The sequence below is a fragment of the Pantoea sp. MHSD4 genome (genome assembly GCF_021043305.1).
GTDB classification, from domain to species: Bacteria; Pseudomonadota; Gammaproteobacteria; order Enterobacterales; family Enterobacteriaceae; genus Pantoea; species Pantoea eucalypti.
On sequence record NZ_JAJNDH010000001.1, the window covers coordinates 744961 to 1441770 of the forward strand.

The 696810-nt window shown below is 54.5% G+C and carries 643 protein-coding genes, 6 tRNA genes, 4 other RNA genes, 20 pseudogenes and 2 other annotated features; of the genes and pseudogenes, 321 read left to right on the top strand and 352 right to left on the bottom strand.

All coding sequences use genetic code 11. The features are described from left to right. Nucleotides 1-529: 529 nt before the first annotated feature. Nucleotides 530-4477 (bottom strand): trifunctional transcriptional regulator/proline dehydrogenase/L-glutamate gamma-semialdehyde dehydrogenase, encoded by a 3948-nt coding sequence (gene putA, locus LQK91_RS03375; protein WP_105099085.1) that lies wholly within the window; start codon nucleotides 4475-4477, stop codon nucleotides 530-532. Nucleotides 4478-4593: 116 nt separating this feature from the next. Between putA and LQK91_RS03380 the strand changes: the two genes are divergently transcribed. The 8 genes from LQK91_RS03380 to LQK91_RS03415 all read left to right on the top strand — a co-directional run bounded on the left by LQK91_RS03380 (nucleotide 4594) and on the right by LQK91_RS03415 (nucleotide 14494). Continuing rightward, complete coding sequence (locus LQK91_RS03380; protein ID WP_128755129.1) at nucleotides 4594-4911, top strand: hypothetical protein; 318 nt, start codon at nucleotides 4594-4596, stop codon at nucleotides 4909-4911. Nucleotides 4912-4926: 15 nt separating this feature from the next. After that, complete coding sequence (gene putP / locus LQK91_RS03385) at nucleotides 4927-6411, top strand: sodium/proline symporter PutP (protein WP_033762713.1); 1485 nt, start codon at nucleotides 4927-4929, stop codon at nucleotides 6409-6411. A 190-nt stretch (nucleotides 6412-6601) separates the two neighbouring features. Beyond that, the gene (gene efeU, locus LQK91_RS03390) at nucleotides 6602-7426 is read left to right on the top strand and encodes an iron uptake transporter permease EfeU (RefSeq protein ID WP_039660010.1); all 825 of its coding nucleotides are present in this window, start codon (nucleotides 6602-6604) and stop codon (nucleotides 7424-7426) included. A gap of 55 nt (nucleotides 7427-7481) precedes the next feature. Beyond that, a complete protein-coding gene (gene efeO, locus LQK91_RS03395) occupies nucleotides 7482-8597 on the top strand; it encodes an iron uptake system protein EfeO (RefSeq protein ID WP_003852286.1) in 1116 nt (371 codons plus the stop codon). A 2-nt stretch (nucleotides 8598-8599) separates the two neighbouring features. After that, nucleotides 8600-9877, top strand: a complete 1278-nt coding sequence (efeB, locus tag LQK91_RS03400; RefSeq protein ID WP_105099086.1) for an iron uptake transporter deferrochelatase/peroxidase subunit — start codon at nucleotides 8600-8602, stop codon at nucleotides 9875-9877. Between the two features lie 571 nt (nucleotides 9878-10448). Next, on the top strand, nucleotides 10449-11237 hold the full coding sequence (phoH, locus tag LQK91_RS03405; protein ID WP_003852284.1) for a phosphate starvation-inducible protein PhoH: 789 nt from the start codon (nucleotides 10449-10451) through the stop codon (nucleotides 11235-11237). 245 nt (nucleotides 11238-11482) lie between these two features. Continuing rightward, complete coding sequence (locus LQK91_RS03410) at nucleotides 11483-13396, top strand: beta-glucoside-specific PTS transporter subunit IIABC (RefSeq protein WP_105099087.1); 1914 nt, start codon at nucleotides 11483-11485, stop codon at nucleotides 13394-13396. A 93-nt stretch (nucleotides 13397-13489) separates the two neighbouring features. Next, nucleotides 13490-14494 (top strand): LacI family DNA-binding transcriptional regulator, encoded by a 1005-nt coding sequence (locus LQK91_RS03415; protein WP_039660015.1) that lies wholly within the window; start codon nucleotides 13490-13492, stop codon nucleotides 14492-14494. A 116-nt stretch (nucleotides 14495-14610) separates the two neighbouring features. On the opposite strand, the gene LQK91_RS03420 is transcribed toward LQK91_RS03415, so the two are convergent. The 7 genes from LQK91_RS03420 to eptA all read right to left on the bottom strand — a co-directional run bounded on the left by LQK91_RS03420 (nucleotide 14611) and on the right by eptA (nucleotide 19879). Beyond that, nucleotides 14611-14739, bottom strand: a non-coding RNA gene (locus LQK91_RS03420) — RtT sRNA. 45 nt (nucleotides 14740-14784) lie between these two features. Beyond that, a tRNA-Ser gene (locus LQK91_RS03425) sits at nucleotides 14785-14872 on the bottom strand. Between the two features lie 176 nt (nucleotides 14873-15048). Next, entirely contained in the window at nucleotides 15049-15582 is a 534-nt protein-coding gene (gene msrA, locus LQK91_RS03430; protein WP_003849120.1) for a peptide-methionine (S)-S-oxide reductase MsrA, read from the bottom strand. Nucleotides 15583-15641: 59 nt separating this feature from the next. Further along, nucleotides 15642-16208 carry a flavin reductase family protein gene (locus tag LQK91_RS03435; protein WP_181162200.1) on the bottom strand — a complete coding sequence of 189 codons (567 nt, stop codon included), beginning with the start codon at nucleotides 16206-16208 and terminating at the stop codon, nucleotides 15642-15644. Between the two features lie 307 nt (nucleotides 16209-16515). Beyond that, entirely contained in the window at nucleotides 16516-17574 is a 1059-nt protein-coding gene (gene pmrB / locus LQK91_RS03440) for a two-component system sensor histidine kinase PmrB (RefSeq protein WP_008925381.1), read from the bottom strand. Further along, nucleotides 17571-18251: a two-component system response regulator PmrA gene (gene pmrA / locus LQK91_RS03445; protein ID WP_003849128.1), complete on the bottom strand. Its 681-nt coding sequence runs from the start codon at nucleotides 18249-18251 to the stop codon at nucleotides 17571-17573. The genes pmrB and pmrA overlap by 4 nt, the downstream gene beginning before the upstream one ends. Next, complete coding sequence (gene eptA, locus LQK91_RS03450) at nucleotides 18251-19879, bottom strand: phosphoethanolamine transferase EptA (RefSeq protein WP_105099088.1); 1629 nt, start codon at nucleotides 19877-19879, stop codon at nucleotides 18251-18253. The genes pmrA and eptA overlap by 1 nt, the downstream gene beginning before the upstream one ends. Nucleotides 19880-20333: 454 nt before the next feature. On the opposite strand from eptA, the gene otsB reads away from it, so the two are divergent. The 18 genes from otsB to flhE all read left to right on the top strand — a co-directional run bounded on the left by otsB (nucleotide 20334) and on the right by flhE (nucleotide 41256). Next, nucleotides 20334-21122, top strand: coding sequence for a trehalose-phosphatase (gene otsB, locus LQK91_RS03455; protein ID WP_003849131.1), 789 nt, complete (start codon nucleotides 20334-20336; stop codon nucleotides 21120-21122). Further along, the gene (gene otsA / locus LQK91_RS03460; RefSeq protein WP_003849133.1) at nucleotides 21119-22555 is read left to right on the top strand and encodes an alpha,alpha-trehalose-phosphate synthase; all 1437 of its coding nucleotides are present in this window, start codon (nucleotides 21119-21121) and stop codon (nucleotides 22553-22555) included. Before otsB ends, otsA begins: the two co-directional genes overlap by 4 nt. 1028 nt (nucleotides 22556-23583) lie before the next feature. After that, nucleotides 23584-23937 (top strand): flagellar transcriptional regulator FlhD, encoded by a 354-nt coding sequence (flhD, locus tag LQK91_RS03465; RefSeq protein ID WP_003849135.1) that lies wholly within the window; start codon nucleotides 23584-23586, stop codon nucleotides 23935-23937. Further along, nucleotides 23934-24512 carry a flagellar transcriptional regulator FlhC gene (gene flhC, locus LQK91_RS03470; protein WP_003849136.1) on the top strand — a complete coding sequence of 193 codons (579 nt, stop codon included), beginning with the start codon at nucleotides 23934-23936 and terminating at the stop codon, nucleotides 24510-24512. Before flhD ends, flhC begins: the two co-directional genes overlap by 4 nt. Nucleotides 24513-24644: 132 nt before the next feature. Continuing rightward, a complete protein-coding gene (gene motA, locus LQK91_RS03475) occupies nucleotides 24645-25532 on the top strand; it encodes a flagellar motor stator protein MotA (protein WP_003849139.1) in 888 nt (295 codons plus the stop codon). Continuing rightward, on the top strand, nucleotides 25529-26470 hold the full coding sequence (gene motB, locus LQK91_RS03480; RefSeq protein ID WP_003849141.1) for a flagellar motor protein MotB: 942 nt from the start codon (nucleotides 25529-25531) through the stop codon (nucleotides 26468-26470). Before motA ends, motB begins: the two co-directional genes overlap by 4 nt. 11 nt (nucleotides 26471-26481) lie before the next feature. Next, nucleotides 26482-28464: a chemotaxis protein CheA gene (gene cheA / locus LQK91_RS03485; protein WP_003849143.1), complete on the top strand. Its 1983-nt coding sequence runs from the start codon at nucleotides 26482-26484 to the stop codon at nucleotides 28462-28464. Between the two features lie 23 nt (nucleotides 28465-28487). Then, complete coding sequence (cheW, locus tag LQK91_RS03490) at nucleotides 28488-28985, top strand: chemotaxis protein CheW (RefSeq protein ID WP_003849145.1); 498 nt, start codon at nucleotides 28488-28490, stop codon at nucleotides 28983-28985. Between the two features lie 162 nt (nucleotides 28986-29147). Continuing rightward, a complete protein-coding gene (locus LQK91_RS03495; RefSeq protein WP_105099089.1) occupies nucleotides 29148-30821 on the top strand; it encodes a methyl-accepting chemotaxis protein in 1674 nt (557 codons plus the stop codon). Between the two features lie 193 nt (nucleotides 30822-31014). After that, entirely contained in the window at nucleotides 31015-32577 is a 1563-nt protein-coding gene (locus LQK91_RS03500; protein WP_105099090.1) for a methyl-accepting chemotaxis protein, read from the top strand. 105 nt (nucleotides 32578-32682) lie between these two features. Continuing rightward, on the top strand, nucleotides 32683-34359 hold the full coding sequence (locus tag LQK91_RS03505) for a methyl-accepting chemotaxis protein (protein WP_003849150.1): 1677 nt from the start codon (nucleotides 32683-32685) through the stop codon (nucleotides 34357-34359). An 80-nt stretch (nucleotides 34360-34439) separates the two neighbouring features. Then, a complete protein-coding gene (cheR, locus tag LQK91_RS03510) occupies nucleotides 34440-35312 on the top strand; it encodes a protein-glutamate O-methyltransferase CheR (RefSeq protein WP_003849153.1) in 873 nt (290 codons plus the stop codon). Beyond that, nucleotides 35312-36361: a protein-glutamate methylesterase/protein-glutamine glutaminase gene (locus LQK91_RS03515; RefSeq protein ID WP_003849155.1), complete on the top strand. Its 1050-nt coding sequence runs from the start codon at nucleotides 35312-35314 to the stop codon at nucleotides 36359-36361. Before cheR ends, LQK91_RS03515 begins: the two co-directional genes overlap by 1 nt. A gap of 39 nt (nucleotides 36362-36400) precedes the next feature. Beyond that, nucleotides 36401-36790: a chemotaxis response regulator CheY gene (gene cheY / locus LQK91_RS03520; protein ID WP_003849158.1), complete on the top strand. Its 390-nt coding sequence runs from the start codon at nucleotides 36401-36403 to the stop codon at nucleotides 36788-36790. 9 nt (nucleotides 36791-36799) lie between these two features. Next, complete coding sequence (gene cheZ, locus LQK91_RS03525) at nucleotides 36800-37441, top strand: protein phosphatase CheZ (RefSeq protein WP_003849160.1); 642 nt, start codon at nucleotides 36800-36802, stop codon at nucleotides 37439-37441. Nucleotides 37442-37629: 188 nt separating this feature from the next. Next, complete coding sequence (gene flhB / locus LQK91_RS03530; protein WP_003849164.1) at nucleotides 37630-38778, top strand: flagellar biosynthesis protein FlhB; 1149 nt, start codon at nucleotides 37630-37632, stop codon at nucleotides 38776-38778. Beyond that, nucleotides 38771-40864, top strand: coding sequence for a flagellar biosynthesis protein FlhA (gene flhA, locus LQK91_RS03535; RefSeq protein ID WP_003849166.1), 2094 nt, complete (start codon nucleotides 38771-38773; stop codon nucleotides 40862-40864). The genes flhB and flhA overlap by 8 nt, the downstream gene beginning before the upstream one ends. After that, nucleotides 40864-41256: a flagellar protein FlhE gene (gene flhE, locus LQK91_RS03540; RefSeq protein WP_105099091.1), complete on the top strand. Its 393-nt coding sequence runs from the start codon at nucleotides 40864-40866 to the stop codon at nucleotides 41254-41256. The genes flhA and flhE overlap by 1 nt, the downstream gene beginning before the upstream one ends. Before the next feature lie 140 nt (nucleotides 41257-41396). Here flhE and LQK91_RS03545 read toward each other — a convergent pair whose 3' ends face one another. The 4 genes from LQK91_RS03545 to LQK91_RS21995 form a co-directional block, all read right to left on the bottom strand. Continuing rightward, nucleotides 41397-42395, bottom strand: coding sequence for an aldo/keto reductase (locus LQK91_RS03545; RefSeq protein WP_105099092.1), 999 nt, complete (start codon nucleotides 42393-42395; stop codon nucleotides 41397-41399). A 170-nt stretch (nucleotides 42396-42565) separates the two neighbouring features. Further along, on the bottom strand, nucleotides 42566-43507 hold the full coding sequence (locus LQK91_RS03550) for a LysR family transcriptional regulator (protein ID WP_105099093.1): 942 nt from the start codon (nucleotides 43505-43507) through the stop codon (nucleotides 42566-42568). Between the two features lie 90 nt (nucleotides 43508-43597). After that, nucleotides 43598-45328: an arginine--tRNA ligase gene (argS, locus tag LQK91_RS03555; protein ID WP_105099279.1), complete on the bottom strand. Its 1731-nt coding sequence runs from the start codon at nucleotides 45326-45328 to the stop codon at nucleotides 43598-43600. Nucleotides 45329-45539: 211 nt separating this feature from the next. Further along, nucleotides 45540-45662 (bottom strand): hypothetical protein, encoded by a 123-nt coding sequence (locus tag LQK91_RS21995; protein ID WP_003849175.1) that lies wholly within the window; start codon nucleotides 45660-45662, stop codon nucleotides 45540-45542. Nucleotides 45663-45946: 284 nt separating this feature from the next. Between LQK91_RS21995 and LQK91_RS03560 the strand changes: the two genes are divergently transcribed. Then, the gene (locus LQK91_RS03560; protein ID WP_050540834.1) at nucleotides 45947-46537 is read left to right on the top strand and encodes a VOC family protein; all 591 of its coding nucleotides are present in this window, start codon (nucleotides 45947-45949) and stop codon (nucleotides 46535-46537) included. Here LQK91_RS03560 and LQK91_RS03565 read toward each other — a convergent pair. Then, a complete protein-coding gene (locus LQK91_RS03565; RefSeq protein ID WP_105099094.1) occupies nucleotides 46534-47679 on the bottom strand; it encodes a MalY/PatB family protein in 1146 nt (381 codons plus the stop codon). The genes LQK91_RS03560 and LQK91_RS03565 overlap by 4 nt on opposite strands. A gap of 85 nt (nucleotides 47680-47764) precedes the next feature. On the opposite strand from LQK91_RS03565, the gene cutC reads away from it, so the two are divergent. Both cutC and LQK91_RS03575 read left to right on the top strand, forming a co-directional pair. Next, on the top strand, nucleotides 47765-48517 hold the full coding sequence (cutC, locus tag LQK91_RS03570; RefSeq protein ID WP_003849180.1) for a copper homeostasis protein CutC: 753 nt from the start codon (nucleotides 47765-47767) through the stop codon (nucleotides 48515-48517). 290 nt (nucleotides 48518-48807) lie between these two features. Then, on the top strand, nucleotides 48808-49653 hold the full coding sequence (locus LQK91_RS03575) for a hypothetical protein (RefSeq protein ID WP_105099095.1): 846 nt from the start codon (nucleotides 48808-48810) through the stop codon (nucleotides 49651-49653). Between the two features lie 30 nt (nucleotides 49654-49683). Here LQK91_RS03575 and LQK91_RS03580 read toward each other — a convergent pair whose 3' ends face one another. Beyond that, on the bottom strand, nucleotides 49684-50781 hold the full coding sequence (locus LQK91_RS03580; protein WP_105099096.1) for a glycerol dehydrogenase: 1098 nt from the start codon (nucleotides 50779-50781) through the stop codon (nucleotides 49684-49686). Nucleotides 50782-50919: 138 nt separating this feature from the next. Between LQK91_RS03580 and LQK91_RS03585 the strand changes: the two are divergent. Next, a pseudogene (locus LQK91_RS03585) lies at nucleotides 50920-51543 on the top strand (LysE family translocator). Nucleotides 51544-51546: 3 nt separating this feature from the next. On the opposite strand, the gene cmoB reads toward LQK91_RS03585, so the two are convergent. The 4 genes from cmoB to LQK91_RS03605 form a co-directional block, all read right to left on the bottom strand. Beyond that, nucleotides 51547-52515, bottom strand: coding sequence for a tRNA 5-methoxyuridine(34)/uridine 5-oxyacetic acid(34) synthase CmoB (gene cmoB / locus LQK91_RS03590; protein WP_105099097.1), 969 nt, complete (start codon nucleotides 52513-52515; stop codon nucleotides 51547-51549). Next, a complete protein-coding gene (gene cmoA, locus LQK91_RS03595; protein WP_003849187.1) occupies nucleotides 52512-53240 on the bottom strand; it encodes a carboxy-S-adenosyl-L-methionine synthase CmoA in 729 nt (242 codons plus the stop codon). The genes cmoB and cmoA overlap by 4 nt, the downstream gene beginning before the upstream one ends. Nucleotides 53241-53321: 81 nt before the next feature. Beyond that, a complete protein-coding gene (locus tag LQK91_RS03600) occupies nucleotides 53322-53717 on the bottom strand; it encodes an MAPEG family protein (protein WP_003849188.1) in 396 nt (131 codons plus the stop codon). A gap of 69 nt (nucleotides 53718-53786) precedes the next feature. Next, nucleotides 53787-54608 carry a DUF72 domain-containing protein gene (locus LQK91_RS03605; protein ID WP_003849190.1) on the bottom strand — a complete coding sequence of 274 codons (822 nt, stop codon included), beginning with the start codon at nucleotides 54606-54608 and terminating at the stop codon, nucleotides 53787-53789. Between the two features lie 211 nt (nucleotides 54609-54819). On the opposite strand from LQK91_RS03605, the gene aspS reads away from it, so the two are divergent. The 6 genes from aspS to ruvB all read left to right on the top strand — a co-directional run bounded on the left by aspS (nucleotide 54820) and on the right by ruvB (nucleotide 60344). Next, nucleotides 54820-56598 (top strand): aspartate--tRNA ligase, encoded by a 1779-nt coding sequence (aspS, locus tag LQK91_RS03610; RefSeq protein ID WP_105099098.1) that lies wholly within the window; start codon nucleotides 54820-54822, stop codon nucleotides 56596-56598. After that, complete coding sequence (gene nudB / locus LQK91_RS03615) at nucleotides 56598-57029, top strand: dihydroneopterin triphosphate diphosphatase (protein ID WP_003849197.1); 432 nt, start codon at nucleotides 56598-56600, stop codon at nucleotides 57027-57029. Before aspS ends, nudB begins: the two co-directional genes overlap by 1 nt. Nucleotides 57030-57314: 285 nt before the next feature. Further along, entirely contained in the window at nucleotides 57315-58058 is a 744-nt protein-coding gene (locus tag LQK91_RS03620) for a YebC/PmpR family DNA-binding transcriptional regulator (RefSeq protein WP_003849201.1), read from the top strand. A gap of 34 nt (nucleotides 58059-58092) precedes the next feature. Then, the gene (gene ruvC / locus LQK91_RS03625; RefSeq protein ID WP_003849205.1) at nucleotides 58093-58620 is read left to right on the top strand and encodes a crossover junction endodeoxyribonuclease RuvC; all 528 of its coding nucleotides are present in this window, start codon (nucleotides 58093-58095) and stop codon (nucleotides 58618-58620) included. Between the two features lie 96 nt (nucleotides 58621-58716). Then, the gene (gene ruvA, locus LQK91_RS03630; protein WP_003849207.1) at nucleotides 58717-59331 is read left to right on the top strand and encodes a Holliday junction branch migration protein RuvA; all 615 of its coding nucleotides are present in this window, start codon (nucleotides 58717-58719) and stop codon (nucleotides 59329-59331) included. 8 nt (nucleotides 59332-59339) lie between these two features. Continuing rightward, the gene (gene ruvB, locus LQK91_RS03635; RefSeq protein WP_003849208.1) at nucleotides 59340-60344 is read left to right on the top strand and encodes a Holliday junction branch migration DNA helicase RuvB; all 1005 of its coding nucleotides are present in this window, start codon (nucleotides 59340-59342) and stop codon (nucleotides 60342-60344) included. On the opposite strand, the gene znuB is transcribed toward ruvB, so the two are convergent. Together znuB and znuC are read right to left on the bottom strand one after the other, a co-directional pair. Further along, on the bottom strand, nucleotides 60345-61130 hold the full coding sequence (gene znuB / locus LQK91_RS03640) for a zinc ABC transporter permease subunit ZnuB (RefSeq protein ID WP_003849211.1): 786 nt from the start codon (nucleotides 61128-61130) through the stop codon (nucleotides 60345-60347). Then, on the bottom strand, nucleotides 61127-61882 hold the full coding sequence (gene znuC, locus LQK91_RS03645; protein ID WP_003849212.1) for a zinc ABC transporter ATP-binding protein ZnuC: 756 nt from the start codon (nucleotides 61880-61882) through the stop codon (nucleotides 61127-61129). The genes znuB and znuC overlap by 4 nt, the downstream gene beginning before the upstream one ends. 77 nt (nucleotides 61883-61959) lie before the next feature. On the opposite strand from znuC, the gene znuA reads away from it, so the two are divergent. The 3 genes from znuA to lpxM all read left to right on the top strand — a co-directional run bounded on the left by znuA (nucleotide 61960) and on the right by lpxM (nucleotide 65352). Beyond that, nucleotides 61960-62907, top strand: coding sequence for a zinc ABC transporter substrate-binding protein ZnuA (gene znuA / locus LQK91_RS03650; RefSeq protein ID WP_003849214.1), 948 nt, complete (start codon nucleotides 61960-61962; stop codon nucleotides 62905-62907). 13 nt (nucleotides 62908-62920) lie between these two features. Next, complete coding sequence (gene mepM / locus LQK91_RS03655) at nucleotides 62921-64252, top strand: murein DD-endopeptidase MepM (protein ID WP_003849215.1); 1332 nt, start codon at nucleotides 62921-62923, stop codon at nucleotides 64250-64252. A gap of 125 nt (nucleotides 64253-64377) precedes the next feature. Beyond that, on the top strand, nucleotides 64378-65352 hold the full coding sequence (gene lpxM / locus LQK91_RS03660) for a lauroyl-Kdo(2)-lipid IV(A) myristoyltransferase (protein ID WP_008925360.1): 975 nt from the start codon (nucleotides 64378-64380) through the stop codon (nucleotides 65350-65352). Nucleotides 65353-65477: 125 nt separating this feature from the next. On the opposite strand, the gene LQK91_RS03665 is transcribed toward lpxM, so the two are convergent. The 3 genes from LQK91_RS03665 to LQK91_RS03675 form a co-directional block, all read right to left on the bottom strand. Beyond that, nucleotides 65478-66710, bottom strand: coding sequence for an MFS transporter (locus LQK91_RS03665; protein WP_003849218.1), 1233 nt, complete (start codon nucleotides 66708-66710; stop codon nucleotides 65478-65480). An 84-nt stretch (nucleotides 66711-66794) separates the two neighbouring features. Continuing rightward, nucleotides 66795-68237, bottom strand: a complete 1443-nt coding sequence (gene pyk, locus LQK91_RS03670) for a pyruvate kinase (protein WP_003849220.1) — start codon at nucleotides 68235-68237, stop codon at nucleotides 66795-66797. Nucleotides 68238-68344: 107 nt separating this feature from the next. Beyond that, entirely contained in the window at nucleotides 68345-69223 is an 879-nt protein-coding gene (locus LQK91_RS03675; protein ID WP_003849221.1) for a MurR/RpiR family transcriptional regulator, read from the bottom strand. Nucleotides 69224-69586: 363 nt separating this feature from the next. Between LQK91_RS03675 and zwf the strand changes: the two genes are divergently transcribed. Together zwf and LQK91_RS03685 are read left to right on the top strand one after the other, a co-directional pair. Beyond that, entirely contained in the window at nucleotides 69587-71062 is a 1476-nt protein-coding gene (gene zwf, locus LQK91_RS03680) for a glucose-6-phosphate dehydrogenase (RefSeq protein ID WP_003849222.1), read from the top strand. 214 nt (nucleotides 71063-71276) lie between these two features. Then, nucleotides 71277-71915 (top strand): bifunctional 4-hydroxy-2-oxoglutarate aldolase/2-dehydro-3-deoxy-phosphogluconate aldolase, encoded by a 639-nt coding sequence (locus tag LQK91_RS03685; RefSeq protein WP_008925358.1) that lies wholly within the window; start codon nucleotides 71277-71279, stop codon nucleotides 71913-71915. A gap of 34 nt (nucleotides 71916-71949) precedes the next feature. Here LQK91_RS03685 and purT read toward each other — a convergent pair whose 3' ends face one another. Further along, entirely contained in the window at nucleotides 71950-73128 is a 1179-nt protein-coding gene (purT, locus tag LQK91_RS03690) for a formate-dependent phosphoribosylglycinamide formyltransferase (RefSeq protein ID WP_033761624.1), read from the bottom strand. 164 nt (nucleotides 73129-73292) lie between these two features. Between purT and LQK91_RS03695 the strand changes: the two genes are divergently transcribed. Further along, nucleotides 73293-73949 carry a tellurite resistance TerB family protein gene (locus LQK91_RS03695; protein ID WP_105099099.1) on the top strand — a complete coding sequence of 219 codons (657 nt, stop codon included), beginning with the start codon at nucleotides 73293-73295 and terminating at the stop codon, nucleotides 73947-73949. Nucleotides 73950-74074: 125 nt separating this feature from the next. Further along, nucleotides 74075-76138, top strand: a complete 2064-nt coding sequence (locus LQK91_RS03700; RefSeq protein ID WP_078804483.1) for a prolyl oligopeptidase family serine peptidase — start codon at nucleotides 74075-74077, stop codon at nucleotides 76136-76138. Here the strand turns inward: LQK91_RS03700 and exoX are convergent. After that, complete coding sequence (exoX, locus tag LQK91_RS03705) at nucleotides 76132-76803, bottom strand: exodeoxyribonuclease X (protein WP_008925354.1); 672 nt, start codon at nucleotides 76801-76803, stop codon at nucleotides 76132-76134. The genes LQK91_RS03700 and exoX overlap by 7 nt on opposite strands. Then, nucleotides 76800-77033, bottom strand: a complete 234-nt coding sequence (locus LQK91_RS03710) for a DNA polymerase III subunit theta (protein ID WP_008925353.1) — start codon at nucleotides 77031-77033, stop codon at nucleotides 76800-76802. The genes exoX and LQK91_RS03710 overlap by 4 nt, the downstream gene beginning before the upstream one ends. Nucleotides 77034-77184: 151 nt before the next feature. Here LQK91_RS03710 and copC point away from each other — a divergent pair, with 151 nt between their 5' ends. The 5 genes from copC to LQK91_RS03735 all read left to right on the top strand — a co-directional run bounded on the left by copC (nucleotide 77185) and on the right by LQK91_RS03735 (nucleotide 80673). Further along, nucleotides 77185-77562, top strand: coding sequence for a copper homeostasis periplasmic binding protein CopC (gene copC / locus LQK91_RS03715; protein WP_003849236.1), 378 nt, complete (start codon nucleotides 77185-77187; stop codon nucleotides 77560-77562). A 4-nt stretch (nucleotides 77563-77566) separates the two neighbouring features. Next, the gene (gene copD / locus LQK91_RS03720; RefSeq protein ID WP_105099100.1) at nucleotides 77567-78442 is read left to right on the top strand and encodes a copper homeostasis membrane protein CopD; all 876 of its coding nucleotides are present in this window, start codon (nucleotides 77567-77569) and stop codon (nucleotides 78440-78442) included. A gap of 28 nt (nucleotides 78443-78470) precedes the next feature. After that, on the top strand, nucleotides 78471-78818 hold the full coding sequence (locus LQK91_RS03725) for a YebY family protein (protein WP_003849240.1): 348 nt from the start codon (nucleotides 78471-78473) through the stop codon (nucleotides 78816-78818). Nucleotides 78819-79687: 869 nt separating this feature from the next. Beyond that, nucleotides 79688-80221 carry a hypothetical protein gene (locus tag LQK91_RS03730; RefSeq protein ID WP_105099101.1) on the top strand — a complete coding sequence of 178 codons (534 nt, stop codon included), beginning with the start codon at nucleotides 79688-79690 and terminating at the stop codon, nucleotides 80219-80221. Nucleotides 80222-80238: 17 nt separating this feature from the next. Further along, the gene (locus tag LQK91_RS03735) at nucleotides 80239-80673 is read left to right on the top strand and encodes a WapI family immunity protein (RefSeq protein ID WP_105099102.1); all 435 of its coding nucleotides are present in this window, start codon (nucleotides 80239-80241) and stop codon (nucleotides 80671-80673) included. Between the two features lie 60 nt (nucleotides 80674-80733). On the opposite strand, the gene LQK91_RS03740 is transcribed toward LQK91_RS03735, so the two are convergent. The 11 genes and pseudogenes from LQK91_RS03740 to lysB form a co-directional block, all read right to left on the bottom strand. Next, nucleotides 80734-81126, bottom strand: coding sequence for a tail fiber assembly protein (locus LQK91_RS03740; RefSeq protein ID WP_105099103.1), 393 nt, complete (start codon nucleotides 81124-81126; stop codon nucleotides 80734-80736). Continuing rightward, the gene (locus tag LQK91_RS03745) at nucleotides 81126-82358 is read right to left on the bottom strand and encodes a phage tail protein (protein WP_105099104.1); all 1233 of its coding nucleotides are present in this window, start codon (nucleotides 82356-82358) and stop codon (nucleotides 81126-81128) included. Before LQK91_RS03745 ends, LQK91_RS03740 begins: the two co-directional genes overlap by 1 nt. Beyond that, entirely contained in the window at nucleotides 82355-82963 is a 609-nt protein-coding gene (locus tag LQK91_RS03750; RefSeq protein ID WP_008925347.1) for a phage tail protein I, read from the bottom strand. The genes LQK91_RS03745 and LQK91_RS03750 overlap by 4 nt, the downstream gene beginning before the upstream one ends. Further along, nucleotides 82956-83864 carry a baseplate assembly protein gene (locus LQK91_RS03755; protein WP_105099105.1) on the bottom strand — a complete coding sequence of 303 codons (909 nt, stop codon included), beginning with the start codon at nucleotides 83862-83864 and terminating at the stop codon, nucleotides 82956-82958. The genes LQK91_RS03750 and LQK91_RS03755 overlap by 8 nt, the downstream gene beginning before the upstream one ends. Before the next feature lie 4 nt (nucleotides 83865-83868). Then, complete coding sequence (locus LQK91_RS03760; RefSeq protein WP_105099106.1) at nucleotides 83869-84219, bottom strand: GPW/gp25 family protein; 351 nt, start codon at nucleotides 84217-84219, stop codon at nucleotides 83869-83871. Then, on the bottom strand, nucleotides 84216-84800 hold the full coding sequence (locus LQK91_RS03765) for a phage baseplate assembly protein V (protein WP_105099107.1): 585 nt from the start codon (nucleotides 84798-84800) through the stop codon (nucleotides 84216-84218). The genes LQK91_RS03760 and LQK91_RS03765 overlap by 4 nt, the downstream gene beginning before the upstream one ends. A gap of 79 nt (nucleotides 84801-84879) precedes the next feature. Further along, complete coding sequence (locus LQK91_RS03770; RefSeq protein WP_231001593.1) at nucleotides 84880-85842, bottom strand: hypothetical protein; 963 nt, start codon at nucleotides 85840-85842, stop codon at nucleotides 84880-84882. Between the two features lie 28 nt (nucleotides 85843-85870). Then, entirely contained in the window at nucleotides 85871-86323 is a 453-nt protein-coding gene (locus tag LQK91_RS03775; protein ID WP_105099108.1) for a phage virion morphogenesis protein, read from the bottom strand. Further along, nucleotides 86320-86787, bottom strand: coding sequence for a phage tail protein (locus tag LQK91_RS03780; RefSeq protein WP_105099109.1), 468 nt, complete (start codon nucleotides 86785-86787; stop codon nucleotides 86320-86322). The genes LQK91_RS03775 and LQK91_RS03780 overlap by 4 nt, the downstream gene beginning before the upstream one ends. Continuing rightward, nucleotides 86720-86985: pseudogene (gene lysC, locus LQK91_RS03785) on the bottom strand (Rz1-like lysis system protein LysC). Before lysC ends, LQK91_RS03780 begins: the two are co-directional and overlap by 68 nt. Beyond that, nucleotides 86882-87304 carry an Rz-like lysis system protein LysB gene (gene lysB, locus LQK91_RS03790; RefSeq protein ID WP_105099110.1) on the bottom strand — a complete coding sequence of 141 codons (423 nt, stop codon included), beginning with the start codon at nucleotides 87302-87304 and terminating at the stop codon, nucleotides 86882-86884. Before lysB ends, lysC begins: the two are co-directional and overlap by 104 nt. 82 nt (nucleotides 87305-87386) lie before the next feature. On the opposite strand from lysB, the pseudogene LQK91_RS03795 reads away from it, so the two are divergent. Both LQK91_RS03795 and LQK91_RS03800 read left to right on the top strand, forming a co-directional pair. Next, a pseudogene (locus LQK91_RS03795) lies at nucleotides 87387-87488 on the top strand (terminase); the annotation flags it as partial. Next, a pseudogene (locus tag LQK91_RS03800) lies at nucleotides 87488-88531 on the top strand (phage portal protein). The pseudogenes LQK91_RS03795 and LQK91_RS03800, both read left to right, overlap by 1 nt. A 30-nt stretch (nucleotides 88532-88561) precedes the next feature. Here the strand turns inward: LQK91_RS03800 and LQK91_RS03805 are convergent. From LQK91_RS03805 to LQK91_RS03825, 5 genes are all read right to left on the bottom strand, one after another. Next, the gene (locus tag LQK91_RS03805) at nucleotides 88562-88861 is read right to left on the bottom strand and encodes a DUF1493 family protein (RefSeq protein WP_003854584.1); all 300 of its coding nucleotides are present in this window, start codon (nucleotides 88859-88861) and stop codon (nucleotides 88562-88564) included. After that, nucleotides 88855-89313 carry an STM2901 family protein gene (locus LQK91_RS03810; RefSeq protein WP_039660063.1) on the bottom strand — a complete coding sequence of 153 codons (459 nt, stop codon included), beginning with the start codon at nucleotides 89311-89313 and terminating at the stop codon, nucleotides 88855-88857. The genes LQK91_RS03805 and LQK91_RS03810 overlap by 7 nt, the downstream gene beginning before the upstream one ends. 405 nt (nucleotides 89314-89718) lie before the next feature. Continuing rightward, nucleotides 89719-89898: a hypothetical protein gene (locus LQK91_RS03815; RefSeq protein ID WP_146257615.1), complete on the bottom strand. Its 180-nt coding sequence runs from the start codon at nucleotides 89896-89898 to the stop codon at nucleotides 89719-89721. A gap of 106 nt (nucleotides 89899-90004) precedes the next feature. Beyond that, a complete protein-coding gene (locus LQK91_RS03820) occupies nucleotides 90005-92233 on the bottom strand; it encodes a replication endonuclease (protein ID WP_105099111.1) in 2229 nt (742 codons plus the stop codon). Continuing rightward, the gene (locus LQK91_RS03825) at nucleotides 92233-92406 is read right to left on the bottom strand and encodes a TraR/DksA C4-type zinc finger protein (protein WP_105099281.1); all 174 of its coding nucleotides are present in this window, start codon (nucleotides 92404-92406) and stop codon (nucleotides 92233-92235) included. The genes LQK91_RS03820 and LQK91_RS03825 overlap by 1 nt, the downstream gene beginning before the upstream one ends. Before the next feature lie 336 nt (nucleotides 92407-92742). On the opposite strand from LQK91_RS03825, the gene LQK91_RS03830 reads away from it, so the two are divergent. Further along, nucleotides 92743-93183: a WapI family immunity protein gene (locus tag LQK91_RS03830; protein WP_105099112.1), complete on the top strand. Its 441-nt coding sequence runs from the start codon at nucleotides 92743-92745 to the stop codon at nucleotides 93181-93183. 53 nt (nucleotides 93184-93236) lie between these two features. Here the strand turns inward: LQK91_RS03830 and LQK91_RS03835 are convergent, their stop codons facing one another. Then, on the bottom strand, nucleotides 93237-93563 hold the full coding sequence (locus tag LQK91_RS03835) for a tail fiber assembly protein (protein WP_105099113.1): 327 nt from the start codon (nucleotides 93561-93563) through the stop codon (nucleotides 93237-93239). A gap of 32 nt (nucleotides 93564-93595) precedes the next feature. Beyond that, a pseudogene (locus tag LQK91_RS03840) lies at nucleotides 93596-93956 on the bottom strand (phage baseplate assembly protein V); the annotation flags it as partial. Between the two features lie 1485 nt (nucleotides 93957-95441). Between LQK91_RS03840 and adhP the strand changes: the two are divergent. Both adhP and LQK91_RS03850 read left to right on the top strand, forming a co-directional pair. Further along, a complete protein-coding gene (adhP, locus tag LQK91_RS03845; RefSeq protein ID WP_003852659.1) occupies nucleotides 95442-96464 on the top strand; it encodes an alcohol dehydrogenase AdhP in 1023 nt (340 codons plus the stop codon). 205 nt (nucleotides 96465-96669) lie between these two features. Then, nucleotides 96670-96807 (top strand): hypothetical protein, encoded by a 138-nt coding sequence (locus tag LQK91_RS03850; protein WP_003852660.1) that lies wholly within the window; start codon nucleotides 96670-96672, stop codon nucleotides 96805-96807. An 83-nt stretch (nucleotides 96808-96890) separates the two neighbouring features. Here LQK91_RS03850 and LQK91_RS03855 read toward each other — a convergent pair whose 3' ends face one another. From LQK91_RS03855 to betI, 7 genes and pseudogenes are all read right to left on the bottom strand, one after another. After that, nucleotides 96891-97076, bottom strand: coding sequence for a hypothetical protein (locus LQK91_RS03855; RefSeq protein ID WP_008925337.1), 186 nt, complete (start codon nucleotides 97074-97076; stop codon nucleotides 96891-96893). Nucleotides 97077-97306: 230 nt separating this feature from the next. After that, nucleotides 97307-98449, bottom strand: coding sequence for an acyltransferase family protein (locus LQK91_RS03860; protein ID WP_008925336.1), 1143 nt, complete (start codon nucleotides 98447-98449; stop codon nucleotides 97307-97309). 199 nt (nucleotides 98450-98648) lie between these two features. Next, nucleotides 98649-98978 carry a multidrug/spermidine efflux SMR transporter subunit MdtI gene (gene mdtI / locus LQK91_RS03865; protein WP_105099115.1) on the bottom strand — a complete coding sequence of 110 codons (330 nt, stop codon included), beginning with the start codon at nucleotides 98976-98978 and terminating at the stop codon, nucleotides 98649-98651. Further along, nucleotides 98965-99315 (bottom strand): annotated as a pseudogene (gene mdtJ / locus LQK91_RS03870) (multidrug/spermidine efflux SMR transporter subunit MdtJ). Before mdtJ ends, mdtI begins: the two are co-directional and overlap by 14 nt. Before the next feature lie 433 nt (nucleotides 99316-99748). Continuing rightward, nucleotides 99749-101431: a choline dehydrogenase gene (betA, locus tag LQK91_RS03875; RefSeq protein ID WP_003852665.1), complete on the bottom strand. Its 1683-nt coding sequence runs from the start codon at nucleotides 101429-101431 to the stop codon at nucleotides 99749-99751. A gap of 23 nt (nucleotides 101432-101454) precedes the next feature. Continuing rightward, the gene (betB, locus tag LQK91_RS03880; RefSeq protein ID WP_003852666.1) at nucleotides 101455-102927 is read right to left on the bottom strand and encodes a betaine-aldehyde dehydrogenase; all 1473 of its coding nucleotides are present in this window, start codon (nucleotides 102925-102927) and stop codon (nucleotides 101455-101457) included. 14 nt (nucleotides 102928-102941) lie between these two features. After that, complete coding sequence (gene betI / locus LQK91_RS03885; protein WP_008925333.1) at nucleotides 102942-103535, bottom strand: transcriptional regulator BetI; 594 nt, start codon at nucleotides 103533-103535, stop codon at nucleotides 102942-102944. Nucleotides 103536-103789: 254 nt separating this feature from the next. Here betI and LQK91_RS03890 point away from each other — a divergent pair, with 254 nt between their 5' ends. The 4 genes from LQK91_RS03890 to LQK91_RS03905 all read left to right on the top strand — a co-directional run bounded on the left by LQK91_RS03890 (nucleotide 103790) and on the right by LQK91_RS03905 (nucleotide 108594). Next, a complete protein-coding gene (locus LQK91_RS03890; RefSeq protein ID WP_078804474.1) occupies nucleotides 103790-105820 on the top strand; it encodes a choline transporter in 2031 nt (676 codons plus the stop codon). Between the two features lie 141 nt (nucleotides 105821-105961). Beyond that, nucleotides 105962-107311, top strand: coding sequence for an MFS transporter (locus tag LQK91_RS03895; RefSeq protein ID WP_078804473.1), 1350 nt, complete (start codon nucleotides 105962-105964; stop codon nucleotides 107309-107311). A 145-nt stretch (nucleotides 107312-107456) separates the two neighbouring features. After that, on the top strand, nucleotides 107457-107669 hold the full coding sequence (locus LQK91_RS03900; RefSeq protein WP_003852670.1) for a DUF1272 domain-containing protein: 213 nt from the start codon (nucleotides 107457-107459) through the stop codon (nucleotides 107667-107669). 277 nt (nucleotides 107670-107946) lie between these two features. Further along, entirely contained in the window at nucleotides 107947-108594 is a 648-nt protein-coding gene (locus LQK91_RS03905) for a metallophosphoesterase (RefSeq protein ID WP_105099116.1), read from the top strand. Nucleotide 108595: 1 nt separating this feature from the next. Here LQK91_RS03905 and rsmF read toward each other — a convergent pair whose 3' ends face one another. The 3 genes from rsmF to yebS all read right to left on the bottom strand — a co-directional run bounded on the left by rsmF (nucleotide 108596) and on the right by yebS (nucleotide 114174). Beyond that, nucleotides 108596-110023, bottom strand: a complete 1428-nt coding sequence (rsmF, locus tag LQK91_RS03910; protein WP_003852672.1) for a 16S rRNA (cytosine(1407)-C(5))-methyltransferase RsmF — start codon at nucleotides 110021-110023, stop codon at nucleotides 108596-108598. Between the two features lie 304 nt (nucleotides 110024-110327). Then, nucleotides 110328-112961, bottom strand: a complete 2634-nt coding sequence (locus LQK91_RS03915; protein WP_003852673.1) for a PqiB family protein — start codon at nucleotides 112959-112961, stop codon at nucleotides 110328-110330. Continuing rightward, complete coding sequence (gene yebS, locus LQK91_RS03920; protein WP_003852674.1) at nucleotides 112930-114174, bottom strand: membrane integrity lipid transport subunit YebS; 1245 nt, start codon at nucleotides 114172-114174, stop codon at nucleotides 112930-112932. Before yebS ends, LQK91_RS03915 begins: the two co-directional genes overlap by 32 nt. A 213-nt stretch (nucleotides 114175-114387) precedes the next feature. Between yebS and LQK91_RS03925 the strand changes: the two genes are divergently transcribed. The 4 genes from LQK91_RS03925 (at nucleotide 114388) to htpX (ending at nucleotide 118874) form a co-directional block, all read left to right on the top strand. Beyond that, on the top strand, nucleotides 114388-114888 hold the full coding sequence (locus tag LQK91_RS03925) for a GAF domain-containing protein (protein ID WP_003852675.1): 501 nt from the start codon (nucleotides 114388-114390) through the stop codon (nucleotides 114886-114888). A 96-nt stretch (nucleotides 114889-114984) separates the two neighbouring features. Then, a complete protein-coding gene (gene proQ / locus LQK91_RS03930) occupies nucleotides 114985-115689 on the top strand; it encodes an RNA chaperone ProQ (protein ID WP_003852676.1) in 705 nt (234 codons plus the stop codon). 19 nt (nucleotides 115690-115708) lie between these two features. Continuing rightward, nucleotides 115709-117748 (top strand): carboxy terminal-processing peptidase, encoded by a 2040-nt coding sequence (gene prc, locus LQK91_RS03935; RefSeq protein WP_003852677.1) that lies wholly within the window; start codon nucleotides 115709-115711, stop codon nucleotides 117746-117748. A 244-nt stretch (nucleotides 117749-117992) separates the two neighbouring features. Further along, nucleotides 117993-118874 (top strand): protease HtpX, encoded by an 882-nt coding sequence (gene htpX / locus LQK91_RS03940; RefSeq protein WP_003852678.1) that lies wholly within the window; start codon nucleotides 117993-117995, stop codon nucleotides 118872-118874. A gap of 352 nt (nucleotides 118875-119226) precedes the next feature. Here the strand turns inward: htpX and LQK91_RS03945 are convergent, their stop codons facing one another. Then, nucleotides 119227-120597, bottom strand: coding sequence for an MFS transporter (locus LQK91_RS03945; RefSeq protein WP_008925327.1), 1371 nt, complete (start codon nucleotides 120595-120597; stop codon nucleotides 119227-119229). Between the two features lie 187 nt (nucleotides 120598-120784). Between LQK91_RS03945 and kdgR the strand changes: the two genes are divergently transcribed. After that, nucleotides 120785-121576 (top strand): DNA-binding transcriptional regulator KdgR, encoded by a 792-nt coding sequence (kdgR, locus tag LQK91_RS03950; RefSeq protein WP_003852680.1) that lies wholly within the window; start codon nucleotides 120785-120787, stop codon nucleotides 121574-121576. A 30-nt stretch (nucleotides 121577-121606) separates the two neighbouring features. Here the strand turns inward: kdgR and LQK91_RS03955 are convergent, their stop codons facing one another. Further along, nucleotides 121607-121843 (bottom strand): YobH family protein, encoded by a 237-nt coding sequence (locus LQK91_RS03955; RefSeq protein WP_003852681.1) that lies wholly within the window; start codon nucleotides 121841-121843, stop codon nucleotides 121607-121609. Between the two features lie 202 nt (nucleotides 121844-122045). Here LQK91_RS03955 and LQK91_RS03960 point away from each other — a divergent pair, with 202 nt between their 5' ends. The 4 genes from LQK91_RS03960 to rlmA all read left to right on the top strand — a co-directional run bounded on the left by LQK91_RS03960 (nucleotide 122046) and on the right by rlmA (nucleotide 125145). Then, complete coding sequence (locus tag LQK91_RS03960; RefSeq protein ID WP_008925326.1) at nucleotides 122046-122318, top strand: YebO family protein; 273 nt, start codon at nucleotides 122046-122048, stop codon at nucleotides 122316-122318. 18 nt (nucleotides 122319-122336) lie between these two features. Next, nucleotides 122337-123347: an MBL fold metallo-hydrolase gene (locus LQK91_RS03965; RefSeq protein WP_105099117.1), complete on the top strand. Its 1011-nt coding sequence runs from the start codon at nucleotides 122337-122339 to the stop codon at nucleotides 123345-123347. A gap of 641 nt (nucleotides 123348-123988) precedes the next feature. Next, on the top strand, nucleotides 123989-124198 hold the full coding sequence (gene cspE, locus LQK91_RS03975) for a transcription antiterminator/RNA stability regulator CspE (RefSeq protein ID WP_003852684.1): 210 nt from the start codon (nucleotides 123989-123991) through the stop codon (nucleotides 124196-124198). Nucleotides 124199-124335: 137 nt separating this feature from the next. Further along, nucleotides 124336-125145, top strand: a complete 810-nt coding sequence (gene rlmA / locus LQK91_RS03980; protein WP_003852685.1) for a 23S rRNA (guanine(745)-N(1))-methyltransferase — start codon at nucleotides 124336-124338, stop codon at nucleotides 125143-125145. Here the strand turns inward: rlmA and LQK91_RS03985 are convergent. The 4 genes from LQK91_RS03985 to manX all read right to left on the bottom strand — a co-directional run bounded on the left by LQK91_RS03985 (nucleotide 125142) and on the right by manX (nucleotide 128379). After that, nucleotides 125142-125600 (bottom strand): DUF986 family protein, encoded by a 459-nt coding sequence (locus LQK91_RS03985; protein WP_003852686.1) that lies wholly within the window; start codon nucleotides 125598-125600, stop codon nucleotides 125142-125144. The two genes, rlmA and LQK91_RS03985, sit on opposite strands and share 4 nt — an antisense overlap. Before the next feature lie 91 nt (nucleotides 125601-125691). After that, complete coding sequence (locus LQK91_RS03990) at nucleotides 125692-126537, bottom strand: PTS mannose transporter subunit IID (protein WP_003852687.1); 846 nt, start codon at nucleotides 126535-126537, stop codon at nucleotides 125692-125694. Between the two features lie 15 nt (nucleotides 126538-126552). Then, nucleotides 126553-127353, bottom strand: a complete 801-nt coding sequence (locus LQK91_RS03995) for a PTS mannose/fructose/sorbose transporter subunit IIC (protein ID WP_033743088.1) — start codon at nucleotides 127351-127353, stop codon at nucleotides 126553-126555. A gap of 63 nt (nucleotides 127354-127416) precedes the next feature. Continuing rightward, complete coding sequence (gene manX / locus LQK91_RS04000) at nucleotides 127417-128379, bottom strand: PTS mannose transporter subunit IIAB (protein ID WP_105099118.1); 963 nt, start codon at nucleotides 128377-128379, stop codon at nucleotides 127417-127419. Nucleotides 128380-128888: 509 nt separating this feature from the next. Between manX and LQK91_RS04005 the strand changes: the two genes are divergently transcribed. Then, nucleotides 128889-130469, top strand: a complete 1581-nt coding sequence (locus LQK91_RS04005) for a TerC family protein (RefSeq protein WP_105099119.1) — start codon at nucleotides 128889-128891, stop codon at nucleotides 130467-130469. A gap of 89 nt (nucleotides 130470-130558) precedes the next feature. On the opposite strand, the gene LQK91_RS04010 is transcribed toward LQK91_RS04005, so the two are convergent. The 4 genes from LQK91_RS04010 to pabB form a co-directional block, all read right to left on the bottom strand. After that, nucleotides 130559-132121, bottom strand: a complete 1563-nt coding sequence (locus LQK91_RS04010; RefSeq protein WP_003852692.1) for an EAL domain-containing protein — start codon at nucleotides 132119-132121, stop codon at nucleotides 130559-130561. Nucleotides 132122-132347: 226 nt separating this feature from the next. Beyond that, nucleotides 132348-133712 (bottom strand): L-serine ammonia-lyase, encoded by a 1365-nt coding sequence (locus LQK91_RS04015; protein WP_003852693.1) that lies wholly within the window; start codon nucleotides 133710-133712, stop codon nucleotides 132348-132350. Between the two features lie 185 nt (nucleotides 133713-133897). Then, nucleotides 133898-134461 (bottom strand): CoA pyrophosphatase, encoded by a 564-nt coding sequence (locus LQK91_RS04020; RefSeq protein WP_105099120.1) that lies wholly within the window; start codon nucleotides 134459-134461, stop codon nucleotides 133898-133900. Beyond that, nucleotides 134445-135824 (bottom strand): aminodeoxychorismate synthase component 1, encoded by a 1380-nt coding sequence (gene pabB / locus LQK91_RS04025; RefSeq protein ID WP_003852696.1) that lies wholly within the window; start codon nucleotides 135822-135824, stop codon nucleotides 134445-134447. The genes LQK91_RS04020 and pabB overlap by 17 nt, the downstream gene beginning before the upstream one ends. 110 nt (nucleotides 135825-135934) lie before the next feature. Here pabB and LQK91_RS04030 point away from each other — a divergent pair, with 110 nt between their 5' ends. Continuing rightward, entirely contained in the window at nucleotides 135935-136129 is a 195-nt protein-coding gene (locus LQK91_RS04030; RefSeq protein WP_003852697.1) for a YoaH family protein, read from the top strand. Nucleotides 136130-136141: 12 nt separating this feature from the next. On the opposite strand, the gene LQK91_RS04035 is transcribed toward LQK91_RS04030, so the two are convergent. Then, complete coding sequence (locus LQK91_RS04035) at nucleotides 136142-136486, bottom strand: RidA family protein (RefSeq protein ID WP_003852699.1); 345 nt, start codon at nucleotides 136484-136486, stop codon at nucleotides 136142-136144. Between the two features lie 67 nt (nucleotides 136487-136553). Then, a complete protein-coding gene (locus LQK91_RS04040) occupies nucleotides 136554-136913 on the bottom strand; it encodes a hypothetical protein (RefSeq protein WP_105099121.1) in 360 nt (119 codons plus the stop codon). 341 nt (nucleotides 136914-137254) lie between these two features. Here LQK91_RS04040 and LQK91_RS04045 point away from each other — a divergent pair, with 341 nt between their 5' ends. From LQK91_RS04045 to rnd, 6 genes are all read left to right on the top strand, one after another. Continuing rightward, entirely contained in the window at nucleotides 137255-137422 is a 168-nt protein-coding gene (locus tag LQK91_RS04045; RefSeq protein WP_003852701.1) for a hypothetical protein, read from the top strand. 765 nt (nucleotides 137423-138187) lie between these two features. Further along, the gene (locus LQK91_RS04050) at nucleotides 138188-140104 is read left to right on the top strand and encodes an ATP-dependent DNA helicase (protein ID WP_105099122.1); all 1917 of its coding nucleotides are present in this window, start codon (nucleotides 138188-138190) and stop codon (nucleotides 140102-140104) included. Nucleotides 140105-140148: 44 nt separating this feature from the next. Further along, the gene (gene tsaB / locus LQK91_RS04055) at nucleotides 140149-140847 is read left to right on the top strand and encodes a tRNA (adenosine(37)-N6)-threonylcarbamoyltransferase complex dimerization subunit type 1 TsaB (protein WP_003852707.1); all 699 of its coding nucleotides are present in this window, start codon (nucleotides 140149-140151) and stop codon (nucleotides 140845-140847) included. Nucleotides 140848-140907: 60 nt separating this feature from the next. Then, the gene (locus LQK91_RS04060; RefSeq protein WP_003852709.1) at nucleotides 140908-141504 is read left to right on the top strand and encodes a Slp family lipoprotein; all 597 of its coding nucleotides are present in this window, start codon (nucleotides 140908-140910) and stop codon (nucleotides 141502-141504) included. Nucleotides 141505-141711: 207 nt separating this feature from the next. Further along, the gene (gene fadD / locus LQK91_RS04065; RefSeq protein WP_139364708.1) at nucleotides 141712-143388 is read left to right on the top strand and encodes a long-chain-fatty-acid--CoA ligase FadD; all 1677 of its coding nucleotides are present in this window, start codon (nucleotides 141712-141714) and stop codon (nucleotides 143386-143388) included. A gap of 97 nt (nucleotides 143389-143485) precedes the next feature. Then, the gene (gene rnd, locus LQK91_RS04070) at nucleotides 143486-144607 is read left to right on the top strand and encodes a ribonuclease D (RefSeq protein ID WP_003852713.1); all 1122 of its coding nucleotides are present in this window, start codon (nucleotides 143486-143488) and stop codon (nucleotides 144605-144607) included. A 53-nt stretch (nucleotides 144608-144660) separates the two neighbouring features. Here rnd and minE read toward each other — a convergent pair whose 3' ends face one another. The 3 genes from minE to minC are packed head-to-tail and all read right to left on the bottom strand — an operon-like array spanning nucleotide 144661 to nucleotide 146493. Then, the gene (minE, locus tag LQK91_RS04075; protein ID WP_008925314.1) at nucleotides 144661-144930 is read right to left on the bottom strand and encodes a cell division topological specificity factor MinE; all 270 of its coding nucleotides are present in this window, start codon (nucleotides 144928-144930) and stop codon (nucleotides 144661-144663) included. A gap of 3 nt (nucleotides 144931-144933) precedes the next feature. Beyond that, the gene (minD, locus tag LQK91_RS04080; RefSeq protein WP_003852716.1) at nucleotides 144934-145746 is read right to left on the bottom strand and encodes a septum site-determining protein MinD; all 813 of its coding nucleotides are present in this window, start codon (nucleotides 145744-145746) and stop codon (nucleotides 144934-144936) included. 33 nt (nucleotides 145747-145779) lie between these two features. Next, nucleotides 145780-146493, bottom strand: a complete 714-nt coding sequence (gene minC / locus LQK91_RS04085; protein WP_008925313.1) for a septum site-determining protein MinC — start codon at nucleotides 146491-146493, stop codon at nucleotides 145780-145782. A 155-nt stretch (nucleotides 146494-146648) separates the two neighbouring features. Here minC and LQK91_RS04090 point away from each other — a divergent pair, with 155 nt between their 5' ends. From LQK91_RS04090 to LQK91_RS04100, 3 genes are all read left to right on the top strand, one after another. Beyond that, a complete protein-coding gene (locus LQK91_RS04090; RefSeq protein WP_003852719.1) occupies nucleotides 146649-146924 on the top strand; it encodes a YcgL domain-containing protein in 276 nt (91 codons plus the stop codon). A 315-nt stretch (nucleotides 146925-147239) separates the two neighbouring features. Continuing rightward, the gene (locus tag LQK91_RS04095) at nucleotides 147240-147899 is read left to right on the top strand and encodes a fumarylacetoacetate hydrolase family protein (protein WP_003852721.1); all 660 of its coding nucleotides are present in this window, start codon (nucleotides 147240-147242) and stop codon (nucleotides 147897-147899) included. A gap of 65 nt (nucleotides 147900-147964) precedes the next feature. Further along, the gene (locus tag LQK91_RS04100) at nucleotides 147965-148411 is read left to right on the top strand and encodes a YcgN family cysteine cluster protein (RefSeq protein ID WP_003852723.1); all 447 of its coding nucleotides are present in this window, start codon (nucleotides 147965-147967) and stop codon (nucleotides 148409-148411) included. 58 nt (nucleotides 148412-148469) lie between these two features. Here LQK91_RS04100 and dsbB read toward each other — a convergent pair whose 3' ends face one another. Next, a complete protein-coding gene (gene dsbB, locus LQK91_RS04105; RefSeq protein ID WP_078804466.1) occupies nucleotides 148470-149000 on the bottom strand; it encodes a disulfide bond formation protein DsbB in 531 nt (176 codons plus the stop codon). Between the two features lie 470 nt (nucleotides 149001-149470). Between dsbB and fadR the strand changes: the two genes are divergently transcribed. Continuing rightward, nucleotides 149471-150190: a fatty acid metabolism transcriptional regulator FadR gene (fadR, locus tag LQK91_RS04110; protein ID WP_003852726.1), complete on the top strand. Its 720-nt coding sequence runs from the start codon at nucleotides 149471-149473 to the stop codon at nucleotides 150188-150190. Nucleotides 150191-150249: 59 nt separating this feature from the next. Here the strand turns inward: fadR and LQK91_RS04115 are convergent, their stop codons facing one another. Further along, complete coding sequence (locus LQK91_RS04115; RefSeq protein WP_003852729.1) at nucleotides 150250-151785, bottom strand: SpoVR family protein; 1536 nt, start codon at nucleotides 151783-151785, stop codon at nucleotides 150250-150252. Nucleotides 151786-152289: 504 nt separating this feature from the next. Here LQK91_RS04115 and LQK91_RS04120 point away from each other — a divergent pair. Together LQK91_RS04120 and dadX are read left to right on the top strand one after the other, a co-directional pair. Continuing rightward, entirely contained in the window at nucleotides 152290-153591 is a 1302-nt protein-coding gene (locus LQK91_RS04120) for a D-amino acid dehydrogenase (RefSeq protein ID WP_033762787.1), read from the top strand. Between the two features lie 19 nt (nucleotides 153592-153610). Beyond that, nucleotides 153611-154681, top strand: coding sequence for a catabolic alanine racemase DadX (gene dadX, locus LQK91_RS04125; RefSeq protein ID WP_039660087.1), 1071 nt, complete (start codon nucleotides 153611-153613; stop codon nucleotides 154679-154681). Here dadX and LQK91_RS04130 read toward each other — a convergent pair. The 6 genes from LQK91_RS04130 to yeaG form a co-directional block, all read right to left on the bottom strand. Next, entirely contained in the window at nucleotides 154674-155867 is a 1194-nt protein-coding gene (locus LQK91_RS04130; protein WP_003852734.1) for a multidrug effflux MFS transporter, read from the bottom strand. The genes dadX and LQK91_RS04130 overlap by 8 nt on opposite strands. A gap of 125 nt (nucleotides 155868-155992) precedes the next feature. Then, nucleotides 155993-157459, bottom strand: coding sequence for an undecaprenyl-phosphate galactose phosphotransferase WbaP (gene wbaP / locus LQK91_RS04135; RefSeq protein ID WP_008925307.1), 1467 nt, complete (start codon nucleotides 157457-157459; stop codon nucleotides 155993-155995). 376 nt (nucleotides 157460-157835) lie between these two features. Then, nucleotides 157836-158069, bottom strand: coding sequence for a DUF1480 family protein (locus LQK91_RS04140; RefSeq protein ID WP_003852736.1), 234 nt, complete (start codon nucleotides 158067-158069; stop codon nucleotides 157836-157838). 78 nt (nucleotides 158070-158147) lie between these two features. Then, nucleotides 158148-159875 carry a potassium/proton antiporter gene (locus LQK91_RS04145; RefSeq protein ID WP_003852737.1) on the bottom strand — a complete coding sequence of 576 codons (1728 nt, stop codon included), beginning with the start codon at nucleotides 159873-159875 and terminating at the stop codon, nucleotides 158148-158150. Between the two features lie 248 nt (nucleotides 159876-160123). Further along, nucleotides 160124-161398, bottom strand: a complete 1275-nt coding sequence (locus tag LQK91_RS04150) for a YeaH/YhbH family protein (RefSeq protein ID WP_003852738.1) — start codon at nucleotides 161396-161398, stop codon at nucleotides 160124-160126. 85 nt (nucleotides 161399-161483) lie between these two features. Next, complete coding sequence (gene yeaG / locus LQK91_RS04155; protein ID WP_003852739.1) at nucleotides 161484-163418, bottom strand: protein kinase YeaG; 1935 nt, start codon at nucleotides 163416-163418, stop codon at nucleotides 161484-161486. A 420-nt stretch (nucleotides 163419-163838) separates the two neighbouring features. Here yeaG and LQK91_RS04160 point away from each other — a divergent pair, with 420 nt between their 5' ends. After that, entirely contained in the window at nucleotides 163839-164588 is a 750-nt protein-coding gene (locus LQK91_RS04160) for a MipA/OmpV family protein (protein WP_003852740.1), read from the top strand. An 81-nt stretch (nucleotides 164589-164669) separates the two neighbouring features. Continuing rightward, nucleotides 164670-165521: an aldo/keto reductase gene (locus LQK91_RS04165; RefSeq protein WP_105099123.1), complete on the top strand. Its 852-nt coding sequence runs from the start codon at nucleotides 164670-164672 to the stop codon at nucleotides 165519-165521. Here the strand turns inward: LQK91_RS04165 and LQK91_RS04170 are convergent. Both LQK91_RS04170 and gapA read right to left on the bottom strand, forming a co-directional pair. Continuing rightward, on the bottom strand, nucleotides 165518-166417 hold the full coding sequence (locus tag LQK91_RS04170; RefSeq protein ID WP_003852745.1) for a D-hexose-6-phosphate mutarotase: 900 nt from the start codon (nucleotides 166415-166417) through the stop codon (nucleotides 165518-165520). The two genes, LQK91_RS04165 and LQK91_RS04170, sit on opposite strands and share 4 nt — an antisense overlap. Before the next feature lie 73 nt (nucleotides 166418-166490). Beyond that, entirely contained in the window at nucleotides 166491-167489 is a 999-nt protein-coding gene (gapA, locus tag LQK91_RS04175) for a glyceraldehyde-3-phosphate dehydrogenase (protein ID WP_003852747.1), read from the bottom strand. A gap of 341 nt (nucleotides 167490-167830) precedes the next feature. On the opposite strand from gapA, the gene msrB reads away from it, so the two are divergent. Further along, nucleotides 167831-168241 (top strand): peptide-methionine (R)-S-oxide reductase MsrB, encoded by a 411-nt coding sequence (gene msrB / locus LQK91_RS04180; RefSeq protein ID WP_003852748.1) that lies wholly within the window; start codon nucleotides 167831-167833, stop codon nucleotides 168239-168241. A gap of 5 nt (nucleotides 168242-168246) precedes the next feature. Next, nucleotides 168247-168528: a YeaC family protein gene (locus LQK91_RS04185; protein WP_003852750.1), complete on the top strand. Its 282-nt coding sequence runs from the start codon at nucleotides 168247-168249 to the stop codon at nucleotides 168526-168528. A gap of 39 nt (nucleotides 168529-168567) precedes the next feature. Here the strand turns inward: LQK91_RS04185 and pncA are convergent, their stop codons facing one another. The 3 genes from pncA to sppA form a co-directional block, all read right to left on the bottom strand. Further along, a complete protein-coding gene (gene pncA, locus LQK91_RS04190; protein WP_003852752.1) occupies nucleotides 168568-169176 on the bottom strand; it encodes a bifunctional nicotinamidase/pyrazinamidase in 609 nt (202 codons plus the stop codon). A 16-nt stretch (nucleotides 169177-169192) separates the two neighbouring features. Beyond that, nucleotides 169193-170206 carry an asparaginase gene (ansA, locus tag LQK91_RS04195; RefSeq protein ID WP_008925303.1) on the bottom strand — a complete coding sequence of 338 codons (1014 nt, stop codon included), beginning with the start codon at nucleotides 170204-170206 and terminating at the stop codon, nucleotides 169193-169195. A gap of 85 nt (nucleotides 170207-170291) precedes the next feature. After that, complete coding sequence (sppA, locus tag LQK91_RS04200; RefSeq protein ID WP_105099124.1) at nucleotides 170292-172154, bottom strand: signal peptide peptidase SppA; 1863 nt, start codon at nucleotides 172152-172154, stop codon at nucleotides 170292-170294. 173 nt (nucleotides 172155-172327) lie between these two features. Here sppA and LQK91_RS04205 point away from each other — a divergent pair, with 173 nt between their 5' ends. The 3 genes from LQK91_RS04205 to LQK91_RS04215 all read left to right on the top strand — a co-directional run bounded on the left by LQK91_RS04205 (nucleotide 172328) and on the right by LQK91_RS04215 (nucleotide 175295). Continuing rightward, on the top strand, nucleotides 172328-172879 hold the full coding sequence (locus LQK91_RS04205; protein ID WP_008925301.1) for an NAD(P)H nitroreductase: 552 nt from the start codon (nucleotides 172328-172330) through the stop codon (nucleotides 172877-172879). Nucleotides 172880-173070: 191 nt separating this feature from the next. Next, nucleotides 173071-174987 carry a DNA topoisomerase III gene (locus LQK91_RS04210; RefSeq protein ID WP_105099125.1) on the top strand — a complete coding sequence of 639 codons (1917 nt, stop codon included), beginning with the start codon at nucleotides 173071-173073 and terminating at the stop codon, nucleotides 174985-174987. After that, complete coding sequence (locus LQK91_RS04215; RefSeq protein WP_008925299.1) at nucleotides 174984-175295, top strand: DUF1496 domain-containing protein; 312 nt, start codon at nucleotides 174984-174986, stop codon at nucleotides 175293-175295. Before LQK91_RS04210 ends, LQK91_RS04215 begins: the two co-directional genes overlap by 4 nt. A gap of 33 nt (nucleotides 175296-175328) precedes the next feature. Here the strand turns inward: LQK91_RS04215 and xthA are convergent, their stop codons facing one another. The 7 genes from xthA to LQK91_RS04250 form a co-directional block, all read right to left on the bottom strand. Then, on the bottom strand, nucleotides 175329-176135 hold the full coding sequence (xthA, locus tag LQK91_RS04220) for an exodeoxyribonuclease III (protein ID WP_105099282.1): 807 nt from the start codon (nucleotides 176133-176135) through the stop codon (nucleotides 175329-175331). 222 nt (nucleotides 176136-176357) lie between these two features. Then, a non-coding RNA gene (locus LQK91_RS04225) (RtT sRNA) lies at nucleotides 176358-176485 on the bottom strand. A gap of 41 nt (nucleotides 176486-176526) precedes the next feature. Then, nucleotides 176527-176654: non-coding RNA, RtT sRNA (locus tag LQK91_RS04230), on the bottom strand. Between the two features lie 41 nt (nucleotides 176655-176695). Continuing rightward, nucleotides 176696-176780 (bottom strand) — tRNA-Tyr (locus LQK91_RS04235). Between the two features lie 40 nt (nucleotides 176781-176820). Then, nucleotides 176821-176905 (bottom strand) — tRNA-Tyr (locus LQK91_RS04240). A gap of 144 nt (nucleotides 176906-177049) precedes the next feature. Further along, on the bottom strand, nucleotides 177050-177898 hold the full coding sequence (gene purU, locus LQK91_RS04245) for a formyltetrahydrofolate deformylase (protein ID WP_003852258.1): 849 nt from the start codon (nucleotides 177896-177898) through the stop codon (nucleotides 177050-177052). 55 nt (nucleotides 177899-177953) lie between these two features. Next, entirely contained in the window at nucleotides 177954-178409 is a 456-nt protein-coding gene (locus LQK91_RS04250; RefSeq protein WP_071591703.1) for a YchJ family protein, read from the bottom strand. Nucleotides 178410-178505: 96 nt separating this feature from the next. On the opposite strand from LQK91_RS04250, the gene rssA reads away from it, so the two are divergent. The 5 genes from rssA to LQK91_RS04275 all read left to right on the top strand — a co-directional run bounded on the left by rssA (nucleotide 178506) and on the right by LQK91_RS04275 (nucleotide 184014). Then, on the top strand, nucleotides 178506-179411 hold the full coding sequence (rssA, locus tag LQK91_RS04255) for a patatin-like phospholipase RssA (RefSeq protein WP_003852252.1): 906 nt from the start codon (nucleotides 178506-178508) through the stop codon (nucleotides 179409-179411). Between the two features lie 99 nt (nucleotides 179412-179510). Beyond that, the gene (gene rssB / locus LQK91_RS04260; protein WP_003852251.1) at nucleotides 179511-180527 is read left to right on the top strand and encodes a two-component system response regulator RssB; all 1017 of its coding nucleotides are present in this window, start codon (nucleotides 179511-179513) and stop codon (nucleotides 180525-180527) included. A 193-nt stretch (nucleotides 180528-180720) separates the two neighbouring features. After that, nucleotides 180721-181629, top strand: coding sequence for a UTP--glucose-1-phosphate uridylyltransferase GalU (gene galU, locus LQK91_RS04265; RefSeq protein WP_008925296.1), 909 nt, complete (start codon nucleotides 180721-180723; stop codon nucleotides 181627-181629). 22 nt (nucleotides 181630-181651) lie between these two features. Next, nucleotides 181652-182992 (top strand): UDP-glucose dehydrogenase family protein, encoded by a 1341-nt coding sequence (locus LQK91_RS04270; protein ID WP_003852248.1) that lies wholly within the window; start codon nucleotides 181652-181654, stop codon nucleotides 182990-182992. Nucleotides 182993-183006: 14 nt separating this feature from the next. Beyond that, on the top strand, nucleotides 183007-184014 hold the full coding sequence (locus LQK91_RS04275) for an NAD-dependent epimerase (protein WP_105099126.1): 1008 nt from the start codon (nucleotides 183007-183009) through the stop codon (nucleotides 184012-184014). A 71-nt stretch (nucleotides 184015-184085) separates the two neighbouring features. On the opposite strand, the gene hns is transcribed toward LQK91_RS04275, so the two are convergent. Beyond that, a complete protein-coding gene (hns, locus tag LQK91_RS04280; protein WP_105099127.1) occupies nucleotides 184086-184502 on the bottom strand; it encodes a histone-like nucleoid-structuring protein H-NS in 417 nt (138 codons plus the stop codon). Nucleotides 184503-184910: 408 nt separating this feature from the next. Here hns and tdk point away from each other — a divergent pair, with 408 nt between their 5' ends. Then, nucleotides 184911-185531, top strand: coding sequence for a thymidine kinase (gene tdk / locus LQK91_RS04285; protein ID WP_003852240.1), 621 nt, complete (start codon nucleotides 184911-184913; stop codon nucleotides 185529-185531). A gap of 67 nt (nucleotides 185532-185598) precedes the next feature. Here the strand turns inward: tdk and adhE are convergent, their stop codons facing one another. Continuing rightward, the gene (gene adhE, locus LQK91_RS04290) at nucleotides 185599-188286 is read right to left on the bottom strand and encodes a bifunctional acetaldehyde-CoA/alcohol dehydrogenase (RefSeq protein ID WP_008925293.1); all 2688 of its coding nucleotides are present in this window, start codon (nucleotides 188284-188286) and stop codon (nucleotides 185599-185601) included. A 460-nt stretch (nucleotides 188287-188746) separates the two neighbouring features. On the opposite strand from adhE, the gene LQK91_RS04295 reads away from it, so the two are divergent. The 7 genes from LQK91_RS04295 to oppF all read left to right on the top strand — a co-directional run bounded on the left by LQK91_RS04295 (nucleotide 188747) and on the right by oppF (nucleotide 197356). Further along, nucleotides 188747-189394: a YchE family NAAT transporter gene (locus tag LQK91_RS04295; RefSeq protein WP_003853931.1), complete on the top strand. Its 648-nt coding sequence runs from the start codon at nucleotides 188747-188749 to the stop codon at nucleotides 189392-189394. 571 nt (nucleotides 189395-189965) lie between these two features. Further along, nucleotides 189966-191600 (top strand): ABC transporter substrate-binding protein, encoded by a 1635-nt coding sequence (locus LQK91_RS04300; RefSeq protein ID WP_105099128.1) that lies wholly within the window; start codon nucleotides 189966-189968, stop codon nucleotides 191598-191600. Nucleotides 191601-191753: 153 nt separating this feature from the next. Then, nucleotides 191754-193394, top strand: coding sequence for an oligopeptide ABC transporter substrate-binding protein OppA (gene oppA, locus LQK91_RS04305; protein ID WP_008925291.1), 1641 nt, complete (start codon nucleotides 191754-191756; stop codon nucleotides 193392-193394). A 92-nt stretch (nucleotides 193395-193486) separates the two neighbouring features. Continuing rightward, nucleotides 193487-194407 (top strand): oligopeptide ABC transporter permease OppB, encoded by a 921-nt coding sequence (oppB, locus tag LQK91_RS04310; RefSeq protein ID WP_105099129.1) that lies wholly within the window; start codon nucleotides 193487-193489, stop codon nucleotides 194405-194407. 14 nt (nucleotides 194408-194421) lie between these two features. Further along, on the top strand, nucleotides 194422-195330 hold the full coding sequence (gene oppC, locus LQK91_RS04315) for an oligopeptide ABC transporter permease OppC (protein WP_003853926.1): 909 nt from the start codon (nucleotides 194422-194424) through the stop codon (nucleotides 195328-195330). Nucleotides 195331-195341: 11 nt separating this feature from the next. Further along, nucleotides 195342-196358: an ABC transporter ATP-binding protein gene (locus LQK91_RS04320; protein WP_003853924.1), complete on the top strand. Its 1017-nt coding sequence runs from the start codon at nucleotides 195342-195344 to the stop codon at nucleotides 196356-196358. Beyond that, nucleotides 196355-197356, top strand: coding sequence for a murein tripeptide/oligopeptide ABC transporter ATP binding protein OppF (gene oppF, locus LQK91_RS04325; protein WP_003853922.1), 1002 nt, complete (start codon nucleotides 196355-196357; stop codon nucleotides 197354-197356). Before LQK91_RS04320 ends, oppF begins: the two co-directional genes overlap by 4 nt. A 48-nt stretch (nucleotides 197357-197404) precedes the next feature. Here oppF and LQK91_RS04330 read toward each other — a convergent pair whose 3' ends face one another. Both LQK91_RS04330 and cls read right to left on the bottom strand, forming a co-directional pair. Next, nucleotides 197405-197728 carry an HI1450 family dsDNA-mimic protein gene (locus LQK91_RS04330; protein WP_003853921.1) on the bottom strand — a complete coding sequence of 108 codons (324 nt, stop codon included), beginning with the start codon at nucleotides 197726-197728 and terminating at the stop codon, nucleotides 197405-197407. Nucleotides 197729-197773: 45 nt separating this feature from the next. Beyond that, the gene (gene cls / locus LQK91_RS04335; protein WP_003853919.1) at nucleotides 197774-199234 is read right to left on the bottom strand and encodes a cardiolipin synthase; all 1461 of its coding nucleotides are present in this window, start codon (nucleotides 199232-199234) and stop codon (nucleotides 197774-197776) included. 159 nt (nucleotides 199235-199393) lie between these two features. On the opposite strand from cls, the gene LQK91_RS04340 reads away from it, so the two are divergent. Next, a complete protein-coding gene (locus LQK91_RS04340) occupies nucleotides 199394-199567 on the top strand; it encodes a YciY family protein (RefSeq protein WP_003853917.1) in 174 nt (57 codons plus the stop codon). Here LQK91_RS04340 and LQK91_RS04345 read toward each other — a convergent pair whose 3' ends face one another. Then, complete coding sequence (locus tag LQK91_RS04345; RefSeq protein ID WP_003853915.1) at nucleotides 199568-199885, bottom strand: hypothetical protein; 318 nt, start codon at nucleotides 199883-199885, stop codon at nucleotides 199568-199570. A 352-nt stretch (nucleotides 199886-200237) separates the two neighbouring features. On the opposite strand from LQK91_RS04345, the gene ycgZ (LQK91_RS04350) reads away from it, so the two are divergent. After that, complete coding sequence (ycgZ, locus tag LQK91_RS04350) at nucleotides 200238-200480, top strand: regulatory protein YcgZ (protein ID WP_105099130.1); 243 nt, start codon at nucleotides 200238-200240, stop codon at nucleotides 200478-200480. Between the two features lie 223 nt (nucleotides 200481-200703). Here ycgZ (LQK91_RS04350) and LQK91_RS04355 read toward each other — a convergent pair whose 3' ends face one another. Further along, nucleotides 200704-200889, bottom strand: a complete 186-nt coding sequence (locus tag LQK91_RS04355) for a hypothetical protein (RefSeq protein WP_003853911.1) — start codon at nucleotides 200887-200889, stop codon at nucleotides 200704-200706. A gap of 76 nt (nucleotides 200890-200965) precedes the next feature. After that, on the bottom strand, nucleotides 200966-201262 hold the full coding sequence (locus tag LQK91_RS04360; protein ID WP_003853909.1) for a YciI family protein: 297 nt from the start codon (nucleotides 201260-201262) through the stop codon (nucleotides 200966-200968). A 197-nt stretch (nucleotides 201263-201459) separates the two neighbouring features. Between LQK91_RS04360 and tonB the strand changes: the two genes are divergently transcribed. Next, entirely contained in the window at nucleotides 201460-202203 is a 744-nt protein-coding gene (gene tonB / locus LQK91_RS04365; RefSeq protein ID WP_008925290.1) for a TonB system transport protein TonB, read from the top strand. Between the two features lie 36 nt (nucleotides 202204-202239). Here tonB and yciA read toward each other — a convergent pair whose 3' ends face one another. The 4 genes from yciA to LQK91_RS04385 are packed head-to-tail and all read right to left on the bottom strand — an operon-like array spanning nucleotide 202240 to nucleotide 204491. Then, nucleotides 202240-202662 (bottom strand): acyl-CoA thioester hydrolase YciA, encoded by a 423-nt coding sequence (gene yciA / locus LQK91_RS04370; protein ID WP_003853906.1) that lies wholly within the window; start codon nucleotides 202660-202662, stop codon nucleotides 202240-202242. A 59-nt stretch (nucleotides 202663-202721) separates the two neighbouring features. After that, nucleotides 202722-203261, bottom strand: a complete 540-nt coding sequence (locus LQK91_RS04375) for a septation protein A (RefSeq protein WP_003853904.1) — start codon at nucleotides 203259-203261, stop codon at nucleotides 202722-202724. 51 nt (nucleotides 203262-203312) lie between these two features. Further along, on the bottom strand, nucleotides 203313-204047 hold the full coding sequence (locus LQK91_RS04380; RefSeq protein ID WP_003853901.1) for a YciC family protein: 735 nt from the start codon (nucleotides 204045-204047) through the stop codon (nucleotides 203313-203315). A 27-nt stretch (nucleotides 204048-204074) separates the two neighbouring features. Next, nucleotides 204075-204491 carry a YkgJ family cysteine cluster protein gene (locus LQK91_RS04385; protein WP_003853899.1) on the bottom strand — a complete coding sequence of 139 codons (417 nt, stop codon included), beginning with the start codon at nucleotides 204489-204491 and terminating at the stop codon, nucleotides 204075-204077. A gap of 250 nt (nucleotides 204492-204741) precedes the next feature. Here LQK91_RS04385 and ompW point away from each other — a divergent pair, with 250 nt between their 5' ends. After that, the gene (ompW, locus tag LQK91_RS04390) at nucleotides 204742-205377 is read left to right on the top strand and encodes an outer membrane protein OmpW (protein ID WP_181162201.1); all 636 of its coding nucleotides are present in this window, start codon (nucleotides 204742-204744) and stop codon (nucleotides 205375-205377) included. Between the two features lie 48 nt (nucleotides 205378-205425). Here the strand turns inward: ompW and LQK91_RS04395 are convergent, their stop codons facing one another. The 6 genes and pseudogenes from LQK91_RS04395 to LQK91_RS04420 all read right to left on the bottom strand — a co-directional run bounded on the left by LQK91_RS04395 (nucleotide 205426) and on the right by LQK91_RS04420 (nucleotide 212452). After that, nucleotides 205426-205740, bottom strand: a complete 315-nt coding sequence (locus LQK91_RS04395) for a BON domain-containing protein (RefSeq protein ID WP_003853895.1) — start codon at nucleotides 205738-205740, stop codon at nucleotides 205426-205428. A 149-nt stretch (nucleotides 205741-205889) separates the two neighbouring features. Continuing rightward, the gene (trpA, locus tag LQK91_RS04400; RefSeq protein ID WP_078804458.1) at nucleotides 205890-206693 is read right to left on the bottom strand and encodes a tryptophan synthase subunit alpha; all 804 of its coding nucleotides are present in this window, start codon (nucleotides 206691-206693) and stop codon (nucleotides 205890-205892) included. Continuing rightward, nucleotides 206693-207883: a tryptophan synthase subunit beta gene (trpB, locus tag LQK91_RS04405; protein ID WP_105099131.1), complete on the bottom strand. Its 1191-nt coding sequence runs from the start codon at nucleotides 207881-207883 to the stop codon at nucleotides 206693-206695. Before trpB ends, trpA begins: the two co-directional genes overlap by 1 nt. Before the next feature lie 45 nt (nucleotides 207884-207928). Further along, nucleotides 207929-209290, bottom strand: a complete 1362-nt coding sequence (trpCF, locus tag LQK91_RS04410) for a bifunctional indole-3-glycerol-phosphate synthase TrpC/phosphoribosylanthranilate isomerase TrpF (RefSeq protein WP_008925286.1) — start codon at nucleotides 209288-209290, stop codon at nucleotides 207929-207931. Nucleotides 209291-209292: 2 nt separating this feature from the next. Beyond that, nucleotides 209293-210887: pseudogene (trpD, locus tag LQK91_RS04415) on the bottom strand (bifunctional anthranilate synthase glutamate amidotransferase component TrpG/anthranilate phosphoribosyltransferase TrpD). Next, nucleotides 210887-212452 carry an anthranilate synthase component 1 gene (locus tag LQK91_RS04420; protein WP_105099132.1) on the bottom strand — a complete coding sequence of 522 codons (1566 nt, stop codon included), beginning with the start codon at nucleotides 212450-212452 and terminating at the stop codon, nucleotides 210887-210889. Before LQK91_RS04420 ends, trpD begins: the two are co-directional and overlap by 1 nt. Before the next feature lie 23 nt (nucleotides 212453-212475). Next, nucleotides 212476-212577: a sequence feature (Trp leader region), on the bottom strand. Between the two features lie 153 nt (nucleotides 212578-212730). On the opposite strand from LQK91_RS04420, the gene rnm reads away from it, so the two are divergent. Together rnm and LQK91_RS04430 are read left to right on the top strand one after the other, a co-directional pair. After that, nucleotides 212731-213609 carry an RNase RNM gene (gene rnm, locus LQK91_RS04425; RefSeq protein ID WP_105099133.1) on the top strand — a complete coding sequence of 293 codons (879 nt, stop codon included), beginning with the start codon at nucleotides 212731-212733 and terminating at the stop codon, nucleotides 213607-213609. A gap of 18 nt (nucleotides 213610-213627) precedes the next feature. Next, the gene (locus LQK91_RS04430) at nucleotides 213628-214248 is read left to right on the top strand and encodes an L-threonylcarbamoyladenylate synthase (RefSeq protein WP_003853883.1); all 621 of its coding nucleotides are present in this window, start codon (nucleotides 213628-213630) and stop codon (nucleotides 214246-214248) included. Between the two features lie 12 nt (nucleotides 214249-214260). Here the strand turns inward: LQK91_RS04430 and LQK91_RS04435 are convergent, their stop codons facing one another. Beyond that, nucleotides 214261-214908: a hypothetical protein gene (locus LQK91_RS04435; protein WP_008925283.1), complete on the bottom strand. Its 648-nt coding sequence runs from the start codon at nucleotides 214906-214908 to the stop codon at nucleotides 214261-214263. Between the two features lie 780 nt (nucleotides 214909-215688). Between LQK91_RS04435 and rluB the strand changes: the two genes are divergently transcribed. Next, entirely contained in the window at nucleotides 215689-216579 is an 891-nt protein-coding gene (gene rluB, locus LQK91_RS04440; protein ID WP_003853880.1) for a 23S rRNA pseudouridine(2605) synthase RluB, read from the top strand. A gap of 54 nt (nucleotides 216580-216633) precedes the next feature. Here the strand turns inward: rluB and cobO are convergent, their stop codons facing one another. Beyond that, on the bottom strand, nucleotides 216634-217224 hold the full coding sequence (gene cobO, locus LQK91_RS04445) for a cob(I)yrinic acid a,c-diamide adenosyltransferase (protein ID WP_003853878.1): 591 nt from the start codon (nucleotides 217222-217224) through the stop codon (nucleotides 216634-216636). Next, nucleotides 217224-217985, bottom strand: coding sequence for a YciK family oxidoreductase (locus LQK91_RS04450; protein ID WP_003853876.1), 762 nt, complete (start codon nucleotides 217983-217985; stop codon nucleotides 217224-217226). Before LQK91_RS04450 ends, cobO begins: the two co-directional genes overlap by 1 nt. A gap of 173 nt (nucleotides 217986-218158) precedes the next feature. Here LQK91_RS04450 and sohB point away from each other — a divergent pair, with 173 nt between their 5' ends. After that, a complete protein-coding gene (gene sohB, locus LQK91_RS04455) occupies nucleotides 218159-219205 on the top strand; it encodes a protease SohB (RefSeq protein WP_003853872.1) in 1047 nt (348 codons plus the stop codon). Between the two features lie 47 nt (nucleotides 219206-219252). On the opposite strand, the gene LQK91_RS04460 is transcribed toward sohB, so the two are convergent. After that, nucleotides 219253-219501, bottom strand: coding sequence for a YciN family protein (locus tag LQK91_RS04460; RefSeq protein WP_003853871.1), 249 nt, complete (start codon nucleotides 219499-219501; stop codon nucleotides 219253-219255). Between the two features lie 370 nt (nucleotides 219502-219871). Here LQK91_RS04460 and topA point away from each other — a divergent pair, with 370 nt between their 5' ends. From topA to acnA, 4 genes are all read left to right on the top strand, one after another. Then, nucleotides 219872-222496 carry a type I DNA topoisomerase gene (gene topA, locus LQK91_RS04465; RefSeq protein WP_105099134.1) on the top strand — a complete coding sequence of 875 codons (2625 nt, stop codon included), beginning with the start codon at nucleotides 219872-219874 and terminating at the stop codon, nucleotides 222494-222496. A gap of 182 nt (nucleotides 222497-222678) precedes the next feature. Further along, nucleotides 222679-223653 (top strand): HTH-type transcriptional regulator CysB, encoded by a 975-nt coding sequence (gene cysB / locus LQK91_RS04470; RefSeq protein WP_003853865.1) that lies wholly within the window; start codon nucleotides 222679-222681, stop codon nucleotides 223651-223653. A gap of 495 nt (nucleotides 223654-224148) precedes the next feature. Continuing rightward, complete coding sequence (locus tag LQK91_RS04475) at nucleotides 224149-224307, top strand: YmiA family putative membrane protein (RefSeq protein WP_003853864.1); 159 nt, start codon at nucleotides 224149-224151, stop codon at nucleotides 224305-224307. Between the two features lie 597 nt (nucleotides 224308-224904). Then, nucleotides 224905-227586: an aconitate hydratase AcnA gene (gene acnA, locus LQK91_RS04480; protein ID WP_105099135.1), complete on the top strand. Its 2682-nt coding sequence runs from the start codon at nucleotides 224905-224907 to the stop codon at nucleotides 227584-227586. A gap of 32 nt (nucleotides 227587-227618) precedes the next feature. On the opposite strand, the gene ribA is transcribed toward acnA, so the two are convergent. Beyond that, nucleotides 227619-228212: a GTP cyclohydrolase II gene (gene ribA / locus LQK91_RS04485; protein ID WP_003853859.1), complete on the bottom strand. Its 594-nt coding sequence runs from the start codon at nucleotides 228210-228212 to the stop codon at nucleotides 227619-227621. Nucleotides 228213-228439: 227 nt separating this feature from the next. On the opposite strand from ribA, the gene pgpB reads away from it, so the two are divergent. From pgpB to yciH, 5 genes are all read left to right on the top strand, one after another. Then, the gene (gene pgpB / locus LQK91_RS04490; protein WP_078804456.1) at nucleotides 228440-229198 is read left to right on the top strand and encodes a phosphatidylglycerophosphatase B; all 759 of its coding nucleotides are present in this window, start codon (nucleotides 228440-228442) and stop codon (nucleotides 229196-229198) included. Nucleotides 229199-229332: 134 nt separating this feature from the next. Beyond that, complete coding sequence (locus LQK91_RS04495; protein WP_003853856.1) at nucleotides 229333-229641, top strand: LapA family protein; 309 nt, start codon at nucleotides 229333-229335, stop codon at nucleotides 229639-229641. Between the two features lie 6 nt (nucleotides 229642-229647). Next, complete coding sequence (gene lapB, locus LQK91_RS04500; RefSeq protein ID WP_008925277.1) at nucleotides 229648-230817, top strand: lipopolysaccharide assembly protein LapB; 1170 nt, start codon at nucleotides 229648-229650, stop codon at nucleotides 230815-230817. 194 nt (nucleotides 230818-231011) lie between these two features. Continuing rightward, nucleotides 231012-231731 (top strand): orotidine-5'-phosphate decarboxylase, encoded by a 720-nt coding sequence (pyrF, locus tag LQK91_RS04505; protein ID WP_105099136.1) that lies wholly within the window; start codon nucleotides 231012-231014, stop codon nucleotides 231729-231731. Further along, a complete protein-coding gene (gene yciH / locus LQK91_RS04510; RefSeq protein WP_039660138.1) occupies nucleotides 231731-232054 on the top strand; it encodes a stress response translation initiation inhibitor YciH in 324 nt (107 codons plus the stop codon). Before pyrF ends, yciH begins: the two co-directional genes overlap by 1 nt. Before the next feature lie 80 nt (nucleotides 232055-232134). Here the strand turns inward: yciH and osmB are convergent, their stop codons facing one another. Continuing rightward, nucleotides 232135-232350 carry an osmotically-inducible lipoprotein OsmB gene (gene osmB, locus LQK91_RS04515; RefSeq protein WP_003853848.1) on the bottom strand — a complete coding sequence of 72 codons (216 nt, stop codon included), beginning with the start codon at nucleotides 232348-232350 and terminating at the stop codon, nucleotides 232135-232137. Between the two features lie 349 nt (nucleotides 232351-232699). Here osmB and araD point away from each other — a divergent pair, with 349 nt between their 5' ends. The 3 genes from araD to LQK91_RS04530 all read left to right on the top strand — a co-directional run bounded on the left by araD (nucleotide 232700) and on the right by LQK91_RS04530 (nucleotide 235609). Further along, nucleotides 232700-233398, top strand: a complete 699-nt coding sequence (araD, locus tag LQK91_RS04520; protein ID WP_105099137.1) for an L-ribulose-5-phosphate 4-epimerase — start codon at nucleotides 232700-232702, stop codon at nucleotides 233396-233398. A 215-nt stretch (nucleotides 233399-233613) separates the two neighbouring features. Then, complete coding sequence (kdgT, locus tag LQK91_RS04525; protein ID WP_105099138.1) at nucleotides 233614-234597, top strand: 2-keto-3-deoxygluconate transporter; 984 nt, start codon at nucleotides 233614-233616, stop codon at nucleotides 234595-234597. 145 nt (nucleotides 234598-234742) lie between these two features. Further along, complete coding sequence (locus LQK91_RS04530) at nucleotides 234743-235609, top strand: crotonase/enoyl-CoA hydratase family protein (protein ID WP_003853843.1); 867 nt, start codon at nucleotides 234743-234745, stop codon at nucleotides 235607-235609. A gap of 12 nt (nucleotides 235610-235621) precedes the next feature. Here the strand turns inward: LQK91_RS04530 and pdeR are convergent, their stop codons facing one another. The 5 genes from pdeR to LQK91_RS04555 all read right to left on the bottom strand — a co-directional run bounded on the left by pdeR (nucleotide 235622) and on the right by LQK91_RS04555 (nucleotide 244671). Next, on the bottom strand, nucleotides 235622-237607 hold the full coding sequence (pdeR, locus tag LQK91_RS04535; protein ID WP_105099139.1) for a cyclic di-GMP phosphodiesterase: 1986 nt from the start codon (nucleotides 237605-237607) through the stop codon (nucleotides 235622-235624). Nucleotides 237608-237766: 159 nt separating this feature from the next. Then, entirely contained in the window at nucleotides 237767-238057 is a 291-nt protein-coding gene (locus tag LQK91_RS04540) for a YbdD/YjiX family protein (protein ID WP_003853839.1), read from the bottom strand. Continuing rightward, complete coding sequence (locus tag LQK91_RS04545) at nucleotides 238050-240119, bottom strand: carbon starvation CstA family protein (protein WP_105099140.1); 2070 nt, start codon at nucleotides 240117-240119, stop codon at nucleotides 238050-238052. The genes LQK91_RS04540 and LQK91_RS04545 overlap by 8 nt, the downstream gene beginning before the upstream one ends. Before the next feature lie 201 nt (nucleotides 240120-240320). Then, on the bottom strand, nucleotides 240321-242255 hold the full coding sequence (locus LQK91_RS04550) for an exoribonuclease II (RefSeq protein ID WP_105099141.1): 1935 nt from the start codon (nucleotides 242253-242255) through the stop codon (nucleotides 240321-240323). 112 nt (nucleotides 242256-242367) lie between these two features. Further along, nucleotides 242368-244671: an FdhF/YdeP family oxidoreductase gene (locus LQK91_RS04555; protein WP_039660145.1), complete on the bottom strand. Its 2304-nt coding sequence runs from the start codon at nucleotides 244669-244671 to the stop codon at nucleotides 242368-242370. 260 nt (nucleotides 244672-244931) lie between these two features. Between LQK91_RS04555 and LQK91_RS04560 the strand changes: the two genes are divergently transcribed. The 4 genes from LQK91_RS04560 to LQK91_RS04575 all read left to right on the top strand — a co-directional run bounded on the left by LQK91_RS04560 (nucleotide 244932) and on the right by LQK91_RS04575 (nucleotide 250213). After that, nucleotides 244932-246518, top strand: a complete 1587-nt coding sequence (locus LQK91_RS04560) for a PTS transporter subunit EIIC (RefSeq protein WP_078804455.1) — start codon at nucleotides 244932-244934, stop codon at nucleotides 246516-246518. Between the two features lie 184 nt (nucleotides 246519-246702). Next, nucleotides 246703-248247: a methyl-accepting chemotaxis protein gene (locus LQK91_RS04565; protein WP_003853826.1), complete on the top strand. Its 1545-nt coding sequence runs from the start codon at nucleotides 246703-246705 to the stop codon at nucleotides 248245-248247. A gap of 153 nt (nucleotides 248248-248400) precedes the next feature. Next, nucleotides 248401-249129, top strand: a complete 729-nt coding sequence (locus LQK91_RS04570; protein ID WP_008925266.1) for a YoaK family protein — start codon at nucleotides 248401-248403, stop codon at nucleotides 249127-249129. A 187-nt stretch (nucleotides 249130-249316) separates the two neighbouring features. Then, nucleotides 249317-250213 carry a LysR family transcriptional regulator gene (locus tag LQK91_RS04575; RefSeq protein WP_033743061.1) on the top strand — a complete coding sequence of 299 codons (897 nt, stop codon included), beginning with the start codon at nucleotides 249317-249319 and terminating at the stop codon, nucleotides 250211-250213. A 5-nt stretch (nucleotides 250214-250218) separates the two neighbouring features. Here LQK91_RS04575 and LQK91_RS04580 read toward each other — a convergent pair whose 3' ends face one another. From LQK91_RS04580 to sapA, 7 genes are all read right to left on the bottom strand, one after another. Beyond that, entirely contained in the window at nucleotides 250219-251331 is a 1113-nt protein-coding gene (locus tag LQK91_RS04580) for a CMD domain-containing protein (protein ID WP_008925264.1), read from the bottom strand. 217 nt (nucleotides 251332-251548) lie between these two features. Beyond that, entirely contained in the window at nucleotides 251549-252337 is a 789-nt protein-coding gene (gene fabI / locus LQK91_RS04585; protein WP_003853816.1) for an enoyl-ACP reductase FabI, read from the bottom strand. A 141-nt stretch (nucleotides 252338-252478) separates the two neighbouring features. Then, nucleotides 252479-253282, bottom strand: coding sequence for a putrescine export ABC transporter ATP-binding protein SapF (gene sapF / locus LQK91_RS04590; RefSeq protein ID WP_003853814.1), 804 nt, complete (start codon nucleotides 253280-253282; stop codon nucleotides 252479-252481). Between the two features lies 1 nt (nucleotide 253283). Further along, on the bottom strand, nucleotides 253284-254279 hold the full coding sequence (gene sapD / locus LQK91_RS04595) for a putrescine export ABC transporter ATP-binding protein SapD (protein ID WP_003853811.1): 996 nt from the start codon (nucleotides 254277-254279) through the stop codon (nucleotides 253284-253286). Further along, on the bottom strand, nucleotides 254280-255170 hold the full coding sequence (gene sapC, locus LQK91_RS04600; RefSeq protein WP_078804454.1) for a putrescine export ABC transporter permease SapC: 891 nt from the start codon (nucleotides 255168-255170) through the stop codon (nucleotides 254280-254282). Beyond that, nucleotides 255157-256122 carry a putrescine export ABC transporter permease SapB gene (sapB, locus tag LQK91_RS04605; protein ID WP_003853807.1) on the bottom strand — a complete coding sequence of 322 codons (966 nt, stop codon included), beginning with the start codon at nucleotides 256120-256122 and terminating at the stop codon, nucleotides 255157-255159. Before sapB ends, sapC begins: the two co-directional genes overlap by 14 nt. Beyond that, nucleotides 256119-257744, bottom strand: a complete 1626-nt coding sequence (gene sapA / locus LQK91_RS04610) for an ABC transporter substrate-binding protein SapA (RefSeq protein WP_003853805.1) — start codon at nucleotides 257742-257744, stop codon at nucleotides 256119-256121. Before sapA ends, sapB begins: the two co-directional genes overlap by 4 nt. Before the next feature lie 494 nt (nucleotides 257745-258238). On the opposite strand from sapA, the gene LQK91_RS04615 reads away from it, so the two are divergent. Then, the gene (locus LQK91_RS04615; RefSeq protein WP_105099142.1) at nucleotides 258239-259474 is read left to right on the top strand and encodes an MFS transporter; all 1236 of its coding nucleotides are present in this window, start codon (nucleotides 258239-258241) and stop codon (nucleotides 259472-259474) included. Nucleotides 259475-259579: 105 nt separating this feature from the next. Here LQK91_RS04615 and pspF read toward each other — a convergent pair whose 3' ends face one another. Next, nucleotides 259580-260581 (bottom strand): phage shock protein operon transcriptional activator, encoded by a 1002-nt coding sequence (gene pspF / locus LQK91_RS04620; RefSeq protein ID WP_078804515.1) that lies wholly within the window; start codon nucleotides 260579-260581, stop codon nucleotides 259580-259582. Between the two features lie 163 nt (nucleotides 260582-260744). On the opposite strand from pspF, the gene pspA reads away from it, so the two are divergent. From pspA to LQK91_RS04650, 6 genes are read left to right on the top strand one after another with little or no spacing between them, the layout of a single operon-like run. Next, nucleotides 260745-261410, top strand: a complete 666-nt coding sequence (pspA, locus tag LQK91_RS04625; RefSeq protein WP_008925259.1) for a phage shock protein PspA — start codon at nucleotides 260745-260747, stop codon at nucleotides 261408-261410. Between the two features lie 35 nt (nucleotides 261411-261445). Further along, nucleotides 261446-261673: an envelope stress response membrane protein PspB gene (pspB, locus tag LQK91_RS04630; protein ID WP_003853799.1), complete on the top strand. Its 228-nt coding sequence runs from the start codon at nucleotides 261446-261448 to the stop codon at nucleotides 261671-261673. Further along, the gene (gene pspC / locus LQK91_RS04635) at nucleotides 261670-262020 is read left to right on the top strand and encodes an envelope stress response membrane protein PspC (protein WP_039660164.1); all 351 of its coding nucleotides are present in this window, start codon (nucleotides 261670-261672) and stop codon (nucleotides 262018-262020) included. Before pspB ends, pspC begins: the two co-directional genes overlap by 4 nt. Before the next feature lie 54 nt (nucleotides 262021-262074). Continuing rightward, on the top strand, nucleotides 262075-262323 hold the full coding sequence (gene pspD, locus LQK91_RS04640) for a phage shock protein PspD (protein ID WP_039660166.1): 249 nt from the start codon (nucleotides 262075-262077) through the stop codon (nucleotides 262321-262323). Then, on the top strand, nucleotides 262304-263701 hold the full coding sequence (locus tag LQK91_RS04645) for a YcjX family protein (protein WP_039660168.1): 1398 nt from the start codon (nucleotides 262304-262306) through the stop codon (nucleotides 263699-263701). The genes pspD and LQK91_RS04645 overlap by 20 nt, the downstream gene beginning before the upstream one ends. Then, the gene (locus LQK91_RS04650; RefSeq protein WP_003853794.1) at nucleotides 263698-264759 is read left to right on the top strand and encodes a YcjF family protein; all 1062 of its coding nucleotides are present in this window, start codon (nucleotides 263698-263700) and stop codon (nucleotides 264757-264759) included. The genes LQK91_RS04645 and LQK91_RS04650 overlap by 4 nt, the downstream gene beginning before the upstream one ends. A gap of 43 nt (nucleotides 264760-264802) precedes the next feature. Here the strand turns inward: LQK91_RS04650 and LQK91_RS04655 are convergent, their stop codons facing one another. The 3 genes from LQK91_RS04655 to LQK91_RS04665 are packed head-to-tail and all read right to left on the bottom strand — an operon-like array spanning nucleotide 264803 to nucleotide 267576. After that, nucleotides 264803-266221 carry a hypothetical protein gene (locus tag LQK91_RS04655; RefSeq protein WP_105099143.1) on the bottom strand — a complete coding sequence of 473 codons (1419 nt, stop codon included), beginning with the start codon at nucleotides 266219-266221 and terminating at the stop codon, nucleotides 264803-264805. Nucleotides 266222-266269: 48 nt separating this feature from the next. Continuing rightward, nucleotides 266270-267220: a glycosyltransferase family 2 protein gene (locus tag LQK91_RS04660; RefSeq protein WP_003853790.1), complete on the bottom strand. Its 951-nt coding sequence runs from the start codon at nucleotides 267218-267220 to the stop codon at nucleotides 266270-266272. Next, the gene (locus LQK91_RS04665; protein ID WP_003853788.1) at nucleotides 267220-267576 is read right to left on the bottom strand and encodes a GtrA family protein; all 357 of its coding nucleotides are present in this window, start codon (nucleotides 267574-267576) and stop codon (nucleotides 267220-267222) included. Before LQK91_RS04665 ends, LQK91_RS04660 begins: the two co-directional genes overlap by 1 nt. 229 nt (nucleotides 267577-267805) lie before the next feature. Here LQK91_RS04665 and tyrR point away from each other — a divergent pair, with 229 nt between their 5' ends. Beyond that, complete coding sequence (tyrR, locus tag LQK91_RS04670; RefSeq protein ID WP_003853785.1) at nucleotides 267806-269371, top strand: transcriptional regulator TyrR; 1566 nt, start codon at nucleotides 267806-267808, stop codon at nucleotides 269369-269371. 50 nt (nucleotides 269372-269421) lie between these two features. Here tyrR and tpx read toward each other — a convergent pair whose 3' ends face one another. Continuing rightward, nucleotides 269422-269925: a thiol peroxidase gene (gene tpx / locus LQK91_RS04675; protein ID WP_003853783.1), complete on the bottom strand. Its 504-nt coding sequence runs from the start codon at nucleotides 269923-269925 to the stop codon at nucleotides 269422-269424. 146 nt (nucleotides 269926-270071) lie between these two features. Between tpx and ycjG the strand changes: the two genes are divergently transcribed. Next, on the top strand, nucleotides 270072-271055 hold the full coding sequence (gene ycjG, locus LQK91_RS04680; protein WP_003853781.1) for an L-Ala-D/L-Glu epimerase: 984 nt from the start codon (nucleotides 270072-270074) through the stop codon (nucleotides 271053-271055). Here the strand turns inward: ycjG and mpaA are convergent. Then, nucleotides 271030-271737: a murein tripeptide amidase MpaA gene (gene mpaA / locus LQK91_RS04685; RefSeq protein WP_033763000.1), complete on the bottom strand. Its 708-nt coding sequence runs from the start codon at nucleotides 271735-271737 to the stop codon at nucleotides 271030-271032. The genes ycjG and mpaA overlap by 26 nt on opposite strands. A 152-nt stretch (nucleotides 271738-271889) precedes the next feature. Between mpaA and LQK91_RS04690 the strand changes: the two genes are divergently transcribed. The 3 genes from LQK91_RS04690 (at nucleotide 271890) to LQK91_RS04700 (ending at nucleotide 275083) form a co-directional block, all read left to right on the top strand. Further along, a complete protein-coding gene (locus LQK91_RS04690; RefSeq protein ID WP_003853778.1) occupies nucleotides 271890-273509 on the top strand; it encodes a peptide ABC transporter substrate-binding protein in 1620 nt (539 codons plus the stop codon). Nucleotides 273510-273627: 118 nt separating this feature from the next. After that, entirely contained in the window at nucleotides 273628-274611 is a 984-nt protein-coding gene (zntB, locus tag LQK91_RS04695; RefSeq protein WP_003853777.1) for a zinc transporter ZntB, read from the top strand. Between the two features lie 325 nt (nucleotides 274612-274936). Beyond that, nucleotides 274937-275083, top strand: coding sequence for a hypothetical protein (locus LQK91_RS04700; protein WP_003853775.1), 147 nt, complete (start codon nucleotides 274937-274939; stop codon nucleotides 275081-275083). Between the two features lie 45 nt (nucleotides 275084-275128). Here the strand turns inward: LQK91_RS04700 and ttcA are convergent, their stop codons facing one another. From ttcA to LQK91_RS04715, 3 genes are all read right to left on the bottom strand, one after another. Next, nucleotides 275129-276064, bottom strand: a complete 936-nt coding sequence (gene ttcA, locus LQK91_RS04705) for a tRNA 2-thiocytidine(32) synthetase TtcA (protein ID WP_003853774.1) — start codon at nucleotides 276062-276064, stop codon at nucleotides 275129-275131. Nucleotides 276065-277201: 1137 nt separating this feature from the next. Then, the gene (locus tag LQK91_RS04710) at nucleotides 277202-277459 is read right to left on the bottom strand and encodes a hypothetical protein (RefSeq protein ID WP_008925248.1); all 258 of its coding nucleotides are present in this window, start codon (nucleotides 277457-277459) and stop codon (nucleotides 277202-277204) included. A gap of 209 nt (nucleotides 277460-277668) precedes the next feature. Further along, nucleotides 277669-278325, bottom strand: a complete 657-nt coding sequence (locus tag LQK91_RS04715) for an MgtC/SapB family protein (protein WP_003853765.1) — start codon at nucleotides 278323-278325, stop codon at nucleotides 277669-277671. A 184-nt stretch (nucleotides 278326-278509) separates the two neighbouring features. On the opposite strand from LQK91_RS04715, the gene LQK91_RS04720 reads away from it, so the two are divergent. After that, nucleotides 278510-278785 carry a putative hemolysin gene (locus tag LQK91_RS04720; protein WP_003853763.1) on the top strand — a complete coding sequence of 92 codons (276 nt, stop codon included), beginning with the start codon at nucleotides 278510-278512 and terminating at the stop codon, nucleotides 278783-278785. A 45-nt stretch (nucleotides 278786-278830) separates the two neighbouring features. Here the strand turns inward: LQK91_RS04720 and LQK91_RS04725 are convergent, their stop codons facing one another. Continuing rightward, the gene (locus LQK91_RS04725; RefSeq protein WP_003853762.1) at nucleotides 278831-279823 is read right to left on the bottom strand and encodes a 2-hydroxyacid dehydrogenase; all 993 of its coding nucleotides are present in this window, start codon (nucleotides 279821-279823) and stop codon (nucleotides 278831-278833) included. 146 nt (nucleotides 279824-279969) lie between these two features. On the opposite strand from LQK91_RS04725, the gene LQK91_RS04730 reads away from it, so the two are divergent. The 3 genes from LQK91_RS04730 to LQK91_RS04740 are packed head-to-tail and all read left to right on the top strand — an operon-like array spanning nucleotide 279970 to nucleotide 283135. Further along, nucleotides 279970-282600, top strand: a complete 2631-nt coding sequence (locus LQK91_RS04730; protein ID WP_105099144.1) for a YdbH family protein — start codon at nucleotides 279970-279972, stop codon at nucleotides 282598-282600. After that, nucleotides 282597-282785 carry a YnbE family lipoprotein gene (locus LQK91_RS04735; RefSeq protein WP_003853757.1) on the top strand — a complete coding sequence of 63 codons (189 nt, stop codon included), beginning with the start codon at nucleotides 282597-282599 and terminating at the stop codon, nucleotides 282783-282785. Before LQK91_RS04730 ends, LQK91_RS04735 begins: the two co-directional genes overlap by 4 nt. Before the next feature lie 11 nt (nucleotides 282786-282796). Then, nucleotides 282797-283135: a YdbL family protein gene (locus LQK91_RS04740; RefSeq protein WP_039660490.1), complete on the top strand. Its 339-nt coding sequence runs from the start codon at nucleotides 282797-282799 to the stop codon at nucleotides 283133-283135. A gap of 63 nt (nucleotides 283136-283198) precedes the next feature. Here the strand turns inward: LQK91_RS04740 and azoR are convergent, their stop codons facing one another. Beyond that, nucleotides 283199-283798, bottom strand: a complete 600-nt coding sequence (gene azoR / locus LQK91_RS04745) for an FMN-dependent NADH-azoreductase (RefSeq protein ID WP_003853752.1) — start codon at nucleotides 283796-283798, stop codon at nucleotides 283199-283201. Nucleotides 283799-284053: 255 nt separating this feature from the next. Between azoR and hrpA the strand changes: the two genes are divergently transcribed. Then, nucleotides 284054-287956: an ATP-dependent RNA helicase HrpA gene (gene hrpA, locus LQK91_RS04750; protein ID WP_105099145.1), complete on the top strand. Its 3903-nt coding sequence runs from the start codon at nucleotides 284054-284056 to the stop codon at nucleotides 287954-287956. A 56-nt stretch (nucleotides 287957-288012) separates the two neighbouring features. Here hrpA and LQK91_RS04755 read toward each other — a convergent pair whose 3' ends face one another. The 5 genes from LQK91_RS04755 to rstA form a co-directional block, all read right to left on the bottom strand. Beyond that, a complete protein-coding gene (locus LQK91_RS04755) occupies nucleotides 288013-288822 on the bottom strand; it encodes a trypsin-like serine peptidase (RefSeq protein WP_003853749.1) in 810 nt (269 codons plus the stop codon). A 295-nt stretch (nucleotides 288823-289117) separates the two neighbouring features. Further along, nucleotides 289118-289648 (bottom strand): acid resistance repetitive basic protein Asr, encoded by a 531-nt coding sequence (asr, locus tag LQK91_RS04760; protein WP_003853747.1) that lies wholly within the window; start codon nucleotides 289646-289648, stop codon nucleotides 289118-289120. A 159-nt stretch (nucleotides 289649-289807) separates the two neighbouring features. Then, entirely contained in the window at nucleotides 289808-291295 is a 1488-nt protein-coding gene (locus tag LQK91_RS04765) for a carboxypeptidase M32 (RefSeq protein ID WP_078804437.1), read from the bottom strand. Between the two features lie 18 nt (nucleotides 291296-291313). Further along, nucleotides 291314-292615 carry a two-component system sensor histidine kinase RstB gene (rstB, locus tag LQK91_RS04770; protein ID WP_003853743.1) on the bottom strand — a complete coding sequence of 434 codons (1302 nt, stop codon included), beginning with the start codon at nucleotides 292613-292615 and terminating at the stop codon, nucleotides 291314-291316. After that, complete coding sequence (rstA, locus tag LQK91_RS04775; RefSeq protein WP_003853741.1) at nucleotides 292612-293337, bottom strand: two-component system response regulator RstA; 726 nt, start codon at nucleotides 293335-293337, stop codon at nucleotides 292612-292614. Before rstA ends, rstB begins: the two co-directional genes overlap by 4 nt. 178 nt (nucleotides 293338-293515) lie before the next feature. Between rstA and LQK91_RS04780 the strand changes: the two genes are divergently transcribed. Next, nucleotides 293516-293929 carry a hypothetical protein gene (locus LQK91_RS04780; RefSeq protein ID WP_105099146.1) on the top strand — a complete coding sequence of 138 codons (414 nt, stop codon included), beginning with the start codon at nucleotides 293516-293518 and terminating at the stop codon, nucleotides 293927-293929. Between the two features lie 133 nt (nucleotides 293930-294062). On the opposite strand, the gene LQK91_RS04785 is transcribed toward LQK91_RS04780, so the two are convergent. Both LQK91_RS04785 and ydgH read right to left on the bottom strand, forming a co-directional pair. Next, nucleotides 294063-295454: a basic amino acid/polyamine antiporter gene (locus LQK91_RS04785; RefSeq protein ID WP_003853738.1), complete on the bottom strand. Its 1392-nt coding sequence runs from the start codon at nucleotides 295452-295454 to the stop codon at nucleotides 294063-294065. 203 nt (nucleotides 295455-295657) lie between these two features. Further along, entirely contained in the window at nucleotides 295658-296611 is a 954-nt protein-coding gene (gene ydgH, locus LQK91_RS04790) for a DUF1471 family protein YdgH (protein WP_105099147.1), read from the bottom strand. 539 nt (nucleotides 296612-297150) lie between these two features. On the opposite strand from ydgH, the gene pntA reads away from it, so the two are divergent. Together pntA and pntB are read left to right on the top strand one after the other, a co-directional pair. Next, entirely contained in the window at nucleotides 297151-298683 is a 1533-nt protein-coding gene (gene pntA / locus LQK91_RS04795; RefSeq protein WP_033762993.1) for a Re/Si-specific NAD(P)(+) transhydrogenase subunit alpha, read from the top strand. A 3-nt stretch (nucleotides 298684-298686) separates the two neighbouring features. Beyond that, nucleotides 298687-300075 (top strand): Re/Si-specific NAD(P)(+) transhydrogenase subunit beta, encoded by a 1389-nt coding sequence (gene pntB / locus LQK91_RS04800; RefSeq protein WP_105099148.1) that lies wholly within the window; start codon nucleotides 298687-298689, stop codon nucleotides 300073-300075. Between the two features lie 48 nt (nucleotides 300076-300123). Here pntB and uspE read toward each other — a convergent pair whose 3' ends face one another. Both uspE and LQK91_RS04810 read right to left on the bottom strand, forming a co-directional pair. Next, nucleotides 300124-301080 carry a universal stress protein UspE gene (gene uspE / locus LQK91_RS04805; RefSeq protein ID WP_003853729.1) on the bottom strand — a complete coding sequence of 319 codons (957 nt, stop codon included), beginning with the start codon at nucleotides 301078-301080 and terminating at the stop codon, nucleotides 300124-300126. A 117-nt stretch (nucleotides 301081-301197) separates the two neighbouring features. Then, nucleotides 301198-301950: an FNR family transcription factor gene (locus LQK91_RS04810; protein WP_003853727.1), complete on the bottom strand. Its 753-nt coding sequence runs from the start codon at nucleotides 301948-301950 to the stop codon at nucleotides 301198-301200. Between the two features lie 316 nt (nucleotides 301951-302266). Here LQK91_RS04810 and smrA point away from each other — a divergent pair, with 316 nt between their 5' ends. Continuing rightward, entirely contained in the window at nucleotides 302267-302833 is a 567-nt protein-coding gene (smrA, locus tag LQK91_RS04815) for a DNA endonuclease SmrA (protein WP_003853725.1), read from the top strand. Here the strand turns inward: smrA and LQK91_RS04820 are convergent. After that, nucleotides 302830-303750: a LysR substrate-binding domain-containing protein gene (locus LQK91_RS04820; protein ID WP_003853723.1), complete on the bottom strand. Its 921-nt coding sequence runs from the start codon at nucleotides 303748-303750 to the stop codon at nucleotides 302830-302832. The two genes, smrA and LQK91_RS04820, sit on opposite strands and share 4 nt — an antisense overlap. Before the next feature lie 320 nt (nucleotides 303751-304070). On the opposite strand from LQK91_RS04820, the gene LQK91_RS04825 reads away from it, so the two are divergent. From LQK91_RS04825 to LQK91_RS04840, 4 genes are all read left to right on the top strand, one after another. Next, entirely contained in the window at nucleotides 304071-305405 is a 1335-nt protein-coding gene (locus tag LQK91_RS04825; protein WP_105099149.1) for an MFS transporter, read from the top strand. A gap of 67 nt (nucleotides 305406-305472) precedes the next feature. After that, nucleotides 305473-306816, top strand: coding sequence for a 2-oxoadipate dioxygenase/decarboxylase HglS (gene hglS / locus LQK91_RS04830; protein WP_039660191.1), 1344 nt, complete (start codon nucleotides 305473-305475; stop codon nucleotides 306814-306816). A gap of 429 nt (nucleotides 306817-307245) precedes the next feature. Beyond that, the gene (locus tag LQK91_RS04835; protein ID WP_078804432.1) at nucleotides 307246-308766 is read left to right on the top strand and encodes a carboxylesterase/lipase family protein; all 1521 of its coding nucleotides are present in this window, start codon (nucleotides 307246-307248) and stop codon (nucleotides 308764-308766) included. A 217-nt stretch (nucleotides 308767-308983) separates the two neighbouring features. Continuing rightward, the gene (locus LQK91_RS04840; protein ID WP_105099150.1) at nucleotides 308984-310648 is read left to right on the top strand and encodes a methyl-accepting chemotaxis protein; all 1665 of its coding nucleotides are present in this window, start codon (nucleotides 308984-308986) and stop codon (nucleotides 310646-310648) included. On the opposite strand, the gene LQK91_RS04845 is transcribed toward LQK91_RS04840, so the two are convergent. Further along, complete coding sequence (locus LQK91_RS04845; protein WP_105099151.1) at nucleotides 310606-311487, bottom strand: LysR family transcriptional regulator; 882 nt, start codon at nucleotides 311485-311487, stop codon at nucleotides 310606-310608. The genes LQK91_RS04840 and LQK91_RS04845 overlap by 43 nt on opposite strands. A gap of 125 nt (nucleotides 311488-311612) precedes the next feature. Here LQK91_RS04845 and LQK91_RS04850 point away from each other — a divergent pair, with 125 nt between their 5' ends. Next, nucleotides 311613-312779, top strand: coding sequence for a methionine aminotransferase (locus tag LQK91_RS04850; RefSeq protein WP_105099283.1), 1167 nt, complete (start codon nucleotides 311613-311615; stop codon nucleotides 312777-312779). Between the two features lie 60 nt (nucleotides 312780-312839). Next, entirely contained in the window at nucleotides 312840-313616 is a 777-nt protein-coding gene (locus LQK91_RS04855) for a transporter substrate-binding domain-containing protein (protein WP_003853710.1), read from the top strand. A 79-nt stretch (nucleotides 313617-313695) separates the two neighbouring features. Here the strand turns inward: LQK91_RS04855 and LQK91_RS04860 are convergent, their stop codons facing one another. The 3 genes from LQK91_RS04860 to pepT form a co-directional block, all read right to left on the bottom strand. Then, nucleotides 313696-314175, bottom strand: coding sequence for an Hcp family type VI secretion system effector (locus tag LQK91_RS04860; RefSeq protein WP_105099152.1), 480 nt, complete (start codon nucleotides 314173-314175; stop codon nucleotides 313696-313698). Nucleotides 314176-314705: 530 nt separating this feature from the next. After that, the gene (locus tag LQK91_RS22055) at nucleotides 314706-315110 is read right to left on the bottom strand and encodes a hypothetical protein (RefSeq protein WP_105099154.1); all 405 of its coding nucleotides are present in this window, start codon (nucleotides 315108-315110) and stop codon (nucleotides 314706-314708) included. A gap of 293 nt (nucleotides 315111-315403) precedes the next feature. Further along, complete coding sequence (pepT, locus tag LQK91_RS04870) at nucleotides 315404-316630, bottom strand: peptidase T (protein ID WP_105099155.1); 1227 nt, start codon at nucleotides 316628-316630, stop codon at nucleotides 315404-315406. Nucleotides 316631-316757: 127 nt separating this feature from the next. Here pepT and LQK91_RS04875 point away from each other — a divergent pair, with 127 nt between their 5' ends. Then, nucleotides 316758-318353 (top strand): ABC transporter substrate-binding protein, encoded by a 1596-nt coding sequence (locus LQK91_RS04875; protein WP_105099156.1) that lies wholly within the window; start codon nucleotides 316758-316760, stop codon nucleotides 318351-318353. Between the two features lie 43 nt (nucleotides 318354-318396). On the opposite strand, the gene LQK91_RS04880 is transcribed toward LQK91_RS04875, so the two are convergent. Then, nucleotides 318397-319311 carry a LysR family transcriptional regulator gene (locus tag LQK91_RS04880; protein WP_105099157.1) on the bottom strand — a complete coding sequence of 305 codons (915 nt, stop codon included), beginning with the start codon at nucleotides 319309-319311 and terminating at the stop codon, nucleotides 318397-318399. A gap of 139 nt (nucleotides 319312-319450) precedes the next feature. Between LQK91_RS04880 and LQK91_RS04885 the strand changes: the two genes are divergently transcribed. Next, the gene (locus LQK91_RS04885; RefSeq protein ID WP_105099158.1) at nucleotides 319451-320872 is read left to right on the top strand and encodes a M20 family metallopeptidase; all 1422 of its coding nucleotides are present in this window, start codon (nucleotides 319451-319453) and stop codon (nucleotides 320870-320872) included. Continuing rightward, nucleotides 320869-322137, top strand: a complete 1269-nt coding sequence (locus tag LQK91_RS04890) for an MFS transporter (protein WP_003853701.1) — start codon at nucleotides 320869-320871, stop codon at nucleotides 322135-322137. Before LQK91_RS04885 ends, LQK91_RS04890 begins: the two co-directional genes overlap by 4 nt. A 76-nt stretch (nucleotides 322138-322213) precedes the next feature. Here the strand turns inward: LQK91_RS04890 and aldA are convergent, their stop codons facing one another. Further along, nucleotides 322214-323650: an aldehyde dehydrogenase gene (gene aldA, locus LQK91_RS04895; RefSeq protein ID WP_105099159.1), complete on the bottom strand. Its 1437-nt coding sequence runs from the start codon at nucleotides 323648-323650 to the stop codon at nucleotides 322214-322216. A gap of 194 nt (nucleotides 323651-323844) precedes the next feature. On the opposite strand from aldA, the gene LQK91_RS04900 reads away from it, so the two are divergent. Then, nucleotides 323845-324111 (top strand): DksA/TraR family C4-type zinc finger protein, encoded by a 267-nt coding sequence (locus LQK91_RS04900; RefSeq protein ID WP_003853696.1) that lies wholly within the window; start codon nucleotides 323845-323847, stop codon nucleotides 324109-324111. Nucleotides 324112-324114: 3 nt separating this feature from the next. On the opposite strand, the gene LQK91_RS04905 is transcribed toward LQK91_RS04900, so the two are convergent. Together LQK91_RS04905 and LQK91_RS04910 are read right to left on the bottom strand one after the other, a co-directional pair. After that, a complete protein-coding gene (locus tag LQK91_RS04905; RefSeq protein ID WP_008925225.1) occupies nucleotides 324115-324213 on the bottom strand; it encodes a YoaK family small membrane protein in 99 nt (32 codons plus the stop codon). 43 nt (nucleotides 324214-324256) lie between these two features. Further along, on the bottom strand, nucleotides 324257-324580 hold the full coding sequence (locus LQK91_RS04910; protein WP_003853693.1) for a hypothetical protein: 324 nt from the start codon (nucleotides 324578-324580) through the stop codon (nucleotides 324257-324259). A 359-nt stretch (nucleotides 324581-324939) separates the two neighbouring features. Here LQK91_RS04910 and rhaT point away from each other — a divergent pair, with 359 nt between their 5' ends. Beyond that, nucleotides 324940-325974: an L-rhamnose/proton symporter RhaT gene (rhaT, locus tag LQK91_RS04915; protein ID WP_105099161.1), complete on the top strand. Its 1035-nt coding sequence runs from the start codon at nucleotides 324940-324942 to the stop codon at nucleotides 325972-325974. Nucleotides 325975-326283: 309 nt separating this feature from the next. Here rhaT and rhaR read toward each other — a convergent pair whose 3' ends face one another. Beyond that, the gene (gene rhaR / locus LQK91_RS04920; RefSeq protein ID WP_008925224.1) at nucleotides 326284-327150 is read right to left on the bottom strand and encodes an HTH-type transcriptional activator RhaR; all 867 of its coding nucleotides are present in this window, start codon (nucleotides 327148-327150) and stop codon (nucleotides 326284-326286) included. An 11-nt stretch (nucleotides 327151-327161) separates the two neighbouring features. Then, nucleotides 327162-327983 (bottom strand): HTH-type transcriptional activator RhaS, encoded by an 822-nt coding sequence (rhaS, locus tag LQK91_RS04925; protein WP_003853688.1) that lies wholly within the window; start codon nucleotides 327981-327983, stop codon nucleotides 327162-327164. Between the two features lie 291 nt (nucleotides 327984-328274). On the opposite strand from rhaS, the gene rhaB reads away from it, so the two are divergent. Genes rhaB through rhaM form a run of 4 tightly spaced genes read left to right on the top strand, consistent with a single transcriptional unit; the run spans nucleotide 328275 to nucleotide 332153 of the window. Then, a complete protein-coding gene (rhaB, locus tag LQK91_RS04930) occupies nucleotides 328275-329747 on the top strand; it encodes a rhamnulokinase (protein ID WP_039660204.1) in 1473 nt (490 codons plus the stop codon). After that, a complete protein-coding gene (locus LQK91_RS04935; RefSeq protein WP_003853686.1) occupies nucleotides 329740-330996 on the top strand; it encodes an L-rhamnose isomerase in 1257 nt (418 codons plus the stop codon). Before rhaB ends, LQK91_RS04935 begins: the two co-directional genes overlap by 8 nt. Nucleotides 330997-331006: 10 nt before the next feature. Next, a complete protein-coding gene (gene rhaD / locus LQK91_RS04940; RefSeq protein ID WP_008925223.1) occupies nucleotides 331007-331849 on the top strand; it encodes a rhamnulose-1-phosphate aldolase in 843 nt (280 codons plus the stop codon). Continuing rightward, nucleotides 331839-332153, top strand: coding sequence for an L-rhamnose mutarotase (gene rhaM / locus LQK91_RS04945; RefSeq protein WP_003853684.1), 315 nt, complete (start codon nucleotides 331839-331841; stop codon nucleotides 332151-332153). The genes rhaD and rhaM overlap by 11 nt, the downstream gene beginning before the upstream one ends. Nucleotides 332154-332187: 34 nt before the next feature. Here the strand turns inward: rhaM and LQK91_RS04950 are convergent, their stop codons facing one another. Beyond that, entirely contained in the window at nucleotides 332188-332838 is a 651-nt protein-coding gene (locus tag LQK91_RS04950; RefSeq protein ID WP_105099163.1) for a TetR/AcrR family transcriptional regulator, read from the bottom strand. 308 nt (nucleotides 332839-333146) lie between these two features. Here LQK91_RS04950 and bhsA (LQK91_RS04955) point away from each other — a divergent pair, with 308 nt between their 5' ends. Together bhsA (LQK91_RS04955) and bhsA (LQK91_RS04960) are read left to right on the top strand one after the other, a co-directional pair. Beyond that, nucleotides 333147-333404, top strand: a complete 258-nt coding sequence (gene bhsA, locus LQK91_RS04955; RefSeq protein ID WP_003853680.1) for a multiple stress resistance protein BhsA — start codon at nucleotides 333147-333149, stop codon at nucleotides 333402-333404. 37 nt (nucleotides 333405-333441) lie between these two features. After that, nucleotides 333442-333699 carry a multiple stress resistance protein BhsA gene (gene bhsA / locus LQK91_RS04960; protein WP_105099164.1) on the top strand — a complete coding sequence of 86 codons (258 nt, stop codon included), beginning with the start codon at nucleotides 333442-333444 and terminating at the stop codon, nucleotides 333697-333699. A gap of 77 nt (nucleotides 333700-333776) precedes the next feature. Here bhsA (LQK91_RS04960) and LQK91_RS04965 read toward each other — a convergent pair whose 3' ends face one another. The 3 genes from LQK91_RS04965 to LQK91_RS04975 form a co-directional block, all read right to left on the bottom strand. Continuing rightward, on the bottom strand, nucleotides 333777-334961 hold the full coding sequence (locus LQK91_RS04965; protein ID WP_003853676.1) for a sugar transporter: 1185 nt from the start codon (nucleotides 334959-334961) through the stop codon (nucleotides 333777-333779). Between the two features lie 286 nt (nucleotides 334962-335247). Beyond that, entirely contained in the window at nucleotides 335248-335508 is a 261-nt protein-coding gene (locus tag LQK91_RS04970; protein ID WP_105099165.1) for a hypothetical protein, read from the bottom strand. Between the two features lie 157 nt (nucleotides 335509-335665). Beyond that, entirely contained in the window at nucleotides 335666-336916 is a 1251-nt protein-coding gene (locus LQK91_RS04975) for an MFS transporter (protein WP_105099166.1), read from the bottom strand. A gap of 95 nt (nucleotides 336917-337011) precedes the next feature. Between LQK91_RS04975 and LQK91_RS04980 the strand changes: the two genes are divergently transcribed. From LQK91_RS04980 to LQK91_RS04995, 4 genes are all read left to right on the top strand, one after another. After that, nucleotides 337012-337905: a LysR family transcriptional regulator gene (locus LQK91_RS04980; RefSeq protein WP_003853669.1), complete on the top strand. Its 894-nt coding sequence runs from the start codon at nucleotides 337012-337014 to the stop codon at nucleotides 337903-337905. 130 nt (nucleotides 337906-338035) lie between these two features. Continuing rightward, nucleotides 338036-339253, top strand: coding sequence for a sugar metabolism global transcriptional regulator Mlc (gene mlc, locus LQK91_RS04985; protein ID WP_003853668.1), 1218 nt, complete (start codon nucleotides 338036-338038; stop codon nucleotides 339251-339253). A 113-nt stretch (nucleotides 339254-339366) separates the two neighbouring features. Then, complete coding sequence (gene bioD, locus LQK91_RS04990; protein WP_008925219.1) at nucleotides 339367-340065, top strand: dethiobiotin synthase; 699 nt, start codon at nucleotides 339367-339369, stop codon at nucleotides 340063-340065. 180 nt (nucleotides 340066-340245) lie between these two features. Next, on the top strand, nucleotides 340246-341622 hold the full coding sequence (locus LQK91_RS04995) for a nucleobase:cation symporter-2 family protein (protein ID WP_105099167.1): 1377 nt from the start codon (nucleotides 340246-340248) through the stop codon (nucleotides 341620-341622). A gap of 283 nt (nucleotides 341623-341905) precedes the next feature. On the opposite strand, the gene osmV is transcribed toward LQK91_RS04995, so the two are convergent. From osmV to LQK91_RS05015, 4 genes are read right to left on the bottom strand one after another with little or no spacing between them, the layout of a single operon-like run. Further along, a complete protein-coding gene (osmV, locus tag LQK91_RS05000) occupies nucleotides 341906-343042 on the bottom strand; it encodes an osmoprotectant ABC transporter ATP-binding protein OsmV (RefSeq protein ID WP_003853663.1) in 1137 nt (378 codons plus the stop codon). Continuing rightward, on the bottom strand, nucleotides 343042-343689 hold the full coding sequence (gene osmW, locus LQK91_RS05005) for an osmoprotectant ABC transporter permease OsmW (RefSeq protein ID WP_003853661.1): 648 nt from the start codon (nucleotides 343687-343689) through the stop codon (nucleotides 343042-343044). Before osmW ends, osmV begins: the two co-directional genes overlap by 1 nt. Nucleotides 343690-343698: 9 nt before the next feature. After that, on the bottom strand, nucleotides 343699-344610 hold the full coding sequence (locus LQK91_RS05010; RefSeq protein WP_008925216.1) for a glycine betaine ABC transporter substrate-binding protein: 912 nt from the start codon (nucleotides 344608-344610) through the stop codon (nucleotides 343699-343701). A 17-nt stretch (nucleotides 344611-344627) separates the two neighbouring features. Next, nucleotides 344628-345344: an ABC transporter permease gene (locus tag LQK91_RS05015; protein WP_003853657.1), complete on the bottom strand. Its 717-nt coding sequence runs from the start codon at nucleotides 345342-345344 to the stop codon at nucleotides 344628-344630. A 392-nt stretch (nucleotides 345345-345736) separates the two neighbouring features. Between LQK91_RS05015 and LQK91_RS05020 the strand changes: the two genes are divergently transcribed. Then, on the top strand, nucleotides 345737-347203 hold the full coding sequence (locus LQK91_RS05020) for an MDR family MFS transporter (RefSeq protein ID WP_105099168.1): 1467 nt from the start codon (nucleotides 345737-345739) through the stop codon (nucleotides 347201-347203). Between the two features lie 39 nt (nucleotides 347204-347242). On the opposite strand, the gene LQK91_RS05025 is transcribed toward LQK91_RS05020, so the two are convergent. Then, entirely contained in the window at nucleotides 347243-347539 is a 297-nt protein-coding gene (locus LQK91_RS05025; protein ID WP_105099169.1) for a DUF1161 domain-containing protein, read from the bottom strand. 45 nt (nucleotides 347540-347584) lie between these two features. Next, entirely contained in the window at nucleotides 347585-347908 is a 324-nt protein-coding gene (locus tag LQK91_RS05030) for a DUF1283 family protein (RefSeq protein WP_003853649.1), read from the bottom strand. Nucleotides 347909-348181: 273 nt separating this feature from the next. Here LQK91_RS05030 and LQK91_RS05035 point away from each other — a divergent pair, with 273 nt between their 5' ends. Further along, on the top strand, nucleotides 348182-348508 hold the full coding sequence (locus LQK91_RS05035) for a YnfA family protein (protein WP_033743086.1): 327 nt from the start codon (nucleotides 348182-348184) through the stop codon (nucleotides 348506-348508). 31 nt (nucleotides 348509-348539) lie between these two features. Here LQK91_RS05035 and ydfG read toward each other — a convergent pair whose 3' ends face one another. Beyond that, nucleotides 348540-349286, bottom strand: a complete 747-nt coding sequence (gene ydfG, locus LQK91_RS05040; RefSeq protein WP_039660213.1) for a bifunctional NADP-dependent 3-hydroxy acid dehydrogenase/3-hydroxypropionate dehydrogenase YdfG — start codon at nucleotides 349284-349286, stop codon at nucleotides 348540-348542. 401 nt (nucleotides 349287-349687) lie between these two features. Between ydfG and guaD the strand changes: the two genes are divergently transcribed. From guaD to dcp, 5 genes are all read left to right on the top strand, one after another. After that, nucleotides 349688-351016 (top strand): guanine deaminase, encoded by a 1329-nt coding sequence (gene guaD, locus LQK91_RS05045; RefSeq protein ID WP_105099170.1) that lies wholly within the window; start codon nucleotides 349688-349690, stop codon nucleotides 351014-351016. Further along, nucleotides 351013-352455 (top strand): xanthine dehydrogenase small subunit, encoded by a 1443-nt coding sequence (gene xdhA / locus LQK91_RS05050; RefSeq protein ID WP_105099171.1) that lies wholly within the window; start codon nucleotides 351013-351015, stop codon nucleotides 352453-352455. Before guaD ends, xdhA begins: the two co-directional genes overlap by 4 nt. Then, nucleotides 352445-354811: a xanthine dehydrogenase molybdopterin binding subunit gene (gene xdhB, locus LQK91_RS05055; protein ID WP_105099172.1), complete on the top strand. Its 2367-nt coding sequence runs from the start codon at nucleotides 352445-352447 to the stop codon at nucleotides 354809-354811. The genes xdhA and xdhB overlap by 11 nt, the downstream gene beginning before the upstream one ends. Continuing rightward, on the top strand, nucleotides 354798-355574 hold the full coding sequence (gene xdhC / locus LQK91_RS05060; protein WP_105099173.1) for a xanthine dehydrogenase accessory protein XdhC: 777 nt from the start codon (nucleotides 354798-354800) through the stop codon (nucleotides 355572-355574). Before xdhB ends, xdhC begins: the two co-directional genes overlap by 14 nt. Before the next feature lie 62 nt (nucleotides 355575-355636). Beyond that, nucleotides 355637-357682: a peptidyl-dipeptidase Dcp gene (gene dcp, locus LQK91_RS05065; protein ID WP_039660219.1), complete on the top strand. Its 2046-nt coding sequence runs from the start codon at nucleotides 355637-355639 to the stop codon at nucleotides 357680-357682. Nucleotides 357683-357723: 41 nt separating this feature from the next. Here the strand turns inward: dcp and hpxO are convergent, their stop codons facing one another. After that, entirely contained in the window at nucleotides 357724-358881 is a 1158-nt protein-coding gene (gene hpxO / locus LQK91_RS05070; RefSeq protein WP_008925208.1) for an FAD-dependent urate hydroxylase HpxO, read from the bottom strand. A gap of 619 nt (nucleotides 358882-359500) precedes the next feature. On the opposite strand from hpxO, the gene LQK91_RS05075 reads away from it, so the two are divergent. From LQK91_RS05075 to LQK91_RS05095, 5 genes are all read left to right on the top strand, one after another. Then, a complete protein-coding gene (locus LQK91_RS05075) occupies nucleotides 359501-360658 on the top strand; it encodes a glycosyltransferase family 4 protein (protein ID WP_105099174.1) in 1158 nt (385 codons plus the stop codon). A 91-nt stretch (nucleotides 360659-360749) separates the two neighbouring features. Continuing rightward, nucleotides 360750-360995, top strand: a complete 246-nt coding sequence (locus tag LQK91_RS05080; RefSeq protein WP_003853633.1) for a hypothetical protein — start codon at nucleotides 360750-360752, stop codon at nucleotides 360993-360995. Nucleotides 360996-361026: 31 nt separating this feature from the next. Next, nucleotides 361027-362178, top strand: coding sequence for a class C beta-lactamase (ampC, locus tag LQK91_RS05085; protein ID WP_008925207.1), 1152 nt, complete (start codon nucleotides 361027-361029; stop codon nucleotides 362176-362178). Between the two features lie 89 nt (nucleotides 362179-362267). Continuing rightward, entirely contained in the window at nucleotides 362268-362720 is a 453-nt protein-coding gene (gene parS, locus LQK91_RS05090) for a type II RES/Xre toxin-antitoxin system antitoxin (RefSeq protein WP_003853631.1), read from the top strand. Further along, a complete protein-coding gene (locus tag LQK91_RS05095; RefSeq protein WP_003853630.1) occupies nucleotides 362720-363190 on the top strand; it encodes an RES family NAD+ phosphorylase in 471 nt (156 codons plus the stop codon). The genes parS and LQK91_RS05095 overlap by 1 nt, the downstream gene beginning before the upstream one ends. 143 nt (nucleotides 363191-363333) lie before the next feature. Here LQK91_RS05095 and LQK91_RS05100 read toward each other — a convergent pair whose 3' ends face one another. Both LQK91_RS05100 and LQK91_RS05105 read right to left on the bottom strand, forming a co-directional pair. Next, nucleotides 363334-364227, bottom strand: a complete 894-nt coding sequence (locus tag LQK91_RS05100; RefSeq protein WP_003853629.1) for an SDR family oxidoreductase — start codon at nucleotides 364225-364227, stop codon at nucleotides 363334-363336. Nucleotides 364228-364490: 263 nt separating this feature from the next. After that, nucleotides 364491-365525 (bottom strand): LacI family DNA-binding transcriptional regulator, encoded by a 1035-nt coding sequence (locus tag LQK91_RS05105; protein WP_003853628.1) that lies wholly within the window; start codon nucleotides 365523-365525, stop codon nucleotides 364491-364493. Between the two features lie 223 nt (nucleotides 365526-365748). On the opposite strand from LQK91_RS05105, the gene LQK91_RS05110 reads away from it, so the two are divergent. The 4 genes from LQK91_RS05110 to LQK91_RS05125 all read left to right on the top strand — a co-directional run bounded on the left by LQK91_RS05110 (nucleotide 365749) and on the right by LQK91_RS05125 (nucleotide 370961). Next, the gene (locus LQK91_RS05110; protein WP_008925204.1) at nucleotides 365749-366771 is read left to right on the top strand and encodes an ABC transporter substrate-binding protein; all 1023 of its coding nucleotides are present in this window, start codon (nucleotides 365749-365751) and stop codon (nucleotides 366769-366771) included. 88 nt (nucleotides 366772-366859) lie between these two features. After that, nucleotides 366860-369085, top strand: coding sequence for an ABC transporter permease (locus LQK91_RS05115; RefSeq protein ID WP_105099175.1), 2226 nt, complete (start codon nucleotides 366860-366862; stop codon nucleotides 369083-369085). Beyond that, complete coding sequence (locus LQK91_RS05120) at nucleotides 369082-370143, top strand: ABC transporter ATP-binding protein (RefSeq protein WP_003853623.1); 1062 nt, start codon at nucleotides 369082-369084, stop codon at nucleotides 370141-370143. Before LQK91_RS05115 ends, LQK91_RS05120 begins: the two co-directional genes overlap by 4 nt. Nucleotides 370144-370166: 23 nt before the next feature. Then, nucleotides 370167-370961, top strand: coding sequence for an inositol monophosphatase family protein (locus tag LQK91_RS05125; RefSeq protein ID WP_105099176.1), 795 nt, complete (start codon nucleotides 370167-370169; stop codon nucleotides 370959-370961). A gap of 29 nt (nucleotides 370962-370990) precedes the next feature. Here LQK91_RS05125 and LQK91_RS05130 read toward each other — a convergent pair whose 3' ends face one another. Beyond that, a complete protein-coding gene (locus LQK91_RS05130; RefSeq protein ID WP_105099177.1) occupies nucleotides 370991-371428 on the bottom strand; it encodes a GNAT family N-acetyltransferase in 438 nt (145 codons plus the stop codon). A gap of 176 nt (nucleotides 371429-371604) precedes the next feature. On the opposite strand from LQK91_RS05130, the gene hipB reads away from it, so the two are divergent. The 5 genes from hipB (at nucleotide 371605) to LQK91_RS05155 (ending at nucleotide 377315) form a co-directional block, all read left to right on the top strand. Then, complete coding sequence (gene hipB, locus LQK91_RS05135) at nucleotides 371605-371853, top strand: type II toxin-antitoxin system antitoxin HipB (protein ID WP_003853619.1); 249 nt, start codon at nucleotides 371605-371607, stop codon at nucleotides 371851-371853. Further along, nucleotides 371853-373163, top strand: a complete 1311-nt coding sequence (locus tag LQK91_RS05140) for a type II toxin-antitoxin system HipA family toxin (protein WP_105099178.1) — start codon at nucleotides 371853-371855, stop codon at nucleotides 373161-373163. The genes hipB and LQK91_RS05140 overlap by 1 nt, the downstream gene beginning before the upstream one ends. A 101-nt stretch (nucleotides 373164-373264) precedes the next feature. Next, nucleotides 373265-373471, top strand: a complete 207-nt coding sequence (locus LQK91_RS05145; protein WP_003853616.1) for a type II toxin-antitoxin system MqsA family antitoxin — start codon at nucleotides 373265-373267, stop codon at nucleotides 373469-373471. Between the two features lie 301 nt (nucleotides 373472-373772). After that, entirely contained in the window at nucleotides 373773-375155 is a 1383-nt protein-coding gene (locus tag LQK91_RS05150) for a M24 family metallopeptidase (RefSeq protein ID WP_105099179.1), read from the top strand. A 114-nt stretch (nucleotides 375156-375269) separates the two neighbouring features. Continuing rightward, on the top strand, nucleotides 375270-377315 hold the full coding sequence (locus LQK91_RS05155; protein WP_105099180.1) for an FUSC family protein: 2046 nt from the start codon (nucleotides 375270-375272) through the stop codon (nucleotides 377313-377315). Nucleotides 377316-377654: 339 nt separating this feature from the next. Here the strand turns inward: LQK91_RS05155 and LQK91_RS05160 are convergent, their stop codons facing one another. Beyond that, on the bottom strand, nucleotides 377655-377990 hold the full coding sequence (locus LQK91_RS05160; protein ID WP_105099181.1) for a gamma-glutamylcyclotransferase family protein: 336 nt from the start codon (nucleotides 377988-377990) through the stop codon (nucleotides 377655-377657). A gap of 307 nt (nucleotides 377991-378297) precedes the next feature. Here LQK91_RS05160 and LQK91_RS05165 point away from each other — a divergent pair, with 307 nt between their 5' ends. Next, the gene (locus tag LQK91_RS05165; RefSeq protein WP_008925195.1) at nucleotides 378298-378594 is read left to right on the top strand and encodes a helix-turn-helix transcriptional regulator; all 297 of its coding nucleotides are present in this window, start codon (nucleotides 378298-378300) and stop codon (nucleotides 378592-378594) included. Nucleotides 378595-378598: 4 nt separating this feature from the next. Further along, entirely contained in the window at nucleotides 378599-379924 is a 1326-nt protein-coding gene (locus tag LQK91_RS05170; RefSeq protein WP_105099182.1) for a type II toxin-antitoxin system HipA family toxin, read from the top strand. A gap of 389 nt (nucleotides 379925-380313) precedes the next feature. Here LQK91_RS05170 and LQK91_RS05175 read toward each other — a convergent pair whose 3' ends face one another. After that, the gene (locus LQK91_RS05175; RefSeq protein WP_105099183.1) at nucleotides 380314-381333 is read right to left on the bottom strand and encodes an alpha/beta hydrolase; all 1020 of its coding nucleotides are present in this window, start codon (nucleotides 381331-381333) and stop codon (nucleotides 380314-380316) included. Nucleotides 381334-381823: 490 nt separating this feature from the next. Here LQK91_RS05175 and uraH point away from each other — a divergent pair, with 490 nt between their 5' ends. Then, entirely contained in the window at nucleotides 381824-382246 is a 423-nt protein-coding gene (gene uraH, locus LQK91_RS05180) for a hydroxyisourate hydrolase (RefSeq protein ID WP_003853600.1), read from the top strand. A gap of 16 nt (nucleotides 382247-382262) precedes the next feature. Here uraH and LQK91_RS05185 read toward each other — a convergent pair. Further along, nucleotides 382263-383054: pseudogene (locus LQK91_RS05185) on the bottom strand (LysR substrate-binding domain-containing protein); the annotation flags it as partial. Between LQK91_RS05185 and LQK91_RS05190 the strand changes: the two are divergent. After that, nucleotides 383039-383323, top strand: a pseudogene (locus LQK91_RS05190) (SDR family oxidoreductase); the annotation flags it as partial. The pseudogenes LQK91_RS05185 and LQK91_RS05190 overlap by 16 nt on opposite strands. Before the next feature lie 244 nt (nucleotides 383324-383567). Beyond that, a complete protein-coding gene (locus tag LQK91_RS05195; protein ID WP_003853594.1) occupies nucleotides 383568-384668 on the top strand; it encodes an NADH:flavin oxidoreductase/NADH oxidase in 1101 nt (366 codons plus the stop codon). Between the two features lie 42 nt (nucleotides 384669-384710). Here the strand turns inward: LQK91_RS05195 and LQK91_RS05200 are convergent, their stop codons facing one another. Continuing rightward, nucleotides 384711-385295, bottom strand: a complete 585-nt coding sequence (locus tag LQK91_RS05200) for an NUDIX domain-containing protein (protein ID WP_003853592.1) — start codon at nucleotides 385293-385295, stop codon at nucleotides 384711-384713. Nucleotides 385296-385378: 83 nt separating this feature from the next. On the opposite strand from LQK91_RS05200, the gene LQK91_RS05205 reads away from it, so the two are divergent. After that, entirely contained in the window at nucleotides 385379-386128 is a 750-nt protein-coding gene (locus tag LQK91_RS05205; RefSeq protein WP_039660491.1) for a DeoR/GlpR family DNA-binding transcription regulator, read from the top strand. On the opposite strand, the gene LQK91_RS05210 is transcribed toward LQK91_RS05205, so the two are convergent. Then, a complete protein-coding gene (locus tag LQK91_RS05210) occupies nucleotides 386121-386600 on the bottom strand; it encodes a glutamate racemase (RefSeq protein WP_231001595.1) in 480 nt (159 codons plus the stop codon). The two genes, LQK91_RS05205 and LQK91_RS05210, sit on opposite strands and share 8 nt — an antisense overlap. A gap of 165 nt (nucleotides 386601-386765) precedes the next feature. Next, nucleotides 386766-387164 carry a VOC family protein gene (locus LQK91_RS05215; RefSeq protein WP_105099185.1) on the bottom strand — a complete coding sequence of 133 codons (399 nt, stop codon included), beginning with the start codon at nucleotides 387162-387164 and terminating at the stop codon, nucleotides 386766-386768. A gap of 319 nt (nucleotides 387165-387483) precedes the next feature. Between LQK91_RS05215 and LQK91_RS05220 the strand changes: the two genes are divergently transcribed. After that, on the top strand, nucleotides 387484-388515 hold the full coding sequence (locus tag LQK91_RS05220) for an NADP-dependent oxidoreductase (RefSeq protein ID WP_003853584.1): 1032 nt from the start codon (nucleotides 387484-387486) through the stop codon (nucleotides 388513-388515). Between the two features lie 40 nt (nucleotides 388516-388555). On the opposite strand, the gene LQK91_RS05225 is transcribed toward LQK91_RS05220, so the two are convergent. From LQK91_RS05225 to LQK91_RS05255, 7 genes are all read right to left on the bottom strand, one after another. Further along, entirely contained in the window at nucleotides 388556-389416 is an 861-nt protein-coding gene (locus LQK91_RS05225) for a PfkB family carbohydrate kinase (RefSeq protein ID WP_003853583.1), read from the bottom strand. 2 nt (nucleotides 389417-389418) lie between these two features. Next, nucleotides 389419-390276, bottom strand: a complete 858-nt coding sequence (locus tag LQK91_RS05230) for a MurR/RpiR family transcriptional regulator (RefSeq protein ID WP_008925181.1) — start codon at nucleotides 390274-390276, stop codon at nucleotides 389419-389421. After that, a complete protein-coding gene (locus tag LQK91_RS05235) occupies nucleotides 390276-391247 on the bottom strand; it encodes an ABC transporter permease (RefSeq protein ID WP_003853579.1) in 972 nt (323 codons plus the stop codon). The genes LQK91_RS05230 and LQK91_RS05235 overlap by 1 nt, the downstream gene beginning before the upstream one ends. 32 nt (nucleotides 391248-391279) lie before the next feature. Continuing rightward, on the bottom strand, nucleotides 391280-392782 hold the full coding sequence (locus tag LQK91_RS05240) for a sugar ABC transporter ATP-binding protein (RefSeq protein ID WP_105099186.1): 1503 nt from the start codon (nucleotides 392780-392782) through the stop codon (nucleotides 391280-391282). A 15-nt stretch (nucleotides 392783-392797) separates the two neighbouring features. After that, the gene (locus tag LQK91_RS05245; RefSeq protein WP_003853575.1) at nucleotides 392798-393838 is read right to left on the bottom strand and encodes a sugar ABC transporter substrate-binding protein; all 1041 of its coding nucleotides are present in this window, start codon (nucleotides 393836-393838) and stop codon (nucleotides 392798-392800) included. A 55-nt stretch (nucleotides 393839-393893) separates the two neighbouring features. Then, on the bottom strand, nucleotides 393894-394874 hold the full coding sequence (locus LQK91_RS05250) for a TIM barrel protein (protein ID WP_003853574.1): 981 nt from the start codon (nucleotides 394872-394874) through the stop codon (nucleotides 393894-393896). 301 nt (nucleotides 394875-395175) lie between these two features. Further along, entirely contained in the window at nucleotides 395176-397533 is a 2358-nt protein-coding gene (locus LQK91_RS05255) for a membrane-bound PQQ-dependent dehydrogenase, glucose/quinate/shikimate family (protein WP_003853572.1), read from the bottom strand. A gap of 669 nt (nucleotides 397534-398202) precedes the next feature. Here LQK91_RS05255 and LQK91_RS05260 point away from each other — a divergent pair. Together LQK91_RS05260 and LQK91_RS05265 are read left to right on the top strand one after the other, a co-directional pair. Continuing rightward, nucleotides 398203-399225, top strand: a complete 1023-nt coding sequence (locus LQK91_RS05260) for a GT-D fold domain-containing glycosyltransferase (RefSeq protein ID WP_105099187.1) — start codon at nucleotides 398203-398205, stop codon at nucleotides 399223-399225. A gap of 190 nt (nucleotides 399226-399415) precedes the next feature. After that, nucleotides 399416-400738, top strand: a complete 1323-nt coding sequence (locus tag LQK91_RS05265) for an MFS transporter (protein WP_105099188.1) — start codon at nucleotides 399416-399418, stop codon at nucleotides 400736-400738. Nucleotides 400739-400826: 88 nt separating this feature from the next. Here the strand turns inward: LQK91_RS05265 and LQK91_RS05270 are convergent, their stop codons facing one another. Next, nucleotides 400827-402257, bottom strand: a complete 1431-nt coding sequence (locus tag LQK91_RS05270; protein ID WP_003853564.1) for a purine-cytosine permease family protein — start codon at nucleotides 402255-402257, stop codon at nucleotides 400827-400829. Between the two features lie 236 nt (nucleotides 402258-402493). Further along, on the bottom strand, nucleotides 402494-402949 hold the full coding sequence (locus LQK91_RS05275) for a winged helix-turn-helix transcriptional regulator (protein ID WP_008925175.1): 456 nt from the start codon (nucleotides 402947-402949) through the stop codon (nucleotides 402494-402496). A gap of 128 nt (nucleotides 402950-403077) precedes the next feature. Here LQK91_RS05275 and LQK91_RS05280 point away from each other — a divergent pair, with 128 nt between their 5' ends. Next, nucleotides 403078-404280, top strand: coding sequence for an MFS transporter (locus tag LQK91_RS05280; RefSeq protein WP_105099189.1), 1203 nt, complete (start codon nucleotides 403078-403080; stop codon nucleotides 404278-404280). Between the two features lie 249 nt (nucleotides 404281-404529). Beyond that, nucleotides 404530-404796, top strand: coding sequence for a hypothetical protein (locus tag LQK91_RS05285; RefSeq protein WP_039660253.1), 267 nt, complete (start codon nucleotides 404530-404532; stop codon nucleotides 404794-404796). A 36-nt stretch (nucleotides 404797-404832) separates the two neighbouring features. Here LQK91_RS05285 and LQK91_RS05290 read toward each other — a convergent pair whose 3' ends face one another. The 4 genes from LQK91_RS05290 to LQK91_RS05305 all read right to left on the bottom strand — a co-directional run bounded on the left by LQK91_RS05290 (nucleotide 404833) and on the right by LQK91_RS05305 (nucleotide 409098). Then, the gene (locus tag LQK91_RS05290) at nucleotides 404833-405465 is read right to left on the bottom strand and encodes a DapH/DapD/GlmU-related protein (RefSeq protein WP_039660257.1); all 633 of its coding nucleotides are present in this window, start codon (nucleotides 405463-405465) and stop codon (nucleotides 404833-404835) included. A 630-nt stretch (nucleotides 405466-406095) separates the two neighbouring features. Then, the gene (locus tag LQK91_RS05295; RefSeq protein WP_003853556.1) at nucleotides 406096-407397 is read right to left on the bottom strand and encodes a PQQ-dependent sugar dehydrogenase; all 1302 of its coding nucleotides are present in this window, start codon (nucleotides 407395-407397) and stop codon (nucleotides 406096-406098) included. Between the two features lie 12 nt (nucleotides 407398-407409). Continuing rightward, a complete protein-coding gene (locus LQK91_RS05300; protein ID WP_105099190.1) occupies nucleotides 407410-407817 on the bottom strand; it encodes a DUF2231 domain-containing protein in 408 nt (135 codons plus the stop codon). A 165-nt stretch (nucleotides 407818-407982) separates the two neighbouring features. Next, the gene (locus LQK91_RS05305) at nucleotides 407983-409098 is read right to left on the bottom strand and encodes an ABC transporter substrate-binding protein (protein WP_003853552.1); all 1116 of its coding nucleotides are present in this window, start codon (nucleotides 409096-409098) and stop codon (nucleotides 407983-407985) included. Nucleotides 409099-409449: 351 nt separating this feature from the next. Here LQK91_RS05305 and LQK91_RS05310 point away from each other — a divergent pair, with 351 nt between their 5' ends. The 6 genes from LQK91_RS05310 to LQK91_RS05335 all read left to right on the top strand — a co-directional run bounded on the left by LQK91_RS05310 (nucleotide 409450) and on the right by LQK91_RS05335 (nucleotide 415881). Further along, nucleotides 409450-410604, top strand: a complete 1155-nt coding sequence (locus LQK91_RS05310) for a mandelate racemase family protein (protein WP_105099191.1) — start codon at nucleotides 409450-409452, stop codon at nucleotides 410602-410604. Nucleotides 410605-410707: 103 nt separating this feature from the next. Further along, entirely contained in the window at nucleotides 410708-412339 is a 1632-nt protein-coding gene (locus LQK91_RS05315) for an ABC transporter substrate-binding protein (RefSeq protein WP_105099192.1), read from the top strand. Further along, nucleotides 412336-413367: an ABC transporter permease gene (locus LQK91_RS05320; protein WP_003853543.1), complete on the top strand. Its 1032-nt coding sequence runs from the start codon at nucleotides 412336-412338 to the stop codon at nucleotides 413365-413367. The genes LQK91_RS05315 and LQK91_RS05320 overlap by 4 nt, the downstream gene beginning before the upstream one ends. Further along, the gene (locus tag LQK91_RS05325; protein WP_003853540.1) at nucleotides 413364-414269 is read left to right on the top strand and encodes an ABC transporter permease; all 906 of its coding nucleotides are present in this window, start codon (nucleotides 413364-413366) and stop codon (nucleotides 414267-414269) included. Before LQK91_RS05320 ends, LQK91_RS05325 begins: the two co-directional genes overlap by 4 nt. After that, nucleotides 414241-415107, top strand: a complete 867-nt coding sequence (locus LQK91_RS05330) for an ABC transporter ATP-binding protein (RefSeq protein WP_105099284.1) — start codon at nucleotides 414241-414243, stop codon at nucleotides 415105-415107. The genes LQK91_RS05325 and LQK91_RS05330 overlap by 29 nt, the downstream gene beginning before the upstream one ends. Nucleotides 415108-415116: 9 nt before the next feature. Next, nucleotides 415117-415881 carry an ABC transporter ATP-binding protein gene (locus tag LQK91_RS05335; protein ID WP_033762966.1) on the top strand — a complete coding sequence of 255 codons (765 nt, stop codon included), beginning with the start codon at nucleotides 415117-415119 and terminating at the stop codon, nucleotides 415879-415881. A 66-nt stretch (nucleotides 415882-415947) separates the two neighbouring features. On the opposite strand, the gene LQK91_RS05340 is transcribed toward LQK91_RS05335, so the two are convergent. Beyond that, entirely contained in the window at nucleotides 415948-416586 is a 639-nt protein-coding gene (locus LQK91_RS05340; protein WP_003853539.1) for an RpiB/LacA/LacB family sugar-phosphate isomerase, read from the bottom strand. A 139-nt stretch (nucleotides 416587-416725) separates the two neighbouring features. Here LQK91_RS05340 and LQK91_RS05345 point away from each other — a divergent pair, with 139 nt between their 5' ends. From LQK91_RS05345 to LQK91_RS05355, 3 genes are all read left to right on the top strand, one after another. After that, nucleotides 416726-417055, top strand: a complete 330-nt coding sequence (locus LQK91_RS05345) for a cupin domain-containing protein (protein WP_003853538.1) — start codon at nucleotides 416726-416728, stop codon at nucleotides 417053-417055. Between the two features lie 265 nt (nucleotides 417056-417320). Beyond that, nucleotides 417321-417560: a hypothetical protein gene (locus LQK91_RS05350; RefSeq protein ID WP_008925164.1), complete on the top strand. Its 240-nt coding sequence runs from the start codon at nucleotides 417321-417323 to the stop codon at nucleotides 417558-417560. Nucleotides 417561-417831: 271 nt separating this feature from the next. Further along, nucleotides 417832-418326 (top strand): AAA family ATPase, encoded by a 495-nt coding sequence (locus LQK91_RS05355; RefSeq protein WP_105099193.1) that lies wholly within the window; start codon nucleotides 417832-417834, stop codon nucleotides 418324-418326. A gap of 14 nt (nucleotides 418327-418340) precedes the next feature. On the opposite strand, the gene LQK91_RS05360 is transcribed toward LQK91_RS05355, so the two are convergent. Then, nucleotides 418341-419234, bottom strand: a complete 894-nt coding sequence (locus LQK91_RS05360; protein WP_078804391.1) for a dihydrodipicolinate synthase family protein — start codon at nucleotides 419232-419234, stop codon at nucleotides 418341-418343. Between the two features lie 554 nt (nucleotides 419235-419788). On the opposite strand from LQK91_RS05360, the gene LQK91_RS05365 reads away from it, so the two are divergent. Then, nucleotides 419789-421096 (top strand): MFS transporter, encoded by a 1308-nt coding sequence (locus tag LQK91_RS05365; protein ID WP_105099194.1) that lies wholly within the window; start codon nucleotides 419789-419791, stop codon nucleotides 421094-421096. 10 nt (nucleotides 421097-421106) lie between these two features. Then, nucleotides 421107-421916 carry a molybdate ABC transporter substrate-binding protein gene (locus tag LQK91_RS05370; protein ID WP_003853528.1) on the top strand — a complete coding sequence of 270 codons (810 nt, stop codon included), beginning with the start codon at nucleotides 421107-421109 and terminating at the stop codon, nucleotides 421914-421916. Here LQK91_RS05370 and LQK91_RS05375 read toward each other — a convergent pair. Together LQK91_RS05375 and LQK91_RS05380 are read right to left on the bottom strand one after the other, a co-directional pair. Further along, on the bottom strand, nucleotides 421891-422790 hold the full coding sequence (locus LQK91_RS05375; protein WP_039660268.1) for a LysR family transcriptional regulator: 900 nt from the start codon (nucleotides 422788-422790) through the stop codon (nucleotides 421891-421893). The two genes, LQK91_RS05370 and LQK91_RS05375, sit on opposite strands and share 26 nt — an antisense overlap. A gap of 14 nt (nucleotides 422791-422804) precedes the next feature. Next, nucleotides 422805-423299: a MarR family winged helix-turn-helix transcriptional regulator gene (locus LQK91_RS05380; protein WP_105099195.1), complete on the bottom strand. Its 495-nt coding sequence runs from the start codon at nucleotides 423297-423299 to the stop codon at nucleotides 422805-422807. A 73-nt stretch (nucleotides 423300-423372) separates the two neighbouring features. Between LQK91_RS05380 and LQK91_RS05385 the strand changes: the two genes are divergently transcribed. Further along, complete coding sequence (locus LQK91_RS05385; protein ID WP_039660271.1) at nucleotides 423373-424308, top strand: quinone oxidoreductase family protein; 936 nt, start codon at nucleotides 423373-423375, stop codon at nucleotides 424306-424308. Nucleotides 424309-424356: 48 nt separating this feature from the next. Here LQK91_RS05385 and LQK91_RS05390 read toward each other — a convergent pair whose 3' ends face one another. From LQK91_RS05390 to LQK91_RS05465, 16 genes are all read right to left on the bottom strand, one after another. Then, nucleotides 424357-424797: a thiol-disulfide oxidoreductase DCC family protein gene (locus tag LQK91_RS05390; RefSeq protein ID WP_039660273.1), complete on the bottom strand. Its 441-nt coding sequence runs from the start codon at nucleotides 424795-424797 to the stop codon at nucleotides 424357-424359. Continuing rightward, a complete protein-coding gene (locus tag LQK91_RS05395; protein WP_003853517.1) occupies nucleotides 424766-425389 on the bottom strand; it encodes an AAA family ATPase in 624 nt (207 codons plus the stop codon). Before LQK91_RS05395 ends, LQK91_RS05390 begins: the two co-directional genes overlap by 32 nt. Then, nucleotides 425386-425823 (bottom strand): PTS sugar transporter subunit IIA, encoded by a 438-nt coding sequence (locus LQK91_RS05400; RefSeq protein ID WP_003853514.1) that lies wholly within the window; start codon nucleotides 425821-425823, stop codon nucleotides 425386-425388. Before LQK91_RS05400 ends, LQK91_RS05395 begins: the two co-directional genes overlap by 4 nt. 9 nt (nucleotides 425824-425832) lie before the next feature. Then, nucleotides 425833-426102 (bottom strand): hypothetical protein, encoded by a 270-nt coding sequence (locus tag LQK91_RS05405; RefSeq protein WP_003853512.1) that lies wholly within the window; start codon nucleotides 426100-426102, stop codon nucleotides 425833-425835. A gap of 94 nt (nucleotides 426103-426196) precedes the next feature. Further along, nucleotides 426197-427039: a class II fructose-bisphosphate aldolase gene (locus LQK91_RS05410; protein ID WP_003853511.1), complete on the bottom strand. Its 843-nt coding sequence runs from the start codon at nucleotides 427037-427039 to the stop codon at nucleotides 426197-426199. Next, on the bottom strand, nucleotides 427026-428393 hold the full coding sequence (locus tag LQK91_RS05415) for a PTS sugar transporter subunit IIC (RefSeq protein ID WP_008925155.1): 1368 nt from the start codon (nucleotides 428391-428393) through the stop codon (nucleotides 427026-427028). Before LQK91_RS05415 ends, LQK91_RS05410 begins: the two co-directional genes overlap by 14 nt. Continuing rightward, nucleotides 428386-428700 (bottom strand): PTS sugar transporter subunit IIB, encoded by a 315-nt coding sequence (locus LQK91_RS05420; RefSeq protein ID WP_003853506.1) that lies wholly within the window; start codon nucleotides 428698-428700, stop codon nucleotides 428386-428388. The genes LQK91_RS05415 and LQK91_RS05420 overlap by 8 nt, the downstream gene beginning before the upstream one ends. A gap of 9 nt (nucleotides 428701-428709) precedes the next feature. Continuing rightward, nucleotides 428710-429690 carry a 6-phosphofructokinase gene (locus tag LQK91_RS05425; protein WP_039660274.1) on the bottom strand — a complete coding sequence of 327 codons (981 nt, stop codon included), beginning with the start codon at nucleotides 429688-429690 and terminating at the stop codon, nucleotides 428710-428712. A 444-nt stretch (nucleotides 429691-430134) separates the two neighbouring features. Further along, nucleotides 430135-430719, bottom strand: a complete 585-nt coding sequence (locus LQK91_RS05430) for a YceI family protein (RefSeq protein WP_105099196.1) — start codon at nucleotides 430717-430719, stop codon at nucleotides 430135-430137. A gap of 115 nt (nucleotides 430720-430834) precedes the next feature. Then, nucleotides 430835-433111 carry a pyrroloquinoline quinone biosynthesis protein PqqF gene (gene pqqF, locus LQK91_RS05435; RefSeq protein WP_105099197.1) on the bottom strand — a complete coding sequence of 759 codons (2277 nt, stop codon included), beginning with the start codon at nucleotides 433109-433111 and terminating at the stop codon, nucleotides 430835-430837. Beyond that, on the bottom strand, nucleotides 433111-434277 hold the full coding sequence (gene pqqE / locus LQK91_RS05440) for a pyrroloquinoline quinone biosynthesis protein PqqE (RefSeq protein WP_003853499.1): 1167 nt from the start codon (nucleotides 434275-434277) through the stop codon (nucleotides 433111-433113). The genes pqqF and pqqE overlap by 1 nt, the downstream gene beginning before the upstream one ends. Next, nucleotides 434240-434518, bottom strand: coding sequence for a pyrroloquinoline quinone biosynthesis peptide chaperone PqqD (gene pqqD / locus LQK91_RS05445; RefSeq protein WP_003853497.1), 279 nt, complete (start codon nucleotides 434516-434518; stop codon nucleotides 434240-434242). The genes pqqE and pqqD overlap by 38 nt, the downstream gene beginning before the upstream one ends. Nucleotides 434519-434521: 3 nt before the next feature. Beyond that, the gene (gene pqqC, locus LQK91_RS05450) at nucleotides 434522-435277 is read right to left on the bottom strand and encodes a pyrroloquinoline-quinone synthase PqqC (RefSeq protein WP_003853494.1); all 756 of its coding nucleotides are present in this window, start codon (nucleotides 435275-435277) and stop codon (nucleotides 434522-434524) included. 3 nt (nucleotides 435278-435280) lie between these two features. Further along, nucleotides 435281-436198, bottom strand: a complete 918-nt coding sequence (gene pqqB / locus LQK91_RS05455) for a pyrroloquinoline quinone biosynthesis protein PqqB (protein WP_003853493.1) — start codon at nucleotides 436196-436198, stop codon at nucleotides 435281-435283. Nucleotides 436199-436252: 54 nt separating this feature from the next. Then, nucleotides 436253-436324: a pyrroloquinoline quinone precursor peptide PqqA gene (gene pqqA, locus LQK91_RS05460; protein WP_010245082.1), complete on the bottom strand. Its 72-nt coding sequence runs from the start codon at nucleotides 436322-436324 to the stop codon at nucleotides 436253-436255. A 143-nt stretch (nucleotides 436325-436467) separates the two neighbouring features. After that, nucleotides 436468-437484, bottom strand: a complete 1017-nt coding sequence (locus LQK91_RS05465; RefSeq protein WP_105099285.1) for a dipeptidase — start codon at nucleotides 437482-437484, stop codon at nucleotides 436468-436470. Between the two features lie 166 nt (nucleotides 437485-437650). On the opposite strand from LQK91_RS05465, the gene leuA reads away from it, so the two are divergent. Next, nucleotides 437651-439366, top strand: coding sequence for a 2-isopropylmalate synthase (leuA, locus tag LQK91_RS05470; RefSeq protein WP_105099198.1), 1716 nt, complete (start codon nucleotides 437651-437653; stop codon nucleotides 439364-439366). On the opposite strand, the gene LQK91_RS05475 is transcribed toward leuA, so the two are convergent. Both LQK91_RS05475 and LQK91_RS05480 read right to left on the bottom strand, forming a co-directional pair. After that, nucleotides 439287-440066: an AraC family transcriptional regulator gene (locus tag LQK91_RS05475; protein ID WP_008925148.1), complete on the bottom strand. Its 780-nt coding sequence runs from the start codon at nucleotides 440064-440066 to the stop codon at nucleotides 439287-439289. The two genes, leuA and LQK91_RS05475, sit on opposite strands and share 80 nt — an antisense overlap. Further along, nucleotides 440063-440923 carry an NAD(P)-dependent oxidoreductase gene (locus tag LQK91_RS05480; protein ID WP_105099199.1) on the bottom strand — a complete coding sequence of 287 codons (861 nt, stop codon included), beginning with the start codon at nucleotides 440921-440923 and terminating at the stop codon, nucleotides 440063-440065. Before LQK91_RS05480 ends, LQK91_RS05475 begins: the two co-directional genes overlap by 4 nt. 193 nt (nucleotides 440924-441116) lie before the next feature. On the opposite strand from LQK91_RS05480, the gene pqqU reads away from it, so the two are divergent. Beyond that, the gene (gene pqqU, locus LQK91_RS05485) at nucleotides 441117-443243 is read left to right on the top strand and encodes a TonB-dependent receptor PqqU (protein ID WP_231001596.1); all 2127 of its coding nucleotides are present in this window, start codon (nucleotides 441117-441119) and stop codon (nucleotides 443241-443243) included. Between the two features lie 44 nt (nucleotides 443244-443287). Here the strand turns inward: pqqU and LQK91_RS05490 are convergent, their stop codons facing one another. The 3 genes from LQK91_RS05490 to LQK91_RS05500 form a co-directional block, all read right to left on the bottom strand. Then, nucleotides 443288-443848, bottom strand: coding sequence for an isochorismatase family protein (locus LQK91_RS05490; protein WP_105099200.1), 561 nt, complete (start codon nucleotides 443846-443848; stop codon nucleotides 443288-443290). Between the two features lie 15 nt (nucleotides 443849-443863). Continuing rightward, complete coding sequence (locus LQK91_RS05495; RefSeq protein ID WP_003853479.1) at nucleotides 443864-444289, bottom strand: MarR family winged helix-turn-helix transcriptional regulator; 426 nt, start codon at nucleotides 444287-444289, stop codon at nucleotides 443864-443866. Between the two features lie 66 nt (nucleotides 444290-444355). Next, entirely contained in the window at nucleotides 444356-444913 is a 558-nt protein-coding gene (locus tag LQK91_RS05500; RefSeq protein ID WP_008926247.1) for a helix-turn-helix domain-containing protein, read from the bottom strand. Between the two features lie 121 nt (nucleotides 444914-445034). Between LQK91_RS05500 and LQK91_RS05505 the strand changes: the two genes are divergently transcribed. The 4 genes from LQK91_RS05505 to LQK91_RS05520 all read left to right on the top strand — a co-directional run bounded on the left by LQK91_RS05505 (nucleotide 445035) and on the right by LQK91_RS05520 (nucleotide 453093). After that, complete coding sequence (locus LQK91_RS05505; RefSeq protein ID WP_008926246.1) at nucleotides 445035-446207, top strand: benzoate/H(+) symporter BenE family transporter; 1173 nt, start codon at nucleotides 445035-445037, stop codon at nucleotides 446205-446207. Between the two features lie 171 nt (nucleotides 446208-446378). Then, nucleotides 446379-447764 (top strand): SrfA family protein, encoded by a 1386-nt coding sequence (locus tag LQK91_RS05510; protein ID WP_105099201.1) that lies wholly within the window; start codon nucleotides 446379-446381, stop codon nucleotides 447762-447764. A gap of 2 nt (nucleotides 447765-447766) precedes the next feature. Continuing rightward, the gene (locus LQK91_RS05515) at nucleotides 447767-450730 is read left to right on the top strand and encodes a virulence factor SrfB (RefSeq protein WP_105099202.1); all 2964 of its coding nucleotides are present in this window, start codon (nucleotides 447767-447769) and stop codon (nucleotides 450728-450730) included. After that, complete coding sequence (locus tag LQK91_RS05520) at nucleotides 450727-453093, top strand: virulence factor SrfC family protein (RefSeq protein ID WP_008926243.1); 2367 nt, start codon at nucleotides 450727-450729, stop codon at nucleotides 453091-453093. Before LQK91_RS05515 ends, LQK91_RS05520 begins: the two co-directional genes overlap by 4 nt. Here the strand turns inward: LQK91_RS05520 and LQK91_RS05525 are convergent. From LQK91_RS05525 to LQK91_RS05535, 3 genes and pseudogenes are all read right to left on the bottom strand, one after another. Next, nucleotides 453090-453353 carry a barstar family protein gene (locus tag LQK91_RS05525; protein WP_008926242.1) on the bottom strand — a complete coding sequence of 88 codons (264 nt, stop codon included), beginning with the start codon at nucleotides 453351-453353 and terminating at the stop codon, nucleotides 453090-453092. The genes LQK91_RS05520 and LQK91_RS05525 overlap by 4 nt on opposite strands. A 2-nt stretch (nucleotides 453354-453355) precedes the next feature. Beyond that, nucleotides 453356-453789: pseudogene (locus LQK91_RS05530) on the bottom strand (ribonuclease domain-containing protein). A gap of 86 nt (nucleotides 453790-453875) precedes the next feature. Further along, nucleotides 453876-454217, bottom strand: coding sequence for a helix-turn-helix domain-containing protein (locus LQK91_RS05535; protein ID WP_003853463.1), 342 nt, complete (start codon nucleotides 454215-454217; stop codon nucleotides 453876-453878). A 302-nt stretch (nucleotides 454218-454519) separates the two neighbouring features. Here LQK91_RS05535 and LQK91_RS05540 point away from each other — a divergent pair, with 302 nt between their 5' ends. Further along, nucleotides 454520-455674 carry an efflux RND transporter periplasmic adaptor subunit gene (locus LQK91_RS05540; RefSeq protein ID WP_003853461.1) on the top strand — a complete coding sequence of 385 codons (1155 nt, stop codon included), beginning with the start codon at nucleotides 454520-454522 and terminating at the stop codon, nucleotides 455672-455674. Nucleotides 455675-455686: 12 nt separating this feature from the next. Continuing rightward, nucleotides 455687-458839, top strand: a complete 3153-nt coding sequence (oqxB, locus tag LQK91_RS05545; protein WP_003853459.1) for a multidrug efflux RND transporter permease subunit OqxB — start codon at nucleotides 455687-455689, stop codon at nucleotides 458837-458839. A gap of 84 nt (nucleotides 458840-458923) precedes the next feature. Here the strand turns inward: oqxB and LQK91_RS05550 are convergent, their stop codons facing one another. The 4 genes from LQK91_RS05550 to LQK91_RS05565 form a co-directional block, all read right to left on the bottom strand. Next, nucleotides 458924-459277 carry a type II toxin-antitoxin system HicB family antitoxin gene (locus tag LQK91_RS05550; protein ID WP_105099203.1) on the bottom strand — a complete coding sequence of 118 codons (354 nt, stop codon included), beginning with the start codon at nucleotides 459275-459277 and terminating at the stop codon, nucleotides 458924-458926. A gap of 217 nt (nucleotides 459278-459494) precedes the next feature. Beyond that, on the bottom strand, nucleotides 459495-459788 hold the full coding sequence (locus tag LQK91_RS05555) for a contact-dependent growth inhibition system immunity protein (protein ID WP_105099204.1): 294 nt from the start codon (nucleotides 459786-459788) through the stop codon (nucleotides 459495-459497). A 286-nt stretch (nucleotides 459789-460074) separates the two neighbouring features. Further along, the gene (locus LQK91_RS05560) at nucleotides 460075-460569 is read right to left on the bottom strand and encodes an RrF2 family transcriptional regulator (protein ID WP_003853455.1); all 495 of its coding nucleotides are present in this window, start codon (nucleotides 460567-460569) and stop codon (nucleotides 460075-460077) included. Nucleotides 460570-460773: 204 nt separating this feature from the next. Beyond that, the gene (locus LQK91_RS05565) at nucleotides 460774-461976 is read right to left on the bottom strand and encodes an MFS transporter (RefSeq protein WP_225613735.1); all 1203 of its coding nucleotides are present in this window, start codon (nucleotides 461974-461976) and stop codon (nucleotides 460774-460776) included. Between the two features lie 187 nt (nucleotides 461977-462163). Here LQK91_RS05565 and tus point away from each other — a divergent pair, with 187 nt between their 5' ends. Next, the gene (gene tus / locus LQK91_RS05570; protein ID WP_105099205.1) at nucleotides 462164-463093 is read left to right on the top strand and encodes a DNA replication terminus site-binding protein; all 930 of its coding nucleotides are present in this window, start codon (nucleotides 462164-462166) and stop codon (nucleotides 463091-463093) included. Between the two features lie 44 nt (nucleotides 463094-463137). Here tus and fumC read toward each other — a convergent pair whose 3' ends face one another. Further along, a complete protein-coding gene (gene fumC, locus LQK91_RS05575) occupies nucleotides 463138-464535 on the bottom strand; it encodes a class II fumarate hydratase (RefSeq protein ID WP_003853448.1) in 1398 nt (465 codons plus the stop codon). Between the two features lie 197 nt (nucleotides 464536-464732). On the opposite strand from fumC, the gene manA reads away from it, so the two are divergent. Continuing rightward, on the top strand, nucleotides 464733-465908 hold the full coding sequence (gene manA / locus LQK91_RS05580) for a mannose-6-phosphate isomerase (RefSeq protein ID WP_003853447.1): 1176 nt from the start codon (nucleotides 464733-464735) through the stop codon (nucleotides 465906-465908). Between the two features lie 132 nt (nucleotides 465909-466040). Further along, entirely contained in the window at nucleotides 466041-467540 is a 1500-nt protein-coding gene (locus LQK91_RS05585; RefSeq protein ID WP_039660294.1) for a YdgA family protein, read from the top strand. A gap of 42 nt (nucleotides 467541-467582) precedes the next feature. Here LQK91_RS05585 and malI read toward each other — a convergent pair whose 3' ends face one another. Continuing rightward, nucleotides 467583-468608: a Mal regulon transcriptional regulator MalI gene (gene malI / locus LQK91_RS05590; protein ID WP_039660295.1), complete on the bottom strand. Its 1026-nt coding sequence runs from the start codon at nucleotides 468606-468608 to the stop codon at nucleotides 467583-467585. 174 nt (nucleotides 468609-468782) lie between these two features. On the opposite strand from malI, the gene malX reads away from it, so the two are divergent. From malX to add, 3 genes are all read left to right on the top strand, one after another. Then, the gene (malX, locus tag LQK91_RS05595) at nucleotides 468783-470372 is read left to right on the top strand and encodes a maltose/glucose-specific PTS transporter subunit IIBC (RefSeq protein WP_003853444.1); all 1590 of its coding nucleotides are present in this window, start codon (nucleotides 468783-468785) and stop codon (nucleotides 470370-470372) included. Between the two features lie 16 nt (nucleotides 470373-470388). Further along, the gene (locus LQK91_RS05600) at nucleotides 470389-471561 is read left to right on the top strand and encodes a MalY/PatB family protein (protein WP_008926236.1); all 1173 of its coding nucleotides are present in this window, start codon (nucleotides 470389-470391) and stop codon (nucleotides 471559-471561) included. Between the two features lie 143 nt (nucleotides 471562-471704). Next, a complete protein-coding gene (gene add / locus LQK91_RS05605) occupies nucleotides 471705-472700 on the top strand; it encodes an adenosine deaminase (RefSeq protein WP_105099206.1) in 996 nt (331 codons plus the stop codon). Nucleotides 472701-472995: 295 nt separating this feature from the next. Here the strand turns inward: add and LQK91_RS05610 are convergent, their stop codons facing one another. The 5 genes from LQK91_RS05610 to LQK91_RS05630 all read right to left on the bottom strand — a co-directional run bounded on the left by LQK91_RS05610 (nucleotide 472996) and on the right by LQK91_RS05630 (nucleotide 478715). After that, complete coding sequence (locus LQK91_RS05610) at nucleotides 472996-474042, bottom strand: oxidoreductase (RefSeq protein WP_003853441.1); 1047 nt, start codon at nucleotides 474040-474042, stop codon at nucleotides 472996-472998. Nucleotides 474043-474121: 79 nt separating this feature from the next. Next, nucleotides 474122-475039 (bottom strand): arabinose operon transcriptional regulator AraC, encoded by a 918-nt coding sequence (gene araC / locus LQK91_RS05615; RefSeq protein WP_003853440.1) that lies wholly within the window; start codon nucleotides 475037-475039, stop codon nucleotides 474122-474124. Nucleotides 475040-475115: 76 nt separating this feature from the next. Continuing rightward, nucleotides 475116-476099, bottom strand: coding sequence for an L-arabinose ABC transporter permease AraH (araH, locus tag LQK91_RS05620; RefSeq protein WP_003853439.1), 984 nt, complete (start codon nucleotides 476097-476099; stop codon nucleotides 475116-475118). A 12-nt stretch (nucleotides 476100-476111) separates the two neighbouring features. Then, the gene (gene araG / locus LQK91_RS05625) at nucleotides 476112-477632 is read right to left on the bottom strand and encodes an L-arabinose ABC transporter ATP-binding protein AraG (RefSeq protein WP_003853438.1); all 1521 of its coding nucleotides are present in this window, start codon (nucleotides 477630-477632) and stop codon (nucleotides 476112-476114) included. 99 nt (nucleotides 477633-477731) lie between these two features. Continuing rightward, nucleotides 477732-478715 (bottom strand): arabinose ABC transporter substrate-binding protein, encoded by a 984-nt coding sequence (locus tag LQK91_RS05630; protein ID WP_003853437.1) that lies wholly within the window; start codon nucleotides 478713-478715, stop codon nucleotides 477732-477734. A 365-nt stretch (nucleotides 478716-479080) separates the two neighbouring features. Between LQK91_RS05630 and LQK91_RS05635 the strand changes: the two genes are divergently transcribed. From LQK91_RS05635 to LQK91_RS05645, 3 genes are all read left to right on the top strand, one after another. Then, a complete protein-coding gene (locus LQK91_RS05635) occupies nucleotides 479081-480784 on the top strand; it encodes a ribulokinase (protein ID WP_105099207.1) in 1704 nt (567 codons plus the stop codon). A gap of 203 nt (nucleotides 480785-480987) precedes the next feature. Beyond that, nucleotides 480988-482487 carry an L-arabinose isomerase gene (gene araA / locus LQK91_RS05640; RefSeq protein WP_039660298.1) on the top strand — a complete coding sequence of 500 codons (1500 nt, stop codon included), beginning with the start codon at nucleotides 480988-480990 and terminating at the stop codon, nucleotides 482485-482487. 586 nt (nucleotides 482488-483073) lie between these two features. Beyond that, nucleotides 483074-483541 (top strand): GNAT family N-acetyltransferase, encoded by a 468-nt coding sequence (locus LQK91_RS05645; protein ID WP_105099208.1) that lies wholly within the window; start codon nucleotides 483074-483076, stop codon nucleotides 483539-483541. 43 nt (nucleotides 483542-483584) lie between these two features. Here LQK91_RS05645 and yjfF read toward each other — a convergent pair whose 3' ends face one another. From yjfF to ytfQ, 4 genes are all read right to left on the bottom strand, one after another. Then, on the bottom strand, nucleotides 483585-484571 hold the full coding sequence (gene yjfF, locus LQK91_RS05650; RefSeq protein WP_003853433.1) for a galactofuranose ABC transporter, permease protein YjfF: 987 nt from the start codon (nucleotides 484569-484571) through the stop codon (nucleotides 483585-483587). Next, nucleotides 484568-485584, bottom strand: a complete 1017-nt coding sequence (gene ytfT / locus LQK91_RS05655) for a galactofuranose ABC transporter, ATP-binding protein YtfT (RefSeq protein ID WP_105099209.1) — start codon at nucleotides 485582-485584, stop codon at nucleotides 484568-484570. The genes yjfF and ytfT overlap by 4 nt, the downstream gene beginning before the upstream one ends. After that, on the bottom strand, nucleotides 485577-487097 hold the full coding sequence (locus LQK91_RS05660; protein ID WP_078804369.1) for a sugar ABC transporter ATP-binding protein: 1521 nt from the start codon (nucleotides 487095-487097) through the stop codon (nucleotides 485577-485579). The genes ytfT and LQK91_RS05660 overlap by 8 nt, the downstream gene beginning before the upstream one ends. A gap of 76 nt (nucleotides 487098-487173) precedes the next feature. Next, nucleotides 487174-488130 (bottom strand): galactofuranose ABC transporter, galactofuranose-binding protein YtfQ, encoded by a 957-nt coding sequence (gene ytfQ / locus LQK91_RS05665; RefSeq protein WP_008926228.1) that lies wholly within the window; start codon nucleotides 488128-488130, stop codon nucleotides 487174-487176. Between the two features lie 216 nt (nucleotides 488131-488346). Here ytfQ and LQK91_RS05670 point away from each other — a divergent pair, with 216 nt between their 5' ends. From LQK91_RS05670 to LQK91_RS05730, 13 genes are all read left to right on the top strand, one after another. Next, complete coding sequence (locus tag LQK91_RS05670) at nucleotides 488347-488526, top strand: hypothetical protein (RefSeq protein WP_003853428.1); 180 nt, start codon at nucleotides 488347-488349, stop codon at nucleotides 488524-488526. Nucleotides 488527-488817: 291 nt separating this feature from the next. Further along, a complete protein-coding gene (gene ydgT, locus LQK91_RS05675; protein ID WP_003853427.1) occupies nucleotides 488818-489033 on the top strand; it encodes a transcription modulator YdgT in 216 nt (71 codons plus the stop codon). Nucleotides 489034-489143: 110 nt separating this feature from the next. Beyond that, entirely contained in the window at nucleotides 489144-489587 is a 444-nt protein-coding gene (locus LQK91_RS05680) for a DUF2569 domain-containing protein (protein ID WP_105099210.1), read from the top strand. A gap of 123 nt (nucleotides 489588-489710) precedes the next feature. After that, nucleotides 489711-490292: an electron transport complex subunit RsxA gene (gene rsxA / locus LQK91_RS05685; RefSeq protein ID WP_003853423.1), complete on the top strand. Its 582-nt coding sequence runs from the start codon at nucleotides 489711-489713 to the stop codon at nucleotides 490290-490292. Further along, complete coding sequence (rsxB, locus tag LQK91_RS05690) at nucleotides 490292-490870, top strand: electron transport complex subunit RsxB (RefSeq protein ID WP_008926226.1); 579 nt, start codon at nucleotides 490292-490294, stop codon at nucleotides 490868-490870. Before rsxA ends, rsxB begins: the two co-directional genes overlap by 1 nt. Beyond that, nucleotides 490863-493556, top strand: coding sequence for an electron transport complex subunit RsxC (rsxC, locus tag LQK91_RS05695; RefSeq protein WP_105099211.1), 2694 nt, complete (start codon nucleotides 490863-490865; stop codon nucleotides 493554-493556). Before rsxB ends, rsxC begins: the two co-directional genes overlap by 8 nt. Beyond that, entirely contained in the window at nucleotides 493557-494615 is a 1059-nt protein-coding gene (gene rsxD / locus LQK91_RS05700) for an electron transport complex subunit RsxD (protein ID WP_039660307.1), read from the top strand. Nucleotides 494616-494618: 3 nt separating this feature from the next. Next, nucleotides 494619-495251, top strand: coding sequence for an electron transport complex subunit RsxG (gene rsxG / locus LQK91_RS05705; RefSeq protein ID WP_003849005.1), 633 nt, complete (start codon nucleotides 494619-494621; stop codon nucleotides 495249-495251). Further along, nucleotides 495244-495948, top strand: a complete 705-nt coding sequence (locus tag LQK91_RS05710; protein ID WP_003849003.1) for an electron transport complex subunit E — start codon at nucleotides 495244-495246, stop codon at nucleotides 495946-495948. Before rsxG ends, LQK91_RS05710 begins: the two co-directional genes overlap by 8 nt. Further along, nucleotides 495945-496577, top strand: a complete 633-nt coding sequence (nth, locus tag LQK91_RS05715; protein ID WP_003849001.1) for an endonuclease III — start codon at nucleotides 495945-495947, stop codon at nucleotides 496575-496577. Before LQK91_RS05710 ends, nth begins: the two co-directional genes overlap by 4 nt. A 205-nt stretch (nucleotides 496578-496782) precedes the next feature. After that, nucleotides 496783-497502, top strand: coding sequence for an HPP family protein (locus LQK91_RS05720; protein WP_008926223.1), 720 nt, complete (start codon nucleotides 496783-496785; stop codon nucleotides 497500-497502). A gap of 234 nt (nucleotides 497503-497736) precedes the next feature. Further along, nucleotides 497737-499080: an MFS transporter gene (locus LQK91_RS05725; RefSeq protein WP_003848999.1), complete on the top strand. Its 1344-nt coding sequence runs from the start codon at nucleotides 497737-497739 to the stop codon at nucleotides 499078-499080. Next, entirely contained in the window at nucleotides 499058-500401 is a 1344-nt protein-coding gene (locus LQK91_RS05730; RefSeq protein WP_105099212.1) for an enolase C-terminal domain-like protein, read from the top strand. The genes LQK91_RS05725 and LQK91_RS05730 overlap by 23 nt, the downstream gene beginning before the upstream one ends. A 39-nt stretch (nucleotides 500402-500440) precedes the next feature. Here LQK91_RS05730 and LQK91_RS05735 read toward each other — a convergent pair whose 3' ends face one another. Next, nucleotides 500441-501136 carry a CTP synthase C-terminal region-related (seleno)protein gene (locus LQK91_RS05735; RefSeq protein WP_105099213.1) on the bottom strand — a complete coding sequence of 232 codons (696 nt, stop codon included), beginning with the start codon at nucleotides 501134-501136 and terminating at the stop codon, nucleotides 500441-500443. Between the two features lie 668 nt (nucleotides 501137-501804). Here LQK91_RS05735 and dtpA point away from each other — a divergent pair. Beyond that, a complete protein-coding gene (dtpA, locus tag LQK91_RS05740; RefSeq protein WP_105099214.1) occupies nucleotides 501805-503307 on the top strand; it encodes a dipeptide/tripeptide permease DtpA in 1503 nt (500 codons plus the stop codon). A gap of 148 nt (nucleotides 503308-503455) precedes the next feature. Further along, nucleotides 503456-504061: a glutathione transferase GstA gene (gene gstA / locus LQK91_RS05745; RefSeq protein ID WP_003848994.1), complete on the top strand. Its 606-nt coding sequence runs from the start codon at nucleotides 503456-503458 to the stop codon at nucleotides 504059-504061. 32 nt (nucleotides 504062-504093) lie between these two features. Here the strand turns inward: gstA and pdxY are convergent, their stop codons facing one another. From pdxY to LQK91_RS05765, 4 genes are all read right to left on the bottom strand, one after another. Next, nucleotides 504094-504954 (bottom strand): pyridoxal kinase PdxY, encoded by an 861-nt coding sequence (gene pdxY, locus LQK91_RS05750; RefSeq protein ID WP_105099215.1) that lies wholly within the window; start codon nucleotides 504952-504954, stop codon nucleotides 504094-504096. 55 nt (nucleotides 504955-505009) lie between these two features. Further along, nucleotides 505010-506284 (bottom strand): tyrosine--tRNA ligase, encoded by a 1275-nt coding sequence (gene tyrS, locus LQK91_RS05755; protein WP_033761546.1) that lies wholly within the window; start codon nucleotides 506282-506284, stop codon nucleotides 505010-505012. Between the two features lie 140 nt (nucleotides 506285-506424). Further along, on the bottom strand, nucleotides 506425-507081 hold the full coding sequence (gene pdxH / locus LQK91_RS05760) for a pyridoxamine 5'-phosphate oxidase (RefSeq protein ID WP_003848991.1): 657 nt from the start codon (nucleotides 507079-507081) through the stop codon (nucleotides 506425-506427). Between the two features lie 26 nt (nucleotides 507082-507107). After that, entirely contained in the window at nucleotides 507108-507422 is a 315-nt protein-coding gene (locus LQK91_RS05765; protein ID WP_003848990.1) for an MliC family protein, read from the bottom strand. A gap of 189 nt (nucleotides 507423-507611) precedes the next feature. Here LQK91_RS05765 and LQK91_RS05770 point away from each other — a divergent pair, with 189 nt between their 5' ends. The 5 genes from LQK91_RS05770 (at nucleotide 507612) to ycgZ (LQK91_RS05790) (ending at nucleotide 509854) form a co-directional block, all read left to right on the top strand. After that, a complete protein-coding gene (locus LQK91_RS05770) occupies nucleotides 507612-507815 on the top strand; it encodes a hypothetical protein (protein WP_003848989.1) in 204 nt (67 codons plus the stop codon). Nucleotides 507816-508168: 353 nt separating this feature from the next. Next, nucleotides 508169-508402, top strand: coding sequence for a YgdI/YgdR family lipoprotein (locus LQK91_RS05775; RefSeq protein ID WP_003848987.1), 234 nt, complete (start codon nucleotides 508169-508171; stop codon nucleotides 508400-508402). Nucleotides 508403-508417: 15 nt separating this feature from the next. Beyond that, entirely contained in the window at nucleotides 508418-508648 is a 231-nt protein-coding gene (locus LQK91_RS05780) for a YgdI/YgdR family lipoprotein (protein WP_003848985.1), read from the top strand. Between the two features lie 464 nt (nucleotides 508649-509112). Beyond that, nucleotides 509113-509385 carry a hypothetical protein gene (locus tag LQK91_RS05785; RefSeq protein ID WP_008926219.1) on the top strand — a complete coding sequence of 91 codons (273 nt, stop codon included), beginning with the start codon at nucleotides 509113-509115 and terminating at the stop codon, nucleotides 509383-509385. A 229-nt stretch (nucleotides 509386-509614) separates the two neighbouring features. Then, nucleotides 509615-509854, top strand: a complete 240-nt coding sequence (gene ycgZ, locus LQK91_RS05790; RefSeq protein ID WP_003848978.1) for a regulatory protein YcgZ — start codon at nucleotides 509615-509617, stop codon at nucleotides 509852-509854. Between the two features lie 22 nt (nucleotides 509855-509876). Here ycgZ (LQK91_RS05790) and LQK91_RS05795 read toward each other — a convergent pair whose 3' ends face one another. From LQK91_RS05795 to LQK91_RS05815, 5 genes and pseudogenes are all read right to left on the bottom strand, one after another. Continuing rightward, complete coding sequence (locus LQK91_RS05795; RefSeq protein WP_223296456.1) at nucleotides 509877-510017, bottom strand: hypothetical protein; 141 nt, start codon at nucleotides 510015-510017, stop codon at nucleotides 509877-509879. 154 nt (nucleotides 510018-510171) lie between these two features. Further along, on the bottom strand, nucleotides 510172-510786 hold the full coding sequence (locus LQK91_RS05800) for a TetR/AcrR family transcriptional regulator (protein WP_008926218.1): 615 nt from the start codon (nucleotides 510784-510786) through the stop codon (nucleotides 510172-510174). 402 nt (nucleotides 510787-511188) lie between these two features. Then, nucleotides 511189-511344, bottom strand: a pseudogene (locus LQK91_RS05805) (DUF4113 domain-containing protein); the annotation flags it as partial. A 147-nt stretch (nucleotides 511345-511491) separates the two neighbouring features. Next, nucleotides 511492-512742 (bottom strand): MFS transporter, encoded by a 1251-nt coding sequence (locus tag LQK91_RS05810; RefSeq protein ID WP_003848969.1) that lies wholly within the window; start codon nucleotides 512740-512742, stop codon nucleotides 511492-511494. Nucleotides 512743-512999: 257 nt separating this feature from the next. Next, nucleotides 513000-513212 carry a hypothetical protein gene (locus LQK91_RS05815; RefSeq protein ID WP_008926216.1) on the bottom strand — a complete coding sequence of 71 codons (213 nt, stop codon included), beginning with the start codon at nucleotides 513210-513212 and terminating at the stop codon, nucleotides 513000-513002. Between the two features lie 281 nt (nucleotides 513213-513493). Here LQK91_RS05815 and LQK91_RS05820 point away from each other — a divergent pair, with 281 nt between their 5' ends. Continuing rightward, complete coding sequence (locus tag LQK91_RS05820) at nucleotides 513494-514378, top strand: LysR family transcriptional regulator (RefSeq protein ID WP_008926215.1); 885 nt, start codon at nucleotides 513494-513496, stop codon at nucleotides 514376-514378. Between the two features lie 40 nt (nucleotides 514379-514418). Here the strand turns inward: LQK91_RS05820 and umuC are convergent, their stop codons facing one another. After that, complete coding sequence (gene umuC / locus LQK91_RS05825) at nucleotides 514419-515687, bottom strand: translesion error-prone DNA polymerase V subunit UmuC (protein ID WP_003848965.1); 1269 nt, start codon at nucleotides 515685-515687, stop codon at nucleotides 514419-514421. Between the two features lie 2 nt (nucleotides 515688-515689). Next, nucleotides 515690-516109: a translesion error-prone DNA polymerase V autoproteolytic subunit gene (gene umuD, locus LQK91_RS05830; RefSeq protein ID WP_003848963.1), complete on the bottom strand. Its 420-nt coding sequence runs from the start codon at nucleotides 516107-516109 to the stop codon at nucleotides 515690-515692. Nucleotides 516110-516446: 337 nt separating this feature from the next. On the opposite strand from umuD, the gene LQK91_RS05835 reads away from it, so the two are divergent. After that, entirely contained in the window at nucleotides 516447-516698 is a 252-nt protein-coding gene (locus tag LQK91_RS05835; RefSeq protein ID WP_003848961.1) for a hypothetical protein, read from the top strand. Between the two features lie 107 nt (nucleotides 516699-516805). Here the strand turns inward: LQK91_RS05835 and LQK91_RS05840 are convergent, their stop codons facing one another. Further along, nucleotides 516806-517030 (bottom strand): hypothetical protein, encoded by a 225-nt coding sequence (locus tag LQK91_RS05840; RefSeq protein ID WP_003848959.1) that lies wholly within the window; start codon nucleotides 517028-517030, stop codon nucleotides 516806-516808. Nucleotides 517031-517637: 607 nt separating this feature from the next. Between LQK91_RS05840 and LQK91_RS05845 the strand changes: the two genes are divergently transcribed. The 3 genes from LQK91_RS05845 to LQK91_RS05855 all read left to right on the top strand — a co-directional run bounded on the left by LQK91_RS05845 (nucleotide 517638) and on the right by LQK91_RS05855 (nucleotide 519886). After that, the gene (locus LQK91_RS05845; RefSeq protein ID WP_223296455.1) at nucleotides 517638-517832 is read left to right on the top strand and encodes a biofilm development regulator YmgB/AriR family protein; all 195 of its coding nucleotides are present in this window, start codon (nucleotides 517638-517640) and stop codon (nucleotides 517830-517832) included. Between the two features lie 279 nt (nucleotides 517833-518111). Next, nucleotides 518112-518960: a manganese catalase family protein gene (locus tag LQK91_RS05850; protein ID WP_003848955.1), complete on the top strand. Its 849-nt coding sequence runs from the start codon at nucleotides 518112-518114 to the stop codon at nucleotides 518958-518960. A gap of 62 nt (nucleotides 518961-519022) precedes the next feature. Then, nucleotides 519023-519886 (top strand): glucose 1-dehydrogenase, encoded by an 864-nt coding sequence (locus LQK91_RS05855; RefSeq protein ID WP_003848953.1) that lies wholly within the window; start codon nucleotides 519023-519025, stop codon nucleotides 519884-519886. Here LQK91_RS05855 and LQK91_RS05860 read toward each other — a convergent pair. Further along, entirely contained in the window at nucleotides 519879-520889 is a 1011-nt protein-coding gene (locus LQK91_RS05860; protein ID WP_105099216.1) for a UV damage endonuclease UvsE, read from the bottom strand. The two genes, LQK91_RS05855 and LQK91_RS05860, sit on opposite strands and share 8 nt — an antisense overlap. A gap of 102 nt (nucleotides 520890-520991) precedes the next feature. Between LQK91_RS05860 and LQK91_RS05865 the strand changes: the two genes are divergently transcribed. Next, nucleotides 520992-521357 carry an MmcQ/YjbR family DNA-binding protein gene (locus LQK91_RS05865; RefSeq protein WP_008926210.1) on the top strand — a complete coding sequence of 122 codons (366 nt, stop codon included), beginning with the start codon at nucleotides 520992-520994 and terminating at the stop codon, nucleotides 521355-521357. 66 nt (nucleotides 521358-521423) lie between these two features. Here the strand turns inward: LQK91_RS05865 and zinT are convergent, their stop codons facing one another. After that, the gene (gene zinT / locus LQK91_RS05870; RefSeq protein ID WP_143756070.1) at nucleotides 521424-522074 is read right to left on the bottom strand and encodes a metal-binding protein ZinT; all 651 of its coding nucleotides are present in this window, start codon (nucleotides 522072-522074) and stop codon (nucleotides 521424-521426) included. 387 nt (nucleotides 522075-522461) lie between these two features. Here zinT and katE point away from each other — a divergent pair, with 387 nt between their 5' ends. Then, a complete protein-coding gene (gene katE, locus LQK91_RS05875; RefSeq protein WP_003848945.1) occupies nucleotides 522462-524726 on the top strand; it encodes a catalase HPII in 2265 nt (754 codons plus the stop codon). 151 nt (nucleotides 524727-524877) lie between these two features. On the opposite strand, the gene LQK91_RS05880 is transcribed toward katE, so the two are convergent. Continuing rightward, a complete protein-coding gene (locus tag LQK91_RS05880) occupies nucleotides 524878-526536 on the bottom strand; it encodes a methyl-accepting chemotaxis protein (protein WP_105099217.1) in 1659 nt (552 codons plus the stop codon). Between the two features lie 222 nt (nucleotides 526537-526758). Between LQK91_RS05880 and LQK91_RS05885 the strand changes: the two genes are divergently transcribed. Next, on the top strand, nucleotides 526759-528015 hold the full coding sequence (locus tag LQK91_RS05885) for a mechanosensitive ion channel family protein (protein ID WP_003850244.1): 1257 nt from the start codon (nucleotides 526759-526761) through the stop codon (nucleotides 528013-528015). 55 nt (nucleotides 528016-528070) lie between these two features. On the opposite strand, the gene LQK91_RS05890 is transcribed toward LQK91_RS05885, so the two are convergent. Beyond that, nucleotides 528071-528364, bottom strand: coding sequence for a hypothetical protein (locus LQK91_RS05890; RefSeq protein ID WP_003850246.1), 294 nt, complete (start codon nucleotides 528362-528364; stop codon nucleotides 528071-528073). A 426-nt stretch (nucleotides 528365-528790) separates the two neighbouring features. Between LQK91_RS05890 and treZ the strand changes: the two genes are divergently transcribed. The 4 genes from treZ to LQK91_RS05910 all read left to right on the top strand — a co-directional run bounded on the left by treZ (nucleotide 528791) and on the right by LQK91_RS05910 (nucleotide 536124). Continuing rightward, nucleotides 528791-530575: a malto-oligosyltrehalose trehalohydrolase gene (treZ, locus tag LQK91_RS05895; protein WP_105099218.1), complete on the top strand. Its 1785-nt coding sequence runs from the start codon at nucleotides 528791-528793 to the stop codon at nucleotides 530573-530575. Further along, entirely contained in the window at nucleotides 530572-533100 is a 2529-nt protein-coding gene (gene treY, locus LQK91_RS05900; RefSeq protein ID WP_105099219.1) for a malto-oligosyltrehalose synthase, read from the top strand. Before treZ ends, treY begins: the two co-directional genes overlap by 4 nt. Nucleotides 533101-533156: 56 nt before the next feature. Then, on the top strand, nucleotides 533157-535232 hold the full coding sequence (gene glgX, locus LQK91_RS05905; RefSeq protein ID WP_003850253.1) for a glycogen debranching protein GlgX: 2076 nt from the start codon (nucleotides 533157-533159) through the stop codon (nucleotides 535230-535232). Between the two features lie 127 nt (nucleotides 535233-535359). Further along, nucleotides 535360-536124 (top strand): SDR family NAD(P)-dependent oxidoreductase, encoded by a 765-nt coding sequence (locus LQK91_RS05910; RefSeq protein WP_105099220.1) that lies wholly within the window; start codon nucleotides 535360-535362, stop codon nucleotides 536122-536124. Nucleotides 536125-536224: 100 nt separating this feature from the next. On the opposite strand, the gene LQK91_RS05915 is transcribed toward LQK91_RS05910, so the two are convergent. Next, the gene (locus LQK91_RS05915; RefSeq protein WP_003850257.1) at nucleotides 536225-536500 is read right to left on the bottom strand and encodes a hypothetical protein; all 276 of its coding nucleotides are present in this window, start codon (nucleotides 536498-536500) and stop codon (nucleotides 536225-536227) included. A 541-nt stretch (nucleotides 536501-537041) separates the two neighbouring features. Here LQK91_RS05915 and LQK91_RS05920 point away from each other — a divergent pair. Together LQK91_RS05920 and LQK91_RS05925 are read left to right on the top strand one after the other, a co-directional pair. Next, nucleotides 537042-537584, top strand: coding sequence for a TetR/AcrR family transcriptional regulator (locus LQK91_RS05920; RefSeq protein WP_003850258.1), 543 nt, complete (start codon nucleotides 537042-537044; stop codon nucleotides 537582-537584). Then, entirely contained in the window at nucleotides 537581-538729 is a 1149-nt protein-coding gene (locus tag LQK91_RS05925) for an MFS transporter (RefSeq protein ID WP_003850260.1), read from the top strand. Before LQK91_RS05920 ends, LQK91_RS05925 begins: the two co-directional genes overlap by 4 nt. 154 nt (nucleotides 538730-538883) lie before the next feature. Here LQK91_RS05925 and LQK91_RS05930 read toward each other — a convergent pair whose 3' ends face one another. Then, the gene (locus LQK91_RS05930; protein WP_003850261.1) at nucleotides 538884-539117 is read right to left on the bottom strand and encodes a hypothetical protein; all 234 of its coding nucleotides are present in this window, start codon (nucleotides 539115-539117) and stop codon (nucleotides 538884-538886) included. Between the two features lie 288 nt (nucleotides 539118-539405). On the opposite strand from LQK91_RS05930, the gene LQK91_RS05935 reads away from it, so the two are divergent. The 3 genes from LQK91_RS05935 to LQK91_RS05945 all read left to right on the top strand — a co-directional run bounded on the left by LQK91_RS05935 (nucleotide 539406) and on the right by LQK91_RS05945 (nucleotide 541702). Continuing rightward, complete coding sequence (locus LQK91_RS05935) at nucleotides 539406-539930, top strand: GNAT family N-acetyltransferase (protein WP_003850262.1); 525 nt, start codon at nucleotides 539406-539408, stop codon at nucleotides 539928-539930. Nucleotides 539931-540028: 98 nt separating this feature from the next. Beyond that, complete coding sequence (locus LQK91_RS05940) at nucleotides 540029-541240, top strand: diguanylate phosphodiesterase (RefSeq protein WP_003850263.1); 1212 nt, start codon at nucleotides 540029-540031, stop codon at nucleotides 541238-541240. Between the two features lie 228 nt (nucleotides 541241-541468). Then, entirely contained in the window at nucleotides 541469-541702 is a 234-nt protein-coding gene (locus LQK91_RS05945; RefSeq protein WP_003850264.1) for a DUF4060 family protein, read from the top strand. Between the two features lie 47 nt (nucleotides 541703-541749). On the opposite strand, the gene anmK is transcribed toward LQK91_RS05945, so the two are convergent. Continuing rightward, complete coding sequence (gene anmK / locus LQK91_RS05950) at nucleotides 541750-542871, bottom strand: anhydro-N-acetylmuramic acid kinase (RefSeq protein WP_003850265.1); 1122 nt, start codon at nucleotides 542869-542871, stop codon at nucleotides 541750-541752. A gap of 282 nt (nucleotides 542872-543153) precedes the next feature. Between anmK and slyB the strand changes: the two genes are divergently transcribed. Continuing rightward, nucleotides 543154-543621 (top strand): outer membrane lipoprotein SlyB, encoded by a 468-nt coding sequence (gene slyB, locus LQK91_RS05955; protein ID WP_003850267.1) that lies wholly within the window; start codon nucleotides 543154-543156, stop codon nucleotides 543619-543621. A 40-nt stretch (nucleotides 543622-543661) separates the two neighbouring features. Here the strand turns inward: slyB and slyA are convergent, their stop codons facing one another. Then, on the bottom strand, nucleotides 543662-544099 hold the full coding sequence (slyA, locus tag LQK91_RS05960; protein ID WP_003850268.1) for a transcriptional regulator SlyA: 438 nt from the start codon (nucleotides 544097-544099) through the stop codon (nucleotides 543662-543664). Nucleotides 544100-544249: 150 nt separating this feature from the next. Between slyA and LQK91_RS05965 the strand changes: the two genes are divergently transcribed. Genes LQK91_RS05965 through LQK91_RS05975 form a run of 3 tightly spaced genes read left to right on the top strand, consistent with a single transcriptional unit; the run spans nucleotide 544250 to nucleotide 547346 of the window. Then, nucleotides 544250-544486: a DUF1656 domain-containing protein gene (locus LQK91_RS05965; RefSeq protein WP_003850269.1), complete on the top strand. Its 237-nt coding sequence runs from the start codon at nucleotides 544250-544252 to the stop codon at nucleotides 544484-544486. A gap of 5 nt (nucleotides 544487-544491) precedes the next feature. Further along, a complete protein-coding gene (locus LQK91_RS05970; protein ID WP_003850270.1) occupies nucleotides 544492-545349 on the top strand; it encodes an efflux RND transporter periplasmic adaptor subunit in 858 nt (285 codons plus the stop codon). Next, complete coding sequence (locus LQK91_RS05975) at nucleotides 545346-547346, top strand: FUSC family protein (protein WP_105099221.1); 2001 nt, start codon at nucleotides 545346-545348, stop codon at nucleotides 547344-547346. Before LQK91_RS05970 ends, LQK91_RS05975 begins: the two co-directional genes overlap by 4 nt. Here LQK91_RS05975 and LQK91_RS05980 read toward each other — a convergent pair whose 3' ends face one another. From LQK91_RS05980 to LQK91_RS05995, 4 genes are all read right to left on the bottom strand, one after another. Continuing rightward, nucleotides 547347-547814, bottom strand: a complete 468-nt coding sequence (locus LQK91_RS05980) for a hypothetical protein (protein WP_003850272.1) — start codon at nucleotides 547812-547814, stop codon at nucleotides 547347-547349. It abuts the gene before it with no gap. Between the two features lie 130 nt (nucleotides 547815-547944). Next, nucleotides 547945-548463 carry a superoxide dismutase family protein gene (gene sodC / locus LQK91_RS05985; protein WP_105099222.1) on the bottom strand — a complete coding sequence of 173 codons (519 nt, stop codon included), beginning with the start codon at nucleotides 548461-548463 and terminating at the stop codon, nucleotides 547945-547947. Between the two features lie 84 nt (nucleotides 548464-548547). Then, on the bottom strand, nucleotides 548548-549444 hold the full coding sequence (locus tag LQK91_RS05990; RefSeq protein ID WP_003850274.1) for an aldo/keto reductase: 897 nt from the start codon (nucleotides 549442-549444) through the stop codon (nucleotides 548548-548550). A gap of 68 nt (nucleotides 549445-549512) precedes the next feature. Further along, complete coding sequence (locus LQK91_RS05995) at nucleotides 549513-549752, bottom strand: DUF1289 domain-containing protein (RefSeq protein ID WP_003850275.1); 240 nt, start codon at nucleotides 549750-549752, stop codon at nucleotides 549513-549515. A 183-nt stretch (nucleotides 549753-549935) separates the two neighbouring features. On the opposite strand from LQK91_RS05995, the gene LQK91_RS06000 reads away from it, so the two are divergent. The 4 genes from LQK91_RS06000 to rnt all read left to right on the top strand — a co-directional run bounded on the left by LQK91_RS06000 (nucleotide 549936) and on the right by rnt (nucleotide 552993). After that, entirely contained in the window at nucleotides 549936-550532 is a 597-nt protein-coding gene (locus LQK91_RS06000; RefSeq protein ID WP_003850276.1) for a TetR/AcrR family transcriptional regulator, read from the top strand. Between the two features lie 50 nt (nucleotides 550533-550582). Next, nucleotides 550583-551680, top strand: a complete 1098-nt coding sequence (locus LQK91_RS06005) for an alkene reductase (protein ID WP_003850277.1) — start codon at nucleotides 550583-550585, stop codon at nucleotides 551678-551680. Nucleotides 551681-551796: 116 nt separating this feature from the next. After that, nucleotides 551797-552204, top strand: a complete 408-nt coding sequence (gene gloA / locus LQK91_RS06010; protein WP_008926200.1) for a lactoylglutathione lyase — start codon at nucleotides 551797-551799, stop codon at nucleotides 552202-552204. Between the two features lie 120 nt (nucleotides 552205-552324). Continuing rightward, the gene (gene rnt, locus LQK91_RS06015; protein WP_003850282.1) at nucleotides 552325-552993 is read left to right on the top strand and encodes a ribonuclease T; all 669 of its coding nucleotides are present in this window, start codon (nucleotides 552325-552327) and stop codon (nucleotides 552991-552993) included. A gap of 43 nt (nucleotides 552994-553036) precedes the next feature. Here the strand turns inward: rnt and LQK91_RS06020 are convergent, their stop codons facing one another. Further along, entirely contained in the window at nucleotides 553037-553372 is a 336-nt protein-coding gene (locus LQK91_RS06020) for a Grx4 family monothiol glutaredoxin (RefSeq protein WP_170933470.1), read from the bottom strand. Nucleotides 553373-553736: 364 nt separating this feature from the next. Between LQK91_RS06020 and LQK91_RS06025 the strand changes: the two genes are divergently transcribed. After that, nucleotides 553737-554546: a C40 family peptidase gene (locus LQK91_RS06025; RefSeq protein ID WP_033743298.1), complete on the top strand. Its 810-nt coding sequence runs from the start codon at nucleotides 553737-553739 to the stop codon at nucleotides 554544-554546. Nucleotides 554547-554589: 43 nt separating this feature from the next. Here LQK91_RS06025 and LQK91_RS06030 read toward each other — a convergent pair whose 3' ends face one another. Further along, on the bottom strand, nucleotides 554590-554679 hold the full coding sequence (locus tag LQK91_RS06030) for a YnhF family membrane protein (protein WP_010245592.1): 90 nt from the start codon (nucleotides 554677-554679) through the stop codon (nucleotides 554590-554592). 281 nt (nucleotides 554680-554960) lie between these two features. Between LQK91_RS06030 and purR the strand changes: the two genes are divergently transcribed. Beyond that, a complete protein-coding gene (purR, locus tag LQK91_RS06035; protein WP_003850290.1) occupies nucleotides 554961-555986 on the top strand; it encodes an HTH-type transcriptional repressor PurR in 1026 nt (341 codons plus the stop codon). Here purR and punR read toward each other — a convergent pair. After that, entirely contained in the window at nucleotides 555983-556888 is a 906-nt protein-coding gene (punR, locus tag LQK91_RS06040; RefSeq protein ID WP_003850292.1) for a DNA-binding transcriptional activator PunR, read from the bottom strand. The two genes, purR and punR, sit on opposite strands and share 4 nt — an antisense overlap. Before the next feature lie 107 nt (nucleotides 556889-556995). On the opposite strand from punR, the gene punC reads away from it, so the two are divergent. Then, nucleotides 556996-558198: a purine nucleoside transporter PunC gene (punC, locus tag LQK91_RS06045; protein WP_105099223.1), complete on the top strand. Its 1203-nt coding sequence runs from the start codon at nucleotides 556996-556998 to the stop codon at nucleotides 558196-558198. A 309-nt stretch (nucleotides 558199-558507) separates the two neighbouring features. Next, entirely contained in the window at nucleotides 558508-559656 is a 1149-nt protein-coding gene (gene cfa, locus LQK91_RS06050) for a cyclopropane fatty acyl phospholipid synthase (protein WP_105099224.1), read from the top strand. Between the two features lie 220 nt (nucleotides 559657-559876). Here the strand turns inward: cfa and LQK91_RS06055 are convergent, their stop codons facing one another. Beyond that, nucleotides 559877-560536: a riboflavin synthase subunit alpha gene (locus LQK91_RS06055; RefSeq protein ID WP_105099225.1), complete on the bottom strand. Its 660-nt coding sequence runs from the start codon at nucleotides 560534-560536 to the stop codon at nucleotides 559877-559879. A 203-nt stretch (nucleotides 560537-560739) separates the two neighbouring features. On the opposite strand from LQK91_RS06055, the gene LQK91_RS06060 reads away from it, so the two are divergent. From LQK91_RS06060 to LQK91_RS06085, 6 genes are all read left to right on the top strand, one after another. Then, entirely contained in the window at nucleotides 560740-562113 is a 1374-nt protein-coding gene (locus tag LQK91_RS06060) for an MATE family efflux transporter (protein ID WP_105099226.1), read from the top strand. A 152-nt stretch (nucleotides 562114-562265) separates the two neighbouring features. Beyond that, nucleotides 562266-562342 (top strand) — tRNA-Val (locus LQK91_RS06065). A gap of 3 nt (nucleotides 562343-562345) precedes the next feature. Beyond that, nucleotides 562346-562422 (top strand) — tRNA-Val (locus LQK91_RS06070). A gap of 11 nt (nucleotides 562423-562433) precedes the next feature. Then, nucleotides 562434-562510, top strand: a tRNA-Val gene (locus LQK91_RS06075). 345 nt (nucleotides 562511-562855) lie between these two features. Continuing rightward, nucleotides 562856-564268, top strand: a complete 1413-nt coding sequence (gene pykF, locus LQK91_RS06080) for a pyruvate kinase PykF (protein ID WP_003853214.1) — start codon at nucleotides 562856-562858, stop codon at nucleotides 564266-564268. A 303-nt stretch (nucleotides 564269-564571) separates the two neighbouring features. Next, nucleotides 564572-564808, top strand: coding sequence for a major outer membrane lipoprotein (locus LQK91_RS06085; protein WP_003853216.1), 237 nt, complete (start codon nucleotides 564572-564574; stop codon nucleotides 564806-564808). 79 nt (nucleotides 564809-564887) lie between these two features. Here LQK91_RS06085 and LQK91_RS06090 read toward each other — a convergent pair whose 3' ends face one another. From LQK91_RS06090 to sufA, 7 genes are read right to left on the bottom strand one after another with little or no spacing between them, the layout of a single operon-like run. After that, complete coding sequence (locus LQK91_RS06090) at nucleotides 564888-565913, bottom strand: L,D-transpeptidase family protein (protein WP_039660350.1); 1026 nt, start codon at nucleotides 565911-565913, stop codon at nucleotides 564888-564890. 55 nt (nucleotides 565914-565968) lie between these two features. Then, on the bottom strand, nucleotides 565969-566385 hold the full coding sequence (gene sufE / locus LQK91_RS06095; protein WP_003853221.1) for a cysteine desulfuration protein SufE: 417 nt from the start codon (nucleotides 566383-566385) through the stop codon (nucleotides 565969-565971). Between the two features lie 21 nt (nucleotides 566386-566406). Further along, a complete protein-coding gene (gene sufS, locus LQK91_RS06100) occupies nucleotides 566407-567630 on the bottom strand; it encodes a cysteine desulfurase SufS (protein WP_039660498.1) in 1224 nt (407 codons plus the stop codon). Continuing rightward, the gene (gene sufD / locus LQK91_RS06105; protein WP_105099227.1) at nucleotides 567630-568910 is read right to left on the bottom strand and encodes a Fe-S cluster assembly protein SufD; all 1281 of its coding nucleotides are present in this window, start codon (nucleotides 568908-568910) and stop codon (nucleotides 567630-567632) included. The genes sufS and sufD overlap by 1 nt, the downstream gene beginning before the upstream one ends. After that, complete coding sequence (gene sufC, locus LQK91_RS06110) at nucleotides 568885-569631, bottom strand: Fe-S cluster assembly ATPase SufC (protein ID WP_003853225.1); 747 nt, start codon at nucleotides 569629-569631, stop codon at nucleotides 568885-568887. The genes sufD and sufC overlap by 26 nt, the downstream gene beginning before the upstream one ends. Before the next feature lie 42 nt (nucleotides 569632-569673). Beyond that, nucleotides 569674-571167, bottom strand: a complete 1494-nt coding sequence (gene sufB / locus LQK91_RS06115) for a Fe-S cluster assembly protein SufB (protein ID WP_003853227.1) — start codon at nucleotides 571165-571167, stop codon at nucleotides 569674-569676. A gap of 7 nt (nucleotides 571168-571174) precedes the next feature. Next, on the bottom strand, nucleotides 571175-571549 hold the full coding sequence (gene sufA, locus LQK91_RS06120; RefSeq protein ID WP_003853229.1) for a Fe-S cluster assembly scaffold SufA: 375 nt from the start codon (nucleotides 571547-571549) through the stop codon (nucleotides 571175-571177). A gap of 388 nt (nucleotides 571550-571937) precedes the next feature. On the opposite strand from sufA, the gene LQK91_RS06125 reads away from it, so the two are divergent. Further along, the gene (locus tag LQK91_RS06125; RefSeq protein WP_033743294.1) at nucleotides 571938-572342 is read left to right on the top strand and encodes a hypothetical protein; all 405 of its coding nucleotides are present in this window, start codon (nucleotides 571938-571940) and stop codon (nucleotides 572340-572342) included. A 33-nt stretch (nucleotides 572343-572375) separates the two neighbouring features. Here the strand turns inward: LQK91_RS06125 and ydiJ are convergent, their stop codons facing one another. Next, complete coding sequence (ydiJ, locus tag LQK91_RS06130; RefSeq protein ID WP_105099228.1) at nucleotides 572376-575429, bottom strand: D-2-hydroxyglutarate dehydrogenase YdiJ; 3054 nt, start codon at nucleotides 575427-575429, stop codon at nucleotides 572376-572378. A 205-nt stretch (nucleotides 575430-575634) separates the two neighbouring features. On the opposite strand from ydiJ, the gene ydiK reads away from it, so the two are divergent. Both ydiK and rprA read left to right on the top strand, forming a co-directional pair. After that, nucleotides 575635-576753 (top strand): AI-2E family transporter YdiK, encoded by a 1119-nt coding sequence (gene ydiK / locus LQK91_RS06135; protein WP_105099229.1) that lies wholly within the window; start codon nucleotides 575635-575637, stop codon nucleotides 576751-576753. A 292-nt stretch (nucleotides 576754-577045) separates the two neighbouring features. After that, nucleotides 577046-577153: antisense sRNA RprA (gene rprA, locus LQK91_RS06140), an RNA gene on the top strand. A gap of 68 nt (nucleotides 577154-577221) precedes the next feature. Here rprA and ppsA read toward each other — a convergent pair. Beyond that, nucleotides 577222-579606: a phosphoenolpyruvate synthase gene (gene ppsA, locus LQK91_RS06145; RefSeq protein ID WP_008926189.1), complete on the bottom strand. Its 2385-nt coding sequence runs from the start codon at nucleotides 579604-579606 to the stop codon at nucleotides 577222-577224. Between the two features lie 436 nt (nucleotides 579607-580042). Between ppsA and ppsR the strand changes: the two genes are divergently transcribed. Both ppsR and LQK91_RS06155 read left to right on the top strand, forming a co-directional pair. Continuing rightward, a complete protein-coding gene (ppsR, locus tag LQK91_RS06150) occupies nucleotides 580043-580870 on the top strand; it encodes a posphoenolpyruvate synthetase regulatory kinase/phosphorylase PpsR (protein ID WP_003853242.1) in 828 nt (275 codons plus the stop codon). A gap of 152 nt (nucleotides 580871-581022) precedes the next feature. Next, a complete protein-coding gene (locus LQK91_RS06155) occupies nucleotides 581023-582069 on the top strand; it encodes a 3-deoxy-7-phosphoheptulonate synthase (protein WP_039660358.1) in 1047 nt (348 codons plus the stop codon). A gap of 7 nt (nucleotides 582070-582076) precedes the next feature. Here the strand turns inward: LQK91_RS06155 and LQK91_RS06160 are convergent, their stop codons facing one another. The 15 genes from LQK91_RS06160 to LQK91_RS06230 form a co-directional block, all read right to left on the bottom strand. Further along, on the bottom strand, nucleotides 582077-583528 hold the full coding sequence (locus LQK91_RS06160) for a protein adenylyltransferase SelO (protein ID WP_105099230.1): 1452 nt from the start codon (nucleotides 583526-583528) through the stop codon (nucleotides 582077-582079). Nucleotides 583529-583607: 79 nt separating this feature from the next. Then, nucleotides 583608-584354, bottom strand: coding sequence for an EAL domain-containing protein (locus LQK91_RS06165; RefSeq protein ID WP_105099231.1), 747 nt, complete (start codon nucleotides 584352-584354; stop codon nucleotides 583608-583610). A gap of 294 nt (nucleotides 584355-584648) precedes the next feature. Further along, nucleotides 584649-585107 carry a C40 family peptidase gene (locus tag LQK91_RS06170; protein ID WP_105099232.1) on the bottom strand — a complete coding sequence of 153 codons (459 nt, stop codon included), beginning with the start codon at nucleotides 585105-585107 and terminating at the stop codon, nucleotides 584649-584651. Between the two features lie 68 nt (nucleotides 585108-585175). Continuing rightward, nucleotides 585176-585925 carry a vitamin B12 ABC transporter ATP-binding protein BtuD gene (gene btuD / locus LQK91_RS06175; protein ID WP_105099233.1) on the bottom strand — a complete coding sequence of 250 codons (750 nt, stop codon included), beginning with the start codon at nucleotides 585923-585925 and terminating at the stop codon, nucleotides 585176-585178. Then, the gene (locus tag LQK91_RS06180) at nucleotides 585926-586471 is read right to left on the bottom strand and encodes a glutathione peroxidase (protein WP_008926185.1); all 546 of its coding nucleotides are present in this window, start codon (nucleotides 586469-586471) and stop codon (nucleotides 585926-585928) included. It lies immediately after the preceding gene. 49 nt (nucleotides 586472-586520) lie between these two features. After that, nucleotides 586521-587504, bottom strand: coding sequence for a vitamin B12 ABC transporter permease BtuC (gene btuC / locus LQK91_RS06185; RefSeq protein WP_105099234.1), 984 nt, complete (start codon nucleotides 587502-587504; stop codon nucleotides 586521-586523). 178 nt (nucleotides 587505-587682) lie between these two features. After that, nucleotides 587683-587985 (bottom strand): integration host factor subunit alpha, encoded by a 303-nt coding sequence (gene ihfA, locus LQK91_RS06190; protein WP_003853259.1) that lies wholly within the window; start codon nucleotides 587983-587985, stop codon nucleotides 587683-587685. A 4-nt stretch (nucleotides 587986-587989) separates the two neighbouring features. Next, entirely contained in the window at nucleotides 587990-590377 is a 2388-nt protein-coding gene (gene pheT, locus LQK91_RS06195; RefSeq protein ID WP_105099235.1) for a phenylalanine--tRNA ligase subunit beta, read from the bottom strand. Nucleotides 590378-590391: 14 nt separating this feature from the next. Then, nucleotides 590392-591375: a phenylalanine--tRNA ligase subunit alpha gene (gene pheS, locus LQK91_RS06200; protein ID WP_003853264.1), complete on the bottom strand. Its 984-nt coding sequence runs from the start codon at nucleotides 591373-591375 to the stop codon at nucleotides 590392-590394. Nucleotides 591376-591446: 71 nt separating this feature from the next. Then, nucleotides 591447-591572 (bottom strand) — a sequence feature (Phe leader region). Continuing rightward, nucleotides 591523-591567 carry a pheST operon leader peptide PheM gene (pheM, locus tag LQK91_RS06205; protein WP_106120997.1) on the bottom strand — a complete coding sequence of 15 codons (45 nt, stop codon included), beginning with the start codon at nucleotides 591565-591567 and terminating at the stop codon, nucleotides 591523-591525. Its footprint overlaps the feature before it by 45 nt. Before the next feature lie 117 nt (nucleotides 591573-591689). Continuing rightward, on the bottom strand, nucleotides 591690-592046 hold the full coding sequence (rplT, locus tag LQK91_RS06210) for a 50S ribosomal protein L20 (RefSeq protein ID WP_003853267.1): 357 nt from the start codon (nucleotides 592044-592046) through the stop codon (nucleotides 591690-591692). 44 nt (nucleotides 592047-592090) lie between these two features. Then, nucleotides 592091-592288, bottom strand: coding sequence for a 50S ribosomal protein L35 (rpmI, locus tag LQK91_RS06215; protein WP_004157374.1), 198 nt, complete (start codon nucleotides 592286-592288; stop codon nucleotides 592091-592093). 99 nt (nucleotides 592289-592387) lie between these two features. Then, nucleotides 592388-592939 (bottom strand): translation initiation factor IF-3, encoded by a 552-nt coding sequence (infC, locus tag LQK91_RS06220; RefSeq protein ID WP_033732471.1) that lies wholly within the window; start codon nucleotides 592937-592939, stop codon nucleotides 592388-592390. A gap of 3 nt (nucleotides 592940-592942) precedes the next feature. Further along, on the bottom strand, nucleotides 592943-594871 hold the full coding sequence (thrS, locus tag LQK91_RS06225; protein WP_078804353.1) for a threonine--tRNA ligase: 1929 nt from the start codon (nucleotides 594869-594871) through the stop codon (nucleotides 592943-592945). Between the two features lie 246 nt (nucleotides 594872-595117). Beyond that, complete coding sequence (locus tag LQK91_RS06230; RefSeq protein ID WP_003848331.1) at nucleotides 595118-595879, bottom strand: DUF481 domain-containing protein; 762 nt, start codon at nucleotides 595877-595879, stop codon at nucleotides 595118-595120. A gap of 351 nt (nucleotides 595880-596230) precedes the next feature. On the opposite strand from LQK91_RS06230, the gene ghoS reads away from it, so the two are divergent. Both ghoS and LQK91_RS06240 read left to right on the top strand, forming a co-directional pair. Then, nucleotides 596231-596551: a type V toxin-antitoxin system endoribonuclease antitoxin GhoS gene (gene ghoS, locus LQK91_RS06235; protein WP_105099236.1), complete on the top strand. Its 321-nt coding sequence runs from the start codon at nucleotides 596231-596233 to the stop codon at nucleotides 596549-596551. 78 nt (nucleotides 596552-596629) lie between these two features. Beyond that, nucleotides 596630-597523, top strand: a complete 894-nt coding sequence (locus tag LQK91_RS06240; RefSeq protein ID WP_008926180.1) for a fructosamine kinase family protein — start codon at nucleotides 596630-596632, stop codon at nucleotides 597521-597523. Nucleotides 597524-597535: 12 nt separating this feature from the next. Here the strand turns inward: LQK91_RS06240 and LQK91_RS06245 are convergent, their stop codons facing one another. Beyond that, complete coding sequence (locus tag LQK91_RS06245; RefSeq protein ID WP_003848337.1) at nucleotides 597536-598072, bottom strand: YniB family protein; 537 nt, start codon at nucleotides 598070-598072, stop codon at nucleotides 597536-597538. A gap of 145 nt (nucleotides 598073-598217) precedes the next feature. Here LQK91_RS06245 and hxpB point away from each other — a divergent pair, with 145 nt between their 5' ends. The 6 genes from hxpB (at nucleotide 598218) to LQK91_RS06275 (ending at nucleotide 603545) form a co-directional block, all read left to right on the top strand. Further along, nucleotides 598218-598886: a hexitol phosphatase HxpB gene (gene hxpB / locus LQK91_RS06250; RefSeq protein ID WP_003848339.1), complete on the top strand. Its 669-nt coding sequence runs from the start codon at nucleotides 598218-598220 to the stop codon at nucleotides 598884-598886. A 174-nt stretch (nucleotides 598887-599060) separates the two neighbouring features. Next, nucleotides 599061-599897 carry a 5-dehydro-4-deoxy-D-glucuronate isomerase gene (gene kduI, locus LQK91_RS06255; RefSeq protein ID WP_105099237.1) on the top strand — a complete coding sequence of 279 codons (837 nt, stop codon included), beginning with the start codon at nucleotides 599061-599063 and terminating at the stop codon, nucleotides 599895-599897. A gap of 16 nt (nucleotides 599898-599913) precedes the next feature. Beyond that, nucleotides 599914-600675: a 2-dehydro-3-deoxy-D-gluconate 5-dehydrogenase KduD gene (gene kduD, locus LQK91_RS06260; protein WP_003848343.1), complete on the top strand. Its 762-nt coding sequence runs from the start codon at nucleotides 599914-599916 to the stop codon at nucleotides 600673-600675. Nucleotides 600676-600815: 140 nt separating this feature from the next. Next, nucleotides 600816-601406 carry a metal-dependent hydrolase gene (locus LQK91_RS06265; protein ID WP_003848345.1) on the top strand — a complete coding sequence of 197 codons (591 nt, stop codon included), beginning with the start codon at nucleotides 600816-600818 and terminating at the stop codon, nucleotides 601404-601406. 151 nt (nucleotides 601407-601557) lie between these two features. Further along, a complete protein-coding gene (locus LQK91_RS06270) occupies nucleotides 601558-602949 on the top strand; it encodes an L-cystine transporter (RefSeq protein WP_003848346.1) in 1392 nt (463 codons plus the stop codon). 188 nt (nucleotides 602950-603137) lie between these two features. Next, nucleotides 603138-603545: a DUF6515 family protein gene (locus LQK91_RS06275; protein ID WP_003848349.1), complete on the top strand. Its 408-nt coding sequence runs from the start codon at nucleotides 603138-603140 to the stop codon at nucleotides 603543-603545. 65 nt (nucleotides 603546-603610) lie between these two features. Here LQK91_RS06275 and osmE read toward each other — a convergent pair whose 3' ends face one another. Continuing rightward, on the bottom strand, nucleotides 603611-603946 hold the full coding sequence (gene osmE, locus LQK91_RS06280; protein WP_003848350.1) for an osmotically-inducible lipoprotein OsmE: 336 nt from the start codon (nucleotides 603944-603946) through the stop codon (nucleotides 603611-603613). Nucleotides 603947-603995: 49 nt separating this feature from the next. Between osmE and LQK91_RS06285 the strand changes: the two genes are divergently transcribed. The 5 genes from LQK91_RS06285 to cho all read left to right on the top strand — a co-directional run bounded on the left by LQK91_RS06285 (nucleotide 603996) and on the right by cho (nucleotide 608268). Further along, nucleotides 603996-604169: a hypothetical protein gene (locus LQK91_RS06285; protein ID WP_008926177.1), complete on the top strand. Its 174-nt coding sequence runs from the start codon at nucleotides 603996-603998 to the stop codon at nucleotides 604167-604169. A gap of 75 nt (nucleotides 604170-604244) precedes the next feature. Continuing rightward, complete coding sequence (locus LQK91_RS06290) at nucleotides 604245-605432, top strand: multidrug effflux MFS transporter (RefSeq protein ID WP_003848351.1); 1188 nt, start codon at nucleotides 604245-604247, stop codon at nucleotides 605430-605432. Nucleotides 605433-605565: 133 nt separating this feature from the next. After that, a complete protein-coding gene (nadE, locus tag LQK91_RS06295; RefSeq protein ID WP_008926176.1) occupies nucleotides 605566-606390 on the top strand; it encodes an ammonia-dependent NAD(+) synthetase in 825 nt (274 codons plus the stop codon). 60 nt (nucleotides 606391-606450) lie between these two features. Then, nucleotides 606451-607341: an aromatic amino acid DMT transporter YddG gene (yddG, locus tag LQK91_RS06300; protein ID WP_008926175.1), complete on the top strand. Its 891-nt coding sequence runs from the start codon at nucleotides 606451-606453 to the stop codon at nucleotides 607339-607341. Nucleotides 607342-607407: 66 nt separating this feature from the next. Beyond that, nucleotides 607408-608268 (top strand): excinuclease Cho, encoded by an 861-nt coding sequence (gene cho, locus LQK91_RS06305; protein ID WP_105099287.1) that lies wholly within the window; start codon nucleotides 607408-607410, stop codon nucleotides 608266-608268. Between the two features lie 73 nt (nucleotides 608269-608341). Here the strand turns inward: cho and spy are convergent, their stop codons facing one another. From spy to LQK91_RS06335, 6 genes are all read right to left on the bottom strand, one after another. After that, nucleotides 608342-608836 carry an ATP-independent periplasmic protein-refolding chaperone Spy gene (gene spy, locus LQK91_RS06310; protein ID WP_003848356.1) on the bottom strand — a complete coding sequence of 165 codons (495 nt, stop codon included), beginning with the start codon at nucleotides 608834-608836 and terminating at the stop codon, nucleotides 608342-608344. 308 nt (nucleotides 608837-609144) lie between these two features. Next, complete coding sequence (gene astE, locus LQK91_RS06315) at nucleotides 609145-610140, bottom strand: succinylglutamate desuccinylase (protein WP_105099238.1); 996 nt, start codon at nucleotides 610138-610140, stop codon at nucleotides 609145-609147. 50 nt (nucleotides 610141-610190) lie between these two features. Continuing rightward, on the bottom strand, nucleotides 610191-611519 hold the full coding sequence (astB, locus tag LQK91_RS06320) for an N-succinylarginine dihydrolase (RefSeq protein ID WP_105099239.1): 1329 nt from the start codon (nucleotides 611517-611519) through the stop codon (nucleotides 610191-610193). After that, nucleotides 611516-612985: a succinylglutamate-semialdehyde dehydrogenase gene (astD, locus tag LQK91_RS06325; RefSeq protein ID WP_008926172.1), complete on the bottom strand. Its 1470-nt coding sequence runs from the start codon at nucleotides 612983-612985 to the stop codon at nucleotides 611516-611518. Before astD ends, astB begins: the two co-directional genes overlap by 4 nt. Continuing rightward, nucleotides 612982-614013 (bottom strand): arginine N-succinyltransferase, encoded by a 1032-nt coding sequence (gene astA, locus LQK91_RS06330; RefSeq protein ID WP_008926171.1) that lies wholly within the window; start codon nucleotides 614011-614013, stop codon nucleotides 612982-612984. The genes astD and astA overlap by 4 nt, the downstream gene beginning before the upstream one ends. Continuing rightward, on the bottom strand, nucleotides 614010-615230 hold the full coding sequence (locus tag LQK91_RS06335; protein WP_105099240.1) for an aspartate aminotransferase family protein: 1221 nt from the start codon (nucleotides 615228-615230) through the stop codon (nucleotides 614010-614012). The genes astA and LQK91_RS06335 overlap by 4 nt, the downstream gene beginning before the upstream one ends. A gap of 927 nt (nucleotides 615231-616157) precedes the next feature. On the opposite strand from LQK91_RS06335, the gene LQK91_RS06340 reads away from it, so the two are divergent. Continuing rightward, on the top strand, nucleotides 616158-617231 hold the full coding sequence (locus tag LQK91_RS06340; RefSeq protein WP_078804348.1) for a porin: 1074 nt from the start codon (nucleotides 616158-616160) through the stop codon (nucleotides 617229-617231). Between the two features lie 76 nt (nucleotides 617232-617307). Here LQK91_RS06340 and LQK91_RS06345 read toward each other — a convergent pair whose 3' ends face one another. Further along, nucleotides 617308-618864: a putative bifunctional diguanylate cyclase/phosphodiesterase gene (locus LQK91_RS06345; RefSeq protein ID WP_039660381.1), complete on the bottom strand. Its 1557-nt coding sequence runs from the start codon at nucleotides 618862-618864 to the stop codon at nucleotides 617308-617310. A 902-nt stretch (nucleotides 618865-619766) separates the two neighbouring features. Between LQK91_RS06345 and LQK91_RS06350 the strand changes: the two genes are divergently transcribed. Beyond that, nucleotides 619767-620249: a MarR family winged helix-turn-helix transcriptional regulator gene (locus tag LQK91_RS06350; protein ID WP_231001597.1), complete on the top strand. Its 483-nt coding sequence runs from the start codon at nucleotides 619767-619769 to the stop codon at nucleotides 620247-620249. Between the two features lie 91 nt (nucleotides 620250-620340). Beyond that, on the top strand, nucleotides 620341-620541 hold the full coding sequence (locus tag LQK91_RS06355; RefSeq protein ID WP_223296454.1) for a hypothetical protein: 201 nt from the start codon (nucleotides 620341-620343) through the stop codon (nucleotides 620539-620541). 69 nt (nucleotides 620542-620610) lie between these two features. On the opposite strand, the gene LQK91_RS06360 is transcribed toward LQK91_RS06355, so the two are convergent. The 7 genes from LQK91_RS06360 to LQK91_RS06390 all read right to left on the bottom strand — a co-directional run bounded on the left by LQK91_RS06360 (nucleotide 620611) and on the right by LQK91_RS06390 (nucleotide 628236). Continuing rightward, complete coding sequence (locus tag LQK91_RS06360) at nucleotides 620611-622044, bottom strand: YchO/YchP family invasin (RefSeq protein ID WP_181405298.1); 1434 nt, start codon at nucleotides 622042-622044, stop codon at nucleotides 620611-620613. A gap of 174 nt (nucleotides 622045-622218) precedes the next feature. Then, the gene (locus LQK91_RS06365) at nucleotides 622219-623016 is read right to left on the bottom strand and encodes an SDR family oxidoreductase (protein WP_003848368.1); all 798 of its coding nucleotides are present in this window, start codon (nucleotides 623014-623016) and stop codon (nucleotides 622219-622221) included. 11 nt (nucleotides 623017-623027) lie between these two features. After that, a complete protein-coding gene (locus LQK91_RS06370; RefSeq protein WP_105099241.1) occupies nucleotides 623028-624095 on the bottom strand; it encodes an ABC transporter permease in 1068 nt (355 codons plus the stop codon). A gap of 152 nt (nucleotides 624096-624247) precedes the next feature. Then, entirely contained in the window at nucleotides 624248-625780 is a 1533-nt protein-coding gene (locus LQK91_RS06375; protein WP_003848372.1) for a sugar ABC transporter ATP-binding protein, read from the bottom strand. 10 nt (nucleotides 625781-625790) lie between these two features. Then, the gene (locus LQK91_RS06380) at nucleotides 625791-626402 is read right to left on the bottom strand and encodes a DUF2291 family protein (protein WP_003848375.1); all 612 of its coding nucleotides are present in this window, start codon (nucleotides 626400-626402) and stop codon (nucleotides 625791-625793) included. Between the two features lie 45 nt (nucleotides 626403-626447). Then, nucleotides 626448-627383 (bottom strand): D-ribose ABC transporter substrate-binding protein, encoded by a 936-nt coding sequence (locus tag LQK91_RS06385; protein WP_003848377.1) that lies wholly within the window; start codon nucleotides 627381-627383, stop codon nucleotides 626448-626450. 55 nt (nucleotides 627384-627438) lie between these two features. Continuing rightward, on the bottom strand, nucleotides 627439-628236 hold the full coding sequence (locus tag LQK91_RS06390) for a GolD/DthD family dehydrogenase (protein ID WP_003848378.1): 798 nt from the start codon (nucleotides 628234-628236) through the stop codon (nucleotides 627439-627441). 352 nt (nucleotides 628237-628588) lie between these two features. Between LQK91_RS06390 and LQK91_RS06395 the strand changes: the two genes are divergently transcribed. Continuing rightward, nucleotides 628589-629401, top strand: a complete 813-nt coding sequence (locus tag LQK91_RS06395; protein WP_039660387.1) for a DeoR/GlpR family DNA-binding transcription regulator — start codon at nucleotides 628589-628591, stop codon at nucleotides 629399-629401. Nucleotides 629402-630110: 709 nt separating this feature from the next. On the opposite strand, the gene cobA is transcribed toward LQK91_RS06395, so the two are convergent. The 7 genes from cobA to LQK91_RS06430 form a co-directional block, all read right to left on the bottom strand. Further along, nucleotides 630111-630950 (bottom strand): uroporphyrinogen-III C-methyltransferase, encoded by an 840-nt coding sequence (gene cobA / locus LQK91_RS06400; protein WP_105099243.1) that lies wholly within the window; start codon nucleotides 630948-630950, stop codon nucleotides 630111-630113. Then, nucleotides 630950-633568, bottom strand: coding sequence for a nitrate reductase (locus LQK91_RS06405; protein ID WP_105099244.1), 2619 nt, complete (start codon nucleotides 633566-633568; stop codon nucleotides 630950-630952). Before LQK91_RS06405 ends, cobA begins: the two co-directional genes overlap by 1 nt. Further along, a complete protein-coding gene (gene nirB, locus LQK91_RS06410; RefSeq protein WP_105099245.1) occupies nucleotides 633565-637629 on the bottom strand; it encodes a nitrite reductase large subunit NirB in 4065 nt (1354 codons plus the stop codon). Before nirB ends, LQK91_RS06405 begins: the two co-directional genes overlap by 4 nt. A gap of 10 nt (nucleotides 637630-637639) precedes the next feature. Further along, nucleotides 637640-638431, bottom strand: a complete 792-nt coding sequence (locus LQK91_RS06415) for an ABC transporter ATP-binding protein (protein WP_105099246.1) — start codon at nucleotides 638429-638431, stop codon at nucleotides 637640-637642. 10 nt (nucleotides 638432-638441) lie between these two features. Next, nucleotides 638442-639314, bottom strand: a complete 873-nt coding sequence (ntrB, locus tag LQK91_RS06420; RefSeq protein WP_003853116.1) for a nitrate ABC transporter permease — start codon at nucleotides 639312-639314, stop codon at nucleotides 638442-638444. 11 nt (nucleotides 639315-639325) lie between these two features. Beyond that, complete coding sequence (locus LQK91_RS06425) at nucleotides 639326-640576, bottom strand: CmpA/NrtA family ABC transporter substrate-binding protein (protein WP_105099247.1); 1251 nt, start codon at nucleotides 640574-640576, stop codon at nucleotides 639326-639328. A 262-nt stretch (nucleotides 640577-640838) separates the two neighbouring features. Next, nucleotides 640839-642053, bottom strand: a complete 1215-nt coding sequence (locus LQK91_RS06430) for a nitrate regulatory protein (RefSeq protein ID WP_105099248.1) — start codon at nucleotides 642051-642053, stop codon at nucleotides 640839-640841. 487 nt (nucleotides 642054-642540) lie between these two features. Between LQK91_RS06430 and LQK91_RS06435 the strand changes: the two genes are divergently transcribed. The 8 genes from LQK91_RS06435 (at nucleotide 642541) to LQK91_RS06470 (ending at nucleotide 651550) form a co-directional block, all read left to right on the top strand. Then, nucleotides 642541-643032, top strand: coding sequence for an SH3 domain-containing protein (locus LQK91_RS06435; protein ID WP_181162208.1), 492 nt, complete (start codon nucleotides 642541-642543; stop codon nucleotides 643030-643032). An 85-nt stretch (nucleotides 643033-643117) separates the two neighbouring features. Then, nucleotides 643118-644335, top strand: a complete 1218-nt coding sequence (gene icmH / locus LQK91_RS06440) for a type IVB secretion system protein IcmH/DotU (RefSeq protein WP_105099249.1) — start codon at nucleotides 643118-643120, stop codon at nucleotides 644333-644335. After that, nucleotides 644335-646449, top strand: coding sequence for a type VI secretion system membrane subunit TssM (gene tssM, locus LQK91_RS06445; protein WP_105099250.1), 2115 nt, complete (start codon nucleotides 644335-644337; stop codon nucleotides 646447-646449). Before icmH ends, tssM begins: the two co-directional genes overlap by 1 nt. Nucleotides 646450-646462: 13 nt before the next feature. Next, complete coding sequence (tagF, locus tag LQK91_RS06450) at nucleotides 646463-647161, top strand: type VI secretion system-associated protein TagF (protein WP_003853123.1); 699 nt, start codon at nucleotides 646463-646465, stop codon at nucleotides 647159-647161. A gap of 36 nt (nucleotides 647162-647197) precedes the next feature. Then, nucleotides 647198-648334: a type VI secretion system-associated FHA domain protein TagH gene (gene tagH, locus LQK91_RS06455; protein ID WP_003853124.1), complete on the top strand. Its 1137-nt coding sequence runs from the start codon at nucleotides 647198-647200 to the stop codon at nucleotides 648332-648334. Beyond that, complete coding sequence (locus tag LQK91_RS06460; RefSeq protein WP_003853125.1) at nucleotides 648331-649107, top strand: PP2C family protein-serine/threonine phosphatase; 777 nt, start codon at nucleotides 648331-648333, stop codon at nucleotides 649105-649107. The genes tagH and LQK91_RS06460 overlap by 4 nt, the downstream gene beginning before the upstream one ends. A 14-nt stretch (nucleotides 649108-649121) precedes the next feature. Continuing rightward, nucleotides 649122-650075, top strand: coding sequence for a hypothetical protein (locus tag LQK91_RS06465; RefSeq protein WP_003853126.1), 954 nt, complete (start codon nucleotides 649122-649124; stop codon nucleotides 650073-650075). 44 nt (nucleotides 650076-650119) lie between these two features. After that, complete coding sequence (locus LQK91_RS06470; RefSeq protein ID WP_003853128.1) at nucleotides 650120-651550, top strand: serine/threonine protein kinase; 1431 nt, start codon at nucleotides 650120-650122, stop codon at nucleotides 651548-651550. A gap of 85 nt (nucleotides 651551-651635) precedes the next feature. On the opposite strand, the gene LQK91_RS06475 is transcribed toward LQK91_RS06470, so the two are convergent. Together LQK91_RS06475 and chaB are read right to left on the bottom strand one after the other, a co-directional pair. Next, on the bottom strand, nucleotides 651636-652310 hold the full coding sequence (locus LQK91_RS06475) for a gamma-glutamylcyclotransferase (RefSeq protein WP_003850848.1): 675 nt from the start codon (nucleotides 652308-652310) through the stop codon (nucleotides 651636-651638). A gap of 226 nt (nucleotides 652311-652536) precedes the next feature. Next, nucleotides 652537-652767 carry a putative cation transport regulator ChaB gene (gene chaB / locus LQK91_RS06480; RefSeq protein WP_003850845.1) on the bottom strand — a complete coding sequence of 77 codons (231 nt, stop codon included), beginning with the start codon at nucleotides 652765-652767 and terminating at the stop codon, nucleotides 652537-652539. A 386-nt stretch (nucleotides 652768-653153) separates the two neighbouring features. On the opposite strand from chaB, the gene chaA reads away from it, so the two are divergent. Further along, nucleotides 653154-654245: a sodium-potassium/proton antiporter ChaA gene (gene chaA / locus LQK91_RS06485; RefSeq protein ID WP_003850842.1), complete on the top strand. Its 1092-nt coding sequence runs from the start codon at nucleotides 653154-653156 to the stop codon at nucleotides 654243-654245. 60 nt (nucleotides 654246-654305) lie between these two features. Here chaA and kdsA read toward each other — a convergent pair whose 3' ends face one another. Genes kdsA through hemA form a run of 6 tightly spaced genes read right to left on the bottom strand, consistent with a single transcriptional unit; the run spans nucleotide 654306 to nucleotide 659627 of the window. After that, nucleotides 654306-655160, bottom strand: coding sequence for a 3-deoxy-8-phosphooctulonate synthase (gene kdsA / locus LQK91_RS06490; RefSeq protein ID WP_008926157.1), 855 nt, complete (start codon nucleotides 655158-655160; stop codon nucleotides 654306-654308). Nucleotides 655161-655185: 25 nt separating this feature from the next. Continuing rightward, nucleotides 655186-655995 carry an invasion regulator SirB1 gene (gene sirB1, locus LQK91_RS06495; protein WP_105099251.1) on the bottom strand — a complete coding sequence of 270 codons (810 nt, stop codon included), beginning with the start codon at nucleotides 655993-655995 and terminating at the stop codon, nucleotides 655186-655188. 1 nt (nucleotide 655996) lies between these two features. Next, on the bottom strand, nucleotides 655997-656389 hold the full coding sequence (locus LQK91_RS06500; RefSeq protein ID WP_105099252.1) for a SirB2 family protein: 393 nt from the start codon (nucleotides 656387-656389) through the stop codon (nucleotides 655997-655999). A 26-nt stretch (nucleotides 656390-656415) separates the two neighbouring features. Further along, nucleotides 656416-657246, bottom strand: coding sequence for a peptide chain release factor N(5)-glutamine methyltransferase (prmC, locus tag LQK91_RS06505; protein WP_039660399.1), 831 nt, complete (start codon nucleotides 657244-657246; stop codon nucleotides 656416-656418). Beyond that, the gene (gene prfA / locus LQK91_RS06510) at nucleotides 657246-658328 is read right to left on the bottom strand and encodes a peptide chain release factor 1 (RefSeq protein ID WP_003850832.1); all 1083 of its coding nucleotides are present in this window, start codon (nucleotides 658326-658328) and stop codon (nucleotides 657246-657248) included. The genes prmC and prfA overlap by 1 nt, the downstream gene beginning before the upstream one ends. A 42-nt stretch (nucleotides 658329-658370) precedes the next feature. Continuing rightward, entirely contained in the window at nucleotides 658371-659627 is a 1257-nt protein-coding gene (gene hemA, locus LQK91_RS06515; protein WP_105099253.1) for a glutamyl-tRNA reductase, read from the bottom strand. Nucleotides 659628-659843: 216 nt separating this feature from the next. Here hemA and lolB point away from each other — a divergent pair, with 216 nt between their 5' ends. The 4 genes from lolB to LQK91_RS06535 all read left to right on the top strand — a co-directional run bounded on the left by lolB (nucleotide 659844) and on the right by LQK91_RS06535 (nucleotide 663771). Continuing rightward, nucleotides 659844-660467 (top strand): lipoprotein insertase outer membrane protein LolB, encoded by a 624-nt coding sequence (gene lolB / locus LQK91_RS06520; protein ID WP_078804336.1) that lies wholly within the window; start codon nucleotides 659844-659846, stop codon nucleotides 660465-660467. Beyond that, on the top strand, nucleotides 660464-661321 hold the full coding sequence (gene ispE, locus LQK91_RS06525; RefSeq protein ID WP_105099254.1) for a 4-(cytidine 5'-diphospho)-2-C-methyl-D-erythritol kinase: 858 nt from the start codon (nucleotides 660464-660466) through the stop codon (nucleotides 661319-661321). The genes lolB and ispE overlap by 4 nt, the downstream gene beginning before the upstream one ends. A 136-nt stretch (nucleotides 661322-661457) precedes the next feature. Further along, on the top strand, nucleotides 661458-662405 hold the full coding sequence (gene prs / locus LQK91_RS06530; RefSeq protein WP_003850825.1) for a ribose-phosphate diphosphokinase: 948 nt from the start codon (nucleotides 661458-661460) through the stop codon (nucleotides 662403-662405). Nucleotides 662406-662619: 214 nt separating this feature from the next. Continuing rightward, nucleotides 662620-663771, top strand: coding sequence for a GGDEF domain-containing protein (locus LQK91_RS06535; protein ID WP_105099255.1), 1152 nt, complete (start codon nucleotides 662620-662622; stop codon nucleotides 663769-663771). Here LQK91_RS06535 and ychH read toward each other — a convergent pair. Then, nucleotides 663768-664043, bottom strand: a complete 276-nt coding sequence (gene ychH, locus LQK91_RS06540) for a stress-induced protein YchH (protein ID WP_008926152.1) — start codon at nucleotides 664041-664043, stop codon at nucleotides 663768-663770. The genes LQK91_RS06535 and ychH overlap by 4 nt on opposite strands. A gap of 255 nt (nucleotides 664044-664298) precedes the next feature. Here ychH and pth point away from each other — a divergent pair, with 255 nt between their 5' ends. Both pth and ychF read left to right on the top strand, forming a co-directional pair. Beyond that, the gene (gene pth, locus LQK91_RS06545; protein WP_105099256.1) at nucleotides 664299-664886 is read left to right on the top strand and encodes an aminoacyl-tRNA hydrolase; all 588 of its coding nucleotides are present in this window, start codon (nucleotides 664299-664301) and stop codon (nucleotides 664884-664886) included. A 108-nt stretch (nucleotides 664887-664994) separates the two neighbouring features. Then, complete coding sequence (gene ychF, locus LQK91_RS06550) at nucleotides 664995-666086, top strand: redox-regulated ATPase YchF (protein WP_003850816.1); 1092 nt, start codon at nucleotides 664995-664997, stop codon at nucleotides 666084-666086. 245 nt (nucleotides 666087-666331) lie between these two features. On the opposite strand, the gene LQK91_RS06555 is transcribed toward ychF, so the two are convergent. The 19 genes and pseudogenes from LQK91_RS06555 to LQK91_RS06640 form a co-directional block, all read right to left on the bottom strand. Beyond that, nucleotides 666332-667240: a LysR family transcriptional regulator gene (locus LQK91_RS06555; RefSeq protein WP_105099257.1), complete on the bottom strand. Its 909-nt coding sequence runs from the start codon at nucleotides 667238-667240 to the stop codon at nucleotides 666332-666334. Between the two features lie 132 nt (nucleotides 667241-667372). Next, nucleotides 667373-668194, bottom strand: a complete 822-nt coding sequence (locus LQK91_RS06560) for a M55 family metallopeptidase (RefSeq protein WP_105099258.1) — start codon at nucleotides 668192-668194, stop codon at nucleotides 667373-667375. Continuing rightward, on the bottom strand, nucleotides 668191-669234 hold the full coding sequence (locus LQK91_RS06565) for a P1 family peptidase (protein WP_105099259.1): 1044 nt from the start codon (nucleotides 669232-669234) through the stop codon (nucleotides 668191-668193). Before LQK91_RS06565 ends, LQK91_RS06560 begins: the two co-directional genes overlap by 4 nt. Before the next feature lie 2 nt (nucleotides 669235-669236). Beyond that, entirely contained in the window at nucleotides 669237-670121 is an 885-nt protein-coding gene (locus LQK91_RS06570; protein WP_078804333.1) for an ABC transporter permease subunit, read from the bottom strand. Continuing rightward, a complete protein-coding gene (locus LQK91_RS06575; RefSeq protein WP_003850806.1) occupies nucleotides 670118-671050 on the bottom strand; it encodes an ABC transporter permease in 933 nt (310 codons plus the stop codon). Before LQK91_RS06575 ends, LQK91_RS06570 begins: the two co-directional genes overlap by 4 nt. Nucleotides 671051-671129: 79 nt before the next feature. Further along, nucleotides 671130-672671: a glutathione ABC transporter substrate-binding protein gene (locus tag LQK91_RS06580; RefSeq protein ID WP_105099260.1), complete on the bottom strand. Its 1542-nt coding sequence runs from the start codon at nucleotides 672669-672671 to the stop codon at nucleotides 671130-671132. Nucleotides 672672-672696: 25 nt separating this feature from the next. Continuing rightward, nucleotides 672697-674559, bottom strand: coding sequence for an ABC transporter ATP-binding protein (locus LQK91_RS06585; protein ID WP_033762228.1), 1863 nt, complete (start codon nucleotides 674557-674559; stop codon nucleotides 672697-672699). 15 nt (nucleotides 674560-674574) lie between these two features. Continuing rightward, nucleotides 674575-675540, bottom strand: coding sequence for an N-acetyl-D-Glu racemase DgcA (gene dgcA, locus LQK91_RS06590; RefSeq protein ID WP_105099261.1), 966 nt, complete (start codon nucleotides 675538-675540; stop codon nucleotides 674575-674577). A 1-nt stretch (nucleotide 675541) separates the two neighbouring features. Beyond that, nucleotides 675542-676549 carry an N-acetyltransferase DgcN gene (gene dgcN / locus LQK91_RS06595; RefSeq protein WP_105099262.1) on the bottom strand — a complete coding sequence of 336 codons (1008 nt, stop codon included), beginning with the start codon at nucleotides 676547-676549 and terminating at the stop codon, nucleotides 675542-675544. A gap of 340 nt (nucleotides 676550-676889) precedes the next feature. Then, nucleotides 676890-677102: a hypothetical protein gene (locus tag LQK91_RS06600; RefSeq protein ID WP_105099263.1), complete on the bottom strand. Its 213-nt coding sequence runs from the start codon at nucleotides 677100-677102 to the stop codon at nucleotides 676890-676892. Between the two features lie 478 nt (nucleotides 677103-677580). Then, nucleotides 677581-678162, bottom strand: a complete 582-nt coding sequence (locus LQK91_RS06605; RefSeq protein WP_105099264.1) for a hypothetical protein — start codon at nucleotides 678160-678162, stop codon at nucleotides 677581-677583. Next, nucleotides 678162-678744, bottom strand: a pseudogene (locus LQK91_RS06610) (hypothetical protein). Before LQK91_RS06610 ends, LQK91_RS06605 begins: the two are co-directional and overlap by 1 nt. Nucleotides 678745-679192: 448 nt before the next feature. Further along, nucleotides 679193-679483 (bottom strand): hypothetical protein, encoded by a 291-nt coding sequence (locus LQK91_RS06615; protein ID WP_231001599.1) that lies wholly within the window; start codon nucleotides 679481-679483, stop codon nucleotides 679193-679195. A 232-nt stretch (nucleotides 679484-679715) separates the two neighbouring features. Beyond that, nucleotides 679716-680444: pseudogene (locus LQK91_RS06620) on the bottom strand (RHS repeat-associated core domain-containing protein); the annotation flags it as partial. Between the two features lie 398 nt (nucleotides 680445-680842). Then, a pseudogene (locus LQK91_RS06625) lies at nucleotides 680843-682098 on the bottom strand (RHS repeat domain-containing protein); the annotation flags it as partial. Nucleotides 682099-682202: 104 nt separating this feature from the next. Further along, complete coding sequence (locus tag LQK91_RS06630; protein ID WP_146257616.1) at nucleotides 682203-682430, bottom strand: hypothetical protein; 228 nt, start codon at nucleotides 682428-682430, stop codon at nucleotides 682203-682205. Next, nucleotides 682423-682566, bottom strand: a complete 144-nt coding sequence (locus tag LQK91_RS22060; protein WP_146257617.1) for a glycohydrolase toxin TNT-related protein — start codon at nucleotides 682564-682566, stop codon at nucleotides 682423-682425. Before LQK91_RS22060 ends, LQK91_RS06630 begins: the two co-directional genes overlap by 8 nt. Beyond that, a pseudogene (locus LQK91_RS06635) lies at nucleotides 682553-682800 on the bottom strand (DcrB-related protein); the annotation flags it as partial. The pseudogene LQK91_RS06635 and the gene LQK91_RS22060, both read right to left, overlap by 14 nt. Nucleotides 682801-682886: 86 nt before the next feature. Further along, nucleotides 682887-683180 (bottom strand): hypothetical protein, encoded by a 294-nt coding sequence (locus LQK91_RS06640; RefSeq protein ID WP_231001600.1) that lies wholly within the window; start codon nucleotides 683178-683180, stop codon nucleotides 682887-682889. Nucleotides 683181-683213: 33 nt separating this feature from the next. Here LQK91_RS06640 and LQK91_RS06645 point away from each other — a divergent pair, with 33 nt between their 5' ends. Further along, the gene (locus LQK91_RS06645) at nucleotides 683214-683456 is read left to right on the top strand and encodes a hypothetical protein (RefSeq protein ID WP_231001601.1); all 243 of its coding nucleotides are present in this window, start codon (nucleotides 683214-683216) and stop codon (nucleotides 683454-683456) included. Nucleotides 683457-683878: 422 nt separating this feature from the next. Here the strand turns inward: LQK91_RS06645 and LQK91_RS06650 are convergent, their stop codons facing one another. The 7 genes and pseudogenes from LQK91_RS06650 to LQK91_RS06680 form a co-directional block, all read right to left on the bottom strand. Beyond that, nucleotides 683879-684595: a hypothetical protein gene (locus LQK91_RS06650; protein WP_231001602.1), complete on the bottom strand. Its 717-nt coding sequence runs from the start codon at nucleotides 684593-684595 to the stop codon at nucleotides 683879-683881. Between the two features lie 197 nt (nucleotides 684596-684792). Next, nucleotides 684793-685581, bottom strand: a complete 789-nt coding sequence (locus LQK91_RS06655) for a hypothetical protein (RefSeq protein ID WP_105099265.1) — start codon at nucleotides 685579-685581, stop codon at nucleotides 684793-684795. Between the two features lie 172 nt (nucleotides 685582-685753). Continuing rightward, the gene (locus LQK91_RS06660; RefSeq protein ID WP_105099266.1) at nucleotides 685754-686092 is read right to left on the bottom strand and encodes a hypothetical protein; all 339 of its coding nucleotides are present in this window, start codon (nucleotides 686090-686092) and stop codon (nucleotides 685754-685756) included. 19 nt (nucleotides 686093-686111) lie between these two features. Continuing rightward, a pseudogene (locus tag LQK91_RS06665) lies at nucleotides 686112-686501 on the bottom strand (glycoside hydrolase family 73 protein). Between the two features lie 418 nt (nucleotides 686502-686919). Further along, nucleotides 686920-687297 carry a hypothetical protein gene (locus tag LQK91_RS06670; protein ID WP_105099268.1) on the bottom strand — a complete coding sequence of 126 codons (378 nt, stop codon included), beginning with the start codon at nucleotides 687295-687297 and terminating at the stop codon, nucleotides 686920-686922. Nucleotides 687298-687757: 460 nt separating this feature from the next. Then, nucleotides 687758-688243: a hypothetical protein gene (locus LQK91_RS06675; RefSeq protein ID WP_105099269.1), complete on the bottom strand. Its 486-nt coding sequence runs from the start codon at nucleotides 688241-688243 to the stop codon at nucleotides 687758-687760. 326 nt (nucleotides 688244-688569) lie between these two features. Next, a pseudogene (locus LQK91_RS06680) lies at nucleotides 688570-689341 on the bottom strand (RHS repeat domain-containing protein); the annotation flags it as partial. A gap of 17 nt (nucleotides 689342-689358) precedes the next feature. Here LQK91_RS06680 and LQK91_RS06685 point away from each other — a divergent pair. Continuing rightward, nucleotides 689359-689463 carry a SymE family type I addiction module toxin gene (locus tag LQK91_RS06685; protein ID WP_105099270.1) on the top strand — a complete coding sequence of 35 codons (105 nt, stop codon included), beginning with the start codon at nucleotides 689359-689361 and terminating at the stop codon, nucleotides 689461-689463. Between the two features lie 40 nt (nucleotides 689464-689503). Here LQK91_RS06685 and LQK91_RS06690 read toward each other — a convergent pair whose 3' ends face one another. The 9 genes and pseudogenes from LQK91_RS06690 to LQK91_RS22025 form a co-directional block, all read right to left on the bottom strand. Beyond that, nucleotides 689504-689773 carry a hypothetical protein gene (locus tag LQK91_RS06690; protein WP_105099271.1) on the bottom strand — a complete coding sequence of 90 codons (270 nt, stop codon included), beginning with the start codon at nucleotides 689771-689773 and terminating at the stop codon, nucleotides 689504-689506. 147 nt (nucleotides 689774-689920) lie between these two features. Then, nucleotides 689921-690880, bottom strand: a pseudogene (locus LQK91_RS06695) (type IV secretion protein Rhs); the annotation flags it as partial. Nucleotides 690881-690986: 106 nt separating this feature from the next. Further along, nucleotides 690987-691280 carry a DUF6966 domain-containing protein gene (locus tag LQK91_RS06700; RefSeq protein ID WP_105099272.1) on the bottom strand — a complete coding sequence of 98 codons (294 nt, stop codon included), beginning with the start codon at nucleotides 691278-691280 and terminating at the stop codon, nucleotides 690987-690989. A 281-nt stretch (nucleotides 691281-691561) separates the two neighbouring features. Beyond that, the gene (locus tag LQK91_RS06705; RefSeq protein ID WP_146257618.1) at nucleotides 691562-691969 is read right to left on the bottom strand and encodes a hypothetical protein; all 408 of its coding nucleotides are present in this window, start codon (nucleotides 691967-691969) and stop codon (nucleotides 691562-691564) included. Nucleotides 691970-692328: 359 nt separating this feature from the next. Then, nucleotides 692329-692574, bottom strand: a complete 246-nt coding sequence (locus tag LQK91_RS06710) for a hypothetical protein (protein WP_231001603.1) — start codon at nucleotides 692572-692574, stop codon at nucleotides 692329-692331. Between the two features lie 210 nt (nucleotides 692575-692784). Then, nucleotides 692785-693033 carry a hypothetical protein gene (locus LQK91_RS06715; protein WP_033762812.1) on the bottom strand — a complete coding sequence of 83 codons (249 nt, stop codon included), beginning with the start codon at nucleotides 693031-693033 and terminating at the stop codon, nucleotides 692785-692787. Between the two features lie 488 nt (nucleotides 693034-693521). Next, nucleotides 693522-694338: pseudogene (locus LQK91_RS22150) on the bottom strand (RHS repeat domain-containing protein); the annotation flags it as partial. A gap of 1267 nt (nucleotides 694339-695605) precedes the next feature. Beyond that, a complete protein-coding gene (locus LQK91_RS06730; protein ID WP_033762819.1) occupies nucleotides 695606-695893 on the bottom strand; it encodes a hypothetical protein in 288 nt (95 codons plus the stop codon). 316 nt (nucleotides 695894-696209) lie between these two features. Next, a pseudogene (locus LQK91_RS22025) lies at nucleotides 696210-696810 on the bottom strand (RHS repeat domain-containing protein); the annotation flags it as partial.

Sequence of the window (696810 nt, forward strand, 5' to 3'; positions counted from 1 at the left end):
AAATAAGAGATACCAGCGAATAGGGTAGAAGGCCATCCTTCCTTCCATGCAGAGAGCCATAGATAATTTTTCCGACTTAAAGCGATGACGTACCCAACACAAAAAGAAGAGTTAAAGGCGGGGAGGGAGGCCGTCAGAGCCGCTGAGCGGATGAGGGATTTCAGGACGAGCGGCAGGGATGCCGCGAAGAGGCGGGTTCGCGCCAGGGAGGGCGCGTCCCGCCGGTCCGTGAGAAATCCGGAAGAAGCGAAGGGACCGTGAAGCGGCGGTGAAGCAGGCCGGAGCCCGGGGTCAAGGGGGCGCGGCGACTGGCGCCCCTTGTTGGTCGCCTGCAGAGGCGTAACTGAAACTCCCCAACCCGCCAGGCGAACGAAACCTTCTCAGCGCCCGTTCGCGCAGCGAACACCAGGTACATGCCAGCCCACCAGGCGAACGAAACTCTCTGATAGCCCGTTCGCGCAGCGAACATTAACAGCCTCAGCTCCGCTGCAAGCCCCTTCGCGCAGCGAACCCCCCTTAAGCTTCAGCGCTACCCAATCGTCATCAGACTCGCATTACCGCCCGCCGCGGCAGTATTCACACTCAGTGAACGCTCAATTAACAGACGTTCCAGCAGCAGATTGGTCTCGCCGCGGGCGAAGCCCTGCACCGACACAATCGCGCCGTCACGCGCCGCAATTTGTTCGCACAGGGTGCGCAGCTGATCGGCATCGCCGTGATAGATCACCGCATCAAACTCCGGGGCTAATGGGTCACGCGCCAGCGTGATACGCGCTTTCACGGCGTCAGGCAGTGCCGCCCGCAGGGTGCGATGCAGCTCATCATCTGCCCACAGCGCTTTACTGCCCACGCTGGTGACCGCAGCCAGCTGGACTAACGCATCCTGCTCGTTGTCAGCCAGACAGAGCACCTGGTCACGCGGCAACAGCGAGAAAGTGTTACGTTCGCCGGTCGGGCCAGGCAACAGGCGGACCACGCCCGCCTGGGCCAGCTCGCCATAGTGCTGGCAGAGTTCAGCCAGCTCAGGCTTATCTTTAGCCCAGTTGCTGAGTGCCTGATGCGGTGCCAGCAAAGAGTGACGGAGCGTGCTGTCCGCCGGGCGCTCGGCATCCTGACGATCAAAGGTCAGACGCAGTGCGCTATCCGGGCGATGGGCCAGCAAGCGATAAAGATAGAGTGGGCCACCCGCTTTCGGACCGGTTCCGGATAAGCCTTCACCGCCAAACGGCTGAACGCCGACCACGGCGCCGACCATGTTGCGGTTAACGTAAAGGTTGCCGACCCGGGCGTTCGCCGTCACCTGCGCGATGGTTTCGTCGATGCGCGTATGCACGCCCAGCGTCAGGCCATAGCCGGAGGCGTTGATCTGATTAACCAGCTGCGGCAGGTTGTTGCGGGTAAAGCGCACGACGTGCAGCACCGGCCCAAAAATCTCTTTATCCAGATCGCTAACCTGATTCAGCTCAATCAGCGTCGGTTTCACAAAGGTGCCGCTATTCCACTCTTTGCTGTCCTGCGGGTTATCCTGCACCGCCTGATACACCGTGAAGCCCTTGTTACGCATCGCCTGAATATGACGGTCGATATTGGCTTTGGCTTCGGCATCAATCACCGGGCCGATATCGGTTGAGAAGCGTTCCGGATTGCCCATGCGGCACTCCGCCATCGCGCCACGCAGCATCTTCAGCGTATGGTCGGCGACATCTTCCTGAATACAGAGCAGACGCAGGGCAGAGCAGCGCTGTCCGGCACTGTCGAAGGCCGAGGCGACGATATCGATCACCACCTGCTCAGTCAGCGCGGAAGAGTCGACGATCATCGCGTTCATCCCGCCGGTTTCCGCAATGAGCGGCACCGGACGACCATGTTGATCAAGGCGACCGGCAAGATTGCGCTGCAGCAGGGTTGCCACGGCAGTCGAGCCGGTAAACATCACGCCGCGAATCCGATCATCTCCGGTCAGCTGTGCACCGACCGTTTCGCCCTGGCCTGGCAGCAGTTGCAGCACGCCTGGCGGCACACCCGCATCCAGAAGGATCTGAACCGCCTGCGCGGCAATCAGTGGGGTTTGCTCAGCCGGTTTTGCCAGCACGCTATTGCCAGCTGCCAGTGCAGCCGCAACCTGACCCGTGAAAATCGCCAGCGGGAAGTTCCACGGACTGATACAGACCACCGGGCCAAGTGGACGGTGCGTTTCGTTGTCGAAATCGTCCCGCACCATACCGGCGTAGTAATAGAGGAAATCAACGGCTTCACGGACTTCCGCGATAGCGTTGTTATAAGTCTTGCCCGCTTCACGCACCAGGATACCAATCAGCTGTTGCATCTGGCCTTCCATCTGCTGTGCAGCGCGTTCCAGAATCGCAGCACGCTCCTGCGGCGGCGTGGCAAACCAGATCGGTCCGCTGTTCACGGCGGCATCCAGTGCCACAGAGACCTCCTGCTCAGTAGCTTCGCGAACCTGACCGACACGGTCGCCCGGTGCGGCCGGGTTAAGGATATCGCGCAACTCGCCAGCACCCGCTTCACCCTCAATAATCGGCTCGGCCAGACAGGGCTGTGCGGCGCTGCTCAGCAGGGCGCTGGACAGTGAGGCAAGACGATGTTCGTTGGCCATATCCAGACCCGCAGAGTTAACGCGGTTATCGCCATACAGTTCGCGCGGCAGAGGGATCTTCGGATGCGGCAGGCCAATGGCGCCTTCGCTGGCACCCAGTTTCTCGACGGCAGTCACCGGATCGGCTACCAGCTCATCGATCGGCAGCGAGGTATCAGCAATACGGTTAACAAAGGAGGTGTTGGCCCCGTTTTCTAACAAACGACGAACCAGATAGGCCAGCAGGGTTTCATGGGTGCCCACCGGCGCATAGATACGGCAGGGACGATTAAGCTTGCCGTCCGCCACTTTGCCGACCACCTGCTCATACAGCGGTTCGCCCATGCCGTGCAGGCACTGGAACTCATACTGGCCCGGATAGTAGTTATTGCCCGCCAGTTGATAAATTGCCGCCAGAGTGTGCGCGTTGTGCGTCGCGAACTGCGGATAGATCAGGCTTGGCACCGCCAGCAGTTTGCGGGCACAGGCCAGGTAAGAGATATCGGTGTAAACCTTGCGGGTATAAACCGGGTAGCCCTCCAGGCCTTCCATCTGGGCGCGCTTGATTTCGCTGTCCCAGTACGCGCCTTTCACCAGACGGATCATCAGGCGACGGCGGCTGCGCTGTGCCAGATCAATCAGCTCATCAATGACAAACGGACAGCGTTTCATGTAGGCCTGAATCACAAACCCGATGCCGTTCCAGCCTTCCAGCTCTGGCTCGAAACAGAGTTTTTCCAGCATATCGAGTGACAGTTCCAGCCGATCGGCTTCTTCTGCGTCGATATTGATGCCGATGTCATAAGAGCGGGCCAGCAGCGTCAGTGATTTCAGAATAGGGTAGAGCTCTTCCATCACACGCTCATACTGCGCGCGGCTGTAGCGGGGATGCAGTGCGGAGAGCTTGATGGAGATGCCGGGTCCTTCATAAATGCCACGTCCATTCGACGCTTTACCAATGGCATGGATCGCCTGCTGATAAGAGAGCAGATAGGCTTTGGCATCGCCTGCAGTAAGTGCCGCTTCGCCCAGCATATCGTAAGAGTAGCGGAAACCTTTCTCTTCCAGCTTGCGGGCGTTAGCCAGCGCTTCGGCAATGGTTTCACCGGTAACGAACTGCTCACCCATCAGACGCATCGCCATATCCACGCCTTTGCGGATCAGTGGCTCGCCACCCTTACCAATAATGCGGTTAAGCGAGCTGGAGAGGTTCGACTCATTGTGGGTCGAAACCAGGCGGCCGGTAAACAGCAGGCCCCAGGTCGCTGCATTGACAAACATTGAGGAGCTGCGTCCCAGATGTGACTGCCAGTTGCCATTGCTGATTTTGTCGCGAATCAGCGCATCGCGCGTGGGCTTGTCAGGAATACGCAGCAGCGCTTCAGCCAGGCACATCAGCGCTACGCCTTCATGTGAGGAGAGAGAGAACTCCTGCAGCAGACTTTGCACCATGCCAGCGCGTCCGGTTGCCCCTTTCTGGTGCCGCAGCTTGTCGGCGAGCTGATAAGCCAGCTGATGGGTTTTCTCTGCCAGCGCTGCCGGCAAGCGGGCCTGCTCCAGCATCATGGGTACTGCATCAGTCTCCGGACGACGCCAGGCGGCGGTCACCGCTGAACGGGTCACTGACTGAGGTAAAATCTGCTCTGCGAAGTCAAGGAACGGCTGGTGCGACTCCTCTGGCTGGGTGTCATCGGACTCCGCGACCGCCAGGGCAGAAAGCGGGATCTCCGGCACGGCGTCGCCGCTTTCAAGCTGGCCCAGGTAGTTAAAGATCGCCTGTTTAATCAGCCAGTGTGGCGTGCGATCAATCCGCTGTGCAGCCAGTTTGATGCGCTCACGTGTTGCGTCATCCAGTTTTACACCCATGGTGGTTGTAGCCATGACTCCAGAGCTCCTTGTAGTGGTTCGGTACGGCGTTGGCTGCACTATCACTTAAGTTGCAACTTTGTGCAACCGTGTTAAATGTGAGCCAGTTAACACCCTTTAAATGAGGCCGATTGTTAAATTTCTCAAAGCGGCATGGATATTGCTGCAAGATCCTCGCCAGGTTGGCAAGCCTGATAAAAAGCGGTTTTATGGCAGGTAATTCCGTGGTGCAACCGGATAACTGTGAGCGAGTGCAACCTATCAGCACGTTTTCACAAACGGTTAGTGAAATCACTGTAACGCCTGTGTTAAATCCATTGTGCGCGCCACGCCTTTCCGGCAGGATACCGCGCCGCTGGGAAATGACTGACGCCCTGACGAAAAAATCGGCCCGCTTTGCCCCGTTCCGGCTGGCGGGTAGCTGGCGATTTCTCTGGGATATCAAATAATAAGTGGAGAGACAGATGAGTGTAAGTACACCAATGCTGGTGACCTTTGTGATTTATATTCTTGGGATGGTGTTGATTGGTTTTATAGCCTGGCGCTCAACCAAAAACTTCGATGATTACATCCTCGGTGGCCGCAGCCTGGGTAGCGTGGTCACGGCACTCTCTGCCGGTGCCTCCGATATGAGCGGCTGGCTGCTGATGGGATTACCCGGTGCCATTTTCATCTCCGGTATCTCTGAAAGCTGGATTGCGATTGGCCTGACCATCGGTGCCTGGCTGAACTGGAAGATTGTGGCGGGTCGCCTGCGGGTCCAGACCGAGCATCATGACAACGCGCTGACGTTGCCGGACTTCTTCACAAGCCGCTTTGAAGACCACAGTAAAATCCTGCGTGTCATCTCTGCACTGGTGATCCTGGTGTTCTTTACTATCTATTGCGCCTCGGGCGTGGTGGCCGGTGCGCGTCTGTTTGAAAGCACCTTTGGTATGAGTTATGAGACTGCTCTGTGGGCGGGTGCAGCGGCGACTATCCTCTATACGCTGGTGGGTGGGTTCCTGGCGGTAAGCTGGACCGATACCGTCCAGGCAAGCCTGATGATTTTTGCGCTCATCCTGACGCCGGTGTTTGTGATTATCGCGGTCGGCGGCTGGTCTGATTCCATGGCAGTGATTGAAGCGAAAAGCCTGGAAAATCTCGACATGCTCAAGGGGCTGAACTTCGTGGCGGTCATCTCGCTGCTTGGCTGGGGTCTGGGTTACTTCGGGCAGCCGCATATCCTGGCGCGTTTTATGGCGGCAGATTCACATCGCTCAATCCGTACCGCACGTCGCATCGGTATGACGTGGATGGTGCTCTGTCTGGCGGGCGCTGTGGCGGTGGGCTTCTTTGGTATCGCCTACTTCCAGAACAACCCGACGCTGGCAACGGGCGTTAATGATAATGCTGAGCGCGTCTTTATTGAGCTGGCGCGTATTCTGTTCAACCCATGGATTGCGGGAATTCTGCTGTCAGCGATTCTGGCCGCCGTGATGTCAACGCTGAGCTGTCAGCTGCTGGTCTGCTCCAGTGCCCTGACTGAAGATCTCTACAAAGGTTTTCTGCGTAAAAATGCCAGCCAGAAAGAGCTGGTGTGGGTAGGGCGTCTGATGGTGCTGCTGGTGGCACTGATTGCCATTGCCCTGGCGTCTAATCCGGAAAACCGCGTGCTGGGCCTGGTGAGCTACGCCTGGGCGGGCTTCGGTGCTGCGTTTGGTCCGGTCGTGCTGTTTGGCGTCTGCTGGAAGCGCATGAACCGCAACGGTGCGCTGGCGGGCATGATTATCGGTGCGCTGACCGTGCTGGTGTGGAAACAGTATGGCTGGCTGGGACTGTATGAAATCATCCCAGGCTTCATCTTTGCCAGCATCGCGATCGTGGTCTTCAGCCTGATGGGACGTGAACCTTCAGCAGAAGCGCAACAGCGCTTTGTCGCTGCAGAAGCAGAATTCCAGACCAAATAAGCGAAGCGTTAATCCTTAAGGCCTGTCCCGAAAGGGGCGGGCCTTTTTGTTACAAAGATAAATCACCCAAAGATGAAATTATCTCCGCCAGTAACTTGTTTTTTTCGCAGCGATAATGATAATCGGTATCGTTTACACTTTACCTGATTTTACTATTTATTGACGCTGCTTAACATTCAAGAGGTTGGCGATGTTTGTTCCTTTTCTCATCATGCTGCGTGAAGGGCTTGAAGCCGCGCTGATAGTCAGCCTGATAGCCAGCTATCTCAAACGCACCCAGCGCACCCAATGGTTCCCGGCGATGTGGGCGGGCGTGTTTATCGCCGCTGCACTCTGTCTGGGCCTGGGTCTGTTCATCAATGCCACCACCGGTGAATTCCCGCAAAAAGAGCAGGAGCTGTTTGAAGGTATTGTGGCGCTGATTGCGGTCGTCATCCTCACCTCAATGGTGTTCTGGATGCGCAAAGTGGCACGCAATATCCGGGTTGAGCTTGAGCAGGCGGTCGATCAGGCGCTGCACCGCTCCGGCCGTGGCGGTCTGGCGCTGGTGCTGATGGTATTTCTGGCCGTGGCACGTGAAGGGCTGGAGTCTGTCTTCTTCCTGCTGGCCGCCTTTACTCAGGATGTCGGTTATGCGCCGCCGATTGGCGCGGTGCTGGGGCTGGCAACGGCGGTGGTGCTGGGCATGCTGCTCTACTGGGGCGGTATCCGCCTGAATATGGCGCACTTTTTCCGCTGGACCAGCGTGTTCATTTTATTTGTTGCGGCGGGCCTGGCGGCGGGGGCAATTCGTGCGTTCCACGAAGCGGGCCTCTGGAATCGCTTTCAGGATGTGGCGTTCGACCTCAGTAATACTTTATCGACCCATTCGCTGTTCGGCACTTTGCTGGAAGGGATTCTGGGATATCAGGAGGCCCCAAGCGTGAGTGAAGTGACCGTTTACTTCGTCTACCTGATCCCGGCGCTAATTTTGTTCTTTATGCCTGCGCGTCCTGCTGCGTCGGCCACGGTGTAATCAGACATTTAACAGGCGCGCCCGCCGCGCCGGCAACTTAACAGGGAATATCGAGATGACAATGCGTTTCCGCCGCAAGGCACTGCTGCTTCCTCTGCTGGCGATCTCCGCTTCGGCTGCGGCAGCGGTTCCTCAGGTCACCGTTAGTGTCAACGACAAGCAGTGTGAGCCGATGAGCTTAACGGTCAAGGCCGGCAAGACTCAGTTCCTGATCAAAAACAACAGCCAGAAAGCGCTGGAGTGGGAAATCCTCAAAGGCGTGCTGGTGGTTGAAGAGCGTGAGAACATCGCGCCAGGCTTCAGTCAGAAGCTGACCGCCAATCTGGAAGCAGGCGAATATGAGATGACCTGTGGTCTGCTGAGCAATCCTAAAGGCAAGCTGATTGTTGAGGCGGGCGAGGGCACGGCGAAAAGCACCACGTCCGCGCGTATGCAGTTAGAAGGCCCGATCACCGCCTATAAAGCGTATGTGACGGATCAGGTGAATCAGCTGGTCAGTAACACCCAGGCGTTTACTGACGCTGTTAAAGCGGGTGATGTGGAAAAAGCCAAAACGCTGTTTGCGCCGACCCGTCAGTATTATGAGCGCATTGAGCCGATTGCTGAGCTTTTCTCCGATCTCGACGGCAGCATTGATGCCCGTGAAGATGACTACGAGAAGAAGGCAGCCGATCCTAAGTTCACCGGTTTCCACCGTCTGGAAAAAGCCCTGTTTGCGGATAACAGCACCAAAGGCATGGCGGACTACGCGGATAAGCTGAATAAAGATGTGAAAGATTTGCAGGTGCGCATCAGCGAACTGGCCTTCCCGCCAGCTAAAGTGGTTGGCGGCGCGGCCGGTCTGATTGAAGAAGTGGCCTCCAGCAAAATCTCCGGTGAGGAAGATCGCTACAGTCGTACCGACCTGTGGGACTTCCAGGCCAACATTGATGGCGCGCAGAAAATTGTTGAGCTGCTACGCCCGATGGTGAGCAAAGCGAACCCGCAGTTGCAGGCTAAGGTTGACGCTAACTTCAAAAAAGTCGATGCAATCCTGAGCAAGTACCGCACCAAAACCGGTTTCGAATCCTATGAGAAACTGACCAGCGCCGACCGTAACGCGCTGAAAGGACCGATCACCGCGCTGGCGGAAGATCTTTCGTTACTTCGTGGCACTTTGGGTCTGGATTAATCATGAGTCGTAAGGAAGATGACGCGCAGCCTGCGCGTCGTCGTTTACTGAAAGGTTTGGGTCTGCTGGGCGGCGCGGCGGCGATCGGCGGCGGTTGTCCGTTCCACGCCGCTGCTGCGGACAGCTTTTCGCCGGGTACGGTAACGCCGCAGGCGCGACAGCAGACGCAGCCGTTTTACGGTCCACATCAGGCGGGCATCACGACGCCCCAGCAGGCATCGATGATGCTGGTGGCATTTGATTTGCTCAGTAGTGATAAAGCGGAGCTGAAGCGTCTGTTCCAGCTACTGACCCAGCGTATCGCCTTTCTCACCACGGGAGGGCCGGCACCTGCGGTGACTAATCCGCAACTGCCGCCAATGGATTCCGGCATTCTTGGGGCGACTATCGCGCCTGATAATCTGACAATTACTGTGTCGGTCGGCCATTCGCTGTTTGATGAACGCTTCGGTTTAGCGCCTCACAAGCCGAAAAAATTGCAGCCGATGACGCGCTTCCCCAATGATTCGCTTGATGCCAGTCAGTGTCATGGCGATCTGCTGCTGCAGATTTGTGCTAACACGCAGGATACGGTGATTCATGCTCTGCGTGACATCATCAAGCATACGCCTGACCTGCTGGGTGTACGCTGGCGACGCGAAGGTTTTATCTCGGACCACGCGGCACGCAGTCAGGGGCAGGAGACGCCGATCAATCTGCTGGGTTTTAAAGATGGCACCGCCAACCCGGATACGCACAATCCTGCTCTTATGAACCAGTTGCTGTGGGTGACCGCCGATCAGGATGAGCCTGTCTGGGCGCGCAATGGCAGCTATCAGGCAGTACGACTTATTCGCTTTCATGTTGAAATGTGGGACCGCACCCCATTGGGTGAGCAGCAGACTATCTTTGGTCGCGAGAAGCTGAGCGGCGCGCCACTGGGCATGCAGCATGAACATGACGTGCCGGATTACGCGCGTGATCCGGATGGTGAGGTCATTGCACTGGATGCGCACATTCGTCTTGCGAACCCCCGCACACCTGAGACCGCCAGTAGCCTGATGCTGCGACGTGGCTACAGCTACTCTGCGGGTATCTCTGCATCCGGGCAGCTTGAGATGGGATTATTGTTCGTCTGCTACCAGCACGATCTGGAGCGTGGTTTTCTCACGGTGCAGCAGCGTCTCAACGGTGAAGCGCTGGAAGAATATATCCGTCCTTTTGGCGGTGGTTACTTTTTCGCTTTACCCGGAGTTGCCGACGCCAGCCATTATTTAGGACAGTCGCTACTGGAGGCTTGATTAATTTTTGAACAATGCGGGCGGGCCTGTCTCATGCCGCCCGCGGTTTACCACTTTCAGGTATTATTGGCTAAGTTTTTACTGAGATTTACCGGGTGCCGGGTGTATATAAAATATGGTAATTAACTGAAATATAATGATTTTACATTTTGCCTTAAAAGAAATACTTACCCGCGATTAGCAATTCCTTTGCCAGCAGGTAAAATTACTGTTGCAAAGGCCCAACAAAATGGTGCAATTTATTAATCAGGCGTAATCGTATGTGTTGATGTATCACACTGGAGTTCGCGAATGGGTCGAGTCTTTAATGGAAAGTCACTGTCACTAAATAAATTGCGCCTGACCGCGAGGGCAATTCTGCCTCGTTATTTCTCCCTTCCTTCAACCATTTCTTTTGTCTTATCGCATCCTGTTTTATCCGGTGTTCAGCCACGTCATTGTGTTGCTGCATACCCATTATCCTGTCCTGTCATGGCTCTAAAGGAAGCCAACTGAAACCTCTAAAGCGTTCACGTAATCGCACGGGTCAACGACCTCGCGCGGGAAATGAAACCAACTGAAAGGTGCCACTATGGGAAGACAGAAAGCAGTGATCAAAGCGCGTCGTGAAGCAAGAAGAGTGCTTCGCAGTGACTCTCGCAGTCATCGTCAGCGCGAAGAAGAGTCGGTCACTTCGCTGGTGCATATGAGCGGACTGGATGCAATTGGCATGGCGCGTGATACGCGTGACCGGTTACCGATTGAGGCCCGTAATGAAGCTCAGGCGCACTATCTTAATGCCATAGGAACGAAACAGCTGATCTTCGCAACCGGTGAAGCCGGATGCGGTAAAACCTGGATCAGTGCTGCGAAAGCAGCTGAGGCCCTGATTAATAAGGATATCGACAGGATTATCGTTACGCGCCCGGTACTACAGGCAGATGAGGATCTGGGTTTCCTGCCCGGTGATATTTCTGAGAAATTCGCCCCTTATTTCCGCCCGGTTTATGACATTCTGGTTAAACGTCTTGGCGCATCATTTATGCAATATTGTCTGCGTCCGGAAATTGCCAAGGTAGAGATTGCGCCTTTCGCCTACATGCGAGGCCGCACCTTTGAAAATGCTGTGGTGATTCTGGATGAGGCGCAGAACGTTACCGCCGCGCAGATGAAAATGTTCCTGACCCGACTGGGCGAAAACGTCACAGTCATTGTTAACGGCGATATTACCCAGTGCGACTTGCCCGCTGGGGTGCCTTCCGGTCTCGCGGACGCGCTGGCGCGTTTTGAAGAGGACGAGATGGTTGGCATTGTGCGCTTTGGCAAAGAGGATTGTGTGCGTTCTGCGCTGTGTCAGCGCACCCTGCACGCGTATAGCTAGCGTTTGATTGAGTAGAAGTGTAGCGCCCAAACCCGGCTTCGGCCGGGTTTTCTTTTCAGGCAATCCCTCAAAAGAATTCATTCTCATCTAATAAGTGATTTCACTCTCATTTTCCCATGAAACCGGTTGCATGAAATATCTCGCAGGATACCGTGAAACCGGTTGCATGGCAGGTTTCCAGATTGCCATGCAAATATTTTCACTTTTTCAGACGGTGTAGTCAGTGACAATGAAAGGGAAAAAATATGACAGGCATCAGGGATTACAATAAGTTAGCAAGCGATATTCTTCATGAAGTTGGTGGGCAAGAGAATATCCAAAGTTTTACCCGCTGCGCCACGCGTTTAAGGCTGGTGCTTGTTAAAACGCCCGCTGAGGCGAAGCGTAACGTGCAACGTCTGTCAGGTGTCATTGCCGTAGTTGAGAGTGGCGGGCAGTTTCAGGTTGTGATCGGTACCCATGTCGCCGATGTGTTTAATGCAATGTCCGGCCTGGTTAAAGAGACAGGAACACCGAAACAGCTGGGAAAAACACGCAAACTGGATGCGGTCATTGCCACGATGTCGGCGGTATTTGCGCCTATTGTTTATATTCTTGCAGCGGCAGGTATCCTTCAGGGACTGCTGATTGTTCTGGGTTTGATTAATGTTGATATTAAAACAACCGGTACATTTGCTTTACTCAACTTCATGTCCTGGACGCCGTTTGCTTTTTTGCCCGTATTTATCGCGATTACGGCCGCACGGCATTTTAAATGTAACCCGTTTATTGCTGTCCTGTGTTGTTGTGCGTTAATTAGTCCGGACTGGACTTCGCTGGCAGCGCGCATTGCCGGGGGAGAAAGCATCAATTTCCTTTTCTTCCCGCTTTCTGAAACAGTTTATACCTCTTCAGTTTTACCTCCCTTGTTTCTGGTTTGGGCACTCTCCTGGCTTGAACATCGTGTAGTCAGGTGGTTACCAGAAGTCATCAGTCCGCTTTTTACCCCATTAATCTGCTTTGTGGTGATTGTGCCGCTGACTCTGATCGTTATTGGTCCGATTACCACATGGGCGGCTTTGGCGGTAGCAAATGGCTATAACGCATTGTTCCATGCTGCGCCCATGCTGGCCGCCGCGGTAATTGGAGGCATCTGGCAGATAATCGTTATTTTTGGCGTTCATTGGGGTATTACGCCCGTCATTATGGCGAACTTCGATACGCAGGGTCATGACTCCTTCCAGGCTTATCAGACTATCGCGGTTATCGGTCAGATGGCGGCAGTGTTAGGTGTCTTTCTGAAAACCCGCAACGCGCAGTTAAAAGCAACTTCGCTCTCTGCCGGCGTCACCGCTATTTTTGGCATCACTGAGCCGGCGATTTATGGCGTGACATTGCGCTTTAAAAAACCCTTTATCTGTGGCTGTATTGGCGGGGCAATTGGTGCCGTTGTTGCCAGCCTGTTCGGTAGCCTTTACTACGCGTATGCTGCACTGCCGGGTCTGTTTACGCTGGTTAATGCCATCAGTCCTGATGCGCCGATGTCGTTTATTGGTGAGCTTGCAGGTGCGGGTACGACAATAGTGCTGACTATTTTGATGGTGCAGTTTGTAGGCTTCGACGATCCCATCGATGAAGAAGAGTCTGCGCCTCTGGCATCCACCCCGCAGGCAACATCCACAGCGGCGAGTGGTCAGGCGATTGATATTCTTAGCCCGTTAAAAGGAGAGGTCCTCGCGCTGGAAAGTGTTACTGATGAGGTCTTTGCCGGTAAGGTGATGGGTGACGGTATCGCCATTAAGCCGGCCGCGGGAAAAGTGGTGGCACCCTGTAATGCGAGGGTGGAATCCCTGATCGCTTCCCATCATGCCATCGGGTTATTGTGTGATAATGGCGCCGAATTGCTGATCCATGTTGGATTAAATACGGTCGAGTTGCAGGGGCAATATTTCCGACCGTTGGTAAAAGAGGGGGATGTGGTTAAAGCAGGTACGCCACTTCTTGAATTCGACAAAGACTGCATTGAACGTGAAGGCTATGACCTGACAACACCCGTCCTGGTGGTGAATAGCGAAGACTTTATTTTAACAGAATATCAGTCTCAGGGTCCCATCGGGCCAGGGATGCCGCTGATGTCTATGACACAAAGAGAGGGGGCTGGGCGCGCACAGGTTAAATGACCCAGGTTTTAGTCGATACGATTAATGTGTATCTCACTTTACAGCCTGGTTCAGCCTGGGTGGTTTAAGCCATCCAATGATTGAGGTTCCTTAATGGTCACAATACAGGACATCGCCAGGGTGGCTGGTGTATCAAAAGCCACCGTATCGCGTGCGTTAAGTGGCAAGGTTTTTGTGCGGGAAGAGGTGAAAGCCAGAATTATGCAGGCTGTAGCTGATACGGGATATCGACCCAATCTGCTGGCACGAAATCTTTCTACTAACAAAACGCATTCGATTGGGCTGGTTATCACTAACGGATTGTACAACGGGCCGTTTTTTTCAAGCCTGGTTTATCAGGCGGCAACGCTCAGCGAGAAACAAAACCGTCAGCTGGTGCTCGCGGACGGTAAACACAGTGCTCAGGACGAGCGCAATGCGATTGACTTACTTATTGAGCTCCGTTGCGAAGCGATTATGCTCTACCCCAAGTATCTTTCAGTCACTGAGCTGGATGATATTGTCGATAAAATTCAGACGCCGATAGTGGTCATTAATCGTGAACTCATCAGAAATCGACGCCACTGTGTGTTCACCGACCATCAGCGCAGTAGTGAAGAGATGATGGCGCATCTGTTGGCGCATGGGCATACCCGGATTGCGTTTATATCGGGATGCAATGATTCACCGACAGGTGAGCGTCGTTTACAGGGCTATCGTAATGCACTACTGAACGCGGGGATCGACCCGGATCCGCAATTAGTGGTGCAGGGTAGCTGGAGCACAGAGAGTGGATACGACGCCGGACTCCAGCTATTAGCGCGCAATATTCCGTTCACCTGCGTGCTGGCGGCCAATGACGACATGGCCATTGGTGTGGCAAAAGCGTTTCAGGACGCGGGCAAAACTATACCTGGCGATATTTCACTTGCCGGGTTTGATGACTCAGTGATTGGAAAGTATTACACACCCTCTCTAACGACTGTTCGTGTGCCTATTGATGAAATGATACAGGATGCGATTAAGATTTTATTGCATCCCGATGAGAGCGTCCCGTCTTCTCATCAGGGAACGCTGGTAAGCCGGGATTCAGTGACGCCGCAGGCTGTGGCGGTGTGATGCTGGTGGCAGGCGCCAGGACTTGTGTCTGCCATGCGTTAATTTAAGGCTGTGACTTTGCATTTAAAGGTGTGCGGCTCTCACAATAACCGTCATTCAGGCTCTTCTTCAGAATGTGGCGGTGAGAGGGGGATTGATTCGCTGCGCTCACCCTTCGGGCAGCGTCGCAGGCTCCGCTGTCCAGCGGGCATGGCCCGTTGTCGAACCCCGGCGGGGGTTCTCATACCCCTCTCTCAGTGCAATATGCAAAAAAAAAGCCTGAACAAACGTTCAGGCTCTTCTTCAGAATGTGGCGGTGAGAGGGGGATTCGAACCCCCGATACGTTGCCGTATACACACTTTCCAGGCGTGCTCCTTCAGCCACTCGGACACCTCACCACATTTACTTCGCCGACCGCGCTGGGTCAACGGGGCGGTACTATAGGGAGTCGGCTGAAAAGGGTCAAGCACTATTTTTCTCTTTTGATCTATTCGCTTAAGCTCTGAACGAATCGATTTACTGCGACATAAAACCGGGGATTTATGTCGCATATTTTGCTTCGTTAAAGGCTAAATCAGCTCTTCACCCGATTCGCGAAACTTTTGCGCAGTTTCTGCAGCTTCGGTGGGATTACCGCCATGCAGTAGCCGTTGCGCTGGCCCGCGCCTTCCCAGTAATCCTGATGATAGGCTTCGGCAGGGTACCACTCTTTCAGCGGCTCAATGGTGGTTACCACCGGCACATCATGGTCAGCCTGAGCACGGGCAATGGCGGCGCGCGCTTCTGCTTCCTGTTCTGCGTTGGCCGGGAAGATCGCCGAGCGATACTGGGTGCCGATATCATTGCCCTGACGGTTAAGCTGGGTCGGATCATGCGTCACAAAGCTGATATCCAGAAGATCGCCGTAGGTCACTTTCTCCGGGTCAAAGCCAATGCGGATGGCTTCTGCATGACCGGTTGCACCACTGCAGACCTGCTCATAAGTCGGATTAGGACGGGCACCACCGGTATAGCCACTTTCAACCGACTCTACGCCGATCACATCTTTAAACACCGCTTCGGTACACCAGAAACAGCCGCCGGCGATAACTGCATATTCGATAGCCATAATAATTTACTCCTGTCAGGTCGAAAGAGGTGAATGGGGGCGCGACAGACCGCTTTCAACTAGATCAGCATCTCCGGTTTAAAATCTCTGCTCCTGTCCACTATTTTCTCGCTCATCACGCTGAACCGGCCTTCGCCGGTGTAGTGCAGAGTCGTGGGATATTCCGGCTGCTCAGCAACATGGGCTTTCACGATCTCAAAAATAAACAGGTTGTAGTTAGCGACCATCGAATCGTCATAGAGCTGACACTCAAAGCTGGCAAAACATTCGGCAATCATCGGTGCGCCCACGACCTGAGCCGGTTCTGGCGTGAGGCCAAAAGCCTCGAACTTATCCAGCTGGTCGCCGTGACTGTTGCCAATCCCTACAACTTCATCAATCAGTGAGGCCGAAGGGATATTCAGCACGCATTGACCGCTATTGCGAATCAGCTCATGGCTGTGATTCATGCCGGCAATCACGCAGCCGACCAGGGAGGGCGAGAACTCCATCACGGTGTGCCAGCCGAGCGTCATGATGTCATGGTGATCTTTGTACTGTGAACTGAGCAGCAGCACCGGCCCGGGTTCAAGATATTTACGGGCTTTACTGACCGGGAAAGCATATTTGTGCATGCGTTGGCTCATGACATAACTCCTTTAGCGTAAGGGTGCCATTAAGTGTAGAGCACCCGGCGCGGAGAGCAGGAGCCTCAATGGTCAGAAATGCGAGGTTGATAGCGGAGGGAAGAGCGCTGACATTTTACTGCAGTATCGCGACCTTAAGGTTTCCTTAATATGCAGTCGCGATACTGCCCGCTCTAAGTGAGGATAATATTATGAAAACTGTACCTGTCTCTCTTCCTGTTACTGCTTCACGTCCGATGAGTGAATATGCTGCATTCCTGATTGCCGCAGCCACCGTTGTTCTTTTCCTGTCAGCCTGGTTTACTGCTTAAAATTTAACGACGGCCCGACACCCGCTTCGGTCGCGACGATTCCCCAGGAAAAACTGAAACCGGTGTAGCTGGACGATACGGCTGACAATGCTCAGCCCAAGTCCGATACCGCCGTAACGACTGTCCATGCGGATAAATGCCTTACTCAGCTCGCCACTTTTACTCTCATCGATACCGGGTCCCTCATCTTCCACCACCAACATCAGGTCGGGAGCAGAGAGCAGCTGCACACTGATCGTGCTGTTATCCGGGCTGTAGCGATGAGCATTCTCTACCAGATTACGCAACAACATCTTCAGCAGCGTGGCATCACCGCGCACAAACTGCTCCTGCGGCAAATCAAGCAACAGCGTCTGCTGATGCGCCTCCAGCATGATACTCAGCTCCGCCTCCATCGGCAGGATCACATCTTCGATCAGCCCGACGTTCTGATAGGTACCAGAGGTAAACGACTGCCCGGCACGCGCCAGATTCAGCAACTGCGACACGCTGTGTGTCATTTGATCCAGGCGCTGCACCAGCGGCTGAACTTTGACATCGCTATTACGCTCAATTAATTCCAGATGCAGGCGTAATCCCGCCAGCGGCGTTCTCAACTCATGCGCCACATCAGCAGTGAACAGCCGCTCGCGCTCGAGGCTGCTGTTCAGACGCGCGACCAGCTGATTGATCGCCTGGGTCACGGCATCGATCTCATGGACCTGACTGTAACAGGCGACAGGCTCGAGATTTTCTTCGCTGCGACTCTCCAGTTCACGCTGCAATTGATAAAGCGGCCGGGTAATCCATTTTACCGCCTGATAGCAAAGCAATAGCGTCAGAGTAATCATGACCAGACTAGGCACCGCCAGGCTGGCTACCGCTTCATGAATTTCACGTTTAACGTGACTGTCCATGTTACGTTTCTGCAACTGCGCTTCCACCAGAAACTGAATCTGCTCTTTACTCTCATGCCATAACCAGATCACGCTGATGATCTGAAAGACCAGCAGAATCAGGCCGATAGCCAGAATGAGGCGAAAGCGCATACTACGGTGATCGAAACCTCTTATCATGTTGCCTCACGAACGCCATCCTGCGTTACCAGCGCATAACCGAAGCCACGCACGGTGCGAATCGCGCTTTTACCAATTTTGTCACGCAGATTATGGATATGTACTTCCAGCGTATTAGTAGAAGGCTCGGTCTCCCAGTTGTAAATATCCTGGTAGAGAATTTCACGGTGCACCGGATTTCCAGCCTTGAGCATCAGCCGTGACAGAATCGCAAACTCTTTAGGTGTCAGATCCAGCAGCACGTCATTAAGCATAATCTGGCGATGGGTCATATCCAGTGCCAGCGCACCCACTCTGACATGACTGTCGCCCTGATTAACATGGCGGCGGATCAATGCGCGGATACGCGCCAGCAGCTCATCCAGCGAAAACGGTTTAATCAGATAGTCGTCAGCACCCGCGTCGAGTCCGGCAATCCGCTCGTTGATGGTGTCGCGCGCGGTCAGAATCAGCACGGGTGTCATCTGCTTCTGGCGACGCAGTCGTATCAGAAAATGCAGGCCATCTTCGTCCGGCAGGCCAAGGTCCAGCACCACCAGACTATAGAGGCCGCTGGCGAAGTGCGCTTCAGCGTCCCGCACGCGCGTCACGCCATCACAGACATAGCCTTCACCTTCCAGCGCCAGTATCAGACCCTGCAACAGCAGAGCATCATCTTCAACAATCAGTATCTTCATTAAGGTTGGCTCCGACACGACGTCAAAATATCATCCGCTGGCACATATTCGTGAGTCGCGGTGCCGGTTAATCCCAGCATGGTTGAAAACAGATTATCCTGTGAAAATTCGTCTGTCGCCGCCAGTTTATTCAGGCAACTGCGATTAACGGCATAGCGTTTCTGATAATCATCGGAAAGCCAGATCAGAAGCGGCACATGTTTCTGGGTATCCGGTGCAATAGCATAGGGCAGGCCATGCAGGTAAGCCCCGTTTTCACCCAGCGATTCGCCATGGTCTGACAGATAGACCAGGCTGGTGGTGAAGCGATCCTGATGCGCACGCAGTACGTTAATGGCTTTATCGACAATATGATCCACATTGACCAGCGTATTGTCATAAGTATTGATCAGCTGTTGCTGCGAACAGTCCTGTATCTGATTGGTATCACAGGTCGGTTCAAACTGACGGAACTGCGGCGGATAGCGATGGCTGTAAGTCGGACCATGACTGCCAATGGTGTGCAGCACGATCACCGCATTGCCATTTAACTGACTGATGTATTCATCCAGACCGTGGAACAGCACGTCGTCATAACACTCACCCTCAATGCACATACCAGGCAGGTTCAGGCTGGTCATATCCTGATGTGGAACACGATCGCAGGCACCTTTACAGCCGCCATCGTTCTCATTCCACAACACGCTGATCCCGGCACGCTGAATGACATCGAGCAATCCTTCCTGGTGCGCGGCCAGCACATCATCATAATGTGCGCGCGGCATATTAGAGAACATGCAGGGCACGGAAACCGCCGTAGCGGTGCCGCACGAGGTGGTGTGCGGGAAATAGATCACATCATCTTTCGCCAGTAAGGGATTGGTAAGACGGCCATAACCGCCCAGCGAGAAGTTTTGCGCGCGTGAGGTTTCACCCAGCACCAGAATCGTCAGATTCGGCTTGCCGCTGCTGCGGCTGGGTTGCAGGTGGGCATCTTCACCGATACGAATCAGCGGCGCGTTCTGCAGCTGCTCGTGTTTATACCAGGAGAGCGTCGCCGCAATGCTGTTAGAAGGACTAAGCGCTTTAACCAGCTCGCGGTTGTTGCGAAATAGCGAGGCGTAATCTTTATAGAAGAGCAGGGCGACCAGCACGATCAGTGCGGCTGAGAGCAGCACGCTGAGCAGTCGCGCCAGCACGCCGCGCCACCGCTGCTTTTTGATTCGCGGCCAGAACACCAGCAACGCCATCAGCACCCCTGAGCTAAGCAGGGTCACGAGCAGCTTTGGCGTGATCAGCGCAAAAGATTCCGAAGCCGTGGTGTCCATCATGTTGGTGATCATCGAGCGATCGACCACGATGTTATAGGTCTGAATAAAATATTGTGCCGACGCGGAGAGCAGAATAAACAGCGCAGCCAGCAGGCGATCCAGCCAGATGAACGAGGCCAGTGTAATTACGATATTAATGACGCTAAAGGCGACCAGCGGCATCGATAAAAACACCAGCGTGGTATGCAGGTCGTTCAGCGGCATTATCGTCAGAACCTGACGGTAATAAGCAATATTAAGGAAAATCGCGATGTAAACCGCAGCCAGAATCAACAACGTAAGGCGGCTGATTAGCGGCCTTTTAAGGGTTAACGCCATGTGAGCAGGAACCAAAGTAATAAAAGTGTCACGAGAATGCACTTTCAATATTAGGAATACCTTAAGAAACTTAAGGTTTGAATGTGGCTGGCTGGTCAGGCAGCGATACAACAACGGCCGCAGCGAACAGTGGATCGGCGACGGCCCGTAAAGCTAAAAAAAAGCAGATGCGCAGTGCGCTGTTATGCTGTCTTAACCGCAGCGGCTGGCATGAAAACTGCATCTTTCTGGCATAACCCCTGTTAATGACTACACTTAATGTGAAGATGTTCTCAGTTAGCCAGTATTGTCAGCAATGCGCTTGCAAGTTTGAGGAGAGTGACCTATTCAATCACCGCGTTTTATCCCTCAATCACCGTTTTATCAGAATTTCCCGCTTGCTGACCTGACTGCGTCAGGACATTCTTGTTTTAACTCAATGTTTTATTAAAATTCGATTTTCAGGAGAAGTAACGTGACTCAAGCGGCAGATACCCATGCCAGGTACCCGACATTAAGCAGCGGGCAATACGCCTTCTTTTTTGATGTCGACGGCACGCTGGCAGCGATACAGTCCCGTCCCGAAGCGGTATTTATTCCTGAGCAGGTCATTGCGCAACTGCAGCGACTGTCTGCACTCTCACAGGGTGCACTTGCGCTGGTTTCTGGCAGACCCATAGAACAACTTGATGCGCTGGCCGCGCCTCTGCACGGCCCGGCTGCGGGTGTGCATGGTGCTGAACGCCGTGATGCCGAGGGTAATCTGCATCGCATCAGCCTGCCAGCTGAGGTTGAGCAACCGCTCAGAACCGAACTGCAGGCGGCCATGGCCGCGTGGCCAGGCACTCAACTGGAGATCAAAGGCATGGCCTTTGCGCTTCATTATCGTCAGGCGATGCAGCATGAGCAGGATGTCATGCGACTGGCCGAACAGTCAGTAAAGCGTTTCCCGGGACTGGCGCTTCAGCCGGGAAAATGTGTGGTAGAAATCAAACCAGCAGGTATCGATAAAGGCGCCGCAATAGGCGACTTTATGCAGCAGTCCCCTTTTGCCGGACGTACGCCGGTCTTTATTGGCGACGATCTCACTGATGAGAAGGGCTTTCTGGCCGTCAACGAACGACAGGGCGTTTCTGTCAAAGTCGGCGAAGGGTTCAGCCAGGCCGATTATCGGCTAAGTGATGTCGATGCGGTTTACGGCTGGCTGGAAAAAACATTATTACTATTAGAGCAAGACAACGTCGGTAAGGAGTTTAGGTTATGAGTCGTTTAGTGGTTGTTTCTAACCGTGTCGCCATGCCAGATGGGTCTAAAACCAGTGCTGGCGGCCTGGCCGTAGGCATTCTCGATGCTCTGAAAAGCACCGGTGGAATGTGGTTTGGCTGGAACGGTGAAATCAGCGAGTTCACTGGCGAGGAGGTAGAGGATGTCAAGGTTCAGGAACATGAAGGTATCGAATATGCCTCGTTCCCGCTGAGCCAAAACGATTACGATCTCTATTATTGTCAGTTCTCCAATACAGTGATCTGGCCTGCCTTCCATTATCGCCTCGACCTGGTGCAGTTCCAGCGTGAAGCGTGGGAAGGGTATTGCGACGTCAATGATTCGGTGGCGCAGCGTTTAAAACCGCTGATCAAGCCTGATGATATTGTCTGGATCCACGATTATCACTTTTTACCGTTTGCCGCCGCACTGCGTCGCGCAGGCATCAATAACCGCATCGGTTTCTTCCTGCATATTCCGTTCCCGACGCCTGAAATCTTTAACGCGCTGCCACCACACAAAGAGCTGCTGGAAATGCTGTGTGAGTATGACCTGCTGGGCTTCCAGACCGAATCCGATCGGGTGGCATTCCTTGACAGCGTCAGCCAGCTCACGCAGTTACAGAATAAGGGCGACAAAAAGCATCGTGCCTTTGGCAACACCTTTATGACGGAGGTGTATCCGATCGGGATTGAGCCAGACAGCATTAAAGAGATGGCCGAAGGACCGCTGCCGCCGAAAATGGCTGCCATGAAGAAAGAGCTTGGCGATGCGCGCAACATCATTGCCTGCGAACGTCTCGACTATTCCAAAGGTCTTCCGGAGCGTTTCCTGGCTTATGAAGCGCTGCTGGAAAACTTCCCGGAGCATCGCGGCAAGATCCGCTATTCGCAGATCGCCCCAACTTCGCGTGGCGATGTGCAGGCGTACCAGGATATCCGTCATCAGCTGGAGACCGAAGCAGGGCGCATCAACGGTAAGTACGGAACGCTGGGCTGGACCCCGCTCTACTATCTTAACCAGCATTTCGACCGTCGCCTGCTGATGAAGATCTTCCGCCTCACCGATGTCGGTCTGGTGACGCCGCTGCGTGATGGGATGAACCTGGTGGCCAAAGAGTATGTTGCTGCGCAGGACCCGGACGATCCAGGCGTACTGGTGCTGTCGCGCTTTGCCGGGGCAGCAAATGAGCTGACCTCAGCGCTGATAGTCAATCCTTATGACCGTGATGAAGTGGCCGCCGCACTGGACAAGGCGATTACCATGCCGCGTACCGAAAGGATTTCACGCTACAACGACATGATGGCGGTATTGCGTAAGAATGATATTACCGCATGGCGTGAAAGCTTCCTGAAAGACCTGGAACGCATCGACCCACGTAGCGTTGACCACAACACGGCCAACAAGGTTGCAACCTTCCCAAAACTGGCTTGATCTGAGTCCAGGTTAAGATGATAAAAGCAGCGATACCCGAGTCAGGGTTTCGCTGCTTTTTTTGGTACCGCTCACAGAAAAGCCGCCCCGCATCTGTTAAGGACCGAATGTGGTAAGCACGCGTGAGTGCGCAGAGTGGCGCGATTCCTGCAATCTCCGCGATCCCTGCAACACCCACCATGTCCCGAACCCCGTCAGCACGGCCCCTGCCGCTTTATTTACCTTCTTTACTCAAGTTTTCCGACAGGCTGCCGATAGTGTTAGTGCCAACCTATAACTCCTCGTTAATTCATTCGACATTCTTATGTAACCCCTTGTTACATCGGATATCTCAGCCCGGACACATCCCTGCAACTGTTAACACCCGTTGTCAGAAAATTCGCGTACTGCCGTATAAACCTTAACGGTTTCATTACTTACCTTCTGCGATACTCCCGTTAAGTAACTAATTTAACAGCAATTACGCGCACCGCCTGCCAGCACAATCTTCTGATAACGCGTGTTTGGCTGGTTCTAAATAGGGTGTTAAAACGATTAACACCCAATATTCATTCCGGACTGCTCAAAGCGTCGAATAGCGATGATTTTACCCCCTATTAAACCTTTCTCAGGACCAATTGGACTTAAAATTGCTCTTTTTTGATCAAAAAATGACCGGTCGGTAAGAAATCGTAAAGGGTTGCTGAAGAAATTTGCCTTAAAAGTGTGATCTGCGTCACACTTTATCTAAAATTACGCGTCACTGTCGTTGTATGTCGAAATCAGACGATATAGATTTGCCTTGTTTTCGGATTAGTCCTAAAAAACGTAAGAAGATGTCACGGAAGATGTCCAGAACTCGAAAATAGAATGGCATGGATTTTCGACCTTCGGTGGGTCTGAAACCCACAAAAAACAGAAGGCGAAAACGGTGACATTAATTATATGTGAAGTTTTTTTTGCCATCTTTTGATTTAACAAACAGCAGCTCGAACCGCAGAGTTTTATCTGCGATACAGTTACGTCGCATCTCTCAGGATGGAAAAATAATGGGCACCTCTGAAGTACTGAAACATATTTACGATCTCAACTTGTCTTATTTACTGCTGGCACAGCGCTTAATTAACCAGGATAAAGCCTCAGCGATGTTTCGCCTCGGCATTGACGAGAAAATGGCGAACGCATTATCTGAATTAACATTGCCTGAAATGGTAAAAATGGCAGAAACCAATCAACTGGTTTGTCAGTTTCGTTTTACCGACAGCAGCAGCATTAGTCGGCTGACGCAGGAATCTCGCGTGGATGATTTACAGCAAATCCATACAGGAATTTTATTATCCAGCCGTTTACTGCGTAATGCGTCTAAAGATGATGCGCCTGCTAAAAAGAGAGCAATGTCATGAGTGAGAAAAGTATTGTTCAGGAAGCACGTGATATTCAGCTCGCAATGGAGTTGATCACACTGGGTGCACGCTTACAGATGTTAGAGAGTGAAACCCAGCTCAGTCGTGGTCGTCTGATCAAGCTCTATAAAGAATTACGTGGCAGTCCGCCACCGAAAGGCATGCTGCCGTTCTCCACGGACTGGTTTATGACGTGGGAGCAGAACATCCATGCTTCGATGTTCTGTAACGCCTGGAAGTTTTTACTGAAAACTGGCCTGTGCAGCGGCGTAGATGCCGTGATTAAAGCTTACCGCCTGTATCTTGAACAGTGTCCTCAATCGGACGAGGGCCCACTGTTGGCGCTGACTCGAGCCTGGACCCTGGTCCGATTTGTTGATAGCGGTATGCTGGAACTGGCGGATTGTAAGAGCTGCAGCGGCAGCTTTATTAACCATGCGCATCAGCCGGTTGGCAGCTTTACCTGCAGCCTGTGCCAGCCGCCATCACGTGCCGTAAAAAGACGTAAACTTTCTGCAGAACCTGCCGATATATTTCCACAACTGCTGGATGAACAGGTTAAACACGCCGTTTAAATTTGTTCGCATTGTGGAAGCCATCCAGCAGCGGTTAATACCGCTGCTTTTTTTTTGCTTGCGGTTCAGGAATAGCACCTGCAGCTCTCTGGCTTAACTTCCACCAACACGTTACGGACGTAAGGATTTTTTGTGCTGATAATTATAGGTTACCTGATTGTTTTAGGCTCCGTGTTGGGCGGATATGCGCTGGTAGGTGGCCATCTTGGCGCGCTTTATCAGCCTGCTGAATTATTAATGATCGGCGGTGCCGGTGCGGGTGCTTTTTTAGTCGGCAACAATGGCAAGTCGATTAAAAAAACGCTGAAAGCGCTGCCTAAATTATTTCGCGGCTCCAAATATAATAAAGCCGTTTACATGGATTTAATGGCGCTGCTTTATCGCCTGATGGCGAAGTCGCGCCAGCAGGGGATGTTGTCGCTGGAACGGGATATTGAAGATCCGAGCCAGAGTGAAATTTTTGCTAATTATCCTCGTATTCTTGCCGATAAACAATTAGTCGATTTTATCACTGACTATTTACGTCTGATGGTGAGCGGCAACATGAACGCCTTTGAAATCGAAGCGTTGATGGATGAAGAGATAGAGACCTACGAACATGAGTGTGACGTACCAGCGCAAAGTATTGCTGCAGTCGGTGATGGTCTTCCTGCATTCGGTATCGTCGCAGCAGTAATGGGCGTGGTTCACGCACTGGCTTCTGCTGACCGTCCGGCCGCTGAGCTGGGTGCGCTGGTCGCGCATGCGATGGTGGGGACGTTCCTGGGCATTTTGCTGGCGTACGGGTTTGTCTCCCCGCTGTCGTCAGTATTGCGTCAGAAGTGTGCGGAAACCACCAAGATGATGCAGTGCATCAAGGTGACATTGCTGTCGAGCCTGAATGGTTACGCGCCGCAAATCGCGGTGGAGTTTGGTCGCAAGACGCTTTATTCCGCCGAGCGCCCATCGTTCAGCGAACTGGAAGAGCACGTGCGTAACGCCAAGAACCCGGCTAAACAGACGTCAGACGAGGCTTCATGAAACACGGCAATCGCCCAATTGTGCTGATCAAAAAGCGCAAACATAAAGGCCATGAAGGCAGCCACGGATCGTGGAAGATTGCCTACGCCGACTTTATGACGGCGATGATGGCCTTTTTTATGGTGATGTGGCTGCTCTCTATCGCCAACCCGCAGGAGCTGGTGCAGATTGCAGACTACTTTAAAACACCCCTTAAAGTTGCGATTACCGGTGGTCAACGCAGCAGCGACAGTACCAGTCCAATCCCTGGCGGTGGAGATGATCCGACCAAAAAGATTGGCGAGGTTAATAAAGTCGTCGATATGGATGCCCAGAAACGCAAGCTGGATGAGATTCGCCTTAACCGTTTGCGTGAAAAGCTCGACCAGTTGATCGAAGCGGATCCGCGCCTTAAAACGCTGCGCCCGCATCTGATCATCAACATGGTGGAAGAGGGGCTGCGTATTCAGATTATCGACAGTCAGAATCGCCCGATGTTTAAAACCGGTCGGGCCGAGGTGGAGCCTTATATGCGCGATATCCTGCGTGCAATAGCGCCCATCCTTAATGACATCCCGAACCGCATCAGCCTGGCCGGACATACCGACGATTTTCAGTATGCCAGCGGTGATAAAGGCTACAGCAACTGGGAACTGTCGGCTGACCGTGCGAACGCCTCACGCCGTGAACTGGTTATTGGCGGCCTGGACAGTGGCAAGATTTTACGGGTGTTAGGCATGGCCGACACCATGAGCCTGAAAAATCGTGGCGGGAATGATGCAGTAAACCGCCGCATTAGCCTGCTGGTGTTGAACCACGACACCGAAGCGGCAATTGAAAAAGAGAACGCAGAAAGTGATGCCGTCCAGATCAGCGATCCGGCGGCGATTGAACAGATTACCGCACCTGCAACACCAGGCAGCGCGGTGAATACAGCAGCCCCCTCACAGCCGAGGTGATTCCCGTGAGTATGGACATCAGCGATTTTTACCAGACGTTTTTTGATGAAGCCGATGAGCTATTAGCGGATATGGAACAACACCTGTTGGGTCTGGACCCACAGGAGCCAGATTCGGAACAGCTTAACGCCATCTTCCGTGCCGCTCACTCCATAAAGGGTGGGGCCGGAACCTTTGGTTTTACGGTATTGCAGGAAACGACTCATATCCTGGAAAACATTCTGGATGGTGCTCGTCGCGGCGAGATGCAGCTCAGCACCGACATCATCAACCTGTTTTTGGAAACCAAAGATATTATGCAGGAACAGCTCGATGCTTATAAAACCGCGCAGGAGCCTAACGCGGAGAGCTTCAAATATATCTGTGAAGCGCTGCGCCAGCTGGCGTTAGAGGCCAAAGGTCTGCCGGTTGAAGCACCGGCCAGTGTTGCCACTGCCAGCGCAGAGCCCGCCAGCACCAGCGGCCTGCGTGTACAGCTGATCGATCTCAAAGAGAAAGAGGTCGATTTGATGCTGGAAGAGATGAGTAATCTGGGCACGCTGACCAATGTGCAGAAGGGCAGCAACATGCTGGACGTCTGCATTGATGGCGTCGGTAAAGATGACATCGTGGCGGTGCTCTGTTTCGTCATTGACGAAGCGCAAATTCGCTTCCCGGCCGCTGATGACGCGGTTGCTGAGCCAGTTGCCGTCGCCGCTCCCGCCGCACCTGTGGTGGAAGAGGTTCACACCGCGACCGTCACCGAACTGCCTGTGGCAGCGGCGAAGCGTGAAACTAAGCGCGCTGCAGCGCCGGCTAAATCAAGCGAATCCACCAGCATCCGCGTAGCCGTGGAGAAAGTCGATCAGCTGATCAACCTGGTGGGCGAACTGGTGATTACCCAGTCAATGCTCGCCCAGCGTTCCGGCGAACTCGATCCGGTGGCGCACGGCGACCTGCTGAACAGCATGGGTCAGCTGGAGCGTAACGCCCGCGATCTGCAGGAATCGGTGATGTCGATTCGTATGATGCCAATGGAATATGTCTTCAGCCGCTTCCCGCGTCTGGTGCGTGACCTGGCAAGCAAACTTGGCAAAGAGGTCGAACTGACATTGCTGGGCAGTTCAACCGAACTCGATAAGAGCCTGATTGAACGCATCATTGATCCATTAACACACCTGGTGCGTAATAGTCTTGACCACGGTATCGAAACGCCAGAGAAACGCCTTGTCGCCGGTAAAGTGGCAACCGGTAACCTGACGCTTTCAGCGGAACATCAGGGTGGCAACATCTGCATCGAAGTTTCTGATGATGGTGCCGGTCTGAACCGTGAACGTATTCTTGCAAAAGCACTGTCATCGGGCCTGCCAGTCCATGAGAACATGAGCGACGAAGAGGTCGGCATGTTGATTTTCGCACCAGGCTTCTCTACAGCGGAGCAGGTGACGGATGTTTCAGGACGCGGCGTCGGTATGGACGTGGTGAAACGAAATATCCAGGAGATGGGCGGTCACGTTGAAATCGCCTCGAAGCAGGGCAAAGGCACGACCATTCGTATTCTGCTGCCGCTGACGCTGGCCATCCTTGATGGCATGTCCGTTCGCGTCGCCAATGAAGTCTTCATTCTGCCGCTGAATGCGGTGATGGAGTCGCTGCAACCGCGTGCCGAAGATCTCAAACCGATGGCCGGTGGCGAGTGCGTACTGGAAGTCCGTGGTGAATATCTGCCACTGGTTGAGTTGTGGAACGTCTTTGATGTGCAGGATGCTAAAACCGAAGCCACTCAGGGCATCGTGGTGATCCTGCAAAGCGCGGGCAAACGCTATGCGCTGCTGGTCGATCAGCTGATTGGTCAACATCAGGTGGTGGTGAAGAACCTGGAAAGTAACTATCGCAAAGTGCCGGGCATCTCCGCTGCCACCATTCTTGGCGATGGTAGCGTAGCGCTGATTGTCGATGTTTCAGCACTGCAATCACTTAACCGTGAAAAACGTGTGGCTGGCGCTGCCGCCTGATTGATAACGAAAGGGTAAATAACATGAATGGAATGGCAACCGTGACAAAAATTGCTGGCGAAACTGTGGGTCAGGAGTTTCTGGTCTTCACGCTGGGCGACGAAGAATACGGCATCGATATCCTCAAAGTTCAGGAAATTCGCGGTTACGATCAGGTAACACGTATTGCGAATACCCCTGATTTTATCCGCGGAGTGACTAACCTGCGCGGTGTCATCGTGCCCATTATCGATCTGCGCGTGAAGTTTGCGCAGCCCGATGTTGAGTACAATGAAAACACAGTGGTTATCGTGCTGAATCTGGAAAATCGTGTGGTTGGTATTGTGGTTGACGGCGTTTCTGACGTGCTGTCGCTGACTCAGGATCAGATCCGACCTTCACCGGAGTTTGCGGTGACCATGTCGACCGAGTACATGACCGGTCTGGGTGCACTGGGCGATCGCATGCTGATTCTGGTCGACATCGAAAAGCTGCTGAGCAGCGACGAGATGGCGCTGGTTGATAATCTGCGTAGCGCGTAATCGAATCTTCACGGGCCAGTTATGGCTGGCCCGTGATAATTACTTCATGTGATAATCCCTTTAAATTCATAGAATAAAGTTACGTCCTCCCTAATTTCCTGCGATCACCTGCCGATAATCCCTGAGTCACTTTTTAATTACCTACTTTGTTCAGGGTTACTCATGTTAACGAAAATCCGTGTTGTCACCAGCCTGTTACTGGTGTTGCTGGTGTTCGGGCTGTTACAGGCCTTCTCCGGTTCTGTCTTTTACTCCGCATTAAGTCACGATAAGCAAAACTTCGCCGTGTCACAGCTTGCCATGCAAAATACGCAGGGGCTTAATGATGCCTATATGAGTCTTAACCAGAGCCGTGTATTGCTGACCCGCATTCAGCTGCGTTTTGCCACCAGTAAACTTGAAGGCAAACCGGCGGATGTTGCTACGCTGTTTGAAGAGAGTCAGCGTTTCCAGCAGGCGGCCGCGGGCTTCTACAAGGCGTTCAGAGAGACGCCAGAAACCCCAGGAATGGATGAGCAACTCGGCAGCCAGCTTGACCAGCGTTTCAGAGACTATGCGGGCGCGCTGAGCAGCCTGCAGAGCGCGCTGCAGGTAAACGACATGGTCGCGGCCGCTAAAGCCCCGGTCGCACCGAGCCAGAGTGAATTTCTGACGCTCTACCGTGAGTGGCGCGCTGACCAGAGTCGTCTGACCAGCCTGGGTGTGGCAGAAAACAGCAGTGCCTATACCCGTATGATGTGGATCCTCTCCATCATTATGGCCGCGGTGGTGGCGGTGATCGTGCTCTGCTGGTTTGGCCTGCGCAAAATCGTCATAACGCCGCTGAACAGCAGCATTAACCACATCCAGCATATCGCCCAGGGCGATTTAACCCAGCCGATCGTGGTGGAAGGGCGCAACGAGATGACCCAGCTCGCGGCCAGCCTGCATGATATGCAGCAGTCGCTGGTGCGCACCGTAACCAATGTACGTGAAGGATCGGATGCGATTTTCACCGGTGCCAGCGAGATCTCTGCCGGGAATAATGATCTCTCCGCTCGCACAGAACAACAGGCGGCCTCACTTGAGCAGACGGCAGCCAGCATGGAGCAGCTCACCGCCACGGTAAAACAGAATGCTGAAAACGCCCGCCAGGCCTCACAGCTGGCACTCAGCGCCTCCGAAACCGCAGAGAAAGGCGGGAACGTTGTGGCTGGCGTGGTGAAAACCATGAGCGAAATCGCCGGCAGCTCGAAGAAAATTGCCGATATCACCAGCGTGATTGACGGGATTGCGTTCCAGACCAATATTCTGGCGCTTAATGCGGCCGTTGAAGCGGCGCGTGCCGGAGAACAGGGTCGCGGTTTTGCTGTGGTGGCGGGTGAAGTGCGCAGTCTGGCGCAGCGCAGCGCCCAGGCGGCCAAAGAGATCAAAGGATTGATCGATGACTCCGTGAGCCGGGTCAACGCCGGTTCGCAGCTGGTTGGCACCGCGGGCGAAACCATGAGCGATATCGTCAGTGCCGTCACACGCGTCACCGACATCATGGGTGAAATTGCCTCGGCGTCGGACGAGCAGAGTCGCGGCATCGATCAGGTCGGTCAGGCGGTTACTGAGATGGATCGCGTGACCCAGCAGAACGCCTCGCTGGTGGAGGAATCCGCTGCGGCGGCCGCCTCGCTGGAAGACCAGGCCAGCCGGTTAAGCCAGGCCGTGTCTGTGTTCAACATTACACGCGGCACCGTGCAGCAGACACTGACAAAGCATCTGCCGATTGCCGCGCCAGCCACGGTTGCGCAGATCCCCCGCAAAGCCCTGACGGCCCCCGTCAGTGATACCCACTGGGAAACCTTCTGATGTCCCGTTGCGCATCCTGAGGGATGCGCAACACTCCCCGTTATTCCTCTGCTTAAAGCCAAACTCAGCAGCTCATGCTGATAAAAATAATTACAAAAGCCACTTCTCTCCTGAAAGCGCCAAAAAGCGTTAATTAATCCTGAAGGGTCGCCGATATAGCCGCTGCACCTTAATCAACCTGCAGGGGAACAAGATGTTAAAAAAAATAAAAGTGGTAACCAGTTTAATCGCAATACTGGTTATCTTTGGCGCGCTCCAGTTAGTCTCTGGCAGCCTTTTTTGGTCAGCACTGAATAAAGACAAAGCTTCCTTCGCGCTGTCTCAGGTCTCTAATCGTAATGTTACTGAGATGACAGATGCTTATATTTCCTTAAACAACAGCCGTACCACGCTGAACCGCGGCATGCTTCGGTTACAGACCAGCATGGCTTCGCAGATGAACGGCGGTCAGCTTGATGAACTTATCACCAAAGCCAATAACCAGTTAGCAGAGGCCGATCGTCACTTCAAAATCTATTACCATCTGCCTACCACAGCCGGTCTTGACGAGACGCTGGGGGACAAGCTTGAAGCTGATTACGGCAATTATGAAAACGGCCTGAAAGCGATGGTAAAAAGTCTGCAGGCGCGTGACCTGGAAGGGATGTTCAAACAGAACATCGAACAGAAGCAGGTGGCGATGCAGGAGAGTTACAATAAATGGCGTGCGCTGCAGACTGCACTTTCTGACAAGGGCATGGAACAGAACCACAACGCGTACACCCAGATGATGTGGCTGCTGGCCACCATTGGCGTTGCGGTACTGGCGGTGATTATTACCTGCTGGTTTGGCCTGCGTCAGGTGCTGATTCAGCCCCTGCAACAGCTGCTGGCACAGATTCGTGCTATCGCTTCCGGTGATCTGACACAGACTATTGTGGTTGAGGGACGCAATGAGATGAGCCAGCTGGCCGCAGGCATCCATGAGATGCAACAGTCTCTGGTGATGACCGTGGGTAATGTCCGTGATGGCTCAGATGCCATCTTTACCGGTGCCAGCGAAATCGCCGCCGGTAACAACGACCTGTCGTCACGCACCGAAGAGCAGGCCGCCTCACTGGAACAGACTGCCGCCAGCATGGAGCAGTTGACCGCCACGGTGAAGCAGAATGCGGACAACGCCCGTCAGGCGTCGCAACTGGCGCTGACCGCCTCCGAAACCGCACAGCAGGGCGGGAAAGTGGTTAATGGCGTTGTCACCACGATGAAAGAGATTGCGGACAGCTCGAAGAAAATTGCTGACATCATCAGTGTGATCGACGGTATCGCCTTCCAGACTAATATCCTGGCGCTGAATGCCGCCGTTGAAGCCGCGCGGGCCGGTGAGCAGGGGCGTGGTTTTGCAGTAGTGGCGGGTGAAGTGCGCAGCCTGGCACAGCGTAGCGCCCAGGCCGCAAAAGAGATCAAAGGCCTGATTGAAGACTCCGTCTCTCGCGTTAACGATGGGTCACTGCAGGTTGAAAGCGCCGGCAGTACCATGAATGAGATTGTGGGTGCCGTGACCCGCGTTACCGACATCATGGGCGAAATCGCCTCAGCGTCTGATGAGCAGAGCCGCGGTATTGAACAGGTCGGCGTGGCCGTTACTGAAATGGATCGCGTGACGCAGCAGAATGCTTCTCTGGTTGAGGAGTCTGCCGCCGCCGCCGCCGCTCTGGAGCAGCAAGCCAGCGTTCTGACCCAGGCAGTCTCCGTATTCAAAATTTCCCGCGCCTGATTTTCTGCTTTTCACCATGGCAGCGGCTTTAAGCTGCTGCCATGCATAAAGTTCCCCCTGACTCCGCCGATAAATAAACACGAATCGCCAACCAATGAGGTGTGTATGTTTAGTCGTGTACGAGTCGTTTCCGGCCTGCTGTGTGTGCTGGCGCTGTTTGCGCTGCTGCAGCTTTTTTCCGGCGGAATGTTTTTCAAAACTGTCAGCTCAGATAAAGAGAATTTTGCTTATAACCAGCGTCTGAATACGTTGCAACAGGCGATGGGCACCTCATGGGTTTCGCTTGTTCAGGCGCGCAACACCCTTAACCGCGCCGGTATCCGTTTTTTGCAGGATGCACAGATGTCGGGGTCGGGAGCCAGCGTGAAAGAGCTGGTCGCCCTGGCGGGCGAGGAGCTGAAACAGGCCGAAACCAGCTATCAGATTTTCAACGATAACCTGTCAGAAAAGGGCAAAACAGCTGAAAACGTCCTGACGTTACAGGCGAACTATAAGGCCTATCACGATGCCCTGGCAGAACTGATGGTCTTCTTCACGACCGGTAACTTCAAAGGTTTTGTCGATCAGCCTACGCAAAGTTTCCAGGACAAGTTCCAGAAAGATTACAGCGCCTGGCTTGAGCACAACAAAGAGCTTGCAGAGGAGGGTGTAAAAACAAACCAGCAGGCTTACAGCCGCTCTATCACCATTGTCATTGCCACGCTGGCTGTGACATTGCTGATGATTGTTCTGGTGTGGAACGTGATGCGTTCAGTGCTGATCCGTCCATTGCGTCAGAGCATTGAGCACATCCAGCACATTGCACGTGGTGATCTGACCCAGCCGGTTGAGATTAACGTACGAAATGAAATCGGCGAATTGCTGACTTCACTGCAGCACATGCAGCAGGAGCTGGTGCGTACCGTTCGCACTGTCCGTGATGGCTCCGACGCCATCTATACCGGCGCCAGCGAAATTTCCATCGGCAATAACGATCTCTCTTCGCGAACGGAACAGCAGGCCGCCTCGCTGGAGCAGACTGCCGCCAGCATGGAGCAGCTCACCGCAACCGTGAAACAGAATGCTGAAAACGCCCGTCAGGCGTCGAAGCTGGCGCTGACTGCCTCAGAAACCGCGCAGCAGGGCGGCAAAGTGGTGGATGGCGTGGTCACCACCATGAAAGAGATTGCGGGCAGCTCTAAGAAGATTGCCGATATCACCAGCGTGATTGATGGCATTGCTTTCCAGACCAACATCCTGGCGCTGAATGCCGCGGTTGAAGCCGCGCGTGCCGGAGAACAGGGTCGTGGTTTTGCGGTAGTGGCGGGTGAAGTCCGCAGCCTGGCACAGCGCAGCGCCCAGGCCGCCAAAGAGATTAAAGGGCTGATTGAAGATTCCGTTAGCCGCGTTAATACCGGCTCAGTGCTGGTAGAGAGTGCCGGTGACACCATGAGCAACATCGTCAGCGCGGTTACCCGCGTCACCGACATCATGGGTGAGATCGCCTCCGCGTCAGACGAGCAGAGCCGTGGCATTGACCAGGTGGGCCTTGCGGTGACCGAGATGGATCGCGTTACACAGCAGAACGCCTCACTGGTTGAAGAGTCAGCCGCCGCCGCTGCAGCGCTCGAAGATCAGGCAAGTCACTTAAAACAAGCGGTTTCAGTGTTCAATATTGGTAAAGAATTTGTCGCTCAGGCCGTTAACAAGACAACGGCGATGAAAACTCTCCAGTTAGATGCACCGTTAGCCGTTGGTCGTTCGTCTGCGTCACGCAGCGACGACAACTGGGAAACCTTTTAAACGCCCGTGGTCCGTTCGCTGTTATAGCGCCGGGCATCGCAGCAGACAGTTAATGTATAAAGTTCGGGCCAGGTGCAGAGATGAAAAAATCGACGATTTTAGATCAAAATGAGACGACAACACTGCTGTCGCAAATGGTGCAGCGTTTGCCGCTCTCCGATACGCATTTTCGCCGTATCAGCCAGCTGATCTATCAGCGTGCCGGCATCGTATTGGCCGACCACAAGCGTGAGATGGTTTACAACCGTCTGGTTCGTCGTCTGCGTACGCTGAATATCGACGATTTTGGTCGCTACCTGGCGCTGCTGGAGTCCGATCCAAACAGTGCCGAGTGGCAGGCTTTTATCAATGCGCTGACGACCAACCTGACCGCGTTCTTCCGCGAAGCGCATCACTTCCCGATTCTGGCGGAGCATGCACGTAAGCGACAGGGCAACTTCAGCGTCTGGAGTACCGCAGCGTCAACGGGTGAAGAGCCTTATTCGATCGCCATGACGCTGGCTGAAACGCTGGGCACAGGACCTGGCAAGTTCCAGGTTCATGCCAGCGATATCGATACTCAGGTACTGGAAAAGGCGGTGGCAGGGGTTTACCGCCAGGAAGAGCTGCGCACGCTGTCACCGGCGCAAATGCAGCGTTTCTTCCTGCGCGGAACCGGTCCGCATGCCGGTATGGTGCGGGCGCGTCCCGAGCTGACCAATATGGTCACTTACGCGCAGCTTAACCTGCTGGCGAATGACTGGGCGCTGCCGGGTCAGTTCGACGCTATTTTCTGTCGCAATGTGATGATCTATTTCGATAAAGAGACGCAGGAGAAGATTCTGCGTCGGTTTGTCCCACTGCTAAAACCGGGCGGCATCCTGTTCGCCGGACACTCAGAAAACTTCAGTCAGATCAGTAAAGAGTTCTGGCTGCGTGGGCAAACCGTCTATGGACTGACGAAGGAAAGATGATGAGCAAAATCACCGTGATGTGCGTAGATGACTCTGCGCTGATGCGGCAGTTGATGACAGAGATCATCAACAGCCATCCGGATATGGAGATGGTCGCTACGGCGCCCGATCCGCTGGTCGCCCGCGATTTGATCAAGCAGTTCAATCCGCAGGTGCTGACACTGGATGTGGAAATGCCGCGCATGGATGGCCTCGATTTCCTGGAAAAACTGATGCGGTTACGGCCAATGCCGGTGGTGATGGTTTCATCGCTGACCGGAAAAGGCTCCGAAATTACGCTGAGGGCGCTGGAGCTGGGCGCGGTGGATTTCGTGACCAAGCCGCAGCTCGGCATCCGCGAAGGGATGCTGGCGTACAGCCAGATGATTGGCGACAAAATTCGTGCGGCTTCCCGTGCGCGCCTGCACAACCGCACAGCGATGCCGGTGCCGGCGACACTGAAAGCGGGTCCGCTGCTGAGTAGTGAGAAGCTGATTGCGATTGGCTCCTCAACCGGCGGAACTGAGGCGATTCGCCATGTGCTGCAGCCGTTACCGGCAACCAGCCCGGCACTGCTGATTACCCAGCATATGCCGCCAGGCTTTACCCGCTCCTTTGCCGAGCGTCTGAACAAGCTGTGTCAGATCACGGTAAAAGAAGCCGAAGATGGTGAACGTATTTTGCCAGGCCACGCCTATATCGCCCCAGGCGCAATGCACATGGAGCTGGGCCGAAGTGGTGCCAACTATGTGGTGAAACTGAATGAAGGGCCCCCGGTAAACCGGCACAAACCCTCTGTGGATGTGCTGTTCAAATCGGTGGCGATTAACGCCGGACGAAATGCGGTGGGGGTCATTCTCACCGGAATGGGCAACGATGGTGCGGCCGGGATGCTGGAAATGCACCGGGCAGGCGCCTGGACCATCGCCCAGAACGAAGCCAGCTGTGTGGTATTTGGCATGCCGCGTGAGGCTATTGCCACGGGCGGCGTGAGCGAAGTCGTAGATTTAAGCAACATCAGCCAGCACATGCTGGCGAAAATTAGCGCCGGACAGGCATTGCGTATTTAACAGGCCCGTCCCGCCGGGCGAGACAACTCAGGAGTAGATATGGCAGATAAAAACATGCGCTTTTTGGTAGTAGACGACTTCAATACGATGCGTCGTATTGTGCGTAACCTGCTGAAAGAGCTTGGCTTCAATAACGTAGAAGAAGCGGAAGATGGTGTGGATGCCCTCGGCAAACTGAAAGCGGGTGGTTTCGACTTCGTGATTTCCGACTGGAACATGCCAAACATGGATGGCCTGCAGCTGCTGCAGACCATTCGTGCTGACGCGGCAATGAGTACGCTGCCGGTGTTGATGGTCACTGCGGAAGCCAAGAAAGAGAACATTATCGCCGCCGCCCAGGCGGGTGCCAGTGGATATGTAGTGAAACCTTTCACTGCGGCAACCCTGGAAGAAAAGCTGGGTAAAATTTTCGAAAAACTGGGCATGTAAGGGGATGTGATGAGCGACTTTCCGAAACCAACTGAGGATGCCGCGGCACACGACATCATTTCACGTATTGGCTCTCTGACGCGCATGCTGCGCGACAGTCTGCGCGAGCTGGGGCTGGATAAAGCCATTGCCGATGCGGCTGAAGCCATTCCTGATGCCCGCGATCGTCTGGATTATGTTGTGCAGATGACGGCGCAGGCCGCTGACCGTGCGTTGAACTGTGTTGAAGCAGCACAACCTCATCAGGATAAAATGGAAGCCGGGGCAACCCAGCTGAAAGGACGTTGGGATGAGTGGTTTGAGAACCCAATTGAACTGGGTGATGCGCGGGAGTTGGTGACGGATACGCGCGCATTCCTCACCGCCGTGCCAGAGCACACCGCCTTTACCAACAAGCAGTTGCTTGAAATCATGATGGCGCAGGATTTCCAGGACCTTACCGGTCAGGTGATCAAGCGTATGATGGATGTGATTCAGGAAATTGAGCGCCAGCTGTTAATGGTGCTGCTGGAAAACATGCCAGAAGTCAGTGCTGAAAAGCGTCAGGAAGGCACCAGCCTGCTGAACGGACCGCAGATTCACGCAGATGCACCAGGCGTGGTGGCGAACCAGGATCAGGTTGATGACCTGCTGGACAGCTTAGGGTTTTAAGCGTTGTTCGCCCGCGTGCGGGCGAAACAGCGGCATATTATATTAAACAGGGTCACCTTCCGGTGGCCCCGTTCTGCATTGTCAGATCCATCCCCGAAAGAACGCCTGTTTTTCCCATCTTATCTCTGCTTTGACTTAAGCCAGATTTGGCATCCTATGCTCAGAATTCCTGCCAACCGAGGTTTGTCGTGTCTGATAGCGACGAGGACAAAACAGAATCGCCCACGGCCCACCGACTTGAGAAAGCGCGTGAAGAGGGCCAGATTCCGCGTTCGCGCGAACTGACATCCGTACTGATGCTGCTGGCCGGCATCATGATCCTGTGGATGGGCGGCAACATGATGGCGCACCGGCTGGCGGCGATGGTCGCCACCGGACTTCGTTTTGACCACGGCATGGTCAGAGATGACAAAATTATCGTCAGCCACATTGGCAGCCTGATCACGCAGGCACTGATGGCGCTGCTGCCGCTGATGGGCGGTCTGGTGCTGGTGGCGATTGCCGCCCCTATGCTGCTGGGCGGTATCGTTTTCAGCGGTAAATCGATCAAGTTTGATCCGAAAAAGATGAACCCGATTGCCGGCTTTAAGCGAATGTTCGCCGCTCAGGCCTGGACCGAACTGTTTAAAGGGATCCTCAAGACTATCCTGGTTGGCGCAGTGGGCTGGTGGTACATCTGGAGTCACTGGCCTGAGATGCTGCGGCTGATCAGCGAAGCACCGGTGACCGCGCTCATCCACGGCATGGAGATGATTGCGGTCTGCTGCTCGCTGGTGATGCTGGGGCTGATACCGATGGTGGGCTATGACGTTTTCTGGCAGCTCTACAGCCACTTTAAAAAGCTGAAGATGTCGATGCAGGAGATTCGCGACGAGCATAAGCAGCAGGAAGGCGACCCGCATGTTAAAGGACGCATCCGTCAGCAGATGCGCGCCGCTGCACGACGCAGAATGATGGCAGATGTGCCAAAAGCCGATGTCATCGTTACCAACCCGACGCACTACTCCGTCGCCCTGCAGTACAACGAGAAAAAGATGAGTGCGCCAAAAGTTGTGGCGAAAGGGGCCGGCGAGATCGCCCTGAGAATTCGTGAACTGGCTGCTGAACACCGCATCCCGGTTCTGGAAGCACCGCCGCTGGCGCGTGCGTTATATCGTCATACCGAAATTGGTCAGCACATCCCTGGCGCGCTGTATGCTGCCGTGGCCGAGGTGCTGGCGTGGGTCTGGCAGTCGCGTCGCTGGAAGCGCGAAGGCGGCCTGATTCCAACCAAACCAAAAGACCTGCCGGTTCCGGCAGAGATGGACTTTGCAGGAGAGAGCAAAAACGATGGCTAATAACCTGGCCGTAAAGCTACGTCTACCGGGCTTTAAAGATATGCAGTGGCAGGTACTGGCCGGGCCGGTACTGATCCTGATGATCCTGTCGATGATGGTTCTGCCATTGCCGCCGTTTATCCTCGATCTGCTGTTCACCTTTAACATTGCGCTGTCGATCATGGTCCTGCTGGTGGCGATGTTCACCCAGCGGACCCTGGAATTTGCGGCGTTCCCGACCATTCTGCTCTTCTCAACATTGTTGCGTCTGGCGCTGAACGTTGCGTCAACCCGTATCATCCTGATGGAAGGGCACACTGGTGCCGCTGCGGCCGGACAGGTGGTTGAAGCGTTCGGTCACTTCCTGGTGGGCGGTAACTTCGCCATCGGTATCGTGGTGTTTATCATCCTCGTGATCATCAACTTTATGGTTATCACCAAGGGTGCCGGTCGTATCGCGGAAGTGGGCGCGCGCTTTGTGCTGGACGGCATGCCCGGTAAGCAGATGGCAATCGATGCCGACCTCAACGCCGGTCTGATCGGTGAAGATGATGCCAAACGCCGCCGTGCAGAAGTGACCCAGGAAGCCGACTTCTACGGTTCGATGGACGGTGCGAGTAAGTTCGTTCGTGGTGATGCCATCGCCGGTATCATGATCATGGTCATCAACGTCATCGGCGGCCTGCTGGTGGGCGTGGTGCAGCACGGTATGGATGCGGGGCATGCCGCAGAGACCTATACGCTGCTGACCATCGGTGATGGACTGGTCGCGCAGATCCCGGCGCTGGTTATCTCCACTGCTGCCGGTGTTATCGTGACGCGCGTTGCCACCGATCAGGATGTCGGTGAGCAGATGGTCACTCAGCTGTTCAAAGATCCCCGCGTACTGATGCTCAGCGCCGGGGTGATTGGCTTACTGGGTCTGGTGCCTGGCATGCCTAACTTTGTTTTCCTGCTGTTCACCGCCGCCTTACTGGGTCTGGCCTGGTGGTTGCGTGGTCGCGAAGCACAGCCGAAGAAGAAAGTGGACGTTGCAGGCAGCATCAGCAACAAACCAGCCGACACGCCAGCCGCCACCGAAGCGTCCTGGACCGATGTGCAGCTGGAAGATACCCTGGGCATGGAAGTGGGCTACCGCCTGATTCCGATGGTCGATCATCAGCAAAACGGTGAGCTGCTGGGACGTATCCGCAGTATTCGTAAGAAGGTTGCTCAGGATGTTGGTTTCCTGCCGCCGGTGGTGCATATCCGTGACAACATGGAGCTTCCGCCTGCGCGCTATCGCATCCTGATGAAAGGGGTAGAGATTGGTAGCGGTGATGCCTATCCTGGCCGCTGGATGGCGATTAACCCGGGCACGGCTGCCGGAAGTCTGCCTGGTGAAGCGACCGTCGATCCCGCCTTTGGTCTGGCAGCGGTCTGGATTGATAGCGCACTCAAAGAGCAGGCGCAGATTCAGGGCTTTACAGTCGTCGAGGCCAGTACCGTCGTAGCAACCCATCTCAACCATCTGATCGGCCAGTTCGCCAGCGAACTGTTTGGCCGTCAGGAAGCGCAGCAACTGCTGGATCGCGTAACCCAGGAGATGCCGAAACTGACCGAAGATCTGGTGCCAGGCGTGATTTCACTCACCACGCTGCACAAGGTGCTGCAGAACCTGCTGGTGGAGCGGGTGTCGATTCGCGATATGCGCACCATCATCGAAACGCTGGCGGAACACGCGCCGGTGCAGAGCGATCCCCAGGAGCTGACCAGCGTGGTCCGTGTGGCGCTGGGTCGTGCGATTACGCAACAGTGGTTCCCGGGTAATGACGAAGTGCAGGTTATCGGGCTGGATTCAACGCTGGAGCGTCTGCTGTTGCAGGCGTTGCAGGGTGGTGGCGGACTGGAGCCGGGTCTGGCCGATCGGCTGTTGAGTCAGGCACAGGCGGCATTGCAGCGCCAGGAGATGCTGGGGGCACCGCCGGTACTGCTGGTCAATCATCCGCTGCGTGCACTGCTGGCGCGATTCCTGCGCCGCAATCTGCCACAGCTGGTGGTGCTCTCAAACCTGGAGCTGAGCGATAACCGTCAGATCCGTATGACTGCCACCATTGGAGGCAAATAATGCGCAGACTGATCATGGCATTGTTAATGATGCCACTGATGGCTCAGGCGGCTGGAGGGGCCTGGAGTGCCTCGGCTAACGGGCCGCTACTGGCGAACCGTGGCAGCTGGCAACGGGCGCAGCCGCTGACGCCACCCGCCGGCGTCGGTGGGGAAGTCAGCATCATTAACTGGCGTTATGAGCTGAGCAGGCCGGCGCCCTCTGGCCTGGAAGTGCGGCTGTGCGGTGAACAACGTTGCACGTCGCTTGAAGGTGCCAGCGGCACCACGCGCGGGCTGGCGCATCTGAATGCCGGTGAGACATTGCACATGGTGTTTGGTTTTGCGGGCAGTGGGGCGCTTCCACCCGGATTACGGGTGGTCAGCAGTGAAGTGATGGTCAATTACGAATAATGAATCAGCAACGTTGATGCCTGCGCGGGACACGCCGATGCACACCAGATATGTGCATCGGCTGTTACGTCGTTTACAGAGCAACAATTAACGCACTGACTCTCAGCCGATACATCAGCCACCGACGCAAAGGTCAGAATTCAGGCATTAACGCCTTTCATTCCCTCTTCCGAGTAACGCCCCCCTTTAACTTCTATTTGCCGGTGAAGTGCATTCAGCAACAGGAGATCGTTCTCTTCCAACTGAATATCCGCGGCCTGCGCGTTTTCATTAAGATAAGCGATCTGCCTGGTGCCCGGTATCGGCACAATTCTTTCATACTGGGCCAGGAGCCAGGCCAGCGCAATCTGCCCGGTGGTGGCGTGATATTTCTCCGCCAGCGGCGTAATCGCATTTACCAGCTGCAGGTTGTGATCGATATTCTCCTGCTGGAAACGCGCGTTATTTTTGCGGAAATCATCCCCGGCAAAATCACTGTTCTGGCGGTATTTCCCGGTCAGAAAACCTCTGCCCAGCGGGGAATAGGGCACCAGACCGATACCGAGCTGTTTCACCGCTGGCAGGATGTCTTCTTCAATGTCACGCGTCCACAGAGAATATTCCGTCTGCAGCGCGGCCAGCGGATGGATGGCGTGCGCCCGATTCAGCGTGGCAGCCGACGCTTCACACAATCCAATCCGGGCAATTTTCCCCTCTTTTATCAGGCGGCTCAGACACTGCATGCTCTCCTCAATCGGTGTTGCCGCGCTGATACGATGCAGATAAAAGAGATCGATACGCTCGACGCCCAATCGTTTCAGGGAGGCATGGCAGCTGCGGGTAATGTAGTCCGGCTTATTGTTAATGGTACGGGCATAAGCCTCATCTGCCGGACGCTCGATACCACATTTGGTGGCGACGGTGAACGTCAGGCGTTCAGCCTTGCTCATCCCGGCAAGAAACTCACCGATCAGCTGCTCATTGTGGCCACGTCCGTAAAGATCGGCGGTATCAATGAAGGTGATATCCAGGTCGCGCAGCTGGCTAAGCAGCTGGAGAGACTGGCGGTCGTCGGAGTGACCGTAAAATTCGCTCAGCCCCATTGCGCCATAGCCTATGGCGCTGACATCCAGACCCTGACTTAAGGTTCGCTTTTTCATTGTTTCTCCTCGTGAGTGAAAGGCGATTGTTTCACCCCGCGTGAAGGCAATGAATTGCTCTTTTCGTCATGCAAAAAAGGTATCAGGAAAGGTAAGACCGGGGACAACACAGGAGCGGGCGGAACCGCGCATCATCAGCCACAGGCAGCGCGACGTAAGAGGGCGGCGACTCAGTCCGATGAATGCGGGTGAGCGTCGTGATCAGCCGACTGTGAAAGCACGCTCAGCGCATTCAGCACTGCCGCATTTTTTTCATTGGCGCGAATGGCCGCATAAACATCAATCGTCAATTGCCGCGCCGCGCTTTCAGTCAGCGGGCGATAACAGAGTCCTGTCTGGTTAAAGGTACATTTTGACTGCGGCATCAGGGCGAATCCTTTGCCTCTGGCAATGTGCGACAGCATCAGCAGAGAATCATCCGGCTCTCTTATTCGTTTTAACGTGACGCTGAGCGTCGCAAAGTAGCGTTCGCATTTATCGTAAAACTGCGGATTGGCACTGCGCGCAAACCAGAACAGCGGCAGGTCGGCCAGCGCCTCCAGTGCGACCTTTTCTCCTGCCAGACTGGCAGGGTGCGTTGACGGCATAGCGAGCAGCAACGGTTCACGGTAAACCCAGGTGTACTGAACCAGGGTTTCCGCTTCAGGACCTTTTTCGCCAGTGAGAATTAAATCCAGGCTGTTTTTGGCCAGGCTTTGCAGCAGTTGAGCGGAGGTCAGGCTGGGCATCTCCATTTCATCGCTGGCATGGAAACTGGCGAGTTGCCGGTTAAGCGGTGCCATTAATTCAAAGTTGAGCGTGCGGGTCAGTCCGATACGTGGTCGCACAGCAGCAGGCTGCTTTAGGCTATTCAGCGCGGTAAGAATCGCTTCTGCTTTTGCAACCAGCGTACGGCCAGCATCGGTGAGCATCACCTCATGAGTCGTTCGGCTGAACAGCGGCTGACCGAGCAGATCTTCCAGGCTTTGAACCTGACGGGTGAGCGGCGGCTGCGTCATGCTGAGGCGTTCTGCGGCCCGGCGAAAATTAAGCTCGTGCGCAACAGCCAGAAAGCACTGCAATTGCTTTATGGTGGGAAGATGACTGCTGATAAGGTGCGCGGCGACAGACATAACACCATCCTGCTGCGGAAATTTGGGGGGCGTTCAGAGCGGATAACTGAGAACAGCAACGGAGAGGGAAATCCCTCTCCGTTTTACAGGTTACATGCGCTCGACGGTGTCGATACCCAGAGTATCCAGACCCTGCTTCAGCGTCTTCGCCGTCAGCGCGGCCAGCTGCAGACGGCTCAGGCGCGTTGCGTCTGATTCTGCGCTTAGAATCGGGCAGTGCTCGTAGAAGCCGGAGAACAGACCGGCCAGATCGTAGAGATAGGCACACATCATATGTGGCGTGCCGTCGCGAGCGACCTGAGTAATGACCTCTTCGAACTGTAGCAAACGCGTGGCCAGCTGTGCTTCGCGCTCTTCACTGATCACAATCTCTGCATCCAGCGAATCGGCATTAATGCCCGCTTTACGGAACACGGAAAGCACACGGGTATAGGCATACTGCATGTAAGGCGCGGTATTGCCTTCAAACGCCAGCATGTTATCCCAGTCGAAGATGTAGTCGGTGGTGCGGCTTTTTGACAGATCAGCATATTTGACAGCACTGATCCCCACCACTTCCGCCAGGGTTTTCACTTCCGCTTCGCTCATCTCCGGGTTCTTCTCGCGCACCAGCGTGTAGGCACGCTGATAGGCTTCATCCAGCAGATCAGAGAGTTTAATAGTACCGCCGCTACGTGTTTTAAATGGTCGTCCATCTTTGCCCAGCATCATGCCGAATGCATGGTGCTCCAGCGGCACAGATTCCGGCACATAACCCGCTTTACGGACAATCGTCCATGCCTGCACCAGATGCTGATGCTGACGTGAATCGATGTAATAGAGCACGCGATCGGCTTTCAGCGTTTCATAACGATATTTCGCACAGGCGATGTCCGTGGTGGTGTAGAGGTAGCCACCATCCTTTTTCTGGATGATGACGCCCATCGGCTCACCCTCTTTGTTCTGGAATTCATCCAGGAACACCACGGTTGCGCCTTCGCTCTCGACCGCTAAGCCTTTCTGTTTCAGGTCGGAAACAATGCCGGGCAGCATGTCGTTATAAAGACTTTCACCCATGACATCGTTGCGCGTCAGCGTCACGTTCATGCGGTCGTAGATTTTCTGGTTCTGACTCATGGTGATGTCGACCAGCTTCTTCCACATCTGGCGGCAATATTCATCGCCACCCTGAAGTTTCACGACATAGCTGCGTGCACGCTCGGCAAACTCAGGATCTTCATCATAAGTGCGTTTTGCTTCACGGTAGAAGCCTTCGAGGTCGGCCAGCGCCATCTCTGCGTGATCTTCATTCTGCTGCTTTTCAAGGAACGCGATCAACATGCCGAACTGCGTACCCCAGTCGCCAACGTGGTTAGCGCGGATAACGTTATGGCCGAGAAACTCCAGCGTACGCACCGCCGCATCACCAATGATGGTGGAGCGGACGTGACCGACGTGCATCTCTTTTGCAACATTAGGGGCGGAATAGTCGACCACGATGGTCTGCGGCTCAGCCAGCTGCACGCCAAGACGCGGCAGGCTAAGTGCCTGACGGGCGTGTGTTGCCAGCCAGTTGTGGTCAAGGAAAATATTAATGAAACCCGGCCCGGCAATTTCAACCTTGCTGGCGATGCCGGTCAGGTCGAGGTGCTGAATCACCGCTTCCGCTAATTGTCGCGGTGCCTGTCCCAGCTTTTTCGCCACGGCCATAATGCCGTTGGCCTGATAGTCTCCAAACTGAACCCGTGCAGACTGACGAACCTGTGGTTCGCAATCGGCGGGTGCGCCGGCTAAAACCATTGCCTGACTGACTTTTGCGGAAAGAAGTGCCTGAATATTCACCGAGTTACCTTCATAAGCTGAACAACGCCCTGGACTGCTAAACCGGGCTGTCATCATCTTGCCTGAGCACATCGCGTTACGGCGGGGCAGAAACGGATGGGGCAGACAAAATGGAAAAAAATGAGGGGAAAAGTATACGTGAAATGTGGATGGGCGTCAGCAGTTGGATGAAGCGGGGAAACAGAGCTGAAGAAGATGTTTCCCGGAGGCGTTAACGACGTCGCAGATGACGACGTGGGTTCTTTACGCTTTTATCTTCAAGCACCTTCCAGTGGCGCGCAATTGCGAATCCCATCAGTGCGATCAGGACAGCGACAACGATGAGCATAGACATATAGCCATTCCTTTTGTTTGTGTTAGGTCAAATTTATAGGAAGGCAGAGAATGCTGCAATTGTTTATCAGTCAATTGAGACTTATCTTATTGTATTAAAGAAGTTTATTATAATCATACAGTTAACTCACTTTCATCAAGGAACTTATGGCCCTAAACAGGAGATAAATCCGAAATGAAAGATGTTATTATGAGGTTTTGCGTTAAATTTCAGTCCAAATAAGATGAATCTTATCATTATGTGACGTCAGGCACGCGGCGCTCCATAAACGAGACTGTTTATAAATGCTAAACAAATTGAGAGGATTTACGGTGTCAGAACGATCTTTTCCGGCAGAATTGGACGATTTAAAGACAGATTTAAGGCGTTTTGAAAAATCGTTGCAAAGTTTTGCGCAGCAACTTGGTTTGCGCCTTAACGATCTTGAAGTGGACCATATTTCGGTGCGTTGTCATCAGGACACGACGGCGATCCGCTGGCAGCAAGGCCTGCAGCAGATGGGTACGCAGTTTTCCGCGACGATGATTAACGGACGGCAGATTTGCCTGTTTAAACTACATGATCCACTGGTTGTGGCGGGCAGAGAGATCGATGTGGTTGAGCTGCCGTGGCCGGGTGAGAAGCGTTATCGCCATGAAGGCTGGGAGCACATTGAAGTGGTGTTACGTGGCGATCATCGAACGCTGGGCATGCGCGCGATGGCATTATTGTCTGATGAGGCACTGACGCAGCCCGGCATTTCCTTTAAAACCAGCTCACCGCAGGGCGAGAATGAGCGTCTGCCTAATCCGACCCTGGCGGTGACGGACGGGCAGACAACCATCAAGTTTCATCCGTGGCGACTGGAGGAAATTGTCGCCAGTGAGCAGCACTAAATGCGGGCAGCCACGGCGCGTTTCAGTCGGGCAACCGCCTCGTCCAGTAGCGCTCGGGTACAGCCGAAATTGAGCCGGACAAACTGGTCGTTGCCGAACTCACGTCCGGCGGTTAAGCCCAGTCCGTGCTTCTCAAAATAGAGGGCAGGACTGGCCACACCCAGCGCGCTGGCATCAATCCAGGCCAGGTAGGTTGCTTCCGGCGTGGCAACTGACAGACCGGGCATTTTATTGACCTGAGATACCAGCCAGTCCCGGTTACTGCGCAGGTAAGCATTCTGTGCCTTCAGCCAGGGCTCACCTTCGCGCCAGGCTGCTGCTGCTGCGGTGATGGCCAGAATATCTACATCCGGCACAATGCCGCGTCGCACCCGGTTAAAGCGCGCGCGCAGTTCAGCATTCGGTATGATGGCGATGGACGCACCCAGACCGGCGATATTGAAACTCTTGGAGGGCGACATCAGCGTGACACTTCGCTGGGCCGCATCCTCATTTAGCGAAGCAAACGGAATGTGCTGCACGCCCGGTTCCAGTAGCAAATCGCTGTGGATCTCGTCGGAACAGACAATCAGATTGTGTTTCCGGGCGAATTCCAGCTGCGCCTGCAGTTCGTCCTGGCGATAGACCGTGCCGCCCGGATTCTGCGGGTTACACAGCATTAACAGCCGTTCTTTACCCCCAGTCTGTTCTTCGGCTGCATCCAGATCCAGCAGCCAGCGCCCCTGTTGCAACGTGACAGGCACATTGATCTGACCTCGCTCTGCCAGTTTTGCCGCCCCGCGAAACGGTGGATAGATCGGCGTGGGAGAAATCGTCAGCTCGTCCGACGCAGTGAAGGCACGCACGGCGAGATTCAGTCCACTCACCACGCCGGGTAAAACCACAATCCATTCCGGATTGACGTGCCACTGATAGCGTGAGGCGAGCCACGCAACTGCGCTGTCGAGAAACGCTACCGGCGTATCGCCATAGCCGAAAATGCCATGCCCGGCGCGGGTTTTGATCGCATCGATAACGCAGTCAGGCGATCGGAAATCGGTATCTGCCACCCACAACGGCAGAATGTCTTGGTCCGCATATTTGTTCCATTTAAGGCTATCGCTGTGACGACGGTCTATCCGTTGGTCGAAATTGAATGCCATAGTTAACTTTCCCGGTAAACTCATATCAGCAGCCAGACTAACTGATGAATCTGCCTTGAACCAGAGTCATGTAAAGGAGAAGAGAATGACCACACTGGAAATTTGCTGCTATGGCGTGGATTGCGCCGTGACCGCACAACAGGCGGGCGCCGATCGGGTTGAACTTTGTGCCGCACCGCGTGAGGGTGGTCTGACCCCATCGGCAGGAATGCTGAATGCCGCCCGGCGCGAGGTTTCAATCCCGGTTCATCCTATTGTCCGGCCACGGGGTGGTGACTTTTGTTATACCGCGCGCGAGTTTGAAGCGATGAAATCGGATGTGGCGTTGATACGCGAACTGGGTTTTCCGGGGCTGGTCATTGGGATGCTTGATGAGGACGCGCATATCCATCATGGTCAGATGCGGCAGATTATGGCGCTGTGTGACGGCCTGTCAGTGACGTTCCATCGCGCCTTCGATCTGTGCCACAGCCCTAAGCGAGCGCTGGAAGAATTAACAGATTTGGGGGTGGCGCGCATTCTGACATCCGGTCAGCAACACAGTGCTGAAAACGGAATTGCACTCCTCAGGGAACTAAATGAGGCCAGCACCGGTCCTATTATTATGGCGGGTGCCGGGGTTCGTCTCAGCAACCTGCAAAAGTTTCTCGACATGGGGATTGATGAAGTTCACAGCTCGGCAAGTCGCCTGATGGTGTCGCCGATGCGCTACCGCAAAGCGGGGGTCTCCATGTGTTCTGAAGCCGAAAGCGATGAGTTCAGCCGCTACTGTGTAGACGGCGATGTCGTTGAGGCGATGAAAAGTGTGATGCAGATGAGCACCGTTCGGGTCGCCTGAATCACAACAGATTTTGCCGCGCAGCACGCCGATTCTTGACGTGGTGTTTGCAAGTACCAAACCCCAGTATTCTTGCTGGGGTTCTTTTTGTCTGAAGCCCTCTCAAGTGCAGTGACCTTATTCCGGGGTTCTCTGGCATTGTCATGATGTGAGGGGGAGATGATATCTGACGTTTGTGCCTTTTCACCTCTCTAATCATTTAAAGCACTGCAGGCCGGAATCGTCAAAGATTGGCGCTGTTTATCACCACAGCGTTTACACTGAAAGCAACGTCGCCTGGAAATTACCCTATGAAACGCAATCAGATTCTTGTTTTAAGCCTGATGCTGACTGCCTGGACTGAAAGCGCAGCGGCCAGCGCCTGCAGCCCGAATAATGCGGCCGTTGCAAACAGCAATAACCTTATTCTGCTGGGGGGAAACGCGAAAGGCGCTGTGAAGCAGGTGATTGCGGGCGAGTTTGGCAAAGATGTGAACTCGCAAAAGCGGGTGCTGGGGCAGTTTGACGCCTGCGGCGATCTGACCGTCGCCGACGTCAGCTACGATAAAAGCGAACGTAATGTGATTCTCAGCATGGAGCAACATATCGCCAGAGTGCAGGGCGGCTGGGTGGCGGAATACGCCTATCTGGTCAAAGTGCTGAAAGAAGGTAAGGAAGTCGTCGTGGATAATCGACAGGGAACGATTAACTGGCAGAAAGGCCGGCATGGCACGATTACCAGCGCCTCTGATAGATTTACCAGCATGGGGAAAAGCGGCTTTACCGACATCACCTATCGCTATGATCCCCAGCTACGGCTGGAGAAGAGCGTGGCGCGCGGCAGCGATCCGCTGACCAACGGTGAATTTCACTATCACTGGAACCCAAAAGGTCTGGTCACGCGCACCACATCTGCAAGAGGCACCGACGAATACACCTATGATCCTCAATGGCGTGAAGTACGACTTAACGGCACCGAGACCACACCACTCAGCACCATCCGGTCGGTTGATGAGTGCCAGTCATGGGATGAGGTCGGCAACTGTACACTCAGCTATCTGCATGAGACCGAGATCTTTACGCGTGGCACTATCGAGCGCCACCTCAGTTCGGCCTACAAATATGAGTACTGGAACCAGCCTGCGGCAGAAGAGTAACAGGCGATCGGGTGATCGCCCGCTCCTGACCTATTTTACGGTCTGACTAAAGGCATCCAGTGCCAGCAGAGCATTTGCGATATCTTCGGGTGACAGGTGTGGGTTGAGGTTTTTCAGCGTATCTCCCTCACTGTTTGCCAGCGCCCCCACTTTCACCAGATTCTCCCAGCTTTCATTTTCCAGATGCAGCTCCCGGAGTGTGGTTGGCATATTGATTGAGCGATAAAAGCGTATATAGCGCGCAATATCCTCATCCGTACGCTTCTCAAGCACCATCTGCGTCAGCGTGCCATAGGCAACTTTCTCGCCATGAGTCAGATGGTGGATATCGCCATCGATGGCGGTAAAACCATTATGAATCGCGTGAGCGGCTGCCAGACCACCGTTCTCAAACCCCAGTCCCGAGAGCAGCGTATTGGCCTCAACGACCGCTTCCACCGCTGGCGTTACCCGTTTTTCGGAAACGGCAACATAGGCGCTGTAACCCCATGTAAGAAGCGTTTCTTCACAGGCTCGGGCAATGGCCAGTCCGGCAAGTGTCGGATCACCCTTAACCATTGATTTCGCATGCGAACGTGCCACGGCCTGCGCTTCAACCCAGGTCGCCAGTCCATCTGCAATGCCTGATGCAAACAGCCGTGCTGGCGCACTGGCGCAGACTGCCGTGTCCACGAGCACCAAATCTGGATTTTTGCTGTAAAAGCGATAGCTCTCGAATACACCGCTGTCAGAATAGATGACCGACAGGGCGCTACAGGGCGCATCGGTGGACGCAATGGTTGGCACGATAGCCACCGGCAGTTTAAGTTCATCCGCCACCGCTTTAACCGTATCCAGCGTTTTTCCCCCGCCCAGGCCGACAATCACATTACAGCCCTGACTTTTTGCGAGCGCACTGAGTCGGGAAATCTCATTACTGGAGGCTTCGCCATTGAATTGCTGCCAGCTGAATGTCACGCCAGCGGAATCCAGGGCGTGTTGCGTCCGTTCGCCAATCAACGTCCAGACCGTGTTGTCAGCCACCAGAAAAGCCTGATCGCCCAGTTCAGTCAGATACGTTCCCAGCTCGTCCAGCACTCCTGCGCCCTGTACATATTTACGGGGTGAGGAAAAAATAAATTTACTCATAATCAAAACTCCCTGATATGAATGAATCAACCTGATCCAGTCTGGCACAATCCGGGAAGAGTGACAGTTGATGAAGGATTGCGGTCACCGGAGCTGTTAAGCTGCGTGAACACTCATGGAGATAACGGAGAAATCATGATGAGCGCAATGCTCTTTTCATTTCTGCTTGCGATAACCATTCTGACGCTCACACCCGGATTTGACACCGCACTGGTGCTGCGAACCGCTATCGCGCAGGGCTGGCAGCGCGCCTGCGCCACCGCGCTCGGCGTGACGCTGGGCTGACTGATCTGGGGAGTGGCGGTAGGCCTGGGGCTGGGTGCGCTATTGCTGGCCTCTGAAATTGCATACAACCTGCTGAAGTGGATGGGGGCGGCCTGGCTGCTCTGGCTCGGTATCAGGCTACTGCTTAAACCGCGTCAGCAACCGCTCATCGTGGACGAACAGCCTGCCAGGTCGCAGGGTTATCTGGCCTGCTTCAGTCGGGGGTTGATGGGGAATCTGCTGAATCCAAAAGTGGGCGTGTTTTACGTCACTTTCCTGCCACAGTTTATTCCGGCCGGGGCGTCCGTGGCGCTCTGGTGTACGCTGATGGCGCTGGCACACATGCTGCTGGGGCTGATATGGAATGCTGTGTTAATCGGCGGCAGTCACTATTTTGCGGGTCATCTGCAAAAACTGCGGGTATTAAGGGTAATGGATCGCCTGACCGGCTGCGTGTTTATTGGATTTGCGGCGAAACTGGCGTTGTCTCGCCGCTGAGATTTAAGGTTTGGTGGCGACCAGCACGGCGCGCAGCGGAGCCGGATAGCCCTCAACCGTTTTGCTCGGATCATCGGGATCGAGGAATTCCGCCAGCGACTCGCTGGTCATCCAGTCTGTCCGACGTTGTTCTTCGGTGGTGGTCAGGGCGAAATCGACAATCCGTATATCGACAAAGCCGCTTTTCTCCAGCCAGCTTTTCAGCGCCTCGGCGGAGGGGATAAAGAAGACGTTGCGCATCTGCGCATAGCGCTCACCGGGCACCAGCACCTGATTCACATCGCCCTCAATGACCAGCGTCTCCAGCACCAATTCACCGCCGCTCACCAGCTGATTTTTCAGCTGTAACAGGTGATCCAGCGGGGAACGGCGATGGTAGAGCACACCCATCGAAAATACGGTATCAAATGCCTGTAACGCCGGTAACTGTTCAATACCCAGCGGCAGCATGTGCGCCCGGCGATCATCGTTGAGCAGCTTACGCACGGCTTCAAACTGCACCAGGAAGAGCTGCATCGGATCAATGCCGACCACCAGATGCGCACCCGCACCAATCATCCGCCACATGTGATAACCGCTGCCACAGCCAACATCCAGCACCGTCCGGCCCGCCAGCGGGGATATATGCGGCAGGACACGCTCCCATTTCCAGTCAGAACGCCACTCGGTGTTGATATGGGTGCCATAGAGGAAATAGGGCCCTTTGCGCCATGGCATCAGGTTACGCAGTAATTTCTCAATGCCCTGACGATGACGATCGCTGATGTCATCGCGGTCGGCGGTGACGCTATGCAGCAGGTCGAGCTTTTGCGGCTCCAGCAGCGGCAGATACTCCAGCGATTTGTACCAGTCACGGAAGTGGCCATGCAGGTTTTCACGCTGCCACTCGCTGATTTGCGCCGGTAAAACTTCCAGCCACTTCGCCAGTGGACCTACGGCAATTTGCTGATAAAAACGGCCAAAGTCGATCATTTCAACGCCACCAGAGATCCAAAATTAAAGCACTGGAACCAGAGTTCGGCGTGCGAGAAACCGGCCTGTTTCAGGCGGGCTTTATGGGCTTCGACGCTGTCAGTCAGCATCACATTTTCCAGCATGCTACGTTTCTGGCTGATTTCCAGTTCGCTGTAGCCGTTGGCGCGCTTGAAGTCATGGTGCATGTTGAACAACAGTTCACCGACTTCGGCATCTTCAAAACTGAATTTCTCCGACAGCACCAGCGCGCCACCGGGTTTAAGTCCCTGCCAGATTTTTTCCAGCAGAGCCAGACGTGCGGGTGGCTCCAGAAACTGCAGCGTAAAGTTAAGCACCACCAGCGAGGCGTTTTCTATGTCAATATCACGGATATCCGCTTCCAGCACCGTCACCGGCGTATCAGCGCGAAACGCATCCAGATGACGACGGCAACGCTCCACCATCGCCGGGGAGTTATCCACTGCGATGATCTGGCAACCCGGGACATGAATATTGCGGCGCACCGAGAGGGTGGCGGCGCCCAGCGAGCAGCCCAGGTCATAAACCGTGCTGTCGGGCGTAACAAAACGTTCTGCCAGCATGCCAATCATCGAAATGATGTTGGAGTAGCCCGGCACCGAGCGCTGAATCATGTCTGGAAAGACTTCAGCTACGCGCTCGTCAAAAGTCCAGTCGCCCAGTTTTGCAATGGGCGCTGAGAAGAGTTGATCGCGGTCAGACATATCGAAAATCCGAAGAGACGACGGAAAGGGCGCTATTCTCGCAGAAAGTGGGGCGGCCTGCACCCCTTAACCCAGGGCGACTTAATGAAGTGTCAGCACCAGTTCCCACGGCAGATAAATAAGATTAAAAATGACCATGCCGCACAGGGAAAACAGCGTCAGCAGCATGCCATATTTACGGCCAGCCATGGCGCTGCTGCGTAAACCCCAGGCATGGAGTAACCGGCTGATGAAAAAGAGCAGGCCAGTGAGATGCACCATCCAGATATCGGCGCCATTCATCTCCATCATCACCAGCAGCAACAGCGCCAGCGGGATAGTTTCGATGGCATTGCCGTGAATGCGAATCGCCATTTTCAGGTCGTGATAGCCGCCATCGCCATACGCCACGCGATAGAAACGGCGGTAACGCACCACGTCCATTGTAAATTTCATTACCAGCAATGCACCCAGTACGACGTATAACGCGCTAATCATTGTCACTCCGGTATCCATCCGTAAAGTAGCTATTCTATCCAGCGTACAGCACGCTGTCCTGTGCAGTGATCAAAACAGTGACGTCTGTTGCGGCCAGTCGGGTCCATTGCCGATAGCCGGATCGATCTGCTGCAGCTGCGGCCATAGCGCCTGCACCAGCGGAAACACCTGACCCATGTCGGGCGTATGCAGAAACAACATGGCGTCGCCCTGTTGCTGCCATTGCGAGAGCTTGTCACGCCAGATCTGAAACAGCGGCACGGTCTCTTCCACACTGTCGCTGCCGATAAAACGGACCATTGGCTGCGAGCCGGTTCGTAAGGCATGAGGCGGCACTTTAGGCTTCTGAGCACGGGCCACCAGGGCTGCCGGGCTTTGCGAGGTGGAGGCGTGAACCGGGCGGCTGTCCAGCATGACGCGATTGATGCCGCGCTCAAGCAATCCGCGATTCAGCGCCCGCTCTGCGTCACCTTTGGCAAAGAAAGCGGGATGGCGGACTTCGACGCCGTAGTGAAAACGACGCGGCAAACTATCCAGAAAGCGCCACAGATCGGCGATCTGCGCCGGAGAGAAGCTGGCAGGCAGCTGCAGCCAGTACTGACCGATGCGATCGGCCAGCGGCTCCATCAGGCGCAGGAAATCGGTCAGCAGGTCGTCACTGTGCTGTAGCGCCGCCTGATGGCTGATGGTGTTGGGAAACTTAAAGCAGAAGCGAAACGCATCATGCGTCATATCGCGCCAGCGCATCACCGTTTCGGTATCAGGCAGCGCATAAAGCGTGGTGTTTCCCTCTACACAATGGAAGTATCGGGCATAGTCCGCCAGGCTCGTGATACCCCAGCGTTTCCAGTGTGAATGCCCCCACTGGGGCAGGCCAATACGAAGTGTCACGCGCGCTCCTGGCGATGGGTTAAGATGCCTCATTATCTTCTATGTTCGGTCAGGTGGGCAAATGCACACAGGAAATCGGTGCTTTGGCGTGGATCTGCTTATCCTGCCTGGCTTTTTCCATTATAATGACCGCCATTTTTGCGACAGCATCGCAACAGGTAACGCGGCCGGATGCTGTCAGCTGCAGCGGCGAAGTTAAAAGGATAGTGTTATGCGTACAGAATATTGCGGACAGCTCAATCTGTCTCATGTAGGTCAGCAAGTCACGCTTTGCGGCTGGGTAAATCGCCGTCGCGATCTGGGCAGTTTGATTTTTATCGACATGCGCGACCGTGAAGGCATCGTGCAGGTGTTTTTCGATCCCGATCGTCAGGACGCATTTAAGCTGGCTTCTGAACTGCGTAACGAATTCTGCATCCAGATCACCGGCACCGTGCGTGCGCGTGATGAGAAGAATAAAAACAGCGACATGGCGACCGGCGAAGTCGAAGTGTTTGCCCAGGCGCTGACCATCATCAACCGCTCTGAGCCACTGCCGCTGGACTCTAATCAGACCAACAGCGAAGAAGCGCGCCTGAAATACCGCTATCTGGATCTGCGTCGTCCTGAGATGGTGACGCGTCTGAAGACCCGCGCGAAAATCACCAGCTTTGTTCGCCGCTTTATGGATGACGAAGGGTTCCTGGATATCGAAACCCCGATGCTGACCAAAGCGACGCCAGAAGGCGCGCGTGACTATCTGGTGCCAAGCCGGGTTCATAAAGGCAAGTTCTACGCGCTGCCGCAGTCACCGCAGCTGTTCAAACAGCTGCTGATGATGTCAGGTTTTGACCGCTACTATCAGATCGTTAAATGCTTCCGCGATGAAGATTTACGCGCCGATCGTCAGCCCGAATTTACCCAGATCGACGTTGAAACCTCCTTTATGACCGCGCCGCAGGTGCGTGAAATTATGGAGCGTTTAATCCGCAATCTGTGGCAGGACGTGCAGGGCGTTGATCTCGGCGAGTTCCCGCAGATGACCTTTGCGGAAGCGATGCATCGTTACGGTTCTGATAAGCCGGATCTGCGAAACCCGATGGAGCTGGTGGACGTGGGTGACCTGCTGAAAAATGTGGAGTTCCAGGTCTTCTCTGGCCCGGCTAACGACGAAAAAGGCCGTGTTGCGGCACTGCGTGTGCCAACCGGTGCGCAGCTGAGCCGTAAGCAGATTGATGAATATGGCAAGTTCGTAGAAATTTACGGCGCGAAAGGCCTGGCGTGGATGAAAGTCAACGTCCGCGCGGACGGCCTGGAGGGCGTGCAGAGTCCGGTTGCCAAGTTCCTGAATGCAGAAATCGTTGAAGGCATTCTGAGCCGCACCGGCGCACAGGATGGCGACATCATCTTCTTTGGCGCCGATCGCGCCAAAGTGGTTGCAGATGCACTGGGTGCGCTGCGCCTGAAAGTGGGTCGCGAGCTGAACATCACCGATGAAAAAGCCTGGGCACCGCTGTGGGTGATCGACTTCCCGATGTTCGAAGAGGACGAGGAAGGCGGTCTGGCTGCGATGCACCATCCGTTCACTGCACCGAAAGAGATGAGCGCAGAAGCGCTGGCTGAGGATCCAACCCGTGCCGTGGCGAATGCCTACGACATGGTGATCAACGGTTATGAAGTGGGCGGCGGTTCAGTGCGTATCCACAACGGCAAAATGCAGCAGACGGTGTTCAGCATTCTGGGTATTGAAGAGCACGAGCAGCGCGAGAAGTTTGGCTTCCTGCTGGATGCGCTTAAATTCGGTACACCACCGCATGCGGGCCTGGCGTTTGGTCTGGATCGCCTGACCATGCTGCTGACCGGCACCGACAACATTCGTGACGTTATTGCGTTCCCGAAAACCACGGCGGCAGCCTGCATGATGACCGAAGCGCCAAGCGAAGCGAACCCGGCTTCTCTGCTGGAACTGGGCATTCAGGTCATTAAAAAAGAAAAGCCTGAGATTAAATAATGGGCTATAAACACCCGGTTTCAGTGCTGGTGGTTATTTCGGCGCGCGATACTGGCCGGGTGTTGATGCTGCAGCGGCGTGACGATCCCTCATTCTGGCAGTCGGTTACCGGCAGCCTGGAAACGGGGGAGTCACCGCTGGCGACCGCGTGTCGTGAAGTGAATGAGGAGGTCGGCATTGACGTGCTGACTGAGCAGCTGGAGGTGGAGGATTGTCATCGTCAAATCGACTTTGAAATCTTTCCCCATTTCCGCCATCGCTATGCGCCTGATGTCACCCATAATCACGAGCACTGGTTTCGCCTGCAACTGCCGGAAGAGCGCGATGTGACGCTCACGGAGCATCTGGCGTTTCGCTGGCTGGCACCTGCTGACGCTGCAGCATTAACCCGATCATGGAGTAACCGCCAGGCAATTGAAGAATTTATCTGAATGCTCGCCATCGCCCGGTATTCCGGCGGCGGATAGATTAAATTTTATGAATCTGGTGAGTTTTAACAGGACTTCACCAATATATTGAACAGCCAGGCATCATCTACGCTGCGACGTTGTTTACCACCCGCGTGAAGTCATCAGCATACTGTTGTACGTGATGATCATGCGCGATGCTCGCCCAAAGCGGGTACACGGGTTTTTAAAAACGGTGTAAGCACCGACGGTAAACAGGCTCGCAGCCAGGATAGCCTGCACCCTGTAAAAGATCGGAGAAACGTTAAAATGGCAGGACACAGTAAGTGGGCAAACACCAAACACCGTAAGGCGGCGCAGGATGCTAAGCGCGGCAAAATCTTCACCAAAATCATTCGTGAACTGGTGACAGCGGCCAAGCTGGGCGGTGGTGATCCGGGCTCAAACCCGCGTCTGCGTGCCGCGATGGATAAAGCGCTGGCGAACAACATGACCCGCGACACCATGGATCGCGCTATCGCGCGCGGTGTGGGCGGCGATGACAACGCCAACATGGAAACCATCATTTATGAAGGTTATGGTCCAGGCGGTTCAGCCATCATGATTGAATGCCTCAGTGACAACCGTAACCGTACCGTGGGTGAAGTGCGTCACGCCTTTACCAAAACCGGTGGCAACCTGGGTACTGACGGATCCGTGGCTTACCTGTTCAACAAGAAAGGCGTGATCTCTTTTGCGCCAGGTCAGGATGAAGATGCGGTAATGGAAGCGGCCCTGGAAGCGGGCGGCGAAGACGTTGTCACCTATGACGACGGCGCGATTGATGTTTTTACCGCATGGGAAGAGATGGGCACGGTGCGTGATGCACTGGAAGCACTTGGTCTGAAAGCGGATACCGCAGAAGTGGCGATGATCCCGACGACCAAAGCCGAAATGGATGCGGAAACCGCACCAAAACTGCTGCGTCTGATCGACATGCTGGAAGATTGCGACGATGTGCAGGAGGTTTATCACAACGGTGAGATCTCCGACGAGGTGGCGGAAACGCTGTAATGGCGTCTGCCGCCCTGTTAACCGGAGAGGCGTAATGTCGATTATCCTGGGAATTGATCCCGGCTCACGCATCACCGGTTATGGTGTTATTCGTCAGACTGGTCGCCAGCTCACCTATCTGGGCAGCGGCTGTATCCGCACCAATACCACCGAGTTGCCCGCCCGTCTGAAGCTGATTTATGCGGGCGTCTGCGAAATCATCACGCAGTTTTCACCCGATTTCTTCGCCATTGAACAGGTGTTTATGGCGAAGAATGCCGACTCGGCGCTGAAGCTCGGCCAGGCGCGCGGTGCCGCCATTGTTGCCGCTGTTAACCACGATCTGCCGGTGTTTGAGTATGCCGCCCGTCAGGTGAAACAGACCGTGGTTGGCATCGGCAGCGCCGAGAAAAGTCAGGTGCAGCACATGGTGCGAACCCTGCTGAAGCTGCCCGCAAACCCGCAGGCGGATGCCGCCGATGCCCTGGCGATAGCCATCACTCATTGTCACGTGGCCCAAAACGCGGCGCGCATGAGTGACAGCAAGCTGGTGCTGACGCGCGGACGATTGCGCTCAGGTTAGCGCTTATCGCTCAGGTCTCACTCTCAGGCTGGATATTCATCCAGCCTTTTTTATGTTATAAAATCCGCCACATTCTTTAGTTAAGGAAGCATTCAGGTGATAGGTCGTTTACGGGGCAATATTCTGGAAAAGCAGCCGCCACTGGTGCTGCTTGAGGCACACGGCGTCGGCTATGAAATTTACATGCCCATGACCTGTTTTTATGAGTTACCTGAACTTCAGCACGAAGCGGTGATTTTTACCCATTTTGTGGTGCGTGAAGATGCGCAGTTGCTGTTTGGTTTTAACAGCAAGCAGGAGCGCGCGCTGTTTCGCGAACTGATTAAAGTGAATGGCGTCGGGCCCAAGCTGGCGCTGGCGATCCTCTCCGGCATGTCGGCGCAGCAGTTTGTGACTGCCGTCGAGAAAGAAGAGATCGCATCACTCGTTAAACTGCCCGGTGTGGGCAAGAAGACGGCTGAGCGACTGGTGGTCGAGATGAAGGACCGCTTCAAAGGGATGCACGGCGACCTGTTTGGCGGCGATTCTGCGTTTACGCTCACCACGCCGAGCGCCGAGCCGGAAACCAATGATGCGGAATCCGAAGCGGTTGCAGCGCTGGTTTCACTGGGTTATAAACCGCAGGAAGCGAGCCGTATGATCAGTAAAGTCGGTCGACCGGATGCGGATTGCGAAACCCTGATCCGCGAAGCGCTACGCGCCGCCATTTGAGGTAAGTCATGATAGAAGCCGACCGCCTGATCTCCGCTGCCAGTATCAGCGAAGAAGAGGTTATTGACCGCGCGATTCGCCCGAAGATGCTGACCGAATATGTCGGTCAGCCGCAGGTGCGTGAGCAGATGGAAATATTCATCAAGGCAGCGCAACTGCGCGGCGATGCGCTCGATCATCTGTTGATCTTCGGTCCACCAGGGCTGGGTAAAACCACTCTGGCCAACATCGTGGCCAATGAGATGGGCGTCAATCTGCGCACCACATCCGGTCCGGTGCTGGAGAAGGCGGGCGATCTGGCGGCGATGCTGACCAACCTTGAGCCCCATGACGTCCTGTTTATCGATGAAATCCATCGCCTCTCACCAGTAGTGGAAGAGATACTCTACCCGGCGATGGAAGATTATCAGCTGGATATCATGATTGGTGAAGGCCCGGCTGCGCGTTCAATCAAACTCGATCTGCCGCCGTTTACGCTGATTGGTGCCACCACGCGTGCTGGCTCGCTGACCTCGCCGCTGCGCGACCGTTTTGGCATTGTGCAGCGTCTGGAGTTCTATCAGGTTAAAGATCTGCAGCATATCGTGGGTCGCAGTGCCGCCTGTCTGGGCCTGGCGCTGAGTGATGAAGGGGCATTAGAGATCGCCCGTCGCGCACGCGGCACACCGCGTATCGCCAACCGCCTGCTGCGTCGCGTTCGTGACTTCGCAGAAGTGCGGGCAAACGGTGATCTCAGCGGTGAAGTCTCCTGCAGCGCGCTGGATATGCTTAACGTTGACAGCGAAGGGTTCGATTATATGGACCGTAAACTGCTGCTGGCGATCATCGACAAATTTATGGGTGGGCCGGTGGGGCTGGACAACCTGGCTGCTGCCATTGGTGAAGAGCGGGAAACCATTGAAGATGTGATTGAACCCTTCCTGATTCAGCAGGGCTTCATTCAGCGCACACCACGTGGCCGGATGGCCACGCAGCATGCTTATCGTCACTTCGGTATGACGCGCGAAGAGTAACTACATGGCCGGTTTGCGTACCATGCTGAAGATAAACAGGATGGCAGCGCAGAGCACAACCGACGGCCCGGCAGGCGTGTCGTAGAACGCGGAGAAGGTCAGACCGCCGGTGACGGCAATCACACCGATGACCACCGCGACGCCCGCCATGCCTTCCGGTGAGCGCACGAAACGGCGTGCGGTCGCCGCCGGGATAATCAGCAGTGAGGTGATGATCAGCGCACCGACAAACTTCATCGCTACCCCAATTGTCAGCGCCGTGACCAGCATCAGAACCAACCGGGTACGCTGGATATTGACGCCATCGACCTGCGCCAGCTCCGGGCTGATGGTCATCGACAGCAACGACCGCCACTGCCACGCCATCACCAGCAGCACGATCACCACGCCGCCACCCATCATCCAGAGATCGTCGGGTGTGACCGCCAGCAGGTCGCCAAACAGATACGCCATCAGATCGACGCGCACGTTCTTCATCAGGCTGACCACCACCAGACCCAGCGACAGCGCACTGTGCGCCATAATGCCCAGCAGGGTATCAATAGCCAGATGCGGACGACGCTCCAGCCAGACCAGGCCTAGCGCCAGGCATACCGTGACCAGAATCACCGCATAGTAAGGATTCACATTTAACAGCAGGCCAAATGCCACCCCGAGCAGAGAGGCGTGCGCCAGGGTATCGCCGAAATAGGACATCTTGCGCCAGACCACAAACGAACCCAGCGGACCGGCAGCCAGCGCTAACATCACACCGCCTATCCAGCCCGGTAATAGCAACTCAATCATGATGAACCCTGTCCTTTGCGTAAAACGATACGTCCCTGAAGGTCGTGACGGTGATTATGATGATGACGGTAAATCGCCAGCTCTTCTGCGCCACGCGGGCCAAACATCGCGATGAATTCCGGATGTTGCGAGACCGCTTCCGGGGTACCGGAACAGCAGATGTGGTGGTTAAGGCACAGCACTTCGTCAGTTTTTGCCATGACCAGATGCAGATCGTGGGAGACCATCATCACGGCGCAGTTCAGTTCCACGCGTAACTGATTAATAAGGTCATACAGCGCAACCTGACCGTTCACATCCACACCCTGCGTTGGCTCATCAAGCACCAGCAGCTGAGGCTGATTCAGCAGCGCGCGGGCCAGCAGCACACGCTGAGTTTCCCCACCCGACAGTTTTTGCAGCGGCGAATGAAGCAGGTGGCCCGCCTGCACCCGTTTCAGGGCCGGCAGAATCTCCGCGTTTTTACTGCCACGCGTCAGGCGCATAAAACGCTCTACTGTTACCGGCAGAGTAGGATCGATGTGCAGCTTCTGAGGGACATAACCAATACGCAGGCCGGGATCACGCTGAACGGAACCGGACGTCGGGGCAAGCAGGCCAAGCACCACACGCACCAGTGTTGATTTACCGGCACCGTTGGGACCCAGCAGAGTGAGGATGCGACCAGGCTGCAGGGTCAGGCTGACGCCAGACAGCACATTGCGCTGGTTAAACTTTATCGAAACGTTATCGAGTGTGACAAGTGGGGTCATAGTATTTACAGGTTGCACAGAATTTCGAATGTTATAATATCACATTCCACCTCATGGTCACGATGGAATGACGCAATATGTTACACAATAAAAAGGGCGCAATTTTCGCCTTAGGGGCTTTAACTGTTTCAGCTTTATTAACCCTTCCTGCCCAGGCAAATGTCGTGGCTTCACTCAAACCGGTAGGTTTTATCGCTGCGGCCATCGCCGATGGCGTCACGCCGGTAGAAGTGCTGCTGCCAGACGGGGCATCTGAACACGATTACTCCCTGCGACCTTCTGATGCAAAACGCTTAAAAAACGCGGACTTAGTTGTCTGGGTCGGGCCTGAAATGGAAGCCTTTATGGCGAAATCTGCAGCCGAACTTCCAGCCCAAAAAAACCTCGCCATGGTGAACATCGACGGGGTAAAACCGTTATTGATTAGCGGTGGTGAAGATGAAGAGGAACATGCAGCGGAAAAATCCGAAGATCAGGACGCAGATGCTCATCACCATCATCACGGCGAGTTTAATATGCACCTGTGGTTGTCGCCAGAGATTGCGCGCAAAACCGCGGTTGCAATCCATGGAAAATTATTGGAACTTATGCCGCAAGATAAAGCCAAACTTGACGCCAACCTCCAGCAGTTTGAGGTAGCTTTGGCGGACACGGACAAACGCGTTAGCGCACAACTTGCTCCGGTTAAAAATAAAGGATATTTCGTTTTTCACGACGCTTACACGTACTTTGAAAAGCACTACGGTCTTTCGCCCACCGGGCACTTTACCGTCAATCCTGAAATTCAACCGGGCGCTCAGCGTTTACACCAGATACGAACACAGTTGGTTGAGCAAAAGGCGGTCTGCGTCTTTGCTGAGCCACAATTCAGGCCAGCAGTCATCGATGCTGTCTCCCGTGGAACGCAGGTGCGTAAAGGCACACTCGATCCTCTGGGCACAGACATCAGCTTAGCCAAAGACAGCTATGTGAAATTCCTCTCACAACTGTCGAGCCAGTATGAAAGCTGCCTGAATGGAGCATGAGGAATAGGTAAAAGTGCAGCAGATAGCCCGCTCTGTCGCCCTCGCATTTAATAATTTGCCGCGCCCCCACCGCGTAATGCTGGGATCGTTAACTGTCGTCACTCTGGCCGTCGCTGTCTGGCGGCCTTACGTTTATCATCCCACGGATGATGTGACGCCCATCGTTAAAAACATTGAGCTGGATAAGAACACCCTCCGCACGCTGTTGCCGGAAGCCAGTGAGCCGATCGATCAAAGCACACCGGAACCGGACGAAGAGCTGCCAGCGGACGATGTGGACACCGACGCGCCGGAAACGGCTGGGGTTCACGACTACACCGTCTCATCCGGCGATACCCTGAGCAGCGCACTGAATCAGTATGGCATCGACATCAGCGACATTAACGCGCTGGTGGTAAGCGACCGGGATCTGCGTAATCTGCAGGTGGGTCAGCAACTGAGCTGGACGCTGGATGATGATGGCGGCCTGAAAACCCTGAGCTGGGAAATTTCCCGCCGCGAAACCCGCACCTATGAGCGCACCCCATCGGGTGGCTTTAAGATGGAAGCGGAGATGCAGAAGGGTGAATGGCGCAACAGCGTAATGCAGGGTGAAGTGCGCGGCAGTTTTGCCGCCAGCGCCATGCGGGCGGGATTGAGCAGTGCCGAAGCCAGCGCCGTCATTAAAGCGATGCAGTGGCAGATGGACTTCCGCAAACTGCGTGCGGGAGACCAGTTCAGCGTTCTGATGTCACGCGAAATGCTGGAGGGTAAGAGTGCACAGAGCCAGTTGCTGGGTGTGCGCCTGCGTAGCGGCGGGAAAGACTATTACGCCTTCCGCGCTGAAGATGGCAAGTTCTACGATCGCAACGGCTCCGGTCTGGCGCGCGGCTTTATGCGTTTCCCGACGGTTAAGCAGTATCGTGTCTCATCGAACTTTAATCCGCGTCGTCTTAATCCGGTGACCGGTCGCATTGCGCCGCATAAAGGCGTCGACTTTGCGCTGCCAATCGGTACGCCCGTGCTGGCAGTCGGGGATGGTGAGGTTGTCGTGGCGAAGAACGGCGGCGCTGCGGGTAACTATGTGGCTATCCGTCATGGCCGTCAGTATATGACCCGCTATATGCACATGAAGAAAGTGCTGGTGAAACCCGGTGAGAAAGTGAAGCGTGGCGACCGTATCGGGCTGTCAGGTAATACCGGACGCTCTACCGGCCCGCATCTGCATTTCGAAATCTGGATCAACAATCAGGCGGTTAACCCATTAACGGCGAAACTGCCGCGCATGGAAGGTCTGACCGGCAAAGATCGCAGTGATTATATGGCGCAGGTGAAAGCCTGGTTGCCTCAGCTGGGTCTGAAGTAAGCGAATTTCGTCAAATCGCACAAAAACCGACGGCATCTCCGTCGGTTTTTTGCTATCTGGCGCAGGATGATTGCAAATTTTCAGGTCGTCACTATCATAAGCCGGTCATTGCTTGAGGCGAGTGCATGGAAACCCGTAAAAAAAATAACACTGAATTTATTCCCGTTTTTGAACGTTCTTTTCTCAAACCTAAGTACTGGGGCAGCTGGCTGGCAATTGGTGCGCTGGCGGGTCTGGCTTATTTACCGCCGAAAGTGCGCGATCCGCTGCTGGGCCGTTTAGGCCGTTTTGCCGGTAAGCTGGCAAAGGGTGCACGTCGCCGTGCACTGATTAACCTCTATTATTGTCTGCCGGAACTGAGTGAAGCGCAGCGGGCAACGCTGGTCGATGAGATGTTTGCGACCGCACCGCAGGCAATGGCAATGATGACCGAGCTGGTGCTGCGCGATCCGGCGAGTATCCGTGAGCGTGTTGAGTGGCACGGCCGTGACATTATCGATCAGATGATGGCTGACCAGCAGAATGTGATTTTCCTGGTGCCACACGGCTGGGCGGTGGATATCCCCGCGATGTTGCTGGCGTCAGAAGGGCAGAAGATGGCGGCGATGTTCCATAATCAGAGCGACCCGCTGATGGATTATGCCTGGAATACGGCACGTCGCCGTTATGGAGGCCGGTTGCATGCCCGCAATGACGGGATTAAGCCGTTTATCAGTTCGATTCGGCAGGGGTACTGGGGCTACTATCTGCCCGATCAGGATCATGGCCCGGAGCACAGCGAGTTCGTCGATTTCTTTGCCACGTACAAAGCAACATTGCCTGCAGTCGGTCGACTGATGAAGGTGTGTCGTGCCCGCGTGGTGCCACTGTTCCCGGTTTATAACAGCGACACGCACAAGCTTGAGATTTATGTGCGTCCACCGATGGATGACCTGCTGGAAGCAGATGATCGTCAGCTGGCGCGCCGGATGAATGAAGAGGTGGAAGTGTTTGTCCGTCCGCATCCCGAGCAGTACACCTGGATCCTCAAGCTGCTGAAAACCCGCAAAGAGGGTGACATCGAACCTTATTCGCGCAAAGAGCTTTATCCGCGCAAATAGAAAAAGGCCGCTCTCGCGGCCTTTTTTGATCATGAAGTTTGCGCTACGGAGCATGCTTTGCACTAGGCCTATGCTCCATCGCTTTGGCCAGGGTCGCCGTCTGAGAAAAACGACAGCGCAGCTTGTTATAACGCCTCGAGCCGGCTGCGGCGTTTACGCTCACGCATAAACAGAATAACCAGCCCAAACCACAGCACGCCGCTGATAAAGTTAATCAGACAGAACCACAGCGTGCCGCCACTGAAATAGCCACTTTTCGCCAGTTCAATTCCCACCGCCAGCGTCAGAATACTGATCATACCCAGCATCGCGGCTACGCTACCTTTACCTTCATTACTGGCGTAAAGCGTCAGGCGATACAGCCCGGCATTTACCATTCCGGCACCAAAAGCGTAGAGACTCAGGCCGGCGGTAATCAGCAGATAACTATGACTGTTGAGCAGGCTTGCGGCCAGCGCAAGACTCAGGCCAATCAGAATGGGCCAGGCGGCGAACTTCACCGGCTGTTCAATCGGCACCCGTCCCGCCAGCTTACTCAGCGTCAGGTTACCGGCGATCATCGCCAGAAACACCGGCAGCTGCAGCAGGGCGTACTGCATGCGTGACAGACCTTCATCATGCATCAGGATCACCGGCGAAAGGGCAACCCAGGTGAGGATTGGAATAAACACCAGCCCGATCGCAAAAGAGCCAGACACCACCAGACGGTCTTTCATTAACCGGCCATAGTTGCGCGCCAGATTGGGCAGGGCGATAGAATGACTGCGGTCGCCTGCAGTTTCGGGCATCACACGCCACAGCACCACAAAAGCGACCAGGCTGCAGGCGGCAAACAGCCAGAACATGCTGCGCCAGCTGCCAACAGTGAGCCAGGCGGCACCAGCCAGTGGGCCTGCCAGCGGAGCCAGTAACGCTACGTTAGCCATCAGCGCCATCATGCGCACCGCCAGCGCCTCATCAAAGGCTTCCTGGATCGCGGCATAGCCAACTGCACCGATAAAGCAGAGGCTGATGCCCTGAATGAAGCGCAGGCTGACAAATTCCTCAATCGAGCTGACCCAGTGCGTCAGCATGCAGGCGACAGCAAAAAACAGGATGCCAGACAGCATCACCGGTCGCCGGCCAAACTTATCAGAGAGCGGACCCAGCAGCCATTGCAGCACTACACCACCAATCAGGTAGGCGGTTAGCGAAGTAGAGACCCACTCAGGGCCAACAGAGAACTCACTGGTGACGATCAGCATACCAGGCTGGATCATGTCGTGAGCAATATAGGTAGCAAACTCGAATAGCACTAACGCCAGAGGAAAAAGTAAAATTCGGCCGGTAAGCTGGCTGATAGGCTGGAAACGGGGCATCTTGCCTCCTTGTCAGAAAAGAAAACGCGACTGCCTGGCAGTCGCGTCATTGATTCTACACCGACAATGTCAACCCAGACTCAATTAATCCACGCGAAGCACACGGGTGGTGTTGGTGGTGCCGGTGGCGCCCATCACATCACCCTGCGTCACGATGACCAGATCGCCGGAGACCAGGAAGCCTTTATCACGCAGCAGGTTAACCGCGTCGTGTGCAGCAGCGACGCCGTCGTTGTTGCTGTCGAAGAACACCGGCGTGACACCGCGATAGAGTGCGGTAAGGTTCAGGGTGCGTTCATGGCGCGACATCGCAAAAATCGGCAGGCCTGAAGTGATACGCGAGGTCATCAGCGGCGTACGGCCAGACTCGGTCATGGTGATGATGGCGGTCACGCCCTGCAGATGGTTCGCAGCATACATAGAAGACATAGCGATCGCTTCTTCGACGTTGTCGAACTGCACATCCAGACGGTGTTTGGAGACGTTAACGCTTGGAATCTTCTCTGCACCCAGGCAGACCTTCGCCATCGCTGAAACGGTTTCAGCCGGATACTGACCTGCGGCGGTTTCCGCAGACAGCATCACGGCATCGGTACCATCCAGCACGGCGTTTGCCACGTCCATAACTTCTGCACGGGTCGGCATCGGGTTAGTGATCATCGACTCCATCATCTGGGTCGCGGTAATGATAGTGCGGTTAAGCTGGCGGGCACGGCGAATTAACGCTTTCTGAATGCCGACCAGTTCCGGATCGCCAATCTCAACGCCCAGGTCGCCACGCGCAACCATCACCACGTCAGAGGCCAGAATGATGTCATCCATCGCTTCCTGGCTGGCAACCGCTTCGGCACGTTCCACTTTAGCCACCAGTTTGGCGTCGCAACCGGCTTCACGCGCCAGGCGACGTGCCAGGTTCATATCTTCACCACAGCGGGGGAAGGAGACAGCCAGATAATCGACACGGATTTTAGCGGCGGTGATGATATCCGCTTTATCTTTTTCGGTAAGCGCTTCAGCCGACAGGCCGCCGCCCAGCTTGTTAATGCCTTTGTTGTTCGACAGTGGGCCACCGACAGTAACTTCGGTGAACACTTTCATCTCCTGAACTTCCAGCACTTTCAGCTGCACGCGACCATCATCCAGCAGCAGAATATCGCCTGGCACCACATCTGCAGGCAGGCCTTTGTAGTCGATTCCGACACGCTCTTTATCGCCTTCGCCTTTACCCAGATTGGCATCCAGCAGGAAACGGTCGCCGATATTCAGGAAAACTTTGCCTTCTTTGAAGGTTGAAACGCGAATTTTTGGGCCCTGAAGGTCACCGAGGATAGCCACATGGCGACCCAGTTTTGCCGCGATTTCGCGCACTTTATCAGCACGCAGCTGGTGGTCTTCTGGCGTGCCGTGAGAGAAGTTGAGTCGTACAACGTTCGCGCCGGCAGCGATGATTTTTTCCAGGTTATTATCACGATCGGTAGCCGGGCCGAGGGTTGTAACGATTTTGGTTCTTCTGAGACGTCTTGACATCGAGGACTCCGTAAACATTTAAGCGTGTCATGGACAGTGGACACAGCAAGGTTATCTATTCTATATGATCGATGGGTTGTGATACGACTCACATTGTAAATGTGATGTTAATTTTTTTGCTGATCATCCTTTTCCCGAAGGGTGTTCTTTTCGTAACGCGACGCTTTCAACGCCTCTTTCACGCGTTTCAGGTTTTCCCGGAAGGGCGCACCCCGTTCCAGAGTAAAACCAGTCGCCAGCACATCAATCACGGTCAACTGCGCCAGGCGCGACACCATCGGCAAATAGACATCAGTATCTTCCGGTACATCAAGCACTAAAGCTATCGCTGCTTCATGAGCAAGGGGTGAATCGGGAGAGGTGATGGCAATAACGGTGGAACCGTTTACACGGGCCAGGCGAGCCAGTTCTACCATATTTTTTGTGCGTCCAGTATGCGAAATAAGAACAAATACGTCACCGGCTCGACTATTTATGCAACTCATGCGCTGGATCACAATATCGTCCGACCAGATGACCGGCAGATTAAAACGCAGAAATTTGGTGAAAGCGTCATGCGCCACTACAGCGGACGCACCGAGCCCGAAAAAGGCGAGTTTATCGGCCTGCGCGAGCAGGGTTACCGCCTGTTGCAGATGCGCGCTGTTCAGCTGATCGCGCACCCGCTGCAGTCCTGCAAGCGCTGAGTCGAAGATTTTGTGGCTGTAGTTCTCTGCTGTGTCGTCGTCTTCAACGCCCCGGCTGACCCAGTTGCTGCCCTTCACCAGGCTCTGCGCCAAATGCAGTTTAAAGTCGGGAAAGCCCCGTGCACCCAGTCGGTGGCAAAAGCGGTTCACGGTGGGTTCACTGACGCCGGCAATGCCGGCGAGTGTTGCGATGCTGGAGTGCATCGCCGCCTGCGGTTCAGCCAGAATCTGCCGGGCGACTTTCATTTCCGCTTTGCTCAGCGCTGCATACTGCGCCTCAATTTTTTCCAGCATATTCATAAGCTGATGACCATAATCACTTTTATCATTTCAATTATCACTGTCGCAGGAGCCGATTAACAGAGACTATATCGCGCCAGCACCTGGCAAGCGCAACGGCTGACAAGTTGATTGCTCTTTTTTTTGGGATACTTTGACCGGTGCCAGATTTTCCTGACACCAACAGAAACAGAAAAAAACGGCAATCCGCACGTGTCATCACACGTGCTTAGCACATCCGGTACAGAGTTAATGCGGTTGACCCGGCGAGTCGGTTTACCTGGCGCAGGGAAAAAAGTACATTGTGCTGAAAGAAAATAATAACCTGGACCCGGTGGCAGAAGATGCATCACCACCGGATTATCCTGCAACGAGGAGAGGAAAATGGCGGTAACACAAATAGCCCAGGCATGCGATCTGGTGATTTTCGGTGCCAAAGGCGATCTTGCACGCCGTAAACTGTTGCCTTCACTGTACCAGTTAGAGAAAGCGGGTCAGATCCATGAAGAAACCCGCATTATTGGTGTCGGCCGTGCTGAGTGGGATAAAGCGGAATACACCAAAGTGGTACGTGAAGCGCTGGAAACCTTCATGAAGGAGAAGATTGACGAAGCGCTGTGGGATAAACTCAGCAACCGTCTCGACTTCTGCAACCTCGATGTTAATGACACCACGCACTTCCCGAAACTGGGCAAGATGCTGGATCAGAAAAACCGCACCACCATCAACTATTTTGCGATGCCACCCAGCACCTTTGGCGCGATCTGTCAGGGCCTGGGCACGGCGAAGCTGAATGCCAAACCGGCGCGCGTGGTAATGGAGAAGCCACTGGGCACCTCACTGGAAACCTCTCAGGAGATCAACGACAGCGTTGGCGAATACTTTGAAGAGAGCCAGGTGTTCCGTATTGACCACTATCTCGGCAAAGAGACCGTGCTTAACCTGCTGGCGTTGCGCTTTGCTAACTCCATCTTCGTGAACAACTGGGATAACCGCACCATCGACCATGTGCAGATCACCGTGGCCGAAGAAGTGGGCATTGAAGGCCGCTGGGGTTACTTCGATAAAGCGGGCCAGATGCGCGACATGATCCAGAACCATTTGTTGCAGATTCTGACCATGATTGCGATGTCGCCGCCGTCCGATCTCAGCGCCGACAGCATCCGTGACGAAAAAGTGAAAGTGCTGCGCTCGCTGCGCCGCATCGATCAGACCAACGTACGTGAGAAAACCGTGCGCGGTCAGTACACCGCTGGCTTTGTGCAGGGCAAAAAAGTGCCGGGCTACCTGGAAGAAGAGGGCGCCAATAAAACGAGCGCAACAGAGACGTTCGTGGCGATTCGTGTCGATATCGATAACTGGCGCTGGGCAGGCGTGCCGTTCTACCTGCGTACCGGTAAGCGCTTACCGACCAAGTGCTCTGAAGTTGTGGTTTACTTCAAAAACCCTGAGATGAACCTGTTTAAGGATTCCTACTCAGAACTGCCACAGAACAAGCTGACGATTCGTCTGCAGCCGGACGAAGGTGTGGATATCGAGATCCTGAATAAAGTGCCAGGCCTCGATCACAAGCACAAACTGCAGACCACCAAGCTCGATCTGAGTTACTCCGAGACATTTAACCAGTCGCACCTCGCTGATGCTTATGAGCGTCTTCTGCTGGAGAGCATGCGCGGTATCCAGGCGCTGTTTGTGCGCCGTGATGAAGTGGAAGCCGCATGGACCTATGTCGATTCTATTATCGAAGCATGGGCTGCGGATGGCGATTCCTCCAAACCGTATCAGGCGGGCACCTGGGGTCCGGTGGCTTCGGTCGCGATGATCACCCGCGATGGCCGGTCGTGGAACGAATTTGAATAACTAAAGTGATGATAAAGCCCGCAACGCGGGCTTTTTTTTCGCCGTTAAACCGGGCCAGAGCATGCAGATAAAATTGAACTGCTGTTTCAAAATGGTCGCAGGGTGATAGACGCTCAGGAAGCGGATCATGTATGGTAGTGACGCAATTTACAGGGCAGGAGCCGATGCTCCATGACCGGGTCATAATCCCGGTGTTATCAAGCAAGGGGAACTGATGAAAAACTGGAAAACGAGTGCTGAACAGATTCTGACCACCGGACCTGTGGTGCCGGTCATCGTGGTGAACAAACTCGAACACGCGGTGCCGATGGCGAAAGCACTGGTGGCGGGCGGTGTCAGAGTGCTGGAAGTGACGCTGCGCACACCGGTGGCGATGGATGCCTTACGGGCGATGATCAAAGAAGTGCCGGATGCGATCGTTGGTGCGGGAACCGTAATTAACCCGCAGCAGTTACAGGAAGTGACCGATGCCGGTGCGCAGTTTGTTATCAGCCCCGGCGTCACCGAATCGCTGTTGAAAGCGGCGGTTGACGGGCCGGTTCCGTTGATTCCGGGTATCAGCACCGTTTCTGAGTTAATGACGGGTATGGACTACGGTCTGCGCGAGTTTAAGTTCTTCCCGGCAGAAGCGAATGGTGGCGTTAAAGCGCTGCAGGCGATTGGCGGACCTTTCCCGCAGGTGCGTTTCTGTCCGACCGGCGGTATCTCCCCGGCCAACTATCGTGACTATCTGGCGCTGAAAAGCGTGCTCTGCATCGGGGGTTCATGGCTTGTGCCTAACGATGCGCTGGAAGCGGGCGACTGGGATCGCATTACCCGCCTGGCACGCGAAGCTGTGGAAGGCGCGAAGTAAGTAATGGCGGTGAGCATTTGCTCACCGCATAACGTCAACCCTGAACCGTGACCGCGGCTGCGCTGGCAACCGCACGCGCAATCGCCTGTTCGGTGCTATCACCGCTGGCGAGCGCCACACCAAGACGACGCTGACCGCTGATCTCCGGCTTGCCGAACAGTCGCAGTTGCAGCCCTGCACCCAGTGCTGCTTCGACATTCACAAACTGTACGTTCTGGCTGGTCAGTTGCGGCAGGATAACGGCGGAAGCAGATGGACCATACTGACGAATCCCGCCAACAGGCAGACCCAGAAACGCCCGCACGTGCAGCGCAAACTCAGACAGATCCTGCGAGATCAGCGTCACCATGCCGGTGTCGTGTGGGCGCGGTGATACTTCACTGAACACCACCTCATCTCCGCAGACAAACAGCTCAACGCCAAACAGACCATAGCCGCCAAGCGCCTTAACGACCTCTGCGGCAACATCCTGTGCCCGCTGCAGCGCCAGCTCACTCATCTGCTGCGGCTGCCATGATTCACGGTAATCGCCATCTTCCTGACGATGACCAATCGGTGCGCAGAAGTGAATGCCATCGACGGCGCTGATAGTGAGCAGGGTGATCTCAAAATCGAAGTTGACGACGCCTTCCACAATGACGCGACCGGCTCCGGCGCGACCGCCCTGTTGTGCGTAGTCCCAGGCTTTATCAAGCTGGCTGGCGTCGCGGATAAAGCTCTGGCCTTTGCCCGATGAACTCATCACCGGCTTCACAATGCAGGGAAAGCCAATCTCTGCGGCGGCTTCGTCGAAGCGCGCCTTGCTGTCGGCAAAGCGATAACAGGAAGTTGGCAGTGACAACTCTTCAGCCGCCAGGCGACGAATGCCTTCGCGGTTCATCGTCAGGCGTGCGGCACGGGCAGTCGGAACCACGCGCTGGCCTTGCTGCTCCAGTTCAACCAGGGTATCCGTGGCGATGGCTTCAATTTCCGGTACCACAAAATCCGGCTGCTCTTCCGCTATCAGCGCAGCCAGGGCCGCGCCATCCAGCATGTTAATCACATGGCTGCGATGGGCGACATGCATCGCCGGGGCATCGGCGTAACGATCAACCGCGATCACTTCCACACCCAGACGCTGACACTCCAGCGCCACCTCTTTACCCAGTTCACCTGAACCCAATAGCATTACACGCGTCGCCGCCGGACGCAGCGCTGTTCCGAGAGTCGTCATACATTCACCTAAGCAGTCAAATTCGCGCGCAAGTATAAACGAAAACGTTTGCGTTCTCATCTTCCGTGCCGCCGTCATCGCTTTTTGCCGTACTTTTCCCGCTCTGACGTTTCCTGACATCCTTTTGGTCAGGATAACGGCTGACATCCTGAAAGGAGTGAACGATGAATAACTGGTTGCAACAGATTCAGTCGGTGCTGACAAAGAAGAGCGGTGAGAGCAAACAGGGCGGTGGCTTAAGTGACATGCTGGCACCCGGCGCGCTGGGCGGTCTGGCTGCGATGCTGATCTCCAGTAAGTCGTCGCGCAAACTGCTGACCAAATATGGCGGCAAAGCCCTGATTGTGGGAGGGGGTGCGGCAGCAGGCGCGGTACTGTGGAACAAATACAAGCAGCGGGTTAGCGAAGCGCATCAGAATGAGCCTGACTTTGGTGTGGCACAGACGCCCGTGGACCTGCGCGCTGAGCGTCTGGTCACTGCGCTGGTGTTTGCTGCTAAAAGTGACGGGCATATCGACGATCAGGAGCGAGCCGCGATTGAGCAGAACATTCATCAATCCGGTTATGGTCAGGATGCAGAGCAACTGATTCAGAAAGCGATGAATCGCCCACTGGATCCGCAGTGGCTGTCGGCTGATGTGAAAAATGAAGAGGAGGCGCTGGAGCTTTATTTCCTGAGTTGTGCCGCTATCGACGTCGACCACTTTATGGAGCGCAGCTATCTCTCCGCCCTGGGCGACGCCCTGAAGATTCCTCAGGATGTTCGTGATGGCATTCAACAGGACCTCGAGGCCGAAAAAGCCCGTCTGCCTGCCAGTTAAACCTTCGATTCTCCGCCAGCGGGTCACTGAAGATGTTCCGCTGGCGGCAGCTTCTCACCCTATGTCTGGCTTCCCGCTGCTGAAGTGTTACGCTTACAGATCATTACGTTGATGGAGACGGATGGATGAAAGCACCCATCGCAAAAAAAATACCCCACGAGATGACGCTGCATGGCGAGACCCGCGTTGATAATTATTACTGGCTGCGCGACGACAAACGCGAAAACAGCGAGGTTCTTGATTACCTCCGAGCCGAAAATAATTACGGCAAAAAAATCATGTCGTCGCAGCAACCGCTGCAGGACCGGGTGTTAAAAGAGATTATTGATCGGCTGCCGCCGGAAGATCACTCCGTGCCTTATGTCAAAAACGGTTACCGCTATCAGAGCCGTTATCAGAGCGGTAACGAATACCCGGCCTATTACCGTCAGCCTGCAGCAAGCGATGAATCGGGCGAGTGGAGCCTGCTGCTGGATGCCAATCAGCGCGCCTCGCACAGCGATTTCTACACCATGGGCGCGCTGCATATCAGCCCGGATAACCGGGTCATGGCGCTGGCGGAAGATTTCCTGTCGCGGCGGCAATATGGCATCCGGTTCCGTAACCTGGAAAGTGGCAGCTGGTATCCCGAAGTACTGAGCAACGCCTCATCCAGCTTCGCCTGGGGCAATGACTCACGCACCCTTTACTATGTGCGCAAGCACCCGCAGACGCTGCTCTCTTATCAGGTCTGGCGACACGAACTCGGTTCGCCGCAGTCCGATGATAAGCTGGTCTATGAAGAACGCGATGACACCTATCATCTCAGCGTGCACAAGAGCACCTCCAAGCAGTTCATCATGATTGCGCTCTACAGCACTAACACCAGCGAAATCCAGTTAATCGATGCGAACTTCCCTGATGCGCAGCCGCATGTGTTTTTGCCCCGCCGTCGCGATCACGAATACAGCATCGATCATTACGATCATCAGTTTTTCATTCGATCAAACCGTGACGGGAAAAACTTCGGGCTCTACCGCAGTCGCTATCTGGATGAGTCACGCTGGGAAACGCTGATTCCTGCGCGGGAACAGGTGGTGATGGAAGATTTTCAGCTGTTCCGCGACTGGCTGGTAGTGGAAGAGCGTCAGCGCGGCTTAACCAGTCTGCGTCAGATCAACTGGACCAGCGGCGAGACCAGCGGCATCGCCTTTGACGATCCGACCTATGTGACGTGGCTTGCTTATAATCCCACGCCCCGCACTAGCAAACTGCGTTATGGCTACTCGTCCATGACCACGCCGACCACGCTGTTTGAACTGGATATGGATACGGGTGAACGTCGCATTCTGAAACAGAGCGCGGTGAAAGGCTTTAACGCGGAAGATTACAAAAGCGAGCACCACTGGATCAAAGTCAGCGATGGCACCGAAGTGCCGGTCTCGCTGGTTTATCACCGCAAGCATTATCAGCCCGGTCAGAACCCGATGCTGGTCTATGGCTACGGCGCTTATGGCAGCAGCATGGATGCCGATTTCAGCGTCAGCCGTCTGAGCCTGCTGGATCGCGGCTTTGTCTATGCCCTGATTCAGGTACGCGGTGGCGGTGAGCTGGGACAGCAATGGTATGACGGTGGTCGTCTGCTGAACAAAATGAACAGTTTTACTGATTTTATTGAGGTGACGGATGCGCTGGTGGCACGCGGCATCGGCCACCCGGAGCGGCTTTATGCCATGGGCGGTAGCGCAGGCGGGCTGTTGATGGGCGGGGTCATTAACCTGGCACCAGAACGGTTCCACGGCGTGGTGGCTCAGGTGCCATTTGTGGATGTGGTTACCACGATGCTGGATGAGTCGATCCCGCTGACCACCGGTGAGTATGACGAGTGGGGCAACCCCAATGATCCTGAATATTACCGTTATATCCGCCAGTACAGCCCCTATGACAATATCGAGGCGAAGGATTATCCCCATCTACTGGTCACGACTGGCCTGCACGACTCACAGGTGCAGTACTGGGAACCGGCCAAGTGGGTGGCGAAGCTAAGGTCGATGAAAACCGACAATAATCTTCTGCTGCTCTGCACCGACATGGATGCCGGTCACGGCGGCAAGTCCGGACGCTACAAAGCCTACGAAGGGATCGCGATGGAGTACACTTTCCTGCTCGGACTGGCGCAGGGTACCTTGCCGCCAGCCCAGGATTACTGAGATTCAGAGAGGTATTTATTCAGCGCCTGCCGCAATGGCGGGCGCAAATCACTGACATTATTGAGTACCCACTTCAGGTAGCCAGGATCTTTTCTGGCAATTACGGCAATCGCCTGGCCGCGATATTTGCCGAATGGCAGAATGTCGTCGCGCTGGGCCGCCGGTTGCGAACGCACAATCATTTCGGAGGCACTCCAGCCGGAGGTCTCCATGATACGGATCAGCAGCGCCGCCGTGACATAGCAGTCATACAGTGCGCGGTGCGCATGAAGTTCAGCGGGTGGCGTGACATCCAGCTTCAGCGAATGACGTAACGCCTGGTTGCCATATTTAATGCCCGGCCAGAGCTGGCGCGCCAGCTGCATGGTGCAGATCCATTCGCCGTACATTTCAGGCAGCATCCGCCGATCAAAACTGGCGTTGTGCGCGACATAAAAAGCGCTGCCGTAATAGCGTGGAATTGCCTCTTCAATCGTGGGTTTACCGGCGACCATTGCTTCGGTGATGCGATGTACAGCCATCGCCTGACGGCTGATCGGGCGGTCCGGTAGGGTCAAATCGCTCATTGGATTCACAATTCTACCGTCGACCACATCCACGGACGCAACTTCAACTACGCCGCCCTGCAGGCCGCAGGTTTCGGTATCAATAACGCGGAACATCATTGCTTCATCTTCGGTTCATAAGGAAGGCGCGACAGGCTGAGTGATGCCTGACGGTATTGCATCAGACGCTGACGAAACCAGTCACGCAGCGCTTCAGGCTGCTCCTGCGCCACCATCTCGGCGACGACCGGCATGTTATAGCGCTCTTTAAACGCCACGCCTGCGGCCGCCAAATCGACATTTATCTTGTCTTTCTCTTCCTGGGACAGCAATGCAAGGTTACGGCTCATAATTATCTCCTGACGATAGCCGGCAAAAGTAATGTTTTCGTCGGTCTGAATCAAGGATAAAGGATCGCATCGCTGGCCTCGACAGTGTAAAACCAGCAGCGTATCCTTTTGCCACGTTTATCGCCCTGGCGGCGGTTAAAAGGATGATCTTATGCAGAAAAAAACTATTTCCCGCATGATTATAGCAGTGACGGCAGCGGGCATGATGGCCTTCAGCTCGCTGGCGGGGGCGCATGCACACCTCCAGTCTTCGCTTCCAGCGGCCAAAGCGCAGGTCACGACATCCCCCGATGCGCTGACGCTGAACTTCAGTGAAGATATTGAAGCGGCGTTCAGTGGCGTGACGCTGCTGGATAGTGCACAGAAGCCCGTCGTGACCGCCAAAGCCCGTGTTGAGTCTGACCAGAAAAAACGCCTGATTGTCGGCCTGCCGCAGCCGCTAAAAGCGGGAAGCTATCAGGTTAACTGGCATGTGCTGTCGGTGGATGGACATAAAACCGCTGGAAGCTATCGCTTTAGTGTGAAGTAACCCGGTGACAACCCTCTGGATCCTGCTGCGCGCGCTGCATTTTACTGCCGTGATGTTGCTGACCGGCAGCGCCTGTTACAGTGCGCTGCTGGCGCCCAAACGCTACCGATCCCTGTTGGCGATTCAGTTAAATCCGCTGGTGAAGGGGAGTGCCTGGCTGGCGCTGCTCAGTGCGGTGGCGATGCTGGCCTGCCAGAATGTGTTAATGAGCGGCACCAGCACTAACCTGACCGACATCGATATCTGGCTGGCAGTGTTGGGCACGCACTTTGGTGAAGTGTGGCAGTGGGAAATCATTTTCGGCGTGCTGGCTGTTGGCGCGCTATTACTGACCGGAAGCCTGCGTCAGCAGCTGTTACTGCTGGCTGGCGTTCTGCAACTGGCCTGCATGGCGCTGATAGGCCATGCTGCGATGCGCGATAGCTGGCCCGGCGATCTTCAGCAGATTAACCATGCACTGCATCTGATTGCGGCGACGTTCTGGGCAGGTGGATTACTGCCACTGTTGCTGTTGATGCGCGAGGCACGGCAGATTGATCGCCGCACCGATGCGATTCGCACTATGATGCGTTTCTCACGCTATGGTCATCTGGCGGTGGCGTTAACGCTGCTCAGCGGGGTGATAAACAGCGTAATGATCGCGGGCTGGCCGCTGATGTGGCACGATTCACGCTACGTTATATTGCTGCTGTGCAAAGTGCTGCTGGTTGCTCTGATGGTTCTGGTGGCGCTGATTAATCGATACTGGCTGGTGCCGCGATTCCGCCTGGCGGGCAGCGGGGCGCAGCAAAAATTTATTCGCATGACGCAGCTTGAACTACTGCTGGCATGCGGCGTGGTTGGGCTGGTCAGCGTATTTGCCACGCTGTCGCCAGCCTGAATGTAGTTTAAGAGAGAAAAGGGTAGTTATGTTGCTGAAGAAAGTGATTCCCGCAATCCTGTTGTTATCCGTATGCGGCCAGGCGCTGGCGGCGCAAATCATTACCGTCAGCCGCTTTGAGATCGGTAAAGATAAGTGGCCCTTTAATCGTGAAGAGGTGATGCTGACCTGCGAGAAAGATGGTGCGATGTTTGCCATCAATCCGAGTACGCTGATGACATACCCGCTGAACGACATCGCTGACACACTGTTTAAAAACAAGCAGGTGAAAGCCCAGCCGATCAGCGTGATTCAGGCCGAAGACAAAGCCCATCCGGGCCAGATGATGAGCCTGCAGCCGATTATCGAACGCACTCAGGCGCTGTGCGGAAAATAGGCCTTTCGGGTGCAGCCTCGCGCTGCGCCCACTCTCCGAAATTTTGCCGTTGCGATCACAATCTGATCCAGTTTATGGCCCTGATTCCCGCGTTTGCTGGCATTTCCACCGCGCTGTTCTAATCTTAAATGGCAAGGCGACACCGCCTTCATAAATGCCAACTTTTAGCGCACGGCTCCTTGAGAGCCATTTCCCTGGACCGAATATAGGAATCGTATTCGGTCTTTTTTTGGTTGGCACTTCGTATCAATGACTTAACGTGAAATCAATCAGTTAAGCCCGCTCCTGTTACTTCCTGTTCTACTCTGCTTGACTCTGTGCCGCCACTTTGTCGCTATTTTTCTTCGCCATCAACGCCAGTGGATTGAGTTTACTAAACCTGCCGTTTCTATCCTTTAGTAAATAACTACGCAGCCTGCTTATACCCTGTCGCAATAAGTACGCTTATGTTGCATTTTCAGCATCAATATCCTGAACGATTTAGAACATTTTACGATTGTGGTAGAAATTGTGCGCCTGGCATCGTTTATTCAGACGATGCGGACACCATAAAGATAATCAGACATTTGATGCATGCTGTTTTGAGGGAGTGCTCATGGTCTGACATCAGGGAAAGGGGCACACGCAGTTGCCGTCTGTTAACAGGATCATGGGCATCTATCAGAAAATGATTGTTTTATCTTCCTGTGGCACTATAAAACAGCCATTGTCATGAACGAGGGATTGAGAATGATTTCAGGAACAGCAGCAAAACAGGAATTCGGACGTTACTACACATTTGAGTCGAGACTGCCTCAGGGCGTTTTTTTGAGATTCGGCCCAGCCATTTGCCCCGAAATGCAAAGCCCGTAACAGATGAAGCCAGCGGAATGTGTATCGGTTACACGGTGGTACAGGCTCCGGGCTTATGGCAGATTTATGATGTGCAGGGACATTTTGTCAGGCTGGAAGAAGCGCCGCTTGAAACACCCCTGATCGATCCCACTGATATTGCCCTGTTTGGCTTGGGTATTTTTCGTATCCTTGGTACAGGGCGGGTGCTGTTTGAATCAGGGGCACGTGCCGCTGTTTATGCGAAGCTCAGTCACTCCACTATATCCTTTCTGCGCAGCAGACTTAAACTCGGGCTGCATGCACGTAACCTTAAAATGACCGAGACTGCTGCAAAACATATGTATGAACCGAGTCGCTATGTCCCTCTGCAAATTCAGGAAAGAGCGATTCGCTATGGCAGGCGGATGGCAGATCCCCGCAAAGGTGAAGGTATGTTCAGATATGAGACCAGATTGTTTAAACTACGCTTTAATAAGCAAACAATGGAATATGAGTATAAAGAATACACACTTGAAGTCGTCGTGCGTGAGTCAGACTGGACGATAACGCATTTTAAATACATGGATTGACAGACTGGACAACTTGTATGTTTGATTTGCGCAATGAAGATTTCACATTTGTAATTTCTCCCTTTGAAAGAATCTCAGACGATGAGGCCGACCCGGTTGATCATCTATGGGACTGGATCCAGTCCTGGATTGAGTTCTCTGTTAGCGGCCTTAAAATGCAGTTTCAAACTGAATTTACCATCGGCGAGCTAAAGATTTTAAAGGATGAGTTTTTCGCACATTACCAGGCACTTATCACGCAGCGTGAATTAAAACCTTTTAATTTTCGCAGCGAACGTGGCCAGCTCAATATGGTTATCAGAAAAGTTACGGGTAAAGAAGGTGTTATAGTGGAGTTTGATATCCGCCCTGAACCACACGCCGACAGCGTTCAGGTTAAAGGTGACTTCAGCCTTAATGAAAGCTATTTTCCTGACATTCTGAAGCGGCTTGATGAAATGATTCAATGGTAGAATTAAACATTTTGCCATTGAGAATTTTTAACTGAAAACTTCGGGCGTAAAATGAATTTTTTATTCAGGCTTATCTGGCCATCTGAAATCTGGCGCGGTCGTGATATCCGTCCGACTCAGCATAACGCGGTATCTTTTCCATGCAGCCAGTCGCGTTAGTTCCTCGTCAGTTGCAATGCTGATATCAACCGCATCCTGCAAAGGGGTTATAGTACGATTAGCTTCGTCCATTTCTGCCGACAAACGGCTGCTGGCCAGAAAGCCAGCATCTTTGGCATCCACAAATGGCGCTGTAAATACGCCGTCACTGTAGAGATAATTACAGCCGGGCTGTTCAGACAATGCGGTAATATCTACCCACTCCAGTGACGGATGATAGAGTTTCTCTGGCTTGACACTCATAGAGACAATTTCCGCAACTCGCTTATCTTCAATCCGGGCGTAGGTTTTCATCAGCTGAACTCCTCAATATAAATAATACCGTCAGATCCATAACTTCCGATAAAGGGATCGGTACGCGTTGTACCTCCGCCGCCTGCACCATAGGTATTTTTTTTGCCTGATGATGAGCTTTCCCCGCTACGGCTACCGCCGCCCCAGTAACTGACGCCGCCGTCACCAGAGCCGCCCCGGTAAGGGTTGCTTGAGGCCGTAATCAGTCCGGGCGCGTCGCTGCCATCACCCCCCTGTATATTTAACAATCCGCCTATGGCCGAGCCGCCAACGCCACCGGCATCACCGGAAGTCGTATTATAGCCATTGCCCGCTGTCAGCTGACCGTTAAAGGTACTGCTAGTCGCGCCGTCGGTTTCGTTACTGCCTCTACCGACTACGCCAGGATAATTTTTTGTCTCATCCACGTTCAGCCAAGCGATTACCGTTCCGCCTGCTCCCCCGCCCGCACCACGGGAAACATAACTCGATCCCCAGGCAAGATAACCATAACCCCGGCCACCACCTCCGGTCAGGATAATCTTGATTTGTTTCGTTCCCGGCGTGGGTTTGTAGTTAACTGCTCCGGGCGTGGTGAAAATCTGGTACCCGATAAAACGGCCGGAAAACTTATCGCTGATGCCAAGATTTTTCAGAACGTCAGGCAACAGCCCGGCATCGGCCATTTCCTTTAATGCGTTTTCAATTAACGGGTACTGACCATGCGGATTAGCGCTTTTGAGATGCTTTGCCATCATCTCGTCAGCGTAGGCTTTCACCTCGATCACAGCGTCATCAACATACTTACGCGTTGCCAGCACCACTGACGGATCAATTTTCAGCGTGACGGCGGTTGTGCTGTTCACGATTAAAATCATGCGCACGGTCTGCGTCCGGCCGCTTCCTTCGGCCAGCTGAGGCTTGTAAGTCTCCGGGCAGTTAGCAACGGCAATCAGCACGCCGTCAGCGTCATACAGGCCGATTTCACGGATCCAGAAACCGCCCTCGCTTTCCGGGATAATCTGCTCTGCGATAATCTGGCTGCTGTTTGCCGCGTCAACGGTCAGCGAATTAAGCTGCGCGCGTCGCTTCTCGCCAATGAGCTTTGTCTGTGCCGCATCAGGGGTCGGCAGTGTGCCGCCACCGTCGCCGACGCCCATCGAGGCGATGTTTACTTTCGTGCCGAGTGCGGCGGCGTTCGCCAGCTTAGCCGCGCCCTGATTGGTCAGCAGGGCAAAATATTTTGTCGTCATGCGCTCACTTCCGTCAGGTCAATAAGATGCACCGCCACGCCGGAATAACCCGGCCCGCCGACGCTGATAAGTTCAGGGGTATAGGGATAAACGGTCAGCTCGTCGCCGCTGTAGCTGGCAACGGCAACCGGCAGCGCGCCGTTCACGTCAAGATTGATAGACAGGCCGATAAGGTGACGGCTGCAGGGCTTCGCATCGGCTATCAGGCGCTCAAGCTCGTTATACATTTCCTCAGTAATGCCGGTATCGAGTACGCCCACATCCAGCCGGAACGTGCCAGGCGCTTCGCCGGTTTTCCACCACTCAATGATTCTGATGAGATAGCCCAGAGGCTCAACGACGCGGCGTATAGCGCCAATCGTTCCCTTGTGCCGATGCACGTACTGCGAGGCGGCAACCACGGCGCGCTTTGTTGATTCCGGCCAGGCTGAATCCCAGCGATCAACTGACCACGCCCACGCCAGATAGGGCAGAAGCTCAACCGGGCAGGCTTGCGGATTCCATAACTGGCGCAGCGGCACGCTCATCGTACCGGGGCTTGCAAGAGCCTCGGCGGCAGCAACCTCAAGCGCTGACGAGCCGGTCGGCAGCAGGCGATCACTCATCCGAGCCTCCCACGGTCAGCGCGTATCCTGTGCAGTAAGCGGCCTGGGTTTTGTCTAGCACCACGTCAGCGGAAGGCTTGATAAGGTTGACGCGCTGCACGCCCTCAACGTGCATGGCGGCATACAGCGCAGACAGGCGAATGTCACGGCCGAGACGCTTTTGTGCGCTGACAAAGGCGGCGAGTTTTGCCTCTGAAGCGGCACGGATTGGCTCCGCTTCCGGCCCCGGATAGAGGTAAAGCTCGGCCTCGATTTCGTAACTAACAATCTTCGCTGACTGCACGCTCACCCGGTCAGCAACCGGGCGCACGTCTTCGTCATTGAGCGCAGCGTTAACCACGGCCAGCAAATCATCACCGGCCACGCCGTTGCCCTCACGCGCGAGCACAGTCACGGTAACAACGGCGGGCGACGGGCTGATGGCTGATGCATCGGCTACGCGGCCGTCGGCGCTTCTGGCATGGTATTCATACGCGCCTGTCGGCCCCGCAACGCTAAGCCCCTCAAACGCCGAGGCGATACGCAGCCGGAAATCGTCGTCACTTTCCATCACGGCGGCGGTCGGTGGAATGGTCGTATCATCGGCGGGGGTAATGGTCAGACGGGGTACACCATTGTTAGCGCCAAGCTGGTCAAGGTCGCCGTCCAGTGAATACGCCACCATGACGGCCTTTGCCGCCTCGTTGATGCGCTGGCGCAGGATCAGCTCGCGATAGGCGTTTTCCTGCAGCAGCTTGACGATGGGTTCTGATTCAAACGTCAGCGTGCGGGCGACAGCCTCCTGCTGCTCGGCCGGGTAAAGGGAAATCAGCGTCGCCTTTCGCTCGACCAGCAGGCTTTCATAGTCCAGCGGCTCCACCACATCAGGCGCGGGCAGCTGGCTCAGGTCGATAGTTGCCATAGTCTCAGCTCACAGGAACGGTTAAGGAAAAAGGCTGCGCGCTGTCGGTGCGGTTGCCGGACAGCTCAACCACCATTGCGCCATTGATATCCGACTCAAAGCTGATGGCGGTCAGCTTTACGCGCGGCTCCCATTTCAGGATCGCCATATAGCAGGCAGACATAATCTGCAGGCGCAGCGCCTCGTTTTGGGGCTGGTCAATCAGCGCGGATAAAAGCGAACCATACTGGCGACGCATCACCCTCGTGCCGACAGGGGTCAGCAGAATGTCACGCACTGACTGCCGGATATGATCGAGGTCGGTCAGCGCGCCACCGGTTTCCCGGTTCATGCCGATATATTTCGCGGTTGTCATATCGGTTCCCCCGTCTGGCCGCCGCTGTCGCCAGGATGTTTATGCTTGTGCAGAACCTTGCCATTTGAGGAAAGGTTGCCGCCGGTATGCGTCACGTCGCCCTTCATCGTGCCGCCTTTAGTGACTTCCAGCTGCGCAGTTTTGAGCAGCGCTGTGCATTCCACTTCGGGCGAGTCAAAGAGGATTTTCACCGCCGCTTTAATGGTTGCCGTCTGTATGCCGGTTGCGGTCAGCGCGCCGTTTTCCGGCTCGTACTCGATCACCGCGCCGTCAGGAAATGACCAGTGCAGCGCATCGGCCGAGGCTGACGGAGCCGGGTTGTCATCCGAGAAAATGCCCGGCAGTACAAAGCCGGTATCAAGTTCGCCGCCGAGGCACAGAACCAGAACCTGCTCGCCCACTGATGGCGCATTCCAGGAGCGGGTTTTGCCCGCGCGGGCGCTCAGCCAGTGCAGCCAGCCGGTTGTGTTTTTTCCCGTATCGACACGGCACAGCCCGCCGTCAAGGTTGACGGCCGATACCGTTCCAATACGTATGATGTTGCGCAGCAGGCGCTGAATTTCTGTGATTTGTTCGTTCATGCACTGAGAATGCCTCTGTTAGCCAGCACTCTCAATTTGAGTTGGTTTGCCTATGAATGAGCAAACTCAAAGGAAGTTTTTAATTTGCGGGGTTATCAGGCTTAGCAGCAGGAATTTTTGCAATATGTAAAATCTCCCCTAATAAAAGATATGCATTAAGAAAGAGTGATTTGGCTTCTTCAATTGATACGTCTGCGTGAACACCTGTTGAAACCCGCGCATACAGGTTTGAGAGATTTTGCCGTATTTTATCTTTTCTTGATTTACTATCAATTCGCTGATGAACAAAAACATTAAGTCTATTTAAATGACGTGATGCATCTAATGAAAGGTGATTGCCGCCAATTTCATACTTTTCTTCGCTAGGGGGATAAAGAGAATCTGCAAAATTATCAATGATACGACGAACTGTTGTAAGAGCCTGACTAATGGCCTCCTCATCTCCATCCGATAGTCTATTAATTACAGAAGGTATTTGCCTAATCACCTCGCCGCTATGTTCAATTAAAAGGCTATCTACTTCACTTTTATACTTCTCGAAGATAGATTCAGCGAGACTATCGAGTTCTTTTTCATAGTAAATTTGAGTAACAAAGTCATGAAGAATACCCAAAATCTTACTACGAATAGTTGTGAAGGTTGTAAGGTAATTACCAATTTGAGCCTTAAGCGTGTTATGCTCTCTGGTAACCAATATTGCATTATCCAGTCCGCTTATATTAGGCGTAACCATGCTTTCAAGTTTGCTTTTTTGAACATTTATATTCGCCTCGATCCCTGCCAGAGGAGTCCAATATCCTAACTTTGCTTCTTTATCCGTCCACCTTCCAGTTCGGGTCATATATTTGAGGCTTAGCTCAACGTCACCATAATACCCTTTAATTTCATAGCCAACCCAACTCCTAAATTCGTCAGTACCGCATAATCTAGCTAGCCGCGCAGCCTTGAGCATTAGGGACTCACCACTAATTCGGCTTAATTCAATATCAGCCAAAAGTTCAGTTGCAAGCTCAAGTTCATGCTGAGAGCGATTTAATGGCACGATATCAACCTTCCATAAAATGTTTTTTTTAATGTACACTCAACGTCTGAATAATGAAAGTCTCTATAGTTTCTTTGTCAGCCTCGCTAATGCCTAATAAAGGGCGGGCCTCATACTGCACTTCTTTCCCTTTAAGTGACGGCCGGTCGCGCAGCCCGTAATGATGCACGCGGGCCAAGCGCTGCACGTTTCCGGCAAACTCGATCACGGCCTCATTCGGACTGGCCTGCGTCTTCAAGTATTTAGCGGTGCGCAGCTTGGCGAACATCTCGCGCTTTATCCGACCTTTTTTGCTGCGCACTGGCTGCGTTTTACGGGGCTGAAAGGGCGTGCCGTCAGGTGCCTGCTGGCGCTTGATGTTCTGCTGCTGACTCGCTCGCAGCTTGCGGCCAATGCTGCGCGCCATCTCTTTACGCGCCGGGGCTGACAGGCTGCTGATAAGCGCCTCCAGCCTGTCGTTTACCCGCTGCAGCTCGCTCATGTCTGCCACTCGCTGACCAGCTCGCCCTTAACGTAAAGCTGCACCGGCCGCGCGTCATTCTCCGGCAGCGGGTTTTCGCCGACGTGTGTTACGTGCAGCCCGTCGTCGGCCTGCTTTACGATCACGCGCTCGCTCAGCTGCAGCTCAATGCTGATATCGCTGGCCGTGTCGCTGATAACGTCAGCCTGAAAGGTAAAGCCCGTCCGGCGCTTTTCCTCGGTTGCCATAATGTCGGGTTCATTCGTTCGCAGCCAGGCAAGCAGCGGCACGATCAGCAGGTCGATATTCCCTGTGTAGTCGGTAATGACCATGTTAAGCCGGTACTGGTATTCAAACGACAGCGAGCTGGCAAGCGTTGAGACGATGCGCCCGCTGTCGATAAACACGTTCAGCGCGTCAGGGTTTCGCTGCAGCTCCGGCACGCTGTCGGTCAGTGCCTGGCGCAGTTGTTGAGGTTTCAGCATCGTGTTGTTCCTGGCAGTCTTTGATGATTTCGACCTGCAGCCCGCGAGCGCGGCCTCAAGCTGGCGATTGTCAACCGCCAGATCGCCCGCCGTTTTAAGGCTGTTTCCCGGCACCGGGCAGCTTGTCACGCGAGGACACCCAATCCAGATAATCTCTGGCGCTGCTGAAGGCTGGGCGGGTGTGCAGCCGGATAACATCGTCAGGCAGAGCAGCAGCAGACCAGTCACGCAGTATCGGATTCGAATCGGTTTCTCTCTGTATGATCATTTCACGGTTAAGCGCGGCCGTGCTGGCGCGCCCCTGCATCAGCCGCAGCTCGGCCTCACGCTTCTGGCTGGCCCTCGCATCGGCATCCAGCCGGGCTATCGCTTTATCCCGGCTCTCGATACCGGCCGACAGCGTACCGATAATGCGCTGCGCGCTGGTCAGATCGTCTTTTGCGACTTTCCACTGCCAGCCGGTTATGCCCAGCGCCAGCAGAGCCACGGCCAGAAGCAGAGCTATCAGGCGCGTCATGACACACCCCGCAGGCAGTAAGCTGTCTCATTCGCGCGGCGGTTTTCCAGCCCGCGATTTCTCACGCCCTTAACGAACACCCAGCCACGCCGACGTTGCCTGGGCCATCATGCACGCACTGTTAAACGAACCGCTTACCGCAGCCAGCGGCGGCGCTAACCCCTCAATTCTGGAATTTTACTGATTAGCAAACGCAGAGGCCGCAAGGCTCACACCACCACCGCGCAGCCGGTACAGGCAACCGCACCGCAGCAGCACGCCGAGGCGTTTACCTTTGGCGATCCGACGCCGGTAATGGATAAGCGCGACATTCTGGATTACGCCGAGTGCATCGGTAACGGGCGCTGGTTTGAGCCGCCGGTCAGCTTTAACGGCCTGGCGAAAAGCCTGCGTGCGGCCGTGCATCACAGCTCGCCGATTTATGTAAAGCGCAACATTCTGGCATCAACATTCATCCCGCACCCAATGATGAGTTAGCAGGAGTTCAGCAAGTTTGCGCTGGATTATCTGGTCTTCGGTAACGCCTTTGCCGAGCTGCGCCGTAATGGCTTGGGTAAGCCGCTGCGCCTTGAAACCACTCCGGCCAAATTCACCCGCAGAGGCGTTAAGGATGGCGTTTACTGGTTTGTGAATGACTGGAAAGAGCCGCATGAATTTTCGGCCGGCAGCGTGTTTCATCTGCTGGAGCCGGATATCAATCAGGAGCTGTACGGCCTGCCGGAATACCTCAGCGCGCTTAACTCCGCCTGGCTGAATGAGGCGGCAACGCTGTTCCGCCGCAAGTATTATCAGAACGGCGCGCACGCCGGTTACATCCTGTATATGACCGACGCGGCGCAGAGCAGCAGCGACGTTGACCGGATGCGCCAGGCTATGCGCGACACGAAAGGGATCGGCAACTTCCGCAACCTGTTTATGTACGCGCCGAACGGTAAGCCGGACGGGATCAAGATTCTGCCGCTCAGCGAGGTAGCGACGAAGGACGATTTCTTTAACATCAAGAAGGCCAGCCGCGACGACCTGCTAAGCGCACACCGCGTGCCGCCGCAGATGATGGGGATTATCCCGGACAACTCCGGCGGATTCGGTGATGCGGTGAAAGCGGCATAGGTGTTTGTGCGTAACGAACTGACACCGCTGCAGGAACGTCTGAAGGAAATCAATAACTGGCTGGGCGAAGAGGTGATCGCCTTCCGCCCTTATTCGCTGGAAGCGGCAACAAACTGAAGATGTAACGCCTGCCTGTGCAGGCGTTAGTTATTTACCCAACCAGCGCCCGGCCTGTGCAGACTCAACCAACAAACGGAGAGTAAGCGGATCATGCGGTGCGGTGAAATCTTCCGGGAAATAGTCGTTAAAAGAGATGGTGCCGGGGTCAATGCCAAAACTGTCAGCATACCGCTCAAGTAATTCATAAGCGTCGATGGGATCCATGCGAAAGTCGTTGTTCAGATCAGTGTCCAGCTCAAGCTTGTAACGTTTTAATGTAAACAAGCTTCTGCCGTTATAATCTTCAACCAGCGCAAATACTGCCTTCTCTATATCCTCACTTACCATATTCTGTCGTCCTTATGGGCAATAAGGTTGTATTTTACCGTAGTTTTCCAGCCTATCTCCGCCACATCAGCGGCCATAATTACCCATCCTAAAACCGGTATTGTGCGACCGACGAAAGTACCCAATTTATGGGTCATCAACATTTTAATTTGGAATGGTTTTTTAGGGTTTTGTATCCACGTAGGCAACCTGAACGGGAGACGGTAATCGCGCAACAGCTTGCGAGAATACACCGAGGCATAAGAGGTACCTTTCCAGGCACCCTTTAACTTTCCTGACACGTCAATCGTATTCTGTCCCGAGTAAATTGCAGCTATGGCTATGATATCCTTTGCACCGCTAAAATGCTCAGCGGTCACATCAATCATAATCCAGAAATAAAGCTCTGCCGGGGAAAGGTTGGTAAGCCCGCCATAGAAGTAAGTCCCGTTTAACTGCTCAGTTGTATCCATATTATTCCCTTACATGGTTAACCGTATTGGTCAAAAATTTATCATATTAATTCCGATCAGTGCCATACCTCATCTGCCGCTCTCAGGCCCGATTTGCAAGGCTCAAATCCTCTTCACCAGTTCAATCTCATCAAACCATTGCGTGCGCCTCCGTGCCCCTGGCGCAGCCTCCGCATGCATGTTTGTACCCCTCGCGCGCAATGCTATCCCCGCCACGCCTGCCCGCTTTATGTATCGCTTTTCATGCATTTGCATGTACAACCTCTGAGCGCGCCAGCTCTGGTCTTACAGACGCTCAGCGATCCACTTTGGATCATGCGGATTAATGCAAGCATATGCACTTTGATGCAGAAGCAAAAAGCCACCTTAAAGGTGGCTAGTGAACGGTAGGGAAGGGGCAATTAATCATTCTGCCTGGCAGTAAATAGCGGCTTCGAAAATAGCTGTGTCGATTGTCCCTGCCATGTCGCTAATCATCGACAGTGCCATTTTTAATTCATCTTCTTTGCAATGTGCGATCAGCGATACGTCAGCAATGAACTGAATGCGTGCAACCGTTTCACTTAGATTATCTATTCTCATCAAATGATTAACTCCTTTTAGTCAAAGTGTACTGTATGTATAAACAGTATCATGATGAACTAAAATCATAAACAATCGTGCGGCTCAGATTAGTCCGACTGCCGTTTTATTAATCAGGCAACTGTATGCCTCTTTTTCTCGCTAGTGCATTGAAGCGCTTTAATGGGGCGGCATTTATGCGACGTCTATGGAACAGATAGCCGCTTGTTCCGCTCCAGTAAGAAAGCTCTACAATCTTGATTGTGTGGCCTTTCATCATGCGCACAGCTTCACCGTCGGACAGTGTTAACCTGGAGATCTCAAAGAAACTCTTTTTCAACGCCTCACGTTCTGCGCAATGACTCCGTTCAGAGTGATATTTGTCCGGCTCAGGTTGCTCCTGCGCTGGCTTTTCTCTTAATCGCTTAAGAATCCTTCTACGCTCGGCGCGAGTAGTAGGTTTTGTGAAATCGATAGCGGCTTCAGAGCCTGTCGGCTCCGTACAGTTATTGACAGAACTCCGAGAGGACGCAGGCGCGTCCTTAAATTCAAAATCCAAATCAACGGCACGTTTCGGGACAATCCTCCATTGCATCAGACGGGTTAAAATTGGCGTATCGTTGCCAACTTCAGTTGCGTAAACACCCTTGATACGCACAGTTTCCTCTCCGTACTCATTCATGTCTTCGCTTGCCTGATACCAGGTGCGCACAGCTAGCTCGTCGCGGCGCACAAATGGGCCACCCTGCGCGTTAACGTATCCGGCCCAGTCTCCTGCGTCGGCGGCGTCATGCGCGGCCGCAAACTCAACGCTCAGGCCGTGCACGGTTTCGCTGTCTGCCATGCGGCGCAGTTCGCGGTAAACCGTGACCGGCGCACCGCCCACAAACTGAAATTGCCGGATGTGCCAGCGTGCCGCCCAGGCAGAAACGGCCGAGGCAGTTTCCTTAAGGTCTTTGCCGCTTTCGGCGTCCGTCTCGCCGTCTAGCGCGTAGCCGTCGATATTCTTGGAAATGTATTTAGCAACGTAACCCGTCGCGCTGCCTTTCTCCGGGTCGATAGCCTCGGCGTGAAAGCGGGCCTTACGGGCTTTGTCGGTTGTCAGCTCGCTGCCGTCTTGCTGCCAGGCGTAGTCGCGCATAATCTCGCGCACGCGTTCAGCCTGCTCCGGACGCATAAACATGAGCATGTGCCAGTGCGGAGTCGCATCATGATGAGGCTCAGCAACGCGGATCCCGAAGATGCGGATTTCTTCGCGGTGCAGCTTGGCGCGAATTTTCTGCCAGACACTGCAGAGATAACGCTGGGTGTCGGCCGGGCTGGAACCGTTCCATTTACGGTTACGATGCCCGGTTTTGATTGTGGCGTGATAGCGCGCGGGGGCGGTCAGCGTGTAGAATTCGCCGATAAAGCCCATTTCATTGCAGATATTTTCGAAGCCACGAATGCGGGTCATCAGCTCGCAGCGGCGAATAGCCGGATTGGCCACACTGCCGTCATATTTCTCAATCAGGCTGATGCGATTGCCTTCTTCGTCTTCCAGCTCCATTCCCTTCAGAAACTCACGGGTGCGGCGCTTCTGCTCGCGCCACTCTGAAACGGTCATGCTGCTGGCGTAGGGGGTGTGCTTTTTGCTGACGTTAGCCAGGGCGATCTGAAGGTGTTCACGCCATGATGCAGCCACTCGCCGCAGTCGGCCTTTCCACCACTTTTCCGTCTGCATACGCATGATCGCCGGGATAACTTCCTCCGGGTCAAACAGCCGTGACGTGACTTTATCCCATAATGGCGGGGTCTGGCTCAGCTCACGGGTAATGGTGGCGGCGGTCATGTAAACGCGGTGCGTGTATTTGTAATCTGACTCGTCGCTGGCCTGCGCGTGCGCCTGTACCAGCTCAGCGAGAATGAAATTAGCCACATCCCCGGCCAGCAGATCGACATCGGCGCGAGCCATATCCGGCAGGCGGTTAAAACGGCGCATTAGAATGAAAAGCTGAGCACCTGCTATAGCCGCATTGTCGCGCTCAGTTGCGTTACCGCTGAGTAAACTTAATGTGCTCCCCTTCATCACGCTGAGACGATATTGAGCATTAACGGTTTCAACGCGTGGCAATGTGCGCTCAACAAATGTCTTTGTTAAGTACGCATTGGCGCGGGCTGTTCCCTGTGTCTTTTCAAGATCACTAACGCGGCGTTTAACGTCGAGCTGTATCACAGTCGGCTGCTTTTCAAGTAGCTCCTGCTCACGCACTAAAGCCGCAATCATCTGAGTGCGGCTGTGCATTTCCTCATAGGTGGGATAGGGGCTGGCGATGGCTTCCCGTGGAGCATTCCACGGGTAAGCAAATTCCTCATGCATCAGACATTGCCCTGCCGGTGTTTATTGCGATGTTCCTCAATTTCCTGGCAGGAAACGCAGCGAATTACACTCAGATATGCGCGGCGGCGCGTTTCAGGAATTGGGGTATCACAGTCTTCACAAAATGAGGCGCTTATAGCAGGCGCGCGCGCGGCTGTTACAGGCAGAATCAGTCAAGGGACCATATCTCTTTTGCGAGGGCGGCTTAAAATCGGGCTGCATGCGCGCAATTTGAAAATGACCGAAACAGCAGCAAAACATATGCTTGAACCCAGTCGGTATGTACCTTTGCAGATTCAGGAAAGAGCTATTCGTTTTGGTAAGCGAATGCCAGACCCTCGTGAAGGAAAAGGAATGTTCCGGTACGAAACGGATATTTATAAACTGCGCTACGATAAGCAGCGAAGGGAATATGTTCATCAGAAATACAAATTTGAAGTAATAGTCAGGGAATCAGACTGGACAATATCTCATTTTAAATATTTTTATTAGCTGACAAGGAAATTTCAATGTTTGATATCAGGAATGAAGAGTTTACATTCGCAATCGCTCCCTTTGAACGCGTAGTGGATAACGAAGCCGATCCTGTTAACCATCACTGGGACTGGATACAGTCCTGGGTGGAGTTTTCGGTAAGCGGCCTAAAAGTGGCATTTAAAACGGAGTTCACCGTTGGAGAATTGAAAATGCTGAAAAAAGAATTCTCAGCTTTTCATCAGGCGATTATTAATCAGCAAAAGATCAGGTCGTTTAACTATCAGAGCGATATTCATCAACTGGACATGATACTGACCAATGAAAAAAGTATTGATGGCGTAACTGTTGATTTCATTCTTCGCCCGGAACCACATGCCGACAGCGTCCAGGTTAAAGGCAGCTTTGGCCTTGATGAAAGCTATTTCCCCGACATTCTGAATCGACTTGATGAAATGATTCAATGGCAGAATTAAACATTCTGCCATTGAAAATTTTAATAGAAAGCTACGGGCGTAAAACGAATTTTCTATTCAGGCGTTTTCGGCCAGCTGATAGCTGGCGCATTTGTGATATCTGCAGCCTGTACCGCCTGCACGTACTTCATCCAGGTGGTCAGCGTGGCTTTATCCGCATCAGTAATGATGCCGGGCAGCAGCTGCGTCTGCCATGCCTGAGTAATTCCGTTGACCTCACTCACGCCCGCTGACTTTTCGCTGGCCGCTGCGTCAAGCAGTGACTGCTGCTGCGCATCGCCGTCGGTTACCCACTTTTCGCCGTCCCACTTGTCAAACGCGGTTGCTGGAGCCTGCGTTGTGGTGTCTGCCAGATAGTCGCTAGGCCCCGTAATATTCACTGACGCGCCCCGGAAACCGGGTAAACCGTTTCGCCACGATGGTCCGGCACGCTAATGTTGGCTTTCATCGTGCCGCCCTTTTTGACTTCCAGCTGCGCAGTTATGAGCAGCGTTGCGCATTCCACTTCTGGCGAGTCAAAGAGGATTTTTACCGCCGCTTTAATAGTTGCCGTCTGTATGCCGGTTGCGGTCTGTGCGCCGGTTTCCGGCTCGTATTCGATCACCGCATCGTCAGGAAATGACCAGCGCATCGGCCCAGGCAGACGGAGCCGGATTGTCATAAGAGAAAATTCCCGGCAGCACAAAGCCGGTATCAAGTTCACCACCGAGGCACAGTACAAGCACCTGCTCACCCACTGACGGCGCATTCCAGGAGCGGGTTTTACCCGCGCGGGCGCTGAATGTCTTCGGGTTGTTCATTCATGATTTAGATTTTATTTTCCCCACAAGCTAAAGCTAACATCAGTTACGCATAGCCAGCCCGTTGCTGCAGGAAAATGGATACGCCATGCGCGTTATAACATCTCGTCCAGTCTGATTGGATGTTTCTTCTGACATTCTATATGCTTATTGGGTATTGAAATGATCATGACACTATTTCACGTAGATGCAGTGTTTACAACGAATAAAAATCAGATGCTATAAATGAGAGGTTGAATAAGTGAAGCGTGTATTTTTATGGCTCATGCAATCATTTATCTATTTAATCCCTGCTGCTTTAATTGTTGCAGGAGTTTATATTTTCATTCTATTTATTCCTGAATATGCGGCGATTATTAGCATAATATGGGTGATGGTTGTTTCTTATGTGTATATTAAATACAATCGATGGTATTAGGTTTGTTAAGAGATCTTCGTGATCCTGATTTAATCGATAGCGTTAAAGTGTGAAGTGTGACGAAAAAAATGATCTCCTTAGTGAGGTTGGCTGCCATTTAGCGATTATATAATCTGGTTTCTCTGGTTAAGTCCTGTCTGAGATATCATTGAGTCAGGCTCGCGCTCTGTCTTATTTTCTGACATATAAATCATCTTAATAACTGCTCTGTTATTCTTACTTTAGGTCCCCTTAATACTCATGATACCCCCCATTTTACTGCCAGCAGAACAGAGGCTTTCCGGACGCTTCTCCTCAAAATTGATCTCAATCAATATATCTAAACATCTTCCCCGAACGGTCCTCCACGTTTATTTAACGTATAAAAACCAAGTCGTAACCAGCCCCGGTGATTTTTAACCAGGGTTTATTATGTTCTTAAAAAAAGTTATTCCTTGTGCGATCGTGGCGTTAGCGAGTGCCTCCATGTCTGGTTGTGTAATGGCAGAGGGAGGATACCATCGCGGCCCATCATCTGAATGGCATCATCACCATGCGTCTTATCAGGACCAGCAAAATGATAATGGCTGGAGCCACCATGCCGGACCAGCCGCATCAGAAAATAACGCTTCTCAGCATCTGGGGCCACCGCCAGCGACGTATAGTGCAGCCCAGCATCTGGGGCCACCGCCAGCCTCGGATGATTCTACTGAACACAGGGGACCGGCAACTGACAGTGGCATTCACCGCTGGCAACCGAGCGACTCCGCTGAGTAATTGATACGAAGCATTTAGATGAACAGGGGCGCTATCGCCCCTTTTAACCGGTAATCGCCGTCTGAAAAGGTTCTTCACGATAAACGTGCTTCACGCATCCAGTAAGTCACTCATGATTTCCAAAGCTTTAACACGCAAAATCCCTTTAGTAACGCACCTCAAAACTGACTTCACTCACAAAGGCAGCAACAACTCTTTCTGTCCCGCACCCAAAGCTAATCTGTAATCTTGCCATCATTCCCGTATGGCATATTCTTGAGATTCAATCAAAAGGAGTAACGTTTATGAAAGCGGCAATTGCTAATAGTGAACACAAGGTTGAAGTTGTTGAGAAGACGCTGCGTCCTCTCAAAACCGGTGAAGCCCGGCTCAGGATGGAATGCTGTGGTGTATGCCATACCGATTTGCATGTTAAGAACGGTGATTTCGGCGATAAAACGGGTGTGACCCTGGGTCATGAAGGGATCGGTATCGTTGAGGAAGTCGCACCGGATGTGACGTCACTCAAGCCTGGCGATCGGGCCAGCGTCGCCTGGTTTTTCAAGGGCTGCGGTCACTGCGAATACTGTAACTCCGGTAACGAAACCCTCTGCAGATCGGTAATCAATGCCGGTTTCACAGCCGATGGCGGCATGGCTGAAGAGTGCATTGTCGTTGCAGATTACTCGGTCAAAGTCCCTGATGGACTTGATCCTTACGCTGCCAGTAGCGTCACCTGTGCCGGTGTCACCACCTATAAAGCGGTTAAGGTGTCAGAAGTTAAACCGGGACAATGGCTGGCCATTTATGGTCTTGGCGGGCTGGGAAATCTCGCGCTGCAATATGCAAAAAATGTCTTCAACGCCAAAGTGATCGCGGTTGATGTCAGTGATGGTCAGCTGGCACTGGCGAAGGAGATGGGAGCCGATCTGGTGGTCAATTCGGCCAGCGAAGATGCAGCGCGCATTATTCAGGAGAAAACCGGTGGAGCACATGCTGCTGTGGTGACGGCGGTGGCTAAAGCGGCCTTTAACTCGGCGGTGGATGCGGTGAGAGCAGGAGGGCGCGTCGTGGCTGTCGGACTGCCGCCGGAAGCGATGAGTCTTAATATTCCCCGTCTGGTACTTGATGGCATTCAGGTGGTGGGATCACTGGTCGGAACGCGAAACGATTTGGCAGAAGCCTTCCAGTTTGCGGCAGAAGGGAAAGTCGTGCCTAAAGTGACCAAAAGGAAGATTGGTGAGGTCAATGACATCTTTGATGAGATGGTGCAGGGCAAAATCCGTGGCAGGATGGTAATCGACTTCACCGGTCACTCTGCTGATTAAAGTTCATCTGACTCCTGCAAAGGCCCGCATCCTGCGGGCTTTTTAATATCGTTAAGATCTCTCTGAGCCCTTCAGAGCACAATCCTTCTAACCATTAATAAGCCAGTCTTTATGTTTCATGATGTGATTTTGACTTGAACTTTACCGGTAACATTATAGTTTATGGGGTGAAAGGTTATTACACACACGTGAAGGAGGGTTATTTATGGCGAAGCATCACTTACTTAAATCGATTGAAATAACAGCGATTGTGCTCTTTGTTCTGATACTGGCATATCTGATTTTGACAGGGTTACTGTCATCAACAGGCGTGGATCATGCCTGGCCTTATCCCAATCAGTAACTGAGTGCCACACCAGGGAAAGCATTAATAAAATGACCCTCTCACAGGGCAAACAACCCCGCGATGGCGAGGTTGAATGGACGTTATACCAGACTCACTGACAGCAGTATCAGCTCTTCGGTTTCCAGCGACAGACTTTTTTTGGTTTCGAACATAAAGGTTTCCAGCGCCTCCTCGACATCGTCACCCTCAATAAAGGCGTGAGTCGTGACATGATTTTCACCTTCTGGTTTGATCACGTAAGAAACAAACCACTTCTTCTTTTCCATAATGCTTATCCTCGTTTTAAATCCTGATACCGCGTTTTGGCAATGGTATGTTTTTCTGCCAGACATTTAGCGGGTGGTGTGGAGTTCGACCAGCAAAGTCTAGTTCACCTCAGCAGGCGTGCTGGCGACGGCATGTGATAAACACCTGTTCAGAGCAGATAGATTGTGTAAGCGGCAATAAAAAAGCCCCATCCGGGGCTTTTAAAAAAAGAACGGCCGGTGTTAAAAACTCAACTGGTCTGATCGGCCAGCTTCGGCTTCAGCACGCGTTTACCCATCTGAATGCCGGGCTTCTCAACATACTTATAGAGTAAAGAGGCCAGGGCATAGGTTAGCGGGATGGTTGAGACACAGACGATCAGGAAGCGCATCATGTCGCTCTTAAACTCAATGTCGGTGTGCGTGAGCAGCAGCGCAATCATCGGGATCACAATCAGCAGGTGCAGCAGGTAGACCGAGAACGAGACGTCACCCAGCCAGGTGCTGAGACGGTTGTTCAGCAGCTTACGTGGCAGAGCAATCAGCGTTGCCATCAGGCTGCCCTGAGGGTATTGCCACAGAATTGCTGCCATCCCGACAATCATCAGCGCTTCCATTATCACCTGCAGCTTGATCGCGCCCATTCCCATTGCCACGCTGACGACCGGGCCGAGCAGCGCGAAGGCGACATAGAGCAGGGATTTACGGCGAATTGCTTCCGCCAGCAGCATGCCCGCCAGGAACATATTTAGCTTTATCAGAATCATGGAAGGCATTTCAAACGCCTCATAATAATCTGCCAGCACATACCGTCCGGCGCAGCAGAGCGCCATAATGCCTATCAGTGAGGCCGCATAACCAAAGCGCAGCGTCACCAGCATAATGAACGGAAACAGCACATAGAACTGCATCTCCAGCCCGATGCTCCAGTCAGGCAGCACGGTATTGAAACCATATTCGGGCAGCAGGCCGAACAGGAAGCTGAAGTGAGTGAGGATGTTTGCCAGCGACTGATCGGTGTAACGCGACGATTCAGTGGCGGTGCCGGAATAAAAATGGGCGATAGTGTCACGCATCTCGCCAAACCACGGGCCATAAATCAGCGCGATGATTAAAAGCAGATAGTAGAGCGGGGCGATACGGAAGAAGCGACGGATCCAGAACTTTTTAATGGTCTCCATGCTCTGCCACGGCTCTTTCTGCTGACGTTCAACATAGTTTTTCGCCATCAGATAACCCGATAACAGAATAAACAGATCGACCCCGATGCCAGGCGATGAAATCAGTGTGATGTGGCAATGTATCAGTAAGCTGATATGGCCAACCAGTACCCAGAGAGAGGCGATGCCGCGTAACCCCTCCAGCTCCGTGGACCAACCTCGTGTTGCAGACATAACTCTTCCTCGTTTTTATCCGACTTTTGGCGCTCACTAAGCCTTAAGACAACAGATATGTAAACGGGTCTTTACAAAAGTGAGAAGATTCCGACGCGGTCGGGAAGGGGAAATCAACTGAAACTGGAGAAGAGAGCACGGAAAGTTAAGGGTGTACGAAGGCACACCCATAACAAAAATAACTGAATCAAAATGCCTGTTATGCCAGCTTTAACAGGATCATGCCGGCCAGCAGCAGGGTCAGGCCAGCCCAGCCTTTACGATTCAGCCGTTGATCGAACAATACCCAGCCGGTCGTGACAGTCGCGATAATTCCAAAACCACCCCAGACCGCATAGGCCATCGACAGATCGATACCTTTTACCGCCTGAGTCAGTGCGCTGAACGCAAGCAGGACACAGCAGAGTGAAAGCAGACCGTGCAGCGGTCTTTTAAACCCATCAGAATATTTAAGGAATATATTGGCGGCAATCTCCAGCACGATAGCCAGCGCCAGCCAGGCTGCGTGGGCGAAATCAGCGATGACCATGATTAACCTCCGCTGATGAGTGCATGCCGGTTTTGATCAACACAATTCCAGCGACCAGCGTCATCAGTCCGCAGACTTTCATCGCAGACAACACTTCATCAAACAGCTGTACGCTGAATTATGTAATCAGCAGGATGCCAGCGCCTTCCCACAGGGCGTAAGCCACGCCCAGAGCTATACGTTTAATGGTGAAGCTCAGCAGGATATAAGAACAGGCAATCATGCCCAGCATCATCAGGTAGCCTGAGTGGCTGCCGTTGAGGCTGGACCATTTCATAAAAAGGGTGCCAATAATTTCAGTGATAATCGCGAGTGACAATAAAACCCAGGCGCGCATGGGAACTCTCCAGCAACGAAAAATGACGACCTGCCATAACGCACAGTGTGCAGGCAGACTCAAAACAGTATCGATGTGGTGAGGAAACTACAGGGCGTTACGCCAGAGCTGATCGGCGGCATTCCAGCAAGAGGGGAAAGCGGGGAAGAGGCAGGACATGAACATTCTGCTCATAAAATTTACAACGCATCCACATTGTTGCTTCTCATCAGTGGACGAATAGTGTCTCCGGTAAAACAGATGCTGGGTTTACAGCATTCTGCAAATCATTAAATCAACAGCAGATACTGCCTGGTTTGATTGCGGTTAAGGTTCAGGGTTTACCGGGGCGAGTTTAGAAAATGATGGCGTGTAATAATAAGTGCGATAAATCGGGCAAAAAAAGTGCCGGACAACAGTCTGCCCGGCACCTTATAAGTGACACTGTAACTAACTATTCAGCACGCTGGGGGACTGTACGAACCGGGGCGTCACCAGCAACATAGTATGAAGCGGTGCTGCGTGGCAGTGGGTCGCGTCCACGGATCTTATCGGCAATCTTCTCGCCAATCATGATGGTGGTCGCATTCAGGTTACCGGTGATGATCAACGGCATAATCGACGCATCCACCACGCGTAATCCTTCCAGCCCATGCACGCGACCTTCGCCATCAACGACAGACATTGGATCGTTACCCATCTTACAGGTACCGCACGGGTGATAAGCGGTTTCGCCGTGATTACGGACGAATTCGTCCAGCTGTTCATCCGTCTGGCAATCCAGGCCCGGACTGATTTCACGTCCACGATACTTATCCAGCGCTGGCTGATTGATGATCTGGCGCGTGATGCGGATAGCATCGCGGAACTCATGCCAGTCCTGCTCATGCGACATGTAGTTAAACAGAATGGCCGGATGACGACGCGGATCGCGTGACTTCAGGCGCACATGACCGCGGCTTGGCGAACGCATCGAGCCGACGTGACACTGGAAGCCATGCGCATCAACGGCGTTAGAACCGTTGTAATTAATCGCTACCGGCAGGAAGTGATACTGAATGTTCGGCCAGCTGAACTCTTCGCGGCTGCGGATAAAACCACCCGCTTCAAACTGGTTACTGGCGCCGATACCGGTGCCATTAAACATCCACTCTGCACCGATTTTCGGCTGGTTCCACCACTTAAGGGCCGGATAGATTGAAACCGGCTCTTTACACTCATACTGAAGATACATCTCCAGATGGTCCTGCAGGTTTTCACCCACGCCCGGCAGATCGTGAACCAGTGGAATATCGAACTGCTTCAGCAGCTCCGGTGAGCCCACGCCAGAACGCTGCAGGATCTGCGGCGAGGCAATAGCACCGGCACATAGCAGCACTTCACGGCGAGCGGTCACTTTATTAATGGTGTTGCTGTCGCCCTGCAGATATTCCACGCCGACTGCGCGTTTGCCATCGAACACAATGCGATCGGTGGTGGCATGAGTAATGATCTTCAGGTTTGCACGGCCTTTGGCCATGTCGAGATAGCCACGTGCGGTGCTGGAACGGCGACCGTTTGGTGTTACGGTACGATCCATCGGACCAAAACCTTCCTGCTGATAGCCGTTGAGGTCATCAGTGCGCGGATAACCCGCCTGCACGCCTGCCTCAATCATGGCTTCAAACAGCACGTTATTGCCGGCTTTAGGCGTGGCGACGCATACCGGGCCATCTCCACCGTGGAAATCGTTCGGGCCGATATCACGGGTTTCCGCTTTACGGTAATAAGGCAGGCAGTCCAGATAGCTCCAGTTCTCCAGCCCTGGTTCACTGGCCCAGTTATCGAGGTCCATTGCGTTACCACGGATGTAACACATACCGTTAATCAGTGATGAACCGCCCAGGCCTTTTCCGCGACCACATTCCATGCGGCGATTGTTCATGTACGGCTCTGGCTCAGTCTCATACGCCCAGTTATAGCGTTTTCCCTGCAGCGGGAAGGCGAGGGCAGCAGGCATCTGAGTGCGAAAATCAAAACGGTAATCCGGGCCGCCCGCTTCGAGCAACAGAACGCTGACGTTGCTCTCTTCGGTCAGGCGGGTAGCCAGAACGTTTCCTGCGGATCCGGCGCCAATAACAATGTAATCATATTCCATTCGTCGTTCCTCAGGTTAAGTGATTAAAAGACTGACTGAAAACGCGTCAGCTCAACCTGCACGGACTTCACCTGGGTGTAGCTCTGCAGTGTCATCAGGCCATTCTCACGGCCAATGCCGGAGTGCTTATAGCCACCCACTGGCATCTCTGCGGCTGATTCGCCCCAGGTATTAATCCAGCAGATTCCTGCTTCGATCTGATGAATCACGCGGTGCGCTTTATTAAGATCCTGCGTCACCAGTCCGGCGGCCAGACCAAATTCGGTGTCGTTGGCACGGCGAATCACTTCTTCTTCGGTTTCATAGCTCAGGATCGACATGACCGGTCCGAAGATCTCTTCACGGACGATCTTCATCTCATCACGGCAGTCGGTAAACACAGTAGGTGCAACCCAGGCACCCTGGTCGAAATCACCACCGGTCAGACGTTTACCGCCGCACAGCAGGCGTGCGCCTTCAGCAATGCCCGATTCGATGTAGCGCATCACGTTATCGCGATGGCTGAAGCTGACCAGCGGGCCAAAGTTGGTGGCGGGATCACGCAGATCGCCGGCCTGAATACGGGCAACGCGTTCGCTGATTTTGGCTTCGAATGCCGCTTTCAGTTTTGCAGGAATAAAGACGCGGGTGCCGTTGGTGCAGACCTGTCCGGAGCTGTAGAAGTTCGCCATCATGGCGATGTCGGCGGCCAGATCGAGATCGGCATCATCAAAGATAATCAGCGGGGATTTACCGCCCAGTTCCATGGTGACTTCTTTCAGCGTTGAACCCGCTGCATTCGCCATTACTTTTTTGCCGCTGACAACGCCGCCGGTGAAGGAGACTTTGTCGATGCCAGGATGCTCAGTGAGCAACTGGCCGGTGACCGAACCGATGCCCGGCAGTACGTTAAACACGCCATCCGGCACACCTGCTTCGGTGTAGATTTCAGCCAGCTTCAGGGCAGTAAGCGGCGTCACTTCGCTGGGTTTGAAAATCATTGCGTTACCCGCAGCCAGCGCTGGGGCTGATTTCCACAGGGCGATCTGAATCGGGTAGTTCCAGGCACCGATACCGGCGACTACGCCCAGCGGTTCACGGCGTGTATAGACGAAAGAGGTTTCACGCAGGGGGATCTGCTGACCTTCCAGCGCCGGAACCAGGCCCGCGTAATACTCCAGCACGTCTGCACCGGTGACGATATCGACCGCTGAGGTTTCGCTGTAAGGCTTACCGGTGTCGAGCATTTCCAGCTCAGCCAGCGCATCATTCCGCTCACGCAGAATATCAACAGCGCGACGCAGGATGCGCGAACGCTCCATGGCGGTCATCGCGGCCCAGACTTTCTGGCCTTTTCTGGCGGCAGCAACGGCGCGATTGACATCTTCCTGGCCGGCGGCATGAACCTCTGCCAGCACTTCGCCGTTGACCGGGTTAATCGTCTGGAACGTTTCGCCAGACGCTGCGGCAACATAAGCGCCATCAATGTAGAGTTTCTGCTCGGTAAATCGGGACATGTTTTCTCCTTCCGTTATTCGTGCTCGCCAGCCAGTTGCTGACGGATGAATTGGGTGGTCAGTGTACGGGCGATGACCGGGCTGAAAGGCTTTCCACTCAGCGCGGCGCGGAGCCAGAGACCATCTATCAGGGCGGCCAGACCATGTGCGGCCAGTCGTGCCTTTTCCAGTGGCAGTTCACGCCGGAACTCGACCACCAGCGTAGAGTAGAGTCGCCTGCTGCTGACCCGCTCCAGGCGGTTGAGCTGGGGTTGATGCATGCTGCTCGACCAGAAGTCGAGCCAGGCTTTCATCACTGCCGTATGCACCTGAGTTTCATCAAAATTCCCGTCAACGATGGCACGCAGGCGCTCTTCTGCCGGTGCATCGCGAAGCGGTTGTAACCGCGACAGTACTGCCTCACGGAGCTGGCGCGTGACATCACGCATTGTTGCTTCCAGCAAACCGTTCTTATCTTTGAAATAGTGACTGATGATGCCGGTGGACACACCCGCCCGACGGGCGATCTGGGCGATAGTGGCATCATTAATCCCTACTTCATTAATCGTGCTCAGGGTCGCATCAATCAGTTGCCGACGTCGTATCGGCTGCATCCCTACCTTTGGCATTGCTCCAGCTCCACCCTCAAATCGAGCCCCTATTTAAACTTTTTTTGATTGCACGTTCAATATAAAAAGAAACTTTGTTAGGATGCTGTTCTCAAAATGTAGCAAAAGCGAAACGGCAATGAGTGCTAAAATAGGCTGGCTTGCCTGAGCGATTAACAGGAAATGACAGAAAGAAACAGGGCCGCACGGCCGAAAACCGTGGACGGCAAGACTTATCCATTGCGTATTTTCAGGACATTAACCAGAGGTAATCGATGAATAATCCACCTGCCGGTGAAAAAGACAGACTCAATCCCGTTGTATTTTATACCTCTGCCGGATTGATTCTGACGTTTTCACTTGTGACGATTCTCTACAGTGAACTGGCCGCGAGCTGGATCCTCAAGGCGGTAAACTGGGTCTCCGCCACCTTTGGCTGGTACTACATGCTGGCTGCCACGCTCTATATCGTGTTTGTGCTCTACATGGCCTGCTCACGCTTTGGCTCGATCAAGCTCGGGCCTGAGCACTCCAAACCCGAGTTCAGCGTGCTCAGCTGGTCTGCCATGCTGTTTGCCGCCGGGATCGGCATCGACCTGATGTTCTTCTCGGTCGCTGAACCGGTGACTCAGTACATGCAGCCACCGGAGGGCGCAGGGCAGACCCTTGAAGCGGCCCGTCAGGCGATGGTCTGGACGCTGTTCCACTACGGACTGACCGGCTGGTCGATGTATGCACTGATGGGCATCGCACTGGGCTACTTCAGCTATCGTTATAATCTGCCACTGACTATCCGTTCGGCGCTCTATCCTATTTTTGGTAAACGCATCTATGGCCCGATTGGTCACACGGTGGATATCGCAGCCGTGGTCGGCACCATTTTTGGTATCGCCACCACATTAGGGATAGGGGTCGTACAGCTGAACTACGGCCTGAAAGTGCTGTTTGATATTCCGGAAGGCCTGACCGCACAGGCTGCGCTGATAGTCCTTTCCGTCGTGATCGCTACAATCTCTGTCACATCAGGCGTCGATAAAGGAATTCGTTTTCTCTCTGAGCTCAACGTGATCATGGCTCTGGGGCTGATTCTGTTTGTGTTGTTCTTTGGCAACACCGAGTTCCTGCTGAATGCGCTGGTACTGAACGTCGGCGATTACATCAACCGCTTTATGGGCATGACGCTTAATACCTTTGCCTTTGATCGTCCGACCCAATGGATGAACAGCTGGACGCTCTTCTTCTGGGCGTGGTGGGTGGCCTGGTCGCCATTTGTCGGCCTGTTCCTGGCACGTATCTCACGCGGTCGTACCATCCGTGAATTCGTACTGGGCACGCTGATTATTCCTTTCACCTTTACGCTGCTGTGGCTCTCTGTGTTCGGTAATGCCGCGCTGTATCAGATCATTCATGGCAATACCGAGTTTGCGCAGGAAGTGATGAATCATGCAGAACGCGGCTTCTATAGCCTGCTGGCGCAATACCCGGCGTTTAAACTCAGCGCATCGATCGCCACCATCACCGGTATGCTGTTCTATGTGACCTCGGCGGATTCCGGTTCGCTGGTACTGGGTAACTTCACCTCACGCCTGAAAGACATCAATAGCGATGCACCGAACTGGCTGCGCATCTTCTGGTCTGTGGCGATTGGGGTACTGACCCTGAGCATGCTGATGACCAACGGTATCACTGCCTTGCAGAACACCACGGTGATCATGGGGCTGCCGTTCAGCTTTGTTATCTTCTTTGTGATGGCCGGGCTGTTTAAATCTCTGAAGATTGAAGACCACCGTCGGGCCAGCGCCACGCGCGACACTGCGCCTTATCTGGCGCATGCCACCGATCGTCTGACCTGGAAGAAACGCCTGTCGCGTCTGATGAACTATCCTGGCTCGCGCTACACCCAGCAGATGATGGAAAAGACCATTTATCCGGCGATGCAGGAGGTGGCGAAGGAGCTGGAGTTGCGTGATGGCCGCGTGACGCTGGAAAGCGTTGAGGCAGATGAGGCTAACCCGATTGGCTATCTGGATCTGCGCGTTCATCTGGGCGAAGAGCAGGACTTTATCTATCAGGTCTGGCCGCAGCAATATTCGATTCCGGGCTTTACCTATCGCGCCCGCAGCGGTAAGTCGACCTACTACCGACTGGAAACTTTCCTGATGGAGGGCAGCCAGGGCAACGACTTGATGGATTACAGCAAAGAGCAGGTAATTATCGACATACTGGATCAGTATGAGCGACACCTGAACTTCATCCATCTCAACCGTGAAGCACCGGGCAGCAACATCAGCTTCCCGAGCGTCTGAATCAGGGCCCGTCAGTGAGCAATTGCTGGCGGGCTTTTTTTTCGCTACCGTCGTCCTGAACTAACCGTCTTCACCTGACGAAATCGACTATCTTTAGGGCTTTCTGGCCTGATGCCAGAAAAGCACAGACAGGGAGTCATGATGGGAAAAATATTCAGTACGTTTCTGCCGCTTTACACGACCACGTTGCTGATGCTGCTCGGTTCCGGTTTGCTGACCACCTATGTCTCATTACGGCTGGCCAGCGAGCATGTCAACGGCGCGCTGATTGGCTCAATCATTGCGGCCAACTACATCGGACTGGTGATCGGCGGCAAAGTGGGGCACAACCTGATAGCCCGCGTTGGCCATATACGCGCCTACGTGGCCTGTGCCGGGATCATTACCGCGTCTGTGGTTGGTCACGGGCTCACCGACTTTATTCCGCTGTGGGTCTTTCTGCGTCTGATTATCGGGCTCTGCATGATGTGTCAGTACATGGTGCTGGAGAGCTGGCTTAACGATCAGGCGGAATCATCCCAGCGCGGCATGATTTTCGGCTTATACATGGTCGCCACCTATCTTGGACTCAGTGGCGGACAGGTGATATTGAGCCTGCAAACGGGCTTTGGCGTCAGCACCCTGCTGATTGTGGCACTCTGTTTCGCACTCTGTCTGGTACCAATTGCCCTGACGACCCGCACTCACGTCAGGCCGATGACACCTGCGCCGATGGAGCTGGGCTATTTTATCCGCACTATCCCCAAACTTCTCGGCACCACACTGGTGACCGGTATGGCCATTGGCGCGTTCTACGGCCTGGCACCGGTCTACGGCAGCAGTAAGGGATTTACTACCAGCCAGACCGGCTATTTTATGAGTCTGACGATTTTTGCCGGTCTGGTATCGCAATTTCCGCTGAGCTGGCTTTCTGACCGCTTCGATCGTCAGCGACTGCTGTTTATCATTGCCATCCTGTTTGCCGTAGCCTGTGTGCCGCTGGTGGTGTTGCCGCACCTGACCTTCCACTGGATGATCGGCATCGCCTTTGCTGCCAGCATGATGCAGTTTGCGCTCTATCCGTTGCAGGTGGCGCTGGCCAACGATCAGGTTGCCCCCGAGCGTCGTGTCTCGTTAACCGCCTGTCTGCTGATGGCATTTGGTATTGGCGCCAGTATCGGGCCGCTGGTGGTGGGCGCGCTGATGGAGCCGCTCGGCAGCAATATGCTCTATCTCTTCTTTATGCTCTGCGCGCTGGTGATCGGCGGACTGAGCTTTGTCCGAGCGCCTGGCCCGCTTCCGACGACCGAAGTGCCGCTGCCGCACGTGGTGATGCCTGACAGTCTGGCGACCTCGCCACTGGGTGCTGCGCTGATCCCAACGCTGGAAGAGGAGGTGATTCATGCGTCAATGGGCGGTCAGGAGCCGGAAGATGAACGCGAAAGTGACGAAGACACGAGGGTCGAAGAAAATTTGACGGATGATATCCCTGAGAATCAGCAACATAAATAGCGCCCGCATGGCATTGCGACGCTCGCCGCTGTCTGTACGGTTTAAGCAGGATGTCCGGATCTGGCGCACACCTGTCCGTTTACTGGCTCGACATCCGGGCCAGTAAACGCGATGCTGACGGATACACTTCTTCAGGAGTCACTCTATGCTGGAACTTCGCCCCAACTGTGAACGCTGCGATGTTGATCTTCCGCCATCCTCTCTGGCGGCTCGCATCTGCTCGTTTGAATGCACATTCTGCGCTGACTGCGATGAGCATCTCGCGCATATTTGTCCCAACTGCAGCGGCGAACTGGTGCGCCGTCCGGTGCGTCCGGCAGAGAAGTTGCAAAAATACCCGGCTAAACTGCGCAGTTGATCTCAAATGACAACGAAAATGTTTCGGACAGAATAGCCTGTCGTCTCTGATGTCGTTATCATAAATTACGTCCCTTACAGAGCTACCACCTTAACTGAGTGCCGGAGATAAGCGCCGGAAGGGACGCACTTCTTGACCACCATTATTTCTCTTTCCCCAATAGCCTTACACTCTCTGCCTGCTTCCTTTGCACTCTGCTTTCTTTTTCCCCATGCCGGTTCAGGTTGAGCTCTGACTATACTTTGGGGATATTTTCAGCAGAGAGGCGGGGGCAGCGATGTGTTACCACGTCCTGAATGGCGCGAAGTGGCGGCGGATCTGGGTCGTTGGCGATCTGCATGGTTGCCGTCGCGAACTGGATCTATTGCTGGAGCAGCATAAGTTTGATCCGCAGCAGGACTTACTGATTTCGGTTGGCGACATTATCGATCGCGGGCCGGACAGTCTGGGTTGTCTGGCGCTGCTGCAGGAACCCTGGTTTCGCTGCGTGCGGGGAAATCATGAGGAGATGGCACTTTCGGCGTTGCAGGGGCGGGAGATGGCGCTCTGGCAGATGAACGGGGGGGACTGGTTTTTTCGTCTGCGTGGTGCGGCGCTGATCGCGGCACGTCACGCGCTGCGCCGCTGCCGCGAGCTGCCGCTGATCCTTCATCTGCAACTCGGCGAGCGCATTATTGTCATTGCTCATGCGGATTATCCTGCTCAGGAATACGCGCTCAATAAGCCACTCGACTGGCAACAGGTGGTCTGGAGCCGTCAGCGGCTGGAGGGTATTGAGTCAGGTGAACAGGCAGGCATCCGTGGCGCGGACGCCTTTTACTTTGGGCACACGCCACTAAAACAATCGCTGACGATTGCCAATCTGCACTATATCGATACCGGTGCAGTGTTTGGCAATCATCTGACCCTGCTGCGACTAAAATGAGTTACCGGAACAGGCGTCCGTCGCGAACCAGTTCACGTGGGTAGCTGTTCTTGATGCGGGTACCGACTTTCTTTGCCAGCCCCAGCGGCTGGTGCTGATACGTCACAATCATCTCGTTGTTTGCGGGTGCGGTTTCCGGATAGATATCCCGGCCGCGATACCACTCTTCCGCCTCTGCCGCCGTTAGCTCAAAGGTCTGCGTCGTATCGGGCTGCGCCAGTGCAATCACCGCTTCATGTTGCCAGCGATAGCCTTTGGCAAACGTTTCTGCCAGCTTCAGGCCAATGCGTGAAAACCGCACTTTGCCAAGCAGCGGGGTGACGGCTTTAGGGAATAGCCAGATCTCTTTATCACGCTGCCACAGCTCCAGTGAGTCATCCCATCTTATAGAGACGGCCGCGGCGGCCTGCGCGATCTCACTTTCCAGTTTGCGGCTAAGGTGAGAGAAGGGCAGCTTACCGACTTTATAACCTGGCACTGGAAGGGGCTCGACCGATGCGGTTTTACGCAGACGGGCCACGAAGAAACCTTCGCTGTCGAACATCTGCGGGAAGACATGCAGATAACCTTCTGGCGTCGCGGCCTTTTCGGCACCGCTAAACAGCCCCTCCAGCGGCACGACCTCAACTGCATCCGGGTAGCGCTGCAACAGCCAGTCAATCACCTGCTGATTCTCAATCTGGTTCAGGGTACAGGTCGAGTAAACCAGCGTGCCGCCCGCTTTGAGTGCGTGAAAGGCGCTGTCGAGCAGATCGCGCTGAGTATCGGCGATCGCTTCTGTGCTGGCCAGCGACCAGTTTTTCAGCGCGTCAGCATCTTTGCGAATCACCCCTTCGCCGGAGCAGGGCGCGTCGAGCAGGATGGCGTCGAACTGTTCCGGCAATGCTGGGCCAAATACCCGCGCGTCAAAGTGCGTTAAGGCACTGTTGCTGACGCCGCAGCGGCTGATGTTGGCGTGCAGCACTTTTACCCGGCTGGATGAGAATTCGTTTGCCAGGATAACGCCCTGATTGCCCATCCGCGCAGCGATCTGGGTGGTTTTAGAACCCGGCGCCGCCGCCATATCCATCACCGCGCTGACCTCTGGCTGAGCGTCAAACAGGGCGGTTACCGGCAGCATGGAGCTGGCTTCCTGAATGTAGAACAGGCCGCTGAGGTGCTCAGCGACGCTGCCCAGCGGCAGGCTCTCATCTTCCCGGCTGATCCAGAATCCCTCTTCGCACCACGGCACGGGCGTCAGCTGCCAGCCATAACCTGCAGTCTGGCTCAGGAAATCGGCCACGCTTATCTTCAGGGTATTGACGCGAATACTGCGGCGCAGGGGTTGCTGACTGTACGCAATAAATTGCGCGAAGCTCGCCTCATCGGGCAGGCTCTGACGCATTAACGAGAGAAAATCGGCGGGGAAAAACGAAGAAGCTTCGGACACGGGCACATTCCAGTTAAGGCAAAGGCGGCAGTGTATCATGCGGAAAGGAAACGGGCAGCCTGACTGCCCGTTTGAGGCTGCTGACAAATCCAAATCAGGGTGAATCTGACCGCAACGGATAAACTCAACGCGCAGGGAACACGGGCAGAAGAGGAAAGCGTCCCGCGCCAGGGACGGCGAGGGCAGGGCATCCCTGGCATGCTCAGCGCGGCCCATCCCTGGGCCGCGATGCTTTGCTACAGGCGTATACTCCCATCGCTTTACGTTTTGAGCCGTCTGAAAGAAGCGGCCCGTTCAGACTCAATTAACGCGGAGACGGAATCGCCGTTCCCCAGTTACGCCACTCTTTCGGCGCTTCATCCTGCAGCAGGAAGTGTTTATCCGGATTCGCCTGCGGTGCCAGCGGCACCGTCGGCGGCGTCGCAAACTGAATGCCACCGCGAATAAACTGCTGGAAGGTACCGGTTTTCACCACGCCGCCCACCAGGCCGAAGTCGAGGTTGTAACCGGACGCCTGCCAGAACACCGAGTTATTACGCACCAGATGCTGGTACTTCTTACTGATGCGCAGGGCGATCTGCACGCGATCTGCCATCGTACCCAGCGAGGTGCCGGTCACCGTACCCACTTCGACACCGCGGAACAGCACCGGCGTGCCCAGCGACAGCGAGCCTGCCTCCGTGGCATCAACATAAATGTTCAGGCCATTCAGGTAACGTGAATCGGTGATCGTGCTCTCCTGCAGCTCGAAGGTGCGCACCGCACCGCCTTTGCCTGGATCCACGTTAACGTAAGGCTGCAACAGGGTTTCCAGATGATTCACTCCGGTGGCGGAAATCTCCGGTGAAACCACGGAGAAACGGCTGCCGAGACGGGCGAAATCATTCACATACTCCGGATAGAGCACCGCTTTCGCTACGACCTGGTTGTTATCTTTGCTCAGCGACAGTGACTCTACCTGGCCGACATTAATTCCCAGATAACGAATCGGCATACCGGCCGAGAGCTTACTGGCGTCGTAGGTGTGCAGCGTAATCTGACTGCCCACCGCGCGTGCCGCCGTCTCAGACGGATAGAGCACGCGTTTTGCCCCTTTGGCCGACTGCGCACCACTCATATTGTCGAAGCTGATTGCGCCTTTCAGCGCACGGTTAAGCGGCGATGCCTGCACCGTCAGGCCGCTGCCGTTAAGGCTCACACGTGCGCCGCCCTCAGCCCAGAACACGCTCTCGCTGGTCAGTAGCTTGCGATATTCCGGCTGGATGTGGACCGCAATATCAAAGGCATCCGCGCGCGGTGTGACTTTGACAATTTCCCCCACCTGATACTTGCGATAAAGCACGACAGAACCGGCCTGCACGTCAGGCAGGCTGTTGGCGGTCAGCGTCAGCGTTGTAGAAGGGCCATCACCTGTGATGCCTTCTTCCGCTTTTTCAGCATCAGCGAACAGCGGATAGGCACTTTTCGGCTCACCTTTTTTGCCCGGATCCAGCCGGATACCGCCATCCACCCACTCACGGGCGCTGGCGCCTAACACCTGCATGCCATCAAGGCCAAACTTCACATCAAGGCGGCTGTTAACGATAAATTTGCTGTCGCCATGCACCAGATCGCGATTTTCAGGATTAACCGCCACCACGAAGTTAACGCCATTTTCATCCAGCGAACGTGATATCACCTGGCCAATCTGCATACCGTGCAGCATCAGCGGCTGGCCCTGGTCGATACCATAACTCTCCGGTGCACTGAGTTTGACCGTCAGCACGTTAGGTTTCTGCAGCAGGGTCTCGCTGGATGGCAGCACGGTGAAGTGCTGTTGCGGCTCGCCTTCGCCAGGCACCAGTTCCAGCGTGTTGCCGGTCAGCAGGGAGCTGAGGCTGGTATCCGTCAGGCTGATTTTCGGGCTGTGCATCTCAATGCGGGTGCCGCTGCGCATCAGACCCACCACGGAAGGATCGATGGTCAGCTCGCCGGTGACTTTGCCGCCATCCAGCAGGTTCAGTTTGGTCAGTGTGCCGACCTCCAGGCCCTGATACATCAGCGGAGTGCTGTCTGCCTTAAGATTTTTTCCGTCAGGCAGGTCCAGTGTGATCTGAACGCCACGCTGACTGTGTGCCAGATCGGGATAGAGCCGGTAATTCTGCTCCGCTTTGGCGGTTTCCGAACCCTGAGGGGAGTCAAACGCAATTGCACCATTCACCAGCGCTGCCAGGCTCTCCAGCTGGACTTTAGCGCCGCTCAGGCTGACGTCAGCATTGACGCCCGACACGTTCCAGAAGCGGCTGTTGGTCTTCACCAGATTGATAAAGCGACGGTCAATCAGTACATCAATTGCCACACCATCAGCCTTATTATCAATGCTGTAGTCATAAACACGGCCAACCGGAATTTTGCGGTAATAGACCAGCGAGCCGGTATTGAGCGAGCCAAGATCCGGCGCATGCAGATGAATCATCAGTTCGCCGGTATTCACGCGATATTTAGGCTGAGTATCCAGCGCGGTAAACGCCTCGCTGGGTTTACCTTTGCCTGGCATCATCCCGATATAGTTACCGCCGACCAGCGCATCCAGCCCCGACACACCTGCCAGTGAGGCTTTAGGCGTCACCAGCCAGAACTGCGTGTCTTCACGCAGCGCGTCGCGCATATCGCTTTTGATGCTGGCTTTAATCTGAATGCGGCGATAATCGTCGCTGAGATTAATGCCCTGCACGGTGCCCACTTCCACACCCTGATACCGGATCGGTGTGCGGCCCGGCACGATACCATCCGCCGTCTGGAAATTGATGGTGATGGTGGTGCCGCGCTCCTGATAGTTAGCCCAGAGCAGCCAGCCTGCGATGAGCATCGCAATGATCGGCAGCAGCCAGAAAGGCGAAATTTTACGCTTATTGCGCAGCGTGGCGTTAGTCGGTGTAGTCGGCGTTTCCTGTTGCATGTGCATCCCAGAGCAGGCGGCTGTCCAGCCACTCAACAGACATAATGGTCAGGATGACGGCCGCGCCAAAAAACAGCGCCGCCGGTCCCATGGTAAAAGCCAGCAGCTGATCACGGTTGACCAGCGACATGGTTAACGAAATGACAAACAGATCGAGCATTGACCAGCGGCCAACCCAGGTGACAAAGCGCAGTAACCTTATGCGGGTTCTCAGCCCCTGTTCACAGCGAAAATGAATACTGAGCAACAGCGTCAGCATCACCAGCACCTTGATAAAGGGCACTAAAATACTGGCGATAAAAACAATTGCTGCCACCGGAATGTTGCCTTCAGCCAGCCCCAGGATGCCGGAAAAGATCGTGTCTTCACGCCGTGAACCATTCAGATAAACCACGGAAATCGGCATCAGGTTCGCAGGTATCAGCAGCACAATCGAGGCGATCAGTGCGGCCCAGGATTTCTGAAGGCTGTGACGGCGCCGGAAGTCGAGCGGCGTATGGCAGCGCGGGCAGCGGCCCCGTTCATCGGCTACGCCCGTGTTGTGACAGTTCAGACAGACCTGCATCTCGTTGCGGGCCATATTGCCGGGACGTTGCGGGTAGAAATGCTCCCACAGCTGCTCAATATTCAGGTGGATCATCGTGAGCACGCTCAGTACCGTCAGGGCAATGTAAGCTGCCAGCCCGTAACCGATCTCCAGCGACGCATAGTCCTGCACTTTAATCGACGCCACGGCGATGCCGATCAGATAGATATCGAGCATGACCCACTCTTTCAGCTTCTCCAGCATCAGCAGCACCGGTCGCAGGTTCATACCAAGCTGATGACCAATGCCGAGATAACAGATGCCAGCCACCAGCGTCACCGGTGCGCCGATGGTGCAGAACGCCACCATTGAGGCGGTCAGTACATCACCCTGCTGGGTCATCTGGATCACGCCTTCCAGCACGCTGGCATTGATGCGCATGCCAAGCAGCCGGATATCCACCAGCGGCAATGAGAATGCAAAGGGCATCAATACCATCATGGTGGCGGCCATCGCCATAAGGCGAGTCATTGACCAGTCCCGACCACTGAGAATCTCGGCGTTACAGCGCGGGCAATAAGCCGACTGATGCGATTTCACATCCGGTAAGGAAAAAAGGGTATCGCATTGCGGGCAACGCTGATAACGTGCGTGAGGCAATGTCTGGCTGATAGCGTGAATTTTCATAGGGTGATGCAATCTTCGCTCTTCAGAAGTAACAGATATCGGTCATTAAGACATTGTCTGTGTGCCTGTCTCGGGCATCACGCTTCGATCCACAGAATGCTAAGGGTATAGCAACTAACGCTATGATTCACCTTGTGGCTCTGGATATTTAAAACTTATTTTTAACGAACGGTCTGTATCTCCTGTACAGATGTCATTGGTAACGGTTGGATAATGAACAAAACTGCCTTTTACGCCGATTTGAATCGCGATATGCGCGCCTTACTGGCGGGAGAAACGGCGTTCCTCGCCGCGATGGGAAACTTCAGCGCGCTGCTGTATGAACGTCTCGATGGCGTGAACTGGGCGGGTTTCTACCTGCTGACGGAAGCCGATACGCTGGTTCTGGGTCCTTTCCAGGGCAAAATTGCCTGTGTGCGCATTCCGGTCGGTAAAGGTGTGTGTGGCACGGCGCTGGCAGAAGAAAAAGTGCAACGCGTTGACGATGTGCATGCCTTCCCGGGCCACATTGCCTGTGACGCTGCCAGCAATGCTGAGATTGTGATTCCTCTGAAAGTGAATGGCACGGTGGTTGGCGTGCTGGACATCGACAGCGTGACATACAATCGCTTTGACAGCGAAGACGAATCGGGGCTGGTCACACTGACTGATGGGCTTTGTGAAGTGCTTGCGAACAGCGACTTAGAAAAATATCTGCAGCTGACGCGCAGCTAATCGACTGGATCACATGGCATTTAGCGATGTTGTCATTATAATGTCGCCTGTTCATGCCTGCGCTGGTCGGCAAACCCGTTGTAATCAGGAAATTTCATGGAAAATCAACCTAAGTTGAATAGCAGTAAAGAAGTCATCACTTTTCTGGCGGAGCGCTTTCCGCACTGCTTTAGCGCTGAAGGTGAAGCGCGTCCGCTCAAAATCGGTATCTTTCAGGATCTGGTCGAGCGTGTTCAGGGCGAAATGGGTCTGAGCAAAACACAGCTGCGTTCCGCGCTGCGTCTTTATACGTCAAGCTGGCGTTATCTGTACGGCATTAAAGCCGGTGCTATCCGTGTCGATCTCGACGGCAACGCCTGTGGCGTGCTGGATGAGCAACACGTAGAGCATGCACGCAAGCAGCTGGAAGAAGCGAAAGCCCGCGTCCAGGCGCAGCGTGACCAGCAGCGCGCTGCACGTCGTGAAGCCGGTGAAAGCGAAGAGGGCGCAGCACCGCGTCGTCCACGCAAGCCCGCGGCTCGTAAGCCTGCAGAAGGTGACGCTGCGCGTAAACCGCGTCCGCAGACCACTGCAGCACCGCGTGCGACCGCTTCACAGCATCGCAAGCCAGCCCCACGTCCGGAGCAGGAAGCCCGACCCATCACTGATACCTCAACTTTGCAACCCGGCCAGAGTATTAAAGTTAAAGCAGGCAAAAGTGCGATGGACGCTACCGTTCTTGAAGTATCAAAAGACGGCGTTCGGGTCCAGCTCGCTTCCGGCATGGCAATGATTGTGCGCGCAGAACACTTGCAGTTCTGAAACGGAGGCTAACCCCGGCATGAACACCCTTTTTAAAGTTGGACTTATTGCGGGCCTGCTATTAGCAGGCCCATCCTTCGGCGCAGAGAACATTACGCGCGCCGACCAGATTCCCCAGCTTCACGAAGACCCGCAGGATCCCACTGTCAGTGAGCGCGTCACGTCGCGCTTTACCCGTTCCCACTATCGCCAGTTCGATCTGGATCAGAACTTTTCAGCGAAAATTTTTGATCGCTATCTGAACATGCTCGACTACAGCCACAATGTGCTGCTGGCATCGGATGTGGCGCAGTTTGCCAGCAAAAAAACCACCGTGGGCGATGAGCTCCGCAGTGGCAAGCTGGATCTTTTTTACGATATTTATAATCTGGCGCAGAAGCGCCGTTTTGAGCGCTATCAATATGCGCTGACGGTGCTGGCGCGTCCGATGAATTTCAGCGGCAATGACACTATCGACATTGACCGCGCCAAAGCGCCATGGCCGAAAAATGAGGCTGAACTAAACGCGCTCTGGGATGCCAAGGTTAAATATGACCAGCTGAGCCTGAAGCTGGCCGGTAAAGACGACAATGAGATTCGCGACGTTCTGACTAAGCGTTACAACTTCGCGATCCGCCGTCTGGCCCAGAGCAACGGTGAAGATGTTTTCCAGCTGGTGATGAACGCTTTCGCCCGCGAAATCGATCCCCACACCAGCTATCTGTCGCCGCGTAACACCGAGCAGTTCAACACGGAGATGAGCCTCTCTCTGGAAGGCATCGGTGCGGTTCTGCAGATGGATGACGACTACACCGTGATCAACTCAATGGTGGCAGGCGGTCCGGCAGCGAAAAGCAAAGCCATTACCGTTGGCGATCGCATTGTGGGTGTCGGGCAGCCAGGCAAGCCAATGGAAGATGTTATCGGCTGGCGTCTTGATGATGTTGTTGCAAAAATCAAAGGGCCTAAAGGCAGCAAAGTGCGCCTGGAAGTTCTGCCAGCCGGTAAGGGCACGAAAACCCGTACTGTCACGCTGACGCGTGAGAAAATCCGTCTGGAAGACCGTGCGGTGAAGTTGACCATTAAAAATGTCGGCAAGCAGAAAGTCGGCGTGCTCGATATTCCTGGCTTCTATGTCGGTCTGACCGACGACGTGAAGGTCCAGCTGCAGAAATTGCAGAAACAGAACGTCGACAGCGTGGTCATCGACCTGCGTACCAACGGCGGCGGCGCGCTGACCGAAGCGGTATCCCTTTCCGGCCTGTTTATTCCGAGTGGTCCGGTGGTGCAGGTTCGCGACAACAATGGTCGGGTGCGCGAAGACAGCGATAACGACGGCGTTGTTTACTATAAAGGTCCGCTGGTGGTGCTGGTCGATCGCTTCAGCGCCTCAGCCTCTGAGATCTTCGCTGCCGCGATGCAGGATTATGGTCGTGCAGTGATTGTTGGCGAGCCAACCTTTGGTAAAGGCACCGTTCAGCAGTATCGCTCTCTGAACCGCATCTATGATCAGATGCTGCGTCCGGAGTGGCCAGCGTTAGGCTCCGTTTCTTATACCATCCAGAAGTTCTATCGCATTAACGGCGGCAGTACACAGCGCAAAGGCGTCACGCCGGATCTGCTGATGCCAACCGGCGTAGAAGCGGCTGAAACCGGTGAGAAATTTGAGGATAACGCACTGCCGTGGGACAGCATCAAAGCGGCAACCTACACCAAAACCGGTGATGTTAAACCGCTGGTTGCGCAGCTGACGAAGCAGCATGCTGATCGCATCGCACAGGATCGCGAGTTCCAGTACATCATGAAGGACATTGCCCGTTACAATGCCCTGAAAGATAAGCGCAATATCGTGTCACTTAATCTTGCTCAGCGCGAGAAAGAGAACCACGAAGATGATGCATCACGACTGGAGCGCATCAACGCGCGCTATCAGGCAGAAGGCAAAAAACCGCTGAAAAACCTGGATGAGCTGCCGAAAGATTATAAAGAGCCGGATCCGTATCTCGACGAGACCGTGAAGATCGCAAATGATCTTGCCCAGCTGGAGAAATCCCAGCCAGACGCACCCGCGGCGAAATAAGCCGCTGTTGCCAGAAAAAGCACCGCTAAGCGGTGCTTTTTTTTGCGTCCGTAAAAGTTTCCATTAACCAATGATTAGCGCGCGAGAAGCCGCCTGCAGGCTGGGTTGCTCATCAGGCGTGTCAGAATGTAAAGTTATGTCTTTTTAGGCACTTAAACGTTAAGGTTGCTTGAAAAGCAGCCCAATGCCCATAGGATATGGATCCGCGTATAGGCGCGTGAACTACTGAGGAAGATTAACAAAAATGATGCGTATTGCTCTTTTCCTGATGACCAACCTGGCTGTGATGTTGGTATTCGGGCTGATTCTCAGCCTGACAGGGATCCAGTCAAGCAGTGTTCAGGGCCTGATGATCATGGCAGGCCTGTTTGGCTTCGGCGGTGCGTTTGTTTCACTGCTGATGTCGAAGTGGATGGCGCTGCGATCGGTTGGCGGTGAAGTGATTGAACAGCCACGCAACGAAACCGAGCGCTGGCTGGTGGATACTATTGGCCGTCAGGCCCAGCAGGCGGGCATTGCGATGCCACAGGTCGCAATCTATCACGCACCTGACATCAACGCCTTTGCGACCGGCGCACGACGTAACGCCTCACTGGTTGCTGTCTCAACCGGTCTGCTGCAAAACATGAGCCGTGATGAAGCGGAAGCGGTACTGGCACACGAAGTGTCGCACATCGCTAATGGCGACATGATCACCATGACGCTAATCCAGGGCGTGGTGAACACCTTTGTGATTTTCGTTTCACGCATTCTGGCGCAGATCGCGGCAGGCTTTATGTCCGGCAACCGTGATGGTGAGGAGAGCAGCAACGGCAATCCGCTGGTCTACTTTGCGGTGTCGATGGTGCTGGAACTGGTGTTTGGTATTCTCGCCAGCATCATTACCATGTGGTTCTCCCGTCACCGTGAGTTCCATGCCGATGCCGGTTCAGCGAAGCTGGTGGGTCGTGAGAAGATGATTGCGGCGTTACAGCGTCTGAAAACCAGCTATGAACCGCAGGAGCCGAGCAGCATGATGGCGTTCTGCATCAACGGCAAAGGCAAATCATTCAGTGAGCTGTTTATGTCGCATCCGCCGTTAGATAAGCGTATTGAAGCACTGCGCAGCGGTCAGTATCTGAAGTAGCACTAAGCAGAGCAAATAAGGCGACCCGCGGGTCGCCTTTTCTGTTTTAGAAATCAGCATCAGATTGAATCTGACAGCAATATCTTAGCTCCAGTATCTTAGCTCAAAGAGCAGGGAACCCAGAGAGAGGAGGATAACGTCCCGACGCCTGTACAAAAACGCCGGGAGCGTTTTTAAACAACGCAAAGCGTTGGCCCGTTTATGGGCGCACATCAGGGATGAGGTGCGTAATCGTGCGGGACGACCGTCATGGATGACAGTAGTTTTTCCGATCTGTCTGGGCTCCCTGTGCAGACCCGGCCTTACAGCGAATCGGTTCACATGCTGTAAGGCGTTCGCTTTTTCGCTGCCATCAGGCGCGGGTCTGGGTCATGCGCGACACGCTCACCAGCGCCGCCACGGCGGCAAAGCTGCCCGCCAGCAGCAGCGAAACGTGCGTGCCACGCTCATCAAACAGATTAAACATCAGCGCAACCAGCGCAGCACCCATACTCTGACCCAGCAGGCGCGCGGTACCCAGCATGCCGCTGGCAGCGCCGCTGCGGTTACGTGGAGCAGAGGTGACAATTGTGTGGTTGTTAGGTGACTGGAACAGCCCAAAACCGGCACCGCACAGCATCATGCGCCAGATAATATCACCATCGCCAGGGTTTGCTGGCAGCCAGGCGAGCAGGAACAGCCCCAGGGCGAACATCGCCAGCCCGATTCCTCCCAGCAGCCCGGCATGCACCCGCTCAATCAGCCGGCCGGCTATTGGCGCAAACACCATGGTCGCCAGCGGCCAGGGCGTCAGCAGTAAACCGGTTGCCACCTCATCACGCTGCAGGACGTTTTGCAGGAAGAAGGGCAGTGAGACCATCGCCAGCATCTGCGCGCAGAAGGAGCAGACCGACGTGCCCATCGACAGGCTGAAAATGGGGATACGCAACAGATCAACCGGCAGCAGCGGCACCGCCATGTTTAACTGACGACGAATAAAGAACCAGCCTGTCACCAACAGAACAACGACCTCCGACAGCACCAGCAGATGACTCTGACCCTGCGCAAAACCGCTCAATGCGGAGATGATCAGACCAAAGAACAGGGCATTCATGATCGCGCTGGGCACATCAAATTTCTGTGCGGTGGCTTTTTGCGGATTATCGGGCAGTGTGCGCAGCGCCAGCCACAATGCAATAGCACCCAGCGGGACGTTAATCAGAAACAGCCATTTCCAGCTCGCCACTGACAGAATCGCAGCCGCTACTGTCGGGCCTGCCGCGGTCGACACCGCCACCACCAGCGAGTTAATTGCCATGCCGCGTCCCAGATAGCGCTGGGGATAAATAATGCGTATCAACGCAGTGTTCACACTCATCAGCGCGGCGCCACCTAACCCCTGCAGCACGCGGGCAAAGGTCAGCATGGTTAGCGTGGTCGAGAAGGCGCAGAACAGCGAGGTGGCAATAAACAGCGCCAGGCCGGCCTGGTAGACGCGCCGATAGCCCAGCATATCGCCCAGAAACGAGAGCGACAGCAGCGAGACGATAATCGCAATCTGATAGGCATTCACTATCCAGATTGACTGCGCCGGGCTTGCATTGAGTTCACGCGAAATGGTCGGCAGGGCGACGTTGGCAATCGCGCCATCCAGCACCGCCATGGTCAGCCCGATAGCGATTGTGGCAATAGCCATATAGCGCTGACGGCCTGGTAATCCATCCTGCGGAGGAGAAAGAGTCATAAGTTAATTACTAAAGAGGGTGAATATCATCATGCTAATGAAATTAACGCTGAAATGCAGCGATCGAACGGATAAAAAACTGTCTTAAAATATGACGCATGGGTTAAAGCATTGCTGCCATGCTGCGCCTCACTCTATACTGACTATCCGTTCCATTTTTTTTGAAACAGGTTTAATAAGGTGCGCGATGTCCATTGGTGAAAATGATAAACAGCCTGATTCGGTCTCTTCTGTTCTTAAAGTGTTTGGCATTTTGCAGGCGCTGGGCGAAGAGCGCGATCATGGTATTACTGAGCTCGCGCAGCGCGTCATGATGTCAAAAAGCACCGTCTACCGTTTTCTGCAGACCATGAAGTCGCTGGGCTATGTCACGCAGGAAGGCGAGAGCGAGAAGTACTCACTGACGCTGAAGCTGTTTGAGCTGGGTGCAAAAGCATTACAGAACGTTGATTTAATCCGCAGCGCGGATGTGCAGATGCGTGAGTTGTCGCGTCTGACCAAAGAGACGATTCATCTGGGCGCGCTGGAAGAGGACAGTATTGTCTACATCCACAAAATCGACTCGCTCTATAACCTGCGTATGTATTCACGCATTGGTCGTCGTAATCCGCTGCATACCACTGCGATCGGTAAAGTGCTGCTGGCCTGGCGCGACCGAAGCGAAGTGGAGGAGATTCTACGGGATGTGGAGTTTAAACGTAGCACGGCCAATACGCTGTTAAGCGCGGAGGCGTTGATTACGACGCTGGATCAGGTCAGAGCGCAGGGTTATGGTGAGGATAATGAAGAACAGGAAGAGGGATTGCGCTGCCTCGCCGTGCCGGTATTCGACCGATTTGGCGTGGTGATTGCGGGACTCAGTATCTCTTTTCCCACCATTCGTTTTTCAGAAGATGCCCGTCAGGATTACGTGGCCATGCTGCATCGTGCGGCGCGCACGCTTTCATCAGAGATGGGCTATCACGACTACCCGTTCTGAAAACAGCGGGCCATCCGGCCCGCCATTCTACTAGTTATCGATCACTTCTCCGCTTTTCTTCAGCAACGGGCAATCCGTTACGCCCACTACACCACTGTCAGTGTGCAGATACTGCGCGCTGATCACGCCGCGAGCGGTCAGATAACTGCATTGCAGGCCAAGTCCGGCTGCATTTTTAGTGCTGCCGGTTAATACGCCATAGCCGGTAAACAGCATCGCCAGCCAGATCACCGCTAGCAAGCCTATCGTGCGAATCAACAGTTTCATTATGTCTCCTTGTGAAAGATAACTCAGCGCACAACCTGGTGCTGCCGGTTATGATGATATCAGCATGCCTCGGTTTTCAGGCAGGATCGATCAGAGATAACTGAAACGGCAAAATCTGCATTGACGTGATCCCCATTATCTTTTGTGATGGCTAAAGGTAGAATAGGGGGTTGGCGTTTTCACTTTGTTTTATGAGGCAGTTATGAATGAGTTAGCCGCAAATCCGGGACCGCTGGTCAGTTATGGCCTGATGGTCATTATTTTAATTGTGGCGTTTATTGCCTGGTTCTTTGTTAACCGGGCCAGCGTTCGCGCCGGAGAGCAAATTCACTTACTGGCGTCGTTGCTGGAAGAGCAGAAGAAACAGAACCAGTTGCTGCGCCGTCTGATTGAGATGCAGCCCGTCTCCGAGGTCAAAAAAACCGATGAAGATGCGGAGAAACGGGACTTTATCCGGTTAATTCCGGAACGTTAATCACAGCAGAGAGGCAGGATGGCCTGGAAAAATCCGTGGTATGACAGCAGTAAAGCGCACCATACGCCCGAGGGGTTCTGTAGTCCAGAACCGGAGCAGCGCCAGCCAGGCGATCTGCAGCGCTGGCGCAGAGAGCGTAAGGCTCAGGGGCTGCCGCATCCTCCACAGCAGGGCTATGCGGCGTTCACCGATCAATGGTGGCAGCCAGCCGACATCCGCGGCAGTGACGATCGCATCTGGTGGCTGGGGCATGCTGCCGTGCTGTTGCGGCTGAACGAGCAATATATCCTGATCGATCCTGCACTCGGCTCACGCGCTTCGCCGTTCTCATTTGCCGGACCACAGCGAAAAACACCTGCGCCGCTCAGTATCGCTGATCTGCCGCGTCTGGATGTGGTGCTGATTTCTCATAACCATTACGATCATCTTGATCGGACGACCGTTAAAGCTATTGTCCGGCGTTTCCCTCAGGCAACCTTTATTGTGCCGCTGGGTCTGGCTAAGTGGTGCAGGGCGCGGGGCGTGAAACAGGTGCATCAGCTCGACTGGTGGCAGCAGACTGCGGTCAATGGCCTCTGTTTTGATGCCGTTCCGGCACGTCACTGGAGCATGAGAACGCTACGCGATCAAAACCGTTCGCTCTGGTGCGGCTGGGTTGTGCGGTCTGCCTCCGTACGTTTCTGGTTTTCGGGCGACAGCGGTTATAGCGACAGCCTGCTGGACATTCCAGGCAGACTGGGGCCGTTCAACCTGGCCGCTTTGCCGATTGGCGCCTATGCACCTGAATGGTTCATGGCAAGCCAGCATATGAATCCCGATCAGGCGGTGGCGCTGTGGCAGGCAGCCGGCAGGCCGTTAACGCTGCCGATCCACTGGGGTGTGTACGAACTGGCCGATGAGTCACTGGATGCGCCACCAAAAGAACTGGCAGATGCGCTGCTGCGGGCAAACGAGCGAAACGACGGCTTCACGCCCTGGCGAATAGGTGAAAGCCGAAGGCTGAATAATGACGCCCAGGAATTATCCTAAACCCTGATGGATAAATAAAAGCCAGTACTTTTTTATCTGATATCAATTTTTCAAATCGAAAGTTAAATTATTAATAAGAAAAATTGTCTTCGATGCTTTTATTTGGCGCAAGGCTAATGTGTTACTCATGGTTTTGGTGCAAAAAAATGTTGTTTGTACAAAAATAAACAGCGGTGTACAGGATTGACGTCAGATTTCTGATATCTTCAACCGTTACCGCTTCGCTTAATCATTCTGCAATTGCCATATTTGTGAAATATTAATTTCTTATGGTATCCATCGAATTCATACTGGCAGCCGCAACGTGGCACCGCGCTGGCCGGGCAGGGGCCTTATTCGTGCAGACATGCGTAAACCCACCTGACAGGCAATGTGAGCCTTTTGGCAATTATGTGCACAGGCTCTCTGAGCCCCTAAAAATGGCTTGCCATTATTTTTAGGATATGTGATAACAATTCCTGAGTTAAACGAGGTACAGTTCTGTTTATGCATGGCATCTTCAGTAAAGAAGTACGAGTAAAGACGTTGACGTTGAATACCGCTTCCTTGCCGAACCTTAATTAGTGCCTCATGCAGTAATGTCTCTGGTTTTTCTGTATGACAGCCTTCGGGCTAAATAAACATCTAAAGGAATTTGCAAAATGGCAAAGATTAAAGGTCAGGTTAAGTGGTTCAACGAGTCTAAAGGTTTTGGTTTTATCACCCCTGCTGACGGCAGCAAAGATGTGTTCGTACACTTCTCTGCTATCCAGGGCAATGGTTTCAAAACCCTGGCTGAAGGCCAGAGCGTTGAGTTCGAAATTCAGGACGGCCAGAAAGGCCCGGCAGCAGTTAACGTAACTGCTATCTGATTCGACTCCGCCTCGGTGCGTCGCACCCTGACACGGAATCTCAAAGCCCTGGCTTCTCAGCCGGGGCTTTCTTTATGCTTCCGATGCGTAAACGATAAGGTTACACTGCGCCGCGTTATCTGATGCCGGAGCACCTTATGTCCCTGATTTGCCCTCTTTGCCACTCACCTCTGACCTTCACAAACCGCAGCTGGTGCTGTGAAAATCGCCATCAGTTTGATCAGGCGAAAGAAGGCTACGTCAATTTGCTGCCCGTTCAGCACAAACGCTCACGGGAGCCAGGTGACAGTGCAGAGATGATGCAGGCACGGCGGACGTTTCTTGAGGCAGGCTACTACCAACCGCTTCGTGATCAGGTGGTCAGCCTGCTCAGCCCGGCACTGACCCAGCCGGCGTGCAAAATTCTTGATATAGGCTGTGGCGAAGGCTACTACACCGCCGCACTGGCTGAGGCGGCAGGCGGAGAGGCACAGATTTATGGGCTGGATGTTGCCCGAATGGCTATCCGTCTGGCGGCAAAGCGCTATCCTGCGGTGCGCTTCTGCGTCGCCTCCAGCCAGCGCTTACCCTTTGCCGATCAGGCCCTGGATGCGGTGGTACGCATCTACGCCCCCTGCAATGAAGCAGAACTGGCACGCGTGCTGAAGCCGGGTGGCCTGGTATTGACGGTCACACCTGGCCCGCATCATCTGCAACAGTTTAAAGCGCTGATTTACCGCGAAGTGCAGTTGCATGTGCCGGAGCAGAAAGCGTACCCCGGATTCACGCAGGTGACACAGCAGGCGCTGCGTTACCCGATGGCATTAACCGGCGCAGCGGCGACAACCCTGTTGCAGATGACGCCATTCGCCTGGCGGGCGCGGGAGGAGGTCTGGCAAACGCTGCAGCAGAGCGAGCAGTTCAGCTGCGATGCCGACTTTAGCCTGACGATGTGGCAGCGCGACTAACGCGCTTCTACCAGGGTGTTATAGATGCGCTCCAGATCGTCGAGTTGCTGCACCGCGATCAGCAGTCGACGCTGTTCAAGCTGAATCACCAGAATGCCATCCTCAGAGAGATTCATCCCCTGAATCCGCCGGTAATCGATCCAGACACCGGCGTAAAACAATCCATCATTCTTCATCAGTAGCGTAGGTTTTCGCAGCCAGAAGAGCCAGAACGCCAGAAAACTCAGCATCATCAGCAGAGAGGTGGTGAGCTGCGGGCCGTGATGACTGACGTTGTTCCACAGCAAAATCAGCAGCAGACCGATAAAAATCAGGCTGTCGAGTTTATGCTGCCTGCGCAGCGTGACCCTTAAGCGGGTGGGGCCATGCCGACGCGGCAGAATCGCCTCATGGTAAACGGCAAACCCCATCAGGGCGGCGATACAACACGCAATCAACGCGTCAGTTAAAGACATCACATCTACCTCAAACAGGGTGAGCTCAGCCGGTTGTGGCTCAGCTCACCACGCTTAAAAGCCGGGAGCGCAGGCTCCCGGCCGGGTGAAATTACAGACCGAGCAGGCCGATCCAGTAACCAAAGATACCGATGGCGAAGAAGCCGACGATAATCCACAGCGCGTTCACTTTACGACGCAACAGCCACATACAGCCAAAGGTCAGCAGCAGCGGCACCACGCCCGGCATCAGTTGATCAAGGATCGACTGAACCGTGGTGACGGTGGTTTTACCAGTGGAGTCGGTGATGCGCGAGACGACCAGCGGGATGTTAACGTGCGTCCACTTGTTGACCAGCGCCCCCATGACAAACAGGCCCAGAATCGAGGCGCCCTCCGTGAGCTTCTGCAGAAAACCGCCGCCCATGTCGCTGACAATGTCGATTCCTTTACGATAGCCATACGCCACGCCGTAGTAGCGGGTTAGCAGACGCGCCAGGTTAAACAGCACAAAGAACAGCAACGGCCCCAGCAGACTGCCGCTCATTGCGATACCGGCACCCAGCGCGGCAAACACCGGACGTACCGTGCCCCAGAAGATTGGGTCGCCGACACCGGCCAGCGGTCCCATCAGGCCGACTTTCAGGCCGTTAATCGCCGCATCGTCGATGGGTGCGCCGTTGGCACGCTGCTCTTCCATCGCCATGGTGACGCCCAGTACCGGCGCGGCCACATAAGGATGGGTGTTAAAGAACTCCAGATGACGCTTTATTGCCTGCTTACGCTCATCGTTGTTCTCCGGATAGAGACGGCGGATCACCGGCACCATAGAGAAGCAGAAGCCCAGCGCCTGCATACGTTCAAAGTTCCATGAGCCCTGGAACAGGTTCGAGCGCATAAAGACGGCGCGAACATCTCCGGCTGTCAGTTTCTTTTCGACTTTCGTAATATCAACCATGTGCTCACCTGTTCCTTAATCGAGTTCGTTATCAAGATCGTTTGCGGTTGCTGCACCATTGGGTGCGCCTGCTACACGGTTGTATTTCGGGCTGAGCTGGATGTAGAGCACGGCCATGACCACGCCAATCACGCCCAGCGCCACCAGGTTAAAGTTGGTAAACGCCGCGGTGACGAAGCCGAGATAGAAGAACGGCATCAGGTAGCCTGCGCGCATCATGTTGATGACCATCGCGTAACCGACGACCACAATCATGCCACCCGCGATATTCAGACCGTTGGTGACGACTTCAGGGATAGAACTGAGCAGGGCGTGAACCGCACTGGTGCCGACCGAAATCGCCACAATCAGCGCCGGAATAGCGATACGCATCGCCTGCAACAACAGGGCAGAGACATGGATCCAGGAGATGGCCGTGAGGTTACCTTTTTCGGCGGCTTTATCAGCTGCGTGCTGGAAGGCCACAGTCAGGGTACGCACGATAATGGTCAGCACCTGTCCGGCCGCCGCCAGCGGAATGGCCAGCGCGATACCGGCACCCACACTCTGACCGCCGGCGATCACCAGGATGGTCGAGATAATGGAGGCGAGGGCGGCATCAGGGGCCACGGCGGCACCGATGTTCATCCAGCCCAGTGCAATCATCTCCAGCGTACCCCCGATGATAATGCCGGTTTTCATATCACCCAGCACGATACCAATCAGAGTACAGGCCACCAGCGGTCGGTGAAACTGAAACTCATCCAGAATCGACCCCATACCGGCAATGCAGGCGACAATAAAAATTAAAATAATTTGTAGCGAGGTTATTTCCATCATACTTCTTGTCCTCAGCAGGATAACGACGAGCCCGGAAACGCAGGCGCAGAAGTGCTTCTGTTACGCGTTAACTTTCGCAATCAGATCCATCATTTTCAGTTTCTGGTCACTGGAAACTTTACGCACTTCCAGTTCAATATTGCGTTCGTTGAGTTTTCGGAAGGCGGCAATATCTTTTTCATCAACCGAGATTGCATTATTCACCTGGGTTTTTCCCTGGCGAAATGCCATCCCGCCGATGTTCACCGTTTTAATATCCACACCCTGTTCCACGACGCGCAGAACATCGGTGGGATTGGTAAACAGCAGCATCACGCGATCCTGACCATACTTCGGGTTATTCCACACCCGCACCATTTTATCGACATCCACCACATGGGCTGTCACGCCGGGCGGGGCGACCTGCGTCAGCAGGGTTTTACGCACGTGGTCGTTGGCCACTTCATCACTGACCACGATAATGCGTTGAACGTTGGTCTCTTTCGTCCAGCGTGTCGCGACCTGTCCATGAATCAGACGGTCATCTATGCGCGTCAGTCCGATTTTCATGTGATCGCCAGGTGCCATCTGTTTAGCCGGTTGCGCTGCAGCGGCCGGTTTTACCGCAGCCGGTGCCGGTGCTTCTTCTTTGGCTTTCAGGGCTTTAACCCCTTCACGGCCAGTTTCGACCGCGACGGCGACCAGTTCGTCAAATCCGGGATCGTCATCGCGCGCCATCAGGGTTTCGACCAGCATCGGGATATTGACCCCGGCGATGACCTCATACTGGGGCTTATCGACGACGATACGGCTGGCCGCATTAAACGGGCTGCCACCCCAGGTATCGACTAAAAACAGGACCCCTTTGCTGGTATCCAGTTCTGCCAGTCGTGCATTATATTTTTCAATCAGCGTTTCTGCATTTTCACCAGGGACAAAATCTATCCAGCCGACATTGTCCTGCTCGCCCAACAGCATTTCTGCTGTTTTCAGCAGTTGTTCCGCTGCCCAGCCGTGTGTACCAATTACAATCGCAATGGTCACGTGCTACCTCCGTTCGCTAGAGATGCTCATCTGAGTCAATGAACTGTATTGAGTCATGCTTTGGTTATTGTTTTAACCGGGTGATTCGATTAATCGGTTTAGCGTCGAAAAAACATGGGTTAATGACGTTAAGGCGATAAAGTCGCGATTTATTTTAGTGATCGAAAAAATAAATTATGTGATGTCTGTCAGCTATTCACCCTGTGAAGAGGCGAGTCACCCTTTTTATGCGCCCGATCATCCGCTCTGCAGATTGTAAAAATAAGAAAATTTTTTGACGCAAATCACCGACCTGATACATTAACGTTCTGTTTAATACTCAGGAGTAACGGGCTTCAGCCCACCTTTATGGATCGTCACCGACGTCGCTTAACCTGTTCTTTGCGCCTGCTGGCGCGTCACCCTTCGCCTCGCGGCGTTTTCAACGCTTTACCGACCATCCGGATGTCACGTTTCACTGCGCTGATACGCACCGGCTCAATCTGTTCCCTGTTCTGGAGTCATAAATAATGGAATTTTTATTCGACCCCTCAATCTGGGCGGGTTTACTGACGCTCATCGTGCTGGAAATCGTACTCGGCATCGATAACCTGGTGTTTATTGCCATTCTGGCCGACAAACTGCCGCCAAAGCAGCGTGACAATGCCCGTTTGATTGGCCTGTCGCTGGCACTGATTATGCGTCTGGGCCTGCTGTCACTGATTTCCTGGATGGTGACGCTGACAACACCTCTTTTCAGCGTAGGCGGTTTCAGCTTTGCGGGTCGTGATTTAATTCTGCTGGCGGGTGGTCTGTTCCTGTTATTTAAGGCGACGATGGAGTTGCACGAGAGGCTGGAGAATCGGCAGCTCGACGGATCAGGTAATCGGGGATATGCCAGTTTCTGGGCAGTCGTGACGCAGATTGTGGTGCTGGATGCGGTCTTCTCGCTGGATGCTGTGATTACGGCTGTAGGTATGGTCAACCACCTGCCGGTGATGATGACGGCTGTGGTGATTGCGATGGGTGTGATGCTGCTGGCGTCTAAGCCGTTAACTAACTTCGTTAACGCGCATCCGACCGTGGTGGTGCTCTGTCTGAGCTTCCTGTTAATGATCGGTCTGTCACTGGTAGCAGAAGGCTTTGGCTTCCATATTCCTAAAGGTTATCTCTATGCGGCAATCGGCTTCTCAATTCTGATTGAGATGTTTAACCAGATTGCGCGTCGAAACTTTATCCGCCATCAGTCCAACCGTCCGATGCGTGAACGTACCGCAGAGGCGATTCTGCGCCTGATGGGAGGCCGCAATCGTGCCCAGATGGCCAGTAACAGTAACACCAGCAGCAGCGAAGAGGCTGCGCTGGCGGAAGCGATGCCGCAGGAAGCGTTTAAAGATGAAGAACGTTACATGATTAATGGCGTACTGACCCTGGCGTCACGTTCAATTCGCAGCATCATGACGCCGCGCGGTGAAATCTCCTGGGTTGATGCGAATCGTCCGGTGGATGAGATTCGCGGTCAGCTGCTTGATACCCCCCACAGTCTGTTTCCGGTCTGCCGGGGTGAGCTGGACGAAATTGTCGGCGTAGTGCGCGCTAAAGAGCTGCTGGTGGCGCTGGAGCATGGCGTGGATGTGGCAACCTTTGCGGCCAATAGCCCGACCATTGTGGTGCCGGAGACGCTGGATCCGATTAACCTGCTTGGCGTGCTGCGCCGTGCCAAAGGTAGCTTCGTTATCGTCACCAACGAGTTTGGTGTGGTCCAGGGTTTGATCACGCCACTGGACGTGCTGGAAGCGATCGCGGGTGAATTCCCGGATGAAGATGAAACGCCTGATATTGTGGCGGACGGTGATGGCTGGTTAGTTAAGGGCGGGACCGATCTGCATTCGCTGCAGCAACTGCTCGATTTCCATGAGCTGGTCGATCCGACAGAGGACCACGCCTCGCTGGCCGGTCTGCTGATTGAGCAGAAAGGGCAGTTACCGCTGCCTGGCGATGTAATTGATATCACTCCGCTGCACTTCCAGATCATCGAAGCGACCGACTACCGCATCGATCTGGTGCGTGTCACCAAAGATAAACCGCATGACGAAGATGAAGAGGGTTAATTCTTCACGTTGTTGCTAAGGCGCGGCTGGCATAACCGGCCGCGGTAAATCTTCCCGACAGCCGCTGCTTCAACGTCGCGGCTGTTTTTTTATCTGTGGGTATCGGCCTGGTGCAGTAACAGCCACGCCGGAAAATCCTGCAGCGGCATCGGACGGGCAAAATAGTAACCCTGCAGATGATCCACGCCGCGTTCGCGCAGATAAGCCGCCTGCACAGCCGTTTCCACGCCCTCAGCAACCAGACTGATGTTCAGGCGCTGGGCCAGCGAAATCACCATATCCGTTACCGTCGCGTTGATGGCGTCAGTGCCGATAGCTGCTGTGAAAATTTTGTCTATTTTCAGCACGTCGGGCTGCAGGTCTTTCAGATAGGAGAGTGAACTATGACCGGTGCCGAAGTCATCAATCGCCAGCTGAACGCCGATATCGTGCAGCTGCGTAATGACCGATTGATCCACCACCGGGAGTGCATCCCGCTCGGTGAGCTCCACCATCAGTGTCGGCACTGGCGAGGCGGGCCACCACAGCTTTTGCAGATCTTCAATAATTGCGCCGTCCCGGAAATGACTGGCAGCCACGTTGATAGCGATATGGAAGCCGGGATCCGTGGGCAAGAGCGGTAGCTGACTCACCACTTCATTCAGCACAAAGCGCGTCAGCGGCTTGATCAGATTCTGGCGCTCAGCCAGCGGAATAAAAACATCCGGCGCAATCCAGCCCTGACGGGCATTATGCCAGCGCATCAGTATCTCAATACCGTCGCACTGACCACTTTTGCTATTGATCAGTGGCTGGCAATAAACCATAAACTCGCGGGCGGTGATGCCATAACTGATTTGCCAGCTCAGGCTCATGCGATTTGCGGTTGCCAGCCAGACGATATAGCCCATAAGCAGGCTCAGCAGCACTGCCAGCGGCAGCTGTGAGGGAAGAGTTGCCAGCGCCGATCGGGTAGGAGAGGGGCCATAGAGTGTAAGCGTGAATGGATAGCGCAGCGAGCCTTGTTCATAGCTCACCTCATCGTCTGCAGCGACTGTCGACTCGATCAACGGATTACCATACTCCAGGCTCTGTCCGTTAACGTTAAACACGGCGCGTTCAACCCAGGGTAACTGCGGCTCCAGCAGATAATTGCTCATCATTTCGATGTTAATTACCTGCAAAATGCCTGAGCGGTTATCCGGGCTTTTTGGCGTCCACAACATTAAAATCGGTGAGCCTTTGAGCAGATAATCATCGGTTGAGAGGGTCATACGCTCGCCATTATAGGCAAGGTCGGGCCAGGTCTGGCTAAAAGGAATCGCGCGGGGTCCATAAACACTGGAGCAGTAAAGTACATCGTTATCCACCAGCAGAATCGCCCGGAGCGTCTGCAGAGAAGAGATTTTTTCGATGAGTGGAAAACGAACATTGTTGCAGGGTACACCCACGAGGCCCAGCGTATTATTCGCGGAAACTTCCAGCGGCGAAAACATCCGGTCAAACCGCATAATCGCTTTATTGGCGAAATCCATTGCCTGACGTTCAATACGTGACTTTTCTTCAAAATAGCGAAAGGCCAGCGTCAATATCATGACCACGATGGCGATTGAGAATGCTATGAGCAAACGCTTGCGTCTGAATTGTCCAACAAATTGCTGGGCCATAAACATCAGTATCCACCTTCCCAAAAAGCCAGAATAAAGCAAAAAAATTACGGGGTTAGTATCGGCACGGCCAGATCAATATTGAGGCCGAAATGCAGAAAAGCGGGTCTGGAAAGCGACGAAAGCCGGACGGCTGCGCGGAAAACACTCTACCGTTAAAACCTGCGCTGAGATAGCGCAGGATGCGGATTTTATTACAGTTGAACGTTATTTAAACATTTAAACGTTTCGTTCAATCACACTGCACTTTAATTGCCAGACCGCCGCGTGAGGTTTCGCGGTATTTAGCGTTCATATCTTTGCCCGTTTCATACATCGTCTCAATAACCTTATCCAGCGAGACGCGAGGTTCGCTGGTACGACGCAGTGCCATTCGCGCCGCGTTAATGGCTTTAACTGAGGCGATCGCATTGCGCTCAATGCAGGGCACCTGAACCTGACCGGCAACCGGGTCACAGGTTAGTCCCAGGTTGTGCTCCATGCCAATTTCAGCGGCCACGCAGACTTGCTCAGGACTGCCGCCCAGCAACTCGGCCAGACCGGCCGCCGCCATGGAGCAGGCCACACCCACTTCACCCTGGCAACCCACTTCAGCACCGGAAATAGATGCGTTCATTTTGTACAGTACGCCAATGGCGCCGGAGGCAAGGAAATAGCGCAGAAAAATATCGGGGGTTACCGGCTCGATAAAGTGATCGTAATAAGCCAGCACCGCCGGCACGATGCCACAGGCACCGTTTGTTGGGGCGGTGACGACACGACCTCCTGCGGCGTTCTCTTCGTTGACGGCCAGCGCATACATATTAATCCAGTCGATAACAATCATCGGGTCACTGGAGTGCTTAGTGGAGGAGGTCAGGAGGCGACGCAGTGAGGCAGCACGACGTGGCACGCGCAGCGGTCCGGGCAACACACCTTCGGTATTCAGACCGCGATCGATACAGGCCTGCATCGTCTGCCAGATATCGGTGAAATAGGCATAGATCTCATCGCGGCTGTGAAGCGCCAGCTCATTTTTCATCACCAGGCCAGAGAGGGAGAGGCCGGTCTCATGGCAGTGCGCCAGCAGATCTTTAGCGGAATGAAACGGCCATGGCACTGACACTTCATCCAGTGCCGACTGCCCAAAGTGCTCTTCATCAACGATGAAACCGCCGCCAACGGAGTAATAGGTCTTCGACAGAATCAGCAGGTCACCTGCAAACGCCAGCAGACGCAGACCATTTTCATGCAGCGAGAGGTTCTCGCTACGGAACACCATGCCGCCTTCGCGCGGAAAATCGACTTCATGCGCGCCTTTCGCCAGCAGCAGCCGCTCACGCTGTTCGACATCTTTAATAAACGCGGGGATGGCATCAATATCCACCGTGTCCGGCGATTCGCCCGCCAGACCCATAATAATTGCGATATCCGTATGATGGCCTTTACCGGTCAGAGACAGAGAACCGTAAACATCCACGGCGATCCGGGTGACCTCCTGCAGCTTTTCCTGTTCGCACAGCAAATCCACAAACTGTTTACCCGCTTTCATCGGGCCGACAGTATGCGAACTCGATGGGCCGATGCCCACTTTGAACATGTCGAAAACACTAATCACAGGTGACACTCCTCACAATTATTCTCAGTCTGCCGGGGCAGTTTATGGCGCCCATAGTAATAGTCATGCACCAGAAAAGAGCGCTTTTTCGCATGAAATAAACTTATCTAAAACGATAGAAAAAATTATAGCGCAGCCCGGCAGGTCGCTGGCGAGCATCTGTGGAAAAAACAGACAAAAAGGTTTCAGAAGGCGATCTGGGTGCTCAATGAACGGATGATTCCGGCGGTCATGCCCCACACCAGATAATCCTGGTAGCGCGAGAGCCAGACCGGATGGCGTACACCGGCCCGATGCACCTCCAGCGCGCTGTAGCGGCTTAGCTGCAGAGCTTCGGCCAGCGGCATCTCAAAAGCACTGCTGACCTCATCCGGGTTAAGAGTAAGTCGTAAATCGGCCGGAATAATGCCCAGCACGGGCGTGACCTGGAAGCCGGTGCTGCTGGTGACGTCAGGCAGCGCACCCAGTATCTCGACCTGCTGCGGATCGATGCCGACCTCTTCCTGCGCTTCACGGAGTGCTGTGTTGATCAGTGAGGCGTCGGTGTCATCCTGCATCCCGCCGGGAAAGGCGACCTGTCCGGCGTGCTTGCGCAGGGCCTGCGAACGCTGCGTCAGCAACAAACCCGGCTCAGGACGGGCCACAATAGGCACCAGCACCGCAGCATGACGTCCTGAGAGACGCTGGGTGCTGCGGGCGGGTTGCTGCAATAAAAAACGGCTGCGAAAAACATCAATCGTCAGTGCCAACTGAACCTCCTGCCTGCTCAAGTGTCGGTAAGATCCGGCTGACTTTATCGAGCGTTTCCTGATACTCCGCTTCCGGATCGCTGTCAGCCACTAATCCGCCACCGGCAGAGCAGTAGAGTTGCTGGCCTTCGGCGATTAGCGTGCGAATCGTGATGCTGGTATCCATCCGGCCACACAGGCTGATATAGCCGATGCTGCCGCACCAGGCATTGCGGCGCTGCGGTTCCAGCTCATCAATAATCTCCATTGCCCGAATCTTAGGTGCACCGGTTATCGAGCCGCCAGGAAAACAGGCGCGCAGTAAATCAGTGGCCTGCAGGCTGTCAGGTAGCTGCGCCCGCACCGTGCTCACCAGGTGATGCACGGCGGGGAAGGGTTCAACCACAAACAGCTCTGGCACCGTAACCGAACCGGGTCGCGCCACACGGCCAATATCGTTGCGCAGCAAATCAACAATCATCAGATTTTCAGCCCGATCTTTCTCCGCATGGCGCAACGACTCCGCCTGTTGTGCGTCGGCAATCGGGTCGTCACAGCGTGGTCGGGTCCCTTTAATGGGGCGAGTTTCAATCTGCTTGTTATTCAGCGACAGGAAGCGTTCCGGCGACAGGCTGAGAATTGCACTGTCAGGCAGCCGCAGAAACGCGCTGAAGGGTGCGCGGTTAGCCGCATTGAGGAGAGTGAATGCCTGCCACTCATCACCCTGATAACCCGCCTGAAAACGCTGTGCCAGGTTTACCTGATAACAGTCACCGGCCTGAATATAAGCCTGAACGGCGGCAAAGCGCGCGGCGTATTCGGCATAGCTCATATTAGAGCGCCAGCGGCTTGTCAGCGAAAAGGGTACAGTTTCGCGTACAGGCCACTGTGCCAGCCAGGCGGCACGTTCTTCAACATTGCTCAACGCCACGAGCGTCAGGGTTTGCTGATGATGGTCGGCAATCAATGCCCAGTCATAGATTCCTGCGGCCATGTCAGGCGTAGTGAGATCGGCTGCAGCCCGCTGCGGCAGGGACTCAAACCGGCGGCCCAGGTCATAACCAAACAGCCCCAGCGCACCGCCCTGAAACGGCAGCGTCTCGCTGGATGCAGGTGTGACGCCCAGCGCATCACACTGTTGCTGCACCAGCAACAGGGGATCGGCGGTTGATTCGGTTGTACCGGTTGGGTCGCTGAGCGTCGTGATTGCGCCGCGGGTCACCAGGGTGGCGCGGGGATCGGCGGTCAGAAGATCAAAACGGTTGTCACTGTGGCTGGCCTGCGCGGAGGAGAGCAGCATCGCCCAGGGCAGATGGGCAAGGGTGGCGAAACGCTGAGTCAGCGCATCGGGGGTATAATCAAGCGTGAGGGTTTCAACAATCATCGGGCAGACAAATCAGAAAGCTAAGAGGCGGTCAGACTGACATATTTTTTCCTCACTGGCACCTGTTAGTTCCACGTGGGATACTGTCTGACCCAACGCAGGAGTAAAAAATGTTTATTGGATTACCGGCTCTCTCTCATGAGCAACAACAACAGGCCGTCGAACGTATTCAGGCGTTGATGGCAGGCGGACTATCGAGCGGTGAAGCAATCGCCCAGGTGGCGCAGGAAATCCGCGAAAATCACAAGGGCGAACGTATTCGGGCGTTATTCGAAGACGAAGATGACGAAAACGAAGAGGAATAACGCCCGGCAGGTTTAACGTGCAGCGATGATTTTAATTTCGATCTTGTATTTTGGATTTAGCAGACCGGCCTGAACCGTACAGCGCACCGGCGCATTGCCCGGCGAAACCCAGGCATCCCAGGCGCGGTTCATGGCGGGGAAGTCGGCTTTATCTACCAGGAACAGCGTCGCATCCAGAATTTTGCTTTTATCGCTACCGAGCCGGGTCAGAATGGCGTCAATCACCGCCAGCGCATTGGCGGTCTGTGCTTCTGCGTCGGCATCCAGATTTTCGGGCACACTGGTGTAATAGATTGTGTCGTTATGAATGACGGCTTCGGACATACGATGTTCCGGGTCAATGCGGGTAATACTCATCGGTTTCTCCCTGGTTAATTGCGCATTAGCCTGGCACACTCCTGATATCGCTGTCACCTCTTACGCTTTACAGGCAGCGCTCAACAATCGCCTGTCTGTCTGCCATCACGTCCGGGGACATCCGGAAGGTGGTGAAATATTTCACATCAGCACCTTTTCGGCGGGGCGAAACATCCGCAAAAATAGAATCTTCCCAGGTAAAGACGCTGATCTCACTACCGTTCGGCTGGGTGTGGGTGGTGTTATCACGTGCAATGACGCTGGTGGTGGACCAGCCGCGATAAATACAGTCGCTGAGCTGAGGGACGGTGCGGGCGCTTTGGCCCTGGAAAACGGGTTGCTGCAGACGAGCCTGATCAGGGGTAGGTGCCTGGCAGCCGCAGAGCAGCAGTACGCCAGCCAGAGATCCGATGCGGACATAATTCATGATGTTCCTCCGCCTGAAACAGGCAGTCGGGTTTAGCCATCTGCGAAACATCACCTGAAGGGCAATGTTAAGCCAGTCTCAGCACATCAGCCTACGGGTGCCACATCCCAACAGTAAGCTGATTTAATCATTATAATCCTGCCTTTTGATTACCTGATGTGTTCATTTGCATTTGATAACTGCATCACACTGTGGCGCTAACTGCGCTGACAATGAAGTGTCCTTAATCGCGCCTGCTGTTAGCGCTGACAGGGGATAAGAAACACGGAATTAGGGGAACTGGCGGCTTAAAAATGTTATAAATCAGTCATGAGATTGCGCCACAGGTTGAGGATTAAAGCATGGCGAATACGCAGTATCTTTTTTGGGTAATGGCTGGCGCTCTGACGCTGCTGTTTATTGTTATCGCGGCATTTGTGGGGTTATCCAAAGGCAGTAAGCAGGGATTTGTTACCTTTGCCGTGCTGTTCATCATCATGCTGGCGGGTGCACTGTACCTGCATCATTAGCAAGGTGCGATTGGGCTGTTTTCAGTCCATTACAGTGAATTCACGTTTGGTTCACATTTCAGGTGGAAAGTGTGCGGCCTCCAGTGAGTGTTAACTATGATCAGTTGAAATAGCAGCCTTGCTATTTATCACCGGAGGTAATTATGTCTGAACGTCCTGATTACGATGAACCGCTGCCAGATGATGCTGAGATCTATCCGGAAGATGAAGAAGAGGATGAGGAAAACGATCCCTTAGAAAAGGATGTTTAGGCGTTTGAAACGGTTGTCTGACGACCTCTATTTCTTCTGAATTCTGACTCACGCCGCAAAACCGTCAGTCGCGCAGTTTTGCGGTTTCTACACCGGTCTCATTGACTCACTTCTGTCCGCGCCTTTTCAGCTTTACCCGGGTTGCTGGAATCTGGCTAAACAACACCCTGGTGATGACCCTCTGACCGCTCGTGCCCGGATAAAATCCTTCAGTCATTAGCCTCACTAACATTCGCATCGATGAAAACCTTTAGCGATTCCTGCGCGGATGCACGGCGGTTTATCGCCTTACAGATTAAAAAGCGAATGGAATAAAGTCCCTGTTATTAATTAGCTTATTCAGCAGGGTATTTAATGAAGCGCTAAAATTTCAGGTTTTCTTATCGTACTTTCGGGTCACGTACCGCCGCACCTGAAACGCCTAAAACCTCAACCTGTTGATATTTATCGATTTTGATTTGTTTATCCAATACTGACATAATTACAGTGTTTTTGCCGTTCTTAGAGAGGGTATGTGGCAGACGATTTTGCAGTGGATGGCGCACTGGCGTTGGCGATCGCAGGTTTTAAACCGCGTGAAGCACAACGTGAGATGGCGCAGGCGGTATCTGAAGCCGTAAAACAGCAGGGTGAACTGGTGGTTGAAGCCGGCACCGGCACCGGCAAAACCTATGCTTATCTGGCACCCGCCTTGCGGGCCGGAAAAAAAGTCATTGTCTCCACCGGCTCAAAAGCGCTGCAGGATCAGCTTTATGGCCGCGATCTGCCCACCATGATTAAGGCACTGAAGTTCAAAGGGAAAACGGCCTTGCTGAAAGGGCGCTCTAACTATCTCTGCCTGGAACGCATGGAACAGCAGTCGATGGCCGGTGGTGAGCTCACCGTGCAGGCGCTAACCGATCTGGTGACGCTGCGCAGTTGGTCATCACAGACAAAAGATGGCGACATCAGCAGCTGTGCGGGTGTGACCGAAGATAGCCCGATCTGGCCGCTGGTGACCAGCACCAACGACAACTGCCTGGGCATGGATTGTCCGCGCTATAAAGAGTGTTTTGTGGTCATGGCACGTAAGCGCGCCATGGACGCTGATGTGGTGGTCGTTAACCACCATTTGTTTCTTGCCGACCTGGTGGTAAAAGAGGGGGGCTTTGGCGAATTGATTCCCGAGGCTGATGTGATGATCTTCGATGAAGCCCATCAGTTGCCCGATATCGCCAGCCAGTATTTTGGTCAGCAACTCTCCAGCCGCCAGTTACTCGATCTGGCTAAAGATATTATTACCGCCTACCGCACGGAAGTGCGTGATGCCCAGCAACTGCAGAAATCAGCTGATCGACTGGCGCAATGCGCACAGGATTTCCGCCTGTCATTAGGCGATCCGGGTTATCGCGGTAATTTACGCGAACTGCTGAGCGATAACCAGATACTGCGCATGTTCACCTTGCTGGACGATGCGCTGGAGCTCTGTTACGACGTTATCAAACTCTCGCTGGGTCGTTCAGCTCTGCTGGATGCCGCCTTTGAGCGCGCCGCGCTTTACCGTACCCGCTTAAAACGGTTACGGGCGATTAACGAGCCGGGCTACAGCTACTGGTATGAATGTACGTCGCGTCATTTTATTCTGGCGCTGACGCCGCTCTCGGTCGCTGAACGATTCCGGGAAGTGATGGACAACCGTAAAGCGGCGTGGATCTTCACCTCGGCCACCCTGGCGGTGGATGAAAAAATGGCCCATTTCGCCGAACGACTGGGTGTGAATGCGGCAAAGAGCCTGATTCTGAATAGCCCGTTTGATTTTGCGAAGCAGGCACTGCTCTGCGTGCCGCGCAATCTGCCTGAGCCTAACCGTCCCGGCGGCGCCCGCCAGCTGGCCGCGATGATGAAACCGCTGATCGATGCCAACAAAGGCCGCTGTTTCTTCCTCTGCACATCGCACCTGATGATGCGTGAACTGGCGGCAGAATTTCGCGCCTCAATGACCCTGCCTGTGCTGGTACAGGGTGAAACCAGCAAAGGTCAGTTACTGAAACAGTTCATCGACAAAGGCAACGCCCTGCTGGTGGCGACCAGCAGTTTCTGGGAAGGGGTTGATGTGCGGGGTGATGCGCTGTCGCTGGTTATTATCGATAAACTGCCGTTCACCTCGCCGGAAGATCCCCTGTTAAAAGCCAGAATGGAAGATTGCCGGATTCGTGGCGGCGATCCCTTCACGGATGTGCAGCTACCGGATGCCGTGATCACGCTGAAGCAGGGGGTGGGGCGGTTGATCCGTGATACGGATGATCGGGGTGTGCTGGTGATTTGCGATCAGCGCCTCGTATCGCGTCCTTATGGCGCGTTGTTTCTCAACAGCCTGCCACCTACGCCGCGCACCCGGGACATTGATCGTGCCATCGCCTTTATCCGTCAGCAACCCGAACCAGACGCATAATTTTATGCTAATATGCGCGCCGTTTTCTTTCTTCTGAGGTGGTCATGTCAGCCCGAATTTTAGCGCTGGATACGGCGACAGAAGCCTGTTCAGCTGCCTTGCTGAATCAGCAACAGATTGATGCCCGATTCGAGATCGCCCCGCGTGATCATACCCAGCGTATTTTACCGCTGGTCGAAGAGCTCCTGCTGGCACAGCAGCTGGAACTGACCGAACTGGACGCGCTCGCCTTTGGTCGCGGCCCGGGCAGTTTTACTGGCGTACGCATTGGCATTGGCATTGCGCAGGGCCTTGCACTGGGCGCAGCACTGCCGATGATCGCGGTTTCTACCCTCGCGACGCTGGCGGAAGGCGCATGGCGCCTTCACGGGGCAACCCGGGTATTAACGGCGATTGACGCGCGGATGGGCGAAGTCTATTGGGCCGAATATCAGCGTGATGAGCACGGTGCCTGGCAGGGCGAAGCCAGCGAAAGTGTGTTGTCGCCGGAAGCGGCACTGGCACGCATGCAGTCGCTCTCTGGTGAATGGATGACCGCTGGCACCGGCTGGCAGGCTTATCCTGGCCTGCAGCAGGGACATGAACTGACGCTGGTTGCCAGTGAGGTCACGCTGCCTGCCGCTCAGGATATGCTGCCGCTGGCGATACTTGCTCTGGCGCAGGGGAATACGCTGCTGCCGGAGACGGCGGAGCCCACTTATCTGCGCAATGAAGTCGCCTGGAAAAAATTACCTGGCCGGTAAAATGCACGCAACTTATTGTTATGCGTCCAGTCTAAGTCTTTACCTAACGGGAGAACGTCTATGTCGTCAATGTGTGGTAAAGGGCTTTCAGGTCTGCTGCTGACCTGTGTGCTGGCGTTAACCGGTTGTGTCTCGATTCCCGACACACTGCAGGGCAGCTCGCCTCAGCCGCAGCAGGATTTGTTGCGGGTCATGAGCGATCCTTCGATCTTCGTCGGGCAGGAATCTCGCTTTGGCGGCAAGGTCGTGAATGTCACTAATCTGAACGGCAAAACCCGGCTTGAGATTGCTGCACAGCCGCTGGACGATAGCGCCAGACCGCGTCTGGGGGCGGCGTCGGTGGGGCGGATTTATGCCGATATCCACGGCTTTGTTGATCCAGTGGATGTCAGAAACCAGTATGTCACTGTGCTGGGTACCCTGAAGGGAACGGAGCAGGGCAAAATTGGTGAGGCAGATTATAAATTTGCCGTTATCGATGTACGAGGTTACCAGCGCTGGCGTCTCGCGCAACAGGTAACAGCACCGCCTCAGCCAATGGATCCCTGGATCTGGTATGGTCCGACTCGTCATCGCGGCGGCTACTGGGGCCCAAATCCTTACTGGGGTATGGTTAACAGTGGGCCGACTGAGGTGCAAACCATACTGACCGAGTAACGGTGAAAAAGGTGATATCCAGCCCGGTTGCGGTGCTCGCTGCCGGGCTTTTTATTTGCCTGTTTTCGCTGCACGAAATTTAGTGATGCACTTCGCAACCTCAACATGCCAAACCAGGCAAACTGGTACAATCAGTTAAAATATTGTTAACAAAACAGATTGGCTGAGGCAGCGATGGAAATACAACATAATTATCGGGGTGAATCCTTGAATAAGGTTTGGCTGAAACGCTACCCGGCAGATGTGCCTGCCGAAATAAGTGCAGATCGTTACACCTCGCTGGTGGATCTGTTTGAGCAGGCCGTAAAACGCTACGCTGATCAACCCGCGTTTATAAACATGGGTCAGAAGATGAGTTACCGTCAGCTGGAGGAGAAGAGCCGCGCGTTTGCCGCCTATCTCCAGCAGCAACTGGGCCTGAAAGCGGGTGACCGCGTGGCCCTGATGATGCCTAACTTATTGCAGTATCCGGTGGCCCTGATTGGTGTGCTGCGCGCTGGCATGGTGGTGGTAAACGTTAACCCGCTCTATACGCCACGTGAACTCAGGCATCAGCTCAATGACAGCGGTGCCAGCGCCATCGTCATCGTCTCGAATTTTGCCCACACGCTGGAAAAAGTGGTGGCGGAAACCGCGGTGCGTCATGTCATTCTGACGCGGATGGGCGATCAACTGGCACCCATAAAAGCGACGCTGGTTAACTTTATCGTCAAGTATGTGAAGAAGCTGGTGCCTAAATATCATCTGCCTGGCGCCATCTCCTTTCGTCATGTTCTGGACGTGGGTGCCACACTCAATTATCAGCGTCCGACCGTCTCAAATGACGATCTCGCTTTCCTGCAGTACACCGGCGGCACGACCGGCGTAGCCAAAGGGGCAATGCTGACCCATCGCAACATGCAGGCGAACCTGGAGCAGACCCGCGCGACTTACGGTAAAGTGCTGCGCGACGGTAAAGAGTTTGTCGTCACTGCGCTGCCGCTTTATCACATCTTCGCTTTAACGGTGAATGGCCTGCTTTTCCTGGAGCTGGGCGGTCAGAATCTGCTGATCACGAATCCGCGTGATATTCCTGGCTTCGTTAAGGAGCTGGGTAAATTTCCGTTTACCGCTATCACTGGCGTGAACACGCTGTTCAATGCGCTGCTCAACGATGAGCAGTTCAATAAGCTCGATTTCTCAACGCTGCGTCTTTCGGCCGGTGGCGGGATGGCTGTACAGAAAGTGGTGGCGGAACGCTGGGAAAAGCTAACCGGACACTATCTGCTGGAAGGCTATGGCCTGACCGAATGTTCGCCGCTGGTGTCAGTCAATCCATATGACATCAGCTGTCATACCGGCAGTATCGGGCTGCCTGTGCCCTCGACAGACGTGCGGATTCTGGATGACGAAGGCAACGAAGTGCCGCCAGGTGAGCCGGGTGAGCTCTGCATCAGAGGTCCCCAGGTGATGCTGGGCTACTGGCAGCATCCGGAGGCGACAGCGGAAGTGCTGAAAAATGGCTGGCTCCACAGCGGTGATATTGTTACCGTTGATCAGGAAGGCTTTATCCGCATCGTTGACCGCAAAAAAGATATGATTCTGGTCTCCGGTTTTAATGTCTATCCGAATGAAATCGAAGATGTGCTGATGCAGCATCCTAAAGTGCGTGAAGCGGCGGCAATTGGTGTGCCGAGCGATCTTTCTGGCGAAGCCGTAAAAGTCTGTATCGTGAAAAAAGATGCGTCACTGACCAAAGAAGACGTGCTCGATCACTGCCGCCGTCAGTTGACCGGCTACAAGGTGCCGAAGATCATCGAGTTTCGTGATGATTTGCCCAAAACCAACGTCGGCAAGATTCTGCGGCGCGAGTTGCGTGACGAGGTAAAACCCGGCGCGAGCTGAATCCGGGCAAAATTGAGGTTGAACGCCGGCATGTCCGGCGTTTTTATTGTTTTTAACATGGAGCGCCGCGCGTTGTTAGCTGCGGTGGAAATCAGACGTGAACTATTCCCTTATCGACCAGGATGATCAACTGGCAGACGTGTGTCAGAAAGCGCGCCAGCAGGCGGCGGTGGCACTGGATACCGAATTTGTCCGTACCCGTACTTACTATCCTCAGCTTGGCCTGATCCAGCTGTTCGACGATCACCAATTGGTGCTGATTGACCCACTGAATATCCGTGACTGGTCACCCTTTATTGCGTTGCTTACCGACACCCGTGTCACCAAATTCCTCCATGCCGGAGGTGAAGATCTGGAAGTCTTCCTGCACCGTTTCGGCGTGCTGCCGACACCGATGATCGATACACAGATTCTGGCAGCCTTCTCCGGCCAGCCGCTCTCATGGGGCTTTGCCTCAATGGTGGCGCATTTCACGCAGGTCGAACTCGATAAAAGTGAATCACGTACCGACTGGCTGGCACGCCCTTTGACCCAGCGTCAGTGCGAATATGCGGCGGCAGACGTTCACTATCTGCTGCCGATTGCGCGCCAGCTGATGATCAACACTGAAGAGGCCGGCAACATGGCGGCGGCGCTCAGTGAGTGCGACAATCTTTGTCAGCGCCGTCTGGATAGCCTTTCGCCGGATGAAGCCTGGCGGGATATCACCAATGCCTGGCAATTGCGTCCGCGTCAACTGGCCGCGTTGCAGCGACTGGCGGCCTGGCGTCTGAAACTGGCGCGTGAAAAGGATATGGCGGTTAACTTTGTTGTGCGCGAAGAGCACCTGTGGAAAGTCGCGCGCTTTATGCCAGGTTCACTGGGTGAGCTGGATCATCTGGGACTGTCAGGTCATGAAATCCGTTTCCACGGTAAAACGCTGGTGGCGCTGGTGGCCGAAGCAGAGGCGCTGGATGAAAGTGAACTGCCGGCTCCGCTGGGCAATCTGATCGACCATCCTGATTACAAGCAGGTGTTTAAAGCGATGAAAGCTCTGGTGCAGCAGGTCAGCGGGCAGAGTGGGTTCAGTCAGGAATTACTGGCGTCACGACGTCAGATTAATCAGGTATTAAGCCAGCACTGGGGTCTTAAGCCACAGGGACGTCAACCGGAGTTACTGACCGGATGGCGGGGCGAACTGCTGAAACCCGGCATTGAGGAGATTCTGGCGGGTTGTTAACGGTAAAAATTTCCCCTGCCAGAGCGCAGGGGAAATTCAGGAAACCGTCAGCGTCATTTAGTCACTTCATCCGTTTCCGGCAACGTTACGTTCAGCTCCAGAATCGAGATATCGTCACCTTTCTGATCGAGCTGCACAGTCACCATTTCTGGATCGATCTTCACATATCTGCAAATCACTTCCAGAATGTCGCGCTTAAGTTGCGGAAGATAATGGGGCTCACTGTCGCCCCTTCTCCGTTCTGCCACGATAATCTGCAGCCTTTCCTTGGCTATGTTGGCAGTGTTCTTCTTCCGGGATAAAAAGAAATCAAGTAATGCCATGGTTTATCCCCCGAACAGGCGTTTCAGGAAACCCTTCTTCTCTTCTTCGATAAAGCGGAAGGGGCGTACTTCACCGAGCAACCGTTCAACGGTATCGGCATAGGCTTTGCCAGCATCAGATTCGCCGTCAAGAATCACCGGTTCACCCTGGTTAGAGGCACGTAACACCGATTGATCTTCAGGAATCACGCCAACCAGAGGAATGCGCAGAATCTCCAGCACATCTTCCATGCTCAGCATATCGCCACGGTTAACCCGGCCAGGGTTATAGCGGGTCAGCAGCAGATGCTCCTTTACCGGATCCTGACTGTTTTCCGCACGACGCGATTTAGACGAAATAATACCGAGGATACGGTCGGAGTCACGCACAGATGAGACTTCCGGGTTCGTAGTGATAATGGCTTCATCAGCAAAATAGAGCGCCATCAGTGCACCGGTTTCAATCCCTGCCGGTGAATCGCAGACGATGAAATCGAATTCCATAGCGGCTAAGTCGTTCAGAACTTTTTCAACACCTTCGCGAGTCAGCGCATCTTTATCACGGGTCTGCGAGGCGGGCAGAATGTAGAGTTGCTCAGTGCGTTTGTCGCGAATCAGCGCCTGGTTCAGCGTGGCATCGCCCTGGATAACGTTGACGAAGTCATAAACCACGCGGCGTTCACAACCCATGATCAAATCCAGATTACGCAGACCGATATCAAAGTCGATCACGACCGTCTTTTTGCCTTTCTGCGCTAAACCGGTGGCGATGGCCGCGCTTGACGTGGTCTTACCAACGCCCCCTTTACCGGATGTAACTACAATAATGCGTGCCATAAATGTTGATTTCCTTAACAAAAGAAAAGGGGCCTAATTAAGTGTCTGGATAGTCAGCGCGCCATCCTGCAGGCACAGACGCGCGGCTTTACCAAAAAATTCTTGCGGGATCTGATCCATGATCCAGTACTCTCCGGCAATCGAGACCAGCTCGGCGGCCAGGTTGGTACAAAAAATCTGGCAATTGCGATCACCACTGGCACCCGCCAGTGCGCGACCGCGCATCATGCCGTAAATATGAATGTTGCCATCGGCGACCAGTTCGGCGCCGGCGCTGACGCTGCTGGTGATAATCAAATCAGCGTCACGCGCATAAATCTGCTGGCCTGAACGCACCGGCGTGTTCACGATGCGTGTTTTCGTTGCCACCGTTTCGGTGACCACCGGCAGCGGTTCAGGAACTGGCACGGGTGGTGGCGCTTCTGCACGCGGTCTGGACTCTTTGCCTTCTGCCAGAACTGGCAGGCCTGCCCGGGATATCATGCGTTTCAGTGCGTCATTTTTGCAGCCGCTTACGCCGACAATACGTAAACCGGTGGCGAGAATCGCCTGCTGCAACTGTTTCCAGTTAACCTCGGCACTCAATGTGGCGACGTTAAGTACAACCGGTGCGTTTTTCAGGAAATCCGGAGCCTGATCAATCTTGTCCTGAAGTGCCTTACGAATCACCGCAGGGTCATGGTGGTGCAAATGGACGACAGATAGGGTGAAACTGCTACCTTTGAATTCGATTGGCGTTTGCGACATCTGTCCCGACTCAGTCCTGTTTTCACTACCGTTAGCAAGCCGATGATAAAATCATCACTGAAGCGCTAACGGTGAATATTCGAAGTTCTGCAAGCATGTTATAGTTACAGCTATATTCAGACAAGCCTCAACGCCGGTTAATTCGAGTAAAAAATATGTTTTGTGTGATCTACAGAAGCCCGTTACGTGACCAGACTTATCTCTATGTAGAAAAAAAGGACGATTTCTCGCGCGTTCCTGAAGAATTGCTGAAAGGGTTTGGCAAGCCGCAGTTGGCGATGGTGCTAAAGCTGGCGGGCCGCGACAGGCTGGCAAATGCAGATATCAATAAAGTTAAGCAGGGGTTGAGTGAGCAGGGCTATTATTTGCAACTTCCTCCGCCGATTGAAAGTCTGCTAAAAATTCATTTAGAGGCTGATAAAAAAGTTTAACTCAGATTCTTCTGTAAATATAAATCCTGTCGGCGTCATCCTGGCAGGATAATATTGCCCGACGCTGCGTAAAATTAACGGCGCAGCTTATCTGTTTCACCCGTTTCTAAATTTCCTGCCCATTTTTTTCGCCTGATTTGTACGATTATTCAGCACCTCAGCGCCGCCATTTACGCTTTTTGACAAATTCCATCCCCCGGACCGTTAAAAGGATCTTATTATCACGCCATGAGGTTGGCATTTCGATCAACACAAAAGCAAACATCAACCCGCCAGCAGCGCTGGCATCACACCTAACCTGAACAGGGGATGAGCATGTATCAGCATCGTAACTGGCAAGGCGCTCTGTTAGATTTTCCGGTCAGTAAAGTGGTTTGCGTGGGCAGTAATTACGCAAAACACATTAAAGAAATGGGCAGCGCAACGCCGACTGAGCCGGTGATCTTTATCAAGCCGGAAACAGCGCTGTGTGATTTACGCCAGCCGCTCTCTATTCCCGACGCATTTGGCGAAGTTCATCACGAGGTCGAACTGGCCGTGCTGATTGGCGGGACGCTGAAGCAGGCGACGGAGGCACATGTGGCTAAAGCGATTGCAGGTTATGGCGTGGCGCTGGACCTGACATTGCGTGATCTGCAGTCCGGGCTGAAAAAAGCAGGCCAGCCCTGGGAAAAATCCAAAGGTTTTGATAACGCCTGTCCGGTTTCCGGTTTTATCCCGGTGTCAGACTTCAGTGGCGATCCGCAGAATGTCGAACTGAAACTGGTGGTGAATGGTGAAGTGCGGCAGCACGGTAACACCGAAGATATGATTCATAAAATCCTGCCGCTGATTGCACACATGAGCCACTACTTTACCCTGCGCGCCGGCGACGTGATTCTGACCGGTACGCCAGAAGGGGTGGGCCCGATGCGCTCGGGTGATCAGCTGGAAGTCTCCCTGGCGGGTCACGGCATCAGCACGCGCGTACTCTAAAAACTTGCATCACCGCAGCATAGGCTTTATAAGGTGCGGTTTAGGCACAACCCGGACAAATCATCATGACAGACACCCCTTTCTGGCAACAAAAACGCCTGGCACAAATGAGCGATGAGGAATGGGAATCCTTGTGTGATGGTTGTGGACAGTGTTGCCTGAACAAGTTACAGGACGCAGACACCGATGAGATCTACTTCACCAATGTCGCCTGTAATCAGCTCAATATTAAAACCTGCCAGTGCCGCAACTATGAGCGCCGCTTCGAACTTGAAGAGGATTGCATCAAGTTAACGCGCGAAAATCTGACCACGTTTAACTGGTTACCGCGTACCTGTGCATACCGGTTGCTGGGTGAAGGTAAAGATCTCCCCGCCTGGCATCCGCTGCGAGCCGGTTCTAAAACCGCCATGCACGCGAAGCGTATTTCTGTAAGGTATATTGCCGTGCGCGAGAGTGAAGTGCGGGATTGGGAAGATCACATTATCGATCGCCCCGATCGCAACGGCTAAACGCGTCGCGTGAGTCGGGATATGAAAAAAAGGCTGCCATTGGCAGCCTTTCCTGATCTCAGCGACTAAAGAGATCGCGACGTTTTGGTTTTAGCGGCTGGGCAATCAGTACCAGCGCCGCAACCAGCAGATAACCGGCGAATACCACAATCATCCACTGTGGCATGCTGAGCGTCAGGAACGTCCAGCTGCGATCAGCGCAATCACCGGTAGCCTGAAACACGGATGGCATCCACTTATCCAGCGGTAATCCGCTGGGGAAGCGTGCGGCGAAATCACAGGTGGTGAATGGGTTAGGGTGCAACTGAATCATCGTATGTTCATAGGAGAGACGCAGTCCTTCCCAGGCACTGTAGATCCACAAGGCCAGCGCGCCCAGACGCAACGACGATTTAGGCGCAATTGCGCCCACCAGACCCGCACCCAACACACCAAACAGGGCATTACGCTCATAGATACACATTACGCAGGGCTTCAGGCCCATCACATGCTGAAAAAAGAGTGCCGTCAATTCCAGTGCAAGCGCCGTCAGTGCCAGTAATAACCAGGCTCCACGCCCCCGTGAACATTGATTCAGATATCGCAACATATTGCATTCCCTGTAAACGTTAATGCCACGCAGTGTAAACCAAAAGCGTTTGCAAACCAGCCAGTCGCAAGGAAAAATCGTGTGCAAACATGACCTGATTCTGATCCAGAACAGGTTAAATGAGGATCTGCAGAGGCTATCTCCGCGGAGGTCGCATCAGCACGGCGATTGAAATCAGTCAGGCGGAGAGAGTGGGTCGCATAAGGCAGTCAGTGAAACGGCTGGCAGCAACTATCCTGCGCGAACAGTCCACGCATTCAGAACGCCATTATGCTGTTCGGGGACACAGGTTGTTTCAGCCCATAAAACTGTTCTGATGACGGTTGTCTCTGCGCAGCAGATTAGATTGTCAGCCATTCTGAAATATGCGACTACGCCCGGTTTAATGAGTACGCAGGCTATATCCGCTATAGGGCGTCTGGTATGATGAGTCCCCATCATGATGAGAAAAGCAACGAGAACACATTGCTATGGTTATAAAGGCTCAGAGTCCAGCGGGATTTGCTGAAGAGTATATTATTGAAAGCATCTGGAACAGTCGCTTTCCGCCCGGATCGATTCTTCCTGCTGAGCGTGAGCTTTCTGAATTGATTGGGGTAACGCGCACTACCTTGCGTGAGGTGCTGCAGCGACTGGCACGCGATGGCTGGCTGACGATTCAGCATGGCAAACCGACACGGGTAAACGATTTCTGGGAGACCTCCGGCCTCAATATTCTGGAAACCCTGGCCCGTCTCGATCACGACAGCGTTCCCGTGTTAATCGACAACCTGCTGTCTGTCCGCAGCAACATTTCATCGATTTTTATCAGCCGTGCGCTGCGCCATCATCCTGATAAAGCCCGTGAAGTGCTGGAGACAGTCAGTGCCGCAGCCGATCAGGCTGATGCCTATACCGAACTTGATTATCGGGTGTTCCGTGGCCTGGCATTTGCGTCAGGTAACCCGATTTATGGTTTGATTCTGAATGGCCTGAAAGGCCTCTATACTCGCGTTGGTCGTCACTACTTCTCTAACCCGGAAGCTCGCCAGGTCGCGCGCGATTTCTATCTTAAGCTTCTGGCGCTGTGCGATAAAGAACCAGGACAGGATGAGATTGTGGATGTGGTGCGCAACTATGGTCGCCGCAGCGGTGAAATCTGGCACAGCATGCAGAAAAACTTGCCTGACGATCTCGGCAACAAACGTTAAAAAAAACCGGACATCGCGTCCGGTTTTTTGTTTCTAAGCCGTCACCTTCAACTGAACCCTCAAAGTGAAGAACCGCGTGGCGGATTGCGGTCCAGCAGCTCCACACTGCCATCCTCGTTCTGCTGTTCCAGAATCACATCGAACCCCCACAGGCGATGCACATGCTTCAGCACCTCGCGACGGCTCTTATCCAGCGGCGTGCGGCTCTGCGGCACATAGCGCAGTGTCAGCGAACGGTCACCGCGCACATCAACGTTGTAAACCTGAATGTTAGGCTCAAGATTACTCAGGTTGTACTGTGCGGAAAGTTGCTGACGAATCGCCCGGTAACCCGCTTCATCGTGGATCGCGGCGATTTCGAGATAGTTATTGCGGTCATCATCCAGCACAGTGAACAGCCGGAAATCGCGCATCACTTTCGGCGACAGGAACTGGCTGATAAAACTCTCATCCTTGAACTCACGCATCGCAAAATGCAGTGTTTCCAGCCAGTCGGAACCGGCGATATCCGGGAACCAGTAGCGGTCCTCTTCCGTTGGCGACTGACAGATGCGCTTGATGTCCTGCATCATCGCAAACCCTAAGGCGTAAGGGTTGATACCGTTGTACCATTGACTGTTATAAGGCGGCTGAAACACCACATTGGTGTGACTGTGCAGGAACTCCATCATAAAGCGTTCCGACACTTTGCCTTCGTCATACAGGTGATTCAGGATGGTGTAGTGCCAGAAGGTTGCCCAGCCCTCATTCATCACCTGGGTCTGTTTCTGTGGATAGAAATACTGGCTTACCTTGCGCACGATGCGCAGGATCTCACGCTGCCAGGACTCCAGCAGCGGGGCGTTTTTTTCCATAAAATAGAGCAGGTTTTCCTGCGGCTCAGAAGGGTAGCGTGCGGCTTCAAAAGCCACCGCCTCGGTCTCACGTCGTGGCAGCGTGCGCCACAAGGTGTTTACCTGACTTTGCAGATACTCTTCACGACTTTTCTGGCGCGCCTTCTCCTCCTGCAGGGAGATCTTCTGCGGGCGTTTATAGCGATCGACGCCATAATTCATTAAGGCATGGCAGGAATCGAGTAGTCGCTCGACCTCTTCGACGCCATAGCGCTCTTCGCAGTCACTGATATAGTTTTTGGCAAACAGCAGATAATCGACAATTGAGCCGGCATCGGTCCAGCTGCGGAACAGATAATTATTTTTGAAGAATGAGTTGTGACCATAGCAGGCATGCGCCATCACCAGCGCCTGCATGGTCATGGTGTTCTCTTCCATCAGGTAGGCGATGCAGGGGTTCGAGTTGATGACAATCTCATAGGCCAGCCCCTGCTGACCGTGCTTATAACGCTGCTCGGTCTCGATAAACTTTTTACCGAATGACCAGTGTGAATAGTTGATGGGCATACCGACGCTGGAATAGGCATCCATCATTTGTTCAGAGGTGATCACTTCGATTTGGTGCGGGTAGGTATCAAGCCGGTAGAGTTTAGCCACCCGGTCGATCTCTGCTAAATAGACATCAAGCAGTTCGAATGTCCAGTCTGGTCCGTCATTGAGTCGTTTGCTGTCTCTGATGGCTTCGTCAAAGATTGTCGTCATAGCGCACCTCTTTTTTGCAAACCGGCTGACCCGAAAGACAACCCGTTCTGGTTATTTAAGGCTTCGTCCTGAAAAAGGGAACCCGAAAAAAACTGAGCGAACACAACAATGATAGCCCACTGTCGCTTATCCGAAATGCGAACTCAAATGAATTCTTTGGCACAAAATCATTAAGAGTGTTGCAGCAGAGAATTTAACAGCCTTTGATGCGACTATTAATTTAAAATGCGGGATATCATCCTGTTTATAAGCGGAATGTATGGGGTTGAAGGATTCTCCTGCAATGCGCAGATTTAACTGCCACTGTTGTCATTTATTTCTGTCTTTCGTGATTAAGGCGCATAAAGCGCTGAAATTAGCCGGGCAGCAAGATTTTAGTTACCTGAAAAGTGAAAAAGATGTGAAATGGATGCTGAATTTATGGGGTGATGTCCGCTGTGTAAATCCGCTGACTATCATCTTCTTAACAGTGAATTATGCTTTTACATGCCGGGTGGGGGAGCTATGCACGTTGTAATTCTTGGAAGTGGTGTGGTGGGAGTGGCAAGCGCCTGGTATCTGGCGCGCGCCGGACATCAGGTGACCGTCATCGATCGTCAACCCGCGGCGGCGATGGAGACCAGCGCGGGTAATGCCGGTCAGATCTCACCCGGTTATGCCGCACCATGGGCCGCGCCAGGCGTGCCATTGAAAGCCGTGAAGTGGATGTTTCAGCGCCACGCGCCGCTGGCTATCCGGCTGGATGGCAGCAGTTTTCAGCTGGAGTGGATGTGGCGCATGCTGCGTAACTGCGACATCAACCACTATCAGCAGAACAAAAGCCGCATGGTACGGATTGCCGAGTACAGTCGCGACTGCATGAAAGCGCTGCGTTCTGAGACCGGCATCGCCTATGAAGGTCGTCAGGGTGGAACATTACAATTGTTCCGCACTCAACAGCAGTTTGACAGCGCCAGCAAAGATATTGCCGTGCTGCGCGACGCGGGCGTGCCCTATGAGCTGTTAGAGGCGCATGAACTGTCACGCGTTGAGCCAGCTCTGGCGGCAACGCAGCATAAACTCACTGGCGGATTACGGCTGCCCAACGATGAAACCGGCGACTGTCAGCTTTTCACTCAGCGTCTGGCAAAAATGGCCGAAGAGGCGGGCGTCGTTTTCCGCTTTAACACCCCGGTTGACCACCTGCTGCGCGATGGCAATCGTATTTATGGTGTGAAGTGTGGTGAGGAGATCATCAAGGCGGATAGTTATGTGGTGGCCTTTGGTTCTTACTCCACCGCGCTGTTAAAAAATGTCATTGATATCCCGGTCTATCCGCTAAAAGGCTACTCTCTGACCATTCCGATTAAAAACCCTGACGCTGCGCCGGTTTCGACCATTCTGGATGAGACTTACAAAGTGGCGGTGACCCGTTTTGACGATCGTATTCGTGTTGGTGGCATGGCAGAGATTGTTGGTTTTAACACCAGACTCACTGAAGCACGTCGGGAAACGCTGGAGATGGTCGTCAGTGATCTCTATCCTGAAGGCGGTCATGTCGCGCAGGCGAGTTTCTGGACCGGGCTGCGTCCGATGACGCCAGACGGTACGCCGATTGTGGGTGCCACGCCAATTTCTAATCTCTGGCTCAATACCGGTCACGGTACGCTGGGCTGGACGATGGCGTGTGGTTCTGGTCAGCTGCTGGCCGATCTCATCTCCGGTAAAAAGCCTGCCATTGCGGCGGATGACTTAGCGGTGTTCCGCTACTTACCCGGTTTCGCGGCGACGTCATCGCCGCTGCGTAACGCCAACGCAACTCGTTAAGTCTTCAGGGAGAGAGAGGATGTCACGTCCGATTATCGCTACCATCAATCAGCAGGCGTTACGTCAGAACCTGGCGGTCGTTCGCCAGGCGGCACCTGCATCCCGCGTCTGGTCAGTGGTGAAAGCGAATGCTTACGGCCATGGTATTGAACGCGTCCGCGAGGCGTTATCTGCCACTGACGGCTTCGCACTGCTTAATATGGAGGAGGCGATTCAGCTGCGTGAGCAGGGCTGGAAAAAACCGATTCTGTTACTGGAGGGATTTTTCCAGCCAGAAGATTTGCAGTTAATCGATCGCTATCGTCTGACTACCAGTGTGCACAGCAACTGGCAAATCAAAGCACTGGCCAGTGCCCAACTCTCTGCCCCGGTTGATATTTATCTCAAAATGAACAGCGGGATGAACCGTCTGGGCTTTCGCCCGGAGCAGGTCAACGGCGCGTGGCAGAAACTGCGGGCGCTGAGCAATGTCGGTGAGATGACGCTGATGGCGCATTTCGCCGATGCTGAAAATCCGCAGGGTTTAGTTGCACCGCTGCAGCGCATTGAGCAGGCGGCAGAAGGGTTGAGCTGCCCGCGATCGCTCTCTAACTCCGCCTGCACCTTATGGCATCCTGAAGCGCATTTTGACTGGGTTCGTCCTGGCATCATTCTGTATGGCGCATCGCCCAGCGGTAACTGGCAGGACATTGCAGGCAGTGGCCTGCAGCCGGTGATGACCTTAAGCAGTGAGATTATCGCGGTTCAGCAATTACAGGCTGGCGATGGCGTGGGTTACGGCTATCGCTATCATGCCAGCACGGCGCAGCGGATTGGCGTGGTGGCCTGCGGTTACGCTGATGGCTATCCGCGTCATGCCCCAACCGGCACGCCGGTCTGCGTCGATGGTGTAATGACGCAGGTGGTGGGAGCCGTCTCCATGGATATGATTACCGTGGACTTAACGCCTTGCCCTCAGGCTGGCATTGGCTCAGCCGTTGAGCTGTGGGGTGAGCAGGTGAAAATCGATCAGGTCGCAAAAGCAGCCGGAACGGTAGGGTATGAGCTGATGTGCGCCCTGGCACCCCGCGTTCCGGTCACCGTTATTTAAGCGCGGTCAGGCTGCCGCGCATCTTTCTGCTGCAGCGCCAGGCGATAAACGCCAGCGCTGCACCCAGCAGCATCATCAGGCTCAGCGAGAGCTTCTCCGCCACCGGCAGCGCAACGATTACCAGGCTGCCTGTTGCACCACCAGCCATCTGAATAAATCCCTGCAGGGCGGACGCCACGCCTGCCTGTTGCTGATACGGCTCCAGCGCATAGCTGGTGGCGGGTCCTACCGTAAAGGCCAGTCCGGCAACCGATACCGCCACCGGGAACATGTAGAGCGCCCAGTGTGTTTGCATTTCCGCCGGAAATATCTGCGTTCCCGCCATCAGTAGTACCGCCCCCAGCAGCATCGTTAAAAAACCCATTGCCAGACAGAAAGGGCGACCCGCTTTGCGAATCGCTTTATTCACAAACATGCTGACAAACATAATCCAGAAACCGTTGGCCCCGAAAGCAAACGAGAACTGGATCGGCGTCAGGCCGCCTTCGGTCATTAATACCTGTGGTGCCAGTGACACGTAGGTCAGCACCATGCCCAGCGCACCGGCATTGGCAAAAGCGAACGCCAGAAAACGCGGCTGACGCAGGATTTCAGCGTACTGCTTAACCGGTAATCCTTTCACCCGCAGGGTATCTGCCGGGCGCGTCTCGGGCAGCCAGATAATCACCAGCAGCGTAATCAGCAGACCATAGGCGCAGAGGAACCAGAAGGGCGCGCGCCAGTCAAAGGCGCTGGCCAGCAGGCCACCCAGTAACGGAGCGAGTGCCGGAACGATATTCAGTGCGCCGTTCAGGAATCCATAGGCGCGTGCGGCATCATCGCCACTCAGGCGGTCGCGCACGCCGCTAAAGGCGACAACGGCGCTACAACAGACGCCACAGCCCTGCACCAGACGAGCAACGACGAACAGCGGGAATGATGTCGCCGTGGCAGCGATAGCACTGCCGGCGATGTAAAGCGCAAGTCCCAGCAGGGCAATCGGCTTGCGGCCATAGTTGTCCACCAGCGGACCCGTGACCAGTTGTCCCAGCCCCATGACCAGCAGAAACAGCGGAATCGTGGTCTGAACCAGGTTAACCGGCGTATCCAGCCCTTCTGCGATTTGTGGCAGCGTGGGCAAATAGAGATCAATGCCTAAGGGTGCCAGCAGCACCAGGCTTAATAACAGCAGCGTAAATTTTTGCATAACAACCAGAGGGTAACGTTCTGTTGAAAAACGATCGAAGAGGGTAATGATTCAGAGGCAAAAAAGATAGAGGAAGTCGTGCGGAAAGTGCGATGCCTGCTGTAAACAGGCATCGCATTAAAGGCCTAGTAGGCGCCGTCGCGGCGTAATACCACCCCTGCGGTTTTAAACAGGATCGCGATATCGGTCCAGAGCGCCCAGTTTTTGACATACCAGGAGTCAAAGTAGACGCGAGTGTCATAGTCGATATCGTTACGTCCGCTGACCTGCCAAAGACCTGTCATGCCGGGTTTGGCCATCAGGTAATAGTCCACATCACCCGCATAACGCTCCAGCTCCGCTTCGATAACCGGACGCGGACCCACCAGGCTCATCTCGCCGCGGATCACGTTCCATAACTGCGGTAACTCATCCAGACTGGTTTTTCGCAGGAAGCTACCAATACGGGTCACGCGCGGGTCGTTTTTCAGTTTGAAATCTTTGTCCCACTCAATCCGCGCCTCTTCACTGGTTGCCAGTAATTTCTCCAGCACCTCTTTTGAATTGGTCACCATGGAACGGAATTTCAGGCATTTGAATTTTTTGCCATTCTGGCCCACACGTTCGTGACCATAAATTGCATTGCCGCCATCGCGTTTCACCATGTAGCAGAGCAGGGCGAAGATCGGGCCAAGGAACAGCAGCAGCATTGACGCCACCACGATATCAAAGGCACGCTTCATGAAACGGGATGAGTGTTTCGCCAGGTTGTTGCTGACGCGCAGGATCATCACTTCATGGCTAAAGATAAAGGACATATCCGTACCATAAAGCGGTACACCGCGCAGCGTAGGGATCACCGAGACTGAACGGCAGTTCATCTTTGACAGGAATTTCAGCCAGCGATCGCGCATTGGCTGCTGCTCATACTCCATGGCAACAATAAACTGCACGTTATCGCGGTCAATGGTCTGCCAGTTAATGTCTTTCCAGGTGATAACGGGCACGCCATTCACGCTCTGCTGGGCAGGAACATCATCAACCGAGATAAAGGCCTGCACGTTGTAGCCCAGGATCTCTTCACTCTGCAGCGCCGCATAAGCTTCGGTGGCATTGCGGCCGGAACCGATAATGATGGTCTCTTTCTGCCACTGGCCCGCCTTGTTGATGGCGCGTTTCACCAGAGCACGCATCAGTGGGAGCAGCAGCAGGGCATATGTCCAGCTGAAGACCCACACCATGCGGGAGAAGTCCCATTTAGAAAAAGCGATCAGTGCGAGGTCGAGCAGTGAAAAAACAAATAATGTTTTAACGATCTCTTTAAGCTCAAACCAGAACGGTTTGCGATAAGTATAGTGACGCAGACGTACCCAGAACCAGCCGGTACACATTACTGACATAATAAACTGTGCCACGAAACGATATTCGATCTGGTGCGGTGGAATAAAGGTATCCAGCTCGCCCCAAATACCTTGTATCGTCGCGGCAGATAAAAACAGTGCCAGGTTAAGTGCAATAAGATCGGAAAAGCTCAGGGCGAATTTCACGATGATATTTTTACGCGTGCCGCTCCATGAGCGGCTCGGGCTATTCATTATCAATGTACTTGCCATAAAACCTGCTCTCTTTCTCAAGTAAAAGATGGCCTGACCAGAATCAGGTGCGCGCTCAGGAGTGGGCCTCTGAAAAATTAAAAAATAATTTTCAGTCTGTTGCAGTCAGTAAAGCCAGTACAGCTGCAAAAAAGATAACGATTAAAGCGTGATGATAATCACGGAATGTTGCAGCATTGAGAATGAGTATGCAGGAGTTATTTGACAGAGTTAATACGGAAAAAATCTGAAAACATCAAAACTGATTAAAGTTTTAAATAGCTAACTTGTGGATTTAATTAGATAAAATAAGGAAGGGGTCAGTTATAACTAAACTGTTTAAGACGCTTTTTAGGAATTACCGCCGAATCTGACGACTGGCGGTAATAATCGCGCATCAGGCAGGTTTCTTTAAAATCCAGCGGTCCTGCTGTTTATCGTAATGGCCGATTTGCAGATTCACCGGTTCACCGTCAATCCAGGCCGGGACGCTGGTATCACGATCCCAGCCATCAAGTTGCGTAATTAAACCGGGATTAGTGTGACAGGGGATACTGACAGTGTCCGGATTCTCACCGCCAAGATCGGCATCAACAATCTCATAACGACCAATTTTAACCACGTGTCCCATTCATTTCTCCCGTTTTTACTGGCATAGAACGTTAAGCTTAGCGTATTGAGAGAAAATAACGTGGCTGAATCATTAGGATTATTCCTTCTCTTCCGCTGGCCGGACACCAATTTTCACAATACGGTTATCCTCTTTCTCAGCAACAGTCCATGTCAGTTGATTCCACTCCACCTGATCGCCGACCACCGGTGAACCGCCGAGCATAGCCAGAACCAGCTGTCCCAGTGACTGCTGATCATTCGTGCTCTCATCCAGTTCCAGTCCGTAAATCTGTGCAACATCGCGCAGGCGAGCTTCTGCATCCAGAATAAAGTCGCCGAAGAAGCGCTGGTCGAGCGAAACCGGCGGTGACTGACTGAACATCTTGCCCAGCGCGGGAAGATCGCGCTCGCGGCCAATGACGCAGATAACGTCGTTCTCTTTCAGACGCGTCCCGCCATTGGGATGCATCAGCACATTGTCACGGAAAAGGGCGGCGATACGCGTCTCTCGTGGCATCTGCAGGTCACGCAGTGCGGCACCGACACACCACTTGTCGGCGCTGAGCTGGTAGACGAACTGCTCCCAGGGATTTTCCGGATGAATATCCAGACCCACACGGCTGATAGGTGAAGCGGTTGGCGGCACCACCACTTTGGCTTTTTTGGCAGCAAAGCCCAGTGATGTACCCTGCAGCATCAGGGAGACCAGCACCACGAAGAAAGCGATATTAAAATAGAGCGAAGCGTTCTCTAAGCCTGCCATCATCGGGAAGACCGCAAGAATAATCGGTACCGCACCACGTAAGCCGACCCAGCTGATAAAGACCCGTTCACGGGTCGTGAAGTTGCGAAATGGCAGCAGGCCAATAAAGACCGACAGCGGACGCGCCACCAGAATCAGCCACAGCGAGAGGAGCATGGCTGGCACCGCGATGTGCCACAAATCAGAGGGTGTGACCAGCAGCCCCAGCACAATGAACATGCCAATCTGACTGAGCCAGGCCATACCGTCAAAGGTCTGCAGAATGCCGTGGCGGTTACGAATCGGGCGGTTGCCCAGTAAGAAGCCACAGAGATAGACCGCCAGAATGCCGCTGCCCTCTAATACCGTGGTCAGCGCGAACACCAGAATGCCGCCACTCAACGCCAGCAACGGGTAAAGGCCAGGAGCCAGACTGATACGGTTTATCAGTTGCTGCAGCGCCCAGCCGCCGCCCAGTCCTAATACGATACCCAGACCGAACTGCTGTACCAGATGCACCAGGAACATCCAGTCAAGGCCGCTGCGGCCCTGTTCAATCATTTCAATCAGGGTAATGGTGAGAAACACGGCCATCGGGTCGTTGCTGCCCGATTCAATCTCCAGCGTGGAGCTGACGCGCTCATTGAGGCCTTTATCACCCAGCAGTGAGAAGACCGCAGCAGCATCCGTAGAGCCAATAATGGCGCCAATCAGGAAGCCCTGCATCATGTCGAGGTTAAAGAGCCATGCGGCCACGACGCCCGTTAAACCTGCGGTGATCATCACGCCGACGGTGGCCAGCGACAGCGCAGGCCCGAGCGCGACTTTAAACGAGCTGGCTTTGGTTCGCATACCGCCATCCAACAGGATGATCGCCAGCGCCAGGTTAGAAATTAAGTAAGCCGCGGGATAGTTATCGAAAGCGATGCCGCCGATACCATCAACACCGGTGAGCATACCCAGTGCGAGGAAGATAACCAGAATAGGAATGCCCAGTCGGGATGAGAAAGAGCTGAGCAGAATGCTCGATGCTACCAGCACGGAACCGATGATAAAAAGACTGTAGACAATAGTGTGGTTCAAACCCGGTCTCCTGAGATATGACAGTGCGCTGCAGCAACTGCTGACAAATATCCATGCTATCTCTGAAAGATAATGTTTTATCAAGGAGTTGTCATTGTGAAAATGATCATTATACCAATTGCTGAAGAGGGTATGGAATCAGATTAATGTGAAGAATGAGGGGGTTGGCAGGCAAGCGGGAGAAAACAGACTGTTTTAGCAGGTTATTCGGCAGATAAAAAAAGCCGGTGATTAACCGGCCTGGTGGGTCAGGCTTCCGTTGCCTGTTTATGAAACAGCGATCGGAACACCGGATAGATATCTTCCGGTTCGCGAATATGTTCAATGGCAAAGTTATCGAATGTTGCCTGCAGATGCTCATACTCACGCCACAGCGTCTGATGCGCACGGCGGGTGATTTCGATATAACTGTAATAACGCACGACCGGCAGAATATGCTTCGCCAGAATCTCATGACAGAGCGGTGAATCGTCAGCCCAGTTGTCACCGTCCGATGCCTGCGCCGCGTAGATATTCCACTGCGCCGGGTCATAGCGTTCTTTTACGACTTCATCCATCAGTTTCAGTGCACTGGACACGATGGTGCCGCCCGTCTCCTGAGAGTAGAAGAACTCCTGTTCGTCCACCTCTTTGGCCTGCGTGTGATGACGGATATAAACCACATCAACGTTCTTGTAGGTGCGGCTCAGGAACAGGTAAAGCAGGATATAGAAGCGTTTCGCCATATCCTTGGTGGCCTGATCCATCGAACCTGAGACATCCATCAGACAGAACATGACCGCCTGGCTGGAAGGCTCCGGGCGTTTCTCAAAGTTTTTGTAGCGCAGATCGAAGGTGTCGATAAAGGGCACCCGTTCGATGCGCGCCCGCAATTCAGCGATCTCTTTGCGTAGCCGCTCCTCCTCCAGCAACTGAGCAGGTTCAGTTTTCTCAATCTCCTGCAGCGTCTCTTCCAGTTCATGCAGCATACGGCGTTTCCCTGCCGTCATTGCGGTACGACGCGCCAGTGAGTTCTGCAGCGAACGCACGACGCTGATATTGGCTGGTACGCCGTTAGAGGTGAAACCGGCACGGTGAGTCTTATATTCATTAAGCTGACGATGCTGGTTGCGGCGCAGATTAGGCAGGGCAAGGTCTTCAAACAGCAGGTCAAGGTACTCATCCTTCGAGATCTGAAAGACAAACTCATCCTGTCCTTCACCATCCTGACTGGCATTACCCTGTCCGCTGCCACCGCCGCCGCCGCCCTGTGGACGCTCAACACGGTCATTCTGCACAAAATGGTCGTTACCCGGATGGACCCGATGACGATTTCCGCCGCGTCCCTGATGGAAAATCGGCTCATTGATGTCGTCAATAGGTATAGAGACGGACTCGCCGCTGCTGACGTCGGTCACCGAGCGTTTATTGATGGCCTCGGAGATCGACTGCTTAATTTGCGACTTATAACGGCGAAGAAAGCGCTGGCGGTTAACCGCGCTCTTGTTCTTACCGTTAAGCCGGCGATCGATGAAATAGGCCATGGTATTCCCCCAAACTACATTGTAAGCAGGTCGGGCGCACCCGACCCTGTCAGACCGGTATCACTTACCGGCAAGCTTACCTCTATCAGGACGATTTACGCACACGCAGATACCATTCACACAGCAGGCGAACCTGTTTGCGGGTATAGCCTTTTTCCATCATGCGATCGACAAAATCATCATGTTTTTTCTGCTCATCGGTAGAGGTCTTGGTATTGAACGAAATCACCGGCAGTAACTCCTCGGTATTCGAGAACATTTTCTTCTCAATTACCGTGCGTAACTTCTCGTAACTGGTCCAGTTTGGATTGCGACCATTATTATGTGCTCTGGCGCGCAGCACAAAATTGACGATCTCATTACGGAAGTCTTTCGGGTTACTGATGCCAGCGGGTTTCTCAATTTTCTCCAGTTCCGCATTGAGCGATTCACGATCAAACAGCTGTCCGGTATCGGGATCGCGATACTCCTGATCCTGAATCCAGAAGTCAGCATAAGTGACATAGCGGTCAAAGATGTTCTGACCATACTCAGAGTAGGACTCCAGATAAGCAGTCTGAATCTCTTTGCCGATAAACTCAGCGTATTTAGGAATCAGATAGCCTTTAAGATGTTCAAGGTATTTCTCTGCCTGATCCTGTGGAAACTGCTCACGTTCAATCTGCTGCTCCAGCACATAGAACAGATGAACCGGGTTGGCGGCCACTTCAGCGTGGTCGAAGTTAAACACCCGTGACAGGATTTTAAAGGCAAAGCGGGTCGAGAGACCGTTCATCCCCTCATCCACACCGGCGTAGTCGTGATACTCCTGCCAGGACTTCGCTTTAGGGTCGGTATCTTTGAGGCTTTCACCATCGTACACCCGCATTTTGGAATAGATACTGGAGTTCTCAGGATCTTTCAGGCGCGACAGGATAGAGAAGCGTGCCAGCGTTTCCAGCGTGCCAGGTGCGCAGGGCGAGGTCGCCAGCTCACTGTGGTTTAGCAACTTGTCGTAGATTTTGATCTCTTCAGAGACCCGCAGGCAATAGGGCACCTTGACGATATAGACACGGTCAAGGAACGCCTCATTATTCTTGTTGTTACGGAACGTCACCCATTCAGATTCGTTGGAGTGCGCCAGAATAATGCCGTTGAACGGCAGGGCCGAAATGCCTTCGGTACCGTTATAGTTCCCTTCCTGCGTCGCCGTCAGTAACGGATGCAGCACTTTAATCGGCGCTTTAAACATCTCGACGAACTCCATGATGCCCTGGTTCGCGCGGCAGAGGGCACCGGAGTAGCCGTAGGCATCGGGATCGTTTTGCGCATGGTTTTCCAGTTTACGGATATCCACTTTACCCACCAGCGCAGAGATATCCTGGTTGTTCTCATCGCCGGGTTCAGTTTTAGCAATCGCCAGCTGTTCCAGAATCGACGGCCAGACTTTAACGACTTTGAAGCGTGAAATATCACCACCAAAATCGTGCAGACGTTTAGCGGCCCATGGCGACATAATCGTGCCGAGGTAGCGGCGTGGTACGCCATACTCTTTTTCAAGAATGTGCGCATCTTCCTGCGGATTGAACAGGCAAAGAGGGTGGTCATTTACCGGACTGCGTTCGCCGTCAGCACTGAGCACATAAATAGGCACCCGCTGCATCAGCGACTTAAGCCGTTCCGCCAGTGAGGATTTACCGCCACCGACCGGCCCCAGCAAATAGAGGATCTGTTTTTTCTCTTCCAGTCCCTGAGCGGCATGTTTCAGGTAGGAGACGATCTGTTCAATCGCTTCCTCCATGCCGTAAAACTCCTCGAACGCTGGATAGCGTCCCATCACACGGTTGGAGAATATTCTGGAAAGGCGTGGCTCCTGAGCAGTGTCGACCATTACCGGCTCTCCGATAGCCATTAACAGTCGCTCTGCAGCGTTGGCGTATGCACTGCGATCCTGCTTACAGATAGCAAGAAATTCCTGCAGTGTGAACTCTTCGTCCTTGGCAGCTTCATAACGCTGACGATAGTGATCGAATATATTCATAGCGATGCCCGTCCTTTCGTTTTTAGCACAGGTAAGGAGCACAATTAATGACTTGTAGCAGCTCCCGGAAGATATTCTCTGTTGAGTACAGCAACCCTTATGCCAACCTGATCTTTTTTATCGGGATACACAACGTTTGTGGTTACTCTGCTCGGTCAAATTCTATACTGTTACTTCTAACTGTAGATGGCTTCGAGGAAATTTCCTCCACGGGTTTAGGTGAATGAGGGGGAGATCAAGAGTATTTCAGGTTTGTCGTGAGATGAGTTCATATGGGTGATGCTTTAACTTAACGTGTTTTTAACCTTAAATGCCACTTTGATTGGTGAGTAACTTAAAGGAATTCGATATAAGTTAATGCAGCCGTAAAAAAACGTTAGACTTCCTGTTTGATTGTTATATTTATGGAATGAATAAATTGTGAACCAATTCAAATTTAAGACGCTTGTTGCACTTCTGCCGTGTTATTTACTGAGCTCGCAGGCCTTTGCCGCACCGCTTTCTCTTGGTGCGTCGGTACTCTATGCCCAGTCACCTTATCGCGGCGGTCAGGATCGCTATATCCCCCTTCCGGTGATCAACTATGAGGGTGAAGACTTCTGGTTCCGCAGCCTGCAGGGTGGCTACTATCTGTGGAAAGATCCCCAGAACCAGCTGTCGCTGACGCTGCTGGGTTCACCGCAGGAGTACAAACCCAGTGAGAATGACCTGGGCGACATGAAAGGGCTGGATAAACGCCGTATGACGCTGATGGGTGGCGCAACGTATCGTCACGTTGCTGACTGGGGTATCGTCCGTACTTCATTACTGGGCGATGTGCTGAACAACAGCAACGGGATGATGTGGGATTTAACCTACCTTTATCGCTTTGAGATGGGCGACTTCAGTCTTACTCCGGGCATTGGTGCTATCTGGAACAGCGCCAATCAAAACCGTTACTACTACGGTGTATCCGGCCATGAAAGCGCCCGGACCGGTATCAGTCGCTATACGCCGGATGACAGCTGGTCCCCTTACGTTGAGCTGAATGCCAGCTATCAGATTTCTCCGCAGTGGAATGCCAGCCTCACAGGACGCTACACGCGCTTTGACAGCGAAATCAAAGACAGCCCGATGATTGATAAAAGCGGGCAGGCGTTAATCTGGACAGGTATCAGCTACACCTTCTGATAACGCTTCATTCGCACCAAAAGAGGGCATTTATGGCCCTCTGTTCTTTTACAGGGCCCCGAAAGGGGGCGGGAGAGCAGAATGCGCAACACGATTAACTTTGCTGACTTCAACAATCTGCCGGTCATTGGCCAGGGCACCTGGTACATGGGCGAGAATCCGGCGCAGCGTTCCGCTGAAATCGCTGCACTGCAGGCAGGTCTTGAATGTGGTTTGCAATTGATTGATACCGCCGAAATGTACGCAGACGGCGGAGCCGAAGAGGTGGTCGGGCAGGCCATGCTGGGGCGTCGCGACAAGGCGCTGCTGGTATCAAAAGTCTATCCGTGGAATGCAGGCGAAGTGGATGCTATTGAAGCCTGTGAGCGCAGCCTGCGCCGTCTGCAGACCGATTATCTTGACCTTTACCTGTTGCACTGGCGCGGTAATGTTCCACTGGAAGAGACCCTGCGCGCCATGGAACGCCTGCAGCAGCAGGGCAAGATCCGTCACTGGGGCGTCTCGAATTTTGACACAGACGATATGGCAGAACTGTGGGATGAACCGGAAGGGAATCAGTGTACGACCAATCAGGTGCTCTATCATCTGGCGTCACGCGGTATTGAATTTGATCTGTTGCCGGCATGTCAGCAGCGTGAGATGCCGATAATGGCCTACTGTCCGCTGGCACAGGCAGGACGGCTGCGTGACTCACTCTTTACCGACCCGGTACTGACGCAGATTGCACAGCAGAAGGGCATCAGCGTCGCGCAGCTTCTGCTGGCCTGGGTCATTCGTCAACCTGGGGTGATTGCCATTCCCAAAGCCAGCTCAGTCGTTCACGTTCAGGAAAATGCTGCGGCACTGGAGGTCGTCCTGACCGATGAAGAGTTGCAGCTCATCGATCGTGCCTGGCCAGCACCACAGCATAAGTTACCGCTGGATATCGTTTAGCCGCTGACCTTGTCGCCCGCTGCGGCTTTCTTCTTCAGGCGGAAAGTCGTGGCCAGGCGTGCTGGCTTCTCACCTGCGCTGCGTAACGGTTTACTGATGCGCGCCGTCTCCACGCAGACCATGGTTTTATAACCCTCATTCGCCATGTCCGACATGCTGCAGGAGAGTTCCACACCTGGATTCCACGTGACAACGTCACTGTGGTGATGGTGATAAACCTCAATCTGCCGTTGATCCGCCGTATCATTGATCACCGAGCAATCTTCTGCGGCGGTAAAGATACGGTCAATGCGTCCCGGATAACGTTGCTTGCCGTCGCTGCTGCCAGCCTCGCCGTTATTCACCTTGTCGATAAAACTATTGCCCAGACCGGAAACCTCAACGCCGTTGATGTCGCTGACGGTGAAGTAGCTGTGCAGCGCTGCTGTCGCTTCGAAGTCACCGTAGGCTTCAAGTTCGATCTCACAATGCTGGCCCAGGCGGAAGCGGGCAATCAGGGTAAACTCATGCGGCCAGAGCTTCAGCGTCTGTGCATTGCTCTCCAGCACCAGCGTCAGCATCACGCCATCTTCATTCTCATCATGCGCAGTCAGCTTCCACGGCTGAATCCGGGCAAAACCGTGTGCCGGTTCGCCTGCCGGACCAAACCACGGCCAGCAGATGGGGACACCGCCACGAATTGCTTTGCCTGGTGAGAAGAGACTCTTATCGCTCAGCCAGAGCACCGGCTTCTCACCGCTTGGCTGCCAGGCGATCAGGTGCGCGCCCTGCAGGGTGATCGCAGCCCGAACCTTAGGGTGACTGATGACAATCGCCGGGAGTTCACCTACCTGACGCTGGGTGAGGTAAGGGGAAATCTGATTAACCACCGGCAGAGTAAACAGCTTATCTTGCATGTTCGCTTCCTTCCTGTACGGATAAAAAAAGGGCGACCGAAGTCGCCCTTATTCTCAATGCTGTCTGGCTGCCTTATTTAGCAGAAACCAGTGCAATCAGGTCGAGAACTTTGTTTGAGTAGCCAGTTTCGTTGTCGTACCAGGAAACCAGTTTCACAAAGTTGTCGTTCAGCGCGATACCGGCTTTAGCGTCAAACACTGAAGTCAGGATTTCGCCGTTGAAGTCGGTAGAAACCACGTCATCTTCAACATAGCCCAGAACGTCTTTCATTTCGCCTTCTGCAGCTGCTTTGATTGCAGCACAGATTTCTTTGTAAGACGCCGCTTTTTCCAGACGCACGGTCAGGTCAACAACGGAAACGTTAGGGGTAGGTACGCGGAATGCCATACCGGTCAGTTTGCCGTTCAGCTCTGGCAGAACTTTACCAACAGCTTTCGCTGCGCCAGTTGATGAAGGGATGATGTTCTGCGATGCGCCGCGGCCGCCGCGCCAGTCTTTGTGAGATGGACCATCAACGGTTTTCTGGGTTGCAGTGGTCGCGTGAACAGTGGTCATCAGACCTTCAACGATGCCGAACTTGTCGTTGATCACTTTGGCCAGTGGTGCCAGGCAGTTGGTGGTACAGGAAGCGTTAGAAACGATATCCTGGCCATCATATTTGTCGAAGTTTGCACCACGAACAAACATTGGGGTGTCATCTTTAGATGGACCGGTCAGAACGACTTTCTTAGCACCCGCGGTGATGTGTTTACGTGCGGTTTCGTCGGTCAGGAAGATACCGGTTGCTTCAGCAACAACGTCAACGCCCACTTCATCCCACTTCAGGTTCGCTGGATCACGTTCAGCAGTAACACGGATTTTTTTACCGTTAACCACCAGTGCGCCATCCTGAACTTCTACGGTGCCGTCGAAACGACCGTGAGTAGAGTCATACTTCAGCATGTACGCCATGTAATCCGCGTCCAGCAGGTCGTTGATAGCAACGATTTCGATGTCAGAACGCTTTTGAGCAGCACGGAAAACGATGCGACCGATACGGCCGAAACCATTGATACCTACTTTGATAGTCATATATTCCACCAGCTATTGGTTAGTGAATAAAAGTTGCCTGTAAAATTACAAAAACCTTACCAGGCGTCAAGCGGAATCGTGTCAATTGTTGCGACAGGTCAATTCGCCTGAAAGGAATTATTCGATGCGCAACCGCTTGCGCGCCGCTCATCATATAGCGCTTCGTCGATTCAATCGCCGAATATATAGGGATGCCCGAAACAAAAGGTGATCGAAGTCACAAATCCGCTTAGCAGCAGACGGGCTGAAAGGGTGAGCACAAAAAAAGACCCGGGTTATGTTGATCATTTGTTAGAATAATAGTCGAATTTTTCAGAATGGCACTTCCCCGGAATCTTAAAATGGCTAAAGACACCGCAACCGACGCAAAAATCGCCGAGCTGACAGAGATGCAGCGTTATGTGACACAGCAGCGCGGAACGGAACCGCCTTACAGCGGCGCACTGCTCCACAACAAGCAGGAAGGGATCTACCACTGCCTGGTCTGTGAGGCGCCACTCTTTCTCTCTGAGACCAAGTATGATTCTGGCTGTGGCTGGCCCAGTTTTTATCAGCCAGTAAGTGATGATGCGATTCGTTACATCGAAGATAATTCACATGGCATGCAGCGTGTTGAGATCCGCTGTGGCAGTTGTGATGCGCATCTGGGGCACGTCTTCCCCGATGGCCCGCAACCGACTGGCGAACGCTACTGTGTTAACTCCGCCTCATTGAATTTTACCGACGAGCAGGGTGAACAGACCAAAGGGTAACGGCAATGAAGGAACAACTTGAAGCAATGCTTGCGTCAATGACACCTGAAGTTTATCAGCGGCTGGCGACGGCGGTTGAGATTGGTAAGTGGCCGGATGGTGTGGCGCTGACTCAGGAGCAGCGTGACAACTGCCTGCAACTGGTAATGATGTGGCAGGCAAGGCACAACGACGCGCCACAGCATATGACCATCGGTAAAGGTGGCGAGATGGTGATGAAGTCGAAAAAAGAACTGAAAGAAGAGTTCGGCATCGACCCGGATGTAACACGGATTCATCTGCACTAATCTGCACGAAATAGAGCTGGCGTCGAGCCAGCTCTATCTTTAAATCAAAATAGCGCCCTGAGCGGTCATCTGTGCGAAGGCGATCTCACTGTCCTCTGGATTCAGATTCACTCCGCGGCAACCCTCTTTGACCACCTCAACGTGATACCCCAGCTCCAGCGCATCCAGTACGCTATATTTCACGCAGTAGTCCGTCGCCAGCCCCAGCATCACCAGATGGGTAATGCCACGCTCACGCAGCCAGCTGTCCAGTTCGGTTTTACGGCGATGACCGTTGTCAAAAAAGGCGCTGTAGCTGTCGACATCATGATCTTCGCCTTTGTGGAATGTCGCATCAAACAGCGAGCGATCCAGACCGGGATGAAAATCTGCGCCCGCTGAGCCCTGAATACCGTGATCGGGCCACCAGATCTGCGCCAGACCATTTAATTCGCCCAGGGTGTAAACCGGTTCGCCTGAGATCGAGGCAAAACTGCCGTGATCGGCCGGGTGCCAGTCCTGCAGGGCCAGAACGCACTCACCGTTTTCACGGAACATGCGTGCGTAACGATTTGCCACCTCGACAGTGTGATCACCCTCATGAACGGCCATTGGGCCGCCTGGGCAAAAATCGTTCTGGATATCAATAATGATGAGTGCCCGCTTCATTATTTGTCGCTCCGTTTCAGTCTTCAGTCAGTTCACCGCGCAGATTCTGCTGCATTCTTGCACGGATTTGATCGGCCGACAGATCCTGGCTGAGTAAAAAGTGTAATTTGGTCAATGCTGCTTCTACAGTGAGGTCGAATCCGCTGATTACGCCAGCATGTTCCAGTGCATTGCCGGTAGCGTATCCGCCCATATTCACTTTGCCAGAAATACACTGAGTGAGGTTCACCACCACGATGCCGCGCTCGCTGGCCTGCTGCAGTTCAGCAAGGAATTCTTTGTTTTGCGGTGCGTTACCCACGCCGTAAGAACGCAGGATCAACGCTTTCACCGGCTGACGCAGGAAGTTGCGCACAACGTCTGCTGAAATCCCAGGATAGATGGTGACCACACCAATAGGCTGAGGCGTAATCGTGTGGACCCTGAGCTCGCCCTGACCGGACGGGGCGGGTGGCGTATTGAGGCGGCGAATATGAATGCCCGCTTCCAGCAGCGCAGAAAGGTTTGGCGAAGCAAAGGCATTAAAGCCGTCAGCGTGGGCCTTGGTCGTACGGTTGCCGCGATAAAGGGTGTTATTAAAAAACAGTGATACTTCGCTGATCGGATAGTTAGCCGCGACATAAAGCGAATTTAACAGATTTTGCTGGCCATCTGAGCGCAGCTCAGCCAGTGGAATCTGCGACCCGGTCACAATTACCGGCTTAGCCAGATTCTCCAGCATAAAAGAGAGGGCTGAAGCGGTAAACGCCATGGTGTCCGTGCCATGCAAAATCACAAAACCATCGTAGCGATCGTAATTTTGGCGAATATCTTCGGCAATAGACTGCCAGTCTTCCGGTGTCATGTCGGAAGAGTCGATAAGCGGCTGATATTCGTGAATAGTGAAATCAGGCATCTCAGGGCGGTGGAACTCAGGCATGTTTGCCAGCTGCTGCTGCAGGTGTCCGGAGACCGGAATATAGCCCTGCGCCGAGCGTTGCATACCGATTGTCCCGCCAGTGTAGGCTACATAGATATTTTTCTTTTGCATCAGAGAACTCAGACTCGCCATAAAACGCGCAGTATAAGGGGAATAGCGGGGAAAAGCAGCCCGACCAGCGGCCGGGCTGAGAGGTTTATCGCACTTCGCCGCAGTTCAGGCAGAAGGCGTAACGGTTCTGAGGATCGTTTTGCTTATCAAACAGACCCGGCTGGGCTTTCATGGCACTTATCACATCCAGCATCGGCGCTGGCAGCCAGGCTTTCAGCGTATCCGGCAATACTGCCTGCACAGACGCGTTCATCTGGCTCAGCATCATATCCAGGAAGCTCGGGTCATCCTGATACCAGCTCAGCATAGGTTTATCGACTTTCGCCAGCTCGCCTGCTTTCTTCACGGCATCATCAAAGTCACCCAGCGCATCAACCAGACCATTGGCTTTTGCATCGCTGCCGGTCCAGACGTGGCCCTGGGCAATGGCATCAATCTGCTCTGGTGTTTTGTGACGCGACTTCGCCACCAGACCCACAAAGTTGCGGTAGCCATTTTCGATGGTCAGCTGCATCATCTGCTGAACTTCGGCTGGCAACGCTTTGGTGGTAGAGATATCCGCCAGCGGGGAGGTCGCGACACCATCTGTGTGCACGCCAATGCTGTCCAGACTGTTCTCCAGCGTATTGATCACGCCAAAGATACCAATCGAGCCGGTTAGCGTGCTCGGGTTCGCCACGATGTAGCTGGCGGGTGTTGAGATCCAGTAACCACCGGATGCCGCCATACCGCCCATTGAAACCACAATCGGCTTGCCCGCGGCCTGAGCCGCTGCCAGCTCTTCACGAATGGCTTCAGAAGCCGTGACGCTGCCGCCCGGGCTGTTTACCCGCAGAATGATCGCTTTGATTTTCGGATCAAGACGCGCATCGCGAATCTGAGCTGCCGTGGTGTCGCCACCGACGTTGCCCGGCGTCTCTTCGCCATCCATGATGGCTCCGCTGGCCATGACGACGGCGATGTTGCCATCCTGCTGAGAACCAGCCGGTTTCACGCTGTAGTCATAAATGCTGACGCTGCGATAATCATTGCTCTGCTTATCCAGACCAAAGGTCTTTATCAGTTCTTCATCCGCTGCTGCACGGGAACCCAGCGTATCAACCAGCTTATTGTCCAGTGCATATTGCGCGGTATCGCCTTTCACCGCGTTCAATCCGGCAATGATTGCCGCTGCGCCCGGGAAGAGTTGCTCAGGCGTAATCTGACGATTGGCCGCCACGGTGTTCAGGTAATTCTGCCACAGCTGACCGACCCAGCGGCTGTCAGCATCCCGTGCAGCAGGGGACATATCGTCACGCAGGAACGGTTCTACCGCGGATTTATAAGTCCCGACACGGAAAACGTGTGAGGTGACTTTCAGCTTATCCAGCAGCGTTTTGTAGTAAAGCCCGTTGGTGGCGAAACCATGCAGATCCACGCCGCCCTGCGGCGACAGATAGATTTTAGTGGCGTAGCTGGCAAGGTAGTACTGCGCCTGGCTGTAGCTGTCGCCCAGTGCATAAATCGGCTTACCGCTGTCACGGAATTCCCGTAATGCTTTTCCGACATATTGCAGAGAAGGCTGATCACCGCCGGCAAATTCGCGTAAATCCAGCACGATGCCTTTAATGTTGCTGTCGCCTTTTGCCTGGCGAATCGCGTCGACCACATCAAACAGCGAATTTTCCTGTAAACGGTCACTGCTGGCACCCAGCAGCTGGCGGCCGATTTTACTCAGACGATTGCTCACTGAGGGTTTATCCACCAGTACGCCGCTGAGATCGACTTTCAGTGCGCCTTGCTGAACCGGCGCTGAACTGCCGCCCGATCCGCTGACCTGCAGCCAGATCCCTGCACACACCACAATCAACAAAATCAGGAAAATATTCAGAATAAATTCCCTGATAAAATTCAATACCCGCCAGCTCCAGCGGAACAGACCTGCAATTATTCGCCACAATGTGCGCATCAGACTCTCCATAAATATGTAGCAGGAAGTGGCCGCCGCGCGGACCAGACTTCCCCGACGAGCTCATCCTAAAGAGCGGCGTGTTAAAAGTCAGCAGGAAATCACTGTGCACTGTTACAAAAAATCTGCCTGTGCCAGGATAACGGCCACATTACAGAGATCGGGAGAGAAACATGGACGCACTTGAATTACTGGTCAACCGACGTTCGGCCTCACGCCTGACCGAGCCGGCACCGGCAGGTGACGCGCTGGAAAACATTCTGCGGGCTGGCATGCGCGCACCGGATCATGGGACGCTGCAGCCCTGGCGTTTTATCATTGTAGAAAATGAGGGACGCGACCGGATGAGCCAGCTGCTGGAGAAAGCAGCCCGCGATAATCAGCTGGATGAAAAGGCGATTAACAAAGCGAGCCAGGCACCGTTTCGCGCGCCGATGATCATCACGGTAGTGGCGCATTGTGAAGAGCACCATAAAGTGCCGCGCTGGGAACAGATCGCCTCGGCAAGCTGTGCCGTGATGGCGATGCAGATGGCGGCCGTGGCCCAGGGCTTCAACGGTATCTGGCGCAGTGGAGCCTGGACCGATGACGAGCAGGTACGCCAGGCCTTTGGCTGCCGCGAGCAGGATGCTATCGTCGGCTTTCTCTATCTGGGCACCCCGCAACTGAAATCCAGCACTACTGTGCTCCCGCCAGACACTGCGCCTTTCGTCCGTTACTTCTGATTGTCTGCGGGTTCGGGCAGGGTGCTCTTCAGCCCTGCCTTTTGCACGGTTCCTGTGCGAACGATCGCTAACACCGCGTATCACGCTTACGCCAGAAGAGCAGCCAGGCTAACATAGCCCGCGAGATGCAAACCGACAGCGAATAACCGGTTATCAACGTGTTCCCCTGATGTTAAGGATTACCTGATTCAATGCGTTTGTTTATTGCGGAAAAACCGAGCCTTGGGCGTGCTATCGCGGATGTATTACCGAAACCGCATCGACGCGGTGATGGCTTCATTGCCTGCGGCAACGATCAGATCGTCACCTGGTGCGTAGGCCATCTTCTGGAGCAGGCACAACCCGACAGTTATGACAGCCGTTATGCGCGCTGGTCGCTGGCCGATCTGCCGATCATTCCGGAAAAGTGGCAGCTTAAACCTCGTCCCTCGGTCGCGAAGCAGCTGAAAGTGGTTGAGGGATTGCTGGCGCAGGCGAGCGAAGTGGTGCATGCCGGTGACCCGGATCGGGAAGGGCAGTTGCTGGTGGATGAGGTACTCGATTACCTGAATCTGCCACCAGAAAAACGTAAAAACGTGCAGCGCTGCCTGATCAACGATCTCAATCCTCAGGCGGTGGACCGGGCGGTAAACCGCCTGCGTGAGAATCGCGAGTTTATCCCGTTATGCGTTTCCGCGCTGGCCCGCGCGCGTGCTGACTGGCTCTACGGTATTAACATGACCCGTGCCTGGACACTTCTCGGGCGTAATGCGGGCTATGACGGTGTGCTGTCGGTTGGCCGCGTACAGACGCCGGTGCTGGGGCTGGTCGTCCGGCGCGATGAAGAGATCGAAAACTTCGTGCCGAAAGATTACTTCGAAGTGAAGGCCCATATTATCACGCCTGATGGCACTCAGTTTATCGCCAGCTGGATCCCCAGCGAAGCCTGTGAGCCGTGGCAGGATGAAGAAGGCCGTCTGCTCAAGCGTGCGCTGGCCGATCATGTGGTGGCGCGCATTACCGGCCAGCCTGCAACCGTCACCGCTTACAGTGATAAGCGTGAAAATGAGGTGGCTCCGCTGCCATTCTCCCTCTCCAGCCTGCAAATTGAAGCGGCTAAACGCTACGGGCTGAGTGCGCAGACGGTGCTGGATACCTGCCAGCGGCTCTATGAAACGCATAAACTGATTACCTATCCCCGCTCAGACAGCCGCTACCTGCCGGAAGAGCATTTTGCCGGTAGACATGCGGTATTAAAGGCGATACAAGCCCATCAGTCGCAGCTGATCCCGCCCGGAGACTTCGATGCCGATCGCAGAAACCGCTGCTGGGACGATAAAAAAGTGGATGCCCACCACGCCATTATCCCCACGGCGCGTTCCAGCGCGGTTAAGCTCAGTGAAAACGAGCAGAATATTTATGAGCTGGTGGCGCGCCAGTATCTGATGCAGTTCTGCCCCGATTCCGTGTTCCGCAAATGCGTCATCGACCTTGATATTGCGGGCGGAAAATTCGTGGCGAAAGCGCGTTTTCTTGCAGAAGCAGGCTGGCGCGCGCTGCTGGGCAGTAAAGAGCGGGATGAAGAGAATGATGGTATGCCGCTGCCGGTGGTGGCAAAAGGGGATGAGCTTCTGTGCGAGCGGGGCGAGGTGCTGGCGAAGCAGACACAACCGCCGCGCCCGTTTACCGATGCCACCATTCTTTCCGCCATGACCGGTATTGCCCGTTTTGTCCAGGATAAAGAATTAAAGAAAGTGCTGCGTGCGACCGATGGTTTAGGAACGGAAGCCACACGCGCCGGCATTATCGAATTACTGTTTCGTCGTGGCTTCCTGGTGAAGAAGGGCCGTTACATCAATTCGACTGATGCCGGACGTGCCCTGATTCACTCGTTGCCCGATCTGGCTGCCCGCCCGGATATGACCGCGCAGTGGGAATCGACACTGACGCGTATCAGTGAAAAGGCCTGCCGCTATGATGAGTTCATGCAGCCGCTGGTGCAGACCTTAACGACGCTTATCCAGCAGGCGCGACAGCAGCCTGCGGCGCATGCATTTCGGGGATTACCGTCCACCGGACAGAAACGTCCGGTGCGCAAAACCAGGCGTAAAGTGAAGGAGACGGAATGAGGCGTTATTCAGTATTACTGGTCATCGCCCTGACGCTGGCGACCAGCGCAGCGCAGGCGAACAGTCGTTATCAGTCGATGCCACCACAGGGTAACAGCGGTGGGAATACTGACGTGGTAGTAGATATCCCCCCCGAAGCCTGGACGCAGGCTGAGCGACGTCAGCCAGACTGTCTTCGCTGCTGTATCTTTGAGAACCGTAATTATACGGAAGGTGCGGTGGTGAAATCAGAGGGTGTGTTACTGCAATGCACCCGTGATGAACACTCCATTGGCACCAACAACCTGCTCTGGAAGATCGTCAAATAGCCGTCGCGTGGCGCTCTGCCACGCGACCGTCAGTTAAAAGCGGAAGGTTGACCAGATGGGTGCATGGTCAGAAGGTTTCTCCATGCTCCGGATAGCATAATCAATGCCGGTCTCGACGCAGTGTGACGCCAGGTTTTTACTTACCAGCACCAGATCAATACGTAACCCGCGATTATCATCAAACCCTTTCGAACGGTAATCGAACCATGAGAAACGGTCCGCCACTTCCGGATTGTGCTCACGCCAGGTATCAACCAGTCCCCAGCTCAGCAGGCGATCCATCCATTCGCGCTCTTCCGGCAGGAATGAGCATTTGCCGGTGCGCAGCCAGCGCTTACGGTTATCCTCACCAATACCAATATCCAAATCGGTGCTGCTGATATTCATGTCGCCCATAATCAGAACCGGCTTATCAGCAGGCAGATCGTCGGTCAGCAGACGTTGCAGATCGCGGTAGAATTTCTCTTTAGCCGGAAATTTTGTGGGATGGTCACGACTTTCTCCCTGTGGGAAATAGCCGTTAATTACGGTGATATCGCCAATCGGGCTGGGAATTTCCGCGACGATCAGACGGCGCTGGGATTCTTCGTCATCATCCGGAAATCCCCGACTGACCGACACGGGCTGAGCTTTGGTGAGCAATGCCACGCCATAATGGCCTTTCTGTCCATGATAGAAGACGTGATAACCGAGCTTTGACACCTCTTCCAGCGGGAACATGTCATCATGAACTTTGGTTTCCTGCAGACCGATCACATCGGGCTGATGCTGTTCGACAAGCGCCTGAAGCTGGTGCGGGCGGGCGCGCAACCCATTGATGTTAAATGAAACAAATTTCATGAGATCGACCATTGTTCAGCAAGTGATAGCCGGAGATGGTAACGATTTTTATGCATAAAGTCATGGCAGAACAGGGGAAGATTGGTCGAAAGCGGGTAAGGAATTATCGGGTAGCGCAGAAGCGCGATGCTGCACACGAACCTTAATCGAATGTTCTCATCCCTCTCCCCGCAGAACAGGAAGCTTGGGTAGTTTTTTGGGATTCGTGTGCGATTTGCAGAATGGTGGTGGGAGAAGGATTATTCGGCGCGTTGCGCCTCACCCTGCGGGCCGCGCTGAAGCGCGTTGTCTCGCGATGCTCGACACGAACCTTAATCGAAGGTTCTCATCCCTCTCCCCGCAGAACAGGAAGCTTGGGTAGTTTTTTGGGATTCATGTGCGATATGCAGAATGGTGGTGGGAGAAGGATTATTCGGCGCGTTGCGCCTCACCCTGCGGGCCGCGCTGAAGCGCGTTGTCTCGCAATGCTCGACACGAACCTTGATCGAAGGTTCTCATCCCTCTCCCCGCAGAAAAGGAAGCTTGGGTAGTTTTTTGGGATTCGTGTGCGATATGCAGGATGGTGGTGGGAGAAGGATTCGAACCTTCGAAGTCTGTGACGGCAGATTTACAGTCTGCTCCCTTTGGCCGCTCGGGAATCCCACCAGGGATATATTGACGTGGCTTAAGATGTTTCAGATTCAGATGGTGGTGGGAGAAGGATTCGAACCTTCGAAGTCTGTGACGGCAGATTTACAGTCTGCTCCCTTTGGCCGCTCGGGAATCCCACCATGGCCTGAATCTTTCTCTCTTAAAGCGGGGCGCATCATACCAAATGCGATAAAGGTGTAAAGCGCCCACTGGCAAAACAACATCTGTTTGCCCACTTTTTACGCGTAGCGCTGAATCTGCAGACAATTCAGCACGCTGGCTGATTAAAGAATAATCGTGCGATTGCCATAAACGAAGACGCGCTGCCCCAGAACTTTGTAGAGTGCGTTGCTCAGAACATTCTTTTCTACGTCGCGACCGGCGCGCATCATCTCATCAGCGGTGTAGCTGTGATCGACGTTGATCACATCCTGCATGATGATGGGGCCTTCATCGAGATTGTCATTCACATAGTGCGCGGTGGCACCGATGATCTTCACGCCACGCTCATAAGCCTGGTGATAAGGGCGGGCACCGATAAAGGCGGGCAGGAACGAGTGGTGAATATTGATGATCTGGTTCGGATAACGCTGCACAAAAGCAGGCGTCAGGACACGCATATATTTTGCCAGCACCACGTAGTCGGGCTGATAGCGATCAATCTCTTCCACCATGCGGTTATCGTGCTCTTCCCGCGTCAGACCCTCATGACTCACCAGCACAAAGGGAATATCGAAACGCTCAACCAGCGAACGCAGCGTATCGTGATTACCGACGACTGCCGCGATCTCCATATCCAGGCCGCCAAAGGCGCTCTTCATTAACAGGTCGCCCAGGCAGTGCGCTTCTTTGGTGACCAGAATCACTACGCGACGACGACCGGCGCTGTGCAGTTCACGCACTGAACCCTGTGGCAGAGCGCTGTCGAGATCGGCGAGCAGGGTGTTGTCGTTGAAAATCCCTTCCAGCTCGGTGCGCATGAAAAAACGCCCGGTGCGATGATCAACAAACTCATTGTTCTGCACGATATTGAGTTCGTGCTTGTAACAAATATTGGTGATTTTGGCGATCAGACCTTTTGCATCGGGACAAATGGTTCGTAAAACTTTTCTTTGCATGGTTTGCGCTTGCATCTCAATCAGAGTCCTGTCAAAGCATTAGGGGTAAACCGCTGGGGCAGCCATCAGCTTAACCACAACATTTTTTGTATTTTTTGCCACTGCCACATGGGCAGGGATCGTTACGCCCCACGGGCGGTGCTGTACCGTCAACATAGTACCAGCGTTGATCCTCGCGAAGAAAGCGTGAACACTCATGAATGGCATGAATGTTGTCGTTCTCGCGGTATCGCGCAAAAAAGGTGACGAAAGCTTCGTTCTCATGGCTTCCATGATTACAACGGGTTACATTCAGGCTAAGCCAAACGGTACCCGGGAAACTTTCAGATAAAAGCCCTGACAGGCCGGGATGGCGTTTATCAGGATGCCAGGTCGCAACCAGATACTCCGCATTATGCTGAACATAAGCGCAATAACGGGATCGCATAAGTTGTTCAGCTGTAAAAGGAATTTGGTTGCCCTGCAGAAAGGGCTCGCAACATACGCTATACTGCTCTCCGCTACAACATGGGCAGGTTTCTGACACATTATCTCCAGAGAATGATGAGTCGATTTCACAGGCGCGCTATGTTAGCTGACCCCACGTTGTGACGCTACGTATTGACGGCAGGACCAGATACAAATGAGAAAAGTAAAAATTGGATTGGCTCTGGGGTCTGGAGCGGCCAAAGGATGGGCACACATTGGTGTGATCAACGCCCTGGAGCGCGCTGGCATTGAGATTGACGTTGTTGCAGGTTGCTCAGTCGGCGCACTGGTTGGGTCTGCCTATGTGAATAATCGTTTGCCGTTGATGCAGAAATGGGTCAGTGCATTCCGCTACTGGGATGTTATTCGTCTGATGGATGTCTCGTGGCAGCGTGGCGGACTTTTACGCGGCGAGCGGGTTTTCAACCATGTTCGTCAGCTTATCCCTAACGATGCGATTGAGCAGTGCCATAAACCTTTTGGCGTGGTGGCGACCAACCTCAGTACCGGTCGTGAACTCTGGCTCACTGAGGGCGATTTACATCAGGCCGTGCGTGCATCCTGTAGTATGCCAGGTTTATTACCACCAGTGGGCTACAATGGGTATTGGCTGGTAGATGGTGCCGTGGTCAATCCGGTGCCAGTCTCACTGACGCGAGCCCTGGGCGCAGACATTGTTATTGCCGTTGATTTACAGCATGACGCGCATTTAATGCAACAGGATCTCTTTTCCGTTACGCCTCAGAACAGCGAAGAAGAAGCCGCAGCAGCGGCATTGAGTTGGGGTGGGAAACTGCGACAGCGCCTGGTGAATTTCACCCAGCGCCGTGCATCTCAGTCGCCTGGCGCGATGGAGATTATGTCCACCTCAATCCAGGTGCTGGAGAATCGCCTGAAGATGAACCGTATGGCAGGCGATCCACCCGACGTTTTAATACAGCCGGTCTGTCCGCAAATTTCGACGCTGGACTTTCATCGTGCTGAAGAGGCTATCGAGGCAGGCAGGGCGGCCGTAGAGAAGAAAATGGATGAACTATTACCACTGGTCCGTGGCAGATAATGAAGTTGTTCATTCAAAGCGGTGACTTCGGGCAATTCTGAAAGGCGCAACTGCGTTTTATGAACCACTATTGAAATATCTGGTACGCAGGGGGAAAGAATGGAAAAACCACTACTCGGCAAAAAGATACTCATTGTCGAAGATGAGGCTGTTTTCCGTTCGTTGCTGGACCAATTTTTGTTATCGATGGGTGCTGTGACGTTACAAGCGGAAGACGGTCTGGAAGCAATTACACAACTACAACAGCATACTGTCGACCTGATTATCTGCGATCTGGAAATGCCTCGCATGAGCGGCATCCAGTTTGTTGAGCATATTCGCACCCGTGGCAATGTGGTGCCGATTTTAATCATTTCGGCCACTGAAAACATGTCTGATATCGCTCACGTACTGCGTCTTGGGGTGCAGGATGTGCTGCTGAAACCGCTGAAAAACTTTGAACGCTTCCGTGAAGCGGTCTATGAGTGTCTCTATCCCTCTATGTTCACCTCGAAAGTGGAAGAGGATGAGCAACTGTTCCAGGACTGGGATGCGCTGGTTCGCGATCCCAAAGCGGCTGCCAAGCTGCTTAAGCAACTCCAGCCTCCGGTACAACAGACGATTGCCAACTGTCGGGTTAACTACCGCCAGCTGACAATGGCTGAGCAGCCCGGACTGGTGCTTGATATCGCGGCGCTCTCCGATAAAGATCTGGCATTTTACTGTCTGGACGTCACGCGCGCCGGTGACAATGGCGTGCTGGCGGCGTTGCTGTTGCGGGCTCTGTTCAATGGTCTGTTACAGGAGCAGCTGACCGGACAAAAACAGCGCCTGCCAGAGCTTAATGGATTGCTCAGACAGGTTAATCTGTTACTCCGTCAGGCAAATCTCAGCGGTCAGTTCCCGTTGCTGGTTGGTTACTATCACCGCGGTTTAAAAAACTTGATCCTGGTTTCCGCCGGATTAAACGCCACACTTCATGTTCATACCCATCAGATTCAGCTCAGCAATGGCGTCCCTCTTGGCACTATGGGCAGCACCCATCTGAACCAAATCAGTCAGCGTGCTGATAACTGGCAATGCCATGTGTGGGGCGCGGGCGGGCGCATCCGGCTGATGCTGTCGACCGAAGAATAAGGGCTAAAAAACGAAAGATTCTGGTGCTGAGGACAGGGCCAGAGTTTAGCTTTACAGTTGGGTAATAGTCTTAATTTCGACGGTTTCATGCCTTCCAGGATAAATCCGTTCGATACTAGCTGATATACTCATTTCCGAATTTAAACCGACATATCAAGTATTAACTTGAACGGCCTATGAGAGAGGTATCTTAATGTCTGCCAATAATACCAAAGTAAAAAAAGCGGTAATCCCGGTAGCGGGTTTGGGCACGCGTATGCTCCCGGCTACCAAAGCGATTCCAAAAGAGATGTTACCGCTGGTTGATAAGCCGTTAATCCAGTATGTCGTTAACGAGTGTATCGCTGCTGGCATCAATGAAATTGTGCTGGTAACGCATTCATCAAAAAATGCCATCGAAAACCACTTTGATACCAGCTTCGAACTGGAATCCATGCTGGAAAAACGTGTTAAGCGTCAGCTGCTGGACGAAATCCAGTCAATCTGCCCGCCACACGTTACCATCATGCAGGTTCGTCAGGGCATTGCCAAAGGTCTGGGTCACGCAGTGATGTGTGCACACCCACTGATCGGTGATGAGCCATTTGCCGTTATCCTGCCAGACGTCATCATCGACGAATACGAATCCAATCCAACCAAAGATAACCTGGCAGAAATGCTGAGCCGTTATGAAGAGTCTGGCCGCAGCCAGATCATGGTTGAGCCGGTTGCCGATGTGACCGCTTATGGTGTTGTTGATTGCCAGGGCGCAGAACTGAACCCAGGCGACAGCGCGCCGATGGTCGGTGTGGTTGAGAAGCCTAAAGCGTCAGAATCACCTTCTAACCTGGCTGTAGTCGGTCGTTATGTTCTCTCTTCAGAGATCTGGCCACTGCTGGCGAAAACCCCTCCAGGTGCAGGCGGTGAAGTTCAGCTCACTGACTCCATTGCCATGCTGATGGAAAAAGAGACTGTCGAAGCTTACCACCTGAAAGGCGTGAGCCATGATTGCGGTAACAAGCTGGGCTACATGCAGGCTTTCGTTGAGTACGGTGTTCGTCATCCGGTATTGGGCAAAGATTTTTCTGAATGGCTCGATGGCGCAGTTGGCAACAAAAAGTAATTCATAAACACAGGATAACTCGATGAAAGTCACTGTATTTGGTATCGGCTATGTCGGTCTGGTTCAGGCTGCGGTGTTAGCCGAAGTCGGACATGACGTTCTCTGCATTGATGTCGACGAAAACAAAGTCGAAAATCTGAAAAAAGGCATCATTCCTATTTTCGAACCAGGTTTAACGCCGCTGGTAATGTCCAATTACGAAGCGGGTCGTCTGAAGTTCAGCACTGATGCTGAGCTGGGCGTAAACCATGGTGTTATGCAGTTTATTGCAGTCGGTACTCCACCGGATGAAGACGGCTCTGCCGATCTGAAATATGTGACCGCCGTAGCGCGCACCATTGCGCAGCATATGAACGATCACAAAGTGGTTATCGACAAATCAACCGTTCCGGTTGGCACAGCAGACAAAGTTCGTGCGGTAATGACGGAAGCGCTGAAAGCGCGTGATGCCAACATCACATTTGATGTGGTTTCAAACCCGGAATTCCTGAAAGAGGGTGCTGCAGTTAATGACTGCATGCGTCCGGAGCGTATCGTTGTCGGTACTGACAACGACGACGTGGTAGAGCTGTTACGTGAGCTTTATGAGCCGTTTAACCGCAACCACGATCGCATGATCATGATGGATATCCGCAGCGCAGAGCTGACTAAGTATGCCGCTAACTGCATGCTGGCAACCAAAATCAGCTTTATGAACGAGATGTCTAACCTGGCTGAACGTTTAGGTGCGGATATTGAAAAAGTACGCCAGGGCATCGGTTCAGATCCCCGCATTGGCTACCACTTTATCTACCCTGGCTGTGGCTACGGCGGCTCCTGCTTCCCGAAAGATGTGCAGGCGTTGATCCGTACCGCGGAGTCTATTGGCTATCAGCCACGTCTGTTACAGGCCGTGGAAGATGTGAATGACAACCAGAAAAATAAACTGCCTACCTTCATTAAGCGTCATTTTGGCGACGATCTGAAAGGTAAAACGTTTGCACTCTGGGGTCTGTCATTCAAGCCTAATACGGACGACATGCGTGAAGCCTCAAGCCGTGTGCTGATGGAAACGCTGTGGGAAGCGGGCGCTTCTGTTCAGGCGTTTGACCCTGAAGCAATGGACGAAGCGCAGCGTATCTATGGTCACCGCAGCGATCTGAAGCTGATGGGGACCAAAGAAGCAGCCCTGCAGGGTGCAGACGGTCTGGTCATCTGTACGGAGTGGCAAAACTTCCGTGCGCCTGACTTCGACATTATCAAAAATGCGCTGAAAGAAGCCGTGATTTTTGATGGTCGTAACCTGTATGATCCAGAGCGTATCAGCAAACGCGGTTTCGTTTATTATGCAATCGGCCGCGGAGCGTCTATTCAAACTGCATAATTAACGAGGGATTTATGAACTTTCTGGTCACCGGCGCCGCAGGCTTTATTGGTTTTCATGTTAGTCAGCGTCTGCTGGCCGCCGGTCACCAGGTTGTCGGTATCGACAACCTGAATGATTATTATGACGTAAATCTCAAGCATGCCCGTCTCAATTTAATTAAAGCCAACCCAGGTTTTACCTTTATTGAGATGGACCTGGCGGACCGTGATGCAATGGCATCACTGTTCGGCCAGAACAGGTTCCAGCGCGTTATTCACCTTGGCGCTCAGGCTGGTGTCAGGTATTCCATCGAAAACCCTCATGCCTACGCAGACGCTAATCTGATCGGTCACCTCAATATCCTTGAAGGCTGCCGTCATCATAAAATTGAACATCTGCTCTATGCTTCATCCAGTTCAGTTTATGGTCTGAACCGCAAGATGCCGTTCTCAACGGAAGACAGCGTTGATCATCCGGTATCATTATATGCGGCGACCAAAAAAGCCAATGAGCTCATGTCGCATACTTACTCGCATCTTTATCAGTTGCCGACAACCGGATTGCGCTTCTTTACCGTCTATGGGCCGTGGGGCCGCCCGGATATGGCATTATTCAAATTCACGCGCGCAATGATTGCCGGTGAAGCGATAGATGTTTATAACCAGGGCCAGATGAAACGCGACTTTACCTATATTGACGATATTGCTGAAGCGATTGTTCGGCTGCAGGATGTTATACCTCATAAGGATGATCACTGGACCGTTGAAACCGGTTCACCCGCAACCAGTTCAGCCCCATATCGTGTTTATAACATTGGTAATAGTCAGCCTGTTACGTTGATGAGCTATATCGAAGCGATTGAGAAAGCACTGGGTATTACTGCGAATAAAAATCTGATGCCGATGCAACCCGGTGATGTACTGGAAACCAGTGCGGATACAAGCGCGTTGTTTGAGGCCATTGGTTTTAAACCGCAGACCGGTGTTGAAGAGGGCGTTAAAAAATTCGTTGACTGGTATCGGGATTTTTACAGCGTCTGATTTAAAGAAAAAAGGAAGCGTCTGCTTCCTTTTTTTTGCGCATCAGGCTGATACTAATGTAGCGGCACTGTTTACTGTTTCAGTAAAAAATCGTCCAGCGTTTTACCCTGTTCTTCCAGTGCTATTTTGATCACCGCAGGTGTACGTCCCTGACCGGTCCATGTTCTGGACTCACCTTTTTCATCGGTATAAGCATATTTAGCCGGGCGCACTGAGCGTTTAGCTTTTGCCGCAGTTCGGGGAGTCGCGGCCTGGGAGTTAATCAGTTCATTCGGGTCGATTCCATCGGCCAGCAACATTTCACGATACTGATTAAGTTTACGCGTGCGTTCTTCATTTTCTGCCTGAAAATGCGACTCTTCTTCGCGGCGTTCTTTTACCACCACGTCCAGTTTTTCCAGCATCTCTTCCAGTGTTTCTACGGAATACTCTCTGGCCTGGGCGCGCAGCGTACGGATATTATTAAGAACTTTTAGTGCTTCGCTCATTGTCCTGGTCTCTGAATAAGGGGAAAGTTGTGTTGCCCGCTAATAGTAGTGGTGACGTTAAATAACTTCAATCATAAAAAAAATGATCACGGCTAATAACGCTGGAAATTAAAATAACCTGAGGGGGAATAATTCATAATTATGCCGAATGAAAAATATTTTCGCTTAGTGTGATATGAAATAAATTTAATGTATTTAAGGCAGTAACAAAAATGTCATTGCTTGCATTGCAGTTAAAATAAGCAAAACTTATTCTCTTTCCTGACGCACCTGACGGTCGTCATAAACTGCCTTTAACGGTAAGCGGGCGGGCATTCCGCTCTATTCCTCCATCGGCGTCAACGTATTCCCTGCGCTTTGTGTTAATATGTGCGCCATTCTGTTCAGTCCCGATGAAGATACGTTCCTATGGCCCAACTCTATTTCTATTACTCTGCCATGAATGCAGGGAAATCAACTGCACTGCTGCAATCTTCCTATAACTATCAGGAGCGCGGCATGCGTTCACTGGTCTACACCGCTGAGATCGATAATCGCTTTGGTGCCGGGCAGGTGAGTTCCCGCATCGGACTTTCGTCTCCCGCTGTGCTCTACAATGCAGAGACTGCACTTTACAGTGAAATTGCTGCTGAACATGCTGTGCAGCCTATTCACTGCGTGTTAGTTGATGAGAGTCAGTTCCTGACCCGGGAACAGGTCAAAGCGCTCTCTGATGTCGTGGACGATCTGGACATCCCTGTGCTCTGTTATGGCTTGCGAACTGATTTCCGGGGTGAACTGTTTGTGGGCAGTCAGTATCTGCTGGCATGGGCTGATAAGCTGGTTGAGCTTAAAACTATCTGTCACTGCGGCCGCAAGGCCAGCATGGTGCTGCGACTGGATAGTGAAGGTAAACCGTTCAGTGAAGGTGAGCAGGTCGTGATTGGCGGTAACGAAAGTTATATCTCCGTCTGTCGTAAGCACTATAAACAGGCGATAGAGCAGGGCTCGTTACAGGCGATTCATGGTGCACAGACTCCGCTGCCGTAACCCTCTTTTCAGGTAATAAAAAACCCGCCGTGGCGGGTTTTCTTATCAGAGCGCTAGCGGGTCATTATCAGACCTTTTTCGCCTTCTTATCAGCCTTGATTCCTTTAACCGGCTGCTCAGCAACCGCCTGAGCGACGCTTGAGAACGGTTCAACAAATTCACGACCGTAGAAAGTGTCGAGCATAATCTGTTTCAGCTCAGCAATCAGCGGATAACGTGGGTTAGCACCGGTACACTGGTCATCAAAGGCATCATCGGCCAGTTTGTCGACTTTTGCCAGGAAGTCCGCTTCCTGCACACCCGCTTCACGGATGGAGGTCGGGATACCCAGTTCAGTTTTAATCTCATCCAGCCATGCCAGTAACTTCTCGATTTTTTGAGCAGTGCGGTCGCCCGGCGCGCTCAAACCTAAATGGTCCGCAATTTCAGCGTAGCGACGACGGGCCTGCGGACGATCATACTGGCTGAAAGCGGTCTGTTTAGTCGGGTTGTCATTGGCGTTGTAGCGAATAACGTTCGAGATTAACAGCGCATTAGCCAGGCCGTGAGGGATATGGAATTCTGAACCCAGTTTGTGCGCCATTGAGTGACAGACCCCAAGGAAGGCGTTGGCGAACGCAATGCCGGCGATAGTAGCAGCGTTGTGGACACGTTCACGCGCAACCGGATTTTTCGCGCCTTCAGCATAACTGGCTGGCAGATTCTCTTTTAACAGTTTCAGTGCCTGCAGTGCCTGCCCATCAGAGTACTCATTTGCCAGCACAGAAACGTAGGCTTCCAGCGCGTGGGTCACTGCATCCAGACCACCAAAGGCGCAGAGTGAACGCGGCATATCCATCACCAGGTTAGCATCGACAATCGCCATATCCGGGGTCAATGCATAGTCAGCGAGTGGATATTTCTGACCTGTCGCGTCATCGGTCACCACGGCGAACGGTGTGACTTCTGAACCGGTCCCGGAGGTCGTGGTGATGGCCACCATCCGTGCTTTTACGCCCATTTTCGGGAATTTGTAGATACGTTTACGGATATCCATGAAACGTAACGCCAGCTCTTCGAAGTGGGTTTCCGGATGTTCGTACATCACCCACATGATTTTCGCGGCATCCATCGGGGAACCACCACCCAGTGCGATGATGACATCAGGCTTGAAGCTGTTCATCTGCTCGGCACCTTTACGCACGATGCTCAGCGTCGGGTCAGCTTCAACTTCGAAGAAGACTTCGGTTTCGATGCCGTGTGATTTCAGCACGCGGGTGACCTGGTCGGCATAGCCGTTGTTGAACAGGAAACGGTCAGTGACAATAAAGGCACGTTTCGCGCCATCCGTTGCCACTTCTTCCAGCGCAATAGGCAGTGAACCCCGACGGAAGTAGATGGATTTAGGAAGTTTATGCCACAACATATTCTCAGCTCGCTTGGCGACAGTTTTGGTATTAATCAGGTGTTTTGGACCGACGTTTTCTGAAATAGAGTTACCGCCCCATGAACCACAACCCAGCGTCAGAGAGGGGGCCAGTTTAAAGTTGTAGAGGTCACCGATACCGCCCTGTGAAGCCGGCGTGTTGATCAGAATACGCGCAGTTTTCATTTTGTCGCCGAAGTAGTGCACGCGCTCAGTCTGGTTGTCCTGGTCGGTATAAAGGCAGGAGGTGTGACCGATACCGCCCATCGCGACCAGTTTCTCCGCTTTATTAACCGCATCCTGGAAATCTTTCGCCCGATACATCGCCAGCGTTGGGGAGAGTTTTTCATGGGCAAAAGGTTCAGATTCATCCACGAGTTTCACTTCACCAATCAAAATTTTCGTGTCTGCTGGTACGGTTAGCCCGGCCATCTCCGCAATTTTAAATGCCGGTTGACCCACGATGGCCGCATTGAGGCCGCCGTTTTTAAGGATGATATTCTGAACTGCACTCAGCTCGGCGCCCTGCAGCATGTAACCACCATGGCTGGCAAAACGTTCACGCACTGCGTCATAGACCGAATCAACCACGATTACCGATTGTTCTGAGGCGCAGATCACGCCGTTATCAAACGTTTTCGACATCAGAATTGACGCAACGGCACGTTTCACATCGGCGGTTTCATCAATCACCACCGGCGTATTACCGGCACCCACACCAATTGCCGGTTTGCCGGAGCTGTAAGCCGCTTTCACCATTCCCGGTCCACCAGTGGCGAGAATCAGGTTGATATCGGGGTGATGCATCAGCTGGTTTGACAGCTCAACAGATGGGGCGTCGATCCAGCCGATAATGTCTTTAGGCGCACCGGCGGCAATCGCGGCCTGCAGGACGATATCTGCCGCTTTATTCGTCGCGTCTTTGGCACGTGGATGTGGCGAGAAAATGATACCGTTACGGGTTTTGAGGCTGATTAAGGCTTTGAAAATGGCGGTTGAGGTTGGATTGGTGGTCGGGACGATACCGCAAATCAGGCCAATCGGCTCGGCGATGGTGATGGTGCCGAAAGTATCGTCGGTGGCTAACACACCGCAGGTCTTTTCATCTTTATAGGCGTTGTAGATATATTCTGAAGCAAAATGGTTTTTAATGACTTTGTCTTCGACGATGCCCATACCGGATTCGGCAACAGCCATCTTAGCAAGGGGGATGCGGGCATCTGCGGCAGCGAGGGCGGCGGCACGAAATATGGCGTCGACCTGTTCCTGAGAAAAGTTGGCATATTCACGCTGGGCTTTTTTTACACGTTCAACCAGTGCATTGAGTTCAGCGACATTGGTTACGGCCATGGTGTTCTCCTGAAGGAAGTTAAACTTTTTTAGTAAACAATCCTGCGCCCTGAGTATAGCTATGCTCAAAAAATGCGCTATATCAGGATGTAATGTCAGGATTTTCAACTGCTTACTGAATAAGTCTTGCGTTGTCTGTGAAGACGTTTTCATTGATGCCGCTAATACTTCCGTTGTGAAAATATTACCTGGTTTGGGGTAGGTCAATTTTGATGCAGATCAATTTAACCGCAGGCTGACACCTTTCAGCACGGCGCTGATCCTTTATCAGCTCAAATGGACTTTCACATGCTGGCAGTCAGCCTGGTAGCGTCTAAATCCAGTCACTTTTTAATCTCTGGTGTAAAGCGCTAAAGGAGCGTTCATTCATCTATATAAATAGCTGGCTCAGCATCTGGTGTACGGGTCTGTTTTCACATACATTAGGCGCGTTTCCCCCCTGTGGTACGGAGTTAAAGTCGTGAACCCTGCGCTGTTAGATTTATCAGGCTATATAAAATTTTTTGTCGGGCTCTTTGCGCTGGTCAATCCAGTGGGCATTATTCCGGTGTTCATCAGCATGACCCGATATCAGGGCGTGGCTGAGCGTAATAAAACTAACCTTACCGCTAATCTTGCGGTGGCCATCATTCTCTGGACGTCACTTTTTCTGGGCGATGCGATTCTGCATGTGTTCGGTATTTCGATTGACTCTTTCCGCATTGCGGGTGGGATTCTGGTCGTCACCATTGCGATGTCGATGATCAGCGGCAAGCTGGGTGAGGATAAGCAGAACAAGCAGGAAAAGTCAGAAACGGCGATCCGTGAAAGCGTGGGCGTTGTGCCTCTGGCGCTGCCACTGATGGCGGGGCCAGGTGCTATCAGCTCGACAATCGTCTGGAGTACCCGTTATCACAGCTGGCTGAACCTGATGGGGTTTACCCTGGCAATTGCTATCTTTGCCTTCTGTTGCTGGTTACTGTTCAGGGCTGCACCATTAATGGTACGTATTCTCGGCCAGACCGGCATCAACGTCATTACCCGTATCATGGGTTTGTTACTGATGGCACTGGGCATTGAATTTGTTGTAACCGGTATGAAGTCTATTTTTCCCGGTCTGCTGAATTAAACCCTCACTTATTTCAGGCAATGAAATGAAGTAATGATCCGTAATGGTGCAAAATGGCCTTTCATTGCACTATTACGATGCAATTATTCGCGATACTTAAAATAGAGGCACGATTATAAATTTCATTACTGCGTGTTTGCTCACAGACTTTTTCGTGGGAAATAATGTCACTATTTTCACACGATATTCTCCTCTGCACTTTTAACTCTGCCTCATAATCCGCCACAATATTACGGTAAGCCTGAATTTCATCATGCTGAAGCCAGATTTATCAGTATGAATGCCAAAACAGGCACAATTTGTCACCTGATCCTGCTTCGCAAAGAGCTTTCCGGCTAAAACGCCTATTTTTCATATTGATATGAAATTTTCAGAACGAAAATTAACACTTCCGCTTCGTGACATCTCATGATAAAAGAGAATTAGTTAACATTTTCGTTATTTTGCTTTGGCGCCCCTTAACGCCTTCTGATAATTTTTGGCTTAACGTGAATTTTTTCTCTGAAAGCCCAAAGTGAGAACGCTTTTTGCTTAAGCCTATCGGGATACTTAAATAAGGTTGGCGTTTCGGATGATTGGGATAAAGAACTTGCAGCAAAAGCGGTCCTCACTCGCAGGTGTTCTGTTACTGGCGTTTTCACCGGCCTATGCCGCCACCGTTCCGCCGGAAACGGCACTGGCTGCGCAACAGCAGATGGTGATTAATAACGGAAGCGAAGTCTCTTCACTGGATCCGCATAAAACTGAAGGCGTGCCGGAGTCCAATATTATTCAAAATCTGCTGGACGGACTGGTCAATACTGACAACAGCGGTCAGGTCGTGCCAGGCGTCGCCAAAAGCTGGGAGAATCCGCAACCTACCGTCTGGATTTTTAATCTGCGGGATGATGCAAAGTGGAGCAATGGTGAGCCGGTGACCGCGAATGATTTCGTCTACAGCTGGCGTCGCCTGGTGGACCCGAAAACGGCGTCGCCTTATTCAAGCTATCCGCAGGCAGCCCATTTTGCCAATATCGATGCCATCCTTGCCGGTAAAGCGTCACCTGATCAACTGGGTGTGAAAGCGCTGGATGCCCATCGTCTGCAGATTACCCTGAGTGAACCAGTGCCTTACCTGGTCGCGATGCTGGCGCATACCGCGATGAAGCCGGTTTATGAACCGGCCATTAAGCAGTGGGGTGAAGCCTGGACGCGTCCGGGTCATTACATTGGTAACGGCGCTTATACGCTGGACGACTGGATCGTCAATGAAAAAATCGTCCTGAAACGCAATCCACAATACTGGGACAATGCCCATACGGTCATTGAGCAGGGGACATTTCTGCCTATCGCCTCTGAAAACAGTGATATCAATCGCTACCGCAGCGGCGGCACGGATATGACCAACAGTGCGGTGCCGCCGGAGATGTTTGGCAAACTACGCAAAGAGCTGGGCGACGAAGTGAAAGTCAGTCCATTGCTCTGTACGTTCTACTACGAAATTAACAATAAAAAGGCGCCGTTCACCGATGCACGGGTTCGTGCCGCGCTGAAAATGACCCTCGATCGCGAAGTGATTGCCAATAAGATCATGGCCCAGGGACAAATTCCCGCCTATAGCCTGACACCGCCTTTCACCGCCGGTATCAAACTCACGCCGCCTGCCTGGTTCACCTGGACGCAGGCGCAGCGTAATGACGCCGCGAAGAAGCTGCTGGCCGAGGCAGGCTTCGATGCTGCCCATCCGCTGACCTTTACGCTGCTCTATAACACCTCAGATCAGAACAAACGGCAGGCGATTGCAGCTGCCTCGATGTGGCAGAAAAACCTTGGCGCGAAAGTGACACTGCAGAATCAGGAATGGAAAACCATGCTGGAGACCCGCCATCAGGCGCAATATGACGTGGTCCGTGCTACCTGGTGTGCCGATTACAACGAACCCTCAACCTTCCTGAATATGCTAATCAGCAACGCCTCGATCAACACCGCGTTTTACAGCAGCGCGACCTTCGAGCGTCTGATGAAGGAAACGCTGACGGCGGGCAGTGAGGCGCAGCGTGCCGACCTGTATCAGCAGGCTGAAACACAACTCGACAAAGACTCACCAATTGTGCCAGTTTACTACCGCGTAAGTGTGCGCCTGGTAAAGCCCTGGGTTGGCGGCTTTACGGGCAAAGACCCGCAGGACATGACAGACCTGAAGTACTATTTCATCAAACAACACTGATCTGATCGCCCGTACGGCGAGACAGTCGGGAACGCATCAACGTACAGACCATTTTGGGGTCAATCTCCCTGGTAACAGGCCAGGGAGCCCGGAGACGGGGGACGCCGGGGCAGCGCATCGCCACGGTGACGATAATAAAACTGGAGTGTAATAATGAACAACATCACGAAAAAAAGCCTGATAGCAGCGGGTGTTTTCGCCGCAGTGAGTGCTTTGGCAGGGAATGCGGCTTTCGCAGCAAATGTGCCCGCAGGCGTTGAGCTGGCCGCTAAACAGGAGCTGATTCGCGGCAATGGCGATGAAGTGCAGTCGCTCGATCCGCACAAAATCGAAGGCGTGCCGGAAGACAACGTGGCGCGCGATCTTTACGAAGGTCTGCTGGTCAATGACAGCAACGGTAAACCGATTCCGGCTGTAGCGGAAAGTTACGAAAATAAAGACTTCAAAGTGTGGACGTTCCACCTGCGTAAAAATGCTAAATGGTCCAACGGCGAGCCGGTGACCGCGCAGGACTTCGTTTACAGCTGGGAGCGTCTGGTCGATCCTAAAACCGCTTCACCGTACGCCAGTTATCCGCAATATGGTCATATCCTGAACGTCGATGACATCATTGCCGGTAAAAAACCGATTACCGATCTGGGCGTGAAAGCCCTGGACGATCACACGCTGGAAGTCACGCTGAGTGAGCCGGTTCCCTATTTTGATAAACTGCTGATCAACTCCGTAATGTCACCGGTTTATAAACCGGCGATTGAGAAGTTTGGCGATCAGTGGACTCAGCCACAGAACTGGGTCGGCAACGGTGCCTTTAAACTCGACGCGCACGTGATCAATGAGCGTATCACCCTGGTGCGTAACCCGAATTACTGGGACAACGAACACACCGTGCTGAACAAAGTCACCTTCCTGCCAATCAGTTCCGAAGTCAGCGACGTTAACCGTTACTTCTCCGAGAACGGCAGCGACATGACTTACAACAATCTGCCGATTGAGTTGTTTAAGAAACTGCAGCGTGACAACGGCAAAGAGCTGCACGTCGATCCTTATCTCTGCACCTATTACTACGAAATCAACAACCAGAAAGCGCCATTCACCGATCCACGCGTTCGCGCCGCCCTGAAGCTGGGTCTGGATCGTGACATCATGGTTAACAAAGTGCTGGCGCAGGGCCAGAAGCCGGCCTACAGCTACACGCCGCCATCAACCGACGGCATGGATATCCTGCCGCCAGACTGGTTCAAATGGTCACAGGACAAACGTAATGCCGAAGCGAAAAAGCTGCTGGCTGAAGCCGGCTATACCGCCGACAAACCGCTGACCTTTAACCTGCTGTATAACACCTCCGATCTGCATAAGAAGCTGGCGATTGCCGCCTCGTCGATCTGGAAGAAAAACATCGGTGTGAACATCAAGCTGGAAAACCAGGAGTGGAAAACCTTCCTGGATACCCGTCATCAGGGTAACTTCGATGTATCGCGTGCGGCCTGGTGTGCGGACTATAACGAACCCACTTCATTCCTGAACACCATGCTGTCTAACAGCAGCAGTAACACCTCGCACTATAAGAGCGAGGCGTTTGACAAAGTGATCCGTGACGCGATTAAGGCACCGGATGCGAAAGCCCGCGCAGTGGATTATCAGAAAGCGGAGCAGATCCTGGATAAAGACAGCACCATCGTACCGGTTTACTACTACGTAAATACGCGTCTGGTGAAGCCTTATGTCGGCGGTTATACCGGTAAAGATCCACTGGATAAAACCCTGGATAAAGACTTCTACATTATCAAACACTAATAGCATTCAGGCTATCAGCAGTGGCGGCGCGTCTGGCGCCGCCTTTTTTACTTATTTATATGTTGTGATGCAACAGCCTGGTAGGTACGGCAATGTTAAAATTCATCCTGCGTCGCTTGCTTGAAGCGCTTCCGACGCTGTTCGTCCTGATCACCATCTCCTTCTTTATGATGCGACTGGCACCCGGCAGCCCGTTTACCGGCGAGCGCACCCTGGCCCCGGAAGTGATGGCCAATATTGAGGCGAAATATCACCTCAACGATCCCATCGGTAAGCAGTATGTTGATTACCTGCTGCAGCTGGCGCACGGCGATTTCGGCCCTTCGTTTAAATACAAAGATTATTCGGTCAACTATCTGGTCGCGCACGCGTTCCCGGTCTCAGCCAAACTCGGCCTGGCCGCGTTCCTGCTGGCGGTGATACTGGGCGTCACGGCGGGTGTGATCGCCGCGCTTAAACAGAACAGTATATGGGACTTCGTGGTGATGGGGGTGGCAATGACCGGCGTGGTGATACCGAGTTTCGTGGTCGCGCCGCTGCTGGTTCTGCTCTTCGCCATCACCCTGAAATGGCTGCCCGGCGGTGGCTGGAACGGTGGTCAGTGGAACTACATGCTGTTGCCGATGGTGGCGCTGTCGCTGGCGTATATCGCCAGTATTGCGCGTATCACTCGTGGTTCAATGATTGAAGTGATGCACTCCAATTTTATCCGCACCGCGCGCGCCAAAGGCTTGCCGCTGCGCCGCATTGTGCTGCGTCATGCGCTCAAGCCCGCATTGCTGCCCGTGGTTTCCTACATGGGACCGGCGTTTGTCGGCATCATCACCGGTTCGATGGTGATTGAGTCGATCTACGGTCTGCCGGGTATCGGTCAGCTGTTTGTGAACGGCGCGCTGAACCGTGACTACTCTCTGGTGATGAGCCTGACCATCCTGGTCGGTTTGCTGACCATTCTGTTTAACGCGATTGTTGACGTGCTCTATGCCGTTATCGATCCCAAAATTCGTTACTGATTGCGGAGTTCGCCATGATGTTAAGTAAGAAAAACAGCGAAGCTCTTGATGCGTTCAGTGAAAAGCTGGAAGTAGAAGGGCGCAGTCTCTGGCAGGACGCGCGTCGTCGTTTTATCCATAACCGGGCAGCCTTAATCAGTCTGCTGGTGTTGTTAGTAATCACGCTGTTCGTGATTTTTGCGCCGATGCTGGCGCATTTCACCTACGACGATACCGACTGGTCCATGATGTCCTCACCGCCCGATACGACATCTGGTCACTGGTTTGGCACCGATTCATCGGGACGTGACATACTGGTCCGTGTGGCCATCGGTGGTCGTATCTCACTGATGGTGGGCGTAGCGTCTGCGCTGATTGCGGTGATCGTCGGCACGCTGTATGGCTCAATAGCCGGTTACCTGGGCGGCAAAACCGACTCGGTGATGATGCGTATTCTGGAAATTCTCAACTCCTTCCCGTTTATGTTCTTCGTGATCCTGCTGGTGACCTTCTTTGGTCGTAATATCCTGCTGATTTTTGCCGCTATCGGCATGGTTTCATGGCTGGATATGGCGCGTATTGTGCGCGGCCAGACGCTGAGCCTGAAGCGCAAAGAGTTCATCGAAGCGGCGCATGTCGGTGGGGTATCAACCTGGAAAATCGTGGTACGTCACATCGTGCCAAACGTACTGGGCGTGGTGGTGGTTTACGCCTCGCTGCTGGTACCGAGCATGATCCTGTTTGAATCCTTCCTGAGCTTCCTGGGTCTGGGGACACAGGAGCCGCTGAGTAGCTGGGGCGCGCTGCTCAGCGACGGGGCTAACTCAATGGAGGTGTCGCCGTGGCTGTTGCTCTATCCGGCGGGCTTCCTGGTGGTCACGCTGTTCTGTTTCAACTTTATTGGCGATGGCCTGCGTGATGCCCTCGACCCGAAAGATCGTTAAGGAGTTTCCCGATGACTATTCATGAATTCCAGCCAGCGATGGCGGCCCGCGCGGGAAGCGAACAGCTACTTACGGTCAAAGATTTACGCGTGACCTTTGGCACGCACGATGGGGATGTTACCGCCGTCAACGACCTGAACTTCTCGCTGCGCGCCGGTGAAACGCTGGGCATTGTTGGCGAGTCTGGTTCTGGCAAGTCACAAACCGCCTTTGCCCTGATGGGGCTACTGGCAAAAAATGGCCGCATTGGCGGCTCAGCAATGTTCAACGGTAAAGAGATCCTGAATCTGCCTGAGAACCAGCTCAATAAACTCCGCGCCGAACAGATTGCGATGATCTTCCAGGATCCGATGACCTCACTGAACCCCTATATGCGGGTAGGCGAGCAGCTGATGGAAGTGCTTAAGCTGCACAAAGGGATGAACAGCGCCCAGGCATTCGAAGAGTCCGTAAGGATGCTGGATGCGGTGAAAATGCCAGAAGCACGCAAACGCATGAAAATGTACCCGCATGAATTCTCCGGCGGAATGCGTCAGCGTGTGATGATCGCCATGGCGCTGCTGTGCCGCCCAAAATTGCTGATTGCCGATGAGCCAACTACCGCGCTGGATGTGACGGTGCAGGCGCAGATTATGACGCTGCTCAACGACCTGAAACGCGAGTTCAACACCGCCATTATCATGATCACCCATGATCTCGGCGTGGTGGCAGGCATCTGCGACAAAGTGCTGGTGATGTATGCCGGACGCACTATGGAGTATGGCAGCGCCCGTGATGTCTTCTACCAGCCAGCCCATCCTTACTCAATTGGCCTGCTTAATGCGGTGCCACGTCTGGATGCGATTGAAGGCGAAACCCTGGCCACCATTCCGGGCAATCCACCGAACCTGCTGCGTCTGCCGCAGGGCTGCCCGTTCCAGCCGCGTTGTCCGCACGCGATGGATATCTGCACCCAGGCACCGCCGCTGGAACCGTTTGGCAATGGCCGTCTGCGTGCCTGCTTTAAGCCGGTGGAGGAGTTAGTATGAGCACCGTAGCTGAAAAAAGAGTGTTACTGGAAATCGCCGATCTCAAGGTGCATTTCGACATTAAAGATGGCAAACAGTGGTTCTGGCAGCCATCAAAAACCCTGAAAGCGGTGGATGGTGTCAGCCTGCGTCTGTATGAAGGTGAAACCCTGGGCGTGGTGGGCGAGTCGGGTTGCGGTAAATCGACGCTGGCGCGCGCCATTATCGGCCTGGTTAAGGCCACCGAAGGTCGTGTCGCCTGGTTAGGCCGCGATCTGCTGGGTCAGAGCGAAGAGGAGTGGCGCAAAGCCCGCAGCGATATCCAGATGATATTCCAGGATCCCCTGGCGTCCCTGAACCCGCGCATGACCATCGGCGATATCATCGCAGAGCCGCTTCGTACTTATCATCCAAAAATGGCGCGTCAGGAGGTCAAAGACCGTGTCAAAAATATGATGATGAAAGTCGGGCTTCTGCCAAACCTGATTAACCGCTACCCGCATGAGTTCTCGGGTGGGCAGTGTCAGCGTATCGGTATCGCACGTGCGCTGATTCTGGAGCCGAAGCTGATTATCTGTGACGAGCCGGTGTCTGCACTGGATGTCTCGATTCAGGCGCAGGTGGTGAACCTGCTGCAGCAGTTGCAGCGGGAAATGGGCTTGTCGCTGATTTTCATTGCGCACGATCTGGCGGTGGTGAAACACATCTCTGACCGGGTGCTGGTGATGTATCTGGGGCATGCGGTGGAGCTGGGGACTTACAAAGAGGTCTACACCAATCCGCAGCATCCATACACCCGTGCGCTGATGTCTGCTGTACCGATTCCCGATCCGGATAAAGAGAAGAACAAGGAGATTCAGCTGCTGGAAGGGGAGCTGCCGTCGCCGATTAATCCGCCATCCGGCTGCGTATTCCGCACCCGTTGTCCGATTGCCGGTCCGGAATGTGCGAAAACCCGTCCGCTTCTGGAAGGCAGTTTCCACCATGCGGTATCCTGTCTGAAAGTCGACCCGCTATAATGCAAAACGCCGGGCACTTGCCCGGCGTTTTCTTATCTGCTTTGACGCTTATTCACGCCACAGGATATGACAGAGCTTGTGATCTTTTTCGCGACACAACAACACGCGAGCAAAGACGTCGGTAATCGGTTCACCGTCCGCTTCACCCAACCCAATCACCACCTCGGCGAAAAAGTCAGGGTTCAGATCGAAATCGACATGATCTTTCCAGTCTTCAGACGGATCAAACAGCTCTGCGCCACCGCGCTCTTCGAACTGCAGATTGAAGAGAATGACGTCTGCCGGATCAAGATTGTCGACAGCCAGTTCAAGAAAGATATCGTAGGCTTGTTCCAGCGTTTCATCTTCGGTAAGGCGATTATTTAAATCCATAGTCTGTCCTGTCGGCCTGCGGCCATTTACACAATCTGGCTCGTTTTACAGTAAAGGGCTGAAGAAGTAAAACAGTCGTTCGACGATGCGCTGCCACCACGCACGTTTTGCCCAGCGCTTGCCATCCAGCAGGCGGGAACGGGCGATATAATCATCCTGCACACAGGCGAGATCGCTGCCAAAACCGGCATCATCGACCACCAGCGTCACTTCAAAATTGAGCCATAAACTGCGCATATCCAGGTTCACGGTGCCCACCAGGCTCAGCTGTCCATCGACCAGCACGCTTTTAGTGTGCAGCAGACCATCTTCAAACTGATAGATTTTCACGCCCGCTTCCAGCATCTCGCTGAAGAAGGAGCGGCTGGCCCAGCCGACCAGCAGCGAGTCGTTATGACGCGGCACAATCACGCTGACATTAACGCCACGCTGTGCGGCCGTACAGATAGCATGCAGCAGGTCGTCGCTCGGCACTAAGTAAGGAGTCGTCATGATCAGCTGCTCACGCGCTGAATAGACCGCGGTCAGCAGCGCCTGATGAATCATATCTTCCGGGAAGCCAGGACCGGAGGCGATGACCTGCACCGTGTGGCCGCTCTCCTGTTCAAACGGCATGATGTTGCGATCGGGCGGCGGCGGCAGAATGCGCTTACCGGTCTCAATCTCCCAGTCGCAGCTGAAAACAATGCCCATCGCGGTCGCTACCGGACCTTCCATACGCGCCATCAGGTCAATCCACTGGCCTACGCCCGCGCTTTGTTTAAAGAAGCGCGGATCGACCAGGTTCATGCTGCCGGTATAGGCGATGTAATTATCAATCAGAACGATTTTTCGATGCTGGCGGAGATCCATTCGTCGCAGGAAGACGCGCAGCAGGCTAACCTGCAACGCCTCTACGACATCGATCCCGGCATTGCGCATCATGCCCACCCAGGGACTGCGGAAAAAGTCGACGCTGCCCGCTGAGTCGAGCAGCAGTCGGCAGTGAACGCCACGGCGCGAGGCCGCCATCAGCGATTCTGCGACTTCATCTGCCAGCCCACCGGGATGCCAGATATAAAAAACCATCTCTATGTTGTGGCGTGCCAGTTGAATATCACGAATCAGCGCCTGCATAACATCGTCAGAGCTGGTAAGCAGCTGAAGCTGGTTTCCCTTGACCCCGGCAATGCCCTGGCGATGGTAACAAAGCTCGAAGAGCGAGCGAGCAACGTCACTGTGTTCAGTGGCAAAAATTTCACGGCACTGTTTCAGGTCACTGAGCCAGCGGGCGGTAGACGGCCACATGGTGCGCGCACGCTCCGCACGACGTTTACCCAGATGCAGTTCGCCAAACGAAAGATAAGCGATTATGCCTACCAGTGGCAGAATATAGATAACCAGAAGCCATGCCATGGCGGATGTTACCGCACGTCTTTTCATTAATACGCGCAGCGTCACCCCGGCTATGAGCAGCCAGTAACCAAATACCAGTAACCAGCTGATCAGGGTGTAAAAAGTGGTCATAAAGTGGACGTCCCGTTCGCGCTTTCGTCCGGCAAGTTTACGTGCAGAAGCCGGTTAACGAAACCCTTAATCCAGGACATCATCGATGAAGGATCCGATTTGGCATTGCCGCAAAGATCTCTATAATGCCCCGGCATAGATGACGTCAGTGAGGAAGTGATGAAACGAAGCAGAAATGAAGTGGCGCGCTGGAGAATGTTACGTCAGGTGCATCGCCGTCGTTCACGCTGGCTGGAAGGGCAGTCGCGACGCTATAAACGCATCCACTGCATCCGCCATCAACTGGCCCAGCAGCAGCGTCGCTCGATTCTGTTTATTACGCAGATAATATAATCAGGCTTCCAGAAACCCTAATTCATCCATCACTCGTCGCGCCATGGAATGTTCCTGTCGTGACGCTCCCCGATCGGTGACTTCACGCATCAGACAATCCACTACGCTGCCCAGCGATGTGGGTCTGCGATAACCCACACGGTCATACCATTCAAAAGACCATTTATCAGACTTACGCTGATAATAAACGGTCAGCCACGCTGAGCAGTTGGCCGGATAACCACTCAGAACTTCAATTTTTGGATCGGCAATAGCCTGAATCCGTGATAACAGCGGATCAAACAGCGTAATAGTCTGGCGAGTGTAGGTTTTATTCATAATGAGCCCGCGACGATACTGCGCATCCCTTCGAGGTCAGAGGTGTAATTAATCAGTAATAAATGTAGACAGCCCTTCTGAATAATTCCTCTTTAAAGCTAAAAAAATGATGTTCAGATCATAATTAGCCGAACAACAGCGCGTAGCGGTCAGGATACCAGAAGAAGAGGTGATGAATGACAGGAAACCTGTACAACTTTACATTTATTCAAGCTACTGAAATTTATGATTTTATTTTTTTAAATGTACAAATCAGCGATTTTTTTACCTAAATACCTGTACAACTAAGGCCTGGTTGTATAGCTTTACCGCATCGGTTAGTAACTTTTAATGAATCCTATGAGGGTCAACCATGCAGACTAACGTTCGTATTCCCGCTTCAGTATCTGATATCTCAGCTTATTTGCACAGTGCTGCGCAGCCTTCCCAGCAGGCCATTCTTGGATCTGTTGTGACAGAAATTATCAGTTCTGGCCGTAGCCTGAATCGTAAAGCTATCTGCTCAAAACTTATCAGCCGTTTACAACATGTCGACAACCCGGAAGAAGAGCAGCACTACCATGCATTAATTAGCCTGATCCTGGACCGGAGTTAATCGCGCGCCGATATTGTGTCAGCAAGAGATGTGTAAAGCAGAGTGCAGGCGAATCTCACTACGCGATCGAATTCAGTCAGTCAGGGGCAACGCCTTTATTAATTGTGGTCCTGCATAAACGCCACGGTATTAAATTGGGTTGCCTTATGATTATCTCGCAACACAGTTAAGGTTAAAGCGTTAATCAATTATTCTGTGAACCAGATGCATTGCTAAGTGAACATTATCCCGGAAGACGCTGCGCCGTCATCATCAGCGTAACGTTGACCAGTTGCAGGGCGGCCGCCAGCACAATCAGCATGACAATCCACTGTTTTTTATTACGCCACCCCTGGGTGCGCCAGAGATAAACTGCACCGCCAATCAGCAGCGTGATAATTGCCAGCAGTCCCATAATGATTATCTGCATCTTTCCTCCTTCAATGATAAAAACAAAAATGGCTTCTGTGCCAGGCACAGAAGCCATTTTGACTGCATGTTCTCTATCAGAAGACGCGTTTGAATGGTTTAACCGAGACCTGTTTGTAGACGCCTGCGGCAAAATAAGGGTCATCCTGCGCCCAGGATTGTGCGGCTTCTAATGATGGAAACTCAGCAATCACCGTTGAGCCGGTAAAGCCCGCCACGCCCGGATCGTTACTGTCAACTGCAGGCATCGGCCCTGCAATGATCAGGCGTCCCTCTTCCTGCAGCAGTTTAAGCCGCGCCAGATGGGCGGGGCGAACGGCGTTACGTTTTTCCAGTGACTCTGCAGTATCTTCTGCATAAATGACGTAAAGCACTAAGGAACTCCTGGTTATCCGAATTTTGCAACACGTTAAGGGATTGACGATTAGAGTGCAAACGAAACCTGTAGAGGGTGAATCGCTCAGCATAAAGGGCTAAAAAGCGCTTTTCTTCAGAGAGGATGGCGGGAGTTATTGAAACTGATTGCTATTTGCATTTAAAATCGCTGCTTCATTCAATCGCCGCGACTGTTATGACCACGCTGACTATGCCATTACCTAAACGCACGCCTGTCTCCATGTTGTTGTCTGTAGCTTTGCATGGCGCTGTGATTGCCGGAATTCTGTATATGTCATTCCAGCAGGTGAGTGAGGTGCCTAAGGCGTCGCAGCCTATCAGCGTGACGATGGTCGCGCCGGAGGTCCAGCCCGAGCCTGCACCGGCCATCGTGCAGCCGCCTGCGCCGCAGCCAGAACCCCAGCCAGAACCCGAACCGCAGCCTGTACCGGAGCCGCCGAAAGCAGAGCCGGTGCCGATCCCTAAACCTGAACCAAAGCCCAAACCTAAACCCAAACCGGAGCACAAGCGGGAGCAGCCCAAACGCGAGGTGAAGCCGCGTCGGGAGACCAAACCGCAGGCTGACCCCTTTAAGCAGGATGTTCCGGCGACCCAGAACAAACCTGCTGCAGCGCCAAAAGCAACGCCGTCACCCACGGCATCGGCCTCAACCGGTCCCAAAGCCCTGGCCGTTACCAAACCAGGTTATCCGCCGCGTGCTCTGGCACTGCGGATAGAAGGGCGCGTTCGGGTAAAATTCGATGTGGACAGCGACGGACGGGTGGATAATATCCAGATCCTCTCTGCACAGCCGAGCAATATGTTTGAGCGGACCGTCAAACAGGCGATGAAAAACTGGCGCTACGAGAAAGAGAAGCCAGGACAGGGGCTGACGATGAATATCGTTTTCAAAATCAATGGCGGTGCCAGTATTGAGTAAGGCGCCGGGTCAGGCTCAGATTGCCTGACCCGTCAGTTATCCTGCAGGCTGCTGATTGGCGCGGCCGGCTGGCAGAGGACGTGAATTCCCCTCATTGTCGACTGCCACATAGATAAATACCGCTTCCGTTGCACAGTAGGTTTGACCAATCGGCTCAGATGACACTTTTTTGATCCACACTTCCACGTTAATCGTCATGGAACTGTTACCGGTACGGAGACAGCTCGCATGGCAACTCACCACATCGCCCACCGCGACAGGCTTCATGAATGACATACCGTCAACGCGCACGGTAACCACACGTCCTTCAGCGATCTCTTTTGCCAGGATAGCGCCGCCCATATCCATCTGTGACATCAGCCAGCCACCAAAAATATCGCCGTTGGCGTTGGTGTCTGCCGGCATGGCGAGCGTTCGCAGCACCATTTCGCCTTGCGGTAATTTATGTTTTTCGCCCATTGCTTCCACTTTTTATGCAGGTAAATGCTAAAAAAATGCCCGGCGAGCCGGGCAGATGATTATTTTTGTTCCTGCTGCGGCATCTGTCGCCAGATGTAAAGCCCGCTAAGCAGGGTAAACAGTAAGGTCAGACCCGAGAGACCGAACACTTTAAAGTTAACCCAAAACGCCTGAGATAACCAAAAGGCAACATAGATGTTGACCAGGCCGCAGATCAGGAAGAACAGCGCCCAGGCGACATTGAGCCTGCGCCAGACCGCATCAGGCAGTTGCAGCTCTTTACCCAGCATGCGCTGAATCAGCGTCTGCTCCATAAACCACTGACTGTAGAGCAGGGCGGCGGCAAACAGGCTGTAGATCACCGTGACTTTCCACTTAATGAACTCATCGTTGTGGAACACCAGCGTCAGGGTGCCAAAAACGGCCACCAGCACAAAGGTGAAAATCGTCATCTTTTCCAGCTTGCGATAAAGCACCCAGCTGACCACCAGGGCCAGACCGGTTGCCACAATCAGGGCGCCCGAGGCGACAAAAATGTCATAAAGCTTATAAAAGATGAAAAAGACCACCAGGGGGAGAAAGTCGAGTAGCTGCTTCATAGTTTTTCCATTCAGAGTTGGCTTCAAATGCGCCCGAAGGCACACCGTCAATCAACGTAACAGCATATAGAGCCGATAGAGGTAGATAATCAACATTGCTGAAACCACATTGCCTGCCGCAGTGAAAATTACCGAGGAAACATTCAGCGGGAGTACCGTCAGCGAAGAGAAAAACAGCATCACTATTACTTTGGCCAGCAGCCAGAGCAGTATTGCGGGGGCAATCAGCTTCACATTCTTCCAGGCCATCCGCATACTGGCGCGCATCGCGGCAAAGACACCCATCTTCTCACTGGCGACCATCACGGGCGCCAGCGACAGCAGAATCGTCAGCAGAATGCCTGGCACCACCAGCACCATAAAGCCCAGTTGCGCCACCAGCGTCATCAGGAAGGTCAGGAGCAGCAGCTTTGGCAACAGCGGCGCTGACGCACCAATCGCCCGCAGCGCACTGACACGCTGGCCTGAGGAGACCATCGGGATCAGATAGAGCATGCCGCCAAGCAGCAGCGTATTCCCCATCAGCGCCGCAAAGGTGCTGGCCGCCGAGGCACGCAGCAGCACCTGCTGCTGTTCCGGTGACATATTCTGCACCATCTCAAACAACGAACTGGCACTGTCATCGCCCTGTTGCAGGATGGCCATCTGATCGGCACCTGGTGTCAGCACATGCACCAGCATGACAGTGACAAAAGCGGCCAGCAGCGACATCAACAACACTGTAGAGAGTTGATGCCGCGCAAAATTTCCTGTGTCACGGTATAACGAGCTTGCCGTGATAGACATGTACACTCCTTGAAGGAACCGGGTTAATTAACCCGGCGATTGTACATGTTCTGGCAGCTCCGGGGCACCCGGCAGGGCATAACTTTCTGTCATAACAGGTAAAGATGGCGAAAAAAGGGCAGGAAGACCATAACGGGCGCGGGCACGATCGCAGGCTTCATTATGAATACCTCCTTCACCGGACAAAGTGAATTCCCGACAGGGCGCAGGACGCTGTTCATAGATGCCGCAAGAGACACAGCCGCCAATTTCGCCCTGTAAAGCAACGCAGCGGGGTGCTGCACGGTTAGTGCCACGCATATTACGCATGAACAGGTTAAGCGGTTCGGTTAATTCGGTCGGCACCAGGCCGCCCGCATCATCGGCTTCAGCCCAGTAAAATGAGACACGGAAATGGGCGCAGCAGGCGCCACAGCTGACACAAGGGTTGGAAAGCTCACTCATTTGATCATCCGCCCCTCCCAGGGCATCGAACCAAAATCAACAATGAAGATAAGCAACATAGAGCGGGCAAAATTATTCAGCAAGGGGAATTTGGCTGTGGCCGCCGCAGTTGAAATTGATCTAAATCAATCCATTGTTTTTTAAACACTTTATCTGAATGTTACAGAGTGCAATTTTCTCTGAATCACGTTAAATAATTGCCAGCTAAAAAGCGATGACAGTCGCTACATTCACATTAAGCAAAGGAGTGATGATGAAACTGGCAAAATGCGCGATGCTGCTGGCGCTGGCTCTTCCCCAGCTGGCAATGGCACACGAAGCGGGCGACTTCTTTATGCGGGCCGGCAGTGCCACCGTCCGTCCTACCGAAGGTTCCGATAATGTGTTGGGGATGGGGTCTTTCAGCGCTTCCAACGACACGCAACTGGGTCTGACCTTTACCTATATGGCAACGGATAACATTGGCGTCGAGCTACTGGCGGCCACGCCATTCCGCCATAAAGTGGGTCTTGGTCCGACCGGCACGCTGGCTACCGTGCGCCAGTTACCACCCACGCTGATGGCGCAGTACTACTTTTTTGACAGCAAAAGTAAAGTGCGTCCTTATATCGGCGTAGGTATCAACTACACCACCTTCTACGATGCCGATTTCAATCAGACGGGCCGCGATGCGGGACTGACCGATCTCAGCGTAAAAGATTCCTGGGGTATGGCAGGTCAGGTTGGTCTGGATTATCAGATTAACCGTGACTGGATGCTGAACGCGTCGTTGTGGTACATGGATATTGACACGGAAGTGAAGTTTAAAGCGGGTGGCGAACAGCAGAACATCAATATGCGTATCGATCCCTGGGTCTTCTTCTTCGGAGCGGGTTACCGTTTCTGATGAGAAAAAGGCCGCTGAATCAGCGGCCTTTTTGTGTCGGTTAAGACGTTATTTGATCTGCATGTTGTTGACGACTGACTTCACGCCCGGCACGCTGCGCGTGACCTGTACGGCACGATTAGCCATCTGTGGTGATGAAACAAAGCCGCTCAGCTGAACTTTACCTTTAAAGGTTTCTACGTTGATTTCAGTTGATTTCAGCGACTCATCTTTCAGCAGCTCACCTTTAACTTTCGTGGTCACCACGGTGTCATCAATATAGCCACCGGTTCCCTCTTTGGTTGCGGTTGGCGCACAGGCGCTCAGTGTCAGCGCAACCACGCCCGCCAGTACAGCACCTGTCAGCAGTTTAACGAATTTCATTGCCTTCTCTCCCTGTCACAAAATGGATGCGACGTTACCGTAACGGCGCATTGTCATTGTGGTGCAGATTTTGCAAAAAGGGCAAATAGCGAAATGAAAAAAAAGGAAACAAATCATGCCTTATCGTGGGATAAGGCATGCTGGCAGGATTAACGGCTGGCGGCTTTGAGGCGGCTGACGAAATTTTTCAGTTCGCTCAGCATCACTTCAGGTTCTGCATGATGCTTTTCAATGATTTTGACAATCGCAGAACCGGAGATCGCACCTGCGGCGCCGGAAGCAATCGCTTCTTTCACCTGTTCAGGCTCTGAAATCCCAAAGCCCTGCAGCGGTGGTGCCGCGTGGTATTCGCGCAGCTTGTCGATCAGATGCTTCAGCGGCAGGCTGGCGCGATTTTCGGCCCCCGTGACACCGGCGCGTGACAGCAGGTAGGTATAACCCCGGCCGTGCGACGCAATCTCGCGCAGCAGGTCATCGCTGGCGTTAGGCGGACAAATAAAGATAGGGGCAACGCCGTGACGCAGAGCCGCCTGGCGGAAAGGCGCTGACTCTTCAACCGGGACATCCGCCACCAGAACCGAATCGACACCCGCTTCGGCACAACGGGCATAAAACGCATCCACGCCGTTAGTGAAGACCAGATTGGCGTACATAAGTAATCCAATCGGCAAATCCGGGTATTTCCGGCGGATAGTCGCCAGCATTTCAAAACACTGGCTGGTGTTGGTGCCCGCCGCAAAGGCGCGCAATGTTGCGTTCTGAATGGTCGGCCCATCCGCCAGCGGATCGGAGAAGGGAATGCCCAGCTCCAGCGCATCCGCGCCACCTTCAACGAGGGCGTCAATCACGCGCAGTGAAAGCTCAGGAGAAGGGTCGCCCAGCGTCACAAAAGGAACGAAAGCCCCTTCGTTGTTCGCTGACAGACGGGTAAAAAGTTGATTGTAACGTTCCATCAGATTTCTCCCTGCGCTGTCAAAATATCATGAACGGTGAAAATATCTTTGTCGCCACGGCCAGAGAGGTTAACGACAATCAACTGCTCTTTTTCCGGTTCGGCGTGAATCATCTTCATAGCGTGCGCCAGGGCGTGAGAGGATTCCAGCGCCGGAATGATACCTTCCGCACGACACAGCTGTTTAAACGCGTCCATTGCTTCGTTATCGGTAATGGAGACATATTCTGCACGACCGATGCTGTTCAGGTGCGCATGCTGCGGACCAACTGAAGGGAAGTCGAGACCGGCAGAAATCGAGTAAGACTCTTCAATCTGGCCATCATGCGTTTGCATCATCGGTGATTTCATTCCGAAGTAGATACCGACGCGGCCGTGCTTAAGCGGTGCGCCATGCTCGCCGGTCTCAATGCCGTGGCCGGCAGGCTCAACGCCAATCAGCTTCACGCCGGGTTCGTCGATAAAGTCGGCAAACATCCCGATAGCGTTGGAGCCGCCACCCACACAGGCGAGGATGGCGTCTGGCAGACGGCCCTCTCTTTCCAGAATCTGCTTTTTAGTCTCTTCGCCGATCATGCGCTGGAACTCACGCACAATGGTCGGGAAGGGATGCGGACCCGCCGCGGTGCCGAGCATGTAGTGAGAGGTCTCGTAGCTGCCAGACCAGTCGCGCAGCGCTTCGTTACAGGCATCTTTGAGCGTGGCGGAGCCGCTGTGAACCGGGATTACTTCTGCGCCCATCAGACGCATACGGAACACGTTAGGTGACTGACGCTCGACATCTTTCGCACCCATATAGATGCGGCATTTCATGCCCAGCAGCGCACAGGCTAGCGCGGAAGCCACACCATGCTGACCGGCCCCGGTTTCGGCAATGATTTCGTTTTTGCCCATGCGTTTGGCTAACAGCGCCTGACCCAGCACCTGGTTGGTTTTGTGCGCGCCACCATGCAGCAGATCTTCACGCTTCAGGTAGAGGCGGGTTTTCGTGCCTTTTGTCAGGTTTTTGCACAGCGTCAGGGCAGTAGGACGACCCGCATAGTTCTTCAGCAGGTCGGTAAATTCGGCCTGAAACTCAGGATCTTGCTGGGCGTCGACAAACGCCTGTTCCAGCTGCTGCAGAGCGGGCATCAGGATCTGCGGAACATACATTCCGCCAAACTCGCCAAAATAGGGATTCAGTAACGTCATTTTTATCTTCCTTTCTCGGGCCCGCTGTGGAGCAGGCCAGGCAAATCAGTAGGCACGCAGTGTCTGAAACACAGCGGCAATTTTACGGGCATCTTTGATGCCAGGCGCACTTTCCACGCCAGAGTTGAAGTCCAGTCCGGCACAGCCCAGCTGCGCGGCTTCAACACAGTTATCTGCGCTCAGGCCACCGGCCAGCAGCACATCGTTCAGCGTCTGACCCTGCAACAGCGACCAGTCGAAACGCTGTCCGGTGCCGCCATCGCCATTATCAAAGACATAGCGGTCAACATGGGGCCAGTCGCGCGCCGGTAACGTGCCTTCAATGCGCAGCGCCTTCCAGATTTGAATCTCTGCGGGCAGCACCGCACGCAGTTCGGCCACAAATTCCGGTGTCTCATTGCCATGTAACTGCACTGCGGACAGTGAAAGTTCGGTGGCATGCGTGACAATGTCACTAACTGAGTTGTTGCGGAATACGCCGACATAGCGCAGCGGCGCGGCAGCAATCACGGTATGTGCAGTGGCGGTGTCGATCTGGCGCGGTGAACCTTCAGCGAAAATCAGACCACCGTAGATCGCGCCAGCTTCATACGCAGCACGTGCATCTTCGTCACGGGTTAAGCCGCACACTTTATTGCTGCCCAGCGTGACGCGACGCACCGCGCCCGTCAGGTCAGCTTCTTCCATCAGGGCTGAGCCAATCAGGAAGCCATTCGCAAAGTGGCTCAGCTCGCGAATATCAGCGTAGCTGTTAATACCCGATTCGCTGATGACCGTCACGCCGTGCGACAGGCGTGGCGCCAGTTGGCGGGTACGGTTGAGATCAATAGAGAGGTCACGCAGGTCGCGGTTGTTAATTCCCACGACTTTAGCCTGCAGCGCGATAGCCCGCTCAAGCTCCTCTTCATTACTCACTTCCGTCAGAATGCCCATCTTCAGGCTGTGCGCCACGGCGGCCAGTTGACGATACTGCTCATCGTCAAGTACCGACAGCATCAGCAGGATCGCATCCGCCTGGTAGTAGCGGGCAAGATAGATCTGATAAGGGTCGATGATAAAATCTTTGCACAGCACAGGCTGGGTGATTGCAGCGCTGACAATCGGCAGAAAGGCGAAGTCGCCCTGAAAATATTTCTCATCAGTCAGCACGGACACCGCGGAAGCGTAATGGCGGTAAACCCCGGCAATGGCGGCCGGATCGAAATCCTCGCGAATCACGCCTTTTGAGGGTGACGCTTTTTTACACTCCAGGATAAACGCGGTTCTTGCGCCCTGCAGCGCGTCGTAGAAATGACGGCTGGCAGGTTCAATGCTGTTCTGAAAGGTGGAAAGAGGCTGCTGCTGCTGGCGGGCTTCAACCCAAATCGCTTTGTCCTGAACAATTTTTTCTAACACGGTGCCTTTCATGATTATCCTCTTGCTGCCAGTGCGACTACACGCTCATAAGCCTGTCCGCTGCGGATGGCGTTAAGCGCCTGCTGTGCGTTTTCACGCAGATCTTCCTGACCAAATACTTTAAGCAACATCGCCACGTTGACGGCGACCGCCTCCTCATGGGCCTGCTGGCCATTACCCTGGAGTAAAGCCGTCAGAATGTCACGATTTTCTTCCGGCGTGCCGCCCGCCAGCGCTTCTTTGGGATGGAAGCCAAAACCAAAGTCTTCTGGCGAAAGCTGATAGCGGGTGATTTCCCCTTCACGGAGTTCAGCCACGTGTGTCACATCGTGCAGCGCCACTTCATCCATGCCGCCACCGTGAACCACTGCGGCGCGCTGATAACCCAGCACTTTCAGCGTCTGGGCAATCGGCATCACCAGGTCCGGGCTATAAACACCGATTACTGCCAGTGGAGGGCGCGCCGGGTTGATCAGCGGACCTAACACATTAAATAGCGTACGGGTCTTCAGCTGCTGACGGACCGGCATCGCGTGGCGAAAGCCGGTGTGGTACTGGGGCGCAAACAGGAAGCAGACGTTCAGATCGTCCAGCGCCTGGCGCGCACGGTCAGCGGGCATATCAAGATTAATACCAAAAGCGGCCAGCAGATCCGACGAACCCGATTTACTGGAGACGCTGCGGTTGCCGTGCTTCGCGACTTTCAGACCGCAGGTCGCGGCCACAAAGGCGCTGGCCGTCGAGATATTAATGCTGTTACTGCCATCTCCACCGGTGCCCACGATATCGGCAAACGCGTAATCCGGGCGGGGAAAAGGTTTGGCATCTTCCAGCAACGCCGTGGCGGCTCCGGCGATCTCTTCCGGCGTTTCACCGCGTACTTTCATGGCAACCAGCGCGGCAGCAAGCTGCGTGGGCTCCAGCTGTCCGGTAATAATGGCGCTGAACAGCGCATGACTTTCAGCCTGATTCAGCGTCTGCGCCTGGTAAAGTTTTTCCAGTGTCTGTTGCATCGTTATTCTCCCTGTTACTTCGCCAGCGCCCAGGCCAGCGTCTGTTCAAGCAGACGCGCGCCCTGAGAAGTCAAAATCGATTCTGGATGGAACTGGAAACCGCAGACGCGATCGGCTTCATGGCGAACGGCCATGACCATCCCGTTGTAACTGGCGTTGACCGTCAGCTCATCCGGCGTGTTGCTGCCCACCAGCGAGTGATAGCGCGCCACCGGCAGTGGATTACTCAGGCCGTTAAACATGGCTTCGCCGTCATGCACGATGGAAGAGGCTTTGCCGTGCAGGATCTCGCCTGCCTGACCCACATGGCCGCCATAGGCTTCGACAATTGCCTGATGTCCCAGACAGATACCGATAATTGGCAGACGACCGCGCAGCACCCGCAGCAGCGCCGGCATACAGCCAGCATCTTTTGGTGCACCGGGGCCGGGGGAGAGCATCAGCACCGGATTTTCCATCCGCTGCAGCTGTTCAATTAACAGTTCAGCGGGAAGATTGTTGCGATAAATCACCACGTTGTGACCAAAGGTCCGCAGCTGATCAACCAGGTTATAGGTAAATGAGTCGATGTTATCGAGCAGCAGAATATCGGCCATCAGAAGATCTCCTTGCAGTGATGGGCAGTTGCAATAGCGCGCAGTACGGCGCGGGCTTTATTGCGGCTTTCATCCGCTTCAGCCTGCGGATTAGAGTCCAGCACCACACCGGCGCCCGCCTGCACGGTGGCAACGCCGTCTTCGACATAGGCCGAACGAATAACGATACAGGTATCGAGATCGCCCTGGGCAGTGAAGTAACCCACCGCGCCGCCATAGCTGCCGCGACGCGTGCGTTCAGCACCGGCAATCAGCTGCATGGCACGAACCTTCGGTGCACCACTTAGCGTGCCCATGTTCATACAGGCGCGATAGGCGTGCAGGACGTCGAGGTCGGCGCGCAGCGTGCCCACGACGCGGGAAACCAGATGCATCACAAAGGAATAGCGGTCGACTTTGGTCAGATCAGCGACATAACGGCTGCCGGGCACGCAGATACGCGCCAGATCGTTACGCGCCAGATCCACCAGCATCAGATGTTCAGCCAGCTCTTTATGGTCGGTGCGCATCTCCAGTTCAATGCGGCTGTCGAGATCGCGGTCCAGTGAACCATCTTCATGGCGGCCACGTGGACGGGTACCGGCAATCGGGTAGATCTCAATCTGACGCGAGGTGGCGTCATACTTCAGCGAGCTTTCAGGCGACGCGCCAAACAGGGAGAAATCCTGATCCTGCATGAAAAACATGTACGGGCTTGGGTTGCTGTTTTTCAGCGTGTCGTAGGCGGCCAGCGGTGACGGGCACGGCAGCGAGAAGCGGCGCGACGGCACGACCTGGAAAATCTCGCCGATGCGAATCGCCTGCTGCATGGTGCGAACCACGTCGCAGTACTCTTCATCACTCTGGCTGGTCGTCAGCGACATCTGCTCTACCGTCTGAACCGGCAGGGCCGGAGCAGGCTGCAGCATCTGACCATGGAGCTGCTCAATGCGACGTTGCAGGCGCTGGAATTCGCTGGTGGACGGGCAGAACAGGCTGGCCTGCAGACGCGCGCTGCGGGTCTGGTGATCGATCACCAGTAAGGTCTCTGCCAGGTAAAAACAGTAGTCGGGGCAGCGTTGCTGATTATCCAGCTCCGGCAGGGTTTCAAACCCTGCGACCAGGTCGTAAGCAAACAAGCCTCCCAGCAGAACGGCTTCACGTTCGTCGGCAGAGGAGTTAACCAGCTGTGGAATAAGACGCAGTGCATCAAACACCGACAGGGCCTTAAGGCGGGAATCTTCATCCTGCTGATGATCGGTGCTCTGCGGGAAAGTCAGCTCGCGTCCATCGGGACGGACCTGATTGCTGACGGAGGCGGGCAGCGCCTCATCCAGCAGTGGCAGCACGGCGCGGCCATTTTCTGACAGCGCCTGAACGGTAACCGTATTACCCATGGCGCTGATACGCAGCGCGCTGTCGACAATCAGCAGGCTTTTCAAATTGCGCTTGCTGTCGATGTCAGCAGATTCGAGCAGCAGGGTTGCCGGACGTGCGCCGCACAGCTGATGAAACACTGCGGCCGGATCTTCGCGGTAGGGCGCGTTGCCGGTAATCAACTTCACTGTAGGTTTCGCATTTGGCATGATGATTTCTCTGAATTTCGCTCAAAAAAAAGCCCGCTCGGTGGCGGGCTCAGGTATTAGCACAGCGTTTACGCAAAGTGTGCACGACCCAGTCGCCCGTATTCGGGAACATCGCGCCAACCGTTTAAATGCGTGATTACAACAGCCATGATTCAATACCCGTTACGTGTGAACTTGTGTACTAGTTAACGGGTTCGGCGCGGAAAAGTCAATAGCCTTTTTCACTGAGCATTAAAATCGTTATCATGCTGGCCGGTTTAGTATTAGCAGGAGTTCTTTTGAGCGATATCGCCCGTTTCCCGGTTTACGATTTACACAGTCACACGCGTGCCTCCGATGGCTTTCTGACGCCAGCTGCGCTGGTGCAGCGAGCTGTAGAGATGCGCGTCGGCGTACTGGCGATCACCGATCACGACAGCGTTGCAGGTGTAGAAGAAGCGCAGCAAACGGCACTCGACCAGGATTTACCGATAAAGGTGCTGGCAGGTGCAGAGATCTCCACACTCTGGGAGAACCATGAGATTCACATCGTGGGCCTGAACATTGATATCCACCATCCGGCGATGGTGACCTTTCTGGCCGGACAACATGCGTGCCGTCGGATACGGGCCGAAGAGATCGGTGAACGACTGGCCAGGGCGCGTATTCCGGATGCGCTGGCGGGAGCGATGCGACTGGCAGATGGCGGCATCATTACCCGTGGTCACTTTGCCCGCTTTCTGATTGAGCAGGGCAAAGCTGAGAACATGGTGCAGGTATTCAAAAATTATCTGGCGCGTGGCAAAACCGGCTACGTGCCGCCACAATGGTGTACAATTAAACAAGCTATTGATGCGATTCATTATTCTGGTGGTTGTGCCGTGCTGGCGCATCCTGGCCGTTACGGTTTATCGGCAAAGTGGCTTAAACGACTGGTCGCCCATTTCCGCGAAGCGGGGGGCGATGCGATGGAAGTCGCACAGTGCCAGCAGCCACCTAATGAGCGCACGACACTGGCGCAATACGCCAGAGATAATGAACTGGCCGCATCACAAGGTTCTGATTTTCATCAACCCTGCCCGTGGATTGAGTTGGGCCGCAAACTCTGGCTGCCCGCGGCGGTTGAGCCGGTCTGGGAACGCTTCCCGGATCTCGCTCCCAGCCTGGCAATCACGTAAAGGTGACACGAGGTTTTTATGAGTCAATTGTTTCACATTCATCCGGATAACCCACAGCCGCGCCTGATTAATCAGGCGGTCGACTACCTGAACAAAGGCAGCGTCATCGTCTATCCGACCGATTCCGGCTATGCGCTGGGCTGTCGGCTGGAAGAGAAGGGCGCGATGGAGCGCATTTGCCGTATCCGTCAGCTCGATGGGCACCACAACTTCACCCTGATGTGCCGTGACCTCTCAGAACTGTCGGTTTATTCGCAGGTGGGCAACTCCGCCTTTCGTCTGCTGAAAAACAACACGCCGGGTAACTACACCTTTATTCTTAAGGCGACCAAAGAAGTGCCGCGTCGCCTGATGAATGAGAAGCGTAAGACCATTGGTCTGCGCGTGCCTTCCAATCCAGTCGCACTGGCGCTGCTGGAAGCCCTGAATCAGCCGATGATGTCGACCTCATTAATCCTGCCGGGCAACGATTTCACCGAGTCCGATCCGGAAGAGATTCAGCACAGCATTGGTAAGCTGGTCGATCTGATCATTGACGGCGGCACGCTGGGACAGCAGCCGACCACGGTGGTCGATCTGACCACCGATGCACCGGAAATTGTGCGTGAAGGGGTGGGCGATACCCGCCCGTTCCTGTAATTAAGTCGGGCTTCAGACACCGCGGGTCGGTGTCTGAGCCAGATTCGACTCTAGCCAGCTCTTAAACTGGCCGTAAGGAATATAAAGTGACACATCTTTCAGGATCACTTTGTTATTACGACCATTCTTAATCGAATCAGAATAGCCAACAATAACGCCGCTTAGCGTATCATCACGGTTGTAAACGCCGCCGCCCGACATTCCCTGAACCACGCCTGCGTTAGACGCCATGGCGATACACGGGCTTTTATTCCAGTTATTCCTGATAGCCGTGCGGGCTAAATTAACCCCTGTCGATTCAACGGGCATCGCGGAAATAAAGCTGTAGCCATACATTTTAACGGGATCGCCGATGTCACCGCTGCGGAATTTAGCCAGCGTGTTAGCATCATTCTTGTGATAAATAATCGCAAGGTCGCAATAAGGGTGATATGACTTCACGCGCTGTACGGCAGTTTTAGCAACGTGCGCAGCGGTGAGGCTATATTCAGGCGTCAGAGGTATGCTGGTGCCCAGTGTGCCGAGACCGAGGATCGTCGGAATGCCCGTCACGCTCATATCTACGTGCTGCATCGCCGTGCGACTGTACTCAGTATGGCCCACAGAGCAACCGCTCAGGACCAGTGCAGCAAGCACCGGGCACAGAAACAGGTTTCTCATAATGGTTTTCTTTATTCAGGCATGTCGGAAAATCCCTGGTGAAGATTTGTGACATGCAAGCAAGGTTCATCACTGAACCGTATTAACGCAACAACTCCGGATGCGCCGGTTTATTGGATTAATTAAAAAACGCTATTTTTATTAACGTATGGCATAACCACACGCTGATGTTGCAAAAACGCTTTATCGCGTTTTTATGTTTTTTTATTGTACTGCTGAGATTAAGTGTACCATCTTAATAGTATCGTACAATTTATTAAAGTTAATAAAAAACAAATATCACGGAAAATAAGGTTTTAAATAAATCTCCCTTAGGAATCAACTGCCTTTTTTATATCGACCAATCGCTTGTCATGGATAAAATCAAACAGGCAGTTTTTTACACTAGCACTGGCGCTTTTTGCAGAGCATCAAAAGCACGAGCCCAGCAAAAGAAGCTTAAGGTAGTGTTAAGGTTTTTATCATCAGAACATTGTTTTGCCTGGAAATGAATGCTTAAGAAATATAATTACGCTCAGCTATAAAGTTTTTGATGTCTGCGTTTTATTAAACATTTTTTCTTATGATAAAGGGTGATGTTATTTAAATGTAAATTAAAGATTATCAGATATAAAACAATCAGAAACCAAACTATTATTAAGCCATTGCTCTGCTCATAAAGCACGTTACATCAGCGTTAAATGCCTGTATAATGTGGCAAACTTACTAAGTTAACCTGTTGATTTAGAAAGGATTATCACCCAATCATGACGCCTGGGAAGGCGACAAAGAGGAAGCTCAATGAGCGAAAAGTTACAGAAAGTCTTAGCGCGTGCCGGTCATGGCTCGCGTCGTGAAATCGAATCAATGATAGCTGCTGGCCGTGTCAGCGTTGACGGCAAGATCGCCACACTGGGCGACCGCGTCGAAAGCAGCAAATCCCTGAAAATCCGTATTGATGGCCATCTGGTATCGATTGCTGAATCCGCAACCGAAGTATGCCGTGTGCTGGCTTACTACAAACCGGAAGGCGAACTCTGTACCCGCAGCGATCCTGAAGGCCGCCCAACGGTGTTTGACCGCCTGCCTCGTCTGCGTGGTTCACGCTGGATTGCCGTTGGCCGTCTGGATGTGAACACCTGTGGTCTGATGCTCTTCACCACCGACGGTGAACTGGCGAACCGCCTGATGCATCCGAGCCGTGAAGTGGAACGTGAATATGCAGTGCGCGTCTTTGGCCAGGTCGACGATGATAAAATTCGTCAGCTGAGTAAAGGTGTTCAGCTGGAAGATGGCCCGGCTGCGTTTAAAACGCTTAAGTTTGGCGGCGGGGAAGGGATCAACCAGTGGTATAACGTCACCCTCACCGAAGGACGTAATCGTGAAGTACGTCGTTTGTGGGAAGCGGTCGGCGTGCAGGTCAGTCGTCTGATGCGTGTCCGCTACGGCGATATCACCTTACCAAAAGGCCTGCCACGTGGTGGCTGGACTGAACTGGATCTGCCAGCGGTAAACTACCTGCGTAACCTGGTTGAGCTGGATGATGAAACCGTCACTAAGCTGGTGGTCGAAAAAGATCGTCGTCGTACCAAGGCGAACCAGATTCGTCGTGCCGTGAAACGGCACACTAAAGTGAGCAGCACACCTCGTGCGCCACGCCGCAATCCGGGCAGCAAACGTAACTCCGGTTAATAGCGTTGCCTGAATGCTAAAAACGCAGCCCCGTGGCTGCGTTTTCTTTTTCTGTTACCAGTCAATTCCCTGCTGAGCCTGTATACCGGCATCAAATGCGTGTTTCACTGGCCGCATCTCCGTTACCGTATCTGCCATCTCCGTCAGGCTGCGATGACAGCCTCGTCCGGTAATAATCACGCTCTGATGTGCCGGGCGCTGTTGCAGGGTGGTGATCAGATCGTCCAGCGGCAGATAATCCATGCTGACCATATAGGTGATTTCATCGAGCACCACCAGATCGATCTGCTCATCGGCCAGCATCCGCTTTGCATGCTGCCACACAGCCAGACAGGCGGCGGTATCCGTTTCGCGGTTCTGCGTGTCCCACGTAAACCCGGTTGCCATCACCTGAAACTCCACACCGTGCTGTTCCAGCAGGTTTCGCTCGCCATTCGGCCAGTCACCTTTAATAAACTGGATCGCTGCTGCTCGCTTGCCATGTCCGGTGGCGCGAAGTGCTGTGCCAAAGGCTGCCGTGGTTTTGCCTTTGCCATTGCCGGTGAACACCATCAGAATGCCACGAACCTCAGTGGCCGCTGCAATGCGCGCATCGACCTGCTCTTTTAAACGTTGCTGACGTTGTTGATGACGATCGTCAGCCATTATTCCGCGGCTCCCGGTTTTCTGCCCGGCTGTGCATCAAAGCTGATACCGGTTTTGCGTCGGCTGTCATCACCCATCAGATAAAGGTAGAGCGGCATCAGATCGGCAGGGGTTTTCAGCTTATTAGCATCTTCCTGCGGGAAAGCACTGGCGCGCATTTTGGTGCGCGTGCCGCCCGGATTGATACAGTTTACCCGCAGCGAGTGCGTCTTATATTCATCAGCCAGTACCTGCATCATCCCTTCGGTAGCAAATTTAGAGACGGCATAAGCGCCCCAGCCCGCGCGACCCGTACGGCCAACGCTGGAGGTGGTAAAGACCAGTGAACCGGCATCCGATTTTAACAGCAGCGGTAACAGTGCCTGGGTCAGGAAGAAGGTCGCATCCAGATTGATATTCATCACCTCCTGCCAGATCTGTGGGTCCAGTTCCGCCAGCGGCACAATCTCACCCAGGATACCGGCGTTGTGCAGCACGCCGTCAAGACGCGGAAACTGCTGAGCCAGTTGCTCTCCAATCTGATGGCAACGTTCCGGCGTCGCATCGGCCAGATCGAACACCACAGTGTGAGCAGGGCATTGATTAAGTTGATTGATAGCCTGTGCGACCTGCTGAAGCTTATCAGCGTTACGGCCCATCAGGATCACTTCAGCGCCATAACGGGCGTAAGTCAGCGCCGCCTCCCGGCCAATACCATCGGAAGCACCCGTGACCAGGATAATACGGTGATTGAGCAGGTCGCTTTTCGGTTGATAGTGCACAGCGGGATCCTCCAGCGAAAACAGCATGATTCCGCTTTATGCCTGAATTTACGAATGGGCGCAATCGCCAACCTGCGCATTCTGTGCCGGCTGCTGGCATTTCAGGCGACGGAGCAGGGCAAAACGGCTAAACTGGCGAACTGTTTTTGATTCTCTGTAACTAAGGCGACCTGATGGATTTTATTTCAACGTATGGACTGTTTTTAGCGAAAGCGGTGACACTGGTGGTTGCCGTCGCCGCGATCGTCATGATTATTATGAATGCTGCGCTGCGCAAGCGGGCACAAAATGGTCAGCTTCGCCTGACGCATCTGGGTGATGACTATCAGCAGATGAAAGAGGATTTGCAGCTGGCAAAAATGAAACCCCAGGCGCAAAAAGTCTGGCTGAAAAACCATAAAAAAAGCGAAAAGCTGAAAGCGAAAGCGGAAAAACAGGCGGCGAAGCAGGGGCAAACTGACAGCGTCAAACCCACCCTTTATGTGCTCGATTTTAAAGGCAGCATGGATGCCGGTGAGGTGACCTCACTGCGTGAAGAGATATCAGCAGTACTGGCCGTAAAACAGCCCGGCGATGAAGTGCTGTTGCGTCTTGAAAGTCCGGGCGGCGTGGTACATGGCTATGGCCTGGCGGCCTCGCAGCTGCAGCGTCTGCGCGATCAGGGACTGCGTATTACGGCAGCCGTGGATAAAGTGGCGGCCTCCGGCGGATACATGATGGCCTGCGTAGCTGACCGCATCGTGGCAGCACCGTTCTCAATCATTGGCTCAATTGGTGTGGTTGCGCAAATTCCTAACTTCAACCGCCTGCTGAAACGTAACGATATCGATGTTGAGCTGCATACCGCCGGACAATATAAGCGTACGCTGACGCTCTTCGGTGAAAACACCGAAGAAGGGCGTGAGAAGTTCCAGGAAGATCTTGACGAAACACACCTGTTATTTAAACAGTTCGTTCACCAGATGCGCCCGTCACTCGATATCGATAAGGTTGCAACCGGTGAACACTGGTATGGCCGTCAGGCGCTGAATCTGGGGCTGATTGACGAAATTGGCACCAGCGATGATTTGATCATTCGTCAGATGGATCAGTTCAACGTTCTTGGCGTGCATTATGCCCGTCGCCGTAAAATGATGGACCGCTTTACCCAGAGTGCCGGTTCGGTGGCCGAGCGGCTGTTGCTGAAACTCTGGCAGCGTGGTGAAAAGCCATTGCTCTGATGCGAAACCCGGCCTGTGCCGGGTTTTTTATTTCAGGTGCGGGTGTTTTATTCCAGGTGATAGCGCGGCGACAGCACCACTGCAAGGTGTTTAAAGACGTTAAACACGGCGGTGGTTTTCGCGGTCGGCAGTCCGTCCGCGTCAAGAAAAAACGGTCCGCGAAAGACCAGTACATCGGCCTGCTGAGTCACCTCGTCCGCCTGCATGCCTGCTAAATAATCGTCATGCTCTTTGATCAGCGTATTGGCCTTTTCCAGCAACGCCTGGCGGGAAATAGCCTGTGTCGTTCTCTCCATTTATTCGTTCCTTTTTGACAGCACCCAAATCCTTTCTATATTACTGGCGTGCCAGACGGTATGACAAATCGGTCTGAACGATGAAATCTGGCGTAAGTTCAGGCTGAGTGCTAATTAGGTTGCGTAACAGATTTTATCAGGTAGAGTGTGGGCGATTCCGATTTCAGGGATTTTGCACCGGGATGTGTGAAGAGTTCAGATGGAAAAAGTATGCCTTATCATGCAGTTGCATTACACCGCATCATCTGTTCTGAGATTGACCCCTCCGCCTTGAAATGTTAAACAGGCGCAGCAATATTGAACCCGATGGGTTTTTGGGCATCCAATCCTCTCCCGTTAAGCAGGATGTTTTCATTAGGTAAAGGTAAATATGGGTAAAGCACTCGTTATTGTTGAGTCCCCGGCAAAGGCTAAAACAATCAATAAATATCTGGGCAATGACTACGTGGTTAAATCCAGCGTCGGTCATATCCGGGATCTGCCGACCAGTGGTTCAACCGCAAAGAAGAGTGCTGACGCCTCGACTGAAAAGAAAGCCAAAGACGCTGCGACTGACAAGAAAGTCAAAAAAGTAAAAAAAGATGAGAAAGCCGCACTCGTCAGCCGCATGGGTGTTGACCCCTATCACGGCTGGGAAGCGGATTATCAGATTCTGCCCGGCAAAGAGAAAGTGGTTGCGGAACTGAAGGCATTAGCCGCCAATGCTGACCACATCTATCTCGCAACCGACCTTGACCGCGAAGGGGAAGCCATTGCCTGGCACCTGCGGGAAGTGATCGGGGGTGATGACTCACGCTTTAGCCGCGTGGTATTTAACGAAATTACGAAGAATGCGATTCGTCAGGCGTTTGAAAAGCCGGGCGAACTGAATATTGACAGGGTTAATGCTCAACAGGCGCGTCGTTTCATGGACCGCGTGGTGGGTTATATGGTCTCACCACTGCTGTGGAAAAAGATCGCCCGTGGTCTTTCTGCCGGACGTGTTCAATCCGTTGCCGTGCGTCTGGTCGTGGAGCGTGAGCGAGAAATTAAAGCCTTTGTGCCTGAAGAGTACTGGGAAGTTAATGCCGCGCTAAGCACGCCGAAAGGTGATGAGCTGTCGATGGATGTGACGCACAAAGGCGATAAAGCCTTCCGTCCGGTCAATCGCGATGAAACCTACGCCGCCGTCGCGCTGCTCGAAAAAGCGCGTTATGAGATCGTCGATCGTGAAGATAAGCCGACCAGCAGTAAGCCGGGCGCGCCCTATATCACCTCAACGCTGCAGCAGGCTGCCAGTACCCGTCTTGGCTTTGGTGTTAAGAAAACCATGATGATGGCCCAGCGCCTGTACGAAGCGGGTCACATTACTTACATGCGTACCGATTCAACCAACCTGAGTCAGGATGCGGTCGCCATGGCACGGGGTTATATCGAAAGCAATTTCGGTAAAAAATATCTGCCTGACAATCCTGTGACTTACGCCAGCAAAGAAAACTCCCAGGAAGCGCATGAAGCGATTCGTCCTTCTGATGTGGACGTGGTGGCGGAACAGCTGAAAGATATGGAAGCGGATGCACAGAAACTCTATCAGCTTATCTGGCGTCAGTTTGTTGCCTGTCAGATGACACCGGCAAAATATGATTCCAGCACCATCACCGCCGCCGCGGGTGAGTTCAGACTCAAAGCAAAAGGGCGTATTCTGCGTTTCGACGGCTGGACCAAAGTGATGCCAGCGCTGCGCAAGAATGATGAAGATCGTACGTTGCCTGCGGTCAGTGTGGGGGATGTTCTGGACCTTAAAGCACTGCAGCCGGGTCAACACTTCACCAAGCCACCGGCGCGCTTCAGCGAAGCATCCCTGGTGCGCGAGCTTGAGAAACGCGGAATTGGCCGTCCATCAACCTACGCAGCCATTACCTCGACCATTCAGGATCGTGGCTATGTGAGGGTGGAAAACCGCCGTTTCTATGCGGAAAAAATGGGTGAAATCGTTACCGATCGTCTGGAAGAGAACTTCCGCGAACTGATGAATTACGATTTCACCGCCCGCATGGAGAGCAACCTTGACCAGGTTGCCAATAACGAGGCGCAATGGAAAGCGGTGCTCGACCACTTCTTCAGCGACTTTACTCAGCAGCTTGAACTGGCTGAGAAAGATCCTGAAGAGGGTGGCATGCAGCCAAACCAGATGGTGCTGACCTCAATCGGGTGTCCGACCTGTAGCCGTCAGATGGGAATTCGCACCGCCAGTACCGGCGTCTTCCTGGGCTGTTCTGGCTACGCGCTGCCGCCTAAAGAACGCTGCAAACAGACCATCAACCTGATTCCGGAAAATGAAGTTCTCAATATTCTGGAAGGGGATGATGCTGAAACCAACGCACTGCGTGCCCGTCGCCGCTGCCAGAAGTGTGGCACAGCCATGGACAGCTATCTGATCGATAACGAACGTAAACTGCATGTCTGTGGTAATAACCCGGAGTGTGATGGTTACGAAATCGAGAAGGGTGAGTTCCGCATCAAAGGCTATGACGGCCCGATAGTGGAGTGTGAGAAGTGTGGTTCTGAGATGCACCTGAAGATGGGACGCTTTGGGAAGTACATGGCGTGTACCAATGAAGAGTGCAAAAACACCCGTAAGATTTTGCGTAGTGGTGAGGTTGCTCCACCGAAAGAAGATCCGGTTCCACTGCCAGAGCTGGCGTGTGAGAAGTCCGATGCTTACTTCGTGTTGCGAGACGGCGCAGCGGGCGTTTTCCTTGCAGCCAACACCTTCCCGAAATCACGCGAAACGCGTGCGCCGCTGGTGGAAGAGCTTCAGCGCTTTAAAGATCGTCTGCCTGAAAAGCTGAAATATCTGGCCGACGCGCCAGCAGCCGATCCGGAAGGTAACAAAGCGATGGTGCGCTTTAGCCGTAAAACCAAACAGCAGTATGTTTCCTCTGAAAAAGAGGGCAAAGCAACAGGCTGGTCCGCCTTCTATATAGACGGTAAATGGCAGGTCGCGAAGAAGTAATCCACTCAGGCCAGCGCTCGCTGGCCTTTTTCTGAGCCTTATATCAATCCGTTCTACTCTTTAACGTAAACTGATATAGTTGTTATAGCATTTCCGACCTTTCCTGATGCATAGCATTTTCTACCCTAGCGACTATACGTCAACCGGGGATGCGACTCTGTAACTTACCGGATGGAACAGATATGAAATTACAGCAGTTGCGCTATATCGTCGAAGTGGTAAACCATAATCTCAATGTCTCTTCGACAGCGGAAGGCCTCTACACCTCTCAGCCTGGCATCAGCAAACAGGTTCGCATGCTGGAAGATGAACTGGGCGTGCAAATCTTTGCCCGCAGCGGGAAACATCTCACCCAGGTCACGCCGGCAGGTGAAGAGATCATTCGTATAGCGCGTGAAGTGCTCTCAAAAGTGGATGCGATCAAATCGGTGGCGGGTGAGCATACCTGGCCGGATAAAGGCTCGCTCTATGTGGCGACCACTCACACTCAGGCTCGCTATGCGCTGCCTGGCGTGATCAAAGGCTTTATTGAGCGTTATCCGCGTGTCTCACTCCACATGCATCAGGGTTCCCCGACTCAGATTGCCGAAGCGGTCTCCAAGGGCAATGCGGATTTTGCGATTGCCACCGAGGCACTGCATCTCTATGACGATTTAATCATGCTGCCTTGCTACCACTGGAACCGGGCGATTGTCGTCACCGCTGACCATCCGCTGGCGGGGAAAGGCCAGGTGACCATTGAGGAGCTGGCTGAGTATCCTCTGGTCACTTACACCTTCGGCTTTACCGGGCGTTCTGAACTGGATACGGCCTTTAATCGCGCAGGATTAACGCCACGCATTGTTTTCACCGCCACTGACGCAGACGTCATCAAAACTTATGTTCGCCTGGGCCTGGGCGTAGGGGTTATTGCCAGCATGGCGGTAGACCCGGTGGCCGATCCTGACCTTATTCGTATTGAAGCCGCTGACATCTTTACCAACAGCACCACAAAAATTGGCTTCCGCCGAAGTACCTTCCTGCGTAGTTATATGTATGATTTTATACAACGTTTTGCGCCACATTTGACGCGCGACGTGGTGGACACAGCGGTAGCCTTACGCTCAAACGAGGATATTGAGGCGATGTTTAAAGATATCAAACTGCCGTTTAAATAGAGTTTACGCGCTTCACTTAAACTTAAGGCTGCCAGGTGCAGCCTTTTTTGTTTCCAGGCTTTAGCGCCAAATGAGAATCAAAATTTTTATGATTTTTTTGTAAATGAAACATTGATCACATGTTTTCCCATCGGGCTTTCTTAAATGCGAATTACCACACATTTTTAACTATGTCACTTTGCGACTTGCCAGGATTATTCCCATACTCCAGTTAAGAGTTAATGCAGGAAGCCAGTAAACATAAGGGTCTTTAGCGATCTCTTTAGTTTTAAATGGACCTGTTTTTAAATTAACTCAAATTTATTAGCTCTCTGTTTAATTAAATATTTGTTCCGAAGTTAATGGTTTCTTACGTTACTGGCTCCTATTGATTAATACCGTTAATCGTTTTACTCAATAAAAATAACTGGATTTTTGGCCTTAACGCGTTTAGGATTCCTCCTAAATCTTAATCGATGTTATCAATCATTTTGTTGAGAGTGATTATCAAAAACTATGAATACACGACTGACTGTACAACCGGGTTTCCCGGCAAAAAGCACCAAGGTTGAGCGTACCGGCAACACCCGTCGCAATGCCTGGTTAACCGTATTCGCTGCCTCTGCGCTGTTCTGGGTGGTAGTAGCGTTAATGATTTGGCGTATCTGGGGCTAAAGCCATGTGGGCAAACACACTCAGCCATAAACGTTCCCTGACTTCACGTCAGCACAAGCCGGTTGCCTGCAAAGGAAAAGAACCACTTGCAAAGGACGAGAAAGTGTCTATCCCCGAATCGTGGGATTTGAGTGATAACCAGAGACTTTTTATTGAGTCATTCCTGGACCCTAAGAGTAAATAACCTTTTCAGACCATTTATTAGTCGCAGTTTTTATTTCCGGAGTTTCCGGCGGGCTTGTTAATTGCCCTTTACCACATTGCGTACGACCAAAGGGTGTCGCCTTGATGAGGTGACCGCAAAAACTTTTACGCCAGATTCCGGCGAAGGAGTGAACCAAATGAATATGATTAAAATGTCCTGGCTCAGCGCGTATGCCTTCTCCTTTGCGTTCTGGTCTGCGGCGGTGTGGATAACGCTGTAATTTGAATTAAATCACCTTTTTTATGATGCCTCGTGATCTCACGGGGCATTTTCGTTTGTGAGCGATTGTGGCAATTTGTGTTGTAATCAAATCGTTAACGAATTTTGGTCTATCTTTAACATAAACCTTTGTCTCTCTAAGGTTTAAGACCATGAATGAAAAAGGAGGAGCTATGTCGTCTACCCTACGCGAGCAGAGTCAGGAAATACTGCAGGTCGACACCAAAAAATATCACATCTTCAGTCTTCCCCGCGCTGCTCAACATCTCGGCAATATAGACAGTCTGCCCAAATCTCTGAAGGTCCTGCTGGAAAATTTACTGCGCTGGCAGGATGGTGATTCTGTTACGGCAGAAGATATTCAGGCGCTGGTTGACTGGCAAAAAGATGCCCACGCCGATCGTGAAATCGCCTATCGTCCCGCCCGTGTATTAATGCAGGACTTTACCGGCGTACCTGCCGTAGTTGACCTGGCGGCGATGCGCGAAGCGGTAAATCGCCTGGGTGGCGATGTGGCGAAAGTGAATCCGTTATCGCCAGTGGATCTGGTCATTGACCACTCAGTTACCGTTGATCACTTTGGCGATGATTACGCTTTCGAAGAGAACGTCCGGCTGGAGATGGAGCGCAACCATGAGCGTTATGTCTTCCTGCGCTGGGGACAGAAAGCATTTGATAAGTTCCGGGTTGTACCGCCGGGCACCGGTATCTGCCATCAGGTGAACCTGGAGTATCTGGGTAAGGCGATCTGGCATGAAACGCTCAACGGCGAAGAGTATGCCTGGCCCGATACACTGGTCGGCACTGACTCCCACACCACCATGATCAACGCGCTGGGCGTGCTGGGATGGGGAGTAGGGGGAATCGAGGCAGAAGCTGCCATGCTTGGCCAGCCCGTCTCCATGCTGATTCCGGATGTAGTGGGATTCAAACTCACCGGCAAACTCAAGCCAGGCATCACCGCGACTGACCTGGTGCTTACCGTTACCCAGATGCTTCGTAAGCATGGCGTCGTGGGCAAATTTGTCGAGTTTTACGGTGATGGTCTGGCCGATCTGCCGCTGGCTGATCGCGCCACTATTGCCAACATGGCCCCGGAATATGGCGCGACCTGCGGTTTCTTCCCGGTCGATGATGTCACGCTGAGCTACATGACGCTGACCGGCCGCGATGCCGATCAGGTCGCCCTGGTGGAAGCTTATGCCAAAGCACAGGGACTGTGGCGCAACGCCGGCGATGAGCCGCGCTTTACCAGCACCCTGTCACTGGACATGAACGAAGTGGAATCGAGCCTTGCCGGACCAAAACGTCCGCAGGATCGGGTTTCGCTGGGTGATGTGCCTGCCGCGTTTGACGCCAGCAACGAGCTGGAAGTGAATCAGGCGCAGAAACCGCATAAAAATGTCGAATACACCGACAGTGACACCGGCCTGACGCATACACTGACCGACGGTGCCGTTGTAATCAGTGCGATTACCTCCTGTACTAACACCTCTAATCCCAGCGTGCTGATGGCGGCTGGCTTACTGGCGAAGAAAGCGGTCGAGCGTGGCCTGAAACGTCAGCCCTGGGTTAAAGCTTCACTGGCACCCGGTTCTAAAGTGGTTTCAGACTATCTCGCCGTCGCGCAACTCACCCCTTATCTTGATGAGCTGGGCTTTAATCTGGTCGGTTATGGCTGCACCACCTGTATCGGTAACTCTGGTCCGCTAAAAGATGAGATTGAGTCTGCCATTAAAGCGGGCGATCTGACTGTCGGTGCAGTGCTGTCCGGCAACCGCAATTTTGAAGGTCGTATTCATCCGCTGATTAAAACCAACTGGCTCGCGTCGCCACCGCTGGTGGTAGCCTATGCGCTGGCGGGTAATATGAAAATCAACCTGCAGACTGAGCCACTGGGCCACGATCGTCAGGGCCAGCCGGTCTATCTGAAAGATATCTGGCCAACGCCGGAAGAGATTGCCACAGCCGTGCAGCAGGTTACCAGCGACATGTTCCACAAAGAGTACGCTGAAGTCTTCGACGGCACGCCCGAGTGGCAGGAGATCAAGGTCAGTGAAGCGGCGACGTATGACTGGGATGAAGGCTCGACCTATATTCGTCTGTCGCCGTTCTTTGATGATATGGAGAAAGAGCCTAAGCCGGTGCAGGATATTCGCGGTGCGCGGGTTCTTGCTATGCTGGGCGACTCCGTTACCACGGACCATATCTCACCGGCGGGCAGCATTAAAGCTGAAAGTCCGGCCGGACGCTATCTGCTGTCGCACGGCGTTGAGCGAACCGACTTTAACTCCTACGGTTCCCGTCGCGGTAACCATGAAGTGATGATGCGCGGCACGTTCGCCAACATCCGAATCCGCAATGAGATGGTGCCAGGCGTGGAGGGCGGTTATACCCGTCATTATCCGAGTGGCGAGCAGCTGGCTATCTATGACGCGGCGATGAAATATCAGGCGGAAGGTATACCGCTGGCCGTGATTGCCGGCCTTGAGTATGGATCCGGTTCAAGCCGCGACTGGGCGGCGAAAGGCCCACGTTTGCAGGGTGTGAGAGTTGTCATTGCTGAATCTTTTGAGCGTATTCACCGCTCAAACCTGATCGGCATGGGCATTCTGCCGCTGGAATTCCCGCAGGGCGTGACCCGCAAAACCCTGGGCCTGACCGGTGAAGAGCGTATTGACGTGGAGAATCTTCAGGCACTGACGCCAGGCTGCAGCGTGAAAGTGACGCTGACCCGTGCTGACGGCAGTAAAGAGGCGCTGGACACCCGCTGTCGCATTGATACCGGTAATGAGCTGACCTATTACCGTAACGACGGCATCCTGCACTACGTTATCCGCAATATGCTGGACTGACAAAAAAAGCCGGGGAGACCCGGCTTTTTCATTCAGGATTTCGGCAGCAGATGCCCCATCTTCGCCGCTTTGGTATCCAGATAGTGCGCATTCTTCGGATTACGTCCCACAACCAGCGGCACACGCTCAACGATATTGATCCCGGCTTCGCTGAGGATCTCAACTTTACGCGGGTTATTGGTCAGCAGGCGCACTTCATTTACGCCCAGCAGTTTGAACATATCGGCGCACAGGGTGAAGTCGCGTTCATCAGCGGCAAAGCCTAGCTGATGGTTCGCTTCTACGGTGTCATAGCCTTTGTCCTGCAACGCATAGGCGCGGATCTTATTCAGCAGACCGATATTACGGCCTTCCTGGCGGTGATACAGCAGCACACCACGACCTTCTTCTGCGATGGCATTAAGGGCGGCTTCAAGCTGAAAGCCGCAGTCGCAACGCAGGCTGAAGAGCGCATCGCCGGTCAGGCATTCGGAGTGAACGCGCGCCAGTACCGGCTCGTTATCATTAATATCGCCAAAGACCAGTGCAACGTGGTCATGTCCGGTTGCCAGTTCTTCAAAACCAACCATCAGGAAATCTCCCCATGGCGTGGGCAGTTTGGCTTCTGCCACCCGTTTAAGCTGCATGTGACTCTCCAGAACCTTCAGAGGATGCACTATCATCATGATAGTGCACAGGCCAGTGTGGCCCGACAAACGTGCAATATTGTGCCACAACCCGCAAGCGGGCTGGTAATCTCTGATACCAATTGCAGTGATAAAGCACAATTATCCAATCGGCAACGGTTATGTTATTCTTTTTTAAGCTAAAGTTATGCAATTGTTGTCTTTTAACACCGGGATAAGGGAAGAGGATGTTTAAGATTTCGCGTCGAACCACCTTCGGAATGCTGCTGCTGCTGATCATGCCCGTTGCCGTCTGGCTTACTGGCTGGCGCTGGCAGGCAGGTGAAAGCAATGCGGTGCTGAAAGGTCTGTTCTGGATGACCGAAACCGTCACCAATCCGTGGGGCATTGTCACCAGCGTACTGCTGAGTGCATGGATGCTCTGGTGCCTGCGCTTTCGCCTGAAGCCCGCCATTCTGCTTCTGTTGATCATGAACGCGACGATTCTGGCCGGGCAATACACCAAATCCTTTATTAAAGAGCAGATACAGGAGCCGCGTCCCTATGTGATCTGGCTGGAACAGCATCATGGTCTGGACGAAAAGACCTTTTACGAACTTAAACGTAAACAGCGTGGGGAGATGGTGACCTCGCTGATAGCCGATGAGACGCAGATCCCTGGCTGGCTGAAACGTCACTGGGCGTTTGAAACCGGTTTCGCTTTTCCCTCTGGTCACACCATGTTTGCCGCCAGCTGGGCGCTACTGGCATTGGGCCTGCTCTGGCCGCGTCGTCACTATAAAACCGTGGTGGTGATCTTCCTGTGGGCCACGGGCGTGATGGCGAGCCGTCTGTTGCTGGGCATGCACTGGCCGCGCGATCTGGCAATGGCAACGGTACTTTCCTGGATACTGGTCACCGTCGCTACCTGGCTGGCACAGCGATTCTGTGGACCACTGACGCTGCCGCCGGAAGAGCAAAAAGAGGTGGCGCAGCGGGAGCCCTGATTGTAATTCACCCTTAAGACCCCATATTATTAGTCAGGCCTGCGCAAAAGTGACCTGGCCGATGCTGCTGGGAGCAGCATTTTTGCTGGAGTTTTGGCATAATTCTACCCGACAACCTCACAACAGGATGCACTGTGAAATATTTGCTGATTTTTTTAGTGGTACTGGTCATTTTTATTATTTCCGTCACTTTGGGTGCGCATAACGATCAGGTCATTACTTTTAACTATCTGCTGGCGCAGGGTGAGTTCAGCATCTCGACCTTACTGGCATCGCTGTTTGGCGCAGGTTTCGTGCTTGGCTGGATTATCTGTGGGCTGTTCTGGTTACGGACCCGCGTCGCACTGGCAAATGCCAACCGGAAAATCAAGCGTATGCAGACGCAAATCGAGCAGAGTACTGCTCTGGCGACCACGCCAGCTTCGCCGGCTGGCCGGGAATAATCCCCGATGCATGAATTGCTGTTTCTGTTACTGCCGGTGGCGGCTGCGTATGGCTGGTATATGGGCCGCCGCAGTGCACATCAGGACAAGCAACAGGAAGCCAACCGACTGTCGCGTGAATATGTCGCTGGCGTAAACTTCCTGCTCTCAAATCAGCAGGACAAAGCGGTCGATCTGTTCCTTGATATGCTCAAAGAGGACAGCGGCACGGTAGAAGCCCACCTGACGCTGGGTAATCTCTTCCGATCGCGTGGCGAAGTTGATCGCGCTATCCGTATTCATCAGGCTCTCATGGAAAGTGCTTCCCTGAGCTACGAGCAGCGTCTGCTCGCCGTTCAGCAACTGGGGCGTGATTATATGGCGGCGGGCTTTTATGACCGCGCTGAAGATATGTTTAAGCAGCTCACCGATGAAACGGACTTCCGGGTGGGCGCGCTGCAGCAGCTGCTGCTGATCCATCAGGCAACCAGCGACTGGCAGCAGGCGATTGAGGTGGCAGAACGTCTGGTTAAGCTCGGTAAAGATAAGCAGAAGGGCGAAATTGCCCACTTCTACTGTGAACTGGCGTTACAGGCCATGAGCAGCGACGACCTGGATCGCGCAATGAGCCTGCTGAAGAAAGGGGAGGCGGCCGATCGCAACAGCGCGCGCATCTCTATCATGATGGGCCGTATTTTCATGGAGAAAGAGGATTTCACCAAAGCGGTGGGCCATCTGCAGCGGGTGCTGGATCAGGATAAAGAGCTGGTCAGTGAAACGCTGGGGATGCTGGAGACCTGTTTCCAGCGGCTTAATCAGCCCGAAGCCTGGGCTGATTTCCTGCAGCGTTGTGTGGAAGAGAATACGGGAGCCGCAGCGGAACTCTATCTCTCGGATATCCTGGAGCAGCAGCAGGGTGCTGAAGCGGCGCAAAACTACATCAGTCGACAGCTGCAACGCCATCCAACGATGCGTGTGTTCCATCGCCTGATGGATTTGAACCTGCATGAGGCGGAAGATGGCCGTGCCAAAGAAAGCCTGATGGTGCTGCGTGACATGGTGGGCGAACAGATTCGCACCAAGCCGCGCTATCGCTGCCAGAAGTGTGGTTTCACCGCGCATGCACTTTACTGGCACTGCCCATCCTGCCGTACCTGGTCTTCCGTTAAACCTATTCGTGGGCTCGACGGCCAGTAAAACTGGCCGCCGTGAACAGAACACGCCTTATTATAGTTACAACATACTATTGAGTTGTCACCTCCCTGACCTCCGCCATCGTGCATAAAACGCCGGGCAGAGGGGCAAAGGCGATTGTGATGGTCAGATACCGCAGGTAGAATGCTTGCCGTTTGTCTAATGCGCCTGCGGGCGCCTGTTGCAGAGGAAATGCCATGCCTTCACCCCACAATGTGACCGCTTCGCCGATTCTGGTCGCGCTGGATTACCATGACCTCGACAGCGCGCTGCGTTTCGTAGACCAGATTGATCCCCGCAGTTGCCGACTGAAAGTGGGCAAAGAGATGTTTACGCTGTTCGGACCCTCGCTGGTTAAAACCCTGCAGCAGCGCGGTTTTGAGCTCTTTCTCGATCTGAAATTCCACGATATTCCTAACACCACTGCCCATGCCGTGGCTGCTGCTGCCGATCTCGGCGTCTGGATGGTCAACGTCCATGCCAGCGGTGGCGCGCGGATGATGAACGCAGCGCGCGAGGCGCTGCTTCCTTTTGGCAAAGATGCGCCTCTGCTAATTGCGGTGACCGTACTGACCAGCATGGATACAGACGATCTCAAAGAGCTGGGCATTACACTTTCGCCTGCCGAACAGGCAGAACGACTGGCGAAGCTGACGCAATCATGCGGGCTGGATGGCGTGGTCTGTTCTGCACATGAAGCGGTTCGCTTCAAACAGGTTCTGGGTCAGGATTTTGCGCTGATCACGCCGGGAATTCGCCCGGCAGGCAGCGATGCAGGCGATCAGCGTCGCATCATGACACCCCAGCAGGCGAAGCAGGCGGGCGTAGACTACATGGTGATAGGGCGTCCGATCACCCAATCCGCCGATCCCGCCGCCACCCTGCAGGCGATCCTGCACAGTCTGGAGACACCATAATGGCAGATGATAATCGACTGGTTTACTCCACCGACAGCGGGCGCATTACCCAGCCTGAGACTAAAGCAGAGCGGCCAAAAGGGGATGGCATTGTACGCATCCAGCGCCAGACCAGCGGACGCAAAGGCAAAGGCGTCTGTCTGATCACCGGCATTGATCTGGATGATGCAGCACTGACGCTGCTGGCCGCTGAACTGAAAAAGAAGTGTGGCTGTGGTGGATCGGTAAAAGAGGGTGTTATCGAGATTCAGGGTGACAAACGCGATTTACTGAAAAGCCTGCTGGAAGCTAAAGGGATGAAAGTCAAACTGGCGGGCGGCTGAATTAAAAAAATCGGGCTACCGAAGTAGCCCGATGGTCATGTAGATGCTTAGCGTAGCCGTTTATTCTTTTAATAAGGTCCTTAGTGGACCTGATGACCGATAATACCACCAACTGCGGCGCCACCGACTGTGCCGAGCGCGCTACCATTGGTCAATACTGAACCCCCAATCGCACCCGCGCCCGCGCCAATGGCGGTGTTGCGGTCACGCTTAGACCAGTTAGAACAGCCGCTCAGGGCAACAGCTAACGTGGTAGCCAGTACAACGGCAGTGATTCGTTTCATTGTTGTAGTCATACACTTCTCCTTTGATGTGCTCACAGAGGCAACACTCTTAGTATAGCTCCGATATTTCCTCAGCCCGCTTGTGTCGCATTATTGCCTCATCCCTGACGGCATAGAAATGTGATCACCATGGACAAACCGTTTGTAGCGGGTGAGTCACAATGCGACAGGCCAACAGGTCCACGCATTGTCTGAGAGGATTCTAAGCGTTCTGCAATAATTCCGAAGATGGAAAATTCTGAAATCACGACACATTTTTTCATTCACAGCCATTCCTTCTGCGTTTATAGCCATTTGCTCCATAACTCTTTCGCGTCCGACTCCGCAAAATTCAGGGACGATTGTCAGCAGGAGAAAAGAGATGCTGGAACACCTTAAACAACAGGTTCTGGAAGCGAATCTGGATCTACCCAAATACAACCTGGTGACCTTTACCTGGGGGAATGTCAGCGCGATTGATCGCGAGCAGGGTTTGCTGGTGATTAAACCTTCCGGCGTGCGCTATGAAGTGATGAAGCGCGACGACATGGTTGTGGTCGATCTGGCGAGTGGCAATGTAGTAGAAGGGGATAAACGCCCTTCATCGGACACGGCGACGCATCGTGCGCTCTATCTCGCCTGGCCGGAAGTCGGTGGCATTGTCCATACGCATTCTCGTCATGCGACCATCTGGGCGCAGGCAGGACGACCCATTCCGGCCTGGGGAACAACCCACGCCGACGATTTCTATGGCGAGATCCCCTGCACCCGCGCGATGCGTAACGAAGAGATTCAGCACGAGTACGAGTGGAACACGGGCGAAGTGATTATTGAGACGTTCGCGCAGTGCGGATTATCGCCTTCGGCGATCCCGGGGGTACTGGTCAACTCCCACGGCCCATTTGCCTGGGGTAAAGACGCCCATGCCGCTGTACACAGCGCGGTTGTCCTGGAGGAGGTGGCCTATATGGGGCTCTTTAGCCAGCAGCTTACTGCTAACCTGCCGCCCATTAATCAGACGCTGCTCGATCTGCACTACCTGCGGAAGCACGGTGAGAATGCCTGGTACGGGCAAAAATAACGAACGGGACGCGATGGCGTCCCTTTTTTTGTCGCCATTGCCGCTGGTATGGCGATCCCCATCATAGTTATCAAAACATCAATCCTGAAAAAATAAAACAGTGTTTCATTTATATCGAGACGATCACTGTTTTAATAACCTCAAATCACTACTTTGCTTTCATCGCCTTCGGGCACTTCCTGCTCCAACACTGGCAAAGCAAAGGTGAAACCTGTATGCACATCAAACGGGCAATAGACAAAATTCCGGGCGGCATGATGCTTATTCCGCTGTTTATCGGCGCACTCTGCCATACATTCTCTCCCGGCGCCGGGAAATACTTCGGCTCTTTCACCAACGGTCTGATGACGGGGACGGTGCCGATTCTGGCCGTCTGGTTCTTCTGTATGGGAGCATCGATAAAGCTCAGCGCTACCGGCACGGTACTGCGTAAATCAGGCACGCTGGTGTTAACGAAAATTGCCGTTGCCTGGGTTGTGGCGGCTATCGCCTCACGCGTGATGCCGGAGAATGGGATAGAAGTGGGGATGTTCGCGGGCTTATCCACGCTGGCGCTGGTAGCTGCAATGGACATGACGAATGGCGGCTTGTATGCCTCGATCATGCAGCAATACGGTTCCAAAGAGGAGGCTGGCGCGTTTGTGCTGATGTCACTGGAGTCCGGGCCATTAATGACCATGGTTATTCTGGGTACTGCGGGTATCGCCTCATTCGAGCCACACGTGTTTGTGGGCGCTGTCCTGCCGTTTGTGGTCGGATTTGCATTAGGGAATCTTGATCCGGAATTGCGTGACTTCTTCGGAAAAGCGGTACATACGCTGATTCCTTTTTTCGCTTTTGCGCTGGGTAACACCATTAACCTGGGCGTGATTGCGGAAACCGGACTGCTGGGCATCATGCTGGGCATCGCCGTGATCATCATTACAGGTATCCCGCTTATTCTGGCCGACCGGCTGATTGGCGGCGGGGATGGCACGGCCGGTATAGCCGCATCCAGTACGGCAGGCGCCGCAGTGGCGACACCCGTACTGATTGCCGAGATGTTGCCGCAGTTTAAACCGGTTGCGCCTGCCGCAACGGCGCTGGTTGCCACATCTGTCATTGTGACCTCAGTGCTGGTGCCCATTATCACCGCTATCTATTCAAAACGCCTTAAGCGTCTCCATGTTGCCGTCGGGCAGCGTGCCGCTATTAAGTAACCTGCCTAATCAATCCCCGGCGCGCCAGTCGGGGATCACTCTGGATTTTGTGTTGTAAATCAATCTCTCATTTGGTCTGGCCTCACTCTGCATTACGCTGATGTGGCGTATTTAACGCATCAAAATATAAACAGAGGATGAGACAATGACAGTTATTAACCAAGCAACGTGCAGATTATTTACCGAAGTCGGCAATACCACGCAGTTAGTCGCCTATTACGAAGAAGGGCGTCGTACCATGTGGATGATGTTGCGTGCACAGCCCCGTCCGAGTTTCAACCATGAACTGATTGAGGAGATCATGAACCTGAGCTATGCCGCTCAGCGTTCGGGCCTGCCAATCGACTTCTGGGTCACCGGGTCACTGGTTCCGCAAATGTTCAACGCCGGTGGCGATCTGCGCTTCTTTGTTGAGTGCATTCGCAACAACCGCCGCGAGGCGCTCCGGGCTTATGCGCGTGCCTGCGTGGACTGCATCCATTCTGCAGCACGCGGTTTTGATACAGGCGCGGTGACGCTGGCGATGATCGAGGGCAGTGCGTTAGGCGGCGGATTCGAAGCGGCGCTGGCGCATCACTTCATCCTGGCGCAAAACAATGCACGGATGGGCTTCCCGGAAATTGCTTTTAACCTGTTCCCTGGTATGGGCGGCTACTCACTGGTGGCACGTCGTTCCGGCATGAAACTGGCCGAAGAGCTGATTTGTGAAGGGGAGTCTCACAGCGCTGAGTGGTATGAGACGCGTGGACTGGTCGATAAGGTCTTCCAGCCAGGCGACAGCTATCGTGCCACTCGAACCTTTATCGACACGTTACGGCCTAAACTCAATGGCGTGCGGGCGATGCTGAAAGCGCGCCAGCGCGTGCTGCAATTGTCACGCGCTGAGCTCATGGATATCACAGAAGATTGGGTCGATTACGCGTTTACTATCGAACCTAAAGATATTGCTTACATGGAACGCCTGGTACAGTTACAAAACCGCCACAGCGCATCACTGCGTAAAGCGGGTTAATCCGGACCAGCATTAAACGCGGGCAGGATGCTTAGCCAGCCAATGCCCAAATTGTTCCGCGGGCATTGGTTTTGCGTAATAGTAACCCTGACGCCCATCAACACCACTTTTAAGCACGAACTTCTCTTCATCCGGCGTCTCAATACCTTCTGCAATCACCTGCAAATCAAGCGCCTTCGCGACGGCGACGATTGCACGCACCAGCGATTGTGATACCGGCTGTTTATTGATGTCGCGGATAAAGCTTTGATCGAGCTTAATCGCATTGATCGGCACACGTGCGAGCTGAGAAAGCGAAGAGTAACCGGTGCCAAAATCATCCAGATGAACCTGTGCGCCCAGCTCCTGAAACTGTTTCATCAGCTTCAGCGCTTCAGTTTCATTCTCAATCAGACAACTTTCTGTGAGCTCAATATCAATCGGACAATCAGTGATATTCGCCTCATGCAGTGCCTGTTTCAGATCGGTGTAGATACTTTGGTCGAGCAGCTGACGGGCAGACACATTGACAGCGACGCGCAGGAAAATACCCTGCTGACGCCAGACGATAATCTGCTGAAGCACGTTGAGCATTACCCAGCGTCCCAGCGGCACAATCAGCCCCGACTCTTCGGCATAGGGAATAAAATCTGCGGGCGAAACCATACCACGCTCTGGTGAGTTCCAGCGTACTAATGCCTCGGCGCTGCGAACCTGTCCATCGCTATCAATTTTGGGCTGGTAATGTACCAGCAGATGATCGAGTTCAAGCGCCTTGCGCAGGTTGGTGTCCAGCCACAGATACTCAAAGACCCGCTGGTTCATCTCGGCGGCAAAGACACAGAACTTGCCGCGACCATTCTCTTTAGCGTGATACATCGCGGTGTCCGCGTTACGAATCAGGCTCTCTCTATCTTCGCCATGCAGCGGTGCGAAAGCGATGCCTATGGAACAGCCACTGTAAACTTCAATCAGTCCGATACGGAAAGGCTGTCGCAGGCGCTCAAGAATGCGGGAGGACATCGCCTCCAGCGCAGCCTGGCTGGTGTGTTCAGCCAGCACCACAAACTCATCGCCACCCAAGCGACCCAGCGTCTGGTCCTTACCCAGACAGCTAAGAATCGCGAGAGAGACCGCCTGCAGTAATTGATCGCCGAACATATGACCGTAGGCGTCGTTCACTTTTTTGAAATTATCGAGATCGAGATAGACGACACCGGTCTCATCATGCCCGGCGCGCTCCAGCGCCAGGCTAATCTGCTGATGAATGGCGTTGCGATTAGGTAAACCGGTGACCGTATCGGTGTTTGCCAGCACCCGGAGGCGTTCCTGGGCACGTCGCTCCTCGGTAATGTCTGTACCAGAACAGATGAGGAAAATTTCATTTTTGCCGCTGCCGCTGTGAACAAACTTATTACGAAACAGAAACAGTCGCTGGCCCTTTTTGGTTTTAACCCAGCGCTCCACCTCGTACGAGTTACCGTCACGGAAGAAGCCTGCAATGTTGCGCCGCGACTGTGAGGCTTCCTGGCGGGTCATAAACAACTGAAAGACATTTCGGCCTATAACTTCATGTTCATTCAGACCGGTATATTCTTCACTCAGGCGGTTAAAACGCTGAATATTGCCACGCTGATCGAGGATAACAATCACTGAATTAGCTTCAGAAACCACCTGTTCGGCGAATGAAAGGCCCAGGGTCAGGTCACGGGCGACCGCAGACGTATCTCCCCAGGCAGAAGCAGTTCCGGCCCAGGAGGCCTGGTTCACTTTACGTCCGACAAAATGCATTGGCACATCAATGCCTTGCAGGGACATGGTCAGATTGATACTTGAAGTAATGACGGGCATTGCGCGGATCATTGCAGCCTGGCCGGGTGTCAGCGGCAGGGCGATATTAGTTTGTGACGACTCATCTTCGGCAAAATGCAATGCATCGCTGTCCGCGGTCAGACGCCAATGAGGGCTGGTTGTACCAAAAAGGGTGTACAACAACGTTTGCCCTTGTTCATCGGTCATGGAAACTTCCTCCGGGAAGTGCTCTGCAGGCGTTATCTCATTATTTTAGCAACAGTATTCATCATCTGAGGCAAGCACAAGGTGCAAACCAAATATATTTTCCCATCCAGATAAGAATGGCACAAAAAAGCCCCGACGGTGCGGGGCTGTTCAGTGCGTTCAGCAGGGACATTTGCCCAGTTTACCGGCCTGGCTGGGGAAGCGCGCATCCAGGCAATAACGGTGAAAATCGCGCTCGCTCATCGGCGCCTGTCCGGGATGATGCCGTCGCATATGCTGCAGATATTTTTGATAATCCTGCACCCCGACCATTAAGCGAAAACATTGTTGCAGGCCGCGCCAGAATCCCCGCCAGCTAAACCTCTGCGGCGGAGAAGCAGCAATCACATTACAGTGCAGAATCTGCCAGTCACCGTGTGGACGGTGGACCTGATGAATAGCATCAGACATGGCGCACCTCCTTGTTGCGCATTGCTACCGGCGTCTCGCGGGTGGTCGGCACCGAACTGTTCAGTGCACGACGAATGACAAAGAATGCCGAGATCAGCATAGTGACTGCCACCAGCATAAAGAAGGCACAAAGCGCGGCGTTAATCTGATTGCTGAACACGATGGTCTGCATATCCGCCACGCTTTTTGCTGGCGCGATGATCACGCCTTCATCCAGCCCTTTGCGGAATTTATTCGCCTGCGCCAGGAAACCGATAGAAGGTTTCTCATGGAAGATTTTCTGCCAGGCCGCGGTCATTGAGGTGATAAACAACCAGACGGTCGGCAGAATCGTCACCCAGGCGTAACGCTGCTTTTTCATTTTGAAGAGCACCACAGTACCGAGAATCAGCGCCATCGAGGCCAGCATCTGATTGCCGATACCAAAAAGTGGCCACAGGGTATTAATGCCGCCCAGCGGGTCGACCACGCCCTGATAAACAAAGAAACCCCAGCCTGCAACGGCGACTGTCGTGCCCGCCATATTACCCAGCCAGGAACGGTTGTTCGCCATAGAAGGCACCACTGTTCCCACCAGATCCTGCACCATAAAGCGGCAGGCGCGGGTACCGGCATCAACCGCGGTCAGGATAAATAGCGCTTCAAACAGAATGGCGAAGTGATACCAGAATGCCATCATCGCCCGACTGTTGAAGATCTCGGTAATAATATGGGCCATTCCCACTGCGAAGGTAGGTGCGCCGCCTGCGCGAGAGAGAATGGAACCTTCACCGACATCGCGGGCGATGCCACTCAGCATTTCTGGCGTGACCACAAAGCCCCAGCCATTAATGACCTGAGAGGCGCTCTCAACGGTGGTACCAATCAGCGCGGCAGGGGAGTTCATGGCAAAATAGACGCCGGGATCCAGCACCGAGGCACAAATCAGCGCCATGATCGCCACAAAAGACTCCATCAGCATCGCGCCATAGCCAATAAAGCGGATATGACTCTCCCTCTCCACCAGTTTTGGTGTAGTGCCGCTGGAGACCAGCGCATGGAAGCCTGAGATTGCTCCGCAGGCAATGGTAATGAACAGGAACGGGAACATCGCGCCGGAGAATACCGGACCGGTACCGTCGATAAATTTGGTCACTGCTGGCATTTTCATCTCTGGCATGGCAAAGACAATGCCCACCGCCAGGCCGACAATCACGCCTATTTTAAGAAAAGTGGAGAGGTAGTCGCGCGGTGCCAGCAGCAGCCAGACCGGCAGCACAGAAGCAATAAAGCCATAGATGACGAGAACCCAGGTCAGCGAGGTGCCTTTCAGGGTAAAGAAGGGGCCCCAGTACGGATGTTGTGCCACGTCGCCGCCATAAATAATCGCCGCCATCATCAGCACAAAGCCAATCAATGACACTTCGGCGATTTTACCGGGGCGGATAAAGCGCATGTAGACGCCCATAAACAGCGCAATCGGAATGGTGGCCGCGATAGTGAACAACCCCCACGGGCTGTTCGCCAGTGCCTTCACGACGACCAGCGCCAGCGCCGACAGGATGATGATCATCACGCCCAGCGCGCCGAGCATTGTCACGACACCGGCGAATGCGCCCAGCTCCTGCCGCGCCATTTCACCCAGCGAACGGCCATCACGGCGGGTCGAGATAAACAGGATCAGGAAATCCTGAACCGCGCCTGCCAGCATCACCCCGACCAGAATCCAGATAGTGCCCGGCAGAAACCCCATCTGCGCGGCCAGAATCGGACCGACCAGAGGACCGGCGCCCGCAATGGCCGCGAAATGGTGGCCAAACAGCACCCATTTATTGGTGGGAACATAATCAAGCCCGTCGCTCAGCCGCTCGGCAGGCGTCATCCGGCGGTCGTCCAGTTCAAAAATATTGCGGGCGATAAACAGGCTGTAGAAGCGGTAAGCGATGCTGTAACAGGCGACAGCGGCGATCACCAGCCAGACTGCATTGACGTGTTCGCCGCGGCTGAGGGCCAGCATGGCGAAAGCGCCCGCGCCGATTAACGCCACCACTAACCAGATCACACTGGTTTTGACGTTCTTCATGACTAACTCCTTGTGAGGACCGAGAGGAAAGCGATCGAAAACAACGAGTTAAACTTAATGTAATGGAATGTAAGTGAAAGTTAATCAGTGGAGAAGTGTGAAGCGGGGTACAAATTTAACTTTTTTGCAATCAGAACGGGGCGGGAAAGGGCGGGATAACCAGCGTTATCCCGCTTGTGTCAGCGCTTAAATACGCGACATTCAGACGGCGGGCCGGGCCACGACGCTGCGAGTTTCCATGCGGACTTCGGCGATGGTGACATCAATCACGTCGGTCACACGGTAAACCACGTCACCTTTGATCTGTACGCTGCCATTCTCCTGACTTAAGACCAGCTCATCACGCACCGCGTGAATGAACGGTGCCGGGATAAAGGCAACCGCACCAAACTCGACCAGGCGAACACGCATGCCGCCACGCGACACGTCGATAATCTCGGCGCTGAAACGACGATCGGTAGCCGCAAAGGGTGCAAGATAACGGGCGTAGAGCCAGTCACCAACGTCACGTTCCGCCATCCGGTTCAGGCGACGGCGTTCACTCATCGTTACCGTCACCGCATCATCCGGACGTGCGATCGACTCACCGCGAATAATTGCTTTAAGCAGACGATGGTTGATCATGTCGCCGAACTTACGAATCGGTGAGGTCCAGGTGGCGTAAGCCTCCAGACCCAGACCGAAGTGCGGGCCGGGCTCGGTGCTGATCTCAGCGAAAGTCTGGAAACGACGGATACGGCTATCAAGAAACTGGGTCGGCAGGGCGTCCAGCTCACGACGCAGCACACGGAAACCTTCCAGTGTGGTGATCGCCTGCGCATCCACGGTAATACCGTGATTGGCCAGTACCGCGGCAGCCTGTTCAGCATTGGTGGCATCGAAACCGGCATGCACGTTGTAAATACCAAAGCCCAGACGATCACGCAGCACTTTTGCCGCGCAGACGTTGGCCAGAATCATGGACTCTTCAACAATACGGTTAGCGATGCGGCGAGGTTCAGCCACAATTTCCAGCACTTCGCCTTTATCACCGAGCAGGAAGCGGTAATCCGGACGGTCCTTAAACACCAGCGCGTGGGTCTGACGCCACTCGCTGCGCGCCAGGCAAAGGCGGTGCAACAAGCGAATCTGTTCAGCAATCGCCTCGCTTTCTGGCTGCCATGTGCCGCTGTTTTCCAGCCAGTCAGAGACATCGTCATAAGCCAGCTTGGCTTTAGACTCGATCCAGGCAGCAAAGAACTCGACGTCATCACCCAGGGTGCCATCGGCAGCTACCGTGACGCGGCAGGCCAGCGCCGGACGACGCACATTCGGACGCAGCGAGCAGACATCATCAGAGAGTTCGCGCGGCAGCATCGGGATATTAAAGCCCGGCAGGTAGTTGGTAAACGCACGCTGTGCCGCCAGCTTATCAAGCTGACTGCCCTCTGCCACATAGGCGGTCGGATCGGCGATAGCGATAGTCAGACGCAGGGTGCCGTCGTCCTGTGCTTCTGCATAGAGCGCATCATCCATATCCTGGGTGCTGGCGCTGTCGATGGTGACGAAATCCAGCGCGGTCAGATCTTCACGCGTCAGGTTTTCATCCATCATCTCGCCAAAGCTGACATCAGGTGCTTCACGCTCAAGGTTATGACGCGACAGCGTCACCCACCACGGAGCAAGATGGTCATCAGCTTTGACAATAAAATCGGTAAGTTCGGCATAGAAGCCGCGATCGCCTTTTAACGGATGGCGACGCATTTCTGCTACTGCCCAGTCGCCATTCTCAAACTCATGGCTGACATCGCGTGCGGGGCGACACGGGATCGCATCTTTCAGCAGGGGATGGTCCGGCACAATCGACAGGCGATCGTCTTTCTTCTGCACCCGACCAACAAAGCGGGTCAGGAACGGCTCAACCAGCGTTTCCGGCTCAGCGCTTTCGCGATCTTTCTCGCTATGGATCACAGCGGTAATACGGTCACCATGCATCACTTTCTTCATCTGCGGGGGCGGAATGAAGTAACTTTTCTGCGCATCGACTTCCAGAAAGCCGAAGCCTTTTTCGGTGCCTTTAACGACGCCTTCAGCTCGAGGCGTTTGCGAATGGAGCTTCTGTTTCAGCTGCGCGAGCAGCGGGTTATCCTGGAACATAATTTTTACGTTTCGTGGCCTGATTGCGGCTGACAGTTTTACGCGATTCGGCGGCGCGCGGCAAGGCAAAAAGCCGGACGAACCGGCTTTTCAGAGAGGAGTGAAAGGGAGGTCAGGCAATGCGCTGTTCAGGCAGTGCCGCTGACAGTTCCAGCTTCACCGGCACCGACTTAGAGGTCGGTGTGCCACTGCCATCACCAAAGCTGTTCAGCGGCACCAGCGGGTTGGTTTCCGGGTAATAAGCCGCCAGATTACCGCGCGGAATATTATAGGGAACCAGTTTGAAGCCGCTGACGCGACGGGTAATGCCATCATTCCAGAGTGTCTCGATATCGACATTCTGACCTTCGGTGAAACCAAGGTCTGTCATATCATCCGGGTTGATGAACACCACTTCGCGCTGACCAAACACGCCACGGTAACGGTCATCAAGGCCGTAAATCGTGGTGTTGTACTGGTCATGTGAACGCAGCGTCTGAAGAGTGAAAGGGACCTCTTGATCCAGATTCGGGAACAGCGAGGTCGGCAGCGCCGCGGCATTGAACTCTGCTTTCTGGCTCGGCGTATTGAAGCGCAACTCGGCAGCGGCATTACCCAGGTAGAAACCGCCGGGGATATCACATTTCGCATTGAAGTCGGCAAAGCCCGGAATCGTTGCCGCGATATGCTCACGAATCAGGTTGTAATCACCGGCCAGCTCGCGCCATTTCACTTTCTCATCACCCAGCACCGCCTGCGCGATACCGGCAACAATCCAGGTCTCAGAACGCTGTGTTTCCGCCAGCGGAATACCAATCCCTTCAGAGGCGTGCACCATGCTAAAGGAGTCTTCCACGGTAATAAACTGATTGCCGGTTGCCTGCAGATCGCGTTCGGTGCGGCCCAGCGTCGGCAGAATCAGCCCTTCATGACCCGGCACCAGATGGCTGCGATTCAGTTTGGTACTGATATGCACAGTCAGACCACAGCGTGACATCGCTTCTTCGGTGCGCGGTGAATCCGGCGCAGCCGCAGCCAGGTTGCCACCCAGCGCGATCAGCACTTTGACTTCATCACGCAGCATCGCGTTCAGCGCTTCAACGGTGTTATGGCCCGCGGCACGTGGTGGCTCGAAATTGAAATGATTACCCAGTGCGTCCAGGAACGCTTTAGCCGGTTTCTCATCAATCCCCATGGTGCGGTTACCCTGCACGTTGCTGTGACCGCGAACCGGGCAGAGGCCTGCGCCTTTTTTGCCCAGTTGACCAAACAGCAACTGCAGGTTGGTGATTTCGCGAACCGTGTCTACCGAGTGTTTGTGCTGGGTGATGCCCATTGCCCAGGTACAAATCACCCGGTCAGCGCTCTGGTAAATCGCCGCCGCTTCACGGATCTGCGCCTGCGTCAGGCCAGACTGCGCCACAATCTGCATCCAGCTGGTGTTATCCACCGCATCCAGATAGGCCTCAATGCCATTGGTTTTAGCATTGATAAAGGTCTGGTCAAACAGGCCACTTTCACCGGCTGCCAGACGCGCGCGATGGGTCTCCAGCAGGGATTTCACCATGCCGCGCACCGCCGCCATATCACCACCCAGATTGGGCTGATAATAAGACGAGCTGATGTTACCCGCTTTTGAAGTGACGACTTCCAGCGGCTTCTGCGGATCGGCAAAACGCTCCAGGCCGCGCTCGCGCAGGGTATTAAAGGTGACGATCTTCGCACCATGATCGGCAGCATGACGCAGGCTGTGCAGCATACGCGGATGGTTGGTGCCGGGATTCTGACCGAAGACGAAAATCGCATCGGCGTGATCGAAATCATCCAGACGAATCGTGCCTTTACCGACGCCAATACTGCGCTTCAGGCCGGTGCCGCTGGCTTCGTGGCACATATTCGAGCAGTCAGGGAAGTTATTGGTGCCCATCAGGCGACCAAACAGCTGATAGAGCCAGGAGGCTTCGTTGCTGGCGCGACCGGAGGTGTAAAGCTCCATCTGGTTCGGATGATCCATCGCCTTGATGTGCTGCGCGATCAGCGCAAACGCATCTTCCCAACTGATCGGCTCATAGTGGTCAGTTTCCGCGTTGTAGCGCAGCGGATGGGTCAGACGCCCCTGATACTCCAGGAAGTAATCACTCTGGGTATAGAGCGTGGTTACGCTGTGTTTAGCAAAAAAGTCGGTGTCGACCATGCGGCGCGTCGCTTCCCAGGTGACCGCTTTGGCCCCGTTTTCGCAGAAGCTGAAGGTACTTTTGTTGTCATCACCCCAGGCGCAGCCCGGACAGTCAAAACCGCGTGCTTTATTCATGCGCATCAGGTTGCGCATGTTTTTCAGGGCCGCTTTGCTGTCAAGCACGAAACGCGTGGTGGCTTCCAGAGAACCCCAGCCGCCCGCAGCCGCGCGATAGGGTTTGATTTGGCGTTTAAATTTCATAGTGAGTGCAGGCTTTTATAGTAGGCATTATTGTTTGGTGTTTGTTATCAGGTTATAGCCTGATGGTGAAAGGAAGTCTGCAGCTATCGTTATACCTTGTCTAATTGATTGACATAATGGTGCGATAGCTGGCGTTTATCGTGCACAGGCCTGAAATGTGATGGTGGTCAGATTTTACCCGCCTTAAACCGGCTGATAACGGGAGTTCTCCTCACAACAGGCTAATACTTGCTGTTCACTATCAGAGAGAGCGTGACGCCATGAAACAGCTGACCAGCCAGATCCATGCGTTTGGCAAAGCGTTGATGATGCCAATCTCGGTCATCGCGGCCGCCGGTATTTTTCTCGGTCTGGCGGCAGCGATGCAGAACCCTGCGGTGACCGGCGATGCTTTTGCGCAGATGCAGGTGCCCCAGATAATCATTGGCTTTATTCGCAAAGTGGCAGGCGCGCTCTTTGCTAATCTGCCCGTCTTCTTTGCGGTAGCAAGTGCCATCGGTCTGGCAAAAGCAGAAAAACCCACGGCCGCCTTTGCCGCAGTGATTGGCTACATCGTGATGAATGTCGGCATCAGCGCCACGCTGGCGGCGAAAGGGATTACGGCGGCGACGACCACACCGGCAGCCCTGCAGCAGGCGGGAATGGATCAGACCACCGCCATGATGACCTCGGCGGAGTACATCAACATGCTGGGTGTCTTCACTTACAACATGAGCGTGCTGGGTGGGGTCATTGCCGGACTGATCACGGTGGCGCTGCACAATCGTTTTTACACGCAGCAACTGCCCACGGCGATCAGCTTTTTTGGCGGACGGCGTTTTGTGCCGATCATTACCGTGGTCTGTCTGCCGCTGATTGGCGTGTTACTGGCGCTGATCTGGCCGACCATTGGCAATGGCATCGCCTGGATTGGACAGATGATTGGTAAAAGCGGCCAGTATGGTGCTTTTCTGTTGGGGGCTTTTGAGCGCATCCTGATCCCCACCGGCCTGCATCATATTCTCAATGAAACCGTGCGCTTTACACCCATTGGCGGCATGGCCGTGGTCGATGGCCAGACGGTTGTCGGCGCGCTGAACATCTTCAACGCCTCACTGACCCATCCGGGGTCGATCCCCGATGAGACGTTGCGCACCGCCACGCAGTTTCTGGCGCAGGGCAAGATTCCGGTCATGATGTTTGGCCTGCCCGCGGCGGCACTGGCGATCTATCACACCGCGCGGCCTGAACATAAACAGCGGGTCAAAGCACTGGTGATGGCGGGCGCACTGACCTCATTCACCACCGGCATCACGGAACCGCTGGAGTTCTGCTTTATCTTTGTCTCGCCAGTGCTCTACCTGCTGCATGCTTTCCTGACCGGCCTGTCGTTTATGCTGATGTCGATGTTGCATCTGATGATCGGCAATGTGCAGGGCGGCGTCATCGACCTGGTGGTGTTCGGCATGCTGGGCGGGGCGAAAACCCACTGGTGGTGGACGCTGGCGCTGGGCGTAATCTATGCGCCGATCTACTACTACGCTTTCCGGCTGGTGATTACCCGAATGAATGTGGAAACACCGGGCCGGGAGTCGGAGGATGAAAAACCGCAACAGGTGATCGCGGATGAACGCACGCAGGTGATTATTAGCGGACTGGGTGGGCAGGCCAACATTGAGGATGTCGATTGCTGCTTTACCCGTCTGCGGGTTCGGGTTAAAGAGATGAATCAGGTGGTCGATCAGACGCTGATGAGCACCGGTGCGAACGGTGTTAATCGTGTCAGCGAGCACGATATTCAGGTGATCTATGGCCCGCAGGTTGAGAAGATCGCAAATGAGGTGAAAATGGCGTTGGGTGTTGCATAACCCCAGCCCATTTCAGGCGTGAGCATCACGTTATCCGCCCGGTGCAGCGGGCGGTTTGCACCATTCCTGGTGGAGATACTGACCACTGCCCACCCGCCTATTGTAACTAAAAAAATCCTTACCCTAATGGGGCACCTCTTTCTGCCGATATAGCGATTAATCCCCTCATTACTGGAACACCGCAATGTCGTTAAAAAAATCTTCCCTGATGATATTTTCCTTCCTGCTGGCCTTGTTTCTGACCAGCGTGGCAATCAGTACCTGGCTCCTGATTCAGAGCAATCACTCCCTGAATGCGGTTAACAAAGAGATCCGTGTGGTGCTCTCAGTGATTGACCCGATCAACCACAGCCGAACGCTGCGTGTCCGTCTGATGGAATATATGAAGGAGATTGAGGGCAGCGACGCAAACAATCCCGCCACGCTGGACAGTGTGCGGACCGTAGCAGGTAAAGCGGATGCCGCATTTCAGGCCTACATGAATGCGCCGCGTCTGCCAGGCGAAGAAGCCGAAGCTGACGCCTATAGTCAGGCTTATCTGGCCTATCGTCAGCAGGGACTACAACCCTTAATTGATGCCGCTGAGGCGCATGATCAGGTGCGCTTTAAAAGTCAGATCCCTAACGTGGTTCGCCTTGATCGCCAGTACGAAATCATTCTGGATCGGGTGCTGGCCCAGCATGAAACGTATGCTAAAAAGCTGAACAGCGATGCCCAGAGTCACTTCACCGCCGGCATTACGCTGCTTGGGCTGTTTGGCGTCCTGTTTTTTGCCATTATTATTGCCATTTACATCTTCATGAAGCGCTACGTACTTTCACCGCTTAATGACGCGCAGGAACACTGCAAACTGATTGCGGCGGGTGTGCTGGATACCACGGTACCGGCCAGGTCAGGTTCACGCAGCGAAATTCAGCTGCTGATGGGCTCACTGGAGCAGATGCGCAGTGCGCTGACCACCATTATTCTGCAGGTGCGTGATTCAACCCGCTCCGTTTCCACCGCCTCGCAGGAGATTGCAGCGGGTAACATCGATCTTGCCTCGCGTACCGAACAGCAGGCCGCCGCACTGACTGAAACGGCGGCCAGCATGGAGCAACTGGGCGCCACGGTGAAACAGAATACCGAAAACGTCTTTGAAGCCTGCCGTCTGACCAGTGAAGCGGTGAAGAATGCAGAGAGCGGTGAAAAAGTCTCGCAGGAAGTGGTGACATCAATGGCGTTGATTAATGCCAGCTCGAAGAAGATTGAAGAGATCACGACCGTTATCGACAGCATCGCTTTCCAGACCAATATTCTGGCGCTGAACGCAGCCGTTGAAGCCGCCCGTGCAGGTGAGCAGGGACGTGGCTTTGCGGTAGTGGCAGGGGAAGTGCGTAATCTTGCCCAGCGCAGCGCCACCGCTGCCAAAGAGATTGAAGGGCTGATTGCCGAATCGGTTTCGATCATTCATGCCGGTTCTGATCAGGTCAGCCGGACCGGTGATGCCATGAGCGCGATTATCTCCTCGGTCAGCCGCGTCAATCTGCTGATGGAGCATATCTCCACGGCCTCTGATGAACAGAGTCGCGGCATCGGTCAGATTGAGCAGGCCGTCACCGAGATGGATAGCGTTACTCAGCAGAACTCGGCGCTGGTGCAGGAGTCTGCGGCGGCCTCTGCCTCGCTGGAAGAGCAGGTGCAGTACCTGACGCAGTCGGTCTCCACCTTCCGGCTGGCAACGCATTAATCAGCCCACTCTGCGCTGAGTGTATGCAGCGCAGCGTGCTGAGCAGCGGGCTGCTAAGTAAAGCATGGCAGAGAGGGGCGAGTTTGACGCAGCGCCTTGTCGCGGGCAGAGATTCGGCGGATTATAAGGCTTTCCATTGAACACAGGGTCGTCATGCTAACCAGCACCCATGGCCGCAGCAATAGCGCCGATACCCGACTCGCCTGCACGCTTGCCGCTGCTGCAGGCGCGCTGAATACCGCAGCCTTTGAGATCGTCGGTTTTTTTTCAGCCAACATGACAGGGAATGTCTCGCTGTTGTCCGATCATCTGGCAAAAGCGAATCTGGGGCCCGGCCTGTTTTTTCTGTCGATCGTCCTGTTATTTATTGTGGGTTCCCTGTTTTCGACCCTCGTCATTAATGCCGGGCACCGCAGAAACATCCGCACTATCTATGCGTTTGTCATCCTGCTGGAGGGCACCGCGCTGATTGCGCTGGGCGTGATCGAGAATCACTTTCCGCCGCTGTCACCTGGCGTGGTGTTAATCACGAGCCTGAGCTTCCTGATGGGGTTGCAAAATGCGGTTGTTACGCGGATCTCTAATGCACGTGTTCGTACAACCCATATTTCTGGCACAGCGACCGACATCGGCATTGAAATGGCGATGCTGTTTGAGGTGCTACGGCGTAAAACCTCGCCGAAAGATGCACCGCTATATCTGGACCGGCTGCGACTGCACACGCTGACATTGCTGGCTTTCCTCGCAGGAGGAATAGCCGGAATCGGGCTTTACCGGCTGTTAGGCTACGATTTTTTGCTACCGGTGGGGTTCGGCTTAATCTGTCTGGCGCTGAATGCCATATTCACTAAACCCGCGAAAACAGCGGTCGTGAAGATGTAGAGGGGCATACGCTCTGCCGCTTTTTCAGGGCACATCGGTTGCTGATTCATCGTTCCCCTTGCGCCAATGAACCGTGCGGTTAAAACCGCCATGTTTAAGCAGGGTAACATCTCACTCTTAACTCGGGTTGACTCTGACAGCGAGACAGTGACGAAAACACGCTTTAACCTGCAGATGGATAAATAACATCGACATTAAACAACTGATCTACCTATGTAATCTGGAGCGTGAACGCCATTTCGGGCGGGCCGCAGAAGCCAGTTTTGTTACACAGCCAACGCTCTCGATGCGCCTGAAAAACCTGGAGCGCGAGCTGGGCCTGCCGCTGATTAACCGCAGCAATAACTTTGCCGGATTTACGCCAGAGGGCGATCGCGTGCTGGCCTGGGCGCGGGAAATCGTGTCGGTGTATCAGGGGCTGAAGCTGGAAGTTGAATCACTGAAACATGGGGTAAACGGCACGCTGCGGGTTGGCGTGGTGCCGCAGTGCAGCATGGCGCTGCCGTTGCTGCTGAAAGCGGTGCAGGCGCGTTATCCCCAGCTCGACTACCGCATTGCGGTGCTGAGTGCTGATCAGCTGCTGGAAGCGCTCAATAGCCACACCGTGGATGTCGGTATCGGTTTTTTCGAGATGGCGACGCTACGGGAACTCCATTTTCAGACCGAGATGCTGGCAGACCGGGGCGCTGAAGCTGTATTCCATCCCGACCATTTCCCCGAGCTGGTGGGGGGAACCCCGCTGACGCTGGATGAACTGGCTCAACAGCCACTTTGTCTGGCGGAGCCCACGCGCTATTTCCGCCGCTACATTGATATGGCGTTTCGCGAGGCGGCACTGGTGCCGCGCGTGATCGTTGAGAGTGCCTCTATTATGCAACTGATGCAGTGTGCGCAGGTCGGGCTGGGGTTGCTGGTGTCACCGGTTGGTCACCTGCTGCCCGCTTCACTGCAGGGACTGCAGCAGCGCGCCATTACGCTGCCGCCGATGGCACGTCAGGCGGCACTGGTGATAGCCGAACCTGGCCGTGCCACACCGCTGGCACAGCACTTTTTCGACGAAGCGCGTGGTCTGCTGCCGGTATAACGCAGTTACTTCGCCTCGCCCAGCGCGTAAAACAGGCGGCTGTTCCAGTTGCCTAGCGCAACACGCTGTATTAGCGCGAACAACGCTTCAGCCTCCCAGCCTGCCTCCATCAGCGGTTGCAGGTGGGCGGCGCTGAATCGCTCAGGTGACCGGGTCAGCTGTACCGACAGCGCAATAATCAGCTGTTCTTCACCTTTTGACGCCGTCTCCTCCACACCCTCAATCAGGATGTCGTTCCCGTCCAGCAGCCGGAACGCCCAGCGACTGCCCAGAATACGCGCAGCGGTTGCCTCGGCCAGCGTATCCTCCTGAGAAAGATGCTGACACAGCTGCGCCCAGCCATAGAGCGCCGAGGGATCATGGGCCAGCAGCCATACCGCCTCCTGCATGCCGGGAAGAGACTGACAGCGGGTAACGGCAGCGAGCTGCTCAGCACTGGCATAGCGCAACTCCAGCGGTTTCAGCACGGGCTGCCAGCGGGCAGGCTGGTCAAAACCGGTGGAATCAGCATCAGGGGGCAGGGAGCTGCCCGGCAGCCAGCGTACCGGCTGACCCTGCAGCGCCTGCAATCCGGCAACCACGCGTGCCTGGTAACTGACAAACCCGATCACCTGATTCAGCGTGACAATATCGGGTTCAGTCAGGCCGACCGCATCGAGGGCGGTGATCGCGCTCGCGTTGATGAGCTCAGGCTGCATCGCCAGCTGGCGGGCATACTGTGTGATCTGGGTCAGGCGATTATTACTCTCGCGTGAGGAGTCGGGCCCGGGCAATGGATTTAATCGGGCAGAGTAGTGATTACACAACCGCTGCACGCCCGCGACCTGCGCGACGGTTAGCGCAGTACTGAGGCGATCGTAGAGCGTTAGTGTATGGGTGAGTGAGTTGTTGACGCGATCAGGAAAAAGCAGTTGTGCCAGATCGCGCGCGGCCAGCAGGGCCGGCTGATGCGTGCGCAGCAGTGACTGCACTACGGTGTTATCGGCGTAGCATCCCAGCAGAAAACGGTCATCAATATGGGCAGCCTCTGGCACCAGCGGTGCGGCCTGAGCAATACGTGGACTGGTCTGGCTTTCATAAAACCAGTGGTTATGGCCCGGATAGCGGCGTTGTTCCATGATCAATCCTTTTGCAAAATCGGGTTCGGCATGCAGGCGGCAAAGTCTGAAAATGTGCATAAACCGAAGGTCAGGCTTATCGTCGCTGATGGGCAGGCCGGGGCAAAAGAATGATCGGTGATAATTAATAGCGTTACGGTATAACGGGAGCGAAATCAGGCAGGAAGAGCGAGGCGGGGATAAAGAGAAGGGCGAGCCAGGCTCGCCCTTGCGGAACTTATTTCAGTTCCAGCTCGTTCATTGCAGCGATGCTAAAGCCGCCATCAACGTGTACCACTTCACCGGTGATGCCGCCAGCCAGATCAGAGCAGAGGAATGCTGCTGAGTTGCCGACATCTTCAATGGTGACAGTACGGCGAATCGGGGTGACCGCTTCGCAATGCGCCAGCATCTTACGGAAATCTTTGATGCCTGAAGCTGCCAGGGTGCGGATTGGACCCGCAGAAACGGCGTTAACACGCACGCCTTCCGGCCCCATGGCGTTCGCCATATAACGCACGTTAGCTTCCAGCGACGCTTTCGCCAGACCCATCACGTTGTAGTTCGGGATTGCGCGCTCAGCACCCAGGTATGAGAGGGTCAGCAGCGCAGACTGTGGATTCAGCATCTCGCGGCACTCTTTGGCCATCGCGACGAAGCTGTAAGCACTGATATCATGCGCGATTTTAAAGCCTTCACGAGTCACGGCGTTCACGTAGTCGCCTACCAGCTGGTCGCCAGGCGCGAAACCGATAGAGTGAACGAAACCGTCAAATTTTGGCCAGGTTTTTGCCAGTTCAGTGAACAGAGATTTGATGCTCTCATCTTCAGCTACGTCACATGGCAGCACGATGTCTGAACCCAACTCTTTGGCAAACTCTTCCACACGACCTTTTAACTTGTCGTTCTGGTAGGTGAAAGCCAGTTCTGCGCCCTGTTTGTGCATCGCCTGTGCAATACCGTAGGCGATGGAAAGTTTACTGGCAACGCCAGTAATCAGAATGCGCTTACCGGAAAGAAAACCCATAGCTGTAATCCTTATGGTCATTGTAGTTGGCGGCCGCATGATTAAAAAGTAAGCGACCGACGTTAATCGACGTGCGGATTCTAGCACGTCTCTCATAAATCAGGTAAATCGCCCCGCAATTTCCGCGATATGCAGCAAAAATCAGCGCTCACGCCGCCAGGCTTCGGCACTCAGTGCTTCGCCAAAGTGGCTGCTGATCAGCCGTCGTGTCAGATCATGCAGCGGGGAGGCCAGCACGTCCGCCGTGCCGCCGCGCTCGACCACTTCGCCCTGATGCATCACCAGCACTTTATCGCTGATGTGCTTCATCATGCCCAGATGCTGCGTGACATAAATGTAGGCGATCCCGTGCTTCTCCTGCAGTTCCAGCATCAGATTCACCAGCTGAGATCGCATAGTCATATCCAGCGAGGCCAGCGCTTCGTCGGCCACAATGACTTTAGGCTGGAGGATCAATGCACGCGCCAGGCCCAGACGCTGTTTCTGACCGGGCGCCAGCATGTGAGGATAGTACCCGGCATGATCGCGCAGTAAGCCAACCTGACGTAGCGTAGCAATGATGCGTTTCTCGCGCTCCTCCGCATTCAGCTCGGTATTGAGCCGCAATGGAAACTCCAGGATCTGACTGATGCGCTGTCGCGGATTCAGTGAGGTTGAGGGATCCTGAAAAATCATGCGTATGCGCTGACTGCGATAGCCATAATCGCCGAAGGTCAGCGGATGATCGTCAATCAGAATCTCACCTTCAGTGGGGGCGACCATGCCGCTGAGCATCTTCGCCAGGGTGGATTTACCCGAGCCGTTTTCGCCGATAATCGCCAGCGTCTGTTTCTCACGCAGGGTAAAGCTTACCGATTTCACTGCTTCAACGTGCTGACGGCGAAACAGGCCCGTACGGTAGCGAAAGGTTTTGCTCAGGTTGCGCACTTCCAGCAGGGTCTCCATGCTACTGGCCCTCCATATTCAGCGGGAAATGACAGGCGTAGAGATGGGTTTTGCTGCCGGTGAGCCGAGGCGTTTCAATACATTTACGCTGGGCATAGGGACAGCGAGGCCCCAGACGACAGCCAATCGGTAAACTCTCCAGCGACGGAATCGCGCCCGACAGGGTATTAAGACGGCTTTTGTGCGGCAGGGCGCGCCCAAAATCGGGCATGGCCCGAATCAGCGCCTGGGTATAAGGGTGATGCGGCGTACTCATCAAATCTTCGCTCTGGGCGGTTTCCACCGTCTGACCGCAGTACATCACGTTGATTCGATCTGCCCACTGACTCATTGTGCGCAGGTCATGGCTGATCAGCAGAATAGTGGTGTTGTTATTCTGGTTGAGGCGGCTCAGCAGGCGGAAAATCTGCGCCTGGGTGGTCGGTTCCATGGCATTTGTTGGTTCATCCGCAATCAGCAGGCGCGGCTGGTTAGCCAGCGCAATGGCGATCATCACTTTCTGGCACTCACCTTCAGTCAGCTCATAAGGGAAGCTGCGCATAATATCTTTGTGATCTTTAATGCCGACACGATGCAGCAGTTCGATAGCGCGGGTTTTGCGCCAGAACCAGAAGCGTTTCAGCCATGGCCCTTTGTACGTCCAGCGCGGGATCACCTGCATCAGCTGGCGACCAATGCTCTCTGAGGGATCCAGACAGGATTGCGGCTCCTGAAAAATCATTGAGACGTTGTGTCCGATAATGCGACGACGCTCGCGCGGCGATAAGCGCAGCAGGTCCACATCATCAAACACCATGCGGTCAGCGGTAACACGCCAGTTATCGTTGGTGACGCCGCAGATAGCTTTGGCGACCAGACTCTTGCCGGAGCCGGATTCTCCGACCAGTCCCCGGACTTCGCCTTCGCCCAGCGTCAGATTAACGCGGTCAACGGCTTTGACCGGCCCGTCAGCGGTCATAAATTCAATGGTGAGATTACGGATATCGAGTAACGGCATTTATTCCACTCCCGCTTCGACGGCGCGACGGATGCCGTCACCGAGCAGGTTAACAATTAATACGCTCACCATCAGCGCCACGCCGGGCAGCATAACGGTCCAGGGTGCGACGTAGATCAGCTCCAGTGAATCGCCGAGCATCGCGCCCCATTCCGGCGAAGGCAACTGCGCGCCAAGGTCGAGAAAGCCAAGTGCGGCAATGTCCAGAATGGCCATCGACAGCGCGCGGGTTATTTCGGTAATCAGCAGCGGCAGAATATTGGGCAATATGGCATAGCGCAGAATGTTGCGACCGCGAGCGCCATCAAGGCGAGCAGCCACCACATACTCCTTTTCCAGCTCATCATGCACGGCGCTGTATATTTCGCGGACCAGACGTGGCATCAATGCCAGCCAGACGGCCAGCAGCGCATGTTCGAGTCGTGGCCCGAGAAACGCCACCACGATAATCGCCAGCAACAGCGACGGAATCGAGAGCAGGGTGTCCAGGACATGGTTCATGACGGCCGAGCGGATACCGTGCGTCATGCCCGCCAGCACGCCCAATACCAGCGCTCCGAGGGTGGCGGAGATCGTCACAAGAATCGCTGAACCCACTGTGGGGCCTGCGCCACTCAGCAGGCGGCTCAGTACATCGCGACCCAGATCGTCAGTCCCGAGAAAGAACGAGACATCGCCATAGCGTGACCAGGAGGGCGGCAGCAGCTGATAGCCCAGGAACTGCTGGTCAATACCGTAGGGCGCTATCAGACCGCCAAACAGGCAGAGCAATAAGAGTGCGCCAAAGCCATACAGTCCGACCATTGAAATCGGGTTGCCGTAGAAATGATGCCAGCTTTGACGAAATGCGCTGGGCAGGCGTTTTTCGGCGTAGATATTATCGGACGGCATACCATTCCTTATGTTTCAGCGGATTCATGGCCGCGCCAATGACGTCAGAAATCACATTCACCAGGATCACCAGTCCGCCAATAACCATGACACCGGCTGAGATCGCCGCATAATCCTGCTGGCGAATCGCGTTAATCAGCCAGCGTCCCAGACCAGGCCAGTTAAAGACCATCTCCGTAATCATCGCCAGCGTCAGCATGGTGGAAAATTGCAAGCCAAGACGTGGAATCACCGGCGGCAGCGCGTTATGCAGCACGTGGCGGCGGATGACGGTAAAGCGTGAAAGACCGCGCGTGGCGGCCGCTTTGACATAATTTTTGTCCATCACGTCGCTGGTGCTGTTGCGCAGCAGACGTATCACCTCTGTTGTCGGTGCCATCGCCAGCACCAGCACCGGCAAAATAAGGTGCGAGAGGACACTGATAATCATCTCATGTCGCCACGGCGAACGACTCAGCCAGGCGTCAATCAGCGCAAAACCAGAGACGTTCTGAACCGGATAAAGCAGATCGTGGCGACCTGACACTGGCAGCCAGCCCAGCGTCAGCGAGAAAAAGAGCGTCAGAATCAGCGCCAGCCAGAAGATCGGCGCAGAAAAGCCAATCAGCGCCAGCGCACTGATGGTTTTATCCTGCCATTTGTTGCGCATCACACCGGCACAGATTCCCAGCGGAATGCCCACCAGCAGCGCAAACAGAAACGCCAGGATACAGAGCTCCATGGTGGCCGGGAACACCTCGCGCAGCTGTAAACCAATCTCCTGACCGTTAGTGCTGGAGACGCCGAAATCAAACTGCAGCATCCCTTTAAACCAGAACCACCAGGCGTCCGAGAGTGCAGCGCCTTCCAGCGGCGCATTAGGGGTAAAATAGCTCAGGCTGAAGCTGACCAGCGACAGCAGAAACAGGGTGATGAGCAGCAGTAGCAGGCGCCGCAAAATATAGATAATCATTTACTCCCCTCATCAGCTTCACGATAAACACCGGCAAACGAGGCGTTGCCAAACGGACTCAGCACCAGCCCCTTGATATCATGACGAAACGCCTGGAGCCGCAGAGAGGATGCCAGCGGCAGTACCGGTAACTCCTGTGCCAGAATCTGTTGCGCTTTGTCATAGCTGTCGATGCGGCCCGAAAGTTGTTGTGATAACAGGGCGTTCTGCAGTGTTTCGTCAAAGGCCGGCGAGCACCAGTGCGCGTAATTGGTCTGTGAGCGAATCGCCGCACAGCTGAGCAGAGGACGGAAGAAGCTGTCAGGATCGTTACTGTCAGTGGCCCAGCCTGACAGCGTCAGATCATGATTCATCGCCATCAGCTGCGCCTCCTGGAAACGGCCTTCTACCGGTACAATCGTCAGCCGCACACCAACCTGTGCCAGATCTGCCTGTAACAATTCGGCGGTTTTAAGTGGGCTGGGATTCCAGGACTGCGATGCCACTGGCACCACCAGTCGCAGATGCAAATCGCTGATGCCCAATGCTGCCAGCGCGGCCCGGGATTTATCCGGATCATAGCTGGTAATACGCGCATCATTGTCATAGGCCCAGGAAGCGCGCGGTAATATGGAGGCAGCCGTTTCGGCGGTGCCGTAATAAATCGACTCCATCAGCCGCTCATTGTTGATTGCCAGCGCCAGCGCGTGACGCACTTCAGGACGGTCGAGCGGCGGCTTGCGGGTATTAAAAGCCAGATAGGCGATGTTCATGCCAGGACGCAGGGTCATCCGCAGGCGCGGATCATCGCGCAGAATGCTGAGCTGGCTGGCCGCGGGATAGGCCAGTACATCGCATTCGCCGGTTAACAGTTTGGAGAGCCGTCCGGTACCGCCAGACCCCAGATCGATTACCGCCTGTTGCAGACGCGGAACACCCTTCCAGTAATGAGGATTGCGCGCCAGACGGATGTACTGGCCGGTGCGATATTCGCTGAGCTGATAAGGGCCGGTGCCAACGGGTTGCCTGTCCATCTCTTCCTGGTGTCCCTGCGCCGTCAGCTGGTCGGCATACTCCTTCGACAGCACCGGCGCATAGTGGGTCGCCATGTGCCACAGGAACGACGCATCCGGGCTGTTGAGTCTGAACTCAACCGTCCTGCTGTCGATTTTCTTCACGCTCTGCACTGAGTCGGAAAATTGCAGGCTATCAAAATAGGGATAATTACCGCCGTTGACGTTATGCCAGGGGTGATTACGGTCAAACATCCGCTCGAAGCTGAAAACAACGTCGTCTGCGTTCAGCGGTCGGGTAGGGTGGAACTGATTGGTCTGCTGAAACTGCACGCCGCCACGCAGATGAAAGCGATACGTTGCGCCGTTGTCGCGCACTTCCCAGCTGGACGCAAGATCGGGTTTGAGACGATAGGTGTAGGGATCAACATCCAGCAGGCGGTCATAAAGTTGTGCCGCCAGGGTATCGACAGTCAGCCCGCTGCTGGCCATCTGCGGGTTAAAGGTATTCAGCGTGCCGCTGACGCAATAGACAAAGCCGGTCTGGCGGATATCACCCGCAGGCGCTGACCACGCAGGGGCACTCAACACGCTGAGGCTGAGCAACAGCGAACATAGTAGTTTTGACATAGAACTCAACGATTTTGAGGCATTAGGCAGAGTGTATCGCAAAGCGGGCATTGTCCCAAAACCTGCAGCGGCTACCAGGCTGTTTTTCATCCTGCATCAGGAAAAAGAGCGCACAGAAGGTGTGGTAATGAGAAAAATTCTCAACGGGTGCTTTACAAATGATAATAGGAATGATTATTATTCATATGCACTTCGACGGTGGCTCTGCCGAAGAAGAGCACGACATTGCTCACATTGCTTCCAGTATTGTTGCCCGCCTCATGGCGGGCTTTTTTTTGTCGGGTGCATAGCTCTGAAGAGCAGGATCACCGCTGACTGAACAGGTGCACTGATTGCGGTTTTGCATGAAAGCATGGGGATGGAAAAAGAGTAAAACAGAATGATATCTGTAATGGCCTGGCATTTACCTGAGCAAGACCGGCTTAAAACCGGACTTAACTATTACAGAAACGCCGTTACTATAAGCACAACCTCTGCCCAACCAACGCCGGACAATGACTAAATTCCAGAAAAGCGCTCAGGCTTTCCACTATCCCTCCTTTCGTTATCTGTTTTTCGGACGTTTGTTTACCGTGCTGGGCAATGGAATCGCGCCCATCGCGCTGGCCTTTGCAGTTCTGGATATGGATGGATCTGCTTCTGATTTAGGCGTCGTGGTGGCATCCCGCTCCCTGTTCAACGTGCTCTTTCTGCTGGTGGGCGGTGTGGTTGCCGACCGCTACTCACGTAGTCGGGTATTAGTTGTATCGGCGCTGATAGCTGCTGTTTCTCAGGCTTTCGTTGCGTGGACTGTGCTTGAGGGTTCAGCCACAGTAATCAGCCTCACCTTGCTGGGCGCGGTGAATGGCGCGGCATCGGGGATTGCTCTGCCAGCTTCCTCTGCGCTGGTTCCGCAGGTCGTGCCTGCACAGCACCTGCGTCAGGCCAATGCTTTCATTCAGCTCAGTGTTTATGGCGGCACGGTACTGGGAGCGTCGCTGGGAGGCGTGATGACCAGTGCTGTCGGGCCGGGCTGGGGGCTGGCGATAGATGCGCTGGGATTTGCGGTCTCCGCGCCGCTTTATTTCCTTATGCGTGTGAGCCCGAATAAGGGCGGGACGATGCAAGGCAATATCCTGCGCGATATTAAAGAAGGCTGGGCAGAATTTGCCGGGCGAAGCTGGATTTGGTCGATAGTCCTTCAGTTCGCCATTATCAACGTCGCGTTTAATGGCATTGTAGAAGTCTATGGCCCGATAATTGCTGACGCCTCTTTCGGGCGGGCGCAGTGGGGGATGATTGTGGCCGCCCAGAGCGCAGGTTTAATTGCTGGATCATTTCTGGCTATGAAATGGCATCCACGTCGTGATCTTCTGATTGGCGCTATGCTGGCAGGTCTCTGTGCACTCCCGATAATGATGCTAGGCCTGAATGCATCAGCAGCATGGCTGATTGCAGGGTTCTTTATCGCTGGCGTTTCATTAGGCCTGTTTGGCGTAACCTGGGCGCATTCATTACAGACTCATATCCCAGCCGATAAACTGGCTCGCGTGTACGCGTATGATGCGATGGGTTCCTTTATCTCCATTCCTATTGGTCAACTGGTTGCGGGGCCGCTGGCGGCACAATATGGCACAGACAATGTTTTGCTGATGTCAGCACTGGCGGTGGTTATTGTGACAGCTGCTGTCCTGCTGGTTCCGACCCTCAGGCAACCTGACAAAATGGGCACTAAGCCGCATAACATGTAATTGCTTTTTTGTTCCTGCTAAAGCAGCCAGGACGTTACCAGACAGTTTTGACAGCGATTAACCAGAAAACATAACGCATAGACAAAGATGTCATCGTCGACCTGTCTAGTTTTCGGCTTTTATGTCGTGCTTTTTCATCATCGCGCGCAGCTGATGATAGGTAACACCTAGCAACCCGGCGGCGCGGCGCTGGTTATAGCGTGCCTGTTGCAGGCTGGCTTCCACCAGATCCCGCTCCTGTCGATTCTGCCACTGGCGCAGATCCAGCGGCAGGGCAGGCAGGTCGTTACTCTCCGCGTTCTGACTGGCACGGATGAGCGCAACCGGTTCAGGACGTGAAGCAAAGGGGTTGATAATGACGTTATCCAGCAACTGCTCGCTGCTGTTATGACGATAGACTGAGCGTTCCACGACGTTCTTAAGTTCACGGACGTTGCCGGGCCAGTGGTAATCAAGCAGAGTCTGCTGCGCCTGAGCGGTAAAACCAGGAAAAAGTAACAGGCCGAGTTCGCGGCACATCTGGATGGCAAAATGATCGGCCATCACCAGAATATCGCTGCGGCGTTCGCGCAGGGGCGGTAACTGCACCACATCAAAGGCCAGACGATCCAGCAGGTCGGCTCGGAATTTCCCCTCTGCCGCCAGCGCAGGGAGATCCTCGTTAGTGGCGCAGACCAGCCGCACATTCACCTGCAGGGAGTGATTGCCGCCGACACGCTCCAGCTGCCCATATTCAATTACCCTGAGCAGCTTTTCCTGCACCAGCATCGGCGCGGTTGCCAGCTCATCCAGAAACAGCGTGCCACCATCAGCCCGCTCAAAACGTCCGAGATGGCGCTTCTGCGCACCGGTAAAGGCACCGGCCTCATGGCCAAAGAGTTCAGAATCGAGCAGGTTCTCATTCAGCGCGGCGCAGTTCAGCGAGATAAACGGTCCCTGCCAGCGGTCAGAGAGATAGTGCAGACGGCTGGCGATCAGCTCTTTACCCGTTCCGCGCTCGCCAATCACCAGAACCGGCTTTTCCAGCGGAGCCAGTCTGGAGACCTGCTCAAGAACCTCCAGAAAATTGTTCGACTCACCTAAAAGATTATCGTTAGTGCCTGTCATGATGAATTTCGCCATCCCTTAATCATTTTGACTATCTTAAAATATGCGGACGAGGCTGTAAAATATCAAATTCCTTAAAAATCAATGTGATAAAAATTGGCACGCATCTTGTATTAACTAAGCAGGGCAACACGTTTTAAAACATTAAAAGAGGAACATCATTATGGGTATTTTTTCTCGTTTCGCTGACATCGTAAATGCCAACATTAATTCCCTGCTGGAGCGTGCTGAAGATCCGCAGAAACTGGTCCGTCTGATGATTCAGGAAATGGAAGACACCTTAGTCGAAGTGCGTTCCACCTCTGCGCGGGCGCTGGCTGAAAAGAAACAGCTGTCACGCCGTATTGAGCAGGCAGAGATCCAGCAGGCCGAATGGCAGGAAAAAGCGGAACTGGCGCTTCGTAAGGATAAAGATGATCTGGCGCGGTCAGCACTGATCGAAAAACAGAAACTCACTGACCTTATCGCTTCACTGAAACAGGAAGTGGGCCAGGTTGAAGAGACGCTGGAACGTATGAAAGGCGAAATCAGTGAGCTGGAGAAAAAGCTGACTGAAACACGTGCCCGCCAGCAGGCGTTAACGCTGCGTCACCAGGCGGCCTCTTCATCACGCGATGTTCGTCGTCAGCTGGACAGCGGTAAAATCGACGAAGCGATGGCCCGGTTTGAATCCTTTGAACGTCGCATTGACCACATGGAAGCGGAAGCTGAAAGCCACGGCTTCGGTAAGCCAAAAACCCTGGACCAGCAGTTTACTGACCTGAAAGCGGATGATGAAATCAGCCAGCAGCTTAATGCGCTGAAAGCCAAAATGAACCGCAGTGAGTAATGATCGACGTTGCAATAAGTGATTAAGGAGAGTCAATGAGCGCACTTTTTCTTGCCATACCCTTAACGATCTTCGTGCTGTTTGTCGCACCGATCTGGTTATGGTTGCATTACAACAACAAACGCAACGGCGGTTCGGAACTGTCGCAAAGCGAAATCCAGCGCCTGCAGCGTGTTACGCAGGATGCACAGCGGATGCGTGAACGCATTGACGCACTGGAAGCGATTCTGGATGCCGAACACCCTAACTGGAGGCAGCCATGATGAAAGGCCGTAAGTTGTGGCGCAAGCCTGACGAAGGAAAGTTGATGGGCGTCTGTGCGGGTCTGGCGGAGTATCTCGATATTCCGGTGCGTCTGCTTCGGGTCATTGTGGTCTTATCACTGTTCTTTGGTCTGTTTATGTTTACGGTGGTCGCCTATTTCGTGCTGGGTTTTGTGCTGGATGTGAAACCCGCCAATGTCACGGAGGACGAACGTCAGCTCAGCGCCAGCGAGCTGCTGGACCAGCTGGAGAGTGCGCTGCAGCGCGATGAGCGCAGCGTGCGCGACGTGGAGCGTTATGTGACGTCTGAAACTTTCAGCGTACGCAGCCGCTTCCGCCAGATTTGATTATATTATTGCCGGGCCGTTACGGGCCCGTCCGCTCTCTCAATGGAGGTGTTGATGTCTTTTTCGCGATCCACTGCTTTTCGCCACCGCGCGGCACCTGCATTGAAGTCGGCGGCTAAATTTATCATTATCAATGCTGTTACCTACGGTCCCGCCGGTGTCACTGGCTGGGCGGTGAAATCGGTAGCGCGACGCCCGTTACGTCTTCTGCTGGCTGTGGCACTTGAGCCATTGCTGAAACGCGTGATGAATCGGGTGGCATCGCGCTTCATCAGGGAGAACGATGAAAAGACTGCAAAGTGAATTAATGGCATTAATGAACCGTGGCGTTGATCGCCACCTTCGGCTGGCGGTCACCGGATTAAGCCGCAGCGGTAAAACCGCCTTTATTACCTCACTGGTCAATCAGCTTTTAACGGTTCACAGCGGCGCACGTTTGCCGCTGTTTTCCGTTGTGCGGGACGAGCGACTGTTGGGCGTCAAACGGGTGCCGCAGCGGGACATGGGAACCGCGCGCTTTACCTACGACGAAGGCCTGGCACAACTCTACAGCACGCCGCCCGCCTGGCCGACGCCCACCCGTGGCGTCAGCGAAATGCGTCTGGCGCTGCGTTACCGTCCAAATGATTCGCTGCTGCGTCATCTGAAAGAGACGGCAACACTCTATCTGGAAATTGTCGACTATCCCGGAGAATGGCTACTGGATCTGCCGATGCTGGCGCAGGATTATCTCGCCTGGTCACGGCAGATGAACGGTCTGCTGCAGGGCGATCGTGCGGAGTGGGCAAAACCCTGGCGCACGCTCTGCGAAAAACTCGATCCGCTTGCTCCCGCCGATGAAACCCAGCTGGCAGAGATTGCTGCGGCCTGGACTGACTACCTGCATCGCTGTAAATCTGAAGGCCTGCATTTTATTCAGCCTGGACGGTTCGTGCTGCCTGGCGATATGGCAGGCGCGCCTGCGCTGCAGTTTTTCCCCTGGCCAACCGCTGATGAGTCGCAACTCACTAAGCTGGCGCAGGCGGATAAGGGGAGTAACTTCAGCATGCTGCAGCAGCGCTTCAACTACTACTGCCAGCATGTGGTGAAGGGCTTTTACAAAAATCACTTCCTGCGTTTTGACCGCCAGATCGTGCTGGTTGACTGCCTCCAGCCCCTGAATAGTGGTCCTCAGGCGTTTAATGATATGCGGCTGGCGCTGACTCAGCTGATGCAGAGCTTTCATTACGGCCAGCGCACCCTGTTTCGCCGGCTTTTCTCACCGGTGATCGACAAATTACTGTTTGCGGCGACTAAAGCGGATCACATCACCAGCGATCAGCACGGCAACATGGTCTCGCTGTTGCAGCAACTGGTGCAGGATGCCTGGCAGAACGCCGCGTTTGAGGGGATTAGCATGGACTGCATCGGACTGGCATCAGTGCAGGCGACACAGAGCGGCCTGGTCGACCACCGTGGCGAGAAGATCCCGGCCCTGCGCGGTCACCGGCTGGATGATGGTGAACCGCTTACCGTCTATCCGGGTGAAGTCCCGCCGCGCCTGCCTGGCAATGCCTTCTGGCAGCAGCAGGGTTTTCAGTTTGAACAGTTCCGGCCGCAGCAGCTCGACGTCGACCGTCCACTGCCGCATATCCGCATGGATGCCGCGCTGGAATTTTTATTGGGAGATAAATTGCGATGAGTGATCCGCTGAAGCCGCGTATCGATTTTGCTCGCCCGCTGGATGAGAGTACTACTACGCCGCTGCGTCCGGCGCAGACCTTTGAAGCGGACGCGCAGGCTGCGTTTCTGGCAGTGCAGGATGAAGATGTTGCCGTAGAAGAAGAAGGTGCAGGGGAGCGCGCAGTGGAAGCGGCTCTGAAACCTAAACGCAGTCTGTGGCGCAAAATGGTGACCGCAGGCGCACTGCTGTTTGGCGTTAGCGTGATTGCGCAGGGGGTGCAGTGGACGCATGACGCCTGGCTGGCACGCGACTGGTTTTCACTGGGGAGCGGCGTAGCAGGCGGACTTATTGTGCTGGCGGGTGTCGGCGCGCTGACCACTGAGTGGCGTCGGCTCTACCAGCTGCGTCAGCGTGCCGAAGAGCGGGATGTGGGCCGGGAGCTATTGCACAGTCATGGTATCGGTAAAGGTCGGGCATTCTGCGAAAAGCTGGCCCAGCAGGCTGAACTGGATCAGGCGCATCCGGCCCTGCAGCGCTGGCATGCCTCGCTGCACGAAACCCACAATGACAGCGAAATCGTGCGCTTGTATGCGCAGCTGGTGCAGCCCGTTCTGGACAGGCAGGCGCGGCGTGAAATCAGTCGTCATGCTGCGGAAGCAACACTGATGATTGCGGTCAGTCCGCTGGCACTGGTGGATATGGCGTTTATCGCCTGGCGTAATCTGCGGCTGGTCAATCGCATCGCGGCGATATACGGCATTGAGCTGGGCTACTTCAGCCGTATCCGGCTGTTCCGCCTGGTGCTGCTCAATATGGCTTTTGCCGGCGCGTCCGAACTGGTGCGGGAAGTGGGAATGGACTGGATGTCACAGGATATCGCAGCCCGGCTTTCCACGCGTGCTGCCCAGGGCATTGGTGCCGGTCTGCTGACAGCAAGGCTGGGCATCAAAGCGATGGAGCTTTGTCGTCCACTGCCGTGGCTGGAGCAGGATAAGCCACGGCTTGGCGATTTTCGGCGCGAACTGCTGGGCCAGCTGAAAGAGGCACTGCAGAAGGGCGGTAACAAATCAGCCTGAATCTCTCGTGACATATTAAAGGCGGCATAGCCGCCTTTAATGATCAGTGAGGCTGGCGCAGCACCTGCCGTGAATCGATAATCAGACACTCACCCGGACAGGCGGATTCATCTGTAATCACCGGATTTGCAGGCAGCGTAAAGGCCATGCCATTTTTCTCCCTGATAAAATGCGCCATCCCGGCAAATGTCCAGGACATACTCAGGCCCAGCCCCCCGAAATCATCATACTTCCGCAACGTCGCAACCTTCGGCAGGTATTCACCGGTCAGGCGATAATAGAGTGCCCCTTTAAATTCCTTTGGCACCTGCCGGGTAATCGCCTGATCGAGCAGGGCAAACTCTTTACGAGCCGGCACGGAATAGCCGTTGATTAAATGACTTATCGACAGTGAGGCGGCAGCGATCACGAGCAGCGCATAAAATGCATTTTTCCATTTTAATTTTTTGCTGATTTCAAACAGGCCGAGAATAAACGCACTGGTGGTAATCAGCGCACCGGCAATCAGGGTGCGGTAAGCCGCCATGCTTTCACTGACGATCAGATTAGGCAGTGCGGCGATCAGCAATAAAACAAACATCAGATAGAATTTGTCGTTACCTGCTGCTTTAATTTTTTTCAGTCCAGACCCAATAATGATCGATGAGATGATCACCGACACCGTTTTTGCGCCGAGGTCAAAATTACATATAACGTTCTTAAGGTATTCGGTGAAAAACCATTTCAGCTTAACCGGGATGTCGTAGCTGAATGCTGAACGTGGCAACGTATGACCATAAAGCTGAACGGGCAGTACCTTTGACGCGATCAGCGCAGCGAACATACCCGCACCCAGAACCATCAGTGAGATCACTGCACGTTTCGTATCGACTTTTCTTTCTGAAAAGCAGAGGTCAAACGCGGCAAAGAAGGTAAAGGTCATCGCTGCCGGTTGATAAAGACAGAAGGCAAGGGTCAGCAGACAGAACGCGATAAGGCGACTGGTCATGCCCGTTTTAATGGAAAAACGGTAACTTGTTCCCGCCAGCAAAATTGCAGCGATATAGGGGAAACAGGATGCCCAGGCGATATAAACCTGGAAGGAAGGCAGCAGACAAAGCAATAGCGAAAATGTGATTCGCTGAGCCTGACTCTCAAGAAGTGCCATTTTCTGACACAGGGTATAAATGTAATACCCGGTAAAAATGAGCAGAACAATCGAGACTGAACGCAGCAGTGCCAGACGTTCTACACTCCCGACCAGAAAGGAAGCGCTGTACTGGATAATGCCATAAACCGGCCTGCCGGATAATGTGTCCCAGTTTAAAATACTGAGCCTGTCAAAATTAGCCCAATAGAGATTCGTCCAGTCATCGGTATAGGCGTAATGCGTTAAATAAGCGGGGCTGTATGCAAGCAGAAATACTGTCGCAAAAAGCAAAAACACCTTATTGCGGCTTATGCCGTTATCAGTGGCGAACATCTGTCATCCTTTTTAATCTGACCATTTCTCTGAGTCTGAACGGGCCGTTTAGTCGGTGTCCTGAGAGGGGGTTATTTTTGTCGGTGCCACTTTTCGCAAAATATAGCGAGGCCGGTTTTTAGTTTCCATGTAGATGCGGCCAATATATTCGCCTAACACGCCAATGCCAATAAGCTGAACGCCACCCAGAAAGAGCACGGAGACCAGAATTGAGGGATAGCCTGGCACCGGGTTACCGAACAGCAGTTTATCCGCGATCATCCAGAGACCATATAAAAAGGCCAGCGAGGCCACCAGAAAGCCCAGGTATGACCAAATCCGCAGCGGAACGGTAGAGAATGAGGTCAGACCCTCCAGCGCAAGATTCCACAGCTTCCAGCCGCCAAATTTACTGCGGCCTGCGATCCGCTCCGTTCGCGTATATTCCACAATATCCGTCTGTCCGCCGACCCAGCTAAGAATGCCTTTCATAAAGAGATTCTTCTCAGGCAGCAATTTAATATTCTCAACGACTTCACGCGACATCAGCCGGAAATCACCGACATTCTCTTCAATCTGCGGATGGCTGATGCTGTTATGCAGTTTGTAAAACCAGCGGGCTGTTTTGCGTTTGAGGTGGCCATCGGCACTGCGGTCAATCCGTTTAGCTAACACAATATCAGCCCCAGCCTGCCACTTCCGGATCATCTCGGGAATAATCGCGATCGGATCCTGCAAATCCACATCTATCGGGATAACCGCATCGCCGGTTGCGGCTTCCAGTCCGGCAAACAGCGCCGGTTCTTTGCCGAAATTTCGAATAAACGACAAGCTGCGCACCAGCGGATCGCACTGGCTGAGTTGGGTAATCAGCGCATGCGTTGCGTCTGTGCTGCCATCATCAATAAATACGATCTCAATCTGCCAGGCGGCCAGTGCTTCATCTTTTCTGACCGCGTCATAGAAAAGAGGGATGACATCCTCTTCATTGAATACCGGTACCACCAGAGAGATTTTCATTATTCTCCTTTGAAAACAATAAAGCGGGAAAAAAGAAAGCCACACGCCAGACTGATAGCCGAGGAGGCGATCAGCGTAATAAGGGGATAGAAGCCAAAATGGTCAGCCAGATAACCTACGCTGAAAGCCATCGCACCCATAAAAACGACGTAAATAAGATAACGCCAGGCCGTTGCCTGCTGCTCAAAGGTCCAGCGCGCATTAACGAAAAAAGAGAAGGTAACGGCCAGGCTAAAAGCAATCAGGTTAGCGGTCGACTGGAATAATCCAAGGCTGAGGCAGATAAAAAAAGTCACCCAATGGATCAGGGTATTTATCAGGCCCACAGTCAGATATTTTGCGAAGAAAGTCAGCATATTATAATCAATTCTACTCAGTTGAGAAAAATATACAGCAATAAGTCTTTAATCAACAGTCTGGTACTGACAAAAGCTGACAACCAGCAATCGATACCGGAATCCAGCCGGTCAGTACAAAACTCCGGCATACACGCTTAAGCTGTCAACTTTTCCTGACAGATCCCTTTCTACCGGCGCATCACTTAGCGTAATATTCATTTATCTGAACCTGATTAAGGCGAACGCAATGCGTCTGGAAGTGTTCTGTCAGGACCGCATCGGTCTGACGCGTGAACTGCTCGATCTGCTGGTGGCACGCAACATTGATTTACGCGGTATCGAAATTACGGCGCTTGGCCGCATCTACCTGAATTTTTCGGCACTGGAATTTGACGCTTTCAGTAATCTGATGGCAGAAATCCGGCGTACACCGGGCGTAACAGATGTGCGCACGGTAACGTACATGCCTTCGGAGCGTGAACATCGCGCGCTGAGTGCCTTACTGGTGGCCATGCCAGATCCGGTTTTCTCCATCGATCTGAAAAGCAAGGTGGAACTGGCTAATCCGGCGGCACAAAACCTGTTTAATCTTGATGAAGAGAAAATGCGCAATTTCAGCGCCGGCAACCTGATTAATGGCTTTAACTTCATGCGCTGGCTGGAAAGCGATCGGGTTGAGGCGCAGGCGCAGCATGTCGTCATTGAAGGGCGCGATTTTCTGATGGAAGCGCGCCCTATTTATCTGCCGGGTGAAGAGGGCCAGAACGACAGGCCGGTCGGGGCGATGGTGATGCTGAAGTCAACCGCTCGCATGGGCCGTCAGTTACAGAATCTGGTGGTCACCGACGAATCCGAGTTTGACCATATCATTGCCGTCACGCCGAAGATGCGTCAGGTGGTCGATCAGGCGCGCAAACTGGCGATGCTGGATGCGCCGTTACTGATTGTCGGCGATACCGGCACCGGGAAAGATATGCTGGCACGCGCCTGTCATCTGCGCAGCGCCCGTGGGAAAAATCCTTTCCTGGCGCTGAACTGTGCCTCATTACCCGACGACGTTGCGGAAAGCGAGCTGTTTGGTCATGCCGCCGGTGCCTATCCGAATGCGCTGGAAGGCAAGAAGGGCTTTTTTGAGCAGGCCAATGGTGGCTCGGTATTGCTGGATGAGATTGGCGAGATGTCGCCGAGAATGCAGACCAAGCTGCTGCGTTTTCTCAATGATGGCACCTTCCGCCGCGTCGGTGAAGAGCATGAAGTCCATGTTAATGTGCGCGTAATCTGCGCTACGCAGAAGAACCTGATTGAACTGGTGCAACGCGGTGAGTTTCGCGAAGATCTTTTTTACCGGCTCAATGTGCTGACGCTGCAACTGCCCCCGCTGCGCGATCGACCGCAGGATATCCTGCCACTGACCGAGATGTTTGTGGCCCGCTTTGCGGATGAGCAGGGGATGGCCCGGCCGCGACTCTCGCCACAGCTCATTGCATTTCTGACGCGCTACGCCTGGCCAGGCAATGTGCGTCAGTTAAAAAATGCGTTGTATCGCGCGTTAACCCAGCTGGAAGGATATGAACTGCGACCGCAGGATATTGTGTTGCCTGAACAGACGCTGGATGTATCGCTGGGCGATGAAGCACTGGAAGGAACGCTGGATCAGATTACCAGCCGTTTTGAGCGGTCAATTCTGACGCGGCTTTATCTCTCCTATCCCAGCACCCGAAAACTGGCAAAACGTCTGGGTGTTTCCCATACCGCGATTGCCAACAAGCTGCGTGAATATGGTCTGGGGCAGAAGCGCACCGAAAGCGAATGATCGGTAAGCAGAGAGCAGGAAGCGGATAACCAGGTTATCCGCTTTTTTTATTACTTCAGCGCGGCCAGGGCAGCGTCGTAATCAGGCTCAGTGGTGATTTCATCAACCAGCTGGCTGTAAATCACTTTATCGTTCTCATCCAGAACGATCACCGCACGTGCGGTCAGGCCTTCCAGCGCACCATCAGCAATTTCTACACCATACTCATACTTAAATTCTGAGCCGCGCAGCGTCGACAGCGTCACCACATTGCTCAGGTTTTCCGCGCCACAGAAACGCGACTGGGCAAAAGGCAGATCGGCAGAGATGCATAACACCACGGCGTTATTCAGCTCGCTTGCCGCCTGGTTGAATTTGCGCACTGATGAGGCACAGACACCGGTATCAACGCTTGGGAAAATGTTCAGAATTTTGCGTTTTCCTGCATACTCAGAGAGCGCAACGTTAACCAGGTTCTTTGCTACCAGCGTGAAAGGCTTAGCTTTATCGCCAGCCTGTGGAAACTGACCTGCAACCGGAACGGCATTACCCTGAAAATGAACAGTCTGAGACATAGTGATTCCTTTTGATGATAAAAAAGATCTGACACAAAACGGCTAAAGATAGCCGTTGTTTATGACATAAATGTTAAGGGTTTACGAGTTCAATTGTGGAATTTAACGTGGCGGTCTGCCACTGCGTCACACTTTGTGGAGTGTAAATGAGAACGGTAAAAAGTTATCCCGAAGCCTGGCCGTTGCATACGCCGTTTGTCATTGCCCGTGGAACCCGGACCGAAGTCAAAGTGGTGGTGGTTGAAATTGAGGAAGATGGCGTAAAAGGCGTCGGTGAAGCGACGCCCTATGCGCGCTATGGTGAAAGCGAAGCATCGGTGCTGGCGCAGATCGCCACGTTGCTGCCCGCGCTGCAAGAGGGCATGACGCGCGAGGCATTACAACAGGCGCTGCCTGCCGGGGCGGCGCGCAACGCCATCGACAGTGCACTGTGGGATCTCGCCGCACATCAGCAGCAGCGCAGCCTCTGGGCGCTTAGCGGTGTGACTGCGCCTGCTGATGTCGTGACCGCGCAGACCGTCAGCATTGATACTCCTGAGGCGATGGCCAGCAGCGCACTCGCACTGTGGCAGCATGGTACAACACTGCTGAAAATTAAGCTGGATAACAATTTCATTACTGAACGGCTGATGGCCATCCGCGCCGCCGTGCCGGAGGCAACCCTGATTGTGGATGCAAATGAGTCCTGGCACGCTGAAGGCCTGGCGGCACGCTGTCAGCTGCTGGCAGACATTGATGTGGCGATGCTGGAACAGCCTTTACCTGCAGGTGAAGATGCGGCACTGGAGAACTTTATCCATCCCTTGCCCATTTGTGCCGATGAGAGCTGTCATACACGTGAAAGCCTGGCCGCGCTGCGAGGCCGTTATGAGATGGTCAACATCAAGCTGGATAAAACGGGCGGTCTGACAGAGGCGCTGGCGCTTGCCGATGCCGCGCAGCAGCAGGGCTTTGCGGTGATGCTGGGCTGCATGCTCTGCACCTCGCGGGCGATACGTGCTGCGCTGCCGCTGGTGCCGCAGACCCGTTTCGCCGATCTTGATGGGCCGACCTGGCTGGCGGTGGATGCAGAACCGGCGATCACCGTGCGCAGCGGTCGGCTGATTATTGCTGCCAGCGCAGCAAACTAACCATCATCTCAAGATAGGTCTCCGTGGCTTCATCCACGGAAATCACCGGCATCTCAGCGGTCACGCAGGGCAGACTGAGATCGTAACACCAGCTGCCGAATGAGCCAGGCGTGTCATATCCTACGCTGCTGACGCGAGGAAGGCCGGTTTGGCTGGCCAGCCAGCCGCCAATCTCCACCTGATGCGGGTCGTCAATACAGCCCAGCGGCTCATGCCAGGAAACGATCCAGGCTGGCTTAAGTTGATGTATCAGGGCACAGAGCGCCAGTGTTTCCGGTTCAGAACCCGGATGCGTGCCGGTTGAGAGCGTGACATCCCGCGCATCGGCAGCGCTGTTCCAGCGATAAACGGTCTCTCCGGGCTGCCAGTTCGCTGCCGGGAAGTTGCGGTTGAGATCGACGCCATTTGCGTTAGCGCGCAGGCCAAGCTGACAGCCATCAGGATTGACTGCCAGCACCACGTGGTGCCGACGCATGCCATCGGGCAGTGTCCGTAACGCAGCAGAAAGGGTGGCGATGGCCGCATTTTCATCACCGTGTGTGCCAGCCAGAATCAGACCGCTGTCGGGGTCACCCAGTGGCGCTGGAAACCACAGCAGCGGCGCGCCCAGCACGGAGCGGCCATACTGCTGATACGAAACGTCAAGTTTGCCGCGAAGGGGACGCGGATGAAGTGGCGACATACAGATTTCCTCAAAGGGTTTTACTCAAAGTAGCGGAAAAGCCGTGTGCGGAAAATAGCTATTTATCTGTCAGCCATTTGCGATAAAGTGCCCTGCACAAGCTACATCGGCAACAGACTGATGCAGCACTTCTTTGGGGTAAAGGAGTGATAATGGTTAAGACCTTTCGTATGACGCTGGCAGCAATCAGTCTGAGCAGCATCCTCACACCCGCCATTGCGGCGAATCCACCCGCTGGCGCGCAGCTGGCCGAGCAGCAGCAGATCGTCCGCCATATTAAAGATGAACCCGCTTCACTTGATCCGCTTAAAGCGGTAGGGCTGCCTGAAATTCAGGTGATTCGCGATCTGTTTGAAGGTCTGACAAATCAGGATGCTCAGGGCAAAATCGTGCCGGGCGTGGCACAGAGCTGGAGCAGCAGCGACAACAAAACCTGGGTCTTCACCCTGCGCAATAACGCGCGCTGGTCAAACGGCGAACCGGTCACGGCGCAGGATTTTGTCTACAGCTGGCAGCGGCTGGTCGATCCCAAAAACAGCTCAGGCTCTGCCGGGTTTGCGGGGTTAAGCGGTATTGAAAATGCGGCAGCGATTACCAAAGGCGAAATGACCCCCGATAAACTGGGAGTGACTGCCCAGAGCAAAACCCAGCTGAAAGTGACGCTTGATCGTCCTGTGCCGTGGTTCCCGGCGCTGGTGGCTAACGTGGCGCTCTTCCCGGTGCCGCAAAAAGTCATTGCCCAGCAAGGTGACAGCTGGACGGTACCCGGTAAACTGGTCGGTAACGGTGCCTATCAGCTCAGCGAGCGGGTAGTGAACGAGAAGATTGTCCTGACCCGTAATCCTCATTACTGGGATGATGCACATTCGGTGCTGACGAAAGTGACCTTTGTGCCAATCAATGAAGAGTCGAGCGCGACTAAACGTTATCGTGCCAACGACATTGATATCACCGAATCTTTCCCTAAGAACATGTATGCGTTATTAAAGAAAACGTTGCCGGGAGAGGTCTACACACCTGACCAGTTAGGCACCTATTACTATGCGTTTAACACCCAGAAAGGACCGACTGCCGATGTGCGGGTTCGCAAAGCACTGTCCTGGTCTATCGACCGAAACGTCATTGCTGACAAAGTGCTGGGCACCGGTGAGAAACCGGCATGGCACTTTACGCCAGATGTGACAGCAGGCTTTAAGCCACTGCCCACGTTTATGCAACAGCACGATCAGAACGCCCTGAATGCGCAGGCCAAATCGCTGCTCGCCGCCGCCGGTTACGGTCCGGGTAAACCGCTGAAGCTCAAACTGCTCTACAACACCTCTGAGAGCCATCAGAAGATTGCGATTGCCGTGGCCTCAATGTGGAAAAAGAACCTCGGTGTGGATGTCACACTGGAGAATCAGGAGTGGAAAACCTACATCGACAGTCGTAACAGCGGAAACTTCGATGTGATTCGTGCCTCGTGGGTGGGAGACTACAATGAGCCCTCCACCTTCCTGAATCTGCTGACCTCGGGCAACAGCAGCAATATCGCGCGCTTTAACAACGCGGATTATGATGCAGTTGTCGCTAAAGCCAGCCGTGAAACCAGCGAGCAGGCACGTAACAGCGATTACAACCGTTCCGAGCAGATCCTCGCTGAACAGGCCCCGATTGCGCCCATCTATCAGTACACGAATGGCCGACTGATTAAACCCTGGGTTAAAGGCTATCCCATCACCAACCCTGAAGATGTCGCCTACAGCCGTGAACTGTGGATTGAAAAGCACTAAGCCTGTGGTGGCCGGTTTCCCGGCCACCTGCTGACATCTTTCTTCACAGCCCGGAGATTGCAACTCAACGCCGTCACGTTAGACTGTATCGTATTGATATTAGTGGTGAGGGAATGTTGTGGACGTCATTGAAGGAAAAGCATTACAGGTTTCAGATGCCATCATTTCATGCCAGCTGGATGGCAAGGGTGGGATGATCCCGATAGCTGAAGATGAAGTTATCGAGTGTGAGCAGCCCTGCTGGCTGCATCTGAACTATACCCACAGCAAAAGCGCAGAATGGCTGCAGTCAACGCCGCAGATTCCCGATGCCGTGCGTGACGCCTTAGCGGGTGACAGCATGCGTCCCCGCGTCAGCCGGCTGGGCGACGGATTTATGATCGTGCTGCGCAGCGTTAACCACAACACCGATGCGCGTCGTGACCAGCTGGTGGTAATGCGCGTGTTCATCAACGATAAGCTCATCGTCTCGACCCGGCGGCGTAAAGTCTCTGCCGTCGATGAAGTGCTCACCGATTTGCAAAACGGTAACGGCCCGATTGACTGCGGCAGCTGGCTGGTCGATGTCTGTGATGCCCTGACCGATCACACCAGCGAATTTATCGAAGAGTTACATGACAAAATCATTGAGCTGGAAGATGCGCTGCTTGACCAGCGGATGCCCGCGCGCGGCGAGCTGGGCCTGCTGCGCAAACAGCTGATTGTGATGCGGCGTTACATGGCACCGCAGCGCGATGTTTATGCCCGGCTGGCCAGTGAAAAACTGGGCTGGATGGATGACAGTGAACGACGCCGGATGCAGGAAATCGCCGATCGGCTGGGACGCGGACTGGATGATCTGGATGCGGGCGTAGCGCGCACTGCGATTCTGGCTGACGAGGTGGCCTCTGCGATGGCGGAGTCGATGAACCGCCGCACCTATACGATGTCACTGATGGCGATGATCTTCCTGCCCGCTACGTTCCTGACCGGTCTGTTTGGGGTTAATCTGGGTGGCATTCCGGGCGGTGGATGGGAGTACGGCTTCTCTATCTTCTGTCTGCTGCTCGTGGCACTGGCGGTGGGCGTCGCGGGTTATCTGCGTAAACGGCGCTGGCTGTAACGCGGAAAGGTAACATCGGCGGGGGCGTCTGATTTGAGGACGAAAATCCCGCCGGGTGGGATAAAAATCATAATAAGAAAGCAAAAGCTGATCGACATCAAGAACCTAATGCCGCTGCTGACGCAAACTCTCTCCCGCAGGTGAATGCAACGTCAAGCGATGGGCGTTGCGCTCCATATTGTCTTACTTCCATATTTAGAATTATTGCATAGCACAATTAATTCAAAACATGCCGGCCCGTGTGCCGGCTTTTTTTTTGCCCGCCTGGCTGGAACGCCAATCCTTTTCTAAACTTAAAGTCCATTCGCAAGAAAAGGAGTACGGCATGAGCGCGATTTACAACAGCGAGCCGATCCCTACGGATCCAGTCCCGATTCCTGAACCGATTCCTCATCCGCAACCCCAGCCTGATCAGCCGACCGATCCGGAATATCCGCCGATAATGGATCCACCGCCGCACCGCAACATATAAGTTAAGGGCGTGCTGCCAGCAGCACGCCCTTAACTTATCAGGTACTTACTTAATCTGAAGCACATCCAGACGTGCGCTGAGGTCCGGTGCATCGTCTTCATCAGCTCGCCAGCCCACAGGCTGCAACGGCAGGGTTTCGCGGTCAAAAGCGAGATCGCCGCCATCAACGACCGCATCGCCATGCTTAATCCCTTTAAAATCGAACAGATTGATATCTGCCAGGTGCGACGGCACGACGTTTTGCATTGCGCTGAACATGGTTTCAATGCGGCCAGGATAGCGCTTATCCCAGTCACGCAGCATATCGGCTACCACCTGCCGCTGCAGGTTTGGCTGAGAACCGCAAAGATTGCACGGGATAATCGGGAACTGACGCGCGTCTGAGAAACGAATGATATCTTTCTCGCGGCAGTAGGCCAGCGGACGAATCACAATCTGCTTGCCATCATCACTCATCAGTTTTGGCGGCATACCTTTCAGTTTTCCGCCGTAAAACATGTTCAGGAACAGCGTCTGCAGGATGTCATCGCGATGGTGGCCGAGCGCGATTTTAGTACAACCCAGTTCAGTCGCGACGCGATAGAGAATGCCACGGCGCAGACGCGAGCAGAGTGAGCAGGTGGTTTTACCTTCCGGCACTTTCTCTTTGACGATGGAGTAGGTGTCTTCTTCGATAATCCGGTACTCAACGCCCTGTGCCTCAAGATATTGCGGCAGGATGTGCTCCGGGAAGCCAGGCTGTTTCTGGTCGAGGTTAACGGCAATCAGGCTGAAGTTGACCGGCGCACTTTTTTGCAGGCTGCGCAAAATTTCCAGCATGGTGTAGCTGTCTTTACCGCCCGACAGACAGACCATGATGCGGTCGCCTTCTTCAATCATATTAAAATCTGCAATGGCTTCGCCGACGTTACGACGCAGACGTTTCTGCAGCTTATTGAGGTTGTACTGTTCTTTCTTGTCAACCGTTTGATTATCTTGCATTTTTACCTATCTCAAAAACCAGAGAGCGTAGCCGAAGGGCAAATTGCTGTGCGCGTCCAGCCAGACACTTCACTGCGGTGTCACGAACATGCAGCGTATGGTACGGATTGTTGTCGCGAATGCCAGCACTGGAGTGAAGTAATCAGCGGAAAATCGCTGCCGGAGGCATCCGGCAGCGTCTCTCTTTCAAAGCAGATATTGCCGAAAAGGAATGCCGCGAGGAAAATGCTGGTGAGAGCGCGCTTTTACATCCCCAGGAAGAAAGTCTGCTGGATGAGACGATGCCACGCGGGAGAATAGTGCGAGGTCAGCTGGCAGGAACATTTTTCCACTGACAATCAATTTCATCACTGTGTGTTGAGCAGGAAGGGGGGGAGGCCTGGTAAGCATCAGCACGCACATGATCTTTTTTTGCTGTACAACCGGCGATCATAAAAATGACAGAGAGAATGAATAGCGTTTTCATCGGGTCGATTTAATGAGTAAAAAAAGCAGCTTACGCAGTTATTAATCAATACTGATTAAACGGCGTGTTGTCTGTACTTGCCAGATTTGATACGCATCAAATTAAGTCGGATACGAAACCTCACAGGGTTTATTTTGTGACCCGGAATGACTTTTACAATGTCAAAATCTGAAAATCATACTTTGTTGAATATACGTTTGACCAATCAGATAGAGACTAATCCTTATATTGCCGCTGAAGCCTGTGAAACGTTAAATTCAGATTGTTTTGCTTACACACCGCGCCGTTGCTTAAGCCATTGCTGCTCAAGGTGAATATGTATCCATCAGGTTACAATGATCAGTAAATTGTCAGGATGCGGGAAAGGTATTTTGCGTTTGATTTTTTTATTGCAACGTCCTGCGTGGATGCCGTTCGTTTCGCACATTTCGGCAATACAGCATTCCGATGAAGCCGTTTAATGACCGGGTATAAAATTAAAAAATGAATCAGCATTTAACGTCTATGAAAGATTCGGATAAAACAGAAAAAATAAAGAAATACGGCATCAGATTTATTATGACGCTGCTACTCTTTTTACTTTGCTATGTTGCCGTCATGTATTGCGGGGTTTTGTTGCTGGTTAACCGACACGGTTTGCTGCATTTTCTGCTGCACTAAACGCATTACCGTCAGCCACAGGCTTTAAAAATCCAGCGGTAGGCATGATGCAGAAAATGCCTGAGCACTTCCATTAAATCCTCAGCCCCTTCTTCTGCCAGACATTGTCCGGTCTCCAGCGCATTATTCACTGAATCCCGATGTTCCAGGAGCATCATGATGGCTGCGGCGCCCGCTATCAGCGTAAAAATCAGCATGCTGACTGCGAACCGATATTTAGGCGAAGTACTGGAAAGGGCGTCTTCTGGATGGTCAGAGTTCTGAGGCATTAGTTTCCGGGTAAAATGATTACGTAAATTAACAATAACGGATTATGCCATTACTTCCCGGCAGGCACTACTTTTAAGGTCAGACTCTGCGCATTTTTGATTTTTCAGAAATGGCAGGAGAAGGAGGGCGGTGACTGCCGCTCACCGCCTTCTGCAAGGTTCTTATGTGTTTGTCGCCATGTGTAGTGACGGGGTTGTTCAGCAAACGTTTACATCATCTCCAGTGACTGAACGCCTTTTATCTCAATGACCTTATCGTAGAGGTGCGCATCATTTGACTTGCGGGACAACGTTACCTGTATGCTGAGTTCGCACAGGCCGCTCTCCTCATCTCGATTAATCACCGTCACATTGCCATAACGAATACCTTCCCGCTGCATAACCAGTAGCACCAGCGGCACGCTTTTAGGCTTAAGGAAAACCAGTAACGTATGGTGCTTGCCGATTAAAACATGGCTCAGGCGGCGGAACACTTCCAGCACCACCAGCGCCAGCACTGTGCCATAAATGCCGATCTCATACATGCCGCTGCCGATCACCAGACCAATCGCTGCCGTTACCCATAATCCCGCTGCCGTGGTCAGGCCTTTCACCACCTGCTTCTGAATCATGATGGTGCCTGCGCCCAGGAAGCCCATACCGCTGACGACCTGGGCTGCAATACGACTGGGGTCCAGTGCCACATGGTCGCTGGTGAGCATATCGGCGAAACCATACTTCGACACCAGCATGAACATCGCACTGCCGATACCGACCAGAATATGGGTACGCAGTCCCGCTTCTTTGGCCCGCATCTGACGCTCCAGACCAATCAGGCCGCCAAGAATACCGGCCAGGGCGATGCGAATTAACATATCCATTAACATGGCTTTACTCCGAAATAATAGGAACCGAAAAAGGGTGACAGTTCAGCGATAGCAGGTAAACAAGATAATTCTGCTTGCAAATCACGGTGGAGAATTTTGTAAAAAGCTGTTTCACCTCTCGACCCCTTGTGCTGCCTGACATATGCTGAGCCAGCCTATTATCCCCATTCCCGGAGTCCGATTGATGAAAGCAGCCACCTTTTTGCTGGCCGGTGCCGCATTATTACTCTCTGCCTGCAGTAGCAACAGTGATGATAACGAGCCACCGCAACAAGCCACCGCCGCGCACATCCAGCCTCGTGTGGTGATGTCTTCCCTGGCAGAAAGCACCTGTTCGAACGCAGGCGGAACGCTGGCGTTTTCACATCAGCTGGATGGATCACGTGTGGGCATGTGTCAGTTAGTGAATGGCCGTCGCTGCGATGAGCAGGCGTTAATTGGCGGGAACTGCGCGCGCTGATGAACAGGCCGGATAGCACCGGCCCGCATCATTAGCAGAGAATCGTCAGGCTGAGAGTCGGTTCGGGCACTCTTCACCCCGATCGAGCTGGCTAAGATTATTCAGTGTCGTCTCGGAAATGGCCGTCAGCGCTTCAGCCGTTAAAAATGCCTGATGACCGGTAAACAGTACGTTATGGCACGCTGAAAGACGACGGAACACATCGTCCTGAATCACATCATTCGACTTATCTTCAAAGAACAGGCCACGTTCATTCTCATACACATCCATGCCGAGCGCGCCGATTTTCTGCTGTTTCAGCGCATCAATCGCTGCCTGTGAATCAATCAGCCCGCCACGACTGGTGTTGATGATCATCACCCCATCGCGCATCTGACGAAACGCGTCGGCATTCAGCAGATGATGGTTCTCCGGGGTCAGCGGACAGTGCAGCGTAATGACGTGGGATTCTGTAAACAACGTCTTTAAATCAACATATTCTGCGCCCAGCTCACGCGCCTGCTCACTTGGGTAGGGATCAAACGCCAGCAGCCGCATACCAAAACCTTTCAGAATCCGCATGGTCGCAATGCCGATCTTACCCGTGCCGATAACGCCCGCCGTTTTGTTGTACATGTTGAAGCCGGTCAGTCCGTCGAGCGAAAAGTTCGCATCACGGGTACGCTGATACGCGCGATGAATACGGCGGTTAAGGGTCATCATCAGGCCGATAGTATGTTCAGCCACCGCTTCCGGTGAGTAGGCCGGCACCCGTACGACTTCCAGACCCAGCTCTTTCGCTGCAGCCAGATCGACATTATTGAAGCCAGCGCAACGCAGCGCGATATATTTCACACCCAGTCCGGCCAGCTCTTCCAGCACCGGGCGACTGCCGTCATCATTAACAAAAATGCAGACAGCATCGCAATCCACTGCGGTTTTGGCCGTGCTCTCTGAGAGTAAAAAGTCAAAAAATACCAGTTCGAAACCAAACTGCTGGTTAACCTGCTCAAGGTATTTCTGATCGTAATGTTTGGTGCTGTAAACCGCGATTTTCATCGTTGTGCTCCTGCAGAGGTGATAAACCAAGGATAACGTTTTCTGACCGACTTTGCTGAAACTGCGTATTTGCGTCCCGTGCACACCTTCACCTCTGGCAGATTACATGCCATCATCGTTGTCAGGATACTGTAAGGAAAAGGATTATGGCTTTTATGCCACGGATGTTCCGGCGACGGCTGGCGGCCGTACTTGCGCTGATTCTCCTGCTGCTCGGCCTGATGTTGACTGTGACGCAATGGCTGCCAAGGCTGGTCGGCATCTGGCTGCCTGAGGATACCCGCATTGAACTGACGGGTGCACCGCGCTGGCGGCAGGGCGGCCTGTGGCTGCCTCAGATTCGTTACCTCGCCGGCGATTGCTCACTGGCAACCGTAAAGGCAGTGTCACTGGGCTGGCATCAGTCGCGCTGGAAGCTGGATGCGGACGAGCTGGTGGTGGAGAGCACCTGCCTGCAAAAATTACCCGCCAGTGACGAGAGATCGACAGCCCCCAAAACGCTGGCCGAATGGCAGGCAATGCTACCGGGTGCCGATGTTCATCTGAACAAACTTGTCGTGGCACCCTGGCAGGCCTATGCGGGCGCGCTGGACCTGACGCTGGAAAAAGATCGCCAGCAACTTAATTATCAGGGCGACAACCTGCAACTGGCGGCGACGCTGACCGGTCAGCAGCTCGCGATCAGTCGCCTGACGCTTACCCATCCTGCGCTGCCTGAACCCATTACGCTAAGTGGTCATCTTGAGTTACCTGCTTTCGCCACCGATCTGCCGGTGAATGGTGAGGTGGACGGACAACTGGCGCTGGATGCATTACCGCATCCGCTGCAGTTAACGCTCAGCTGGAAGCAGCAGCAGGGCGAGTTACGCGTGGGGATGATGGATGAGAAAAGGCCGCTTCTCAGACTGCCGTGGCAAATCAGCCGCGATCAGATTCGGATCGAAAAGGGCGAGTATTTCTGGCCTCTGGCGGCTCAGCCCCTGTCTGGATTTATTAACCTGACGCTGGATAACTGGCAGTCAGGTCTTGAAAACAGCCAGATCACGGGGCGCGTTAACCTGCTGACTCAGGGACGTGGCGGTAAAGGTAACGTGGTACTGGGCGTCGGTCCCGGCAACCTGAGTCTGACCAATAGCCACCTGCCGTTTCAGCTGACCGGTGAAAGCAAGCTGGCCGATCTGCAACTTTTCGGCTCTATTCCCGGCGTGCTCAACGGCTCGCTGCTCGATCCTCAGTTAGTTTTGCAACCTAAATCGCTGCTGCGCCTGCGGGGGCGACTGCTCTCCACGCTGGAAGTGGACGAAGCGCGCTGGCCGCTGGCCGGCGTGCGACTCTCCTCGCAGGGTATTGATGGCCGCCTGCAGGCCATTCTCAACGCGCACGATGCCAGCTTTGGCCGCTTCCGGCTGCATCTTGATGGTCGCGCCACAAATTTCTGGCCCGATAAGGGCGAGTGGGACTGGCGCTACTGGGGCGGGGGCGAGATGCTGCCGCTGCAGGCACGCTGGGATGTCAAAGGCACCGGCGGCTGGCACGACACGCTGATCCACCTTGATACGCTCTCCACCGGATTTAATCAGCTGGCTTATGGCAGCGTTAGCGTCGCAAAACCGCGCCTGACACTGACCGAACCCGTTAAGTGGCAGCGCGATGTGGCGCAACCTTCCTTCAAAGGCCATTTCAGACTGCAGGCGGGCCAGACCCACTTCACCTATGGCGGCCGTCTGGCTGATTCCACGCTGGACTTTGAGGCGAAAGGCCGTGATCCCGGCTATTTCCTCTGGCGGGGCGAGTTAAAAGCGGGGAGGGTTGGCCCGCTGCGGGTGAATGGCCGCTGGGACGGTGAACGGTTACGCGGTCAGGCCTGGTGGCCGGCACAGTCGCTGACCGTGTTTCAGCCGCTGCTCAGCCCCGACATGAAAATGCAGATTCAGGGCGGCAGTTTGCAGGCACAGGTCGCATTCTCCGCTGCCAGTAAACAGGGCTTCCAGGCGGGAGGCCACTGGACGGTCAAACAGGGCAGTGTCTGGACGCCGGACAGTCAGGTGAACGGTATCGACTTCTCGCTGCCGTTCAGGTTTCATGAGCAGCAATGGCAGTTTGGTCAGCATGGCCCGGTATCACTCCGCATTGCCGAGGTGAAGAACCAGTTTGCCATGCAGAATATTCGGGCCGATCTGCAGGGTAACTGGCCGTGGTCTGAACAATCCCCCCTGACTTTACAGGATGTCAGTCTTGACCTGCTTGGCGGACAGATTACGCTGCCAGCCCTGCGTATGCCGCAACATGATCCCGCCCGGGTGTCGCTGCGTAATATCAGCCTCAGCGAGCTGGTGACGGCGCTGAAGCCTAAACAGTTTGCCATGTCAGGTAAGGTTAACGGTGAGTTGCCGCTGTGGTTGAATAATCCACGCTGGCTGGTGGAGAAAGGGTGGATTGCTAACAGCGGTCCGCTGACTTTCCGGCTGGATAAAGATATGGCGGATGCGATTACCCGCAACAACGTAGCGACCGGCGCAGCGCTGGACTGGTTACGCTATATGGAAGTCTCCCGCAGCTGGGCGACAATCAATCTGAATAACCTCGGCGACCTCACTATGGAAGCGCAGGTACAGGGCGTCAGCCAGTTCAGTAACCGTCGTCAGACGGTCAATCTTAACTATCGTCATCAGGAAAACCTGTTTCAGCTCTGGCGCAGCCTGCGCTTTGGCGATAATTTGCAATCCTGGTTAGAGCAACATGCGACTTTGCCATCGAACAAGGACACTTCACCATGAGCCTGAGGCCATTACTGGTTCTGGCAGCCGGACTGCTGAGCATCGGATGCGTGCCACGCATTGAAGTCACGGCACCCAAAGACCCTATCACCATCAATATGAATGTAAAAATCGAGCATGAGATCCACATCAAAGTTGATAAAGACGTGGAAGCGTTACTGAAAAACCAGAGCGGACTGTTCTGAGGAGAGCCATGATGAAACGCATAAGCGCGGCGCTGTTACTTGCCCTGACGATGGCGCACCCTGCCTGGGCACTGACGCTCGACGAGGCAAGGCAATCAGGCCGTGCAGGTGAAACGCTCTCCGGCTATCTGGCGGCACGTTCGCAGGACAGTGAAACGCTGGCGCTGGTGCAGCGGATTAATGCCGGGCGTCAGCAGGAGTATCAGCGGCTGGCCGGGCAGAACAATCTCTCCACGGCCGATGTGGCCAGCATTGCCGGACAGAAGCTGGTGAGCCGTGCTGCAGCGGGAGAGTACGTGCGTGGCATTAATGGTCAATGGCTGAGAAAAGAGGCAGACAGCAGCAACTAACCGGCGAAAAAAAACCGGGCACAGGCCCGGTCTTTGACAGCGTCATCCTGAGATGGCTGAGAATTATGCGGTCACGATCTGCGTGATAGCATCTTTCGCTTCAGCGGTCGCTTTGCTGGCCACTTCCGGACCGTAGGCGATGCCTTCAGCAAACACGAACTCAACGTCAGTGATGCCGATGAAGCCAAGGAACAGCTTGACGTAAGGGGTCAGCAGGTCAGTTGGGGTATCTTTGTGAATGCCACCACGGCTTGAGATAACCACTGCGGTTTTGCCTTTAACCAGACCTTCCGGGCCTGCTTCGGTGTAGCGGAACGTCACGCCAGCACGGGCAATCAGGTCGAAATAGTTTTTCAGCTGCGTAGGGATGTTGAAGTTGTACATTGGCGCAGCGATGACGATTTCATCATGAGCCTGCAGTTCTGCAATCAGTTCATCGGACAGATCCAGTGCTTCCTGCTGACGCGGTGAGAGTGGCGTATCAGAAGGACGCATTGCACCCACTAACTCACCATCCAGAACCGGAATCGGGTTAGCCGCCAGGTCACGTACAGTGACTTCTTTACCCTGTGCCTTTGCCTGTTCAACGTAGAAGTCAGCGAGCTGGCTTGACTGTGAGTAGCCTGCAAGGATGCTTGATTTCAGAACTAAAACTTTGCTCATGGTGGTTTCCTGTCTGTTACGCGGAAGACTTTCCGCTCAATGGTTTACACTCTACGGTTATCGATGGCGCGGTGAAAGCGCAATATTTCGAGACCCATGTTCGAATTTATTGAATAAGCGTAACCGGGAGCGGCCGCCTGAACAGTTCAGAATGTGCTATGATACGCGCAATTATTTTATTGAATCAGCTGGTTACCCCGGCTTCTGGGCGCTGCTTTATGTAGCGACACCGTCTGAGTAAGGTACGTCACAATTATGTCATCACCCGATACTTCCCCACTGGCAGCGCTCTGGTCACGGCTCGACGGTTTAATGCTGCGCGATCGCCAGCGGCTGCAGCGCCGCCTGCAGGGAGCCAGAAAAATCAAAAATCCTGAGGCGCAGCAGGGCATTGCCAGCGAGCTGGCGCTGGAGTTCGTCGCCGCCGAACAGCGCGTGGCCCAGCGCCGCGCGGCTACCCCAGCGATTACGTTCCCGGACAATCTGCCGGTGAGTCAGAAGCAGCAGGATATTGCTGAGGCGATTCGCGATCATCAGGTGGTGATTGTCGCTGGTGAAACCGGTTCAGGTAAAACCACCCAGTTGCCGAAAATTTGTCTGGCACTGGGACGCGGTGTTACCGGGCTGATTGGCCATACTCAGCCGCGCCGTCTGGCCGCGCGGACCGTGGCGAACCGCATTGCCGATGAGCTCAGCACCTCACTGGGCGGCTGTGTCGGCTACAAAGTGCGGTTCAACGACCAGGTCAGCGATCTGACGCAGATTAAACTGATGACTGACGGGATTCTGCTGGCGGAAATCCAGCAGGATCGCCTGCTGATGCAATATGACACCATCATCATTGATGAAGCCCATGAACGCAGCCTGAATATCGACTTCCTGCTCGGTTATCTGCGTGAGCTGTTGCCACGCCGCCCCGATCTGAAAGTCATCATCACTTCCGCTACCATCGATCCTCAGCGCTTCTCCCGTCATTTCAATAATGCGCCGGTGATTGAAGTTTCTGGCCGCACGTATCCCGTTGAAGTGCGCTATCGTCCGGTGGTCGAAGAGGCGGATGATGGTGATCGTGATCAGCTGCAGGCGATTTTTGATGCGGTGGATGAACTGGGACGGGAAAGCCGTGGCGATATCCTGATCTTTATGAGCGGCGAGCGCGAAATACGCGACACCGCCGACGCGCTCAACAAACGCGATCTGCCGCACACCGAAGTGTTGCCACTCTATGCCCGGCTGTCCAATGCTGAGCAGAATCGGGTGTTTCAGTCGCACAGCGGTCGTCGCATCGTGCTGGCGACCAACGTTGCGGAAACCTCGCTGACGGTGCCTGGAATTAAATATGTGATCGATCCCGGCACGGCGCGTATCAGCCGTTACAGCTTCCGCACCAAAGTGCAGCGTCTGCCGATTGAGCCCATATCCCAGGCGTCTGCCAATCAGCGTAAAGGGCGCTGCGGGCGTGTGTCAGACGGTATCTGTATTCGCCTCTACGCAGAAGATGACTTCCTGAGTCGTCCGGCCTTTACCGATCCTGAAATCCTGCGCACCAACCTGGCGTCGGTGATCCTGCAGATGACCTCGCTGGGTCTGGGCGATATTGCCGCCTTCCCGTTTGTGGAAGCACCCGATAAACGCAATATTCAGGATGGTGTCCGTCTGCTGGAAGAGCTGGGGGCGCTGACGCTGAATGAAGAGAACGGCCACTACAAGCTGACCGGATCCGGGCGTCAGCTGGCGCAGCTGCCCGTGGATCCTCGCCTGGCGCGGATGGTGCTGGAAGCGCAGAAATTTGGCTGCGTGCGCGAAGTGATGATTATCACCGCAGGCCTGTCGATTCAGGATCCCCGTGAGCGTCCGGCAGATAAAAAGCAGGCTTCGGATGAGAAGCATCGACGCTTTGCTGATAAAGACTCCGACTTTCTTGCCTACGTGAATCTCTGGAACTATCTGGCGGAGCAGCAGAAAGCGCTGTCCGGCAATGTTTTCCGTCGTCAGTGCAAAACCGACTTCCTTAACTATCTGCGCGTGCGGGAATGGCAGGATATCTATACCCAGCTGCGGCAGGTGGTGCGGGAACTGGGGATTCCGGTGAACAGCGAACCGGCTGAGCTGCAGCCCGTTCACTGCGCGCTGTTAAGCGGTCTGCTGTCGCATATCGGTCAGAAAGATGCCGATAAGCAGGAGTATACCGGGGCACGCAACACCCGCTTCGCCATCTTCCCTGGCTCCGGGCTGTTTAAGAAGCCGCCGAAGTGGGCCATGGTCGCGGAGCTGGTTGAGACCAGCCGCCTGTGGGGCCGCACGGCGGGGCGCATTGAGCCAGAGTGGATTGAGCCGCTGGCGCAGCATCTGATTAAGCGCAGCTACAGCGAACCGCACTGGGAGAAATCGCAGGGCGCGGTGATGGCCGCTGAAAAAGTCACGCTCTATGGTCTGCCGATTGTGGCCGCTCGCAAAGTGAACTATGGCAGCATCGATCCTACACTGAGCCGTGAGCTGTTTATCCGCCACGCGCTGGTGGAAGGCGACTGGCAGACGCGTCATGCTTTCTTCCGGGCTAACCAGAAGCTGCGTAGTGAAGTCGAGGATCTGGAACACAAATCCCGTCGCCGCGACATCCTGGTGGATGACGAAACGCTGTTTGCTTTTTATGACCAGCGCATTAGCAAAGAGGTGGTGTCGGCGAAGCATTTTGACAGCTGGTGGAAGCAGGCCAGCCGTGAAAACGCCGAGCTGCTGAACTTCGACAAGCAGATGCTGATCAAAGAAGGCGCGGATAAAGTCAGCCAGCTCGACTACCCCAATTTCTGGCATCAGGGCAACCTCAAACTCAGGCTGAGTTATCAGTTCGAGCCAGGTGCCGATGCGGATGGCGTCACGGTGCATATTCCGCTGCCGCTGCTGAATCAGGTTGAGGATAGCGGCTTTGAATGGCAGATCCCAGGCGTGCGTCGTGAGCTGATCATCGCGCTGATTAAGTCGCTGCCCAAACCGCTGCGCCGTAACCTGGTGCCAGCTCCCAACTACGCTGAAGCGTTTCTGGGACGCGTGAAGGCGATGGAGATGCCACTGCTTGATGCGCTGTCGCGTGAGTTTCGCCGCATGACCGGTGTCACGCTGGAACGTGAAAACTGGCAGTGGGAACAGGTGCCCGATCATCTGAAAATGACGTTCCGCGTGGTAGACGAGCACAACCGTAAACTGCTGGAAGGTAAAGATCTCACCGCGCTCAAGGCGCAGCTGAAAGATAAAGTGCAGGAAACGCTATCGAAAGTGGCGGATGACGGGCTGGAGCAGAGCGGACTGCACATCTGGAGCTTCGGCGATCTGCCGCGCAGCTATGAACAGAAGCGCGGCAGCTATCAGGTCAAAGCCTGGCCTGCGCTGGTCGATGAGAAAGAGAGCGTCGCCATTCGCCTGTTTGACAGCGAGCAGGAGCAGCAAAAAATGATGTGGCGCGGTCAGCGTCGCTTGCTGCTGCTGAATGTGCCGTCTCCGGTTAAATATCTGCACGAGAAATTGCCGAACAAAGCCAAGCTCGGACTCTACTTTAACCCTTATGGCAAAGTGCTGGAGCTCATCGACGACTGTATCGCCTGTGGTATTGATAAGCTGATAGGTGAAGCGGGCGGTCCGGCCTGGGACCAGGGCGCGTTTGAGCAGTTGCGTGACAAAGTGCGCGGTGAACTCAATGAGACCGTTGTGACGATCGCACAACAGGTTGAGCAGATCCTCACGGCCGTCTTCAACATCAATAAGCGTCTGAAAGGCCGGGTTGATATGACCATGGCGCTGGCATTATCGGATATCAAGGCGCAGGTAAATGGTCTGGTCTATCGCGGCTTTGTCACCGGCAATGGCTGGCAGCGACTGGCCGATACGCTGCGTTATCTGAATGGTATTGAACGGCGGCTCGAAAAGCTGCCTGCTGACCCGCACAGCGATCGGGCGCGCATGTTAAAAGTGCAGGCAGTGGAACAGGCGTATCAGGCGTGGCGTAATAAGTTGCCGCCGCAGCGTCAGGATGATGAAGAGGTTCAGAACATCCGCTGGATGATTGAAGAGCTACGTATCAGTTACTTTGCTCAGCAGTTAGGCACACCTTATCCCATTTCAGATAAGCGCATCCTGCAGACGATGGAACAGATAGCGGCTTAAAAAGCCAGGGTGCGCGTCTTAACAGGCGCGCACCCAATGGTAAAGCGTCAGTGCGGTTACTGCGCGAGGGATTCCAGCTTGTCTTTAAACGAGGTGACCGAAATTGCGCGGTTGTCAGCCAGATAGCGATCTTTCGCTGCGGGCGCAGAGCTTTGTACCGCGATTAACTGCCAGCCATTATCGCTTTTAAGCAGCAGCGGTGAACCACTGTCACCCGGCAGCGTGTCACACTGATGCGACAGCACCGCACGTTGCGCCCAGCCGGTAATCAGGCAATCGCTGTGGGAGTAGAGCGTATCCAGATGATCGGCCGGATAGCCTGCCTGCGTCACTTTACGTCCGGTCAGCTTCAGCGCCGCCGTGAGATCGCTGCGTGAGCCATCAAACAAGGGAATGGGCGTAATCGCTGAAGGCGGATTGCGTAATATCACGATGCCGTAATCATAGGGTGCTGCACTGCTCGGCACGATCCAGCCTTCGCCATCCGCTTTTAATTTTGACGCCAGCGACGGTTCCACCCGCGCATCAATATCATGAAGCTCGTAGCGCCACCCTTTATCGCTGGCCATAAATCGCAGCGCAACCGGCTTATCGAAATTCCCGGGCGGGGAAAGCAGACAGTGTCCGGCGGTCAGGGCCAGATGGGGAGAGATGAGCGTGGCAGTACAGAGGTTACCACTTTCGGTTTCCAGCTGGCCAATGGCATCCCAGGGGGCAGCAGTAATATCGGTGATTGCCTGGCGATGATCCTTGCCGAAGAACAGCATCTTAATCTCAGCAGGAGTAGGCGAGTCATCGTCATCATCGGCATGAACCGTGGTGGCAAAGCTGAAGAGTCCAACCATTAACAAGGTAGCCAGGCGCATAGAAATCTCAATGGCGAGAAAAAATTAACGTTATTGTTATTACGTAAGTACGGTAACTATAGTCGGTGAGCGTTGAAAAAGGGAGTTTTATTGGTTAATCAGTACGCTACAGCGTCTAAATAAAAAAGCTGGCTGCAACAATGCCACACAGGATCATAACAAGCAGAATAATTTCGAAGCGATAGCGACGCACTATTTCATCCACTCTCGTCATTTCATCCACTCCAGTAAAGAAACACCCGGCAGAACCGGGTGTTTTTATTCATCATCTCGTGGCCGTGCGCTGAAGGCGACCTTAGTTTTTAGCTGCTGGTTTCACAACTTTTTTGTGGTGCATTTTCTTAGCAGCCTGCGCTTTCTGGGCAGCTGGTTTAGTTACTTTTTTGTGGTGCATTTTTTTAGCAGCCTGAGCTTTCTGGGCAGCTGGTTTAGTTACTTTTTTGTGATGAACTTTTTTAGCAGCCTGCGCTTTCTGAGCGGCTGGTTTAGTTACTTTTTTGTGGTGAACTTTTTTAGCGGCCTGAGCTTTCTGTGCAGCAGGTTTTACCGCTTTTTTGTGGTGAACTTTTTTAGCAGCCTGCGCTTTCTGCGCTGCATCTTTTTTCACCGCTTTTTTGTGGTGTTTCTTAGCAGCCTGGGCTTTCTGAGCAGCTTTATGGTGTTTCTTGTGCGCAGTCTTGTGAACAGTTTTAGCCGGTGCTGCAGCGGCAGGAGTAGTAGTTGTTGCGGCTGGCGCAGCAGCTGGAGCAGCTGTGGTGTCAGCAGCGAAAGCAACAGAAGACATACCCATAGCAGCGGCGACAACCAGTGCAAATAATTTTTTCATCGCAAATCCCTCGGAGACTATTTTTTCATGTGTAGCCCACTGCGGGGCCGGTGAAGAGACTATAGGGAAATCAATGAACGGTGTCCGTGGGTGTTTGGTATCGGCGTGTAACCGATTGTACAAAGGCGGGAAAGGGCGGTCAGATGACCGCCCGAAAGCTTAGCTATTAAGGTAACGTTGTTCAAGGTGCTGGCGGAAGAAAGCCGGGTTCAGCGCTTCGCCAGTGGCGTTGATCAGCAACTGGTCGGTCTGGAAACGGCTGCCGTGCTGCCAGATATTCTGTTGCAGCCAGTCGAACACCGGCTGCAGCTCACCATGCTGAATCAGCTCACTGAGCTGAGGAATAGCCTTCTGTAACGACTGGAACAGCTGCGCGGCGTACATTGCGCCCAGCGTATAGGTGGGGAAGTAGCCGAAGGCGCCGTCGGTCCAGTGAATATCCTGCATACAGCCATCGCGGTAGTTACCCCGCGTATCCAGCCCCAGCGACTGCATCATCTTCTCATCCCACAGCGCCGGGATATCTTCAACCTCAATGTCCCCTTCGATCAACGCCTGCTCAATTTCGTAGCGTAAAATGACATGCGCCGGATAGCTGAGCTCGTCAGCGTCAACCCGGATCAGGCCAGGCAAAACCCGCTGGGTCAGGCGCACGAAATTATCCGCCAGCAGGGCGGGTTGATCGCCAAAGGTGGCGATCACCTGCGGCAGAATGCGCTGCAGGAATTCACGGCTGCGACCAAGCTGCATCTCCATAAACAGGCTTTGTGATTCGTGGATAGCCGTTGATCGCGCCAGTGCTACCGGCTGACCGCGCCACTGCTTCGGCAGATTTTGTTCATAGCGAGCATGGCCGGTTTCGTGAATCACGCCCATCATGGCACTGAGAAACTCATTCTCATTGTAACGGGTGGTAATGCGCACATCTTCCGGCACACCGCCACAGAAGGGATGTGCACTGATGTCCAGACGACCGTGGTTAAAGTCGAAACCCAGCGTCTCCATAATGCTCAGACCGAGCTGCCGCTGCGCAGGCACGGCGAATGGCCCCTGCGGCGTTATGACCTTCTGCTGTGCCTGTTTTTCCACGACCTGCTGTAAGAGGTCAGGTAGCCAGGTTTTCAGTTCGCCAAAGGTTTGATCCAGTCGGGCCCGGGTCATACCTGGTTCATAGAGATCCAGCAGCGCATCGTAACGGGAACAGCCACTGGCGTCGGCGCGGCGCTGGGCCTCTTCACGGCTCAGGCGGACCACCTCTTTGAGGTTGGCGGCAAAACCCTGCCAGTCATTGGCGGGACGCTGAGTGCGCCATGCATGTTCGCAGACCGAACCGGCGATCGATTTGGCTTCAACAAAATCATCAGGCAGCAGCGTTGCCTGCTGATATGCGCGCTGCATCTCGTTGAGATTGGCCCGCTCGACATCGTTCAGCGACTGCTGCTCAGCAGCCTTAAGCCACTCACCGACCTGAGGGGCAGTCAGAATCTGGTGTTGCAGCACGCTCATTTCAGCCAGTGCTTCACCGCGAGCCTGACTGCCGCCCGGCGGCATGGTGGTCTGCATGTCGCATCCGGCAATCGCCGTGACGTGACTGAAACGGGACAGGCGCTGGAAAGTTTTGGTCAGTTGTTGATACGCTGAGGTCACGTAAGACTCCTTGTGGTTTTAACGCTGCGCAATTTCGCGCAAGGTTAGATCAACCGGCCAGCAAAAGCGAACGCTGGCGCCGCCCAGCGGGCTGGACTCAATCGTCACCTTGCCGCTGAGCGCCTGAGCAATAGAGTAGACAATTGCCAGGCCTAATCCGCAGCCGCCTGTGGCGCGGTCGCGGCTCGGGTCAAGTCGGACAAAGGGTTCGAAAACCCGTTCACGCTCTTCCGGCGGAATGCCGGGACCATCATCTTCCACCTGCAGACACCCAATCGCGCCATCAAACCATAAACTGACACGCAGCCGCTGCTGAGCATAACGCAGCGCATTGTTCACCAGGTTATCCAGCACTCGTTCCATCAGGCGGGTATCAGAAACGCCGATGTTTTCACGCTGTGGCAGGTCAAGGTCGAGCCGTATGTCCGGGTTGATGGTGCGAAAATCGTCAAGCCGCTCGCTCAGCCAGCTGGCGAGATCCAGTGTTTTAAGATTGAGATCGACGCGCGGCCGATCAAGTCGTGCATAGGTCAGCAGTTCCTCTATCAGGCTTTCAAGCTGGCCGATATCGCGGTTCAGCGCTACCCGTTCGCCATCCGTAAGATTGTCGCTCATCTCTAACCGGTAACGCAGGCGCACCAGCGGCGTTCGAAGCTCATGGGCGATGCCATCAATCAGCTGCTTTTTGCTGGCTACCAGCGTATTGATATTCTCGGCCATCTGGTTGAAGGCGATACCAAGCCGAAAGAGGCTGGAGGTACTGTCAAAATGGGTACGTACATCCAGCTCACCCCGGCCAAAACGCTGCGCTGCTTTTTCCAGTCGCTGCATCTCCTGCCAGTGGGGACGAAGCCAGATGAACACCGGCAGTGCCAGAGACATGCCAATAAACACCAGCAGGGCAATATCCAGCAGCCGCATCTGATGCAGGTAGAAAAGATAGGGAATTGGTCCGACTGACAGCACATAGTGGCTGCGCGGAATATGCTGTAAAAAGGTGTACTGGTCATCGAGCGCAACAATCTCTCCGGCACGCAACCGACGCATGTTGCCTTCATCAAGCTGATATTTGTTCATCGGCTCGATGTGCAGGTCGAATGAGAGACCAAGATCGAGACTCTTGATGGTCTTATTCCAGTCGCGCGGCGGGATCTCGCGCAGTTCGCTGCGGATCAGGTAGAGCGAGCTGGCCATCAGGTCATTCATCGACTGGCGGCCTGCCCGCTCAGCGGTGAACTTATAAACCAGCCCCACCAGTAAGGCCATCACCAGGAAGCAGACAAACAGCAGCAGATAGAACTGAATAAAAAGCTTTCTCATAGTCCGCGGGTATCCCAGGCCTGAGGTGCAAACAGATAGCCTTTGTTGCGGATAGTTTTGATGCGGAAGGGCTCGGTGGCGCTGTCGTGCAGCTTTTTACGCAGCCGCGAGATCGCCACGTCGATGCTGCGGTCTAAACCATCATAGCTGACGCCACGCAATGTTTTCAGCAGCGCATCCCGGTTCAGTGTCTGGCCCGCATGACTGGCGAGCACCCAGAGCAGATCGAAATCTGCGGTAGAAAGGGCGATCTGCTCCTCAAACAGCGTGACCTGGCGGTTCAGGGCATCAATGGTCAGCGAGCCAAAACGCAGCATACGGTTGGCAGCAGGTGCGCTCGGTGTATCTTCCGGCTGTCCCTGATGGGACTGACGCAGGTGCAGGCGCAGGCGAGCCAGCAGCACAGCAGGCGGGGTGGTTTTCAGAATGTAATCCTGCGCACCCATCTCCAGGGCCAGAATATGATTCATGTCGCTGTCCAGTGACGTCAGTAACACAATCGGTCCCTGCCAGTTGGCCCGCAGGTCGCGGCAGATGGTCATGCCATCCTTGCCGGGTAACATGATATCCAGCATCACCAGATCCGGCTGCTGTTCCGCTATCACCGCTTCAGCACGATCACCGCGCGTCTCGACAATCACCTCAATATCATGACGACCCAGGTAAGCTGCAATCAGCGAACCCACTTCAGGTTCATCTTCAACATAAACAATTTTGTTCATAGTTCACAAAGCAGAAACAGACGTGAGAGAAATCATATCTTGTCCTGGTCCTGAGCTCTACGTTATCGCACGAAATATCCGTGGCTTGCTGGTATATAACCGTCAATATGTGCAATCATTAGCGCGGCATTTTTGCGCCAGGTTTGGGATATCGATGATTATCATGAGGAGCGTTAGTGTGTCTGATAAAGAGCTGGCATCAGCCATATACCCCGACCGCATCTGCTTCAATTACAGTGACTTTCTTTCCGCTTCCTGCAAAAAGCGCTGGAGCTTCGTTGATGCTATTTATGGTGTGATGCCGATCTTTGGCATGGTGACACGTAAATCAGCACACCGTTTACAGGGCAGTGACGACCCGTTAAAAGAATTAGCATTACAAATCATTTCTACTCAGGTCAGCGACGAAATTAACATCGCACGCCTGATTACGCTCGCAGAACAGCAGCAGATAAGCCGTTTTGATATTCTGCTCCCTTATCCGCTCTCTGCGGAGCAGCTGGACGCGATCCATCATGAATATTCAAAACCGCTGAATCTTACCCAGCAGGATGACCTGCTGTGTGTGTCGATCCCGGTGCAGTCACACTAAGCACCTCTCTCTCCAGGCTAGTAAATCAGTCAGTCTGACACCGGGCAGCGCTCATTATCCTCATGTACGCCTGCGTGTCCTGCGCTACCCGTGTCCAGACTCTCTGCAACAATGACGCCCGATGGATCCGGCGCTATGTGGTTAGCTGCCACACAGCGGGCAGCGTCGCAGCAATCAGTAATCCCATTGCAATCCGCTCCAGCGAGGTCAGCGCAACATCAGCGCGGCCGCCGCGTCGGGCAAACAGAAACAACAGCAGGCCTGGGGAGTAGAGCACGACTGACGCCATCAGGTGCATTGGCCCCGACGCGTAAAGCAGCCAGATGCCATACAGACTGGCGCCGACACCCACCGCCATCGCCATGGGTTTATTCTGTCCGCGCACCACTTTGATCAGGTATAACCCCACCAGCAAATAGGGCACCAGAATCATCTCTGAGGCGATGGTCAGCAGGTTATTGTAGTTAGCACCGGTCAGGGCAATCAGGATCAGGCAGAGCTGAATGCTGCCGTTGGTCAGCCACAGCGAGGCGGCCGGCGCGTTGTGTCGGTTCTGCCGGGCGATAATGCGAGGAAACGCCCCCTGCTGCGCAGCAATCAGCGGCACTTCAGCAGCCATGATCGTCCAGCTCAGGTAGGCACCACAGACAGAGACGATCAGGCCAATCGCAATCACCGCATCGCCCCAGTTGCCCATCAGTCTTGTCATCAATCCCGCCATGGACGGATTGCGCATTTCAGCCAGTTCAGCGCGCGGAACCACGCCCAGCGACAGCAGGGTTACCAGCAAATAGACCAGTAAGGCAGCCAGAACGGCAAAAAGTGTTGCACGGCCCACATCCTTTTTCTGACGTGCACGCGCAGAAACCACCACCGCACCCTCAACCCCGATAAAGACCCAAAGAGTGATCAGCATGGTTTGCTTGATCTGCTCCCAGAGCGGTTGCCCCAGCGTGACGCCGGAAAAATCGAAGCGAAAGCGATCATAATTGAACGCCATCACCGCCAGCACAATGAACAGCAGTAAGGGCACCAGCTTGCCCAGCGTGGCCATCAGATTGATGCTGGCTGCTGTCTGCACACCGCGCAGCACCAGCCAGTGAACCAGCCACAGCAGCACGGATGCGCCCAGCATCGCCTGCCAGGTGTTGCCATCACCAAAAATAATCCGGTCCGGCGTATCGGTGAAGAAGCTCAGGGCCGAGAAGACAATTACCAGATAGGAGACATTGGCGATAACAGCACACAGCCAGTAGCCCCATGCAGAGCAGAACCCCATTAGTTCGCCGAATCCGGCGCGGGCGTAAGTAAAGATGCCGCCGTCAAGTTCGGGTTTAAGGCGGGTTAACAGCAACATCGCCAGCGAAAGAAAGATAATGCCGACACCGGTGATCAGCCAACCCAGCAGCAGAGCAGCCGGACCGGCCACTGCAGCCATGTTTTGCGGCAGACTGAACACACCTGCACCCAGCATTGAGCTGAGCACCAGTGCTGTCAGCGCACCGAGACCTAATTTTTTCTCCAAAACAACCTTCCCGCTAGCATATATGGCTGGGTAAATCGGATTATATCGCTGGGTTATGTCAGACCAATGGCACAATCCAGGGACAATATCCGGTAAAACAGGCGGGGGATTTTACGGAGTGTGGCAGGGGATGGCAATGCATAACTATGCAAAACAAAGCAGGTTTGCAAACAGCAGGGCGGCGGGTGCCGCCCTGTGAGGGATTACTTAAACAGGTCAGCCGTCACGGTCAGGTTACCGCCACTCTGGTTCTGCCACTGACGAGTCACGTGATAGAACTTGGCACCTTTATCTGAAGCACGCTTCGCCACTTCTTCTGAAACCTCAGTAGGTGAACCGAAGTGGCCCGTGAAAGTCACGGTATCAAACGGCTGCATCTGCGCGGCGGTAATCGCGTTAACTTCCTGCACCGATTTACCGTTAGGCAGATTCACCGTGTAGCGCTTACCGGTAGAGCTTTGTGTTTCGAAGAAACGGCCCACTTTGTTGCTTGGCGTTTCAGATGAGGCCACGCCAGGAATCTCTACGTTAGCGGCTACCGCGCCACCGGTTGCCAGCGCAGCTTTACCTGCTTCTGAATCGGCTGGGATGGCGTTTGGTGTCTGCACTGTACGTTCTTTAGCATCCGCTTTGTAGACATAGGCGGTGACGTACTGGTTGCCACCGCTGTTAGCATCAATCTGGCGCACGATAAAGAATGATGCGGCACCTTTCTCTTTCGCGGCTTTTGAAATCGCGTCGTTAACATCCGGCTGGCTGGCAAAGAAGCCGCTGACCGAAACGGTATCAAACGGTTCAAGTCTGTAGGCTTCTGCTTTTGGCAGTTCATTAACGCCGTTAAAGCGACGATACGTTGTTGACGCTGAAGCTGCCGGCGCATCGGCTTTATAGAGGTCAGCCGTGACGCGCCAGTTACCGCTGTTGCCGTTACTGTCGTTGATTGCCTGGATGTAATAAGAGGCAGCGCCCATCTGATCTGCACGCTTAGAGACGGCATCGGCAGCGTCGCCGATCGCGTTGAAACGGCCGGTGATATTAATACGTTCGAATGGCTTCAACGCTGCCGCTTTTTCTGGCGTTAACTCCTGCGCAGCGAATGCGTTGGCTGCCAGCAGGGACAACAAAGTGGACGCCAGAATAGTGTTCTTCAGCTTCATAAAAATAATCCTTCGCCTTACGCAAAAATGAGTACGAAAACGTGCTGGACTCTTGATGTATAACAGATTAGCCGCTGATTATTACATGTTATAAACAGACTGTCGCAGCGATTTTTTGTGTCAGATCGCGTTATTCAACCATCATTTTTTCATTTAATTGTCATCAAACGCAGTTATGGCCCGTTTTAGCCACGGTTATCACTAAAAGCGATAACTAATATCGGTTAAACAGTTAATGCATTGTTAATTATAGGTTTTTATTGATGCTTAATTCGCCCGCAGATCATTATCACTGGCAGAATATTTGCCTGTCAGGCTGTTTTACAGTGGGTTAACCCCGATTTTTAACCAGAACGCTGAATAATTGAGTGAATGTCATCACTCTGTACAGACGCTATAGATCGCTGGTCACATTTTCAGTAGGTTATAAACACTTTGAAATACATGCATTTCGTCTATAAGTAACCGAAACGGCGTTTCAGTTGCGTAATCGTGGTGCAGATACGGGCCATCATCCTTAACCGATGAAAGGAAACACTATGTTAATTGGAATACCCAAGGAAAGGTTGCCAAACGAGTCGCGCGTGGCCGCCACGCCAAAGACCGTGGAACAACTCATCAGGCTGGGTTTTAGTGTCACCGTGGAGCGTGACGCAGGTAAACGCGCCAGCTTCGATAATGAAAGCTATATCGCCGCTGGCGCCACGCTCAGCGACAGAGATCAGGTCTGGCAGTCCGACATCGTGCTGAAAGTAAATGCACCCGATGACGAAGAGATTGCACTGACCCGCGCGGGTAGCACGCTGGTTAGCTTTATCTGGCCCGCGCAACATCCCGATCTGCTGTCAAAACTGGCCGCGCGTCAGGTCACTGTCATGGCAATGGACTCGGTGCCGCGCATTTCACGGGCGCAGTCGCTGGATGCGCTGAGCTCCATGGCAAACATTGCCGGTTATCGTGCGATTGTGGAAGCTGCGCATGAATTTGGTCGCTTCTTTACCGGGCAGATCACGGCGGCGGGCAAAGTGCCACCGGCAAAAGTGATGGTGATTGGGGCAGGTGTGGCCGGGCTGGCAGCAATTGGTGCAGCGGGCAGTCTGGGCGCGATTGTCCGGGCGTTTGATACCCGTCCCGAAGTCAAAGAGCAGGTGCAGAGTATGGGCGCCGAATTCCTTGAACTCGACTTCGAAGAGGAAGCTGGCAGCGGTGATGGCTATGCCAAAGTGATGTCCGAGGCGTTCATTAAAGCGGAAATGGCACTGTTTGCCAGTCAGGCCAGAGAAGTCGATATCATTGTCACCACGGCGCTGATCCCTGGCAAACCGGCACCGAAACTGATCACCGAAGAGATGGTTGCCAGCATGAAGCCCGGCAGTGTGATTGTGGATTTGGCCGCGCAGACTGGCGGCAACTGTGCGCTGACCGTCGCGGATCAGGTTACTGTGACACCTGACGGCGTCAAAATCATTGGCTATACCGACCTGCCGAGCCGTCTGGCAACGCAATCCTCCCAGCTTTATGGCACCAACCTGGTCAACCTGATGACGCTGCTGTGCAAAGAGAAGAATGGCGAAATCCAGGTCGACTTCGACGATGTAGTCGTACGGGGCGTGACTGTGGTGCGCGAGGGGGAAGTCACCTGGCCGGCACCGCCGATTCAGGTGTCCGCTGCACCTCAGGCTGCACCGGCAACCGCGAAACCGGCAGTGAAGATTGAGGTGAAACCTGTTTCACCGTGGCGAAAATATCTGCTTATTGCTCTGGCCATCGTGCTGTTTGGCAGCCTGGCCAACGTGGCGCCTGCCGATTTCCTCTCCCATTTTACCGTGTTCGCGCTCGCCTGTGTGGTGGGTTATTACGTGGTCTGGAACGTCAGTCATGCGCTGCATACGCCGCTGATGTCCGTGACCAATGCCATATCCGGCATCATCGTGATCGGGGCAGTCTTGCAGATGGGGCACGGTGGCTGGGTCACCTTTATCTCCTTTATTGCCGTGCTGATTGCCAGCATCAATATCTTTGGTGGCTTTACCGTCACCCAGCGCATGCTGAAAATGTTTCGTAAGGGGTAAGACATGTCTGGCGGATTAGTCACTGCAGCCTATATTGTTGCTGCAATTCTCTTCATCTGTAGCCTTGCCGGTCTCTCGCGTCACGAGACGTCTAAGCGGGGTAATATTTTTGGCATCAGCGGCATGGCGATTGCGCTGGTCGCCACCATTTTTGGTCCGGACAGCGGTAACGTGGTCTGGATCCTGCTGGCGATGGTGATTGGCGGCGCTATTGGTATCCGCATGGCAAAGAAAGTCGAAATGACCGAAATGCCGGAACTGGTCGCGATTCTGCACAGCTTTGTTGGCCTGGCCGCGGTACTGGTCGGCATAAACAGCTATATCGACCATGCACCTGGCCTGCCAGCAGTGATGGAAAATATCCATCTCAGTGAAGTGTTTATCGGTATTTTTATCGGTGCCGTCACCTTCACCGGCTCGCTGGTGGCGTTTGGCAAGCTGTGCGGCAAAATCTCCTCAAAACCGCTGGCGTTACCGCATCGTCACAAGCTCAATCTGCTGGCGCTGCTGGTCTCGTTCCTGTTGCTGCTGTGGTTTGTTAACACCAGCAGCAGCGCTGCGCAGGTCTTTGCGTTGCTGCTGATGACGGTGATTGCACTGGCGTTTGGCTGGCATCTGGTCGCGTCGATTGGCGGTGCCGATATGCCGGTCGTGGTATCGATGCTGAACTCCTATTCAGGCTGGGCCGCCGCCGCCGCCGGTTTCATGCTCAGCAACGATCTGCTGATTGTGACCGGTGCACTGGTGGGTTCGTCCGGTGCGATTCTCTCCTATATCATGTGTAAAGCGATGAACCGTTCGTTCATCAGCGTGATCGCGGGTGGATTCGGTACTGAAGTCAGTAGTGGTGACGAAACGCAGGAAGCGGGAGAGCATCGTGAAATTACCGCTGAAGAGACCGCAGAGATGCTTAAAGCCTCCCGCTCGGTGATTATTACCCCGGGCTACGGCATGGCCGTGGCGCAGGCGCAGTATCCGGTAGCGGAAATCACGGCACGTCTGCGCGCGCTTGGCATCAAAGTGCGCTTCGGCATTCATCCGGTCGCGGGGCGTTTGCCGGGACACATGAACGTGCTGCTGGCTGAGGCCAAAGTGCCTTATGACGTGGTGCTGGAGATGGACGAAATCAACGATGACTTCAGCGACACCGACACGGTGCTGGTGATTGGTGCTAACGATACCGTCAACCCGGCAGCGCAGGATGATCCCCGCAGCCCGATTGCGGGAATGCCGGTGCTGGAAGTGTGGAAGGCGCACAACGTGGTGGTGTTCAAACGTTCAATGAACACAGGCTATGCCGGGGTTCAGAATCCGCTGTTCTTTAAGGAGAACAGTCAGATGCTGTTTGGCGATGCCAAAGCCAGCGTGGAAGCAATTCTCAAAGCGCTGTAATAAAAAAAGGGCGGCAAATCAGCCGCCCATTTTCTTTACGAGGAGGCGTTAATCCTCCTCGTCCTCTTCATCATCCAGATCAATCGGCGACTTGAAATCGTCAGGCTTAAGCGCCAGCAAATCGCAACGCAGATGATCGATCACCTGTTCGGCCGTATTGCCCAGGAACGCCGCTGATAGTCCGGTCCTTCCGATGGTGCCCAGCACGACCACACCGGCACCGAGATGCGCGGCCAGATCGGGGATAACCTCTTCCGGCAAGCCTTTAGCCACGTGGGTGAACTCTTCACCAATTGAGAATTTCTGGCGCAGCGCTTTCATGGCCACCAGATGCTGACCCCGGATAGCATCGTTGTAGACGCTGGGATCAAAATCGGGCAGTTCGATAGCAATATTGATTGGGGTAATCGGGTAGGCACCGACAAGGTGGACTTCGGTCTGATTCACCTTTTCCGCCAGCTTCATCGTTTCACGAATCAGCTTCTGATTCAGGCCATCGTGATGCGGCTCTTCGCTGGCAAGATTGACGGCGACAATGGCTTTACCGCCTTCCGGCCACGGCTGATCTTTGACCATCCAGACCGGGCACGGGCATTTACGCAGCAGATGCCAGTCGGTCGGGGTGAAAATGACGGACTCCAGGCGGTCATGCTGATGCGCCATTTTCAGCACCAGATCATGCTGATGAGCAAGCACTTCCTGAATGATGGCCTCAAAGGGGCGGTTATGCCAGATCACTTTGATATCAATGTCGACACCGGCATCAAGATAAGCGCGGGCCTGCTCGCGGATCCATTCGGTACGCTGGCTGATGACACCCTGGCGCATAGACGCGCGCTCATCCGGCGAAAGCAGGGTGGTCATTTCATATGAAAAATCATAGATAGGCAGGAAGGCTTTAATTCTTCCGCCGATACGTTGATTCAGATAGACCGCACGTCGCAGCGCGGGCTGATCGTCTTGCTGGGCATCAATGGCGACCAGAATATTTTGGTACTGGGACATGAGGCGTTCTCCTTAAACCAGAGCGACTGGAGTAAAGATAGCCTATGTTGTACAGCGGAAGAAGTGAAAAAGTTATTGCCGGATCAATAAAATAAGATTTATTGATCCGGCTATTAATCAGGCGGCCTGGTGACTCTGGCCCGCTAACTCTTCCAGCAAGGCGTGGTTTTCAATCGTGATGTATTTGCCTTTTACCGCCAGCATACCAGACTTCTGAAAACGGCCCAGCAGGCGACTGATGGTTTCAACCGTCAGGCCCAGGTAATTACCAATGTCACCGCGCGTCATGGTGAGGCGAAATTCACGCTGTGAAAAGCCGCGCTGGCCGAAACGGCGTGAGAGGTTCCAGATAAACGCCGCCAGTCGCTCCTCAGCATTTTTCTTCGACAACAGCAGAATCATATCCTGGTCGCCTTTAATCTCACCGCTCATTAAACGCATCATCTGCTGACGCAGTGCCGGCATTTTACCTGACAGGTCATCCAGCGTTTCAAAAGGAATTTCACACACCATGGCCGTTTCCAGCGCCTGCGCAAAGCTGGGATGGCTGGCATTTAAAATGGCATCAAAGCCAACTAAATCACCCGCCAGATGGAAACCGGTAATTTGCTCATCACCCTGTTCGGTAATGGTATAGCTTTTAATACTGCCGGAACGAATGGCATACAGAGACCTGAGTTCGTCTCCCGCTTTAAAAAGCGTTTGCCCTTTCTGAATCGGTTTTTTACGCTCAATGATATTGTCGAGCTGATCCAGCTCATGTTCATTTAACGTGAAGGGGATGCAGAGCTGACTGATGCTGCAATCCTGGCAGTGAATGGCACAACCGCCCGACTGAATACGACGTATGCTGCGTTTTTCAGGGATCATAATGGTTTGCTCGACGATAAGTGACTGGGGTCAATTTTAACATTTTTTGTGCTGAAGGGAACTCATCCGAGCAGTTTTACACCCACAAACATTATGGAGGATATATACGGCGTCAAAGGCCGATGTTACGGGCATTTAAGTATGCGGGAAGAGACTACTGTCACGATAACTTTCCGCTTATGTGATCTGTTGCACGATTCTCTACGGCCCGTTAGGGTGGGAAAAGGCGGGTGGTCCGGTAATTCCAGGTTTTGCTACGCTAACTGTTAAAGCCTGTCTGACACATTCGATCAATTTAACCCGGTGTGAGAAAACCATGAACCTTGATGATAACGATCTTTTTCGGGATGCCATGGGCGATGTCACGCCATTGAAAGACACCACTACGACCCTGTGGCTGAAAGCCCCTTCAACCAAAGCACCACGCAAACCGCCGGGCGAATCTGAGCTGGAGAATTTCCTGACCCGGGGTGACCTGGAGATTATCCCACTTAATACGCAGCTGGAATATAAAGCCGACGGCATCCAGCAGGGTATTCTGGATAAACTGCGTCGGGGTGAATACAAGCTGGATGCCAGTCTCAACCTGTTACGGCAACCGGTGGAAACCTGCCGTCAGGCGCTGTTCAATTTTATGATGCAGGCACACAAACAGGGATTACGAAATTTGCTGATCATTCACGGCAAAGGACGTGATAACGAGTCACATGCCAATATCGTACGAAGCTATCTCGCTCGCTGGTTACAGCAGTTTGACGACGTACAGACTTTTTGCGTGGCACAGACCCGCCATGGCGGAGGCGGTGCGCTCTACGTGGGTTTACGTAAAACCGATAAAGCGCGCCTTGAAAACCGCGAGCGGCATGCGAAACGAAGCCGCTAGCTGTGAAATTTACGAATGGTGGACATCAGCACTTCGGCACTGAGGCTGAGCTCTGCGCCGGTGCGCGTAATGATGCCCACTGGCTCGCCCGGGCCGGATGAGTTGATCGGCAGCGCACAGACCGCGTTGTGGCTGAGATCCTCTTTAATCGCGCCGGAAGGAACGAACCAGATATAGTCGTAGCGGAGAGCCAGCTGGCGTGCCAGTGAGGTCGATGAGGTCTCAATACAGTGAGGTGGCAACGTACACCCCTGTTCATCCAGCATCTGTTGTGCAATCCGGCGCGGTGCAGTGCCTTCGGGCGAAATCACCACCGGCCACTGCATTGCCCGTGACAGCGTGACGTTGTCACTTAGAAGCGGGTGTTCCGGCCTTACCACCAGCTTAAGCGACTCCAGAAAAAGCAGCTCATAGGTCAGACCGGTCATCATGTCGCTGTCCGCCATCCGTCCAATGCCGATATCAAACTCACCGCCGCGTAATCCTGCCAGCAGCACATTGTTGTGCAGCGTTGCCACCTGGATAGTGGTATTGGGTTGTAACTGATGAAAACGATCAAGAATGCGTGGCAGCATCCCCATTGCGGCGGTGGTCAGCGCACCCAGCCGGATAATCACCGGCGCATCGCCTGGCTGCTCATTAAAACTTTGACCGGCATGATTGAGCGCGTCGAGCACACGCACGGCATGTGTCAGAAATTGTTCCCCCATGGTGGTCAGTTGCGCGCCCAGACGGCCACGTTCAAACAGACGAACGCCGGTCAGTTCCTCCAGCTCATTCAGGGTTTTAGACAGGGCAGGCTGACTCAGGCTAAGCGTCTCAGCCGCCCGGCCCAGCGTACCTTGCTGCGCAACCGCAACAAAGGTGTGTAAGTGGCGCAAGCGAATGCGCTGATTGAAAAGGATATTTTTTTCCATATCCTAAACTTAATGAGAATGAAGGGCGTGAGGCAACTGTTAATAATGAATTCTGTTAACTTTGCTGCAAATTTTTTTTAACAAAAGCACGGGAATAACCGTTTTTCTGTTTAACGCCATGATTTTAAAGCATTAATCTCAAAACGGTTGTGACACGTTCATTCTCTGGTTAAAGAGAAATCAACGACTTAATTGCATGAATATGAATGATTCTCACTATCAAACAAAAATCTGACCGCTTAAGGTTAACGATCAGCTATCATAAACGCCGTTTTTTTTACTTAAACTGATGCCAGATTTCTTTACTCAGGGAGTGTTCATTGACCAGCATCGAGGCGGTAGATGTCCGCCAGCTTATCAACCAGCATCAGCTGAGCCCCTGGCAAAAGCGGCTCATTGCTCTCTGCTTTATCGTGGTAGCACTCGATGGCATGGACATTGCGATTATGGGTTTTATTGCGCCGACGCTTAAAGCCGCGTGGGGTGTGACAAATCATCAGCTCGGCGTTGTCATCAGCGCCGCCTTAATCGGTCTGGCGCTGGGTGCGATGGTGGCGGGGCCGCTGGCTGACCGCTATGGCCGTCGCATGATGATTATCTTAAGCGTTTTCTTTTTTGGTCTCTGGACGCTGGCAACCGCGCTGTCACAAAATATTGAACAGATGATGCTGTTCCGCTTCCTGACCGGGCTGGGCCTGGGTGCCGCAATGCCCAACGTCGGTACGCTGGTGGCGGAGTATGCGCCTGAACGGCGGCGGGCGTTTCTTATCACCGTTGTGTTCTGCGGCTTCACCTTTGGCGCGGCCAGCGGGGGATTTGCCGCTTCATGGCTGCTCCCGCGCTATAACTGGCACTCTGTGCTGCTACTGGGCGGCATGCTGCCGCTGCTGGTGCTGCCATTACTGATTCGTGGCCTGCCGGAATCCGTGCGATTTCTCATCAGTCGTGGTGCACCGGCTGCCCGCATTCACGCCATCCTTGATCGGATGATGCCGGGCAAAACCCGACCAGACTGTGCGTTTCACGCGCCGGAAGTCAGGGTGCCGGCGGGTGGCGCGATCGGCACCGTCCTGTCACGCCGCTATCTGTTTGGCAGCACGATGCTGTGGGGTGGCTATTTTATGGGACTGTTCATGGTCTACCTGATTGGCAGCTGGCTGCCATCACTGGTCAACACGCTGGGCATGTCTGTCACCGAAGCGGCGATTATCACCGCGATGTATCAGGCTGGCGGGACGCTGGGATCGTTGTTTGCAGGCTGGATGATGGATCGCTTTAATGCCAATCTGGCGCTGGCAGCGATTTACGGCTGTGGCGGGCTGTTTATCGTGGCCCTTGGCTTTTCGCCAGCCGAAGTGGGCATGATGAGCGCAATCGCTTTTTGCAGTGGCTTCTGTTTCAACGGCGCTAACACCGGCATGAATGCCTTATCCGCCAGCTACTATCCCACGCACGCACGCGCCACTGGCTCCAGCTGGATGCATGGTGTGGGCCGCATTGGTGCGATTTTAAGCGCTTTCGTCGGTGCAGAGATGATGTCACTCGGCTGGTCTTTCAGCGTTATCTTTCTGCTGCTGGCAATACCGGCTGTGATCACTACCCTGATGCTGCTGTTAAAAAACCGCTATGGCTTTAAGCCGATCACAGATTCGTGATTTTTTCCACTGGCGCCAGCGCGTTGCATTACATTAGCAGCAACGATCATGGTGTCAGGTGGATAAGATGGACAACTTTATCAGTGCGGACCTCATCCGCACCCGTTTCTCTCAGGCAATGTCAGCCATGTATCAGCAGGAAGTGCCGCAATATGGCACGCTGATGCAGTTGGTCGCTACCGTTAATGAACGCGTACTGGAAGCGGATAGTGCGCTGAAAGATCGCCTCACGGCTGCTGATGAAATCGGCCGACTTAATGTTGAACGTCATGGCGCGATCCGTGTCGGCACCGCAGACGAACTCGCCACACTGCGACAGGTGTTTGCAGTGATGGGAATGCATCCGGTTGGCTATTACGATCTCTCTCAGGCAGGGGTGCCGGTGCACTCCACCGCGTTCCGGCCAGTAACCGATGCGGCACTGCGGCGCAACCCCTTCCGGGTCTTTACCTCGCTGTTACGCCCTGAACTGATCGACGATGCGGCGCTGCGCGAAAAAGCGGCGGAGATTCTCTCTGCGCGCAACATTTTCACTCCCCGTTGCCGGGCGTTGCTGCAACTGCATCAGCAGCAGGGCGGATTAACGGAGGAGCAGGCCGGTGAATTTGTGACTGAAGCGCTGGAAACCTTCCGCTGGCATGCTCACAGCAGTGTAGACAGCCAGACCTATCAGGCGCTGAACCAGCAGCACCGGCTGATTGCGGATGTAGTCTGCTTTCCCGGTTGTCACATCAACCATCTTACGCCGCGCACGCTGGATATCGACCGTGTCCAGCAACTGATGCCGTCGCGCGGTATCGATCCGAAAACCCTGATCGAGGGGCCGCCTCGTCGTCAGGTCCCCATCCTGTTACGTCAAACCAGCTTTAAAGCGCTGGAAGAGCCGATCATCTTTAAAGAAGGTCATCAGGGAACGCATACGGCGCGCTTCGGAGAAATTGAGCAGCGCGGGGCAGCGCTGACGCCCGCAGGACGCGCACTCTACGATCGATTACTGAGCGAGGCGGGCAGCGGTCAGGATAATCAGCAACACCAGCAACATCTGTCGACGATTTTCCGCGATTTCCCTGACGACGAAACCACGCTGCGCCAGCAGGGACTGGCGTGGTTTCATTATCGCCTGAGCGAAAAGGGTATTGCTACGCCGCCTGCCCAGGGGGAATCGCTGGAGACCCTTATCAAAGAAGGGCGTGTACTGGCTGACCCCATCACCTATGAGGATTTTCTTCCCGTGAGCGCAGCAGGCATTTTTCAGTCTAACCTTGGCGATCGGGCGCAGGTTCGTTCGGCGGGACAGGCGAGCCGGCAAGCGTTTGAAGCCGCATTGGGTACCCCTGTGCTGGATGAAATGGCGTTATATGAAGAGCGCCAGCAGCGCTCACTGGCGCAGTGCGGCCTGCGCGAGGCCTGACAGTGTCTACGGGCAACGTCTTCGTTGCCCGCGTTGCTCTCTTCACCACAGCCCTGTTAAGCGGATGGTCCTGATGGAAGGTAATCGATCAGGACTGTTCAGTTCACCTGGAAAAAAAGACGCTTCACCATCCAGCGAAAATTTAGCGGCGTGAGTATCCTGATGTGTTAGAAAACTGACTAATTATTTGCAGTAAAAACGCGTGGGACGCGTGAGAAATGTGGATATCGTCGGCGCTGACAACGCATTCACGTGCTGGCGAAACGTAAACAACGTTAATCCCTGGTCATCACTGACGCTCTGAACCTGTTGATGGGCATGTTAACCCCTGCATCTCTCGCTTCGGCATATTCTGCAAATCCCCTCCGTACCTGGACAATACTGGCGTGCCTGCAAATAATGGAGGAACGTTTAGACAGGGAAACAGGAATGAAAAACGAAACGGGTCTGAGGATCATGACTGCTGAGGGAGAGTTACGTGGAGGCATGGATGATGACCTTTTCGTATTTAAAGGCATACCTTATGCGGCGGCACCGCAGGGCGCACTACGCTGGCGCCCGCCTCAGCCAGTGATACCGTGGCAGCATGTGCGCGATGCCACGGCGTTCGGGTCATCTGCCTGGCAAAATCGCACGTATTGCCAGGCTGTGGGCGGCGGCGATCCCGGTGAGTTTAGTGAAGATTGTCTCTACCTGAATGTCTGGACACCCGATGTCGAACCGTCAACGCCGCTGCCGGTGATGGTGTGGTTGCACGGAGGAGGCTACACCATTGGTGCGGGCGGCCTGGCACCGTACAGCGGCAAACCGCTGGCGTCCCGGGGCGCAGTGGTGGTCACCCTTAACTACCGGCTGGGTCATCTCGGCTTCTTCTCACACCCGGCCCTGGACGCTGAGTATCCTGCCGCGGGCACGGTAAACAACTTTGGTCTGCTTGACCAGATTGCCGCACTGCAGTGGGTGCAGCGCAACATTCCTGCATTCGGCGGCGACCGCCGCAATGTGACGCTTTTCGGTGAATCCTCTGGTGCGCGCAGTGTGCTGTCACTCTGCTGTTCACCACTGGCCGAAGGGCTGTTTCACAAAGGCATCGTACAGAGCGCCTATAGCCTGCCGGACACGCCGCTGAAAAAAGCGCGTCAGCAGGGCGTCGCTGTAGCCCGCCATTTTGGACTGCCAGCCGATGTCAGCGCAGAGGCGTTGCGCGCACTGCCCGCTGACGCCTTCTGGTCGCTGGACGGCCCACTGGCGATTCCGCCGGTACCCATTGCCGGTGACGCCGTATTGCCTGAGCCCATGTTGAAAACCTTTATGGCGGCAAAACAGCACCGTCTGCCGCTGATGGCCGGCAGTAACAGCGATGAAGCCAGCGTTCTGGAATATTTTGGTGTTGATGCTACTGCAGTGCTGCAGCAGTTACGCGACAAAAATCGACTCACTTACCGTACGCTTAAATGGATGTATGACATCCATGACGATCATCTACTGGGACGCGCCGTGGCACGCGATATGGCTTTCACGCTGGTGCCATGGCTGGTGATGCGGGCGCAGCACAATGCTGGCATGCCGGGCTGGCGCTACTGGTTTGATTATGTTTCAGAGCATGCGCACGATCTCTATCCACACGGCACCTGGCACGGCAATGAAGTGCCCTATGTGCTGAATACGCTGAGCCAGATGCCCGATCCCAATGAAAATCGTCCGTTCAGTGATAGCGATCGGGCCTTTGCTGAGCAGGTCAGTGACTACTGGTTTACCTTCGCCCGGGATGCCACAGAATATAAGCACCAGCTTGAAGGCGAGGTCGCCTGGCCCGCCTGGCATCCGGGGCAGGATGTGACAATGTCACTTGGTCAGGAGCATAAAAGCGGATTGGTTCTGAAGCGAAACTTTATGCGCGCCCGAATGCGTCTCTTCAGATTATTAATGACGCATCTGGTCAGGCTGTAGGTGTGCCATTAAGATTAGCCTGCTAATCATTAAATTTTTCAAATGAAATTAATCTGCTTAATTAACTGTAAGGTATTAAAATTTAAGAATTTTACAGCGTTAAATCCTATTTGACGCTGTAAAATAATAGGTAACAAAACAGTTACATTTTCACCTTCCTGTGCCGATAAACCTCCTATGCCCGACGCTTGCGGGTCAACGTGTATAGGATTTTGGTATGGGAATGCTCAAAAATTTTACCATTCGCGCAGTGATGCTCACGATTCTGGGGCTGTTTTGCTTACTGTGGACCGGCGTCGGGCTGTATAGCATCCACTCTCTTGGCGCGCTCAGCGAAGGCAACGAGGTTGACCGTCATCTGGTTGAGCAAATGACGGTGCTGAGCAAAGGAAACGATCAATATTTTCGTGTTGTCACGCGCTTGTCCCGTGTGATGGAAAGCAAAGCGGCAGGTAAAACCCTGACCGACGAATCGTACGCGCCGGTGCAACAGGCGCTGGATGGTATGACCCAGCAACTGGCACGCTTCAAACAGCTCGCCCCCGGTCCGATGAACCCGGAAGTCGTGGATGGTGTGATTCAGAGCTGGCAGAAGCTGCTGGATGAAGGCGTAACGCCACAATTTCAGCTGGCGCGTCAGCCAACACCTGATGCTTATCGCCAGCAGGCGAACAACGTCACTCCGGCATTAAGCCGCGCGTTTGGCGTCAGCGCAGAGAAATTCAGTCAGGGTGCAGCTCAAAAGCTGGATACCACCCGCGTTGAAGTTGATCACCTCACCGCGACGACGAAAACAATAATTACCATCACGGTCATCATTGGTCTGTTTATTCTGCTGTTTACCGACCGCTATCTGGTAACGATGCTGGTTCGTCCGCTGGAAAGCATTCGCACCCATTTCGCCGTGATTGCCACGGGTGACCTCAGCCAGCCGGTCAATGAATTCGGTCGCAACTGTGTGGGTAAACTGGTTCCGCTGCTGAGCGCCATGCAGGATAGCCTGCGTGAAGCGGTTAGCGCCATTCGCAGCGGTACTGAGAATATCTCGCGTGGGGCGGCAGAAATTTCTGCAGGTAACAATGATCTCTCATCACGCACTGAAGAGCAGGCCGCTGCGCTGGAGCAGACTGCAGCCAGCATGGAGCAGTTGACTGCTACGGTGAAATTCAACGCTGATAACGCCCGTCAGGCCAGCCTGCTGGCTGAAACCGCCACCACGACGGCACAGCGAGGCGGCCAGCTGGTCAGCGAAGTGGTCAGCACCATGGATGGCATTTCAGGCAGTTCGAAGAAAATTGCTGAGATCACCAACGTGATTAACGGTATCGCTTTCCAGACCAATATTCTGGCGCTGAACGCCGCCGTTGAAGCGGCTCGTGCCGGTGAACAGGGTCGGGGTTTTGCTGTAGTGGCGTCTGAAGTACGTAACCTTGCCCAGCGCAGTGCCAATGCGGCCAAAGAGATCGCGACTCTGATTGAAGAGTCCGTTCAGCGTGTGGGTAAAGGCGCCGAGCTGGTGAGCACCACCGGCGGCACCATGAATAATATTCTGAAATCGGTACAGGATGTGGATGCGATTATGAAACAGATCGCCTCCGCCTCAGAAGAGCAGAGCAAAGGCATTTCTCAGGTGGGAACAGCAGTCACAGAAATGGACAGTGTCACGCAGCAAAACGCCTCACTGGTTGAAGAGGTTTCCGCCGCCGCAAGCGCGCTGGCGCTGCAGACAGAAGCGCTGCAGGCCTCTGTGTCGAAGTTCCGTCTTTCCAGTGAACGCAAGAGCGCACCTGTCACCGGCAATAAACCGGCTGCGCCAAAAGCCCCGGTGCTAAGTGCGCCTCAGGACAAACCTGCTGATAATGGCGACTGGGTCACCTTCTGATCCCGGCTAAGCCACGCCACCAGTTCCGCCAGGAACGGTGGCGCATCCTGCGCAGGCCGTTGCAGTAGACTGTAAACGGCGCCCGTTTTAACCTCGCCAGCGAACGGCTTAATCAGCCTGCCGCTGGCGATATCACTCTCCACCAGATTGCTGTCGGCAATCGCCACGCCAAATCCCTGAATCGCTGCACTGATCGCTAAATCCATCGTGGCAAAATGCTGGTTTCGCTTCATGCTGAGTGTGACCTGCTGCGCTTTCAGCCAGCACTGCCAGTCACGGGTGTCTGCGGTGGGATGCAAAAAGGTCATTGCAGTCAGCGCCGCCGGAGAGTCCGGGCAGGGCTGATTCGCTGCCATTACCGGTGTCAGTGACTCACAGAACAGGCAGACGCCTTCGGGATGCGGCTTGCCATAGACAATCGCGGCATCAAAATTTTCAAGCTGCGTAGCATGATCCAGCGTTGTCGTCAGGGCCACATGCAGTTCAGGGCGCTGTTGTTCCAGCGCCATCAGCCTGGGGACCAACCAGCGCATCGCACAGGTCGGCGCTTTCAGGCGAATGCTGACCTGACTGCGGCGGACCTTTTCGCTGGCCTTAAGCATCAGTTCAAAACCCTGCTGCAATTCGGGTAGCAGCGCGGCGCCCTGTGGCGTGAGCCGCAGGCCGCGCGCGTGGCGATCAAACAGTGTGACACCCAGCCACTGCTCCAGTGCGGCGATCTTGCGACTGACGGCACCCTGAGTCAGACACAGCTCACGGGCTGCATGGGTCAGATTGAGATGACGGGCGGTCACCAGAAAGGTGTGAATGGCATTAAGCGGCAGCGATAAGCGTGACACACTGAACCTCAGCTATGCATTTTTTTCATGGCTATTATGACGACATTTCGCTTGCCGACTCAAGTGGCAGCCCGTTGAATAGCGTTTTACCGCATCTGATCGGTTATGCCCCTGACGGAGAGACTATGTCCCTGAAAACGCCTGTCGCTATCCACTCAAAATTGCCGGACGTCGGCACCACTATTTTCAGCGTGATTGGCCAGCTCTCGGCGCAGCATCAGGCGATCAACCTGTCGCAGGGTGCGCCCAACTTCCCCTGCGATCCGGTGCTGGTCGACTCTGTCAGTCGCGCGATGCTGGAGGGTCATAATCAGTATGCCGCCATGATGGGCCTGCCGGCCTTGCGCGAGGCGCTCGCCAGTAAAGTGGAGGCGCTCTATGGCCAGAAATATGATCCTGCCCGTGAAGTGCTGATCACCGGCAGCGCCAGCCAGGGGCTTTATATGGCGATTACCGCGCTGGTGCATCAGGGCGATGAAGTAATCTTCTTTGAACCGGCATTTGACAGCTATGCTCCGGTGGTGCGGTTGCAGGGCGGTACGCCGATAGGCCTGAAGTTGCAGGTGCCGTCATTTGCCATCGACTGGGATGCGCTGCGGGCGGCGATCACACCGCGTACCCGCATGATCATCATTAATACACCGCACAACCCCAGCGCGCAGGTACTGACGCCTGATGACCTTAATCAGCTGGCGGCATTGATTCGCAATACCGATATCGTGGTGCTCTCCGATGAAGTCTATGAGCATATTGTGTTTGATGGTCACTCTCATTGTGGCATGGCAACGCACCCGGAACTGGCGGCGCGCAGCGTCATCGTCTCCTCGTTTGGTAAAACCTTCCACGTCACGGGCTGGCGGGTGGGCTACTGCCTGGCGCCGGCAGCGTTGATGACCGAACTGGTGAAAGTGCATCAGTTTATGATGTACGCCGCCGACACGCCGATGCAGGTGGGTTTCGCACACTACCTGCAGCGGCCGGAGAACTACCTGTCGCTCAGCGCCTTCTATGAGCAGAAGCGCGATCGCCTGATCACCCTGATGCAAAATTCGCCGTTCCAGCTGCTGCCGAGTGCCGGTTCGTTCTTTATGCTCGCCAGCTATGGACATTTCAGTGACGAGCCGGACAGTGAAATGGTAAAACGTCTCATCGTCGATCACGGTGTGGCCACCATACCGCTGTCGGCGTTTTATATGGATGGCACAGACAACAAACTGATTCGTCTCTCATTTGCGAAAGACGAGGCGACACTAGAGGCTGGCGCAGCGGCGCTATCTGCTTTTTCTCACTGAATCACGCCACCGCGTGAGGCAGCACCGGGAACAGGTAACCAGGACTTTTCGGGGTAAATAATGAAGAAACTGAACGCGCTTTTTCTTGCTCTGGGCATGATGACATCGGTACAGGCACTGGCACAGGATTTACGTTACGGCGTAGAGTCACAATATCCGCCATTTGAAAGCCGCAATGCCAAAGGGGAGCTGGAAGGCTTTGATATTGAGCTGGGCAACGCTATCTGTAAGGCCGGCAATTTCAGCTGCCACTGGGTCGAGAGCAGCTTTGATGCGCTGATCCCGGCGCTGCAGGCGAAAAAATTTGATGCCATCAACTCGGCGATGAATATCACCGAAGCGCGCGCCAAAAGCATCGCATTTACGCAGCCGATCTACCGTATTCCGACCATGCTTGTGGCGAAAAACGGTGAAAATCTGGCACCGACCGCCGACAGTCTCAAAGGTAAAAACATCGGCGTGTTGCAGGGCTCTATTCAGGAAACCTATGCGAAGAAGCACTGGGAGACGCAGGGCGTAACGGTCACGTCGTATCAGGATCAGAACCAGGTTTACAACGATATGGTCGCGGGCCGCCTTGATGGCACGCTGGTGATGTCTGCTGCCGGCCAGTCCGGTTTCCTTGATAAGCCCCAGGGTAAAGGCTTTGGCTTTGTCGGCAAGCCGGTCGAAGATGACGCGATTCTTGGCTCGGGCATCGGCTACGGCCTGCGCAAAGATGACGCCCAGCTGAAGCAGTCTCTTGATGCGGCGATCGCCAAAGTGCAGGGCGATGGCACCATCAAAAAGCTGGCTGAAAAATACTTCCCGGGCATTGATGTAAGCGCGAAGCCATAAACAGAATCGGGCGCACTCTGCGCCCGATTCTCTCCGATTGATTATGTCAGCCTTCATTTTTATCAAACAGTTCTTAGATTTAAGCCTTTGCAAAGTTATTCCATTCATCCTGATAGATAATGTTTCCGTCCGTATATTTCCAGGTAATAGCCTGATATCGCAATTCCAGTGTTTCCAGGTGCGTGCTGCTTAGTCCGTTAGGGGCAAGATAGGGAGAAACGGTAGTGAGCTTTATCCCTTCCAGCATAATATTGAAATATTCAACCTCGCTGCCTGACTCCACAATTCTGTACATTTTTGTTGTGCCATTTTTAAGTATTCGTCCTTCACAGATTGCGCGATAAAGAACGGGCGTTGTCTGGTCGAACTCTTTGACGATAGTAATCGGGCTGTGAACACGCGTACAGGTTAGTTTTCCCCGGGCGGGATCAACAGGAATGGTGATGTGGTGTGCGAACGATTTTAACTCTATTGAACCGAGTCGACGTGGCATCTGGCAGCTCCCCACGATGGGTGAACCGTTTTCATCGTCAAGCCATAGATGATCGGGTACAGACATAATTTTATTTCCTTATTGAGGTTTCTGACATTGTCTGATGTTTAGCATCACCATTTGAATATTCGTGGAAAAACCATTATTACAATTAAGACAAAGACTGCAATGGGCCATAAAGGACCTTCTGGAAAAATCTGCACGAAGATGACTGCGAAAGTAAGAATAAGAAATGGGGGAGCATAAACCTCAATCATTGATTTGAATATTATTCTAAAAAACCGGCATATAATGTTTTTAATCATTTGGCTATCGAATCATAGTCGTGATTATTTTTGAAATTTCATTATCGGATGGGGACGTGTTTTTGAGGGCTCCCGAGTTAACAAATAACGGGTCAATCAGGAAATACATCATTTCAAGTTCTTTTTCATAGAGTGCTGCATAATATGCCGGTAAAGTGTAATTTAACCGGTTGGCGCAATCTGCTGCTTTCTGAACGACTCCATAAATTCCAGTAATTGTAAGTGCACTGCCAGCCCTTCGGCCAATTAGCGCGCTCATATCAAGGTTCACTTTCATGCCGACTGCAACTGCTACCGTAACGGCGGAAGAAAACCGTTTTGGGTGAGATGACTGGCGGCAATGTGTATATTGATGGCCATGAGATATTTTTTTATCCATTCAAGCTGGCGATCTGTCTTTAATCTGAATAATCCATCGAAATATATCTTAAGCATATCGATCACAACATTACCATGGCTAAGTAGTTGATATACTCCCTTTGCAAATCTTACGTCCTCAACTTTTTGCTTCTGACAAACCTCCTGATATTTTTCTGTGAAGCACGAGGTGTAATAAAGCGCACGTTGCACGCCTGAACCTATGTGTTCAATCTGATGTGATAATGCATCACTAACCCCATTAAAGGCCCGATCTAACTTTTTTGCTAAAATTTCGTTCGCCTGTAAATAATTAATTATTTCATCAGTGTGTTGCATAACTGAACCCCTTAAATTATCCCCGCATTTAAATGTTCATTGAAGATAAAGAGCATTAAGATGTATGTAAATCCGCTTGAGTGCTCATTAATGCGCGCGATCAAAATAAACCGGATAAAAGGAGGGTGCTTTTGGGAGGTGAAGTTATAATAGTGACGGAATAACGCAGATTCTGGCCTTAATAAAACGCGCGTTTAATGTGGAAAATTCGCTGATTAGGTTTCACTGGCTGTATCAAAATCAGGGCTGAATTTCCCATTTCAGCCCTGTACATATAAGCATTAATAAAACTGTTAACCCGCCGCCAGATAACAGAGTTTTTCCGCCACCTGATAGGATTTCACAAAGGACGTAATCGGCAGAAACTCGAAGCGTGAGTGGAAGTTGTGTGCGCCGGTAAAGAAGTTCGGCGTCAGCAACCCTTTGGCTGACAGCGCAGCCCCATCCGTGCCGCCACGCATCGGAATGACTTTTGGCTCAATTTCCAGCGCGGCAAACGCACTGAAGATCAAATCAATCGCCCGACGATCCTCACCCAGTGCATTGCTGATATTGCTGTAAATATCGCTGATCGTGATGCTCACGTCGCCGGTGGGATAACGTGCTGCGAGTTTTTCCGCTGCCTGCTGCAACTGCTGCTTGCGTGCGGCGAAGCTGGTGAGGTCAAAATCACGAATGGAGGCCTTTAGCGTGGCTTTGCTGGCGTTGGCCTGAATCTCATTAAACCAGATATAGCCTTCGCGACCTTCGGTGTGCTCCGGCGTCTGCTGGCGATCAAACAGGCTGATATAGTCATGCGCCATCAGCAGCGGATTGACCAGCACGCCTTTGCCCGACATGGGGTGTGCGGGCACACCGGTAAACACAATCTCTGCAGCAGCACCATTGAAGTTTTCATATACCACTTCACCCAGTTCGCAGCAGTCGATGGTCCAGGCAAAATCGACATTAAACCGCGATTCCAGATCGAGTGCTTTCGCCCCGCGCAGGCCAATCTCTTCGTCCGGCACAAAGGCCACCACGATATCGCCGTGGTCGCCTTTAAGATTGGCCATCAGCGTCATCACTACAGTAACCGCCGCTTTGTTGTCAGCGCCCAGCACGCTGGTCCCGTCGCTGAAAATCACCTGCTGACCCACATAGGGCGCGATCTCAGGATGTTCATCGCGGCGCAGCCAGATATCCTGCTCTGCATTCAGACAGAGATCTTCGCCCTGCCAGGTGAGGATCTGCGGGTGAATATCAGGCGACAAACCGACATCAACGGTATCGATGTGTGTAATAAACCCGATGCGCGGTGCGTCAGGACGGTTACCGCGTTTTACTGCCGTCACTGTGGCATGTTCATCAATTAACACCTCATCGAGACCCAAATCGCGCAGCTCATCCGCCAGCAGTTTTGCCATGGCGTGCTGACTCGGGGTGCTGGGCAAGGAAGTTGATTTGGCATCGCTCTGACTGCTGACGGCGAGGTAACGGAAAAAACGTTCGGTGAGTTGCGACTCAAGTTTGTCTGTCATCACTATTCCTTATTAGTCAGCCACTGGCGGGGTTCGCTATGGTGCCGAATCGTGCTATCAATGAAGCATCTGAATGATTCATTTAGATATTGTGATCACCGGAAGTCAATACAAAGCGAGGATGATAATGAAAATCAAGATAGCCACCTTAGCGCTTGTTACTGCTGGGATAGCGCTGGCTGGCAGCGTAAACGCCAAAACGCTGGTCTACTGTTCTGAGGGATCGCCAGAGAATTTTAACCCTCAGCTCTATACCTCCGGAACCAGTGTTGACGCCAGTGCCGTACCGGTCTTTAACCGGCTGGTGGATTTCACGCCCGGCACCACCAATCTGGTCCCGAGCCTGGCGGAAAGTTGGGAGATCAGCCCGGATGGCACCGTATACACCTTCCATCTTCGCAAAAATGTGAAGTTCCAGAGCAATAAACAGTTCAAACCCAGCCGCGACTTCAACGCCGATGATGTGATCTTCTCGTTTATGCGTCAGATGGACCCGAAAAATCCCTTCCACAATGTTTCTGGCGGCACCTATTCCAACTTCGAAAGTCTTGAACTCTCCACGCTGATTAAACATATCGACCGGGTTGATGACCACACCGTGCGCTTCACGCTTGCTCATCCGGAAGCGCCATTCCTTGCCGATCTCGCCTGGTATTTCGCCTCAATCCACTCGGCGGAATATGCAGACGCGATGCTGAAAGCGGGGACGCCGGAAAAGGTCGATATGAACCCGATTGGCACCGGCCCCTTTGAACTGGTGCAGTATCAGAAAGATTCCCGCATCCTCTACAAAGCGTTTCCGGACTACTGGCAGGGTAAGGCGAAGCTCGATCGGCTGGTATTCAGTATTACGCCTGACGCCTCCGTGCGTTATGCCAAGCTGGAGAAGAACGAGTGTCAGGTAATGCCATTCCCGAACCCCGCCGATCTGGACAAAATGCGCGCCAATCCGGACATCACTCTGGAACAGAAGGCGGGTCTGAACACCGGCTTCCTGGCGTTTAATACCACTAAAGCGCCAACCGACAACGTCAAAGTGCGCCAGGCGCTGGCGATGGCGATCAACAAACCGGCGATCATCGAGGCGATATTCAAAGGCACTGGCACGGTCGCGAAGAATATCCTGCCGCCGGGCGTCTGGAGCGCGGACAAAGATCTGAAGGATTACGACTACGATCCGGAGAAGGCCAAAACGTTGCTGCAACAGGCTGGCGTCAAACCGGGTACCGAAATTGCGCTCTGGGCGATGCCGGTTCAGCGGCCTTACAACCCGAATGCGCGCCGCATGGCGGAGATGATTCAGTCGGACTGGGCCAAAGTCGGCATCAAAGCCAACATTGTCAGCTACGAGTGGGGCGAATACCTGAAGCGTGTCCGAAGTGGCGAGCATCAGGCGGCGCTGATGGGCTGGACGACTGCGACCGGCGATCCGGATAACTTCTTCGGCCCGCTGTACAGTTGTACCTCTGCGCAGGGCGGTTCTAACTCTTCAAAATGGTGCTACCAGCCGTTCGAGAAGTTAATCACCGAAGCCCGCGCCGAGCCGGATCAGGTCAAACGCACTGCGCTCTATCTGCAGGCGCAGCAGATAATGCATGATCAGATGCCTGCCGTGATGATCGCGCACTCCACCATCTTCGAGCCGGTGCGCAAATCGGTCAGCGGCTATCAGGTCGATCCGTTTGGCAAGCATATCTTCTATCAGGTGGATATTAAGCAGTAACTCGTGGCAGTTAACGTCAATGGCCCACACATCAGTGGGCCTCTTATCCCATCCTCACCTGCTGATCCATCTCCGTCAGCCGCTGCTGCAAAAACGCCAGAAATAGCGTCAAAGCCGCATTGCGCTGACGTCCCGACACTGTCTGAAGTTGCAATGTGCGCTGACTCAACTGATCCACTCCCATTGACCGCAACACCAGATTTTGCGTATCGCGCTCGAACAACAGGGTAAAGGCACTACAGATGGTTACTGCCTGCGGCGTATGCAGCAAAAAGTGATAAAGCGTAGCGAAATAGTCGCAGGTCAGCACGGGCTCCACCACGCAGTCGTTCATCTGACAGGAGAGATCAAACAGCTGCCGCACCGTGGTGTGATGACCGGGCAGTGCCAGCGGCCAGCGAGGCAGATCGCCCAGCGTCACCTCGCGTGACGCCAGCGGATGTGAAGCATGCATCGCCAACAACACCGGTGCAGGCCAGGAACCCAGCACCTCAACGCTGCGCTCCGGCTGCAGACTAAACTGCAGCGCCACATCGCATTCTCCCGCCCGGACGCACGCGGCCACGCCCTGCGAGTGCGTCACGTTAATCGCAAACAGCGCGCCCGGGTTTGTCAGGCGAAACGCCGCCAGCAGGCCAGGCAGCAGACTAAACGCCATACCATCCGTGCAGGCGATGCGGATCAAACTGCGGCGTATCGCTTTCAATCCCTTAATCTCCGCCAGCGCATACGTCATATCGAGCTGACTCTTACGCACGTGATGCGCAAAAATCTCACCCGCCTCATTCAGCACCATGCCGCGCGCGTGACGCTCAAACAGCGGCACCCCGACCTGTGCCTCCAGCCGCTGAATCTGACGACTGATCGCCGATACCGCGACAAAAAGTTGTTCACTGGCGGCGCTCAACGAGCCGCTCTCAACAACCGCCAGGAAATAACGGATCTCGCTGCTTATCATCTCCACTCCATCAAAACGCATCATAAAAGGGCAGTCATGCATTGCTTTAAAAGCAACGCTCACTCGATAAATTGATAATTGTGGCAAAGAGAGAAGTTTGTCAAAGATAAAGCACGATAAAAAAACAGGCAGGGCAAACATGACAGAGCAACAGGCCGTTGATCAGGCGATGCACTATTTCGATAGCGGTGAGTTTCAGCAACTGCTGGCACGGCGTGTCGCCTGTGTGACCGAAAGCCAGCAGGCCAGCAGAGGCGCGGAGCTGGACCACTATCTGCAGCAGGAAATTGGCCCGCAACTGACGAAGATGGGATTTACGTTACATCCATTTGAAAATCCCCAGCCAGGCAGCCCGCCGTTTCTGATTGCCACCCGCATTGAAGATCCGCTAAAACCGACGCTGCTTTGCTATGGACACGGTGATGTCGTATTCGGCGACGATGAAAACTGGCGCGAAGGCTTATCGCCGTGGCAACTCACTGCTGAAGGCGATCGCCTGTATGGACGTGGCAGCGCGGACAACAAAGGTCAGCACTGCATCAACCTCGCAGCGCTGGAACAGGTGTGGCAGACGCGCGGTGGAAAGCTGGGCTTTAACTGCAAAATCCTGTTTGAAATGGGCGAAGAGATCAGTTCGCCGGGACTGGCGGCGATCTGCCAGCAGCAGCAGGCGCTGTTAAAAGCCGATCTCTTTATCGCCTCTGATGGCCCACGGCTCAACGCAGTGCGACCAACGCTGTTTTTGGGTTCGCGTGGTGCGGCGAACTTTCGGCTGACCATTCGGGCGCGTGACAACGCCTATCACTCCGGCAACTGGGGCGGACTGCTCAGTAATCCCGGTACGCAACTGGCCAATGCGATCGCCTGCCTGGTGAATGCGCAGGGCGTATTGCAGGTCGCTGCGCTAAAACCGGACTCGTTGACCAGGGCCGTGCGGGCGATCCTGAGTGATATTGACGTCGGCGGTATGCCGGGCGATCCGGCGCTGGCAGAAGGCTGGGGTGAGCCAGGTCTGGCGCCTGCAGAGCGCCTTTATGGCTGGAACACGCTGGAGGTGCTGGCCTTTGAAACCGGCAATCCGGCGCGCCCCATGAACGCGATTCCGGGCAGCGCCACGGCGGTGTGTCAGCTGCGATTTGTGGTCGGCACTGACTGGGAAAACCTGGTGCAGCATGTCGAAAGTCACCTGCGTCAGCACGGCTTCGATAACGTCAGCGTAGAGTTTCTGCGCGGCTCACCGGCGACGCGGCTCGATCCTCAGGATCCGCTGGTGGCCTGGGCACTGGACACGCTGGCGCGTAGCAGCGGTAAAAAACCGGCTCTGTTACCCAATCTTGGCGGTTCACTGCCCAATGAAGTCTTCGCCGATATCCTGGGTCTGCCAACGTTGTGGGTGCCGCACTCCTATCCCGCCTGCGGCCAGCATGGCGTTAACGAACACATGCTCAATTCCATTGCACGTGAAGGCCTGGCGATTATGACGAGACTCTTCTGGCAACTGGGCGAAGAGGGCGAACAGTTGATGACGCGCCACCATCAGTGGCGGAGAGGTGAACAATGAGCAGCATCGCGCAGACGACCTCGCAGGTGAAACCGAGCCTGCACAAAACACTGTTCGCCACCTGCATTGGTAACGCGCTGGAGTGGTTCGACATCGCGGTGTATGGCTTTTTCGCCAGCTACATCGCGCATGTTTTCTTTCCGGTCAGCGATCCGTCAGTGTCGCTGTTGCTGACCTTTGGCAGCTTCGGTATCTCCTTTCTGATCCGTCCGCTGGGTGCCATTGTGCTGGGCAACTATGCCGACCGCCATGGGCGCAAAAAGGCGCTGCTGTTGTCGATTAACCTGATGATGCTGGGCGGGGCGATCATTACGTTTATGCCGGGCTACGCCACTATCGGTCTGGCCGCACCGCTATTGATCATTCTGGCGCGTCTGATTCAGGGTTTCTCTGCCGGGGGCGAGTTTGGCAGTTCCACTGCCTTTCTGGTGGAGCACTTTCCCGAACGTAAAGCCTTTATTGCCAGCTGGCAGTTCGCCACTCAGGGGGCGAGCACGCTGATGGCATCCGCATTCGGGCTGGGGCTGACGCACTGGCTAAGCGAAAGTGATATTCAGGCGTGGGGCTGGCGCATTCCGTTTGCCTTCGGCCTGCTGATTGGCCCGCTGGGTATCTACATTCGCCGTCATGTGCAGGAACCTGCCAGCTTTGCCTCGCAGGAGAAGGAATCCGCGCCGCTGAAGACGCTGTTCGGGCGGCAGAAAGCGCTAATCACCCTGGCGATAGGCGTGATGGTGATTTCGACTGCAGTAAACTACATGCTCAACTACATACCGACTTACGCCACCAAAACGCTGCATCTGCCGGGATCGGTCGCCTTCACCGCCACACTGATTGCGGGCATTATCCTGACGGTCGTGACGCCCATCATGGGATTGTGGGCAGAGCGGATTGGCCGGTTGCCGCTGATGTGGGGATCGCTGCTGCTATTAATGGCTACCATCTATCCTGCGTTTAAATGGATGGTCGATCACACCACGCCCACTACGTTAATCCTGCTGGTGGCCTGGATGGCGCTGCTGAAGTCGGTCTATTTCTCGACGGTGCCGTCGGTGATGGCCGATCTCTTTCCGGCGACCACCCGCGCCAGCGGTATGGCGATCAGTTACAACGTGGCGGTGACAGTATTTGGCGGGTTTGCGCCGCTGATTTGCAGCATGCTGATTGCCGCTACCGGCAGCAGTCTGGCACCAGGCTACTACCTGATGGCGGTGGCAGTGCTAAGTGGCATCGCGCTGCTGCGCTGCAGTAAGCGGGTGGCATAGCAAAATGGGCCGGTTAGCTGGCCCATTTTGTGACTGACAACGTCAGGAACGGGAGGCGGTAAGATCGAGCCTGCGTTTAACTGAACTGCAGGTAAGCAACATGGGTCTGCAGATACTCCTCCAGGCCATGTTTCCCATCGGCACCGCCGATACCCGACCTGCGCCATCCGGCATGATAGCCCTGCATCGCCTCAAAGTTCTCACGATTAACATAGGTCTCGCCGAACTTCAGCTTTCGCAACGCGGTCATGGTGGTATTGATATTCCGGGTATAAATCGAAGAAGTCAGCCCATACTCGCAGTCGTTAGCCAAAGCGATCGCCTCATCCAGCGTTTTGAACTTCATCACCGGCAGCACCGGGCCAAAAATTTCCTCCTGCATAATCGCCATCTCCTGACGCACATCGGTAAGCAGCGTCGGTTCAAAGAAGAAGCCCTTATCGCCGGCGCGCTTGCCGCCCAGCACCACTCTGGCGCCGGCGGCGACGGCGTCTGCTACTTTCTGCTCAACCCGATCCCTTGCCGCGCCCGTAATCAGTGGCCCCATGTCGATATCACTGCGTTCGGCGGGATCGCCAAACGTAACCTGTTGAAACGCCGTGGTCAGCGCGCTGATAAAGCGCGCGTAGATGCCTTCCTGCACATAAACACGCTCTGCGCAGTTACAGACCTGACCGCTGTTGATCATCCGCGAACTGACAATTGCCTGAACCGCCAGATCGAGATCGGCGTCATCCATCACGATAGCCGGGGCTTTGCCGCCCAGTTCCAGCGACACTTTGGTGACATTTTTAGCAGCGGCTTCCATGGTAGCGATACCTGCGCCGACGCTACCGGTCAGGCTCACCAGCCCGACTTTGGGGTTTGCCGCCAGCTCCTGTCCCACTTCCGGACCCAGACCGTAGACAATGTTAATCACGCCCGCTGGCAGACCCAGCGTGTGAATGATGTCGGCAAAAATGGCCGCATTGTCTGGCGTCAGCTCACTGGGTTTAATCACGATGGTGTTGCCAGTAATCAGGGCAGGCGCCGCTTTGCGGGCAATCAGGAAGAAGGGGAAGTTCCACGGTAAAATCCCGGTGGTAACGCCAATCGCTTTTTTGAACAAAAAGATGTTTTCATTGGGTCGGTCGCTGTTGATGATCTCACCTTCGTAACGCCGCGCCCACTCTGCCATGTAATCAAGGTAGTCGGCGGTGAACAGCACTTCGGTCTTCGCCAGTCCCTGGGTTTTTCCACCCTCAGCCACAATCGTTGCCGTCAGTTCAGGCTCCCGGTCGCGGATGGCGCTGGCAATTTTGTGCAGCCAGGTGCCACGCTCCACTGCGGGCAGATCCTCCCACGCTGGCTGAGCCGCTTCTGCGGCGTTGATGGCACGGCTGGCATCCTGACGAGTGCCTTCGGGAATACGTGACAGCAGCGCCTCAGTGGCCGGGTTGATCACCTCAATCCACTGGTCACCGTGATGGGCGACGAACTCGCCATTAATGTAATGTTGATGATGTGTTGTCATTCGCTTTGCTCTCCGCTATCGATATGTTGCAGTGATGTAATCGCAGAGTGAAACAGATCGTTAAGCGTGACCTTTAGCTGAGTGCCAGGTGCCGTAATCGGCTGGCAGCCAATCACAGGTATCGGTAAGTTCTGAGGCAAAAACGTCAATCTGTTGTAGATTTAAAGAAGTGAAGTCGTGAAAGGGGTTAAATAATGGCAAGCGGATGGGCTGCAGAAGGCGCAGTACAGGAACAGATTGATAGCACCGTGAACGACGGTATTGAGCGGGTAAGGCAGTCAATCGGGCAGGGCGAAAGCGCTACAGAATGCGAACTCTGCGGCGAGCCAATTCCTGAAGCACGTCGTCAGGCACTTAAAGGCGTGCACTATTGCGTGGCGTGTCAGGAAAAAATCGACAAACAGCAGCAGAGCACCAGCCTGTATAATCGTCGGGGCAGTAAAGATAGTCAGCTGCGCTAACCCTCAGGAGCCTGGCATCGCCAGGCCGCTGCCAATAAACCATGCCAGAAACCCTACACCCGCCACAATAATGGCGATCGGAAACAAAATTCCAATTCTCATATTCAACCTGCTGCAAACAGCGTTTTCAGGGGCCACGATCTTATCATGAGATCTGGAGAACGGCGCGATGGGTTTTCAGCAGGGTAAAGAGCTGAAACTGAGTTGCATCACTCTCTTCGCGCAACACTTCCCCTTTTTTATAGACAATATGATGCACATGGCCGAGCTGACGCCAGACTACAATCGCTGAGGCGATGAGAGCGCAATGCTGTTCTGACTGCAGACACTCGATGGTGGCATAGTGCGTTTCATCCAGGCCATTCACAAACACCTTTATCGCATCTGCGGGTAATATTGCCCTGATGTCATCCAGCATCACCCGGCTGACTGACTGTGAAAGAAACAGTGTTAACCATTTTGATGTCATCCCAATCCCTGATCCGATCAATTTTCCCCAGTTTATACAATCCTGGCTGGGTTTATAAAAGGCTTCTTTGCAGACTTGCCACTCCATCAGCCTTTATGGCAGCCATAACAGAATTGTGCTGCGCTACACAGCAGAACAGTAAAAAACACTGAATAATAAGTAAGTTACCTTTGCGCTGGTCCAGTTTTATAACAACTGTGAAATTGTGATCCCTGACAGGAATAACGGTCAGAAATTGCCACGCTGCTGCGGTTTCCGGCATTTATCCAAAGGCTGAGGAATTCCTGCAAAACGTAGACTGCCTGCTGAGCGGAAGCAGACAGGTTTCCGACAGGCCTCAACCAAACCGGGGAATAACAATGAACAGTGCCATTATTGCGGGTATCTTCTGGCATTTTGTCGGCGCAGCCAGCGCGGCGTGTTTCTATGCGCCGTTTAAACAGGTGAAAAGATGGTCATGGGAAACCATGTGGTCAATTGGCGGCCTGATGTCGTGGCTAATCCTGCCCTGGACGGTGAGTGCCATTTTGCTGCCGAACGTTATGGCCTATTACAGCAGTTTTACGCTGTCGCAACTCACGCCGGTATTTCTGTTTGGCGCGATGTGGGGAATAGGCAATATCAACTATGGTCTGACCATGCGCTATCTCGGGATGTCGATGGGTATTGGTATCGCGATTGGCATCACCCTGGTGGTTGGTACGCTGATGACGCCGCTGTTGCAAGGGCGCTTTGGTGAGCTGTTCGCCTCGTCGGGTGGCCGGTTAACGCTACTGGGTGTCATGGTGGCGCTGATTGGTGTGGGGATTGTGACACGCGCCGGGTTGTTAAAGGAGCGCGCGCTGGGGATCAACGCGGAGGAATTCAATCTCAAAAAGGGACTGGTGCTGGCGGTGATGTGCGGCATTTTCTCGGCAGGCATGTCGTTTGCGATGGATGCGGCGAAACCGATGCATCAGGCTGCCGCTAATCTCGGCATCGATCCGCTTTATGTGGCCTTACCCAGTTACGTGGTCATCATGGGCGGCGGGGCGTTGATCAATCTGGGCTTCTGTTTCTGGCGGCTGGCCACCCGGCCGGAGCTGTCAGTGCATAAAGACTTTTCCGTCGGGAAGTCACTGCTGATTGCGAATACCGCGTTTGCCGTGCTTGGCGGCACCATGTGGTATCTGCAGTTCTTCTTCTACGCCTGGGGACATGCGCGAATCCCGGCACAGTATGACTATGTCAGCTGGATGCTGCACATGAGTCTTTATGTCTTATGTGGGGGGCTGGTTGGGCTGCTGCTGAAAGAGTGGAAGTCAGCGGGACGTCGCCCGGTGAGCGTATTGTCGCTCGGCTGTGTGGTGATTATCATTGCCGCCAATATAGTCGGTCTGGGCATGGCGGCCTGATTGCTCACTCCGTCGGAGTTAAGTTACAGCAACCTATTAGCAGAACGTGCAGGAGACGGGGTCAGAAGAGGAAAGCGTCCCGCCGCCCTGGACAAAAACGCCGGGAGCTTTTTTGAACAACGCAACGCGTTGGCCCGGCCACGGGCGCACCTCATCCATGAGGTGCGTAATCGCGCGGACCGGGCATGTCACGGATCACGGCTCTAGCGTCTTTCCAGTCTGATCCTGTTCCCTGTAAAAACACTGTTTCACAACAATGCAGGGCTGCTTTTGTCTGTAACCTGAAAGGGCCTGCTATGCAGGCCCTTTTTAGTCAGACTCGGCACTCTTCAGTGCCTGCCGGGGCGCGATAAATCGCTGGCGCCAGGCGCTGGGCGCTAACCCGGTATCACGGGTGAAGACGACAGAAAAATAGTTACTGTCATCAAAACCGCAGCGGGCGGCGACCTCACTAATCAGACAATCCTGGGTGCGCAGCAGATATTTTGCCTGACAGAGCTGAAGCTGACGCAGGTAATGACCGATGGTCATGCCGGTCTGCTGACGGAAAAGCTGCCTCAGCGCCCGTTCGCTGAGTCGATTCTGCTGGCAAAACGCCGCCAGATCGAATGGGCGGGCAATCGCACCCTGTAAAGCCGACATCAGCAGATCCAGCTGTTCACCCTCCGGTAACGCCCATGGACGGTCAGCGGCGTAGCCGTGGCGACGCAGAATCAGCGCCAGCTGTAAAAACAGCGCCTCTGAGAGCTGCACGGACAGCGGATCGCTTTTGCGGCTTTCTCGTTCCAGCTGGCTGATCACGCCCCGTGCCAGCGCCATCCCTCGCGTGGTCAGCCGCCAGCCGCCCGGTTCATCCGCGCCCTGTTGCGGCAGCAACTGGTTCCAGTCAAGGGCAAGACCAAAGCGATCGCGGCAATAGAGGATGTTATCCAGCACCAAATCATTGACGCTGTCGTAGCTGTGGCAATCACTGTCGCGGATGTAAAAAACGTCGCCGCAGGTTATCAGCCAGGGACGATCGTTGAGGATATGCAGGCCGTTGCCGCGCCAGACAATCACGATTTCGCTGAACGTGTGTCGGTGCGGCGGGAAAGAGGGTTGTGGCATCCTTTCAGCCACCGCCACCGGCAAAGTAGTGGCGGGAAAATAGTCATCCCGACTGAGTATCAACGCCATGTTCGCCTCCATTACAGCATTTGCTGACGCTCCGTTCGCGGTGCGCAGCCAAATTCGCGCCTGAACAGCGTTGAGAAATGGTTGCTGTCACCAAATCCACACTGGAAGGCAATATCAGTAATGCGCATATCACTGTGACGCAGCAGATGACGGGCCTGTAATAGCCGCAGACGGTTAAGATAGCGCTGCGGCGTGCTGCCGGTCTGCTGCTTCATTTGCCGATGCAGCGTACGCAGCGACAGTGAGAAGCGATCGGCCAGCTCATCCCAGACAATCTCGTCACTGTAGTGATCACCCAGCCAGTCAAGCAGGCGATGCAACCGTGCCTCCAGATCCTGACTCTGTCCGTCAATGCATGCTTCTCGCAACAGCACCAGCAGCTGTAAAAAAAGCTGCTCCTGTCGTGCCTGCTTCTCCAGCGACCAGCTCTCATCGGGCTGCATTTGCGATGCCACACACAGCGCCTGCGTCATCACTTTGTGATTGATGCGCCAGTGAGAGCGATATTGCCCATCCTGATCGCGGGGCAGTAAGGCCTGTAGTCCGGAGAGAAAGCGAAACGCGCCGGGACTGCGATAGAGCACGTTGGTCAGGCAAAGATTATCTGTCTGCTCATAGAGATGACGATCGTGATCCCGAACAAAGCAGACGCACCCCGCGCAAAGCGTTTGTGGCTGACCATTGAATACATGAATGCCGGCACCTTGTTCAACCAGCACAATCTCATGGAAGTCATGATGATGTTCCGGAAAGGCTGCCTGCGGGTGTCGGGGTTCAATTGCTATGGCGTAATCACCTTCGGGGAAGAAATCCGCACTGTGTAAAATGGTCATGATCTTCTCTCGCTACTTTACAAAACCGTAACGCAGTCTAATCAGCCCGCCAACACCTTACCTTGAATTTTCATCCTGACTCAGCAGGAATCACGCTGATTTTTCAAGATATCCTCAGCAGTTAATCATTTTGCGGCAGGTGTCACATCCTCCTCACTGCCGCCTCTGTGATCTCTCTCACGAAGTTCTTTGCCAGTCTGCCAGGGCCTGTCCGCCGCTGGCACTCCGGGGAAGGTGTGAAACCCCTAAGATTTTTACGCTGTGACGACGCAATCACAGGAAACCGCCGCTATGACCAGGAGAAGTTTTGTTGCTATCGATCTCGGCGCCTCCAGTGGACGGGTTATGCTCGCCAGCTGGGAGGCAGCGCAGCGCAAGCTGATGCTGCGTGAGGTCCGGCGCTTTAACAATACGCGTCAACATCGTGCCGGTTATGACTGCTGGGATCTGATGCTGCTGGAGCAGGAGATCCGCGCCGGGCTGGCTCAGTTAGATGAAGAAGGCATTGTGCCGGACAGTATCGGCATCGACACCTGGGGCGTTGATATGGTGCTGCTGGACGCACAGGGCGAGCCGGTGGGTGAGGCGGTCAGCTACCGCGATGCGCGCACTCACGGTGTGATGGAGCAGGCGCATCAGGAACTGGGCCGCAGTGCTATCTATGCCCGCACCGGCATTCAGTTTCTGCCATTTAACACGCTCTATCAGATGCGCGCCCTGCATCTTCAACAGCCCGACTGGCAGGCCCGCGTAGTACATGCACTGATGATTCCCGATTACCTGCATTTTCGACTGACCGGCAACCTTAACTGGGAATACACCAACGCCACTACCACGCAGATGCTCAATATTCACAGCGGCGAGTGGGATCGTGATTTGCTCGCCTGGGCGGGGGTGGATGCGCAGTGGTTCGGACAGCCGCAGGCACCGGGCAATACCGTCGGCCACTGGATTAACCGCGCAGGCATACCGGTTCCGGTCATCGCGGTCGCCACGCACGACACGGCCAGCGCAGTGCTGGCAACGCCGCTGATGCAGGATGACGCCGCCTATCTGAGCTCCGGGACCTGGTCGCTGATGGGCTTTGAAAGTCTGCAGCCCTATGCCAGCGACGCCGCGCTGCGCGCCAATATCACCAATGAGGGCGGCGCAGAGGGTTATCGCGTACTTAAAAACATTATGGGCTTGTGGCTGTTGCAGCGCATCTGTGCCGAACTGCAGATTGACGATCTTAACGCGCTGATTGAAGAAACAGCCCGCCAGCCCGCCTGTGCGTCACTGATCAATCCCAACGATGCCCGCTTTATTAATCCCGACAGCATGGTGAGCGAAATTCAGAATGCCTGTGCAGAGCAGGGCATGCCGGTGCCGCAATTTGCCGCTGCGCTGGCGCGCTGCATTTTTGACAGCCTGGCACTGCTCTATCGCGACGTCATTCACGAACTTGCACAACTACGTGGCAAATCTTTCAGCCAGCTGCACGTAGTGGGTGGTGGCAGTCAGAATCGTTTTCTGAATCAGCTTTGCGCCGATGCCTGCCAGATTCCGGTGCTGGCGGGTCCGGTTGAGGCCTCCACGCTGGGCAATATTGGGTGCCAGCTGATTGCGCTGGGCGAGCTGACGGATGTGGCGGATTTTCGCTGCAGCGTTATTAACAACTTTCCTCTCGAAAAATTCGAACCGCAAACTCACAGCGTCTTGAGTGCCAGTCAGGCACGCTTCGCGACGCTGACTCAACCCGCTAAGGAACCCATTTATGACTAAGCAGATTGAACAGGCTTTTGAACTGGCTAAACACCGCTACGCCGACATGGGGGTTGATGTTGAACAGGCTATTCGTCAGCTGGACCGCATCCCGGTTTCAATGCACTGCTGGCAGGGGGATGATGTCCGGGGATTTGAAAACCCACAGGGCCCATTGACCGGCGGTATTCAGGCGACGGGTAACTATCCAGGGCGAGCACGTAACGCCGATGAACTCCGCAGAGATATCGACAAAGCAATGTCCCTGATTCCCGGCGCAAAACGCCTGAATCTGCACGCCATCTATCTGGAAAGCGACAAACCCGTGACGCGCGATGCGATTGAACCTGCCCATTTTGCCCATTGGGTTGACTGGGCGAAAGAGCACAATTTAGGGCTGGATTTTAATCCCAGCTGCTTCTCGCATCCGATGAGCGCAGACGGTTTTACGCTGTCGCACAGTGATAAAACCGTGCGTCAGTTCTGGATCGATCACTGCAAAGCGAGTCGCCGTATTTCCGCCTATTTTGGTGAGCAACTGGGCTCGCCATCAGTGATGAATATCTGGGTGCCAGACGGCATGAAAGATATCACCGTGGATCGACTGGCTCCGCGTCAGCGTCTGATGAGCGCACTGGATGAGGTCATCTCAGAAAAACTCAACCCGCAGCACCATATCGATGCGGTAGAGAGCAAATTGTTTGGCATTGGCGCAGAGAGCTATACGGTAGGTTCCAGTGAGTTTTGTCTCGGCTACGCTGCCAGCCGCCAGACGGCGTTGTGCCTGGATGCAGGTCATTTCCATCCCACCGAAGTGATCTCCGACAAAATTTCTGCCGCGATGCTCTATGTGCCGCGTCTGCTGCTGCATGTCAGCCGTCCGGTGCGCTGGGACAGCGACCATGTGGTGCTGCTGGACGATGAAACTCAGGCGATCGCGAATGAGATCGTTCGTCACCAGTTGTTCGATAAAGTCCATATCGGGCTCGATTTCTTTGACGCCTCTATCAACCGCATTGCCGCCTGGGTTATCGGCACACGCAACACGAAAAAAGCGCTGCTGCGTGCCTTGCTGGAGCCCACCGACCGTTTGCGGCAGGCCGAAAACAGCGGTGATTACACCGCACGGTTGACCCTGCTGGAAGAGCAAAAATCGCTGCCGTGGCAGGCAGTATGGGAAGCGTGGTGCCTGCGCCATGATGTCCCGGCTGATGCCAGCTGGTTAGGTGATGTCCGTCACTATGAACAACAGATCTTGAGCCAACGTTAAGGATTTCATGATGCAAAACATTCTTTCTTCCGGGTTTGTTAAGGGAATGGTCAAAGCGACCAGTGACATGTGGCTGAAGGGCTGGGACGAACGCAACGGCGGCAACGTCAGCCTGCGTCTGCTGGAGGAGGAGGTCAAACCCTTCGTCCACGACTTCTGTAAAGCACCTCGCTGCATTGAGCTGACTCAACCGGCACCTTCGCTGGCAAACGACTGGTTTCTGGTGACCGGGTCTGGAAAATTCATGCGCAACGTTCAGCTTGATCCGGCGGATTGCCTGGCGCTGCTGCAGGTCGATGACAAAGGGCTCTCCTATACCATTCACTGGGGCCTTTCGAATGGCGGATTGCCGACCTCCGAGCTGGCGTCACACTTCCAGTCTCACGCGGTGCGTAAAGCGGTCAGCAAGGGCGCAGATCGGGTGATCATGCACTGTCACGCCACCAACTTTATGGCGTTGAGCTATGTGGTGGAGATGGATTCTGCCCGCTTTACCCGCCTGTTATGGGAAGGCAGCACTGAATGTCTGGTGGTCTTCCCGGATGGCGTGGGTGTGCTGCCATGGATGGTGCCCGGCACCGATGAAATCGGCGCGGCGACGGCCGGGCAGATGCAGTCGCACACGTTGGTAATGTGGCCGTTCCACGGCGTCTTTGGTACAGGCCCGACGCTCGATGAGACTTTTGGTCTGATAGACACAGCGGAGAAATCGTCCGAAGTGATCGTCAAAGTGCTGTCTATGGGCGGGATTCGCCAGAGCATTACCACAGAACAGCTGGTCGCATTGGGTGAGCGCTTCGGGGTGAAGCCGTGGCAACCCGCGCTGGATGTGGGGCCTGCTAATGCTGCGTAAAGCTTTTGTGATGCAGGTGAATGCCGACGCTCATGCAGAGTATGAGCGCCGCCACTCCCCGATCTGGCCGGAACTGGCTGAGACGCTGAAAGCGCATGGCGCACACAACTATGCTATCTGGCTGGACGCCGAACGGCATCTGCTCTTCGCCAGCGTTGAGATTGAATCTGAGGAGCGCTGGCACGCGGTGGCAAAGACGGAGGTGTGCCAGCGCTGGTGGGCATCAATGAAAGATTTAATGCCGTCGAATGCCGATAACAGCCCAATCAGTCAGCCGTTGAAACCGGTGTTCTTTCTGGAGTAGTGGAGGGAAAGGGCGGCATCGCCGCCCTGATGATCTACCGTTTAGTCTGACACAGGCCGGTCAGCGTTGGCCACATCGCCATCAACGTATCAATAATACTATCAAGATCGTCGCGCTCAGCGCCTTCACGCGCCCGCACCGACATGCCCTGCAGCATACAACCCAGATAACGGGACAGCGCCGGAACATTGACTGACGCGCTCAGTTCGTGACGCTGCTGACGCGCCAGCAGAAAATCGCTTAATACATGCTCCTGCGACTGATGCTGCTGTTGCAGCATAGTGGCAATCTCCTTTGACGCCGCCGACAGGGCGGTTGAGGTGCAGATAAAGAAGCAGCCGCCGGGAGAGTCACGCTCAGTAAAGCAGGCGGCGGTGGCACGGAAATAGGCTTCAATTGCGCGATCTACGGGTAACGTATCGTCGCCTAACACCGCTTCTCGCCAGGCACTGAACTTCTCTATATAGCGATCCATCGCCGCACGGAACAACCCTTCTTTATTCACAAACTCTGCGTAAAGGGTCGGTGCTTTTGCACCGGTTGCGGCGACAAGATCGGACAGGGACGTTCCCTCATAACCGTGTGTCCAGAACAGAGTGAGTGCTTTATCAAGCGCAGCGTCACGATCAAACACTTTAGGTCGGCCACGGCATTTCTTTACATCACAATCCTGAACCTGGCTCATACATCCTCACTGACAGTAAAACATCCTATTAAATTACCGATCATTATAAAAATGTGCAAGGTCCGCTATGCATGCCCTCGGCCAGGGTTGCCATTTTGTGCGCCAGCGCAGTGTTATCGCCCCTATGGTTAAGTCAGAAAAGGGACTGAAGCCCATAATCACGCCACTTCGCGATTAAAATAACGCTCATTAAATAAATATTGACGGCGAGCCCCGGCGGGGTCTATTATTTGTTTAACAGTCGTTAATTAAATAGCGACAACCTAATTCAGACCAACCAAATTCAACTACCGAATAGAGAGAAGATGATGAAAACCATTAAAACCACCCTGGCAGCACTGGCACTTACCACTCTGACTTTTGGCGCATATGCCGCTGACCTCGTCACCAGCGAACCCTCTAATCAGCAGCCAGTCGGCACCATCTCTGTACAGGGCGGCACTAACCTGACCTCCCTTGAATCACAGTTGAGTGCTAAAGCGGATGAAGCGGGTGCGAAATCGTTCCGTATCACCTCAACCAGCGGCCAGAACAAACTGCACGGCACGGCAGTGATTTATCAGTAAATCGGGTGTCGACAGAATCAGTGAGAGGGGATTTGTTATGAAACGTATTAGCTTGATGGTGACAGCGGCTTTGCTAAGCAGCATCTCATTTGCCAGTGTCGCGGCTCAGCAGGTCAGCAGTACACCGCCTGATGCGCAAAAAATCGGTGTCATCAGCGCGACGGGCAGTTCTAATCTGACCTCGCTGGAGCAGCAACTGTCAGAAAAGGCCAGCGATGTCGGGGCAAAGTCTTTCCGCATCACTTCGACCTCTGGCAACAACAACCTGCATGGCACAGCCATTCTTTATAAGTAAAAGCACGATAAATATTCATAAACAGGCTTCAGATAAACCCACTTATCTGAAGCCTTTTTTATTCTTAAGTCACAGCCTTATCCGTTGCTCCGCAACTGGGGATAACGACGGAAGATGTAAATACACCAGAGTAACGCCACCAGCCCGATCATCCCGCCGACGTTCCCGACTTCCGCCATGCTCAGATGCAGACTGACCTGATTCCCCAGCAGCGCACCTGCGCCAATCCCGATATTATAAATCCCTGACATGAGCGACATTGCCACATCCGTGGCATCGGGTGCCAGTGACAGCACCCGCACCTGCATACCCAGTCCAATCATCATCATTGCCATGCCCCAGACAACGCACAGTGTTGAAATAGCGGCAGGTCGGACGGCAGCAAAAATCAGCAGCCCCATACAAAGGGTTATCAGTGCGATGGCGGCAATAAGCAGTCCGGAAGGGAATTTATTGCCGAGGGTACTGAACAGCACGCTGCCCACAATACCCGCTGAACCAAACAGCAACAGCAGCAGGGTCGTAAAATTGCCGCTGGAGTGCGCCACATTTTGCATAAACGGCTCGATATAGCTGTAAGCGGTGTAATGCGCGGTCACCACCAGCGTCACCAGCAGATACATGCTGACCAGCGCGGGACGGCGAAACAGCATCGGCACACTGCTCAGCGAGCCGGTATGCTCACTCGGCAGGCGCGGCAGGATCCGCACCAGCATAATCATCAGCACCAGCGCCGAGAGGCCAATCGCGCCGAAGGTGGTACGCCAGCCAAGATACTGACCGACCACACGCCCAATCGGCACGCCCAGGACCATTGCCAGCGCGGTACCGGTCGCCAGCATACTCAGTGCCTGTGTTTTCTTACCGGCTGGCGCAACGCGGATCGCCAGTGAGGCTGTAATCGACCAGAACACCGCGTGAGACAGGGCGATGCCCACACGTGACACCATCAGCGAGCGGAAATCCCAGGCGACGGTTGAAAGTATATGGCTGACGATGAAAATCAGGAATAGCACGCCCAGCAGCAGGCGTCGCTCGATATTACGGGTTAGCAGCATCAGCGGCAGTGAGAGCAGCGCGACGACCCAGGCATAGATAGTCAGCATGATCCCGACATCAGCCGTCGGCATTGAAAAGTCAGCGGCAATGTCGGACAGCAGGCCAACCGGGACAAATTCGGTGGTATTGAAGACAAACGCAGCAATAGCCAGCAATACCACGCGTAGCCAGGCAGTCTTACGTGAAACAGTTGTTGATTGCATGAGGAGTCAAGCCAGTCAGAATAGCGAATGTGGATGTGGCAGACACACCCAGTGAAAGTGACCTGCGTCACAAAATTAACCGCTATTGTAGTCAATAAACCGGGAAGAGAAACCTGATAACGCGCTTTTAATACTGAATTTTTTTTATCGCCCTGGCACCGGGCGATAGCCAGAGGTTATTACCCGCGACAACGCAAGGAGATCCTGTGCAGCAGCATAATCTATAAGCAAAATGTGACGGAGCAGCACGCCGGAGAGAACACCATCACGGTTAAAAGCCCTGCGCTTAACGCGACGTTGGCGTGTGCTTCAGGGCCACACTGAGCTGAGCTGCCGGATGGGTCGTATGATTGAGCGGACAGCAATTTTCACAGCCTATTGCACCCACATAATATTTTTTCGCCTGAAGAATAGCGGCGTTCACGTGGTAAAAACTGCCCAGAAACAGTCTGTTATCCATGTCGGGAAGATGAGGGCAACCCGCAGCGTGGACAACATGATTATCGTTATATACTGATTGTTTATTAACGTAATAGTAGAGAGCCACAGGCGTTCCTTGTTGCCGTGCTGAAAGGCAAAACTGATGAATTACGACAATAAAATGATTATAGCGGGAAACGCGCACTTTGTTTGTTGTGGATCTGAATCAAACGTTCTGGAGGCGGTTCGCCAGACCCGGCGGGGCCTGGCAAACGTGCAGGCTGTCAGAGTTTTTTACTGTGCAGACGCCAGGCAACCGCTAACGCCAGTATCAGCAGGACGCTGATAAATAGCGTAATACCGCTCCAGCCGAAGTTATGCCAGAACAGACCGCCCAGCGTACCCGCCACGCTGGAACCCACGTAATAGCTGAAAAGATAAAGCGAGGAAGCCTGTCCCCGCGCCCGACGCGCCCGGGGACCGATCCAGCCGCTGGCAAGGGCATGAGCAGCAAAAAAACCGGCAGTGAACAGCATCATCCCAGGCAGGATCAGCCAGAGGGAGTTAAAGGCCGTTACCAGCAGGCCCAGTAACATGATGGCTGTCGCGCCCAGCATTACCGGCCCGCGCCCAATGCGGCTGGTCAGCGCACCCGCTTTAGGCGAACTCCATGAGCCAGTCAGGTAGACCACGGATAACAACCCGACCACGGCCTGACTGAGATGCCAGGGCGCGTCCAGTAAACGATAGCCAATGTAGTTGAACAGGGTGACGAAGGCGCCCATCAGCAGGAAGCCTTCGGCAAACAACCACGGCAGGCCTGGATCGCGCCAGTGCAGCCGGAAGTTAATTAACAGATTACGCGGGCGCAGCGTGATGGGTCTGAAATGACGCGATGCGGGCAGGATCTTCCAGAACATCAGCGCGGAGGCCAGCGAAAAACAGCCGATTACCGCCACAGCGATCCGCCATGAGAAGAGGTCGGTCAGGACACCACTCAGCAGACGCCCGCTCATTCCGCCTATGGAATTACCGCTGATATACAACCCCATGGAAAAGGCAACGACCCGTGCATCTATCTCTTCACTGAGATAGGTCATGCCCACCGCCGCAACGCCGCTAAGCGACAGGCCCATCAGCCCACGCATGATCAGAATGCCGTGCCAGCTGGTCATCGTGGCCGAGATCAGCGTACAGATGGCGGCGAGCATCAGGGCGGTCACCATCACCGATTTACGCCCGATGGCATCAGAGAGTGGGCCGGTCACGAGCAGGCCCAGCGCCATCAGACCGGTAGAGATGGAGAGCGAAAGGCTGCTGGTCGCCGGAGAAACCCCAAACTGCTGTGACATGACTGGCAGAATGGGCTGCACACAGTAGAGCAGGGCAAAGGTGGCCAGTCCGGCCGAGAAGAGTGCCAGCGTCACCCGCATAAACGCGGGCGTTCCACGGCGAATGTATCCTGAAGCTGCCGCAGATTCTGGAGGTGCAGACACCGCACTCTCATCCACGGCGGCCTGTATTGAGCGACTCACACATCATCCTTTCAGTCAGAAAACCAGTGGTCAGCATAGGAAAGTGGAATTATGATGTCTAATATATTAATAATCTCAAATAAGACGTTTAAAATATGAATATCGAGCTGCGTCACCTGCGCTACTTTATTGCGGTTGCCGAAGAGTTACATTTCGGGCGGGCAGCCCTGCGTCTGAATATCTCCCAGCCGCCGCTCAGCCAGCAAATAATGCAGCTCGAAACGGAAACGGGTGCCAGGCTATTTAATCGCACCAACCGCAGCGTGCAACTTACCGCAGCCGGAGAGCAATTACTGAGTGATGCCCGTGCGATTCTTTTACAGGTTGAGCAGGCGTCTGACCGCGCAGCCCGACTGCATCGTGGCGAAGAGGGAGAGTTAAGAATTGGTTTTACCTCTTCGGCGCCGTTTACCGCGGTGGTCTCAGATGCACTGTTCCGGTTTCGTCAGCGCTGGCCACAGGTGCATATAAAGATGCAGGAGATCAACACCCGTCAGCAACTGGTCCCGTTGCACGAAGGACTGCTTGATCTTGGAGTGATGCGCAATACGCCGCTGCCGGCCGATTTGCGGCATCAGTTGCTGCTGAGTGAGCCGCTCTATGCCGTGGTGCATAAGGCCCATCCGCTGGCGGGCGCCGAAAAAATTTCGGTGACTGCGCTGGCGGCTGAACCCTTTGTCTTCTTCGATCCTCAGGGCGGCACCGCGCTTTACAGCGATATTCTGGCGCTGCTGCACCGCTATCACATCAAGCCCTATATCACGCAGGAAGTGGGTGAAGCGATGACCATCCTGGGGCTGGTCGCAACCGGTCTGGGCGTATCCATTCTGCCCGCCTCATTCCGGCGGGCGCGGCTGGCCGATCTGGTCTGGCTGCCGTTAACGGAAGAGGATGCCATTTCAGAGCTGTGGCTGGTCTGGTCTGCAGGACGTGAATTAAATGCCCAGATGCAGCACATGATGGCGTTGCTGCAGGAGAAGCAGCGCTGAACCCTGCCTGTCACCGCATCAATTTGTGCGATAAATCACATTTCTAATCAAATATTTGACGCTGTTGCCTGATCTGCCTCACCATGGCGCATGTTTATTTAGAAGCGCGAAAATAACCGGGAGCAGGGTTGTGAATCCGGACAGTCAACCTGGCCACATTGACCAGATTAAGCAGACCAATGCAGGTGTCGTATATCGATTAATTGATCGCTACGGTCCCATTTCGCGTATCGAACTTTCCCGCCGTGCCCAGCTCGCGCCGGCCAGCATCACCAAAATTGTGCGTGAAATGCTGGATGCGCATCTGGTGCAGGAGACCGAGTACCAGGACCCCGGCAGTCGTGGCCGTCCGGCGATTGGCCTGATACTGGACACCGATGCCTGGCACTATCTGGCGATTCGGTTGCATCGCGGCGCAATGACCTTCACGCTGCGCGATCTCAGCAGTCGGGCGCTGGCAGAAGACAGCCTGCCGCTGCCTGATGAATCTGCTCAGCCATTACTCTCCGCGCTAATAGAACAGGTCGATGCTTTTTTCATTCGTCATCAAAAGAAGCTGGAACGCCTGACGGCTATCGCTATCACCCTGCCAGGACTGATTAACGCCGCCTCCGGCGTGGTGCATCGTTTGCCAGGTTATGCGGTACGCGATATGCCGCTGGGCGATGCGCTGGCAGCGCGAACCGGCTTAGCGGTGTTTGTGCAGCACGACATTTCAGCCTGGACGCTGGCGGAATCGCTGTTTGGCGCCTCACGCGGTGCGCAGGACGTTATTCAGATTGTGATTGATGAAACCGTCGGTGCTGGCGTGATCAGTGGCGGTCAGCTGCTGCACAAAAGTGGCAGGGCACTGGTCGAAATCGGCCATACCCAGATAGACCCTTATGGTCAGCAGTGCTACTGCGGTAATCATGGCTGTCTGGAGACAGTAGCCAGTACCGGCAGTCTGCTCGCGCTGGCAGCGCAGCGTCTGCCAGCCCAGCCTGACAGCCTGCTCAACAACCAGCCGTTGACGCTTCAGTCACTGTGCGCGGCCGCGCAATCGGGCGACCGTCTGGCGCGCGACACCATTGCCAGCGTCGGGCACCACGTTGGCCGGATCCTGGCGATGATGGTCAACATCTTCAATCCACAACATATTCTTATAGGTTCTCCGCTCAATGCCGCCGCTGATGTGCTGTTTCCGGCGGTCAGCAATACGATTCTGCAGCAGTCACTGCCCGCTTACAGCGCGAGTATTGAGCTGGCACCCACTGAATTTAGCGAGCCGGGAACACTGGGCGGTGCCGCGCTAATCAAAGACGCCCTCTATAACGGACATCTGTTAGTGAAGTTGTTGCAAGGTTAAGCAGACCTGAACTTGCGCTAACGCAATCTGTTCCCCTCCTTCATTCCTTAAAATGCCGTTTCGCAGCAAGGTTAATCCCTGATTAATCGCAACGGTTTTAGAGGAGAAGTTGAGTGAACAGATTATTTGTTACCGGCACCGATACCGCAGTGGGCAAAACGGTGGTGTCACGCGCCCTGTTGCAAAGTTTTATACAGACCGGACACAGTGCAGTCGGCTATAAGCCTATCGCGCGATGTGCGGTTAAAACCCCGGATGGCCTGCGTAACAAAGATGCACAGGTTCTGCAAAGCGCGTCCTCCATCGACTTGCCTTATCAGGCAATCAATCCGCTGGTTTTCCAGGAAGAGGAGATCTGCACCCATCCCGCGCAGATCATCGACTATGGGTTGCTGACTCAGGGCTTAACCCGCCTGATGCAGCAGGCCAGTCGCGTGGTCGTTGAGGGCACAGGCGGCTGGCGCAGCCTGATGAACGATGGCCGTCCGCTCTCCTGCTGGGTCGTTGAGCAGCAACTGCCGGTGGTGCTGGTGGTCGGCATCCAGTCGGGCTGCATCAGTCACGCCTTGTTGACGGCAGAAGCAATTGCGCAGGATGGTCTCCCGCTGCTGGGCTGGGTAGGCAATCGTATTAACCCAGGACTGGCGCACTACAGCGACATTATCGGGATTCTGCGCGAAAAAATCGGCGCACCGCTGCTGGGCGAACTGCCTTATTTACCGCGTGCCGAACAACGCGACCTCACACCTTATATCGATATTTCCCTGCTGGAGCCGGACAGTTTGCACGCTGTGAGTGCAAAGATCGCCTGATTATGAAACAAAACAAGTCATCTGAGTCGGGAGTGAGCCTAAAGTTTCAGGCTCGTTTTCGACTCTCTGCAAAAATTTCTGTTTATATTTGAATGGCCTGACGCAGTTAACGCGAAACAACAACGTCATGGCGCAAAAAATGCATTAACTCCGCTTATCACAGTGAGCCGGAGTATCATCATGTCGCATTCGCACGAGAAAGGTTTGTTATATGGGCTTGAGGCCCGCATTGGTCCCGCCCCGGCGTTTCTGGCCGCATTGCAACATCTGCTCGCCAGCGTAGTGGGGATTATCACGCCACCGCTGATTATTGGTTCAGTTCTGGGATTAAATGCCTACATTCCTTATCTGATAAGCATGTCGCTGTTTGTTTCAGGGTTAGGCACTTTTATGCAGGCCAGACGCTTTTATGGCATTGGCGCGGGCATGATCTGCCTGCAGGGCACCAGTTTCGCGTTTCTCGGTGTGATTCTCTCCGGTGGGCTGATGGTGAAAGGGCGCGGCGGATCGCCAGAAGAGATTATGGCGATGTTGTTTGGCTGCAACCTGGTGGCAGCGCTGATTCCGATTCTGATTAGCCGCTGTGTGGGCTCACTGCGCAAAGTCCTGACGCCGGTTGTGACCGGCACAGTGATTACTCTCATCGGCATCAGCCTGATCAAGGTGAGCATCACCGACTGGGCTGGCGGTCACAACGCCACAGATTTTGGTTCGCCGGGGAATCTGGCGCTGGGAGCGCTGACGCTGCTGGTGATTGTGGCGCTTAACCGTTCGCGCAACCGCTGGGCAAGGCTGGTGGCAGTGGTGGCCGGCATCGCGGTGGGATGCGTGGCGGCAGTCTTAACCGGACATTTACAACTGCACGTCGCGCCGGAGAGCAGCTGGATGGTACTGCCAGCCTTCTTCCGGTTTGGTTTCGCCTTTGACTGGACTATCTTTCTGCCGATTGCACTCGTGTCGGTCATTGCCGTAATTGAAGCCGTTGGGGATCTCACGGCCAACTGCCTGATTTCACAGCAGCCCATCGCTGGCAAGCCTTTTCAGCAGCGGCTGCAGGGCGGTATTGTCGCTGATGGCCTGAGCTGTGTGCTGGCGGCGGTTTTCTCCGCCTTTCCTAACACCACGTTTGCGCAAAATAATGGGGTTATCCAGATGACGGGCGTTGCCAGTCGTTACGTAGGCATGCTCTTAGGCATTATGCTGGCGCTACTGGGGCTTTTTCCTTTTGTTGGCTCGCTGCTGCAGCAGATCCCGCCGCCAGTCCTTGGCGGAGCCACTATTGTGATGTTTGGCAGCGTCGTCGCTGCGGGTATCCGGGTGATGACACAGACGCCGCTGGGCCGCCGTGAGATGCTGATTGTCGCAATTTCATTCGGGATTGGTCTTGGCGTGGAAGCGGTGCCGGAGGTACTGAAGCAGTTCCCACCGCTAATTAACAGTCTGTTTGGTCATGCGGTAACGACCGGCGGTATGCTGGCGATTATGCTCAATCTGGTACTGCCAGACGAGGCATCTGCCGTGGAAGAGGTTGAGGCGGAAACACTGACTGAAAGTTAAAAGCTGAATAACGCACAACCGCTGAAGTTGCTCTGACAGACGGCTCAGAAATTCAAAGCGATGGGAGCATACGCCAGTAGCAAAGCATCGCGGACCAGGGATGGTCCGCGCTGAGCCCGCCAGGGATGGCGTGGTTTGCGTCTTTGCGGAGGGCGTAAGCTCCCTGAGCTGGTAATAAATTAACAGTCATAATACGCCGTGACTTAACTGGCTTTAAGATGGAGTCGGCGAGGGGAATAGGGCCAGAGCGGCCCTTTTTCTGACTTATATCACTATTACGACATTATGGATTCAGACGACGACGGGTTCGACCCGAGCTGAGGTAATCCGCGATGTAATCCTGCGAAATCTCCCCGCTGTAGCGACCCTCTTCATCGACTATTGGCATCCAGACTGTATTGTGCTCATAGAGTTTGGACAACACCACGCGCAGGTTCTCTTCCGCTTTACCGGTGACCTTAAAGGTGTGCAGCTTCTCTTCACAACGGCCACTCACGTTACGCGCCTCGCGACGCTTCACGAAGCCCAGCGGCTTACCATCCTCATCGACCACGGTAATCGACCGCATATCGTTCTCATCCATGGTGCCAAAGGCTTCATCCAGTGGCGTTGAGCGGCGCACGGTGATGGTCGGCTGCTGATCGGTCACGTCTCCCGCCTGCACCAGTAACAGACGCTTAAGCGTGCGGTCCTGACCCACAAACGAGCCAACGAAATCATTGGCCGGAGTCGCCAGCAACTCATCCGGGCTGGCGCACTGCACGATTTTACCCTGACCAAAGACGGCGATGCGGTCGCCGAGCTTGAGCGCCTCATCGATGTCGTGGCTCACCAGCATCACGGTTTTCTTCAACTGGCGCTGCATGTCGAGGAACTCGTTCTGGATCACTTCGCGGTTAATCGGGTCAACGGCACCAAACGGCTCATCCATCAGCAGCACCGGTGGATCCGCGGCCAGGGCGCGAATCACGCCGATACGTTGCTGCTGACCGCCGGACATCTCACGCGGATAGCGATGCAGGAACTTAGTCGGGTCCAGCGCGACCATGCTCATCAGCTCAGTGGCACGTTCACGACACTGCTTCTTGTCCCAGCCCAGCATGCGTGGCACTACAGTAATGTTCTCCTCGATGGTCATGTTGGGGAACAGGCCTATCTGCTGGATGACATAGCCAATGTTGCGACGCAAAGTGGTGGTGTCCTGGGTACTGGTATCTTCACCGTTGATCAGGATGCGGCCACTGGTGGCGGGGATCAGACGGTTAATCATTTTCAGCGTGGTGGTCTTACCGCAGCCCGATGGCCCCAGCAGCACACACATCTCACCGGCAGGTACGTGAAGGCTGACGTTATCGACGGCTTTGTTAGTGGTGCCGTTTTTCTGGGTAAAGGTTTTCGTCAGGTTTTCCAGCGTAATCATTATCGAATCCCCTTTGGAGTCAGCGCCTGCTGCAAACGGTGCAGCAGCCAGTCAAGAAAAATAGCCAGCAGACAAATCATCAGTGCCCCGGCAATCAACATACGAATATCACTGCCGCTGATCCCATCGAGCAGCAACTGGCCCAGACCGCCCGCGCCAATGACGGCAGCAATCGCCATCACGCCAACGTTCATCACCACGGCGGTACGGATGCCGCCAAAAATCACCGGCAGCGCCATCGGGATTTCAACCCAGCGCAGACGCTGCCAGAAGGTCATGCCGATGCCACGGCCCGCTTCACGCAGTCCATCCGGCAGATTCTCCAGTGCGGTGTGAGTGTTGCGCACAATCGGCAGCAGTGAGTAGAGGAACACCGCGGTGATCGCTGGCAGCGCGCCGATGCCCTGACCGATCAGCGAAAAGACCGGAATCATCAGACCAAACAGCGCAATAGTAGGAATGGTCAGCACCACGGTAGCGATACCGAGTATCGGCGTTGCCAGCCATCTGACACGCACGATCAGAATGCCCAGCGGCACGCCAATCACAATGGCCAGGCCGACCGCCACCAGCACCAGCCAGCTGTGCTGCCAGCTCAGGGTGAGCAGGGTGCTCCAGTTATCCATGATGTAGTGAAGGGTATCCACAGTGCCTCCTTACAGCATGTTTTTGGATTGAAGGAAATCACGCGCCACGTTTTCCGGTGACTCATGATCGATATCGACCCGCTTGTTCAGCTCTGTGATCGCCTCATCAGTGATCTGAGCAGAAAGCTGATTAAGCGCGGTATCCAGCCCCGGATGGCTCGCCAGCACATCCTGACGCACGACCGGCGTCACGTTGTAGCTCGGGAAGAAGTGTTTATCATCCTCCAGCACTTTCAGGTTGAAGCCCTTAACCCGTCCATCGGTGGTGTAGATCAGACCGGCATCGACGAATCCATCGCGAATGGCGTTGTAAACCAGACCCGGGTCCATCTGGCGGATCTGCGGCCGATCGAGCGCCAGGTTATAGGTTTTCTGCAGGGGTTTCAGGCCGTCAGAACGACCGGCGAACTCCAGATCCAGCCCCAGACGCCAGTTATGATCCGGGTCAGATTTCCGCACCTGCTCAATTTTCGCAACCAGCTGCGAGAGGGTGGTGATGCCTTCTTTTTCGGCCCGCTCACGGGTCATGGCAAAGGCATAGGTATTGTTCATCGGTGCCGGATTAAGCCAAACCAGTCCCAGCTTTGCATCCAGCTTTTTGACCGTTTCATAGGCCTGCTGCGAAGACATCGGCTTGTTGATATGGTTGAAGATAATCAGTGAGGTGCCGGTATATTCCCAGGTCATATCAATCTGCTTGTTCAGCAGTGCATTACGACCAATGGTAGTGGCGATATTACGTTTAGGGACCACCTCAAAACCTTTCTTCTGCAACCACAGCACCGTCATCGCGGACAGGATATGCTGCTCGGTAAAACTTTTGGTTGCCATCACCAGCGGGGTGGCAGCCTGCGCCGTCTGGCTTAGCAGCAGCGTCGCAGTCAGCGCGACAACGCTTTTCTTAATCCACTTCGTTAGCATTACAAAGCTCCTTGTGGTCAGGCCGCAGCATGCGGACTCAGAAAGCGGCCCAGTGCGGCCAGCAGCATATCCAGAACCAGTGCCACCAGTGCGGTGGCAACGGCGCCCAGAATCAGTGTCGGGAAGTCATTCAGATAGATGCCCGGGAAGATCAGCTCACCAAAGCTGCTGGCACCAATCAGGAAGGCCAGTGGAGCGGTACCGACGTTGATGGCGGTGGCGATGCGCACGCCTGCGAGAATGACCGGCAGGGCGTTGGGCAGCTCAACCTGACGCAGACGTTGCCATTTGGTCATGCCGATGCCGTTGGCGGCCTCAATCAGCGACGGAGGAACCGCGCTCAGGCCAGAGAAGGTGTTTCGAACGATGGGCAGCAATGACGCCAGAAACAGCGCAATCAGCGCCGGACGATCGCCAATGCCGATGATTACCATCGCCAGCGCCAGCACCGCGAGCGGTGGCAGTGTGTTTCCCACATTGAAAATCTGCATCACATATTCTGCCCAGCGACGCGCAAACGGGCGACTGAGCAGGATGCCGCTGGGAATACCGACCAGCAGAGCGAACAACATTGACCAGAAAACTAAGAAGAGGTGCTGCTGCCCGAGATAGAGCAGATCGACTTTACGTGCGACCAGTTGATCCCAGCCTAAGCCCCAGATCAGTGCTGCGATCACCGCGACCACTGCAAGCACTGCCAGACCGGCGCGTTGGGCCAGTGAAGCATTTTGCATAGGAGAATCTCCCTGATGACGATCTCATTTGTTATAACAACCATAAACAGTCCGACAGGCGCGACAAAAACTGCCACCGCACCCAAAACCGAAACTGCGATAAAATGTAGATAAAATGACTGTTTACCCACTCTTTTTCAGCGAATACCGAATAAGATGGGGTAATGCTATAGCAGGCCTTTTTTGCACAAGCCAGCTTTTAAGCCATATATCAGGCAGATAGAAACAGGTTAAAATGGTGTTAAAGCCGCATAGCCGCTGGGTTAATGCGACAATAAAAAAAATTCATCGACATTTGGTGACAACGTCACAGATGACGCAAAAGATGCGCACGCGCGGGAAACTGCACTGGCTGTTTTTGAGCTAGCCTTGCAGATAAAAAAAGGAACCCTATGACTGAAAGCGCACAACTCCAGACCGGACATCGCCACTGGATCTTAATTGCCTGCATGCTGGCGATGTTTATGGCGGCCATTGAAGTGACGATTGTGGCTACCGCAATGCCCACTATCATTGCTGACCTTGGCGGTTTTTCGCAGTTTGGCTGGGTCTTCTCCATCTATCTGCTGACTCAGGCGGTCAGCGTACCGCTCTATGGGCGGCTGGCGGATATGGTGGGGCGCAAAACGATGTTTTTTGTCGGGACCGCCATCTTCCTGGTGGGATCGGTGCTGTGTGGGTTTGCCCATACGATGACCTGGCTGATCCTGTTCCGGGCATTTCAGGGCCTGGGCGCGGGCGCGATTATGCCGCTCAGCTCGACCATCGTGGCGGATATCTATTCACCGCGCGAACGGGCCAGCGTGCAGGGCTGGCTCTCCAGCGTCTGGGGTGTGGCGGCCATCGTCGGGCCACTGACCGGGGCCTGGCTGGTGCAGCACTTTAGCTGGTCGGTGATTTTCTGGGTTAACTTGCCGATTGGCCTGATGAGCATGCTGATGCTGGCGCGCTGGCTACCGTCGCACCAGAAGGAGGAGAAATCACAGCCGCTGAATCTGGCAGGAAGCGGCTGGCTGATGCTCTGCGTGACGGCCCTGCTGGTGGCGCTATTGCAGGCAGAACAGCTGGGCATCTGGCTGGTGCCGTTTCTGATGTTCTCGCTGTTTGCGGGCTGGCAGCTTAAATGCCATGAGCAACGTTCAGCAGCACCGCTGTTTCCGCTGATCATCTGGCGCAGCCGGCTTATCGTGGCGGGTAATGCGGGCAATCTGATTATCGGGGCGGCCATGATGGGCATCAGCGCGTTTTTACCCACCTGGATTCAGGGGATCCGCGGCGGCTCACCGTTGCAGGCGGGCAGTGTGCTGGCGATGATGTCGATTGGCTGGCCGCTGGCCAGTACCCTCAGCGGCAGACTGATGCTGCACACCTCCTACCGCTTTACCGCACAGCTTGGCGCGCTCTTGCTGGTGACGGGCAGCGCCCTGCTACTGTTCTTACAGCCCGCAAGCTCTCTCTATCAGGCGGGCTTTACGGCGTTTCTGATCGGGACTGGCATGGGGATGACCAGCACCACGTTCCTGGTTTCTGTGCAGAATCAGGCGGACTATCAGATTCGTGGCATCTGCACCGCTTCAATCATGTTCAGCCGGATGATCGGCTCGGCGGTGGGAACGGCGATTATGGGCGCAGTGCTGAATCTGAATCTGCAATGGCGACTGCAACAGGTACAGGATCCGGTGCAGCAGATTATGTCAGAATCCAGTCGTCAGCATTTGCCGCCGGAAACGCTGCAACAGATGGTTGCGTCCATCGCGACGTCATTGCACTGGGTATTTGTGGTGGCACTGGTGATTGCGCTGTTTGCGGTGGGTGTGGCCTGGATGATGCCACGTCAGCGGCCGGAACAGGCGGACTAGCAGGCAGGGCGACAGGATGTCGCCCTGATGTGACGCTGACTACTGAGCAGGCGAGTCCTGTGAACTGCCGGCACTGGCGGGGACACTGGCTTCCTCGTCACGGCCTGTACGCTTATAAACAATCTTTTGTGTGTCGTTTTCACAATGTCCGACGACCTGACCGCCCGCCTGATCAACCTGATCGTTGGCGACGACGTCGAGACTAAAACCTGACTCAGGCACACCGTTCTGAATAATTTTCTGGCTGATATCGGCTTTCACCGACTCACAGGATGCCTGTGCCATCAGCGGCAGAGCTAAAAACGCCGCGCTTAACAAAACCCTCTGTATCTTCATCACGTCTTCCTTATGTTAGTCGTCCGTCATTACTATAGCTCAAAATTACGGCGCAACCGGGCGACCTGAACGGCGGTCCAGGCAACGCAGGGTGTTGGGTTCCCAGTAAGCGTTGAGATTAAGGCTCTGCTCGCATTTGTCGCGGGTGTCATAGGCGCGATCGGCCTTATCAAACTCTTTTTCGACGCGGGTGTTCACTTTGTTACGCAGCATGCGCGTGTCATTCCATTGCTCTTTATCCTGGCGCGCCGCTTCATTGCCTAGCGCGGTGCTGCCATCTTCAATGATCAGACGATTCGTATTCGCACTGGCAGTGAATGCCGCAGAGGAGATCAGAACCAACAGCACGGCAGGGATCATTTTTTTCATCACAATATCCTTAAGTTAACGCAAACATCGCCTTCCGGGACGTCTGTTGCAGCGGGTATGCTTTAAGCCTGGCCCACCAGCCGTCATTGTTGCTGTAAGTCCGGACAGGGAAAGCGCGAAGCAATCCGGCATATACGCGTGGTGATGGTGAGCACTGCCCGGGTTCAGGCTAAAAATAAAATAGCCCGATGACAGAGATTCTTATTATATCATCGCCGTTTCTTCGCTCACCAGTGGTGAGTCATTTGTTTACGTTCAGGAGAGGTTAGGGTGCTGATTAAAACCGCCTTGCTGTTTTTTATTACCGCGCTGGCGGAGATCATCGGCTGTTTTTTGCCCTGGTTATGGCTAAAAAAAGGCGGCTCAGCCTGGCTGTTACTGCCTGCAGCGGCGAGTCTTGCGCTGTTTGTCTGGCTGCTGACCCTGCATCCTGCCGCCAGTGGACGGGTCTATGCTGCTTACGGTGGCGTCTATGTGCTGACTGCGCTGCTTTGGTTGCGGGTAGTGGATGGCGTGAAGCTAAGCGCGTGGGACTGGAGCGGGGCAGTGATCGCCTTCAGCGGCATGCTGATCATCGTGATGGGCTGGGGACGCGGATAGCGCCAGCCGGACGGACTGGCGCTGCAGAGGCTTAAGGCTTATGGACTTTCAGGCCTGCCAGCGTCTGGCTGACCGGCATCATTTCGAGACTGTTGATGTTGACATGCTTAGGCAGCGTGGCAACCCACCAGACCGCTTCTGTCACATCTTCGGGTGTTAAAGCCTTTGCGCCTTCATAGACCTGGCCCGCTTTGTCATCATCGCCTTTAAAGCGCACATTGGAAAACTCCGTGCCGCCGACAAGGCCGGGCTCGATATCGGTGACGCGCAGTGCCGTACCGTGCAGATCGGTTCGCAGGTTAAGGCTGAACTGACGGACAAACGCTTTGGTTGCACCATACACGTTGCCGCCGGCATAAGGCCAGCTACCGGCAATCGAGCCAATGTTGATGATGTGGCCGACATCGCGCTCTACCATGTGGGGCAGCAGGGCGCGGGTCATGTAAACAAGGCCTTTGGTGTTGGTGTCGATCATGTTTTCCCAGTCTTCAACATTGGCTTTGTGCGCAGGTTCAATCCCCAGCGCCAGACCGGCGTTGTTAACCAGTACGTCAATATTGCGCCACTCTGCCGGTAAGTGCATGACCATCTCTTCAATGGCGGCACGGTTACGCACATCCAGCTGCACCGTATAAAGATTCTCGCCCAGCTCCTCCTTCAGCGCTTTTAAACGCTCGGCGCGGCGTCCGCTGGCAATGACTTTGTGACCATTCTCAATAAAGCGGCGGGTGATGCTTTCACCAAAACCGGCGGTCGCGCCGGTGACAAAAATAATCATCTCACTGTTCCTTATGCCATTTTCAGAGTCGATGACTTCACCATAGCATTTCATTTCCGCTTCTGCGCGTTGAAAAATCGCCAGGCCTGTAAATGGAATTTACCGGTTAACTGACTGCGCCTTTTCAGGGCAGGCTGCACCTAAAAAGGGCACGTTTCCCTCCGGCAGGCCATACTCAGAATGATCAGTTTACATAAAATTGAGTCGCAACCGTTTGCCTCCGTTCCGCAAACGGTTGCTAAACCATCTGTGGTGATTTATGTTGCGCAACAGGCAGTAAATGATTTATTTGATTGATTTATAAGGATTTTACGGCTCACCAGTTCTGGCACGCAGGTTGCAAGGCTATAACAGGAGATTTCCCTGCAACTATTCTATCGCGCTTTCAGAAAGGACAACCCATGCTATCAGCAACCGACACGGCGATTCGCGCCAGCTTCTTTGACTTTACTGGTGTCGTGGATCAGCCCGACGACCTGGCCGGTAAGGCGCGCTATCTGGAAGATGCGGTGCTGTTGCTGCGTGACGGACGCGTAGCAGGGCTGGATAGCTGGGAGAACAGCGAGGCGATGCTGGCAGGCCATCCGATTACCGATCTGCGCGGCAAACTGATCGTACCTGGCTTTGTCGATACGCATATTCACTATCCACAGACAGAGATGATTGGTGCGTTCGGCGAACAGCTGCTGGAGTGGCTGAATCACTACACTTTTCCGGTTGAAGCGCAGTATCACTGTCCTGACCATGCGGCCAAAATGTCCGCCTTTTTCCTGCATCAGCTGCTCTCAAATGGCACTACCAGCGCACTGGTGTTTGGTACTGTCCATCCGCAATCGGTGGAGGCGCTGTTCAGTGCCGCAGAAGCCCTGAACATGCGGCTGATTGCCGGTAAAGTGATGATGGATCGCAATGCGCCCGACAATCTTACCGAAACCCCGGAGCAGAGCTACCAGCAGACACGGGCGCTGATTGAGCGCTGGCATAATCGTGGACGGCTGAGCTACGCCCTGACGCCGCGTTTTGCGCCGACCTCCTCCCCGCAACTGCTGGAAAAAGTGCAGCAGCTGCGCCAGGCATTTCCGGATACCTGGCTGCATACCCATCTCAGTGAAAATCCACAGGAGGTGGCCTGGGTAAAAGCGCTGTTCCCGGAGCGTGAGGGCTATCTGGATGTTTATCATCATCACCAGCTAACCGGGCGTCGCAGCGTCTTCGCGCACTGTCTGCATCTGGACGATAAAGAGTGGCAGTGTCTGCACGATACCGATTCTTCTATTGCTTTCTGTCCCACCTCAAACCTCTTCCTCGGCAGCGGCCTGTTTAACATTAAACGCAGCTGGCAGCAGGGCGTGAAGGTGGGAATCGGCACGGATGTCGGCGCGGGCACCACCTTTAATATCCTGCAGACGCTGGGCGAGGCTTACAAAGTAGGCCAGTTGCAGCATTACCGGCTCAGCGCCGCTGAAGCCTTTTATCACGCCACGCTGGGCGGAGCGCGTGCACTGGATCTCGACCACGCCATCGGAAATTTTAACATCGGCAAAGAAGCCGATTTTGTCGTGCTCGATCCGGCAGTCTCTGCGCTGCAGCAGCTGCGTATTGGCAATAGCAAAGATATCTGGGAAAAGCTGTTTGTATTAATGACGCTAGGCGACGATCGCAATATTGCCCAGACCTGGGTAAATGGTCGTCCGGTCTGGCAGCGCGACGCACAGGAGCAAGCCGCATGATTGAGTTTTTGTTAAACAACCAGCTGGTCAGGGAAGAGGCACTTGACCCCAATCTTACGGTGCTCAACTATCTGCGCATCCGTCAGCATCGTCCTGGTACCAAAGAGGGCTGCGCTACTGGTGACTGTGGCGCCTGCAGTGTCACCCTGGGAAAAGCCGTCAGGGGTGAGATGCAGTATGAAACGGTCAATAGCTGTCTGACGCTGGTCTCGTCATTACAGGGCAAACAGCTGATCACCGTAGAGGATCTGCGTCACGGTCGTGCACTGCACCCGGCGCAGCAGGCGATGGTCGACTGCCACGGCTCACAATGCGGATTCTGCACGCCGGGTTTTGTCATGTCGCTGTTCAGCCTGCAAAAAAACGCAGCGGGCTGGGATCGCCATCAGGCGGAAACGGCGCTGGCCGGTAATCTTTGCCGCTGCACCGGCTACCGGCCCATTATGGCTGCCGCAGAACAGCTCTGCTCCCAGCCGGTTACTGACCAGTTCGATCACAGTGCCGCCGCCACCGTGCAGCGGCTGGAGGCGCTGGCTACCCCGGACATGCAGGAGATAGACGGTGAAGGCCGCCGTTGTTTCCTGCCCAAAACGCCGGCTCAGCTGGCAGAGATCTACCTGGCGCATCCCGATGCGAAACTGATTGCCGGTGGTACCGACCTCAGCCTGCAGATTACCCAGCAGCATAAGAGAATACCGCTGCTGATTGCGCTGGAGCAGGTGGCCGCGCTTAAGGTCTGCAGTGAATTTGACGATCATTACCTGCTGGGTGCAGGTGCCTCACTGCAGCAGGTCAGTGAGTTTCTTGCCACCCGCATTCCTGGTGTCAGCGAGATGCTGCAGCGGTTTGCCTCACTGCAAATTCGTCTGCAGGGCACACTGGGCGGTAATATCGCTAATGCGTCCCCGATAGGCGATGCGTCGCCGGTGCTGCTGGCCCTCAATGCAAGTTTGCTGCTGCAGCGCGGTGAAGAACAACGCAGCCTGCCGCTGGACCAGTTCTTTACCGGCTATCGGCAGACACAGCTGGAAAAAGGGGAGTTTATCCGCGCAATTCGCATTGATAAAGTGACGGTGTCACCTGATTTTGTCGCCTGGAAAGTCTCCAAACGGCTGGATGATGATATCTCCGCCGTCTTCGCTGCCTTCAACCTGCAAATCGAACAGGGCGTGGTGAGTGGTGCCCGCATCGCCTTTGGCGGTATGGCGGCGACGCCAAAACGCGCCCACCACTGTGAACAGGCGCTGATGGGTCAGCCACTGAATTCCGTGACGGTGTCACCTGCCGCTGCCGCGCTTGCGTCTGATTTCCAGCCGCTTTCCGATTTTCGCGCCAGCAGTGACTACCGTCTGCAGGTCGCCCGTAACCTGCTTCGCCGCTACTGGCATCGCCATAACGGCGAAATCACCTGCCTTGAGGTCTCTCGCTATGTCTCATAACCGCCCGGAACTCAACGAAGAGGTCATCAAGGCCCAGTATGCCGCCGATTTACAGAGCGGCGTAGGCCGGAGTAACCGCCATGAAAGCGCGGAGAAACATGTCTCTGGCGAGGCGCATTTTATCGACGATAAACCGGAGTTGCCGGGTTTACTGCATCTCTGCCCGCGTCTGAGTGAACACGCGCATGCGCGCATCGTGAATATTGATGTGCAGCCCTGTTATGCCGTGCCGGGTGTCGTCAGCGTATTAACCTGGCAGGATGTGCCGGGCATCAATGATGTCGGGCCGCTGGAGCCGGGCGATCCGCTGCTGGCGCATGACAAAGTCGAGTACCTGGGGCAGATCGTGATTGCCGTCGCGGCGGACTCCCCTGACGCTGCACGTCTTGGCGCGGCCGCAGCGGTGATCGAATATGAGGTGCTGGAACCGCTGCTGGATGTAGAGCAGGCGCTGGCGCAGGGCAGCTTTGTACAGGAACCGCACATCCATCAGCGCGGTGATGTGGACGCGGCACTGGCGCGTGCGCCGCATCGGGTGAGCGGGTCGTTTCATATTGGCGGCCAGGAGCATTTCTATCTGGAAACCCAGACGGCAATGGTCATCCCTGGTGAAGATCAGCAGCTGCAGGTCTTTTCTTCCACCCAAAACCCCACGGAAGTGCAGAAGCTGGTGGCGGAAGTCATGGGCATCAGCCTGAATAAGGTGACGATAGATATGCGCCGTATGGGCGGCGGCTTTGGTGGCAAAGAGACGCAGGCCGCCGGTGTCGCCTGTCTCTGCGCCATCGTAGCCCGTCAGACGGGGCGGGCGGCAAAGATGCGACTCTCACGCCGCGACGACATGCGCGTGACCGGCAAGCGCCATCCTTTCTTTGTGCGTTACGAGGCAGGCGTTGAGGAGGATGGCCGGCTGTGTGGCATCAAAATCGATCTGGCCGGTAACTGCGGTTATTCGCTGGATCTGAGCGGATCCATTGTCGATCGCGCCATGTTCCACGCCGATAATGCGTATTACCTCGGCGATGCGTTGGTCACGGGCTATCGCTGCCGCACGAATACCGCCTCCAACACCGCCTATCGCGGTTTTGGAGGACCGCAGGGTATGGTGGCGATTGAACAGATCATGGATCACATCGCCCGCCACCGTGGGCTGGATCCGCTGGCGCTGCGCAAGCGTAACTATTATGGCAAGCAGGATCGCAACATCACCCATTACCACCAGCAGGTCGAGGACAATCTGCTGGATGAGATTACCGAACAGCTGGAGCAGAGCAGCGACTATCAGGCGCGTCGCGCGGAAATCACGGCGTTTAACGCCCGCAGTTCGCTACTGAAACGCGGTCTGGCGCTGACGCCGGTAAAATTTGGCATCTCATTTACCTCCAGCTTCCTTAATCAGGCGGGCGCGCTGATCCTGATTTACACCGATGGCACGGTGCAGCTGAATCATGGCGGCACCGAGATGGGCCAGGGCCTGAACACCAAGGTGATCCAGATTGTCGCCGAAGTACTGCAGATAGAGACCGATAATATCCAGATTACCCCCACCGACACCGGTAAAGTGCCCAATACTTCGCCTACGGCGGCCTCCAGCGGTGCTGACCTCAACGGTAAGGCGGCGCAGAATGCGGCTGAAATCCTGCGCGATCGCATGACCGCCATGCTCTGCGAACTGCATCAGTGCGACGCAGCGGCGGTGAGCTTCCGCAATGGCGTGGTACGTGCCGGAGAAAAACATTACACCTTCGCTGAGGTGGCGAAACTGGCGTGGCTGAATCAGGTGCCGCTCTCTGCCACCGGCTACTATCGCGTACCAGGCATTCATTACGACCGCGTTGCCGGGCGCGGCACGCCATTCTATTACTACGCCTATGGCGCGGCCTGCTGCGAGGTCGTCATCGACACCTTAACCGGCGAATCCCGCCTGCTGCGCGCCGACATCCTGCATGACGTTGGTGCCTCGCTGAACCCGGCCATCGACATCGGTCAGGTCGAAGGAGGCTTTGTCCAGGGTGTCGGCTGGCTCACCTGCGAAGAGCTGGTGTGGAATGACAAAGGTCAGCTGCTGACCGACGGTCCCGCGAGCTATAAAATTCCCGCCATCAGTGACGTGCCGGCGGATCTGCGGGTCACACTGGTGGAGAACCGCAAAAACCCGAAAGACACGGTCTTCCACTCCAAGGCCGTTGGCGAACCGCCGTTTATGTTAGGGATAGCTGCCTGGTGTGCGCTGCAGGATGCGGTCGCCAGCGTGGCGGATTACCGCCAGCATCCGTTGCTGGATGCGCCCGCTACACCGGAGCGCATCTTCTGGGGCGTGCAGCGTCTGTCGGGAGCCATTGATGATCTATCATGACTGGATAGGCGTGCTTCACCAGTTGCGTGAAAAACGGCAAAGCTGCGTGCTGATTACCGTGCTTAGCGAGCACGGTTCGGTGCCCCGTGACAGCGGCAGCAAAATGGTCGTCACACAGCAGGAGAGTTTTCTCACCATCGGTGGCGGTCATCTGGAATTTGCGTGTATCGCCCAGGCCAGGGCGATGCTGCAGGATGGGGCGACCGCGCCACATACCGAAGATTTCAGCCTCGGCGCGCGGCTTGGACAATGCTGTGGTGGCAAAACGAAGATTTTGTTTGAGCCGCTGCTGCAGGCGCAGCCGGAGATATTTCTGTTTGGTGCAGGTCATGTCGGACAGGCACTGGTTAACCTGCTGGCGACGTTACCCTGTCACATAAACTGGATTGACAGCCGTCCGGCGCAATTTTCCAGCGTCCCTGCGGGCGTAGTGACCTGGCAGCCCGATGATCCGCTCGATTGCGTGGCGCAGGCGCCTGCGGGCAGCTACTTTATTATCATGACCCACCATCATCCGCTGGACTTTGAACTGTGTGAAGCGGTACTGAAACGCGGGGATTTCCGCTATGCCGGATTAATCGGTTCGGCGACGAAAAACCAGCGTTTTCGCTACCGGCTGGCAGGCAAGGGCGTTCAGAGCGAATCACTGGCGCGCCTGCGCTGCCCGATTGGTCTGCCGGATGTTAAAGGCAAGCTGCCCGCCGAGATTGCGGTGGCGATTGCCGGTGAAATTATCTGCGTTTATCAGCAACATATCACCTGAGTTGTGGCCTGCGCGACAACCTGTCAGGATAAGACTTTGCGATGCCCCATCAGGAGCGAACCATGAACGCCCGTCAGAATCCCTTCTTTAGCGTCAGCACACTGCCTTATCATGCTCCGCCTTTTGACCAGATAGAGGAGCAGGATTTCCTGCCTGCGCTGCAGGCGGGCATCGAAGAGAAGCGTCAGGAGATCGAGGCGATCGCCCTGAATAGCGAAGCGCCCACCTTTCTTAACACCTTTGAAGCACTGGAGAAGAGCGGACAGCTGCTTAACCGGGTCAATCTGGTCTTTGGTGCCATGACCTCGGCCCATACCAGCCCGTATCTGCAGCAGGTGGATGAGGAGATAGCGCCCCAGCTTACCGCGCTCAACGATGACATCATGCTGAACCGGCCGCTGTTTTCACGGCTCGACGCGGTCTATCTGCAGCGCGCTAAACTGGATGCTGAATCAAAACGTCTGGTTGAAGTGATCTGGCAGCGCTTCCAGCTGGCGGGGGCCAATCTGCCCGAGGCGCAGAAACAGCAGCTTAAAGCGCTGAATCAGGAGGCCGCACGCCTCGGTACGCGCTTCACCAACAGACTGCTGGCTGCCACCAAAGCGGGTGGTCTTGTCGTCAATGATTTGCAGCAGCTGGCGGGTCTGTCGCCGGCCGATCTGGCCGTAGCACAGGCGGAAGCGCAGGCGCGCGGGTTGGAAAAAAGCGGGTTGCTGGTGCTGCAGAACACCACGCAGCAACCGGCGCTGCAGAGTCTCGCCGATCGCGCAACCCGTGAAGCGCTGTTTAAGGCGGGCGTGACGCGCACGGAAAAAGGGGATGAAAACGACACCCGCGAGCTGGTGTTAAGGCTGGCGCAGGTCAGGGCGGAGCAGGCCCGGCTGCTGGGATTTGCCAGCTATGCGGAGTGGAAACTGCAGGATCAGATGGCCAAAACCCCCAAAGCAGCGCTGGCCTTTATGCACAACATCGTGCCCGCTGCGCGCGCCCGTGCCGAACGCGAAGCCGCGGCTATCCAGCAGACTATCGATAAGCAGCAGGGCGGCTTTACCCTGCAGGCCTGGGACTGGCGTTTTTATGCTGAACAGGTGCGGCGCGCCCGCTATGACCTCGATGAGAGCCAGATTAAGCCCTACTTTGAGCTTAACTCGGTGCTGCAGAACGGGGTGTTCTGGGCGGCGACACAGCTCTATGGCATCCGTTTTACCCCGCGACAGGATCTGCCGGTTTATCATCCTGATGTGCAGGTCTATGAAATTTTCGATGCGGACGAGACGCCGCTGGCGTTGTTCTATACCGACTTCTTTAAGCGTGACAGCAAAGGCGGCGGTGCCTGGATGAGCAACTTCGTCAACCAGTCGACGCTGCTCGACACCAAACCGGTGATCTATAACGTCTGTAACTACACCAAACCGCCCGCCGGTGAACCGGCGCTGCTGAGCTGGGACGACGTCATTACGATGTTTCATGAATTCGGCCACACGCTGCACGGCCTGTTTGCCAGTCAGCGCTATCCGAGCCTGTCGGGCACGGAGACCCCGCGCGATTTTGTCGAGTTTCCTTCGCAGATCAATGAGCACTGGGCCAGCGAGCCGGCGGTGTTCCGCAACTACGCTCGCCACTATCAGACGCATGAGCTGATGCCCGCTGAGCTGCATGAAAAGATTGTCCGGGCCGCAACGTTCAACAAAGGTTATGAGATGAGCGAGTTGCTGGCTGCCGCGCTGCTGGATCTGCACTGGCATAGCCTTAACCGTGATGCCGCGCCGCAAAGCGTGGAGGGATTCGAGCAGCAGGCGTTGCAGAGCGACAATATGGCGCTGACAGCGGTGCCGCCGCGCTATCGTTCCAGCTATTTCCAGCACATCTGGGGCGGCGGTTATGCCGCAGGGTATTACGCCTATATCTGGACGCAGATGCTCGCCGACGATGGCTATCAGTGGTTTGCGGAGCATGGCGGATTGACGCGTGAGAACGGCGATATCTTCCGACAGAAAATTCTGTCACGTGGGAACAGCAGCGATCTTAAAACGCTGTATGAAAGCTGGCGGGGCGCGGCCCCACAGCTTGAGCCGATGCTGAAAAATCGCGGTCTGGCGGATTCATAATGAAAAGGGCTGTCACCATGACAGCCCTTTTGTTATTGGGGCTAGCCCAGCGGGCCACCTTCAATGGTTTCGCACATTCCGGCCAGCACCCGCTCACCGGTTTCGTTTTTCAGTGACTGATACCACTCCGCCGTGACCGCCGGGTCGCGAGCATGGGTAACATCACAGCGTTTGCGCGCTTTCAGCACCAGATCTTTGACCCGCTCAACGCGGCGCGCCTGATAGCGTAGCAGCGCATCTTCGATGCCCAGCGAATGTGAGGCCAGCGTCGACGCCAGCACCACAGCATCTTCCATCGCCGCGCAGCCGCCCTGACCAATATCGGGGGTGGTGCTGTGGGCTGCATCACCCAGCAGAGCAACGCGTCCTTTCACAAAGCGACTAAAGGGTTCAATGTCGTGGATCTCAACCCGGTTGGTGGTGTCGGGATTAATCGCCGCGATCAGCTGCTGTACCGACTCCGCCCAGCCCTGGAAGTAGCCGGTTAAATCGGCTTTCACGGTGCTGCGATCCTGCGGCAGACCTTTCGGCAGCGGCACATCAAAGAAGAAGTAGAAGCGATTACCGCTGACCGGCATCAGCGAAACGCGTTTGCCGTCACCGACAAAGGTAGTCCACTGATCGGCGGGTGCAATCCGCTCGTCAATGGTGACCAGCCCATTCCAGTTAACGTAACCGGCGTAACGGCGCTCCAGCTTCTCTTCCAGCACATATTCACGAATCACCGAATGGGTGCCATCGGCAGCAATCAGAAAATCGCCGGTGGCCTGACTGTTGTCAGAAAAGGTGGCGATCACGCCGTCTGCGGTCTGTTCAACCTGGATCACCCGCTTACCAAACTGCACCCGTTCACGGCCAAAAGTATCAATCAGCATCGCCTGCAGCTCTGCACGCGCTACCGGATAAGGGTATTCACCAACCTGTTGAACCAACGGCGCCATGCTGAAGCGGGTCAGAGGTACGCCGGTCGCGCCGTCGTGATAAGCCATAAAGGCCATGTTACCGCCCAGCTCACGCAGCGCGGCTTTCATTCCCAGCGCATTCAGGCATTTAACGCCGTTGGGCCAGATGGAAATCGCCGCGCCGACAGGCTTCATTTCCTGCACCGCTTCGTAAACTTCCACGTCAATTCCGGCTTTCTCCAGCGCAATGGCGCTGCTCATTCCGCCAATACCGCCACCAATCACGATTGCTTTCATAATGCTCTCCTGTCTGCATAGACTTTTCCTGCAACTTTTGTACCAGAGGGAGGCCTACAGGGAGAGTGAGTAGAAAAAACAGGTTAATCAGTACGTTGACATATAATCTCTGAGGTGGCTGCGTCGTCTGATTGCTGACCTCATGCACTTAAATGTGGCAAAAGGTCGAATCAAAAGGGTGCAGTGATCATTTTTTCTGCATCGATTGTTTCATCATTCATCAGGTGCAGTCGGTCAGTTTCAGAGCCATTTATCCTTCAGCGTGCATTGTCGGCGGCTTAGCCTTATACCCGTTTTAATTTGTTTAAAAATTATAAACTAAATCACCCGCTTCCCTGAAATCAGCCCGCCCGGGCAGCGCCACATTCTCATGACACACAGCACACCCTTTTCCGTGGCTTTGCCTATTTATCGGACAATAATGCGCTGTGACGTTATCAGAAAGCCTTGTTCAGTACAGGCGCGCAGGCACGACGAAGGCCTTCCGGTTATGGCTTTTAATGATTAGTAAAGTTAATTATTTCGAGGCGAAACGGTCTTTTAGGATATTGCTCAAACGCATCTGGCACGATCGCGTGATATAGATCACTCTGGACATAAAGGACTCTGGAAAACGACCATGAAAGTTGGAATCACGAATAACCAGTATCCGGAGCAACGTAATATTTTAGTTAATCCGGAACACCAGTACATCAATCTGAAAAAGAGCAATCTTTTCTATTTTATCAACCCGTTACGAACCCGATTGCTCAAGAAAAACAAAACCTTTGTCTTTCAGCCTGTGCCTTTTTCAGGGGCAGCGCGGGCTGACATCCTGCATCTGTTTAATGAGGTTGCGATTACCCGACAGAAGTGGGTCGCCTCATTTGAGACTGAGCTGCCGCGCGTGCTGCCGGTGGCTGGCGTAGCCAAGCAGGATAACCCTGAGCTGCAACGCCTGATCCCCTATCTGTTAAAAGACAATTGCCTGGGGCTGATTGCCATTTCCGACGCCACGCTGAACATTCAGATGAAGCTGTTCAAAGCGGATGTCGCCCGGCAGATTCAGCGTAAAACCGTGGTGCTGCATCCGCCACAGACGCTGTTTGTTCAGCAAAAAGCGCCACGCCAGTCAGGTACGCTCAGGCTGATTTTTGCCGGTAACGAGTTCTACCGCAAAGGCGGAGCCGAAGTGGTGCTGGCTATCAGTGAGCTGATTGAAGAGAAGCGGCTGGATGCGTCGCAGCTGGATGTGCAGCTGATTGGTGATCTCGCTAAGCGCCGCAACGTTGCTCACCGCCAGTTCCAGGATGACGAGGCTTTTTACCGCGACATTGAGAATCGCATCAAACGCCATCGCTGCTTTACGCATCATACCCAGATGGAAAACAGTGCGCTGATGCAGCTGTTCCGCCAGAGCGATGCCGGCCTGTTACCGACCTGGCAGGAAACCTACGGGTTTTCTGTACTGGAAATGCAGGCTAATGGCTGCCCGGTGATCACCAGCAACGTGCGTGCATTGCCAGAAATTAACCCGGATAGCGCGGGCTGGGTGCTGGCGAGTCCGCTGAACGCGGACCGTGAATACAGCATTACGTCAACAGAGCAGAAAACGCAGCTGCGACAGTCCCTGGTGGAAGGGCTTAAATCCACGCTGCTCGCCATCATCGAACGGCCTGAGATGCTGCAGGAGAAAGGCGAGGCGGCGATTCTGCGCATCAAAGAGCAGCATGATACCGGGCGCTACATTGCCCGGCTCAACGATATTTACCGTCGTGGCGTAGTGAATGCCACTTAACATCCTCCTGGTGTCTCAATTTGATTAGATTTCTCTGACGGCGCGCGCCAGACTAGCCATACTTAGCGCAGCGTCCCACTGGAGAACTCTTATGAAAATTATCCTCACTCTGCTGCTGTCCGGATTACTGGGCAGCAGCGCCTTCGCTCAGCCCGCACCGGTTTTTCCGGCCCGCGCGCCTCTGGTTCAGCTGACCCCTGCGGCAGCCCGCTGTGATGTCTCCGCCTGTCAGACCAACTGCTACGTCGAGCAGTCACACTGCAACACCCGTGAAAACGGTGCCTGCAGTTCAGAGGCGCAGATGTGCGTACAGGCATGTGCCAGCCAGTGTAAATAATTCATTTCAGTGAAGAAGCCTTTAGTTGCCAATGAAAAAGTCTGTGTTTTATTTTGCTTTACTGTCTCTTTCTGCCAGCTGTGTTGCCGCCGATCTCTCTTCACAGCAGGTCACTTCTCTGGTTAAAGCCGCGATCGAACCGCTGATGGAGCAGCAGGCGATCCCGGGCATGTCGGTGGCGGTGCTTTACAAGGGCCGGGCGCAGTTTGTGAACCTCGGCGTGGCCGATCTCGCATCAGGCCGCCAGGTGACGGAAAATACGCTGTTTGAGCTGGGTTCGGTGAGCAAAACGTTTACCGGTACGCTGGCAGGTATCCTGATCCGCAACGGTGACATTCGCCTCAATGATCCCGTACAGAAATACTGGCCGCAGCTGACCGGTGAACAATGGCGTCCGGTGAGGATGCTGCACCTGGCGACCTATACCGCCGGTGGCTTACCTTTACAGCTGCCGGATGAGGTTACCGATCAGGCCTCACTGCTGCGCTTTTATCAGGAATGGCAGCCAAAAGCATCACCAGGCACGCTTCGTCAGTACTCTAACGCCAGTATCGGTCTGTTTGGCTCGCTGATGGTGAAGGGGGATTATGAGCAGGCGATGGCGCGCAATGTGTTTCAGCCGCTGCGGCTGACGCGCACTTATATCACCGTGCCGCCCTCAATGATGCTGGACTACGCGTGGGGCTATAAAAAGGGTCAGCCGGTTCGGGTTTCCCCCGGCATGCTGGATGCCGAAGCGTACGGCGTTAAATCCACCGCGCGTGACATGCTGACCTTTATGCAGGCCAACGTCGATCCTAATCGCCTCTCCTCGGGCAACACTGTGTTGCGTAATGCTATCCGCACCGCACAGTCGCGCTATTTCAAAATCGGCAGTTTCTGGCAGGGACTGGGCTGGGAGATCTATGATTTGCCTGCCACTGCCGACACCATCATCAGCGACAGTGACAATGGTGTTGCGTTACAACCGCGGCCAGCGACCCTGCTAAATCCGGTCGGGCCTTCACTGAACGCCAGTTGGGTGCATAAGACCGGTGCCACCAATGGATTCGGTGCTTATATCGCGTTTATCCCTGAGCAGAACAGCGGCATCGTGATGCTCGCCAACAAAAATTACCCCAATCCGCTGCGCATAAAGGCCGCCTGGCAGATTCTGCAGGCGTTACATCAGGGCACGCCTTAATACCTATCTGCTTACTCTGCGACGGGGTAAGGCTGGCACCTCCTGTTCATTTGAGCTAAAATAAAAATCAAATGAACAGGAGGGCTGCTATGTCCATCGCCATCTATACACCCGCTCAGCATCGTCGCGATACGTCGTTGCTGCATGCACTGAACCTGCCGGATACGCTGCCCGATGCGCACCAGCGAATTGCAGTGGGGTTCAGCAGCGGCGTGCTGAAACGCACGGCGTCATTGTCCACCTTTGACGAAGGCTGGCTATGCCGTCTGGCGGGCATTGACCGCACCACATATAACCGCAAAGTGAAAGATCCTGATCAGACCTTTTCGCCCGACCAGAGCGGACGCATCTACATGCTGATTCGTGTTCTCTCTGCCGCCAGTAAACTGTTCCGCGACGACAGGCAGCGCCTGGTGCAGTGGCTGGAAACGCCGGCTAAAGCGCTGGGAGGTAAAAAACCGGCGGAAATGACCACCACGGTAGCGGGTGCAGAAGCGGTCATTAACCTGATTGGTCAGCTTGAGCATGGCGTGATTACCTGATGGCGGTGCCTTTTTACCGTCTGGTGAAGCGTGAATATGCAATGACCGCTTTTGATGGGTTTGGTGCCCGTACTTATGGCGGGCGCTGGAACTCTGTGGGCACGGTTTGTGTTTATATGGGATCGAGCCGGGCGCTGTGTGTGCTGGAGGCCTTAGTGCATCTCACCATTCAGGATCTGGCGCATGACTACGCTATGCTGGCGATTAGTGTGCCAGAGGCTCTGATCACCGAGCTCTCGCTGTCGGCATTGCCCGACGACTGGCAGACCGATCCTGCACCCGCCTCTACACGGCAGATTGGAGACGACTGGCTCGCCAGCCCGGACAACGGCCTGGTGCTCAAGGTGCCCAGCACGCTGACCGGTGAGTGGAATGCGTTGTTCAATCCCCGTCATCCGGCGGCGGCCGGCATCGTCAGCAAGGTGGTGGTGGAGCCGTTTTTCTTCGATCCGCGCTTCCGGCTGCAGTAGGGCGCTAACAGGCTTTCCCGGTCACCTCGCGCAATCTGAACAGGCACACCAATGCCATTCGGTTGCCACCGTGGCGGCTGGGTAACGAAACGAAAGAAAGCGGGACAAAAAAATGGCCGCATAACGCGGCCATCGGGATATTGTTACAGCGTGCCGGTACCGCCATCAGAGCACCAGACCTGACCGGAAGAGTAACTGCTTTCGGTTGAGGCCAGCGTGACATAGAGCGGGGCGATTTCAACCGGCTGGCCCGGGCGACCCATCGGTGAATCGGCGCCAAACTGTTTCACTTTCTCCATTGGCTGTCCACCGCTGGACTGCAGCGGCGTCCAGTAAGGACCTGGGGCAACAGCATTGACCCGGATACCCTCGCCACCCAGCTGTTTAGCCAGTGATTTCGTAAAGGCGACAATGCAGGCTTTGGTCTGCGCATAATCCAGCAGAATATCGCTGGGTTTAAACGCCTGAACCGAAGAAGTATTAATAATGGATGCACCGCGTGGCAGATATTCCAGCGCCGCTTTGGTGATCCAGAACATGGCATACACGTTAGTTTTAAACGTCGCATCAAAATCTTCCGTACTCAGGGTACGGATGGACTCATTAAATTGCTGACGACCGGCGTTATTCACCAGAATATCCAGACCGCCTAATTTATCGGCTGCGTCTTTAACCAATTGCTGACAAAATTCTTCAGAACGAATATCGCCCGGAATAGCGAAAACTTTACGGCCTTCCGCTTCGATTAATTTAACCACTTCATCAGCGTCGGGCTGTTCTTCAGGCAGGTAATTGATCACTACGTCTGCGCCTTCGCGGGCATAAGCGATAGCTACCGCGCGGCCAATGCCGGAGTCACCACCGGTGATAAGCGCCTTACGGCCAGTCAGTCTGCCTGTGCCGCGATAGCTGGTTTCACCGTGATCGGGAACCGGGATCATTTTGCTGGCCAGGCCTGGTGCCTGTTGTGGCTGATCCTCAAAAGGAGGTTTAGGGAATTGATCCAGATCGAGCGTCTTGTTAGTGGGTGTCGCCATTGTATGCTCCTTGAACAACGTTATCTGAGACATTAAGCCTGGCACAAATGTGATATTTGTCACATCTGACTGCTGATTCATTGAGCAGGTAAAACCAGAAGAAATTAATAATGCTGATAAAGCGTAGTCATGAAATCAGAAAACTGTGCCGGAGCCTCCGATTATTTTTCTGCACGGGAAGGGGATATTTAAAACGAAGCGTGGCGGGTTTTGGTTATTATTACAGCGAATAAAGCGCATCGGCAGAAAATAAAAAAAGGCGGTTATCCGCCGCGTACTGAACCCCGCCAGACGACATCCACCGGGTATATTCTGCGCTCCTGCTGCTGTTCATTCTTCGGCATCAGTGTCTCCGGTTGCGCTTCCGTCTCCACCAGCCAGGCAATCGCATCGCGGGCGAACTGCTCCACCGGCTGCGCGAAGGTGGTGAGGTTGTAAGAGGACCAGCCAGACTGCGGAATATTGTCGTGCCCCATGATGCAGAGATCCTCCGGAATACGCAGCGCAAAGCGGTGACGCGCTTCATCCATAAAGCCACAGGCGAGCAGGTCGGTGGCGCAGTAAACCGCGTCAGGGCGAACTTTTCGGGTCAGCAGACGCTGAGCCAGAATCTGTCCGCTTTCATAGGAGGTGGAGCCGAACCGCTCGACCTGAACCGCGACGCCCGCTTTCTGCGCCGCGGCCAGAAAATCGGCTTCGCGCTTCAGCAGGCTGGGTGTTCCCGCCAGCGAATTCACGAAAGCGATGCGGTTGCAGCCCGCCCGCACAAATGCGTTGACCGCCATTTCCGCTGCCGGGCCGGAGTCGAGATTAATATTGAGCGTACCGGGCAAAGACTCATCGCGATTAATCAGCACCAGGTGCTGGCCATGTTTGTAGCAGAGGCGGGTAATGCCGCTGTCAGGCATACCTGAAAGAATAATGGAGGCGTCGGCGCGAAAATTAATCGCCTGTTGCAGCGCGGCGGAAACGCGCGCATCCGAGCGGTCGGTGTTAATCAGCATCGCCACTTTTCCCGCTTCCTGCAGGTACTGGGTCATCCAGCGCACCAGGCTGGCACGGTAGGGCGTATCCACTTCGGAGGCAATTAAACAGACAATGCCGCTGCGGTTGCGAACCAGACCCCGTGCCAGATGGTTGACGTGATAGCCCAGCTCTTCTGCCGCTTTCATCACCCGCTGACGGGTGGCCTCCGACACGCTGGCACCTGGCGTAAAGGTGCGGGAGACCGCTGAACGGGAAACGCCCGCCCGGTCTGCGACATCCTGTGCGCTTACCACCGCTTTAAGCTGCTGCATCTTATTTCCCCGTCCCACCGTTGTCTGCACTGAGTCTGCCTGAAATTGCAAGGCTGTGCAAAACATGGCTGCACGTAAAGTGTTTCAAATTTGTGACAGCGCCTGACAATTGCGTAACAACCGAATTGACAGTGTCAACAGCTCGCCGTACTACTTTGCGCATACGTTTGCACACATGTGCAATAGCTGGCACACCTGCGTCATCCAGCCCCAGGAGAACATCATGCGTTATTCCTCTCTGCTCGCTGCTGTCATTGTCTGCCCTATGATGCCGTTTGCTGCCTCGGCGGCCGGCCTTAACATGATCTGCTCAGCGGATGTGGTGGTGTGTGAACAGATGACCACGCTGTTCAGCCAGAGCCATCCTGATATCAAACTCAGCATGGTGCGGCTCTCTGCCGGTGAAGCCTATGCCCGTATCCGCAGTGAAGCACGCAATCCCCGTACCGATATCTGGTGGGCCGGCACCGGGGATCCGCACATGCAGGCTGCCGAAGAGGGCTTAACCCAGGCCTATAAATCCCCTTTGCTCGATCAGCAACAACCCTGGTCACAAAAAGTGGCGGAAATCTCCGGTTATCGCACCGTGGGCGTCTACGCCGGTGCGCTGGGCTGGGGCTATAACACGAAGCTGCTGGCGGAGAAAAAGCTGAAGGTCCCGGCCTGCTGGGCTGACCTGCTCGACCCGGGTTTTAAAGGTGAGATTCAGATCGCCAATCCCAACTCCTCCGGCACGGCCTATAACACCCTGGCGACGCTGGTGCAGATTATGGGTGAAGACAAAGCCTTCGATTATCTGAAGAAGCTTAACGCCAACATCTCGCAATACACCAAGTCCGGCTCTGCGCCGGTCAAAGCCGCTGCGCGCGGTGAAACCACCCTCGGGATTGTCTTTATGCACGATGCCGTAGCGATGGAAGTGGATGGCTTCCCGATTAAGCCCGTCGCGCCCTGTGAAGGCACTGGCTATGAGATTGGTTCAATGTCGATCATCAAAGGAGCACGAAATCTGGCAAATGCCAAAGTCTGGTATGACTGGGCGCTGAGCGCTGAGGCGCAATCACACATGAAAGAGGCGAAATCGTTCCAGCTACCTTCCAACCGTCAGGCGGAGATCTCTGAATATGCGCCGCGTTTCGAGAACATCAAACTGATCGATTATGACTTCAAAACCTATGGCGATTCGGCAAAACGTAAAGCGCTGCTGGGCCGCTGGGATAAAGAGATTGGTGCCAGCGCGCAATAACAGTGGGGTTGTCCCGGCCGCCTGAGCCGGGCCGTTGCCAGACCGCGGTGGCGTAAGCCTGATGCCCGCTTCCTGATCGAGGTAATTTATGAATGCGCACAATCGTCGCTTAACCGCGGCGCTGCTGGCGGGCGCCGTCGCGCTGACGCTGCTGCCCTGGTACAGCCTGGAGCAGGGCTTCTTCAGCGGGGAGTGGCTGTTCAGCTTATGGACCGATGAGAACAGTGCACCGGCGCTGGGGCAGCTCGCGTTACGCAGCTGGCTGAGTATTGCTGTCGCGCTGTGGCTGCTCTCTGCGGCCAGCGTCTTTCTGCCGCCGGGCCGCACGCGTAGCACGCTCCTGCTGCTGTTCAGCGTCACGGGCATCCTGTTTCTGGTGCTGGAAGGGCATGCCATTGGTTTCAGTGGCTGGAACTGGCTGTGGCTGGAACATATCGCGGGTCCGCAGGCATTGGGCCAGCCAGCAATGGGCGCGGGCGCGTTGCTGCTGCTGACCGTGTTTTTGCTGATCTTCGCATTTGCCCTGGCGGAGCGGGGTGTGCTGAAAGGTGATGCCTTTGTCGTGGCGTCGATTGTACTGCTGGTGGCGCTGGTGACCACCTTTGTGCTCTATCCGGTGCTGAGCCTGTTTGTCGCCTCGGTGCAGGATATTGATGGCAGCTTCAAACCGGATGGGCTGATTGCCAATATGCAGGACCCTGCGATCTGGAGTCTCTCCTGTTTCACCGGTGGCACCTGCGGCACGGCCTGGCGCACGCTGGGACTGGCGCTGATGACCGCCAGCGGTTCGACGCTGCTGGGGCTGGCGTTTGCGCTGGCGGCTACGCGCACGTCGCTGCCGTGCAAGAAAGCGCTGCGGATGCTGACCATTCTGCCGATTATCACGCCACCGTTTGTTATCGGACTGGCGCTTATCCTGCTGTTTGGCCGCTCCGGTGTCGTAACAGAATCACTGGCAACGCTGTTCGGCATCGAACCGGGCCGCTGGCTCTATGGCCTGACCGGCATCTGGATTGCGCAGGTGCTGTCGTTTACCCCTATCGCTTTCCTGGTGCTGATTGGCGTGGTCGAGGGTGTCAGTCCGTCACTGGAAGAGGCCTCTCAGACGCTGCGCGCCAGTCGCTGGCGCACCTTCTCCCGCATCTCGCTGCCGCTGATGGCGCCCGGTCTGGCCAACGCCTTCCTGATCAGCTTTATCGAAAGCATGGCCGATTTCGGTAACCCGATGGTGCTGGGTGGCAGTCATGGCGTGCTCTCCACCGAAATCTTCTTCTCTGTGGTCGGCGCACAGAACGACCCGAGCCGCGCGGCGGTGCTGGCGATGATCCTGCTGGGCTTTACGCTGACTGCATTTCTGGTGCAGCGCGTCTGGCTCGCCGGAAAAAGCTTTGCCACCGTCACCGGCAAAGGCGACGGTGGCCGTCACGTGATGCTGCCGCGTCCGGTGCGCTACAGCGTCTATGGCATGGTCATCCCGTGGGGACTCTTCACGCTGGTGATCTACGGCATGATCATGATTGGCGGCTTTGTACAGTCGTGGGGGCTGAATAACAACCTGACGCTGGATCACTACATTCGCGCCTTCAGCGTCAGCGTCAATCAGGGGCAGCTGGTCTGGCGCGGCGTCGCCTGGAACTCCTTCTGGACCACGCTGGAGATTGCCCTGATCGCTGCGCCGCTCACGGCCATTGTGGGGCTGCTGACGGCCTGGCTGATTGTGCGGCAGAAGTTTGCCGGCCGTCAGACCTTTGAATTCATGCTGATGCTGAGCTTCGCCATTCCCGGCACGGTCATCGGCGTGAGTTATGTGATGGCGTATAACCTGCCGCCGCTGGAGATGACCGGTACCGCGATGATCCTGATCGCCTGCTTTGTCTTCCGTAATATGCCGGTCGGCGTGCGTGGCGGGATTGCGGCGATGAGCCAGCTGGATAAAAGCCTGGATGAAGCCTCATTAACCCTGGGTGCTAACAGTTTTCGGACGCTGCGCAAAGTGGTGCTGCCGCTGCTCAAACCGGCGATCAGCGCCGCGCTGGTCTATGCCTTTGTGCGGGCGATAACCTCGATCAGCGCGGTGATTTTCCTGGTCAGCGCCCAGTACAACATGGCGACCTCTTACATCGTCGGGCTGGTGGAGAACGGTGAGTATGGCGTCGCCATTGCCTACTCGTCGGTATTGATTGTCGTGATGCTGCTAATCATAGGCCTGTTCCAGCTGCTGGTGGGCGAACGTCGCCTGCGCCGTACAACCCAACCGGCGGTGATGGTTGCCGCACCTTCTGCCTCCACACTGACTCAGGAGAGAGCCCTATGACGACCATTAACGCCGGATCGGTGGTGTTTGAACATGTCGCGAAGCGTTTTGCTGGTTTTACCGCCGTGCCGGATCTGTCGCTCACCGTAGAGCCAGGCACGCTGGTGACGCTGCTCGGGCCGTCCGGCTGCGGCAAGACTACCACGCTGCGGCTGCTGGCCGGGCTGGAGCATCCCACCTCGGGAAGGATTCTGATTGGCGGCAAAGAGGTAACGCATCTGCCCGCCAACGAACGGGATGTGGCGATGGTGTTTCAGTCATACGCGCTGTTTCCTCACATGAACGCTATCGACAACATTCTGTACGGGCTGCTCTCCTCGGGCATGAACAAACGCGAAGCGCAGGACAGAGCGCGTGAGGGGCTGAAGCTGGTGGGGTTAGAGAGTCAGGGAGAGCGGTTGCCGTCTGAACTTTCTGGCGGACAGCAGCAGCGTATTGCGGTAGCGCGTGCGCTGGTGCTGGAACCGCAGGTGCTGCTGCTCGATGAGCCGTTGTCGAACCTTGATGAGCGTCTGCGCCGTCGGGTGCGCACCGATATCCGTGATTTGCAGCAGCGGCTCGGATTTACGGCGGTCTATGTCACCCATGATCAGGAAGAAGCGCTGGCGGTCTCCGATAAGATTATTGTCATGAAAGAGGGGGATATTGCCCAGCAGGGCGCGCCGGAGACGCTTTATCATTCGCCCAACTCGGTCTTTATTGCGGACTTTATGGGGGAAGCCAATATTCTGCCCTGTGAAGTGGAGCAGGCGGATGCAGATGACGCACTGGTTCGTCTGGGTAACCAGCGCTTTCGGGTGCGGGGTGCGGGCGCTAAAACCGGCAGTGCCCAGCTGGCGGTGAGACCCCAGTTTATTACGTTGTCTGGCGATGGCCAGGGCGCGTTGCAGGGTGAAGTGATCCACAGCACCTGGCTGGGTGACCATATTGAATATGAAGTCGCGACCGAGCTGGGCGCGTTGTTCATTATCGACCCGCAGATGGAACAGCGTCTGCCACTCGCCACCCTGGTAGGCGTCAACTTTAAGCCGCAGGGCCTTGCCCTGATTGCCCGTTAATCTGATTAACCCGAGGAGATAGCATGGCATCGCATGATGAAATAATGGCGCGACTGGCTTTAGCGGAGGCCGTGGCCCGCGAAGGTGGCGCGACCGCGCTAGCCTGGTTTAACCGTCGCGACACGCTGGTGGTAGAGACCAAGTACGATTTGCAGGATGTGGTGTCAATTGCCGACCGTGAAGTAGAGCAGTTGATCGCCAGCCGCATAAAGGATGCGTTTCCCGATGATGGCTTTCTGGGTGAGGAGTCGGGGCTGCAGGCGGGACACTCTGACTACACCTGGGTGGTTGATCCGATCGATGGCACCAGCCCGTTTCTCAATGGGATGCCGAGCTGGTGCGTTTCGGTGGCAGTGCTGCGTGGCGATGTGCCGGTTATCGGTGTGATTTTCGCACCCACTTATGAGGAGTGCTATGTGGCGGCACTGGGGCAGGGCGCGACGCTGAACGGTCGTCGTCTGCAGGTTGATCCCACCCGCACACTGCAAAACCATGTCACCGGCTTTGGCGCTAACAGTTATGTCAGTCCGCAGCAGGTTGGCGAAATTGTTGCAGCGCTGCTGTCGGCCGGGGGTAACTTTATCCGCATTGGTTCGGGCGCGCTGATGCTGGCGTGGGTCGCCGCCGGTCGGGTTGTGGGTTATTACGAACCCTATATGCACGCCTGGGATTGCCTGGCGGGTTACTGTCTGGTGAAAGAGGCGGGCGGCTGGTACCACCCGTTCAATACCGAAGGCGACCGCATCATCAAAGGGGCGCAGGTTCTGGCCGTTGCTCCCGGCGCCGAAGCAGACCTTAAGCGTATTGCGGGTTTGTGACCCTGTCACGCTGACTGCTTTAATGGCGGTCAGCGTGAGTCTGTTACCCTGAGCGTTTTCGTCAGATAGTGACGCTGCATGCCGGTTTCTGGAAAGTCGGGCAGGGACATCTGCTGCTGATACCCCTGCTTCTGATAAAACGGCAGAGCCTGAAAGCTGAAGGTATCCACCAGCGCAAAGAGACATCCCCTCTTAGCCGCCTCCTGTTCCGCGGCTTCCATCAGCGCGTGACCCAGACCACTGCCACGCACAGTTTCGTCCACCCAGAGAAAATCAATGCAGAGCCAGTTGCCTTTGCGCGAGGCGATGACTCCACCGCGCAACACGCCTTCTGCATCTTTATGATAAACCGACAGCGGGCCCCAGTTCTCGCGGCTGATAAACTGCCGGTTGTAAGCGCCTAATCCTGCCAGCAACGCGTCCCGATCATTATCGTTTTCCTGATGGGTAAGGGTAAATGTGCGCATTCTGTTCCTCTTCTATTTGCGTGTTTTTATCCCCTGCAGGGGATATACGGGCGATTATCCTCTATGGGGTATAAATGACTGATTATCCCTTTGCGGGTATAATCTCTTTTTATCCCCTATAAAGGATAATGCATCTGCGTTATGCTGACAGCCTGTGATCCTTAAGGAGTCACCCCATGATATACAGCCCGATACAGCTGGCAAACCAGCTCAAGTTTATCCGCCAGCGCAATGGCTGGACGCAGAGTGAGCTGGCAAAAAAGGTCGGCCTGAAACAGGCTACCATTTCTCATTTTGAAAATGCGCCTGACAGCACCTCACTGGCCACGCTGTTTAAGCTGTTACAGGCGCTGGAAGTGAGTCTGGCCGTTCAGGAAAAAGAGGCGGTCACGGCGACTCATTTGCATGATGAGGATGAGTGGTAATGCAAAGGCTGATTGCGTGGATGAACGGCGAACGGGTGGGTGTACTGACACGGCAGCGAAACGGCACCCATGCGTTTCAGTATGATACCGGCTGGCTGAGTAATCCGCTCTCCCGGCCGCTGTCACTCTCAATGCCATTGCAGGTTAAGGCGATCACATCACACGCTGTGATTAACTTCTTCGATAACCTGCTGCCGGACAGCCCACTGATTCGTGAGAGAATCGCAGCACGTTACCAGACTCAATCCTGTGAGCCCTTTGATTTACTGCAGGAGGTGGGACGTGACACCGTCGGAGCAATCATGCTGTTGCCGCCCGACAGGCCATTGCCTGCCGTGCAGGCTCGTTATGAGGTGCTGGATGAAGCCCGGCTCGAAAGCGTACTGTCGGCCAGGTACGATATTCCGCTGGGAATGTTGCATGAGGAGCCCGATTTCCGCCTCTCAGTTGCGGGTGCACAGGAGAAAACCGCGCTGCTGCTGACGCAGGAAGGCTGGAGCATTCCTGCCGGTGGCACGTCTGCCTCACACATCATTAAGCTGCCAGTCGGTGAGATTAAACAGCCGACCGCTACGCTGGATATGCGTGAAAGCGTAGAGAATGAGTATCTTTGTCTGACGCTGGCCCGCGCACTCGGTATCAATGTGCCGCAGGCGACCATTATCCGGGCCGGAAAGATGCGCGCCCTCGCCGTTGAACGCTTTGATCGCCGCTGGTCACGTGACAAAACCCGGCTGATTCGCCTGCCACAGGAGGATTTCTGTCAGGCGCTGGGACTGACCTCGTCAACCCAATATGAATCGGATGGCGGGCCGGGCATCGCAGAGATCATGCAGATACTGATGGGATCACGTCACGCCATTGAAGATCGCTATCGCTTTATGATGTTCCAGGTATTTCAGTGGCTGATTGGTGCCACCGACGGTCACGCCAGGAATTTCTCACTGTTTATTGAGCGCGGCGGCAGTTACCGTCTGACCCCTTTTTATGATGTGATCTCCGCGTACCCGGTGCAGTCGGGTTCCGGCATGAACACGCAAGCGCTGACACTGGCGATGGGGCTGGGCGCCACTCAGGAGAAGAGGACGGAGATCGACAAAATTTACCCGCGCCATTTTATCGCCACGGCGAAGCAGGTGAGTTTCGATCGTGACAGCCTGCAGCAGATCTTTGACTTCTTTATTAAAGCGCTTCCCCAGGCAATCGTTTTGGTGCGTGATGCGTTGCCGCCCGACTTTCCTCAGCATATCGCCGACGCCATTTTCAGCCATGCATTGATTATGCTGGAGCGGTTACGGCATGGAGAGTGAGGGCACGGAGCTGGCACTATGCTGAAAAGCCAGTCTGCCCATGTCTCGTTAAAAGCGGGTCAGCTATGCTTATCTGACAGGCATAACAAAGGAGTATGGGTATGAAGTGTCCGGGATGTGAAGGAGAGGCGTTTGTTTACGCCACGCGTGATGTCAGTCTCAATACCGGTAATCCGGATGATGTTGTGCACGATGTGAAGGGCGATCACTGCATCCGTTGCGGGGCTGTGATCATGAATGCCGGCACGGCAGAGCAGTATCCCGAAAAGGCTGAAGCGCTGGAGAATGCCGGCGTTCCCATCAAATAATATCAGGAGCCCGCGTAAAGCGGGCTCTGCTTATCGCTTTATGTACTCTTCTGATCGGCTCACTCTTATTGGGTCCTGCGTCGCTGACCATTTTGTCGCCGGTCCCGGCGAACAATGTTTCCTGCGACGAATCACCCATAAAAAAGCCTGCACAAGGCAGGCAAATCGTTATAAGGGAATGTCCATCTTTTGATAACTCGCAACGAGTAAGTTGTGTGATGGTGGCACCCTACAGGAGAAACATTAGGTTTACCCTGGGAACGGGAACCTGACTCTGTCAATGCGGACACTGGAGTGCGTTATGGATGCCAATCGCTATGCCCTGGAAGTCATTGCTTCACCGCCGGTGTTTCCCGGTGTCGCCAGTCCTGTGTTGTCTGATGAAACGCTGCATCGTCGTCTGGCCGCTATTATTCAGCGCATGCAGGAGCAGAAGATTGCACAGCTGATTATCTATGCCGACAAAGAGCACGGCAGCAATTTTGAGTATCTGGCGGGATTCATTCCTCGCTTCGAGGAGGCGCTGCTTGTGGTGAATCAGCAGGGCGCTCTCACTTATATCATGGGTAATGAGAATCTAAAGCTGGTGCCTTTTGCCCGCAATCCGGGGCGCTGTCTGCATGCGCCGCTCTTTTCGTTGCCTAATCAGCCGATGCGCGGTGAGCAGCCACTGGATCAGCTGTTAAACGAGGCCGGGATTGTCGCGGGAGGACGCACCGGGCTGGTGGGCTGGAAGTTGTTTACCGGCAGGCAGCTAGGAATGTGCGATCTGCCGCAGTTCGTTTACGCTGCAGCGGCGCAGGCGGCGGGCAGTGATGCGCTGCTGGTTAACGCGACCGGGCTGTTTATTTCGCCGGATAACGGTGCGCGCTGCGTGAATTGCGCCGATGAAGTGGCGTTTTATGAGGCTGGGGCAAATCTTGCGTCAACCGCCATGCTGGCTGCGCTGGATAGCGTAGAGCCAGGCAACACGGAGAAGGCGTTAGGCGCACAGCTTAACGCAGAAGGTCAGCCTAATACGGTGGTGACGATTGCGGCAACCGGCGATCGTTTTGCGCATGCCCGGCTATATCCATCGGATAAACAGTTAGTCACTGGCGATAAGCTTTCTCTTACTACCGGCTATAAAGGCGGGCTGACAAGTCGTTCCGCTTATGTAGTCAGTGAGGCTTCTGAGTTACAGTGTAACGTTTCGGACTGGTTAACCCGTCTGGCGATCCCCTATTATCATGCGGTGGTCAGCTGGCTGGAACATCTGCACATCGGTATGACCGGCGGCGAACTCTATTCACTTATTGAGAGCGTGTTGCCCAAAGCAGAGTATGGCTGGCATCTGAATCCGGGGCATCTCGTGGCTGACGAAGAGTGGTTAAGCTCACCTGTCTATCCCGACTCTGCCGTGACACTAAAGAGCGGTATGCTGCTGCAGATTGATATCATCCCGTCGGTGCCGGGTTACGGAGGCTGCAGTATTGAGGATACGGTCGGGCTGGCAGATGCGGCATTGCGTGATGAGCTGGCGCGCGCTTATCCGGATGTCTGGCAGCGTATGACGCAGCGCAAAACCTACCTGGCGGAGGTGCTGAGGATCCGGTTGCCGGAGGAGGTGATTTTGCTCTCAAATACGGTAGGGTATTTACGCCCTTTTTTACTGGATAAGGGCCGCGCGCTGGTGCGTCAGTAGACGATTACCCGGCCTGAGGAGGCCGGTAATAATTTGTAAAATTTAACTGAGAGTAAAACAGAGGCGCATCTGTCAGGATACGCGCCTCAGAAAGTTCCTGGTTGCTCTCATTCGATGAAATGGTTTACCAAAAACGCGGTTTTGTTTGCCTGCAAAACCTCTCTTGCCGCGTTTATCGCACTCTCTGTCGCACTCTTTCTTAACTTCGAAAAACCCGCCTGGGCGCTGACCACCGTTTTTGTCACGTCACAGCTTTATGCGGCATCGACCGTCTCGAAATCACTGTTTCGTCTGATGGGCACGCTGCTGGGCGGCATCTTCATTCTGCTGATCTATCCTGAAACCGTGCAGTCACCCGTATTGTTCAGTCTTTGTGTGTCACTGTGGGTAACGGTTTGCCTTTATCTTTCTCTGCATGACCGCACGCCGAAGAGTTATGTCTTTATGCTGGCGGGTTACAGTGCGGCGATAATGGGCTTTCCTGATGTGGATACGCCGTCGGCGATTATTAATACCGTCATTTCACGTATTGAGGAGATTACGCTGGGTATCCTCTGCAGTACGCTGGTTCACCGGCTGGTATTTCCGGTTTCGATGCACCATCTGCTGGGGCAGAGCGTTAATCACTGGTTTCTCAACGCGCGCAAACTCTGTGATGAACTGATCAGCGGGATGGCGAAGAACAAATCGCTGGAGCGGGAAGATATCCTGATTCAGATGGCGGGCTATCCGCTGAATGTTGAAACATTGCTGACACACTGTGTTTATGAGGGCGAAGCGGCGCGTAATGTCATCCGTCTGGTCAGCGTGCAGTATCAGCATCTGAGCTATCTGCTGCCGACGCTGACTGCGATTGAGTCACGGCTGGGCGTACTGGCCGAACTGAACATTCGTTTTCCGCCGTGCGTCACCGACGTGTTTCAGGAATTTCTGTTGTGGCTGCATCATGACCGTATTAACGATATTGCCGGACTGCGTGAGGCAATTGCCGTCAGTCAGGCGACACTGGAAGAGGAATGGCGGGCAGGGCGTCTGCCAACCGAAGAGAGTCTGCTGCTGATTGGTCTGCTGGAGCGGCTGGCTAACTTTGTACGTATTGCCGATGCCTATGAAAATGTCAGCGCGCGAGCCGGGGATCTCTACAGCCACGGGGATGGGGCGGCGATCCGCAATATCCGGGAACATCGTCATATTGATAAAGGCCTGCTGCGGTTGTCCGCGCTGACCGCTTTTCTGGCCACCTTTCTCTCCAGCCTGTTCTGGATTGGCAGCGGCTGGGCCGATGGGGCGAATGCGCCTTTGATGGCGGCGATTATCAGCTCTTTTTTCGCGGGTGTTGATTCCCCGGTGACGCCGATGAAGCTCTTCGTGAAAGGGGTGGTGATTGCACTGGTGGTCAGCCTGTTTTATATCGCGTTCCTGATTCCACAGGCCAATACCTTACAGGCGTTGATGATCTGTCTGCTGCCTGGCCTGATGCTGCTAAGTCTGGTGATCGCTAATCCGGCAACCAATATGGTGGGGCTGAGTGTCGCTATTCAGATCCCCGGCTTTATCGGCTTAAGCCATCACTATGTGCCAAACCTGATCGTCACGCTGAACGCGGCCATCTCCTCAATGGTGGGGATTATGTTTGCTGTGGTGCTGACGGCGTTGATTCGCAATAAGCGGCCCTCCTGGATTGCCAGAAGAGCGGTGCAACGGGGACTGCGCGACCTGTTAGGATTTATCAAAATGGTGGAACGTAATTCCGCCACGCTGCTGTCACGGCAACAATTTATTGCCCGAATGCTCGACAGGGTGAACATTATTTTGCCGCGTAAGCGTCTCGATCCTGTGCCGGATATCGTGGTGGGTGGGTATCTGATTACCGAAACCTGGCTGGGTGCTAACTGTTATGACTTTTACGCACGATACAGGGAAGTGCTGGAGAGCCATCGGATTGATAGCGGTCAGATGTTTCACGAGCTGGCGCTTTATCTGAAACGCAAAATGAAGTCACTGCAATTAGCGCCGCATCAGGATCTGCTGGATGAACTGGATCTGTTACTGTTGCGGATAGAGAAAATTGCCCGCGAGGAGAGTGCAGCTGTCGCGCCATTAATCCATCTTTTTAATATTCGGGTATCACTTTTTCCCCATCAGCGTTGGCCGGAGTAACAGGGGCTGGCTGGTGGTGTTTCGAACCGGGATTGAAGTGTAGTAAAGAGAATACCTTTTAGTTACATCATACATTAGATCTTAATTTAAAAAAGATGTCAGACAGGGTGCCTGTTTGTCATGTCTTACAGTAAAACGAGCCGGGATGATAGGAAAACGCTGGGGTGTATTGCTGAGTAAAGCGGACATTATACCCATTTAAAATCAGCGTGTTGCATACTTTTTCATGCCCGCCTGACACTGTTGCCGTCATTTGAGGATTCGTCAAATTCGCATCACGCAGCGGCTGAAACCCGCAATAAGAGCAGGGTGCGCCTGGCGCATTACAGGCTGAGAGAATTAGCTGTTTACCTGTGGCTGTAACTGATAAATCCACGCAGTGTAATACTGGTTATCCCCGGCAGTTACGCGAACTTCGACGCGATCATAGCCATCTTCAAACGCATCCAGCATTGCCCAGTGCACATCCAGCTGCTCAGAGATAAACAAGTATCCTGGTACAGCGGGGCCATGTTCATCCAGAACAATGCCAGGAAAATCAGCCGCTGCACCCCAGCCACGCTCATAGAAGGTGCCGTTTACCGAGCCGGCCAGCCATTCGCCGCCAATGTTTTCAAGAATATGGGCATTCTCGCGGCCCGGACAGAGCGTGCCATAGACAAATAAGCGTTCCATTTTTCCTCGTTTTCCAGACTCAAAGCCGGTTACTTTAACGCGTTGTGATAAATTCTGCAGCCCTGACGTCACGCCAGTTATTCAGAATTGACGTAGCAGCGCCTGCGGAGCACAAAAATTCTACAGCTGGTGCCCGCATCCCGGTCCTGGAGCACACATTTAAAACAGGAAAGCCGTCGTTAACAGCCTGAAGGCTGTATTAGCAAATTACAGCTTTTAAGCTGTTATATTGCTTTAACAGCTTTTAGAGTGTATTTTGATTAAACAGCGTACAGGCTGTATCACCTGTTAAAGCGGTCAGCGCACGATGAAAAATGTCTATCCGATAAAAACACTCAGCCAGTTGCGTCCTTTGCTTATTGGTTTTCGCAAAGCAAATGGACTGACGCAAAAAGATCTGTCTGAACGATTAGGCGTCACTCAGCAGACTTATGCGCGTCTGGAAGCCAACCCGGCCAGAGCCAGCATTGAACGCCTCTTCAAAATCTTCACACTGCTGGGCGTGGAGATGACTCTCTCTTCGGGAATAAGCTCATCCGCAGGAAAGCAGACAGAAGAAAAGGGGACGTTAGAAAATTCACCTGCGAGACGGGAGAAATGGTGACGCTATGAGCCGGAGACAGCAGCGTTTAGTGATATGGATGAACGGTATTCAGGTTGGATTCTGGAACAAAAGCAAAGGAGAAGACACGCTGCAATATCTTCCTGAATGGAGTGCCGACGCGCAAGGAAGACCGTTATCGCTCTCTTTGCCTTTTACCCCCGGCGATCAAGTCTGGCGCGGAAATGTGGTACGTGACTACTTTGATAATTTATTACCGGATAGTGAAGGGATTCGCAGGCGTCTGGCAATGCGGTATCAGGCAGAAAGTCTCGACCCTTTTGACCTGTTGACCGAGCTGGGAAAAGATTGCGTAGGCGCGATACAGTTACTGAAAGAGGGCGATGAACCCACGGATTTATATTGCGTAAAATATCGGCCGCTCTCTGAATCAGAGATCGCAATGACATTGCGAAATACCACGGCGGCATCATTACCCGGCAGACAGAGTGATACAGGCGACTTACGGCTATCCATTGCCGGTGCGCAGGAAAAAACAGCGTTATTATGGCATGACGATCGGTGGTGCAAGCCTGAAGGGAATACGCCAACGACGCATATTTTCAAGTTGCCGCTTGGCCTGGTCGGCAATATGAAAGCTGATATGAGTACATCCGTGGAAAACGAATGGCTCTGTTCGCTGCTACTTGAACAATTCGGCATCCCGGTCGCAAGAACAGAAATCGCTCAATTCGAAGATCAGAAAGTCCTGGTGGTTGAACGTTTTGACCGCAAATGGTCAGGTGATCAGCGGTGGATCATTCGTTTACCTCAGGAAGATATGTGTCAGGCTGCGGGGATGTCACCATTACGCAAATATCAGGCCGACGGCGGGCCAGGTATCTCTGAAATTATGGAGATTCTGAGTCATTCAGATCACGCAGAACAGGACAGATTGCATTTCTTTAAAGCACAGATAATTTTCTGGGTACTGGCGGCCACAGATGGCCATGCTAAAAATTTCAGTATTGCGATAGGGCCTCAGGGGCATTATTGCCTTACGCCACTTTATGATGTTTTATCGGCATGGCCGGTCATCGGAAATGGCAATAATCAGATAGCCTGGCAAAAATGCAAACTGGCGATGGCCGCTCGCGGCAGCAGCAACTATTACAAACTCTACAGAATACAAAGACGGCACTGGATTAACCACGGTGAGCAGACCGGCCTGAGTAAAAAGCAGGTTGAGATGATGATGGATGAAATAATTTCTGACGCACCGGACGTCATCGAGCGTGTTCGCGCGCAACTGCCAGATCAGTTCCCGTCAGAACTGGCAGAACGCATGTTTGATGGCATAACGCAGCAATGCAGGCGTCTGGCCGGAAATTAGCGCCGATTAAAATTTCCCACTGAACACAGTGTCAGAAGAGAACAGGCTGAGAGGTGCAACACGGCAACGCAGATGTTTATCGATTACAGCCTGAATGATGAAAAGACGGAGAGATTCATTGTCAGACAGAATCATCAGGCATCCGCAGAGATTCCCCGGGAAAGGTGGAAAACAGGATAAGACAGACACCTGACCAAAGAGCGCATAATGTATATTATGTTAAATAAGAGATTAACAGTGCACTTATCGCTGTGATACTGCGTCATTCATTCCTGTACTTCCGACCTGCAGTTACGTTACTGCCACTGCCCTGCACCTTCATAGTGATGCCTTCAAACAGATCGCCTGAAAACCCCGAACAAGGATGCAGTCCGGGGTTTGTCATCAGATTATTTCAGATGCGAACGCAATGCTTCACCCGCCTGGTCAATGGCTGTTCTGACTGTCGGTTCCTGGCTCAAGGCGTTCAGCAAACCGAAGTCATGAATCATGCCATTGTACCGTGTAACGGTCACCGGCACGCCTGCTGCATCCAGCTTACGACCGAATGCTTCACCTTCATCCCGTAATACGTCCAGCTCTGCAGTCTGAATCAGCGTTGGCGGTAACCCCTTCAGCTGTTCAGTGTTGGCGCGCAACGGCGATGCCAGAATGTTATTACGATCTTTTTCCGACGTCGTGTAATTATCCCAGAACCACTTCATCATGTTCTTCGTCAGGAAATGTCCGTCAGCAAACTGCTCATATGACGGCGTGTCGAAACGCGCATCGGTAACCGGCCATAGCATCACATCATAACGGATAGCTGGCGTTTTAAACTGTTTCGCCTGTAACGCAACTGCCGCCACCATGTTACCGCCAACGCTGTTACCAACCAGCGCCAGACGTTTTCCGTCAACGCCAATTTCAGCACCATGGTCGGCGACCCATTTAGTGGCTTCATAGGCCTGAGTGATTGCCACCGGGAAATGGGCTTCTGGCGAAGGTTGATAGTTAACGAATACCGCTGCAGCACCGGATGCATTCACCATGTCACGAACCAGACGTTCATGGGTTGGAAAATCGCCCAGCACCCATCCGCCGCCGTGGAAGAACATAAACACCGGCAATGTGCTGCTGGCGTGCTCAGGTTTAACGATGGTCAGCGTCAGAGACTTGCCCAGTACAGTAATGATCTTCTGTGAAATCTGTGCCGGCGGCAGTTCTGCGCCCTTCTGTGCTCCGGTCAATACTGCCCGGGCATCGTTGACAGAGAGTTGCTCAATTGGTTTACCCGTTCCGCTGTTGAGCGCTTTCAGAAAGGCGGCAACACCTACGGTCGGTTGCGGGCTGTTTTCAGTTGGCGCAGCAAACGCGCTACTTATCTGGCTGCTTAACAGTAATGCACTGGCGATCAGTTTCATTTTCATTACAGGACTCCGATTAACTTGCTATTTAATAGTGCGCTATCTGGTTAGCCGGACAATGACACGGCACCTCTTCATTGTAAACAACTAAATAGTGCGCTATTTAAATGGCAGAACCAGTCTTCCTGGAAATCATCGGAGTTAACGTGGCAAATTGCAGCTATCTGTACCGAATTGCAGTCATTGAGCGCGACATTTCAGAAGCGGAAAAATCCTGAATTGTTCCAGCTCTCTACTCAGCACTGAACTCCTGGTGCTCTGCTTTGGCTGCCAATCCCGGTGAATTCAACCTGGCGGCACTTTTCTCTGATTAACTTTTATCGCACAAATGCCGGACTATTAATTAAAAAAACAACTTTTGTATGATGTAACTAAATAGATTAATTCCCTCAGAAATTTCACATTTACCGCGGCTGATTTTCGCTTTGGTCTCAGGCCCTTTACTCTCTCTGCACTGCTACACGACTTCAACCAATCAATAAAGGAAACATTGATGAAAACATCATACGCTTTGATCGCAACATTACTGATGACCTCTGGCGCGTCCGCTATCGCAGCTCAGCCCGCTGCCGCTAAAAATCCGCTGAGCGTACACGTTCTTAATCTGCAAACCGGTCAGCCTACCGCGGGCATCGAAGTCGAGCTGGATCAAAAGCAGCAGGATAACTGGGTAAAACTGGCCTCAGGCGTTACCGACAATAACGGTCGTATCAGCGCCCTGTTCCCGCAGGACAAGATGGCCAGTGCAGGCAGCTACCGTGTGGTGTTTAAAACCGGTGACTTCTACAAAAAAACCAACCAGAAAACCTTCTTCCCGGAGATTCCGGTTGAATTCAACATGGAAGCCAGTGGCGAGCACTACCATATTCCGTTACTGCTGAGCCCGTTTGGTTACTCAACCTATCGCGGCAACTAATCTGCTAATCCGGCACTCAGGTGCCGGATTCCCCCGCGACGCGAGCCGGAAAACACGCCACCAGCCAGTCGATAAACACCCGCAGCCGTTGCGTTACGTGCCGGTTTTGCGGATAAACCAGATGAAACGGATAACCCGCAGGCCGCCAGTCGCGCAGTATCTCCACCATATCGCCCTGTCGCAGAATCGACGACAGTGAATAACTGAACGTCTGAATGATCCCCAGCCCGGCCAGACCCGCCGCCAGGTGTGCATTACTTTCATTAACGCCAATACGATGCGCGCTGGTGATCTCTATTTTCTCACCCTGACGTTCAAACTTTAGCGGAAACGGTTTGCCGGTTTGCGGCGAAAGATAACTCACCAGCCGGTGCCCGTTGCGCAATTCATCAGGGTAAGCAGGAATCCCAAATGCTTTGAGATAGGCGGGTGTCGCGCAGGTGATCAGCGTGGCGTGCCCTACCAGACGCGCCACCAGTGAGGAATCGGCCAAAGGACCGCCACGAATGACACAGTCAATGTTGTCGCTAATCAGATTAGCCGGACGGTCCGAGACGCCAAGATCCAGCGTAATGTCCGGATAGCGGGCAAAGAAATCGGGCAGCAGCGGAATAAGAATATCCCGTGCGGTAGACCCGCCGATATCAACGCGTAACTGCCCGCGCGGTTTACTGCGCCGCGCATTAAAACAGGCATCAATATCCTCGAGATTGTGCAGGATACGCAGTGCTTTCTCATAGTATTCCTGCCCTTCTGCGGTGACGGTCACGCGCCGGGTGGTGCGTTGCAGTAGCCGCACGGAGAGATGTTGCCCGTTCGTGGGCGCTGGATCTGAAAGATCGCGGCATCCGGGTTAATGTCGTGAGTCCTGGCCCGGTTCGCACGCCTGGGTTGGGTGATCTGGTGAGTGAAGAGCAGCGTCAGGGTCTGTTTGATGCGCTGGCGGCACAGATACCGCTTGGCCGTCTGGGTGAACCACAGGAGGTTGCCCGTACCGTTGCGTTTCTGGCGTCTGATGCCGCCAGCTTTATTAACGCGACAGAGCTGTTTGTCGATGGCGGCATGGCACAAGTCTGAGGTTTAAGCCAGCCTGAACGCTGCCACAACAGTGATAACCCGAAATCCCGGTTCAGCCAGACCAGCACAGCCTGGCTGGCTGACCGCTAGCCAGTCACTCCCTGTTTCATAACCCGAAGGAAAAGCTGCGATCTCTCCGTCGTCCGGCACGCAGTCATAAAATGTCACGTTGCAGTCATCCCGTCCGGTAAATCCCCGCTATAGTTATTGCCTGTCACGTCCGTCATAACACCATGGAGATAACATGAGCCAACTTTTTTCCACTGTCTCGCTAGGCGAACTTACGCTGGATAACCGCATTGTGATTGCCCCGATGTGCCAGTACTCCGCTGAAGCAGGCAATGCGACCGCCTGGCATCGGATCCATCTTGGCCAGCTCTCCTTTTCCGGCGCCGGTCTGATGATTATTGAAGCCACTGCCGTTGAGGACATTGGCCGTATCTCTCCCGGCGATCTCGGTTTGTGGAATGATGATAATGAAGCCGCACTAAAAACAGTTCTGGATGATGTGCGCCGCTACTCCTCTATCCCGATTGGTATGCAGCTGGGCCATGCGGGACGTAAAGCGTCGTGCGCGGTTCCCTGGGAAGGCGGTAAGCAGATTGCACCCGATGCAGGCGGCTGGCAAACCGTAGCCCCGTCGGCACTGAGCTACAGCGCGGATGAAGTTAAACCGGTTGCCATGAGCATTGACGATCTGCAGCGGGTAAAAAAGGCTTTTGTTGAGAGTGCCCGCCGTGCAGTGCGCCTGGGTATTCAACTGATTGAAGTGCATGCCGCGCACGGCTATCTGCTGCATCAGTTTCTGTCACCGCTCTCGAATCAGCGCAGTGATGAATATGGCGGCTCGCTGGAAAACCGACTGCGTTTCCCGCTTGAGGTGTTCAAAGCCGTCCGTGAAGCCGTTCCCGCTGCCATTCCGGTGGGTGTGCGTATTTCCGCGACGGACTGGGTGGAAGGCGGCTGGGAAATCAAGCAGTCGATCGCCCTCTCACGTGAGCTGGAAGCGCTTAACTGCGCCTATATTCATGTTTCCAGTGGTGGTTTGTCGGAAAAACAGGAAATCAGCGTCGGACCCAATTATCAGGTGCCTTTCGCCCGCGATATTCGCGAGCAGGTGTCAATCCCGGTGATTGCTGTTGGCCTGATTACTGAACCTCAGCAGGCAGAAGGTGTTCTGCAACAGGGCGACGCTGACCTGGTGGCGCTGGCGCGCGGCATTCTCTATGATCCCCGCTGGCCGTGGCACGCCGCCGCCGCACTGGATGGCAAAGTGCAGGTTCCGCCGCAGTATCTGCGTTCTGAACCGCACGATGTCAAAGGCATCCTGACGCAGGATCAGTAAGCGTTAACGGGCAGGCCGCGTTACCGTGGTCTGCCCGCGATTTTAAAGAATGCCTTTCAGCCGCAGATGCTGGAGCAGCATAATGGTCTTGGCATCCACGATCTCACCCTGATCAATCGCCTGTAAGGCCTTGTCGAAACCGATCTCCAGTACCTCGATATCTTCGCCCTCTTCCACTATTCCGCCGCCTTCACCGCTGCGCTGTTGATCGTCATACTCAGCAATAAAGAAGTAGAGTTTTTCCGTCACTGAACCGGGGCTCATAAAAGCCTCAAAAACCTTTTCTACGCGACTGACGCGAAAGCCCGTCTCCTCTTCCGCTTCGGCAACAATACGCGTCTCAGGCGAGGCGTTATCCAGCAGACCAGCTGCCGCTTCAATCAGAAAGCCATCATGCCCGTTCAGGAAAATGGGAAAGCGAAACTGCCGGGTCAACACGACTGTGCGTTTATCACGGTTATAGAGCAGAATCACCGCGCCGTTTCCCCGATCGTAGGCTTCACGGCTCTGCTCCTGCCAGCGTCCATCGCTGCGCAGTAGCGAGAAGGTGTACTTCTTCAGGGTATACCAGTTATCTGACAGCAACTGCTCGTTGATGATGCGTACGCGGGGATGATTCTGCTGCATGATACTCTCCAGGATAAGTGGACAGCCCACACGCTATCATGCACAATCGTGCAAATTCAAGAAAAAACATGCAGAATGGAATGATGCTATCCAGCCAACGAAAACAGACAATTCTCGCCCTGCTCGCCCAGGAAAAACAGGTTCAGTCGCGCGACCTGAGCCAGCGATTTGGTCTCTCCGAAGACTCTATCCGGCGTGACCTGCGTGAACTGGCGGCGGAAGGATTACTGCAACGGGTGCATGGCGGTGCGTTACCGGTATCCGCTGCACTGGGCACCTTTGAAACACGAAAAAGCGTGCAGACGGCGTCTAAACAGATTATCGCCAGAAAAGCGGCCTCATTGATCCAGCCAGGCCAGATTGTGCTGATTGATGGCGGGACCACCAGCGCTGAACTGGTACGACAGTTGCCGACAACGCTGAGCTTTACCGCCGTGACACACAGTCCCAGCGTGGCGCTGGCGTTAGCCGATCACCCACTCGTGGAGGTTATACTGATTGGCGGGCAACTTTATAAGCATTCGGTGGTGGCGGTAGGCGCAGCCATGCTGGAGTCGATAAACCGCATTAACGCCGATCTCTTTTTTATGGGTGTTACCGGTGTGCATCCGGCGGCGGGCCTGACAACCGGGAATTTTGAAGAAGCGACGGTGAAGCGGGCGCTGGCAGGACGCGCAGCAGAAACCGTGGTACTGGCGTCCGCCGAAAAGCTCAATTCAGCGTCGGCATTTGCCATTGGCGATCTGTCGCTGGCGAGTACGCTGGTAGTGGAAACAGAGCCGGACGAGGCGCTGAAAAAGGCGCTCAGCCAGCACGGTGTGACGATCATCTGAGATCGCAGCAAGCCTGCAGCGCAAGATACGGGCCGGTCAGCGGTCTCTGCGCAGGAGGAAACTGCTGTGCGACGGGTGTCATTGAACTTTGTGCCAGGGCAACGGCAACCGCGCCCTGCTGATAAGCCTGCTCTGCCGCCGCCGCAATCAGAGCAAAGTAGCGAGCTGTGTCTCCCGCTTTAAACGCTGCCCAGGCATCTTCCACCAGCATGACTTCTATCTGACTGTCTGGATGACAGAAGAGTGTCCGTGTCGCAGCCAGCGTCGATTCTGCTGCACACAGCGCCACCGTCGGCCCCGTAAGATGCCGCAGTGTCTCCGCTAACATCCGGTCAGTGCGCATTACCCCAGCATGCGTACTGAAATCATCAGCAACCGGCCCCAGCGTCGAACAGGTGATCAGAATCGCATCAAACTGCGGCAGCAGCGATTCAATCAGCTGTGCAATACGGCGGCGTAATTCCACTGTCATCCCGCCGCTTCGCTCCGCCTCAGTCAGCAGCGCAGGCATCACCAGATGATTCAGGGGCGGAATGTCGAGAGCCAGTACGCGGGCGGCATCATCAAAGATCGCGATATTACTGGCGGCGGTATGGAAGCAAAGAATGTTCAGGGTGAGCTCCGGTTCTTCATAAAGTTAGCGTGCGGGCGACCATGCGGCCTGCTGGATAACGACACGATAACCATCCCCATCCATAAATGTCACGCCCCGTTGATCCCAGTAGGGATTAAATGATGGCATCCGCTGAAATCCTGCCTCATCCATGCTGTTACAGCGAGCCAGCCAGTCAGGCTGTTGTGGGATGTAGAGCACCAGCAGATCGTCATCCGTTGGCGATGGCCGGACGGGATGCGTGTGACAGAGCGTGAATTCGAGATGCCAGGCCAGCCCGTCAGCGCCCAGCATCACACCACTGAACCCCTGATGGTCAGTAAACTCACCGATTTTTTGCAACCCCAGCCCAAGGCAATAGATTTGGCAGCTTTGCGTCAGGTCAGTCACTGGACGGGCAATACGCAGATGCGGGATAGTCATGCTTCTCTCCTTGTTGAGTTCACTGATATTTATCACAATCCTCTGAGCTTCCCGTGACGCTGGATGCGTAACCACTTCCCCGGCACTTCCATCAAACCACCGTTTTTTGCAAAAAGATGTGAATACCCTTCCGCGCAGTCCTGACCCTGAAATCGCTCTGCAGTCGGCGTGCCGCTGCGGTCGGCACCCTGTTCCGGTTATCCGGAAAATCACCTTACCGCTCACAGCGCTAAATGCATTCCCGCTGCGGTCATCTACACTTTCCCGGTATTCATACGGCAATGTCCTGTGCATTGCCTGGCTATAAAAGGAAGACAATATGACTGAACACGCTACCCAGAACCACGCCTGGTTACTGGCATCACGCCCTCACGGTGAGCCGACCAAAGAGAATTTCCGCCATGTGGCTCAGCCCGTTCCGGAAATCAAAGAGGGTGAAGTGCTGCTGAAAACCATCTACCTCTCGCTTGACCCCTACATGCGTGGCCGGATGGATGAGGGTAAATCCTACGCTGCGCCCGCAGAGCTGGATGAGCCAATGGTGGGCGGCACCGTCTGTCAGGTTGCAGAATCGAAAAACAGCAACTTTAAAACCGGTGACTGGGTGCTGGCGCAGAGCGGCTGGCAGGAATATGCCGTTTCCGATGGCAAAGAGATTGCGAAGCTGGACAACGATATGCCACATCCCTCATGGGCGCTGGGCATTCTCGGTATGCCTGGCTTTACCGCCTATATGGGTCTGATGGATATCGGTCAGCCGAAAGCGGGCGAAACCCTGGTGGTTGCCGCCGCAACCGGTCCAGTGGGCGCAACGGTCGGTCAGTTGGGCAAACAGAAAGGGTGCCGCGTAGTCGGTGTCGCCGGTGGCGAAGAAAAATGCCGTTATGCGGTCGATACGCTGGGTTTTGATGCCTGCCTCGATCACCACAGCGCAGACTTTGAAGAGCAACTGAAAAACGCCTGCCCGGATGGCATCGATATTTACTTCGAAAACGTCGGTGGCAAAGTGTTTGATGCCGTATTCCCGCTGCTGAACACCGCGGCACGCGTGCCGGTCTGTGGTCTGGTCTCCGCGTACAGCCAGCGTGAGCTGCCGGACGGTCCGGACAGAACCTCGCTGATCATGGCAGGTATCCTTAAGCGTCGTATCCGTATGCAGGGCTTTATCATCTTCCAGGATTACGGTGACCGTTATCCTGAGTTCCTCAAAGCAATGAGCCCGCTGGTGGAGAGCAAAAAAATCCACTATCGCGAGCATATGATTGAGGGATTAGAGAATGCACCACAGGCGTTTATCGACATGCTGAATGGCAAAAACTTCGGTAAAACCGTGGTGAAGGTCAGCGAGTAATCGCGTTAGCGTGCCACGTCAGTGACGTGGCACGCATTTATCAATGCGGCTGCCGTGAAACGTGTTCGGCAGCCGCACGATTAGCGTCACTGACCGCCTCTCCCAGCGTTGCGCCAAGACTCAGGCGCTGACACAACACCCCGACAAAGCAATCCCCGGCACCGTGTGTACTGACCAGCGTCACCTTTTGCGCCGCCAGCGTGTGCGTCTCTCCTGCCTCGCTGTAAGCCACTCCGTGTTCACCTGCTGTCACCACCACGCGGGCAAAGCGTCCCGCCAGCGATGCCGCAGCAGCACGCGCTGAAGTCAGATCCTGCACGTTAATCCCGCACATATCGCGCGCTTCGATGGCGTTCACCACCAGCAGATCGATACAGCCCTCAAACCCCGCTGACAATGTCCGGGCAGGTGCAGCATTCACACAGACCGTAATCCCCCGCTGCCGTGCCGCCTGTGCCGCGCAGAGATTTACCGCCTCCGGGACTTCGTTTTGCAGCACCAGCAGCGAAACATCCTGCCAGAAGCCTGGCTGTGCAAAGGTCTCAAGCGGGATTTGCTGATTGGCATTAGAGACCACTACCGCGCCGTAATCCCCTTCAGCATCGGTAATCGCCACGCTCATGCCGGAGGGAAGCGCATCGGTCACACTCACCTGCGTACAATCGACACCGGCCTGCTGCAGATGATCCAGCAGGAATTTCCCCTGCTGATCGCGCCCCACCGACCCGGCAAAACGCACTGCTGCGCCCGCACGGGCCGCCGCGACCGCCTGATTCCCGCCCTTGCCGCCGAACTTATAGTGACAGGCGCTGCCCATCACCGTTTCGCCTTTCTCCGGGCGATGGTGTGCGTCCAGCATAATGTCGTAATGAAGACTGCCGGTGACTGCAATTTTGCTCATAGCTAGAATTCCCGCAGATCCTGAACCGCATGCTGGGTTTTCATCAGGTTCTTCTCCGCCCGCTTCAGATCTTTTTTGGCGATAGCGACAAACAGCGCATCCAGAATATTGAGCTGGGCGATGCGTGACGCGGCGTTTTCACCCAACAGATGCGATCCCTGAGAGGTTGAATTGAGGACCACATGCGCACTCTGCGCGATCGGGGATTCGGCGTAGTTAGTAATGGCGATCACTTTCGCGCCATTCTTTCCCGCCAGTTTAACCGGATCGTTCACTGCACGTGTCGCACCCGAATGGCTGATGGCGATAACCACATCGTCATCAGATAACACGGCGGCTGACATCAGCATGATGTGGGCGTCGTCATAGGCGGTCGACTTGATGCCAATCTTCAGCATCTTGTGCGACAGGTCCCGCGCCACGGCGGCAGAGCCGCCGACGGCATAGAGATCGATATGACGCGCTTTAAAGATGATATCCGCCGCACGATTGAATTCAGAGACATCCAGAATCGATAATGTTTCTTCGATGGCCTGGATAGAGGTTCTGAACACTTTGGCCAGCAACTGCTCCGACGAATCATCCGGCTCAATTTCCGCATGCAGTCCCGCCACTTCAGACTGGTTGTAATAGATCAGACCACTTCTGAAATGCCTGAAGCCGGTGAAGTTAAGTTTTTTTGTAATCTTAACGATCATCGCTTCAGAGACATTATTCTCCTGCGCAATCTCCTTTAAAGACGACTGCTCAGTCATGTCGGTTCGGGCAATTATCGCCTCCGCCACACGGCGTTCTAACGGCGTCAGTTGGGGCAAACGCATACGAATCTGAGCGCCAATGGCTCGCGGATCTTGCTTCATTACTTGCCTCGGGTCGCCCGGTCAATCAACATCGCTATGATAATAATAAGGCCGGTAGCGAGCAATTGGTAAAAGGCCTGAATGTTCAGTAAGGTCAGGCCATTACGTAACACCCCGAGGATCACCACGCCAATCAGCGTGCCGAAAATACTGCCCTTGCCGCCCATCAATGATGCACCGCCAATGGCCGCCGCCGCGATAGCGTCCAGCTCCCACAGGTTGCCGATAGTCGGCTCGGCAGCGCCCAGACGACCAATCAGAATCAGCGAAGCGAGTGACGCCAGCAGACCGGAGAAGATGTAAACCGTCACCTTGGTGCGCTTCACCGGCACACCCGCGACCCGCGCCGCCTCTTCATTACCACCGATCGCCAGAATATATTCCCCCAGCGGGGTCTTATTCATCACCGTCCAGAGCAGCAGCGCAATCACCGCCACAATCACAATCGGCGTCGGAATACCCAGCACCGTGCTATTGATCAGGCTGCGGAACGCCAGCGGAATGCCAAAGACCGGATTGCCGCCGGTATAAATCAGCGCGATAGCCCGGAACAGCGACAGGCCGCCCAGCGTAACGATAAACGGCTGCAGCCCGGCATAGGCAATCAGCGAACCGCTGAACAGCCCGCACATCGCGCCGACGCCCAGCGTCGCGAGAATCGCCAGCGGCACCGGCACACCCAGGGTCATCAGCGTGGCACCCAGCACCGCTGAGAGCGCCGCGGTGGGGCCAACCGAAAGGTCAATCCCGCCGGAGATAATCACCAGCGTCATGCCCAGAGCAATCAGGGCGTTGATCGAAGACTGCTGCAATATATTCAGCAGATTTGGCAGCGTGAAAAAGACCGGCGACAGAAACGAAAATGTCACCACGATAATCAACAGGCCAATTAAAGTACCGGCATCACGCACGTTAAATTTAAGCCGCAGCGCGGGTCGGGTACCTGGCGCGGTGGAGGTCTGAGTCGTCATAATATTAACCTTAAATAGTGTCAGGTAAGCGGTCAGGCGGTCTGGTCGATATCTTTAATGGCATAGCGGGCAATGTTCTCTTCGGTGATCGCGCTGCCAGTGAGCTCTTTGGTGATACGCCCCTCGCGCATCACCAGCACCCGGTCAGAGATGCGCATAATCTCGGTCATCTCTGACGACACCACGACAATGGCTTTGCCCGCCTGCGCCAGTTTCTCAATCAGGTGATAGATCTCAGACTTAGCGCCAATGTCGATGCCACGCGTCGGCTCATCAAACAGAAACACGTTGGCATCCGCCGCCACCCAGCGGCCAATAATCACTTTTTGCTGATTGCCGCCGCTCAGCGTGCCGATGGTTTTCTCAATGTCGAGCGGACGCAGTTTGAGGTCGCCCATCACCCTCAGCGCCTCACGGTCGAGCCGGGCATGGTTCATCAGCCCCGCCAGCGTGAAGCGGTGCATCGACGGCAGCGCCATGTTCATCTTCACCGCCCGCTCTTTAATGATGCCCTCTTTCTTGCGGTCCTCCGGCACCAGGCCAATACCTGCTTTGATCGCCGCACGCACGTTGTGGTTCTGCACTGCGGTGCCGTTGACGCTCACCGTGCCACCGGTACGCCTGTCGATGCCGGCAATCAGCTTGAGCAGTTCGGTCCGCCCCGCACCCACCAGCCCGGCAATGCCCAGCACTTCACCAGCTCGCACGCTGAAACTGGCGGCTACCACGTCATTGCCCCGCGTCAGATCCTCTACCCGCAGCACCTCGCGTTCGCTGACAAACGCCTGATGGTCGAGTTTGTCGATCTTCCGTCCGACCATTTTGGCGACAATGCTCTCTTCATCCTCATCACTGATGTTGACCACACCCACCTGCTTTCCGTCACGCATAATGGTGGCGCGGTCGCAGACCCGGAAAATCTCATTCATCTTGTGCGACACATAGATCAGCGAGACGCCGGTCGACTTCAGATCGCCTATCAGCTCCGCCAGCCGGTCGAACTCGCGGGGCGTCAGACTGGAAGTCGGCTCATCCATGGCGATGATTTTTGCGTCATCCAGCAGCGCACGGGCGATCTCAACAATCTGCTGCTGCGACACCTTGAGATTTCTGATCGGCGTATCGGGATCGATAGTGGGATCCAGCGTATTCAGAATCAGCGTCGCCCGCGCCAGCTGCGCTTTTTTATCCACCCACCAGCCACCGGCACGGGTCAGCGGGCGACCCAGGAACATGTTCTGCGCCACGGAAAGCTCAGGAACATGCTGCAACTCCTGGTGAATCATGGCGATACCGGCCTGACGTGCACTGAGCGGGCTGCGAATCTGCACTCTGTTGCCATTAACGCTGATCTCTCCGCTGTCAGCGCCGCGCACGCCTGAGAGGATATTCAGCAGTGTCGATTTACCCGCGCCGTTTTCCCCAATCAGCGCATGCACCTCGCCGGGTCGCACTGAAAAATCGACCTCCTGCAGTGCGGCGGCGTTACCGTAACTTTTGTTGATGCCGCGCATCATTAAGCGAAACTGTTCCATACCCGCCTCCGCCGACTATTGCTGAGCCAGCAGCTCACGCAACCGGTTGTTGTCTTTGGTCGAGAACGCGTCGACGTTCTCTTTAGTGATCAACGCCTGTGGCGTGGAGATAACGCGCGACAGTTTCTGTCCATTGATCAGACGGATCATGACGTCCATCGCCACTTCACCGGTCAGCACCGGGAAGCTGTCCACCGTGCCGGTCAGCTCGCCGCGCTTGATTGAGGCGTAAGCATCCGAAATGCCGTCAGTGCCAAAGATCGCCACCTGTGACGCTTTGTTCTGCGCCCTCACTGCTTCCACCACGCCCAGCGCCATGGTGTCGTTGTTCGCATAGAAGCCGATCAGGTCAGGATGCTGCTGAAGGATGGTTGACGCCGCATTAAAGGCCTGCTCGCGACTCCAGTTCGCCGGCACGCTGGCAACAATGGTGAACTTGCCATTTGCGTCCAGTGTCTCTTTGAAGCCACGGGTACGCTGTCCGGCGGCATACACGCCCGGCTGCCCTTCAATCACCGCGACTTTCCCGCCCTGCGGATGATGCTGAATAAACCACTTCGCGACCCGCACACCGTTATCTTTCTGCACGTTGCCAACGTAGTAACGCGCATTCGGCATCACCGCATCGTTGACGTTCACCACCGGGATATTCTTGCTGTTCGCACTCTCCAGCGCAGGCTGCAGGTTGATGTCGGTCTGCGGCGAAACCAGCAGGCCGTTAAAGCCCTGGGAGATCAGGGTCTCTGCAATCGACAGCTGACCAAGCTGATCGTCCTCATTGGCTGCCGCCTGGTACTCGACGGTAATGCCATACTTTTTCGCCGCGTCCTGGTAGCCCTGGCCGAGCAGGCGCCAGTACTCATTCGTGAGGGTTTTTGATACCCCGCCAATTTTCAGCGACTTGTCGACTTTCGGCAGCGCGCCATATTTAGTATCAAGCTGGGTCCAGTCGGTGCGATCCGGTTCAGTGTCGGATTGCAGCGGTGCCAGATCTGCCGCATAAACTGTGCTGCAGAGCAGTGAAGAAGCGATAAAGGCAAGCAGGCGTTTTTTCATTTTTATAGTCTCAGCATGTGGGTAGAGGTGTGATGTTCTTAGGATTAATCGACTGTCAGCGAGCCAGCATGATGTCGTTGACTATCTGCTGGGAAGCCACCGCATCCTGACGCGCAATGGCCGCCAGTAATGCCGCGTTACCGTGCAGCTGGTCACAGAGTCTGAGCAGGCGCTTAACGGTAGCGATGTTGCTCTCTGCTTCACGAATCGGGTCCAGACCGCTGGCATCCGGGAAGGTATCGAAGTAGTAAGCGCCACTGTAGCCGTCACGCTGCATTTGCCAGAGAAACTCCAGCGTGGCGCGCGGATTCACGGAGGCAACCATCAGTCCGTCGTCACGTTTGCCCCAGCCGTCATTCAGGTCCAGTCCCAGCAGCCGTGAGCGGCGTGCCACCATCGCAGCAGCGTAAGCCGGGATCTCATTGGCAAACAGGACGTGCGCGAAATCCAGCGTGATACCCAGATTGGCGCAGCCGGCCTCTTCCACTGCCAGCAGACAGGTGGTCGCGTTGGGGAAGATGCTGTAGGCGCGAGGCTCATTCGGTTTATATTCGATGCTGACGTCGACATCCGGCGCGTACTCTGCCACTTCACGTACAGCGCTGACCGCATCCTCCCAGATCTTTTTGTAGTCGGCCTGGAAGCAGTAATCAAATCCATCCTGCCCCATCCACAGGGTCATCAGTCGGGAACCAAACTCCCGACCCGCATCGATACCGCGCTTGGTCAGCTCGATCGCTTCACGACGCACTTTCGCATCCGGATGGGTAAATGCACCGATTTTGAACTGAGGTGCATCCCAGCGCATCTGCATGCCATTTACCGCCAGGCCCGCATCCTCAATCGCCTGGCGCAGAGTGGCGATGTCAGTGGTGAGATGCTGCGGAAAATTAAGATCGAGATGTGTTAAGCCATTTACCTTTCCCGCACGGGCAACCATCTGGAGAACCGACGGCTTGCCCTGCAGGTCAGGCCAGTAGAGGTGTGCGCCCGAGGCGAACGAGTTGAGACGGGTAGCAAATTTCAGTTCCGACATGAGGCTCAATCCTTCAGAGTGCGTATTGTGAAGTACTTTTCATATTCACGATTAATTGTGAAGTTATATATTAATCTACGCCTCGCGGCTTAATGCGCAAGTCTGTCAGGATGGGGAAATCTCTAAACCGGGAGCACTGTCACGAAATAGTTTCGGTGTGTTATCAGATGAATAACAGGCAGTGGAGGGAGAATTTAATTGAAAGACAACGGGTTGTCGTGAGAAGCCGGGCATGGAATCTGGCAGAGAAATAAATGAAAAAAGCTGAGCGCCAGGGCGGCGCTCAGCGGGACGAGATGACTTACTTCAGACGGAAAGCGACAACACTGTCGCCCTGCGTGGTGCCGAGCGAGCCGTGGCCGCCTGCGGCAATCACCACGTACTGCTTACCATCTTTACCCATAAAGGTGGATGGCGTGGCCTGCGCACCGGCGCTGAGTTCAGTCTGCCACAGCAGTTCGCCAGTGGTGCTGTCGTAAGCACGGAAGAAGTTATCTGCCGTTGCGCCGTGGAACACCAGATCACCCGCCGTCAGCAGCGGTCCGCCGTGCGCCACCATCCCCATCGGGAAACCGATCGGGAAGCGGCCAGGCAGGAAGCTGGTCTTGAGGTTTTTGGTGGTGCCGACGCGGCGCAGCCATTCGGTTTTGCCGGTGGTCAGATCCACACCCACCATCCGTCCCCACGGTGGCGCGATGCAGGGAATACCCAGTCCCGACGCCATCTGCTGGATGTGAATCGCGTAGTCACCGTGGAAGTTCTCATTCCAGTACGGCGTGCCATCTTTGGTGAAAGTACGCTGCGTTTCGGTTTCCGGCGTGCGCTTAATCAGGTTGTATTTGTAAGCCAGGCGTACCGGTGCCGCAATCAGCATCTGACGCTGTGGGTCAACAGCCACGGAACCCCAGTTAAACACCCCGATATTGCCCGGGAAGATCAGCGAGCCTTTCTCGGTGGGCGGCGTCCACGGGTTACCGTCATAGCGCAACTCACGGAAGGTGGTGCGGCAGGCCATCTGATCAAACGGCGTGATGCCCCACATCGACTTCTCAGTCAGTGGTTGCGGGATGAAGTTCAGGCTGGAGACCGGCTGGGTCGCCGCATACTGCTCGCCCTTAATGCCATCGGTAGAGACCTTAACCTGCTCTACCGGGTAAACCGGTTCGCCAGTCAGGCGATTCAGCACAAACAGGTTGCCGGTTTTGGTCGGCAGGATCACCGCAGGCTGCGGCTTGCCCTGATAGTTAATATCCACCAGCGAGGGCTGTGATGGGTTATCACGATCCCACAGGTCGTGGTTCGAACTCTGATAGCGCCATTTGAACGCACCGGTTTTCAGATCAAGCGCCACCAGCGCATCACGGAATTTCTCGGTGTTGCTGGCTGGATCGCGTTCAATCCCTACTTCATCCGGCGAGGCATTACCAAACGGCACATAGACCAGGCCGTTTTTCAGGTCCGCGCTAAGGGTAGCCCAGGCGATCGGGGTATCCTGCGGATAGGTGGCTCCTGCAGCGACGGGCGCGGTGTTATCCGGGTTAGCCGGATCGAAGTTCCACACCAGACGACCACTGACGGCGTCATAGGCACGGATCACACCCGATGGGTTGCCGCTGTTGAAGCCGTTATCCATCACTGAGCCGCCGACAATCACCAGATTGCCTGCCACCAGCGGTGCTGAGGTCTGCATCAGCGCATGCGGACGCACCTCGCCCATGTTGGCGCGCAGGTTCACCACACCGTTGTCACCAAAGTCAGCGCACGGCTTGCCGGTGTCGGCATCCAGCGCCAGCAGGCGGGCATCGGTGGTCGCGTTAAAGATACGCTTGCGGCAGATGGCCGGTGCTGCGCCCGTCTGCTGTTGCACCTGCTGACCGGCATCGAAATAGCTCACGCCGCGACAGGTCTGATGCTGCTGCAGATAAGAGCGGTTTTTATCCGGCGCGGTTTTCCACTTCACCGCACCCGTTTCCGGGTCAAGCGCATGGACTTCGTTGTGCGGCGTACAGAAGTAAAGCATGCCGTTGGCTTTCAGCGGCGTCGCTTCAAAGGTGTATTCGGTCGCATCATCACCCTGACGCAGATCGCCGGTGTGATAGGTCCAGGCCACTTCCAGATCGTTGACGTTATCTTTGGTGATCTGCTTCAGCGCCGAGAAGCGCTGGCCATCCGCGGTTCCGCCATAGGCGCTCCACTCGTCAGCGGCACCACCGGTCGCAGAGGCGTTACGCGGTGTATTGATAGCGCCCTGCTGCGGCAACGGATCGTAGAAGCAGAGGCCAGCCACCAGCAATACCATCAGCACCACTGAACCGCCGAGGAACGGATGGAAGCGACGCTGTCCCTGATAAAGCGGACGCACCACCCACGGCAGAGCCAGCCAGACGCCCAGCACACCAAAGAGGTCACCGCGCGGGATCCACTGCCATTTGTCGAAGCCCACTTCCCAGATAGTCCAGATGAGTGTGACCCACATCAGCAGCGCATAGAGGGTCAGCGCACTGCGCTTGTTCATTAATAGCAGAATAGCGCTGAGCAAAACGCCTGCACCCATCAGCGCATAGAACGCGCTGCCTCCTGCCAGCAGGAGTTGTCCTCCCATGTAAATCAGGGCAATAGCAAATATCACCATGATTATACTGGTTAATTTATTGATCATGATCCTTCCTCGGGTCATTAGCGACGATAGGTAAGTTAAGCTGGAAACATAAATTCAACGAGATTTTAACTTACGCGTGAAATATGTAAAAACGTGTACAGGCGTAAATCATTAGCAATATTTATTGTAAATGTTACCTTCAGAGGTATTCAGACCGCTTTTTTTACTTTCTGAAGGGAGAATAACGAGATATACATCACAAAATATTAACCATAGGCCGCTAACTATCGCACCTTTTGTTCAAAGGCGAACAAATATCAGACAAGCATCGCTTCTATAAAGCTGGCTTAAGTGTAATTGATGGACAATTTTTAACGTCAAATAATCATAATGGTTTGTTTGCACCGCCCTGCAATAACTCTTATTGCTGAAAGCGGGAATGTTATTTTTTTCCTTTTTTAAACAGAAAGAGTATCAGCACTCATGCGGTGTCAATGATTTTCACATTATTAAATCTGGCAGTTGACTTTACGCTGTCATGATTTCTGTCACTTTAACCTCAAAAATATATAGATTAATAAAAGAAGTCGTTCCGGGACTGAAGAGTAATTCAGACATTCCGTAGCATGACGCGAAATCTAATTGTGATATATTTCATTCTTCTCACTTCTCTTTATCCAGCCAGCAGGCAGGATTTTCTCTGGCAGCAATAACCCAGGCAGGTTGACTATGTCCGCACTCAACGCTATTTACCGCAAGTTTCGTTTTCCGTTTAAGTTTTTAAATGCAGCTATTCGCTACCCTGCTGCTCAGGCACGAGTAAAGCGTTATTCCGTAATGTCGATAGAAGAAACAATTGATCTGTTATTACGTAATCCACAATTATCTCTGGCCCGTTACGGCGACGGCGAACTTGAAATGACCTGGTATAAAAATATCGGTTTTCAGCCCTTTGATCCAAAACTGTCAGGGCGGCTCAAAGCCTTGCTGCAACAGGACGCTGCGGCTAATCCGAACTGCCTGATTTGTCTGCCGGATGCCTTTCGCACTACCCGTAATATGAAAAATGGATCGGCCCTGTTTTGGTTCTTCCATAAATCATTTTACTTTAAACATTATGAGACTCTGCTGAATCAACAGGTCCGGTATGGAAATACGTCTGTCACCCGCCCTTATCACGATTATAAAGTTAAAAAACTTTCCCGGACGATATTTGATAAATTCAAACAGCTTTATCAGGGCCGTCGGGTATTAATTGTTGAGGGCAGTGGCACACGTCTCGGTTTAGGCAATGATTTACTGGATGGCGCAAGCGACGTTAAACGTATTACCACGCTGAACCGTAATGCCTTTTCCGTTTATGACCGTCTTTTTGATACCGTATTAGAGAATGCCGTCAACTTTGATCTGGTCTTGATTTCTTTAGGGCCGACGGCAACGGTACTGGCGTATGATTTAAGTCAGCGCGGTATCCGCTGTATCGATAGCGGTCACGTTGACATTGAATATGAGTGGATGCTGGCCAGTGCCACCAAAAAAATAAAAGTAGAAGGCAAAAACGTCAATGAAGCGGGCGTGCTGCTGAGTGAACAGACTACCGTGGCCGATGCAACTTACCAGCGGCAGATTTTGCAACACGTCGGCGAATCATTGAACAAAATGCCGGACACAGAAGCCGAAGCCGAAGCAGAAGCAGAAGCCGTGGTTATCCCACTGCCCCACGTCAGCCCGAGCCATCATAACGCCGCGTAAGACTCACCATTGTCAGGCAGCAACTGCACCGCATTGATGCGCAGGCAAATAATTAGCGAGATCAGCGAATACCGTTTCGGGCAGAGTAAACTGCCCGGGCACGCTACCTGCCAGTGTTAGCCGGGCAAATTTTCTTTCCGGCATCAATCTTGCTTGAGTCCTCCTGAGACACTTAATCAGGAGAAGTAAGATGAATACCCGTCGTTACCGTTACACCATATTTTCACTGCTGTTCCTGATCGCCCTGATCAATTACATCGATCGTGGCGCCCTGTCATTTGCAGCCAACGCCATTGCGACCGAGTACCACTTCAGCAAAGTCCAGCTTGGCGCAGTGCTGGGATATTTTGGCTTTGGGTATCTGTTTGGTTCGCTATGTGGCGGCTTCCTTGCCGATCGTATCGGCACGAAAAAGGTCTGGCTGCTGGCAGGTGTGCTCTGGTCGCTGCTGGAAATCGCGACCGCCTGGGCTGGAGAGTTGGGCATGGCGCTGTTTGGCGGCTCAGCCATTATGGGCTTTGCTGCCCTGCGCATCCTGTTTGGTTTTTCCGAAGGCCCGGCCTATGCGCTGATGAACAAAGCGATCGCCCACTGGGCACCCGATAACGAGCGCGGCTTTGCGCTGGGCATCGGCCTGCTCTCGACGCAGGTTGGCGCACTGCTGACCGCGCCGATTGCGGTAGGCCTGCTGCTTCTGACCCATGACTGGCGCATGATGTTTATCCTGCTTGGGGTGTTCTCTCTGCTGGCAATGCTGCTGTTTGCCCGCACGTTCAGCGACAGCCCGGATAAAAGTCCCCACACCAGCGCAGCAGAACGCACGCTGATCCTGAGCGGTCAGCGCCGCAGCGCCGGCGATGGCGTTCCACTGCCCTGGTGGCGCTTCTTTACCAGCCGCACGCTGGTCTGCAACGCACTCGGCTACTTCTCCTTCCTTTACATCACCTTTACCCTGGTGACCTGGATGCCGAAGTATCTGCAGGATAATTTTCATTATGACCTGCACTCGCTCTGGTACGTGGCGATGATTCCGTGGAGCGGTGCCTGTATTACAGTGCTGCTGGGCGGTCGCATTGCTGATGCCCTGCTGGCCCGCTTTCGTAATTTGCGTCTGGCGCGCAATCTCTTTGCCGCAGTCACGCTGTGCGGCACCGCCTGCTGCTTTATGGCCATTCCCTATGTCCAGTCGGCAGCCGGGATTATTGCACTGATGACCCTGGGCAATGCGCTGAATGCACTGGTGAATAATGTCTACTGGTCGGTGGTGATTGATGTCACCCCGAAGGCGTCGGTGGGTACCTACAGCGGTATGACACTGGCGATAGCCAATCTGGCGGCAATTATCTCCCCGATGCTTTGTGGCTGGCTGGCGCAATATTACGGCTATAACGCCATGTTTACCGTCACCGCAGTCATCGCCTTCGGCAGCATGCTGGCGATGACGCTGCTACAGCCTGAGAAGCCGCTGGTGGCTGAGGCGCAGACCGGCACGGCGGATGTTTCAGCAGCCTGATTTAAAACGCGCAGATTCCCTGACACGCGGGTGATCACTCACCCGCGCTGACTCTCCCTGAATGCCAGCCGCCCGGCGGCTTAATCTGTCACCCCGCAGGATAAACTGACTGTTCAGGTGTGCCACGGCGATCCCAGCGGCTGGCGACAAGCCACAACAGTGCCGTCGCAAACCAGCCGACGATCCACGAGACATCATTACCGGCAAAAATCCAGGTCAGCGATCCGTGGTGCAGCGGATTATCGATAAACGGCAGTTGCACCAGCACCCCCAGAAAATAGACGGTAATACCGGCCAGGTTCCAGCGTCCATAGCGTCCGTCCGGCTGAGACAGCGCCGGGACATCAACGCTGCCTTTGGTGATCAGATAAAAATCGGTCAGGCTGATCGCGCTCCAGGGCACAAAGAAAGCCAGCAAAAAGAGCAGGAAGTGCGTGAAGGATTTCAGAAAGGCCGGTTCACTGAGGAGAGCAATAACGCAGGCCAGCGCCACCATCAGCACCACAAACAGTATGCGCCCGCCGCGACTCAGTGTGGTCTGCTGACGGAAGCCAGAGACAATAGTGGTCAGTGACATAAAACTGCCGTACGCATTCAGCGTGGTAAAGGTGATTTTCCCAAAGCAAATGGCGAAATAAATCACCATAGCCATGGTTGTTGTGCTGCCCATACTCACGATGTAACCGACCTCATTGCCTGCAAACGCACTTCCGGCAATGGCCGCGACGATCACGCCCAGCGTCATTGACGCCTGGGTGCCCAGTACGGTGCCCAAAAATACCGCGCTGAAGAGTTTCTTCGCAGAGACATCTGCTGGCAGGTAGCGCGAATAGTCCGAGACATAAGGACAGAAGGCAATCTGCCAGGAGGAAGAGAGAGAGACCGCCAGCAGAAAATTTGCCGGGGTAAAGTGCTGATTCTGCCACACGGCGGATAAATCATGCGTAGTGAACAGCGTGATAAACAGATAAGCAAAGGCTAACACGCCAATGACGCTCGCCACCTTCCCCAGCTGATGAATCACGCGATAGCCCAGCACCGCAATGATCACGATGAGGGTGCTGAACAGGATCATCCCGGTTGCATTGCTGACACCGACAAGTTTAGCCAGGGCCTGCCCCGCCAGCACCGTCCCGCTGGCTGAAAACCCCACATACATCATGCAGACCAGCACCAGAGGAATCACGGCACCGAAGACGCCAAACTGCATACGGCTGGTGATCATCTGCGGCAACCCAAGACGCGGCCCCTGGATCGCATGCAACGACATGATCGCTGCACCCAGAATCTGTCCCACCAGTAAGCCGATTAGGGACCATATGACATCGCCGCCCAGTACCACGGCCAGCGCACCCGTAACAATCGCGGTAATTTGCAGGTTGCCACCAAACCAGAGCGTGAACTGGCTAAAAGGATGACCATGCCGTTCACGCAATGGGATGTAATCAATAGAACGGGTTTCTGACAGGCGCGGTTTCTCTGCGCCTGAATAATCTGATACGGATGATTTGACCGACATAGATTCCTCGCTGAAACGGTAAGAGACGCGTTAACGGAAAGCGTGATTTGCCCTATCCCTGGTTGCAATTACATGTCTATACAATTAGCGAGAATGTCATGCACATCTGAAAGTTACAAGGCAACCTGTCATTGGAAAATGTGATGATATCGACAGGCTGATAACGCCGATCGGGATCGCGTGCGATGCCAGGTAGGTCAGGCTCAGCGTGCAGGGAGGAGGCGATACTCCGACGGTTAACCCTCAGCAACGACCCGCTGACGATGGCAGTCGGCGGGATCCAGTTTCTGCCCCTGAGACGAGTAAACTTCAAGACGCGGCAGCGGTTTGCCTTCCGCATTATCCAGCAACACCGAGTGGGTCTCGCCCTTTTCAAACAGATAGCGTTCGCCCCACTGGCGCATAGCCACCACAACCGGAAACAGTGAACGGCCTCTTTCGGTCAGGACATATTCGCTGTAGGCGCTGCCATCCGAGGCCGGCGCAATCTCAAACACCCCAATCTCCACCAACTGCTTCAGGCGCGACGCCAGGATATTTTTCGCCAGCCCTAAGTTGCGCTGGAAGTCACTGAATCTGCGGACGTCATCAAAGGCTTCACGCACGATCATCATGCACCAGCGCTCACCTATAGACTCCAGGGTTCTTGCAACCGGACACTCGCTGGTTCTCAGGGATTCCTGCTTAGCCATTTTTATTCTCTCACTCTGCCTGTCTGATGAACCCAGCTTAGCCACCTTGAAAAGAAGTTGCAAAAAAAAACCAGCTCGATTAATGATAATGCCAATCCAGTTTCAAATAAAAACCAGAAGGCATAATTATGACCACGACGACATGCAAGGCTCAGGAAGCCGATCCATCGCCCGCCGCGATGCCGGTGCTCTCACCCCGGATGATCTTTTTGTTCTCACTCACCTCTGCACTGGCGGTCGCCAATGTTTATTCGGCGCAGCCGTTGCTGGAATTGATAGCCACCAGCCTGCAGGTTTCTCCCGGCACCATTGGCACGGTGGTCACGGTCACTCAGACCGGCTACGCCCTCGGATTACTCTTTCTGGTGCCGTTAGGCGACTGCATCAACCGCAAAAAACTGGTGCTCACCCAGCTGGTGCTTTCCGTGCTGGCGTTAACCGCCGCGGCTTTCGCGCCCGACCTGATGACGCTGCTCTGTGCGATGCTGCTGGTGGGGTTAATGGCGGTAGTCACGCAGCTGATGGTGGCCTGGGCCGCCATGCTGGCGTCACCCACGCAGCGTGGACAGGTGGTGGGTAGCGTGACCAGTGGCATCGTGATCGGCATTCTGCTGGCGCGCTTTATTTCCGGGATGATTGCCGATCTGGCGGGCTGGCGGGCGGTCTTTCTGACGGCCGCCTGCCTGTTACTGCTGATCTCGCTGGTACTGGTGCAAGTGCTGCACGCCACAACCGGCCAGCCGCAGCGCACCCCCTACACTCAGCTGTTACTGTCGGTTTTTCGGCTGTTCCGGACGGAACCGCTGTTGCGCAGGCGAGGCATCCTCGCGCTGCTGATTTTTGCGGCCTTTAGTATGCTCTGGTCTTCGATGGTACTGCCGCTGACGGACCTGTCGCTGACTCACACCGCGATTGGGATGTTCGGACTGGCGGGTCTGGCCGGGGCGCTGGCGGCCTCCAGAGCAGGCGCATGGGCTGACCAGGGACGGGGGCAGCAAGCCACCGGCTTCGCCCTGGTGCTGCTGACCTTCTCCTGGCTGCCGATAGCCGCGCTGCAAAGCTCGCTACTGCTGCTGATAGTCGGGGTGGTCCTGCTCGACTTCGCTATTCAGACGGTACATGTGATTAATCAGAGCCTGCTGGTGGCTGCCCGGCCCGAGGCAGCCAGTCGTCTGGTCGGTGCCTATATGTGCTTTTACTCGCTGGGCAGTGCACTGGGCGCGATTGCAGCTACCCAGCTTTACGCCCACTGGGGATGGCAGGCGGTCTGCTATGCCGGGGCAACTGCCAGCGCCTCTGCCTTTCTCTGCTGGTACGGTATGCGTCACTAATGACATTACCTCTGCAGAGCATTATTCCATTGATGGCTCGGTGAGGCTCTCTGGTGTGGTGCTGTGGTGCGAGGGACAGAGGGACAGTCCGCCACAGCAGACCATTCAGCAGCCTGGAAGTTATCATCCGTGACAGATATGCTTTGCGGTAAGCGACGCCAGTATTCAGAGTCTCAAGACTTCGCTATACAACGCGCGGCCGGTTCATATAGGTTATTTCTCACAGCCACCCTGTTCCAGGAGGAGCACATGCCGGAATATTGTTTTTTTAAGAATGGACGCCAGATTACCGTGCTGGAGAGAAGCGACAGCGCAGGCGCGGCTGAACTGTCTCAGCGCGGCTACGAGAAACAATTCGAAGAAGTGACCGCCCCTGATGAAAATCGTGCGCTGGCACGTTTTCATGACATTCATAATGACGATCAGCAGCGTGCGAATGCATTTGCTCGCGGGGAAGTGTTTGCCATTTTGACCGTGGGACTGCTTAGCGTGGCGGGCTGGCTCATTTTTAAATAGGCAGACGCGCCCTCAGTCAGCGGGATAATGAGCAAATTAACTATCGTGCCGCTGGCAGAACGCGTCGATGTCGCCGTGCTGAAAGTCGGGCAGATTCGCCATCAATTTCTCCAGCGGCCAGTTCCACCAGGCAATGCGCTGAAGGCGGGCCGCAATCGCTGGGGTAAACCGCACCCGCAGTGGCCGGGCCGGCACACCGCCAACCACGCTGTAAGGCGCAACGTTTTTCGTCACGACGGCGCCCGCAGCCAGCACCGCACCATCTCCAATCGTAACGCCAGGCAGCACAATGACACCGTGACCGATCCAGACATCATTTCCGATCACTACACGGTCGGCGCGACGGGCGGCAAAGAAGCCCTGGTCCCGTCGGGCATCGTGATGATAATACTCCGGGCAGTAGGTAAAGCGATGCTGAGAGGCGCGGTCCATGGGATGATTTGGCGCACCGATACGCACCTGATTGGCAATGGCGCAGAATCGCCCTACCTTGGTGTCGGCCAGGCAGCAGTGCTCGCCGACATAGGAGAAGTCACCCAGTTCGCTATATTCCAGTGAACTGTGCGCCAGGATCTCACACTGCTGACCCACGGTGGTTTCCCGCATCTTCACAGTGTCATCAATCCAGGTGTGCGCTAAACGGGCAGGTACAACGGCGGCAATGGACATATTACTCCCGGTCTGGATAAGCAGCGCCCCGGCGGCCTGCTTTTTGCCTTACCACCTTACACAACGCCGATGACAGAGAATTGACAAAGAAAAAAGGCGGAGTGGTTAGCTCCGCCTTGTTTCAAGTTCCGGTTAACCTGCGTGACCGGTCAGTTGCATAAGGGCAACGATGATCTGCAAGATGACCCGGATAAGATCCAGAATCAGCTTAGTCAGTTCCATCACTTTCCTTCTCCTTTTACAGGAGCGCGCTGTTCGGCAAACCAGGGCTTTGACTCTACCCGCCGGGTGCCTAAGCACATCTTTGTGGAGAGGGCTGAGCGGCACTCATGGTTAAAGCCACAGGCCAGCACCACCTGATGCCTGCCGGGATTTTAAAACCGTGCCCCTGGGAGCGGCCAGTCGACAATGAGGCGATGCTCAACACTCAACACCTGTATAAACATACAGCATTTTGGCGAAACTTGAAATCCTTAGCCGCACATTTTACAATCTTGTCTGTGGAGAGTGCTGAGCACCTCGTTCGCAGCGCGGTTACCAGCCGGGTAGCGAACAAAAAAATAAAGGATTTGGCGACATGCCAAATCCTTTTTTTATGCCTGCTTCCTGCTTAAAAAAGCAGCACGGAACTTACTTCGCGGCGCTGATTCGCCAGACGGTATTACCTGCATCGTCAGCAATCAGGACACCGCCCTGTTTGTCGCTGGCCAGACCCACCGGCAAACCGCGCACCTGCTTTTCGTCATCCGTCAGGAAGCCCGAGACCACCGTCTGCGGCTGCCCTACTGGCTTGCCATTCTCGAATTTCACCCACACCACTTTATAGCCATTCAGCGGTGTCCGGTTCCAGCTGCCATGCTCACTGATAAACGCGCCACCACGGTATTGCGGCATGTTATCGGCGCCATAAAACAGCAGACCCAGCGGCGCGACATGTGAACTCAGGGCATAATCGGGCTTGATCGCTTTCTCTACCAGATCGGGGCGCTGCGGTTCGGCACGGGTATCCACATGCTGGCCATAGTAGCTGTAGGGCCAGCCGTAGAAGCCTTTATCCTGCACTGAGGTCATGTAATCAGGCACCAGATCGGAGCCGATTTCATCACGCTCATTGACCACAGCCCACAGCTTGCCGCTCTGCGGCTCCCACTGTAAGCCGGTTGGATTGCGCAGTCCGCTGGCGAAGATACGGCTGGCACCACTGGCTGCGTCCACCTCCAGCACCGCCGCACGACGATACTCGGCGCCAATGCCGTTCTCGGTGACGTTACTGTTGGAGCCGACACCGACATAGAGCTTGCTGCCATCGGGGCTGGCTAACAGCGCCTTGGTCCAGTGGTGGTTAATCGGTCCGCCCGGCAGTTCTGTCACCTCTTCCGGTGCGGTGCGAATCTCCGTTTCCCCTTCGCGATAGGGGAATTTCACCAGGCTGTCAGCGTTCGCGACATAGAGCGTGTTACCAATCAGCTGCATACCAAACGGCGAATGCAGATTTTCAATAAAGCGATGCTGCTCCCATTTACCGTTAACATTGCGCAACAGCGTAATGCGGTTGCCGCCTTCTCCCCCTTTGCCTGACGCTTTTTGCACAATGCCCATGATCAGCTGTTTAGGCCGTGTCGTCGGCTTCGGTGGTCCGTTGGATTCCGCCACCAGCACATCGTTATTTGGCAGCACATAGACCTGACGCGGATGCTGCAGATTCTCAGCAATTTTTTCAATCTTCAACCCGTCAGCCACTTTTGGCATTTCGCCCGCTTTCCAGGGCGTGCCTTCCGGCACCTGCATTGGCGGCATAAAGAAATTCTTCGCCTGCGGCAGTTCAGGGTTCGGTCCGGTCTGCTTTTGCGGATCGACCAGCGCACCCTCATCACAGCCTGCCAGCAAGGCGGTCAGGGTCAGCGCGAGCAGCGTTTTATGCGGTATGTTCATGGTGGCTCCTCCTTAAGCGCTACGCTGACGTAACGCAAGTTGCACATTCGCCAGCAGCAGCAGTGCTACCACCAGCGTCGAAAGCGTCACACCCAGCGGGATCACAGCGGCGGCATCACGGCTGTGAATAAACGCATTGACGATAGCGATCGCAATCGCCACCAGCCAGAGCCAGAAATGGCCCTTCTCCGCACTGTCACTGCCGCGAAACAGATAAACCAGCGCGATGATTCGCGGCACAATCGCCAGTATCAGTCCCAGCGCAATCAGCCAGCTGGCGGCATCCGTCCAGAACTGTACATAGGTCTGCATGTAGAGAATGTCGAACAGCCAGGCGGCGACAAAAAAGCCCAGCGGCACTGGCTCCAGCAAAGCGTAAAGCGTCACGGCAAACGCCGATCTTCCCAGGGTATTGCGCATGTTTCTCTCCATTTTTAACGTGAATGCGGATCGGGTCAGACGTCGCGCTGCTCAGAGCAACCGACACCGCGCCTGTAAAAGATTAGTAAATCTGAAGAGAAACAGAGGGTTTATTCGAAAGGAATTGCAAATCAGGCGGATGACGTCCCTGTCATCGCCGGTCTGTCAGGACTTATCAGCGGGTAACGTGACCCAGTATCCTGGCTGGTAAGGCAGCGGCAGAAACTTCTCGTGGAAGGTGCGGAACGTGGCGTCCGGATCCAAATCAGCAAACAGATCGGGGTGCAGCCATTTCGCCAGCGCCTGAATCGCCACAAACTGATACGGGCTATCATAGAACTGATGCCAGATGGCGTGGACGTTGCCGTTGTGCGCCACCGGCAGAGTTTTGAAAGCATCGCGCATCATCAGCGCTTTCAGACGCGCCGTGGCTTCAGTGACGTTGGCACCCGGACCCACGCCGACCCATTTGCCCACGGTATTGTAGTTCTTCCAGTTCGCGCCGGTCACCACCACCGCATCCGGCTGGCTGGCGATGATCTGCTCCGGGTTAACGGTGCCGAAGGTACCAGGAATCAGATCTTTAGCGATATTGCGACCGCCTGCTATCTCTACCATCTGACCAAAGTTCTCATTACCAAACGACATGCAGCACTCGTCGCTGTAGCCGCCTGCACGGTCAATCATCACTTTCGGCCGGTAGCCGGTAAAGTTTTTCAGACGCGAGGTGACAAGGTCAATCTGCTGCTGGCGGAAGGTAATAATTTCCTGCGCCCGCTCTGGTTTATTCACCAGTTCGCCCATGATGCGGATACTTTTCTCCGCGTTCTCCATCGGGGCTTCGCGGAAATCGATAAACACAACAGGCACACCCACCGCCTGCAGTTTTTCAATCAGCTTGCCTTCATCGGTGGCAGCTTTGGATTCCAGATTCATCAGCACCAGATCGGGCTTCAGGGTTAACGCCTGTTCCACGTTGAAGGTGCCATCTTTTGCGCCACCAAAGGTCGGTAATTTTTTAATTTCCGGATAGCGTTTTTCATAAGCCTGATAACCGTCCCAGTCCGCTTTATGCAGGTCATCACGCCAGCCAATCACCCGCTTAAACGGCGCACCCGTATCAAACGCCGCCAGCAGATAGATCTGACGCCCTTCGCCCAGAATGATGCGTTTTGCCTCCTGCGGCACCTCGACCTGACGGCCTGCAACATCGGTAATCATTTTGGCCGAAGCCGTCCCGGCTAACGTCAACAGCCCCAGCGCTAAAAACCATTTTTTCATTGTAAAAACCCGCACAAATGATAATGAGAATTATTAATGTAAAACGGCGTTACTATTACCTAAAACCGGGGTCAGGGGAAGTCATCCAAATAAATGATTTTGCAGCGCGGCGTTAACAGGCTGAGAAGAGGGTAAACAATGCTCCCTCCGGGCACAAAAAAGCGCAGCGTGTCGCGGCTCACAAAACGCGCATCTTTCGTGAATATGCTCACAACGGCCTGGGCGGCTGCACATATTTTAGCCATTAATCGTATCGTTTTGGCTAATGCGTTAATGAATTGTGATCGCTAAATTTAAAATGAAACAGCGTTTTAATAATTCATCAGGACAGCCTGCCACAGGAGCTTAACCGTGAAGATCAGCGCCATTGATGTCACCCTTTTTACTTATCCCACCCAGCGTTGCGCCGACAGCGCAGGACACTCTCATCCGGGTCCGGAGAATGATGCCCAGATGGCGTTACTGACCCTGACCAGCGAGGATGGCGACTGCGGTTACGCCTTTGCGCCGCCGGAAGTGGTGCGTTCTCACGTGGTTAATGCCTTCTTCCGCAAGGTGCTGATCGGTCAGAACGCCTTTGACCGCGAGCGTCTGTGGCAGGACCTGGTGCACTGGCAGCGCGGCAGTGCCCACCAGCTCACCGAACGGGCGCTCTCCGCTGTGGAGCAGGCACTGTGGGATCTGATTGGGCGCAAACTGAAACAGCCGGTCCACAAGCTGCTGGGCGGCTATCGCGAGAAGATCCCGGCTTACGGCAGCACCATGTGTGGCGATGAGCTGAACGGTGGTTTATCGACGCCCGATGAGTATGCACAGTTTGCTGAAAAGCTGGTGGCGCGCGGGTATCAGGCGATCAAGCTGCACACCTGGATGCCGCCGGTCTCCTTTGCGCCCAGCCCGGCGATGGATATCAAAGCCTGCGCGGCAGTGCGCGAAGCGGTCGGCCCTGATATCGCACTGATGCTGGATGGCTACCACTGGTATAGCCGAAGTGACGCGCTGACCATCGGCAAGGCACTGGAAAAACTTAATTTCGCCTGGTTTGAGGAGCCAATGGAAGAAGAGAGCATGGCCTCTTACGCCTGGCTGGCGGACAACCTCTCTATTGACGTGCTTGGCCCGGAAAGTCTGGGCGGTAAACATCACAGCCGTGCCGACTGGGTTCGCGCCGGCGCGTGCGACATTCTGCGTGCGGGTGCCAATGGCGTAGGCGGCATCTCTGCCACGCTGAAAGTGGCCAGTCTGGCTGAAGCCTTTGGTATGGATTGTGAAGTCCACGGCAATGGTGCAGCAAGCCTGGCGGTGGTCGGCGCGATTCGTAACTGCCGCTGGTATGAGCGCGGCCTGCTGCATCCCTTCCTGGATTATGAGACGCCGCCTGCCTACCTCAATAGCCTGATTGATCCGATGGACGATCAGGGCTTTGTCACCCTGCCCACGGGAAACGGACTGGGTGAAGATATTAATTTCAGCTGGATTGAGACTCATACGCTGAATCGCTGGTAAATCGCACTTCCGAAAGTACGGCACACAATAAGAACCCCGTTACCGCGCACCTCTGTCGATGCGGTAAACGGGGAAAAAACCTCTGACCTGCTGGACTTCACTTATGACCCTGACACAACGATGTGGCGCGTGGCTGATCACGCTGGTGGTGCTGACGGGCAGCGCGTCTATCCAGGCAAAAACGCCGGATGACCAGCTAATCGTCGGCATGAACATGAATAACCTGCTCACCCTGGATCCGGCCGCCATGACCGGCAACGAGGTGGTCGGCATAGTGGTGAATCTTTATGACGGCCTGGTTGAGCTGAACCCGCAGCAGCTCACCGAGGTGCGCCCGGCGCTGGCCGAACGCTGGTCAGTGAGCCCCGATAACCGCACCCTGACCTTTCACCTGCGTGACAACGTCAGGTTTCATTCCGGTAATCCGCTCACCAGCGCCGATGCGGTCTGGTCGATGCGGCGGGTGCTGCATCTGAATCTGGCGCAGGCATCGGTGTGGAAATCGTACGGTTTCAGCCGCGACAACGTTGACCAGATGATCACCGCCCCCGACGACCGCACGCTGGTGATCACACTTCCTAAGCCAAACGATCCGCAACTGGTGATTTACTCGCTGGCGGCGCTGGGCAGCATGGTGGTCCTGGACCGCAAAACGGTGCAGCAGCATGAGGTTGATGGCGACTGGGGCAACCGCTGGCTGACCACGCATGAAGCGGGTTCCGGCCCGTTCCGGCTGGATGTCTGGCAGGCAAAAGATGTGCTGCGGATGAGTCGCGCGGCAGACTACTGGCGCGGAGAGGCAAAAATATCGCGGGTGGTGTTCCGCCACCTTCAGGAGTCGCAGACCCTGCGGCTGATGATGGAGAAAGGCGACCTGGATATTGCCAGTAACATGGCGATCCCCGACGTGCGCGCCCTGCGCCACGATCCCGACCTCACCATCGACGCAGTCAGAAAAGGGACGATTTATTACCTGGCGATGAGCATGAAAGATCCGCACTTCGGGAATAGCAAAGTGCGTGAGGCGGTCCGCTATCTGGTCGATTATCAGGGCATCAATAAGAGCCTGATGACCGGCTACGGCGAACTCCATCAGCGCCCGATTCAGGCCGGGATGCCCGCCACGCTACCCGACCCCGGTTACCGGCTTGATGTGCCGCGTGCCCGGGCATTGCTGGCTGAGGCGGGTTATCCGGACGGCTTCGACACCACGCTGCGGGTGCTGGCCGATCAGCCGTTCCTGAATATCGCCATCGCGGTGCAGTCAACGCTGCTGCAGGGCGGGATTCGCGCAAAAATCATTACCGGCACCGGCAACCAGATTTATGGCGCGATGCGCGATCGTCAGTTTAATCTGCTGGTCGGACGCGGCGGCAGCGGTGTAGAGCCGCATCCCCACTCCAGCCTGCGTTCGCTGGTCTACAACCCGAACAATGCGGACAGCGCCCGGCTGACTAACTTTCAGGGCTGGCGCACCGGTTTCTACGACGCGCAGCTTAACCGCATGATCGATCAGGCATTGGTTGAACGCGACAAATCCCGTCAGCAGCAGGACTATTTCGCCATCCAGCAACGCTATGACCAGCTGGTGCCTGCGCTGATGCCGATTTCACAAATGCTCGACTCCGTGGTGGTCAGTAACCGGGTGCAGGCGTATCAGCCCCATCCCTCCGCGACCACCTTTCTGCGCGACGTCTGGAAAACCCCTGAAGCCCTGGCGGGAGGCACCCCATGATTCTGACCCTGACCCGACATCAGTGCCGTCGCATCACCCATCGCGCGGTGCAGGTGCTGATTACCCTGTTCGGCCTGCTGCTGCTGACCTTTTTTATTGGCCGGGTAATGCCGCTGGATCCGGTGCTGGCGATTGTCGGCCCCGACGCCGATCAGGCCACTTACCAGCAGGTCTACCACCAGCTCGGCTTTGATAAACCGCTGTGGGTACAGTTTGGCATCTACCTTAACGCGCTGCTGCATGGCGATCTCGGCCATGCGCTGCTCACCGGTCAGCCGGTGGTATACGACATTCTGCGCGTCTTTCCCGCCACAGTAGAGCTGGCCACGCTGGCAATTGTGATTGGTGCGGGCCTCGGCGTACCGCTGGGTGTGCTGGCGGCGGCACGCCGTAACAGCGTCATCGACTATGTGGTGCGGATGCTCAGTCTGGCCGGTTACTCCACGCCGATCTTCTGGGTCGGCATGATGGGCCTGCTGCTGTTCTATGCCCATCTCGGCTGGGTCGGCGGCGCAGGACGGGTGGATTTCAGCCTGGATGGCATTGTGCCCCATCGCACCGGCTTCATGCTGATCGACGCCCTGCTGGCCGGCAACAGCCAGGTATTCTGGAACGCACTCAACCATCTGGTACTGCCCGCCTCGCTGCTGGGTTTTCACTCTATGGCCTATATCAGCCGCATGACGCGCAGCTTTATGCTGGCGCAGCTCTCGCAGGAGTTCATCCTGACCGCCCGGGTCAAAGGCCTGACCGAATGGCAGGTGATCTGGCAGCACGCCTTCCGCAACATCCTGGTGCAGCTACTGACCGTCGTGGCGCTGGCCTATGGCTCGCTGCTGGAGGGCGCGGTACTGATCGAAACGGTCTTCTCCTGGCCCGGCTTTGGTTCTTACCTCACCGGCAGCCTGATGCTGGGCGATATGAATGCGGTGATGGGCTGTGTGCTGGTGGTGGGCCTGATTTTTGTACTGCTTAACCTGATCTCCGACCTGCTCTATCAGGTGTTTGATCCGAGGACCAAAGTATGACGATCTCCTTTGACACTGCCTCTGTAAGTCACTCCCGCGAGCGTCTGGCACGCTGCCAGCGGTTTGCAGCCCGCTGCGGCTATTTCCTCTGGCGCATGGCCTGTAATCCCCTCACCGCCATTGGCGGCGGCATTGTGCTGCTGCTCTGCATCGTCGCACTGTTTGCGCCCTGGATCGCGCCATATCATCCGCTGATTCAGGATCTGAACAACGCCCTGACACCGCCCGGTGCAGCCCACTGGTTTGGCACCGACGAGTTTGGCCGCGATATCTTCAGCCGTCTGGTCTGGGGCGCGCGCATCACGCTTTACATTGTACTGCTGGTGTCGGTCACTGTCGGGCCACTGGGCCTGCTGCTGGGCGTCACCGCCGGTTACTTCGGCGGCAAAGTCGATAGCGTGCTGATGCGCGTCACCGATATCTTTATCTCCTTCCCGAGCCTGGTACTGGCGCTGGCGTTTGTTGCCGCCCTGGGCCCGGGTCTGGAGCATGTGGTGATTGCCATTACGCTCACCGCGTGGCCGCCTATCGCCCGTCTGGCGCGCGCCGAAACGCTGTCGCTGCGTCAGGCGGACTTTATCTCAGCGGTCCGTTTACAGGGCGCATCGCCGCTGCGGGTGCTGTGGAAACATATTATTCCGCTCTGCCTGCCGTCGGTGATTATCCGCATCACCATGAATATGGCGGGCATTATCCTCACTGCCGCCGGGCTGGGATTTCTCGGGCTGGGCGCACAGCCGCCCGATCCGGAATGGGGCGCGATGATCGCCAGCGGCCGCACCTACATGCTGGAGTGCTGGTGGGTGGTCACCGTGCCCGGTCTGGCGATCCTGATTAACAGCCTGGCATTTAATTTCTTAGGAGATGGCCTACGTGACCTGCTCGATCCCCGCAGTGAGTAACGCCTCGCCGTTGCTCGACGTGCGCGATTTGCACGTGAACTTTATTAACGGACGCCAGGCAACCCCGGCGGTGCGCGGCGTCTCTTTTCAGCTCGGTCAGGAGAAGCTGGCGATAGTCGGCGAGTCTGGCTCCGGTAAATCAACCGTGGGTCGCGCCCTGCTGCAGCTGCATCCGGCGAAGGCGCGCATTGAGGCGAGCCGGATGCAGTTTGGCGATATCGACCTGCTGCACGCCAGCCCGGCGCAGATGCGCGCCATTCGTGGCAAACGCATCTCAATGATTATGCAGGACCCGAAATATTCGCTGAATCCGGTGATTCGGGTTGGTGAGCAGATCGCCGAGGCCTGGCGTAGTCATCATCGCGATCAGAAATCGGCAGCACGTCAGCGGGCGCTGGCAATGCTGGAGGAAGTGCAGATCCGCGATCCAGAACGGGTTTATCAGCTCTATCCTCATGAGATTTCCGGCGGTCAGGGTCAGCGCGTGATGATTGCCATGATGTTGATCACCGAACCGGAACTGGTGATTGCCGATGAGCCGACCTCTGCGCTGGATGTCTCAGTACGACTGCAGGTGCTGGCACTGCTCAATGATCTGGTGAAAGCGCGCGGACTGGGGCTGATTTTTATCAGTCACGATATCAATCTGGTGCGCAGCTTTTGCGATCGGGTGCTGGTGATGTATGCCGGGCGCGTCGTGGAGTCACTGGCCGCCTGTGACCTCGATCGCGCACAGCATCCTTACACGCAGGGACTGCTGGCGGCGCTGCCCGACCTTGATCACCGCCGCACACGCCTGCCGGTGTTACAACGTCAAGCAAGCTGGTTAACCGATTAAGGAGTGGTGATGATTAATGTGAAAAATCTCAACCTCAGCTTTGGCGATGAGGGCGCGCGGAATCAGGTGCTGTTCGACGTAAATCTGCAGGTTAATCAGGGTGAAATCTTCGGGCTGGTCGGTGAATCGGGATCGGGCAAAACCACGGTACTGAAGTGTCTGGCGGGGCTGTTCACTCACTGGCAGGGAGAGCTGATGATTGATGGTCAGCCACTGGCGCATCACATCGTTCGGGCACGCTGTCGGCAGGTGCAGATGGTGTTTCAGGATCCTTACGGTTCATTGCATCCGCGTCACACGCTGGGCGACATTCTGGAAGAGCCGTTGCAGATTCAGGGTATCGGGCAGCGTCAGCAGCGGGTCGTGGCGATGCTGGATAAGGTTGGATTGAATCGCGCCTGGCAGACGCGTTATCCCCACCAGCTATCCGGTGGTCAGCGTCAGCGCGTGGCAATTGCCAGGGCGCTGATTCTGGAGCCACGCGTGCTGCTGCTGGATGAGCCGACCTCCGCACTGGATGTTTCGGTGCAGGCGGAGATCCTGAATCTGCTCAGCGATCTGCAGCAGCAGGAGAACCTGACTTATCTGATGGTGACGCACGATCTTGGCGTGGTGGCGCATCTCTGCCATCGCGTAGCCGTCATGCAACAGGGCAAAGTGCTGGAGACGCTGGATGTGCCGACGCTGGTGGCCGATCGCGCCGCAATGCCCTATACGCGGATGCTGGTGGAAGCGAGTCGCCACAATCATGCGGCGCTGGCGCAGCCGGGCTGAATATCAGCGGGTATCTGAAAAGAATCAAAAAAGGCCGGCTGGACCGGCCCTGTGATATCGAATGCGTTAGTGGGTCAGCTGACGCACAAAAGCAACGATCTCCTGGTTTTTGCCATGCTCAAACAGGCACTGCTGGAAACGCGGGCCGCTGACGGCGGTGCGAACCAGTTCAGGATCGATGGCACGCAGGGTATCAAGGTAGTTCTCTTTGATCACCGCAGCCTTGACCTGATTCAGCAGACCGGCGTTTCGCACCTGTGGCTCTTTACGCTCTGGCGGATAGCCATTGCCCTTCTCGCCCGTGAACGCTTTTTCAAAGATAAAGCGCAGGTTCAGCTCAGCGCCCCAACCAAAACCTTTAGCAAATGGCAGAGATAAGGCATTGCCGTTGTTGATTTGCGCGAACAGGTAAGCATCCGCCGGATCGATACAGTAGCCACAGACCACGCCCGGATGGATGTTAAGCGACATCAGCGCGCCCTGGCCGGTGCCACAGCCCGCAACGACAAAATCCACTGCCTGGCTGTTAAGCAGCACGCTGGCCTGGATGCCGAGGTGAATGTAGGTCAGATGATGATCCTGCTCATCGCTCATCCCGACGTTGAAGACCTGATGGCCCAGCGGCTGCGCGACGCCTTCCAGTTCTTTCAGCACGGTAACGTTTTTAGCGGCCTGACTGTTTTCCATCATTAACGCGATTTTCATGATCTACCCTCGTAAAATAAATGAAACACCGTTTCATTTTAGAGAAAAACCATTAAAGTGCATGGATTAATTCACCCTGGTGCTGTGAGGCCCATCACAAAACGGCCATTGCAGCGCCCACGACTGCGTGAGGACAATGATGTTTATCTACCACAAAGAGCGACCACTGGAAGATCTGGGTAACGGCGTGACCCGCCGCGTACTGGCACATGGCGGCACAATGATGGCAGTGGAAGTGCGTTTTGAAAAAGACGCCATCGGTCCGCTGCATCATCATCCCCATGAGCAGCTGACCTATGTGCTGAGCGGACGCTTTGCCTTCACCATCAACGGTGAAACCCGGGAAGTTGGCGCTGGGGACACACTCTATAAAGCACCCAATGTGGTTCATGGCTGTGTCTGTCTTGAGGCTGGCGTGCTGCTGGATACCTTTACGCCACAGCGCGAAGATTTCCTGACCACGAAATAGTGCAGGCGGCCCGGCGGGCCGCCTCATGAACTGCCGCATGAATGCCCATTTTTCCTGCACGAAAAATTTGACTTAAAACGCGTACAACTTTTCCACCATTCCCTTCCCAGCTAACTGAATGATTCACCACAGTTTCCCCTCAGGCCGCGCTGCGCTTAGCTTCCTGTAAAAAATCATTCGGGCTCACTTCTGTACAAAATGAAGATCGTTGTATAAGTTTAATGACAACGACAGTTCGTTTTTTAACCCGTAAAAGGATAATAATATGCCGATGCAAAACACCCTTACCTTGCCGCTGAATCACAACGCGCCGGTTAATAGTGAGTTCCGTTCATCCTTTGCTGCATCTGAGCAGGATAAACTTAATTTTCTAATCGAAGAGTTACTGGAAGCGGGCAAGGAAAAAAGCTGTATGGAGTTACTGCGTCATCTGGCCTCTGCGGACAGTGCTGAAGAAGAAGCCTGTTGCCGTGAACTGCTGACGTTGCTGATGGCCCAAAAATGAAGTCTGTGGCTGGCTGTTCAGCACAGATTCAACACCGGGCATTACCACGAAAACCCGCCTGACCGTATTTCCCCGTTCAGGCGCGTCACCTCTGCTGAAAAGCTGCCGCTTTTTTTGCACCGTAATTTACACCGACGCGAATATTGATAGCTGATAGCTGATATACGTGTACGACCTTGTTAAACCGACCCGACGACTCTCATTGCTTCTCTTTCAACTCTTTTGTTAGCCTGAATCTTCCCGATTTATTATCAGGTTCCACAGGCGTGCTATGACCATGACCTCTTTCCCTGCCACGCTGCATCTGCTGTGTGGAAAAATAGCGTCCGGGAAATCGACGCTGGCAGCACAGCTGGGTGCTGCGCCCGGTTGCGTAGTGATCAGCGAAGATCAGTGGCTGGCCGCACTCTATAAGGATGAGATGCAATCGGTGGCTGATTACGTGCGTGTTGCGGCAAAGCTCAGGAAGGCGATGACGCCGCATCTGGTCGCATTGCTTAACGCAGGCGTATCGGTTGTGCTCGATTTTCCGGCCAACACCCGGGGGAATCGTGACTGGATGCGCTCGGTGATTGAGGCATCCTCTGCCGACCATCGCCTGCATTATCTGGATGTGCCGGACGCGCTGTGTAAAGCGCGTCTGCACGCCCGTAATCAGAGCGGCGAACACGCCTTTGCCGCCACGGACGAGCAGTTCACGCTGATTACCCGCTATTTTGAACCGCCGCAGGAGGAGGAAGGCTTTAACCTCGTGCGGCACAGTTAACATCTTCTGCAAATTTACGAGAGATCGAGTGCCGCAAGCACCTCAGCAATCTGCTGGTTATCCGCATCAGAGAGTGGCAACAGCGGACGCGGCAGGCAGTCGCGTGCCGTCAGTCCCAGCAGACCTGCTGCGGCATTCATCACCCTGAAGCTGCCGCCGTGCTGGCGGAACAGCGACCACAAAGGCTGCAGGCGCTCCGACTGCGCCCTGACGCTCTCATGATCACCTGCTGCTGCTGCGTCGGTCATTGCTTTCGCGACACGTGGGAACAGCCCGCCGCACACGGAATACCAGCCATCACAGCCTGCAATCAACGCATTGGCAGCAGACGCGTCGCCGCTGATGCCAACCGACACGGAAGCAGGCAGTATGTCGCGCAGTTGGGCCAGGCGATCATTTGCTGCCGATTGCGCCGCCGGAACACCGGGAATTTTTACCGACCCGATACCGGGAAGTGAGGCAATCCGGCTCAGTAACGCATCGGAGAACGTAAAATGGGTGGTGCCCGGATTGTCATAAATGCAGACTGGCACCGAGGCGTGTCGCGTCACGGTTTCAAACAGCGTAAACACCTCATCTTCTTTCAACGTCTGATACCCCAGCGGTGGCAGCAGTAAAGCGGCTGCGCCCGCCTGCTGCGCATCCTCTGCCAGCGCCAGCACCTCATCAGTATTTATCGCGCCAATGCAGATCATCACTGGAATCGCCTCCGCATGTTCAACGGCCCGCTCAGCAATGCGCCTGCGCTGTGCCCGTGTCAGCCAGGCGTAGCTGCCGGTGGACCCCAGCACGCCCAGAGAATCGACTTTTGCCTCCGTCAGCCTGCGCAGGATCCGAAGAAAGGCCGCTTCATCGGGTTTGCCATCGGCAAAAGGAGTAAGGGGAAAGGCACTGAGTCCGCTGAACATACGCTTTGCTCCATCATGAGACTGTTCGGGCTGGTTATCACCTGTACAGTCATATTTCGTCACTGGCCGAAGCATGGCTTTGCCCCGCCCGCTATTTTTGCGCTACAGCCCTTTTTGCTCTTACCCAAAGGAAATAGCGATGATTGCCGTACTGTTTGAAGCCGAGGCACGACCCGAACAGCAGATGCGCTACCTGCAACTCTACGTACGTTTTTCGACATCACCGTTGCCTGATGCCTCCACGCCACCTCGGTCCTGAACCTCTTTGCCCCCAGCATCGCTGACCTCTGGTCACGCCAGAATCTCCGTTTTAGACGGTAACACGCATATGAAATCTGTCACAATTCCGCAAACTTATCTCACGCACGTTAACACGAGCAGAAAAACAGCCATCCGCTTCAACTTGCTGAATAAAATAGGTTTTATATGATAACCCCCAGAAATCATGTTCCCCACACATCAATCAATGCCTTTTTTGCACTTATTTAGCGACGGGCGCTGATCCACTCTTCAGTAACAGGCGCGGCAAAAAGCGTCAAACCTTACTGGAGTTACTGATGCAAACGACCTCACCCATGACTCATCGCGCCAGGATTGGCGCCATATTTCGTGTTACCTCCGGCAATTTCCTCGAACAGTTCGATTTCTTCCTGTTTGGTTTCTATGCCACTTACATCGCCCATACCTTTTTCCCGGCCAGCAGTGAGTTCGCCTCACTGATGATGACCTTTGCCGTGTTCGGCGCAGGATTCCTGATGCGCCCGATTGGCGCAGTGGTACTGGGAGCGTACATCGATAAGGTCGGTCGCCGTAAGGGCCTGATTGTCACGCTCTCCATCATGGCGGCAGGCACCTTTATGATCGTGCTGATCCCCTCCTACCAGAGCATTGGCCTGTGGGCGCCGATGCTGGTGCTGATCGGTCGGTTGTTACAGGGCTTCTCCGCCGGAGCAGAGCTGGGCGGCGTGTCGGTCTATCTGGCGGAGATCGCTACGCCGGGCCGCAAGGGCTTCTACACCAGCTGGCAGTCGGGTAGCCAGCAGGTCGCCATTATGGTGGCGGCGGCGATGGGCTTTATCCTCAACGCCGTGCTGGAAGAGAGCGCCATCCGTGAATGGGGCTGGCGTATTCCGTTCCTGTTTGGCTGTCTGATTGTGCCGTTTATCTTCATATTGCGTCGCAAACTTGAAGAGACACAGGCGTTCAACAACCGTCGCAGCCATCCCGATGTGAAGCAGGTGTTCCGCATCCTGCTGGCTAACTGGCAGGTGGTGATTGCCGGGATGCTGATGGTGGCGATGACCACCACGGCGTTTTACCTGATTACGGTTTATGCGCCGACCTTTGGCAAAAAAGTGCTGCTGCTCAGCGCCTCTGACAGCCTGCTGGTGACCTTGCTGGTAGCAGTGTCGAACTTTATCTGGCTGCCGATTGGCGGCGCGATCTCCGACCGCTTTGGCCGTAAGCCTGTACTGGTCGCCATGACACTGCTGGCGATCGTCACCACCTATCCGGCCCTGAGCATGCTGGCGGCGGCACCAGGCTTTTCGATGATGCTGGGTGTACTGCTGTGGCTGTCGATGATCTACGGGCTCTACAACGGCGCGATGATCCCGGCGCTGACCGAAATTATGCCCGCGGAAGTCCGTGTGGCGGGCTTCTCACTGGCCTACAGCCTGGCAACAGCGCTGTTCGGTGGTTTTACCCCGGTGATGTCAACCGGCCTGATTGAGATGACCGGCGATAAAGCCTCGCCAGGTTACTGGATGAGTTTTGCGGCAGTTTGCGCTCTGGGCGCGACACTCTACCTCTATCGTCGTACCCGCAGTGCCGTCACGCCTGCCCATGAAACTGTTAGCTGAGGAACGGAAGATGAAACTGAAAACGATGTCACTTTATGCTGCCCTGCTGTTTAGCGTGGCAGGCAGCGCCACGGCGCAGGCAAAAGAACTGACGGTAATGATCTCCGGCGGGTTTAAAGCGGCGTGGGATACGCTGTCGCCACAATTCGCAAAACAGGAAGGGATCACCATCAACACCGTTGCTGGTCCGTCAATGGGTAAAACACCGCAAGCCATTCCAGCCCGGCTGGCACGCGGTGAACCGGCTGATGTGGTCATCATGGTTGGCGATGCGCTAAGCAATCTGCAAAAAGAGGGCGCGACGCTGCCAGGCTCACGGGTTGAACTGGCGGACTCCCGCATTGGCGCCGTCATTAAAAAGGGTGCCACACCCATTAAAATCGGCAGCGAAAGTGAGTTGCGTACTGCCCTGCTGAATGCCTCTTCCATCGCCTATTCTGACAGCGCCAGCGGCAAATATGTCAGCAGTCAGCTGTTCAAACGGCTGGGCATTGAGGATCAGGTTAAAGGCAAGGCGGTAGAAGTTGAACGCATCCCGGTCGCTTCCCAGGTTGCTGAAGGTAAATACGCCATCGGGTTTCAGCAGGTCAGTGAGCTGTTGCCTGTTTCAGGCGTAACCTTCATTGGTGAACTGCCGGACAAGCTGCAATACACCACTCGTTTTGCCGGTGCCGTGGTGCGCAGGTCAGCACAGCCAGATGAGGCAGCGAAGCTGCTGCACTGGCTCGCCTCGCCCGAGGCTCAGCAGGCTGTCCACGCCAGCGGCCTGCACACCGTGAAAGCGTCAAAACCGGTTAAAGTCGCTGATACTGTTCAATGATCAGGTTCTCCAGTTCGCTGGCGATATGTGACAGTATCCGGCCATTTTTGCGCAGCAGGCCCACAGTGCGTTTCACCGGTGGATCGGTTAACGGCACCGCCGTCAGCAGCGCGTGCTCGTAGCCAGGTAGCGACATGGCGGGGACGGCAGCAATGCCGAGCCCCGCCTCAACCATCCCCAGCATAGTTGTCACGTGCCGGGTTTCACAGACACAGGGCTTCTCCGGCATAACAGCCTGTAACGCCTGATCGAGCAGGTTACGGTTGCCGGAGGTTTTATCCAGCCCAATCCATTCATGCTGATAAAACGCCTGCCAGCTCAGGCTCTTTTTGCCTGCTATCGGATGGTCTCGCCTGCAGGCCGCCAGGTACGGGTCATCCATCAGCGGCTGAAAATGCACATCCGGCTGCGAGCGGCTGGAAAAACTGATGCCGAAGTCAGCCTGCCCGCCAATCACCGCGTCATAGACGTTAGCCGCACTGCTGTCGATCAGTTTCACGCGTACGCGGGGATAGCGCACCTGAAACAGCCGGATGATGTTGGGCATGAAATAGTAGGCCGCTGACGGCACGCAGGCCACAGTAATCAGTCCGGTGCGGGCTAAGCTCACCTCACTCAGATCGGCCATGACCTCTTCAAAATCGGCCAGCAGCTTTTCCGAACGCTGAGCAAACGCATGCCCTTTCAGCGTCAGCGTGACGCGGCGTGTGGTCCGCTCAAACAGCTTAATACCCAGCGTGGTTTCCAGCTTATCGATGCGGCGGCTTAGCGCCGACTGTGAAAGGCAGATCGATTCCGCCGCCAGGCGAAAATTACCAAACTCCACCAGCGCGCGAAAGGCGTAGAGATCGTTGAGATCGAAATTAACCGGCATGGTTTTCTCTTCCCTTAACCTGCATCAGACTTTTGTTCATCATTTTCATCGCCTTCCGTTTGACCAAAGTCGGACACGAATCTGCTGAGCAGTTGTTCCAGCGTTTCACGATCGCTTTCCGGCCAGTGCCGGAAGACGCGCTGATAAACCTGCACACGTTGCGCATCGATTTTATCCGTCATCGCTCTGCCATCCAAGGTGATTGCTGCCTCATTAATTCTTTTGTCCTGCCGGTTTTTCTGCCGCCGGACCAGTCCGGTCTCTTCCAGTTTCGCGACCTGACGACTGACCGTGCTGTAGTCACGCCCTACCCGATCGGCCAGTTCACCCACGCCGATCGGCCCGAACCGGCTGACCTGCACCAGAAGCGGAAACAGCGCCCGATCGAGGTCGATACCCGCCGCTTTAATCATCGCTACATCGCGCTGGGGCCGGTTAAGCGCGCCAGCAATCGTCAGCAGACAATTGTGCAGCGCATCGTATTTATGTGTATTTTGCACACTTTTCATTGACGCCATCCAGAGGCAGGAATAATGTGTGTACTTTACACTTAATTGCTTATTATTAGAAGGACAGCAACCTATGAAAGCAGCCATCATTAGTCAGGCCGGTCAGAAACCACACTATGGAGATTTCCCCACTCCTCAGCCCGCTGAAAACCAACTGCTGGTTCGCGTGAAAGCCGCCGCCATGAGCCAGCTGGTCAAAGCACGGGCGGCAGGCACGCATTACAGCGCCACTGCGCCCTATCCTCTGGTGCCAGGCATTGACGGCACCGGTTACCTCGAAAACGGCGATGCCGTTTACTTTCTGACCTTTGGTACCGCGTCGGGCAGCATGGCGGAAAGTGTGGTGGTCAATGCCCGCTGCGTCATTCCGCTTCCTCCAGCGCTGGACCCCGTGGTCGCCGCCGCGCTTGCCAATCCAGGCATGTCTTCATGGGCCGCACTCACCCGCCGGGCTGAACTGCGCAAAGGCGAAACCGTGTTGATTAACGGCGCAACCGGCACATCCGGCCGCCTGGCGATTCGCATCGCCCGCAGTCTTGGCGCGGGCAAAATTATTGCGACCGGCCGGAACCCGGAGATACTGCAGCAACTGCTTAATGAGGGCGCAGACAGCGTCATGACACTGGATGCTCTGGCCGCTGAACTTCCTGCCCTGATGGCAGACGGCATTGATGTGGTGCTGGATTATCTCTGGGGTGAGAGCGCGCTGGCGATCATGGAAGCGGCGGTGCGAGGCGGTGATCATATCGTTCGCTTCGTTCAGATTGGCTCACTCAGCGCACAGGAGATCCCTTTGCACAGTCATTTGCTGCGTGCATCCGGGCTGACACTGATGGGGAGTGGTCTGGGCAGCGTATCCAACGCAGACCTGATTGACTCACTGGCAGAACTACTACAGGCTGCCGGGCAGCACGGCTTTTCGGTGCCTTTTAAACCACGGCCTCTTTCTGAGGTGGATACAGCATGGGATGAAGATGACAGCCGCTGTCGAACAGTGTTTACGCTGTAGTCTCCCGCGGCATCAACAGCGCGGGCCTGCCTGTCGGACAAGCCGCCACTAACCTTCGGACGGCATCGGATGCAGAAAACGTTCAGGATAATCGGGCGTGAGAACGTGCTGCTCACTGTAACGGCCAAACAGCTTATAGCGGTTTAACGCGATGCGGTCGTAAGCCGCGTTACTGATCACGTCCGGAAAGTGACGCAGCACCGCCAGCCCGCGCCAGGGTGCTGGCAGGTGCTGCATAACACGGAAAACCGCCTGCGCCCGCAGCCAGTGCTGATTACCGTCAATGTAGACAAGGGTGGTGATATTCTCCTCCGGCAGTCCGGCCCAGCGCAGCAGCGCTTTGCCCTGCTCGCTCTGCACCGAGGCAAAACGGACCTGCCGCGCCAGATGGTGGCGCAGCAGAAACTGAACCCAACCGTTACACAGCTTACAGACGCCATCATAAAGCACGGCGCTTTCACCGGTTTGCAGATACGGGGGCGACGACATCCTGCAACTCCTCACTCCTCTGATGATGAGCTGAAGTGTAGCGGGTTCTGGTCAGTTGCTGTTGCAGCCAGTGGATAACGGCAGCGTGATCCTGGGCGCAGGCATCCACCTCAAACAACGGCCCCAGCGTCATTGGCCTGGCCTGTTGTGCCAGCTGATGAAGTTCAGGCAGGTACTCAGCGCCTGGATGCCCCGGCAGTCGCTGGGTCAGTCGCGCCTGATAGCGCGCCACCGCCACCTCCGGTTCAATCTTCAGCCACAGCTCAAGCACCTCTTCGACGCCCGCCTGTTGCAGTCCCTGCTCCAGCAGCGCGCGCGGCTGAAAACCAAACCAGGCATCGATCAGCCAGACCTGACTGGCGGGTGCCTGTTCGACGATGTTCCAGATCGCCTGATAGGCCGCGCAGCCCAGTTGCCGGTTACGCTGCCGATCGACCGGCGCAAAAGCGTGCATAAAAGGCTCTTTCAGGCTGTCCAGCGTCAGCACAGGCCAGCCAAAGTGTTGTGATAGCGCGTGCGTCAGGGTGCTCTTACCCGATGCCGGAATGCCGTTAACCAGCACCACGCGTTTAGGGGGGATGTTTTGTGTCATAGGATATCAATAACCTCCGCGACACTGCTGGCCCGACGTAAACGGACCAGCGTCTCCTCATCCTCCAGCAGCGACACAATCGCGCGGATCCCCTCTTCAATGTGGGCGTTGCTGTCGCGCGCGCCAAACATAATCACAATGTCCGCTTTATCACTGCCCTCAAACGAGATCGGTTCATTCAGCAGGATCATACTGAAACAGTCGCGGATCACCCCCGCTTCCGGCCGTGCATGAGGAATGGCAATTCCCTCCTCAAACACATAATACGCCCCATGGGCCAGGGTGTTCGCGATCACCGCATCCGGATAGGTGGCATTGAGATAGCCGCCGCTAACCAGCGGTTCGGCGGCCAGCGCGATAACCTGACGCCAGTCCGTGGCGTCGATGCCAATCTGAATGGCGTTGGCCTCTTGCAATAACTGCTTAATCGTCATCAGCTCTCCTTAAATCGACTGGCGAACCACATTGCGTAATTCATCGATTTTGACAAACAGCGCATCAATTTCATTACGATAGCGACGGCTTTTCGCAAATAAACTTAATGCCCGGTTATATTCCAGCATTAATTGTTTTTGCGTTTCACCATCACGCGGATTAATTGCGAGCTGCTGCTCCAGTTGCGTTATTTTCTCGCGACTGACTTCCGCCAGATGATCCTGCTGCTGCTCGCTGGGTTGTTCCGCAGCCGGAGACTTTTTTAAGAATCCAAACATAGGCTCTCCTGCCCCCTATATGCCGGGGTGTCTCAGATTAATAGTGATGATAAAAACGTTTAACGCAATAATTCGGTGATGGCGACGCGGGTAATTAACGGAATAACTGCATCTTCTCTACCAGCACATTGGTCACTGCATCATTGGCGGGCACCAGGAAATTACGCACGCTGTCATTGACCTTGCCTTTCTCAAAGGTCGATTTGCACTGCGCCACCCACTGCACATTCATTTCGGTGCCGACATTGACCTTCTCAATCCCGCTGCTTACCGCCAGTCGCATATCTTCATCGCTGACGCCGGTGCCACCGTGCAGCACCAGTGGCGTGTGGGTTGCCGCCGTAATATCCGCCAGGCGCTGATGCTGAATATGCGCCTTCCCGGTGTAAAGGCCATGTACGGTGCCGATTGAGATTGCCAGCATATCAACGCCGGTCTCTTCAACGAAACGGCGTGCATCTTCCACCGGCGTAAACGCGATCGCCTCCATCTCCACACATTTACCATCTTCCGAACCGCCAATCGCACCCAGTTCCGCTTCAACTGAAACATTATGCGGACGCGCCATATCAATCACCCGGCGGGTATTGGCAATATTCTCTTCAATCGGCAGATGTGACCCGTCATACATCACGGAACTGAATCCGGCATCTATCGCCGTCTGAATCGCCGCTAAATCGGAACAGTGATCGAGATGCAAACAGGTCGGCACATTCATACTCTCCGACAGCGATTTAATGGCATCGACCAGCAACTTATGACCGAGATATTTCGCCGTGCCGGTGGAGATCTGAATCATTAAGGGACTGTTGGTCTTCTCTGCCGCTTTAAAATAAGCGGGCAACATTTCCAGGCAGTGAAGATTAAAAGAACCCACCGCTTTAAAGTCACGCTGTTTAGCCAGCTTTAACAGGTCGGCGAAATTATAAAGTTTCATGGATTTTTTCCTCTTGAGGTTTGGTGGATTTGCCGTTAACAAACCAGGCAAGCGCGGTAACAAAAGCAATAAACAGGGCGACGAACAGCCAGTTATTCTGGAAGGCGTGGCCGAGCACCAGGCCGGTACTGATGACGTCCGAGTCACTGAAGGTCACGCCGGTGAAGCCGTAGCTCTCCAGCATTGGCACCAGGATGGCGGGCAGAATGGTGATAAAGAGTCCGTGGACGAAGCCGCCGATCATCGCGCCGCGTCGTCCGCCCATGGCATTACCAAAGACCCCGGCGGTGCCCCCGGCAAAGAAGTTGGTCAGCAGTCCCGGCAGGATCATCGCCAGTCCAAACATCGGGAAGACGAGCATGCCAACGATGGAGCCGAGCGTGGTGGCGAGGAAGCCGACAATCACCGCGTTCGGGGCGTAAGGAAACATCACCGGGCAGTCCAGCGCCGGTTTGGCATCGGGTACCACGCGCATGGCGATGCCCCGGAAGGCAGGCACCAGCTCGTTGAGCAGCAGGCGGACACCGCTGTAGAGCACAAAGACCCCGGCCACGAACTGAATCGACTGCATAAAGGCGTACATCAGGTAGTTCATGCCGTTGCTGTACTGGGCAATGAATGCCGGACCGGCCGCCACGGCGGGGATCAGGTACATCGGCACCATCACCAGCGCCATCGACAGATAGGTATCCTGCAGAAACTTAAAGTTATCGGGCAGCTTCAGGTCTTCGGTGGAGCGCGATCCTTTGCCCACCACTTTGGCGACCGCCGCCGTGACCAGATAGCCAATGGTGCAGAAGTGACCCAGCGCCACATCGTCGGAGTCGGTGATACGCCGCACCACCGGCTGTGCCAGCGCGGGCATCACGACCGCCATGATCCCGCCGAAGATGCCGCCGGTCAGGATCAGCGGCAGGCCAGTCAGCCCCGCTTTGTAGCCGATGACAGCGCCAATCGTCGCCATCCACAGCAGGGCCTGGCCCGTCAGGAAGATGTACTTAAACGGTGTCAGCCGCGCGATGATGATATTGACGATAAAGATCACCAGCAGCGTCAGCGCCACTTCAGATCCCAGCTCACGGTTAGCCAGTCCGGCGATAGCGGCTACATCGGTGATATAGCCGCGCATACCAAAGCCGTGGGTAAAAATGGTATTGAGGAACGTCAGCGTCCCCACAATAATATTGATACCCGCCATCATAATTAAAAAGCCGAGCAGGGTTTTAAAGGTGCCTTCCACCACCTTGCCTGCTGATTTCTTCTGCAGCAGCAGACCAATCAGCGCAATAAACGCGATCAGAATTGAGGCCTGCCCCAGCAGATCTTTTACCAGGAAGTCGATCACACTATTCATGGGCAGCGACCTTCTCGTTACGTTCTTTTAAAAAGGCCAGGATCTTCTGCTCTATTTCCACTTTATCGGTGAGCCGGTTAAGAATAATGACCCGTTTAATCTGCTCCGGACTGGCGTCGGCATTTAATACATCGGCAAAGGCTTTTTGCGTCAGGATCATATCTGACTTAAATGCATTCGCTTCTGAAATGGTGGTGTGATCGATATCGGCCTCAATTTCCAGTTTTTTTAATACTGCTTTTGCGCTCATCTCAATCGCAAAACTGGATCCTAATCCACAACCACAGACACATAATATTTTCAGCATGGTTTTTCCTCACACTATATTGAGTTGTTTAGCGAGTTTGTAATGGTGCCCGTCAATATCGACCAGGCGTTTTTGCATGCTTATTAAATCAATCGGGATCGGTTTATTGCTGCCATTAATAATGACCGCTTTATTCCGCATGCCTGACTGAATACAACGCACCACTTCACTGGCCATAATGGTGCCCTGATAAATTTCTTCGCAGGTGGGATCACCATTGCGCAGTCCGTAACCGAGAATAGTTTTACGGATGCGTACGCCAATAAGCGGCTCAAGCTGTTTGATTAAGGTGTCGATCGCCCCCTGAAAACCGGGCGAATATTCACGGGTGTAGCCTTCTGAACAGAGGATGACCACGCTGTTCTGTTCGGCCAGCCGTCCGGTAATACGCTGCGCCAGTTGTGGCAAAGGAATCTGGCACTCCGGAATCAGGGCGATATCCGCATTGGATTTAATCGCCGATTGCAGCGTTAATTCGCCGCAATAGCCGCCGAGTAACTCCAGCATAAAAACCCGGCCCGGTAAGGCGCGCCCGGTATTACGCAGTTTTGCGACCTCTTTTAATACCTGCTCGCAGGCGGTAGAAAATCCCAGCGTGTAATCACTGCCGAAGACATCATTGTCGATGGTCATACCGACGCCGAAACAATTAACGCCAGACTCCGACAGGATGTGGAGAAACTGCAGCGATCCGTCACCGCCTGCCATGATTAATACGTCAATACGTGCGCTTTTCAGCTGGCGCGCAATTAAATCATATTCGCTGCGCACCAGTTTCTTTTGCGTCCTTCCGGACTGCATCACCGGAATCGGGGCGATGGCAAAGTCGAGCAGATCGCGCTGGCTGATATCACGATGGTTATTTGCCAGAAGGCCGGGAATGCCGCCGTCAAATATCACCATCTCAGCCTGCGCGAGACGCCCTATCTGGAAGACAAAGTTATTTATTCCGGTGACATCCCCGCCACTGATCACCATTCCAATGCGCATTTCCCTCACCCCGCTGGCTTACTCTGCTGAGGGCCATTCTTCCGGTTCACGGGGTTGCTATTTGCAGAGGAGATCACAGTTACGCGCGGTATTTTTCGGGCAGGCGTGTTGACAGCAGTAGCTTAAGGCCTTTATTTGTGAGCTGAGTCACTCTATTCCAACTTATTACTTCACGGACGAATCAATACAAATCATCAGCTTAGGTTGCCGAACAGGTTTTTGATTTGGCCAACAGAATAACGAATGATCGGGCATAAAAATGGCATTGCGAATTTGTGACTTTCACCTCATTTTTCCCGGTTCTGGCCCGGTTCAGGCGATTAAAATAGTTTTTATCGGGAGGGCTGGATTATTCAGTGCACGTAAAAAAGGGAATATTTCAGGAGAGGCAGGAAAGGAAGAAAAATGAATCAGGGGCGCAGCGAGCTGCTGCGCCCCACACACTTATTTCGCGTAAGCTTCGGTAGACAGCGTCAGGGTGACGTCGTCGCTTACCGCCGGGACATATTTGTCCAGCCTGAAGTCAGAACGCTTGATGGTGCCGGTGGCATCAAAACCAATCGCCTGCTTCTTCACCATCGGATGCTCGCCCTGCTTGTTCAGCGTGGCGTGCAGCGTAACAGGCTTAGTGATCCCTTTCAGGGTCAGGTTACCTTCAACGTCAAATTTGTTGTCGCCCTTTGCAACCACTTTGGTGCTGTGGAAGGTCGCAGTTGGGTATTTGGCCGTGTCGAAATACTCAGCGCCTTTGAACTCTTTGGTCAGCGCCGCAACATGGCTGTCGATTTTGCTGACTGGCAGGGTTACGTCAACGCGTGATGCTTCCGGATGATCTTTATCAAACACCAGCGTACCGGTTGCATCCGGAATATCCGCGGTAGGATTTGAGAAGCCAAAATGGTTCCAGGCCACAATGACAGACGTATGCTCAGGATTCAGCTGGTAGTGCATCGTCTCAGCCTGAGATAACGGGGCGTAAAGGGTAGCAGCGGCTAACAGGGGCAGTGCGATACGTTTGAAGTTCTTCACAGTCAATTCCTTATCCGGACAAAAGTGAACTGAGTGTGGTTCAGTTAGCCCGGAATAGACAGTGAAGAGATTTGTCCGTAATTTTCAAATAAATTCAGCAACTTTATATCGGGCGCTATACATTTTCTCCCCCGGTAAACAGCACGCGCCAGCGGCGGCGATCCTGAATCAGTGTGCGGTGCAGCTGTTGCAGATCGGTAAGGGTCAGCGCCTCTATCTGCGCCGCATCCGGTTCTGCCAGACCATTTTCACGGCGTAACTGCGCCAGTGGCTGCGCCACTTCCCGGCTCAGCAGACGCGTTTTCAGTGCCACCAGGTCACACTCTGCCAGCGTCTCGTTAAGGGAACGCAGGAAGTTGCGGCAGTAGCGCAACAGTGACAGCGCGCTGTAATCGGGCGACTGCAGCGCAAACACTACGCCGTCTTCATCGGCACAGCGCATATAGCGGCTGTTAACGACATACCCTATAGGTTGTTCAACCCGATAGCGCTGGAAGAAACGCGGCTCGTAGATCAGCGCCAGCGCACGTAATGCCGCAAGCTGTTCAGGACGGTGCAGTGGAATAAACAGCAACAGCGCGTTGTCCGTACTGGCGTGCAGCAGACGCGTCATGCCCGTTTGTGTGGTCATGCGTTTTGGTGGCGTGTCAGGGTTAACCGGCAGCGACAGCGCGCTCAGCCGCCGGGCAATCAGCGAATGCAGCGCCGCGTTGCCGCCTTTAAGCGCCGCCCGCCAGCAATCCGGCGCAAAGGTCGCTGCCAGCTGATAAGGCAGCTGCTGCTGCAGCGCGCGGATTGCGATGCTTTCGACAGGTGACGGCAGGTTTGCCTCAACCGGCAGCGACAGTGCACAGACAATCTGGCTCAGCGCCTGATCAGTGACCGCCTCATCTGTCGTCAGCTGAAGCGTGAGCTGCCATACGCCCTCTACTTCCTGCCAGCAGCCGTTACCGCCCTGGTGACGCAGCGCAGCAAACAGCGGACGCAACCGCCGCCCCAGCGCTTCGCCCACCTCGGCGGTAAACGTTGAGTAAAACTCGGGTCGCAGAATCAGCACGGGGTTCAGGTTATCTGACTGATAATGCGGTAACGCCACCGACTCTTCGGGCAGCGGATCAGGCGTAATGGCGGCATCAAGCGGATAGAAAGTGAAATTCACCGCGGGCAGCGCGTCAGGTGGTGCTGGCTGCCAGTGGGTCAGTGCCAGACTGTAACCCTGCGTGATGAGGTTTTCTGATGGCGGTTGCCGCGTACAGCAGAGCAGCGTGCCCGGCGCGGCATTAAGCCTCTCCAGCAACAGCAGCAGTGCTGGCAGCGCTTCATCAGGCGCAAAGCCAACGGCGCGCTGACGGAGTTGTTCCATAGGTGACAACGTCACAAATCGTTGCTGGCTAAGTTCATGATAGTGCTGATGCTGTGCCTCACCGATCTGGCTCAGTGCCTGCAGGTAGCTATCAATTAGCGCATTCACGGTTTCTGGCATCTCAGTTTCGACGCCCAGCGCCAGCCAGAGCGCACCGCCCGCCTGATAGATCCACTTCAGCTCCAGCGTCTCCGCCAGCCCCTGCTCACGCAGCGTTGCCAGCAGCGATCCGGGCGCCTCATCCAGTAAAAATTCACGCCACAAAGTGACACCGTCACTGCGTTCAATCAGCCAGGTGCGCCATAATGCTGGCGAGGCGCTACCCGCCAGTTGCCAGCAGGTCTGGCTGTTCAGCTGCGGCGGTGGCAGATCCTGTTGCCACTGACCAGCAGGCAGCGCGCTGGCAAACTGACGTGCCAGCTGCTCCAGCTCATCCAGTGACTGCGGTCCCTGAAGCCAGAGCCGCATATTACTGGCGAAATAGTAACGCTGATGGAACTGACGCAGCGCCCGTTGCAGCGCAGACATCTCGTCGCCAAAGCTCGCCCGGCTGCCGATATGGAAGCGCTGAAATTCCGCAGGTGATTGCGCGGCATGCAGCAGTGCCGCTTCGATGCGGGATGGCTCATGGCGCTGCAACAGCTGATACTCGGCGTCAATCACCGCCACTTCCTGCGCGATGGCCTGATTATCCAGCAGCGGAGAGACGAGCATATCCTGAAGTCGGGCCAGCCCGTCAGCCAGCAACGACGGCGTCACCTCAAAGAAAAACGCGCTGCGCCGGGCCAGCGTGGTGGCGTTGACCTTCCCGCCCTGGGTCTGAATCCAGCTCATCAGCCGGCCCTCATCAGGCCAGCCGCTGCTGCCGGTGAACAGCAGATGCTCCAGCAGATGCGCCAGTCCGGGCCAGCGTTCTGGCTCATCGTGGCTCCCTGCACCCACCTGAATCAGGGCAGCGGCCTGGCTGGCATCTGCCTGATGCACCAGTTCAATCATCAGACCGTTTATCACCAGGCCGCGCGTTTTCATCAGAGGTTCCGTGTTTTGTAGATCAGTTGCGAGTTGCTGCGGTTACGGAACTGCAGCTGACCAATTTTAATGTCGCTGCAATCCGCCTCACGCCGGGCTTCAAGGATTTTGCCGTGATGCGGCGATTTGCTGCAGACCGGATCGGTGTTGTCGGCATTGCCGGTCAGCATGAAAGCCTGACAGCGACAGCCGCCAAAATCTTTCTCTTTCTCATCACAGGAGCGGCACGGCTCCGGCATCCAGTCGAAACCGCGATAACGGTTAAAGCCAAACGAGTTATACCAGATATCGTCCAGGCTTTGCGTCAGTACAGAGGGAAATTCCACCGGCAGCTGGCGCGCACTGTGACACGGCAGCGCCGTGCCCTCTGGCGTCACGCTGAGGAAGATAGCGCCCCAGCCACCCATGCAGGGCTTGGGTCGCTCTTCGTAGTAGTCTGGCGTCACAAACAGCAGGTTGGTCAGATTGCCGGTGGTGCTCATCCGCTCACGGTAGGTTTTCACCACGGCTTCCGCACGGGCGATCTGCTCACGTGTCGGCAGCAGACCTTCACGGTTAAGCTGCGCCCAGCCGTAGAACTGACAGGTCGCCAGTTCAACGTCATCTGCCTCCAGCTCAATACAGAGGTCAATGATTTTATCGATCTGATCGATGTTATGACGATGCAGCACGAAGTTCAGCACCATCGGATAGCCGTGGGCTTTCACCGCTTTCGCCATCTCCAGCTTCTGCTGAAACGCTTTTTTCGATCCCGCCAGCGCCGCATTCAGGGTTTCGTCACTCGCCTGGAAGCTGATCTGGATATGATCCAGACCCGCTTCGCTGAACGCATCCAGCTTCTTCTCGGTCAGGCCAATGCCGGAGGTGATCAGGTTGGTATAGAAGCCAAGGTCGCGCGCCGCCTTGATCAGCTCAGGCAGATCTTTTCGCACCAGCGGCTCGCCGCCGGAAAATCCGAGCTGAACGCTGCCCATCGCGCGCGCCTGACGAAAGACTTCGATCCACTGCTCAGTCGTCAGCTCCTTCTCCTGCTGGGCGAAATCCAACGGGTTAGAGCAGTAGGGACACTGCAGCGGACAGCGATAGGTCAGCTCGGCCAGCAGCCAGAGCGGCGGATTCACACCAGGTTTATGCGGGGTCACGGAACTGTATCCACTTCTGTTCATAGGCTGACTGCAGGAATTCTAAGACGTCCGGACCCACGCCGCCCGCTTCCGGAAAACGGTTATCCAGGGTCGCGATAATCGCGGCGATATTCTGTTTGCCATCCACCAGCTCAAGAATGGCGGCGGCGGTTTCGTTCAGCTTTGCCATGCCTTCAGGATAAAGCACCACGTGCGTATCCTGAGCAGCTTCCCACTGCATACGGTAGCCGCGACGAAACGCGGCAATCGAGTTTTCATTCATCTGTTATACCAGTCGGGTGGTGTGCCACGCCGCCTTGTCTGTGACGGTGTGATAAGGCGGACGTTTCAGCTCGTAAGCCATGGTCATGGCGTCCAGCATGCTCCATAAAATATCGAGCTTAAACTGCAAAATTTCCAGCATCCGGTTCTGCGTTTCAGCGGTAGTGAAGTACTCCAGCGCCAGCGCCAGACCATGCTCCACATCGCGGTTCGCCTGACCCAGGCGGCTGCGGAAGTAGAAATACCCCTCTTCTTTGATCCACGGATAGTGCTGCGGCCAGCTCTCAAGCCGTGACTGGTGGATCTGCGGAGCGAACAGTTCGGTGAGCGAGCTGCAGGCCGCCTCCTGCCAGTTGGCGCGGCGGGCGAAGTTAATGTAAGCATCCACCGCAAAACGCACGCCCGGCAGCACATGCTGCTCTGACAAGAGTTCTTCGCGCGTCAGACCGACCGCCTCGCCCAGCCGCAGCCAGGCCTCGATGCCGCCCTCTTCGCCATTGCTGCCGTCGTGGTCAAGGATGCGCTGAACCCATTTGCGGCGGGTCGCCGGATCGGGACAGTTAGCCATGATCGCCGCATCTTTCAGCGGAATGGTGGTCTGGTAATAGAAGCGGTTTGCCACCCAGCCCTGAATCTGCTCGCGCGTGGCCTGACCGTTATGCATCGCAATGTGATACGGATGATGGATATGGTAGTAAGCGCCTTTGTCGCGCAGGGCCTGTTCAAAAGCCTGTGGTGACAGCGTGTCAGTGATCTGCATGATTTAGCCCTGAAGGTGGATCGCCATCCCGTCCCAGCTCACCTCTATTCCCTGCTCCGTCAGAAACTGACGCTGCGGTGACTGCTCGTTAAGGATCGGATTAGTGTTGTTAATGTGGATCAGAATTTTGCGTCTGGCCGGCAGAGACGCCAGCAACGCCATCAGTCCCTGCTCTTCCGCCAGCGCCAGATGGCCCATCGCCTTGCCGGTGTTGTGACCCACGCCGGTAGCCAGCAGCTCATCATCCTGCCAGACGGTGCCATCAATCAGCAGGCAATCCGCTTTTTGCAGCCACGGCAATATCACCGCATCGGGCTCGCCCAGACCGGGTGCGTAGAGCAGCGTCTGGCCATTCGCCCGGTTTTCAATAAACAGCGCCACGTTGTGGCCGGCAAGCGGCCTGTCGCGGAAGGGCGAGTAAGGCGGTGCATTGCTGATAATGGGAATCGCCGTGAACTGCAGATCTGTGCAGACATCGACGCTGAACGGCGTCAGTGGCGCAATCGGCCGGTGCTGTAAGCCACCATTCCAGTGGGTGAGCATCGGAAAGATCGGGAAGCCGGTGCTGAGGTCAGCATGCACTTCCGGCGTACACCACACCTGATGCGGGCAGCCTTCACGCAGGCTCAGTAGCCCGGTGGTGTGATCGATCTGGCTGTCGGTGAGGATAATCCCCCCAATCGCCGTGCCGCGCAGCACGCCCTGGCGGGTCAGTTCTGGCGTATGCAGGATCTGCTGGCTGATATCGGGTGAAGCGTTGCATAGCACCCAGTCTTCGCCGTTATCGCTCAGGATAATTGACGATTGCGTGCGTGCCTGGGCCTGAATCGTGCCATTACGCACGCCGTGGCAGTTGGCGCAGTTACAGTTCCACTGCGGAAATCCGCCACCCGCGGCGGAACCGAGGATTTTGATAAACATAGAGGAAAACCAGAAGTTGAAAAAAAATGCCCGCTCAGAGGGCGGGCAGAACGATTAACGGTTGGAGATGTACAGAGTGACTTCCAGACCGAGACGCATATCAACGAAAGTTGGTTTTTTCCACATGAGTTACTTCCTCTTGGTTAACAGTAAAAAAGCTGTCTGAAATCAGCGTGACCGGCAATGAATGAGACGGCCGTCACAATTTCCAGGCAGATGTTGCGCCAATGGCGCGTCGGGATCAAGTCCGGAACGTAAGGAAATTGTTATCACAGCCCGGTCAGTTGTAAAACCCGCTGCCAGTTTCCCCATGCCAGTTTCTCAGTCAGTGTCTGATCATAGCCTGCTTCCTGAAAAGCAGCGAGCAATCGCGGCATTCCGCTGACATCGCCCAGCGCTGCTGGCGGGGTAATTCCGTCGAAATCGGAGCCAAACGCCACATGGTCGCTGCCCATTATCTTCAGGAGGTGATCACAATGCTTAACAATTTCTGTTAATGGCGTGTCAGCGTCGCGTTTACCGTCGGCGCGCAAAAACGCATTGCCAAAATTAATGCCGACCAGACCGCCGCTGTCGCGGATCGCCAGCAGCTGGTCATCGGTCAGATTGCGCGGTTGCGGACAGAGTGCGTGCGCGTTGGAGTGGCTGGCGACCAGCGGCGCAGTGGAAAGCCGGGCGGTTTCCTGGAACGTCTTCATGTTCATGTGCGACACGTCGATCATCATCTTCAGTTCACCCGCCTGCTGAATCAACCTTTCGCCGGCAGCGGTCAGGCCCGGTCCGGTGTCGGGCGAGCCGGGAAAACTGCCGCTGACGCCTTCACCAAAGCGACTGCGCAGATTCCAGAATGGCCCGATGCTGCGCACCCCCGCCTGCCAGAAGGCGTGCAGCTGTTCGCCCTCCTCGTCCAGCGCATCAGCACCTTCAATGTGAGCCACCATCGCCAGTACACCGTCGGCGCGACAGGCAATAATATCTTCACTGCTGCGGCAGAGTCGCGCCCGCCCGCCTGACGCATCGGCCAGCTGCTGCAGGATCTCAAGCTGTTGCCACATGATCTCCAGCGGGCGATACGGCTCATCGGCCCGAACCGGAACGGTGCGGGCGATATATTCCTGCGGCGGCACAAAGATCGCAAACAGCCCGCCACCCATTCCGCCCTGCTGAATGCGCGGAAAGTCGAGATGCCCCCGCTCAATACCCTGATAAAACGCCTGCGCGGGCGCATCACGATGATGCAGCCAGAGGTTAAGCAACAGATCGTTGTGACCGTCAAAAATCAGCATAAGCGTCCACCCAGTTAAACAGGCGACCATGCTAACCCCACCAGGCGGATTCATCAAACCAGAGCGCACGGAGGGTGTTGTCACTTTTGCACATCAGGTTGTCAGCGTTGCGCGCGCGGTTTGCAGGGCTTGTCGTCAGACTGGTAAAAAACACAAGGAGAATACTATGCTGACCCAACCTGCTGATAAATATCGTGCCTCTCCGGTCGTGTCTCTGCCCGATCGCCAGTGGCCTTCACGCCAGCTCACCCAGGCCCCGCGCTGGCTCTCCACCGATTTGCGTGACGGCAATCAGGCGCTGGCAGAACCGATGGATCGGGAGCGGAAGATGGCATTCTGGGATCTGCTGCTGCGCTGCGGGTTCCGCGAAATTGAGGTCGCCTTTCCCTCGGCGTCACAAACGGATTTCGATTTTGTGCGCGACCTGATTGAGCAGCAACGCATCCCGGCGGATGTAACGTTACAGGTGCTGACTCAGGCACGCGAGGATCTGATTACCCGCACATTTGTGTCATTACAGGGTGTTCCGCGTGCCATCGTTCATCTCTACAACGCCACCGCGCCGCTGTTCCGCGAGCGGGTATTTAAACAGAGCAAAGCGGAAATCGTAGAGCTGGCCACCGCGGGCGCACGCCAGATCCGCGCGGAATGCGAGGCGCAACCCGGGACTGACTGGACCTTTGAATATTCGCCTGAGACCTTCTGCTTTACCGAGCCGGAGTTTGTGCTGGAGATTTGCGAGGCGGTAGCCGATGTCTGGCAGCCTGACGCGCAGCGGCCGATGATTATTAATCTGCCCGCCACGGTGGAGGTGAACACACCCAATGTCTATGCCGATCAGATTGAATTTTTCTGCCGTCACTTCAGCCGTCGTGACGCCGTCTGTATCAGCGTGCATCCGCACAACGATCGCGGCACCGGGGTAGCCTGTGCCGAACTGGCGCTGCTGGCGGGCGCTGACCGGGTCGAGGGCTGCCTGTTTGGTAACGGTGAGCGTACTGGCAATGTGGACCTGGTGACGCTGGCGCTGAATCTCTATACCCAGGGCATTTCGCCGCAGCTCAATTTCAGCCAGATGCATGAGGTGATTGAGGTGGTGACACGCTGCAACCAGTTGCCGGTTCATCCCCGTCATCCCTATGCGGGTGAACTGGTCTTTACTGCCTTCTCGGGTTCTCATCAGGATGCAATAAAAAAAGGCTTCGCCATCCGCGCCGAACGGCAGGAGAAAGCGTGGCAGATGCCCTACCTGCCGCTGGATCCAGCCGACATTGGCTGCAGCTATGAGGCGGTGATCCGTGTGAACAGCCAGTCGGGAAAAAGCGGTGCGGCCTGGCTGCTGGAGCAGAATCATGGACTACAAATGCCACGTTCGCTGCAGCAGGATTTCAGCCGCTGTGTTCAGCATGAGACAGACCGGCACGGCGGCGAGATGACGCACTACGCGCTGTGGCAGCTCTTCTGCCGTCAGTATGGTGTCACACAGCCCATGGTGGCGTTACAGCGGGCGGACAGCCAGAGCGACAGCGGCGGGCAGACGCAGATCAGCGCCAGCGTAGTGGTTCAGGACCGCTCACTGACACTGACCGGCAGCGGCAATGGCTGGCTTTCAGCGGCGGTGAATGCTCTGCGCAGCGCGTTTGATCTGCATCTGACCATTGAGGACTATCACGAGCACACGCTGGGACGGCGCAGTGACAGCCGCTCGGTGGCCTATATCAGCTGCGTGGATGTCCGTGGTGTGCGGGCCTGGGGAGTGAGTATTGATAACGACACGGCCCGTGCCGCATTGCAGGCGCTGCTCAGCGCGGCAGGCCAGTTTCTAGAGGGGGAAAATAGTCCGTGGGCGCCACGCCCAGCAGACGACGAAACATCGCACTAAACGCACTGGGGCTTTCATAGCCCAGCTCCAGTGCCACCCGCAGCACGGAGTCGCCCTGCGCCAGTCGCGTCAGGGCGATGGCCAGACGGGCGCGCCGCACCCAGTCACTGAACTGCAGGCCAGTTTCGCGCATGAAATGACGGGCCAGGGTGCGGCCCGAAACGTTAAGGTGGGCGCTGGCGCGCAGCAGCGTCCAGTTTTCACCGGGTGTCTGCTTGATCTGCTCGCACAGCGCCTGTAAACGGGGGCTGTTGGGTGTCGGCAGTGCAAAAGGCAGCACATCCATGCCGCGAATCTCATCCAGAATTAACTCCATCACCCGCTCAGCCCGGCTCCCGGCGCTGTAGTGCTCCGGCAGGCTGAGGGCCGTGACGATTAACTCACGCAGCAGCGACGAGATCTGTACCACCTGACAACTGGCGGGCAGATCGGCGCGCGCCAGTGGGTCGATAAACAGGGTACGTGCCGCCACGCTGCCGGTAATCTGCAGCGCATGGCGGGTAAAAGCCGGGAGCCAGACGCCGCGACTCGGCGGCACAACCCAGCTGCCAAACTCTGTCTCGACCCGCACCACGCCGCTTAAAGTATGGATCAGCTGGGCGCAGGCGTGATGATGCCAGGGTTCGCTGGCCCCGTGCAGGTAGTCGTGCGCCAGCGGCACCAGCGGGCGCGTACTGAAGTCAAAATGCTGCTGACTCATTGCGCCTTCAGGTAGCGGTAGATGACCGCCAGATCCTCTTCGCCGTGTCCGGCATCTACCGCCTGCTGCCAGAACTGCGCGATGTTCTGCAGCGCCGGTAATGGCGTTTCTGCCGCATCCAGCGCCAGGCGGGCATCTTTGAGCGCCCAGATCAGATGCATCTGCGGTGTATAGTCGTCGCTGGCGATCATCCCAAGCTTCATTTTCGCATAAGGCGCAGCCAGTGGACCGCCCTCCAGCACCTGCCAGAGATCGTCGGTGGAGAAGCCGAACTGCCCGGCCAGTTGGGTACTCTCCGCCAGGCTCTGCATCATGCCGATCAGCCAGCTGTTGATGACCAGTTTCATGCGGCTGCTCTTGCCCGCCTCACCCAGCCACTTTGTCCCTTTACTGATGGCGGCAAACACCGCTTCTGCCGCCTGCGCCCGGCTCTGATCGCCGCTGGCCAGCACCAGAATCTGTGCGTTCTCTGCGGGCGCTTTTGTGCCGGAGACCGGTGCGTCGATCAGTAAAAGATCGGGCCGTTTTTCTGCGAAAAAGGCGATTAGCGCGTCGGTTTTCTCGATGCCAATGGTACCCATCTGGCACAGCGTCGCGCCCTGCTTAAACGCCTCTTTCGCCTGATGCAGCACCTGCTCGGTGGTGTCGCCATCGGAGAGCATGGCAATCACCACATCCGCCTGGCGCACCGCCTCTTCCGGCGAGTCAGCCAGCTGTAAACCGGCCTCCAGCAGATCCTCACCGCGTGCGCGGGTACGGTTCCAGCCGTGTACGCGAAAGCCTTTTTTCAGCAGGTTGGCGGCAAATGCGTGCCCCATTGCGCCTAATCCCAGAACCGCCACTTCAGGTTGTTGCATGTTGACTCCCCTGGTTTATCTGTCTGTATCCGACCCTGTCGGATGATTTATCACGGAAAAGCTGAATTCCAGCCTGGCGGTAAACCGAAAAAAAATCCAGCCCGAAACGGTGTACCCCATCGCATCAAACCCTTACCATACGCGGCGATTGTTCCACCTGATTCATTTACGCTTCTTTTTTAGGCCTCTGATAATGAAAATAATCTCTCTGCGTCAGGCGACGCTGCTGATGTTGCCTGCCATTTTGCCGCTGCCGCTGCCGCTGCTGGCGGCAGATAATCAAAATACGCTGGTCGTAACGGCCGCGCCGCCGGAAACGGGCCTTAACGAACTCGACACGCCTGCCGCCCTGAGTGTGGTCAGCGGCGACGATATGCGTCAGGCAGCACCGCGCGTTAATCTGTCGGAAAACCTCAGCAGCGTGCCGGGTCTGCAGATCCAGAACAGGCAGAATTACGCACAGGACCTGCAGCTGTCGATGCGTGGCTTCGGCTCCCGTTCAACCTACGGCGTGCGCGGTCTGCGCATCTACGTGGATGGCATCCCGGCCACCATGCCGGATGGGCAGGCACAAACCTCCAATATTGATATCGGCTCAATTGATCATGTCGAAGTGCTGCGCGGCCCCTTTTCTGCGCTGTATGGCAATGCCTCGGGCGGCGTGATCAACGTGACGACCCAGCAGGGACAGCAGCCAACCACGCTTGAAGCCAGCAGCTGGTACGGCAGTTATGGCAGCTGGCGCAACAGCGTCAAAGCCAGTGGTGCGACCGGTGACGGCAGCCACGCCGGGGACGTGAACTACACGGTCTCCGCCTCCCGCTTTACCACTCACGGCTATCGCGATCACAGTGCTGCCCAAAAGAACCTCGGCAATGCCCGGCTGGGCGTGCGAATCGATGATGTCAGTACCCTGACGCTGCTGTTTAACAGCGTTCACATTGATGCACAGGATCCTGGCGGTTTAACCGAAGCGCAATGGCGTGACAATCCGCGTCAGGTGGTGAGTAACGTTTCGCTCTATAACACCCGTAAAACGGTGGATCAGACTCAGGGTGGCCTGCGTTATCAGCGCCAGATGAGTGAAAACGACGACCTCAGCGTGATGCTCTATGCCGGGATGCGCGAAACCACGCAGTTCCAGTCAATTCCTGCCGCTGTTCAGCGCACTCCGTCTCATCCGGGTGGCGTCATCGCCCTGACCCGCCACTATCAGGGCGTCGATACCCGCTGGACCCATCGCGACACGCTGCTGTCGATTCCGGTGGCCGTGACCGGTGGCCTCGACTACGAAACCATGACCGAGCGCCGCAAGGGTTATGAGAATTTCACGGTCAGCAACGGCGTGACGCAGTTGGGTGAACAGGGCAATCTGCGCCGCAATGAACGCAATCTGATGTGGACGCTTGATCCTTATCTGCAGACGGCCTGGCAGCTGACCGATAAGCTGTCGCTGGATGCCGGCGTGCGCTTCAGCACCGTGAACTTTGACTCCAATGACTTCTATATCCGGCCTGGTAACGGTGACGACAGCGGTGAGGCGCGCTATCACAAATGGCTGCCCGCTGCGGCGCTGAAATATGCCTTTGACCCAGGCTGGAATGCCTATGTTTCTGCCGGTCGCGGCTTTGAAACCCCGACCATTAATGAGCTGTCTTACCGTTCAGATGACGCGACGGGCCTGAATCTGGGCCTGAAACCGGCCACCAGCGACACGCTGGAGATCGGCAGCAAAAAACGCATCGGCAATGGCCTGGTCAGCGCGGCGCTGTTCCAGACCGACACCCGTGATGAGATTGTGGCGGATGCCAGCAGCGGCGGACGCACGACCTATAAAAATGCCGGTCAGACCCGTCGTCGCGGTCTGGAGTTAAGCCTGGATCAACAGTTCGCCTGGGACTGGCGGCTGAAGATGGCCTATACGCTGCTGGATGCGCGCTACCGCAGCAACGCCTGTGGCAGCGACAGCTGTGACGGCAATCGCATCCCTGGCATCGCCCGCAACATGGCCTATGCCGGACTCGGCTATCTGCCGGAACAGGGATTTTACGCAGGCAGTGAGGTTCGCTATCTGAGCCAGATCGCCGCTGAAGATCAGAACAACGTCAATACCCCGTCCTACACCGTGGCGGCGGTAAACAGTGGCTATAAGTGGCTGGTTGAGAACTGGACGCTGGATCTGTTTGGCCGGGTCGATAACCTGTTTGACCGGCACTATGTGGGTTCAGTGATTGTGAATGAGAGTAATGGTCGCTACTTCGAGTCAGCACCAGGCCGTAACTACAGTGTCGGTTTAACGCTGGGTTACGCCTTCCGCTAAAAGCATCCGGGCCACCCTGGCGGTGGCCCGGATCTACTCGCTAATCAGCCGCGTGTTTTCAACTGCGCCTTAATATCCTCACAGCTGCCGGTTTCACCCAGACGCGGGAAGATCAATTTTACGCTGTTGTTGTGGGTATCCATGTTCAGATCGGTCATCGCATCCGTTGCTAACGTGACGTTGTAACCCAGCTCATACGCCTGACGCGCGGTCGATTCCACGCCGATGCTGGTCGCAATACCGCAAATCACCACCTGAGTGATGCCGCGCTGTTGCAGCTCATCGTGCAGTGACGTGGCATGAAACGCGCCCCAGGTTTTTTTGGTGACGGTGAGGTCATTCTGCTGCGGGGTCATCGCCGGAACCAGCGTCGCCCAGTCGGCAGGGAATTCGCCGCTGTGACGCCCCTGCTCGTTGCGGCCTGGCGCTCCACCGGCCACGTTAACCAGCACGACCGGCAGATCGTGTGCGCGAAACGCTTCGGCCAGATCGGCACAACGTTCGATCACTGGCTGCGATTCGTGAACCAGCGGCAGCGCCACAATACCATGTTGCAGGTCGATAATAATCAGCGCAGTTTTTGCATCAAGTGTGGTGACAGCCATGTTGAATCCTCGGGGTTAATCGTCAGTAAGTCGTTGCAATAGAGGGAGAATGTCGGTCAGCTGCTGCTGTTCTGCCGGGCTAAGCCGCGCATCCAGCGTCCGGACCAGCCAGTCATCGCGCATCGCGCGACTTGAGCTAATCACCGCGAGGCTTGATTCGGTGGGCCGATAGCGGGTTTTACGACCATCGTGGGGATCCGGCTCGCCGGTCACCAGTTCTGCCGCCACCAGCCCAGCGACGGTTGTGCCCATTGACTGAGTGCGTACGCCCTCGGCAGCCGCCAGTTGCGTTACCGTCATTGCCCCGTCGCGCACCAGATGGCCCAACACCGCCACCTGCGACCAGGTGAGTTCGCCAGGCGGTGCCGACTCGCGTAACCGGCGGCCCAGTTTGCCCACCAGCATCCGCAGCATGGCAGCAGATTCAGTCAGATCGCTCATTACTCGTCTCCATCGATAAGCGAAAGTATAAAGATAGGAAGGTAAACTGTGTAGTTTGCTGCGGTATCAATTTGTAACGTCCGGGCGTTGCAGGTAGTGAATCAGACTGTGGAAGCGCAGCGGTGTGCTGAGCGGGTTCCGGTAGCTGTGCGGCACGTCGGCCCTGAACTGAAAGGCTTCACCGGTAAGCAGACGCCGCCAGACATCACCGACACCCAGCAGCAGTTCACCTTCAATCACCACTACCTGCTCCACGCAGCCTGCTTCATGGGGCGAAGAATGACTCTGCGCGCCCGCGGCCAGCTCCACTGCCAGCAGATCAAATCGGAGGTGTGGATCGTAAGGCAGCAGCGAGCGCACGGACATTTCGGCATTAGGCTGACTGAATCCTGTCGCTGTGCCGGGAGGTAGCGCGCTGCCGTCGATAAAAAAGGAAAAAGGCACGTTAAAACCGGTGGCGATCTTCCATAGCGTCGCCACAGTGGGACTCGATTCACCTCGCTCAATCTGCCCCAGCATCGCTTTACTGACGCCGGTTCGCTCCGCCGTGAGTGTCAGGCTCCAGCCATTGGCCTGGCGCAACTGTCTGAGCGCGCCGCTCAGGTGTTGCTGAAAATCTGCCATTTTCTCTCCTGAATTCCGGTCACGGGTCTATGACACCAGGGTAATAGTGTAACACTTGTGCGTTATAGCGCATCATGCGACCATGTGCGCTATAACGCACAACCTTACTGAGAGTCTGATCATGACGAGAGCGGAATCGTCCCGTTTTACCCTGCCGATGCTGGTCTCGGGTTTTGTTGCTGTGCTGGTGGGCTACAGCAGCAGCGGCGCAATCATCTATCAGATGTTTCAGGCGGCAGGTGCCTCGCCCGCACAGATTGGGGGCTGGCTGTCAGTGCTGGGCCTCGCGCAGGGAATTGTCTCAATCGGGCTGTCATTGCGTTATCGCATGCCGGTGCTGGCCGCCTGGTCCACGCCGGGCGCCGCACTGCTGGCGACCAGTTTCCACGGCATTTCGCTGAATGAGGCGGTTGGCGTCTTTGTTTTCGCCAACCTGCTGATTGTCGTGTCGGGTGTGACGGGTCTGTTTGCCCGGCTGATGAACCACATTCCCGCTTCACTGGCAGCGGCGATGCTGGCGGGTATTCTGCTGCGCTTCGGACTTCAGACCTTTGCCGATTTACAGAGCAATTTTGTGCTGTGCGGCAGCATGTGCCTGGCCTGGCTGCTGGCGCGTCGCTGGCTTACCCGCTATGCCATTCTGGTGACGCTGCTGGTGGGCGTTGTGATTGCGCTGGCGCAGCACGCCATCCACTTTCCGCAGCAGTCGATTATGCTGGCTCTGCCGGAGCCGGTGATGCCGCACTTTACCCTGGCCACGCAGCTGGGGATGGGCGTGCCCTACTTCCTGGTGACAATGGCCTCGCAGAATGCCCCCGGCATCGCCACATTACAGGCGCACGGCTACCGACCGCCGGTCTCGTCACTGATGAGCTGGACAGGATTGACTGGCCTGCTGCTGTCGCCGTTTGGAGGCTTTTCGGTCTGCGTGGCGGCGATTACGGCGGCGATCTGCATGAGCGATGAGGTCGACGAAAATCCTCAGCAGCGCTGGCGGGCGGCGGTGCTGGCCGGCATATTTTATTTGCTGGCGGGCGTGTCCGGTGCGCTCATTGCCGTGCTGTTCAGTGCGCTGCCTGCGGTGCTGATCGAGGCGCTGGCGGGTCTGGCACTCCTGGCAACGCTGGGCGGCAGCCTGCATCGCGCACTCGATGTGCCTGCCGAACGAGACAGCGCGTTAGTGACTTTTTTGATCACGGCGTCGGGTGTTTCGCTGCTGGGTATTGGTCCGGCATTTTGGGGACTGGCAGGCGGTATCATTGCTCACCTGGTGCTGGTGCGCAGAACCGTCTGATGACGTGATACCCGCTGAAATATCGGTTATTTTTCCACCCGCCGATGAAAAAAACACTGGATTTACCTCCTTTTCTGCCGTTTGATTTGTCATTGCCCCGCGTAAAATCAACCTAATCGTCGATAACACGCGATTTTCTGCCTCAGACAACGACCGATAAGGGCCCAACAGGTGGCAAAAACTATTCTGCGCAGCGGTAATCTGGATGCAGTTCTGGCGTTAGGTGAAAATGGCCAGCCGGTCTACGCCTCCGCACTGCAAATTCGTGAAACCCTGCGTCTGCGCCGTCAGGGCGCACTGGCAGATTGCCTGGCGATACCCCAGGCTAATGATCGGGGCGATCGCCTCGACTGGTATTCCCCTATTAACGGCCGGGTGAAATCCTGGCTGGGCGCCAGCGATCATGAACGTCGCGCCGCACTGCAGCAGCTTACCGCCTGTCAGCAGGATATGCAGGCACTCAGTACGCGCGCGCGCGCGGCAGAGAACCCGTCGATGCGCCTGTTTGGTGCCCTGCTGAGCAAAACCCTGCAATTCCCCGACCAGCAGTATGTCTATCTGGTTGATGGTAAACCGGTTATCACCTTCTGGGGCTTTGTCGATGCCCAGGCACGCAGTCGTGATGATGCACTGGCCTGCCTGCGTGAGACGCTGGATGAAAACCTGCCGGCTACACTGGTTGAACCGCTGCCTGAGCTGCCTGCCACGCCCGTGGTCGCTGAGCCGATCATTATCGCTGAGCCCGAACCTGAACCCGAAGCGGCGGCTGAACCGCTGCCGGTTGTGGTGCCTGCAGAACCTCAGCCAGCCGCGCCTGTAGCGGCTCGCCGCCCTTTCCGCATCTGGTATCTGTTACCGCCCGTGGCGATTGCCGCTGCCGTGACGGTGGCCGTGCTGCTGCATAAGCCTGAGCCTGTGGTTACACCGGTTGCGACAACGAAGCCCGCCACAGCGACGATTACAACGCCAGCACCGGTATCTACTCCAACACCGGTTGCGAGTCAGGCACCAGTTGCGGCAACACCGTCAGCTGCGACGCCTCCTGCGGAGACAGTAACGGCCGAGAAACCACCCGAGTCGCTGCCTCAGGTCCCGGCAAACGCGGGCACCACCGACGCCGCGCCTGCTGCCTCATCTGCTACCCTTGCCAGTGTGGTAACGCCGCCGGTGCCAGCTAAAGCTGATGATCTGATTGTAACGCCGGACGCCGTGCGTGAAGGCCAGGTACAGGTGATTGATGGCCGCTGGCGGGTCACTATCGACCAGATGCAAACGCCAACCGGTAAGCCGCCTGTGATGCGCTTCCAGTTTAAAAATGGCAAAGGCAGCGTGCAGGTCGCTCAGGGTAATACCACCTGTAAAGCCGATGTCAGCGCCGCCATGACCAGCGCGGGTAACCTGGTTATTGAGAGCCGCTATACGGCGAAGTGCCAGAACAATTCGCGCTACCGTATGCCGCTGCTGGTCTGCCATGCGAGTATAGGCGCCGCTGTGTGTGAAGCGCAGTATGCTGAAGACCGGGTTTTCCCGATGACGATTAAGCGTGAGAGTAAATAACGATGCTGGCTCCCCTGATCGATGACAAACAAAAAATTACGCTGATTGAAAACAGCGGTGTGCAGTTTCTGGATTTTGGCCTGCAACTCTCCGATACCCCGGCGCGCCGCCAGTTTGTGCGCCAGACCGCCAATGGCCCGCTGCTGCGCCTGAAGGTCGATGGCAACAGCGGTAAGTTTCTGCTCTATCCGGAAGATGGGGGTGCCGCTGAAGTGGTGCGCCCGGAGTCCGATATCGCCCTGGCAGACTCCCTGACCCTGCTGTCAGCCTGCTGGCTGCCCTTGCCGATGCTGCGCTGTGCCAGCGGACGTCGCTTTATTGGTGGCCCTGAAAACTGGGCGCGGATGCGCCTGGTTGCCCTGCCCACTCCTGATGCGGCGGGCAATACCCATCGCGTCAGCCTGGCTTTCGACACCCGCTGCGTGGCGGAACAGGACGGTGGCGAGCAGCTCGGCCTGAGCCCTGCTGATGCACAAAATGGCGTGACCTTTGCGCTCGCCTGGCACAACTACGAGCTGGGCGAATTTCTTGATCTGACCTGGGTTGACGGCTGGCTGCGCGAATCCTTTACCGACCGCGTGTCCGATCGCCGCGAACAGGCGATTAATCAGGCACTGCGCGAGTTTGAGTATCAGGCGCACTACCTCAATCTGCTGGAGCTGCTGGGCGAACAGCTCGACCTCAGCGAAATTCACATTCAGGCCGCTACATTGCAGACCCCCGCGGTCAATGTCGATATCATTCTGGATGTCGGCAACTCCCATACCTGCGGCGTTCTGGTGGAAGATCACCCGGAAGAGAGCAACGGCCTGAAGCAGACCTATGAGCTGCAGCTGCGCGATCTCTCCGAGCCGCATCAGGTTTATAACGAGCTGTTTGACAGCCGTCTGGAGTTTGCCGAAACCCGTTTTGGTAAAGCGAATTTCTCGCTGGAAAGCGGTCGTGAACAGGCCTTTATGTGGCCGTCTCTGACGCGCGTTGGACGTGAAGCAAGCCGTCTGGCCCTGCAGCGTGTGGGACTGGAAGGCAGCACCGGCCTCTCCAGCCCGCGCCGCTATCTGTGGGATGAAGCGCGCTATCAGCCAGGCTGGCGCTTTAACACCCCTGGCGATCAGGCTGAACCGCTGGCCTACGCCGCACCCTTTACCACATTGCTGAACGACGAAGGCCAGCCGCTCTCTACGCTGGCACCGGACGATCGTCTGCCGGTCTTTTCGCCGCACTACAGCCGCAGTTCGCTAATGACCTTTATGCTGTGTGAGCTGCTGGCTCAGGCGCTGATGCAGATGAACAGCGCGGCACAGCGTCAGCGCATGCCACAGAGCCACGCGCCGCGTCAGCTGCGCCATGTGATCCTGACGCTGCCATCGGCGATGCCAAAGCCGGAGCGTGAAATTTTCCGCCGCCGGATGCAGGAAGCGCTGGCGCTGGTCTGGAAAGCGGAAGGCTGGCTGGCGGACGAAGATGAATTTACCCCCTCGCTGTCGCGTCAGACCCCGAAACCGCTGCCGGATGTGCAGATGGAGTGGGATGAAGCGACCTGTGGTCAGATGGTCTGGCTGTTCAATGAAACCCAGGTCAACTTTGCCGGTCGTGCCGAAGACTTCTTCAGCAGCATGGCGCGTCCGGATCGTCCCCGTGAGGCCGACGAACTGCCAGGAAAAAGCCTGCGTATCGCCTCGATTGATATCGGCGGCGGCACCACTGACCTCGCCATCACCCAGTATCGTCTGGACGATGGTCAGGGCAACAATGTCAAAATCACCCCGCGCCTGCTGTTCCGCGAAGGCTTTAAAGTGGCAGGCGACGATATCCTGCTGGATGTGATTCAGCTGTGGATTTTACCGGCGCTGCAGCAGCATCTTCAGAAAGCAGGTCTGACGCTGGCAGAACCGCTGATGAACAAGCTGTTTGGTCATGACAGCCGCATGGACGGTCAGGCGACACTGCGTCAGCAGGTCACCTTACAGCTGTTTATTCCGCTGGCGCAGGCAGTGCTGGAGCGTTACGAAAACTGGGATCCGCTGGAAAATCACGCCGAGATCAACGCGCTGTTTGGCGAGCTGGTCGATCAGCCTCCGGGCGACGCGGTGCTGGCGTTTGTTAACGGTGAGATCCAACGTGAACTGGGTGGCAATAGCCGTTTTGACCTGCTGCAGGTGCCGCTGGTGGTCAGTCTGGCCCAGTTGCATGGCGAATTTATGCAGCACCGGATGGCAATTATTCCGGCGCTGCGCTCAATGTGTGAAGTGGTGTCGCTCTATCAGTGCGACGTGCTGCTGCTGACCGGTCGCCCGTCGCGCTTCCCGGGTATTCAGGCGCTGGTCCGTCATCTGCAGCCGCTGCCGGGCAGCCGTATTCTGTCGCTGGAAGGCTATCACACCAGCGACTGGTATCCGTTTAACAAACATGGGCGCATCGACAACCCGAAATCCACAGCGGCAGTCGGCGCGATGCTCTGTCTGCTGGCGCTGGATCTCCGCCTCAGCAGCTTCTGGTTCCGCGCAGGCGATTTTGAACCTTATTCGACCATTCGCTATCTTGGCATGCTTGACGAAAACCAGGCGCTAACGGATGAGAACCTGTGCTACAGCGAAATTGACCTCGACAATCCTGGCTATGCGCTGGATAAAAAAAGCAGTTTTCGTATTCGTGGTAACGTCTGTCTCGGCTTCCGTCAGCTTGATAACGAGCGCTGGCCCGCCTCGCCGCTCTATAGCCTGACGCTGAACGACACCACGCTGGCGCGTAAAGTGGCCGGTGAGAGCGTGCTGCGCATCAAACTGGCCGTAAAAGCCGGCCCCGATGCCTCCGGCCCGGAAACCCTGGTGCTGAGCGATGCGCGCCTGGATGATGGCACCCGCGTGCCGCTGGAGCAGTTAAGTCTGAAGTTGAATACCCTGTCGGCGACCGGCAATGCCAATGCGCAATACTGGATTGACAGCGGGAGCGTGTGTAAACGATGAAAGCTTTGAAACCTCGTCAGCCGCAAACGCTGGCAAAACGCCTTAGCCTGCTGCAGGACGCCCTGAATAACAGCCTGACGTGGATTGAAACTACCCGCGAGCAGTCACCACGTCTGGCGCTGGAAGCCGAAACCCTGACGCTGCAGCTGCGTCAGGCGCGCGTGCAGGCGCAGGCACTGGCGCAGCAGGTCGCACGTCCGGTGACGCTGGCACTGTTTGGTCAGTCACAGGCGGGCAAAGCCTGGCTGCTGAACGAAATGGTGGCCGATGCGCAGGGCCAGCTCGTGACCCGCATGGGCGATAAACAGCTGAGCTGGTTTCAGCACATCAATCCCGGCAATCTCGACTTTGCTACCGCGACCCGTTTCAGCCATCAGCGCGAGCCGCTCTCAAATGAGTGGCCGGTTGAACTGACGCTGCTGAGCGAAGCGGAGATTGTGCGGCTGATGGTCGCGTGTGCCGGAGAGACGTCGCCTGACACCGCGCAGATTGACAGCGCACTGCAGCGCCTGCAGCGTCATCGCCTCGCTACGCCGCTGGCCGGTCTTGACGGTGATGCACTGGTCACGCTCTGGTCCTGGTGCCGTCGTCGTTCACACCACGATGTGCGGCTGGACCGTCACTTCTGGCCGCAGGCGGTTGAGCTGGCGCCGTGGCTCAGCGTTGACGACCGGGTGCAGCTCTTTTCACTGCTGTGGCCTGCTCAGCCGGAACTGAACGAAATGCTGCGCAGCCTGCTGCATCTTCGTCATCAGCTGCGTAACAGCACCCGCGTAATCGCGCCACTGAGCCTGCTGACCGACACCTCGCTGCTGCCGGCTGAGCAGCTGATTGTGCCAGCCAGCGAGCAGGATCAGCAGCAGCTGGTCGAAGTCTGCCCGCTGAACGGTAACCGCATCGGCAAGGCGCAGAACGTGCCGCTGGGATTACTGGCGCTGCTGACGCTGGAAGTGCTGGCGCCACTTAGTTCGACGCCGCGTACCGCCCTCTATGATGATGCCGACATGCTGGAGCTGCCCGCGCCGGGTCAGTCCGGTGATGCGGCCACCCAGGAAGATCGTCAGCGTCTGCAACAGCAGGATCCCCTGCGTGCGCAGCTGCTGGCGCAGAAACGCGCCCTGCTGCCTGGTCTTTATGCCGCGCGTCAGGCGATTGACCTGCTGCTGGTTTGTACCGCAGCCAGTCACCGTCAGGATGTGGATCTCGCCAGCGAAACGCTGCGCGAATGGCAGCGTCAGCAGCCCGCTCAGGAATCGGCAGAGAAACCGCGCCTGATCTGGGCGATTACCCCGTTCGATGCCCGCCATCAGCTGGTCAATGTGGATGAAGCGGTGCAGCGTCAGATGGGACAACCGGGTCAGCACTGGGGATCGATGCTGGCACTGGATCGTGCGGGCGTCGACCGCATGGCAAGCTGGTTACAGGATGAGATGCAGCCGGAAGCCCGCCGCGACCTGCTGCTGGCTCAGCTGGCGCAGATTCAGCACACCGTGGTTGAGCGGCGTTTACTGCCCTGGACCGAGGCGGGTGCCAGTCCGGAACAGGCGGCACGCAAACAGAACATCGCCGACACGCTGCTGAAGTGTTTGCAGCATCGTACTGGCCTGCATGGCGAACTGCTGGAACGCCTGCAGCCGCCGCGTGAGGCGCTGCGCCAGCTCTGGCTTAATCAGTCAGCATTACAGGGCAGCAAACCCGCGAACAGCCAGGCACCGGAAAATCAGTTCGGCATCGGGTTCGAATTTGACCTGTTCAGTGAAAGCCCGGCCGAAGCACCGGTTCAGCCGCGTCAGAGCCTGCAAAGCGCTCAGCAGTTCCCGCGTCAGGTGCTGCTGCTGTGGCTGGATCATCTGCGTCAGCTGCCGGAAAACCGCAGCCTGCTGGCGTTGCTCAACGTGGACAAGGCGACGATGGAGTGGCTGGTTGAAGAGTTAATTACGGCCGGTTTCCGTACCGATATCGCGCAGAAACTGCAGCAGGCGCTGCATGAACCCGATTCGCAGAGCGTCAGCCATGAATCACGCGCCGATCGTCAGGTGACGCGGGCGATGACGGTGCTGGGGGATTTTGTTGCCTGGCTCGGCTTTTTACAGCGCCCTGAAAGCGAACGCCCCGACAGCCGCGTTAACCGGGGTCAGGTGATATTCTCACGTCCTCCGGCGCCCAGCGTCAGCTTCAGTGCCGGTCAGCGTCTGACCAAACTCTCAGCGGCCCCGGCTAACCATACTGCCTATTATATCTACGACTGGCTGGTGGGGCTGAATCAGGTCATCATTGAGAACAATGGTTATACCGGCGGCGGCGATCTGCCACTGGCAGCCCGTGAAGCGCTGGTTGCCCTGCTCAGGCCACTGCGCGCTTAATCAATGATCAGGCGCAGTTCGCCCTCCAGCGACTGCGCCGCCTCTTCCAGCAGCGCCAGCACTGGCGCTAAATCGGCCTGATGCGCAGCATAGTGCTGCAGCCAGACCGTGGCTGGCAGCGCCATCCCACCCGTCAGCCAGTCCCATAACGCATCAAGATTATGTCCGAACGTCTGCGGACAGCCGCTCTGATCAGCAAGCGCCTGATAAAAGGCCGCGCGCGTGGTGAGTTGACGCAGGTCAAAGGTCAGATTAAGCATGATCAGGGTACCTGTCTGAAGCTGCGGTAGTGATCGGTGGAGAGAAACACCAGCCCGTCAGAGGAGTAGACCAGACGATCGGCGTCGCGATGACCACAGCGATAATTCACATCCGCTTCATACCACTGACGACCTGCACGCGATGGCAGACGTTTTTCACGGTTGGTAAATCGATCGCCGCCGATAGCTTTTCCTGGCAGAACTTCGCAAAGATTGCCTTTGGCTGGATTCCAGCCACGCTTACGCGCATCGCTTTTAGTGAGGTAGTAGTCCGGCAATTGCTGATGCTGCAGCACCCAGCGGGCCACGGTATGGGCATCGGTCGGGTGGCGATATCCGCCTGGGCAGGTGTAGAACCCGTGTTCAGATAAGGTTTCAGGCCGTAGAAACAGGCCGCGAGGACAAGGAAAAGTCCAATCCAGAGTTTTTTTGACATGATGGCATCCGAGACAACAGGACGCAGATGATACCAGTTTTATGCACAGAGAAAAGCGCGGGCCAGACAAGCTGGCCCTGGCGAGGTTAAGCTGCGTGCGATTCCCCGCTGTGACGACGCCATGCACCCGGCGCGACACCATACTGACGTTTGAAACTGCGGTTAAAGGATTGCTGCGAGTCGAAACCTAACGAGATCGCCACATTGAGAATCGGCTCATCGGTGGTGGTCAGGCGATCGGCTGATTTTTTCAGCTTCTTAACGCGGATATATTCACCCAATGGATAACCGGTGTGCTCTTTGAACATACGCTGCAGGTGCCATTTGGAGTAACCCGCACGCTCTGAAACGGTATCCAGATCCAGACGTGCTTCGATGTTGTTATCAATCCAGTCGATTAAATCGTGAATAAAGGCATCACTCATCATTCCAGTCTCTCCTGTCGCCGTGGCGAAAAGTATTAGTATCAGTTGCAGTTACACTTAAGGGTGGCTGACTATGCCATTTAATGCAAGTTTTATTAGTACATTAAATGCCGCACTCTTTGTAGGGTTTATGCTGATCTGTTCAGGTCTTCATCGCCCTGCCCTAAACCGCACATAAAGTGTATCTGTTATTCTTGCAGTTGCCAGCCCCGCAAGCCTACACTCACCGCGATTAATTGCAATCTTAAAAGTTGCAAATATTGGCCTGCAGGCCGCCTGTTTATATCTATCGCGGAATAACAACAATGATTACGAACCGGGTTCGTCAGGGTTTAACCCTCTTAGGGATGGTACTGCTCATCACTCAACTGAGCGGCTGCGACAAGGGTGTGGCGCAAAACGCCCCGCCGCCACCGCCTGAAGTGAGCGCCGCACCCGTGCTGATCAAGCCAGTCAGTCAGTGGGACAACTTCAATGGACGGGTGGAAGCAGTGCAAAGCGTGCAGTTGCGTCCGCGCGTCTCGGGCTACATCGACTCGGTTAACTATCGGGAAGGCGATGAAGTCAAAAAAGGTCAGGTGTTGTTTACCATTGATGACCGGAGTTACCGCGCGGCGCTGGAGCAGGCCAAAGCGGAACTGGCTCGTGCACGCAGCCAGGCGAGTCTGGCCCGCAGTGAGTCCGGCCGCAGCGAGAAGCTGATCGGCACACAGGCGATTTCCCGCGAAGCGTGGGAACAGCGTCGTTCTGCTGCCAGTCAGGCGCAGGCCGATGTGCTGGCCGCAGAAGCCGCAGTCGATATGGCGCAGCTTAACCTGGACTTTACCCGCGTCACCGCACCGATTGATGGTCGCGCCAGCCGCGCGCAGATCACCGCTGGTAACCTGGTCACCGCTGGCGACAGCGCCAGCGTGCTGACCACGCTGGTGTCGCAGCAGCAGATGTATGTCTACTTCGATGTCGATGAGAACACGTTCCTCAACTATCAGGCGATGGCGCGTCAGGGCCAGCAGCGTCATGCGCTGCCGGTCGAGATTGCGCTGGTTGGCGAACAGGGTTTTCCGCATCAGGGCAAAATCGATTTCACGGATAACCAGCTGACCGCCAGCACGGGCACTATTCGGATGCGCGCCCTGCTCGACAATCAACAGCGTCAGTTTACGCCGGGTCTGTTTGCCCGCGTGCGTCTGCCAGGCAGCGCGCAGTTCGAGGCGGTGCTGATCGATGATAAAGCGGTGTTAACCGACCAGGATCGGAAATATGTCTACGTGGTGGATGGAGAAGGCAAAGCGCAGCGGCGCGATATCCAGCCCGGCGCGATGATAGATGGCCTGCGTATTGTTAAGTCGGGTCTGCACGCCGGTGACAAGGTAATCATCGCCGGTCTGCAAAAAGTGTTTATGCCCGGCATGCCGGTCACTGCTCAGCAGGTCGCCATGCGTGCGGCAGCCGCTCAATAATTCGAGGCCGCTATGGACTTTTCCCGCTTTTTTATCGACCGGCCAATTTTTGCTGCGGTGCTGTCGATCCTGATTTTTGTCACCGGCGTCATTTCCATCCCGTTACTGCCGATCAGTGAATATCCCGACGTCGTGCCACCCAGCGTGCAGGTGCGTGCTGAGTATCCTGGCGCTAACCCGAAGGTGATTGCAGACTCCGTGGCAACGCCACTGGAAGAGGCGATTAACGGCGTCGAGAACATGATGTACATGAAGTCTGTGGCCGGTTCGGACGGCGTGCTGGTGACTACCGTCACCTTCCGTCCTGGCACCGATCCCGATCAGGCACAGGTGCAGGTGCAGAACCGCGTGGCACAGGCGGAAGCCCGTCTGCCTGAAGATGTGCGTCGTCTGGGTGTGACAACCCAGAAGATGTCGCCGACCCTGACGCTGGTCGTTCACATGTTCTCACCCAACAATACCTATGATTCGCTCTACCTGCGTAACTACGCCACGCTGAAGGTGAAAGATGAGCTTGCGCGTCTGCCGGGCGTCGGTCAGATCCAGATTTTCGGCGCAGGCGAATATGCGATGCGCGTCTGGCTTGATCCCAATAAAGTCGCGGCGCGTGGTCTGACCGCCTCTGATGTGGTGACGGCGATGCAGGAGCAGAACGTGCAGGTTTCTGCCGGTCAGCTGGGTGCCGAGCCGCTGAAAAAGCAGAGCGATTTCCTGCTGTCGATCAACACGCAGGGACGACTGGAGAGCGAGCAGGAATTCGGCGACATCATCCTGAAAACCTCAGAAGATGGCTCGCTGGTGCGCCTGCGTGATGTGGCGCGGATTGAGATGGGTTCAGGCAGTTATGCCCTGCGCTCGCAGCTGAATAACAAAGACGCAGTGGGTATCGGTATCTTCCAGGCGCCTGGTGCTAACGCCATTGACCTCTCCAATGCGGTTCGCGCCAAAATGGATGAGCTGGCGACCCGCTTCCCCAACGATGTGAAATGGGCCGCGCCTTATGACCCGACGGTGTTTGTCCGGGACTCGATTAAAGCGGTGGTTCAGACTCTGCTTGAAGCGGTGATCCTGGTCGTGCTGGTGGTGATTCTGTTCCTGCAGACCTGGCGCGCCTCGATCATTCCGTTGCTGGCGGTGCCGGTTTCTATCGTCGGTACGTTTAGCGTGCTCTATCTGCTCGGCTTCTCGCTGAACACCCTGAGCCTGTTCGGACTGGTGCTGGCGATTGGTATCGTGGTGGATGACGCCATTGTGGTGGTGGAGAACGTCGAACGTAATATTGAGATGGGACTTTCGCCACGTGCTGCGGCGCATCAGGCGATGCGAGAGGTCTCCGGGCCGATCATTGCGATTGCGCTGGTGCTGTGCGCGGTGTTTGTGCCGATGGCGTTTCTGTCGGGCGTTACCGGGCAGTTCTACAAGCAGTTTGCCACCACCATTGCGATCTCCACGGTGATCTCCGCCATTAACTCGCTGACGCTCTCGCCTGCGCTGGCAGCGATGCTGCTGAAAGGTCATGATGCGCCGAAAGATCGGTTAACGCGGATCATTGACGCGCTGTTTGGCTGGCTGTTCCGTCCGTTTAACCGCTTCTTCCAGCGCAGTGCGCATGGCTATGAATCACTGGTCGGTCGCACGCTGCGTCGCCGTGGTGCGGTATTTGGTGTGTATGTGCTGCTGCTGGCCGGTGCCGGTTTTATGTTCCACACCGTGCCAGGTGGATTTATCCCAACACAGGATAAGCTCTACCTGATTGGCGGCGTGAAGATGCCGGAAGGCTCGTCACTGGCGCGCACCGATGAAGTGATTCGTAAGATGAGTGAAATCGGTATGCAGACCGAAGGCGTCGCCTATGCGGTGGCGTTCCCCGGCCTGAATGCGTTGCAGTTCACTAATACGCCAAACAGCGGAACGGTCTTCTTCGGCCTGAAACCGTTTAATGAGCGCAAACATACGGCAGCGGAGATCAACGCGGAGATCAATGCGAAGATCTCGCAAATCCAGCAGGGGTTTGGCTTCTCAATTATGCCACCGCCGATTCTGGGGCTAGGTCAGGGTTCCGGTTATTCGCTCTATGTGCAGGACCGTGCCGGTCTGGGCTATGGCGCATTGCAGACGGCAATCAATACGCTGTCGGGCAGCATCATGCAGACTCCAGGGATGCACTTCCCTATCTCCTCCTATCAGGCCAACGTTCCGCAGCTTGATGTGAAGGTTGATCGGGATAAAGCCAAGGCACAGGGCGTGTCGCTGACTGCCCTGTTCAGCACGTTGCAGACCTATCTTGGCTCGTCGTATGTGAATGACTTCAACCGCTTTGGCCGCACCTGGCGTGTAATGGCGCAGGCGGATGGCGATTTCCGCGACAGCGTGGAAGATATTGCTAACCTGCGCACCCGAAACGACCGCGGTGAGATGGTGCCGATTGGCAGCATGGTTAACATCACCACCACCTATGGCCCCGACCCGGTGATCCGCTATAACGGCTATCCGGCGGCGGATTTGATTGGTGATGCCGACCCGCGCGTGCTCTCTTCAGCGCAGGCAATGAGCCAGCTTGAGGCGATGTCCGGTCAGCTGTTGCCGAACGGCATGAACATCGAGTGGACTGACCTGAGTTATCAGCAGTCAACTCAGGGCAATACCGCGCTGATTGTCTTCCCGATGGCTGTCCTGCTGGCGTTCCTGGTGCTGGCGGCGCTTTATGAGAGCTGGACGCTTCCGCTGGCGGTGATCCTGATTGTCCCTATGACGATGCTCTCTGCGCTGTTTGGCGTCTGGCTGACCGGCGGTGACAACAACGTCTTCGTGCAGGTCGGACTGGTGGTGCTGATGGGGCTAGCCTGTAAGAACGCGATTCTTATCGTGGAGTTCGCACGGGAGCTGGAGATTCAGGGCAAAGGCATTGTGGAAGCGGCGCTGGAAGCGTGTCGCCTGCGTCTGCGTCCGATTGTGATGACCTCCATCGCCTTTATCGCTGGCACCATACCGCTGATTCTGGGTGAAGGCGCAGGTGCAGAAGTGCGCGGCGTAACTGGTATTACCGTCTTCTCCGGTATGCTCGGCGTGACGCTGTTCGGCCTGTTCCTGACGCCGGTGTTCTATGTCGCCCTGCGCAAACTGGTGACGCGCCGGTCTGGCAATGCAGAGTCAGTGACGGTGTAAACCACAGATGTTAACCGGGGCGATCAACTGATCGCCCTTTTTTTATTTGTGATTCATTGATTGCCTGTCAATCCGGCTTCGCGGTTAACGCTGTCTTAATTTTTCATTCAGCGTTTCGATGATAAACGCATTGAGTGAAGTTTCATTTTCAGCTGCCGCCTGAGACAGGCGCTCTCCCAGTGATTCAGGGTATCGCAGCGTGAAGGTTTTGATTTTTTCCTGCTCAGCGTAAGGATTGATGCCGGAGGCTGCACAATCTTCCAGGTATTCGCGCAGCGAAATGTCGCCCTCTTTGTAGAGGCCCTGTACGCTGTCAGAGACAAAATCACAGTAACCTGACAGGCCAGTAAAGCGTCCACGGAACATATTGAGTTCGGGGACATAGGTGATCACGGCGGGTTGCCTGGCGACGTTAGCCAGAACTGAATGATTATCCATCTTTGGCCTCCTGCATTCTAATTACCTGAATATCAGCAATGGATTTTCTAAATAATAAATTGATTAATAATATAAAACTTACCATACATATATCGGTACACTTCAGTGGAAGCGAACGTGATCTGACTCATCTTACGCTCCCTCATTTCATTCGCTATTCACTAGGGCAAAAACTCTACTCACAGTCATTAACCACATGACCCGTTAATCATGAGAGTTAAAGTCTGGCACTTAAATGACTTTTTATCTTTTCCAGAAAAGTTCGCACCGTTTCCCCCCAGGGTTCAGGATAGAACTCTCCCTGGCTGATGGATTCAAACGTCTCTGTAAGTACCTGATCATTCAACGATAGTAAATACTCTGCTTCCTGACAGACTTTTGCTGCTGTTTTTGGATTCTCAGTTTCTAAATAACTGTCCAGTATTTCTTCTACCGTTTCCCCAAAAAGATCATAATCCTGACCAAAAAAAACCCGAATAAGCGTTACAGTATTTTTATAGCTTTTATTCATTGATAGCCTCAGAAAGAAGGATATGAAGTCAGAAAATAATAGGGTTTTCCGTTAATTTTCTCTTCCCCTCAAATTTTACATCCATCAAAAGCCAGAAAACAGATTTTCGTGAACGTGCTCTCTTGTCATTTCAGAAAACGAAAACAACATTTATATTTTGATGGATGCTGAACTTTCAAATGATCCCTCAGGTTCAGCGTGATAACCGCCCCAGGAAGTGAGTTATTGGCTTATGGTGGTTTTGAGGCAGGCTGTTACGGATCAGCAGGCATAAAAAAAGCCGCTATCAGCGGCTCTTTTTGCAGAGATCATCAATCTCTTCGGGTTCAGGCTCTGGCACGGCAGTGCAGTTGCTGGTATCGCGTACCTTCAGCTCATTCAGCGCGTCTGCCACGGTGCGTTTTGCCAGCACATCCAGCGACGCCTGCTCGGCTTCATCAGCTATCGACTTAAAGTACCAGCAGAGGTTGGCACTGACCAGACAACGCGGTGCGACATCAGGACGCGCGGCCCAGATTTTTTTGTCTTCGATGACGGAGACATAGATATCCCGCAGGGTAATTTCCGCAGCAGGACGGCCCAGGTGAATGGAGCCTGTACGGCCCAGCGTCGAGACGATAATGCCGTCACGGGTCAGCGGAACCATTAATTTTCGTATGAAACTGGGATTCGCTTCAAGCCCGTAGGCCAGAATCGCGCTGGTAGAGCGTTTACCCATTTGCTCCGCCATCGCTACGCTCAGAACCATTTGCAAAGCTGTCGGGAAGCGATAATCAAGCATTTCTTTATCCTGAGTTGCGGTGGATCTTATTGTTTTATTGCCGCATAAGTGAACAATCAATGAGCAATAAATATAACAAACACTGTTGCTTTTTTGAAGCAAGCCAGCAGTGACAAGGCACGTATTCACCAAAGGCGGAGGCCCGATAGCACAAGGTGCTTAGCCTGCTAACGGCCCGCTTCTCTCAAAACTTAATGGCCCCAGCTATCGGGCGGTGGTGACCGATACCGCCGGTAATCGCTGCTTCAGCGCCATAACCAGTACCACGTTAAAGATTGCTAAGGTGCAAAGCAACCACAGCGTCGCCGGCGCGCCCATTCTTTCAAACACATATCCACCAATCAGCGGTGTCAGCGCCTGTCCCATTAATGCCGGGCGGGCCATTTTGCCCACCACGATTGCGTAAGACTCTGGTTTGACCATCACCAGCGGCAAAGTTCCGCGCACGATGGCACGTAAGCCATTTCCTGCGCCATACAACACCATGCTCAGTATCGCCATCTGTGGAAAGATCGCCAGCAACAGCAAGCCTGCGGCGACCAGTCCGACGGAGAAAAAGGTGGTTCGAATGGGATGACTGCGCTTAAAGGCGATGTCGACGAGTCGGGATCCCACCTGACACGGACCCATCACAGCACTGATCGCCAGCGCCGAGGTCAGCGTATGGCCCGTCGCCTGCAACAAAGCGATGAGCTGGACCGAAATCGCTGTCATGATCACGGACGCCAGCGTAAAAATGGCGCACAGTAGCCAGAACAGCGCAGGTTCGATCTCCGCTGAGGCAGGCTCCCTGCTCCGTCTTTTCACAGGCTGCTTCGCGTGGTTTGCCGGTATGGCAAACAGATAAGCAGGCAAAACGCAGACCACCATCATGGCTGCAATAATCAACGTGGCATCCCGCCAGCCAAAGCCGTGAATTAACAACGCCGTGCCTGGCCAGACCAGCGTGGTGCAGAAGCCCGAAATCAGTGTAATGCTGGTAATCGCGGAACGCGCCTTACCGCCATAGCAGGTGCCGAGGGTGGCAAACAGCGCATCATAGAGGCCCATCGCCATTCCGATGCCAATAATTACCCATGCGAACAGAAACAGCGGCAGCGTGACGCTGTAAGCCATTATCACCAGCCCCACCGCCATCACGACGCCACTCAGTGCCAGCAGCAGGCGGCCACCGGTTCGGGCGATAATTCTGCCCGCCAGCGGTGACAGCAGGCCCGACACCAGAATGCCGGTTGATAGCGCGCCGTAAATCCACTGCTGTGACCAGCCGGTCTCTGCGGCAATCGGATTCGCCATTACCGCCATCAGGTAGAACGACCCGCCCCAGGAAAGTATCTGTACCCAGCCAAGGGTAAAAATGGCGGCGATGCCGGGTTTGATGTTCTGATTCACAAGGGGTCTCTTCATTAGCAGGCGAACCGTTTTATAACATGTTCTGCGATAAGCCAAAATGCGTGATCTCCTTTTCGCTGGCAGGCCAGACAGACCGCACGGTTTTTTTGATTAAACCTTATAGTATGTTGTAACTATATAGCGCTTGCATCCTTCCGAAGCTTCTGCCACATTGTGGACGTTGTAACTATGGAGGCACAACATGACGCGCTATGACTTAGTGGCTGATATGCATCAGTGTGTTAACGATCTGGAACTGGCACTGGGTGAATTGCGTCAGCAGATTGAAGCGACACCCTTGCTGATCGCCCGTGTCTTCAGCCTGCCGCCCGTGGTTAAAGGCCGCGAACATGAGGCGATTACCCGGATTGCCGTTGAGCAGCATCTCGGTGAGCGCGCGTTAAAGATGGCGCTTGACCACTACTGCCGCCTTTTTATGCAGCACCAGTCTGAACAGCTGAGCACGAAAGCAGCCGTACGCTTACCCGGCGCACTCTGTATTGAATGTGATGCGCAACAGGAAGCGGAAATCGTCTCGCTGGTCGAACTTATCAACCAGCTGAAAGCAAGGCTGGAGCAGCTGATTACCGTGGATTCAGGGCTGCCGAGTGAAGCGCGTTTTGAGTTTGTCCACCAGCACCTGCGCGGGCTGATTACCCTGAATGCCTATCGCACCATTACCCTGCTGAGCGCGCCAGACAGCCTGCGTTTCGGCTGGGCCAACAAGCACATTATCAAGAATCTCAGGCGCGAAGAGGTGATCGCCCAGCTGGAAAAAAGCCTGAAGTCGGGACGGGCGAAGGCACCGTGGTCACGGGAACAGTGGGCGGAAAAAGTGCAGGAGGAGCTGGCAAGCGTACGCGCCCTGCCCGCTTCGGCACGGCTTAAAATCAAGCGTCCCGTAAAAGTTCAGCCGGTGGCTCGTGTCTGGCGCGCGGATGAACAGAAGCAAACGCAACTCGCCTGCCCGTCGCCAATACTGGTGATCTGTCGCGATCGCACTCAGGTTCCGGTGCTGGGCGAGTTACTCAATTACGACGCCGATAACATAACGCATCGTCATAAACCGGCCGCTGAGCCACTGAATTTGCTGATACCCCGCCTGCATCTGTGGGTTGATTGCCCCCTCTGAATAAAAAAGGCCAGCATCTGCTGGCCTCTGACTCATCCTGCATATCAGGACTTCATGCTGCCGACCATCTCTTCCGGCCGGACCCAGGCATCAAACTCTTCTTCGGTAAGATAACCCAGCTTCAGCGCGGAGCCTTTTAACGTCAGCCCCTCTTTGTGCGCCTTCTTGGCAATTTCTGCCGCTTTGTCATAGCCAATATGAGTATTGAGCGCCGTCACCAGCATCAGTGACTCGTTCAGCAGCTGGTCGATACGCTCGCGCACCGGCTCAATGCCGACAGCGCAATGATGATTAAAGCTGTCCATGCCATCTGCCAGCAGACGAATCGATTGCAGGAAGTTATGGATCACCATCGGACGGAACACATTGAGCTCAAAGTTACCGGACGCGCCGCCCATATTAATGGCGACATCGTTGCCCATCACCTGGCAGCAGAGCATGGTCATCGCTTCACACTGCGTTGGATTCACTTTGCCTGGCATGATGGAGCTACCCGGTTCATTTTCAGGAATAGCAATTTCGCCGATGCCGCAGCGCGGACCGGATGAGAGCCAGCGCACATCGTTGGCGATCTTCATCAGTGAAGCAGCCAGCCCTTTCAACGCGCCATGCGCATGCACCAGCGCATCACAGGTGGCCAGCGCTTCAAATTTGTTTGGCGCAGTGACAAACGGTTGCTGCGTGAGGTCGGCCAGCGCCTTCGCCACGCGCACTGCATATTCCGGGTGGGTATTCAGGCCGGTGCCAACTGCGGTTCCGCCCAGCGCCAGTTCCGCCACGTGCGGAATGCTCTGTTCGATATGCTTCAGATTATGCTCCAGCATCGCCACCCAGCCGGAAATCTCCTGGCCCAGCGTCAGCGGCGTCGCATCCTGCAGGTGAGTACGGCCAATTTTGACGATATCTTTAAAGGCGTCAGACTTCTGGCTCAACGTCTTTTTCAGTACCTGAATTTGTGGGATCAGCTGTTCGCGCAGGGCAATCACGGCGGCGACATGCATCGCCGTCGGGAAGACATCGTTGGAGCTCTGGCTCTTGTTCACATCGTCGTTGGGATGGACCAGGCGCGACATACCGCGCTCGCCGCCGAGGATTTCACTTGCGCGATTCGCCAGCACTTCGTTCATGTTCATATTGGTCTGCGTGCCGGAACCGGTTTGCCAGATTGCCAGCGGGAATTCATCCGCATGCTTGTCCGCCAGCACTTCATCCGCCGCGCTGATAATCGCATCGGCGCGATCTGCGGGCAGCAGGCCCAGATCGCGGTTCACGCTGGCGGCGGCGCGCTTGGTCAGTGCCAGTGCATGCACCAGCGCGGTCGGCATTTTTTCAGTTGAGATGCGGAAGTGTTCCAGTGAGCGCTGCGTCTGCGCGCCCCACAGTTTGTCTACCGGTACGTCGATGGGGCCCATTGAATCTTTCTCAATGCGGTTGGCTGCCATGAATACGTCTCCTTCACCTTGTTTTAAAGAATGACCGCCTGGTCCGTGATCACGATCGGCTGCCAGGCAGTCAGAATAGTAATATACAATAATTTAACATTATCAGAGCTTAGCGTCCTTTTGCGCTGGATATGTATTTTTACCGGTAGTTTCTGCTTTAATAGCCGCAATAATTTCCCGTGATAAAGGATTATGCGATGCAAAAAATGAACAATTCGCTGCAAAACTACGCGTGGGGCAGCAAAACTGCGTTGACTGAACTTTATGGGGTTGAGAACCCAAAAGGGCTGCCGATGGCGGAACTCTGGATGGGCGCACATCCGAAAAGCCCTTCAACCGTTATTGATCAGGGCAGCGAGCGTTCTTTGCGTGACGTGATTGATGCTTCGCCTGCGGCGATGCTGGGCGATGCGGTGGCGCAGCGTTTTGGTGAATTGCCTTTCCTGTTCAAAGTGTTATGTGCCGATCAACCGCTGTCGATTCAGGTTCATCCCAGCAAGCATGCAGCCGAAGTGGGTTTTGCGCGTGAGAATGCAGCGGGTATTCCACTGGCTGCGGCTGAGCGCAATTATAAAGATGCCAACCACAAGCCAGAGCTGGTCTATGCGCTGACTGCGTTTCAGGCGATGAATGGCTTTCGCACACTGACGCAGATGGTTTCACTGCTGGAACCGGTGGCGGGCGCACATCCACAGATTGCGCATTTTTTGCAGCACCCTGAAAAGGATACGCTGGCCGCGCTGTTCTCTACCCTGCTGTCACTGGAGGGCGAGGCGAAATCGCTGGCGCTGGGCGTGCTGAAATCTGCGCTTGACGTGCAACAGGGCGAGCCATGGGAAACCATCCGTATGATTGCGGCAGAGTATCCTGACGACAGTGGCCTGTTTTCACCGCTGCTGCTGAATGTCATTACCCTGCAACCTGGCGAGGCGATGTTCCTCTACGCGGAAACCCCGCACGCCTATCTGAAAGGCGTGGCACTGGAGGTGATGGCAAACTCCGATAACGTCCTGCGGGCCGGTTTAACCCCGAAATATATCGATATTGCCGAGTTGATGGCCAATCTGAAGTTCGATGAGAAGCCCGCTAATGCGTTGCTGACAGCGCCGGAGCACCAGGGCAACACACTGCGCTTCCCGATTCCGGTCGACGATTTTGCCTTTGCTATTCACAGTCTCAATGCACAACCCCAGTCGCTGGCGCAGCAGAGCGCCGCGATAATGTTCTGCATCGAAGGCCAGGCCGTGATCGCCAAAGGCGAGCAGCAGGTGACGCTGAAGCCTGGCGAGTCCTGCTTCATTGCCGCCAGCGAATCACCGGTTACGGCGGCTGGCACGGGCCGACTGGCGCGGGTGTTTAACGACTTAGGGTGAAGCGGCTGACGGCATGCCTGTTAACTGCTATTATTTCAACCTATTAGCTTTTAAACGCCTGCGGGCGTTTTTCTTCGGTCGCCAGGCTAAACCTGCGGCATAAGCGGACTCAAGGATAAGGACGAATCAGCAATGAAAAAGACCAATGTTGCCGTAGGTGTGATCATCGCACTGGGCGTAGTCTGGACTGGCGCGGCATGGTTCACCGGCAAGCAGATTGAAAGCCACAGGGACCAGCTGGTGCAAAACGCCAACGCTCAGCTGAATGCTTATGCCCCGAACAGCCGACTGAAGATCAGCTATCAGGACTATCAGCGCGGCGTGTTCAGCAGCAAAGTAAATCTGGTGGTTCAGGCCAGCTCACAGACGGAAGATAATCCGCTGCTGAAACCGGGTCAGAGCATCATCCTGAATGAGACTATCGATCATGGTCCTTTCCCGTTCGCGCAGCTGAAGCATTTCAATCTGATCCCAAGCATGGCGTCCGTTCATACCGAACTGGCTAACACCGATGCGGTGAAAAAACTGTTTGAACTGACCGGGAACAAGTCTCTGATTAACGCAGACACCCGCATTGGTTACAGCGGCGCCACGGATACCGCGCTGCGCGTCTTGCCGGTTGACTATCAGAATGCCCAAACCGGCGAACGCCTGGCCACCAATGGCGGCACCTTCAACGTCAGTGCAGATAACAAAGGCGATAAAGTGTCGCTGGACGGTGACGTTGATAGCCTCGCGCTGACCAGCAAAAATGAGATGGGCCAGCCTGTCCTCTTCACCATTAATGGTCTGAAGCTAAGCGGTAACACACATCTCAGCCCGGAAGGCGTGCGTATCGGCGACCAGTCGGTAGACATTGAGAAGGTGAATGCCAGCATCAATGGTCAGGATGCCCTGACGCTGAATAAAATGAAAGGCACCTCCTCGTTCGATAATAGTGCCGGTAAGATTGGCGGCAATATCGATTACAAGGTTGAAGGCGTTCAGCTGCAGAAACAGGATTTTGGTCAGGCAGCCCTGAAAATGAAGCTGTCCCAGTTTGATGCCCAGGCAGTCAAAGCCTTCTCCGATCGTTACAACGCGCAGATGCAGGAACTGCTGAGCCAGCCTGGCGTTGCGGAAGACCCTATTCGCTATCAGGCGGGCGTTCATCAGATTCTGATGAACAACCTGTCGATGCTGCTGAAAGGCTCGCCATCCATCAGCATCGCTCCGCTGAGCTGGAAAAACGATAAAGGTGAAAGTACCTTCAATCTGACCGCCAGCTTCAACGATCCGTCCACCGTCACCGGCGAAGCGCAGACCCTCAGCGCCATGGTTGATCGGGTGCTGAAAAGCCTGGATAGCAAACTGGTCATCAACATGCCGATGGCCACCGAAACCATGCGTAAGGTAGGTCTGGCTGAAGGTTATCAGGCCGACGACGCGCAAAAGCTGGCGGATCAGCAGGTGAAGGGTCTGGCGGCGATGGGTCAGATGTTCCGCCTGACTCAGCAGCAGGATAACAACATCGTGACCAGCCTGCAGTATGCCAACGGTCAGGTGAACATGAACGGCGACAAGATGACGCTGGAGCAGTTCATGTCCCGCTATATGCTGGGCATGCCCACCAGCGAAGGCATGCCACAGTAATTGCGCTGTCTTCCATCAAAGGCGACCTCCGGGTCGCCTTTTTTATGCCGACCCGCGAATAACCAGCTGTGGCGGCATAATCACGTTTTGCCGGGCGGCGTCAGGATGCGCCATCCGCTGCAGGATACGATCTGCGGCCACGCGGCCAATCTCCCGTGCGGAACTGGTGACAAACGTCAGAGGGGGATCGGTGAGTTCCGCCTGCGGTTCATCGCCAAACCCCATTAAAGCCAGTTGTTGATCGTAATAGCTGTCGACTGCACCACGGGAAAATGTGCGCCCGGTGCGCATCAGCCCAAAATAACACCCCAGCGCGGTAGTGGCATTGTAAGCCAGCACGGCGGTCAATCGGGGATGGTGCTGAAACAACTGGACCGCCGCTTCGGCAGCCTCTTTCTGGGTACTGCCGCATTCAATAATCCATTCAGGCCTGAACGGCAGACCATATTGCAGCAGTGTGGCGCAATAGCCGCCAAGCCGTTCCGCCCGCGTCAGTGAAGCGCTATGGCCGCCCAGCCAGGCAATCCGCTGATGTCCCTGACGAATCAGGTATTCAGTGGCAAGACGCGCAGCCTGAGCATTATCGGGACGGATAGCGTCCACCTCTTCCAGGCTACTGGCGCGCGCGGCGCAGACTAACGCCATATTCAGTTCGCTGGCTCTCGTCACAATCTGGCTGGCCTTGTCGGCACCGCCTCCCAGCACTATACCATCCACCCCATGAGCGATCAGTGACTCAAAGCAGCGATGCAGATGCTGCCCCTGAGCACCGCTTTGCGTCAGGAACAGCAATTTGCCCTGCTTCTCCAGCGCTTCGCTCAGACCTGCCGTCATCTCGGCATAAAACGGCTGACTGAGATCGCGGACAATCAATCCAATCACACCACTCTCACCGCCACGCAGCATGGTCGCTGAACGGTTACGGACGAAGCCGAGTTGCTCAATGGCCTCATTCACGCGTGCCATGGTGGCCACAGAGATCCGTCCTTTACCGGATAACACCAGCGATACCGTGGTCACCGAGACGCCCGCCGCCGCCGCAACATCATTGATGGTGATTTTACTCATCAGATTACTCAACTGAACTACAGCATTAGAAAACAAGGTAAAACGTTACACCTTATGACGTCAGAATAATATCACCCATGACCTGAGGATTGTGATTCAGCGCGCATAAGATCCAGGTAAAACGTTTTATCATCCCGCCACTTTACTCAATGGTCCTTTTATCCAGGAGCGTTCATGTCACCCTCTCACCAAAAAATGTCCGTCTGGGAATTTTTCCAGAGTCTGGGGAAAACCTTTATGCTGCCGGTTGCCCTGCTCTCATTCTGCGGCATCATGCTCGGGATTGGCAGTTCACTGAGCAGCCATGACGTTCTGACTCTGTTACCTGTGCTTGATCACTCCTGGCTCCAATATCTCTTTCTGTGGATGGCCAAGCTGGGATCGTTTGCCTTCAGCTATCTGCCGCTGATGTTCGCTATTGCGATTCCGCTGGGTATGGCGCGCGAGAACAAAGGTGTTGCAGCGTTTGCCGGTTTCGTGGGTTATGCTGTATTAAACCTCAGCATCAACTTCTGGCTAAATATCAATGGCATTCTGCCGACCACTGATGCCGCCCTGCTTAAAGCGAATAACGTTCAGCCGATCATGGGGATTCCGTCGATCGATACAGGCATACTGGGTGCGGTGATTGTGGGTATCGTCGTGTTCTGGCTACACGAGCGCTTCCATAACATCCGACTACCCGATGCGCTGGCCTTTTTTGGCGGCACCCGGTTTGTCCCGATTATCACCACGCTGGTGATTGGGTTAATGGGGCTGGTCGTGCCGCTGATCTGGCCATTTTTCGCACGGGGCATTACCGGATTAGGCTGGATGATTAATAGCGCGGGTGACTTTGGCCCGATGATTTTTGGTACCGGCGAACGCCTGCTACTGCCGTTTGGCCTGCAGCATATTCTGGTGGCGATCATGCGCTTTACCGATGCAGGCGGCACACTGGATGTGTGTGGCAGGAGCGTCAGCGGTGCGTTAACCATTTTCCAGGCGCAGCTCGCCTGCCCGGAAACCCACGGTTTTGCTGAAAGCGCGACCCGCTTCCTGTCTCAGGGCAAAATGCCGGCCTTCCTCGGTGGTCTGCCTGGTGCCGCCCTGGCCATCTATCACTGCGCCCGGCCGGAGAATCGCCATAAGATTAAAGGTCTGTTAATCTCTGGCGTAGTGGCCTGCGTGGTCGGCGGCACCACTGAACCGATCGAATTTCTGTTTCTGTTTGTCGCCCCCTTCCTCTATCTTATCCACGCTCTGCTGACCGGTGTTGGCTTCACCATCATGGCGATACTCGGGGTTACTATCGGCAATACAGATGGCAATATCATCGACTTTGTCGTGTTTGGTGTACTACACGGCCTGTCGACAAAGTGGTACTGGGTACCGGTTGTTGCAGCGATATGGTTTGCCGGTTACTACCTGATTTTCCGTTTCGCCATTCTGCACTTCAACATCAAAACGCCGGGCCGGGAAGTAGAAAATACCAGTGCGGTTGCGCAGCAGGTCAGCAATGCCGGTAAAGGTAAATCGGGCTATAACTCACCGGCTATCCTGGCGGCGCTGGGCGGCGTTGAGAATATTACCTCGCTGGACAACTGCCTGACACGTCTGCGTTTAACCATGGCGGATATGAGTAAGGTGGACGATGCGGCGCTGAAAGCCAACGGCGCGATTGGGGTTGTGCATCTCAATCAGACCAGCCTGCAGGTGGTCATTGGCCCGCAGGTGCAGTCGGTGAAAGATGAACTGTCACACCTGATGAATGTGACTGCATGATGCGCTGGAGCCGATAATGTTTAACTTTGACGAAGTCATCGATCGCCGTGGCAGCTGGTCTACGCAGTGGGATTTTGTGGCTGACCGCTTTGGCGTATCCGATCTGTTGCCATTTACCATTTCCGATATGGACTTCAGAACAGCACCAGCGGTTCAGCAGGCGCTGGCGCAGCGCGTGGCACACGGCGTGTTGGGTTATAGTCGCTGGCAGCATGACGATTTTCTTTCCGCCTGCTGTCACTGGATGTCCAGTCGTTTCGGCTACCAGCCCGATGCTGACACGCTGGTTTATGGCCCGTCAGTGATCTATATGGTGGCGCAGATGCTGCGTCGCTGGAGTCACCTGGATGATGAAGTGGTACTTCATACTCCCGCCTACGATGCCTTTTATAAAACTGTACGCGGCAATCAGCGACAGGTGCTGGAGATGCCGTTGCAGCGGGATCGCGGGCGCTGGCGATGTGATATGGCCGCGCTGGAGACGCGACTGGCGCGCCCGCGCTGCAAAATCCTGTTGCTCTGCAGCCCCCACAATCCCACCGGCAAAGTCTGGACGACAACGGAGCTGCAACAGATGGCGGCGCTCTGCGATCGTCACGGCGTGCGGGTGATCAGCGATGAAATCCATATGGATATGATCATGGGTAATCAACCCCATACTCCGTGGGCCAGCGTGGCACGCAGTGACTGGGCGCTGTTTACCTCGGCGTCTAAAAGCTTCAACGTGCCGGGCCTGACGGGTGCGTGGGGCATCATCCCGGATGCGGCGGACAGAGCAGCCTGGTTTCAGGCGCTGAAAAATGCTGACGGCCTTTCGTCTCCGGCGGTGCTGGCCGTCACGGCACACGTTGCCGCCTACCGACATGGCGAGCCGTGGCTGGATGCGCTACGCAGCTATCTTTACGGCAATTTCACGCGGGTTGCCGATCGCCTCAACACTGAGTTTCCCGGACTTAACTGGCACATCCCTGAAGCGACCTATCTCGCCTGGATCGATATGAATGCGCTGGGTATTCCTGAAGAGGCACTGCAACAGGCGCTGATCCAGCAACGGGTGGCGATTATGCCCGGCTCAACCTACGGCGACGCAGGCAGCGGGTTTCTGCGTCTTAACGTTGGCTGTCCGCGTAGTAAGATTGAAGATGGCATTTCGCGCCTTATTGCGGCGATACATCAGTTGCAGGGCTGACATCCATCGGCGAAGTGGCTCTCACTCGCTGGTTATGGGTAATTAAGCAGCATCCGGCGAGGCTGTTGCGCAAATAGCTGGCGCTGTTGCGCAAGATATTTTTATAATGCTCTGCACTTCACCGACAACTGAGCGAGTGCGCCATGATCGATTCAAAAATCCCACTGACTGATATTCACCGCCACCTTGATGGCAACATTCGTGCACAAACCATTCTCGATTTAGGTCGCCAGTTTAACCTTACCCTGCCCGCCACCACGCTTGAGACTCTGCTTCCGCACGTGCAGGTCGGCGAGAATGAACCTGACCTGGTGAGCTTCCTGCAGAAGCTCGACTGGGGCGTGAAAGTGTTGGGCGATCTGGATGCCTGCCGCCGGATCGCGCAGGAGAATGTCGAAGATGCCGCGCGCGCCGGCATTCACTACACTGAACTGCGTTTTTCCCCTGGTTATATGGCGATGACCCACAACCTGCCGATTGCCGGTGTGGTCGAAGCGGTGATCGAGGGCGTACGCGCAGGTCGGCAGCAACACGATATCGACGTGCGTCTGATTGGTATTATGAGCCGTACCTTTGGCGAAGATGCCTGCCTCGGCGAGCTGGAAGGTTTGCTTACCCATCGCGATCACATCACTGGGGTCGATCTGGCGGGAGATGAGCTTGGCTTCCCGGGCAGCGAGTTCCTGAGCCACTTTACCCAGGCGCGCGATGCCGGCTTCCGCGTTACCGTACATGCGGGCGAAGCGGCTGGACCAGAGAGCATCTGGCAGGCAATTCGGGAGCTGGGCGCTGAACGTATTGGTCACGGTGTGAAAGCGATCGAAGATCGCGCGCTGATGGATTTCCTGGCGGAGCACCGGATTGGTATTGAATCCTGCCTGACCTCCAATATTCAGACCAGCACTGTGCCCTCGCTGGCGCAGCATCCGCTGAAAACCTTCCTGGAGCATGGCATTCTGGCGACCATCAACACGGATGATCCGGCGGTTCAGGGCATTGAACTGGCGCATGAGTATCAGCACGCCGCACCGGCTGCCGGTCTGAGCGCAGCGCAGATGCGTCAGGCGCAGGAGAATGGTCTGACGATTGCCTTCCTCAGCGAGGCTGAGAAAGCGGCTATCCGCGCACGCGTGCAGTAATCCTGAAGCGTAGCGACAAAAAACGGGCCGGATAACCGGCCCGTCACTCTGCTGCCCCAACACACTCCGGGCAATTCTGACAGCCACGCATATGCTTGACGCGCAGGGAACACGGTCAGAAGAGGAAAGCGTCCCGCGCCAGGGCGGCGAGGGCCGAGCATGCCATGGATGGCGGCTTTTGCGTCTTTCCGATCTGACCGTGCTCCCTTCGCTGGCTCGGTCTTGCAGTTGGCGCTGCTAATAAAACGGGCCGGATAACCGGCCCGTTCTGCTTTCTGCATTAAGCACCTACAGATCAGACGCGCTTCAGCGACATCGTCTGGCGTTTCTCAGCGGATTGCAGACCCAGTTCAATCAGCTCCATCACCTGAATCGCCTCTTCCGCCGTCACCGGATTGTTACCGCGTCCGGCAATCGCATCGCGGATGCCCGCATAGTAAGCGGGATAGTTGCCCGGCTGAGTCAGTTGAGTAGTTTCCGTCAGTGAATCACCGTCAACTAACGTCAGCGTGCCGTCGCGCATGTCATAACCCCAGTCCTCCTGCGGCGGGAAATCCCCCGACTTCAGGCGATCTTCCTGTGGGTCCAGACCATATTTGACGTAACTGCCGCGCGTGCCGTGGACGGTATAACGGGCAGATTCTGCTGCCACCAGCATGCTGGCGTGCAGCACCACGCGGCGCTGCGGGTAGGTCAGCGTGGCGTGGAAGTAGTCGGTGGTCTGCGCGCCCGGACGCATCTCGGCCAGGTCGACATTAATAGCGACCGGCGGGCCAAACAGCTGCAGCGCCTGGTCCAGCAGATGTGGCCCCAGGTCATACCAGATTCCGCTGCCTGCGCCCTTCATTTCGCGCCAGCGATTACGCACTTCCAGACGGAAGCGGTCAAAGTGCGATTCGAAATAGCGCACTTCACCCAGTGAGCCTGTCTCAAGGAGGGATTTCAGCGTCAGAAAGTCACTGTCCCAGCGGCGGTTATGGAACACCGATAGCAGCAAACCTTTGGCTTTCGCCAGCGCATCCAGTTCGCGCGCCTGTGACAACGTCACGGTAAACGGCTTGTCGACCACCACATGTTTACCGGCGTTCAGCGCCGCTTTTGCCAGCGGGAAGTGGGTGTCGTTGGGGGTAGGAATAACAATCAGTTGCAGCGTAGGGTCGTCCAGCAGCGCCTGAGGATCGGCCACCACTTTAACAGCAGGCCAGTCGGCGTGGACTTTGCTGGCGTCGCTACTGGAAATGGCTGCCAGCTCGACGTCCGGTGTCCCTGCAATCAGCGGGGCGTGAAACGTTTTACTGGCAAAACCGTAGCCGATCAGACCAACACGTAATTTATCGCTCATTTTGATTCCTCTTTGTCGCTAACCTGATTGATTTAAGACTATTAACCAGGTGAGGACAAGGCGGAATCTCCCGAAAAAACTAAGAGATAGCACTCCGCGCCAGGGGCCAGGCCGTCTGCGCCGCCAGGCTGTCGTGTGCGTCCTGATTGCGGCGGCGGAAATCGCTGGGACTGACACCAACACGCTTGCGAAACACGCGCGAGAAGTAGAGCTGGTCGTCGTAACCCACTTCACGCCCTACCGAGGCGATCGGTTCCTGGGTGGTCTGCAGCAACAGTTTGGCGCGAATAACGCGCTGATCTTCACGCCAGCGCAGCAGATTGACCCCCATCTGCTCGCGGAACAGGTGTGCCAGCCGCGACGGTGACAGGCAGACGTGACGCGCCACCTCTTCAATCTTCACTTCGCTGGCAAGATGGTTGGTCACATACTGGCAGGCTTCAATTACGCGTGGATCGCGGATGAGCTGATGACTACGCGGATCTTCTTCAACGGCACGTAGCAGTAGTCGCTCCAGCAGGTTCATCGCCAGCTCTTCCGCAAAGCGCCGACCCGAATTATGGGTCTGTTCGATACTGGCAAACAGTCGGTCAAACTCGCCACGCAGTGACTCAGGCAGCAGCAGTCGTCCCACACCCTCCTGCTCATCCTGCCAGCGCAGCCAGTCGTGCCAGTAGGCGCGCGGACGGAAATAGACCCAGCGGTGGAACCACTGCGGACTGTCCGGCGCGCGACCATAGTAGTGGGCGGTTTTTGGCTGAAACAGCAGCATTTCGCCGGGCTCGCAGTCAAATGCCCGCTCGCCGTCGAATACCCGCCCTTTACCTTTAATGGTGAGATTCAGAATGTAACCTTTCATGCCGTGCGGGCGGTCGATAAAAAAATCGAGTGGACCATCGGCAGTGATGGGCGTCAGCCCTGCCACCAGCCAGGCATTGAATGAATAGCCCGGCAACAAGGGGTTTTGCTGCTCAGCCGGTAATTCGCGGTGATACATAGCGTCCTCACTCAGTCTGTTATTGTTCGGATAGCCTGCAGACACCTCTGCGTCCGCAGGCCAACGGCTCGCTCAATCAGGCTTTTTTCTGTTTGTAACGGTCAAAAATCACCGCAGCTAACAGTATCAGACCGCGCACCACATACTGTGAGAATGGCGAGATATTCAATAAATTCATCGCATTCTCTACCGTGCCGAGGATCAATACCCCCGCCACCACGTAAGAGATCTTGCCGATGCCGCCCTTCAGTGAAACACCACCCAGTACGCAGGCAGAAATCACCACCAGTTCATAGCCGATGGAGGTCATCGGCTGGCCGCTGGTCATACGTGACGCCAGAATAATGCCCGCCGCCGCAGAGACCAGGCCGGAGAGGATAAAGATGATGATACGGGTGCGCACTACCGGTACACCCGCCAGGCGCGCCGCCTCTTCATTGCCACCAATCGCGAGCGTATTACGACCAAAGGTGGTTTTGTTGAGCAGGAAGCCGAAGATCACCATGGTGGCCAGGGTCAGCCAGATCGGCGCGGGCACACCCAGCCAGTTGGCAAAGCCCAGTTCAAAGAAGCGCTCATCTTCAATACCAACCGCTTTACCGTCAGAGAAGATATAAGCCAGGCCGCGCACGATCTGCATCGTCGCCAGCGTGGTGATCAGCGCATTGATCTTGAGCCGGGCGATCACAAAGCCGTTGATAAAGCCGGTGATCATGCCGAGCACCAGTCCGGCACCCACACCAATCCACAGGCTTTCCGTCATATTGATGACCACGGCGGTGACGACACCCGCACAGGCGATAACGGAAGCGACCGACAGGTCAAAATCACCGGAGGCCAGACAGAACAGCATGCCGCAGGCGACCATGCCGGACATCGACATCGCCAGCCCTAAGCCTTTCATATTGATAAACGAGCCGAAGTTCGGCACAAAAATCGCACAGACAATAAACAGCAGTGCAAATACCACCAGCATGCCGAAGTTGTCCCAGATGCGACCTAACTGCAGGCCGCCGCGTGAAGCGGGCTGCGGTGTATTTGAGGTCGTAGATGAAGCCATGATGATCTCCTGTCAGGCCACGGCGGCCGCTTGAGTGGTTTTGGGCATCGCCAGGCTCAGCGTCTGCTGCTCCGTGGCGTCGTCGTGCAGCAGTTCACCGGCAATGGCACCTTCACGCATCACAACGATGCGATCGGCCAGGCCCATCACTTCCGGTAAATCGCTCGAGGCGAACAGCACCGCAATGCCCCGGTTCGCCAGCTGATAAATCAGGTTATAAATTTCATGTTTGGCACCGACATCGATGCCGCGCGTTGGCTCATCCAGCAGGATCACTTTCATATCCTCAGAGAGCCAGCGTCCCAGGATCGCCTTCTGCTGATTACCGCCAGAAAGGTTCATGATCAGCTGATCGGCGCTGGGCGTTTTAATATTCAGCGAGCGGATATGGCTGTCGGCGTTCTTGTTTTCCCAGCCGTTTTTTATCAGGCAACCGGCAGTCAGGTTGTGACGGCGGGCGCTGATGTTGATGTTGTCGCGCACCGAGTGCACCGGAATAATGCCCTCAGCTTTACGATCTTCCGGGCAGAGCATGATGCCGGCACGAATGGCGTCAATCGGCTCACGCAGCGGCAGTGGCTTGCCGTCCAGGATGACCTGACCGCCACGCAAACGCGTGCCGCCGAACAGGCCCTTCAGCAGTTCACTGCGTCCGGCACCGACCAGTCCAAACAGTCCAACGATTTCACCGGCATGGACTTTCAGTGAAATTGGCGTACGTACGCCCTTCGCTTCAACCTTGTCCAGCTCCAGCCGCACTTCCCCTTTGGGACGCGGTGAGTAGCCATAGATATCACCCAGGTTGCGCCCAACCATCGCCTGTACCAGATCGTCGTGATGGGTGTTCGCCATGTCAGTAAATGTCCGCACGTAGCGGCCATCTTTAAACACGGTGATGGCATCGCTAAGGGCGAAAATCTCTTCCATACGGTGTGAAACGTAGAGCACCACCCGGCCCTCCTCGCGGAGCTGGCGAATGACGCGGAACAGGTTGTCGATTTCACGCGCCGACAGGGAGCTGGTTGGCTCATCAAAGGCGATAATACGTGCGTTGCGCGCCAGCGCTTTGGCAATCTCCACCATCTGCCACTGGCCCAGCGACAGGTATTTCAGCGGCATATCGGGATCGATATCCATGCCGAGATTTTTCAGCTGTACGCCCGCCTCAAAACGCATCAGCTTACGGTTGACCAGTCCATGTTTGTGCGGAATCTGACCGAGATAGATGTTCTCCGCCACGCTCATTTCCGGCACCAGATGCAGTTCCTGGTAAATAATGGCGACGCCCGCGTCCAGTGCATCCGTCGTGCGCTGAAAACTCATCGGCTTGCCTTTAATACGAATCTCACCGCCGCTCGGCTGATAACTGCCGCTGAGTATTTTTAACAGCGTCGATTTGCCTGCGCCGTTCTCGCCCATCAGAGCGTGAACTTCACCGCCACGGCAGTCGAAGGAGATATCCTGCAACGCTTTCACGCCAGGGAAAGTTTTACTGATGCCATGAAACGACAGAAATGCTGAATCAGTGTTCATGTTAATCCTCACTCTTTCGCGCCACCGGCCGGTTATGGCGGGCGACGCGAAATGGGCTATTAAGGATGCCGGGCTGCGAACAGCCCGACAGGCTCGGAGTTACATCAGTCCTTTTTTCGCCAGTTCAGTTTTGAAGTTGTCACGGGTGATCAGCACCACATCAGTAACTTCGGTGAATTTAGGTGGCTCTTCACCTTTGCTGACCCAGTTGTAGAGCATCTGGCTGCTTTTGTAGCCGTGGATATCCGGGCTTGGCAGCAGCGAACCGTAGAAGCCGGTCGCCTTGTCTTTCGAAAGTTCGCTGATGGCATCGACGCCGTTGATGCCGATACCGATGACGTCAGCCGCTTTAAAGCCCTGACCTTCAGTCGCACGTACGCCGCCCAGCACGGTGTTGTCGTTCATGCCGACAATCAGCCAGTGTTTGACTTCAGGATGCTGCACCAGCAGGGAGTTACCGGCATCAAACGCGCCAGGGATGTCGTTAGATTTGGTTGGGACCTGGTAGATCTGGGCTGCCGGGAAGCCAGCGGCTTTGATCGCGTCCATTGAGCCGCCAGTACGACGACGAGCGGTGTCGAGTTCGTTGGCGGTAATGGCCATCACGCCGGTGGTTTTCACATCCCAGCCGCGTTTCTGCATCTCTTTATAAAGCTCCTGACCCTGACGCTCACCAATTTTAGTGGCCGCCATCATCACCAGTGGCACGGTATCCATTGGCTTGCCTTTGGCGGTGACGAACTGATCATCCACTGCGATGACTTTCAGGCCGTAGCCGCGCGCTTTTGCCATGATGGCGGAACCGAGTTTTGGATCGGGCGTACAGATGACAAAACCTTTTGCGCCGTTCGCCGCCAGGCTGTCGATGGCATTCAGGGTTTTTTCACCATCCGGCACGGCAATTTTAATGACATCAAAGCCAAGATCTTTGCCCGCTTTATCGGCGAATTTCCATTCAGTCTGGAACCAGGGTTCTTCTGGTTGCTTGACTAAAAAACCCAGCTTCATGGTCTCGGCGATAGCGGATTGTGACATAACCGCTGCCAGGCCGATGGCCGCGAATGCTTTAGTGAATTTATGCATGATGCTCTCCGGTACCAGGTTATTTTTCGCTGCTAATAACGAATCGGTGTAAACGCTACCAGTAAGTTTTGTTTTGTGGGTACAGCCATAAATCAGTGCGTTAGGCTGGCATGTGCTGACAGAGTGTCCAGACGCTGGGCTAGTTTTAGCGGTATTAGCGAAGAAAAATGTAGAGCGGTATCACATCTTAAAATCACGGCAAAATCATCCATATATTCAGCAAATTTAACCGGTCCTTAACTTATGCAATGGATCACAAAATCACTGCCGATGACAGAAAAGTGCATATTGTCAGCCAGCCATGACTAACTGATTTGGCGCACCGAACCCAGGATAAAGGCGTTAACTAACTACAGGAGATTCCGATGCGTGCTGGAGCCATCACCCTTGGGCTGGACTTTGGTAGTGATTCGGTGCGTGCGCTGGCCGTGGATTGTCATAGCGGCAAAGAGCTGCAGAGTGCGGTGTTCAGCTATCCGCGCTGGCAACAGGGCTTATACAGCGATCCGCACACCAACCGTTTTCGCCACCATCCACAGGATTATATTGACGCTATGGAGCAGGCGCTGCTCGGCGTTCTGAATGCACTGAGTGAAGATCAGCGCAACGCCGTGGTCGGCATTGGCGTTGACAGCACCGGTTCTACCCCGGCTCCTATTGACCGCGACGGCAACGTGCTGGCGCTGCGTCCGGAGTTCGCTGAGAACCCCAACGCGATGTTCGTGTTGTGGAAAGATCACACGGCTATAGAAGAAGCGGAAGAGATTAATCAGCTTTGCCACAGTGGCCGCTTCCAGGATTACAGCCGCTATATCGGCGGCATCTATTCTTCGGAGTGGTTCTGGGCGAAGATTCTGCACGTGTCGCGTGAAGATTCGGCTGTGCGCGAAGCCGCCGTCTCCTGGGTGGAGCTGTGCGACTGGGTGCCCGCCCTGTTAAGCGGCACCACCGCACCAGATAAGCTGCGTCGCGGCCGTTGCGCCGCCGGGCATAAAGCGTTGTGGCACGGCGACTGGAGCGGCCTGCCCGATGTCGATTTCCTGGATGCGCTCGACCCGCTGTTAACGCAGCAGCTCGACTCTCCTCTGTTCACAGACACCTGGACCGCGGACCTGCCAGTGGGCACCCTCAGCCCGGAATGGGCGCAGCGTCTTGGTCTGACGCAGACCGTGACGCTTTCCGGTGGCGCGTTTGACTGTCACATGGGCGCGGTCGGCGGCGGAGCTAAACCTTATACGCTGGTAAAAGTCATCGGCACCTCAACCTGCGACATTCTGATTGCTGACGCAGAAAAGGTCGGCGATCGCGATATCAAAGGCATCTGCGGTCAGGTTGATGGCAGCGTGGTACCTGGCGCTATCGGACTGGAGGCGGGTCAGTCTGCCTTTGGTGATATCTACGCCTGGTTCAGCCGTTTGCTGGGCTGGCCATTACAGCTGGCGGCGCAGCAGCATCCGGAACTGAAGCCTCAGCTGGCTGAGATGCAAAAAACGCTGATTAAGGATTTAACCGAGGCCTGGGCTGCCAATCCGCAGCTCGATCACCTGCCGGTGGTACTGGACTGGTTTAACGGGCGCCGCACACCGAATGCAAATCAGCGTCTGAAAGGGGTGATTACCGACCTGAATCTGGGCACTGATGCCCCTGCATTGTTTGGTGGTCTGGTCGCAGCAACCGCGTTTGGCGCGCGCGCCATTATGGAGTGCTTTGAGCAGCAGCAGATCCCGGTCGGGAGCATTCTGACTCTCGGCGGCATCGCGCGAAAATCTCCGGCGATTATGCAGGCCTGCTGCGATGTGATGAACCGGCCACTGGATATCGTCGCCTCTGACGAGTGCTGTGCATTGGGTGCGGCCATTTTCGCCGCCGTTGCCGCAGGTGTTCACGCCAGCGTCCCGGATGCTCAGCAGGTCATGGCCAGTCCGATTGCCGTGACGCTGCAGCCCGATCCGGCGCGCGTTGCCCGCTATCAACAACTGTATCAACGCTATCAACAATGGTGCGTGACGGCTGAACCGCAATACGCCGCCCGCCCCGCTTCCGCGACGAGCCTCTCCCAACAGGCGTAATTGTTGCAGGCAGTCTGGACACGGACAGTGCGGAGCAACCGGAGCGTAGAGGGCGTACGTGAGGATTACTCGCTGCGCTCGCCCCTTCAGGGCCGCCCTGACGGGCGTTCAGGTTGCTAAAGCAGCCTGTGTGAGCGCTGCCCAGGTTCGGAATGACAAATAAAATAGCCTATCAGGTAGGCGCTAAGTGAAGGAGTGGTTTTATGGAACAGTCAAACAATTACAGCGTGTGGTTTGTTATCGGCACGCAGCATCTCTATGGGGCGGAAACGTTACGCCAGGTTGAACAGAATGCACGTCAGGTCGTGGAGGGTTTAAATCAGGCCGGTTTACCACTGCGTCTGGAGCTGAAACCGCTGGTGAAGTCACCGGATGAAGCGCTGGCCCTGTGTCGCGATGCTAATTATGACAAGCAGTGCGTTGGGATCATTACCTGGCTGCACACTTTCTCCCCGGCCAAAATGTGGATCGGCGGCCTGAGCGTACTGAATAAGCCGCTGCTGCAATTCCATACCCAGTTCAATGCCGAGATCCCGTGGGACAGCATGGACATGGACTTTATGAACCTGAACCAGACCGCACATGGCGGCCGTGAGTTCGGTTTCATCGGCGCGCGCATGGGTCTGCAGCACAGCGTGGTGACAGGTCACTGGAAAGACAGCGCCAGCCAGCAGCGCCTGGGCAACTGGATGCGTGCAGCACTGGCTAAACAGGCCAGCCAGCAGCTGAAAGTCGCTCGCTTTGGCGACAACATGCGTGAAGTGGCCGTAACCGAAGGCGATAAAGTCGCCGCGCAGATTCAGTTCGGCTATTCAGTGAATGGCTGGGGCGTTGGCGATCTGGTTGAGGTGATCAATGGCGTCAGCGATGGCGACGTGAATGCGCTGATCGACGAATATGAAAGTCTTTATCGCTTTACCGATGTCGCCGCATCTGGCGGTGAGAAACGTCAGAACGTGCTGGATGCTGCACGCATCGAACTCGGTCTGAAGCGTTTTCTGGAAGCAGAAGGCTGCCACGCCTTTACTACTAACTTCCAGACGCTGCACGGCATGACGCAGTTGCCCGGTCTGGCGGTTCAGCGTCTGATGGGTCAGGGTTATGGCTTCGCCGGCGAAGGCGACTGGAAAACCGCTGCCCTGCTGCGCATCTTCAAAGTGCTGGCCGGTGACCGCAAAGGTGGCACCTCCTTTATGGAGGATTACACCTATCACTTCTCACCAGGCAACGATTTAGTGCTTGGCTCGCACATGCTGGAAGTCTGCCCGTCAATTGCCATTGAAGAGAAACCATTGATCGATGTGCAGTTCCTGGGCATTGGTGATAAAGCCGATCCGGCGCGTATGATTTTCTCCACCCCAGCGGGCCGTGCGGTTAACGCCAGCGTGATCGATATGGGCGACCGTTTCCGTCTGCTGGTTAACGTGGTGGATGCTATCGAACAGCCGAAACCGCTGCCGAAGTTGCCGGTTGCGCGCGCACTGTGGAAAGCGCAGCCATCACTGGCGACCGCCTCTGAAGCATGGATTCTGGGCGGCGGTGCACACCATACGGTGTTCAGCCAGGCGCTGACGCTGGAGGATATGTATCTGTACGGTGAGATGAACGATATTGAAGTGCTGGTGATTGATGAGCACACCACCTTGCCTGCGTTTAAAGACGCGCTGCGCTGGAACGAAGCGTACTACCGTCTGAAACGTTAATAAGTGATTAAACGGCGCTTTAGGGGTTCTGAAAAGAAATCAATTCAGGATCGATAAAGCGCCGTTTGTTTGCAGGTTCGTGCTATTCAGTCGGGAATGGCGGGCGTTCCGTAAAGTCGCCGTAAATACATCCCTGTAGGCTCGGCCGCCGCGTCCCTGCGGCGGACGCTTTACTCCACTGCCCGCCATCCCCTCCTTAATTTTGCATTTTTGCGAATATTCAAAAGCTCAGCATGTAATAAAAGCCCTTACTGCGAAAGTCCCATTTCGCTGCAACTGTGCACTCCATTCTTTCAATCTCGCACTGTCCATTACAGCAATGATCAAGCCCAACCGGGAAGGAATGGTATGCCTGAAGAGCAAAGCGTCCGCGCCAGGGATGGCGCGGCCGATCCGCAGGGATGCGGGAATCCTTTGCGATCAGGCCTACCTTTCCTGACCTTACACCTGAATCCCATAGCGATTGTTTTCCCGGTAATACATAAGAGCACCGGTCTCTTTGCTAAAACTCAACTCTTTCATCATCTTGCACTTTCTCCCACCAGCCTGTATTGCTACATACCTGATAAAACAAGGTGCCAGCGCCATGCAAGTTGTCGATCTGAACCAACATCCCGACTACGCCAGACAAACAGCAAAACTGCTGCACACTGAATGGTCACATCATCCAGCCTGGTCACATCAACCCACCATCCTTGCGCGTTTACACCAAAGGAATCAGACAGGCTCGGCGGAATTTACCCTTGTTGCTACGCCGGATGGCGAAACGGTCATCGCGACCTGTAGCGTCATCCGCTATGAACTGGACGACATCCCGGCAAGAGAATACTGGATGGGTGAAGTGGTGACGGACAAAAAATTTCGCGGTCAGGGCGTAGCAAACGCGTTGATCCAGCAGGTAATTGCGCGGGCCAGACAAAAGCGAATTAGTGAACTCTGGCTCTATACTCCCGATCAGCAGGCGTACTATCAGCGTTCAGGATGGCAGGCGGTGGAACAGCGGCACATAGCGGGAGAAGAAGTCACGGTGATGGTCCTGCATCTGGCGCCGTAAAAGGCGGCTCCTGAGAGCCGCCATTAACCGGGATATGCAATACTCAGGTTGGGATGCGTTTAACCGGTGCGTTCTGCTGACGATCCCAGATCACCGTCAGTAACCGCTGCAGCGCGATAAACGCAAACAGCAGAATCCCGATGGCGATCTTGGTCCACCACGAACTCAGCGTGCCGTCAAAATTAATCCACGTCTGAATCAGCCCCTGAATCAACACACCAAACAGCGTACCCAGCACCGTACCGACACCACCCGACAACAACGTGCCGCCAATCACCACCGATGCAATCGCATCCAGCTCCACACCCAACCCGGCCAGCGCATAACCTGCCGAGGTATAGATCGAGAACACGATGCCAGCCAGCGTCGCCAGCGTGGTGGAAAGCATATAAATCTTAATGGTGGTCGCACGGGTTGAAACACCCATCAGCTGTGCGGAGGTCAGATTCCCGCCAATAGCATAAACCCGATTACCAAAGCGCGTGCGGTGCGCCAGAATAATCCCGCCAATCACCACCACCAGCATAATCACGGCCAGCAGGCTCAGACGCCCACCACCCGGCACTTTCCACGCCAGACTGGAAAGCATGGTATAAAGCGGATGATCGATAGGAATCGAGTTCTCAGACACCAGATAAGAACAGCCACGCAGGAAAAACATTCCTGCCAGCGTAATAATAAACGCCGGGATCTTAAGCGCATCGATCAGCCAGCCCATCATGGCACCAAACAGCGCGCCCATTGACAGAATCAACGCAAAGGCCAGCAGCGGATCGACATGGAAATCACCAATTGCCCGCGCCAGAAACACACCGGTAAAAGCAATCACTGCGCCGACCGACAGATCGATACCGCCAGATAAAATCACAAAAGTCATGCCGACGGCGATAATGCCAAGGAACGCGTTATCGGTCAGGATATTGCAAATTACCCGGGTAGAAGCAAAGCCCGGAAACTGACTCAGACAAAACAGATAACCCGCCACAAACACCAGCAAGGTAATCATCAGCGGAAGATGACGTTTAATCATGTCGGACGCCTCCGTTTTAACATCGCAATAAATCGCGGTGACTGCAGTAACAACACGCACATCACCACCACCGCTTTCACCACCTGATTCAGCTCAGGCGGGAAGCCGGAGAGCAGAATCCCGGTATTCATCGACTGAATAATCAGCGCACCAATCAGCGACAGCACCAGATTAAAACGGCCACCCATCAGGGATGCACCGCCTATCACCACGGCGAGAATCGCGTCCAGCTCCAGCCACAAACCGGCGTTATTGGCATCTGCACCGCGAATATCCGCCGCGACGATGAGCCCGGCCACTGCCGCACAGACGCCACTGATCGCGTAGGTGGACATCACCACCAGCCAGCCCGTCACACCCGCATTGCGGGCAGCGCGCAGGTTAATCCCCACCGCTTCGATAAACAGACCCAGCGCGGTTTTGCGCGTCAGCAGCCAGACGGCCAGCGCGACCACCAGCGTGATCCAGACCGGCACCGGCAACATCCACAGCGAGCCGTTACCAAACCAGCCAAGACTGTCACTGTCGAACGTCACAATCTGCCCCTGGGTAATCAGCTGAGCAATACCGCGCCCGGCAACCATCAGAATCAGCGTCGCAACAAATGGCTGAATACGCAGCAGCGCCACCAGCACCCCGTTCCACAAACCACAGGCTAAACCGGTTGCCAGCGTGCAGAGAATAATAAACGGCACACCGTGCCCGGCGACGGTCAGTGTGGCGGCCGTTGCGCCCGCTATCGCTATCACCGCCCCTACGGAAAGATCGATGCCGCCAGTCGCGATCACCAGCGTCATCCCTATCGCCAGCAGGGCAACCGGTGCCGCACGGTTAAGAATATCGATCGGACTGCCGAACAGACGGCCATCCTGCAGATGCACTGCAAAAAAGTTATTGGCCACCAGACTGTCGATTAACAGCACCAACAGCAGCGCGGCGATTTGCGGCATCCCCGGCGGGAGTTTCAGCTTACGACGTGGCGTTTTTTCAGATGTCATAGGTGACTCAAGCATGTTTTGCCCCTCCGTCCGCGATAGCATTCACGATCGACGCCACCGAAAGCTGCTCCAGCGGAATTTCTGCCACCTGCTTCAGATCGCGCATGATCAGCACCCGATCGGCATAACCGACCAGCTCTTCGAGTTCAGAGGAGATCACCAGCAGCGCCAGACCATCGGCGCAAAGGGATTCGATTAAACGGATAATCTCGGCGTGCGCACCCACATCAATACCGCGCGTCGGCTCGTCGAGGATCAAAAACTGCGGTTTGGTCACCAGCCAACGCGACAGCAACACCTTCTGCTGATTGCCACCCGATAACAGCTCTACCGGCTGCTCAGCGTGCGGCGTGCGAATGCCCAGACTTTTGATGAAACGATCGGCAATCGCCTGCTGCTCGCGTTTTTTAATGGGCCGTAACCAGCCGCGCTGCGCCTGCAATGCCAGAATAATATTTTCGCGCACGGAGGCCGCGCCAATAATCCCGTCTGTCTTACGATCTTCCGGGCAAAACCCCATGCCAAGCTGTGAGGCTTTCGCCGGGTTGGTAATACGCTGCACTTTACCTTTGATCGTCGCGGTTCCACGATCGGCGCGACGAATACCAAACAACACTTCTGCGGTTTCGGTGCGGCCTGAGCCCAGCAGACCCGCCAGTCCCACCACCTCACCGGGACGCACGGCCAGGTTAAAAGGCTCAATGGTGCCCTTTCTGCCGTAATCTTCAAATGACACCACCGGCTGATTGCTGCGCAGCGTGCTGCCCTGACGCTGTAACGCCGTCTCAAGCAGTTCACGTCCTAACATCAGCTTAATCAGTTCAATCTGTGGCAGCGTGGCGGTCTCACGAGTCGCGATAAATTGCCCGTTACGCAGCACGGTAATCCGGTCAGTAATTCGGTACACCTGGTCAAGAAAATGGGTCACAAAAATCAGGCTCATCCCTTTGGCTTTTAACTGCGCCATCAGGGTAAACAGCATCTCGACTTCACTGGCATCCAGACTGGCTGTTGGCTCGTCGAGGATCAACACCTGAGCAGAAAGGTCGACCGCGCGACAGATGGCAATAATCTGCTGCATTGCCACCGAGTAGTGGCCCAGCGGACGCGTGACATCAAGGGAAAAACCGTAATTCCGCATCAGCGCATCGGCATCACGCACCATGCGGCGACGGTCAATCATGCCAAAACGACGCGGCTCACGCCCTATATAGAGGTTATCTGCCACCGACATGTTCGGCAGCATATTCACTTCCTGATAAACGGTGCCGATACCCATCTCCTGCGCCTGCGCCGTATTGTGCGGTGTAATCGGCTCGCCGTTCAGGGTAATGGTGCCGGCGTCGCGGCTGTAAACACCGGTCAGCACTTTAATCAGCGTGGATTTACCGGCACCGTTCTCGCCCAGCAGCGCCATGATCTCCCCTTTGCGTATATCAAAGGAAACATTATTAAGCGCTTTGACGCCGGGAAAACCTTTGCTAATGCCGCTGATGGATAGCAGCGGTGTTTCATTTTGCGTGGTCATTCTGCTCACTCCGCCTTACGTCATGAAAAACCGCCCCGGAGGGCGGTCTGCGGCTGGTCTTTGACGGGTCGGTGAATCAGTAACCCATACCGTTTTTCTTATCCAGCTCCGCCTGTGCATCAGCAGGCAGGAACAGCTTCGATTCGGTCTTGATCACTTTTGGCGGCAGCGTGCCATCTTTTTTGAATTTTTCCAGCGCATCAAACGCCGGACCCGCCATATTTGGCGTCAGTTCCACGTTGGCGTTAGCCTCACCCGCCAGCATCGCTTTGTAGATATCCGGTACGCCATCAATTGAGCCAGTCAGAATATCTTTGCCCGGTTTCAGACCGGCTTCCTTAATGGCCTGAATGGCACCGATCGCCATGTCATCGTTATGCGCGTAAACCATGCAGATGTTTTTGCCGTTGTTTTCCGCCTTGATAAAGCTCTCCATCACCTCTTTACCTTTACTGCGGGTAAAGTCACCGGACTGAGAACGGATCACTTTAATGTTAGGGTGGTTGCTGATTGCCTCGGCAAAGCCTTTCTTGCGGTCGATTGCCACGCTGGCACCGACCGTGCCCTGCAGTTCGACCACGTTACATTTTTTGTCGCCTACGGTTTTTACCAGCCAGTCGCCAATCAGCTTGCCTTCCAGCACGTTGTCAGCTGTCACCACCGCCTGATAGAGCGATTTGTCTTTCACCACGATGGCGCGATCCAGCAGGTAAACCGGTATTTTGGCATCTTTGGCTTCTTCCAGTACCGGCTCCCAGCCGGTCTGTACCACAGGCGCGATAAAGATGGCATCAACGCCCTGAGCAATGAACGAACGCACGGCTTTGATCTGATTCTCTTGTTTCTGCTGTCCGTCGGCGATTTTCAGGGTGATTCCGCGTTTTTTGGCTTCGCTTTTCGCTACGTTAGTTTCCGCTGAGCGCCAGCCAGATTCTGAACCGACCTGCGAGAAGCCGACCGTCATATCAGCAGCGAGTACCGGGCCGGTTAACGCGGCGCTGACCAGCGTGGTCAGAAGTAAACGTTTCCACATAGTTTTTAATCCTCTGAAAGGCGTTTGCTGTTTAGGGTAGAGAGCCTGCTTAGACTGGACTAAAAAAGCGTGCATAATGGCGACACACTTCACAAAACAGAGCAATTTAAAGGAGTTACGTGCAGAGCGAGCAGTTTTCCAACAGGGGTGTTATGGATAAAATCGCTGAGTAAAATTACAATGCCGGTTAAATAAATGTAATAAACAGAATCGCTTATGTTTAATGCCACTGGAAACGATTACAGGCAGGCGTACAAAACGGGTTATCCGGTTTGCGGTGAACAAAAAATGGGATTTGTGATTGTCCGCACAATCGATGGTGAAGACGAATCAGGCGCGAAACGTTTCTATGGCATTCGTTATTTAACGGTTAAATTTCCTGCGGTTAAAGTGTAATAAATAAGGTATTCATGTGCTGTCAGGGTCAAATGGAATAAAAAATAATATTGTGCTGCTTATTTTTAACGTTTAATTGCCGCAGTAACCCGAACCAGTCAGGCTGACGTAGTAAACTAAGGCGCTGAGTTACCAACATCGTGCATAATCAGAACGAGGAATATGGACTTTTAGTGACTAATAAGGTGATTTTGTCTGATTTTCGGCTTTTTTCACCTGCATGATCTGGACAGACCAAGCCCGCCCCCTATACTGAGCACTCCTTTGTTACTTCTATCTATTATGGCAATGATGACTGCGCACGATTACCTGCTTAAATTCCGCAAAGTAAATAATTCAGACAGTCTGGAAAAGCTTTTCGATCATCTTAATTACTCCCTGACCAATGATCTGGAAATTATCAATATGTACCGGGCTGCCGACCATCGACGCGCTGAACTGGTCTCTGGCGGACGGTTATATGATCTGGGCTGCGTACCAAAAACGGTGTGGCGCTACGTGGTCTGATTTCTCACTGATTTATCGCTTCGTTTACTGCTGACGTTGTCCGGATGGGCGTGCCTCTCTGGACATGTTATTCTGCTGCGCTTTGACTCTCCGAGACAGGAATAACTACGATGAATGAACAGGTTGCTGCGCCGCGCATTGGTGGCTGGCTTTTGCTGCCTCTGGCCTGGCTGATAATGACCCTGTTAACCACCGTTCTGGTGCTGGCGATGTATCTGACTCCCCTGTTTAATCCGGCGTGGCGTGTGGCGCTGTTTTCTCACGGCAGCACCCTCTTCTCATACTGGGCCATTTCCCTGCTTACCGCCGTGGCGGTCTGGGCCTATAGTCTTTGGATCAGCTGGCTGTTCCTGAAGCGCTCCCGACGCCTGCCGCGCCATTATCTGCTCTGGCTGCTGATTACCGTGCTACTGGCGCTGAAAACCTTTGCTTTCACACCCGTCGCTGATAGCCGAGCCCTTCAGACATTACTACTGTCGCTGCTGGCCGCGGCGGTGTTTGTGCCCTATCTCAAACGCTCAGAACGGGTAAAAAAGACCTTTATCGCGCCGTAACGCGGTGAGTTGTGTCAGGAATTTAATTCTGAGTGCGGTCTGCCGCCTTGCGGGTGGCGCGGGTGTTGAGATACGTCGCGCTATCAATGATAATAAGCCGCTTTCTGGCTCCCAGGCGAAAAAATGACCGATTATCTGCTTCTCTTTGTTGGCACCGTGCTGGTGAATAACTTCGTATTAGTGAAGTTTCTCGGCCTCTGTCCTTTTATGGGCGTTTCCAAAAAACTGGAAACGGCAATTGGCATGGGCCTCGCCACGACATTCGTCATCACGCTGGCGTCGATCTGCGCCTGGCTGGTCAATCATCTGATCCTGCTGCCGCTGGATCTGGTCTATCTGCGCACCATGGCGTATATCCTGGTGATCGCTGTTGTCGTGCAGTTCACCGAGATGGTAGTACGTAAGACCAGCCCGTCGCTCTATCGCCTGCTGGGTATTTTTCTGCCGCTAATTACCACCAACTGTGCGGTGCTGGGCGTGCCGCTGCTGAGTGTTAACCTCAACCACACCTTTATGCAGGCTGCGCTGTATGGTTTCAGTGCTTCCATCGGCTTTTCGCTGGTGATGGTCCTGTTCGCCGGTATGCGTGAGCGCCTGGTGCTGGCGAATGTTCCGGCCCCGTTCAAAGGCAACTCCATCGCCCTGATCACTGCGGGCCTGATGGCGCTGGCATTTATGGGCTTCAGCGGTCTGGTGAAATTCTGATGACCGCGATCTGGATTGCTGTTGCCGTATTAAGTGCGCTGAGCCTGGTGTTCGGCGCGCTGCTGGGTTACGCCTCGCGCCGCTTTGAAGTCGAAGAAGATCCTATCGTTGAGCAGATTGATGCCATTCTGCCGCAGAGCCAGTGTGGTCAGTGTGGCTATCCAGGCTGCCGTCCCTATGCGGATGCGGTCGGCAACAACGGCGAAGCGATCAATAAATGCGCGCCAGGCGGCGAGCAGACCATGCTCAAACTGGCTGCGCTGCTTAACGTTGATCCGCAGCCGATTGATGGCGATGAATCGGCGAAAGAGCCGGTGCGCACGGTGGCGTTCATTGACGAAGCCAACTGTATTGGCTGCACCAAATGTATTCAGGCCTGTCCGGTGGATGCGATTGTCGGGGCAACCCGCGCCATGCACACCGTGCTGAGCGATGTCTGTACCGGCTGCGATCTCTGCGTCGCACCCTGCCCGACAGACTGTATTGAAATGCGTCCGGTTGCCACCACACCAGCTAACTGGAAGTGGGATTTGAATACCATTCCTGTACGGGTGATTCCGGTAGATACTCATGCTTAATCTGTTTAACTTCCTGAAAAAAGAGAAGGTCTGGGATTTTCAGGGCGGTATTCATCCGCCGGAAATGAAAACCCAGTCTAACGGTACGCCGCTCAGCGAACTGCCGTTGCCACACCGTTTTATTATCCCGCTGAAACAGCATATCGGACATGAAGGTGAGATCTGCGTTGCGCCTGGCGACAAGGTGTTGCGCGGTCAGCCCCTGACGTTTGGCACGGGCCGTATGCTGCCGGTCCATGCACCCACTTCTGGTGTCATTGATGATATTGGTCAGCATATGACCGCGCATCCTTCGGGTTTGTCAGAACTGTGTATTTTTCTGACGCCCGACGGCGACGACCGCTGGATACCGCTTGATCCTCTGCCTGACTACCGTCAGCATCCGCGCGCCGACATTGTGCAACGTATTCACGACGCCGGCGTTGCGGGCCTGGGTGGCGCGGGCTTCCCTACCGCCACCAAACTCAAAGGCGGCCTGCGCGGGGTGAAAACCCTGATTATTAATGCGGCCGAGTGCGAGCCCTACATCACCGCGGACGATCGTCTGATGCAGGATTACGCCGCTGAAGTGCTGGAAGGCAGTCGCATTCTCGCATGGGTGTTGCAGGCTGAGCGGGTTTTGATTGGTATTGAAGATAATAAACCAGAGGCGATTGCCGCGCTGAAACAGGCATTGGGTAACGAACGCGATCTGCACATTCGCGTCATCCCGACTAAATACCCTTCTGGCGGCGCAAAGCAGCTGACCCGTATTCTGACCGGCATGGAAGTGCCACACGGCGGACGTTCCACCGATATCGGTGTGCTGATGCAAAACGTTGGCACCGCCTGGGCGGTTAAACGCGCCATAATTAATGGTGAGCCGATTACCGAACGTGTCGTGACGCTGACTGGCGAGTCAATTGCCCAGCCGCGTAACGTCTGGAGTCGTCTCGGCACCCCAATCAGCCATCTCTTGCACCATGTCGGTTTTACACCAGCACCGCGTCAGATGGTGATCATGGGCGGCCCGCTGATGGGCTTTACCCTGCCGTCGCTGGATGTGCCGGTGGTGAAGATCACCAACTGTATTCTCGCCCCCTCTCCCAGTGAGATGGGTAACAACGATGAAGAGCAGTCCTGCATTCGCTGTTCCGCCTGTGCCGATGCCTGTCCGGCTAAGCTGCTGCCTCAGCAGCTTTACTGGTTCAGCCAGGGCGGCGATCACGATAAAGCGCGCTCACACCACATTGATGACTGTATTGAATGTGGCGCCTGCGCCTATGTCTGCCCGAGCAATATTCCGCTGGTGCAATATTATCGCCAGGAAAAAGCGGAGCTGCGCGCCATCGATCTGGAAGCGAAACGCACGCTGGAAGCCAAAGCTCGCTTCGAAGCCCGTCAGGCAAGGCTGGAGCGCGAGAAACAGGCCCGTGAAGCGCGTCATGAGGAGGCAAAACAGCGTGTAGCCCGTACCGATACCAGTGAGCTGGCGGCTGCGAAAGCGCGGGTGAAAGCCCGCCAGGCCGCTGAACCGGATGAAGCGACGCTTGAAGCGCAACGTGAAGCCCGTCATGCGCAGGCGCGTCTGCGTCAGGCCGAGGCTCAGGCGGAAACCCAACCGGTAACGCGTCAGACTGTCGATCCGCGCAAAGCAGCGGTTGAAGCGGCCATTGCCCGAGCTAAGGCGAAGAAAGTGTCACCGGTTGATGCGGTGGAGACCGTGGCTGAAGCCAGCGTCGATCCGCGCAAAGCCGCTGTCGAAGCGGCGGTAGCCCGCGCTAAGGCGAAGAAAGCTGCACAGGCTGAAGCCGCGGCTCCGGCTGACACGGCGAACGTTTCTGACGCCGCGCCAGACGCCGCTGCTGAAACCGACCCGCGCAAAGCTGCGGTGCAGGCCGCGATTGCCCGCGCCAAAGCGAAGAAAGCGGCGCAGGCTGAAGCCGCGGCTCCGGATGACACGGCGAGCTTTTCTGAAGCCGCGCCAGACGCCCCTGCAGAAACTGACCCGCGCAAAGCTGCGGTGCAGGCCGCGATTGCCCGCGCCAAAGCGAAGAAAGCCGCGCAGGCTGAAGCCGCGGCTCCGGCTGACACGGCGAGCGTTTCTGAAGCCGCGCCAGACGCCGCTGCCGAAACCGACCCGCGCAAAGCTGCGGTACAGGCCGCGATTGCCCGCGCCAAAGCGAAGAAAGCCGCACAGGCTGAAGGCGCGGATGCGGCGGCTCCGGCTGACACCGTGAGCGTGTCTGAAGCCGCGCCAGACGCCGCTGCCGAAACTGACCCGCGCAAAGCTGCGGTGCAGGCCGCCATTGCCCGCGCCAAAGCGAAGAAAGCCGCACAGGCTGAAGCCACGGCTCCGGCTGACACCCCGAGCGTTACTGAAGCCGCGCCAGACGCCGCTGCCGAAACCGACCCGCGCAAAGCTGCCATTCAGGCGGCGATTGCCCGTGCCAAAGCGAAGAAAGCCGCGCAGGCTGAAAATGACGCGGAGATGGCTTCACGCGATGCCGCAGCAGTCGCTACTGCCGCGCATTTTGCGGTGGAGAAAGCGGAAGAGGCGCAGGAGCAGGCAAACAATGCGAATGCTGAACCTGAACAGGCACCTGAACTGAATCAACCCGATGATGCGCGCAAGGCCGCTATTGCTGCCGCCATCGCCCGTGCCAAAGCGCGTAAAGCGCAGTCGTCTAAGACGCTTGAGGATTAAATGGCTTTTCGTATCGCAAGTTCTCCTTACACCCATAACCGCCGCAGCACAGGCAACATCATGCTGCTGGTGGTGCTGGCTGCAGTGCCGGGTTTTGCTGCACAGTGTTATTTCTTTGGTTACGGCACCTTTTTGCAGGTCCTGCTTGCGACGCTCACCGCATGGCTGACCGAGGCGGCCATTCTGCGGCTGCGTAAAGCGCCCGTTGGCAGCACCCTGGCGGATAACTCCGCGTTACTGACCGCTGTTCTGATTGGTATCAGCCTGCCGCCGCTGGCGCCCTGGTGGCTGGTGGTGATCGGTACGCTGTTTGCTGTGGTCATTGCTAAACAGCTTTATGGCGGTCTGGGACAGAACCCGTTTAATCCAGCGATGGTCGGCTATGTGGTGCTGCTGATCTCCTTCCCGGTGCAAATGACCAGCTGGCTGCCGCCTGACACCCTTCAGGCGATCAAACCGGGGCTGATGGACAGTCTTAGCATGGTGTTCAGTGGCCATACGCTGGCGGGCGAAACCATGCAGCAGTTGCAGATGGGTGTGGATGGCATCAGCCAGGCGACGCCGCTTGATACCTTTAAAACCGGTTTACGCGCCGGTCACAGCGCAGAGCATTTGCTGGCCCAGCCGATCTACAGCGGCGTGCTGGCGGGCCTGGGCTGGCAGTGGGTCAATGTCGGATATCTGGTGGGCGGCCTGTTCCTGCTGTGGAAAAGTGCGATTCGCTGGCATATCCCTGCAGCCATGCTGCTGTCACTGGCGTTCTGCGCCACGCTGGGCTGGTTCTTCTCACCAGAATCACTCAACAGCCCGCTGATTCACCTGTTCTCCGGTGCCACCATGCTGGGCGCGTTCTTTATTGCTACCGACCCGGTGACCGCCTCCACCACCAATCGGGGTCGCCTGATCTATGGTGCGCTGATTGGATTGCTGGTCTGGCTGATTCGCAGCTTTGGCGGCTATCCTGATGGCGTGGCATTTGCTGTGCTGCTGGCAAACATCTGCGTGCCGCTCATCGATTACTACACCCAGCCGCGCGTTTACGGCCATCAGAAGGATTAAGCGATGCTGGAGACGATTCGCAAAAATGGTGTGACGCTGGCGATTTTCGCCGCAATTACCACGGCTGCTACTGCAGTAGTCAATACGGTCACTAAACCGACAGTGGAGCATCAGACCCTGCTGCAGCAGAAAAATTTGCTGGATCAGGTGGTGCCTGAAGACCTTTATGACAACAATATTCAGCAGGATTGTTACGTTGTCACAGATGCTGCACTGGGGAATAGCGCCCCGCACCACCTCTTCCTGGCGCGTAAAGGCGGCCAGCCGGTCGCTGCCGCACTGGAGACAACTGCGCCTGACGGCTACTCTGGTGCGATACAGATGCTGGTCGGTGCTGATTTCCAGGGTAAAGTACTGGGCGTGCGGGTGATCGAACACCATGAGACGCCTGGTCTGGGCGATAAGATTGAATTACGCATTTCTGACTGGATCAACAGCTTTAATGGCAAAGTGGTTCATGGTCCGGCGGATAAAGCGTTTGCGGTTAAGAAAGATGGCGGCGACTTCGATCAGTTCACCGGCGCCACCATTACCCCACGCGCGGTGGTCAATGCGACCAAACGCACCGCGCTGTTGATGAAAACGCTTCCGGAGAAACTCTCTTCGTTACCGGCATGTGGAGACGCAAATGAGTGAAGCTAAAAGTCTGCTGGTGGGTGGACTGTGGAAAAACAACTCGGCACTGGTGCAGTTACTGGGCCTGTGCCCACTGCTGGCGGTTACGGCGACGGCAACGAATGCGCTGGGTTTAGGGCTGGCCACCACGCTGGTGCTGACCCTGACCAACAGTTTTATTTCGGCCTCGCGCCGTTGGGTGCCGTCTGAAATTCGTATCCCGATTTATGTGATGATCATCGCCTCCGTGGTGAGCTGCGTGCAGATGCTGATCAACGCCTACGCCTATGGTCTCTATCAGTCGCTGGGGATTTTTATCCCGCTCATTGTCACCAACTGCATTGTGGTTGGTCGCGCTGAAGCGGTCGCCTCCAAAAGCAGCATCCCGCTTGCCGCGCTGGATGGCTTTGCCATCGGCATGGGCGCGACCTGCGCCATGGTGGTGCTGGGTTCGCTGCGTGAAATTATCGGCAGTGGCACACTGTTTAACGGTGCCGATCAGCTGCTCGGCCCGTGGGCGAAATCGCTGCGTATCGAAGTGGTGCATTTCGATTCACCGATGCTGCTGGCAATGCTGCCGCCGGGCGCGTTTATCGGCCTGGGCATGATGCTGGCGGGTAAATACCTGATCGATCAGAAGATGAAACAGCGGGCAGCTCTGCGTGCTCAGGCTGCTGAAAACGCGGCACCTCAGAACGCCGTCGGGAAGCCGGTGTGAACCAGACTAAACGCACCGAGATTCTTCATCGCCTGCAGCAGAACAATCCGCATCCCACCACCGAGCTGAACTTCAGCTCGCCGTTTGAGCTGCTGATTGCGGTACTGCTGTCGGCGCAGGCGACCGATGTCAGCGTCAACAAAGCCACCGCAAAGCTCTATCCGGTGGCGAATACGCCTGCCGCGATGCTGGCGCTGGGTGTGGATGGCGTAAAGGAATACATCAAGACTATCGGCCTGTTTAACAGCAAAGCGGAAAATGTGATTAAGACCTGCCGCATTCTGCTTGAGCAGCACAACGGAGAAGTGCCGGAAGATCGTGCGGCGCTGGAAGCCCTGCCTGGTGTTGGCCGTAAAACGGCCAATGTGGTGCTGAATACCGCCTTTGGCTGGCCGACAATTGCCGTTGATACTCACATCTTCCGCGTCAGCAACCGGACAAAATTTGCGCCGGGTAAGAATGTGGAAGAGGTGGAGCAGAAGCTGCTGAAGGTGGTTCCGGCTGCCTATAAAGTTGACTGCCACCACTGGCTGATTCTGCATGGCCGTTACACCTGCGTGGCGCGCAAGCCCCGTTGCGGCTCATGCCTGATTGAAGACCTCTGCGAGTATCCCGACAAAGTCGAGTGATTCGCCTGACTAACCCGCTGCGGCGGGTTTTTTATTGTCTGGTTAAACCCTCTGTAACCTTCTTTCCAGTCCGATTCCCCTTTTCGCCGCACGCTCTGGCTCGTCTGAATACCTCCACAGTTTGTCGGGTTGTTACATTGATGTTGATGATGGAAAATCGCCGCCCCTGACGATAAGAAAATGTTATGACACGGTGAGTAAAGTAATGATCAAAGGTTCTTCTGCGGAGAGACATCCGCTGCGCCTGTTTCTGGCACGATTCTGGCCACATCCGCTGACAGTCAGTAAAAAGCATGTGGTGATTGCCGGACTGGGTGCGGGCATTGGCCTGGTACTCACCAGTCTGCTGAGTCACTGGATGCTGGGGGAGCTGAATCTGTGGTTTGTTGCCCCGGTGGGTGCTTCGGCCGTTTTACTCTTTGGTCTGCCCGCCAGTCCGCTGGCGCAGCCGTGGGCCATCGTCGGCGGCAACACCCTGTCCGCGCTGGCGGGCGTCACCGTCAGCCAGCTCATCCCCGATCCGGCGATTGCCTGCGGCGTCGCGGCCTGCGTGGCGATCCTGTTGATGTTTCAACTGCGCTGTCTGCATCCACCCGGCGGCGCAGTCGCGCTAACCGCTATTCTGGGCGGACCTTCCGTGGATCAATTGGGTTATCAGTTTGTCCTGACGCCGATCATGCTTAACTCACTGACACTGGCGCTGCTTGCATTGCTGTTTAATAATCTGGCCGGTCGCCGCTATCCCCACCCACTGGCGCCGCAGGAGGTTAAACCGGAGCCGATCGCGATGCCGGTCTCGCTGACGCGCGCCGATCTGCATCAGGCTTTACAGGGCGGTGAACTGCTGGATATTGATGAAGACGATCTGCAGGAATTGCTGCTGCGAGCCGAAGAGATTGCCGGACGCCGTCAGGTTAACGGCTGAAACCTGCCTGTTGTGGCTGTCGGTCCTCCGCTTTTCTCCTTGCGGAGGCGGGGATGCCGACATTGATCGCTGCCACACTTTTGCTTAGCCGCTGCGCCAGCCATATCTAATAACATATTGATAACACAGCCACCCAGGCCGGACGCCCATCGGGTCCTGGGCGAATGCCCATAGAGCTGCCCTTTTGCGCGCCCTACACTTTGCTCTTCTTTACGTTTCTTACGAGGAAGACCGATGGATAGCGCCTTGTCCCCGCAGCAAGATGAGCTGATCGCCTCCGCCATCAAAAAATTCTTCACCCATATCATCCCCATGCTGGTGGTGATGCTGATCATTAACCAGATCGATCGCGCCAATATTGGCTTCATCAAGGCGGAACTGCGCACCGATGCCGGGATCAGCGCGGCGGCCTTTGGTCTGGGTGCGGGCCTGTTTTTTATCGGCTATGCGCTGTTTGAAGTTCCCAGTAATCTGATGATGAAGCGCTTTGGCGCCCGCGTCTGGCTGACACGCATTATGATTACCTGGGGACTGGTGGTGGTCATGACGGGTTTCGTCACCTCACCCATCCAGTTTTACCTGCTGCGTTTTTTACTCGGCGTGGCTGAAGCAGGTTTCTTTCCCGGCGTACTGTTCTATTTCCGTCAGTGGGTCCCGAATGCCTGGCGCGGCCGGGCCACTGCGATGGTGCTGAGTGCAACTGCGGGCGCCTTCCTCTTCTCCGGGCCAATCACTGGCGCCATTCTGATGATGCACGATTTTTCAGGCATTGCCGGCTGGAAATGGGTGATGTTTCTTGAAGGCGGTGCTTCCGTGCTGGTCGGTATTCTCGCCGCATGGGTACTGGTGTCACGCCCCGGCGACGCACGCTGGCTGAGCGATGCGGAGAAACAGGCCCTGATACAGCAGCTGAATAGTGAAGAGGCACAGCGTGACGAGCTTAACCGCGCGCCCGGTAAAATGTCGCTGTTACGTAATCGCAGCCTGCTGTTCTTCTGCGCGATCTTCTTCACCATGACCATGACAGGCTATACCCTGGTGTTCTGGCTGCCGCAGATTATTCAGCGTATTCAGGGCTTCAGCAGTTTTGGCATCGGCATTCTCACCGCCGTACCCTGGCTTTGCGCCATTATTGCCATCAACCTGCTGAGTCGCTTTTCAGACCGCCACCGCGACAAACTCGATAAAGCGCTGGGCGTCGCCATGCTGGTCGCGGCCTGCGGCACCTTTATGGCTACGCTGGGTTCTCCATGGTTTGGCTTCCTGGCGATGATCGTGGCCTGTATCGGCTCGAAAGTCAGCGCCACCTTTTTCTGGCCGATGCCGCAGGGAGAACTGCCTGCCTCAATTGTTGCGCCTGGGATTGCGCTGGTGAACTCTGTTGGCAACCTTGGCGGCTTCTTCGCACCGACGGTGTTTGGCTATCTGGAGATGAAGACAGGCTCCACCACCGGCGGTCTCTATGCCCTGACCAGCGTCTCGCTGCTGACCGGGCTGTGGCTGCTGCTGCGCCGCAAGCCCTCCCCGCCTTCCCTTGATCCTATGGAGAATCACAATGTCAGACAGTCCAGTCATTAAAACAATGCGGGTGGTGCCTGTCGCCGGATATGACAGCATGCTGCTGAACATTGGCGGCGCGCACAACTGCTATTTTACCCGCATTCTGGTGATCCTGACCGATTCCGCTGGCCGTACCGGCGTCGGCGAAAGTCCCTGCCACGCCTCAACACTGGCGCTGCTGGCGCGCTTTCGTCCGCAGATTGAGGGCAGCGATCTGCTGCGGCTGAATGCCACCGTCGCGACGCTGTTTGCCAGCGACGCACGACACCAGCAGACCGCGCACACCGACGACATTCATATTCCGCAGATGAATCCCGAGAAGTTTTACAACGCCACCGCAGCCATTGAAGCTGCGCTACTTGACCTGCTGGGCCAGCACCTGAATCTGCCGGTTGCCGAGTTACTTGCCAGCGGCAAGCAGCGCGATCGCGTGCCGGTACTTGGCTATCTGTTCTATATCGCCGACCGTAACCTGACCAGCATGGACTATCAGGCGGGCCACGCTGGTGGTGATGCCTGGCTGCAACTGCGTCATGAGAAAGCGATGGATGCGGATAGCGTGGTGCAGCTGGCGGAGGCGGCAGCCGATCGCTATGGCTTCCGGGATTTTAAACTGAAGGGCGGCGTTCATCATGCCGAAGTGGAAGTGGAGACGGTTAACGCCCTGCTGACACGTTTTCCTCAGGCACGGGTAACGGTTGATCCCAATGCCAGCTGGTCGCTGGATGAGGCCATTTATTATGGTAAACAGCTGGCGGGCCGGATTCCCTATCTGGAAGATCCCTGCGGCGCGGAGCAGGGCTATTCCGGCAGGGAAACGCTGGCGGAGTTTAAGCGAGCCACGGGTATTCCGGTCGCCACCAATATGATCGCCAATGACTGGCGACAGTTGCAGCATGCCTTACAGCTTAATGCCATCGACATCCCCCTGGCCGACCCGCATTTCTGGACGATGCGTAATGCACATACCGTGGCGCAGTTGTGCCATGAATGGGGCCTGACAACCGGCTGCCACTCAAACAACCATTTTGATGTATCACTGGCAATGGTGGCGCATCTGGGAGCCGCGGCACCGGGCGACAGACTGACTGCGTTTGATACCCACTGGATCTGGCAGGATGGTCAGCAGCTGACGCAGCATGCGCCGCAGATTCGGGATGGCTTTCTGGAACTGCCTGAGGGGCCAGGATTGGGTATTACCCTGGACATGGCGCGGGTCGAAGCTGCCCATGAACTCTACCACTCGCTACCTGATAAAAACCGAAACGACGCGTTGGGCATGCAGTTTCTGATTGATAACTGGACGTTCAACGCGAAACGACCGGCCCTGTTGCGCTGATGACCGCCATCCTGTGACAGTGTCACAGGATGGCTTTGTTTAGCGTTGCGCCAGTGCCGCCTGCATCCATGCAATCACCAGCGGAGAGTCTTTTTCCTGCAGTGCCGCGCGCTCAGACTGGAACAGCGTAGCCACATAGAAAGGATGAGCCGGTAACTCCACGCCGCGAACGTCACCGGCATCATCCCAGGCGGTAATGCGCAGCGTATTATCGCCCAGCGCGTCACTGAATTCCGGGTTAACGCCAAAGTTACAGTGGTAGCCCTCGTCGCTCTCCAGCGTCCCGTAAGCCAGAGCAATACGGGAACCCGCTTCAAACCTCACCTTGCCACGCTGCTCCACCAAAGAGCAACTCAGCGGGGCAATGACCATCCGTCCGCCGGTATCCGTTTCAGCATGACGGGCATCGTGCCAGCCCAGGACGTTGCGCGCATACTCGATCACCGCATACTGGAATCCCCCACAGGAACCCAGGAAAGGTTTACCGCTCTCCCGCGCCCAGCGCAGGGTTTCAAATACGCCATTATCGTTGCGGTAAGGACTGCCAGGAACAACCCAGACCGCATCACTGCGCGTCAGGTCTGTCTGTTCGAGGTGGTCAGTAGCGATCCAGTTCGTTTCAACGATAAGATTTAGCCGACGTGAAGCACGTTCAATAGCAAGGGGGATAGCCTGATGGGCAACCGCATCGGCGCGGTAGTCACCGACGAGAGATAAATGCAGTGGAGACGACATGAACTGATCCTTCCTGGAGAAATTGAGAGGTTACAGTAATGTTAATTTTCTGTCGAGGGTGACATTGTGCATCCGCGTATTGATAAGATTTTAATATGACTGCGCGGTTTTTCACCGGCGGTCTGAGGTCATTTTAACTTCCTGCTGGCCGCCCCATGACCTCCACTTCCCCTCCCGATCTCACGACGCAATCGGTTTCTTTTTTTGCTTCCTGAAATAAATCATCTGATTGTGCGCCGGATCGCCTTTTGACTCTTTTTTCGCCAATGCCGGGCAGGTAATGTCTGATAATTCGTCAGATTGACTGCGATTCAGCCAGTAACCTGTTATTAGCACTGTCTGATTATTATTCAACAACCGATTTATCTGGTTAGCTTCGATTTAGCAGTTAATATCATTACTCGCTAGTGCAAGGTGCTCATTCAGAGTATCTGTACTAATATTTTTTGCTGCTTCAACATTTAAAACCAATTAACGATTTGTTATAAGTTTTTTAACCCAACATCCCTGGATTCAACGGGTTGCCAGAAAATTCTTGCCCTGACGCCCGTAATCAGCCAAATTAGTCGCCGCTTTTCCCTTCTAATAACAATCTTGCGCATGGAAAACTCACATGACGCGGACTTAATTCCTGTCCCGAAACAGGGTATGAAAAAACTGAGGTACATGTGTCAACTGCAAACAAACACACTGATGAGGCTGTCAGTCTCAATGCGTTTAAACAGCCGAAGGCGTTCTATTTAATCTTCTCGATCGAATTATGGGAACGTTTTGGATTCTATGGCCTGCAGGCCATTATGGCGGTTTACCTGGTGAAGCAACTGGGATTGTCTGAATCAGACTCCATTACCCTGTTCTCTTCATTCAGTGCGCTGGTTTATGGGCTGGTCGCGATTGGCGGCTGGCTCGGTGATAAAGTGCTGGGCACCAAACGCGTCATCGTGTTGGGCGTGCTGGTGCTGGCATTGGGTTATGCGCTGGTCGCGTTCTCCGGTCATAACGTCAGCATTGTCTATATTGGCATGGCGACCATCGCGGTCGGTAGCGGCCTGTTCAAGGCAAACCCCTCTTCGCTGCTCTCGACCTGTTACGACAAAGATGATCCGCGTCTCGACGGTGCGTTCACCATGTTCTATATGTCGATCAACATCGGTTCCCTGTTTTCGATGATGCTGACACCGTGGTTAGCCGCGAAATATGGCTACAGCGTCGCCTTCTCACTGTGCGTCATTGGCCTGGTTATTACCCTGTTTAACTTCCTGTTCTGTAAACATATGGTCAAGGATTACGGCTCTAAGCCAGACTTTGTGCCGTTGCAGGTCGGTAAACTGCTGATGACCCTTGTGGGTGTCGTTGTGCTGATCGCGCTGGCCAACTGGATGCTGCATCATCAGGTTATCGCACGACTGGTGCTGGCGGTGATTGCGCTGGGTATTTTGCTGGTGTTTGCCAAAGAAGCCTTTGCGCTGCACGGCGCGGCGCGTCGTAAGATGATTGTGGCCTTCCTGCTGATGGTCGAAGCGATTCTGTTCTTCGTCCTCTATATGCAGATGCCAACATCGCTCAACTTCTTCGCTATCCGTAACGTTGAACACACCATTCTTGGTATTACGTTTGCGCCAGAGCAGTTCCAGGCACTGAACCCGTTCTGGATCATGCTGGCCAGTCCGCTGCTGGCGGCGCTCTATAACAAGCTGGGCGATAAACTGCCCATGCCGCACAAGTTTGCCTTTGGTATGGTGCTCTGCTCCGCTGCGTTCCTGGTGCTGCCGGTGGGTGCAAAGTTCGCCAGTGATGCAGGCATCGTTTCTGTAAACTGGCTGATCCTGAGCTATGCGCTGCAGAGTATTGGTGAGCTGATGATCTCCGGCCTCGGCCTGGCGATGGTCGCGCAGCTCGTGCCACAGCGCCTGATGGGCTTCATTATGGGTTCCTGGTTCCTGACCACGGCAGGTGCAGCTGTGATTGCAGGTAAAGTAGCAAACCTGATGGCCGTGCCTGAAAACGTAACCGATCCGCTGATTTCGCTGGCAACCTACAGTCGCGTATTCCAGCAGATTGGTATCGTGACGGCGGTGATTGCTCTGCTGATGCTGATTACGGCGCCGTTGCTGAACCGCATGACACAGGCGCAGGATAGCGACGCCAGATCAAACGATGTGAAAGCGTAATCGCTGCCACGTGACAAATCAGCCGGGCTCTGCCCGGCTTTTTTATGCCTCACACTCCCCCTTAACAGATCCCTGATCCTTATCACTGGTAATTCCATCCTGAGTCTTTACTATGCTGTGATCCCACTGCAACAAGGAGTACATGGTCATGAAACTGTTTTGCAAAGCAGGAGCCTGCTCTCTCTCTCCCCACATTGTTATGCGCGAATGCGGGCTGGACTTCACGCAGGTGAATGTTGATCTGGCAACCAAACTCACCGAACGGGGCGACGATTTTCGCCAAATCAACCCTAAAGGTCAGGTGCCCGCGCTGCAGCTCAGCGATGGTACCGTGCTGACGGAAGGCGCCGCGATTGTACAGTATCTGGCAGACCTCAAACCCGATCGCCATCTTCTGGCGCCGGTTGGCAGCCTGACGCGTTATCACACTCTGGAGTGGCTGAGCTACATCGGCAGCGAGCTGCACAAAAGCTTTGGGCCGCTGTTTCGCCCCGGATACTCTGATGAGGTGAAAGCGCAGACCCGCAACCAGCTGGAAGCGAAATTCCGCTATGTCGATGAGTCATTACGTGACAGGCAGTGGCTGATGGGGATGCATTTCAGCGTCGCGGATGCTTATCTGTTTGTGGTGACGCGCTGGGCAAAAGCGCTGGGGCTGGATTTGTCCGGCTTTACGGCACTTGGGGCATGGTTTGATCGTGTCGCGGAACGTCCTGCGGTGCAGGCGGCGCTGAAAGCGGAAGGCTTAGCCTGAGAGAACAGGGCCGGTTAACCGGCCCTGATGCGTTACAGCTTTTCTGCCGTGAAGTGCTGCATCGGACGGGCAATGGCATCCTGTGCCGCCACCAGCTGCAGCTCATACTCGCCCATCTCATGAGTTTTCAGCATCACCTCATACACCGCGGCAGTGACGTGCTCCAGCGCATCCTGCAGTGATTTGCCGTGCAGCAGATTAACCAGCAGCAAACCACTGGTAAGATCGCCCACGCCGACGGGCTGACGGACACCGAAATCGACCAGCGGACGGCTGATGTGCCACGCGTCTTCTGCTGTTACCAGCAGCATCTCAAAACGGTCGCTGCGACGCCCTGCGCGTGCCAGATGCTTCACCAGCACCACACGTGGTCCCTGGGCAATCAGTGCCCGCGCAGCGTCTACCGCCGCGTCGACGTCAGTGATTGTACGTTCACTTAGCATCTCCAGCTCAAGCAGGTTCGGGGCGATAATGTCACTGGCTGGCATCGCCATCTTGCAGTGGAACTCCGCCACACCCGGTGCCACGATGCAGCCTTTTTCCGGATGACCCATCACCGGGTCGCAGAAATACCAGGCCTGTGGGTTAGCCGCTTTGACCTGACGAACAATCTGCAGAATCTGCTCGCCCTGCTCCGCCGAGCCCAGATAACCGCTCAGCACCGCGTCACAGGTCTTCAGGCGGTCGATATCCGCAATGCCTTTAACGATGTCGGTTAAATGCGTTGCAGGCATGACCGTGCCGGTCCAGTGCCCATACTGCGTATGGTTGGAAAACTGCACGGTGTTCAGCGGCCAGACGTTTGCACCCAGGCGACGCATCGGAAATTCAGCTGCCGCGTTACCTGCATGACCAAATACAACGTGCGACTGAATCGCTAAGATATTTTTCACTAGTTTGCCCTGTCCTGCCTTGCCATAAAAAAGGGCCGGAAACCGGCCCTAAATCTTACTGCCATTTAATCAGGCAGTAATGTTTCTTACCACGACGCAGCAGCGTGTAGCGGTTAAACAGTTTGTCGCTGTCGCTGAAGCGGTATTCTGCATCGGACTGTTTTTCACCGTTCAGTGAGACGGCATTCGAACCGATCATGGTGCGAGCCTGGCCGCGAGACGGCACGAGCTCCGCTTTCACCAGCGCCTGCTGCAGGTCATCGTCTGCGCCCAGCGCGATAGTTGGCATACCATCCTGCGCCAGTTGCTCAAAGTCAGCTTCCGTCATTTCGCTTACAGAACCGGAGAAGAGGCTGGCGGTGATGCGTTTCGCCGCCGTCAGGCCCGCTTCGCCATGCACCAGACGCGTGACCTGCTCAGCCAGCACATACTGCGCGCGTGGCGCGGTACCGCTGTTTTTGTCCTCTTCTTCCAGCGCGTTGATCTCTTCTATGCTCAGGAAGGTGAAGAACTTCAGGAAACGATAGACGTCAGCATCCGCGGTGTTGATCCAGAACTGATAGAACTTGTATGGACTGGTTTTCTTCGCATCCAGCCAGACTGCGCCGCCTTCCGTTTTACCGAATTTGGTGCCGTCAGACTTGGTGATCAGCGGAACGGTCAGGCCAAAGACCTGGTTCTGATGCAGACGACGGGTCAGATCGATACCAGAGGTGATGTTACCCCACTGATCGGAGCCGCCGATCTGCAGCGATACGCCGTGCAGTTCATTCAGGCAGGCAAAGTCATAACCCTGCAGCAGATTGTAGGAGAACTCGGTAAAGGAGATGCCCTGATCGTCACGGTTCAGACGCTGCTTCACTGCTTCTTTGTTAATCATCTGGTTAACAGAGAAGTGCTTGCCGATATCACGCAGGAAGGTCAGCACGTTCATGCTGCCGAACCAGTCGTAGTTGTTGGCGGCGATGGCGCTGTTGCTGCCGCAATCGAAGTCGAGGAATGGCGCCACCTGCTGGCGGATCTTTTCAACCCATTCGTTGACGGTGTCACTGGTATTAAGTTTACGCTCTGCGGCTTTAAAGCTTGGATCGCCAATCAGGCCGGTTGCACCCCCGACCAGGGCTACCGGCTTGTGGCCGGCATCCTGAAAACGCTTCAGGCAGAGCAGCGGTACCAGATGACCCAAATGCAAGCTGTCAGCAGTGGGGTCGAAGCCGCAATAGAGCGAAATTGGCCCCTGTGCCAGTTTCTCTGTTAACGCGGCTTCATCCGTCACCTGGGCGATAAGGCCCCTCTCCTGCAATTGTTGTATCAGGTTACTGCTGGTCATTACTGACTCCAAATTGATCAGACTGCACCTATGCTGGTACACAGCTTTCCGCTGACTTGCGGAATCGAAAAAAATCAGGGCTATAGCATAAAGCGCTGGCGCTTTCTGTGCCAGCGCTGATAGGGAGAAATCGTGCAGATTCAGGGAGCCAGACGGTCGATTTTCCAGCCGTCATTGTCGCGCTGGTAGATGAAACGATCGTGCAGACGATGTTCGCCCCCCTGCCAGAACTCCATTGTGTGAAATTTCACCCGGTAACCGCCCCAGAAGCTGGGCAGCGGCACCTCGCCCTGCTGAAACTTCTGTTTAAGCTCAAGGAACTTCCCTTCCAGAATCCCGCGCGCCGAAATCCGGCTCGACTGCTTCGATACCCAGGCACCAATCTGACTGTCACGCGGGCGGCTGTGGAAATATTTCAGCACCTCCAGCGGCGACAGTTTTTCCACTTCGCCCAGCACCATCACCTGACGTTCCAGAAAGTGCCACGGGAAGTGCAGGCAAATGCGCGGATTGTGCGCCAGCTGTAACGCCTTACGGCTGCCGAGGTTGGTGTAAAACACCATGCCCTGCGCATCAAAGTGTTTCAGCAGCACAATACGCTGCCACGGCTGACCCTGCTCATCCACGGTGGCCACGGTCATGGCAGTAGGATCGGGCAGTTTTGCCTCACAGGCCTGGCTCAGCCACTGTTCAAACAGCGCGATCGGATTGTCCGGCAGATCCTTGCGACGCAATCCGCCGCGGGTATATTCACGCCGCAGATGGGCAATGGTGTGTAGCGTTTCGCTGTCGCTCATTAATGCTCGCCTATTCAGAGATAAAGTCAGCTGGCAGGTTGCAGCTCACAATCATTCACGACAATTTTATCGTTACGTTCGATAAATGCGCCGTTTCCTTTGGACCAGAAAACATAGGTGTCATCGCTGTAGCGCGCGCCGGAGGCGGAGACGGTCTGCTTCAACGTTAAAGGCTTGCCATCCATAATGAAACTTACCTGCTCCTGCGCCTCGTCCAGCGTCACGGTCAGGGGCATTGTTCCGCAGCGATAATGCAGGGTCTGTGGCGATGCCGGCTGTTTATGCATCAGGCTACAGCCTGACAATAGCAGCACCGCGACAACGGTTAATCCTTTCAACATAAGCGGGTCTCCTTCACGAGTGAAGCTGGCATTATAAGAAGGATTTGTCGCGAAGTAAGTGGGAATCCGCGCCAATCTGGAGGATGCTGTCAGCCAGGCTGAATTATTGCGCCTTTTCAGACGGTTGTCTGAATGCACATGCCGTGTTATCAGGCTACGCTCTATAGATCTTAAGCGAGGAAGACAAACATGAAATTTGATAACGAAGATGCATTTAAGCTGGCCGTGGCGTTTATGAACCATAAAGAGAATGCCACCATCGCCAGCAGCTACTTTAAAACCTTTATCGACACCTACCAGAAGTTTGACCGCTGGCTGAGCGCATCTGACCCGGTCAGCGCCATGAAAGCGGAAAAAGCGGCCGCCAAAGCGGGCGAAGACTCTATTCTCTGATCCTTTTTTCACGGGTCCGATAGCCCTTCAGGCGTCGGATCCGCGAATAGCGCCAGGTGCCGCCATCGACGTGGCATCCTGCATGCGATTCTTCCGTGTTAACGGAATTATCTGCGCTCTCTATTTCCCGCTTTTGCTCCGTTTTTTATTTCGATGCGGTCAGGGCTCAGCTGAAACGCATAAACAGCCGTATGCATTTGCAATAAATGCTATTCGCCGGCGCCATGCCTGCTAATTAACGCAATACACTCTGTTTTTGTATAAAAAACAGGCATCGACGCGCGACAGAGCCAGCAAAATTTATAAAGCCGTCTATGCTGTAAACGTCTGGATATACTTCATGGAGCAGAAAAATGAAAATGAAAACCCTGTCAGCCATCGCGCTGCTGGCACTCTCTTTAGGTACGCTTGCAGGTTGCGCCTCGAATCAGTCTATTAAGACGACCGATGGCCGCACGATTGTGACTGACGGCAAACCGCAGATTGATTCAGATACCGGTCTTGTTTCTTACCGTGATGCTCAGACAGGAAAAACTGAGCAGATCAATCGTAATGAAATCAGTAATATGAGCGAACTCGACAACTAATACAAGGTGAAGACGATGAAAAAAGCGCTGATTTTACCTCTCGCCGCATTGATTGGTATGACCGTATTAACTGGCTGCACCCGTACCAGTTATGCGATTCAGACTAACGATGGACGCACCATTATTAGTGATGGCAAGCCTTCTGAATCGGACGCTGGCCTGCTGGCCTATACCGATGCCAATGGTGTGAAGCAGCAGATTAATAAAGCAGACGTTAAAGCCGTCTCTGAAGTTCCGCACAAATAATCGCAATGCTGTTCTCGCGTTAATAAAGCCGCTTAAGAGCGGCTTTATTTTTGCCTTTTTTCGCCTTTTACCTGATATAGCCCCCCTCTCAGAGCGGGCTTTTTTAAAGCAGAAATATCCGATGCGATATGGCAATAATATTGCAGAGCCTTATAAGGAACTGTGCAATTTATCGTTTATACAGGCGTAAAAAACCGACTGGAAAATGCTGTTGCGCACAGGCCACATCACTTATCTGAATTTCAGGCAAACGTCTGCTTCTTTAACCAGAACAATAGTTCAACCTGTTCACTTCAAAAATAATCTATTGTTTTTTATTTTTTACTATCATGAAGTTATATCATGACACAAAGGTTCCCTTTATTTTTAACAAAATTATCTGGTGCCGTCTGTAACTTATGACCTTTTAGTCCAGCGCCTCTTTAACTAGACTATTTATATCGCTATCAATCAGGAGGCTATAAATGATTTATCACGATACAACGACTGGTCATATGATTCTTGGTGAAGCAGCAATTAATCTGGCATTTGAAGAACAGGATATTACGCTGGTATCGCTGATTCGTCAGTTGGGCGAAATGGCCGAAAAGGAGTGCAGCGATGAACGTGTAGAGCAGATTGCTGATGCACGACACTGGCTCAAAGGTTTCATTGAAGATTCGCCTCGTGACCGCGCCGAATTAAACTGGCTGGTCGAGACCGGGCAGGCACCGGTTTCCCTGAAAGATTATCGGTAGTCATAAGGCTTCGACGTTCATTTCTCATGAGAGCCGGACGCCCTTCTGGCTCTCATGCGCTTCATACTGCTGTCCCTTTGCTTCTCTTTACGGCCGCTCTCTCGCTGCCCGGCATCCTGACCAAAAAACGTCATTCATCATTACGCTGAAATAACTGTACAGATTCACTTTTTGCGTATAACTTCGCGGCTATTCGATCGTTTTTACATCAACAGCCAGGAAACGCACCATGTACCCGAACCCGAGACTGCCGCGGACGGCAGACGATATCGCCCGTTATTTCAATGCGGCAAGCCTGCCCTCACAGCAGGAGACACTGGGACAGGTAGTCGTGGAAATTTTGCATGCCGGCGGGAATGTGAACCGTAAGTCGATCTGTACCAAACTCCTGCGTCGCCTCGAAACAGCGTCCACTGAGGAAGAAGAGCGCCACTATCGCGCGCTCATCAGCCTGCTGTTTGGTCGTTAATCATCGCCACGCTTCGCCCCGGTCAGCGCGTCAGTGGCTCCCCACTCTCCGTCACCCGCTGTGCCTGAGGATGTTTCGCTGTCTGGGTTTCAAACCCACCACGGGCGGCAAAAACAGAACAGCCAATGGCTGCCACGAGTGTCAGTAAGATTGAAGTTTTCACGAAACGGGCCTTAATTTTCCACGCAATAGAATAAAGCGTAAAAGCCTGGCACATAATCAGACCCGGGGAAAGGAAGCGGAAGAATTTCTCTGTCCGGAAAGCGTATATCAGAGAAGCGCCTGTTTACGGATGCTGCTGTCCCCACTCAGAACACTTATCCCAGTATTTTCAATGCCAGCGCCAGCGTCTGCTCTTCATGGATCACATCACTGACTTTGCCCGACACGCGCATACCGTATGCGATGCAGAGAATTAAACCGGCTGCCGCTTCACTGTCCAGCGTGCGATTGATAGAGCCATCCTGTTGTCCCAACTCCAGCAATGAAACCAGGAAGCGCTGACTACGCTTGATGACATCATCAATGCGCTGCGCAAGATCTTCATCCATCGTCTGCAGCGCAATGGCGCTGGACACCACCAGACAGCCGCATCGCCCCTCAATGGCACGCGCCGAATCCAGGTAGAACTGTAACAACTCCGTGATTTTATCCCGTCCGCTGACACAGGGTGCCAGACGGCGGCGCAGTTCGGTATTTCTCAGCAACAGATAACGTTCGAACACCAGCAGAAAGAGGGAGCGTTTGTCTTTAAACGCTTTATAGATGCTGCCTGCGGAGAGGTTCATCGCCTCCCCCAGATCGCCTATTGATGCCGCGTGATAGCCTTTTTGCCGGAAAACGATCATGGCACGATCCAGAGCCTGTTCAATGTCGAACTCCCTGGGCCGTCCCCGCTCTTTGTTTTTATGCGCTGTCGCTGTCGTGCTCATTAATTACCGGCCTGAAGAAGTGCGTTCCTGTCAGAATCAACAGGGATTCTATCCCAGGCTCGGGTAACAAGTATAGCTGGCGGCGATCAGCCCGCAGCATACATTCGGACAGATCTCTGTTCCTGTCGCTGAATGGCAGAGGGGGTTTAACCGGTTGTGACCTGCAATCCGGCTCAGGTTACAGGACAAACCGCTCATGATTCACTCAGGTAGTAACGCGTTTTTTTTGCGGCAATCAGCCCGTTGCTGTGTGTTTATTATGGTCAGCCATAATCTGAGCGGCTTAATTAACAGCCTGGCGTGGTTCTCATTGTCAGCAACATATAAAAAGAGTCGGTTTTTTATATCGCTGTTATCGTCGACCGCGTAAAGCTCATATTCATGATGATGGCGGACCAGCATCTACTTCAGCACAACCACCGGCAAATCCGTTACCCGCGTGGTATAGGCAGGTGACAGCATCTCGCGCTTCATCGCCCAGGCCTTGTTGATCCCCTGCCCGGCAAACCAGAGTTTTCTGCTGCCAGGTTTGTTAATTTTATTAATCAGCGGCATCAGACGACGAGTGGTGTATTCCTCAATAGCAAAATGATGCGAAGCACGGCTTTGCTGACCGAGACAGTCAGTCAGTTGATGTGATTTTAAGCGTCCATTCGCTGGTCCTCAGACCGGCCTGGGAGGAATCAGGCACGGTCTGATTCTGAATTAGTCGCGTTTTTCCATCTTTATCCAAAATACCGCGATGCTCAGCAGTAGACAGATAACAGCACCGACGCTGAACAGCAAATCAACAGCCAGATTCAGGCTGGCATGATCCACCACCGCACCTAACAGCACGGGCACCCAGTTAGCGATATAGGCAATGACGTAGAACAATGAAATCAGTTTTGCGTGACTGGCTGCAGGAGAGATCATATTTAGCAGGGTCGCACTTCCCACAAAGATGGCGCCATAGGAATATCCAGCCACAAGCAGTCCTGTGCATGCCCATACTAAAGAGTGGGTGCTAATAGCCCAGGTAAAAAACACAATCGAAATGGCCTGAGTAAGACAGCCGGCAGCAAGAGATGTGCGAGCGCTAATCCGGCGGCTCAAAATCTGACTGATACCGGCCACCATTAAGTATACCGCAATCACATAGCCATAAACGCCCTGACTATGAATGCCGAGCAGATGCTCCGATACTGCCGGTCCAATCGACAAAATACTGGCGGCAAACGCCCAGCTCATAAACAGAGCGCCAGCGCACAGGAAAAAACGTATGCCAGTCGCTTTCAGTCCGGCTTTAAGTGTCGTACCCGCTGAAATGGCAGACGAGGATGGCGCAGCCTTGGGTTGGTCGTGATGACGCGCTGGCCAGCTAAAACGTAATCCGATCAGGGCAATCGCAGCCGTGATCATAATCAGCAGAAACGGCAACGTCTGGCTGTGGAAATTTGTCTGAATCGCCACGCCGCTAAAAACTGGCCCCAGTGCCAGACCGGTGGTGAAAGAAAGCGTTGCGAGCAGAGCTGCAGCTTTACCGCCATCTTTAGGGCCAAAACGCAAAAGGGCAATATTAGCTGCGCCGGTTAATGCCCCGGTTCCTACGCCCGCCAGCAGGCGTGCCATAAACAGACAGGCAAACGAATCGGCGAGTGAAAACAGCAATGCACCTGCGAAGACGGCCAGTAGTGCAGGCATCATCAGGCTGCGCAGGTCAGCAACTTTCCCTGCAAGATTTCCTACACTGAACAACGCAATCAAAACACCTGCCGCATACGCGCCATAAATGATTGTCAGGCTGACGGCGGTTAAGCCCAACTGCTGTTGATAGAGGGGATAAAGCGGCGTTGGTGCACTGCTGTTCAATAAGGCAGCGACTAGCGCCAGTGCAAGAAAGAATAAAACGCTCTTTTTGGAAGCAGAATTCTTTTTGTCTGTCGGACGACTATCAATAGTTAACACTTCTGACATTTTTATTTCCTGAGCTGTAGATAAATCAACTCTGTGCAGCGAATGCGAATACCACAGAGCAGCAAACAAAGTGATGATAAAACCTGCTTATTCCCTATGGTAGAGACAAGATTGCATCACAAGCATTCATTTATGCAGCTTGATAATCCGCACTGAATGTGTCGTGTTACGCTGGATACGGGTTATAGCAATGCAAATCGCTAATAAGGCCTGCCCATGAAAAATGATTAATTAGCGCTGCTATTAATCATTTATAACTACCGCTTTTCGATCCCCATAAGCTCAAACATATGGAAGGATAGATAACCACTCGTATAAATGTGACTGATTTGCTTATTCTGTAATTGAGCAATAAGGGCCTCGGCATAATTCAAAGCAACATCTGCTTTGATAGTTTCTCTTCCAACAACTTTATCTGAGGTAAACGCCGGGCAGGTAGTGTTAAAAAAATCATCTTCAAAAAATTTCATTTTCTAAATCCATTAGAATAAAAATAAAGATAATCAGAAGTAATGAGGAAAAAATGTGCGTTATATGAAAGGCTTCACATAACAAAACACATCGCGCCTATATCCAAAAAACGGCCCATCATAGTCACAATTCGAAATTTTTAAAGTTGCATTAATGCTTCACAACAATGCAGAAATACTTATAATTTTATGGTGCTGTTTATGATATGGCTTATGAGTTTTGATAATTTTTTAGCCACGTTGAAGATATCCGTTTAGTTAAAAATAACATGGAGCAGTGGATGAACTGGGATGATGTTCGCTTTTTCCTCGCATTAGCGAGACAAAAAACGTTGCGGGGTGCCTCAAAATCGTTGAACGTCGATCAGGCGACAGTCGGGCGCCGTATCGCCGCGTTCGAAAGCGCGCTCAGTTCCCGGTTATTTATACGTACGCCCCGCGCTTTTATGCTGAGCGAGTTTGGCGAACAGGTGATGGCAGAAGCCAGTGCTATGGAAAGCGCTATGCAGGCGATGAGTCGTAAAGCCGCCTGCGGCGATAGCATCCCTGCAGGTAACGTTCGCATCGCCAGCACAGACACACTCGCCACTGTGTTTGTCATACCTGCCATTCAGCGCCTGCGCGAACAATACCCGGATATCACCGTAACCTTATTGACCGGAATAGGCTTCTCCGATATCTCTTACCGTAGTGTGGATATAGCCATTCGTGGTGCCCGACCCGATTCTGAAGAGTTAATAGTTAAACGACTAGCGACCATTGATATGGGGCTTTACGCCAGCCAGCGTTATTTTGATCGGCTCGGAGAACCGCAGCAAGAAAGCGGATTGACTGATCATCAACTGGTCATGTTTCCGGCAGACATGGTGCCTCGTCATCGACAAAACCTGTGTGGCTTTGCAGTAAACAGCCAGCAAGTCGTGCTGGAATGTAATACACAACTGCTGATGCAATCCGCTATTAAACGCGGGATTGGCATCGGCCTGCTTTCGACATTTTTAGCTAACTGCGATCCGCAATTAATCCCGGTATTTCCTGAAAAGCGCGACCCGGTTGATATCTGGCTGGTGCTCCATCCGGATCTGCAAAAAGTCGCACGTATCAGGGCAGTGATTACGGCGCTGGAGCAGTGCTTTGCGGAAGAAACCAGGTTAAAAGAAATTTAGCAGACCTTGCGGTTTCAGTAGCTGAGGAAAACCACCCAACCTACTTAACCGCCGCCACCGGCAAATCCGTTACCCGCGTAGTATAGGCAGGTGACAGCATCTCGCGCTTCATCGCCCAGGCCTTGTTGATCCCCTGCCCGGCAAACCAGAGTTTGCCGCTGCCGCTTTTGTTAATCTTATCGATCAGCGTCATCAGCTCTTCGCTATTGCGGCGTGGCTGATGTTCGTCAAACAGATCAAGCTGGGCCACGCCATGGCTGAAAAAATCTCCCAGTACGATGCCCGCTTTCATGTAGCGATGCCCCTCAATCCAGATGTTATCCAGACACGCCATCGCAACGCCGACAATGTCGCGCGTGTCCTGCGTCGGGATCAGCAACTGACCGGTAGACTGATTACCATAAAAGGGTTCATCCGTAGCATGGGGGCTGGTACGCACAAAGACCCCTACCTGACGGCAATATTGATTGTCACGACGTAGTTTCTCTGCCGCACGTTCAGCATAGGCGCAGACGGCTTCGCGCATCTGGTCGTAGCTGGAAATACGGCTGCCGAACGAACGCGAACACATGATCTGCTGTTTATCCGGTATCACCGACTCCAGCTCCAGGCAGGATTCACCACGCAGCTCTCTGACGGTACGTTCCAGCACTACGCTGAACTGTTTGCGAATAGACTCGGTGCTTTGGCAGGCCAGATCTTTCGCCGTCGTAATGCCCATGGCGTTGAGCCGCTTGCCGATACGGTGACCGACACCCCAGACCTCAGCCACATCGACGAGTGCCAGTAGCTTTTTCTGCCGTTCGGGATCCGACAGATCGACAATGCCGCCGGTTTTGCTCCACTTTTTGGCCGCAAAATTCGCCAGTTTGGCCAGCGTTTTGGTCTGTGCAATGCCAACGCCCACCGTCAGATGGGTCTCTTTGCGTATCCGCTCTCTGACCTGGTGACCAAAGCTCTCCAGCGCCATACAGTTCTGCACGCCGGTGAGATCCATAAAGGCCTCATCGATCGAGTAGATCTCCACCGACGGCGCCATCTCTTCCAGAATCGTCATCACCCGAAGGCTCATGTCGGCGTAAAGCGCGTAATTTGAGCTGAAAACCTGTACATTGTGATGGGTCAGCGCTTCGCGCATTTTGAAATAGGGCGCGCCCATTTTGATGCCGGCTTTCTTCGCCTCGGCGCTGCGCGCAATCACACAGCCGTCGTTGTTCGATAGCACGACGACGGGCTTGCCTTTAAGGTCAGGCCGGAAAACGGTTTCGCACGACGCATAAAAGCAGTTCACATCCACCAGCGCGAACATGCTCAATGTGTCGCTTTAATCACAAACGTCACTACGCCAAACACCTCCAGCGCATCTTCGGTCTGGATAGCGATCGGTTTAAATTTGGTGTTCATCGGCATCAGTTGCAGGCAGGGATGAAGCTGAAGACGTTTAACGGTGAATTCACCGTCGACGGCAGCGACCACGATATCGCCGTGTGAGGCGGTGAGCGAGCTGTCGACGACCAGCATGTCACCATCATTGATGCCCGCCTCAATCATTGATTCACCGCTGACCCGCACAAAATAGGTGGCGCTGGGATGCTGAACCATGAGCGCATTGAGATCGATACGTTGTTCGACATAATCCTGCGCCGGTGAGGGAAATCCACACGGCACACGTTCGATATAAAGCGGTAAAGACATGACGGCGCGGACGTCCGCAGGTTTAATGAATTCCACAATTTCACTCCTTTTTCAGATTACTGTATATAAATACAGTAATAGCTAATCCCCCTTTTAATCAAGTGACGTGGACCCCTTTTACGCGAAGAGATTGATGGTAATGCACTTTTTTTTAACCGTTTTTCTCTTACTGGTGTGAGAATAAACGGAAACAGGTTACTTTCGCCGCACTGCGGTAATAGTCTCGCTTTTTACTTACAGTCACGCCTCTTATAAATTAATCCGCCGATTATTTTGACTTAAGGAAAATCCGACAACGACTCTCTGGCATGGAGTGAGGTTTGAATATTTAGCGCGGGCTGGTTATTCTGCCTTTTTAAAGCATGGAGGGGTTATGGCAGACGACGATCGCATCAAACATCTGGAAGAGGCAGTCGCACAGTTAACCGTTGAGACGACGGTATTAAAAGCGATACTCGGTCAGCAAATTGCACTGAATAATCTCAATTACAAAGGGAAGTTTGACGATGTACTGGCGGCGCTGGCGAAAGAATATGCCGAACGCGGTCTGGAGGAAGGTAATAATCAGGCCATCCATGATGCCCTGCGTGAATATATTAAATATGAACCGCCCGCAATGGAATAAGCAAACGTTGGGCAACGTTCGCTTGCCGACCACGTTATCGGCTCCTGAACGCTGCCCTTCCCTGATCGGCCTGCTTCAGCAGCCGTTTCAGGCGAAGCGGTCAGAGATTAAGGCTGGCTGTCACTCTCCAGCGCATCCTGAATCGCATCGGCCAGATTACCAATTTCATTCGCCACAGCCTGCAGGTCCCAGGAGGTTTTTGAGCCGGTTGCCGACGTAGAAGCGCTGACGGACTCCTTTGCCACTGACAGCGCGGCCGCCACAGCAACTGAACGTTTATGTTGTTCCTGAGTCACGCCCGCAGGCGGAATCGCGAAATAGTCGTGAACCATGATCATTTCCTTGTGATGAATAAGAGGCCACCTTAGCTTTCTGCATCAGGCGTGGGAAGTGAATTATGCAGCCTGTGCCGTCAGAAGCACAAGATTGCAGCAGCCTGCCACCGCACTCTGACACTGCTCTCCATTTGTGGTGTAAAAAGCTGTACAGCTTTTGCTAAAATTCTCCTGAAAAACCGTTTTCACCCCGTCAGACAATCCGGGTAAAAAACGCAGAAACGGCCGCCTCAAAAAAACCCGCCTGACAAAAAAACTCATAACTTATTGTATTAGTTTAATTAAATAAAAAAATCGCATTCAGCGCACTTTACCACGGCTTATACCAGGCTAAAAAAATGAAATATTCTGTCAAAGTTTATTGTACAACTTTTAAATTGCTGTATAACTTTATCTCGTGATGTTAAATCACTTGTAACGAGGTGCTTTGCACCGCATCTGAAGGTGTTGTGGATTTCCACCTTCAGATGCAATTTTTTTGCGTCAGCCGGCAACCGGCTATCAACCGACGCACACTCCCCAATTCTTTATGAGGCCTGACATGCAAACAACAATGAATACAGAGTCTCAGATTTCTGATTACTTTATGAACTCTGGCGCCGCGATGACGACAGAAAAACAGGTTATCGCTGCGGTTCACGCTGAACTCGCCCATTCAAAAGCCCATGTCTCAGATAAAGACATTGTGCTGGGCCTGATTCATCGCCTGGAGAGCGAGCGTGACGTAGTTAAGCAGGATATTTACCGTCAGGCTCTGGAACACGTTTTGCAACGTGCAACGGCCACCAGTGAAAGCTGAATTGTTAAACAGCTATAGCGGAAGTGAGGATGCTTTCCCGTACTGAATCAGCCCCTTTTAATGGGGGCTTTTTTATCTCTTCTGCACTGAGTCATATGTCACTTTCTCATCGTTGATATTGCCTGTCCTGTCGTACCAGATATAGCTCCGAAAATGACCTATTTCCCCGCTTTTTTTACCGTAAATTCCGATTAATTGCTCTCGTTTCGCTTTATTTATCCGATATCTGTGTCCAGGCTTTTCCTGCATCTACTGCAAACACAGGCGAGGAAAATAGCTATGTTTCATCATTCATCAAAACTTCAATTCCCGGTTCGTGTAGAGAAGCCCGACCCAGAGTTTGCCATGCTGTTACAGCAAGCCATCGGCGGCGTCGAAGGTGAGATTCGTGTAGCGATGCAATACTTTTTCCAGGCGATGGGCGCGCGAGGTGATGCGCGGATTCGGGATCTGCTGATCTCCACCGCCACCGAAGAGCTGAGTCATATCGAAATGCTGGGCTACGCTGTGGCGCTGAACCTTGAAGGCGCACCGCTCTCTTACCAGGAAGCATCAGCCAAAGACCCGGTGGTTAATGCCATTCTGGGCGGCATGAACCCACGCCATATTCTCTCTTCCGGTCTGGCCGCGATGCCGGTAAACGCCAACGGCATGCCGTTCGACATGAGCCACATCTACGCGTCCGGCAACGTGGCCGCCGATATGCTGGCTAATGTCACCGCAGAAGCCACCGGTCGTGTTCTGGCGACCCGCCTCTACAACATGACCGAAGACAAAGGCATGAAGGATTTCCTCTCCTTCCTGATTGCCCGTGACACCATGCACCAGCAGCAGTGGCTGGCGGTGATCGAAGAGATGGGCGGATTGAACGCGTCGCTGCCGATCCCCAACAGCTTCCCGCAGGAACATGAAGCGCAGGAGCACGCTTACTACTGCCTGAATACCTCGCTGGATAAACCGCTGCCGGAAGGTCGCTGGAGCAGTGGTCCAGCTTACGATGGTCATGGTCAGTTCAGCGCGAAACAGCAGCCCGATATTCTGGGTGATGAACCGATACTCGGCAATGCCCGTCCCGGTTCCGGTGCACAGTCAGAACAGATCGATGGCGTCACACCACCAAAACCTTAATCCCTCGCCTGTCAGGGTCCAATGCCCTGACAGGGTTGATCCCTTTTTACGGAGGAAAAGTCATGTCATCCACTCAGCGTCCACTCCCCCCTTTTGCCGCGCAGCAGCAGACGTGGCCAGGCAGTACTGCCGCGATGCAGCCACAGCCCGATCACGGCGAAGAGAGCTATCAGGGTTCCGGCCGTCTGGCGGGTAAAAAAGCGATTATTACCGGCGGGGATTCTGGCATTGGCCGGGCCGTGGCCATTGCCTTTGCCCGGGAAGGTGCCGATGTGCTGATCTCTTATCTTGATGAGCATGAGGATGCGCAGGACACCGCCCGGCTTGTCGAGGCCGCCGGTCAGAAAGCGCTGCTGGTGCCAGGCGACATCACCGATGCCTCACACTGTAATGCGCTGGTTGATAAAGCCGTTGAAGCCTTTGGTGAGATTAACATTGTGGTCAATAATGCGGCATATCAGATGACACGCGAGTCGCTGGAGGAGATCAGCGACGACGAGTTTGATCGCACCATGAAAACGAATCTTTACGCGATGTTCTACATCACTAAAGCGGCCACAAAGCACATGCCAGCGGGCGGATCGATCATCAACACCGCCTCGATCAATGCCGACCAGCCGAAACCGAAGCTGCTCGCCTACTCCGCGACTAAAGCCGCCATTATTAACTTCTCCGGAGGCCTGGCTGCCCTGCTGGCAGAGAAAGGTATCCGAGCTAATGTGGTCGCGCCCGGTCCTATCTGGACACCGCTAATCCCCTCGACCATGCCGGTTGAACAGGTGAAAAACTTTGGCAGTGAAGTGCCGCTGCAGCGTGCCGGTCAACCTGCTGAGCTGGCACCCACCTACGTGATGCTGGCCAGTGACGAAGCCAGCTACATTTCCGGCGCGACTATCGCCGTTACGGGCGGCGTGGCTATTATTTAACGTTCGCCGCTTCCCTGGTCTCTTCGGCCAGGGAATTTCCTATCAGTTTCTGCGCGATCCCCCACTGATAAAGCGGTTCCCGCGCCAGATTCTTCATTTTCACTTCGCACATGATATCGAAATCCTGGAACGACAGTGCCCACGCATTCAGCGTCGGATTAAAGAAGTAGTCGGAGTGCGCCCGCAGTTTGCTTTTGCTCACACCCAGCTGCTGCTGATCGGGCCAGCCCTCCTCCGGAATAATTCCCTCCTGAGAAATCGAATAGTGCAGCACCGGCCGCACACCCCGCCATGAGTCAATGACGCTGGCAACACGCGCGTCATCCGGCTGAATAAACTCACTCTCTTTTACCCAGTGATGGTGAATATCCAGCACCACCGGACAGAGGGGTGCCGCCTGCAGCACATCATCCAGCGAGCAGGAAATCTCATCATTTTCAACCGTCAGCATCCGCCGCGCTTCCGGGCTGAGCTGAGTAAACGCGTGTTTAAAACCGTCGAATCCCGCCCTGCCATTCATATGAATGTTGATTTTAAAATCCTGGAAGGTCTTACCGTAGCCCATGAGACAGGCGCAAAGCGCGTGATACTCCACATCTTCCAGTGCGCGCGTCACCACATCCGGATTATCGGAAGCCAGCACCGTATATTGTCCCGGATGGAATGAGAGCCGGATTTGATGCGTCCGCGCCAGCTCGCCACTGCGGGCAAAGAGTGGATAAAGCTCAGGCAGAAATTCCGCAAAGAGCGGCGTGGCTTCGGGAACCGTATAGAGCGGCAGCAGGTCGCTGCCGATGCGCATCATTCTGAGTGGCGCCGGTAACGTAGCCAGATGCTCCAGTGTCAGGTAGAGATTATTAAGGTTAGTAACGGTAATCTCATGAATCAGCTGATGACGTTCAGCCTGAGGTAAACTCAGAAATCGTTTACGGGTGGTGGCGCGAAACGGGAAAAACTGTTTACCGTCGCTATTGAGATACTTACATGCAAAACCTAATTTCATGTCTGCTCCTGATTTATGCTTATCAGAAGTGTAACAGGCCTCTGGCGACCAGCCAGTCGCGGGCCACAGAGATCGGGGTTAACCATGACAGGGAGAATCACTATGCAGGGTCACGAGATCCAGCGCACCGCTATCGACGCGGCTGAACGGCTGCCCGCCGCCGAATCAGGCTATCCCTTCGGGCCGGAACATCAGGTTTATAAAGTGTGTGGAAAAGTGTTTTTACTGCTGACGGAACTGCGGGGCGTGCCGATTATCACCCTGAAGTGTGAACCGCAGCAGGCAGAGCTGCACAGGGTGATCTATCCCTCGATCACCGCCGGTTATCATATGAATAAACGTCACTGGATCACGGTGTATCCGGGTGACGGCCTCTCACCCGGCCTGATTCAGCAACTGGTTGAAGAGTCGTATCAGCGAGTGGTGCGCGGCATCCCCGCCTCACGCCGTCCGGCCTGGGTGGGATAAAGGCAGTGACAGCGCGTCACAGAAACCCCGCTGTCATCAGCGGGCCATCCGAGCCCGGCCCTTCACTTAATGGTGCAGCATCTCTTCCACGACCTGTGGATTTGTCATCTGGTAAGGGTAATAAGTTGGCCAGTTGTCCATTTCAGCCAGCAACGTCTGCTGAGACTGATTACCCATAAAGATGTGGAAGTGAGCAGACTTGCGTGGGCCGATGGTATGATCGCTGAACTGCACATATTTCGGGGCGTTGCTGCTGGCGTCCTGACACTCAAACAGGTAACGCACCCCTTTTTTACCTGAGGTATAGGTCAGGATTTTGTGGCCTGCATAGCGATAGTGGCAGGCGCTGACCCGATCACCGACATGGAACTCCATTACCCCGTTTTCAATACCGATAGTATCGACGTCGGTGGCGTAGCCTTTGCGATAATAAGCTTTAATCTCCTCTGCCGTTTTGCTCTTGTCCTGCTGCGCTTTCTTCTGCCAGACCGGATCCAGCTCGCCGCTTTGCAGCAGCGGATAAACTGACTGCCACAGCCCGTCCCAGTCAGAGAGTGGGCGATCTTTCACGTCGCTGTCAGCAAAAACCCCTTCGGCTGCTTTCTGCTCCATTACTGATAGCGGTTTGCCATGTGTATGCGTGCTATGTGCCAGCGCCTGCTGGCTGATGAGCAGCGCGCCCATGATCCCCATCCATTTACCTGCATGATTCGTCAAAGCCTGATCCTCAGTCAACATTACAAAATGAAATGTTATGATATAACATTTCTAAACTCAATCAGGAATGACACCTCTCCCTATTAATTTTATTTATAGATTTTCACCCTCTCGCGGAATATCACGCAGTCCGGCGAGAGGCGAATCTGACAGGGTTACAAAGCAGGTAGCCAGCATAGCGGGTGCGGGCTGACACGCCGCTAAGCCAGACGGCACAAGGCGTGGATAAGCGAAGCGATAACAGACATTCAGACGTAAGCGTGGTTTTTCTGCCGGACAAAAAAGGGACAGTGACAGCGGTTAAATGGCCGGTTTACCCTCAGTATTGTTCAGGTTGTTCTATATTTAGTGTCGTCGAAAGTAAAATAACAGCTGGAGCATAGATTCATGTCGAAAGAAACAGAGAAGAAACCCCTGAGCGAACACGCCCCCACCACCGGTCCGGAATCATCAGAACCGGGTCTGGGATCGCTGGCACCGAAAGATGGTTCGCATCAGCCCCCAGCCGAACCGACCCCGCCAGGCAAACAGCCCACCGCCCCGGGCAGTCTGAAAGCGCCGCAGACACACAGCGCCAAACTTGACCAGCTTGAAGCCAGCCGTAAAAACGGCACCCATCAGGCCCTCACCACGAATCAGGGCACGCGCATCGCCAATGACCAAAGCTCACTGCTCGCGGGTTCGCGAGGTCCGACGCTGCTGGAAGACTTTATACTGCGTGAGAAAATCACGCATTTTGACCATGAACGTATCCCGGAGCGTATCGTTCACGCCCGTGGTTCTGCCGCACACGGCTATTTTCAGCCTTACCGCTCACTGAAAGATCTGACCAAAGCGCAGTTCCTGAGCGACCCCGAGCAGACCACGCCGGTGTTCGTGCGTTTCTCCACGGTTCAGGGTGGCGCTGGCTCTGCGGATACCGTACGTGATATCCGCGGTTTCGCCGCCAAGTTCTACACCGAAGAGGGTGTCTTTGATCTGGTCGGTAACAACACGCCGGTGTTCTTTATTCAGGATGCCCATAAATTCCCTGACTTTGTGCACGCCGTTAAGCCGGAACCGCACAATGAAATCCCGCAGGGTCAGAGTGCTCATGACACCTTCTGGGATTACGTCTCTCTTCAGCCGGAAACCATGCACAACGTCATCTGGGCGATGTCTGACCGGGGTATTCCGCGCAGCTATCGCACCATGGAAGGTTTTGGTATTCACACCTTCCGCCTGATCAACGCCGAAGGCAAAGCGACCTTTGTCCGCTTCCACTGGAAGCCGGTGGCCGGTAAAGCTTCGCTGCTGTGGGATGAGTCGCAGAAACTGACCGGTCGCGATCCCGACTTCCATCGCCGCGATCTGTGGGAAGCGATTGAAGCCGGTGATTTCCCGGAATATGAACTGGGTCTGCAGCTAATCCCGGAAGAGGATGAATTCAAATTCGACTTCGATATTCTGGATGCCACCAAGCTGATCCCGGAAGCGCTGGTGCCGGTGGAAATTGTCGGCAAGATGGTGCTGAACCGTAACCCGGATAACTTCTTTGCGGAAACCGAGCAGGTGGCGTTCCACCCGGGCCATATCGTGCCGGGCCTGGATTTCTCCAACGATCCACTGCTGCAGGGCCGTCTGTTCTCCTATACCGACACGCAGATCAGTCGTCTGGGCGGACCGAACTTCCATGAGATCCCGATTAACCGTCCGACCTGCCCGTACCATAACTTCCAGCGTCAGGGCATGCATCGCCAGGACATCGACACCAACCCGGCGAACTACGAGCCGAACTCGATCAACGACAACTGGCCGCGCGAAACGCCACCGGCTGCGAAAGGCGGCGGTTTCGAAAGCTATCAGGAGCGGGTTGAGGGCCACAAAGTGCGCGAGCGCAGCCCTTCATTTGGTGAATATTATTCCCAGCCGCGCCTGTTCTGGAACAGCCAGACAGAAGTCGAACAGCAGCACATCATTGGTGCCTACTCATTTGAACTGAGTAAAGTGGGCCGTGCCTACATCCGTGAGCGCGTGGTGGATCTTCTGGCGCGTATCGATACTAAACTGGCACAGGGCGTAGCGGATAATCTGGGACTCGCCCTGACCGATGAGCAGCGCAATATCCAGCCTCCTGCGGCGGTGAATGGCCTGACGAAAGATGACAGCCTGAGCCTCTACGCTATCCCGGATGGTGAGATTAAAGGCCGTCAGGTGGCGCTGCTGCTGAGCGATGGTGTGAAGGCGGCGGATGTGCTGGCGATTCTGCAGGCGCTGAAAGCGGAAGGTGTGCACACAAAACTGCTGGCGCCGCATATGGGCCAGGTGCGCGCGGATGACGGTTCTGTGCTGCCGATCGATGCCACCTTCGCCGGCCTGCCGTCTCTGACTTTTGATGCGGTGATGGTGCCGAATGGTAATATTGATGCCCTGCTGTTAAGCGGCGATGCCCGCTACTTCCTGCTGGAAGCCTACAAACACCTCAAGGTGATTGGTCTGGTGGGCGACGCGCGTCGCTTTAAAGCGCAGTTCGGTCTGGAAGATGCCGATCAGGAAGAAGGCATTGTGCAGGGCGACGCGGCGGAGGACGCACTGATGTCTGATTTTACGCAGGCGATGAAAGCGCACCGCGTCTGGTCACGCAGCCAGAAGGCACAGTCCGTTCCTGCCTGATGCGTTAAGTGAATAAAAAACCGCCCCTGGGGGCGGTTTTTTTATGGCTGCTGATAAACCTGAATCAGGGTAAATCTGGCAGCAACGGCCAGACTCAATGCGCTGGGATGCAGGCACGGTCTCACAGCCAGAAATCGGTTCACCCTTATTATCAGAAAGTCTGCCAGTTCTCATTGTCTGTCACGGCGACAGGCTGACGTTTGGGCACGGCAATCGCCTTCGCAACCGGTGCGGCGGAGAACGCGGCGTGCATGCTGCCGGTTTTAAAGACCGATACCGTTTTACGCAGGTAGCTCGCCTGCTCTTCCAGTGAGGCAGCAGCAGTCGCGGACTCCTCTACCAGCGCGGCGTTCTGCTGCGTCACACCATCCATCTCAGAAACCGCAATGCAGACCTGCTCAATGCCGCGGGTCTGTTCAGTGGAGGAGGCAGCGATCTCTTCGATCAACTGCGTCACCCGGCTCACCGACTTCACGATGCTCTCCATGGCGATACCCGCCTGGGAAGCGTGACCGGCACCGGTTTTAATGCGCTCCACTGAACGGTCAATCAGTCCACGAATCTCCTGCGCGGCACTGGCGCTGCGTCCGGCCAGCGAGCGTACTTCACCTGCGACAACGGCAAATCCACGCCCCTGCTCACCGGCACGCGCAGCTTCAACCGCAGCGTTCAGCGCCAGAATATTGGTCTGGAAGGCGATGCTGTCGATAATGGCGATAATACCGGCGATCTGATTCGAGCTTTCGCTGATCTGATCCATGTTGGCGATAACGCGGGCAACGGTTTCGCCGCCCTGCAGGGCGGTGGCTGACGCCTCTTTCGACACCGTTGTCGCCTGCTGCGCATTGTCTGCGTTGAGCTTCACCGTTGAGGTGAGCTGCTCCATGCTGGCGGCGGTCTGTTCCAGTGCGGCAGCCTGCTGTTCAGTACGGGAAGAGAGATCGGTGCTGCCAGCGGAAATTTCCGCTGCACCGGTAAAAATAGAGCGGGTCGCGTCATCGACCGAGGTAATGGTCACCACCAGCGCATCGCGCATCTGTTGCAGCTCCTGAATCAGCAGGCCCATCTCATTGCGGCCTTCGTGCTGAATATCAGAGGTTAAATCACCTGCCGAAATGGTGCGCATATGCCCTGTCAGCCTGGCCAGCGGACTAATCAGCAATTTTTGCAGTCCCAACCAGACCGCCACGCCAATCACGCCAGTGATCAGGCTAATCGTCAGCAGCGCCCAGAGCGCATCTGTCAGACTACGCTGGTTATGTTCTGAAGTATCTTTCATCAGCTGGATGTTCACCGCACGCCAGGCCTCATAGGCACTGTCGAGCTGGTCCTGCGCCGCCTGTGCTTCGAGGTTGCCATAGGCCGCGTAATTACCCTGCTTTAAAAAGGTAATTGAGGCCAGCATGGTCTCATGCATCTGCTGATAGGCGGTCTGAACCTGCGCCGACTGCGCTTCGCTCTGCCCCTCTTTGCGTGGCATCGCCTGCCAGGCTTTAAAGTCGGCATCGGCTCTGTCCGCAGACTGGCCCGCCTGCTCCAGCAGCGTGGCGATGGCGGCCAGTGATTTAGGATCCTGCTGGTTTTTCAGGAAACGGATAGCGACGCGGTTGATGGTAACGCGGGTTTTAATCAGGGTTTTCACCGCATCGCTCAGGTGCTGCTGCTGCAGGGTCAGCTGTTCTGCTGCCACGAAGTTTTTGTCGGCGTTTGAGACGCCGTTGTAAAACAGAAATCCGGTCAGGGTCAGTAACGTAATAAAGACGGCAAGCACCGCCAGAATACCGTGGGTTATTTTAAGATTTTTAAGCATGTCTGCAGGCTCATATCAGAGAAGTTAGAGTGGTTATCGGCTGGCTTGAGATTTATCTGAGTCTGCGAACAAAGAAGTTAACAAGACGCCACCTGCCGGGCGCAGCCAGCGCGCCGCTCAGGACAGAATAAAGTTGCGGCTCTGCCTGAACGCATTTGACGCTTAACAACCGACCCTGTGCTGTGGTTGAATTCGCCCCTTACTTTTTCGCACGTGGTTAACATGCATTACATTCAGAGTCTGATGAGTTTTATAGAGGGAAACAGAGTGCTGTCGATCAGCTTTAGCCTGTTGCTGCTGATCGTGGCCGGGCTGGTCACTCACCTGATCTGCAAATTCTTCATCGTCAAAGTGATCAGGAAGGTCTTTTTCAGCAGCCATAAAAAGGGTGTGCCACTGGATAAGGACATTCGCCTCTCTCAGAAGCTGTCAAATTTTGTGCCGGTGATTGTGGTCTACAACTTTCTGCAATTTATGCCAGGCCTGCCTGAAAACCTGAAAGTGGCGATTCAGACCATCTGCGGCATCCTGTTTTTTGTCTATCTGTCGATCTTCTTCAACGAAGTGCTGGAGATTGTTAACAACTCCTATACGCGCAAATCCAAGCGCAAGAATCACTCGATCAAGGGCTATATCCAGATTGGCAAAATCCTGGTGCATATCATCGCCGCAATCATGATTCTGGCGATTATGTCCAATAAGTCACCTGCCATTATTATCTCCTCGCTGGGTGCGGTTGCCGCGGTGCTGATGCTGATCTTCCAGCATACGCTCCTGTCGCTGGTGGCGAACATTCAGCTCTCCTCCAACGATGTGCTGCAACTGGGCGACTGGATTGAGATGCCGGACAGAAACATCAGCGGTGAGGTGATCGACATTGCGCTGCATACCATCACCATCCGCAACTGGGATAACACTATTTCACGTATTCCGACCAAGAACTTCCTGACCGAAACCTACACCAACTGGCAGGCGATGTTCTCGTCGGGCGCGCGCCGCATCATGCGCAGCTTTCATCTGGATCAGAAGTCGATCACCTTTGTGAATCAGGAGATGCTGCAATCGATGAGCCAGATCCGCCTTGCAGGTGAAACGATCACTGAGCTGCTGGATGGACGTGATATCAATGCCGTCGGCGAACGCTGGTTTATGGAGAACGGCATCACTAATCTGATGGTGTTCCGTAAATACCTGTCTGCCTGGCTGGCCCAACGCGATGACATTATGAAAGAGATGTATATCGTGGTACGGCCGCTGAAGCCGTCGCCGGATGGGCTGCCGGTGGAGATCTACTGCTTCACCTCATCAATTTTCTGGGCGGATTATGAAAATACCCAGGCGGCGATTTTTGAGTATATCTATGCAATAGCCCGCGTGTTTGAACTGCAAATCTACCAGCATCCGGCAGGTTCCGATTTCGCCCGACTGGCTCAGCCACGGCCCGAGAGCCGGGATGCGCAGCAGAGCGGCATACAGTAACCGATGATGCGCGGTGGCAATCTCCTGCCACCGCCGTAGTAAACTTAGCTAAGCCTTAGCTCTTGCTGAGCGCATAGTTCAGCACTTTGTCATTTTTCATCTGCACGGTCAGCGTCTGCCCCTCGGTGGTGTTCAGGGTGCGCGCCTCGCTGTAGGTCCATTTCAGCAGCCGCTGCCCGTCCGGGTAAGGCGTTTCACTGTCAGGCTGACCAAACAGCGCAATCAACTGAGCTTTGGTGGTCTGACCGGCATGAATCTGCTGCAGATTACTGTTGTCCAGCCGATGTCCGACCCGATTAGAACAGGCGGCGAGCAGTAAGAGCGTGGCTAACAGAACGCGTTTCCTCACGTAACATCCTTTTGAAGTGTTCAGCGCCGCAGGTCATCCAGTACGACCTGCGCGATCGCGCTTAAGCTTATAGCGAATCCTCGCTATCCGGCAGGGTTTTCTGCGCCTGCACCGTCTCCTTTCCCCAGGCAGAGGCCGATTCAGGGTAATTAACACAAATTAATGCCACCAGACACCTCGCCGCCCTGCGATTGCAACATCTTAGTCTATGATTACTTTCTGTATGCCGCGTGGAAGCGGTCTCACTCCCCCCTTCCCGCCGCATAACGCTGAACATCAGTCCTGCGTTCTGGCTGAAGAGACGCGCCAGCCCACCTGGCATCCTGGTCTCGCTGCACGGTTTATGATTTCTGACGCTTACGTCATCGACATCCTTTTCACGCGGTGGCCGCCATCGCGTATTTCCAGGCTAAATGAGGCAACTGAATGGAATCCAAATCTTTTTTTAAAAGTTGGGGCGCTGAACGGGTTGCCAGTGATGAGGTGCGTTTCCGCCTCTGGGCAACCGGTCAGCAACGCGTGACGCTGCGGCTCTCCGGCAAAGACATTGAAATGACACCGCAGGCAGATGGCTGGTTTGAAACCCAGGCCGCGGGTGTGGCAGCAAATGCCGAATATGATTTTGTGCTGGCGGATGGCACGACCGTGCCCGATCCCGCCGCCCGCGCTCAGAAAGCGGAGGTTAACGGCCCGTCGCTGGTGATCGATCCTGATGCGTATCAGTGGCAAAACACAGGCTGGAAGGGCCGCCCGTGGCAGGAGTCGGTAGTGTATGAACTGCACATCGGCACCTTTACGCCTGAAGGCACCTTCCGGGCGGCAATTGAAAAACTGCCGATGCTGGCTGAAACCGGCATCACCATGATTGAAGTGCTGCCGGTGTCGCAGTTTGGCGGTAATCGCGGCTGGGGCTACGATGGCGTGCTGCTCTATGCACCCCATGCTGCCTACGGTTCGCCCGATGATTTCAAAGCCTTTATCGATGCGGCGCACGGCCATGGTCTGTCTGTTGTGCTGGATATCGTGCTGAACCACTTCGGCCCGGAGGGCAACTATCTGCCGCTGCTGGCGCCAGACTTCTTCCACAAAGAGCGCCAGACGCCGTGGGGCGCGGGTATCGCCTATGACGTGGATGCGGTACGCCGCTATATCGTGGAAGCGCCGCTCTACTGGCTGCAGGAGTTCAATCTGGATGGCCTGCGCTTTGACGCCATCGATCAGATTGATGATCCGAGCGAAAAACATGTGCTGATTGAGATTGCTGAGCGCATCCGCGCCACCATTACCGATCGCCCTGTTCATCTCACTACCGAAGACTGCCGTAACGTCACCTTCCTGCATCCGCGTGATGAAAACGGAGAAGCGCCGCTGTTCACCGGCGAATGGAACGATGACTTCCATAACGCCGTGCATGTGCTGGCAACCGGTGAAACGCACGCTTACTACCAGGATTTCGCCGACCAGCCGGAACAGCGGGTCGCGCGGGCGCTGGCCGAAGGCTTTGTCTATCAGGGCGAGGTTTCACCGCAGTCGGGTGAGCCACGCGGCGTGAAAAGCAGCCGTCAGCCGCCTGTCGCCTTTGTCGACTTTATCCAGAACCATGATCAGACGGGTAACCGTGCACAGGGCGAAAGGCTGGTCTCGCTGGCAGGTGCAGAGCGGACGCAGGTGCTGCTGGCCATGTTACTGGCCTCGCCGCACATCCCGCTGCTGTTTATGGGTGAAGAGTATGGTGAAACCCGGCCGTTCCTGTTCTTTACCGATTTCCACGGCGATCTGGCGAAAGCTGTGCGTGAAGGTCGCGCCCGCGAGTTTGAAGGCCATGCCGGTCACGGCGAAACGGTGCCGGATCCCAATGATGTCACCACCTTTGAACAGTCGAAGCTTAACTGGCCGCGCACAGAAACGCCGGAAGGTCAGCAGTGGCTGGCGCTGACGCGTCATCTGCTGGCGCTGCGTCAGGAACATATTGTGCCGCTGCTGCAGACGGCCGGGGGTGATGCCGGTCAGATAGTGAAAACGTCAGAAGGTTTCCTGGCCGTTCGCTGGGACTTCCCGCTGGGCACACTGTCACTGGCGCTGAACGTCGGCGACAGCACGCAGCCGATCCCGGATTTACCGGGCGAAACCCTGTTTGCCTGGCCGCAGACCGCCACCGAACTGATTCCCAACGCGATTGTCGTGCGTCTGGAAAAGAGAGAAGCAGAATGAATATTCCAACCGCAACGTACCGCATTCAGTTCCGCAACGGCATGACCTTTGACCGTGCGGCGGCGCTGGTGCCCTACCTGAAACAGCTGGGTATCAGCCACCTCTATGCGTCGCCGATCTTCAGCGCGACCGCAGAGTCGACTCACGGCTATGACGTGACCGACGTTAACCAGATCGAGCCGTCGATTGGCGGCCGTGAAGGCTTTGATCGCATGGCTGCCGCGCTGAAAACCGCCGGTCTGGGGCTGATTCTCGATATCGTCCCTAACCATATGGCCGCCTCGCTGGAGAACACCTGGTGGCGTGACGTTATTGAGCATGGCGAACAGAGTCGCTATGCCCGTTATTTCGATATCGACTGGTCGCGCCGCCTGACGCTGCCGTTCCTCGGTGACACTTTTGAGGCGGTGCTGGAAAAAGGTGAAATCAGCGTGCAGCGCGATCCGCAAACCGGCAAACCGGCGCTGGCCTACTTCGATAATTTCTATCCGCTGAAGCCGGAGACCTGGCAGGATCGGGAAGAGGCCGTACTGGCCCTGCGTGATGCCGCACAGATTGCTGAACTGCATGACCAGCAGCCGTGGCAACTGATCTCCTGGCGCGATGCGCCCAACAATCTCTCCTACCGTCGCTTCTTCGAAGTGACCGGTCTGGTGGGCGTGCGTGTGGAAGATAAAACGGTCTTTGATGCCGCACATCAGCTGATCCTCGAACTGGTCCACAGCGGCGCGGTGCAGGGATTGCGCGTTGACCACGTGGATGGTCTGGCCGACCCGCGCGGCTATCTGGAGCAGTTACGCCAGGCTGCCGGTCCCGACTGCTATCTTACCGTGGAGAAAATCCTCGGCGACAACGAACAGCTGCCTGACGAGTGGCCGGTTTCCGGCACCACCGGGTATGAGTTTATGGCTGCCCTCGCCAATCTGCTGGTCGACAGCGACCGCCTGAGCGGCCTGCGCAAGGCGTATCAGGCCGTTATCGGCAAAACCGTTGACATGAAAGCAGAGCTGCGTGCCGCCAAACTACTGATGGCGAACCGCAATTTCGCCGGTGAATTTAACCGGTTACAACAACTGGCACTGAAGATTGCCGATGCAGACGGCAAACCACAGCCGGAGGCGGAACTGAAAAATGCGCTGCGGGAACTGCTGGTTGCCTTTCCGGTTTATCGCACCTATGGCACGCCAGAAGGCCTGACACCCGCCGACACCGCGCTGCTGCAACAGGTGGTCAGCGAGGTCAAAGCCAGCGACCACGCGCCAGACACCCAGGCGCTCGACTTCCTGACGCGTATTCTGCGCGCTGACGTTGCCGACGCTGCTCGCGACGATGCCACGCAGTTCCGCACCCGCTTCCAGCAGCTGACCGGGCCGTTGATGGCGAAATCAGTCGAGGACACCCTCTTCTTCCGTCAGCATATGGCGCTGGCGCTGAATGAAGTCGGCGCTGAACCGCTGGCACGTCACTTCTCGCTGGATCAGTTTCATGCCGAGATGCAGGCGCGGCGCGAACATCAGCCCGATGCGCTGTCAGGCACCTCAACGCACGATACCAAGCGCGGTGAAGATGCCCGTGCGCGTCTCTATACGCTGACCGAAGCGCCGCAGCGCTGGGCGGAGTGCGTCAGCCGCTGGCGGGAGATCAATCAGGATCATGTCGTTCGGCTGAAAGATGGTCCGGCACCGGAGCCGGCCGTCGAGTGGATGCTGTATGAAGCACTGGCCGGGGTCTGGCCCACGACGCTTCAGCCGCAGGATGCCGACGGCCTGGCGGCGCTGGAAGCCCGCTTTGTGGTCTATGTGGAGAAAGCGCTGCGTGAAGCCAAACTCCGCACCGACTGGGCCGATAACAACGACGCCTATGAAGAGGCGGTGCTGGGTTATGCCCGTCACCTGCTCGCGCCCGCTAACAGCGCATTCCTCAATGACTTCTGCCAGTCGCTGCAACCCTTTATGCGTGCCGGACTGGTTAACAGTCTGACCCAGACCGTGGTGAAACTTACCGCACCTGGCGTACCCGATATTTACCAGGGCAGCGAGGCGCTGGACTTCAGCCTGGTCGATCCCGATAACCGCCGCGAGCCTGATTTCGATGCCCTGGCGGCGATGCTTACGGCGCCACAGCACGACGGCAGCGAAGCGCACTGGCTGCATGGTCAGGTCAATCAGCAGGCAATTGTGAAGCTACTGGCGTTGCGTCAGCAGCAGCCTGAGCTGTTCCGTCACGGCGACTATCTGGCGCTGTCGGCGGAGGGCGAGCAGCAGGATAAGGTGCTGGCTTTTGCCCGCACGCTTCAGGATCAGGCGGTGATTGTAATTGTGTCACGCCGGGTGTTTAACGCGCTGCCAGAGAATCTTGATCAGCCACCTGCCGCGCGCTGGGCTGATACGGTCATCGCCCTGCCTGCGGCACTGAGCCAGCGTGAGTATCAGGATGTCCTGAGCGGTAAAACGCTTGATGCAGGCGACCAGTTGCCGCTTACAGCGCTGGCGGCACAGTGGTGCGCTGTGCTGGTCGCAAAATGAAAACCGGCATTAATGTTTTATACGCGTCAATCTGTTCATTGAATAACGAGGCATAAATGTCAAACAGTCAGCGTTTTGAAATTACGGCGGGTTACAGCCATTTACTGGGGGCCAACTTTGATGGTCAGGGCGTGAACTTCGCCCTGTTCAGCGCCCACGCCGAGCGGGTTGAACTCTGTCTGTACGATCCCAGCGGCAAAACGGAAATTGCCCGGCTGGAACTGCCGGAATATACCCACGAAGTATGGCACGGCTACATTCCGGGGCTGAAACCCGGCGCCCTCTATGGCTATCGCGTCTATGGCCCTTATGATCCGGAAAATGGTCATCGCTTTAACCCGAACAAGTTACTGCTCGACCCGTACGCGCGTGAACTGGCGGGTGATATCGCCTGGAACGAGGCACACTTCGCGTACGATCTCTACCACGACGATAAAGATCTGACGTTCGACACCCGCGACAGCGCACCGTTTACACCAAAGTGCCGGGTTATCGATCCTAATGAATTCGACTGGCACGATCAAAACCGCCCGAACGTGCCGTGGCCGAAAACCGTCATCTATGAAACCCACGTCAAAGGCTTCACGCAGCTCAATACCGCGCTGCCACCGGAGATGCGCGGCACCTTTGACGGCATGAGCCATAAATCGACCGTCAACTACATTAAAAGCCTGGGCATTACCTCGGTTGAACTGCTGCCGGTGCACTGGTTCCCGGATGATCAGCATCTGCTGGATAAAGGGCTGAAAAACTTCTGGGGTTACAACACGCTGGGCTTCTTTGCGCCCGCGACACGCTATTTCGGGCCGCGCGGCATTCAGGGCTTCCGTGACATGGTGCGTGCCTTCCATGATGCCGGTATCGAAGTGATCCTCGACGTGGTCTACAACCACACCGCCGAAGGCAATGAGCTGGGCCCGACGCTGTCGTTTAAGGGCATCGATAACTTCTCCTATTACCGTACGATGCCAGACCAGCATCGTTACTACATCAACGACACCGGCACCGGCAATACCGTCAACACCTCACATCCGCGCGTGCTGCAGATGGTGCTCGACTCCCTGCGTTACTGGTCAGAGTCGATGCATATCGACGGTTTCCGTTTTGACCTCGGCACCATTCTCGGTCGTGAGCCCGATGGATTCGACCCGCGCGGCGGCTTCTTCGATGCCATCATGCAGGACCCTATCCTGTCGCAGAAAAAGCTGATTGGCGAACCCTGGGATATCGGTCCGGGCGGCTACCAGGTGGGCAGCTTCCCGCCTGGCTGGGCAGAATGGAACGATCAGTACCGCGATACCGTGCGTGATTACTGGAAAGGCAACAACGTCTCTACCGACTTTGCCGCCCGCCTGCTGGGGTCTGGCGACCTTTACGATCAGCACGGCCGTCGTCCGTGGGCCAGCGTCAATTTCATTACCGCACACGATGGCTTCACCCTCAACGATCTGGTGTCGTACAACGACAAACATAACGATGAGAATGGCGAAGATAATAACGACGGTCACAACGACAACCGCTCATACAACTACGGCGTTGAAGGCCCGACCGATGACGAAGGCATTAACGCGGTGCGTGAGCGTCAGAAACGTAACTTCCTTGCAACGCTGATCTTCTCTCACGGCACGCCGATGCTGCTGGCAGGCGACGAATTTGGCCGCAGCCAGATGGGCAACAACAACGGCTACTGTCAGGACAGCGAAATCTCCTGGGTACACTGGGATAACCTGCCCGAGTCTGCTGAGGCACTGCGCGAGTTCACTCGTCAGATCCTGACGCTGCGTGCTCAACAGCCGTTGCTGCGCCGCGAAAACTGGCGCGACGGTATGGATATCAAATGGTTTAACGCCGGTGGCGGCTTCCAGCAGTCTGAGCAGTGGGATGAAGGCTCAACGCTGGGGGTTTATATCGGCCGGCCGGATCTGCAGACCGAGGAAGGCATCTGGCATGACGTACTGATGCTGCTTAACCCGTTTGAAGGCAATGTGCCGTTCCGCATTCCGCAGTTCGGTGAAGGTGGCTGGGTGCTGGAGCTGACCACCAGCGACACCGCGAAGCGCGGTCTGGTGATCACCAAAGAGAAGGATTTCGAACTGGAAGGACGCAGTTTCGCCCTTTTCAGACGTCCCTAGCCGTTAACTCCGGTTAAAAAGCCGTCATCTGGCGCAGCGCATTTCGCGCTGCGCTTGTGTTTCTGCCAATGGGTGCCAGGCTTAACCGGTTGTTAATAGTAAGAATTGATGCTGATAAGGAGGCATGATGTCCAGATTTACGCAGAAAGTTGTGGTTGTGACAGGTGCCGGGTCCGGCATTGGCGAAGCCAGCGCGAAGCGCTTCGCTGAAGAAGGGGCATCAGTGGTGCTGGTGGGACGTACCGCACAGAAACTGGAAGAGACGCTGGCTGGGATGACACCGGGCGACCACCTGGTGGCAGCATGCGACGTCTCAGAAGCCGAACAGGTTAAGCAGTTGTCAGAAACCGTGCTGAAGAAATATGGCCGTGTTGACGTGCTGGTGAATAATGCAGGTGTTATCGTGCAGGGCCGCGTTCATGAAGTCGGACTCGACGCATGGAAAACCCTGATGAAAACCGACCTTGATGGCGTTTTCCATGGTGTGCACTATTTCATGCCTGCCCTGCTAAAAAGCAAAGGCAACGTGGTCAACATCTCTTCCGTTTCCGGCTTAGGCGGCGACTGGGGCATGAGCATTTATAATGCAGCCAAAGGGGCGATTACCAACTTCACCCGTGCGCTGGCTATGGACTACGGCGCAGATGGCGTAAGGGTCAATGCAATCTGTCCTGGCTTTACCTTAACCGATCTGACTGAAGATGCCAGTCAGGACCAGGAGTTGATGGAGCGCTTTTACGATCGTATTCCGCTGCAGCGCGCCGGGAAATCCGATGATATCGCCCATGCCATTCTGTTTATTGCCAGCGAAGAAGCCAGTTATATTACAGGTGTTAATTTGCCGGTCGATGGCGGAATTACCGCATCAAATGGTCAGCCTAAGCAGGCATAAATATCAGGGCAGCGTTATTACGCTGCCTGTATATTCTGAGCACCTGTCCTGATTAATTCGCTTTATTCTCTTTTTTATACAGCAAATTAATGTGAAAACATTAATGTCTTGGCGTATGACGGGTTGGCGTTGCCGCACGCGCCGTTTTAATTGCCGTACTGCTACTGGTCGGGCAAATAAACGTGCTCAGGCAGGCATTACAGAGCATAGCATTTGCGTGATGAACTTTTGCCACGGCCAGCGCCTGCTGGCGGGTATAAAGTGAACCAATAAAAATGCGTTTGTCGTTCTTTGACAGATTAACGCAACCTTCTTTGTGTAAAATCCATCCACCCATGGGGCGCGGGCACAGATAATAATAGCTGGCTTTAAGCATGGTAGTCATCCTGATAGTTGCTGTATGTATCTTAAAAACGAACCAAAATTCGTAAGAGGTTTTTGTTGTAATCTGAAGTGTTATTAAACTAACTGAGAATTATCCCTAAAACCACTTTATTGCGTAACTCAAACTGACTTTGAGAATATACCCTTTTTTGCCGTTTACATCGCTTCAGGCATTCGACGCACTGAAACATTCCCACCCGTTTTACACCCCCGATTGTATTTGTAATGCTAATGCATCAATAAATCAGCAAAACTTAAAATAATGCATTAAAAACAACAGTCTAATGATTAAACCGGCAAGCATTCCCTGTAAGTACCCTCCGTTATGATTAGAGTCACAACTAACAAAATTAACCCCCGCCGGGGTAAGTATGAGTATTGATAAACAGAGACTGAGTAAGAAAAAAAGCAGCCTCCAGCGCCCCTTTAAGCGAAGCGCCAGTGTGCCCGCCGTCGGGGATTTATCAATACCGCCGTGTGCAAAGAATAGGAATGGGCTTGAAAAAGTAAAACGATCGGTTTACTTTTGAGTCATGAAAAAGAGAAACGATATCATTCAGGCTGCCGAGCGGCTCTTCTACACACATGGCTTTCACGCCACCAGCACCGATCAACTCTGTCGGGAAGCCGGCGTCTCTACGCGTACGTTTTATCATCATTTCGCTTCACGCGAAGCACTGACCTCTGCCGTGCTGAGTGCGCGCGAGCAGCGTTTTATGGCTGAACTGCTGCCACCGCAACAGCCAGAGGCGATAGAGCAGCTGTTTGTGGTGCTGGGCGACTGGACCAGGGCGAACGGTGCCCACGGCTGCTTCTTCCTGAAAGCCTGGGGGGAATACGCTGAGCGTGACAGTGAGCTGGCCGCTCAGGCACTGGCCTTCCGTGCCACAATGCGCCACTACATAACACAGTGTGTGACGCATCTGTACGGTGCTGAAGATCGGCAACTGAGTGATGCCATCTGGATACTCTTCGAAGGCGCGATTACTACGGCGCTGCTCACCGGTCCCGCCGCAGCCCGACAGGCGGCTCAGGTCGCCCGTCAGCTACTGCGTCAAAACGGCGTGACCGGATGAGATCGTCTACCGCCCTGGCACTCACCGGCTTCAGTCTGATCGCCGCGACTTATGGCATGGCCCGCTTCTCATGGGGATTGATGCTGCCCGCTATCTCGTCAGATATCCCGTTTACCCCACAGCAGGCGGGGCTGCTGTCGGCATGCAGCTTTGCGGCTTACTGCTTCACTATTCTCACTTCAGCCGCGCTGACAGATCGCTATGGCACACGCGTGACCGCGCTGCTGGCCTCACTCAGTGCAACGGCAGGTCTGCTTCTGCTCGCCAGTGCCTCGTCAGTACTGATGCTGGCGGCCGGACTGTTTATCGCCGGATTGAGTTCTGGTCTGGCTTCACCCGCACTGGCCGCGGCAGTCAGTCACAGAATTCCTGCAGCACGTCAGCCGCGCATAAATACGCTGATTAATGCAGGTACCAGCGCGGGCATTATCCTGACGGTAGTGATCCTGAGCATGCTGCCAGGCGGCTGGCGCGCGGCCTGCCTGCTGTTTGCCCTGCTATCACTGTTCTGTGTGCTGCCGGTAATACGCGTGTTAAAGGATCAAGCGGCGGAACGTACCTCCAGAGTGCGTCACTGGCAGCAGCGATTGTATCGCCGCGCTATGCGTCAGCTGATGGGTATCGCGCTGACGTCGGGCCTGGTCAGTGCAGCCTGGTGGAGCTTTGGGTCGGCGCTTCTGCGTCAGCATGTCGGTGTTGATGCAGATACCGCCCGCTTACTCTGGCTGATTGCGGGAAGTGCAGGCATTGTGGGTGCGGCAACCGGCCTGGTCGCTGCCCGTATAGGGCTAAATGGCGTTTACCGGCTGTCATTGTGTGGTATGGCACTGCCGCTGCTGGTGCTGGCCCTGAGTCATGGTGAATCTATCGGCTTAGGTATCGCGGTTGCCTGTTGCGGCGCAGGTTACGTTACCCTGTCGGGCGTGCTGTTGGTCTGGGGCGCTCGCGCCACCGCCGAAGACCCGGCGACTGGCGTCGGCATCCTGTTTTTTATGCTGGCGGTAGGTCAGGTTGTGGGATCGCTGCTGTTTGGCCAGCTCTACGCCTGCTGGGGTGCCACTACGGCCTTAACGCTCTTTGCGATCGTTGCTCTGCTGTTGCTGTTTGTTTTACCGGCAGAGAACAGCGGTGAGGCGGTTAAATAAACAGGCGGAGATGAAAGAAATAAAATCGCCGGCAAACGTAATTAATAGTCGCTAACGTGCCATGCCAGACAGCCCGAAAATAGGTATCCGGAGAATGAGGCGTAATAATTTTACGTGGCGGACTCTATCGCGTGATAACAATCACCCGCGCGAATCAGATAGCGCGGATATTTTTAATGCGAGGATTAATTTGCTGCTGGAGTAAATCGTCTTCAGGACCCAGGTAATAAGGCACAGCGCACTGCTTACCGTCTTTAGTGAAAATAATCTGATTGTCGTGCAGAAATAGCGCCGTGAAATGGCCCAGCACCACGCCATTTAATTCAAAGCAGTGATTTCTGGCTGCATGCAGCCCCTGCTTACTATTCAGAAAATCCACAAATCGCATCACGCCACGCCTCCAGATAAATAATCGCCCCTGCCCTGATTGCAAAGATAATAACGTTAACTCTGGCCCGGATCATCTGACGAACACCGTTTTCAGAATAGGCTTAACCGCCATTGAGTCGTGGCACTAAATCCACCTGTTTTATTTAACTATACCTGCCAGGACTTTTCCTGGAGAACGGCGCTATAAAAAATCATTGAAAGGCGAAATATTTATATTGCGACCTCTTACCTCTCGCTATACCGTTGTTTTTTCACCAGGTGCAGATTTTTGGGGTAAAACCAGATAATGGAAATTTTTGAGGCTGATGAGCGCCACATCACAGCGATTCAGCAAATCTACGCCTGGCATGTCATTAACGGAACCGGCTCCTTTGAGACCGTGCCGCCCGACGCTGACGCGATTGGCGAGCGGATAGGTAAAGTTCAGCAGGCGGGCCTGCCGTGGTTCGTCGCTGTCAGTGAAGGTGACGTCCGTGGATTTTGCTATCTGGCCCCCTATCGTCCACGGCATGCCTACAGGCATACGCTGGAAGACTCTATTTATATCGATCCCGGATTTCAAAAGCGTGGAGCCGGTTCACATCTGTTAGCACATGCCATCAGGTGGGCTGAGCAGGCAGGATATCGCCAGTTGATCGCTAACATTGGTGACAGCGAGAATCAGGGTTCGATTGCCCTGCATCGCGCCGCGGGCTTTGAAATGACCGGCATTCTGCGATCGGTGGGTTTTAAACAGGGCCGCTGGCTGGATACCGTTTTTATGCAGCGTACTCTGGGACTGGGCGATTCAGCGTTACCGAGTAAAGACTAAATATTGCGCTGGCGAGAAAGGCACACGGCCCCACGTTCTCCCGTAGAGAACCTTCTGGTAAAGTGTGTTAACAAAAATTAAAAATTCCGGAAAACTTTATGTTGTCGACAATCATTTATCGCAGCCACATTACAGAGAATGTGCCGCTGAAAACCCTGAATGATCTGGCGTTAAAAGCGAATAAAATCAATAAATCATCCAATGTCACCGGAATTTTGCTGTTCAATGGCACGCACTTTTTCCAACTGCTCGAAGGTCCAGAGGCGGCGGTTAAGGCGGTCTACAGCCGGATTTGCCAGGACCCGCGCCATCATAATCTGGTCGAACTGCTGCGTGACTACGCCCCAGCGCGTCGTTTTGGTCACGTCGGAATGGAGCTGTTCGATCTGCGGCTGCATGATAAAGAGACGGTGCTGGAAGCGGTGCTGGCAAAATGCACCACGAAATATCAGCTGACCTACGCTGATCGTGCCCTGCAGTTCCTGCGAACTTTTGTCGAAGCGCGGGAAAAAGAGAACTATTTTGAAATTCCAGCCGCCAGCGGCTGGACGTTTATCCGTAACGAATCAGAACAGCGCGAAGGCGACGCGGCACTGTTGGCTGAGAATGCCGTCAGCTTTGCTTTTCAGCCTATCGTCGATCCTTTTGCCTGCGAAATTGTCTCGCTGGAGGCCCTGCTGCGTGGCCCACAGGGTGAATCCCCGCTGGCCTATTTTTCCCGATTGTCTCGGGAGCAGCTCTATCAGGTTGATCTGACCTCTAAAAAGGTCGCGTTTGCCCAGGCAAAGCAGTTGGGGATCGAGGGGATGACCTTGTCGATCAATCTGCTGCCGATGACTCTGGTGGAAATGCCCGACGCGGTGCCGTTTTTGCTGGCTGAGATTGCTGCCCAGGGGCTGGTACCGGAGCAGATTATGGTGGAATTCACCGAGAATGAAATCATCTCGCAACCTGAGGCATTTGAAGCCGCTATCAGGCAGCTGAAAGCCGCCGGCATCAGCCTGGCGCTGGATGATTTTGGTGCCGGCTTTGCCGGGCTTTCGCTGCTGACCCGCATTCAGCCCGACAAGATTAAGATTGATCGTGCCATCATTTCGGATGTGCATAAAAGCGGGCCCAAGCAGGCGATCATTCATGCCATTCTGAAATGCTGCTCCTCGCTGGAGATCGGCGTTATCGCCGAGGGCATTGAAAAGCCAGAAGAGTGGATGTGGCTTGAAGCGGCAGGCGTGACTCAGTTCCAGGGTTTCCTGTTCTCACAACCGCAACTTAATGGCCTTGCAGCCGTCGCCTGGCCCGAGCTGGTTTAATTCCACTGCGATTTGGATGAATTTTCAATCCCCTGCCTTGCTGGATTTCCCGGCGGCTGCTAAATAATTAACAGCGCCGGGGGATCATCTTTCTGTCATCTTCCCGCGTCACAGTCAGACCTTACCCAGTCAGTGATTAAATGTTTAGCAGTCAGATGTTCAGTGTTTAGGCCAGCGCTACGCGCCATGCGTGCGACGTGACTCCAGGGACAGCATTTGAGGAACTGAATGAAGCAAATCATCCGCGGTGATAAAGAGCCCTCCCATATCCTGGCAGCGACCCGTGCGCTTGAAGCGCACTACTCACGCTACGGAGAAGGTAATAAGTACCATCCCATTATCTATTCTATCGCCTACCGCAGCCGGTTTTACCAGGTTGAGGTGATTACCCGACGCGAAACCATGGTTGCTACGGTCATTACCGGAGTCCGCAATCTGACGCACCTCTCCGGCGCCGCCTGACGGCCGCTTGTCATAGCGCGGGGGCAAAGTGCCCCCGCCATCCCCGCTTAACGGCGATAGAGAGAATTGGCCGGATAGATTGCGCCAATCACACTCTTTTCCCGTGCGCCCGTTACCGCAGGCAGATTGCCCGGCAGGCCGGAGAGTGTGCGAAACGCCAGCCACGCAAATGCCAGCGCTTCCATGTCATCGCCACTGATTCCCGCCGCATCAGTAGGGGTGACTTCCGTTCCAGGAAGATGCGCCGCCAGGCGCGCCATCAGCTGGGGATTACGACTCCCGCCGCCACACACCAGCAGACGGTCGCAGCCATCATTGAGTAACACCTGCTGCGTGATAGTGATGGCGCTCAGCTCAACCAGTGTGGCCTGCACATCCTGTGGGGCCAGCCCCGGGAAATAGCGCAGATGCTGTTCAAGCCAGCCAAGATTGAAGTGTTCGCGCCCGGTGCTTTTCGGCGGCGGCAACGCAAACCATGGCTCACGCAACAGCGCCTCCAGCAGTGGCTGAATCACGGTTCCGCTGCGCGCCCACTGTGCATCTTTGTCATACGGCTGCCCCTGATTGCGCCAGATCCAGGCATCCAGCAGCATATTCCCAGGGCCGGTATCAAAGCCGCGCACTGGCTGACCCGGGATGAGCAGCGAGAGATTGGCAATGCCACCAATATTCAGCACCATGCGGCGTTCAGTGGCATCCATCAGCAGCGCCTGATGAAAGGCAGGCACCAGCGGCGCACCCTGCCCACCCAGCGCCATGTCACGGCGGCGGAAGTCACCCACCACCGTCACGCCGGTCGCCGCGACAATCTGATTATTGTCACCTATCTGCAGCGTATTAGGTGCGTCACTCTGGGGCTCATGCCAGACGGTCTGACCATGACAGCCAATCGCCGTGATGTCACTGGCCTCCAGCGCTTCACGCTTCATCAATGTCACCACGGCTTCAGCAAAGAGCTGGCCGAGGCGGGTATCAAGCTGGCCAAGCTGCGACAGCGTCAGAGTTTGCCCCTGACACACTCCCAGAATCGCCTGACGCAGCGCGGCTGGCATCGGATGGCAGTAGCTTGCCTGCTGTGCCACCATATTTTCATCAATGGCAGCCAGCACCACATCCACCCCATCCAGGCTGGTGCCTGACATCACACCGATATAGCGTCCTGATTTCATAGCTATTCCTTACTTCCGGCAGGAAGTGCAATTCGTCTGCGGCTAGCCTGACAAATAATGATCGCTAATTCTATGATTAAATTGTTTTTATCCAATCGTGCTCACTGATAACGTTATGGGACTATTTTTAGACCACGATTGAATTATTGTTAATCCTGCATAGTCTATGCTTCGTTCAACCGTGTTTTATTCGGACAGGGATTAATTTGCCAGGTTTGTGTCTTATACTGTGTGCAGGATACAGCGGTAAACGTGGCGCCTTCTCGACTAAAGGAGTTTCAAATGATTAAGCGTGTAATTGTGGTCGCTCTGACCGGTGCTATGCTCGCAGGTTGTAGCAATACCAGTACGCTGTCGGGTGATACCTACAGTGCCAGTGAAGCAAAGCAAATCCAGAGCGTTTCGTACGGTACCTTAGTCTCCGTTCGTCCTGTGAAGATCCAGGGCGGCGATGAGAGCAACGTCATCGGTGCCATTGGTGGTGCGGTGTTAGGTGGCTTCCTGGGTAATACCATTGGTGGCGGCACCGGACGTAGCCTGGCGACAGCCGGTGGTGCCGTTCTGGGTGGCGTTGCGGGTCAGGGCGTTCAGGGCGCAGTGAATAAAACGGATGGCGTAGAGCTGGAAATCCGTAAGGATGATGGCAACACCATCATGGTGGTTCAGAAGCAGGCCGCCTCGCGCTATTCTGTTGGCCAGCGTGTTGCAATGGCATCCAACGGCAGCCAGGTGACGGTTTCACCTCGCTGATGTTGTGAAACAAAAAACCGACGCCTGGGCGTCGGTTTTTTTATTTCTCTTTGTTCTGAAGTTCGAGAATATTTTTCTCAAGCCGGGCGATCAGCGTCACCATCTGACGGATCTCTTCCTGGCTGATGCCGGAAAGAATGTCATCCCGCGTCTCATCAATTACCGTCTCAACCTGTTCGATAATTGGCTCAGCCTGCTGCGTCAGCTTAATTCGCTTGGCACGACGATCGTTAGCGCAGGTCGAACGGGTTATAAGTCCTTTCTCTTCCAGCTGATCCAGCGTGCGCACCAGCGAAGGTTGTTCAATCCCAATTGCTTTGGCTAACTGAATCTGCGACTGTTCTGGCGGCAGTTGATGAATATTGTGCAACGTCACCCAGTGTGTCTGAGTCAGCTCAAGCGGTTTCAGCCGCTGATCAATCAACGCGCGCCAGATGCGCACCAGGCGAGATAAATCCGTTCCGAGGGGCGTATCCATTTCATCTCCTTATAATTAGCTTGCTAGCTATCAAGCCAGATTTTACACTATTCTGCGAGTTTACAGGACAAATTACAAATCCCGGGCCAGGCCACGATAACGCGGCAGCGCATCCCGTCTGCTGTTTGGGTTAACGAAGGATGTTATCACGTGCTCACTCCTGCTTTTTCAGGTGAGAACCCGCTGACCGATCTGGTGGTTGGCGCCTCACTCTTTTTCCCGCCGATGTTCAAGGCGGTGATCCTCGGTTTCTTTTTCTGGCTGCTGATTCACCCGCTGGTGCGCGGCTGGATCTACTCCGGTGATATCTGGCATCCCACCCTGTTTGATCTCTCGCTGTTTGTGCTGTGCGTCACCGCCGCTCTCTGGCTCATCGGTCATGGATAATCGATATGAAATTTAACGCGGTAAAATATTTTTCAACGCTCATTGTCTTTGCACTGGCGTTACTGGCCGGCGGCTGGCTGTGGAACTACTACATGCAGTCGCCCTGGACCCGTGACGGGAAAGTGCGGGCAGAGCTGGTGGATATCACGCCTCAGGTCTCGGGCCGGGTTACGGAACTGAAGGTCAAAGACAATCAATTTGTGCACAAGGGCGAGCTGCTGGTCACGCTGGACACGGTGCCGTGGCAGATTGCGCTCGACAACGCCGCCGCTCAGCTCAGCAAAGCGCAAGCGGACCTGGCGAAAGCGCAGCACGAGTTTAACCGGCGCAGCAGCTTGCCGCGCAACATCATCTCTGCCGAGGATCTCGATGCGGCACGCTTAAGCGCCGGAGCTGCGGCTGCCAGCACTAAAGCCGCGCAGGCGGAGTGGGAACGGGCGCGCTGGAATCTGCAACAGACAACGCTGACCGCACCGGCGGATGGCTGGATCACTAATCTCACGCTTCGGCCCGGCAGCTATGCCACTGCGGGTTCTCCTCTGTTTGCCCTGGTCGACAGCCACTCTTACTACGTCATGGGCTATTTCGAAGAGACCAAGCTGCGCCATATTCATCCAGGCGCAACGGCACAGGTGGTGCTCTACAGCAGTAGCATGCGGCTGCAGGGCAAGGTAGACAGCATTGGCCGCGCCATCTATGACCAGAGCATTGAGACTGACAGCGGCCTGGTGCCCGATATCAAGCCAAACGTGCCCTGGGTGCGGCTGGCGCAGCGGGTACCGGTACGCATTCGTCTCGATTCGCTTCCGGCCAATGCTGATCTGGTGGCCGGCACCAGCTGCACCATCACCATCCAGCCATGAATGTTCAGTGGCTGGCCTGGGATCAACTGCCCTGGATTAAAGCGAACAGAGGCCAGTGGCGCTATGCGTTACGTAACGCGATCGCCATGTGTCTGGCACTGAGCATCGCCTATGGACTGGATCTCGATGAACCCTACTGGGCGATGACCTCTGCCGCCGTGATCAGCTTTCCCACCGTTGGCGGCGCGATCAGCAAAAGTCTTGGCCGCATTGTCGGCAGCCTGCTGGGGGCCACCGCCGCACTGCTGATCGCCGGCCACACCCTGAACGAGCCCTGGCTGTTTACCTTTGCCATTGCCGGCTGGCTGGCGCTCTGCACCGGCATTTCGAACCACTACCAGAACAACGTCGCTTACGCGTTTTCACTGGCGGGTTACACCGCTGCCATCATCGCTTTCAGCAGCGTGAATATCACCGATATCACCACGCTGTGGACGATTGCGCAGGCACGCGTCTGCGAGGTGATCTCCGGCATTCTCTGCGCCGGATTGATGATGATGGTGCTGCCGAGTACCTCGGATGGCGAGGCGCTGATTACCTCACTGAAGCAGATGCATGCCCGTCTGCTGGAGCATGCGGTGTTACTGCTGCAGCCCTCGGCCAGTGATACCATTCGTGTCGCGCATGAAAACGTCATCAGCCAGATCCTGACCATGAATCTGCTGCGGATTCAGGCGTTCTGGAGCCACTACCGCTTTCGCCGACAGAACAACGTCCTGAACTATGTGCTGCATCAGCAGCTGCGACTCACCAGCGTGCTTTCGAGCCTGCGGCGCATGTTGCTGAACTGGCCCGATGCGCCAGAGCCGCTGTTTGAAGCCTTGCAGCGCCTGCTGGCTGAGCTGGCGAAACCGGCGTGTGATAAATATCGTCTTGCGCAAATCCTGCGCAGCGTGACGCCTGGCGCAGACGGCGACTACCGGCAGCGCGCGTTTTGTCAGCGGCTGCGCTACTTCTGCTGGATGTACCTCAACGTACTGCGCTGGATTCGTCTGCTGGATCGTGCCGATTCCGATACCCGCTTTCAACCCCCGCCGGTTCCGGCGCTGGCGCGCGACAGTGACAGTGCCGAAGCGGGCTGGAGCGCCCTGCGCACCTTCTGTGTGATCGTGCTGGGCTGCGCCTTCTGGATCAATACGCAATGGTCTTCCGGCGCTTCCGCGCTCACCCTGACCGCTATTGCCTGCGTGCTTTACGCCTCCGTGCCCTCACCCGGCGGCAGCGTCACCTTGCTGCTGAAAACCCTGCTGTGGCTGTTTGCGTTCAGTTTTGTGATGAAGTTTGGCCTGATGGTGCAGATCAGTCAGCTGTGGCCGTTTTTACTGTTTCTCTTTCCGCTGCTGGTGACGTTACAACTCTTCAAGCTGCAGCAGAAACAGCGCGCCGGGATGTGGGGACAGTTCATCGTCTTTATGGGCTCGTTTATCGCAGTGACAAACCCACCGACCTGGGATTATCAGGACTTTTTCAACGATAACATTGCCAAAGTCTGCGGGGTGCTGCTCGCCTGGCTGGCGTTCCAGATTCTGCGGCCCAGCTCTGATGCGCGGCGCAGCCGACGCCATATCCGTGCGCTGCGGCTGGCATTTCTCGATCAGCTGCGGCAGCGGCCCCGACTCAGTGAGAGTCGCTTCGAATCGCAGATTTACCACCGCATCAGCCAGCTCAGCCATAGCCGGGATGAGCAGGCGCGCACCTGGCTACTTCGCTGGGGCGTAGTGCTACTCAACTGCTCACATATTGTCTGGCAACTGCGTGAATGGCGCGCCGGTTCGGCGGCCCTGACAGGGTTTCGTGATAGCAGTCTGCACAATCTGCAGCAGATCATCAGCAGCCGTGGCGTGCGCCACAGCTCGCTGGATCAGATGCTAAGGGAACTGGAGGAGAGTATCACCGCATTACTGGCGCTGGAAAACAACGAAGCCAGCGAACTGGCTGGCATTATCTGGCGTCTGCGCTGTTCGCTCGCACAACTGAAACAGGCGGTGCCGGCGTGATTACTGGCAATATTGCTGTTGCTGCCGGTTAAAATCTTCCTGCAACTGCTGCAGCGTTTTATGGCCTTCAAAGCGGGTTTTATCCATCTCGGTCATCGGTTCAATGACCAGCGCTTTCTCATCGGGTGAAAAGATGAAACGGCGTGTCAGTTCAGTGCCGGTAAAACTTTGACCGTGGATGCCACCACACACCATCGTCATGGTGCGACGATAGATGGTGGTATCCGTGAAATTGGTTTCGGTTGCGCTACGAAAAACCTGATCACAACCCTGTGCCTCCAGCTTACGCACCCTGCTGCGACTCAGCCATTCACGACCCTGAGCAATCTTTTCACAGGTGGCACGCATCGGGCTGGTATCAATGGTGCGCTGAAGTTCCCGACCGGTTTCGGTCACCAGCTGCGTATCATTGGGTTTATCGCATCCCACCAGCAGCAGACATAGCAGTAATGCGCCCTTGAATTTCATTATCCTGCTCCTTTCCCCATCACGCTTTCTTACCTGAATCAACATCATAGGGGGGAAATGTCAGGGATGGTACAACATTTCATAAACAGTCAGGAGAAAATCGGGCGGCCATTATCTGCCGCCCTGACACTCAGATTACACCGCAGGCATAACGCGCCCCGCCGCCGCCCAGCGGTTTAGGATGATCGGCGTGGTTATCCCCGCCAGCATGCACCATCAGCGCTTTTCCTTTGATCTCGTTTAAGGATTTCAGACGAGGTGCCAGCACCGGATAGGTTGCATTGCCTTTGTCATCGACATAAATCGCAGGCAAATCCCCGAGATGTCCCTCAGCGTAAGGCCCCAGATGTTTGCCACTGTTGGCAGGATCAAGGTGACCGCCCGCAGCACCGGCGGCGACCACTTTGCCTTCAGACTCGCCCGGCTCACAGCTGCCTTTAGCATGGACATGGAAACCATGAATGCCTGGCTGAAGGCCTTTCAGATCGGGCGTGAACTGCAGACCATACTGTGTCTCGTCAATTTTTACCGTGCCAACCGATTTTCCGATGCCTTCAGCGGTAACCTGATGGACCATAACCTGCTCGCTGGCAGCCTGTGCTGCACCGCAGGCGATCAGGGCGAATAGCGCAACAGCTTTCATTTTCATGATGACTCCTTTTTCATCCCAGGGATTGAGGTAAGTCTGGTCGCTGTTGCGCTATTTTGCTGAAGATTGACGCACTTTTACGCTTCAGGGCACATCAAAACCCAGCGCCGCCTTACGAATGCGGAACCACTGCTGACGTGTCAGCATGACATTCAGTGCACCAGCGGCTTCGCTGACCCGGGATGTTTTACCTGAACCGATAATGGGCAGTGGGCGCGACGGCAGCATCAGTATCCAGGCATAAACGACCTGATCCAGGCTGGTGGCGCCGGTTTCCTGCCGCACAGCTTCCAGTTCGTTACGCAGTGGCTGATAGTGCGGATCGTTAAACAGGCGGCCTCCTCCCAGACAGGACCAGGCCATCGGACGAATGCGCAGTTGCTGGCATTGATCCAGCGATCCATCCAGCAGCACGCTTTGCTGAACCGGTGAAATCTCCAGCTGATTGGTGACCAGCGAGAACGGCAAGCGGGATTGCAGCAGGGAGAACTGAGAGGGTGTGAAGTTTGAGACGCCAAAATGCAGAACCTTGCCGCTCTGATGCAATGCCATAAAGGCTTCAGCCACGTCGTCAGCCGCCATCAGCGGATCGGGGCGATGGATCAGGAGCAAATCAAGGCGATCGGTGTGGAGATGGCGCAGCGAGTTTTCAGCGCTCTGCAGGATATGGTTTTTATCGGTGATGTAGTGGCCAATCTGATGCTCAGGCCGGGCGCGGGTAGCAATACCGCATTTGGTCACAATCTGCAGCTGGTCGCGCAGTCCGGGTGCCAGTTTCAGCGCCTCGCCAAATGCCGCTTCACACTGGTAGTCACCGTAGATATCGGCATGGTCAACGGTGGTAATGCCAAGCCGCAGATGGTGCTCAATAAACGCGACGCGCTCCTGAGGTGACATGCCCCACTCCATCAGGCGCCAGTACCCCATAACCAGCGGTGAAAATTCTGGCCCCTGTGAAGCGATGGCTTGCGGTTCTAACATGACGTTCTCCCTGTTGCGCGTGGGCTGTAATTAATGTGTCAGAGAGTATAACGGAAAGCGCAAAGTCGTCAGAATAACTCTGGCTGTTGTGGCTCGGGTGGCTCGTCGCCTTTCTGTTGACGCTGCAGACGCTGTCGACGCTGCTGACAAAGGCGTATCACCTCACGCTTTTGCGCATCACTAAAGCGCAGCCAGTTGAACCGCTCATCGCGGCTGCGTAAACATCCCAGGCAGTAACCGCGTGCATCCGTCTGGCAGATGCCGCGACAGGGGCTGGGAACCGGAAAAAACTCAAGCTGCTCGGCCACCACGACTCCAGATTCATTAAATAAAAAGCAAAATCAGTCCACTCAAAAGCGTAGCCTGGTTGCGCAGGAAGAAAATCCTGACCGGTCAGAATTATCCTTTTCTTTCTCTCTGGGGTGAACACTCTGTGCCAAATGCAACAGACTGAGTTGCGTTAGACCGACTGGTCTACTAATCTCAGAGCCATGAATAAGACGCTGCAACGTAATGAAACCCGTGAACACCTGCTCCAGACAGGGGAGACACTCTGTCTTCAGCGCGGCTTTGCCGGAATGGGCCTCAGTGAGCTGCTGACGCAGGCGGCGGTGCCGAAAGGCTCCTTCTACTACTATTTCCGCTCTAAAGAAGCGTTTGGCGTGGCGTTACTGGAACGTTACTTTGCGCGTTTCCTGCAGGATGTCGAGCTGCAGCTCAACCAGACCAGCGGCACCCCGCGTGAGCGTCTGCTGAACCACTTTCGTGCGGCCGTTGAGCTGTTTGTGCAGCAGGGTCACATTATGGGTTGTCTGGGCGTTAAGGTCTCCGCTGAGGTATGCGATCTTTCTGAGCCAATGCGTGACGCACTGCAGCAGGGCGCAGCGAAAATCACGGCCCTCTACGCCCGGACGCTGATCGCTGCAGAACAGCAGGAGTCGATGAACCTGCCACAGCCTCCCGCGCAGATGGCGGAATTACTGTCGTTGCTGTGGCTTGGCGCCAGCCTGCAGAGCAAAATTTCCCGTGAGGCGCAGCCACTGCGCCTGGCATTGAGTACCATCGAACAGTGGCTTAAGAGCCACTAATTTTTAAAAAACGCATTTGTAGACGACTGGTCTACTAATCAGGAGCTATTATGGCGAGTACCCAGCTGTTTAATCCGCTGAAAGTCGGCGCAATTACCGTCCCAAACCGCGTATTCATGGCACCGCTGACCCGTCTGCGCAGCATCGAGCCTGGCGACATCCCTACCCCGATGATGGCGGAATATTACCGTCAGCGCGCCAGCGCCGGTCTGATCATCACTGAAGCAACCCAGATCTCTTTCCAGGCGAAAGGCTATGCTGGTGCACCAGGCTTACATACGCAGCCACAGATTGCAGCGTGGAAAGCGATTAACGAAGGCGTGCATCAGGCTGGCGGCCACACCGCCGTGCAGCTTTGGCATACCGGTCGTATCTCTCATAACAGCGTGCAGCCGGAAGGTAAAGCACCGGTGGCTCCCTCGGCGATTGCTGCAGGCACCCGTACTTCACTGCGTGCGGAAGATGGCAGCGTTTATCGCGAAGATACCTCAACACCGCGTGAACTGACCGTGCCGGAGATCAAGCAGATCGTGGCCGATTTCGGTCAGGCTGCGGCCAACGCACGTGAAGCGGACTTTGATCTGCTTGAGCTGCACTCGGCGCACGGTTATCTGATTCACCAGTTCCTGGCACCAGACTCCAACCAGCGTACCGATGAATACGGTGGCAGCATTGAAAAACGCGGTCGCTTTGCGCTTGAAGTAGTTGATGCGGTCATTGCTAACTGGTCTGCCGATCGCATTGGTATTCGCGTATCACCTATCGGCAGCTTCCAGAATCTGGATAACGGTCCGGACGAAGAAGAAGCGGCGTTGTGGTACATCGGCGAGCTGGCAAAACGCAATATCGCCTATCTGCACCTCTCTGAGCCAGACTGGGCCGGTGGTCAGCCTTACACCGACGCTTTCCGCCAGAAAGTGCGTGATCTCTTCCCGGGTGCCATCATCGGTGCGGGTGCCTACACCGTTGAGAAAGCCGATGACCTGATTGGTCGTGGTCTGATCGATGCCGTTGCCTTTGGTCGCGATTACATAGCTAACCCGGACCTGGTTGAGCGTCTGCAGCAGGATGCGCCGCTCAATCCACAGCGCCCGGAAAGCTTCTACGGCGGCGGCGCTGAAGGGTATATCGACTACCCGACGCTGTAATCGTTTTGGGCTGCCGTCCGGGACGATGACGGCAGCCATTATTCAATGGCGATTTTCATCGCTATACTTATCGCCTGGGTCATCCGGCGATGGCGTTTTATTTAAAAGAGGATGTTATGCGTTTACTTCATACCATGCTGCGCGTTGGCGATCTGCAACGTTCAATCGATTTCTACACTCGTGTGCTCGGCATGCGCGTGCTGCGTCAGAGCGAAAACACCGAATATAAATATACCCTGGCCTTTGTGGGCTACACCGACGAGAGCGAAGGTGCGGTAATCGAACTGACCTATAACTGGGGCGTCGATAAGTATGACCTCGGTAATGCGTATGGTCACATTGCACTGGGCGTGGATGACGCGGCAGCTGCCTGCGAACGCATCCGTAAAGATGGCGGCAACGTGACGCGTGAGGCTGGCCCGGTCAAAGGCGGCTCTACCATTATTGCCTTTGTTGAAGATCCCGATGGTTACAAAATCGAGCTGATCGAAAACAAAGATGCCGGCAACGGCCTGGGCAACTAAACCTGCCCCTCAGCCTGCCCGTTCGGGTGGGCTGAATCCCCTTCTCTGCGCTTCATCTGCTGCACCCGGCCCCGTTTTTTGCCATAATACGCGCTGCCCTTTTTCTGCAACGAGATCCTGATGTCTGAATCGAATTCCCCTAATGCACTCAATCAACGTTTCCGTGGCTTCTATCCGGTGGTGATCGACGTTGAAACCGCAGGTTTCAACGCGCAAACCGATGCGTTACTGGAGATTGCTGCCATCACGCTGAAAATGGATGAAGAGGGCTGGATTCAGATTGACCAGACGCTGCATTTCAACGTCGAACCGTTTGTCGGTTCGCTGCTGCATCCTGAAGCGCTGGCGTTTACCGGTATCGATCCCAGCAATCCGCTGCGCGGAGCAGTCAGTGAATATGAAGCGCTGCATGCCATTTTCAAAATGGTGCGCAAGGGGATTAAGGACAGTGGCTGCAATCGCGCCATTATGGTGGCGCACAATGCCACTTTTGACCTGAACTTTATGTCAGCAGCGGCAGAGCGTGCCAGCCTGAAGCGCAATCCGTTTCACCCCTTTGCCACCTTTGACACCGCGGCACTCAGCGGACTGGTGCTGGGTCAGACGGTTCTGGCGAAAGCCTGTATTGCGGCGGGAATGGAGTTTGACAGTACCCAGGCGCATTCGGCGCTTTATGACACGCAGCAGACAGCAACACTGTTCTGCGAGCTGGTGAACCGCTGGAAACGCTTAGGCGGCTGGCCACTGCCTTTCGCGGAAGGCGATGCAGAAGCCAGTGCATCCGCATAAGGGAGGCTGCAATGGAAAAGGCCGACGTGATGTCGGCCTTTTTTTATTCTGCTTCTTTAAATTTTTCTGCAGTCTCTTTGATCAGCGTCTGCAGTTCACCACGCTGTAACATCTCAACGATGATGTCGCAGCCACCGACCAGCTCGCCATCAACCCACAGCTGCGGGAAGGTTGGCCAGTTAGCGAATTTCGGCATCTCGGCACGAATGTCCGGGTTCTGCAGAATATCCACGTAAGCAAAACGCTCACCACAGGCTGACAGCGCCTGTACCGCCTGTGCAGAGAAACCGCAGCTAGGCAGTTTCGGGGAACCTTTCATGTACAGCAGGATCGGATTTTCTGCGATCTGGCGCTGAATTTTTTCTACAGTACTCATAATTGCCTTCCTTAAATCGTGACTTCGTGTTTGTTTATTGTAGCGACTTCGCAGCGTGACTGAAAACGAGATTTTGTCCGCTACCGATTATACCGCCATCATTGTTAAGTCCTGCAGCGGGATGCACGACCCTCTGATTATTAACAGCGGGTAACAGTTTAATAATTCGTAATAATTTCGCTGATATAAGACGCTGAAAATGTTCATTTTCAGCGCGATTACGTGGGTTGCACAGATTAATATTAAAAGGCATTACAGTTTTTAAACGAACTGGACTAGAATGGCCTGGGCCCTGATCCTGGATCAGATTAATCTCAACTTTGTCGCGGTGCGTAGTGGCCCTGACAACTTAACTAATCAACGGACTATGCGTTTAATCATTACGCTTTTCATGCTGGCCATTGCGCAACTGTTTTTCAACGTCGCTGCTGCTTCACCGCACACGCCGGTGAACGTCAGTACGCATAAAGCAGAAAAAAAGAGTGCGCGCGACGATGAACGCCGCAAACGTCGCCAGGTAAAAACGGTGACGAAAAAGACTCGCCTCAGCCCTGTTCAAAAACTTAAAACGAAAAAACAGAAAAAAGTCGAACTCACTGCCAAACAGACGCCTGCTAAGAAGACCTCGCTTAAAACCGCCCGTATAAGCAAAAGCCTGCAAAAGAACAAAGAGAAGAAACGCTATGGCCATCAGCGCCTGCTAAAAACCGCTGAGGTCACCACCAGCGAGCCGGGCACGATTAAAATGAGCAAATCCCACCGTCAGCGTTATCAGAAGGCTCGCGAAACCGCGATGACCAAACTGATGGGCCAGCTGGGTAAACCCTACCAGTGGGGCGGCACTTCGCCGCATACCGGCTTCGATTGCAGCGGCCTGGTCTGGTACGCCTATAAAGATCTGGTGAAGTTTAAGATTCCGCGTACCGCTAATGAGATGTATCACCTGCGTGACGCCGCACCCATCAAGCGTGAGTCGCTGGAGAAAGGCGATCTGGTCTTCTTCCGTATTAATGGTCGCGGTACAGCGGATCACGTTGGCGTGTACCTGGGAGATGGCAAGTTTATCCAGTCACCGCGTACCGGAAAAGACATTCAGATTAGCGCATTAGGGGAAGATTACTGGCAGCGTCATTACATTGGTGCCCGTCGTGTGATGACGCCGAAAACCATACGCTAACCAGAAAACAGTCGTAAAAAGCCGGGAGATTCCCGGCTTTTTTTTAGTGCAGAATGGCGGTAAAACTAAAGGCTACAATCATCAGCAGACAGCCCGCAGTCGTCATTAAAGCCAGTTTAAGATCGGTACTCATTGTTTGCTCCTTAGTCACACAATTTGTGGGGATATCGCATTTTCCCACAGGGCCCGGTAAAAATCTCGTTTTATCCGTTCAGCCTTGTTAGAATCCCGCCTTTGTTGCGCAACGCGCGCAATCCTGATTCCGTTTGCGCCGGTTTTCAGGCGTTTTATTTTCGCCAGCGGCCTGTAAACCGGCCAAAAACGCGGCATTTTTGCGGAAAAAACCCTGAGCAGACGCAAACGTTTAACACTACGCTTATCATAGAGTTAGATAAGCACTGGAGTCCGATTTTCATGGCAACAATTAAAGATGTGGCGAAACGCGCTGGCGTCTCAACGACGACGGTTTCGCACGTCATCAATAAAACCCGCTTTGTCGCAGAAGAGACGCGTAACGCGGTCTGGCAGGCGATAAAAGAACTGCACTATTCGCCAAGCGCCGTGGCGCGCAGCCTGAAAGTGAATCACACCAGAACGCTGGGCCTGCTGGCGACCTCCAGCGAAGCCCCCTATTTCGCAGAGATTATTGAAGCGATTGAGAATCACTGTTTTGACAAAGGCTATACGCTGATTCTGGGGAATTCGCATAACGATCTGCAAAAACAGCGCGCCTATCTCAGCATGATGGCGCAGAAGCGTGTCGATGGTCTGCTGGTGATGTGCTCAGAATATCCAGACGACCTGCTGCAGATGCTGGAAGAGAACCGTAACATCCCGATGGTGGTAATGGACTGGGGCGAATCGCGCGCCGACTTCACCGACACGGTTCTGGATAACGCGTTCCAGGGCGGCTATCTGGCAGGACGCTATCTGATTGAACGCGGTCACCGCGACATTGGTGCTATCCCCGGTCAGATGGAGCGTAATACCGGTGGCGGACGTCATGCCGGTTTCCTGAAGGCGCTGGAAGAAGCCAGCATTCAGCCGCGCGCCGAGTGGATTGTCCAGGGTGACTTTGAGCCGGAGTCGGGCTATCAGGCGATGCAGCAGATCCTGTCACAGAAACAGCGCCCGACGGCGGTGTTCTGCGGTGGTGATATCATGGCAATGGGTGCAATTTGCGCCGCCGACGAAATGGGTTTGCGCGTACCGCAGGATATTTCGGTGATCGGTTATGATAATGTGCGCAACGCCCGCTATTTCGCACCGGCCCTGACCACCGTGCATCAGCCTAAAGCTCAGTTAGGTGAAAAAGCGCTGGATATGCTGCTGGACCGCATCACCAGTAAGCGTGAAGTGTCACAGACGATTGAAGTACACCCTACGCTGATTGAGCGCCGCTCGGTGGCCGACGGTCCATTCCGCGACTATCGCCGTTAATCCTCGCTTAACCACTCCTGATTAAGCGTTTGCGCATCACCCAGGTAGCTGAGCAACCAGCCAGTCGCCGGTGATGCGCGATCCTCAGCCCAGCTGACACAGCAGGGACTGTCCGGAAACGCCACCGGCAGAGTCAGTTCAACCAGATCGCCGCTGTCGAGCAGTGGCCTGGCAAGATGACCGGGCACCATCGCCACACACAATCCCGCCTGCACGCACTCCAGCCCGGTTTGCCATTCCGGCACCACCAGCCTGCGCTGGTTATCCAGCGTCCATGTCATTCGGCGCGGCAGTGCGCGTGAAGTATCTTCCAGCACCAGTGACGGCCAGCTACGCAGCGTGTCGTCATCGATCTGGCTCGCCTGCGTCAGGGGATGATCGGGCGCGACCACGCAGCGCCAGTTGAGTGTGCCCATATCGCGAAACGCAAAACGTCCGCCCACCGGAATCGCCTGGGTGGCCCCAATGGCCACTTCTACCCGGCCATCGGCCAGCGCATCCCAGACGCCGTTAAAAACTTCATAACTGATGATCAGCTCCATGTCGGGGAAATGGCGATAGAAATCTTTAACCAGTTGCCGGGTGCGCTGAGGTTTAGCGATACGGTCAACAGCGATGCTGAGCTGACCGCGCCAGCCGTTGGCCAGCTGCTGACACTGTCGTCGTGTGGCTAGCATTTTTTTGATGACGCTGCGCCCTTCACGGACAAAATGCTCGCCTGCCGGAGTCAGTACCACTTCACGGTGCTGACGCTCAAACAGCGGCACCGCCAGCCAGCTCTCCAGCTGCCGCACCGTGTAACTGATGGCAGAGGGCACCCGATGTAACTCCTGCGCAGCAGCGCTAAAGCTGCCGCCACGGGCGACTGCGTCAACCACTTCTAATGCATATTCTGACCACATAATCTGCCTTCAAAATTTTTAACAGCAAGCGGCAAATATTACCGTTTCACAGCAGCAAACGCACCTTTTACACTCTGCCGCGTTTATCCTGCAAAAATGAGAATGAGATGTTGTCGAATAAAGGATTTATGCCTTACCTTGCCCTGCTGAGCATGCTCGGCTTTTTAGCCACCGATATGTACCTGCCCGCCTTCGGCGCGATGCAGCAAACGTTTAACACCTCACCCGGCCTGATCAGCGCCAGTATGAGTCTTTTTCTGGGAGGCTTCGCTGTGGGTCAGCTCTTCTGGGGACCCCTTTCCGATCGCATTGGCCGTAAACCTGTGCTGCTTACCGGGCTGGCCATGTTTGGGATCGGTTGTGCAGGCATGCTGTGGGTCAATGATATCTATCTGATGCTGGCGCTACGTTTTGTTCAGGCGATTGGCGTCTGTGCTGCTGCCGTTAGCTGGCAGGCACTGGTCGTGGATCGCTACCCTGCCGCACGTGCCAACAAAGTTTTCGCCACCATTATGCCGCTGGTTGCACTCTCTCCGGCACTGGCCCCGTTGCTGGGCGCCTGGCTGATTGGTCATTTCCACTGGCGTTCAATCTTCCTGGTGCTGACCCTGATTGCGGTAGCGCTGATTCTGACCACGCTGCGTCTGCCCACTGTTCGCAAAGTCGCAGGTGAAAAAAAGGCACAGCCGGGTTTCTTTACCCTGCTCAAATCGCGGGTTTATAGCGGCAACGTGCTGATCTACTCAGCCTGTTCTGCCAGCTTCTTTGCCTGGCTGACGGGTTCGCCGTTTATTCTGGCAGATTTAGGTCTCTCGCCTGCCGACATCGGCCTGAGTTATGTGCCACAGACCCTCGCCTTTTTGATAGGTGGCTTCGGCTGTCGCGCCCTGCTCAACCGCTTTAACGGTTCACAGTTGCTGCCCTGGTTACTGGGTATCTACAGCCTGAGCATTCTGGCGCTGTTTGCTGTTGCGCTTGCCGGCAACAGCACGCTGGTTAGCCTGATGGTTCCATTCTGCGGCATGGCGCTGGCGAACGGCGCGATCTATCCGATTGTGGTCTCCAGTGCATTAATGCCCTTCCCGAATGCTACCGGCAAAGCGGCCGCATTGCAGAACACACTGCAGTTAGGTCTGTGCTTCGCCGCAAGCCTGGCGGTATCAGCCGGATTAACTCAGGCGCTGTTTACCACCACACTCACGATGACGGCGACCATTGTGCTCGCGCTGTTCGGCTTCGCCATGCAGCGTGCCGACAGCGCACAAAGTGTTGTTGCCTCAGCGCAACCTGCCTGCCAGGATAATCACTGACACACTGACTTCTTAGTTAGCATCCTAACAATAAGTCATTGAATATTGACCCGCGTGAGAATATACTCATTCGGGTCAACAAATCTGTAATAAATCAACAATATAATAACGTAATAATCTGATTGGCACCCTGTTGCCGGGACGGTATTCGCGCGCGTTATTCTCATCTTGCCCGTCCAGCTGCAGGCTATTCCAGTCCTCTGTATCACACAATAACCGGTGTGCGGAGTCATCCGTAACGTTTCTCAATGCCTGACGAAATTGGCTACTCTTTGTTCAGGTTCAGATTGGACAGGTGGTGGAAAAGCTATGAGTTCATCTTATGCTGAAGTAGTGAGCCCGGAAGAGAACCATTGGTATCGCATCGTTCATGAACTGCTGGAATCAGCGGATGTCGAAATCAATGGTTCACGTCCATGGGATATTCATGTCACGCATCCAGGTTTTTTTAAACGTGTTCTGCAGGAGGGTTCACTTGGGCTCGGTGAGAGCTATATGGATGGATGGTGGGAGTGTGACCGGCTGGATATGTTCTTTCACCACGTACTTAAACATAAACTCGATCAGCAATTGCCTCATCATTTTAAAGATACGTTGCGCATTGCCGCCGCTCGCTTAACGAATCTGCAATCAAAAAAACGGGCCTGGATTGTCGGTAAAGAACATTACGATCTCGGCAACGATCTTTTTTCACTGATGCTTGATCCTTATATGCAATATTCCTGTGGCTACTGGAAAGAGGCCACGACGCTGGCGACAGCACAGGAAGCCAAGCTGGATATGATCTGCCGGAAATTAGCGCTGGAACCCGGGATGTCGCTGCTGGATATTGGCTGTGGCTGGGGCGGACTCGCGGAATTTGCTGCACGTCATTACGGCGTCAAAGTGCATGGCGTGACGATTTCCGCCGAACAGCAAAAACTGGCGCAGCAGCGCTGTAACGGATTAGACGTCACAATTCTGTTGCAGGATTATCGCGATCTGAATGAGCAGTTTGATCGTATTGTTTCAGTGGGAATGTTCGAACATGTCGGGCCAAAAAATTACGCCACCTATTTTGATGTGGTCGATCGTAATTTAAAACCTGACGGTATTTTCCTGCTTCACACTATTGGTGCAATTAAGACCGATATGAGCGTCGATCCCTGGATCGATAAATATATCTTCCCCAATGGTTGTCTGCCGTCAGTGCGTCATGTAGCGGATGCCAGCGAGCCCCACTTTATTCTGGAAGACTGGCATAACTTTGGTGCTGATTACGACAAAACATTGATGGCCTGGCATGAACGCTTTGTGCAGGCCTGGCCAGAACTGGCGGATAAATATGGTGAACGCTTTAAGCGGATGTTCTCTTATTATCTCAATGCCTGTGCCGGTGACTTCCGGGCGCGTGATATTCAGCTGTGGCAGATTGTGTTCAGTCGCGGTGTTGAGGGCGGATTACGGGTGGCGCGGTAGGGTCATGTTAAGAAGATGCTGCCGCGCCAGGGGCTTTAAAAAGGGGCCTGTTCAGTTTTGAGCGTGTAACAGCACAGGAACACAGAAAGATTTGAAAGAGACAAACCCGTTATCCGTGGCGGGGGACGCTTTCCTCTTCTGACTGTGTTCCCTGTGCTTCAGGCTATTATATCGCTGCCAGATTCACCCGGATGGGCTCCCCAGCAATCTTTGACGCTTATTAGCTCTCGGCGTCAGTCTGGCCGGTCAGCATGCTCATCGCTGCCGCGGCATCGCGCTGTGCTAATACCCGCTCAACGGTCTCTACGATTGCCTGCGTGTGTGGATCGATCTCAATATTAACCCGATCGCCAAACGTCTTCGCGCCCAGCGTGGTGCGCTCCAGCGTTTCCGGGATCAGATAGACGCAGAATTTGGTTTTCGTCACATCGCCGACTGTCAGGCTGATACCGTCGATGCCGACAAAACCTTTATGCAGAATATATTTCATCTGCGTCGGGTCCTGGATTTTAAACCAGATTTCGCGGTTATGTTCTGACTGGATAATCTTGCAGATCTCAGCGGTGGTCATAATATGACCTGACATCAGATGACCGCCTATTTCATCGCTGAATCGGGCTGCACGCTCAATATTGACCACATCACCCTGACGTAAATCACCCAGGTTAGTTACCCGCAAGGTCTCTTTAATTAAATCAAAACTGACGCAGTCGCCGTCAATTGCCGTCACGGTTAAACAGCAACCGTTGTGCGCGACAGATGCGCCCAGCGCCAGACCCGGTAAAAGCGCTTCCGGCAGTCGGACAGTGTGGGTACGAAACAGTTCTTTCTCTTCAATGGACACGATTTCTGCGGTGCCCTGCACAATACCGGTAAACATAGTCTTTGCCTCTGCGAAGTTTGCGCTAGTTTATCACAGCTCAGGTCAGGTGTTAGATTTCAGCCGACGCCCTCTATTTAATCACGGCGTAAAACGCATTGTGTGACAAAGATTGGCGAATGCTATTGCGCCAGTTACACTAGCCCGCGCAATTTCCTGGGCTTTTCTGCCCTTTTAATTCTTTCAACAAATCAGGTGTTAACGTGCAGAAGTATTTAACAGAAGCGCGTCAATTGCTGGCCCTTGCGATTCCAGTCATCCTTGCTCAGGTGGCGCAAACCGCAATGGGATTTGTGGATACCATTATGGCCGGTGCAGTCAGCGCCACGGATATGGCCGCCGTTGCTGTCGGCACCTCTGTCTGGCTTCCGGCCATCCTGTTTGGTCATGGTCTTCTGCTTGCATTGACGCCCACCGTTGCGCAACTCAACGGTTCAGGTCGCCGCGAACGCATCGGCGAACAGATTCGCCAGGGATACTGGCTCGCTTTCTTCGTCTCGCTGCTGATTATGGTGCTGTTATGGCATGCAGGCTATCTCATCCGGGCGATGCATGACATCGATCCTGCGCTGGCGCTGAAAGCAGAAGGCTATCTGCATGCCCTGCTGTTTGGCGCGCCTGGCTATCTCTTCTTTCAGGTGCTGCGCAATCAGTGCGAGGGGCTGTCGAAAACCAAACCCGGCATGGTGCTGGGCTTTCTGGGCTTGATGTTCAACATCCCGCTCAACTATGTCTTTATTTATGGGCACTTCGGCATGCCTGCCCTGGGTGGTGTCGGCTGTGGTGTAGCGACCGCCTCTGTTTACTGTGTGATGTTTATCTGTATGCGCTTCTGGGTACGCCGGATGGGCAGCATGCGTGATATCCGGCTTGAGAGCCGCTGGTCGCCTCCTTCGCGTCCGATTCTGAGCCGCCTGATGACGCTGGGATTGCCAGTGGCATTGGCACTCTTTTTTGAGGTCACCTTGTTTGCCGTTGTTGCTCTGCTGGTCTCGCCACTGGGTATCGTCAATGTGGCGGGTCACCAGATTGCGCTGAACTTCAGTTCACTGATGTTTGTGTTGCCGCTGTCGCTGGGTGTCGCGACCACCATTCGCGTCGGTTATCGTCTGGGTCAGGGGTCCACCGAGCAGGCACGGGTCGCGGCCTGGACCGCTCAGGGTGTGGGCATCAGCATGGCCGCGCTGACCGCGATTTTTACCGTCACGTTTCGTCATCAGATCGCCCTGCTCTATAACGATAATCCCGAGGTGGTGACACTGGCGGCACAGCTGATGCTGCTGGCGGCCATTTATCAGTTTTCGGACTCGATTCAGGTGATTGGCAGCGGGATCCTGCGCGGCTATAAAGATACGCGGTCGATTTTCTTTATTACCTTTATCGCTTACTGGCTGCTGGGACTGCCCGCGGGCTACCTGCTGGCACTGACCGACTGGATTGTGCCGCGGATGGGTCCGGCGGGTTTCTGGTGCGGTTTTATTATTGGTCTGACCTCAGCGGCTTTGATGATGCTCTGGCGTATCAGGCGGTTACAGCAGTTACCGGCGGACATCATCCTGACACGTGCAGCACGATAGCTTTAAACGCGGGTCATTCGTGGCCCGCAATGTCGAAAAAAACGACGGTTAGCACAGTTGCTGCTCAGTCATGGCGAAAAAACTATTTTCCCCTTGCCAGGCTTACACACTGCCGTTAATATTCGTCCCCGCTGTCGCCCTGACAGCATGTTGCGCTCTTAGCTCAGTTGGTTAGAGCACCACCTTGACATGGTGGGGGTCGATGGTTCGAGTCCATTAGAGCGCACCAAGTGCGTCCGTAGCTCAGTTGGTTAGAGCACCACCTTGACATGGTGGGGGTCGGTGGTTCGAGTCCACTCGGACGCACCAATATTTAGTATGCGCTCTTAGCTCAGTTGGTTAGAGCACCACCTTGACATGGTGGGGGTCGATGGTTCGAGTCCATTAGAGCGCACCACTTTCAGAATTCCTTCAGTTTGCGCAACGCCTCCTTTTATTGATCTGCATCGCTTCTCCCCTCTGCTTTTTGATTGGTTTTCGCATACTTAGCGTCTATACTATCCCGCGTTGCTTACTTGAAAGGTTTCAGCGATCACGTGCTTACTGCGATAACTCAAATGATTTGCGCAACAACAGCGTGGTGGTTACCAACCGTAACCGCACAACTTCCCTGCACGCCTGGCCTTCGTCACCTATTCTTACTCAGTACTGCCCTTTTCAGTCTCAATCAGAAATTTCACTTCGATGCGCTGCCATCGAATTCCGCCCTTATTCATCCATCACAACTTACAGAAAATCCGTCATGAAAAAGACTAAAATCGTTTGTACAATCGGCCCGAAAACCGAATCCGAAGAGATGCTGACTCAGCTCCTCGAAGCTGGCATGAATGTCATGCGTCTTAACTTCTCTCACGGCGACTATGCAGAACATGGTCAGCGCATCACCAATATGCGTGCCGTTATGCAAAAAACCGGTCGTCAGGCCGCGATCCTGCTGGATACCAAAGGCCCTGAAATCCGCACCATGAAGCTGGAAGGCGGTAACGATGCAGCGTTGAAAGCCGGCCAGACATTTACCTTTACGACTGATCAGAGCGTGATCGGTAACAGCGAACGCGTTGCAGTTACCTATCCAGGCTTCACGGCTGACCTGAAAATCGGCAACACAGTGCTGGTCGATGATGGCCTGATCGGCATGGAAGTGACCGAAGTCACTGAAAATACCGTGGTGTGTAAAGTCCTGAATAATGGCGATCTGGGTGAGAACAAAGGCGTTAACCTGCCAGGTGTTTCTATCCAGCTGCCCGCTCTGGCTGAAAAAGATAAGCGCGATCTGATTTTTGGTTGTGAGCAGGGCGTTGACTTTGTCGCTGCCTCTTTCATCCGTAAACGTTCAGACGTGCTGGAAATTCGTGAGCACCTGAAACAGAACGGTGGCGAACACATCCAGATCATCTCCAAAATTGAAAACCAGGAAGGCCTGAATAACTTCGACGAAATCCTCGAAGCGTCAGACGGCATCATGGTTGCACGTGGCGACCTGGGCGTTGAGATCCCGGTTGAAGAAGTGATCTTCGCGCAGAAGATGATGATCAAAAAATGTAATAAAGCACGCAAAGTGGTTATCACAGCCACCCAGATGCTTGATTCCATGATCAAGAACCCGCGCCCTACCCGCGCAGAAGCCGGTGACGTCGCCAACGCCATCCTTGATGGGACTGATGCTGTCATGCTGTCAGGTGAGAGCGCCAAAGGCCGTTATCCGCTGGAGTCAGTCACCATTATGGCGACCATCTGCGAACGTACCGACCGTGTGATGAAGTCACGCATCGACAGCCAGAGTGATAACCGCAAAATGCGTATCACAGAAGCCGTCTGCCGTGGTGCTGTTGAGACCGCTGAGAAGCTGGAAGCGCCTCTGATTGTGGTGGCTACCGAAGGCGGTAAGTCGGCGAAATCTGTACGTAAATATTTCCCGAACGCAACTATCCTGGCGCTGACTACCAATCCGACCACTGCACGTCAGCTGATCCTGAGTAAAGGCATTGAGACGCGTCTGGTGACTGAGATCGCATCAACCGACGATTTCTATCGTCTGGGTAAAGAAGCGGCGCTGGAAAGTGGCTTTGGCCAGAAAGGTGATGTCGTGGTTCTGGTGTCCGGTGCATTAGTACCAAGCGGAACTACCAACACCGCTTCCGTTCACGTCCTGTAAAACTTTCTTAAGCCATTATTTTGAAGCGCCTGAGTCAGGCGCTTTTTTTATTTCTACCTAAACCAAATACCAGAAAATTCCAATCGAAAATAACTATTCAAATACTCTTAATATTAAGGTTAATCCGATTAAATCTCTCTGTTTTCCCTTAATTTTTTTATCATATTCTGTGATCCGCTGCTTCTTTGAGCGAACGATCAAATTTAAGCATCTTCTCATCAAAAATTTATTCTCAACTTAAAAAGCTTTGTGTAATACTTGTAACGCTACATGGAGATTAACTCAATCTAGAGGGTATAAATAATGAATCGTACTAAACTGGTACTGGGCGCGGTAGTTCTGGCTTCAACTATGCTGGCTGGTTGCTCAAGCAACGCTAAAATCGACCAGCTGTCTTCAGACGTTCAGACTCTGAACGCTAAAGTTGACCAGCTGAGCAACGACGTGAACGCAGTGCGTTCAGACGTTCAGGCTGCTAAAGATGACGCAGCTCGCGCTAACCAGCGTCTGGACAACCAGGCTCACTCTTACCGTAAGTAAGAGTTCTGGTTTAAAAATGGCGCCTTTATGGCGCCATTTTTTTTGCCTGAATTCAGTGCCCTTTCGGGTACGTGTTGCTTCAGGGTTGAACCGCTTTACCTTCAGTCTGTGAAACCGGGTTCTCCGCGCTCGCAGAAGCACTCTCCAGCCCCGCAGGCAGCACGGTGTCACTCTGTACCGGCTCTCCACTGCTCACCAGCACAGGCATGCCTGAGCGGCGCGTTAAGCTGGCTTTAATCAGCGCGCTATCACTCTTCTCACTTTTCATAAACTTCTTCAGGTCACCGGTGATCGCAATCGGCATGGTCTGGGGATCGTCTTTGTCGCTATGGGATAGCGGCTGGTGTACTTCCACGTAGCGTTTCCCATCCGGCTCCACGGCGTACTTCACCGGCTGATTGATGATCTGAACACGCGTGCCTTTTGGCGCCGCGTTAAACAGCGCTTCAATATCCTCTGAGCGCAGGCGGATGCAGCCTGAACTGACGCGCATGCCGATGCCAAACTTCGCATTGGTGCCGTGGATCAGGTACTGGCCAGTGCCGCGCGCCAGACGCATGGCAAACTGTCCCATCGGGTTATCCGGTCCGGCCGGGACCACGCCGGGTAGCGTAATGCCCTCTTTGGCGTAACGCTTGCGGATGTTCGGAGTGGGCGTCCAGGTAGGATTCGGGATTTTCTGGCTGATTTGCGTCACCATGACGGGTGTTGCTGCGCCCAGCTGGCCAATGCCGATGGGATAGACGATGACTTTATCTTCCCCTTTGGGATAGTAGTAGAGGCGAAGCTCGGCGAGATTCACCACAATCCCTTCGCGCGGCGTATCGGGCAGGATCATCTGCAGCGGCACCGTCAGCTGGGTGCCCGCTTTGGGCAGCCAGGGATCGGTTCCGGGATTTGCCTCCAGCAGACCCAGCAGGCCGACCTGGTAACGGGACGCGATCGATTCCAGGGGTTGTTTATCATCGGGAACCTGTGTCAGGACGTTCTCGCCAATCAGGCGACTGTCAGGCGGTGGCAGCGGATATTCGGTGGCGAACGCGGGTGCAGAGAGCCCAAAACAGGTCAGCAGCAATGCACCGGCTAAACGTAAAGCAGGTTTCATGCAATTTTCTCGTCAGATAAAAAACAGACGCCGGATGGCGTCTGTGGAGTGTAACTTAGCTGAGGTTCTGAGCGGTATGGCGAATAGACCGAATCATCGCCTCCAGCCCCTGTGACCGGGTGGGCGTCAGGTGCTGCATCAGGGCCAGTTCGCCAAACCAGTGGCGCACATCCAGCGCCAGAATGTCGGCGGGCTGAAGGTTCTGATAAAGACTAAATACGATAGCAATCAGTCCTTTAACGATAGCGGCATCGCTGTCGCCTTCAAACGCAATCGAACCATCTTCCTGCGGGGTCATTCTGATCCACACCTGACTCTGACAACCCGAAATCACGTTTTCCGGCTGGTGTAAGGTTTCAGAAGATTCCGGAAGCTTTGAACCCAGTTCGATAATGTAGAGGTACTTCTCTTCCCAGTTGGCGCAACGATTAAAGTTGCGAACCAGTTTCTCTTTTTCAGGCAAAGTCGCCATCACTCACTCCGTTAAAACTGTTCAGCCGCCCAGCAGACGATGAATGCGCGTCAGACCGGCAGCCAGACGATCCACTTCCTCTTCACTGTTATAGAAGGTGAAGGAGGCACGGCACATCGCCGGAACATTGTAGTGCTGCATCAGCGGCATCGCACAGTGATGTCCGGTGCGAATCGCAATACCATATTGATCCAGGAAGCTGCCGACGTCGTAGGCGTGATGTTTACCCAGATTAAAGGCAATCACACCGGCACGTGACTGCGGGCCGTAAATCTGAATATCGGGTACGGTGCCCAGCTTATCGAGCGCGTAGTTCATCAGTGCAGTTTCACGCTGATGAATGGTGTCCAGCCCCAGCGCCTGTACATAGTCCAGTGCCGCACCAAAGCCGATGATACCGCCGGTATTCGGCGTACCCGCTTCAAAACGCCACGGCGCACTGTTCCAGGTGGTGCCGGTGGGCAGCATGACCTGACCAATCATCGAACCGCCGCCTTCCCACGGTGGCATCTCATCCAGCAGCGCTTTGCGGCCGTAAAGAATACCCACGCCGTTCGGGCCATAGAGTTTATGGCTGGAGAAGACATAGAAGTCGCAGCCGATATCCTGCATGTCGACCTTGTCATGCATCACCGCCTGTGCGCCATCCACCAGTGTGACGACGCCAGCGGCTTTGGCCTGGGCAACAATCGCTTTAACCGGGTTAACGGTGCCGAGTACGTTTGAAACGTGCGTGACGGCCAGTAACCGGGTGCGGCTGTCAATCAGACCCGCCAGATGCTCCAGCGCCAGCTCACCATTGTCATTTAATGGCAGCACGCGCACTTCTGCACCCGTACGCTGTGCCAGCATTTGCCAGGGAACGATATTGGCGTGATGCTCCATCTCGGTGATGATCAGGTTGTCGCCCGCCTGGAGGTTACTGCTACCCCAGGTGTTCGCCACCAGATTGATACCTTCGGTGGTGCCTTTGACAAAGACGATCTCTTCCTGCGACTGCGCATTGATGAAACGGGCAGCCTGTTCGCGCACATTCTCCATGTCGCTGGTTGCCTGCTGGCTCAGCGTATGAATGCCGCGATGCACGGCCGCATAGCCATGCTGGTAGAAATGACTCTCGGCGTTAATCACCGAGAGTGGACGCTGTGCGCTGGCTGCACTGTCAAGATAGGCCAGCGGATGACCGTTGACCTCACGCTTCAGGATAGGAAAATCAGCCCTGATGCGTTCGAGATCGAAGTTCATCATACGTCGCCTCCGGGAAAGCGTTCAGCAATACGCTGCAGCACGGCCTGACGCATCACACTGTTTTCCAGCGTTTCTGTCAGTTCTGCGGCAAATGCATGAATGATCATGGTCTGCGCCGCATCCTGTTCAATACCGCGCGAACGCAGGTAGAACATCTGCTCATCATCGATGCGACCAATGGTGGCACCGTGACTGCATTTCACGTCATCCGCATAAATTTCCAGCTGCGGTTTGGTATCGACTTCAGAGAGTTTGCCCAGCAACAGGTTATTGTTGGTCATCTGCCCGTCGGTCTTCAGCGCATGCTGAGCCACTTTGATGTGACCATTAAACACCGCACGGCCTTTATCACGCACGATGGTTTTATGCATCTGGCGGCTCATACAGTGGCCTTTATTGTGCTCCAGGTAGGTGCGGGTGTCCGCCACTTCCTGTTTCACCGGCAGCACCAGGCTGTTAATCGCCAGCGTGGTATTTTCGCCGTTCAGCTGCGTACTGGTGTTGTGACGCGACAGGCCGGCACCCAGCAGGAAGCTGGTGCTGCTGACCTGGCCATCGTTACCAATAACCAGATCGTTGTGCGCGAAGTGGTAGCTGGCACTGCTTTCAAAGGCCAGCTTAGTGTGGGTCAGCTTTGCATTGTCGCCGACCGCAAAGGTAAAGCGCGTGCCAGTGAAATGGGCGCGCTCATCCAGGGAAACGTAGTGCTCAATGACTTCCGCTTCTGCACTCTCTTCAAGCTGCAGATGATGACGATAGTGAACCGTATTCATGCCCGTCTGCTGGCCGCTGGTGATATGCAGCAGGTAGATCGGACGCGCAGCGGATTTACCGCGTGCCAGACGCAGGGTCGTCACCTCTTCCGCCAGACTTTCTGTCAGATGCAGGAAAATTTCCGGCTGAACCGCAGCGGGGAGCGGAGGACGCTCAGCGGCCATGCTGTGCTGAACCTCGAACAGTTCGACGTCGCGGCTGCTGAATTCAGGCTGAAACTGACCGTCAACATACACCAGACGGATCGCATCCAGCGGCAGTGCCAGCGCATCAACCTGTTCAGCGCTCAGGGTCTGAGGCGCATCGGGCAGCACAAACTGCTGAGACAGCAGCGTATCCAGCGGCGTGTACTTCCAGTTTTCATGCTTGCGGGTTGGCAGGCCAACGCGCATCAGTTGCTGCCAGTGCTGCTGAGCCTGCAGAGAACGCACGTCGCCGCGTGATTCAAACAGGTGATGCCACTGTTGCAGCGCAGAATCACTCTTCGTCGGTAAGCCAGCCATAACCTTGCTCCTCCAGCTGTTTCACCAGCGAGAAGTCGCCAGATTTCACGATTTTGCCCTGATACAGCACATGAACGAAGTCTGGCTTGATGTAGTCCAGAATACGCTGGTAGTGCGTCACGATGATAAAGGCGCGCTTCTCGTCGCGCAGGCTGTTCACGCCATTCGCAACAATTTTCAGGGCATCAATATCCAGACCGGAGTCGGTCTCATCCAGGATGCAGAGCTCAGGTTCCAGCGCTGCCATCTGCAGAATATCGTTACGCTTCTTCTCACCACCGGAGAAGCCGACGTTAACTGAACGGGTCAGCAAATCTTCCGGCATCTTCAGCAGCTGAATTTTCTCTTCAATGAAGTCCTGGAAATCGAAGCGATCCAGCTCTTCCTGCTGACGATATTTGCGCACCGCGTTCACCGAGGTTTGCAGGAAAAACTGGTTGCTGACGCCTGGAATTTCGACCGGATACTGGAAGGCCATAAAGATGCCTTCACCGGCACGCTCTTCAGGCGCCAGTTCCAGCAAATCTTTGCCTTTGAAGGTCACCGAACCGCCCGTGACTTCATAATCTTCGCGGCCTGCCAGCGTAGCCGACAGCGTACTTTTACCTGAGCCGTTCGGGCCCATGATGGCATGCACTTCGCCTGGTTTAATTTCGAGATTCAGGCCACGCAGAATGGCTTTATCTTCAACACTGACCTGCAAATCTTTAATGCTTAACATTCTTATTCCTTCACATTGCTTCCGGCAAGGCGTGTGACGGCATCAGCCCACACTGTGCTCAAGGCTGATGGCTAACAATTTCTGGGCTTCCACGGCAAATTCCAGTGGCAACTCCGAGAATACGTCTTTACAGAAGCCGTTCACGATCATCGAGATCGCATCTTCTTCACTGATACCGCGTTGCAGACAGTAGAACATCTGATCTTCGCCGATACGTGAGGTAGTAGCTTCATGCTCCAGCTGGGCGGTATTGTTGCGGGTTTCGACATACGGGAAAGTATGCGCACCGCAATCCGGACCGATCAGCATCGAGTCACACTGCGTAAAGTTACGGGCATTGGTGGCGGTTGGCATGATCTTCACCAGCCCGCGATAGGTGTTCTGACTTTTACCGGCCGAGATCCCCTTAGAGATAATGGTCGATTTGGTGTTTTTACCAATGTGGATCATCTTGGTGCCGGTGTCGGCCTGCTGACGACCGCTGGTCAATGCCACTGAATAGAATTCGCCTACCGAGTAGTCCCCGCGCAGAATGCAGCTCGGATACTTCCAGGTGATAGCAGAACCGGTTTCAGACTGCGTCCAGGACATTTTGCTGTGGTCACCTTCACACAGCGCACGCTTGGTCACGAAGTTAAGGATACCGCCCTCACCTTCGCCGCCAGGGAACCAGTTCTGAACGGTCGAATATTTCACTTCAGCATTTTTATGGATAATCACTTCCACCACGGCCGCGTGCAGCTGGTAAGTATCACGTACTGGCGCGGAACAGCCTTCAATGTAGCTGACGTAGCTGTCTTCATCGGCAATGAGGATGGTGCGCTCGAACTGACCGGTTTTCGCCGCGTTAATACGGAAATAGGTCGACAGCTCCATCGGGCAACGCACCCCTTTCGGGATGTAGACGAAGGTGCCGTCTGAGGCGACCGCTGAGTTCAGCGCAGCAAAGAAGTTATCATTCGCCGGAACCACCGTGCCGAGGTACTGCTTCACCAGCTCAGGATGTTCCTGAATGGCTTCGCCGAATGAACAGAAGATAATCCCCTGCTCCGCCAGCTTGCCACGATAGGTGGTCGCGACCGACACGGAGTCGAAAATGGCGTCAACCGCCACTTCACGGCCTTCACGTACCGGTACACCCAGCTGATTAAACGCATTTTCCACTTCCTGCGTCAGATAGTCGCTGGCTGGCGCGCTGCCTGAAGCCTGCATGGCACCCGGCTCGGAAGCACAGCTGTCGTCGCAGTTGCCGCAGGAGGGCGCGGAGTAGTAGCTGTAATCCTGGTAGTCGAGTTTTTCGTAGTGGGCTTTCAGCCAGTGTGGCTCTTCCATTTCAAGCCAGGCACGAAAAGCCTTAAGACGAAACTCCAGCATCCACTCTGGCTCGTTACGCTTGGCCGAGATCGCCCTCACCACATCTTCATTGATGCCGTTGGCAAATTCTTCGGTCTGCAGTTGGGTAAAGAAGCCCTCTTTATAGTTGAGCTTGCCTTCCCAGATTTGTACATCGTCAGATGTTTCGCTGTGTCGTGACATATTTCACTTACTCGACGCCAAAGCTTTCACCGCACCCGCAGGCGTGCTGAGCTTTAGGGTTATTGAATTTAAAAATCTGATTCAGGCCTTCGCGAACGTAATCCAGCTCGGTGCCATCAACGAATGGCATCGCCTGAAGCGGCACAAACAGCGTTGCGCCGTGGAATGAGAACTGCAAATCGTCTTCGACAGGCTCTTTGACCAGATCCATGACGTAGCCAAACCCGGCGCAACCGGATTGTTTCACGCCAAGCCGCAGCCCCTTGACTTCAGGATCCTGAGCCGCCAGATTGAGAATTTGTTGTGCTGCGGTTTCAGTCAGCGTCAACCCTTTCCAGACAAAATCGTCGGGTGAGAAAGAGTCTGTATTAACGGATGCCATGTTGATACCTCTTGAGTCCGGACCTTTTCAGGCTATCCCCCTATGGTAGTGATCTGTACAATCACTTCAACCTCTTGTTTTGCAGGGATAATCATCTAGTGCTGTTTTATCTGCTTATTTATTAAGCATAGCTGCTCCCGCTCACCCTGCGGTAAGAGAATCAGCGTCAATAAGCGGGTGATAACCTATTAATAAATCACTCTTTTTAAAAAAACCATTTTTGATCAAAGTGCTTATTGATAGGTTACGCCTTTCTTTGATGTAAACAGATTGTTATTTCCGATTATACCGACAGGCAGGATAAATCGATAAATTTTTCTGCCCACCCGTTGCAATCACGGCCGGGATGAATATGATAATTATTATCATTAACATTCAGGGCGACGCGATGACCCTTTCTGTCTCAGCCTGGCTGCAGCATAAAATCGACGAATACCAGTTTTCGATGCGGGATATCACCGTCGACTTTTATATGGCACAGGCAAAACTTGACCGGGCCGACTGCACGATCCATCAGCTACGTCAGTTCAATGATGCCTGTCAGGATATGGCAGAAATCTGCCAGATGAACGGTGACGATCAGAGTTACCTGCACGCCATGGGTAAACTGCATCACCGACTGCTGCAGGAGATGGGAAACAACGATCGCGATCGCCTGTTTCGCCTTCAGGCTTATCAACTGGCGCGATTGTCCCTGACCCGACTCTGCCATCAACTGGCCATGGTCGGAGAATGGAACAAAGCCACCGTGCTGCAAAGTGACTTTATGCGTCACGCAGGCTGGATATTCTAATCCAGCCACGGCGTGACGTCGCGCACAATTTTTTTACATTATCTCTAACAATGCCTGAAGCGGATGGCGCATGCCATTGCCTTCTACACGCTTGACCTGACTACGGCATGAATAACCCGTGGCCAGGCAGCGCTGACGAGGCAGTCGCTGAAGCTGTGGATGCCAGGAGAGTGCATAGATTCCCAGCGAATTTTCGAGGTTTTTACTTTCGTGGCCGTAGGTGCCCGCCATGCCGCAGCAGCCGACATTGATGTTTTCAAGCTTTGCACCAAACCGGGCAAAGATCCCCTGCCACTCATTCGGTGTGGAGGGCTGCGCGGTCACCTCAGTGCAGTGCGCGAAGAGATACCAGGATTCCCCGCCTGTTGCCTGCACGTCACGTTCTGCCAGCGCACGCGCTAACCACTCATGCACCAGCAATACGCTGAAGTCGCCGCGCGACTCACCCAGCGTCTGACGATACTCATCGCGATAGCAGAGCACGGTAGCGGGATCCACACCCACCATAGGCAGTTCCAGTTTTGCTACCCGATTAAGAAAATCGGCGGTGCGAGCTGCCGTGCGTGCAAAACGCTGCAGGAAACCTTTCACATGCTGCGCTTTGCCGTTAGGCAAGAATGGCAGCAGTACCGGACGGTAGCCCAGCTTCTCAATCAGCCTGACAAAATCATTTACCAACTGGGCTTCATAAAAGCTGGTAAACGGATCCTGCACCACCAGCACACAGTTAGCGCGATCGGCAGCTGGCAACGCTTCCAGCTGTTCCAGCGTCATGTTCATGGCGGGATGACCGCTGAGCTGCTGTTTCAGATTTGGCGCCGAGAGCAGAGGCAGATCGACCATGCCGATATGCGTTTTACTTAACTCTTTCACCCAGGGCTGACGCAGGAAGAAATTGAACACCTTCGGCGCTTTCGCCATCAGGGGTGCATAGCTTTCAACCGCCGCCACCAGATGATCGCTGACCGGACGCAGATAGCGGGTGTGGTAAAGCTGGAGGAAGCGCGAACGGAACGCGGGTACGTCAATTTTGATCGGACACTGGGTCGAACAGGCCTTACAGGCCAGACAGCCCGACATCGCCTCCTTTACCTCGTGAGAGAAGTCATACTCCCCTTTGCTGGCGTGCCAGCTGTTGCGTGTGCGGGTAATCAAGCCGCGCAGCGACAGCGTGTTTTCCGGCAGCTGCTTTTCCAGTACCAGGGGATCGACACCCTGTTCGGCCAGCAGCCGCAGCCATTCCCGCGTCAACGTCGCCCGTCCCTTAGGAGAGTGAATGCGGTTGCGGGTAATCTTCATGGAAGGACACATCGGGCTGCGAACATCAAAGTTAAAACACAAGCCGTTGCCGTTACACTCCATCGCCCCACGCCATTCATCGCGCACCGTGACCGGAATCTGCCGATCAAAGGTGCCGCGCTTCACTGCATCCACCTGCATCATCTCGTCGTTACGGTTAAAGGGCGTGCAGATTTTGCCTGGGTTAAGACGGTTTAACGGGTCAAAGGCGGCTTTGATGCGGCGCAGTTCGTTAAACAGCGTCTCGCCAAAGAATGCCGGACTATACTGGGCGCGGAAACCTTTGCCATGTTCGCCCCACAGCAGGCCGCCGTAGCGCGCAGTCAGTGCCACCACATCGTCGGAGATCTGTTTCATCATCATCTCCTGCTGCGGATCGCACATATCCAGCGCCGGACGCACGTGCAGGACGCCTGCATCGACGTGACCAAACATGCCGTAACTCAAACCGTGGCTATCCAGCAGGGCGCGAAATTCGACAATATAGTCCGCCAGTTTTTCCGGCGGAACGGCAGTGTCTTCCACAAACGGAATCGGCTTAGCGCGGCCTTTGGCATTCCCCAGCAGACCCACCGCTTTTTTACGCATGTTATAAATGCGCTCAATGCCATCCAGATCGTTACAGAACTGATAGCCAATGACACCGCCCTGCTGCTGCGCCATCAGCGCGTCAAGGCGGTCGCAAAGTTGTTCAATCTGCTGATCGATCAGCGCTGCGTTGTCACCGGCGAATTCAACAATATTGAGACCCAGCATCGCTTTGTCGGGTACGTCAGTAATTAATTCACTCACCGAGTGCCAGACGATATCTTCACGAGCCAGATTCAGTACTTTAGAGTCAACAGTCTCGACTGAGAGCGCCTGCGCTTCCACCATCAATGGCGCGTTGCGCAGGGCCGAGTCAAAAGAGTCATATTTAATGTTCACCAGCCGCCGCACTTTTGGCAGCGGGGTGATATCGAGCCGCGCTTCGGTGATAAAGGCCAGCGTTCCTTCAGCGCCGCACAACAGGCGTGTCAGGTCAAAGGTCTGCATATCGTCACTGAAAACGTGGCGCAGATCATAGCCGGTCAGGAACCGATTCAGCTTTGGAAACTTTTCCAGAATCAGCGCACGATGCTCGCGGCAACGCGTCAGCACCTGCTGATAGATCCGCCCTTCCGGGGTGGCCGTCTGTGCCAGTGTTTCTGCCAGCGCCGTCGCCATGGGCCGCGTATCAAGCATATCGCCGCCCAGCAACACAGCCCGCAAGCCCAGAACGTGATCCGACGTTTTGCCGTAAACCAGCGAGCCCTGACCAGACGCATCGGTATTGATCATTCCGCCCAGTGTCGCACGGTTACTGGTCGATAATTCTGGCGAGAAGAAAAAGCCAAATGGTTTCAGCCAGGCATTCAGCTGATCTTTAATCACCCCGGCTTCAACCCGCACCCAGCCCTCATCCGTATTAATCTCCAGGATGCGGTTCATGTAGCGCGACATATCCACCACGATCCCCTGATTCAGCGACTGCCCGTTGGTGCCAGTGCCGCCGCCACGTGGGGTAAAGACCAGACTGGCAAAGCGCGCTTCGCCGGCCACGCGGGCGAGCAGTGCAACATCGGCGGTTGAACGTGGAAAGAGCGCCGCGTCGGGCAGCAACTGATAGATGCTGTTATCGGTAGAGAGTGAAAGACGATCGGCATAGCTGGTTGCCATGTCACCGGTAAAACCCTGCTCTTTCAGTGACTCAAGGAACGTCAGCACCAGTTGAACGAGGCCCGGCGCCTGCGAAATCTGTGGGATCATGATTGTCTGACCGAAGGTGTTGTAAACGTTTGCGTTTATACGTTAGCGATTTCTCGTTTTATCATATTTTTCCTGCGTCTGCCCTTTTTTCAGAAAAGGCAAAAACCTTTCACCACGACGCTGTTTAATCCCTGGCAAATAGATCATGATAAAAACGGGCATCCGAATGCCCGAAAATGAAGGATTAAGACGAGGTTATGAGTCAATGATGAAAAGCCAGTACCGGGATATGGATTTACCGCAAATACTCTTCACCCTGATGTTCATTCTGCTGCTGATCGTCGCCTGTTTATGGGTGGTGCAGCCGTTTATTCTGGGCTTTGCCTGGGCCAGCATGGTGGTGATTGCCACCTGGCCATTGATGCTGAAATTCCAGCGACTGTTATGGGGACGCCGTTCACTGGCGGTGATCGTCATGACACTGCTGCTGCTCTTACTGTTTATTATTCCCATCGCCCTGCTGGTCAGCAGCCTGATCGATAACAGTGCGCCTGTGATTGCCTGGGTGACCCAGGGCCACACGATGCCGAAACTGGCGTGGCTCAGGGAAATCCCGATGGTGGGTAAAAAGCTTTATGTCAGTTATGACACGCTGGTGGCGAGTGGCGGTGCCGGCGTGATGGCGAAAATACAGCCTTACATCGGCCGCACCACAGGCTTTTTTGTGGCTCAGGCCGGTCATTTCGGGCGCTTTATGATCCATCTGGGCGTGATGTTACTGTTCAGCGTGCTGCTTTACTGGCGTGGCGAACAGGCTGCCCAGGGCATCCGTCACTTCGCGTTTCGCATGGCGGGACGACGCGGTGATGCTGCGGTGCTGCTGGCGGCACAGTCCATTCGTGCCGTAGCGCTGGGTGTGGTGGTGACGGCGCTGGTGCAGGGTGTGCTGGGCGGCATCGGTCTGGCGATTTCCGGTATTCCTTATGCCACGCTGTTAACGGTACTGATGATCCTCTGCTGCCTGGTACAGCTCGGTCCACTGCTGGTGCTGGTTCCTGCCATCATCTATCTCTACTGGAGCGGCGATACCACCTGGGGCACCGTGCTGCTGGTCTGGAGCTGTGTGGTCGGCACGATGGATAACGTTCTGCGCCCGATGTTAATCCGTATGGGTGCAGACCTGCCGATGATTCTGATCCTCTCAGGCGTGATTGGTGGCCTGTTCGCGTTCGGCATGATTGGTCTGTTTATCGGCCCGGTGGTTCTGGCGGTTTCCTACCGTCTGGTTTCGGTCTGGGTACATGAAGCGCCCGCCCCGGATAAAGACCCGATGGCCTCGGCTGATGCACTGGCCGATCACGAGGGTACCCCACCAGCTGTATAATGCGGTGCAATGGCACTTTGCGCCAATCCCCCTGATGTACATTGATTAGTGCGGTTAATGATGATTAACCGCACCTCTCTTCATCATTCAGATAAATTCTGTTTTTCATTAGCGATTTTTAATAAAAAAGCCATCTTTGACCTAAAAACGACCATTCAGGGCTAAAAAAGATTACTTTCTGCACTGTTTCTTAAGCCAAATGACCAGGTAAAGATGACAAAAGATTATCGGCTTTAAACTAATAAGAGGATTCTTAAAGACGACAGCCAGCCGTATGAATAACATGTTTCCTATGTTCGAAATCAACCTGATGATTTTCAGACAAACTTATTCCCCTGAGTAGAGTAAAGAATTGCTGTGTGTAGTCTTTGCCCATCCCCTGTGATGGGCTTTTTTTTGCCTGAAATAAGCCAGCTATAAATAGAAAAGGCCCGCAATGCGGGCCTTTATGCTTGCTACAACCGGGGATCAGGCGGTTTTATTTAACTGCGCCAGACTCACCCAGGTTTCCACTACGGTATCCGGGTTCAGCGACAGGCTGTCGATGCCCTCTTCCATCAGCCATGCGGCAAAATCCTGATGGTCGGACGGTCCCTGCCCACAGATTCCGACATATTTACCCTGTTTTTTGGCCGCTTTGATCGCCATGGAAAGCAGCGCTTTCACGGCTTCATTACGCTCGTCAAACAGTGCAGAGACAACGCCGGAGTCGCGGTCCAGCCCCAGCGTCAGCTGGGTCATGTCGTTAGATCCAATTGAGAAGCCATCAAAGTGCTGCAGGAACTGATCCGCCAGTAGCGCATTGGACGGAATCTCGCACATCATAATGATTTTCAGTCCGTTTTCGCCGCGCTTCAGTCCCTGACGTGCCAGCTCTTCCACCACCGCCTGCGCCTGATCCACGGTACGGACAAACGGAACCATGATCTCAACGTTCGTAAGGCCCATCTCATTGCGAACACGCTTCACCGCTTCACACTCAAGCGCGAAACAGTCCCGGAAGCTGTCCGCTACATAGCGACCTGCACCACGAAACCCCAGCATCGGGTTTTCTTCTTCAGGCTCGTAGCGCTCACCGCCCACGAGATTGGCATATTCGTTCGTTTTGAAGTCGGAAAGTCGGACAATTACACGTTTCGGTGCAAATGCCGCGCCAAGTGTGGCAATTCCTTCAGTCAGGCGGCCAATGTAAAACTCGACCGGATTATCAAATCCTTTCATCATTTTACGGATCTGCTGCTGCAGTTCCGGTGTCTGTTGATCGAATTCCAGTAGCGCTTTAGGGTGGACGCCAATCATACGGTTAATGATAAATTCCAGACGCGCCAGACCGACACCTTCGTTAGGCAGACAGGCGAAATCAAAGGCACGATCGGGGTTGCCCACATTCATCATAATTTTCAGCGGCAGTTCAGGCAGCGAATCGACCTGAGAACTGGTGACATCAAAATCAAGCAGCTGATCGTAGACGTAGCCGGTGTCGCCCTCAGCACAGGAAACCGTGACCTGATGACCCTCCTTCAAACGATCGGTTGCATCGCCACAGCCAACGACAGCAGGGATACCCAGTTCACGCGCGATGATTGCCGCATGACAGGTTCGTCCGCCACGGTTAGTGACAATCGCTGACGCCTTTTTCATGATCGGTTCCCAGTCCGGATCGGTCATATCCGTCACCAGCACATCACCTTTTTCAATGCGGTGCATTTCGCTGATATCGTGGATGACCTTCACCACGCCTGCGCCAATACGATGACCGATAGCACGGCCTTCCACCACCACGCTGCCCTGACCCTGCAGCGTATAACGTTCCATGACCTGACCATTTGAGCGCACAGTTTCAGGACGCGCCTGAACGATGAACAACTTACCGGTGTGCCCATCTTTGGCCCACTCAATATCCATCGGACGCTGATAATGCTGTTCAATTAAGACAGCCTGTTTAGCCAGGGCCTGCACTTCCTCATCACTTAAGCAAAAACGATCGCGTTCGGCTTCAGGCACATCTTCGATCTGAACCTGCTCGCCATGCGCCTGAGAATCGGCATAGACCATGCGAACCTTTTTCGACCCCATATTGCGGCGCACGATAGCGGGACGATCCGCTGCCAGCGTGGGCTTGTGGACGTAGAATTCGTCCGGGTTAACGGCACCCTGCACCACCATTTCACCCAGTCCCAGCGCAGCAGTAATAAAGACCACCTGATCAAAGCCAGACTCCGTATCAATGGTGAACATCACACCTGAAGAGGCCAGGTCAGAGCGCACCATGCGCTGAATACCCGCAGAGAGCGCCACGCCACGGTGATCATAGCCCTGGTGCACGCGGTAAGAGATAGCGCGGTCATTAAACAGCGAAGCAAAGACATGCTTCACCGCCACCATCACGGCGTCGATACCCTGCACATTCAGGAAGGTTTCCTGCTGACCAGCAAAGGAGGCATCGGGCATATCTTCCGCGGTGGCCGAGGAGCGGACAGCAAACGACGCGGCCTCATCATCGGCAGAAAGTTGCTGATAGGCATCCAGAATGGCGGACTCCAGTTCCGGCAGAAAAGGGGTCTCCACCACCCACTGACGAATCTGCTTACCCGCTGATGCCAGCGCATTCACATCATCAATATCGGTCTCGTCCAGCAGCGCGTAAATTCGCTGATTGAGCCCGCTTTGATCAAGAAACAGGTTAAAGGCATAGGATGTCGTCGCGAATCCATTGGGTACAGAAACACCCAGCGAAGAGAGATTAGTAATCATTTCACCCAGAGAGGCATTCTTACCGCCTACCCGATCAACATCATGCATACCAAGCTGGTTATACCAGAGCACGAGTGGCTGTTCGCCATTAATGGACATTGCGCTTATCCTTTATCAATTAACAATGAATGGACACAGGGAGTTATCTCTTTTCAGCCTGGCATATCACCCCCTCAATAACGATGTGTTGAATCGTTAAAGCAGAATTTCAGCAACAGTTTCAGAATTGTGAGCGAAATTTTTTGCTGTTGCGCAATGACGCTATTTTTCGCTAAATGATTGATGCAGCAGGAAATGACAGATTTTCAGCCATTTAATCCCTCTGTTTTGTTGCGCAACAGTTGCGTGACTATTTGCAGCGTAATAAGGGTTTAAAGCATCCCGGTGAAGCGAAACCGCGGTTAGTTTTTAATTATCCTGATGAAACAGCAGACAAAAAATCCGGACAGGCATTACAGAAACTAAAATCAGAGATGAATTATTTAAGCGCATGGCTCATGCTAACGGCTCACTCTTGTCTGAGGCTGATTACGTTATGACAACTGACAGAAGCGTTTTTTATATCTCCGATGGTACGGCCATTACGGCTGAAGTACTGGGTCATGCGGTGCTGTCACAATTTCCGGTTAATATCACCAGTCTGACGCTGCCCTTCGTAGAAAATGTCCAGCGTGCGCTGGCGGTTAAAGCCCAGATTAACGCCCTTTATCAGCAGAGCGGTGTGCGGCCACTGGTGTTTTTCTCGATCGTCACCCCGGAAGTGCGCGACATCATCGTGCAGAGCGACGGCTTTTGTCAGGATATCGTGCAGGCGCTGGTGGCACCGCTGCAGCAGGAGCTGGGTTTGTCCCCCGCACCGGTTGCTCACCGTACTCACGGACTGGATGCCAGTAATCTGGGTAAATATGATGCGCGTATTGCGGCGATCGATTACGCACTGGCGCATGATGACGGTATCTCGCTGCGCGGACTCGAGGATGCGCAGGTTATTCTGTTGGGTGTCTCGCGCTGTGGTAAAACTCCCACCAGCCTCTATCTGGCGATGCAATTTGGTGTGCGCGCCGCCAACTACCCGTTCATCGCAGATGACATGGATAACCTCAAACTGCCGCCCGCGCTGCGCGCGCATCAGAATAAACTGTTCGGGCTGACTATCGATCCGGAACGCCTGGCGGCGATACGTCAGGAGCGGGCGGAAAATACCCGTTACGCCTCAATGCGTCAGTGCCGACTGGAAGTGGGCGAAGTAGAAGCGCTGTTTCGCACCCATCAGATCCGCTATCTCAACAGCACCAACTACTCGGTGGAAGAGATTGCCACCAAAATTCTCGACATCATGGGTCTGACGCGCCGCATGTACTGAGAGTGTTATCGATGCTGAGTTGTAAAGCGATGCTGCCGTCGCTTTTGATTTCATTATCAAATCCCGGGTTGAATTCGCAGGCTAATGGTTTATTGTGACCACCATCACTTCCCGGTATTTCACCGCTGCGAAGAACCGTTTTCGAGAAACTCATGAACAAAACCGACGAACTGCGTACCGCACGCATTGGTAGTCTGATTACCCCCGCCAGCCTGGCGGCTGACCATCCCGTTTCCCCGGCCATTGCCGACAATGTCACGGCTGCCCGTAAACGTATAGCCCGTATTCTGACCGGTGAAGATCCCCGCCTGCTGGTGGTGATTGGCCCCTGCTCACTGCACGACCCGAAAGCGGCTCTGGAGTATGCAGAGCGTCTGAACGCATTGCGCAGCCGCTATGACGATCGGCTGGAAATTGTGATGCGCGCCTACTTCGAGAAGCCGCGCACCGTGGTGGGCTGGAAAGGCTTAATCTCTGATCCGAACCTGGATGGCAGCTACGATGTAAACCGGGGCATTGGTATCGCCCGCAAACTGCTGATTGATATCAACGCGCTGGGATTGCCTACCGCCACAGAGTTCCTGGATATGGTGATCGGCCAGTTTATTGCCGACCTGATCAGCTGGGGAGCGATTGGCGCTCGCACCACCGAAAGCCAGATCCACCGAGAAATGGCGTCGGCCCTCTCCTGCCCGGTCGGCTTTAAAAACGGCACCGACGGTAACGTTCAGATTGCCGTGGATGCGATTCGCGCCGCACGCGCCAGCCATATGTTCCTGTCGCCGGACAAGCTGGGGCAGATGACGATCTATCAGACCAGCGGCAACCCGCATGGACATGTGATCCTGCGTGGTGGCAAGCAGCCTAACTATCATGCCAGTGATGTCGCTGCCGCGGCGGAGAGTCTGTCTGCCTTTAATCTGCCAGAGCAGCTGGTAATCGACTTCAGTCACGGCAACTGCCTGAAGCAGCATCGTCGTCAGATGGATGTGGCGGCAGAGGTAGCGGAGCAGATTAAAGCAGGATCGCGGGCTGTTGCCGGTGTGATGATTGAGAGCTTCCTGGAAGAGGGTAATCAGAAAGTGGTGAGCGGCGAACCGCTGGTTTACGGCAAGTCGATTACCGATCCCTGCCTCGGCTGGCAGGAGAGCGAAAAAGTGCTCGCCCTGCTGGCCGAGGCGGTTTCTCATCGCCTCTGATTTTCAGTTAGCTGGAGCAGCTCACCTCTAACGTTTTGCCCCAGTCTGGCGGCCGCTGACGATATTCAGCGGCCGTCTCATCGCTAAAGGGCTGCTGTAACGCCTGATGCAGGCGTGCCAGCGCACCCTGCTCGCCCCGCTCCGCCTCTTCAATCGCCTGCTGTGCCAGATAGTTGCGCAGAATCACCGCCGGATTAGCGGCCTTCATCACTGCCTGACGTTCCGTATCACTGACCTGCTCGTCCATCAGACGGCTGCGATAGCGCTGATACCAGCCATCAAACGCCTCACGATCGATAAACTCATCGCGCAACGGTGAGCGGCTTTCAGCCTGTTGAGTCTCACTTAGCAGCCGGAACGTCAGCGTGTAATCGCTGTGCTCCTGGGTCATCAGGGCCAGCAGATCGGTCAGAATCTCATTATCGTTGCTCTGCTGTGTCAACAGACCGAGCTTCGCACGCATCCGCTCGCCCCAGACCCGCATAAGTTCAGGTTCATAGGCGCTCAGTGCCGTCCGCAACTGCTCCGTGGTCAGCAGACCCGAAAGCGCGTGCGCCAGCCGGTTAAGATTCCACAGGCCAATCATCGGCTGATTTTCAAAGCTGTAGCGACCCTGATAGTCGCTGTGATTGCAGATGAAGTCAGGCTGATAATCATCCAGAAAACCAAAGGGGCCATAGTCGATGGTCAGGCCAAAAATCGACATGTTGTCGGTGTTCATCACCCCATGCGCAAAGCCCACGCTCTGCCACAGGGCAATCAGCCGCGCGGTACGTAACACAATGTCGGTAAACCATTGCTGATAGCGGTCCGCTTCCGCTTCCAGATGCGGCCAGTGATGACGAATCGCGTAGTCGGCCAGCTGCTGAACTTTCTCCTGCTGCTGACTATAAAAGAAATGCTCGAAATGCCCGAACCGCAGATGGCTCGGTGAGATACGCATCAGCATTGCGCCACGCTCGGTGGTTTCGCGGTAGACCGGCTCATCGCCTATCGACAGGGTCAATGCTCGCGTGGTGGGAATGCCAAGATGGTGCAGCGCCTCTGAGGCGAGGAACTCTCGCACGCTGGAACGGATGACAGCGCGACCATCCCCCATCCTTGAGTAAGGCGTCAGGCCTGCGCCCTTGAGATGCCAGTCAAGTTTACTGCCATCATCAAGGCGCTGTTCACCCAGCAGAATGCCGCGCCCGTCACCAAGCTGGCCCGCCCAGACACCAAACTGATGGCCACTGTAGACCTGCGCCAGCGGCTGCATGCCGGGCAGCAGGGCTGCGCCGTGCCAGACGTCATGACCGTTACCGGCAAAAAGTTTGCTATCCAGACCCATTGAGGTTGCAAGTGGTGCGTTGTGATACAGCAGGCGTCCGCCTGTCAGCGGTGTGGGGTTTAGCGCGGTGTAACACCCTGTCAGTTCCCGAAACCAGGTGTTGTCAAAAATGGCCTTACCAGAAGACATTATTTCTCCCATGCGCTGCTCAGCGGTACGTAGATGAGTCCTCTAGTGTAACGCTGATAGCGGGGATTAAAAGAGGGTATCAACCAGGATGCTGAGAAGATGGCATACGATCATCGGCGCAGAGCAGTGAACGCAGTGCATCCGATTTTACTACCGGGAAGAGCGCACCCTGGAAGTCGACACCGTTCAGCTGGCTGACTTTATCGAACAACACTTCATCGTCAATGCCACAAATAATGAGTCGGTCACAATGGGCGCGAAAATTATCGATAATGCTCTGAATAAACGGCACGAATGACGCGCGTTTTGCCAGCGAATGAATAAACTCTTTATCCAGACAGATACAACTGAATAAATTATCGTAGACTGCATTAGAGGGTGTCTTACCCGCGCCGAAATGTGAAAGTGCTAAATTAAATTCAGCGTGCAGGTCAGCCAGTAAGGGATTATTTTTGCCCAGTTTCAGTTGCGGAAACGTTTCAGTGATATTCAACAGAATGAACGGCAGCTGCTTTATTTTCCGCATAACTAATTCACTGGCCTGCAGTGTCCGGGCCATCCCTTCATCAATACGGATAAATGCTGACACAGAATGCGCTTCAAATAACGCGCGATTCTGCTCCAGCAATCCAATCTGACTTTGCAGAAGGCGCAGCTGCTGCGACTCATCAAGCTGCGGCAGCAACAGATCCTGCGGCAGAGTGATGGGAGCACTTTCATGCACCAACTGCGTTACCAGCTCGACAGCGGTCAACCGTCCGTGAACATCACAGACAGGATAGAACCAGATTTCCGACTGATAGTCGGCCGAGAGATGAATTTTCATTTTGATGCCAGAATAAGCGGCGATGGAGATATCGTATAGTAATGGTTGGGTACAGGCAATAGTGCCAAATCATTGAAGAGACGGACTTCTTTGCCCTTCCACCGCCGTTTGACAACAGGCAGTCACGCTTAAGCCAAATAATAGCGATAAAATACCGCTTATTAGTGGAATTAAAAAAGCATTTATTCTGGTTATTAAAACCCACAGTCAATAACTGTCATTTAAAATAAAGCTTTTACTCTCTGTTTCGGCTCTATTTAAAATTGGACTTAAGTCAGATTTGGCGAACGGCGTTTAAATACGGCGCGCCTGCCAGAACACTTTCCGCCAGTAGACATTGTCGAGCGAAGAGCGGACTACGCCCTGGCTGGTTGACGCGTGGATGAAGGCATTATCGGTGTCATAAATACCCACATGCAGGCCATTTTCGCCACGTCCGGTTTTGAAAAAGACCAGATCGCCTGGCAACAGTTCATCTTTACTGATTCGGGTGCCAATATCGCTTTGGGCTGAGGTGGTGCGCGGCAGCTGTAGCGAAAATTTGTCGCGGAAGGTCAGATAGACAAAGCCAGAGCAGTCAACGCCGTTACGACTCATGCCGCCATAGCGATAAGGCGTGCCACGCCAGTGACCGAGCTGATCGTTCAGTTCCGCTATCACAGTGATCGAATCGGAAAGACGGCCATTAATCGGCGGAGCGTGATGACTGCATCCCGACAGCAGCAGAACTAAAATCAGCAAACCCAGGCGCATCGCCAAATGTCCTTATCAGAAGTTACAACCGGCTTAATGTAGCGGTAAAGCCCGCCATGTAGCAAGTGTCAGGGCAGGACGGTCAGTAGCGTGCGTCCTTCGAGTTGAATCTGCCGGAAAGTTATCTGGTAAAGGGGAGTCAGGCGCTGCGGCGTCAGGACCTTTGCCGGTTCGCCCTGTGCAACCACCTGTCCCCTGTTCATCAGCCAGACCCGATCGGCGTGTTGCAGGCTGTGGTTGAGATCGTGACTACTGGCGATAACGCTGATACCTGCCGCGCACAGCGCCGCAATCAGATCGTCTGCCGCTTTCTGCTGGCCGATATCCAGCGCCGTCATTGGCTCATCGAGAATTAACAATCGCCCGTGGGGATTGATGAGAGGATCAATCTGCGCGCAGACTGCCGCCAGCCTGACGCGCTGCCATTCACCGCCGGAGAGTCTGGTCAGGGAACGGGTTAATTTATCCTGCAGCTGCAGCTGTTGCAGCAGCGTACTGAGCCGGACATCGGACTGCGACCCCGCCTGCTTCAGATGCAGACGTAAATAGTGCCAGACCGGCATCTGGCTCAGCGGCGCCTGCTGCTGGGGCAGCCAGCCCCGAACCCTGGAGAGCGCCGCGCCGCGCCAGTCACTCAGCGGCTTTTCATCCAGCAGCACCCTCCCTGAGGCGGGTTGCAGACCCGCAATCACACTCAGTAAGGTGCTTTTACCTGCGCCATTCGGGCCTGCCACATGCAGCAGCTGACCGGCGGCAAGTTCACCGTTCATTGGCAGCAGCCGCCCGGGAACAGCAGCCTGATGCAGGCGTAACAGCATCTATTTTGCCAGCGCCTGCTTAATGGTTTCCAGAATGATTGGATCTTCCGGCGTCATATCAGGTGCAAAACGCTGGATCACGCTGCCGTCACGGCCAATCAGGAATTTTTCGAAATTCCACAGAATGTCGCCCTGCGCTTTCGGCGCGCGGCCTTTACTCTCCATACGCTCGTAAAAGCCGCTGCCTTCCGGACGCACCGCATCAGGACGGGCCGCGATCATCTGCGCATAAAGTGGATGACGACCTTCGCCGTTGACCTCGGTTTTGGCAAACATCGGGAACGTGACGCCATAGGTCGTGCTGCAGAAGGTTTTGATCTCCTCACTGCTGCCCGGCTCCTGCTCCAGAAACTGATTGCAGGGGAAACCGAGTACGCTGAAGCCCTGATCCTGCCAGGCTTTCTGCAGGTTTTCCAGCTCTTCATATTGCGGCGTCAGACCACATTTAGAGGCCACATTGACCACCAGCAGAACCTTGCCCTGCCACTGTGACAGCGTGGTTTTTTCTCCATCGAGCGTAACCAGTTCAGTCTCATAAATGTTCATGCTATTTCCTTTGTGGATGCTGTTGTGGATCCAGAATAACCAGCCGAAGCTAGCGCGAAGATTTCACCAGTAAAATAATAAACAGCGGCGCGCCCAGTGTCGCGGTCACGACACCTATCGGCAATTCCGCCGAGGTCAGCGCCAGACGTGCCACGATATCGGCGGCCAGAAGCACCGCCGCGCCCGCCAGCGCCGAGGCCGGCAGCAGATAACGGTGATCGCTGATACCGCTCAGGCGCAGGAGATGCGGGATGACCAGCCCGACAAAACCAATGGCACCGGCCATCGCGACGCTGATACCCACCAGCCATCCCATCGCCAGCACCAGCAGGTTACGCCAGTAAAAGAGGGACAGTCCGAGCTGACGGGCGGATGTCTCGCCCAGCGCCAGCAGATTGAGGATGGGCCCGGTCGCTCCCAGGGCCAGCATCACCGGCAGCAGCGCCAGCATCATCCAGCCATAGCGCCAGTCAATCCCGCTGAATCCCCCCATCATCCAGTACATCAACTGACGCAGATCGAGACTGGTGCTGAAGTAGACCGCCCAGGTCATGATGGCGCTGCAAATAATCCCCAGCGCCACACCGGTCAGCAACAGCCGGGTGACCGAAAGCTGACGATGCGCAAAATGCAGCAGAATTAGCGTAATAATCAACGCACCGGCCATCGCCGCCAGCCCGAGGCTCCACAGCGAGCCGCTGCCCAGCAGCACGCCGAGCACCAGGCCAATACCGGCGCCGTTCGAGACGCCAAGGAGGCCAGGCTCTGCCAGCGGATTGGTAAACAGCGCCTGCATCACCACACCGCATATCGCCAGAGACGCCCCCACCAGTACCACCGCCAGGCTGCGGGGGAACCGCAACTGCCAGACAAAGAGTCTGCCGCTCTCGGAGAACCACGCTGCGGGCGCGATCCAGCTGTCTCCGGCACAGAGGCTGAGACAGAGCAGTGCACAGAGCGTAAGAGCCAGCGCAATCAGCCATTTCTGGCCGCGCTGGTCGGACTGGCGCGCGAACGTGTCGAGCAGAGACATAAGCAGGATTAGCTGAGAAAACAGTGATTTGATTGTAGAGAGATTGCAGAAAAAAGAAAGGCTGATGAGGCGGTTTACGCTGGCCTGCCGTGGCGATTAACGGCGCGGGGAGTGGTGAGGTTGTGTGCCGGAACCATGAAAAAAGGCCGCTTTCGCGGCCTTTTTGAAACGCTGAAATTCAGTCAGTCTCTTTGGGTGTAGCGTTCTCTACGCGGCTTTTCAGCTTCTGTCCTGGGCGGAACGTTACTACGCGACGCGCAGTAATCGGAATATCTTCACCCGTTTTCGGGTTTCTGCCAGGACGCTGGTTTTTGTCACGCAGGTCGAAATTACCAAACCCAGACAGTTTAACCTGTTCTCCATTTTCCAAAGCGCGGCGAACCTCTTCGAAAAACAGCTCCACTAACTCTTTGGCATCGCGTTTGCTTAACCCGAGTTTCTCAAACAGGTACTCTGACATCTCAGCTTTTGTAAGCGCCATAGGTTCAATCCCTCAAGGTTGCCTGGAATCGCTCTTTTAATGCCGCAACGCATTTGCCAACGGTCGCGGCAATCTCCTCTTCTTCGAGTGTCCGGCTGGTATCCTGCAAAATCAGGCTGATTGCGAGGCTCTTGTAGCCCTCAGAAACGCCCTTACCGCGGTACACGTCAAACAAGTTTACGCCAACTACCTGATTTACGCCAACTTTCTTACACTCTGCGATGATATCTGCTGCAGGGACGTTTTCAGCCACCACAACAGCAATATCACGACGGTTCGCCGGGAAGCGAGAAATCTCGCGCGCGTCAGGCAGGACGCGGTCTGCGACCTTATTCCAAAGCAGTTCAAAGACTAAGGTGCGGCCATTAAGATCAAGCTTACGTTCCAGCTCAGGATGAACCACGCCGATAAAACCGATATGTTCATCATGCAAATAAATCGCCGCGCTCTGTCCTGGATGCAACGCCGGATTCACTTCAGCACGGAAGCTGATGTTATCCAGTTTGCCGGTTAAATCGAGCAGCGACTCTAAATCGCCTTTCAAATCATAGAAGTCAACGGTCTGACGCGCCAGATCCCAGTGCTCTTCAACGCGGTTGCCGCTGATCACGCCAGCCAGCATAAGATCCTGACGGATACCTAAATCCGCCTGGCTATCGGGCACAAAACGTAAGCCGCTCTCGAACAGGCGTACGCGGCTCTGCTGACGGTTCTGGTTGTAAACCACTGCACTGAGCAGGCCAGTCCAGAGTGACAGACGCATCGTCGACATGTCGCTGGAGATCGGGCTTGGCAGTAGCAGCGCCTCTTCACCCGGATGAAGCAGCTGCTGGATTTTTGGATCAACGAAGCTGTAGGTAATCGCTTCCTGATAACCTTTATCCACCAGCATGTTTTTAGCGCGCTTCAGCGACAGGTTCGCTTCGCGGTGCTGGGTCATTACCAGCCCGGCCTGTACTGGCACATCCGGAATGTTGTTATAGCCGTAAATACGCGCCACTTCTTCGACCAGGTCTTCTTCGATCGCCATATCGAAGCGCCAGCTCGGGGCCACAGCCTGCCACTGCCCTTCACCCACAGTGACTTCACAGCCCAGGCGGGTCAGGATGTCAGTGACCTGATCATCCGCAATGACGTGGCCAATCAGACGGTCCAGTTTTTCACGGCGCAGGGTGATCGTCGCCGGTACAGGGAGTGCTGTCTGATGGGTCTGATCGATGACTGGGCCCGCTTCACCGCCGCAGATTGACAGCAGCAGCTCGGTCGCACGCTCCAGCGCGGTGTGTTGCAGCGCCGGATCAACGCCACGCTCGTAGCGATGTGACGCGTCGGTATGCAGACCATGACGACGTGCGCGACCGGTGATAGAAAGCGGGTCAAAGTATGCGCACTCGAACAGGATGTTTTGCGTTTCGCCGTTCACACCTGAATGTTCGCCACCAAAAATACCGGCCATGGCCAGCGCTTTCTGGTGATCGGCGATCACTAAGGTATCACTCTGCAGACTGGCTTCAGTGCCATCCAGCAGTGTCAGCTTTTCGCCCTCTTTCGCCATGCGCACCACGATACCGCCGTCAATGCGGTCGAGGTCGAAGGCGTGCATCGGCTGACCCAGTTCCAGCAGAACGTAGTTAGTGATGTCTACAACCGGATCGATTGAGCGAATGCCGCAGCGACGCAGCTTCTCTTTCATCCACAGTGGCGTCGCCGCCGCAACGTTAATCCCTTTCACTACGCGGCCCAGATAGCGCGGACAGGCTTCTGTTGCGTCAACCTGGATCGGGAATGTCTCGTTGAGCGTAGCCGTGACCGGCTGCATCTGCGGCTTGTTCAGCGGTAAACCGTTCAGCACAGCGACATCACGGGCGATACCGATCAGACCCAGGCAGTCGGCGCGGTTAGGCGTGACGCTGATTTCAATGGTGTTGTCATCCAGCTGCAGGTATGTGCGGATGTCGGTGCCAATGGGCGCATCGGCAGGCAGTTCGATAATGCCGTTGTGGTCGTCGGAAATGCCCAGCTCGGAGAACGAGCAGAGCATACCTTCAGACGGCTCGCCACGCAGTTTGGCCGCTTTGATTTTGAAATCACCTGGCAGCACGGCACCCACGGTCGCGACGGCGACTTTCAGTCCCTGACGGCAGTTCGGCGCGCCACAGACGATATCCAGCAGACGCTCGCCGCCCACATTGATTTTGGTCACACGCAGCTTGTCGGCATTGGGGTGCTGACCGCACTCAACCACTTCACCGACCACGACGCCATGAAACGCACCCGCAACCGGCTCAACGCCGTCCACTTCCAGGCCAGCCATGGTGATTTGTTCAGACAGCGCAGCGCTGTCCAGGGCTGGATTTACCCATTCGCGTAACCAGAGTTCACTGAATTTCATTGGATATCCTGCCCTTACTTAAATTGTTTGAGGAAACGTAAATCATTTTCGAAGAAAGCACGCAGATCGGTCACGCCGTAGCGCAACATGGTCAGACGCTCCATGCCCATACCAAAGGCGAAGCCGGAATAGACTTCCGGATCGATGCCGACATTACGCAGCACATTTGGATGTACCATGCCGCAACCCAGCACTTCGAGCCATTTACCGTTTTTACCCATCACGTCCACTTCTGCGGACGGCTCAGTAAACGGGAAGTAAGAAGGACGGAAACGGATCTGCAAATCTTCTTCGAAGAAGTTGTTAAGGAAATCGTGCAGCGTCCCTTTCAGATTGGTAAAGCTGATGTTTTTATCAACAATCAGCCCTTCCATCTGATGGAACATCGGCGTATGCGTCTGGTCGTAATCGTTACGGTAGACGCGGCCTGGTGCAATAATGCGGATTGGCGGCTGCTGAGCCTGCATAGTACGGATCTGTACGCCAGAGGTCTGGGTGCGCAGCAGGCGGGTAGCGTCGAACCAGAAGGTATCATGATCGGCACGCGCCGGATGATGGGCAGGAATATTCAGCGCATCGAAGTTATGATAATCATCTTCAATTTCTGGTCCGGTCACGACAGCAAAGCCTAACTCACCGAAGAAAGTCTCAATGCGATCCATGGTGCGGGTCACCGGATGCAGACCGCCATTCTCAATACGACGGCCCGGCAGAGAAACATCAATGGTCTCTTCCGCAAGACGGGCGTTCAGCACTGCGGATTCCAGCGCATCTTTGCGGGCATTGAGACGCTCGGTGACCTGCTGTTTCGCTTCGTTGATAACAGCGCCCGCTGCAGGACGCTCTTCGGCTGGCAGCTCGCGTAATGTGGTCATCTGCAGTGTCAGATGTCCTTTCTTACCCAGGTATTCGACGCGCACCGCGTCAAGGGCGGCGATATCCGTCGCCCCGTCGATGGCCGCCGTGGCGCTGGCCACCAGTTCTGCGAGTTGGGACATAATTTCCTCTTTTTCCAGTCAGGCTGGTCAGTTCTCGTTGGGACCTGCCGGTCCAATATGCTAGCGCCAGAAACAAAAAAGCCTCCACGAGGGAGGCTTTCAGCGCGATTTTTCGTTTCTTCTCTTATGCGCAAAAGCCCCCGAATGTCAGGCGCTAAAGTAAAAAAAGAAACGGAAAATAGCAGCATTCATGCTTGCGGTTACCTTGTGATGCTATACAGGGGTACTATTGAAATGCTCAGCGACTAAAATGTCAATCATTTGCGTAAGTTACAGGCAATAAAAAAGGGAGCAAGCTCCCTTTTCCATCTGACTTACGCCAGGGCTGATTTCGCTTTTTCGACCAGTGCAGAGAATGCCACTTTGTCGAATACAGCGATGTCGGCCAGGATCTTACGGTCAATCTCAATAGCTGCTTTCTTCAGACCATTGATGAAACGGCTGTATGACATGCCGTTCTGACGTGCCGCTGCGTTAATACGCGCGATCCACAGCTGACGGAACTGACGCTTACGCTGACGACGGTCACGGTAAGCATACTGACCAGCTTTGATAACAGCCTGGAAAGCAACACGGTAAACACGTGAACGTGCACCGTAATAGCCTTTAGCTTGTTTTAAGATTTTTTTGTGACGTGCGCGAGCAACTACACCACGTTTTACACGAGCCATTTAGCTCTCCTGTTTAATATTCTGAATTAAAGAAAAAAATTTACTTATGCGTACGGCAGGCAGGCAATAACCAGACCCAGATCGCCTTTAGACACCATGCCTTTCGGACGCAGGTGACGTTTACGCTTAGTAGATTTTTTAGTCAGAATATGACGCAGGTTTGCGTGTTTACGCTTGAAGCCGCCAGAAGCGGTCTTCTTGAAGCGCTTAGCCGCGCCACGTACAGTTTTAATCTTTGGCATTTTAAAAATATCCACTTCGCATTGTTAATAACATGACCCAGACAGGCGAACAGACAATCGCACAACGCAAGCGTTGCGCGATTACTGCTACTTGAAAGCCTACTGTTTCTTCTTAGGAGCGAGCACCATGATCATCTGGCGGCCTTCGATCTTCGAAGGGAAGGATTCGACAATGGCCAAATCCAGATCTTCACAAAGGTCTTTACGGACGCGGTTAAGCACTTCCATACCGATCTGCTGGTGCGCCATCTCACGACCGCGGAAACGCAGCGTGATTTTGGCTTTATCGCCATCTTCCAGAAAGCGAATCAGGTTGCGTAGTTTGACCTGATAGTCGCCATCATCGGTTCCAGGACGGAATTTGATTTCCTTAACCTGAATAACTTTCTGCTTCTTCTTCTGTTCCTTAGAAGATTTGCTTTTTTCATAGAGGAACTTGCCGTAATCCATAATACGGCAGACCGGCGGTTCGGCATTCGGGCTGATTTCGACTAAGTCGCCGCCCGCTTCCTCAGCTTTTTCCAAAGCTTCGCGTAATGTGACAATGCCAATCGGCTCGCCATCCATGCCTGTTAAGCGCACTTCAGTTGCGCGAATTTCACTGTTAATCTTGTTCGGACGCGTAGGTAGTACTCGTTTTCCGCCTTTAATACTTTATTCCTCCAATTGTTGAAGATTTCGGCTGCGAACCTCTTGTTGCAATTTCGCAACAAACACATCGACATCCATCGACCCAAGGTCTTTACCACGGCGGGTGCGAACGGCAACTTTGCCAGCTTCCACCTCTTTATCACCGCAGACCAACATATAAGGGACGCGACGTAATGTGTGCTCGCGGATTTTAAAGCCTATCTTCTCATTTCTCAAGTCTGCTTTCACACGAATGCCAGCATTCTGCAGCTTACGCGTCAAAGACTCAACATATTCCGCTTGTCCATCGGTAATATTCATTACCACGACTTGCAGCGGTGCCAGCCAGGTTGGGAAGAAACCGGCAAATTCTTCGGTAAGAATACCGATGAAACGCTCCATTGATCCCAGAATCGCACGGTGAATCATCACTGGCGTCTGACGATCATTGTTTTCACCCACATACGTTGCTTCAAGGCGTTTTGGCAGGGAGAAGTCTAGCTGAACTGTGCCGCACTGCCAGGCGCGATCAAGGCAATCATACAACGTGAACTCAATTTTAGGACCGTAGAACGCACCTTCGCCAGGCTGGAACTCAAACTCAATATTGTTTTCGTTCAGCGCGGCAGCCAGGTCTTCCTCGGCACGATCCCACATTTCATCTGTACCGATGCGCTTCTCAGGACGGGTGGATAACTTCACCACGATCTTTTCAAAGCCGAAGGTGCTGTACATGTCATAAACCATGCGGATACAGCTGTTTACTTCGTCACGTACCTGCTCTTCAGTACAGAAGACGTGCGCGTCATCCTGGGTAAAGCCACGTACACGCATCAGACCGTGCAGCGCACCTGATGGTTCATTACGGTGACAGCTACCGAACTCCGCCATACGCAATGGCAGGTCACGGTAAGATTTCAGACCCTGATTGAAGATCTGAACATGCCCAGGACAGTTCATCGGTTTGATGCAATATTCACGGTTCTCAGACGAGGTCGTGAACATCGCTTCTTTGTAGTTTTCCCAGTGCCCGGTTTTTTCCCACAGGACGCGGTCCATCATGAAGGGACCTTTCACTTCCTGGTACTGGTACTCTTTTAATTTGCTGCGGACAAACACTTCCAGTTCGCGGAAGATGGTCCAGCCGTCATTATGCCAGAAGACCATGCCTGGTGCTTCTTCCTGCATATGGTAGAGATCCAGCTGCTTACCAATCTTACGATGGTCACGCTTCGCCGCCTCTTCCAGACGCTGCAGATAGGCTGCCAGCTGCTTTTTGTCTGCCCATGCGGTGCCATAAATACGCTGCAGCATTTTGTTGCTGCTGTCGCCGCGCCAGTAGGCACCGGAGATCTTCTGCAGTTTAAAATGATGGCAGAACCGCATGTTCGGCACGTGCGGACCGCGGCACATGTCGACATATTCTTCGTGATGATACAGGCCAGGTTTATCGTCATGGCTGATGTTTTCATCAAGTATGGTGGTCTTGTAAATTTCGCCGCGCGCCGCAAAGACGTCACGTGCTTCCTGCCAGCTGACCTTTTTCTTCACCACATCGTAGTTGGTTTCAGCCAACTGATGCATGCGTTTTTCCAGCAGGTCGATATCTTCCTGAGTCAGGGTACGATCGATGTCGACATCATAATAGAAGCCGTTATCAATGACCGGACCGATCGCCATTTTGGTATCCGGCCACAGCTGTTTAATCGCATGCCCTAACAGGTGCGCACAGGAGTGACGGATGATTTCCAGGCCCGCTTCATCTTTAGCGGTAATAATCGCAACAGCAGCATCTTCGGTAATGGGATCGACAGCATCAACCAGTTCACCGTTAACGCGGCCAGCGATGCAGGCTTTTGCCAGACCCGGACCGATGTCCAGCGCAATATCCATCACACTGACGGGGCGGTCAAAGACACGCTGGCTGCCATCAGGAAGCGTAATTACAGGCATTTCATATCCTTATTTGCAGTGGTAAGCCACACGAAAGCCTACATGCAATGTAATGTAGAATGAGTGACCTGGCGTGATATCAGACCCACATTGTCGGAATGTCGCCAGGATTTTAGTGCGGGGCAGATAATAGCAGTTTTCCCCGTTGAGAAAAACCCATCCCCTTTTCCCTAAGCCATGGAGAGGACAAAAAAAAGCGGCCTGACACACTGTCAGGCCGCCGGATACACCCAGGCAAAAATGCGCTTACATGGCGTAAGAGAGCATGATTGAGGTTTTGGTATCCGTACGATCCGGCGCAGATTCAGCCGGATGGTTGTTCCAGCTCACGTTGTAAGCCAGTTTCAGCGCGAAATGGCTGTTGATCGCTACCTGCAGACCGGTTTCGGAGTTCACCGTGGTGTCTTCTCCGAAGGTACTCAGCACGGAGACACCCTGAATGAATTTAGTGGTATCGGTCAGCTGCCACTGATAGCTGACTGCGCCATAGCCCAGCGCCTTGGTCTCATGGCCACCGGCGTGGTAATCATCATAACGTACGCCCGGACCGAATTCCGCACGCAGCGAGTGTACCGGGCCATTCAGAATCTGACGACCGTAACCGGCAGTCAGGACGTCGCGTGAATCGTAACCGTTGAAACGATCGCTTAACCAGCTCGCCTGTCCAAACAGGTAGTCATACGAGTTAAGGTTGTAACGTGAACGACCACCAATGTTGTAGGTCTCAGAAGAGCGCTCATCATTTGAAGAGGTATTAGCTGCGTTACCCCACAAGCTGTATGCCATAGATGACTGATACCAGGTCATATTGGTCTGGGCCGTTGTGGATGAGCTGGTCGTGTTACCGGTTTGCGCCAGGTATCCCGCAGCAGCAGAACCTTCAAATGGCTTTTTAGCGGTAGAAGGGTCATCCATTGATGTAAATACGGCGTTATCGGCCAGTGCCTGGTGACAAAAAGCTCCGGCGGAGAGCAAAAGAACAGCAGACAGCTTGTTATAGGCTTTCATTAAATGTGATCCGTGCGACTGTTTAAAAAACGGAGAGTCTGAAGCGTTTTGCCAGGCATTCAATGCAATTTACGGTAAGTTTTGTAAAAAATTATTAACTTACACAAAATGCCTGGAATTGCCCTGACAACCCCTGTTAATTGGGACTCATCTTATTAACGTCGCGCATTATAGTGCTGCACAAATGAAAAGCCAGACGTAACGGCAGAAGAATTTTTCATCATCCTCCTGGCTCCTTACACAGATTTACGCTGTGCGTCACGTCCGATACCCGGCATCTCCTTCATAATTCGCCTGATTTTTCGCCATGGTCTACGCTCAGTTCAGTTTCTTTTCCCCTGGAGGTACCGCATGAGCAGCAATGATTTAACCCGCTACATTGTGACCTTTCATTATCAGGAGTCGGGATTGAGTGACATCCTGGAACTGACCAGCGCAATGACCGCCGCCGGTTTTACCACCACGCTGACTGACAACGACGGTCACCCCCATGAGCTGGGAACGAACAGCTATGGCATTGTCAGTTCACTGGAGGCTGAAGATCTGCGACAACAGGTTACGGCGGCCGGTGAAAGCGCGTTGGGTCAGAAACCTGAAGTGACTGTCATGACCGTTGAAGAGTATCTGCGCAACACGGCGGATTTTCGCCCCGCCACCTCCGCGCCAGAATAAGAGGTGCAATCGTGCGCGTTTTGGTGAATATTTAGGCAATACAATCGTTCTTACGCAGCGAATAACGAGGATAGCCCAATGTGGTCAGCCATTAGTCGTCTGTTAAGCGAGCAGTTAGGCAACGCCGAAATCACTCAACGTCACGCCCTTGCGGGTGGTGATATCCATCCTGCCTGGCATATCCGCTACGGTGAACATGACGTCTTTGTCAAAAGTAACAGCCGCGACATGCTTTCGCTTTTTACCTGGGAAGCCGATCAGCTGGCCTTGCTGGCGCGCACCGGCACAGTTCGGGTGCCGAAGGTCTATGGTGTGGGTCATCATCGTGAGGAGAGCTTTCTGCTGCTGGAATATATCCGGCCACAGCCGCTGGATGAACAGAGTGCGTTTCAGTTGGGACAGCAACTGGCTCGTCTGCACCAGTGGAGCGAGCAGACGCAGTTCGGACTGGATTTCGACAATAATATTACCACCACGCCACAACCTAACAGCTGGCTGCGGCGCTGGTCGGTGTTTTTTGCCGAACAGCGCATTGGCTGGCAATTGCAGCTGGCGGCGGAAAAAGGCATTCAGTACGGCGATACGGAGTTGATTATCGCCTCCGTGCAGCGGGTGCTCGCGTCCCATCATCCGCAACCGTCGCTGTTGCATGGCGATCTCTGGCCCGCTAACTGCGCCAGCAGCGACCAGGGCCCCTGGCTGTTCGATCCCGCCTGCTACTGGGGTGACCGCGAATGTGATTTAGCGATGCTAAGCTGGTACCCCGACCTGCCTCGCCAGATTTACGACGGTTATCAGTCGGTGTGGCCGTTACCCGATGGGTTTTCACAGCGCCTGCCCGTTTATCAGCTTTACTATCTGCTGAACCGGGCTAACGTGTTTGGCGGGCACTGGCCTGGCGATGCACAGTTCGCTATTGGCGAGTTGCTGGATGAAGATGCACTCGGCAACAGTCAGGCCAGGCCGGCCTGACGAGGTTTACCGTCAGATAAAACCCAGCAGCGACAGTGCAAAATAACCGGCTATCGCAATCACCACTGGCAGCACATAAAGCGGGAAAATCTGCAGGAAGATGGTGTGGCGGGGGACGCGCACCTTCTCTTCCAGTTGCTGACGGGTGCGCCCTTCCGGGCCCTTTGCCTGTTCCAGAATCATCTGGTCCTCAATGCCCTCTTTAACGTGACGCGCCTGACGTCCCATCCGCGCGCCTGACGACTCCAGCGCCAGCCCGACAAAAATCAGAATGTAGATCAGCCAGAAGCCCAGGTTCATCTGACCGTTAAATTCGGGTACCGGCGAGTTATGCCAGAAAACGTTCAGGAACGGCGTATTGAAGCGCAGCATATCGACAATGACATGAACGAAATCAAGCATAACGGCATCAATGCCGGGCTGCTTTTCGCTGTGCTTAAACATAAAGCTCAGCACAGAAATAATGGTCGACATCAGCGCCACTAAAAAGAGCACCCAGCCCGCCACGCGCTTAAGGATGGCGATACGGCCAGCCTGTTGATAGGTCATGATATCTCCTGAACCTGGAATCCAATTTGCCGTCAGTCTACCTGCCAACGGTGAAATTTCCCAAATAAAGCGTGGTCGATCGGGCAGAGAGTGCGCCCGCAGAGAATGATGTTAAGTTAAAGCCGACTTTATAAGGAGAACTCTGATGCCGTATCACCGCCCTGTCCTCGCCGCCCTGTTTGATATGGATGGTTTACTGATCGATTCTGAGCCGCTGTGGGATCAGGCTGAGCTGGATATCTTTTCAACGCTGGATGTTGACCTGTCACGTCGCAGTGAAATGCCCGACACTCTGGGTCTGCGCATCGATCAGACTGTACGGATGTGGTACGAAACACTGCCCTGGCAGGGTCCTTCGCAGCAGGAGGTTACTGACCGTATTATTGCCCGTGCGATGACGCTGGTGGATCAGACGCGGCCCCTGCTGCCAGGCGTGGAAACGGCGCTGCAACTGTGCCGCGAACAGGGACTGAAAATCGGCCTTGCCTCAGCCTCACCGCTCAGGATGCTTGAGCAGGTGCTGGAGATGTTCAATCTGCGCCACTATTTCGATGTGCTCTCTTCCGCAGAAGCCCTGCCCTACAGTAAGCCTCATCCGCAGGTCTATCTCAACGCAGCCGACAGCCTGGCAATCGATCCGCTTAACTGTGTCACGCTGGAAGATTCCTTTAACGGCATGATCGCCACCAAAGCGGCGCGTATGCGGTCAATTGTGGTACCCGCCGCTGAACACCGTGACGACCCTCGCTGGGCGCTGGCGGATGTCCGGCTGGATGCTCTGACACAGCTCAGCCTGCAGCATCTGCAGGGATGAAGAACCGCCCGCCTGATGCGGGCTTTTTTTTGCCTGGCAATCTTCTCACTTGATCTCACTCGCAATAAAATAAAACAACGTTTCATTTTTATTGAATTCCAGTACCACTCTGCCTAAGATGCCCGAAGCGTCCCCATTCGGGGCATAAAAACCTGACCTGCAGAGAGGCCTGAGATGGACATTCGTCAAAGCATTCACAGCGATCACGCTAAACAACTCGACACCGATGCGTTGCGCCGTGAGTTCCTGATTGAAACGATTTTCACTGCCGATGACTACGCCCTGACTTACAGCCACATCGACCGCATCATCATTGGCGGCGTCATGCCGGTAAACGCGCCCGTGACGATGGGTGATGAAATGGGAAAACAGCTGGGCGTCAGCTATTTCCTCGAGCGCCGCGAGCTGGGCATGATCAATATTGGCGGACCGGGGCGTGTGGAAGTGGACGGTAAAGCGTGGGAAATCGGTCACGAAGAGGCGCTTTACATCGGCAAAGGTGCCCGCAACCTGCTGTTCCGCAGTCTGAATCCGTCTCAGCCCGCCAAATTCTATTTCAACAGTGCACCCGCACACAGCACCTTCCCGGACAGGAAAGTCACGCTGCAGGAGGCGGCTACCGCCACGCTGGGCGATGCCGCGACCTCGAACCGCCGAACCATTCATAAATTCATCGTGCCGGATGTGCTGCCCACCTGTCAGCTCACCATGGGCTTGACCAAACTGGATGAAGGCAGCCTGTGGAACACCATGCCCTGCCACACCCACGAACGTCGCATGGAAGTCTATTTCTACTTCGATATGAGCGAAGAGAGCGCCGTCTTCCACATGATGGGGCAACCGCAGCAGACCCGTCATCTGCTGGTACATAACGAGCAGGCGGTGATCTCACCCAGCTGGTCAATTCACGCCGGTGTCGGTACCCAGCGTTACACCTTTATCTGGGGCATGGTGGGTGAGAATCAGGTCTTTGATGACATGGATCACGTCAAAATCAGTGAACTGCGCTAAGCAGAGGAGAAATACTATGGTACTGAATACGTTTAGCCTGGAAGGTAAAGTGGCAATGGTAACCGGCTGCAACACCGGTTTAGGTCAGGGCATGGCGCTGGGTCTGGCACAGGCGGGCTGCGATATTGTCGGCGTTAACCGTAACGGCCCGGATGACACCCAAAGCAAGGTGGAGGCGCTGGGTCGCCGCTTCTGGCCGGTGCAGGCCGATCTGTTGCAGACCAGCGTAGTAGCCTCTGTGGTTGAGCAGGCGCTGGCCGCTGCAGGTAAAATTGACATTCTGGTCAATAATGCCGGTATTATTCGCCGGGAAGACGCCCTGGACTTCAGCGAGCAGGACTGGGATGACGTGATGAATATCAATAGCAAGAGCCTGTTTTTCCTGTCTCAGCAGGTTGCCCGTCAATTTATCGCGCAGGGACACGGCGGCAAGATTATCAATATCGCGTCCATGCTCTCCTTCCAGGGCGGAATTCGGGTGCCCTCTTATACCGCCTCGAAAAGTGCCGTGATGGGCCTGACCCGTCTCATGGCAAACGAGTGGGCAAAGCATGGCATTAACGTCAATGCCATCGCACCCGGCTATATGGCGACCAACAATACCGAGCAGTTGAGAAATGACGCGTCCCGCAGCGAAGAGATCCTGGGCCGGATACCGGCCGGACGCTGGGGCGTGCCTGATGACATGATGGGCCCGATAGTCTTCATGGCTTCTGCTGCGTCTGATTATGTCAACGGCTACACCCTGGCCGTCGATGGCGGCTGGCTGGCGCGTTAATTTCCCCAACGGGCAGTGTCCTGGCACTGTCCATTTTATTAATAAAATTCACGCTTCGTTACAGCGTCACATGTTCTCATTTACTGGATAAATCCCTATACTGGATGCATCGACAGTTTTCTTTGTAACCAGGTTCTATCATGACGGGCGAAGGCCACATCATTTTTGCCATTGCCAGCGCTATTTTTGCCAAGCGTGCTGAGCTGACACCCGTGCTGGCACAGGCCGACTGGTGGCATCTTGTTCCCTCAGCCCTGCTGACCTGTCTGCTGCCCGACATCGATCATCCTAAATCTCTGCTGGGACAGCGACTCAGCTGGCTCTCTCATCCTATTGCACGGGCGTTCGGCCATCGGGGATTTACCCACAGTCTGCTGGCGATTGCCGCCGGTTTATGGCTTTTTCAGATTAACCTGCCTCAGTCGTCACCGATTCCACCGGATGTGCTGCAGGGTCTGACGCTCGGCTACCTGAGCCATATAGTGGCCGATATGCTGACGCCCGCCGGGGTTCCGCTGCTGTGGCCCTGCCGCTGGCGCTTCCGCCTGCCGATTCTGCGCAGCCAGAAGGGCAATCAGCTGGAGCGGGCATTGTGTCTGGGACTGGTAGGCTATGCGCTGTGGTTCCCGGTAGGGATGCCATCTTTTGGTGCAAACGGCTGGCCATCTCAGCTGTTCGATACGCTACAAAATGGCGTCGGGCGATTAATTTCCAGTCATACTGCGCAATAAAAACGCGCAAAACGCCATTTGGTTATAAACCATGCCATTTGGATATAAGGCACCCTCTGCACCTGCTGTTACCATTCCTGCTGTCTTAATTCGTGATTAACATTATGCGGCCTTCCCATGACGGAAGGCCGCATTACTCTGGAGTTTCAGCATGGACCTTCCTCTTACGCTTAATATCGTGGCCTTTGTGGTGCTGCTGGTATTGCTCTCCCGCTTCAGCCGTCATAACTGGAGCCTGTCGAAAAAAGTGCTGACCGGTCTGGTGATCGGCGTACTGTTCGGCCTGGTGTTGCAGTTGATCTACGGCGAAAACAGCGCAGTGGTTAAAGAGTCGATTAGCTGGTTTAACATCGTCGGTAATGGCTATGTCCAGTTGCTGCAGATGGTCGTCATGCCGCTGGTGTTCGTTTCCATTCTGAGTGCGGTCGCTCGTCTGCATAACGCCTCTTCGCTGGGAAAAATCAGCGTGCTGACCATCGGCGTTCTGCTGTTTACCACCGCCATCTCAGCACTGGTCGGCGTCTTCGTCACCGGCCTGTTTGGTCTGAGCGCAGAAGGTCTGGTACAGGGCGTGCAGGAGACCGCGCGTCTCAGTGCGATCCAGAGCAACTATGTCGGCAAAGTGGCTGACCTGACCGTGCCACAGCTGGTGCTCTCCTTTATCCCGAAAAACCCGTTTGCCGATCTGACGGGCGCCAGTCCGACCTCAATCATCAGCGTCGTGATCTTTGCCGCGTTCCTGGGTGTGGCTGCACTGCAGTTGCTTAAAGATGATGAAGTGAAAGGTCAGCGCGTGCTGGTGGCGATCGATACGCTGCAGTCGTGGGTGATGAAGCTGGTGCGTTTAGTGATGAAGCTGACGCCGTATGGTGTGCTGGCGCTGATGACTAAAGTGGTTGCCGGTTCAAACCTGCAGGACATCATCAAACTGGGCAGCTTTGTGGTCGCCTCATACCTCGGTCTGGCCATCATGTTTGGTGTCCACGCCCTGCTGCTGTCGGTGAATGGTATCAACCCAATGCGCTTCTTCCGTAAAGTGTGGCCGGTTATCACCTTCGCCTTCACCAGCCGTTCCAGCGCAGCCAGCATTCCGCTGAGCGTTGAAACCCAGACCCGTCGTCTTGGCGTGCCGGAGTCGATTGCCAGCTTCGCGGCATCCTTTGGCGCCACAATCGGCCAGAATGGCTGTGCCGGTCTTTATCCGACCATGCTGGCCGTGATGGTTGCGCCAACCGTCGGGATTAACCCGTTTGATCCACTGTGGATTGCCACGCTGGTTGGGATAGTCACGCTGAGCTCAGCCGGTGTGGCCGGTGTTGGTGGAGGTGCAACGTTTGCTGCACTGATTGTCCTGCCTGCGATGGGCCTGCCGGTGACCCTGGTGGCGCTGCTGATCTCCATTGAGCCGCTGATTGATATGGGCCGTACAGCACTGAACGTCAACGGTTCGATGACCGCAGGTTCCCTGACCAGCCGCTGGTTAGGCATGACCGATAAGCGCGTACTGGAAAGTGACGACAACGCCGAGCTGGCGCACCGTTAATCTGCCTTAAACCTGGCGCGCCCGCGCCAGGTTTTTTCCGTCTCTCTTCTCCATAATCTCCCCCATTGATGGCGACGCCGTTAAGAAAGCGTTAAGCATGGTAAACAGGCGAAAAATCCGCGCTTTAGTGCTTGTCTTTGCCCGGTAAAAGGCGAATTCTGCATCCAGTATTATGAGGAGAACACCTGATGAAAAAGATAATCGCCTCGCTTCTGACGCTGACGCTTCTGACACCCGCTCTGGCTTTCGCCCATCCTGGCGACTGGGGCCCGGGATGGGGTCGACATGGCGGACCCGATCCACACTGGATCGGTCCCGGACATCACTGGGGCGGACCTGGACCGATTCGCTTTCTGCCTGAAGCCGCAACGGCGGTGCTGATCGGCGGACTGACCTACTACCTGCTCAATGGCAGTTACTATCAGCGCCACGGCGATGAATATGTGGTGGTAGAGCCGCCAGCAGAGTCGCGGGTCAGCAGTGAGATGCGGGTACTCGACTTTAACGGCAAACGCTTCTATGTGCAGGCAGGTCATTTCTACCAGCGGCAGATAGACGGTGATTATGTTGAGGTGCCGCGCCCGGCAGGATTGTAGTCAGCGCCACAACGAAAAACGGCCCGTCAAATTACGGGCCGTTTACTATTCAGAGAGACGAAAACTTACTGCTGAACCTGCGGATCGGTATCATATTCCGCACAGCTCTGGAAGCCGTAGTTCATCACACGGCCCGTGTCGTTGTAGCTCACGAAATAAGTCTGCGCTTTACCGTCGCGCTGACCCAGAACATAAGTCTGGCAGGTGCCGCGCGCGTGGACCATGGTGATTTCAGTAGAAGGTGCACCCGCGATCTGACGAACCTGATCACGTGTCATACCCTTTTTAACATCCTTTACCACTGGCTTAGTCACGTAGCTTTCCGCACGATCGTAAGTCGTACAACCAGACAGTGCAGCCAGTGTCAGCGCCGCAGCGATACATCCCATCACTTTATTCATCTTGTTGTTCCTCATTTATTGTCCATGTGGAAACAAGCCTGGAACATAAATGCTGATTTATCAAGTTTATGAGGAACAATTAGTGGTGCATCAAATGTCAGGATTTCGTAAAGAAGGCTGTTTTGTTGTCAATGCGGCCGTATACTTTCCGCCAAAACAGGTTTTGGATAGCCCCGCCGATTCAGACACCCTCTGCCTCATGGGTATCCGCGCAGAGCGGTGAGATTATCGCCCTTCGGACGCTGTTCGCTTGTCATGCCCGCTTCTGTTCACCCATCGCTGACTATCCCGAGGAACAATGACCCCTGCTCACTCTGACCGCCTGGTTTATGCGATTACACTGGGCCTGCTGGCCGCACTGGGCCCGCTCTGTATCGACCTTTATCTGCCAGCCCTGCCACAAATGGCGCAGGATCTGCACACCGAAACTGCGACCGCGCAGTTGAGTCTGACCGCCGGTCTGTTGGGCCTGGGCTTTGGGCAGCTGCTGTTTGGCCCGATGAGTGACAAATTCGGTCGCCTGCGTCCGCTAACCCTGTCACTGATACTGCTGTTTATCGCCTCAATCGGCTGTGCGCTGGCGCAGGACATCCACCAACTGCTGGTGGCGCGGCTGTTTGAAGGATTAGCGGGGGCGGGCGGCGCGGTATTGTCGCGGGCGATTGCACGCGATATGTACAGTGGTCATGAGCTGACGCGCTTCTTCGCGCTGCTGATGCTGGTTAACGGTCTGGCTCCAGTCGGCGCGCCGGTACTGGGTGGTGTGCTGATGACGATAGTCGACTGGCGCGGCATCTTCATGGTACTGGGCGGCATTGCCATTCTGCTGATCCTGCTGGCGCGCTGGAAGCTGCATGAAACCCTGCCTGAAGCCCGCCGCAACCAAGGCTCGATTTTCTCCGCCTACGCGGCACTCGGTCAGGTGGTCACCCATCGACCCTTTATGGGCTTCTGTCTGACCCAGGGCTTTATGATGTCCGGCATGTTCGCCTATATCGGTGCCTCGCCGTTTGTGCTGCAACAACTCTATGGCCTGTCGCCCCAGGCCTTTAGCTTCTGCTTTGCGGCCAACGGGTTTGGCCTGATCATTGCTTCGCAGACCAGCGCTCGCCTCTGTCCGTTGTGGGGCGAATATCGGGTGCTGAAAGGCGGTCTGACACTGGCTTTTGTCGCCTCTAGCCTGCTGCTGCTGGCCGCGCTACTACACGCACCGTTAGCGCTGCTGCTGCTGGCGCTGTTCTTTACCATCGCCAGCAACGGCGTGATCGCTACCACTGCCTCGTCACTGGCGATGCAGAGTCAGGGCCACCGTGCTGGCAGCGCCTCTGCAGTCATTGGCGTCACCATGTTCACGCTGGGTGCGATTACCGTGCCGCTCACCGGCATTGGCGGCACGTCGGTACTGAGCATGTGCGCCACCATTTTTGGCTGCTTTATGATGGCGATTCTGATGTTTAACGTGCTGGCGAAAAAACCGCTGTCGTAATTAAAAACTCACTGATTTCGCAACGTTTAGCCGCAATCAGTTGCCGCTTAAGCTTGTTGTTTTCGCTTCGGCACGTTAGCTTTACTAAAACGTTCGCATCGAGCCGACTGGCCACTGACCTGAGGAGAAGTTCATGTCACTGCAGCAGGAAATTATTGAAGCACTGGGTGTCAAGCCCGTTATCGACGCCGACCAGGAAGTGCGTGTCAGCGTCGATTTTCTTAAAGCCTATCTGAAACGTCACAGCGGACTGAAAACGCTGGTGCTGGGGATTAGCGGCGGTCAGGATTCAACCCTTGCGGGCAAGCTGGCGCAAACGGCGATCAGCGAGCTGCGTCAGGAGAGCGGCGATAACGACTACACCTTTATTGCGGTGCGTCTGCCGTATGGCGTGCAGGCGGATGAGCAGGATTGTCAGGACGCGCTGGCCTTTATTCAGCCCGACCGTTCGCTGGCGGTGAACATCAAAGAGTCCGTGCTGGCCAGTGAGCGCGCGTTGAAAGATGCCGGTATCACGTTGTCTGATTTCGTGCGCGGCAATGAAAAAGCGCGCGAGCGAATGAAGGCGCAATACAGCATCGCCGGCATGACCAAAGGGGTGGTGGTCGGCACCGACCATGCCGCTGAAGCGGTCACCGGGTTCTTCACCAAATATGGCGATGGCGGTACTGACATCAATCCCCTTTTCCGCCTGAATAAGCGTCAGGGCAAACAGCTGCTGAAGCATCTTGGCTGCCCGGAACATCTTTATCTGAAGAAACCGACTGCCGATCTGGAAGATGATCGTCCAGGCCTGCAGGATGAAGTGGCGCTGGGTGTCACCTACGAGATGATTGATGACTATCTGGAAGGCAAAAGCATCGATCCTGACAACGCCCGTATTATCGAAGGCTGGTATCTGAAAACTGAGCACAAACGTCGTCCGCCGATCACTGTGTTCGACGACTTCTGGAAGTAATCCTGCGCCTCCTTTGCTCCGGCAAAGGAGGCTTCACTCATTTAATTTGTTGAACGCTGCATGCCTCCCACCGTCTCGCGCGCTACCCTCATCGGGCTTATCGCCATTTTGCTCTGGAGCACCACCGTGGGTCTGCTGCGCAGCGTCAGTGAAGCCTTCGGTGCCACTGGCGGCGCGGCGCTGATCTACACCACCACGGCGATCCTGCTTTGCCTGACCCGCGGTTTGCCCAGACCTGGCGCACTGCCCGCGCTCTACCTGTGGCTGGGCGGTGCCCTCTTTGTCGGTTACGAGATCTGCCTGGCGCTGGCTATCGGGCTGGCCAGCGATCGCACCCAGTCGCTGGAGCTGGGAATGATCAATTATCTCTGGCCCTGCCTGACCATCGTGCTGGCGATTCCGTTTAATCAGCAGCGCTTCCGTGTCTGGCTCTGGCCAGGGCTGCTGCTGTCGCTGCTGGGGATCGTCTGGGTGATGAAAGGCAGTGGCAGCAGTTCGCCCGCGCTACTGTGGCAGAATATACTGCGCAACCCTGTCGCCTATGCACTCGCCTTTATCGCCGCCCTGACATGGGCGGTCTACAACAACCTTACCCGCCGTTTTGCCCGCGGCTCGAACGGCGTCACGCTGTTTTTTATACTGACCGCACTGGCGCTGTGGCTGAAATATGCCTTCAGCGATCGTCCTGTGCCGTTAACGTTCGATCTGATACCGATAATGGAGGTGCTGTTTGTCGGCCTCTCCACTGCTATCGCCTATTCCGCCTGGAATCATGGGATTCAGCAGGGCAATCTGACGCTGCTGGCCACCGCGTCCTACTTCACGCCAGTGCTGTCGGCTCTTCTGGGATCGCTGTGGCTGGGTCTGACGCCGCCGCTGGCTTTCTGGCAGGGCGTTGCGATGATTACACTGGGCTCGCTGATTTGCTGGCTGGCGACACGGCGTCTTTAACAGACAGCTGGCGATCATTTCACCTGCCTGTTATGCTGTATGGACAACCAGTAAATGGAGTCCATTTTGGTCAGACGTGCTGCCATTCTTCGCCCCGAACCCGACGCGAATACAATTTATCAATATCCCGAACACCTGCGTGAATGGCTGGAAGGCCTGCCGAATCATCCTGGCGTCTACACCTTTCATGGCGAAAGTGAGTCACTGCCGCTTTATATCGGTAAAAGTGTCAATCTGCGTTCGCGAGTGATGTCCCATTTCCGCACGCCGGACGAGGCGAAAATGCTGCGCCAGTCACGGCGCGTAAGCTGGATCCCCACAGCAGGCGATCTCGGTGCGCTGCTGCTGGAAGCGCAGATGATCAAAACCCAGCAGCCGCTGTTCAATAAGCGACTGCGCAAAAATCGCCAGCTCTGTTCGCTGCAGATTACCGACGGCAAACCGAATGTGGTTTACGCAAAAGATCTCGATTTCAGTCAGTCACCCAACCTGTTTGGACTTTATCGCAGCCGCTTTGCGGCGCTGGAACGGCTCAAGCAACTGGCGGATGAGTATCAGCTCTGTCATGGGCTGCTGGGTCTGGAAGCGCTGAGTGCGGGACGCGGCTGCTTCCGCTCGGCTCTGCGTCGTTGCGCCGGAGCCTGTTGCGGTAAAGAGCCGGTCAGCGACCATCAGGATCGGCTGCTGGAGGCACTGGAAAATGTGCGGGTCTTCTGCTGGCCGTGGCAGGGTGCCGTAGGTCTGGTGGAGGAAGGCAAAGAGATGACACAAATCCATGTTATCGATCACTGGTTCTATCTCGGTTCGGTGAGCAGCATGGATGAGGCCAGAAAACTGCAGCGGCCCGAAGGCGGTTTTGATCACGACGGCTATAAAATCCTCTGCCGCCCGATTCTGTCGGGTGTCTACCCTATTCTTCCGCTATAAAAAAACCGCCGACGCTGCCCACTCACGTTCAGTGGACAGCGTCGGCGGTCTCAAACCGTTCGCTTAACGAATATTATTCAGCCGGTTCTGCTGGGGGCGCCATTTTGCCGTCGTGCGGGGCTTTCTCAGTCAGACGCTTTTCAAAGTTCGCGTTGTACTGTTTCTTCTGCTCCGGCGTCAGCACGTTATAGAGCTTGTTCTGGGTTTCCAGCATCTTCAGCGCATGCTCTTTCGCGTTGGCGGACATCTTCTCTGCCTGCGCTTCGGCTTTGCTCTGGTCAAAGCTGTCAGACGCAATAATGCTGTGAGCCGCGCGACGCTCGTCCAGTGACGGACGTTTCATCTCTTTGTGGCTCTCTTTCATGATGTCGCGCATCTGGGTTTTCTGCGCGTCGGTCAGGTTCAGACCTTTAAACATCATCTCCATGCCGTGGCGCATTGGCGGTTTGTGCATCGCCTTTTCGCTGCCCGCTGGCGGTGGAGTCAGGTTATCTGCTGCTGCATGGACGGCGCTGGCTGCACCAAACGCCAGCGAAGAAGCCAGTAAAAGGGAAGTCAGTTTGCGCATAATAGTGTCCTTATAATTCATGATAATGACGACAGCACTCTGTCGCGTCTTCGGAAACAAGCATACGACGCTGAACGTCAACTACTCAGAGCCTGAGTAAAGCCGTGAAAGCATAAAAGATAAAAAACGGGCAATCATGAAGAGAATAAGAAGAAAGGCGTGAGGAATTGAAAAAGTTTATGAATTTAAAGCGAATTTGGCAGAAATCATGGAGGAGTGTAATGGTTACGACTGGAAAGCGGAAGGCGATCTCCCGCTTTCCTGTCGATTTTTTTAGCGCCGATGAACTGCAACAGTAAGAACGGTTATCACACCGGCAGCGCCTGAGTCTGTTCACCCTCTTCAATCAGCATCAGTCCGGCACGCAGCCCGGCGGCCACGTTGGGATTGGGGAACAGCACATATTCCCGCGCCTGCTGCACGTAATAGCGCGTATTACCATCTTCCGCCAGCAACGTCCCTTGAGGAAACGCGGTAAAGTTCAGCGTTTCCGGCGACATATGCAGCGTAAAGTGCTCACTCAGTCGGGTGATCTGCTGCGCAACCCGATAGTGACGCGGTTTCACCGTCGCGGCAGGCATCGCTTCGCCATAGAGCAGAGAAGCCAGCGCCTGCTGCGCCGCGCTGAACTGGCTGAGATCGTTCTCGCCGAACGGCAGCGCCTTGCCCAGTTCAAGCGTGCAGCTGGCCGCACCGAAGTGCTCGCAGCTGAAATGGGTAAAGGTACCGCCCGGCGAGCGATGAAACACCAGCGCTTCCAGCCCGGCAGCGGCCAGCCAGTCTAAAAACGCAGGCGGCCAGGGACGCTCGTTATGCGGCATCACCCCGAACTGAGGGTGATAAGAGCCGCGAATGGCGGTGTGCATGTCGAGGTGCCAGCGCGTCTCATCGCACTCACCCAACTGCCAGAAGGTTTCCAGCGCCTGCTCCAGCCGCAACACGCGGCGGGCTTCATCACCGTCATCAATCTGCTGCCAGCGTCCGCCAAATAGCCGGTTGATGTCATAACGCACATAGCGCTTACCGGCGCGCAGCGCTGAGGGATTACCCAGAATGACCAGCATGCGCTGCTGTAACGGCTTTTCGCCTCGCAACAGCGGGTTAACCAGCTGGTTTACGATTTCTACCGGGGCCGTTTCATTGCCGTGGATCCCGGCAGAGAGCACCAGCGCCTGTTTAACCGGCACCGTCGGCTCCATCAACAGTATGCCGTGATACAACCACTGCCAGCGAAGATGCGCCGTTTCACCACTACGCTTACGCGGCACCTCGCCGGAAAGCGTTTGCTGTAAAAAGTCCTGCATCATTCCTCCTTTGCGCCCTGAGCAGACGGCAGACTGTGCTGCCTCCTGCTTCACAGCTGAAATGCGTAAACATTTCCTAAGTCTAGCAGCTTCGTCAGTTCATCCAGCGCGTCACGTCCCTCACGCAGCAACTGTGGGTCGACCAGATCGGCCTGGGTCAGGCGATCACGGTAATGACGGTCAACCCAGCTATTCAGTGTGCTGAAGAGGTTATCGTTCATCAGCACCGCCGGATTTACTGCCTGCTGCTCCTCTGGCGTCAGCACGACCCGCAAACGCAGGCAGGCTGGCCCCCCTCCGTTATACATGCTTTCGCGCAGATCAAACACCTTCAGTGATTTCAGTGGTGTATCCGCCTCGACCTGTTCACACAGGTAGCGCCACACACCCGGATGCTGGCGTGACTCTTCCGGCAATACCAGCATCATCGTGCCGTCGGGACGGCTCAGCAGCTGGCTGTTAAACAGATAAGTCTCTACCGCATCTTTCACCGAGACACGGTCTGCCGGCACTTCCAGAGCGACAAAGCCGGGGATGCGCGCCCGAAGCTGCGCGAGCAGTTCAGGCTGATCAACAAAGGCGTGCTGATGACAGAACAGCATCTGCTGGTTACTGACCGCAATCACATCATTATGAAATACGCCCTGATCGATCACCGCAGGATTCTGTTGGGCGAACAGTACGCTTTCGGGTGAGAGCTGATGAAGGCGGGCAATCGCCTCGCTGGCCTCACGGGTTTGCCGCGCCGGATAGCGCTGCGGCGCTTTGCCTTCGTGGCTGCTGTCGCGGCCATACACAAACAGCTGCACGCCGCGCTCGCCATAGGCACCGCCGAGACGGTTGTGGTTAGCCGCCCCTTCATCACCAAACATCGCCACCTGCGGCAGCGCATCGTGCACGGCAAAATGGCGATCGTCGCGGAAGATGGAACGCAGCAGCCAGGCGGTTTCTGGCGCTTCTATCGCCCGATGAAACTTGTTGTTCAGGTTCGCCACCGTCAGGTGAACCCGGCCATCCAGACTGTCTGCGGACGGCGAAACCGTAGCGGCATTAGCGACCCACATCGCCGACGCGGAGCTGGCGGCGGAGAGTAATCCCGGCGCGGTTTTCCCGGCTGACGCCAGCACCTGCTCATCACTGCCGCTAAAGCCGAGCTGACGCAGCACCGCAATGTTGGGTCGCTCGTGCGGCGGGATCACGCCCTGCACGTAGCCCATATCAGCCAGCGCTTTCATCTTCAGCAACCCCTGCTTTGCCGCCAGACGGGGATTCGACGGCTGCAGCTGGTTGCGGGTCGAGGCTTCGTTCCCAAAAGAGAGCCCGGCATAGTGGTGCGTTAATCCTACCAGCCCATCAAAGTTGGCTTCGGTTGCCTTCATGAGCGCTTCTCCGGCGCGGAGAAATCGAGTCCCGGCGACAATGTGGCGGGCAGCGTCAGGTCCGGCGTCTCCAGTGAGGCCATTGGCCAGGCACAGTAATCAGCCGCATACCAGGCACTGGCGCGATGGTTGCCCGAAGCGCCGATGCCACCAAATGGCGCGGTGCTGGCTGCGCCGGTCAGCGGTTTGTTCCAGTTGACGATACCGGCACGGGCTTCCAGCAGCAGCTGATCGAACTGCTGACGTGAAGGCGATATCAATCCGCACGACAGGCCGTAACGGGTCTGGTTCGCCAGTGCTATCGCCTCGTCAAAGGTGTCATAGCGGATTACGCCGAGCAGCGGGCCAAAGACCTCTTCATCCGGAATGCCCTGCACACCGGTTAAATCGATAATGCCCGGTGTAAGAATGGCACTGTGACGATCCGGCCAGCGCATCGCCAGCAGCACCTCGCCACCCGCATCAACCCGCCGTTGCCACTCACCTATAATCTTCTCTGCCGCGCCGGTAGAGATCACGCTTCCCATAAAGGGTTGCGGTTCAGCATTCCAGGCAGCCGGCTGCAGTCGCCCCGCCACCTCTGTCAGCCGCTGCAGAAAGGCATCGCCCGCATCACCACGTTTAACCAGCAGACGCCGGGCGCAGGTGCAGCGCTGACCCGCAGTAATAAAGGCTGACTGCACGGTAATATTGACGGCGGCATCCAGGTCAGCCGGATCTTCCACTATCAGGGCGTTGTTCCCGCCCATTTCCAGCGCCAGCATCTTCTCAGGCTGACCGGCAAACTGGCGATGCAGCTGATAGCCGGTATGGGCGCTGCCGGTAAACAGCAGGCCATCGATCTGGCTGCAGGTTGCCAGCGCCTGACCGGTCTCCCGACCACCCTGTAACAGCGCCAGTACACCTGCAGGCAAACCCGCAGCCAGCCAGATCTCAACCGTTTTTTCGGCGGTCAGCGGCGTCAGTTCACTGGGTTTAAAGACCACGCAGTTGCCCGCCAGCAGCGCCGGAACAATATGACCGTTTGGCAGATGGCCGGGGAAGTTGTAAGGGCCAAATACCGCCAGCACGCCGTGCGGACGATGGCGCAGCGAGCTTTCGCCCTCATGCTGCTCACCGGTGCGGCTATGGTACGCCTTCACCGAAAAGCCGATTTTGTTGATCATCGCACCGACTTCGGTCAGTGCTTCCCAGCGTGGCTTGCCGGTTTCACGGGCAATGGTTTCTGCCAGGTCTGTTTTGTGAACCTCAAGCCCGGCCGCAAATTTCTCAATAATCGCCTGCCGTTCCGCCAGCGGGCGTCTGGCCCAGCCCGGAAAGGCAGCGCGCGCCGCGTCACAGGCTGCCGTGACCTGTGCGACTGATGCCGCCTTGCCCTGCCATAACGTCTCGCCGCTGACCGGATCCGCTTTCGTCAGGACCTCCGCGTCACCGTCTACCCATTCTCCCTTTATCAGGTGCGTCATGCTGTTTTCTCCTCTTTGCAGAGCGTCACTACGCGCAGGCTGTCGCCCGGCTGACAGTGGAGCGCCCGCATCTGTTCATCCGTCAGTTGCACGCTGTCGCTGTCGGCATGGGCCGGGATCAGCACCACACGGAACTGGCGGTAATTGTTATTAGCAACCAGACAGAGTGGCGCATCCGCTGGATTTTCACCCCGTTCAGCGCTGCGCAGACGACTTTTACGCACGGCGCGGATGTGGTCGATATCGCACTCCAGCGTCGGGCCGCCATCAAAAATGTCGACATAGTTAAGGTAGCGGAAGCCCTCCGCCTCCAGCACGGCACGGGCAGGTGCCGTTTGTGGATGCACCTGTCCGATGACCGCCTGCGCCTCTGGCGTCAGGTAATCAATATAGAGCGGATGCTTCGGCATCAGCTCAGCAATAAAGGATTTCTGGCCGGTGCCGCTGAGGAAATCGGCTTTGCTGAATTCCATTGAGAAGAAGCGGCTGCCCACGCTCTCCCAGAATGGCGAATGCCCCTGCTCATCGCTGACGCCACGCATCTCAGCTACAACCCGATTCGTGAAGTGCTCACGGAAATTAGCCATAAAGAGGAAGCGGGATTTCGACAACAGGTAGCCATTTTTGCCGTCACGGTAATCGGGATCGAGAAACAGCGTGCAGAGTTCACTGCTGCCAGTGTGATCGTTACTCAGTGACAGGGTTGGCAGCGCGGCATAGACATTCAGTTCTTTTGAGGCATGCACCTGCGTGCCGACACGAAAGTTATACCAGGGCTCCTGCAGGCCGACAGCCACTTCAATGGCACAGATGCCGACGGCGCGGTTATCTTCGCTGTCCGCCAGCACAAAGACATAGCCCTGTTCAGCGCGGGGCAGCGTACCCTCCCAGGTCTGCAGCGATCGATCAATACGCGCCTGTAACGTGGCGCTATCGACGGGCAGCGAGGTCAGACCGCCACCGGTTTTGCCGGCCAGTGCCATCAGCTGACTTAAGTCATCGCGTTCAACGGGACGGATTACCATCATGATGCGGACCCTCGGACCAGACGCTCACACACCTCGGCAAAGCGAGCCATGCCCAGCTTCACTTCCTGCTCGCTGATATTCAGTGCCGGGGCAAAACGCACCACGTTGGCACCGGCAATCAGCACCATCACGCCCATCTCAGCGGCGGCCAGGTTGATCTCTTTGGCTTTACCGGCAAAGTTGTCGCTCAGTACGGCACCAATCAGCAGCCCCAGACCGCGCACTTCTTTAAACAGATGCAGACGCTGGTTGATCTCATCCAGTGCCGCAACAATCCACGCGTGACGTTGTGTGACACCGGTCATCATTTCAGGCTGATTGATCAGCTCCATCACTTTACCGGCCACCGCACCCGCCAGCGGATTGCCGCCATAAGTGGTGCCGTGGGAGCCAACGCCCATCACCATTGCGAGATCTTCGCGGGTCAGCATCGCACCAATCGGGAAGCCGCCGCCCAGCGCTTTAGCGCTGGTGAGTACATCCGGCGTGACACCATAATGCATGTAGGCGTAAAGCGAGCCGGTGCGGCCAACGCCGCTCTGCACCTCATCAAAAATCAGCACGGCCTGATGCTTATCACAAAGTTCACGCAGTCCGCGGAGAAACGCCGGATCGGCAGGCAACACGCCGCCCTCACCCTGAATCGGTTCAACAATCACCGCGCAGGTGTGGTCATTAATCAGTTCAGCCGCAGCGGCCAGATCGTTAAATGGCGCATGCTGAATCTCTGGCGGCAGCGGTGCAAAATCTTTGGAGTAAGCGGGCTGCCCTCCGGCTGACACAGTAAACAGGGTGCGTCCGTGAAACGCATTTTTGAACGCCACGATGCCACTTTTATGCGGGCCGACCCGGTCATGCGCCACTTTACGCGCCAGTTTCAGGGCTGCTTCATTCGCTTCCGCGCCAGAGTTACAGAAGAACACACGGTCAGCAAAAGTGGCGTCAATTAACTGTTTCGCCAGCCGCAGGATCGGTTCGTTGGTGTAGCCATTCCCGGTGTGCCATAACCGTGCGGCCTGGTCCTGCAACGCCTGTTGTAAAGCCGGATGCGCATGTCCTAACGCATTGACGGCAATGCCACCAGCAAAGTCGATATAATCCTTGCCGTTTTGATCCCAGACGGTGGAGCCTTCCGCGCGAACCGGTATAAAGGTCGCAGGTGCATAAACCGGCATCATCCATTGATCGAAATCGTGACGTGAAACGTGCAGTGCCATAACCCATTCTCCTGCGTGACTTTACCGGCTGGGTAAAGCTTATGTTTTAAAATTGTTAAAAGATGTTGTAATGCTGCCCTACTGTAGAGTGCAGTTAACGTGCCAGCCAGAGAATTAATGCATAAAATGGTCTTCACAACGTAATATCAATAGCTTACAACCAATCAATATTCACTTAATTTGCATATATAGTGAATAATTGTCTGATTGCAGCGGCATAGCCGGGTTTTAAACAGCGGAATTATGCATTCACGGGATGAAATATCGCTTTTGTGATCGCTGATAAATTATCTCTCCAGAAAACCCCCGCCGGCGCCCTGTTTTAGCGCGGTTTGCCTCACACTGGTGCAGCGCGGGATCGATGCGTCATCCTTCAAAAAGACGCTGATCGTTTAGATTTAACAAAATATTTTCATTTATCGCGACTGCCGCAGAGATCCGTGCATCTGAACCTGATTAATTAATCCGCAATCAGATTACAATTTGATCAGTGACTGGAAAGATTATTTCTGGCGTGATTATATGGAATAAAAATATTATTCATTAAAATATGTTCAGATATTAATATGCACGCTAATGGTTAGAATAAAAACATTACAATTTTATTCTTCTACACCTGTTAATCATAATTAATGCATTGAACACGTTGATTTAAAAATGAACAAAAGGGATTGATTAATTTCACTCGGTAACTGATCAAATCCATGATTAAAAAGGATTAAATTAAAATTAATCATAATTTGATATAAGAAGAAAATCTTATTATCTTTTCAGTTAATCTCCTTTTCCTATCGCTTTCCTGCCTGCGGAATATCTAAATCACATTTTGTTACTTATATTCCACTTTGTAAATTTATCTTTTTGTGTCATTTTCTTTTCGCCCCGTATCAGGGGAATAATAATTAATGAAGACAGGATAATAATTAAATGATGAAGCGCACTTTACTGGCGGCTGTTATGCCGTTGCTGATCGGTCTCTCCTCCACACAGGCCGCAGAAGTTTATAACAAGGATGGCAATAAGCTGGATCTGGTCGGCAAGATTAACGTATCTCACCTTTTTTCAGATGATAATAATAACAACGGTGATACCTCCTCTTATGCCCGCTTTGGTTTTAAAGGTGAGACAAAGATTACTGATCAACTCACTGGCTATGGTTTCTGGCAGTATCAGTACAGCCTTCACAACTCCGAAGGCAGTGATGCGCAGGCGACCAACCGTACCCGTCTGGGTTATGCAGGCCTGAAGTTTGGCCAGGCGGGATCGCTGGATTATGGCCGCAACTATGGCCTGGTGTATGACGCGTTGAGCTATACGGATATGCTGCCATTCTTCGGCGGCGACTCCGGTTATACCGATGCCTTCCTCTCTGGCCGCTCAACCGGCGTGCTCACCTGGCGTAATAGTGATTTCTTTGGTCTGGTAGACGGATTAAACCTTGCCGCGCAGTATCAGGGCAAAAACGACCGCAGCAATAATATCGATGGCGTACGTCGCTCCAACGGTGATGGTTTCGCCCTGTCCGCGTCTTATGACTTTGATTTCGGTCTGAGCTTCGCTGGCGCGTTTGCCAGTCTCGATCGCACGACCGCGCAAAACAGAGCCGCACGTGGTGAAGGCGAGAAAGCCCAGCACTGGGCGACGTCGGTCAAATATGATGCGAACCAGGTTTATCTGGCCGCCATGTACGGTGAGACCCTGAATGCCACCCCAATTAGCGGCGGCTTCGCCAACAAAGCGCAGAATTTTGAAGCTGTGGCGCAGTACCAGTTCCTGAACGGTTTCCGTCCATCCCTGGGTTACGTCTCATCAAAGGGCAAGGACATTGAGAATATCGGCGATGCCGACATCATTAAATACACCGCAGTGGGTGCGACTTACTACTTCAACAAGAACATGTCGGTTTATGGTGAATACCGCATTAACCTGCTGAAAGATAACAATCCGCTGGGTCTGGCAACCGACGACATTACCGCGCTGGGTCTGATTTACCAGTTCTGATGTCATTATGGGCCTGGCACTTCACGCCAGGCCCGTTTATTGTCTCACGCCACACTTCAGACAACGTCACGCGGCGTTAACCCAGTGCCCTGACTAAGCTGACGGCTACCGTCGCTTCCTGCATCAGTTCTTCCACATTGGCAGACGCCAGCAGCGTGGTTGCCTGTCCGGCAGGCACCGGACGACTGAAAAGATAGCCCTGACCGTAATCACAGCCGCGTTTTCTCAGCCATCTCAGCGTGGCGACATCTTCTATCCCCTCTGCCGTGATCACCACATTCAACCCCTGACAGAGCGCCAGTAGCGTTTCAACGACTTTCCGCTGCTCCGATCCGGTCACGATGCCGGCGATAAATGACTGATCAATTTTGATTTTGGTAATACCCAGCCCCAGCAATACCGACAGGTTGGAATAGCCGGTGCCAAAATCATCCAGTACCACGCCGATACCTGTCTCTTTCAGCTGACGAATCGCCTCGCGGGCATCATCGGAAATGGCCATAACATTTTGTTCGGTGATTTCGAGTTCCAGCATTACCGGTCCGGCATGCTGCATAATGCGAGACAGACAGCTGGTGAGTGACGGTCTCAGCAGCTGTTCCGGAGTGATGTTTAGCGACAGGCAGAGCCCGGCGGGCCATGCACGGGTGGCACTGACCGCATCCTGCAGAAGCGCCACGGTCATACTGTCCATAAGCCCCAGTCGCTCCACCACCGGCAGAAACTCTGCGGGTGAAACCGTCTGGCCTGACGCAGTGATCCAGCGTGCCAGTATCTCAAAACCGGTAATGTTTCCGGTGCGCAAAGAGACCAGCGGCTGGAGAAAGGGAACGATGGCGTGACCGCTGACGGCGGCCACCACCTCCTGCTCCAGCCATTCACGCTGGCGAAAGCGCAGCTCCATGTCCGGGGAGAATCGTGCCAGATGAGAGCACTTATCCTGCTTCGCTTCATATAACGCCAGGTCGGCCGCCCGCATGACATCAGCCTGCCCCGTACAGGCGGAACTTGCAATGCCTGCTGAGAGGCTCAGAAAGGTGTGCGGCCCTGTCCGTATCGATGCTGCCTGTTCGCATAAACTTTCGGCGAAAGTCTGCGCCTGCTCAGCCTGTGAATCTTCGGCAACAATGGCGAATTCATCCCCGCCCACACGAAACACCTTGCTCGTGCTGCCTGCCGAAGCGGTCAGCAGATCAGCCAGTGCGATCAGGGTCGCGTCACCCTGACGATGGCCATTCAGATCATTGATACTCTTGAAGTGATTAACGTTCAGCAGAGTCAGAGTGTAGGCCGCGCCGCATGCTTTAAGCGAAGCAATGTGTGCATTGAAGGATCGGCGGTTCATAACACCGGTCAGCTCATCGGTTCCGGCTAGCCTGAGTGCGTTTTTTTCCGCCCTTCGGGTTTTGCGAATCAGCCCCGCGATAAGCAGCGCAGGAACAACCATCGCCAGCCCGGCAAACGAGGAGGAGGTGAGAATAAACCGCAATCGCTCGCTGATTTCAAAACTTGTATCGTAGCCCAGGCCTAGCAGGCGGCAAATCCGCGCTTCAAGCCCAAACTCCCACAGTGTGGAGAGTAAAATAATGGTCGCAATATTCAGCATTGCGAGCCAGAAAAGTTTCAGGCGCATGCGTTAGTTCCCGGTGATGGCAAGTTTCAGAGTTTTGTTTTAATGATCAGTAAAAAAACCGGGGCGTACTTCTCATACCCTGTCAGTTAAGCCGTCTGCAATAAGCCCGCCTCCGCTATGTCTGGACATAGCATTCGCCCGTTCTCAGCCTTACGGCAGCAAGACAAACGATCGGCGGAGCCCCGAACATGTCGGTTCCGTCATCAATCCCGCTGAGTGTTCTATCGGCAGCGCGGGCAAAATTAACAGGCCAGTCCAGTTAAATTTGTGAACACGCATGGTTCTAACCGCTTAAGCAGCGTGAACAGCCTGCGGGTATTCTGAGGAAAGCAAGCCCTGGCATCAGACGATAAAAACAGGTTTATCAATCTATTGGCCTCTTATTTCTATCCACGCTATTACAACAGGGTGAACGCATGAGACAGAGGGACGGAAAACCTCTCATTTCTCTGGACACTCGTGCGCAGTGGTCCTTAACGGAAATAATAAAATCGCCAGCAGCTGGACGCCGCGCCCTGACGCGTTAAAAGCACACCCGATTCCCGGAAAGGCTGACACCGAAGGTCGATTACACAAGCAATGTGCTCCTGTCAGCCCGCCAAAGTGCTTAAATTTTGCAGTCGATTTACTCTGTATTACATCAATAAGCGCGAGGTAAGCCGGAAGGTACATCCGGTTATATTGACTTCAATTTAGTTTGACTCAATACTGTGCTTTCTTTCAGTCAGACGTGCACTGTAGCCTGCTCCCTCCGTCGCGATAGCGCCTGAACATCTGATGTCTGACACCAGGAAAGAGAGGCTGCAACAAGCCATTTCTCCTGAGACACTTAGCGAGAATTCAAGGCTGGCAAACTGCCCGTCATCGGGCTTTATCTCCCCCGACTCAGAATGAGTAAAAGTATGAATGACGAAATCGCGGGGAACTCTGAAACGCCTCCCGCCAGCGCAGCGCCTGAAACCATTGATCAGTTTCTCTGCTTTGCGCTCTATTCCGCCTCACTTGCCATGACAAAGCTCTATCAATCCCGGCTAAAACCGCTGGGACTCACTTATCCGCAATATCTTGTGCTGCTGGTGTTGTGGGAAAAAGATGGCCTGACCGTCTCTGAGATTGGTGCCCGCGTTCGGCTCGATTCCGGCACGCTTAGCCAGCTTCTGAAGCGGCTGGAAGGTGCGGGCATCCTCTGCCGCCAGCGTGACACCGGTAACGATGAGCGCCGGGTGTTCATCTTTCTGACAGAACAGGGCCACCAGCTTAAAATCGACGCGGCTGGCGTCCCGGCGGATATGGTGTCGGTAATGGATACTGACTGTAGTGAGCTCGGCCTGCTGACAACCCAGGTCGCCATGCTGCGCGAAAAATTGCTCAGGGCTCTGCCATGAAAGGTGCTTTTGATAAACGAATGAACATGTTAAATAATCAGCGTATTTCGTTATGCGCAATTCAGCCAACCAGTTACCGCTGGAGTTTCTTTTGAGTAGCGATAAACCGGGGGATATGGATGATGTCCATGCCGTTGTCGGCCATGCTGTATCAAGCCTGCTGAAGTCAGGCCAGACTGCGGGTGTACTGGAAATCATCGCATTTCTTCAATCTCAACAGGCGCGATCGTTCAATGGCCAGAGAGAAATTTACGCCAAAGCCGTTCGCGTTGTGACAAAACTGGTTAACTGATCATCAGATCACTCTGCCTGACGGCGTTCCAGACCGCCCTCCTTCCTCTCTTTTAGCAGAACTTACCCGCTAAAGTGCTGCACCAGCAGGCGCCATCAAATCATAGCGATCGTTCTGCGGAGCCGTGTCCAGGCCCATGGGCGGCTCAACTTTTAAGGTAATCCAGTTAGAGGTCACACGCTGCTGCTTGCTGTCCTCAAGGGTTACCGACAGGCGGTATTCATTGCTGGCCTCTGGTGAGGGATCCCATTGCGGTAAGATGACACTCCAGCCCTGCGGATCGGCATTATTGGCCGGTGGCGTCAGGCTCAGCGCCTGCGTATCACCCTGCCAGCTTACCGCCCTGATGTCATTGCTGGCCCGCACCTGCAGCTTCAGCGGCAGACTCTCGCCACTGCTCAGTTGCCACGGCGGCGTTGCCAGAAATACAGAGAGCGTTTTGCGCTGACGGAATGAGAGCACCGGCGTATCACTGCGGGTTACGGTATCATAACGGCTGCCGCGCAGGGAGCGCGCCTCTGCGACATTACCGGCATCAAGCTGACGGCTCAGCGCCACGCCGAAGCGATAATTGAGTTTAAGCCCCAGCTGATCCTGGCTTTCACCAGCGCTACTGGCTTTGTGAGTGGCTGAAAAGGTGACCAGCGGCACCGGCGTGTAGGAGAGGCCAAACGACATGGCGGAGGGGTTGTGATAACGGTTGCCGCTATTAAACAGATCGACATTCTCACCCAGATATTGCTGATAGCTCACCGAGACACCCAGCTGGCGATAAAAAGGCAGATAGCTCTGGCTGGTGATGTCATAGCCGCGCGCCATGCGCTGCTGCTGTGAATCATTCAGGTTTTTCCAGCCGGAAAGCGGCTGATAGTAGTTGGCAGAAAAGCGCATCGAATCGCTCCACGCCTCTGTGCCCACCGATGCACGTTGCAGGCCGCTGCTGAAGGTGCGATCAATAAAACCGTTATAGCCCAGCAGCCAGTCACCCGCGTCCCAGCGTTGTCCCAGCCCCGCGTTGCCAACCAGACCATCATCGGTATCGTGCAGGCCAAGCTGGCTGAAGGTGAGCAGGCTGTTCTCATCGGACAGGGCGCTAAAGAGATCGCCACCGGTGCCCGCGAAGTTCCCGTTCATATCGACTTTCAGGTCCAGCTGCGCGTTGCCGTATGGGGAAAGCAGTGACTGCCCTTCGCTCTCAACCCGGCCCGCCACTTCATCCCGCAGATGATTGAACGCCCAGACACCCGCCTGTTGACCAAACGTGACATTGCTGTCGCTGTTGTTACTGGCTTCACCGATACTTTTGGCCACGGCCGCCAGCTTTTTGCTCCACTCTTCATCCTGATCGCTGGCACCGCCCAGCGTCGGCAGCGATTCACTGTAGCGCGCCGGATCATCGAAGGGCGTTTCGGACACCGCTGTTTCAGTCTGGAATGCGCGGGCACTCTGCGTCGCAGTCAGCGACAGCGCAATCAAAGAGAGAACTCCTGTTTTCCGTATCATGTCACCCGGCACATTGATCAGTTCGTTGCTGTGATTAAAGACAAATCATTAGCACTTACCTTAACATATTGTGACGGTGATGCAGGACAGCAGCGGCAAATTGTGCATATAACAGAAAAATCCGCACTCAATAAGGCCTGCATTTAACGCAGGCCCAACGCAGAAAAGCCTCTGTCAGGAGAAGATTAACCCGCCATCCACGTTAATGGTCTGCCCGGTGATATAGCGCGCATCGTCCGAGGCAAGAAAGGCCACCAGTCCCGCCACGTCTTCCGGCTGACCGGCGCGCTTCAGTGGAATGTTTTTCACCCACTCCGCCATCAGCTCACCTTTGCCGTAGGTTTTCTCCTCGCTGCTGAGGATCTCACCCCAGACACGATCGTTGTAATCCCACATCTCACTTTCGATGATGCCGGGACAGAAAGCGTTGACAGTGATATTCCACGGCGCCAGCTCCAGCGCCAGACTCTGGGTGATGCCAATCACGCCCATTTTGCTGGCGGCATAGTGCGGCGTATAGATAAAGCCCTGGCGTCCCTGCCCCGATGACGTGTTGATCAGGCTGCCGCTGCGCTGCTGCACCATATATTTTGCCGCTTCACGACAACAGAGCCAGACGCCGGTGGTATTCACCGCCAGAATCCGTTCAAAGTCGCTCTTCGGCATGGTGTCAAAGCGGTCGATGGTGATCACACCCGCATTCTGTATTGAGACGTCAATCTGACCAAAGCGCTCAGATGCCTGCTGATAGAGCTGCTGCACCGCCGCTTCATCCGTGACATCGACCTGCAGCGCCAGAATCTCACTGCCATATTGCTGCTGAATCTGGTCGGCGGTCGTGAAGACCCGGTCAGCATTTGACACCATCACCAGCCTGGCCCCGTCGCGGGCGAAACGCGCCGCAATCCCGGCACCAATGCCGCGACAGGCACCGGTAATCACCACTGTTTTTCCACGTTGTTCGCGGCTCATAATTGCTCCTGTTATGTGTGACGGACATCAGTGAGAGGCGCTGCCTGCTGCTTTTTTTCATGGCGACGCAGCAGCACCACTTTGCTTTGCAGACGTTGCTGGAACTGGTCGATCACCACCGCAGTCACAATCACCAGGCCTTTAATGACCATCTGCCAGAAATCGCTGACGCCCATCATCACCATGCCATCCGCCAGAAAGACGATAACGAACGCGCCAATAATCGAGCCGGAAACCCGCCCACGGCCGCCTGCCAGCGCTGTGCCGCCCAGCACCGTGGCACCAATGGCGTCCATCTCAAACATATTGCCGGTCATCGGATGTGCGGTCTGTAATTGCGAGGCGACCACCAGCCCGACCAGACCGGCACAAAGGCCAGAAAAGGCGTAGACAAAGACTTTTACTTTGATAATCGGTACGCCCGCCAGACGTGCGGCGGACTCATTGCCGCCGATGGCATAGATATAACGACCCAGCGGGGTTTTGCGCGTCAGGTAGAGGCCGAGCAGTAAAAAGCCGAGCATCAGCCAGATCGGCAGATAAACACCCAGTACAGTGCCGGAGCCAAGCAGCGCAAAACCGGTGTTGCCCAGTGCGGGCAGCCCTACCAGGTTGGCGTAGGTGCCGCCGTCGTTGAAAAGCAACGCCGCACCGCGCGCCACATACATCATTCCCAGGGTGCAGATAAAGGGCGCCACGCCCAGACGGGTGATCACCGCGCCATTAATCAGCCCCACCAGCACGCCAAAGATGGCCACCACCAGAATCACTTCAGGCACGTTGAGAAATAGCGTATTGCCGCCCCACAACGGAATGCCATTGGTCAGCAGCGCACCCGCCACCATGCCGCAAATCCCCGCGACCGCGCCCACCGAAAGGTCGATACCGCCGGTGAGGATCACCAGCGTCATACCAATCGCCAGCAGTCCGGTAATCGCCACGTGCTGCGTCATGATCAGCAGGTTGGAGGGCGTCAGAAAGTTTGGCACCATCACGCTGAAAAAGCCGACCACTATCAGCAATGCAATAAAAGTGCGCGCTTTAAGCAAATACATATAAAGCAGATATTTTTGGTTCATGACATTCTCCGGCCAGCTTAGAGCCTGTTCCAGTACGCGTAATCGTTGCAGGCAGTCGGGACAGGGACAGCGCATAACAACCGAAACGTACACGCAGTACGTGAGGATGGTGAGCACTGCCCCGCTTCAGACTGACAAATAAAATAAGGCGCTTAATCCTGCGGGGTTGATGCCGCGATCAGATGTTCCCGCGTCGCCGCTGCGCGCGGCAGATCGGCCGTGATCCTGCCATCGGCCATCACTAAAATGCGGTCTGCCAGCGCCATGACCTCATCCAGTTCGGACGATGAAAACATCACGGCCAGCCCCTGCTGCGCCAGGTTGCCAATCAGGTGATAGACGTCGGTTTTAGCGCCCACATCAATGCCGCGCGTTGGCTCATCGAGTAACACCACCTGCGGTCCGGTCATCAGCGCTTTCCCCAGCACCACCTTCTGCTGATTACCGCCGCTCAGCGCCGTCACCGGCAGATCAGGATCGCTGACCTTGATCGCCAGATGGCCGATCATTTCATTCACCCGCTGATGCTCCCGGCCCGGATTCAGTAGCCCCAGCGCCCGGCGAAAACCGCGCAGACTGAAGTCAGAAAGCGTCATGTTGGCCGTCACCGACATCAGTTCAATGACCCCTTCGCCCTTGCGATCTTCAGGCACCAGCGCGATGCCGCTTTTCAGCCGCTGCTGGAAACTGCGTTTCGCCAGATCTTTACCGGCCAGCCGAACCCGGCCCGACTGACAGGACATCAGGCCAATCAGCCCCTTGAACAACTCAGTACGTCCGGCCCCCAGCAGTCCATAAATGCCAATCACCTCACCTTTGCGCAGGGTAAAACTGACCTCATTCAGCTTGTAGCCGCCGTTCTGATGCAGCGCGGTCAGTCCCTCGACCTCCAGCACCGTTTCCCCTTGTGGCGCAGGCTGATAGTCGAACTGTTTTTTCTTATCACCCACCATCTGAGCGATGATCCAGGGCACGCTGGCGTCGCGCACCTCACGCTCACTGATGAAGCGGCCATCGCGGAAAATGGTGATGTGGTCGCCAATCTCCATCAGCTCTTCCAGCCGGTGAGAGATGTAGATGATGGTGACGCCGCGCCGCTTCAGCTGGTCGATGACGCTGAACAGCACTTTGACTTCCGACTGGCTCAGGGCGCTGGTCGGCTCATCCATGATCAACACCCGGGTATCCTTCGACAGCGCGCGGGCGATCTCTACCAGCTGCTGATGACCAATGCCCAGCTCGCCCAGCGGCGCGTAGGGATCGACATCCAGTTGCAGCCGGTCAAGCAGCGACTTCGCCAGCGCGTATTGATACTTTTCATTGATTACACCGCGCTGGAAAAACTCATTGGCGATAAAAATGTTGTCCATTACGTTCATGTTCGGAAACAGGTTTAGCTCCTGAAAAATGATGCTGATACCCTGTTTTTCCGCCTGATGTGTGGAATTGAGTGAAACCACTTTGCCATCCAGCAAAATCTCACCCGACGACGGTGTTTCCACTCCCGCCAGCATCTTCATCATGGTGGACTTACCGGCCCCGTTCTCACCAATCAGGACATTCACTTTGTTGCGGTAAACCCGATAGCTGACCTGATCGAGCGCAGTCACACCGGGATAGAGGCGCGACACATTGCGCGTTTCGATAATCACGTCGCCGGACGGTTGCGGTTGAGGGTTTTGCATCTGCCGCTCCTTATTGCCGGGTAATCGCAGCCGGGGTGATATCCGGCAACTGCTGCGGAATATCCCAGCTACTGAACACACCGGAAACACTCACTTTATCGCCCACTTTCGGCGCGAACTGCTGCATCAGGGTGGAAGCGTGCTGGTTGATCGCCTTACCGTAGTCACCAAACAGCACCTGGTCATTAAAGTCCTGATAGCTCGCACCTTTATAGGCATCGCGCAACGCGGTCCCGCGAATAATCGGCCCGGTCTGAATAGTGACACTGTCACCTGATTCGTCTTTCACCGTCATTTTTCCGCTGCGCGACGTTGTGTTTACCGCGGTCACCTCACCGCGAACCGAGACGCTAAAGACACAGGGATTCTCAGCCTGACTGCGATAGCCATAAGTCTGACAGGCGCTGTCAAAGTCTTTGGCAGACTGCAGCGACTTCATCAGCGTCGCCAGCGGTTTCGCCTCTGCCTGGACCTGCGGCACCAGTTTTTGCTGCCACAGCTGGTCGATGTTAGCCATTTTTGGATTGGGTGGATTTTTCAGGTCAGCCAGCTCCTGCTGCGACACAATTTTGCAGCCGCTTAACAGTAAGACCACCAGCGTCAGCCAGACTCTTCGGGACATCTTCTTCTCCCTGGCGCCCGCTAATGCAGGCGCGGCAGCGTTTAGTTACGACTTGTAGTTGAAGTCCTGGACGTTTTTGGCATTTTCCGGGGTAATCAGAATGCCGCGGAACATCACACGCTGTTTTTCCGGCTTCACGCCCTTCTGAATGAAATTATCGAGATCGGTGACACCTTCGGCGGCAATCGCCTGGGCCTGCAACATCACGGTGGCTTTCAGCGTGCCCGCTTTCACTGCATCGCGTTCATCGTTACTGCCATCAATGCCCACCACAATCACATCGTTGCGACCGGCCGCCTTGAGCGCAGCGATCGCGCCCAGCGCAACCGGCCCGTTGCCGCAGATCACCCCTTTTACATCCGGATGCGCCTGCAGAATACTGTCCATAATGCGCTTACCGTCGATCAGCGTGCCCTTCGCATCCTGACGCGCTACGCTCTGCATATCAGGATATTGATCCAGTACCTGATGAAACGATTTTGAGCGGGTGACGCAGTTATTGTCGGCCAGGTTGCAGGCCAGCTCGGCGTATTTGCCCTTTTCGCCCATCTTCTCAACAAAGACGTTGGCCACATCGGAACCTGCCTGGAAGTTATTGTGGGTAATCTGCGCCAGTGCCACGTCATCGACCGGGATTTCACGGTTGATTAAAACCACCGGAATGCCGGCATCTTTGGCCTTTTTAATTGCCGCCACGCTGGCGGTGGAGTCGGCGTTATCCAGTACGATACCCTGCACTTTCTTACCGATAGCGGCATCAATCAGTTCGCTCTGCTTCTTCACATCTTCGCCATGCGACAGCACCGTGGTCTTGTAACCCAGTTCCTGCGCTTTGAGATTGGCGCCTTTGGCTTCGGAGGCGTAGTAGGGATTATCGAGTGAGTTAACCAGAATCATAATGGTGCCTTTTTCGGCGGCAAACGCCGCCTGCGAAACCAGACAGGCAGCCACGGCAGTGCAAAGCAGGGTACGTTTTTTCATGATGTTCTCTCTTATCGTTATGGCAGGGTATGAAGTCCCGGGTGTTGGGCTGGCATTACCAGATAGTGAATCCACCATCGATCATTAAATCGGCACCGGTAATCATGTCGCTGCCGTTACTGGCGAAGAACAGAACGGCGGCGGCAATTTCATCGGTATAGGCAAAGCGGCCCAGCGGAATCAGTTTTTTCATCTGTTCGCCCTTTTCGCCGCGCCAGGCTTTCTCGCCCATAGGCGTCAGCACCACGGTGGGCGACAGGGTGTTCACGTTGATGCGATGCGGCGCAAACTCTTTGGCCATCACTTTGGTCATGCCCAGCAGACCTGCTTTGGCGGAGGTGTAGGCGACATGGTTATCGATAGCGATGGACGCCGCCTGAGAGGCGATATTAATAATTTTGCCGCCCGCACCGGCACGGATCATCAGCTTTGCAGCTGCCTGCGAGCAGAGAAAAGGCCCGGTAAGATTCACCGCGATCTGCTTCTGCCACTCGGCAAAATCGGTTTCAATCACGGGTTGCAGCATCACGTAGCCCGCGCAGTTCACCAGGATATCGATGCGGCCATAATGTGAAACGACCGCGTCAAACGCCTCTTCCACCGATGCGGGATCGGTGACATCACAGCAGACAAACTGCACCCGATCGGCCGCAAACTCCGCCTGCAGACTGGCAACCTTCTCCGCTTCAAACGGCGGATAGAGCAGAGCCAGACGCGCACCCTTCTCCAGCAACATGCCATTCGTCGCCATGGCGATACCGCCCAGACCACCGGTCACCACCGCCACTTTGTCAGCCAGATTCATTGCGGTATCTACGCCGTAGCGCAGGTTTACGTCATATTCGCCACTCATCCCACTCTTCCCCTCAGATTTTTGCTGATGCGGTTGATTCATTCATTTTCGAACAAAAATATATGCTATCGAAAAGAAATGATGTGTGGAGCAGATCAAATTTCGACCATCTGCCTCTCAAAGCCGCTTATCTGATTGAAAAGACGTGATCTGGCTTCCAGTCCCGAAATAAAGCCGCACTGCTGCAATCGGGAAAGCCTGAGAGATTCAATAACATGCGGATTGCTAATTTTCGTTCGAAAACCAATGGCCTATCTGGCTATCTCGCATTCATAAAAATGGCGCGTTAAACTCAGCCACAGAGACCTTGTTTGCCCGACCTCTCAGGTTATTGGAAAAGGGAGCATTTCGATTGAAAAGCAAAAGTGAGCAGTTCGCTGACATGCAGCAACGCCGCGAGAAAATTCTGGAGATGATCCGTGAGGATGGCACGGTCACGGTCAAAGCACTGACGGAGACCTTTGGCCTGACCGAAGCCACATTACGCAGCGACCTGCGCATGCTGCAGAAACAGGGCTTTGTGCAGCGCTACCACGGTGGCGCAACGCTGATGACGGGCAAGCAGAATACCGGGGCGATGCTGCTGGAGCGGCAGACCCATCTGGAAGAGAAAGAGGCAATTGGCCGGCTGGCGGCGCAGCATATCGAAAATGGCGACACGGTGATTTTCGATTCCGGTACCACGACCACCGCGATTACTGACGCCATCAGCCACATCCGCCGTCTGTCAGTGGTGACCACGGCAGTCAATATCGCCCTGAAACTGGGTGGCGAGCCGGGGATCAATATCCTGCTGACCGGCGGCACCTTTAAATTTCCGACGCTCTCCACCTCAGGCGAGAAAGCGGCCAGCTTTTTTGAAAACGTGCTGGCTGAAAAACTCTTCCTGGCGACCGCCTGCATCTCGCCGCGTCTGGGCCTGAGTTTCCCCAGTGAAACGGATATCAAAGTAAAACTGGCGATGATCAAATCCGCCAGCACAGTGTATGTGGTGGCCGACTCCAGTAAAATCGACAAGGTATCCATGTTCGCGCTCCCCTGTGACTGGAGCAACATCCACTACCTGATCACCGACAGCGGCATCAGCCCCGCGCAGGTCAAAGCGTTTGAAGCTCTGGGCGTAAAAGTGCTGGTGGCCCCACTGCCGCTGAAGCGGGCGATGTGATTTAAAATTCGTACCCCGCTAAAGTGAGTGATTCCAGAGCGGTGAGAAACGAAAATGTGAGGCACAGGAAAGCGTGGAAATTTCAGTCAGCCACTAAAACCCCGCACCATCGCCAGCAGTGCAGGTAAGGCCTGCCTGAAAAGCAAAGTGTGCAAGCCAGGGAGGGCGAGCCCAATCCGCAGGGATGCGGGATCCCTTTGCGATCAGGCAGGCCTTTCCTGCACGACGCACCGGCTCACCAAACCCTCCCAGCCTGCTCACCCGAACAATCCAGCATACTCGCAGACCTGCTCCAGCAAAACGCCGCACCATCGCCAACAGTGCAGGTAAGGCCTGCCTGAAGAGCAAAGTGTGCGAGCCAGGAAGGGCGAGCCCAATCCGCATGGATGCGGGATTCCTTTGCGATCAGGCAGGCTTTTCCTGCACGACGCACCGGCTCACCAAACCCTCCCAGCCTGCTCACCCGAAAAATCCCGCATACTCGCAGACCTGCTCCAGCAAAACCCCGCGCCATCGCCAACAGTGCAGGTAAGGCCTGCCTGAAGAGCAAAGTGTGCGAGCCAGGGAAGGCGAGCCCAATCCGCAGGGATGCGGGATCCCTTTGCGATCAGGCAGGCCTTTCCTGCACGACGCACCGGCTCACCCGCTCATCAAACCCTCCCAGCCTGCTCACCCGAACAATCCGCAGGGATGCAGGATCCCTTTGCGATCAGGCAGGCCTTTCCTCCGCAACGCATCTCTCCCCAACTCCCCCACCCCGAACCTGCAAATCCGCCCGATAAAACCGCACCACCTCACCCACCACCAGCAGCGACGGCGACACCGGCTGATCCCGCGCGACCGTCTCCGCCAGCCCACCCAATGTGGTAATCAGCACCCGCTGATCCGGCCGGGTTCCCTTCTCAATAATCGCCACCGGCGTCTCCGCATCCCGTCCCTGCGCCTGCAACTGCGCACTGATCGACGCACTCCAGCTCAACCCCATATAAAACACCAGTGTCTGATTCTCTGCCGACAGCGCAGCCGCATCCAGCTGCGGCTCGCCACTCCGGCCATGACCGGTAATCAACCGCAACGACTGCGCACAATCCCGGTGCGTCAACGGAATGCCGCTGGCCGCCGCACAGCCCACCGCCGCGGTAATCCCTGGCACCACCTCACAGCGAATCCCGGCCTCCTGCAGGCTCACCATCTCCTCGCCACCCCGACCAAAAATAAACGGATCGCCTCCCTTCAGGCGGATCACATTGCGCCCGCTACGCGCCAGATCCACCAGCAACTGATTAATCTGCGCCTGCTTCAGCCCATGCTGCCCCGGCTGCTTACCCACATCAATGCATAACGCACTCTCCGGCACCTCTGCCATCACCGCTTCACTCACCAGCCGGTCATACACAACCACCTCAGCCCGCTGCAGTAATCGCAATGCTTTCACCGTCAGCAACTCCACATCACCAGGGCCTGCACCGACCAGCCACACCACACCCTGCGGCTTTGTCACACCGGCCGGAGCCAGTAACTTATCCAGAGAATCAATTGCTCGCGTCATCATTCCTCCACAACCACATCGGACAGCAATAACTGCTTCAGCTCCGGAATACAGGAGCCGCACTGTGTGCCGCACTTTAGCTTCTCGCCTAACGCCTGAGTAGTGCGACACCCCTGCGCCATCGCCTGCAAAATCGTCTGCTCACCCACCGACATACAGCTACAGATAATCCGTCCCGCTGCACGCCGCTGCATAGCCTGCCCCGCCAGCACGCTGTGCCGCCCGGCTGCATCCTGCGGCGCATCCGCAAACGCCGCCGCAACAAACGCACTATCCAGCGACGGCAAGGCGCTACCGGCATAAAACGCCAGCTGCAATGCACCGTCGCGCCATGCCAGCAACCGGTAATCAGCGCCGCTGCCAGTGGCGACCTGCACGTCACAGCCTGACAGATCAATCTGCTCTGCCAGCCACGCCTGCGGCGATCCCGCACCCGCCACGGCATAGCGCTGCACTGCCGGATAAGGCGCGCGCGACCAGTAACGTAATCCCGCGAGCGGCGCAATCTCACGCTGCCAGAACCAGCCCTGCCAGGTCACCGCCAGAGGACGAATCCGTACCGGCGTCTGCTTCAGCGCAGGCTGCCCTGAAAACGAACAGGCCTGGCCGGCGATCAGCATATCGACGTGACTCTGCTGACTGAACTGCCGGTTCCAGTGCATCGGCACAAACAACTCGCCGCGCCGCATCCCCGCATCAATACGCACCCGGGCGCTGATCCAGCCCTGCGCAGACTGCACCCGCGCCAGAACGCCCACCGTCACGCCATACTGCGCGGCGTCAGCAGGATGCAGCGCCACAAAGGGCTCATCGCAATGCTGCATCAGACGCGGCACCAGCCCGGTACGCGTCATGGTATGCCACTGATCGCGCACCCGACCGCTATTCATCAGCAGCGGGTAAGCAGAATCTCGCCGCGGCAGGAGAGGCGTGGCCGGGACAAGCAGACGGGCTTTACCGTCCGGATGGAAAAAGCGGCGATCGCCAAATAGTCGGGCGCAACCCTGTGGAAAATTACAGTTCACCGGCCACTGCACCGGACGCAGTGCATCCCATTCAGCCTGACTCAACTGCGCCAGCCCGCTGATATCAAACGCGCGCTGGCCATGATTTTCAAAGCCCGACAGCGCGGCATGCTCGCGGAAAATCTCCGACGGATGCTGCCAGTTGAAGCCCTCACCAAAGCCCAGCCGCTGCGCCACCTGCGCCAGCAGCCACCAGTCAGGCCGTGCATCACCTGGCGCGGCGGCAAAAGCGCGCTGACGCGAAATACACCGTTCTGAATTTGTCACCGTGCCGTTCTTCTCACCCCATCCCTGGGCCGGCAGCAGAATATCGGCAAAGGCGCTGGTATCGGTCTGCGCCATCACATCCGACACAATCACCAGCGGGCAGGCCGCCAGCGCCTGCGCTACGCGATTCCCCTCCGGCATCGACACCGCCGGATTAGTGCCCATAATCCACACCGCTTTCACCTCGCCTGCCGCAATTGCCCTGAAAAGGTCCAGTGCGGTCAGCCCCGGCTCGCGGGCAATCGTCGGGCTGCGCCAGAAGCGCTGCACCCGATCGCATTCTGCTGCCGTAAAACTCATGTGCGCCGCCAGCTGATTTGCCAGACCACCCACTTCACGTCCGCCCATCGCATTCGGCTGTCCGGTCAGCGAAAAAGGTCCGCAGCCCACGCGCCCTATTTTACCCGTCAGCAGATGCAGATTAAGAATCGCCTGGTTATTGTCGCTGCCGGTGACGGACTGATTAATCCCCATACACCACAGCGTAAGTACACGCTCATGCTGGCTGAACAGCTGGAAAAAATGCGCGACCTGCTGCTCCGTTAAATCACAGGTATCAGCCACCCGCACCACATCCCACTGCGCAGCAGCGGCCAGCGTTTCATTCACGCCATTAAGGTGAGGCAACATGCTGCTATCAAGGCCATCGTGCTGAGCCAGCCAGTGCAGCAGACCGGAGAACAACGCCGAATCACTGCCGGGCCGGAGCGGCAGGTGGAGATCGGCCTGGTCACAACTTGCCGTGCGGCGCGGATCAATCACCACAATTTGCATTGCAGGTCGTTGCTGCTTTGCCTGCATCAGCCGCTGCCAGACCACAGGATGCGCCCAGGCAGCATTGGAGCCAACCAGCAACACCAGATCGGTCTGCTCCAGATCCTCATAGCAGCAGGGCACCGCATCGGCTCCCAGCGCCCGCTTATAGCCGACCACCGCCGATGCCATACAGAGCCGTGAATTGGTGTCGATGTTGGCGACACCGATGTAGCCTTTCATCAGCTTATTGGCGACGTAGTAATCCTCCGTCAGCAGCTGGCCAGAACCATAAAATGCCACTGCCTGCGGACCATATTGATCGATCACCGCACGCAATCCCGCCGCCGCCGCATCCAGCGCCGCATCAAGGCTGACCGGCTGGCCGTTAACTTCGGCGGTCAGCAGACGTCCCTGCGACGTCAGCGTCTCACCCAGCGCCGCCCCCTTAACGCACAACCGGCCCGCATTGGCCGGATGCTGCGGGTCGCCAGTCACGGTTGCCTGATGAGGTCCCTGCGGCGTGACGCAGACGCCACAGCCGACGCCGCAATAGGGACAGGTGCTGTTCATGATGCCTGCGCCAGCTGATTGAGCGGACGATTTGCCAGCCAGATCTGCCCCGCTTCGAGCTTCACCGGCCAGCAGCGCAGCTGGTGCTGCGGATTATCCAGACTCTGGCCGTCACGCAATCGTATCCGCTGCTTGTAAAGCGGAGAGATCACCACCGGCTCACCGCCGACATCGCCCAGGATCCCGCGCGACAGCACGCTGGCGTCGCTGCCAGGTTCGCGATCTTCCAGCGCAAACAGCGCGTCACCCAGACGGAACAGCGCGACACGCTCACTGCCAAGTCGTGCGCCAATCCCCGCCTCTGGGGGAATCGCCTCCAGCGCACAGATAGCACTCCAGGGCTCAGCGGGCAGTTGCAGCAGCGGACGCGCGGCCACGGATTCAGGCTGACGCTGTCCGCGTACCCGGCTGTAGTGCAGGGTTTCATCAGCGTGGTCGCTGTTAACCGTTGGCGTAAACAGCGCACGGCGCGACGGGTCCGCCAGCGTGGTCTGCCACTCGCACTGGTATGCGTCTGCCACCTGCTGCATCTCCTGCTCCAGCGTCTCGCCCAGCCCAAGGCTATCCTCAATGATGACCTGCCGCAGATAATCCAGACCACCTTCCAGATTGTCCATCCAGACACTGGTACGCTGCAGCCGATCGGCGGTACGGATGTAAAACATCAGCAGGCGATCGACATAGCGCAGCAGCGTCGCGTCGTCGAGATCGCTGGCGAACAGATCAGCATGGCGCGGCTTCATCCCGCCATTCCCGCAGACGTAGAGGTTCCATCCCTTTTCAGTGGCGATCACTCCGATATCTTTGCTCTGCGCTTCTGCACACTCTCGGGTACAGCCCGAAACCGCCATCTTGATCTTGTGCGGTGCGCGCAGCCCCTTGTAGCGGTTCTCCAGCGCAATGGCGAAGGCGGTCGAATCCTGCACGCCGTAGCGACACCAGGTCGATCCCACACAGGACTTCACCGTTCGCAGCGATTTGCCGTAGGCGTGACCGGTTTCAAAACCCGCTTCCAGCAGCGTCTGCCAGATATCCGGCAACTGGTCGAGCCGCGCACCAAACAGGTCGATACGCTGACCGCCGGTGATTTTGGTGTAGAGGTCGTAACGCGCCGCCACCTCGCCAATGGCGATCAGCCCCTGCGGCGTGATCTCACCCGCCGGAACGCGCGGCACCACGGAATAGGTGCCATCTTTCTGGATGTTGGCGAAGTAGCGGTCGTTGGTGTCCTGCAGCGGCAGATGTGCCGGTTTCAGCAGATAGTCATTCCAGCAGGAGGCGAGCAATGATGCCACCAGCGGCTTGCAGATCTCGCAGCCTTTCCCCCGACCGTGCGATGCCAGCAGCGCATCGAAGGTTTTAAACTCGCCAGCCCGCACCAGGTGATACAGCTCCTGGCGTGAATAGCCGAAGTGGTCGCAGACATCTTTTTTCACCTCAACGCCGAGATTTTCCAGCTGAAACTCCATCACCTGCTTCACCAGCGCCGCACAGCCGCCACAGCCGGTGGCCGCTTTGGTGCAGCTCCTGATGCTGCTCATCTCACCGCAGCCCCCTTTCACCGCCGCGCAGATATCGCCCTTGCTGACGTTGTGGCAGGAGCAGACCTGGGCGCTGTCCGGCAACGCCGCGACGCCTGGCGCTTTTGGCGCACCGGCAAGTGCAGGCAGAATCAGGCTTTCCGGTGCGGCAGGCAGCGGTAAGTCATTAAGCATCATCTGCAACAGCGTGGCGTAATCGCTACTGTCACCCACCAGCACGCCGCCCAGCAGCCGGGTGCCCTCCGCAGAGACCACGATTTTCTTGTAGATGCCTTTTGGCCCGTCGGTCCAGTGATAGTGCTGGCTGCCCGGCGTGCGGCCGTGAGCGTCACCAAACGAGGCGACCTCCACGCCCAGTAGTTTCAGCTTAGTGCTCATGTCTGCACCGCTGAATGCGGTGGGTTCAGCCGCCAGATGTCCGGCCAGCACCCGCGCCATCTGATAACCCGGCGCGACCAGGCCAAAGATCTGACCGTTCCACAGCGCGCATTCGCCGATGGCAAACACGTCGTCATCGCTGGTCTGGCAGCGATCGTTAATCTCAATGCCGCCGCGCGGTCCCAGCGTCAGACCCGCCTCACGCGCCAGCTCATCGCGCGGCCGGATACCGGCGGAAAACAGCACCAGATCGCCGGGTAAACTGCTGCCGTCGGCAAAGCGCAGCACCACGCTGCCGTCAGGCTGTCGCTCAATCAGTTCGGTCTGTTTCGAGGTGTGAACCGTCACGCCCAGCGCATCGATCTTCTGACGCAGCATCAGCGCACCGCCCTCATCAAGCTGCACCGCCATCAGGCGCGGCGCAAACTCCACCACGTGCGTTTCGACCCCGAGCTGCCGCAGCGCATTCGCCGCCTCCAGACCCAGCAGGCCGCCGCCAATCACGATGCCGCGCTGGCTATGGCGGGCGCAGGTGGCAATGGCATCAAGGTCGTCCAGCGTGCGATAGACAAAGCAGCGATCGCCGTCGTGGCCCGGCACCGGGGGGACAAACGCGCGTGAGCCAGTCGCCAGCACCAGCTTATCCCAGGCCAGTTCACTGCCCGTGCTGTCACGCAGGCTGCGCTGCTGGCGGTCGATCGCGACAACCGAATAGCCACTCCGCAGTTCGATACCGTGCCGGGCAAAGAAGTCCCCGTCGACCAGCGACAGGTCGTCGGCCGTTTTGCCGTTGAAATAGTCCGACAGATGCACCCGATCGTAAGCCTGCTGGCGCTCCTCGCCATAAACCACGATGTGATAGTGCTGATGCATTTCGCGGGCAACCAGCTGCTCAAGAAAATGGTGACTGACCATGCCGTGACCCACCACGGCTAAAACCGGTTTACTCATTTCAGGACTCTCTGCAGCCTGTGGCTGCGGTTCAGGTTGATCGTGATCGAACAGGGCAGCGAACGTGACAGGTTCGGCGTGCTGAAGACGCTCCATCAGCGCAGGCCCTTGCCGGGTGTCGCCAGAAAGCAGCACGCCACAGAGGCGGCCATGACGAAGAAAAAGACGGCGATAGTCGCCAGAGATCGGGTCAAAACTGCTGATAGAGGGCGCCTCACTGACGTCGCCCGCGCTGAACAGTGAAATGCCACTCACTTTGAGGCGTGTCGCCAGCGGCTGGCTGACAAAATCCGCCAGCGGCGATCCGGCCAGTTGCGCCGCCAGAATCTGTGCCTGCGCCAGGCAGGGTGCGACCAGACCAAAGGTTTCGCCCGCGATTTCACAGCACTCACCCACCGCGTAAACTCCAGGAATGGCACTGCGCAGCTGACCATCCACCAGAATGCCGCGCTGACACGGCAGACCCGCCGCCTGCGCCAGCGTTATCCCGGGCTGAACGCCGATGGCGATGACCACCTGTGTGGCGGCAACGTGGTGGCCGCTGGTCAGCGTCACGCCCGTCTCGTCAATCGCCACAAGTCCGCTGTTGAGTTCACAGCGGATGCCGCGCTGCGCTAATGCCGTCAGCAAGAGCTCGCCCGCTTTTGCATCCAGCTGGCGATCCAGCAGCCAGGGTTTGTGGTGGACCAGCGTGACATCACGGCCACGGGCGCGGAGTGCTGCTGCCGCTTCAATACCCAGAAAGCCGCCGCCCAACACCACCACCGGTCCCTGACCTGCCAGCAGTTGCCGGACGTCAGCAATGCTGCGAAAAACCCGGACGCAATCCGCATCGATGCCAGGAATCGCGGGCAGACGAGGCTGCGAACCGGTGGCAAACACCAGTTGATCCCAGCTGAGCTGGCGCCGATCGGTCTGCACAGTACGCGCGGCAAGATCGACCTGCAGGACGGTTTCACCGTTCAGGAGCGTGACGCCGTGCCGCTGATACCACGCCTGATCGTGGATCAGGGTGTCACTGAAGGATTTTTCACCGGCCAGCACCGGCGACAACAGCACGCGGTTGTAGTTGCCGTGCGGCTCGCGGCCAATGACCGTGATGGCGTAACGCTGCGGCGCACGTTGCAGCAGGCTCTCCACCATCTGCATCCCCGCCATGCCATTACCTATCACCAGCAACCGTTGCCTCATGGTCTGCTCCTTATGCCGCCGTGGTCTGTTTTTCATAAAGAAAATGCAGCACTTTCTGGCGCAGCTGGTGGTAGCGCGGCTCATCCGCCAGCGCGACCCGCGAGCGCGGACGCGGCAGATCAACAGTCAGGATTTCGCCGACCTGTGCTGCCGGGCCGTTAGTCATCATCAGTACCCGGTCGGAGAGCAGCACCGCTTCATCCACGTCATGGGTGATTAGCACGATAGTGGTATTCAGCTCCTGCTGGATACGCATCACGCTGTCCTGCAGGTGGGCGCGGGTTAACGCATCCAGCGCGCCAAACGGCTCATCCAGCAGCAGCACGCGCGGCTTCATCGCCAGGGCACGCGCAATGCCAACGCGCTGCTTCATGCCACCCGAGATTTCGCCAGGCCGCTTGTGCATGGCGTGGCTCATCTGTACCCGATTGAGGTTGTGTTCGATCCAGTCGCGCATCTCCGCTTTGTTGAAGCGCCCTTTAAACACCTGTTGCACCGCCAGTTCAACGTTCTGAAATGCCGTCAGCCACGGCAGCAGCGAATGGTTCTGAAACACCACCGCACGCTCCGGACCCGGTCCGGTGATTTCGCGGTTATCACACAGCAGTACGCCGCTGCTGGGACGGGTTAATCCGGCAATCAGGTTCAGCAGGGTCGATTTGCCGCAGCCCGAATGGCCAATAAGGCTCAGGGTTTCGCCTTCGCGGATATCAAAACTGACGTTGTCCAGGGCCAGGAACTCGCCGCTGGCGGTATTGAAACGCTGGCTCACCTGCTGAACGCGAATAATGTGTTGCTGCATGATGTTCTCCTTATTTTTCCCAGCTGAAACGACGCACCAGCAGCATCAGACCCTGCTCCAGCAGGAGCCCGACCACGCCGATAATCAGAATGGCGATCAGAATGTTTGCCACGTTGAGGTTGTTCCACTCGTTCCAGATCCAGAAACCGATGCCCAGACCACCGGTCAGCATTTCGGCGGCGACGATCACCAGCCATGCGATGCCGATAGAGAGACGTACGCCGGTGAGCACCGCAGGCAGCACGGCGGGCAGCAGAATCCGGCGCATCACCGTCCATTCAGAGAGCTGTAACACCCGCGCGACGTTGAGGTAATCCTGCGGAATGCGCTGCACCCCTTCGGCGGTGTTGATGATCATTGGCCAGATTGAACAGATGAAAATGGTCCAGCTGGCGGCCGGCTCGGCGCGCTGAAACAGCAGCAGTCCAATCGGCAGCCAGGCCAGCGGGCTGACCGGGCGCAGCAGAGCGATAATCGGATTGAACATCCGCGCCATAAAGGTAAAGCGTCCCAGCAGAAAACCGGCCGGAATGCCCACCAGCGCGGCGAGGCCGAAGCCGATGGCGACGCGCTGCAGCGAGGCCATTACATTCCAGCCGATGCCCTGATCGTTGGGGCCATTGCTGTAGAACGGGTCAGCGAACAGAACCTGTGCAGCCTGCCAGGTCGCGTAAGGCGAAGGAAACGAGGGTTCAAACAAGGCGGCGATCTGCCACACCAGCAACATCAGCAGCAGGCCGCCCGCAGCCGGAATGCAGCGCTGCAAAAACGGACGCAGACGTGCCGGACGAACGGCGGCTTTCGGGGTGACCTGTAACGGAATTACGGTGGCACTGTCGGGGGTTTGCTCCGGCTGAGCCAGCGCGCGCGCGTCAGTTCTCATAACAACCTCTCTTAACGTTTGATAGCGAAACTGGCGGCGTAGGCGGCAGGATTGCTGCCATCCCAGACTTTGCCGTCGATCAGGGTGCTGCTGCGCATCTCACTGGCGGGCAGTGCAATCTGCCCGACTGCGCTGGCCGCCTGTTTGTAGATGTCGATACGGTTGATCTGGCGGGCCACGGTAAGGTAGTCGGGATCGCTGGCGAGCAGGCCCCAGCGTTTCATCTGCGTCAGGAACCACATGCCGTCGGAGAGCCACGGAAAACTGACGTTGCCGTTGTCGAAGAAGCGCATCGGGTGCGCGTCCTGCCAGGACTGCCCCAACCCGTTCTGATACTGGCCGAGCATTCGCCCCTGTAGCGTCTCCACGTTGGTGTTGATCCAGGCCCGCCCGGCTAACACCTGCGCGGTTTCACGGCGGTTATCGTCTGAGGCGTCAATCCAGCGCGCCGCCTCCAGCACCGCGGCGGTCAGCGCGCGGGCCGTATTAGGATTCTCTTTCACCCACTGCGCGCGGGTGCCGAGCACTTTTTCCGGATGCTCCGGCCAGATCTGCTGGCTGGTGGCAGCGGTGAAACCGATGTTGTCGCTGATGGCACGCTGGTTCCACGGCTCACCGACGCAGAAGCCGCTCATGTTGCCAATCTTCATGTTCATCACCATCTGCGGCGGCGGCACGACCACGGTGCGCACATCGTTAAACGGATGAATGCCGGCATTAGCCAGCCAGTAGTAGAGCCACATAGCGTGCGTGCTGGTGGGAAAGGTATGCGCGAAAGTCAGGCTGCCTTTGGGACTGCCATCCACGGCTTTTTTCAGGCTGACCGCATCGGTGACGCCACTGGCTTTCAGCTGGTTCGAGAGGGTGATCGCCTGGCCGTTGTGATTGAGCGTCATCAGGTTCGCCATGTCGTGCTGCGGTCCCGCCACACCCAGCTGCAGTGCGTAGATCATGCCGTAGAGCACATGCGCCGCATCCAGTTCACCGGAGGTCAGCTTGTCGCGCACCGCCGCCCAGCTCGCCTCTTTGCTGACCGCCAGCGTCAGGCCATACTTCTTGTCGAAGCCTTTGACCGACGCCATGACCACGGGCGCACAGTCGGTAAGCGGAATAAAGCCCACCCGTACCTGCGGCTTTTCTGGCGCATCGGAACCTGCCGCCCAGACTGAATTTCGTAATCCCGGAACGATCCAGGCCGCACCCAGTGCAGCACCGGAGATCAGCGCCTGACGTCGTGTCAGTGAAAAAGGCGTTTTGCTCATCATGTTGCCCCTGAACAGAAATAAAAAAAGGCGTCCTCCGACAAGCCGAAGCCTGCGGATGGACGCCTTTATCCAAAGCACTGACCCCACCGCCATTGGCGGGAGCAATGCGTACTCTCTGTAAGGTTAAAGCAAAGGGTGTGCCAGATCGCCGAAGCCGCGTGAATGCCGATCTGCGGGAAGAGGCTGGTGATAAATTAACCGTTTTTGCACGTTTCTGACGCAGATCACGCACAAACGCTGTGCAGCTACCTCATCCGGGTTAGGTGTTCAGAGTCTTCGCCACCGCCAGCACCGCCTGCGCGATCTCCAGTACCCGCTTATTCTGATTCATCGCACTTTTGCGCAGCGCCTGCCAGGCCGCCTCTTCGGTGAAACCCTGCTGCTGCATCAGCCAGTGCTTGGCCTGATCGATCACCCGACGTTCGTCGAGTGAGGCACGCATTGACGCCAGCTCATTCGTCTGCTGCTGCAAACGCTGCGACTGTTCTCCAATCAGCGACAGCACCGAGCGCCCGAGTTGCGGGGCAAGGCCGTCACTGTTGAGCGCAGCTGCACCATGCAGCCAGTCAGCGCCGGAGACATAAAGCGAAAAGTTGCTGTCGCCCTGTACCATCGTGAACATCGGCTGTTGGTGCGCCTGATCAATCGCTTCACGACAGCGCTGCATCAGCGTAGCTGTCAGGGCATCCTCAAGGGTTTTCATCTGATCGAGCCGCCTGGAGAGCAGAGAAAACCAGTGGAGTGCGCCGGTCTCATCACAGGGCCCTCCGGTACAGGCGATGCGCCGCAGACGTTCAATGTCCCGGCTGGCCTGAGACAGCGGCTGCCAGCGTTCGCAGGTCCCGCTGTCAGCAAATTCCTGGAAAGTGGCAAAACTCTGCTCCTGGGCCGCAATCAGGGCCACCAGCTGGCTACGCTGATCGGGTGTGAAATGACGCGCCGCAAAGCCCGCAGCTCCGATTGCCCGTTCCTGCCCGGCCAGCTCTTTGCCCTGCATAAAACTGAACAGCGCGATAAGCGCACGGGAAATCGCGGGATAGCTTGCCGTGTCGGCGGCTTCAAAGACCAGATTAAGTAAGGTGCGAATAACCTGATTAAACGCGGACATCGCTGCAGCCTGATCATGCTCTCGCTGGCTGATCTGCTCACGCAGCGCGGGTAATCCGTCCAGCGCCTGCAGGGCCGAAGCAATCAGATTGCAAAAGCGGCTAAAGCCAGGCTGCGCAACGGCGGGCGGTAGCGCCCGGTAAAAATGCTGCAGGCTGGCACTGACCTCCTGCTGACGGGCGTGACGTTCGGCGCTGAAGAGCGCGCCATTTGAGCAGATCCAGAGGTTGTTTGCGCCACGTTCCCGCTGCAGTCGATGAACCAGTTCACTGATAGCGGTTATCAACTCACCTGTCTCAAGCAACCGTTGCAGACTGGCAATATCGCTATCACGCGATGCCTGCAGCCATGTCATGGCATTACCCATTGCTCACCTCTGTGCGGTTAAAAGCTTTGAGAAGCAAAAGGCGTGCCGCTTTCGGTAAAAACGCGGACCAGAACAGGGCGTAAATTCTGATTTTGATAATATTCTTAACGCAAATCGATAAAATTTTTCGACAACAAGTTATTAGTAAAACTTAATAGTTTCCAATCGGATTAATTGCATGTCAGAATGCGCGGCACTGTTCTCAGGCAGTTTGTTGCCGCGATAATTCAGTTAACTTTAACTATCATATCTGCTGGCGCTTTTCTGGCTTCAAAACCCGCACGTAAAGTGCCCACTATCACGCATCGGCAGTGGGTGCAATGGTTTGAATTCTCAAAAGTCTTAGGTAGACTAAAAGCGTTACTATCCCGATGTAAACTGACCTTTTTTTGGAACACAGAATTTTGGCACGATGCGGCGCGACAAACAGCGCCTCATGACATCGGGTCCGGCAACATGCAGTTACTTTGATGAGATCACGAGGAACATGGTGAAAAAGAGTCTTGCGTTAACACTGCTGGCGGTCCTTACCCTGGCAGGCTGTAAGGCCCCGCCGCCGCCCGTCACTGACGATACGCTGGTCACCAGCGAAATTAACGGCGTCAAACTGGTCCATCGACACGCTGTCGCGGCACCGACTGAATTTGAACCCGTTAACCAGACCTGGCGCGCGCTCTATGGTGCATCAGTGATGACCTCGCCTGACTACGGCGGCAAAGTCGTTCGTTATCTCGAAACGGGTAAACCCTTTGAAGTATTGGGTAATGTGGAACACAGCTGGCTGGCCATTGCCGACCAGGCTGACGGTCCACTGATCGGCTATGTGCCGCTAAAAGCAGGCGTCGCGAGCGATCGTTATGATGCGACCGTGCAGAGCGACCGTCCCCGTCCCCGCAAAACCAAGCAGGTCTGCGTAGCCGTTGGCGGTGACAGCAAAGCCTGTCGGACTAACGATACCGCGACCTGGATCTTAGACTGAATATGAAATCCGGCGCATATTGCCTGCAGCACCGTCCCGGGCTGTGGGTACAGGGATTAGCCATTGGCTGGAAGATCACTAATTAATGACTGTGGAATCCCCTGCGCGTGAGGCGCCCCCCTCAGGCAATGAGAATCTATTACTTCAGGCTGCGGCGCCACTACTGAACGCGGTAGTACAAATTCGTCAGGCAGCCACACATGACGACCCTGCGGGTCTGCGCCAGTCTCTGATCGATGAAATCCGCCAGTTTGAACAACGCTGTAAACAGGCAGGGCTGCCTTTTGAGATGATTATCGGCGCGCGTTACTGCATCTGCACTGCGCTGGATGAAGCCGCGGCGCAGACCCCATGGGGCACGCGCGGGGTCTGGTCTGGCAACGGCATGCTGGTCACCTTCCACAATGAAAGCTGGGGCGGTGAAAAATTCTTTCAGCTACTGTCACGCATTTCACAGAGCCCGCAGCAGCATCTCTGGCTGCTGGAAGTCGTGCAGTACTGCCTGCTACTGGGCTATGAGGGCCGCTATCGCGGCAGCGAAAATGGTCGCAACCAGTGCGACGGCATCCGTAATCGCCTGAAAAGCCTGATTGATGAAACGCGCGCTCAGCGCCAGATGCCGCAACCGCCACTGGTAGAAGTTCATCCGCTGGTGAGCACTCTTGCCCGTCCCATGGTACCGCTCTGGGCCTGTGCCATGCTGGTCGCGCTGATTGGCTGCCTGATCTACAGTGGACTAAACTGGCGGCTTGGCAATGCCGCCGAACCCCTGCTGCGCGCCATCTATCAGACCCCCCTGCCGCAAATTACCGCGGGCCGCCGACCCTCTTCGCCACAGGCATTGCTGGACCTCCGTCAGCGCCTGAATGATGTGATTGCGGCCGGACAGCTTGAAGTCAGTGACGGCGCCTTTGGCAGCAAAGTGATTATTCCGGCGGACAAACTGTTTGCTGAGCAAGGTACGGTGATCAATCCGGTGGGCCGGGCGCTGCTGGCCCGCGTCTCAAACGCGATGAAAGATGTCAAAGGGACCATCCTGGTCTCGGTGTTTACCGACGATCATCCGGTGGATAACAGCCGCTTTGCCTCCAGCTATGAGTTTTCCTTTGCCCGCGCCCGCACGATCACTCAGCTGTTACAGGTTCAGCTGAACGACGGTCATACCGTTCGCTCTGAAGGCCGTGGCGATAGCGATCCGCTGCTGCCTAATGACAGCAGCGAAAACCGGACCCGCAACCGTCGCGTTGAAATTACCCTGTTTGCCGCGCCTGAAACGCTCAGTAATCATCAAGGAGCACAATAATGCGCGCCTCACTTCGCCTGCTGTTAACACATCGCCTGCTGTGGAGTTTTATTGGCGTTACGGCGCTGAGCTGCCTGGTCTGGATGCTCGGCCCGTTCTGGTCATGGGGCCAGTCACGCCCCCTGGAACCGGTTCTGCCCCGCCAGCTCACCGTAGGTGCGCTCTATTTTCTCTGGATCCTGTTTCAACTCATTCCGTCGCTTTATCGTGCCTGGTTTAACAGTCGCTTACTGACCCAACTTCAGCTGTCGGATAACGACGATCCTGCCGAGCGTCAGATGACAGATGAGCGGCTCAACCAGCGCTTCAGCGAAGCCGCGTTGCAGCTGAAACGCACGCAGTTTGGACGCCGTCACAGCGGCAGTTTACTGTCTCGCTTTAACGCCAATTATCTCTACCAGCTCCCCTGGTATCTGGTGATGGGCGCGCCCGGTGCCGGTAAAACCACCGCGCTGTTTAATGCCGGTCTTGAGTTTCCACTCACTGACACCCTGGGCCAGCAGGCGATTCGTGGCGTTGGCGGCACCCGCAACTGCGACTGGTGGTTTACTGACAGTGCAGTGCTGATCGATACCGCCGGACGGTATGCGTTGCAGGAAAGCCAGCGCGTGCGCGATGCTGCGGAGTGGCACAGCTTTATCAATCTGCTGAAACGCTATCGCACCCGTCAGCCGATCAACGGTGTCATCATGACCATCAGCGTTGCCGATCTGCTGAGTGATTCCGCCGAGGCGCGTTTCGCCCAGGCCAGCGCGCTGCGCGAGCGGATGGCGGAACTGCATCAGCAGACCGGCATTCACTTCCCGGTCTATGTGATGGTCACTAAAACCGACCTGCTGAAAGGTTTTATGAGCTACTTTGGCTCTATGGATAAAGCGCGGCGTGACGCTATCTGGGGCTTCACCTTTAACTGGGATTCGGGTAAGCCGCACAAAGATGACTGGCACCGCAATTTTGGCGAGCAGTTCCAGCGGCTGGAAGAGAATCTCCAGCAGCATCTGTCAGGACAGATGACCCAGGAGCGCGATCTGAACGCGCGTGCAGAGTGCTTCCTTTTCCCGCAGGAGTTTGCCTCACTGCGTCCACTCCTGAACGAATATCTGGATATCGTTTTTTCTGAGCATCAGGATGCGGTCGCCTGGAGCCCGCGTGGCCTGTTTTTCACCAGTGGCACGCAGGAAGGCCTGCCGTTTGACCGGGTGATGGGAGAACTGAGCCGCAAACTGCAGTTACGTCAGGCGGGCGACCACTCCATTGCGGCCTGGGACAGTGTTAACCGCAACAGTCCGATTCCGGGCAACAAAGGCCAGAGCTTCTTTATTCGTGACCTGCTCAGCGATCTGATTTTCAAAGAAAGCGGTCTGGCGGGCAGTAATCGTCGCTGGGAGTACCGTAATCAGCTGTTCCACTGGATTGGCTATGGCGTACTGGCCGGTGCACTTCTGATCGCCTCCAGCCTTTGGAGCCTCAGCTACTATCAGAATCAACATTATCTGCAACAGGTTGCCGCGCGGGTACCGGCGATACGCGAGCAGAGTCAGCAGGTGATTCATCAGCCTGCTGATAATATTTTTGATCTGCTACCCTTTCTGAACAACCTGGTAAAGCTACCGCTCTCAGAACGTTTTTCTCTCGATAATCCACCGCTTACCATGCGGGCGGGTTTATATCGCGGTAGTCAGGTTAGCGATGCCGCCTGGGTGCTTTATCAAAATGCGCTTAAGTCTTTATTGCTGCCGCGGGTAGCACAGCAGATCACTAACATTCTGCGTAACGATCCCGGTGATGATAACGCTTACAGCCGCAATGCGCTGCGCGCCTATCAGATGCTTTATCAGCCGCGAAACTACGATGGCGAATTTTTGCGGGCCTGGCTGCTGCAAAATTTACAGCGTTCACTGCCCGACACAGTAAGCGCCCGCGATCTGCAGCAGCTCGACTGGCACCTGAGCCAGTTGCTGGACCAACAGATTCAGTCATCGCCTTATGCACGGGATAATGCATTAATGATGCGTAAGCTGGCGGAGAATCTGAACATTGCGGGCCAGAAAGGTGACATGCTGGCGGTTACGCCGCTGCACCAGGCCCCGCCATCACACTCGAAAAGCGAGTAACGGTGAGGTGAATATGGCTGCTTACATCGCCCCCGGCTGGTATGGCAAACTGCCATCGACTGGTGACTTTTTGCACCGTCGGCTGAGCGAGCAACAGATTAGCCCCTGGAATCACTGGTTCCAGCAGGGATTGATGCACTGGCATCAGCAGGCGTGGTCCAGTAGCGCGAACTTCCTTCATGCGCCAGTGTGGAATTTTGTCCTGCCGGTGACCGCGACCCGACCCCAGATACAGATGGGCTGTTTACTGCCCTCCTGTGACCGTGTTGGACGCGCCTGGCCGCTTCTGGCACTGCACAGCTTTTCACTGGCGCAGTGGCATCCGGCCCAACTGACCATCTCTGGTGACTGGTTTCAGGATCTGGGCGCGACGCTGCTACAGGCTGTTCAGACCCCGCTGGATGGTGAGCAGTTAGAGCAGCAGATTCAGGCATTGCCGCCGCTGCTGGTTCCCGCCAGAAAGCCTTCTGAAATTATGGATGTGCTCGGCTTTCAGGATCTGCCCTGCACGCTGAGCTGGCGTGAAGTGGCTGAACGCTTTGACCCTCAGCAGCACATGAGCTACTGGTGGAGTAATCGTAGTGATGGGTTTGTCCATGCGACCCACAAGCACAGCGGCAATCTCACTGCGCAACTGTTTTCGTTACTGTTCAACCCGGCGGCAGGTTCACTGCCGGGACGTAATGGCCTCTATCCTCCGATGTTCGAGTGAGGCCGGATGCGTTTGCTGTTTAATCTGGGATAACTCATGCAATTTACCATTGTGCAAAGCACCGCGGATTTTCCGGTCAAAAGCGTTGCGTTTCAACCGCCTGGGGGCACCATTGGCCGCAGTCAGGACAACGATCTGGTGCTGCCTGATGAGACGCGGGCTATTTCGCGTCTGCAGGCACTGGTTCACCTGTCACATGACGGAGAGTGTCGCCTGACCAATCAGGGCAGCGTGACGCCGGTAGAACATAACGGCATCGCCTTGGGGCGCGGCATGCAGGTGCTTCTGAAGCATGGCGATGCGTTGCGCATCGGTGACTATGCCCTGGAAGTGCGTGATCCCGCCTGCAATGACGCGCGAAACGATCCCCTGGCGCTGTTTGCTGGTGACAGCGCCGAGCCTGCAAACCCGCTGGGCATTCACGAACATCATGAGGTTGAGGATCGGCTGCTGGTCAACGATTCTCCTCCTTTACGCCACGAGCGCCACAACGATGCGCGTCTGGCCATCGATCCGCAGGCCAGTGAGCCGCAGAAAGCGTTCATGACACAGCCGGTGGATCAGGATCGGCTCATCGCCGCACTGCTGGACGGCATGGGGCTCAGCAATGTGCATGCCACACCGATTGACGAAGAGCAGATGCGGATTACTGGCCGGATGCTGAGCCTGTTTTCTCAGGGCACCGTGGCACTGCTCTCGTCGCGATCCATTCTCAAGCGTGGCGTAAAAGCAGACATGACGATGATCCTGAACGAAGCCAATAATCCGTTCAAGATCCTGCCCTCCGGTAAAACTGTATTGATGCAGATGTACCAGAGCCAGATGCCCGGTTTTATGCCGCCGGAACAGGCGGTACGTGATGCACTGGTCGATTTGCAGGCCCACCAGCTGGGCATGATTGCCGGTATCCGCGCCATTATTGCGGCAATGCTGCAATCCTTTAATCCACAGCGTCTGGAAGAGCAGGCGCGTGCCGATGGCGTGGTATCAAAGCTGCCATTTTCCACCGTCAAAAAGGCGGCGCTGTGGGACTACTTCATGCGTAATTACCAGCGAACTGCCGGGGAGATTGAAGATGATTTCCACACGCTGTTTGGCGAGGCCTTTCTTCATGCCTATGACATGGAGGTGAATCAGTACAAGGACTCGCAGACGCGGGTAGATGAAACATGAAAATTGTTTTTGCCAGCCGCTGCCAGCAGGGCTTACGCGATGAAAATCAGGATCGCACCGGCACAGCGCTGGATGAGCATAAGGCCTGTTTTGTGGTCTGCGATGGCGTAGCCGGTTTGCCTGGCGGGGAGATCGCGGCGCAGCTGGTGCGCGACACCCTGCTCAGCCAGATAGAGGCGCATGACGGTTTTACGCCGGAAATGACCCGTCAGGCGATTGAGCAGTGCCGCCTGGCGCTGCACGAGGCACAGGGTAAAAATCCGAAATATTCACGCATGAGTACGACGCTGGCGGCCCTGTTTATTGACCGCCATAAACAACGTGCATGGTGGGCGCATGCAGGTGACAGCCGGGTTTACCACTTCCGCCGCGGCGCGCTTCATGAGGTAACACGGGATCACAGTCTGGCCCAGCAACTGAAAGATGCAGGCTATGAAAATACCGGTATTAACAGTAATTTACTCTATAATGCGCTCGGCGCTGAGCCGTCTCGCTTAGTGAGCTTTTCAGAAGAGATTGCGCTGGAAGATGGCGATGCTTTTCTGGTTTGTACCGACGGCTTCTGGCTGAATCTGACCAGTGATGAAATGGAACAGGCGCTGCGCATGGTGAATGCGTGTGAAGAGTGGCTGGCTTTGATGGAACAGGCGGTGAGCCGCAACGTGAAGAAAGATAATCTCAGCGCACTGGCGGTCTGGATTGGTGAGCCAGAAGAAGCAACATTGCTTTATTCACTGGCTGATTCGGCGCGCTTTCTGCCGCCTCGTTTTTGATTCCAAGGATCCTTATGAAACTGTGGTTGCCCGGCATCATCACCCTGCTGATTGCCTTTAATGCCCAGGCTGAAAATTATCGGGTGGTCTACTCCCCCAGCCTGGCGCTGGAGGTCTACATCGATAATGTGGTGAGCAAAGCGCCCGACGACTGGTGTAAAGAGACGCTGCCGCTGCGCATCGTCTCCGGTAAAAGTAAGGATTCCGCCGTGCTGACCACCTTTTTACCGCGCGTCGGCACCCTGCTCGCCAATCAGTGCGGATTACTGGATGAACTGCCCTGGCAGATGACCAACAAAGAAGGTGGCGTCATGGCCAGCGGCAGCGCAAGCAAGTTGCAGAACTGGCGCCCTATTGTGATGGCGGATGCCACCGTTAGCGCCAGTGACAGCAACGCCGCACCACTTGACCTGTCACGGCCTGCCAATAGCACGCCGCTGCAACATTTTGATCTCCCCAGCGGCTGTCACTTCCGCACCGCCTGGAATGAAAATGCTCAGACGCTGTTTATACCGGACGTCAGCAAGCAGCACTGCTCGCCGGATGGCTGGGCTGAGGGCAAGAGTGAGCTGACGCTGGTGACCCCGGAACATCCCACGCCGGTCGCTGTCACCTTCTATCAGGGCTATCCCATCGCCAACCTGGCGATTCCGGACAGCAAGCTTGAGGTCATCGCCGCTAATAATCAGCGCATGATTGTGACCCGCCCGGACGCCTCAGATAGCTGGCTGGTCCTGCCCTTTGATGCACGACAACATGTCTGGCGCTTCAATGGCGCACTGTTGATTAAAATGGATAAGAATGCTGCGCAGCAGAATGCTGACGCGGTGAAATCGCGAGTCGATACCTTGCGCAGCCAGTGGGCGCCCTATTTCATGCCACAGCAAAAAGTGAATGTGTTACTTATCGACACCCTGCACGCGGATCTGGTTGATCCTGCCATTGGTGCCTGGCGTAACATCAATTAATTACCGCGCAGCCTGGCAATCAGGCCGTGTACAGAGAGTTCACTATGTCGGCAAATGATAATACGAAAACTGTTCCGAATGCCCTGCCTGACGGCTACCGTTTTAATGAGTTTGAGATCAAGGAAGTCATCGGAGGCGGTGGCTTCGGCATTGTCTATCGCGCCTGGGATCACCAGCTCGAACGCACAATTGCTATAAAAGAGTATATGCCGGTGTCGCTGGCGGTTCGTGCCGCCGATTTGTCACTGGAACTGCGCGGAGAGCGTTTTCAGAAACTGTTTAATGCCGGACTGAACAGCTTTATTCAGGAGGCGCGTCTGCTGGCCCGATTTAATCATCCGGGACTGCTGCACGTGCTGCGCTTCTGGGAGCAGAACGGCACGGCCTATATGGGCACGCTCTACTACAGTGGCATGACGCTCAAAGAGTGGCAGGTTACCAGCCCGGCGTCGATTTCTGAAGCCTGGATCCGCCGTCTGCTGCCGCCGCTGCTGGGTGCTATCAGCACGATTCATCAGGCTGGCTATCTGCATCGCGATATCTCCCTCGACAACATTCAGCTTCAGGAGAATCAGCTGCCCGTACTGCTGGACTTCGGCTCGGCGCGTAAGGAGATCGGCAACCTCTCTGACGAAACGGAGATCATGCTTAAGCCTGGCTTTGCACCCATCGAACAGTACAGCGAAGAGGGTGAAGTTGAACAGGGACCCTGGACGGATATCTACGCCCTGGGCGCGGTGCTGCATAGCCTGATTACCGGTAATCCCCCGCCGGTGAGCGTGGTGCGCTGCATTGAAGATAATTATCAGCCGCTGGTGGAACGCCAGCCGGAAGGCTACTCGCTGCCGCTGCTGCACGCCATTGACTGCGCGCTGGCCATGAAACCTGGTGATCGCCCGCAAACCATCGACGCCTTTGCCGCACTGATCGATCTGCCGGTCAGTGATGTTGAGGCCGTGGTCAACAGTTTCCCGGTGCCGGGCGAGCCGCCGGTTATGCCGATCGAAGAGGTCGTTGAGGCGGCTCCGCCGGTTGTGATGGCGATGAATCATGCAGCCGCCGCAGCGGAGCCTGTTACCCCGCGTGCGGTGCGCAAATTGTCACCTGTCTTGCTGAGCCTGGCGGCCGTGGCTATCCTGGCGGTGGTCGTCGCCATCTGGCTGGCTAATCGCCACACGGCAATGCCAGATGTGGTCAGCAACAGCTCAGCCGTGACGCATCCGGCACCTGCATCGACGCCGCCAGCCGCAGCCGTTCCTGCCGCGCTGGCGACGGTCTATCTGAAGCTGGAAAGCGGTGAAAGCGTAGTGCTCAACGGACAGCAGGTCGAGGTGAAGCCTGGCAGCAGCGGATTTGCCGCGCTGAATCTGGCGGCCGGGCAGTACAAAATAGACGTTCAAAATGGCAGTGAGACGCATACCCAATCCCTGACCATTGATAAGCCTGGAACCTGGCTTATCAATCCGGGCAAGTAATCCCCGGATCGATCGTAAAAGGGCCCGACAGTGTCGCGCCCTTTTCTATGCGGCTTCTGCGCTGCTGATTCGCCTGTGGCCTGATTCAGGCCTGTTTGAGACAGGATTGCTGCAGCGTCCGCACCTGATGCGCCAGCCGGCTCAGGCTCTCTTCCTCCATACCACGACGGGTGAGTTCCTCTTCCAGTGCAAACAGATACTGCGCATTCGAACCCAGCGGGCCGCTGGCCGCAGCAATGAGCGGCGCAATCGCCTCCGGGCAGGAGTCCGATTCATAAAGCGGATGACGTGGATCCATAATAAAGGTCAGCGCAGTCACGCTGCGGCCATCCTCCAGCTGTAATTCGCACCAGGTCGGTAAATAGCAGCCGGTGATCATCTCACGCTTCCACAGCAGCGCCAGCTCTTCATGTAAGCGCGCTTCCGGCAGACGAAATGCCAGTCCGGTTGTGCGGCCACCCTGTTTCAGCGCCAGCATGCGCCCCGGATGCGTGGCAGTGCCACGTCCCGCGATCAGCCGCAGGCAGAAAGCACGATGCCAGCCCTCCAGCGAACCGGATGCAACTTCATCCGCCTCAAAAATCGGGTTCCACATCAGTGAGCCGTAACCAAAGATCCAGACAGGGCTGTGATCGGGACGGCAGGCCAGCGTGGCGGCCAGCGAGGCGGCGCGCTGCTCGCAACTCCAGAGTAGCGTCTCATCGATATCCCCGAATGATGTTTTACAATCCGCTTTTAATAGAAATTCCCGGGTAAGCAATGCGACCTCCTCAACGTCATCGGCGTCCTGCGAAAGTGCTCCTGTAACATGATCTCCAAAACGGCGCTGCGTTTCGTTCATTAAATTGACATTAATCTATTTACGCGCGGGGTTTCAAGCGTGATTCCGGTCGCAGGTTAAAAAAAACCAGATAAACCTGATAGCGAAGTCGAAAAAAAGGGCTGGATAATCCTGGCCCTTTGACGTGAACAGACTAGCAAGGCGATTACGCTTTAGGATGCCACTTATCGTCATTCCCTTTTTCATACTCTTTTTTCACGGCTGACCAGGCGACCTTATGCGCCACTTCTTCCCGCGAATCATCGCCGCGTCGATCTTCCGCCTCTTTATATTGATCCCACGCACTGTTAAATGCCTGCTGATAGATATCCTGCGCATGCGCAGGAAGCACGTGCTTAACGTTGTCGGGTAAGTCGGTTCGTTTATCGTAAGGCATAATTTTTCCTCTGTTTATCGTCGCGGTTTAGTGTTTCTGGTTAAGCCTGGCGCAACAGTAAAAAAACGCAAACCTGTACTTATCGTCACTTCAGTTTAAAAATATGAGCCCATCCCTGAAATTTAGATTAAAATGCCATTTTTGTGACATATATCGTCAGGATAGGTGCATAGGTCAAACTTGTTGTATACTGATTAATATTGCAATATTCCAGATAACATCAGGTTAATATCATTTCAAAAGGTTATTGCAGTTAAGTAAAAACCAGTAAATTTCTCCTGTCAGGGCCGGTGAAAAGATAAACTGCGCACTGCCCTAAAACTGATTATATTTCTAACAGCAGCCCCCGCTGTGTCCGGATAATCATTAACCAGAGAGGATGGTGAATGCCTTCACATGAAAAAACTCGTCACAAGGAATTCTCGCTGATATTTCCCCTTATCACGCTGGGTATACTCTATTTTTTTGGTGCTAACACCGCATTTCCCGTTGTCGTCGGTATCAACTTAGTGGCATTGATTGCCATTCTGAGCAGCGCGTTTAGCGTGGTGAGACATGCAGATGTGCTGGCCCACCGGCTGGGCGAACCCTATGGCTCACTGATTCTGAGCCTCTCTGTCGTCATTCTGGAAGTGAGTCTGATCTCGGCGCTGATGGCGACAGGCGATGCCGCACCCGGCCTGATGCGCGATACGCTTTATTCGATTGTGATGATTGTGACCGGCGGGCTGGTCGGCTTTGCGCTGCTGCTGGGCGGTAATAAGTTTGCGACGCAGTACGTCAATCTGGCGGGCGTGAAACAATATCTGATCGCTATCTTTCCCCTCGCGATTCTGGTGCTGGTATTTCCCAACGCGCTACCGGGCGGTAATTTCTCTGTCACCCAGGCCCTGCTCATCGCGGCAATTTCAGCCGCAATGTATGGCGTTTTCCTGCTGATTCAGACCAAAACCCACCAGAGCCTGTTTGTTTATGAGCATGAAGATGAGAGTGACGATGGGGATCCGCATCATGGTAAACCTTCGGCGCACAGCAGCGTCTGGCACACTATCTGGCTGATCGTGCATTTGATTGCGGTCATTGCCGTGACCAAGATGAACGCCAATACGCTGGAAAGCCTGCTGACAGACCTGAATGCACCGGCACAGTTTACCGGCTTCCTGGTGGCGTTGCTTATCCTCTCGCCGGAAGGGCTCGGCGCAATTAAGGCTGTGCTGATGAATCAGGTACAGCGCGCCATGAACCTGTTCTTTGGTTCGGTGCTGGCGACTATCTCCCTGACGGTACCGGCAGTAACCATTATCGCCACCCTGACCGGACAGGAGCTGATATTCGGTCTGGAGCCGCCACAGATGGTGATTATGATGGCGTCGCTGATTCTCTGTCAGCTCTCCTTCTCGACCGGACGCACCAATGTATTGAACGGTGCCGCCCATCTGGCGTTGTTTATCGGATATCTGATGACCATCATGCTGTAACGGCAGCGGGCTTCAGACGAAAAAAAAGAGCGAGTAATCGCTCTTTTTTTTTCAGCAAACTTATTTGCTGGTATCGAGTTCCGGGAAGCTTTTCACCAGATCGTCAATCGCTTTCATCTGCACCAGGAATGGCTCCAGCTTATCCAGCGGCAACGCGGATGGGCCATCACACAGGGCGTGTTCCGGATCCGGATGCGCTTCGATAAACAGACCGGCAATGCCGACCGCCATACCGGCACGCGCCAGCTCAGCCACCTGAGCACGACGACCGCCTGATGCTGCACCGAACGGATCGCGCGTCTGCAGCGCATGGGTCACATCGAAAATCACCGGGCTGTTTTTGGTGACTTTCTTCATCACGTTAAAGCCGAGCATATCGACAACCAGATTGTCATAGCCAAAGTTGCTGCCGCGATCGCACAGGATAACCTGCTCGTTGCCACCTTCAGCGAACTTATCAACGATGTTGCCCATCTGACCCGGGCTGACAAACTGTGGCTTCTTAACGTTAATGACCGCGCCGGTTTTCGCCATCGCTTCCACCAGATCAGTCTGACGCGCCAGGAAAGCTGGCAACTGAATCACATCCACCACTTCAGACACTGGCTGCGCCTGTGACGCTTCATGAACATCGGTGATGATCTTCACGCCGAAAGCCTGCTTCAGCTCCTGGAAAATCTTCATCCCTTCTTCCAGGCCCGGGCCACGATAAGAGTGAATTGAGGAGCGGTTCGCTTTATCAAACGACGCCTTAAAGACGTAAGGGATACCGAGTTTCGTGGTGACGTTGACGTAGTGTTCGCAGATGCGCATCGCCAGGTCGCGTGACTCCAGCACGTTCATCCCGCCAAACAGTACAAATGGCAGATCGTTTGCGACGTTGATATCGCCAATACTCACGACTTTCTGTGTCATGCCCTTTCCTTTTCAGTGGGTCCGCTTAGTGCAGCGTGACCTGTTTTTGTTCGATTGCGTGAATCTGAACTTTGATCATTTCGCTGACCGGGTCTTCAGGACACTGCTCAACGAAGTAAGTTAAATCATTCAGCGCGATATGTTCGCACTCCAGCTGCGCGTAGATCAAACCGCGGTCGCGAATTTCATAGGGATCATCCGGATCGATACGCAACAGCACCTGACTGACGTTCAGCGCCAGTTCCATCTTCTGCTCTTCCATCAATGCCGCTTTCAGCGTGTCGAGCATTTTGCGCATCACGGTGACGGTCTTGGCTTCGTCGAGATCATCATCATACAGACGCGCGGTCGGGCTGATGTTGCCTTTGAGCCACACTTCCAGCGTGTGCCGGTCAAGGGTTTCGCCATTGAACGGGTTGATCATCCACTTGTCACCATCAATCCAGTCCGCACGCAGAATCAACTGCGTCGGGAAAATCACCGGCATCAGCGGCAGTTCCAGCTCGGCGGCAATATGTAGCAGGATAACGCCCAGTGACACTGCCGTGCCCTGACGCGTCTTCAGCACATTGTCGATCCAGAGCGCATCAGAAAGCTTGTAGACACCGCTGGCGCCGCGAAATCCCCACTGGCAATAAAACAGTTCAAGCAGCTTTTCCAGCTGCATATCCGCATCTTCAGCGTGGCTGACATAGTCACGCGCTTCGGCGACTAACGCCGCAAGTTGTGCTTCCACCGACAACGCCGGAAAATCGGCGCGGATGGCAAGCGTAGCGCCAATCACCGCTTCACACAGCGGTGTCTGGCTGAAATCTAATTGTTCGGTCGAGGTCATACTATCCCCATAACGGCATTTTAGTCAGCGCCAGCGTAATGATGGTCACCAGGGCGAGTAACGCCACCAGAAAAGCGATCCAGCGGGTGCGATCAGTGCGTGGACGTCGACTCAATGCCACAAATCCTAAGGCGATGTAGATGATAACCGCTAAAAGCTTCTCCGTCAGCCAGCTTCCTTGCGGCGTGAAGGGATAGAAGTGGATAATCATCACCAGCGAGACGCCGGTCACCAGTAACAGCGTGTCATTAACGTGCGGCAGAATGCGGACCCAGCGTTTCGTCATCATTGCCGAACCACAGCGCAGCCAGTAAAACCGCAGCAGAAACAGCGTCACGGTCAGCACGACGGTTAAGATGTGCAGATTTTTAATCAGAGGATAAAAGGCGACCATTATAAATCCTTTTTAAAGCGCTTTTATTAGGGGAACTGACCTAAGGTGACTCGCGGATTGCCACCGTAATCGTTAACGGTTTCAACGGCGTGATAGCCATTCTGCCGCATCAGCGTAGCCACCGCCTCGCCCTGCTGCCAGCCATGCTCCAGCAGCAGCCAGCCGCCGGGTAGCAGCCACGCAGGTGCCTGCTCGATCAGCGTGCGCAGATCGGCCAGTCCCGCCTCATCGGCCACCAGCGCGCTGCGCGGTTCGAAACGCACGTCGCCCTGCTCCAGATGACTATCGCTGGCATCAATATAGGGCGGATTGCTGACGATGAGACTAAAGCGCTGCGGCGTGAGAGCCTGGAACCAGTGACTGAGCAGAAAGCGAGTGTTGCTGAGGCTGAGCTGCTGCGCATTACTGCCTGCCAGCTCAACGGCGGCCTGAATGCGATCCACGCCGGTCACCTGACAGTCGGGGCGCTCGCTGGCCAACGCCAGCGCAATCGCTCCGGTGCCGGTGCCCATATCCAGAATGGTCGAAGGTGTCGCGGGCAGATGCGCCAGCGCCTGTTCAACCAGCAGTTCGGTATCCGGACGCGGAATCAGCGTGGCGTCAGTGACGCGCAAGGGCAGCGACCAGAACTCGCGCTCGCCCACCAGATGCGCCACCGGTTCACCCCGGGCACGACGCGCCAGCAGGCTATTCAGCTGCGCCAGCTGTTCATCGCTGAGCACCGTTTCATCAAAGGCAATTAACCAGCTGCGTGACTTGCCGGTCACGTAACCCAACAGGATCTCTGCGTCACGCTTCGGGCTGTCACCACCATACAGCGTGGCAACCGCCTGTTTCAGCCAGTGACGAAAATCCATTAATCCTGACCAGCCAGCGCCGCCAGCTGATCCGCCTGGTATTCCTGCACAATCGGCTCGATCAGGCTGTCAAGTTTGCCTTCCATCACTTCATCCAGACGGTAGATCGTCAGGTTGATACGGTGATCGGTCACGCGGCCCTGCGGGAAGTTATAGGTACGGTTGCGGTCAGAGCGATCGCCGCTGCCCAGCAGGTTGCGGCGGGTACTGGCTTCGGCAGCGTGACGGCGGGCCATCTCTGCCGCGTGAATACGCGAACCCAGCACTGCCAGCGCTTTGGCTTTGTTTTTATGCTGTGAACGTTCATCCTGACACTCCACCACGATGCCGGTGGGCAGGTGGGTAATACGAATCGCGGAGTCGGTGGTGTTAACGTGCTGACCGCCTGCACCAGAAGAACGGAAAGTATCGATTTTCAGGTCACCGGCATTGATCTCCGGCAGTTCTGCTTCCGGAATTTCCGGCATCACGGCAACGGTACAGGCTGAGGTATGAATACGGCCCTGAGATTCGGTCTCCGGTACACGCTGCACACGGTGGCCGCCTGACTCAAACTTCAGGCGCCCATAGGCACCGTCGCCGGTCACGCGAGCAATGACTTCTTTGTAACCGCCATGCTCGCCTTCATTGGCGCTGATGATCTCCACGCGCCAGCGACGCGCTTCGGCATAGCGGCTGTACATACGGAACAGATCGCCGGCGAAGATCGCGGCTTCGTCGCCGCCGGTGCCGGCGCGGACTTCAATAAAGCAGGCGCGCTCATCATCGGGATCTTTCGGCAGTAACAGAACCTGCAACTGCTGCTCCAGCACGTCGTTTTTCTCACGCGCTTCCTGCAACTCTTCCTGCGCCATATCACGCATTTCAGGGTCGTCGAGCATCTGCTGCGCCGTTTCGATATCTTCCTGTACCTGCTGCCAGTCGCGGAAGCAACGGGTCACATCGGTCAGTTGGGCATATTCGCGTGACAGCGCACGGAAACGCTCCTGATCGGCGATCACGCCAGCATCGCCCAGCATCGCTTCCACTTCTTCGTGGCGCTCCTGCAGGGCTTCCAGTTTGGCAACTATAGAGGTCTTCATTTAAATGTGGGATTCCCGTAACAGGTGGCGACAGCGGTGTGCCTAATCGAGACCCAGGCTGTCGCGTAAAATCTGCAGGCGTTCATTATCGCCATCGCGGGCGGCCTGCTGAAGTGATTTGGTTGGAGCATGTATTAAACGGTTGGTCAGCTTGTGCGCCAGTTCCTGCATGACTTTCTGCGGATCGGCACCCTGCTGCAGCGCCTGCAGCGCACGGCCTTCCAGCTCAGCGCGGATTTCATCCGCCTGAGAACGATATTCACGGATCGTATTCACCGCGCCCTGTGAGCGAAGCCACGCCATGAATTCGCTGCTTTCCTGAACCACGATGCTTTCGGCCTGAACCGCGGCCGCTTTGCGCTGCGCCAGGTTCTGTTCGATGATCGCCTGCAGGTCATCCACGCTGTAGAGATAAGCGTTAGGCAGATCGCCCACTTCCGGCTCTACGTCGCGCGGCACCGCAATATCGACCAGCAGCATCGGTTTGTTGCGACGCGCTTTCAGGGCGCGCTCCATCATTCCCTTGCCGATAATCGGTAATGGACTGGAGGTTGACGAAATAATGATGTCGGCTTCAGCCAGACGGGCATCGATCTCCGCCAGCGTGATCACTTCCGCACCCACTTCCGCCGCCAGCGTTTCAGCACGCTCGCGGGTACGGTTGGCGATGATGAGATTTTTGACCTGATGCTCACGCAGATGACGCGCCACCAGCTCAATGGTTTCGCCTGCGCCGACCAGCAGCACATTGACGGAAGAGAGAGATTCGAAGATCTGGCGGGCCAGCGTACAGGCGGCAAACGCCACCGAGACCGCGTTAGCACCGATATCGGTTTCTGTGCGCACGCGTTTGGCCACAGAGAAGGTTTTCTGGAACATGCGCTCCAGTTCACTGCTCAGTGCCTGACCGCGCGAGGAGTCAGCAAACGCTTTTTTTACCTGACCGAGGATCTGGGGTTCACCGAGTACCAGGGAGTCGAGTCCGCTGGCGACGCGCATCAGATGGCTGACCGCCTCGTTATCCTGATGCCAGTAGAGGCTGTTGCGTACATCCTCTTCATCCAACTGATGATAATTACATAACCAGCTCACCAGACGCGACTGTAAGTCGGCCTGTTGCTCTACACTCAGGTAAAGTTCAGTCCGGTTACAGGTGGACAACACCACGCCGCTCTGCACCATTGGCTGTGATAACAGGCTGTTTAACGCCTGCTCAAGCGTCTCCGGCCCGAACGAGACGCGTTCGCGCAGAGCAATGGGGGCTGTCTTGTGATTGATTCCGAGAGCGAGCAGCGTCATGGCGGTTTTTGTTGGGATGTCCCAATAATGTCAGGGTTTTGTGATGCGCATTCTACAAGATGCGGCAGATCAAGAAAAGCCATACAAAGGCTATGACTGTAATAAGATTAACCCGATCGTGCGCAATTTGCTGCATAACAGCATTGACGGTTAAAACCGGGACGGTTAGCGTTATCCGTTACGAAAAATACATGTGTCCGAGGAGATGACCACTTGATGCTTAATACACCACGCAATCTGTTGCGCCTTTTGCCCCTTGCCAGCGTCCTGCTGGCGGCCTGTAGCGTCAACAAACCGCAAGGCCCGGGCCCCAGCGTTACCGCGCCACAGTGGCAACAGCATCAGCAGGCGGTCTCAAAGGTTACGCACTATCAGACCCGCGGTGCCTTTGCCTACCTCTCTGACAAGCAGAAAGTCTATGCCCGCTTCAACTGGCAACAGACCGCGCCTGATCGCTATCGCCTGCTGCTGACCAATCCACTGGGCAGTACCGAACTGCAGCTTGATGCACAGGGCTCGGTGGTGCAGATCGTCGATAACAAAGGCAAGCGTTACGTCAGCAATGATGCACAGAAGATGATTTCGCAACTTACTGGCATGAACATTCCGCTGGCAAACCTGCGCCAGTGGATGATGGGTCTGCCTGGCGATTCCACCGATTATCAGCTTAACGAGAACTATCAGCTAAGCAGCCTGAACTACAGCCGCGACGGCCAGAACTGGCAGGTGTCTATTGCGGGTTACGATAGCAAAGTTACCCCACCGCTGCCGTCCAGCCTGGAGCTGAAAGAGGGTGATCAGCGAATTAAACTGCGTATGGACGGCTGGACCGTTCAATGATCACCCACTGGCCTGCCCCGGCAAAACTGAATCTTTTTCTCTACATCACTGGCCGTCGTCCCGACGGCTATCACAACCTGCAGACGCTGTTTCAGTTTCTGGATTACGGTGACCAGTTGCAGATTACCGTTGATGACAGCGATTCCATTCAGCTGTTAACGCCGGTGGCAGGCGTCGCGGATGCAGATAACCTGATTGTGCGCGCCGCAAATAGGCTGAAACAGGCAGCCCTGAATAAGCATTGCCTGCCTGAGCGTGCTGGCGCACAGATCGCCATCGAGAAGCATCTGCCCATGGGGGGCGGCCTCGGTGGGGGTTCATCGGATGCTGCTACCGTACTGGTGGCGCTGAATCATCTGTGGCAAACCGGCTTCACACCGGATGAGCTGGCAGCAATTGGCGTGAAACTGGGCGCGGATGTGCCGGTGTTTGTGCACGGCTTCGCGGCTTTTGCGCAGGGAGTGGGTGAACAACTTCAGCCCGCAGAGCCGGAAGAAAAGTGGTATCTTGTCGCTCATCCCGGCGTGAACATCAGCACACCAGTGGTATTCAACGACCCCGAACTGACGCGTGATACCCCATCGCGCAGTTTATCGACGCTTTTAGCTGCACCCTTCACCAATGATTGTGAAGCAGTGGTAAGAAAACGTTTTCGTAAGGTTGATGAGCTTGTTTCCTGGCTGCTAGAATACGCGCCGTCACGCCTGACTGGCACGGGCGCTTGTGTGTTTGCTGAATTCGACACTGAGTCTGCTGCCCGTCAGGTGCTGGAGCTTGCCCCGAATGGGGTGCGCGGATTTGTAGCCCGGGGCGTAAATGTTTCGCCGCTACAGCGTACCCTGCGAGGCGATTAGCGATTGCGTGACAGTGTCACCACGTTCCAGACACTGCACGTTTCGCATCAACACACCCGTGTGAACGCACATGACTGTACGCGCCGGTTACTGTCATGCCGTTCATTCTCTGGACGCAAAGCCTGAGGTTCTTCTCGTGCCTGATATGAAGCTATTTGCTGGTAACGCCACCCCGGAACTAGCACAACGTATTGCCAACCGCCTTTACACCAGCCTGGGAGACGCCGCTGTAGGACGTTTCAGTGATGGTGAAGTGAGCGTACAGATTAACGAAAATGTACGCGGTGGTGATATTTTCATCATCCAGTCCACCTGTGCTCCCACCAACGATAATCTGATGGAACTGGTTGTGATGGTCGACGCGCTGCGTCGTGCTTCTGCTGGTCGTATTACCGCAGTCATTCCCTACTTTGGTTATGCCCGTCAGGATCGCCGCGTGCGTTCCGCGCGTGTGCCAATCACCGCAAAAGTAGTGGCAGACTTCCTTTCCAGCGTCGGTGTTGACCGTGTTCTGACGGTTGACCTGCACGCCGAGCAGATCCAGGGCTTCTTCGACGTCCCGGTTGATAACGTATTTGGCAGTCCGATCCTGCTGGAAGATATGATGCAGATCGGTCTGGAAAACCCGATTGTTGTTTCTCCCGATATTGGTGGCGTAGTACGTGCCCGTGCTATCGCTAAACTGCTGAACGACACCGATATGGCTATCATTGATAAACGCCGCCCTCGCGCGAACGTTTCTCAGGTGATGCACATTATTGGTGACGTTGCTGGCCGCGACTGTGTGCTGGTCGACGACATGATCGACACCGGCGGCACGCTGTGCAAAGCGGCTGAAGCGCTGAAAGAGCGTGGAGCTAAACGCGTGTTTGCTTACGCGACGCACCCGATCTTCTCCGGCAATGCGGTTGAAAACCTGCGTAAATCCGTTCTGGACCAGGTGATCGTCTGCGATACCATCCCACTCTCTGACGAGATTAAGTCACTGCCGAATGTGCGCACGCTGACCTTATCTGGCATGCTGGCCGAAGCGATTCGCCGCATCAGTAACGAAGAATCGATCTCGGCGATGTTCGAGCATTAATTCTTCGCGGAACCGGGCCCTGTGCCCGGTTTTTTTAAGCCCGCCAGTCGCCCGACTAACGCACTTCTTTTTCTGATTTTTCCGCGATAAATTTCCCCACTATCCCCTATTTTCAACGCCACTCACTCTTTTAGTAAAACGCTGCGTTCCCCGCTTCTGCCCGATGCCGTTAAGTGGTAATTTGCAACGCAATTTTAATAAGAACCCGGCCCTCATGAACCTCGATATCTATACCTTATTTATTTGCGAGCTTTATGTGCTGGGGTTTCTGAGCATCATCATGGTCTTTGCCTGGATTGGATCGCAGTATGACCGCGTTCTGGGCTTCACCTGCCTGTCGCTGATATTTACCCTGATTTCCGTGTTCTTAAGTAGCCTGCGCAGCAGTGGTCTGCATTTTCTGCCGGTTGCGGTGGGCAATGTGTTAGTGATGCTGGCTTATGGCGGATTGTTAAATGCGTTGCGGCGCTTGAGTGGCAAACCCATCGGTACCCACTGGCTGCTGGGCGCGCTGCTCTGGGCGCTCCTCTGCTGCTTTCCGGCCTTCTATTACAGCTTACCCAGGCGAGTATTTGTGCTGTGTATCGCCTGCATGGCCTATACCGCTGCATTTATTCAACTGGTCTGGCTGGCTCGTGACTCGCTAAAAGCGACTTTCTGGCCTGCACAGTTGCTGCTGTGGATTCATCTGCTGTTTCATCTGGCGCGCATTTTTCTGGATAGCGCCATCGCCAGTACCAGGCATGGCGCCATTGGCGGATCGGACTTCTCGGTTTACGTGATTCTGGAATCCATTCTGTTTGTCATTGGCCTGACGTTTACCATACTCGCCATGGTGAATGAGCGGACGCAGAGCGTGTTGAAACACACTTCCCTGCACGATCCGCTGACCAGCGCCTGGAATCGCCGTGCTTTATTTAACGAAGCAAAAAAAATTGTGGCGCATTGCCGCCGTCAGAACCGACCTTATAGTGCAATCCTGTTCGATCTTGATCACTTCAAGAGCATTAATGATCGGTATGGACATCAGCAGGGTGACCAGATTTTGATCCACTTTTGCGGCATTGTCAGAGAGCTGATGCCTGCTGACGGGCGCTTTGCAAGGCTGGGTGGAGAGGAGTTTGCGGCGATAATCCCGGCCGGAGCAATGGAGACGGAAGCCTGGTGTGAAGCGACACGACTGGCGGTTTGTAAGTCACAGCCCAATGAGATTACCTATTCAGTCAGCATTGGATTCGCAACGCTGGCCCAACCGCATCAGGGCTTTGAGGATTTACTGGCACTGGCAGATGCGGCGCTTTATCACGCGAAAGCCAGTGGCCGGAACTGCACTGCGCAGCATCCGGTCCCGGCTGCACTCACTTAATGATGTGAGTTGTGCGATCTGCGGCAGCGTTTGTCATAGTGACGCAGCCAGTAATAACGATCTTCTACCTTTTCACGACCACTCAGACCGGCGCCCACCAGCCATAGCAGCGCACCAATAAAGATGCCTAAAATCGCCCCCTGAGCCAGAAGTTGTGGCAGATCAAGTGAGGGGAGCTGATTAATAATTGAGAAGCCGACGCCCAGCACCATTGTCACTAATCCCAGTACCATCAAGCTGTTACCTGCTACACGGCAGTGTTGGTATTTCATGCTGCACCCCCATCCTTATGAGAAAATGACCGCACACAATGTTAAGTGCCATAAGTTTAGGCAATGGGTAAAGATTACGTTGCGGACTGGATCACACATCAGTCATAAAGCATTCCCTGGCCCTGAGTCCAGCCTGTTGATTTAGATAGAAAATGATTAATCACTTCACTGAACCATTTCGGCGCCTGTGCTTTGTCATCCTGGCTGTGGCGAAGTAAACTAACGCCCTTTCGCAATAACAGCAGGATAATCATTGTGAGCAGCATTAAACTGATTGTGGGCCTTGCCAATCCGGGCGCTGAATATGCCGCCACGCGCCACAATGCGGGTGCCTGGTATCTGGATTTACTGGCTGAGCGCCACAATCAGTCACTGAAAGAGGAAGGCAAATTCTATGGCTACACCGCCCGCCTGATGATCGCCGGAGAGGATGTGCGCCTGCTGGTGCCGACCACCTTTATGAACCTGAGCGGTAAAGCGGTTGCGGCGATGGCGACCTTTTATCGCATCGCGCCGGAAGAGATTCTGGTGGCACACGATGAACTTGATCTGCCACCCGGCGTAGCCAAGTTTAAACAAGGCGGCGGGCATGGCGGTCACAACGGTCTGAAAGACATCATCAGCAAACTGGGCAACAACAACAATTTTCATCGGCTCCGCATCGGCATCGGGCATCCCGGCGATCGTAATAAGGTAACCGGATTTGTACTGGGCAAGCCGCCTGCCAGTGAGCAGAAGCTGATTGATGATGCCATTGATGAAGCGGTGCGCTGCACCGAAATGTGGCTGAAAGAGGATCGCATCAAGGCGATGAATCGGCTGCACGCCTTCAAGCCTGCTTAAACGCCCGAATCGTCGTGATTCCGTGTATAATGCGCGAAATTTTTCTATTCGTCTCCGACAGTCCGTCGCCTGACGTACTGTCCATCCAGTTATAAAGGGTATCAAACCATGGGATTCAAATGCGGTATCGTGGGCCTGCCGAACGTCGGTAAATCCACTCTGTTCAACGCGCTGACCAAAGCGGGCATCGAAGCGGCTAACTTCCCTTTCTGCACCATTGAGCCAAACACCGGTGTGGTGCCAATGCCTGACCTGCGTCTCGACCAGCTTTCTGAGATTGTTAAGCCACAGCGCGTGGTGCCGACTACCATGGAATTCGTCGATATCGCGGGTCTGGTGAAAGGCGCGTCAAAAGGTGAAGGCCTGGGCAACCAGTTCCTGACCAACATCCGCGAAACCGAAGCGATCGGCCACGTGGTGCGCTGCTTTGAAAACGACAACATCATCCACGTGGCGGGTAAAGTGAACCCGGCTGAAGATATTGATGTGATCAACACCGAACTGGCCCTGTCCGATCTTGAGACCTGTGAACGTGCGATTCAGCGTGTGCAGAAGAAAGCCAAAGGCGGCGACAAAGATGCCAAAGCCGAGCTGGCTGCACTGGAAAAATGCCTGCCGCATCTTTCTGAAGCAGGCATGCTGCGTTCACTGGATCTGGATGCAGACGACAAAGCGGCCATCCGCTATCTGAGCTTCCTGACCCTGAAACCCACCATGTACATTGCTAACGTCAATGAAGATGGTTTCGAGAACAACCCGTACCTGGATCAGGTGCGCGCTATCGCCGAAGCAGAAGGTTCTGTGGTGGTGCCTGTGTGTGCCGCTGTTGAGTCTGACATTGCTGAGCTGGAAGATGAAGACCGTGACGAGTTCATGGCCGAACTGGGACTGGAAGAACCGGGCCTGAACCGCGTGATCCGCGCCGGTTACTCGTTGCTTAACCTGCAGACCTACTTCACCGCTGGCGTGAAAGAAGTGCGTGCATGGACCATCCCGGTTGGCGCAACAGCCCCACAGGCAGCCGGTAAAATCCATACCGACTTTGAGAAAGGTTTTATCCGCGCCCAGACCATCGCGTTTGAAGACTTTATCGCCTATAAAGGCGAGCAAGGTGCGAAAGAAGCCGGCAAGATGCGTTCAGAAGGTAAAGAGTACATCGTGAAAGATGGCGATGTGATGAACTTCCTGTTTAACGTCTGATTTTTTCATGCGGTTTTAGCAACCCCATAAAACCTGACAGACTCGCTAAAACCTACGCAATAGCGTGGGTTTTTCTTTTTAACGCTCTCACAGTAGTGTCTGTCAGCAGATTCCCGCAACGCTGGAATCATGACCTAAAAGTTTACTGCTTTAGCTCCTCTCCTTCTTCTGCAAAACCCGCCAAAAGAATCTAAAGCTACCTGAGCGCACCTCTTACCCTTCTCTTCACCTGAAACGGCACCTGTTCAGCCACGGATAAACTGCGCCTCACACTGCCGGGCGATCTCCCACAGCCTGTTACGGATGACCTGCTTAAGTTGCAGAGTGGACTGCGACTGCGGCTGGTCACGGCGGCTGATCAGCATCACTTCAAACGGCAGAGGTTGTGCTATGGGCAGCAGCTTTAACTGTTCGGCATAGCGGCAGGCGGTGAAGAGATCCACGACGCCCGTGCCGCCGCCTGCCAGCACCATATCTGCAATGACCGAATAGGTTTTAATCGACAACGACACGGCGGGGTTCAGTTTCTTATCGCGCAGCGCACGGTGAAGTACGCGTCCAAGCGGATCCTGCGCCTGCATCATCAGTAAATTATTGTTGCACAACCACTCCAGCGTAACGGGTTCATGCCAGTGGTGAGTGAGCGGTAGCAGCGCCACCATGGAGGACTGAAACAGAGGCTCGGCCAGAAGATCCGCATCGACCTGCTGACCAAAGACCAGCGCAAAATCGAGCTGATTCTCCAGAATCATCTGGCATAAGGTACTGAAGTGCTCGGTGACCAGTTCCACACTGACCGAGGCCATCTGTTGCCGCCAGGTGACCAGCGCGGGAGCCATCACCATCTGACCAAACGCGTGAGCGGCGCCAACGCGAACGAGTTGCCCTTCGCCACGCCTTAGCTGTTCGGTGAGCCGGGTAATGGATTGCAGGCGCTGGCAGAGATCCTCTATTTCAGGCAGCAGACGTCGCCCTTCTGCCGTCACACTCATTCCCTGTAGCCGTCGCTCAAACAGCGCAAATCCCAGCTGCTGTTCAGCGTGATTCAGCACACGGCTGATATTCGGCTGCGACACATTCAGCAGGCGCGCCGCTGCGCTGATGCTGCCGGTCTGTACGATGGCCTGAAAGACTTCTATATGGCGGAGCCGCATGATGATTTACCCTGGATGGAATACCGGACACGGAGGCCTCTTCAACCAGCTGTACCGGCGGAGAGTGAGAGCAATCATTATCCTGCTGCAAAAACTGTACCGCAAAACCAGTGCAGCCCCGGCATAAAGTTGCTACGACTGCGTACTCGCCAGATAGGAGAATGCACTGAGTAAGCTGATCAACGTTTCCATTTTCTCCGCCTGATACGCCACGGTAACGGCATCAAGGCGCGTGACGCCGGGGATAAGACTGAACAGATCGGCCAGTACAGGTTTAGTGGCCTGAAGCCGCATCGTGTAAGGTGCCGTCAGGCGGGTTGTGCTCACCTGATGGAGATGTTGCAGTGCGGCACTTGCCGCGGCAGCGATCGCATGCTGTGCCGCCTGCGGACTGACCGATTCCGCGCAGGTATGCGAAATGGCGCGCTTTACACAGACGTAATCGACCGCTGGGTAATATTTCGCTATCCAGCTCTGTAACTGATCGTCACCGGTGACCAGCAGCAATGGCGTGCCCTGTTCAGCAGCGGCAGCCGCATAAATATCGGTTTCGCCCATCACCAGATCATTAATATGGATACGCCAGAATGCCCGACCGTTAATGGTATGCGCCAGTACGCCAGATTCACCTGCTGCGCTGTGAAATCCCACCAGAAACAGCCCGTCGAACGTCTGCTGTTCTATCCCCTCCACCATCGACAGGCAGCGGGGTTTGCCCTGCACCAGTCGGGCGCGGGGATCGATATTTTCCGCACGCAAATTGGTCATCTGCGCATGGCTGTCTGCAACCACCACTTCGGTTGCCCCACCCGCAAACGCACCCGCAATCGCGGCATTCACTTCCTGCTCCATCAGACCACGGGCGATCTGATGCTCCGGGTGGCCGGGTGAACATTGCTCCGGGCGCATGACCCCCGCGATACCTTCAATGTCGGCCGAGATAAAAATTTTCATGAGGTTAATTTATCCAGAATCTGCGTCAGTGAGGGACGATGATGACCGCGAAAGCCAGTAACAGCCTCTGCGCTCAACAAGGCATCGAGTACAGCCTGTTCCGTTGCATCCGCTGCGGCAGCAAACAGCGGCTCCAGCGTGTCGTCCTGTGGCGGCAGTGGCAGCGGTTGCGTGGAAAACGCCACGGCAATATCGCCCGAGCCGTGTCCCCAGTAACTGCCCAGCCTTCCAAGACCGGCACCGGCTCGCTTCGCGATGCGCTTTAGCTGCCGTGTGTCTAGCGGGGCATCTGTTGCCATGATGATGATGACAGAGCCGGCATCACGCTGCGGCGCCTCTCCGGCGAGCAGCGGCGCAATCATCTCGCCCGCCCGGACGCTATCCAGTGTGAGTGCCTCCAGCGCGCCGAAATTGGCCAATACCAGCACGCCAAGCGTGGCGTTGAGTGAAGGAATTACCCGTGAGGCGGTTCCGATGCCCCCTTTCAGACTGAAACAGCTCATCCCGCGTCCCGCGCCGACGCTGCCACGCGCGAAGTCTGCGGAGGCCGTCTGCAGCGCCGCCTTAGCCATATCCTCACTGATTGCCAGCGCCTGGATATCATTCAGCCAGCCATCGTTGCACTCCAGCACCAGTGGATTCACCGTAGGCAACGTCCGGCCCAGTTCCGGGTTACGACGGATGGCATCGCGCACCAGCGCGGTAAACAGCGTGCCAACCGCCAGCGTGTTACTGAGCAGAATCGGCGTCTGAAGCACGCCAAGTTCCTCTATCTGAACCAGTCCGACGGGTTTCGCAAAGCCGTTCAGCACCTCAGCCCCACACGGCAGCGGCGTGAGAAACAGATTATCGCCCGGCGGCAGGATAGCGGTGACGCCAGTCTGCTTTTCGCCTTCATTCAGCGTGTAATGTCCGACACGCACGCCCGCAACATCGCTGATGCGATTAGTGGGTCCGCAGGCGCTTCGCGGCTGCCCAAGCTGACGCAGGTCACGCCAGCGATCAAGCAGCAGGTCACGCTGCAGTTGTTGGTAATCCATCGTCAGCCTTTGAGTTTGGGATCGAGTGTATCGCGCAACGCGTCGCCAAGCAGATTGAATGCCAGCACGGTGATAAAAATCGCCAGTCCTGGAAATACGCTCATGTGCCAGGATCCGGCCATCATCATGCTGCGGCTCATCGCCAGAATATTGCCCCATTCCGGCACGTCTGGCTCCGGACCCAGTCCGATAAAACTCAGGCCCGCCGCAGTCAGAATACTGGTACCAATGCGCATGGTAAAATAGACAATCACGCTGGAGAGCGTGCCGGGCAGAATATGCCGCAGAATAATCACGCGGTCTGGCGCACCGGCACAGCGCACAGCTTCAACATAGGCAGCCTGCTTCAGAGAGAGCGTCGACGCCCGCACGATGCGGGCAAATACCGGCACGCTGAATACCGCAACCGCGATAATGACATTATTCAGGCCCGTCCCCAGCAGCGCCACCACCGCAATGGCCAGCAACATGCCGGGAAACGCGAATAAGACGTCGGCACCGCGCATGATCAGCATATCGACCCAGCCGCCGTAATAGCCCGCCAGTAACCCGAGCATGACCCCGACCAGCATGCCGATCGTCACCGACAGCACGCCGATATAGAGCGAGATACGCGCGCCATAGATAATGCGACTGAGCAGGTCGCGTCCCAGTTCATCGGTCCCCATCCAGTGTGCCGCCGTTGGCGGTGACGACAGCGCCATCCAGTCCGGGGCCATAGGATCCCAGGGCGCCAGCCAGGGCGCAAAGATCGCCACCACAATCAACAGCAGCACAAAGCCGCCTGAGACCAGTGCCAGAGGGTTACGCACGAACGCATGCAGGAAATCACGCCACGGCGAACGAATGATCTGAGGCGGGTTGTCAGTCAGCAATTGACTACTCATTTCGGCTCCTGTCGCAGACGAATGGCCGGATTGACCACCGCGTAAAGCAGATCGACCAGCAGATTAATCACAATAAATTCAAACACGAACAGCATCACGAGTGCCTGAATCACCGGCTGATCCTGCGCTTTGATCGACTCAATCAATAACCAGCCTAACCCTGGCCAGTTGAAAACACTCTCGACGACGATGGAGCCACCCAGCAGAAAACCGAACTGCAGACCCAGCATGGTAATCACCGGAATGAGCGCATTGCGCATCACATGCTTCCACGTTACCAGCCGGTTACGCAGTCCTTTGGCTTTGGCGGTGCGCACGTAATCTTCCTGCGCCACTTCAAGAAAGGCCGAACGGGTAAAGCGCGCCATGACCGCCGCAACCGACGAACCCAGCGTGATGGCGGGCAGGACAATATCGCTGGCCTGGTTAAAACCGCTGACCGAAAACAGCCCAAAAGGCATCGCGACGAACTGAATAAGCAACAGCCCCAGCCAGAAGGCGGGCATCGAAATACCGCCTACCGCCACGCTCATCAGCGTCCAGTCCTGCCATCTTCCCCGTTTCAGGGCCGCCATCACGCCGAATAACAACCCGAGAATAACGGACCAGGTAAAACCTGCTAAGGCCAGCCACAGCGTCGGCATAAAGCCCTGTCGAATCACCTCCCGCACCGGTTGCTGAGTGCGATAGGTGGTGCCCAGATCGCCCTGCAACAGGCTGCCGATCCAGTGGAGGTACTGCTGCGGCAGCGGATCGTTAAGTCCGAGATGCTGACGCGCCGCCTCGATGGCCTCGATGGGCGCATCCGGTCCGGCATAAGCGCGCGCCGGGTCGCCCGGCATGAGCTTGATAAAACCGAATACCAGCAACGAGACCACCAGCAAAACCGGGATCATCTCCAGTAATCGGCGAATGATGTATGCAAACATGCCATTCCCTGAAATGAGGTGTGACTGGCCTCCTCACGTCTCCGCCCCTTTCGGGAGTGGTGACGAGAGAAGAACCGTCTTATTTATAGGACGCCTGAGTGAACAGGAAATTGCCATCAGGCAGCATTGAAACGCCGCTCAGGGTGCTACGCTTGCCCACCAGGTTATCTGGCGTACCAAGGAACGCCACCGGCGCTTCTTTCCACAAGACCTTTTGCGCCTGTGCATAGGCAATGCCGCGCTTTGCCGGATCGGCCGTCACCAGCCCGGCTGCAATCGCTTTGTCTGCGTCAGGATTACTGAAGTAGGAGACGTTATAGGAGGTCGGCACCCAGGATTCGGTGGCAAACAGCGGACGCAGCGCCCAGTCGGCATCACCTGTTGAGGTCGACCAGCCACCATAATAGAGGTCAAACTCGGCCTTTTTCGGGTCCTGTACACCCCACAACTTAGCGTTGCGCGTGCCGGAATCCATCGGCGTCACCGTGGCCCGAATGCCTGCCGTGGCCAGTTGCGCTTTCAGCACCTGAGCGGCACGCACGCTGGCCGTGGCATTGGTCACCCAGAGCTTAAGATCAAGACCATTCGGATATCCTGCCGCTTTCAGCAAAGCTTTGGCCTTATCCGGCGCATAACTGTACTCAGGATCGGTTTGTTTCTGGTAGAACTGTACGCCTTCCGGTATAGCGGATGTGGCAGGTTTACCCAGACCGGCAAAGGCCACTTTCAGCCACAGATTACGATCAATCGCGTAGTTGATGGCCTGACGCACCCGAACATCCGCCAGCGGCTTGTGCTGCGTGTTGATCGCCATGTAATAGAGATAAATGCTCGGATCGCGCTGAATGGAGAGATGGCTGTCCTGTTTCACGGCAGCGATCAGGTCTGAAGGCAGGGGCCAGATGGCATCCACCTGCCCCGATTTTAATGCGGCGACGCGTGTCGCATCTTCCGGACTCGGCGAGAAGATGACATGGTCAACTTTAGGCCATCCCTTCTGCCAGTAACCGTCATACTTCCCCAGCGTGACCGCTTTGCCCGGTGTCCAGTTAACAAATTTAAACGGACCGGTGCCGACCGGATGCAGTCGCAACTGCGCTTCGTCCGGGTATTGCTTAAGAATGGATGGACTCCACATCACCGCCGAAGGATGCGCCAGCGTGTTGATAAAGGCCCCGAACGACTGATTCAGATCGATTTTTACCTGGTCGGGTGCCAGTACCGTGACCTTATCGATCATTTTGTAGAGGCTATTACGCTTCAGCCCTTTTTTCTGATCTGCCAGACGATCAAGGTTCGCTTTGACGGCTTCGGCATCAAACGGGGTACCGTCCTGGAAAGTGACACCTTTGCGCAGCGTCAGCGTAAATTCGGTGGCACTGCCATTAGAGGTATAACCGGTCGCCAGCCAGGGCTGCAGCTTCATAGCGGGATCAAACTGGAACAACCGCTCAAAGATGCCGCTCTGCACCGAGTAGCTGACATTATCTGAGGTGTCATGTGGATCCAGCCCCGTGATATCGGCATACATTGAAATGCGCAGATCCTGTGCCTGCGCAGTCATGACCAGCGTCGTCGTCAATGCGAGGGTTAGCGAAGTACGGCGAAACAGCGTTTTCATAGATTCTCCTGGTCGTTGAGGATAATTACAATGCAATGCCGTCAGCGACCCAGTGCTGGGGCGCAACCTGGCGATAACGGGGTTTAGTGACCGTTTCACCCACCTTACGCAGCGGCGAGGGAATTTCGCTGTCATCGAAAAGACGGGGCTGACGGTTCTCTGGATCGGCGACCGGAACGGAAGCCAGCAGACGTTGGGTATAGGGATGTTGCGGCTGATTAAAGACCGACTGACGTGGTCCAAGCTCCACAATCTGGCCGAGGTACATCACCGCGACGCGATTCGCAATACGCTCGACGACCGCCATATCGTGAGAGATGAAAATCCATGCCACGCCCGTTTGCTGCTGCAGGTCCATCATCAGGTTCACCACCTGTGCCTGAATTGAGACATCCAGCGCCGATACCGCCTCATCCGCAATAATGACTTTCGGTTTCAGCGCCATAGCGCGGGCAATGGCAATACGCTGACGCTGACCACCCGAAAATTCGTGCGGATAACGACGCGCATGCTCTGGCAGGAGACCGACGCTCTTCAGCAGCGCATCAATCTGTGGGGAAGCCTGTTCAAGTGAAGAGACCATGCCATGTAATAGCAATGGCTCGGCAATGGTAAAACCCACTGTCAGGCGGGGATTCAGTGAGGCATAAGGATCCTGAAACACCATCTGGATTTCACGGCGCAGCGGCTGGAACGCGGCCTCTTTCAGGTCAGAGATTTCCTTTCCTTCAAAATGAATACTTTCAGCGTCACTGTTGATGAGGCGCATCAGCGCCCGTCCGGTGGTCGATTTGCCGCAGCCGCTTTCACCCACGATGGCCAGGGTTTCACCGGGCCACAGACTGAAATCAATCTGTTCCACTGCATGCACATGATGCGTAAGGCTTGAAAAGATGCCGCTGCGGATCGGGTAATAGACTTTTAGGCCGCGCACATCCAGCAGCGGCGCGACATCATAGCGAGCGGTTTGCTGTTCGCTTTGCACAGCCTCGCCCGCACCCGGCAGAGGAAAGCGTTGCGGCCACGTGTGTTCCCGCATATCGCCGAGTTTTGGCACTGCCGCCAGTAACGCCTGGGTATAAGCGTGCTTCGGGGCGGCAAAAATCTCAGATACGGTTCCCTGCTCGACCACTTCGCCACGTAGCATGACCACCACGCGATCGGCGATTTCCGCTACCACGCCCATATCATGGGTGATAAACAGCACCGCCATCTGTTTCTCGCGTTGCAGGTCACGCAGAATATGGAGTATGCGCGCCTGAACGGTGACATCCAGCGCAGTGGTCGGCTCATCAGCAATCAGGAGTTGCGGGTCACAGGCAAGGGCCTGCGCAATCATCACACGCTGCCGCATGCCGCCTGACAGCGAGTGCGGATAGCTTTTCATGACGCGATCCACATCGGCGATTCGCACCTGTCGCAGCAGTTCACGCACGCGCGCATGGGCCTGCTTTTTGTCACACAGATGGTGATCGCGTAATGCCTCTGTAAGCTGATCATCAACGCGCAGCACCGGATTCAGCGACGTCATGGGCTCCTGAAAGATCATCGCCATTTCACGGCCACGCAGTGTGCGGCGCTGAGCGTCATCCAGCGTTTCTAACGCATGCACGTTTCCGCTCCGGTCGCAAAACTGCATACTGCCGCGATCGACACGGCCGTTATTTGCCAGCAGGCCCATCACAGCCAGCGACGTGACCGATTTACCGGAGCCGCTTTCGCCCACGACAGCGACAATTTCACCGGGATGAATGGCAAAACTGATGCCTTTGAGTGCCTGATTTTCACCGCTGCGTCCATGAAACGAGACGCTGAGATCCTGAATCGCCAGCACGGGGGATGGCAAGGCAGCGCGGGTTGCAGGAGAAGTACGTTGTGTGTCCGTCATCGTCGCCTCGCAGAGTTATAGCCAGATGCGGCCTTCGGAGTAGCTCAAAAAAGGAGAACTGTCGGCGGCAAGCCAGATAGGGCCATCCAGATCGACGAACTCTGCGTTAACCGCGACGGGCAATGCCGCTTCCATGGCCAGTGACGAGCCCAGCATGCAACCGACCATGATGCGCATATTCAGCGTCCGGGCTTCATCCGCCATCGCCAGCGCTTCCGTCAGGCCACCGCACTTATCCAGCTTGATGTTGATCATTTCGTAACGATCGCGTAATCCGGCAATATCCGCCCGCGTATGGCAGCTTTCATCGGCACAGACCGGTATGGGATGCTTGAAGCGTTGCAGGTCATGATCCTGTCCAGCGGGAAGGGGTTGCTCGACCATCGCAATATTGAAGGCTTTCAATGCCACCAGCAGGCTTTCAAGGTCCAGCCCCGACCAGGCTTCATTGGCATCGATAATGAGCGTGGCATGCGGTGCCGCCGCACGAATGGCCGCCACTTTTTTCAGAATCTCACTGCGGTCGAGCTTAATTTTGAGCAGGATGGCGCCACGTAGCACGGCATCCGCCGCCGCGAGAGCCATATTTTCCATCGTATCCAGGCTAAGGGTTTCTGCCGTAATGACTGACTCAGGCTGAGAGCACGCACTCATTTGCCACAGCGTCTGATTCGCCCGGGCGGCATCCAGTCGCCACAGCGCACAGTCCAGCACGTTGCGCGCTGAACCGGCGGGTAAACGGTGTTGCAGATCATGACGGCTCAGGCCCGACTCCACCTCAGTACGAACGGCTTCGAGCATGGCCTGAACGCTCTCCGGCGACTCATCGTAACGCGCCGTCGGGGTACATTCGCCCTGCCCGATGAAACCCTCCTGCTCCAGTGTGACCCGGATGACCGTCACGGCGGTTCGGGTACCACGTGCGATAGCAAAGGGTCGCGCCAGCGGCAGCTCCACCACCTCAATCTGCAACTGTCGCATTTCAGCCACGCTCCTGAAGCAGTGCGGCGATCTCATCAATACCAAAGCGCACCGGATCCGTGGCCGGTAAGCCGAACTCAGCGCTGATTTCGGCGCAATAAACGAGCGCCTCTTCTTCACTGTAATTGGAGGTGTTGATTGCAAAGCCAGCGAGCTGAACCGACTCACTGGTCACCTGCGCGGCACGCAGATTGGCTTCCACGCACGCCTGCAGGCTGACCATGGGCTGGTGTGGCAAATGACGCATATGGGGACGTCCCATTTCATGACACATCACCAGCCAGTGTGGTTGCGCACCGTGCATCAGCCCCATACTCACGCCCGCATAGGAGGGATGGAACAATGATCCCTGCCCTTCAACGATATCCCAGTGGTCCTCGTCATTCGCCGGTGACAGCGCTTCTGCGGCACCGGCAATAAAGTCAGCGATGACCGCATCCACAGCAATACCCTCCCCTGCGACCAGAATACCGGTCTGTCCCGTGGCACGAAAATCAGCTTTCATGCCGCGCGCACGCATCGCAGCTTCCAGCGCCAGAGAGGTGTACATCTTGCCCACAGAGCAGTCCGTACCCACGGTCAGGATGCGCTTACCTGAGCGCTTCTTACCGCTGCCCACACTGAGCGCCGGACGCATATGACGCAGGTCGAACAGCTCAACGCCAGCAACCTGCGCAAGCGCGACCAGTTCCGGTTCGTCCACCAGCCGGTGGTGCAGACCACTGGCCACATTCATACCTGCCTGAATGGCACTTTTAATCGTTTCCAGCCAGTGCGCTGGCAGATAGCCGCCGGCATTCGCCGTGCCCAGCACCAGCGTTTTTGCGCCGCGCACTTTAGCGCCGGGAATATCCAGTTCATCCAGACCCAGACTGACCGTGCAGCCCGGCAGTTTAATTTCGCCAACGCACTGGTCCGGCCGCCAGATATGAATACCGCGCGCCGTTTTTGCCGCGAGGGGATCGGTAACATCGCCAAGAAAGAGTAAATAGGGTTGTGGGATTAGCATGTTGTCTCTCGTTTCAGCCAAAAGATCAGGTTCTGAAACCACTATTTCATGCGTTCTGAAAGGTGACGAATGCTTGTTTAGCAGGAGGGTATAACGGCAGGTTATAGCCAGAGGGAATAGTGATGACAGGTGGGTTTTTCAGGGGGTTTGGCACAGGGAATGGGTTCAAGCAAGGGGTGGGTCATAGGAAAAAGATTGTGTTCGGGGAGAAGGGATGGATATGGGCAAGGGGAGGAAATGGTTTATCCAGCACTTAATGCCACTGGTAGATTTGAAAAGTCGAACTACTGAAACATAGTTTGGCCGCCTTTGGAGTTAGTGAAATCACAAAATAATCAGCTCACTGCTGGCAGTTTATTTTATCTCTAACTTGAGTGCGAATGATTACTTCATAAGCGTCTTGTTCGCATAGCCTGGCTTTATTAAACTCTTCTTCGCTTATCTCAAACTTAACATCTTTATTAGAAATCCCACCAGCATCATAGTTGATAAAATACTTTCCATCCTCTTGGGTAATAAACATGCCGTAGCCACTAAATATAGTCTTTCCCATCATTTACTCCTTTCTTTAAACTATATTAATAAAAAATTCATTTACTGACTTTGTGATCTATAATTTCATCTGGAATTCACCCAGAAGTATATACGCCAGGCGGCCAAAAATTATTTGCACCCGTCTCATGCCATATAGAATACGCAGGTTCTGCTGAACTACTGATTTTCGCTGGGTGGACTCGCAATTCAGCGGGTTGCCTGCGCTATACCAGAGTCGTTGTTCCTTAACTGCCTGCGCACCTTCCTGCGACAATAACCAACTGCCGTTATCGTATTTCTATCATGTCTGGCTGAACGTATATCATCACGATTTTCAAGGCTCAGGACGTTACTGTAATCGAAGTCGCGCCGAAGAAACCTGAATTTTGCATGGCAATCCTCATTATCGAAATCTATCAACGACAGGTCTGAGAGAAAAAAAGAAAAGATTCGCGGAAGGGGTATTCCGCGATAACAGCACTAAAAACAACTACGGGTTATTTCATGCGACGCTGCTGGGCGACGCTAGCGAGGCGTTGTGTGCGGCAGTACATGGCAAACAGGACAAAACCCTGCCTATTCAGTACCCAGCGGGCACCCACTAAAGCAGCGAGTGCCAGAAGCAGCCACAGGCCCGAGTGGCTAGCCGTAACAACACTGTAGCTCAGGAGTAAAACAGTCGATATAAGCAACATTGCACAGACGTAAGCCAGTCCCGCCACACCAGTTGTATGGCCCCGCGCAAGCAGGTAACTGGCCGTGATTATCGCGCCAATAACAACAATTGAGGGAACAAAAAAACTCAACGCATGTATCTGTGGGCTCAGAGGAGGTAACGCGTGCAGAAATGTCAGCAGATTAAATGCAAATGCAACCAGCAGCAGCATCAGCACTATTGCAACCGGGAAGCCGTTTTGCCGGGGCAGCGACTCAGAAGGCTGTTTAAAATAGCGTTCAAGCTCTGAAGTGGAACGGGCAAGTATGGAATCATCCTGCCGTGCGATTGCCTGATCTATTTCGCGCCCCTGTTGCAGGAGTTCAGTGATATTTCGCCCGACAAGCCATGATAAAAATTGCATTAAATTACCGCCAGTGACTGGATTGTTCCCACGATGTAGCGTCCGGTACGCGGCACGTTACCTGGAGCAGCAATGATACCACTGACAGCACTGCCAGCCACAGCCGCTGCGCTCGTGACGACCTGTGCGAGTTGCTTAACAAGTTCTTTTTGCACCGGTTCTACAGGAAAACGTTTTGGATAGAGTCCTGCACGGATGGCGGCTTTAAGCTCTTTATTAGTTATACCCGGGTTTTGTGCCTTGATGATTAATTCAGTAAGGCGCGCCCGGTCCTGCCTTGGATAGTTCCTGAGCCACTCCGTGGCTTTTAAAGAAGAGACCGATTTGATTGCTCGCCATGTTGCCAGAGCTTCTTTTAATGCACCGCCCACACTGGCAAGTGAAATGATGACGCTGACCAGGCCGGACAAGATAACGCTGTGCGCCATCTGCATAGATGATGCCAGCCTGATAAAACTCCCGCGTACAATCCATTGCCGCACCCAGCGCTTTGAAATCAAAATCGGGTGCCCCATAACCGGTCAGTCTCGCGATGTCATAACCCGGTAAGTTATTTTCGGGATTCATTCCTGGCAGGTTCATTTTATCTCCTTATAAGCTCAACAGGGTAAAAATATATTTCTTGAGATATTAAATTTGAAGAGAAAAACCAGTCATTATCACATCAGTTTTATATATCGTTAAGCATACAACCCACAAAAAACCCTATCATTTTTTGATTGAAAAAAATGCTAGATGCTCCATTTATTATCACTGCAATAATGACATCAAATAGCAACCATAAATTCCATCAGAAAAAGATCATGACAAATTATTTAGCATCTGAAATAGAATTCACCATACCCCTGCCATCGTGAATATATCGCTAGCAGGTCTGCTTGCCATTCCTTCCAGCAGCAAAGGAATAAAAAATCGCTATCGAACATTCGCATCCATCATATAGAGCCAACTTATAAATATTGGCAACTTGTTAATATGTCATTGTACAAAAATTATAAAATAACATCTTGATAAGACTGGTAATTTAAAATCAGCCCCACTCAATGTATATCCCACAATTAAATGATCTCTCTTCCGACTGTACCGTTATCTCTCCCCATTCAAAATTCCAAACATGACCATAAGGAGGATCTTTTAATTCACCCCTATAATTATTGGGATATCTATTAAGCATCCATTCAAACATTCTTTTTTCTTCTTCCTTTAAAGCCTTTACATTGGCTCTTTTTTCCCAATCAGATAGACTTTTATAAAAATCACCGGTTTTGCTAGTGAGGAAAACAAGCGCCTTGAAAGAAAAAACAGCCGGATTGAATTCCACAGTAAATGGTTCATCGTGCCAACTGACGTCTTCTAAAAAAAAACGATATTTTCCAACTGATGTCAGATCATCAACTGAATTAAAAAAAAGGACTTAGTAAAAGCCTCGTAAGATGAAAGATCTATTTCACTCCCATCTATATGTAAAGCTCCACTTGACTCGTCTAAATTCATTATTTTCATATGTCAATTACTTTTCCAGGTTTCAGTTTAAGCCGAGCTTCTTCCGGAATTTAGAACTGCAGCCCTCCCCCTTCTCCATGTTTAGGATTAGCTTCAGCACGCCCTCTGGCTACAAATATATCTTCTGTAACGTAATAAGCTCTCACCTTTGAACGCATTGGATATGCTGGGTTCAACTCAACTTGCAAAGCTTCATGATAGCCAAGTGGATCACCTTTATGTTGTCTGACTGTAGGATGGCTTACAGTATAAGCAGGTAACTGATCTCCATTAGGATGAAGGGCATAAAGTATCGTACCTTTTTTTATTACCGTATTCTCATAAATATCGACACCTGGATAAGATTTATTCCTTGGTCCCTGCCACTGCGTTGCTTCTTTCGCAGGGTTGTTACACTTCATCAACCCCCACGGATCCACCCACCCCAGCGCATTCGGCGCATACTGGTAAAGGTTAATCCCGCCAGCCAGCCCTATCGGGTCCTGCTGGGTAAACCGTCCGCTGTCCGGATCATAATAACGAAACAGATTGTAGTGCAGTCCAGTTGATTCGGCCCCTCCGGTGCCTCACCCCCTTGAGGCCATCGCTGAAGCGATGTTCAAATTTGCTTATGCAAATTAGTCCCGGTCCAGGTACTGGCCCTGCATCCGCAGATTCTGCTCCACCACCGGAACTCGCTCGCTGGATTCACACAGCAGCTTGACCCACGGGCTGTTGATCCCTTCCCAGGCTTTTTGCCCTTCACTGTCAATCAGCAACTTCGGCATCCCGTTGGCCGCAGATATGTAGACACTGCTTTCTCAGCATCTGACATTTTAAAAAGCAATGGGTTATCGTAATCATTATAAATTTCCAAATAAGCTTTTACTGAGTTGTGGATGTCATTGTGCTCAAGACTTTCATTCACTATTTTTTTATTGTAAGTTCATACTTTTTAATAACATCATCAAGCTTATTTTTTCCATAATTGTTAGTTTCATGTTTTATTAATAATAAAGTATCATTCAGGATTTTTATAACTTCACTCTTTTTCATATTAAAACCTATGGCGTGTTAATTTTTTTAAAATTTAAAATATAACTCTGTTCCCATTCTCGAGGAGGAATTATTTTTTCAGCTTAACCATTAAAGATTGCACCAGATTTTGTTACTTGAGGGGCAACTTAATCAATCTACATTATTGTACCCTTAGGTACCAGTCTTGTATTTTTCGATTCAGGTAGCAACGCAGCATCAATTTTTGGTTGAATACGACCACCTGCACTTGATGTTGAGACGAATGAACCGCCCACATCAGCCCGTCCTCCATAAACACGGTATAAGACAATATATTATGTTGTAATAACAGTTTCGTAATCACTATTTGTAAATATAGCAGCGAGTGATTCTGCAAGGGGCCTTTTCTTAATTTCTTTATATTTTCCTTGAATCTTTTACAATTCAACCCCCACGGATCCACCAACCTCAGCGCATTCGGCGCATACTGGTAAAGGTTGATCCCGTCTGCCAGCCCTATCGGATCCTGCTTGGTAAACCGTCCGCTGTCCGGGTCATAATAACGAAACAGATTGTAGTGCAGTCCAGTTGATTGGGCCCCTGCTGTGCCTCACCCCAGGGGCCATCGCTGAAGCGATGTTCAAATTTGCTAAAGAAAATCAGTCCCGGTCCGGGTACTGGCCCTGCATCCGCAGGTTCTGCTCCACCATCGGAAATCGCTCGCTTGATTCACGCAGCAGCTTGCCCCACGGGCTGTTATTTCCTTCCCAGGCTTTTTGCCCTTCACTGTCAGTCAGCAACTTCGGCATCCCGTTGACCGCATTATGGAACCAGTAAATCTCCGGGCTTTCCACCCCATCACTACGCGCCAGGGGCTCATAGCTCTGGCTATCGCTGTACACATAGGTCAGCGGAGTGCCATCGTGGATCTCCTGCAGCAGGCGATAGCCTTCCCACACAAAGCGCGTCGTGATGGCGTTGCCAGACGGTCTTCCCAGTAACAGCGGCTGGCTGGTTTTACTGATGCGGCGTCCCAGCGGATCGTAGCGAAAACTCACCTTAGTGAGCGTCTTGTTAGGGTCGCGCGGCTCGCTGCTCACCTTCGTAAGACGATGCTTACCATAGTAACGGTAGTGCCAGCGGGTATGCCCTTCATCTCTCAGTGGTAAGGCCATGAATGTCATATTGCCAGCGAATACCGTGCAGTCCGGTGACACGGTTATGCACCACATGCGTTGCAGTATGACGATCCAGCTGGTTGCCTGCGCCATCCCAGCGCCACTGTTCATAACCCGGCTGCGCACCGTCCTGTGACAACAGCCGACCAGCGTTATCGTAGTTCTTTAATGTCTGGCTGAATGGATTATCGTCGCGCTCTTCACGGATCAGGTTGCTGCCATAATCGAAGTCGCGGCGACGGGACCAGACGCGCAGCGCATATAGGATAAGAGGTGAACGCTTAGCAGACGACCTTAGATATTACATAACGAAAAGATGAATAATATTGGCCTATCAATTTCACTGCGGCTTTAACATTTTATTTAGCATCCCAGCATGTGTTTTAATCTCGCCAAAAATGCTTTGCATGCGGATTCTTCATCGGCGTAGCATCTTTCGTCAGTACGATGACTTCTTTCACTATAAAATATCTTCCAAAGCAACCCTTCATAGATTAAACATAAAGATTCATTAGATATATATTCAATCGAATAGCTGCCCGCTGGAATATCCATAGATGATAACGTTTTGATTAATAACTTCTTATCCACATTGCCTTCCTGTTTTAACTTCTTTTAAATGTCCGGAATCAATTATAGACTGCATTGATTCTGGCAAAAGATATTGTATACCTAAACCAATCTCACCAAACCAGGGTGCTATTTTACTTTCTGGCTCTCGGGACATTATCCACACCCGCCATTACGCGTACAAATTCACTCTGCTGGATATAACACATCTGACTCCGCAACGTGTCCCAATGACGCTTCAATTCTTTTCCGCATCACTGTCCTCAGCAATAACACCGCGGCTTACAACCCCTGCCAGCCCACTGGCTTCGTCGCGGAGAATATTCATGGTGGTGTCCTGCCAGGCAGCAGGAAAAAGCGAAAAGGCGCCCTCATTGAATTTGTAATTCATATTGGTGGTCCGTTTTATTAATTTTTTATGCTGGGTGGAATCAGGCTATGGAATTCGCCATCAAAGTTATCGGCATTAGTGAGTAGCTATGTATTATCACGCGCAACTTTAATATCAAAAAGCTGATGTTTAATATGAGGATCGCCACCACAACTGCTGTCGTGATGATCTTCACGAACCGTGATGACAAAGAAACGTTTATTACTGCTATCGTCGGGATCGTACCGCAGGCAGTTATCATCGAGGCTGGTCAGGTGCCAGGTATGAATCGCTTCCGTGGCGGCAATGATAGCCTGGTCAGCGCTGATTTCGCTTTGCTCTGCACCCAGGTCTGTTTTCAACATGACGGAGCTGAACTCCCCCTGGTCAATCTGGAACATTAATTGTTTCCCGCCCGACGTGTGTACAAGCCAGTGCTGATTATCACTATTATCCTCTTTTCCTGGTCCATAGGCTTGTTGAACCTGTTCCGTGCTATCACCTACCCCAATATTCCGGGCCGTTGGCACGCTGGCACTTCTCAGAAGGATCTCAGCCAGAACCGTATGGCTGGCATCTCCAGCCGCCGCAGCGCTGAACGACTCAAAGCCGTCCTAGCTAAGCTGAAGATAGTTGTACTGCTGATTATTGATGGCCACTTTTCCGGCCAGAACTGAACTCAGGGCCTTGCCTGCGCGTACGAAATTTTCGTTGCTCCAGGTGTCACCTGAAGTGAAAACATAATCGTTCAGCAGAACGGAAAAATCGCCCTCGTAAAGAGCAGGAAGAGACGATTAAGTGCTGGATTCTGCACTTGCAATGCAGGATAAAAACAGGATAACAGGCACAAATATAAGACTGGCGAAAAAACGATTCATAATCATTGGATTTTATCAGAGCCAGGGGCTTAACATAATAAGTCACATTTATTCACTAATGCAGCGTAACAAAATCACTAAATATTAAATATTTACATTTCAAAAATATTTGTTGGGTGGAGAGAAAATATCACCACCCCAAGAAAAATCACAGCATCAACCAAGGTTATTCATAGCATTTGAAAAGAAGTAATAATATCAAATGAGAATCATAAAAATCATCACTCCCACTTACCATCCTGCTGTGCGAGTGTTTTATTTCCCTGCATTACCTTCAGCACAAGCGGATTAAAGCTCACAATATAATCTACGGTACCATTTGTGAAAATCATTCCTTCCGCTTTTGTTGCATTAACAGGTTGCGTGGTTTTACCTTCAAGAGTAATTTGCTTCCCATCTTTATTTCTGAGCCCAAAGTATTTAATTTTATCACATACTGTATAAAACTCTCCGCAACCATTGACTAAGGTAATAGTGAAATCAGATGTTGAAAAAACTTTCATCTTCGATTTTAAATTTCTCTGATTAACTTCTTTATCGAGTGTATAAGTTTTTGGTGCATAAAACTCGCCATTCTCAGGGTCTTTGATTAATTTCCATAAAAGTTTATTATCTTTAAATTCTAACTTTGCTTTACCCTTCACCCCGCCAAATGAAGAATCAAATTCAATCAAAGCATTTTTATCATTTGCGGTGCCTTTGATGTTGATGTCATTATCATCAGGGCAATCTATTTTGTTCCCGCCTCTGATAACATAACAATAACTACCCATTATGTTATTATTATTCTGTTTTAATTTTAATGTTAACGTTGAATATAATGACCCATTATCATTTTTTTCCTGCCCACTCCACTGGCCGGTAAAGTGTTCAGAAGCAAACAAGGATAATGAAGATGTTGACAATAAAACCGCAATGCTAAATCCAACTTTTTTCATTTAATTAACCTTGAAATTTCAGATGCTAATTAACCCTGTTCTTCCAGCTGTTGATATAAAGCTAATAAATAACTACAACTGAAAGCAGCAAGATTAATAAAACCATATTTATTTTTAATGATATGTTATTTACATGTGCTGTGAATAATCCCGTGCAATAGTGCGCATACATGAAACACCATCACGCAAAAATTTAACTACTCGGAAATATCCATCCACTTCCCGCCTTCAGACAGCACGATTTTATTATTAACGACAACCGTAAGATTACTCATTACATTGTTGATAATGTATGTTGCATCATTATTACGGAATTTATAACTCAGTACCGGGCAGAATGCTTGACCACAATCACTTTTCATGGCTTTGCCTTTTAATCTGACAAGTGCCCCATCCGATTTTCTTACACCCTCATAACTAACGTCATTACACTTCGAACCCACAGCGCAGAGTGACGTTATTCTTATTTTGAATTTTGCCGTCTCGAAAAATCCCTCACTATTACTTTGCATTTCTTTTTTGTTTTTTGCGGGAGTAACTGATTGTTCTTTATCAAAACGCTTTACCCAACTCGCAATATCTTCCTGCATTTTACTACTTGCACGATCATTGCTTACATAATGTATATTATTATCTTCAGGCAACATCCATGCAGCATAGACTTTACCGTCAGGCTGTATAACAAATGCTGAAGCCTGCACAAAATAAAGATCCTTTAACCAGCCATCAACGAATATACCACCACTCTCTGTTTTGTGAGGCTCGCCAAAAACATCAAAATTCTGGCTGAAGTTAATGTACTCACTACCTAGCACAGACTTCAAACTGGAAACGACTTTCTGGTTATTAAAAACATTTGAAACACTATTCAGATTATTATACTGAGAATAAAGCGTCTGGGTATCCGATGCTGTTGCAACACCTATTGAGCAACCTGTAACAAAAACCAAAAAAAATAACCTAATAAATAAATTCATTGTATTCATCTGAAACCTTTAACAATTCTGCAGCTTCATTAGTATATCGTCTGGTCAGGCCATTTGAATGATTCTCAGACGCGAACAGGAATTCTATGGCTTTACTGATAGTCTGTTTATAACAAGATCCCTGTAAGCCCGCGCCCAGTTTCTAGCTATCCTCGTTCAGGTTTAAAACTAATCAGCCAGGATTATTGTAGTCAGGAGCTAAGCCCTTGTGCGTTTCAATCAGTCTGTTTTTTTTAACCCACCCCATAATTTGATCATCGTTGTTTGAGAGGTACATGACGCGGTAAAATCCATTCAGTTCAACGTAAGCATAAAGATGATCATTGGGTATAACAAAAATTCCTTTCAACAAACATTTTTCATCAGGCGCTGAATAAAACTGCAAATGCCCTTTCCCTCCAACTTTATATAAATTATCGGTATTATCAAGCTGAACCCCATTAGTAATACCTGACTTATCTAACTTTTCGCAAAAATCATTAGCTAAAACTGACAGGGGAAAAACAATCATCAACGCCGTTAAAATCTTATCATATAAGACCTCTACCTTTCATAATTCCGATAAGCTTTTTAGCATAATCTGGATCTGTTGCATAGCCTTTCTCTTGAAGCCCCTTCGCCCATTGTATAGGAGCTTAAGATTTAAAAAGACTGCTGCAACGCTTGTTGTCCATCAAAAATTGACCATGTTGCTCAATGCTCTCTTCAACCGACCTATAATTGGCAAAACTGTAAACGATCTTTACTTTTTTACCCTTGATAATTTCATGAGTAACAGTTTCAGAACCAAACAACTTTGATTCCAAAGGTATTGTTACTGCCAGTATTCCTTTTCTTAACAACAGGAACCAAATCCCCCAGCTTGACTCAAGGATTAACTGAGCCATGGTAACTTCGGCCGGGACGCCTGTTTTTTTCACTAACCTTAGCTCTACGGGATAAACTTTATCAAAGAAAGCTTATTTATTCACGGGCAACGGACGCGCTTTGCGAGCAGGGCTTCTTGCTTCAGGTGCAGCGGACGACTTAGCCGCAGCAGAGACACCCGCCTTATCATCGAACCTCAGCGCGTCAATATTAAAGTAATAAGTTATGTACCTTTGAAATAGTCAACATATGTTAATTCTTAAAATCATTACCTGCATCATTACAATAGTCGTTAAAAAACATATATCATTACCGATTTATTGAATAGAAATATTATATCCCCTCTTATATATCACCTGACTTTTACCATTTTCATATTTATTAATAACTTGTCTCGGTTCTTTTTTCTCGTTATATTTGATATTATTTAAAGAGGCCATAACATTCTAACTACACCTAAATGTCATAATATTATTTATTAATACTTTCATCATCAAACAAACCTACAAGATAAGACGCATATCGGGCAGGTTGTGTTTCCTTGTAAGTAAAAACAACTACTATGTTATGCAGCCCATTTGAGCATTTTGTTTTCAGCACTCTCAGTGGGCTATTTTTATATCTATATTCTTTAATTTCGCCTTCAATAAATTTCAGTCCTTTAATGCCGCCGACTATATGTGTTCTTTTTCTTTCGTCAAACACATCTAAACTTTCTGAGTTGTACAACCCAAAATAAACAATACTATCACAGCAAGGACATTTTACTTCCTTATCATTCTTCAACAAAGCATCTTCAAAACCATCATGAATTAATCTAATTTCACTCTGATAATTAACTATTTTCATAAACCCCTCAAAAAGCTGTTTTCAGCTAATTTATCAATATTAAAAAGGTCTCATGTTGAGTTGCTTAACCCGGCTGTACAAACCAAAGAATAGCTGACTCATTATCAACCGGCAATAGTTTCATTATTTCATAAGTCGAATAGATTTTTTTTAGCGTGCTACCCTCTCAAGAACAGCACCAGATCGCATTATTTTTTTCTCAAACAGCTCGTTCTGAAGATTTGTTCTTCCAGAGTTTAAAAACTGCCTAGAATGGTGTAGTTTTTCCATCCTGATAAAAGTGCAGAGTCTGATTTTTAAAATCTACTTTATTTTATCTAATAATCACTGAATCATTTTAGATTGCATTTTAAAGTAAACATGTAAACAAGTTGATTTTTTATAAGAAAAATATTGCATTTTTTAATATGCATCTTTCTTTAACTTACCCAACCTAACTATTTGTTATTATAATTTTGTTTTATAACCCTGCATCCCTGGTTATATATATACCATGGTTAAATGACCTTGTCTCATATGAAACTGACACGTTCCCCCAGGGAAAACCCCATCTAACGACTTCAGCTTTAATAAAATCAGGACTCCCTAGTCCAAGAGATGAGCCAAGCCATTTAGATAAGTCTCTTACTGATTCATTTAACATTTCAATGTCAGCTCGCCTATCCCAATCATTTAAAGAATGATAATATTCATTTCCTTTATCCACAAGTTGAACCATGAAAGGAAAATTAAAAATTACTGGCCTTATATGAAGTTCAAACTCTTTATTATTGAAAATTATTGAGTCGATAAGATAATGATGAGGCATCAGGCTTTTTATAGAACCTGAACTTTGTAAACTGTTGTAAAGCTCGCTTTTACAAAAAAGCTCTTCACTTGTAATTTCCAAATATTTTTCATCTATGACTAATGTACCTGTAGTTGGTTCAAATTTTAACTTTTTCATATAGCAATAATCTTCCCTGGGATTATGAAATACCTAAATTTCTCTGGTACAAAGAACTGAAGCCCCCCACCATCACCATAAATTTTATTTGCTACTGCTCTACCATAGGCAACATCAATATCCTCGCTTACATAAAATGCTCTTAATTTTGTACGAATTGGCCAGCGTGGACCTAATTTAACTATCAAAGCCAAGTGATAACCTAACGGATTATTTCTGTATTGTCTAACAGTAGGGAATGTCACTACATATGCAGGTTTTTGGTCTGCGATAGGATAAATAGCATAGAGAATTGTACCTTTTAAAGCTTCCTGTTCTTGTAAACATCAATTTCTGGATAATCGGGATTTTTTTTCTTTTGACTTCGTTACTTCTTTCGCAAGGTTTTTACACTTCATCAACCCCCACGGATCCACCCACCCTAACGCATCCGGCGCATACTGGTAGAGGTTGATCCCGCCCGGCAGCCCTATCGGATCCTGCTGGGTGAACCGTCCGCTGTCCGGGTCTTAATAACGAAACAGATTGTCGTGCCGTCCGGTTGATTTGGCCCCTGGGGCCATCGCTGAAGCGATGTTCAAATTTGCTCAGGCATATTTGTACCGGTCCAGGTACTGGCCCCGCATACGCAGGTTCTGCTGAACGACAGGCAAGCTGCTGACTGGACTCGCACAGCAGCTTGCCCCACGGGCTGTTAATGCCTTCCCAGGCTTTTTGCACTTCACCGTCAGTCAGCGGCTACGGCATTCCGTTGGCCGCATTATGGAACTAGTAAATCTCCGGGCTTTCAACACCATCAATACGGACCAGCGGCCCATAGCTCTGGCTGTCGTTGTGTACATAGGTCAGCGGAATGCCGTCGTGGATTTCCTGCAGCAGGCGGTAACCTTTGCAGACAAAGCACATCGTTACGGCATTGCCAGACGGTCTCCCCGGTAACAGTTGCTGGCTGGTTTTACTGATGCGACATCCCAACGGATCGTAACGGAAACTCACCTTTGTGCGCGGCTTTTTACGGTCCCGCGGCTCGCTGATCACTTCCGTCAGGCGATGCTCACTATCGTAGCGATAACGCCAGCGGGGCTGGTGATTATCCTGACGGTTACACGCCGTCGATGGTCCTCTCCGTTAAGTGGCTAAGGGAGGCAGGATTTGAGACGGGGCAGGCGGTCAGAGTTAGGGTTGGAGCAGGCTGTATTACCCTGGCGGCGGACAGCTAAAGTAAAAACTGAAAGGATCGCTAGGATCACTTCCAGCTTTTTAGTTTTTACTTATTTTTCCGTATAGAGCGGCAATATCAACTAATTCTGTTATCAGTATATCTTCGCATGGCCAATCGAGAATAAAACGTGGATACGCAGGCATATAAACCTTTGGATTCATTGTCCTAATCATTTCTTCCAGTTCTTTTTTTACCTGAGTCAACACATGGATAGAAAGAGGTGCTTTCTCATTGCGTTCATGCCGACTAATAGCGTCAACTACCTTTTCGAGGGCGTCATTCAATAATAATTCATAAGAAGAGATCATAATAAAGTTCCATATTTCTAAGGCTGCAGGACAAAAATTTGCTCTTCACCACCACTAAATTGCGGTCCATGGCTAAATTGCGGAGCTACTCTGCCTCTGATTATCGTAGAACCAGGCTTTATCTGCCACAACTTGATTCCAGTCATACTGCGCACCGTCCTGGGACAACAGCCGGCCGGCGTTATCGTAGTTCCATAATGTCTGGCTGAACAGGTTATCGTCGCGGCGACGGGACCAGACGCGCGGCGCAGGACGCTGCGCGTCTCCCCTGAACACGTCACGGCGGCGCAGTCTGCCTGACCGATCATATTCACTGCGCATGGTCAGGCCGCCCTGTGTCCGGCTCAGTTCCCGATGCAGCGTGTCACGGGTAAACTCGGTGACCGGCAGGTTGTCTAATGCGATGCTCAGTAAATGGCCGCTGCCGTAGTAAAGCTGCCTGAGATTGCGACCATCCGGCAGGGTTAAGGCTGTGCAGTTACCCAGCGCGTCATACTCCCACGCCAGTTCGCCCTGCTCTCCCTGTTCAGCAACGATGCGGCCCAGCGCATCATATTTAAAGGTGATCTCCTGCTCGGCCTGCTGGCTCCACTCAGTGTCTGAAAGCGGCAGATGCTGCGACACTTTACCCAGCTGGCCGCCACCGCTGTAGTGATAACGCGTCTGGCCTTCCGGCGTGGTCCGCGCCAGCAGTTGTCCCGCACGGCTCCAGTGGTAGCGATGGGTGATGGACTGAGGGTGCCCGGCGGCAAAGGTACGTGATACCGTGCGGCCCGCTGCGTCATAATCATATCGCGTGGCAACGCCATCCAGCCCGATCTGAGCCAGCAACAGAGAATCCGCGCCCCACTCGAACTGATACTGCTCGCCGTTCTCGTTTTGCAGCGCCGTCAATCGGCCACGGCTGTCCCAGCTTCGCTGAACCGTCTCACCCTCTGCATTGCGGCTGGCGATCAGTCGCCCGACGTTGTCGTAACGGAATTCACTGCGCTTGCCATCAGACGACTCATAGGCCAGCGGCGGTCCGTTCTCACTCCAGTGCAACCGCTCTTGCCATCCTTCTGCGCGTTCCATCTGAAGAGGACGGCCTGCTAGGTTATAGTGATAAGTACGTGAGATTAAACAAATCAGGCAGCATGACCTGGCATGTTGTATCTGGTAGAGAGATGAACTAAAGCCGGAAGGATCGTGGGATAACTTGCGGCCTTAAAAATTACGAACCAGACTTATATGATGAACATATATTATAAAGATCTCTCCTTAGAGCCTCTAGCTTATTATTATCTTCAATAAGTGGCACCCCCTCCTTGCTTAAAACAATGTCATTTAAACTTCCCATTCCACCAAGTAACATTTTAGCCCCTCTGACAAAATCGTCAGTGTTGTAATCAGCTACTTTGAGCAATTTATCCAGATTATTAGCAATATCATCGCCCCCATTTTTACGTAACAACATAGCTATATCTTTTAATGTTATTTTTATTTCTACAATCATAATAATAGCCATTTATCAGCAATTTTAAAACCAGGCACACCCCATAGTTTGTGAATTGTTATTTGCTAAGTGCCTCCCAAATAAAAACCATTATGGGCCCCGACCTCACCAACATAAACTTTTTTTCAGCAGGAACTCTTACCGGGTCCATCTACCTCAAAAGACCGTCAGCGAGGTGATAATAGCATAAAAGATTATCGTGGACACCCGTGTGTATATCCAGAAGGACTAATGGTTCAAGGAGCAGACAGAGTTTAAAGCCTCATTACATTTCCCTTTTACAATAAAAAGGATTAAATTTCATTACTTAATGACGAAAACCACTTTGCTTCATATTCATCCTGCTCTGATGGGTCGAAGGCTAATCCCTCATTTGCATAATCAAATATATTAACTAAATATCCTTTACGAGCCGGAACTCCTAAACTCGTTTCATAGGCACTCAGCCCTTTAGACATTTGTCTTGTCATTCGTGAGGGGAGTACATTAACTTTAGCGCCTTTGCAATAATAAACTATATTTTTATCCAACTCCCTTATTCTTTTGAAGCACTCAAAAAAATCATCACCTTCAGCATTCAATTGATATTTACTTTCAATATTAACCTTCATGATACATTTGACACCACTTATTAGGTGAACCTCTACATCACGCACTGCACCATCAAACATGCAGGTTAAATTTATTTTGTTTAAATTCAATCTATCCTCCGAAGAAATTTATAAAACTGATTCCTAAAAAACTGCCATTTCCTTTAACCGAGGTAACACACAAAATAACTATATTTTATGTAGCGCTAAGAGATACGACACTGAAAAAAACCTGACGGTGCGACCAGCAGCGCGATGCCTGAATCCAAAACTCACCGTCGTTTACGTCTCCTCGGATTGCCTGCTCGCTCCTGTCTGCAATTAAACGACCGAAATTTTTTTGATGAGAACGATATCCTTTAACAATAAGTATTTATGTAGTTGTGAATTAAAAAGGCAATAATAAATGACGGTTACTCAAGTGGCTTGGCCGCTTAAAAAGCTATTGCCGGATAGAAAACGATAAATCATCATTGCCATGCATTGAGTAAACTTTTCCAGACTTCCTCTTCTTCAGTAGTAGGTACAGTGTAATCCTCAAACTTTTTCCTGTAATTCATAAAAAATCGATCTATGGCCCTGATTGTGACTGTTTTATGTTCCCGGCACAATTGTAACATTAGCAACATTTCTTTTAAGCTGGCAGGATCTTTTATTTCCTTTTTAAAGAAAACTTCAAGATAATATAAAACTTCATTATACGAAAAATAATCCATCACTCCTCCGACAATATGTTTACTTCCTCGAAATGTACCATTCTATTGTCTGCACACATTTTTCGACTCCACCCTTACCAAATTTTGGCTTACATCTTGATGTCACTTTTATTAAGGGAATTGGTTAATTTCGCCCACCAGCGCAAACATTTCATCAAGGGAAACTCTTGCGCTAGACTGAGCAAGTTATAATGACAAATTCATCCCTGATTATTGCCAGCAACCTAAAAGATCTCTCCACAGTTCTTTTTCTTCTTCAATAGTGGCAACGTTATAGTCATTATATTTTTTTACATAATCCCAAAAAAGTATCTGCATGGGTCTGATAGTTACAGTTTTTTGTCTTCTAGACCCCTCTACTAACTCTCTCAGTTCACGTAGATAACTCTCATCTTTAACTCTTAATGTGAAATATTCATTAAGGTAGTCTAACACTTCATTATAAGAATCAAGATTCATTTTTGTTCTCTGGATGAACTTTAATGTCATCAAATATTACTGTTTTTCTATCAAAAATAAGTTGTGGAATCCCATTCTTTCCCTATTCTGGGTAAGCTTAGGTAAATGGTTCAAGAGGAGCCCACTCTTTATTACCAAACATTCCAGGAACTTCAGACTGAAGCAGGCCATTTTCATAAAGTTGTAAGGTGTCAAACATGACTCTTGATCTGCCATCACTCCATGAAATATCTTAAGGATCATTCGGATCACGACCTTTAATTTGGAAAGCATCACGAGTAGCACTTCCACTTTCGAATTTTTTGAAACCAAAATAGTTAATTCGCGCAGACTTAGTCTAAAGGGTTGATTCTAAAAATCTCTCTGGTGTCCCATCATCATTTAAATACCTCATGTACCTATAACCTGTTGAAGGAAGTGTTGCACATGGCCCTTCTGACCCAACATAGAAATGCGATTTATCCTTATTTCCACTACTACACCGACTCAACCCCCCATGGATCCACCCAACTCAGCGCATTCGGCGCATACTGGTAAAGGTTGATACCGCCCGCCAGCCCTATCGGGTCCTGCTGAGTGAACCGTCCACTGTCCGGATCATAATAACGAAACAGATTATAGTGCAGTCCGGTTGATTCGGCCCCTGAGGTGCCTCACCCGGTGGGGCCGTCACTGAAGCGATGTTCAAAATTGCTGAAGCAAAATTACTCCAGGTACTAGCCCTGCATCCACAGGTTCAGCTGAACGACTGGCATTCGCTGGCTGGACTCGCGCAGCAGTATTGTCGTGGATCTCCTGCAGCAGACGGTAGCCTTCCCATACAAAGCGCGTCGTGACGGCATTGGCCGACGGTCTCCCCTGTAACAGCGGCTGACTGGTTTTTTATTGATGCGATGCCCAAGCGGATCGTAGCGAAAAATCACCTTTGTGCGCGGCTTGTTACGGTCACGCGGCTCGCTGATGACATTCTTCAGGCGATGCTCCCCATCATAGCGATAAGGCCAGCGGATATGCCCGTCATCTTTCTCCGGGGTACGGCCATGGATATCGTATTGCCAGCGAATACCATTCAGCTCGGTGACGCGGTTATGCATGACATGCGCGGCAGATTATCTAATGCGATGCTCATTAGATGGCCGCTACCGTAGTAAAGCTGCTTCAAGTTGCTGCCATCCGGCAGTGTCAGTGCAGTATAATTTCCCAGTTCGTCATACTCTTAAGCCAGTTCGCCCCGCTCCCCTGTTCAGCAACAATGCGACCCAGAGCATCATATTTAAATGTAATCTACTGCTCGGCCTGCTGGCTCAAAGCTAAAACAGCCTTACAATTTGATTATTATGTCTATTTTAAAAAAATCTAAACAAATGAGATTTTATTTTTCTAAAAAACTGATCAATTGCAATACTTTTTGATACTCTTCATCATCAAATTCACCATGAGCCAAATACCCACAAAAATTCCTATATAAAAAGCTCTAAATCAATGATTGAAGAATTTTCGTCTTTTAAAATATCAATTGCTGATTTGTAAAACTTCTTTCCTTGTAATTTGTTCTTTCTCTCTACTAAGACATTCAGCTCGATTAAAACCTCAATAGCTTTATATATATTCATTTTATTATAAACTCACTTAATCTGTTCTGATTTTTGTGGGTTTTGATAACTTCTTGATACTTATCAGTCCCTGACAGTCTCCCCTTTTCAAAAATTCCAGCCGGTTAGTACTTATTTGCGGAGCAGCAGCACCTTCAGTAATCCATTTCATTTTTGAGGCTTAAAAGTAGTAACCTTATCTATTTTGACGCCCCATTATTTTAGAATGGCTAGATATTTCCTTAATTCTGTCTCAGAAGTATATTTCTTATTGGTGACGTAATCAAAATCACTACCTAATCTATTTTTTTGTGGTATTTATAAAAAATTGCATCGCCACTAACCTGTCTATAGCTGCATATAACGCCCCCAGCACAATCATAGTACCGGAAAATGTTATATTGAAGACCCGTTTCGCACTCAAGGCCGCTGCTTTCCCGCTTTTTGGGACCCCAGGTGGCAAATGTGTCCTGCCAAGCGGTGTCATTCTGTGCATCCATCACCCTGTCCGGCAGATTGTTGATCTCTGTGTAATACTCATATACCTCTGCCTGCTGCTGATAGCTGTCGACCTGCGCCAGCGGTTCATAACGTTTTCCGCATACACATATTCCCCCACATCATCGGCTTTGCTGTCGATGTACTGCCCCCACCATTTGCATCACGAACCTCGCGTAAGTTGGAAGCAGTCGGGTAAAGTGACTAAGAAGAACAGATGCCCATGACGTCGATCCTTGACGCAATGTACTGCAGTACCAGGCAAAGCGCGTGCTGGGCTAAGTCGATTTTAGCTCGGTAATAAAAGGCGGGCACCCTTTATTACCGCTCAGTACAGCATCGCGGGTAGGTGGCTGGCCGAGACAGGGCTTTAGACCGGCCAGGCTGTTATCGTCCGGGAGGAGGCGGGCTGTCTTACCCTGACGACGGGTAACTGACGTAAATGCCGAAAGTATCATTTAGACCAATTCCGGCTTTTTTAACTATATTTCCTTATAAGCTTGTTCTGCATCGATAATTATATTTCCCAACTCAAGATAAAAAGGCCATTGATCAACTATAATTCTTGATATACTTATAATCCTTTCATTTTTAGGGGGGATATTATCCGATTTGATTGTTTCTAATATAACAAAAAAAGCTTCCTTAAATTTGGAAAGTTGAGATACGGAACTTACGGATAATACTTTTGTATCTTTAGTGATAATAGCTTTATCAAGCTCACCTATAGCTTTTTGTATCTTTGCAACTGCCTTATTTACTTTTGTCATTTTCATAAATCTAATAAGTTATTGAGATCGGTTATGTATTTTTGCATCTTCCCGCCGGGCAAACCGACTCCCTGAGATGATGCCCTTCCTTTAAGAATGACAGAACCCAGCTTAACTTTAAACTGAGACACGTTAGTCATCTGATTCCATTCTGTTTTCACTGCCAGGCTTTTTGGAGTAGCAGGGAATGTCTCAAAAATATATGTACGTCTCGCCTTAGCATCGACACCATCATAATATCTTAACCCGTATTGTGAGTCAGTCGCTTTACGAAATCTGATTGAATCTATTTTGAAAGACTCCAACGTTTTCTTTCTTAATTTTCTCGGAGTGCGACTTTTTTAAATACGCTGACGCATCCTTTATATGGATCTGACTTGCTTTGGCCTATACATTTACTCAACCCCAGCGGATCAATCCAGCTGAACGCATTCGGCGCATACTGGTAAAGGTTGATCCCGCCCGCCAGCCCTATCGGGTCCTGCTGAGTGAACCGTCCGCTGTCCGGGTCATAATAACGAAACAGATTGTCGTGCAGTCCGGTTGATTCGGCCCCTTCGGTGCCTCACCCCCTTGGGGCCATCGCTGAAGCGATGTTCAAATTTGCTAAAGCAAATTTGTCCCGGTCCAGGTACTGGCCCTGCATCCGCAGATTCTGCTCCAACACCGGAACTCGCTCGCTGGATTCACGCAGCAGTTTGTCCCATGGGCTGTTGATACCTTCCCAGGCTTTTTGTCCTTCACGGTCAGTCAGCAGCTCCGGCATTCCGTTGGCCGCATTATGGAACCAGTAAATCTCCAGGCTTTCCATCCCATCAATACACGCCAGCGGTTCATAGCTCTGGCTGTCGCTGTATACATAGGTCAGCAAAGTGCCGTCGTGAATTTCCTGCAGCAGGCGGTAGCCTTCCCACACG

Coding starts and splice junctions, on each gene's coding strand:
- putA (WP_105099085.1), bottom strand. CDS start 4,477: ATGGCTACAACCACCATGGGTGTAAAACTGGATGACGCAACACGTGAG.
- putP (WP_033762713.1), top strand. CDS start 4,927: ATGAGTGTAAGTACACCAATGCTGGTGACCTTTGTGATTTATATTCTT.
- efeU (WP_039660010.1), top strand. CDS start 6,602: ATGTTTGTTCCTTTTCTCATCATGCTGCGTGAAGGGCTTGAAGCCGCG.
- efeO (WP_003852286.1), top strand. CDS start 7,482: ATGACAATGCGTTTCCGCCGCAAGGCACTGCTGCTTCCTCTGCTGGCG.
- efeB (WP_105099086.1), top strand. CDS start 8,600: ATGAGTCGTAAGGAAGATGACGCGCAGCCTGCGCGTCGTCGTTTACTG.
- phoH (WP_003852284.1), top strand. CDS start 10,449: ATGGGAAGACAGAAAGCAGTGATCAAAGCGCGTCGTGAAGCAAGAAGA.
- LQK91_RS03410 (WP_105099087.1), top strand. CDS start 11,483: ATGACAGGCATCAGGGATTACAATAAGTTAGCAAGCGATATTCTTCAT.
- LQK91_RS03415 (WP_039660015.1), top strand. CDS start 13,490: ATGGTCACAATACAGGACATCGCCAGGGTGGCTGGTGTATCAAAAGCC.
- msrA (WP_003849120.1), bottom strand. CDS start 15,582: ATGGCTATCGAATATGCAGTTATCGCCGGCGGCTGTTTCTGGTGTACC.
- LQK91_RS03435 (WP_181162200.1), bottom strand. CDS start 16,208: ATGAGCCAACGCATGCACAAATATGCTTTCCCGGTCAGTAAAGCCCGT.
- pmrB (WP_008925381.1), bottom strand. CDS start 17,574: ATGATAAGAGGTTTCGATCACCGTAGTATGCGCTTTCGCCTCATTCTG.
- pmrA (WP_003849128.1), bottom strand. CDS start 18,251: ATGAAGATACTGATTGTTGAAGATGATGCTCTGCTGTTGCAGGGTCTG.
- eptA (WP_105099088.1), bottom strand. CDS start 19,879: ATGGCGTTAACCCTTAAAAGGCCGCTAATCAGCCGCCTTACGTTGTTG.
- otsA (WP_003849133.1), top strand. CDS start 21,119: ATGAGTCGTTTAGTGGTTGTTTCTAACCGTGTCGCCATGCCAGATGGG.
- flhD (WP_003849135.1), top strand. CDS start 23,584: ATGGGCACCTCTGAAGTACTGAAACATATTTACGATCTCAACTTGTCT.
- flhC (WP_003849136.1), top strand. CDS start 23,934: ATGAGTGAGAAAAGTATTGTTCAGGAAGCACGTGATATTCAGCTCGCA.
- motB (WP_003849141.1), top strand. CDS start 25,529: ATGAAACACGGCAATCGCCCAATTGTGCTGATCAAAAAGCGCAAACAT.
- cheA (WP_003849143.1), top strand. CDS start 26,482: ATGGACATCAGCGATTTTTACCAGACGTTTTTTGATGAAGCCGATGAG.
- cheW (WP_003849145.1), top strand. CDS start 28,488: ATGAATGGAATGGCAACCGTGACAAAAATTGCTGGCGAAACTGTGGGT.
- LQK91_RS03495 (WP_105099089.1), top strand. CDS start 29,148: ATGTTAACGAAAATCCGTGTTGTCACCAGCCTGTTACTGGTGTTGCTG.
- LQK91_RS03500 (WP_105099090.1), top strand. CDS start 31,015: ATGTTAAAAAAAATAAAAGTGGTAACCAGTTTAATCGCAATACTGGTT.
- LQK91_RS03505 (WP_003849150.1), top strand. CDS start 32,683: ATGTTTAGTCGTGTACGAGTCGTTTCCGGCCTGCTGTGTGTGCTGGCG.
- cheR (WP_003849153.1), top strand. CDS start 34,440: ATGAAAAAATCGACGATTTTAGATCAAAATGAGACGACAACACTGCTG.
- LQK91_RS03515 (WP_003849155.1), top strand. CDS start 35,312: ATGAGCAAAATCACCGTGATGTGCGTAGATGACTCTGCGCTGATGCGG.
- cheY (WP_003849158.1), top strand. CDS start 36,401: ATGGCAGATAAAAACATGCGCTTTTTGGTAGTAGACGACTTCAATACG.
- cheZ (WP_003849160.1), top strand. CDS start 36,800: ATGAGCGACTTTCCGAAACCAACTGAGGATGCCGCGGCACACGACATC.
- flhA (WP_003849166.1), top strand. CDS start 38,771: ATGGCTAATAACCTGGCCGTAAAGCTACGTCTACCGGGCTTTAAAGAT.
- flhE (WP_105099091.1), top strand. CDS start 40,864: ATGCGCAGACTGATCATGGCATTGTTAATGATGCCACTGATGGCTCAG.
- LQK91_RS03545 (WP_105099092.1), bottom strand. CDS start 42,395: ATGAAAAAGCGAACCTTAAGTCAGGGTCTGGATGTCAGCGCCATAGGC.
- LQK91_RS03550 (WP_105099093.1), bottom strand. CDS start 43,507: ATGTCTGTCGCCGCGCACCTTATCAGCAGTCATCTTCCCACCATAAAG.
- LQK91_RS21995 (WP_003849175.1), bottom strand. CDS start 45,662: ATGTCTATGCTCATCGTTGTCGCTGTCCTGATCGCACTGATGGGATTC.
- LQK91_RS03560 (WP_050540834.1), top strand. CDS start 45,947: ATGCTAAACAAATTGAGAGGATTTACGGTGTCAGAACGATCTTTTCCG.
- LQK91_RS03565 (WP_105099094.1), bottom strand. CDS start 47,679: ATGGCATTCAATTTCGACCAACGGATAGACCGTCGTCACAGCGATAGC.
- cutC (WP_003849180.1), top strand. CDS start 47,765: ATGACCACACTGGAAATTTGCTGCTATGGCGTGGATTGCGCCGTGACC.
- LQK91_RS03575 (WP_105099095.1), top strand. CDS start 48,808: ATGAAACGCAATCAGATTCTTGTTTTAAGCCTGATGCTGACTGCCTGG.
- LQK91_RS03580 (WP_105099096.1), bottom strand. CDS start 50,781: ATGAGTAAATTTATTTTTTCCTCACCCCGTAAATATGTACAGGGCGCA.
- cmoB (WP_105099097.1), bottom strand. CDS start 52,515: ATGATCGACTTTGGCCGTTTTTATCAGCAAATTGCCGTAGGTCCACTG.
- cmoA (WP_003849187.1), bottom strand. CDS start 53,240: ATGTCTGACCGCGATCAACTCTTCTCAGCGCCCATTGCAAAACTGGGC.
- LQK91_RS03600 (WP_003849188.1), bottom strand. CDS start 53,717: ATGATTAGCGCGTTATACGTCGTACTGGGTGCATTGCTGGTAATGAAA.
- aspS (WP_105099098.1), top strand. CDS start 54,820: ATGCGTACAGAATATTGCGGACAGCTCAATCTGTCTCATGTAGGTCAG.
- nudB (WP_003849197.1), top strand. CDS start 56,598: ATGGGCTATAAACACCCGGTTTCAGTGCTGGTGGTTATTTCGGCGCGC.
- LQK91_RS03620 (WP_003849201.1), top strand. CDS start 57,315: ATGGCAGGACACAGTAAGTGGGCAAACACCAAACACCGTAAGGCGGCG.
- ruvC (WP_003849205.1), top strand. CDS start 58,093: ATGTCGATTATCCTGGGAATTGATCCCGGCTCACGCATCACCGGTTAT.
- ruvB (WP_003849208.1), top strand. CDS start 59,340: ATGATAGAAGCCGACCGCCTGATCTCCGCTGCCAGTATCAGCGAAGAA.
- znuB (WP_003849211.1), bottom strand. CDS start 61,130: ATGATTGAGTTGCTATTACCGGGCTGGATAGGCGGTGTGATGTTAGCG.
- znuC (WP_003849212.1), bottom strand. CDS start 61,882: ATGACCCCACTTGTCACACTCGATAACGTTTCGATAAAGTTTAACCAG.
- znuA (WP_003849214.1), top strand. CDS start 61,960: ATGTTACACAATAAAAAGGGCGCAATTTTCGCCTTAGGGGCTTTAACT.
- lpxM (WP_008925360.1), top strand. CDS start 64,378: ATGGAAACCCGTAAAAAAAATAACACTGAATTTATTCCCGTTTTTGAA.
- LQK91_RS03665 (WP_003849218.1), bottom strand. CDS start 66,710: ATGCCCCGTTTCCAGCCTATCAGCCAGCTTACCGGCCGAATTTTACTT.
- pyk (WP_003849220.1), bottom strand. CDS start 68,237: ATGTCAAGACGTCTCAGAAGAACCAAAATCGTTACAACCCTCGGCCCG.
- LQK91_RS03675 (WP_003849221.1), bottom strand. CDS start 69,223: ATGAATATGCTGGAAAAAATTGAGGCGCAGTATGCAGCGCTGAGCAAA.
- zwf (WP_003849222.1), top strand. CDS start 69,587: ATGGCGGTAACACAAATAGCCCAGGCATGCGATCTGGTGATTTTCGGT.
- LQK91_RS03685 (WP_008925358.1), top strand. CDS start 71,277: ATGAAAAACTGGAAAACGAGTGCTGAACAGATTCTGACCACCGGACCT.
- purT (WP_033761624.1), bottom strand. CDS start 73,128: ATGACGACTCTCGGAACAGCGCTGCGTCCGGCGGCGACGCGTGTAATG.
- LQK91_RS03695 (WP_105099099.1), top strand. CDS start 73,293: ATGAATAACTGGTTGCAACAGATTCAGTCGGTGCTGACAAAGAAGAGC.
- LQK91_RS03700 (WP_078804483.1), top strand. CDS start 74,075: ATGAAAGCACCCATCGCAAAAAAAATACCCCACGAGATGACGCTGCAT.
- exoX (WP_008925354.1), bottom strand. CDS start 76,803: ATGATGTTCCGCGTTATTGATACCGAAACCTGCGGCCTGCAGGGCGGC.
- LQK91_RS03710 (WP_008925353.1), bottom strand. CDS start 77,033: ATGAGCCGTAACCTTGCATTGCTGTCCCAGGAAGAGAAAGACAAGATA.
- copC (WP_003849236.1), top strand. CDS start 77,185: ATGCAGAAAAAAACTATTTCCCGCATGATTATAGCAGTGACGGCAGCG.
- LQK91_RS03725 (WP_003849240.1), top strand. CDS start 78,471: ATGTTGCTGAAGAAAGTGATTCCCGCAATCCTGTTGTTATCCGTATGC.
- LQK91_RS03730 (WP_105099101.1), top strand. CDS start 79,688: ATGTGTATCGGTTACACGGTGGTACAGGCTCCGGGCTTATGGCAGATT.
- LQK91_RS03735 (WP_105099102.1), top strand. CDS start 80,239: ATGTTTGATTTGCGCAATGAAGATTTCACATTTGTAATTTCTCCCTTT.
- LQK91_RS03740 (WP_105099103.1), bottom strand. CDS start 81,126: ATGAAAACCTACGCCCGGATTGAAGATAAGCGAGTTGCGGAAATTGTC.
- LQK91_RS03745 (WP_105099104.1), bottom strand. CDS start 82,358: ATGACGACAAAATATTTTGCCCTGCTGACCAATCAGGGCGCGGCTAAG.
- LQK91_RS03750 (WP_008925347.1), bottom strand. CDS start 82,963: ATGAGTGATCGCCTGCTGCCGACCGGCTCGTCAGCGCTTGAGGTTGCT.
- LQK91_RS03755 (WP_105099105.1), bottom strand. CDS start 83,864: ATGGCAACTATCGACCTGAGCCAGCTGCCCGCGCCTGATGTGGTGGAG.
- LQK91_RS03760 (WP_105099106.1), bottom strand. CDS start 84,219: ATGACAACCGCGAAATATATCGGCATGAACCGGGAAACCGGTGGCGCG.
- LQK91_RS03765 (WP_105099107.1), bottom strand. CDS start 84,800: ATGAACGAACAAATCACAGAAATTCAGCGCCTGCTGCGCAACATCATA.
- LQK91_RS03775 (WP_105099108.1), bottom strand. CDS start 86,323: ATGAGCGAGCTGCAGCGGGTAAACGACAGGCTGGAGGCGCTTATCAGC.
- LQK91_RS03780 (WP_105099109.1), bottom strand. CDS start 86,787: ATGCTGAAACCTCAACAACTGCGCCAGGCACTGACCGACAGCGTGCCG.
- lysB (WP_105099110.1), bottom strand. CDS start 87,304: ATGACGCGCCTGATAGCTCTGCTTCTGGCCGTGGCTCTGCTGGCGCTG.
- LQK91_RS03805 (WP_003854584.1), bottom strand. CDS start 88,861: ATGGTAAGTGAGGATATAGAGAAGGCAGTATTTGCGCTGGTTGAAGAT.
- LQK91_RS03810 (WP_039660063.1), bottom strand. CDS start 89,313: ATGGATACAACTGAGCAGTTAAACGGGACTTACTTCTATGGCGGGCTT.
- LQK91_RS03820 (WP_105099111.1), bottom strand. CDS start 92,233: ATGCATGAGGAATTTGCTTACCCGTGGAATGCTCCACGGGAAGCCATC.
- LQK91_RS03830 (WP_105099112.1), top strand. CDS start 92,743: ATGTTTGATATCAGGAATGAAGAGTTTACATTCGCAATCGCTCCCTTT.
- adhP (WP_003852659.1), top strand. CDS start 95,442: ATGAAAGCGGCAATTGCTAATAGTGAACACAAGGTTGAAGTTGTTGAG.
- LQK91_RS03850 (WP_003852660.1), top strand. CDS start 96,670: ATGGCGAAGCATCACTTACTTAAATCGATTGAAATAACAGCGATTGTG.
- LQK91_RS03855 (WP_008925337.1), bottom strand. CDS start 97,076: ATGGAAAAGAAGAAGTGGTTTGTTTCTTACGTGATCAAACCAGAAGGT.
- LQK91_RS03860 (WP_008925336.1), bottom strand. CDS start 98,449: ATGTCTGCAACACGAGGTTGGTCCACGGAGCTGGAGGGGTTACGCGGC.
- mdtI (WP_105099115.1), bottom strand. CDS start 98,978: ATGGTCATCGCTGATTTCGCCCACGCAGCCTGGCTGGCGCTGGCTATC.
- betA (WP_003852665.1), bottom strand. CDS start 101,431: ATGGAATATGATTACATTGTTATTGGCGCCGGATCCGCAGGAAACGTT.
- betB (WP_003852666.1), bottom strand. CDS start 102,927: ATGTCCCGATTTACCGAGCAGAAACTCTACATTGATGGCGCTTATGTT.
- betI (WP_008925333.1), bottom strand. CDS start 103,535: ATGCCAAAGGTAGGGATGCAGCCGATACGACGTCGGCAACTGATTGAT.
- LQK91_RS03890 (WP_078804474.1), top strand. CDS start 103,790: ATGAATAATCCACCTGCCGGTGAAAAAGACAGACTCAATCCCGTTGTA.
- LQK91_RS03895 (WP_078804473.1), top strand. CDS start 105,962: ATGGGAAAAATATTCAGTACGTTTCTGCCGCTTTACACGACCACGTTG.
- LQK91_RS03900 (WP_003852670.1), top strand. CDS start 107,457: ATGCTGGAACTTCGCCCCAACTGTGAACGCTGCGATGTTGATCTTCCG.
- LQK91_RS03905 (WP_105099116.1), top strand. CDS start 107,947: ATGTGTTACCACGTCCTGAATGGCGCGAAGTGGCGGCGGATCTGGGTC.
- LQK91_RS03915 (WP_003852673.1), bottom strand. CDS start 112,961: ATGCAACAGGAAACGCCGACTACACCGACTAACGCCACGCTGCGCAAT.
- yebS (WP_003852674.1), bottom strand. CDS start 114,174: ATGAAAATTCACGCTATCAGCCAGACATTGCCTCACGCACGTTATCAG.
- LQK91_RS03925 (WP_003852675.1), top strand. CDS start 114,388: ATGAACAAAACTGCCTTTTACGCCGATTTGAATCGCGATATGCGCGCC.
- proQ (WP_003852676.1), top strand. CDS start 114,985: ATGGAAAATCAACCTAAGTTGAATAGCAGTAAAGAAGTCATCACTTTT.
- prc (WP_003852677.1), top strand. CDS start 115,709: ATGAACACCCTTTTTAAAGTTGGACTTATTGCGGGCCTGCTATTAGCA.
- htpX (WP_003852678.1), top strand. CDS start 117,993: ATGATGCGTATTGCTCTTTTCCTGATGACCAACCTGGCTGTGATGTTG.
- LQK91_RS03945 (WP_008925327.1), bottom strand. CDS start 120,597: ATGACTCTTTCTCCTCCGCAGGATGGATTACCAGGCCGTCAGCGCTAT.
- kdgR (WP_003852680.1), top strand. CDS start 120,785: ATGTCCATTGGTGAAAATGATAAACAGCCTGATTCGGTCTCTTCTGTT.
- LQK91_RS03955 (WP_003852681.1), bottom strand. CDS start 121,843: ATGAAACTGTTGATTCGCACGATAGGCTTGCTAGCGGTGATCTGGCTG.
- LQK91_RS03960 (WP_008925326.1), top strand. CDS start 122,046: ATGAATGAGTTAGCCGCAAATCCGGGACCGCTGGTCAGTTATGGCCTG.
- LQK91_RS03965 (WP_105099117.1), top strand. CDS start 122,337: ATGGCCTGGAAAAATCCGTGGTATGACAGCAGTAAAGCGCACCATACG.
- cspE (WP_003852684.1), top strand. CDS start 123,989: ATGGCAAAGATTAAAGGTCAGGTTAAGTGGTTCAACGAGTCTAAAGGT.
- rlmA (WP_003852685.1), top strand. CDS start 124,336: ATGTCCCTGATTTGCCCTCTTTGCCACTCACCTCTGACCTTCACAAAC.
- LQK91_RS03985 (WP_003852686.1), bottom strand. CDS start 125,600: ATGTCTTTAACTGACGCGTTGATTGCGTGTTGTATCGCCGCCCTGATG.
- LQK91_RS03990 (WP_003852687.1), bottom strand. CDS start 126,537: ATGGTTGATATTACGAAAGTCGAAAAGAAACTGACAGCCGGAGATGTT.
- LQK91_RS03995 (WP_033743088.1), bottom strand. CDS start 127,353: ATGGAAATAACCTCGCTACAAATTATTTTAATTTTTATTGTCGCCTGC.
- LQK91_RS04005 (WP_105099119.1), top strand. CDS start 128,889: ATGGAATTTTTATTCGACCCCTCAATCTGGGCGGGTTTACTGACGCTC.
- LQK91_RS04010 (WP_003852692.1), bottom strand. CDS start 132,121: ATGTTTATGGCCCAGCAATTTGTTGGACAATTCAGACGCAAGCGTTTG.
- pabB (WP_003852696.1), bottom strand. CDS start 135,824: ATGATTGTTGAAACCCTCACGCTTGATTATACCCCCGATGCGCTGACT.
- LQK91_RS04030 (WP_003852697.1), top strand. CDS start 135,935: ATGTTTATTGGATTACCGGCTCTCTCTCATGAGCAACAACAACAGGCC.
- LQK91_RS04035 (WP_003852699.1), bottom strand. CDS start 136,486: ATGAGTATTACCCGCATTGACCCGGAACATCGTATGTCCGAAGCCGTC.
- LQK91_RS04040 (WP_105099121.1), bottom strand. CDS start 136,913: ATGAATTATGTCCGCATCGGATCTCTGGCTGGCGTACTGCTGCTCTGC.
- LQK91_RS04045 (WP_003852701.1), top strand. CDS start 137,255: ATGGCGAATACGCAGTATCTTTTTTGGGTAATGGCTGGCGCTCTGACG.
- tsaB (WP_003852707.1), top strand. CDS start 140,149: ATGTCAGCCCGAATTTTAGCGCTGGATACGGCGACAGAAGCCTGTTCA.
- LQK91_RS04060 (WP_003852709.1), top strand. CDS start 140,908: ATGTCGTCAATGTGTGGTAAAGGGCTTTCAGGTCTGCTGCTGACCTGT.
- minE (WP_008925314.1), bottom strand. CDS start 144,930: ATGGCATTACTTGATTTCTTTTTATCCCGGAAGAAGAACACTGCCAAC.
- minD (WP_003852716.1), bottom strand. CDS start 145,746: ATGGCACGCATTATTGTAGTTACATCCGGTAAAGGGGGCGTTGGTAAG.
- minC (WP_008925313.1), bottom strand. CDS start 146,493: ATGTCGCAAACGCCAATCGAATTCAAAGGTAGCAGTTTCACCCTATCT.
- LQK91_RS04090 (WP_003852719.1), top strand. CDS start 146,649: ATGTTTTGTGTGATCTACAGAAGCCCGTTACGTGACCAGACTTATCTC.
- LQK91_RS04095 (WP_003852721.1), top strand. CDS start 147,240: ATGTATCAGCATCGTAACTGGCAAGGCGCTCTGTTAGATTTTCCGGTC.
- LQK91_RS04100 (WP_003852723.1), top strand. CDS start 147,965: ATGACAGACACCCCTTTCTGGCAACAAAAACGCCTGGCACAAATGAGC.
- dsbB (WP_078804466.1), bottom strand. CDS start 149,000: ATGTTGCGATATCTGAATCAATGTTCACGGGGGCGTGGAGCCTGGTTA.
- fadR (WP_003852726.1), top strand. CDS start 149,471: ATGGTTATAAAGGCTCAGAGTCCAGCGGGATTTGCTGAAGAGTATATT.
- LQK91_RS04115 (WP_003852729.1), bottom strand. CDS start 151,785: ATGACGACAATCTTTGACGAAGCCATCAGAGACAGCAAACGACTCAAT.
- LQK91_RS04120 (WP_033762787.1), top strand. CDS start 152,290: ATGCACGTTGTAATTCTTGGAAGTGGTGTGGTGGGAGTGGCAAGCGCC.
- dadX (WP_039660087.1), top strand. CDS start 153,611: ATGTCACGTCCGATTATCGCTACCATCAATCAGCAGGCGTTACGTCAG.
- LQK91_RS04130 (WP_003852734.1), bottom strand. CDS start 155,867: ATGCAAAAATTTACGCTGCTGTTATTAAGCCTGGTGCTGCTGGCACCC.
- wbaP (WP_008925307.1), bottom strand. CDS start 157,459: ATGGCAAGTACATTGATAATGAATAGCCCGAGCCGCTCATGGAGCGGC.
- LQK91_RS04140 (WP_003852736.1), bottom strand. CDS start 158,069: ATGGGACACGTGGTTAAAATTGGTCGTTATGAGATTGTTGATGCCGAT.
- LQK91_RS04150 (WP_003852738.1), bottom strand. CDS start 161,398: ATGGCCTATTTCATCGATCGCCGGCTTAACGGTAAGAACAAGAGCGCG.
- yeaG (WP_003852739.1), bottom strand. CDS start 163,418: ATGAATATATTCGATCACTATCGTCAGCGTTATGAAGCTGCCAAGGAC.
- LQK91_RS04165 (WP_105099123.1), top strand. CDS start 164,670: ATGCGCAACACGATTAACTTTGCTGACTTCAACAATCTGCCGGTCATT.
- LQK91_RS04170 (WP_003852745.1), bottom strand. CDS start 166,417: ATGCAAGATAAGCTGTTTACTCTGCCGGTGGTTAATCAGATTTCCCCT.
- gapA (WP_003852747.1), bottom strand. CDS start 167,489: ATGACTATCAAAGTAGGTATCAATGGTTTCGGCCGTATCGGTCGCATC.
- msrB (WP_003852748.1), top strand. CDS start 167,831: ATGGCTAAAGACACCGCAACCGACGCAAAAATCGCCGAGCTGACAGAG.
- LQK91_RS04185 (WP_003852750.1), top strand. CDS start 168,247: ATGAAGGAACAACTTGAAGCAATGCTTGCGTCAATGACACCTGAAGTT.
- pncA (WP_003852752.1), bottom strand. CDS start 169,176: ATGAAGCGGGCACTCATCATTATTGATATCCAGAACGATTTTTGCCCA.
- ansA (WP_008925303.1), bottom strand. CDS start 170,206: ATGCAAAAGAAAAATATCTATGTAGCCTACACTGGCGGGACAATCGGT.
- sppA (WP_105099124.1), bottom strand. CDS start 172,154: ATGCGCACATTGTGGCGAATAATTGCAGGTCTGTTCCGCTGGAGCTGG.
- LQK91_RS04205 (WP_008925301.1), top strand. CDS start 172,328: ATGGACGCACTTGAATTACTGGTCAACCGACGTTCGGCCTCACGCCTG.
- LQK91_RS04210 (WP_105099125.1), top strand. CDS start 173,071: ATGCGTTTGTTTATTGCGGAAAAACCGAGCCTTGGGCGTGCTATCGCG.
- LQK91_RS04215 (WP_008925299.1), top strand. CDS start 174,984: ATGAGGCGTTATTCAGTATTACTGGTCATCGCCCTGACGCTGGCGACC.
- xthA (WP_105099282.1), bottom strand. CDS start 176,135: ATGAAATTTGTTTCATTTAACATCAATGGGTTGCGCGCCCGCCCGCAC.
- purU (WP_003852258.1), bottom strand. CDS start 177,898: ATGCAAGCGCAAACCATGCAAAGAAAAGTTTTACGAACCATTTGTCCC.
- rssA (WP_003852252.1), top strand. CDS start 178,506: ATGAGAAAAGTAAAAATTGGATTGGCTCTGGGGTCTGGAGCGGCCAAA.
- rssB (WP_003852251.1), top strand. CDS start 179,511: ATGGAAAAACCACTACTCGGCAAAAAGATACTCATTGTCGAAGATGAG.
- galU (WP_008925296.1), top strand. CDS start 180,721: ATGTCTGCCAATAATACCAAAGTAAAAAAAGCGGTAATCCCGGTAGCG.
- LQK91_RS04270 (WP_003852248.1), top strand. CDS start 181,652: ATGAAAGTCACTGTATTTGGTATCGGCTATGTCGGTCTGGTTCAGGCT.
- LQK91_RS04275 (WP_105099126.1), top strand. CDS start 183,007: ATGAACTTTCTGGTCACCGGCGCCGCAGGCTTTATTGGTTTTCATGTT.
- hns (WP_105099127.1), bottom strand. CDS start 184,502: ATGAGCGAAGCACTAAAAGTTCTTAATAATATCCGTACGCTGCGCGCC.
- tdk (WP_003852240.1), top strand. CDS start 184,911: ATGGCCCAACTCTATTTCTATTACTCTGCCATGAATGCAGGGAAATCA.
- adhE (WP_008925293.1), bottom strand. CDS start 188,286: ATGGCCGTAACCAATGTCGCTGAACTCAATGCACTGGTTGAACGTGTA.
- LQK91_RS04300 (WP_105099128.1), top strand. CDS start 189,966: ATGATTGGGATAAAGAACTTGCAGCAAAAGCGGTCCTCACTCGCAGGT.
- oppA (WP_008925291.1), top strand. CDS start 191,754: ATGAACAACATCACGAAAAAAAGCCTGATAGCAGCGGGTGTTTTCGCC.
- oppB (WP_105099129.1), top strand. CDS start 193,487: ATGTTAAAATTCATCCTGCGTCGCTTGCTTGAAGCGCTTCCGACGCTG.
- oppC (WP_003853926.1), top strand. CDS start 194,422: ATGATGTTAAGTAAGAAAAACAGCGAAGCTCTTGATGCGTTCAGTGAA.
- LQK91_RS04320 (WP_003853924.1), top strand. CDS start 195,342: ATGACTATTCATGAATTCCAGCCAGCGATGGCGGCCCGCGCGGGAAGC.
- oppF (WP_003853922.1), top strand. CDS start 196,355: ATGAGCACCGTAGCTGAAAAAAGAGTGTTACTGGAAATCGCCGATCTC.
- LQK91_RS04330 (WP_003853921.1), bottom strand. CDS start 197,728: ATGGATTTAAATAATCGCCTTACCGAAGATGAAACGCTGGAACAAGCC.
- cls (WP_003853919.1), bottom strand. CDS start 199,234: ATGACCACTTTTTACACCCTGATCAGCTGGTTACTGGTATTTGGTTAC.
- LQK91_RS04340 (WP_003853917.1), top strand. CDS start 199,394: ATGAAACGAAGCAGAAATGAAGTGGCGCGCTGGAGAATGTTACGTCAG.
- LQK91_RS04345 (WP_003853915.1), bottom strand. CDS start 199,885: ATGAATAAAACCTACACTCGCCAGACTATTACGCTGTTTGATCCGCTG.
- ycgZ (WP_105099130.1), top strand. CDS start 200,238: ATGCAGACTAACGTTCGTATTCCCGCTTCAGTATCTGATATCTCAGCT.
- LQK91_RS04355 (WP_003853911.1), bottom strand. CDS start 200,889: ATGCAGATAATCATTATGGGACTGCTGGCAATTATCACGCTGCTGATT.
- tonB (WP_008925290.1), top strand. CDS start 201,460: ATGACCACGCTGACTATGCCATTACCTAAACGCACGCCTGTCTCCATG.
- yciA (WP_003853906.1), bottom strand. CDS start 202,662: ATGGGCGAAAAACATAAATTACCGCAAGGCGAAATGGTGCTGCGAACG.
- LQK91_RS04375 (WP_003853904.1), bottom strand. CDS start 203,261: ATGAAGCAGCTACTCGACTTTCTCCCCCTGGTGGTCTTTTTCATCTTT.
- LQK91_RS04380 (WP_003853901.1), bottom strand. CDS start 204,047: ATGTCTATCACGGCAAGCTCGTTATACCGTGACACAGGAAATTTTGCG.
- LQK91_RS04385 (WP_003853899.1), bottom strand. CDS start 204,491: ATGAGTGAGCTTTCCAACCCTTGTGTCAGCTGTGGCGCCTGCTGCGCC.
- ompW (WP_181162201.1), top strand. CDS start 204,742: ATGATGAAACTGGCAAAATGCGCGATGCTGCTGGCGCTGGCTCTTCCC.
- LQK91_RS04395 (WP_003853895.1), bottom strand. CDS start 205,740: ATGAAATTCGTTAAACTGCTGACAGGTGCTGTACTGGCGGGCGTGGTT.
- trpA (WP_078804458.1), bottom strand. CDS start 206,693: ATGGAACGTTACAATCAACTTTTTACCCGTCTGTCAGCGAACAACGAA.
- trpB (WP_105099131.1), bottom strand. CDS start 207,883: ATGACGTTACTGAATCCCTATTTTGGCGAGTTTGGCGGAATGTATGTT.
- trpCF (WP_008925286.1), bottom strand. CDS start 209,290: ATGAAAGGCACCGTGTTAGAAAAAATTGTTCAGGACAAAGCGATTTGG.
- LQK91_RS04420 (WP_105099132.1), bottom strand. CDS start 212,452: ATGCCAAATGCGAAACCTACAGTGAAGTTGATTACCGGCAACGCGCCC.
- LQK91_RS04430 (WP_003853883.1), top strand. CDS start 213,628: ATGAGTCAATTGTTTCACATTCATCCGGATAACCCACAGCCGCGCCTG.
- LQK91_RS04435 (WP_008925283.1), bottom strand. CDS start 214,908: ATGAGAAACCTGTTTCTGTGCCCGGTGCTTGCTGCACTGGTCCTGAGC.
- rluB (WP_003853880.1), top strand. CDS start 215,689: ATGAGCGAAAAGTTACAGAAAGTCTTAGCGCGTGCCGGTCATGGCTCG.
- cobO (WP_003853878.1), bottom strand. CDS start 217,224: ATGGCTGACGATCGTCATCAACAACGTCAGCAACGTTTAAAAGAGCAG.
- sohB (WP_003853872.1), top strand. CDS start 218,159: ATGGATTTTATTTCAACGTATGGACTGTTTTTAGCGAAAGCGGTGACA.
- LQK91_RS04460 (WP_003853871.1), bottom strand. CDS start 219,501: ATGGAGAGAACGACACAGGCTATTTCCCGCCAGGCGTTGCTGGAAAAG.
- topA (WP_105099134.1), top strand. CDS start 219,872: ATGGGTAAAGCACTCGTTATTGTTGAGTCCCCGGCAAAGGCTAAAACA.
- cysB (WP_003853865.1), top strand. CDS start 222,679: ATGAAATTACAGCAGTTGCGCTATATCGTCGAAGTGGTAAACCATAAT.
- LQK91_RS04475 (WP_003853864.1), top strand. CDS start 224,149: ATGAATACACGACTGACTGTACAACCGGGTTTCCCGGCAAAAAGCACC.
- acnA (WP_105099135.1), top strand. CDS start 224,905: ATGTCGTCTACCCTACGCGAGCAGAGTCAGGAAATACTGCAGGTCGAC.
- ribA (WP_003853859.1), bottom strand. CDS start 228,212: ATGCAGCTTAAACGGGTGGCAGAAGCCAAACTGCCCACGCCATGGGGA.
- pgpB (WP_078804456.1), top strand. CDS start 228,440: ATGTTTAAGATTTCGCGTCGAACCACCTTCGGAATGCTGCTGCTGCTG.
- lapB (WP_008925277.1), top strand. CDS start 229,648: ATGCATGAATTGCTGTTTCTGTTACTGCCGGTGGCGGCTGCGTATGGC.
- pyrF (WP_105099136.1), top strand. CDS start 231,012: ATGCCTTCACCCCACAATGTGACCGCTTCGCCGATTCTGGTCGCGCTG.
- yciH (WP_039660138.1), top strand. CDS start 231,731: ATGGCAGATGATAATCGACTGGTTTACTCCACCGACAGCGGGCGCATT.
- osmB (WP_003853848.1), bottom strand. CDS start 232,350: ATGACTACAACAATGAAACGAATCACTGCCGTTGTACTGGCTACCACG.
- araD (WP_105099137.1), top strand. CDS start 232,700: ATGCTGGAACACCTTAAACAACAGGTTCTGGAAGCGAATCTGGATCTA.
- kdgT (WP_105099138.1), top strand. CDS start 233,614: ATGCACATCAAACGGGCAATAGACAAAATTCCGGGCGGCATGATGCTT.
- LQK91_RS04530 (WP_003853843.1), top strand. CDS start 234,743: ATGACAGTTATTAACCAAGCAACGTGCAGATTATTTACCGAAGTCGGC.
- pdeR (WP_105099139.1), bottom strand. CDS start 237,607: ATGACCGATGAACAAGGGCAAACGTTGTTGTACACCCTTTTTGGTACA.
- LQK91_RS04540 (WP_003853839.1), bottom strand. CDS start 238,057: ATGTCTGATGCTATTCATCAGGTCCACCGTCCACACGGTGACTGGCAG.
- LQK91_RS04545 (WP_105099140.1), bottom strand. CDS start 240,119: ATGAAGAACGTCAAAACCAGTGTGATCTGGTTAGTGGTGGCGTTAATC.
- LQK91_RS04550 (WP_105099141.1), bottom strand. CDS start 242,255: ATGTTCCAGGATAACCCGCTGCTCGCGCAGCTGAAACAGAAGCTCCAT.
- LQK91_RS04555 (WP_039660145.1), bottom strand. CDS start 244,671: ATGAAATTTAAACGCCAAATCAAACCCTATCGCGCGGCTGCGGGCGGC.
- LQK91_RS04560 (WP_078804455.1), top strand. CDS start 244,932: ATGAAACAGCTGACCAGCCAGATCCATGCGTTTGGCAAAGCGTTGATG.
- LQK91_RS04565 (WP_003853826.1), top strand. CDS start 246,703: ATGTCGTTAAAAAAATCTTCCCTGATGATATTTTCCTTCCTGCTGGCC.
- LQK91_RS04570 (WP_008925266.1), top strand. CDS start 248,401: ATGCTAACCAGCACCCATGGCCGCAGCAATAGCGCCGATACCCGACTC.
- LQK91_RS04580 (WP_008925264.1), bottom strand. CDS start 251,331: ATGGAACAACGCCGCTATCCGGGCCATAACCACTGGTTTTATGAAAGC.
- fabI (WP_003853816.1), bottom strand. CDS start 252,337: ATGGGTTTTCTTTCCGGTAAGCGCATTCTGATTACTGGCGTTGCCAGT.
- sapF (WP_003853814.1), bottom strand. CDS start 253,282: ATGGAGACCCTGCTGGAAGTGCGCAACCTGAGCAAAACCTTTCGCTAC.
- sapD (WP_003853811.1), bottom strand. CDS start 254,279: ATGCCGTTACTCGATATCCGTAATCTCACCATTGAATTTATGACCGCT.
- sapC (WP_078804454.1), bottom strand. CDS start 255,170: ATGCCGTCCGATAATATCTACGCCGAAAAACGCCTGCCCAGCGCATTT.
- sapB (WP_003853807.1), bottom strand. CDS start 256,122: ATGATTATCTATATTTTGCGGCGCCTGCTACTGCTGCTCATCACCCTG.
- sapA (WP_003853805.1), bottom strand. CDS start 257,744: ATGTCAAAACTACTATGTTCGCTGTTGCTCAGCCTCAGCGTGTTGAGT.
- LQK91_RS04615 (WP_105099142.1), top strand. CDS start 258,239: ATGACTAAATTCCAGAAAAGCGCTCAGGCTTTCCACTATCCCTCCTTT.
- pspF (WP_078804515.1), bottom strand. CDS start 260,581: ATGACAGGCACTAACGATAATCTTTTAGGTGAGTCGAACAATTTTCTG.
- pspA (WP_008925259.1), top strand. CDS start 260,745: ATGGGTATTTTTTCTCGTTTCGCTGACATCGTAAATGCCAACATTAAT.
- pspB (WP_003853799.1), top strand. CDS start 261,446: ATGAGCGCACTTTTTCTTGCCATACCCTTAACGATCTTCGTGCTGTTT.
- pspC (WP_039660164.1), top strand. CDS start 261,670: ATGATGAAAGGCCGTAAGTTGTGGCGCAAGCCTGACGAAGGAAAGTTG.
- pspD (WP_039660166.1), top strand. CDS start 262,075: ATGTCTTTTTCGCGATCCACTGCTTTTCGCCACCGCGCGGCACCTGCA.
- LQK91_RS04645 (WP_039660168.1), top strand. CDS start 262,304: ATGAAAAGACTGCAAAGTGAATTAATGGCATTAATGAACCGTGGCGTT.
- LQK91_RS04650 (WP_003853794.1), top strand. CDS start 263,698: ATGAGTGATCCGCTGAAGCCGCGTATCGATTTTGCTCGCCCGCTGGAT.
- LQK91_RS04655 (WP_105099143.1), bottom strand. CDS start 266,221: ATGTTCGCCACTGATAACGGCATAAGCCGCAATAAGGTGTTTTTGCTT.
- LQK91_RS04660 (WP_003853790.1), bottom strand. CDS start 267,220: ATGAAAATCTCTCTGGTGGTACCGGTATTCAATGAAGAGGATGTCATC.
- LQK91_RS04665 (WP_003853788.1), bottom strand. CDS start 267,576: ATGCTGACTTTCTTCGCAAAATATCTGACTGTGGGCCTGATAAATACC.
- tyrR (WP_003853785.1), top strand. CDS start 267,806: ATGCGTCTGGAAGTGTTCTGTCAGGACCGCATCGGTCTGACGCGTGAA.
- tpx (WP_003853783.1), bottom strand. CDS start 269,925: ATGTCTCAGACTGTTCATTTTCAGGGTAATGCCGTTCCGGTTGCAGGT.
- ycjG (WP_003853781.1), top strand. CDS start 270,072: ATGAGAACGGTAAAAAGTTATCCCGAAGCCTGGCCGTTGCATACGCCG.
- mpaA (WP_033763000.1), bottom strand. CDS start 271,737: ATGTCGCCACTTCATCCGCGTCCCCTTCGCGGCAAACTTGACGTTTCG.
- LQK91_RS04690 (WP_003853778.1), top strand. CDS start 271,890: ATGGTTAAGACCTTTCGTATGACGCTGGCAGCAATCAGTCTGAGCAGC.
- LQK91_RS04700 (WP_003853775.1), top strand. CDS start 274,937: ATGAGCGCGATTTACAACAGCGAGCCGATCCCTACGGATCCAGTCCCG.
- ttcA (WP_003853774.1), bottom strand. CDS start 276,064: ATGCAAGATAATCAAACGGTTGACAAGAAAGAACAGTACAACCTCAAT.
- LQK91_RS04710 (WP_008925248.1), bottom strand. CDS start 277,459: ATGCCTCAGAACTCTGACCATCCAGAAGACGCCCTTTCCAGTACTTCG.
- LQK91_RS04715 (WP_003853765.1), bottom strand. CDS start 278,325: ATGTTAATGGATATGTTAATTCGCATCGCCCTGGCCGGTATTCTTGGC.
- LQK91_RS04720 (WP_003853763.1), top strand. CDS start 278,510: ATGAAAGCAGCCACCTTTTTGCTGGCCGGTGCCGCATTATTACTCTCT.
- LQK91_RS04725 (WP_003853762.1), bottom strand. CDS start 279,823: ATGAAAATCGCGGTTTACAGCACCAAACATTACGATCAGAAATACCTT.
- LQK91_RS04730 (WP_105099144.1), top strand. CDS start 279,970: ATGGCTTTTATGCCACGGATGTTCCGGCGACGGCTGGCGGCCGTACTT.
- LQK91_RS04735 (WP_003853757.1), top strand. CDS start 282,597: ATGAGCCTGAGGCCATTACTGGTTCTGGCAGCCGGACTGCTGAGCATC.
- LQK91_RS04740 (WP_039660490.1), top strand. CDS start 282,797: ATGAAACGCATAAGCGCGGCGCTGTTACTTGCCCTGACGATGGCGCAC.
- azoR (WP_003853752.1), bottom strand. CDS start 283,798: ATGAGCAAAGTTTTAGTTCTGAAATCAAGCATCCTTGCAGGCTACTCA.
- hrpA (WP_105099145.1), top strand. CDS start 284,054: ATGTCATCACCCGATACTTCCCCACTGGCAGCGCTCTGGTCACGGCTC.
- LQK91_RS04755 (WP_003853749.1), bottom strand. CDS start 288,822: ATGCGCCTGGCTACCTTGTTAATGGTTGGACTCTTCAGCTTTGCCACC.
- asr (WP_003853747.1), bottom strand. CDS start 289,648: ATGAAAAAATTATTTGCACTGGTTGTCGCCGCTGCTATGGGTATGTCT.
- rstB (WP_003853743.1), bottom strand. CDS start 292,615: ATGAGAAAGCTTTTTATTCAGTTCTATCTGCTGCTGTTTGTCTGCTTC.
- rstA (WP_003853741.1), bottom strand. CDS start 293,337: ATGAACAAAATTGTTTATGTTGAAGATGAACCTGAAGTGGGTTCGCTG.
- ydgH (WP_105099147.1), bottom strand. CDS start 296,611: ATGAAGCTGAAGAACACTATTCTGGCGTCCACTTTGTTGTCCCTGCTG.
- pntA (WP_033762993.1), top strand. CDS start 297,151: ATGTTAATTGGAATACCCAAGGAAAGGTTGCCAAACGAGTCGCGCGTG.
- pntB (WP_105099148.1), top strand. CDS start 298,687: ATGTCTGGCGGATTAGTCACTGCAGCCTATATTGTTGCTGCAATTCTC.
- uspE (WP_003853729.1), bottom strand. CDS start 301,080: ATGTCCCAGTACCAAAATATTCTGGTCGCCATTGATGCCCAGCAAGAC.
- LQK91_RS04810 (WP_003853727.1), bottom strand. CDS start 301,950: ATGATCCCTGAAAAACGCAGCATACGTCGTATTCAGTCGGGCGGTTGT.
- smrA (WP_003853725.1), top strand. CDS start 302,267: ATGAACCTTGATGATAACGATCTTTTTCGGGATGCCATGGGCGATGTC.
- LQK91_RS04820 (WP_003853723.1), bottom strand. CDS start 303,750: ATGGAAAAAAATATCCTTTTCAATCAGCGCATTCGCTTGCGCCACTTA.
- hglS (WP_039660191.1), top strand. CDS start 305,473: ATGGACAACTTTATCAGTGCGGACCTCATCCGCACCCGTTTCTCTCAG.
- LQK91_RS04835 (WP_078804432.1), top strand. CDS start 307,246: ATGAAAAACGAAACGGGTCTGAGGATCATGACTGCTGAGGGAGAGTTA.
- LQK91_RS04840 (WP_105099150.1), top strand. CDS start 308,984: ATGGGAATGCTCAAAAATTTTACCATTCGCGCAGTGATGCTCACGATT.
- LQK91_RS04850 (WP_105099283.1), top strand. CDS start 311,613: ATGTCCCTGAAAACGCCTGTCGCTATCCACTCAAAATTGCCGGACGTC.
- LQK91_RS04855 (WP_003853710.1), top strand. CDS start 312,840: ATGAAGAAACTGAACGCGCTTTTTCTTGCTCTGGGCATGATGACATCG.
- LQK91_RS04860 (WP_105099152.1), bottom strand. CDS start 314,175: ATGTCTGTACCCGATCATCTATGGCTTGACGATGAAAACGGTTCACCC.
- LQK91_RS22055 (WP_105099154.1), bottom strand. CDS start 315,110: ATGCAACACACTGATGAAATAATTAATTATTTACAGGCGAACGAAATT.
- pepT (WP_105099155.1), bottom strand. CDS start 316,630: ATGACAGACAAACTTGAGTCGCAACTCACCGAACGTTTTTTCCGTTAC.
- LQK91_RS04875 (WP_105099156.1), top strand. CDS start 316,758: ATGAAAATCAAGATAGCCACCTTAGCGCTTGTTACTGCTGGGATAGCG.
- LQK91_RS04880 (WP_105099157.1), bottom strand. CDS start 319,311: ATGATAAGCAGCGAGATCCGTTATTTCCTGGCGGTTGTTGAGAGCGGC.
- LQK91_RS04885 (WP_105099158.1), top strand. CDS start 319,451: ATGACAGAGCAACAGGCCGTTGATCAGGCGATGCACTATTTCGATAGC.
- LQK91_RS04890 (WP_003853701.1), top strand. CDS start 320,869: ATGAGCAGCATCGCGCAGACGACCTCGCAGGTGAAACCGAGCCTGCAC.
- aldA (WP_105099159.1), bottom strand. CDS start 323,650: ATGACAACACATCATCAACATTACATTAATGGCGAGTTCGTCGCCCAT.
- LQK91_RS04900 (WP_003853696.1), top strand. CDS start 323,845: ATGGCAAGCGGATGGGCTGCAGAAGGCGCAGTACAGGAACAGATTGAT.
- LQK91_RS04905 (WP_008925225.1), bottom strand. CDS start 324,213: ATGAGAATTGGAATTTTGTTTCCGATCGCCATTATTGTGGCGGGTGTA.
- LQK91_RS04910 (WP_003853693.1), bottom strand. CDS start 324,580: ATGACATCAAAATGGTTAACACTGTTTCTTTCACAGTCAGTCAGCCGG.
- rhaT (WP_105099161.1), top strand. CDS start 324,940: ATGAACAGTGCCATTATTGCGGGTATCTTCTGGCATTTTGTCGGCGCA.
- rhaR (WP_008925224.1), bottom strand. CDS start 327,150: ATGGCGTTGATACTCAGTCGGGATGACTATTTTCCCGCCACTACTTTG.
- rhaS (WP_003853688.1), bottom strand. CDS start 327,983: ATGACCATTTTACACAGTGCGGATTTCTTCCCCGAAGGTGATTACGCC.
- rhaB (WP_039660204.1), top strand. CDS start 328,275: ATGACCAGGAGAAGTTTTGTTGCTATCGATCTCGGCGCCTCCAGTGGA.
- LQK91_RS04935 (WP_003853686.1), top strand. CDS start 329,740: ATGACTAAGCAGATTGAACAGGCTTTTGAACTGGCTAAACACCGCTAC.
- rhaD (WP_008925223.1), top strand. CDS start 331,007: ATGCAAAACATTCTTTCTTCCGGGTTTGTTAAGGGAATGGTCAAAGCG.
- rhaM (WP_003853684.1), top strand. CDS start 331,839: ATGCTGCGTAAAGCTTTTGTGATGCAGGTGAATGCCGACGCTCATGCA.
- LQK91_RS04950 (WP_105099163.1), bottom strand. CDS start 332,838: ATGAGCCAGGTTCAGGATTGTGATGTAAAGAAATGCCGTGGCCGACCT.
- bhsA (WP_003853680.1), top strand. CDS start 333,147: ATGAAAACCATTAAAACCACCCTGGCAGCACTGGCACTTACCACTCTG.
- bhsA (WP_105099164.1), top strand. CDS start 333,442: ATGAAACGTATTAGCTTGATGGTGACAGCGGCTTTGCTAAGCAGCATC.
- LQK91_RS04965 (WP_003853676.1), bottom strand. CDS start 334,961: ATGCAATCAACAACTGTTTCACGTAAGACTGCCTGGCTACGCGTGGTA.
- LQK91_RS04980 (WP_003853669.1), top strand. CDS start 337,012: ATGAATATCGAGCTGCGTCACCTGCGCTACTTTATTGCGGTTGCCGAA.
- LQK91_RS04995 (WP_105099167.1), top strand. CDS start 340,246: ATGTCGCATTCGCACGAGAAAGGTTTGTTATATGGGCTTGAGGCCCGC.
- osmV (WP_003853663.1), bottom strand. CDS start 343,042: ATGATTACGCTGGAAAACCTGACGAAAACCTTTACCCAGAAAAACGGC.
- LQK91_RS05010 (WP_008925216.1), bottom strand. CDS start 344,610: ATGCTAACGAAGTGGATTAAGAAAAGCGTTGTCGCGCTGACTGCGACG.
- LQK91_RS05015 (WP_003853657.1), bottom strand. CDS start 345,344: ATGCAAAATGCTTCACTGGCCCAACGCGCCGGTCTGGCAGTGCTTGCA.
- LQK91_RS05020 (WP_105099168.1), top strand. CDS start 345,737: ATGACTGAAAGCGCACAACTCCAGACCGGACATCGCCACTGGATCTTA.
- LQK91_RS05025 (WP_105099169.1), bottom strand. CDS start 347,539: ATGAAGATACAGAGGGTTTTGTTAAGCGCGGCGTTTTTAGCTCTGCCG.
- LQK91_RS05030 (WP_003853649.1), bottom strand. CDS start 347,908: ATGAAAAAAATGATCCCTGCCGTGCTGTTGGTTCTGATCTCCTCTGCG.
- ydfG (WP_039660213.1), bottom strand. CDS start 349,286: ATGATTATTTTTGTCACCGGCGCGACCGCCGGTTTTGGTGAAAGCATC.
- guaD (WP_105099170.1), top strand. CDS start 349,688: ATGCTATCAGCAACCGACACGGCGATTCGCGCCAGCTTCTTTGACTTT.
- xdhA (WP_105099171.1), top strand. CDS start 351,013: ATGATTGAGTTTTTGTTAAACAACCAGCTGGTCAGGGAAGAGGCACTT.
- xdhB (WP_105099172.1), top strand. CDS start 352,445: ATGTCTCATAACCGCCCGGAACTCAACGAAGAGGTCATCAAGGCCCAG.
- xdhC (WP_105099173.1), top strand. CDS start 354,798: ATGATCTATCATGACTGGATAGGCGTGCTTCACCAGTTGCGTGAAAAA.
- dcp (WP_039660219.1), top strand. CDS start 355,637: ATGAACGCCCGTCAGAATCCCTTCTTTAGCGTCAGCACACTGCCTTAT.
- hpxO (WP_008925208.1), bottom strand. CDS start 358,881: ATGAAAGCAATCGTGATTGGTGGCGGTATTGGCGGAATGAGCAGCGCC.
- LQK91_RS05075 (WP_105099174.1), top strand. CDS start 359,501: ATGAAAGTTGGAATCACGAATAACCAGTATCCGGAGCAACGTAATATT.
- LQK91_RS05080 (WP_003853633.1), top strand. CDS start 360,750: ATGAAAATTATCCTCACTCTGCTGCTGTCCGGATTACTGGGCAGCAGC.
- ampC (WP_008925207.1), top strand. CDS start 361,027: ATGAAAAAGTCTGTGTTTTATTTTGCTTTACTGTCTCTTTCTGCCAGC.
- parS (WP_003853631.1), top strand. CDS start 362,268: ATGTCCATCGCCATCTATACACCCGCTCAGCATCGTCGCGATACGTCG.
- LQK91_RS05095 (WP_003853630.1), top strand. CDS start 362,720: ATGGCGGTGCCTTTTTACCGTCTGGTGAAGCGTGAATATGCAATGACC.
- LQK91_RS05100 (WP_003853629.1), bottom strand. CDS start 364,227: ATGGCGACACCCACTAACAAGACGCTCGATCTGGATCAATTCCCTAAA.
- LQK91_RS05105 (WP_003853628.1), bottom strand. CDS start 365,525: ATGCAGCAGCTTAAAGCGGTGGTAAGCGCACAGGATGTCGCAGACCGG.
- LQK91_RS05110 (WP_008925204.1), top strand. CDS start 365,749: ATGCGTTATTCCTCTCTGCTCGCTGCTGTCATTGTCTGCCCTATGATG.
- LQK91_RS05115 (WP_105099175.1), top strand. CDS start 366,860: ATGAATGCGCACAATCGTCGCTTAACCGCGGCGCTGCTGGCGGGCGCC.
- LQK91_RS05120 (WP_003853623.1), top strand. CDS start 369,082: ATGACGACCATTAACGCCGGATCGGTGGTGTTTGAACATGTCGCGAAG.
- LQK91_RS05125 (WP_105099176.1), top strand. CDS start 370,167: ATGGCATCGCATGATGAAATAATGGCGCGACTGGCTTTAGCGGAGGCC.
- LQK91_RS05130 (WP_105099177.1), bottom strand. CDS start 371,428: ATGCGCACATTTACCCTTACCCATCAGGAAAACGATAATGATCGGGAC.
- hipB (WP_003853619.1), top strand. CDS start 371,605: ATGATATACAGCCCGATACAGCTGGCAAACCAGCTCAAGTTTATCCGC.
- LQK91_RS05140 (WP_105099178.1), top strand. CDS start 371,853: ATGCAAAGGCTGATTGCGTGGATGAACGGCGAACGGGTGGGTGTACTG.
- LQK91_RS05145 (WP_003853616.1), top strand. CDS start 373,265: ATGAAGTGTCCGGGATGTGAAGGAGAGGCGTTTGTTTACGCCACGCGT.
- LQK91_RS05150 (WP_105099179.1), top strand. CDS start 373,773: ATGGATGCCAATCGCTATGCCCTGGAAGTCATTGCTTCACCGCCGGTG.
- LQK91_RS05155 (WP_105099180.1), top strand. CDS start 375,270: ATGAAATGGTTTACCAAAAACGCGGTTTTGTTTGCCTGCAAAACCTCT.
- LQK91_RS05160 (WP_105099181.1), bottom strand. CDS start 377,990: ATGGAACGCTTATTTGTCTATGGCACGCTCTGTCCGGGCCGCGAGAAT.
- LQK91_RS05165 (WP_008925195.1), top strand. CDS start 378,298: ATGAAAAATGTCTATCCGATAAAAACACTCAGCCAGTTGCGTCCTTTG.
- LQK91_RS05170 (WP_105099182.1), top strand. CDS start 378,599: ATGAGCCGGAGACAGCAGCGTTTAGTGATATGGATGAACGGTATTCAG.
- LQK91_RS05175 (WP_105099183.1), bottom strand. CDS start 381,333: ATGAAAATGAAACTGATCGCCAGTGCATTACTGTTAAGCAGCCAGATA.
- uraH (WP_003853600.1), top strand. CDS start 381,824: ATGAAAACATCATACGCTTTGATCGCAACATTACTGATGACCTCTGGC.
- LQK91_RS05195 (WP_003853594.1), top strand. CDS start 383,568: ATGAGCCAACTTTTTTCCACTGTCTCGCTAGGCGAACTTACGCTGGAT.
- LQK91_RS05200 (WP_003853592.1), bottom strand. CDS start 385,295: ATGCAGCAGAATCATCCCCGCGTACGCATCATCAACGAGCAGTTGCTG.
- LQK91_RS05205 (WP_039660491.1), top strand. CDS start 385,379: ATGCTATCCAGCCAACGAAAACAGACAATTCTCGCCCTGCTCGCCCAG.
- LQK91_RS05210 (WP_231001595.1), bottom strand. CDS start 386,600: ATGACAGTGGAATTACGCCGCCGTATTGCACAGCTGATTGAATCGCTG.
- LQK91_RS05215 (WP_105099185.1), bottom strand. CDS start 387,164: ATGACTATCCCGCATCTGCGTATTGCCCGTCCAGTGACTGACCTGACG.
- LQK91_RS05220 (WP_003853584.1), top strand. CDS start 387,484: ATGACTGAACACGCTACCCAGAACCACGCCTGGTTACTGGCATCACGC.
- LQK91_RS05225 (WP_003853583.1), bottom strand. CDS start 389,416: ATGAGCAAAATTGCAGTCACCGGCAGTCTTCATTACGACATTATGCTG.
- LQK91_RS05230 (WP_008925181.1), bottom strand. CDS start 390,276: ATGAAGCAAGATCCGCGAGCCATTGGCGCTCAGATTCGTATGCGTTTG.
- LQK91_RS05235 (WP_003853579.1), bottom strand. CDS start 391,247: ATGACGACTCAGACCTCCACCGCGCCAGGTACCCGACCCGCGCTGCGG.
- LQK91_RS05240 (WP_105099186.1), bottom strand. CDS start 392,782: ATGGAACAGTTTCGCTTAATGATGCGCGGCATCAACAAAAGTTACGGT.
- LQK91_RS05245 (WP_003853575.1), bottom strand. CDS start 393,838: ATGAAAAAACGCCTGCTTGCCTTTATCGCTTCTTCACTGCTCTGCAGC.
- LQK91_RS05250 (WP_003853574.1), bottom strand. CDS start 394,874: ATGTCGGAACTGAAATTTGCTACCCGTCTCAACTCGTTCGCCTCGGGC.
- LQK91_RS05255 (WP_003853572.1), bottom strand. CDS start 397,533: ATGATCAATAAATTAACCAGTATAATCATGGTGATATTTGCTATTGCC.
- LQK91_RS05260 (WP_105099187.1), top strand. CDS start 398,203: ATGTCCGCACTCAACGCTATTTACCGCAAGTTTCGTTTTCCGTTTAAG.
- LQK91_RS05265 (WP_105099188.1), top strand. CDS start 399,416: ATGAATACCCGTCGTTACCGTTACACCATATTTTCACTGCTGTTCCTG.
- LQK91_RS05270 (WP_003853564.1), bottom strand. CDS start 402,257: ATGTCGGTCAAATCATCCGTATCAGATTATTCAGGCGCAGAGAAACCG.
- LQK91_RS05275 (WP_008925175.1), bottom strand. CDS start 402,949: ATGGCTAAGCAGGAATCCCTGAGAACCAGCGAGTGTCCGGTTGCAAGA.
- LQK91_RS05280 (WP_105099189.1), top strand. CDS start 403,078: ATGACCACGACGACATGCAAGGCTCAGGAAGCCGATCCATCGCCCGCC.
- LQK91_RS05285 (WP_039660253.1), top strand. CDS start 404,530: ATGCCGGAATATTGTTTTTTTAAGAATGGACGCCAGATTACCGTGCTG.
- LQK91_RS05290 (WP_039660257.1), bottom strand. CDS start 405,465: ATGTCCATTGCCGCCGTTGTACCTGCCCGTTTAGCGCACACCTGGATT.
- LQK91_RS05295 (WP_003853556.1), bottom strand. CDS start 407,397: ATGAACATACCGCATAAAACGCTGCTCGCGCTGACCCTGACCGCCTTG.
- LQK91_RS05300 (WP_105099190.1), bottom strand. CDS start 407,817: ATGCGCAATACCCTGGGAAGATCGGCGTTTGCCGTGACGCTTTACGCT.
- LQK91_RS05305 (WP_003853552.1), bottom strand. CDS start 409,098: ATGAAAAAATGGTTTTTAGCGCTGGGGCTGTTGACGTTAGCCGGGACG.
- LQK91_RS05315 (WP_105099192.1), top strand. CDS start 410,708: ATGACCCTGACACAACGATGTGGCGCGTGGCTGATCACGCTGGTGGTG.
- LQK91_RS05320 (WP_003853543.1), top strand. CDS start 412,336: ATGATTCTGACCCTGACCCGACATCAGTGCCGTCGCATCACCCATCGC.
- LQK91_RS05325 (WP_003853540.1), top strand. CDS start 413,364: ATGACGATCTCCTTTGACACTGCCTCTGTAAGTCACTCCCGCGAGCGT.
- LQK91_RS05335 (WP_033762966.1), top strand. CDS start 415,117: ATGATTAATGTGAAAAATCTCAACCTCAGCTTTGGCGATGAGGGCGCG.
- LQK91_RS05340 (WP_003853539.1), bottom strand. CDS start 416,586: ATGAAAATCGCGTTAATGATGGAAAACAGTCAGGCCGCTAAAAACGTT.
- LQK91_RS05345 (WP_003853538.1), top strand. CDS start 416,726: ATGTTTATCTACCACAAAGAGCGACCACTGGAAGATCTGGGTAACGGC.
- LQK91_RS05350 (WP_008925164.1), top strand. CDS start 417,321: ATGCCGATGCAAAACACCCTTACCTTGCCGCTGAATCACAACGCGCCG.
- LQK91_RS05355 (WP_105099193.1), top strand. CDS start 417,832: ATGACCATGACCTCTTTCCCTGCCACGCTGCATCTGCTGTGTGGAAAA.
- LQK91_RS05360 (WP_078804391.1), bottom strand. CDS start 419,234: ATGTTCAGCGGACTCAGTGCCTTTCCCCTTACTCCTTTTGCCGATGGC.
- LQK91_RS05370 (WP_003853528.1), top strand. CDS start 421,107: ATGAAACTGAAAACGATGTCACTTTATGCTGCCCTGCTGTTTAGCGTG.
- LQK91_RS05375 (WP_039660268.1), bottom strand. CDS start 422,790: ATGCCGGTTAATTTCGATCTCAACGATCTCTACGCCTTTCGCGCGCTG.
- LQK91_RS05380 (WP_105099195.1), bottom strand. CDS start 423,299: ATGAAAAGTGTGCAAAATACACATAAATACGATGCGCTGCACAATTGT.
- LQK91_RS05385 (WP_039660271.1), top strand. CDS start 423,373: ATGAAAGCAGCCATCATTAGTCAGGCCGGTCAGAAACCACACTATGGA.
- LQK91_RS05390 (WP_039660273.1), bottom strand. CDS start 424,797: ATGTCGTCGCCCCCGTATCTGCAAACCGGTGAAAGCGCCGTGCTTTAT.
- LQK91_RS05395 (WP_003853517.1), bottom strand. CDS start 425,389: ATGACACAAAACATCCCCCCTAAACGCGTGGTGCTGGTTAACGGCATT.
- LQK91_RS05400 (WP_003853514.1), bottom strand. CDS start 425,823: ATGACGATTAAGCAGTTATTGCAAGAGGCCAACGCCATTCAGATTGGC.
- LQK91_RS05405 (WP_003853512.1), bottom strand. CDS start 426,102: ATGTTTGGATTCTTAAAAAAGTCTCCGGCTGCGGAACAACCCAGCGAG.
- LQK91_RS05410 (WP_003853511.1), bottom strand. CDS start 427,039: ATGAAACTTTATAATTTCGCCGACCTGTTAAAGCTGGCTAAACAGCGT.
- LQK91_RS05415 (WP_008925155.1), bottom strand. CDS start 428,393: ATGAATAGTGTGATCGACTTCCTGGTAAAAGATCTGCTGGGGCAGGCC.
- LQK91_RS05420 (WP_003853506.1), bottom strand. CDS start 428,700: ATGCTGAAAATATTATGTGTCTGTGGTTGTGGATTAGGATCCAGTTTT.
- LQK91_RS05425 (WP_039660274.1), bottom strand. CDS start 429,690: ATGCGCATTGGAATGGTGATCAGTGGCGGGGATGTCACCGGAATAAAT.
- pqqF (WP_105099197.1), bottom strand. CDS start 433,111: ATGAAAACGCGCGGCCTGGTGATAAACGGTCTGATGATTGAACTGGTG.
- pqqE (WP_003853499.1), bottom strand. CDS start 434,277: ATGAACAGAAGTGGATACAGTTCCGTGACCCCGCATAAACCTGGTGTG.
- pqqD (WP_003853497.1), bottom strand. CDS start 434,518: ATGAATGAAAACTCGATTGCCGCGTTTCGTCGCGGCTACCGTATGCAG.
- pqqC (WP_003853494.1), bottom strand. CDS start 435,277: ATGCAGATCACTGACACGCTGTCACCACAGGCTTTTGAACAGGCCCTG.
- pqqB (WP_003853493.1), bottom strand. CDS start 436,198: ATGTTTATCAAAATCCTCGGTTCCGCCGCGGGTGGCGGATTTCCGCAG.
- LQK91_RS05465 (WP_105099285.1), bottom strand. CDS start 437,484: ATGCTGATTTTTGACGGTCACAACGATCTGTTGCTTAACCTCTGGCTG.
- leuA (WP_105099198.1), top strand. CDS start 437,651: ATGCTGACCCAACCTGCTGATAAATATCGTGCCTCTCCGGTCGTGTCT.
- LQK91_RS05475 (WP_008925148.1), bottom strand. CDS start 440,066: ATGAGTCAGCAGCATTTTGACTTCAGTACGCGCCCGCTGGTGCCGCTG.
- LQK91_RS05480 (WP_105099199.1), bottom strand. CDS start 440,923: ATGCAACAACCTGAAGTGGCGGTTCTGGGATTAGGCGCAATGGGGCAC.
- pqqU (WP_231001596.1), top strand. CDS start 441,117: ATGAAAATAATCTCTCTGCGTCAGGCGACGCTGCTGATGTTGCCTGCC.
- LQK91_RS05490 (WP_105099200.1), bottom strand. CDS start 443,848: ATGGCTGTCACCACACTTGATGCAAAAACTGCGCTGATTATTATCGAC.
- LQK91_RS05495 (WP_003853479.1), bottom strand. CDS start 444,289: ATGAGCGATCTGACTGAATCTGCTGCCATGCTGCGGATGCTGGTGGGC.
- LQK91_RS05500 (WP_008926247.1), bottom strand. CDS start 444,913: ATGGCAGATTTTCAGCAACACCTGAGCGGCGCGCTCAGACAGTTGCGC.
- LQK91_RS05505 (WP_008926246.1), top strand. CDS start 445,035: ATGACGAGAGCGGAATCGTCCCGTTTTACCCTGCCGATGCTGGTCTCG.
- LQK91_RS05515 (WP_105099202.1), top strand. CDS start 447,767: ATGCTGGCTCCCCTGATCGATGACAAACAAAAAATTACGCTGATTGAA.
- LQK91_RS05520 (WP_008926243.1), top strand. CDS start 450,727: ATGAAAGCTTTGAAACCTCGTCAGCCGCAAACGCTGGCAAAACGCCTT.
- LQK91_RS05525 (WP_008926242.1), bottom strand. CDS start 453,353: ATGCTTAATCTGACCTTTGACCTGCGTCAACTCACCACGCGCGCGGCC.
- LQK91_RS05535 (WP_003853463.1), bottom strand. CDS start 454,217: ATGATGAGTGATGCCTTTATTCACGATTTAATCGACTGGATTGATAAC.
- LQK91_RS05540 (WP_003853461.1), top strand. CDS start 454,520: ATGATTACGAACCGGGTTCGTCAGGGTTTAACCCTCTTAGGGATGGTA.
- oqxB (WP_003853459.1), top strand. CDS start 455,687: ATGGACTTTTCCCGCTTTTTTATCGACCGGCCAATTTTTGCTGCGGTG.
- LQK91_RS05550 (WP_105099203.1), bottom strand. CDS start 459,277: ATGGATAATCATTCAGTTCTGGCTAACGTCGCCAGGCAACCCGCCGTG.
- LQK91_RS05555 (WP_105099204.1), bottom strand. CDS start 459,788: ATGAATAAAAGCTATAAAAATACTGTAACGCTTATTCGGGTTTTTTTT.
- LQK91_RS05560 (WP_003853455.1), bottom strand. CDS start 460,569: ATGCTTGATTATCGCTTCCCGACAGCTTTGCAAATGGTTCTGAGCGTA.
- LQK91_RS05565 (WP_225613735.1), bottom strand. CDS start 461,976: ATGAAGAGACCCCTTGTGAATCAGAACATCAAACCCGGCATCGCCGCC.
- tus (WP_105099205.1), top strand. CDS start 462,164: ATGACGCGCTATGACTTAGTGGCTGATATGCATCAGTGTGTTAACGAT.
- fumC (WP_003853448.1), bottom strand. CDS start 464,535: ATGGCAGCCAACCGCATTGAGAAAGATTCAATGGGCCCCATCGACGTA.
- manA (WP_003853447.1), top strand. CDS start 464,733: ATGCAAAAAATGAACAATTCGCTGCAAAACTACGCGTGGGGCAGCAAA.
- LQK91_RS05585 (WP_039660294.1), top strand. CDS start 466,041: ATGAAAAAGACCAATGTTGCCGTAGGTGTGATCATCGCACTGGGCGTA.
- malI (WP_039660295.1), bottom strand. CDS start 468,608: ATGAGTAAAATCACCATCAATGATGTTGCGGCGGCGGCGGGCGTCTCG.
- malX (WP_003853444.1), top strand. CDS start 468,783: ATGTCACCCTCTCACCAAAAAATGTCCGTCTGGGAATTTTTCCAGAGT.
- LQK91_RS05600 (WP_008926236.1), top strand. CDS start 470,389: ATGTTTAACTTTGACGAAGTCATCGATCGCCGTGGCAGCTGGTCTACG.
- add (WP_105099206.1), top strand. CDS start 471,705: ATGATCGATTCAAAAATCCCACTGACTGATATTCACCGCCACCTTGAT.
- LQK91_RS05610 (WP_003853441.1), bottom strand. CDS start 474,042: ATGAGCGATAAATTACGTGTTGGTCTGATCGGCTACGGTTTTGCCAGT.
- araC (WP_003853440.1), bottom strand. CDS start 475,039: ATGTATCACCGCGAATTACCGGCTGAGCAGCAAAACCCCTTGTTGCCG.
- araH (WP_003853439.1), bottom strand. CDS start 476,099: ATGGCTTCATCTACGACCTCAAATACACCGCAGCCCGCTTCACGCGGC.
- araG (WP_003853438.1), bottom strand. CDS start 477,632: ATGAACACTGATTCAGCATTTCTGTCGTTTCATGGCATCAGTAAAACT.
- LQK91_RS05630 (WP_003853437.1), bottom strand. CDS start 478,715: ATGCATAAATTCACTAAAGCATTCGCGGCCATCGGCCTGGCAGCGGTT.
- LQK91_RS05635 (WP_105099207.1), top strand. CDS start 479,081: ATGCGTGCTGGAGCCATCACCCTTGGGCTGGACTTTGGTAGTGATTCG.
- araA (WP_039660298.1), top strand. CDS start 480,988: ATGGAACAGTCAAACAATTACAGCGTGTGGTTTGTTATCGGCACGCAG.
- LQK91_RS05645 (WP_105099208.1), top strand. CDS start 483,074: ATGCAAGTTGTCGATCTGAACCAACATCCCGACTACGCCAGACAAACA.
- yjfF (WP_003853433.1), bottom strand. CDS start 484,571: ATGATTAAACGTCATCTTCCGCTGATGATTACCTTGCTGGTGTTTGTG.
- ytfT (WP_105099209.1), bottom strand. CDS start 485,584: ATGCTTGAGTCACCTATGACATCTGAAAAAACGCCACGTCGTAAGCTG.
- LQK91_RS05660 (WP_078804369.1), bottom strand. CDS start 487,097: ATGACCACGCAAAATGAAACACCGCTGCTATCCATCAGCGGCATTAGC.
- ytfQ (WP_008926228.1), bottom strand. CDS start 488,130: ATGTGGAAACGTTTACTTCTGACCACGCTGGTCAGCGCCGCGTTAACC.
- LQK91_RS05670 (WP_003853428.1), top strand. CDS start 488,347: ATGTTTAATGCCACTGGAAACGATTACAGGCAGGCGTACAAAACGGGT.
- ydgT (WP_003853427.1), top strand. CDS start 488,818: ATGACTGCGCACGATTACCTGCTTAAATTCCGCAAAGTAAATAATTCA.
- LQK91_RS05680 (WP_105099210.1), top strand. CDS start 489,144: ATGAATGAACAGGTTGCTGCGCCGCGCATTGGTGGCTGGCTTTTGCTG.
- rsxA (WP_003853423.1), top strand. CDS start 489,711: ATGACCGATTATCTGCTTCTCTTTGTTGGCACCGTGCTGGTGAATAAC.
- rsxB (WP_008926226.1), top strand. CDS start 490,292: ATGACCGCGATCTGGATTGCTGTTGCCGTATTAAGTGCGCTGAGCCTG.
- rsxC (WP_105099211.1), top strand. CDS start 490,863: ATGCTTAATCTGTTTAACTTCCTGAAAAAAGAGAAGGTCTGGGATTTT.
- rsxD (WP_039660307.1), top strand. CDS start 493,557: ATGGCTTTTCGTATCGCAAGTTCTCCTTACACCCATAACCGCCGCAGC.
- rsxG (WP_003849005.1), top strand. CDS start 494,619: ATGCTGGAGACGATTCGCAAAAATGGTGTGACGCTGGCGATTTTCGCC.
- LQK91_RS05710 (WP_003849003.1), top strand. CDS start 495,244: ATGAGTGAAGCTAAAAGTCTGCTGGTGGGTGGACTGTGGAAAAACAAC.
- LQK91_RS05720 (WP_008926223.1), top strand. CDS start 496,783: ATGATCAAAGGTTCTTCTGCGGAGAGACATCCGCTGCGCCTGTTTCTG.
- LQK91_RS05725 (WP_003848999.1), top strand. CDS start 497,737: ATGGATAGCGCCTTGTCCCCGCAGCAAGATGAGCTGATCGCCTCCGCC.
- LQK91_RS05730 (WP_105099212.1), top strand. CDS start 499,058: ATGTCAGACAGTCCAGTCATTAAAACAATGCGGGTGGTGCCTGTCGCC.
- LQK91_RS05735 (WP_105099213.1), bottom strand. CDS start 501,136: ATGTCGTCTCCACTGCATTTATCTCTCGTCGGTGACTACCGCGCCGAT.
- gstA (WP_003848994.1), top strand. CDS start 503,456: ATGAAACTGTTTTGCAAAGCAGGAGCCTGCTCTCTCTCTCCCCACATT.
- tyrS (WP_033761546.1), bottom strand. CDS start 506,284: ATGACCAGCAGTAACCTGATACAACAATTGCAGGAGAGGGGCCTTATC.
- pdxH (WP_003848991.1), bottom strand. CDS start 507,081: ATGAGCGACAGCGAAACGCTACACACCATTGCCCATCTGCGGCGTGAA.
- LQK91_RS05765 (WP_003848990.1), bottom strand. CDS start 507,422: ATGTTGAAAGGATTAACCGTTGTCGCGGTGCTGCTATTGTCAGGCTGT.
- LQK91_RS05770 (WP_003848989.1), top strand. CDS start 507,612: ATGAAATTTGATAACGAAGATGCATTTAAGCTGGCCGTGGCGTTTATG.
- LQK91_RS05775 (WP_003848987.1), top strand. CDS start 508,169: ATGAAAATGAAAACCCTGTCAGCCATCGCGCTGCTGGCACTCTCTTTA.
- LQK91_RS05780 (WP_003848985.1), top strand. CDS start 508,418: ATGAAAAAAGCGCTGATTTTACCTCTCGCCGCATTGATTGGTATGACC.
- LQK91_RS05785 (WP_008926219.1), top strand. CDS start 509,113: ATGATTTATCACGATACAACGACTGGTCATATGATTCTTGGTGAAGCA.
- ycgZ (WP_003848978.1), top strand. CDS start 509,615: ATGTACCCGAACCCGAGACTGCCGCGGACGGCAGACGATATCGCCCGT.
- LQK91_RS05800 (WP_008926218.1), bottom strand. CDS start 510,786: ATGAGCACGACAGCGACAGCGCATAAAAACAAAGAGCGGGGACGGCCC.
- LQK91_RS05810 (WP_003848969.1), bottom strand. CDS start 512,742: ATGTCAGAAGTGTTAACTATTGATAGTCGTCCGACAGACAAAAAGAAT.
- LQK91_RS05815 (WP_008926216.1), bottom strand. CDS start 513,212: ATGAAATTTTTTGAAGATGATTTTTTTAACACTACCTGCCCGGCGTTT.
- LQK91_RS05820 (WP_008926215.1), top strand. CDS start 513,494: ATGAACTGGGATGATGTTCGCTTTTTCCTCGCATTAGCGAGACAAAAA.
- umuC (WP_003848965.1), bottom strand. CDS start 515,687: ATGTTCGCGCTGGTGGATGTGAACTGCTTTTATGCGTCGTGCGAAACC.
- LQK91_RS05835 (WP_003848961.1), top strand. CDS start 516,447: ATGGCAGACGACGATCGCATCAAACATCTGGAAGAGGCAGTCGCACAG.
- LQK91_RS05840 (WP_003848959.1), bottom strand. CDS start 517,030: ATGGTTCACGACTATTTCGCGATTCCGCCTGCGGGCGTGACTCAGGAA.
- LQK91_RS05845 (WP_223296455.1), top strand. CDS start 517,638: ATGACGACAGAAAAACAGGTTATCGCTGCGGTTCACGCTGAACTCGCC.
- LQK91_RS05850 (WP_003848955.1), top strand. CDS start 518,112: ATGTTTCATCATTCATCAAAACTTCAATTCCCGGTTCGTGTAGAGAAG.
- LQK91_RS05855 (WP_003848953.1), top strand. CDS start 519,023: ATGTCATCCACTCAGCGTCCACTCCCCCCTTTTGCCGCGCAGCAGCAG.
- LQK91_RS05860 (WP_105099216.1), bottom strand. CDS start 520,889: ATGAAATTAGGTTTTGCATGTAAGTATCTCAATAGCGACGGTAAACAG.
- LQK91_RS05865 (WP_008926210.1), top strand. CDS start 520,992: ATGCAGGGTCACGAGATCCAGCGCACCGCTATCGACGCGGCTGAACGG.
- katE (WP_003848945.1), top strand. CDS start 522,462: ATGTCGAAAGAAACAGAGAAGAAACCCCTGAGCGAACACGCCCCCACC.
- LQK91_RS05880 (WP_105099217.1), bottom strand. CDS start 526,536: ATGCTTAAAAATCTTAAAATAACCCACGGTATTCTGGCGGTGCTTGCC.
- LQK91_RS05885 (WP_003850244.1), top strand. CDS start 526,759: ATGCATTACATTCAGAGTCTGATGAGTTTTATAGAGGGAAACAGAGTG.
- treZ (WP_105099218.1), top strand. CDS start 528,791: ATGGAATCCAAATCTTTTTTTAAAAGTTGGGGCGCTGAACGGGTTGCC.
- treY (WP_105099219.1), top strand. CDS start 530,572: ATGAATATTCCAACCGCAACGTACCGCATTCAGTTCCGCAACGGCATG.
- glgX (WP_003850253.1), top strand. CDS start 533,157: ATGTCAAACAGTCAGCGTTTTGAAATTACGGCGGGTTACAGCCATTTA.
- LQK91_RS05910 (WP_105099220.1), top strand. CDS start 535,360: ATGTCCAGATTTACGCAGAAAGTTGTGGTTGTGACAGGTGCCGGGTCC.
- LQK91_RS05915 (WP_003850257.1), bottom strand. CDS start 536,500: ATGCTTAAAGCCAGCTATTATTATCTGTGCCCGCGCCCCATGGGTGGA.
- LQK91_RS05920 (WP_003850258.1), top strand. CDS start 537,042: ATGAAAAAGAGAAACGATATCATTCAGGCTGCCGAGCGGCTCTTCTAC.
- LQK91_RS05925 (WP_003850260.1), top strand. CDS start 537,581: ATGAGATCGTCTACCGCCCTGGCACTCACCGGCTTCAGTCTGATCGCC.
- LQK91_RS05930 (WP_003850261.1), bottom strand. CDS start 539,117: ATGCGATTTGTGGATTTTCTGAATAGTAAGCAGGGGCTGCATGCAGCC.
- LQK91_RS05935 (WP_003850262.1), top strand. CDS start 539,406: ATGGAAATTTTTGAGGCTGATGAGCGCCACATCACAGCGATTCAGCAA.
- LQK91_RS05940 (WP_003850263.1), top strand. CDS start 540,029: ATGTTGTCGACAATCATTTATCGCAGCCACATTACAGAGAATGTGCCG.
- LQK91_RS05945 (WP_003850264.1), top strand. CDS start 541,469: ATGAAGCAAATCATCCGCGGTGATAAAGAGCCCTCCCATATCCTGGCA.
- anmK (WP_003850265.1), bottom strand. CDS start 542,871: ATGAAATCAGGACGCTATATCGGTGTGATGTCAGGCACCAGCCTGGAT.
- slyB (WP_003850267.1), top strand. CDS start 543,154: ATGATTAAGCGTGTAATTGTGGTCGCTCTGACCGGTGCTATGCTCGCA.
- slyA (WP_003850268.1), bottom strand. CDS start 544,099: ATGGATACGCCCCTCGGAACGGATTTATCTCGCCTGGTGCGCATCTGG.
- LQK91_RS05970 (WP_003850270.1), top strand. CDS start 544,492: ATGAAATTTAACGCGGTAAAATATTTTTCAACGCTCATTGTCTTTGCA.
- LQK91_RS05975 (WP_105099221.1), top strand. CDS start 545,346: ATGAATGTTCAGTGGCTGGCCTGGGATCAACTGCCCTGGATTAAAGCG.
- LQK91_RS05980 (WP_003850272.1), bottom strand. CDS start 547,814: ATGAAATTCAAGGGCGCATTACTGCTATGTCTGCTGCTGGTGGGATGC.
- sodC (WP_105099222.1), bottom strand. CDS start 548,463: ATGAAAATGAAAGCTGTTGCGCTATTCGCCCTGATCGCCTGCGGTGCA.
- LQK91_RS05990 (WP_003850274.1), bottom strand. CDS start 549,444: ATGTTAGAACCGCAAGCCATCGCTTCACAGGGGCCAGAATTTTCACCG.
- LQK91_RS06000 (WP_003850276.1), top strand. CDS start 549,936: ATGAATAAGACGCTGCAACGTAATGAAACCCGTGAACACCTGCTCCAG.
- LQK91_RS06005 (WP_003850277.1), top strand. CDS start 550,583: ATGGCGAGTACCCAGCTGTTTAATCCGCTGAAAGTCGGCGCAATTACC.
- gloA (WP_008926200.1), top strand. CDS start 551,797: ATGCGTTTACTTCATACCATGCTGCGCGTTGGCGATCTGCAACGTTCA.
- rnt (WP_003850282.1), top strand. CDS start 552,325: ATGTCTGAATCGAATTCCCCTAATGCACTCAATCAACGTTTCCGTGGC.
- LQK91_RS06025 (WP_033743298.1), top strand. CDS start 553,737: ATGCGTTTAATCATTACGCTTTTCATGCTGGCCATTGCGCAACTGTTT.
- LQK91_RS06030 (WP_010245592.1), bottom strand. CDS start 554,679: ATGAGTACCGATCTTAAACTGGCTTTAATGACGACTGCGGGCTGTCTG.
- purR (WP_003850290.1), top strand. CDS start 554,961: ATGGCAACAATTAAAGATGTGGCGAAACGCGCTGGCGTCTCAACGACG.
- punR (WP_003850292.1), bottom strand. CDS start 556,888: ATGTGGTCAGAATATGCATTAGAAGTGGTTGACGCAGTCGCCCGTGGC.
- punC (WP_105099223.1), top strand. CDS start 556,996: ATGTTGTCGAATAAAGGATTTATGCCTTACCTTGCCCTGCTGAGCATG.
- cfa (WP_105099224.1), top strand. CDS start 558,508: ATGAGTTCATCTTATGCTGAAGTAGTGAGCCCGGAAGAGAACCATTGG.
- LQK91_RS06055 (WP_105099225.1), bottom strand. CDS start 560,536: ATGTTTACCGGTATTGTGCAGGGCACCGCAGAAATCGTGTCCATTGAA.
- pykF (WP_003853214.1), top strand. CDS start 562,856: ATGAAAAAGACTAAAATCGTTTGTACAATCGGCCCGAAAACCGAATCC.
- LQK91_RS06085 (WP_003853216.1), top strand. CDS start 564,572: ATGAATCGTACTAAACTGGTACTGGGCGCGGTAGTTCTGGCTTCAACT.
- LQK91_RS06090 (WP_039660350.1), bottom strand. CDS start 565,913: ATGAAACCTGCTTTACGTTTAGCCGGTGCATTGCTGCTGACCTGTTTT.
- sufE (WP_003853221.1), bottom strand. CDS start 566,385: ATGGCGACTTTGCCTGAAAAAGAGAAACTGGTTCGCAACTTTAATCGT.
- sufS (WP_039660498.1), bottom strand. CDS start 567,630: ATGAACTTCGATCTCGAACGCATCAGGGCTGATTTTCCTATCCTGAAG.
- sufD (WP_105099227.1), bottom strand. CDS start 568,910: ATGGCTGGCTTACCGACGAAGAGTGATTCTGCGCTGCAACAGTGGCAT.
- sufC (WP_003853225.1), bottom strand. CDS start 569,631: ATGTTAAGCATTAAAGATTTGCAGGTCAGTGTTGAAGATAAAGCCATT.
- sufB (WP_003853227.1), bottom strand. CDS start 571,167: ATGTCACGACACAGCGAAACATCTGACGATGTACAAATCTGGGAAGGC.
- sufA (WP_003853229.1), bottom strand. CDS start 571,549: ATGGCATCCGTTAATACAGACTCTTTCTCACCCGACGATTTTGTCTGG.
- LQK91_RS06125 (WP_033743294.1), top strand. CDS start 571,938: ATGACCCTTTCTGTCTCAGCCTGGCTGCAGCATAAAATCGACGAATAC.
- ydiJ (WP_105099228.1), bottom strand. CDS start 575,429: ATGATCCCACAGATTTCGCAGGCGCCGGGCCTCGTTCAACTGGTGCTG.
- ydiK (WP_105099229.1), top strand. CDS start 575,635: ATGATGAAAAGCCAGTACCGGGATATGGATTTACCGCAAATACTCTTC.
- ppsA (WP_008926189.1), bottom strand. CDS start 579,606: ATGTCCATTAATGGCGAACAGCCACTCGTGCTCTGGTATAACCAGCTT.
- ppsR (WP_003853242.1), top strand. CDS start 580,043: ATGACAACTGACAGAAGCGTTTTTTATATCTCCGATGGTACGGCCATT.
- LQK91_RS06155 (WP_039660358.1), top strand. CDS start 581,023: ATGAACAAAACCGACGAACTGCGTACCGCACGCATTGGTAGTCTGATT.
- LQK91_RS06160 (WP_105099230.1), bottom strand. CDS start 583,528: ATGTCTTCTGGTAAGGCCATTTTTGACAACACCTGGTTTCGGGAACTG.
- LQK91_RS06165 (WP_105099231.1), bottom strand. CDS start 584,354: ATGAAAATTCATCTCTCGGCCGACTATCAGTCGGAAATCTGGTTCTAT.
- LQK91_RS06170 (WP_105099232.1), bottom strand. CDS start 585,107: ATGCGCCTGGGTTTGCTGATTTTAGTTCTGCTGCTGTCGGGATGCAGT.
- btuD (WP_105099233.1), bottom strand. CDS start 585,925: ATGCTGTTACGCCTGCATCAGGCTGCTGTTCCCGGGCGGCTGCTGCCA.
- LQK91_RS06180 (WP_008926185.1), bottom strand. CDS start 586,471: ATGAACATTTATGAGACTGAACTGGTTACGCTCGATGGAGAAAAAACC.
- btuC (WP_105099234.1), bottom strand. CDS start 587,504: ATGTCTCTGCTCGACACGTTCGCGCGCCAGTCCGACCAGCGCGGCCAG.
- ihfA (WP_003853259.1), bottom strand. CDS start 587,985: ATGGCGCTTACAAAAGCTGAGATGTCAGAGTACCTGTTTGAGAAACTC.
- pheT (WP_105099235.1), bottom strand. CDS start 590,377: ATGAAATTCAGTGAACTCTGGTTACGCGAATGGGTAAATCCAGCCCTG.
- pheS (WP_003853264.1), bottom strand. CDS start 591,375: ATGTCCCAACTCGCAGAACTGGTGGCCAGCGCCACGGCGGCCATCGAC.
- rplT (WP_003853267.1), bottom strand. CDS start 592,046: ATGGCTCGTGTAAAACGTGGTGTAGTTGCTCGCGCACGTCACAAAAAA.
- rpmI (WP_004157374.1), bottom strand. CDS start 592,288: ATGCCAAAGATTAAAACTGTACGTGGCGCGGCTAAGCGCTTCAAGAAG.
- thrS (WP_078804353.1), bottom strand. CDS start 594,871: ATGCCTGTAATTACGCTTCCTGATGGCAGCCAGCGTGTCTTTGACCGC.
- LQK91_RS06230 (WP_003848331.1), bottom strand. CDS start 595,879: ATGAAAGCCTATAACAAGCTGTCTGCTGTTCTTTTGCTCTCCGCCGGA.
- ghoS (WP_105099236.1), top strand. CDS start 596,231: ATGAGCAGCAATGATTTAACCCGCTACATTGTGACCTTTCATTATCAG.
- LQK91_RS06240 (WP_008926180.1), top strand. CDS start 596,630: ATGTGGTCAGCCATTAGTCGTCTGTTAAGCGAGCAGTTAGGCAACGCC.
- LQK91_RS06245 (WP_003848337.1), bottom strand. CDS start 598,072: ATGACCTATCAACAGGCTGGCCGTATCGCCATCCTTAAGCGCGTGGCG.
- hxpB (WP_003848339.1), top strand. CDS start 598,218: ATGCCGTATCACCGCCCTGTCCTCGCCGCCCTGTTTGATATGGATGGT.
- kduI (WP_105099237.1), top strand. CDS start 599,061: ATGGACATTCGTCAAAGCATTCACAGCGATCACGCTAAACAACTCGAC.
- kduD (WP_003848343.1), top strand. CDS start 599,914: ATGGTACTGAATACGTTTAGCCTGGAAGGTAAAGTGGCAATGGTAACC.
- LQK91_RS06265 (WP_003848345.1), top strand. CDS start 600,816: ATGACGGGCGAAGGCCACATCATTTTTGCCATTGCCAGCGCTATTTTT.
- LQK91_RS06270 (WP_003848346.1), top strand. CDS start 601,558: ATGGACCTTCCTCTTACGCTTAATATCGTGGCCTTTGTGGTGCTGCTG.
- LQK91_RS06275 (WP_003848349.1), top strand. CDS start 603,138: ATGAAAAAGATAATCGCCTCGCTTCTGACGCTGACGCTTCTGACACCC.
- osmE (WP_003848350.1), bottom strand. CDS start 603,946: ATGAATAAAGTGATGGGATGTATCGCTGCGGCGCTGACACTGGCTGCA.
- LQK91_RS06285 (WP_008926177.1), top strand. CDS start 603,996: ATGCTGATTTATCAAGTTTATGAGGAACAATTAGTGGTGCATCAAATG.
- LQK91_RS06290 (WP_003848351.1), top strand. CDS start 604,245: ATGACCCCTGCTCACTCTGACCGCCTGGTTTATGCGATTACACTGGGC.
- nadE (WP_008926176.1), top strand. CDS start 605,566: ATGTCACTGCAGCAGGAAATTATTGAAGCACTGGGTGTCAAGCCCGTT.
- yddG (WP_008926175.1), top strand. CDS start 606,451: ATGCCTCCCACCGTCTCGCGCGCTACCCTCATCGGGCTTATCGCCATT.
- spy (WP_003848356.1), bottom strand. CDS start 608,836: ATGCGCAAACTGACTTCCCTTTTACTGGCTTCTTCGCTGGCGTTTGGT.
- astE (WP_105099238.1), bottom strand. CDS start 610,140: ATGCAGGACTTTTTACAGCAAACGCTTTCCGGCGAGGTGCCGCGTAAG.
- astB (WP_105099239.1), bottom strand. CDS start 611,519: ATGAAGGCAACCGAAGCCAACTTTGATGGGCTGGTAGGATTAACGCAC.
- astD (WP_008926172.1), bottom strand. CDS start 612,985: ATGACGCACCTGATAAAGGGAGAATGGGTAGACGGTGACGCGGAGGTC.
- astA (WP_008926171.1), bottom strand. CDS start 614,013: ATGATGGTAATCCGTCCCGTTGAACGCGATGACTTAAGTCAGCTGATG.
- LQK91_RS06335 (WP_105099240.1), bottom strand. CDS start 615,230: ATGGCACTGCACGTTTCACGTCACGATTTCGATCAATGGATGATGCCG.
- LQK91_RS06340 (WP_078804348.1), top strand. CDS start 616,158: ATGATGAAGCGCACTTTACTGGCGGCTGTTATGCCGTTGCTGATCGGT.
- LQK91_RS06345 (WP_039660381.1), bottom strand. CDS start 618,864: ATGCGCCTGAAACTTTTCTGGCTCGCAATGCTGAATATTGCGACCATT.
- LQK91_RS06350 (WP_231001597.1), top strand. CDS start 619,767: ATGAATGACGAAATCGCGGGGAACTCTGAAACGCCTCCCGCCAGCGCA.
- LQK91_RS06360 (WP_181405298.1), bottom strand. CDS start 622,044: ATGATACGGAAAACAGGAGTTCTCTCTTTGATTGCGCTGTCGCTGACT.
- LQK91_RS06365 (WP_003848368.1), bottom strand. CDS start 623,016: ATGAGCCGCGAACAACGTGGAAAAACAGTGGTGATTACCGGTGCCTGT.
- LQK91_RS06370 (WP_105099241.1), bottom strand. CDS start 624,095: ATGAACCAAAAATATCTGCTTTATATGTATTTGCTTAAAGCGCGCACT.
- LQK91_RS06375 (WP_003848372.1), bottom strand. CDS start 625,780: ATGCAAAACCCTCAACCGCAACCGTCCGGCGACGTGATTATCGAAACG.
- LQK91_RS06380 (WP_003848375.1), bottom strand. CDS start 626,402: ATGTCCCGAAGAGTCTGGCTGACGCTGGTGGTCTTACTGTTAAGCGGC.
- LQK91_RS06385 (WP_003848377.1), bottom strand. CDS start 627,383: ATGAAAAAACGTACCCTGCTTTGCACTGCCGTGGCTGCCTGTCTGGTT.
- LQK91_RS06390 (WP_003848378.1), bottom strand. CDS start 628,236: ATGAGTGGCGAATATGACGTAAACCTGCGCTACGGCGTAGATACCGCA.
- cobA (WP_105099243.1), bottom strand. CDS start 630,950: ATGACGCGAGCAATTGATTCTCTGGATAAGTTACTGGCTCCGGCCGGT.
- LQK91_RS06405 (WP_105099244.1), bottom strand. CDS start 633,568: ATGAACAGCACCTGTCCCTATTGCGGCGTCGGCTGTGGCGTCTGCGTC.
- nirB (WP_105099245.1), bottom strand. CDS start 637,629: ATGAGGCAACGGTTGCTGGTGATAGGTAATGGCATGGCGGGGATGCAG.
- LQK91_RS06415 (WP_105099246.1), bottom strand. CDS start 638,431: ATGCAGCAACACATTATTCGCGTTCAGCAGGTGAGCCAGCGTTTCAAT.
- ntrB (WP_003853116.1), bottom strand. CDS start 639,314: ATGAGAACTGACGCGCGCGCGCTGGCTCAGCCGGAGCAAACCCCCGAC.
- LQK91_RS06425 (WP_105099247.1), bottom strand. CDS start 640,576: ATGAGCAAAACGCCTTTTTCACTGACACGACGTCAGGCGCTGATCTCC.
- LQK91_RS06430 (WP_105099248.1), bottom strand. CDS start 642,053: ATGGGTAATGCCATGACATGGCTGCAGGCATCGCGTGATAGCGATATT.
- LQK91_RS06435 (WP_181162208.1), top strand. CDS start 642,541: ATGGTGAAAAAGAGTCTTGCGTTAACACTGCTGGCGGTCCTTACCCTG.
- icmH (WP_105099249.1), top strand. CDS start 643,118: ATGACTGTGGAATCCCCTGCGCGTGAGGCGCCCCCCTCAGGCAATGAG.
- tssM (WP_105099250.1), top strand. CDS start 644,335: ATGCGCGCCTCACTTCGCCTGCTGTTAACACATCGCCTGCTGTGGAGT.
- tagF (WP_003853123.1), top strand. CDS start 646,463: ATGGCTGCTTACATCGCCCCCGGCTGGTATGGCAAACTGCCATCGACT.
- tagH (WP_003853124.1), top strand. CDS start 647,198: ATGCAATTTACCATTGTGCAAAGCACCGCGGATTTTCCGGTCAAAAGC.
- LQK91_RS06460 (WP_003853125.1), top strand. CDS start 648,331: ATGAAAATTGTTTTTGCCAGCCGCTGCCAGCAGGGCTTACGCGATGAA.
- LQK91_RS06465 (WP_003853126.1), top strand. CDS start 649,122: ATGAAACTGTGGTTGCCCGGCATCATCACCCTGCTGATTGCCTTTAAT.
- LQK91_RS06470 (WP_003853128.1), top strand. CDS start 650,120: ATGTCGGCAAATGATAATACGAAAACTGTTCCGAATGCCCTGCCTGAC.
- chaB (WP_003850845.1), bottom strand. CDS start 652,767: ATGCCTTACGATAAACGAACCGACTTACCCGACAACGTTAAGCACGTG.
- chaA (WP_003850842.1), top strand. CDS start 653,154: ATGCCTTCACATGAAAAAACTCGTCACAAGGAATTCTCGCTGATATTT.
- kdsA (WP_008926157.1), bottom strand. CDS start 655,160: ATGACACAGAAAGTCGTGAGTATTGGCGATATCAACGTCGCAAACGAT.
- sirB1 (WP_105099251.1), bottom strand. CDS start 655,995: ATGACCTCGACCGAACAATTAGATTTCAGCCAGACACCGCTGTGTGAA.
- LQK91_RS06500 (WP_105099252.1), bottom strand. CDS start 656,389: ATGGTCGCCTTTTATCCTCTGATTAAAAATCTGCACATCTTAACCGTC.
- prmC (WP_039660399.1), bottom strand. CDS start 657,246: ATGGATTTTCGTCACTGGCTGAAACAGGCGGTTGCCACGCTGTATGGT.
- prfA (WP_003850832.1), bottom strand. CDS start 658,328: ATGAAGACCTCTATAGTTGCCAAACTGGAAGCCCTGCAGGAGCGCCAC.
- hemA (WP_105099253.1), bottom strand. CDS start 659,627: ATGACGCTGCTCGCTCTCGGAATCAATCACAAGACAGCCCCCATTGCT.
- lolB (WP_078804336.1), top strand. CDS start 659,844: ATGCTTAATACACCACGCAATCTGTTGCGCCTTTTGCCCCTTGCCAGC.
- ispE (WP_105099254.1), top strand. CDS start 660,464: ATGATCACCCACTGGCCTGCCCCGGCAAAACTGAATCTTTTTCTCTAC.
- LQK91_RS06535 (WP_105099255.1), top strand. CDS start 662,620: ATGAACCTCGATATCTATACCTTATTTATTTGCGAGCTTTATGTGCTG.
- ychH (WP_008926152.1), bottom strand. CDS start 664,043: ATGAAATACCAACACTGCCGTGTAGCAGGTAACAGCTTGATGGTACTG.
- ychF (WP_003850816.1), top strand. CDS start 664,995: ATGGGATTCAAATGCGGTATCGTGGGCCTGCCGAACGTCGGTAAATCC.
- LQK91_RS06555 (WP_105099257.1), bottom strand. CDS start 667,240: ATGCGGCTCCGCCATATAGAAGTCTTTCAGGCCATCGTACAGACCGGC.
- LQK91_RS06560 (WP_105099258.1), bottom strand. CDS start 668,194: ATGAAAATTTTTATCTCGGCCGACATTGAAGGTATCGCGGGGGTCATG.
- LQK91_RS06565 (WP_105099259.1), bottom strand. CDS start 669,234: ATGGATTACCAACAACTGCAGCGTGACCTGCTGCTTGATCGCTGGCGT.
- LQK91_RS06570 (WP_078804333.1), bottom strand. CDS start 670,121: ATGAGTAGTCAATTGCTGACTGACAACCCGCCTCAGATCATTCGTTCG.
- LQK91_RS06575 (WP_003850806.1), bottom strand. CDS start 671,050: ATGTTTGCATACATCATTCGCCGATTACTGGAGATGATCCCGGTTTTG.
- LQK91_RS06580 (WP_105099260.1), bottom strand. CDS start 672,671: ATGAAAACGCTGTTTCGCCGTACTTCGCTAACCCTCGCATTGACGACG.
- LQK91_RS06585 (WP_033762228.1), bottom strand. CDS start 674,559: ATGACGGACACACAACGTACTTCTCCTGCAACCCGCGCTGCCTTGCCA.
- dgcA (WP_105099261.1), bottom strand. CDS start 675,540: ATGCGACAGTTGCAGATTGAGGTGGTGGAGCTGCCGCTGGCGCGACCC.
- dgcN (WP_105099262.1), bottom strand. CDS start 676,549: ATGCTAATCCCACAACCCTATTTACTCTTTCTTGGCGATGTTACCGAT.
- LQK91_RS06600 (WP_105099263.1), bottom strand. CDS start 677,102: ATGGGAAAGACTATATTTAGTGGCTACGGCATGTTTATTACCCAAGAG.
- LQK91_RS06605 (WP_105099264.1), bottom strand. CDS start 678,162: ATGCAATTTTTATCATGGCTTGTCGGGCGAAATATCACTGAACTCCTG.
- LQK91_RS22060 (WP_146257617.1), bottom strand. CDS start 682,566: ATGTCCCGAGAGCCAGAAAGTAAAATAGCACCCTGGTTTGGTGAGATT.
- LQK91_RS06640 (WP_231001600.1), bottom strand. CDS start 683,180: ATGTTCCAGATTGACCAGGGGGAGTTCAGCTCCGTCATGTTGAAAACA.
- LQK91_RS06650 (WP_231001602.1), bottom strand. CDS start 684,595: ATGAAAAAAGTTGGATTTAGCATTGCGGTTTTATTGTCAACATCTTCA.
- LQK91_RS06655 (WP_105099265.1), bottom strand. CDS start 685,581: ATGAATACAATGAATTTATTTATTAGGTTATTTTTTTTGGTTTTTGTT.
- LQK91_RS06660 (WP_105099266.1), bottom strand. CDS start 686,092: ATGATTGTTTTTCCCCTGTCAGTTTTAGCTAATGATTTTTGCGAAAAG.
- LQK91_RS06670 (WP_105099268.1), bottom strand. CDS start 687,297: ATGAAAATAGTTAATTATCAGAGTGAAATTAGATTAATTCATGATGGT.
- LQK91_RS06675 (WP_105099269.1), bottom strand. CDS start 688,243: ATGAAAAAGTTAAAATTTGAACCAACTACAGGTACATTAGTCATAGAT.
- LQK91_RS06685 (WP_105099270.1), top strand. CDS start 689,359: ATGGTCCTCTCCGTTAAGTGGCTAAGGGAGGCAGGATTTGAGACGGGG.
- LQK91_RS06690 (WP_105099271.1), bottom strand. CDS start 689,773: ATGATCTCTTCTTATGAATTATTATTGAATGACGCCCTCGAAAAGGTA.
- LQK91_RS06700 (WP_105099272.1), bottom strand. CDS start 691,280: ATGGCTATTATTATGATTGTAGAAATAAAAATAACATTAAAAGATATA.
- LQK91_RS06710 (WP_231001603.1), bottom strand. CDS start 692,574: ATGGATTATTTTTCGTATAATGAAGTTTTATATTATCTTGAAGTTTTC.
- LQK91_RS06715 (WP_033762812.1), bottom strand. CDS start 693,033: ATGAATCTTGATTCTTATAATGAAGTGTTAGACTACCTTAATGAATAT.
- LQK91_RS06730 (WP_033762819.1), bottom strand. CDS start 695,893: ATGACAAAAGTAAATAAGGCAGTTGCAAAGATACAAAAAGCTATAGGT.